The 922,746-nt window shown below is 56.7% G+C and carries 806 protein-coding genes, 27 tRNA genes, 15 rRNA genes, 16 pseudogenes, 1 CRISPR repeat array, 3 riboswitches and 1 other annotated feature (2 of these 869 cut by a window edge); of the genes and pseudogenes, 303 read left to right on the forward strand and 561 right to left on the reverse strand.

Annotation, left to right across the window (positions count from 1 at the left end):
* Nucleotides 1-126, reverse strand: a pseudogene (locus EBL_RS20095) (TonB-dependent receptor domain-containing protein); it reaches 2,222 nt to the left of the window's first position.
* 356 nt (nt 127-482) lie between these two features.
* Here EBL_RS20095 and EBL_RS14325 point away from each other — a divergent pair.
* Nucleotides 483-1,646, forward strand: coding sequence for a M20 aminoacylase family protein (locus tag EBL_RS14325; RefSeq protein ID WP_002442996.1), 1,164 nt, complete (start codon nt 483-485; stop codon nt 1,644-1,646).
* A gap of 13 nt (nt 1,647-1,659) precedes the next feature.
* On the forward strand, nt 1,660-2,442 hold the full coding sequence (locus tag EBL_RS14330) for a transporter substrate-binding domain-containing protein (protein WP_002442994.1): 783 nt from the start codon (nt 1,660-1,662) through the stop codon (nt 2,440-2,442).
* 9 nt (nt 2,443-2,451) lie between these two features.
* Here the strand turns inward: EBL_RS14330 and EBL_RS14335 are convergent, their stop codons facing one another.
* Nucleotides 2,452-2,970: a hypothetical protein gene (locus tag EBL_RS14335; protein ID WP_002442992.1), complete on the reverse strand. Its 519-nt coding sequence runs from the start codon at nt 2,968-2,970 to the stop codon at nt 2,452-2,454.
* Between the two features lie 297 nt (nt 2,971-3,267).
* On the opposite strand from EBL_RS14335, the pseudogene EBL_RS14340 reads away from it, so the two are divergent.
* Nucleotides 3,268-4,854: pseudogene (locus tag EBL_RS14340) on the forward strand (molybdopterin oxidoreductase family protein); the annotation flags it as partial.
* 72 nt (nt 4,855-4,926) lie between these two features.
* On the opposite strand, the gene EBL_RS20100 reads toward EBL_RS14340, so the two are convergent.
* From EBL_RS20100 to EBL_RS20110, 52 genes and pseudogenes are all read right to left on the reverse strand, one after another.
* A complete protein-coding gene (locus EBL_RS20100) occupies nt 4,927-5,100 on the reverse strand; it encodes a GhoT/OrtT family toxin (RefSeq protein WP_002442988.1) in 174 nt (57 codons plus the stop codon).
* Between the two features lie 255 nt (nt 5,101-5,355).
* Nucleotides 5,356-5,667, reverse strand: a complete 312-nt coding sequence (locus tag EBL_RS14345) for an ArsR/SmtB family transcription factor (protein ID WP_002442985.1) — start codon at nt 5,665-5,667, stop codon at nt 5,356-5,358.
* Between the two features lie 88 nt (nt 5,668-5,755).
* A complete protein-coding gene (locus EBL_RS14350) occupies nt 5,756-6,883 on the reverse strand; it encodes an alkene reductase (protein ID WP_174270560.1) in 1,128 nt (375 codons plus the stop codon).
* A 132-nt stretch (nt 6,884-7,015) separates the two neighbouring features.
* Complete coding sequence (locus EBL_RS14355; RefSeq protein ID WP_002442981.1) at nt 7,016-7,636, reverse strand: hypothetical protein; 621 nt, start codon at nt 7,634-7,636, stop codon at nt 7,016-7,018.
* Nucleotides 7,637-7,852: 216 nt separating this feature from the next.
* Nucleotides 7,853-9,670, reverse strand: coding sequence for a diol dehydratase reactivase subunit alpha (locus EBL_RS14360; RefSeq protein ID WP_002442979.1), 1,818 nt, complete (start codon nt 9,668-9,670; stop codon nt 7,853-7,855).
* An 11-nt stretch (nt 9,671-9,681) separates the two neighbouring features.
* On the reverse strand, nt 9,682-10,107 hold the full coding sequence (locus EBL_RS14365; RefSeq protein ID WP_002442976.1) for a diol dehydratase small subunit: 426 nt from the start codon (nt 10,105-10,107) through the stop codon (nt 9,682-9,684).
* A pseudogene (locus tag EBL_RS14370) lies at nt 10,104-10,583 on the reverse strand (propanediol/glycerol family dehydratase medium subunit); the annotation flags it as partial. The gene EBL_RS14365 and the pseudogene EBL_RS14370, both read right to left, overlap by 4 nt.
* A gap of 88 nt (nt 10,584-10,671) precedes the next feature.
* Complete coding sequence (locus EBL_RS14375) at nt 10,672-10,926, reverse strand: hypothetical protein (protein WP_002442971.1); 255 nt, start codon at nt 10,924-10,926, stop codon at nt 10,672-10,674.
* Nucleotides 10,927-10,933: 7 nt separating this feature from the next.
* Nucleotides 10,934-12,778, reverse strand: a complete 1,845-nt coding sequence (locus EBL_RS14380) for a hypothetical protein (protein ID WP_002442969.1) — start codon at nt 12,776-12,778, stop codon at nt 10,934-10,936.
* A gap of 9 nt (nt 12,779-12,787) precedes the next feature.
* Nucleotides 12,788-13,663 carry a tail fiber assembly protein gene (locus EBL_RS14385; protein ID WP_002442966.1) on the reverse strand — a complete coding sequence of 292 codons (876 nt, stop codon included), beginning with the start codon at nt 13,661-13,663 and terminating at the stop codon, nt 12,788-12,790.
* Nucleotides 13,663-13,815 (reverse strand): annotated as a pseudogene (locus EBL_RS20985) (phage tail protein); the annotation flags it as partial. The gene EBL_RS14385 and the pseudogene EBL_RS20985, both read right to left, overlap by 1 nt.
* Before the next feature lie 173 nt (nt 13,816-13,988).
* Nucleotides 13,989-14,298 (reverse strand): annotated as a pseudogene (locus EBL_RS20990) (phage tail protein); the annotation flags it as partial.
* A 236-nt stretch (nt 14,299-14,534) separates the two neighbouring features.
* Complete coding sequence (locus EBL_RS14395; protein WP_002442963.1) at nt 14,535-15,119, reverse strand: YmfQ family protein; 585 nt, start codon at nt 15,117-15,119, stop codon at nt 14,535-14,537.
* Nucleotides 15,104-16,180 carry a baseplate J/gp47 family protein gene (locus EBL_RS14400; RefSeq protein ID WP_002442962.1) on the reverse strand — a complete coding sequence of 359 codons (1,077 nt, stop codon included), beginning with the start codon at nt 16,178-16,180 and terminating at the stop codon, nt 15,104-15,106. The genes EBL_RS14395 and EBL_RS14400 overlap by 16 nt, the downstream gene beginning before the upstream one ends.
* Nucleotides 16,167-16,619 carry a phage GP46 family protein gene (locus EBL_RS14405; protein ID WP_002442960.1) on the reverse strand — a complete coding sequence of 151 codons (453 nt, stop codon included), beginning with the start codon at nt 16,617-16,619 and terminating at the stop codon, nt 16,167-16,169. Before EBL_RS14405 ends, EBL_RS14400 begins: the two co-directional genes overlap by 14 nt.
* Nucleotides 16,616-17,155 carry a phage baseplate assembly protein V gene (locus EBL_RS14410; RefSeq protein WP_002442958.1) on the reverse strand — a complete coding sequence of 180 codons (540 nt, stop codon included), beginning with the start codon at nt 17,153-17,155 and terminating at the stop codon, nt 16,616-16,618. Before EBL_RS14410 ends, EBL_RS14405 begins: the two co-directional genes overlap by 4 nt.
* Complete coding sequence (locus EBL_RS14415; RefSeq protein ID WP_002442956.1) at nt 17,146-18,240, reverse strand: phage baseplate assembly protein; 1,095 nt, start codon at nt 18,238-18,240, stop codon at nt 17,146-17,148. The genes EBL_RS14410 and EBL_RS14415 overlap by 10 nt, the downstream gene beginning before the upstream one ends.
* Nucleotides 18,233-19,492, reverse strand: coding sequence for a DNA circularization protein (locus EBL_RS14420; RefSeq protein ID WP_002442954.1), 1,260 nt, complete (start codon nt 19,490-19,492; stop codon nt 18,233-18,235). Before EBL_RS14420 ends, EBL_RS14415 begins: the two co-directional genes overlap by 8 nt.
* Nucleotides 19,492-21,402 carry a phage tail tape measure protein gene (locus EBL_RS14425; protein ID WP_002442953.1) on the reverse strand — a complete coding sequence of 637 codons (1,911 nt, stop codon included), beginning with the start codon at nt 21,400-21,402 and terminating at the stop codon, nt 19,492-19,494. Before EBL_RS14425 ends, EBL_RS14420 begins: the two co-directional genes overlap by 1 nt.
* A gap of 98 nt (nt 21,403-21,500) precedes the next feature.
* Entirely contained in the window at nt 21,501-21,884 is a 384-nt protein-coding gene (locus tag EBL_RS14430) for a phage tail assembly protein (RefSeq protein WP_002442951.1), read from the reverse strand.
* Between the two features lie 3 nt (nt 21,885-21,887).
* The gene (locus tag EBL_RS14435; protein WP_002442949.1) at nt 21,888-22,241 is read right to left on the reverse strand and encodes a phage tail tube protein; all 354 of its coding nucleotides are present in this window, start codon (nt 22,239-22,241) and stop codon (nt 21,888-21,890) included.
* Nucleotides 22,242-22,250: 9 nt separating this feature from the next.
* Nucleotides 22,251-23,729 carry a phage tail sheath subtilisin-like domain-containing protein gene (locus EBL_RS14440; RefSeq protein ID WP_002442947.1) on the reverse strand — a complete coding sequence of 493 codons (1,479 nt, stop codon included), beginning with the start codon at nt 23,727-23,729 and terminating at the stop codon, nt 22,251-22,253.
* Nucleotide 23,730: 1 nt separating this feature from the next.
* A complete protein-coding gene (locus tag EBL_RS14445) occupies nt 23,731-23,940 on the reverse strand; it encodes a DUF2635 domain-containing protein (protein WP_002442945.1) in 210 nt (69 codons plus the stop codon).
* Entirely contained in the window at nt 23,940-24,554 is a 615-nt protein-coding gene (locus EBL_RS14450) for a hypothetical protein (RefSeq protein WP_002442943.1), read from the reverse strand. Before EBL_RS14450 ends, EBL_RS14445 begins: the two co-directional genes overlap by 1 nt.
* Entirely contained in the window at nt 24,551-25,093 is a 543-nt protein-coding gene (locus tag EBL_RS14455; RefSeq protein WP_002442942.1) for a phage virion morphogenesis protein, read from the reverse strand. The genes EBL_RS14450 and EBL_RS14455 overlap by 4 nt, the downstream gene beginning before the upstream one ends.
* Nucleotides 25,093-25,533 carry a gp436 family protein gene (locus EBL_RS14460; protein ID WP_002442940.1) on the reverse strand — a complete coding sequence of 147 codons (441 nt, stop codon included), beginning with the start codon at nt 25,531-25,533 and terminating at the stop codon, nt 25,093-25,095. Before EBL_RS14460 ends, EBL_RS14455 begins: the two co-directional genes overlap by 1 nt.
* Nucleotides 25,534-25,980: a hypothetical protein gene (locus EBL_RS14465; protein ID WP_002442938.1), complete on the reverse strand. Its 447-nt coding sequence runs from the start codon at nt 25,978-25,980 to the stop codon at nt 25,534-25,536.
* A gap of 66 nt (nt 25,981-26,046) precedes the next feature.
* On the reverse strand, nt 26,047-26,961 hold the full coding sequence (locus EBL_RS14470) for a Mu-like prophage major head subunit gpT family protein (RefSeq protein WP_002442936.1): 915 nt from the start codon (nt 26,959-26,961) through the stop codon (nt 26,047-26,049).
* A 2-nt stretch (nt 26,962-26,963) separates the two neighbouring features.
* The gene (locus tag EBL_RS14475; RefSeq protein WP_002442929.1) at nt 26,964-28,004 is read right to left on the reverse strand and encodes a phage protease; all 1,041 of its coding nucleotides are present in this window, start codon (nt 28,002-28,004) and stop codon (nt 26,964-26,966) included.
* 155 nt (nt 28,005-28,159) lie between these two features.
* On the reverse strand, nt 28,160-29,002 hold the full coding sequence (locus EBL_RS14480; RefSeq protein WP_002442928.1) for a phage head morphogenesis protein: 843 nt from the start codon (nt 29,000-29,002) through the stop codon (nt 28,160-28,162).
* Nucleotides 28,995-30,566, reverse strand: coding sequence for a DUF935 domain-containing protein (locus EBL_RS14485; RefSeq protein WP_002442927.1), 1,572 nt, complete (start codon nt 30,564-30,566; stop codon nt 28,995-28,997). The genes EBL_RS14480 and EBL_RS14485 overlap by 8 nt, the downstream gene beginning before the upstream one ends.
* Nucleotides 30,566-32,155: a terminase large subunit domain-containing protein gene (locus EBL_RS14490; protein ID WP_002442926.1), complete on the reverse strand. Its 1,590-nt coding sequence runs from the start codon at nt 32,153-32,155 to the stop codon at nt 30,566-30,568. The genes EBL_RS14485 and EBL_RS14490 overlap by 1 nt, the downstream gene beginning before the upstream one ends.
* On the reverse strand, nt 32,152-32,730 hold the full coding sequence (locus EBL_RS14495; protein WP_002442923.1) for a DUF3486 family protein: 579 nt from the start codon (nt 32,728-32,730) through the stop codon (nt 32,152-32,154). Before EBL_RS14495 ends, EBL_RS14490 begins: the two co-directional genes overlap by 4 nt.
* The gene (locus EBL_RS14500) at nt 32,720-33,097 is read right to left on the reverse strand and encodes a hypothetical protein (protein WP_002442921.1); all 378 of its coding nucleotides are present in this window, start codon (nt 33,095-33,097) and stop codon (nt 32,720-32,722) included. The genes EBL_RS14495 and EBL_RS14500 overlap by 11 nt, the downstream gene beginning before the upstream one ends.
* A gap of 2 nt (nt 33,098-33,099) precedes the next feature.
* Entirely contained in the window at nt 33,100-33,387 is a 288-nt protein-coding gene (locus EBL_RS14505) for a VpaChn25_0724 family phage protein (RefSeq protein WP_002442919.1), read from the reverse strand.
* 7 nt (nt 33,388-33,394) lie between these two features.
* The gene (locus EBL_RS14510) at nt 33,395-33,697 is read right to left on the reverse strand and encodes a DUF2730 domain-containing protein (protein ID WP_002442917.1); all 303 of its coding nucleotides are present in this window, start codon (nt 33,695-33,697) and stop codon (nt 33,395-33,397) included.
* Entirely contained in the window at nt 33,678-33,908 is a 231-nt protein-coding gene (locus EBL_RS20105; protein WP_002442915.1) for a TraR/DksA family transcriptional regulator, read from the reverse strand. The genes EBL_RS14510 and EBL_RS20105 overlap by 20 nt, the downstream gene beginning before the upstream one ends.
* Nucleotides 33,905-34,510 carry a hypothetical protein gene (locus EBL_RS14520; protein WP_002442913.1) on the reverse strand — a complete coding sequence of 202 codons (606 nt, stop codon included), beginning with the start codon at nt 34,508-34,510 and terminating at the stop codon, nt 33,905-33,907. Before EBL_RS14520 ends, EBL_RS20105 begins: the two co-directional genes overlap by 4 nt.
* On the reverse strand, nt 34,498-34,902 hold the full coding sequence (locus EBL_RS14525; RefSeq protein ID WP_002442912.1) for a hypothetical protein: 405 nt from the start codon (nt 34,900-34,902) through the stop codon (nt 34,498-34,500). The genes EBL_RS14520 and EBL_RS14525 overlap by 13 nt, the downstream gene beginning before the upstream one ends.
* The gene (locus tag EBL_RS14530) at nt 34,895-35,113 is read right to left on the reverse strand and encodes a hypothetical protein (protein WP_002442910.1); all 219 of its coding nucleotides are present in this window, start codon (nt 35,111-35,113) and stop codon (nt 34,895-34,897) included. Before EBL_RS14530 ends, EBL_RS14525 begins: the two co-directional genes overlap by 8 nt.
* A 4-nt stretch (nt 35,114-35,117) precedes the next feature.
* Nucleotides 35,118-35,699: a glycoside hydrolase family 108 protein gene (locus EBL_RS14535; RefSeq protein WP_002442907.1), complete on the reverse strand. Its 582-nt coding sequence runs from the start codon at nt 35,697-35,699 to the stop codon at nt 35,118-35,120.
* A 92-nt stretch (nt 35,700-35,791) separates the two neighbouring features.
* Entirely contained in the window at nt 35,792-36,304 is a 513-nt protein-coding gene (locus EBL_RS14540) for a hypothetical protein (protein ID WP_002442905.1), read from the reverse strand.
* Between the two features lie 3 nt (nt 36,305-36,307).
* Entirely contained in the window at nt 36,308-36,709 is a 402-nt protein-coding gene (locus tag EBL_RS14545) for a Mor transcription activator family protein (RefSeq protein WP_002442903.1), read from the reverse strand.
* Nucleotides 36,700-37,251: a gp16 family protein gene (locus EBL_RS14550; protein ID WP_002442897.1), complete on the reverse strand. Its 552-nt coding sequence runs from the start codon at nt 37,249-37,251 to the stop codon at nt 36,700-36,702. Before EBL_RS14550 ends, EBL_RS14545 begins: the two co-directional genes overlap by 10 nt.
* Nucleotides 37,248-37,739 (reverse strand): nucleoside triphosphate pyrophosphohydrolase family protein, encoded by a 492-nt coding sequence (locus EBL_RS14555; RefSeq protein WP_002442895.1) that lies wholly within the window; start codon nt 37,737-37,739, stop codon nt 37,248-37,250. The genes EBL_RS14550 and EBL_RS14555 overlap by 4 nt, the downstream gene beginning before the upstream one ends.
* Before the next feature lie 79 nt (nt 37,740-37,818).
* Complete coding sequence (locus EBL_RS14560; RefSeq protein ID WP_002442892.1) at nt 37,819-38,436, reverse strand: DUF3164 family protein; 618 nt, start codon at nt 38,434-38,436, stop codon at nt 37,819-37,821.
* Nucleotides 38,433-38,912: a hypothetical protein gene (locus EBL_RS14565; protein ID WP_002442891.1), complete on the reverse strand. Its 480-nt coding sequence runs from the start codon at nt 38,910-38,912 to the stop codon at nt 38,433-38,435. Before EBL_RS14565 ends, EBL_RS14560 begins: the two co-directional genes overlap by 4 nt.
* The gene (locus EBL_RS14570; protein ID WP_002442889.1) at nt 38,912-39,178 is read right to left on the reverse strand and encodes a hypothetical protein; all 267 of its coding nucleotides are present in this window, start codon (nt 39,176-39,178) and stop codon (nt 38,912-38,914) included. The genes EBL_RS14565 and EBL_RS14570 overlap by 1 nt, the downstream gene beginning before the upstream one ends.
* A gap of 2 nt (nt 39,179-39,180) precedes the next feature.
* On the reverse strand, nt 39,181-39,420 hold the full coding sequence (locus EBL_RS14575; RefSeq protein ID WP_002442887.1) for a hypothetical protein: 240 nt from the start codon (nt 39,418-39,420) through the stop codon (nt 39,181-39,183).
* Between the two features lie 4 nt (nt 39,421-39,424).
* Nucleotides 39,425-40,372, reverse strand: coding sequence for an AAA family ATPase (locus EBL_RS14580; RefSeq protein WP_002442885.1), 948 nt, complete (start codon nt 40,370-40,372; stop codon nt 39,425-39,427).
* A 38-nt stretch (nt 40,373-40,410) separates the two neighbouring features.
* Nucleotides 40,411-42,513: a Mu transposase C-terminal domain-containing protein gene (locus EBL_RS14585; protein WP_002442883.1), complete on the reverse strand. Its 2,103-nt coding sequence runs from the start codon at nt 42,511-42,513 to the stop codon at nt 40,411-40,413.
* Between the two features lie 22 nt (nt 42,514-42,535).
* Nucleotides 42,536-42,799, reverse strand: coding sequence for a helix-turn-helix domain-containing protein (locus tag EBL_RS20110; RefSeq protein WP_002442881.1), 264 nt, complete (start codon nt 42,797-42,799; stop codon nt 42,536-42,538).
* A gap of 178 nt (nt 42,800-42,977) precedes the next feature.
* On the opposite strand from EBL_RS20110, the gene EBL_RS14590 reads away from it, so the two are divergent.
* Nucleotides 42,978-43,718 carry a LexA family transcriptional regulator gene (locus tag EBL_RS14590; protein ID WP_002442875.1) on the forward strand — a complete coding sequence of 247 codons (741 nt, stop codon included), beginning with the start codon at nt 42,978-42,980 and terminating at the stop codon, nt 43,716-43,718.
* Between the two features lie 332 nt (nt 43,719-44,050).
* Here EBL_RS14590 and EBL_RS14600 read toward each other — a convergent pair whose 3' ends face one another.
* Entirely contained in the window at nt 44,051-45,718 is a 1,668-nt protein-coding gene (locus EBL_RS14600; protein ID WP_002442873.1) for a propanediol/glycerol family dehydratase large subunit, read from the reverse strand.
* A gap of 391 nt (nt 45,719-46,109) precedes the next feature.
* Between EBL_RS14600 and EBL_RS14605 the strand changes: the two genes are divergently transcribed.
* The 4 genes from EBL_RS14605 (at nt 46,110) to EBL_RS14620 (ending at nt 48,722) form a co-directional block, all read left to right on the forward strand.
* Nucleotides 46,110-46,538: a GlcG/HbpS family heme-binding protein gene (locus tag EBL_RS14605; RefSeq protein WP_002442872.1), complete on the forward strand. Its 429-nt coding sequence runs from the start codon at nt 46,110-46,112 to the stop codon at nt 46,536-46,538.
* 37 nt (nt 46,539-46,575) lie between these two features.
* Nucleotides 46,576-47,739 carry a 1,3-propanediol dehydrogenase gene (gene dhaT / locus EBL_RS14610; protein ID WP_014716142.1) on the forward strand — a complete coding sequence of 388 codons (1,164 nt, stop codon included), beginning with the start codon at nt 46,576-46,578 and terminating at the stop codon, nt 47,737-47,739.
* 63 nt (nt 47,740-47,802) lie between these two features.
* Nucleotides 47,803-48,168 (forward strand): glycerol dehydratase reactivase beta/small subunit family protein, encoded by a 366-nt coding sequence (locus EBL_RS14615; RefSeq protein ID WP_002442870.1) that lies wholly within the window; start codon nt 47,803-47,805, stop codon nt 48,166-48,168.
* Nucleotides 48,169-48,170: 2 nt separating this feature from the next.
* Complete coding sequence (locus EBL_RS14620; RefSeq protein WP_002442869.1) at nt 48,171-48,722, forward strand: cob(I)yrinic acid a,c-diamide adenosyltransferase; 552 nt, start codon at nt 48,171-48,173, stop codon at nt 48,720-48,722.
* On the opposite strand, the gene dhaR is transcribed toward EBL_RS14620, so the two are convergent.
* The gene (gene dhaR / locus EBL_RS14625; protein WP_002442867.1) at nt 48,700-50,625 is read right to left on the reverse strand and encodes a dihydroxyacetone kinase operon transcriptional regulator DhaR; all 1,926 of its coding nucleotides are present in this window, start codon (nt 50,623-50,625) and stop codon (nt 48,700-48,702) included. The two genes, EBL_RS14620 and dhaR, sit on opposite strands and share 23 nt — an antisense overlap.
* A gap of 135 nt (nt 50,626-50,760) precedes the next feature.
* Nucleotides 50,761-51,858 carry a glycerol dehydrogenase gene (locus EBL_RS14630; protein WP_002442865.1) on the reverse strand — a complete coding sequence of 366 codons (1,098 nt, stop codon included), beginning with the start codon at nt 51,856-51,858 and terminating at the stop codon, nt 50,761-50,763.
* 593 nt (nt 51,859-52,451) lie between these two features.
* Here EBL_RS14630 and dhaK point away from each other — a divergent pair.
* The 4 genes from dhaK to EBL_RS14650 all read left to right on the forward strand — a co-directional run bounded on the left by dhaK (nt 52,452) and on the right by EBL_RS14650 (nt 57,330).
* Nucleotides 52,452-53,522 carry a dihydroxyacetone kinase subunit DhaK gene (dhaK, locus tag EBL_RS14635; RefSeq protein ID WP_002442863.1) on the forward strand — a complete coding sequence of 357 codons (1,071 nt, stop codon included), beginning with the start codon at nt 52,452-52,454 and terminating at the stop codon, nt 53,520-53,522.
* Nucleotides 53,523-53,533: 11 nt separating this feature from the next.
* Nucleotides 53,534-54,166, forward strand: a complete 633-nt coding sequence (gene dhaL / locus EBL_RS14640; protein ID WP_002442861.1) for a dihydroxyacetone kinase subunit DhaL — start codon at nt 53,534-53,536, stop codon at nt 54,164-54,166.
* Between the two features lie 16 nt (nt 54,167-54,182).
* Nucleotides 54,183-55,601 (forward strand): dihydroxyacetone kinase phosphoryl donor subunit DhaM, encoded by a 1,419-nt coding sequence (dhaM, locus tag EBL_RS14645; RefSeq protein ID WP_002442859.1) that lies wholly within the window; start codon nt 54,183-54,185, stop codon nt 55,599-55,601.
* A 79-nt stretch (nt 55,602-55,680) separates the two neighbouring features.
* Entirely contained in the window at nt 55,681-57,330 is a 1,650-nt protein-coding gene (locus EBL_RS14650; RefSeq protein WP_002442857.1) for a glycerone kinase, read from the forward strand.
* 36 nt (nt 57,331-57,366) lie between these two features.
* Here the strand turns inward: EBL_RS14650 and phoA are convergent, their stop codons facing one another.
* The gene (gene phoA / locus EBL_RS14655; protein WP_002442855.1) at nt 57,367-58,782 is read right to left on the reverse strand and encodes an alkaline phosphatase; all 1,416 of its coding nucleotides are present in this window, start codon (nt 58,780-58,782) and stop codon (nt 57,367-57,369) included.
* A 247-nt stretch (nt 58,783-59,029) separates the two neighbouring features.
* On the opposite strand from phoA, the gene EBL_RS14660 reads away from it, so the two are divergent.
* Nucleotides 59,030-59,401 (forward strand): toxin-antitoxin system TumE family protein, encoded by a 372-nt coding sequence (locus EBL_RS14660; RefSeq protein ID WP_002442854.1) that lies wholly within the window; start codon nt 59,030-59,032, stop codon nt 59,399-59,401.
* The gene (locus tag EBL_RS14665; RefSeq protein WP_002442852.1) at nt 59,398-59,775 is read left to right on the forward strand and encodes an HVO_A0114 family putative DNA-binding protein; all 378 of its coding nucleotides are present in this window, start codon (nt 59,398-59,400) and stop codon (nt 59,773-59,775) included. Before EBL_RS14660 ends, EBL_RS14665 begins: the two co-directional genes overlap by 4 nt.
* 8 nt (nt 59,776-59,783) lie before the next feature.
* On the opposite strand, the gene ccmI is transcribed toward EBL_RS14665, so the two are convergent.
* The 12 genes from ccmI to EBL_RS14725 all read right to left on the reverse strand — a co-directional run bounded on the left by ccmI (nt 59,784) and on the right by EBL_RS14725 (nt 70,334).
* Nucleotides 59,784-60,638 carry a c-type cytochrome biogenesis protein CcmI gene (ccmI, locus tag EBL_RS14670; protein WP_002442850.1) on the reverse strand — a complete coding sequence of 285 codons (855 nt, stop codon included), beginning with the start codon at nt 60,636-60,638 and terminating at the stop codon, nt 59,784-59,786.
* Nucleotides 60,635-61,093, reverse strand: coding sequence for a cytochrome c-type biogenesis protein (locus EBL_RS14675; protein ID WP_002442848.1), 459 nt, complete (start codon nt 61,091-61,093; stop codon nt 60,635-60,637). Before EBL_RS14675 ends, ccmI begins: the two co-directional genes overlap by 4 nt.
* On the reverse strand, nt 61,090-61,647 hold the full coding sequence (locus tag EBL_RS14680; RefSeq protein ID WP_002442846.1) for a DsbE family thiol:disulfide interchange protein: 558 nt from the start codon (nt 61,645-61,647) through the stop codon (nt 61,090-61,092). The genes EBL_RS14675 and EBL_RS14680 overlap by 4 nt, the downstream gene beginning before the upstream one ends.
* On the reverse strand, nt 61,644-63,593 hold the full coding sequence (locus EBL_RS14685) for a heme lyase CcmF/NrfE family subunit (protein ID WP_002442844.1): 1,950 nt from the start codon (nt 63,591-63,593) through the stop codon (nt 61,644-61,646). Before EBL_RS14685 ends, EBL_RS14680 begins: the two co-directional genes overlap by 4 nt.
* Entirely contained in the window at nt 63,590-64,054 is a 465-nt protein-coding gene (gene ccmE, locus EBL_RS14690; RefSeq protein ID WP_002442842.1) for a cytochrome c maturation protein CcmE, read from the reverse strand. Before ccmE ends, EBL_RS14685 begins: the two co-directional genes overlap by 4 nt.
* Nucleotides 64,038-64,274 (reverse strand): heme exporter protein CcmD, encoded by a 237-nt coding sequence (gene ccmD, locus EBL_RS14695; protein ID WP_002442840.1) that lies wholly within the window; start codon nt 64,272-64,274, stop codon nt 64,038-64,040. The genes ccmE and ccmD overlap by 17 nt, the downstream gene beginning before the upstream one ends.
* Entirely contained in the window at nt 64,271-65,008 is a 738-nt protein-coding gene (locus EBL_RS14700; protein WP_002442838.1) for a heme ABC transporter permease, read from the reverse strand. The genes ccmD and EBL_RS14700 overlap by 4 nt, the downstream gene beginning before the upstream one ends.
* A gap of 19 nt (nt 65,009-65,027) precedes the next feature.
* Nucleotides 65,028-65,687 carry a heme exporter protein CcmB gene (gene ccmB / locus EBL_RS14705; RefSeq protein ID WP_002442821.1) on the reverse strand — a complete coding sequence of 220 codons (660 nt, stop codon included), beginning with the start codon at nt 65,685-65,687 and terminating at the stop codon, nt 65,028-65,030.
* Nucleotides 65,684-66,301, reverse strand: coding sequence for a cytochrome c biogenesis heme-transporting ATPase CcmA (gene ccmA / locus EBL_RS14710; RefSeq protein ID WP_002442819.1), 618 nt, complete (start codon nt 66,299-66,301; stop codon nt 65,684-65,686). Before ccmA ends, ccmB begins: the two co-directional genes overlap by 4 nt.
* A gap of 136 nt (nt 66,302-66,437) precedes the next feature.
* Nucleotides 66,438-67,778: a c-type cytochrome gene (locus EBL_RS14715; protein WP_002442817.1), complete on the reverse strand. Its 1,341-nt coding sequence runs from the start codon at nt 67,776-67,778 to the stop codon at nt 66,438-66,440.
* Nucleotides 67,779-67,791: 13 nt separating this feature from the next.
* The gene (locus EBL_RS14720; protein ID WP_002442815.1) at nt 67,792-69,576 is read right to left on the reverse strand and encodes a GMC family oxidoreductase; all 1,785 of its coding nucleotides are present in this window, start codon (nt 69,574-69,576) and stop codon (nt 67,792-67,794) included.
* A 2-nt stretch (nt 69,577-69,578) separates the two neighbouring features.
* Nucleotides 69,579-70,334 carry a gluconate 2-dehydrogenase subunit 3 family protein gene (locus EBL_RS14725; RefSeq protein WP_014716146.1) on the reverse strand — a complete coding sequence of 252 codons (756 nt, stop codon included), beginning with the start codon at nt 70,332-70,334 and terminating at the stop codon, nt 69,579-69,581.
* Nucleotides 70,335-70,844: 510 nt separating this feature from the next.
* On the opposite strand from EBL_RS14725, the gene EBL_RS14730 reads away from it, so the two are divergent.
* The 4 genes from EBL_RS14730 (at nt 70,845) to EBL_RS14745 (ending at nt 75,012) form a co-directional block, all read left to right on the forward strand.
* Entirely contained in the window at nt 70,845-71,639 is a 795-nt protein-coding gene (locus EBL_RS14730; protein ID WP_002442812.1) for an ABC transporter ATP-binding protein, read from the forward strand.
* Entirely contained in the window at nt 71,626-72,579 is a 954-nt protein-coding gene (locus tag EBL_RS14735; protein ID WP_002442810.1) for an ABC transporter substrate-binding protein, read from the forward strand. The genes EBL_RS14730 and EBL_RS14735 overlap by 14 nt, the downstream gene beginning before the upstream one ends.
* Nucleotides 72,576-73,580 carry a FecCD family ABC transporter permease gene (locus tag EBL_RS14740; protein WP_002442808.1) on the forward strand — a complete coding sequence of 335 codons (1,005 nt, stop codon included), beginning with the start codon at nt 72,576-72,578 and terminating at the stop codon, nt 73,578-73,580. The genes EBL_RS14735 and EBL_RS14740 overlap by 4 nt, the downstream gene beginning before the upstream one ends.
* 199 nt (nt 73,581-73,779) lie before the next feature.
* Entirely contained in the window at nt 73,780-75,012 is a 1,233-nt protein-coding gene (locus EBL_RS14745) for an amino acid permease (RefSeq protein ID WP_002442806.1), read from the forward strand.
* Nucleotides 75,013-75,046: 34 nt separating this feature from the next.
* Here EBL_RS14745 and EBL_RS14750 read toward each other — a convergent pair whose 3' ends face one another.
* From EBL_RS14750 to casA, 17 genes are all read right to left on the reverse strand, one after another.
* Complete coding sequence (locus EBL_RS14750; protein WP_014716147.1) at nt 75,047-76,492, reverse strand: MdtP family multidrug efflux transporter outer membrane subunit; 1,446 nt, start codon at nt 76,490-76,492, stop codon at nt 75,047-75,049.
* A gap of 8 nt (nt 76,493-76,500) precedes the next feature.
* Nucleotides 76,501-78,426, reverse strand: coding sequence for a multidrug transporter subunit MdtO (locus EBL_RS14755; protein WP_002442802.1), 1,926 nt, complete (start codon nt 78,424-78,426; stop codon nt 76,501-76,503).
* Between the two features lies 1 nt (nt 78,427).
* A complete protein-coding gene (gene mdtN / locus EBL_RS14760) occupies nt 78,428-79,474 on the reverse strand; it encodes a multidrug transporter subunit MdtN (protein WP_002442801.1) in 1,047 nt (348 codons plus the stop codon).
* 7 nt (nt 79,475-79,481) lie between these two features.
* A complete protein-coding gene (locus EBL_RS14765) occupies nt 79,482-79,724 on the reverse strand; it encodes a YtcA family lipoprotein (RefSeq protein WP_126298302.1) in 243 nt (80 codons plus the stop codon).
* Between the two features lie 138 nt (nt 79,725-79,862).
* On the reverse strand, nt 79,863-80,540 hold the full coding sequence (csiR, locus tag EBL_RS14770) for a DNA-binding transcriptional regulator CsiR (RefSeq protein ID WP_002442796.1): 678 nt from the start codon (nt 80,538-80,540) through the stop codon (nt 79,863-79,865).
* A gap of 57 nt (nt 80,541-80,597) precedes the next feature.
* On the reverse strand, nt 80,598-81,998 hold the full coding sequence (gabP, locus tag EBL_RS14775; protein WP_002442794.1) for a GABA permease: 1,401 nt from the start codon (nt 81,996-81,998) through the stop codon (nt 80,598-80,600).
* A 143-nt stretch (nt 81,999-82,141) separates the two neighbouring features.
* Nucleotides 82,142-83,425, reverse strand: a complete 1,284-nt coding sequence (gabT, locus tag EBL_RS14780) for a 4-aminobutyrate--2-oxoglutarate transaminase (RefSeq protein ID WP_002442793.1) — start codon at nt 83,423-83,425, stop codon at nt 82,142-82,144.
* A 60-nt stretch (nt 83,426-83,485) separates the two neighbouring features.
* Nucleotides 83,486-84,934, reverse strand: a complete 1,449-nt coding sequence (gene gabD / locus EBL_RS14785; RefSeq protein WP_002442791.1) for an NADP-dependent succinate-semialdehyde dehydrogenase — start codon at nt 84,932-84,934, stop codon at nt 83,486-83,488.
* Between the two features lie 15 nt (nt 84,935-84,949).
* Nucleotides 84,950-86,218, reverse strand: a complete 1,269-nt coding sequence (gene lhgO / locus EBL_RS14790; protein ID WP_002442789.1) for an L-2-hydroxyglutarate oxidase — start codon at nt 86,216-86,218, stop codon at nt 84,950-84,952.
* A 27-nt stretch (nt 86,219-86,245) separates the two neighbouring features.
* Nucleotides 86,246-87,211 (reverse strand): glutarate dioxygenase GlaH, encoded by a 966-nt coding sequence (gene glaH / locus EBL_RS14795; RefSeq protein ID WP_002442787.1) that lies wholly within the window; start codon nt 87,209-87,211, stop codon nt 86,246-86,248.
* A gap of 267 nt (nt 87,212-87,478) precedes the next feature.
* Nucleotides 87,479-89,704: a CRISPR direct-repeat array (repeat unit 29 nt; unit sequence CGGTTTATCCCCGCTGGCGCGGGGAACAC).
* An 84-nt stretch (nt 89,705-89,788) separates the two neighbouring features.
* Entirely contained in the window at nt 89,789-90,082 is a 294-nt protein-coding gene (gene cas2e / locus EBL_RS14800; RefSeq protein ID WP_002442785.1) for a type I-E CRISPR-associated endoribonuclease Cas2e, read from the reverse strand.
* A gap of 2 nt (nt 90,083-90,084) precedes the next feature.
* Nucleotides 90,085-91,002, reverse strand: coding sequence for a type I-E CRISPR-associated endonuclease Cas1e (cas1e, locus tag EBL_RS14805; protein ID WP_002442783.1), 918 nt, complete (start codon nt 91,000-91,002; stop codon nt 90,085-90,087).
* Nucleotides 91,002-91,703 carry a type I-E CRISPR-associated protein Cas6/Cse3/CasE gene (cas6e, locus tag EBL_RS14810; RefSeq protein ID WP_002442780.1) on the reverse strand — a complete coding sequence of 234 codons (702 nt, stop codon included), beginning with the start codon at nt 91,701-91,703 and terminating at the stop codon, nt 91,002-91,004. The genes cas1e and cas6e overlap by 1 nt, the downstream gene beginning before the upstream one ends.
* Nucleotides 91,703-92,428: a type I-E CRISPR-associated protein Cas5/CasD gene (gene cas5e / locus EBL_RS14815; protein ID WP_002442777.1), complete on the reverse strand. Its 726-nt coding sequence runs from the start codon at nt 92,426-92,428 to the stop codon at nt 91,703-91,705. The genes cas6e and cas5e overlap by 1 nt, the downstream gene beginning before the upstream one ends.
* A 9-nt stretch (nt 92,429-92,437) precedes the next feature.
* Nucleotides 92,438-93,493, reverse strand: coding sequence for a type I-E CRISPR-associated protein Cas7/Cse4/CasC (gene cas7e, locus EBL_RS14820; protein ID WP_002442774.1), 1,056 nt, complete (start codon nt 93,491-93,493; stop codon nt 92,438-92,440).
* Nucleotides 93,494-93,515: 22 nt separating this feature from the next.
* The gene (gene casB / locus EBL_RS14825) at nt 93,516-94,118 is read right to left on the reverse strand and encodes a type I-E CRISPR-associated protein Cse2/CasB (RefSeq protein WP_002442773.1); all 603 of its coding nucleotides are present in this window, start codon (nt 94,116-94,118) and stop codon (nt 93,516-93,518) included.
* Entirely contained in the window at nt 94,105-95,676 is a 1,572-nt protein-coding gene (casA, locus tag EBL_RS14830) for a type I-E CRISPR-associated protein Cse1/CasA (protein WP_002442771.1), read from the reverse strand. The genes casB and casA overlap by 14 nt, the downstream gene beginning before the upstream one ends.
* A 396-nt stretch (nt 95,677-96,072) precedes the next feature.
* Here casA and EBL_RS14835 point away from each other — a divergent pair, with 396 nt between their 5' ends.
* The 3 genes from EBL_RS14835 to EBL_RS14845 are packed head-to-tail and all read left to right on the forward strand — an operon-like array spanning nt 96,073 to nt 99,489.
* On the forward strand, nt 96,073-96,426 hold the full coding sequence (locus EBL_RS14835; RefSeq protein WP_002442770.1) for a type II toxin-antitoxin system RelE/ParE family toxin: 354 nt from the start codon (nt 96,073-96,075) through the stop codon (nt 96,424-96,426).
* On the forward strand, nt 96,423-96,722 hold the full coding sequence (locus tag EBL_RS14840) for a helix-turn-helix domain-containing protein (protein ID WP_002442768.1): 300 nt from the start codon (nt 96,423-96,425) through the stop codon (nt 96,720-96,722). The genes EBL_RS14835 and EBL_RS14840 overlap by 4 nt, the downstream gene beginning before the upstream one ends.
* A gap of 40 nt (nt 96,723-96,762) precedes the next feature.
* A complete protein-coding gene (locus EBL_RS14845; protein WP_002442766.1) occupies nt 96,763-99,489 on the forward strand; it encodes a CRISPR-associated helicase/endonuclease Cas3 in 2,727 nt (908 codons plus the stop codon).
* Nucleotides 99,490-99,509: 20 nt separating this feature from the next.
* On the opposite strand, the gene metC is transcribed toward EBL_RS14845, so the two are convergent.
* The 3 genes from metC to EBL_RS14860 form a co-directional block, all read right to left on the reverse strand.
* Nucleotides 99,510-100,691: a cystathionine beta-lyase gene (metC, locus tag EBL_RS14850; protein WP_014716151.1), complete on the reverse strand. Its 1,182-nt coding sequence runs from the start codon at nt 100,689-100,691 to the stop codon at nt 99,510-99,512.
* Between the two features lie 10 nt (nt 100,692-100,701).
* Nucleotides 100,702-101,988, reverse strand: coding sequence for an amino acid permease (locus tag EBL_RS14855; RefSeq protein ID WP_014716152.1), 1,287 nt, complete (start codon nt 101,986-101,988; stop codon nt 100,702-100,704).
* A gap of 53 nt (nt 101,989-102,041) precedes the next feature.
* A protein-coding gene (locus EBL_RS14860; protein WP_126298255.1) for an IS3 family transposase occupies nt 102,042-103,129 on the reverse strand; the annotation gives its coding sequence in 2 pieces (ribosomal slippage) (nt 102,042-102,877 and nt 102,877-103,129; 1,089 coding nt in all).
* Nucleotides 103,130-103,425: 296 nt separating this feature from the next.
* Here EBL_RS14860 and EBL_RS14870 point away from each other — a divergent pair.
* A complete protein-coding gene (locus tag EBL_RS14870) occupies nt 103,426-104,316 on the forward strand; it encodes a LysR family transcriptional regulator (RefSeq protein ID WP_002445471.1) in 891 nt (296 codons plus the stop codon).
* Here the strand turns inward: EBL_RS14870 and EBL_RS14875 are convergent.
* The 8 genes from EBL_RS14875 to EBL_RS14910 all read right to left on the reverse strand — a co-directional run bounded on the left by EBL_RS14875 (nt 104,313) and on the right by EBL_RS14910 (nt 112,193).
* Complete coding sequence (locus tag EBL_RS14875; RefSeq protein ID WP_232001983.1) at nt 104,313-104,837, reverse strand: TPR domain-containing protein; 525 nt, start codon at nt 104,835-104,837, stop codon at nt 104,313-104,315. The two genes, EBL_RS14870 and EBL_RS14875, sit on opposite strands and share 4 nt — an antisense overlap.
* 34 nt (nt 104,838-104,871) lie before the next feature.
* Nucleotides 104,872-106,581, reverse strand: a complete 1,710-nt coding sequence (nrfE, locus tag EBL_RS14880) for a heme lyase NrfEFG subunit NrfE (RefSeq protein ID WP_071840836.1) — start codon at nt 106,579-106,581, stop codon at nt 104,872-104,874.
* Between the two features lie 15 nt (nt 106,582-106,596).
* Nucleotides 106,597-107,541: a cytochrome c nitrite reductase subunit NrfD gene (gene nrfD, locus EBL_RS14885; RefSeq protein ID WP_002445464.1), complete on the reverse strand. Its 945-nt coding sequence runs from the start codon at nt 107,539-107,541 to the stop codon at nt 106,597-106,599.
* Complete coding sequence (locus EBL_RS14890) at nt 107,541-108,212, reverse strand: 4Fe-4S dicluster domain-containing protein (RefSeq protein ID WP_002445462.1); 672 nt, start codon at nt 108,210-108,212, stop codon at nt 107,541-107,543. The genes nrfD and EBL_RS14890 overlap by 1 nt, the downstream gene beginning before the upstream one ends.
* Nucleotides 108,209-108,754: a cytochrome c nitrite reductase pentaheme subunit gene (nrfB, locus tag EBL_RS14895; RefSeq protein WP_002445461.1), complete on the reverse strand. Its 546-nt coding sequence runs from the start codon at nt 108,752-108,754 to the stop codon at nt 108,209-108,211. The genes EBL_RS14890 and nrfB overlap by 4 nt, the downstream gene beginning before the upstream one ends.
* Nucleotides 108,755-108,785: 31 nt before the next feature.
* Nucleotides 108,786-110,147 (reverse strand): ammonia-forming nitrite reductase cytochrome c552 subunit, encoded by a 1,362-nt coding sequence (gene nrfA, locus EBL_RS14900; RefSeq protein WP_232001984.1) that lies wholly within the window; start codon nt 110,145-110,147, stop codon nt 108,786-108,788.
* Nucleotides 110,148-110,484: 337 nt separating this feature from the next.
* The gene (locus tag EBL_RS14905; RefSeq protein ID WP_002445458.1) at nt 110,485-111,240 is read right to left on the reverse strand and encodes an aspartyl/asparaginyl beta-hydroxylase domain-containing protein; all 756 of its coding nucleotides are present in this window, start codon (nt 111,238-111,240) and stop codon (nt 110,485-110,487) included.
* A gap of 347 nt (nt 111,241-111,587) precedes the next feature.
* A complete protein-coding gene (locus tag EBL_RS14910) occupies nt 111,588-112,193 on the reverse strand; it encodes a helix-turn-helix domain-containing protein (protein WP_034920612.1) in 606 nt (201 codons plus the stop codon).
* Nucleotides 112,194-112,236: 43 nt separating this feature from the next.
* Here EBL_RS14910 and EBL_RS14915 point away from each other — a divergent pair, with 43 nt between their 5' ends.
* Together EBL_RS14915 and EBL_RS14920 are read left to right on the forward strand one after the other, a co-directional pair.
* A complete protein-coding gene (locus EBL_RS14915) occupies nt 112,237-112,932 on the forward strand; it encodes a B3/B4 domain-containing protein (RefSeq protein ID WP_002445454.1) in 696 nt (231 codons plus the stop codon).
* Nucleotides 112,933-112,952: 20 nt separating this feature from the next.
* Entirely contained in the window at nt 112,953-113,303 is a 351-nt protein-coding gene (locus EBL_RS14920; RefSeq protein ID WP_014716153.1) for an antibiotic biosynthesis monooxygenase family protein, read from the forward strand.
* On the opposite strand, the gene yczR is transcribed toward EBL_RS14920, so the two are convergent.
* Complete coding sequence (gene yczR / locus EBL_RS14925; protein WP_002445450.1) at nt 113,276-114,715, reverse strand: MocR-like transcription factor YczR; 1,440 nt, start codon at nt 114,713-114,715, stop codon at nt 113,276-113,278. The genes EBL_RS14920 and yczR overlap by 28 nt on opposite strands.
* 89 nt (nt 114,716-114,804) lie before the next feature.
* Here yczR and yczE point away from each other — a divergent pair, with 89 nt between their 5' ends.
* Nucleotides 114,805-115,431 (forward strand): membrane protein YczE, encoded by a 627-nt coding sequence (yczE, locus tag EBL_RS14930; protein WP_002445448.1) that lies wholly within the window; start codon nt 114,805-114,807, stop codon nt 115,429-115,431.
* Here the strand turns inward: yczE and EBL_RS14935 are convergent.
* Both EBL_RS14935 and EBL_RS14940 read right to left on the reverse strand, forming a co-directional pair.
* Complete coding sequence (locus EBL_RS14935) at nt 115,384-116,052, reverse strand: hypothetical protein (RefSeq protein ID WP_002445446.1); 669 nt, start codon at nt 116,050-116,052, stop codon at nt 115,384-115,386. The genes yczE and EBL_RS14935 overlap by 48 nt on opposite strands.
* Before the next feature lie 221 nt (nt 116,053-116,273).
* On the reverse strand, nt 116,274-124,322 hold the full coding sequence (locus EBL_RS14940) for a retention module-containing protein (RefSeq protein WP_014716155.1): 8,049 nt from the start codon (nt 124,320-124,322) through the stop codon (nt 116,274-116,276).
* A 274-nt stretch (nt 124,323-124,596) separates the two neighbouring features.
* Between EBL_RS14940 and EBL_RS14945 the strand changes: the two genes are divergently transcribed.
* The 13 genes from EBL_RS14945 to EBL_RS15005 all read left to right on the forward strand — a co-directional run bounded on the left by EBL_RS14945 (nt 124,597) and on the right by EBL_RS15005 (nt 141,192).
* The gene (locus tag EBL_RS14945) at nt 124,597-125,943 is read left to right on the forward strand and encodes a TolC family outer membrane protein (RefSeq protein ID WP_002444464.1); all 1,347 of its coding nucleotides are present in this window, start codon (nt 124,597-124,599) and stop codon (nt 125,941-125,943) included.
* 92 nt (nt 125,944-126,035) lie between these two features.
* Nucleotides 126,036-128,225: a type I secretion system permease/ATPase gene (locus tag EBL_RS14950; protein ID WP_002444466.1), complete on the forward strand. Its 2,190-nt coding sequence runs from the start codon at nt 126,036-126,038 to the stop codon at nt 128,223-128,225.
* Complete coding sequence (locus EBL_RS14955) at nt 128,212-129,573, forward strand: HlyD family type I secretion periplasmic adaptor subunit (RefSeq protein ID WP_002444469.1); 1,362 nt, start codon at nt 128,212-128,214, stop codon at nt 129,571-129,573. The genes EBL_RS14950 and EBL_RS14955 overlap by 14 nt, the downstream gene beginning before the upstream one ends.
* Nucleotides 129,574-129,623: 50 nt before the next feature.
* Nucleotides 129,624-130,301, forward strand: coding sequence for a cysteine protease LapG (gene lapG / locus EBL_RS14960; protein ID WP_014716156.1), 678 nt, complete (start codon nt 129,624-129,626; stop codon nt 130,299-130,301).
* A gap of 9 nt (nt 130,302-130,310) precedes the next feature.
* Nucleotides 130,311-132,257 carry a bifunctional diguanylate cyclase/phosphodiesterase gene (locus EBL_RS14965; protein ID WP_002444473.1) on the forward strand — a complete coding sequence of 649 codons (1,947 nt, stop codon included), beginning with the start codon at nt 130,311-130,313 and terminating at the stop codon, nt 132,255-132,257.
* A 14-nt stretch (nt 132,258-132,271) separates the two neighbouring features.
* A complete protein-coding gene (locus tag EBL_RS14970; RefSeq protein WP_002444475.1) occupies nt 132,272-132,616 on the forward strand; it encodes a hypothetical protein in 345 nt (114 codons plus the stop codon).
* A gap of 265 nt (nt 132,617-132,881) precedes the next feature.
* A complete protein-coding gene (locus EBL_RS14975) occupies nt 132,882-133,295 on the forward strand; it encodes a DoxX family protein (protein WP_002444478.1) in 414 nt (137 codons plus the stop codon).
* 217 nt (nt 133,296-133,512) lie between these two features.
* Entirely contained in the window at nt 133,513-135,069 is a 1,557-nt protein-coding gene (locus EBL_RS14980; protein WP_002444480.1) for a class I adenylate-forming enzyme family protein, read from the forward strand.
* Nucleotides 135,066-136,685 (forward strand): acyl CoA:acetate/3-ketoacid CoA transferase, encoded by a 1,620-nt coding sequence (locus tag EBL_RS14985; protein ID WP_002444482.1) that lies wholly within the window; start codon nt 135,066-135,068, stop codon nt 136,683-136,685. The genes EBL_RS14980 and EBL_RS14985 overlap by 4 nt, the downstream gene beginning before the upstream one ends.
* A complete protein-coding gene (gene fabG / locus EBL_RS14990; RefSeq protein ID WP_002444484.1) occupies nt 136,669-137,403 on the forward strand; it encodes a 3-oxoacyl-ACP reductase FabG in 735 nt (244 codons plus the stop codon). Before EBL_RS14985 ends, fabG begins: the two co-directional genes overlap by 17 nt.
* A 10-nt stretch (nt 137,404-137,413) precedes the next feature.
* The gene (locus EBL_RS14995) at nt 137,414-138,604 is read left to right on the forward strand and encodes a thiolase family protein (protein WP_002444487.1); all 1,191 of its coding nucleotides are present in this window, start codon (nt 137,414-137,416) and stop codon (nt 138,602-138,604) included.
* 52 nt (nt 138,605-138,656) lie between these two features.
* Nucleotides 138,657-139,982 carry an MFS transporter gene (locus EBL_RS15000; protein ID WP_002444489.1) on the forward strand — a complete coding sequence of 442 codons (1,326 nt, stop codon included), beginning with the start codon at nt 138,657-138,659 and terminating at the stop codon, nt 139,980-139,982.
* Nucleotides 139,983-140,034: 52 nt separating this feature from the next.
* Entirely contained in the window at nt 140,035-141,192 is a 1,158-nt protein-coding gene (locus EBL_RS15005) for a CdaR family transcriptional regulator (RefSeq protein ID WP_002444491.1), read from the forward strand.
* A 151-nt stretch (nt 141,193-141,343) separates the two neighbouring features.
* Here EBL_RS15005 and EBL_RS15010 read toward each other — a convergent pair whose 3' ends face one another.
* The 5 genes from EBL_RS15010 to EBL_RS20875 form a co-directional block, all read right to left on the reverse strand.
* Nucleotides 141,344-142,678 (reverse strand): HlyD family type I secretion periplasmic adaptor subunit, encoded by a 1,335-nt coding sequence (locus tag EBL_RS15010; protein ID WP_002444493.1) that lies wholly within the window; start codon nt 142,676-142,678, stop codon nt 141,344-141,346.
* Between the two features lie 4 nt (nt 142,679-142,682).
* Complete coding sequence (locus EBL_RS15015; protein WP_002444495.1) at nt 142,683-144,458, reverse strand: type I secretion system permease/ATPase; 1,776 nt, start codon at nt 144,456-144,458, stop codon at nt 142,683-142,685.
* A 10-nt stretch (nt 144,459-144,468) separates the two neighbouring features.
* Nucleotides 144,469-149,799, reverse strand: a complete 5,331-nt coding sequence (locus EBL_RS15020; protein ID WP_002444497.1) for a peroxidase family protein — start codon at nt 149,797-149,799, stop codon at nt 144,469-144,471.
* A 684-nt stretch (nt 149,800-150,483) separates the two neighbouring features.
* On the reverse strand, nt 150,484-150,696 hold the full coding sequence (cspF, locus tag EBL_RS20115) for a cold shock-like protein CspF (protein ID WP_002444499.1): 213 nt from the start codon (nt 150,694-150,696) through the stop codon (nt 150,484-150,486).
* Between the two features lie 280 nt (nt 150,697-150,976).
* A complete protein-coding gene (locus EBL_RS20875; RefSeq protein ID WP_306307616.1) occupies nt 150,977-151,144 on the reverse strand; it encodes a YnfU family zinc-binding protein in 168 nt (55 codons plus the stop codon).
* A 129-nt stretch (nt 151,145-151,273) separates the two neighbouring features.
* On the opposite strand from EBL_RS20875, the gene ymcF reads away from it, so the two are divergent.
* The 3 genes from ymcF (at nt 151,274) to EBL_RS15030 (ending at nt 152,640) form a co-directional block, all read left to right on the forward strand.
* Complete coding sequence (gene ymcF, locus EBL_RS20880; protein WP_002444500.1) at nt 151,274-151,471, forward strand: cold shock small protein YmcF; 198 nt, start codon at nt 151,274-151,276, stop codon at nt 151,469-151,471.
* Between the two features lie 44 nt (nt 151,472-151,515).
* Complete coding sequence (locus tag EBL_RS15025; RefSeq protein WP_002444502.1) at nt 151,516-151,743, forward strand: hypothetical protein; 228 nt, start codon at nt 151,516-151,518, stop codon at nt 151,741-151,743.
* Between the two features lie 321 nt (nt 151,744-152,064).
* Nucleotides 152,065-152,640 carry an HPP family protein gene (locus EBL_RS15030; RefSeq protein ID WP_232001875.1) on the forward strand — a complete coding sequence of 192 codons (576 nt, stop codon included), beginning with the start codon at nt 152,065-152,067 and terminating at the stop codon, nt 152,638-152,640.
* Nucleotides 152,641-152,657: 17 nt separating this feature from the next.
* Here EBL_RS15030 and EBL_RS15035 read toward each other — a convergent pair whose 3' ends face one another.
* A complete protein-coding gene (locus EBL_RS15035) occupies nt 152,658-153,617 on the reverse strand; it encodes an AEC family transporter (RefSeq protein WP_002444506.1) in 960 nt (319 codons plus the stop codon).
* A gap of 252 nt (nt 153,618-153,869) precedes the next feature.
* Here EBL_RS15035 and EBL_RS15040 point away from each other — a divergent pair, with 252 nt between their 5' ends.
* A complete protein-coding gene (locus EBL_RS15040) occupies nt 153,870-154,766 on the forward strand; it encodes a LysR family transcriptional regulator (RefSeq protein ID WP_014716159.1) in 897 nt (298 codons plus the stop codon).
* Nucleotides 154,767-154,813: 47 nt separating this feature from the next.
* On the opposite strand, the pseudogene EBL_RS20355 reads toward EBL_RS15040, so the two are convergent.
* Nucleotides 154,814-154,897: pseudogene (locus EBL_RS20355) on the reverse strand (sugar dehydrogenase); the annotation flags it as partial.
* A 2-nt stretch (nt 154,898-154,899) separates the two neighbouring features.
* On the opposite strand from EBL_RS20355, the pseudogene EBL_RS20955 reads away from it, so the two are divergent.
* Nucleotides 154,900-155,043: pseudogene (locus tag EBL_RS20955) on the forward strand (carboxymuconolactone decarboxylase family protein); the annotation flags it as partial.
* A gap of 172 nt (nt 155,044-155,215) precedes the next feature.
* Here EBL_RS20955 and EBL_RS15050 read toward each other — a convergent pair.
* Together EBL_RS15050 and yjdI are read right to left on the reverse strand one after the other, a co-directional pair.
* Nucleotides 155,216-155,488: a GNAT family N-acetyltransferase gene (locus tag EBL_RS15050; RefSeq protein WP_002444509.1), complete on the reverse strand. Its 273-nt coding sequence runs from the start codon at nt 155,486-155,488 to the stop codon at nt 155,216-155,218.
* Nucleotides 155,489-155,499: 11 nt separating this feature from the next.
* A complete protein-coding gene (gene yjdI / locus EBL_RS15055) occupies nt 155,500-155,730 on the reverse strand; it encodes a 4Fe-4S mono-cluster protein YjdI (RefSeq protein ID WP_002444511.1) in 231 nt (76 codons plus the stop codon).
* A gap of 107 nt (nt 155,731-155,837) precedes the next feature.
* Between yjdI and EBL_RS15060 the strand changes: the two genes are divergently transcribed.
* The gene (locus tag EBL_RS15060) at nt 155,838-156,050 is read left to right on the forward strand and encodes a tyrosine-type recombinase/integrase (RefSeq protein ID WP_373278486.1); all 213 of its coding nucleotides are present in this window, start codon (nt 155,838-155,840) and stop codon (nt 156,048-156,050) included.
* Nucleotides 156,051-156,065: 15 nt separating this feature from the next.
* Here the strand turns inward: EBL_RS15060 and EBL_RS15065 are convergent.
* From EBL_RS15065 to gpt, 6 genes are all read right to left on the reverse strand, one after another.
* Nucleotides 156,066-156,141, reverse strand: a tRNA-Thr gene (locus EBL_RS15065).
* 113 nt (nt 156,142-156,254) lie between these two features.
* The gene (gene proA / locus EBL_RS15070; RefSeq protein WP_002444514.1) at nt 156,255-157,508 is read right to left on the reverse strand and encodes a glutamate-5-semialdehyde dehydrogenase; all 1,254 of its coding nucleotides are present in this window, start codon (nt 157,506-157,508) and stop codon (nt 156,255-156,257) included.
* 10 nt (nt 157,509-157,518) lie between these two features.
* The gene (gene proB, locus EBL_RS15075; protein ID WP_002444516.1) at nt 157,519-158,622 is read right to left on the reverse strand and encodes a glutamate 5-kinase; all 1,104 of its coding nucleotides are present in this window, start codon (nt 158,620-158,622) and stop codon (nt 157,519-157,521) included.
* A gap of 227 nt (nt 158,623-158,849) precedes the next feature.
* Nucleotides 158,850-159,251 (reverse strand): sigma factor-binding protein Crl, encoded by a 402-nt coding sequence (gene crl / locus EBL_RS15080; RefSeq protein WP_002444518.1) that lies wholly within the window; start codon nt 159,249-159,251, stop codon nt 158,850-158,852.
* 57 nt (nt 159,252-159,308) lie between these two features.
* Nucleotides 159,309-160,556 carry an esterase FrsA gene (gene frsA / locus EBL_RS15085; RefSeq protein ID WP_002444519.1) on the reverse strand — a complete coding sequence of 416 codons (1,248 nt, stop codon included), beginning with the start codon at nt 160,554-160,556 and terminating at the stop codon, nt 159,309-159,311.
* Between the two features lie 118 nt (nt 160,557-160,674).
* Nucleotides 160,675-161,133: a xanthine phosphoribosyltransferase gene (gene gpt / locus EBL_RS15090; protein WP_002444521.1), complete on the reverse strand. Its 459-nt coding sequence runs from the start codon at nt 161,131-161,133 to the stop codon at nt 160,675-160,677.
* Nucleotides 161,134-161,395: 262 nt separating this feature from the next.
* On the opposite strand from gpt, the gene pepD reads away from it, so the two are divergent.
* Nucleotides 161,396-162,853, forward strand: a complete 1,458-nt coding sequence (pepD, locus tag EBL_RS15095) for a beta-Ala-His dipeptidase (protein ID WP_002444523.1) — start codon at nt 161,396-161,398, stop codon at nt 162,851-162,853.
* Nucleotides 162,854-162,903: 50 nt separating this feature from the next.
* On the opposite strand, the gene dinB is transcribed toward pepD, so the two are convergent.
* The 8 genes from dinB to EBL_RS15135 all read right to left on the reverse strand — a co-directional run bounded on the left by dinB (nt 162,904) and on the right by EBL_RS15135 (nt 170,114).
* Entirely contained in the window at nt 162,904-163,959 is a 1,056-nt protein-coding gene (gene dinB / locus EBL_RS15100; RefSeq protein WP_014716161.1) for a DNA polymerase IV, read from the reverse strand.
* A gap of 91 nt (nt 163,960-164,050) precedes the next feature.
* The gene (nqrM, locus tag EBL_RS15105) at nt 164,051-164,260 is read right to left on the reverse strand and encodes a (Na+)-NQR maturation NqrM (protein ID WP_002444527.1); all 210 of its coding nucleotides are present in this window, start codon (nt 164,258-164,260) and stop codon (nt 164,051-164,053) included.
* Between the two features lie 11 nt (nt 164,261-164,271).
* Nucleotides 164,272-165,495, reverse strand: a complete 1,224-nt coding sequence (gene nqrF / locus EBL_RS15110) for an NADH:ubiquinone reductase (Na(+)-transporting) subunit F (RefSeq protein WP_002444530.1) — start codon at nt 165,493-165,495, stop codon at nt 164,272-164,274.
* A gap of 12 nt (nt 165,496-165,507) precedes the next feature.
* Nucleotides 165,508-166,104, reverse strand: coding sequence for an NADH:ubiquinone reductase (Na(+)-transporting) subunit E (nqrE, locus tag EBL_RS15115; protein WP_002444532.1), 597 nt, complete (start codon nt 166,102-166,104; stop codon nt 165,508-165,510).
* 6 nt (nt 166,105-166,110) lie between these two features.
* The gene (locus EBL_RS15120; protein ID WP_002444533.1) at nt 166,111-166,749 is read right to left on the reverse strand and encodes an NADH:ubiquinone reductase (Na(+)-transporting) subunit D; all 639 of its coding nucleotides are present in this window, start codon (nt 166,747-166,749) and stop codon (nt 166,111-166,113) included.
* Nucleotides 166,742-167,536 (reverse strand): Na(+)-translocating NADH-quinone reductase subunit C, encoded by a 795-nt coding sequence (locus EBL_RS15125; RefSeq protein WP_002444535.1) that lies wholly within the window; start codon nt 167,534-167,536, stop codon nt 166,742-166,744. The genes EBL_RS15120 and EBL_RS15125 overlap by 8 nt, the downstream gene beginning before the upstream one ends.
* Nucleotides 167,529-168,767, reverse strand: coding sequence for an NADH:ubiquinone reductase (Na(+)-transporting) subunit B (locus EBL_RS15130; RefSeq protein WP_002444537.1), 1,239 nt, complete (start codon nt 168,765-168,767; stop codon nt 167,529-167,531). Before EBL_RS15130 ends, EBL_RS15125 begins: the two co-directional genes overlap by 8 nt.
* Nucleotides 168,768-168,770: 3 nt before the next feature.
* Nucleotides 168,771-170,114 (reverse strand): Na(+)-translocating NADH-quinone reductase subunit A, encoded by a 1,344-nt coding sequence (locus tag EBL_RS15135; RefSeq protein WP_002444539.1) that lies wholly within the window; start codon nt 170,112-170,114, stop codon nt 168,771-168,773.
* Nucleotides 170,115-170,584: 470 nt separating this feature from the next.
* On the opposite strand from EBL_RS15135, the gene dpaA reads away from it, so the two are divergent.
* Nucleotides 170,585-171,331: a peptidoglycan meso-diaminopimelic acid protein amidase gene (dpaA, locus tag EBL_RS15140; RefSeq protein WP_002444543.1), complete on the forward strand. Its 747-nt coding sequence runs from the start codon at nt 170,585-170,587 to the stop codon at nt 171,329-171,331.
* Here dpaA and EBL_RS15145 read toward each other — a convergent pair.
* Together EBL_RS15145 and lpcA are read right to left on the reverse strand one after the other, a co-directional pair.
* Nucleotides 171,302-172,069 (reverse strand): class II glutamine amidotransferase, encoded by a 768-nt coding sequence (locus EBL_RS15145; RefSeq protein ID WP_002444545.1) that lies wholly within the window; start codon nt 172,067-172,069, stop codon nt 171,302-171,304. The two genes, dpaA and EBL_RS15145, sit on opposite strands and share 30 nt — an antisense overlap.
* An 82-nt stretch (nt 172,070-172,151) precedes the next feature.
* The gene (lpcA, locus tag EBL_RS15150) at nt 172,152-172,733 is read right to left on the reverse strand and encodes a D-sedoheptulose 7-phosphate isomerase (protein WP_002444547.1); all 582 of its coding nucleotides are present in this window, start codon (nt 172,731-172,733) and stop codon (nt 172,152-172,154) included.
* Between the two features lie 227 nt (nt 172,734-172,960).
* On the opposite strand from lpcA, the gene fadE reads away from it, so the two are divergent.
* Nucleotides 172,961-175,405 (forward strand): acyl-CoA dehydrogenase FadE, encoded by a 2,445-nt coding sequence (gene fadE, locus EBL_RS15155; RefSeq protein ID WP_002444549.1) that lies wholly within the window; start codon nt 172,961-172,963, stop codon nt 175,403-175,405.
* Nucleotides 175,406-175,476: 71 nt separating this feature from the next.
* Here fadE and ivy read toward each other — a convergent pair whose 3' ends face one another.
* On the reverse strand, nt 175,477-175,923 hold the full coding sequence (gene ivy, locus EBL_RS15160; protein ID WP_002444550.1) for an Ivy family C-type lysozyme inhibitor: 447 nt from the start codon (nt 175,921-175,923) through the stop codon (nt 175,477-175,479).
* Nucleotides 175,924-176,115: 192 nt separating this feature from the next.
* On the opposite strand from ivy, the gene EBL_RS15165 reads away from it, so the two are divergent.
* Nucleotides 176,116-176,889 carry an amidohydrolase gene (locus EBL_RS15165; protein ID WP_002444552.1) on the forward strand — a complete coding sequence of 258 codons (774 nt, stop codon included), beginning with the start codon at nt 176,116-176,118 and terminating at the stop codon, nt 176,887-176,889.
* On the opposite strand, the gene putP is transcribed toward EBL_RS15165, so the two are convergent.
* The 5 genes from putP to EBL_RS20130 form a co-directional block, all read right to left on the reverse strand.
* Complete coding sequence (gene putP / locus EBL_RS15170) at nt 176,881-178,311, reverse strand: sodium/proline symporter PutP (protein WP_002444554.1); 1,431 nt, start codon at nt 178,309-178,311, stop codon at nt 176,881-176,883. The genes EBL_RS15165 and putP overlap by 9 nt on opposite strands.
* Nucleotides 178,312-178,334: 23 nt before the next feature.
* Nucleotides 178,335-178,724 (reverse strand): ectoine synthase, encoded by a 390-nt coding sequence (locus tag EBL_RS15175; RefSeq protein WP_002444556.1) that lies wholly within the window; start codon nt 178,722-178,724, stop codon nt 178,335-178,337.
* 326 nt (nt 178,725-179,050) lie between these two features.
* Entirely contained in the window at nt 179,051-179,380 is a 330-nt protein-coding gene (csgC, locus tag EBL_RS15180) for a curli assembly chaperone CsgC (protein ID WP_002444558.1), read from the reverse strand.
* Nucleotides 179,381-179,479: 99 nt separating this feature from the next.
* Nucleotides 179,480-179,944 (reverse strand): curli major subunit CsgA, encoded by a 465-nt coding sequence (csgA, locus tag EBL_RS15185; protein ID WP_002444561.1) that lies wholly within the window; start codon nt 179,942-179,944, stop codon nt 179,480-179,482.
* A 49-nt stretch (nt 179,945-179,993) separates the two neighbouring features.
* Nucleotides 179,994-180,485, reverse strand: coding sequence for a curlin (locus tag EBL_RS20130; protein WP_002444564.1), 492 nt, complete (start codon nt 180,483-180,485; stop codon nt 179,994-179,996).
* A 669-nt stretch (nt 180,486-181,154) separates the two neighbouring features.
* Between EBL_RS20130 and csgD the strand changes: the two genes are divergently transcribed.
* The 4 genes from csgD (at nt 181,155) to csgG (ending at nt 183,530) form a co-directional block, all read left to right on the forward strand.
* Nucleotides 181,155-181,805, forward strand: a complete 651-nt coding sequence (gene csgD, locus EBL_RS15190; RefSeq protein WP_002444566.1) for a biofilm master transcriptional regulator CsgD — start codon at nt 181,155-181,157, stop codon at nt 181,803-181,805.
* Between the two features lie 4 nt (nt 181,806-181,809).
* Entirely contained in the window at nt 181,810-182,205 is a 396-nt protein-coding gene (gene csgE, locus EBL_RS15195) for a curli production assembly/transport protein CsgE (RefSeq protein WP_002444567.1), read from the forward strand.
* A gap of 69 nt (nt 182,206-182,274) precedes the next feature.
* The gene (csgF, locus tag EBL_RS15200; protein ID WP_174270570.1) at nt 182,275-182,655 is read left to right on the forward strand and encodes a curli production assembly/transport protein CsgF; all 381 of its coding nucleotides are present in this window, start codon (nt 182,275-182,277) and stop codon (nt 182,653-182,655) included.
* Nucleotides 182,656-182,693: 38 nt separating this feature from the next.
* Nucleotides 182,694-183,530: a curli production assembly/transport protein CsgG gene (csgG, locus tag EBL_RS15205; protein WP_034920532.1), complete on the forward strand. Its 837-nt coding sequence runs from the start codon at nt 182,694-182,696 to the stop codon at nt 183,528-183,530.
* A gap of 54 nt (nt 183,531-183,584) precedes the next feature.
* On the opposite strand, the gene EBL_RS15210 is transcribed toward csgG, so the two are convergent.
* Nucleotides 183,585-183,661 (reverse strand) — tRNA-Asp (locus tag EBL_RS15210).
* 134 nt (nt 183,662-183,795) lie between these two features.
* A complete protein-coding gene (gene dnaQ, locus EBL_RS15215) occupies nt 183,796-184,527 on the reverse strand; it encodes a DNA polymerase III subunit epsilon (protein ID WP_002444573.1) in 732 nt (243 codons plus the stop codon).
* Between dnaQ and rnhA the strand changes: the two genes are divergently transcribed.
* Nucleotides 184,481-185,056: a ribonuclease HI gene (gene rnhA, locus EBL_RS15220; RefSeq protein ID WP_162138182.1), complete on the forward strand. Its 576-nt coding sequence runs from the start codon at nt 184,481-184,483 to the stop codon at nt 185,054-185,056. The two genes, dnaQ and rnhA, sit on opposite strands and share 47 nt — an antisense overlap.
* Here rnhA and EBL_RS15225 read toward each other — a convergent pair.
* Nucleotides 185,001-185,771, reverse strand: coding sequence for a class I SAM-dependent methyltransferase (locus EBL_RS15225; RefSeq protein WP_002444576.1), 771 nt, complete (start codon nt 185,769-185,771; stop codon nt 185,001-185,003). The two genes, rnhA and EBL_RS15225, sit on opposite strands and share 56 nt — an antisense overlap.
* A 34-nt stretch (nt 185,772-185,805) precedes the next feature.
* On the opposite strand from EBL_RS15225, the gene gloB reads away from it, so the two are divergent.
* Nucleotides 185,806-186,561, forward strand: a complete 756-nt coding sequence (gloB, locus tag EBL_RS15230) for a hydroxyacylglutathione hydrolase (protein WP_002444577.1) — start codon at nt 185,806-185,808, stop codon at nt 186,559-186,561.
* Nucleotides 186,562-186,632: 71 nt separating this feature from the next.
* Entirely contained in the window at nt 186,633-187,823 is a 1,191-nt protein-coding gene (gene mltD, locus EBL_RS15235; RefSeq protein WP_002444579.1) for a murein transglycosylase D, read from the forward strand.
* A 55-nt stretch (nt 187,824-187,878) separates the two neighbouring features.
* Here mltD and EBL_RS15240 read toward each other — a convergent pair whose 3' ends face one another.
* The gene (locus tag EBL_RS15240; RefSeq protein WP_002444582.1) at nt 187,879-188,679 is read right to left on the reverse strand and encodes an endonuclease/exonuclease/phosphatase family protein; all 801 of its coding nucleotides are present in this window, start codon (nt 188,677-188,679) and stop codon (nt 187,879-187,881) included.
* Nucleotides 188,680-188,787: 108 nt separating this feature from the next.
* Nucleotides 188,788-189,981, reverse strand: a complete 1,194-nt coding sequence (locus tag EBL_RS15245) for an MFS transporter (protein WP_002444584.1) — start codon at nt 189,979-189,981, stop codon at nt 188,788-188,790.
* 107 nt (nt 189,982-190,088) lie between these two features.
* Here EBL_RS15245 and yafC point away from each other — a divergent pair, with 107 nt between their 5' ends.
* Complete coding sequence (yafC, locus tag EBL_RS15250; RefSeq protein WP_002444586.1) at nt 190,089-190,982, forward strand: DNA-binding transcriptional regulator YafC; 894 nt, start codon at nt 190,089-190,091, stop codon at nt 190,980-190,982.
* 48 nt (nt 190,983-191,030) lie between these two features.
* Here yafC and dkgB read toward each other — a convergent pair whose 3' ends face one another.
* The 7 genes from dkgB to gmhB form a co-directional block, all read right to left on the reverse strand.
* Nucleotides 191,031-191,837, reverse strand: a complete 807-nt coding sequence (gene dkgB / locus EBL_RS15255) for a 2,5-didehydrogluconate reductase DkgB (RefSeq protein ID WP_002444588.1) — start codon at nt 191,835-191,837, stop codon at nt 191,031-191,033.
* 163 nt (nt 191,838-192,000) lie between these two features.
* Nucleotides 192,001-192,077: transfer RNA gene (locus tag EBL_RS15260), tRNA-Asp, on the reverse strand.
* A gap of 90 nt (nt 192,078-192,167) precedes the next feature.
* Nucleotides 192,168-192,283 (reverse strand): 5S ribosomal RNA (gene rrf, locus EBL_RS15265).
* A 210-nt stretch (nt 192,284-192,493) separates the two neighbouring features.
* Nucleotides 192,494-195,396: ribosomal RNA gene (locus EBL_RS15270) — 23S ribosomal RNA — on the reverse strand.
* A 178-nt stretch (nt 195,397-195,574) separates the two neighbouring features.
* Nucleotides 195,575-195,650 (reverse strand) — tRNA-Glu (locus EBL_RS15275).
* 84 nt (nt 195,651-195,734) lie between these two features.
* Nucleotides 195,735-197,276 (reverse strand): 16S ribosomal RNA (locus EBL_RS15280).
* The 16S, 23S and 5S rRNA genes sit together here with 2 tRNA genes alongside, the layout of an rRNA operon.
* Nucleotides 197,277-197,663: 387 nt before the next feature.
* Nucleotides 197,664-198,230 carry a D-glycero-beta-D-manno-heptose 1,7-bisphosphate 7-phosphatase gene (gene gmhB / locus EBL_RS15285; RefSeq protein ID WP_002441049.1) on the reverse strand — a complete coding sequence of 189 codons (567 nt, stop codon included), beginning with the start codon at nt 198,228-198,230 and terminating at the stop codon, nt 197,664-197,666.
* 192 nt (nt 198,231-198,422) lie between these two features.
* On the opposite strand from gmhB, the gene metN reads away from it, so the two are divergent.
* The 6 genes from metN to proS all read left to right on the forward strand — a co-directional run bounded on the left by metN (nt 198,423) and on the right by proS (nt 204,030).
* Complete coding sequence (gene metN, locus EBL_RS15290; RefSeq protein WP_002441050.1) at nt 198,423-199,457, forward strand: methionine ABC transporter ATP-binding protein MetN; 1,035 nt, start codon at nt 198,423-198,425, stop codon at nt 199,455-199,457.
* Complete coding sequence (locus tag EBL_RS15295; RefSeq protein ID WP_002441052.1) at nt 199,450-200,103, forward strand: methionine ABC transporter permease MetI; 654 nt, start codon at nt 199,450-199,452, stop codon at nt 200,101-200,103. The genes metN and EBL_RS15295 overlap by 8 nt, the downstream gene beginning before the upstream one ends.
* A 35-nt stretch (nt 200,104-200,138) precedes the next feature.
* Nucleotides 200,139-200,954, forward strand: a complete 816-nt coding sequence (locus tag EBL_RS15300) for a MetQ/NlpA family lipoprotein (RefSeq protein WP_002441053.1) — start codon at nt 200,139-200,141, stop codon at nt 200,952-200,954.
* 117 nt (nt 200,955-201,071) lie between these two features.
* A complete protein-coding gene (gene rcsF / locus EBL_RS15305) occupies nt 201,072-201,482 on the forward strand; it encodes an Rcs stress response system protein RcsF (RefSeq protein WP_002441055.1) in 411 nt (136 codons plus the stop codon).
* Nucleotides 201,479-202,192: a tRNA (N6-threonylcarbamoyladenosine(37)-N6)-methyltransferase TrmO gene (tsaA, locus tag EBL_RS15310; protein WP_002441058.1), complete on the forward strand. Its 714-nt coding sequence runs from the start codon at nt 201,479-201,481 to the stop codon at nt 202,190-202,192. The genes rcsF and tsaA overlap by 4 nt, the downstream gene beginning before the upstream one ends.
* A 119-nt stretch (nt 202,193-202,311) precedes the next feature.
* The gene (gene proS, locus EBL_RS15315) at nt 202,312-204,030 is read left to right on the forward strand and encodes a proline--tRNA ligase (RefSeq protein WP_002441060.1); all 1,719 of its coding nucleotides are present in this window, start codon (nt 202,312-202,314) and stop codon (nt 204,028-204,030) included.
* Nucleotides 204,031-204,080: 50 nt separating this feature from the next.
* Here the strand turns inward: proS and nlpE are convergent, their stop codons facing one another.
* Genes nlpE through EBL_RS15330 form a run of 3 tightly spaced genes read right to left on the reverse strand, consistent with a single transcriptional unit; the run spans nt 204,081 to nt 205,776 of the window.
* A complete protein-coding gene (gene nlpE / locus EBL_RS15320) occupies nt 204,081-204,761 on the reverse strand; it encodes an envelope stress response activation lipoprotein NlpE (RefSeq protein ID WP_174270553.1) in 681 nt (226 codons plus the stop codon).
* Nucleotides 204,762-204,817: 56 nt separating this feature from the next.
* Complete coding sequence (gene arfB, locus EBL_RS15325; RefSeq protein WP_002441064.1) at nt 204,818-205,234, reverse strand: alternative ribosome rescue aminoacyl-tRNA hydrolase ArfB; 417 nt, start codon at nt 205,232-205,234, stop codon at nt 204,818-204,820.
* Nucleotides 205,231-205,776, reverse strand: a complete 546-nt coding sequence (locus EBL_RS15330; RefSeq protein ID WP_002441065.1) for a YaeQ family protein — start codon at nt 205,774-205,776, stop codon at nt 205,231-205,233. Before EBL_RS15330 ends, arfB begins: the two co-directional genes overlap by 4 nt.
* Nucleotides 205,777-205,988: 212 nt before the next feature.
* Between EBL_RS15330 and EBL_RS15335 the strand changes: the two genes are divergently transcribed.
* Both EBL_RS15335 and rof read left to right on the forward strand, forming a co-directional pair.
* Nucleotides 205,989-206,189, forward strand: coding sequence for a YaeP family protein (locus EBL_RS15335; protein WP_034920208.1), 201 nt, complete (start codon nt 205,989-205,991; stop codon nt 206,187-206,189).
* Nucleotides 206,176-206,436, forward strand: a complete 261-nt coding sequence (gene rof, locus EBL_RS15340; RefSeq protein WP_002441069.1) for a Rho-binding antiterminator — start codon at nt 206,176-206,178, stop codon at nt 206,434-206,436. Before EBL_RS15335 ends, rof begins: the two co-directional genes overlap by 14 nt.
* Nucleotides 206,437-206,484: 48 nt before the next feature.
* Here the strand turns inward: rof and tilS are convergent, their stop codons facing one another.
* The 23 genes from tilS to rpsB form a co-directional block, all read right to left on the reverse strand.
* On the reverse strand, nt 206,485-207,795 hold the full coding sequence (gene tilS, locus EBL_RS15345) for a tRNA lysidine(34) synthetase TilS (protein WP_002441070.1): 1,311 nt from the start codon (nt 207,793-207,795) through the stop codon (nt 206,485-206,487).
* A 51-nt stretch (nt 207,796-207,846) separates the two neighbouring features.
* Nucleotides 207,847-209,304, reverse strand: a complete 1,458-nt coding sequence (locus tag EBL_RS15350) for an oligopeptide:H+ symporter (RefSeq protein WP_002441072.1) — start codon at nt 209,302-209,304, stop codon at nt 207,847-207,849.
* Between the two features lie 76 nt (nt 209,305-209,380).
* Nucleotides 209,381-211,528, reverse strand: coding sequence for a lysine decarboxylase CadA (locus EBL_RS15355; RefSeq protein ID WP_002441073.1), 2,148 nt, complete (start codon nt 211,526-211,528; stop codon nt 209,381-209,383).
* A gap of 88 nt (nt 211,529-211,616) precedes the next feature.
* Nucleotides 211,617-212,936: a cadaverine/lysine antiporter gene (cadB, locus tag EBL_RS15360; RefSeq protein ID WP_002441076.1), complete on the reverse strand. Its 1,320-nt coding sequence runs from the start codon at nt 212,934-212,936 to the stop codon at nt 211,617-211,619.
* Between the two features lie 357 nt (nt 212,937-213,293).
* Nucleotides 213,294-214,841, reverse strand: a complete 1,548-nt coding sequence (gene cadC, locus EBL_RS15365; RefSeq protein WP_002441078.1) for a lysine decarboxylation/transport transcriptional activator CadC — start codon at nt 214,839-214,841, stop codon at nt 213,294-213,296.
* An 88-nt stretch (nt 214,842-214,929) separates the two neighbouring features.
* Nucleotides 214,930-215,322 (reverse strand): VOC family protein, encoded by a 393-nt coding sequence (locus tag EBL_RS15370; RefSeq protein ID WP_002441080.1) that lies wholly within the window; start codon nt 215,320-215,322, stop codon nt 214,930-214,932.
* Nucleotides 215,323-215,410: 88 nt separating this feature from the next.
* The gene (accA, locus tag EBL_RS15375) at nt 215,411-216,370 is read right to left on the reverse strand and encodes an acetyl-CoA carboxylase carboxyl transferase subunit alpha (protein WP_002441082.1); all 960 of its coding nucleotides are present in this window, start codon (nt 216,368-216,370) and stop codon (nt 215,411-215,413) included.
* A gap of 12 nt (nt 216,371-216,382) precedes the next feature.
* On the reverse strand, nt 216,383-219,865 hold the full coding sequence (dnaE, locus tag EBL_RS15380; protein WP_002441084.1) for a DNA polymerase III subunit alpha: 3,483 nt from the start codon (nt 219,863-219,865) through the stop codon (nt 216,383-216,385).
* A 23-nt stretch (nt 219,866-219,888) separates the two neighbouring features.
* On the reverse strand, nt 219,889-220,503 hold the full coding sequence (gene rnhB / locus EBL_RS15385; RefSeq protein ID WP_002441086.1) for a ribonuclease HII: 615 nt from the start codon (nt 220,501-220,503) through the stop codon (nt 219,889-219,891).
* Entirely contained in the window at nt 220,500-221,648 is a 1,149-nt protein-coding gene (gene lpxB, locus EBL_RS15390; protein WP_002441087.1) for a lipid-A-disaccharide synthase, read from the reverse strand. Before lpxB ends, rnhB begins: the two co-directional genes overlap by 4 nt.
* Nucleotides 221,649-222,437, reverse strand: a complete 789-nt coding sequence (lpxA, locus tag EBL_RS15395) for an acyl-ACP--UDP-N-acetylglucosamine O-acyltransferase (RefSeq protein WP_002441089.1) — start codon at nt 222,435-222,437, stop codon at nt 221,649-221,651.
* 3 nt (nt 222,438-222,440) lie between these two features.
* On the reverse strand, nt 222,441-222,896 hold the full coding sequence (fabZ, locus tag EBL_RS15400) for a 3-hydroxyacyl-ACP dehydratase FabZ (protein ID WP_002441091.1): 456 nt from the start codon (nt 222,894-222,896) through the stop codon (nt 222,441-222,443).
* 126 nt (nt 222,897-223,022) lie between these two features.
* On the reverse strand, nt 223,023-224,048 hold the full coding sequence (gene lpxD / locus EBL_RS15405; protein ID WP_002441093.1) for a UDP-3-O-(3-hydroxymyristoyl)glucosamine N-acyltransferase: 1,026 nt from the start codon (nt 224,046-224,048) through the stop codon (nt 223,023-223,025).
* 3 nt (nt 224,049-224,051) lie between these two features.
* Nucleotides 224,052-224,543 carry a molecular chaperone Skp gene (gene skp, locus EBL_RS15410; protein WP_002441095.1) on the reverse strand — a complete coding sequence of 164 codons (492 nt, stop codon included), beginning with the start codon at nt 224,541-224,543 and terminating at the stop codon, nt 224,052-224,054.
* Between the two features lie 122 nt (nt 224,544-224,665).
* Complete coding sequence (bamA, locus tag EBL_RS15415; protein WP_002441097.1) at nt 224,666-227,089, reverse strand: outer membrane protein assembly factor BamA; 2,424 nt, start codon at nt 227,087-227,089, stop codon at nt 224,666-224,668.
* A gap of 33 nt (nt 227,090-227,122) precedes the next feature.
* Nucleotides 227,123-228,475: a sigma E protease regulator RseP gene (rseP, locus tag EBL_RS15420; RefSeq protein WP_002441099.1), complete on the reverse strand. Its 1,353-nt coding sequence runs from the start codon at nt 228,473-228,475 to the stop codon at nt 227,123-227,125.
* 11 nt (nt 228,476-228,486) lie between these two features.
* The gene (gene cdsA / locus EBL_RS15425; protein WP_002441101.1) at nt 228,487-229,344 is read right to left on the reverse strand and encodes a phosphatidate cytidylyltransferase; all 858 of its coding nucleotides are present in this window, start codon (nt 229,342-229,344) and stop codon (nt 228,487-228,489) included.
* 12 nt (nt 229,345-229,356) lie between these two features.
* Entirely contained in the window at nt 229,357-230,115 is a 759-nt protein-coding gene (ispU, locus tag EBL_RS15430; protein ID WP_002441103.1) for a (2E,6E)-farnesyl-diphosphate-specific ditrans,polycis-undecaprenyl-diphosphate synthase, read from the reverse strand.
* A 184-nt stretch (nt 230,116-230,299) separates the two neighbouring features.
* Nucleotides 230,300-231,499, reverse strand: a complete 1,200-nt coding sequence (ispC, locus tag EBL_RS15435) for a 1-deoxy-D-xylulose-5-phosphate reductoisomerase (protein WP_002441105.1) — start codon at nt 231,497-231,499, stop codon at nt 230,300-230,302.
* Nucleotides 231,500-231,624: 125 nt separating this feature from the next.
* Nucleotides 231,625-232,182 (reverse strand): ribosome recycling factor, encoded by a 558-nt coding sequence (frr, locus tag EBL_RS15440; protein WP_002441107.1) that lies wholly within the window; start codon nt 232,180-232,182, stop codon nt 231,625-231,627.
* Nucleotides 232,183-232,346: 164 nt separating this feature from the next.
* On the reverse strand, nt 232,347-233,072 hold the full coding sequence (gene pyrH / locus EBL_RS15445; protein ID WP_002441108.1) for a UMP kinase: 726 nt from the start codon (nt 233,070-233,072) through the stop codon (nt 232,347-232,349).
* A gap of 182 nt (nt 233,073-233,254) precedes the next feature.
* On the reverse strand, nt 233,255-234,106 hold the full coding sequence (tsf, locus tag EBL_RS15450; protein WP_002441111.1) for a translation elongation factor Ts: 852 nt from the start codon (nt 234,104-234,106) through the stop codon (nt 233,255-233,257).
* A 158-nt stretch (nt 234,107-234,264) separates the two neighbouring features.
* Nucleotides 234,265-234,990: a 30S ribosomal protein S2 gene (gene rpsB, locus EBL_RS15455; RefSeq protein WP_002441114.1), complete on the reverse strand. Its 726-nt coding sequence runs from the start codon at nt 234,988-234,990 to the stop codon at nt 234,265-234,267.
* Between the two features lie 320 nt (nt 234,991-235,310).
* On the opposite strand from rpsB, the gene map reads away from it, so the two are divergent.
* The 4 genes from map to EBL_RS15475 all read left to right on the forward strand — a co-directional run bounded on the left by map (nt 235,311) and on the right by EBL_RS15475 (nt 240,299).
* A complete protein-coding gene (gene map, locus EBL_RS15460) occupies nt 235,311-236,105 on the forward strand; it encodes a type I methionyl aminopeptidase (protein ID WP_002441116.1) in 795 nt (264 codons plus the stop codon).
* 44 nt (nt 236,106-236,149) lie between these two features.
* Nucleotides 236,150-238,825 (forward strand): bifunctional uridylyltransferase/uridylyl-removing protein GlnD, encoded by a 2,676-nt coding sequence (gene glnD / locus EBL_RS15465; protein ID WP_002441117.1) that lies wholly within the window; start codon nt 236,150-236,152, stop codon nt 238,823-238,825.
* A 73-nt stretch (nt 238,826-238,898) separates the two neighbouring features.
* Complete coding sequence (gene dapD, locus EBL_RS15470) at nt 238,899-239,723, forward strand: 2,3,4,5-tetrahydropyridine-2,6-dicarboxylate N-succinyltransferase (protein WP_002441119.1); 825 nt, start codon at nt 238,899-238,901, stop codon at nt 239,721-239,723.
* 186 nt (nt 239,724-239,909) lie between these two features.
* A complete protein-coding gene (locus tag EBL_RS15475) occupies nt 239,910-240,299 on the forward strand; it encodes a DUF3461 family protein (protein WP_002441121.1) in 390 nt (129 codons plus the stop codon).
* 34 nt (nt 240,300-240,333) lie between these two features.
* Here EBL_RS15475 and EBL_RS15480 read toward each other — a convergent pair whose 3' ends face one another.
* The 3 genes from EBL_RS15480 to dgt all read right to left on the reverse strand — a co-directional run bounded on the left by EBL_RS15480 (nt 240,334) and on the right by dgt (nt 244,916).
* Nucleotides 240,334-241,491, reverse strand: coding sequence for a CdaR family transcriptional regulator (locus EBL_RS15480; protein ID WP_002463964.1), 1,158 nt, complete (start codon nt 241,489-241,491; stop codon nt 240,334-240,336).
* A 211-nt stretch (nt 241,492-241,702) separates the two neighbouring features.
* Nucleotides 241,703-243,145 carry a serine endoprotease DegP gene (gene degP, locus EBL_RS15485; RefSeq protein WP_002463965.1) on the reverse strand — a complete coding sequence of 481 codons (1,443 nt, stop codon included), beginning with the start codon at nt 243,143-243,145 and terminating at the stop codon, nt 241,703-241,705.
* A gap of 256 nt (nt 243,146-243,401) precedes the next feature.
* On the reverse strand, nt 243,402-244,916 hold the full coding sequence (gene dgt, locus EBL_RS15490) for a dGTPase (protein ID WP_002463968.1): 1,515 nt from the start codon (nt 244,914-244,916) through the stop codon (nt 243,402-243,404).
* A gap of 92 nt (nt 244,917-245,008) precedes the next feature.
* Here dgt and mtnN point away from each other — a divergent pair, with 92 nt between their 5' ends.
* Genes mtnN through EBL_RS15505 form a run of 3 tightly spaced genes read left to right on the forward strand, consistent with a single transcriptional unit; the run spans nt 245,009 to nt 247,136 of the window.
* A complete protein-coding gene (mtnN, locus tag EBL_RS15495) occupies nt 245,009-245,707 on the forward strand; it encodes a 5'-methylthioadenosine/S-adenosylhomocysteine nucleosidase (RefSeq protein ID WP_002463970.1) in 699 nt (232 codons plus the stop codon).
* Nucleotides 245,700-246,497, forward strand: a complete 798-nt coding sequence (gene btuF / locus EBL_RS15500; protein ID WP_002463971.1) for a vitamin B12 ABC transporter substrate-binding protein BtuF — start codon at nt 245,700-245,702, stop codon at nt 246,495-246,497. The genes mtnN and btuF overlap by 8 nt, the downstream gene beginning before the upstream one ends.
* An 18-nt stretch (nt 246,498-246,515) precedes the next feature.
* The gene (locus EBL_RS15505) at nt 246,516-247,136 is read left to right on the forward strand and encodes a TRIC cation channel family protein (protein WP_002463973.1); all 621 of its coding nucleotides are present in this window, start codon (nt 246,516-246,518) and stop codon (nt 247,134-247,136) included.
* A 57-nt stretch (nt 247,137-247,193) separates the two neighbouring features.
* Here the strand turns inward: EBL_RS15505 and erpA are convergent, their stop codons facing one another.
* Together erpA and clcA are read right to left on the reverse strand one after the other, a co-directional pair.
* Complete coding sequence (gene erpA / locus EBL_RS15510) at nt 247,194-247,538, reverse strand: iron-sulfur cluster insertion protein ErpA (protein ID WP_002463975.1); 345 nt, start codon at nt 247,536-247,538, stop codon at nt 247,194-247,196.
* An 81-nt stretch (nt 247,539-247,619) separates the two neighbouring features.
* Nucleotides 247,620-249,059 (reverse strand): H(+)/Cl(-) exchange transporter ClcA, encoded by a 1,440-nt coding sequence (clcA, locus tag EBL_RS15515; RefSeq protein WP_002463976.1) that lies wholly within the window; start codon nt 249,057-249,059, stop codon nt 247,620-247,622.
* Between the two features lie 171 nt (nt 249,060-249,230).
* Between clcA and hemL the strand changes: the two genes are divergently transcribed.
* Entirely contained in the window at nt 249,231-250,511 is a 1,281-nt protein-coding gene (gene hemL / locus EBL_RS15520) for a glutamate-1-semialdehyde 2,1-aminomutase (protein WP_002463977.1), read from the forward strand.
* 32 nt (nt 250,512-250,543) lie between these two features.
* Here the strand turns inward: hemL and fhuB are convergent, their stop codons facing one another.
* The 5 genes from fhuB to hrpB all read right to left on the reverse strand — a co-directional run bounded on the left by fhuB (nt 250,544) and on the right by hrpB (nt 259,563).
* Nucleotides 250,544-252,526: a Fe(3+)-hydroxamate ABC transporter permease FhuB gene (fhuB, locus tag EBL_RS15525; RefSeq protein WP_002463978.1), complete on the reverse strand. Its 1,983-nt coding sequence runs from the start codon at nt 252,524-252,526 to the stop codon at nt 250,544-250,546.
* Nucleotides 252,526-253,419, reverse strand: a complete 894-nt coding sequence (gene fhuD, locus EBL_RS15530; protein WP_002463979.1) for a Fe(3+)-hydroxamate ABC transporter substrate-binding protein FhuD — start codon at nt 253,417-253,419, stop codon at nt 252,526-252,528. Before fhuD ends, fhuB begins: the two co-directional genes overlap by 1 nt.
* A complete protein-coding gene (gene fhuC / locus EBL_RS15535; RefSeq protein WP_002463980.1) occupies nt 253,419-254,216 on the reverse strand; it encodes a Fe3+-hydroxamate ABC transporter ATP-binding protein FhuC in 798 nt (265 codons plus the stop codon). The genes fhuD and fhuC overlap by 1 nt, the downstream gene beginning before the upstream one ends.
* Nucleotides 254,217-254,441: 225 nt before the next feature.
* Entirely contained in the window at nt 254,442-257,009 is a 2,568-nt protein-coding gene (mrcB, locus tag EBL_RS15540; protein WP_002463981.1) for a bifunctional glycosyl transferase/transpeptidase, read from the reverse strand.
* A 115-nt stretch (nt 257,010-257,124) separates the two neighbouring features.
* A complete protein-coding gene (hrpB, locus tag EBL_RS15545; RefSeq protein WP_002463982.1) occupies nt 257,125-259,563 on the reverse strand; it encodes an ATP-dependent helicase HrpB in 2,439 nt (812 codons plus the stop codon).
* Nucleotides 259,564-259,635: 72 nt separating this feature from the next.
* Between hrpB and thpR the strand changes: the two genes are divergently transcribed.
* The 9 genes from thpR (at nt 259,636) to panD (ending at nt 266,789) form a co-directional block, all read left to right on the forward strand.
* A complete protein-coding gene (gene thpR / locus EBL_RS15550) occupies nt 259,636-260,163 on the forward strand; it encodes an RNA 2',3'-cyclic phosphodiesterase (RefSeq protein ID WP_002463984.1) in 528 nt (175 codons plus the stop codon).
* Nucleotides 260,164-260,174: 11 nt separating this feature from the next.
* On the forward strand, nt 260,175-260,879 hold the full coding sequence (gene sfsA, locus EBL_RS15555) for a DNA/RNA nuclease SfsA (RefSeq protein ID WP_002463985.1): 705 nt from the start codon (nt 260,175-260,177) through the stop codon (nt 260,877-260,879).
* 176 nt (nt 260,880-261,055) lie between these two features.
* The gene (gene dksA / locus EBL_RS15560; RefSeq protein ID WP_002463986.1) at nt 261,056-261,511 is read left to right on the forward strand and encodes an RNA polymerase-binding protein DksA; all 456 of its coding nucleotides are present in this window, start codon (nt 261,056-261,058) and stop codon (nt 261,509-261,511) included.
* A 60-nt stretch (nt 261,512-261,571) separates the two neighbouring features.
* Entirely contained in the window at nt 261,572-262,477 is a 906-nt protein-coding gene (gene gluQRS / locus EBL_RS15565) for a tRNA glutamyl-Q(34) synthetase GluQRS (RefSeq protein WP_002463987.1), read from the forward strand.
* 48 nt (nt 262,478-262,525) lie between these two features.
* Nucleotides 262,526-263,920, forward strand: a complete 1,395-nt coding sequence (gene pcnB, locus EBL_RS15570) for a polynucleotide adenylyltransferase PcnB (protein ID WP_217995384.1) — start codon at nt 262,526-262,528, stop codon at nt 263,918-263,920.
* Nucleotides 263,917-264,417 carry a 2-amino-4-hydroxy-6-hydroxymethyldihydropteridine diphosphokinase gene (folK, locus tag EBL_RS15575; protein ID WP_002463990.1) on the forward strand — a complete coding sequence of 167 codons (501 nt, stop codon included), beginning with the start codon at nt 263,917-263,919 and terminating at the stop codon, nt 264,415-264,417. The genes pcnB and folK overlap by 4 nt, the downstream gene beginning before the upstream one ends.
* A 233-nt stretch (nt 264,418-264,650) precedes the next feature.
* Nucleotides 264,651-265,445 (forward strand): 3-methyl-2-oxobutanoate hydroxymethyltransferase, encoded by a 795-nt coding sequence (panB, locus tag EBL_RS15580; RefSeq protein ID WP_002463992.1) that lies wholly within the window; start codon nt 264,651-264,653, stop codon nt 265,443-265,445.
* 13 nt (nt 265,446-265,458) lie between these two features.
* Nucleotides 265,459-266,310, forward strand: a complete 852-nt coding sequence (panC, locus tag EBL_RS15585; RefSeq protein ID WP_002463993.1) for a pantoate--beta-alanine ligase — start codon at nt 265,459-265,461, stop codon at nt 266,308-266,310.
* A 98-nt stretch (nt 266,311-266,408) separates the two neighbouring features.
* Nucleotides 266,409-266,789 (forward strand): aspartate 1-decarboxylase, encoded by a 381-nt coding sequence (panD, locus tag EBL_RS15590; RefSeq protein ID WP_002463995.1) that lies wholly within the window; start codon nt 266,409-266,411, stop codon nt 266,787-266,789.
* A gap of 34 nt (nt 266,790-266,823) precedes the next feature.
* Here panD and EBL_RS15595 read toward each other — a convergent pair whose 3' ends face one another.
* Nucleotides 266,824-268,068, reverse strand: a complete 1,245-nt coding sequence (locus EBL_RS15595) for a polysaccharide deacetylase family protein (RefSeq protein ID WP_002463997.1) — start codon at nt 268,066-268,068, stop codon at nt 266,824-266,826.
* 75 nt (nt 268,069-268,143) lie between these two features.
* Nucleotides 268,144-268,575 carry a PTS sugar transporter subunit IIA gene (locus tag EBL_RS15600; protein ID WP_002463999.1) on the reverse strand — a complete coding sequence of 144 codons (432 nt, stop codon included), beginning with the start codon at nt 268,573-268,575 and terminating at the stop codon, nt 268,144-268,146.
* A gap of 210 nt (nt 268,576-268,785) precedes the next feature.
* Here EBL_RS15600 and hpt point away from each other — a divergent pair, with 210 nt between their 5' ends.
* Nucleotides 268,786-269,322 (forward strand): hypoxanthine phosphoribosyltransferase, encoded by a 537-nt coding sequence (gene hpt / locus EBL_RS15605; protein ID WP_002464001.1) that lies wholly within the window; start codon nt 268,786-268,788, stop codon nt 269,320-269,322.
* A gap of 38 nt (nt 269,323-269,360) precedes the next feature.
* Here the strand turns inward: hpt and can are convergent, their stop codons facing one another.
* The gene (gene can / locus EBL_RS15610) at nt 269,361-270,023 is read right to left on the reverse strand and encodes a carbonate dehydratase (RefSeq protein ID WP_002464002.1); all 663 of its coding nucleotides are present in this window, start codon (nt 270,021-270,023) and stop codon (nt 269,361-269,363) included.
* A 152-nt stretch (nt 270,024-270,175) separates the two neighbouring features.
* Between can and EBL_RS15615 the strand changes: the two genes are divergently transcribed.
* Nucleotides 270,176-271,102 carry an ABC transporter ATP-binding protein gene (locus tag EBL_RS15615; protein WP_002464003.1) on the forward strand — a complete coding sequence of 309 codons (927 nt, stop codon included), beginning with the start codon at nt 270,176-270,178 and terminating at the stop codon, nt 271,100-271,102.
* A complete protein-coding gene (locus EBL_RS15620; RefSeq protein ID WP_002464004.1) occupies nt 271,099-271,869 on the forward strand; it encodes an ABC transporter permease in 771 nt (256 codons plus the stop codon). The genes EBL_RS15615 and EBL_RS15620 overlap by 4 nt, the downstream gene beginning before the upstream one ends.
* A gap of 37 nt (nt 271,870-271,906) precedes the next feature.
* On the opposite strand, the gene cueO is transcribed toward EBL_RS15620, so the two are convergent.
* A complete protein-coding gene (gene cueO, locus EBL_RS15625) occupies nt 271,907-273,478 on the reverse strand; it encodes a multicopper oxidase CueO (RefSeq protein ID WP_002464005.1) in 1,572 nt (523 codons plus the stop codon).
* Nucleotides 273,479-273,720: 242 nt separating this feature from the next.
* On the opposite strand from cueO, the gene EBL_RS15630 reads away from it, so the two are divergent.
* Nucleotides 273,721-274,068, forward strand: a complete 348-nt coding sequence (locus tag EBL_RS15630) for a YacC family pilotin-like protein (protein WP_002464006.1) — start codon at nt 273,721-273,723, stop codon at nt 274,066-274,068.
* Nucleotides 274,069-274,098: 30 nt separating this feature from the next.
* On the opposite strand, the gene EBL_RS15635 is transcribed toward EBL_RS15630, so the two are convergent.
* The 6 genes from EBL_RS15635 to acnB all read right to left on the reverse strand — a co-directional run bounded on the left by EBL_RS15635 (nt 274,099) and on the right by acnB (nt 281,426).
* Entirely contained in the window at nt 274,099-274,857 is a 759-nt protein-coding gene (locus tag EBL_RS15635; RefSeq protein WP_002464007.1) for a DeoR/GlpR family DNA-binding transcription regulator, read from the reverse strand.
* 5 nt (nt 274,858-274,862) lie between these two features.
* Nucleotides 274,863-275,846, reverse strand: a complete 984-nt coding sequence (locus tag EBL_RS15640; RefSeq protein WP_002464009.1) for a D-threonate 4-phosphate dehydrogenase — start codon at nt 275,844-275,846, stop codon at nt 274,863-274,865.
* On the reverse strand, nt 275,836-277,107 hold the full coding sequence (dtnK, locus tag EBL_RS15645; RefSeq protein WP_002464010.1) for a D-threonate kinase: 1,272 nt from the start codon (nt 277,105-277,107) through the stop codon (nt 275,836-275,838). Before dtnK ends, EBL_RS15640 begins: the two co-directional genes overlap by 11 nt.
* On the reverse strand, nt 277,104-278,060 hold the full coding sequence (locus EBL_RS15650) for a 2-keto-3-deoxygluconate permease 1 (RefSeq protein ID WP_002464011.1): 957 nt from the start codon (nt 278,058-278,060) through the stop codon (nt 277,104-277,106). The genes dtnK and EBL_RS15650 overlap by 4 nt, the downstream gene beginning before the upstream one ends.
* 194 nt (nt 278,061-278,254) lie before the next feature.
* On the reverse strand, nt 278,255-278,620 hold the full coding sequence (yacL, locus tag EBL_RS15655; protein WP_034920234.1) for a protein YacL: 366 nt from the start codon (nt 278,618-278,620) through the stop codon (nt 278,255-278,257).
* Between the two features lie 208 nt (nt 278,621-278,828).
* On the reverse strand, nt 278,829-281,426 hold the full coding sequence (acnB, locus tag EBL_RS15660; protein WP_002464013.1) for a bifunctional aconitate hydratase 2/2-methylisocitrate dehydratase: 2,598 nt from the start codon (nt 281,424-281,426) through the stop codon (nt 278,829-278,831).
* Nucleotides 281,427-281,794: 368 nt separating this feature from the next.
* On the opposite strand from acnB, the gene EBL_RS15665 reads away from it, so the two are divergent.
* Nucleotides 281,795-282,505: a hypothetical protein gene (locus EBL_RS15665; RefSeq protein WP_014716170.1), complete on the forward strand. Its 711-nt coding sequence runs from the start codon at nt 281,795-281,797 to the stop codon at nt 282,503-282,505.
* 58 nt (nt 282,506-282,563) lie between these two features.
* Here EBL_RS15665 and lpdA read toward each other — a convergent pair whose 3' ends face one another.
* The 4 genes from lpdA to pdhR all read right to left on the reverse strand — a co-directional run bounded on the left by lpdA (nt 282,564) and on the right by pdhR (nt 289,739).
* Nucleotides 282,564-283,988, reverse strand: a complete 1,425-nt coding sequence (gene lpdA / locus EBL_RS15670) for a dihydrolipoyl dehydrogenase (protein ID WP_002464015.1) — start codon at nt 283,986-283,988, stop codon at nt 282,564-282,566.
* Between the two features lie 264 nt (nt 283,989-284,252).
* Nucleotides 284,253-286,133 carry a pyruvate dehydrogenase complex dihydrolipoyllysine-residue acetyltransferase gene (gene aceF / locus EBL_RS15675; RefSeq protein WP_002464016.1) on the reverse strand — a complete coding sequence of 627 codons (1,881 nt, stop codon included), beginning with the start codon at nt 286,131-286,133 and terminating at the stop codon, nt 284,253-284,255.
* A gap of 14 nt (nt 286,134-286,147) precedes the next feature.
* The gene (gene aceE, locus EBL_RS15680; protein WP_002464017.1) at nt 286,148-288,811 is read right to left on the reverse strand and encodes a pyruvate dehydrogenase (acetyl-transferring), homodimeric type; all 2,664 of its coding nucleotides are present in this window, start codon (nt 288,809-288,811) and stop codon (nt 286,148-286,150) included.
* A 163-nt stretch (nt 288,812-288,974) separates the two neighbouring features.
* Complete coding sequence (gene pdhR, locus EBL_RS15685; protein ID WP_002464019.1) at nt 288,975-289,739, reverse strand: pyruvate dehydrogenase complex transcriptional repressor PdhR; 765 nt, start codon at nt 289,737-289,739, stop codon at nt 288,975-288,977.
* Nucleotides 289,740-290,272: 533 nt separating this feature from the next.
* On the opposite strand from pdhR, the gene aroP reads away from it, so the two are divergent.
* The 3 genes from aroP to EBL_RS15700 all read left to right on the forward strand — a co-directional run bounded on the left by aroP (nt 290,273) and on the right by EBL_RS15700 (nt 294,161).
* Nucleotides 290,273-291,643, forward strand: coding sequence for an aromatic amino acid transporter AroP (gene aroP, locus EBL_RS15690; RefSeq protein WP_002464021.1), 1,371 nt, complete (start codon nt 290,273-290,275; stop codon nt 291,641-291,643).
* A gap of 155 nt (nt 291,644-291,798) precedes the next feature.
* The gene (locus EBL_RS15695; RefSeq protein ID WP_002464023.1) at nt 291,799-293,208 is read left to right on the forward strand and encodes a glycoside-pentoside-hexuronide (GPH):cation symporter; all 1,410 of its coding nucleotides are present in this window, start codon (nt 291,799-291,801) and stop codon (nt 293,206-293,208) included.
* Complete coding sequence (locus tag EBL_RS15700) at nt 293,205-294,161, forward strand: glycoside hydrolase family 43 protein (protein ID WP_002464024.1); 957 nt, start codon at nt 293,205-293,207, stop codon at nt 294,159-294,161. The genes EBL_RS15695 and EBL_RS15700 overlap by 4 nt, the downstream gene beginning before the upstream one ends.
* Nucleotides 294,162-294,209: 48 nt before the next feature.
* Here EBL_RS15700 and ampE read toward each other — a convergent pair whose 3' ends face one another.
* Together ampE and ampD are read right to left on the reverse strand one after the other, a co-directional pair.
* Nucleotides 294,210-295,064, reverse strand: coding sequence for a beta-lactamase regulator AmpE (ampE, locus tag EBL_RS15705; protein WP_002464026.1), 855 nt, complete (start codon nt 295,062-295,064; stop codon nt 294,210-294,212).
* Complete coding sequence (gene ampD, locus EBL_RS15710) at nt 295,061-295,624, reverse strand: 1,6-anhydro-N-acetylmuramyl-L-alanine amidase AmpD (RefSeq protein ID WP_002464027.1); 564 nt, start codon at nt 295,622-295,624, stop codon at nt 295,061-295,063. The genes ampE and ampD overlap by 4 nt, the downstream gene beginning before the upstream one ends.
* A gap of 86 nt (nt 295,625-295,710) precedes the next feature.
* Here ampD and nadC point away from each other — a divergent pair, with 86 nt between their 5' ends.
* From nadC to hofC, 4 genes are all read left to right on the forward strand, one after another.
* Nucleotides 295,711-296,601: a carboxylating nicotinate-nucleotide diphosphorylase gene (nadC, locus tag EBL_RS15715; protein ID WP_002464028.1), complete on the forward strand. Its 891-nt coding sequence runs from the start codon at nt 295,711-295,713 to the stop codon at nt 296,599-296,601.
* 173 nt (nt 296,602-296,774) lie between these two features.
* Nucleotides 296,775-297,245, forward strand: coding sequence for a prepilin peptidase-dependent pilin (gene ppdD, locus EBL_RS15720; RefSeq protein ID WP_002464029.1), 471 nt, complete (start codon nt 296,775-296,777; stop codon nt 297,243-297,245).
* Nucleotides 297,242-298,609: an ATPase, T2SS/T4P/T4SS family gene (locus tag EBL_RS15725; RefSeq protein ID WP_002464030.1), complete on the forward strand. Its 1,368-nt coding sequence runs from the start codon at nt 297,242-297,244 to the stop codon at nt 298,607-298,609. Before ppdD ends, EBL_RS15725 begins: the two co-directional genes overlap by 4 nt.
* A complete protein-coding gene (hofC, locus tag EBL_RS15730; RefSeq protein ID WP_002464031.1) occupies nt 298,609-299,805 on the forward strand; it encodes a protein transport protein HofC in 1,197 nt (398 codons plus the stop codon). Before EBL_RS15725 ends, hofC begins: the two co-directional genes overlap by 1 nt.
* A gap of 51 nt (nt 299,806-299,856) precedes the next feature.
* Here hofC and EBL_RS15735 read toward each other — a convergent pair whose 3' ends face one another.
* Complete coding sequence (locus EBL_RS15735) at nt 299,857-300,900, reverse strand: GMP reductase (RefSeq protein WP_002464033.1); 1,044 nt, start codon at nt 300,898-300,900, stop codon at nt 299,857-299,859.
* 269 nt (nt 300,901-301,169) lie between these two features.
* Here EBL_RS15735 and coaE point away from each other — a divergent pair, with 269 nt between their 5' ends.
* Genes coaE through yacG form a run of 3 tightly spaced genes read left to right on the forward strand, consistent with a single transcriptional unit; the run spans nt 301,170 to nt 302,743 of the window.
* Nucleotides 301,170-301,790, forward strand: a complete 621-nt coding sequence (gene coaE / locus EBL_RS15740; protein WP_002464034.1) for a dephospho-CoA kinase — start codon at nt 301,170-301,172, stop codon at nt 301,788-301,790.
* A complete protein-coding gene (gene zapD, locus EBL_RS15745) occupies nt 301,790-302,533 on the forward strand; it encodes a cell division protein ZapD (RefSeq protein ID WP_002464036.1) in 744 nt (247 codons plus the stop codon). Before coaE ends, zapD begins: the two co-directional genes overlap by 1 nt.
* A gap of 9 nt (nt 302,534-302,542) precedes the next feature.
* A complete protein-coding gene (gene yacG, locus EBL_RS15750) occupies nt 302,543-302,743 on the forward strand; it encodes a DNA gyrase inhibitor YacG (protein WP_002464038.1) in 201 nt (66 codons plus the stop codon).
* Between the two features lie 13 nt (nt 302,744-302,756).
* Here yacG and mutT read toward each other — a convergent pair whose 3' ends face one another.
* The 22 genes from mutT to ilvI form a co-directional block, all read right to left on the reverse strand.
* A complete protein-coding gene (gene mutT / locus EBL_RS15755; protein ID WP_002464040.1) occupies nt 302,757-303,149 on the reverse strand; it encodes an 8-oxo-dGTP diphosphatase MutT in 393 nt (130 codons plus the stop codon).
* 69 nt (nt 303,150-303,218) lie between these two features.
* Entirely contained in the window at nt 303,219-305,924 is a 2,706-nt protein-coding gene (secA, locus tag EBL_RS15760) for a preprotein translocase subunit SecA (RefSeq protein ID WP_002464042.1), read from the reverse strand.
* A gap of 57 nt (nt 305,925-305,981) precedes the next feature.
* Nucleotides 305,982-306,503 (reverse strand): secA translation cis-regulator SecM, encoded by a 522-nt coding sequence (secM, locus tag EBL_RS15765; protein WP_002464044.1) that lies wholly within the window; start codon nt 306,501-306,503, stop codon nt 305,982-305,984.
* A gap of 239 nt (nt 306,504-306,742) precedes the next feature.
* Nucleotides 306,743-307,660 (reverse strand): UDP-3-O-acyl-N-acetylglucosamine deacetylase, encoded by a 918-nt coding sequence (lpxC, locus tag EBL_RS15770; protein WP_002464046.1) that lies wholly within the window; start codon nt 307,658-307,660, stop codon nt 306,743-306,745.
* A 101-nt stretch (nt 307,661-307,761) separates the two neighbouring features.
* The gene (gene ftsZ, locus EBL_RS15775; protein WP_002464049.1) at nt 307,762-308,913 is read right to left on the reverse strand and encodes a cell division protein FtsZ; all 1,152 of its coding nucleotides are present in this window, start codon (nt 308,911-308,913) and stop codon (nt 307,762-307,764) included.
* Nucleotides 308,914-308,977: 64 nt separating this feature from the next.
* Nucleotides 308,978-310,234: a cell division protein FtsA gene (gene ftsA, locus EBL_RS15780; protein WP_002464051.1), complete on the reverse strand. Its 1,257-nt coding sequence runs from the start codon at nt 310,232-310,234 to the stop codon at nt 308,978-308,980.
* Complete coding sequence (ftsQ, locus tag EBL_RS15785; protein WP_002464053.1) at nt 310,234-311,061, reverse strand: cell division protein FtsQ; 828 nt, start codon at nt 311,059-311,061, stop codon at nt 310,234-310,236. Before ftsQ ends, ftsA begins: the two co-directional genes overlap by 1 nt.
* Nucleotide 311,062: 1 nt before the next feature.
* Nucleotides 311,063-311,983 carry a D-alanine--D-alanine ligase gene (locus EBL_RS15790; protein ID WP_002464056.1) on the reverse strand — a complete coding sequence of 307 codons (921 nt, stop codon included), beginning with the start codon at nt 311,981-311,983 and terminating at the stop codon, nt 311,063-311,065.
* Entirely contained in the window at nt 311,976-313,451 is a 1,476-nt protein-coding gene (gene murC, locus EBL_RS15795; RefSeq protein ID WP_002464057.1) for a UDP-N-acetylmuramate--L-alanine ligase, read from the reverse strand. Before murC ends, EBL_RS15790 begins: the two co-directional genes overlap by 8 nt.
* A gap of 70 nt (nt 313,452-313,521) precedes the next feature.
* Nucleotides 313,522-314,589, reverse strand: a complete 1,068-nt coding sequence (murG, locus tag EBL_RS15800; protein WP_002464059.1) for an undecaprenyldiphospho-muramoylpentapeptide beta-N-acetylglucosaminyltransferase — start codon at nt 314,587-314,589, stop codon at nt 313,522-313,524.
* A complete protein-coding gene (gene ftsW, locus EBL_RS15805; protein ID WP_002464061.1) occupies nt 314,589-315,830 on the reverse strand; it encodes a cell division protein FtsW in 1,242 nt (413 codons plus the stop codon). The genes murG and ftsW overlap by 1 nt, the downstream gene beginning before the upstream one ends.
* Nucleotides 315,830-317,146 carry a UDP-N-acetylmuramoyl-L-alanine--D-glutamate ligase gene (gene murD, locus EBL_RS15810; RefSeq protein ID WP_002464062.1) on the reverse strand — a complete coding sequence of 439 codons (1,317 nt, stop codon included), beginning with the start codon at nt 317,144-317,146 and terminating at the stop codon, nt 315,830-315,832. Before murD ends, ftsW begins: the two co-directional genes overlap by 1 nt.
* A gap of 2 nt (nt 317,147-317,148) precedes the next feature.
* Nucleotides 317,149-318,231: a phospho-N-acetylmuramoyl-pentapeptide-transferase gene (gene mraY, locus EBL_RS15815; RefSeq protein WP_002464063.1), complete on the reverse strand. Its 1,083-nt coding sequence runs from the start codon at nt 318,229-318,231 to the stop codon at nt 317,149-317,151.
* On the reverse strand, nt 318,225-319,583 hold the full coding sequence (gene murF, locus EBL_RS15820; RefSeq protein WP_002464064.1) for a UDP-N-acetylmuramoyl-tripeptide--D-alanyl-D-alanine ligase: 1,359 nt from the start codon (nt 319,581-319,583) through the stop codon (nt 318,225-318,227). Before murF ends, mraY begins: the two co-directional genes overlap by 7 nt.
* Entirely contained in the window at nt 319,580-321,067 is a 1,488-nt protein-coding gene (gene murE, locus EBL_RS15825; RefSeq protein WP_002464065.1) for a UDP-N-acetylmuramoyl-L-alanyl-D-glutamate--2,6-diaminopimelate ligase, read from the reverse strand. The genes murF and murE overlap by 4 nt, the downstream gene beginning before the upstream one ends.
* Nucleotides 321,054-322,820: a peptidoglycan glycosyltransferase FtsI gene (locus tag EBL_RS15830; protein WP_002464066.1), complete on the reverse strand. Its 1,767-nt coding sequence runs from the start codon at nt 322,818-322,820 to the stop codon at nt 321,054-321,056. Before EBL_RS15830 ends, murE begins: the two co-directional genes overlap by 14 nt.
* Before the next feature lie 34 nt (nt 322,821-322,854).
* Nucleotides 322,855-323,220, reverse strand: a complete 366-nt coding sequence (ftsL, locus tag EBL_RS15835) for a cell division protein FtsL (RefSeq protein WP_002464068.1) — start codon at nt 323,218-323,220, stop codon at nt 322,855-322,857.
* Nucleotides 323,217-324,158, reverse strand: a complete 942-nt coding sequence (gene rsmH / locus EBL_RS15840) for a 16S rRNA (cytosine(1402)-N(4))-methyltransferase RsmH (protein WP_002464070.1) — start codon at nt 324,156-324,158, stop codon at nt 323,217-323,219. Before rsmH ends, ftsL begins: the two co-directional genes overlap by 4 nt.
* Before the next feature lie 3 nt (nt 324,159-324,161).
* Nucleotides 324,162-324,620 carry a division/cell wall cluster transcriptional repressor MraZ gene (gene mraZ / locus EBL_RS15845; protein ID WP_002464072.1) on the reverse strand — a complete coding sequence of 153 codons (459 nt, stop codon included), beginning with the start codon at nt 324,618-324,620 and terminating at the stop codon, nt 324,162-324,164.
* A 563-nt stretch (nt 324,621-325,183) separates the two neighbouring features.
* Nucleotides 325,184-326,188, reverse strand: a complete 1,005-nt coding sequence (gene cra, locus EBL_RS15850) for a catabolite repressor/activator (protein WP_002464073.1) — start codon at nt 326,186-326,188, stop codon at nt 325,184-325,186.
* Nucleotides 326,189-326,388: 200 nt separating this feature from the next.
* Entirely contained in the window at nt 326,389-326,883 is a 495-nt protein-coding gene (ilvN, locus tag EBL_RS15855; RefSeq protein ID WP_002464075.1) for an acetolactate synthase small subunit, read from the reverse strand.
* A 2-nt stretch (nt 326,884-326,885) separates the two neighbouring features.
* Nucleotides 326,886-328,610 (reverse strand): acetolactate synthase 3 large subunit, encoded by a 1,725-nt coding sequence (gene ilvI / locus EBL_RS15860; RefSeq protein WP_002464079.1) that lies wholly within the window; start codon nt 328,608-328,610, stop codon nt 326,886-326,888.
* Nucleotides 328,611-329,518: 908 nt separating this feature from the next.
* Between ilvI and leuA the strand changes: the two genes are divergently transcribed.
* From leuA to leuD, 4 genes are read left to right on the forward strand one after another with little or no spacing between them, the layout of a single operon-like run.
* Nucleotides 329,519-331,087 (forward strand): 2-isopropylmalate synthase, encoded by a 1,569-nt coding sequence (leuA, locus tag EBL_RS15865; protein WP_002464080.1) that lies wholly within the window; start codon nt 329,519-329,521, stop codon nt 331,085-331,087.
* 1 nt (nt 331,088) lies between these two features.
* Complete coding sequence (leuB, locus tag EBL_RS15870; RefSeq protein ID WP_002464082.1) at nt 331,089-332,180, forward strand: 3-isopropylmalate dehydrogenase; 1,092 nt, start codon at nt 331,089-331,091, stop codon at nt 332,178-332,180.
* 2 nt (nt 332,181-332,182) lie between these two features.
* Complete coding sequence (gene leuC, locus EBL_RS15875; RefSeq protein ID WP_002464084.1) at nt 332,183-333,583, forward strand: 3-isopropylmalate dehydratase large subunit; 1,401 nt, start codon at nt 332,183-332,185, stop codon at nt 333,581-333,583.
* A 10-nt stretch (nt 333,584-333,593) separates the two neighbouring features.
* Nucleotides 333,594-334,199 carry a 3-isopropylmalate dehydratase small subunit gene (gene leuD, locus EBL_RS15880; RefSeq protein WP_002464086.1) on the forward strand — a complete coding sequence of 202 codons (606 nt, stop codon included), beginning with the start codon at nt 333,594-333,596 and terminating at the stop codon, nt 334,197-334,199.
* Nucleotides 334,200-334,261: 62 nt separating this feature from the next.
* Here the strand turns inward: leuD and sgrT are convergent, their stop codons facing one another.
* On the reverse strand, nt 334,262-334,465 hold the full coding sequence (gene sgrT / locus EBL_RS15885; protein WP_002464088.1) for a glucose uptake inhibitor SgrT: 204 nt from the start codon (nt 334,463-334,465) through the stop codon (nt 334,262-334,264).
* Between the two features lie 91 nt (nt 334,466-334,556).
* On the opposite strand from sgrT, the gene sgrR reads away from it, so the two are divergent.
* From sgrR to thiQ, 4 genes are all read left to right on the forward strand, one after another.
* A complete protein-coding gene (gene sgrR, locus EBL_RS15890) occupies nt 334,557-336,227 on the forward strand; it encodes an HTH-type transcriptional regulator SgrR (RefSeq protein WP_002464089.1) in 1,671 nt (556 codons plus the stop codon).
* A gap of 96 nt (nt 336,228-336,323) precedes the next feature.
* The gene (thiB, locus tag EBL_RS15895; RefSeq protein ID WP_014716177.1) at nt 336,324-337,307 is read left to right on the forward strand and encodes a thiamine ABC transporter substrate binding subunit; all 984 of its coding nucleotides are present in this window, start codon (nt 336,324-336,326) and stop codon (nt 337,305-337,307) included.
* The gene (gene thiP / locus EBL_RS15900; protein ID WP_002464091.1) at nt 337,283-338,899 is read left to right on the forward strand and encodes a thiamine/thiamine pyrophosphate ABC transporter permease ThiP; all 1,617 of its coding nucleotides are present in this window, start codon (nt 337,283-337,285) and stop codon (nt 338,897-338,899) included. Before thiB ends, thiP begins: the two co-directional genes overlap by 25 nt.
* On the forward strand, nt 338,883-339,584 hold the full coding sequence (gene thiQ, locus EBL_RS15905) for a thiamine ABC transporter ATP-binding protein ThiQ (RefSeq protein WP_002464092.1): 702 nt from the start codon (nt 338,883-338,885) through the stop codon (nt 339,582-339,584). The genes thiP and thiQ overlap by 17 nt, the downstream gene beginning before the upstream one ends.
* Here the strand turns inward: thiQ and EBL_RS15910 are convergent.
* The gene (locus tag EBL_RS15910) at nt 339,572-340,351 is read right to left on the reverse strand and encodes a DedA family protein (protein ID WP_002464093.1); all 780 of its coding nucleotides are present in this window, start codon (nt 340,349-340,351) and stop codon (nt 339,572-339,574) included. The genes thiQ and EBL_RS15910 overlap by 13 nt on opposite strands.
* Before the next feature lie 102 nt (nt 340,352-340,453).
* Nucleotides 340,454-341,311: an arabinose operon transcriptional regulator AraC gene (gene araC / locus EBL_RS15915; RefSeq protein ID WP_002464094.1), complete on the reverse strand. Its 858-nt coding sequence runs from the start codon at nt 341,309-341,311 to the stop codon at nt 340,454-340,456.
* Nucleotides 341,312-341,636: 325 nt separating this feature from the next.
* On the opposite strand from araC, the gene araB reads away from it, so the two are divergent.
* The 6 genes from araB to rluA all read left to right on the forward strand — a co-directional run bounded on the left by araB (nt 341,637) and on the right by rluA (nt 351,840).
* The gene (gene araB / locus EBL_RS15920; protein ID WP_002464096.1) at nt 341,637-343,349 is read left to right on the forward strand and encodes a ribulokinase; all 1,713 of its coding nucleotides are present in this window, start codon (nt 341,637-341,639) and stop codon (nt 343,347-343,349) included.
* A gap of 10 nt (nt 343,350-343,359) precedes the next feature.
* A complete protein-coding gene (gene araA, locus EBL_RS15925) occupies nt 343,360-344,862 on the forward strand; it encodes an L-arabinose isomerase (protein WP_002464097.1) in 1,503 nt (500 codons plus the stop codon).
* A 48-nt stretch (nt 344,863-344,910) separates the two neighbouring features.
* Nucleotides 344,911-345,606 carry an L-ribulose-5-phosphate 4-epimerase gene (gene araD, locus EBL_RS15930; protein WP_002464098.1) on the forward strand — a complete coding sequence of 232 codons (696 nt, stop codon included), beginning with the start codon at nt 344,911-344,913 and terminating at the stop codon, nt 345,604-345,606.
* A 75-nt stretch (nt 345,607-345,681) separates the two neighbouring features.
* Complete coding sequence (gene polB / locus EBL_RS15935) at nt 345,682-348,042, forward strand: DNA polymerase II (protein WP_002464099.1); 2,361 nt, start codon at nt 345,682-345,684, stop codon at nt 348,040-348,042.
* Nucleotides 348,043-348,259: 217 nt separating this feature from the next.
* A complete protein-coding gene (rapA, locus tag EBL_RS15940; RefSeq protein ID WP_002464100.1) occupies nt 348,260-351,166 on the forward strand; it encodes an RNA polymerase-associated protein RapA in 2,907 nt (968 codons plus the stop codon).
* A 20-nt stretch (nt 351,167-351,186) separates the two neighbouring features.
* Nucleotides 351,187-351,840 carry a bifunctional tRNA pseudouridine(32) synthase/23S rRNA pseudouridine(746) synthase RluA gene (gene rluA, locus EBL_RS15945; RefSeq protein ID WP_014716178.1) on the forward strand — a complete coding sequence of 218 codons (654 nt, stop codon included), beginning with the start codon at nt 351,187-351,189 and terminating at the stop codon, nt 351,838-351,840.
* A 69-nt stretch (nt 351,841-351,909) separates the two neighbouring features.
* On the opposite strand, the gene djlA is transcribed toward rluA, so the two are convergent.
* On the reverse strand, nt 351,910-352,737 hold the full coding sequence (gene djlA, locus EBL_RS15950; RefSeq protein WP_002464104.1) for a co-chaperone DjlA: 828 nt from the start codon (nt 352,735-352,737) through the stop codon (nt 351,910-351,912).
* A 237-nt stretch (nt 352,738-352,974) separates the two neighbouring features.
* Here djlA and lptD point away from each other — a divergent pair, with 237 nt between their 5' ends.
* The 6 genes from lptD to apaH are packed head-to-tail and all read left to right on the forward strand — an operon-like array spanning nt 352,975 to nt 359,714.
* Entirely contained in the window at nt 352,975-355,338 is a 2,364-nt protein-coding gene (gene lptD / locus EBL_RS15955) for an LPS assembly protein LptD (protein WP_002464106.1), read from the forward strand.
* 50 nt (nt 355,339-355,388) lie between these two features.
* Complete coding sequence (gene surA, locus EBL_RS15960; protein WP_002464108.1) at nt 355,389-356,681, forward strand: peptidylprolyl isomerase SurA; 1,293 nt, start codon at nt 355,389-355,391, stop codon at nt 356,679-356,681.
* Complete coding sequence (gene pdxA / locus EBL_RS15965; RefSeq protein ID WP_014716179.1) at nt 356,674-357,663, forward strand: 4-hydroxythreonine-4-phosphate dehydrogenase PdxA; 990 nt, start codon at nt 356,674-356,676, stop codon at nt 357,661-357,663. The genes surA and pdxA overlap by 8 nt, the downstream gene beginning before the upstream one ends.
* The gene (gene rsmA / locus EBL_RS15970) at nt 357,660-358,481 is read left to right on the forward strand and encodes a 16S rRNA (adenine(1518)-N(6)/adenine(1519)-N(6))-dimethyltransferase RsmA (RefSeq protein ID WP_002464110.1); all 822 of its coding nucleotides are present in this window, start codon (nt 357,660-357,662) and stop codon (nt 358,479-358,481) included. The genes pdxA and rsmA overlap by 4 nt, the downstream gene beginning before the upstream one ends.
* Nucleotides 358,482-358,484: 3 nt before the next feature.
* Nucleotides 358,485-358,862 carry a Co2+/Mg2+ efflux protein ApaG gene (apaG, locus tag EBL_RS15975; protein ID WP_002464111.1) on the forward strand — a complete coding sequence of 126 codons (378 nt, stop codon included), beginning with the start codon at nt 358,485-358,487 and terminating at the stop codon, nt 358,860-358,862.
* Between the two features lie 3 nt (nt 358,863-358,865).
* The gene (gene apaH / locus EBL_RS15980; RefSeq protein ID WP_002464112.1) at nt 358,866-359,714 is read left to right on the forward strand and encodes a bis(5'-nucleosyl)-tetraphosphatase (symmetrical) ApaH; all 849 of its coding nucleotides are present in this window, start codon (nt 358,866-358,868) and stop codon (nt 359,712-359,714) included.
* A gap of 63 nt (nt 359,715-359,777) precedes the next feature.
* Here the strand turns inward: apaH and folA are convergent, their stop codons facing one another.
* The gene (folA, locus tag EBL_RS15985; protein ID WP_002464119.1) at nt 359,778-360,260 is read right to left on the reverse strand and encodes a type 3 dihydrofolate reductase; all 483 of its coding nucleotides are present in this window, start codon (nt 360,258-360,260) and stop codon (nt 359,778-359,780) included.
* Between the two features lie 227 nt (nt 360,261-360,487).
* Here folA and EBL_RS15990 point away from each other — a divergent pair, with 227 nt between their 5' ends.
* Nucleotides 360,488-361,102, forward strand: a complete 615-nt coding sequence (locus tag EBL_RS15990; protein ID WP_002464121.1) for a LysE family translocator — start codon at nt 360,488-360,490, stop codon at nt 361,100-361,102.
* Nucleotides 361,103-361,137: 35 nt separating this feature from the next.
* On the opposite strand, the gene kefC is transcribed toward EBL_RS15990, so the two are convergent.
* The 7 genes from kefC to fixA all read right to left on the reverse strand — a co-directional run bounded on the left by kefC (nt 361,138) and on the right by fixA (nt 368,344).
* Entirely contained in the window at nt 361,138-363,000 is a 1,863-nt protein-coding gene (gene kefC, locus EBL_RS15995) for a glutathione-regulated potassium-efflux system protein KefC (protein WP_002464123.1), read from the reverse strand.
* Complete coding sequence (kefF, locus tag EBL_RS16000) at nt 362,993-363,523, reverse strand: glutathione-regulated potassium-efflux system oxidoreductase KefF (RefSeq protein WP_002464125.1); 531 nt, start codon at nt 363,521-363,523, stop codon at nt 362,993-362,995. The genes kefC and kefF overlap by 8 nt, the downstream gene beginning before the upstream one ends.
* Nucleotides 363,524-363,598: 75 nt before the next feature.
* The gene (locus tag EBL_RS16005; RefSeq protein WP_002464126.1) at nt 363,599-364,924 is read right to left on the reverse strand and encodes an MFS transporter; all 1,326 of its coding nucleotides are present in this window, start codon (nt 364,922-364,924) and stop codon (nt 363,599-363,601) included.
* 66 nt (nt 364,925-364,990) lie between these two features.
* A complete protein-coding gene (gene fixX / locus EBL_RS16010; protein WP_002464128.1) occupies nt 364,991-365,278 on the reverse strand; it encodes a ferredoxin-like protein FixX in 288 nt (95 codons plus the stop codon).
* Nucleotides 365,275-366,561, reverse strand: coding sequence for an FAD-dependent oxidoreductase FixC (fixC, locus tag EBL_RS16015; RefSeq protein ID WP_002464130.1), 1,287 nt, complete (start codon nt 366,559-366,561; stop codon nt 365,275-365,277). The genes fixX and fixC overlap by 4 nt, the downstream gene beginning before the upstream one ends.
* Nucleotides 366,562-366,620: 59 nt before the next feature.
* Nucleotides 366,621-367,559, reverse strand: a complete 939-nt coding sequence (locus tag EBL_RS16020) for an FAD-binding protein (RefSeq protein WP_002464132.1) — start codon at nt 367,557-367,559, stop codon at nt 366,621-366,623.
* Nucleotides 367,560-367,570: 11 nt separating this feature from the next.
* The gene (gene fixA, locus EBL_RS16025; RefSeq protein WP_002464133.1) at nt 367,571-368,344 is read right to left on the reverse strand and encodes a putative electron transfer flavoprotein FixA; all 774 of its coding nucleotides are present in this window, start codon (nt 368,342-368,344) and stop codon (nt 367,571-367,573) included.
* A 422-nt stretch (nt 368,345-368,766) separates the two neighbouring features.
* Between fixA and caiT the strand changes: the two genes are divergently transcribed.
* The 6 genes from caiT (at nt 368,767) to caiE (ending at nt 375,892) form a co-directional block, all read left to right on the forward strand.
* Nucleotides 368,767-370,299, forward strand: a complete 1,533-nt coding sequence (caiT, locus tag EBL_RS16035) for an L-carnitine/gamma-butyrobetaine antiporter (RefSeq protein ID WP_002464137.1) — start codon at nt 368,767-368,769, stop codon at nt 370,297-370,299.
* A 41-nt stretch (nt 370,300-370,340) separates the two neighbouring features.
* Nucleotides 370,341-371,483, forward strand: a complete 1,143-nt coding sequence (caiA, locus tag EBL_RS16040; protein WP_002464139.1) for a crotonobetainyl-CoA dehydrogenase — start codon at nt 370,341-370,343, stop codon at nt 371,481-371,483.
* 77 nt (nt 371,484-371,560) lie between these two features.
* Complete coding sequence (gene caiB, locus EBL_RS16045; RefSeq protein ID WP_373278394.1) at nt 371,561-372,763, forward strand: L-carnitine CoA-transferase; 1,203 nt, start codon at nt 371,561-371,563, stop codon at nt 372,761-372,763.
* Between the two features lie 61 nt (nt 372,764-372,824).
* Nucleotides 372,825-374,381, forward strand: coding sequence for a crotonobetaine/carnitine-CoA ligase (caiC, locus tag EBL_RS16050; RefSeq protein ID WP_002464143.1), 1,557 nt, complete (start codon nt 372,825-372,827; stop codon nt 374,379-374,381).
* A gap of 91 nt (nt 374,382-374,472) precedes the next feature.
* Complete coding sequence (locus EBL_RS16055; RefSeq protein WP_034920226.1) at nt 374,473-375,258, forward strand: carnitinyl-CoA dehydratase; 786 nt, start codon at nt 374,473-374,475, stop codon at nt 375,256-375,258.
* A gap of 28 nt (nt 375,259-375,286) precedes the next feature.
* Nucleotides 375,287-375,892 carry a carnitine operon protein CaiE gene (caiE, locus tag EBL_RS16060; protein ID WP_002464147.1) on the forward strand — a complete coding sequence of 202 codons (606 nt, stop codon included), beginning with the start codon at nt 375,287-375,289 and terminating at the stop codon, nt 375,890-375,892.
* A 3-nt stretch (nt 375,893-375,895) separates the two neighbouring features.
* On the opposite strand, the gene caiF is transcribed toward caiE, so the two are convergent.
* The 4 genes from caiF to carA all read right to left on the reverse strand — a co-directional run bounded on the left by caiF (nt 375,896) and on the right by carA (nt 381,315).
* Nucleotides 375,896-376,312 (reverse strand): carnitine metabolism transcriptional regulator CaiF, encoded by a 417-nt coding sequence (caiF, locus tag EBL_RS16065; RefSeq protein WP_002464148.1) that lies wholly within the window; start codon nt 376,310-376,312, stop codon nt 375,896-375,898.
* Nucleotides 376,313-376,510: 198 nt separating this feature from the next.
* Nucleotides 376,511-376,744 (reverse strand): YgdI/YgdR family lipoprotein, encoded by a 234-nt coding sequence (locus EBL_RS16070; protein WP_002464149.1) that lies wholly within the window; start codon nt 376,742-376,744, stop codon nt 376,511-376,513.
* Nucleotides 376,745-376,923: 179 nt separating this feature from the next.
* On the reverse strand, nt 376,924-380,148 hold the full coding sequence (carB, locus tag EBL_RS16075) for a carbamoyl-phosphate synthase large subunit (protein ID WP_002464150.1): 3,225 nt from the start codon (nt 380,146-380,148) through the stop codon (nt 376,924-376,926).
* Nucleotides 380,149-380,166: 18 nt separating this feature from the next.
* Nucleotides 380,167-381,315, reverse strand: coding sequence for a glutamine-hydrolyzing carbamoyl-phosphate synthase small subunit (carA, locus tag EBL_RS16080; protein ID WP_014716180.1), 1,149 nt, complete (start codon nt 381,313-381,315; stop codon nt 380,167-380,169).
* Nucleotides 381,316-381,380: 65 nt separating this feature from the next.
* Between carA and EBL_RS16085 the strand changes: the two genes are divergently transcribed.
* Nucleotides 381,381-381,590, forward strand: coding sequence for a hypothetical protein (locus EBL_RS16085; protein ID WP_162138169.1), 210 nt, complete (start codon nt 381,381-381,383; stop codon nt 381,588-381,590).
* A 181-nt stretch (nt 381,591-381,771) separates the two neighbouring features.
* Here EBL_RS16085 and dapB read toward each other — a convergent pair whose 3' ends face one another.
* Nucleotides 381,772-382,593, reverse strand: coding sequence for a 4-hydroxy-tetrahydrodipicolinate reductase (gene dapB / locus EBL_RS16090; protein WP_002464153.1), 822 nt, complete (start codon nt 382,591-382,593; stop codon nt 381,772-381,774).
* 271 nt (nt 382,594-382,864) lie between these two features.
* Here dapB and EBL_RS16095 point away from each other — a divergent pair, with 271 nt between their 5' ends.
* The 4 genes from EBL_RS16095 to EBL_RS16110 all read left to right on the forward strand — a co-directional run bounded on the left by EBL_RS16095 (nt 382,865) and on the right by EBL_RS16110 (nt 387,868).
* The gene (locus EBL_RS16095; protein ID WP_002464154.1) at nt 382,865-383,596 is read left to right on the forward strand and encodes a FadR/GntR family transcriptional regulator; all 732 of its coding nucleotides are present in this window, start codon (nt 382,865-382,867) and stop codon (nt 383,594-383,596) included.
* Nucleotides 383,597-383,864: 268 nt separating this feature from the next.
* A complete protein-coding gene (locus tag EBL_RS16100; protein WP_002464156.1) occupies nt 383,865-385,241 on the forward strand; it encodes an MFS transporter in 1,377 nt (458 codons plus the stop codon).
* Nucleotides 385,242-385,245: 4 nt separating this feature from the next.
* Entirely contained in the window at nt 385,246-386,967 is a 1,722-nt protein-coding gene (ilvD, locus tag EBL_RS16105) for a dihydroxy-acid dehydratase (protein ID WP_002464157.1), read from the forward strand.
* The gene (locus tag EBL_RS16110; RefSeq protein WP_002464158.1) at nt 386,951-387,868 is read left to right on the forward strand and encodes a dihydrodipicolinate synthase family protein; all 918 of its coding nucleotides are present in this window, start codon (nt 386,951-386,953) and stop codon (nt 387,866-387,868) included. The genes ilvD (EBL_RS16105) and EBL_RS16110 overlap by 17 nt, the downstream gene beginning before the upstream one ends.
* 50 nt (nt 387,869-387,918) lie before the next feature.
* Here the strand turns inward: EBL_RS16110 and ispH are convergent, their stop codons facing one another.
* From ispH to ribF, 5 genes are read right to left on the reverse strand one after another with little or no spacing between them, the layout of a single operon-like run.
* Nucleotides 387,919-388,869 carry a 4-hydroxy-3-methylbut-2-enyl diphosphate reductase gene (ispH, locus tag EBL_RS16115; protein WP_002464159.1) on the reverse strand — a complete coding sequence of 317 codons (951 nt, stop codon included), beginning with the start codon at nt 388,867-388,869 and terminating at the stop codon, nt 387,919-387,921.
* The gene (fkpB, locus tag EBL_RS16120; RefSeq protein ID WP_002464160.1) at nt 388,850-389,320 is read right to left on the reverse strand and encodes an FKBP-type peptidyl-prolyl cis-trans isomerase; all 471 of its coding nucleotides are present in this window, start codon (nt 389,318-389,320) and stop codon (nt 388,850-388,852) included. The genes ispH and fkpB overlap by 20 nt, the downstream gene beginning before the upstream one ends.
* On the reverse strand, nt 389,313-389,837 hold the full coding sequence (lspA, locus tag EBL_RS16125; protein ID WP_002464161.1) for a signal peptidase II: 525 nt from the start codon (nt 389,835-389,837) through the stop codon (nt 389,313-389,315). Before lspA ends, fkpB begins: the two co-directional genes overlap by 8 nt.
* The gene (gene ileS, locus EBL_RS16130) at nt 389,837-392,683 is read right to left on the reverse strand and encodes an isoleucine--tRNA ligase (protein WP_002464163.1); all 2,847 of its coding nucleotides are present in this window, start codon (nt 392,681-392,683) and stop codon (nt 389,837-389,839) included. Before ileS ends, lspA begins: the two co-directional genes overlap by 1 nt.
* A gap of 30 nt (nt 392,684-392,713) precedes the next feature.
* Nucleotides 392,714-393,670, reverse strand: coding sequence for a bifunctional riboflavin kinase/FAD synthetase (gene ribF / locus EBL_RS16135; protein WP_002464164.1), 957 nt, complete (start codon nt 393,668-393,670; stop codon nt 392,714-392,716).
* A gap of 326 nt (nt 393,671-393,996) precedes the next feature.
* Between ribF and rpsT the strand changes: the two genes are divergently transcribed.
* Nucleotides 393,997-394,260 carry a 30S ribosomal protein S20 gene (rpsT, locus tag EBL_RS16140; protein WP_002464168.1) on the forward strand — a complete coding sequence of 88 codons (264 nt, stop codon included), beginning with the start codon at nt 393,997-393,999 and terminating at the stop codon, nt 394,258-394,260.
* 68 nt (nt 394,261-394,328) lie between these two features.
* On the opposite strand, the gene nhaR is transcribed toward rpsT, so the two are convergent.
* The 4 genes from nhaR to dnaK form a co-directional block, all read right to left on the reverse strand.
* Complete coding sequence (gene nhaR, locus EBL_RS16145; RefSeq protein WP_014716182.1) at nt 394,329-395,231, reverse strand: transcriptional activator NhaR; 903 nt, start codon at nt 395,229-395,231, stop codon at nt 394,329-394,331.
* A 15-nt stretch (nt 395,232-395,246) separates the two neighbouring features.
* On the reverse strand, nt 395,247-396,422 hold the full coding sequence (gene nhaA, locus EBL_RS16150; protein ID WP_002464172.1) for a Na+/H+ antiporter NhaA: 1,176 nt from the start codon (nt 396,420-396,422) through the stop codon (nt 395,247-395,249).
* Between the two features lie 248 nt (nt 396,423-396,670).
* Nucleotides 396,671-397,810, reverse strand: coding sequence for a molecular chaperone DnaJ (gene dnaJ / locus EBL_RS16155; protein WP_002464174.1), 1,140 nt, complete (start codon nt 397,808-397,810; stop codon nt 396,671-396,673).
* A gap of 223 nt (nt 397,811-398,033) precedes the next feature.
* The gene (gene dnaK, locus EBL_RS16160; RefSeq protein WP_002464175.1) at nt 398,034-399,950 is read right to left on the reverse strand and encodes a molecular chaperone DnaK; all 1,917 of its coding nucleotides are present in this window, start codon (nt 399,948-399,950) and stop codon (nt 398,034-398,036) included.
* Between the two features lie 486 nt (nt 399,951-400,436).
* Here dnaK and satP point away from each other — a divergent pair, with 486 nt between their 5' ends.
* Complete coding sequence (gene satP, locus EBL_RS16165; protein ID WP_002464177.1) at nt 400,437-401,003, forward strand: acetate uptake transporter; 567 nt, start codon at nt 400,437-400,439, stop codon at nt 401,001-401,003.
* Between the two features lie 53 nt (nt 401,004-401,056).
* Here satP and mog read toward each other — a convergent pair whose 3' ends face one another.
* Complete coding sequence (gene mog / locus EBL_RS16170) at nt 401,057-401,635, reverse strand: molybdopterin adenylyltransferase (protein WP_002464178.1); 579 nt, start codon at nt 401,633-401,635, stop codon at nt 401,057-401,059.
* A 108-nt stretch (nt 401,636-401,743) separates the two neighbouring features.
* A complete protein-coding gene (gene tal, locus EBL_RS16175) occupies nt 401,744-402,697 on the reverse strand; it encodes a transaldolase (RefSeq protein WP_002464180.1) in 954 nt (317 codons plus the stop codon).
* Between the two features lie 200 nt (nt 402,698-402,897).
* Between tal and EBL_RS16180 the strand changes: the two genes are divergently transcribed.
* Both EBL_RS16180 and yaaA read left to right on the forward strand, forming a co-directional pair.
* Complete coding sequence (locus tag EBL_RS16180; RefSeq protein WP_002464183.1) at nt 402,898-404,331, forward strand: alanine/glycine:cation symporter family protein; 1,434 nt, start codon at nt 402,898-402,900, stop codon at nt 404,329-404,331.
* An 81-nt stretch (nt 404,332-404,412) separates the two neighbouring features.
* Complete coding sequence (gene yaaA / locus EBL_RS16185) at nt 404,413-405,189, forward strand: peroxide stress protein YaaA (RefSeq protein WP_002464185.1); 777 nt, start codon at nt 404,413-404,415, stop codon at nt 405,187-405,189.
* 8 nt (nt 405,190-405,197) lie between these two features.
* Here yaaA and EBL_RS16190 read toward each other — a convergent pair whose 3' ends face one another.
* The 7 genes and pseudogenes from EBL_RS16190 to yjjY form a co-directional block, all read right to left on the reverse strand.
* Nucleotides 405,198-405,563, reverse strand: coding sequence for a DUF2502 domain-containing protein (locus tag EBL_RS16190; RefSeq protein WP_002464187.1), 366 nt, complete (start codon nt 405,561-405,563; stop codon nt 405,198-405,200).
* Between the two features lie 991 nt (nt 405,564-406,554).
* Nucleotides 406,555-407,841, reverse strand: coding sequence for a threonine synthase (gene thrC, locus EBL_RS16195; RefSeq protein ID WP_002443988.1), 1,287 nt, complete (start codon nt 407,839-407,841; stop codon nt 406,555-406,557).
* Nucleotides 407,842-407,844: 3 nt separating this feature from the next.
* Complete coding sequence (gene thrB, locus EBL_RS16200; RefSeq protein WP_002443990.1) at nt 407,845-408,774, reverse strand: homoserine kinase; 930 nt, start codon at nt 408,772-408,774, stop codon at nt 407,845-407,847.
* 1 nt (nt 408,775) lies between these two features.
* Entirely contained in the window at nt 408,776-411,238 is a 2,463-nt protein-coding gene (gene thrA, locus EBL_RS16205; protein WP_002443992.1) for a bifunctional aspartate kinase/homoserine dehydrogenase I, read from the reverse strand.
* A gap of 37 nt (nt 411,239-411,275) precedes the next feature.
* Nucleotides 411,276-411,394, reverse strand: a sequence feature (Thr leader region).
* Nucleotides 411,330-411,401: a thr operon leader peptide gene (thrL, locus tag EBL_RS20655; protein WP_071840856.1), complete on the reverse strand. Its 72-nt coding sequence runs from the start codon at nt 411,399-411,401 to the stop codon at nt 411,330-411,332. (Overlaps the previous feature by 65 nt.)
* A 198-nt stretch (nt 411,402-411,599) precedes the next feature.
* Nucleotides 411,600-412,286 carry a tRNA/rRNA methyltransferase gene (locus EBL_RS16210; RefSeq protein ID WP_002443995.1) on the reverse strand — a complete coding sequence of 229 codons (687 nt, stop codon included), beginning with the start codon at nt 412,284-412,286 and terminating at the stop codon, nt 411,600-411,602.
* 393 nt (nt 412,287-412,679) lie between these two features.
* Nucleotides 412,680-412,821: pseudogene (gene yjjY / locus EBL_RS20660) on the reverse strand (YjjY family protein).
* 98 nt (nt 412,822-412,919) lie between these two features.
* Between yjjY and arcA the strand changes: the two are divergent.
* Nucleotides 412,920-413,636, forward strand: a complete 717-nt coding sequence (arcA, locus tag EBL_RS16215; protein ID WP_002443998.1) for a two-component system response regulator ArcA — start codon at nt 412,920-412,922, stop codon at nt 413,634-413,636.
* Between the two features lie 61 nt (nt 413,637-413,697).
* On the opposite strand, the gene creA is transcribed toward arcA, so the two are convergent.
* Nucleotides 413,698-414,171, reverse strand: coding sequence for a protein CreA (gene creA / locus EBL_RS16220; protein ID WP_002444001.1), 474 nt, complete (start codon nt 414,169-414,171; stop codon nt 413,698-413,700).
* 203 nt (nt 414,172-414,374) lie between these two features.
* On the opposite strand from creA, the gene robA reads away from it, so the two are divergent.
* Nucleotides 414,375-415,244, forward strand: a complete 870-nt coding sequence (gene robA, locus EBL_RS16225; RefSeq protein ID WP_002444003.1) for an MDR efflux pump AcrAB transcriptional activator RobA — start codon at nt 414,375-414,377, stop codon at nt 415,242-415,244.
* On the opposite strand, the gene gpmB is transcribed toward robA, so the two are convergent.
* A complete protein-coding gene (gene gpmB, locus EBL_RS16230; protein ID WP_002444005.1) occupies nt 415,241-415,888 on the reverse strand; it encodes a 2,3-diphosphoglycerate-dependent phosphoglycerate mutase GpmB in 648 nt (215 codons plus the stop codon). The genes robA and gpmB overlap by 4 nt on opposite strands.
* Before the next feature lie 50 nt (nt 415,889-415,938).
* Between gpmB and yjjX the strand changes: the two genes are divergently transcribed.
* Nucleotides 415,939-416,454 carry an inosine/xanthosine triphosphatase gene (gene yjjX, locus EBL_RS16235; RefSeq protein ID WP_002444007.1) on the forward strand — a complete coding sequence of 172 codons (516 nt, stop codon included), beginning with the start codon at nt 415,939-415,941 and terminating at the stop codon, nt 416,452-416,454.
* Here yjjX and trpR read toward each other — a convergent pair.
* A complete protein-coding gene (trpR, locus tag EBL_RS16240) occupies nt 416,445-416,774 on the reverse strand; it encodes a trp operon repressor (protein ID WP_002444009.1) in 330 nt (109 codons plus the stop codon). The two genes, yjjX and trpR, sit on opposite strands and share 10 nt — an antisense overlap.
* 55 nt (nt 416,775-416,829) lie before the next feature.
* A complete protein-coding gene (gene sltY / locus EBL_RS16245) occupies nt 416,830-418,764 on the reverse strand; it encodes a murein transglycosylase (RefSeq protein WP_002444011.1) in 1,935 nt (644 codons plus the stop codon).
* Nucleotides 418,765-419,000: 236 nt separating this feature from the next.
* Here sltY and ettA point away from each other — a divergent pair, with 236 nt between their 5' ends.
* Nucleotides 419,001-420,671 carry an energy-dependent translational throttle protein EttA gene (gene ettA, locus EBL_RS16250; RefSeq protein WP_002444013.1) on the forward strand — a complete coding sequence of 557 codons (1,671 nt, stop codon included), beginning with the start codon at nt 419,001-419,003 and terminating at the stop codon, nt 420,669-420,671.
* Nucleotides 420,672-420,741: 70 nt separating this feature from the next.
* Here the strand turns inward: ettA and EBL_RS16255 are convergent, their stop codons facing one another.
* Nucleotides 420,742-421,656, reverse strand: coding sequence for a LysR family transcriptional regulator (locus EBL_RS16255; RefSeq protein ID WP_002444016.1), 915 nt, complete (start codon nt 421,654-421,656; stop codon nt 420,742-420,744).
* A 130-nt stretch (nt 421,657-421,786) separates the two neighbouring features.
* On the opposite strand from EBL_RS16255, the gene EBL_RS16260 reads away from it, so the two are divergent.
* Nucleotides 421,787-422,788: a zinc-binding alcohol dehydrogenase family protein gene (locus EBL_RS16260; RefSeq protein ID WP_002444018.1), complete on the forward strand. Its 1,002-nt coding sequence runs from the start codon at nt 421,787-421,789 to the stop codon at nt 422,786-422,788.
* Nucleotides 422,789-422,823: 35 nt separating this feature from the next.
* Here EBL_RS16260 and nadR read toward each other — a convergent pair whose 3' ends face one another.
* The 3 genes from nadR to serB form a co-directional block, all read right to left on the reverse strand.
* The gene (nadR, locus tag EBL_RS16265; protein ID WP_002444020.1) at nt 422,824-424,050 is read right to left on the reverse strand and encodes a multifunctional transcriptional regulator/nicotinamide-nucleotide adenylyltransferase/ribosylnicotinamide kinase NadR; all 1,227 of its coding nucleotides are present in this window, start codon (nt 424,048-424,050) and stop codon (nt 422,824-422,826) included.
* Between the two features lie 167 nt (nt 424,051-424,217).
* Nucleotides 424,218-425,600, reverse strand: a complete 1,383-nt coding sequence (gene radA, locus EBL_RS16270; RefSeq protein WP_002444022.1) for a DNA repair protein RadA — start codon at nt 425,598-425,600, stop codon at nt 424,218-424,220.
* Between the two features lie 15 nt (nt 425,601-425,615).
* Entirely contained in the window at nt 425,616-426,587 is a 972-nt protein-coding gene (gene serB, locus EBL_RS16275; protein WP_002444024.1) for a phosphoserine phosphatase, read from the reverse strand.
* Between the two features lie 110 nt (nt 426,588-426,697).
* Here serB and EBL_RS16280 point away from each other — a divergent pair, with 110 nt between their 5' ends.
* Together EBL_RS16280 and EBL_RS16285 are read left to right on the forward strand one after the other, a co-directional pair.
* Nucleotides 426,698-427,351, forward strand: a complete 654-nt coding sequence (locus EBL_RS16280; RefSeq protein WP_002444026.1) for a YtjB family periplasmic protein — start codon at nt 426,698-426,700, stop codon at nt 427,349-427,351.
* 61 nt (nt 427,352-427,412) lie between these two features.
* Nucleotides 427,413-428,429, forward strand: coding sequence for a lipoate--protein ligase (locus EBL_RS16285; RefSeq protein WP_002444028.1), 1,017 nt, complete (start codon nt 427,413-427,415; stop codon nt 428,427-428,429).
* A 53-nt stretch (nt 428,430-428,482) separates the two neighbouring features.
* On the opposite strand, the gene deoD is transcribed toward EBL_RS16285, so the two are convergent.
* From deoD to EBL_RS16355, 15 genes are all read right to left on the reverse strand, one after another.
* Nucleotides 428,483-429,202: a purine-nucleoside phosphorylase gene (deoD, locus tag EBL_RS16290; RefSeq protein ID WP_002444030.1), complete on the reverse strand. Its 720-nt coding sequence runs from the start codon at nt 429,200-429,202 to the stop codon at nt 428,483-428,485.
* 52 nt (nt 429,203-429,254) lie between these two features.
* Entirely contained in the window at nt 429,255-430,478 is a 1,224-nt protein-coding gene (gene deoB, locus EBL_RS16295; RefSeq protein ID WP_002444032.1) for a phosphopentomutase, read from the reverse strand.
* Between the two features lie 74 nt (nt 430,479-430,552).
* Nucleotides 430,553-431,875 (reverse strand): thymidine phosphorylase, encoded by a 1,323-nt coding sequence (gene deoA, locus EBL_RS16300; RefSeq protein ID WP_002444034.1) that lies wholly within the window; start codon nt 431,873-431,875, stop codon nt 430,553-430,555.
* A gap of 53 nt (nt 431,876-431,928) precedes the next feature.
* On the reverse strand, nt 431,929-432,708 hold the full coding sequence (gene deoC / locus EBL_RS16305) for a deoxyribose-phosphate aldolase (protein ID WP_002444036.1): 780 nt from the start codon (nt 432,706-432,708) through the stop codon (nt 431,929-431,931).
* Nucleotides 432,709-433,030: 322 nt separating this feature from the next.
* Complete coding sequence (locus EBL_RS16310; protein WP_014716184.1) at nt 433,031-433,348, reverse strand: TRL-like family protein; 318 nt, start codon at nt 433,346-433,348, stop codon at nt 433,031-433,033.
* A gap of 396 nt (nt 433,349-433,744) precedes the next feature.
* Nucleotides 433,745-436,354, reverse strand: a complete 2,610-nt coding sequence (locus EBL_RS16315) for a TcfC E-set like domain-containing protein (protein WP_162138180.1) — start codon at nt 436,352-436,354, stop codon at nt 433,745-433,747.
* Between the two features lie 117 nt (nt 436,355-436,471).
* Complete coding sequence (locus EBL_RS16320; protein ID WP_002444042.1) at nt 436,472-436,987, reverse strand: fimbrial protein; 516 nt, start codon at nt 436,985-436,987, stop codon at nt 436,472-436,474.
* 19 nt (nt 436,988-437,006) lie between these two features.
* Nucleotides 437,007-437,648 carry a fimbria/pilus periplasmic chaperone gene (locus EBL_RS16325; protein ID WP_202799542.1) on the reverse strand — a complete coding sequence of 214 codons (642 nt, stop codon included), beginning with the start codon at nt 437,646-437,648 and terminating at the stop codon, nt 437,007-437,009.
* 567 nt (nt 437,649-438,215) lie between these two features.
* Nucleotides 438,216-439,007, reverse strand: coding sequence for a TatD family hydrolase (locus EBL_RS16330; protein ID WP_002444047.1), 792 nt, complete (start codon nt 439,005-439,007; stop codon nt 438,216-438,218).
* Nucleotides 439,004-440,089 (reverse strand): patatin-like phospholipase family protein, encoded by a 1,086-nt coding sequence (locus tag EBL_RS16335; protein WP_002444049.1) that lies wholly within the window; start codon nt 440,087-440,089, stop codon nt 439,004-439,006. The genes EBL_RS16330 and EBL_RS16335 overlap by 4 nt, the downstream gene beginning before the upstream one ends.
* Before the next feature lie 106 nt (nt 440,090-440,195).
* Nucleotides 440,196-440,357, reverse strand: coding sequence for a DUF1328 domain-containing protein (locus tag EBL_RS20155; protein ID WP_002444051.1), 162 nt, complete (start codon nt 440,355-440,357; stop codon nt 440,196-440,198).
* A gap of 132 nt (nt 440,358-440,489) precedes the next feature.
* Nucleotides 440,490-442,079 (reverse strand): peptide chain release factor 3, encoded by a 1,590-nt coding sequence (prfC, locus tag EBL_RS16340; RefSeq protein WP_002444053.1) that lies wholly within the window; start codon nt 442,077-442,079, stop codon nt 440,490-440,492.
* A 170-nt stretch (nt 442,080-442,249) separates the two neighbouring features.
* Complete coding sequence (yjjG, locus tag EBL_RS16345; protein ID WP_002444055.1) at nt 442,250-442,927, reverse strand: pyrimidine 5'-nucleotidase; 678 nt, start codon at nt 442,925-442,927, stop codon at nt 442,250-442,252.
* 59 nt (nt 442,928-442,986) lie between these two features.
* Entirely contained in the window at nt 442,987-443,430 is a 444-nt protein-coding gene (gene rimI / locus EBL_RS16350; RefSeq protein ID WP_002444058.1) for a ribosomal protein S18-alanine N-acetyltransferase, read from the reverse strand.
* On the reverse strand, nt 443,375-443,812 hold the full coding sequence (locus EBL_RS16355) for a DNA polymerase III subunit psi (RefSeq protein ID WP_002444060.1): 438 nt from the start codon (nt 443,810-443,812) through the stop codon (nt 443,375-443,377). The genes rimI and EBL_RS16355 overlap by 56 nt, the downstream gene beginning before the upstream one ends.
* Before the next feature lie 138 nt (nt 443,813-443,950).
* Between EBL_RS16355 and rsmC the strand changes: the two genes are divergently transcribed.
* The 4 genes from rsmC (at nt 443,951) to EBL_RS16375 (ending at nt 445,422) form a co-directional block, all read left to right on the forward strand.
* Entirely contained in the window at nt 443,951-444,979 is a 1,029-nt protein-coding gene (rsmC, locus tag EBL_RS16360; RefSeq protein ID WP_002444062.1) for a 16S rRNA (guanine(1207)-N(2))-methyltransferase RsmC, read from the forward strand.
* A gap of 128 nt (nt 444,980-445,107) precedes the next feature.
* A tRNA-Leu gene (locus tag EBL_RS16365) sits at nt 445,108-445,194 on the forward strand.
* Between the two features lie 29 nt (nt 445,195-445,223).
* Nucleotides 445,224-445,310 (forward strand) — tRNA-Leu (locus tag EBL_RS16370).
* Between the two features lie 25 nt (nt 445,311-445,335).
* Nucleotides 445,336-445,422, forward strand: a tRNA-Leu gene (locus tag EBL_RS16375).
* 77 nt (nt 445,423-445,499) lie between these two features.
* On the opposite strand, the gene EBL_RS16380 is transcribed toward EBL_RS16375, so the two are convergent.
* Nucleotides 445,500-445,745 (reverse strand): DUF1435 domain-containing protein, encoded by a 246-nt coding sequence (locus EBL_RS16380; protein WP_014716187.1) that lies wholly within the window; start codon nt 445,743-445,745, stop codon nt 445,500-445,502.
* 166 nt (nt 445,746-445,911) lie between these two features.
* On the opposite strand from EBL_RS16380, the gene fhuF reads away from it, so the two are divergent.
* Together fhuF and EBL_RS16390 are read left to right on the forward strand one after the other, a co-directional pair.
* A complete protein-coding gene (gene fhuF, locus EBL_RS16385; RefSeq protein WP_002444073.1) occupies nt 445,912-446,700 on the forward strand; it encodes a siderophore-iron reductase FhuF in 789 nt (262 codons plus the stop codon).
* Between the two features lie 116 nt (nt 446,701-446,816).
* Nucleotides 446,817-447,275 (forward strand): YbaK/EbsC family protein, encoded by a 459-nt coding sequence (locus EBL_RS16390; protein WP_002444074.1) that lies wholly within the window; start codon nt 446,817-446,819, stop codon nt 447,273-447,275.
* On the opposite strand, the gene EBL_RS16395 is transcribed toward EBL_RS16390, so the two are convergent.
* Nucleotides 447,269-448,531: an MFS transporter gene (locus EBL_RS16395; protein WP_002444076.1), complete on the reverse strand. Its 1,263-nt coding sequence runs from the start codon at nt 448,529-448,531 to the stop codon at nt 447,269-447,271. The genes EBL_RS16390 and EBL_RS16395 overlap by 7 nt on opposite strands.
* A 365-nt stretch (nt 448,532-448,896) precedes the next feature.
* Here EBL_RS16395 and EBL_RS16400 point away from each other — a divergent pair, with 365 nt between their 5' ends.
* The 4 genes from EBL_RS16400 (at nt 448,897) to dnaC (ending at nt 451,506) form a co-directional block, all read left to right on the forward strand.
* Nucleotides 448,897-449,676, forward strand: a complete 780-nt coding sequence (locus EBL_RS16400; protein WP_002444078.1) for a threonine/serine exporter family protein — start codon at nt 448,897-448,899, stop codon at nt 449,674-449,676.
* The gene (locus tag EBL_RS16405) at nt 449,667-450,140 is read left to right on the forward strand and encodes a threonine/serine exporter (protein ID WP_002444079.1); all 474 of its coding nucleotides are present in this window, start codon (nt 449,667-449,669) and stop codon (nt 450,138-450,140) included. The genes EBL_RS16400 and EBL_RS16405 overlap by 10 nt, the downstream gene beginning before the upstream one ends.
* A gap of 86 nt (nt 450,141-450,226) precedes the next feature.
* On the forward strand, nt 450,227-450,781 hold the full coding sequence (dnaT, locus tag EBL_RS16410; protein ID WP_002444080.1) for a primosomal protein DnaT: 555 nt from the start codon (nt 450,227-450,229) through the stop codon (nt 450,779-450,781).
* Nucleotides 450,778-451,506 (forward strand): replicative helicase loader DnaC, encoded by a 729-nt coding sequence (gene dnaC, locus EBL_RS16415; protein WP_002444081.1) that lies wholly within the window; start codon nt 450,778-450,780, stop codon nt 451,504-451,506. Before dnaT ends, dnaC begins: the two co-directional genes overlap by 4 nt.
* Nucleotides 451,507-451,567: 61 nt before the next feature.
* On the opposite strand, the gene opgB is transcribed toward dnaC, so the two are convergent.
* The 4 genes from opgB to hpaR all read right to left on the reverse strand — a co-directional run bounded on the left by opgB (nt 451,568) and on the right by hpaR (nt 455,286).
* A complete protein-coding gene (opgB, locus tag EBL_RS16420) occupies nt 451,568-453,859 on the reverse strand; it encodes a phosphatidylglycerol--membrane-oligosaccharide glycerophosphotransferase (protein WP_002444082.1) in 2,292 nt (763 codons plus the stop codon).
* A gap of 129 nt (nt 453,860-453,988) precedes the next feature.
* Nucleotides 453,989-454,135 carry a hypothetical protein gene (locus EBL_RS20735; RefSeq protein ID WP_155847052.1) on the reverse strand — a complete coding sequence of 49 codons (147 nt, stop codon included), beginning with the start codon at nt 454,133-454,135 and terminating at the stop codon, nt 453,989-453,991.
* Nucleotides 454,136-454,144: 9 nt separating this feature from the next.
* Complete coding sequence (locus EBL_RS16425; protein WP_002444083.1) at nt 454,145-454,657, reverse strand: DUF2501 domain-containing protein; 513 nt, start codon at nt 454,655-454,657, stop codon at nt 454,145-454,147.
* A 185-nt stretch (nt 454,658-454,842) separates the two neighbouring features.
* Nucleotides 454,843-455,286: a homoprotocatechuate degradation operon regulator HpaR gene (gene hpaR / locus EBL_RS16430; RefSeq protein ID WP_002444084.1), complete on the reverse strand. Its 444-nt coding sequence runs from the start codon at nt 455,284-455,286 to the stop codon at nt 454,843-454,845.
* 319 nt (nt 455,287-455,605) lie between these two features.
* On the opposite strand from hpaR, the gene EBL_RS16435 reads away from it, so the two are divergent.
* The 11 genes from EBL_RS16435 to EBL_RS16485 all read left to right on the forward strand — a co-directional run bounded on the left by EBL_RS16435 (nt 455,606) and on the right by EBL_RS16485 (nt 466,108).
* Entirely contained in the window at nt 455,606-456,238 is a 633-nt protein-coding gene (locus EBL_RS16435; protein ID WP_002444085.1) for a fumarylacetoacetate hydrolase family protein, read from the forward strand.
* Nucleotides 456,235-456,999: a fumarylacetoacetate hydrolase family protein gene (locus EBL_RS16440; protein WP_002444086.1), complete on the forward strand. Its 765-nt coding sequence runs from the start codon at nt 456,235-456,237 to the stop codon at nt 456,997-456,999. The genes EBL_RS16435 and EBL_RS16440 overlap by 4 nt, the downstream gene beginning before the upstream one ends.
* Nucleotides 456,996-458,462, forward strand: coding sequence for a 5-carboxymethyl-2-hydroxymuconate semialdehyde dehydrogenase (gene hpaE / locus EBL_RS16445; protein ID WP_002444087.1), 1,467 nt, complete (start codon nt 456,996-456,998; stop codon nt 458,460-458,462). Before EBL_RS16440 ends, hpaE begins: the two co-directional genes overlap by 4 nt.
* Before the next feature lie 62 nt (nt 458,463-458,524).
* Complete coding sequence (gene hpaD, locus EBL_RS16450) at nt 458,525-459,382, forward strand: 3,4-dihydroxyphenylacetate 2,3-dioxygenase (protein ID WP_002444088.1); 858 nt, start codon at nt 458,525-458,527, stop codon at nt 459,380-459,382.
* A 9-nt stretch (nt 459,383-459,391) separates the two neighbouring features.
* The gene (locus EBL_RS16455; RefSeq protein ID WP_002444089.1) at nt 459,392-459,772 is read left to right on the forward strand and encodes a 5-carboxymethyl-2-hydroxymuconate Delta-isomerase; all 381 of its coding nucleotides are present in this window, start codon (nt 459,392-459,394) and stop codon (nt 459,770-459,772) included.
* Between the two features lie 99 nt (nt 459,773-459,871).
* A complete protein-coding gene (hpaH, locus tag EBL_RS16460) occupies nt 459,872-460,675 on the forward strand; it encodes a 2-oxo-hept-4-ene-1,7-dioate hydratase (RefSeq protein WP_002444090.1) in 804 nt (267 codons plus the stop codon).
* 15 nt (nt 460,676-460,690) lie between these two features.
* Nucleotides 460,691-461,485 carry a 4-hydroxy-2-oxoheptanedioate aldolase gene (hpaI, locus tag EBL_RS16465; RefSeq protein ID WP_162138181.1) on the forward strand — a complete coding sequence of 265 codons (795 nt, stop codon included), beginning with the start codon at nt 460,691-460,693 and terminating at the stop codon, nt 461,483-461,485.
* A gap of 21 nt (nt 461,486-461,506) precedes the next feature.
* Nucleotides 461,507-462,883: a 4-hydroxyphenylacetate permease gene (hpaX, locus tag EBL_RS16470; RefSeq protein WP_002444092.1), complete on the forward strand. Its 1,377-nt coding sequence runs from the start codon at nt 461,507-461,509 to the stop codon at nt 462,881-462,883.
* A gap of 47 nt (nt 462,884-462,930) precedes the next feature.
* Nucleotides 462,931-463,824 carry a 4-hydroxyphenylacetate catabolism regulatory protein HpaA gene (gene hpaA / locus EBL_RS16475; protein ID WP_002444093.1) on the forward strand — a complete coding sequence of 298 codons (894 nt, stop codon included), beginning with the start codon at nt 462,931-462,933 and terminating at the stop codon, nt 463,822-463,824.
* A 197-nt stretch (nt 463,825-464,021) separates the two neighbouring features.
* On the forward strand, nt 464,022-465,584 hold the full coding sequence (hpaB, locus tag EBL_RS16480) for a 4-hydroxyphenylacetate 3-monooxygenase, oxygenase component (protein WP_002444094.1): 1,563 nt from the start codon (nt 464,022-464,024) through the stop codon (nt 465,582-465,584).
* An 11-nt stretch (nt 465,585-465,595) separates the two neighbouring features.
* Nucleotides 465,596-466,108, forward strand: coding sequence for a 4-hydroxyphenylacetate 3-monooxygenase reductase subunit (locus tag EBL_RS16485; protein WP_002444095.1), 513 nt, complete (start codon nt 465,596-465,598; stop codon nt 466,106-466,108).
* Nucleotides 466,109-466,151: 43 nt separating this feature from the next.
* Here EBL_RS16485 and EBL_RS16490 read toward each other — a convergent pair whose 3' ends face one another.
* The 7 genes from EBL_RS16490 to EBL_RS16520 form a co-directional block, all read right to left on the reverse strand.
* Nucleotides 466,152-467,111, reverse strand: a complete 960-nt coding sequence (locus EBL_RS16490) for an ABC transporter permease (protein WP_002444096.1) — start codon at nt 467,109-467,111, stop codon at nt 466,152-466,154.
* Nucleotides 467,108-468,079, reverse strand: a complete 972-nt coding sequence (locus tag EBL_RS16495) for an ABC transporter permease (protein WP_002444097.1) — start codon at nt 468,077-468,079, stop codon at nt 467,108-467,110. The genes EBL_RS16490 and EBL_RS16495 overlap by 4 nt, the downstream gene beginning before the upstream one ends.
* Nucleotides 468,072-469,556, reverse strand: a complete 1,485-nt coding sequence (locus EBL_RS16500; RefSeq protein ID WP_002444098.1) for a sugar ABC transporter ATP-binding protein — start codon at nt 469,554-469,556, stop codon at nt 468,072-468,074. Before EBL_RS16500 ends, EBL_RS16495 begins: the two co-directional genes overlap by 8 nt.
* 49 nt (nt 469,557-469,605) lie before the next feature.
* The gene (locus EBL_RS16505) at nt 469,606-470,589 is read right to left on the reverse strand and encodes an autoinducer 2 ABC transporter substrate-binding protein (protein ID WP_002444099.1); all 984 of its coding nucleotides are present in this window, start codon (nt 470,587-470,589) and stop codon (nt 469,606-469,608) included.
* A 242-nt stretch (nt 470,590-470,831) separates the two neighbouring features.
* Nucleotides 470,832-471,095: a type II toxin-antitoxin system ParD family antitoxin gene (locus EBL_RS16510; protein WP_002444100.1), complete on the reverse strand. Its 264-nt coding sequence runs from the start codon at nt 471,093-471,095 to the stop codon at nt 470,832-470,834.
* 182 nt (nt 471,096-471,277) lie between these two features.
* Nucleotides 471,278-471,952, reverse strand: coding sequence for an FMN-dependent NADH-azoreductase (locus EBL_RS16515; protein WP_002444101.1), 675 nt, complete (start codon nt 471,950-471,952; stop codon nt 471,278-471,280).
* 171 nt (nt 471,953-472,123) lie between these two features.
* The gene (locus EBL_RS16520; RefSeq protein WP_002444102.1) at nt 472,124-473,026 is read right to left on the reverse strand and encodes an N-acetylmuramic acid 6-phosphate etherase; all 903 of its coding nucleotides are present in this window, start codon (nt 473,024-473,026) and stop codon (nt 472,124-472,126) included.
* A 185-nt stretch (nt 473,027-473,211) separates the two neighbouring features.
* On the opposite strand from EBL_RS16520, the gene EBL_RS16525 reads away from it, so the two are divergent.
* On the forward strand, nt 473,212-474,849 hold the full coding sequence (locus EBL_RS16525) for a sensor histidine kinase (protein WP_002444103.1): 1,638 nt from the start codon (nt 473,212-473,214) through the stop codon (nt 474,847-474,849).
* Nucleotides 474,846-475,565 carry a two-component system response regulator DcuR gene (gene dcuR / locus EBL_RS16530; RefSeq protein WP_002444104.1) on the forward strand — a complete coding sequence of 240 codons (720 nt, stop codon included), beginning with the start codon at nt 474,846-474,848 and terminating at the stop codon, nt 475,563-475,565. The genes EBL_RS16525 and dcuR overlap by 4 nt, the downstream gene beginning before the upstream one ends.
* On the opposite strand, the gene EBL_RS16535 is transcribed toward dcuR, so the two are convergent.
* Nucleotides 475,546-476,469, reverse strand: a complete 924-nt coding sequence (locus tag EBL_RS16535; RefSeq protein ID WP_373278483.1) for an FAD:protein FMN transferase — start codon at nt 476,467-476,469, stop codon at nt 475,546-475,548. The two genes, dcuR and EBL_RS16535, sit on opposite strands and share 20 nt — an antisense overlap.
* Before the next feature lie 90 nt (nt 476,470-476,559).
* The gene (locus EBL_RS16540) at nt 476,560-479,343 is read right to left on the reverse strand and encodes a flavocytochrome c (RefSeq protein WP_002444106.1); all 2,784 of its coding nucleotides are present in this window, start codon (nt 479,341-479,343) and stop codon (nt 476,560-476,562) included.
* 695 nt (nt 479,344-480,038) lie between these two features.
* Between EBL_RS16540 and EBL_RS16545 the strand changes: the two genes are divergently transcribed.
* The 3 genes from EBL_RS16545 to sodC all read left to right on the forward strand — a co-directional run bounded on the left by EBL_RS16545 (nt 480,039) and on the right by sodC (nt 483,960).
* Nucleotides 480,039-481,544 carry an anion permease gene (locus EBL_RS16545; RefSeq protein WP_002444107.1) on the forward strand — a complete coding sequence of 502 codons (1,506 nt, stop codon included), beginning with the start codon at nt 480,039-480,041 and terminating at the stop codon, nt 481,542-481,544.
* Between the two features lie 99 nt (nt 481,545-481,643).
* On the forward strand, nt 481,644-483,293 hold the full coding sequence (fumA, locus tag EBL_RS16550; RefSeq protein WP_002444108.1) for a class I fumarate hydratase FumA: 1,650 nt from the start codon (nt 481,644-481,646) through the stop codon (nt 483,291-483,293).
* A gap of 127 nt (nt 483,294-483,420) precedes the next feature.
* Nucleotides 483,421-483,960, forward strand: coding sequence for a superoxide dismutase family protein (gene sodC / locus EBL_RS16555; RefSeq protein ID WP_002444109.1), 540 nt, complete (start codon nt 483,421-483,423; stop codon nt 483,958-483,960).
* Between the two features lie 35 nt (nt 483,961-483,995).
* On the opposite strand, the gene EBL_RS16560 is transcribed toward sodC, so the two are convergent.
* From EBL_RS16560 to EBL_RS16585, 6 genes are all read right to left on the reverse strand, one after another.
* Nucleotides 483,996-484,505: an SRPBCC family protein gene (locus EBL_RS16560; RefSeq protein WP_002444110.1), complete on the reverse strand. Its 510-nt coding sequence runs from the start codon at nt 484,503-484,505 to the stop codon at nt 483,996-483,998.
* Nucleotides 484,506-484,657: 152 nt separating this feature from the next.
* Entirely contained in the window at nt 484,658-485,371 is a 714-nt protein-coding gene (locus tag EBL_RS16565) for an ArsR/SmtB family transcription factor (RefSeq protein ID WP_002444111.1), read from the reverse strand.
* Nucleotides 485,372-485,376: 5 nt separating this feature from the next.
* Nucleotides 485,377-485,760, reverse strand: coding sequence for a hypothetical protein (locus tag EBL_RS16570; protein ID WP_002444112.1), 384 nt, complete (start codon nt 485,758-485,760; stop codon nt 485,377-485,379).
* A gap of 1 nt (nt 485,761) precedes the next feature.
* Nucleotides 485,762-486,076 (reverse strand): antibiotic biosynthesis monooxygenase family protein, encoded by a 315-nt coding sequence (locus EBL_RS16575; protein WP_002444113.1) that lies wholly within the window; start codon nt 486,074-486,076, stop codon nt 485,762-485,764.
* Between the two features lie 137 nt (nt 486,077-486,213).
* Nucleotides 486,214-487,260 carry an L-asparaginase 2 gene (gene ansB, locus EBL_RS16580; protein ID WP_002444114.1) on the reverse strand — a complete coding sequence of 349 codons (1,047 nt, stop codon included), beginning with the start codon at nt 487,258-487,260 and terminating at the stop codon, nt 486,214-486,216.
* A 145-nt stretch (nt 487,261-487,405) separates the two neighbouring features.
* Entirely contained in the window at nt 487,406-488,311 is a 906-nt protein-coding gene (locus tag EBL_RS16585; protein WP_002444115.1) for a LysR family transcriptional regulator, read from the reverse strand.
* Nucleotides 488,312-488,426: 115 nt separating this feature from the next.
* On the opposite strand from EBL_RS16585, the gene EBL_RS16590 reads away from it, so the two are divergent.
* Genes EBL_RS16590 through EBL_RS16605 form a run of 4 tightly spaced genes read left to right on the forward strand, consistent with a single transcriptional unit; the run spans nt 488,427 to nt 491,492 of the window.
* Entirely contained in the window at nt 488,427-489,404 is a 978-nt protein-coding gene (locus tag EBL_RS16590; RefSeq protein WP_002444116.1) for a 2Fe-2S iron-sulfur cluster-binding protein, read from the forward strand.
* Nucleotides 489,405-489,434: 30 nt separating this feature from the next.
* Complete coding sequence (locus EBL_RS16595; RefSeq protein ID WP_002444117.1) at nt 489,435-490,691, forward strand: aromatic ring-hydroxylating dioxygenase subunit alpha; 1,257 nt, start codon at nt 489,435-489,437, stop codon at nt 490,689-490,691.
* Complete coding sequence (locus EBL_RS16600) at nt 490,691-491,164, forward strand: aromatic-ring-hydroxylating dioxygenase subunit beta (RefSeq protein ID WP_002444118.1); 474 nt, start codon at nt 490,691-490,693, stop codon at nt 491,162-491,164. Before EBL_RS16595 ends, EBL_RS16600 begins: the two co-directional genes overlap by 1 nt.
* 7 nt (nt 491,165-491,171) lie before the next feature.
* Nucleotides 491,172-491,492 carry a non-heme iron oxygenase ferredoxin subunit gene (locus EBL_RS16605; protein ID WP_002444119.1) on the forward strand — a complete coding sequence of 107 codons (321 nt, stop codon included), beginning with the start codon at nt 491,172-491,174 and terminating at the stop codon, nt 491,490-491,492.
* Between the two features lie 209 nt (nt 491,493-491,701).
* On the opposite strand, the gene EBL_RS16610 is transcribed toward EBL_RS16605, so the two are convergent.
* From EBL_RS16610 to EBL_RS16625, 3 genes are all read right to left on the reverse strand, one after another.
* A complete protein-coding gene (locus tag EBL_RS16610; protein ID WP_002444120.1) occupies nt 491,702-492,091 on the reverse strand; it encodes a DUF1090 domain-containing protein in 390 nt (129 codons plus the stop codon).
* Nucleotides 492,092-492,542: 451 nt separating this feature from the next.
* Complete coding sequence (locus tag EBL_RS16620) at nt 492,543-493,031, reverse strand: hypothetical protein (RefSeq protein ID WP_002444121.1); 489 nt, start codon at nt 493,029-493,031, stop codon at nt 492,543-492,545.
* A complete protein-coding gene (locus tag EBL_RS16625) occupies nt 493,031-493,813 on the reverse strand; it encodes a winged helix-turn-helix domain-containing protein (RefSeq protein ID WP_002444122.1) in 783 nt (260 codons plus the stop codon). Before EBL_RS16625 ends, EBL_RS16620 begins: the two co-directional genes overlap by 1 nt.
* A 174-nt stretch (nt 493,814-493,987) precedes the next feature.
* On the opposite strand from EBL_RS16625, the gene EBL_RS16630 reads away from it, so the two are divergent.
* Nucleotides 493,988-494,374 carry a helix-turn-helix domain-containing protein gene (locus EBL_RS16630; protein WP_002444123.1) on the forward strand — a complete coding sequence of 129 codons (387 nt, stop codon included), beginning with the start codon at nt 493,988-493,990 and terminating at the stop codon, nt 494,372-494,374.
* A gap of 33 nt (nt 494,375-494,407) precedes the next feature.
* On the opposite strand, the gene EBL_RS16635 is transcribed toward EBL_RS16630, so the two are convergent.
* The 13 genes from EBL_RS16635 to EBL_RS16695 form a co-directional block, all read right to left on the reverse strand.
* Nucleotides 494,408-495,100 (reverse strand): hypothetical protein, encoded by a 693-nt coding sequence (locus tag EBL_RS16635; protein WP_002444124.1) that lies wholly within the window; start codon nt 495,098-495,100, stop codon nt 494,408-494,410.
* 279 nt (nt 495,101-495,379) lie between these two features.
* A 5S ribosomal RNA gene (rrf, locus tag EBL_RS16640) occupies nt 495,380-495,495 on the reverse strand.
* Between the two features lie 209 nt (nt 495,496-495,704).
* Nucleotides 495,705-498,608: ribosomal RNA gene (locus EBL_RS16645) — 23S ribosomal RNA — on the reverse strand.
* A 219-nt stretch (nt 498,609-498,827) separates the two neighbouring features.
* Nucleotides 498,828-498,903, reverse strand: a tRNA-Glu gene (locus EBL_RS16650).
* Between the two features lie 84 nt (nt 498,904-498,987).
* Nucleotides 498,988-500,529: ribosomal RNA gene (locus tag EBL_RS16655) — 16S ribosomal RNA — on the reverse strand.
* Nucleotides 500,530-501,026: 497 nt separating this feature from the next.
* Nucleotides 501,027-502,157, reverse strand: coding sequence for a DUF4056 domain-containing protein (locus EBL_RS16660; protein ID WP_014716192.1), 1,131 nt, complete (start codon nt 502,155-502,157; stop codon nt 501,027-501,029).
* 1 nt (nt 502,158) lies between these two features.
* A complete protein-coding gene (locus EBL_RS16665; RefSeq protein ID WP_002445285.1) occupies nt 502,159-503,301 on the reverse strand; it encodes a BamA/TamA family outer membrane protein in 1,143 nt (380 codons plus the stop codon).
* Nucleotides 503,301-504,398, reverse strand: coding sequence for a hypothetical protein (locus EBL_RS16670; protein ID WP_034920590.1), 1,098 nt, complete (start codon nt 504,396-504,398; stop codon nt 503,301-503,303). The genes EBL_RS16665 and EBL_RS16670 overlap by 1 nt, the downstream gene beginning before the upstream one ends.
* A 420-nt stretch (nt 504,399-504,818) precedes the next feature.
* The gene (locus tag EBL_RS16675) at nt 504,819-506,285 is read right to left on the reverse strand and encodes a C69 family dipeptidase (protein WP_002445287.1); all 1,467 of its coding nucleotides are present in this window, start codon (nt 506,283-506,285) and stop codon (nt 504,819-504,821) included.
* A 292-nt stretch (nt 506,286-506,577) separates the two neighbouring features.
* The gene (gene lysM / locus EBL_RS16680) at nt 506,578-507,024 is read right to left on the reverse strand and encodes a peptidoglycan-binding protein LysM (protein ID WP_002445288.1); all 447 of its coding nucleotides are present in this window, start codon (nt 507,022-507,024) and stop codon (nt 506,578-506,580) included.
* Nucleotides 507,025-507,341: 317 nt separating this feature from the next.
* Nucleotides 507,342-508,625, reverse strand: a complete 1,284-nt coding sequence (locus EBL_RS16685) for a TRAP transporter large permease (protein WP_002445290.1) — start codon at nt 508,623-508,625, stop codon at nt 507,342-507,344.
* Nucleotides 508,622-509,092 (reverse strand): TRAP transporter small permease, encoded by a 471-nt coding sequence (locus EBL_RS16690; RefSeq protein ID WP_002445292.1) that lies wholly within the window; start codon nt 509,090-509,092, stop codon nt 508,622-508,624. The genes EBL_RS16685 and EBL_RS16690 overlap by 4 nt, the downstream gene beginning before the upstream one ends.
* 22 nt (nt 509,093-509,114) lie before the next feature.
* Complete coding sequence (locus tag EBL_RS16695) at nt 509,115-510,095, reverse strand: C4-dicarboxylate TRAP transporter substrate-binding protein (protein ID WP_002445294.1); 981 nt, start codon at nt 510,093-510,095, stop codon at nt 509,115-509,117.
* A gap of 383 nt (nt 510,096-510,478) precedes the next feature.
* Here EBL_RS16695 and EBL_RS16700 point away from each other — a divergent pair, with 383 nt between their 5' ends.
* Nucleotides 510,479-510,895 carry a VOC family protein gene (locus tag EBL_RS16700; protein WP_002445296.1) on the forward strand — a complete coding sequence of 139 codons (417 nt, stop codon included), beginning with the start codon at nt 510,479-510,481 and terminating at the stop codon, nt 510,893-510,895.
* Between the two features lie 5 nt (nt 510,896-510,900).
* On the opposite strand, the gene EBL_RS16705 is transcribed toward EBL_RS16700, so the two are convergent.
* Nucleotides 510,901-511,275, reverse strand: a complete 375-nt coding sequence (locus EBL_RS16705; protein WP_002445298.1) for a hypothetical protein — start codon at nt 511,273-511,275, stop codon at nt 510,901-510,903.
* 75 nt (nt 511,276-511,350) lie between these two features.
* Nucleotides 511,351-511,842, reverse strand: a complete 492-nt coding sequence (locus EBL_RS16710; protein ID WP_232001876.1) for a MucR family transcriptional regulator — start codon at nt 511,840-511,842, stop codon at nt 511,351-511,353.
* Nucleotides 511,843-512,207: 365 nt separating this feature from the next.
* Between EBL_RS16710 and EBL_RS16715 the strand changes: the two genes are divergently transcribed.
* From EBL_RS16715 to EBL_RS16760, 10 genes are read left to right on the forward strand one after another with little or no spacing between them, the layout of a single operon-like run.
* Nucleotides 512,208-512,825, forward strand: coding sequence for a 4Fe-4S dicluster domain-containing protein (locus tag EBL_RS16715; protein ID WP_002445302.1), 618 nt, complete (start codon nt 512,208-512,210; stop codon nt 512,823-512,825).
* 2 nt (nt 512,826-512,827) lie between these two features.
* Nucleotides 512,828-514,843, forward strand: a complete 2,016-nt coding sequence (gene hyfB / locus EBL_RS16720; protein WP_002445304.1) for a hydrogenase 4 subunit B — start codon at nt 512,828-512,830, stop codon at nt 514,841-514,843.
* Nucleotides 514,844-514,853: 10 nt separating this feature from the next.
* Nucleotides 514,854-515,804 (forward strand): respiratory chain complex I subunit 1 family protein, encoded by a 951-nt coding sequence (locus EBL_RS16725; protein WP_002445305.1) that lies wholly within the window; start codon nt 514,854-514,856, stop codon nt 515,802-515,804.
* Nucleotides 515,805-515,822: 18 nt separating this feature from the next.
* The gene (locus tag EBL_RS16730) at nt 515,823-517,280 is read left to right on the forward strand and encodes a hydrogenase 4 subunit D (protein ID WP_002445308.1); all 1,458 of its coding nucleotides are present in this window, start codon (nt 515,823-515,825) and stop codon (nt 517,278-517,280) included.
* Between the two features lie 12 nt (nt 517,281-517,292).
* Nucleotides 517,293-517,943 (forward strand): hydrogenase 4 membrane subunit, encoded by a 651-nt coding sequence (hyfE, locus tag EBL_RS16735; protein ID WP_002445311.1) that lies wholly within the window; start codon nt 517,293-517,295, stop codon nt 517,941-517,943.
* Nucleotides 517,944-517,947: 4 nt separating this feature from the next.
* Nucleotides 517,948-519,558: a hydrogenase 4 subunit F gene (locus EBL_RS16740; RefSeq protein ID WP_002445314.1), complete on the forward strand. Its 1,611-nt coding sequence runs from the start codon at nt 517,948-517,950 to the stop codon at nt 519,556-519,558.
* On the forward strand, nt 519,545-521,281 hold the full coding sequence (locus EBL_RS16745; protein ID WP_002445316.1) for a hydrogenase large subunit: 1,737 nt from the start codon (nt 519,545-519,547) through the stop codon (nt 521,279-521,281). The genes EBL_RS16740 and EBL_RS16745 overlap by 14 nt, the downstream gene beginning before the upstream one ends.
* A gap of 10 nt (nt 521,282-521,291) precedes the next feature.
* A complete protein-coding gene (hyfH, locus tag EBL_RS16750; RefSeq protein ID WP_002445318.1) occupies nt 521,292-521,840 on the forward strand; it encodes a hydrogenase 4 subunit H in 549 nt (182 codons plus the stop codon).
* Complete coding sequence (locus EBL_RS16755) at nt 521,837-522,616, forward strand: NADH-quinone oxidoreductase subunit B family protein (protein ID WP_002445320.1); 780 nt, start codon at nt 521,837-521,839, stop codon at nt 522,614-522,616. Before hyfH ends, EBL_RS16755 begins: the two co-directional genes overlap by 4 nt.
* Nucleotides 522,609-523,013, forward strand: coding sequence for a formate hydrogenlyase maturation HycH family protein (locus EBL_RS16760; RefSeq protein ID WP_002445322.1), 405 nt, complete (start codon nt 522,609-522,611; stop codon nt 523,011-523,013). Before EBL_RS16755 ends, EBL_RS16760 begins: the two co-directional genes overlap by 8 nt.
* 92 nt (nt 523,014-523,105) lie before the next feature.
* Here the strand turns inward: EBL_RS16760 and EBL_RS16765 are convergent, their stop codons facing one another.
* Nucleotides 523,106-525,085 carry a sigma 54-interacting transcriptional regulator gene (locus EBL_RS16765; RefSeq protein WP_014716195.1) on the reverse strand — a complete coding sequence of 660 codons (1,980 nt, stop codon included), beginning with the start codon at nt 525,083-525,085 and terminating at the stop codon, nt 523,106-523,108.
* Nucleotides 525,086-525,379: 294 nt separating this feature from the next.
* Here EBL_RS16765 and focA point away from each other — a divergent pair, with 294 nt between their 5' ends.
* The gene (focA, locus tag EBL_RS16770) at nt 525,380-526,237 is read left to right on the forward strand and encodes a formate transporter FocA (RefSeq protein ID WP_002445326.1); all 858 of its coding nucleotides are present in this window, start codon (nt 525,380-525,382) and stop codon (nt 526,235-526,237) included.
* Nucleotides 526,238-526,537: 300 nt separating this feature from the next.
* Here the strand turns inward: focA and EBL_RS20370 are convergent, their stop codons facing one another.
* A complete protein-coding gene (locus EBL_RS20370) occupies nt 526,538-526,876 on the reverse strand; it encodes a hypothetical protein (protein WP_014716196.1) in 339 nt (112 codons plus the stop codon).
* Nucleotides 526,877-526,976: 100 nt separating this feature from the next.
* Here EBL_RS20370 and EBL_RS16785 point away from each other — a divergent pair.
* Nucleotides 526,977-528,064, forward strand: a protein-coding gene (locus EBL_RS16785) for an IS3 family transposase (protein ID WP_126298255.1) whose coding sequence is annotated in 2 segments (ribosomal slippage) — nt 526,977-527,229 and nt 527,229-528,064 — 1,089 coding nt in all. Because the reading frame shifts where the segments join, the coding sequence is not laid out codon by codon here.
* Nucleotides 528,065-528,103: 39 nt separating this feature from the next.
* On the opposite strand, the pseudogene EBL_RS16790 reads toward EBL_RS16785, so the two are convergent.
* From EBL_RS16790 to EBL_RS16800, 4 genes and pseudogenes are all read right to left on the reverse strand, one after another.
* Nucleotides 528,104-528,514, reverse strand: a pseudogene (locus EBL_RS16790) (hypothetical protein); the annotation flags it as partial.
* Nucleotides 528,471-528,682: pseudogene (locus tag EBL_RS20665) on the reverse strand (integrase core domain-containing protein); the annotation flags it as partial. The pseudogenes EBL_RS16790 and EBL_RS20665, both read right to left, overlap by 44 nt.
* A 7-nt stretch (nt 528,683-528,689) precedes the next feature.
* Entirely contained in the window at nt 528,690-529,760 is a 1,071-nt protein-coding gene (locus EBL_RS16795) for an IS110 family RNA-guided transposase (protein WP_002445664.1), read from the reverse strand.
* A gap of 210 nt (nt 529,761-529,970) precedes the next feature.
* A pseudogene (locus EBL_RS16800) lies at nt 529,971-530,923 on the reverse strand (IS3 family transposase); the annotation flags it as partial.
* A 473-nt stretch (nt 530,924-531,396) separates the two neighbouring features.
* On the opposite strand from EBL_RS16800, the gene EBL_RS16810 reads away from it, so the two are divergent.
* From EBL_RS16810 to EBL_RS16830, 4 genes and pseudogenes are all read left to right on the forward strand, one after another.
* Nucleotides 531,397-533,916: an STY4851/ECs_5259 family protein gene (locus EBL_RS16810; RefSeq protein ID WP_014716198.1), complete on the forward strand. Its 2,520-nt coding sequence runs from the start codon at nt 531,397-531,399 to the stop codon at nt 533,914-533,916.
* A gap of 33 nt (nt 533,917-533,949) precedes the next feature.
* A protein-coding gene (locus EBL_RS16820) for an IS3 family transposase (RefSeq protein WP_126298237.1) occupies nt 533,950-535,037 on the forward strand; the annotation gives its coding sequence in 2 pieces (ribosomal slippage) (nt 533,950-534,202 and nt 534,202-535,037; 1,089 coding nt in all).
* 37 nt (nt 535,038-535,074) lie between these two features.
* Nucleotides 535,075-535,884, forward strand: a pseudogene (locus EBL_RS16825) (STY4851/ECs_5259 family protein); the annotation flags it as partial.
* Nucleotides 535,885-535,896: 12 nt separating this feature from the next.
* Nucleotides 535,897-542,217 carry a DEAD/DEAH box helicase gene (locus EBL_RS16830; RefSeq protein ID WP_002441803.1) on the forward strand — a complete coding sequence of 2,107 codons (6,321 nt, stop codon included), beginning with the start codon at nt 535,897-535,899 and terminating at the stop codon, nt 542,215-542,217.
* Between the two features lie 70 nt (nt 542,218-542,287).
* Here the strand turns inward: EBL_RS16830 and EBL_RS16835 are convergent, their stop codons facing one another.
* From EBL_RS16835 to EBL_RS16855, 5 genes are all read right to left on the reverse strand, one after another.
* Nucleotides 542,288-543,649 carry a restriction endonuclease subunit S gene (locus tag EBL_RS16835; RefSeq protein ID WP_002441800.1) on the reverse strand — a complete coding sequence of 454 codons (1,362 nt, stop codon included), beginning with the start codon at nt 543,647-543,649 and terminating at the stop codon, nt 542,288-542,290.
* Complete coding sequence (gene hsdM, locus EBL_RS16840) at nt 543,646-545,235, reverse strand: type I restriction-modification system methyltransferase (protein WP_002441798.1); 1,590 nt, start codon at nt 545,233-545,235, stop codon at nt 543,646-543,648. The genes EBL_RS16835 and hsdM overlap by 4 nt, the downstream gene beginning before the upstream one ends.
* Nucleotides 545,236-545,306: 71 nt before the next feature.
* Nucleotides 545,307-548,819: a type I restriction-modification system endonuclease gene (gene hsdR, locus EBL_RS16845; protein ID WP_002441795.1), complete on the reverse strand. Its 3,513-nt coding sequence runs from the start codon at nt 548,817-548,819 to the stop codon at nt 545,307-545,309.
* Nucleotides 548,820-549,055: 236 nt separating this feature from the next.
* Nucleotides 549,056-550,321, reverse strand: coding sequence for a tyrosine-type recombinase/integrase (locus EBL_RS16850; protein ID WP_002441793.1), 1,266 nt, complete (start codon nt 550,319-550,321; stop codon nt 549,056-549,058).
* 198 nt (nt 550,322-550,519) lie between these two features.
* Nucleotides 550,520-550,604: transfer RNA gene (locus EBL_RS16855), tRNA-Leu, on the reverse strand.
* 261 nt (nt 550,605-550,865) lie between these two features.
* On the opposite strand from EBL_RS16855, the gene ahr reads away from it, so the two are divergent.
* The 7 genes and pseudogenes from ahr to EBL_RS16890 all read left to right on the forward strand — a co-directional run bounded on the left by ahr (nt 550,866) and on the right by EBL_RS16890 (nt 557,280).
* A complete protein-coding gene (gene ahr, locus EBL_RS16860) occupies nt 550,866-551,885 on the forward strand; it encodes an NADPH-dependent aldehyde reductase Ahr (protein WP_002441792.1) in 1,020 nt (339 codons plus the stop codon).
* A gap of 140 nt (nt 551,886-552,025) precedes the next feature.
* Nucleotides 552,026-552,814 carry an N-acetylmuramoyl-L-alanine amidase-like domain-containing protein gene (locus EBL_RS16865; RefSeq protein WP_002441790.1) on the forward strand — a complete coding sequence of 263 codons (789 nt, stop codon included), beginning with the start codon at nt 552,026-552,028 and terminating at the stop codon, nt 552,812-552,814.
* Between the two features lie 105 nt (nt 552,815-552,919).
* On the forward strand, nt 552,920-553,762 hold the full coding sequence (locus EBL_RS16870; protein WP_002441789.1) for an SDR family oxidoreductase: 843 nt from the start codon (nt 552,920-552,922) through the stop codon (nt 553,760-553,762).
* Nucleotides 553,763-553,895: 133 nt separating this feature from the next.
* Nucleotides 553,896-554,270, forward strand: coding sequence for a winged helix-turn-helix transcriptional regulator (locus EBL_RS16875; protein WP_002441787.1), 375 nt, complete (start codon nt 553,896-553,898; stop codon nt 554,268-554,270).
* Nucleotides 554,271-554,490: 220 nt separating this feature from the next.
* Nucleotides 554,491-555,990, forward strand: coding sequence for a helicase HerA-like C-terminal domain-containing protein (locus tag EBL_RS16880; RefSeq protein ID WP_002441785.1), 1,500 nt, complete (start codon nt 554,491-554,493; stop codon nt 555,988-555,990).
* Nucleotides 555,978-556,298 (forward strand): annotated as a pseudogene (locus EBL_RS16885) (DUF1116 domain-containing protein); the annotation flags it as partial. The gene EBL_RS16880 and the pseudogene EBL_RS16885, both read left to right, overlap by 13 nt.
* A gap of 379 nt (nt 556,299-556,677) precedes the next feature.
* Nucleotides 556,678-557,280 carry a hypothetical protein gene (locus tag EBL_RS16890; RefSeq protein ID WP_002441781.1) on the forward strand — a complete coding sequence of 201 codons (603 nt, stop codon included), beginning with the start codon at nt 556,678-556,680 and terminating at the stop codon, nt 557,278-557,280.
* Nucleotides 557,281-557,354: 74 nt separating this feature from the next.
* Here EBL_RS16890 and lptG read toward each other — a convergent pair whose 3' ends face one another.
* The gene (gene lptG, locus EBL_RS16895; RefSeq protein WP_002441779.1) at nt 557,355-558,437 is read right to left on the reverse strand and encodes an LPS export ABC transporter permease LptG; all 1,083 of its coding nucleotides are present in this window, start codon (nt 558,435-558,437) and stop codon (nt 557,355-557,357) included.
* Nucleotides 558,437-559,537, reverse strand: a complete 1,101-nt coding sequence (lptF, locus tag EBL_RS16900) for an LPS export ABC transporter permease LptF (protein ID WP_002441777.1) — start codon at nt 559,535-559,537, stop codon at nt 558,437-558,439. The genes lptG and lptF overlap by 1 nt, the downstream gene beginning before the upstream one ends.
* Nucleotides 559,538-559,845: 308 nt before the next feature.
* On the opposite strand from lptF, the gene pepA reads away from it, so the two are divergent.
* The 4 genes from pepA to EBL_RS16920 all read left to right on the forward strand — a co-directional run bounded on the left by pepA (nt 559,846) and on the right by EBL_RS16920 (nt 565,600).
* The gene (pepA, locus tag EBL_RS16905) at nt 559,846-561,357 is read left to right on the forward strand and encodes a leucyl aminopeptidase (protein ID WP_002441775.1); all 1,512 of its coding nucleotides are present in this window, start codon (nt 559,846-559,848) and stop codon (nt 561,355-561,357) included.
* 178 nt (nt 561,358-561,535) lie between these two features.
* Nucleotides 561,536-561,994, forward strand: a complete 459-nt coding sequence (locus EBL_RS16910; protein WP_002441772.1) for a DNA polymerase III subunit chi — start codon at nt 561,536-561,538, stop codon at nt 561,992-561,994.
* Nucleotides 561,995-562,000: 6 nt separating this feature from the next.
* Complete coding sequence (locus tag EBL_RS16915; protein ID WP_002441770.1) at nt 562,001-564,856, forward strand: valine--tRNA ligase; 2,856 nt, start codon at nt 562,001-562,003, stop codon at nt 564,854-564,856.
* 240 nt (nt 564,857-565,096) lie between these two features.
* Nucleotides 565,097-565,600, forward strand: a complete 504-nt coding sequence (locus EBL_RS16920; protein WP_002441769.1) for a GNAT family N-acetyltransferase — start codon at nt 565,097-565,099, stop codon at nt 565,598-565,600.
* Between the two features lie 10 nt (nt 565,601-565,610).
* Here EBL_RS16920 and EBL_RS16925 read toward each other — a convergent pair whose 3' ends face one another.
* From EBL_RS16925 to rraB, 7 genes are all read right to left on the reverse strand, one after another.
* A complete protein-coding gene (locus EBL_RS16925; protein ID WP_002441767.1) occupies nt 565,611-566,438 on the reverse strand; it encodes a metal ABC transporter permease in 828 nt (275 codons plus the stop codon).
* Nucleotides 566,419-567,285 (reverse strand): iron/manganese ABC transporter permease subunit SitC, encoded by an 867-nt coding sequence (gene sitC / locus EBL_RS16930; protein ID WP_002441765.1) that lies wholly within the window; start codon nt 567,283-567,285, stop codon nt 566,419-566,421. The genes EBL_RS16925 and sitC overlap by 20 nt, the downstream gene beginning before the upstream one ends.
* Nucleotides 567,282-568,067 (reverse strand): manganese/iron ABC transporter ATP-binding protein, encoded by a 786-nt coding sequence (locus EBL_RS16935; RefSeq protein ID WP_002441763.1) that lies wholly within the window; start codon nt 568,065-568,067, stop codon nt 567,282-567,284. The genes sitC and EBL_RS16935 overlap by 4 nt, the downstream gene beginning before the upstream one ends.
* 2 nt (nt 568,068-568,069) lie before the next feature.
* Nucleotides 568,070-568,981, reverse strand: coding sequence for a metal ABC transporter substrate-binding protein (locus tag EBL_RS16940; protein WP_002441761.1), 912 nt, complete (start codon nt 568,979-568,981; stop codon nt 568,070-568,072).
* A gap of 208 nt (nt 568,982-569,189) precedes the next feature.
* Nucleotides 569,190-570,011: a hypothetical protein gene (locus tag EBL_RS16945; protein ID WP_002441760.1), complete on the reverse strand. Its 822-nt coding sequence runs from the start codon at nt 570,009-570,011 to the stop codon at nt 569,190-569,192.
* Between the two features lie 37 nt (nt 570,012-570,048).
* Nucleotides 570,049-570,813 (reverse strand): tRNA isopentenyl-2-thiomethyl-A-37 hydroxylase MiaE, encoded by a 765-nt coding sequence (miaE, locus tag EBL_RS16950; RefSeq protein WP_002441757.1) that lies wholly within the window; start codon nt 570,811-570,813, stop codon nt 570,049-570,051.
* Nucleotides 570,814-570,870: 57 nt separating this feature from the next.
* Nucleotides 570,871-571,308, reverse strand: a complete 438-nt coding sequence (rraB, locus tag EBL_RS16955; protein WP_002441755.1) for a ribonuclease E inhibitor RraB — start codon at nt 571,306-571,308, stop codon at nt 570,871-570,873.
* 162 nt (nt 571,309-571,470) lie between these two features.
* On the opposite strand from rraB, the gene argF reads away from it, so the two are divergent.
* Nucleotides 571,471-572,478: an ornithine carbamoyltransferase gene (gene argF, locus EBL_RS16960; RefSeq protein ID WP_002441754.1), complete on the forward strand. Its 1,008-nt coding sequence runs from the start codon at nt 571,471-571,473 to the stop codon at nt 572,476-572,478.
* A gap of 41 nt (nt 572,479-572,519) precedes the next feature.
* Here the strand turns inward: argF and EBL_RS16965 are convergent, their stop codons facing one another.
* From EBL_RS16965 to speFL, 4 genes are all read right to left on the reverse strand, one after another.
* Nucleotides 572,520-572,972 (reverse strand): YhcH/YjgK/YiaL family protein, encoded by a 453-nt coding sequence (locus tag EBL_RS16965; protein WP_002441752.1) that lies wholly within the window; start codon nt 572,970-572,972, stop codon nt 572,520-572,522.
* 140 nt (nt 572,973-573,112) lie between these two features.
* Nucleotides 573,113-574,423 (reverse strand): putrescine-ornithine antiporter, encoded by a 1,311-nt coding sequence (potE, locus tag EBL_RS16970; RefSeq protein ID WP_002441750.1) that lies wholly within the window; start codon nt 574,421-574,423, stop codon nt 573,113-573,115.
* Between the two features lie 192 nt (nt 574,424-574,615).
* Nucleotides 574,616-576,784: an ornithine decarboxylase SpeF gene (gene speF / locus EBL_RS16975; RefSeq protein WP_002441748.1), complete on the reverse strand. Its 2,169-nt coding sequence runs from the start codon at nt 576,782-576,784 to the stop codon at nt 574,616-574,618.
* A 345-nt stretch (nt 576,785-577,129) separates the two neighbouring features.
* Nucleotides 577,130-577,255, reverse strand: coding sequence for a leader peptide SpeFL (speFL, locus tag EBL_RS20675; RefSeq protein ID WP_126298276.1), 126 nt, complete (start codon nt 577,253-577,255; stop codon nt 577,130-577,132).
* 421 nt (nt 577,256-577,676) lie between these two features.
* On the opposite strand from speFL, the gene pyrB reads away from it, so the two are divergent.
* The 3 genes from pyrB to ridA all read left to right on the forward strand — a co-directional run bounded on the left by pyrB (nt 577,677) and on the right by ridA (nt 579,591).
* The gene (pyrB, locus tag EBL_RS16980) at nt 577,677-578,612 is read left to right on the forward strand and encodes an aspartate carbamoyltransferase (protein WP_002441746.1); all 936 of its coding nucleotides are present in this window, start codon (nt 577,677-577,679) and stop codon (nt 578,610-578,612) included.
* A 13-nt stretch (nt 578,613-578,625) separates the two neighbouring features.
* A complete protein-coding gene (gene pyrI, locus EBL_RS16985) occupies nt 578,626-579,087 on the forward strand; it encodes an aspartate carbamoyltransferase regulatory subunit (protein ID WP_002441744.1) in 462 nt (153 codons plus the stop codon).
* 120 nt (nt 579,088-579,207) lie between these two features.
* On the forward strand, nt 579,208-579,591 hold the full coding sequence (gene ridA / locus EBL_RS16990; RefSeq protein ID WP_002441742.1) for a 2-iminobutanoate/2-iminopropanoate deaminase: 384 nt from the start codon (nt 579,208-579,210) through the stop codon (nt 579,589-579,591).
* Between the two features lie 59 nt (nt 579,592-579,650).
* Here ridA and EBL_RS16995 read toward each other — a convergent pair whose 3' ends face one another.
* From EBL_RS16995 to EBL_RS17005, 3 genes are read right to left on the reverse strand one after another with little or no spacing between them, the layout of a single operon-like run.
* Entirely contained in the window at nt 579,651-580,937 is a 1,287-nt protein-coding gene (locus tag EBL_RS16995) for a TRAP transporter large permease (RefSeq protein WP_002441740.1), read from the reverse strand.
* Between the two features lie 25 nt (nt 580,938-580,962).
* Nucleotides 580,963-581,472 (reverse strand): TRAP transporter small permease, encoded by a 510-nt coding sequence (locus EBL_RS17000; RefSeq protein WP_002441737.1) that lies wholly within the window; start codon nt 581,470-581,472, stop codon nt 580,963-580,965.
* Nucleotides 581,473-581,525: 53 nt separating this feature from the next.
* Entirely contained in the window at nt 581,526-582,503 is a 978-nt protein-coding gene (locus EBL_RS17005; RefSeq protein ID WP_002441734.1) for a TRAP transporter substrate-binding protein, read from the reverse strand.
* 875 nt (nt 582,504-583,378) lie between these two features.
* Between EBL_RS17005 and nrdD the strand changes: the two genes are divergently transcribed.
* Together nrdD and nrdG are read left to right on the forward strand one after the other, a co-directional pair.
* The gene (gene nrdD / locus EBL_RS17010) at nt 583,379-585,514 is read left to right on the forward strand and encodes an anaerobic ribonucleoside-triphosphate reductase (protein ID WP_002441732.1); all 2,136 of its coding nucleotides are present in this window, start codon (nt 583,379-583,381) and stop codon (nt 585,512-585,514) included.
* Between the two features lie 2 nt (nt 585,515-585,516).
* Complete coding sequence (gene nrdG / locus EBL_RS17015; RefSeq protein WP_002441730.1) at nt 585,517-585,981, forward strand: anaerobic ribonucleoside-triphosphate reductase-activating protein; 465 nt, start codon at nt 585,517-585,519, stop codon at nt 585,979-585,981.
* A 30-nt stretch (nt 585,982-586,011) separates the two neighbouring features.
* Here the strand turns inward: nrdG and EBL_RS17020 are convergent, their stop codons facing one another.
* From EBL_RS17020 to EBL_RS17060, 9 genes are all read right to left on the reverse strand, one after another.
* Complete coding sequence (locus tag EBL_RS17020) at nt 586,012-587,919, reverse strand: BglG family transcription antiterminator (RefSeq protein WP_002441728.1); 1,908 nt, start codon at nt 587,917-587,919, stop codon at nt 586,012-586,014.
* 87 nt (nt 587,920-588,006) lie between these two features.
* Nucleotides 588,007-588,747 carry a 2-dehydro-3-deoxy-phosphogluconate aldolase gene (gene dagF, locus EBL_RS17025; protein WP_002441727.1) on the reverse strand — a complete coding sequence of 247 codons (741 nt, stop codon included), beginning with the start codon at nt 588,745-588,747 and terminating at the stop codon, nt 588,007-588,009.
* Nucleotides 588,744-589,859, reverse strand: a complete 1,116-nt coding sequence (locus tag EBL_RS17030; RefSeq protein ID WP_002441725.1) for a DgaE family pyridoxal phosphate-dependent ammonia lyase — start codon at nt 589,857-589,859, stop codon at nt 588,744-588,746. Before EBL_RS17030 ends, dagF begins: the two co-directional genes overlap by 4 nt.
* The gene (locus EBL_RS17035) at nt 589,843-590,976 is read right to left on the reverse strand and encodes an amidohydrolase/deacetylase family metallohydrolase (protein ID WP_002441722.1); all 1,134 of its coding nucleotides are present in this window, start codon (nt 590,974-590,976) and stop codon (nt 589,843-589,845) included. Before EBL_RS17035 ends, EBL_RS17030 begins: the two co-directional genes overlap by 17 nt.
* Before the next feature lie 46 nt (nt 590,977-591,022).
* Nucleotides 591,023-591,664 carry a DUF4310 family protein gene (locus EBL_RS17040; RefSeq protein ID WP_002441719.1) on the reverse strand — a complete coding sequence of 214 codons (642 nt, stop codon included), beginning with the start codon at nt 591,662-591,664 and terminating at the stop codon, nt 591,023-591,025.
* 12 nt (nt 591,665-591,676) lie between these two features.
* On the reverse strand, nt 591,677-592,453 hold the full coding sequence (locus tag EBL_RS17045; protein WP_002441718.1) for a DUF4311 domain-containing protein: 777 nt from the start codon (nt 592,451-592,453) through the stop codon (nt 591,677-591,679).
* A 31-nt stretch (nt 592,454-592,484) separates the two neighbouring features.
* A complete protein-coding gene (locus tag EBL_RS17050; protein ID WP_014716205.1) occupies nt 592,485-592,781 on the reverse strand; it encodes a DUF4312 family protein in 297 nt (98 codons plus the stop codon).
* A gap of 2 nt (nt 592,782-592,783) precedes the next feature.
* Complete coding sequence (locus EBL_RS17055) at nt 592,784-593,146, reverse strand: SFCGS family glycine-rich protein (protein WP_002441715.1); 363 nt, start codon at nt 593,144-593,146, stop codon at nt 592,784-592,786.
* 15 nt (nt 593,147-593,161) lie between these two features.
* Nucleotides 593,162-593,506 carry a glycine dehydrogenase gene (locus EBL_RS17060; protein WP_002441713.1) on the reverse strand — a complete coding sequence of 115 codons (345 nt, stop codon included), beginning with the start codon at nt 593,504-593,506 and terminating at the stop codon, nt 593,162-593,164.
* Between the two features lie 324 nt (nt 593,507-593,830).
* On the opposite strand from EBL_RS17060, the gene EBL_RS17065 reads away from it, so the two are divergent.
* Nucleotides 593,831-594,772 (forward strand): LysR substrate-binding domain-containing protein, encoded by a 942-nt coding sequence (locus EBL_RS17065; RefSeq protein ID WP_002441711.1) that lies wholly within the window; start codon nt 593,831-593,833, stop codon nt 594,770-594,772.
* Here EBL_RS17065 and mdcH read toward each other — a convergent pair.
* The 10 genes from mdcH to pmbA all read right to left on the reverse strand — a co-directional run bounded on the left by mdcH (nt 594,769) and on the right by pmbA (nt 603,913).
* Nucleotides 594,769-595,671 carry a malonate decarboxylase subunit epsilon gene (gene mdcH / locus EBL_RS17070; protein WP_002441709.1) on the reverse strand — a complete coding sequence of 301 codons (903 nt, stop codon included), beginning with the start codon at nt 595,669-595,671 and terminating at the stop codon, nt 594,769-594,771. The genes EBL_RS17065 and mdcH overlap by 4 nt on opposite strands.
* Nucleotide 595,672: 1 nt before the next feature.
* Nucleotides 595,673-596,293: a malonate decarboxylase holo-ACP synthase gene (locus tag EBL_RS17075; protein WP_002441707.1), complete on the reverse strand. Its 621-nt coding sequence runs from the start codon at nt 596,291-596,293 to the stop codon at nt 595,673-595,675.
* Nucleotides 596,293-597,252, reverse strand: a complete 960-nt coding sequence (locus EBL_RS17080; protein ID WP_002441706.1) for an AEC family transporter — start codon at nt 597,250-597,252, stop codon at nt 596,293-596,295. The genes EBL_RS17075 and EBL_RS17080 overlap by 1 nt, the downstream gene beginning before the upstream one ends.
* A 142-nt stretch (nt 597,253-597,394) precedes the next feature.
* Nucleotides 597,395-598,195 (reverse strand): biotin-independent malonate decarboxylase subunit gamma, encoded by an 801-nt coding sequence (gene mdcE / locus EBL_RS17085; RefSeq protein ID WP_002441704.1) that lies wholly within the window; start codon nt 598,193-598,195, stop codon nt 597,395-597,397.
* A complete protein-coding gene (locus tag EBL_RS17090; protein ID WP_002441701.1) occupies nt 598,195-599,028 on the reverse strand; it encodes a biotin-independent malonate decarboxylase subunit beta in 834 nt (277 codons plus the stop codon). Before EBL_RS17090 ends, mdcE begins: the two co-directional genes overlap by 1 nt.
* A complete protein-coding gene (mdcC, locus tag EBL_RS17095; RefSeq protein WP_002441699.1) occupies nt 599,021-599,320 on the reverse strand; it encodes a malonate decarboxylase acyl carrier protein in 300 nt (99 codons plus the stop codon). The genes EBL_RS17090 and mdcC overlap by 8 nt, the downstream gene beginning before the upstream one ends.
* A gap of 9 nt (nt 599,321-599,329) precedes the next feature.
* Nucleotides 599,330-600,196 (reverse strand): triphosphoribosyl-dephospho-CoA synthase, encoded by an 867-nt coding sequence (locus EBL_RS17100; protein WP_002441697.1) that lies wholly within the window; start codon nt 600,194-600,196, stop codon nt 599,330-599,332.
* Nucleotides 600,196-601,851, reverse strand: a complete 1,656-nt coding sequence (gene mdcA, locus EBL_RS17105; protein ID WP_002441696.1) for a malonate decarboxylase subunit alpha — start codon at nt 601,849-601,851, stop codon at nt 600,196-600,198. Before mdcA ends, EBL_RS17100 begins: the two co-directional genes overlap by 1 nt.
* 204 nt (nt 601,852-602,055) lie before the next feature.
* Nucleotides 602,056-602,445: a cytochrome b562 gene (cybC, locus tag EBL_RS17110; protein ID WP_002441694.1), complete on the reverse strand. Its 390-nt coding sequence runs from the start codon at nt 602,443-602,445 to the stop codon at nt 602,056-602,058.
* 127 nt (nt 602,446-602,572) lie between these two features.
* A complete protein-coding gene (gene pmbA, locus EBL_RS17115) occupies nt 602,573-603,913 on the reverse strand; it encodes a metalloprotease PmbA (RefSeq protein ID WP_002441692.1) in 1,341 nt (446 codons plus the stop codon).
* A 166-nt stretch (nt 603,914-604,079) separates the two neighbouring features.
* Between pmbA and yjgA the strand changes: the two genes are divergently transcribed.
* A complete protein-coding gene (gene yjgA / locus EBL_RS17120; protein WP_002441690.1) occupies nt 604,080-604,625 on the forward strand; it encodes a ribosome biogenesis factor YjgA in 546 nt (181 codons plus the stop codon).
* A 68-nt stretch (nt 604,626-604,693) separates the two neighbouring features.
* On the opposite strand, the gene EBL_RS17125 is transcribed toward yjgA, so the two are convergent.
* Together EBL_RS17125 and mpl are read right to left on the reverse strand one after the other, a co-directional pair.
* Entirely contained in the window at nt 604,694-605,626 is a 933-nt protein-coding gene (locus tag EBL_RS17125; protein WP_002441689.1) for an Rpn family recombination-promoting nuclease/putative transposase, read from the reverse strand.
* Between the two features lie 147 nt (nt 605,627-605,773).
* On the reverse strand, nt 605,774-607,159 hold the full coding sequence (gene mpl / locus EBL_RS17130) for a UDP-N-acetylmuramate:L-alanyl-gamma-D-glutamyl-meso-diaminopimelate ligase (protein WP_002441687.1): 1,386 nt from the start codon (nt 607,157-607,159) through the stop codon (nt 605,774-605,776).
* Nucleotides 607,160-607,367: 208 nt separating this feature from the next.
* On the opposite strand from mpl, the gene fbp reads away from it, so the two are divergent.
* On the forward strand, nt 607,368-608,366 hold the full coding sequence (fbp, locus tag EBL_RS17135; RefSeq protein WP_002441685.1) for a class 1 fructose-bisphosphatase: 999 nt from the start codon (nt 607,368-607,370) through the stop codon (nt 608,364-608,366).
* Between the two features lie 46 nt (nt 608,367-608,412).
* Here fbp and yjfF read toward each other — a convergent pair whose 3' ends face one another.
* Genes yjfF through ytfQ form a run of 4 tightly spaced genes read right to left on the reverse strand, consistent with a single transcriptional unit; the run spans nt 608,413 to nt 612,931 of the window.
* The gene (gene yjfF, locus EBL_RS17140; protein WP_002441683.1) at nt 608,413-609,396 is read right to left on the reverse strand and encodes a galactofuranose ABC transporter, permease protein YjfF; all 984 of its coding nucleotides are present in this window, start codon (nt 609,394-609,396) and stop codon (nt 608,413-608,415) included.
* Nucleotides 609,383-610,405 carry a galactofuranose ABC transporter, ATP-binding protein YtfT gene (gene ytfT / locus EBL_RS17145; protein WP_002441681.1) on the reverse strand — a complete coding sequence of 341 codons (1,023 nt, stop codon included), beginning with the start codon at nt 610,403-610,405 and terminating at the stop codon, nt 609,383-609,385. Before ytfT ends, yjfF begins: the two co-directional genes overlap by 14 nt.
* A 13-nt stretch (nt 610,406-610,418) precedes the next feature.
* Nucleotides 610,419-611,921, reverse strand: a complete 1,503-nt coding sequence (locus EBL_RS17150) for a sugar ABC transporter ATP-binding protein (protein WP_002441679.1) — start codon at nt 611,919-611,921, stop codon at nt 610,419-610,421.
* A 53-nt stretch (nt 611,922-611,974) separates the two neighbouring features.
* Nucleotides 611,975-612,931 carry a galactofuranose ABC transporter, galactofuranose-binding protein YtfQ gene (ytfQ, locus tag EBL_RS17155; RefSeq protein WP_002441677.1) on the reverse strand — a complete coding sequence of 319 codons (957 nt, stop codon included), beginning with the start codon at nt 612,929-612,931 and terminating at the stop codon, nt 611,975-611,977.
* Between the two features lie 399 nt (nt 612,932-613,330).
* On the opposite strand from ytfQ, the gene ppa reads away from it, so the two are divergent.
* Nucleotides 613,331-613,858 carry an inorganic diphosphatase gene (gene ppa, locus EBL_RS17160; RefSeq protein ID WP_002441675.1) on the forward strand — a complete coding sequence of 176 codons (528 nt, stop codon included), beginning with the start codon at nt 613,331-613,333 and terminating at the stop codon, nt 613,856-613,858.
* Nucleotides 613,859-613,938: 80 nt separating this feature from the next.
* Here the strand turns inward: ppa and EBL_RS17165 are convergent, their stop codons facing one another.
* The 3 genes from EBL_RS17165 to tamA are packed head-to-tail and all read right to left on the reverse strand — an operon-like array spanning nt 613,939 to nt 619,801.
* Nucleotides 613,939-614,286, reverse strand: a complete 348-nt coding sequence (locus tag EBL_RS17165) for a gamma-glutamylcyclotransferase family protein (RefSeq protein ID WP_002441673.1) — start codon at nt 614,284-614,286, stop codon at nt 613,939-613,941.
* Nucleotides 614,287-614,288: 2 nt separating this feature from the next.
* Complete coding sequence (gene tamB / locus EBL_RS17170) at nt 614,289-618,071, reverse strand: autotransporter assembly complex protein TamB (protein ID WP_002441671.1); 3,783 nt, start codon at nt 618,069-618,071, stop codon at nt 614,289-614,291.
* Nucleotides 618,068-619,801: an autotransporter assembly complex protein TamA gene (gene tamA, locus EBL_RS17175; protein ID WP_002441668.1), complete on the reverse strand. Its 1,734-nt coding sequence runs from the start codon at nt 619,799-619,801 to the stop codon at nt 618,068-618,070. The genes tamB and tamA overlap by 4 nt, the downstream gene beginning before the upstream one ends.
* 313 nt (nt 619,802-620,114) lie before the next feature.
* Here tamA and msrA point away from each other — a divergent pair, with 313 nt between their 5' ends.
* Nucleotides 620,115-620,759 carry a peptide-methionine (S)-S-oxide reductase MsrA gene (gene msrA / locus EBL_RS17180; protein WP_002441666.1) on the forward strand — a complete coding sequence of 215 codons (645 nt, stop codon included), beginning with the start codon at nt 620,115-620,117 and terminating at the stop codon, nt 620,757-620,759.
* Between the two features lie 271 nt (nt 620,760-621,030).
* Nucleotides 621,031-622,374: a polyamine export protein PaeA gene (paeA, locus tag EBL_RS17185; RefSeq protein ID WP_002441664.1), complete on the forward strand. Its 1,344-nt coding sequence runs from the start codon at nt 621,031-621,033 to the stop codon at nt 622,372-622,374.
* A 686-nt stretch (nt 622,375-623,060) separates the two neighbouring features.
* Here paeA and EBL_RS17190 read toward each other — a convergent pair.
* Nucleotides 623,061-623,267, reverse strand: coding sequence for a DUF1107 domain-containing protein (locus EBL_RS17190; RefSeq protein WP_002441662.1), 207 nt, complete (start codon nt 623,265-623,267; stop codon nt 623,061-623,063).
* Between the two features lie 432 nt (nt 623,268-623,699).
* Here EBL_RS17190 and EBL_RS17195 point away from each other — a divergent pair, with 432 nt between their 5' ends.
* On the forward strand, nt 623,700-624,254 hold the full coding sequence (locus EBL_RS17195; RefSeq protein WP_002441659.1) for a YtfJ family protein: 555 nt from the start codon (nt 623,700-623,702) through the stop codon (nt 624,252-624,254).
* A gap of 5 nt (nt 624,255-624,259) precedes the next feature.
* Here the strand turns inward: EBL_RS17195 and cysQ are convergent, their stop codons facing one another.
* Nucleotides 624,260-625,000, reverse strand: a complete 741-nt coding sequence (gene cysQ / locus EBL_RS17200) for a 3'(2'),5'-bisphosphate nucleotidase CysQ (protein ID WP_002441657.1) — start codon at nt 624,998-625,000, stop codon at nt 624,260-624,262.
* A gap of 227 nt (nt 625,001-625,227) precedes the next feature.
* Here cysQ and EBL_RS17205 point away from each other — a divergent pair, with 227 nt between their 5' ends.
* From EBL_RS17205 to ytfE, 3 genes are all read left to right on the forward strand, one after another.
* Nucleotides 625,228-626,052, forward strand: coding sequence for an AraC family transcriptional regulator (locus EBL_RS17205; protein ID WP_002441655.1), 825 nt, complete (start codon nt 625,228-625,230; stop codon nt 626,050-626,052).
* Between the two features lie 75 nt (nt 626,053-626,127).
* Nucleotides 626,128-627,117, forward strand: coding sequence for a DMT family transporter (locus EBL_RS17210; RefSeq protein WP_164558555.1), 990 nt, complete (start codon nt 626,128-626,130; stop codon nt 627,115-627,117).
* Between the two features lie 56 nt (nt 627,118-627,173).
* The gene (gene ytfE / locus EBL_RS17215) at nt 627,174-627,836 is read left to right on the forward strand and encodes an iron-sulfur cluster repair protein YtfE (protein ID WP_002441650.1); all 663 of its coding nucleotides are present in this window, start codon (nt 627,174-627,176) and stop codon (nt 627,834-627,836) included.
* A gap of 66 nt (nt 627,837-627,902) precedes the next feature.
* Here ytfE and cycA read toward each other — a convergent pair whose 3' ends face one another.
* Both cycA and fklB read right to left on the reverse strand, forming a co-directional pair.
* A complete protein-coding gene (gene cycA, locus EBL_RS17220; protein WP_002441648.1) occupies nt 627,903-629,315 on the reverse strand; it encodes a D-serine/D-alanine/glycine transporter in 1,413 nt (470 codons plus the stop codon).
* 330 nt (nt 629,316-629,645) lie between these two features.
* The gene (fklB, locus tag EBL_RS17225) at nt 629,646-630,266 is read right to left on the reverse strand and encodes a BamJ family beta-barrel-assembly machinery protein (protein WP_002441646.1); all 621 of its coding nucleotides are present in this window, start codon (nt 630,264-630,266) and stop codon (nt 629,646-629,648) included.
* Nucleotides 630,267-630,608: 342 nt separating this feature from the next.
* Here fklB and EBL_RS17230 point away from each other — a divergent pair, with 342 nt between their 5' ends.
* Nucleotides 630,609-631,292, forward strand: coding sequence for a LysM-like peptidoglycan-binding domain-containing protein (locus EBL_RS17230; protein WP_002441643.1), 684 nt, complete (start codon nt 630,609-630,611; stop codon nt 631,290-631,292).
* A gap of 40 nt (nt 631,293-631,332) precedes the next feature.
* On the opposite strand, the gene EBL_RS17235 is transcribed toward EBL_RS17230, so the two are convergent.
* The 5 genes from EBL_RS17235 to rpsF all read right to left on the reverse strand — a co-directional run bounded on the left by EBL_RS17235 (nt 631,333) and on the right by rpsF (nt 633,854).
* Nucleotides 631,333-632,259 carry a DMT family transporter gene (locus EBL_RS17235; RefSeq protein ID WP_002441641.1) on the reverse strand — a complete coding sequence of 309 codons (927 nt, stop codon included), beginning with the start codon at nt 632,257-632,259 and terminating at the stop codon, nt 631,333-631,335.
* 156 nt (nt 632,260-632,415) lie between these two features.
* Nucleotides 632,416-632,865: a 50S ribosomal protein L9 gene (gene rplI / locus EBL_RS17240; protein WP_002441639.1), complete on the reverse strand. Its 450-nt coding sequence runs from the start codon at nt 632,863-632,865 to the stop codon at nt 632,416-632,418.
* Nucleotides 632,866-632,905: 40 nt separating this feature from the next.
* Entirely contained in the window at nt 632,906-633,133 is a 228-nt protein-coding gene (rpsR, locus tag EBL_RS17245; RefSeq protein ID WP_000135199.1) for a 30S ribosomal protein S18, read from the reverse strand.
* A gap of 4 nt (nt 633,134-633,137) precedes the next feature.
* Entirely contained in the window at nt 633,138-633,452 is a 315-nt protein-coding gene (gene priB / locus EBL_RS17250; RefSeq protein ID WP_002441637.1) for a primosomal replication protein N, read from the reverse strand.
* Nucleotides 633,453-633,458: 6 nt separating this feature from the next.
* On the reverse strand, nt 633,459-633,854 hold the full coding sequence (gene rpsF, locus EBL_RS17255; RefSeq protein ID WP_002441636.1) for a 30S ribosomal protein S6: 396 nt from the start codon (nt 633,852-633,854) through the stop codon (nt 633,459-633,461).
* Between the two features lie 400 nt (nt 633,855-634,254).
* On the opposite strand from rpsF, the gene EBL_RS17260 reads away from it, so the two are divergent.
* A complete protein-coding gene (locus tag EBL_RS17260) occupies nt 634,255-634,533 on the forward strand; it encodes a YdgH/BhsA/McbA family protein (protein ID WP_002441633.1) in 279 nt (92 codons plus the stop codon).
* Here EBL_RS17260 and yjfP read toward each other — a convergent pair whose 3' ends face one another.
* Nucleotides 634,534-635,292 carry an esterase gene (gene yjfP / locus EBL_RS17265; protein WP_002441632.1) on the reverse strand — a complete coding sequence of 253 codons (759 nt, stop codon included), beginning with the start codon at nt 635,290-635,292 and terminating at the stop codon, nt 634,534-634,536.
* Between the two features lie 193 nt (nt 635,293-635,485).
* Between yjfP and bsmA the strand changes: the two genes are divergently transcribed.
* Both bsmA and EBL_RS17275 read left to right on the forward strand, forming a co-directional pair.
* The gene (bsmA, locus tag EBL_RS17270; RefSeq protein ID WP_034920295.1) at nt 635,486-635,791 is read left to right on the forward strand and encodes a biofilm peroxide resistance protein BsmA; all 306 of its coding nucleotides are present in this window, start codon (nt 635,486-635,488) and stop codon (nt 635,789-635,791) included.
* A 106-nt stretch (nt 635,792-635,897) separates the two neighbouring features.
* On the forward strand, nt 635,898-636,173 hold the full coding sequence (locus EBL_RS17275; RefSeq protein ID WP_174270554.1) for a YdgH/BhsA/McbA family protein: 276 nt from the start codon (nt 635,898-635,900) through the stop codon (nt 636,171-636,173).
* Nucleotides 636,174-636,187: 14 nt separating this feature from the next.
* On the opposite strand, the gene EBL_RS17280 is transcribed toward EBL_RS17275, so the two are convergent.
* From EBL_RS17280 to nnr, 15 genes are all read right to left on the reverse strand, one after another.
* Nucleotides 636,188-637,822: an isovaleryl-CoA dehydrogenase gene (locus EBL_RS17280; protein ID WP_002441626.1), complete on the reverse strand. Its 1,635-nt coding sequence runs from the start codon at nt 637,820-637,822 to the stop codon at nt 636,188-636,190.
* Between the two features lie 103 nt (nt 637,823-637,925).
* Nucleotides 637,926-638,660 carry a 23S rRNA (guanosine(2251)-2'-O)-methyltransferase RlmB gene (gene rlmB, locus EBL_RS17285; protein WP_002441624.1) on the reverse strand — a complete coding sequence of 245 codons (735 nt, stop codon included), beginning with the start codon at nt 638,658-638,660 and terminating at the stop codon, nt 637,926-637,928.
* 72 nt (nt 638,661-638,732) lie between these two features.
* Nucleotides 638,733-641,186 carry a ribonuclease R gene (gene rnr, locus EBL_RS17290; RefSeq protein ID WP_002441622.1) on the reverse strand — a complete coding sequence of 818 codons (2,454 nt, stop codon included), beginning with the start codon at nt 641,184-641,186 and terminating at the stop codon, nt 638,733-638,735.
* Between the two features lie 37 nt (nt 641,187-641,223).
* Nucleotides 641,224-641,649 (reverse strand): nitric oxide-sensing transcriptional repressor NsrR, encoded by a 426-nt coding sequence (nsrR, locus tag EBL_RS17295; protein ID WP_002441620.1) that lies wholly within the window; start codon nt 641,647-641,649, stop codon nt 641,224-641,226.
* Nucleotides 641,650-641,858: 209 nt separating this feature from the next.
* A complete protein-coding gene (gene purA, locus EBL_RS17300) occupies nt 641,859-643,157 on the reverse strand; it encodes an adenylosuccinate synthase (protein WP_002441618.1) in 1,299 nt (432 codons plus the stop codon).
* A gap of 101 nt (nt 643,158-643,258) precedes the next feature.
* Nucleotides 643,259-643,456: a DUF2065 domain-containing protein gene (locus tag EBL_RS17305; protein WP_002441616.1), complete on the reverse strand. Its 198-nt coding sequence runs from the start codon at nt 643,454-643,456 to the stop codon at nt 643,259-643,261.
* A 77-nt stretch (nt 643,457-643,533) separates the two neighbouring features.
* Nucleotides 643,534-644,538 (reverse strand): protease modulator HflC, encoded by a 1,005-nt coding sequence (gene hflC / locus EBL_RS17310; protein ID WP_002441614.1) that lies wholly within the window; start codon nt 644,536-644,538, stop codon nt 643,534-643,536.
* A 2-nt stretch (nt 644,539-644,540) separates the two neighbouring features.
* Nucleotides 644,541-645,788: an FtsH protease activity modulator HflK gene (hflK, locus tag EBL_RS17315; protein ID WP_002441611.1), complete on the reverse strand. Its 1,248-nt coding sequence runs from the start codon at nt 645,786-645,788 to the stop codon at nt 644,541-644,543.
* Between the two features lie 76 nt (nt 645,789-645,864).
* A complete protein-coding gene (hflX, locus tag EBL_RS17320) occupies nt 645,865-647,145 on the reverse strand; it encodes a ribosome rescue GTPase HflX (RefSeq protein WP_002441609.1) in 1,281 nt (426 codons plus the stop codon).
* Nucleotides 647,146-647,220: 75 nt separating this feature from the next.
* Nucleotides 647,221-647,532 (reverse strand): RNA chaperone Hfq, encoded by a 312-nt coding sequence (gene hfq, locus EBL_RS17325; RefSeq protein ID WP_002441606.1) that lies wholly within the window; start codon nt 647,530-647,532, stop codon nt 647,221-647,223.
* Nucleotides 647,533-647,631: 99 nt separating this feature from the next.
* A complete protein-coding gene (gene miaA, locus EBL_RS17330; protein ID WP_002441604.1) occupies nt 647,632-648,594 on the reverse strand; it encodes a tRNA (adenosine(37)-N6)-dimethylallyltransferase MiaA in 963 nt (320 codons plus the stop codon).
* Nucleotides 648,587-650,425, reverse strand: a complete 1,839-nt coding sequence (gene mutL, locus EBL_RS17335; protein ID WP_002441602.1) for a DNA mismatch repair endonuclease MutL — start codon at nt 650,423-650,425, stop codon at nt 648,587-648,589. The genes miaA and mutL overlap by 8 nt, the downstream gene beginning before the upstream one ends.
* A 9-nt stretch (nt 650,426-650,434) precedes the next feature.
* The gene (amiB, locus tag EBL_RS17340; RefSeq protein ID WP_002441601.1) at nt 650,435-651,808 is read right to left on the reverse strand and encodes an N-acetylmuramoyl-L-alanine amidase AmiB; all 1,374 of its coding nucleotides are present in this window, start codon (nt 651,806-651,808) and stop codon (nt 650,435-650,437) included.
* A gap of 13 nt (nt 651,809-651,821) precedes the next feature.
* On the reverse strand, nt 651,822-652,283 hold the full coding sequence (gene tsaE, locus EBL_RS17345) for a tRNA (adenosine(37)-N6)-threonylcarbamoyltransferase complex ATPase subunit type 1 TsaE (protein ID WP_002441599.1): 462 nt from the start codon (nt 652,281-652,283) through the stop codon (nt 651,822-651,824).
* A 16-nt stretch (nt 652,284-652,299) separates the two neighbouring features.
* Entirely contained in the window at nt 652,300-653,799 is a 1,500-nt protein-coding gene (nnr, locus tag EBL_RS17350) for a bifunctional ADP-dependent NAD(P)H-hydrate dehydratase/NAD(P)H-hydrate epimerase (RefSeq protein WP_002441598.1), read from the reverse strand.
* Between nnr and queG the strand changes: the two genes are divergently transcribed.
* A complete protein-coding gene (queG, locus tag EBL_RS17355) occupies nt 653,798-654,937 on the forward strand; it encodes a tRNA epoxyqueuosine(34) reductase QueG (protein ID WP_002441596.1) in 1,140 nt (379 codons plus the stop codon). The two genes, nnr and queG, sit on opposite strands and share 2 nt — an antisense overlap.
* Nucleotides 654,938-655,205: 268 nt before the next feature.
* On the opposite strand, the gene EBL_RS17360 is transcribed toward queG, so the two are convergent.
* The 4 genes from EBL_RS17360 to orn all read right to left on the reverse strand — a co-directional run bounded on the left by EBL_RS17360 (nt 655,206) and on the right by orn (nt 656,285).
* Nucleotides 655,206-655,281, reverse strand: a tRNA-Gly gene (locus EBL_RS17360).
* An 84-nt stretch (nt 655,282-655,365) separates the two neighbouring features.
* Nucleotides 655,366-655,441, reverse strand: a tRNA-Gly gene (locus tag EBL_RS17365).
* Nucleotides 655,442-655,492: 51 nt separating this feature from the next.
* Nucleotides 655,493-655,568: transfer RNA gene (locus EBL_RS17370), tRNA-Gly, on the reverse strand.
* A gap of 171 nt (nt 655,569-655,739) precedes the next feature.
* Nucleotides 655,740-656,285, reverse strand: coding sequence for an oligoribonuclease (orn, locus tag EBL_RS17375; protein ID WP_002441594.1), 546 nt, complete (start codon nt 656,283-656,285; stop codon nt 655,740-655,742).
* 112 nt (nt 656,286-656,397) lie between these two features.
* Here orn and rsgA point away from each other — a divergent pair, with 112 nt between their 5' ends.
* The 3 genes from rsgA (at nt 656,398) to mscM (ending at nt 661,885) form a co-directional block, all read left to right on the forward strand.
* Nucleotides 656,398-657,453, forward strand: a complete 1,056-nt coding sequence (gene rsgA, locus EBL_RS17380) for a small ribosomal subunit biogenesis GTPase RsgA (protein ID WP_002441592.1) — start codon at nt 656,398-656,400, stop codon at nt 657,451-657,453.
* Nucleotides 657,454-657,562: 109 nt separating this feature from the next.
* Nucleotides 657,563-658,528, forward strand: a complete 966-nt coding sequence (gene asd, locus EBL_RS17385) for an archaetidylserine decarboxylase (protein WP_002441590.1) — start codon at nt 657,563-657,565, stop codon at nt 658,526-658,528.
* A 21-nt stretch (nt 658,529-658,549) separates the two neighbouring features.
* Nucleotides 658,550-661,885, forward strand: a complete 3,336-nt coding sequence (gene mscM / locus EBL_RS17390) for a miniconductance mechanosensitive channel MscM (RefSeq protein ID WP_002441588.1) — start codon at nt 658,550-658,552, stop codon at nt 661,883-661,885.
* Between the two features lie 257 nt (nt 661,886-662,142).
* On the opposite strand, the gene epmA is transcribed toward mscM, so the two are convergent.
* Complete coding sequence (gene epmA, locus EBL_RS17395; protein WP_002441586.1) at nt 662,143-663,120, reverse strand: elongation factor P--(R)-beta-lysine ligase; 978 nt, start codon at nt 663,118-663,120, stop codon at nt 662,143-662,145.
* A gap of 303 nt (nt 663,121-663,423) precedes the next feature.
* On the opposite strand from epmA, the gene frdA reads away from it, so the two are divergent.
* The 4 genes from frdA to frdD are packed head-to-tail and all read left to right on the forward strand — an operon-like array spanning nt 663,424 to nt 666,716.
* The gene (frdA, locus tag EBL_RS17400) at nt 663,424-665,214 is read left to right on the forward strand and encodes a fumarate reductase (quinol) flavoprotein subunit (protein ID WP_002441584.1); all 1,791 of its coding nucleotides are present in this window, start codon (nt 663,424-663,426) and stop codon (nt 665,212-665,214) included.
* Nucleotides 665,207-665,941 carry a succinate dehydrogenase/fumarate reductase iron-sulfur subunit gene (locus EBL_RS17405; RefSeq protein WP_002441582.1) on the forward strand — a complete coding sequence of 245 codons (735 nt, stop codon included), beginning with the start codon at nt 665,207-665,209 and terminating at the stop codon, nt 665,939-665,941. The genes frdA and EBL_RS17405 overlap by 8 nt, the downstream gene beginning before the upstream one ends.
* A 10-nt stretch (nt 665,942-665,951) precedes the next feature.
* Nucleotides 665,952-666,347, forward strand: coding sequence for a fumarate reductase subunit FrdC (gene frdC / locus EBL_RS17410; RefSeq protein ID WP_002441580.1), 396 nt, complete (start codon nt 665,952-665,954; stop codon nt 666,345-666,347).
* 9 nt (nt 666,348-666,356) lie between these two features.
* Entirely contained in the window at nt 666,357-666,716 is a 360-nt protein-coding gene (gene frdD / locus EBL_RS17415) for a fumarate reductase subunit FrdD (RefSeq protein WP_002441578.1), read from the forward strand.
* 53 nt (nt 666,717-666,769) lie between these two features.
* On the opposite strand, the gene sugE is transcribed toward frdD, so the two are convergent.
* The 4 genes from sugE to efp all read right to left on the reverse strand — a co-directional run bounded on the left by sugE (nt 666,770) and on the right by efp (nt 668,273).
* The gene (gene sugE / locus EBL_RS17420) at nt 666,770-667,087 is read right to left on the reverse strand and encodes a quaternary ammonium compound efflux SMR transporter SugE (protein ID WP_002441576.1); all 318 of its coding nucleotides are present in this window, start codon (nt 667,085-667,087) and stop codon (nt 666,770-666,772) included.
* Nucleotides 667,088-667,276: 189 nt separating this feature from the next.
* Complete coding sequence (locus EBL_RS17425; protein WP_034920291.1) at nt 667,277-667,423, reverse strand: entericidin A/B family lipoprotein; 147 nt, start codon at nt 667,421-667,423, stop codon at nt 667,277-667,279.
* Nucleotides 667,424-667,507: 84 nt separating this feature from the next.
* Nucleotides 667,508-667,639 (reverse strand): entericidin A/B family lipoprotein, encoded by a 132-nt coding sequence (locus EBL_RS20885; RefSeq protein ID WP_071840841.1) that lies wholly within the window; start codon nt 667,637-667,639, stop codon nt 667,508-667,510.
* A 67-nt stretch (nt 667,640-667,706) separates the two neighbouring features.
* Nucleotides 667,707-668,273, reverse strand: a complete 567-nt coding sequence (gene efp / locus EBL_RS17430) for an elongation factor P (protein ID WP_002441573.1) — start codon at nt 668,271-668,273, stop codon at nt 667,707-667,709.
* Between the two features lie 40 nt (nt 668,274-668,313).
* Here efp and epmB point away from each other — a divergent pair, with 40 nt between their 5' ends.
* A complete protein-coding gene (epmB, locus tag EBL_RS17435) occupies nt 668,314-669,360 on the forward strand; it encodes an EF-P beta-lysylation protein EpmB (RefSeq protein WP_002441571.1) in 1,047 nt (348 codons plus the stop codon).
* Between the two features lie 51 nt (nt 669,361-669,411).
* Here epmB and EBL_RS17440 read toward each other — a convergent pair whose 3' ends face one another.
* The 3 genes from EBL_RS17440 to EBL_RS17450 form a co-directional block, all read right to left on the reverse strand.
* Nucleotides 669,412-669,783 carry a DUF4156 domain-containing protein gene (locus tag EBL_RS17440; protein ID WP_269462381.1) on the reverse strand — a complete coding sequence of 124 codons (372 nt, stop codon included), beginning with the start codon at nt 669,781-669,783 and terminating at the stop codon, nt 669,412-669,414.
* A 114-nt stretch (nt 669,784-669,897) separates the two neighbouring features.
* Entirely contained in the window at nt 669,898-671,544 is a 1,647-nt protein-coding gene (groL, locus tag EBL_RS17445) for a chaperonin GroEL (protein WP_002441566.1), read from the reverse strand.
* A gap of 40 nt (nt 671,545-671,584) precedes the next feature.
* A complete protein-coding gene (locus EBL_RS17450) occupies nt 671,585-671,878 on the reverse strand; it encodes a co-chaperone GroES (protein ID WP_002441564.1) in 294 nt (97 codons plus the stop codon).
* A gap of 249 nt (nt 671,879-672,127) precedes the next feature.
* Between EBL_RS17450 and yjeH the strand changes: the two genes are divergently transcribed.
* On the forward strand, nt 672,128-673,390 hold the full coding sequence (gene yjeH, locus EBL_RS17455) for an L-methionine/branched-chain amino acid transporter (protein ID WP_034920288.1): 1,263 nt from the start codon (nt 672,128-672,130) through the stop codon (nt 673,388-673,390).
* Between the two features lie 29 nt (nt 673,391-673,419).
* Here yjeH and EBL_RS17460 read toward each other — a convergent pair whose 3' ends face one another.
* On the reverse strand, nt 673,420-673,902 hold the full coding sequence (locus tag EBL_RS17460) for an FxsA family protein (RefSeq protein WP_002441559.1): 483 nt from the start codon (nt 673,900-673,902) through the stop codon (nt 673,420-673,422).
* A 332-nt stretch (nt 673,903-674,234) separates the two neighbouring features.
* On the opposite strand from EBL_RS17460, the gene aspA reads away from it, so the two are divergent.
* From aspA to EBL_RS17500, 8 genes are all read left to right on the forward strand, one after another.
* Nucleotides 674,235-675,671, forward strand: a complete 1,437-nt coding sequence (gene aspA, locus EBL_RS17465; protein WP_002441557.1) for an aspartate ammonia-lyase — start codon at nt 674,235-674,237, stop codon at nt 675,669-675,671.
* Between the two features lie 117 nt (nt 675,672-675,788).
* A complete protein-coding gene (locus tag EBL_RS17470) occupies nt 675,789-677,090 on the forward strand; it encodes an anaerobic C4-dicarboxylate transporter (RefSeq protein WP_002441555.1) in 1,302 nt (433 codons plus the stop codon).
* Between the two features lie 116 nt (nt 677,091-677,206).
* Nucleotides 677,207-677,530: a divalent cation tolerance protein CutA gene (gene cutA, locus EBL_RS17475; protein WP_002441554.1), complete on the forward strand. Its 324-nt coding sequence runs from the start codon at nt 677,207-677,209 to the stop codon at nt 677,528-677,530.
* Entirely contained in the window at nt 677,506-679,200 is a 1,695-nt protein-coding gene (locus EBL_RS17480) for a protein-disulfide reductase DsbD (RefSeq protein WP_002441552.1), read from the forward strand. The genes cutA and EBL_RS17480 overlap by 25 nt, the downstream gene beginning before the upstream one ends.
* Nucleotides 679,201-679,250: 50 nt before the next feature.
* The gene (locus tag EBL_RS17485; protein ID WP_002441550.1) at nt 679,251-679,826 is read left to right on the forward strand and encodes a transcriptional regulator; all 576 of its coding nucleotides are present in this window, start codon (nt 679,251-679,253) and stop codon (nt 679,824-679,826) included.
* Nucleotides 679,827-680,146: 320 nt separating this feature from the next.
* Nucleotides 680,147-680,959, forward strand: a complete 813-nt coding sequence (locus tag EBL_RS17490; protein ID WP_232001878.1) for a DUF3100 domain-containing protein — start codon at nt 680,147-680,149, stop codon at nt 680,957-680,959.
* Between the two features lie 15 nt (nt 680,960-680,974).
* Nucleotides 680,975-681,433, forward strand: coding sequence for a hypothetical protein (locus tag EBL_RS17495; protein WP_002441546.1), 459 nt, complete (start codon nt 680,975-680,977; stop codon nt 681,431-681,433).
* A gap of 17 nt (nt 681,434-681,450) precedes the next feature.
* Nucleotides 681,451-682,623, forward strand: coding sequence for a M20 metallopeptidase family protein (locus EBL_RS17500; RefSeq protein ID WP_002441544.1), 1,173 nt, complete (start codon nt 681,451-681,453; stop codon nt 682,621-682,623).
* Between the two features lie 50 nt (nt 682,624-682,673).
* Here EBL_RS17500 and tdcA read toward each other — a convergent pair whose 3' ends face one another.
* The 5 genes from tdcA to EBL_RS17525 all read right to left on the reverse strand — a co-directional run bounded on the left by tdcA (nt 682,674) and on the right by EBL_RS17525 (nt 689,771).
* Entirely contained in the window at nt 682,674-683,609 is a 936-nt protein-coding gene (gene tdcA / locus EBL_RS17505) for a transcriptional regulator TdcA (RefSeq protein WP_337459820.1), read from the reverse strand.
* A 1,026-nt stretch (nt 683,610-684,635) separates the two neighbouring features.
* Nucleotides 684,636-685,181 carry a hypothetical protein gene (locus EBL_RS17510; RefSeq protein ID WP_002441538.1) on the reverse strand — a complete coding sequence of 182 codons (546 nt, stop codon included), beginning with the start codon at nt 685,179-685,181 and terminating at the stop codon, nt 684,636-684,638.
* Entirely contained in the window at nt 685,181-685,711 is a 531-nt protein-coding gene (locus EBL_RS17515; protein WP_002441537.1) for a hypothetical protein, read from the reverse strand. Before EBL_RS17515 ends, EBL_RS17510 begins: the two co-directional genes overlap by 1 nt.
* The gene (locus tag EBL_RS17520; protein WP_002441535.1) at nt 685,711-687,420 is read right to left on the reverse strand and encodes a LysM peptidoglycan-binding domain-containing protein; all 1,710 of its coding nucleotides are present in this window, start codon (nt 687,418-687,420) and stop codon (nt 685,711-685,713) included. The genes EBL_RS17515 and EBL_RS17520 overlap by 1 nt, the downstream gene beginning before the upstream one ends.
* On the reverse strand, nt 687,420-689,771 hold the full coding sequence (locus EBL_RS17525; RefSeq protein WP_002441533.1) for a type VI secretion system Vgr family protein: 2,352 nt from the start codon (nt 689,769-689,771) through the stop codon (nt 687,420-687,422). The genes EBL_RS17520 and EBL_RS17525 overlap by 1 nt, the downstream gene beginning before the upstream one ends.
* A 322-nt stretch (nt 689,772-690,093) precedes the next feature.
* On the opposite strand from EBL_RS17525, the gene EBL_RS17530 reads away from it, so the two are divergent.
* Nucleotides 690,094-690,169, forward strand: a tRNA-Phe gene (locus EBL_RS17530).
* A 52-nt stretch (nt 690,170-690,221) separates the two neighbouring features.
* Here the strand turns inward: EBL_RS17530 and EBL_RS17535 are convergent.
* Complete coding sequence (locus tag EBL_RS17535) at nt 690,222-691,403, reverse strand: MFS transporter (protein ID WP_002441531.1); 1,182 nt, start codon at nt 691,401-691,403, stop codon at nt 690,222-690,224.
* A gap of 88 nt (nt 691,404-691,491) precedes the next feature.
* On the reverse strand, nt 691,492-692,625 hold the full coding sequence (locus tag EBL_RS17540) for an alpha/beta hydrolase (protein WP_002441529.1): 1,134 nt from the start codon (nt 692,623-692,625) through the stop codon (nt 691,492-691,494).
* Between the two features lie 161 nt (nt 692,626-692,786).
* Here EBL_RS17540 and EBL_RS17545 point away from each other — a divergent pair, with 161 nt between their 5' ends.
* The gene (locus tag EBL_RS17545; protein WP_002441527.1) at nt 692,787-693,671 is read left to right on the forward strand and encodes a LysR family transcriptional regulator; all 885 of its coding nucleotides are present in this window, start codon (nt 692,787-692,789) and stop codon (nt 693,669-693,671) included.
* Here EBL_RS17545 and EBL_RS17550 read toward each other — a convergent pair.
* From EBL_RS17550 to EBL_RS17565, 4 genes are read right to left on the reverse strand one after another with little or no spacing between them, the layout of a single operon-like run.
* Nucleotides 693,668-694,480 carry an ABC transporter ATP-binding protein gene (locus tag EBL_RS17550; RefSeq protein ID WP_002441525.1) on the reverse strand — a complete coding sequence of 271 codons (813 nt, stop codon included), beginning with the start codon at nt 694,478-694,480 and terminating at the stop codon, nt 693,668-693,670. The genes EBL_RS17545 and EBL_RS17550 overlap by 4 nt on opposite strands.
* Nucleotides 694,477-695,529 carry a FecCD family ABC transporter permease gene (locus EBL_RS17555; RefSeq protein WP_002441522.1) on the reverse strand — a complete coding sequence of 351 codons (1,053 nt, stop codon included), beginning with the start codon at nt 695,527-695,529 and terminating at the stop codon, nt 694,477-694,479. The genes EBL_RS17550 and EBL_RS17555 overlap by 4 nt, the downstream gene beginning before the upstream one ends.
* Nucleotides 695,526-696,524 carry an ABC transporter substrate-binding protein gene (locus EBL_RS17560; protein WP_014716219.1) on the reverse strand — a complete coding sequence of 333 codons (999 nt, stop codon included), beginning with the start codon at nt 696,522-696,524 and terminating at the stop codon, nt 695,526-695,528. Before EBL_RS17560 ends, EBL_RS17555 begins: the two co-directional genes overlap by 4 nt.
* A gap of 11 nt (nt 696,525-696,535) precedes the next feature.
* Nucleotides 696,536-698,743, reverse strand: a complete 2,208-nt coding sequence (locus EBL_RS17565; protein ID WP_014716220.1) for a TonB-dependent receptor — start codon at nt 698,741-698,743, stop codon at nt 696,536-696,538.
* 303 nt (nt 698,744-699,046) lie between these two features.
* Here EBL_RS17565 and EBL_RS17570 point away from each other — a divergent pair, with 303 nt between their 5' ends.
* Complete coding sequence (locus EBL_RS17570) at nt 699,047-699,400, forward strand: hypothetical protein (RefSeq protein WP_002441516.1); 354 nt, start codon at nt 699,047-699,049, stop codon at nt 699,398-699,400.
* 164 nt (nt 699,401-699,564) lie between these two features.
* On the forward strand, nt 699,565-699,900 hold the full coding sequence (locus tag EBL_RS17575) for a zinc ribbon domain-containing protein YjdM (RefSeq protein ID WP_002441513.1): 336 nt from the start codon (nt 699,565-699,567) through the stop codon (nt 699,898-699,900).
* Between the two features lie 104 nt (nt 699,901-700,004).
* Here the strand turns inward: EBL_RS17575 and EBL_RS20770 are convergent, their stop codons facing one another.
* Nucleotides 700,005-700,724 (reverse strand): hypothetical protein, encoded by a 720-nt coding sequence (locus EBL_RS20770; RefSeq protein WP_014716222.1) that lies wholly within the window; start codon nt 700,722-700,724, stop codon nt 700,005-700,007.
* A gap of 266 nt (nt 700,725-700,990) precedes the next feature.
* Here EBL_RS20770 and EBL_RS17590 point away from each other — a divergent pair, with 266 nt between their 5' ends.
* Both EBL_RS17590 and EBL_RS17595 read left to right on the forward strand, forming a co-directional pair.
* Entirely contained in the window at nt 700,991-703,141 is a 2,151-nt protein-coding gene (locus EBL_RS17590) for a formate dehydrogenase H subunit alpha, selenocysteine-containing (RefSeq protein WP_002441512.1), read from the forward strand.
* A gap of 136 nt (nt 703,142-703,277) precedes the next feature.
* The gene (locus EBL_RS17595) at nt 703,278-703,961 is read left to right on the forward strand and encodes a tetratricopeptide repeat protein (RefSeq protein ID WP_174270555.1); all 684 of its coding nucleotides are present in this window, start codon (nt 703,278-703,280) and stop codon (nt 703,959-703,961) included.
* 36 nt (nt 703,962-703,997) lie between these two features.
* Here the strand turns inward: EBL_RS17595 and gltP are convergent, their stop codons facing one another.
* The gene (gltP, locus tag EBL_RS17600; RefSeq protein ID WP_014716225.1) at nt 703,998-705,311 is read right to left on the reverse strand and encodes a glutamate/aspartate:proton symporter GltP; all 1,314 of its coding nucleotides are present in this window, start codon (nt 705,309-705,311) and stop codon (nt 703,998-704,000) included.
* 477 nt (nt 705,312-705,788) lie between these two features.
* Here gltP and acs point away from each other — a divergent pair, with 477 nt between their 5' ends.
* The 3 genes from acs to actP all read left to right on the forward strand — a co-directional run bounded on the left by acs (nt 705,789) and on the right by actP (nt 709,895).
* A complete protein-coding gene (gene acs / locus EBL_RS17605) occupies nt 705,789-707,747 on the forward strand; it encodes an acetate--CoA ligase (RefSeq protein WP_002441506.1) in 1,959 nt (652 codons plus the stop codon).
* A gap of 175 nt (nt 707,748-707,922) precedes the next feature.
* The gene (locus EBL_RS17610; protein WP_002441505.1) at nt 707,923-708,237 is read left to right on the forward strand and encodes a DUF485 domain-containing protein; all 315 of its coding nucleotides are present in this window, start codon (nt 707,923-707,925) and stop codon (nt 708,235-708,237) included.
* Between the two features lie 2 nt (nt 708,238-708,239).
* A complete protein-coding gene (gene actP / locus EBL_RS17615) occupies nt 708,240-709,895 on the forward strand; it encodes a cation/acetate symporter ActP (RefSeq protein WP_126298307.1) in 1,656 nt (551 codons plus the stop codon).
* Nucleotides 709,896-709,926: 31 nt separating this feature from the next.
* On the opposite strand, the gene EBL_RS17620 is transcribed toward actP, so the two are convergent.
* Nucleotides 709,927-710,616, reverse strand: a complete 690-nt coding sequence (locus EBL_RS17620; RefSeq protein WP_002441502.1) for an LrgB family protein — start codon at nt 710,614-710,616, stop codon at nt 709,927-709,929.
* Nucleotides 710,609-711,034: a CidA/LrgA family protein gene (locus tag EBL_RS17625; RefSeq protein ID WP_002441500.1), complete on the reverse strand. Its 426-nt coding sequence runs from the start codon at nt 711,032-711,034 to the stop codon at nt 710,609-710,611. Before EBL_RS17625 ends, EBL_RS17620 begins: the two co-directional genes overlap by 8 nt.
* A gap of 101 nt (nt 711,035-711,135) precedes the next feature.
* On the opposite strand from EBL_RS17625, the gene EBL_RS17630 reads away from it, so the two are divergent.
* A complete protein-coding gene (locus EBL_RS17630; RefSeq protein WP_002441498.1) occupies nt 711,136-712,032 on the forward strand; it encodes a LysR family transcriptional regulator in 897 nt (298 codons plus the stop codon).
* Between the two features lie 6 nt (nt 712,033-712,038).
* On the opposite strand, the gene EBL_RS17635 is transcribed toward EBL_RS17630, so the two are convergent.
* The 4 genes from EBL_RS17635 to soxR form a co-directional block, all read right to left on the reverse strand.
* A complete protein-coding gene (locus EBL_RS17635) occupies nt 712,039-713,685 on the reverse strand; it encodes a Na+/H+ antiporter (RefSeq protein WP_002441496.1) in 1,647 nt (548 codons plus the stop codon).
* 187 nt (nt 713,686-713,872) lie between these two features.
* A complete protein-coding gene (locus tag EBL_RS17640) occupies nt 713,873-715,222 on the reverse strand; it encodes an NCS2 family permease (protein WP_002441493.1) in 1,350 nt (449 codons plus the stop codon).
* 308 nt (nt 715,223-715,530) lie between these two features.
* The gene (locus EBL_RS17645; RefSeq protein ID WP_002441491.1) at nt 715,531-716,205 is read right to left on the reverse strand and encodes a glutathione S-transferase family protein; all 675 of its coding nucleotides are present in this window, start codon (nt 716,203-716,205) and stop codon (nt 715,531-715,533) included.
* A gap of 266 nt (nt 716,206-716,471) precedes the next feature.
* Entirely contained in the window at nt 716,472-716,927 is a 456-nt protein-coding gene (soxR, locus tag EBL_RS17650; RefSeq protein WP_002441489.1) for a redox-sensitive transcriptional activator SoxR, read from the reverse strand.
* Between the two features lie 78 nt (nt 716,928-717,005).
* Between soxR and soxS the strand changes: the two genes are divergently transcribed.
* Nucleotides 717,006-717,329, forward strand: a complete 324-nt coding sequence (soxS, locus tag EBL_RS17655; protein WP_002441486.1) for a superoxide response transcriptional regulator SoxS — start codon at nt 717,006-717,008, stop codon at nt 717,327-717,329.
* 237 nt (nt 717,330-717,566) lie between these two features.
* Nucleotides 717,567-717,860 carry a YjcB family protein gene (locus EBL_RS17660; RefSeq protein ID WP_002441484.1) on the forward strand — a complete coding sequence of 98 codons (294 nt, stop codon included), beginning with the start codon at nt 717,567-717,569 and terminating at the stop codon, nt 717,858-717,860.
* A gap of 21 nt (nt 717,861-717,881) precedes the next feature.
* Here EBL_RS17660 and EBL_RS17665 read toward each other — a convergent pair whose 3' ends face one another.
* From EBL_RS17665 to EBL_RS20890, 5 genes and pseudogenes are all read right to left on the reverse strand, one after another.
* A complete protein-coding gene (locus EBL_RS17665) occupies nt 717,882-719,015 on the reverse strand; it encodes an ABC transporter permease (protein ID WP_002441482.1) in 1,134 nt (377 codons plus the stop codon).
* Nucleotides 719,012-720,166, reverse strand: coding sequence for an ABC transporter permease (locus tag EBL_RS17670; RefSeq protein WP_002441480.1), 1,155 nt, complete (start codon nt 720,164-720,166; stop codon nt 719,012-719,014). The genes EBL_RS17665 and EBL_RS17670 overlap by 4 nt, the downstream gene beginning before the upstream one ends.
* Nucleotides 720,148-721,017: pseudogene (locus tag EBL_RS17675) on the reverse strand (HlyD family secretion protein); the annotation flags it as partial. The pseudogene EBL_RS17675 and the gene EBL_RS17670, both read right to left, overlap by 19 nt.
* A 22-nt stretch (nt 721,018-721,039) precedes the next feature.
* A protein-coding gene (locus EBL_RS20390; RefSeq protein WP_126298233.1) for an IS3 family transposase occupies nt 721,040-722,553 on the reverse strand; the annotation gives its coding sequence in 2 pieces (ribosomal slippage) (nt 721,040-722,100 and nt 722,100-722,553; 1,515 coding nt in all).
* A 63-nt stretch (nt 722,554-722,616) separates the two neighbouring features.
* A pseudogene (locus tag EBL_RS20890) lies at nt 722,617-722,736 on the reverse strand (secretion protein HlyD); the annotation flags it as partial.
* On the opposite strand from EBL_RS20890, the gene EBL_RS20745 reads away from it, so the two are divergent.
* The gene (locus EBL_RS20745) at nt 722,678-722,911 is read left to right on the forward strand and encodes a hypothetical protein (RefSeq protein ID WP_014716228.1); all 234 of its coding nucleotides are present in this window, start codon (nt 722,678-722,680) and stop codon (nt 722,909-722,911) included. The pseudogene EBL_RS20890 and the gene EBL_RS20745 overlap by 59 nt on opposite strands.
* Before the next feature lie 108 nt (nt 722,912-723,019).
* Here the strand turns inward: EBL_RS20745 and EBL_RS17690 are convergent, their stop codons facing one another.
* Both EBL_RS17690 and ssb1 read right to left on the reverse strand, forming a co-directional pair.
* On the reverse strand, nt 723,020-724,900 hold the full coding sequence (locus EBL_RS17690; protein WP_002445181.1) for a reverse transcriptase domain-containing protein: 1,881 nt from the start codon (nt 724,898-724,900) through the stop codon (nt 723,020-723,022).
* A gap of 614 nt (nt 724,901-725,514) precedes the next feature.
* Entirely contained in the window at nt 725,515-726,054 is a 540-nt protein-coding gene (gene ssb1, locus EBL_RS17695) for a single-stranded DNA-binding protein SSB1 (protein ID WP_002445183.1), read from the reverse strand.
* Nucleotides 726,055-726,379: 325 nt separating this feature from the next.
* Between ssb1 and uvrA the strand changes: the two genes are divergently transcribed.
* The gene (gene uvrA, locus EBL_RS17700; protein WP_002445186.1) at nt 726,380-729,208 is read left to right on the forward strand and encodes an excinuclease ABC subunit UvrA; all 2,829 of its coding nucleotides are present in this window, start codon (nt 726,380-726,382) and stop codon (nt 729,206-729,208) included.
* Nucleotides 729,209-729,224: 16 nt separating this feature from the next.
* Here the strand turns inward: uvrA and EBL_RS17705 are convergent, their stop codons facing one another.
* A complete protein-coding gene (locus EBL_RS17705) occupies nt 729,225-730,202 on the reverse strand; it encodes a LysR family transcriptional regulator (protein WP_002445188.1) in 978 nt (325 codons plus the stop codon).
* 358 nt (nt 730,203-730,560) lie between these two features.
* On the opposite strand from EBL_RS17705, the gene EBL_RS17710 reads away from it, so the two are divergent.
* Entirely contained in the window at nt 730,561-731,595 is a 1,035-nt protein-coding gene (locus EBL_RS17710; protein ID WP_002445189.1) for a SphA family protein, read from the forward strand.
* Nucleotides 731,596-731,648: 53 nt separating this feature from the next.
* Here EBL_RS17710 and EBL_RS17715 read toward each other — a convergent pair whose 3' ends face one another.
* The 5 genes from EBL_RS17715 to dnaB all read right to left on the reverse strand — a co-directional run bounded on the left by EBL_RS17715 (nt 731,649) and on the right by dnaB (nt 736,926).
* Entirely contained in the window at nt 731,649-732,002 is a 354-nt protein-coding gene (locus EBL_RS17715; protein ID WP_002445191.1) for an MmcQ/YjbR family DNA-binding protein, read from the reverse strand.
* Between the two features lie 110 nt (nt 732,003-732,112).
* A complete protein-coding gene (gene aphA, locus EBL_RS17720; protein ID WP_002445194.1) occupies nt 732,113-732,835 on the reverse strand; it encodes an acid phosphatase AphA in 723 nt (240 codons plus the stop codon).
* Between the two features lie 175 nt (nt 732,836-733,010).
* Nucleotides 733,011-734,204 (reverse strand): amino acid aminotransferase, encoded by a 1,194-nt coding sequence (locus EBL_RS17725; RefSeq protein WP_002445196.1) that lies wholly within the window; start codon nt 734,202-734,204, stop codon nt 733,011-733,013.
* 141 nt (nt 734,205-734,345) lie between these two features.
* On the reverse strand, nt 734,346-735,425 hold the full coding sequence (gene alr, locus EBL_RS17730; RefSeq protein ID WP_002445198.1) for an alanine racemase: 1,080 nt from the start codon (nt 735,423-735,425) through the stop codon (nt 734,346-734,348).
* Nucleotides 735,426-735,510: 85 nt separating this feature from the next.
* On the reverse strand, nt 735,511-736,926 hold the full coding sequence (dnaB, locus tag EBL_RS17735) for a replicative DNA helicase (protein ID WP_002445200.1): 1,416 nt from the start codon (nt 736,924-736,926) through the stop codon (nt 735,511-735,513).
* Between the two features lie 139 nt (nt 736,927-737,065).
* On the opposite strand from dnaB, the gene EBL_RS17740 reads away from it, so the two are divergent.
* Nucleotides 737,066-738,049, forward strand: a complete 984-nt coding sequence (locus EBL_RS17740; RefSeq protein WP_002445202.1) for a quinone oxidoreductase — start codon at nt 737,066-737,068, stop codon at nt 738,047-738,049.
* Between the two features lie 185 nt (nt 738,050-738,234).
* On the opposite strand, the gene pspG is transcribed toward EBL_RS17740, so the two are convergent.
* The 3 genes from pspG to EBL_RS17755 all read right to left on the reverse strand — a co-directional run bounded on the left by pspG (nt 738,235) and on the right by EBL_RS17755 (nt 740,209).
* Nucleotides 738,235-738,477 (reverse strand): envelope stress response protein PspG, encoded by a 243-nt coding sequence (gene pspG / locus EBL_RS17745; protein ID WP_002445204.1) that lies wholly within the window; start codon nt 738,475-738,477, stop codon nt 738,235-738,237.
* 164 nt (nt 738,478-738,641) lie between these two features.
* Nucleotides 738,642-739,640, reverse strand: coding sequence for a tRNA dihydrouridine(20/20a) synthase DusA (dusA, locus tag EBL_RS17750; RefSeq protein ID WP_002445206.1), 999 nt, complete (start codon nt 739,638-739,640; stop codon nt 738,642-738,644).
* Nucleotides 739,641-739,705: 65 nt separating this feature from the next.
* Nucleotides 739,706-740,209, reverse strand: coding sequence for a cupin domain-containing protein (locus EBL_RS17755; protein WP_002445208.1), 504 nt, complete (start codon nt 740,207-740,209; stop codon nt 739,706-739,708).
* Nucleotides 740,210-740,323: 114 nt separating this feature from the next.
* Between EBL_RS17755 and zur the strand changes: the two genes are divergently transcribed.
* Entirely contained in the window at nt 740,324-740,842 is a 519-nt protein-coding gene (zur, locus tag EBL_RS17760; protein WP_002445210.1) for a zinc uptake transcriptional repressor Zur, read from the forward strand.
* Here zur and dinF read toward each other — a convergent pair.
* The 3 genes from dinF to EBL_RS17775 form a co-directional block, all read right to left on the reverse strand.
* A complete protein-coding gene (dinF, locus tag EBL_RS17765) occupies nt 740,839-742,161 on the reverse strand; it encodes an MATE family efflux transporter DinF (protein WP_002445212.1) in 1,323 nt (440 codons plus the stop codon). The genes zur and dinF overlap by 4 nt on opposite strands.
* Before the next feature lie 78 nt (nt 742,162-742,239).
* Nucleotides 742,240-742,851: a transcriptional repressor LexA gene (gene lexA / locus EBL_RS17770; RefSeq protein WP_002445214.1), complete on the reverse strand. Its 612-nt coding sequence runs from the start codon at nt 742,849-742,851 to the stop codon at nt 742,240-742,242.
* 109 nt (nt 742,852-742,960) lie between these two features.
* Entirely contained in the window at nt 742,961-743,332 is a 372-nt protein-coding gene (locus EBL_RS17775) for a diacylglycerol kinase (protein WP_002445216.1), read from the reverse strand.
* 240 nt (nt 743,333-743,572) lie between these two features.
* Between EBL_RS17775 and plsB the strand changes: the two genes are divergently transcribed.
* Nucleotides 743,573-745,993, forward strand: coding sequence for a glycerol-3-phosphate 1-O-acyltransferase PlsB (gene plsB, locus EBL_RS17780; protein WP_002445218.1), 2,421 nt, complete (start codon nt 743,573-743,575; stop codon nt 745,991-745,993).
* A 69-nt stretch (nt 745,994-746,062) separates the two neighbouring features.
* Here plsB and ubiA read toward each other — a convergent pair whose 3' ends face one another.
* The 5 genes from ubiA to malK form a co-directional block, all read right to left on the reverse strand.
* On the reverse strand, nt 746,063-746,935 hold the full coding sequence (gene ubiA, locus EBL_RS17785) for a 4-hydroxybenzoate octaprenyltransferase (protein WP_002445220.1): 873 nt from the start codon (nt 746,933-746,935) through the stop codon (nt 746,063-746,065).
* Nucleotides 746,920-747,450, reverse strand: coding sequence for a chorismate lyase (ubiC, locus tag EBL_RS17790; RefSeq protein ID WP_002445222.1), 531 nt, complete (start codon nt 747,448-747,450; stop codon nt 746,920-746,922). The genes ubiA and ubiC overlap by 16 nt, the downstream gene beginning before the upstream one ends.
* Nucleotides 747,451-747,626: 176 nt before the next feature.
* Entirely contained in the window at nt 747,627-748,553 is a 927-nt protein-coding gene (gene malM / locus EBL_RS17795; RefSeq protein WP_002445223.1) for a maltose operon protein MalM, read from the reverse strand.
* 125 nt (nt 748,554-748,678) lie between these two features.
* The gene (locus EBL_RS17800) at nt 748,679-750,022 is read right to left on the reverse strand and encodes a maltoporin (protein WP_002445225.1); all 1,344 of its coding nucleotides are present in this window, start codon (nt 750,020-750,022) and stop codon (nt 748,679-748,681) included.
* Nucleotides 750,023-750,063: 41 nt separating this feature from the next.
* Nucleotides 750,064-751,173, reverse strand: a complete 1,110-nt coding sequence (gene malK / locus EBL_RS17805) for a maltose/maltodextrin ABC transporter ATP-binding protein MalK (RefSeq protein WP_002445228.1) — start codon at nt 751,171-751,173, stop codon at nt 750,064-750,066.
* A gap of 437 nt (nt 751,174-751,610) precedes the next feature.
* Between malK and malE the strand changes: the two genes are divergently transcribed.
* From malE to malG, 3 genes are all read left to right on the forward strand, one after another.
* Nucleotides 751,611-752,801, forward strand: a complete 1,191-nt coding sequence (malE, locus tag EBL_RS17810) for a maltose/maltodextrin ABC transporter substrate-binding protein MalE (protein ID WP_002445229.1) — start codon at nt 751,611-751,613, stop codon at nt 752,799-752,801.
* Between the two features lie 65 nt (nt 752,802-752,866).
* Complete coding sequence (gene malF, locus EBL_RS17815; RefSeq protein WP_002445231.1) at nt 752,867-754,411, forward strand: maltose ABC transporter permease MalF; 1,545 nt, start codon at nt 752,867-752,869, stop codon at nt 754,409-754,411.
* A 31-nt stretch (nt 754,412-754,442) separates the two neighbouring features.
* Nucleotides 754,443-755,333: a maltose ABC transporter permease MalG gene (gene malG / locus EBL_RS17820; RefSeq protein ID WP_002445232.1), complete on the forward strand. Its 891-nt coding sequence runs from the start codon at nt 754,443-754,445 to the stop codon at nt 755,331-755,333.
* A gap of 770 nt (nt 755,334-756,103) precedes the next feature.
* Here the strand turns inward: malG and psiE are convergent.
* Both psiE and pgi read right to left on the reverse strand, forming a co-directional pair.
* Nucleotides 756,104-756,517: a phosphate-starvation-inducible protein PsiE gene (gene psiE / locus EBL_RS17825; protein ID WP_002445406.1), complete on the reverse strand. Its 414-nt coding sequence runs from the start codon at nt 756,515-756,517 to the stop codon at nt 756,104-756,106.
* A 119-nt stretch (nt 756,518-756,636) separates the two neighbouring features.
* Nucleotides 756,637-758,286 carry a glucose-6-phosphate isomerase gene (pgi, locus tag EBL_RS17830; protein ID WP_002445407.1) on the reverse strand — a complete coding sequence of 550 codons (1,650 nt, stop codon included), beginning with the start codon at nt 758,284-758,286 and terminating at the stop codon, nt 756,637-756,639.
* Nucleotides 758,287-758,480: 194 nt separating this feature from the next.
* Nucleotides 758,481-758,714: riboswitch (Lysine riboswitch) on the forward strand.
* Between the two features lie 107 nt (nt 758,715-758,821).
* Between pgi and lysC the strand changes: the two genes are divergently transcribed.
* The 3 genes from lysC to EBL_RS17845 all read left to right on the forward strand — a co-directional run bounded on the left by lysC (nt 758,822) and on the right by EBL_RS17845 (nt 761,661).
* The gene (gene lysC / locus EBL_RS17835; RefSeq protein ID WP_002445409.1) at nt 758,822-760,186 is read left to right on the forward strand and encodes a lysine-sensitive aspartokinase 3; all 1,365 of its coding nucleotides are present in this window, start codon (nt 758,822-758,824) and stop codon (nt 760,184-760,186) included.
* 158 nt (nt 760,187-760,344) lie between these two features.
* Nucleotides 760,345-761,298 carry a ketopantoate/pantoate/pantothenate transporter PanS gene (gene panS, locus EBL_RS17840; protein WP_002445411.1) on the forward strand — a complete coding sequence of 318 codons (954 nt, stop codon included), beginning with the start codon at nt 760,345-760,347 and terminating at the stop codon, nt 761,296-761,298.
* An 84-nt stretch (nt 761,299-761,382) separates the two neighbouring features.
* The gene (locus EBL_RS17845; protein WP_002445414.1) at nt 761,383-761,661 is read left to right on the forward strand and encodes a YjbD family protein; all 279 of its coding nucleotides are present in this window, start codon (nt 761,383-761,385) and stop codon (nt 761,659-761,661) included.
* Between the two features lie 10 nt (nt 761,662-761,671).
* Here the strand turns inward: EBL_RS17845 and rluF are convergent, their stop codons facing one another.
* Nucleotides 761,672-762,568: a 23S rRNA pseudouridine(2604) synthase RluF gene (gene rluF / locus EBL_RS17850; protein ID WP_002445417.1), complete on the reverse strand. Its 897-nt coding sequence runs from the start codon at nt 762,566-762,568 to the stop codon at nt 761,672-761,674.
* Between the two features lie 252 nt (nt 762,569-762,820).
* On the opposite strand from rluF, the gene EBL_RS17855 reads away from it, so the two are divergent.
* Nucleotides 762,821-763,153, forward strand: coding sequence for a type II toxin-antitoxin system RelE/ParE family toxin (locus tag EBL_RS17855; protein WP_002445419.1), 333 nt, complete (start codon nt 762,821-762,823; stop codon nt 763,151-763,153).
* Nucleotides 763,131-763,418, forward strand: coding sequence for an addiction module antidote protein (locus EBL_RS17860; protein ID WP_002445421.1), 288 nt, complete (start codon nt 763,131-763,133; stop codon nt 763,416-763,418). The genes EBL_RS17855 and EBL_RS17860 overlap by 23 nt, the downstream gene beginning before the upstream one ends.
* Nucleotides 763,419-763,441: 23 nt before the next feature.
* On the opposite strand, the gene EBL_RS17865 is transcribed toward EBL_RS17860, so the two are convergent.
* Nucleotides 763,442-765,076, reverse strand: a complete 1,635-nt coding sequence (locus EBL_RS17865; protein WP_002445423.1) for a Na/Pi cotransporter family protein — start codon at nt 765,074-765,076, stop codon at nt 763,442-763,444.
* 244 nt (nt 765,077-765,320) lie between these two features.
* Nucleotides 765,321-769,004 (reverse strand): methionine synthase, encoded by a 3,684-nt coding sequence (gene metH / locus EBL_RS17870; RefSeq protein ID WP_002445425.1) that lies wholly within the window; start codon nt 769,002-769,004, stop codon nt 765,321-765,323.
* 187 nt (nt 769,005-769,191) lie between these two features.
* Between metH and iclR the strand changes: the two genes are divergently transcribed.
* A complete protein-coding gene (gene iclR / locus EBL_RS17875) occupies nt 769,192-770,025 on the forward strand; it encodes a glyoxylate bypass operon transcriptional repressor IclR (RefSeq protein ID WP_002445427.1) in 834 nt (277 codons plus the stop codon).
* On the opposite strand, the gene aceK is transcribed toward iclR, so the two are convergent.
* From aceK to aceB, 3 genes are all read right to left on the reverse strand, one after another.
* Entirely contained in the window at nt 769,976-771,760 is a 1,785-nt protein-coding gene (gene aceK / locus EBL_RS17880) for a bifunctional isocitrate dehydrogenase kinase/phosphatase (protein ID WP_002445429.1), read from the reverse strand. The genes iclR and aceK overlap by 50 nt on opposite strands.
* A 64-nt stretch (nt 771,761-771,824) precedes the next feature.
* Nucleotides 771,825-773,132, reverse strand: coding sequence for an isocitrate lyase (gene aceA, locus EBL_RS17885; RefSeq protein ID WP_002445430.1), 1,308 nt, complete (start codon nt 773,130-773,132; stop codon nt 771,825-771,827).
* Between the two features lie 104 nt (nt 773,133-773,236).
* Nucleotides 773,237-774,835, reverse strand: a complete 1,599-nt coding sequence (gene aceB / locus EBL_RS17890; protein WP_002445432.1) for a malate synthase A — start codon at nt 774,833-774,835, stop codon at nt 773,237-773,239.
* Nucleotides 774,836-775,136: 301 nt separating this feature from the next.
* On the opposite strand from aceB, the gene EBL_RS17895 reads away from it, so the two are divergent.
* Complete coding sequence (locus EBL_RS17895) at nt 775,137-776,039, forward strand: LysR family transcriptional regulator (protein WP_002445434.1); 903 nt, start codon at nt 775,137-775,139, stop codon at nt 776,037-776,039.
* On the opposite strand, the gene EBL_RS17900 is transcribed toward EBL_RS17895, so the two are convergent.
* Together EBL_RS17900 and metA are read right to left on the reverse strand one after the other, a co-directional pair.
* On the reverse strand, nt 776,023-777,021 hold the full coding sequence (locus EBL_RS17900) for an amidohydrolase family protein (RefSeq protein ID WP_002445435.1): 999 nt from the start codon (nt 777,019-777,021) through the stop codon (nt 776,023-776,025). The two genes, EBL_RS17895 and EBL_RS17900, sit on opposite strands and share 17 nt — an antisense overlap.
* A 131-nt stretch (nt 777,022-777,152) precedes the next feature.
* A complete protein-coding gene (metA, locus tag EBL_RS17905) occupies nt 777,153-778,082 on the reverse strand; it encodes a homoserine O-acetyltransferase MetA (protein ID WP_002445437.1) in 930 nt (309 codons plus the stop codon).
* A gap of 157 nt (nt 778,083-778,239) precedes the next feature.
* Between metA and EBL_RS17910 the strand changes: the two genes are divergently transcribed.
* Nucleotides 778,240-778,692 carry an acetyltransferase gene (locus EBL_RS17910; RefSeq protein WP_014716236.1) on the forward strand — a complete coding sequence of 151 codons (453 nt, stop codon included), beginning with the start codon at nt 778,240-778,242 and terminating at the stop codon, nt 778,690-778,692.
* A 70-nt stretch (nt 778,693-778,762) separates the two neighbouring features.
* Here EBL_RS17910 and rrf (EBL_RS17915) read toward each other — a convergent pair.
* The 4 genes from rrf (EBL_RS17915) to EBL_RS17930 form a co-directional block, all read right to left on the reverse strand.
* A 5S ribosomal RNA gene (rrf, locus tag EBL_RS17915) occupies nt 778,763-778,878 on the reverse strand.
* Nucleotides 778,879-779,089: 211 nt separating this feature from the next.
* Nucleotides 779,090-781,992, reverse strand: a 23S ribosomal RNA gene (locus EBL_RS17920).
* A 178-nt stretch (nt 781,993-782,170) separates the two neighbouring features.
* Nucleotides 782,171-782,246: transfer RNA gene (locus tag EBL_RS17925), tRNA-Glu, on the reverse strand.
* 84 nt (nt 782,247-782,330) lie between these two features.
* A 16S ribosomal RNA gene (locus EBL_RS17930) occupies nt 782,331-783,872 on the reverse strand.
* A gap of 590 nt (nt 783,873-784,462) precedes the next feature.
* Between EBL_RS17930 and purH the strand changes: the two genes are divergently transcribed.
* Both purH and purD read left to right on the forward strand, forming a co-directional pair.
* A complete protein-coding gene (gene purH, locus EBL_RS17935) occupies nt 784,463-786,052 on the forward strand; it encodes a bifunctional phosphoribosylaminoimidazolecarboxamide formyltransferase/IMP cyclohydrolase (protein WP_002445239.1) in 1,590 nt (529 codons plus the stop codon).
* Nucleotides 786,053-786,067: 15 nt separating this feature from the next.
* Nucleotides 786,068-787,363, forward strand: a complete 1,296-nt coding sequence (gene purD / locus EBL_RS17940) for a phosphoribosylamine--glycine ligase (protein ID WP_002445241.1) — start codon at nt 786,068-786,070, stop codon at nt 787,361-787,363.
* A gap of 61 nt (nt 787,364-787,424) precedes the next feature.
* Here purD and EBL_RS17945 read toward each other — a convergent pair whose 3' ends face one another.
* From EBL_RS17945 to nudC, 6 genes are all read right to left on the reverse strand, one after another.
* Nucleotides 787,425-788,120, reverse strand: coding sequence for a DUF1481 domain-containing protein (locus EBL_RS17945; RefSeq protein WP_002445243.1), 696 nt, complete (start codon nt 788,118-788,120; stop codon nt 787,425-787,427).
* 14 nt (nt 788,121-788,134) lie between these two features.
* Complete coding sequence (gene hupA, locus EBL_RS17950; protein WP_002445246.1) at nt 788,135-788,407, reverse strand: nucleoid-associated protein HU-alpha; 273 nt, start codon at nt 788,405-788,407, stop codon at nt 788,135-788,137.
* 186 nt (nt 788,408-788,593) lie between these two features.
* Nucleotides 788,594-789,184, reverse strand: coding sequence for a YjaG family protein (locus EBL_RS17955; protein ID WP_002445249.1), 591 nt, complete (start codon nt 789,182-789,184; stop codon nt 788,594-788,596).
* A 43-nt stretch (nt 789,185-789,227) separates the two neighbouring features.
* Complete coding sequence (gene nfi, locus EBL_RS17960) at nt 789,228-789,899, reverse strand: deoxyribonuclease V (protein ID WP_002445252.1); 672 nt, start codon at nt 789,897-789,899, stop codon at nt 789,228-789,230.
* Between the two features lie 9 nt (nt 789,900-789,908).
* Entirely contained in the window at nt 789,909-790,973 is a 1,065-nt protein-coding gene (gene hemE / locus EBL_RS17965) for a uroporphyrinogen decarboxylase (RefSeq protein WP_002445254.1), read from the reverse strand.
* 40 nt (nt 790,974-791,013) lie between these two features.
* The gene (nudC, locus tag EBL_RS17970; protein WP_002445256.1) at nt 791,014-791,793 is read right to left on the reverse strand and encodes an NAD(+) diphosphatase; all 780 of its coding nucleotides are present in this window, start codon (nt 791,791-791,793) and stop codon (nt 791,014-791,016) included.
* A gap of 100 nt (nt 791,794-791,893) precedes the next feature.
* Here nudC and EBL_RS17975 point away from each other — a divergent pair, with 100 nt between their 5' ends.
* From EBL_RS17975 to EBL_RS18010, 9 genes and pseudogenes are all read left to right on the forward strand, one after another.
* Nucleotides 791,894-792,397, forward strand: coding sequence for an Rsd/AlgQ family anti-sigma factor (locus EBL_RS17975; RefSeq protein WP_002445258.1), 504 nt, complete (start codon nt 791,894-791,896; stop codon nt 792,395-792,397).
* Between the two features lie 50 nt (nt 792,398-792,447).
* Nucleotides 792,448-792,569: riboswitch (TPP riboswitch) on the forward strand.
* 108 nt (nt 792,570-792,677) lie between these two features.
* A complete protein-coding gene (gene thiC / locus EBL_RS17980) occupies nt 792,678-794,579 on the forward strand; it encodes a phosphomethylpyrimidine synthase ThiC (RefSeq protein ID WP_002445260.1) in 1,902 nt (633 codons plus the stop codon).
* A 2-nt stretch (nt 794,580-794,581) separates the two neighbouring features.
* Complete coding sequence (thiE, locus tag EBL_RS17985; RefSeq protein WP_034920585.1) at nt 794,582-795,217, forward strand: thiamine phosphate synthase; 636 nt, start codon at nt 794,582-794,584, stop codon at nt 795,215-795,217.
* Nucleotides 795,210-795,965 carry a HesA/MoeB/ThiF family protein gene (locus tag EBL_RS17990; protein ID WP_002445265.1) on the forward strand — a complete coding sequence of 252 codons (756 nt, stop codon included), beginning with the start codon at nt 795,210-795,212 and terminating at the stop codon, nt 795,963-795,965. Before thiE ends, EBL_RS17990 begins: the two co-directional genes overlap by 8 nt.
* Nucleotides 795,949-796,149 carry a sulfur carrier protein ThiS gene (gene thiS, locus EBL_RS17995; RefSeq protein ID WP_002445267.1) on the forward strand — a complete coding sequence of 67 codons (201 nt, stop codon included), beginning with the start codon at nt 795,949-795,951 and terminating at the stop codon, nt 796,147-796,149. The genes EBL_RS17990 and thiS overlap by 17 nt, the downstream gene beginning before the upstream one ends.
* Nucleotide 796,150: 1 nt before the next feature.
* Nucleotides 796,151-796,918 (forward strand): thiazole synthase, encoded by a 768-nt coding sequence (gene thiG, locus EBL_RS18000; RefSeq protein WP_002445270.1) that lies wholly within the window; start codon nt 796,151-796,153, stop codon nt 796,916-796,918.
* On the forward strand, nt 796,918-798,048 hold the full coding sequence (gene thiH, locus EBL_RS18005) for a 2-iminoacetate synthase ThiH (RefSeq protein ID WP_002445271.1): 1,131 nt from the start codon (nt 796,918-796,920) through the stop codon (nt 798,046-798,048). Before thiG ends, thiH begins: the two co-directional genes overlap by 1 nt.
* Nucleotides 798,049-798,168: 120 nt before the next feature.
* Nucleotides 798,169-798,282, forward strand: a pseudogene (locus EBL_RS20895) (STM2901 family protein); the annotation flags it as partial.
* Nucleotides 798,279-798,608 carry a DUF1493 family protein gene (locus EBL_RS18010; protein ID WP_232001881.1) on the forward strand — a complete coding sequence of 110 codons (330 nt, stop codon included), beginning with the start codon at nt 798,279-798,281 and terminating at the stop codon, nt 798,606-798,608. The pseudogene EBL_RS20895 and the gene EBL_RS18010, both read left to right, overlap by 4 nt.
* An 89-nt stretch (nt 798,609-798,697) precedes the next feature.
* Here EBL_RS18010 and EBL_RS18015 read toward each other — a convergent pair whose 3' ends face one another.
* The 14 genes from EBL_RS18015 to EBL_RS18080 form a co-directional block, all read right to left on the reverse strand.
* Entirely contained in the window at nt 798,698-800,038 is a 1,341-nt protein-coding gene (locus tag EBL_RS18015; protein ID WP_002445273.1) for an anaerobic C4-dicarboxylate transporter, read from the reverse strand.
* Between the two features lie 356 nt (nt 800,039-800,394).
* Nucleotides 800,395-804,621 carry a DNA-directed RNA polymerase subunit beta' gene (gene rpoC, locus EBL_RS18020; RefSeq protein WP_002445274.1) on the reverse strand — a complete coding sequence of 1,409 codons (4,227 nt, stop codon included), beginning with the start codon at nt 804,619-804,621 and terminating at the stop codon, nt 800,395-800,397.
* Nucleotides 804,622-804,697: 76 nt separating this feature from the next.
* On the reverse strand, nt 804,698-808,726 hold the full coding sequence (rpoB, locus tag EBL_RS18025; RefSeq protein WP_002445275.1) for a DNA-directed RNA polymerase subunit beta: 4,029 nt from the start codon (nt 808,724-808,726) through the stop codon (nt 804,698-804,700).
* A 321-nt stretch (nt 808,727-809,047) separates the two neighbouring features.
* Nucleotides 809,048-809,413, reverse strand: a complete 366-nt coding sequence (gene rplL, locus EBL_RS18030) for a 50S ribosomal protein L7/L12 (RefSeq protein ID WP_002445276.1) — start codon at nt 809,411-809,413, stop codon at nt 809,048-809,050.
* Nucleotides 809,414-809,480: 67 nt separating this feature from the next.
* The gene (rplJ, locus tag EBL_RS18035; protein ID WP_002445277.1) at nt 809,481-809,978 is read right to left on the reverse strand and encodes a 50S ribosomal protein L10; all 498 of its coding nucleotides are present in this window, start codon (nt 809,976-809,978) and stop codon (nt 809,481-809,483) included.
* Nucleotides 809,979-810,290: 312 nt separating this feature from the next.
* Complete coding sequence (gene rplA, locus EBL_RS18040) at nt 810,291-810,998, reverse strand: 50S ribosomal protein L1 (protein ID WP_002445278.1); 708 nt, start codon at nt 810,996-810,998, stop codon at nt 810,291-810,293.
* Nucleotides 810,999-811,002: 4 nt separating this feature from the next.
* Entirely contained in the window at nt 811,003-811,431 is a 429-nt protein-coding gene (gene rplK, locus EBL_RS18045; RefSeq protein WP_002445279.1) for a 50S ribosomal protein L11, read from the reverse strand.
* Nucleotides 811,432-811,587: 156 nt separating this feature from the next.
* Nucleotides 811,588-812,133 (reverse strand): transcription termination/antitermination protein NusG, encoded by a 546-nt coding sequence (nusG, locus tag EBL_RS18050; RefSeq protein ID WP_002445280.1) that lies wholly within the window; start codon nt 812,131-812,133, stop codon nt 811,588-811,590.
* A 1-nt stretch (nt 812,134) separates the two neighbouring features.
* The gene (secE, locus tag EBL_RS18055; RefSeq protein ID WP_002445281.1) at nt 812,135-812,518 is read right to left on the reverse strand and encodes a preprotein translocase subunit SecE; all 384 of its coding nucleotides are present in this window, start codon (nt 812,516-812,518) and stop codon (nt 812,135-812,137) included.
* A 278-nt stretch (nt 812,519-812,796) separates the two neighbouring features.
* Entirely contained in the window at nt 812,797-813,981 is a 1,185-nt protein-coding gene (gene tuf, locus EBL_RS18060; protein ID WP_014716237.1) for an elongation factor Tu, read from the reverse strand.
* 111 nt (nt 813,982-814,092) lie between these two features.
* Nucleotides 814,093-814,168 (reverse strand) — tRNA-Thr (locus tag EBL_RS18065).
* A gap of 5 nt (nt 814,169-814,173) precedes the next feature.
* Nucleotides 814,174-814,248: transfer RNA gene (locus tag EBL_RS18070), tRNA-Gly, on the reverse strand.
* 120 nt (nt 814,249-814,368) lie between these two features.
* Nucleotides 814,369-814,453, reverse strand: a tRNA-Tyr gene (locus EBL_RS18075).
* 10 nt (nt 814,454-814,463) lie between these two features.
* Nucleotides 814,464-814,539 (reverse strand) — tRNA-Thr (locus EBL_RS18080).
* Between the two features lie 389 nt (nt 814,540-814,928).
* Between EBL_RS18080 and coaA the strand changes: the two genes are divergently transcribed.
* Nucleotides 814,929-815,855 carry a type I pantothenate kinase gene (coaA, locus tag EBL_RS18085; RefSeq protein WP_002445547.1) on the forward strand — a complete coding sequence of 309 codons (927 nt, stop codon included), beginning with the start codon at nt 814,929-814,931 and terminating at the stop codon, nt 815,853-815,855.
* A gap of 40 nt (nt 815,856-815,895) precedes the next feature.
* Here coaA and birA read toward each other — a convergent pair whose 3' ends face one another.
* The 10 genes from birA to pepQ form a co-directional block, all read right to left on the reverse strand.
* The gene (gene birA / locus EBL_RS18090; protein WP_002445549.1) at nt 815,896-816,858 is read right to left on the reverse strand and encodes a bifunctional biotin--[acetyl-CoA-carboxylase] ligase/biotin operon repressor BirA; all 963 of its coding nucleotides are present in this window, start codon (nt 816,856-816,858) and stop codon (nt 815,896-815,898) included.
* Nucleotides 816,855-817,883: a UDP-N-acetylmuramate dehydrogenase gene (murB, locus tag EBL_RS18095; protein ID WP_002445551.1), complete on the reverse strand. Its 1,029-nt coding sequence runs from the start codon at nt 817,881-817,883 to the stop codon at nt 816,855-816,857. Before murB ends, birA begins: the two co-directional genes overlap by 4 nt.
* A 148-nt stretch (nt 817,884-818,031) precedes the next feature.
* Nucleotides 818,032-818,147 (reverse strand): 5S ribosomal RNA (gene rrf, locus EBL_RS18100).
* Between the two features lie 95 nt (nt 818,148-818,242).
* A 23S ribosomal RNA gene (locus EBL_RS18105) occupies nt 818,243-821,145 on the reverse strand.
* A gap of 178 nt (nt 821,146-821,323) precedes the next feature.
* Nucleotides 821,324-821,399: transfer RNA gene (locus tag EBL_RS18110), tRNA-Glu, on the reverse strand.
* A gap of 84 nt (nt 821,400-821,483) precedes the next feature.
* Nucleotides 821,484-823,025: ribosomal RNA gene (locus tag EBL_RS18115) — 16S ribosomal RNA — on the reverse strand.
* 412 nt (nt 823,026-823,437) lie between these two features.
* Entirely contained in the window at nt 823,438-823,977 is a 540-nt protein-coding gene (hemG, locus tag EBL_RS18120; protein WP_002444266.1) for a menaquinone-dependent protoporphyrinogen IX dehydrogenase, read from the reverse strand.
* Nucleotides 823,978-823,988: 11 nt separating this feature from the next.
* A complete protein-coding gene (gene trkH / locus EBL_RS18125) occupies nt 823,989-825,440 on the reverse strand; it encodes a Trk system potassium transporter TrkH (RefSeq protein WP_002444264.1) in 1,452 nt (483 codons plus the stop codon).
* A gap of 40 nt (nt 825,441-825,480) precedes the next feature.
* The gene (locus EBL_RS18130) at nt 825,481-826,092 is read right to left on the reverse strand and encodes an IMPACT family protein (protein ID WP_002444262.1); all 612 of its coding nucleotides are present in this window, start codon (nt 826,090-826,092) and stop codon (nt 825,481-825,483) included.
* Nucleotides 826,092-827,423, reverse strand: a complete 1,332-nt coding sequence (pepQ, locus tag EBL_RS18135) for a Xaa-Pro dipeptidase (RefSeq protein WP_002444261.1) — start codon at nt 827,421-827,423, stop codon at nt 826,092-826,094. The genes EBL_RS18130 and pepQ overlap by 1 nt, the downstream gene beginning before the upstream one ends.
* 186 nt (nt 827,424-827,609) lie before the next feature.
* Here pepQ and fadB point away from each other — a divergent pair, with 186 nt between their 5' ends.
* A complete protein-coding gene (gene fadB / locus EBL_RS18140) occupies nt 827,610-829,799 on the forward strand; it encodes a fatty acid oxidation complex subunit alpha FadB (RefSeq protein ID WP_002444260.1) in 2,190 nt (729 codons plus the stop codon).
* Between the two features lie 10 nt (nt 829,800-829,809).
* A complete protein-coding gene (gene fadA / locus EBL_RS18145) occupies nt 829,810-830,973 on the forward strand; it encodes an acetyl-CoA C-acyltransferase FadA (RefSeq protein ID WP_002444258.1) in 1,164 nt (387 codons plus the stop codon).
* A gap of 160 nt (nt 830,974-831,133) precedes the next feature.
* Here fadA and fre read toward each other — a convergent pair whose 3' ends face one another.
* Entirely contained in the window at nt 831,134-831,835 is a 702-nt protein-coding gene (gene fre / locus EBL_RS18150; protein WP_002444257.1) for an NAD(P)H-flavin reductase, read from the reverse strand.
* 44 nt (nt 831,836-831,879) lie between these two features.
* The gene (gene ubiD / locus EBL_RS18155) at nt 831,880-833,364 is read right to left on the reverse strand and encodes a 4-hydroxy-3-polyprenylbenzoate decarboxylase (RefSeq protein ID WP_002444255.1); all 1,485 of its coding nucleotides are present in this window, start codon (nt 833,362-833,364) and stop codon (nt 831,880-831,882) included.
* Nucleotides 833,365-833,548: 184 nt separating this feature from the next.
* On the opposite strand from ubiD, the gene rfaH reads away from it, so the two are divergent.
* Entirely contained in the window at nt 833,549-834,037 is a 489-nt protein-coding gene (rfaH, locus tag EBL_RS18160) for a transcription/translation regulatory transformer protein RfaH (RefSeq protein ID WP_002444253.1), read from the forward strand.
* Between the two features lie 2 nt (nt 834,038-834,039).
* Here rfaH and tatD read toward each other — a convergent pair whose 3' ends face one another.
* From tatD to udp, 9 genes are all read right to left on the reverse strand, one after another.
* Entirely contained in the window at nt 834,040-834,822 is a 783-nt protein-coding gene (gene tatD / locus EBL_RS18165; protein ID WP_002444252.1) for a 3'-5' ssDNA/RNA exonuclease TatD, read from the reverse strand.
* 54 nt (nt 834,823-834,876) lie between these two features.
* Nucleotides 834,877-835,668 (reverse strand): Sec-independent protein translocase subunit TatC, encoded by a 792-nt coding sequence (gene tatC / locus EBL_RS18170; protein ID WP_002444250.1) that lies wholly within the window; start codon nt 835,666-835,668, stop codon nt 834,877-834,879.
* A 2-nt stretch (nt 835,669-835,670) separates the two neighbouring features.
* Nucleotides 835,671-836,180 (reverse strand): Sec-independent protein translocase protein TatB, encoded by a 510-nt coding sequence (gene tatB / locus EBL_RS18175; protein WP_002444248.1) that lies wholly within the window; start codon nt 836,178-836,180, stop codon nt 835,671-835,673.
* A 3-nt stretch (nt 836,181-836,183) separates the two neighbouring features.
* On the reverse strand, nt 836,184-836,441 hold the full coding sequence (gene tatA / locus EBL_RS18180) for a Sec-independent protein translocase subunit TatA (protein ID WP_002444246.1): 258 nt from the start codon (nt 836,439-836,441) through the stop codon (nt 836,184-836,186).
* 72 nt (nt 836,442-836,513) lie between these two features.
* Nucleotides 836,514-838,154, reverse strand: coding sequence for a ubiquinone biosynthesis regulatory protein kinase UbiB (gene ubiB / locus EBL_RS18185; RefSeq protein WP_002444244.1), 1,641 nt, complete (start codon nt 838,152-838,154; stop codon nt 836,514-836,516).
* The gene (gene ubiJ, locus EBL_RS18190) at nt 838,151-838,756 is read right to left on the reverse strand and encodes a ubiquinone biosynthesis protein UbiJ (RefSeq protein ID WP_002444242.1); all 606 of its coding nucleotides are present in this window, start codon (nt 838,754-838,756) and stop codon (nt 838,151-838,153) included. Before ubiJ ends, ubiB begins: the two co-directional genes overlap by 4 nt.
* Nucleotides 838,757-838,769: 13 nt before the next feature.
* Entirely contained in the window at nt 838,770-839,525 is a 756-nt protein-coding gene (gene ubiE, locus EBL_RS18195; RefSeq protein WP_002444240.1) for a bifunctional demethylmenaquinone methyltransferase/2-methoxy-6-polyprenyl-1,4-benzoquinol methylase UbiE, read from the reverse strand.
* Nucleotides 839,526-839,615: 90 nt separating this feature from the next.
* A complete protein-coding gene (rmuC, locus tag EBL_RS18200; RefSeq protein WP_002444238.1) occupies nt 839,616-841,031 on the reverse strand; it encodes a DNA recombination protein RmuC in 1,416 nt (471 codons plus the stop codon).
* A gap of 127 nt (nt 841,032-841,158) precedes the next feature.
* Nucleotides 841,159-841,920, reverse strand: a complete 762-nt coding sequence (gene udp, locus EBL_RS18205) for a uridine phosphorylase (RefSeq protein WP_002444235.1) — start codon at nt 841,918-841,920, stop codon at nt 841,159-841,161.
* A gap of 248 nt (nt 841,921-842,168) precedes the next feature.
* Here udp and EBL_RS18210 point away from each other — a divergent pair, with 248 nt between their 5' ends.
* Nucleotides 842,169-842,993, forward strand: a complete 825-nt coding sequence (locus tag EBL_RS18210) for a dienelactone hydrolase family protein (RefSeq protein WP_002444233.1) — start codon at nt 842,169-842,171, stop codon at nt 842,991-842,993.
* 44 nt (nt 842,994-843,037) lie between these two features.
* On the opposite strand, the gene metE is transcribed toward EBL_RS18210, so the two are convergent.
* A complete protein-coding gene (gene metE / locus EBL_RS18215; protein WP_002444231.1) occupies nt 843,038-845,299 on the reverse strand; it encodes a 5-methyltetrahydropteroyltriglutamate--homocysteine S-methyltransferase in 2,262 nt (753 codons plus the stop codon).
* 129 nt (nt 845,300-845,428) lie between these two features.
* On the opposite strand from metE, the gene metR reads away from it, so the two are divergent.
* Nucleotides 845,429-846,382 carry an HTH-type transcriptional regulator MetR gene (metR, locus tag EBL_RS18220; protein WP_002444229.1) on the forward strand — a complete coding sequence of 318 codons (954 nt, stop codon included), beginning with the start codon at nt 845,429-845,431 and terminating at the stop codon, nt 846,380-846,382.
* Here the strand turns inward: metR and EBL_RS20195 are convergent.
* The 6 genes from EBL_RS20195 to pldA form a co-directional block, all read right to left on the reverse strand.
* Complete coding sequence (locus EBL_RS20195) at nt 846,270-847,169, reverse strand: carboxylate/amino acid/amine transporter (RefSeq protein ID WP_002444227.1); 900 nt, start codon at nt 847,167-847,169, stop codon at nt 846,270-846,272. The two genes, metR and EBL_RS20195, sit on opposite strands and share 113 nt — an antisense overlap.
* 94 nt (nt 847,170-847,263) lie before the next feature.
* Nucleotides 847,264-848,067 carry a sugar/pyridoxal phosphate phosphatase YigL gene (yigL, locus tag EBL_RS18230; protein ID WP_002444224.1) on the reverse strand — a complete coding sequence of 268 codons (804 nt, stop codon included), beginning with the start codon at nt 848,065-848,067 and terminating at the stop codon, nt 847,264-847,266.
* Nucleotides 848,068-848,127: 60 nt separating this feature from the next.
* A complete protein-coding gene (gene pldB / locus EBL_RS18235) occupies nt 848,128-849,117 on the reverse strand; it encodes a lysophospholipase L2 (RefSeq protein WP_002444223.1) in 990 nt (329 codons plus the stop codon).
* A 152-nt stretch (nt 849,118-849,269) separates the two neighbouring features.
* Entirely contained in the window at nt 849,270-849,893 is a 624-nt protein-coding gene (gene rhtC, locus EBL_RS18240) for a threonine export protein RhtC (RefSeq protein WP_002444221.1), read from the reverse strand.
* Nucleotides 849,894-849,957: 64 nt separating this feature from the next.
* Nucleotides 849,958-851,787: an ATP-dependent DNA helicase RecQ gene (recQ, locus tag EBL_RS18245; RefSeq protein ID WP_014716240.1), complete on the reverse strand. Its 1,830-nt coding sequence runs from the start codon at nt 851,785-851,787 to the stop codon at nt 849,958-849,960.
* A gap of 66 nt (nt 851,788-851,853) precedes the next feature.
* Entirely contained in the window at nt 851,854-852,720 is an 867-nt protein-coding gene (pldA, locus tag EBL_RS18250; protein ID WP_002444216.1) for a phospholipase A, read from the reverse strand.
* A 201-nt stretch (nt 852,721-852,921) separates the two neighbouring features.
* Between pldA and EBL_RS18255 the strand changes: the two genes are divergently transcribed.
* Both EBL_RS18255 and rarD read left to right on the forward strand, forming a co-directional pair.
* Entirely contained in the window at nt 852,922-853,359 is a 438-nt protein-coding gene (locus tag EBL_RS18255) for a thioesterase family protein (RefSeq protein ID WP_034920512.1), read from the forward strand.
* 51 nt (nt 853,360-853,410) lie between these two features.
* The gene (rarD, locus tag EBL_RS18260; RefSeq protein WP_002444212.1) at nt 853,411-854,304 is read left to right on the forward strand and encodes an EamA family transporter RarD; all 894 of its coding nucleotides are present in this window, start codon (nt 853,411-853,413) and stop codon (nt 854,302-854,304) included.
* Between the two features lie 61 nt (nt 854,305-854,365).
* On the opposite strand, the gene corA is transcribed toward rarD, so the two are convergent.
* From corA to lptM, 8 genes are all read right to left on the reverse strand, one after another.
* Nucleotides 854,366-855,316: a magnesium/cobalt transporter CorA gene (gene corA, locus EBL_RS18265; RefSeq protein ID WP_002444210.1), complete on the reverse strand. Its 951-nt coding sequence runs from the start codon at nt 855,314-855,316 to the stop codon at nt 854,366-854,368.
* Nucleotides 855,317-855,460: 144 nt separating this feature from the next.
* Nucleotides 855,461-855,517, reverse strand: coding sequence for a YsgD/CorL family protein (gene ysgD / locus EBL_RS20960; RefSeq protein ID WP_373278484.1), 57 nt, complete (start codon nt 855,515-855,517; stop codon nt 855,461-855,463).
* Nucleotides 855,518-855,642: 125 nt separating this feature from the next.
* Nucleotides 855,643-857,805 carry a DNA helicase II gene (uvrD, locus tag EBL_RS18270; RefSeq protein ID WP_002444208.1) on the reverse strand — a complete coding sequence of 721 codons (2,163 nt, stop codon included), beginning with the start codon at nt 857,803-857,805 and terminating at the stop codon, nt 855,643-855,645.
* A gap of 65 nt (nt 857,806-857,870) precedes the next feature.
* A complete protein-coding gene (gene yigB, locus EBL_RS18275) occupies nt 857,871-858,587 on the reverse strand; it encodes a 5-amino-6-(5-phospho-D-ribitylamino)uracil phosphatase YigB (protein WP_002444206.1) in 717 nt (238 codons plus the stop codon).
* Nucleotides 858,587-859,492: a tyrosine recombinase XerC gene (gene xerC, locus EBL_RS18280; protein WP_014716241.1), complete on the reverse strand. Its 906-nt coding sequence runs from the start codon at nt 859,490-859,492 to the stop codon at nt 858,587-858,589. Before xerC ends, yigB begins: the two co-directional genes overlap by 1 nt.
* The gene (locus EBL_RS18285; protein WP_002444193.1) at nt 859,489-860,193 is read right to left on the reverse strand and encodes a DUF484 domain-containing protein; all 705 of its coding nucleotides are present in this window, start codon (nt 860,191-860,193) and stop codon (nt 859,489-859,491) included. The genes xerC and EBL_RS18285 overlap by 4 nt, the downstream gene beginning before the upstream one ends.
* Nucleotides 860,190-861,014, reverse strand: a complete 825-nt coding sequence (dapF, locus tag EBL_RS18290; RefSeq protein ID WP_002444191.1) for a diaminopimelate epimerase — start codon at nt 861,012-861,014, stop codon at nt 860,190-860,192. The genes EBL_RS18285 and dapF overlap by 4 nt, the downstream gene beginning before the upstream one ends.
* 37 nt (nt 861,015-861,051) lie before the next feature.
* A complete protein-coding gene (gene lptM, locus EBL_RS18295) occupies nt 861,052-861,258 on the reverse strand; it encodes an LPS translocon maturation chaperone LptM (RefSeq protein WP_002444189.1) in 207 nt (68 codons plus the stop codon).
* A 234-nt stretch (nt 861,259-861,492) separates the two neighbouring features.
* Between lptM and cyaY the strand changes: the two genes are divergently transcribed.
* Complete coding sequence (cyaY, locus tag EBL_RS18300) at nt 861,493-861,813, forward strand: iron donor protein CyaY (protein WP_002444187.1); 321 nt, start codon at nt 861,493-861,495, stop codon at nt 861,811-861,813.
* 5 nt (nt 861,814-861,818) lie between these two features.
* On the opposite strand, the gene cyaA is transcribed toward cyaY, so the two are convergent.
* Nucleotides 861,819-864,377, reverse strand: coding sequence for a class I adenylate cyclase (gene cyaA, locus EBL_RS18305; protein ID WP_002444185.1), 2,559 nt, complete (start codon nt 864,375-864,377; stop codon nt 861,819-861,821).
* Between the two features lie 284 nt (nt 864,378-864,661).
* On the opposite strand from cyaA, the gene hemC reads away from it, so the two are divergent.
* From hemC to hemY, 4 genes are read left to right on the forward strand one after another with little or no spacing between them, the layout of a single operon-like run.
* The gene (gene hemC, locus EBL_RS18310; protein WP_002444183.1) at nt 864,662-865,606 is read left to right on the forward strand and encodes a hydroxymethylbilane synthase; all 945 of its coding nucleotides are present in this window, start codon (nt 864,662-864,664) and stop codon (nt 865,604-865,606) included.
* On the forward strand, nt 865,603-866,349 hold the full coding sequence (gene hemD / locus EBL_RS18315; protein WP_002444180.1) for a uroporphyrinogen-III synthase: 747 nt from the start codon (nt 865,603-865,605) through the stop codon (nt 866,347-866,349). The genes hemC and hemD overlap by 4 nt, the downstream gene beginning before the upstream one ends.
* 15 nt (nt 866,350-866,364) lie before the next feature.
* Nucleotides 866,365-867,666, forward strand: coding sequence for a uroporphyrinogen-III C-methyltransferase (hemX, locus tag EBL_RS18320; RefSeq protein ID WP_002444178.1), 1,302 nt, complete (start codon nt 866,365-866,367; stop codon nt 867,664-867,666).
* A 2-nt stretch (nt 867,667-867,668) separates the two neighbouring features.
* The gene (gene hemY, locus EBL_RS18325) at nt 867,669-868,865 is read left to right on the forward strand and encodes a protoheme IX biogenesis protein HemY (RefSeq protein WP_002444176.1); all 1,197 of its coding nucleotides are present in this window, start codon (nt 867,669-867,671) and stop codon (nt 868,863-868,865) included.
* A gap of 579 nt (nt 868,866-869,444) precedes the next feature.
* Here the strand turns inward: hemY and EBL_RS18330 are convergent.
* The 19 genes from EBL_RS18330 to trxA all read right to left on the reverse strand — a co-directional run bounded on the left by EBL_RS18330 (nt 869,445) and on the right by trxA (nt 886,604).
* Nucleotides 869,445-869,521: transfer RNA gene (locus EBL_RS18330), tRNA-Pro, on the reverse strand.
* A 36-nt stretch (nt 869,522-869,557) separates the two neighbouring features.
* Nucleotides 869,558-869,644 (reverse strand) — tRNA-Leu (locus EBL_RS18335).
* 16 nt (nt 869,645-869,660) lie between these two features.
* A tRNA-His gene (locus tag EBL_RS18340) sits at nt 869,661-869,736 on the reverse strand.
* Between the two features lie 67 nt (nt 869,737-869,803).
* Nucleotides 869,804-869,880 (reverse strand) — tRNA-Arg (locus EBL_RS18345).
* Between the two features lie 102 nt (nt 869,881-869,982).
* Nucleotides 869,983-871,368 carry a bifunctional threonine/serine APC transporter ThrP gene (thrP, locus tag EBL_RS18350; protein WP_002444174.1) on the reverse strand — a complete coding sequence of 462 codons (1,386 nt, stop codon included), beginning with the start codon at nt 871,366-871,368 and terminating at the stop codon, nt 869,983-869,985.
* Between the two features lie 247 nt (nt 871,369-871,615).
* Nucleotides 871,616-872,356, reverse strand: a complete 741-nt coding sequence (gene wecG, locus EBL_RS18355; protein WP_002444172.1) for a lipopolysaccharide N-acetylmannosaminouronosyltransferase — start codon at nt 872,354-872,356, stop codon at nt 871,616-871,618.
* Between the two features lie 25 nt (nt 872,357-872,381).
* Nucleotides 872,382-873,728, reverse strand: a complete 1,347-nt coding sequence (gene wzyE, locus EBL_RS18360) for an ECA oligosaccharide polymerase (protein ID WP_002444170.1) — start codon at nt 873,726-873,728, stop codon at nt 872,382-872,384.
* Nucleotides 873,725-874,804 (reverse strand): TDP-N-acetylfucosamine:lipid II N-acetylfucosaminyltransferase, encoded by a 1,080-nt coding sequence (wecF, locus tag EBL_RS18365; RefSeq protein WP_002444169.1) that lies wholly within the window; start codon nt 874,802-874,804, stop codon nt 873,725-873,727. The genes wzyE and wecF overlap by 4 nt, the downstream gene beginning before the upstream one ends.
* The gene (gene wzxE / locus EBL_RS18370; RefSeq protein WP_002444168.1) at nt 874,801-876,051 is read right to left on the reverse strand and encodes a lipid III flippase WzxE; all 1,251 of its coding nucleotides are present in this window, start codon (nt 876,049-876,051) and stop codon (nt 874,801-874,803) included. Before wzxE ends, wecF begins: the two co-directional genes overlap by 4 nt.
* 1 nt (nt 876,052) lies before the next feature.
* Nucleotides 876,053-877,183 carry a dTDP-4-amino-4,6-dideoxygalactose transaminase gene (gene rffA / locus EBL_RS18375; protein ID WP_002444166.1) on the reverse strand — a complete coding sequence of 377 codons (1,131 nt, stop codon included), beginning with the start codon at nt 877,181-877,183 and terminating at the stop codon, nt 876,053-876,055.
* 4 nt (nt 877,184-877,187) lie between these two features.
* Nucleotides 877,188-877,868, reverse strand: a complete 681-nt coding sequence (gene rffC / locus EBL_RS18380) for a dTDP-4-amino-4,6-dideoxy-D-galactose acyltransferase (RefSeq protein ID WP_002444164.1) — start codon at nt 877,866-877,868, stop codon at nt 877,188-877,190.
* Nucleotides 877,846-878,727 (reverse strand): glucose-1-phosphate thymidylyltransferase RfbA, encoded by an 882-nt coding sequence (gene rfbA, locus EBL_RS18385; protein ID WP_002444162.1) that lies wholly within the window; start codon nt 878,725-878,727, stop codon nt 877,846-877,848. The genes rffC and rfbA overlap by 23 nt, the downstream gene beginning before the upstream one ends.
* A 19-nt stretch (nt 878,728-878,746) precedes the next feature.
* Nucleotides 878,747-879,814 (reverse strand): dTDP-glucose 4,6-dehydratase, encoded by a 1,068-nt coding sequence (gene rffG, locus EBL_RS18390; RefSeq protein ID WP_002444160.1) that lies wholly within the window; start codon nt 879,812-879,814, stop codon nt 878,747-878,749.
* A complete protein-coding gene (gene wecC, locus EBL_RS18395; protein ID WP_002444158.1) occupies nt 879,811-881,073 on the reverse strand; it encodes a UDP-N-acetyl-D-mannosamine dehydrogenase in 1,263 nt (420 codons plus the stop codon). The genes rffG and wecC overlap by 4 nt, the downstream gene beginning before the upstream one ends.
* Entirely contained in the window at nt 881,070-882,200 is a 1,131-nt protein-coding gene (wecB, locus tag EBL_RS18400) for a non-hydrolyzing UDP-N-acetylglucosamine 2-epimerase (RefSeq protein WP_002444156.1), read from the reverse strand. The genes wecC and wecB overlap by 4 nt, the downstream gene beginning before the upstream one ends.
* A gap of 60 nt (nt 882,201-882,260) precedes the next feature.
* Complete coding sequence (wzzE, locus tag EBL_RS18405) at nt 882,261-883,307, reverse strand: ECA polysaccharide chain length modulation protein (RefSeq protein ID WP_014716245.1); 1,047 nt, start codon at nt 883,305-883,307, stop codon at nt 882,261-882,263.
* 13 nt (nt 883,308-883,320) lie between these two features.
* Nucleotides 883,321-884,436, reverse strand: a complete 1,116-nt coding sequence (gene wecA / locus EBL_RS18410; RefSeq protein ID WP_002444152.1) for a UDP-N-acetylglucosamine--undecaprenyl-phosphate N-acetylglucosaminephosphotransferase — start codon at nt 884,434-884,436, stop codon at nt 883,321-883,323.
* A gap of 218 nt (nt 884,437-884,654) precedes the next feature.
* A complete protein-coding gene (gene rho / locus EBL_RS18415) occupies nt 884,655-885,914 on the reverse strand; it encodes a transcription termination factor Rho (protein ID WP_002444150.1) in 1,260 nt (419 codons plus the stop codon).
* Between the two features lie 360 nt (nt 885,915-886,274).
* Entirely contained in the window at nt 886,275-886,604 is a 330-nt protein-coding gene (gene trxA / locus EBL_RS18420; protein WP_002444149.1) for a thioredoxin TrxA, read from the reverse strand.
* Nucleotides 886,605-886,733: 129 nt separating this feature from the next.
* On the opposite strand from trxA, the gene rhlB reads away from it, so the two are divergent.
* Both rhlB and gppA read left to right on the forward strand, forming a co-directional pair.
* Nucleotides 886,734-888,002, forward strand: coding sequence for an ATP-dependent RNA helicase RhlB (gene rhlB / locus EBL_RS18425; RefSeq protein ID WP_002444147.1), 1,269 nt, complete (start codon nt 886,734-886,736; stop codon nt 888,000-888,002).
* A 6-nt stretch (nt 888,003-888,008) separates the two neighbouring features.
* Nucleotides 888,009-889,493, forward strand: coding sequence for a guanosine-5'-triphosphate,3'-diphosphate diphosphatase (gene gppA, locus EBL_RS18430; RefSeq protein WP_002444145.1), 1,485 nt, complete (start codon nt 888,009-888,011; stop codon nt 889,491-889,493).
* Here gppA and rep read toward each other — a convergent pair.
* On the reverse strand, nt 889,490-891,511 hold the full coding sequence (gene rep, locus EBL_RS18435) for a DNA helicase Rep (protein WP_002444143.1): 2,022 nt from the start codon (nt 891,509-891,511) through the stop codon (nt 889,490-889,492). The genes gppA and rep overlap by 4 nt on opposite strands.
* A gap of 145 nt (nt 891,512-891,656) precedes the next feature.
* On the opposite strand from rep, the gene ppiC reads away from it, so the two are divergent.
* Complete coding sequence (gene ppiC / locus EBL_RS18440) at nt 891,657-891,938, forward strand: peptidylprolyl isomerase PpiC (RefSeq protein WP_002444141.1); 282 nt, start codon at nt 891,657-891,659, stop codon at nt 891,936-891,938.
* 69 nt (nt 891,939-892,007) lie between these two features.
* Here the strand turns inward: ppiC and ilvC are convergent, their stop codons facing one another.
* The gene (gene ilvC, locus EBL_RS18445) at nt 892,008-893,483 is read right to left on the reverse strand and encodes a ketol-acid reductoisomerase (protein ID WP_002444139.1); all 1,476 of its coding nucleotides are present in this window, start codon (nt 893,481-893,483) and stop codon (nt 892,008-892,010) included.
* Between the two features lie 152 nt (nt 893,484-893,635).
* Between ilvC and ilvY the strand changes: the two genes are divergently transcribed.
* Nucleotides 893,636-894,529, forward strand: coding sequence for an HTH-type transcriptional activator IlvY (gene ilvY, locus EBL_RS18450; RefSeq protein WP_002444137.1), 894 nt, complete (start codon nt 893,636-893,638; stop codon nt 894,527-894,529).
* Here ilvY and ilvA read toward each other — a convergent pair.
* The 6 genes from ilvA to ilvL all read right to left on the reverse strand — a co-directional run bounded on the left by ilvA (nt 894,523) and on the right by ilvL (nt 901,087).
* Nucleotides 894,523-896,070, reverse strand: a complete 1,548-nt coding sequence (gene ilvA / locus EBL_RS18455; RefSeq protein WP_002444136.1) for a threonine ammonia-lyase, biosynthetic — start codon at nt 896,068-896,070, stop codon at nt 894,523-894,525. The genes ilvY and ilvA overlap by 7 nt on opposite strands.
* Before the next feature lie 2 nt (nt 896,071-896,072).
* Nucleotides 896,073-897,923 (reverse strand): dihydroxy-acid dehydratase, encoded by a 1,851-nt coding sequence (ilvD, locus tag EBL_RS18460; protein ID WP_002444134.1) that lies wholly within the window; start codon nt 897,921-897,923, stop codon nt 896,073-896,075.
* Between the two features lie 72 nt (nt 897,924-897,995).
* Nucleotides 897,996-898,925: a branched-chain amino acid transaminase gene (locus tag EBL_RS18465; protein WP_002444132.1), complete on the reverse strand. Its 930-nt coding sequence runs from the start codon at nt 898,923-898,925 to the stop codon at nt 897,996-897,998.
* A gap of 17 nt (nt 898,926-898,942) precedes the next feature.
* On the reverse strand, nt 898,943-899,206 hold the full coding sequence (gene ilvM, locus EBL_RS18470; RefSeq protein WP_002444130.1) for an acetolactate synthase 2 small subunit: 264 nt from the start codon (nt 899,204-899,206) through the stop codon (nt 898,943-898,945).
* Complete coding sequence (gene ilvG / locus EBL_RS18475; RefSeq protein ID WP_002444128.1) at nt 899,203-900,849, reverse strand: acetolactate synthase 2 catalytic subunit; 1,647 nt, start codon at nt 900,847-900,849, stop codon at nt 899,203-899,205. Before ilvG ends, ilvM begins: the two co-directional genes overlap by 4 nt.
* A gap of 139 nt (nt 900,850-900,988) precedes the next feature.
* Nucleotides 900,989-901,087, reverse strand: coding sequence for an ilv operon leader peptide (gene ilvL, locus EBL_RS20200; protein WP_071840843.1), 99 nt, complete (start codon nt 901,085-901,087; stop codon nt 900,989-900,991).
* 327 nt (nt 901,088-901,414) lie between these two features.
* Between ilvL and EBL_RS18480 the strand changes: the two genes are divergently transcribed.
* A complete protein-coding gene (locus tag EBL_RS18480; protein WP_002444127.1) occupies nt 901,415-902,935 on the forward strand; it encodes a YifB family Mg chelatase-like AAA ATPase in 1,521 nt (506 codons plus the stop codon).
* Nucleotides 902,936-902,962: 27 nt separating this feature from the next.
* Here the strand turns inward: EBL_RS18480 and EBL_RS18485 are convergent, their stop codons facing one another.
* Complete coding sequence (locus EBL_RS18485; protein WP_002444126.1) at nt 902,963-903,301, reverse strand: MaoP family protein; 339 nt, start codon at nt 903,299-903,301, stop codon at nt 902,963-902,965.
* 119 nt (nt 903,302-903,420) lie between these two features.
* On the opposite strand from EBL_RS18485, the gene hdfR reads away from it, so the two are divergent.
* On the forward strand, nt 903,421-904,281 hold the full coding sequence (gene hdfR, locus EBL_RS18490; protein ID WP_002444125.1) for an HTH-type transcriptional regulator HdfR: 861 nt from the start codon (nt 903,421-903,423) through the stop codon (nt 904,279-904,281).
* A 121-nt stretch (nt 904,282-904,402) separates the two neighbouring features.
* Here the strand turns inward: hdfR and EBL_RS18495 are convergent.
* The 9 genes from EBL_RS18495 to btuB all read right to left on the reverse strand — a co-directional run bounded on the left by EBL_RS18495 (nt 904,403) and on the right by btuB (nt 912,993).
* Nucleotides 904,403-904,478 (reverse strand) — tRNA-Trp (locus tag EBL_RS18495).
* Between the two features lie 9 nt (nt 904,479-904,487).
* A tRNA-Asp gene (locus tag EBL_RS18500) sits at nt 904,488-904,564 on the reverse strand.
* Between the two features lie 90 nt (nt 904,565-904,654).
* Nucleotides 904,655-904,770: ribosomal RNA gene (gene rrf / locus EBL_RS18505) — 5S ribosomal RNA — on the reverse strand.
* 211 nt (nt 904,771-904,981) lie between these two features.
* Nucleotides 904,982-907,884 (reverse strand): 23S ribosomal RNA (locus EBL_RS18510).
* A 162-nt stretch (nt 907,885-908,046) separates the two neighbouring features.
* A tRNA-Ala gene (locus EBL_RS18515) sits at nt 908,047-908,122 on the reverse strand.
* A gap of 106 nt (nt 908,123-908,228) precedes the next feature.
* Nucleotides 908,229-908,305: transfer RNA gene (locus tag EBL_RS18520), tRNA-Ile, on the reverse strand.
* 71 nt (nt 908,306-908,376) lie between these two features.
* Nucleotides 908,377-909,918, reverse strand: a 16S ribosomal RNA gene (locus EBL_RS18525).
* Nucleotides 909,919-910,325: 407 nt separating this feature from the next.
* Complete coding sequence (murI, locus tag EBL_RS18530) at nt 910,326-911,177, reverse strand: glutamate racemase (protein ID WP_002442747.1); 852 nt, start codon at nt 911,175-911,177, stop codon at nt 910,326-910,328.
* Nucleotides 911,122-912,993 (reverse strand): TonB-dependent vitamin B12 receptor BtuB, encoded by a 1,872-nt coding sequence (btuB, locus tag EBL_RS18535; RefSeq protein WP_002442745.1) that lies wholly within the window; start codon nt 912,991-912,993, stop codon nt 911,122-911,124. The genes murI and btuB overlap by 56 nt, the downstream gene beginning before the upstream one ends.
* Before the next feature lie 65 nt (nt 912,994-913,058).
* Nucleotides 913,059-913,242, reverse strand: a riboswitch (cobalamin riboswitch).
* Nucleotides 913,243-913,359: 117 nt separating this feature from the next.
* Between btuB and trmA the strand changes: the two genes are divergently transcribed.
* Complete coding sequence (gene trmA, locus EBL_RS18540) at nt 913,360-914,466, forward strand: tRNA (uridine(54)-C5)-methyltransferase TrmA (RefSeq protein ID WP_002442743.1); 1,107 nt, start codon at nt 913,360-913,362, stop codon at nt 914,464-914,466.
* 83 nt (nt 914,467-914,549) lie between these two features.
* Here trmA and EBL_RS18545 read toward each other — a convergent pair whose 3' ends face one another.
* Nucleotides 914,550-915,737, reverse strand: a complete 1,188-nt coding sequence (locus tag EBL_RS18545; RefSeq protein ID WP_002442741.1) for an OmpP1/FadL family transporter — start codon at nt 915,735-915,737, stop codon at nt 914,550-914,552.
* Nucleotides 915,738-916,351: 614 nt separating this feature from the next.
* On the opposite strand from EBL_RS18545, the gene EBL_RS18550 reads away from it, so the two are divergent.
* The 7 genes from EBL_RS18550 to EBL_RS18580 form a co-directional block, all read left to right on the forward strand.
* Nucleotides 916,352-917,944: an arylsulfatase gene (locus tag EBL_RS18550; protein ID WP_014716251.1), complete on the forward strand. Its 1,593-nt coding sequence runs from the start codon at nt 916,352-916,354 to the stop codon at nt 917,942-917,944.
* Nucleotides 917,945-918,035: 91 nt separating this feature from the next.
* Nucleotides 918,036-919,331 carry an anaerobic sulfatase maturase gene (locus EBL_RS18555; RefSeq protein WP_002442737.1) on the forward strand — a complete coding sequence of 432 codons (1,296 nt, stop codon included), beginning with the start codon at nt 918,036-918,038 and terminating at the stop codon, nt 919,329-919,331.
* A complete protein-coding gene (locus EBL_RS18560; protein WP_002442734.1) occupies nt 919,328-920,332 on the forward strand; it encodes an AAA family ATPase in 1,005 nt (334 codons plus the stop codon). Before EBL_RS18555 ends, EBL_RS18560 begins: the two co-directional genes overlap by 4 nt.
* Nucleotides 920,332-921,237 carry a DUF58 domain-containing protein gene (locus EBL_RS18565; protein WP_002442732.1) on the forward strand — a complete coding sequence of 302 codons (906 nt, stop codon included), beginning with the start codon at nt 920,332-920,334 and terminating at the stop codon, nt 921,235-921,237. The genes EBL_RS18560 and EBL_RS18565 overlap by 1 nt, the downstream gene beginning before the upstream one ends.
* Complete coding sequence (locus EBL_RS18570; RefSeq protein ID WP_002442729.1) at nt 921,238-921,678, forward strand: DUF4381 domain-containing protein; 441 nt, start codon at nt 921,238-921,240, stop codon at nt 921,676-921,678. It begins immediately after the preceding gene.
* Entirely contained in the window at nt 921,671-922,648 is a 978-nt protein-coding gene (locus EBL_RS18575) for a VWA domain-containing protein (RefSeq protein WP_002442727.1), read from the forward strand. The genes EBL_RS18570 and EBL_RS18575 overlap by 8 nt, the downstream gene beginning before the upstream one ends.
* A protein-coding gene (locus EBL_RS18580) for a tetratricopeptide repeat protein (protein WP_002442725.1) crosses the window boundary here: on the forward strand, nt 922,645-922,746 show its 5' end (the start). It continues 1,413 nt past the right edge of the window; only the first 102 of its 1,515 coding nucleotides appear in the window; its start codon is at nt 922,645-922,647; its stop codon lies off the right edge, out of view. The genes EBL_RS18575 and EBL_RS18580 overlap by 4 nt, the downstream gene beginning before the upstream one ends.

Genomic DNA, 922,746 nt, shown 5'->3' on the forward strand with positions numbered 1-922,746 from the left:
ATCCTGGTGGAGTTCCTGGGGTGCCCGGTTTACGGGGCGCCGGTACTCTTCAGCCAGTACAGCAAAAGCCGTACTGGCTGCAACGCCCCAGAGGGCATACTTCCCGGCGGCAGGTGTGATTTTCATGGCGGATCCTTATTGTTCTGACCATTGTGATGCGGCACACAGCACGATACTGCGCATCGCGAATATGAGAACGATAACGATTTGCATTATTGTGACAATAATAAGAAATCCATGTCGGCGGTTTATTTCGGCCCGGTGGAGAAAAAAAGAATAATAACGTCCTGCTGGTGGGGTTATTTAGTCAGACATATAAATTAAATCCCGCAAAATATCCTCTCGGCCCGGTATCAGGAAACCCGCGTCTGTTCTGTGGCGGGCGGCTGATAAGTCGATATTTTTACGATACAGGCCAGCGCCATATCCGTTTATATTTTTCCCCTCACGCTTCTGCCGTCAGCTAATTATTAAGAGCCCCTATGAGCGAATACATCATTCCTGCCATTAAAAATTATGAAGACGAAATGATAGCGATCCGCCATCATTTACACCGCCACCCGGAATTAAGCCTTGAAGAAGATGAAACCAGCAAGCTGGTGGCCCGCTATTTATCCGCCTGGGGCTATCAGGTCACCACTGGCCTTGCCAGAACCGGTGTGGTTGGCACCCTGACAAAAGGCCGCGGCGGGAAGTCCATTGGCCTGCGGGCAGATATGGACGCCCTGCCCATCACCGAAACCACCGGCCTGCCCTGGGCCAGCCATACCCCCGGGAAGATGCACGCCTGCGGCCATGACGGGCACACCACCATTCTGCTGGCGGCGGCCCGCTATCTCGCCTCAGAGGCCTGCCGGTTTAACGGCACGGTACAGCTGATTTTCCAGCCCGCCGAAGAGGCCACCGGCGGCGCCAGCATGATGATTAACGAAGGGCTCTTTGAGCGCTTTCCCTGCGATGCGGTATTCGCCCTGCACAATATGCCGGGCCTGGCGGCAGGCCAGTTTGGTTTTTATACCGGCCACTTTATGGCCTCTGCCGATACGGTCAGCATCACCCTGCACGGGCGCGGCGGGCATGGCGCCCAACCGGATAAAACCGTGGATCCGGTGGTTGCCAGCGCGGCGCTGATTATGGGGCTGCAGAGCATCGTCTCCCGTAATGTGCCCCCGGGCGAAACGGCCATTGTCAGCGTCGGGAGGCTCAGTGCCGGTATCGCCTCAAACGTTATCCCACAGAGTGCGGTACTGGAGCTGACCGTGCGCGCCATGAAACCCGACATTCGCACGCTGCTGCTGTCGCGCATTCGCGACCTGGCCGAACTCACCGCCCGCAGTTACGGGGCCCGCAGTGAGGTGAGCGTTTACGACAGCTACCCGGTGCTGACCAATCCCCCACGGGAAACGGCGTTTGCCCGCGAGGTGGCGCAAACCTGCTTTGGCCACAATCCGTCTGACACCGTAGCCGCCTGCACCGGCAGTGAAGATTTCGCCTTTATGCTGGAGCAACGCCCGGGCTGCTATTTTCTACTCGGTAACGGTGAGCAGGGCCTGCCGCTCCACAATCCGGGGTACGACTTTAACGACAATATTATCTCCACCGGCGCGTCATTTTTTGTCCGTCTGGTGGAACGTTATTGCCAATAATCAGGGAGTTATTATGAAAAAGTACCTGTTACCGCTGGCACTGCTGGCGCTGTCTGCCACAGCCCGGAGTGCAGATGTCCCTCCCCTGCGCTTCGGGGTTGAACCCGGTTTTGCCCCCTATGAATCGCGGGATCCCCAGGGGAATCTGGTCGGGTTTGATATTGACCTCGGGAACGCCATTTGCGCCTATCTCAAAACCCGCTGTGTCTGGGTCCCGAACAGTTTTGACGGCATTATCCCCGCCCTGAACGCCCGCAAGTTCGACGCCATCCTCTCAGCGATGAATATCACCACAGAGCGCCAGAAACAGGTTGATTTCACGCAAAAAATATACAATCCGCCCATCTTCCTGGTGGCGAAAAAAGGCACCCTTCCGGGGAATCAGCCCGCCCAGTTGCGCGGTAAAACTATCGGCGTTGAGCAGGGCTCAAGCCAGGAGAGCTGGGCCCGCAAACACTACCAGAAATCCGGCATCACGGTGGTGCCTTACCAGGGCTCCCAGGCGGTGATCCTCGATCTGGTCGCCGGGCGTCTGGACGGGGCGATTCTGGCGGGGGTCGTGGCGGACTACAATCTGCTGCGCCAGCCCCAGGGGGCGGCGTTCGATTTTGTGGGGGAGCCTCTTCAGGATCCCCTGATATTTGGCGCCGGTGCGGCCATTGCGGTGCGTAAAGGTGACGACACGCTGCGCCAGCAGTTAAACGACGCCATCAGCGCGCTGCTTGCCGACGGCACTTACCAGAAGCTGGCCGCCCGCTATTTCAGCTTTGATATCTACGCCGGAAGCGGTGAATAACGGCGCCAGTCAGAAGCCGTCCGGATCACTGAGGCTGCCCGCATGGCGGGCAGCATTAACCCGGCGGACCAGCGCATCAAAGGCTTCTTCATTGCGCGAATACTCCCCGGACTTCCGGCTGCGCCCGGCACTGCCTGCCCTGCTGAGGGCTGCCCTCTCCCGCTCCCCGGCCAGGCGCTCCATCTCTTCAACCATCTCATACCAGGCGTAGGTTTCCACCGTGCCAATCAGGGTGCGCCCGTCGTGCAGGGTCAGGGCAAACAGGGTTTCATAGCTCAGCCCGGTCACAATACTCCCCGCCAGGGCCTCCAGTTTATGGGTGAGGATCTCCCCGGCTATGGAGCGTCCGTGCTCACCGCAAATCTGGTTAACCCGCTCGGCGGAGGCGACCTCCAGTCGGCAGAACTGCGCCGGGGTGACCGTCTCCCCCAGCAGCTGGAACATACGGGTTTTAATACTCAGCACACCATCAAACACATTAATTTCCGAAAACGGGAAACTGGCATAGTGCACATTAATTTTTGCCATCCTGGCATCCTCCTGTATTCACGTGTGTCACTATTATGGTCCACTGGGGCTAAAGCGCATTCCGGTTGGCTATTTTTGCTAAATCTCAGCCACTTAATGCACAATTTCTCGCCGTCGTCATCGTCACATCTGTCGATGTCACTGTCAGCATGGCGCACGGCCGCCCCCCGCCCCGCCGGTACGGGCCTTTTTTCTGGCACGGTTTATGCTTAACCTTGCAGGCCGCAGCCACGCTGCCGGTTCACAATATGCTCACATCGTGATCGTTATATTTCACTTTTAACAGGTCTGTTATTGATGAAAAAAATCACCCGTGTTTGCCCGTACTGCGGTACGGAGTGCAGGCTCAGCCTTGTTGCCGACAATGGCCGGGATTTTCTTACCCCGGCCCCGCGCCTGACCCAGCCAATGATCCGCTACCAAAAAGGCGGCAAATTCACCCCGGTCACCTGGGAAGAGGCCATTCGCTACACCGCCCGGCGGCTGAATGAGATCAAAAACCAGTATGGCCCCCACGCCATTATGGCGGCCACCGCCTCCCGGGAGAGCGGCAATGAAACCCACTTCCTGATGCAGAAATTTGCCCGCGCCGTGCTGTGCACCAATAACATCGACTGTGCTGCCCGGGCGGGCCACGGGCCATCAGCGACCGGGCTCCGGGACACGCTGGGCAACGGGGTCATGAGCAACGCGATTAACGACATCGAAAACTCAACATGTCTGCTGATGTTTGGCTACGACTGTGCCGCCGCCCACCCGGTTGTCGCCCGCCGGGTTATCCGGGCGTGGCAAAACGGCGCCAGAATTATCCTCTGTGATGCGCGCTGCGCTGAAACCGAGCGCATCGCCGATCTGCACCTGCCGCTCAGCCACGGCGGTAACATGGCGCTGGTTAACGCCTTCGGCTACGTACTGCTGGAAGAGGAGCTCTACGACAAAGCCTACGTCACCCGCTACACCGAAGGGCTGGACGCCTACCGGGAGATAGTAAAAGACTATGCGCCGGAGGCCACAGAACACCTGACCGGGTTACCCGCAGCCCGGGTTCGCCAGGCCATGCGCACCTTTGCGGCGGCCCCCTCGGCCACCATTATGTGGGGAACGGGTGTCACCCGGTCTGGTCAGGCACTGGATGTGGTTAAAGGGCTGGTCACCCTCGCCCTGCTGACCGGGAACCTGGGGCGGGAAAGCGTCGGCGTCGGGCCGGTGCACAGCCAGAATAACCTGCAGGGCGCCTGTGATATGGGGGCACTGCCCGATCAGTTCCCCGGCTACCAGCCCGTGAGTGACCCGGCGGTTCGCGCCAAATTCGCCCACGCCTGGCAGATTGACCCGCAACAGATGGATGACCAGCCCGGCCCCCGAATTACCGAAGTGCCCCGCCTGATGCTGGAAGGCAAAATAAAAGCCGGGTACATCATGGGTGACACCCCCCTTCACAGCGGAGCGGACGGCCAGGGGCTCAGTGCGCTGGATTTCCTGGTGGTGCAGGAGACGGCAATGACCCAAACCGCCGCCATGGCGGATGTACTGCTCCCGGCCATGTCCCGGGCTGAACAAGAGGGGGTATTGACCTGCGCGGATCGCGGCTTCCGGCGCTTTGAACAGGCCACGAAACCGGCGGGGAATGTGAAACGGGACTGGGAGATAATCAGCCTGCTCGCCACCGAAATGGGCTACCCGATGCACTACGACAATGCCCGGCAGATCTGGGATGAAATACGCGAGCTGTGCCCGCTATTTTACGGCGTGACGTACGAAAAAATGGGGAAAATGGGTCATATTCAGTGGCCATGCCCGACGCTTGATCATTCAGGCACCCGGTATCTGTATAAACATAACCACTTCGATACTCCCAGCGGTAAAGGCCGCCTGTTTGCCGCGCAAATGCAATAAACCATAAACAAAACCATTATTTTCCCGGGGTCTTCTGGCGTCGGGAAATATCGCTTTATTTCAGAATAACGAAAATAATAATGCGACCGGAAAGCTGAAAGGCCAGGTGGCCCCCACCAGGAATGCCGCCAGTAGCCGGATTGCCAGAGTCTCTTTTGTCAAAAACCAGGTAATTATAGTAAATATAACCGCCATGACAGCATAGAAGACCAGCATTTTATAATATAATGGCATATGGAATTAATAATTGGATAAAATGAAGTTAAAGCCACTGAACTATGCGCTTTTTATGGCCCGTGATCAAGTCACCGGGGCCTGAATCGCGCAGTTTATTTTTTAACCCGGATAAATCAGATTATTGTGTGCTGATACGGCGGGATAATATTGCGCAAGCGTAACATTAATTTGCAATATTGTTAATTAGCGTGGTTTTTAATGATCAGAAAAACAGGGCCATTGCCCTGAAGATCTATATTCAGAAAGGGGGCGTTACAGTGCGCGCTCCAGCTCAGCCAGAAAGCGGGCAATCAGCGGCTCATTGCGCTTGTAGTATGTCCAGGTGGCGACCTTTTTACTGGTCAGCAGACCGGCTTTTTGTAGTTTACTGAGGTGCGATGAAATCGTGGGCTGAGAGAGCGCGGTTTTATCCTGAATAAAACTGGCGCACACCCCGTCCTGCTGCGGATCCAGCAGATGCGGATACCCGGCAAAATTCCCGGCAGGATCACGCAGCCAGTGCAGAATTTCCCGGCGGGTCGGGTTGGAGATAGCTTTCAGTATTTCGTCAGTATTTAGCGGCATCGGCAGGCTACGGCAGTGGTATCAGGCTGTACATTAGGGAGAGCGCCAGGAAAAGTCAATGCGGGCGACAACCGCCGCCCGCCCGTGATCACTTCCCGCTGTATTGCGGGTAGTCCGTATACCCGGCAGCGCCACCGCCGAATAACGTATTGCGATCGGCCGGGTTCAGCGGCCAGTTGTGGGCAATGCGCGCCGGGAGATCCGGGTTGGCAATAAACGTACGCCCGAAACCAAACAGATCCCCGAGCCCGGCGTCCAGCATCCGGTTTGCTTTCTCTGCAGTATATTTCCCGGCATACATCAGCACACCGCGGAAGGTTTCGCGCAGCGCCTGGCAAAATGCATGGGGCAGATCCGGTGCATTATCCCAGTCGGCCTCGGCAATGGATAAATAGGCGATCCCCAGCTGGTTAAGCTGTTTTGCCGCTTCAATGTAAGTGGTAAACGGATCCGGCTCCACCAGCCCCAGATACACCCGGTCTTCGCCGGTGCTTTCAAACAGCGGTGCAAAACGCACCCCGACCCGCGATTTCCCGACCACATCAACCACCGCCCGGGTCACTTCACGCAGGAAGCGCAGGCGGTTATCCAGCGAGCCGCCGTAGAGATCATCGCGCTGGTTGGTGTGCACCGACATAAACTGATTAATCAGATACCCGTTGGCCGCGTGCAGCTCCACCCCGTCGAACCCGGCCGCCATCGCGTTACGGGCAGCGGTGGCATACAGGGTGACCAGCTCCCGCACTTCGTCTGTTGTCAGGGCGCGTGGCGCAGACGGCTCAGCCAGTGCACCGGTGCCTGGCCCGGTCTCAATAAACACTTTCACGTTGGTCGCCGCAATGGCAGAGGGTGCCACCGGTGCCTGTTCGCCAGGCTGAAGCGAGGTGTGGGAAACCCGCCCCACATGCCACAGCTGGGCAAAGATAACCCCGCCCTGCTGATGCACCCGGTCGGTCACTTTTTTCCAGCCGGCAATCTGCTGCGGCGTGTAGATGCCCGGGGTCCAGGCATAGCCCTGACCACGGGGCTCTATCTGGGTGCCTTCGCTGACCATAAACCCGGCGCTGCTGCGCTGGGCATAATATTCCGCCATCAGATCGCTGGCGATATTGCCCGGCTGGCTGCTGCGTGAACGGGTCAGCGGCGGGAGGGCAATGCGGTTTTTCAGGGTAAACTCCCCGAGGGTTAACGGGGTAAACAGTGCAGCGTTTTCCATGTTGTATTCCATATAGACAGGTTCTCAGGCGGGCCAGGATGCCCGCAAATCATGAAATACAGGGTACGCCTCACATTGATACATTGCAATATTTATATATTTGAATATAGCAATGCAGAATCAGGTGCTCAGTTATCCCCCCGGAGCGGGCTGACCGGCCAGCACCCACTTCATATAGCGCGACACCTGCGCAAAGCCGAAGCCGCTCACCCGCCCTTCCACCCGGCTCTGGTAGGGCCACTCCTGCCAGCGGGTGCGGATCGTTTTGCCCTCCAGCAGGGCATTAATGATGGTTTTGCTGTCGTTACTGGCAAAATAGCCGTATCCCAGCCCCTGCATCACCTCGCCCCCGTCAATACGGGCGTAGATCCGCGAGCCGGAAAAACTGTTATTACCCAGCGCCACCTTGCTGGCGCCATTGTCATAGTAGGTTACGGTGAGATCATATTTACTGGCGGAGCAGCTGCGTTTATCGGTCATATTGTCCTGGTAGCAGCTCAGTAACCAGTTACCCTCGGTTGTGTCGGCGGTTTGCCCCTCTTCCCCCTGGAACACCCCCTCGCCATCCGCAAACGAAAACCGATACCACACGCCGTTGAGCGTGCCCTGTTCAACCTGCTGTAACACCCCTCCGGAAGAGACCGTCGTCACGCTCCCCTGGGGGGTAAATTTACTGTCCTCAGACAGCGGTAATACCTCAGCCGTAGCTGAACAACTTACCATCACAGCCACCATCAGCAGGCGGTTTTTCATCACGCATTCCTTATCAGTACCGGTTATCCTCCTGCCGCCAAACAAACGCAACGCGCGCCGCCAGCCCGGGTGGCATGGTGAGCAGTCAGTAAGAAAACGACCATAAAACACCCGGAAAAACTGTCATGCGCTCATTATCATATGAGTAAATCAGATACATAATTCAGCGAATTATGATTAACGGAGCCCGCAGTACAGGGCGCACTGCGGGGATGTTTACGCCATGCCTAATACCAGACCGGTAGCCACCGCGTTACGCGGGCCTTCAGTACCGCGAATATTGCCCTGCCCTGCCACCACCCCGTAGTGGGACAGCGCATCGGTGATAAGCTGCGGGATCTCAAAATCCAGCGCAGAGCCCCCCACCAGCACCACAAACGCAATATCGCGAATTTCACCACCGGGCGAGACCTGGCGCAGCGCACGCAGGCAGTTGGTCACAAAGACTTTTTCTTTTGCCTGGCGGCGCACCAGGCGGATCTTTTCCAGCGAGGTCTGGTTATCAATCGGCACCAGAGTGCCCTCTTTGATGTAGACCACTTTGGCAAATACCGCCGGGCTGAGCGGCTCGCGGAAGAACTCCACCGCGCCGTTTTCATGGCGAATACTGAACAGGCTCTCCACTTTGGCGAGCGGATATTTTTTGATCTCCTCCGCCAGTTGCAGCTCACTGAGCCCCAGTTCGGTTTTGATAAGCAGGCTGACCATGTTCCCCGCCCCGGCCAGGTGTACAGATTTCACCTGGCCTGCCCGGTTGATGGTGGCCGCATCGGTCGAGCCCGCCCCCAGATCGAGGATCGCCAGCGGCGTATCGCTCCCCGGTGTGGTCAGGGCACCGCTAATCGCCATATTGGCCTCCACGCCGCCCACTTCCACCCGGGTTGCCAGGCGCTGGCTCAGCTCACCGGCGATCACCTCCATTTGCAGCCGGTCAGATTTAACCATGGCGGCGATCCCGACAGCGTTCTCCATGGAAAACTCCCCGGCCAGCCCACCCTGGACTTTACGCGGAATAAACGTATCCACCGCCAGCAGATCCTGGATAAACACCTCGTGGGCCCCGTGGCCGCTCAGGGAGGCCATCACCTGGCGCACCCGCTCCAGCATGCCCCCGGCGTGGGTGCCCGGCTCGCCGCGAATATCACTCACCGGCGCGCACTCCGCCACCGCCTGCATAATCGCCCCGGCCCCGCAGGCCACATCCGCCTGCGCGCTGCGTTTTTCGCCACGTACAGTTATTTTGCCTGCCGGGATCACCCGGGATTTCACATCCCCCTGTGGGGTCTTCAGCACCACCGCAGAACGGTTGCCGATAAGCGCCCTGGCCACCGGCACTATCATGCGTGTCTCTTCCGGGGTCAGGTTAAACCAGGTGGCAATCCCGTAGGGGTTAGAAAGCAGTGAAATCACCTGCCCGGTGGCAGCCACCTCCACCGCCGCCAGCACCCCTTCCGGGACCTGGTCTATCAGGGTGACTTCATCGACGATAGGCAGGGTGCGCGACAGGCGGTTATTGATAAGCACCCCGTCATCCTGCTGGAGGATCACCGCCACCACATTCACGCCGCGTTTTAGTGCCTCGTTCAGTTGCCAGGCCGCGTCCATAAAATCCACCTGACGGTCAATCAGCGGGATCCAGCCACTGGCGAACTGCGCCGGTTCAAGGGCGGCAAGGTTCGCAAGGCTGATGGTGGTCCCGACCCCAAGCCCTTCACCGCCGGGGGTCTGGGGGTTATGGCCGATCATGGTGGATTCGGTGATGATAGTCTCGGTGATGGTCTCCATCGCCACATCGCCGATAACCGGTGCCGCCTCATTCAGACGGATCAGGGCCACATCTTCGGCCTCGCGCCCGGCCCGCGCCAGCGCCTGGTTAAGGGCGGCCAGCACCCCGCTAATATTGTCCAGGGTGCCTTTGGTGCCGGTGGTTGGCACAATGCCGCTGGTCAGAAACTCCAGCCCGCCGGGGCTCTCCTGGGCCAGCGCCACCTCGGTGGTGGCGTTACCAATATCAATGCCCGCAATCAGCGTCATAACGGCGGCCCTTATGCTTCTTTGCGCAGTTTATCGCGCTGGCGATAGACCTCTGCCGCTTCGCGGATAAAGGCGGCGTTTACCGTGGCCTGATACCGGGTTTCCAGCTCATCGGCAATGGCCAGCAGCTCTTCCACACTTGAGCGGTACGGGCGCAGCGCATTATAAATTTCGAGGATCCGCGCATCGGGAATGGCAATCAGCTCCCCGGCCCGGCGCAGGTTGCGGGCAATGGCGTGGCGGTGCATCTGCTCGGCAATTTGCGCCTGGTACTCCAGGGTCTCCCGGGAGATACGCACATCCTGTGGCCCCACCTTCCCGGCGAGGACATTCTCAAGGGTGATGTCGGTCAGGGGTTTCCCGGTCGGGGTCTGGATGCGCTCCGGGCAGCGGCTCGCCAGCGGGTAATCCGCCGCACTCATCTTGGTCGTGGTCATGCTTCCTCCCGGGTAATCTCGATATTCAGGGTGGCGGGTTTGGCATCCGCCACCACATGTTTGGTCTCTTTAATGTGGAACAGGGCCGCTTTAGCCATAAACTTCGGGCGCACCATCTGGTCGTTAACCACCGGCACCGGCGAGGGGGACTCTTTGCGCGCATAGCGGGCGGCGTTTTTGCCAATCTGGCGATAGGTCTCAAGGGTTAACAGCGGCGCCTGGGAGAACAGCTCCAGGTTACTGAGCGGCAGCAGATCCCGCTGGTGGATAACCGTGGTCCCTTTGGACTGGATCCCTATCCCGATGCCAGAGCCGCTGAGGTTAGCCGCATCCCAGGCCATAAATGACACGTCCGACGTGCGCAGGATACGCACCACCCGGGCGTGCAACCCCTCTTCTTCCACCCCGGCCACCAGCTCTTTGATTATCGCTTTATGGGGCATGTCTATCAGGGTTTTATGCTGATATTTATCAAACTATAGCGCCGGAATTTTTTTGATACCATTTTGAAAAAAAATAGATACCATTCAATTCTGGTCAACAAAAAAACATTTGATATCAAATTCAGAGGTTATCTGGAGAAATTGCTTCTCTCTCCTGAATAAAGTTCTGAATATCATTGGCTGATATGACTACGCTATCATCAAAGCCAGGTTCCAGATGGCCACAAATCCCCATCCAAAGTTGATCCATTTCACCCCGGGTAAGGAGATTTAAGGCCAGTACTGCCGACTCTTTGGTATCATAACGTCCACCGACAGGTTCAAAGCCCGACTTAATTACCCATCCTGAGCTGGTTTCAGAATACTTAAAGTTCATAATCGCCTCACGACGCTGTTAATATCGCTTTAAATGATGCCCCGCCATCCACCGTATTGATGTATTCCAGCCCCATCCCGGCAGCAAACGCCCCCATGCGTTGAGTCCTTACTGAAACTTTATAATTACCAAAATCAGGAACCCCCCAAGACATTATGCTGTTGAATTCACAACCAATTGTAATGTATGCTCTATCACCAACAGCACTAAAAGTACCTCCTCGTACATTACTGAGACGGACATAGGCCCTGCTCAGCAGATTGACTGAAGCGCAGTATCCACCTTCAACAAGAAGTCTGTGCTGGAATGCACCTGTCAGTTGCCCCATAATTTCACAGTCCCTCAATTTTGTCGGACGACTCGTTTCTGTAGGACCAGTACTTCCTACATTTTTTTTAAACGTAGTGTGGTCGAACAAGACACCGGATATATCAGTTCTTGTACAGCTATAGTCATTCATGATAATGCAATCCGTAACATGAAGGTAATCACAGCCATAATATGGAAGTAGAGTATCTATCTCGCAATTGACGAGATGGCAGTTTGCTATATCAACAACACATGAATTATCGGAGGTCGTAAAACGACAAGATGAAAGCTTCACCGGGTACCCACGATTGTAATATTTGACAAAAAAAGAACCAATAATCTCAGAGTAATTACCATAAGTGGCCGATACCGCCCCTCCGATATTGGCGGCACAGACAACACTGGCATAGAGGTTAAGTGTGACTGACATTGCCGTTGTGACTGTCCCAATTGAAGTTGAAGATGCAGCATCTATTATCATCTGATAAATTGCTGAATTACTGAGTAAAAAATAGCTATTTTGATAATTCAGAGCTGAAGGTAATCCTGTGGCACCGTCATCTAGTGTAGTTATATATGCACGCTCGGCATGGATAGTATGAAATTCTGAACGAATTGCATTTATATACAATTGCTTATGGTATGCCTGTTCGCATTGAATCCTCCCAATATGTAGGCAGTTAGATGTATCGCCAAAAGGCGAAATTGCTATTGCATGCAAGGACTGATTCCCTGAAAGCTCCACAGATATTGATTTAAAAGCACTATCCCAGACTGCTCCCATATAAATTCCGGAGCCGTTAAAACCGATAACCCGTAGCGAATCTATAGACAACAGTTGTCCCTTTATAAAAATACCATTTAATTCCGTTGCCCGACTGTCAGATACAACTGCAAAACAGCCATCTATACAGGTGTAAATACACCGATCTTCACGAAAAGCCGTATCCGGATTGCCAAGCGTCACTACAAAATTTGCACTGTGCAAAGCTGTGAAGTTTGCAGGATTCACAAGTAAACGACCAGTCCAGTCGGTTCTGATTTTTCTGACATTAGTAAAGTCAATCGTGCGGGTTATGCGCCATGGACCGCCAGTCAAATCTATCCCAAACCCAAAATTCAGAGCAACAGTAATCGCCCCTATCACAGCAGCTGTATTGTCTGTGCTGGGGCTGTTGCCAATCCCGCCATACATAAATGGTGTAACGTAATTAATTGCATCCTGTCCCGTTCCACCCTGTATCAAAGCAGCAAGTGATAATCCATCGCCAGGCTTATTACTTTTGAGATCTGTTCTCAATTTAGCATCACCTAATTTAGGTATAGCTTTACTGAGTTGGTCATATGATTTTTTATCAGGCTGGATATTCGCTGCGGCCAGCAAATTTAGTAACTCTGCCTGCACAACATTAAACCAGTCAGCTCCTGGCCAGCTTATACCGCCTTGCTCCTGGCTTTCACCAAACCAGCGCGGGGTGATTGACTGTTGTTCTTTAGGTTCGGGCATCTCCGGGACGCCGCTGGTGTTGTCGAGATGGTACATGACAGCTCCTTATGGCTTCTCGGGCCAGGTAATATCATTGAGCGTGGTATCAGTACGATTTACTGCCAGGCGATATACCTGCCACCGGGCCAGTCGTGCGGATTCTTCTTCAGTCGCCTGGCCACTGTCCACTGCATACGAAAGTACCGCGATTTGCTGAGAAGCCTCAGTCAACAGACTGGCTTTATGTTGCTCTGCCTGGGCTTGCTTATATTCAGATTCAGCAGAGATATCCTTTACCCATGTATTACCATCCCATTGATCAAATTCTCCAGGAACAAGTTGCGTATAACCATCAGGAACTGGGCCCAGTTCACTAATCGTCAGTGGCGCTTTATCTGTAGTATTCCAGACAGTCAATCCGCGCATATCCTTGATGTAGATCCACTCTGTACCGGTCCAGCGGGTGACGAACGTTGGTTTAACCTCTGGAGGCGCAGTGAACGTGCAGTTGTCAGGTAGAGTGAACCAGGAGTTTGAGACGATATGTTTTGTACCATCGCTTTCGTAGAATGGCTGACCTGTTTTATCTTCAATTTGCTGCCATTCATTGCCGGAATATAACAGCACAAAGCCCGTATCAGCGACGGGCGGTTTTACTGTGATACCCCAGTCAGGGACCGACTCATTAAGGGAGGTAATCACAAAACCATTGCCGTGCTCATCCCAGTATGGGGTCCCACGGACATCAGCAATATACTGCCATTCACCATTGCTGAATATCCCTGTCTGACCATCTGGGGGGATACAGGGAATATGGGTGGTTCTGGAAGGTAACCCCGTATTAGGTGGAATAGCCATAAATACCGAGCCAATATACACACCATTTTCATCATACTGATAAAGCCATATGGCCTGCGGATCACCGGAAAATTCAAATGACATTACGCTAACCTCACAATTGCATTAAAGGCGATATTTTTGACAGTGTTTTCTGTATTACCAAAATTGCTGATGGTGACAGTATGGCCATGAGGTCCTATATAAACAGAGTGTGCATGCGGACCAATATAAACGGTATGCATATGGAGTCCTGAATCAGCAATAACAGATGCTGCCCACAGGCTGTCATTCATCCCCGAGACCCGGTGCTCACTTTCCGGGTTATCACTGTCAACATCGCCGGTGTTATTTGTGCCATCAATATCACTGGAGCGGGCCATCAGCTTATTAAAACGGGAATCACTGACGTGATTGTGCAGGCCATCCTGACTGGTCTGTTTTGTGCCGAGATCAGTATCAGCAGCGGTGGCCGTACCCAGGTCAGTGGTGGAAATGCTGCCGCTATGGGAATGTGATTTGACACCATCTGCCTCCAGAGAAAGCAACGTACGGCCTGATGCAGGCAGAAACTTGATAGTCTGGCCGCGCATATCCGGAATAACGCCAGACGGGTATGCCTGAGCCAGACGGGGATATGCCGTCGTATCAAACGTCTGCCCCAGCATCAGGGCAAACCCGGTGGGTGCCGTTGCGCCGGGCCAGGCCAGGGCTATCCCCGGGGGCAGCATGTAATCTGAAGAGAAGAGCCGGATGGCCTGCGCAAACTGATCCATCTGTGATTTCACTGGTGTGATATTTGCCAGTTTCAGCACATTCATCATTTCCACTGTAATAATATTGAACCAGTCTGCTCCCGGATAACTTGGTGCAATACCATCACCGCCTTCAGTGAAATACCTTGGTTCAGTAAATAAAATATTTTTTACCGGCGGTAATTCGGAAACAGAGGAATCATTATCCAGGTAATACATAATCAGACCTCATAAAGAAAATCATAATCGTGGCCAGCAAGACGATAACGACGCAGAAAACACTCCAGAATCTGAGCCTGATAACTGATTAGGGGCGTCAGAACGTTACTGATGCTCCGAAAGCGGATCATTGGCATATCGGTGACCGTGACCTGTAACAGATACCGGTATTTGTGTGAATAAACCGGATACATAATATTGCGCAGCACATGGTGAGGAAGGATCTCCGTCACCTCAATGGTAAAGCCCAGTGCATCCTGCACTGCCTGCTCAATCTGCCAGGTTGCCAGCCCACCTTTACGGTGATATTTCTCCACAACGGCATCACGGCGGCGATCAAAACCATCAGGAATGGCATTACAGTCCGGGAGCCCGAGATAGTCCTCCCAGTCTGCCAGTAACAGACTCGTGGTCTCCGGCCGCATTTCTGTTATCAGCTTGTCCGCGTTCGCTTCTGCCAGTTGCAGACGTGTACTGAATCCCCGCAACAGCGATGTCAGCGCCGCTGTCTGATCTCTCGGCCATGCCTTGCCCCGGGGCATCAGTTGCTGAAGAACGTCATGCCAGTCCTCTACACTATGCGCCATGTGACAGCCCCCAGGGTCAGCAGTTCATAGTTTTCACTGGTCTGGTTAGCCGTTAAATCCAGCGTATAGTCAGTCACGCCGGTGGCTGAACCAATGGCCGTGCGGATAGCAGACAACAACAATGTATCGCCCGGAGACAGGGAGCGGTATAGCGCCTGAAGGCTGAGCAACGTTGCAGTGCGGATGGCTGCGGTATCAGGGATCACACGGATGGTGAGAGGTACAGGTTTGAGTGTCAGCGGGATGGGCCATACCTCAATACCACCGGGTTTGCCGACATAAGTGCCGGTAGCCGGGTCCTGATGCCGGAACAGATATTCCCGCATGGCATCACGGTCTGTACCCGTCGGGATAATGTCATCACGCTGATCGTAAACCCACGCCAGTCCTACCGTTCCCAGACCGTGCCAGCAGTCAAATGCCCATGCCCTGCTGATGCCCGGGAGTTCTGTGGCCCAGATGACATAATCATGCAGCGCACCGCCTGTAGGGGGATTGCGTTTGCGGTACAGCAGGCGGGTAAGCAGATCACTGACAGACTCAACGTCTGCGCCACCAGAAATACCAGCATCGGTAACCACACCATCACTGTTGACCCCGGCAACCGGGGATATCAGCGTCAGCACCTCTCCGGCCGGAAGATTACCGCCGATGCCGGTATCATCTGCCTGGACGGTCACCACGATGTTGCCTGATGACGGATCACTGGTGGCCGTGACATGATAACGCACGCCGTCCAGCGTCTGCATTTCGGTATCCAGCGGCAGTGGCTTTGTGCCGGTGAAACTGACCGGACCACTGGCATAAGAAGGATTCTTGCGGATCACGCCTTCATAACGGGCAGTATCAATAATAGTGTCATCAGCAGACTGCTCAGACGGGATAATCTGGTTTTTAATCCAGGTTTGGTAATCATATAAGTCACGTAACGCACCACTAAAAGCTGTATTTAATGCCCGTTCAACACCGACAATAGGTAAATCCTGGTCAAGCTCAATTTCCAGTTCCTGAATACCGGTACGAATAAGCTGGCGCAGAGTCGGAACATCAAATGTAGCCATTTTCTGTCGCCTCCCATCGTTTTTTAATTTCTACAGTCAGCAATGATTTATCAGGACGGGTAAGAATAATGGTCAGCCCCAGCCAGTACATGCGAGGGATCGTTGCAGTTACCTGAGCACTGCGTGCATAACCATTACGTAATAAAGGCTGAAGAGCCAGACGGGCATAATTCTCTGCACGGAGCCTGACTTCATCGGTCAGCTTTTCACGATCAATAAGCCAGAGCTTTGAACCCCATTCAAAATCACTGAAGGAATTACCCGCCCAGCCACGGCGGTCTGTGGTGCCATCAGGAAGAATATCGCTGGTATCAGCGCGGGCATCAGTAAACAGGCAGATATAAACCAAAGAAACAAGGCCCTCGTCATACGAAAGGCCATTGTGTTCTATTTCAATATCGCCGCCAGCGGGCAGATGCCAGTTTACTCTGATGGTCATAACGGTTTCGTTGTGTCAGCACCGTCGCCATCCTTATGAATATGGTTGAGGAAGCTTTTTCCCTTAACCGTAATATCTTCACTGAAGGTGGTGGGGCCGGTGACGTTTATCTGTTTCCCGATAATGTCACAGGATTCTTCAGCGACCAGATTTACCTTTTTCCCTGTTATTTCGATTACACCATCTTTCTTCAGACGGATAATATGCCCTTCTCGATGATAAAGACAGACATCACCTGACTCACCGCTTCGGGGACGGGCTGACTTGTCTTCGACGGCAATGGCCACCAGACCAGAACGACGGCCACCGACAGCAACAACAATAGCCTCGGCCCCTTCAGGAGGGAAGCTGGTAAAACCATAATTCTGGAAACGTTCAACATCATCATTGGTTTCATCGGCCAGTGACTGTACCTGAAGATTCTGTCGCCCCAGACTGTCTTTCACCATGCGGACTACTGCCCGGTCCACCATCAGCCGCAGGCGACGCCCGACGGCTGACAGCGAGCGGGAGAAATTTCCCGGGTTCAGTCCCATGTTGCCTCCACACTTGCTGCTTTTTTCTTCTTACCCTTACTGCCACCTTTGGCTTTCTGGGCTGGCATGTCCAGAGAGTCGGGCGGCACAAGAGTCAGTACAGTCAGGCGGCCACCGTCGCCCTCCATAAAGGAAACTGTCTTGATGAGCCACGTCACATCAAGCTGCTGGATAGCGTCCGTAACTTTCACCAGACGGTTTATCTGCCACAGGGGACCACTGACGCCGTTCTCACGCCAGCCTGCCACCGTAATCTCAGTGGTGTTTGATTCGCCCAGCATACGGGTCTTGTACCATTCTCCCCGGGCGCTGGCTCCGCCCACCGTCAGACTGTCTTCATTGACCAGAATCTTCGGACGATAGCGGGTAATCTCCGGATCACTGACCACAATCTGACGGCCACCAACCACTTTGACTGGCTGTTCATCCCAGGTGGAACCACCGGCACTGGACGACCCTTTAACGATGTACTGACTGGCCCGCTCGCGCCAGCTGAAGCGGCCACGGGCAGCGAGAATGTTCTCACCCAGAACCAGTGCAACACCGGCGCGTTGTGTGGATGCCCGGGTAATAATCAGGCGGCCCCAGGCATCAGAGGTCACCAGAACGCCACGCTGCTTGGCCAGCCGGTCAAGAAGTTCAAAGCCGGTTTCTCCCTGTTCCAGGGTAATGCTGCCGAAGGCATCACCGGTGTCGGTCTCGTTAATCACTTCAATGCCATAGGGCTTCGCGATCGTGCTGGCAAGCTGCTCCAGCTTCAGCCCCTTCCACTGGCCCGCTTTATCCACAACAGAGCTGTCCACCAGGTCACCGGTCTTGTCACGGCCCATTACCCGCAGGGAAACGTTCTCCGCGTCATAGCTGGGGATAAAGTCATCAATATAACCAGTCATAACACGGTCATTACCGACAGATACCGTACAGGACTGACCGGGCTTGATTGAGCGCGGTGCCGCCGCTGACCAGCGGGCAGTGATGGTCAGATCAAATTCGCCCGCAATGGACTCCAGCGAGCGGTTAATCGTCATGTCTGTCCAGCCGCCCCAGACCATTTTATTGACATTCAGGGTCACGTCTTCAGTCATCACTGATGATCTCGATTGTCTGTGAAGGGGTAATGAATGCCGGATAACGCAGCCGGTTACGCAGGACCAGCTCATCACGGTTTTCAGCATCGCCGGTCTCACGGTAAGCCAGAAGCATGACCGGTACCGTGCGGGCCGGGCTGACGCGCCGCAGCTCCGGCAACTGAACGCTGCGAATTTTCACATCATTAACCACCGCATAGCGCAGGGAGCGCAGGGTACGCCACAGGTCGCGCAGTCCGGCCTCTACTGATTCAGCGGCCATGTCGCCCAGTTGCACTGCCAGTTTGTCACCGGCACTGAGGGCATCCTCACTGGTCTCAAAGGTCGCAGAGACCACGGTTTCAGCCTGTGCAACCAGCACTGAAATGAGTACCAGACGCTGAAAATCCACAATGTTGGTCTCCATGTCCACCGTGGCATCCGGGGTGGATGCAGGGGTAACGCTGCTGGCAAAACCTGTATCCACGTTGACGGCCACATTATCCACCAGTGATTTTTTGGCAGAGCGGGCAGCACGGTCTCCGTCCCACTTGTCACGGAGCTGATCATAGACCCGCAGGGCAAACGGAGGATCAGAAACCAGGTCTTTCATATCGCTGATGAGATCGGTAATGTCCCGGATCATTTCACCGGGAGACGCGGCCACGATACCGGCCAGATCTTTAAAGCGATTGAGACGGTCCATCCATTCACTCACTGCGTCAGGAAGCGTCGGCAGACTGGTGACCAGCCCTTCGAGGTCTTCCAGCAGGGTGTCCACCATACTGCCGATGCCATCCAGAGCCGCAAACCAGTCGCCACTGGCCAGCGCTTCTTTTACCTGGTCAGCCGCACTCAGTGCCGTTGCGCTGGTATCTTCAGTGCCGGACGGAAATAACTGCTCACCGGCTTCAAAGACCTCAAAATTAACGTAAGCGATACCGCCCTCTTCGGTAGACAGGTGGTGCGATACCTGTCCGGCCTGGACCGTCTGCACGCCGAACCAGGGGTGTACCAGTTCTCCCGGGCCGGGTGTGTTGAGTGCGGCCAGCAGGCTGTTCAGCTTGTCCTGATAATCACTACCCACCAGAACGGCATTGATTTGCTGCCGTGTCAGCACCGCACCATGGTCTTCAGTCCAGCCAATTTCTTTTTTGGGATAAGCATGAGGAATTGCCCGACGGCCACCGGTTCCCTCGACATCCTGAAAGTAAAAGGGAACGCCCCGGAACGAAGCATCGCGCAGGTCTTCCCACTGGGTTTTAGCCATCAGTCCTGCTCCACATTACTGATGCCCGACTGGGCGCTCATGGTGACTCCAGGCGTGTTGACCTTTACACGGCTGACCTGTACACGGTCATCTTTTACCACGACTTCTATATTGCCCTGAAGCTGCTGTGGCGGAGCCTGAAGTGGCCAGCCAGACTGGTTACGTGCCTGCATGGATGCCCACGGCGTTGCATCGTGATAGCCTGAATTTTCAAGGTCATGGTTTGCCTGCTGCACGTAGCCGGTGATCTCAGCCCAGACTGATTTTGGCGAGACCTGTGAGGATGTGAGATTAAGATCAGATGCCACCCTGTCTGACCAGTCGCGGGTCGGTGATTGTCTGGCGGCATCCCCAAGACCAGAGGTTTCATAAAGTGTTTTTGCACCCCAGTCGGCCAGTTGTGTCTGTCCATAAACCATACCTGCACCGGTAACAACACGTCCGATAGTTCCCCAGAAGCCACTGGCGGCAGCTGGAGTCGTATTACTGCCACCGGGTATGGGTGCACCACCTGTTTTACCCGGGGCACCACCGGTACCGGGCGCTCCCGGGCCTCCACCAAGGCCAGCGCCCATATTGACTACATAGACTGGCATTACGCCTGAGCCAAACACATCGGAGACCCCTTTGGGTATGCCTTTGGATTTGCCGCCGCCGAACAGATCCCAGGCACCTTTACCGATCTGAAATACTTTTCGGGCGGCAACAATACCTGCGCCAGCAATAGCTATGTTTTTACCGACATTCAGCCAGTTCTGGACCGTAGTTTGGTCAACCGCGTTAATGGCATCAGCCAGCTCCTGTACAGGGCCAGCAAGGTTGCCGTTAGCAAACTTTTTCCAGGTGGTGCTCAGGGCTGACATTGCCGACGTAAAGTCCTGGGCAGCATATGCCGCGTCCTTCAGGATTCCCTGCCCATCGGCTACCACGCCGTTATAGCGCTTCAGGTTTTCAGCACCTTTCCCGGAGGTCACGCTGCTCAACAATAAGATACTGTCCTGATTGAACCCGGCCCCTAGCAGGCGAGCATTCTGGGTTTCAGCGCCTTTATTGCCCGACTTTTGCGCTATCTGTTGCATGAGTAACGGCAGAGACTGAATTTTTCCATCCTTGCCGAACACGTTAATGCCATTGCGTCGCAGCTCTTTCACAACTTTGGGTAACTGCAGATCGCGAATCAGGTTCTCGACGGCAGTAGAACCCGTCGTCGTGTCTCCCGTTGCATCCACTGCAGTCTCCAGCGCAACCCCGACATCTTTAATGGCTTTAACGCCTGTGGCCCCGGCGGCTGCGTACATCGAGAAGGCCTTAACACCTCTCTCGGCAATATCCTTCAGCTCGAACGCACCTTCTTTACCAAGCTGGTTAAGGGTATCTGCGGCTTTTAATGAGTCTTTTTCATTATTCACACCAAACTTTTGAAACTGCGCAAAAAGCGCCCCAATGCTTTCACCGTCTGCGCCAGATGCTGCAATGGTCGGAGATATGACGTCTCTGATTTTATGACCAAAATTAATATCACCTGTAACCGTACCAATTTTCTCTATGGCACTGACCACATCGCTGTCATCAATCCTGAATTTGATTGCTGAGTCCTGCATCTCGCCGAACATATTGGCCATTTCTTTACGGCTTTTCTCGGCGGCCAGGCCCATACGCGTAATGCGCCGGTCCGTTTCGGCAAAGTTCTTCAACATCGCACCACCCGCAAAACCGGCAATCATGGTGGTGTAGCGGTTACCCAGCATGTCCAGCCCGCGACCTGCCGCCGCCGTCGTCGCCTTTACCACGTTCATCGCCCGCTCATTGCGGCGGGCGAACTCGGACATATTGGCACCGTACTGGCGGGCTTTGGCGGTCAGGTTCCCCGCCAGATTGATAAGAATTTCAGTTGTGAGGCGGTTTGCCATGTTGCTTCCTCAACTGCTCTGTAATGCGCAGCAGGTGCCGGAGAGGCATCTGCTGCAGGTAGTCAACGCTGAAGCGTTGGGAGAGATTGACGATGAGGTTACTGAGCGCCGTCGCCATCGGCATCATCTCGCCCCCGGTCAGCCGTCTCCGTCAGCAGGCCATCGACGTCGCTCGCCCGCGCCGTCAGCATTTCCAGGTCCTCCGGGTGGAAGGCGTACAGCTGCTTGAGGGAGAGAGGGCCGGGAAGCTCACCGACCTGCAGAATTTGGCGTCGCAGTAGCTCAACCCCCATCAGCACCTCAGAGCAGTAGGCTACCGCCTTACCGTTGTCACTGATGACCACGCGCTCCGCCGCCAGCTGCGCGTCAATCACGTCCTTTGAGGTCAGCTCCCGGAAAGTCACCACCCGGTGGCACATCTCGTCATCAGTGCCTTTGCCGGTGATGTAGCCGTGCTTAAGCGTCATTGCCGTCTGTGCCATGCCTTACACCTTCACCAGTTTCTTGCCGATAAAGTTGGCGCTGATGGTGCCTGCGTCTTCATCCAAAGTGGCCGGGTTGTCGGTCGCCGAGCCGGTCATCATGTAGGTCAGGCCGTTATCGCCCTCAAACATCACCGTCACTTCCTCCCAGTTACTGATTTCGATGACGTCCATGTCCTGCGCTGCGGCGATGGTCATCTGGATCGAGGGACCGGCCATCTTGCGCGAGTTGCCCCACACCTTGCCGCCCCCCATGTGCTGCGTGCGGGCGTAGCCGCCGGGGTTGAGGGTAGATTTACCCTCGGTCTTAATCTCGCGCCCGTTGATGCGGATGGACGCCATACCCAGAATGCTCATGTTCACTCCTTAAAGTTTGAACTGGATGAGACCGGCCAGAATGCGCAGCTGGTTTACCAGGTTCGGATGGCAGATGAAGTTCAGGCGGTTCTTGTCGCTGCCGTCGAGATAGACCTCCAGCGTGTCCTTGTAATCGTCAAAGTCCTCAACCAGACCCGCGGGGATCAGCTCCGTCAGCGCGATGTCGAGCAGCTCGGCGCGGGCAATCTTCGGCGTCATCACAGGCTGGCCGGGTTCCAGTAGTTCCAGCACGTCGTCTCCGGCGAGTTTGTAGCGCGGATAGCGGTTGGTGAAGCGGTTCTTGATGACGTAGCGGATGCGGCCCAGCGTTGCCGGGGACTGCACGTCGAGGTAGGACGTATCGGCGTCGCCGAACTGGTTCACGCGGTACATAGTTATCTCACGCTCGATGCAGACGTTGTCGCTCGCATCGACGTAGTGGGTCGCGATGCCGTCGTGCAGCAGCAGGTTGCGCTCCTGCATGTCCCAGCGCACGGTTTTCCCGGGCGGCAGGATGCCGGGCAGGACCAGCGTCTGCAGCGGCCGCGCCGGGTCGTTGGCCAGGTAGTATGCCGCGATGCCGCCGTAGGATGCGGCCCACAGCCAGTGCGGCTGCGGCGCGATGTTGGTGCCGAGGCAGGAGATAAGCCAGTCGTTGCGCGCATCGCCGAACGTACCACTTTCGGCGTGAGTCCCGCGAAACGCGGTCCAGAGCTGCGCCTCAATCATCTTCAGCGGGCCCCAGCGGGTCAGCAGCTCATCGCGGATGGTGTTCAGGCTCTGGGTATCGTTGAACGGGAACACGATATCGGTGTACCAGTCATCGCCCAGAGCGGCCACAACCGCCGCGATATCTGGCGTGCCGGTGCCGCCAGCGAAGGCGGTAATGGCCACCTCCACGCCTGCGGGCGTCTGTTCGCCGGTGTAATAGTTCAGGCGGACGTCCATCGCGTTCGCGGTCGCACCCTTCCAGTTCGCCGTAAGGGTGACGTCCGCAGTAGATTCTGCCTTCAGCGCAGCGGTGACCTGGGTGTCCGGCAGCTTGTTGACGGCGGCTATGACTGACGCAGCGACAGCCTCTGCCGTTGCTTCCGCGCTGACGCCGATCTGGACGGATACGCCGTTAACCAGCAGCGCCAGCGTACCGGCGGTGGTCGCCGGGCCAGTGATCGCCAGCTCAGACTTCGCAGCGGCACCGGCGGTCAGGTCTTCCAGGCCCATCGCCCACAGCTCGGTATAGCTATTGGCCTTGCGCAGGGTCTTCAGCATCCCGGCGAGCATAGAGCCTTTACCGTAGAGCTGGTCTGCAGTGCCGTCGCTGGTAATGCGGTTTTGCGTCAGAACGGCAGCAGTGCCGGTCGCACTCTGCTGGCCGATGACGATGATTTTGCGCGACTGGGCGGGTGCCCCGGACAGCGCCTGTGAGTTATCAATGTCGATGTAGACCAGCGGGACGCGGATATCATCGGGAATGGTGCCGAGAGCCATATTACTTCTCCTTTACCAGGCGGGCCGGGCGGGATTCCGCCAGGGTGTTTTCGGTAGCCGGCTGAATGGTGGTGATAACAACATCGCCCTGCGCCTGGCGGCGCAGCCAGAACGCGGTCACGGTCGTCGTCTCACCGGCTGGTGACAGATGCAGACCGTCGGGCTTGCGGACATTCAGGCCCTCGCGGGCGGGTTTAATGTGCTTTTTCATCAGTCGGATTCTCTTACGTTAATCGTGCCGTCAATGGAGGTGGCTCCGTCATTGACCTGCAGCGTGGCCCCCAGACGGAGGAACTCAGGGAGCGTTGACAGGTCAATCTCATCATCCAGTTTGAACTCCTGCTCCCACGTTACTGCCCACATCGTGAGCCCCAGATCGTTAAGGCCACCGGAGTAGATATTCTCCGCGCTGACGGAGCTGGCCATGCGCTCGGCCTTCATGCCCGCCGCAGAGCCGCGCATCACGATGCGCCGGACCAGCTTCCCGACCAGCACTTCACAGCGTGCGTCGCGCGGATAGCCCCAGGCGTCGGTGGCCATCACATATGCTGCCCAGGTAACGTCTCCTGTGGTGCCGCCTGCATTCGCCCTGACGTTGCGCACGCGAAGCGCCGCCAGACGGATGCAGCCGTCGCGGTCTGACAGATAGGTTTTAACCTCTGCCGGAGTGCTGAACTGGCCGATGTGGCGCTCAATGATGCTGACCCGGTCGGGGGAGAGCTGCTTCTGCTCGCGCAGCAGTTCCGGCTTCAGCCATTCCACGATGTGCCCGGCGGCGGCGATGGTGGAGCCGGTGGTCAGCAGGGTTGGACGTTCGTTACTCACGGTAAAACCTCACTCCAGAAGTCACCGATGACGTGCATCAGCTCTTCGCTGTTTGCGGTGGACAGCCCGAGGAACTCGCGCTGCGGAATGTTCATCATGCGATTATGCGCTCCCACGGACTGCCAGACGGGATGCTTCAGCGCGCGGCCAAACGCCTGATGGACCAGGCGGCTGTGGGCGCTGACCTGAACGCTGCCGCTGAACCCGTCCTGGTGGACGCCGCTGTAGCTGAGCGGCGAACCGACGCGGACGTGGCCGCGCTCAACGACGTACTGAATGCTGTCAAGCAAATCGCCGTTGCCCTGCAGCAGGCCCTGATTGCCGTTGCGGGTTTTGCGGTAGCCCGGCGACCATTCCTCCCAGCGCTCGCCTGCAGGCGAGGTTTTCTCATCAGTAATGCGGCGGCGGGTCTGCGACTCGACAACGGCACCGATACTCTCCAGCAGTTCCTGCTGCAGCGAACTGTCGGAGAGTTTCTCGATGGCCATGCGCATCTGCGCCAGCTTCTCCGCGCCATAGACCTCGACCGCGATACCCATCAGAGAACGCCCTTGAGGTTGTTACGGGTGAACAGGCGCTTGTTGTCAGAGACGACAATCATCCTGCCGTTATCGGTTTCCGGCGCGGGCTCATCCGTGGGCAGGCCGAGGTCGCGGGTGCCGTTCGCCATCTCTTTCAGGGTCTGAATGGCGGCTTCGTAGCGCTTCTGGATCAGGTCGGTGATCTGATTGTCGCGCTCCGACAGCCAGTAAATGGCAATAGATACGGCTACCCGGTGCAGCGGGCGCGGAACGGTGGTGATGTTCAGCGGCAACTGATAGCGCTTCGACAGGAACGAATTGATCTCCGCATCGGCATCGTCGATGGCCGCACCAATCTTCGTCTCGTCGAGCTGGTCAGTTGACTTGTCGATCGCCATATTCCAGACCAGCGAACCGTCCGCAGCCAGCAGCTCATCGCGGGTAACGTATATGCCCATTTACTCAGCCTCCCGGTCCTTCTGCAGTACCGATACCCGCAGATTGGGATCGGACTTCAGACGTGCAGCAACAGACTTACTGATGAAACACTCCGCGACCACGTCGCCCTCCAGCGCATTTGCCGCGTTATCAGCATCGGGATCGTCACTGGCAAAAACGTGGACCGGTTCATGAGGCCACCAGCGACCGCAGCGCCAGAAGCCCTGAGTGGCGACCGCGCGCACCTCAAGCGCTTCAACGTCATCCGTGCCCGGCATCAGCGGATGCTCCGTGGTCACGCCAGCGGAGGACGAATCCAGCGCAGCGTCATTCCCCGGCACTGAGCCTGGCAGTTCAGCTCCCGGCAGGTCAGTCGCATTAACCTGTGCCACTTCCTGCGGTGAAACCGCGCCAGCGTTATCTTTAGCGCTTTGCTTACCCGTTGCTTTTTCTTTCGTTCCACTCACTGTTCCATCCTCTTTTAAGGTGGGTTACAGCAGGCTTAAAGCCCGCTGTAAGGGCCAGGGATTGACTTACGGTGCCGGTGCGGCAGGCGTGGTGATGAACGGCGAGTCCACAATATCTACGTCTTTGTAGTAGATATTGGAGTTGCCGCCATCGACCAGCATGGCGTCGATAACCCGCTTCGCCGGTGCCCGGTTATTCGGCCCCACGACGAGCGTCGTCGGCCGGATGCCCAGCGGGAGACCGTTGTCACGCTTCATGCCCTGCAGCACCTTCACGGCAGCCTCATAGTTGGCGGCATTCAACGGCGCACGTGAGGCGACGGCGGTCTGCCAGAAGCCGAAACCGACGTTGCAGCGGCCGTCCACGCCAAACAGGAACTCGTTTTGCAGGAAGGTGTGCTCGCTGTTGAGGTCGTCAAGCGACTTGAAGTCGAACGCGCGGCGGTCCTGATACAGGATCGGTTTCAGTACCTGGCTTTCATCAATCAGAAACCACGGTTCACCGGCATCGGTGGTCACGTCGCCAACGATATTGCTGTAGGTGCCACCAGCCATAGGATGGTCGGTGTCGAAAAAGTTCTGGCCGTCGAAGCACAGCGTACTGAATCCGGCAACCAGCATCGGGAAGCTCAGGGTGTCCGGGAACTCAGAGACCTGCTTACCGTACGCCTGCGCAATCACGCTGTACTGACCAATCTGGTCGTCTTCGATACTTTCACGCTTGACCCGAATGGAGCTTTCCCAGGTCTTGTTAGTGATGGTGTAGCCCTGCTCAGACAGCCTGACCAACTGGCGCTCGCCGACCCATTCCTTAATGCCAGGCAGTTCAGAGAGCCAGCCATAGGTATTGGACGCTGCGCTGCTGGGCACGACCGTTGCGATGCGCAGGTACTGCGGCGTGACGCCTGCCAGTCCCTTGGTGAATGCAGCGCTCAGCGACGTGGAGAGCGCATGCAGGATTTCTGCGGACGGTTGCGGCATTGTTATTGCTCCTGTTTCGGTTTAGCGGCGAGGTACTCTTCCTGGGTGAGTCCCATGCTGCGGCACATCGCCAGCTCGGTCGGAGTAAGTTCACCCTGGGTCTCAACCTCTTTCGGCTTGGTCGGATCCGAGTTGACGAGCACCGGCGCGGTTTTCATGTAGTCGCTGAACTGCTTGCGGCCTTCTTCGCTGCGGCAGAGGGCCAGGTACATTTCACGGTTGGCCGGGGCAACCTTCCCGCCGGTGATGGCCCCCTCGACCAGGTCCTTTGCGGCCTGTTCGTCAAGCGCCTTAAGCCGACCCTCTGCCGTTTCGGCGCGGTTCAGCGCCAGCTGATGGGTCTCGACGGGAATGAACTTCGTCAGGTCGGGATGTTCGGCGCGGTTCAGCGCCACCTTTTCACTGCTTTTGATGGTCTGGATCGCGGCCACGGCGTCATCAACTGACGCGGCGGCAGCAAGACCCAGTGCCGTTGCAATCTGCAAAGGTACGGTCATGGTGCTCTCCGAGTTAAGGGCGGGTAAAAACAGGTTGGGTTTATTGGTCAGGCCGACGCTGGACAGGCGGGTCACCTGCGCATCGGCGGTATTGAAGAACGCGGGGCTGTAATAGCGGTACTTTTTACCGCGCACCAGCGCTTCGCCGTCGGGCGTCCACTCGATGTGGCCGTCAATGCTGCCATTTTCATTCACGCGCAGGGCATCGACCCAGGCATACGCCGGAGCCTCTTCGCCCTTCGGACCCAGCAGTTCGGTTGAATGCTCCGCATCAAACGGCAGCTTGGGATAGCGAAAGGAGGCGTTAACGACGGCGGCCGGGTCAGCGTTGACCCAGGAGCGCCCATCGCGCCCGGTAAATGCGCCTGCCGGGATCATCGGCAACCACTCCGGCAGCGGTGTGCTGGCATCAGAGATGTCGGGCAGCTCAAAGCAGAGGGCCAGAAGTTCGGGCTGGGTGGTTTTCATTGTGCTGTCCGTCGTCAAAAGTAACTGACGGACAGTGTCTTCGAAGTTGATGATAAAACCGGATTTACCGGTTTCCATCTGTTTGGTGAGGGATGCTACTCAAACGAAGCGGGGAACCACGTTTAAACCCCGTTTAAAAACGCCGTGGCGCGTTTAAAAAATTTTCAGAGCATCATCGTACCACAAAAGCCGCTGAAGTCTCAGAGCGCCGCTGAGGTGTTTTACCGCCTCGTTTACTTACCACTGTCGAACGCTTTCTGCTTGGCCGCCAGCTGCCGCTGCAGTTCGGCCTCCCGACCCGTTCCCGGATTATAGTCCCAGCCTGGGTCGATACCCTCAGGCACCATCTCCTCTTCGCCGGTGCGCCGGTTGAGCCACTTCACCCGTTTAACCGCCGGGGCCTCGGTTCGCACCGGTACGGTCTGACGTACAACGTGCCCGGTTGGCTGGCCGCTGGCGTCGAGCTGCTGCACGTTACGTGTGACGCCATTCTTCTGCAGCTGCTCGTACTCATACTTGCTGACCTGACGTACGCCGCACTTACAGCCCCAGCCGTTGGGGCCGATGTGCGTCTGCCAGAACGGATCGTCAACGGGCAGGCAGAGGTCCGCCCATTTCAGGTGCTCGGCGCGGTGCTCACGGGACGGCCCCAGCGTATAGAGCAGATAGGGCATCGCGCGCCTGGTGCGCTGGATGCGATCCCACTGTCCGGCACTGCGGGCGGTGCGCATGTTAGTATCGTAGATGGTGCGCAGGCGTCGGTCGCTACCCAGCTGTACCGGCTTCGTTTCACCCGTCAGCGGGTCATCCATCAACTTCTGCCCCCACCAACCTCGCTTCACCAGCAGGGGCTTCAGTACCCCCCGGAACTCTGCGAACGACTGGCCGCTGGCCATCGCCTCTTCAACGAGCGCCTTCACGTCAGAGAGCAGGTCGAGCTGCGTCATTTTCGCCACGGTAAACCCGGCGCTGTGCTCCTGCCGCCAGACGTCGCGGTAGTCAAAACCCGGCGTCAGCTTTTTTGACTTCAGCCAGGCCAGCGCCTCCTTCGGGATAATCTCGGGTGCCTTAGCCATCGTTAGCATCCCCCAGCGCCCGCGCCTTAAAGCTCAGTTGCGCCAGCTGCTCGACGAACGCGGACGGCTCCAGCGTCTTCTGCAGGTCCGGCAGGCGCGACAGAAACTCATCGAAGCTCCCGACGCTTTGCGCCAGCTGCAGTACCGGGCTGGTGAATGCCTGCCCGGTCTGCTCCCAGTCGCTGAGCGCCTCGCTGACCATCGCGTCAATCTCGTCGTCCTGGGCGCGGTTGAGCGCCAGCTGCTCGCGGTTGAGCGCCGGGGCCGGGCTGAAGGCTGTAAAGCTGTTTGCCGGCGCGAGGACGTTCGCGTCTTTCTCCGGCTCGGCCAGACCGAACTTGTCCCGGACCTCGGACTCCTGCACGCGCAGACCACGGTCGATAAGCGGGATCAGCGCATCGACAAACGCCTTCAGATCTTCCGGTTCGCTGATAGGTAGCCTGACCAGCGGATAGCGCTCCTGCGGGCCATAGTTGAACTGGATAAACGGCCTGACCAGAAACTCATTGAGCGTGTTCTCCAGCTGACGGGCATCCCATTTGGCGATATCCATGCGCACCCGGTCGTGAACGTCCGCCTGCGCGCGGGAGCTGCCGTCATCGGTTGTCATGGTCTGGCCCAGCACGGCTTTACTGGTCTGCGCATCGCACCACTCGGCCATCTCTTTAAACAGTGCGCCGCCGTTGTTGCGGCTGGCGGTCTCCTGCATCTCCAGCTGCATACTCTGCGGAATGGCGCAGCCCGCATCGGAGGCGATGGAGGCGATGGCGTCTATCAGCGTCTGGATCTGTTCCTGGCTGGCGTTAGCGCCGTACTTGCCGATGACAATCGGAATGCCGAATTTCTCAGCAAAGGCCCACCAGTCCCGGACTGTGAATGACTTCAGCATATACATCACGGCAACCAGCCGCGCCAGACCGTTGCGCAGCGGCAAACCGGACTTGAGGCGCGGGTAGTGCAGCACGTACTTGCCGGGCGAAAGCGGGATGCCGTTGACCGGCTGGTCATCGGTCAGCAGACGAAACTCGCGCAGCGTGTCGCTGTCGGGCTTCAGGAAGCGCGGGTCCACCCACTCGTAATCGTAGGGCATCCAGCCGTCGCGGGTGCTCCAGAGAATTTCACAGACGCCCACGCCCTTGCCCAGGCCGTCAAGCAGGTCAAACAGCAGCTCGGGGATTTGCGGCTGCTCCATCAGATTACGGACGGCATCTGCGAGCATGACATCGCGCTCGTCGTCGCTGGCGGCTTCCACGCTCGGCGTGATGCTGGCCACGGTCAGCTTACGGGTGCGCAGCACGCTGGCGTAGTGCAGATCGCGCTCCTCCATCTCCTCGGCCAGGATGAAGTAGTCGCGTGCGTTACCTTCGGTCACGTTACGCAGAACCCCGGCCAGGCGGGCCGGGGAGAGCGTGCTTGCCACACTGATGCCGGGGGACGGTTGCCTGACGCTGGCGCACCTTGCCCGCGCCTCCGGCTTCGTCATTGCAGCCTCGTTGACGGTGATGGCCTCGTCGGTAGCCGGGTTAAGCAGACTGCGGATTGCGCCGGTGAGTTTTTTTAGCATCAGAGTAGTCCCCGCTGATTTTTCAGTCCACGTGTGATGCGCAGCTGGCGGTGGCCGTCGCTCTGGCGCTGCTGCTGTTTACTGTTGAGGCGGTGCAGCTCGTAGCGCTGGCAGTCCTCCTTGCTGGCCAGAAATGCCAGGAAAATCGCATAAGCGCTGTCGCCGTGTCGCTTGTGGCCATCGCTGCCGGTTGTCTCCCGGTCATCAATACCCGGCACTCCGCGCAGGATCACAATCTGCCCGAGGTCGGCGATTACGTCCTCGTGCTTCGGGAGCACCAGTTCGTCATCTTCGAACGCTGCCTTAAATCTGGGCATGTTCTCGCGGTAATGCCCGACGGAGGGCATAACAACTTCGACCTCAGCGCCGTATTTTTCCGCCGCCTGTTCGGCCAGGTAGTTACCGTTCCCCCGGCCATCGAGCTTGATACCGTCCCGTCGCGGGAGCCGGTCGCAGATAAAAAACAGCGCCTGCTCCTGCTGCTTGTATGGAACGTTGGCCAGCTCCACCAGAAACGGCACCGTGCGGGTGGTATCGTCGTTAACGGTCATGGGCGCAAAGACTGTCAGATGGCCCGACCGCGCGAAGTCCTCGCCAAGGCAGTGGCGCAGGTTCGGTGGAAGCCGGTTCAGCTCGGGGAGAGCCGTCTGCTCAAGCCACTCCTGCATATCCAGCGCCCGCATTCCCTCAGGCATGGCGTTGTAGTCAGCCGTGCCGGTGAAGCGCAGAACGGGGCCGCCACCGCGCGCCGCGCGCTCGCGAATGGAACGTGCCAGATAGGTGCCGCCGCCGTTCTTCGGCTCACAGTAGTATTCTTCGCGGGCATCTTCTTCGGTGGCGGTATCGCTGAGCAGGTTAGCCAGCCACTCGGCCTCAGCCGCCGGTGACCATTCTTTCCGGGTCACCTGGCAGATACGGCGATAGAGGCCCTCGCTGATAGCCAGCTCGATATCAATACGGTGAACGGAGTAGCGTTTTTTACCCGCGCGACTGTCGGTGATGATGGTGTTGAACAGATTTTCGATGCCGTTGTGGGTCGAGATAAGGCGGACCTTCGACCCCCACATGGTGAGCGCCAGAGCTGCCTTGAGCACTGCGGCCAGGTCCTTCTGGAATGCGGACTCGTCGATAATAACGTTGCCCTGCATACCGCGCAGGTTCGACGGGTTACTGGACAGTGCCTTGATTTTGAAGCCGCTGGCGAACTGGATGACATAGACCAGAATATCCTTGTCTTCGTCCTGCAGGACCTCCTCGCCGATACCGGATGCCGCCCAGTCGTAGGCTTTGGCCCACATCGCGCAGGCGTCGATAAACTCGCGCGCCATGTCTTTTGTGGTGCCGACATAGAAGGTGTCGCAGCCACCGGCGCTGGCGGACATTGAGCCGTTCAGGGCAGCATCCGCCGCCTCTGCCCAGGTCAGTCCGGTACGGCGGGATTTCTCGGCGATTTTGAGCTGGGATGTGTCGGCTATCCAGCGGCGCTGATACGGCAGCAGAACCTGGTCTGCATCGAACTCCCCAGACAGGATCGCCGTCGCCGACTGGTTACGCAGCTGCTCCTGCGCTGACAGGCTCCCGGTCATCATGCAATCCCCAGAATCTGGCGACGGATATCAGCGGCGGTTTCCGCAGACAGCCCGGCCTGTTTTGTAATTTTCTCCGCCTGCGCGGCGGCTTCTTCAGCGAACGCCTGGCGGATTTCTTTCTCACGCTTGTGGCTGGCCATAGCAGCGGCTTCGAGACGCTGGGCGACCAGGGCAAGCTGGCCGAGCGCCTTCGGTTCAACGGTCTTCTCGCTTTCGGCCATCGACATCGAGGTCTCAAAGGCGAGGGTTTTGACAAACTCCAGCAGCAGCTTTCCGACGTCGGACGTTGGGGCAGAGCCGAGCTTAGCAGCCCAGATTTCGGCCATCTCTCGCGAGGCACGGATTTTGGCGCCGAACTCCTCCATACGGCTTGCATAACGGTTCAGCCCGGTGCGGCTGAGCTTCATCTCCTCAGGGAGATTGTGACCGTCGATAAGCTCGTTGATGGCCTCGCGGATCTCTTCCTGGGTATGGCGCTTCTCGCGCAGCATCTGATGGAGCTGGTCGCGAACGCCATCAGGCAGCAGGTCGATTTTGGACGGACGGCCTCGGGTCGGTTTTTGTTCAGTGGGCATGCGATGTTTTCTCCCGTATTGCCATCAACTCATTAACTTCGTCAATAGCATCCATGTAGGTAAAAACATTGCTCCATTCAGGTGCTGCGCCTGTCACCGCCTCGTAAATAGCGCTGAGTGTCTCTTCAGCAGCATCGCGTTCAACAATAAGCTGCATTTCGGAGCGGTCCATGCGGGCGATATCCTGAACGGCTTTTTCACTCGCAGCGCAAAGCGATTCGATGATGACAGCTGAATGCAATAAGGCGTCGGAGGAAAGCAGGATTTCACCCCCTTCCCGAAGCTGAGCAAGCCGCGCGAGGCGACGAAGGTGCTCAGACTGTTTGCGGCAGGAGATAAGCATATCGGGGATAGTTTTTGCAGTCATGGCTACCCCCTCGCGCGGGGCTTTTTAACCCCCGGAACCGTAGCAAGACCGCTGGCGACGTCATCGCCACGACCGGTAACACTGGCAACATAGCAGCCGGATACGTCCGTCAGCGTCACAAGCCCTTGCTCTTTCAGCCAGGCCAGATGCGTGCGCACGGTGTCCCGTGAGACCCGGTGCCCATAGGTCTGCAGGCAGGTCTGCAGAATGGACTCGTTCGCACTGTCGCCACACTCGATGAGAGATCGCAGAATGACCAGGCGCTGGTCCTGGTCGAGAATGTCACGCATAGTCACCTCATTTTTCCTTAAGTTCGTTTTCAAGAAGCAGATCGCTGATACGTGATATCTGGCGAATTGAGGGTGTCAGCTCTCGAAGTTCGCCGCGCAAATCGCGCATCTCCAGCTGCAGCTGATGCAGGTCTTTTTGGTTAGGTAGCCCGGCGATGGTGCTTTCCATTCCCTGCAGGCGCGTGCGCAGCAGCTCCAGTTCCTCGCGCTTGACGTAGGTTTTGGCCAGCAGCAGCTGAATGACGTTCACCCCGGACATAAACAGCGCCCAGATGATGGCCCAGTTACCCTTAATGACCTCCCAGTCCATGCTTCCTCCTGTGCTCTCTGATGGCCTGGCAGGTAACGCAGGTCACTGCATCAGGAAGTGCCTGAAGCCGGGCTGCAGGAATTGGTTGTTCACAGTCGTTACAAAATCCGTAACTTTCCGGCAGCTCTTTAACGCGCCTTAAATGCTTGTTTAAGAGCCGCTCCCGCTCTTCCATTTCAAGGTCGCTGGCGCGATCAAACGCTTTAGTCATTTCGGCATCACCACCTTGTGTTTGCTGGATTTGCTGTAGCGGGCGAAGCCGTCCAGCGTCCTGAACCCCAGATACCCCAGCGCGGGCGTGGCCAGCATCAGGGCAATATCCCAGTCCGGCTCCGGCATCGTGAAGGGATGCCCGAACGCCCCGGCGGCGGCTCCGATTTGCTGCCCCAGCGACATCAGCATCACGTAGGCGATGCTGCTGTAAAGAGAGAGGCGGGCCATCAGTGGCCGGGTCTGGCGGACATATTCATCCGTGGCGTTGTCGCCGTTGCGAATGGTCTCCTGCTGCTCATGCTGCGCTGACTGCTGGTCCGCCAGCTGTGCCTTATCCCGCTCAAGCTGAAACTGCTGCAGCTGAACCTTCAGGCTCTCCAGCTGCACGAGCTGTTCCGGCGGAAGCTGGGCGAGCTTCTGCTCAAGAACGCGCTGCTGGTCGGCGGGGTTGATGGCGCTGTTGACGGTTTCGACGATGCTGGCGACGGAGTCTGCAGCCGTCGCCGTGTCCTTACCAAAGAGGCCACCGATGGTTCGGACCAGAGACGGGCCTGCTTTCAGCAGGGCTGATGCGATGGTTGACAACGTTATCGGGTCCATTTAAGCGGCTCCCTGTGAGAAACCCAGAGATAAACCAGCGCGCCGGAAAGCATGCCAGCGGGGCCGAGAAAGATGGCGGGCAGCGTGTTAGCGAATATCGGCGCAACTGCCAGCAGCAGTGCGCCGATTGCCCACACCACCCATGACACTAGCCCTGACCATCTCCCTGTCGTGGGACCCGGTTGTAACAGGCGATATGGCAGATTCCCCAGGCCGACGCTGATACTGATCAGTAACGTACCGGAGAACGCCAGCCACCAGACCGCAAACGCATGTCGGCCAGAGAACCAGCACAGCAAGAGCGACACCGTAACCAGGATGATAATCGTCCATCCTGAGCGGAGGGCCTGAAGCAGTGCCAGCTGCCACCCGGCAGTAAAAGCGTTAATCATTATGTTTTTCCTTATATCGCTGGCACTGCCAGACGATGTCTCTGATATCGACGGAGTCCCATCCCCGGCGGTAATAGCTGGCGTGGGTGCCGTCGTGGCCTGTGTAGTCAAGAGGAACCGGCGGCGGACCACCGGCAACGCGGTGAAGCACTTCCTGCCGGAGCCGGTCGCGCCGCCCCGCACGCATACTGCCGTCCCAGCCTTTGCCCATATCGTCAGCTCCGGGTTACGGAGACCTGGCCGCCGATAACCTCCTGACAGGCATTCGCCAGCTCATCAAGTCGGTTATACCAGCCGTTGAGATATTTACCCTGGGCCTGGTTGGCCTTGATAATGTCGGCGTAGTAGCGGGCGCGGCGCAGGAAGCAGCGGGTCAGAAGCCATTCAGGATCGGCACTGGTGACAGCTGTGATGGTTTTCGGGCCGACGATGCCATCGTCAGTGACGCTGACGGCAGCCTGAAGCAACTGAATCGCCTTTTTAACGCCGTGCTGAACAGCAGAATCGAAAACAAAAAGGGAGATGCCATCCGGCCAGCGAGGGCAATAAGAGGGATACCAGTAGTCGCGGTAATAAATTTGCCCGGCCTGCTCTTCGGTCAGGTCTTTAATTCGGGTATCGGGCTTACCGTCGCCATCGACGTCGGTCCTGCCATCGGCCAGGCCATCACGTTTATCGGAAATACCGTATTTGGTTTCACCACCATTATCGGTAGGATCGTTAACATAGCCGCCCTCTTTAGAAAGAACAAAATCAAGGGCGTGCTGAAAGGCGGGGGACAAAAGCTGCGTGGTCATTGGCACCTCAAGGAAAGTGATAACACTTTCCTCAATTTATGCCGGGCGAAAAAAAAGCCGGATTTACCGGCTTCATTGGATAACGCTCTTGTTTAGATAGTTTGCATACCGCAAGTAAAAGTAAGTACAGAATTAATTACACGCGCAGAAACATCGAATCGTCTTCCGCTAACATCGCCTGATGCATCTAATGCATTAGCACTACTCATCTCGGAGCCAAGAGCTTTTTGAAAAACGGAAAAAACAGCGTCATTAATATGGCTACTATCTTTGTTGAGGACAGCTCCTGCCAATTGGTTACACTGATTCAAAGCGAAGGCTGCTTCAATTTTTAGATTCTTACCTTCAGTCAAAACCATGACTCCGGCCTCATCCTTCCCTAAACTCCACACACTCTGAAATGCTGGGTATTCCTTGCGAAAGGAGTAAATTTGGACACCATCAATTATGTTACCTTTTCTCCATTCGCTTCTCTTCACAACATCATACTTATCGAACTGAGTGATAAGTACTTCGTTAGGAGTAGGTGCGGCATTTTTTGGAAAAAAATAGCTATACCCTCCACCCAATATAACTGCAAGTATTATTACGTTAGAGAATTTCATTTTTCAGTCCTTGCTAAATAAATCAGGTTGATACTTGCGCTGTTCAAGTCGCCGCATCCGTTTGATAGCTTTATACACCGTTTTGTAGGTCACCTGGTAGCGCTCAACCAGCTGCGGAATGTTGTTCCCCTGAAAATCACGCCAGATGCGCATATCTCTGACCAGTTGTTCCAGTACCTGGCCGCGCGGGAAGTAAACCTGCATCCCGCCGATTTTACTGCTGATTGCCGCTACCAGCTCAATCGAATGGCGCGGGTCATACCCAAGCCTCTCCAGCTCCTTACGCAGCAGGGCGTTGAGTTCTGCCAGCAGAGAGGGAAAGCGGGAGCTTTCCATCTCATCGTCAATGTGGTCAAGGATGCTGTCGTCCTGAACATCACCAAAGAGATCGTCGTTTATTTCCACGCTTTCGCCGCCTCTGAAAACGCCCAGCAGATGGTATCGTAATCGCGATACGCGTCACCGGAGCGTGGGTTTACAGGCAGGCGCAGATTGTGCGCATGCAGTGCCTTTTTCATCTCACGTATGTGCCACTGCTTCAGGCTCTCAAGCAGGTTATCTTCTGCCTCAGCCCGCAACCATTCAAGGGTTGCCACCCCGGCACCGCCGTTGCGTAAGCGGGTCTGCCGTTGCACGTACCGGTCCAGCGCGGCGTCACTGCCGTCCCTGATAAAGCCGTCGCTGAGCATTGCCCGCCAGACCGCCCGCACCTTCTTGCTAACCGCTGAGGGAGACGACATCCGGCGCCTGGCGCTGGAGCGCGGCTTGCTTTTAAAACCCTTTGCCTCCAGCGCTTTGATAACGCTCTGCAGCTCGACGATAGTCATGTCCCGACAGCTCGATTTACCCGTAACGACTGACCCCAGCAGCGTGCGATAGGTTTCGTCGTCAAGCGCCAGCTGGCTTCTGGCGATATGAATCAGCTGGATAGCATCAGTTCGCGTCATACCTTAGCCTCCTTCTGGCAACGGTCGGTGTACTGCTGCTCACGCATCATGCGCTGCGCGGCCTGCATCAGCAGGCTCACGGCCATTCTTGCGCGCGCCGCCGCAAAGCGGTTGCTGGTATTCGGATCGAGATAGAGCGTTTCTGCCAGGCTGAGCTGCTCTCCCGCCTCTTCAAGCAGTCCCTGAACGGATGGTCCGAAGGGATTCACCGGCTGCACATCAACACCGACAGTCTGTGCGAGTCGGGTCATTTTGCGGCTGACTTCGTGGTCAATCATCTGACCCATGCCGTTATGGCGAAGCTGGGCAATCATGATTTCGACATCAGCCGCTTCCTCAGCCAGCGCGCTGCTGTCCGTTTTATGATTGATAAAGCGCGAGCAGGCAGCAGACAGCTCGCTTGACTCTTCAGCCAAAACCAGCACCTGAGAATCAAATCCCCACTTAGTTAATGCCGCGTCGTAAATAGCGGTGTTTTTAGCGTTCATAATAAGTCCTTATTGAATTTCGGCGTGAGCGAACCCACGGCGCTACGCCGGAATTAAATTTAAATTAACTAACGAATAATCAGAGCTTGGCTAAATCCAGCGATATCTGCTGATATCCGCCATCTGCCTGACGCTCATAAAGACGCAGATACTGACTTGTGCCCGTCACCTGAATGGCATCAGCCACGGCATCCATTGCCTCATTCCATTTAATATCGTCAATGTTCAACTGCCGCAGCCCGAGCACCTGGTTAATATCAATTTTCCCCTGCTTGTTGACCCGGAAGGCATGATCGACGAGCGCCATGATTTTTTCATCGGCACCGCCTGACCATTCGCTGATGCAGGTGTCAATCAGCGTCTTCGCAGCCTGAATGCGCTCATCAAAAACGCGATGTTCACCGACAGCGCGAACCAGCTTGTAACGGCCATCAAAACTGACCAGAGTGACGTTGCCCTTGGTGCCGCCGTACTCCACGCCATACTCGGCGGCAGAGACGTCGATAAAGTCGGCCACCTCTGACATCGCCTGCAGCTTAAACTCGGCCATAGCCTGACGCTGCTTTTTAGCGGCTTCAATAATGCGTAGGACGACATCATCCCGCAGCTTATCTAACGGCTTAACCTGCGACTCTGGCACATAATGCCCCTGGGCATTAATACGGTATCCTGCCGGTATGGTATTTGCTGTAGTCATGCGACCCTCACTGAATTAACAACTTCTGAATAAACGATGCCCGAAACGGTGCGACGGCTTAATTCCATCTTCTCGGCAATAACGGGGATCGTCAGCCCTTCTTTATAAAGCTCACGGCATAGCCAGGCGTCATGCGCGTCAGCCGACTGCACCAGCATTGATATTCCCCACCGGTGCGCCTGCGCGCAAACTGACTGACGCGAGCGGTTAAGCCTGTCCGCAATTTCCTGCGTGCTCAGCTTACCTGCATGGTCACGGACGAACTGACGTTCAGCTTTCGTCCACTGACGGCGCGTGGGAGCACCTTGCGCGCCTGAGGGAATTACCAGCAGTGACACCCCCCAACGGGTCGCCTTGACGCGAACTGCACGGCATGAGCGGTTGAGCCTGGCGGCAATCTGCTGAGCGGTCAGCTTACCGGCGTTGTCGTGGACGAACTGACGATCTGCTGTAGTCCAGAAACGGGGCTTATTCATCATCCTCTCCTTTTTTCCAGATATTCTTTAGTGACAAGGTCAGTAAAGCGAATTAATGCAGAGCAGGCCTCATGCTGGTTATCAGCTTCGGGTACTCCAGGAACCAGTAATTGTTCATTCGTCCGCGAATGCCTGGCCCAAATATCAATTAACTCCCGGACGCGGCTTTCATCACCGGTAACAATAGGCAATGCGCCCTCGGGATAATTACGACCAAACTCAATCAGCCCCGACGCCCAGGCATAGGCCGTGATTTTTGCCGTCATAGCTACCTCCATATCACATGGCAACCGGCGATGGTGGCCATCCAGACAGAGCGCGTGCCGGTCGGGCAGCGTTCAATCAGGTGGCTGGCGCGATTTACCAGCTCTGATGGCGGGCAGGTAATCTCGAGGCACGGACGGCGCATCCACACACGCATGTCAGTGACGCGGCTACCGCGCGCCAGCAGCCACGCCTGCGCGGCGTTGGCCATCCCCAGATGGTCGGCAATACGTTCAGTAATCATGGTGTCATCCCCTCAGTAACGTTGAGACATCTACATCGAGATCCAGATCGCGCAGCGCCTTGCGGATATAGCCCTCGCTGACCTCATGCCCTGCGCCGTGGGCAGTCATTGCCGCCAGACGCAGGGAGTGGCTGAGGATGCGCAGCGCACCGGGTTTCTGCGCAATCTGCTGCAGCAAATCGCGTTCTTTCTCTCCGGTGATATGCCAGGCATCGGCAATCGCGGTCACGTCCGCTTTTTTGGTCTTATTGATAGCCACCCGCTTCGCGATACGGGAGAACAGGCGGGCGAACTCGACGGTGCGGTTTCCGCCGGTCATGTTGCTGTAGACGCGGTGATTGCCCATCAACACCAGCCCGACGCGCGTGGCCTCCTGCAGCAGGCGCAGTTCCTCCAGCGTTTCTGCCCCGAGGTGGTCAGCCTCGTCGATAATGACCAGCCCCTGCGTACCATCCAGGCGACGGCGCAGCGCGCGGGCCAGCGGTCCCTTGCGGCGCGGTGCATCGTTCATCCCCAGCTCATAGGCCAGTTCAGTCAGGCACTCAAGCACACTGGCGCAGGACGGAGTTACCGTTATCATCCAGACGTTATCGTTGTTGCGGCGGTATTCGCGCGCCGCTTCTGACTTACCGACGCCGGGGTTACCACATACCACGCCGATACATTCGGTCAGATGCGCGTAGCGAAACGCCGTCCAGATCTGCTTAACCGTGGGCGTCTCAATAAAGCGGGGAGGCTCCGGCAGTTCGGCGGCGGACTGCTGCTTATTGACCCAGCGAGTAAGCGCCTTTTCCACGCGGTCGTTATCACCGGCATACTTATTATTCATGAAGCTGGAGACCACGCCGGTTGAGAGACCGGTTTCGCGGGAAACCTGGGCAAAAGTCCAGCGGCCACCGTCAACGAGGTTGCGCAGAACCTCGCGAATATCAGAAATATTCACATCAGACATAATTCACTCCGTTTTTTTTGAATTACATTAAATCGCGTTTAAATAGCGTTTTTACGTTTATTTGATTCCAGAATATCCAGCGAGTTATTCAGATATTCATCCTCGCTGTATTCACCCTCCTCCAGCTCAGCCAGGGCCATCGGCGTAGCTCCGCGCTGCGGGCGATAGACATTCCCGCGCAGCAACTCCTGCTCTGCCGGGGCTGGCAGCGTCTGGACGTTCTCTGCCTCCGCCAGGCGGACCTTCTCCTCACCGCGTGCACGCATCCCCTTGATGCGCTGCTGGCGCTGGTGATACTCGGCCGTGACCGGGAATGCCTGCTGTTTATTACCGTCCCAGATAGCCTCACAAATAAAGGAACCATCCATGCGACGAATAACAACTTTGTTTGCATCGTGTATATCGTAATTAACGAGCACTTTATTACCGTGCTCGTTGTTGAGCTCGGCTGAGTAATACAGGTTATTGAACAGACGTACCTCGCAGCGGTTAACGGTACGCTCTATCTGCGGCATGAACATTTCGCGCAGCTCCAGCTCCGACAGCCACTCGATTTCGGTCTTCTCGGTTTCCAGCTTATAGCGGCGGAACTGTGCGGGAGTGAAGTGCTCGCCGTCGCTGCGCAGCGGCAGAGACTCGTGCGGGCGGTTGTTGTACCACTCCACCCCGGCCTCAATGTGCTGAATCAGCGATTCCCAGGACGGCAGATCGCGCAGAGTCGCCTGCTGCTTTGCCGTCAGCTCTTTGCCTTTATTCGCGGCGTTAGTTGCCGATGCCAGGCTTTTCGTCATCTTACGAACGGTGCTGCGGTCTGCGCCGGTGCCGTAGTAGGTGGCAAACTGGCGCGATATGCGCATGGCCAGAGAGCGGTTAAGGCGTTCGATGATGCCACGCCCCTGCGGATTCTCCGGAATACCCAGCCGGTGATCGATACCGAGGCGGGGAAGGATACCGGTTAACTCAGCATCAAAGGTATTGTTGGTCTCACCGCCGCCGTTATCCGAGTAGTACAGAAAAGGCTTGCCGTGGTTTTTAATACCGTGGCGCAGGGCGTCAGCGACCGCAATTACGCTTTCAGACAGCGCCAGGCTCCAGCCGACGATATAACGGCAGCTGCCGTCCAGAATAAATGTCACCTCCGGCGAGAACGGGTTGCCGTGGTCGGGGTGAGCCACCTTCATCTTCATGCCGTGGCCGTCACCAATCCAGACGTAATTAACCGGCAGGGACTCCCAGTCACGGCGGACAAAGCCCTCATACTGGCGGAACTCGCTGCCGGTGATTCGGCCTTTTTGCTTCACAACAACAGGCAGCTTGTTCATGGCGTAGCACACCTGGTCGTAAGAGGGGATCGCTGCGGCCATCATGGCGTCATCCTGGTAACGCTCAGCCCAGCCCACAGAAAAATCATCGTAGGCTTCCTGAATACCGCGCCCGTCCGGGCGGCGGTAAAAACTCAGGAACTCCGGCAACCACTTAATTTCCTCCGGCTTGACCACCTGCCGCTTGCCTGGGGCCAGCAGCAGAAGTCGCTCAGCGGCAGAACGCGTCTTATTAAAATCAGCAACCCAGCGCTTAAGCGATATTTCGCTCAGCGACCGCGATGCGCCTTTCTTGGCATTCGCCATTGAGACGGCATCCGCCAGGCGCTGGGGTAATTCACCAGTCTGCGCCTGACGCACGATTTCGCGGATAGCCTTCGCACGGCTATACCCAGGCAGTTCGCCGAGGCGAAGAACTTCGACAACGAGTGCCATACGTGCATCAGCAGTCTGACGCTGTACCGCCGTCAGGCAGTTCAGCTTCTGCTCCATCAGAGCCGGGCATTTGCGGTACACCGAGATTTTGCTTTCCTCGGAGCCTTTGACGCGTGGCGTAGCCGATGCGGTAACAGGAGCGACAGGCAGCTCTTTCGGTGAACCGTTCATCAGTTCTTTAATCTGATTAAGGCGGATAGCCTCTTGCGCCTCTAAAGGAAGACTGTCTAGTTTGTAAACGTACCCCCCGCCCATACCCCGGCGCTTTTGAGAGACCCAGCCCTCTTTTTTGGCTCGTTCACGTATATTTCTGGATGTCGTTGGTAACCCAGGTAAATGCATTTGAGCTAAGTCTTCAGCGCTAAAATGAGATTTCATGCTCATAAGTAAACTCCGTTTACACTAATTACTTGTGTACATGAGCAAAAGAGTGAGTAAAATCGCTGCCATATCGACTTGGCCAAATTTCTTCAGGTGGAATGCCTATCGCATCTGCGATTATTTTCTGCCCTTTAGGCCACTTACGATCGAGTGCGTTGTTTAAGGCTGTAGGGGTCTTGTACCCGTGGTGTACAGAAAGGCCGCGAAGAGACCAGCCACGTTTATGCAGTGCCGCAACAATGTCAGCACGATGCCAGTCTAGGGGTACTTGCTGATTTTTTTTATTCATGGCTTTTGCTCATTTATTGAAATCATGAACAAAGACTATTCGCAAACGCTAAAGAAATCAACTCGGATGAGGTGATTATTTAAAGCATCCGAGTTAATCATCTTTCTCTTTTGCGTGTAATTTTAATTTATCACATTAAAAACAATGACTTAAAAGTCAACTCGGATGAGGTGTTAATATGTCTTTAGAACGTCCCGAACATGAAAATAAACTCGGATGCGAAGGTTTTCACTCTCGTTTGCGTGCGTTGCTTAAGAAATTCAAAAGCAACAATGCCTTTGCAGTAGCCGCTGGTATTTCACCATCAGGACTGAATAGACTTTTGGAGGGCGGATATCCTACGCTTCCCATCCTCATAGCCTTGGCTAAAGCTGGGGGCGTATCTGTTGAGTGGCTTTCCACTGGGGGCGATTTGGTTGAATCTAAGCTACCAGCTTTAGTTCAAGGGGATGTAGTCGGCGCTACTGTAACTGATGTAAAAGGAAATAATGTAGATCTTGAGGAGTTTGTCTTTGTTCCTAGGTACAACGTATGCGCGTCTGCCGGTTATGGCTCATGGAATGATGACGAAACCCCCATGTTTACGGTTTCGTTTCGTCGCTTCTGGGTGACTAATCATCTCAAAGCAGATCCTGCCCAACTCTCAGTAATCAGTGTTTACGGTGATTCTATGGAAGGAGTTCTGAACGATAAAGATATAATACTTATAAATCATGCAGATAAAGAGCCAAGAGAGGGGATTTATGTTTTGCGTATTGACGGCCAGCTAATCGTTAAACGAGTTCAAAGATTACCTGGATCGCTTTTGCGAATCACTAGCACTAATCCAGCTTATGAGCCGTTCTCCATCAATCTCAATGATGTTCCTAGTGATTTTGATATTGTCGGAAAAGTAGTTTGGTATGGTAGGGTTGTCTAGCCCTACGTTCAAGTTTTGAACATTGTTTAAATCTGATTTTGGACGTTTGAATTCGGTTTCTGACTGGTATCAATAGATTTCAAGTTGTAGTCCTTTCATCAGATCCAGTATCAAATCGTCCAGACCATCGGATCCAGCATTCCCGCCTATTCCCACTTATTCCTGCTTATTCCCGGTAGTATCAAATGATTCCCTCCATAACAAAACGCCGGGCCCACGCCGATCACCACTTCATCGCTGCGCTCACCGGGTTTTGCCACCCCGCTTTCCACCAGATTAAGGGTGAAAACCGGGGCCTTTTTCTGTGTTGTTTCCATTGTGCTGCTCCCCGCTTATTCGATGCTGTCCGGCTGGATAACCGTGGCGATATTTTTGATCTCTTCCCAGCGCTGCGGGGAGATACGGTAACCGGTGCCCGGCCCCTGGTAGTCATTGATATCGTTCACCGCGCTCACCACTTCAAACTCACGATCCAGGATCGCGGAAGTTTGCAGATAGTCGCCGGTAACCCGCTGGCGCAGCATATTGAGGATATTGTTCGCCACATCGTCAAAGCCGTTCACGCTCAGCGCCCGGACAATATCCAGCCCGGTGATGTTGCGCTTCATCATCTCTTCAACGGCGCTCAGATCCTCAACCACATTGCGCGGCGGCATATCTTTGCTGCCGTGGGCATAGGTGGCGGCGGTGACCTCTTCGTCGGTCACCGGCGGGAGCCCCAGCTCGCGGAATACCGCCTGTACCGCCCGGGCGGCCTTGTTGCGAATGGCAATGGTCTCTTCTTCTGAAACCGGGCGCAGCCCGCCATCCACCATCAGATCCCGCTGCAGAATGTTGTAATCGTCGAAGTCTTCCGCATCGAAGTTGGAGCCGGCGAACATGTTGTCGTAGTTCGGCACCGCACTGTAGCCGGAGAAGATAAAATCCGTACCCGGCAGCATCTGCATCAGGGTGCGGGCGGTACGGCGAATATCGGAGTGGGAGAAAGTCTGGTCATTGGCGGAAGCCACTTCCAGATCGAGCATGGAGGCAATCAGGTTTTCAGCCAGCACCGCGCGGATCCCGGAAGGCACCGCCCCGGTCATCCCGATGCAGCTCACCGCCCCGTTTTGCAGCCCCTGTACCCCGGCCCCTTTGGTGATGAAAATACAGCGCGACTCCAGGTAGAGCATGGATTTGCTCTCTGCATACCCCATCAGCGCTTCGGATCCGGTGCCCGAGGTGTAGCGCATCTTCAGCCCGCGGGAAGCATATGCCGAGGCGAGAAACGCCTTCGACCAGGGGGTGTCGTCGCCATCGGTAAATACCGCTTCAGTACCGTACACGGAGACGGTCTCCGCATAGCTGGTAAAGCCGCGCATCCCCAGTTCAAGCTCGGTGGCCTCTTCCACGGAACACTGGGTCAGCACCCCGGGGCGGCCAGACTGTGAGCCAATCAGCAGCGCCAGGGCATTAAACGGCGCGTAGCGGGCGATCCCCACCGTCGTTTCCTGCTCGGAAAAGCCACGGATCCCGGCTTCGGCCGCATCGGCGGCAATCTGTACCGGGTTATCTTTAAGGTTGGTGACATGGCACTGGTTGGAGGGGGTACGCCGGGCGCGCATTTTCTGCAGCGCCATCATCATCTCCACCACGTTCATATGGGACATCACCTCCACAGCTTTGGCCGGGGTGATGGCGGTGGTCACTTTAATGATCTCGGCGCGGCTGACGTTAATATCCACCAGCATGCGCGCAATGGTCAGGGCATCCAGCCCCATGGCGTGTTCGGTTTCCTCGATATTAATCGCATAATCGGCAATAAACCGGTCTATCATGTCGAAGTCGGCCCGGGCTTTGCCGTCCAGCTCCACAATGCGGCCCTGCTCAACCTTCACCGAAGAGGGCGGATCCCAGGGGCTCCCCATGGCTATCAGCCCCTCTTCAGGCCATTCGCCTATCAGGCCATCCTGGTTTACCGGCCGCTTTTCGAGGACCTCGAATCGTTTTGATCGTCTCATTTTGCTCTGGCTCGTAAGATTAAAAAATCGCGCCCGGCAGCGCACCGGGCGATAGTTACCGGCAACATAAAGGGCCAGACGCAATAAAAAAATTAAATAAATTAAGTTCCATTTTGAGACGTTATTTTATGAATAGGTTTCATTATGAAACCCATTAATTCCACCAGACAAATAAATGTGACGCCCGGCAATATCAAAACCAAAATAAGCAGCCGCAGCCGTAACCCGCAACGCAATGGCGTTATTTCAGGCAGTTGACTTCATATTCCAGATAGTAAAAATAACACTAAATGATTATTTTAACTTTTGTCTGTTAACCAGCCACAATTTAAATATTTATTAAATTAACATCACTCCCGTTAACAGTCCGCGGATAATTTCAGGAGCAGTTATGAATAAGAGTCTTCCCCGCGCCAGTATCAGCCTGGCCATGGCAAAAAAAATGGCCCAGGCCGCAGAAGATAAAGCCATAAAAATCAATGTTCCGGTGGTTATTTCCGTTGTCGACTGCGGGGCCAACACCCTGCTGATACAACGTATGGATAATGCTTTTGTTACCAGTGTTGATATTTCTCTTAACAAAGCCTGGAGCGCCTGCTGCCTGAAACAGCCCACCCACGAAATAACCGACGTGGTGCAGCCAGGGCAGTCACTGTACGGGTTACAGCTTACTAATCAGCAGCGGATTGTTATTTTTGGCGGCGGATTCCCGATTATTGAAAATGGTCAGGTTATTGGTGCCGTTGGCGTAAGCGGCGGCACCGTAGAGCAGGATATGGAAATAGCCCGCTCGGCGCTTGATTGTTTTAATGCAGAATAGACCACAATTTACTGAAAAAATCCCGAGGGTATATATTATGAGCGACCGCATGTATGACTTCCTGGTTCCAAATGTGAACTTCTTTGGCCCGGGCGCCGTTTCTGTTGTTGGCCAGCGCTGCCAGCTGCTGGGGGGTAAAAAAGCCCTGCTGGTGACCGATAAGGGCCTGCGCGCCATTAAAGACGGTGCTGTCGATCAGACCGTGAAGCACCTGAAAGCCGCCGGTATTGAGGTGGTCATTTTCGACGGGGTCGAGCCGAACCCGAAAGACACCAACGTACTCGACGGCCTGGCCATGTTCCGTAAAGAGCAGTGCGATATGATAATCACCGTCGGCGGCGGCAGCCCGCACGACTGCGGTAAAGGCATTGGTATTGCGGCCACCCACCCGGGTGATCTGTACAGCTATGCCGGTATCGAAACACTCACCAACCCGCTGCCGCCCATTATTGCGGTCAACACCACCGCCGGGACCGCCAGCGAAGTCACCCGCCACTGCGTGCTGACTAACACCAAAACCAAAGTAAAATTTGTGATTGTCAGCTGGCGCAACCTGCCTTCCGTCTCCATTAACGATCCGCTGCTGATGATCGGCAAGCCCGCCGGGCTGACCGCCGCCACCGGTATGGATGCCCTGACCCACGCGGTAGAGGCCTATATCTCCAAAGACGCCAACCCGGTTACCGATGCCTCTGCTATTCAGGCCATCAAACTGATTGCCACCAACCTGCGTCAGGCCGTCGCCCTGGGGACCAACCTCAAAGCCCGTGAAAACATGGCCTGCGCCTCTCTGCTGGCCGGGATGGCCTTTAACAACGCCAACCTGGGCTATGTTCACGCCATGGCTCACCAGCTGGGCGGCCTGTACGACATGGCCCACGGGGTGGCGAACGCGGTCCTGCTGCCCCATGTCTGCCGCTATAACCTGATTGCCAACCCGGAAAAATTTGCCGATATCGCCACCTTTATGGGGGAAAACACCACCGGTCTTTCCACCATGGACGCAGCGGAGCTGGCCATCAGCGCCATTGCCCGTCTGTCTAAAGATGTCGGGATCCCGCAGCACCTGCGTGAACTGGGGGTAAAAGAGGCCGACTTCCCGTACATGGCAGAAATGGCCCTGAAAGACGGCAACGCCTTCTCTAACCCGCGTAAAGGGAACGAAAAAGAGATTGCCGACATCTTCCGCCAGGCATTCTGAGTACCTCACTGCGTTATCTGCGGGCCATCTGGCCCGCTTTTTCTTCAGGTGTGGAGAGCTTCTATGCAAAACCCCGGCGTTTCCTCATCCCCCGCGGTACATGTGTGTTATCACCCCGACCAGGAAGCAGGCGAGCCCCTGCGCCAGATTTGCCTCGGCCTTGAAGAGCAGGGGGTGCCCTGGCGCGCCCTGCCCTGTTCCGGCCAGGACAACGCCCTGGCCCTGGCCCGCCAGGCGGCGGCCCACTCGGCGCTGCGCACCGGGCTGGGTATTGCCGCCAGCGGCGAGGTGGTCCTCACCCACGCCCAGTACCCGGCAGACCGCCCCCTGCGCCACTGCCCCCCGGCCAGCAGCCGCGCGCAACTGCGCAATATCGGCGCGAATGCCGGTCAGCTGGTGAAAGTTATCCCGTTTAGCGAGGCTGAATAACCATGTACCGCATCTACACCCGCACCGGCGACGCGGGCTCCACCGCCCTGTTTGGCGGCAGCCGGATCCATAAAGACGATATCCGGGTCGAGGCTTACGGCCAGGTCGATACGCTGATTTCCCTGCTGGGGGTGTGTTACGCCACCAGCTATAACCCGGCCCTGCGGGAGACGCTGCGGCGCATTCAGGAGGAGCTGTTTGTGGTGGGGGCGGAGCTGGCCAGTGACCCACGCGGTCTCACCCGCCTGGACCGTCTTATCGGGCAGGAGGATATCACCCGGCTGGAGCAGGAGATCGACCATAACATGGCGGCAACCGGCCCGCTGAAAGCCTTTGTGATCCCCGGGAAGAATCTTGCCTCGGCCCAGTTGCACGTGGCGCGCACCCAGACCCGCCAGATAGAGCGCATCCTGGTGGCGATGGACAACACCACGCCGCTGCGCGCTCCCCTGAAAAGCTACATTAACCGCCTGTCAGACGCCCTGTTCGCCATGGCCCGGGTAGAAGAGTGCCCCCCGGAAGAGCAGGCCACTACTCCTGGTGGCGACGCCTGAACTGGCTGACATCAATATCAAACTGCTTCATTTTACGCCACAGGGTGGTGCGGCCGATATCCAGCAGGTGGGACATCTCCTGCACCCGGCCGCAGGTGACCCTGGCGGCGTGGATGATCGCCTCTTTTTCCATGGCGGAGAAACTCATGCTGGCGGGCATCATGGCCGTGTTGCCCGGCATTCCCGGGTGCTCACTGAACAGCCAGCCGGGCAGATTGCTCAGCCGGATATGGCCGTGCTCACTGCTGATGGCAATATTCTCCACAATGCTGTTGAGCTCAAAATCATTACCCGGCCAGGAGTAGGCCACCAGATGCGCCAGGGCATCGTCATCCACCTTCAGGCGCGAAGAGAAGCGCCGCTCCAGGGTGCGCAACCGGCTGTGCACCAGCGACGGGATGCTGTTCCGGCGCTCGCGCAGGGGCGGAATACTGATCTCAAAGGAGTGCAGCGCATAATACAGCTGGCGGCTGAAGCGGTTCTGTTCCACCAGGTTACCGAGATCGGTCGTGGTGGTGGCGATAACTTTCACGTCTACCGGGATCAGGCGGCGCGCATCCAGCCGGGTCACCACCCCCTGCTTGATAACCTGCAACAGCACAGACTGTAGCTCCGGCGCCAGGTATTCAATCTTCTCCAGGAACAGGGTGCCGCCGCTGGCCAGCTCCAGGCGGCTCAGGCGGCCGTTTTCCTCTTCGGTGGCGGCGCTGCCCATAAAGTCCACCCCCAGGGCGTTGTCCGCATACAGCTGGCAGTTCACGGCGATAAACGGGCCTGCGGCGCGGGTGCTCTCATTATGAATGGCCTGGGCAATCAGCTCCTTGCCGACCCCCTCTTCCCCGCGCATCAGCACCGGGAAGCTGCCCCGGGCGGCCTGGCGGCCAAAATGGATAAGCCGGCGGGTTTCTGCGTCGTCTGCCGCCATCTGGGCGAAGGTGTGGCTCACCTTACCCAGCTGGCTGGTCATCAGCTGGCGCATCTGCTCTACCGGGTGCAATAACAGAATAAAACTGGTGCCCTGGGCTTCAACAATCGGTTTCAGGGTGATCACCGCATCCACAAACTGGTGCTGGCTTTCAAAGGTCACCTCCGCGTGGCTGAGCGGCCTGGCGTGCTTAATGGCCCGGCGCAGCAGGGCAGGCAGCGTGACCAGATCGCTGATATTTTTCCCCTGGCAGGCCTGGGCATCCAGGTGCAGTAATGTTGCCGCCTGGGGGTTCAGAAACTGCAGTGTGCCCTGCTCATTCCAGGCCATCACCCCGTCGTCCATACTCTCCAGCAGGCCGTACATCTGGTTAAGGTGGCGGTTAGACTCCGCCAGCAGGCTATCCGTCAGCAGGGAGTTCCCCACTTCCCGGGCCATCGCCAGGGTTAATGAGAGATCCGCCACCCCGGATTGCTCCGCATAGCAGCACAGGGCAATGGAGCCAAACAGGCGGCCATGGTTATCAAATACCGGCGTGGAGCAAAACGCCCACGGAAACAGCGCCTGCTTAAAATGCTGATCCCCCCGGGTCCGGATCGGCTGGCCCACCATAGATGCCAGCGAAAGCGCACAGGTGCCAATAATACTCTCAGCACAATAGCTACCGGCCTGGAACCCCAGCGTATCCAGCTGCGCCAGAATATCCGGGTGCCCGCAACGGCTCAGCACACAGGCAGACTCATCCAGAATAAGCAACACGCACTCACGGCCGTCCATATATTCCCAGGCATCCTCCAGGGCCGCCTGGCCGATGGTCAGCAGCGCGGTTTTACGGCGGCTGATGGACTGAAACGTCAGCCCCTGGGCCTGATGGGGGGTGCTCCAGGTTTCACGCTGCATCATCTTGCCGCAGCGGTGCCAGGACTGGGCAATAAACGAAGAGAGCGCCTGCCCGGTATGCTCATTCTGCATAGTCATAACCTGTCTTACTCATTGCGCTGGCCCCTCAGGGCACAGCCATAAAAACAACACCCCCCGGCACCGCGAATGCGCGAAGCCAGGGGGCGTTACCTGCCAGGGTGCAAGGGCCGGTTAACCGGCCCGCAACCGCAATTACTTCGCCGCCCACTGGGCGCCGAGGCGATCAGCGGTCAGAATGGCGCCATATACACTTTCCGGTGTTACCGGGAACGGCATATTGTGGATGGTTTCCCCTTCGGCGCAAGTGGCTTTTGCCACAGCAAGAATTTTCTCTTCAATACCGTCTTTGACACCCATCTGGGCCAGGGTCACCGGCAGGCCCACTTTCTGGCAGAAACCGAGCACGGTTTCAATCTCTTCCATCGGGCTGTTTTGCAGCACCAGTTGTGCCAGCGTACCGAAGGCCACTTTCTCCCCGTGGTAGAGGTGGTGGCACTCTTCCAGAATGGTAAAGCCGTTATGGATGGCGTGGGCACCGGCCAGGCCGCTGCTTTCAAAACCAATACCGCTCAGGTAGGTGTTGGCTTCCACAATGCGCTCCAGCGCCACGGTCACAACGCCTGCCTCAGCGGCCAGGCGGGCTTTTTCCCCTTCGGCCAGCAGCGTGTCGTAGCACAGGCGGGCCAGGCTCAGGGCAGCGGCGGTAGACTGACCACCGGCCATGCTGACAGCGCGGGCGTCGTAGCAGGCTTTCGCCTCAAACCAGGTGGAGAGCGCATCCCCCATGCCGGAAACCAGTAAACGCACCGGCGCTTTGGCGATAATCGCCGTATCCATCACCACCATATCGGGGTTTTTCGGGTAGACCAGATACTCTTCAAACTCGCCGGATTCGGTATAGATAACAGACAGGGCGCTGGTGGGCGCATCGGTAGAGGCGATGGTCGGAATGATCACCACCGGCAGCTTCTGGTAGTAGCCAATGGCTTTAGCGGTATCGAGGGTTTTCCCGCCGCCAACCCCGACAACCCCTTTGCAGCCTTTTTGTTTGAGAATCGCCCCCAGGCGGTTGATCTCTGCATGGCTGCATTCGCCGTTAAAGCGCTCGGCGTGGCAGGTTACCCCGTTCTCATGCAGGCCGTTCAGCACCTTGTCACCGGCCAGTTTCATCACGAAATCATCGGCAATCACAAAAAAGCTGTCCGCCAGGTTTTTGGCATACTGACCAAACTGGGCCGCAGCATCAGGGCCCTGAAGATATTTTGCCGGAGACTGAATAACTTGTAGCATTCTCTACACCCTCACATTGAACTCGTTTCCATGATAACGCCGGGTATGACTCACACCTGCCTGCAACCCACTCCAGCGGGAGGCGAAGCGCCACCGGCGCAGTGACACCACTCTAGAGCGGGTGCCGGACAAAAAAATGTTTCTCCGTTACGTTCCATAACGAAACGCGAATTCGCCGCAGACGTTCCATTATGAAACCAGTGCAGCGATAAACGGGCAGGATTGCGATCCAGATCCGGGTTGCGCTCACACTCTCTGCCGGTAAAAAAACCGGGTTTGCGGTTATTCCCGGCTTCGGTAGCAAAAAAATCTCCCCCGGCTGGCCGCTATACTTCCCCATACTGGCCTGTCTGGCGGGCCAAAATATTGCCCGGCCTCTCAGTTTTACCGACACCCGCCCGAAATAGTTCCATAATGGAACATTTTCGCTGCATCTGGTTTCGCAATGAAACGCCCGCCCGTGGGGATTTTCTTTTTTCCCCGCCAGGCGACAATCACTCTACCAGCCGGGTGTGAGAAACAGCACCCGCCGGTGCCCTACACCGGGCCCGCCTGTGGCGGTCACCCGCGTTACCTCCAGCGGAGTATGCATAATGAAAAAACTGATTAACCGTGTGGAAGATGTACTGACAGAACAACTGGCCGGGCTGGCAAAGGCCCACCCGACCCTGACGCTGCACCAGGATCCGGTCTATGTGACCCGGGCAGATGCCCCGGTGGCCGGTAAAGTGGCCCTGCTGTCTGGCGGCGGCAGCGGCCATGAGCCGATGCACTGCGGGTTTATCGGCACCGGTATGTTAAGCGGTGCCTGCCCGGGGGAAATTTTCACCTCCCCCACCCCTGATAAAATGTTCGAGTGCGCCATGCACATTGATGGCGGCGTAGGGGTGTTGCTGATAATCAAAAACTACACCGGCGATGTGCTGAACTTCGAAACCGCCACCGAGCTGCTGCACGAAAGTGGCGTGAAGGTGACCACCGTAGTGGTGGATGACGACGTGGCCGTGAAAGACAGCCTCTACACCGCCGGGCGCCGGGGGGTAGCCAACACCGTGATCATCGAAAAACTGGTGGGGGCCGCCGCAGAGCGTGGCGACAGCCTTGAAGCCTGCGCCGAACTGGGCCGCCGCCTGAACAACCAGGGCCACTCGATAGGTATCGCCCTTGGCGCCTGCACGGTGCCCGCCGCCGGTAACCCCTCCTTTGAGCTCAGCGATAACGAAATGGAGTTTGGGGTCGGTATCCACGGGGAGCCGGGCATTGATCGCCGCCCGTTCACCACCCTGGACGACACGGTAGACGCCATGTTCGCCACCCTGCTGGAAAACGGCCACTACAGCCGCACCCTGCGCCAGTGGGATCCCCTGCACGGTAACTGGCAGGAAGTGGCCCAGACAAAACAGGCGCTACAGCGGGGCGATCGGGTCATAGCGATGGTCAACAACCTCGGCGCGACGCCGCTTTCTGAGCTGTACGGGGTCTATAACCGCCTGGACACCCTGTGCGCGGATGCCGGGATCACCATTGCCCGCAATCTGGTGGGCACCTGGTGTACCTCTCTGGACATGTCCGGCTTCTCCATTACGCTACTGAAAGCGGATGACGAAACCCTCGCCCTGTGGGATGCACCGGTTCACACCCCGGCTCTGAACTGGGGTCACTAAGGAGATCTGCTATGTCACTGAACAGGAATCAAATTGTCGACTGGCTGTACCGCTGTGGCGAGGTGTTCACCGCCCAGTGTGATTTTCTTACCGGTCTGGATAAAGAAATCGGCGATGGGGACCACGGCCTGAATATGCGCCGCGGCTTTAGCAAAGTGGTCGAAAAACTGCCCTCCATTGCCGACAAAGACATCGGTTTTATTTTAAAAAACACCGGCATGGTGCTGCTTTCTAACGTTGGCGGTGCCAGCGGCCCGCTGTTTGGCACCTTTTTTATTCGCGCAGCCCAGGTCACCCAGGCCCGCCAGAGCCTGTCGCTTGAGGAGCTCTACCTGATGATCCGCGAAGGGGCTGACGGGGTCGTCAGCCGGGGGAAAGCAGAGCCGGGCGATAAAACCATGTGCGATGTCTGGCTGCCGGTCGCCGACGCATTACGCCGCGCCAGCGAGCAGCATTTATCCATAACCGACGCGCTGGAGATGGCCTGCCAGGTGGCCGGGCAGGCCGCCCAGGCCACCATCACCATGCAGGCCCGTAAAGGCCGCGCCAGCTACCTGGGGGAACGGAGTATCGGCCACCAGGATCCCGGGGCCACCTCGGTATTACTGATGGTGCAGTGCCTGGCCGCAGCGGCTAACGCATAACACGAGGGATAAGGCGATGGTAAACCTGGTAATTGTGTCTCACAGTGCCCAGCTGGGCCAGGGGGTCGGCGAGCTGGCCCGTCAGATGTTAAGAGGGGATGGCTGTCGGCTGGCCATCGCCGCCGGTATTGATGATCCGGAAAATCCCGTCGGCACCGATCCGCTCAAAGTGATGGAGGCCATCCTCTCGGTGGCAGACGCAGACGCCATTCTGGTATTAATGGATATCGGCAGCGCCCTGCTCAGCGCAGAGACCGCCCTTGATCTGCTGGAGCCGGACATTGCCGCCCGGGTGCATTTATGCCCGGCCCCGCTGGTAGAAGGAGCCCTGGCCGCCACGGTCAGCGCCGCCAGCGGTGCCGGTATTGATAAAGTTATCAGCGATGCCCAGTGCGCCTTACAGGCCAAACGGGTGCAGCTTGGTTTCCCGCCCCGGGAGCCAGAGTGCACCCCCGACCCGCAAGACGAACTCAGTGAGACGGACGGCCAGTCCGTCACGGTGGACATCAGCAACCCTAACGGCCTCCATGTGCGCCCTGCCTCGCGGCTGGTGGAAGCCCTGGCCGGGTTTCAGGCGACATTATTGCTGGAAAAAGACGGCAAATGCGTCAAGCCGGACAGTATTAACCAGATTGCACTGTTACAGGTGCGCTGCCATGACCGGGTGCGGCTCATCGCCAGAGGCCCCCAGGCCGCCCAGGCCCTGGCCGCCTTCCAGGCTCTGGCTGAGGATAATTTTGGCGAACATGTGGTGCCGGACACCCAGCCGGATGACGGCCAGCCGGTTCTGACCACCGTCAGTGGCCGGGTGCTGCGCTACACCCCGGCCTGCTACCCGCTGGACAGCACAGGCACCAGCCCGCAGGAAGAGCTGCGCCGCCTGAAAATCGCCGTCAGCCACACGCTGGACGATCTCAGTGAGCTGGCCGCCCTGGCGGGCGAAAAATACAGTGAAGATATTGCCGCTATCTTCTCCGGCCACCACACCCTGCTGGACGACCCGGAGCTGATTGATAACGCCTGCACACTGCTGAACCAGCAAAAATGCAGCGCCGAGTGGGCATGGCACCAGACCATGATGGCCCTCAGCCAGCAATACCGGGAGCTGGACGACGCCTACCTGCAGGCGCGCTATATCGATGTGGAAGATATTATGCACCGCACCCTCGGGCACCTGGCGGACGCCACGGAAAACGCCCCCTGCCTGCTGCACCGCACCATTCTGCTGACTGACGATATCTACCCGTCGACAGTGCTGCTGCTGGATGCGGAAAAAGTGGCGGCTATCTGCCTGCAGGGCGGCAGCCCCCTGGCCCACGGCGCGATTATCGCCAGAGAGGCGGGGATCCCCTGGCTGTGCCAGCAGGGGGATACCTACAGCACCCTGCGCAATGGTGACCCGCTGACACTACATGGTCTGCCCGCCAGACCTTAACTCACAACCTTTTACTTCCCGACACACGCGCTACAGCCCGCTGTACGGGTGTGTTGTACCTAACGATCAGGAAACCGTTATGTCGCAATTTTTTTATAACCAACGCGAAAATCTTGTCAGTGACGCCATCGAAGGGGCAATGATTGCCAGCCCGTGGAACAACCTGGCCCGTCTGGAGAGCGATCCCGCCATCCGCATCGTGGTGCGCCGGGATCTGGATAAATCCCGGGTGGCGGTGATCTCCGGGGGCGGTGCCGGTCACGAACCGGCCCATGTGGGCTTTGTGGGTAAAGGCATGCTGACCGCCGCCGTGTGTGGTGATCTGTTTGCCTCACCGAGCGTGGATGCGGTGCTTACCGCCATTCAGGCGGTCACCGGCGAGGCGGGCTGCCTGCTGATTGTCAAAAACTACACCGGTGACCGGCTGAACTTCGGGCTGGCAGCAGAGAAAGCCCGGCGCATGGGCTACAAAGTGGACATGGTGATTGTGGGGGATGATATCTCACTGCCGGAGAACAAACACCCGCGCGGCATTGCCGGGACGATTATGATCCACAAAGTGGCGGGGTACTTCGCCGAAACCGGCTGCAACCTGGACACGGTCGCCCGGGAAGCCCGGCTGGCAATGGAGCGGGTATTCAGTATTGGCGTGGCCCTTTCCAGCTGCCACTTACCGGCCGATCCGCAGGATGGCGTGCGCCATCACCCGGGCCAGGCTGAGCTGGGCATGGGGATCCACGGGGAGCCCGGCGCAAGCGTCATCGACACCCAGAACAGCACCGACATTGTGCGCCTGATGGTGGCAAAAATCCGCGCTGCCCTGCCTGAAACCGGCCGCCTGCTGCTGATGCTGAATAACCTTGGCGGCGTCTCAGTCACCGAAATGGCGATCCTCACCCGGGAGCTGGCCCACTGTGAGCTTGCCACCCGCACCGACTGGTTGATGGGCCCGGCACCGCTGGTCAGCGCCCTGGACATGAAAGGCTTTTCCATCACCGCCCTGGTCATGGAAGAGAGCATTGAAAAAGCCCTGCTGGCAGACGTGGAAACCGCAGGCTGGCTGCCGCCAGTGCGCCTGCGCGCCAGCCAGACCCAGCCCTGCAATATCCGCAGTGCCCGGGTGGCATTCACCCCGTCAGACAACCCGGTAGTGGGCCAGTATGTGGAGACCGTCACCGCCACACTCAGCGCCCAGGAAGCGGAACTTAACGCCCTGGATGCCAAAGTGGGCGACGGCGATACCGGCTCCACCTTTGCCGCCGGGGCCCGCGCCATTGCAGAACTGCTGCACCAGCACCAGCTGCCGCTCAGCCAGCTGGATACCCTGTGCGCCCTGATCGGCGAACGCTTAACAGTAGTGATGGGGGGCTCCAGCGGTGTGCTGATGTCCATCTTCTTTACGGCCGCAGGCCAGGCAATCAGCGAAGGGAAACCGGTGGTGGCCGCACTCCAGGCGGGCCTGGCGCAGATGAAGTATTACGGCGGTGCCGATCTGGGTGACCGCACCCTGATTGATGCCCTGCAACCTGCGCTGGCAGCTCTGGCACAGCATCCGGGGGATCTGGCGGCGGCATACCAGGCAGCCCGGGACGGGGCAGACGCCACCACCCGCGCCACCAAAGCCAATGCCGGTCGCGCCTCTTACCTGAACAGCGACAGCCTGGCGGGCAATATGGACCCGGGCGCTCACGCAGTCGCAATGGTCTTTAAGGCGCTGGCGGGCGCCTGATACCCAGCGGCGCCGGCATTCCGGCGCCGCCTCTTCTTACAACCCCATCGCCACCTTCATGGTGTGGAACAGATCCGTCTGATCCGTAAGCCCCACCACATTGGCAGCCCCCGGGCCATAGGCCGCAATACGCACCTGGGTTCCCGTGTGCTCCATCGATCCCGCTTCGGCATTACCGTAGCTGACCGCCATCACGGCACCGTCTCTGGTGGTCAGGGCCTGGGTCAGCCCCGGCGCTTTGGTATCCGGGGCGACAATCTGGCTGGCGTGGGCGTGGTCGGCGGTGACAATCACCAGGGTGTTCCCGTCCTGGCGGGCAAAGGCCAGCGCTTTTTGCACCGCTTCATCCAGATCGACCGTCTCCCCGATCTGCCCGCAGGGGTTAGCCGCGTGATCCTGCTTATCAATCGAGGCCCCCTCCACCTGGAGGAAGAACCCTTTCGGATTCTCTTTCAGAAGGCGGATGGCTTTTTCGGTCATCTGGGCCAGGGTGGGGATGCTGGCCGTGCGCTGAGGGTTCGGCTGGCAGGTCACCGGGGGTTTATCCAGGTTACCGTGGTAGCTGGCCTTTGGCCCTTCCCAGCGCACCGGCATATTCCCGTCGGCAAACAGCCCCAGCAGCGGCGCCTGCTGGTTCGCCCGGGTAATGGCGTTCAGGCCGTTCAGATCGTTAACCAGCTGGAATCCGCGCGCTTTCGCCTGTTCATGCAGCGTTTTGCCCTGCCACTCCCCGGCGCTGGCGGTCTCAGTAAAGGTTCTGGCTCCGCCCCCCAGGGTGACATCCGCCCGGGCATTGAGCAGTTGCTCGGTAATTGAGCCTGCCCCGCCCTGCTCCAGTGCGTTGTCCGGGCAGGTGGTGCGGGTCAGCGCCGGGCCATAGCACTTACGGGACGTAACATGGGCAACCTGTGCAGCGGGTGTGGCATCCTGCAATTCTGCGGTAGAGACATTACCGGTGGCCCGGCCCGCTTTTTTCGCCAGTTCGAGGATGGTAGCGTGGGGCTTCTCGTGAATATCTACCCCGAGGGCGCCGTTATAGGTTTTCACCCCGGTGGCCCAGGCCGTGGCCGAGGCGGCAGAATCCGTCACGTAATCCGGTTTGCCGGTTTTTTTATTCAGCGCATAGTGGGTGTACTGGCCGGTAAGGGGCAAGGCGTCTATACCGTGGAAATAGCCCCCGGCCCCCATGGCATAGTTGCGCGCCAGGGTGATTTCCGAATCCCCCATCCCGTCGCCAATCAGCAAAATCACATTCTTCGCCGGTTTATCATTCAGCGCCGCTTTCAGGGCCGCTGTCTGATCCCCGCTCAGACGGCGGGCACCGCCAGGCTCGGCAAGCTCCCCCCGGGCACCACGGTTATCCAGTACGCCGCTATCCGCCACGGCATGGGCCTGCGGCAGGCTTAATAACGGTGCCAGAGCGGCAAAAATAGCGCGGTATTTCACGGTCATTCTCCCTGTAATGGTTGTTACAAGGATAGTAGGCAGGGAAAATGACAGTCCAGTGACAGCCTGGATAACTCCAGATAACCCCCCCGAACACCCGCAACGCTATATTTTGCGTAATATTGCGCAAAAATTAACCAAAAATAAGACACCCTCAGCCCGTCATGGCATAACCCCCGCTGACTCCAGGCAAAGGTGTGATTGCCACCCGAGACAGAATGGTTATGATTAACTCATAAGTAGTGAGGCTTCAATGCTCAGGGAAGATTATGGATTACAGACACTGCTGGATATGCACGGGTACGAGTTTCATTATGAATGCGGCTACTGGTGGCGGATCGAAGCGTTTAAAGTCCCGCCGTCAGTGTTCCGGCCCCATGGAATACGTTACAACCTGACGCTGCACAACCGGCAGAACCATAGGATCTTTGGCATTGATAACGCGCACGGGCTACCACCACCTTCCCGGCCGGGTTTTACCGCCCGCCGGGTAGTGTATGACCACATACACCATTCAGTAAGTGACCGGGGGCAGCCTTACTATTTTCACTCCGCAGAGCAGCTGATGCTGGATTTTTTTGCGGCCACAGACACCATCCTGAAATCGGCAGGAGTCATCACATGAAAGCGCTACTGGGTGTTATCTCAGAACAGAATCTGCGGGCCAGAATGCTGGATATCGCCACGGGTAAATACCACCCGGCCCCGGGCGAGCCGAAAATCTGGTTTGCCTCACTCAATGCCATTGGCCAGATCCTCAGCAATGACAATATTATCCTGCTGCGCCTGATGGCCCGGGAAAATCCCGCCACCATCAGCGAGCTGGCGCGCCTTGCCGGTCGCCACGTCAGCAACCTGTCCACCACGCTGAAAACCCTTGAAGGGCACGGCCTTGTTGAGCTGGTGCGTAAAGGCAATACCGTACAGCCCATCGCCCGCTATACGGATTTTGAAATTCAGGTTGAGAGTGACTGGTTACTGAGCCCCTCCGTTGCCTGAAGCTGGCCCTATGGCTGGCTGCGCTGGCGGGCCTGGCGCAAATTACCGCTGATTACCGCGTGTTGCGGATCATCACCCGGGGTCAGGGCCAGGGCCTGCTGCCAGTGGGCGGCGGCCTGGGCGTAGCGCTGCTGCTGGTATTCACTGAACGCCAGCAGATCCAGCACCCGGGCATCAGGCCCGTTGCGGGCCAGCGTATCCCGCAGCAGCATCTCCCCCTGGCGGATACTGCCCTGCTCACCGGCGCGCACCAGGGCGCTGGCGTAATCCAGGATCACCAGCGGATCCCGGGGGGCCAGCTGCCAGGCCCGGCCAAATGCCCCCCGGGCCATGGGGTTATCGTTAAGGACCATGCCAATGCGCCCGAGCATCTGCCAGTACGCCGTGTTGCCCGGCTCGTCCTGCAACTGGCTGCGCAACCCGAGGGCCAGCTCTGCCAGTTGCCCGTCGCTCAGGGGGTCGGCGGCCGGATCCCCGGCCTGGCGCAGCAGCTGTGGAAACTGCTGGCGCGCCTGTTGCCAGGCCAGCAGCTCACCCGGGGAGGAGGTTTTCAGGTATACCCCGGTGCTGACCAGTATCAGCACCAGGGCGCCGGGGATCAGGCTCCGGCGGCGAAACCGGCCCCCGGCGGGCTGCCCGGCGTCGTCCGTCTCGGGAATGTCGTTTAGCAGCGTGCGCTGCAGCTCCACCACCAGCGGATCATCCGGCCCGTGGCCTTCCCGCGCCAGCTCCTGCAACCGCGACTGATAAAAACGCCGGTTCAGGGCGCTGCGCGCCGTAACATGACGGGCAGACCAGGGGAAAAACAGCACCCCCAGGGCCCCCAGGAGCAGTAACAGGGCCACAATAATTACCGGGCTCATTGATCTTTTCCTTTGCTGAGTAATTGCGCCAGACGCTGGCGTTCACGCTCATCCAGCGCCACCCGCTTCCCGGCCCGGCGCCGGGTGCCAGCAAGCAGCACCCCACACCCGGCCACAACAAACAGCAGCGGCACCGCCCACAGGGCTACCGTGGCCGGGGTCAGCGGCGGATCGTAACTGACAAAATTGCCGTAGCGGGCCACCATATAGTCAATGATCTGCTGGCGGGTTTTCCCCTCCTGGAGCAGCTGGTACACCTTCGCGCGCATATCGGCGGCAATCATTGCGTCTGAGTCGGCCACGCTGTTGTTCTGGCATTTCGGGCAGCGCAGCTGGGCGGTTATCTCGCGAAACTGCTGCTCCTGCGCCGGGGTGCTGAACTGCCAGGTGTCAATCGCCGCCAGCGCCTGCCAGGCCAGCAGTAAGCCACACAGCACCAGTAACCCGCGCTTCATGATCCGGCCTCGCGGTTCGTTTGCTCCCACAGGGGTTTTAACTGCTGTTGCCAGACGCTGTCATCCAGCGCACCGGCGTGACGCCAGCGGACAATGCCCTTACCGTCGATAAGAAACGTCTCCGGCGCGCCGTAGACCCCCAGATCCATCCCCAGCATACCGTTACCGTCAAACAGGCTCAGGCTATAGGGGTTACCGTAGTCTTTCAGCCAGTTCAGCGCTTTCTGGCGGGTGTCTTTATAGTTCATGCCCACAATTCGTACCCCCTGGCCCGCCAGCTGGTTCAGAAACTGGTGCTCCGCGTGGCAGGTGGGGCACCAGGTGGCCCAGACATTCAGCAGCAGCGGTTTACCGGTGATCAGCGCCTCACGCCCGAGGGCCTCCCCCGGGTTTGCCAGCGTCTGGAGCCGGAAGGCCGGTAGCGGCTTGCCGACCAGCGCCGACTCCAGCCGGGTGGGGTCGTCCCCCTGGGCGTTTTTCATCAGTTGCCACATCAGGGCCGCCGCCAGGGCCAGAAACAGCACCAGCGGAATAAATAACCATTTACGATTCACTGTGCCTCCCGGTGCCTGAAAGCGCGGTAACGGGGATCGAGCATGCAGCACAGCCCGCCCAGGGCCATCAGAACGCCCCCGTACCAGATCCAGCGCACAAAGGGTTTGTAATACAGGCGCACCGCCCAGCTGCCGTCCTCCAGCTCTTCCCCCAGGGCGGCATACAGATCCCGGGTCAGACCGCCGTCAATGGCCGCTTCGGTCATCATCATCTGGCTGGCGCTGTAAAAACGCTTCTCCGCATAGAGGGTGGTTTCCGGTTTGCCGTTCCGGCTTACGCTAAATACCCCCATGCCGCCGCTCCAGTTCGGGCCGACAATATCGCGCACTCCCTGGAACTCAAAATGGTACTGGTGGATATCCAGCGTATCCCCGGTTTTCATGCGCACATCGCGCTCCACGCTGTACTGGGTGCTGAACGCAATACCGATAACCGTTACCGCGACCCCGATATGGCCGAGCACCATCCCCCACTGGCTGCGGCTCTGGTGCAGCAGCCCGCGCCAGAAGCCGTGGCGGTGGGTGGCCCGCTCATGCAGTTCGATCAGCGCCAGCACCAGTACCCACAGGGCCATCATCAGGCCGGTCACGGTAATGGCGACGATCCGGTCCCCCAGCCACCAGGGGAGCACCAGCGCCAGCACCAGGCTCACCGCCAGGGCCAGCCCCAGGCGCCTTAACTGGCGCCCGATATCGTCCCGCCGCCAGCGGATCAGCGGCCCGACCCCCAGCAGCAGGGCAAAGGGCACCATTAATACCGTAAACAGGGTATTGAAGAAGGGCTCCCCCACAGAGATGCTGCCAAGCCCCATCTCCTTATGGACCAGGGGCAACAGCGTGCCGAGCAGCACCACCAGCATGGCGGCCACCAGCAGAATATTGTTCCCCAGCAGAAAGCTCTCCCGGGACCAGAGCTGGTGCCCGACCCGCCCGCGCACGGCCCCGCCCCGCAGGGCGTAGAGCAGCAGCGAGCCGCCAATCACAATCACCAGCAGCGCCAGAATAAACATCCCCCGGGCCGGATCAGAGGCAAACGCATGGACCGATACCAGCACCCCGGAGCGCACCAGAAAGGTGCCCAGCAGGCACAGCGAGAAGGCGATAATCGCCAGCAGGGCGGTCCAGGCGCGGAAGCTGCCGCGCTTCTCGGTCACCGCCAGAGAGTGCATCAGCGCCGTGCCCACCAGCCAGGGCATCAGCGAGGCATTCTCAACCGGATCCCAGAACCACCAGCCCCCCCAGCCCAGCTCGTAATAGGCCCAGGCCGAGCCCAGCACAATGCCGAGGGTCAGAAACAGCCATGCGGCCTGGGTCCAGGGCCGGGACCAGCGGGCCCAGGCCGTATCCAGCCGCCCGGCCAGTAACGAAGCGATGGCAAAGGCAAAGGCCACCGAAAAGCCCACATAGCCCATATACAGAATCGGCGGGTGGAAAATCATCCCCACATCCTGCAACAGCGGGTTCAGATCGCGCCCGTCTGCCGGGTAGCCCGGCAGGGTGCGGGTAAAGGGGTTGGAGGTAAACAGAATAAACAGCAAAAACCCGGCGCTGATCATCCCCATCACCGCCAGCACTCTGGCAACCGCGTCCAGGGGCATCTGGCGGCTGAACAGCGCCACGGCGGCGGTCCAGCCGCTCATCAGTAATACCCACAGCAGTAACGAGCCCTCATGGGAGCCCCAGGTGGCGGCAATGCGATACCACACCGGCAGGGCGCTGTTGGCGTTATCCGCCACGTAGCGCACGCTAAAATCACAGGTAATAAACGCATACGCCAGGATAAGAAACGCCAGTAGCACCGCCACAAACTGCACCAGCGCCAGCGGCCGGGCCAGCGCCATTAATCGGGCCTGACCTCGCCAGGCCCCCCAGAGCGGATACACCGCCAGCAGCAGCGCTACACTCAGCCCCAGGCAGAGCAGATAATTTCCCAGTTCCGGTATCATTTCCCGCTCCTGTTTTCCGCATCCGGCCGGGCCATGGCGGTTTTTATCTCTGGCGGGGTGTAGTTTTCATCATGCTTTGCCAGCACCTGGCGGGCGGTAATATGATCCGGGCCGTCCAGTACCCCCTGGGCGACCACCCCCTGCCCTTCCCGGAACAGATCCGGCAGGATCCCCTGATAGCTCACCCGGACCACGCCCCGGCTGTCGTAGAGTTTAAAGCTCACCTGTAAATTGTGCGGATCGCGCTTCACGCTGCCGGGCTGGACATATCCCCCCACCCGCAGACTGTGCCCGGTTTGCGGGATCTGCCGGGTTTCATTTTTGCCATACAGGATCTCCCCCGGGGTGTAGAACAGATCAATGCTGGCGCTCAGGGCGTACATCACAAGCCCCACCGCCCCCCCGAGACCGGCCAGCATGCCAAGGGCTATCCACAGGCGGGTTTTACGGCGTGCGAGCATGATACCCCCCGCTTACGGACTGGGATTCCCGGGCGGCGCGAATACGCCGCTCCCGGGCCTGGTGGCGGCGTATGTCGGCCAGGATCCGCCGCCGCTGTAAGGCGCTGTGGGCCAGAAGCACCAGCAGGGCCAGCAGGGTCACCCCCAGCGACAGCCAGACATAAAACCCGTAGCCGCCCATCGCCAGAAACGCACTGAATGAAGCAAATGCCGGTGTCATTGTGGTGCTCCTTTACGGGCCAGCGCCTGTACCCAGGGACGGCAGCGCTCGGCCAGCAGAATCAGGTTACGCATACGCATCAGCGCCAGGTAAATAAACAGGCAGAGAAACGCCAGAATGCAGACCCGCAGCGGCATGCGCATTAGCGGATCAATGGTCTGCTGCATATTTGTTGACCCCTGGTGCAGGGTATTCCACCACTGCACGGAGAAGTGAATAATCGGCAGGTTACACACCCCCACCAGCACCAGAATGCTGGCGGCGCTCCCGGCCCGGCGCTGGTCATCCAGCGCGTGATACAGGGCGATAATCCCGGCGTACAAAAACAGCAGCACCAGCTCTGAGGTGAGCCGCGCATCCCAGATCCACCAGGTTCCCCACATGGGTTTTCCCCAGGCGGAGCCGGTCACCAGGGCAATAAAGGTGTACACCATGCCGACGGGGGCCATCGCCATCATGGCAAGGGGGGCCATTTTTATCTGCCACACCAGCCCGGTAAACGCGGCGGCGGCCATGGCGGCGTAAATGCCCATCGACCACATGGCCGCCGGAACATGCAGATACATGATCCGGTAGCTCTGGCCCTGCTGATAATCAGCCGGTGCGTAGACAAAGCCCCAGACCAGCCCGGCAAGTAACAGGGCGGCGCTCAGCCCCCCAAGCCACGGCAGACAGGCACCACACAGGCGGTAGAGCCGTTCCGGCATGGCTAACTGACGTATCAATTTCCACATATGGTCCTCAGTCCTTAGCTTACTGCACAGATAACCGCAGCGCGGCGGCCGTCGCAAACGGGCACAGTGTGGCGCTTGCCAGTAAAAAGGCGCCGAGGATGGCCAGATAACCCTCCACCGGCAGCCCGGATGCTGCGGCGTTGCAGGCCGCAGTTGCAAAAATAAGCAGCGGTATCGCCAGCGGCAATATCAGCAAACTGAGCAGCACCCCGCCGCGCCGCAGGCCCACCGTGAGCCCAACCCCCACCGAGCCCAGAAAGCTCAACGTTGGCGTGCCCAGCAGCAGGGTCAGCGCCAGTACCCACGCGCTGTGGGCACTCATGCCCAGCAGCAGCGCCGCCAGCGGCGAGATAACCAGCAGCGGCAGCCCGGTCACCAGCCAGTGGGCAAATACTTTAAGCACGACCGTCCAGCCCAGGGGCACCGGCAGTAACAGCAACTGCTCCAGGGCGCCATCCTGCCAGTCTTCCCGGAACAGGCGCTCCATCACCAGCAGGGCCGCCAGCAGCGCGGCAACCCAGACAATGCCCGGCGCAATCAGCGACAGCTGCCGGGGGTCCGGGCCAATGGCAAAGGGAAAGAGCGAAATGACTATCAGAAAGAACCACAGCGGGTTGAGGATCTCCGCACTGCGGCGCCACATCAGCAGCAGTTCACGGTAAAAAATTGCGCGGCTCACAGGGCCGCCTCGCCGTTCAGGGTAATGGCACGCAGCGGGCAGGCCAGCGCGCGCAGCGGCTGGTGGGTTGTCATCAGCACGCTGCCACCCCCCAGCACCTGGCGCTCCAGTTGCCGGGTCAGGGTTTCGATGCCCCGGGCGTCCAGGGCAGTAAAGGGTTCGTCCAGCATCCACAGGGGGGCATCACTCAGCCACAGACGTGCCAGGGCCACCCGGCGTTGCTGTCCGGCGGAGAGCGTATCCAGTGGCTGATCTTCATACCCGGCAAGCCCGATGGCCGCCAGAGCCTGCTCCCGCGCCTCCGGGCGGGAGTGAGGGTAAAAAAAGCGCAGATTTTCATCTGCCGTCAGGGCCGATTTCACCCCGGTTTTGTGACCAAGCCAGACCACCTCACGGTGAAAGGCATCCCGCGCGGCGGCCAGAGGCTCCCCCTGCCAGTACACCTGCCCCCGCTCCGGGCGGGATAACCCGCACAACACCCGCAGTAAGGTGGTTTTGCCGCTACCATTAGGGCCACTGATTTGTACCAGCTCACCGGCACTGACCGTCAGGGAGAGATTGCGAAACAGCAGGTTGTCATCATACATACAGCTAAGTTCATGGGCCCGGAGCATCAGCAGCTCCTGCCGGGCAGAAAGCCTGGTAATAACATCGCTCTATCCATTTCGGTCTGCGTTATCTGGCGGGGCTCCCCCCGCCGCTTCTCAGGTACGGGCTTCCTGCCCGCGGGTAGCGCGTCCCTGCCAGTTGTTACTCTGCCGCGCCGGGCAGTTTTGACACATCCGGGCTTCCCATGGCCTTCTCATCAGCGATAATGCTGCGGTCTTTGCGCACTTTTGCCACGTCTGAGGCACTCACCGCCGGGGCCTTGTTACCCCAGCTGCTGCGCACAAAGTTTGCCACATCTGCCACCTGCTGATCATTAAGCCGCCAGCCAAAGGATGGCATCGTCAGGTTAGAGACCGCCCCGTTCACTGCCGGGGTGGTATTCCCGGTGAGGATAATATGGATAAGCGAGGTCGGATCCTCTGTCTGAACCACCGGGTTGCCTTTCAGCGCCGGGAAGGCCCGCTTGTAGCCCACCCCGTCGGTACGGTGGCAGGCGGCACAGTTATCCACATACAGCGCCGCGCCGGTTTTGCTGTCATTGCCTTTCCACAGCTGCTGCGCCGTATCGTCCGCCACCGGAGCCGGGGACTGTTTGCCCCCTTTTGGCGGCAGAGACTTCAGGTAGCGGGCAATGGCCGTGATATCGTCATCAGACAGGTATTGCAGGCTGTGTTCCACCACATCGCTCATTCCGCCAAAGACCACGCCTTTATCGTTACGGCCGGTTTTCAGGAATTCGGCCACTTCGGCCTCGCTCCATGTGCCGAGGCCGTCGCGGTTTTCCCCGCGCAGGCTGGAGGCAACCCAGCCGTCAATCGGCGCACTGCTGCCGGAGAGGTAATCATCCCCGTCCTGCTCGCTGAGGGCTTTTTCCTGCATGGTGATACTGCGCGGCGTGTGGCAGGCGCCACAGTGGCCCAGCCCCTCAACCAGGTAGCGGCCCCGCTCCAGTACCGGGTCTGCACTGGCGTTGGAAACAAAGTCGGCAGGATCCGGCGCGAACAGGCCGCGCCAGATAGCCAGCGGCCAGCGCATAGAGAGCGGCCACGGAATATCCGTATCTTTGTTTGCCTCAGCCACCGGCTGCACACCGTGCATAAAGTAGGCGTACATGGCGCGCATATCCGGCTCAGTTATCCGGGCAAATGAGGGGAACGGCATGGCCGGGTAGAGGGTGGAGCCATCTTTGCGCACCCCGCGGCGCACCGCGTCATCAAACTCTTCAAAGGTGTAGCTACCGATCCCGTGCGTTTTGTCCGGGGTGATGTTGGTGGAGTAAATCGTGCCTATCGGGGTCGCCATGGCCAGGCCACCGGCAAAGGGCTGGCCTTTGGCGCCGTTAGTGTGGCAGGCCACACAGTCACCGGCCCGGGCCAGATACTCACCGCGTTTAATCAGATCGCTGTTGTCTGAAGCGCTCTGCCCCCAGCAGGCCATACTGAGCATACCCAGCGCCAGGGCGGAGAAAAGTCGTTTTTTCATGGTCTGCCTTCCTTTATGCCTGTACCAGCGGGCCCGGGTTTTTCAGATACTGTTCGCGAATAGCCTTCGCAGACCAGTAGGCCAGCGCTGCAATTGTCCCGGTGGGGTTATAGCCCAGCCCCTGCGGGAAGGCGGAAGCCCCGATGACAAACACATTGTGAACATCCCAGCTTTGCAGATAGCGGTTTACCGCGCTGGTTTTAGGATCTTCCCCCATTACCGCACCGCCGTTCATGTGGGTGGTCTGGTAGCTGGTGGTATCAAAATGGCTGTCGGCGTTTTTCGGGCTGCCGAGGATATATTTCGGGTTCATGGCCTCGGCAATCGGGCGCAGTTTTGAGTACATAAACTGGGCCATTTTGATGTCGTTTTCCTGCCAGTCAAAGGTCATGCGCAGCAGCGGCTGACCAAAGACGTTTTTGTAGTTGGGGTCAAGATCCAGGTAGTTCTGGCGGTAGGACTGGTGGGCGCCGTGGGCATCCATCGACAAATGGTGCGTATAGGTGTCTGCCACTGCCGCTTTCCACTTACTGCCCCAGGCCGGTGTGCCCGGCGGAACCGGCAGGCCAGAAATGGGCTTGGTGCCCGCCTGGTTAACCCAGAACGGCGAGCCACCCACAAAGCCCAGCGGGCCGTGGTCGAAGTTGTCGGCGTTGAAATCATCCACCCCGACCCCGTTACCACCGGCCCCGATAAACGGGTTGGTGAAGGTGTCTTTGTCGAAGATGGCTTTCACGGTGGTCATATTCTGGTAGGCGAAGTTACGGCCGACCACCCCCTCCCCGGTTTCCGGGTTGTAGGGTTTACCAATGCCGGACAGCAACATCAGGTGAACGTTGTGGAACTGGAACGCGCCGATAATCACCAGATCGGCCGGTTGCTCCACTTCCCGCCCCTGGGCATCCACATAGGTCACCCCGGTGGCCCGCAGTTTGTCGTCGGTCAGATTCACTTTGAGCACATTGGCATTAGTACGCAGTTCAAAGCCTTTCTCCCGGCGCAGGGCGGGCAGAATATTCACATTAGGCGAGGCTTTGGAATACATATAGCAGGCGTAACCGCTGCAAAATCCGCAGAAGTTACACGGCCCCATCTGGGCACCATAGGGGTTGGTGTAGGAGTCTGACGTGTTGGCGGACGGCAGGTTATAAGGGTGATAGCCAATAGATTTTGCGGCTTTCTCAAACAGCTGTGCCGACCAGGTATTTTTCTGGGCCGGTAGCGGGAAGTCGTCTGAGCGATCCGGCGCAAAGAAGTTACCGCCTTTGCCTTCCCCCACTTTCTGGCCCCTGATGGTCCAGGCAGTGCCGGAGGTGCCGAACACTTTTTCCGCTTTATCGTAAAACGGCTCCAGCTCCTCATAAGTGACGCCGAAATCCTGGATGAGCATATCCTGCGGAATGAAATTGTTACCGTAGCGCTCCTGGTAGTGGCTGCGCATGCGCAGCTCAGTGGGATCGGCACGAAAGTGCACCCCGGACCAGTGCAGGCCCGCACCGCCTACCCCGGTTCCCGGCAGGAAGGCCGCCAGCTGGCGGTAAGGTACAGCCGCCTGGCTGCTGTTATGACGGATGGTCACCGTGCTTTTAGAGAGATCCTGGAACAGTTTACGGCGAATGTTGTAGGTCAGCTCGTCGATCACCTGCGGGTAGGCCCCGTCTGGCCAGGTGTCGCGCATGGGGCCGCGCTCCAGCGCCACCACATTCAGCCCCGCTTCGGTCAGCTCTTTGGCCATAATGGCCCCCACCCAGCCAAAGCCCACGATCACCGCATCGGTTTTTTTCAGTACAGTCGCCATTGTTATGCCCTTACCCCATGAATAGATACCGGCGGGAAGGGATAACGCTCACCGCGTTCAACCCAGTCCATAAAATCAGCACGCGCGCCGGGAAAATTGATCAGCGTCCAGCCCACCATGCCTTTGTTGCCGCCGTGGATAGGATCGCTGAAGAACCCCTCGCGGGTGTTCTGTAACAGGTAGGAGAAAAACAGGCTGGCGGGGAGCTGGGCAAACTGCGCACTGCCGGACTCAAACGCCGTGAGCGCACTGTCCTGCTGCTCAGGGGTCAGTTCGGCAAACACTTTACCGTGCTGCGCTTTGCACCAGGCGTTGGCCTCAGCAATACCGAGGTTGTAGATCTGCTTTGGCACCAGGGGGAGCTGGTAGCCCATCTCTTTGGGGACATCCGGGTTAAAGGGCCCCTGCATATACCAGATAGCGCCAGTGGCGTAGGGGGTGTTCATCTGTTTATCAATGAATTCGGGCACTCCGGCTTCCAGTGCGCCGGGGCCGCGCTCATCGGCCGGGATCAGCCGGGCCACGGCGGCATTCACAAATGCCCACTCTTCGCTGTTGAAGAATACCGGCTGCCACGCCTTGCCATCACTGGCCTGCCCGCCGGATGCCGGTGTTTTCGGCGTGTCTGCGGCGGCCACGGCGGCACCGGCAAAACCGAGTGCGCCAATATTGCCACCGGTGACCACAACCGCAGGAATCAAGCTCATTGATTTGACGAGGAAATCTCGCCTGGAACTGTTATTTCTTTCGCTCGACATAGTGCATTCCCATCCAGAAAAAAATTATCGCGATACCACCAGAAACGTTGCAACGAATAAAAAACAGACAAACGGAGTGAATTCTTGTTATGAACCGCGCTGAACGGAAAATTACCGCTCTTTTTTCACATCACGTTAATTATGGGTTAATAACACCCGAATAATTATAGCGCCAAAAAAACGCCAGCCCGGGGCAGCGGCAATAAGATAACCCCATGAAAGTAACATGGCCTTAGCCCGTTATGGTTGCCATGTCTGGGGTTAACCGGTGTCTCGCATCATGTTACCGGTAACAAAAAAGGTAACGAAAACCGCACCGGGAAGCAAGAGTTTACCAGAGCGCCTTGTGGGGCATTCGATAAAAATATTTAACAAATACGCCAAAAAAACCGCGACTCCGCGCTTAACCGGCATGCCAGATACCTTCTTCCGGAGGGGGTGATTGATAGTTGCTCTGCCAAATTTTGTTATGTTATAACACAACACCAAAATCACTCAGGACCGGTTATCGTGAATACACTCTCTGTCCACCAGCTTTACTACCGTGCCCCCGGCGGAGGGCCACAATTAACCAATATCAGCTTCGATCTCCCGGCGGGTCAGCGCCTGGCGGTCATTGGCCCTAACGGTAGCGGTAAATCCACATTATTGTGCGCACTGATGGGCGCCCTGAAAGCCTGTCACGATCAGGTTTTCCTCGGCGGTGTGCCCTTCAGCCACCTCTCCCCTGCCACCTGCGCCCGGAAAATAGCCTATCTGGCCCAGCAGGATGATCCTGATCTGCGGCTGCGGGTCATTGAGTATATTGCGCTGGGTCGCCTGCCCTGGGCGGGCGCCAGTACCCCCCTTCAGGATAGCCAGAGTATTGAGCGTGCGCTGGCGCTTACCGGGCTGATGTCATTATCCCGGCGCAGGCTGGCCACCCTTTCCGGCGGGGAGCGTCAGCGGGCGGCCCTGGCCCGCGCACTGGCGCAGTCGCCCGCCCTGTTACTGCTGGATGAACCCACCAATCATCTGGATCCTGCGGGGCGCAATACCTTACTGGCGCGGGTAAAAAAACTGGGCATTTCCGTGATCGCCACCCTGCATGATTTGTCTGCCATTGACCGTTTCGCAGACCGGGTGCTGTTGCTCAAAAACGGTGCCCAGGCCGCATACGGCACGGCGGAGCAGGTTCTGACGACTGCCTGCCTGCGGCCAGTGCTGGGGATGGAAAGTTTCATTGTCCCCCACCCGGTTAACGGCGCTCCGCTACGTATTTTCGATACCCCCGATGAAAAGGAAATAACACATGGCCCGAGGTAAATTACTTCTGTTACTGGCCCTGCTCAGCGCACCGGCGCTGGCTGACGACTTCCCGGTGACCATCAGCAGTTGCGGTACGCCGGTGACCTTTGCTCACCCCCCAAAGCGGGCGGTCATTAATGATATCAATATGGCGGAAATGGCCTTCGCCCTGAATTTACAGGACCGGATCGTCGGGCTAACCGGGATAACCGGCTGGTATAAACTGACCGCAGCGTTTCGCCAGCAGATGGGCAATATTCCGGAGCTGGCCCCCAAATATCCCAGCCTGGAAACCCTGCTGGCGGTAAAGCCGGACTTTTTCTTTGCCGGCTGGAACTACGGTATGACACCCGGTGGTGAGGTCACCCCACACACCCTGGCCCGCTACCATATCCCCACCCTGGTATTGAGTGAAAGTTGCGGCCTCGCCGGAAAAAAAATGACCAAAGCCACCATGGATTTACTGTTTAATGACCAGCTGACGCTTGGGAAAATATTTGGCAAAACCCGCCAGGCCCGGGCACTGGTCAGCGCATGGCAGAAACGCCTTGCCATGCTTCCTCAGCGCCCACCAGGCCAGCCCGCCACCCGTGTTTTTGTCTATGACTCCGGTAAAGATAAGCCCTTCACCAGTGGCCGCTACGCTATGCCTACCGCAATCATAGAGGCCGCGGGCGGCCGCAATGTGATGGATACGCTGGCCGCCTCCTGGACCACCACAGACTGGGAAAGTGTCGCCGCCAGTGAGCCGCAGATGATTATTCTGCTGGATTATCAGACCGGGGCCGGGGCAGAAGCGCTACAACACTTTCTGGAGAACCACCCGTTAATGAAAAAAACGCCTGCGGTACAGCAACGGCGCTATCTGAAACTCCAGTATGCAGAGCTGACCCCGGGGCCCGCGAATATTCATGCAGCCGAAAAACTGGCCCGGGCAATGTACGGGCAGCCCGAATGATCATCACCGAACGCGGCCGTTTTATCCTGCTCGCCAGTGCCAGCCTGCTGGTGCTTGGCGCAATGGTATTCTGGAGCATGACTCAGGGCACGGTAACGCTCACCGGGGCAGAGATACTTGCCGCGCTGAGCGGTAGCCAGGGGGCCAGCGGCGACATGGCGCGTACGATTATCCTCGAACTGCGGCTTCCCCGGGCCTTGCTGGCGGTTATGGCCGGTGCCGGGCTGGCGGTAACGGGTGCGCTTCTGCAAACCACCACCCGTAATGAGCTGGCCGATCCTTTTTTGTTCGGCCTCTCTTCCGGTGCCAGCGCCGGGGCCGTCTTTGTGATCACCCGCTTCGGGGATGTCGCTGGCATAGCCACCCTTCCCCTGGCGGCCTTTGCCGGTGGGATACTCTCAGCGGCGGGGGTGCTATTGCTGTTCAGGCTGTGCCGTCAGCAGCGGGCTGAACACCTGATCATCTGCGGGCTGGCGATTTCGTTTTTATCCGGCGCCCTGACCAGCTACCTGGTGTTTTCCGGGGACCAGCGGGCGGCCAGCGCCGTACTGTTCTGGACGCTTGGCGGTCTGGGGCTGGCGCGGCTGGATAATTTATGGCTCCCCCTGGCGGCGCTGCTGTTACTGGCGGGGTTTATTCTCTGGCGCTGGCGCGGGCTGGATGGGTTGCTGGCAGGCGAGCTGACAGCCCGCTCAATGGGGATCAATGTGTCCCGGCTGCGGACCGAAACCTTTATCTGCTGTGCACTGGTGACGGCTCTGTTGGTGGCGCTCACTGGCGTGATTGGCTTTATTGGCCTGATTATTCCCCATATTGCCCGCCGCTGCGGCGGGGTGCGCCACCTTTTTTTATTACCACTATGCGCGCTGATGGGGGCCATACTGCTGTGCGGCGGGGATATTATCAGCCGCACCCTGATCCCCCACCAGGAGTTACCGGTAGGTATCATCACCGCAGCCATGGGGGGAATTTTTATTATTCTTGTTTTTACCCGCCGTTAACCGGGTAGCTCGGAAAAATAGAGTGCGCCGCCCCCTTCACCGGTTTTATTTTCAGATATGAAAACAACAACATATTCCCAATAGCGCCAGTATTTTCCCCCGGATCACGGCTGAATCCGGGTTAACTATCCCCGAACTGGCGCTATTTATGGTAAATTGCGCTTCTTTTTGTTTATTTTATAGTTGATACATTCAGTCGATGTCTAAAATTTGGTCAAAAGAAGAGACTCTCTGGAGTTTCGCACTATATGGAACGGCCGTTGGCGCCGGTACGCTGTTCCTTCCTATACAGCTGGGGTCTGCGGGGGCTGTTGTCTTATTCATTACGGCGCTGGTTGCCTGGCCATTAACCTACTGGCCGCACCGGGCCCTGTGCCAGTTTATTCTGTCATCAAACACCGCCTCCACCGGGGAGGGGATCACCGCCGCCGTAACCCACTACTACGGGAAACGTATCGGTAGCCTTATCACGGCGCTCTATTTTATTGCGTTCTTTGTGGTGGTGCTTATCTACGCGGTGGCTATTACCAACTCACTGGTGGAGCAGCTGGCAAAGCATATGGCAATCACCACCGGTGTGCGGATGCTGGTCAGCCTGGCGGTGGTGGTGGTACTGAACCTGATTTTCCTGATGGGGCGCCACGTGACCATCCGGGTGATGGGGTTTCTGGTCTTCCCGCTTATCGCCTATTTTTTGTTTTTATCCCTGTATCTTACCGGCAGCTGGCAGCCTTCTCTGCTCACCGGGCAGATGACCTTTGATAGCCATACCCTGCACCAGGTGTGGATCTCAATCCCCGTGATGGTTTTTGCTTTTAGTCATACCCCGATAATTTCCACGTTTGCCATCGACAGGCGGGAAAAATACGCCGAAAAAGCGATGGATAAATGCAAAAAAATCATGAAGGTGGCCTATTTAATTATCTGCCTGAGCGTGCTGTTTTTTGTCTTCAGCTGCGTGCTGTCGATTCCGCCGTCATACATTACCGCCGCGAAAGATCACGGGGTGACTATCCTGTCGGCGCTGTCCATGATGCCGAATGCCCCGGCGTGGCTGTCGGTCTCAGGGATTATTGTGGCGGTGGTTGCCATGTCCAAATCCTTCCTCGGCACCTATTTTGGGGTGATTGAAGGGGCCACGGAGATGGTCAGAACCGGGTTACAGCAGGTGGGGGTGAAAAAGAGCCGGGCATTCAACCGGGCACTGTCGATTATGCTGGTCTCCCTGCTGACCTTTGTGGTGTGCTGCATCAACCCGAATGCCATCTCGATGATTTACGCCATCAGCGGGCCGCTGATTGCCATGATCCTGTTTATTATGCCCACCCTCTCCACCTATCTGCTCCCGGCGCTGAAGCCGTACCGCTCACTGGGTAACCTGATTACCCTGATTGTCGGTCTGCTGTGCGTATCGGTGATGTTCCTCGGCTAAGGGCCGCTGCCTGCATGCCCCGGCCCCGCCGGGGTTATGCGGGCGGGGTATCCCCCCGGTATCCTCCCCCCAGCGCTTTAATCAGCGTGATGTCGCTGTTCAGTTGCCGGGCCTGAATATCCAGCAACAGTAACTGCTCATTGAGGGTTGCCCTGCGCGCTTCTTGTGCGGCGTAATAGCTCACCAGACCACGGCGGAAATGCGCCCCGGCACTGGCGGCGGCAAGCTCTGCGGCGGCTACTCGCTGGCGCTGTAGCGCCAGTTGCTGGTCCAGATCGTTTAACTGGCTGGAGGCCAGCGCCACATCCCGCACCGCATCCAGCACCGCCTGGTTGTACTGCTTAATCAGGATATTGCTGCCGGTACGGGTAGATTTCAGGGTCGCATTCAGCCGCCCGCCATCAAACAGCGGCAGGGACATGCCGGGAATAATGTTGACCTGCTGAAACGAATATTTAAACAGGTCCCCCACACTCAGCGCGTTATAGCCCCAGAATGCCTTGATATCAAAGTGGGGATAGAACGCGGCTTTTGCCGCATCCACCCGGCTTAATGAGGCGGTCACATAGCCACTGAGCGCCTGCAGATCCGGGCGGCGCGCCAGCAAATCAGACGAGAGCGACGGCGGCAGGCTCGCCTGAAGCGCCGGTAACGCCACCGGGTGAATCTCCGGCATCGTCGTGGCGCTGGCCCCCACCAGGGCACGCAGGGTCTCCTGGTACTGGGTCAGCATGCTGCGGGCGGCTAACACCTGCTGGCGGGCTGCGAGCAGCTCGCTACTGGCGCCAGCGATATCGACCTGGTCCTCCAGCCCCCGGGCGGCCCGCCCCTCATGGGCACGCACCGAAAGCCCGGCAATATCGGCCTGCTGGTTCAGCAGCGCGATTTGCTGCCAGGTGATTTGCATGGCGAAGTAGAGCCGGGCAACGCTACTGGCGATATCCAGCTCCACCCCGGCAGTTTCTGCCTGGCGGGCATTACTTTCACCAATGGCCGCCGCCACCTGGGCCCGGTCTGCCCCCCATAAATCCAGGTTCAGCGAGCCCCCGACCCCCACCGTATTCAGGGTATACCAGGGCCCGTTATGGGACTCGGGCAGTGAATAGGCATAGGGCCATGAGAAATTACGATCTGACACCCGCATCCGGTTCTGCACCGCCACTGCGGTGGCCTGTAGCCCCGAGACGGACTGGGCCATCTCCACCGCAGACTGTGACTGGCGGATACGCAACCGGGCCGCCTGTGCGGTGGGGGAGTTTTGCAGGGCGCGGTTTATCAGCATGGTGAGCTGCGGATCCCGATAGGCCTCCCACCAGCGCGCCGCAGGCCAGTGGCTGTCGGCCAGGTGGATCACCCGGGATAACTGCACCTGTTGCGGGTCAATGGCGGTAACCGGCCCGGGATCATCCTGCATCAGGGCACAGCCTGGCAGCAGCAGGCTCAGCGCCAGCGGGAAAACCAAACGACCAGGTCTGCTCATAGGTGTTATCACTTCTCTGTCTGTGGTTGCGGGCGGGCGGTGGCCCACTCCGGCAGTGCGGCCAGCCCGCCTGTTAACGAGGCTGCCCACGGGTTAGTGGCATCCGCCCGGAGTGCCAGCGCCGGGCGCGGAGCCCCCGGCTGCTCAATATACCGGGCATAATCGGCCAGCAGTGCTGCGCTGCGGGCCAGGGTATCATCCCGGGGGGATGCCTGGAGCCGGTAACCATCACCGGCAATCAGGATCTGCTGGGCCAGCTCAAAACTGTGCCGGGCAGGCCAAAGCCGGGCTTCAGAATACGGGTGGGCGTATGAGCCCGTTGGCTCTGCCGCCACCCGCTCCAGCAGCGACCCGGTCTGGTTCAGGGTGTGGATCAGCGGCAGCACGCTGGCGTTATTTTTCCCGGGCAGGTAGTCCGCCATCAGCCGGAACAGGACCACCAGCCGCTGGCGCAGGGCCGGGGCTTCACTTTCCGGCCACAGGTAAATATGCACCAGCGAAGCCACAAGCCCTCCCAGCAAAATCCCCAGTAGCCGGTCAGAGACTTCGCTCAGGTCCGTCTGGGGGCCGAAACCGTTTAAAAACGCCAGGGAAAACGTAAAAGCAATCTGGATCCCGGCATAGGCGATACGCTCCGAGCCCCCTGCCAGCCAGGCCCCCAGCGCCATCACCGGCAGCGCCATAAGCAGCAGCCCGCTGAGCGTATCCGTATGGGGCTGAATAAAGACCATACACAGCAGGGCCAGCCCGCTGGCAACCAGCGCGCCCCCTAAGCGTAACAGCGCTTTTTGCATGGTGGCACCCAGCCCTGGCTGGGCGACAATCACGCAGCTGAGCATGATGGTGTGGATCCCCTGCCAGTCGGCCGCCACATAAAATACATAGCACAGCAGCGTGGAGAGCAGTGTCTTGAGGGTAAAGTGGGCGTAAGCCGGGTTGCGCCAGGCATCCGGGGCCATAAGCGGCGCTTTTTCTGCCGCAGGCAGGGTCAGCACCTCTCCCTGTGCCAGGCGCCACAACAGCCCGGTCATTTCGGCCAGCAACACCCCATTACTGCTGGTAGCGGCGGTGGCAGCCGGTAACGGGCTGGTGCCCTTCCCTGCGGCCAGTGCGGTAAGCGCGGCAGACAACTGCCGGGCCTGGGCCTGCAGCTCTGGCGTTGGCGATGCCGGGCGCAGTAACGACACCAGATACGCACAGCGTAACCCGGCAACCATCAGAGACGACCAGCCCACAGGCCCCCCGGCGGTATCCGCCCCGGAAAGCCGGGACAATTTCAGCAGCAGCGCCAGCTGTTCCGCCTGCCGGGCCATGTCCGTTAACGCCGGGGGCTTTAGCGGCTGCCCGGCGGCAAAGCGCGCCAGTTGATCCGCGCTCTGGCCCAGCAGCCCGCTGAGCCGGGATCTGAACTGGTAGGCGGGAAACGCCTGCTGAAAACAGGCATTTACCAGAATCGTTACCAGCAGCGCGCTGTTAATTGCCACCCACAGCCACAGCAGCAGGCGCACCAGTATTTCGCTCTGGCTGGTCATGGAGGGGAAGGTCTGGGCGTAGATCACCGCCAGCGCCACCACAAAAAACGCCAGCCCCAGCTTCCCCAGAATGCGCATCAGGTAGATGGCGCAACAAAACAGTAATGAGGCGGCCACCAGCCGGATCAGGGGGTAGTCATAGGTCCATTTGAATATCAGCAGGATCAGGCCAATGGCACAGGTGATGGTGACAAAAAACACCACCCCCACCAGTTTGATCATCACCACGTTGGGCTGGCTGGCATAAAACACCACAATCAGCCCCACCGCCAGAAACGGAATTTGCAGGGTCATAAACAGCGTTATCACCAGCGCACAGGTGACCGTCAGGCGCAGGGTGTAGCTCCCCCGGCCGGGGGTCGGCTGCCATTCACGCACCAGAAAAGACCACAGGCGTTGCACGTTATTGTCCTTTCTTCGCCCCGGATTCCGGCAGCAGCACCGCACTGGCAGATGCCCCCACCCGGAACAGCTCAGGATCCGGCTTGCTGACGGCGATTTTCACCGGGAAACGCTGGGAAACATGGACCCAGTTGATGCTTTTCTGGATAAACGGCATCCCGCCGGGCAGGCTGGCTCCGTCACCGCCCAGCACCCCGGCCCCCACCGAGCGGACCACCCCGTCAAAGCTGCGCGAATGGTCGGTCATGACCGTGAGACGGGCGGGCACGCCGGGGCGAATATTGTCCAGATCCGTTTCCCGGAAGTTAGCCACCACATACCAGTTATCGTCGTCCACCAGGGTGAACACCGGTTTTAATGCCGAGGCGTACTGGCCGGTGGTGGTTTTAAGCCCGACGACAATACCGTTAAAAGGTGCCCGGACTTCGGTGTATTCAAGGTGCAGCTTCGCCAGCGCCACCTGTGCCAGGGCCCCGGCACGCTGGGCGACCATGGCATCGGTGCCGGTTACCGCTGCTGCGGCCTGGCTTGCCTGGAGCTGGGTTGCCGCCAGCTCCGCCCGGGCAGCTTTTTCAGCCGTACGGGCCTGATCCAGCTCCTCCTGGGCGGCAAAGCCCTGGGGCACCAGGGGCTCCAGCCGCTGCCGGGTCGATGTGGTCTGTTTTACCAGCGCCTCGGCCCGGGCCACTGCCGCCGCCACGGAGCGGGCATTGTATTGCTGGGCGCTGATGGTGCGCCCCGTAAGCATAATTTGTGCGTCCAGCGCATCCAGCCGGGACTGGGCGTCATCCAGCATGGCCTGGTAAGGGCGCGGGTCAATGCGCATCAGCAGCGCGCCTTTTTTTACCCGCTGGTTATCCTGCACCGGCAGCTCCACAATGCGGCCACTGACTTCCGGCACCACGTCAATGGTATCCGCATACACACTGGCATCGCTGGTTTGCGGGGAGGTTTGTAACTGCCAGATAACCAGTATCAGCGCCACAATGGCGGCAATTACCAGCGCCAGCAGCGGCCATTTCTTTCCTGCCACACGAGAAGGGGTCATAAGTTATTTAACGGGTAAAAAGTAAAAACCAGAACAGCACTGCAAAAATAAACATCAGTGCCAGATAGCTTATCACCAGGGGTGACAGGCGGGACTGCCAGCCATAACGGACAACCAGCAGATGACAGGGGATCAGTAATAACGCCCCGGCCAGTAAGCAAAAAAACCAGCCGGGAAATGCCGCGCCCAGTACCGGTATCGAGGGCGATAACCCGCACCCGGACACGCAAAAAGGCAGCAGGGTTATCATCACCCGCCGCGCCACTGAAAATGCTCTCAACTTACTGAACCCGATATATTCTTATCCCAGACCGGGAAGTCTAGCTTCACACCCGGGGAATGGAAAGCCGGGAATCCGGTAAGCCGCACTGATACATTAAACAGGGAATTACACTTTCCCGGCCATGGCCTGCTGAATAATCGGGATCGGGGTCAGCAGGTGCTGGCGCATCAGGGCGCTGGCGCGCGCCGCATCCCGCCCGAGGATCGCCACCAGCAGCGCCTGGTGCTGCTCGTGTTTGTCTTCCAGCATCTCCACCGAGTGGACAGTCTCCCGCAGCCAGATAAACCGGTAGCGGGAGGCCAGATCAAACAGGCGCTGGCGCATCTGCAACAGATAAAAAGAGCCACACCCGGAGACAATCGCCGTATGGAACGCCTGGTGGCGGTTATCCCACTCGTCCAGCAGTTGCTCGCTGTCTTCCTGGGATTCCAGCTTACTGAGCAGATGCGCGCGGGCCAGGATCTCCGCTTCCCATTCGTCGTTACCGCGCTCAATAGCCAGCTGCACCAGCATGGCCTCCATATTGGCGCGGGCGTCAAAAATATCCAGCAGCTCCTGGCCCGACATGGGCGCCACCCGATACCCTTTCTGGTTAATCACCGTGACCAGCCGCTCTGCCACCAGTTGTGAAAGCGCCTCGCGCAGTGGGCCAATGCCCAGCGCATAGCGGGCGGTGAGCAGGCTCATACGCAGCTTTTCATCCGGCTGGTAGACGCCGCGGATAATGTCGTTTTTCAGCCAGCGATAGCCGTCTGTTGCGGCAGGTTGGGTGGTGTCGGTCATGGCCTCTACTCCTTAATGCAGCCAACGCAAACGGCCCGGCTCCCGCCGGGCACAACCTTAACGTGAGTTTTGCAGCACCGGTTTTTGCCACTGCGCCAGCTTCTTCCAGCGCGCCATGACAGGCACCGTCGCGATGATACCAATGGTCAGCAGACCGGTTGAGATAACCTCCAGTTGCTGGGCCGGGCGGAACAGCATCACCACCAGCACCATGACAATAAACGCAATCACCAGCCAGGTGAGCCAGGGGAACAGCCACATCCGCAGGGTGAGGGGTTTCCCCTGGGCCAGCAGGATCTTGCGCATGCGCAACTGGGAGACGGCAATCACCAGGTATACCAGCAGCGCGATCGCCCCCGAGCTATCAATCAGAAATTTAAACACTTTAGCCGGGGCGTAATAATTGACAATCACCGTCATAAACGCCGCCCCGGTAGAGAGCAGCACCGCCACATAGGGGGTTTTGCTGCGGTTCACTTTGCCCATAATGGCCGGGGCATCGCCACGGCGGCTCAGGGAGTACAGCATACGCGAAGCGGTATACAGGGCCGAGTTCAGGCAACTGGTGACCGACAGCAGGATCACGCAGTCCATAATCAGCTTCGCGTGGGGGATATGCAGCAGCTCCAGCACGGAGCGGTAAGAGCCGGTGACTTTCAGCCCGGGGGTATTCCACGGGATCAGCGCCACCACCACAAAAATGGAGCACAGGTAAAAAATGGAAATCCGCCAGATAACCGAGTTTGTGGCGCGCACGATGTGTTTATCCGGGGTGTCGGACTCCGCCGCCGCAATGGTGACAATTTCCGCCCCCATAAATGAAAACATGGTGATAAGCATCGCACTCAGTACGGCCCCGAACCCGTTGGGCATAAAGCCGCCCTGGTCCCACAGGCGCGACACGCCGCTCACCTCTGCCAGGGGGTAAACCCCGGTTATCGCCATCGCCCCCAGGGCGATAAACGCCACTATCGCAATCACCTTGCACAGGGCCAGCCAGAACTCAAATTCCCCGTAGTTTTTTACACTCAGCAGGTTACTGCCGGTCAGCGCGATGGTGATAACCAGCGAGAATAACCACACGGGCACCACCGGCACCCAGGAGTGCAGGATAATGGCCGCGATATTGGCCTCCAGCGGGATAACCAGTACCCAGAACCACCAGTACAGCCAGCCGATGGTGTAGCCCGCCCAGGGGCCGATGGCTTTATCCGCGTAGGTGGAAAATGATCCGGAGTCCGGGATGGCGACCGCCATCTCCCCGAGCATACGCATGATCATCACCACCAGTAGCCCGGCGAATAAATACGACAACAACACTGCGGGCCCGGCCTCAGCAATGGCGACGCTTGAACCGACAAAAAGACTGGCGCCGATAACGCCTGCGATAGATAACATGGTGACGTGGCGTGATTTCAGCCCGCCACCGAGTGCCTGTGATTGCGACAACTGCCCCATCCTGTTTCCTCTCGAAAGTGGTGCTTTTATTGATCACTTGGGAGAGCACCCCGGCTTTCCCGCGCCGGGGTACGCGTCTTATTATTGTGTTTACTGCATCGCTATGGGTCCTTTAGCAATGAACTGCGGTACTGACATACGGCTTAACCTTGTTTTGCCTCATCAAAACACTGGGCAATAATGTCCAGCCCCTGGCGGATCTGGTCCGCTTCAATGGTCAGCGGCACCAGGATACGCAGCACGTTGTAGTAAGGGCCGCAGGAGAGCAGAATCAGCCCTTTATCTCTGGCGCGGGCAACAATATCCGCCGTCAGCTTCGCGTTAGGTTTGGAAGTATCGCCATCTTCAAACAGCTCAATGGCCACCATCGCCCCCAGGCCGCGCACATCACCGATTTCGCGGTGGCGCTCGGCAATCGCCAGCAGCCCGTTGCGCAGGGTTTTGCCCAGATCTTTCGCTTTTTGCAGCAGATTTTCCTGCTCAAAGGTTTCCAGCACCGCCAGCGCAGCCGCACAGGAGATGGGGCTGCCCGCATAGGTGCCGCCCAGCCCGCCAGGGACGACGGCGTCCATCACTTCAGCACGGCCGGTAACCCCGGCCAGCGGGAAGCCCCCGGCAATGGATTTGGCGAAGGTGGTCAGATCCGCGGCCACGCCCATTTGCTCCATGGCAAACAGAGTGCCGGTACGGCCCGCCCCGCTCTGGACTTCATCGGCAATCAGCATAATGCCGTGGGTGTCGCACAGGGCGCGCAGGCGCTGCATAAAGGCCGGGGACGCCGCATAAAAGCCCCCCTCCCCCTGTACCGGTTCAATGATAATTGCCGCCACATCTTCCGGCGCCGCGTCGTTTTTAAAGATGCGCTCAATACTGGCGATGGCATCATCATCACTGATGCCGTGCAGCGGGCAGGGATAGAGTGCGCGGTATACGTGGCCCGGCATCAGCCCCATACCGGCAGAGTACGGGTTCACTTTACCGGTCAGCGACAGGGTGTAGTGGGTACGCCCGTGGTAGGCCCCGCTAAACGCAATGGTGGCGCTGCGGCGGGTGGCGGCGCGGGCAATTTTGACCGCGTTTTCTACCGCTTCTGAGCCGGTGGTCACCAGCAGGGTCTTTTTGGCAAAATCCCCCGGGACTTTCTGGTTCATGGCTTCGCACAGCTCAAGGTACGGCTCATAGGCCAGCACCTGGAAGCAGGTGTGGGAGAGCTTCTTCAGCTGTGCTTCTACGGCGGCGGTGATCTTCGGGTGCAGGTGGCCGGTGTTCAGTACGGCGATCCCCCCGGCGAAGTCGAGGAATTCCCGCCCTTCTACGTCCCATACCCGGCAGTTTTGTGCCCGATCGGCGAAAATCGGGTGAATCTGCCCGACGCCACGGGGAACCGCGTTAGTACGGCGCTGCATTAGCTCTTTGTTGGTGCTCATTGGTCATTCTCCAGAATCAAACCGGCGCGTGCGCCCTCAATAGTCAGCATCTGCCGGCGATCACAGCCCGATGCACATATATTTAATTTCCAGGTAATCTTCGATGCCGTACTTCGAGCCTTCCCGGCCAAGGCCGGAGGCTTTAATGCCGCCAAACGGGGCCACTTCGTTAGAAATGATCCCGGTATTGATGCCGACAATGCCGTATTCCAGCGCCTCACCAACCCGGAAGACCCGGCTCAGATCCCGGGCGTAGAAATAGGCCGCCAGGCCAAATTCCGTATCGTTGGACTGGGCGATGACGTCCGCTTCATCTTTAAAGCGGAACAGCGGCGCCAGCGGGCCGAAGGTCTCTTCCCTGGCGACTTTGGCATCCGCCGGAACGTTCACCAGGATGGTGGGCTCAAAGAAGTTGCCCCCCAGGGCGTGGGGCTTGCCGCCGGTGATAATCCGTGCGCCTTTGCTGACTGCGTCTTCGATGTGCTCCTGCACTTTGGCAATGGCTTTGTCATCAATCAGCGGGCCGGTGGTGATGCCCTCTTGCAGGCCATCGCCGATTTTCAGTTTGTTGACCGCCTGCTGGAGTTTTTCCGCAAACTGGTCGTATACCCCGTCCTGCACGTACAGGCGGTTGGCACAGACACAGGTCTGCCCGGCGTTGCGGAATTTAGAGGCCAGCGCCCCTTCCACGGCTTTATCCAGATCCGCATCGTCAAACACGATAAACGGCGCGTTGCCCCCCAGTTCAAGCGAGACTTTTTTAATGTCCTGTGCGCACTGGGCCATCAGCTGGCGGCCGATTTCCGTTGAGCCGGTAAAGGAGAGCTTGCGCACCAGCGGGTTGCTGGTCAGGGCGTTACCCACGGCGCCGGCAGAGCCGGTGACCACGTTAAATACCCCCTGGGGGATCCCGGCGCGTCTGCCAAGCTCGGCCAGCGCCAGGGCGGAGAACGGTGTCTGGCTGGCGGGCTTGAGCACCATGGTGCAGCCTGCGGCCAGGGCGGGCCCGGCTTTGCGGGTGATCATCGCCGCCGGGAAGTTCCAGGGCGTGATCGCGGCCGTGACCCCAATCGGCTGTTTGATGACAATCAGGCGTTTGTCTTCCTGGTGGCCCGGGATGGTGTCCCCGTAGATGCGTTTGCCCTCTTCGGCGAACCACTCAATAAATGACGCCGCGTAGCTGATTTCCCCTTTCGCTTCTGCCAGGGGTTTCCCCTGCTCCAGGGTCATCAGGCGGGCCAGATCGTCCTGGTGCTCCATCATCAGATCAAACCAGCGGCGCAGGATAGTGGCGCGCGCTTTTGCCGTCAGCCCGCGCCAGGCGGGCAGCGCCTGGTTGGCGGCCGCAATGGCGGTGTTGGTCTCTTCGGCCCCCATTTTGGGCACGGTGCCAAGCTGTGCGCCGCTGGCCGGGTTGGTTACCGGGATCACTTCCCCGCTCAGGGCATCGCGCCATTGCCCGTCAATAAACGCCTGCTGGCGGAATAATGTCTGGTCTTTGAGTTGCATTATCGTTTCCCGTTATCAGGTGGTGGATGCAGCGTGCAGTGACGCCGCAGGCCGGGCGGCGCGCAGTGTGCGCCCCGGGTTGGTCTGGCTGGCCAGCAAGGCCTGAACCTTGCTGACAATATGCGCGCCAATCGGTATTGCGGAGGTGGCCGCAGGCGATGGCGCATTACAGGTGTGGATCGAGCGCGGCGTGGTCACAAAAAGGAAATCGTCGATCAGTTTGCCCTGTGGCGACACCGCCTGGGCACGCACCCCGGCAGGCCAGGGTTGCAGATCGTTTAGTGTCAGGCTCGGGCAGTATTTCTGCACCAGGCGCAGATAGCCGCTGCGGCACAGGGAGTTTTTCATCTCCCCCAGCCCGGCGCGCAGATTGTTTTGCAGCACCCGGCGGATCCCCGCCGATCCGAAGATTTCCAGGGTATCGGCGAGTGAGAAATCACGCTTACGGTAGCCTTCCCGTTTAAAGGCCAGCACCGCATTCGGCCCCACGGTGACGCTGCCGTCGATCATGCGTGTCAGATGCACCCCGAGGAACGGCATAGCCGGATCCGGGATCGGGTAGATCAGGTGGTTGACTATCTGGTTGTGCTGAGGGGCGAGGCGGAAATATTCGCCCCGGAACGGGCAGATAATAAAGCCAGGATCGACCCCGATCATTTTCACCAGTCGATCCGCCATCAGCCCGGAGCAGCTGATAAGCGTTGCCCCTTCATAAGAGTGACCCTGGCGGGTGGTGACCACCACGCCGCTGGCGTGCTCGTGCAGGGCGCTGACTTCGGCGTTGTAATAGATTTCGCCACCTCTGGCCTGGAAGATTTTCGCCATGGCGGCGGTCACTTCCCGGTAGCTGACAATGCCGCTGGAAGGAACCAGTATGCCGCCCAGACCGGTGATATTGGGCTCGCGCTCTCTGAGCTCCTGAGCACTCAGCCAGTAACGCTCCAGGCCGTTGGCCTCGGTGCGCTCCCACAGGGCTTTCATGCGGGTCATCTCCAGTTCCGAGGTGGCCACCAGCAGCTTGCCACAGGTGTCGTAGTGGATATTGTTCTGGTCACAGAAGGCTTTGGTGGCCCGGTTGCCGGCAAGGCAGAACTGCGCCTTGAGGCTGCCCGGGGTGTAGTACACCCCCGCATGGATGACGCCGCTGTTGTGCCCGGTCTGGTGGCAGGCAGGGCCGGGCTCTTTTTCCAGCAGGGCTATCCGGGCATCCGGATAGACCTCTATCAGTTGCATGGCGGTGGACATGCCAATGATGCCCCCGCCGATAATCACAAAATCATACATCCGCTACTTTCCTTCGCCGGTTAGCGCTTACTGGTGGGTCTGATAATGCTGGGTGGCATAGCTGATGTAGCCACGCTGGCGCATCAGTTCACGGCGCAGATCCGGGTGCGGGGTGAAGCGATCGCGACCGTGGAGCCAGAACAGGTTGTTGATCAGCAGGAACTTACCCACCGGCACCGGTAGCGAGAGGATCTTTTTGCTGGTTTCCAGCGCGTCTGAGAGATCGCTAAGCCAGGTGCCCTCTTCAATGTCTTTCGGCTGGACAAACTGGTCGATATAGCGCATTACCGGGCGGCCCTGGTGGTCGACATCAAACACCGGGTGGAAGACATCCTTCGCCACGTTTTTGCTTGGCGGTGCCGCCCAGCGCATGTTGCGGCGGGCCAGCGGGTGGCGGAAGAACTGCTCCAGGTGCTCCCAGTCATCAAGGTGCAGCAGCAGGGAGTTACCGCCCTGCATGTTCTGCTCGTCGATTTTCATCATCAGTACATAATCGGTCACTTCTTCGACGTAGGTGCCATCGTTATGCAGCTCCATGACCCGGTGGGGCTGGCGCAGGTAGCTGTCTGAGTTATCGACATTTTTTACCACGAAGCGGGCATAATACTGGCCGCTCATCGCATCGTAGTTAGAGCGGCCTATCAGATGAGCCACGGCCGTTGCCAGTTTGACCATGTCGTCTGCCTGGCTCACGTTATCAATGCCCTCAGCACCAATCAGCAGCGCCCCTTCATCGCGGTTTAGCAGGGTGTGAATCAGCAGCGGCTGAAGCTGCCCCGCGCACAGATCGTCGAGCACGCGGGCCACTTTGAAACGCAGGAAAGATTTGTACTCCAGCGCCTGCACTGGCCACTGTGCCACCTGCTCCAGAAACTGCCGGGCAGTTTCAGCGCTAAAGGTCAGCTCCAGCAGACGGGGCGATTGCACGCTCGGGGCAATGGTAAATCCGGTGGTTCTCTGGACAGCGGGTTTTACGGCAGTCAGTGCGTTCATCAGGATCTATCCTCTGTTGATAATCAGGGAGACAAGGCGATGTTCATTTCGTAGCCATAAATTAAAAATATCTACATTTTTGGATAATGCGTATAAAACGGGCAAATTGTTTAATTATTGTGATCAATTCGGCATTTACTTAACAATACAATTACATTTAACGGGGATATTTCTGACAGCAACAGCTGCAGGAGGGCCAGGCACATGGGGTTATCCCCACGGGGGTGGGGAACATATATAAACCTGATCATCCGTGTCCATATGCCACGGTTTATCCCCGCTGGCGCGGGGAACACAATGCTCGCGGGGAATGAACCTGTAAGCGCTGCGGTTTATCCCCGCTGGCGCGGGGAACACAAACAGTTTACTGGCGCGACTGTGCCATTCAGCGGTTTATCCCCGCTGGCGCGGGGAACACGCCACGGCCACAACGATAGGCGGGACCATCTGCGGTTTATCCCCGCTGGCGCGGGGAACACATCCAGTCAACATCAAACGAATAGCGGTAAACCGGTTTATCCCCGCTGGCGCGGGGAACACATATGCAGAGAATCTCTTCATGTTTTTTATTTCGGTTTATCCCCGCTGGCGCGGGGAACACATCCTGTAGCGGTTATTAGTGCTGTTGTTGCACGGTTTATCCCCGCTGGCGCGGGGAACACCTGGTGAATGACGAGGGGACATATTCGTTTAACGGTTTATCCCCGCTGGCGCGGGGAACACGCTGGCAGGCTAACCCATGGGTTTGGGTGATCGGGTTTATCCCCGCTGGCGCGGGGAACACGAAGAACCGATCACGGCAAAAGAAGCCGCCACCGGTTTATCCCCGCTGGCGCGGGGAACACCATTTCACCGTAAATTCTTCGCACTGCTGAACCGGTTTATCCCCGCTGGCGCGGGGAACACACACCATTATGTTTTCTACTGCTGATGGTGACCGGTTTATCCCCGCTGGCGCGGGGAACACAACAGCGTGCCCGCGTTAACGATATCAATAATCGGTTTATCCCCGCTGGCGCGGGGAACACTTTTTTACCTGTTTGATAAGCCATTTTGTTTCCGGTTTATCCCCGCTGGCGCGGGGAACACAACAAACACAGCCGGTGAATTTAATAACCACGCGGTTTATCCCCGCTGGCGCGGGGAACACGCACATTCCAGGGCCAATTTCTTAATATCATAGGGTTTATCCCCGCTGACGCGGGGAACACCCTGGATAAATTAGGTTCTATTAACGTTGCCACGGTTTATCCCCGCTGGCGCGGGGAACACGGTTGCTCGCTCAATAAACAGAGATTCATTCTCGGTTTATCCCCGCTGGCGCGGGGAACACTGGAAACGACACCGCAAGAGAAGTTAAACGATCGGTTTATCCCCGCTGGCGCGGGGAACACAAGAATTGCTGAATTAGGATATATCCCAATCACGGTTTATCCCCGCTGGCGCGGGGAACACCTGGCGATCATATTTATCATCGCCTTGTCTATCGGTTTATCCCCGCTGGCGCGGGGAACACGCACCGGATTTATGCGTGGTTCTCCGCCGTTGCGGTTTATCCCCGCTGGCGCGGGGAACACGTGATATCAGTTGTCATGCTTGGACTCCACGCGCGGTTTATCCCCGCTGGCGCGGGGAACACAATTCCCTGATATGAAAAACAATCTGGAAGCGCGGTTTATCCCCGCTGGCGCGGGGAACACGCCTGCCCAGCCGCGTTAAATCGGTTAAGGACCGGTTTATCCCCGCTGGCGCGGGGAACACATTAGCAGCACTGGTCACTGCAATTGTGTTTTCGGTTTATCCCCGCTGGCGCGGGGAACACTTGCTAACCAGTTTTACAGTCTTAGCAAATTTCGGTTTATCCCCGCTGGCGCGGGGAACACAAATGATGGTGATAAAACCATACTGAAACAGGCGGTTTATCCCCGCTGGCGCGGGGAACACGACGGCACCGCATCGCCGACCATGGTGATCACCGGTTTATCCCCGCTGGCGCGGGGAACACTAGAAGAAGAATAACAATTGGGGCGAAAGCCCCGGTTTATCCCCGCTGGCGCGGGGAACACAAGCTAGGAATGAAAACATAATATCACAGTTGCGGTTTATCCCCGCTGGCGCGGGGAACACGTTCTGAGGCTGAAATTAAATTGGTGCGTGAACGGTTTATCCCCGCTGGCGCGGGGAACACAAAATCAATGAGATGAAAGCAACCATAGAAAACGGTTTATCCCCGCTGGCGCGGGGAACACAAATGGAGAATCCTGTATCAGGAAACCAATTCCGGTTTATCCCCGCTGGCGCGGGGAACACGGAAAGAGAAAAATTTAGTCGTGATGTGGAAATGGTTTATCCCCGCTGGCGCGGGGAACACTTGCGATCCAGATGCCGGAAATCAAAGAGCATCGGTTTATCCCCGCTGGCGCGGGGAACACGTATCTCTGTATGTAAAGAAATCCGTAATTTACGGTTTATCCCCGCTGGCGCGGGGAACACTCTAAATATAGACAACTGAATTTACTGCATTTTTTTAACGTTTCTGATTCTACCAAATTCTCCAGATTATTAAAGAACGTTAACTTACTGATTTATAACAGGCAGAAAAGAGACCAGTCGCAGACCATCAAGATCTACCGGAATACGGCGGTTCTCACCGTAAGTCTGAAACTCAAACCCGGATTCGGTATTTGTCGCCCAGGCCATCACCACACTTCCGCCCTCCGCCAGTACCGAGATCTGCTCCCATATCATTGCCCGGATACGTGCCGACACATCCCCCACATAGACACCCGCCCGGACCTCCAGTAACCAGACAGCAAGCCGCCCGCGCAAACGCGGCGGAACATTTTCCGTAACCACAACCAGCATACTCATCGTTAGTGACTCCGGTGCCCGGCATCCCCCAGGGAAACCGGTAATGGGATAGCCACCGGCTGGGCATCTTCCGGCGGCGGTGGTGGCTGGATCTCCCCGGCAGCCAGAATCTCCTCGATCAGAGGAATCAGCCGCGCCAGGGTTTTAGCACTGCGAAAAATATCGCGACAGGCGAGCCGCACCTCCCGGTCGGGCTCGGCAGGGTGATGTTTTGCGATCTCAAACGCCTTCGGCACCACCGTATCGAACTTAATAATGTCAGCGATATCATAAACAAAGGACAATGGCTTACCGGTGTGAACAAAACCGATGGCCGGGGCATAACCTGCCGCCAGTACGGCCGCCTCCGTAACACCATAAAGGCACGCCGTTGCCGCGCTGATACACTGGTTAACCACATCGCCCTTCTCCCAGTCTTTGGGATCATAACGACGCCCGTTCCACTTAACACCATACTGCTTTGCCAGTAGCGCGTAAGTGGCCCGCACCCTGCTACCCTCGATGCCGCGCAGCTGATCGACCGAGCGCCGGGCCGGTGCCGGTTCCCCAAAGCGCAGTTCAAACATTTTGCGCACCACTTTAAGGCGCAGCTCGTCATCCAGCGCCAGCTTCGCCTGGTAGAGTAACTTATCCGACCGCGCGCCACCCGGCTGGCCGGAGGAATATACCCGGACACCCGCCTCCCCCACCCAGACCAGCAATGTGCCAACCGTCGCTGCCAGGCGCACCGCCGCATGAGATACCCGGGTGCCAGGCTCCAGCATAATGCAGGCCACCGATCCCACCGGTATATGCGTGCGCACGCCGGTTTTATCGATCAACACAAACGCACCGTCGATCACATCTATCTGACCGTACTGCAAAAAGATCATCGAGACCCGATCCTTTAGCGGGATCGGGTTCAGGGGAAGCCAGCTCATCAGCGCCCTCTTTTCACCATCAGCATGCCGCACCCCAGCGCCTTACTTTTGCCGATACCGTTAAACAGGGCGGACCCGAACAGCGCCACGTTCGTGACCTGTAAAGTACCGGCAAAATCCACACTGCTGTAGGTGACCGGCGCTTCCTGCTGCTTACGTGTAAAGCTGTGCTGCTGATACCCTTTAACGCAATCACTATCCACCACGTCTGTATCGTCGTCCCCGGCCCACAGGGCCAGGCTTGCCGGCTGTGCCGGTAACAGACGAAATCCGTGCTGCTCCCCTTGCCTTTCCAGCCACGATTGCGCGGCCTGCTGCTGGAGCCCCCACCATTGTTCGCGGGGCACACCCCGGGCTTTCGCCTGGTATTTGGCATCCATCATCACATCGCTGCGTTTCCCCTGGCGGGTGACTACCGGGTTAGCCCTGAGCTGAAAATCCAGCACGGCCCCCTGCGCCAGTTGTGGCCGGAAGGGCCGGGTTTCCACCGCCAGCAACGCATGCCCGGTCAGTGGCGGCATGGCAGACAACATAAAAAACTGCCCGTTATCCTCCTGGCGGAACAGAAACTGGCGCCGATCCTGATCCGGGAAAAGCTGCCATAACCACTGGTGGCTGGCATAAGGGGCCGCCGCATCCCATTTCTGCAGCATCACGGGTTGCAGCTGTTCAAGCCGCAACCGAATCCGAGACAAATACATTATTCCCTCCCCTGGAGCGGCCCGCTGAACCGGGTGTAACGACTGAACTGCCAGCGCTGGCGGCTTACTGGCTGGTTATTACTCTGCTGGCTCTGCTGCCAGGCCAGGCTCGTTTCTTGCGGATCGTCCCAGTAGCACATCCCGGTTTGCGTCACAAAGCCCGCCAGCGCTGAGGGGGTTATCTCCTCTGCGGCCTGGATCAGCACCTCTTTCAGAGAGCCATTCAGCACGCGCGGCGCCAGTGGCAATGCCAGCGGGCAGGATTTACGCCCCAGATACAGCGGGAAAACGGGCTCCAGCAACGCCTCACGTAATGTCTCCAGCGCATAAGGCGCCCCGGGCGTTGCCGACACGGCCACATGCCAGTAACCATCACAGCGATATTCGCGCAGGGATATCAGGGTGCTGACCTCATCCGGTGCCAGGCACAGCTCATCACGGCGCGTGTAGTAACGGTATTTTTTATTTTCCCGGGGGGCACTGACGGTATGGTAATCGCGCAGCCAGCGCTCCCGGGAAGAGGGCGCATGCACCGCCAGATGGTAGTGCTGATTAAAATTATTCAGTTGCGCTTCATCTTCCCGGCGGATCCCCAGCGCTGCTGCCAGCAGCCCCAGCAAGGCCGAACGGGTAGGAACGGATGCCGAGTGGCGCACCTCCCCCACGGCCTCTTCCCCCCACGAGGCAAGCGGCGCATATAACTGAAAAACCAGATAGTCTTTCATCGCATATCCTTACTGGCTGACGAATGCCAGCAGCGCATCCAGCGATCCGACTGCTCCGGGCACATTAAGCTCCGCAGTGTGTTCTGCACACTGCCCGTAGGCCCGGTCAAAATTCGCCCGCTGCTGCTGGAGCAGCGCAATGGCCGACTCAATCTGATTTTCACTGCGCACCGGCTGGAAAAACGCTGCCGCCAGCGAGCGGGGCTGCCTGGTGCCAATTTCCGCCAGCGCGTAGGAGGCATAAGCCCGGGAGGCAAAACTGTTTTGTTTCCCGGTGGGCGATACGGTTAATGCCGTTTCCGTTAATGCAGCCAGTGCCCGCCGGGCCAGCGCCTCGTCACCGCCCAGGTTTTCAATCAGTAAATCGCGGCTGATGCAGATATAGGTGTAGAACAGTGCCGATGCAAAACCCTGCTCCCCCATATGACCAGAGCCGCTATCTTCTTTGCGGTTCAGATCATCTACGGCAGTGAAGAAATCATCTTCAATGGTCACGGCGCTGACTCCCAGGGCGTGAGAGACCTGGCAGGCGGCTTCCACGTTAAACGCCGGAGACGATGCCAGCATGCGGCCAAATAGCGCCATATCGACACCCTGCAGCTCTTTGCGCAGCAGTTTTAGCTCGTCATCAACAGGCTCACGGTTCTCAGCAATCAGGCACTTCACCAGCGCATCAATCAGGCTGATTTCATGGGGGCTGACGTGGGCAATCTGTTCAATTTCAAGATTTTTTGTTGTCTTCGCGCCTTTATCACTTTTGACTTTACCAAACTGCGCGGCAATTTTTTCCGCTGCGCTTCTGGCGATTTTTTCCGCCACACCGGCGTCTGTCATCGGCTGGTAGACATACTCCACCGCCAGGCGGCGGGTGCGCTTACCAATATGCCCGGCCATCGCCTCTTCAAAAAGTGCCGACGTGCGCCAGGCGCGTTTCAGGCTCTGGGATGACACCCGCAGGCGTTCGGCACCGCCCATATATGCGGTTTTCGGGCGCCCGGAATCATCACGGTTCAGGTTAGAGGGGGCGTAAGCCGTCAGCAGGTGTAACTGGATAAACGTGGTCATTATTAATTCCTTCTAAAAATGATTACCGGGCACGTGAGGTGGTGAGGTATTCACTGGCCCAGCGAATGCGGTTGCGCTCAAAGGGGTTGGTGGTTTCTGGCTGGTGCTCTGAACGGCGCTGCCACTCTTCCATCCACAACAAGATGCTGTCTGCCAGAGAGAGTACGTTTACCCCCTCATGGCCGCGGATCTTCACGGCGCGGATCAACAACTGGCTAAAACTTTCCGGATCGGCTGCTTTTTGCAGGCGTTCAAAGCGCAACACGCTCACACAGGGATCGTTACCATTCAGCTTCTCCCCCAGTTGTGCGCCAAAACTGAGCTTCCCGTTGTGGGTTTTAATATGGGCAGCCACACCGGCAAAGAGCGCCAGCGCCATCTGATGCAGCGGTGACAGTGGCATATGCGCGCCAAGCTGGCGGCGTAGCGCATCATATCCTTCACAGGTCAGCGCCCCGTAAGGGGGCTCTACCCGCCGCAGCTCCGCCCGCCAGGCGCGCCCGTTAATCCGTTGTTCTTCCTCACGACCGTAGCGTTGCGCTAACAGATCAAACCAGTTCAGCAACGCCTGCTGCGCACGGGTATCTTTGATCCGGCGCGGGGCGGCTGTATCACTGTTCAGCATGCTGCTTCTCCTTTTGCTCTTCCCAGAGTATGGACACCTCTTTGCGGACTTTTTGTTTGCAGTATTCGTGGTCCAGCCCGCGCCGGGCCGCAAGCTGGCGCAGCAGAATGTCATCCGGGCTGTCCGGATCCGTGAGGACGTCGTTATCAAAAAACTGCAGCAGATAATGGTGTAATGCACGCTCCCACGCTTTCAGTGCCTGGCAGGTTTGAGCGTTATGCGGGCGGGGGTTTTCTGCCAGGGCTGCCGCCAGCTGGCGAAAGGCGGGCTCCGTCTCCTGCCAGAAGGCGGTATCCACCATACTGGTATCGAACTTTGCCTCTTTCGGGTTTTCAAATTTAGCGTTTTTCAGCGCGCTTTTGAGGATCGACAGCGATCCGGATGCCAGGGCCACGATCAGCTGAATTTCAGTGCGAAATGAACCCGCATCCGCAATATTCAGTACCGGCAGGCGGTGCTGATACCAGCAGCGCACCTTGGCGTTATCAAAATCAAAAGCAAAACACCACAAACTGAGGCTGACAACGCCTTTTTGCTGCGCGGCGCGCACAGCCCTGGCGGGCTGAATACGGTTAAATTTATCCTCCCCCTTAAGCAGCAGGCCCAGCCAGTCCTTATAGCTCAGTCCACCGGGCTGGCCTTTTAGCGCCAGCCAGGGGGCGGAGGGATCTTTCAGCGCCTGGCGATACGGGGAAAAGGGGTGCAGCCAGCTTTCATACTGAACACCGTAATTTTTAGTCCGCATCTGCAGCAGCAGTGCCGGGTGCTCCTCACCGCACAGATCGCAGCAACCGGGCCGGGTGGTGGCAAAATCCAGTTCAATACGCCGCGGCATCCCCCAGTAAGCCTGCAGGGGGTGCGCGTTTTCCGGTGTGACCATATTGCCGGCTTTATCGCTGATTCTGGTGGGTGCCAGCCACGGGAAGATCAGCGGGAACTGTGCAGGATCCGGGGGCGTCTCCTGCTCCAGCACATTGAGCCAGAGCTTTTTCCACAGCGGAAAGGTGTTTTCATCGTCCGGTACGGCCAGGGTGGTCAGCGGGCCACCGCCGCGCATTCCCACCCGGTAACCAGCCCCGCCAGCCGGGGAGTTTGTCTGAACCGAAAACAGCGCCATAACCGCACAATGGGGGCAGATTTGCGTTGTGCTGTCGCGTTTAACGAAATGATCTTTATTGAGCTTTAAGGTGTTGCCGCCCGGGGCGTCGATAAGTAACCCGGCAATCGTGCCTGGTTCGCTGTCCAGCGGGTCAAAACTCTGCAAAAAGGCGGGCTTTTCCGGGCCAAACTGCAGCGCCGGGGCAATCGCGGCCAGTGCCTGTTGCCATTTATCCGGGTCGATACCGTCAAACCAGGTCTCTTCCCAGGCGCCTTCGTCTTCTGGCGCCACAGTACACTGCAGCAGGCCCACCAGCATTTGCCAGGCCGCCCCCTGAAAATCCGCACGCGGGTAAGCCACATCCAGAATGCGGTTATCCAGTAGTTCAGACAGTGAAATTCGGGCTCTTTCACCATTTTCCAGGACGACCGGTAACCACTTTTCAGTAATCAAATCCATTCGCCTTACTCCTGACAGGCGGGCAACGAAGAGCCCGCCGAATATGAACGGCTTCATCCGAAACTGATGATAACGAAAAACCACATTATTTATGTGAGTCACACCCTAACTGATAGATTTTTAAACATCAATCAAAAAATAAGTAGGGAATCTTTTTTGATATTTTCATATCAGTGTTAGAATTTTGCTCACCCCATGCTGTGGGGATAAACCTTAGGGAATCTTGTTCCTGACCACGTTCCCCGTGCAAACGGGGATAACCCTCCACAGGCCGTCAGTACCTCCGGAGCGGATCGTTTTCGACGTTGTATGTTAAACAAGGCTGTTTTGTTGCAATTATGACCAGTGGCTTATACACTCACTTAATAAGCTACGGCTTATATATGGAGCGCGTAAATGTGGACTGTATTTTTTGGGCCAGTTTTTGATGCCTGGTTTGAAGAGCAAGAGCCCGCACTGAAGGAAAAAGTGTTAGCCAACCTGCGCAATCTGGAAAAGTACGGTCCTTCTCTTTCCCGGCCATATGCGGATACCGTTTATGGCTCACGATATAAAAACATGAAGGAGTTGCGCATTCAGTATTCCGGATACCCTGTCCGGGCATTTTTTGCGTTTGATCCGGTTCGCCGTGCCATTGTGCTTTGCGCCGGTGATAAAAGTAATGACAAAAAGTTTTACGACAGAATGATCCGCATTGCTGACGACGAGTTTTCCGCTCACCTTGCAACGTTGGAGGGTAGTACGAAATGAGAACACTAAAAGAAGTCATTGCCGCCCAGACGCCTGAGAGCCAGGCCCGCATTAACGAAATGGCCGAAGAGATGATTTTAGAAACGGGCCTCCAGATGATGCGTGAGGAGCTGCAGCTATCCCAGAAGGCGGTGGCCGACGCAATGGGCATCCGGCAGCCTGCCATTACACAGATTGAACAACGCGGGAATGATATCAAACTGGCCACGCTCAAACGCTATATTGAGGCCATGGGGGGTAAACTGAGCCTTGATGTTGAGTTGCCGACCGGTAAACGGATAGCTTTTCACATCTAAGCAGGAGCGCCACCAGATAAACGGACTACCGACGACAAATATGGCAACAATACCGGACGCTGATTTTCTTCACTACTGGGGGAAAACTAACCGCACACCGGACGATAAACACAGTGCCCCCTACCATTTGCTGGCCTGGCACTGCCTGGATGTGGCAGCCTGCGGCCATTACATGGTGCGCAACAACCTGTTCCAGGCCCGGGAGATGCTGGCCGCCTGCGGGCTAACCGGCCAGGACGCTGAAAACTGGATAATCTGGCTGCTGGCCTGCCACGATATCGGAAAATTTGCCCGCGGCTTTCAGCGCTACGCAGCGTTCCCCGGCACTCCGCTGGTTCCCCCACTGGCGGGGGTAGCCGCCATGGAGCGCCATGACTCGCTGGGTTTTTATCTGTGGCAGACATTATTTTCCGCCTGGTGCAACCAGGAGAATCAGCTGCTGGCGGATAGCGCACCGGAAAACCGCAGGCGCTATAAAAGCGCCTTAACCACCTGGATGCAGATAGCCACGGGGCACCACGGTATTCCCCCCGACACCCTGGAAAATAAAAGCGCGCTGGCATTTGATGCCGCCGATATCCGCGCCGCCTGCCATTACCTGGAAACATTAACCCGGCATTTTCCCTTCACGCTCCCGCAGAGCTGGAAAACCCGGGACGGCCAGAAAACACTCAAACAGCACAGCTGGTTTTTTGCCGGGCTGACGATCCTGGCAGACTGGATGGGCTCTGATCAGGCGCAGTTTCCGCTGCTCAGCGAGCCAATGACCATAGACACCTACTGGCCTCTTGCCTGTGAAAAGGCACAGCGCGCCGTCTCCCGGCTGCCTGCCCCTTCAGCTCACAGCGCTTACCATGATCACCGGGCGCTGTTTCCGTTTATCGACCAGTTAACCCCGCTCCAGCAGCAGGCGGCTACGCTGGATATTTCAGCCCCCGGGCCGCAGCTGATGATTCTGGAAGATGTTACCGGTGCCGGGAAAACCGAAGCGGCGCTGATCCTCACTCACCGGCTGATGGCGGCCGGTAAGGGGAGCGGGTTATATGTTGGGTTGCCGACCATGGCAACCGCCAACGCCATGTATACCCGCCTGGCCCAGGCTTACCGCGCGCTCTTCGCCACAGAGGCGAGCCCCTCTCTGGTACTGGCCCACGGCGGGCGCCATATGTCTGCCGCGTTTAGCCAGTCCCTCTGGCAGCCCACCAGCACCCAGGCACAGGACTATGCCCCGGACGATCCCAACACCAGCGCCGCCTGCCATGCCTGGTTTGCTGACTCACGTAAAAAAGCCCTGCTGGCAGAAGTTGGGGTCGGCACACTGGATCAGTTGCTGATGGGGGTGATGCCGTTTCGCCATCAGAGCCTGCGGCTGCTGGGCATGCAGAACAAAATTCTGCTGCTGGATGAAGTCCACGCCTATGATGGCTATATGGTGAAACTGCTGGAAGGGTTACTGCGCTTTCACGCCGCCCAGGGGGGCAGCGCTATTATTCTCAGCGCCACGCTTCCCGCCGCGCTGCGGGAAAAGTTACTCAGTGCCTTTGAGAGCGGTGCCGGTTTTCTTCCCGGTGGTGACAGCCAGCCTGCGGGATACCCCTGGCTGAGCCACCGTACATCTCACGGGCTGGCGGAATATCAGCTGGCAACCCGCGAGGAAGTCCGGCGTACTGTCGCCATCGACTGGCTCCACAGCCGTGACGAAGCGCTGGCCGTAGTGCACCGGGCAGTCGCTGCCAGGCAGTGCGTGTGCTGGATCCGTAACACCGTGGATGACGCCACCGGCATATTCCGCCATCTGCTGAATGAGGGGATCATTCCCAAAGAGGATCTGCTGCTGTTTCACAGCCGCTTTGCCTTTGGCGACCGGATGGATATCGAAGAAAAGACCCTCTCCTGGTTCGGTAAGCACACTCCGCAGGGAGCGCGCCGGGGTAAAGTGCTGATCGCCACCCAGGTAGTGGAGCAGAGCCTCGATCTGGATTTTGACTGGATGATTTCCGATCTCGCCCCGATCGATTTCCTGATCCAGCGGGCGGGCCGCCTGCAGCGCCATATCCGCGATGCCCGGGGCCGGTGTAAAGCCACCCTGCCCGACGAGCGCCATCCGCCGGTATTGCATATTCTGGCCCCGGAATGGCAACCGGAGGCCGCCCCCGGCTGGCTGGGAACAGAGCTGCGCAGTAGCGGTTTTGTCTACCAGGATCAGGCATGCCTGTGGCGCAGCCAGGCAATGTTGCGCCAGTTCGGGGAGATTCGCATGCCGGACAATGCCCGCCAGCTGGTTGACGGGGTTTATGAGCAGCAGATCAGTGCCCCAGAGGGGTTGCAGCCGCTGGCGGATCTGGCTTTTGGCAAGGTGCTCAGCCAGCGTGCGGTGGCGGCACAAAACCTGTTGCTGCGGGACAAGGGTTACGCCCGGGACGCCAGTGATTTTTTATGGAGCGATAACCGGGAGTTCTCTACCCGAACCGGGGAAGAGAGCGTGGATATCTACCTCGCCTGGCGCGATGACAACGGTCAGTTGCAGCCGCAGGCCAGTGGTGGCGACTTCCCCTGGGAACTGAGTCACCTGTCTGTGCGCCTCTCCTGGTGGCAAAAACATGCCGCCAGCCTGGATACCCCGGACGACGACACACTGGCGCACTTTCGCACTACGCACCACCGCCCGGCAGCACAGGTGGTCCTGGTCTCACCACAGGGAGTGGCTCCCTGGTACAGCAAGCAAACCGGCCTGGGCCTGGCGGACGGGGAACATCTCGCCGGGTGATCCGGCAAATTGCGCCCCACCTACTCACCACGCAAACGCGCTAACCCGGCAACCAGATCGTTTTTCAGATCGGCCATATCTTCAAGGCCAATCTGAATACGCAGCGTCAGGCCACCAGGGCGCCATGTTGTCGCAGTGCGATACTCCGTACAATCAAATGGAATAATCAGGCTCTCAAATCCTCCCCATGAAAATCCCATGCTAAATATCTTCATATTATTCAGCATATTATCAACATCCTGTCGGGTAAAACGACTATCCAGTACCACTGAAAATAACCCGGTTGATCCGGTAAAATACCGACACCAGTTAATATGCCCCGGGCAGTCCGGCATGGCCGGATGCAGCACGCGGCTAATTTCCGGCTGCCCCTGAAGCCAGGCCGCCATCTCCAGCCCTCTGGACTCGGCCTCTTTAACTCGTAAATGCATCGTCCGTAAACCGCGTAATACCAGAAAACAATCCTCCGCACCAGGCAGCATCGCCAGTGCATCATACGTCTGGCGCAGCGCAGGCCAGTGACGCTCATTCGCAGAAACCATCCCCATCAGCAAATCTGAATGCCCGCCGGGATACTTAGTTCCCGCCTCAACCGATAAATCAATACCCAGCGCATGTACCTGACAAAATAATGGCGTAGCCCAGGTATTATCTATAATGGTGCTGATCCCTCGCCGTTGCGCCACTGCGACAATCGCCCCGATATCCTGTACTTCAAAACTCTGTGAGCCCGGACACTCCAGCAAAATAGCCCGGGTATTCTCCCTAATCAGCCCGTCGATCTCCTCGCCAATTAACGGATCATAAAACGTGATACTGACACCATATCTGGCCAGCAGCGTATGGCAAAAATTACGTGTTGGCCGATACACTGAATCTGTCACCAGAAGATGATCACCACTGCGGGTCACAGAAAACAGCGCCAGCGCCAGCGCCCCCAGACCAGAAGGGGCAAGCACTGTTCCCGCCGCATTGCACAACGCGGTCCAGGCATTCTCCAGGCTTTGAATCGTTGGCGTACCCGCCGTTCCGTAAGAGAATGGTGCCTGCTTATTACGAATTGCATCACAAGTGGGGTAAATGACTGTCGATCCCCGGTAAACCGGTGGGTTGACAAATCCGTACTGTTGCGCCGGGGAGCGTCCCAGCATCGATAACTGGGTACTGATATGCCATGACGATAATTCAGGTCTGTTTTTCATCGCGCACCTGTTATTCAAGGAATTTAAAAAATGGTGACAGGCACAACAGCAGGCCCGTACCGGAGATAAATAAAATTCGCCACGAGTAATATTTTTTCAATTGTGGCACCTTAAGCACCAGATAACAGGGGATCATACAAGAGACAATACCGTATACCGGGGCCCCTATCTGTTGCAAAAGCAGAATAGGGAAATGGGTCAGTACCCATCCCCATAGCAGTAGCACAATAAATATCGCCACACCAATACTAACGGCTCGTTCATTAATCCGCTGCTCATTCATAAAACGCGCCAATACATTAACCACTATGCCCTTCATCGCTTCCTGAAAGCCAAGAAATATGCCGAAGAATGCCGTCACAATGGCAAATACATTCAACAATATAGACATCACCTTAATTATTTCACCCGGTACAACCCTGGCAACAATAGCCATCGCTGAGATATTATTACTCGCTGCCTCCATTGCCTGCTCATGACTAAGCGAAAAAGTAAATGAAAAAGCGAAAAAAAGAACGGCACAGACCAGAATACCATAGGCGATACGGCTCGCACGCAGAGCCCGGTAGGTGGCGATCTCCGCATCAGGTTCTGTTTTTCTGAAAGCAACATTCATTGGGCTAAGGATCTGAACAAATAAAATAGAAAATAAGGTAAATGGCAATGTCAGTATCATACCCACCAGCAGCTCCCCCACTGGAGGTAACAGGCTAATATTCGCCATATTCCAGTGCGGGATCATAATCAGCCCAAGTAAGATAACAATCGCCAGTTTAAGCAGCACCATGGGCCCGGAAATTTTAAACAGTAATTTCTCCCCCTGCGCCGCAATACTAACCAGTACCGTGAGTACCAGTAAACCATACCAACCGTTATCAGAGAGTACCTGGCTCGTTACGCCAAAGGTATGTAAATATGAAGCACTATCAAATGTCGCGGCCAGAGAATATGTCAGCATACCCTTCAGCAGCATGATAAAATAAGTAACTCCGAGGAAAAAACCCCAGTTTTTCCCCAGATAATAAGTAATAACGCCAGAGTAATCCTTGTATTCCGGGCTCCGGGATAAAGTTTTAAGATACAGGGTCTGCATCATATACAATGCCGGATAGGCCACAACCACAGAGAGAGAAAAAACCCAAATACCTTTTAATCCTATCTGCACCGGAAGAAAAATAATCCCACCTCCAATTGCCATACCAATACACAGTACTACCCATCCGGCGTCATAGGAGGTAAACGGAATTTTTGCATTACGCATAGTAGAGGATATTGTATTATCATCAGTCATAATCATTACCATTACAGGTGTGGTAATCCCCCCATTTTTAACGGAGGCGATAAGTAGAATCAGGTCATGCGTTGAATATGCTGCATTGGCGTGAAACCATTCAGTGCCATATTCGGACGCTCGTGATTATAAAACCATTGCCAGCGTGTGGCATAGTCCTGCAATTCGTCCAGTGATGTAAACAGGTGCTGTCCCAGCCAGTCATAACGTACAGTCCGGTTATATCGCTCAATATATGCATTTTGCTGAGGTTTTCCGGGTTGAATAAAACGCAGGGTGATATTCTGCTGAGCAGCCCATGACATCAGTATCTTGCCGGTATATTCTGGCCCATTATCACATCGTATTGCTGCTGGTTTACCTTTCCACTCAATCAGTTGTTCGAGTGTCCTCACCACACGATTTGCGGGAAGAGAAAAATCTACCTCAATGGCCAGCGCTTCACGATTAAAGTCATCGATAACATTCAGCAATCGGACGGAACGACCATCCGACAGTTGATCGTGCATGAAGTCCATCGACCAGCATTCATTGCGGCTTTCAGGCACCGCCAGCGGCTCGGGCTTATCCCGTTTCAGTCGTTTTTTCGGTTTAATTCGCCTGTTCAGCGACAACTCGCAATAAATCCGGTATACCCTTTTGTGATTGAACTTAAAGCCTTTTACGTTACGCAGGTACAAAAAGCACAGACCAAAACCCCAGTTGCGCTGACTGTCGGTGATACGGAGTAGCCAGTCAGCAATAACCGTGTTTTCTTCATTCAGTTGAGGCTGATAGCGATAGCAACTTTCGCTGACAACAAACAACTGGCAGGCAAAACGTATGCTGACGCTTCGGTGCCTGACCGCGTCCTGTGCCATCTGCTTTCGCTGCGATGGCTTCACCACTTTTTTGCCATAGCCTCCTGAATAATTTCGGCTTTGAGCCGTTCTTCGGCATACATCTTTTTCAGGCGGCGGTTTTCATCTTCCAGCTCTTTTAGTCGGGCCATCATGGATGCATCCATTCCGCCAAAGCGTGAACGCCACTTGTAGAAACTGGCATTGCTCATACCATGCTCGCGGCACAGTTCAGCAACTGGCGTTCCGGCCTCAGCCTGCTTGAGGATGGCCATGATCTGGCTGTCGGTAAAGCGTGATTTTTTCATAGAGATCTCCCCGGTTCAGATTACGAGAAAATTCTACCTATGAACACACCGGTTTTTCGGGGGGATTACCGTGTTAGACATAAAATCGCGCCACATAAACTAACCATAGCAATTTAATACCAACCACCAGTTAAATTCGATTATGTGATCATAATAAAATAAACCACCGCTTAATTTCCTTATATTCACAACCGGCATGACAAAAAATAAACCCGTTATTAAAAACACACAAAAATTTAGCCATACAGGTAAATAAAATAACTAAATATTATTCATAACCTCTGCAGGGTGACACAATGATTACATCCGGAACGTTACAACAGCTCACGATATTTGTACGCATCATTATTACCGGTAGCTTTACCCGGGCAGCCAGAGAGTTGGGGCTTTCGCCATCAGCGGTCAGTAAAAGCCTGGCAAAACTGGAAACCCAACTCGAGACCCAACTGATAAAAAGAGGTAGCCGTAAATTATTCCTCACCTGGCGCGGTGAAGTGCTTTTTAATCAGGCTCTGGCGCTGCTGGAAGAGTGCGAACATATGCTGACACCTGGCAGAGCCTCCCCTGACCAGCGCAACATTATCAAACTCTCCTGCCCGGTGGCCTGGGGGGTTGAAATTTTATCACCGCTGATTAGCGGATATCAGCAAGCGTATCCGCTGACCAGCCTGCATATTGAGCTCAGTGATCAGTTAATCAGTTTTGCCGAAACCCATTTCGATCTGGCACTGCGGATCACCCGCCAGATGGAGCCGGCTGAAAATAAAACCTTGCTGGCCCGGGTACACTGGATCTACTGCTGCTCACCGGATTACCTGTATGGTAAGCCAGCTATTGCATCGCCCCGGGATGTGGCCAGCCACCACTGCCTGTCCAACCCAATGGCCGCATATCACAATAGCTGGATATTCAGTGGTCCGGATGGTGAGCAGATTATCCCGGTAAATGCCGCAATTACAGCCCGCTCCAGTCTGGTATTACTGCGGATCCTGCTACGCCACGGCGGTATATCCTGCTTACCGGACTACCTGGTCAAGCCTTATATCAAAAAGGGGGTGCTTGTCCGGCTATTCCCCGGGATAAATGCTGGCCGCTCACACTACTTATACGCCATACAGCGCAAAAACAAGCATGGTAACCCATTGATCGGCTCGTTTATTGACTACCTACAGCAGGCGCTGCGCTAATCAGTACGCGACTGCGCAGGCTGTGCGGTTGACATAAGGCGCGCCATATTAATGGCATCGACAATCTGGCGGCTGTTAATGCGCGCTGAGTGGGTGTCGAGGATCTGTTGCCACAGGACAATTGCCTGCGGGTAATCCGCCTGCATAAATGCACTGGATGCCTGCAGCATCAGGGCGGTGACTTCTTGCGGATCCAGTTCCAGCGCACGATTAAGCATGGTGCGCGCAGCCGGTGTCATTTGCTGCCCGGCCTGGTAATACAGCACCGTGGCCAGCGCCGCGTAGTATTGTGCTGGCGCCTCCCCGGTGTTCAGCGCCTGGCGGTATGCCTGCAACGCGGGCCCATAGGCGTTACGCCAGAGGTAATACTCTCCCAGCAGAGCCCACAGGGCACCATTTTGGGGATCAGCCTGAATTTTTTGCTGCAACCCGGCCAGCTCATCAGCAGGTGTCATCAGACGCTGCTGCTCCTGGCGCACGGCCTGCCAGCGAGGGACCAGCAGATACCCGGCCACCAGCATAACGGCCGCCCCCCGGAATACACAGCGCCACCTCTTACCCACGGCGCCACCTCCCCTGCCAGGCGCTGCACAGCCCCCCAGCTACCATCAGCAGCCCGCCGCCCCATATCCAGCTTATGCCGGTCTGGATGTACAGGCGCAGCGCGTAACGCTGTGGCCCGGTCTTCTCCCCCAGCACCGCATAGCCGTCATACAGCAGCCCACTAGTGATCCCGGGTATCATCATCGTCTGGCGACGGGTCGTGTAAAAGCGCCGCCCGGGCCGCAACTGTCCGGTTTGCTGCTCACCCCGCCACAGGGTGATCAGCGCCTGTTCACTGGTGTAGTTTTCCCGGGCAATAAGATCCACCCGCTCAAAACGGAACCGGTAACCACCCAGAGCAACCTGCTGGCCCGCTACCATATTCAGGCTGATCTCCTGGCGGGTGATGACGGATGCCGCAATCCCGGCGGCAGCCAGCAGCACACCGCCATGGGCTAACAGCGCCGGTAACCGGCTGAAAAACGCCCTGCCCGGCACCCGCTGTACACTGACCATGATAATAGCCACCAGCATCAGCAGGCCGAAGGGCAGCGTTGCACGGTTAAAATAAGCCGCCCCCACGGAAATCCGCCCCCGGCCCAGCAGGCTGTGGAGCATGGGATACAGGGTGCCGGTCAGCACAATAAGCAGTACCGCGCTGAATAACAGCGCCGCCGCAAGGATCCCGGTCTCCTCCGGCCCGGGGCCTGCAGATCTCAGGCGACCATAACCGGCCCGCCGACCAAAGATCCCAAGGGCCGCCAGGCTCAGCAGCGTAAACAGGGCAAACAGCGGCAATGCCTGCCGCTCCCCCGGGGCAAAAGCGTGAACCGACAGCAACACCCCGCTGCGCACCATCAGAATACCGAGCAACACAAAAACCAGCGTGATGATGGCCAGCAACTGTGACCAGTAATAAAACCGCGCCCGCCGGCGCGCAACGGACAGGGTATGCAACAACGCCGTGGCAGAAAGCCAGGGCAGCAGGGCCGCGTTTTCAACCGGATCCCAGAACCACCATCCTCCCCAGCCCAGCACGCCATATGCCCACCAGGCACCAGACAAGATCCCCAGGGTAAGCGCACACCAGCCGGGCACTGCCCAGCGCCAGCACACCCTGGCGGTTGCTGAACAAAAACGCCCCGTCAACAGGGCGGCCACCACCACCGCCGCCACCAGCATCAGCCCGCTGTAACCGAGGTACAGCAGCGGCGGATGAACAATCCCCCCCGGATGTTGCAGCACCGGGGCCAGATCCCGCCCCTCAACGGCGGGCGGCAACAGGCGGGCAAAGGGATCCGCCAGGCCTATCACCAGCATCAGCAGTAATGCCGTTATCAATGCCAGGATCCCCAGTACCCGCGGGTAGAGCGGATCCGGATCATGCCGGTAACGGCGGGCAAACAGCACGCTCCATAAGCAAAGGGAGAGCACCCATAACAGTAATGACCCTTCATGCCCACTCCACACCGCCGCCAGCGCCAGCCCACGCGGCAACAGACGGTGGCTGTGCCGGGCCACATACTCCACGGAGAAATCATCTCCCAGAAAGCAGATAATCAGCATGCAAAACGCCAGCGCCAGCAGTAAGAACTGCGCCTGAGTGGCGGCCACAACCGGGCCCATTCCCCTGCCCTGCCCGGCTATATATACGGTCAGCCAGCTGGTGCCACAGCTGAGCAACAGGGCCAGATACCCGGCTTCAGGAAGATAGATATTCAGCGCCCGCCCTCCGCTCTATGCCAGGGTCAGTTGCCCGGCATACAGAATAAAAAAACGCAGCATCAGCACCCCGCCCAGCGTGGCGCCACAGATAACCAGTACCCGGCCACGGTGCTGCTTGCGGCGCTTAAGCAGGGCCGGAAGCAGCAGCCCGACCCCCACAACGCCCAGCCAGAACCACCATGTCCAGAAACCGCCCCCCATGGCCGCCGCCAGGGCGCGCCTTTTGCCCTCATCCCCCAGCGCCATACCGCTAAACAGCGCGGCCAGTAAGAACATCTCCAGCCAGACCACCGGAACCTCAATATGGTGGAGAAATTGCGCCTCCGTATGCTGTGCCCGACCACACCGGCGTAAGGTGATGGCCAGCAGTGCCACGGCAATGGCGGAAGAGACACCGGAAAATAAAAACAGTACCGGCAATACCGGCGTATTGAGCAACGGATACGCCTTCAGGGCCGAGAGCAAAAACCCTGTGTAAGCACCAAGCAGTAACGCCAGCACCAGCATGGCGCTTTCCAGCGGGCGGTGAACCTGCGCAAGCCGGGCAAACGCCCGGGGCAGTATGTGTAATCCGGGCAGCCAGCGCTGCTGCAGGCGCAGTAGCTGCGGGGAAAAAATCGTCGCCAGCCAGAGGATTAATACCGCCATATACAGCTGAAACAGCAACACCCCCATCGACATCACCGAGGTCATGCTGTAGTGGAACATCAGTTTCCAGAAGACCAGGGGGCGTGTCAGGTGCAGGATCAGGATCAGTAACCCCAGGAGCACCGTCCCGGGCCCGAGGATCAGGGTGGCGCGCAGTAATGTGCTGTCTGGCCCGCCCTCCCGGGGGTGCAGACGCCGCAGCAAGACTGACAGCGTCACCAGCCCGGAGGAGATACCGATCAGGAACAGATAAATCGCAATGGGCCAGTCCCACACCAGGGAGTCAAAATGAAACGCATGCTGCAACATTATGATGTGACCTCCCCATGTCGGTAGGGAATACGCCATATTTTGGGCCGGGTACCGAGCGCCAGCTTATAGCGGTAGGTGGCGCTCTGCTGCAGCAGGCGGGCGATATCACTTGCCGGATCATCCAGGTTACCAAACACCAGAGCCCGGGTCGGACAGGCCTCCACACAGGCGGGCAGACGCCCCTCCCGTAACCGGGTTTTGCGGCAAAAATCGCATTTGTCCGCGGTTTTACTCTGCGGGTGAATAAAGCGCACCCGGTAAGGGCAGGCGGCGATACAATACTGGCAGCCAACACAGAGCGCCGGGTCAACATCCACGATGCCGCTGGCCTTGTCACAGAACGAGGCCCCTGTCGGGCAGACCTCCACACAGGGTGCGCGCTCACAGTGCTGGCAGGAGTGGCGAAAGAAACGGTAGCGCACGTCCGGGAATGTCCCCTGTGGTTCGCTGCGAATAATCGTCAGCCGCGAGACGCCCTCTGGCACCTGGTTTGCCCCCCGGCAGGCCTCTACACAGGCATTGCAGCCAATACAGCGTGACTCGTCATGGACCATGCCGTAGCGCACGCCGTGAAGCGTCAGGGTGTTCGCCAGCACCCGGGCGCCTGCGCCGCCGGCTACCGCCAGGGCACCGGCCCGGGTAATAAACTGGCGTCGGGTGTAACTCATGGGCGCTCCTTGAGGACCGGAACAGAGGCCGGGTTAAAATGGGGGCTGCTCTGCTGTTCCCGGTGACAATCCACGCAAATCCGGATGCGCCCTTTGTCATCCAGCGCGCGCATGGGCTCCTGGCGGGAATGCAGGGTATGACACCCGGCGCACGTTACCCGGGTTATATGCACACCATGGGGCCAGAAGATCTGTTGCAACGCGTCTGGCTGATGGCAGGTTAAACAGACACTATTTTGCTGTTCCACCCTGTACAGGGGCTGATTAAAACGCATCACATCCCGGGCCCCCTCCCGGTGCTGTAGCGATGCGTTACCATGGCAGTGAGTACAGGTGACCTGGCGTTTATTGCCAGGGTTAATGGCCTGCGCATGCAGGCCGTGCATCCCCTGTAGCTCTGGTTTATGGCACCCCTGGCAGGCGGCATCCGGATTGCGCTGAGGGGTAACCTCATAGCGGGGTATGGCCGGTTCAGAGGCCGGGCTGACACCGACACTGCACCAGAACAGGCCCACTATGCATAGCGAACGTAATACGCCCATATTGACTCCATTGCCTAATCCGGCCCCGTGGTTACTGGCTTAACAGACCATTTTTACGTGCCTGAGCATCCCAGTGCGGCACCACCGATTGCAGAAATTCCTGCTTTTCAGCGTTAATACGCTGCATATCCAGCCCAATGGCTTGCTGGGCGTTCGCTTTGGTGGAGAGATCCGGCAGCGGGATTTCGTGGCTGATCCCCCGGGTTGCCAGCAGGCGGATCAATTTTGTGCGCGCGTCCGCAGATTTATCCAGCGCACTGCCCAGCATCCGCAGCCCTTCTTCCGGGGCGTGCATATGGATCCCGTGGGAGGCAATCGCCAGATCCCAGCGCCACTGGGCATGGCGAATATCCAGCAGCGCCGGAGCCATTTCGGCCTCAGTGGCCCCAGCCTGCCAGGCGGCCTGCGCTTCAAAGTGCGCATGGATCAACTGATCCTCAACTTTAATTTTCAGCTCATGGATAGCCTGTTTGCGCGACTGGACAATTTTCTGCAGGGAGGTTTTATCCTGGGTATGGCAGTTAACGCAGGTATGGGCAAAATTATCAAACGGGTTGCCGACTTTATGGTCGGTATAAAATTTCCCTGCGGCGTTTTGTACCTTCGGCATATGGCAGTCAACACAGGTGACGTTGTTTTTGCCGTGGATCCCCACGCGCCAGGTTTCATATTCCGGATGCTGAGCCTTAAGTAGCGGCGTTTTAGACAACGGGTGAGTCCAGTCGGCAAAGGCCAGCGCATCGTAGTATTTCTCCATATCTTGTGCGGTGGTCCCGTCATTCCACGGAAACTTAACCACTTTATTGTCCCCTTCGAAGTAATACTCCACATGACACTGGCCGCACACCATTGACTGCTGATCAAACCGGCTGGCGCTGGCAAAAGGTTTACCAATGGCCTCCATTGCCCGTGCCGCATAGGGCCGGGACAGGGAGAGCGCCGGCTCCCCGGCGGCAAACTCCGCTGATGTGGTGTTATGGCAATCCGCACAACCGATGGTATTCACAATTTCCGGGCCGCCACGGGCCCACTTACCGTGAAAATAGCTCTCTTCACCCCCCTGCTGGATGAGGCGCGCCACATCCGGGCTTTTACAGCTCCAGCAGGCCATCGGCAACGGGCCGTCTTCGGCATTTTTGGGTGCCCCGGTGCGCAGGGTTTCCCGCACGTCGGTTAGCGCATAGGCGTGACCACGCGGTTTATTGTAATCCCGCGCGAAGGGATATCCGGCCCACAGGATGACCAGGCGCGGATCTTCTGCCAGCGCATCTTCGCGCGCAGATTGCTCCCCGGTGGCCTGCCAGGAGTGGAATTGATCCGGATGGCGGGAGGCGAAAACATCACTTTTTGCCTCAGCCAGCGCGGGGGGCAGATGTGTGCAGACAGCACTCATCAATAAAAAGGCGAAAGCCCGGGCAATACCGTGGCCAACAGAGATATTTATCCTTTTCATTAGCTTTATCCGGATTGCGTCATTGCGACCAGTGGTCGTATTTTTATTATTTCAGGGTAACAGCAACAGCATCAATACCGTTATAGCATTAGTCAGCCAATGATATAGCAGGCAAAAAAGATAAAAACATTGTTTATTATCAAATTAAGACCGGTATTTTATCAATCATAACTTATTAAATTCATCACCTTAAACACTCAACTTAAATAAACAAGTTAATTAAAAACATTATTTTCCGGGGTATATAAATAATACCCCGGAGACATAAATATGTGAATTAATGGCCCTTGCCCTGCTGCTTATTCCAGCTGGCGAGGTTTTTCAGCGGTTGTCTGACATAAGGGCTCGCTTTAATCAGGGTAAATAGCAGGTTGTTGACCAGTTTCCCCACCCGGTCCACTGGCCGGTCAATATCGAGGAATAACACCGCGCGCAGTTTATCCGTGTCGTTGCGTACTTCGTGCTCGTAGGAGTCGTCAAAGATGATCACTTTGCCCTCTTCCCAGTGCAGGATCTGGTCATCCACGCGGATCCACAGCTTCTCTTTCGGTTGCGGGACAATCAGCCCGAGGTGGGCACGCACAACAGCCCGGGTGGGCCCTTTATGGGGAACAATATGGTAATGGGGCTGAAGAATGGAAAACATGGCGGTGCGCATGCCGGGAATAGCGCTGACCGCCGCCGCCGTGCGCGGGCACAGGGCGCAGTTCTCCGCTACCCGCTGGCCATACACATACAGGCCAAATGTTTTCCAGTTATCCCCCTGTGAAATGCGTTTCTGGTCGGGCGAGATCTGGTGAAAGGCGGGAATATCTTCCGGGTGCTCCAGCAGGTGGTCCAGCTCCTCGCGGATGGCAGGCCAGCTGGACTCCAGAGCGGCGACCCAGTCGAATTCGTGGTTGCCAATCTGGGGTGTGGTGGAAACCAGCGAGTGGCGCGACTGAAAGCGGCCATTCCAGCGCAGAAAACGCTTTCCGGTTTTAATTAACAGGCGGCGCAATAAAGGGCGCCGGGGCGATGAAGTTGCAGGCATAAAAACGCTTCCTTTTATACAATCCCCGCATGGCTGAGGCGATATCCGGATGGCACAGCCAGCCGTGACTCCCCTTCAGATATAACGGGTATAACCTGCCGGGCGCGGGCGGGGTATATTTCCCCGTTAGCATATCAGCGCGAACGGCAGCGATAATTCCGCCCTTAAAAATAACCAAAAATATGACCAGAAGGCAGTCCGCCGGTTTAAAAAAAGCATGACGGACAGCATTGCCCGCACGAATATCTAAAAAACCGCGCGGTGAATTAAACGAAGCATATACAAATTAAACAGCCGAATAATAACCGGCCCGGGAAAACCCGGCGCAATATGCGCCGGATCCGGCGTCAGCGGCTGTGACGCTCGCTGACCGCCATGGTAAAGACCACTTTCTCGCCGGATTCATTCGCGTAATAGTGGGGGGCATCGGCACGCATAATGGCAGAGCTGCCGCAGCCGACTTCATGGCGCTGCCCCTCCCGCCCGAGGATCAGCGTGCCCTGCTCTACGTGCAGTAATTCACAGGTGCCCTCAGGATGGGCCGGTGACGTGTAGCGCTCCCCGGGGTGCATTTCCCAGCGCCACAGCTCTACCATGTCCGGGCCACTGGTGCCCGCCAGCAGGCGGGCGCTGCCCCCGGATTCCCCCTCCCAGAGTTGAGGAATATCCCGGGGGGCTATCAGGTGCACGCTGGGCTGTTCGGCAACATCGACAATATCCGCCACGGAGACAGACATCGCCGCCGAGATTTTGCACAGCATGGCGATACTGGGGTTCGCCAGGCAGCGCTCGATATCGACCAGCATCCCTTTGCTGATCCCCGCCCGGCGTGACAACTCATCCAGCGACAGTTTCTGGTTTTTACGGAAGGTTTTGATCCGTTCGGCAACCGCCTGATTCACCCGTTCGACGTCGGAACCGGTGCCGGTCATTATATTGACTTTTTTAGTCATCGGTCGATAATGCGATATAAATTGGTCATTGAGAGATTATCTAATGCTTTCCTTTTCCCCGTCAATTGACGATGCGGTAACCCGGATCGCGCCGGATTTTCGTGCCCTGAGTATTCTGGTTGAGAATGCCCGGGTGACTGAGCCCGGCATTGGCCCGGCGCAGTTACAGGCCGCCTGCCAGGAGGTACAGCATTCACTGCCCGCCTGGGCCCAGGCGCATATCGATGCCTGGCATGAAGTGTATAAAGCCTTTGGCGCCAAACCCAAACGCACCCCCTGCTCGGCAGATGCGCTGCTCAAAAGGGTGCTGCGCGATGGCGCCATCAGCCCGATTGACCCGGTTGTTGATCTGTATAACGCCATCAGCATTCGCTATGCGCTGCCGGTAGGGGGTGAGAATCTCAGCGCTTATTGCGGCCAGCCGCGGCTGACCGTGGCCCGGGGCGACGAACCTTTTGATGTTATCAAAGCGGGGCTGCCGGTGACGGAATACCCGCAGGCGGGGGAAGTTATCTGGCGCGATGATACCGGTGTGACCTGCCGGCGCTGGAACTGGCGCCAGGGGGTACGCACCCGGCTGAGCGCAGAGAATGAAAAAATGTGGTTTATCCTCGAAAGCCTCTCCCCCATGCCGCCGGAGGCCCTGTATAACGCCGGAGAAGCCCTCACCAACGGGCTGGCCGCCATGATGCCGCAGGCCAGTATCACCATGCTGCCCTGCGGTAACTTCGCTGAATAACCGCCATGGGGAGCAATACCATGTATCTGAGCAGTTTTATCTTCGACAAAAAAGCGTACGACGCAGAATTTTACGCCCTGGATGGGGAGATAGATAAACGGGCCCGCGCGCTGCCGGGGTTTATCGGCATGGAGAGCTTTACCGATGCCGGAACCGGCCGCCTGCTGAATAATTACTACTGGCGGGATCGCGCCAGTATGGATGCCCTGATAGCCGACGCCATGCACCTTAAAGCCAAGGCCGGTAGCGAGCGCTGGATCAGCGGCTACCAGACCGTGATTGCCCGGATTGAAGGGGCCCACAACGTTAACCTGCCCCACCCGCTGGCGGATCTTCCCCTGCGCTATACCCCGGAAAACCCCGGCGAATAACCCCGGCTCAGGGCCCCGCTGCGGGTAATGTACTGCCAGTGGGGCTGTAGCCGCTCCAGCGCGCTGCGCATGAAGGGTGGCTCCAGCGTAAAAGGCAGCCGCAGGTAGCGCTCAAAGGCCCCGTCAATACCGAAGCGGGTTCCGGCGCCTATCCGGATCCCGGCCAGTTCGGCGCTGGCGGCAAATGCACTCGCCAGCGGCCCGGGCAGCTCCACCCACCAGGAAAGCCCCCCTTCAGCCGGGAGCAGCCGCCACTGGGGAAACAGTTCGCCAACCAGTGCCGCCCCCGCATCCCGCCGCTGGCGCAGCATGGCGCGCCGCCCGGGCAGAAAGTGTTCCGCCTCCTGAAACAGGCTCACCGCCGCCAGCTGTTCCAGCAGCGGGGTGCCTAAATCCATGGTGCCGCGCACCTGCCGCAGGGCGCTGATGGTCTGGCTGGAGGCGCGGATCCACCCCAGGCGCAGCCCGCCCCAGAAACTCTTCCCCGCCGAGCCAAGAGTGATGACCAGGTCGGCATCATCCCAGGCCGCCAGCGGTGGCGGCGGCGGGCTACCGTACCAGAGGTCAACCATGGTTTCATCCACCACGATGGTGGTGCGGGTGTGGGCGGCAATCGCTGCCACTTCACGGCGGGTGTCTGCGTCCATACAGCGCCCGGTGGGGTTATGAAAATCCGCCAGCAGGTAGGCCAGGCGCGGTGCCGTCTGGGCGATGGCGGCCCGCAGCCCGTCCGTATCCCAGCCCTGTTGCGGCAGGCTCACTGCCACCGGGCGGCAGGAGGCCCCGGTAATGGCCGCCAGCGCCATCGGGTATGTGGGGTGGTCAACCACCACCCGGTCCCCCGGGCCGGTAAGCAGCCGCAGAATCAGCCCCAGCCCGCTCACGGCACCATTAACCAGCATGATGTGATCCGCCGTGGTTGGCAGCCCCCGGGCGCAGTAGCGCGCCGCGATCTTCTCGCGCAGCGTGATTAACCCGCTCTGATCATAACCGGTGGATGCCAGGTGTTCCGGCAGCGCGGCCAGCGCCTGAACATAGGCCCGGTGAATTTCCGGCCCGGCGGGCAGCGCAGCCGTGGACAGATCCAGCAACGGCTCACTCTGCCGCTCCACGGTACCGGGGGTGCTGGCGTGCGGCAGCATGGTAACGGAGCCGGCACCGTGGCGGCTGTGCAGGTAGCCCGCTTCCCGCAGCAGCCCCAGTGCCGCCGCAACCGTGGTGCGGCTAACGCCCAGGGCCGTGGCCAGCTCACGCTCACCGGGCAGGCGACACCCCAGGGGGAGCCGACCGTCAAGGATCAGCAGGCGCAGCCCGTCTGCCAGCTGGCGATAGACCGGGGTACGGGGCAGCGGCTGGTGCCACTGGCCCAGCAGTTTTACTAATGAGGCAGTGCCGGTGCGACGCAGGTTCATAGCAGTCCACTTTCTGATAACTGGACCTTAATAATCAGTCCATTTTGCCCGAAGATCCACTCTCCTCCACCTCCACAGAGAGCATTATCATGGTTCAGCGGCTATTACAGCTTTATTGCGGGCTGGTGCTTTATGGCGTCTCTACGGCGCTGTTTGTTCATGCGGGTCTCGGGGCGGATCCCTGGGATGTGTTCCACCTCGGGGTGGCACGTATTTTCACCCTCAGTTTTGGCAGTGTGATGATCATCGTCGGGGTGCTGGTCTTGCTGCTGTGGATCCCGCTGCGCCAGCGCCCGGGGCTGGGCACGGTGAGCAATGTGCTGGTGCTGGGCCTGGTGGCGGATGCCACGCTGGCGATGCTGCCGCCGCTGGTTTCGCTCCCGGCCCGTGGCCTGGTGCTGATAGCCGCCGTGGTGCTGAACGCGCTCGCCACCGGGATGTATATCGGGGCCGGGTTTGGCCCGGGCCCCCGGGATGGCCTGATGACCGGGCTGCACGCCCGCACCGGCTGGCCGCTGCGCCGGATCCGCACCCTGATCGAGCTGAGTGTGCTGCTCAGCGGCTGGATGATGGGCGGAGCCGTGGGCGTGGGGACGCTGGTTTATGCGCTGGCTATTGGCCCGCTGATCCAGCTCTGCCTGCCGTGGTTTCAGCAACGCCCGCAGGCCCTAAGGGCCCGTGCTGAGGATCCGGTCAATAAACTCCCGGTAGAGTGACAGCACGGCCGGGTCATGCAGGTAGTCGGCATGGCCAAGTTGTGTGGCGTAGTCCGTGCCTTTGGGGTGGTCGATAGTATAAAGCCCCGCGGGCTTGCCGGGTGGCGAGACAAACTCCGGCAGCTGTTTGCGCAGCATAAAATCACGCCCCGACAGGCAGTTGATCCCATGGATGACATTGTGGCTGGCGAGCATCTCCCGGAATGCTGCGCGATCCAGGCCTGCGGCCATCACAAACAGGTAGATATCAACCGGCCGGGTCACCCGCTCGATGATACGGGCAATCACATCGCCCCCCATGGAGTGGCCGACCAGCAGAACCTTATCCCCCGGGGGAAGCTGCTGAATAAACGCCACGGCGCTGTCGCTACAGGGCTGGATATTCTGGCGCGCCTTATCCCACTGCGCATGCAGCTCTGCGGCATTGGCCGCGAGCATCAGGACCGCCTGCACCCCATTCTGGCTCCCCTGATAAGGGGTGCCCGCATCCCAGTGGTGGTTAACAAAATGGCAGCCAGACAACAGGCTCCCGGCGGTATTGTCGGTTAAGTCAAAGGCGGCTATCTCCTGGGCCGCGCTTTTAAAACCGTGAAAAAGTAAAATATGTAACACAGCAATCATCCGCCAGTTTCAGTGGTGCGCCACGGCAGTGGCGAGGGCGGCATAGGGTAAGGGGAACCGCGCCCGGTGCCTTGGCAAATTGTGCCGCGTTACCGGGTGGGCCGTGCTGCCCGTTTCGCCGGGTAATATAAAGGTAGCCCAGGCGGATAAGCCTGCCTGGGCTAGGGAAATGGGTTGGGTGGGTTTTAAGACAGCGCCGCCCGGGGGCGGCGCTGATGGGGTTAGAGAATAATGGTTGTCTGGTCTGGGGTACTGAGCAGGTCGGAAATGTAATCCGCACTGGCTCCGTTGACAGTGATACTGACCTGGACTGAACCACCATTATTTAGCTGGCCGTCAGTGTTGATTTCCATCACAGCGTTGCCATCTACCTCTGTGACCTTGATATAGTTCTCCAGATGGTTGAGGTCAAAATCATCGCCAAGCAAATCACTCAGATCGATTTTATCGCCTTCAGCCTCGTTAAAATCGGTGATGGTGTCATTACCCAGATCGCCTTTCAGCCAGACAAAGGTATCGCTGCCTGAGCCACCGGTAAGAATATCGTCGCCTGTGCCGCCGCGTAAGATATCATCTCCACCACCACCAAACATCAGATCGTCACCGGCCCCGCCGTTCAGAATGTCATTAGAACCCGAGTCATCCAGTACGTTGAGTATGCTGGGATCATTACGAATAGCGTCGGCAATCTCTTGAGCAGTCAATGATTTATTGCCTAATTTATCCGCAAGCTCAGAAAGTGAGTTAGCACCATCTCCGATCAGGATATCATTACCATAACCGCCATACAGGGCATCCTTACCGTCACCACCAACAAGTAAATCATCTCCGCCACCACCGAAAATCAGATCATTACCGGCACCACCAAATAGGGTATCTTTACCCCCCTCCTGGGGCAACAATTCAGCGATCTCTGCCTGATGTTCAGAAAGCCAGACATGCATTTGTGCCGCGGTTGGCGAGGTTCCGTCAGGTAAGCCTAACTGCTTACCTATATAACTTTCCAGATCAGAAGTGGTGCCATCCGGTCCCGTAAATGAAGTAATATCACCAAATATAATATCGTTTCCGGCACCGGCATTGACAACATCATCACCGGGAGGAGCTAATGAATCCTTACCCAAAATAGCGTCAGCCAGATCTTTTGGATCAATATTTGCCTGACTTTTACCATCAGAATCAAATTTATCTAATGTATTGGTATTTACACCACTCCCAATTCCAATAGCCTCAACATCAGCTATAACATCTAGTTTAGCAAACTCACTATCATCTATGTGTGTATTTTCATTTGGAGCACCATCGGTAATAAAATAAACCTTATTCTCCGCAGAATTATTAAGACTTTCAAACCATTTTATTGCACTTTTAAAAGCTTCATAGTAATCAGTACCACCATTAGCATTAATATCACTCAATGCTTTGTCTAATTTAGTTAATGCATCAGGATCATCTAACTTAATCGTCAAGTTAATTTTTGCATTACTGGCAAAACTAATTAAACCTATCGTTACAATCCCGGAGTTTGCACCATTAGATTTGATAAGCTCTTTTACAACATCAACAATTGCTTGCTTAGACGGAGTTAGCCGATCACCATTTGCTTTAGTATTCATACTGCCGGATCTATCTAATATAAATGCAATATTATAATCAGTTCCTTGCTGTATGATATTTCCTTTAACATCAGAAAGAACGATATCACTATCATCCGTTGTACCTGTAACCGGATTATCGCTCTCGTGAGTACCTTCGACAACCCCCCCTTTCTCAATACTGTACTCACGATCAGTTGATGCAACTGTTGTATTGCCTGCAGAATCAGTTGCTACAACCGAAGCCTCAATATTGAGATTAGTATCAGCCAGTAAATCAGAGGTTTTCACATCAGTGATTTTATATACTAACTCTCCATCCACCAACTCTAATTTACCGGTATAATCGGTACCATTAATAGTCAGCGTAACGATATCTCCGACACTAGCCTCACCACTCACCTTGCCGGTAATCGTTGTCGTTGGCTCATCTATTTCATCAAAATTTAATACGTCATCACCAGTAATAGGATCGATGATGATATTGGCCTCCGGTGCCACCGTATCGACCGCCACCGGCCGCTCATCATCGTCCGTGGCCGGGTTGCCCGCCGCATCATAACCGGTGACCTCTGCCGTCACCGACCACTCGCCCGTCGCCAGCTTCTCCACCACCTCCGGCGGCAGCGTCGTGCTCCAGCTATTGTTCTCACCGACACTGACACCCGTTACCCGGTGTACCTCGTTGCCTGACCCATCGGTAAACACCAGCGTCACGTCACTCCAGGTCACCACCGGATCGTCCGGGTTCTCCGAGCTCACCTTGCCGCTGATCTCCAGTTCCTCCCGGGACTCAGCCGCATTGAGCACATCGTCTCCGGCGATCACGTCAATCGTGATGGTCACCTCCGGTGCCACCGTATCGACCGTCACCGGCCGCTCATCATCGTCCGTGGCCGGGTTGCCCGCCGCATCATAACCGGTGACCTCTGCCGTCACCGACCACTCGCCCGTCGCCAGCTTCTCCACCACCTCCGGCGGCAGCGTCGTGCTCCAGCTATTGTTCTCACCGACACTGACACCCGTTACCCGGTGTACCTCGTTGCCTGACCCATCGGTAAACACCAGCGTCACGTCACTCCAGGTCACCACCGGATCGTCCGGGTTCTCCGAGCTCACCCTGCCGCTGATCTCCAGTTCCTCCCGGGACTCAGCCGCATTGAGCACATCGTCTCCGGCGATCACGTCAATCGTGATGGTCACCTCCGGTGCCACCGTATCGACCGTCACCGGCCGCTCATCATCGTCCGTGGCCGGGTTGCCCGCCGCATCATAACCGGTGACCTCTGCCGTCACCGACCACTCGCCCGTCGCCAGCTTCTCCACCACCTCCGGCGGCAGCGTCGTGCTCCAGCTATTGTTCTCCCCGACGCTGACACCCGTTACCCGGTGTACCTCGTTGCCTGACCCATCGGTAAACACCAGCGTCACGTCACTCCAGGTCACCACCGGATCGTCCGGGTTCTCCGAGCTCACCCTGCCGCTGATCTCCAGTTCCTCCCGGGACTCAGCCGCATTGAGCACATCGTCTCCGGCGATCACGTCAATCGTGATGGTCACCTCCGGTGCCACCGTATCGACCGTCACCGGCCGCACATCATCGTCCGTGGCCGGGTTGCCCGCCGCGTCATAACCGGTGACCTCTGCCGTCACCGACCACTCGCCCGTCGCCAGCTTCTCCACCACCTCCGGCGGCAGCGTCGTGCTCCAGCTATTGTTCTCACCGACACTGACACCTGTTACCCGGTGTACCTCGTTGCCTGACCCATCGGTAAACACCAGCGTCACGTCACTCCAGGTCACCACCGGATCGTCCGGGTTCTCCGAGCTCACCTTGCCGCTGATCTCCAGTTCCTCCCGGGACTCAGCCGCATTGAGCACATCGTCTCCGGCGATCACGTCAATCGTGATGGTCACCTCCGGTGCCACCGTATCGACCGTCACCGGCCGCTCATCATCGTCCGTGGCCGGGTTGCCCGCCGCATCATAACCGGTGACCTCTGCCGTCACCGACCACTCGCCCGTCGCCAGCTTCTCCACCACCTCCGGCGGCAGCGTCGTGCTCCAGCTATTGTTCTCCCCGACACTGACACCCGTTACCCGGTGTACCTCGTTGCCTGACCCATCGGTAAACACCAGCGTCACGTCACTCCAGGTCACCACCGGATCGTCCGGGTTCTCCGAGCTCACCTTGCCGCTGATCTCCAGTTCCTCCCGGGACTCAGCCGCATTGAGCACATCGTCTCCGGCGATCACGTCAATCGTGATGGTCACCTCCGGTGCCACCGTATCGACCGTCACCGGCCGCTCATCATCGTCCGTGGCCGGGTTGCCCGCCGCGTCATAACCGGTGACCTCTGCCGTCACCGACCACTCGCCCGTCGCCAGCTTCTCCACCACCTCCGGCGGCAGCGTCGTACTCCAGCTATTGTTCTCACCGACACTGACACCCGTTACCCGGTGTACCTCGTTGCCTGACCCATCGGTAAACACCAGCGTCACGTCACTCCAGGTCACCACCGGATCGTCCGGGTTCTCCGAGCTCACCTTGCCGCTGATCTCCAGTTCCTCCCGGGACTCAGCCGCATTGAGCACATCGTCTCCGGCGATCACGTCAATCGTGATGGTCACCTCCGGTGCCACCGTATCGACCGTCACCGGCCGCTCATCATCGTCCGTGGCCGGGTTGCCCGCCGCATCATAACCGGTGACCTCTGCCGTCACCGACCACTCGCCCGTCGCCAGCTTCTCCACCACCTCCGGCGGCAGCGTCGTGCTCCAGCTATTGTTCTCCCCGACGCTGACACCCGTTACCCGGTGTACCTCGTTGCCTGACCCATCGGTAAACACCAGCGTCACGTCACTCCAGGTCACCACCGGATCGTCCGGGTTCTCCGAGCTCACCCTGCCGCTGATCTCCAGTTCCTCCCGGGACTCAGCCGCATTGAGCACATCGTCTCCGGCGATCACGTCAATCGTGATGGTCACCTCCGGTGCCACCGTATCGACCGTCACCGGCCGCTCATCATCGTCCGTGGCCGGGTTGCCCGCCGCGTCATAACCGGTGACCTCTGCCGTCACCGACCACTCGCCCGTCGCCAGCTTCTCCACCACCTCCGGCGGCAGCGTCGTGCTCCAGCTATTGTTCTCCCCGACGCTGACACCCGTTACCCGGTGTACCTCGTTGCCTGACCCATCGGTAAACACCAGCGTCACGTCACTCCAGGTCACCACCGGATCGTCCGGGTTCTCCGAGCTCACCTTGCCGCTGATCTCCAGTTCCTCCCGGGACTCAGCCGCATTGAGCACATCGTCTCCGGCGATCACGTCAATCGTGATGGTCACCTCCGGTGCCACCGTATCGACCGTCACCGGCCGCTCATCATCGTCCGTGGCCGGGTTGCCCGCCGCGTCATAACCGGTGACCTCTGCCGTCACCGACCACTCGCCCGTCGCCAGCTTCTCCACCACCTCCGGCGGCAGCGTCGTGCTCCAGCTATTGTTCTCCCCGACGCTGACACCCGTTACCCGGTGTACCTCGTTGCCTGACCCATCGGTAAACACCAGCGTCACGTCACTCCAGGTCACCACCGGATCGTCCGGGTTCTCCGAGCTCACCCTGCCGCTGATCTCCAGTTCCTCCCGGGACTCAGCCGCATTGAGCACATCGTCTCCGGCGATCACGTCAATCGTGATGGTCACCTCCGGTGCCACCGTATCGACCGTCACCGGCCGCTCATCATCGTCCGTGGCCGGGTTGCCCGCCGCGTCATAACCGGTGACCTCTGCCGTCACCGACCACTCGCCCGTCGCCAGCTTCTCCACCACCTCCGGCGGCAGCGTCGTGCTCCAGCTATTGTTCTCACCGACACTGACACCCGTTACCCGGTGTACCTCGTTGCCTGACCCATCGGTAAACACCAGCGTCACGTCACTCCAGGTCACCACCGGATCGTCCGGGTTCTCCGAGCTCACCTTGCCGCTGATCTCCAGTTCCTCCCGGGACTCAGCCCCATTGAGCACATCGTCTCCGGCGATCACGTCAATCGTGATGGTCACCTCCGGTGCCACCGTATCGACCGTCACCGGCCGCTCATCATCGTCCGTGGCCGGGTTGCCCGCCGCATCATAACCGGTGACCTCTGCCGTCACCGACCACTCGCCCGTCGCCAGCTTCTCCACCACCTCCGGCGGCAGCGTCGTGCTCCAGCTATTGTTCTCCCCGACACTGACACCCGTTACCCGGTGTACCTCGTTGCCTGACCCATCGGTAAACACCAGCGTCACGTCACTCCAGGTCACCACCGGATCGTCCGGGTTCTCCGAGCTCACCCTGCCGCTGATCTCCAGCGCCTCCCGGGACTCGGCCGCATTGAGCACATCGTCTCCGGCGATCACGTCAATCGTGATGGTCACCTCCGGTGCCACCGTATCGACCGTCACCGGCCGCACATCATCGTCCGTGGCCGGGTTGCCCGCCGCGTCATAACCGGTGACCTCTGCCGTCACCGACCACTCGCCCGTCGCCAGCTTCTCCACCACCTCCGGCGGCAGCGTCGTGCTCCAGCTACTGTTCTCCCCGACGCTGACACCCGTTACCCGGTGTACCTCGTTGCCTGACCCATCGGTAAACACCAGCGTCACGTCACTCCAGGTCACCACCGGATCGTCCGGGTTCTCCGAGCTCACCCTGCCGCTGATCTCCAGCGCCTCCCGGGACTCGGCCGCATTGAGCACATCGTCTCCGGCGATCACGTCAATCGTGATGGTCACCTCCGGTGCCACCGTATCGACCGTCACCGGCCGCACATCATCGTCCGTGGCCGGGTTGCCCGCCGCGTCATAACCGGTGACCTCTGCCGTCACCGACCACTCGCCCGTCGCCAGCTTCTCCACCACCTCCGGCGGCAGCGTCGTGCTCCAGCTACTGTTCTCCCCGACGCTGACACCCGTTACCCGGTGTACCTCGTTGCCTGACCCATCGGTAAACACCAGCGTCACGTCACTCCAGGTCACCACCGGATCGTCCGGGTTCTCCGAGCTCACCCTGCCGCTGATCTCCAGCGCCTCCCGGGACTCGGCCGCATTGAGCACATCGTCTCCGGCGATCACGTCAATCGTGATGGTCACCTCCGGTGCCACCGTATCGACCGTCACCGGCCGCACATCATCGTCCGTGGCCGGGTTGCCCGCCGCGTCATAACCGGTGACCTCTGCCGTCACCGACCACTCGCCCGTCGCCAGCTTCTCCACCACCTCCGGCGGCAGCGTCGTGCTCCAGCTACTGTTCTCACCGACACTGACACCTGTTACCCGGTGTACCTCGTTGCCTGACCCATCGGTAAACACCAGCGTCACGTCACTCCAGGTCACCACCGGATCGTCCGGGTTCTCCGAGCTCACCCTGCCGCTGATCTCCAGCGCCTCCCGGGACTCAGCCGCATTGAGCACATCGTCTCCGGCGATCACGTCAATCGTGATGGTCACCTCCGGATTAACGCTATCCATCACAAAATCAATGTGATCGCTAGCTGAAACTTCATTCCCCGCCGTGTCACTGATGGTGATATCCGCTTTGACATCGTTACTGCCTTCGTGCAGCACACCCGCATCCACCTGCACCGTCCAGCTGGAGCCGTCCGCCCCCACCACCGTATCGAATGTCTGCCCGTTGACCGTTACAGTGATCACGTCACCGGCTTTGGCGTCGCCGCTGACCGTACCGCTCAGCTCCACCGTCCCGTCTTCCCGGGTGATCGCCGCCAGCTCCTCTGTATTCAGGTAGTTATCGTCGCCCGTGATCGGGTTAATAGTAATATCCACTTCCAGTGTCGCCTGGCCCACATGGCTGTCGGCAGTGCCGGTCGCTTCATTACCGTACTCATCGCGAGTAGTAACACTGGCATTCACATCACCGGATGCCAGTAAATCGCTGGTATTAACCTCTACCGACCAGTTGCCATCGTCGCCAACGGTAGTGGTATATTCGTTACCGTTAACAGTAACCGTTACAATATCTCCGGGCTTTACATCCAGCCCGGTGCTGCCGGTTACCCGGGTTTTCTCTGCCCCGGCTTCGTGCATATTAATAATATTATCGCCAGCAATAGGATCGATGGTGATACTGGCTGAAGGGGGAATAATGATCGGTGGCTCATCACCACCATCAGAATAAGAATCAGACTCCGGCTGCAGCAGGGTTTCTTCCTGCGGCGGCGGCGGGAATGCAATATCAATGCCTTCAGTAGGGTAGCCCGCGGTCGGGTCGAGAATTTGCCCGGTAAGATCAAGCACAACGTGGGTATGACCACCGCCGCCGTCTCCGGCTTCGCCGGGAAGCGGGTTAGTGACAGGGGAATTACCGGCGGCGGTTGCTTCCAGCACCTGGGTCGGGTCAGCACCTTCAGCAATGGCCTGCTGCACTGCTGCAATATCCTGGGGAGCTGCGGCCTCCGGGGTTGCGGTAACCGCGCTATTGTCTCCCCAGTTACTTAACCGGCCAATGTCGAGGCTTTTTCCGTTTGCCAGTGCAACCGTTGCCGACCCCTGATCGGTAACCACCTGCTCACCGCGCAGAACCTGTTCCCCTTCCGTTGCCTGGCGGCGTGTACCATCAGAGGCCACAATCCACACCTGCCCCACCATTGATTTAATCGTACCTATAACTGTCGACATAGCATCTCTCCCTGGAGTGCAATTCCATTGCGAATCAGATAATTCCCCGGGCTAATACTTCAAAATTAGCGCCTGATATATTATCGTGGCGGCGTAATGCTCTAAATCAAAATCCACTTTCACTTATTTATTCAAATATATTCATAAGCCAGCGTATTAGTAATAATATCTTTATATTATTTTTGTAAAACAGCGTATTTGCGTGATTATCCGCTTTCGTCTTTGGTTTATCTTACTTATGGAATGGGTAAAATTGTAAAGGGACTACAACACTATGAAAAAGCGCAATGCTATTATTATTGCTGCGTCGTTACCCCTCATTATCACAGGTTCGGCACAGGCATTAACGTTAGAACAGGCAATAAAAAATACGCTTAACTCTCATCCGGAAGTCAGTGCGTCTGTAAATAGTCGTTACGCTTCAGATTATGATCTGAAAGCAGCAAAAGGCGGCTATTTACCAACCCTGAATTTGAATGCAGGAACCGGATGGGAACAAACGGATAACTCCACCACCCGCGCGGCAAATGATCATCGCCGTAATCTGCACCGCAGCGAATCATCACTGATGCTGACGCAAAACGTCTTCAACGGTTTTGCCACCACCAGTGAAGTTGCGCGCCAGAAAGCCACCGTGAACTCCCGGGCTTACGGGGTCAGCAACAGCAGTGAAACGACCGCGCTGAGCGCCATCCAGGCCTATATGGATGTTCTGATGCGCCAGCAGTTTGTACAGCTTGCCCAGGAGAACCTCACCAGCCACGAACGCATTTTTGATCAAATCAACCTGCGTACCAGCCGTGGTGTTGGCCGTAAGGCAGACTATGAACAGGCCGAAGCGCGTCTGGCTCAGGCCCGCAACAACCTGCTGACCGAACAAACCAATCTGGAAGATGCCCGCACTAACTTCTTCAGCGTGACCGGTACTGAAGCGAGCGATCTGAGCAAGCCCGCCTCTGTGGTGACCCCGGGCTCACTGGAAGAAGCCCGAAAAGTAATGCTGGAAAACAGCCCGCTGTTAAAAGTGGCTGAGGCTGATGTAGAAGCCACCCGCCAGCAGTATGAGGCGTCCAAGTCTACCTTCTACCCGAATGTAAACCTCGAACTTGGCCGCACCATGAACAATAATATCGACGGCACTCGCGGCCACGATCAGGAATGGCAGGCCATGGTGCGCATGCGCTATAACCTGTTCAACGGCGGCAGCGATAAAGCCAACCTGACATCCAATGCCTATAAACTGCGTGAAGCCCAGGATGTGCGTAATAATACCCGGCGCCAGTTAACCGAGGAATTACGCCTGGCGTGGACCGCATTACAAAATGCCAATCAGCAGGTGCCGATTGCCCAGCAATATGCCGATCAGAGCTATAAAGTACGCGATGCTTACCAGCACCAGTTCAGTATTGGTGAGCGTACTCTGCTTGACTTACTGGACAGTGAAAACGAAGTCTTCACCGCCCAGCGCCGCGCCATTGAAATGCAATATGTGGAGCTCTTCTCAGGCTACCGGATCAAAGCCCGTACCGGTGAACTGCTGAAGTCCATGTCTATTCAGCCACTGGCCGCCAGCGAAGCCACATGGAAAGAGGATCAGCAATCTTTACCTGACCTGCAATAACAGCGTTTGCCGCAGGGAGTTCTTACTCCCTGCGCAGCATGGAGCGATACTGTGATACCCCGGTTATTCAGGGGGATATAAGGATATAAATTATGGCGCTACATTCTGTTTCCGGCCCCGGCGAGGATTATGCTGACACCCCGGAAGATACCGGTATCGACCCCCGCAGCCTGCATGATGATCCATTACTGGACAGTCTGCTGGCTATCTGCACATTACACGGTATTGCCGCCAGCCGGATATCGCTGACGGCGGGCCTGCCGCTGAAAAATAACCGCCTGACGATGGATGTTTTTGCCCGCGCCGCCGCCCGGGCCAATTTGCGCGCCCGCCTGTTAAGGCGCGATCTGAAAAAAATAACCGCCATCTCGCTTCCGGCAATTCTGATGCTCAGAGAGAACCGCACCGCCGTGTTGCTGGGCTGGAATGATGACGGCCAGGCACGACTGCTGCCCAGTGAAGCCGGGGGCGGAGAAGTACAGGTAGATCCCGGGGTTCTCGCCGGTGAATATACCGGTGTGGCGCTGTTTATTCAGCCCCTGCACCAGCGTGAACGCGGCCGGTCCGCGCTGATCCCGCGCACCAAAACCTGGTTTCGCGATACGCTGCGCCTTTCGCGCACCCTGTACAGCGACGCTATCGTCGCCAGTTTTCTGATCAATATCATCGCCCTGTGTACCCCACTGTTTGTGATGAACGTCTATGACCGGGTCGTCCCCAACCAGGCCACCGCAACACTGTGGGTGCTGGCTATTGGTATCACGGTCGCTTTCCTGTTTGATCTGCTGCTGAAAACGCTGCGCGGCAGGGCGCTGGATCTCGCCGGGAAAAAAACCGATATGATCGTCTCAGCCTCGCTGTTTAGCCGGATCAACGGCATGGCGATGAAAGCGCGCCCCACCCGGCTTGGCAGCTTTGCACAGAATATTCATGAGATTCAGTCCCTGCGGGATTTTCTCTCCTCGCTCACCCAGGCCACACTGATTGACCTGCCCTTTACCCTGCTGATGCTGCTGGTTATTGGCCTTATCGGTGGGCCGCTGGTCTTTATTCCGCTGGTTGCCTTTCCGTTAGCGCTGGGTGTGAGCTGGCTTATTCAGAAACCGCTTAATGAAACCATCGACGACACCATGAAACTGGCCTCTGAGCGCCAGGCGGTACTGATTGAGACCCTGAGCGGCCTTGATGCGGTAAAAGTGAATAACGCCCAGAGCGAGCGCCAGTATCTGTGGGAAAACACCCTCGGCGCATTAAGTAAAAAAGAGCTGCGGGTAAAAACTCTCTCTACCCTGGCGGTGAACTTTACCGCCTGGCTGCAGCAGTTTTCCGGCGTGGCGATGATCGTCGCCGGGGTGTATCTGATTATCAACGGCAACCTCAGTATGGGGGGGCTTATCGCCTGCTATATGCTCAATGGCCGCGCACTGGCACCCATGGGGCAACTGAGTAGCCTGATGACGCGCTACCAGCAGGCGCGCATGACCATTGAAACCACAGACAGCATGATGGACCTGCCCCAGGAGCGCCAGGACGATCGCCCTTCCGTTGCCCGGGAGCGCCTCCAGGGGGCGATTGCTTTTCAGAACGTCACCTTCACCTATCCGGATCAGAAACACAGCTCTCTGAAGCAAATCTCGTTCTCCATTGCCGCCGGGGAGCGGGTGGGGATTATCGGCCGCAGCGGCTCCGGTAAAAGCTCGCTGGCCAAACTGATTATCGGATTCTATCAGCCAGATTCCGGCGAAATCCTGATAGACGGAATGGATGCCAACCAGATAGATGTCAGCGATCTGCGCCACAACATTGGCTATGTACCGCAGGATATCTACCTGTTCAGCGGCACCCTGCGGGAAAACCTGCTCAGCGGCGCCAGCTATGTAGACGACGACGCCATGCTGCGCGTATCGCGCCTGGCGGGCGTGCATGAGTTTGCCCGCAAACACCCGGATGGCTACAACATGCAGGTGGGTGAGCGCGGGCTGAACCTCTCCGGTGGCCAGCGCCAGGCGGTGGTCCTGGCCCGGGCGCTGTTGCTGGATCCGCCCATTCTGCTTCTGGACGAACCCACCAGCTCCATGGACAACACCACGGAAGATGCCGTGCGCCGGGCGCTGATGGAAACCACCCGGGACCGTACCCTGCTGCTGGTCACTCACCGGGCATCTCTCCTGCCGCTGGTTGATCGCCTGATTATCGTGGAGCGTGGCCATATCATCGCCGACGGCCCACGGGATAATGTTCTGGCAGCACTGAAGAAGGGGCAAATTCATGCGAGTCACTAACGCCATTCGCGCGCTCCTGCGCCGCCTGGGCCTGAGCGCCACTGAAAAACCATTTACCGTTAATGAGATCAACAGCGTGGTTACCGAGGATGCGCCGCGCGCATCGCGCATCACCCTGTGGGCCTGCTTCGCCTTTCTGATGGCGCTTATCATCTGGGCGGCTTGCGCCCAGGTTGATGAAGTCACCCGTGGCGAAGGCAAAGCTATTCCCTCTTCGCGGCTGCAAAAAATTCAGAACCTTGAAGGGGGGATTATCTCCGAGGTGTTTGTCCACGAAGGGGAGATTGTTGAAGCGGGACAGCCGCTGCTGCGCCTGGATGACACCCGCTTTCGCTCTAATGTTGGCGAAAGCGAGGCAGACCGCAACGCATTAATCGCCCGTATCGCGCGCCTGCAGGCCCAGCTTGATGACAAACCACTGGCCCTGAGCCCTGAAATCGAGCGTGATGCCCCGGGAGTCGCCAGTGGCGAGCGCGAGTTATTTAATGCCCAGCGCGAGCGGTTTCGTAATGAGATCTCAGGCCTTGAAGAGCAACTGGTGCAGCGTCGCCAGGAGTTACTGGACTACAAATCAAAAAGTACCCAGTTCCGCCAGAGTCTGGGGCTGCTGCAGCAAGAGCTGAGAATGTCCGAGCCGCTGGTTGCCGCCGGGGCTATCTCTAAAGTGGAAGTGCTGCGCCTGCGCCGCTCTGAAGTGGAAACCCGCGGCCAGCTGGAATCAGTACAGTTGTCCATTCCCCGGGCCCAGTCGGCCATTAATGAAATCGAGAGCAAAATTGCCGAAGCCAAAGAGCGCTACCGCAGCGAATTGCTGACCGAGCTGAACGAAGCCCACACCAATCTGACCAAGACCCAGGCCTCAGGTAAAGCCATTGAAGACCGGGTTAACCGTACCCTGGTGACATCGCCGGTGCGCGGCATTGTGCAGCAGATGCTGGTGAACACCATTGGCGGCGTGATCCAGCCGGGTGATGAGCTGGTTGAAATCGTACCGCTTGATGACACCCTGCTGGTTGAAGCGATGGTCCGCCCGCAGGATATTGCCTTCCTGCACCCGGGCCAGCAGGCAATGATTAAATTCACCGCCTACGATTACACCATCTATGGCGGGCTGAAGGGCTCTCTGGAGCATATCAGTGCCGATACCATCACCGACAAAGAAGGCCGCAGCTTTTACCAGATCCACCTGCGTACCAACAGTAACCACCTGGGCGGGGAAGAGAACCCATTGCTGATTATTCCGGGGATGGTGGTCTCCGTTGATATTATTACCGGCCGTAAGTCCGTGCTCAGCTACCTGCTGAAGCCCATTTTGCGGGCCAAAGCAGAGGCGCTGCGCGAACGATAAGGCACCCGCAGGCCGCCTTACAGGCGGCCTGAACAGACAGGTAACGCTACGTGAACCGTCCACTGAGCAGATCATATTACGGCTGGCTGGCTGGTCTGATGCTGCTGATGATGTCGCCGCTCCTGCCTGCGGGCTGGAATTTCGACATTATTAATCAGCAAAGCCAGCAGCGTTATGGCCCCCCGTCGCCAGAGGCCAGGCGCCATATCACCGCCTGGGAGGTGCTGATAAAGCACCCGCCCAAAGGGGTGCTGAACCAGCTTACCCAGGTAAACCGGTTCTTTAACAGCCGGATGCAGTTTCGCGACGATATCTCCCTGTGGCGGCAAAACGACTACTGGGCAACCCCGATGGAGTTTTTACGCAGAGGCGCTGGCGACTGCGAAGATTTTGCCCTGGCAAAATACTTTACTCTGCGCCAGATGGGGATCCCAGCCAGCCAGCTGCGGATCACCTACGTTAAGGCACTACGGCTTAACCAGGCGCATATGGTACTGACGTGGTACGCCACCCCCGGGTCGATCCCGCTGGTTCTGGATAATCTGACCAGCGAGATCCTCCCCGCAGGCCGGCGGCAGGATTTACAGCCCGTCTACTCCTTTAACAGCCAGGGGGTGTGGATGCCCCAGGCCGGGCAAACAAAACATATCGGTAGCAGTAACAGGCTCTCGCGTTGGCAGGATCTCCGCGCCAGGATGCGCGCAGAAGGATTTGATATTCAACAATAGGAAGTGACCATGTCCCTTTATAAAAAGCTGGTTATTGGTGGTTGCTTGTTTACGGCAGTAATTTTTTGCGGCAACGTTTATGTCACCCAGGAAAACGCACGCGAGCAGTACCACAACCAGCTAAGCGCCCACGCCCAGGATACCGCCACAGCGCTGGGCCTGTCGCTGACGGCCAATATTGATGATCCGGTAACCACGGAGCTGATGGTCAACGCCATTTTTGACAGCGGTTACTTCTACCGCATCCGGGTGACAGATATCCGCACCCATCAGGTGCTTATTGAGCGCAATAATGTGCCGCCCAGCGCCAATGTGCCGGGCTGGTTCGTGCGCCTGGTACACCTTGATCCCGGGCGCGGCGAGGCGACCGTAATGCGCGGCTGGACCCAGGCAGCACAGGTGGAAGTTATCAGCCACCCGATGTTTGCCCTGTCCCGCCTGTGGCACGGTCTGCTGGCGAGCTTCTTACTGCTGAGCGGTTGCAGCCTGGTCTTTATGCTGCTGACAGCCCTGGTGCTGCGCGGCCTGCTGCGCCCGCTGGACTTTATTGTAGAGCAGGCCACCGCCATCAGCCGCCGTGAGTTTCTCACCCTCCCTACCCTGCCCAGGACGCCCGAGCTGCGCCGGGTAGTGGAAGCCACCAACATGATGGTCACCGGGCTCAAAGCGCGGTTTAGCGAGCAGGCCTCGCGCATTGAAACGCTGCACGAGGAAGCCTACAGCGACAGTCTGACCGGGCTGAAAAACCGGCGGGCTTTTGATATCAGGCTGCAATCCTGGCTCAGTGATGACGAGCGCCAGTCCGGGTATCTGCTGCTGCTGCGGGTGCAGGATCTGGTGGGTCTTAACCAGCGACTGGGGGGAGCCAGAACCGACAAGCTGCTACAGGCCGTGGCCGTCTTACTCAATGAGCTACAGGCCCAGTACCTGAATAATAAAGGTGTGCTGGCGCGTATCCGCGGCGGGGAGTTTGCCATTATTGCCCCGCCGGTCATTGCGCAGCAGATGGACAACCTGACCACCGCCCTCAGCAGGCAGCTGGAATCACTGTATGCCACAGGGCTGAGCGATGTCTCCCCCGCGGCCTGTTTTGCCCGCGTGGCCTTTTCCCACGGTGATACCCCACAAACGGTGCTGATGCAGGCCGACCAGGCGCTGACCCGGGCAGAAACCGGCACACAGTTCACCGCAGAGCCCACCACAACACGGGAAGATAACAACAGTGATGATCACCACCACTGGCTTAACCGCCTGGAACGGGTACTGGGGCAGGAGTCTTTCGAGCTGTTCTCTCAGCCGGTGTATCAGTGCAATAAGCAGAAAATTATTCTGCACCGCAAAATCCTGGCGCGTATCAAAACAGACAACGGCGAGATTATTCCCGCCGGGCGCTTTATGCCCTGGGTACACCATCTGGGGTTAAGCCAGCGGATGGATATCGTGATGCTGCGCCAGACCCTGAAAGCCATGGAAAAAGGTACAGACCACCTGGCGCTGAGTATCAGCGGCGAAAGCGTGGCGGATGATGCCAGTATCAATGCGCTGCTACAGCCCCTCAAACAGGCCCGCCATCTGGCAAACCGGCTGACCCTGGAGCTGGATGAAAATGCGCTGCCGCCCCCGGAGCGTATTACGGTTCTGGTGCACAAATTAAAAGCGCTGGGCTGCGGGCTGGGGATCCAGCATTTTGGTGGCCGCTTCCATCTGATTGGCAATCTGCCCCAGTGGGGGCTGGCATGGCTGAAGGTGGACAGCGGGTTTATCCGCAATATTGACCAGGAAGAAGATAAGCGGCTGTTTATTGAAGCCACTTACTGGGCGACCCGCCAGATTAATTTACCGCTCATTGCTGAGCGCGTCGAAACCGAAGGTGAACTGCAGGTGCTGGAAGATATTGGCCTGTATGGCGCAATGGGACGCTATTTTAATGACGCCAGCACGTTTACTCAATCATAAGCAGGAGAACAACCATGTATTTTATTGAGCGCGATACTCACGGGCGGATCCTCCGGGTTGAATCTGACGCGTTCCCTGGCGCCACAGAGCAAAGCCACGAGACCACAACTGAAATCGCCGAGTGGCTGAAAGTGCACCATATGAGAACCTCGACTATCCAGGAGTTACAGCAAAGCGACCTCGATATGGTGAGGGTGCTGGAGGATCTTATCGATGTGCTGATGAGCAAAGGGGTAATAAGCATTACCGATCTGCCACCGGCGGCGCAAAATAAACTGTTTAACCGTGCCCAGGCGCGCCAGCGGCTCGGCGGACTGGAAGATCTGATTGCCGATGATGACGAATTATTGATGATTTAACCGCCAGCCCGGGCAGCAGTTTATCCTCTGCCCGGGGCGGTTCCGCCTTGCTTATTCCCTGCCGCTCCATAAATTATTTTTGACTGACGTTTAAAAAAAACGACGATTATTTATGTGATACATGTCATAGAATTTCTTCAGTAAACCATGACGCCAGATATTCCCTCAGGGCGGTTCGTCCGCTGAGTGAATATGTAAAAGGGTTACTCTGTCTTACTTAAAAACAGAGTGTCATTCCGACTGAATCACAATTAATGGTATAAACATGCAATACTTGTCGCTGGATAAATACAGAAACGGCGTGCTGCTGGCCGCCCGTATTCTGCTGATGATTTTGTTTGTCTTATTTGGCTGGCAGAAAATTACCGCTTTTGGTGCCACCGTGGGTTATATGGCCTCGGTCGGTGCGCCGGTGCCTGCCATATCCGCAGCGATTGCGGTCATTACTGAGCTGGGCTTTGGTCTGCTGATCGTCCTGGGGTATTTTACCCGCCCGCTGGCGCTGCTGATGGCGATTTATACCGTGGTCACGGCTATTATCGGCCACCCTTACTGGGGCATGAGCGGTATGGATCAATATATGGCGATGATCAACTTCTATAAAAATATCAGCATCGCCGGTGGCCTGCTGTTGCTGGCCTTCACCGGGCCGGGGCAATATTCACTGGATCGCCGCTAACACAAACCACATCCCTGAAAGCCAGTGTGATAATACCCACTGGCTTTTTTTATTGCCGTCACCACCCCGCTATTTCCCCCCTGCGTGCCCTCCCTGTTGTGCAATGTTACAAGAATGCTTCTGTTTTGTTGATTTTTTACTGTGAGCAAGCCGCCACTTTCCGCGCCTGAATTTACCCAGACTACATCCTGCCAATACGTAACAGCAGGAGAGACACATGAGCAGCAGCTCCGCCGACGACCGGAACCTGTACCAGGCCCTGAGCCGCAGCGCCGCCCGCCACCCAGATTCCCTGGCGCTGGCGTTTGAAACACAGCGCTACCGCTACCGGGATTTTCATCTCCGTGTCCGGCAGGCTATGGCGCAGCTTGACCAGGGCTGGTCACTGCGCAAGGGCGACAGGATCCTGCTGGCCTGGGGGAACCACCCCGCTTTTTGTGAGGTTCTGTTTGCCGCTCTGGGGCTGGGTATTGAAGTGGTGCCCTTCAGCACCAAACTGAAGCAGGCCGAATGCGGGGAACTGGTAAGCCAGATAGCGCCCCGGGTTGTCCTGTTCGATGCCACACTCCAGGACTGGCTGAAACACACCCCCGGGGCGCGCTGCATCTCCCTGAGCGAGTGGCAGGCGCTGCCTCTCCCGGCGCCACTGGCCCGCCTGCCGGTGCGGGTCAGCCGCGAGGATACGGCCGTCATTATGTTTACGTCCGGCACCACCGGGGCCCCCAAAGGGGCAGTTATCACCCACCATAATCTGCTGTGCGCCATTGACGCCTACCGGCAAACGCTCAGCCTCAGCGCCGCAGACAGCACCGTGCTGGCGGTGCCGGTCTACCACATTACCGGCTTGTCTGCGCTACTGGCGCTGTTTATCAGCCTTGGTGCCGCCATCTGGCTGCACCACCGCTTTAACGCCGCACAGGTGATAAACACGCTGCGCGAGCAGAACATTACCTTCCTGCATGGCTCGCCAACGGTCTTTATTCTGCTTTGCCAGGCCGTGCGTGACTTTCCCCCGGGCGACCCCGGCGACTTTCCCGCATTACGCACCATTGCCTGCGGCGCGGGCCAGCTGAGCGATGGGCTGATAACCGCGCTGAAAACCCGTTTCCCCCATACGGCTATCCGGCCGGTTTACGGCTTAACTGAAACCACCTCCCCCGCCACCATCTTCCCGGGCGATGTCCGGGGCAGCCATAAGCGCGGCAGCGCCGGGCAGGCGATCCCCGGCCTTGAGATAGTTGTCCGCAGCGAAAGCCAGCAGCCACTCCCCGCCGGGCAAACCGGCCATATCTGGCTCAGAGGCGATGTGGTGATCCGCGCATACTGGCAACACAACGCGCGGCTCCCCGCCTGCGATGAACAGGGCTGGTTTTATACCGGTGATCTTGGCTACCTCGACGAAGAAGGCTGGCTGTACATCCGGGATCGCAGCAAAGACATGATTAACCGCGGCGGAGAGAAAGTTTACTCCCTTGAGCTGGAAAATATTCTTTCAACCTACCGGGGCGTGCGGGAGGTGGCCGTCATTCCCACCCCCAGCCAGATATACGGCGAAGAGCCCGTGGCGTTTATTGTGCCGGATGGTCACGCCCCCCTCACCAGCGAAGAAATCCTCAGCTGGCTGCAGGCCCGGGTCGCCCGCTTTAAACTCCCGGCCCGCATCATCTTCACCCGGATACTGCCACGCACCCATAACGGCAAGGTCAGCAAACAGCAGCTGAAAACGCACCTTGCGCACGCCATTACCACCCTGTCTGCGGAGGCTAAAAAATGAGTAGCCGGTTTATCAGCGCCCGTGAAGCGGCGCAGCTTATCACCAGTGGCGACACGGTCTGCACCGTCGGCATGACGCTCACCGGCGCGGCAGAATCCATATTACACGCCATTGAGGCGCGCTTTCTGCACACCGGCGAGCCGCGCAACCTGACACTGCTGCACGCCGCCGGGCAAAGCGATCGCCTGCGCGGCATTGAGCACTTTGCCCACCCGGGCATGGTGACCAGGCTTATCGGCTCCCACTGGGGCCTGGCCCCGCGCTGGATGGCGATGATCAACAACAATGACGTGGAAGCCTGGTGCCTGCCCCAGGGGCAAATTGTCCACCTTTACAGCGCAATGGCCGCCGGGCTGGCGGGGCGGCTTTCGCCTGTCGGGCTGGGGACGTTTGTTGATCCGCGCATTGAAGGCGGGCGCATGAACGCCCGGACCCGCACACAGCCGGACCTTGTCGAGCATGTGGTATTCCGCGGTGATGAGTACCTGTTCTACCCGGCCATCCCCCTCAGTGTCGTGATTGTGCGCGCCACCCATGCCGATGAAGACGGCAACCTCACCACAGATGAAGAGGCCATGAAGCTCGAAGTGCTGCACGCCGTTCTCGCCGCCAGGCGCTACGGTGCGAAGGTGCTGGCACAGGTGAAATACCGCGTGGCGAAAGGCTCACTGCACCCGAAACGCGTTACCGTTCCCGCAAACCTGGTCGACGCGATAGTCGTGTGCGCCGAGCCTCACACGGATCACCGCCAGACATCAGGCTGGGGGTTTGATCCGGCCCTGTGTGGCGACATTCGCCCTCCCGCCGGGCAATGTGCCCCGCAGGCCCTTGATCTGCGCACACTTATCGGCCGGATTGCCTGCCGCTATCTGACCCCCGGCTGCGTGATAAACCTCGGCACCGGCATTCCCAATGATGTGATTGGCAACATCATCCACGAGGAGCTGCCCGAAGCGCAGATAACCGTCACGGTGGAGTCCGGTATTTATGGGGGCCAGCAGGCAGGCGGTGTTGATTTCGGCACCGGGCGCAACCTGAGCGCGATGATAAGCCACCAGGATCAGATGCTCTACTACAACGGCGCGGGGGTGGATATCACCTTTATGGGGGCCGGAGAGATGGATCCCCACGGAAATGTCAACGCCACGCGGCTTGGGGATTCCTGCCCCGGTGCCGGCGGGTTTATCGACATCACGCAGAATGCGCGCCACGTGGTGTTCTGCTCCTCTTTTACGGCCAAAGGGCTGGAAATAGCCTGCGAGCAGGGGGCGCTGCGCATCCTGCGCGAAGGCCGGATCCGTAAATTTGTCCCCCGGGTGAATCAGATCTCCTACAACGGCGAGCAGGCCCGGGCCCGGGGGCAGACCATGCACTATGTCACCGAGCGGGCAGTCTTTGAGCTGCGCCCGGAAGGGCCAGTGCTGACAGAAATCGCCCCGGGGATCTGCCCTGAGCGCGACATTCTGGCGCAAATGGATTTTCGCCCGGCCATCGCCGCAGATCTGCGCGTGATGGACAGCCGCTTATTTACCCCACAGCCCTGTGGCCTGGCAGAACAGCTCGCCCGCCATTCAACCGCTGACGAAGAAGGAACACCCCATGAAACTTGCCAGTAAAACCGCCATTGTGACCGGCGCTGCGCGCGGTATCGGCTCCGGAATTGCCCGGGTACTCGCCCGTGAGGGGGCCCGGGTGGTGATTGCCGATCGCGACCCCCACGGGGAAGTGACCGCCGCAGCCCTGCGCGACGCAGGCGCACAGGCGCTGTTTATCCCCTGCAATATCAGCGACAAGGCACAGGTCGACACGCTGTTTGCCCGGGCGCAGGAGGCGTTCGGCCCGGTCGATGTGCTGGTCAATAACGCCGGTATCAACCGCGACGCCATGCTGCACAAATTGACCCTTGCAGACTGGGACGCGGTTATCGACATCAACCTGAAGGGGACCTTCCTCTGTATGCAGCAGGCCGCCATCCGTATGCGTGAGCGCGGCGCGGGCCGCATTATCAACATCGCCTCTGCCAGCTGGCTTGGCAACATCGGGCAGACCAACTATGCGGCCTCCAAAGCGGGCGTGGTCGCCATGACCAAAACCGCCTGCCGTGAACTGGCGAAAAAAGGCATCACGGTGAATGCCATCTGCCCGGGGTTTATCGACACCGATATGACGCGCGGCGTGCCGGAGAATGTCTGGCAAATCATGCTCAGTAAAATCCCTGCGGGCTATGCCGGAGAGGCGCAGGACGTGGGCGAATGCGTGGCGTTTCTGGCATCTGACGGGGCGCGCTATATCAACGGTGAAGTGATTAATGTCGGCGGCGGCATGGTGCTGTAAGGAGAACGCGATGACACAGGCAAATGACATTGTGGTGATAAGCGGTGTGCGCACCGCCATTGGCACATTTAACGGCAGCTTTAAACATACCCACCAGCACGATCTGGGTGCGGCGGTGATTCGCGAAGCGGTCAGCCGTGCCGGGCTGGCCCCCCGGGAGGTGGATGAAGTGATCGTTGGCAACGTGGGGCAGATTGCCGAAAGCGGTTTTATCGCCCGGGTCTGCCAGCTGCGGGCCGGGATCCCCCGGGAGAGCACCGCCTACTCGGTTAACCGCCAGTGCGGCTCCGGGTTGCAGGCCCTGGCAAACGGCATGATAGCGCTGCAAAGCGGCCAGGCGGATGTGGTGGTTGCCTGCGGAACGGAAAATATGACGCAGCTACCCTACTACCTGCGCCACGCGCGCAATGGCTACCGCATGGGCAACGGCGAGCTGGAAGATGGCCTGCTCTCAATACTCACCTGGCCGGAAGGGCCTTATCACAACGGTATCACGGCGGAAAATGTCGCGGAGCGCTTCGGCATCACCCGCGAAGCGATGGACGACTTTGCCTGGTCAAGCCAGCAAAAAGCGCTAAATGCCATCAACAGGGGATACTTTCGCGAGCAGATCCTCCCGCTTAACGTGCCGGACGGCAAAAAAGCGACCCGCCTGTTCAGTACCGATGAACACCCGCGTGATACCCCACGCGACAAGCTCGCGACGCTGCGCCCGGCATTTAAAACCGGCGGCCTGGTAACGGCGGCGAACGCCTCCGGCATTAACGACGGCGCCGCCGCACTGGTGATGACCACGCGCCGCCATGCCGAAAAGCGCGGCCTGACACCCCGGATGCGCATCCGGGGCTGGGCGGTGGCGGGGTGCAGCGCAGATATTATGGGCTTTGGCCCCTCCCCGGCGACCCGCCGCCTGATGGAGCGCCTGGACATGGATGTGCGGTCTGTGGACGTGATTGAACTTAACGAAGCCTTCGCCGCCCAGGCGCTGGCGGTGATCAACGATCTGCACCTTGATCCGCAGCGGGTCAATGTTAACGGCGGCGCGATCGCGCTTGGCCACCCGGTGGGGGCCAGCGGCGCGATTTTGCCGGTCAAACTGATGTATGAAATGGCGCGCAGCGGCGCACGCACCGGGCTGGTCACCCTGTGTATTGGCGGCGGCCAGGGCATTTCCATGTTGTTTGAGCGCGAAGGCGCATAGCGAAACACAGCCAGAGTGGGGCTTCAGGCCACGAATACGGAGGAACCAAACCATGTCCGTAACAGATGAAAAAGCAGCAAACGGGGCGCTACAGCGCACCTATAAAAAGATCTACCGCCATCTGATGCCGCTGCTGATTGTGGCGTACATCATCAGTTTTATTGATCGCACCAATATCGGCATGGCGAAAGCCACCATGTCTGTGGATATCGGCCTTTCCGCCACCGCCTTCGGCCTGGGGGCCGGGCTGTTTTTTCTGACTTACGCGGTGCTGGAGATCCCAAGCAACCTGTTTCTGACCCGGGTCGGGGCGCGGCGCTGGATAGCCCGCATCATGATAACCTGGGGAATCATCTCCTGCGCTATGGCGTTTGTGACCGGGCCCACCTCCTTTTACGTGATGCGGCTACTGCTTGGCGCGGCGGAGGCGGGGCTGTATCCGGGCATTATTTACTATCTGACGCTCTGGTTCGGGCGGGAAGAGCGCGCCAGAGCCACGGGGCTGTTTCTGCTGGGGGTGTGCCTGGCCAATATTATCGGTGCCCCACTGGGCGGGCTGTTATTAACCCTTGACGGTATGGCGGGCTGGCACGGCTGGCAGTGGATGTTCTTTATTGAGGGGTTACCGGCGGTGCTGCTGGCCTTTGTGGTGTGGCGCAAACTGCCGGATAAACCCGCCGACGCCCGCTGGCTGAACGGCGACGATCTGCGACTGCTCAACGCCGCACTGGAAAAAGACACCCGGGAAGCAAGCCATACACCGGGCCGTTTTTCCCTGAAAGCCGCGCTCACGACCCGCCTGTTTTTATTACTGGTGCTGATCTATTTTACGCACCAGTTCTCAGTCTACGGGCTGAGCTATTTTCTGCCGGGGATCATCGGTAGCTGGGGGCAGCTGACACCGCTGCTGATAGGCCTGCTGACCGCCATTCCGTGGATTGCCGCCGCCGCGGGCGGTATTCTGCTGCCGCGTTTTGCCCGCACTGAGCAGCGCTCACGCAGCATGCTGGTGGCCGGGTATCTGATTATGGCAACGGGCATGGCGATCGGCGCTATCGCCGGGCACGGTGTTGCGCTGGCTGGCTTCTCACTGGCCGCATTTATGTTCTTCGCCATGCAATCCATCATCTTTAACTGGCTCCCCTCAATCATGAGTGGCCATATGCTGGCGGGCAGCTTCGGCCTGCTTAACTGCCTGGGCCTGTGCGGCGGGTTTCTCGGGCCGTTTATCCTCGGCGCATTTGAGGACCGCACGGGGGTGGCCACATCCGGCTTATGGTTTGCCGTCGGGCTGCTTATTGTGGGGGCGCTGGTGTCGGTATTTATCCAGACCACCCCGGCGGCGGTCGCGGGCCAAAATGCCCGGGCCAGGCAGTGAGCTACTATCTACCCTTACAGCAACCGGGAGAGGCACATAAGCGGATAACAGTATGATTATTACGACGGCGCTGGCTAATGAAATTGTCGCCCGGGCAATGGCGATAATTCACCATAACGTGAACGTGATTGACCACCGCGGGCAGATTATTGCCTCCGGAGAACGTCATCGTATTGGCGGGCAGCACGAAATCGCCCGCGAGGTAATACGCACCGGTAAACGCATCTGTATTCATAACGCCGCGCAAGCCGCGCGTTTTCAGAATGTGCACCCCGGGATTAACCACCCGATTATTTATGACGATCGGGTGGTGATGGTGGTGGGGATCAGCGGCAATCCGGCGGCAATCAGCCGCTATGCGGAGCTGGCGGTGCTCACCGCGGAGCTGCTGGTCCGCCAGGCGGCGGAGATGCGCGAAACCAACTGGCAACAGCGCCTGCACGACACCCTGTTTTGTCAGTATCTGGAACAGGGCACGGCGCCCGCAGGCCAGGAGGCCCTTCAGCGCCTGGGGGAGCTGGGCTTTGTGTTTGATACCCCGCTGATGCCGGTGGTGGTGACGGTGCAGGCCGGGCAATACCCGCTAAGCGACATACTGAGCACGCTACTGCGGGAGTTTTCGCAGTTATCCGGCGTAAGAGACGTTATTTTGCTGGGCAGTAATGAGATCCTGCTCCTCAATACCCTCGCAGAGCCCCGGGAAACCCTGCTCCAGGCGGTTGAGTTTGTTCTCAGTAACCAGATAAGCCATTACCATATCGGGGTAGGGGTGCAGGCCAGCAGTGCCCCGGATATTCGCGAGGCCATCCGTTTCGCTCGCTCGGTTATCGACGTGGGCAGCAAGGTGCAGCCACAGCGCCAGATATACTACTTTCGCGATATGGCGATGCTCTGCCTGTTCCGGGTGCTGGAAGACAGCTATATGGTGAATTTTTTTATTAATAATATTCGCCAGTTACTGGAGCATGATTCCGGAGACGTTCTGCTGGATACGCTGAGCAGTTTTATTGCCAATAATGCCGAGCCGGGGAAAACATCACTGCAACTGGGTATTCACCGCAATACCCTCACCTACCGGTTGCAGCAAATAAAAAAACATATCCAGCTTGATCCGATGGTGTTTACCGACCTGACACAGCTGGCCGTGTCGGTACACTGCTATCGCCGGCAATATCCCCGACAAAGCGAATGGATCGATGCATTAAGCTAAGAAAACCGGGCGGCGCACATATTACGCCACATAGATATTTGCAGCCACCGGGCCACGCAGGCCGTTCACTCGGCAAAATTCGATTTTGATATATCGGAGAAAATTAGTATTCTGCCAGCACCCTCTGTTGCCGCCGTGTTTACTGTTTAAATCAATGCTCTTTAAATGCCATTTCCAGTCGGGCGATTAACGGCTTAAATAGATAACTTAAAAAGGTCCGCTCTCCGGTTTTTATCGTTACACTGGCAGGCATTCCCGCCTTAATTTTATAATCCCCCAGCAAGTTTACACCTTCTTCAGATACCTGTACTTGCGCCAGATAGTAAGGCTGCTGTGTTACCTCATCAATTAACCGGTCTGCCGATACGGTTCTTACCATAGCCGGAACCGAAGGTAATAAGGCATGGTTCAGGGCCGGGAATAACACATCAACAGTAAGGCCCGGGGTAAGTTTATCAATGGCATGGACCGGTATTTTCGCATCAATTTGCAACTGTTGTCCGGCAGCGACAATATCCATTAAATCCTCGCCCGGCTGGATCACTCCCCCCACGGTATTGACTTTAACATCCAGCACAACACCGTTGATCGGAGAGCGAATTTCAGTGTTATCAAGTTCATGGCGTGTTGAGATAAGCTCGTCTTCCAGAACGGCAATTTCCTTCTGGTTTTTGGTCAGCTCAGACTCAACTTCACGCAGGTACTGATGGCGCACCTGATAAGCCTTTATTTTAAATTCATTTTGCTGTGATTTTAGTTTTGAAATATTTAAGATATCTTCAGAAACGCTGCCTGAGATCTCAGCCGCTTCACGCTCCAGAACCAGCAGTTGGGTTTTTGGGTAGAAATTTTTTGCACTGAGTGTTCTGATGGCGCTCAGTTCTTTATTAATAAGGGAGAACTGGCGATCTCGGTAACTTTTTATTGTGTTCAGATTCTCTGTTTGCGCAGCAAGCCCCTCCAGTGTCTCCTGAATCATAGTGAGTTCATCCTGAATTGTTTGCCTGCGAATAGTAAATAATTTAGATTGCAGCAGCCGGACCTCCTGAAGGCGCTTATTCAGTGCGAAGTTTTTTGTCAGTAGTACATTAAATTGAATATTATCCAGGCCATCCCGTTCAGCTATCAGTCGGTCTTCGATTGTTTTTGCTGTTATATATTGGGCACTTAATGCGCTATAACGCATTTCCACCTGCATTTTATCCAGCCGAATTAACACCTGATCTTTTTTAACGGTATCACCCTCCTTAATAAGGATATCTGTAACGCGCCCGCCACTCAGATGCTGAATAGTTTTACGATTCCCCGAAACCGTAACTGTTCCGTCGGCGACAACGCCAGCATCCAGCGGAGCCTGAACCGCCCACAGTAAAAAACCGCCTACCCCCAGAATAATAATAAACAACCCACGGCGCAAAGGGGGCATTAACTGAATATCCACACCACCGGGCATATTTTCTGCACTATTTTTGATATGCTTTTTCATCTGATTATGCCTCCCGCTGTTGCTCATCATTCGTTGCCCGGGAATGATGCTCACCTGATGGGATATCCACCGGGGGAGATGTCGATACGGGTTTTAATATGTTCGCCTGACGAAGATGAGAAAAAACATTATCCCGCGTGCCGAAGTCCTGAATAGCCCCGTCATTTAGTAATAATACTTTATTGACTGCCCCAAGAAGTGTCGGGCGATGTGAGATAATAATTGTGGTCTGGCCCTGAGTACGCAACGTGTTAATTGCTTTAACTAGCGCGAATTCACCTGCATCATCCAGATTCGCATTAGGTTCATCAAGTACAATAAGCGCCGGATTATTATAAACAGCCCGGGCCAGCCCGATCCGCTGACGCTGACCACCGGAAAGCTGATATTTCCCGGCCCCCAGAGGGGTATCATACCCTTGCGGCAGGCGTAAAATCATCTCGTGCACGCCAGCCAGAAGTGCTGCAGCTACGATGTTATCGCTGTTACCTTCTGCAAAACGGGATATATTTTGTGCGATAGTGCCGTCAAAAAGCTCCACATCCTGAGGAAGATAGCCAATAGCGGGCCCCAGCAACGCTTTATTCCACTGACTGATATCTGCTCCGTCTAAACGAACCGTGCCGGACAGCGGTTTCCAGACGCCAACTAATAACTTCGCAAGAGAGGATTTTCCTGATGCAGAAGGACCGATAATTCCCAGCGTTTCCCCCTGTTCAAGATGAAATGAGATATTACGCAATACCGGTGTATGTAGCCCAGGCGCAGCGGCAAAAACACTTTCAACATGAATACTGCCTTTCGGACGTGGCAGAACAAGGCCCTCTTTTTCTGCCGGGAATTCTTTCATCAGGGTCGATAGCTGGGACCACGCACTGCGAAACTGTACAAATTGCTTCCAGCTACCAATAATTTGCTCCACCGGGTTCAGCACCCGGCCAAGAATAATCGAAGCGGCAATCATCAGCCCGGGAGTGATCTGCCCGGCTATCACTAAAAAAGCCCCAGCGCCCAGCGCAACAGACTGTAGCAACACGCGCACAAACCGGCTCACGCTGCTTAACCCGGCAGTTTTATCAGCAACCTGGGTCTGTAATACTAATACTTTGTTATGTTGCTCCAGCCAGAGCAGTTTAAGTGTTGGTAGCATTCCCATGGCTTCGATCGTATCGGAATTCTGAAGCTGTTTATTAAGTTTACTGGCATTATTAATACTCAAGGCATGTGCCAGCTGAATAGGATTTTTTGTTGTCAGCTCAGTAATCAGTGTCAGACTGAATAATATGACTATTCCCGCCAGAGAAAGATATCCCAGTAGTGGATGAATAATAAACGCGATAAGTAAATAGAAAGGTGTCCAGGGGATATCCATTAATGCAAAAAGACTATTGCCGGAAAGAAACTGACGAATCTGGGCAAGTTCTGACATTACCTGCGCAGGGTTATTATCTCCGGTCGCTATTTTCCGCTTAAATGCCGCATTAAACACCAGCTGATTTAACTTTACATCCAGACGATTCCCGAGCCTTATCATCACGCTGGCGCGTGATGACTCAATAAACGCAATAATAATATAAAGACCGACGATCAGTAATGTAAGCATCAACAATGTCGTTGTATTCTTACTAACCAGCACACGATCATAAACCTGTAGCATATATATTGCCGGCGCCAGCATAAGCATATTAATCACACAACTAAAAAAGAGCAGCATCATAAAGATGGATTTCACCCCTTTTAATGCATCATTAAGTTCTTTTGGCATATGCTGGCGCGACATAATTGACTCCTTATGATATCAGGAAATTATTATCATTAGTGCTAAAAGGCGCTACCGGTGTTTCAAGATAAAAATCATCAATGGTTACACTTGCCGCGTTCGTGCCCTCCAGAATAATTGTCCCGCCATCAACGCTCACAACGGTGTTGCCGTTACTACCAGTAATGGCCACCCGGCTGGCAAAATTACCGGCGTTAACGCCCAGCATCACCAGATCCAGATAGTCCTGACCACCATTAATATTGCTGTCAAACCCGAGAACCCGGTCCTGCCCGAAGTTTGTGCTGAAGGCGAAAATATCGCTACCTCCCCCCCCATCCAGGATGTCATTACCTTCCTGCCCGTTAAGAATATCGTTGCCGTTACCACCGGATAAGGTGTCCGCACCAGCGCCACCTGTCATGACATCATTACCGGTCCCACCCTGCAGGTTATCCGCCCCGTCTGCACCATCCAGGAAGTCGTTGCCGCCGCCCCCCAGAAGCTGATCATTTCCGCCCATGCCAAACAGATAGTCGTTCCCGGCTCCGCCGGTAATGACATTCGCAAGTGCATTTCCGGTCCCGATAAAATCCCCTTGTCCGGTATAAAGAAGATTCTCAGTATTATCGGTTAAGTCATAGCTGGCGAGACTGGTCCGGACGACATCCACGCCCTCCCCGGCACGCTCCGTGACACCGTCGCCAGTATTGTCCACAACATAGGTGTCATTTCCGCTACCACCAGCCATACTGTCGGCCCCGGCCCCGCCATCAAGAAGATCATTACCCGCATCCCCCTGCAACGTGTCGATACCGGCGCCGCCAGACAGGTTGTCGTTGCCCGCGCCACCGATAAGTATATCGTCGCCCGCCAGGCCTGAGAGAGTGTCATTCCCCCCTTCACCGCGCAGGATATCACTCCATGCAGTTGCGAAAAGTGTGTTCGCACCGTTGTTGCCGATGATCAGATCGCCTACTGGCTGTGTCGGTGAGGAGGTCAGCACTACCGGGGCGTTTCCTTCATCGTCAACAACCGTCACAACCACTTGTAAGGCCCGGCCAACAACGGCCTGCCCCGGTGTGTAAGTAGCGGATGTGGCACCGTTGATGTTCACAAAACCCGTAGGGGTGCTCACCCGCCACTGGTAGCTGAAATTACCGCCACTTAGCCCGTCTGCATCAGCAATGCCGGAGACGATAGCTGTCAGTGTCAGGCTTTCCGTTGGCGTGAGGTCGTTAATCACCGGGGCACCGGTGGTTGCCTGATCTCGTGGCAACACGGCCTGGGTCTGGGTCGATATGATGCTCTCGGCATCTCCCATCCGGTCAGTGAAGCTGGCGACAACCCGCAAAGGTGCCCCCTGGATAGTGGCCGGTACGCTGAATGTCGTGCCGGTGGCCTGACTGACCCAGCCATCACCTGTCAGCGCCTGCCATGTAAATGTAATCAGGGTATTCGCAGCAATGCCGTTACCGTCCAGCAGATTAGAGAGGTTAACTTGCAGTACATCGCCTACTGAAGGTGACATATTACTGATTGCAAGATTCCCGCTGGCCTGCTGTGCCGTCACCCAAAGTTGCTCGCCGTCGCCAAACTCCAGTTTTTCAATGTTAAGCAGGCGATCGACACCATCATTAAACGCCAGCGCCGCATTGGGTGTAGCGTGATCAACCTTAAGGCTGCCGTCAGACATACGGGTAAACAGATAGTTACTGCTGAGATCACGATACACGGCAACGTCAGTCTCCTGGCCGCTGCTATCGTGCAGAATTTCACGGATTATTGAAAGCTGATTGGGTTTTAAGGTACCTGCCAGCATATAAGATTTAAGCGCATCCATGCCATCAACACTGGTAATACCTGGCAGCCCGCTAACCGCGATACGCACATTCAGCCACGCATCACCATCAATAATGTCATTACCCGCTTTGCCGGTAATGCGATCACTGCCACCGCCGCCAAGTAAAATATCACTGCCATCATCAGGATTCAGTAGTACCGCATCAGGATTGTTCTGGTGCGTTCCCCCAAGAATTTCCTGTAGCCCGTTTATCCTGTCTGCCCCAGCCTGGGTAAGATTATTAGACAGCGGAACCCCCTGGACCGGTGCAGTGCCAATGGGCCGTTCAGTCCCCGTCAGGACATCGTCATATTTCCATCCCGACAACCCCTCAACCAGGTCGAAGCGATCACGCAGAATAAACTCCTGTTGATTGACAAAAATCGGTATGCCCAGATCGGAGTTGGCGGCGTTGGGATCTCCTTTATGAATAGCCCAGTCAAACCCAGCCATCCCGTTGTTACGCTGGATCCCGGCCCCCTGAATCATAATGTCATCCCCGGCTTCACCATCGTAATCCGTATCGTTACCCTGGCCGTTCATGACATCGTGTCCGACGATGGTGCTGTTGAAAAACAGTTCGGAGTTGTCACCGGCAAGGGTATCCAGCCCGTCCCCCCCTTCCAGCCAGTCATCACCTTCGTTACCCATCAGAAAATCACTGCCGGAGCCTCCCTGGGCGAAATCGTTATCCAGCCCGGAAAAGACCTCCTGTGCATCTTCGCCAATAACGACAAAATCGCTGCCGCTACCGCCAAAGATCAGATCATTGCCGTGGCCGGAGAAAATAACATCGTGCCCCCCGTCCCCGTGCAGGAAGTCAGCCCCCCCCACCGGAGTGCCGGTATCTGTAATGATATCGTTACCTTCCCCGCCGTGGACAATGTCCGCTTCGTCGCCACCATCAAGCCGATCGTCACCACCATCCCCCCACAGGCTGTCTATACCTTTACTACCAATCAGCGTATCGTTCCCGGCGCTCCCGCCAAGCACCACATGTCCGTCTCCGCTATATTTGAGATATGCGCCGTCCGGTGCGCCGTCGCCATTAATGTCCTGTGTTGCGGCGCGCCGTACCACCAGCGGTGTCAGCAGGTCTTTAAGTGGGTTACCCCATGTCGGGTCTGGCTCTGTTTGCAGGGCCTGATTGACTTCGAAGATATAATCCGGCGTCTGGAAGAGATTCGCAGGCAGATGCGAGCCGCCTTCATCCCCCAGGTCGCTGTTGCGCATAACCAGTGCGGCAAAGGAGTTTGCCTCCAGTTCGTTCAGCATGTTCAACCCCTGAGTACGGCTCAGGTAGTAGAAACGGTCGCCGTTTTGCAGCATCTCCAGTTGTAGCTCGAAGACAAAGTTAAAGGTTGAACCGAGCATACCGCCGAACTCGTTCTTGCGTTCCGCAAGTCCGCCTATCCAGAAGTCCACCATATTCAGGCCAGACTCTTTGGTTGCCCATTCACCAGTGCTGTTAAAAAAATCAAGTGCATCAGCACGTAACGGGGAGTTGGCATCGCCAAACAGCAGAAAGTTCACCGCATCTCGCCTGGCATCAAGCGTAGTGGCGGCAAGGATTAATTCATGCTGGCCGTAGGCGGCCATAAAGTTAATGATTGAGGCCGGGTTTTTCAGGAACGAAGTGAAATCCGCCCAACTGGTATAAGGGCGTAGCTGGCTGTTGCCGCTGAGTTCATAAAACTGCTCACGCGCCTGGTTCAGGGTTGGCATCGCGGTATCGCGGCCACGTGCTATATTTAGCGCGCCTAAATCAAGTGGTAATCCGACAAGGTTATTGCGCAGGGCTTCAGTGATGAATTCATCAATTTCATTCCCTACCTGGCGTGTCATGCCGCGAACAATCGCACCAACGGCCTGTTCATCAGACACGGTCTGCCCGTTGATTTCATTAAACGCAAGCGGATTAAGGAACGCATCAATAAGGCCAATATCACTGCTTTGCATATTGGCGTCAGTCCGCGCGACGGTTTCGGTTAGCATTGAATGACCAAACCGGTACACCACATGGGCAAACTCAGCAAAAATTGCCGGGTTAATGTCCGCTGTATTAGAAAAAACAAAGGGATCAACGGCGGGCTGCACCGTGCGGGCGAACTCTTCAAAAACAAGATGCTGATATTGCATTTCATTCGTAAAGCGGCCCGCCTGGAATAAATATTCGCCATTCCAGACCAGGGTACCAGGATCGTCAGGCAATACCGTTATCTGGTGACCAGGCATTAACCATTGATTGATAAGGTTAATATCGCCGCTTTCTAACAGTGTGGTTTTATATTGCTCAACCAGGCGGTTATGCTCGCTGTGAAACACGGCATGTACTGCGGTTAATCCGATATTTTCATTGCCCCGACCGTCTCCGGTAATAAAATGCCTGTCGAGTAGTTCATTATCGTAAGTTCCATTCTCTGGGGCACCGGCAGCGATATTATCACCGTCGGCCAGCAAGCCCGTTGACGGTTTTGCCGTATGGGCAATGTCATCCAGAAATGCGTGTCCGGTGCGTAGTGTTCCGGCAGGTAGAACATCGCCACTGGCTTCCACCAGGCCTGACGTTGTAACAATCTGCACTTTACCGTTTTCACTCAGGATCAGATTACCGTAGCGGTCTGTGGCCAGTAGGGGAACATTAAATACATCCTGATCGGTCAGTTTAATACCAAGTAATAATTCAGCCTGCTGTTTTACATCAGCCCATGTGGCCAGCCCCCCGTTAGCTCCGCCTAATAAGTTCCCCGTGGGCTCAGGTTTACCATCAATTAATACATACTCGCGCACAAAAATCTGATGTGAAGGATGCGAGGTATATGTCTGGTTCTGATCAATATAAGGCGTTGTAAGATTTATGGTTTCATGATTTGCATCCACTTTTGCGCGAGTTAGCACCATAAAGTTAGTGGCTGCCCCCTCCACATACAGGGGATCATCAGGTTGTAATGGAATGAAAATGATACCATTTCCCTCTTTGGGTATCAGATCCAGCCCATGATCAAAAAACTGCCCGAAAAATGTCATCCAGCCATTAAACGCAGGCGAAAGACCAATGTCCGGAGACTGGTTGGGAATGGATAAACTGCCATTTTCTGAGACGACACCACCACCGGGGAGATTTTTTAACAAATCATGAATTTCTACTGCAGCCGGGTTCGATGCAGTCTGATCCGAAATCAGGTTACTGATAATGCGGGGGTCCGCATCGATCACAACGCTGTCTGAACCAGTCTGTGTATAGCTGGTCATCGCATCAGCATCCTGCCAGTTTAGCCCGGTCAGCCTTGGCATGTTTTGATCGGCAGAACCATATAACTCCTGCCCCGGTAAAAGATTATTCCAGGATCCGTCAACAGTGCGCAGACCATAGGGAAGCAAAGGGCTGGAGACCGACTCACGAAGAAGATCACCATTAATGCTGCCATCGGGATTGGTTGCAGCTTCCGATATTTTTATTTGCTTCAGAATAAAATCAAGATCATGCAATGTGACAGTAAAATCATATTGTGAGGCCATAAAAATTACCTCTTCACCAGAAGAACATTATCATTATTTTCTGAACACCATAAAAACAGAGAAAATAATGAGCCAGATAATCATCTCGCTATCCATTTCTGCAGGATCCGTTTCTGATTGAATACGGATTAGATATTTTCTTATAAATTCTGATATTGTTTTACGCTTCCGTTTACTTAGCACGGTAATTTTTAGCAGGGTTTCAGCACAACGAGGGTAATAGCAGCCAAAGCCACCCTTACCGGATGCGGTATCACTGTGAGGTTATCCAGTAACCATGAGAGGACAACGCCAGTGACAACATCCACAGCGCTACAGAGCCCCTGTTTACTACCGGAAGATACTTAAAAATGGTGTCGCGGAGTTTTGCTCTTTTTTTACAAAATTGTCACATAGTCATATTAAATATGAATTTCCTGCCGGGCTTCACAACAATACTTTCGTGTGATCTAAATAGCCGGCCTAATACCGCCCCATGCATGGTTGCGATCCAACACAAGACTGCGGAAAGTCGCGGAGATTGCCAGATGAGGACGTGATGACTATTAGCGATACTGACGCTTAGCTCAAAACTGGCCGCGACCGAAAATGTTACCGCGCCACAAACGTGAAGATGCTGAGCCAGTATGTTGAGCAAGGCGCACCTCGCCGGACAGTACTCACTCAACACTATGCGCTGAAATATCAGGATACATAGATATTTGCAGCCACCGGGCCGCGCAGACCGTTGACTCGGCAAAATTCGATACGGATACCAGGGGTGAGTAATTCTGATTCGCCGGGCTTAACGGCTGAAATATGTAACAGAACATCTTTACGACCATCAGAAGGGATGATGAGACCTTTACCACTGAGGATGTCAAAACTTTTGACGATTCCTGTCATTCTGCGGGACAAATAAATTCCTTTTGTTAAAAATACGCCACGTAGTATACGCGGAAATAAATTTAACGCCATCTCAATATTTCTTAATTATCAGGCCTTCCGGATGGCCAAAATATAATTTGCTTATTCTGACTTACCGTGCATTAATGAACTCAGCAGTTCGGTGTATAAACGACCACACAATTTTTACCGTGCAGCCCTCATGACCAGGCGCTATCGCTGATATCCCCTCCTTTTGAGTCCATATGTTTAATGCACACAGTGGTGGCAAAGGCCCGGCGGCCTTCGCAGATTACCGCTGTCCGGATTTAAACAGGGTGCTGCAGTAGGGGCAAACCAGCTGGGAGCCTTTCTGAATGCGGCTAAAACTATGCTCTGAATCTTTTGCACATTTCGGGCATGCGCATTTCACTAAGTGGTTACGGCGGGGTTGAGTGTTTTTACGTCCGGACATAGGCATCTCCTGAGTTAAGGGACTGCCACCATACACGTTTAATCCTGTTGTTGCTTGTGTTTATTTTTTATGGCCTGCCATAATGTAAAAAAATAAGAATGCAAGGTTTTTCGGGAGGTAGTTAAAATCGTCACAATGAATAAGGTAAATGATATTACACTAAACATCCATTTCAGGTGCCCGTGTTGCCACGGGTCTCAGTACCGGACATCCGTATATGATGTGTCGGAGAAAAATCCCGCTGGCGCAAAGTACATTTTCTGTAAATCAGATATGGCATTTGCTGACACCAAAATCATCATAAATAAGCCTTCAGCACACAGCGCTTATTAAGCGGCCAGCGCCTGTAAACATAACCTGAGGAATCATGGTGATATATGAAAAAAGTGATCGTTTTTTTTAATGCAGAACCCTGCAAAGTTATCACCGTTTCTGAGGGGGCAACGACTATCCGGGAAGCCTATCCCAACGGTGAAGAGGCGCAGCTGCGGATAATGTCTGCAGGCTTCCCTTCACTGACCGGGGATCACGCCGTTGTTTATGTGGCATCCGACAGGGAGCTGATGCCCCGGGAGATACTCGATGCCGCTAAAAAATATTTGTAGTGGCTGGTGATTTCCCCGCCGCTTAGCGGCACAAACCGTGCGCCATAAATACAGATGGCGTAACGGCATAAAAGTTTCTGACCTCCCGCAAGTAGATTAATCACGCTAACATGTGGCAACTGGCTGCCAGGCGCTAGCAGATTGATTTTTATGTGATTCTATTATTCCCGCAATATGAGCTGTTTATTAACCTTCGTTATACGGCATTTTGTATGTTGACATAATGTGTATTTCAAATTTAAATCAAATACACAAATTTACAAACCTGCAAACTGCATCGGAACTTGTTCATAGATTAAAATTATTTCCCTTATAAATTCTATGACTTTCCGACGTGTTATTCGAAGGATAATACAGATGAAAAGAATCCTTGGCGGGGGATATTTACCCCACCCTCCACAGGCATATGAAATTCTGCGCGGCATCCTTGGTGGGGTGACAGGCATTACAGCGATTTCTTATCTGGGCATGTTTAGCGGTGTCCCCTGGATAATCGCCCCTTTTGGCGCAACCTGTGTGTTGCTTTTTGCCGCCCCACAGACACCGCTGGCTCAGCCACGAAACGTGATTTTTGGCCACCTCATTGCGGCTTTTTGTGGCTTGCTCTTTATTAATGTACTGGGGAACACCCCTTTCTTCATGGCGATTGCCGTTGGCATGGCCATTGCGGCCATGCAGATTCTGCGGGTGACCCATGCGCCAGCCGGTGCAAATCCGATTATTATTTTTATGGCCAACATTCATGACTGGAACTTTATGATTACGCCCGTTCTGGTGGGCTCCGTCACGCTCGTGCTGGTTGCACTTATCATTAATAACATCAGAAGCACGGATAAATACCCGGTTTACTGGCGCGGAACATGCCCGAAGAAAAAAGAGGACTTATTAAAAGAGTAATATCCATCATAAGCCTGTTACGCGGGTAACAGGCTTAGCAGCAGCGGCAGCGTTATCAGGGCCAGCAACAACGAGATAATGATCGACAGCGAAATAATATCCTGCTGATAGTGATATTTTTTAGCAAAGACATAGACGCCAGCCCCCGTTGGTTGTGCCGCCATAACCACCGCCGCCGCCAGCCAGAGGGCCTGCGTGTTGCCCATACGGAAAATAAAGACTGCCGTAGCAAACGTAATCACCGGCTGAATCAGCAGCTTGAGCACAATCATCGGCAGTACGATTTTGCCTGCCGAAAAGCGCAGATGCCGGTGAAACTTCAGGCGCGACAGCCCCAGCCCCAGGGCAAACAGAGCCGTTGGCCCGGAGGCATTACCAAGAAAACGAGAGAACGTATCCAGAAAAACCGGCACCTGGATGCGAAACACCGAAAACGCCAGACCGGCTAAAACAGCGATGGTCAGTGGATTTTTCACCGTGATCAGCGCCGCGCTACCGACACTGTGCAGCAACGGGGCACGTTGCGCTTCCGGGCGTGTTGAGAAAACATTCCAGCTGATAATCACGGCCATAATCACCGGAATATTATGCAGAATCGTCGCCAGCGCTGCGGGCAGTGCCGCCTGCTGACCATAAGCTGAAATAAGAATTGGCACCCCCATATAGCCGGTAGTGCCATAAGACGCCCCCATGCTCAGAATGGACGATTGTGGTAAACCGGTTCCCATAACTTTAGCGATAACCCCGGCTATCGCGTAGGTAACCACAATCCCTGCCAGGGTCGACAGAATAAACCCCCACTGTTTGAGATCGCTAATATCGGCGCGCGCAACGGCAATAAACAGTAATGCAGGCAGCGCAATGTAGAGGACATAATCGTTAATTAGTTTATCTGCATCGCCAGATTCTGGTTTCACCCTGCCATAAGCATAACCAACCAGAATAACCATAAATATGGGCGCAACAATTAAAAACATGTTCAGTGTTCCTTATCATAAAAAAGCAGCCGCCAGCGCTGACCGGTTAATTAAACCCGGTATTTTTATTAACGTTATTTATTTACCCTGTCTCAGGTAAATATCGTTATTCAGCACTCTGGCGGAGTGAGTGCCGGTTTTTTAATATGTGTGATTCCGATGGCTGTAGTGTGCCCGCTTGTTACTTCAATGTTAAATTGATATTGTCACCACCATAATCGCTTTAGTCGATAATCAGACCATAAAAGGCCGATGATGAAGCTCACAGAAGACGGGAATCGTATTGAAGGGCGCGGTATCACGCTGGAACAGCTGCGTGCGTTTGTCTTTATTGCGGAGCACAGAAGTTTCGGCAGTGCTGGTGAGGCCCTCGGGCGCACCCAGTCTACGCTCAGCGCCGGGTTGCGGCGCCTGGAGGAGGATGTTGGCTGCCGCCTTATCGAGCGTAAACAAGGGCATATTCTGGGATTAACCGATGAAGGGCGCCAGTTACTGCCCGCCGCCCGGGATATCCTGGCACGCACCAGCCGGGCGCTGGGCGCGTTGAGCAAACGGAATATGACAGGCCAAATCGCACTGGGAGTGCCCGACGACTTTGAGACAGGCAACCTGAACCGCATTATCTCCCTGTGCCTTGAAGAAAACCCCGGCCTGAAGGTACAAATCACGTCGGCATCATCGGCCGTTCTCTCGGCGCTGGCCGCCCGACAAGAAATAGATGTGGTCATCACCAAAAGTATGGCCGGGCAGCCATTAACCTCAGAGAATGACAGACTGTTGTGGGTCGAAACACTGCACTGGGTAAGCGCCGGGACGCTGAACTTTAACCAGCCCGACGAGATCCCGTTAGTCACCTTCCCTGAGGGCTGCGTCATCCGCCACTGCGCTGTCGCGGCGCTGGAGAACGCCAGCCGGCGTTACTATTTTTCTTATGTCAGCGGCTCTTTTAATAATATTCGCAGTGCGGCGGTATCCGGGCTGGGGATCGGCCTGCTGCCCAAAAGCGCCCTGACCGGCGAGCTTTACGAGCTCACCCCACAAGACGGTGCCCCCAGTGTTCCCGCGATTCAGTTAATACTGAGCATTGTGCGCCCCGGCAGGCTGAATCAGCTATTTTCCAGCTATATTGAGCGTGGTTTAATGCGTTAATTCAGGTATTCAGTACCGCACACGGCATGCCGCGTGCGGTATCGCCATCAGGCATTACGGCCAGCCATCACGCCACCATCGATATCCCAGATGGCACCGGTCACCCAGCTGGTTTTGTCCGAAAGCAGGAAGTAAAGAGGCGTCCGAAAATAAGCATCTTGACCCCAAAACCCATGAACTGATTGCGCTGGCCGTGGCCATTAACCTGAACACCGGCACAGCACTGACCTACACTGCGCGCGAGCTGGATGTGTACGATAATCTACCGGACAAATAAGTTTGCAGGCGGCCCCCCATGGGGCCGTCAAAACACTGACGATGATACAACGTAATGCTGACTTTGCGCAGCACGCTATCGGCGAGTACCCCCCTATTCGGGCGAAAACATATCTGCCGGGCTTTTATTATGAATTTAGCCTGACTGCGTAAATGCATTGTCCGGCATGTTCTCAGGCCCGGATATCGTCATACTCGCGAGTTTTATCAAACTCATGTTTGGCAAACGGGCAAAGAGGGATAATTTTGCGATTTTCGCGACGCATTTTCTCCACCACTTTCGCCACCAGTTGCTTTCCGACCCCTTGCCCCTTCAGGCTGGCATCGACATCAGTATGCTCAATAATGCTTAAATGGTCACCCGTCGGAACAAAAACGATTTCAGCGACCTGATTCCCCTGAGCATCATTCACATAGAATTTATTGTGTCCTTCCAGTATTTCCATTTTTCCCTCGCTTATTTAAGACGATATTTCAGCGCCCCGCTCGGGCAGGTATCGATAACTCTGGTCACCGTTGAAACATCAACTTCATCAGGCATAATCCACGGCTTGCGCTTCAGATTGAACAGTTTGGCGCTACCGCGTACACAATTTCCGGAGTGCTGACAAATCGCCGTACTGAAGTAGACATCGATTTTTTCCCCGGTATAGATGCGGTAACCCGCATCCTCAAGTTGCTTATCCATGACATTGCCTCATTTTTAGTTTATCCCTTAAGCATAGCGCGTGAGTGTGAATCGCCACCACTTTAATGTTAGATGAGCAAACACTCGCCTTTTCTTTATCTTTAAGGATACAAACCCAGGGTAGGCTGGCTGATGCCGTCTGTCCGCTAAGTGCGCTACAGGAAATGGGCGGGTGGGAAAGTATCGAGATGGTACAGCGTTATGCCCATCTGGCACCGAATCACCTGACGCAGCATGCCATGCAAATCGACGCATTCCTGGCGGGGAATGGCACAAATATAGCACAAGGCGCTTTTGCTGAACTGGTGAATATCGCGTGAATTCGCGTGGTTAGATGGTGCCGATAATAGGAGTCGAACCTACGACCTTCGCATTACGAATGCGCTGCTCTACCAACTGAGCTATATCGGCCCTGAAGACCGTGCCTGCGATTGCGAGCACGGTGTGCAAGGGTAAGGAAAAGTGGGTGATACGTCAATGGCCTGGATGTCTGACCGGCGATTTTTGCACCACCCTCCTCCTTATCAGGCACGAATAGTGTTATCCCCGAAGCCAATCCACTTATAGGTGGTCAGCGCCTCCAGCCCCATCGGGCCACGAGCGTGCAGCTTCTGGGTGCTTACCGCCACCTCAGCCCCGAGGCCAAACTGGCCGCCATCCGTAAATCGGGTGGAAGCATTCACATACACCGCCGCGGAATCCACCTCGTTCACGAAACGCTCCGCGTGGCGGATATTACGGGTCAGGATAGCATCGGAGTGCTGGGTGCCGTGGGTGCGGATATGCTCGATGGCTTCATCCAGGGAGTCCACCAGCTTCACGTTCAGGTGCAGCGACAAAAACTCATTGTCGTACTCTTCAGGTTTCACCGGCACCACCGTCGCCGGGCCGTCACTCAGCAGGCTGAACACATTCGGATCCGCATGCAGGGTCACGCCGTTATCCGCCATACGCTGGCTCAGCTCTGGCAGAAAATCGCAGGCGATGGCTTTATGCACCAGCAGCGTCTCCAGCGTATTACAGGTGCTCGGGCGCTGGGTCTTGGCATTGGTAATCACATCCAGCGCCGGGGCTATCTCTGCGCTTTCATCCACCAGGGTATGGCACACGCCGATCCCGCCGGTGATCACCGGAATAGTGGCCTGCTCGCGGCACAGTTTGTGCAGGCTGGCGCCGCCGCGCGGAATCAGCATGTCGATATACTGATCCATGCGCAGCATCTCGTTTACCAGTGCCCGATCCGGGCTTTCAATGGCCTGGACCGCACCGGCAGGCAAACCACACGCTTCCAGCGCCTGCTGAATAACCCGCACCGTGGCCGCATTCGTACGGCAGGTTTCTTTACCGCCGCGCAGGATCACCGCATTACCGGTTTTCAGGCACAGAGAGGCAACATCCACCGTGACATTCGGGCGGGCTTCATAAATCACCCCGATAACCCCCAGCGGCACCCGGCGGCGTTCAATGCGCAGCCCGCTATCCAGCAGCCCGCCGTCAATCACCTGGCCTACCGGATCCGCCAGATTACAGACCTGACGCACGTCACCGGCAATCCCGGCCAGGCGCGCAGTGGTCAGCGCGAGACGATCAAGCATCGCCTCGCTCAGGCCATTTTTTCTGGCCTCGTCGACATCCTGCCGGTTCGCCGCCAGAATCGCATCTGACTGCGCTTCCAGCGCGTCGGCTATCTTCTCCAGCACCTGGTTCTTTTCGCGGCTGGAAAGCAGCGCCAGTTTGTAAGAAGCCGCCTTCGCCGCTTTACCCATTTGTTCCAGCATGCTCAGCTCCTTAATTGACAATCATATCGTCACGATGCACGGCAACCGGGCCGTATTCATAGCCCAGAATCGCGTCTATCTGCTGGGAGTGGTGCCCGGCAATGCGCCGCAGTGCGTCGCTGTTATAGCGGCTGACCCCGTGGGCAATATCGCGCCCGTCCAGGCTGCGGATACGCACCACTTCCCCGCGGGAGAAATTCCCCGCCACCGTTTTAATCCCTTTAGGTAACAGTGAGCTGCCCCGCTCGATAATCGCCTGGCGCGCCCCCTCATCCACGGTTATCTCCCCGGCGGGCGGTGCGCCGAAGATCCAGCGCTTACGGTTTTCCATTGGCGATTCCTGGGCGTGGAAACGGGTCCCTACCGGGATCCCTTCCAGCGCATCACCAATCACACCCGGGCGGCTACCGGCCGCGATGATGGTCTCAATCCCCGCCCGGTTCGCCACATCGGCGGCCTGCAGCTTGGTCCCCATGCCGCCAGTGCCCAGCCCGGAAACGCTATCCCCGGCAATGGCCCGCAGCGTATCGGTAATACCGTGGACATCTTTGATAAGTTCCGCATCCGGATTACTGCGCGGATCGGCGGTAAACAGCCCCTGCTGATCGGTCAGCAGCAGCAGCTTATCGGCACCGGCCAGGATCGCCGCCAGTGCGGAGAGGTTATCGTTATCCCCTACCTTAATTTCGCTGGTGGCGACGGCGTCGTTTTCGTTGATAACCGGCACAATTTTGTTGTCCAGCAGGGCGTGCAGTGTATCTCTGGCGTTCAGAAAGCGTTCGCGATCTTCCATGTCGGCACGGGTCAGCAGCATCTGGCCGATATGAATACCGTAAATGGAAAACAGCTGTTCCCACAGCTGGATCAGGCGGCTCTGCCCCACGGCGGCCAGCAGCTGTTTGGAGGCTATCGTTGCCGGGAGCTCCGGATAGCCAAGATGCTCGCGCCCGGCGGCCATGGCCCCGGAGGTGACAATCACAATACGGTGCCCTGCGGCGTGAAGGTGCGCACACTGGCGAACAAGCTCCACAATATGGGCGCGATTCAGGCGGCGGGAGCCACCGGTCAATACACTGGTACCCAGTTTTACAACCAGGGTCTGGCTGTTACTCATGATTTTCTGCCGTTCAACAAAATAAGATTAACCAGCTGACGTTTTAGCAGGCATGGCGCCGCTTGCCAACTGGCGAAGAAAAAATCCCGCACGCCATATAATGCCATTTTTCCGGGCCCATCCCCACCCCGCCGCTACATTGCGTTATCCGGGCCAAAAAAAAGCCACCCGGAAGGTGGCTACTGGCAGCGGGGTAAACCGGCGGGCGCAATCACCGCCAGAGTCCGTTACGCCGTCAGCTTGATTGTCAGGCCGTTGCTGTCGTCGGCAGGCAGCAGCCCCAGTTTCAGCTCCTCCAGCTGAACACGCAGGCGTTCGTGAAAATCCCGCAGCGTCTGGGCCAGTTTCTCATCCACTTGCGGATCGCTGATTTCCGTTGCCACCCAGTGGCCGTTTTTATCAAACAGCCCTATCTGGTAGACGTAAGTAAAATGGTCTGGCTGTGCATCCAGCTCAAGCCACCAGCCCCAGAACTCACGCTTTTCCGGCGCGGGCTTCACATTCACGCACACGGCCAGACAATCAAAAAAGAAACGGCTGTCCCCGCACTGGTTTTCCCGCAGATACGGGCCCAGTGCGTGGAACTTCTTCAGTAATCTACTTCTGGTATGTCCACTTGGTAACGTCATTGCGATCTCCTGTTGTGAAGTCACTGTTTTACCAAACTGTTAAAAATTAGCAATCCATTAACCGAGACGATGACGCATCCACTCGGCGGTCTGAGAAAGGGCTTTATCAAAATTACGGTACACCGGGCGGAACGGGATCTGCAGCAGTTTGCCATCACAGGAGGATGAAACAATCAGCCGGGACTCCTCTTCCGGGCTGAACGGGTCATTATCCCAGTACCCGGAAAGCATCGGTGTCGGGCAGCGCCGCCCGAGCAGCCCCTGGGTTTTCAGCGAATAGCGGTTCAGCTCTACCCGCAGTGCGCTGTCGGAGGCATCCGCCATACCTAAGCGGCTGGCCAGCACATCCAGGTACATTTCAGGCACGGCCCCCTGCTGTAAGGGGTCTATCAACAGGCTATGGACAATGGGCCCCAGGCAGGCCACCGCCTTCAGACGCCCGGCCTCCAGATACCCCAGGCGCACCGCGATATTCGCCCCAAAGCGGAAGCCAAACGCCGCTACCCGGGTGTGATCCACCCAGGGCACATCGCGCAGGGACTGCAGCACATGCTGGTGCAACAGGCTGGTGTCCTGGGTCAGTGTCCATTTGCTGGATAAGCCGACAGAGGGCACGTCAATCGTCAGCATCGCCATGCCCAGCGGGGCAAAATAGCGCTCAAACAGGGTATAATAATCGCTTTGTAACGAGTCCAGCCCGCCGCAAAGTAACACCGTCGGGCACGGCCCTTCGACATTATCCGGCAGGTGTAAAAACCCCGTGATATCACTGCCGCCAGGGATGCTGAAATCCAGCTGGCGCAGGCTGCCGCCCAGGTGCTCTGCGGCCTCTGAATAGGCACGATTCGCCAGCACCAGGGCCTGCTCAGAGAGCGAGTCCCCCTTGATGAACGGATACGCGGCAATGCTGTACAGGTTGCTGGCCGTTAACCATTCCCGGCCAATGCGGGCAGGCTCGCTTTGCTGCCCGGCCTTCTGCTGCCAGACCATCGCCTGCTTAGACCATTCGTAGATCCAGTTGCCGCCCCGGTAACCCACCACCGTATCGAATAAGTCATCGCTGGTGCGCTCGGCCTTACTGGCCGCAATCCGCGACAGCACCTCAATGATTTCGCGGGGATCGACACCGCGCCATACCCACAGCAGGCGGTTAAGCAGACGATACCAGCGGTGATCGGTGCGCCCGTCCAGGGCGGAGGAGATAGACGGCCCCTCCCCTTGCTGAAAGCGGCGTACCAGAGTGGATGTTTCGGGGTGTTTGAAACGTGGCTTAAAAAGAGTTTCGCTGAGGTTAGCCTGGGGCATTGCGTTCTACCTCTGAATGTCAGTCATAGCGCCTATTGTACCTGCTCCCGGCGTAAAAAAAATTACGCCCGGACAAGCCGGGCGTAAATCTTCAGTTGTGGTGCACTGCGCGTGGGGATTAACGGCCACCCAGCGGCGGCACAAAGCAGATCCCCATATCCCAGGGCTGCTCAATCCAGGTATTTTGCTGGATATCAATAACGTAATCATCCACCAGCGGGCGGCCAGCCGGTTTAGCGAAAATCGTCACAAAGTGCGCTTTCGGGTACATCTCACGAATAGCCACCGCTGTACCGCCGGTATCGACCAGATCGTCGATGACGATAAAGCCTTCACCATCCCCTTCGGCGCGTTTGATAACTTTCAGTTCACGCTGATTGTCGTGGTCATAGCTGGAGATGCACACGGTGTCCACATTACGGATCCCTAACTCGCGTGCCAGCAGAGCCCCGGGAACCAGACCACCGCGGCTAACCGCAATAATGCCTTTCCACTGGTCGGCAGGCAGTAAGCGGCTTGCCAGTGTGCGTGCATGGATCTGCAACATATCCCAGGTGACGACGTATTTTTCGCTCATGTGAATGAATCCCAGCCTGTTAAAAACGGCTTAAAAAGTGTTCGGGGGAAAATAGGTTGCGCGAGATTATAGAGATCTGTAGCACGAAAAACCAGTGTTTAACGGGCTTGCGGCCGGAATTTCCCCGGGGAAGTGCTCCACCAGGCCCGATAAAGTGTTATCCTCAGCCCACTGCGCAAGCCCCGCTTGTGATGACTAACATTCCGGTAAAACCACGACCGGCCGCGCCTGTGGCGCCGCGTCAACCTCAAGGAGACTCATCGTGTCTGAATTGTCTCAATTATCCCCGCAACCACTGTGGGATATTTTTGCCAAAATCTGTTCTATTCCTCATCCGTCTTATCATGAGCAACAGCTGGCAGAGCACATCCTGTCCTGGGCAAAAGAGAAAGGGCTGCACGCTGAGCGTGATCAGGTAGGCAATATTCTGATCCGTAAACCTGCCACCCCCGGCATGGAAAACCGCAAACCTGTCGTGCTCCAGGCACACCTCGATATGGTGCCGCAGAAGAATAACGACACGGTTCATGATTTCACCAAAGATCCCATCCAGGCGTATGTGGATGGCGAATGGGTCAAAGCCCGTGGCACCACCCTGGGTGCGGATAACGGCATCGGCATGGCTTCCGCCCTGGCGGTGCTGGCGGATGACAGCGTACAGCATGGCCCGCTGGAAGTGCTGCTGACCATGACCGAAGAAGTCGGCATGGATGGCGCCTTCGGCCTGCAGGCCGGCTGGCTGCAGGGTGACATTCTGATCAATACCGACTCAGAAGAAGAAGGCGAAATCTACATGGGTTGCGCTGGCGGCATTGATTTCATCACCACGCTGAAGCTGGATCGCGAAGCGATTCCGGCAGGCTACCAGACCGTGAAGCTGACCCTCAAAGGCCTTAAAGGCGGCCACTCCGGTGGCGATATCCACCTGGGGCTGGGTAATGCCAACAAACTGCTGGCCCGCTTCCTGGCAGGCCACGCGGCAGAGCTGGACGCACGGCTGATTGACTTCACCGGCGGCACCCTGCGTAACGCCATTCCCCGTGAAGCCTTTGCCGTTCTCGCCGTACCGGCGGCAAATGTCGCGACCCTGAAAACCCTGGCTGGCACCTACCTGGCTATCCTGAAAAATGAGCTGGCGGCGGTTGAGAAAAACATCACCGTGCAGGTTGACGATATCGCCACCACCCACGCGGCGATGACTAATGCCAGCCGCGATGCGTTTATCCGCCTGATGAACGCCACCCCGAACGGGGTGATCCGTAATTCAGATGTCGCCAGAGGCGTGGTGGAAACCTCTCTGAACCTCGGCGTGGTCACCACTGATGCTGATCAAGCGCAGGTTATCTGCCTGATCCGCTCGCTTATCGACAGCGGTAAAGAGTATGTGGTCAGCATGCTGGAGTCCCTCGGTGCGCTGGCTGGTGCCAGCACCGAAGCCAAAGGCAGCTACCCGGGCTGGCAGCCCGATGCCAACTCCCCGGTGATGCACCTGGTGCGCGAGACCTACCAGCGCCTGTTCGGCAAGACCCCGAACATTCAGGTGATCCACGCGGGTCTGGAATGTGGCCTGTTCAAGAAACCGTATCCGGAGATGGATATGGTCTCCATCGGGCCGACCATTACCGGGCCGCACTCCCCGGATGAGCAGGTACATATCGCAAGCGTAGGCCAGTACTGGACCCTGCTGACCGAGCTGCTCAAAGCCATTCCGGCGAAGTAATTCCCCGCACGCCTGAGCCTCAACGCCCCCGCACTGCGGGGGCGTTTTTGTTACAGCCCGAGCACCAGCTGGCGCTCCAGCAGGGGGTCTGTCAGGCTGACATGCAGCCCCACCAGCCGCACCCCGCGACCCGCGCGCCGGGTATCCCAGGTTTGCCGGGCCGTGCGCAGTAAGTCCGCTTTGTTCAGCTTCGGCCATACGTGCTCCTGGGTTGTCTGCTGGAAATCCTCAAACTTCAGCTTGATGCCCTGGCGGGCAATCACCAGATCCGGGCGCACCCGCTGCAGGCGTCTTTCCAGCTCCGGGTAGAGCTGCTCAATAATCGCTTCACACGCTTCCCACTGGTGAATATCCTCCGCCAGGGTACGCTCCACCCCCACCGATTTACGCTGCCGGTCGTTGCTGACCTCACGCGTGTCGATACCCTGGCTGCGCTCCCACAGTACCCGGCCAAATTTCCCGAACCGCCTGAGCAGCATAGCCAGATCCGCCTGCTGCACATCGGCACAGGTGCGCAGCCCCAGCGCGTCGAGCTTTGCGGCGGTGACTTTGCCCACCCCGGGGATCTTGCCCAGTGTCAGGCCCTGCAAAAAACCGGGCACCTGCTCCGGGGTTATCACGTACTGACCATCGGGTTTATTCAGATCAGAGGCGATCTTGGCCAGAAATTTCACCGGTGCTATCCCGGCGGAAGCGGTCAGCCCGAGCTCACGAAAAATAGTGGCCCGGATCTCACGGGCTATCAGCGTGGCGGAGCCGTGGCACAGGGCCGTGTCGGTAACATCAAGGTAGGCCTCATCAAGGGAGAGGGGTTCGATAAGTGGGGTATAGCGGGCAAAAATGGCCTGAATCTGGCGCGACGCTTCTTTGTAGGCCTCGAAGCGCCCGGGGAGCAGTGTCAGATGGGGGCACAATTTCAGCGCCATGGCGGTGGGCATGGCGCTGCGCACGCCAAATTTACGCGCCGGGTAGTTAGCCGTGCTGATAACGCCCCGCCGGTCCCGGCTCCCGCCGATAGCCAGCGGAATATCGCGCAGCGCCGGGTTATCACGCATCTCTACGGCGGCAAAAAAGCAGTCCATATCCACATGAATGATTTTACGCATCATATCTTACCCGGCCACAGATTACTGGATAAGTATACAGTGAATTTTACGAAAGGGAAAATCCCCCCGGGAACGGGGGGATGAAGGCGAGTCAGATAATCCGGTTCTGGCGCTGTGCCTCCCGGGCGATCCGCTTTTTACGCGCATCGCAGGGCTCCGGGCAGTTACATACTTTTTCCAGCCCCAGTGAGGAGATCCCCCCGCAGCTGCCCTGCAGGGATTTGCGTTTCACCAGATAGCCCAGCGACATGCCCAGCACCACCAGCAGAAAAATAGCAAACGTCGCCAGAAAGATAGTCATGGTTTATCTCCTCAGCCGCCGAAGTCATCCAGCAGGATATTTTCATCCTCTACGCCCAGGCTGTGCAGCATGGTGATAACGGAGGCATTCATCATTGGCGGGCCACACATATAGAACTCGCAGTCTTCCGGCGCCTGGTGATCCCGCAGGTAGTGCTCATACAGAACGTTATGGATAAACCCGGTGTAGCCGGTCCAGTTATCTTCCGCCAGCGGCTCTGAAAGCGCAATGTGGAAGGTAAAGTTCGGGTTATCCCGGGCCAGCTGTTCGAACTCGTCCTGATAGAACATTTCGCGCAGCGAGCGGGCCCCGTACCAGAAGCTGATTTTGCGCGTTGAAGACAGGCGCTTTAACTGATCAAAAATATGGGAGCGCATCGGCGCCATACCGGCACCGCCGCCAATAAAGACCATTTCCGCATCGGTATCTTTGGCAAAAAACTCACCAAACGGCCCGGAGATAGTGACCTTATCGCCCGCTTTGAGAGACCAGATATAAGAGGACATGATCCCCGGCGGTGCATCCGGCGCAGAGGGCGGCGGCGTGGCGATACGCACGTTCAGCATGATGATGCCTTTCTCATCCGGGTAGTTCGCCATTGAATAGGCGCGGATGCACGGCTCTTTTACCACCGAGCGGTAGCGGAACAGATTATATTTGTCCCAGTCGCCACGGTACTCTTCGGGGATATCAAAGTCCGCGTAGTTCACCTCATGGGGGCCACACTCAATCTGAATATAGCCACCGGCGCGAAACGGCACCGCTTCCCCTTCGGGAATACGCAGCTTAAGCTCTTTGATAAAGGTGGCTTTGTTATCGTTCGAGATAACCTCGCACTCCCATTTCTTCACCCCGAAGATCTCTTCCGGCAGCTCGATTTTCATATCACTTTTCACTGCTACCTGGCAGGCCAGGCGGCAGCCTTCTTTGGCTTCACGCTTGGTGATATGGGAAAGCTCCGTCGGTAAGATCTCACCGCCCCCTTCTTTTACCGTTACCCGGCACTGGCCGCAGGAACCGCCACCGCCACAGGCAGAAGAGATAAAAATCCCCTGGTCAGAGAGCGTATTCAGCAGTTTACCGCCCGCAGGCGTGTGAAACTGTTTGTCCGCCTCACCGTTGACCTCAATTAACACATCCCCGGATTTCACCAGCTTTGATTTGGCAAACAAAATCAGCACCGAGAGGACCAGGACAATAAGCGTGAACATCACCACGCCAAGAATAATTTCCATATTTATGCGCCCTTATAGCTGTACACCGGAGAAGGACATAAAGCCCAGCGCCATCAGACCCGTGATGATAAACGTGATCCCCAGGCCATTAAGCCCGGCGGGAACGTTGGCGTATTTCATCTTCTCGCGAATACCCGCCAGCGCCACAATCGCCAGCATCCAGCCCACCCCGGAGCCCACCCCGTAAACGATGGACTCGGTGAAGTTGTAATCACGCTGCACCATAAATGAAACACCGCCGAAAATGGCGCAGTTCACCGCGATAAGCGGCAAAAAGATGCCCAGTGCGTTATACAGCGCCGGGAAGTAGCGATCGAGCGCCATTTCCAGGATCTGTACCAGCGCCGCAATAACCCCGATAAAGGTGATGAAGTTGAGGAAGCTCAGATCCACCCCTTCAACGATTGCGCCGTCGCGCAGCACCAGGTTGTAGATAAGGTTATTGATAGGTACGGAAATCCCCAGCACCACGGTAACCGCCACACCCAGCCCAAACGCGGTAGAGACCTTTTTGGACACCGCCAGAAAAGTACACATACCGAGGAAGAAGGCTAACGCCATGTTCTCAACGAACACCGCGCGCACAAACAAACTAATATAATGAGCCACGGTCCGTTACTCCTTTTCCTGTTGTTCTGGCTTGAGGGTACGCAGAACCCAAATCAGCAGACCGATAATAAAGAACGCGCTGGGCGCCAGCAGGAACAGGCCATTAGGCACATACCAGCCACCGTTTTGTACCGTCTCCAGCACGGTGATGCCAAACAGCTTGCCGCTGCCGATAAGCTCACGCAGGAAGCCGACAATAATCAGGATAACCCCGTAGCCCAGACCGTTGCCGATACCGTCCATCATGCTGGCCAGCGGCGGCGATTTCATGGCATAGGCTTCTGCGCGGCCCATCACGATACAGTTGGTGATGATAAGCCCGACAAATACCGACAGCTGTTTGGAGATCTGGTAGGCATAGGCCCGCAGGATCTGGTCCACCACGATAACCAGGGAGGCGATAATCGCCATCTGCACGATGATGCGCACGCTGCCCGGAATATGGTGGCGGATAAGTGAAATAAACAGGTTAGAAAACGCCAGCACCAGGGTCACCGCAATGGTCATCACCAGCGCGGTTTCAAGTTTTGTGGTCACCGCCAGGGCGGAGCAGATCCCGAGGATTTGCAGCGTAATCGGGTTGTTATCCACCAGCGGGCTTACCAGCACCCGCTTGATTTCCTTCATATTTGCCATATCAGCCATTGTTCAGCGCCCCCTCACGGACCTGTTTCAGGAAAGGCCCAAAGCCCATATCCCCCAGCCAGAAGTCAAACGAGCGCTGCACGCCATTGGCGGTCAGCGTTGCGCCAGACAGCCCGTCTACCCCGTGCTCATCGCCCTGACGGGCGCCGCCTTTAACAATCCGGATGGCCGGTTTTCCGCCTTCATCCAGCAGTTTTTTCCCCACCCACTGCGCGCGCCACGCAGGGTTTTCAATTTCGCCCCCCAGGCCCGGCGTTTCACCGTGATCATAGTAGGTGATGCCCTTAACCGTGCTGCCATCTGGCCCCAGGGCCACAAACGCGTGCATCACTGACCATAAACCGGTGCCGTAGACCGGCAGCACAATTTCCTGAAGCTGTTTTTGCGCATCGCGCACCAGGTAAATCTCAACCACATTGGCGCGCTTGCGAATGCCTGCCGGGTCCTGATCGCCACCCAGGGTAGTGTTCTGGGCCGGATCCCGGGCGGCTAAGGTCGGGTTAAAGCTCGCCGGGTCTTTATCCAGCAATGTGCCAGTTTTCAGATCCAGCAGCCGCGGTGTTACCTGGCTGTCAAAGGCCGCCATAACGGCCGCGTCAGACATGCCCGGCTGTAGCATGCCGGTTACGCTGAGGATATTGCGTTGTTTATCGAGAACTTTTTGCGCCTCCTGGCGGGATTTCAGCCCCACGGCCGCGCCGGACACCACCACTGAGCACACCAGGCAGAGGATCAGCACCACCAGCAGTGTTTTCCCAGTGCTATCTTTATTTTTGCTCTCAGCCACGGGACTTCCTCCGTTTGATATTGGCCTGCACCACCAGATAATCGAACAGCGGCGCAAAGAGGTTAGCGAACAGGATCGCCAGCATCATGCCCTCCGGATATGCCGGGTTAACCACCCGGATCAACACACACATCACGCCGATTAATATCCCGTACCACCATTTCCCTTTACTGGTAAACGAAGCAGACACGGGATCCGTTGCCATAAACATCATGCCGAAGGCGAACCCGCCCAGCACCAGGTGCCAGTACCAGGGCATGGCGAACATCGGGTTAGTCGCAGAGCCAATCAGGTTAAACAGGGTTGCCGTGGCCACCATGCCAATCATCACCCCGGCGACAATGCGCCAGGAAGCAACGCGGCCAAAAATAATGATGGCGCCGCCAATCAGGATCATCAGGGTAGAGACTTCGCCAATGGAGCCGGGAATATTGCCAAGGAAGGCGTCCATCCAGGTGACGGGCTGCCCGGAGGTAACATTGACCAGCGCTTCACCGCCGTTGCTCGCCCACTGCGACAGCGGGGTCGCACCGGAAAAGCCATCTGCCGCAGTCCACACCAGATCCCCGGAAATCTGAGCCGGGTAGGCAAAGAACAGAAATGCGCGCCCCGCCAGCGCCGGGTTCAGGAAGTTACGCCCGGTGCCGCCAAAGATCTCTTTTGCGATAACCACGCCAAATGAGATCCCCAGTGCCGCCTGCCAGAGCGGCAGTGTGGGCGGAACAATCAGGGCAAACAGAATGGAGGTAACAAAAAAGCCTTCATTCACCTCGTGTTTGCGCACAATGGCGAACACCACTTCCCAGAAGCCACCCACCAGGAACACGGTGAGGTAGACAGGCAGGAAGTAGACCGCCCCGAGGGTCAGCATACTCAGCCAGCCCGCATCCGGTGTGAAGTTCACCCCCAGCCACTGGGCCAGACAGTAATGCCAGTCACCGGCGATCACCTGCTGGAGCTGTTCCGGACTGTAGAGCTTATTCAGCGCCGGTATGGTTTGTAGCCCCACGTTGTACATGCCCCAGAACATGGCCGGGAATACTGCAAACCATACCAGGATCATCATACGTTTAAGGTCGATGGCATCGCGCACATGGGATGCCCCGCGGGTAACGTGGCCCGGGGTGTAAAACAGTGTAGCCGTCGCCTCAAACAGCGGGTAATACTTTTCCAGCTTGCCGCCTTTGGTGAAGTGCGGCTCCATTTTGTCAAACAGTTGCTTCAGGCCCATGACTTATCCTTCCTGCTCGATACGGGTCAACACGCTGCGCAATACCGGGCCATATTCATATTTCCCGGGGCAGACGTAAGTACAGAGCGCCAGATCTTCTTCATCCAGCTCCAGGCAGCCCAGCGCCTGAGCGCTGTCCGTATCACCGGACAGCAGATCGCGCAGTAACGGCGTTGCCAGAATATCCAGCGGCATCACGCGCTCGTAATTGCCGATCGGCACCATGGCGCGCTCGCCGCCGTGGGTATCCGTGGTAAAGCTGAACAGTTTATTTCTGAGGAAATGGCCCACGGTGGTGCGGGTAACGGAGTATTTGTCTTTACCGGGCATCACCCAGCCAAACAGCTCTTTTTCGCGGCCTTCTTTGAGTACAGATACCTGCAAATGGAAACGGCCCAGCCAGGCCCGGGCACCGGTGCCATGAACGCCGCTGAGCACAGAGCCGGAAATAATGCGGTTATCCCCCTCTTTGAGCTCACCGGCGGTCAGATCCTCCAGCGATGCCCCAAGACGGGTGCGCAGCAGGCGCGGTGATTTCACCTGTGGCCCGCCCAGAGCGATCACGCGCTCGGTCCACAGTTCGCCATTAACGAACAGATGACCAATAGCAATCACATCCTGATAGTTAAGATGCCAGACCTGATGCGCCAGGCTCACCGGCGCGAGGAAATGAATGTGAGTCCCCACCAACCCGGCAGGATGGGGGCCGGCAAACTCGTTGAAAGTGACCTGACCACAAGGGTGGCCGCCCAGCATACCGCCGCTGGCCTGGCAGACATGGACCTTACCGCTGGTCAGCCGCGCCAGCACCATGAGGCCCGCATCAAACATGGTGCGGTGCCGGGCGATAATCGGCTGCGGATCGACACTCAGCGGGTTGGTGTCCATCGCGGTGACAAAGATGGCTTCCGGGCGGGTGCCCGGTGCCGGGGATTTACTGAACGGACGCGTGCGCAGCGCGGTCCACATTCCGGATTGCAGCAGTTGCTGTTCAACGACATCCGGATCCAGTGTCGCCAGGCTTTCCGGCGGATGCTGCTCAAATGTCAGCGCATCATCCCCTTCAACCGCGATAACCACAGATTCCAGCACCCGGCGTTCGCCGCGGTTAATCGCCGTGATCCGGCCTGCGGCCGGGGCAGTAAACAGTACGCCCGGATTTTTTTTATCTTCGAACAGCACCTGGCCTTTACGCACCTGGTCCCCTTCCTGCACTCGCATCGAGGGGCGCATACCGACATACTCTTCCCCCAGGACAGCGACCGAGCCGATAACCGGCCCTTCTGCGATGTGCTGTTCCGGGACGCCAGCAACGGGCAGATCCAGCCCTTTATTTATTTTAATCATAATGTTAGCACACTAAAGTTAGCGATATTACGCTGTTCAGAATGAACCAGCGCGTGCGTGATGAGCAATAACATGGTGTTAAGAAGGACTTAAGGCAGGAGTCGACACCAGAGCGGGCAGGATCCCTTTCCGCTATGGTAATGCAATGAGCTCCGGAAAAGCGTCCAGTCTTATCCAGGGGGCCATCATCGTTACGGATTGTAACATTAAATTACCCGCCAGCAGGATAGCGCGGGGGGGAAAATCCCGCAACAGATGTTCTGTAATGCGAGCCAGTACGCAACTTTCGCAAGATCTTCCCCTGTACACGGGGGCAGATTGCCTCAAAATAAGGACTGGCCCGCCCCACTCTCCGCTTGCGAAAAATAACAGCGGTGCTAATGTGAGCGCTCCTGTAAGGAATTCTCCTGGTTTGGGTCTGTTTTCGCCGTCCTGGCGATGGTTTCGGGTTTATCAAGGATCAAGCAGTCATGCACAGAATCGCATTTGTTATTGCGATGCTTCTGTTGCCGTGTTCTTCATTCGCCAGTTTACTGGGTGGCAACACAGCAACCAGCGGCTCATCAACAATTACCGCCGCAACGCGGCATCAGTTTATTGGCTCTCCGGTTTATATTCAGATATTTAAGGAAGAGCGCACCCTGGAGCTGTGGGTAAAAAATGGTGAGAAATACCAGCTCGCCAACAGCTACCGGATCTGTGACTACTCGGGCGGTCTGGGCCCGAAACGCAGGCAGGGCGATTTCAAGAGCCCGGAAGGGTTTTATAACGTCACCCGTAGCCAGCTGAAACCGGACAGCCGCTTCTATAAGGCTATCAATATTGGTTTCCCGAACCAGTACGATCGCGACCACGGGTACGATGGCAAATATCTGATGATCCACGGCGCCTGTGTCTCCGTGGGCTGCTACGCCATGACCGATACCGGTATTGATGAGATTTTTGAGTTCGTTACCGGCGCGCTGATCTTTGGCCAGCCACGGGTGCAGGTCAGTATTTTCCCGTTCCGCATGACGGATCAGAACATGGCGCGCCATCAGCACTCTTACTACCGGGACTTCTGGCAGCAGCTGAAACCGGGCTATGACTATTTTGCCGCCAATCACCAGCCGCCGGTGGTCTCTGTCAATAACGGCAACTATATTGTCAGCGGCCCGACGACCGGGATTATTCAGCCGCAGCTGGCCTCAAACTACACGGTTTCCGAGGCAAAATAACGCCCACTCGCCTGGCGCTATCCGGTGCCAGGTTTCATTGCCCGTCAGGGGCTGGGTGGCAATCACGGAAACCACATCGTCTGGTGTGGTTTGCGTCTGAAAGTCTATCTCCACATCCCTGTCCAGCAGTTTTGCCACCCCAAACGGCGCCCGCCGGGTGATCCAGTAAAGGTTGTTTGAGCAAAACGCCATCAGGTAATTGCCATCCGACAGCAGCATATTAAACACGCCTTTACTGCGCAGTTGCTCTGCCAGCTGCGCCACATAGCGAAACATGTCGGTCATATCTTCCGGCGGTGTGGGGTAGCGGCGCGCCAGATTGTACAGCAGCCAGCAAAAGGCCTTTTCGCTGTCCGTTTCGCCCACCGGGCGAAAGTGGCCGGTTTCCAGCGTTTCATAACCGGTAAGCTGCCCGTTGTGGGCGTATGTCCAGTTATACCCCCACAGCTCGCGGGTAAACGGGTGGGTGTTTTCCAGCGACACGTTGCCGCGGTTAGCCTGGCGAATATGCGCCACCACACTGCATGATTTTATCGGGTAGTCCTGGACCAGGCGGGCAATGGGTGAGTTAAAGCTCGGGTGCGGATCTTTAAATGTCCGGCAGCCTTTGCCCTCATAGAAGGTGATCCCCCAGCCATCTTTATGCGGCCCTGTACCGCCGCCGCGCTGTACCAGCCCGGTAAAACTAAAGCAGATATCCGTTGGTACGTTGGCACTCATGCCCAGCAACTCACACATGTTTACCCCCTGCCCCGCATCCCCCGGGGAACAACAAAGAGATTGTGAATACAGCGGGCACCTGCCGGTGCCCGCCGGTCTGTCAGCCTTTCGCCATTTCCTTTTCGATAAGCAGGATCAGGATATGGATAACTTTAATATGGATCTCCTGAATTCGGTCTGCATAACCAAAGTGCGGCACGCGGATTTCCACGTCTGCGCTACCGGCCATTTTGCCGCCGTCTTTACCGGTCAGGGTGATCACTTTCATTCCGCGGGCGCGGGCGGCCTCAATCGCTTTGATGATGTTGCCAGAGTTACCGGAAGTGGAAATGCCCAGCAGCACATCGCCTTCGCGCCCGACCGATTCCACATAGCGGGAGAAGACATATTCATAACCAAAATCATTGCTGACACAGGACAGATGGCTGACATCAGAAATGGCAATCGCCGGATACCCCGGGCGATTTTCGCGGTAGCGGCCGGTCAGCTCCTCCGCAAAGTGCATCGCGTCGCAGTGGGAGCCACCATTCCCGCAGGACAACACCTTGCCCCCGGCTTTGAAGCTGTCGGCCAGCATCACGGCCGCACGCCCGATAGCGCGAAGGTTGGCGTCTTCTTTAAGAAAACTGGCCAGTGTATCCGCCGCTTCATTCAGTTCACTACGAATCAGATCCTGGTACATGAGGGTATCCTTCATTATTTGCTGTTAACCCGGAAAGTGTACCGGATAGCGGGAAAAGCGGAAACCACTGCCCGGCGCTTTGCCGCGCTGTTTTTACCCGGGCTGTTACCAACATTGTGAGCCTCGTTGTAATTATTTTGTGAACATATTGCTAAATAAAATAACATCCACTACAACCTTATTATCCTAAGTGGTCAGACCTCCTACAAGATAAGGGGCATTTCGCTATGTTGATCCTGAGTGTTGTTGCAACGCTGGTGCTTTTGGGCATTCTCTTTTATCACCGGTTACGTCTGGTGTCTGGCAGTGTGATCCTGCTGGCGTGGACGGCATTACTGGGTGTTACGCATATCTGGTCAGCCTGGGTTTTGCTGCCGCTGGCCATCATTCTGGTGCCGTTTAATTTCCCCCCCATGCGTAAGGCACTGATTTCCGCCCCGGCATTCCGGGCATTTCGCAAAGTGATGCCACCGATGTCACGTACCGAGAAAGAAGCCATCGATGCCGGGACCACCTGGTGGGAGGGGGATCTGTTTCGCGGCGCGCCGGACTGGCAAAAACTGCATAACTACCCGCAGCCAAAACTCACCGCTGAGGAGCAGGCATTTATTGACGGCCCGGTAGAAGAGGCCTGCCGGATGGCGAATGACTTCCGGATCACCCACGAACTGGCCGATCTGCCCCCGGAATTATGGGCCTACCTCAAAGAGCACCGCTTCTTTGCGATGATCATTAAAAAAGAGTACGGCGGCCTGGAGTTTTCCGCCTATGCCCAGGCACGGGTGCTCCAGAAGCTGTCCGGCGTCTCCGGGATCCTGGCTATCACCGTTGGGGTGCCGAACTCCCTGGGCCCGGGGGAACTTTTACAGCACTACGGTACTGAAGAGCAGAAAAACCACTATCTGCCCCGCCTTGCCCGTGGTCAGGAGATCCCCTGCTTCGCACTGACCAGCCCGGAAGCCGGATCCGATGCGGGTGCCATTCCCGATACCGGGATCGTCTGCATGGGCGAATGGCAGGGCGAGCAGGTTCTGGGTATGCGCCTGACCTGGAACAAGCGTTATATCACCCTCGCCCCCATCGCCACCGTGCTGGGGCTGGCGTTTAAACTGTCAGATCCTGATCATCTGCTCGGCGATCGTGACGATCTGGGGATCACCTGTGCGCTGATCCCCACCAGCACCCCGGGGGTTGAGATAGGCAAGCGCCACTTCCCGCTTAACGTGCCGTTCCAGAATGGCCCTACCCGCGGTAAAGATATTTTCGTGCCGATTGACTATATCATCGGCGGCCCCCAGATGGCCGGTCAGGGCTGGCGTATGCTGGTTGAGTGTTTATCTGTCGGGCGCGGTATTACCCTGCCCTCTAATGCCACCGGCGGCCTGAAATCGGTGGCGATGGCGACCGGTGCTTATGCTCATATCCGCCGTCAGTTCAAAATCTCCATCGGCAAAATGGAAGGTATTGAAGAAGCGCTGGCCCGGATTGCCGGTAACGCCTGGGTGATGGATGCAGCCGCCTCCCTGGTCACTTACGGGATAATGCTGGGGGAAAAACCGGCGGTGCTGTCGGCTATCGTAAAATACCACTGCACCCATCGCGGGCAGCGGGCAATTATTGATGCCATGGACATCACCGGCGGTAAAGGCATTATGCTCGGAGAGAGTAATTTCCTGGCCCGCGCCTATGAGGGTGCCCCCATCGCGATTACGGTGGAAGGGGCCAACATTCTGACCCGCAGCATGATGATCTTCGGCCAGGGGGCTATCCGTTGCCATCCGTATGTGCTGGATGAAATGGCCGCCGCCCAGAATAACGATCTGCAGGCTTTTGACAAATTACTGTTCCGCCACATTGGCCATGTCGGCACCAGTAAAGTCCGCAGCCTGTGGCTGGGGATAACCGGCGGGCGGTTGAGCGCCTCTCCCACCCATGATGCCACCCGGCGCTATTACCAGCAGATGAACCGCCTGAGTGCTAACCTGGCGCTGCTGTCTGATGTTGCTATGGGTGTCCTCGGGGGCAGCCTGAAACGCAAAGAGCGGATCTCTGCCCGCCTGGGGGATGTGCTGAGCCAGCTGTATCTTGCCTCTGCGGTGCTCAAACGCTATGAAGATGAGGGCCGTAACGAGTCCGATCTGCCGCTGGTTCACTGGGGGGTTCAGGATGCACTGTTCCAGGCTGAGCAGGCGATTGTAGATCTGCTGCGTAACTTCCCGAACCGCCTGGTAGCCGGTGCCCTGCGGCTGGTGATTTTCCCGACCGGGCGCCAGCATCAGCCGCCGTCGGATAAGCTCGATCACCAGCTGGCTAAAATTCTTCAGGTGCCGTCTGCTACCCGTTCACGTATCGGCCGCGGCCAGTATCTGACCCCCAGCGAACACAACCCGGTCGGGCTGCTGGAAGCCGCACTGCTGGATATCATTGCCGCCGAGCCGATTCACGCCCGGCTGTGCAAAACCCTGGGTAAAAATCTGCCCTTTACCCGCCTGGATGCCCTGGCGAGCCAGGCGCTGGCCGGGGGGCACATTAACCAGGAAGAAGCGGCGATACTCACCCGGGCGGAAACCAGCCGCCTGCGGAGTATTAATGTTGATGAGTTTGATGCTGATGCACTGGCCACCCGGCCGCTAAAGTCCCCACAAGAAGTTCGTAAGGCCCAGGCGGCCTGAAACGAACCGGTGCGCTAAAAACCAAAGCGGAGCCTGACGGCTCCGCTTTTTTTTACCCGAATAACCGCAAATTACTGGTAATTAAACCCTTCAGGGTGGTTTTCCAGGCTCCCGCTCAGGGCCGCAAACAGCACGGTTTTACCATCAATCGATAAATCATCCGGCACGTTCAGCCAGCTGAGTTTTTCTGAGCTGGTTTTTTCATCCGTTTTTGAGAACAGACCGGCCATGGTTTTATCGTCTGCGCTGTAGATAACCGCGATACGCTCGCTGGCACAGTCGTGAGGTTTACAGGCACTGAAGACCTGATAGTGCTTACCCGCAAGGGTCACATCGTGGGCCGGGGACTCCGTAGCACCACGGGTCACCCAGCCTGGCAGGGTATGGCCTTTAACCATCGCCGCAAAGCCCGCTTTGGTGGCGCTGCCTGTGGCCAGGCTGCTGATGGTCACATCCGTTTGTGCCCAGGCACCGAATGTGGCCAGCATAAGGACACCCGCACCGATAATCTTCTTCATTCTCTGTCTCCCTGTATACGCCCCGGTATGGAGCGCTGTAAATAGAGCCTACGCGCAATGGCGTATGTTTGCCCCGCTACCGCCAAATTGCAAACGTCGGGCGTATGAATCATAACCACCCGCGCTGCAGAATCTTCCGGAATATGCCAGAGATGCTACAGTGAAAATACCAGTCTTAAGAAGGAACATTTTGTGTCTGTGCTTAAATTATCGTTGCTGCAGCAACCTCTGACGTGGATGGACGGTGCCGCAAATTTACGCCACTTCACCCGCCAGCTGGACGGGCTTGAGGGGCGCGATCTGATCGTCCTGCCGGAGATGTTCACCAGCGGGTTTGCCATGCAGGCCGCAAGCCACTCCATGCCGGAGCAGGAAGTCACCGACTGGATGCTGGCCAGCGCCTGCCGGTGCAATGCCATGATAGCCGCAAGTGCCGCCCTGCAAACCGCCAGCGGCCCGGTCAACCGCTTTTTACTGGTGCAGCCAGACGGTGTCGTTCACCACTATGACAAACGCCATCTGTTCCGTATGGCCGGGGAAGATGAATATTACCGGGCCGGTAGCCAGCGTATTATTGTGAACTGGCGCGGCTGGCGTATTCTGCCGCAGATCTGCTATGACCTGCGTTTCCCGGTGTGGTCCCGCAACCATAATGACTACGACCTGGCCCTGTATGTGGCCAACTGGCCCGCGCCGCGCAGTTTTCACTGGCAAACGCTGCTGTCTGCCAGAGCGATTGAAAACCAGGCCTGGGTTGCCGGTTGTAACCGGGTCGGGACCGATGGTAACGGCCTGCATTATCGCGGGGACAGCCGCATCATCAGCCCCCAGGGGGAAGTGGTTGCCGAAGCCCCACCCCACCAGGCGGCCCATATCAGCGCCGATCTCTCACACACTGCGCTTAATGAGTACCGGGAAAATTTCCCCGCCTGGCGCGACGCAGATACCTTTACCCTGTCACCCTGATTTTGTTGCGGGCGATGCATCGCCCGCGCGCGCCTTTCCCGCCAGCACAATGGCAAGGCTTGCGGCCAGAAACCCCGGCACCACGCCAAACAGATCAAAAATCCCGCCGTGGTTCTGGTTCCAGATCAACGCCACCAGCGCGCCGCTGATAAGCCCGAGAATAGCCCCCAGCCGGGTCATGGAGCGCCAGAACAGACTGAACAGAATAACCGGCCCGAAGGCGGCGCCAAACCCGCCCCAGGCATAAGCGACCATATTGAGTAAGGTGGTATCGGCCTTGTGCCGGGCCAGCAGAAACCCCACCAGCGCCACTGCCAGCACCGCAAGGCGTGCCACCAGCAGCACTTCGCGATCGGAGGCGCCGCGCCGCACATAGGCACGGTAAAAATCCTCCGATAATGTAGAAGAGCAGACCAGCAGCTGCGAATCGATAGTGCTCATGATCGACGCCAGCACCCCGGCGATAATCAGCCCGGCCACAAAGGGGTGGAAAATAGCCTGAGACAGGGCAATAAACACCGTTTCCCCGTTCGCCAGCGGCGCGGGAAAGTAGCTACGCCCCAGCCAGCCCACCAGCACGGCGGAGCACATGGTTATCGCCGTCCAGAGTACGGCAATCCGCCGGGACACCCCGATATCGCGCTGGTTACGCACACTCATAAAACGTACCAGTACATGGGGCTGCCCCAGGTAGCCAATGCACCAGCCGCTGAGAGATAAAATCCCCCAGAACCAGCCCATGTCCGGGCGTAAATCCGCAAACTGAAAGGCGAGGCTCTCCGGCGCGTCGTTGCCGCCGCCGGATATCCAGAAGAGGAGCGTCAGCGCGACCACCGCCAGGGAGAGCGCCATCATCAGCCCCTGGAAAAAATCGGTCCAGCAGACGGCCAGATACCCCCCGAGGAAGGTGTAAGAGACAATCACCAGCCCGCCGGTCAGCAGGGCGGTGTTGAAATCGATGTTAAAGGTGCTCTCAAACAGGATAGCCCCGCCACTTAACCCGGCCGCCACGTAAAAGGTAAAAAAGACCAGAATCACCAGCGAGGAGACCAGACGCAGCTGGTTATTGTTGTCGGTAAAGCGGTTGTGCAGATATTCAGGGATTGTTTGCGCATCCCCGAGCGTTTCGGTCAGCGCGCGCAGCCTCGGGGCGATAAACCGCCAGTTGATATACACACCGGCCAGAGTAAACAGCACAATCCACAGATTACTCAGCCCGCCGATATAGATAGCCCCCGGCAGCCCCATCAGCGCCCAGCCGCTAAGATCAGAGGCCCCGGCGCTCAGAGCCGCCACCGCAGGCGGCAGATTGCGGGAGCCAAGAATATAATCTGCCGTATTACGCGTGCGCCGGTAGAAGTACAGCCCCACCAGCAGCATCCCCACGAGATACAGCAAAAAAGCACCATGCAGATAAAACATAGCGGCCTCCGTTTACCGGCTGATTAGTAAGCGGACGCGCCATCCGTTTTAAGCGCGTGGGTTTCGGTTCCTTCAAGAGGCGGGTTAAAGACACTGACCAGTATCAGATCCTGATCAACACAGGCGCGCAGGTAGTGGCGATCGTGCTCATTAAGGACATAAATAGTACCGGGGACAATCGGGAAACGCTCACCGGCCATATTTTCGATTTCGCCTTCCCCGGCGATACAATAACAAGCCTCAAGGTGATTTTTATATTCCAGAAGTGATTCGCTCCCCCGGGTAACCACCGTATGACACAGGGTAAATCCCATATTATCCTGGCGCGTGAGTAAACGATGGCTCGTCCCGTTTCCCCAGTCAACAAAGTGTGCAGTGGCGGCGACATCCCGCAGTGTTCTGATAAACATCATAGCTCCCTGATTCAGTATTATGGGTATATATACCAGTGTGTGTTATTACCGGTTTGCCCCATAAAAAATAAGCTGGTGACCTATTCCGGTAATGAAGCCAGCCCTCATATCCCGGCCGGAGAAAGACCTTATCCCAATCCGGATAGCTATTTAAATCGCAGGAATATCTATTTATATCGGTCATTTTAAAATCAATATCTGCCTGACATCCCCGGCAAAACGCGCCCGGCAGCCCGGCCATACACACACCCTTAGCATGGTTACTCTTTCTTTTATATAGCTATGCGCCGCCGGGCCCCCAGCGGATAAAAAACAATCAGAAGTTTTTATGTATTGCCCGGCAGGACAACCTGGTGCGTTAAGATCAGCGCCCCGCCATCACTCACCGTTACGGCAATCTGCGTGGAGCCGCCTGAGGGTACAGAAAAACGCATGCGCCCCAGCGCTTGCTGCTGGTTGGCGTTAAGGTTTACCTCCCCGCTCTGGCGGCTGGTGCTGTTTCCGGCACTGCCCTGTTGTGTCACGGCAACCGTGACCTGGCATGTGCAGGGTTCAGTCACACTGACCATCGGGGTGATTTCATAATACTGCGCGTCATGATGCATATCGAACCACAACTGGTTAGACACCATTGCGGCAACAAGGACCAGATGCATATCTCTCCTCCCCCAGGCTGTGCACTAAAAAAACAGGGCATAAGCCCTGTTTTTTCTGGCTTCCGCTCTGACCCCGGAAGCTGAATTCATTAATTTTTGTTACTGATTTGTAACTGCAACGTTACCAAAACCAACCTGAGTTACGCTGGTCAGCGTGCCGCTGGTGTGCTGCTGTGCCGTGGCGCTGTTTGCGAAGCCGGTCTGGGAGATCAGGACTTTGCTGCTGTCTGCGCTCTGGTTCACATAGGCATTGTTAAAATGCCCTTTCTGGTTGACATCAATCAGGCTGTTATCGCCTGTCTGAATTGTTGTGGCGCTGTTTTTATCGCCCTGCTGGCTAATATCGGTCAGCGATTTTTTAGCCGAACTTTGCGTCGCTCCCGCGTAGTTTGATTTCCCGTCCTGGTAAATCTGAATTTCAGAATTCCAGTTGGTAGTCTGGAAGGTTGGCAGGCCAGTCGACGGATGCCCGTGGTCTGGTCTGCCACGATCGGAGGAAGAATCTGCAAACGCACTACCACTGATGACTAATGCAGAGACTGCCACAATTTTCCAAAGTTTCATGTTGCTACCCCATTAGTTAAATATCGAATGTTATATGAACGTATGCTGCTTAATGTTGAGTCACTCTGATCGCCATGCCTGACGAGCGTTGTACGACCCCACTACTCTGGTTCGCACCATTCTGGTTAATTTCAGTTATGCCCTTGCCGTGTTGCAGGATATAAGCTGAATTACCAAAATTCCTCTGGGTTATTGACGCATCACCACCGCTACCGCTTTGTGATATATATGCAAAATTATCACTGCCTGACTGGTATATATCTGCGTCATTCCCGTAACCTGATTGTCTTACAAATGCAGTATTCTCCGAGCCTATTTGCCAGATAGCGCTCGAATTTCTCCCCGGTGACTGGGTACTATAGGCCCGGTTATTACTGCCGTGCTGATAAATTAACGAGCTACTCCCTGACGAGCTTCGCGCATCAGAAATATGCGAAGCCATATTCCGGTCATTCATTTCTGAATAATCCAGATCATATTGCTGGGCGTGAACAACCCAGGATGCTGATAATAATGCCAGGGTCAGTAAAATACGTTTCATGCTGGCCCCCCTGTATCTACCCGGCGACAGAATCTCACTGACGAAGTGATTATGGATGTTGCGGGGAAATGTAAACTCACCTGCCGGTGGTATTTTATTTAATCCCTCACCAGAAAGTATCAACCCGCCAGGAAAGCCCGGTCGCCCCCCTTCGGCCCCAGGCCGGATAACGCCCTCACCCGGTTGGCGTATCCCCTACGGGCTTTCGAACGAAATATATCTGATAAAAATATCATGCAATTCAGTGTGATATACTTAAAGCACCGTTAAGACTGGGGCCAGACACCCAAAAATAAGATTTTTCTTAGCCTAAAACATACGCCGGAGATGACATTTTAAAATTTGAAAACAACTTATTTATCATCAAATTGCAAAGAATTTTGTTGCAAAAAAAGTGTGGTTTTTAAATAAAAAAATACATCCGGTTACATTTAGTAACAGAAATAACCCTTGCTAAGAAATGGCTAAAAGCTAGATTGATCCAGTGTCACGCATAAACCTTTTTAATGAGCTTATGCGGCTGATCAGTATATTGCCTGTACGGGGTATGCCGACTACACACAGCTATCGATTTACAAAAAAATAAATCATTGCCTCTGGTGCTTTTTCATGAAAAAGCGCAGGTTGCGAATGGCTGTAAAAATATAATAATCACAACAGGGTTTCATTATGACTAATGAAGCAGCAATTGATTCGAATACCCTTTTGTTAGTGACAAAACCATCTTTGCAAGCAAGCGCGTTATTGCAGCAACTGAAGAATCTCGTGGGTATTAATACCAGACTACATAACATCCAGAAATCAATGGATGAAACCATTGCGCATAATACGCTGATACTTTTCGATATGATGGAGGCAGATCGCCGTATCATAGAGATTTGGCAGTCAGCCATGAGCCGTTACCATGAAAGCGTAAAACTGTTATTACTGAATACACCAGACAGTTATCACTTTCATGATATTGAAACCTGGCCACGGATCAGTGCTGTTTTTTACCTGTCCAGCGACGGTAAAAAAGTTGTGGAGGGGATCAAAAACGTTATTCGCGGCGAGTGCTACTTCTCGCAAGAGTTTGCCAATTACCTGCTTACGCAGTCCGGCACATTCCGGCAGATCCACGGTGAGGCATCCAGCCTGACGCACCGGGAAAAAGAGATCCTGAACAAACTGAGGATTGGCGCCTCCAATACCGAGATCGCCCGCTTACTGTTTATCAGTGAGAACACGGTAAAAACACATCTGTATAAACTCTTTAAGAAAATATCCGTCAAAAACCGCACTCAGGCGGCGTCCTGGGCTAACAATAACCTTAAGCGTTAATTATATGGCCAGCCGGAATAAAATTTGCTGGCTCATGCTGGTATTGCTCTATATCACCGGCGTGAATGCGCAGAGTGCGGAACTCCAGGATCCTGGGTTAATTACTGACCGGACAGTAACCCTGGTCGGGCACAGCTTTTATCGCGGGTTTACCGATAAATGGGAGCAAAATTATCCCGAAACGATCACCATAAATGAAAAACCCAGCGCCCGCTGGGGAAGCTGGATCACAATAAAAATAGGTCAGGACACCTTATATCAGACATTGTTATTTCCAAATCGAAAAAATTTCAATAAGGAAGTGGATACCGCCATTGCGGGAGTTGCTGAAGCCATATCACGACGTCAATTAGACAAAGCGTTACTTGGAACCGGGGAGCTTGCCCATGACGAATTTTAATACAAATTCTGTTTTAAGGAGTGCATCGTGAAGAGCCTGTTAAATATACTACGCCCGGCTATTCTGCTTATGTTACTGATAATATCCCCGCTCTCCTGGGGCGGGAATATGGTATATCAATTTATTAACCCTAACTTTGGCGGTAACCCCAATAACGGCACCTATCTGCTTAATGGTGCCCAGGCCCAGAACTCCTATAAGGATCCTGACGGCTACGATTTTGATGCCAACTCATATTCTGCCCTGGATAATTTCACCACGGCTATTCAGTCACAACTGCTGAGTAACCTGATGGGAAATGTCAGCCAGGGTCTGCCCGGGCGCATGGTCACACAGGATTTCATCGTGGATATACGTAATACCGATGGCGAATTAATGATGAACGTGACCGATCGCAAGAGCGGTAAAGTTTCCACCATTCAGGTTCAGGGTTTGTCTACGTCAAACTGATGCCGACGCTCAATAAAAACAGGAATGTCATTATGCGCATGCGCTGCTATTTATTACTTCTCGCTGCTTTTATGTTGACCGGATGCCTGACGGCAGCCCCAAAAGAGGCCGCAAAGCCCACACTGTTACCACGAGCACAAAGCTATACCGATTTAACCAATCTCCCCCCTGCGGCGGGGCGGATATTTGTCTCGGTCTATAATATTCAGGATGAGACCGGCCAGTTTAAGCCCTACCCGGCCAGTAACTTTTCTACCGCAGTGCCCCAAAGCGCCACGGCGATGCTGGTTTCAGCCCTTAAAGACTCTAAATGGTTTATTCCTCTGGAGCGCCAGGGCCTGCAAAATTTGCTTAATGAGCGCAAAATCATCCGGGCGGCTCAGGAAAACGGTAGCGTGGCTATCAATAACCGCCAGCCCCTGTCATCACTGGTGGCGGCCAATATCCTGATTGAGGGCTCGATTATTGGCTATGAGAGCAATGTTAAATCTGGCGGTGCCGGGGCCCGTTATTTCGGTATTGGCGCCAGCACCCAGTATCAGCTGGATCAGATAGCGGTGAACCTCCGGGCGGTCAATGTGAATACCGGCGAGGTGTTGTCATCGGTTAATACCAGTAAAACGATACTGTCTTATGAAGTTCAGGCGGGAGTGTTCCGGTTTATTGACTACCAGCGGTTGCTGGAAGGAGAGCTGGGCTATACCACCAATGAGCCGGTCATGCTGTGCCTGATGTCGGCCATAGAAACCGGTGTTATCTATCTGGTCAACGACGGCATTACCCGTAATCTCTGGCAGCTACAGAACCCGGCGGATGTTAATGCCCCGGTACTGCAGCGCTACAAAAACGTACCGATACCGCTTGAAGAATCCTGAGCCGCTAAAACGACGAAAGCCTGAATCAGTGACGATTCAGGCTTTCTTAAATAGTGGCGGAACGGACGGGACTCGAACCCGCGACCCCCTGCGTGACAGGCAGGTATTCTAACCAACTGAACTACCGCTCCGCGTTGTGTTCCCCGTCGGGAACGAGGCGCATATTACGGTCTGGCCGTACTGGCGTCAACGGTTTTTCTCATCTTTTTAATCGTTTGCTGCAATTTTAGCCGTCCGCGCTGTTTTAAGCGCTTAAGTGCGCTCTTCAGCCCCGCCACATGCAGCTTCCGCCCTTCTTCTGCACCAGGTCAAGGCGCTGTTCATGGGCGTTAAGCTCCTCGTCACTGGCCATAACGACCCGTAGACTACCGGCACGGCGATGAATCCGCTGAATTGCCCCCTCACTCTGGCGCTGCTGCCCTTCGTTTTCGCTCGCAAATTTCAGCGATGTCTGCCCGCCGGTCATCGCCAGATAAACATCGGCCAGGATCTGGGCATCCAGCAGTGCCCCGTGCAGGGTTCGCTTACTGTTGTCTATCTCATAGCGGGAGCATAACGCATCGAGGCTGTTACGCTTGCCGGGAAACATACGCCGCGCCAGCGCCAGGCTGTCGGTTATCTTACAGAAGGTGTCGGTCTTCGGCAGGTTACGACCCAGCTTGCTGAATTCATAATCCATAAAGCCGATATCAAACGAGGCGTTATGAATGACCAGCTCCGCCCCGCGGATGTAGTCAATAAACCCGTCGGCCACTGCGGCGAAGTCCGGTTTATCCAGCAAAAACTCATCCGCAATACCGTGTACGTTAAAGGCTTCGGGATCCACCAGCCGATCCGGCTTCAGATACACATGATAGTTATTGCCCGTTAAACGCCGGTTGATCACCTCCACCGCACCAATCTCTATGATCCGGTGCCCTTCATAGTGGGCGCCTATCTGGTTCATACCGGTGGTTTCGGTATCGAGGACTATCTGTCGTGTAATTGCAGTGCTCATAGGGCTCGTTTATGTCAGACTTAAGTTTTTAATCACAGGAAGTCTACCAGAGATGCGTAAAGAGGTAGAAATTTTCACCGACGGCTCCTGCCTTGGCAACCCGGGGCCCGGTGGCTATGGGGCTATTTTGCGTTACCAGCAGCACGAGAAAACCTTCAGCGCGGGATACCGGCTGACCACCAATAACCGCATGGAGCTGCTGGCCGCCATCGTGGCGCTGGAAGCGCTACGCGAGCACTGCAATATCACACTCAGTACCGACAGCCAGTACGTGCGCCAGGGCATAACCCAGTGGATCCACAACTGGAAAAAACGTGGCTGGAAAACCGCCGATAAAAAACCGGTGAAAAATGTCGATCTCTGGCAGCGGCTGGATGCGGCGCTCAGCCAGCATCACATCACCTGGCAGTGGGTTAAAGGCCATGCGGGGCACCCGGAAAACGAACGCTGTGATGAGCTGGCCCGCGCGGCGGCTAATCATCCCACTTTTGAGGACGAGGGGTATCTTCCCGGGACGCCTGCGTCCTGAGCGGCTCCCGGTACTGGCGGGTGGCCCCCACCGCCGGGCGTAGCTGGGCATTTTCTTTGCGCTTTTTCTGTGGGTTGAGCGTCAGCGGGATGGTGCGCTTACGGGCGACAATCACCTGCATGCACCCCAGCGCCGGCAGATGCGCGTTAAGCAAATTTCCCCCCAGGCGCTGCCAGGGCAGAACATGGAAGTTCGCCTGATAGAGCACTTCAAAATTGAGCAGCGCGGCCCAGTCTGTCAGGCGCATCATACTGAACATACGGCTATTATAGGGAACACGCCTGCGCTGAACCGGCAGACATTTCCCGAGCCCCAGCAGGCTTACCGGGTTAAAACCGCTGAGTATCATCCAGCCGTCGTCAATCAGTACCCTATCCACCTCGCGCACCAGGCAGTGGGGATCCGGGCTCCATGGCAGCAAATGCGCCAGCAGGCAGGCATCGACAGAGCGGTTCTCAAAAGGCAGCTGGTGCGGATCGGCCAGCACCTGAACCCGCTCCCCGGCAGACGCCACGGTAACCTGATGTGAAATAGCGCAATTATCAGTGTTAAGCTCAGCACTCAGGGGGCCAATTTTCAGCAGGTGGAAGCCAAACATTTTGGCGAGCCACGGCTGCAACTGGCGGTCGAGCGCTTCCCGGTAGTATTCTCCCCAGGGTATATCGGCCCAGTGCTGCGGCGCTGTGAGTTTCTGAGGTATCCTTGCCGGTTTCATGACCACCTTCCATATACGCAACGAGAGGTATTTTATGAATCTTACCAGTATTCCAGCCTTTCAGGACAATTACATCTGGGTACTCAGCAATAACAACCGCCAGTGCCTGATTGTTGATCCCGGTGAGGCTGAGCCTGTCCTGCGCGCCATTGATGAGCATCACTGGCAACCCGCGGGGATCCTGCTGACTCATCACCATGCTGATCATGTCGGTGGGGTAAAGGCGCTTGTTGCGCGCTTTCCGGCATTGCCGGTCTGGGGGCCGGAAGAGACCCGTAATAAAGGAGCGAATCATATTGTCACCGGGGGAGATAGCATCAGCGTGATGGGGCTGACCCTTAAGGCAATATTCACGCCAGGTCACACTTCCGGACATTTGTGTTACTACAGCAAGCCTTATCTTTTTTGTGGCGATACGTTATTTTCTGGTGGCTGCGGGCGGCTTTTTGAAGGCACAGCAGATGAAATGTATCAGTCATTTCAAAAACTTAATGCACTTCCCGCCGACACATTGATATGTTGCGCACATGAGTACACATTAAGTAATCTTGAGTTTTCCGCGTCTGTTCTTCCCCGGGATCCGGCCATCATTCAATACCTCCATGAAGTTAAGGAGTTACGGGCAAAAAAACAAAAAACGTTGCCTTCAACCCTGGAAAAGGAGCGGGAAATTAATATTTTCTTAAGAGTTGATGATATTGATTTAATTAAAGAAATATGCAAAGAAACATCTTTGCAACACCCTCAGCAGCGATTTGCCTGGCTACGCGCCAGGAAAGACAGCTTCTGAATAATCTTACTTGTTTTCTGGCCGCTTCGACTGTACTATCGTTCGTCTTTTAAGCAACTATTGACACACACATGAAGGCAAAAGCGATATTACTCGTCGCCTCTGTCCTGCTTGCGGGGTGCCAGTCGTCAAAACATGACGGAGCGGTCCAACAGCATGCTCAGAGCCTTTCTGCGGCAAGTCAGAGTGAAGCGGCAGGTCGGGCAAATAATGCACGTTGGCTGGATGACGGAACCAGCTTCGCGCAAAACCAGAACCTGTGGGCCTCAATCAGCGACGAGCTAAAGATGGGGATTCCGGAAAATGACCGGATTCGTGAACAAAAGCAAAAATACTTAAGAAATAAGAGCTATCTCCACGATGTAACGTTACGGGCAGAGCCGTATATGTACTGGATAGCCGGGCAAGTGAAAAAACGTAACCTGCCAATGGAGCTGGTACTCCTACCCATAGTGGAGAGCGCTTTTAACCCGCATGCGACATCCGCCGCAAATGCCGCTGGCATCTGGCAGATTGTTCCGAGCACGGGGCGTAATTATGGCTTAAAACAGACGCGCAACTATGATGCACGCCGGGATGTTGTGGCTTCGACCACTGCGGCCCTGAATATGATGCAGCGTCTGAACCGTATGTTTGATGGTGACTGGCTTCTGACGGTCGCAGCCTATAACAGCGGTGAAGGCCGGGTACTGAAGGCAATCAAAGCGAATAAAGCGCGTGGCAAAGCTACGGACTTTTGGTCGCTTTCACTGCCACAAGAAACCAAAATGTACGTGCCTAAAATGCTGGCCCTGAGTGAGATCCTCAAAAACAACAAGAAGTACGGCGTACGGCTGCCAACACCAGACGAAAGCCGTGCCCTGGCGCGTGTTAAAGTGGATTCACCGGTAGATATGTCCCAGCTGGCGGAAGTTACCGGTATGTCGCTGACGAAACTCAAAGCGTTCAATGCCGGATACCGCAACACGACTGTTGTCGGCAAAAATGGCCCGCAGTATGTGATGGTGCCCCGTAAACATGCGGCACTGGTGCGTAAGTCTATCGCCGCTGGCGATGTTACCTCCGCGCAACCGGCATCCTCACTGGCGAAAAACAGCGGCATTACCTACAAAGTACGCCGTGGTGATTCGCTCTCCAGTATCGCCCGTAAACACGGTGTGGACGTGAAGGATCTGATGCGCTGGAACACCGATGCTGACGCCCTGAGACCTGGCGATCAGCTGACGCTATACCTGCGTGCCAGCGATCGTCCGGATACCTGAATCATTCAGTCTTAAACCAGAAAGCACCTTCCCTGAAGGTGCTTTTTTTCGCCGCTCAGGCGGGCTTACCGGGGCTGAACTCCACCAGTAACGGATTATGATCAGAGGCGCTGGTCACCAGGACCGATGCTTCCCGGACACTGAGCCCGCGATAGAAGACAAAATCGAGCGGGCGGCCAAATGCGCGTTTGCGGTGATCGTCCGTAAAACGCACCTCACGCAGGGTCATTTCCCGGGCAAATCGGTATAACGCGTTAATTCGCGGGCGGCTCCAGGCATTAAAATCCCCGGCCATGATCACCGGGCCCTGGTGATGGGCAATCTGATCACCGATGGGATCCAGCTGCTTACTGTAAACATCAACACCCAGGCTGAAATTCACCGCGTGAATGTTCACCACCATCAGCATTCTGCCGTCCGGCAGGGGGTAGACAGTCACCAGGGCAGATTTAGACAAACGCAGGATAGGCTCCCGTTCCCGCAGCGGGCAGCAGTATATAGGCTGGGCTGCGGATAAGGTCATCACGCCAGAGGGGTGCTGAGGCAGCACAATGGCCGGCACCTGATCGGCTGCCAGATAGTGGGTGGTGGCGAAATGCACCAGTTCCGGGGTGGTCTGCGCCTCCTGCAGCAGCATCAGATGGGCGCCTTTGCCAAAATTCTGCAGCACCGATAACCAGTCTGCACGCTGCTGTTTAAAGATATTCCACACCAGGATACGCAGGGTTTTCTCCCCGTACAGCGGCTCTCCGGGAGCCAGTGTCAGGCTACTGGTTCCGGCCAGGGCAGAAGGGGGTAAGATGCGTTTTGCGGGCTGCCCTGCAACATAGCGCATGGCGTAGGTTTTTTTTCGCACTTCGGGTGGCGATCCTCTGACAAATAACCCTTCCCGGGCAGGAAAGGGTTATTCAGTTATAGAGTTTTTATACGCCGGTTTCAATGGCTGTGCGCAGCAAAGGTGCGATTAGCCTTCAGAGCACAGTGCCGCAGGTGCCCGGCTGACGTTGCGATCCAGCCGCCCGCTCCAGATAATCAGCACCAGCGCCAGCGCAACAATCACCGCGCCAATCCACGGGGTCTGCGCCAGGCCAAGTGTTGCCACCGTCTGACCACCGATAATCGAGCCCAGGGCAATCCCGATATTAAACGCGGCAATATTCAGGCCGGAGGCAACATCCACCGCATCCGGGGTATATTCTGCGGCTTTCTGCACCACATACACCTGCAGGCCGGGAACATTACCGAAGGCGAAGATCCCCATCACCAGCACCGTCACCAGCGCCGCGTAGTGGTGGCTGACGGTAAACTGGAACACCAGCAGCAGGGCAGACAGCACCGCGAAAATGAATTTCAGCGCGCTGGCCGCACCGTGTTTATCGGCCAGCTTCCCGCCCCAGATATTACCGATGGCAACCGATACCCCATAGCCAAGCAGGATAATACTCACATCAGAGGCGCTAAACCCGGCCAGATCCTGCATCATGGGCGTCAGGAAGGTGAACGCGGTAAATACCCCGCCGTAACCCAGTGCCGTTACCGCATAAATCAGCAGCAAACGCGGGTGGGTAATCACCTGCAACTGCGAGCGCAGGCTGGCAGGCTCACGGGTGGGAATGTCTGACGGCACCAGGATAATGCTGCTTATCAGGGCAATCACGCCAATCAGGGAGACCACCAGGAAGGTTTCACGCCAGCCAAAATGCTGGCCGATAAACGTGCCCAGCGGTACACCGGTCACCAGTGCGACGGTTAACCCGCCGAACATAATGGCAATGGCGGTAGCCCCCTTCTCTTTCGGGACCAGGCTTGTGGCAATGGTTGAGCCTATCGAGAAGAAGACCCCGTGCGCCAGCCCGGTCAGCAGGCGGGCAATAATCAGCGTGTTGTAACCCGGCGCCTGCCAGGCAATCAGGTTGCCGATAGTAAATAATACCATCAGGCCGATCAGCAGCTGCTTACGCGGCAACCGGCCCGTTAACGCGGTCAGTACCGGAGCACCAATGGCGACCCCCAGGGCATAAATAGAAACCAGCAGACCGGCGGAAGGCAGGCTTACGGAGAGCTGCTGTGCAATGGCTGGCACCAGACCCACAATAACAAACTCGGTGGTCCCGATGGCAAATGCGCTGATAGTCAGCGCCAGTAACGCAAGTGGCATACTTTACTCCAAATCAGATGTCATTCTGTGATGGCGTGCAGTATGCCCCTGTGTTTAAATAACAAAAATATTCAAAATCTCAATATAATTTTGCTCAAGGTGCAAAAATGAAAGCATCCTCAGATGAACTGGCTATTTTTGTGGCCGTTGTCGAAAGCGGCAGTTTTAGCCGTGCGGCTGAACAACTGGGCCAGGCCAATTCCGCCGTGAGCCGCGCGGTGAAAAAGCTGGAAATGAAGCTCGGTGTCAGCCTGCTGAACCGGACAACCCGGCAACTGAGCCTTACGGAGGAGGGAGAGCGCTATTTTCGCCGGGTGCAACATGTGCTACAGGAGATGGCCGCAGCAGAGAACGAGATTATCGAAAGCCGCCAGACCCCGCGCGGGCTGTTGCGTATTGATGCGGCCACACCGGTGGTTCTTCATTATCTGACACCGCTGATTAAGCCATTTCGTGAGCGCTACCCGGAGATGAGCCTGTCGCTGGTCTCCTCAGAAACCTTTATCAACCTGATTGAGCGTAAAGTGGATGTGGCTATCCGGGCCGGGAATCTCGGCGACTCCAGCCTGCGGGCCAGACCGCTGTTTATCAGCTACCGCAAGATAATCGCCTCCCCGGAATATCTGGCCCGTAACGGTGTGCCGCAAACCGTTAACGATCTGGCGCACCATGTCTGCCTCGGGTTCACAGAGCCCACATCACTGAATACCTGGCCTGTCGCCTGTGGCGACGGGCAGCTGCATCAGGTGACGTCAGATCTCTCGTCTAATAGCGGGGAGACGCTAAAACAGCTGTGTCTTACCGGGAACGGGATCGCCTGCCTGTCGGATTATATGGTGGATAAGGAGATAGCCAGCGGAACGCTGGTAGAGGTGCTGGCGGATAAACGCCTGCCGGTGGAGATGCCATTTAGCGCGGTGTATTACAGTGATCGGGCGGTGAGCACCCGGATCCGGGCATTTATTGATTTTCTCAGCGAGCATGCCAAAAAACCGGTATAACCGGCAGCGGGCAGCAGAGGCTGCCCGCCTGTAGGGAAGTAATAGCGCTTACTGATCCCAGGCCGGTGCCAGGCTCTCCGGGCTCACCAGACGATCGTTACGATCCAGTGCCGCGATGGCCTGGCGATCCTCCTGATCGAGCTGAAGATCAGCGGCCAGCAGGTTACTGGTGAGATTCTCCCGTTTAGTGGACGACGGGATAACCGAATACCCCTCCCCCATCGCCCAGCTCAGGATAACCTGTGCCGGTGTCGCATTATGTTTCTGTGCAATACGCAGGATAGTCTCATCCTGCAGCGCTTTACCGTAGGCCAGAGTCATATACGAGGTAATATGGATACCGTGCTCCCGGGCCCACTCAACAACCTTACGGTTTTGCAGGTATGGGGAGAGCTCAATCTGGTTGGTGGCTATCTGATCAGCCCCGACGGCAGCTATCGCCTGCTCCATGAGTGCGATGGTGAAGTTTGATATGCCAATCTCCCGGGTAAGCCCCTGGCGCTTTGCCTCCAGCAAGGCTGACATATACTCACTTACCGCCACTTTATTCCCCGGAGACGGCCAGTGGATAAGCGTCAGATCCACATAATCCGTGCCCAGTTTTGCCAGGCTTTCTTTGAGGCTTGGGATCAGTTTTTCTGCGCTGAGGTTTTCAGTCCAGATTTTTGTGGTCAGGTACAGGGATTCCCGGGCGATACCACTTTCAGCCAGAGCCTGGCCGATGGCCGCTTCATTATCATAAATCTGGGCGGTATCAATAGCGCGATATCCCAGCGCTAACGCGGTTTTTACTGACTGGATAACAACGTCGTCTTTCAGGCGGAAGGTGCCCAGGCCGCATACAGGAATGGTCATCATGTTTCTCTTTATCTCGTAGTGTGTGCTGGATAAAGATTATCGTCCGTTAAACTGTTGCGAAAAAGAGTGAAATCAGCAGAGGTTAATTGCTGCCAGCGCAATAATCTGCAAAAAGACAAAAGAAAAAGCCCTGAGCAAATGCTCAGGGCTTCATAAAGAGTGGCGGAACGGACGGGACTCGAACCCGCGACCCCCTGCGTGACAGGCAGGTATTCTAACCAACTGAACTACCGCTCCACCGAATTTTTCTACTGCTCCGGGTATTATGTCCCGGTTTACTGCTTAACTACTCAGATACCCGTTATCACAACGTTTATCCTGATTGGAGCCTGGCAGTTCCCTACTCTCGCATGGGGAGACCCCACACTACCATCGGCGCTACGGCGTTTCACTTCTGAGTTCGGCATGGGGTCAGGTGGGACCACCGCGCTACGGCCGCCAGGCATATTCTGTTGCTCATGTCCGTCTTTTTCTTTTGCACCACACCCGCGTTGGCTGCGCTCACTCGCAACAGTCACTTACTTCAGTAAGCTCCTGTCGCCTCGTTCTCTTGCCGCCTTGCTGTGGCTCAAAATCGAAAAGACTTACATCATCTATCCGGTAACAAGCTGAATATCGTCTCTCTCTTCACACCAAAACATCTTTGGCGTTGTAAGGTTAAGCCTCACGGTTCATTAGTACCGGTTAGCTCAATGCATCGCTGCACTTACACACCCGGCCTATCAACGTCGTCGTCTTCAACGTTCCTTCAGGAGACTTTAAGTCTCAGGGAGAACTCATCTCGGGGCAAGTTTCGTGCTTAGATGCTTTCAGCACTTATCTCTTCCGCATGTAGCTACCGGGCAATGCCATTGGCATGACAACCCGAACACCAGTGATGCGTCCACTCCGGTCCTCTCGTACTAGGAGCAGCCCCCCTCAGTTCTCCAGCGCCCACGGCAGATAGGGACCGAACTGTCTCACGACGTTCTAAACCCAGCTCGCGTACCACTTTAAATGGCGAACAGCCATACCCTTGGGACCTACTTCAGCCCCAGGATGTGATGAGCCGACATCGAGGTGCCAAACACCGCCGTCGATATGAACTCTTGGGCGGTATCAGCCTGTTATCCCCGGAGTACCTTTTATCCGTTGAGCGATGGCCCTTCCATTCAGAACCACCGGATCACTAAGACCTGCTTTCGCACCTGCTCGAGCCGTCACTCTCGCAGTCAAGCTAGCTTATGCCTTTGCACTAACCTCCTGATGTCCGACCAGGATTAGCTAACCTTCGTGCTCCTCCGTTACTCTTTGGGAGGAGACCGCCCCAGTCAAACTACCCACCAGACACTGTCCGCAACCCGGTTTACGGGTCTACGTTAGAACATCAAACATTAAAGGGTGGTATTTCAAGGTTGGCTCCATGCAGACTGGCGTCCACACTTCAAAGCCTCCCACCTATCCTACACATCAAGGCTCAATGTTCAGTGTCAAGCTATAGTAAAGGTTCACGGGGTCTTTCCGTCTTGCCGCGGGTACACTGCATCTTCACAGCGAGTTCAATTTCACTGAGTCTCGGGTGGAGACAGCCTGGCCATCATTACGCCATTCGTGCAGGTCGGAACTTACCCGACAAGGAATTTCGCTACCTTAGGACCGTTATAGTTACGGCCGCCGTTTACCGGGGCTTCGATCAGGAGCTTCGCTTGCGCTGACCCCATCAATTAACCTTCCGGCACCGGGCAGGCGTCACACCGTATACGTCCACTTTCGTGTTTGCACAGTGCTGTGTTTTTAATAAACAGTTGCAGCCAGCTGGTATCTTCGACTGACTTCAGCTCCACCCGCAGGGGCTTCACCTACATGTCAGCGTGCCTTCTCCCGAAGTTACGGCACCATTTTGCCTAGTTCCTTCACCCGAGTTCTCTCAAGCGCCTTGGTATTCTCTACCTGACCACCTGTGTCGGTTTGGGGTACGATTTGATGTTACCTGATGCTTAGAGGCTTTTCCTGGAAGCAGGGCATTTGTTACTTCAGCACCGTAGTGCCTCGTCATCACGCCTCAGTGTTAAAGTGAACCGGATTTGCCTGGTTCACACACCTACACGCTTAAACCGGGACGACCGTCGCCCGGATAACATAGCCTTCTCCGTCCCCCCTTCGCAGTAACACCAAGTACAGGAATATTAACCTGTTTCCCATCGACTACGCCTTTCGGCCTCGCCTTAGGGGTCGACTCACCCTGCCCCGATTAACGTTGGACAGGAACCCTTGGTCTTCCGGCGTGCGGGTTTTTCACCCGCATTATCGTTACTTATGTCAGCATTCGCACTTCTGATACCTCCAGCAGTCCTCACAGACCACCTTCAACGGCTTACAGAACGCTCCCCTACCCAACAACACACAGTGTCGCTGCCGCAGCTTCGGTGCACAGTTTAGCCCCGTTACATCTTCCGCGCAGGCCGACTCGACCAGTGAGCTATTACGCTTTCTTTAAATGATGGCTGCTTCTAAGCCAACATCCTGGCTGTCTGGGCCTTCCCACATCGTTTCCCACTTAACTGTGACTTTGGGACCTTAGCTGGCGGTCTGGGTTGTTTCCCTCTTCACGACGGACGTTAGCACCCGCCGTGTGTCTCCCGTGATAACATTCTGTGGTATTCGTAGTTTGCATCGGGTTGGTAAGTCGGGATGACCCCCTAGCCGAAACAGTGCTCTACCCCCACAGATGAGTTCACGAGGCGCTACCTAAATAGCTTTCGGGGAGAACCAGCTATCTCCCGGTTTGATTGGCCTTTCACCCCCAGCCACAAGTCATCCGCTAATTTTTCAACATTAGTCGGTTCGGTCCTCCAGTTAGTGTTACCCAACCTTCAACCTGCCCATGGCTAGATCACCGGGTTTCGGGTCTATACCCTGCAACTTAACGCCCAGTTAAGACTCGGTTTCCCTGCGGCTCCCCTATTCGGTTAACCTTGCTACAGAATATAAGTCGCTGACCCATTATACAAAAGGTACGCAGTCACATCCCGAAGGATGCTCCCACTGCTTGTACGTACACGGTTTCAGGTTCTTTTTCACTCCCCTCGCCGGGGTTCTTTTCGCCTTTCCCTCACGGTACTGGTTCACTATCGGTCAGTCAGGAGTATTTAGCCTTGGAGGATGGTCCCCCCATCTTCAGACAGGATATCACGTGTCCCGCCCTACTCATCGAGTTCACAACATGTGCATTTTCGTGTACGGGGCTTTCACCCTGTATCGCGCGACTTTCCAGACGCTTCCACTAACACACACGCTGATTCAGACTCTGGGCTGCTCCCCGTTCGCTCGCCGCTACTGGGGGAATCTCGGTTGATTTCTTTTCCTCGGGGTACTTAGATGTTTCAGTTCCCCCGGTTCGCCTCGTTAGCCTATGTATTCAGCTAACGATAGTGTGACGAATCACACTGGGTTTCCCCATTCGGACATCGCCGGGTCAAAGGTTCATATCACCTCGCCGGCGCTTTTCGCAGATTAGCACGTCCTTCATCGCCTCTGACTGCCAGGGCATCCACCGTGTACGCTTAGTCGCTTAACCTCACAACCCGAAGATGTCTTCAGGTGTGATAATTTGAGAGACTCATAAACGCTTGCGCGTTTATTGTTTCAATTTTCAGCTTGTTCCAGATTTTTAAAGAGCAAATATCTCAAACATGACTCTCGCAAGTCAGTTTTGAGATATATCGGCACGCAACTTTCACTTACATACCAGCAAGTGGCGTCCCCTAGGGGATTCGAACCCCTGTTACCGCCGTGAAAGGGCGGTGTCCTGGGCCTCTAGACGAAGGGGACACTGTAGTCTCGTTCGCAAGACGCCTTGCTTCTCTACTTTCATCAGACAATCTGTGTGAGCACTAAAAGGTTGTATCTTTAAGGTAAGGAGGTGATCCAACCGCAGGTTCCCCTACGGTTACCTTGTTACGACTTCACCCCAGTCATGAATCACAAAGTGGTAAGCGCCCTCCCGAAGGTTAAGCTACCTACTTCTTTTGCAACCCACTCCCATGGTGTGACGGGCGGTGTGTACAAGGCCCGGGAACGTATTCACCGTGGCATTCTGATCCACGATTACTAGCGATTCCGACTTCATGGAGTCGAGTTGCAGACTCCAATCCGGACTACGACGCACTTTATGAGATCCGCTTGCTCTCGCGAGGTCGCTTCTCTTTGTATGCGCCATTGTAGCACGTGTGTAGCCCTGGTCGTAAGGGCCATGATGACTTGACGTCATCCCCACCTTCCTCCAGTTTATCACTGGCAGTCTCCCCTGAGTTCCCACCCGAAGTGCTGGCAACAGAGGATAGGGGTTGCGCTCGTTGCGGGACTTAACCCAACATTTCACAACACGAGCTGACGACAGCCATGCAGCACCTGTCTCATAGCTCCCGAAGGCACCAAGGCATCTCTGCCAAGTTCTATGGATGTCAAGACCAGGTAAGGTTCTTCGCGTTGCATCGAATTAAACCACATGCTCCACCGCTTGTGCGGGCCCCCGTCAATTCATTTGAGTTTTAACCTTGCGGCCGTACTCCCCAGGCGGTCAACTTAACGCGTTAGCTCCGGAAGCCACGGTTCAAGACCACAACTTCCAAGTTGACATCGTTTACGGCGTGGACTACCAGGGTATCTAATCCTGTTTGCTCCCCACGCTTTCGCACCTGAGCGTCAGTCTTCGTCCAGGGGGCCGCCTTCGCCACCGGTATTCCTCCAGATCTCTACGCATTTCACCGCTACACCTGGAATTCTACCCCCCTCTACGAGACTCAAGCTGACCAGTTTCAAATGCAGTTCCCAGGTTAAGCCCGGGGATTTCACATCTGACTTAATCAACCGCCTGCGTGCGCTTTACGCCCAGTAATTCCGATTAACGCTTGCACCCTCCGTATTACCGCGGCTGCTGGCACGGAGTTAGCCGGTGCTTCTTCTGCGGGTAACGTCAATTGCTGAGGTTATTAACCTCAACACCTTCCTCCCCGCTGAAAGTACTTTACAACCCGAAGGCCTTCTTCATACACGCGGCATGGCTGCATCAGGCTTGCGCCCATTGTGCAATATTCCCCACTGCTGCCTCCCGTAGGAGTCTGGACCGTGTCTCAGTTCCAGTGTGGCTGGTCATCCTCTCAGACCAGCTAGGGATCGTCGCCTAGGTGAGCCGTTACCCCACCTACTAGCTAATCCCATCTGGGCACATCCGATGGTATGAGGCCCGAAGGTCCCCCACTTTGGTCTTGCGACATTATGCGGTATTAGCTACCGTTTCCAGTAGTTATCCCCCTCCATCAGGCAGTTTCCCAGACATTACTCACCCGTCCGCCACTCGTCAGCGAATCAGCAAGCTGATTCCTGTTACCGTTCGACTTGCATGTGTTAAGCCTGCCGCCAGCGTTCAATCTGAGCCATGATCAAACTCTTCAATTCAAAGTTTGATGCTCAAAGAATTAAACTGTTTATTCGTAATGAATTAACTGTTAGTCACTCTTGAGACTTGATAATCATTTCTCGTCTTGCGACGTTAAGATATCAGTGCCTTAGAGTGCCCACACAGATTGTCTGATAAATTGTTAAAGAGCAGTGCGACGCGCTTTAGCGCTCTGTCGCGAGGTGGCGTATGTTACGCTTTCCTCTTTCAGAGTCAACCGTTATTTTCAGGCTTTCTCTTCAATCTTCACCGCTGTTTGCCGTGATGTCTGTCACAGCCGCCGTGTCGATGGAGGCGCATTATAGGGAGCCCACGCCGGATGGCAAGCATGATTTTGCAAAAACATGCAAAAAACTCACCATCCGCTCAGTTTTCATTCATCCTGCTTATTTTTGCTGCTTTTTGATAGCCGCAGGCAGATCTGCCAGGCTGTTAATCACCCAGTCTGCGGTGGCTTCGGCCTCCGGGGTGACCGGTTTACCGGTACGCACTAAGACTTTTGTGCCCACCGCAGCCCCCTGGCCCGCCTGCATATCTTCGAGCTTGTCACCCACCATATAGGAAGCCGCCATATCAATATGCAAAAAGCGCTGGGCGGAAAGCAGCATGCCCGGTTGCGGTTTGCGGCAGTCACACTCCTGGCGGAATTCAGCTACGCTCCCCTCCGGGTGGTGCGGGCAGTAATAGATACCATCGAGCTCCACGTCCCGGTCCGCCAGTGACCAGTCCATCCACTCGGTGAGATGTTCAAACTGCTCTTCGGTAAAAATGCCACGCGCCAGGCCCGACTGGTTGGTCACAACCACCAGCGCAAACCCCATGGCTTTTAATTCTTTCATCGCGTCGATAACGCCATCGATGAACTCAAAGTTGTCTATCTCGTGTACGTAGCCGTGATCCACATTAATAGTGCCATCCCGGTCGAGAAAAATAGCAGGTACTGATTTAGCCACCTGAAGAACTCCTGAAATAGTAGATTCTCCTTAGTATCGCATGTTTCGCAGACTGAGAAAGCGCTCATTAGACAGAGTTGCATTGATTTAGACGTCTGGATGCCTTAACATCCATTCCACTTACGGTCATCGCCTCTAATTTTGTTAGTAGAAAATGCCGCGGCCAACAATTATCAGATAATAAATAACCAGATGATTAAACTTTCCAGCATCACCAAGGTATTCCAGCAGGGAAACCGAACCATTCAGGCGCTGAATAATGTCAGCCTGCATGTTCCTGCCGGGCAAATTTATGGCGTGATTGGCTCCTCCGGGGCGGGGAAAAGCACACTTATCCGCTGTGTTAACCTGCTTGAGCGCCCGACCCAGGGCACCGTTCTGGTAGACGGCCAGGATCTTACCGCCATGTCCGACGCACAGCTCACCCGGGCGCGCCGCCAGATTGGCATGATCTTCCAGCACTTTAACCTGCTCTCATCCCGGACGGTGTTCGGGAACGTGGCTCTGCCCCTTGAACTGGATAACACCCCCACCGCCGACATTAAACAGCGGGTCACCGAGCTGCTGGAACTGGTGGGACTGGGCGATAAACAGGATGCTTACCCGGCAAATCTGTCCGGCGGCCAGAAGCAGCGCGTGGCCATCGCCCGTGCCCTGGCCAGCAACCCGAAAGTTCTGCTGTGCGATGAGGCCACCAGCGCGCTGGACCCGGCCACAACCCGCTCTATCCTTGAACTGCTCAAAGACATTAACCGCCGCCTGGGGCTGACCATTTTGCTCATCACCCATGAAATGGACGTGGTAAAACGCATCTGTGACTGCGTGGCCGTTATCAGTAACGGCGAGCTGATTGAGCAGGACACGGTCAGCGAAGTGTTCTCCCACCCGAAAACACCGCTGGCTCAGCAGTTTATTCAGTCTACCCTGCATCTGGATATTCCGGATGACTACGCCAAACGCCTGAAGACAGAGCCCACGGGCGACGATATTGTCCCGCTACTGCGTCTGGAATTCACCGGCCAGTCAGTGGATGCGCCTTTACTGTCCGAAACCACGCGCCGCTTTAATGTTAACAACAACATTATCAGCGCTCAGATGGATTATGCCGGTGGCGTAAAATTCGGCATTATGCTGGCTGAAATGCACGGCGACCGGAAGGCAACACAGGAAGCGATAGCTTACCTGCAGCAACAAAACGTAAAAATTGAGGTACTGGGTTATGTCTGAAGCAATGATGTGGTTAATGCTGAAAGGCATCTGGGAAACGCTGGCGATGACGTTTGTCTCCGGTTTTTTCGGCTTTGTGATTGGTCTGCCGCTCGGGGTATTGCTGTATATCACCCGGCCGGGGCAGATCATTGAAAATGCCACGCTGTACCGGGTTATCTCTGCGCTGGTCAATATTTTCCGCTCCATTCCTTTTATTATTTTACTGGTATGGATGATCCCCTTCACCCGGGTTATTGTCGGTACGTCTATCGGCCTGCAGGCGGCGATTGTTCCGCTGACTGTCGGTGCGGCGCCGTTTATTGCCCGTATGGTGGAAAACGCCCTGCTGGAGATCCCGTCAGGTCTGATTGAGGCCTCCCGCGCAATGGGGGCAACCCCGGTGCAGATCATCCGTAAGATCCTGCTGCCGGAAGCCATGCCCGGGCTGGTTAACGCAGCCACCATCACCCTGATAACCCTGGTGGGTTACTCCGCTATGGGGGGTGCCGTTGGTGCCGGTGGTCTGGGGCAGATAGGTTATCAGTATGGCTACATCGGTTATGATGCTACTGTAATGAATACTGTGCTGATTTTGCTGGTCGCGCTGGTATGGTTAATCCAGATCGGTGGCGACAGAATTGTCCGCGCCGTCACGCACAAATAACACAACACCTTTTGACTCTCACAGGAAGAATGGATATGGCTTTTAAATTCAAGACCTACGCTGCGATTGGCGCATTAATCGGTTCCCTGGCGCTGGTTGGCTGCGGCCAGGAAGAGAAAGATCCCAACCATATTAAAGTTGGCGTGATCGTCGGCGCAGAACAGCAGGTTGCGGAAGTTGCCCAGAAAGTGGCCAAAGATAAATATGGCCTTGATGTTGAGCTTGTCACCTTTAACGATTACGTGCTGCCTAACGAAGCGCTGAGCAAAGGCGATATTGACGCCAACGCATTCCAGCATAAACCGTATCTGGATCAGCAAATCAAAGATCGCGGCTATAAACTGGTGCCGGTCGGCGCCACCTTCGTTTACCCGATTGCCGGTTACTCCAAGAAAATTAAATCGCTGGATGAGTTACAGCCCGGCGCCCAGATTGCAGTACCCAACGATCCGACTAACCTTGGCCGCTCCCTGCTGCTGCTGCAGAAAGTGGGCCTGATCACACTGAAAGACGGCATTGGCCTGCTGCCAACCGTGCTGGATATCACCGGGAACCCGAAAAACCTGAAAATTGTTGAGCTGGAAGCACCGCAACTGCCGCGTTCACTGGACGACGCCCAGATTGCCCTGGCGGTTATCAACACCACCTACGCCAGCCAGATCAACCTGACCCCGGCGAAAGACGGTATCTTTGTTGAAGATAAAGATTCACCTTACGTTAACCTGATCGTCTCCCGTGAAGATAATAAAGACGCGGAAAACGTGAAGAAATTTGTTCAGGCTTATCAGTCTGATGAAGTCTCTGACGCGGCAAACCGCATCTTTAACGGCGGGGCTGTTAAGGGCTGGTAATCCGGCGATTGTTAGTAAAACATCGCATAAATTTTCAGGACGGGCGCATGCCCGTCTTGTTATTTTTACAATTGCTTGATTCAATAACGCGATTTTCACAATCTCAGAGGAACGACTATGCGCGCCTTACCGATCTGTGTATTGGCATTCGCCCTGAGCGGCTGCTCAATATTAAGCAGATCCCCTGTAGAACCGGCAAAATCGCCGCAGCCCCCGGCAAAAGCGACACAACCCAGCCAGCCGAAAACCACCACCCACTATGCCCCGGTACATATCTATACCAAAGCTGAGGAGCTGGTTGGCAAGCCCTTCAGGGATCTGGGTGAAGTCAGCGGAGACTCCTGCCAGGTCAGCAACCAGGACTCACCGCCCAATATTCCAACCGCCCGCAAACGCATGCAGATCAACGCCGCAAAAATGCGTGCTAACGCCGTGTTACAACACAGCTGTGAAATCACCAGCGGCACACCCGGGTGCTACCGCCAGGCCATCTGCCTTGGCTCTGCGCTGAAAGTCGGCACCAAATGACCAGTTTCAGGTTCGCACAGATCGGCGTAATTCACTCCCCCTATAAAGAGAAATTCGCCGTTCCGCGCCAGCCAGGTTTAGTCAAAGACGGCTGCGGCACCCTGGAGCTGCTGGCGCCTTATAACCAGCCAGAAGCGGTCCGGGGGCTTGAGGGATTCAGCCATCTCTGGCTGCTGTTTATCTTCCACCAGACCATGGATGGCGGCTGGCGCCCGACGGTACGCCCGCCCCGGCTGGGCGGTAACGCCCGGATGGGGGTTTTTGCCACCCGCTCCACATTCCGCCCCAACCCGCTGGGCATGTCACTGGTCGAGCTGCAGGGCATTACCCACCAGCACGATACGCTGCTGTTGCACCTGGGCGGGCTGGATCTGGTAGACGGCACCCCCATTGTTGATATCAAGCCTTATCTGCCGTTTGCTGAAGCCATTCCCGAAGCCCGGGCAGGCTATGCTCAGCAGGCCCCGGCGGCCGATATGCCGGTCAGCTTCACACCAGAGGTGGCCGGCCAGATCCGGCAACTGGACGGGCGCTACCCGCATCTGGCGCGTTTTATCACTGATGTTCTGGCCCAGGATCCGCGCCCGGCTTATCGTAAAAGTGAGGAGCCCGGTAAAAGCTATGCGGTACATCTGCTGGATTTTAATGTCCGCTGGCGGGTGACTGAGCAGGGCTGCGAGGTGTTTGCACTGGAGCCTGTTTCACTTTAAGGGTAAATTACAGCCCTTCCCTTTTGGCATTTTTGCCACACTGGTAGACTAGAGCACTTTTATTTTTGGGCAGGCTGTTTTAAAGCCTGCCGTCGATCGTCCAAATGGAACCGTAACACATGCGTACTAGCCAATATCTGCTCTCCACCCTGAAGGAGACTCCCGCCGACGCGGAAGTTATCAGCCACCAGCTGATGCTGCGCGCCGGGATGATTCGCAAACTGGCCTCCGGGTTATATACCTGGCTGCCGACCGGTCTGCGTGTCCTGAAAAAAGTTGAAAACATCGTCCGTGAAGAGATGAACAACGCTGGCGCCATTGAAGTCTGCATGCCGGTTGTTCAGCCTGCGGATTTATGGCAGGAAAGCGGCCGCTGGGAAAAATACGGCCCGGAGCTGCTGCGCTTTGTTGATCGCGGCGATCGTCCGTTTGTCCTCGGCCCGACCCACGAAGAGGTCATTACGGATCTTATCCGTAACGAGCTGAGCTCCTATAAACAGCTGCCGCTGAACTTCTTCCAGATCCAGACCAAGTTCCGTGATGAAGTTCGCCCGCGCTTTGGCGTAATGCGTTCCCGCGAATTCCTGATGAAAGACGCCTACTCTTTCCATACCACTCAGGAATCCCTGCAGGAAACCTACGACAAGATGTACCAGGCTTACAGCACCATCTTCAGCCGTATGGGGCTGGACTTCCGTGCGGTACAGGCCGATACCGGCTCCATCGGCGGTAGCGCATCTCACGAATTCCAGGTGCTGGCCCAGAGCGGTGAAGACGATATTATCTTCTCTGACTCCTCTGATTACGCGGCAAACATCGAGCTGGCCGAAGCCGTTGCGCCAGCCACCCCGCGTGCTGCTGCCACCCTGGAAATGACCACGGTTGATACCCCGAATGCCAAAACCATCGCCGAGCTGGTAGAGCAGTTTGGCCTGCCGGTGGAAAAAACCGTCAAAACCCTGCTGGTTAAAGCCACCGAAGAGAGCGCCTACCCGCTGGTCGCCCTGCTGGTGCGTGGCGATCACGAGCTGAACGAAGTTAAAGCGGAAAAACTGCCCCAGGTTGCCGCACCGCTGACCTTCGCCACCGAAGAAGAAATCCGCGCCATTGTGAAAGCAGGGCCGGGATCACTGGGCCCGGTGAATATGCCGGTTCCGGTGGTTATCGACCGCACCGTTGCCGCCATGAGTGACTTTGCAGCCGGTGCCAATATCGACGGTAAACACTTCTTCGGTATTAACTGGGATCGCGATGTCGCCACCCCGGAAGTGGCCGATATCCGTAACGTGGTCGCCGGCGATCCGAGCCCGGACGGCAAAGGCAAGCTGCTTATCAAGCGCGGCATTGAAGTGGGGCATATCTTCCAGCTGGGCACAAAATATTCCGAAGCGCTGAAAGCCACGGTGCAGGGCGAAGATGGCCGCAACCAGGTTCTGACCATGGGTTGCTACGGTATCGGGGTAACCCGCGTGGTTGCCGCCGCCATTGAACAGCACTTTGACGATCGCGGTATTGTCTGGCCAGACGCCATTGCGCCGTTCCAGGTTGCCATTCTGCCAATGAACATGCACAAGTCGTTCCGCGTAAAAGAACTGGCGGAGAAAATCTACGCCGAACTGCGCGCGAAAGGCATTGAAGTGCTGATGGACGACCGTAAAGAGCGCCCGGGCGTGATGTTTGCCGATATGGAGCTTATCGGTATTCCGCACACCATCGTGATTGGCGACCGTAACCTGGATAACGACGATATTGAGTATAAATACCGCCGCGAAGGTGAAAAACAGCTGATTAAAACCGGCGATATCGTGGAATATCTGGTTTCACATATTAAAGGCTGAGTGCCTGCATAAGACAAAAACCCCGCCACGGCGGGGTTTTTTTATGGGTATCACTCAGCACAGTGCTCGCCTGGCCTGAAGGTTCCGTGGCCATCCGGCACTACGGTTTTCTCCGGCACGCCGGTATCCATATTGGGCTCCATCCGGTAGTGGGCATTAAATTCCACCATCACACCTTCCATGCCTTGTCCTCCGGCTGCAGCATAACCGCGCTCAAGCTGAACATTGTTATTCACCGGCAGCACACGCCCGGTGACACAATCCGTAAAGGTCGCCGAGTCTGCCATATAACGGTATTTACCGCGCATCGGCATGGGAGTGAGCGGCAGATCCGCCCGCACCGGCGCCAGAGTGTAATTAAGCGCGGAATCAATCCGGTTACCGGTGCTATCCAGCATCTCCAGTTGCTCCCCGGTGACGCGGAAATAGGATTTCTTCCCCCGGGTGTCGGTCAGCGTCAGCCGGTCGGCAGTGCGCGCCCAGCGCCCGTAAGAGGCAAAAGCGGAGGTCTTCCCGCGGGCGCCCTGGTAATACTCATTCATCACCCAGGTGCCGTCTTTTGCCAGAAACAGCGATGTCTCGATCCCCGCGCAGTCCGCACAGGGAATAATGCCGCGCCAGCTCTGCTGCATGGCCTGCATGCCCTGCTCCTGCACCGGTTTGAGCGGCAGCGTTTCTGCGCGGTTATTACAACCGATAAGCCCCACTCCGCCTGCCAGCAGAGCTATCATCAGCGCTAATCTGATACTGTTTTTTTTCTTTTCCATTTCATCCATCTCCTTAGTTACTACGTCAACCTGACCTTCCCGCGTAACGATTTGGTACTGGACTTCTGAGCCTTGGTTGCCAGCCGTCGCTCTTTAGATGCCCGGGTCGGTCGGGTTGCTCTGCGGCGTTTTTGTACCGCAGTCAGCTCCTGAATCAGCGCCACCAGGCGGGCAATCGCCGCCTCGCGATTTTGTGCCTGGGTGCGGTATTCCTGAGCCTTAATAATCACCACCCCCTCGGCGGTGATTAAATGGTGCTGCGCAGCAAGTAAACGCTGCTTATAAAAGTCCGGCAGGCTTGACTGGCGGATATCAAAACGCAAATGGATGGCCGAGGAGACCTTATTCACATTTTGCCCGCCCGCCCCCTGGGCACGGATCGCCGTGAGCGTGTATTCATCATCGGGAATGGCGACCTGCCGGGACAACGGGATCATGCCGCGGCCTGCCAGCAGGTCAGGTGCAGCTCCAGGTTGTGCTGCTCGTCAGACAACCAGATGATCCCCTCCTGCAGGGTAGCCTGCAAATTCATGGTACGGGTCGCCAGGCCCGCCAGTGCCGCCAGCTGTGCGTCATCCAGATACCAGACGGTCAGATTTTTATACTGGGCGGCCAGCGCCTGGTGCTGTTGCCACCACACCTGGGCGGCCCGGCTGTTATAGGTAAATAACGCCACCTGCCCTGACTGGTTACACGCTTTTTTCAGCCGACGTTCATCCGGCAGCCCCAGCTCTACCCACAAGTCGATGCCCAGGTGATCATTGCGTAACCAGACTTCTGGCTCATCGTCCGCGCACAGCCCGCGGGTAAACTGCAGCCGTTCGTCGGCATATTTGATCCATGCCAGTAGCCGCAGCATCATGCGCTGTTCCGTTTCCGACGGATGGCAGGCGAGCGTGAGGCTGGCATCGAGATACCGGTTGCGGTCCATATCGGCCACATTAACCGCCGCCTTATAAATTGTTGCTTTCAGAGCCATCGACTATTTCCTGAGACAAAGAGCCCTATTGTAGCGAAACTCCCCCACCGGCGCGATGCCGGTGAAATATCCTGCCGGGTTTCAGGAACTTCCCGTGCAGAAAACATCGCTGTGCCGCCCTATCGTCATCTTGCTAAACAGGATATATGTTCGTAGTCTTATCAGAGATCCCGGGGTATGCTCCGGGTTCGGGGCTCAGAACCGGAGGACATGTGGAAAAATATTGTGATCTGATACGCCGGCAGTACAGTGAAATTGCCAGTGGTGCGCTGGGATATGTTCCGGATGCCCTGGGGTGCGTATTAAACGTTCTGAATGAAATGGCCTCTAATGAAGCTCTTTCGCAGTCAATCAGGGAACAGGCGGCGTATGCTGCCGCGAACTTACTGGTGAGCGATTATGTCAATGAATGATGCCTATCAACCCATTAACTGTGATGACTATGACAATCTCGAACTCGCCTGCCAGCATCATCTGGTACTGACGCTGGAACTGAAAACCGGAGAGATACTCAAGGCAGGCGCCAGGGATTTGTTAACCCGCAAAAACATTGAATATCTGATTATTGATGACGCGGGCACCGAACGCGAAGTGCGGCTGGACAAAATAACCAGTTTCAGCCATCCGCAAATTGGTACTGTTGTGGTCAGTGAGTCCTGACCCTCAGCCCAGACACCCGCCGGGCGGCCAGCAGGCCGCCCCTTTTTTTTACTGCGCGGCCTGCCAGCGCAGATACCAGCAGTGATCGTCTTCCCCCTGCCCTTCCCGGGTCACAAATACCCCGGCAGCGGCGATAAGCTGCTCCCCGTAGAACAGCAGCGGCGTGGTCTCCCGCCGCCAGGGGGCGACCCCCAGCTCCTGCCAGAGCTTTTTCATCGTCCGCCCGTGCGGGCGGCCTGCCATGTGGATCATGCCGCTGGCCTGAAAACGCACCGAGACGGGCTCATCCTCCCGGGGAGGGCGCACCGCCATACCGCTGGCGGCAAACATCACCTGCCCCAGCCCTTCCGGCAGCATCAACGGCCCATAAGGCGCAGGCCACGCCAGCACAGTCTGGCGCTGGCTGGCCCGCAGGGCTACCCACCACAGCGCCCCCCGGAAGCGGCGCACCTCATGTTCCCCGAAACGTAAACGCGGTGAGGCGTCCTCCCGGCTCATGGCCACCTCATCCCACACCCGCCGGAGCGCATCCCGGGCAGGCATCACCGCCCCGTGAAGGGCAAACCAGCGGCGCAGCAGCGCCGCACGGCGAACGTGGCTCATCCCGTGCAGCTCAGCCAGCTGTAACTCGCCGTCAGGGCCGGTTACTGCCCGGAGCTGTTCGGCCAGCAGCTCATCAAGCAGTGACTCCTGCTCTGCGCATAATGCGGCACTGCGGGCGGCGCTGCGGGCAAAATAGGGCCAGCGCTGGCGCAGCAGCGGCACAATACGCAGGCGCAGAAAGTTACGATCGTAGCTGTCGTCCTGGTTACTGTCGTCTTCAATCCAGCTCAGCTGATGGTGGCGGGCATAGGCTTCCAGTTGCTGGCGGGAAAAGCCCAGCAGCGGCCTGAGGATAACGCTGTGGTTGAAGGCCAGCTCGCCGGGCATGGCAGAAAGCCCCGCCGGACCACTGCCCCGCTTCAGGGCCAGCAGCAGGGTTTCACACTGATCGTCCTGGTGCTGGGCGGTGATCAGTGCCTCTCCCGGCAGCATGCTTTCAGCCAGGGCCTGGTAGCGTTTTTCGCGGGCTTCGGCCTCAGTGCCTTTGCCGCTGTCCGTCAGGTGGACCCGGCGGGCGATAAACGGCACCTGCCAGCGCTGGCACAGAGCCTGACAGTGGCTGAGCCACTCGTCCGCATAGCGGCTGATACCGTGGTGGACATACAGTGCCCGCAGGGTGAGATCCGCCTCGTTGCGTAACTGGCAGAGCAGATGAAGTAAAACGGTGGAGTCCAGCCCGCCGCTCAGGGCCACCAGCAACTGCCGGTGACCCCGCAGGGCAGGAAGAATATCAGAAGGGATAATTGAAGGTTTCATTGCCGGTGGCTAATCATGTGACATAGTCGCACGTTAACCACAGCGGCGCGTTCAATCAAGCACTAACGCATTTTGTTTGCGGCTGACCCACCAGCGCCATACGCTCAGGGCAAGGATCAGCGCCACACAAACAACCGTCCATTTCCCCATCTGGGCAAAGAACGCATAGTAGGCGTGTATAGCATGCCCCCCGGCTTGCGACTCGGTCGTCTGCTGGGCCACAAGACCGGCCAGATAGTTAGCCACCGAGCCGGTTGCCAGCATATAAATACCGGTCAGCAGGCCGGTTACCCCGGGCAGGTTCAGACGGGTTATCTGCGCCATCGCGACCGGGTCGATAAACAGCTCGGCAAACCCCATCAGAGACAGCCCCGCCACCATCATCCACATGGAGGACTGGCCGTGAATCTCACCCAGGCGCGCATTAAGCGCCAGCACCATAAAGCCTGCGGCCATCAGCGCCAGCCCGCAGGAGAATTTCAGCCACACCACCAGTTTTGAGCTGCTGGCCGTTCCCAGCTGTGAAAGCCAGGCCAGCACCACCCCGGCCACCATGACCGCCACCGCATTCACTGACTGGAACAGGGCCGTTGGCACTTCCGTTCCGAAAGCCTGACGGTTAACAAAGTGGTCAATAAACAGGCTGATTGAGCTGCCGCCCTGCTGTGCGAGGATCCAGAACAGTGTCCCGGTAGCCATCAGCAACACCACCTGCCACAGCGCCTTGCGCTGCTCCCGTTCGCGGGCCATGATCCTGGCCACAATAAAGACCGCGCCTGCACACACCAGCGCGAGCAAATAGCCGGACAAATCATACTGAAGCAGCGCGGTAAAGAAGAACGGCGAGAGTAAAACCCCCACGACCAGCCAGCCCCAGGCCGGAATACCGGCGTTTTTCTTCTTCAGGGCAATGGTGTTTATGCCACGCGTGGCGGCAAAATGCTTACGCCCGGTCATAAAAATCAGCAGGCCCAGGAACATGCCGATCCCGGCCAGGGCGAAGCCCACATGCCAGCCGTACCACTGGGCCGCCAGACCGCAGGCAATCGGCGAGACGATAGAGCCAATATTACCGGCGGCATACAGCAGTGAGAAGCCCCCGTCGCGGCGCGGATCGTCGGGTGTATAAAGCTCACCAAGCAGCACGCTGATATTGGATTTAAATAATCCGTACCCGCAGATAATAATCCCCAGCGCCAGGTACAGCGACCAGACCGCGTCAGATTCCAGGCCCAGCACAATATGGCCGAGGGTCATCAGGATAGCACCAAGTAAGACGGCAACACGATTGCCCAGCAGGCGGTCGGCAATCCAGCCGCCGAGAATAGGGGTAATGTAAACTAAGGACGCATAAGCGCTGAACAATGTGATGGCGTTACTGTCGGAGTAACCAAGCTGGTGGGTTAAATAGAGGATAAGAATGGCGCGCATGCCATAGAAACTGAAATATTCCCAAATCTGAATCGCCACGATGTAGTAAATCGCGCGCGGTTGTGAGGGTGTTTTCATGTATTCTCCCAGCCCGAACCCCGGGCAAAAAAAGAAAAAAGGGAAGTGGCCTGAGCCACTTCCCTTCTGTCAGTTATTACTCAGCGCTGGATTTTTTCAGCACCTTAACAGTGTAGCGACCGTCAGTCTGGCGGTATGCACCGTGAATATCTGTTTCGAAGCCCGGGTAGTGTGCACCGATTTCGCACAGCATTTCCAGGAATTCGAGCACCGGACGGCTCTCTTCGGTGATCATTTCACCAGGCATTACCAGCGGAACTCCAGGAGGGTACGGGAGGATCATGTTGGCGTTAACGCGGCCAACCATCTCATCCATATACACTTCTTCCACTTCACCGTGCAGCTCTTTCTGGAAGGCTTTGTACGGAGTCATCACCATATCCGGCAGCACTTCGAATGCGCGGAACATCAGATCCGGCAGGTTGTGATGCTGAATCAGTTTGTGGATGTTCGCAGCCAGGTCCTGAATACGCATGTTTTCATAGAATTCAGGCGCTTCGTTGTACAGAGACGGCAGAATGTTTTTCACACGCAGGTTGCGGTCAAATGCACGTTTGAAGTCAGTCAGGGCACGCAGCAGGCTCAGAGCCTTGGTGTTGTCGATACCGATGCTGAACAGGAACAGCAGGTTATACGGGCCAGTTTTCTCAACGATGATACCGTGTTCGTCGAGGTATTTAGCCACGATGCTTGCCGGAATACCGAACTCACCCATAGTACCGTCTTTTTCCAGCCCCGGAGTCAGGAGAGTGACTTTGATCGGGTCAAGGTACATGTGGTTGTTGTCGATATCTTTAAAGCCGTGCCATTCGCTGTCAGAGCTCAGCGGCCAGCATTCTGCTTTCTCGATACCTTCCGGCTGCCATACGTCGAAGAACCAGCTTTCAGACTCACCGCGCAGACGTTTGATCTCTTTACGGAAGGTGATAGCACGTTTGATGGAGCCTTCGATCAGACGTTTACCGGAGTTACCTTTCATCATCGCCGCAGCGGTTTCAGTGGAAGCCACGATACCGTAATGCGGAGAAGTGGTGGTGTGCATCATGTAGGCTTCGTTAAAGGTTTCTTCGTTGACGTCGCCTTTAACGTGGATCATGGATGCCTGAGAGAACGCAGCCAGCAGTTTGTGAGTAGACTGAGTTTCATAGATAACTTTGCCTTCTACACGGTCACCGCTCATCCCGCACAGACCTTTGTAGATCGGGCTGAAGTTGGTGTAAGGAACCCATGCAGAGTCAAAGTGGATAGATTTCACATCCAGAGTCTGTTTGATGAAATCAGTGTTGTACAGCAGACCGTCGTAAGTGGAGTTAGTCACTACGGCATGAACAGGCCAGGTCGCATTCGGCGTAGATTTCACACGAGCTTCGATAGTTTCGTGTTTGAACTCGCTCTGCGGGATACCACCCAGGATACCGTAAGCGTTACGGGTCGGGCGGAAGTAGATCGGGGTAACATCGCTCATCATCATCAGGTGAGTCAGAGATTTGTGGCAGTTACGGTCGATCAGGATGGTGCTGCCTGCCGGTGCAGAATACATACCGATGATTTTGTTAGCGGTAGAAGTACCGTTAGTCACCATGTAGCTGCGTTCAGCGTTAAATACGTTTGCGATGTACTCTTCAGCTTCTTTATGCGGGCCGCTGTGGTCCAGCAGGGAGCCCAGCTCAGAAACAGAGATAGAGATATCAGATTTCATGGCGTTAGCGCCGAAGAAATCATAGAACAGGCTACCTACCGGGCTTTTCTGGAAAGCAGTACCGCCCATGTGACCCGGAGTACAGAAGGTGTATTTACCTTCGCGAACATATTTGAACAGCGCTTTGGTCAGCGGAGGCAGGATCTCGTCAATATATTCGTCAGTTGTCTGTTTGATTTTTGCTGCGATATCAGCAGAACCGCCCAGTGCATACTCGAAGAAACGAACATTCAGGCGCAGATCGCTCAGGCTAACGTCCATAGCGGACTGGGTGTTAGCAAACGCGTACAGCGGCAGTTTTTCGTTCAGTTTGCTGATGTCTTCGCACAGACCCAGGTTGTAGGTATCCCAGTCAAAGACCACGCCAGCCAGCTGGGCGTTGTTTTCGATAACTTTCATTAAGTCGTCGCGGTCAACAGGATACACAATGCGGAAGCCTAAACCTTCCAGGGCTTTGTGCAGTTCACGGATGGGCTCTTCTTTGAAGTAGACGCCCAAGTGATTCATGATAGCAATTACGTTCATAATCATAACTCCAGGCAGATCTTGCCCCTCCCGACACTATTGCGGGTGGAAGGAGGGGCGAAAAATTGAGAAATCAGGACAGAGGTGCTTACAGCGCGTCTGCAGTGTTAGACGGCTTTTTGTCGTGCATTTTGCGGGCGTAGAACATCAGGATGATCAGGCTCACAATGAAGGTACCGGACAGTTCGAAAGAACCCGCACCCATCAGCGCGATGAAGCAGAATGCACAACCCAGAACAGAACATACCAGGCTTGCTGCGTTACGCAGGTTGATCCCTTCGAAACGAATCAGGTCAACACAAGAGTAGAAGTAAGGCAGCATGGTCAGCAGAACCGCGATACCGGTCAGCTCACCGAACAGGTCAGAGGCTTTACCACCGCTGGAGTTCATGATGGTAATCAGCACCATCAGCGCAGTCATTTTGCAGGCTGCCAGCAGCAGGCCTTTTTTAGGCACACCGTTTTTATCCAGTTCACCGTACACTTTCGGGAAGTTGCCATCTTTGGCGGCGCGAACACCAGCCTGGCCAACCAGCATCATCCAGGAGCCCAGAGAAGTCAGGCAGGCAAATGCGGTGAAGGCAGAAACAACCGGTGCTGCCCAGTTACCCAGAATGGTGGAAGCACTGATAGCGAACGGCGCACCAGAAGCGGCCATGGTAGAAGCAGGATACATACCGCTGATAACCTGAGTTGCGGCAACGTATACGATACCCGCCAGTGCAGTACCCATCATGGTAGCCAGCGGAACAGTACGTTTCGGGTTATCAACCATACCGGTACTTACGGCTGCGGATTCAACACCCACGAACGCCCACAGGCACAGCAGGATACTGCTGATGATGGCCTGCATGTTCGGTTTTTCAGAGGTGTTCCAGTTTGCCTGATAGGTGGCAGCATCAAACCAGTGCCAGCCAGCGATAGCGGTCATGATAACCGGGATAAGCACTAATACCAGACCAATAGTGGTCAGACGGCTCACCCAGGCACCACCCAGCATGTTCACGAAAGTGAAGACCCAGACAATGGCGATACAGGCGATACCGGCAGCGATTGGGCTGTTTAATGCCGGGAAGAATGTAGAAAGATAAGAGACAGCAGTAATACCGATTGCGAGGTTACCAATCCAGTTGGCGTGGTAATAAAGAACACCGGTCTGGAAACCAAATGCCGGGGAAATTTCACCAGCGTAGGCGATTGGGCCACCTTCCTGCGGGTTCTTGGTTGCCAGCCGGGCATAAACATAAGCCAGAGACATTGCACCAATAATAGAAATTACCCAACCCCAGATGGAAATACCACCGATGCTTGCGAGGTTCGCAGGTAATAGTGCAATACCGCTCCCCATCATATTACCGGCAACAACACCGGTACAGGCGAAAAGCCCGATTTTCTTTGCTGAACTCATATATTCGCATTCTCCAGATAATTGTCAGGAGGTACGGATGCAGTGAATGAGTCGCTCACTGCCCCCACCGATGAGATGGAGAATAATCACTCATGAAAGTAAAGTCCTAAAGATTAGGTGAAATAAACACAAACATCCTACAAATGACAAGATGAGATTTTTCCCTGAATTATAAACATCAGGAAAAGATCTCAGATAAAGATAAACATCGTTATTTTTCAACAAATAACGATGTTATCAGGCGTTATAATTATGCTGCCGTGGCTAATAAAAATGCGTTTAATGCACACTTTTACATCACATTTGCGTAACACAGAAAAATGCCGCCGCGTGATGATAACCAGGCGGCGGCATTAATTATTCAGATTCGGAGATAAAATTATCGAGCCAGGGGACCACATTTGCGATGGATGTCTGGAAGAAACTGTTCTTGATCCAGTACAGGGTGTTGTTGCCCGGGCGCAAATTAAACGCGGTAATATACGCATCCGCGGCCAGGCGATTCTCACCCTTCATTTCGAAAACCTTACCCAGCAGTACATAATTGAGCCAGGACATTTCCAGCTCAATGGATTTATTAATCGCCGCGTAGGCATCATCAGTTTTGCCCTGTACGATTAAATCAACCGCGCGGATTTGGTAATAAATAGAGTTATTATCCATGTCCGGAAGGTTGCCGAGCGCATTCATTTGCTGGTGTAAATCCGCAAGTGCTGCATCACTTAACGGCTGCTGAGAATGGCGCAGAATATCTACCAGCAACTTCTCTGAATGGGCAAACGTAAAATCCGGATAGGTGCGGATAATATCGCTGAACATTTTACTGGCTTTGGTCAGGGAGTCTGCGTCGCCGTCAATCAGCAGCTGGTGCGCTATAAAATAGCTCTGCAGCGCCTGGCCCTGCTCCGGCACATTCTGGCGCAGACGCTCTTTCATCACGTCCGGCCACGGCTGTTGCAGCACCACAGACAGGTTGTTGAGCAGATCGTTCTGGATTTCGACCAGGTTATCGCGGGTAATAAAATAGCGCTTATCCAGCATGACGGAGCGGTCCGCGTTATCCACCAGTTTGACGGACATAAAACACTGCTGGGAGCGATAGTGCCGCTGATTAACAAATTCAATATTCAGCGACTTGCCCGATGTGCTCGGGTTATTGATATTGAAATCGGTCTTATCATGCACCAGGAACGTCGACCAGGTATTGAGGGAGGAAGAGATAAGCTCACTAATCCCCACCACATACGAACGCTGTGATGACCAGTTACTGCAGGAGTTGCCATTGACCAGGCGGATATCAATATCTCGCGGGTTAAGCAGCAGCTTGTCGGAGGTTACCGGCGGGCGCAGTGACCAGGTGGCCATGCCAATCAGGATCACGCAGGCGGCCAGCGCGGCAAAAAACAGGAGCCACACCCAGATGCGCGCCCGGCGCAGTACCCGGGCAGGGATCCCCACAGGCTCCGCTTTCGCGGCCACGGCCGTGGCCGCAGGAACCTCCCCGCCCGGCAACGCGGCGGCAACCGGTGCCGCACTCCCCTCTTCCGCGCCAGCGCTCTCGCTTACGGTGTCTGGCTGTGCGTCCGGCCACTCAACAGTGGCAGAGAGTTTATAGCCGCGCTTGGGAACGGTAACGATGTACTCCTGCCCTTCTTCACCGCCGCTTTTGAGTGATTTTCGCAGTTCAGAGATAGACTGAGTCACCACGTGGCTGGTCACGATATTGCGTTTCCAGACATTATCAATCAGCTCATCACGGCTCAGAACCACATCCGGGTGATGGGCGAAGAACGTCAGCAAGTCGATAAGACGGGGTTCAAGAGTCTCAGTATGACCGGGCTTGCTTATCTGATTGATCGCTGGCGTAACCAGCCAGGCCCCAACGCGGAAGACGGGTTGTTGCATATAAGAAAATACTCAAAGCCATTAAGAGGAAAGTACCAATGATACCATAAGTTATTTTTCCAGCCTGAAAGCAGGTATCCTTCGCGTGCTACTTCTCGTAAAGCTCCAGCGGCAGGCCGTCAGGATCAGTAAAAAAAGTAAAGCGTTTATCTGTACAGGGGTCAGTCCGCACCGGCTCACAGGCCACGCCATGCGCTTCAAGCCAGGCGATGGAGCTGTCGAGGTTGCTGACGCTAAACGCCAGGTGGCGCAGACCGCAGGCTTCCGGGCGGCTCGGCCTGGCTGGCGGAAAGGGGAAAGAAAACAGCTCAATGACATACTGACCGTTAAGGGCCAGGTCGCCTTTCCAGGAGTCCCGCTCTTCACGGTACACTTCACTGAGCAGCGTAAACCCGAGGATATCGCAGTAAAATGCCTTACTGCGCGAGTAGCTGGTGGCGATCACCGCAATATGATGGACATGCTCTAAACCCGCAGACATCACTCTCTCCTGTTGACAGTGGCGCAGGCTGTTTGCGCCGCAGAAAAAAAAGGCCGGTACAACACCGGCCTTTACTGAAGGGCAACGATCACGCGTAACCGTAGCTCATCAGGCGCTGGTAGCGTCTGTCCAGCAGCTCTTCTTTATTCAGCGTATCCAGGTCCGCCAGATCTTCAAGCAACCGGGCTTTCAGGGACTCGGCCATGGCTTCCGGGTTGCGGTGCGCCCCGCCCAGTGGCTCCTGAACCACAGAGTCGATAAGTTTCAGCTCTTTCAGACGCGGTGCGGTAATGCCCATCGCCTCTGCGGCCAGCGGTGCCTTCTCGGCGCTTTTCCACAGAATAGAGGCACAGCCTTCCGGCGAGATAACGGAATAGGTGCTGTACTGCAGCATATTCACTTTATCGCCCACGCCGATAGCCAGCGCGCCGCCGGAGCCGCCTTCACCAATCACGGTGCAGATAACCGGCACACTCAGGCGCGACATTTCGCGCAGGTTACGGGCGATAGCCTCAGACTGGCCACGCTCTTCGGCCCCCACACCAGGGTACGCCCCGGGGGTGTCGATAAACGTAATGACAGGCATGTTAAACCGCTCGGCCATTTCCATCAGGCGCAGCGCTTTGCGGTAGCCTTCCGGTGCCGGCATCCCGAAGTTGCGGCGAATTTTTTCTTTGGTTTCGCGGCCTTTCTGGTGGCCAATCACCATCACAGGGCGGCCAGAAAGGCGGGCAATCCCCCCGACAATGGCTTTATCGTCCGCATAAGCGCGATCACCGGCCAGCTCGTCAAACTCGTCAAAGATAAGACGCAGGTAATCCAGGGTGTACGGGCGCTGCGGGTGGCGCGCCAGCTGTGCAATCTGCCATGCCCCCAGGTCGGCGAAGATTTTACGGGTCAGCTCTACGCTTTTTTCACGCAGGCGGTGTACCTCTTCGTCGATATTAATATCGAGTTTTTCATCCTGGCGGCTAACCGCAGTCAGGGAATCGATTTTCGCTTCCAGCTCTGCAATTGGCTGTTCAAAATCTAGGAAATTCAGACTCATAGTATTCCTGTTTTAGTCAAACTCCAGTTCCACCTGCTCCGTACCTACCAGGCTGCGTAAATCATTAAGCAATTTATCGCTCGGAGAGACTCGCCATGTTGCCCCGAATCGCAACCGGGCGCGGGCGTCCTCTCGCTGGTAATAAAGATGTACTGGAATAGTTCCCGAACGGTGGGGTTCCAGAGACTGGCGGAGACGGTTTAAAAGCTGGTCATCAATTTGCCTGTCCGTCAGCGAGATAGCAAGCCCGCGTGCATACTTTTCGCGTGCTTCGTCAATGTCCATCACTTCCCGGGCGGTCATTTTAAGACCACCACTGAAGTCATCAAAGCTGACCTGTCCGCTAACGATCAAAATACGGTCTTTCTCCAGCAAGTGCTGGTACTTCTCCAGGGCGTCGGTAAATAACATCACCTCCAGACGCCCGGAACGGTCATCCAGGGTACAGATACCGATCCTGTTACCGCGCTTGGTGACCATAACCCGCGCAGCAAGCACCAGTCCGGCGGCGGTAATCACTTTACCACGTTCGGTCGGGTGCATCTCCTTCAGGCGCATGCCACCGACATAGCGCTCAATTTCTTTCAGGTACTGGGTAATCGGGTGCCCGGTCAGATACAGCCCCAGGGTCTCCCGCTCTCCGTCCAGCACCACCTGTTCCGGCCAGGGGGTGCAGTTGGCGTACGACTGCTCTATCTGCTCTGGCTCTTCGGCCAGCACCCCGAACATATCGGCCTGGCCGATGGCCTCTGCCTTCGCGTGCTGATCGGCGGCTTTCAGCGCATCGTTAAGCGAATTCATCAGCGCCGCCCGGTGCGGCCCGAGGCGGTCAAAGGCCCCGGACATAATCAGCTTTTCCAGCACCCGGCGATTTAATTTTTTGGTGTCGGTCCGGGCGCAGAGATCAAACAGCTCCCGGAAGTAACCGCCCTGGTTACGGGCCTCAATAATGGCCTCTATCGGGCCTTCCCCCACCCCCTTGATAGCCCCGATACCGTAAACAATTTCGCCGTCGTCATTAACGTGGAAATGATACAGCCCCGAGTTAATATCCGGCGGCAGGATTTTTAACCCCATGCGCCAGCACTCATCCACCAGGCCGACCACCTTCTCGGTGTTGTCCATATCGGCGGTCATCACTGCCGCCATAAACTCTGCCGGGTAGTGGGCCTTCAGCCACAGGGTCTGGTAAGAGACCAGCGCGTATGCCGCGGAGTGAGATTTGTTAAATCCGTACCCGGCGAATTTCTCCACCAGGTCGAAAATTTTCATCGCCAGTTCGCCATCAACGCCGTTTTTCTTCGCCCCTTCTTCGAAGGTGCCGCGCTGTTTGGCCATCTCTTCCGGTTTTTTCTTACCCATGGCGCGGCGCAGCATATCCGCCCCCCCCAGGGTATAACCGGAGAGCACCTGGGCTATCTGCATCACCTGTTCCTGGTACAGGATAATACCGTAGGTCGGCTCCAGTACCGGTTTCAGGCTCTCATGCTGCCACTGCACATCCGGGTAGGAGATCTCTTCTCGGCCGTGTTTACGGTCGATAAAGTTATCCACCATCCCGGACTGGAGCGGGCCCGGGCGGAACAGGGCCACCAGGGCTATCATATCTTCAAAGCAGTCCGGCTGAAGGCGTTTGATAAGATCCTTCATGCCCCGGGATTCCAGCTGGAATACCGCAGTGGTTTCCGAGCGCTGGAGCATATCAAAACTTTTCTTGTCGTCCAGCGGAATTGCCGCGATATCGACAGGCTCCAGCCCCTGCTTCGCCCGGCGGGCGTTAATCATCTCCAGCGCCCAGTTGATAATGGTCAGGGTACGCAGGCCCAGGAAGTCAAACTTCACCAGCCCGGCGTATTCTACGTCGCTCTTATCAAACTGGGTGACCGGGTGCTGCCCCTGTTCATCACAATACAGGGGCGCGAAATCTGTAATTTTGGTGGGCGAAATCACCACCCCACCGGCGTGTTTACCGGCGTTACGGGTGACCCCTTCCAGGCGGCGCGCCATATCAATCAGCGCCCGGACTTCTTCATCCGCCTCGTAGATTTCCGGCAGCTGCGGCTCTGCCTCAAAGGCTTTTTCCAGGGTCATACCCGGGTCTGGCGGGATCAGTTTGGAGATCCGGTCCACAAACCCGTAAGGGTGGCCCAGCACGCGGCCCACATCGCGGATCACCGCTTTGGCCGCCATCGTACCGAAGGTAATAATCTGCGATACCGCATCGCGGCCATACATCTCCGAGACGTGCTCAATCACCCGGTCGCGTTTTTCCATACAGAAGTCAACGTCGAAGTCCGGCATCGATACACGTTCCGGGTTCAGGAAGCGTTCGAACAGCAGATCCAGCTCCAGCGGATCAAGATCGGTAATTTTCAGCGAGTAAGCCACCAGGGAGCCCGCACCGGAGCCACGCCCTGGCCCTACCGGCACGCCGTTATCCTTGGACCACTGGATAAACTCCATCACTATCAGGAAGTAGCCCGGGAAGCCCATCTGGTTGATAACTTTAAGCTCGGTTTCCAGACGCTCATCATAAGGGGGGCGCTTCTGTGCACGCTCGTCCGGATCCGGGAACAGAAACGCCAGGCGCTCTTCCAGCCCCTCATGGGATTTTTTCACCAGATAATCTTCGGTGGTCATATCCCCGGTGGGGAACTGGGGCAGGAAGTAGGTGCCCAGGCGCACCGTCACGTTGCAGCGTTTGGCTATCTCAACCGTGTTCTGTAACGCCTCGGGAATATCGGCAAACAGCTCGCACATCTCGTCTTCGCTGCGCATATATTGCTGGGCGGAGTAGTTACGGGGGCGTTTAGGATCATCAAGGGTAAAGCCGTCATGGATAGCCACGCGGATTTCGTGCGCTTCGAACTCGTCCTGCTCGCGAAAGCGGACGTCATTCGTCGCGACCACCGGAGTGCCGGTCTCTTCCGCCAGGGCAACCGCCGCATGGAGGTAGGTTTCTTCATCCTGCCGCCCGGTGCGGATAAGCTCCAGATAATAGCGATCGGCGAAATGCTGCTGATAAAAACTGAGCGCCTGCTCTGCCAGCACATGGTTACCGCGCACCAGCGCTTTCCCCACATCCCCGTGGCGGGCGCCGGAAAGCAGGATAAGCCCGTCGTTGAGCTCTTCCAGCCATGCCTGATCGATCCACGGGCCTTCTGCCCCATAACCACGCTGGTAGGCCCGGGAAATTAACAGGGTAAGGTTCTGATAGCCATCGTTATTCATGGCCAGAATGGTCAGATCACACAGCTCGTCCGGGAAGAGTTCGCAGGCCATATGCACATCGGCCCCGATCACCGGTTTCATACCGGCGCCATGGGCACCGTTATAAAACTTCACCAGCCCGCACATGTTGGTGAAGTCTGTAATCGCCATGGCTGGCATCCCCAGCGCTGCGGCTTTCTTCACCAGCGGGCCGATTTTCGCCAGCCCGTCGATCATAGAATAGTCACTGTGCACCCGCAGGTGCACAAAACGAGGTTCAGCCATGTTAATTTCTTAACCCTGTTACGTTATCGGATGTCAGATTCGGGCGATGCCTGTTCCAGCACACGCCGGACCGGGCCAAAACTGCGGCGGTGATGGGCTGTCGCACCGTAGTGCGCCAGTTGCTCCAGATGGAACGCGGTCGGGTAGCCTTTATGCCGGGCAAAGCCATATTCAGGGAACTGCTTGTCCAGCGCTGCCATTTCCGCATCCCGGGTGACTTTCGCCAGGATCGAGGCGGCGCTAATTTCAGCAACCCGGCTGTCCCCTTTGACCACCGCCATCGCGGGGACCGGCAGTGCCGGGCAGCGGTTGCCGTCAATGAGAACATATTCCGGCACAACCGGCAAAGCGGCAACGGCCCGCTGCATGGCAAGCATGGTGGCGTGCAGAATATTAAGCCGGTCAATCTCTTGCGGCTCTGCCCGCCCCAGGCTCCAGGCCAGGGCCTTCTCTTTAATTTCGTCGTACAGCGCCAGGCGGCGCTTCTCAGACAGGGCTTTGGAGTCGGCAAGACCGGCAATCGGCCGGGCCGGATCCAGGATCACGGCTGCCGTGACAACCGCCCCTACCAGCGGGCCACGGCCCACTTCATCCACACCCGCCACAAGACGGGTATGGGGATAGACAAATTCACTCATCGGGCTAACTCCAGCACGGCATCTGCCGCCTGCTGGTCCGCATTGCAGCGGATCTCTTTATGTAAGGCACGGAAAATATCGTGCATCGCCAGGCTGGCTTCACCGCCTTCCAGCAGCGGGGCCAGCGCCGCGGCCAGCGCCTCTGGCTGGCACTCATCCTGCAGGAGCTCTTTGACCAGTTCACGCCGGGCCAGCAGGTTAGGCAGCGAGACATACTCGGTCTTAACCAGCCGTTTCGCCAGCCAGAAGGTAAAGGGCTTCATACGGTAGCCGACCACCATCGGGCATTTGGCCAGCATACACTCCAGCGCCGCAGTGCCGGAGGCCAGTAGTGCGGCATCGCTGGCGATCATCGCTTCACGGGCGCGCCCGTCCAGCAAATGGACGTTCAGATCCGGGGCCACCTGCGCTTTGATCTGCTCAAACTGCGCACGGCGTTTTGCATTAACCAGCGGCACCACCACTTCCAGCTCCGGCCAGCGCTGGCGCAGTAAGCTGGCCGTATTCAGGAAGTCTGCACTGAGCATCTCCACTTCGGCACTCCGGCTGCCGGGTAAGATAGCCAGGCAGCGGGCGTTGTGGGGGATCCCCAGGGCATCCCGGGCGGCGTTTTTATCCGGATCCAGCGGCATGGCATCGGCCATGGTATGGCCGATAAAGCGGCACGGAACATGGAATTTATCGTAAAACGCTTTTTCGAAGGGCAGGAATGCCAGCACCAGATTGGTGGATCTGCCAATTTTGAAAACGCGTTTCTGGCGCCAGGCCCAGACGGAGGGGCTGACATAATGAATCGTTTTGATACCGCGGGCTTTCAGCTTCCCCTCCAGGGTTATGTTGAAATCCGGGGCATCAATGCCGACAAAAACATCCGGCTGTAAGGCAGAAAAGCGGCGGGTAAGATCAGCGCGGATATGCAGCAGGCGACGCAGCCGCCCCAGCACTTCCACGATCCCCATCACCGCCAGCTCTTCCATCTCATACCAGGCTTCACAGCCTTCTGCCTGCATCAGCGGCCCGGCCACCCCCACAAAGCGGGCATCGGGAACGCGGGATTTAATGGCGCGGATAAGGCCGGCACCCAGAATATCGCCGGAGGTTTCTCCGGCGACCAGGGCAATAGTCAGTGGACGACCCGGCTTCATTTAGCGGATCAGGCCACGGGTAGAGCGGGCAAAGAAATCAACAAACGCCTGAACTTCCGGATGCTGTGCAGCAATGGTGGCAATTTCAGGTTTCACTTCTTCCAGGGTTTTACCGGAGCGGTACAGCAGTTTGTAGGCGCTGCGGATAGCCAGAATCGCTTCCTTGCTAAAACCACGGCGCTTGAGCCCTTCGATGTTTACACCGAACGGGGTCGCGTGGTTTCCCTGGGCAATCACGTAAGGCGGCACGTCCTGGGCTACGCCGGAACAACCACCTACCATCACGTGTTTGCCAATAATGCAGAACTGGTGGACTGCGGTCATACCGCCGATGATGGCATAATCATCAACGCTGACATGGCCCGCGAGTGTCGCATTGTTAGCAAAGATACAGTGATCCCCTACCTGGCAATCATGTGCCACATGCGCATTAATCATCAGCAGGTTGTCGTTGCCTACCCTGGTGACACCCCCGCCCTGAACGGTTCCGCGGTGAATAGTGACACTTTCGCGAATGCGATTACGCGCGCCAATTTCAACCCGGGTCGGCTCACCAGCATATTTGAGATCCTGGTTAACTTCGCCAATGGATGCGAACTGGTAGATTTCGTTATCACAGCCAATCTTTGTGTGACCATTAATGACCACATGGGATTTCAGCACAGTGCCTGCGCCAATTTCCACATCAGGGCCAACAACGCAAAACGGTCCAATATGGGCGTTAGCACCAATTACGGCGCCCGCTTCCACAATGGCGGTAGGGTGAACAAAGGCAGAGGAATCAATCACGTATCAGGCCTCCCGGCTACGGGCACACATCATTGTCGCTTCACAAACCACTTTACCGTCAACCATCGCGACACCTTTAAAACGGGTCAGACCGCGGCGGGTTTTTTCGAAGGTGACTTCCATGATCATCTGATCGCCAGGCACGACCGGGCGCTTAAAGCGCGCTTCATCAATACCGGCAAAATAGTACAGCTCACCCGGCTCCAGTTTGCCGACGCTTTTAAACGCCAGGATACCGGTGGCCTGGGCCATAGCTTCCAGAATCAGAACACCCGGGAAAATAGGCTTGCCCGGGAAGTGCCCCTGGAAAAACGGCTCATTGACCGAGACGTTTTTAACTGCGCGTAAAAAATGGCCTTCTTCGAAGTCCAGCACGCGGTCTACCAGCAGAAAAGGAAAACGGTGTGGCAGAAGCTCCAGAATCTCATCAATATGCAGAGTATGAGTGTCAGTAGTCAAAATACTCTTCCTGTCAAAATATGCTAAGTAACAATAATAACACGGCCTGCTGGTATCAACAGAAAGCCAGCAGGCCGCAAATATGAATCGCGCGGAACACAAAAAAAGCCCGCACTATTATGATGATTAGTCCTGGTGACTGACCTTGCGCTCTATCGCTTTCAGGCGCTTGCTCATATCATCAATGTTCATCACCAGCGCTGCCGTTTTACGCCAGACCTTATTAGGCTGAAGCGGAATACCGGACGAATAGATCCCGGGCTCAGTAATCGGACGCATTACCATCCCCATACCGGTTACCGTGACCTTATCGCAGATTTCCATATGCCCGTTGATAACGCTGGCGCCGCCAATCATACAATAACGGCCTATTTTCAGGCTACCCGCCATGATAACGCCGCCCGCGACTGCGGTATTGTCGCCAATCACAACGTTATGTGCAATCTGGCACTGGTTATCAATGATAACACCATTGCCGATGACCGTATCATCCAGTGCACCGCGGTCAATAGTGGTACAGGCACCGATCTCTACGCGATCGCCGATGATCACCCGGCCAAGTTGTGGGATCTTCACCCAGTTACCACGATCGTTGGCGTAGCCGAAACCATCTGCGCCGATAACCGTGCTGGACTGAATAAGACAGGCTTTACCAATCTCAACTTCATGATAAACGGAGACATTTGCCCATAAACGGGAGCCGTCACCAATTTTTGTATTCTTGCCGACGAAACAGCCCGGGCCGATAACCACGTTATCACCCAGCACCACGCCTGACTCGATAACCGCATTCGCACCCACGCAGACATTACTGCCCAGGGTTGCACTGGCGTCAATCACCGCGCTGGGGGCGATATTCTGCGCCGGTTGCGGAGTGGTATCAAGGATCTGCGCCATCAGCGCATAGGTGAGATAGGGGTTTTTAACGACCAGCGCCGCGCTTTTTGCATACGGCAGATCGTCTTGCGTCATCACCACGGCAGATGCCCGGCATTCCGCCAGGTGGTCCCGGTAGCGTGGGTTGACGATAAATGTAATCTGACCATTCCCCGCAGATTGCATGGAGGCTACACCAGTGATGGCGATATCGCCATCACCGTGCAGCTCCGCATTCAACTGTTGGGCTAAGTCAGCCAGTCGAATGGAAGGCATGACTTATTTAACCTGTTTCAGTACATCAGCGGTGATGTCTTTAACATCGCTGCTGGAGTAAACCACTGTACCGGAATCCAGGACAACTTCGAGGCCTTTGTCGTCAGCCACTTTTTTCACTGCAGACTGGATACGGGTAACCAGTTTGCCGCGTTCTTCGTTAGAGCGACGGGCACGATCCTGTTCGAAAGCCTGCGCTTTGGTAGAGAAAGCCTGACGGTCAGCCATCACGGATTTCTCCAGGCTGCTGCGGTCGCTGGATTTCATCGTCGCACCGTCACGCTGCAGACGCTGCATTTTAGACTGCAGGGAAGATTCCATTTTTTGCAGTTCGCCAGCACGGCCTTTGAATTCGCTTTCCAGACGCTGGGAAACCCCAGTGCTCTGAGCGACCTGCTGGAACAGGTTACCCATGTTAACTACACCGATATCGGCAGCGTTAGCTGCTGTTGCTGATGCCAGGCTAAGGCCCGCAGCGATTAACCACTTTTTCACAATAAACTCCTTACCATCCCATATGTACCCCAAGAGGCACTGTTCTTTGCGTGGCCCGAATGAGTTATCCGCTCATCAGCAGTCATCGCGACACAACCTATGCATTCCGTTGCTCAGAATTATTACCAGGTTTTACCAATGTTAAACTGGAATTGTTCTGATTTATCTCCACTGTATTCTTTGATCGGCTGAGCGTAAGAGAATACCAGCGGCCCCAGCGGGGACATCCACTGCAGCGCCAGACCCGCAGAAGCGCGAATGTTGCTCGCTTTGCTGTAGTCAGGAATGCCGGCTGCGCGGGTTTCCGCGGTGTTATGCCAGTTGGTATCCCAGACCGTACCTGCATCCACAAACAGTGAGGTACGCACCGAGTTCGCATACTTCTCGCTCAGGAACGGTGTTGGCGTAATCAGCTCAACGCTTGCCACACCCATAGCGTTCCCGCCGACGGCGTCGTTAGATTTACAAACACCGGCAACACTTTCATCACTGGCGTTACAGTTTTCGTTATTCGGGCCATAGTAATAGGCCGCTTTCGGACCAATGGTGTTGGACTGGAAGCCACGCACTGTGCTGGAGCCACCGGCGTAGAAGTTTTCATAGAACGGCATCTCTTTGCTGCCGATCCCATCACCATAACCCCAGCGGGTACGGCCCAGAACCACCCATTTGTGATCTTCATCGATAGGCACATAGGTTGCCGTATCAAGGGTCACTTTATAGAACTCGTTATCAGAGCCCGGCACCGTGACTTTACCGTTCAGGTTGACCCGTGAACCTTTGGTCGGGAAGTAACCGCGGTCAAGGTTGTTGTAGGTCCAGCCATAGTTGAAGGTGAAGTCGTCCGCCGAGTAGTCATTGTCGTCGTCGTCTTTATTCGCGCTCTGCCCCATCGAATCCAGATAACGCCACATGGCTATCTGCGGCTGCATGTTGGACAGGTCGTTATGGACGTAACCTAAACCAACGCGCAGGCTGTTATATTCGTTGATCGGGAAGCCGAGCGTACCGTCCAGACCATAACTTTTGTTGGTATAGTCAGACAGGTCAGCATCATCAGCTTTAAAGTCGTTGTAGAAGACACGTCCGCCCAGGCTCACACCGTCAACGGTGAAGTACGGGTTAGTGACCGACAGTTCAGTATAGGTCTGATAATCGTTTTTGGTGCCGCTGATCCCCACAGAATAACCGGTGCCTAACCAGTTATCCTGCTGCACGCCAACCTGGAAGCTGACGCCGCTTTCAGTACCGTAACCCACACCGAAGTTAAAGCTACCGGTGTTACGCTCTTTAACTTTGTAGACCACATCCACCTGATCCGGGCTACCCGGCACGCGCTGGGTGTCGGTATCAACAGTTTCAAAGAAGCCCAGGCGGTTCAGGCGCTCTTTACCCTGATCGACCAGGTCGCTGCCCAGCCAGGTCCCTTCCATCTGGCGCATTTCGCGGCGCAGAACGGCGTCTTTACTGGTGTCGTTACCTTCAAAGCGGATCTTACGCACGTAGTAACGGTTGCCCGCGTCTACGTTCACGTGGAGCTTAACGGTTTTTGCGGTGTCATCAATTTCCGGCTGAGTCTGTACGCGCGGATAGGCGTAACCATAGCGGCCCAGCAGTTTTTTAACGCCGTCTTCCATCTTCGTGACTTTGGTGCCGTTATACAGCTCACCCGGCTCGACTTTGGTCAGGCTTTCAATTTCCGCAGAGTGTCCGGCCAGGTTACCGCTGACATCAACACCAGACAGTTTGTACTGATCGCCTTCGCTCACGTTAACCGTGATGTAGATACCTTTTTTGTCCGGGGTCAGGCTAACCTGCGTGGACTGAATATTGAACCGGGCATAACCGCGATCCAGATAAAAACTGCGCAGGGTTTCAAGGTCACCCGCCAGTTTCTGTTTCTGGTATTTACGATCGCCCACCACGTTCCACCAGGGCACTTCATCGCGCAGCTGGAAGTGGGAGATAAGCTCTTCAGTACTGAAGGCGCGGTTGCCGACAATATTGATTTGCTGAATTTTGGCAGAGACCCCTTCCTGGAAGACCAGTTTCAGGTCCACACGGTTACGGGGCAGCGGTGTTACAACCGCTTTCACGCTGGCGCTGTATTTACCGACGCTGTAGTAGAAATCTTCCAGCCCTTTTTCGATATCCGATAAGGTGGTGCGATCGAGAGATTCACCAACGCGCACGCCAGAGGCTTCCAGATTCTGTTTAAGCATGTCATCTTTCACCGATTTGTTACCGGAGAAAGTGATACTGGCAATTGTCGGGCGCTCTTTCACCTGAACCAGTAATGAATCACCATCACGCAGGACCCGAACATCCTCGAAGTTTCCTGTCGCGAACAGAGAGCGGATCGTGTTACTGATGTCATCATCAGTCACGGTATCCCCGACACGCACAGGCATACTGAGAAGGGCCGCACCAACGGCGACTCGCTGCAGGCCTTCGAAATGAATGTCTTTCACCACGAACCCGTCGGCACCGTATACGGTGGCGCTGCTAAACAGCAGCGACGCTATGAGCAACTTTTTCATCGCCATCGTTGTTATGCGTTCTTCCTAACCTGACTCCCGCTATAAACGAGAGAAATCATTGAAAAGTGCAAGCCCCATTAACAGCACCAGCAAAATCGAGCCAATGCGATAACTGAAGTCCTGAACTCGCTCCGATACCGGGGCGCCTTTAAGCCTTTCGATTGCCAGGAACAGTAAATGCCCCCCGTCAAGAACGGGTAACGGGAACAGGTTGATAATCCCCAGGTTCACACTGATCAGCGCCAGGAACATGAGGTAATACACCAACCCGAACTCCGCCGACATACCTGCCCCCTGGGCTATCGAAATAGGCCCACTGAGGTTATTCAGTTTGACGTCACCGGTTATTAATTTCCCCAGCATACTCACCGTCAGCTTCATCAGCTGCCACGTTTTCTCAGTGGCATGGCCGATAGCGCTGAAAGGACCATACTGGCGCACCGTTCGGTACTCCTCGGACAGCGGGATAACCTGGGGTACCACCCCGGCAAAACCTTCGGCTTTCGCCCCCACCTGCTTCACACCAGGTGTCAGCGTCAGCGTAAGGGGTTCCCCCTGCCGCTCAATGCTGATTTCCAGCGGATGGCCAGGGTTATCCCGGACCAGCTCAACAAACATCATCCAGTTGTTCAGCAACTGACCGTTGACTTTAACGATCCTGTCACCCGCTTGCAAACCCGCCTGTTGCGCCGCCGAGTCTTTTTGTATTTCTGCCAGCACAGGGTCAATCTTTGGCCCTACCGGCTGAAACCCCAGCGACTGTACCGGATCTTGCTTATCTGGTTCAAATTTCCAGTGGCGGAGATCCAGCGTTTTCTGCATAACGCCCTGGCTGCCGGACGACGCGACAGTCAGTATTGCCTGGCTATCGCCAATTTTACCAATCAGCGCCAGACGAACGGCATCCCAGTCAGGCGTTTCGATGCCATCAACGGCTTTTAGTTCCGTTCCTGGCGAAATTTGCGCCTGTGCCGCAATAGAGCCGGGTAAAACATCGCTGACCACCGGGCGCACGCTGGGCACACCCACGATAAAAACTACCCAGTAGGCAAAAACCGCAAAAATAAAATTCGCCACCGGCCCGGCGGCAATCACCGCCGCACGCTGGGCGACGGTTTTGTTATTGAATGCCCGGTGGCGCATTTCCGGCGTTACCGCCTCTACACGCTCGTCGAGCATTTTGACATACCCGCCCAGCGGGATCAGCGCAATAACAAACTCCGTGCCCTGGCGATCGGTGCGGCGCCACAGCGCCTTACCAAAGCCGATAGAAAAGCGTTCCACATAGACGCCGCAGCGGCGGGCCACCCAGAAGTGACCGAATTCGTGCACGGTGATAAGCACACCCAGTGCGACGATAAAGGCTGCCAGACTCCAGAGAACACTCAGCATATAACCTTCCGTTAAATTGCGCCAAAGACCAGGATCAGAAGGCAAACAAATACCGGTACGGCGGCGGTCAGACTGTCAATACGGTCAAGAATACCACCGTGTCCCGGGATCAGATGCCCGCTGTCTTTAATGCCGGCTTCGCGTTTAAACATACTTTCCGTTAAATCGCCAAGCACTGAAGCCAGCGCAGCAGTCAGAGAGCATACCAATAATATGCTGGCCGCTACATCCAAATTTGCCCAGGCACCGAATAACCAGGAAATAACCGCCGAGGTAGCCAGACCGCCAAAAAAGCCCTGCCAGGTTTTACCCGGCGAAACCTTCGGCGCAAGTTTATGTTTGCCAAACATTTTACCAAACATATACGCGCCGGAATCTGCGCCCCAGACCAGAAACATCACATACAACAGCCAGATGGCCCCGGCATAGTGGTTACTTTCATAGTGCCAGCTGCGCAGGACCACCATGCCCCAGAAAAAGGGAATAATAGTAAAGAAACCAAAGACCAGGCGCAAAATGCGGGAATTACGCCACAGCGCCGCAGATGCAGGATAGAAGAATACGAGGAGTAGCGCGACACACCACCAGATAAGCGATGCCCACAGGGAGCCGGCTATCAGGGGGGTGTGGATATTATGATGATACTCCGGCAGCACCATCAGCATGGTTGCCAGAAGTAGACCACAAAGTACCGCCAGCCAGACCCGCTGATTGCGGGATGAAAAACCGCTTAATTGCCCCCACTCCCAGGCTGCCAGCATGCAGACAATAATGGTTGTAATGGCAAAACCGCCCGGCGGTAGCCAGAACAACGCCGCAATCACGGCGGGGATTAAGATAAATGCGGAAATCAGGCGATACTTCAGCAAGAGTAACCCCCATTAAACCTGGTCGTTACCGGGTGCTGTGCCGCCAAAACGACGTTCGCGAGTTGCAAAGGCATTCAGTGCACCTTCAAAGTCTTGTTCATCGAAATCGGGCCAGAGCACATCGGTAAACCAGAGTTCCGCGTAAGCTATCTGCCACAGCAGGAAATTACTGATCCGGTGCTCTCCCCCAGTCCTTATGACTAAATCAACCGGTGCCAGATCGCTCATGCACACTTGCTGACTCAGCATATCTTCCGTAATTTGCTCCGGTGAAATCTCTTCACGTCTGACCCGCTCAGCAATATGCCGCACACCCTGAATAATATCCCAACGACCGCCATAATTCGCAGCGATATTGAGAGTTAAACCGGTATTCTTACTGGTCAGCGCTTCGGAATTACGGATTTTTTCCTGTAGCCGGCCATTGAAGCGTGACACATCGCCAATAATTTTTAGTCTGACGTTATTGCGATGCAACACCTTCACTTCACTGTCCAGGGCCCAGACAAACAGCTCCATTAACGCGCTGACTTCCTGAGCAGGCCGGTTCCAGTTCTCACTACTAAATGCGTACAGCGTCAGTGCTTCAATCCCTTGATTTGCGGCATAACGAACAGCCCGACGGACCGCCTTTGCGCCCGCCCTGTGACCAATGATCCTCATCTTCCCCTGACGTTTAGCCCAACGGCCGTTGCCATCCATAATGATGGCGACATGGCGTGGACCATGCGTAGATAAAGAATCCTGGGATGGTTGATTAGCTGACAACATAACGCGTTTTTGTTCCATGAAAGGGATTAGTAGTACCCCGGAATGCTAAAGCCTCTACGTAAAAAAGCCGTGCTAAACCACGGCTTAACCTGATGATCACGCTAAATGGCAATAATCGGGTGGCGCAGACTATATCACCTCAGCCAGACGCTAACAAATAGCGAGCGGCCTGCAGACAGAATATTCACATACCTGCGAGGCTAATCACGTGCTGCTGCGCGAGAATACGGGCTTTTGCATCAATATCCAGCACATCGCTGACACAGGCAGGCTCCTCAAGCACGGCGGCATCCAGTATCGCGGCATTCAGCGCGGCAATATCCGTAAAGCGGATCTGCCCGGCCAGAAAGGCCGCCACCACCACTTCATTGGCTGCGTTCAGGGTTGTTGTTGCCGCCTGGCCGCTTTCGAAAGCGTCGATAGCCAGCTTCAGACACGGATAACGCTGGTAATCAGGGCGCCCGAAGGTCAGCGCGCCAGCTTCACAAAAATCCAGCGGTTTCACCCCTGACGTGGTCCTGGCAGGCCAGGCCATCGCATGGGCAATCGGCGTGCGCATATCCGGCTCACCCAGTTGTGCGAGCACACTGCCATCGGTGTAGCGAACCATCGAATGGATCATCGACTGCGGGTGCAGCAACACTTCCATCTGATGTGCTGAGGCATTAAATAGCCAGCGGGCTTCAATGTATTCCAGGCCTTTGTTCATCATGGTGGCGGAATCAACAGAAATCTTACGCCCCATAGACCAGTTCGGGTGTTTACAGGCCTGATCGGGGGTCATTGCCGCCAGATCTGCCAGCGGCGTCTCCCGGAAAGGGCCACCAGAACCGGTAAGAATAATCGACGAGACGCCATTATTCTCCAGGGAAGCGTACCCCAGATTACGCTGGATGGCGTCCGGTAAACTCTGAAAAATCGCGTTGTGTTCGCTGTCAATCGGCAGCAGTTGCGCACCGTGTTGCGCAACGGCATCCATAAACAGCCGCCCGCAGGTCACCAGCGCTTCTTTGTTAGCCAGCAGAATTTGTTTCCCGGCCCGGATCCCGGCCAGAGTAGGCACCAGCCCCGCCGCCCCGACAATCGCCGCCATGACCTGGTCCACTTCATCAAGCGCAGCCATATCACAGGCGGCCTGCTGGCCTGCCATCACCTCAGTGCTGAGGCCCTGACCTGCCAGGGCCTCACGCAGGGCGCGCGCATCCTCTTCCCGGGCCATAACGGCATATTTCGGGCGGAACGCCAGGCACTGCTCTGCCATCCGCGCCACATTTTTACCCGCCACCAGTGCGGTAACCGAAAAACGCTCCGGGTTGCGGCGCACCACATCAAGGGTGCTGCAACCAATGGAGCCCGTAGAGCCGAGAACAGTTAATTGCTTCATGAGGTACTCTGAAAAGGTTAACGGGCGGGTTTATCTGCCCGGGAAACGTCCTGCTACAATGCAAAACGCCGCATTAAAGCCTGTGGGGCTCCGTAGCGGCGTTTTACGATTCCAGCAGCGCAGGATCAGAACTGCATTAATTCTGCTTCTTTATCTGCCAGAGCCGCGTCCACTTTCTTAACGGCGGCGTCAGTCAGTTTCTGGATGTCGTCCTGAGAACGGCGATCGTCATCTTCGCTGATCTCTTTGTCTTTCAGCAGCGCTTTCACTTTGTCGTTTGCGTCGCGGCGCACGTTACGCACAGACACACGCGCCTGCTCCGCTTCACTGCGCACCACTTTGATAAGGTCTTTACGGCGCTCTTCGGTCAGCGGCGGCAGCGGAACACGAATATCGCTACCGGCAGAGCTTGGGTTCAGCCCCAGATCAGAGGCCATAATCGCCTTTTCTACTGCCGCGCTCAGGCTGCGATCAAAAACGTTGATCTTCAGGGTGCGGGAGTCTTCAACGGTGACGTTCGCCAGCTGACGCAGCGGCGTCGGGGCGCCGTAATATTCAACAACAATCCCGTCCAGCAGGCTTGGGGAAGCGCGCCCGGTACGGACCTTGCTTATCTGGGTTTTAAAAGCCTCAACGCATTTTTCCATACGCACTTCGGCATCTTTTCTGATATCGCTAATCACGTTACGAATCCTTGAAAACAGGTTTAAGCCAGACTACGCCTCAACACCACACCTCGGTTACCCGGGCAGTGGAAGTATAGCCCTGTTTAATTCATGGCACCCTCAATGGCTGCCGGAGCACAATAGTGAAACGGAATATTACCCTGATTCAGCCCGGGGTAAAATTATTCCGTGATCAATGTGCCTTCTTTTTCGCCCATCACCACGCGACGCAGTGCGCCTGGTTTGTTCATGTTAAAGACACGAATCGGCAGTTTATGGTCACGCGCCAGGGTAAAGGCTGCGAGATCCATCACTTTCAGTTCTTTTTCCAGCACTTCCTGGTAAGAGAGCTGCTCATACAGGGTGGCTGCCGGATCTTTCATCGGATCGGCAGAGAAGACGCCGTCGACTTTGGTTGCTTTGAGCACCACGTCGGCTTCAATCTCAATCCCGCGCAGGCAGGCGGCAGAGTCTGTGGTGAAGAACGGGTTACCCGTACCGGCAGACAGAATAACCACCCGGTTATTACGCAGCAGGCTGATGGCTTCAGCCCAGCTGTAGTTATCACACACGCCATTAAGCGGAATGGCGGACATCAGGCGGGCGTTAACATAGGCGCGGTGCAGCGCATCACGCATAGCCAGGCCGTTCATAACGGTTGCCAGCATCCCCATATGGTCACCCACCACACGGTTCATACCGGCCTGAGCCAGGCCCGCGCCGCGGAACAGGTTGCCCCCGCCGATGACTACCCCAACCTGAATACCCAGTTCAACCAGTTCTTTGATCTCTTGCGCCATACGATCCAGAACACTTGCGTCAATACCGAAGCCTTCTGAGCCCTGTAGCGCTTCGCCACTCAGTTTTAACAGAATGCGTTTGTAAACGGGTTTTGCATTGGTAGCCATGTTTCTTTCCTGGAGCAGTAACGATTGGAAGAGGATTTACGCTGGTGCAGCAGGCGCGAATGCAGACAGTACGTCGGCGCCCCTGACCAGTAAGCAGTTATCTTTCAGATGGCTGGCAACATCCGGCCACCTGAAAGATAACCGATAAAAAGGAGCCGCCCGCAGGCGGCTCCTTAACAGCATTAAGACTGTTTGGACATTGCAGCAACTTCTGCTGCGAAGTCAGCTTCAACTTTCTCGATGCCTTCACCCACTTCAAAGCGGATGAAGCCAGTCACGTCAGCGTTGTGCTCTTTGAGCAGCTGACCAACAGTTTTGGACGGATCCATAACGAACTGCTGACCAGTCAGAGACACTTCACCGGTGAATTTACGCATACGGCCTTCAACCATTTTCTCTGCGATTTCACGCGGTTTGCCGGACTGCATTGCGATATCCAGCTGGATCTGGTGCTCGTGAGCAACCACGTCTGCCGGTACATCTTCCGGTTTAACGTATTCTGGTTTAGACGCCGCTACGTGCATAGCGATGTGTTTAACCAGCTCTTCGTCAGCGCCGGTTGCAGCAACCAGAACACCGATACGTGCGCCGTGCAGGTAAGAACCCAGCACATCGCCTTCGATCACAGAAACGCGACGGATGTTGATGTTTTCACCGATCTTAGCTACCAGGTGAGCACGCTGCTCTTCGAAACGGGCTTTCAGCACGTCGATATCAGCAATGCGTTCTTCCAGGGCAACAGACAGCACTTCTTCACCGAAGGCTTTGAAACCAGCGTCTTTAGCAACGAAGTCAGTTTCGCAGTTCAGCTCGATGATAACGCCATATTTGTAATCGATAGCGGTCAGGATGATACCTTCAGCAGCAACGCGACCAGCTTTCTTGGCGGCTTTCGCCTGGCCAGATTTACGCATGTTGTCGATAGCCAGCTCGATGTCGCCGTTAGCTTCAACCAGCGCTTTTTTACATTCCATCATGCCTGCGCCAGTACGTTCGCGCAGTTCTTTTACCAGAGCAGCGGTAATATCAGCCATTCTATAAATCCTCGGTTCGGTTATCTCATGCGGGAGATAAGAGATCCGCCGGGCGCTCGCCCAACAGATTCAGAAGTAAAAAAGGGGACCTGAGAACAGGCCCCCTAACCAAACTATTTCATACCTGGTTAATAAGGGCTCTTACAGAGCCAGCCTTATTATTCAGCTTCTACGAAGCTCTCTTCCGCCTGAGAAGCCAGATCCTGAGTACGGCCTTCGCGAACAGTTGCCGCTACAGCGCCCAGGTACAGGGTTACAGCACGGATAGCATCATCGTTACCCGGGATAACGAAATCTACGCCATCCGGATCAGAGTTAGTATCAACGATAGAAAATACCGGGATGCCCAGGTTATTTGCTTCTTTGATAGCGATGTGCTCGTGATCGGCATCGATGACAAACAGCGCATCCGGCAGACCGCCCATATCTTTGATACCGCCCAGGCTGTTTTCCAGCTTGGCCAGTTCACGGGTACGCATCAGCGCTTCTTTTTTGGTCAGTTTTTCGAAAGTACCGTCCTGAGACTGAGTTTCCAGATCTTTCAGACGTTTGATGGACTGACGAACGGTTTTCCAGTTAGTCAGCATACCGCCCAGCCAGCGATGGTTCACGAAGAACTGGTCGCAGCTCAGAGCAGCGTCTTTCACCGCTTCGCTTGCAGCGCGTTTTGTACCAACGAACAGGATTTTGCCTTTACGGGAAGCAATTTTGTTCAGCTCAGCCAGGGCTTCGTTGAACATCGGTACAGTTTTCTCAAGGTTGATGATGTGAACTTTGTTACGCGCACCGAAGATGAACGGCTTCATTTTCGGGTTCCAGTAACGGGTCTGGTGACCGAAGTGAACACCAGCCTTGAGCATATCGCGCATGGAAACAGTTGCCATGTTTAAAACCTCTATATATAAGTTGGGGTTAAGCCTCCACGTATCCCATGTTAACCGACCCTTGCGGGCACCCCGGAACATGTGTCGATACGTGTGTGTTATTACACAAAGTGAGATTTACTTCGTATGCGGTTCACATCGCTGAAAACCCGCACACGTAGTCCGGCGCGCTTTATACCATAAATCCGCCCGTGACACCAACAGTTGTTGTCATTGCGGGCGTTGCGCATTCACGGTTTGGCACTCCTCCCCGCGCCCTGATAACATTGCCGTTACTTAAACATTATTGTCGATATTGACGACAACAGCGGACTTCAAGCATGGCTATTTCAATCAAAACAGCAGAAGACATCGAAAAAATGCGCGTGGCGGGCCGTCTGGCCGCCGAGGTGCTGGAAATTATCGAACCCTACGTAAAACCCGGCATCACCACTGGCGAGCTGGATCGCATCTGCAACGACCACATCGTTAAGCAGCAGCACGCCGTATCCGCCTGCCTGGGTTACCATGGCTACCCGAAATCCGTCTGCATCTCGATTAACGAAGTGGTATGCCACGGCATCCCCAGTGATGAGAAACATCTTAAAGATGGCGATATCGTGAATATCGACGTCACCGTCATCAAAGACGGGTTCCACGGCGACACCTCAAAGATGTTTATCGTCGGCAAGCCAACTATCCTGGGTGAGCGCCTGTGCCACATTACCCAGCAGAGCCTCTACCTGGCCCTGAATATGGTCAAACCGGGGATTCGCCTGCGCACTATTGGTGCCGCTATCCAGAAATTTGTTGAAGTGGAAGGCTTCTCCGTGGTGCGTGAATACTGCGGCCACGGCATTGGCCGGGGTTTCCACGAAGAGCCCCAGGTGCTGCACTATGATGCAGACGACGGCGGCGTAGTGCTCCAGAAAGGCATGACATTCACCATCGAGCCGATGGTCAACGCAGGCGACTACCGCATCCGCACCATGAAAGACGGCTGGACGGTAAAAACCAAAGATCGCAGCCTCTCTGCACAGTATGAGCACACCATTGTCGTGACCGATAACGGCTGCGAAATCCTCACCCTGCGCAAAGATGACACCATCCCGGCGGTCATCTCCCATAACGACTAATCGCAAAGCCGGCAGCCGCCGGCTTAATTTTACGGGCCCGGCCAATGAGCAACAGCTTCCCCGAACAGCGCGTCAACGCAGTGTTACCCAGGATCCCCGGGCAGCCGGATAACCCCGTCAGCTGGCCGGAATCGGCCCTCACCTGCGCGGAGATAAAACCCCGGGTTGAACAGTTCCAGGCCTGGCTTGGCAGCGCATTTGACGCCGGTATCAGCGCTGAAGAGCTCATTGACGCCCGCACCGAATTTATTGACCAGTTACTGCAGCGTTTGTGGCTGCATATGCAGTTCGACAAGGTCGAAGGGCTGGCCCTGGTGGCGGTCGGGGGCTATGGCCGCGGCGAGCTGCACCCGCTGTCGGATATCGATCTACTGATCCTGAGCCGCGCCCCGCTGCCCGAAGATACTGCCCGGAAAACCGGCGAATTGCTGACCCTGCTGTGGGATATCCGCCTGGAGGTGGGCCACAGCGTGCGCACCCTGGAAGAGTGCCTGCAGGAGGGGCTGGCAGACCTCACCGTTGCCACCAACCTGTTTGAATCCCGGCTGCTGATTGGCGACGTGGTGCTGTTTCTGGAGCTGCAAAAGCGCATCTTCAGCGATGCCTTCTGGCCGTCTGCGCAATTTTTTGCCGCCAAAGTCGACGAGCAAAACACCCGCCACCAGCGCTATCACGGCACCAGTTATAACCTGGAGCCGGATATCAAAAGCAGCCCCGGCGGCCTGCGGGATATCCACACGCTGATGTGGGTCGCCCGGCGCCACTTTGGCGCCACCTCCATGGACGAAATGCTGGACTTCGGCTTTCTGACCCGGGCCGAACGCAACGAGCTCGACGAATGCCAGCACCTGTTGTGGCGCATTCGCTTTGCCCTGCACCTTGAGCTCAGCCGTTACGACAACCGCCTGCTGTTCGACCGTCAGCTCAATGTGGCCCGCCGCCTGCACTACAGTGGTGAGGGCAACCAGCCGGTCGAACACATGATGAAAGACTTCTACCGCTGCACCCGCCGGGTTGCCGAACTGAACCAGATGCTGCTGCAAATCTTCGACGAGGCGATCCTCGCCCTGGATACCAGCGAAAAACCACGCCCGCTGGATGATGAGTTCCAGCTGCGCGGTTCGCTTATCGATCTGCGCGACGAGAGTCTGTTTCTGCGTGAGCCCGAGGCCATATTGCGCATGTTCTGTATGATGGTGCGCAACCGCGATATCAGCGGGATTTACTCCACCACGTTGCGCCATCTGCGCCACGCCCGGCGCCAGCTCAGCCAGCCGTTGTGCTATATCCCGGAGGCCCGCACCCTGTTTTTATCCATGCTGCGCCACCCCGGGGCCGTCAGCCGGGGCCTGGTCCCCATGCACCGCCACAGCGTGCTGCTGGCCTATATGCCCCAGTGGGCCCATATTGTCGGCCAGATGCAGTTTGACCTGTTCCACGCCTATACGGTGGATGAGCACACCATCCAGCTGCTGCAAAAGCTGGAGAGCTTCTCCCGGGAGGCGGTGCGCGAACAGCACCCGTTATGTGTTGAAGTATGGCCACGCCTTGCCCACCCGGAGCTGCTGCTGATTGCCGGGCTGTTTCACGATATCGCCAAGGGCCGCTCAGGGGACCATTCGGTGCTCGGGGCCGCCGATGTGGTGACCTTTGCCGAGCTTCACGGGCTGAACTCCCGGGAGACACAGCTGGTGGCCTGGCTGGTACGCCAGCATCTGCTGATGTCGGTCACCGCCCAGCGCCGGGATATTCAGGACCCGGAAGTGATCCGCCAGTTTGCCCAGGAGGTACAGACTGAAAACCGCCTGCGCTACCTGGTCTGCCTGACCGTGGCCGATATCTGCGCCACCAACGAAACCCTGTGGAACAGCTGGAAGCAAAGCCTGCTGCGCGAGCTCTACTTCGCCACGGAAAAACAGCTGCGCCGCGGCCCCCAGAGTATGCCGGATATGCGCGAGCGGGTGCGCCATCACCAGCTCCAGGCCCTGGCCTTACTGCGCATGGAAAATATTGACGAAGTGGCGCTGAGCTATATCTGGTCACGCTGCCGGGCCAACTACTTTGTGCGCCACACCCCGATACAGCTGGCCTGGCACGCCCGGCATCTGCTACAGCACGATCTCAGCCAGCCGCTGATCCTCGTCAGCCCCCATGCCAGCCGGGGCGGTACTGAGATTTTTATCTGGAGCCCGGACCGGCCCTACCTGTTCGCCGCCGTGTGCGCCGAGCTGGATCGCCGGAATCTGAGTGTCCATGACGCCCAGATCTTTACCACCCGCGACGGTATGGCGATGGACAGCTTCATCGTGCTGGAGCCAGACGGCACCCCCCTTTCCGGGGATCGCCACGAGGCCATCCGCCACGGCCTTGAGCAGACCATTAACCAGCGCACCTGGCAGCCGCCGCAACCGCGCCGCCAGCCGGCAAAATTGCGCCATTTTACCGTAGAGACGGAAGTCAGCTTCCTGCCCACCCATACGGACCGCCGCTCTTATCTGGAACTGACCGCCCTGGACCAGCCGGGGCTGCTGGCCCGGGTCGGGCAAATTTTTGCCGATCTGGGAATTTCGCTCCACGGGGCGAGAATTTCAACCATTGGCGAGCGAGTAGAAGATTTATTTATTATTGCCACCCAGGACCGGCGCGCCCTTAATAATGCGCTGCAACAAGAGGTGCAACAACGGTTGACAGCGGCCCTTAATCCAAACGATAAAGGATAAGTGTCGCCCGCGCCGCCGCTCTCCCCTTCCGGGCGCGGCTTATTAATTTTTTTAAGATGGAAAGAGTAAAACCATGCAGCAGCTACAAAATGTTATTGAATCCGCCTTTGAACGCCGTGCCGATATTACGCCAGCCAGCGTAGATACGGTTACCCGTGAAGCAGTCAACCAGGTTATTGACCTGCTGGATAGCGGCGCACTGCGCGTGGCCGAAAAAATTAATGGTCAGTGGGTTACCCATCAGTGGCTGAAAAAAGCCGTACTGCTCTCTTTTCGCATCAACGACAACCAGGTGATGGAAGGGGCAGAAAGCCGCTACTTCGACAAAGTGCCGATGAAATTCGCCAACTATGACGAAGCCCGCTTCCAGAAAGAAGGTTTCCGCGTGGTACCGCCCGCAGCAGCCCGTAAAGGTGCGTTTATTGCCCGCAACACCGTGCTGATGCCCTCTTACGTGAATATCGGTGCTTACGTTGACGAAGGCACCATGGTAGACACCTGGGCGACCGTGGGCTCCTGCGCGCAGATCGGTAAAAACGTGCACCTGTCTGGCGGTGTGGGGATCGGTGGCGTGCTGGAGCCACTGCAGGCGAACCCGACCATTATCGAAGATAACTGCTTTATCGGTGCCCGTTCAGAAGTGGTGGAAGGGGTTATCGTAGAAGAAGGCTCCGTTATCTCTATGGGCGTGTTTATCGGCCAGAGCACCAAAATCTATGATCGCGAAACCGGCGAGATCCACTACGGCCGCGTACCGGCGGGCTCGGTTGTTGTTTCCGGCAGCCTGCCGTCTAAAGATGGCAGCTACAGCCTGTACTGCGCGGTGATCGTTAAAAAAGTCGACGCCAAAACCCGCGGTAAAGTGGGCATTAACGAGCTGCTGCGCACCATCGACTAATCCGTGCGATTTTGTGGTTCAGAGGCGGGCTTGCCCGCCTTTTTCATGTCTGCCGCTGGCGTAAATCTGCTTTCGTGGTAATTATTTATATACCCCGGATAACCGGCATTGCATCAGGGTGCGGCCAGCACCACCGCAGCTTCCGGTATGAGGGGGATACTTCAGGGAAATGTGAGGGAAACCGCGATGTACGACAATCTTAAAAGCCTGGGCATCAATAATCCGGACGAGATAGACCGCTACAGCCTGCGCCAGGAAGCCAACAACGATATTCTGAAAATCTACTTTCAGAAGGATAAAGGCGAATTTTTCGCCAAAAGTGTCAAATTCAAATACCCGCGCCAGCGCAAAACCGTGGTGGCCGACGGCGCAGGCCAGGGTTACCGGGAAGTTCAGGAGATAAGCCCGAATCTGCGCTATGTGATCGATGAACTTGATCAGATCTGCCAGCAGGATCGCAGCGAGATCGATCTGAAACGCAAAATCCTTGACGATCTGCACCACCTTGAGAGTGTGGTGTCCCACAAAATTGCCGAGATCGAAGCCGATCTCGATAAGCTGACCCGCAACAAATAACCGGCCGGGCGCGGGCTATCCGGCCCGTGACCTCTCAGCGCTGCTCGTCGAGCTGCAGCGCCACATACAGCAACAGCCGATCATCAAAACACCCCAGATTCAGCCCGGTCAGATCCGCGACCCGGTTCAGCCGGTACTCCAGGGTATTACGGTGAATAAACAGCGCTTTCGAGGTGGCCAGGGGCTGAACATTATGGCGAAACCACGCATGCAGGGTGCGGCGCAGCAGGCCGTTGTTATCCATCGCTTTGAGTTTTTCCAGCGGGCGGGCCAGCTCGTTCGCCTGCCAGCCGCCGCGTAAGCTATCCAGCAGGACCGGCAGCATCAGATCCTGGTAAAAATAGCTGCGGATATCCGGCATCCGCTGTTTGCCCACCATCATCGTGGTGCGCGCGGTGCGGTATGAGCGGGCAATGCTCCCGGGCCCGGTGAAAAAGTTCCCCATCGCCACCCGAAAGCGCAGCTGGCCTTTTTCTTCCATGCGCGCCAGCAGTTGTTCCACCCGGCGCCGGTGCTCGTCCGCATCCCAGCGGCCAAACTGATTCAGGGCCGGTTTCAGCACCACCATCTCCGTCAGGGAGACGATAGCCACCAGATTGTTGCGCTCCGGGATCGTCAGCGCGTTTTGCAGCTCCTGTAACTCTTCCATGGCGCTGTCTACCCCAAGCTGGCCGCTGTCTACCTCCACCACGGCCACCACCCGGGGCTGATTAAGATCGATCCCCAGCCGCTGGGCCCATTCCGCCAGCGCCGGGGAGCTGTCCTCATCCTGGATAAGGTTCATCACCAGCTCTTCACGCAGGCGGCTGTCCTGGGCCAGCAGGTTCATCAGGCGCGACTGCTCCAGCATCATCTCCGCAGTCATGCAGACCAGTTCGCCATATTTACGCAGCGACCCGGGCTCCCCGGTCAGGCCAATAACCCCGACAATCTCCCCTTCCAGGCGCAGCGGCAGGTTAATGCCCTGGCGCACGCCGTGCAGATGGCGGGCGACCGCATCGTCAATATCCACCACCCGGCCCTGGGAGAGGACCAGCAGCGCACCTTCGTGCAATTCCCCAATACGCGCCGGATCGCCGCTGCCGATAATGCGCCCGCGGGCATCCATCACGTTAATATTGGTGTCGATGATACGCATCGTCCGGGAGACAATCTCCTGGGCCATACGGGTATCGAGATGCCAGCTTGCCATCAGAGGCTCCTTTCACAGTGGGATCCGGGGAGTCAGGATACGCGCCGGAGAACCGCAAAACATTGTGCAACTGCACAAACTCCGCGACCACAGGCTGAGGTTGTGGGGGGCGTCACATTAGGGTGGGTTCGGCTTAACCGCAGTTAAAAGAATCCGGGCAACCATAAAAAAAGGGCCACTTACGTGGCCCAGGCTACAGGAGATAACACAATTACTGCATCAGCAGGTAAATCGAGGTGTCGCCACGCTGCACATTCAGCGCCAGCACCGAAGGTTTGGACTCAATAATTTTACGCAGCTCAGCGATGTTATTGACCGGCTGCTGGTTCGCGCCGACAATCACATCCCCTTTCTTCAGGCCAATACGCGCCGCCGGTGAGTTCGCCTTCACGCTATTGACCACCACCCCTTTCTGATCTTTACCGCTGCGGTTAGCCATTTCGGCGCCTTCGATACCGTCAAAAATGGTGGCGGAGCTCACCTGGGTCTGCTTGCTCTGCTGCAGCTCCAGATTCACGCTCACCGGCTTACCGTCGCGCAGCAGGCCAAGGGTCAGTTTGCTGCCTACCGGCATTGAACCCACCTCAGCACGCAGGGCGGCGAAGCTGTTGATCTGTTTGCCATTGAGTGAGGTGATCACATCACCGGCTTTAACGCCCGCCTTCGCAGCAGAGGAGTTCGGCATCACCTGGCTTACGAATGCACCGCGCTGTGCGTCCACTTTCATGGCTTTAGCCAGCTCAGAGTTCAGCTCGGTGCCCATAATGCCAAGTTCGCCGCGGCGCACCTGGCCATACTCCACCATCTGGGCGGTGAGGTTTTTCACCATATTACTCGGAATGGCAAAACCGATACCGATGTTACCGCCGTCGGGTGCCAGGATCGCGGTATTGATCCCGATAAGCTCCCCGTTCAGGTTAACCAGCGCCCCGCCGGAGTTACCCCGGTTGATGGCCGCATCGGTCTGGATAAAGTTTTCATAATTTTCCACGTTCAGGCCACTGCGCCCCAGCGCAGAGACGATCCCGGAGGTCACGGTTTCACCCAGACCATAAGGGTTACCAATCGCCACGGTGTAATCCCCCACCCGCAGCGCATCGGAATCGGCAATCTTAATCGCCGTCAGGTTTTTCGGGTTCTGCAACTGGATCAGCGCAATGTCAGAACGGGGGTCTTTACCCACGACTTTGGCGTCGAATTTACGCCCGTCGCTAAGCTGAGCCTTAATAGTGGTGGCGTTTTCCACCACGTGGTTATTGGTCACCACATAGCCTTTGGCCGCGTCAATAATGACGCCAGAGCCCAGGGCGGAGAATTTTTGCTGCTGCTGATTACCACCGGCTCCCGGACCCCCCTGGCAGAACGGCGAGTTAAGGAACGGCGAACCGTCCTGGCAGAATGGGGAGTTATCGCCAAAGAATTGCTGGAAATTACGCGACATACGCGGTGTATTAACCGTGGTACTCCCTTCAACATCAATACTCACGACGGAGGGCATCACCTTATCCAGCATCGGGGCCAGGCTCGGCATGGGCTGCGCTACAGAGGTCGCAGTACCAGCAGATGCAGTTTCGGCGGCAAAAGCGGAGACCGGCGCCAGGACCAGACTCAGGCTAAGCGCCAGCGCGCTCATAGCAAATGTTGTTTTTTTCATCTGTTCAGTCTCTATTACAGGTGTTTCCAAAAATGCTGTGTACGTGACTATCAGAGTCACGTTATAGCGCTAAGTTCCCGGCAGGAGTTTCTGCAAAAAGTAAAAATTTATTGGCCTTCTTTACAAAACTAATCAGGATATTGCCTCCCGGAGGCTTATCTTATCCTGGCAACAGAGGGCCGGGAAAATAAAAACCGGCCTCCAGCCCCCCGAAAAAGGTTAATTTAGAATAAATATCAACATCCGCTGTACCGGACTACTCGACCGCCATCAGTTTCCGGTACTCATCCCAGGCATAAAGGTCGGTCATGCCGCTGATATAATCCTGAATTAACCGGCAACGATAATAATATTCCTGGACTGCAAAGGTACTGGCCCTATTATCCAGGCGCGCCACCGCATCAATATAGGCCAGCCGGTGGCGGCTGGATAATTTATGAAATAACCGCGATGCGATCGGAAAGGCCCGCAGGGTCTCTTTTTTTACCAGCTCGCTGAAATCGGATAATGGCATAGTTAACAAAATGTTATAAATATCCAGCAGCCCGGTAATGACCCGGTATCCCTGAAGCTCCAGCTGTTCTACATCCGGGTGGTTAAATACATGCTGCATCGCCACCTGTTTATAGATATCCAGCAGGCGGCTACATGCCCCGCCATCTTCCAGCAGCCCCTGATTAAAAGAACCGGCGTAAATCGCCTCAAGATTATCAATAAAGCGCCGGGCCGCGTAGGGCACCAGCGCATTGAGCGTGTTGACTCGTAAATACATAAAAAACTGATCTTCAGCAATACTGCTGGCGTGCTCAGTACGGGATTTTTCCCAGGCATCAACCACCACCTGGCTGAACAGATCGCCTGCAGTAATATCCCCCCACGCGCCGGATAAATGCTGATACAGCCGCCCGGTCGTAAATATTCTTTTTTCTACTGCGTCTTCTAAATCCGCCACGCAATATGAGATATCGTCCGCCGCTTCCATTATCCACGCCAGTGGAAACCGGCTGTATTCCGCCAGTGAAAGTTCTTTACGTAACTGGACAATATAATCCGCTTCGGAAAGATAGTAGCCCGGCTTTTTCATCAGATAGCTGTGGCTCTCAGGCACCGGATCGCAAAACCAGGCCGGGCGGGTGTATTTGAGGATCCCCCCCACCTGTGCCCAGGTCAGATTCATGCGCAGCAGGCTGTGCACCAGACGGATCCCCTGCGCATTGCCCTCAAAATGGCATAAATCCTGGCGCACATCGCGCCGCAGGCGGTTGAGTGGCTCTTCCCCTTCGCGGCAGCGCAGCGCCTCTACCCGGCAGCGGTCTTTACTCCCGGGGCAGATACTGGCATCGTCCGGGAACAGGCGCTGGCGGAACCAGTCATTGATCGCCGCCTCACCAAAGTGGCCAAACGGCGGGTTACCGATGTCGTGCATCAGGCAGGACATCTCAACAATGCTTTCAAAGGGCCCGGTCAGTTCATCCAGCCCGTAGCGGGCCAGGCAATCCTGCTCTTTCAGGCGGGTGATTATCTCTTTGGCGATATAGCGCCCCACCTGCTGCACCTCCAGCGAGTGGGTCAGGCGGGTGCGCACTGCCGCATTGCGCTCCAGCGGGAAAACCTGGGTCTTTTGCTGCAGGCGCCGGATGGCCGCAGAGTTAACGATCCGTCCCCGGTCGCTTTCGAAAATACGCAGAATTTCGTGTTCATTCTTTTCCCCCTGCGGCGAGCGGAAGCAGCGATGCCAGTTAATCTTGCTGCGAAAATCAATCTTCTCCATGGACACTCCTGTTGTGATCTGTCCCGAAAGCCAGCCATGATAGACTATGTCCTGAAATCTGATTTTTGTCCCGTAATAAGGCGAGTATATCTATGAAAGTAGGCATCATTGGTGCGATGGAAGAAGAAGTGACGCTGCTGCGTGACAAAATCGACCACCGGCAGACCCTGAAACTGGCTGGCTGTGAAATTTACACCGGCACCCTCAACGGCACAGACGTGGCCCTGCTGAAATCCGGCATTGGCAAAGTGTCCGCCGCCATGGGCGCTACCCTGCTGCTGGAGCACACCAAACCGGATGTTATCATCAATACCGGCTCCGCTGGCGGCCTGGATGCGTCACTGCACGTTGGCGATATCGTGGTCTCTGACGAAGTGCGCTACCACGACGCAGACGTCACTGCCTTCGGCTATGAGCCCGGCCAGATGGCGGGCTGCCCGGCGGCCTTTATTGCCGATCCGGCGCTGATCAGCGCCGCACAGGCCTGTATCAGCCAGCTGAACCTGCACGCGGTACGCGGCCTGGTGATCAGCGGGGATGCGTTTATCAACGGTTCAGAAGCGCTGGCCAGGATCCGCCGTACCTTCCCGCAGGCGATTGCCGTTGAAATGGAAGCGACCGCCATCGCCCATGTCTGCCATAACTTCGGTACGCCGTTTGTGGTGGTTCGCGCCATTTCAGACGTGGCGGATCAGGAATCCCACCAGAGTTTTGACGAGTTTCTTGCCGTTGCGGCAAAGCAGTCCACGCTGATTGTGGAAGCTATGGTGCAGAAACTGGCCCGTGGTTAAGGGTTATTTACAGCGCGCGCTCTGCGCGCTGCTGTTTTTTTCCGGTTGCCTGTGGTCTGCGCCACGGGTGATCAGTTTATCCCCCGGGAATACGGAGCTGGCCTTCGCGGCCGGGATCACCCCGGTTGCCGTCAGCGCCTGGTCAGACTATCCCCCAAAAGCCCGCCACATTGAACAGGTCGCCTCCTGGCAGGGGGTCAATATTGAGCGCATCCTGGCGCTGAAGCCGGATGTGGTTCTGGCCTGGCGGGGGGGAAATCCCCAGCGCGCCATTGAGCAGTTGCAGTCCCTTGGCCTGAAAGTGGTGTGGATAGACGCCCGCAATATTGACGATATTGTCGCCGCACTGCGCCTGATGGGGCAATGGAGCCCCACCCCTGATCAGGCCCGCCGGGCAGCGGATACATTAGCCCGGCAGTGGCAGGCACTCCGGGCCCGCTATGGTCAGCGCAGCACCCCCAAACGGGTGTTTATGCAGTTCGGTGAAACCCCGATGTTCACCTCCGGTGCCGGTTCGCTGCAAAACGATATTCTGGCCGTGTGCGGCGGTAAAAATATCTTTGCCGACAGCAAAGTCCCCTGGCCCCAGGTCAGCCGTGAACAGGTGCTGATACGCAAGCCAGAGCTTATCCTGACCACCGGTGGCCCGCAAAAAATCCAGGTGATATCTCAATTCTGGGGAAATCAGCTCTCCGTACCGGTAATTAGCATCAATGACGACTGGTTCGAACGGGCAGGTCCACGTATTATCCTCGCCGCAAAACAGATATGCGCCGCGCTTGCGCAGTGAGATTCGGGGATTTTCGTCATGCTGGTATATTGGCTGGATATTGTTGGCACTGCCGTATTTGCTATTTCAGGTGTTCTGCTGGCCGGTAAGCTGCGTATGGATCCATTCGGTGTTCTGGTGCTCGGCGTGGTCACCGCGGTGGGCGGCGGCACCATTCGCGATATGGCCCTCGATAACGGCCCGGTCTTCTGGGTCAAAGATCCCACTGATTTAGTGGTCGCCATGATAACCAGCATGCTGACCATTTTACTGGTGCGCCAGCCCCGCCGCCTGCCCAAATGGGTGCTGCCGGTGCTGGATGCGGTCGGTCTGGCGGTGTTTGTCGGGATCGGGGTAAATAAAGCCTTTCTGGCCGGCACCGGCCCACTGGTAGCGGTGTGCATGGGGGTACTGACCGGGGTTGGCGGCGGGATAATCCGCGACGTGCTCGCCCGGGAAGTGCCGATGATCCTGCGCACCGAGATCTACGCCACCGCCTGTATTATCGGCGGTATTGTGCACGCCACCGCCTGGGATACGTTTAAAGTGCCTCTGGAGCAATCCTGCATGCTGGGTATGCTGGTGACCCTCGGGATCCGCCTGGCGGCAATTCGCTGGCGCCTGAAGCTCCCCACCTTCGCGCTGGATGACCGCCAGTAACCCAGCCATAAAAAAAGCCGCCTGTGAACAGAGCGGCTTTTTTTTCGTGATAAACAATCAGATACTGAATGAAGAACCACAACCACAGGTGCTGGTGGCGTTCGGGTTGTTCACCACAAAGCGGGAGCCTTCCAGCCCTTCGGTATAGTCAACGGTGCCCCCCACCAGATACTGGAGGCTCATCGGATCCACCACCAGGCCGACCCCTTGCTTCTCAATGGTCATATCGCCTTCATTGATTTTATCATCGAAGGTGAACCCGTACTGGAAGCCACTGCAACCGCCGCCGGTGATATAGACGCGCAGTTTCAGATTCGGGTTGTCCTCATCAGCAATCAGGCTTTTTACTTTACTGGCCGCGGCGTCGGTAAACTCCAGGGGCAGCGCTACGTCATCACTCATTGTTTGCTCCAGACTTGTCTCAGTATCGGGCAAAGATTGCCCCGATGTTTACGGGCATTATCTAATACCCTGGTAAATCGTTCAAGTATTCTGCCCCGGTGCGGTGGACGGGGTGGCCGCAGACGGGGTCTCATTTTGTGACTGTTGCGCCTGCTGTTTTGCCAGGGTGCGGGCCAGAATGGCCGAGTAGAGCGGCTTCCCGCCGAGGAACTGCGCCAGCAACGTCGCCCCCAGGCAGGTAATGATCATCGGCAAAATCAGCTGGTAGTTATCGGTCATTTCCAGCACCAGTATAATCCCGGTGAGCGGTGCGCGCACCGATGCGGCAAACAGCGCCCCCATACCGGCGATGGCAAATGTCCCCACGTTCAGACCATACCCCGGGAACCAGAGCGCGCACAACATCCCAAACGCGGTGCCCAGCAAAGTGCCCAGCGCCAGCATAGGGGCGAAAATCCCCCCGGGGGCCCCGGAGGCAAAGCACAGCAGCGTGGTAATGATCCGGGCGATAAAAATAAACATCAGCAGCCCGACACTGTAATTGCCCGCCGCCGCAATCGGGATCAGGTTAAAACCGCCCCCGGCAGCAGCAGGCTCCACCAGCGCCAGCACACCGCATATGCCGCCTATCACCCCGCCGACCAGCACCCACTTTTTAAGCACCCCACCGTGAATGCGCTGAAACATATCCTGGGTGCGGAAAATCAGGCGATTAAACAGCGGGCCCACCACCCCAAATACCATACCGAGGATCAGGTACAGCCACAGGGTGTTGATGGGGGCATCCCCCAGTTTACCTACCTCAATCACCGCCTGGCCGCCATTAAAGTAGCGGAACACCACACAGGCGGTGATCACCCCGGTAAAGACGGCCTTGATGGAGATCAGGTTGTAGCGAAACTGCGGGCGCATCTCTTCGAGGATAAACAAAATCCCCGCCAGCGGTGCGTTAAAGGCCGATGTCAGGCCCGCCGCCGCCCCGGTAGCCAGCAGGGTGTGGCGCGCCTCTGCCCGGCGCACCCGGAAAATGTCGAGGATCATACGCCCCACATTGCCCCCTAACTGGACCGTGGGCCCCTCACGTCCGAGCACCATACCGGCCCCGAGTGTGCCCATACCGCCAATAAATTTCACCGGGATCACGCGCCACCAGCGCACCGGGCGCAGCTCTTCAAGGGCGCCTTCAATTTCCGGGATCCCGGAGCCGCCCGCCTCCGGGGCAAAGCGCCGGACCAGGAAATAGCCCAGCATCGCCAGCAGGGCCGATAAAATAAACGCCAGTGGCCAGAGCAGCACGCCGTAATCGACCACCCCGGCCAGGATATCCATGCGCAGGTATTGTACCCAGCTGACGGCTTTCTCAAACATCACGCCGACCAGACCAGCAACGGCGCCCACCAGCGCGGCGAGCAGTAAAATCGCCAGCGGTGTTTTATCCCGGTGCAGGATCTGGCGGATAGCCGCGCCATGCCGCATGCGAACAATCTGGCGCTGTTCAAATGAGGAGTTATCAGGATTCATCGCAAATAATCATTTATAGGTAATACAAATAGACCGGGCCATTCTACCCGGACACTCCGGCGGCGTCGCGGCCAAATTCCTGGTAAACAATCTAGCACCCGGGGGTAACGTCTTGCGTAACAATCTCGTAGAATGCCCGAATACGTTTGTTAACCAGTCTGGAGCCGATGAATGAGTAAGTCAGAAAATCTGTACGCACAAGCCCGCGAGCTGATCCCCGGTGGTGTTAACTCCCCGGTGCGCGCGTTTACCGGTGTTGGCGGCACGCCACTGTTTATCGAGCGTGCGGACGGTGCTTACCTCTACGACGCCGACGGTAAAGCCTATATTGATTATGTGGGCTCCTGGGGGCCGATGGTGCTGGGGCACAATAACCCGACCATCCGCAGTGCGGTCATTGAAGCGGCCGAACGCGGCCTGAGCTTTGGCGCTCCGACCGAAATGGAAGTGAATATGGCCCGGCTGGTCACGGATCTGGTGCCGTCCATGGATATGGTGCGGATGGTAAACTCCGGCACCGAAGCCACCATGAGCGCCATCCGCCTGGCCCGTGGTTTTACCGGCCGGGATAAAATTATCAAATTCGAGGGCTGCTACCACGGCCACGCAGACTGCCTGCTGGTCAAAGCGGGCTCCGGTGCCCTGACCCTCGGCCAGCCCAACTCCCCGGGGGTTCCGGCTGATTTCGCCCGCCACACCCTGACCTGCACCTATAACGATCTGGGCTCAGTCCGCCAGGCGTTTGAACAGTACCCGGAGGATATCGCCTGCATTATTGTTGAGCCGGTGGCCGGGAATATGAACTGCGTGCCGCCGCTGCCGGAGTTCCTGCCGGGCCTGCGCGCACTCTGTGATGAGTTCGGCGCTCTGCTGATTATTGACGAAGTCATGACCGGTTTTCGCGTGGCGCTGGGCGGCGCCCAGTCATACTATGACGTGCTGCCGGATCTGACCTGCCTTGGCAAAATCATCGGCGGCGGGATGCCGGTGGGTGCCTTTGGTGGCCGCCGCGATGTAATGGAAGCCCTGGCCCCGACCGGGCCGGTCTACCAGGCCGGGACCCTGTCCGGCAACCCGATAGCCATGGCCGCCGGTTACGCCTGCCTGACCCAGGTTGCCGAGCCGGGCGTGCACGAAACGCTGGATGAGCTGACCACCCAACTGGCTAACGGCCTGCTGGATGCCGCCCGCCAGGCGGGTATTCCGCTGGTGGTCAACCATGTTGGCGGGATGTTCGGGATCTTCTTCACCACGGCCGACAGTGTCACCTGCTACCAGGACGTGATGGCGTGCGACACGGCGCGCTTTAAGCAGTTCTTCCACATGATGCTCGACGAAGGTATCTACCTTGCGCCGTCGGCCTTTGAGGCGGGCTTTATGTCCGTGGCCCACAGCGAGGAGGATATCAACACCACCATTGCGGCCGCCCGCCGGGTGTTCGCTAAGCTGTAACCGCCAGAGCGCTCCGCCCGGAGCGCTCTTCGCTACTGGCCCTGTCGGCGCAGCAGCACAATAAAGTACGGCGCCCCCAGAAAGCTCGCCAGCAGCCCGGCGGGGATCTGCGCCGGGAACAGCACCATACGCCCGCACCAGTCCGCCACCACCATCAGCGCTCCGCCTATCAGGGCCGCCATCACCAGCTGCGGCAGTGCCCGGCGGAACCCCAGCATGCGCGTAATATGCGGCGCCATCAGCCCCACAAAGCTCAGCGGCCCGACAGTCAGCGTGGCCAGCGCCGTCAGCACGGCGGCCAGGCAAAGCAGCAGCATACGGGAAGGGGTTAACGCCAGCCCCACCGAGCGGGCCGTAGCGCCCCCCAGCGGCAGCAGTGTCAGCCAGCGGCGAAACAGCGGCGTCACACTCAGCAGCAGCCCCATCATGACCAGCGTCAGCACCGCCTGGTGCGGTGTCACGTTGTAGGTGGAGCCGGAAATCCAGGTCAGAACCCCCGCCATGCGCGGATCGCCGCTGGCCAGCAGCATCATCAGTAGCATGGTAAAGGCCGTGCTGATGGCCATCCCCGCCAGCAGCATCCGCTGGGGGGAAAAGCCGCTGCGACCGGCAGCCATCAGAATAATCAGCAGCGTCCCGGCAGCCCCCAGGCTCCCGGCGGGCAGCAGCCAGCCCATGGCGTTACCCGGTACAAGAAACAGCATAACCACAATACCGAACGCCGCCCCGGAGCTGATCCCCACCACCTCCGGGCTGGCCATCGGGTTGCCGGTCAGGCGCTGGATAATGCACCCGGCCACCGCCAGCAGCATCCCGGCGCTCAGGGCTGCCGCCACACGCGGCCAGCGCCAGTACAGCAGCGACTCCAGAAGATCGCCCCGGGCCCAGCGCCAGCCCTGCGCGTCCCGGCCAAACAGCAGTGCCACCAGCACAATAACCAGCAGCACCCCGGCCCCCAGTAACGCATAGCGCAGCAGGTGCTGGCGCTCGGCGCGAAATGGCCGGGCGCTGTCTACCACCGGCGCGCTCATGGCACGCAGGCGCGGTAACAGCCAGAGTAACAGCGGCGCACCGGCCAGGGCGGTTACCGCGCCGGTGGCAATTTCGCGCCAGGCGGTTGTCAGCCAGACCACCACCTGATCAGAGGCCCAGAGGATCAGCGCCCCCAGCAGCGACGACAACAACAGGCGCGCCAGCAGGCGACGCGCCCCGAGCATTTTCGCCAGCAACGGCGCAAACAGGCCAATAAACCCGATAACCCCCACCGCACTGACCAGCACCGCGCTGATAAATATCGCCAGCCCGAGGGCCGCCAGGCGCGCCAGCGACAGGGCAAGGCCAAGATTACGGGCGACCCCGTCATCCAGCCCCATTAGCGTCAGGGGGCGCAACAACGCCAGCACCAGCACCACCCCGGCCAGGAGCCGGGGCCAGAGATTCTGCACCTGCTGCCAGTCGTTCTGGTTCAGGCTGCCGGTGCTCCACAAAAACATCCCCTGCAGGCGTTCATGGTGAAACAGCGCCAGCAGCTGGTTAATCGCCCCGCAGTACATGCTCAGCACCAGCCCGGCCAGGATCAGCGTTACCGGTGACAGCCGTTTCCCCCAGGCCACCCCGAACACCAGCAGCCCCACCAGTAGCGAACCGGCAAGGGCGGCAAACTGCTGGGTAAACACCCCGCCGGGCAGCGCCCACAGGGTTGCGACCGTGAGCCCCAGCTGTGCGCCAGAGGCCACCCCGAGTGTTGTAGGCTCAGCCAGCGGGTTACGCAGCACCTGCTGGAACAGTACCCCGACCATGCCCAGCCCGGCCCCGACCAGCAGTGAAACCGTTAGGCGCGGCAGCGCACTGTAGTAAAACAGCATCTGCCGGATATTATCGCTGTCCGGCCCGCGCCAGGCGCTCAGCCACTGTTCAGCGGGCAGGAGCTGGCACAGATTCATCACCGTCAGCCACAGGGCAAACAGACCAAGCCCCCCGGGCAGCAGCACCGGTAATATACGCTGAGCACGCATCAGGCCCGTCCTCCGGCTATTTTGTCGATCAGGCGAATAAAGTGCATGGCAGAGAGCGTTGCGCCATAGAACCAGACCGGCGGCGCACGCCAGAAGCGCCGCTGGCGGACAAAAGGCAGCGCCTGCCAGAGCGGTGTTGCCATCACCTGGCGGGTGATGGTGTCGTTATCGTGATCAAAGCAGATAACATCGGCGTTGCGGATCTCTGCCAGCCGTTCGATCCCCACCACGGAACTGCCCCAGAAATTCACCTCTCCCTGCCAGGCATTCTCGATCCCCAGCAGATCCATCACCTGCTGGAACAGGCTGTGCTGCCCGATAACCAGCGCGTGGCGCGGATCAAGCAGTGACATCAGTAATACCGGGCGCTGGCGCCCGGCAAAACGCGGAGCCATCTGCCGGATAAACCCGTCAAAATCCGCCAGGTGTGCACGGGCGCGGTCCTCCAGCCCCAGGCGGGCGCCAAGGGCGGTGATCGAGGCCCGGGCAGCATTGAGCGGGTTCCTGCCGTCCGAAAAGGTCACGCCGAAACCCGGCGCGATACGGGCAATTTTTTCCGGGGCCGGGCCAAAGCCCGACGAGTAGACCATCAGCGAGGGTTTTAGCTGCGCCAGCAGTTCAAGGTTCGGCTCAGTACGCAGTCCAAGATCCACCACGCTCTGCGGCAGGGCAGGCTGCCCGACCCAGGAGCGGTAGCCGCTAGTATCAGCCACCGCAAGCGGTGTGACCCCCAGCGCTATCAGCAGCTCAACCGGCAGCCACTCCAGGGCCACGACCCGCTGCGAGTCGACCGGAGCTGCATGCAGTGATGCGCTGCGCCACAACAGCGGAGAGAGTGCCATCAGGGTCAGCAGACGGCGGCGGCTCAGGGCCGCAGAAACAGGCTGGTTCATCAGTAAACAAAACTCACAGGTGCCGCACCGGCAGGGTGCGCCAGGATCCCCATCGGGATCCCGTAAATATCCTCCAGCACCTGGCTGGTCATTATCTGTGCCGGGGTTCCCCGGGCTATCATCTCCCCGCCACGCAGCGCCACCAGGTAGTCGCAGTAGCGGGCCGCCATATTGATATCGTGCAGTACGGCAATCACCGTGAGCCCGCGCTGCTGGCTCAGGCGCTGGATCAGCGCCAGCACATCTACCTGGTGGGCAATATCCAGTGCGGAGGTGGGTTCATCCAGCAGCAGGCACTGGCTGCGCTGGGCCACCAGCATGGCAATCCAGGCGCGCTGACGCTCGCCGCCAGACAGGCTGTCGACCAGGCGCGAGGCGTACGGTTTCAGCCCCACCAGCCCAATGGCCTCCTCCACATATTCCCGGTCTGCCGCACCAAAGCGCCCCAGCGCCCCGTGCCAGGGGTAGCGGCCAATGGCCACCAGCTCACGCACCGTCATCCCCTCGGCCGGGGGCAGATGCTGCGGCAGATAGGCCACCTGGCGGGCAAAGGCTTTGCTGCTCCAGCTCGCCAGGGGCTGGTTATTCAGCAACACCTCGCCTGCGCTGGGTTTCTGGTGGCGCCCGAGCATTTTCAGCAGGGTGGATTTGCCGGAGCCGTTATGGCCAATCAGCCCGGTGACCTTCCCCGCCGGAAACGTCAGCGACAGGGGATGAAGCAGCGTGCGACCGGGAACCTGAAACGTAACCCCGGAGAGCCGGAATGTGGTGCCTGATGGCGTCGTGTTGTCCTGCATAGTTGTCAGTATGTCCGGGTACGGATCCGGTTGTAGTGGAGAATGATAAGAGAAACGAGAACGATTATTATCAGCGCGGGAATAGTATGCGACTTCGCAGGCGGTTAGCAAGCAATTGGCTGGCCGGGCCGGTTAACGGGGCAAGAAAGCAGCAATCGGGTTTTGGTGGCGGGCAAAAAAATACCCCCAGCAGTGTGGGGGTATTTAGCGGACAGCGGCGGACTATCAGTTACCGCCAAACATATCCTTGATCCAGCCCGGCACGTTACTGTCGTCTTTCTTCTCCGGCGCAGGCTGAGAAGGCTGCTGCGGCTGAGTTTGCGGCTGCGACTCAGACTGGTCAAACGGATTGCCGGACGGCGCTTCTGGTGCCGCCTGGTGATGCACACAGAGCGCATCCGGGTTGCTGGTCCATACCGGCAGGGTGCGGTAACCACCGCTGCACTGCAGGTAACCGGCCCCGTCAACACCCATATCCACAATGTCTTCCGGCGGCGTCAGATCCAGCGGAACCGGTGCCTGGTTCGCCAGATAGCGCTGATAGATAGACATTGCGCCACTGGATCCATACAGGCGGGTCGGCTGGTTGTTATCACGACCGACCCAGGTTATCACCACTTCGCGGCCATCAATCCCGGCAAACCAGGTATCCACCTGGTTGTTGGTGGTCCCGGTTTTCCCGGCCAGGTGCAGGCTCGGGTATTTCGCCCCCAGCGCACGGCCGGTCCCCCGCTGAATAACCTGCTGCATGGTGTACAGCGTCAGGTAGGCGGCCTGGGCCGGTACGGCCCGCTCCGCCTGCGGATAGCTCTGGTACAGGGCGGTGCCGTCTTCAGAAATCACCGAACGCAGCACCGAAAGATTGGCCCGGTTACCGCCGCTGGCAATGGTCTGGAACGCCTGAGCCACTTCAACCGGTGTCAGGTTCAGCGCCCCCAGCAGCATGGCCGGAACCCCGTTGAGCTGTGCTTTCGGCACACCCAGTTTTTGCCAGGTATCGACCACCGCAGGCAGCCCCAGCGCCATCCCGAGGTTAACCGTGGGCACGTTCATGGAGCGGGTCAGCGCATCGACCAGCATCACCTGGCCGCTGAAACGGCGATCGTCGTTCTGCGGGGACCAGGTCTGCCCGTTGATCAGGCGCAGCGTGATCGGCGCATCGGCGATCCAGGTATTGAGCCGGTACTGGTTCGGCTGGCTAAGGGCGGTCAGATAGGTGGCCGGTTTTGCCAGAGAACCAATCGAGCGGCGGGCCTGCATGGCGCGGTTATACCCGGCAAACTGCGGGTTAGCGCCGCCAACCATCGCCCGGACTTCCCCGGTGTTGCGATCCACCACCACCATCGCAGTTTCCAGATCCTTCAGGCGACGCTGTTTGATAAGCGCCGGAATACCTTCCGTTGCCGCTTTTTCAGCCGCATCCTGTGAAACCGGATCGAAGGTGGTGAAGATTTTCACCCCGGACAGATCCTTAACCTTGTCGCCCAGCTTCTCCTGTAGCTCCTGGCGCACCATCTGCATAAAGGCAGGCTGCGGCGAAATCACCCCGCCGCGCGGCTGCACCCCTAGCGGACGGGCGCTGAGCATGTCATACAGCGGCTGGTCAATCACGCGCTGCTCCTGGAGCAGGCGCAGCACCAGGTTGCGGCGCTCAAGTGCCAGTTTAGGGTTGCGCCACGGGTTATACAGGGACGCCCCCTTCACCATGCCCACCAGCAGGGCCTGCTGGTCAAGGCTCAGCTCTTCTACCGGGCGGCCAAAATAGTAGAGGCTCGCCAGCGGGAAGCCGCGAATCTGATCATCACCGCTCTGACCGAGGTAAACCTCGTTCATATACAGCTCAAGGATCCGGTCTTTACCGTAGCGGGCATCCATAATGATCGCCATATAGGCTTCATTCGCTTTACGCCACAGGGTACGTTTGTTGGTCAGGAACAGGTTCTTAACCAGCTGCTGGGTCAGGGTACTCCCCCCCTGCACCGCACGCCCGGCGGTCAGGTTTGCCACCACCGCACGGCCAATCGAATAGACGCTAATCCCGTCGTGCTCGTAGAAGTGGCGGTCCTCGGTGGCAATCAGCGTATCCACCAGCAGATCCGGGAAGCCGGAGCGCGGCACAAACAGACGCTGCTCACCGTTCGGGGAAGAGAGCATGGTGATAAGCCGCGGATCCAGACGCAGATAACCGAACTCACGCCCGGTAGCCACGTTTTTAATCGAGGCAAGCCGCTCGCCGTCAAAGGTCAGCAGCGCATGAACCTGGCCTTCTTTACTGTCCGGGAAGTCAAACGGGCGGCGCAGCAATTCAATGCTGTTGCCTTTGGTTGAGAACTCACCCGGACGGGTAATTTTGCTGACCTGGCGATACTGGGTTGCCTCCAGCAGGCGCACCATCTCGTTTTTATTGGTCGCGATATCCGGCTCAAGGCTGACCATGCGGCCATACACGGCCGCCGGCAATTGCCAGACTTTCCCGTCAATACGGCTGCGGATCTTCTGATCCAGATAGACGCCATACGCGGCAACCAGCACCACCCCGATAATAAACAGCTTCACCAGGAACCAGAGCAGGCGGCGTTTTCTGCGCGGCGGGCGGCCGTTTTTGCCGCGCTTTCCGGTCATTTTTTTACGCGACACTGGCTGCTCGTCATAATCGTCGTCATAGTCGTCCTCATCATCTTGATAATCATCGTCATAATCTTCCTCCCTGAGACGACGACGGCTCACCTTCTCTTTACCCGGACGCGTCGGTTTTCCTTTGCGCCCGATAGGCTCGCGGTCATTCCCCGCCATACTTCATCTCCACCAATTCCAGGCTAACTGCCTGATTCTGCTGTTTATCACCCAAATACAAAAGAAGAAATCTCTCAAATAGCAATACGGCAATCATCCCGGATGCCGCCAGGCATCAGGACGAATACTTTTTGGTGCGCCGGGTCGGTTGCGCCGTTGCGGGCGAATCCGGCCAGACATGTTTGGGATAGCGCCCTTTCATCTCTTTTTGCACTTCCCGGTAGGCCCCCTGCCAGAAAGCACAGAGATCCCGGGTTATCTGTAGCGGACGCATGGCTGGCGATAACAGCTCCAGCGTCAGCGCTACCCGCCCCCGGGCAATCACCGGCGTTTGTGCCTCGCCAAACATCTCCTGCATACGTACCGCCAGCGCCGGGGGGTTATCCTCATGATAGCGGATAACGATCCGGCTGCCGCCTGGCACAGTGTAATGAGTTGGCAGCTCACTATCCAGTCGCTGGCGCTGCTGCCAGCTCAGTAATGATCCTAATGCCATTTCCGGATCCACCTTCTTCAGCGCGCTGAGTGAATCCACCCCCTTCAGAAACGGCCCGAGCCAGTTTTCCAGATTGTCCAGCAGTGCCTGAGTGCTGACATCCGGCCAGCTCTCCTCGGGTAACCACCGGGCCGCCCAGTGCAGGCGCAGGCGCAATTGTTGCGCCTGGGGTGTCCAGTTCAGCACGCTCAGCCCCCGGTCGCGAATACCGTTAAGTATCGCCTGCTCGAGCACCTCAGGCCCGGGTTTGGCCAGCGGCTGCTCGCGCAGCACCAGACGGCCAATACACCAGCGGCGAAACGCTTTTAATGTGCCGCGCGTCTCGTCCCATTCCACGCTGTCCTGCTGCTCCGGCACGTCGGGGCACGCTGCCACCAGCGTATCAATATCCACCGGATACCCCTGCAAAATGCGCGCGTCCGGGCTCTGGCTGCCCTGCAACAGCAACGGCGCCAGCAGCCACTCATAGCGGGTCAGGGCATCGTCGCTGTTGAGCATCGCCCCCATGCCGTTTGCCAGCAGGTAGCGCCCTTCCTGGCCGCGGCGGCGGGCCAGACGATCGGCAAATCCGTACATCAGCAGCTGCCCCACTGCGTCAAAATCAACCGGCCCCGGTGACTGGCGGCTCCCCAGCCGCCGGATAAGCTGACGGGCCCGCTGCTGCCAGTGCGGCTGGCTGCGGTGCAGGGCAGAGCGTAAATCCCCGTCCCCGCCGCGCGGTGGCTCTTCAATAATCGCCGCCAGCAGTGCGGCGGTGCCCCGTTGGGGCTCACTGGCCCTGACCAGCATCGCCCCGGCCCGGGGATCAACCCCCAGCTGCGCCATCTGCCGCCCGGTGCGGGTCAGTTGCCCCTGGCTATCCCGGGCCTGTAAACGCTGCAACAGCGCCCGCGCCGCCGCCAGGTTAATCTCCGGTGGCGGGTCAAGCCAGCACAGTTGCGCGATATCCTGGCATCCCCACAGGCTGAGCTCCAGCACCAGGCCGGACAGATCACTGGTGAGGATCTCCGGTTCACTCTGGGCCGCTGCGCGCTCGGCCTGTTCAGCCCCGATCAGATGCAGGCAGATCCCCGGCTCAAGGCGCCCGGCACGCCCGGCGCGCTGGGTCATGGAGGCCTGGCTGATGCGCTGGGTCACCAGCCGGGTCAGGCCGGTGCGCGCGTCAAACCGCGCCACCCGCTCCAGGGAGGCGTCCACCACAAGGCGGATCCCCTCGATAGTCAGGCTGGTTTCCGCAATATTGGTCGCCAGTACCACTTTCCGGCGCCCCGGCGGGGCGGGAAGAATCGCCTTGCGCTGCTCGCTGAGCGGCAGCGCCCCGTACAGCGGGCACAGCATAACGTCACCGCTGACCCGCTCTTCAAGCAGGGTCATCACCCGCTGAATCTCGCCCACGCCGGGTAAAAACAGCAGCAGCGAGCCGCTCTCACTGCCCAGTAAGGCGCTAACGGCCTGGGCGACCCCCTCTTCCAGGCGCTGATGGCTCGCCAGCGCCTGATACCGGCGCTCAACCGGGAAGCTGCGCCCCCGGGAGACAATCAGCGGTGCCTGCGGCAGGCAGGCCTGCAGGCGCTCATTGTCCAGGGTGGCGGACATCACCAGCAGGCGCAAATCGTCCCGCAGCCCCTGCTGCACATCCAGCAGTAGCGCCAGGGCCAGATCCGCCTGCAGGCTGCGCTCGTGAAATTCATCCAGAATCACCAGCCCCACACCGCTCAGCTCCGGATCCTGCTGAATCAGCCGGGTGAGGATCCCCTCGGTGACCACTTCCAGGCGTGTCGTCGGGCCGGTGCAGTTATCGGCCCGCATCCGGTAGCCCACGGTTTCACCAGGCTGCTCTCCCAGCTGTTCTGCCAGGCGCTGTGCCACGTTACGCGCCGCCAGGCGGCGGGGCTCAAGCAGTAAAATCCGCCCGTGGATATCAGGATCGTTTAACAGCGCCAGGGGCAGCCAGGTGGATTTACCCGCCCCGGTGGGCGCACTCAGTAAAACCTGCGGGCAGCGGTGTAGTGCGTCGAGCAGTTCAGGCAGTACCACTGCCACCGGAAGAGAGGACACAGCATTCTCCAGGGGTTAACATCGTTGGCTGAGCATTGTAGCATCCCGCCATCCTATTACCGAGAGAGAACCATGCCCGAGTCACAGCGCCTTTTTTTCGCCCTGTCCCTGCCCGCGCGGCTTCAGCGCCAGCTGGTCAGCTGGCGGGCACAGGCATTTGAGGAACACACCGGGCGGCCCGTTGCCGGGGCCAGTCTGCATATGACGCTGGCGTTCCTCGCGGATGTCAGCCCCGAAAAACAGCAGGCGTTAATGACCCTTGCCGGGCGGATACGCCAGCCGCGCTTTACCCTGCGCCTGGACGATGCCGGCCACTGGCCCCGCCCGGGCGTGGTCTGGCTTGGCACCCGCCAGCCCCCCAGGGGGCTGATACAACTGGCAGACCTGCTGCGTGCCCAGGCGGCCCGTAATGGCTGCCACCAGAGCAATGCGCCGTTTCATCCGCATATCACGCTCTACCGTCAGGCAACACGCCCGGTGGCGCTGCCGCCGCCCGGGTTTTGCTGGACGACGGACGTGCAAGAATTCACCCTGTTTGCCAGCGAGTTTTCCCGGGGGCGAACCCGGTATCAGGCGCTACACAGCTGGCCATTAGTGTAAGGAATATGGTTATGGAATTCGTACCGCCCCTCAGGCAAGCCACCCTGATCAAGCGCTACAAGCGCTTTCTTGCCGATGTGGTCGACACCCGGGGCGAGGTGTTTACGCTGCACTGCCCGAACACCGGCGCCATGACCGGGTGCGCCACGCCGGGCGACACGGTGTGGTACTCCACCTCAGACAGTAAAACGCGTAAATACCCGCATACCTGGGAGTTGACACAAACCGCCGCCGGTGACCTGATTTGTGTTAATACGATGCGGGCAAACACCCTGGCAAAAGAGGCGATTCTGGCAGGCCGGATAGCGCCCCTCAGCGGCTATCCCCACCTGCGCCAGGAGGTTAAATACGGCGCCGAAGGGAGCCGCATTGATCTTCTGCTCCAGGCGGATGACCGGGTTAACTGCTATATTGAAGTGAAATCCGTCACATTGCTGGATAACCAGCAGGGTTATTTTCCGGATGCGGTCACCGAACGGGGCCAGAAGCATTTACGGGAACTGATAAAAGTGGTGGAAGGCGGCGAGCGGGCCGTGCTGCTGTTTACGGTATTACACTCCGGTATTAATCAGGTATCTCCGGCACGCCATATTGACACCCGCTACGGACAATTAATCGATGAAGCGCGGCACAAAGGGGTGGAAATTTTCGCCTGGAAGGCGGAACTTTCCTGGCAGGAGATATGTCTGAAAATGCCTGTGCCGTTTTCACCATAACGGCAGGACATATAAAGTATATTTCGTGTTCGGGCTGCGGCGTAAATAAGCTGTTCCTCACAGGCTTGTCAAGGGATGAGTTTATGTAATTGCCATCCGGAAAAGCATCTGCTATTTATAGCGGCCTGATTTTCCCCCGATATGGGGACCGATAGTGCGTGTTAAGGAGAAGCAACATGCAAGAAGGGCAAAACCGTAAAACATCGTCCCTGAGTATTCTGGCCATCGCTGGGGTTGAGCCGTATCAGGAGAAACCGGGCGAAGAATATATGAACGAAGCCCAGCTGGCGCACTTCAGACGCATTCTGGAAGCGTGGCGCAATCAACTCAGGGATGAAGTTGATCGTACCGTAACGCATATGCAGGATGAAGCCGCCAACTTTCCGGATCCTGTCGACCGTGCCGCTCAGGAAGAAGAGTTCAGCCTTGAATTACGCAACCGCGATCGCGAGCGCAAGCTGATCAAAAAGATCGAAAAAACGCTGAAAAAAGTAGAAGACGAAGATTTCGGGTTCTGCGAATCCTGTGGCGTTGAGATAGGTATCCGCCGCCTTGAAGCGCGTCCGACTGCTGATTTGTGCATCGACTGCAAAACCCTTGCAGAGATCCGCGAAAAGCAGATGGCAGGCTGACAGTGCCGGGTTCACCCACATACTAAACACAGGCGGGAATTTTCCCGCCTCATTTTTTAGATGGCAAGAAAACATTACACCGGGCGATTTGCCCCCTCCCCTTCTGGCGAGCTGCATTTTGGCTCACTGATCGCCGCACTGGGCAGCTACCTCCAGGCTCGCGCCCGTCAGGGTCGCTGGCTGGTCCGCATTGAAGATATCGATCCCCCCCGGGAGATCCCCGGAGCCGCACAGACTATCCTGCACCAGCTTGAACACTACGGCCTGCACTGGGACGGTGACGTGCTCTGGCAGTCTCAGCGCCATGATGCCTACCGGGAAGCCCTGGCGTGGCTGCATCAGCGCGGGCTCAGCTACTACTGCACCTGTACCCGTAGCCGAGTCCAGCAACTGGGGGGATTTTACGACGGCCACTGCCGCGACCAGCGCACACCCGGCACTACGCCTGCCGCCATCCGCCTGCGCCAGCAGCACCCGGTCACGCAGTTTCACGATGTGCTGCGTGGCCCGCTGGTGGCAGACCCAGCCATGGCGGCAGAAGATTTTATTATCCACCGCCGGGACGGTTTATTTGCCTATAATCTGGCGGTAGTGGTGGATGACCATTTTCAGGGCGTGACGGAAATCGTGCGCGGTGCCGATCTGATAGCCCCCACGGTGCGCCAGATTTCGCTGTATCAGCACTTTGGCTGGCCGGTGCCTGATTATCTGCATCTTCCCCTGGCGCTGAATCACGAGGGTAATAAACTGTCCAAGCAGAACCATGCGCCAGCGCTGCCACAGGGGGATGCCAGGCCGGTTATTCTGGCGGCACTGCAGTTTTTACAGCAGCCCGCCATCACCGGCTGGCAGGACTTATCCCTTGAGCAAATACTGGCCCTGGCCGTTCGCAACTGGTCTGTGGCGCGTATCCCCCAGGCAGGGGCAACAATACGTCATTCTCAAATGCCCCACTCTGAGCTATGATTATGCGCTGTTTTTTTTGGCCTAATACAGACACAACCGAGGTGTACTATTTTTACCCGAGTCGCTAATTTTTGCCGCAAGGTGTTGAACCGCGATGATAGCGTGGAGACGGCGCGCGACACACAACCACACATAACGGTGATCCCCCGGGAGCAGCACTCTATTTCGCGTAAAGACATCAGTGAAAATGCGCTGAAGGTGCTGTATCGCCTGAATAAATCAGGATACGAAGCCTACCTGGTCGGCGGCGGTGTGCGTGATCTGCTGTTGGGCAAAAAACCAAAAGATTTCGACGTGACCACCAACGCCACCCCGGATCAGGTGCGTAAACTGTTCCGTAACTGCCGCCTGGTGGGGCGCCGTTTCCGTCTGGCCCATGTGATGTTTGGCCCGGAAATCATTGAAGTGGCGACCTTTCGCGGCCACCACGAAGAGCAGGCCGACCGCCAGCAGTCCCAGCGCGGCCAGAACGGCATGCTGCTGCGCGACAATATCTTCGGCTCCATTGAAGAAGACGCCCAGCGCCGGGATTTCACCATTAACAGCCTCTACTACAGCGTTGCGGATTTTACCGTCCGGGATTATGTGGGCGGCCTGAACGATCTGCGTGCCGGGATCATTCGCCTGATTGGCACACCGGAAACCCGCTACCGGGAAGATCCGGTCCGCATGCTGCGCGCCGTGCGCTTTGCCGCCAAACTGAATATGACCATTGAGCCCGCCACCGGCGAGCCTATCCCGCGCCTGTCTACGCTGCTAAATGATGTTCCCGCCGCCAGACTTTATGAAGAGTCGCTGAAGTTATTGCAGTCCGGCTACGGCTACAATACCTACCGCCTGCTGTGTGAATATCAACTCTTTCAGCCCCTGTTCCCGACCATTACGCGCTACTTCACCGAAAACGGCGACAGCCCGATGGAGCGCATCATCGCCCAGGTGCTGAAAAATACCGATAACCGCATCCATAACAACATGCGGGTGAACCCGGCGTTTCTGTTTGCCGCCATGCTGTGGTATCCCCAGCTGGAGATGACCCAGAAACTGGCCCAGGAGAGCGGCCTGCCGTGGTTTGACGCCTTCGCCCTGGCGATGAACGATGTGCTGGATGAAGCCTGCCGCGCGCTGGCGATTCCGAAGCGCATTACCTCGCTGATTCGCGATATCTGGCAGCTACAGTTGCGGATGTCCCGCCGCCAGGGGCGTCGCGCCTGGAAGCTGATGGAGCATCCGAAATTCCGCGCCGCTTTTGATCTGCTCGCCCTGCGGGCTGAAGTGGAGCACAACGGCGAGCTGCAACGCCTGGCCACCTGGTGGGCTGAATTCCAGGTTGCCGCGCCGCCGTTACAAAAAGAGATGATCAACCAGTTGGGTGATGATCCTGCCCGCCGCCGTCCGCGCCGCCCGCGCAAGCGCCCGGCACCGCGCCGCGAGGGCAATGGGTGATCCGCTGTTATATTGCGCTGGGCAGTAATCTGGCCTCTCCGCTGGAGCAGGTTACCGGCGCGCTGCGCGCGCTGGCGCAGATCCCACAAAGCACGGTGGTTGCGGTCTCCGCGTTTTACCGCACCCCTCCTCTGGGGCCGCAGGATCAGCCGGACTACCTCAACGCGGCAGTGGCGCTGGATACCACGCTGACGCCGGAGCAGTTACTGGATAATACCCAGCGTATTGAGCAGGAAAGTGGCCGGGTGCGTAAAGCCGAACGCTGGGGACCGCGCACCCTTGATCTGGATATTATGCTGTTTGGCAATCAACAGATTAATACCCCGCGCCTGACCGTACCGCACTACGATATGCACAACCGGATGTTTATGCTGTGGCCGCTGTATGAGATTGCCCCGGATCTGGTTTTCCCGACCGGTGAAAGCCTGAAACAGTGCCTGAGTGAGCTATCCGATCCTCCCCCGCCCCGCTGGCAGGACAACGATTGCGCAGACTAGCCCGCGCCGGGTCGGCGATTAGTGCCTTTTACCGCTAATCGCCCCTCAAAACATTGGCAATCCTGGCCCATATCTTACAGAATGCGCTATCTATTCACAGCCAGGCTTTTTCGTTTCTGACAGCGGGTATGGCTACGCAGGTTGCCGCAATAGCGCGCCCCCGGGCCAGTCAGACTGTGTTGTTAGCGCCTGATCCAGACTCAGATGTCAGAGGAATAGCCGTCCGGGGTATTATGAAACCGACGACCGTTGCAAATCTACGCCAGCTGAAACAACAGCATAAAAAATTCGCCACCATCACCGCTTATGAATACAGCTTCGCCAAACTGTTTGCCGAAGAGGGTATTGGCGTATTGCTGGTGGGTGACTCACTCGGCATGACCGTTCAGGGCCATGACTCTACTCTGCCTGTTACCGTTGATGAAATTGCCTACCACACGCAAATTGTCCGCCGCGGCGCGCCCCTGAGCCTGCTGATGGCCGACCTGCCGTTTATGGCCTACGCCACACCAGAGCAGGCGTTTGAAAACGCCGCCACCGTGATGCGCGCCGGGGCCAATATGGTCAAAATCGAAGGAGGCCGCTGGCTGGCCGACACGGTGAAAATGCTCACCGAACGCGCCGTACCGGTGTGTGGTCACCTGGGGCTGACCCCTCAGTCCGTGAATATTTTTGGCGGCTACAAAGTGCAGGGCCGCGGTGATGAAGCCGCCCAGACCCTGTTTGACGATGCGCTGGCAATTGAAGCCGCAGGCGCCCAGTTACTGGTGCTGGAGTGTGTGCCCGCGCCGCTGGCTGAACGTATCACCCAGGCGCTGAGTATTCCGGTTATCGGGATCGGGGCCGGTAAAGGTACGGATGGCCAGATTCTGGTCATGCATGATGCGCTGGGGATCACCGGCGGTCACACGCCTAAATTCTCAAAAAATTTCCTCGCACAAACCGGCGATATCCGCGCAGCGGTACGCCAGTATATTGCCGAGGTTGAATCGGAAGCCTTCCCGGCTGACGAGCACAGTTTCTACTGACAGGAGAACGGTTGTGTTAATTATCGAAACCTTACCCCAGTTACGCCAGCAAGTACGGCGCTGGCGTCAGGAAGGCAAACGCGTTGCGCTGGTGCCCACCATGGGTAACCTGCACGACGGGCACATGAAACTGGTAGACGAAGCCAGAGCCCGGGCGGATGTCGTAGCGGTAAGTATTTTTGTTAACCCCATGCAGTTTGATCGCCCGGAAGATCTGGCGCGCTACCCGCGCACCCTGCAGGAAGATTGCGAAAAACTGAACCGCCGTGGTGTGGATCTGGTCTTCGCCCCGGCCGTGCAGGAAATCTACCCGAAAGGCCTTGAAAAACAGACCTATGTGGATGTCCCCGGGCTGTCCACCATTCTGGAAGGCGCCAGCCGTCCGGGCCATTTCCGCGGCGTGTCGACCATTGTCAGTAAGCTGTTCAACATGATCCAGCCGGACATTGCCTGCTTCGGTGAGAAAGACTTTCAGCAACTGGCGCTGCTGCGCAAAATGGTTGCCGATATGGGCTATGACATTGAGATTATTGGTGTGCCTATTATGCGCGCCAAAGATGGTCTGGCCCTCAGTTCACGCAACGGTTATCTGACCAGCGAACAGCGTAAAATCGCCCCGGGCCTGCACCAGGTGCTGAGCGAAGTGGCAGATAAACTGCGCGCCGGCGATCGCGATGAAGAAGAGATCCTCACCCTGGCCGCCATGTCCCTGAATGAGAAAGGCTTCCGGGCAGACGATCTGCAAATCCGCGACGCAGACACTCTGGAATCACTGACGGCAGAAAGCAAACGCGCCGTGATTCTGATGGCCGCCTGGCTGGGTGAAGCCCGCCTGATCGACAATATGCAGGTAGAACTGGCATAAGTAGACAGCGGTGAAAAAACGGGCAATACTGCCCGCGATAATAGTCCGGCGGGGGCAGCCCCGCTCTGTTCGTTCTTTTAGTCACTAAGGTTTAAGCCATGATTCGTACAATGCTGCAAGGCAAACTCCACCGCGTCAGAGTGACCCAGGCAGACCTTCACTATGAAGGCTCCTGCGCTATTGACCAGAATTTCCTTGAGGCGGCCGGCATTCTGGAATATGAAGCCATCGATATTTATAACGTCACCAACGGTAAGCGCTTCTCTACCTACGCGATTGCCGCAGAACGCGGTTCTAAAATTATTTCTGTGAATGGCGCCGCCGCACACTGTGCGGATGTGGGCGACATCATGATCATTGCCAGCTACATCACGGTCCCGGATGAACAGGCGCGCACCTGGCAGCCGAAAGTGGCCTACTTTGATGAAGACAACAACATGAAACGCAAAGCGAAAGCGGTGCCGGTTCAGGTTGCATAATGGTCTGACGCCCCCGCCCGGGGGCGTTTTTGTATCAGGAGCGGTTCGAAATCAGCCGGGCCATCACATCCAGTGAGTCGGTGCGCAGAATATACAGCCGTTTTAGCAGCAGTAAATTATCCCCCGGTTTCACCTTCCCCCGCACCGTGGTAACCGCCATATGGAACCCCGCCGCACTGGCCGCATGCACCGCATTTGCGTTATAGCCCCCGAACGGGTAGGAGAGATACCACACCCGGGGCGTAAACTGCTCCAGCGCCCGGCGGGAGCGCTCAAAATCAAACAGAATATTATGGTAGCTGCGGCTCAGCAGCACCGGGCGGTGATCGGCATTAACCCGGTGCAGGAAATGGGTGTGGGACTGCAGATCCAGCACATCCCGGCATTCGGCCAGCTCCCCGAGGCTCATAAACTGCAGCGACACCGGGTTCCACTGTTGCGGGTGGCGCTTAATGCGTGATGAGACAATAAACGCCGTGGCGTGGATACCGTTTTCACGCAGAATCGGGCAGCCATAGCGGGAGACCGATTTCAGCCCGTCATCAAAGGTGACCACCACCGATTTGGCCGGTACGTTGAGCCGGTTACGCAGGTAGCCCTCCAACTGATACATGGTCAGGGTGCTATAGCCCTGCTCGCGCAGCCAGGTCATCTGATTACTGAACGCCACGACGGAGGTCGTCGTTGACGTGTGGCGAAAGCGGGTGTTTTCTTCATCGCGCAGGATGTGGTGGTAAGTGAGAATCGCGATGCCGTTATCCAGCTCAGCATCCAGGCTACTCACCCACCCCAGACGGCCGCCAATCCGGATCTGATACCAGGTCTGGTTGAGGCGATCTTTGAGTTTGCCAATAATCGGGTAGCGTAAATTGGCCGCCAGCGTCCCCAGCGGATCACTGTCATTGGCCGGGCCGCTATAGATGGTGACGTCCTGGAAGGTCAGCAAATTCTGGTTGGTGGGCGGGTTATGCAGGTCGCCCAGGCTGTCTTCCACCCGCCGGGTAGCCAACACCGGCTTCAGGTGCGCCTTATCAATAAAACCGTTGCCAAAGCCAAAGGTGAATTCGTAGTAGTCCGCCACCGTCGGCACCACGGCAATCAGCTGCCCGCCAGCAAGGGTCCCCACAGGGATAACCTTATCCCCCACCCGGGACCAGATAGCGGCCGGTTCGCGGGTTTGCATATACAGAAGAGGGGTTTCCGTGTGGCCGGACAGCATCCGGCCCTGGACCGGCAGGCCGGTCAGTAATAACAGACAAAAAACAAGACGCAAATACATAGCACGGCTACTGCAGGCGTTCGCCTTCGGGAAAGGAATAGCCCGGATTGTAGCAAACCCCGGGCCAGTACCAAATTATCCGCTACGGCGTAACCGGAAAGGCGGGTTCTTTTGCTGCTGATGCCACAGGCTGGTGACCCCGTCCCCCCCGGCGGTGACAATACGCTCCCGGAACAGCTGGCTGCTCAGCTGCGTGCGCAGCGGGAGCATATCCGTCAGCAGCGCCTGATTCACACCCGATATCACTTCACAATGGGCATGTTTATGGCTGAGCAGCGCCGCCGCCCGGTAGGGGGCCGCCCCGGTTTTATCCGTCAGGAAGATAACCCCGTCGCCGCTATCTACCCGGTGTAATGCATCGCACATCATGCGTCCCAGCATATTTGCGCTAAGCCCTTGCCAGTAATTCACCGCCAGGCATTGCTCCTGGTGGCCAAAGCGTTGCTCCAGGCCCTGGAGAATATCCAGCGCCGCATAATCATGGCAGGCAATCACCCATCCCAGCATCGTATCCCTCCTTGTTTGCGTTTCTCAGTGTAGCGTGGTGCGCAAACCTGTACCGGTCAGGGGTCACGGGAATAAAAAAAATGACCCTTTTTATTAAGGTTGACCAACCCACGGGGATTTACTGATATACTGCAACGCCTGAATATCCGGCACTGGCTAAAAAACAGGCAGATGCCGATGATTTTTCATATAAATCATTTGGTTGGGTAAATGAAACATACTGTTGAAGTGATGATTCCGGAAGCGGAGATCAAAGCGCGTGTTGCGGCGCTGGGGCGTCAGATCACTGAAGATTACCGCGACAGCGGCAGTGATATGGTGCTGGTGGGTTTACTGCGCGGCTCGTTTATCTTTATGGCGGATCTGTGCCGTGAAGTGCATGTCGGGCATGAAGTGGATTTTATGACCGCCTCCAGCTATGGCAGCGGCATGGCCAGCACCCGGGATGTGAAAATCCTCAAAGATCTGGATGAAGACATCCGCGGTAAAGACGTGCTGATCGTGGAAGATATCATCGACTCCGGTAATACCCTCTCCCGGGTTAGCGAGATCCTGCGCCTGCGTGAGCCGAAATCACTGGCTATCTGCACCCTGCTGGACAAACCCTCCCGCCGCGAAGTGAATGTGGATGTGAAATACATCGGCTTTTCCATTCCGGACGAGTTCGTGGTCGGCTACGGTATCGACTACGCCCAGAACTACCGCCACCTGCCCTATGTTGGCAAAGTGACGCTGCTGGACGAATAAAAAAGGGGCCGGAAGGCCCCTGATACGCTACCGCGTGATCACTTATGGCTGTGGTGGGTCAGCTTCAGGTTAGAGATCCCGTTGCGGTATTGCTGCTCCAGTGATTCACGGCTGGTTGCGGTCACATCCAGATCGCGCAGTAACCCGTCGTGAATACCATACGCCCAGCCATGGATAGTCACGCGCTGGCCGCGTTTCCAGGCAGACTGCATAATCGTGGAGTGGCCCAGGTTGTATACCTGCTCCATCACGTTCAGTTCACACAGGGTGTCCAGGCGGCGCTCGGCGGGCAGTTCCCCCAGCAGGGAGCTGTGCTTAAACCAGATATCGCGGATGTGCAGCAGCCAGTTGTTAATCAGGCCCAGCTCCGGGTTTTCTACCGCAGCCTGCACTCCACCGCAACCGTAGTGGCCGCAGATAATAATGTGTTCGACTTCCAGCACATCAACGGCGTACTGGACCACAGACAGGCAGTTAAGATCCGTATGGATAACCAGGTTTGCCACGTTGCGGTGAACAAACAGCTCACCAGGTTCAAGGCCAGTTAACCGTTCTGCCGGTACGCGGCTATCAGAGCATCCAATCCACAGAAAGCGGGGTTTTTGTGCTTGCGCCAGATTCTCAAAAAAACCCGGGTTCTCCTCACCCAGCATTTTTGACCACAGACGGTTATTGCTGATGAGTGTATCAATGTCTTTCATTAGAAGTTAATAACCTGTAACCAGGATAAATACGTTGCAGTAATATAGAGCAACTCGTTTTCTTTTTAAACCCGATATATTCTGATGCCTTTGTGCCAGCAGGCCGGGCTGCAGAAATTATCAAAAAAGTCATCACAGGCGATATTACATTCATGACAATTGCACTGGAACTTTCGCAACTCACCAAAACTTACGCCGGGGGCGTGCAGGCCCTGCGGGGTATCGATTTACAGGTGGAGGCCGGCGATTTTTACGCGCTGCTGGGCCCTAACGGTGCCGGGAAATCCACCACTATCGGTATTATCAGCTCGCTGGTGAATAAGACCTCCGGCCAGGTGCGCGTTTTTGGCTATGATCTGGACCGCGATGTGGTCAACGCCAAGCGCCAGCTGGGGCTGGTCCCCCAGGAGTTTAACTTTAACCCGTTTGAAACCGTACAGCAGATCGTGGTCAACCAGGCGGGCTATTACGGTGTGGATCGCAAAGACGCGATCGCCCGCAGCGAGAAGTACCTCACCCAGCTTGATCTGTGGGAAAAACGCAACGAGCGCGCGCGAATGCTCTCCGGCGGGATGAAGCGCCGCCTGATGATTGCCAGAGCGCTGATGCATGAACCGAAGCTGTTGATCCTTGACGAGCCCACCGCCGGGGTCGATATTGAGCTGCGCCGCTCCATGTGGGGTTTTCTGAAGAACCTGAACGACGGCGGCACCACCATTATTCTCACCACTCACTATCTGGAAGAGGCAGAAATGCTCTGCCGCCATATCGGTATTATTCAGCACGGGGAGCTGGTGGAGAACACCACCATGAAAGCCCTGCTGGCGACCCTGAAATCGGAGACGTTTATCCTCGATCTGGCCGCTAAAAGCGCCCTTCCGCAGCTGGAGGGCTATAAATACCGGCTTCTGGACACCGCCACCCTGGAGGTGGAAGTGCTGCGCGAACAGGGCATTAACAGTGTCTTCGCCCAGCTAAGCGCCCAGGGGATTCAGGTGCTGAGTATGCGCAACAAGGCTAACCGCCTGGAAGAGTTATTTGTTTCACTGGTACACAAGAAAAAAGGGGAATCCGCATGATGCGCCTGTACTGGGTGGCCCTGAAGAGCATCTGGACCAAAGAGATCCACCGTTTTATGCGCATCTGGGTTCAGACACTGGTTCCGCCAGTGATCACCATGACGCTCTATTTTATTATCTTCGGCAATTTAATCGGCTCCCGGATCGGCGATATGCATGGCTTTAGCTATATGCAGTTTATCGTCCCGGGGCTGATTATGATGGCGGTGATCACCAACGCCTACGCGAACGTGGCCTCTTCTTTCTTCAGCGCGAAGTTCCAGCGCAACATTGAAGAGTTGCTGGTGGCACCGGTTCCCACCCATGTGATCATTGCCGGTTATGTGGGCGGTGGCGTGGCGCGCGGGCTGTGCGTGGGCATTCTGGTAACGGCGATTTCGCTATTTTTTGTCCCCTTCCAGGTGCACTCCTGGCTGTTTGTCGCCCTGACCCTGTTGCTGACGGCGGTGCTGTTTTCGCTGGCCGGTCTGCTCAACGCGGTATTCGCCAAAACCTTTGACGATATCAGCCTGATCCCGACATTTGTGCTGACACCGCTGACCTACCTGGGCGGGGTGTTTTACTCCCTGGCGCTGTTACCGCCGTTCTGGCAGGGATTGTCCCGTCTGAACCCTATCGTTTATATGATAAGCGGGTTCCGCTTTGGCTTTCTCGGCATTCATGATGTGGCGCTCAGCCTGACCTTTGGCGTGCTGGTGGTCTTTATTATCGCCTTCTATGCCCTGTGCTGGTGGCTTATCCAGAGCGGGCGCGGCCTGCGCACCTGACGCGATAGCCCCCGCCTGCGGGCGGGGGCTACCCTTGTCAGCCGACAGTAAACCCGACCATCATGCCGGTATCTTCGTGCTCCAGCAGGTGGCAGTGGGCCATATAGGCGTGCTCTGCCCGGGCCACATAGTCAAACTTCACCAGTACCTCACTGCGCTTCCCTTCCACGCGGACCATATCCTTCCAGCCCTGACGATGGGCCGCTACCGGCTGGCCGTTCTCACTCAGAATGCGAAACCGGGTGCCGTGAATATGGAACGGGTGCAGCATCATGTCGCCCTCCCCGGAAATGATCCAGCGCTGGTATTTACCCAGCGGCACCGCAAAGCCCGGCTGGTTCATATCGAAGGGTTTGCCGTTGATGGTGTTGGCATGCATCAGATCCAGCGAGCCGCCGCCGTGGGCACCGTGCTCCCCCATGCCCTGGTGCATACCGCCCATGCCCTGATGCATATTGCCCATACCATGGTGCATGCCGCCCATTGCCTGGGCGCCATAGCGCTCCATCAGCGCCTGCATACCCTGCATATCCAGCCGCGGATCCATACCCAGTTGCAGCGTGCGCACCTCCAGACCGTCGGTGGAGGGGAGCCGCTCCTGGGGGATCAGCGTATCCGGCAGCAACCCGGATGCGGGGATGCGTAACGGCTGGATCCGCACCACCGGCCGGGGCTGGTCAAAGGGGGCGATGCTCATCCCCATCTGCGATACCGGCAGGGTGACAATATCAAACGGCTTGCCGTTGCTGGTATCCACCAGCACTTCAAAGCGCTCCCCTGGCATCATCGCCAGTTCACTCAGCTGTACCGGCTCACCCAGCAGGCCACCGTCGCTGCCTGTCACATACAGCGGGCGCCCGTCGCTGGCGGCAAGATTCAGGGAGCGGGCATTACAGCCATTCAGTATCCGCAAACGCAGCCAGCCTTTGGGGGTGGCGTGCTCCGGGTAGGCGACACCGTTACACAGCAGCGTGTCGCCAAACCAGCCCACTGCCGCGCTCATAACATCCAGCTGGTAATCGATATTACCCTGATTATCAAAGCGTTTATCCTGGATAATCAGCGGAATATCATCAACTCCCCACTGCTTTGGCAGCATCAGTTGCAGGGCGGGGGTATCATCAATCAGCACCAGCCCGGCCAGCCCCTGGGCCACCTGGTGCCCGGTCTGACCGTGCAGATGCGGGTGGAACCAGCAGGTGGCGGCGGGTTGTTCCGGGGTAAACGACACCTGGCGATCGCCCCCGGGGGGGATTATCCCGTGGGGGCCGCCGTCAACCTCGCCCGGCACTTCCAGGCCATGCCAGTGAACCGTGGTAGGGACCGCCAGCCCGTTGTTGATGGCGATAGTCACCGGCTTGCCGCGCTTAAGTTTCAGCGCCGGCCCCAGCAGGTTGCCGTTATATCCCCAGGTAGTGGCATTGTGGCCCGCCATGCGGGTTTTCCCCTGGCGGATACGTAATTTGATGGTGCTGCTGGCATCAGGCTCCAGCAGCTCAGGGATCGGTAACGGCGGCAGACCCGCCGCGTATACACGCTGGCTCCACAACGGTAACAAACTGTATGCCCCGAGGGCAGCGGACAACTTGATAAACTGACGACGCTCCATTTTCAGTTCCTTATAGTGTGTCGGCATCCCTGCGCATCTTTTCTGACCAGAGTGGCACAGGTTACCAGAAGATGAGTGTGTCATACTTTATGCTGACGCGATTAAGTGCTCTGTGCTGTCCTTATGTTGCGCCAGGCGTAGAATGAAAATGACGTAAAACCGGGAAATACGGCGTAATAATTATCACTGGAATCCTCCGAAATATGGTAACGTCTACACCCCGGAAATGAGTGGTAGACACGATGAAGAAGTTTGTCAGGGTGACATTGCTGAGCAGCATTCTTAGCTTTTCTGCCAGCAGCCATGCGTTGAGTGAGTCTGAAGCAGAAGATATAGCAGACCTGACCGCGGTGTTCGTTTTTCTGAAAAATGATTGTGGCTACCAGAATTTACCGAATAGTCAGATCAGGCGCGCGCTGGTGTTTTTCGCCCAGCAAAATCAGTGGGATTTAAGCAATTACGACAGCTTCAACATGAAAGCCATGGGCGAAGAGAGCTACCGCGATCTGAGCGGTATTGCCGTGCCGGTGGAGAAAAAATGTAAAGCGCTGTCCCGGGACTCCCTGAGCCTGCTGGCCTACGTAAAATAACCCCCTCCCCCTATTTCAGGTTGCCGGTAATCAGGCCAGGTGCAGATTACCGGGCAGCACCTTCAGTTGCCTGACCACCTCAGTAGCCAGTGCGCCATCGGTTATCATATCCGTCAGCGTGGCCAGCGGGGCCACACAGTACATGGAATAGGCCCCGTATTTGCTGCTGTCTGCCACCAGTACCCGGCGCCGGGCACTGGCAATTAAATCCTGCTTTAACCCGGCTTTCTCCTCCGTGGGCGTAGTGATCCCTTTTTCCAGGCTCCAGGAGTTACAGCTGATAAACGCCACATCAGGGTAGATACCACGCAGCAAACGGCGGCCGTGATCGCCAATGCAGGACTGGCTGGAATCATCAATCCGCCCGCCGGTGATGGTGACCTCAATCTGCTGACTGGCCGCCAGAAAAAGCGCGATATGCAGATCGGTTGTGATCACCCGCAGGGGTAAATGGGTGATCTGGTGCGCCAGCGCCAGGGTGGTGGTGCCCGCATCCAGGATAACCGTATCCCCCGGGTTAATCAGGCTTGCGCCGTAACGGGCAATGGCGAGCTTCTGCTGCCGGTTGCGCCACTGTTTTTCGCCGGTTGTCGGCTGGCCGGGAATAAACCGGTTAAGCACAACGCCGCCGTGGCTGCGGGTGATCATCCCCTGCCCGTCCAGGCGGATAAGATCGCGCCGGATGGTGGCCGGAGAGGCATCAATCGCGGCCACCAGTTGCCCGACCGTGGCCAGATTATGGCTTTTCAGATAGTCGAGGATCTGCTCCAGGCGGCGCTGCTGCTTCATGGTGATTACGCAAGCGCGATGGCAAGCCGGACGGCGGCAGCCATGCTCTCAGGGCTGGCTTTTCCGCTCCAGGCGATGTCAAACGCGGTTCCGTGGTCTGCCGATGTCCGGATAAAAGGCAACCCGGCGGTAATATTCACCCCGTCATAGAACCCCAGCAGTTTCAGCGGAATATGTCCCTGGTCATGGTACATGGCGACCACCATGTCGAACTGCCCTTCCCGGGCCTGCAGAAAGACCGTATCCGGCGGGCACGGGCCCTGCACGTCAATACCCCGGGCACGGGCCGCCATGATCGCGGGGGTCACCGTGGTTATCTCCTCATCGCCAAACAGGCCATTCTCCCCCGCATGAGGGTTTACCCCGGCCACCGCAATCCGCGGAGCGCTATACCCCACCCGCCGGAGAAAACGGTCCGCAAGCCCGATAACCGTCTCAATACGCCGGGCATTCAGGGTGGCGAGGAATCTCCCCAGCGCAACATGGGTAGAGACGTGGATGACTTTTAACGTATCCGTATACAGCACCATGGCGTACTCTTTACAGCCCGTTAAGCTCGCCAGCAGCTCCGTATGCCCCGGATACATGTGCCCGGCCAGGTGCAGCGCCTCTTTGTTCAGCGGGGCGGTGGCAATGCCCTGAACCTGGCCTGCCTGCGCCAGCGCCGTTGCCCGCGTGACACAGCGCCAGGCCAGATCCCCGGCCTGGGCCTGAAGCTGCCCGGGCACCAGCTCCCCGGGGCTGGCCAGCGGCTCATCGATAACATGAATAACCCCGGGGGCAAAGCGCGCCTCGCTGACGGCCTGAACCGGCCGTAATTCTGCCGCAGGCACAATCCCGGCGGCCTGAATACGCCGCAAGGTTGCCAGGCAGCCCACCACAACCGCAGGGGCCCCCGCCAGCGCCCCCCGGGCCAGGGTTTTAATAATGATCTCAGGGCCGATACCGGCGGGATCCCCCATGGTGATAGCAATTGTCTTATTTGCCACTGTACATCTCCTCAACGTAGTGTAATGCGTCCCGCAGGGTGGTGATGCCACCAAACCCACCGGCTTTGGTTATCACCGGTAAATCGTCAATATCGCTGTTAATAAAGGTGCCACAGGGCACACAGGGGGCCACCTCAGCAGCAATACGGTAGCCTTCCGCCCCCAGGGCCCGGGCCACGGCGATAGCCATATCGCCCCCGGTAAGAAACAGGCCGCCTGGCCGGGTGTTGCGGATAATATCGACGGTGATCTCCCCCAGTGCGCGGCTGATGCGCTCCCCCAGTTGCCTGCGGCTCAGACCGCTGCGGGCACAGAGCCCGTCAATACGGTGGCGATCCGCACTATCGCGGCAGGTGCGCAGCACGCAATGCCGCCGGGCCTGTAGCAGGGCCACCGCCTCTGCCACCCACCGGCGACAGGCAACGGCAGGCTCGCTGCCTGTCAGGCTGGCCACATCGATATCGACAATGCCGACCGCATCCTCCCGGGCGGCAAAAGCAATCTGCTCCCGGGTGGCCTCGCTCATGGAGCCGGCAACAACCAGCACCGGCAACGGCTGGCGCGGAGCCATAAACAGGCGGGGGTCCAGCGTGTTTGCCAGACCGGCAGCCCCCACCAGCAGGTAGGGCACGGTCAGCGCTGTGGCATGGCGGGCCAGCAGGGCCAGATCAGCATCAGACTCGGCATCCACCACCAGAATGCAGGGGCCGCTGCGCCCTGCAGCCTTCAGCCGCTCCGGCAGTGCCGGGCTGCGCAATGTGGCAAGATCCAGCTCCTGAACCCCGGTGCGGGTTTGCTGGCTGATCAGGGTTTTGATCCGCGAAGAGACGATCGGGGTTTTGGGATCACTGGCAAACTCGGTCTCGTCCAGAGGCACCCCGTTGACCAGGCACCGCCCGTTGTGGGTTGTGCGCCCGGCGGCCGGGATAGCCGCCGCCACAATAGCCAGCACCGCCCCGCAGGCCGCCATGGCGGCCTCAATCTCCGCCCCCACGTTGCCGCGAAAGGTGGAGTCTATTTTTTTGTAGATTTGCACGGCCTCCCCGCCGCCGCACCAGGGGGCCAGGGCGGCCTGCACGCGCTGGCGCGCCTGATCTGCGGGCAGCGCCCGGCTTTCAGTGTTAATCACCAGCACATCGCAGCGCCGCAGCGGGCTTTGCCGTTCGCTGAGTAACACGTCGGTACGGGCACCTTTGCGGGCCAGCTGCACGCCGGTATCATTTGCCCCGGTGAAATCATCCGCAATCACGACCATTTTCATGCTTTTTCCCCTCCCTGGGCCGGTCTGGCGGCATAGCGTTTCGCCACCCGGGAGGTGAGTAACGGTGTCAGAATGGCGGTTGTGATCACCGAGGTGGCAATCAGCGGGGCGGCAGAGGCGGCCACCTCCGCCAGCGCCGGATCGGCCTGGGCTATCGCCAGCGGTGTGGCGACCGCATTACCGGCCGTGCTGGACGCCGCCGCCCCGGCAATCCCCGAGCCCCCCACCAGGCGATCGGCCCGGATGGTGAACCAGCCCCCGATAAAGGTCGTCAGCACGCCCAGCAAAATGCCCGCCATACCGCCCTGTAGCAGGGTCTCCAGATTAATACCGGCCCCGAGGGCAAAAGCGAAAAAGGGGATAAGCACAGGGCCGCCCCGGGTGAGAAAATCGCGCATCTGCGGGTCAAGATTGCCGAGCGTCATCCCCACCACCAGCGGCACCAGCACGGCCACCAGCGCGATAAGCGGGATATTCGCCATACCGGCGGCCCCCAGGGCAATCAGGGTAAAAAAGGGCCCGTCATTCAGTGACAGTATCGAAATGGCCCCCACGTCGCGCTCATTGCCAAACTCCCCGACCAGGGCCGCATAGAGCCCGCCGTTAGAGTTGCTCATGGCGGCAATCAGCGCCACACCGGACAGGCCGAAAAGACCCTGCGCGCCAAATAATTTTTCCACCCCCAGGCCGAGCACAATAGCGACCAGTAACTTAGTCAGGGTGATAGTGCCCCCCTGGAGTAACGCCTGCGGGGCGGCTTTCACACTGATCCCGGCCCCCATACACAGCAAAAAGGCCCCGATAAGCGCAGGTGCCCCCTGTTTAAACAGCGCGCTGGTAAAGCCGCCAATTTCCAGGGCCCCGGGGGTAAACGTATTCAGCAGCGCGCCACACACCAGCGGGACCACCATCATTCCGCCAGGAATTTTTTCTATTGCCTGTTTAAGATTCATACTGGCCTCACATTGAGTGGAATTAATCAACGTGATTGTATTCAGTCAAAAATTAACCAGAGCAGGCGCAGCTGTACTTTAGAATTACTACAAGCTGATGATTTGATTTTATTTAATCATGGTTGGGATTCGGGCAAGAGGGCGGGAAACAGTGCAGCAGCGCCCTGCTGCACTGGTGGGGAAAGTGCGAAAAATTAGCGGTTATGTGCCAGAAACTCCCGGTAGGCACTGGCCACCTGGAGAAAGTCCTCCACGCCGCACAGGGAGAGGCTCTCTTCATCGTAATAGCTCATGCCCTCTTCCATTTCATCGCCGCTGAATTCCAGCTGGTTAGCGCGGATCATCACCTCTTCGCCATCCAGCCACAGGGTATATTCGTGGCCCGCTTTCTGCCACTGGCGCTCACTGCCTTTAACAGATTCGGCGGCCTGTTCAACTTCGCTGAGCAGTGCCAGGTTGTCTTTCACTTCTTCATTAAACCAGTGCCCCACGGCTTCGTGGCCCATCGACATACGTACTTTAACGTTGCCGGTAATATCGCGCAGAAATTCGTAATCCATCATGTTGTCCTCACAGCCGGGACGAGGTGACTGCCCCTCGCCTCCATGCTTTTATTATCGCTGGTCGGGGGCAGAAAAGCAGTGGGCATAACGGGCGGCCCCCACAATTCACAACAATAACGCAGCCGTTCGGCCAAATGTGCAGCAGCGCAGGCAAACCGGCAATAAAAAAGGGCCCCGAAGGGCCCTTACGGGTGATACTGCCTGCTTACACTGCAGTCTGGAAAATCACGCCGTCGGCTTTTTCCGTGTACTGGGTCAGCTGGTCAAAGTTGAGGTAGCGGTAGGTATCCGCCGCGCTCTCATCCACTTTGCCAATAAAGGCCAGATACTCGGCCGGTGTTGGCAACTTGCCGAGCAGAGAAGCCACCGCCGCCAGCTCCGCAGAGGCCAGATACACATTGGCACCGGTGCCCAGACGGTTCGGGAAGTTACGGGTGGAGGTAGACACCACTGTGGCGCCATCCGCTACCCGCGCCTGGTTACCCATACACAGTGAACAGCCCGGGATCTCGATACGCGCCCCGCTCTTACCAAATACGCTGTAGTAGCCCTCTTCAGTAAGCTGAGCCGCATCCATCCTGGTGGGCGGTGCCACCCACAGACGGGTCGGCAGCTGGCCTTTGTGGCTGTCCAGCAGTTTACCCGCCGCGCGGAAGTGGCCGATGTTGGTCATACAGGAGCCGATGAACACCTCGTCAATCTTATCCCCGGCAACGGTAGACAGCAGGCGGGCATCATCCGGATCGTTTGGCGCACACAGGATAGGCTCTTTGATCTCATTAAGATCAATGTCGATCACCGCGGCGTATTCTGCATCGGCGTCGGCTTCCAGCAGTTGCGGATCCGCCAGCCATTTTTCCATCCCCTGAATACGGCGCTCCAGCGTACGACGATCCCCGTAACCTTCGGCGATCATCCACTTCAGCAGAACGATATTCGAGTTCAGGTACTCAATGATCGGCGCTTTATCCAGCTTGATAGTACAGCCCGCCGCAGAGCGCTCAGCAGAGGCATCGGTCAGTTCGAACGCCTGCTCAACCTTCAGATCCGCCAGCCCTTCGATCTCCAGGATGCGGCCGGAGAAGATATTTTTCTTCCCTTTCTTCTCAACGGTCAGCAGACCCTGCTGGATGGCGTAGTAAGGGATGGCATGCACCAGATCACGCAAGGTGATCCCGGGCTGCATTTTCCCTTTAAAGCGCACCAGTACCGATTCCGGCATATCCAGCGGCATCACGCCCGTTGCGGCAGCAAAGGCCACCAGGCCGGAGCCTGCCGGGAACGAAATACCGATCGGGAAACGGGTGTGGGAGTCACCACCGGTGCCCACCGTATCCGGCAGCAGCATGCGATTCAGCCAGGAGTGGATAACCCCATCCCCCGGGCGCAGGGAGACGCCGCCCCGGTTCATGATAAAGTCCGGCAGGGTGTGGTGGGTGGTAACGTCCACCGGCTTCGGATAGGCCGCCGTGTGGCAGAAAGACTGCATAACCAGATCCGCAGAGAAGCCCAGACAGGCCAGATCTTTGAGCTCGTCACGGGTCATCGGCCCGGTGGTATCCTGGGAGCCTACCGAGGTCATTTTCGGTTCGCAGTAGGTGCCCGGGCGAATACCTTCCACACCACAGGCGCGGCCAACCATTTTCTGCGCCAGTGAGAAGCCGCGGCTGCTTTGCGCCACGTCTTTCGCTTTGCGGAACACATCGCTGTGCGCCAGCCCCAGGGATTCCCGGGCTCTGGTGGTCAGCCCGCGGCCGATAATCAGCGGGATACGGCCGCCGGCGCGCACTTCGTCGAGCAGCACGTCGGTTTTCAGTTCAAAGGTCGCCAGCAGTTCGTCGGTTTCGTGGTTGCGCACTTCCCCTTTGTACGGGTAGATGTCGATAACATCGCCCATATTCAGGTTAGAGACGTCCACTTCTACCGGCAGGGCGCCCGCATCTTCCATGGTGTTGAAGAAGATAGGCGCGATCTTGCCGCCCAGCACCACACCACCGCCGCGTTTGTTCGGCACATAGGGGATATCGTCGCCCATAAACCACAGCACCGAGTTGGTTGCCGATTTACGGGAAGAGCCGGTGCCGACCACGTCACCCACGTAGGCCAGCGGGAAGCCTTTCTGGCTCAGGGCCTCGATCTGTTTGATCGGGCCAACACTGCCGGGCTGATCCGGGTCGATCCCGTCACGGGCGTTTTTCAGCATCGCCAGGGCGTGCAGCGGAATATCCGGGCGTGACCAGGCATCTGGCGCCGGGGACAGATCGTCGGTGTTGGTTTCACCGGTCACTTTAAAGACGGTTACGGTCAGCTTGTCTGCCAGCTGCGGGCGGGATAAAAACCACTCCGCCTCCGCCCAGGATTTCAGGATCTGCTGTGCGTAGGTATTACCGGCTTTGGCTTTTTCTTCTACATCGTAGAAGTTATCGAACATCAGCAGGGTGTGGGAAAGCGCTTTCGCAGCAATGGGCGCCAGTTTGTCGTTGTCCAGCGCATCAATCAGAGGGTGAATGTTGTAGCCGCCCTGCATGGTTCCCAGCAGTTCAATGGCTTTTTCCGGGCTAACCAGCGGGGAGGATGCTTCGCCTTTGGCGACAGCCGCAAGGAAACCCGCTTTAACATAAGCCGCTTCATCCACACCAGGCGGCACGCGATTGGTCAGCAGGTCCAACAGAAATTCTTCTTCGCCAGCAGGCGGGCTTTTCAGCAGCTCAACGAGTGCGGCCATTTGGGTTGCATCTAAGGGCTTGGGTACAATCCCCTCGGCGGCACGCTCAGCTACGTGCTTACGGTATTCTTCTAGCACGACGTCTCTCCTCGCTCTCATTATTTAAACGGTGCCCGCCCGATTCTCTTCACGCTCCTGTGAGACAGCAGTTTGTAGGGTTTATGCGCGAGCCCGCGACGGCCAGCATAGCAGGATTTTGGCGGAGTGTTAAATTGTTTACAAAAATACAACATAAAATTGTAGCTGAATCGTTAATACTTAAAAATCATACCGCCAGAGGGTTTTCTGACACGCGCCGGTAACATAAGCAGGCGACTAATCACCATAAGTGACAACATCCCCCTAAAAGTCAAAAAATACCCTGCCCGCCCTCATTATACTCGCCGGAAACAGCCGCCCCCGGTTGTTGCAATCACAGGTGTCCTTCCGGATACCGGGAGACCCGTATGACTCTGACCATTAAACCCCATCTGGTTACCCTGCTGTGCAGCGCCGGGATGCTGGCCGCCTCCGGTGTGCTGTATGTTCACAGCCGGATACCGGCCACCGTGGCTGAGGCCCCGGCCACACCGCCCGCAGCACCACAAAGCCCCTCCGGGCACCACCACCCGGAGGTGGCCCGTCACCCGGTTTATGGCGCAGCGGCGGAGCACAAAAATCCGCCGCCTGTCCCGGTGCCTGCCCCACAGCATTATGCTCCGGCATTTTTCTATTCCGCACCTGTCGCGCCGGTCGTTACCGTTGCGCCACCCCGCCCTTCCGCCGGGCAGCAGTTTACCCGCAGCCTGGTAACAGGGCTGGGTTATGGTCTGGGGGCAGCAACCTCCTGGGCGGTCGTCAGCGATATCTACGGGGATAACCATCATCATCATGATGACGACCATCACGACGATGATCACCATGACGATCACCACGATGATCACCACGACGACGGGCATCATGACAATCACCACGATGACCACCACGACGATCACCACGACAGCCAGCACAGTCACGGGCAGCCGCACGCCACGCACCATACCCCGGCATCGCACCCGAATATGGCCGCTCACCCGGCGGGTGAATTAGCCCGGCGCCACCCGCCGCAAAACAGCTGGCGGGGTGAGCAGCACCTCGCCATGTTCAGCCATCCGGGGGGAAGAATGCACCGTCGCTGAGCGGATTGCAGGCATAAAAAAAGCGGCTTTTCAGCCGCTTTTTTACCGTTGCGAAGGGTTACTTCTTCTTCGCTTTCGGGTTTGGCAGGTCGGTAATGCTGCCTTCGTACACTTCTGCGGCCAGGCCAACAGATTCGTGCAGGGTCGGGTGGGCGTGAATGGTCAGCGCGATATCTTCCGCATCGCAGCCCATTTCGATAGCCAGACCGATTTCACCCAGCAGCTCGCCGCCGTTGGTCCCGACAATAGCGCCACCGATAACCCGGTGAGACTCTTTGTCAAAGATGAGCTTAGTCATACCGTCTGCACAGTCAGAAGCGATAGCACGGCCAGAGGCAGCCCACGGGAAGGTGGCTGTTTCGTAGCTGATGCCTTTCTCTTTGGCTTCTTTCTCGGTCAGACCAACCCATGCCACTTCTGGTTCGGTATAGGCGATAGACGGGATAACCTTCGGATCGAAGTAGTGTTTTTTACCGGCGATAACTTCAGCGGCCACGTGGCCTTCATGCACACCTTTGTGAGCCAGCATCGGCTGGCCGACAATATCACCGATAGCGTAGATGTGCGGTACGTTTGTACGCAGCTGCTTGTCAACGTGGATAAAGCCACGGTCGTCCACTTCAACACCGGCTTTGCCCGCATCAACGTTTTTACCGTTCGGCACACGGCCGATAGCCACCAGCACCGCGTCATAACGCTGTGCTTCTGCCGGGGCTTTTTTGCCTTCCATCGTCACGTAGATACCGTCTTCTTTCGCTTCAACGGCAGTGACTTTGGTTTCCAGCATCAGGTTGAATTTCTTGCTGATACGCTTGGTGAAGACTTTCACCACGTCTTTGTCGGCAGCCGGGATCACCTGGTCGAACATTTCAACCACATCAATCTGTGAGCCCAGGGCGTGATACACGGTCCCCATTTCCAGGCCGATGATACCGCCACCCATAACCAGCATGCGCTTCGGTACATATTTCAGCTCCAGTGCGTCGGTGGAGTCCCATACGCGCGGATCTTCATGAGGAATAAACGGCAGCTGGATCGGGCGGGAGCCCGCTGCAATGATGGCGTTGTCGAAGTTGATCACGGTTTTGCCGCCTTCACCTTCCACTTCCAGGGTGTTCGCACCGGTAAATTTACCAATGCCGTTCACCACCTGGACTTTACGGCCTTTCGCCATACCGGCCAGGCCACCAGTCAGTTGAGTAATGACCTTTTCTTTCCAGGTGCGGATTTTGTCGATATCGGTTTTCGGCTCGCCGAACACGATACCGTGCTCTGCCAGCGCTTTGGCTTCTTCGATAACTTTCGCTACGTGCAGCAGCGCTTTAGACGGAATACAGCCAACGTTCAGACACACCCCACCCAGGGTGCTGTAACGTTCTACAATAACAGTGTCCAGACCTAAGTCAGCGCAACGGAAGGCCGCAGAATACCCTGCGGGGCCAGCCCCAAGTACCACGACCTGAGTTTTAATTTCAGTACTCATCATGACCTCTTAATTTATTTCCGGCGGGTCTGACGTTACCCTCATCGCCTTATAAACCCCAGCCACCAGAGTGCGGCTGAAATCATGACGGGATGGTGTTGTTAGCGCCCATATCCACCGGGACGTTCTATCCGTCGGTATTTTACAAAATTGTTAACAATTTTGAAACAACAAAACGGCGAACGATTTGTCCTTAATGGCGGGTAACCCTGAGACCAGAAGCGGGCTACCAGAAAAAAGCCGGCCGTCAGGCCGGCTTTTCGGTTACATCACCAGGCGGCGAATGTCACTCAGCATATTATTGATAATGGTGATAAAGCGCGCCCCGTCGGCACCGTCAATCACACGGTGGTCAAAGGAGAGCGAAATCGGCATCATCAGGCGCGGCATAAACTCTTTACCGTTCCACACCGGCTCCATGCTGGATTTAGACACACCCAGGATAGCCACTTCCGGCGCGTTAACAATCGGCGCGAAGTGGGTCGTGCCCAGGCCACCGATGCTGGAGATAGTAAAGCAACCGCCCTGCATTTCACCGGCAGTCAGTTTACCATCGCGCGCTTTTTTAGAGATAACCGTCAGCTCGCGGGACAGCTCGGTAATGCTCTTCTTGTTCACGTCTTTAAAGACCGGAACCACCAGACCATTTGGCGTATCAACAGCCACACCGATATTGATGTATTTCTTCAGAGTCAGCTTCTGGCCATCTTCAGACAGGGAGCTGTTAAAGCGCGGCATCTGCTCAAGCGCTGCGGCAACCGCCTTCATGATGAACACAACCGGCGTGAATTTCACATCCAGTTTACGTTTCTCCGCTTCCGCGTTCTGCTGCTTACGGAACGCTTCCAGATCGGTGATATCGGTCTTATCAAAGTGGGTAACATGCGGGATCATCACCCAGTTACGGCTCAGGTTAGCACCAGAGATTTTCTGAATGCGGCCCAGTTCCACTTCTTCGATTTCACCAAACTTGCTGAAGTCCACTTTCGGCCACGGCAGCAGGCCTGGCAGAGAACCACCGGTCGCCGCCGGGGCAGACTCAGCGCGTTTCACCGCGTCTTTCACGTATGCCTGTACGTCTTCACGCAGGATACGGCCCTTACGGCCCGTACCTTTCACCTTCGCCAGGTTGACGCCGAATTCACGGGCCAGGCGGCGGATAAGCGGTGTGGCGTGCACGTAGGCGTCGTTCTCTGCAAAGTCAGATTTCGCAGCGGCTGTCGCTGCCGGGGCAGATGCCGGAGCCGGTGCGGCCGCAGCAGGTGCCGGGGCAGCAGCAGCGGCAACCGGTGCAGCGGCAGGCGCGCTACCGGCAACTTCAAAGACCATGATCAGTGAACCGGTGGAGACTTTATCGCCCACATTCACTTTCAGCTCTTTGACCGTACCGGCAAACGGTGCCGGCACTTCCATAGAGGCCTTGTCGCCCTCTACGGTGATCAGTGACTGTTCAGCTGTGACGGTATCGCCCACTTTCACCAGCACTTCGGTGACTTCAACTTCATCACCGCCGATATCCGGTACGTTAACCTCTTTCACGCCACCCGCGGCAGCCGCCGGGGCCGGGGCCGCAGCTGCGGCAGCCGGTGCGACGGCAGGTGCACTACCCGCCACCTCAAAGACCATGATCAGAGAGCCGGTAGAGACTTTGTCACCGGTGTTCACTTTGATCTCTTTAACAGTGCCCGCAAACGGCGCCGGCACTTCCATAGAGGCTTTGTCGCCTTCTACGGTGATCAGTGACTGCTCAGCAGTAACGGTATCGCCCACTTTCACCAGAATTTCGGTCACTTCAACTTCATCGCCACCGATATCCGGCACGTGAACGTCTTTCGCAGCGGCAGCGGCGGCAGGTGCCGGCGCGGCGGCTTTTTTCTCTTCTGCCGGGGCAGGCGCAGCGGCAGCTGCACCCTCAGCGGCGTCGAACATCATGATAAGTGCGCCGGTCTGGGTTTTATCCCCGACGGCCACCTTAATTTCTTTGACAATGCCCGCCTGCGGAGACGGGACTTCCATAGAGGCTTTATCGCCTTCTACGGTGATCAGCGACTGTTCTGCTTCTACCTTGTCGCCAACGTTGACCAGGATCTCGGTAATTTCTACTTCATCCGTGCCGATATCCGGTACTTTGATTTCGATAGCCATTGTCTCTTTACCTCTTACGCCAGACGCGGGTTAACTTTATCTGCATCGATATTGAATTTAACGATGGCATCCGCCACCACTTTCTTATCGATTTCGCCACGTTTAGCCAGTTCGCCCAGCGCTGCCACTACCACATAAGACGCATCCACTTCGAAGTGGTGGCGCAGGTTTTCGCGGCTGTCAGAGCGCCCGAAGCCGTCAGTACCCAGTACGCGGTAGTCATCTGCCGGTACGTAAGTACGAACCTGCTCGGCGAACAGTTTCATATAGTCAGTGGATGCTACGGCCGGTGCGTCGTTCATCACCTGAGCGATGTACGGTACACGCGGGGTTTCCAGCGGGTGTAGCATGTTCCAGCGCTCACAGTCCTGACCATCACGGGCCAGCTCAGTGAAGGAGGTAACGCTGTAGACATCAGAGCCCACGCCGTAGTCTTTTGCCAGGATCTGTGCCGCTTCACGCACGTGGCGCAGCATAGAGCCAGAGCCCAGCAGCTGAACTTTCCCTTTGCTACCGGCCAGGGTTTCGAGTTTGTAGATACCTTTACGGATACCTTCCTCAGCCCCTTCCGGCATGGCCGGCATATGGTAGTTTTCGTTCAGGGTGGTGATGTAGTAGTAAACGTTCTCTTGTTTTTCGCCGTACATACGCTCCAGACCATCATGCATGATGACAGCCACTTCATAGGCGTAGGACGGATCATAAGAGATACAGTTCGGGATAGTCAGCGACTGAATATGGCTGTGGCCATCTTCGTGCTGCAGACCTTCACCGTTAAGGGTAGTACGCCCGGAGGTCCCGCCAATCAGGAAGCCGCGCGCCTGCTGGTCGCCCGCCTGCCAGCACAGGTCACCAATACGCTGGAACCCGAACATGGAGTAGTAGATATAGAACGGGATCATCGGCAGATCGTTGGTGCTGTAGGAGGTCGCAGCAGCCAGCCAGGATGCGCCGGCACCCAGTTCGTTGATCCCTTCCTGCAGGATCTGGCCTTTTTCGTCTTCTTTGTAGTACGCCACCTGCTCACGGTCCTGTGGGGTGTACTGCTGGCCGTTCGGGCTGTAGATACCGATCTGGCGGAACAGACCTTCCATCCCGAAGGTACGCGCTTCATCGGCGATGATCGGCACCAGACGGTCTTTAATGGACTTGTTCTTCAGCATCACGTTCAGGGCACGCACAAACGCGATAGTGGTGGAAATCTCTTTATTCTGCTCTTCCAGCAGCGGCTGGAAATCTTCCAGCGCCGGAATTTCCAGCTTCTCAGAGAAGTGGGTACGGCGGCTTGGCAGATAACCGTTCAGTTTTTCACGCTGGCCGTGCAGATATTTGTACTCTTCGCTGTTTTCAGGGAAGGTGATGAACGGCAGTTTCGGCAGATCTTCATCAGACACCGGCACATTGAAACGATCGCGGATGTAGCGTACGCCATCCATGTTCATTTTCTTCACCTGGTGGGCGATGTTTTTACCTTCGGCGGTTTCACCCATGCCGTACCCTTTGATGGTATGAGCAAGGATAACGGTCGCTTTGCCTTTGGTTTCCTGCGCTTTTTTCAGTGCAGCGTATACTTTCTTCGGATCGTGACCACCACGGTTCAGGGCCCAGATCTGCTCATCAGTCCAGTCTGCCACCAGTGCGGCGGTTTCCGGATATTTGCCGAAGAAGTGCTCACGCACGTAGGCACCATCTTTGGATTTGAAGGTCTGGTAGTCACCGTCAACGGTTTCGCCCATCAGCTGCAGCAGCTTACCGCTGGTGTCTTTACGCAGCAGCTCATCCCAGCGGCCGCCCCAGATAACTTTCAGCACGTTCCAGCCGGCACCCGCAAAGATACCTTCCAGTTCGTTGATGATTTTGCCGTTACCGGTTACCGGGCCATCCAGACGCTGCAGGTTGCAGTTGATGATGAACACCAGGTTGTCGAGTTTTTCACGGGTCGCGATGGTAATCGCACCTTTGGATTCCGGCTCGTCCATCTCGCCGTCGCCCAGGAAAGCGTATACCGTCTGCTTAGAGGTGTCTTTCAGGCCGCGGTGTTCCAGGTATTTGAGGAACTTCGCCTGATAGATTGCGCCAATCGGGCCAAGACCCATGGACACGGTCGGGAACTGCCAGAATTCCGGCATCAGTTTCGGGTGCGGGTAAGAGGACAGACCTTTTCCGTGTACTTCCTGACGGAAGTTGTTCATCTGCTCTTCGGTCAGACGACCTTCCAGGAATGCGCGGGCGTAGATCCCCGGGGAGATATGCCCCTGGAAGTACACCAGATCGCCGCCGTCTGCATCAGTACGGGCGCGGAAGAAGTGGTTAAAGCACACTTCATAAATCGTGGCGGAAGACTGATAAGACGCCATGTGGCCGCCCAGCTCCAGATCTTTTTTGGACGCGTGCAGTACAGTCATGATGGCGTTCCAGCGAATCGCTGAACGGATACGACGTTCCAGATCCAGATTCCCCGGGTATTCCGGCTCATCTTCAACGGCAATAGTGTTAGTGTAAGTGGACGCCCCGGCACCAGCAGCTACCTGCACGCCACCTTTACGGGCTTCGCTCAGTAACTGATCAATCAGGAACTGTGCGCGCTCTACACCTTCTTCACGGATAACCGATTCGATCGCCTGCTGCCAGTCGCGAGTTTCGATCGGATCCACGTCATTAAGTAAACGTTCTGACATGGGTTTTTCCTTATCTATCTAATACGTTGATTTATCTGGAACCTGTCCCATTGCGCTTTCAGGTTCAAAAGCGCAATAAGACAGGTTCTCGTTTAGTTGCTGCACCCGAATCCCGGGTGCCAATTCAGCCCCCGCCCCATGTAATGGTGGCGGGCACTAATTCTTAATCTTTACGCTGCTGGATGCGGCGTAGCGAACGCTCACGGCGGCTGTGCTCCCGGCTGCGCTCCAGCAAAATATCTTCAATAAACGCCAGGTGGCGATGGGACGCCACCCGGGCCTGCTCCGGCTCACCGGCCATGATGGCCTCAAACACCCGGGTACGATGATCGCTAACCAGCGGCAGCATCTCCCGGCGGGCGTACAGTAACTCAAAGTTCTGACGCACATTCTGAGACAGCATAGGCTCCATACAGCGCAGCAGGTGAAGCAGAACCACATTATGTGCCGCTTCTGTGACCGCAATTTGGTATTTCATGACCGCATCGGATTCCGCATCCAGATCGCCAGACTTCTGGGCCAGCTCAATTGCCTGGTGCAGCTCGCGAATGCGCTCTCTGTCTTCCCCGGTGCCGCGCAGCGCGGCGTAATATGCGGCGATCCCCTCCAGTGCGTGGCGGGTTTCCAGCAGATCAAATTGGGATTCGGGGTGTTCAGAAAGCAGCTCTACCAGCGGATCGCTGAAACTCTGCCAGAGATTACTCTGGACGAAAGTACCGCCGCCCTGACGGCGCAGCAGCAATCCTTTAGCTTCCAGACGCTGGATGGCTTCTCTCAGCGAAGGGCGAGACACATCAAATTGTTTTGCCAGTTCCCGCTCCGGTGGCAACTTCTCCCCTGGGCGTAAGGTCCCTTCCAGGATCAAAAACTCCAGTTGTTGCTCAATAACATCGGATAATTTGGGTTGGCGGATTTTGCTATAGGCCATGTTTCTGGTTTCTGCCATGTCTCTGCCATTCGCCGTAGTCAATTGGTCATACCAATTTCATATTCTTGACGCTAAAGTAACAAAGTATTCACCTTCTGTCCATCGCGGTTTTGATTGAAATCAGTAAAGCGGGCATTTTTTAACAATCACACGAATACATCTCACCAAATATGTAACTTTCTCCAAATTCCGGCCGCGGCCTGTTTGCGTAAAATTTAACGTTTACGACATGCGTTTTTTATCCTGATGAACCGTTTCATCAGTTTAGTTTTTGCATAAAAATTTAAAATAAATGAATAAAAGAAAGAAATGCCCGGGGAAAGAATATGTTGGCAGGTAACATTTTTACGTAATTATATGAACCAGGATCAGAAATCAGGTGCATTGGTGGCCATATACCACTATTCTCCAGACAGCGGTAGACCATATCGCAAATATCACAACTATAAACCGTAAACAAATAAGTACACATTACGGAAAACAACAATGACACTCGCCTTAGTCAGGGTGCGTACTACCACATACGAGGTTTTATGATGGAAGGTCAACAGCACAGCGGCACGCTGAAACGCGGCCTTAAAAATCGCCATATCCAGCTTATTGCGCTGGGTGGCGCAATCGGCACCGGCCTGTTTCTGGGCAGTGCCTCGGTCATTCAGTCTGCCGGGCCCGGGATCTTACTGGGCTACGCCGTGGCCGGTTTTATCGCTTTTTTAATTATGCGCCAGCTCGGGGAGATGGTGGTTGAAGAGCCGGTCGCAGGCTCCTTTAGCCACTTCGCCTACAAATACTGGGGCGGTTTCGCCGGTTTTGCCTCTGGCTGGAACTACTGGGTGCTGTATGTGCTGGTCGCCATGGCGGAGCTGACCGCCGTTGGCAAATATATCCAGTTCTGGTGGCCGGACATTCCCACCTGGGTGTCGGCGGCGGCCTTCTTTGTGGTGATTAACGCCATCAACCTGACCAACGTAAAAGTGTTCGGTGAGATGGAGTTCTGGTTTGCCATCATCAAAGTGTTTGCGGTGGTTGCCATGATCATCTTTGGTGGCTGGCTGTTATTCAGCGGCAACGGCGGCCCGCAGGCCACGGTCAGCAACCTGTGGAGCCAGGGTGGCTTCCTGCCCCACGGTATCACCGGGCTGGTAATGATGATGGCGATCATTATGTTCTCGTTCGGCGGGCTGGAGCTGGTGGGCATTACCGCCGCGGAAGCAGATAACCCGGCAGAAAGCATTCCCAAAGCCACCAACCAGGTCATTTACCGGGTGCTGATTTTCTACATCGGCTCCCTGGCGGTGCTGCTCTCTCTGCTGCCCTGGACCCGGGTCACTGCCGATACCAGCCCGTTTGTGCTGATTTTTCACGAGCTCGGCGACGCCTTCGTTGCGAATGCCCTGAACGTGGTGGTACTGACGGCAGCCCTGTCGGTATATAACAGCTGCGTATACTGCAATAGCCGCATGCTGTTTGGCCTTGCCCAGCAGGGTAACGCGCCAAAAGCGCTGCTGAACGTAGACAAGCGCGGCGTACCGGTGAACACCATTCTGGTCTCGGCCCTGGTCACCGCTCTGTGCGTGCTGATCAACTACCTGGCGCCAGAATCCGCCTTTGGCCTGCTGATGGCGCTGGTGGTCTCTGCGCTGGTGATCAACTGGGCGATGATAAGCCTGGCCCATATGAAATTCCGCCGCGCGAAACAGCAACAAGGGGTCGCGACCCGCTTCCCGGCGCTGTTCTACCCGCTGGGCAACTGGGTATGCCTGCTGTTTATGGCGGCGGTACTGGTGATTATGCTGATAACCCCGGGGATGGCTATCTCGGTCTACCTGATTCCGGTGTGGATTGCCGTGCTGGGCGTGGGCTATTTGTGTAAACAGAAAGGCGCGAACCCTGTGCGCGCATGATACCCCTAATGCGCCCCACCCGGGGCGCATTGTCAGATGCTTCACACTTCCCCTTCCACGGCAAGATTGTCCATATCTGTGACGGTATGCTGCTGTCAGAATCCAGGCTAATCAATTAATACTTTTATCCATATTTCAGCGCATGGAGCCAGAAGATGGATAATGGCAAACTATCGGTAAGAGAAAAAATCGGCTACGGCATGGGTGATGCGGGGTGCAACATCATCTTTGGTGCCATCATGTTGTTTGTTAATTATTTTTACACGGATATTTTCGGGCTTTCCCCGGCACTGGTCGGCGTATTGCTGTTGTCTATCCGGGTGGTAGATGCCGTCACAGACCCGCTCATGGGGGCCATGGCGGACCGGACCAAAACCCGCTGGGGGCGATTTCGTCCATGGATCCTGTGGATGGCGGCCCCGTTTGCCCTGTTCAGTATCCTGATGTTTACCACCCCGGAATGGACCTATAACAGCAAAGTTATCTATGCCTTTGTGACCTATTTTTTATTGTCCATTACCTATACCGCCATCAACATTCCTTACTGCTCACTGGGTAGCGTGATCACCAGCGACCCTCAGGAGCGTGTGGCCTGCCAGTCTTATCGCTTTGTGATGGTGGGAATTGCCACCCTGATCCTCTCCCTGACCCTACTGCCGATGGCGGAATGGTTTGGCGGGGAAAACAAGGCCAGAGGCTACCAGCTGGCAATGACCGTACTGGCACTGATCGGCATGTGTATGTTCCTGTTCTGCTTTGCCAACGTCAAAGAGCGCATTCACCAGGCGGTGCCGGGCAAAGAAGATCTTAAAGCGGATCTGCGCGATGTCTGGAAAAATGACCAGTGGGTGCGCATTCTGCTCCTCACCCTGTGTAACGTCTGCCCGGGCTTTATCCGCATGGCGGCAACCATGTACTACGTCACCTGGGTCATGCAACAAAGCACCCAGTTCGCCACCCTGTTTATCAGCCTCGGGGTGGTTGGCATGATGTTCGGGAGCACCCTGGCAAAAGTGCTGACCGATCGCTGGTGCAAGCTGAAAGTGTTCTTCTGGACCAACATCGCCCTGGCTATCTTCTCCTGTGGGTTCTGGTTCCTTGACCCCGCCGCCACCGGGCTGGTGATGGTGATGTACTTTCTGCTGAATATCCTGCACCAGATCCCCTCCCCGCTGCACTGGTCACTGATGGCGGATGTGGACGACTATGGGGAGTGGAAAACCGGCAAACGCATTACCGGTATTAGCTTCTCCGGCAATCTGTTTTTCCTTAAAGTGGGCCTGGCGGTTGCCGGGGCCATGGTAGGGTTTCTGCTCTCCTGGTTTGGTTACGACGCCAGCGCCAGCCAGCAAAGCAGTGCCGCCATTCACGGCATTATGCTGCTGTTTACCGTGATCCCGGGGGTGGGGTATCTGCTCACCGCCGGTGTGGTGCGCCTGCTGAAAGTTGACCGGGAACTGATGAAGCAAATCCAGGCGGATCTTGAAAAACGCCGCACTAACTACCAGGAACTCAAAACCACGCAACATGTTCCCTCCGGAGACGCTGCAAGGAGCCCATTATGACAAGCACGCCATGGCCCAATCCGTTTATTGAACAGCGGGCCGATCCCTTTATTCAGTACCACAACGGGGTGTATTACTTTATCGCATCGGTGCCGGAATACGATCGGCTGGAAATCCGCCAGGCCCGGACCATTGAGGGGCTACGTAAGGCAAAGGCCACAGTAGTATGGCGCAAACCGGACACCGGCCCGATGGGGGAGCTTATCTGGGCCCCCGAGCTTCACCGGATCGACAACAAGTGGTACATCTACTTTGCCGCCGCCCACACCCGGGCGCTGGACGCGCAGGGGATGTTCCGCCACCGCATGTATGTGCTGGAATGTACCGATGCAGACCCGCTCACCGGCACCTGGCAGGAGAAGGGCCAGTTTGTCACCCCACTGGACAGCTTCGCCCTGGATGCCACCACCTTCAGCCATCAGGGCAAACAGTGGTATCTGTGGGCCCAGAAGGATCCTGATATTGCCGGTAACACCAATCTGTATCTGGCGGAAATGGCCACGCCCTGGTCCCTGAAAGGCAAACCGGTGATGCTGTCAAAACCCGAGTATGACTGGGAGTGCCGGGGATTTATGGTGAATGAGGGGCCCGCAGTCATTCGCCACGGTGAGCGGCTGTTTATCACCTATTCCGCCAGCGCTACCGATGAGAATTACTGCCTCGGATTACTGTGGATTGATCAGGCGGCAGACCCCCTCAACCCGGATAACTGGCATAAATCGGCCCGGCCCGTGTTCACCACCAGCTACCCGAACAAACAGTACGGACCGGGGCATAACAGTTTTACCCGCACCCCGGAGGGTAAAGACGTGCTGGTGTACCACGCCCGCAATTATACGGAAATTGAAGGCGACCCCCTGTATGATCCCGGCCGCCATACCCGGCTTAAATACCTGGAGTGGGACACCGACGGTATGCCGCTATTTGGTGAGCCACCGGCAGATAACCCCTGATACGCAAAAGGGCACCCCTGGGGGTGCCCTTTGTGCCCTGCCGATAACTCACACCAGCGTGCCGTAAATTGTCAGTAACGCCACAATCACAATCACCACGCAGGACGCCTTCCTGGCCATCGACACCGCCAGCTGCGGCGTTTTCAGCTTGTCATCGTGCACATCCCGCGCCAGAGAGAACTGCGCCAGTTGCGTCAGCACCTGGTACTGGGAGGTATGGCGATCCCCGAGGGAGGCAAACCACGCGGGCAGCGCTTTTTCCCCGTGGCCCAGCAGGGCATACACCACCCCGACCAGGCGCACCGGGATCCAGTCCAGCACATGGAGCAGCGCATCTACCCCGGAAAGCTGGCGATCATGTGGCGACTTGCGGCGGGCAAGCCAGGTCTGCCACGCCCGCAGTGTGGCGTACCCCACCAGGGTTACCGGCCCCCAGGAGCCGCCGACAATAAACCAGAACAGGGGCGCCAGGTAATAACGAAAATTGATCCACAGCAGCGCGTTTTGCAGCTCGCGTAAGAATGTCACCTGATCGCAGTCGGCAGGCACCCCGTGGATAAGCGTCAGCTCAGAGGACATGGCCTCGCAGGCGTGAAAGTCGTTATTTGCCGCCGCTTTCATATAGTCGTGATAGTGCTGGCGGGCCTTTCCGGCCCCGAAGCACAGCAACCCCACCAGGATCCAGAACACCAGCAGCGGCACATTAAAGAACAGCCCCTGCAGTGCCCGCAGGCACAGCCAGACCACCACCATACTGCCCGCGGCCAGCCCCACGGTACGCAGCAGCGAAAAATGCTGCACCCGCCGGAAAACAAACGCCAGACGGTGATCCAGCTGCCAGTGCTCCCCCAGCTTAAACAGGCGCTCCTGGATAATCACCAGTAACAGGGTAAACAGCGTCATGCGCTCTCCTTATCCGGTGCGGCTGCGACCATCGCGCGAAATTTAGGCCATTCAAAGGCCGGGCCGGGATCCGTTTTACGCTGCGGCGCAATATCGCAATGGCCGGTCATATTGTCGGCAATTTGCGGGTAGTGGGCTATCAGTAAGCGCGTTACCGCCGCCAGTTGCTGATACTGGGCCCCGGTATAGGGCATGGTATCGGTCCCTTCCAGCTCAATACCAATGGCAAAATCATTACAGCGCTCGCGCCCTTTATAGCAGGAGACCCCCGCATGCCATGCCCGCTTATTAAACGGCACATACTGGACTATCTCGCCGTCGCGCCGGATAAGGCAGTGGGCAGACACCCGTAAATGGGCAATTTCAGCGAAGAACGGATCCGCCTGCGCGTCAAGCGTGCCGAGAAATAACGCATCGATCCACGGGCCGCCAAACTGGCCCGGCGGTAAACTGATGTTGTGCACCACCAGCAACGAAGGGGATTCGTTCTCCGGGCGGTCGTCAAAATGCGGGGAAGGCAGGTGACGTGCTGTGGTCAGCCAGCCATCGGTGAGCTGCATATGGGGTCTCCTTTGTGTGGAACCTGGCGTCGCTTCAGAGTAGCATGATTCAACTTTTTACTTATCAGCCATTTCGGAGTTTTATTATGCCACCCCGCCGTTATAACCCCGACAGCCGCCGCGAAGATCTCCTTGAGCGTATCAACCTGGATGTTCCCGAAATCGTCTCCCGTGCCCTGCGCGAAGATCTCGGGGGCGAAGTTGACGCCAGCAACGATATCACCGCCCAGCTTTTACCGGCTGATAGCCAGTCCCATGCGCGGGTCATCACCCGTGAAGATGGCGTCTTTTGCGGCAAGCGCTGGGTCGAAGAAGTATTTATTCAGCTGGGGGGCGATGTGGTCGTGACCTGGCACGTTGAAGACGGTGATGCCGTCCGCGCCGATCAGACCCTGTTTGAGCTGCAGGGCCCCTCCCGGATCCTGCTGACCGGGGAGCGTACCGCGCTGAATTTTGTCCAGACCCTTTCCGGGGTCGCCTCCGAGGTGCGCACCTACGTTGACCTGCTCAGCGGCACCCGCACCCAGTTACTGGATACCCGTAAAACCCTCCCCGGCCTGCGCAGCGCGCTGAAATACGCCGTACTGTGCGGCGGCGGCAGTAACCACCGCCTCGGCCTGTCTGATGCGTTTCTTATCAAAGAAAACCATATTATCTCTTCCGGCTCAGTGCGCGCCGCCGTTGAAAAAGCCTTCTGGCTGCACCCGGATGTGCCGGTCGAGGTGGAGGTGGAAAATCTCGACGAGCTGGAAGATGCGCTGCATGCAGGGGCAGATATCATCATGCTGGACAACTTTGATATCGACCAGATGCGCGAAGCCGTACAGCGCACGGCGGGGAAAGCCCGGCTGGAGGTCTCCGGCAACGTCACTAAAGAGACGATCCGCGCGTTTGCCAGTACCGGTGTGGACTACATCTCGGTCGGTGCGCTGACCAAGCATGTTCACGCCCTCGATTTATCCATGCGCTTTCACTAAGACGCTTTTGCGGGGGCCCAGGCCCCCGTTTCTGAAGGTATCGCGCATTTATCCGGGCATATTATGTAACGCGAAAAATACCCCGGAAGGGCGCTTCTGCTTGCGTTAATCTCCCCTCGCCTGCCCCCGCTGGTGCTGCCACAGTGCCCTGACTGCCACATCAGGAGGACACTATGGGAAAACAACAGGGCTTTACCCTGATCGAGCTGATGATTGTCATCGGTATTATTGCCATTCTCAGCGCGACCGGGATCCCCGCCTACCAGAACTACCTGCGTAAGGCGGCGCTCACCGATATGCTGCAAACCTTTCTGCCGCTGCGCACCGCGGTGGAGCTGTGCGCCCTGGATCAGGGGGGCATTGCGGGCTGCAATAGCGGCAGCCACGGTATTCCGGAGCGCCAGAGCTCGCGCTATGTCTCTGCGCTGAGTATCAGTAACGGCGTTATCACCCTTACAGGCCAGGAGAGCCTGACCGGGCTCACGGTGACCATGACCCCCCGCTGGAGCAACAGCGACGGGCTGAGCAGCTGGCAGCGACAGTGCCGGGCCGGCAGCGACAGCGCGCTACAGCAGGCCTGCGAAAATGTGTTCCGCTATAACGACGGTGGCACTCCCCCACCAGCCGAAGGGGCTGGCGCATGACAACCCACACCCTGAACACGCTGTGCAGCCAGCATCAGGCCGTTTTCCTGCGTGAGGATGAACACAGCCTGTATATTGCCGTGGCCCGCCCCCCGGCAGAGCACTTGCTGGGGGCGCTGCGCTTTACCAGCAACAAACAGGTACACGTCAGCTACTGGTCCGCTGAACAGCTGGAAAAGGCCAGCCTGGCACACCCGGAGGGGCCGACCCCGGGGCAGGAAGACGATCCGCTGGAGACCATACTGGCGGGCGCCATTGCCCGCCGGGCTTCGGATATTCATATTGAGCCCGGTGACGGGCACCTGACGATTCGCCTGCGGGTAGACGGTGTATTGCAGCAGCTGCAAGAGCTGCCAGCCGGGCAGGCTGCTCCGCTACTGGCCCGCCTGAAGATAAGCGCAGGCCTGGATATTGCCGAGCGCCGCCTGCCCCAGGACGGGCAGTTCAGCACCAGCGTTGCCGGCACAACCCTGGCACTACGGCTTTCTACTCTGCCCTGTCGCTACGGTGAAAAAGCCGTGCTGCGGTTACAGGCACCACAGGCGGCGCAATACTCCGCAGAGATACCGGGCATGACGAATACACAGCAGGCGCTATGGCAGCGGGCCCTTTCCAGCCCCCAGGGGCTGATACTGGTGACCGGCCCCACAGGAAGCGGCAAAACCCGCACCCTGTATGCGGGGCTGCACGCCCTTAACCGCAGCGGGGTAAATATCTGCAGCGTGGAGGATCCGGTAGAGATCCCGATACCCGGGATCAACCAGACCCAGATCAACACCAAAGCCGGGCTGGATTTCCCGCTGATCCTGCGCGCCTTACTGCGCCAGGATCCGGACATCATTATGATCGGGGAGATTCGCGACGCGGTGACCGCAGATATCGCCATCAAAGCGGCGCAAACCGGGCACCTGGTGCTTTCCACGCTGCATACCAACTCCACAACAGAGACGGTCATCCGCCTGCAGCAGATGGGGATCCCCGGCTGGATGCTGGCCTCCACGTTGCGGCTGATCGTTGCCCAGCGCCTGGTCAGGCGGCTGTGCCCCCACTGTCGCCAGCCCGCAAGTGAACCGGCGGTGCTGACCAGCCCGGCGGGTAAAGATCCCGGCGAGATAGCGGAACACTGGCTGCCCCGGGGCTGTGAGCGCTGCTATTCCGGCTACTACGGGCGCGAAGCGCTGTTTGAAATGCTCCCGCCGGATCCCGCCATGCGCCAGGCGATTATCCGGGGGGCAGACAGCGACGCGCTGGCCCGCCAGGCCCGGGACGGTGGGCACCCGACACTTGCCCGGAGCGCACACGCGGCTATCCGCCAGGGGGTAACCTCGGTCAGCGAGGTCTGGCGGGTGATGGGGGATCTCTGATGCCCGGGCCCGCCCTCTGGCAGTGGCAGGCGATCACCGCCACGGGCCAGCACCGCCAGGGGCTGATACTGGCCCCGGCAAAAGCCCTGGCGGCAAAACAGCTGGCAGACCAGGGCCTCCATATTCTCCGCCTGCGCCGCCACCCGCGCCCCGGGTATCAGTGCTGGCATATACGCCACCGGATAACCTTCCTGCGCCAGCTCGCCACCCTGTTACAGGCAGGCGTCAACCTGAACGATGCCCTGGGGCTGCTTGGCCGCCAGCACCCGCTTGCGGCCTGGCAGGCGCTGGCGGCCACGATACAGGCGCGGATTAATCAGGGGCAGGCATTTTCAGACGCGCTGACCGCCAGCGGCCTGTTTCCGCCCCTGGTCTGCGCCCTGATAGCCACCGGCGAGCTGACCGGCCAGCTCGATAACTGCTGCCGCCAGCTGGCCCGGCAGCTGGAACAACAGCACCACCTGCAACAACAGGTGGTAAAAGCGCTGCGCTATCCGCTCTTTGTTCTGGTGGTTGCGTTGCTGGTCTGCGCCGCCATGGTCGGGCTGGTGCTGCCCCAGTTTGCGGCAATCTACCAGACCTTTAACGCACCGCTCCCGGCCCTGACCCGGGGGGTTATTGGCCTTGCGGCATTTACCGGCCGCTGGGGGCCGGTATTGCTGCTGGCAGGGGGAATGCTGGCCGCCGGGGTCGCTGCGGCCAGGCGCCGCAGCCTGCGACTGCGCCGGGCCGGGCAGCGCGCCCTGCTGGCTACCCCACTGATTGCACCGCTGATACGCAACCAGCGCATGAGCACCCTGTTTACCACGCTTGCGCTGACCCAGGGGGCAGGCGTTCCGCTGCCGGATGGCCTGGCCGCAGCGCAGACCGCACTCCCCGCCGCCCTGTGGCAGGAGGCGATCGTCCGCCTGCGGGCCGACATCAACGCCGGGGAGCCGCTCTCCCGGGCGATGGCCCGGAGCCCGCTGTTTCCGGCGCTGGCTGTCCAGCTGGTGGCAACGGGTGAGGCATCCGGCGCGCTGGACACCATGCTCGCGCACCTGGCGCAGGAGTTTAATCTGCAGGCACATGCCCGGGCATCTGCCCTGTCGGCCGCACTGGAGCCACTGATGATGGCGGTCATGGGGGGAATTATCGGTACGCTGGTGGTGGCGATGTATTTACCGCTGTTTCAGCTGGGGGAGATCCTGCACTGAACAGGCACAGGATCCCAGACGGCACACCGGGCAGTGTGCCGTGAGCGGGCATTACAGGCTGTTAAATACCCGGTTTTCCTGCTCCTGCACGCGAATAAAAGTGGTGCGCTTGGTCAGCTCTTTAAGCCGGGACGCCCCCACATAAGTACAGGCAGAGCGCAGGCCGCCGAGGATATCACGGGCGGTATTCTCCACCGGGCCACGCAACGGCAGCTTCACGGTTTTCCCCTCTGCGGCGCGGTACTCAGCAACACCACCAACATGGCGGGTCATGGCCGATTCAGAGCTCATACCGTAGAACAGCATGAACTTCTCACCATCCTGCTCAACAATAGTGCCGCCGCTCTCATCATGGCCCGCCAGCATACCGCCGAGCATGACAAAATCCGCCCCGCCGCCAAAGGCTTTGGCCACGTCGCCAGGTACGGTGCAGCCACCGTCGCTGACAATCTGCCCGCCCAGACCGTGGGCCGCATCCGCACACTCAATAACCGCAGAAAGCTGCGGGTAACCCACGCCGGTTTTTACCCGGGTGGTGCATACGGAGCCCGGGCCAATCCCCACTTTGACAATATCGGCACCAGAGAGGATCAGCTCTTCGCACATCTCACCGGTTACCACGTTTCCGGCACAAATGACTTTATCCGGCCAGGCTTCGCGGGCTTTGCTGACAAAGCGGACAAAATGTTCAGAGTAACCGTTTGCCACATCGATACAGACAAAATTCAGCGCCGGGCTCAGGGCCAGGATCTGCCGGGTCTTTTCGAAATCCGCATCGGAAGTGCCGGTAGAGACCATCACGTGTTTCAGCACATCGGCCGCTGCGCTGGCCACAAACCCCTGCCAGTCACTGACCGAGTAGTGTTTATGTACCGCCGTCAGAATATCGAACCCTGCCAGCGCCTGCGCCATAGCAAAAGTCCCCACGGAATCCATATTCGCAGCAATAACAGGTACGCCAGACCAGGTAATACCGGCATGTTTAAAGGTGAACTGGCGCTCAAGCTCAACATCTGAGCGGCTTTTGAGGGTAGAACGTTTAGGGCGGATAAGAACGTCTTTGAAACCTAACTTCAGATCTTCTTCAATACGCATGGCTGAATTCCTGGGGTTGAATAACGTCGAACATAATTGCGCAATCGGCGATGAAACGGCCAACTCCAGTGCAGCTATCATACGCACTAATTATGGCTCTGCAAGACTGCGAAACTGCTCTTTTTTACGCTACAATCCACTAAATTTACCCGCTGCATAGCCAGCCTGGCCATAACGGAGGTGATTATCGCGCCCGCACCGGCGATCACTGCCCTCGTTACGCAACAGCGCCATCACTATCCTGATAAAAAACCTGGAATACTGACACTATGTGCTACACGGTCGCGTTAACGGGCGGAATTGGCAGCGGGAAAAGCACCGTTGCGGATGCCTTCGCCAGCCTTGGGATCACCGTGGTGGATGCAGATATCATCGCGCGCCAGGTTGTCGCACCTGGCGAGCCTGCACTGGAGCAGATAGCCGCCCACTTTGGCCCCACCGTTTTACAGCCCGATGGCAGCCTGGATCGCCGGGCGCTGCGGGAAATGATTTTTGCCCACCCAGAAAAAAAACAGTGGCTAAACAATCTGCTACACCCCATTATTCAGCAAAAAACCCGCGATGAGCTGGCCCGGGCCCGCTCTCCCTATGTACTATGGGTGGTGCCTTTACTGGTCGAAAACCAGCTGCACCACCGGGCACAGCGCGTATTAGTGGTCGATGTGGAAGAGGAAACGCAGATTCAGCGCACCATGCTGCGGGATAATGTCAGCCGTGAACACGCCAGCCAGATCCTGGCAGCCCAGGCCACCCGCGCCGCGCGCCTGGCCGTGGCGGATGACGTTATCTGTAATGATGGCTCCCCGGATGCGGTTACTGCCCGTGTCGCCCGCCTGCATCAACACTATTTAACGCTGGCCAGACAGGCAGAAACACAGGAAAAAAAATAATGAGCAATCATGTCTTTTTTGAGCATCCGCTCAATGAAAAAATGCGCACCTGGCTACGTCTTGAATTTCTGCTGCAACAATCCGAAGCCCTGCTACCGGTAGCCGATCACGCCACCGCACTGCACTTTTTCCGCAATATCGGAGAGTTACTGGATATTTTCGAACGGGGTGATATTCGCAGCGATATTATCAAAGAGCTGGAGCGCCAGCAGCGCAAACTGCAGAACTGGACCAACGTACCCGGCGTGGATACGGATCGCATCACTGCCCTTGGCAGCCAGTTACGCGAACGGGGCAGCGCACTGATGGCCGGGCCGCGCCTGGGCCAGTCCCTGCGTGAAGACCGCCATATTGCGCTGGTGCGCCAGCGGCTGAGCATTCCCGGCGGCTGCTGCGGTTTTGATCTCCCCAGCCTGTTTATCTGGCTCCATCTGCCCCAGTCCCGGCGTGACGAGCAGGTCAGCCAGTGGCTGGCAACCCTGCGCCCGCTGCAGGATGCCCTGTCAATGATCCTTGAGCTTATCCGCAATTCCGCCCCTCTGCGTAAGCAGACCAGCCTGAATGGCTTCTTTCAGGATAACGGCGAAGATGCGGATCTGCTGCGCCTGCGCCTTGATCTTGCCGGGGCGCTGTATCCACAGGTTTCCGGCCATAAAAGCCGGTTTGCCATTCGCTTTATGCCACTCGATGCTGAAAACGGCGCCGTTCCTGAGCGCTTCGACTTCGAGCTGGCCTGCTGTTAAGGAAGTTATATGTCTGAAGAAACCCGAGTCACCTGCCCCACCTGTGGTAAGTCTGTTATCTGGAATGAGACCAGCCCGTACCGGCCTTTTTGCAGCAAACGCTGCCAGCTGATCGACCTGGGTGAGTGGGCGGCGGAAGAGAAACGGATCCCAAGCCAGGGTGACATGTCCGACACCGATGGCTGGAGCGAGGAAGAGCCCGGCCGCTGACCGGGCGTTGCACTCAGCAGGCGGACTGCAGCTGTTCGATAACCGTCTGGTTAGCGGGCGGGAAATCCGCCGGTTGTAGGGCAGACTGGGCAATCCACGCGCCGGGTTGCCCCTCTTTCCCCCAGGGCTCACCCTGCCACTTTTCAACCAGATAAAACCACAGCGTGACCTGGCGTTCGCCAAACTGCACATCTTTGCGGGCAAACAGGGAGTAGTCACTGGCAAGGATCCCGACCTCTTCTTCCAGCTCCCGCACCAGCCCCTGCTCTGGCGACTCTCCGGGCTCCACTTTCCCGCCCGGGAACTCCAGTTTACTGGCCATATGGCCTGTGGCTGCGCGGCGGGTAATAAAAATTTGCTTCCCGGCATTACGGATAATGCCAACGGCGACGTTAAGATGTGTCACTGGTCTTTTCCCACCCAAAAAGTCATTAAAAAAGGCGCAGCAAGCTGCGCCTTTGTCTGTTGCCGGGCCTTAATTCAGGCGGCCATGGCACTGTTTGTATTTCTTACCGGAACCACACGGGCAGGGATCATTACGCCCGACTTTGCGCTCACCGGTTTGCCCGGCAAGGGCAGCCGCTGCGGCTTCGTCATCCGTCTGGTGGCTCAGCTGCTGCATGGCGGCCAGGCGTTCGGCTTCCTCGCGGCGCTGTTGCTCCAGCTCTTCAACCTCTTCCGGCATCCGCACCTGTACTTTACTCAGGGTGCTGATCACTTCGTATTTCAGTGATTCAAGCATAGAAGAGAACATGGCGAAAGACTCGCGCTTATATTCCTGTTTCGGATCTTTCTGGGCATAACCACGCAGGTGGATCCCCTGGCGCAGGTAGTCCATCGCCGCCAGGTGCTCTTTCCACAGGGAGTCCAGGGTCTGCAGCATCACGCCTTTCTCAAAGTGGCGCATCATCTCGGCACCCACCACTTCTTCTTTCTGCTGGTACACTTCAACGGCGCTGGTCAGAATGCGCTCGCGCAGGGTTTCCTCATGCAGCTCCGGCTCTTTATCCAGCCATTCGCTGATCGGCAGGTCGAGGTCAAAATCGTTTTTCAGCCGCTCCTGCAGGCCCGGGATATCCCACATCTCTTCCAGTGACTGGGGCGGAATGTGGTTATCAATGGTCATTTTGAACACGTCTTCGCGAATGCTGGCGATGGTTTCGCTCACATCGTTCACATCCAGCAGCTCGTTACGCTGGGTATAGATAGCCCGGCGCTGATCGTTGGCGACGTCATCATATTCCAGCAGCTGCTTACGGATATCAAAGTTGCGGCTTTCCACTTTGCGCTGGGCGTTCGCGATAGCTTTGGTCACCCAGGGGTGTTCAATGGCCTCGCCAGGTTTCATCCCCAGTTTGCGCATCATATTGGTCACCCGGTCAGAGGCGAAAATACGCATCAGGGCGTCTTCCATCGACAGGTAGAAACGGGAAGAACCCGCATCCCCCTGACGACCAGAACGGCCGCGCAGCTGGTTATCGATACGGCGCGATTCGTGGCGCTCAGTACCAATGATATGCAGGCCGCCAGAGGCCAGCACCGCGTCGTGACGCACCTGCCAGTCGGCTTTGATTTGTGCAATCTGCTCTGCCGTCGGCGCTTCCAGGGCGGCCACTTCGGCCTGCCAGCTACCGCCCAGCACGATATCCGTACCGCGACCGGCCATGTTGGTGGCGATGGTCACTGCCGCCGGGTAACCGGCCTGGGCGACGATCGCCGCTTCGTTGGCGTGGAATTTCGCGTTCAGCACGTTGTGCTTAATACCGGCTTTGGTCAGCTCATCAGAGACCACTTCGGATTTTTCAATCGAGATTGTCCCCACCAGGACCGGCTGGCCGTTCGCGGTGCGCTCGCGGATATCTTCGATGATGGCAGCAATTTTTTCCGCCTCGGTCATATAGACCAGATCCGGCATATCTTTACGGATCATCGGGCGGTTGGTCGGCACCACGATGGTATCCAGCTTATAGATAGAGCTGAATTCGAAGGCTTCGGTATCCGCTGTACCGGTCATCCCGGCCAGTTTTTCATACAGGCGGAAGTAGTTCTGGAAAGTGATGGAGGCCAGCGTCTGGTTCTCATTCTGGATATCCACCCCTTCTTTGGCTTCAACGGCCTGGTGCAGACCATCCGACCAGCGGCGGCCCTGCATGGTACGCCCGGTGTGCTCATCAACGATGATGACTTCGCCATCTTTAACGATGTAGTCCACATCGCGGGTGAACAGCGCGTGCGCACGCAGTGCTGCGGTCACATGGTGCATCATCATAATGTTGCCCGGTGAGTACAGCGATTCACCGGCATCCATGATGCCTTCCTGCACCAGCAGCTCTTCAATCAGCACCAGGCCACGCTCGGTGAGGTTTACCTGGCGGGATTTTTCATCCACCGAGAAGTGCCCTTCACCCTGGAAGGTGTCAGAGTCTTCTTTTTCCTGGCGCAGCAGATGCGGGATAATTTTATCCACCCGACGGTACATATCGGAGCTGTCTTCCGCCGGGCCGGAGATAATCAGCGGGGTACGGGCCTCATCGATCAGGATGGAGTCCACCTCATCCACCAGCGCATAGTGCAGTTTACGCTGTACGCGCTCTTCCGGGCTGAACGCCATGTTGTCGCGCAGGTAGTCAAAGCCGTATTCGTTGTTGGTGCCGTAGGTAATATCGGCCGCGTAGGCTTCGCGTTTTGCCGGTGCCGGCATACCCGGTAGGTTGATACCCACACTCAGGCCAAGGAACTCAAACAGCGGGCGGTTGTTTTCCGCATCGCGCTGGGCCAGGTAATCGTTGACCGTGACCACGTGCACGCCTTTGCCGCTCAGGGCATTGACATAGGCCGGCAGCGTTGCCGTCAGGGTTTTACCTTCACCGGTGCGCATTTCGGCAATGCAGCGATCGTTCAGGACCAGGCCACCCAGCAGCTGAACATCAAAGTGGCGCATACCGAAGACGCGTTTACTGGCTTCACGGACCACCGCGAAGGCTTCCGGAATAATGCTTTCCAGCGTTTCGCCTTTTTCCAGGCGGGCACGGAACTCATCCGTTTTCGCTTTCAGTTCATCATCGGACAGTTTTTCCATGGCCGGTTCCATGGCGGTAATACGGTTAACAATTTTACGCAGACGGCGCAAAGTACGATCGTTGCGGCTACCAAATACTTTTGTCAGTAAATTCACGAGCATAATAAAAGTCCAGTGCCCTCAGAGGCAGTTAATAATATTCAGAAAAAACAGGAAGAATTAACTGAAACGCAGAGGGCCGGCGCGGATCCCCTGCACCAGGCTTATCCACGTAGTGGTGCTGTATACCGCGCCGGGTTCATGGCCGGTACGGGCGATTTGCCGTACCACCACCGGGGGCCGCCCGGCCTGAGTCAGCAAAGAGCTCAGGCTGTTAAGCAGCGCAAAATGCCGGGCATTATGCGGTCGGGAGCATGCTTCTTCAGCATCGTGGAGAGCCTGGGGGGCAAGGGCAAAAGAGAGATGGCGGATAACCGTACGAATGGCATGCTGATGCCAGTAATCCACCTGGGCGAACGATGCCCGGCGCCCGGACTCCTGTAACAGGGCCAGCCCGTCAAAATAGGCCGGTAATGCCCGGTGCGCAAGGGAGGGGGCTGAGGTCTCAGTCGGTTTTGCGGGTGTCTGTGCACTGGCGCTGAGCGCAGGCAGGCCGAAACTGGCCGCAACCATCCCGAATAAGAGATGGGGCCAGAAATAGCGCCTGCCTAATTGTCGCCAACGATCCAGAATACCGATCACCGTACCCGCCTGAAAAAGGATGTGTAAAACAAACCCGGAGCCCTGAATAACAGATTGAGGATATTATCACTATTCGGACATTCCGGCACCCGCAATGCAGATTAACCGGCAGCGGATTTGAGCAAATGTTCAGCAGTCAGTAATCGCGGAGAGATAAATCTGAGGAATAAAAAAACGACCAGTCATCCGGCAGGAGAGAGGGCGCCGGATGAGCCAGTCGTTATTTTCAGGTGCGACGGTTACGCAAATACCCGTGAAGGCGCTTTGAATGCCACTGGCAGCTGAGCGTCATCTTCAAAGGTTACGTATTCCCACGCTTCCTGTTTAGCCAGCACTGCCTGCAACAGTTTATTGTTCAGGGCATGGCCGGATTTAAATGCCGTAAAGGCACCGATAATATTGTGACCACACATAAACAGGTCGCCGATGGCATCCAGCATTTTGTGGCGTACAAATTCATCTTCGTAACGCAGACCGTCTTCGTTCAGTACGCGATAGTCATCAACCACAATCGCGCAATCCATGCTGCCGCCCAGGGCCAGGCCACGGGACTGCAGATATTCGATATCACGCATGAAACCGAAGGTGCGGGCACGGCTTATCTCACGCATAAAGGCTTCTGCGGAGAAGTTCAGCCGGTAACGCTGGTTGCTGGCATCAATCGCCGGGTGGTTAAAGTCAATGGTAAAGTCCAGAGAGAAACCATTGTAGGGCGCCAGCTCAGCCCATTTATCGCCATCACCTACGCGTACAGCTTCTTTGATACGAAGGAATTTCTTCGCGACGTTCAGCTCTTCGATACCTGCATCAAGCAGCAGGTATACAAACGGCGCTGCACTGCCATCCATAATGGGGATTTCAGGCGCGTCTACGTCAATAACGACGTTGTCGATACCAAGACCAGCCAGAGCGGCGTTCAGGTGCTCCACTGTCGAAATCCGCACGTCATGCTCATTAACCAGGCAAGTACAGAGCATGGTATCACGCACAGATTTGGCATCTGCCGGAAAATCAACCGGTGGATTCAAGTCGGTGCGACGATAGATGACCCCGGTGTTTGCCGGCGCAGGGCGTAATGTCAGCGTGACTTTTTTGCCGGTATGTAAACCGACACCAGTCGACTGAACAATACGTTTTAATGTCCTTTGTTTGATCATCGTATAATCTCGCCAAATAACCTATCCAACTGAGAGTGTATATCACTCCCGGCGGGCCAGTGTAGCACAAAGAGCCTGTGATCCCAACTTCCGGTTTATTCTTAATCAGCCTGCTTACGCAGGAAGGCCGGAATATCCAGATAATCAGGTTCTTTTGCCGGCTGCTGAACGTTATCGTTCACCACTTTAGCCACACCTTTCTGCTCCTGCTGAATCGGCGTCATTGCGTGCTGGTAACGGTCCAGAACCGGTTGCTGGGTCTGCTGTTTGTTGGTCACCAGGGTAATTTCAGGACGCTTGTCCATGCCAATTCCGGTAGCAACAACCGTTACGCGCAGCTCGTCGTTCATATCCGGGTCCAGAGAGGTACCGATAACCACGGTGGCATTATCCGATGCAAAGGCACGGATAGTGTTACCCACGGTTTCGAACTCATCCAGACGCAGGTCGAAGCCCGCTGTAATGTTGACCAGCACACCACGCGCCCCGGACAGATCGATATCTTCCAGCAGCGGGGAGGAGATAGCCATTTCGGCGGCTTCCTCGGCACGGTCTTCACCACAGGCCACACCGGAGCCCATCATGGCGTAGCCCATTTCTGACATCACGGTACGCACGTCCGCAAAGTCGACGTTCATCAGACCCGGACGGGTGATCAGTTCAGCGATACCCTGAACTGCGCCTTTGAGCACATCGTTAGCCGCGCCGAAGGCGTCCAGCAGCGAGATACCGCGGCCCAGCACTTTCAGCAGCTTGTCGTTCGGGATGGTGATCAGAGAGTCAACGTGCTTAGACAGCTCGGTGATCCCCTGCTCTGCGAAGGCCATACGCTTTTTGCCTTCGAAGTTAAACGGCTTAGTCACGACCGCAACGGTCAGGATGCCGAGATCTTTTGCCACCTCAGCCACCACAGGTGCCGCACCGGTGCCGGTGCCGCCGCCCATACCGGCCGCGATAAACACCATGTCAGCCCCTTCCAGAGCAGCGCGCAGCGCTTCACGGTCTTCTTCCGCCGCATTGCGGCCCACTTCCGGGTTAGCCCCAGCACCCAGACCTTTAGTGATCCCACTACCGATCTGAATCGTCTGGCCTACCGCCGTTTTGCGCAGAGCCTGGGCATCCGTATTGACTGCGAAGAACTCAACACCCTCAATACGCTCACGCACCATGTGCTCAACCGCATTGCCGCCGCCGCCACCGACGCCGATGACTTTAATCACCGCGTCGTTGGTCAATTCCATAGGTTCAAACATAGTTTCTCTCCGTTTTGTGCCTGTTCGCCTGAGACCGCTAATTTTCTACGGTCTCTTTAAAAAATTAAAACTCTTTTCTCAGCCAACTGTTAATTCGCTTAATCCATGAGCTTACTGTGGCGGTTTTTTCCACTTCGGCTTCACCACTGAGGTGTGATTCTTTACCGTAGTGCAACAAACCTACCGCTGTTGAGTAGTAAGGCTCCTGGGCGTAATCCGTCAGACCCGTAATATTCAGCGGTGCGCCAATCCGGACCTGGGTATGGAACACGCGCTGTGCGCATGCGGCCAGACCTTCTATCTGGGCCGCACCGCCGGTCAGTACAATCCCGGCAGCAAGGTGGTGTTTTACCCCCTGCTGACGCAGCTGCTCTTGCAGCTGTAAAATCTCTTCGTTCACCAGATTGAGCAGCTCGGTGTAACGCGGTTCAATCACTTCAGCCAGGGTCTGGCGCTGCAGACTACGCGGCGGGCGGCCACCCACACTGGGCACTTCCACGCTTTCATCTTTGCCCACCAGAGAGCCCAGCGCGCAGCCGTGGCGCACTTTGATGGCTTCGGCATCACTTGGCGGTGTCCCGAAGGCGTAAGCGATATCGCTGGTCACCACATTCCCGGCATAGGGGATAACTTTGGTGTGGCGCAGGGCACCGCCGGTATATACCGCCATGTCCATAGTACCACCGCCGATATCCACGACACAGACACCCAGCTCACGTTCGTCTTCTGTCAGCACCGCATAGCTGGCCGCCAGACCGGCGAATATCAGTTGGTCAACTTTCAGTCCACAACGTTCCACCGCTTTGACGATGTTTTTTGCCATGTCGTTGTGGCAGGTGATCAGATGTACCTTGGCCTGCATACGCACGCCGGACAGCCCGACCGGATTTTTAATCCCTTCCTGATAGTCGATAGCATATTCCTGAGGAATCACATGCAAAACCCGGTGCTCATCGCGAACACGTACCGATTTTGCGGTGTGGACGACATTTTCCACATCTTCCTGGGTCACTTCCTCTTCGGAAATCGGCACCATACCAATTTCGTTCTGGCAGCTGATATGTTTGCCGGACAGCGCCAGATATACGGAAGATATCTGGCAGTCCGCCATCAGTTCTGCCTGGTCAATGGCGCGCTGCACGCACTTCACCACCGACTCCAGATCGTTAACCCCGCCTTTGTCCATTCCCCGTGACGGGCAGCTCCCGACACCAATGATATTGACAATTCCGTCGGGCAGAACTTCCCCTACTAAAGCGGCGACCTTGGCGGTGCCAATCTCCAGTCCTACAACCAATTTTCTGTCCGTCGACTTAATCATTATTGTTCTGCCTGTGCCTGATTCTGTTGTTGATTCACTTCTTCGGCAGGGAGCGGAGCCCAACCAACCGCAGCACCTGAGTCATAACGCAGATCCACGTAACTTATCCGTTTACCTTCGGTCTGCGCCTGCTTTTGTAAAACCGGGTACAGCTCTACAAAGCGATTCAGTCTGTTCAATGTATCGTCACGACCCAGATTAAGTTTTATGCCGTCGTTCAGTGTCAGTACCCAGGAGCGCCGCGCCGTCATGGCGGCTGCCTTCAGCACAAACCGGTTCTTCGCCAGCACCGCGCTCAAATTCCTGAACCCCTGCAACACTTCACTCTCGCTGCCTTCCGGGCCGGAAAGCACTGGCAGTATCTGTTTCGCTGTGCGCTCTACCGGCACACCGAAGGAAACACCGTCAGCATCGATCATGTGCTGGTCATTCCAGCGTGCTATGGGCACATATTCAACCAGATGAATCTTCAATTCATCGGGCCATTGCTTTCTGACGCTCACCTGTTTTATCCAGGGCAGGCGCTCAATCTGCTGCTGGATGATATTGACGTCCTGGGTCATAAACGTCCCCGGCGGCCCCAGCGCCAGAATCGACTGGCGAATATCATCGTTACGGGTGTAGTGCCGCTCACCGGTTACCACCAGCTTAGAAAGCGGTAAACGCTGGGCGTCTTCCATCCAGCCAATCACCATCCAGACACTGATAAAGATGGTGAGCAGCACCGCCCCCAGGAATAAAATTCCCGCAAGATACGTTCCGTTATTACGCCCGGAATGGTGTTCCTCTTCCTGACGGTTACGCGTGTTCAGTGCTGCCTGGGACATATCAGTCTGCTAACTCCAGAATACGAACCACCAGTTGCGAGAACGTCATCTCCGCCTGGCGCGCCGCCATGGGCACCAGGCTATGACTGGTCATGCCCGGGGAGGTATTCACTTCCAGCAGATAAAACTGTCCGTCACTATCGAGCATGGCGTCCACACGGCCCCATCCCCGACAACCGACGGCCTGCCAGGCTTGCGCCACCAGCGCGCTCAGTTGCGCCTCTTGCTGGTCACTCAGGCCCGCCGGGCAAAAATACTGAGTATCATCAGAGAGATACTTAGCCTCATAATCATAGAACACACCCGCCGGTTGTATACGGATAGAGGGTAAAATTTCCTCACCCAACAACGCGATAGTGAATTCCGGCCCGCTGAGCCACTTTTCAACCAGCACATCGGTGTCGTGTTCAAACGCCAGTTCCAGCGCCGGCATCAGCTCAGCCTGGTTATTGACCTTTGACATCCCCACGCTTGAGCCTTCACAGCTGGGTTTCACAATCAGCGGCATACCCAGCGCAGCGATGCGGGCGGCCAGCTCAGCCCGGAGGCCGTGGCGAATATCTTCAGGGCGCAACGCAACCCAGGGCGCCACGGGTAAACCGGCCCCCTGCCAGAGCTGCTTAGTGCGCAGCTTGTCCATGGTAATAGCAGAGGCCATCACACCGCTACCGGTATAAGGCAAATCAAGGTATTCCAGCACCCCTTGCAAAGTACCGTCTTCCCCGCCGCGGCCGTGCAGCGCAATAAATACTTTATTAAACCCCTGTTCTTTAAGGGTTAATACGGATATCTCCTGCGGGTCTACCGGCCAGGCATCCAGACCCGCCTCGCGCAGGCCCGCCAGCACCGCCTGACCAGACTGCAGCGATACCTCGCGCTCTGCGGAAGTGCCCCCCAACAGGACGGCAATTTTATCAGCCATGTTGTTCGTCCTCCTGAGTTTGAGACCGTAATTTGATTTCAGCCAGTTTTTTTGCAATTTTGCCGATGTTCCCTGCACCTTGCACGAGGATCAGGTCATTTCCTGTTAATACAGGTGCCAGCATATCAGCGGTCTGATCCGGATCTGTGACCAGGATCGGATCCAGCTTACCGCGGCTGCGGATCGTACGGCACAGGGAGCGGCTGTCCGCCCCCGGGATCGGCGCTTCGCCTGCCGGGTAGACATCCAGCATCAGCAGGGTATCGACCTGAGACAGAACATTGGCAAAATCGTCATACAGATCGCGCGTGCGGGTATAGCGGTGGGGCTGGAAGATCATCACCAGGTTTTTGTCCGGCCATCCGGCGCGCGCTGCTTTAATCGTTGCATCCACTTCCGTAGGGTGGTGGCCGTAGTCATCCACCAGCATTGCGCTGCCCTCTTTGCCGTTCACTTCCGCCAGCGGAAACTCACCGAGGAAGTCAAAACGACGACCGGTGCCCTGGAAGCTGTCCAGCGCCCGCAGGATAGCCTCGTCATCAATGCCCTCTTCCGTTGCCACGGCAATAGCCGCAGAGGCGTTGAGCGCATTGTGGCGGCCTGGCGCATTGAGGATAACCTCCAGCGCGGGCTTGTCCTGGCGCAGCACGGTAAAGTGGCCCCGGGAGCCAATCTGGCGGTAGTTCTCAATCCGCACGTCTGCATCGTCGCTGAACCCGTAGGTGGTGATATGGCGCCCCACCCGCGGCAGCAGTTCGCGGATCACCGCGTCATCAATGCACATCACCGCGCGGCCGTAGAACGGCAGGTTATGCAGAAAGTTGATAAAGGTCTGCTTCAGGTTTTCGAAGTCGCCCTGGTAGGTGTCCATATGGTCGGCTTCAATATTCGTTACCACGGAGACCATCGGCTGCAGGTGCAGGAAAGAGGCGTCGCTCTCGTCTGCTTCGGCAATCAGGTAGCGGCTGTTGCCCAGGCGCGCATGTGTACCGGCAGATTTGACCAGCCCGCCGTTGACAAAGGTCGGGTCCAGCCCGGCTTCCGCATAGATACTGGTTATCATGGCGGTGGTGGTGGTTTTGCCGTGAGTACCGGCAATCGCAATACCGTGGCGAAAGCGCATCAGCTCTGCCAGCATTTCCGCGCGGCGGATCACCGGAATACGCAGTTCGCGGGCAGCCACCAGCTCCGGGTTGTCTGCCGGAATGGCGGTAGACATCACCACCACGCTTGCATCACGCACATTTTCCGGGCGGTGATGGAAGTAAATCGTCGCCCCCAGTGCCGTCAACTGTTGGGTAACCGGGTTTGGGGCCAGGTCCGAACCGCTTATCTGATAGCCTTCATTCGCCAGCACTTCGGCAATACCCCCCATGCCGGCACCACCAATGCCAACGAAGTGAATATGCCGGACGCGACGCATCTCAGGCACGATAGAACGCAGTTTCGCCAGTTGTTGTGTATTCATTATTTAAACCTGTGGCAATAACGCCTTAACATCCCAATACAGAGCGCGCCATCCGCGCGCCCCGGAAAAATCATGCCCGCGCAGCTGCGCTGACCTCAGTAGCAACCCGTTCAGTGGCATCCGGTATTGACGCTTCGCGCGCGCGCAGCGCCATTGCCAGCAGTGCCGGGCGATCCCAGCCATTCAGTACGCCGGTTACCGCATCGACCGTAAACTGTGGTTGCTCAAGAATTTTCGCCGCGCCGGCTTTTTCCAGCGGCAGGGCATTCCAGTATTGCTGGCGATCTTTATGCTGGAACGGCACAAACAGGGCCGGAAGCCCGGCGGCAGCAATCTCACTGACCGTTAACGCCCCGGAGCGGCACACCACCACATCCGCCCAGCCATAAGCGGCGGCCATATCGTCAATAAACTCGGTGACTTTATGCTGTGGCTGGCCCGCATCCACGTAGGCCTGTTTAACGGCCTGCTCCGCGCCTTTACCGCTCTGGTGCCAGATAGTCACTTTGTCGCCCAGACGCCCGGCCACCTGTGGCAGCGTCTGGTTGAGGATCCGCGCCCCCTGGGAGCCGCCCACCACCAGCACTCTGATGGCCCCGCTCCGGTCGGCATAACGCTCAGCCGGGGCCGGTAGCGCCAGCACATCGGTACGTACCGGGTTGCCCACGACATCTGCGTTGGGGAATGCCCCCGGGAACGCCTGCATCACTTTGGTGGCTATCTTCGCCAGCCATTTGTTGGTCAGCCCGGCGATACCGTTTTGCTCATGCAGGACCACCGGGATACCCAGAGACCAGGCCGCAAGGCCGCCCGGGCCAGAAACATAACCACCCATGCCCAGCACAACGTCGGGCTTAAAGCGCTTCATAATGGCCCGCGCCTGACGCCAGGCGTTAAAAATACGTACCGGCGCCAGCAACTGGGCTTTCAGCCCTTTGCCACGCAGGCCGGAAATACGAATAAAGTCAATATCAATGCCGTGCTTTGGCACCAGGTCCGCTTCCATCCGGTCCGCTGTTCCCAGCCAGCGCACCTGCCAGCCCTGCTCCATCAAACGGTGTGCTACTGCCAGCCCCGGGAACACATGCCCCCCGGTTCCGCCGGCCATCACCATTAATCGACGGTTTTCGCCACTCATCAGGCACCTCTTGTAAACGCCTGGGCCTTGACCAGACGCGTTTCATAATCAATTCGTAATAACAACATGATTGCCGTCGACATGATCAGCAGGCTCGAACCCCCATAACTGATCAACGGCAGGGTCAGCCCCTTGGTAGGTAACATCCCCGCAGCGGCCCCGACGTTGACCAGCGCCTGGAAACTGAACCAGATACCGATAGAGCACGCCAGAAAACCGGAGAAACGCTGGTCACATTCCAGCGCGCGACGCCCGATGGACATCGCCCGAAAAGCCACGAAGAATACCATTAAAAGGGCCAGTACCACACCGATATATCCCAGCTCTTCCCCGATGATGGAGAAGATAAAGTCCGTGTGTGCTTCCGGCAGATATTCCAGTTTCTGAACTGAGTTACCCAGCCCCTGGCCCCACATCTCCCCGCGGCCAAAGGCCATCAGTGACTGGGTCAGCTGGTAGCCGCTACCAAAGGGGTCATCCCACGGGTTCCAGAAGGAGGTCACGCGGCGGATACGGTAGGGCTCGGCAAGGATCAGCAGGACAACCGCCGAGATCCCCATGCCGATAATCGCCATAAACTGCCACAGCTTGGCACCGGCCAGAAACAGCATCGACAGGGTGGTCACAAACAGCACCACCACGGTGCCGAGGTCCGGCTGAGCCAGCAGCAGTACCGCCATCACCAGAATCACGCCCATCGGTTTCAGGAAGCCGCGCAGGTTATTGCGCACCTCGTCTACCTTGCGCACCAGATAATTCGACAGGAAGCAGAACAGCGACAGTTTCGAGAACTCCGCCGGCTGAATACGCAGCGGGCCAAAGGCAATCCAGCGGGATGCCCCGTTAACCGAGCTCCCCACCACCAGTACCACCAGCAGCATGACAATCGAGGCAATCAGCATGGCCGCACTGTAGCGCTGCCAGAACTCCATCGGCAGGCGCAGGGTAATCAGCGAGAGCAAAAACGCCAGCACGATATACAGGCCATCACGCTTGGCAAATAAAAACGGATCATCCGCCAGGCGCTGGCCCACCGGCATCGAGGCCGAGGTCACCATAATAAAGCCGATAGCCGCCAGGCCGAAGGTGAGCCACAGCAGGGTGCGATCGTACATCACCATGCTGTTGGCGTCCGCCTCGCGGGAGCCCATGACCCAGCCTTTTACGCTGTTAAACAGCCAGCCAAAGAGCGCGGACCCGGGGATCCGGGGAATACGCGGGCGTGGAAGAGAAAGCCGCATCAACCCAGCTCCTTCGCCAGGCGGGTGAACTCATCACCCCGTTGTTCAAAACTGCGGAACTGATCAAGGCTCGCACAGGCCGGGGAGAGCAGCACCATATCGCCAGAGCGGGTACGCCCGGCAACCAGCGCCATCGCCTCGGCCATGGTGTCGGTGAGCTCGGCGCGATCCGGGCGCAGTGCCGCCAGCTGGGCACCATCGCGCCCGAAGCAGTACAGCCGAATATTCTCCCCCGCCAGGTAGGGGCGCAGCGGCTCAAAATCAGCCCCTTTACCGTCACCGCCCAGCAGCAGGTGCAGCACCCCGTCCACATGCAGGCCGTTCAGCGCCGCTTCGGTGCTGCCCACGTTGGTGGCTTTGGAGTCGTTTATCCAGCGTACGCCGTTATGATCAAGGGCCAGCTCAAAGCGGTGCTCCAGCCCGGTAAATGTGGTCAGCGCCTTCAGGCTGCTGGCCCGGGGTAACCCCACCGCATCCGCCAGCGCCAGCGCCGACAGGGCATTGGTGTAGTTGTGCTGGCCGGTGAGTTTCATCTCTTTTACATTGAGCACCCGCTCGCCGTTCACCCGCAGCCAGGTATCGCTTCCCTGGCGGTTGAGGTGATAATCCCCCACATCCACGCCAAAGCTCACGCAGCGTTCATCTGCGCCGCGTACCGGCATGGTCAGCGGGTCGCTGGCATTCACCACGCACACTTTGGCGTTTTCGTAAATCCGCAGTTTTGCCGCCCGGTACTGCTGCATGCCCAGCGGGTAGCGGTTCATATGGTCTTCGGTCACGTTAAGAATAGTGGCCGCGGCCGCCCGCAGGCTGTTGGTGGTTTCCAGCTGGAAGCTGGACAGCTCCAGGACATACAGCTCGCGGGCCGGATCCAGCAGCATCAGCGCCGGCACACCAATATTGCCGCCAACGCCAACATTAACACCGGCGGCTTTCGCCATCTCGCCCACCAGGGTGGTCACGGTGCTTTTCCCGTTTGACCCGGTAATGGCCACAATCGGCGCCTGGGCTTCACGGCAGAACAGCTCAATATCACCGACAATTTCGATACCGGCGTCTGCCGCAGCTATCAGTGCCGGGTGCGACAGGGGGATACCCGGGCTGGCGACAATCAGATCCGCTGCCAGCAGCCACGCTTCATTAATACCGCCGGTATGACACTCAACCTGCCCGGGCAGCTTGTCCATACCGGGTGGGTTGATGCGGGTATCCATCACCTGCGGCGTAACGCCGCGGGCGATAAAAAAGTCAACGCATGACAGCCCGGTCAGACCCAGGCCAATAATGGCAACCTTTTTCCCCTGGTAATCATTCATGATTAACGTACCTTCAGCGTTGCCAGACCAATCAGGACCAGCATCAGAGAAACAATCCAGAAGCGCACAATCACGCGCGGCTCCGGCCAGCCTTTCAGCTCATAGTGGTGATGAATCGGCGCCATACGGAAAATACGCTGGCCGCGCAGCTTAAACGAGCCGACCTGCAAAATCACCGACAGGGTTTCCACCACGAATACGCCGCCCATAATGACCAGCAGGAACTCCTGGCGCAGCAGTACCGCAATCGTCCCCAGCGCACCGCCCAGAGCCAGGGAGCCCACATCGCCCATAAAGACCTGTGCCGGGTAGGTGTTAAACCACAAAAACCCGAGGCCCGCGCCGACAATCGCCGTGCAGACGATAACCAGCTCACCGGCGTGGCGCAGGTAAGGAATATGCAGATAGCTGGCAAAGTTCATGTTCCCGGTAGCCCAGGCCACCAGCGCAAAGCCCGCCGCCACAAACACGGTCGGCATAATCGCCAGGCCATCCAGACCGTCGGTCAGGTTGACCGCGTTACCGGTCCCGACAATCACAAAATAGGCGAACACCACATAAAACAGCCCCAGTTGCGGCATCACGTCTTTAAAGAACGGCACCACCAGCTCGGTGGCTGGTGTGCCCTTCCCGGCGAGATACAGCGCAAACGCCACCGACAGGGAGATAACCGACATCCAGAAATACTTCCAGCGCGCCACCAGCCCTTTGGTGTCTTTACGCACCACTTTGCGGTAGTCATCGACAAAGCCCACAACGCCAAAACCCACCAGCACGAACAGCACGCACCAGACATAGGGGTTTGAGGGGTAGGCCCACATCAGTACCGATACCACAATGGCGGTGAGGATCATCAGCCCGCCCATGGTCGGCGTGCCGCGCTTGCTGAAGTGTGACTCGGGGCCGTCGTTACGCACCACCTGGCCAAAAGAGAGCTGCTGCAGGCGCGCAATCAGGCGCGGCCCCATCCACAGAGAAAGAAACAGCGCTGTTAACAGGCTGACGATGGCGCGAAACGTCAGATAAGAAAAGACGTTAAACCCGGAATAATATTTGACCAGATGCTCGGCCAACCAAACTAGCATGTTCCCATCTCCTGTAGCGCATGTACCACCTCTTCCATGGCAGCACTACGTGAACCCTTAACTAAAAGTGTAATAACCTCATGCTGAGCAATAAGCTCCTGGGCATAAGCAATTAACGCTGATTTATCAGCAAAATGGCGGCCATGTGCACTGGCTTCGCTGATGGTGTGGCTCAGTTTACCGACGCTGAGTACCGCATCGATACCTGCACGGCGCGCGGCCTCCCCCACCTGGCGGTGGCAGTCGTCCGACTCCGGACCCAGCTCTGCCATATCGCCGACAATCATCACCCGGTATCCGGGCATATCGCCCAGCACCTGAGCGGCAGCGCTCATGGAGCCCACATTGGCGTTGTAGCTGTCATCCAGCAGCAACTTATACGGGGCAAGGGCTATCGGGAACAGGCGCCCGGGCACGGCTTTCAGCTCAGCAAGGCCGGTTTTAATCGCACTCAGCGGTGCCCCTACCGCACTGGCCAGCGCCGCCGCCGCCAGAGCATTGGCAATATTGTGGCGGCCAGGTAACGGCAGCAGCACATCCGTTTCCCCCTGAGGGGTACAGAGTGTGAATACTGTCCCGGCGCTGGTGATCTTCACCTCACGGGCGGAAAAGTCACAGCCCGGCTTATCTGGTGAGAAGCGCCAGGTGGTGCGTGAGCCAATGGTGGCTTTCCAGTTCACCAGGTCGTTGTTGTCGGCGTTAACGATAGCCGTGCCGTTTGCGGACAAGCCGCCAAAAATCTCACCCTTGGCTTTTGCCACCCCCGCCAGCGAGCCGAACCCTTCCAGGTGGGCCGCCGCCAGGTTATTGACCAGCGCCGCTTCGGGGCGGGTCAGGCTGACAGTCCAGGCAATCTCGCCCTGGTGGTTAGCCCCCAGTTCAATCACTGCGTAATCATATTCCGGGGTCAGGCGCAGCAGCGTCATCGGCACGCCGATGTCGTTATTCAGGTTACCGGCGGTGTACAGGGTCTTACCGCACTGGCGCAGGATAGCCGCCGTCATCTCTTTGACCGAGGTTTTCCCGGAGGAGCCGGTCAGGGCAACAACCCGGGCAGGCACCTGCTGGCGCACCCAGGCTGCCAGGCGGCCAAAGGCCAGGCGGGTATCGTCCACTAAAATGGTCGGGGCGTTAGTGCTCACTTCGCGGCTGACCAGCAGCGCGCCAGCGCCCTGCTCTGTCGCCTGGGCGACAAAATCGTGCGCATCGAAACGCTCCCCCTGCAGGGCGACAAACAGGCACCCCGGGGTCACTTTACGGGTATCAGTGGTCACCGCATCCACGGTGCAGTCAGCACCGGTCAGGCGACCATTTACCACGGTGGCTATCTGTTTTAGCGTTACCAGGATCATGCCAGTACCCCCAGCAAACGGGCGGCAGTGACACGGTCTGAGTAGTCCAGACGGCGGTTGCCAACAATCTGATAATCTTCATGGCCTTTACCGGCCACCAGGACCACATCCTCAGGTTGCGCCTGCATAATGGCGCTGGTAACGGCTTCGGCGCGGCCTTCTACCGCACGGGCGCGCCCCGCATCCAGCATACCGGCCAGAATATCGCTGATGATGGCCGCCGGCTCTTCGGTACGCGGGTTGTCGTCAGTCACCACGACAATGTCGGCAAACTGCTCGGCAATTGCTCCCATAAGTGGGCGCTTACCTTTGTCGCGATCCCCGCCACAGCCGAAGACGCACCACAACTTGCCATTACAGTGCAGGCGGGCAGCTTCCAGGGCTTTTTCCAGGGCATCCGGGGTGTGGGCGTAATCCACCACCACGGTAGGTTTACCCGGTGCGCTGAACACTTCCATACGGCCACAAACCGGTTGCAGACGCCCGGCGGTACTCAGCAGCGCCGCCAGCGGGTAGCCCAGCGCCAGCAGGGTTGCCAGCGCCAGCAGCAGGTTACTGACGTTAAACGCCCCCATCAGGCGGCTTTCAATTTCACCCGCCCCCCAGGTGGAGTCAAAACGGATGGTGGCACCACTGTCGTGGTAGTCCACGCCGGTGGCCTTCAGCCAGCGGCCATGGCAGTCGGAATTAATATGATCTCCCACAGCAACGGCAACCGCGTCCGGCAGGCGGGCCAGCCAGCGGCGGCCGGTTTCGTCATCCGCATTGATGATGGCCTCGCCATACAGGTGTTCGGAGAACAGTAACCACTTGGCCGCTTCGTAATGGGCCATATCGCCATGATAATCAAGGTGATCACGGCTCAGGTTAGTAAACACCGACGCGGCAAACTTCAGCGCCGCCACCCGGTGCTGAACCAGACCGTGGGAAGAGACCTCCATGGCGGCGAATGTCGCCCCCTGAGAGACCAGCTGCGCCAGCTCATGCTGGACATCAACCGCAGAGCCGGTGGTGTTTTCTGTCGGCGCCACTTTACCCAGCAGGCCGTTACCCACAGTCCCCATCACCGCACTGGTTTCGCCCAGTAACTGGCTCCACTGGGCCAGCAGCTGCGTGGTAGTGGTTTTACCGTTGGTGCCGGTGACGCCCACCAGGGTGAGTGCGTCGCAGGGTTCGTTATAAAAACGCCCCGCCAGCGCGGATAACCGCTGATTAAGCTGGCTAAGGTAGACCACCGGCACACCGTGAATTTCACGCACTTCGCCGTCCCGGGCTTCACCTTCCGCTTCGGCTACTACGGCCGCCACGCCTTGCGCTATCGCCTGCGGGATATAACGACGCCCGTCCGCCTGATGCCCCTGCACCGCAACAAAAAGATCCCCGCACGCCGCAACGCGGCTGTCCAGGGTCATCTCCCGCAGTGCCCGCCCGGGTGCCGCCGGCACCCAGGGCGCGAGAAGGTCGCGCAAATTACGATCTGCCACCTTTAGCCTCTTCCTGATTAATTACAAATTCGCTTTTTTCGCCCGTTGCCAGTGCATCAGGCTCGATATTCATGGTGCGCAGCACGCCGCCCATAATGGCGCCAAACACCGGCGCTGATACCGCACCACCGTAATACTTACCCGCCTGAGGATCGTTAATCACCACCACCAGCGCGAAACGCGGCTGGCTGGCCGGGGCAACCCCGGCGGTGTAAGCAATATATTTGTTGATGTAGCGCCCGTCCGGGCCCACTTTTTTCGCCGTACCGGTTTTAATCGCAATCCGGTAGCCCTTGATGGCCGCTTTCACGCCGCCGCCGCCGGGCAGTGCCACACTCTCCATCATATGCACGACGGTGCGCACAATGGATTCCGGGAAGACACGTTCACCGGGCACTGGCGGGTCAACTTTGGTTATCGACAGCGGGCGGTAGATCCCGTAGCTGCCGATGGTTGCATAGACACGCGCTAACTGGAGTGGGGTTACCATCAGCCCGTAGCCGAAAGAGAAGGTGGCCCTCTCTATGTCAGACCACCGTTGTTTTTGCGGATATAAGCCACTGCGTTCTCCGACCAACCCCAAATTGGTCGCTTTTCCCAGTCCAAAACGCGAGTAAGCATCTACCAGCGCTGAGGAGGGCATCGCTAACGCCAGCTTGGAAACGCCAACGTTACTCGACTTCTGGAGCACCCCGGTCAGGGTTAATTCGCTGTACCGCGCGACGTCTTTAATTTCGTGGCCGTTAATACGGTAAGGCACCGTATTGAGCACGGTATTTTCCCGCACCACGCCACGCTGCAGCGCGGTCATGACCACCATCGGTTTCACGGTGGAGCCCGGTTCAAACACGTCGGTAATGGCCCGGTTACGCATCACATCTTTGGCGGTGCCGGAGAGGTTGTTCGGGTTATAGGAGGGGCTGTTAGCCATCGCCAGCACTTCACCGGTGTTAACATCCACCAGTACCGCACTGCCCGATTCCGCCTTGTTAAAGGCCACCGCGTTATTCAGCTCCCGGTACACCAGCGCCTGTAAGCGCTCATCAATACTCAGGGCCAGGTTGTGGGCGGCCTGGCTGTCCGTTGACGAGATATCCTCAATCACCCGGCCAAAGCGGTCTTTACGCACAATGCGCTCACCGGGCTGGCCAGTCAGCCATTTATCAAAACTTTTCTCAACCCCTTCGATCCCCTGGCTGTCTACGTTCGTAAAGCCAATCAGGTGGGAGGTGACCTCACCGGAAGGGTAATAGCGGCGGGACTCTTCGCGCAGGTGGATGCCGGGCAATTTGAGTTTTTTAACGTAGTCGCCCAGATCCGGGTTCACCTGGCGGGCCAGGTAGATAAAGCGCATTCGCGGGTTGGAATTTACCCGGTTAGCCAGCTGATCCAGCGGCATTTTCAGCGCATCGGCCAGGGCTTTCCAGCGGTTGTCGAGGGTGACCCCGCCCGCTTCATGTAACTCTTTAGGATCCGCCCAGATGGCTTTTACCGGCACCGATACCGCCAGCGGACGCCCGGCCCGATCGGTGATAAGCCCGCGCGAGGTAGAAACCTCCTGAACGCGTAATGAGCGCATATCCCCCTGGCGCACCAGCATATCCGGGTTGATTATCTGCAGCCAGGCTACGCGCCCCAGCAGGAACGTCAGTGCCAGCAGGATACAACCGCAAAGCAACGCAAAACGCCAACTAACAAAGTTGGCCTGCTCTTCCTGACGTTTTGGTTTAAGCGATTTTGTCGCTGCTTTCATCGATCGCGTAATTCCTTATTGCTTAATCCGGTCATTACTGCTGGACCACAATATTTTCCTGTGAAGGATCAACATGCTGCATTTGTAACTTGTCGTTAGCGATCCGCTCAACCCGGCTGTGATCGCCCAGGGCGTTCTCTTCCAGAATCAGGTTGCGCCACTCAATATCCAGAGCATCACGCTCCACCACCAGTTGTTCGCGCTGCGCGGTCAGCAATCGCGTGTGGTGGGCAGTGGTTACCACAAAAACGGCGGTGAGTATGATGGCAATAAACAGGCAGAGCGGCAGTTTCCCGTGGCGCAGGAGATCGCTGCCGATCACGCCAGGCAAGGCATGGCGCTCGCTGCTTCCTAACGATCCTTTCACCCGGCTCAGGGTCTCTGTCACTCTGCCTATCATACGTTCGTCCTCTCTGCGATACGCAGCACTGAACTACGGGCTCGTGGGTTCTCTGCCACTTCGTGTTCGCCCGGCATCAACTTTCCTAACGCCCTTAACTGACGCCCACCCAGCTTCCTGAGTTGCTCTTCGGTCATCGGTAACCCTGCCGGTACTTGCGGACCGCGGCTTTGCTCACGCATAAAGCGCTTCACAATACGGTCTTCCAGCGAGTGGAAACTGATAACAGACAGCCGGCCTCCCGGGGCCAGAACGTCCAGGGCGCCTTTTAGCGCCTGCTCTATTTCCTCAAGTTCACTGTTTACCCAGATACGAACCGCCTGAAAGGTGCGGGTCGCAGGATGTTTGAATTTGTCTTTCACCGGGGTTGCCGCCGCCACTACGTCTGCCAGCTCTTTCGTGCGCAGCATAGGCTGCTCGCGGTTACGCTCCACAATGGCCCGGGCAATACGTTTGGCGAAGCGCTCCTCGCCAAAGGTTTTCAGCACCCAGGCGATGTCGGCTTCTTCGGCATTCAGCAACCAGTCAGACGCTGACTGGCCGCGGGTGGGATCCATGCGCATATCCAGCGGCCCGTCACGCATAAACGAGAAGCCGCGCTCAGGATCATCCAGCTGCGGTGAAGAGACGCCAAGATCGAGCAAAATACCGTCGATCCGGCCCTGAAGATCGCGCTCGCGGGCATACTCCGCCAGCGCCGAGAAAGGTCCATGAACGATGGAAAAACGCGGGTCATTGATGGCTTTCGACGCTTCAATGGCCTGCGGGTCGCGATCAATAGCCAGCAGGCGCCCTTCCGGCCCCAGCCGGGACAAGATAAGACGCGAATGGCCACCGCGACCGAAGGTGCCATCAATATAAATCCCGTCCTGGCGAATATTCAGGCCGTTTACGGCCTCATCAAGCAGTACGGAGGTATGTTTAAAATTTTCCATCATTATTTAAAGTGACAAGTCCTGCAGCCGCTCCGACAAGGCTTGTGCGGAGGATTGCTCAGCGTCGATGTCTTCCCTGACCTGTTGATACCAGGTCGTCTCATCCCACAGTTCAAACTTATTAAACTGCCCGACCAGCATCACTTCTTTGGTTAAACCGGCGTGCTGTCTTAACACCGGGGCCAGCAACAAGCGCCCTGCGCTGTCCATCTGGCACTCACTGGCATGGCCTAACAGCAAACGCTGCACCCTGCGTTCAGCCGGGTTCATGCTGGAAAGCCGGGCCAGTTTTTGCTCAATAATTTCCCACTCAGGGAGGGTATAGAGCAGCAGGCAGGGGTGGTGGATATCAATGGTGCACACCATTTGACCGGCAGAGATCTCCTGCAGCATTTCCCGGTAACGGGTGGGTACGGATAACCGCCCCTTGCTGTCGAGATTAACTAACGAAGCCCCTCGGAACATGCCAGCCTCACCCTATGTTGCCCTTTTCCGCCACTTTATCCCACAAAATCCCACTCAAAGAGTTTACGGAGCGGAGGAAAACCTTGTCAAGCCGACTCCGGCACCAGAGGATTAATTCCTGACACTATTTACAGAGATAAATTGCGCTGAGAAAAATCGCGGTTTGCGCGAGGCTGAATTAACGGTCTGAATATTTGCGAGAAATCACGACGAATAAACATGCTGAACGTTAAAAAAACTGCAGAACAACAAAATGGCTGAGCTGCTCAGTTTGCGACGCAGGCGGCATTCTAAGGCAATTCGGGTTTCGATAACAGCGCCAGATAGCGGGCCCGGGCCCGGATAGCACGCACATCGCTGGTGAAGGGAGACGGTGAGGCAGATAATTATTTCAGCGATAACAATTACGCAACAAAAAACCGTCTGTGGAAATAAATCGTTACCAAGTTACCGGTTATATTACTACTAAAAAACGACTATTAATCGCCTGTTCAGAAAATAGAATCCTTATATAAAGAATTGTCTGAAAATGAAAAGGCAGTTTGAAAACTGCCTTCGGTTAATTAATTACGGCTCAGGGTTCCGCGGCGATACAGATTACGCCGAATACGGTTTAGCCCGGTTTTGATTTTCTTCGGCTCGTCGAGCTTGGCCAGCACCAGCTCCAGCACCCGCTCGGCCACTTCCCGGTGGCGCTGAGCCACGGCCAGCACCGGACACTGGAGGAAATCCAGCAGTTCGTGATCGCCAAATGTGGCGATGGCCAGATCAGATGGCAGCTTCCCGTCCCGGCGCAGCGTCACATCCAGTACCCCCTGCAGCAACGCAAACGACGTGGTGAACAGCGCGTCCGGCATGGGGTGGGTCTCCAGCCAGTTATCAAACAGCTGGGCGGCGGCGTCGCGCTCGTAGCTGTTGGCATACAGATAATCCACCTGACGCGGATCCCCCTGCCAGGCGGTACGGAAGCCCTGCTCACGCAGGAAGCTGACCGACAGCTCCGGCAGCGCTCCCAGATACAGAACCCGCTCCGCCGGGAAGGTGCGTAACTCCCGGGCGAGCATCTCTGCGTCTTCCTGATCCGCCCCCACCACACTGGTGAAATGTTCACGATCCAGCGCCCGGTCAAGGGCGACAATCGGGAACGGGTCATTCGCCCAGCGCTGGTAGAAAGGATGCTCCGGCGGCAGCGATGTGGAGACGATAATCGCATCCACCTGGCGCTGCAGCAGGTGCTCAACACAGCGCATTTCGTTGTCTGGCTGGTCTTCCGAGCAGGCTATCAGTAACTGATAACCACGCTGGCGGGCCTGGCGCTCCAGATAGTTGGCAATACGGGTGTAGCTGGTGTTTTCCAGATCGGGAATCACCAGGCCAATAGAGCGGGTACGCCCGGCGCGCAGGCCCGCGGCAACCGCGTTGGGGTGGTAGTTATGCTCACGCACCACCGCCATCACTTTTTCAACCGTTTTATCGCTTACCCGGTACTGGCGGGCCTTTCCATTGATCACATAACTGGCTGTCGTTCGGGATACCCCGGCCAGGCGCGCAATTTCGTCCAGTTTCACAATAACCCCTTAATGCGTTGCACAAGCCTGCATCTCATGTGAGCACAGGTTAGCTCGTTTTTATTCTGTTCACAGGATAATACCGCGCCATGCATTTATTGCGGTTCCTTTCCCGGCATTATCAATAAAAAGCCCGGTATCGGCTACCGGGCTTGTGAATCAGATCACACACTGGAAGGGCGGCAACGCGCCGCGCAGGCTTAACCGGCGATCAGTTTATCACCCCGGGACAATCCCACCACACCGGAGCGGGCCACTTCGACAATCTTCGCCACTTCACGCACCGTGGCGAGGAACGCATCCAGCTTATCGCTGGTGCCCACCAGCTGAACCGTATAGAGAGACGGGGTGACATCGATAATCTGACCACGGAAAATTTCCGTGCTGCGTTTTACCTCTTCACGCCCGTAACCGCTGGCCTGGATCTTCACCAGCATCATTTCGCGCTCAACATACGCCCCCTGGCCAAGCTCAGTCACCCGCAGCACGTCCACCAGCTTATGCAGCTGCTTTTCTATCTGCTCGATAACTTTTTCATCCCCGACAGTCTGGATTGTCATCCGCGACAGGGTCGGATCGTCCGTGGGGGCCACCGTCAGGCTTTCAATGTTATAACCACGCTGAGAGAACAGACCAATTACCCGGGACAGGGCCCCGGACTCATTCTCCAGTAATACAGATAATATCCGGCGCATAATCAGGTTCTCTCCGTTTTACTTAACCACATTTCGTCCATTCCACCGCCGCGAACTTGCATCGGGTAGACGTGCTCAGTGCCATCGACATTGACATCCACAAACACCAGGCGGTCATTACGCACCAGCTCCAGGGCTTCGCGGAGTTTGCTCTCCAGCTCTTCAGGTTTGCTAATGCCAATCCCCACGTGGCCGTAGGCTTCAGCAAGACGGACAAAATCCGGTAACGACTCCATATAGGACTGGGAGTGACGCCCGGAGTAGATCATATCCTGCCACTGCTTCACCATCCCCAGGTAGCGGTTGTTCAGGTTCAGCACCAGCACCGGCAGGCGGTATTGCAGCGCGGTAGACAGCTCCTGAATGTTCATCTGGATACTGCCGTCGCCGGTCACACACACCACGGTCTCTTCCGGAAACGCCAGTTTCACCCCCAGCGCTGCGGGCAGCCCGAAGCCCATGGTGCCCAGACCGCCGGAGTTGATCCAGCGCCGCGGCTTGTCAAAGGTGTAATGCAGGGCGGCAAACATCTGGTGCTGGCCCACATCAGACGTGACATAGGCATCCCCCCCGGTCAGGCGATAGAGGGTCTCAATCACCGCCTGGGGTTTGATCTTCGCACTGGTATGGTCATAGCTCAGACAGCGGCGGGCGCGCCACTGCTCAACGCTCTGCCACCAGTCGCGCAGGGCATCCATTGGCTGCTTACCCGCCTCCTGGGGCAACAGCTCCAGCATTTGCTGAAGCACGGTTTTTGCATCGCCCACAATCGGGATATCGGCCGCCACGGTTTTCGAGATCGAGGCGGGATCAATATCGATATGCAGTACGGTGGCGTTCGGGCAGTATTTCGCCAGATTGTTGGTGGTGCGATCGTCAAAACGCACCCCGACGGCAAAAATCACATCGGCGTTATGCATCGCCATGTTGGCTTCATAGGTGCCATGCATCCCCAGCATACCCAGCGCCTGGCGATGGCTCCCCGGGAATGCCCCAAGCCCCATCAGTGACGACGCCACCGGAATGTTCAGCGCCTCAACCAGTTGCTGCAGTTCAGCGCTACAGGCGGAGTTAATCGCCCCGCCGCCCACATACACCACCGGCTGCCTGGCCGCCACCAGGGTTTGCAGTGCGCGCTTGATTTGCCCTTTATGCCCCTGAGTGGTGGGGTTATAGGAGCGCATACTGACCGACTCAGGATAGACATAAGGCAGCTTGTGGGCCGGGTTAAGAATATCTTTGGGTAAATCCACCACCACCGGGCCTGGGCGGCCGCTGGCCGCCAGCCAGAAGGCTTTTTTCAGCACCCCGGGGATATCTTCCGCCTGCTTGACCAGAAAGCTGTGTTTCACCACCGGGCGGGAGATCCCCACCATATCGCACTCCTGGAACGCATCGTATCCGATGAGCGACGTGGCCACCTGGCCGGAGAGCACCACCAGCGGAATGGAGTCCATATACGCAGTGGCAATACCGGTAATCGCATTGGTGGCGCCGGGGCCGGAGGTCACAAGTACCACACCCACCTCACCCGTGGCACGGGCCAGACCATCAGCCATATGCACCGCAGCCTGCTCATGACGCACCAGCACATGATCAATGCCGCCAATGGTGTGTAGCGCGTCATAAATATCCAGCACTGCGCCACCGGGGTATCCAAATACTTGTTTGACGCCCTGATCGATAAGCGATCGGACGACCATCTCGGCTCCAGACAACATCTCCATCATTTGCCTCCAGGCTGTTGTGTTGCGTCGGGCGCCGGAAATCGTTCCCGGTTCGCCCATCTGGCAGGGTGGCCCCTGCCTGGTGTTGTTTTTTCTTATCCGGTTAACATAACCGCTCAAAATCGGCCAGGCAATCGCCATTCTGGCACCACTCAGCGCCCCGGGGATGGCGAGTTACTGATAAAGTCAGATTTAACAGCGAAAAAATCTATATCGCCACGTCGGCTCAGTTCATTTATTTCGCCATAAGCAACACTTATGGTTATTAATCAAATAAATCATCCCGCAGACGGTTGTAAGCCATTTCGTCATGGCGAATATCAGGATAAAAATCCATATCGCCATTTTTATCCAGCACGGGCCGCCGCCGGAAAATCGATATTTATCGATTCCACATGCACCTCTTTGCGTGACAATTAAAAATTCATTTAAATCAACTGATTGTAAATATTTTATTATTATCCACACCGCCATGTGATTATCGTTACACACAGTGGGGATGGATGGGGAATAACACCACGCCGGGCCGTAAAATAGCAATATAACGATTTCAGTCTCTGGCGCAGGCAAAAACACAGTGAATAAATCTAAATATTTGCCAAACAACCAGCAGACTACGCTGCGTTATTTTTCATTAGCATAAATGATTTTTAGTGATCAGAAAAAACATCTGTTGACACGCCCGCCCATATCAAGTACCACTAAAAGCATTCACTATTACTGGGGTCTGACTCAATGATTCACACTCAACGCCTACTCGGTCTACTACTAATCGCATTTTTCGTGCGCGGTAGCCTGGTGGGCGGCGTTGAACCTTGAGCCTTCTGACCAGCCAAAAAACCCGCGCCGTTGCGCGGGTTTTTTTTTGCCCTCGCCACGGCGCCAGAACCAAAAACAGGACGAAACCCATGAGCCAGCAAGTCATTATTTTCGATACGACATTACGTGATGGTGAACAGGCACTGCAGGCCAGCCTGAGTGTGAAGGAAAAACTGCAAATTGCGCTGGCCCTGGAGCGGATGGGCATTGACGTGATGGAAGTGGGTTTTCCGGTCTCTTCACCGGGTGATTTTGAGTCCGTTCAGACCATTGCCCGCAACATCAAAAACAGCCGGGTGTGTGGCCTGGCACGCTGTGTGGAAAAAGATATCGACGTGGCAGCAGAGTCATTACGCGTCGCAGAGGCGTTTCGCATCCACACGTTTATCGCCACCTCACCCATGCATATCGCCACCAAATTACGCAGCACCCTGGACGAGGTGATTGAGCGCGCGGTGTATATGGTGAAGCGGGCGCGTAATTATACCGACGATGTCGAATTCTCCTGTGAAGATGCCGGTCGTACCCCCATTGCCGATCTGGCCTGGGTTGTGGAGGCGGCCATCAGCGCGGGTGCCACCACCATCAATATCCCGGACACCGTGGGCTACACCATGCCGTTTGAGTTCTCAAACATCATTAGCGGCCTGTACCAGCGGGTGCCGAATATCGATAAAGCCATCATCTCAGTGCATACCCATGACGATCTGGGCATGGCGGTGGGCAACGCAATCGCCGCCGTGCACGCAGGCGCACGCCAGGTTGAAGGCACCATTAACGGCATTGGCGAGCGCGCCGGTAACTGCTCACTGGAAGAAGTGATCATGGCTATCAAAGTGCGCAAAGACATTATGGGCGTGCACACCAATACCCGGCATAACGAAATCTGGCGCACCAGCCAGACAGTAAGCCAGCTGTGCAATATGCCGATTCCGGCCAACAAAGCGGTGGTTGGCGCCGGTGCCTTTGCCCACTCTTCGGGTATCCACCAGGACGGGGTACTGAAAAACCGCGAAAACTACGAAATCATGACCCCGGAGTCCATCGGCCTGAACCAGGTGCAACTGAACCTGACCTCCCGATCAGGGCGTGCGGCAGTGAAACACCGCATGGAGGAAATGGGCTATAAGGAAAGTGACTACAACATGGACGACCTGTACGACGCGTTCCTGAAGCTGGCCGACAAAAAAGGCCAGGTATTTGATTACGATTTAGAAGCGCTGGCCTTTATTAATAAACAGCAGGAAGAGCCGGAGCATTTCCGTCTGGACTACTTCAATGTGCAGTCAGGCTCCAGCGTGGTCTCCACCGCGACAGTACAACTGGCCTGCGGCGATGAAGTGAAATCTGAAGCCTGCACCGGCAACGGCCCGGTGGATGCGGTCTACCAGGCTATCCACCGGATCACCGGCTACGACGTAGAGCTGGTCACCTACCAGTTAGGCGCCAAAGGCCAGGGTAAAAACGCCCTCGGCCAGGTCGATATTGTGGTCAATTACCAGGGCCGCCGTTTCCACGGTATTGGCCTGGCAACCGACATTGTTGAATCCTCCGCCAAGGCCATGGTGCATGTCCTGAACAATATCTGGCGCGCAGGGGAAGTCGAAAAAGAATTACAACGTAAAGCTGAAAAAGAATCCAACCAGGAAACCGTGTGACATGTCAAAGACTCATCATATTGCAGTATTAGCCGGTGACGGCATCGGCCCTGAGATCATGGCTCAGGCATTAAAAGTGCTGGACGCCGTGCGCGAGCGCTTCGGTATGCGCATCACCACCAGCCAGTATGACGTGGGCGGCGCCGCGATTGATAACCACGGCACCCCGCTGCCGGCGGCAACCATTGAAGGCTGTGAAAAAGCGGATGCCATCCTGTTTGGCTCCGTGGGCGGCCCGAAATGGGAACACCTGCCGCCTAACGACCAGCCGGAGCGCGGTGCGCTGCTGCCGCTGCGCAAACATTTCCGCCTGTTCAGTAACCTGCGCCCGGCCCGGCTCTACCAGGGGCTGGAGGAGTTCTGCCCGCTGCGTGCGGATATTGCCGGGCGGGGCTTTGATATTCTGTGCGTGCGCGAGCTGACCGGCGGCATCTACTTTGGCCAGCCCAAAGGCCGCGAAGGCAGCGGCCAGCATGAAAAAGCCTTCGATACGGAGGTTTACCATCGCTTCGAAATCGAACGCATTGCCCGTATCGCCTTTGAGGCCGCCCGCAAACGCGGCAGTAAAGTCACCTCAATTGATAAAGCCAACGTGCTGCAAACCTCGCTGCTGTGGCGTGAAATTGTCACCGAGATGGGGAAAGCCTACCCGGACGTGGCCCTGAACCATATGTATATCGATAACGCCACCATGCAGCTGATAAAAGATCCTGGCCAGTTTGACGTCATGCTCTGCTCTAACCTGTTCGGGGATATTCTGTCTGACGAATGCGCCATGATCACCGGCTCCATGGGGATGCTGCCCTCTGCCAGCCTCAACGATCAGGGGTTTGGCCTGTATGAGCCTGCCGGTGGCTCCGCCCCGGATATTGCCGGTAAAGATATTGCCAACCCGGTGGCCCAGATCCTCTCCCTGGCCCTGCTGCTGCGCTACAGCCTGAACGCCGAAGAGGCGGCCCGGGCGATTGAGCTGGCGGTAAACCAGGCGCTGGAAAACGGCGTGCGTACCGCCGATCTGGCCCGGGATTCTGCGGCTGTCGGAACATCTGAAATGGGCGATATCATTGCCCGCTATGTGGCTCAGGGGGTGTAATCATGGCCAGAACATTGTATGAAAAGTTGTTTGATGCCCATATCGTCCATGAGGCTCCCAACGAAACTCCGTTACTGTACATTGACCGCCACCTGGTCCATGAGGTGACCTCTCCCCAGGCGTTTGACGGCCTGCGCGCCCACGGGCGCAAACTGCGCCAGCCCGGGAAAACTTTCGCCACCATGGACCATAACGTCTCTACCCAGACCAAAGACATCAACGCCAGCGGTGAAATGGCCCGCATCCAGATGCAGGAGCTGATTAAAAACTGCCAGGAGTTCGGTGTTGAGCTCTACGATCTGAACCATCAATATCAGGGTATCGTCCACGTGATGGGCCCGGAACAGGGGATCACCCTGCCGGGAATGACGATTGTTTGTGGGGACTCACACACCGCCACCCACGGTGCATTCGGGGCGCTGGCCTTCGGTATCGGCACCTCAGAAGTGGAGCACGTGATGGCCACCCAGACCCTGAAACAGGGCCGGGCGAAGACCATGAAAATTGAGGTCACGGGGCGTGCAGCCCCGGGGATCACCGCCAAAGATATCGTGCTGGCGATCATCGGTAAAACCGGCAGCGCCGGGGGCACCGGCCATGTGGTGGAGTTCTGCGGCCCGGCCATTGAGGCACTGAGCATGGAAGGCCGGATGACCCTGTGCAATATGGCCATTGAGATGGGCGCCAAAGCGGGCCTGGTTGCCCCGGATGCCACCACATTTGCCTATGTCAAAGGCCGCCAGCACGCGCCCAAAGGTGCCGATTTCGACGCCGCCGTCGCCTGGTGGGAAACCCTGAAAACTGACGATGGCGCCCGGTTTGACACCGTCGTGACCCTGGATGCAGCCGACATTGCCCCCCAGGTTACCTGGGGGACCAACCCCGGCCAGGTAATTTCCGTTAACGAGGCCATTCCGGACCCGGCCTCCTTCAGTGACCCGGTAGAGCGCGCCTCTGCCGAAAAAGCCCTGGCCTATATGGATCTGAAGCCCGGGATCCCGCTGACCGATGTCGCCATCGACAAGGTGTTTATTGGCTCCTGTACTAACTCGCGCATTGAGGATTTACGCGCCGCCGCCGAAGTGGCAAAAGGCCGTAAAGTGGCCCCGGGGGTGCAGGCCATGGTGGTGCCGGGCTCCGGTCCGGTCAAAGCCCAGGCTGAAGCCGAAGGGCTGGACAAGATCTTCATTGCGGCCGGTTTCGAATGGCGCCTGCCGGGCTGCTCCATGTGCCTGGCGATGAACAACGATCGTCTGAACCCGGGGGAGCGCTGCGCCTCCACCAGTAACCGTAATTTTGAAGGCCGCCAGGGGCGCGGCGGGCGCACCCATCTGGTCAGCCCGGCCATGGCCGCTGCCGCGGCCGTCGCAGGTCATTTTGCCGATATCCGTACGCTGAAATAAGGGGAACACCATGGCAGAGAAATTTATCCGGCACACCGGTCTGGTGGCCCCGCTGGACGCGGCAAACGTCGATACCGATGCAATCATTCCTAAGCAGTTTCTGCAAAAGGTGACCCGCACCGGTTTCGGGGCACATCTGTTTAACGACTGGCGCTTTCTGGACGATAAAGGCCAGCAGCCCAACCCGGAGTTCGTCCTGAACTACCCTCAGTATCAGGGGGCCTCTATTCTGCTGGCCCGGGAAAACTTTGGCTGTGGCTCCTCCCGCGAGCACGCCCCCTGGGCGCTGACTGACTACGGTTTCCGGGTGGTGATTGCCCCGAGCTTTGCCGATATCTTCTACGGCAACGCGTTTAACAACCAGTTACTGCCGGTGAAACTGAGCGAGGCCGAAGTGGACGAGCTGTTCACCCTGGTCACGACCCATCCGGGGATCACCTTCACCGTGGATCTGGAGGCGATGGAGGTCCACGCCGGGGAGAAAACCTACCCCTTCACGCTGGATAGCTTCCGCCGCCACTGCATGCTGAACGGCCTGGACAGCATTGGCCTGACCCTGCAGCACGACGCGGCCATCGCCGCCTACGAGCAGCAACAACCGGCGTTTATGCGCTAACACGTCCCACCATAAAAAAAGCCAGCAGTAACTTACTGCTGGCGGGTGATATTCACCAATACTCAGTAACACAAACTTCCCGCGGGCTCCCCGTTGTCCTTCACGGCCGGGGAAACGGCAGCCTCAGTGCCATTCAGCTCCCACTGCATAAGATAATCCAGAGTCTGCAAACGCTGCTGAACACTCAGGCGGGCCAGCCATGAGCGGTTTGCTGTGTGCGTTGCCACAAAATAGTCTTTCCAGAACGCCATCGCCGCTGATTTCATTTTCCACACCTCCGCGCTTTCATCACGGATAAGTATTCACGTAATATAGGATCTGTAAAATTGATGAGTTTCTGCCGGGAGTTCCTCTTTTATGTCCTCCAGTCGTCTGCAACAGCAGTTTATTCGTCTCTGGCAGTGTTGTGATGGCCAGGACCGCCTGGTCACCCTCAGCGAGCTGGCCGCCCTGCTCAGTTGCTCCCGCCGCCATATGCGCACCCTGCTCAACAGCATGCAGGATAAAGGCTGGCTCACCTGGCAGGCCGAAGCGGGCCGCGGTAAGCGCTCCCGGCTCGCCTTTATTTACACCGGCCTGAGCCTGCAACAGCAGCGGGCGGAAGATCTGCTCGAACAGGACCGGATCGACCAGCTGGTGGATATCGTGGGCGATAAGGCCGCCGTCCGCCAGATGCTGCTCTCCCACCTCGGGCGCAGCTTTCGCCAGGGGCGCCATATTCTGCGGGTGCTGTACTACCGCCCGCTGCTTAACCTGCTGCCCGGTACGGCCCTGCGCCGTTCAGAAACCCATATCGCCCGGCAGATCTTCAACGGCCTGACCCGGATAAATGAGGAAAACGGGGAACTGGAAGCGGATATTGCCCACCACTGGCAGCAGTTAACGCCGCTGCACTGGCGCTTTTATCTGCGCCCGGGGATCCACTTTCACCACGGGCGGGAACTGGAAATGGACGATGTCATCAGCGCCCTGCAGCGCATTACGGCCCTGCCCCTGTATGCCCATATTACCGGGGTGAGCTCAGCTACCCCCTGGACACTGGATATCACGCTCAGCCAGCCAGACCGCTGGCTGCCGTGGCTGGTGGCCAGCACCAGCGCGATGATCCTGCCCCGGGAGTGGCCCTCCGTGAACGGTTTTGCCAGCCGCCCCTTCGGCACCGGCCCCTACTCGGTGGAGCGCAATAACCGCAACCAGCTACAAATCCGCGCCTTTGAGGACTACTTCGGCTTCCGGGCGCTGATTGATGAGGTCAATATCTGGGTATTAGCGGATCTCAGCGATGATCAAACCTGCGGGGTGCAACTCCAGACCACCAGCCACTCGTCACCCGATAACCAAAAATCCTTCGAAAGCCGCCTGGAAGAGGGCTGCTATTATCTGCTGTTTGACAAGCGCTCCCCCACGGCGCAGCGCCCTGACGTGCGCCGCTGGGTAAGCCAGGTGCTCTCCCCGGTGAACCTGATAGCCCACGCAGACCCCCAGTACCAGCGCTACTGGTTTCCGGCCTGGGGGCTTCTGCCGCGCTGGCACCATGCCCCCCAGACGCCCCATACCCCAAAACCCGCCGGGCTGAGCACGCTGACCATCACCTACTACCGGGAGCACGCAGAGCACCAGCTTATTGCCCGGATCATGGCCACACTGCTGGCCGCCCACGGGGTTACGCTGCATATCCGGGAGACGGACTATCCGGACTGGCACCAGGGTGAAGAGAGCAGCGATATCTGGCTTAACAGCGCGAATTTCACCCTGCCGCTGGAGTTCTCCCTGTTCGCCCATCTGTTTGATATCCCTCTGCTACAGCGCTGTATTGAGCGCGACTGGCAGGGCGATGCCCGGCGCTGGCGTGCCGGTGAGCTGGATCTGCCCGCCTGGTGCCAGCAACTGCTGGCAGAGCAACAGATAGTGCCGCTTATCCACCACTGGCTGACTATCGAGGGGCAGCGCAGTATGCGCGGCGTGCGGATGAACACCCTCGGCTGGTTTGACTTTAAATCCGCCTGGTTTGCCCCGCCGGAGCCGTAAATCTTTCGCAAAAGGTGCGCAGTCATTACAATATGGCGCTCTTACCGGGGCCGTCTGGCGGCGCTGGTTAACATCACGCCAACCAGGGAAAGTAAAGTGCTTAAACGACTCCTTCCGCTCCTGCTGCTGCTCTGCGCACCGGCCATGGCGAAGCCGCTACTCACGGTCTATACCTATGACTCCTTTGCTGCCGAATGGGGCCCGGGCCCGGCGGTGAAAAAAGCCTTTGAAGCCCGGTGCGGGTGTGAGCTTAAATTTGTCGCCCTGGAGGACGGGGTCTCGCTGCTTAACCGCCTGCGCATGGAGGGGAAAAACAGCAAAGCGGATGTTGTACTCGGGCTGGATAACAACCTGCTGGAGGCGGCCACCCGCACCGGGTTGTTTGCACCGTCCGGGGTGGATAACACGGTATTCACCCTCCCCGGCGGCTGGCACAACACCACGTTTGTCCCCTATGACTACGGCTATTTCGCCTTTGTGTACGATAAAAACAAACTCAAAAACCCGCCGCAAAGCCTGCGTGAGCTGGTAGAGAGCCCGGAAAAATGGCGGGTAATTTACCAGGATCCGCGCACCAGCACCCCGGGGCTTGGCCTGCTACTGTGGATGCAAAAAGTCTATGGCGCAGAGGCCCCCGCCGCCTGGCAAAAACTGGCGCGCAAGACGGTCACCGTCACCAAAGGCTGGAGCGAAGCCTACGGCCTGTTCCTCAAAGGAGAGAGCGATCTGGTGCTGAGCTATACCACCTCACCGGCTTACCATCTGATTGCTGAAAAAAAATCCAGTTATGCCGCCGCCCGTTTCAGCGAAGGGCACTACTTACAAGTTGAGGTCGCAGGCCGCCTGGCAGGCAGTAAACAGCCCGCCCTGGCGGAAGAATTTATGCAGTTTATTGCCACCCCGGCATTCCAGAACACCATTCCTGCCGGTAACTGGATGTACCCGGTGACCTCTGTCGCCCTGCCTGCGGAATTTAACGCGCTGATGAAACCGGCCAGCGCACTGGAATTCACCCCGGCGGAAGTGGCCCGCCAGCGCAGCGACTGGATCAACGCATGGCAACGCGCCGTCAGCCGCTGAGTCTTCTCCCCGGCTGGCTGCTGCCCGGGCTGCTGGCCGCCGGGCTGGTGCTGGGGATAGCCCTGGCGGCGTTCACCACCCTGTGGCTCAGCGCCCCCCAAAGCGACCCCGGCCACCTCCTGCAGGACAGTTACCTGTGGCATGTGGTGCGTTTTTCTTTCTGGCAGGCGCTGCTCTCCGCCCTGTGCTCGGTGCTGCCCGCCATTGCCCTGGCCCGAGCCCTGAGCCGCCGCCGCTTCCCCGGGCGCACGCTGCTGCTGCGTTTATGCGCCATGACCCTGGTATTACCAGTGCTGGTGGCGGTGTTCGGGCTGCTGACCGTCTATGGCCGGGAAGGCTGGCTGGCCACGCTGTTTACCCGGCTTGGGCTGGAGTGGCACTTCTCACCCTACGGGCTGGGGGGCATTTTGCTGGCCCATGTCTTCTTTAACCTGCCGCTGGCTACCCGCCTGCTGTTACAGGCCCTGGAGCAGATCCCGCCAGAGCAACGCCTGCTGGCCGCCCAGTTAGGCATGGGGAGCGGGGCGTTCTTCCGGCTGGTTGAGTGGCCCTGGCTGCGCCGCCAGATCCTGCCGGTTGCGGCCCTCGTCTTTATGCTCTGCTTCGCCAGCTTCGCCACGGTACTGGCGCTGGGCGGCGGCCCCCGGGCCACCACCATTGAGCTGGCCATCTACCAGGCGCTCAGTTTTGATTATGATCCGGGTAAAGCCGCACTGCTGGCCCTGCTCCAGATGGGGTGCTGCCTGGGGCTGATGCTGCTCAGCCAGCGTTTTAGTCCGTCGCTACCGGCGGGCACGCCGCAGCCCCCGGTCTGGCGTAACCCCGGGGACAGTCTGCTCAGCCGCTGTACCGACAGCCTGCTGATCCTGCTCGCCCTGCTCCTCCTGCTGCCGCCGCTGCTGGCGGTGATAAGCGATGGTCTGAACCGGGATCTGCTCCCCGTGCTGGGCTCGGCGGTGCTCTGGCAGGCGCTGGGCACATCATTGCGTATCGCCCTTGGTGCCGGGCTGCTGTGCGTGCTGCTGACCATGATGCTGCTGTGGAGCGCCAGAGAGCTGCGCCTGCGCCAGCATATCCTCGCCGGGCAGTGCCTCGAACTTTCCGGCATGCTCATCCTGGCGATGCCGGGTATCGTCCTGGCGACGGGCTTTTTCCTGCTGTGCAGCCAGACCACGGGGCTGCCGCAGCACCCGGACGGTATCGTCATCCTCACCAATGCCCTGATGGCTATCCCCTACGCCATGAAAGTGCTGGAAAACCCGATGCGCGACATGGCCGGGCGCTATTCGCGCCTGTGCCAGTCCCTCGGGCTCCACGGGCTACAGCGGCTCTGGTGGATAGAAATGCGCGCCCTGTCCCGGCCCCTGGCCCAGGCGCTGGCTTTTGCCTGCGTGTTGTCGATTGGCGATTTTGGCGTGGTGGCGCTGTTTGGCAGCGACGATTTCCGCACCCTGCCCTTCTGGCTGTACCAGCAAATGGGGGCCTATCGCGGCCAGCAGGGGGCGGTCACTGCGCTGATCCTGCTGCTGCTCTGTTTTCTGCTCTTTAGCCTGATTGAACGTTTTGGGGAGCGCCATGCTAACGCTGAATGATGTCACCTGGCTGTACCGCCACTTACCCATGCGCTTTACCCTGGATGTGCGCGCCGGGGAGCGGGTGGCCATCCTCGGCCCCAGCGGGGCCGGGAAGAGCACCCTGCTGAACCTGATTGCCGGCTTCCTGACCCCGACCCACGGGCAGATCCTGCTCAATGGCGAGGATCACACCACCACTGCGCCTGCGGCACGCCCGGTCTCGATGCTGTTTCAGGAAAATAACCTGTTCAGCCACCTCTCGGTGGCCCGTAACATCGGCCTGGGGCTGGATCCTGGCCTGCGGCTGACAGCGGATCAACGCGATCAGTTGCAGCGTATCGCCAGCCAGATGGGGCTGAGTGAGCTGCTGGACAGCAAACCGGATCAGCTGTCCGGCGGCCAGCGTCAGCGGGCGGCACTGGCCCGGTGTCTGGTCCGCCAGCAGCCGATCCTGCTGCTGGACGAGCCGTTCTCGGCCCTTGATCCGGCCCTGCGCCAGGAGATGCTCGCACTACTGGATGAGGTGTGCCGCACCCGCCAGCTGACCCTGTTAATGGTGTCGCACAGTCTGGAAGACGCACAGCGCATTGCGCCGCGCAGTGTGGTGGTCGGGGAAGGCCGGGTACTGTGGAGTGGTGATACGGCGGCCCTACTGCGCGGTGAAAGCAGCGCCGCCAGGCTGCTGGGCATTCACGCCCCGTAGCCCAGCCCCAGCACCCGGGAGAGGATATTCAGGTATTCCGGCATCAGGGGGTTGTGTGCCATCACCACCAGTGCCGCAATGGCGGCCACAAGCACCAGCGGCGCCAGCCAGTTCAGCCGCTGGCGGGGCAGCAGTTTCAGGGTTTTCCCGCCCCCCACAGGCAGGCTGCGCCACCAGCGCCAGCACAGCCACCCGGCCAGCCACAGTAACAGGGCGAGCCCCAGTAGCTGCCATTTAAAGGCAGCACTTTGTAACGCTTCAGGTATATCAATCGCGGCACCGGCGAGGATCCCCGGCATAAAGTAGAGCGGCGGCCATAAAATACAGCCGGTAATATTGGGGGCGATAAACTTGCGCACCGGCAGGCCCAGCATCCCGGCCACCATCGGCACCAGCGGGCGCGTCGGGCCGATAAACCGCCCCATCAGAATGGTAAACATGCTGTGCTGGTACAGGGCCATCTCGGTTTTATCGAGCATCGACTTGTGCTTTTTGAGAAAGCTCCAGCGGTGCAGTGGCGCTTTAAACCGCCACCCGAGCCACAGGGAGATCCAGTCAGCGAGAAAACAGCCACTGGCGGCCACCAGCCACGCCGGGTAGAACCCCACCTGACCACTGCCGATCAGCGCCCCGAGCCCCGCCATCGCCAGAGTGCCGGGCATCAGCAGGCCAACCAGCGCCAGGGATTCCGTAAATGCCACCAGCCACACGGCAAACAGCGCCCAGCTGGCCGAATGGGTGATGAAATGCTCAAACAGTGCTTCCATACCGCGTCCAGTAATAATACGAACTGGCGATTGTCCCGGCAGCGCCCGGTAGCGTCAAGACGCGGAGCCGGAGATATACAAAACTCTACACCCGCCAGCGAGTCACCGGTCCATCAGCTCACATCCCGCCCGGAATTCACTGGGGCTGGCCCCGGTACATTTCTTAAATACCCGGGAAAAGTATAGCTGATCCTCAAACCCCACATTGCGCCCGACACTGGCAATCGGCATCCGGGTGGTGCTGAGCAGCAGCTTCGCCTGGCTGATGCGCTGATCCTCACGCCAGTTAAGCACACTCACCCCAAGCTGCTGGCGGAACAGGTGGGATAAGCGGCTGGGAGATAAACAGACGTGCTGCGCTACGCTGGCAATATCAAACTGGCTGTCTGCCAGGTGGTCGCTGATATACTGACAGGCGTCACGCACCCGGTTATCCAGCGGCGGGTTAAGCGACTCGCTAATCACCGCCATACGGCGCAACAACAGCTGCTCCAGCAGGTTTATAGCCAGCAACTCCGCATAGCGCCCGCCGCTCTGGGCGGCATCAATCACTTGCGAAAACAGCGTGGAAAAGCGCGACAGGTGCTCGTCATCCGGCCGGTAAATACCGGTCTGGGCAAACAGCAGCGGCCAGTTGAGCCACTCCATCCAGTAGGCCCGGGGGCGGAAATAGACCCACTGGTGATACCAGCAGCTGCTCTGCGGGTGGCGGCCATAGTGGTGAATCTCCCCCGGCGGAAACAGCAAAATATCGCCGGGTTTACAGCAATACTGATTCTCCTGGTTGTAGACCAGCCCCTCCCCCCGGATGGTCAGATTGAGGATAAACCCCTTCATGCCCAGCGGCCGGTCAATAAAAAAATCCAGCGGCCCGTCGGCCTCTATGGGGGTCAGCCCCGCGACCAGGTGGGCATTAAACGAGTAACCGGGTAACAGGGGATCGTTTTGTGGTTCGGCCATAACGCGCGCTCCTCGGCAGCTTTGTACAGAAACCATTTGTCCATATTGACGGTTTATTTTCTTATTGCCCCTCCGGCACGCCCGTTGCCCGCGTTAACCCCTTACGGACCGCATGCCGCCAGAATTCAGACCGGATATTTCCCTCAGAAGCCATAACAGAAGTGTCTATAACTGCGGCAGATATGTCCACATTGAATATTTGCGGGGCGTCACAGTTCTCATCCTGACAGCCAGATAATCCATAAGATCAGCGTTTGAAGCCTGACCGGTTTTTGCCACGGACTCTACTGTTCAGTCATATCTGTTTAATCCATGGAGTGATCTGATGGCAATTGCACTGGGTCTGGACTTTGGTAGTGATTCCGTTCGCGCGCTGGCGGTAGACTGCGCCACCGGCCAGGAGCTGGCGAGTAGCGTAGCGTGGTACTCCCGCTGGCAGCAGGGGCAATTTTGCGATGCCTCCCGCAACCAGTTTCGCCACCACCCGCGCGATTATATTGAATCAATGGAGCAGGCGCTGTGCGGCGCACTGGCCGGGCTGAGCGACGAGCAGCGGGCCCGCGTGGTCGGTATCGGGGTCGATACCACCGGCTCCACCCCCGCGCCGGTCAATGCCCGTGGTGAAGTGCTGGCCCTGCTGCCGGAATTTGCCGACAACCCGAATGCCATGTTTGTGCTGTGGAAAGACCACACGGCAGTCGAAGAGGCGGAAGCCATCACCCGCCTGTGCCATCAGACCGGCAAAACCGATTACTCGCGCTATATCGGCGGCGTGTACTCCAGCGAGTGGTTCTGGGCCAAAATACTCCACGTCACGAAAGGCGACGGGGCCGTCGCGCAAAGCGCCGCCTCCTGGGTTGAACTCTGCGACTGGATCCCGGCCCTGCTGAGCGGGACCACGGCACCCGGTCAGTTAAAGCGCAGCCGCTGCGCCGCAGGCCATAAAGCCCTGTGGCATGAAAGCTGGGGCGGGCTCCCCCCGGCCAGCTTCTTTGATGAGCTGGACCCGGTGATTAACCGCCATCTTGAATACCCGCTGTTTACCGACACCTGGACTGCGGATGTGCCGGTCGGCACCCTGAGCCCGGAGTGGGCCCAGCGCCTGGGGCTGCCCCGGAGCGTGGTGATTGCCGGTGGCGCCTTTGACTGCCATATGGGGGCGGTAGGCGCAGGCGCCCGGCCCAACACCCTGGTGAAAGTGATTGGGACTTCCACCTGCGATATTCTCACCGCCAGCCCGCACAGCGTGGGCGACACCACCGTGAAAGGTATCTGCGGCCAGGTTGACGGCAGCGTGGTGCCGGGCTTTATCGGTATGGAGGCGGGCCAGTCTGCGTTTGGTGATATTTACGCCTGGTTCAGCCGGGTGCTGAGCTGGCCGCTGGATCAGCTCGCACAGCAACACCCGGAGCTGGCAGAGCAGATAGCCGCCAGCAAAAAACAGCTGCTGCCCGTCCTGACCGCCGCCTGGGCGAAAGATCCGCATCTGGAACACTTACCGGTGATCCTCGACTGGTTTAACGGCCGGCGCACCCCTTATGCCAACCAGCGCCTGAAGGGCGTTATCACCGATCTGAACCTCGGCACCGATGCCCCGGCCCTGTTTGGCGGGCTGATTGCCGCCACCGCCTTCGGCGCCAGAGCCATTATGGAGTGCTTTATCCACCAGGGGGTTCCGGTCAACCACGTGATGGCGCTGGGCGGGATCGCCCGCAAAAACCTGACCATCATGCAGGTGTGCTGCGACGTGCTCAACCGCCCGCTGCAGATTGTTGAATCTGACCAGTGCTGCGCCCTGGGGGCGGCCATCTTTGGTGCCGTTGCCGCCGGGGTTTACGCCGATATCCCCGCTGCCCAGCAGCATATGGCAAGCCCCGTTGAACATACCCTGCAACCCAGTGCCCCGGAGGCCGCACGCTTTGAACAACTGTATCAGCGCTACCTGCAATGGTCCGCCAGCGCTGAGCAACACTATCTTCCTGCCGCAACCGCTTCACAGCCCGCCGCTGCGGCAGGCCATGTAGCCCTGACCCGTTAAGGACATGAACATGACGATTTTTGCACAACACGAAGTCTGGTTTGTTATCGGCAGCCAGCACCTCTATGGCCCGGAAACCCTGCGCCAGGTCACTCAACATGCTGAACATGTGGTCAGCGGGCTCAATAACGACGCAAAACTGCCCTGCAAGCTGGTGCTCAAACCGCTGGGCACCTCGCCAGATGAAATTACCGCCATCTGCCGCGATGCCAACTACGACGACAAGTGCGCCGGTTTAGTGGTCTGGCTGCACACCTTCTCCCCGGCCAAAATGTGGATTAACGGCCTGAGTATTCTCAATAAGCCGCTGCTGCAGTTCCACACCCAGTACAACGCCCAGTTGCCCTGGGGCAGCATTGATATGGACTTTATGAACCTCAACCAGACCGCCCACGGCGGCCGCGAGTTCGGGTTTATCGGCGCCCGTATGCGCCTGCAGCACAGTGTGGTCACCGGCCACTGGCAGGATCCGCGCGCCCATCAGCGTATCGCGGCCTGGATGCGCCAGGCGGTGGTCAAACAGAATACCCGCCAGCTGAAAGTGGCGCGCTTTGGCGACAACATGCGCGAAGTGGCGGTCACCGAAGGGGATAAAGTCGCCGCCCAGATTAAGTTTGGTTTCTCGGTCAATACCTGGGGGATTGGCGATCTGGTCGCCGTGGTCAACGAGGTCAGCACCGGCGATATCAACGCCCTGGTGGACGAGTACGAAAGCAGCTACCGCCTGACCCCGGCCGCTCAGGTAAACGGCGATAAGCGCCAGAACGTCCTTGACGCGGCGCGCATTGAGCTGGGGATGAAACGCTTCCTGGAAGCGGGCGGCTTTCACGCCTTTACCACCACATTTGAAGATCTGCACGGCCTGAAGCAACTGCCCGGCCTTGCCGTACAACGCCTGATGGCGCAGGGCTACGGCTTTGCCGGTGAAGGCGACTGGAAAACCGCCGCCCTGGTTCGCATTATGAAAGTGATGTCAACCGGTCTGCAGGGCGGCACCTCATTTATGGAAGACTACACCTACCACTTCGAGCCGGGTAACGACCTGGTGCTGGGCTCCCATATGCTGGAGGTCTGCCCCTCTATCGCCACAGCGGAAAAACCGCTTCTTGATGTGCAGCATCTGGGCATTGGCGGCAAAGATGATCCGGCGCGGCTGATCTTCAACACCCGGCCGGGAGCCGCCCTGAACGCCAGCCTTATCGATCTGGGGGATCGCTTCCGCCTGCTGGTCAACTGTGTGGATGCAGTCGCCACCCCGCACGACTTACCCAAACTGCCGGTGGCCAACGCCCTGTGGAAGGCTCAGCCGGATCTGCCTACCGCCTCTGAAGCCTGGATCCTCGCCGGTGGTGCCCACCATACAGTCTTCAGCCAGAGCCTCACCCTGGACGATATGCGCCTGTATGCGGAGCTCAACGATCTCGAACTGGCGGTGATTGATAACGACACCCGCTTACCGGCTTTCAAAGACGCCCTGCGCTGGAATGAAGTCTATTACAGTTCAAAACGCTAAGGCCCTGACGGCCCGCCCGGTGGCGGGCCATGCTGTGGAGAGCTTGTTATGTTAGAGGATCTGAAACGCCAGGTGCTGGACGCCAATCTGGCGTTACCGGCCCATAATCTGGTCACCCTGACCTGGGGGAATGTCAGCGCTATCGATCGCCAGCAGGGGCTGTTTGTCATTAAACCCTCTGGCGTGGAGTACAGCGCCATGACCGCCGGGGATATGGTGGTCGTTAGCCTGGAAACCGGTGAAGTCGTGGAGGGGCATAAAAAGCCCTCTTCGGATACCCCAACCCACCGTTTGCTGTACCAGCGCTTCCCGACCCTGGGGGGAATTGTTCACACCCACTCGCGCCACGCCACCATCTGGGCCCAGGCAGGCCAGGGGATCCCGGCCACCGGCACCACCCACGCGGACTATTTTTACGGCACCATTCCCTGCACCCGCAAGATGACCGATGCGGAAATCAACGCGGACTACGAATGGCAAACCGGCGAAGTGATCGCCGAAACCTTCCGCCAGCAGGGGATTGATCCCGCCCGGATGCCCGGGGTGCTGGTCCACTCCCACGGGCCCTTTACCTGGGGGAAAGACGCCATGGACGCGGTGCACAACGCTATCGTGCTCGAAGAGGTGGCCTATATGGGCATCTTCTGCCGCCAGCTGGCACCGCAGCTGGCGGATATGCAGCCAACCCTGCTGGATAAACATTACCTGCGAAAACACGGAAAACACGCCTATTACGGCCAGTAACACTGTATATATCCGCAGTTATTTCCCGGAAACCAGGCTATACTCAGGCCTGGTTTTTTTATTGCGGACAATCCAGTGACCCAGGTATGCCAGGGGTTCCTGCTCACCCGCCACTGGCAGGATACCCCCCAGGGCACGGTGGTAACGTTCTGGCTGGCCACGGATCATGGCCCGCTCAGCGTCACCCTGCCCCCTCAGGAATCTGTGGCGTTTATTCCACAACATCAGCAATCCCGTGCCGCGCAGCTCCTGGCACAGGAGCACCACTGGCGCCTGGTGCCCCTTGCTCTGCAGGATTTTCACCGCCAGCCGGTGTGCGGGCTCTATTGCCGCCAGTACCGCCAGCTCCTGCGCCTGGAAAAACGCCTCAGAGAGGCGGGGATCACCGTGTATGAGGCGGACATCCGCCCCCCGGAACGCTACCTGATGGAGCGCTTTATTAATGCCCCGGTGGAGGTGTGCGGCGACGCGGCCCCCGGGGGGCTGGTAAACGCGCGCCTCAAAGCGGCCCCCGGCTACCGGCCACCGCTGAAATGGGTCTCACTGGATATCGAAACCAGCCGCCACGGCGAGCTGTACTGCATTGGTCTGGAGGGCTGCGGCCAGCGCCAGGTCTATATGCTGGGGCCCGCGCAGGAGAGCCACGCCGGTGACGGTATACAGCTGGAGTACGTCAGCAGCCGCCCGCAGCTGCTGGAGAAGCTCAACCAGTGGTTTGCCGAACAGGATCCGGATGTCATCATCGGCTGGAATCTGGTGCAGTTTGATCTGCGGGTCCTGCAGGAGAGTGCCGAACGTTACCGGATCCCGCTGCGGCTGGGGCGCGGGCAACAGGAGCTGGAGTGGCGGGAGCACGGTTTTAAGCCCGGGGTCTTTTTTGCCCAGGCCACGGGGCGCTTAATTATCGACGGCATCGAAGCGCTGAAATCGGCCTTCTGGAACTTCTCCTCTTTTGCCCTCGAAAACGTGGCCCGGGAGCTGCTGGGAGAAGGGAAAGCGATTAACGCCCCCTGGCAGCGTCTCGATGAGATAGAGCGCCTGTTCCGGGAGGATAAAACCGCCCTTGCCCGCTATAACCTGAAAGACTGTGAACTGGTCACGCGCATCTTCCATAAAACGGAGCTGATGCCCTTCTTACTGGAGCGCGCCACGGTCAACGGCCTGCCCGCCGATCGCCACGGCGGCTCGGTGGCCTCGTTTTATCATCTCTACTTCCCGCGCATGCATCGCAGCGGCTATGTGGCCCCCAACCTCGGAGAGGTTCCGCCCCAGGCCAGCCCCGGCGGCTATGTGATGGACTCCCGGCCGGGGCTGTATGACTCCGTCCTGGTGCTGGACTACAAAAGCCTCTACCCGTCGATTATCCGCACCTTTTTAATTGATCCGCTGGGGCTGGTGGAAGGGATGGCCCACCCGGAGCCCGCCCACAGCGTGGAGGGCTTCCTCGGCGCGTGGTTTTCACGCACCCGGCACTGCCTGCCCGCCATTGTGGAGCAGATCTGGCTGGGCCGCGATGAGGCAAAACGCCAGCACAATAAACCGCTCTCCCAGGCGCTGAAAATTCTGATGAACGCCTTCTACGGGGTGCTGGGCACCAGCGCCTGCCGCTTCTTCGACCCGCGGCTGGCCTCGTCAATCACGCGGCGCGGCCACGCAATCATGCGCCAGACTAAAGCACTGATCGAAGCGGAAGGCTATGACGTTATCTACGGGGATACGGACTCAACGTTTGTCTGGCTGAAACAGGCCCACGGCGAGCAGCAGGCCAGTGAGATTGGCCGCCAGCTGGTGGCAAAGGTAAATCAGTGGTGGAAAGACCATTTACACCAGGAGATGCAGCTGACCAGCGCCCTGGAGCTGGAGTATGAAACCCATTACGCCCGCTTTCTGATGCCCACCATCCGCGGGGCCGAAACCGGCAGTAAAAAACGCTACGCCGGGCTGACCGGGCAGGGAGAGGCGCAGCAGATGGTCTTCAAAGGGCTGGAGACAGTACGCACCGACTGGACCCCTCTGGCCCGGCAATTCCAGCAGGCGCTGTATTTGCGTATTTTCCACCATCAGCCCTATCAGGACTATATTCGCGACACCGTCGCCAGGCTGATGGCCGGGGAGCTGGACGACCAGTTGGTCTACCGTAAACGCCTGCGCCGCCCGCTGAGTGAATATCAGCGCAATATCCCGCCCCATGTGCGCGCCGCGCGTATGGCTGATGAACAAAATGTGCGCCTCGGCCGCCCGCAGCAGTACCAGAATCGCGGCGCCATTGATTACATCTGGACGATAAACGGCCCCGAACCGCTGGAATATCGCCAGTCTGCGCTGGATTATGAGCACTATTTGTCGCGCCAGCTCAAGCCAGTGGCAGACGGGATTTTACCCTTCCTGGGCGATGATTTTGCTACACTGGTTACCGGGCAGCTCGGGCTATTTTGACAGGTGACGAAACGCCTTTCATCCAGTACCATAGCGCCCTTCCTAAATACCCACCATTTTTTATGCGCACTCTGGCATCAGCTCCGCGAACAATCCGGGCCCTGACCGGATGCGTGGAACGTGGTGAGTATTCACTCATTTTCAGGCCTGGTGCCACACCATGGGCGCCAGGCCGTGCTACCGCCTGTAAAACTCGAAACTAAAGAGCCGAAACGATATGCCTTTTACACTTGGTCAACGCTGGATCAGCGACACAGAGAGCGAACTGGGTTTAGGGACTGTAGTCGCCATGGATGCGCGAATGGTCACTCTGCTATTTCCCGCCACCGATGAGAACCGCCTCTACTCCCGCAATGACTCCCCCATCACCCGGGTGATGTTTAACCCGGGTGATACCGTGACCAGCCACGAAGGCTGGCAGCTGAAAGTTGACGAAGTAAAAGCAGAAAATGGTCTGTTGACCTATATTGGCACCCGCATGGATACCGAAGAGACCGGTGTGCCGCTGCGCGAGGTCTTCCTCGACAGTAAACTGGTCTTCAGCAAGCCCCAGGACCGGCTGTTTGCCGGGCAGCTGGACCGGATGGACCGCTTTGCCCTGCGTTTTCGCTCCCGTAAATACCAGAGCGAACAGTCCCGCCAGCCCTGGAGCGGCCTGCGCGGCATGCGCACCAGCCTTATCCCCCACCAGCTGCATATCGCCCGTGATGTGGGCCACCGCCACGCACCGCGCGTACTGCTGGCAGACGAAGTGGGCCTCGGGAAAACCATTGAAGCCGGGATGATAATCCACCAGCAGTTACTGGCCGGGGCCGCTGAACGCGTGCTGATTATTGTGCCGGAAACCCTCCAGCACCAGTGGCTGGTAGAGATGCTGCGCCGCTTTAACCTGCGCTTCGCCCTGTTTGATGACGAGCGCTATGCGGAAGCCCAGCACGACAGCACCAACCCGTTTGATACCGAACAGTTAATTATCTGCTCGCTGGATTTTGTGCGCCGCAACAAGCAGCGTCTGGAAAACCTGTGTGACGCCGAGTGGGACATGATGGTGGTGGACGAAGCCCACCACCTGGTGTGGAGCGAAGAGGCCCCGAGCCGTGAATACCAGGCCATTGAACAGCTGGCGGAGCATATCCCAGGCGTTTTGCTGCTGACCGCCACCCCGGAACAGCTGGGCATGGAAAGCCACTTTGCCCGTCTGCGCCTGCTGGATCCGAACCGTTTTCATGACTTCGGGCAGTTTGTGGCAGAGCAACAGCACTACCGCCCGGTCGCCGATGCGGTGGCACTCCTGCTGGAAGGCAACCACCTGAGCCGCGATGAGCTCAACACCCTGAGTGAGCTTATCGGCGAGCAGGATATCGAGCCGCTGCTGCAGGCGGCAAACAGCGACAGCGCCGACGCGCAGGATGCCCGTAAAGAGCTTATCCATATGCTGATGGACCGCCACGGCACCAGCCGCGTGCTGTTTCGCAACACCCGTAACGGGGTCAAAGGCTTCCCCCAGCGCAGCCTCTCCACCATTAAATTGCCGCTGCCTGCCCAGTACCAGACCGCGATTAAGGTCTCCGGGATCATGGGGGCGCGTAAATCCGCTGAAGAGCGCGCCCGGGATATGCTCTACCCGGAGCAGATCTATCAGGAATTTGAAGGGGACTCCGCCACCTGGTGGAACTTTGATCCGCGCGTGGAATGGCTGATGGGCTACCTGACCCGCCACCGCTCACAAAAAGTGCTGGTGATCTGCGCCAAAGCCGCCACCGCGCTGCAGCTGGAGCAGGTGCTGCGCGAGCGCGAGGGGATCCGCGCCGCCGTCTTCCACGAAGGCATGTCGATAATCGAACGGGACCGGGCCGCCGCCTGGTTTGCCGAAGAGGACACCGGCGCTCAGGTACTGCTGTGCTCCGAAATCGGCTCTGAAGGGCGTAACTTCCAGTTTGCCAGCAACCTGGTGATGTTCGACCTGCCGTTCAACCCGGACCTGCTGGAGCAGCGTATCGGCCGCCTGGACCGTATCGGCCAGGCTCATGATATCCAGATCCACGTGCCCTACCTGGAAAAAACCGCCCAGGAAGTGCTGGTCCAGTGGTATCACGAAGGGCTGGATGCCTTTGAACACACCTGCCCTACCGGGCGCACCATTTACGACAGCGTCTGCAGTCAGCTGGTGGAATACCTGGCCGCCCCGGACAACACCACCGGTTTTGATGAGCTGATTAAAACCTGCCGCGCCCAGCATGACGCGCTGAAAGTGCAGCTGGAGCAGGGCCGCGACCGGCTGCTGGAGATCCACTCCAACGGTGGCGAAGCCGCCCAGCAACTGGCGGATGATATTGCCGCCCAGGATAACGATCCGGCGCTGGTGAACTTCGCCATGAACCTGTTTGATATCATCGGGATTAACCAGGACGATCGCGGCGAGCATATGATTGTGCTAACCCCGTCTGATCATATGCTGGTGCCGGACTTCCCGGGCCTGCCGGAAGACGGCTGCACCATCACCTTTAACCGCGATGTGGCTCTGTCCCGGGAAGATGCCCAGCTGGTCACCTGGGAGCACCCGATTATTCGCAATGGCCTGGATCTGATCCTCTCCGGGGATACGGGCACCAGCGCAATTTCACTGCTGAAAAACAAAGCGCTGCCGGTCGGCACCCTGCTGGTTGAGATGATGTACGTGGTGGAGGCCAAAGCGCCGAAACAGCTGCAACTCGGCCGCTTCCTGCCGGCAACCCCCGTCCGTATGCTGCTGGACAAAAACGGCACCAACCTGGCAGCCCAGGTGGAGTTTGAAAGTTTTAACCGCCAGCTGAGCGCGGTGAACCGCCATACGGGCAGCAAGCTGGTGAACGCAGTCCAGCAGGATGTCCACGGGATTTTACAGCTGGCGGAAACCCAGGTGGAAAAAGAGGCCCGGGCGATTATCGATGCGGCCCGTCACGAAGCGGATGAAACACTGTCTGCGGAGCTGGCGCGCCTTGAAGCCCTCAAAGCGGTGAACCCGAATATCCGTGATGATGAGCTGGAGGCCATTGAAAGCAATCGCGCCCAGGTGATGGAAGCCCTGGATCAGGCCAGTTGGCGGCTGGATGCCCTGCGCCTGATTGTGGTCACCCACCAGTAATGGCGGGCCAGACCCCGGCGATGGAGGCCTATCACCCGCCTCTGGATCCCTGGCTGGTGGTCCTGTATCAGGACGACCATATCATGGTGGTGAATAAGCCCAGCGGCCTGTTATCGGTCCCGGGCCGCCTGGAAGAGCACCGGGACAGCATCATGACCCGTATCCAGCGCGACTATCCGCAGGCGGAGTCCGTCCACCGCCTGGATATGGCCACCAGCGGTGTGATTGTGGTGGCGCTGACCAAGGCCGCCGAGCGGGAGCTGAAACGCCAGTTTCGCGAACGGGAGCCGAAAAAGCAGTATATTGCGCGGGTCTGGGGCCATCTGGCAGCAGAAAAGGGGCTGGTGGATTTGCCGCTTATTTGCGACTGGCCGAACCGCCCGAAGCAAAAAGTGTGTTTTGAAACCGGCAAACCGGCCCAGACCGGGTACGAAGTACTGGAGTACGGCGCGGACAATACCACCCGGGTGCTGCTGCACCCGGTGACCGGGCGCTCTCACCAGTTGCGGGTACACATGCTGGCCCTGGGGCATCCTATCCTCGGTGACCGGTTTTATGCCCACCCGCAGGCACTGGCCATGGCGCCGCGTCTGCAGCTTCACGCCGAAATGCTGACCATTACCCACCCGGTATTTGGTAACAAAATGACCTTTAAAGCGCCGCCGGATTTCTAAAGCGGCGGCCAGTACCAAAAAGCCCCGGGAATCGCTTCCCGGGGCTTTTTTTATCCGCAACAGAGGGGGTTATTTAAACCCGCGCGCCTCTTTGATCATCTCCCAGGCTTGCGAAATTTCCTGGGCTTTCTGTTTGGCCATTTCCATCATTTCCGGCGGCAGACCTTTCGCCACCAGCTTATCCGGATGGTGCTCGCTCATCAGCTTACGGTAAGCGCGCTTGATGGTCTGGGCATCATCACTGCTTTTGACCCCCAGCACACTGTAGGCGTCTTCAAGGGTTGGGCCGCGCTGCGCCTGCTGCCAGCCTTCGCTACGCCGGGAGCCGGAGGTGCGCTGCTGATACCCACCGCCAAACTGGGCGCCCCCCTGCATCATGCGCAGGAACTGGTCGAACTGCATACGCGAAATACCCAGCTCTTCCGCAATCACGTACAGCACATCGCGCTCATTCGGGTGCAGGGAGCCATCGGCAAATGCTGCCTGAATCTGAATTTCCAGGAACATGCGAATCAAATCGAAACGGCCAAAGCACACCTGGCGTAGCTGGCGCATTTTTTCACGCAGCGGATAGTTGGCCTCTTTGCCGTTGCGAAAGGCCCGCTGAGCCGCATCCCGGGACTCGCCGGTCAGCTGCATGCGATCCATCAACAATGAGGCGACCTGAATATCCGCCTCGGTGACCCGTCCTTTGGCTTTGGTCAAATGGCCCATCACCTCAAAGGTGGTGGTAAAAAAGACCGCCTGCCGCTGCTGCTGATTGGCAAACCACACGGTTTTGCGGCTTCTGGCCCGGTCAAACAGATGCCCGACCAGAAACCCGAGCACCACGCCCCAAAAGCCGCCGCCCATTAATAAGGCGATTGCAACACCCACCACTTTTCCCCAATACTGCATATACTCCCCAAATGGTCATGCCGTCAGCTAGAATTTGCTTTATCATACCCGTCAATCCAAACGGTGACTAACATATACCCATCAACCAGTGTGTTGCAGTTCAGCGCAGCATCCTGAGCGTCAGGGTATCCACGGGCAAACAAGCAGGAATAACACTGGCACAGAATTGATGACTACGTTAGTCTCTGTCCGTTTGCCGGCGCTAAGCCAATGATGATGGAACAACGAATAACGCGCATGAAAAAACGTATTCCCACCTTGCTGGCCACTATGATTGGTACAGCGCTATACAGCCAACAGGGCCTTGCCGCTGATCTTGCCTCTCAGTGTATGCTTGGCGTGCCCAGCTATACCCGGCCGCTGGTACAAGGCGATACCAATAATCTTCCGGTAACCATTAACTCCGATCACGCCGGTGGCGACTATCCGGATAATGCCACATTTACCGGTAATGTAGACATTCAACAGGGCAACAGCCGTCTGACCTCTGATGAAGTACAACTTCACCAGAAGCAGGCAGAAGGCCAGACGGAGACGGTACGCACCGCAGATGCACTGGGTAACGTGCACTACGATGATAACCAGATGATTCTGACCGGTCCCAAAGCCTGGACCAACTTCAACACCAAAGATACCAACGTCTGGAAAGGTAATTACCAGATGGTGGATCGCCAGGGCCGCGGTAAAGCAGACGTCATGAAGCAGCGTGGCGAAAACCGCTACACTATCCTGGAAAACGGGACCTTTACCTCCTGCCTGCCAGGCTCTGATACCTGGAGCGTGGTCGGCAGTGAAATTATTCACGACCGCCAGGAAGAGATTGCCGAGATCTGGAACGCGCGCTTTAAGATTGGCCCGGTGCCGGTCTTCTACAGCCCGTATCTGCAGCTGCCGGTCGGCGATAAGCGCCGCTCAGGCTTCCTGATCCCCAGTTTTAAAACCGGCTCCACAAACGGCTTTGAATTCGCCCTTCCTTACTACTGGAACATCGCGCCAAACGTGGATGCCACCATCACGCCCCACTATATGGATAAGCGCGGCCTGATGTGGGAAAACGAATTCCGCTACCTGACCCACGCCGGGGCCGGGGTAATGGAGCTGGACTATTTACCGTCCGATGACGATTATTCTAAAAACCACGATCGTGACCGCCGCTGGTTGTTCTACTGGAACCACTTCGGGGTCATCGACCAGGTATGGCGCCTGAGCGCGAACTTTACCAAAGTGAGCGACGAAGACTATTTTAACGACTTCGACTCCAAATACGGCTCCAGTACCGATGGTTACGCCACGCAGATCTTCAGTGCCGGCTACTGGGATAAAAACTTCGATGCCACCGTGTCGACCCGTAAATTCCAGGTCTTTAATGCAGACAGTTCAGACTCCTATGAGGCGATGCCGCAGCTGGATGTCAACTACTATAAAGACAACCTCGGGCCGTTTGATTTCCATGTTTACGGCCAGGCGGTGCACTTCCAGAATGCGAACAGCAACTACCCGGAAGCCACCCGTCTGCACCTTGAGCCAACCCTGGATTTACCGCTGGCTAACGACTGGGGCAGCCTGACCACCGAAACCAAACTGCTGGCCACCCATTACCAGCAGGATAACCTCAACGAGTTCCGCCGCTGGGTAGCCAAAAACAACCCGGGCAATCTGGATGCGGCCAACCGGCTGAAATCCAGTGAAGACCGCGTAATGCCGCAGTTTAAAGTGGACGGCAAAATGGTCTTTGAGCGCAATATGGACTGGTCACAGGGGTATACCCAGACCCTGGAGCCGCGCGCCCAGTATCTGTATGTGCCGTACCGCGACCAGAGCTCCATCAACAGTTACGACTCAACCCTGCTGCAGTCTGACTTCTCCGGCCTGTTCCGTGACCGCACTTACAGTGGTCTGGACCGTATTGCCTCAGCAAACCAGGTGACTACCGGCCTGACGACCCGCGTCTATGATGATGCGGCCGTGGAACGATTTAACTTCTCTGTGGGTCAAATCTACTACTTCAGTAAACCACGCACCGGAGATGAGGCAAGTAACTATGAAGATCAGCGCCGCACCGGCTCGGTTGTCTGGGCCAGTGATACCTACTGGCGCATGACCGACCGCTGGGGTCTGCGCGGCGGCGTGCAGTACGATCGCCGTCTGGATAACATCGCGAACGGCAATGCGGCCATTGAATATCGCCGCGATGCAGACCGGATGGTACAGCTGAACTACCGCTATGCCAGCCCGGAATACATTAAAGCCACGCTGCCCAGCTACTACTCCACCGACGACCGTTACAAAGACGGTATCGCTCAGGTGGGGATTACGGCCAGCTGGCCTATCGTAGACCGCTGGTCGGTAGTGGGCGCGTATTACTACGATACCAACGTCAACCACGCAGCGGATCAGATGCTCGGCGTGCAGTACAACTCTTGCTGTTACGCGCTGCGTATCGGCTACGAGCGTAAAATTAACGGTTGGCAGGATAACCGGAGTAAATACGACAACTCCATCGGCTTTAACGTCGAGCTGCGTGGCCTGAGCTCTAACTACGGCCTCGGCACCAGCCAGATGTTGCGGTCCAATATTTTGCCGTACCAGAGTTCACTCTAATTTGGGTCTAATTACTCAACCGCTATGCGGTTAAACAGAATGGAAAATGTATGAAGAACTGGAGAACGCTGCTGCTTGGGCTTTCATTAGTCGCCAGCACCACCTTCGCCGCCCCGCAGGTTGTGGATAAAGTCGCAGCCGTTGTTAATAACGGCGTTGTGCTGGAAAGCGACGTTAACGAGCTGCTGCAGTCCGTTAAACTGAACGCCAGCCAGGGTGGGCAACAGCTTCCTGATGACAGCACCCTGCGTCATCAGATCATGGAGCGCCTGATAATGGATCAGATTGTGCTGCAGATGGGTCAGAAAATGGGCGTGACGATCAGTGACGACCAGCTGAACCAGGCGATAGCCAATATCGCCAAGCAGAACAATATGACGCCGGATCAGATGCGCAGCCGTCTGGCTTACGAAGGCATGAACTACAACACCTATCGCAACCAGATTCGTAAAGAGATGATCATCTCCGAAGTGCGCAATAACGAAGTGCGCCGCCGGGTCAATATTCTGCCCCAGGAGGTAGAAAATCTCGCAGCCCAGGTGGGTAATCAGAACGATGCCAGCACCGAGCTGAACCTCAGCCATATTCTGATCCCGCTGTCGGAAAACCCGACACCGGATCAGGTCAGCGATGCCGAAAGCAAGGCGCGCACCGTGGTTGAGCAGGCCAACAGCGGTGCCGATTTCGGTAAGCTGGCCATCACCTACTCTGCCGACCAGCAGGCCCTGAAAGGCGGCCAGATGGGCTGGGGGCGCATTCAGGAGCTGCCGACTATCTTCGCTCAGGCCCTGTCCACCGCGAAAAAAGGCGACATCATTGGCCCTATCCGCTCCGGTGTGGGTTTCCATATTCTGAAAGTGAACGATATGCGTGGCCAGAGCCAGAGCATTTCGGTGACCGAAGTCCGCGCCCGCCATATCCTGCTGAAAGTCTCACCGATCATGTCTGACGATCAGGCCCGGGAAAAACTGCAGCAGATCGCCGCAGACATTAAGAGCGGCAAGCTGACCTTTGATGCGGCGGCCAAAGCGAACTCTCAGGATCCCGGCTCCGCTAACCGGGGCGGTGAGTTAGGCTGGGCGGCACCGGATATCTACGATCCGGCATTCCGCGATGCGCTGATGCGTCTGAACAAAGGCCAGATAAGCGGCCCGGTACACTCCTCCTTCGGCTGGCATCTGATTCAGCTGCAGGATACCCGCACCGTAGACCGGACCGATATGGCGCAAAAAGATCGCGCTTACCGCATGCTGTTTAACCGCAAATTCTCTGAAGAGGCGGCCACCTGGATGCAGGAACAGCGTGCCAGTGCTTACGTAAAAATTCTGGATGGCAATGGCTAATACACCTCGTGTGGTCATCACTCCCGGCGAACCCGCCGGGATTGGCCCCGACCTGGTCGTCGCGCTGGCACAGCGCGACTGGCCCGTTGAAATGGTCGTCTGTGCTTCTCCCTCATTACTGTCTGAACGGGCAGCACTGCTGGGGCTCCCCCTGACTCTCCTCCCCTACCACGCGGATACCCCCGCCAGCCCCCAGCGCTCTGGCACCCTGACACTGCTTCCCCGTGAACTTCAGGCCCCGGCCATCCCCGGCACCCTGAACGCCGCCAACGGCCAGTATGTGGTGGAGACCCTGGCCGCGGCCTGCGACGGCTGCCTGAGTGGCGAGTTTGCGGCCCTTATCACAGGCCCGGTCCATAAGGGGATCATTAACGACGCCGGTATCCCTTTTACCGGGCATACGGAGTTCTTTGAACAGCGCGCCCACAGCGAAAAAGTGGTGATGATGCTGGCAACCGAAGAGCTACGGGTAGCACTGGCCACCACCCATCTGCCGCTGAAAGATGTGGCCCGGGCGATAACCAAACCGCTGCTGCGCCAGATAATCGGTATTCTGCATCACGATCTGCGCACCAAATTCGGTATCGCCAGCCCCCATATTCTGGTGTGTGGGCTGAACCCGCACGCAGGGGAAGGCGGCCACATGGGCCACGAAGAGATAGACACTATCATTCCGGTGCTCAGTGAACTGCGCCAGCAGGGGATGAACCTCACCGGCCCGTTACCGGCCGATACCCTGTTCCAGCCCAAATATCTCGACCATGCCGACGCGGTACTGGCGATGTATCACGATCAGGGCCTGCCCGTGCTAAAATATCAGGGATTTGGCCGGGCGGTGAATATCACCCTTGGTTTACCCTTTATTCGTACTTCTGTGGACCACGGTACTGCGCTCGATCTGGCAGGCACCGGGCAAGCAGATGTCGGCAGTTTTATCACGGCGCTTAATCTCGCCATTAAAATGATTGTTAATAGTCAATGAATACTCGAGTTCATCAGGGCCATTTAGCCCGTAAACGTTTCGGGCAAAACTTCCTTAATGATAAGTTCGTTATCGACAGTATTGTCTCTGCCATTAACCCGCAAAAAGACCAGGCCATGGTGGAAATCGGCCCGGGCCTGGGGGCACTGACCGAGCCGGTAGGCGAACGCCTTGATGCCTTAACGGTTATCGAGCTGGACCGCGATCTGGCCGCCCGCTTGCAGACCCACCCGTTCCTGGCGCCAAAACTGACCATCTATCAGCAAGATGCCATGACCATGGATTTTGGCGAGCTCTCCAGAACCCTCGGCCAGCCGCTGCGGGTATTCGGTAACCTGCCGTACAATATCTCCACCCCGCTGATGTTCCACCTGTTCACCTATACTGACGCCATTAAAGACATGCACTTTATGCTGCAAAAAGAGGTGGTCAATCGCCTGGTTGCCGGTCCGGACAGTAAAGCGTATGGTCGGTTAAGTGTGATGGCCCAGTATTACTGCCAGGTGATCCCGGTGCTTCAGGTGCCGCCGTCTGCCTTTACCCCGGCCCCGAAAGTGGATTCCGCCGTGGTACGCCTGGTGCCGCACGCGCAGTTGCCGCACCCGGTAAAAGATTTGCGTATTCTCAGCCGTATTACCACGGAGGCGTTTAATCAGCGCCGTAAAACCGTCCGTAACAGTCTGGGCAACCTCTTCAGCGCAGAGCAACTGACGGCGCTGGGCATTGATCCGGCGATGCGTGCAGAAAACATCTCTGTGGCGCAGTATTGTCAGTTAGCGAATTTTGTTGCTGATAACCCGCCCCCGAAGGAGAGCTAAGCCATGTTAGATTCGCCCCGCGTGTGTGTTCAGGTTCAGAGTGTCTATATCGAATCCCAGTCGTCCCCGGATGATGAGCGCTTCGTTTTTGCCTACACCGTCACCATTCGTAACCTGGGGCGAAACCCGGTCCAGCTGCTGGGCCGCTACTGGCTAATCACCAACGGTAACGGTCGCGAGACCGAAGTCCAGGGGGAAGGCGTGGTTGGCGTTCAGCCACTGATCACCCCCGGCAATGAATATCAGTACACCAGCGGGGCGGTCATTGAAACCCCGCTGGGCACCATGCAGGGCCATTATGAAATGGTCGATGAACAGGGAAATGGCTTCCGTGTAGCAATTCCTGTTTTCCGTCTTGCTATTCCGGACTTTATTCACTGAAAAATGTCTACCTATCTGATTGGCGACGTTCACGGCTGCTACGATGAGCTGATCGCCCTGTTACGCAAGGTCGGGTTTTCACCCGACCAGGATACCCTCTGGCTGACCGGTGATCTGGTCGCCCGCGGCCCGGACTCCCTTAAGGTTTTGCGCTATGTGAAATCCCTGGGGTCAGCGGTGCGCCTGGTGCTGGGCAATCACGATTTACACCTGCTGGCGGTCTATGCGGGCATCAGCCGCAATAAGCCGAAGGACAAACTGAACGAGCTGCTCAGCGCCCCGGATGCAGACGCCCTGCTTAACTGGCTACGCCGCCAGCCGCTGCTACAGGTCGATGAAGATAAAAAACTGGTTATGGCCCACGCCGGGATCACCCCCCAGTGGGATATCAACACCGCCATCGCCTGCGCCAGCGACGTCGAAGCCGTACTCTCCAGCGACAGCTACCCGCTATTTCTTGACGCCATGTACGGGGATCTGCCCAGTAACTGGAGCCGTGATCTTACCGGGCTTGCCCGCCTGCGGTTTATCACCAACGCGCTGACCCGGATGCGCTACTGCTTCCCGGGCGGCCAGCTGGATATGTTCTGTAAAGACGCGCCGGAAAACGCCCCGGCACCGCTCAAACCCTGGTTTGATATCCCGGGCCCGGTGGCGGAGCACTACAGTATTGCATTCGGGCACTGGGCATCCCTGGAAGGGAACGGCACCCCGGAGGGGATTTACGCGCTGGATACCGGCTGCTGCTGGGGGGGGAATCTCACCTGCCTGCGCTGGGAAGACAAACAGTGGTTTGTTCAGCCCTCTACCCGGCCCCCCCGGGAAGAAGAGCCCGGCGCCCGGCAAGCCTGATAGAACCAAAACGGCCTTTTCCTCCCCTGAGAAAAAGGCCGTTTTTCCACCGCCACGCCGCTGTCAGCTGCGCCGGTCGAGGATCTCAAAGCAGTAGCTGTGGGAGTTTTTCTCGTCCGCATCGTGAAACTCACTGAATACCGACTGCCACTCATCCGGTTCATATTCCGGGAAGTGGGTATCCCCTTCTACCTCAGCATCAATATGGGTCAGGTACAGGCGCTGCGCTTTGGGCAGGAACTGATCGTAAACCCGGCCGCCGCCGATCACCATAATTTCCGGCGCATCGCCACAGGCGGCGATGGCGTCATCAACAGAGCTCACCCACTCCACCCGTTCGTCATCGCCCGGCTTACTGCTGATGACAATATTCTTACGCCCGGGTAATGGCCGGCCAATGGACTCCCAGGTCAGGCGCCCCATAACGACCGGCTTATTCAGTGTGTTACGCTTAAACCATGCCAGGTCAGCAGGCAGGTCCCAGGGCATGGCGTTTTCCATCCCGATAACCCGATCTACCGCCAGCGCTGCAATCAGACTGATCATGATTCGATTCCAGTGAAAAAAATTGTCGCCACTATACGGAAAGCATAATCTTTAGTCGACTAACCACCGATCGGTGGCGGCGAATTTTTTCGCTTTTGCTGTCCGCGCCCGGTTACAGTGCCGTGGCCTATTGTCTTCCCTGCGTTGCGGATGATGAAATTTTTGCACTTACCGGGGCTCCCCGTGCTGCGTTATAGTGGGCGGATCCCGTTGGATGAGAAACCACCATGTTAGAGACCAGCCTGTTTGTTGCGACCATCGCCGCCCTGGGAATGCTCTCCCCGGGGCCGGACTTTTTCCTGGTTATCCGCAATGCCACCCGCTATCACCGGGCGGCGGCCATGATGACCACCCTGGGCGTGATTGCCGGGGTCACCACCCATATGACTTACTGTGTCGCGGGCCTGGCGGTGGTTATCACCACCACTCCGTGGCTCTTTGGCCTGCTGAAATACGCCGGGGCCGCCTACCTGTGCTGGATTGGCGTGCAGGCGCTGCTCTCCCGGGGGGGCGCGACCATGGATATCCGCCAGGACAGCCCTCAGCAAACCACCCTGAAAAAAGCGTTTTTACAGGGTTATCTGTGCAATTTACTGAACCCGAAGGCCACGCTCTTCTTCCTGGCGATGTTCACCCAGGTACTGAACGTCCACTCCGGTGTTATGGAGAAACTCTGGTACGCCGGGATCATTGTCGGCCTGTCGTTTATCTGGTGGCCGCTTCTGGTGGTGCTTATCCAGAGCGAGCCGGTGCGTAAGGGGCTGGCAAAAGCGCAAAAGATTATCGACAAACTGCTCGGCGGGGTGTTACTGGCGCTGGGGATCAAAGTGGCGCTCAGCTAATCAGTCACGGGCGGCACCGCCGCCCGTGACCACTTTCAGGAGCGCGGTTTTACATCCGGCTCGTCGTTTTCATTACCGCTGTGGAGCCCTTCGGCGGTTCCCTGCCAGCCATTACGCTGGGTATCATCCAGCAGGGCGCGATCCTCACTGATAATATCCGACAGCATCGCACTGGTGCGCTTACTCAGGGCGACCAGGGATTTATCGTCATGATCTTCCGCGGCCATCTCTTCCAGCATCCGGCCATTAAAGCGCCGGAAGTGGTCTGCCCGCTCCCGGGCCTCGTAACTGCCGACCCCCAGCGCTTCCAGCGCGTAGCGCCCCACTTTCAGCGCCCCTTCGAAGGTTTCGCGCTCCGGGCGATCAACCCCGGCGTGGCGCAGCTGAATATAGTGCTCAACATCCCGGGCCCGGGCTATTACCTGCAGGTGGGGAAAATGATTTTTCACCATCTCCGTCAGCTCAAGGCTGATAGCCGGATCATCAATGGCGTTAATCAGCACTTCGGCTTTTTGCGCCCCGGCGGACTCCAGCGTGTCCAGGCGGGTCGCATCCCCGAAGAATACCTTCATACCGAACTTACGCAGGGTTTCAATATGGTCCGGATCGTGATCCAGAATGACCATTTTCACCCCGCTGGAGAGTAACAGACGCCCGGCAATCTGCCCGAAGCGCCCGAACCCGGCCACAATCACCCGCGGCTGTTCCGCATCGATTTCATCCGCCTCCCGGGACTCGGCCTTACTGCGCCCTTCCAGAGCACTGAGCAGCACCAGCAGTAGCGGCGTAGCCGCCATAGAGAGCGCCACGGCCAGGGTAAGCGCTTTCGCCCAGTCCGCATCCAGCACATTTGCCATACGCGCCGCGCCAAAGACCACAAACGCAAATTCACTGCCCTGCCCCAGCAGCACGGTAAACCAGCCCCGCTGCCTGCCGGGCACCCGCAGGGCTATGCTCAGGATCCACAGCATCAGGCTTTTGATAACCAGAAATCCGGCCAGCAACACCAGCACCCGCAGGGGGTTATCCAGCAGGGTGCCGAAGTCTACCGACATCCCGACACCGATAAAAAACAGCCCCAGCAGCAGCCCTTTAAACGGCTCGATATCGTTTTCCAGGGCGTGGCGATATTCAGAGCTCGCCAGTAACACCCCGGCCAGGAATGCCCCCATCGCCATGGAGAGCCCGGCCTCTTCCAGCAGCAGGCCGAAACCGAACACCAAAAACAGCGCCATGGCGCTGAACACTTCCCGCAGCCCGGAGCGGGCCACAAAATGGAGCAATGGCCGGGTCAGATAGCGCCCCAGGAGCAATACCGCCACCAGCGCACCAGCAATTTTTGCCGCCGACAGCAAAAACGCCCCGGTGGTCGTGGACGCCCCGCTACTGGCCAGCAGCGGGATCATCGCCACCAGCGGAATTGCCGCAATATCCTGGAATAGCAAGACCGCAAACGCCCGTCGTCCCATCAGGGAAAGGGTCAGGTTGCGCTCCCCCATCGCCTGCATGGCAATCGCCGTTGACGACAGGGCCAGGGTCAGGCCGATCAGCACCGCCACCTGCCAGCGCAGGCCGAGGAACATACAAAACCCGCCCAGCGCCAGGCCACACAGGGCCATTTGCAGCACCCCGCCACCAAAGACCGAGGCACGCAGCGTCCACAGGCGGCGCGGATCCAGCTCCAGGCCTATCACAAACAGCATCAGCACCACGCCGATTTCCGCAAAGTTCAGAATGGTTTGCGCGTCGGTCACCAGCCGCAGCCCCCAGGGGCCGATAATACAGCCGGCTATCAGATACCCCAGTACCGATCCCAGCCCCAGGCGCACCGCTATCGGGACGATCAGCGCCGCCGAGCCCAGATAGATAAGCGCCTGAATCATGCTATGGCTATCCATGGTGCGCCTCCTGCCAGTCCAGCAGCAGCTGCTTATATTTGCGGGACTGGGGCTGAAGCGCCTCATCATCACAAATAAAGGTGGAGTGCATCACAAAAGGGGTCAGCCAGCGGAGCCCGCAATACATGGCGGTCGCCTGTAATGGCTGGGCCAGCACCTCAAAACCGGGGTGGTCACCCAGTTCAAAATGGTGGGCGCTTCCGCCGGTGGTTACCGCCCAGAGCAGGCTCTTCCCGTGCAGCGCACTGGCCCCTTCGCCATAGGCCCAGCCATGGGAGAGCACCTTATCCAGCCATAACTTAAACAGTGGCGGGGTGCTGTACCACTGCATCGGGTGCTGCCAGACAATCAAATCAGCCCGGCTGAGCGCCTGCTGCTCGGCGGCAATATCAATTGCAAAGTCCGGGTAAAGATCATAAAGCGACCGGATCTCCACATCATCCAGGCCGGAGACCTGCTCCAGCATGCTTTTATTTGCATGGGAGTGTTGTGGATAGGGGTGGGCATAAATTATCAGTATCATTGGGTTCTCAGACAGATAAACGCTACTGATAATGATAATCCCGAACGGCCACAAAAACGACAAGTGCCGGTACGGTTACGGCCACTGGCGGCGGATACGCATCCGGGCCGTTTTCCCCAGCGGCATCCCCCGGGTTTCCGGGGCAAACAGCAGCGAAATCACCAGCCCCGCCAGGGAGATCCCCGCCCCGACCAGCATCGTCGGACCAATGCCATACTCACTGATAAACACCGGCAGCGCCCAGGTCGATATAACGGTGCCAATCCGGCTGACGGACATAATCAGCCCAACCGCCGATGCGCGGATCGCGGTGGGGAATAGCTCATTCGGATAGAGCCACTGAAGGATCCCCGGCCCGCCGGAAAAAAACGCATACACCGCAAAGCAGCTCACCACCAGCCAGATCCCCGGCGACAGCCCCAGGCCCAGCGCACCAAGCGCCAGGGTCATCAGCAGAAAGCTGAGCAACAGCAGCGAACGCCGCCCCACCCGGTTAAGCCAGTACATGGCGGGTAAGCACCCGAGCATAAAGAACAGACTAATCACCACATTGCCCAGGGTTGCCATCGGCCCGCGATCCAGCCCCAGTAGCCCAACAATATGCGGGCCGTAGGTATAGATAGCAAACATCGGCACTACCTGGCAGGTCCAGATGGCGCCGGTAAACAGCACCCAGGGCAGGTGGCGGCGGTTAAACAGCGCCGAAAAATGGGTGTCCTGGGGGGGCTCCTCTTCAAAGTGCACCTTCTCGCCAAACAGCCTGATCATCATCTGGTCACACTCCTCCCTGCGCCCCTGGCGAATCAGCCAGCGCGGGGACTCGGGCAAATCAAAGCGCCCGACCAGAATCACCAGACACGGGATCACGGCGCTGCCCAGCATCCAGCGCCAGCCGCCGGGTACATCATAGAGCGCAAAGCCCACCAGATTGGCGCACGTAGCCCCCACATACCACATCAGGGCAATAAACCCGACGGCGAAAGCCCGCTGGCGGGTGCTGGAAAACTCGGTGATCATCGAGGTGGCTATCGGGTAGTCGGCACCAATGACCACCCCCACTAAAAAACGCATCACCAGCAGCTCCATCGGGCTGGAGACAAACATGGTCCCCAGCGAGATAACGCCAATGGCGATAATGTCTATCAGAAACATTTTGCGCCGGCCCACCCGGTCGCAGATATAGCCAAACAGCGATGTCCCGATAAACAACCCGGCCAGGGTCGCGGCCCCCAGCAGGCCAATCCACCGGGCATCGAGGGCTAACAGCGGGGTGAGCTGCTCCAGGGCCACCCCGATAATCACCAGGACATAACCATCCAGAAAAGGGCCGCCGCTGCCCCACAGCATAATGCGGCGGTGAATGGCACTAAAACGGATATCATCAAAATTACGGGATTGCATGGCTGCTGCCTGTTACGGACCAGAAGGAATAAGCGGATAACTCGCGGTTCACAACCCGGTGGCCCACTACCCGTAGCGGTATTCGATCCCGAAGGTGCCGCGCGGGTACTCCCACTTCTCCAGGGCGCTGTCCATGCCCAGGATCCGGCAGGTGCCGCACTCCAGGCACCCGGCGTAATCAAAACGCACGGAGCCATCCTCCTGCTTTTTATACAGCCCCGCCGGGCAGGCTTTGGTTAACAGCTCCATCACCCGGGCATCGGGCTGGGCCTTAACGAGGATATGGGGCTGCTCCTCATCCACATTAAATTTGTTGATCCCAAGTTTGACATCGACATTGACCGGTGAAGTCATAGTGCGGTTACTCCTTTAATGCCGTCCTTAAGCAGATTAATAAAGCCAATCTGCTTCCCGTGGCGGTAGAGTTGTTTACGCAGGGGTTCAGGTGCCGCGCCGGACACGGTAAAGAGCTGGCTGGCCATTCCCACCGCCAGTTGCGGATAGGCGCTGAACATGCGCGGGTTATCCAGAAACCCAGGCATACGCTGGTACATCCGCATATCGCGCAGCGGCCCGGCCTCCAGCAGGCGCAGATAGTCGCCAAGGCCCTCCTTGCTGAAATCCTCGCGTTCCATGGCGGCCAGCACCGCCTGAGCGGCAGCCTCACCGGAGGCAATCGCCAGATCCATGCCGCGAATGGTAAAGCCCAGATTCATACACATCCCGGCCGCATCCCCGGCCACCAGTACCCCGTCGCGCACCAGCTCGGACTGCATTCTCAGCCCCGCTTCCGGCACCACGTGGGCCGCATACTCGGCCAGTTTCCCCCCTTCAATCAGCGGGGCGATAACCGGGTGGTGTTTAAAATCCTCCAGCATCTGGGGGACGGATTTTTTCGCTTCCTGCAAATGGTGCAGGCCGCACACCAGCCCTAAAGAGACCGAATCCCGGTTGGTATATAAGAAGCCGCCCCCCATCAGCCCCCCGGTCGGGGAACCGGCAAACAGGCAGGCCACGCCTTCATCACCTTGTAAATTAAAGCGATCCTGTAGCACGCTCCGGGGCAGCTCAATCAGCTCCTTCACGCCGACGGCCACATTTTCTGCCGCCACGGGTCTGGTCATGCCCAGCTGTGTGGCGAGCAGGGAATTCACCCCGTCCGCGAGGATAACCACCCGGGCCTCCAGCACATCGCCATCGGCCTCTACCCCGGTGACTTTGCCCCCCTGCACCACCAGCTTGTCCACCCGGATACCGGTAATACACTGGGCGCCAGCCGCTTCTGCCTGCTCCATCAGCCAGGGGTCGAATTTTGCCCGCAGTACCGACCAGGAGACCGTATCCGGCTGCTGTGACGCACAGTTCTGGTAATCCATGGTCATGGCCCCGCTGTCGGTCATAAAGGCCAGCTTCTCCCGGGTGATGCGCCGCTCCACCGGAGCCTGCCCGGCAAACCCGGGTAATATGCGCTCCAGGCTGTGCGCATACATGCGCCCGCCGGTGACGTTTTTGCTCCCCGCGAAATTGCCCCGCTCAATCACCAGCACCTGCGCACCGGCTTTTGCCAGCACCAGCGCCGCCACCGCACCGGCCAGCCCGCCACCTACAATGATCGCGTCGAAGATATCGTCGGACATACACTCTCCAGTATTTATCATGACCGGCGGCAGCCAGGATCTGCGCTGCCGCCGCTAACTCAGTGGGCCAGAAGCCCGGTCAGCACCGGCAGGATCCGCTGCAGATCGCCCACAATGCCGTAGTCTGCATACTGGAAAATAGGTGCGTTTTTATCTTTATTGATAGCCACAATGGTCTGGGCGCCGTTGGCCCCCACCATGTGCTGGATCTGGCCGGAGATACCGACCGCGAGGTAAAGCTCAGGTTTGATAATCAGATTGGAGATACCCACATAGCGCTCATGGGGCATCCATTTTTCATTTTCGGCCACCGGGCGCGAGCAGGCCAGCTCCGCGCCAATGGCTGAGCACAACGCCTGCGCCATGGGCAGGTTCTGCGGGCCGCCAATACCGCGCCCGACACTGACCACCAGCCGGGCTTTATCGATATTTACCGTCTGGCTTTCCCGCTGCTGGGTGGCGGTGCGAATCACGGCCTGGGCCGGGGCCTGCCACGCCAGCACGACCGGGGTGCCGGTGCGCCCTTCTGACTCGGCGGCCGGTTCAAACACGCCGCCACTGACGGTGACGACACAAAATGGCGAACTGACCGACTCTTCGCCCACGGCCAGGCCGCCATACACCATATGCCGGGTCACCACCAGTCCTTCGTTCACGGACAGGGCGGAAATATCATTCGATACCGCCGCCCCCAGCCGTGCCCCAATCCTTGCGGCCAGCAGCTTGCCGCGCCGGGTGGCGGGCAGCATCACCAGCCCCTGCCCGCTTTCGCGAATGGCGGCGACCATGGTGTCCGCATAATCTTCCACCATGCGGTCGTCCGGCTTACCGTCAAGCTGATAAACCTGCCCGGCCCCGAGGCGAAACGCCAGCGCGCTTTGCCCGGCGTTCAGGGTGAAGACATTCACCGTCGCGCCGTAATTCAGCGCGCCCCCGGTTAACTCTGCCAGGCGAGCGTCGCTGTCGCTAAACACCCAAACACTGGATAATGTGCTCATACGTCCTCCGGTTATTGAATGATTTTGCGAATATGCTCAGCGAACGCTGCGATTTGCTCATCGCTGTCGCCATCAATGACGACGCGCTGACGGACTTTTTGCGCCGGGGCGGCCACCTTCTGGGTGGACAACGCCTCCGCAGGCTGGCAGCCAATATCGGCACACTGCCACACCTGCACCGGCTTTTTAGCGGCACCCAGAATCGCCTTCATAGAGGGGATAGGCGGGGTGTTAATATCGGTAGAGACGGCAATCACCGCAGGCAGTGGCACGGTCAGGGTTTCGATTTCATCTTCCAGCTCCCGCTCCACCACCACCGTGTGCGCATCCAGAGACAAAATCGCCCGCACCCCGTTAATCGCCGGGATATGCAGCGCTTCACCCAGCAAAATGCTCACCTGCTGGGCGTAAAGATCGCCAGAGCCATCCCCGCACAGGATAAGATCAAACCCGGCTTTACTGGCCGCTGCCGCAAGGCCCGTGGCGGTACGCTGCGGCAGGGCCAGGGCGTAGTGATCATCCACCACCACCACCAGATCATCCGGCCCCCGGGACAGCACATCTTTGCGCCCCTTAACGTTATTCAGGGCATCCCCGCCAATACTGAGTGCCGTAATATGCAGCTCCGGCACCCACTGGCGCAGCTGGTTTGCGGCTTCAATCGCATTTAAATCGTACTGGCTGATTTTTACCGGTGCCCGGGAGAGATCCAGCGAACCATCGCTGGTATTCACCGCGATATCCTGCTCGTCAGGCACGCATTTATAGCAGGTAATAATTTTCATCACATCTCCTGATGTCATTCATTATGAGCTTATCGGTTTCATTAATGAGCTATAGAAGTAGCATGGACGGGGCAAATAAAAATAAAACCATCATCACCAATATTGAACATATGCGGGTATTACGAATATCACATTCAATATTGCTATCGGGATCACCAATATTGAAAACCACAATGAAACACGCCAGCGAGATATACACTCATACCATTGATATTAATAATAAAAATATTAAATTCAATTTTCACAATAATGCTAACAACACATAACACGGACAATATTGTGAAGTACATAACACTCCGGGAATAGAAGAGTTACCAATATATATCTCAGCCAAAAGCCTGTCAGAATGGCAGGCAATGTTTATATGACAATAAATATTAATATATTGTTATCTGCAGATTTCATTCAAATGGAATTCAGCCATGAGCCAAGAAAAGAAAAAAGCGGAAAAAGCCAAAAAGGTGGGAATAGAGCCCAAAGTCTTTTTCCCTCCTCTGATTATCGTCGGCATATTATGCTGGCTGACAGTGCGCGATCTGGAAGCCGCCAACCTGGTCATCAATGCCGTATTTCATTATGTCACCACCGTCTGGGGGTGGGCATTTGAATGGTATATGGTCGTCATGTTCGCCGGGTGGTTCTGGCTGATTTTCGGCCCCTACGCCAATAAGCGCCTTGGCGGTGAGCCACCAGAGTTCAGCACCGCCAGCTGGATTTTTATGATGTTTGCCTCCTGCACCTCCGCAGCGGTGCTGTTCTGGGGCTCAATTGAGATCTATTACTATATTTCCAGCCCGCCCTTTGCCCTGGCGCCGTTCTCGCAATCGGCCAAAGAGATAGGCCTGGCCTACAGTTTGCTGCACTGGGGGCCGCTGCCCTGGGCCACTTACAGCTTCCTTTCTGTGGCCTTCGGGTACTTTTTCTTTGTCCGCAAAATGGATGTGATTCGCCCCAGCAGCACCCTGGCGCCGCTGGTCGGGGAAAAACGCGCCAGCGGCTGGCTGGGCACCATTATTGATAATTTCTACCTGGTGGCGCTGATTTTCGCCATGGGGACCAGCCTCGGCCTGGCCACGCCGCTGGTGACCGAGTGTATCCAGTACCTGTTCGGGATCCCTCATACCCTGGAGCTGGATGCGATTATCATCACCTGCTGGATCATTCTGAACGCCATCTGCGTGGCCTGCGGGCTGCAAAAAGGGGTCAAAATTGCCAGTGATGTGCGCAGCTATTTAAGCATTCTGATCCTCGGCTGGGTGTGCATCGTCAGCGGCGCCAGCTTTATGATGAACTACTTCACCGACTCGGTCGGCATGCTGCTGATGCACCTGCCAAGAATGCTGTTCTACACGGACGCCATCGGCAACAGCGGCTTCCCCCAGAGCTGGACCGTGTTCTACTGGGCCTGGTGGGTTATCTACGCCATTCAGATGAGCATCTTCCTCGCCCGTATCTCCCGGGGGCGCAAAGTCCGTGAACTGTGCCTTGGCATGGTGGCCGGGCTGACCGGCGCCACCTGGCTGCTGTGGACGATTCTGGGCAGTAATACCCTGCAACTTATTGATAAAAATGCCCTTGATATCCCCCATTTGATTGAGCAGTACGGCGTTGCCCGCGCGATTATTGAAACCTGGGCGGCACTTCCCCTGCCCACCGCCACCATGTGGGGCTTCTTTATTCTGTGCTTTATCGCCACCGTTACGCTGATTAACGCCTGCTCCTACACCCTGGCCATGTCTACCTGCCGCGAAGTGAAAGACGGGGCGGAGCCACCGCTGCTGGTGCGCATCGGCTGGTCAGTGCTGGTGGGGGTTATCGGTATCGTACTGCTGGCGCTGGGGGGGCTTAAGCCTATCCAGACCGCCATTATCGCCGGCGGGTGCCCGCTGTTTTTCGTCAACATCATGGTCACCCTCTCGTTTATTAAGGATGCCAGAACCCACTGGAAATCGTGATTTACCCTCACGCCATACCATGACATTAAGAGGTGAGTAATATGGATTTTAAATTAAATGATGAGCAGGAGCTGTTTGTAGCCGGCATCCGCGAATTAATGGCCAGTGAAAACTGGGAAGCCTATTTCGCTGAATGCGACCGGGACAGTGTCTACCCGGAGCGCTTTGTAAAAGCGCTGGCCGATATGGGGATCGACAGTTTGCTGCTTTCAGAAGAGCACGGCGGGCTGGATGCGGGGTTTATTACCCTGGCCGCCGTCTGGCTGGAGCTGGGCCGGCTCGGGGCGCCCACCTATGTGCTCTACCAGCTTCCCGGCGGGTTCAACACCTTCCTGCGTGAGGGCACCCAACAGCAGATTGACAACATCATGGCTTTCCAGGGCACCGGTAAGCAGATGTGGAACTCGGCCATTACCGAACCCGGTGCCGGTTCCGATGTGGGCAGCCTGCAAACCAACTACACCCGCAAGAACGGCAAGGTTTACCTCAATGGCAGCAAGTGCTTTATCACCAGCAGCGCCTACACGCCGTATCTGGTGGTGATGGCGCGGGATGCGGCCTCACCGGATAAACCGGTCTTTACCGAATGGTGTGTCGACATGACCAAACCCGGTGTCCGGGTTAACAAGCTGGACAAGCTCGGTCTGCGCATGGACAGCTGCTGCGAAGTGATGTTCGACAATGTGGAGCTGGACGAAAGCGATATGTTTGGCCGGGAAGGAAATGGCTTTAACCGGGTTAAAGAAGAGTTCGACCATGAGCGCTTCCTGGTGGCCCTGACCAACTGCGGCACCGCCATGTGCGCCTTTGAAGACGCCGCCCGCTATGCCAACCAGCGGGTGCAGTTTGGTGAAGCCATTGGCCGCTACCAGCTGATCCAGGAGAAATTTGCCCATATGGCGATAAAAATCAACGCCATGAAAAATATGCTCTATGAAGCTGCCTGGAAGAGCGACAACGGTACGATCACCTCCGGCGATGCGGCGATGTGTAAATACTTCTGCGCCAATGCGGCCTTTGAGGTGGTGGACTCAGCAATGCAGGTGCTGGGGGGGATTGGTATTGCCGGGAACCACCGGGTAACCCGCTTCTGGCGCGATCTGCGCGTGGATCGGGTCTCCGGCGGCTCTGACGAAATGCAGATCCTGACCCTCGGGCGCGCCGTGCTTAAACAGTACCGCTAACCCGCTCACCGGCCCCGCGACTGCCGGGGCCTTCACGTTGCCATTACCGAGGTATGCTTATGTCAACCCCAGTTCTGATGCCCCAGTTTGGCCCACTGGCCGGGGTACGCGTTGTGTTTTCAGGTATTGAAATCGCCGGGCCTTTTGCCGGGCAAATGTTCGCTGAGTGGGGCGCTGAGGTTATCTGGATTGAAAACGTGGCCTGGGCGGATACCATCCGCGTTCAGCCCAACTATCCCCAGCTCTCCCGGCGCAATTTGCAGGCGCTGTCGCTGAATATTTTTAAAGATGAAGGCCGCGACGCCTTCCTGCGCCTGATGGAAAGCACCGATATCTTTATTGAAGCCAGCAAAGGCCCGGCGTTTGCCCGGCGCGGCATCACCGACGAGGTGCTGTGGAGCCATAATCCACAGCTGGTTATTACCCACCTGTCCGGTTTTGGCCAGTACGGGGACCCGCGCTATACCAACCTGCCCGCCTATAACACCATAGCCCAGGCGTTCAGCGGTTATCTGATACAAAACGGCGATGTGGATCAGCCGATGCCCGCATTCCCCTACACGGCGGATTACTTCTCCGGTATGACAGCAACCACCGCCTCCCTGGCGGCCCTGTATAAAGCCCGGGAAACGGGCCAGGGCGAGAGTATTGATGTGGCCATGTACGAAGTCATGCTGCGGATGGGGCAGTATTTCATGATGGACTACCTGAATGGCGGCGAAATGTGCCCGCGCATGACCAAAGGCAAAGATCCCTACTACGCCGGTTGTGGGTTATATCGCTGTAAAGATGGCTATATCGTGATGGAACTGGTGGGGATCCCGCAGATCCAGAGCCTGTTTCAGGATATTGGTCTGGCGCATCTGCTGGGCACCCCGGAGATCCCGCAAGGCACCCAGTTGATCCACCGGGTGGAGTGCCCGTACGGCCCGCTGGTCGAGGAGAAACTGGATCTCTGGCTGTCTCAGCAGAGTATTGAATCCGCCCTGCAGCGCCTGGGGGAGATCAACGTGGCCAGCGCCAAAGTGCTCGGTGTGGATGAGCTGGAGAGTAACCCTCAGTATCAGGCGCGGGAGTCCATCACCCACTGGCAGACCATGGACGGGAAAACCTGCACCGGCCCGAACGTTATGCCGAAGTTTAAAAACAATCCGGGAAAAATCTGGCGGGGAATGCCTGCACATGGGATGGACACCACCGCTATTTTACGCAACATCGGTTATAACGATGAGGAAATTCGGGAGCTGGTCGCAAAGGGGCTGGCTAAAGTCGTGGCGTAATAGCAGGGGCACCGGGCGCGCTTACCCGGCAGCGCCCCGCTAACTTGAGTGGGTACAGTAAATGGATGTCATTGGTGGGCAAACATTACGGCAAATGTGGGACGATCTGGCTGATGTGTACGGCGAGAAAACCGCATTACTTTTTGAATCCGCCTGCGGGGAAACCAGGCAGTACAGCTACCGGGATCTGAATGCGGAAATCAACCGCTGCGCCAATATGTTTCTGGCGCTCGGGATAGGTAAAGGCGATCCGGTCGCACTGCACATGGACAACTGCCCGGAGTTTATCTTCTGCTGGTTTGGCCTGGCCAAGATAGGCGCCGTGATGGTGCCGGTCAACGCCCGGTTTCTGCTCAGCGAAAGCGCATGGATCCTGAACAACTGCCGGGCTAAAACCGTCGTCACAACGGAGAGTTTTTACCCGCTCTACCAGACCATGATGGCAACCCGGGCCGCCAGCGTGGAGCGCATTGTGCTGATTGCCGGGCAGGCAACCCCCGGGGACGCGCGCACAGTGCTGATGCACGAGATGATGGACCGCCAGCCGGAGACCCTCACCGATACCCCCGCCCCGGAGGCTGATGACATTGCCGAGATCCTGTTTACCTCAGGCACCACGTCGCAGCCCAAAGGGGTGCTTATTACCCACTATAACCTGCGCTTTGCCGGTTATTACTCTGCCTGGCAGGCGGCGTTGCGGGAAGATGACATCTACCTGACGGTGATGCCCGCCTTTCACATTGACTGCCAGTGTACCGCGGCCATGGCGGCGTTCTCGGCGGGGGCAACCTTCGTGTTGCTGGAAAAATACAGCGCCAGAGCCTTCTGGAGCCAGATTCGCAAATACCGGGCCACGGTCACCGAATGCATTCCGATGATGATCCGCACCCTGATGGCCCAGCCGCCGCACGGGCAGGAGCGCCAGCACAACCTGCGCGATGTTTTGTTCTATCTGAACCTTGCCAGTGAGGAGAAAGACGCCTTTATTGAGCGCTTTGGGGTCCGGCTGCTGACCTCCTACGGGATGACGGAGACCATTGTCGGCCTGATTGGCGACCGGCCAGGGGACAAACGCCGCTGGCCCTCCATTGGCCGCCCGGGGTTTTGCTATGAGGCGCAAATTCGCGACAGCCAGAATCACGAACTGCCCGATAACACCGTGGGCGAAATTTGCGTCAAAGGGGTTCCGGGTAAAACCATTTTCAAAGGCTACTACAACAACCCCGACGCCACTGCCGAAGCGCTGGATGCAGACGGCTGGCTGCACACCGGGGATTGCGGCTACAAAGACAGCGAGGGGTATTTTTACTTTGTCGACCGGCGCTGCAATATGATCAAACGCGGCGGGGAGAATGTCTCCTGCACGGAAATAGAAAATATTCTCTCCACCCACCCCAAAATTCAGGATGTGGCGGTAAAAGGTATTAAAGACGCCATTCGCGATGAAGCAATCAAAGCATTTATTGTTCTGAATGAGGGGGAAACACTCAGCGCCGACGATTTCTTCCGTTTCTGCGAAAGCCAGATGGCCAGATTTAAAATTCCGACCGCCATGGAAATTTGTAGCGATCTGCCGCGCAATTGCTCGGGAAAAGTTATCAAGAAATATCTCAGTTAGCCGTCACCGTGGTTTCCGGGATATATCCCGGAAACTGATTAATTAAATAAATCAACCACAATATTTCGAGTATATAAACAGGAATAACATGATGAATGAATCATTACGTATTACCCGTAATGGTCCGGTGCTGGAAATTATTCTCGACCGGCCCAAAGCCAATGCCATTGACGCCGCAACCAGTATTCAGATGGGCGAGGTTTTTGCTCAGTTTCAGCAAGACCCGGAATTACGGGTCGCCATTATCAGCGGTGCCGGGGAGCGTTTTTTCTCTGCCGGCTGGGATTTAAAAGCCGCCGCAGAAGGCGAAGCGCCCGACGCCGATTTCGGCCCCGGCGGGTTTGCCGGGCTGACAGAAATGTTCACCCTTGATAAACCGGTTATTGCCGCCGTAAACGGCTACGCCTTCGGGGGCGGGTTCGAGCTGGCGCTGGCTGCCGATATGATTATCTGCGCCATCCACGCAAGCTTTGCACTGCCGGAAGCCTCGCTGGGTATTGTGCCGGACAGCGGCGGTGTACTGCGCCTGCCACGCTGCCTGCCCCCGGCCATTGCCCGGGATATGCTGATGACCGGCCGCACCATGGATGCGCAGGAAGCCCTGCACTGGGGGGTGGTAAACCGCGTGGTGGAAAGCCACCAGTTAATGGACAGTGCCCGGGAGATGGCCCGGGCCATTGTCAACAGCGCGCCGCTGGCGGTGGCCGCCCTTAAGGAGATCCTGCGCACCACCGGGGAGTGCTCCGTGGAAGAGGGCTACCGGCTGATGCGCAGCGGGAAACTGCGCCATTACCCTGAGGTTCTGCACTCCGCAGACGCCAGCGAAGGCCCGCGGGCATTTGCGGAAAAACGCGCCCCGGTATGGCGCGGGGAATAATCCCCTCTGACCACAACAGGAGCCCCTGATGACATGCTACCGTTTCGAAAACCTCACGCCGGTGGTCGATCCCCGTGCCTATGTACACCCGTCCGCCGTCTTAATCGGGGATGTGATTATCGGCCCGGATGTGTATATCGGGCCGCTGGCCTCCCTGCGTGGGGACTACGGGCGGCTGATTGTCCACCGGGGGGCGAATATTCAGGATTGCTGCATTATGCACGGCTACAGCGATATGGAGACCGTGGTACATGAAAACGGCCATATTGGCCACGGCGCGGTGCTGCACGGCTGCGTTATTGGCCGTGACGCACTGGTGGGCATGAACAGCGTGATTATGGATGGGGCGGCCATCGGTGCCGAAAGCATCGTGGCCGCCATGAGCTTTGTCAAAGCCGGTTTCCGGGGGGCGGAGCGCCAGCTGCTGATAGGCAGCCCCGCCAGATACCTGCGCGACGTCTCTGACGAGGAGCTACACTGGAAGCGGCTGAATACCCTGGAATATCAGGATCTTGCCGGGCGCTGCCGGGCCTCTATGACAGAAACCACCCCGCTGCTCAGGCCAGAGCCCAACCGGCCAACGCTGCGCGGAACCACAGAGGTGCAGCCCAGGCCTGCCGATACCGGGAAGTAGCCGTTATTCGCGGCTATCCTGTACCCGCTCGCGGCGCTGGCTTTTTGACATCATCCACTGCCATTTTTGCCCGACATCGAGATTTTCCGGCGGTGGCGGGGTCAGGCGCGGGCCGGAGGCCGCACTGCGCGATTGCTGCTCCTGTTTTTTAAACCGGGCGTACAGGCCGGCATCAATGTTGCGTACCCGCACCTGGCGCTGGCACTGGCAGCCGCGCCCTTCCAGCTGATTGGGGATCGTGCGCGTCTCGCACTCTATTTCCGCCACCTCACCCAGAATATAGGAGACGGTATTAATCGCCTTGCAGTGCTCAATACCAAACTGACGGGCAATTTCACCGGCGCTGACCCAGCGATTCTGGGCCATCATCCAGTCGGCAATTTGAAAATAAAGCGGTTTGACAACATTAGTATCACACATAAGCATACCTCACGATAACATTGTATATTCATATTTTTATTCATATCCGCGGAGGAAATAAAACCATATGAAAGATAATACTATTACCCCGATAATATCCGGGTATGGGTATATGTTGTGTGAGGCGTGCCGTGGTTGTTACATTATAAAACGTAAATATCCGGCGCAGAGCGCAATACTCAGCGCCAGATAGTCAGTTTAATTATCCAGTTCATTCATGGATTTTACCTGGTCGCGGTTAATTTGCTCGGTGCGTCCGCTTTCGGCATTTTTATAAGAGACCAGACCGGTGTCGTCATCAATCTGAGGTTTACCGTCGGTGACAATGGTCTGGCCGTCAGTGGTTTTCAGGGCCTGATTAGAAGAACAACCGGCCACAAACAGTAATGAGGCCGCGGCCAGCATAGTGGTAGTCAAAAGATGTTTCTGCATAATCATTTCTCCTCTGGCTTTCCCTGTTAATCCGGGCAGTTAACCCATAGAAAATTCACTATAACAGATAAAAAAAAGCGCCCCGGAAAATACAGACCACTCTTAAAACGGAAAAAGCCAGCAATGCTGGCTTTTTTATTCACGAAACATAAACGCCCCGCAGGGCGTTATGTGGCGCGTTATTTCGCGATCCTGGCGTGCATCTCCTGCACGGAGATAACCTGCGCTGTGGCATCGGCATTGAGCGCCATAGCGGTGGCAAAGCCGCCATTAAGCGTCGTGTCGTAGTGCACTTTATACTGCAGCGCACTGCGGCGAATCAGCTTCGAGTCCTCAATCGCCTGGCGGCCCGCGGTGGTATTAATAATGTAGGTGTACTCCCCATTCTTAATACGGTCCTGAATATGCGGGCGCCCTTCATGCACCTTGTTCACCAGGCGCGGGTTGATCCCGGCTTCACCCAGCACGACGGCGGTGCCGTGGGTCGCATCCAGCTCAAAGCCCTGCTTCAGCAGCTTCGCGGCCAGGTCAACAACACGCTCTTTATCCCCTTCGCGCACGGAAAGCAGCGCGCGGCCGGATTTCTTCATATTGGACTGGCTGCCCAGCTGCGCCTTGGCAAAGGCTTCGGCAAAGGTGTTACCGACACCCATCACCTCACCGGTTGAGCGCATTTCCGGCCCTAACAGCGGGTCAACCCCCGGGAATTTGTTAAACGGCAGCACCACTTCTTTCACCGAGTAGTACGGCGGGATAACTTCCCGGGTGATCCCCTGCTCCGCCAGTGATTTACCGGTCATGACCCGGGCGGCCACTTTAGCCAGCTGTACCCCGGTCGCTTTGGAGACAAACGGCACGGTACGCGCGGCGCGCGGGTTCACTTCAATCAGGTAGACTTCGTTGTTCTTCACGGCAAACTGCACGTTCATCAGACCGCGCACCTGCAGCTCAAAGGCCAGTTTCTGCACTTGCTGGCGCATCACATCCTGAATCTCCTGGCTCAGGGTGTAGGCGGGCAGTGAACAGGCCGAGTCACCGGAGTGAACGCCCGCCTGCTCGATATGCTCCATAATGCCGCCAATCAGCACCATTTCGCCGTCGCAGATGGCGTCCACATCCACTTCAATGGCATCGTCAAGGAAGTGGTCCAGCAGGACCGGTGCGTCGTTAGATACACTGACTGCCGTCTGGAAGTAGCGCTTAAGGTCCGCCTCGTCGTAGACAATTTCCATGGCACGGCCGCCCAGCACATAAGACGGGCGCACCACCAGCGGGTAGCCAATCTGGCGGGCTTTATCCACCGCCTGCTCAATGGTGGTAACGGTGGCGTTTTCCGGTTGCAGCAGTTTGAGGCGCTCAACCGCATGCTGGAAGCGCTCGCGATCTTCGGCCCGGTCAATGGCATCCGGGCTGGTGCCGATAACCGGTACACCGGCCGCTTCCAGGGCGCGGGCCAGTTTCAGCGGTGTCTGGCCGCCGTACTGCACGATAACCCCTTTTGGCTTCTCGATGCGGACAATCTCCAGCACGTCTTCCAGGGTGACCGGCTCAAAGTAGAGGCGGTCAGAGGTGTCGTAATCGGTAGAGACCGTTTCCGGGTTACAGTTCACCATGATGGTTTCGTAACCGTCTTCGCGCAGCGCCAGGGAGGCGTGTACGCAGCAGTAGTCAAATTCGATCCCCTGGCCGATACGGTTCGGGCCACCGCCCAGCACCATGATCTTGTCGCGATCCTGCTGCGGGTTAGACTCGCACTCTTCTTCCCAGGTGGAGTACATATAGGCGGTATCGGTCACGAACTCTGCCGCACAGGTATCCACGCGCTTATAGACCGGGTGCAGGTTGTACTGGTCGCGCAGTTTGCGGATTTCAGACTCCGCCACACCCACCAGTTTCGCCAGGCGCGCATCGGCAAAGCCTTTACGCTTCAGGGCGTGCAGGAAGTCGGCGGTCAGGCCGGTAACGCCCACCTCGGCCACTTTCTCTTCCAGGCGCACCAGCTCTTCAATCTGGACCAGGAACCAGCGGTCGATATTGGTCAGGTTAAACACCCCGTCCACAGACAGACCGGCGCGGAACGCGTCCGCGATGTACCAGATACGCTCGGCACCGGCGTCTTTCAGCTCGCGGCGGATCCGGGTCAGCGCGTCCGGATCGTCAAGGTTCACTTTCGGATCAAGCCCGGTGGCGCCCACTTCCAGGCCGCGCAGGGCTTTTTGCAGCGACTCCTGCTGGGTACGGCCGATGGCCATCACTTCCCCGACCGATTTCATCTGGGTGGTGAGGCGATCGTTAGAACCGGCGAATTTTTCAAAGTTAAAGCGCGGGATCTTGGTGACCACATAATCGATGGAGGGCTCAAACGATGCCGGTGTACGGCCACCGGTAATGTCGTTCATCAGCTCATCGAGGGTGTAGCCCACTGCCAGTTTCGCCGCCACTTTGGCAATCGGGAAACCGGTCGCTTTCGAAGCCAGCGCCGAAGAGCGCGATACGCGCGGGTTCATCTCGATAACAATCAGACGGCCGTTTTTCGGGTTAACCGCAAACTGCACGTTAGAGCCGCCGGTCTCCACGCCGATTTCACGCAGTACCGCCATCGAGGCGTTACGCATGATTTGGTATTCTTTGTCGGTCAGGGTCTGGGCCGGGGCCACGGTGATGGAGTCACCGGTGTGGATCCCCATGGCGTCGAAGTTTTCGATAGAGCAGACAATAATGCAGTTGTCGTTTTTATCACGCACAACTTCCATTTCGTACTCTTTCCAGCCAATCAGCGACTCATCAATCAGCAGCTCATTGGTCGGGGATAAATCCAGCCCCCGGGCGCAGATCTCTTCAAACTCTTCGCGGTTATAGGCAATACCGCCGCCGGTGCCGCCCATGGTAAAAGAGGGGCGGATAATGCACGGGTAACCCACGTCTGCCGCCACCGCCAGCGCCTCTTCCATGGTGTGGGCAATGCCGGAGCGGGCCGTGTCCAGACCAATTTTTTTCATGGCAATATCAAAGCGACGGCGATCTTCCGCTTTGTCGATGGCATCCGCCGTGGCGCCAATCATGGTCACGCCGAACTCTTCCAGCACGCCCTGGCGCTCCAGCTCCAGCGCACAGTTCAGCGCCGTCTGCCCGCCCATGGTCGGCAGCACCGCATCCGGGCGCTCTTTATCAATAATCTTGCGCACCACTTCCCAGTGGATAGGCTCGATGTAGGTCGCATCGGCCATATCCGGGTCGGTCATGATGGTGGCCGGGTTGGAGTTCACCAGGATAACCCGGTAGCCCTCTTCGCGCAGGGCTTTACACGCCTGGGCGCCGGAGTAGTCGAATTCGCAGGCCTGGCCGATAACAATCGGGCCAGCGCCAAGGATCAGGATGCTTTTAATATCGGTACGTTTTGGCATGGCTCTCGTCGCTCCTGATTATTTAGCTGTGTTACGGTAGTGCTGAATCAAATCGATAAAGTGGTCAAACAGCGGTGCGGCGTCGTGCGGGCCGGGGCTCGCCTCCGGGTGACCCTGGAAGCTGAATGCCGGTTTATCCGTACGGTGGATGCCCTGTAATGTGCCGTCGAACAGCGATTTGTGGGTCACGCGCAGGGTATCCGGCAGCGTGGACTCATCCACCGCAAAACCGTGGTTCTGTGCGGTAATCATCACCACATTGTTATCAATATCTTTTACCGGGTGGTTACCGCCGTGGTGACCAAACTTCATTTTGATGGTCTTCGCGCCGCTGGCCAGCGCCAGTAACTGGTGACCCAGGCAAATCCCGAATACCGGAATATCCGTGGTCATAAATTTCTTAATGGCGGTGATGGCGTAGTCACAGGGGGCCGGGTCGCCGGGGCCGTTGGACAGGAAGATACCGTCCGGATTCATCTTCAGCACCTCTTCGGCGCTGGTCTGCGCCGGTACTACCGTCAGGCGGCAGCCGCGATCCACCAGCATCCGCAGGATATTGCGTTTCGCGCCAAAGTCATACGCCACCACGTGGAACGGCAGCTCTTCCGCTGTTTTCGCCTCTGGCAGGTCACCCTGCAGAGTCCAGGATCCCTGCTGCCAGGAGTAGGGCTCCGCCGTAGTCACCTCTTTCGCCAGGTCCATGCCGTTCAGGCCCGGGAAGGCGCGGGCTTTTTCCAGCGCCAGCTGCGCGTCCGGATTGTCACCGGCGATAATGCAGCCGCCCTGAGCGCCCTTCTCACGCAGTAAGCGGGTCAGCTTACGGGTGTCGATATCCGCAATGGCGACAATATTGTGGCGCTTAAGGTAAGACGAGAGATCTTCAGTATTGCGGAAGTTGCTGGCAATCAGCGGCAGGTCGCGAATGATAAGCCCCTGGGCGTGGACCTGAGAAGATTCTTCATCTGCCGGGTTAGTGCCGACATTACCAATATGGGGATAAGTGAGAGTGACTATCTGGCGGGAATAGGAGGGATCAGTGAGGATTTCTTGATAACCGGTCATTGAAGTATTGAAAACGACCTCCCCCACAGCGAAACCCGATGCCCCTATGGCCCGACCGTGGAATTGGGTTCCGTCTTCCAGAACCAACAGCGCTGACTTAATCAAAACATCCTCCAGGGAATAAACAGTCGATTTATTTGCATATTAATTCAAATAAACATCGTGAATCAATGCAAAAACGCTTAACAGGCGATTTTTTGGCAAACGGCGGCATTCTGGAGATAAGCGATCGAAAAGTCAACGTTATGGTGGGTTTTTTTATGCTTTTTTACCTGACTAACGCAAATGTCGCCGCCGGAAAGCTAAAAACAGCAACTATCGCCACGGGAAAAACGGTTGCGCATCAGAAAGAAGGGATACTACCGCAAACAGATGATTAAAAACAGACGAAAGGTGAAAATTTTACAGATAATTAACCATTTCAGGCCAAGTAACCACTGGTTTCATCCGTTTAAAACAAAATAAATACAAATAATCCAGAAATAAAAAGGGCAATAAATTATTGCCCTGACAATCAATCACTTAATGACTGAAATAACCACATCAAGATGGGTTAGCACACTACAAATCATGCAGATTAAGCACATCACGCATATCAAAAAGACCATTTTTCTTTGATTTAAGCCACAAAGCTGATTTTACTGCACCATTGGCAAATGTCATGCGGCTGGATGCCTTATGAGAGATCTCCACGCGTTCGCCGATATCCGCAAACATGGCGGTATGCTCGCCTACGATATCCCCGGCACGAACCGTGGCAAAACCAATGGTTCCCGGAACACGTTCGCCGGTATGCCCTTCCCGGCTGTAGACCGCACAGCTACTGAGGTCTTTATCCAGCGCGCTGGCTATGGCTTCCCCCATCGCCAGCGCCGTGCCTGAGGGCGCATCCACTTTATGGCGGTGGTGCGCCTCGATAATTTCAATATCGGTATAGCCCCCCATCACCCGGGCGGCCTTTTCCAGCAGTTTGAGCATCACATTGACGCCAACACTAAAATTTGCCGCAAAGACAATGGCAATCTGCTCTGCTGCCCGGCGGATGGCCTGTTTCCCGGCCTCATCAAACCCGGTGGTGCCAATCACCATGGCTTTTTGATGCGCCACGCACCAGGATAAGTGGTTAAGGGTGCCTTCCGGGCGGGTAAAATCGATGAACACATCAAAATCATCCGCCACGGCGTCCGGATCGCTGCTGACCGGCACGCCACAATGGCCCACACCGGCCAGTTCCCCGGCGTCGCTCCCCACCAGGGTTGAGCCCGGACGCTCCAGCGCGGCGCCAAGAACCACCCCATCCATCGCCAGCGCGGCCTGGATTAACTGGCGCCCCATGCGCCCGCCTGCCCCCGCGATCGCCACGCGGATCTGTCCATCTTGCATATCTATTCTCTTTGGTTAACGTGAGGTAAATCGTTTTCAGAGTAGCCAGACCCTTACCCGGCGGCTACTTAAAAACACCCGTAATTAGAAATTAATGATAGATACCGAAAAATATCAGTAAAAGACATGGCTTTCCGTGAAAACGGCAACATCTGACAAGGCCCGGGCAACAGAGGATTATTTCACCGCCTCTGTCAGCCCCTGTTAGCCATAGCCCTATGATTAGCTTACTATGTGGGACTTCAACCCGCAGGCATGCACAGGAATCGCCATGAAAGTTACCCAGGGCTCAGTTTCAGAATCGATCACCCGCCACCTTGCAGGGCGTATTCTGCACGGGCAGCTGGCACCGGGATTATCACTGCCCGGTGAGAACGAACTGGCAGCGGAGTATGCCGCGTCCCGTACCTCGGTACGCAATGCCCTGCAAACTCTGGCAGCCAAAGGGCTGGTGTCGATTCAGGCCAAAAAGCGCAGCACCGTGGCCCCGCGCGAGCAGTGGAATTTGCTGGATATCGATGTGCTGGGCTGGCTCTCCGCCGGGCAACTGGACTACGCGCTGGTTGAACAACTGATGGTCACCCGCCTGATATTCGAGCCCAATATCGCCACCCTGGCGGCGCTGCACGCCAATGCCGGGGATCTGGCGGAAATGGAGCAGGCCCTGCTGCTGATGCGCGCCGGGCAGGAAAACCACCGCCGCGCCCAGTTTGAAAGCGGTGATATCGCCTTCCACCATGCGCTGTTGCAGGCCACTCACAACCCGTTCCTCGTCTCACTGGGTAATGCGCTTTCGGCCGCGATGGCGCTCTCTTTTCGCCGCACAGCAGAGCAGGACCTCAGCCAGACCAGAGAAGCGGTAGATGAGCACTATCGCCTGTTTGAAGCGGTACGCTTTCAGCAACCCGAGCAGGCCCGCCAGCATATGCGCACCATCTTGCTCAATGCCGCGCGCAAGCATATCTGGCAAACGCCCCCCGGGATACTCCGGCACATTCTCTGATTCATTAACCAGAGTTATCGATCGCGCTCACAGACTGTAGGGTTTATTTATTCTATGTTTCTTGTATTACAAGATAACAAATCTTGTAATACTTAACTGTATTCCTCTTCACGGGCCGTGGTTCCGGCAGGTTCGGAGTGCCCCACAGTACGCTCACCGTACGGCGTAAAAATATGGCCGCAGCGTACCGTAACAAGGGTGAATAGCGCCTTAACGACAGGCACCGGCAGCAGGCGCCGCCGGTTCTATTCAGGATCAGGAGAACACCATGGAATCATCATCTGCCGTATCCGGGGATCAGGTCTATCGCAAGGTAACCCGACGGCTGATCCCGTTTTTGATCATCTGCTATTTCTTCGCCTATCTCGATCGGGTGAATGTCGGTTTTGCCAAACTCTATATGCAGGATGCCCTGAGCTTCAGCGACACGGTCTACGGGCTGGGCGCCGGGGTTTTCTTTATCGGGTATTTTATTTTTGAGCTGCCCAGTAACTTATTACTCCAGCGTTACGGGCCGCGCTTCTGGATAGCCCGAATCATGGCGTCATGGGCTATCCTTTCCGCCCTGATGATGTTTGTGACCACCCCGACCCAGTTTTATGTGCTGCGCTTTCTGCTCGGGGTGGCTGAAGCCGGTTTCTTCCCGGGGATCGTCTTTTATCTGACGTTCTGGTTCCCCTCCTGGCGCGCCGCCCGCACCCTCGGGCTGTTTATTCTGGTGACGCCGCTTTCCACTATCATCGGCAGCCCCCTTTCCGGCCTTATCCTGAAGCTGTTTGACGGGGTATGGCACCTGCACAACTGGCAGTGGCTGTTTTTAATCGAAGCTATCCCTTCCCTGCTGCTGGCGGGTGTCGTGCTGCGTTATCTGGATAACGATGTGAAATCCGCCCGCTGGCTGAGCGATGCGGAAAAGCAGGTGATCATCGATGATCTTGCCCTGGACGAAGCCCGGCGCCAGCAGGCCGCCCACGGTAAAGTCACCTCCGGGGTGCGGGATATGCTGGCAAACGGCTACGTCTGGCTGCTGGCGGTGGTCTTTTTCAGTTTTAACATCGGTTATTACGGCATCAATTTCTGGCTGCCTTCAATTATTAAAAGCTCCGGGGTCACAGACGATCTGAACATCGGCCTGCTGGCTGCCCTGCCTTATGTCTTCGGCGCCATTTTTATGGTGCTTAACAGCCGCCATTCCGATACCACCCAGGAGCGACGCTGGCATATTGCTATCCCGGCGGTGATTGGCTGCGTGGGCCTGGCGCTGAGCGCCTGGAGCAGCGGCTCCACCTTCTGGATGATGGCGTGGATTTGCCTGGCGATGTCCGGCACCCTGGCGCTTATCCCCACCTATATCAGCCTGCCCGGGGCCATGCTCTCCGGCACCGCCGCCGCTGCCGGTATTGCTCTGGTCAATTCCGTGGGCAACCTGGCCGGGTTCTTCGGCCCCACGGTACTGGGCTGGCTGAATGACACCACCGGGCGCATAGACACCGGGCTGTATATCCTTGCCGGTTTCCTGCTGCTGTGCGCACCGCTGATCCTGATGTTACCGGCCAGGCTGGCAAACCCGGCACCCCACAATGCGCCGGCGCCGCAGTCTGACTCTCTCCCTGCGGCACAAAGCCGCCCCAGCCACCAGGAGTAGCACAATGAGTGGATGTAAAGGCTGTACCCAGTGCGGATCCCACTTCAGCCCGGTATTAACCGGTGACGACGGCGCACTGAAACGTGCCCTGTATAAATCCATGGGCCATACGGATGAGCAACTGCGCCAGCCCGTAATTGCAGTGGTCAACAGCTACACCAACGCCACGGCGGGCCACGTTAACTTAAACGAGCTGACCGCCCAGGTGCTGGCAGGTATTGAAGAGGCAGGCGGGGTCGGCATGGTGTTTGGCACTATTGCCCCCTGCGACGGCATTGCCGAGGGGCACCTGGGCATGCGCTATATTCTCGCGGCCCGGGAGGTGATCACCGCCTCTATTGAGGTGATGATGCGCGCCCACCGTTTTGACGGCATGGTGCTGCTGGGCTCCTGCGACAAGATAGTGCCCGCCATGCTGATGGCGGCCGCCCGGCTGGATGTGCCCGCGATCATGGTCAATGGCGGGCCCATGTACCCGGCCAGCTACCGGGGAAAACACTGGGACGGCAATATCGTCACCGAAGCCATTGGCTGGAAAACCCGCGGTGAGATAAGCGAAGAAGAGTTCGCCCATATTGAAAATATCGCCGAGCCCGGCCCCGGCTCCTGCACCATGTACGGCACCGCCAACACCATGTGCTGCCTGGCCGAAGTGCTGGGGATGAGCTTACCGGGCAGCAGTACGCTCCCGGCTATCTCCCCGGAGCGCCGCCAGGCCGCGAAGGAGAGCGGGAAACAGGCCGTACAGCTGGTTAATCAGGGGGTTAACGCCCGCCAGATAATCACCCCGCAGGCTATCCACAACGCCATGGTCTTTCTGCTGGCGACCGGCGGTTCAACCAACGCCATTTTACATTTACAGGCCATCCACTATGAGGCGGAGCTGGGCCACTTACCGCTTTCGGCTTTTGATGAGCTCAGCCACCAGGTACCACTGGTCGCGGCGCTGTACCCCGCCTCAGAGCACGACATGATCGACTTCTGGGAGTCTGGCGGTGTTCCGGCAGTAGAGCACGAGATCCAGTCGCTCCTGCATCATGAGGCGCTCACGGTGGCGGGGAAAACCAAAGGCGAACTGCTGGCAGCAGGCCATGCCAGCCCGCGCCCGGAGGTGATCCACACCCTGGCAGCCCCGGTGCGCAACGAGCCCGGCGTCGCGGTGCTGCACGGTAACCTGGCGCCACTGGGGGCCATTGTGAAGCCTGCGGCCGTGCCGGAGGCGTTGCTCTGTTTTAGCGGGCCTGCGGTGGTGTTTAACAGCGAGCAGGACGCCATTGATTCGATAATGTCCGGCACCATAGCCCCCGGCAGTGTGCTGGTGCTGCGCTATGAAGGCCCCTCCGGCGGGCCGGGGATGCCGGAAATGTATAAACCGATGAAGTCACTGGAGGGGATGGGGCTGTCTGACAGCTGCGCACTGATCACCGACGGGCGCTTCTCCGGCTCTAACCGGGGCCTGTTTGTGGGCCATATCTCCCCGGAAGCGGTAGAAGGCGGGGAGCTGGGGCTGGTGGAAGATGGCGACCAGATAACGATTGATATCCCGGCCCGGATCCTTGAGCTGAACGTCTCCCCCGACGAGCTGGCCCGCCGCCGTAGCCAGTGGCAGCCGGTGCACAAAAGCGTCCCGCGCGGCTTTTTGCAGCTTTACCGCCGCTGGGCACTGCCTGCCGCTCAGGGGGCCGTATTAACCGCAGAGGAGCAACCCCATGACCCGACGTTATAACGCCTGCCATATTGCCGGGGTGAACCCGATAGCCGCCCTGCCCTTTACCACCAGTGGCGATATCGATCAAATCAGCATGGTGCAGCTCCTGGAGCACCTTGCCGGTACCGGAGTACAGGGGCTGACACTGTTCGGCATTGCCAGTGAGTTCCCGAAACTCAGCGATCCGGAGCGCGCCCGGCTGGCTCAGTTGTTTGTCAGCACGTTATCCGGTGCTGATGTATACAGGGTATTATCGGTCACTGAGCACTGTACCGAGCTGGCGGTACAACGCGCCAGAGAGTACGCCCGGCTGGGTGCCGATGCGCTGATGCTGCTACCGCCCTTTTTCCTGCACCCCTCTCAGGAGGCCATTGCCGCCCATATTACCGCCGTGCTGGAGGCGGTAGATATTCCGGTCCTGGTGCAGTACGCCCCCGGGGAGACCGGTATCCCCCTGCCCGCACAGCAGCTGGCGGATGTTGCCGGGCGCTACCCCCATGCGGTGTTTAAAATTGAGAACACCTCCCCGGTGGAGTACACCCGGGAATTTCTGGCCCTGGCACCGGACGCGGGCGTCATGAATGGCTATGCGGGGATTTTTATGCCGGATATGCTTACAGCCGGGGGCAAGGGCGTGATGCCGGGCTGTTCATTCAGTGAAGTGTACGTGGCGATTTACCGCCTCTGGGTGGCGGGCGAAACCACACAAGCCCGCCAGCTGCACCAGCGGCTGCTACCGTTTATCCGCCCGTGGATGAGCCACTGTGAGTATATTATTCAGGTGGAAAAAACCATTCTGTACCGGCGGGGGATCATCGCCAGCGACTACTGCCGCCGCCCTGGCTGGGCGCTCAGCGACGACGATCACCAGCAGATTGCGCACTTAATGGAGACGTTTGACCTGGCACCCGCCCGGTAAACAGAGGTAAAAAAGGGACCCACCGGGTCCCTTGTCGTTACAGGTGTGAGTCACTCAACCTGCTGAATGTCGAGACGCAGCTCTTTCGGCACTTCAAAGACGATATTTTCTTCGCGGCCTTCCAGAGAGACGGCCTCACCGCCGCCCAGCTGTTGCAGGCGGCGAATCACGTTCTGGACCAGAATATCCGGTGCCGAAGCCCCTGCGGTAACCCCGACACACGCAATGCCTGAGACCCACTCCGGCTGGATATCTGTCGCGTCATCAATCAGGTACGCGACCTTGCCCTGGCGGCGTGCCAGCTCTGCCAGCCGGTTAGAGTTTGAGGAGTTCTTCGAGCCGACCACCAGCACCACATCTGCCCGGGCCGCCAGATCGCGCACCGCTTCCTGGCGGTTGGTGGTGGCATAGCAGATATCGTCTTTACGGGGGCCGATAATCTCCGGGAAGCTCTGGCGCAGGGCGTCAATCACCTCAGAGGTATCGTCCACCGACAGGGTGGTCTGGGTCATGAAGGAGAGCCGGGAAGGATCTTTAACCGTCAGCGTGCGGACATCTTCCGGCGACTCCACCAGATACATGCCCCCTTGCGGGTTACTGTACTGGCCCATGGTGCCTTCCACTTCCGGATGGCCCGCATGGCCTATCAGAATCGCCTCTTCACCCCGGCGGCTGGCGCGGGCCACTTCCATATGCACTTTGGTGACCAGCGGGCAGGTGGCATCAAATACCGTCAGTTCGCGGTTTTTCGCCTCGTTACGTACCGCCTGGGAGACCCCGTGGGCAGAGAAGATAAGGATAGCGCCGTCCGGCACGTCGCTTATCTCCTCAATAAAAATCGCCCCGCGCTGGCGCAGGGTGTCCACCACATAGCGGTTATGCACCACTTCATGGCGCACATAAATTGGCGCGCCGAACAGTGTCAGCGCGTTTTCAACAATGCTGATGGCGCGATCAACCCCGGCGCAGAAACCGCGCGGGTTAGCCAGCAGGATCTGCATCGGGAGCCTCCAGTACCGGATCCACTTCCAGCACTTCTACGTCAAAATGAACGGTTTGCCCGGCCAGCAGATGGTTAAAGTCCACGGTGATGGAATCACCATTGACCTCACGAATCACGCCGGGCATCTCACTGCCGTCCATAGCCGTAAACAACATAATCGCGCCCACCTCAGGCTCCCCCGCGTCGATAAAATCGCGCCGCGAGAAATACTGAATCAGATCCGGGCTCACAACCCCGAAAGCGGACTCCGGCGGCAGCGAGAAGGTGGTCTTATCCCCGGCCTTCAGCCCCAGCAGATGCTGCTCCAGCCCTTCAGACAGGCTGGTATCGCCAAGGCGAAACAGTGCCGGTTTGCCGTTGTCGCGGGTCGACTCTGCGGTTGAACCGTCGTCGAGTTTCAGCGTGAAATGCACCAGCACCGCGCTGTTGCTCTGTACAGACTCAGCCATTGGTCACCTTTTTGTTGTCTTTGTCGTTGGATTTACCGGAGGAGACAAAAAAACCCTCCAGCACGATCAGCGCCGCGCCAATACAGATCCCCATATCGGCGATGTTGAAGGTCGGGAAGTGCCAGTCACCGACGTAAAAGTCGATCATATCCACCACAAAACCGTGCACCATGCGATCAAATAAATTGCCCAGCGCCCCGCCGATAATCAGCGAGTAGGCAATGTTATTGAGCTTCTGGCGGGCGCTGGTGCGGTAAAGCAGCACCAGAAGCACCAGAGCAATGCCGATGGCAATACCGGCAAAGAACCAGCGCTGCCAGCCATCCTGCCCGGCCAGGAAGCTGAACGCCGCCCCCGGATTATGGGCATAATGCAGGTTAAAGAACGGGATCAGCGGCCGGGTTTCATACAGCACAAAATTATCCATAATCCACTGTTTGAAACCCAGATCCACGACCAGTACCAGAAGCGCCAGCCACAGCCAGCGCAGACCTGTTGAAAGAATCGGTTTACTCATCAGGCAAACTTACGTTTTTCGCCGTCACCGGCGACGTTAGTAACACAGCGACCGCAGATATCTGCGTGCTCCGCGACCTTGCCAATATCCGTGGTGTAATGCCAGCAGCGCGGGCACTTCTCACCTTCGGCTTTTTGCAGGGTAATCTTCAGCCCCTTGAGCACATCGCTCTGCTGGGCCTGTTGCGGTGCATCCGCATAATCAGCCACCTGCGCACCGGAGGTCAGCAGCACAAAGCGCAGCTCGTCGCCCAGGCTCAGCAGGCTGGCTTTCAGTTCCGGATCCGCATACAGGGTCACTGCCGCGCCCAGGGAGCCGCCGACCAGTTTATCGGCGCGGGCCTGCTCGATAACTTTGTTCACTTCACCGCGCACTTCCAGCAGCGTTTCCCAGAAGGCATCGTTCATGGCTTCGCTGTCTGCCAGGCCAAACAGCCCTTCGTACCACTCACCGGTGAATACGTATTTTTCACGCTCACCCGGCAGATAGCCCCAGACTTCGTCTGCGGTGAAGGACATTACCGGCGCCATCCAGCGCACCAGCGCTTCAGCGATATGGAACAGCGCGGTCTGGCAGCTGCGGCGCGCTACGCTGTCGGCTTTGGCGGTGTACTGGCGATCTTTAATGATATCCAGATAGAACGAGCCCATCTCCACAGAGCAGAAGCGCATCAGACGCTGTACCACTTCATGGAAGTCGTAGCTTTCATAGGCCTTGATAATGTCAGCCTGAGCCGCCTGAGCACAGCCCACCGCCCAGCGATCCAGCACCACCATCTCTTCCGGTTTCACCATGTCTTTGACCGGATCAAACCCGTTAAGGTTCGCCAGCAGGAAGCGCGCGGTGTTACGGATACGGCGATAGGCGTCTGCTGAGCGCTTGAGGATCTCGTCAGACACGGCCATTTCACCGGTATAGTCGGTAGAGGCCACCCACAGGCGCAGAATATCCGCACCCAGTTTGTTCATCACATCCTGCGGGCTGACAGTGTTACCAATGGATTTGGACATCTTGCGGCCTTCACCGTCCACGGTGAAGCCGTGCGTCAGCACCTGGCGGTACGGAGCTTTGCCTTTCATGGCCACGCTAATCATCAGCGAGGACATAAACCAGCCGCGGTGCTGGTCGGAGCCTTCCAGGTACATATCCGCAGAGTGGCCGTTAAATTCCGGGCGCGCATCCACGACCGAGTAGCTGGTGGATCCGGAGTCAAACCACACGTCCAGGGTATCCGGCACTTTCACCCAGTTGTCGGCGTCATCGCCCAGGATTTCCCGCTGATCCAGATCCCACCAGGCCTGGATACCGTCTTTCTCAACCCGTTTGGCGACTTCTTCCATCAGCTCAACGGTGCGCGGATGCAGCTCTTCGGTGTCTTTATGGACAAACAGGGACATCGGCACGCCCCAGGTACGCTGGCGGGAGATACACCAGTCCGGGCGGTTTGCCACCATGTTTTCGATGCGTGCTTTACCCCATGCCGGGATCCAGCCGCTGAGATTATCTTTAGCCAGACCTTCCTGCTCGATACGGTCAATCTCTTTGAGCGAGTTAATCCGCAGGCCTTTCTGATCCATGCTCACGAACCACTGAGGGGTGGCGCGGAAGATGATCGGCGTTTTGTGGCGCCAGCAGCACGGGTAGCTGTGCTGCATCTTCTCAACGTGCAGCAGTGCGCCTTTCTCGCGCAGCAGCTCAACAATGGTATCGTTGGCTTTAAAGACGTTCAGCCCGTCCAGGCCCGGGTAGGTGCCAGGCAGGTAAGTTCCGTCCGGCCCGACCGGGTTTGCGATTTCCAGGCCATATTTCTGGCTGATGGTGTAGTCATCCGGGCCGTGACCACCGGCGGTATGCACCGCACCAGTACCTGCGTCCAGGGTGACATGCTCGCCCAGAATGGCCGGTACATCGAAGCCCATAAACGGATGGGTAAAGCGCAGCAGCTCCAGCTGTGCACCTTTCACGGTAGCGAGGATCTGGCCGGAAAGCCCGGTGCGTTTTAATACGCTCTCAACCAGATCGGCGGCCAGAATCAGCGCCTGGCCGTCTGTCTGTACCAGCGCATAGTCGATATCCGCATGCAGAGAGATAGCCCGGTTAGCCGGTAAGGTCCACGGGGTAGTGGTCCAGATAACCAGAGAGATCGGGCCATCAACCTTGTCCACGCCAAATGCGGTTTTGATTGCCGTTTCATCTACGCCACGGAACGCCACGTCGATAGACGGGGAGGTCTTGTCGTAATATTCCACTTCCGCTTCCGCCAGCGCAGAGCGGCAGTCGATGCACCAGTGCACCGGCTTTGCCCCTTTGTGCAGGTGACCATTGGCAATAATTTTACCCAGCGCACGGATGATGTTGGCTTCCGTGTTGAAGTCCATGGTCAGATAGGGGTGCTGCCAGTCGCCCAGCACGCCCAGGCGGATAAAGTCTGTGCGCTGCCCGTCAATCTGGGTGGCCGCATATTCGCGGCATTTTGCGCGAAACTCCGCCGCGGTGAACTTCTCACCCGGTTTGCCGTATTCCTGCTCCACTTTCAGCTCAATCGGCAGGCCGTGGCAGTCCCAGCCCGGGATATACGGAGAGTCGTAACCGGACAGGGTTTTGGATTTGATAATAATATCTTTCAGAATCTTGTTAACTGAGTGACCAATGTGAATGCTGCCGTTCGCATAGGGAGGGCCATCATGCAGAATGAAGGATTTTTTGCCCTTTTTAGCCGTACGAATTAACTGGTACAGGCCGTCGTCGTTCCAGCGCGCCAGCATGCCCGGCTCGCGTTTGGCGAGGTCGCCGCGCATCGGGAACCCTGTTTCCGGCAAATTCAGGGTAGATTTATAGTCACTCATCAGATTCTCGGTTCCGTATTTCGGTGTTAATTAATAGCTCTGGCAATTTTTAGCCGGGGTTTGTAGCCCAAAGAAATCGCGGGCTGTCTCCACATCTCTGGCGATTTGCGCTTTCAGCTCATCCAGGGAGGCAAATCGCTGCTCATTGCGAATTTTTTTGCGCAATACCACATCAATATGCTGCCCGTAGAGATCCATTACCACATCCAGTAAGTGGACCTCCAGTTGCTGGCGCATACCGGATACCGTTGGTCGGGTACCGATATTGGCCACGCCGGGGATCGCCTGACCCCAGGGACCGATAACCTCAACCGCGAACACCCCTTTTACCGGGGAGACCTGGCGCCGCAGCGGCAGGTTTGCGGTAGGAAAGCCGATAGTGCGGCCTAACTCGTCACCATGCACGACCCGGCCAGAAATTGAGAAAGGATGGCCCAGCAGACGCTCTGCCTGCTCAAGGGAATCCTCCTGTAATGCCTGGCGAACCGCTGTACTGCTGATACGCATGCCCCCGTGGCAAAATGTCCGGGTGCTGGTGACCTGGAAGCCATATTCCGCTCCCGCCTTCTGTAATAACAAGAAATCCCCCTGACGACCAGCGCCAAATCGGAAATCATCGCCAATCGCCAGAAATTGCACCCCGAGGCGGTTTACCAGCAGGTCGCTGACAAAGCGCTGTGCCGTCAGGGCGGCGAAGCGCCGGTCAAAACGCACACACAGCACATAATCCACCCCGCACTGGGCCAGATAGCGGAGTTTCTCCCGCAGGCGGCTTAAGCGCGCCGGGGCGCGGTCTGCGGCGAACAGTTCAAGGGGTTGAGGCTCGAAAATCATCACCATGACCGGAAGCCCGCGGGCATCACCTTCCGCGCGCAGGGCTTTCAGTAAAGCCTGGTGCCCGCGATGGACGCCGTCAAAGTTACCAATGGTCAGTACACAGCCGTGGTGGGCCGGACGGAGATTATGTATGCCGCGTATCAGCTTCATGACTGGCTCAAAACAGTGGAAATCGGCGGATTATACCTTGTACAGCGGTTAAGGTTAACCCGGTAATCGCCGCAATCACACAAAGCAGTGAGTGATTTCATCATCATGGCCTGTTGGCGCAGAATTATCTGGGTTGATCTGCGTTTTTTTGTCGTCTGAGGGCTGTATTAGCGACCAGCAAGCTGGTAGAATCTTGCGCCATCACTACGTAACTGGTGCCGATTTTTTAACGGCGCTTATTTGCACAAATCCATTGACAAAAGAAGGCTAAACGGGCATATTCCTCGGCCTTTGAATGTCCATATAGATTATTTGGGAGTTGGACCTTGGCTAATATCAAATCAGCTAAGAAACGCGCCGTACAGTCTGAAAAGCGCCGCAAGCACAACGCTAGCCGTCGCTCCATGATGCGTACTTTTATCAAAAAAGTATACGCGGCGATCGAAGCAGGCGACAAAGTTGCTGCTCAGAATGCATTTAACGAAATGCAACCGATTGTGGATCGTCAGGCCAGCAAAGGTCTGATCCACAAAAACAAAGCTGCGCGTCATAAAGCAAACCTGACCGCTCAGATCAACAAACTGGCTTAATCGCCTGTTCGTTGTGCTTTGATAAAAAAACCCGCTCCGGCGGGTTTTTTTATTTCTTCCTTCTGCTGCTACCCGGCCAGCGCCGGCTCAAACAGCGCCCGGTAATCCCGGTTGCAGATCCGCTGCACCGCAGGATGCTGGATCATCCGCCCGGCAAAAATCGCGTGGTACTCTTCCATCACGTTATCGATGCGCCCAATCTCCACAATGCTTTTGTCGTCGTAAAACTCATTATGGTACAGGGTGGGTGCCACAAAAATCGCGTTATGGGCGGCGCCAAACGCCTTCATCAGTGCCGCATCGTCGAACTCGCCTAAGATCTGCACATTCAGCCCCTGGGAGTTTATCCAGTTGAGCAGCTTGCGCCCCAGCATGGAGCGCCGCCCCGGGATCAGCAACCGACGCTCCTCCAGGCAGGCCGGGAACGGCAGGTCCGGCGGCGGGTTCTGGCTCCAGAAGCTGACGCTGCATTCGCCAATCTTAATTGAGAACAGCCCCTCCTGCTGGGTGGAGTCAATAGCGCAGTCGGAGATAATCATATCCAGCTTGTGCTGGCTCAGTTGCTCCAGCAGCAGCTCGTGGGTCGACTCAAAACAGCGCAGGTGGATCTGCTCGTCATCGGTTACCGCGCCGTCCAGCACCCGGCTGACCAGATGTTTGGAGAGCGCATCCGCAACGCCCACATCAAAAATCAGGTGGGACTCTTTGCGGTAGTTCACAATATCGAGCATTTCCTGGCTTAGGGTGAACATTCTGTCTGCGTAGCGGAACACCAGTTGCCCCAGCTCAGAGGGCTCAAGCCCCCTGCCCTTACGCTTAAACAGCTTCCCCTGCAAACGCTCTTCCAGGGCTTTAATCTGCCCGGTGATGGTTTGCGGCGTCAGATACAGCGCCTCTGCGGCGCCGACCACTGAGCCTTCCCGGCAGACGTGCCAGAAGTAATAGAGATGGTTGTAGTTAATATGCGACATGCGCATGGCTCCCTGCTATGTCCGCTCAGTGCGCGATAAGCGGCATTTAAGCAAACTGTATCCCACCACGGCGGCCAGTAATGACCCCACCAGAATCCCCAGCTTCGCCTGGGTCAGCAACTGCGCATCCACACTGGCAAACGCCAGGGTGGAAATGAAAATCGACATGGTAAAGCCGATACCGCACAGCACCCCCACGGCAACAATATCGCTGAACTGCGTGCCCTGCGGCAGGGATGCCAGCTTCAGTTTAATGGCTAACCAGCAAAACAGAGTGATCCCTAATGGCTTACCGAGCAGCAGGCCGCCAATGATACCGGCAGGCAGAATGGAGCCTAAATCACTCAGTGAGACGCCCTGGAGCGACACCCCGGCATTGGCAAATGCAAACAGCGGCAGAATAACAAACGCCACCCACGGGTGCAGCACATGCTCCAGCGACTCAGACGGCGAGTGGCCATTTTTCTTTTTCAGCGGAATAAAGAACCCGATAACCACCCCGGCAAGCGTGGCGTGGACACCAGACTTCAGCACCGCCACCCACAGCACCAGCCCCACCAGCAGATACACATCAACCCGGCGCACATTAAAAATATTCAGCAGCGCCAGACCCGCAATCGCCATCCCGGCTACCACCAGCGACAGCACAGACAACTCATGGGTGTAGAACAGGGCAATAATCACAATGGCCCCGAGATCGTCAATAATCGCCAGCGCCATCAGGAAGACTTTCAGGCTCAGCGGAACCCGGTTGCCCAGCAGCGCCAGAACCCCGAGGGCAAACGCGATATCGGTCGCCGCCGGGATAGCCCACCCGCTGCTGGTTACCGGATCTGCGGCGTTAAAAGCCAGGTAGATAAGCGCCGGGACCAGCATTCCCCCCGTGGCGGCCACCACCGGGAACACGGCCTGCCGGCAAGTCGCCAGCGAGCCTGCCATCATCTCGCGCTTGATCTCAAGGCCAATTAACAAAAAGAAGATGGCCATCAGGGCGTCGTTCACCCACAGCAGCAGGTTTTTATTGATCTCCAGGGTGCCGAACTGCATGGCAACCGGGATATTCAGGAAAGACTGATACCCTCCGGCGGTCCACGGCAGGTTGGCCATCAGCATCGCCAGCACGGCGGCAATAATCAGCACAATGCCGGAGGAAATATCACTTTTTAAAAAACGAGTCAGGCATTTTATCATTATCAGTATCCACTCCCTTTACTACGGATTACTTCGGATTTTTCGATGATAAGCCATTAAGTAACTCGATAATATTAGCTTATTCAGCATAATAAGATCGTAAATACCGAAGAATAATCCCGGACACCCCGGAAGTTACGGTATTGAATACATATTCTTTTCCGAGCAGTGCTGCCGCCTCAGGCGCCGCGCCCGGGGACAAAAAAGCCCGGCACTGATGTCCGGGCTGGGAATGTAAACGCAGACCGTTAGCGAGTCAGATCATCGAAGAACTTTTTCACCCCATCAAAGAAGCTCTTTGAACGGGGGCTGTTGTGTTCACCGGTCGGGCCGCCGAAGCTGTCCTGCAGCTCCTGTAGCAGGGTTTTCTGTTTCTCATTCAGCCCTACCGGGGTTTCTACAACTACCCGGCACAGCAGATCACCCTGAGCGCCACCGCGCACAGATTTAACCCCTTTACCGCGCATGCGGAACAGTTTGCCGGTCTGGGTTTCAGACGGCACTTTCAGGTTCACGCGGCCATCCAGGGTCGGCACTTCGATTTCACCGCCCAGGGCAGCCATGGTGAAGTTAATCGGCACTTCGCAGTACAGGTTATTACCTTCACGCTCAAAAATCGGATGCTGTTTTACCTGGACCTGAACATACAGATCGCCTGCCGGAGCCCCATGCTCACCCGCTTCGCCTTCACCGGCCAGACGGATACGGTCGCCGGTATCCACACCCGCCGGGATTTTAACCGACAGGGTTTTGTTCTTCTCAACCCGGCCATGCCCATGACATTTGTTGCACGGATCTTTGATAATCGTACCGCGTCCCTGGCAGTGCGGGCACGCCTGCTGCACGGTGAAGAAGCCCTGGCGCATCTGAACCTGGCCGGCACCGTGACAGGTGGGGCAGGTCTGGGGCTTGGAGCCCGCTTTCGCGCCGCTGCCGTGACAGACATCGCACTCTTCCAGGGTCGGGATACGGATCTCTTTAGTAACCCCACGCACGGCTTCTTCGAGGGTTAGCTCCATGTTGTAGCGCAGATCGGCACCACGGGATGCGCGCTGGCGGCGTCCGCCACCGAAAATATCGCCAAACACATCGCCAAAGATATCGCCAAAATCAGCGCCGCCGCCAAAACCACCGCCGAAGCCGCCACCGCCCATGCCGCCCTGCTCAAATGCCGCATGGCCGTACTGGTCGTAGGCTGCGCGCTTCTGATCGTCGGTGAGGATCTCGTAGGCTTCTTTTACTTCTTTAAATTTGGTTTCGGCGTCTTTATCTCCCTGGTTACGGTCCGGGTGATATTTCATTGCCAGGCGCTTATAGGCCTTTTTAATTTCACGCTCTTCTGCGGTTTTTGAAACGCCTAAAACCTCGTAGTAGTCTCTCTTCGCCATCTCTTCTATCTGCCCTTTAGAGCCTGGTGCCAGGCATAGTAGTTGCTGCCAGTATTACCCGGAATGCCTGAACCGGTATTGCTAACGATATGTTTCTGGAGGGAATGGCATACCGGGGTGCAAGCTGACAATTCAAAAGCCTGTATCCGGCTCCACATGCGTGCACGGGCGTGGAGGAAAATCCTCTACGCCCGTGCCAGTTATCTACCCTGCATCAGGGCGATTATTTTTTGTCTTTAACTTCTTCAAACTCAGCATCAACAACATCGTCGTCTTTGCCTGCGCTCGCCTGCTCAGCGGAACCGCCAGCCTGCTGCTGTGCGTGCTGCTGCTGAGCGATCTCCATCAGTTTCTGGGAGGCTTCAGCCAGCGCCTGGATTTTCGCATCGATATCGGCTTTATCTTCACCTTTCAGCGAGGTTTCCAGTGCAGTCAGCGCGGCTTCGATAGCGGTTTTGTCATCGGCTGGCAGTTTATCGCCCGCTTCTTCAACCTGCTTACGGGTGCTGTGCAGCAGATGGTCGCCCTGGTTACGGGTCTGAACCAGCTCTTCGAATTTACGGTCAGATTCAGCGTTAGCTTCTGCATCCTGAACCATTTTTTCGATCTCTTTCTCATCCAGACCGGAAGAGGCCTTGATGGTGATCTGCTGCTCTTTACCGCTGTTTTTATCTTTCGCGGAAACGTGCAGGATACCGTCAGCATCGATGTCGAAAGTTACTTCAATCTGCGGCATACCGCGCGGCGCAGCACCGATACCGTCCAGGTTGAACTGACCCAGAGATTTGTTATCGGACGCACGTTTACGTTCACCCTGCAGCACATGGATGGTTACCGCAGACTGGTTGTCTTCAGCAGTAGAGAACACCTGGCTGTGCTTGGTCGGGATGGTGGTGTTTTTCGCAATCAGCGCTGTCATCACACCGCCCATGGTTTCGATACCCAGAGACAGCGGGGTAACGTCCAGCAGCAGAACGTCTTTAACTTCACCAGTCAGAACACCGCCCTGAACCGCAGCACCGATAGCAACGGCTTCGTCCGGGTTCACGTCTTTACGCGGCTCTTTACCAAAGAATTCAGCCACTTTCTTCTGAACCATTGGCATACGAGTCTGACCACCAACCAGGATAACGTCGTTCACGTCAGACACAGACAGACCGGCATCCTGCAGAGCAACTTTCAGCGGCTCAATGGAACGGTTAACCAGGTCTTCGACCAGGCTTTCCAGTTTGGCGCGCGTTACTTTGATGTTCATGTGTTTCGGACCGGTGGCATCTGCAGTGATGTACGGCAGGTTCACGTCGGTCTGCTGAGCAGAAGAGAGCTCGATCTTGGCTTTTTCAGCGGCTTCTTTCAGACGCTGCATAGCCAGCGGGTCATTACGCAGGTCAATGCCCTGATCTTTCTTGAACTCTTCTACCAGGTAGTTAATCAGACGGCTGTCGAAGTCTTCACCACCCAGGTGGGTATCACCGTTGGTTGCCAGCACTTCGAAGGTTTTTTCACCGTCAACTTCGTCGATTTCGATAATAGAGATATCGAAAGTACCACCGCCCAGGTCATAAACCGCGATAGTGCGGTTACCCACTTCTTTGTCCATGCCGTAAGCAAGGGCAGCAGCGGTCGGTTCGTTGATAATACGTTTTACTTCCAGACCGGCGATACGGCCAGCGTCTTTGGTTGCCTGGCGCTGCGCATCGTTAAAGTAAGCCGGTACAGTGATAACCGCTTCAGTTACCGGTTCACCCAGGTAATCTTCCGCCGTTTTCTTCATTTTTTTCAGCACTTCAGCAGAAATCTGCGGCGGTGCCATTTTCTGGCCTTTCACTTCCAGCCACGCATCGCCATTGTCTGCCGCAACAATTTTGTACGGCATGATAGATACGTCGCGCTGCACTTCTTCGTCCTGGAAGCGACGGCCAATCAGGCGCTTGATCGCAAACAGGGTATTCTGCGGGTTTGTCACCGCCTGACGTTTAGCAGGCTGACCAACCAGAATTTCACCGTCCTGGGTATATGCAATGATAGAAGGCGTGGTGCGATCGCCCTCGGCGTTCTCCAGTACACGCGCAGTAGTGCCATCCATGATCGCTACACAAGAGTTGGTTGTACCCAGGTCGATACCAATAATTTTACCCATCTAAACGTCTCCACTAAAAATTTGTCACTGTTGTGATTATGAACCTGTAATAGGGGCGAAACCCGGTGGTTTCAAGCGCCCTGAGATTGTTTTTTTCAGGTTCACTCACTGCGTTGACTAGAAGATGGGGTCGCCGGGCGACGCATCAAGGGGGCGGGGGTAAATTTTTTTCACCGGTATCTGTTTTCCCCGGTTAACACCAGAAGTCAACCCCGCGCCGGTAACCTCCCCCTCAGGCTCCCTGTGTATGAGGCGCCCGGCGGCCCCCCCATACACAGTGTGATCGACAGTCAGCAAACCCACACAATAATTCGCTCCCCCGCCATACGGCAAAAACACAGTAATAATATCGGAAATATCCGTTTCTACCCGTTTTGATCATAGACAGCGTACTTATGCCTGATTATGATGCCGCGCCCTGATGCCACCTGACCGGCGCCGGGGTTCATATTCAGTAACTAAGACAATCACTTTTCAGAGGACTTCATGGGCAACACATCGTTGGCTAATCCCGCTCCCCTGGGCCTGATGGGCTTTGGCATGACCACCATTCTGCTCAATTTGCATAATATTGGCCTGTTCCCGCTGGATGGCATTATCCTGGCAATGGGTATTTTTTATGGCGGTATCGCACAAATCTTTGCCGGACTCTTAGAATTTAAAAAAGGCAACACTTTCGGCCTGACCGCCTTCACCTCATACGGCTCGTTCTGGCTGACTCTGGTCGCCATTCTGCTGCTGCCGAAAATGGGCCTTGCGGATGCGGCCAATGGTCATTTCCTCGGCGTGTATCTGGCTATCTGGGGGGTCTTCACCCTGTTTATGTTCTTTGGCACGCTGACCGGCCCGAGGGTATTACAGTTTGTCTTCCTGAGCCTGACGGTGCTGTTCGCCCTGCTGGCGGTGGGCCACCTGGCTGATAATGAAAGCATCGTGCATATTGCGGGCTGGATTGGGCTGGTATGTGGCGCCAGTGCTATCTACCTGGCGATGGGTGAAGTGCTCAATGGTCAGTTTGGCCGTAGCGTGCTCCCCATTGGTGAAAAACACTAAGCCATACCCAACATCATAAGCGGAGCCTGGCTCCGCTTTTTTATGCCCTGCGGTTAGCTCCGGCGGGCACTCTTAGGCCGGAAAGCGGCAACCACCGCCTCATGGGTTTCAATATACGGGCCATCCAGCAGCTGGATACAGTACGGCACGCTGGCAAAAATCCCCTGCACCAGCACTTTCCCCTGCGCGTCTTTAAGACCTTCCAGCGTCTCCTGAATTGCCTTCGGCTGGCCGGGTAAATTAAGAATAAGCGCCTGTTTGCGAATCACCCCCACCTGGCGGGATAAAATGGCGGTAGGCACAAAGTGCAGGCTTATCTGGCGCATCTGTTCGCCGAACCCGGGCATGTGGCGGTCGGCTATCGCCAGGGTGGCATCCGGGGTAACGTCGCGCCGGGCCGGGCCCGTACCGCCGGTGGTCAGTACCAGATGGCATCCCATCTCATCAACCAGTTCACAGAGCGCCTGTTCAATCAGCGGCTGCTCGTCCGGGATCAGGCGGGTTTCCAGTTCGAAGGGGGTAGAAAGAGCGCTGCCAAGCCAGCTTTCAAGAGCGGGGATGCCTTTATCCTGGTAAACACCGCTGGAGGCGCGGTCAGAAACAGAAACCAGACCAATGCGTAATGTATTCATAGCTATTCCGATAAATCAGGGGTTCATAGCCAATGATACACGCTGGTGCGGCGGGCAAACAGGAGGTTAATAACACGATGGCCGGAAAGCCCGGCCATCGTCACAGGGTTACAGCAGGTCGCCAACCATTTTTTCCAGTTTTTCCTGGTCAATGGCAAACTTGCGGATACCGTCCGCCAGTTTTTCTACCGCCATCGGATCCTGGTTGTGCTGCCACAGGAACGCAGACTCTGTCATCCGATCCGGGCGGGCTTTCACCTCACCGGCAAATGCCAGTTTGCGCTCTACGGTGCCTTCGCTTTCAGACAGCGCTTTCAGCAGTGCCGGGGCGATAGTCAGGCGATCACAGCCCGCCAGTTCGAGGATCTCGTCAACGTTACGGAAGCTGGCGCCCATGACCACAGTTTCATAGCCGTGTTCTTTATAGTATTTGTAGATCTCGGTAACCGAGATAACGCCCGGATCTTCATGACCCGCGTACTCTTTCTTGTCGGTGTTGGCTTTATACCAGTCCATGATGCGCCCCACAAACGGGGAGATCAGGTAGACACCGGCTTCCGCACAGGCGCGCGCCTGAGCAAAAGAGAACAGCAGCGTCAGGTTACAGTTGATGCCTTCTTTTTCCAGCTGTTCAGCAGCGCGAATGCCCTGCCAGGTGGAAGCCAGCTTGATAAGAATGCGGTCATTGCTGATACCGGCATCGTTATACATCTTGATCAGGCGTTTAGCCTTGGCAATGCTTGCCTCAGTGTCGTAAGAGAGACGCGCGTCCACCTCAGTAGAGATACGACCCGGGATCAGTTTGAGGATTTCCAGACCAATATTTACCGCCAGACGGTCAGTTGCATCAACAACCTGCCGGGCGCGATCGCTGCTCTGGCTACGGGCCCAGGCAACAGCGTCATCAATCAGTTTACGATATTCAGGAATCTGAGCAGCGTTAAGGATAAGAGAAGGGTTGGTGGTGGCATCCTGCGGCTGATACAGCTTCATGGCAGCGATGTCTCCGGTATCAGCAACCACGGTAGTGAGCTGACGTAAGGAGGTCAATTTATCCATCATAATAGAGATTCTCTTCAAAACGACGTGTTAGGGAGATGTAACCGGTCTTAGGGCGATGATAGCACGCCGCGCATGAGGTGCAACCACCGCATCATGCGCTGACGATGTGCTAGAATCGCGCGCCAGTCTACGTGATAACGGATGTCACATAACCCCGCTCCCCGCCATAACCGGCCAGGACGCGGATTTTCGGGAGCACAATGAAGGATTTTTTGTACTTTATCAGTGAGATTCTCTGGGGGTCACTGGTCACATTTTTACTGCTGGGCACCGGGCTATGGTTCACCATCCGCACCGGGTTTGTGCAGTTTCGCTATTTCCGCCAGACGCGCGAGAATCTGAAAAAAAGCACGATACCCCGCCCCCACGGGATCACCGCATTTCAGGCACTATGCACCGGGCTTGCTTCCCGGGTGGGCAGCGGCAATCTGACCGGGGTGGCGCTGGCTATCTCAGCAGGCGGCCCCGGGGCCGTATTCTGGATGTGGGTCGCCGCCCTGATCGGCATGGCGACCTGTTTTGCCGAGTGCGCCCTGGCCCAGGTCTATAAGGTAAAAGATGAGCACGGACGCTACCGGGGTGGCCCGGCCTGGTATATCGAGCGCGGGCTCGGTATGCGCAAAATGGGGGTGTTGCTGGCGATTTTTCTGCTGCTCGCCTTTGGCGTTGTGTTTAATGCGGTACAGTCCAGCACCATTGCCAATGCCCTGCATCAGGCATTTTCCGTTCCGCGCCTGGGGTGCGGCATTGCTGTTGCCGTGCTCTGCGGCCTGGTCATTACCCGGGGAATGCAGGGGGTGGCCCGGGTTGCCCAGTGGCTGATGCCGCTGATAGCGGTAGTGTGGATCGGCACCGGGCTGATTGTGCTTATCAGCCATCTGGATAAGGTGCCATATATGCTGACCACCATCGTCCGGGGCGCTTTTGGCTGGCAAGAGGCGGCAGCGGGCACCGCCGGATACACCCTGAGCCAGGCCTTAACCAACGGTGTGCAGCGCGGCCTGTTCTCTAACGAGGCGGGCATGGGCTCCACACCGAATGCGGCGGCGGCGGCGGCAAGCTGGCCCCCCCACCCTGCCAGCCAGGGTTTTGTGCAAATGGCCGGGGTGTTAATTGATACCCTGCTGATCTGCTCGGCTACCGCGGCGATAATTCTACTGTCCGGCGTGGGGGACAGCCCCAACGGCGAAGAAAACGGGATTATCCTGGTCCAGCAGTCGCTCTCTCACCTGACGGGCCCCTGGGCCGGGCAGTTTATTGCGATTGTGGTGCTGCTGTTTGCCTTTACCTCCATCATTGCCAATTACGCCTACGCGGAAAACAATCTGGTCTTTCTCCGCCTGGGCTCCCGGGGCAAAATATGGCTACTGCGGCTGGTGGTGCTGGGGATGGTGGTGCTCGGCTCGGTCAGCCAGATTACGCTCGTCTGGCCGCTGGCGGATGTGATTATGGCTCTGATGGTCTGCATTAACCTGATAGCGATTCTGATGCTCTCCCCGGTGGTGCGCGCGGTAACAGCAGACTATCTGCGCCAGCGTAAACTCGGGGCCGTGCCTCATTTTGATCCCCACCGCTTCCCGGAGATAAGCCACTATATTGAGTCTGACGTCTGGGAAAGCAGACCGCCGCGCTAGCGCATTTTCCGATTGTTATCATTGGCCCTGCCCGCGGCGAAATTTGCTACAGTGGGGCCAGTCTCATTCAAAGGAATTTCTATGCTAATCCTGATTTCGCCTGCCAAAACCCTGGATTACCAAAGCCCGCTTGCCACCACCCGTTTTACCCGGCCTGCGCTGCTGGACTACTCGCAGCAGCTGATTAACGTGGCGCGCAGTCTGTCTGAGCCGCAAATTGCCACCCTGATGGGTATCAGCGATAAGCTGGCGTCGTTAAATGCCACCCGCTTTCACGACTGGCAGCCGGATTTTACGCCGGACAACGCCCGCCAGGCGATCCTCGCCTTTAAAGGGGATGTGTACACCGGCCTGCAGGCCGAAACCTTCAGCGATGCGGATTTTGATTTTGCCCAGCGCCACCTGCGTATGCTTTCCGGCCTGTATGGCGTGTTGCGCCCGCTGGATCTGATGCAGCCCTACCGGCTGGAGATGGGGATCCGGCTGGAAAACCCGCAGGGCAAGGATCTGTACAGCTTCTGGGGGGATGTTATCACCACCACGCTGAACAGCGCGCTGCAGGAACAGGGGGACGATGTGGTCATTAATCTGGCATCGGACGAATATTTCCGGGCAGTCAAACCGGCAAAACTGCAGGGCAGGATCATTAAACCGGTCTTTCTCGATGAGAAAAACGGCAAGTTTAAGGTCATCAGTTTTTACGCCAAAAAAGCGCGCGGCCTGATGAGCCGCTATATCATCCAGAACCGGCTCACCTCGCCGCAGCAGCTCACCGGGTTCGACAGCGACGGCTATGGCTTTGATGCCGCCGCATCCACAGACAGTGAGCTGGTGTTTAAGCGCTACGAGCAGCGCTGAACCCGCGGTTAGCGGCGGTGGTTACCGCCCCCTTTACCGGGCTTGCCGGGTTTACCGTTATGCCCGGGCTTCCCGTGGTATCCTGGCTTGCCATTATGCCCGGGTTTACCATGATATCCGGGTTTACCGTGCGGGCGCGACGGTGCTTTCCAGCGGTGCGGCGGTTTATGCGGGTGCCATTTATTGTTGCGCCACTGGTAGTGACGGTTCCACCAGTCACGATCCCGCCAGTGGCCACCATCCCAGTAGTGACCATAGTGATCGCGATCGCCAATTTGCAGCTTAATGGCCGGCAACAGGGTGATTTCATCAGCCTGGGCAACGCCCACGGTGCCCAGCAGCAGAGGAATAATAAGAAGCAGGGGCTTAAACATAGTTCACCTCTTTATAGTATTGTCTTCGCCTTACAGGCTGTAGGTGAATCATATCAGGCCTGCCAGGATTGATAATACTCTGCTGTCTGAATCTCCACGCGAACGCATGTTATGAGAAGTTATCCACTATTCCTGCCAGTTATCTCCACATTCTCTTCATGATCCCGGCAGATCTTTACGCTGATTTACCAGAAATCAGGCGGCAGTCAAAAAGATTCATCACATTTAGCCGTGAGGGCTAAAACCTTTTCCCAAAAGTGTGGTTTTGGCGAATAGCGATTCGCAGGCGCTTTTAGTTCGGGCATATGAACGCCCGGTGAACGGGTTCCGCTCCCCTACGATGGGCACTCATATGTTGTGTGCGGAACCTGGTCGCGTTCCAGGAGGGGGGACCGGCCCCCTCCTGGAGACCTCGCCGGCCCGCGGTCAATCGCCGCTGCGCGGTTCGCTGCAACTCCGGCTTGCTCTGGCGGACCAGTCAGGATTCGGCATCCATGCCTCAACCTTCCTTCTGGCTGCCATCCTGGCAGCCAGTCCTTGAGCCGCACCTGCGTTTTCGCCGATTGCCTTTATGCGGGGGTTTAACACCCTCGCGGCCATTAACTGACATTCAGCGGCATTTCAGCCGCTGAAACTGTGTTGTTTTACCGCAGGGGTTTTCCAGTCCCGCGTAAAAGAAACTGGCGGCGCGAAGCTGAAAAGACCAGGGTGGCGGCCCGGATGGCCGCCACAGGGAGGGCTGAGACAGGATGTCGAATCCCGACCGGACCGCAGGATTGAGGCGCAGCAGAGCGTATCGCGCAGCGACAGTTTCCCCGCGGGCCGGGGGTATCCCTAAAGGGGAATCGGCATTCCCCTTTAGGACGCGACCAGGTTCGGCTGCCACAAAGAAATGCCGGGGATCGGGGAGCGGAACCCGCTCACTGAGCGGACATATTCCGGATCATATAACCCCCCGCAAGCGGGGGTTATCAAAAGCAACCATCAGTAATTAGCGGTTAGCCAGCAGGAAAGCACGTAACCCGGCAAAATCTGCCGCCAGCTGATGGGACAACAGCGGCAGGTCAGCACGCTCCGCCAGCGCCTGCGGCAGCGTCAGCGGCTGGCCGAGGATCTCCTCAACGCTTTCTTTAAACTTCGCCGGGTGCGCCGTACCAAGGAACAGCCCGTACTCACCGGGCTCCAGTTGCCCGTTCAGGGCATGCCAGGCAATGGCCGCATGGGGCTCAGACACATAACCCTGGCGGTTCAGCTCGCGCATGGCCTCTTTGGTGGTCTCATCATCCACCGTAGCGGATCCCAGCTCATTCAGGCGCCAGATCTTACGACGGAACAGCTCTTCAACCCGGGGCCAGTTATTGGGCTGGCTGACATCCATGGCGTTGGACAAGGTGGCCCGGGTCGCGTGGGGTGCCCACTCACCGGTGGCTAAAAAGCGCGGTACTGTATCGTTGGCATTCGTGGCTGCAATAAAGCGCTTCACCGGCAGGCCAAGGGATTTTGCCAGCAAACCGGCGGTCAGATCCCCGAAGTTACCGCTGGGAACAGAGATAACCAGCTGGTTACGCGCCTCCTGGGGTAACTGGGCGACAGCTTCAAAGTAATAGCAAATCTGCGCCAGCAGACGGCTGATATTGATAGAGTTTGCTGAGTTGAGCCCCAGCGCCTGTTTCAGCTCTTCGTCATCAAATGCCTGTTTTACCAGCGCCTGGCAGGCATCAAAATCGCCATCAATGGCGACGGTTTCAATATTTCCGCCCAGGGTACAGAACAGTTTTTCCTGCAGCGGGCTTATCTTGCCACGGGGGTAGAGAATCACCACGCGCACGTTTTTCATACCGTAAAACGCATGCGCAACCGCAGCCCCCGTATCCCCGGAGGTGGCCGTCAGGATAGTTACCGGCTTGTCGCCGCTGATATAGTCCAGCATCTGAGCCATAAAGCGGCCGCCAAAATCTTTAAATGCCAGGGTCGGGCCGTGAAACAGCTCCAGGCAGCCGATGCTGTCTGAAACCTTCGCCACCGGCGCCGGAAACGCAAATGCGGCCCGCACCCGGGACGCCAGCTCACTTTGCGGGATCTCATCGCCAATGAATGCGCTGAGAATTTTCGCGCTGCGGGTGACGAAATCGTCGTTAAGCATCTCGTCGATTGCCGAGAGTTCAAACTCCGGCAGCTCATGAGGGAAAAAGAGCCCCTGCTGTGTCCCCAGCCCCTGCGTCACCGCCTGAGCAAAACTGACCTGTTCGTTATGATCTTTCAGATTGTAGAGTTTCATGCGTTATCCCAGTACCCGTGCGCCCGCCGTATCCAGACGGCAAATATGAACAAAGCCTTCCTGATTTTGCAGATAGTGTTGTTGTAACCAGCCCGCCACCCGCTGTGCGGCCTGCGGATCATCGCAAACGGCAAACAGCGTAGGCCCGGAACCGGAGATCCCGCAGGCCAGCGCCCCCAGCTCCAGCGACGCCTGGCGCGCATCGCCAAAGCCTGGCAGTAATTTTGTGCGGTAAGGTTCGGCTATCACATCCTGCATCAGCCTGGCCGCCAGAACCGGCTGGCCGGTGTGGCAGGCGTGAATAAACCCGGCCAGGTAGCGCCCGTGGCGGATGCAGTCCTGGCGGCGATACTGTGCCGGTAAAATGGCCCGGGCCTCAGCCGTTGAGACTTTAATCCCCGGATACGCCATCACCCACAGCCAGTCATCAAACCCCGGAACCGGCTGGCTGATAATGCCGTTCTCTTCCAGCATCAGCTGCATACCGCCCAGAAAACACGGCGCCACGTTATCGTAGTGAACGCTGCCGGAGATCCGCCCTTCCAGCTCCCCCATCATGGCCAGCAGGCGGTTATCATCCAGAGGTTTGCCGCAGAATTCGTTCATCGCCATTAATCCGGCGACCACCGAGCAGGCGCTGGAGCCAAGCCCGGAGCCAATCGGCATATTTTTCTCAAGTTTCATGGCAACCGGCAGGGTTTTGCCTATTTCCTGGCAAAAGCGCTCCCAGCACTGATAGACAATATTTTCCCGGGGATTGTCAGGCAGCTTGCTCACAAAGCGCCCGGCATTTTCCAGGCTAAAGGTCTCTGCGGCCTCAACGCTGACACAATCCCCCAGCAGGGTGCCATCGACCGGCGAAACCGCCGCACCCAGCACATCAAACCCCACGCTGACATTGCCAATTGAGGCCGGGGCATACACTTTGACCATGTTAAACTCCTAACTTCCATGACAGGGTACGCAGCAGGTCAGCGAATACCCCGGCGGCGGTGACATCATTGCCCGCGCCATAGCCGCGTAACACCAGCGGCAGTGGTTGATAATAGTGGCTGTAAAACGCCAGCGCGTTTTCGCCGTTTTTCACTTTATACAGCGGATCGTCACCGTCTACGGCGGCAATTTTCACCGAGCAGGCCCCCTGCTCGTCGATAGCCCCCACATAGCGCAGCACTTTGCCCTCATCCCGGGCCTGTGCCACCCGTGAGGCAAAAGCGTCATCCAGCTGTTCCAGGCGGCCCATAAAGCTGGCCACATCGCCGCTGGCATCAAACTCTGCCGGTAACACCGGCTCAATGGCAATATCAGACAGCTCCAGCGCCAGGCCGGTTTCGCGGGCGAGGATCAGCAGCTTACGCGCCACATCCATCCCGGACAGGTCATCACGCGGATCCGGCTCGGTGTAGCCCATCTCCCGGGCAAGGGTGGTGGCCTCGCTCAGGCTCCTCCCCTCGTCGAGCTTGCCGAAAATAAACGACAGCGAGCCCGACAGGATCCCGGAGAATTGCAGCAGCTCATCCCCGGCGCTCAGCAGGTTTTGTAAGTTTTCAATAACCGGCAGCCCGGCACCAACGTTAGTGTCATAGAGGAATTTACGCCGTGAACGCTCCGCCGCATTACGCAGCCGGTGGTAATAACGCAGGGAGGAGGTGTTGGCTTTTTTATTCGGCGTGACCACATGGAACCCTTCTTCCAGGAAATCCGCGTACTGGTCCGCCACCTCCTGGCTGGAGGTACAGTCAACAATCACCGGGTTGAGCAGGTGATACTCTTTCACCAGCCGGATCAAACGCCCGAGGTTAAACGGCTCCCTGGCCTGATCCAGCTCGTCCTGCCAGTGCTCCAGATCCAGCCCGTGAACACTGGTCAGCAGTGCCCGGGAGTTCGCCACCCCGCACACCCGCAGATCGATATGTTTTTTCTTCAGCCACGCCTGCTGGCGCTTAATCTGGGCCAGCAGCGCGCTGCCCACACCGCCAACACCAATTAAAAAGACCTCAATCACCTGGTCGGTGTTAAACAGCATCTGGTGGGTGACGCGCACGGCAGTGGTCGCCTCGTCGTTATTCACAACAACGGAGATAGAGCGCTCTGAAGAGCCCTGGGCAATGGCCACGATATTGATGTTGGCCCGGGCCAGCGCGGCAAAAAACTTAGCGGAGATCCCGCGCAGGGTGCGCATTCCGTCACCCACCACGGAGATAATCGCCAGCCGCTCCACGATCGATACCGGCTCCAGCAGCCCCTCTTTGAGTTCGAGATAAAACTCCTCCTCCAGCGCGCGGGTCGCGCGCAGACGGTCACTCTGCGGCACACAAAAGCTAATGCTGTATTCGGAAGAGGACTGGGTGATCAGTACCACGGAGATCCCGTTGCGGGACATGGTGGCAAATACCCGGGCCGCCATGCCTACCATGCCCTTCATGCCCGGGCCGGAGACACTGAACATCGCCATGTTGTTCATGTTGGTGATGCCCTTCACCGGCAGGCCGTCTTCATCGCTGCTGGCGCCAATCAGGGTGCCGGGAGCCTGGGGATTACCGGTATTCTTGATAAGGCAGGGGATCTGGAACTGAGCGATGGGGGAGATAGTGCGGGGGTGAAGAACTTTAGCGCCGAAGTAAGAAAGCTCCATGGCCTCCTGATACGACATGGACTTCAGCAGCCTGGCGTCCGGCACCTGGCGCGGGTCACAGGTATAAACGCCGTCCACATCCGTCCAGATCTCACAACAATCGGCCCTCAGGCAGGCCGCCAGGACCGCCGCAGAGTAGTCAGAGCCGTTACGGCCCAGCACCACCAGTTCCCCCTTCTCGTTACCGGCGGTAAACCCGGCCATCAGAATAATATGGCTGGCGGGGATCTTACTGGCCTGAATACGGCGGGTAGACTCCGCAATATCGACGGTGGATTCCAGGTAATGGCCGGTCGCCAGCAGTTTTTCTACCGGATCAATGGCGCTGACCTGGTTCCCCCGGGCCTGTAGCAGTGCCGCCATGATAGCAATTGAGAGCTTTTCACCCCGGCAAATCAGAGAGGCGTTGATGCTGTCCGGGCACTGACCAAGCAGGCTGATGCCGTGCAGGATATGTTTGATCTGGGCAAACTCCTGCCCGACCAGGTTTTTCATGCTGGCAAGGGGGAAACCCGGCTGAGCCTCGGCGAGGCCTTCGAGCAACTCCGCAAAAATACGTTCAGCATCACTCAGATTGGTCAGTGCGTCCTGGCCGCTGATGGTTTTTTCAATCATCGCGACCAGATGGTTGGTGATTTTAGCCGGGGCAGAGAGCACGGTGGCAACCTGTCCTTGTCTGGCATTGTTTTCCAGAATGTCGGCAACCGCGAGAAAACGCTCCGCATTGGCCACTGACGTACCGCCGAACTTCAACACTCTCATGTGAATCCCCTTAAACTCATGTCTAAAACCGGTACTTAAAAAAAAAGCCCGCACTGTCAGGTGCGGGCTTTTTCTGTGTTTCCTGTACGCGTTAGCCCGCCCCGTTACCTGTGGTAATGGTGGTGGTTGTAATGATGGTGGTCATCAGGCCAATGCGGATCATGGATGTTGTGTGCTCTCAAAAAGAATTGACTATATTGGTTAAAGTATCTGCCGACTGAAGTCAACGAAAATCTGATTTCCGCCACAAAATCGTATTTTTCATAGATACCTAAAACAGCGCTAACAGGCAGTTAAAATTGCTAAAAATACCACCATACCCCGCCAACATCAGCGCAATATGGCCCATATAATCAGCATATTATTTCAGGATCTTTTTTTCGATATCATGCAGCAACCGATGCAGCATGACCGTGTCGCGCTGCCCCAGAACGCCGAGCCGCTGTTGCAGCCAGTCGCTGAGTTTCTGGTCGTCGCTGACCTCCAGCGTGGTCAGCAGATTATCCATCCGCTGGCGTAATGCCCCTAATTGTTGTGCATCTACTGCGGGGCTTTGCGGCGCGGCGACCCGCATCAGCGACGAAAGCTGATAGCAATACACCATCACTGCCTGGCCAAGGTTCATAGACGGGTAGTCCGCCACCATGGGAACGCCGGTCAGAACATCTGCCAGCGCCAGCTCGTCGTTGGTCAGCCCCGCGTCCTCACGCCCGAACACCAGCGCCGTGGAGCCAACCCAGTGCTGTTTTTCTTCCAGCAGCCCGACCAGCTCCTCCGCCGTGGCGTAGTAGTGAAACCGGCTGCGGCTGCGGGCGGTGGTGGCAATGGTGAAATCGATATCCGCCAGCGCGGTTTTCAGATCGGGAAAGGTGCGGATGGCATCCAGAATATCGCCAGAGCCATGGGCCACCCAGCGGGCCTGGGGCTGCAGGTGGGCCTCACTGTCCACAATGCGTAAATCGCTGAACCCCATTGTTTTCATCGCCCGGGCCGCCGCCCCGATATTCTCTGCTCTGGCTGGCGCCACCAGGATAATGGAAAAACGCATATTTTTTAAACCCTCTGTCACCTGCCTGACGCGTCCGGGTGGCGATATAATTCGCGTCATAAATTTACCTGGAAGCAACAAGCAGGGCACTGTTCTACTACCATAACAGTTGAAATTGTCTTCACCGTGATGATATTAAACGCAATAGAAACATATTATGATTTTTTCTATATATGATTGTTTATCATGGACAAATCGAGGGGTATTTTCGCATACTTTGCCCGCTGATTTGATTTTTTATCGTCACCCGCCCTGTGGTGGAAAGTTAAAAAAATGTGACTTAGGCTAGCAATGCGCTACGATGATTTCATCAAACTGTTAACGTGCTACAATTGAAATTGATATATGTCAACGAAGCATAGTTTTATTGGGCGTCTGAACCGACTCAGCCTGTTATGTTGCTGTTAAAATGGTTAGGATATTAGCCGTTTTTGACACCGTCGGGTCTAAAGGGAACGGTACCCACGACCAAGCTAATGATGTTGTTGACGTTGATGGAAAGTGCATCAAGAACGCAATTACGTACTTTAGTCATATGTTAGGCCGCGCATGTTAATTCACAGCATGCATCAGGCAGGTCAGGGACTTCTGTACTTCCTGTTTCGATTAAGTTGGCAATTTTAGGTAGCAAACATGCAGACCCCTCACATTCTTATTGTTGAAGACGAGTTGGTAACACGCAACACGTTGAAAAGTATTTTCGAAGCAGAAGGCTATGATGTCTTTGAAGCGACTGACGGCGCTGAAATGCATCAGATCCTCTCTGATAACGATATCAACCTGGTGATTATGGATATTAATCTGCCGGGTAAAAACGGATTACTGCTGGCCCGCGAACTGCGCGAGCAGGCAAACGTGGCGCTGATGTTTCTGACCGGCCGCGATAATGAAGTCGATAAAATCCTGGGTCTTGAAATCGGCGCAGATGATTACATCACCAAACCGTTCAACCCGCGCGAGCTGACTATCCGCGCCCGCAACCTGCTGTCCCGCACCATGAATCTGGGCACCACAGGCGAAGAGCGCCGTTCCGTTGAAAGCTACAAGTTCAACGGCTGGGAGCTGGATATTAACAGCCGCTCACTGATTAGCCCTGCGGGCGAACAGTACAAACTGCCGCGCAGTGAATTCCGCGCGATGCTGCACTTCTGCGAAAACCCGGGCAAGATCCAGTCCCGTGCGGAACTGCTGAAGAAAATGACCGGTCGCGAGCTCAAGCCCCATGACCGTACTGTAGACGTGACCATCCGCCGTATTCGTAAGCATTTCGAATCCACGCCGGATACGCCGGAAATCATCGCCACTATCCACGGTGAAGGTTACCGGTTCTGCGGCGATCTGCAGGAATAATCACCCCTGCACCGTCACACAAAAAAGGCCGGGTAACCCGGCCTTTTTTTATCTGCGCTGATCACTCCTTCCAGGGCATAATCGGCACCGCGCTCAGCGCGTTTTTCGGTGAACCATCCACCACCTTATCGGAATAGGCCAGATAGGCCAGCGCATTACGTTTCGCATCGTAGAAACGCACCACCTGGAGCGTTTTGAAGACCATCGAAATGCGTTTCTGGAACACCACTTCGCCCTGCGCCTTCCCGGCTTTTATCTTCGGGCTCAGTTCAACCGGCCCCACCTGCTGGCAGGAGATCGCCGCATCGGCAGTATCTTCCGCAAGGCCCAGCCCCCCTTTGATACCACCGGTTTTCGCCCGGCTCAGATAGCAGGTCACGTTCTTAACATCGGGGTCGTCGAACGCCTCCACCACGATTTTATGATCCGGCCCGATCATCTTAAAAACCGTATCAACAGAGCCGATCTGCTCGGCGCTAACTGACTGACTTACCAGTAAAAAAGCCGCAGACAACCATAAGATTTTTTGTTTCATATTATTACCAACGCTCATTATTTAAGCGATTATTTCACGGGATTTCATAAAAATCGGTTTATTATCACATTATTAATTATTAAATAGTATTGCAGGGTTTGAAGCGCACATCTTGTTAAAAAAAACTCTCAAACCGGTAACAACAAAAAATGCTATGATCGAAACCTGGTTATGAGTCTGAGTTAGCAGGATGGGAATATTATATGGATCAAGCTGGAATTATTCGCGATCTACTTGTCTGGCTCGAGGGCCATCTGGATCAGCCACTCTCGCTGGATAACGTGGCCGCAAAAGCAGGTTACTCCAAGTGGCACCTGCAACGTATGTTTAAAGATGTCACCGGGCAAGCTATTGGCGCTTATATCCGCGCCCGCCGGTTGTCAAAAGCGGCCGTGGCCTTGCGCCTGACCGCGCGCCCTATCCTGGATATCGCCCTGCAATACCGTTTCGACTCCCAGCAAACCTTCACCCGGGCCTTTAAAAAACAGTTTGCCCAGACCCCTGCCCTGTACCGCCGCAACCCGGACTGGCTGTCATTTGGTATCCGCCCGCCGATCCGCCTGGATGACTTTACCCCTCCGCAGCCACAGTTTGTTACTCTGCCGGAAATGCACCTGCTGGGTGTAACTCAGAACTATAGCTGCTCCCTGGAGCAGATAAGCCAGTTCCGCAGCGATATGCGCATCCAGTTCTGGACCCAGTTCCTGGCAAATGCGCCGTCACTGCCCCCGGTACTGTATGGCCTGCATGAATCACTCCCCAGCCAGGAAAAAGACGACGAGCAGGGGGTGCTCTACACCACGGCCCTGACACCGGAAATGGCCAACGGCCATATTCCCCAGGCCCAGCCCGTCCTGCTGGAAGGCGGGGATTATGTCCAGTTCACCTACGACGGCCCCGCCGATGGTCTGCAGGCGTTTATTTTGCTGATTTACGGCACCTGCATGCCAATGCTGAACCTGAACCGGCGTAAAGGGCTGGATATTGAGCGCTTCTTCCCGGCCTCTGAGGCGAATGTTCACGATCATCAGCGCAGCATCCGCTGCGAATATCTGATTCCGGTGAAAAGTTAACGCTGCAGTTCATCAAGCGCCGGGGCGTCCAGATGGGAGACGTCTCCGGCGGTTTCCACAATCCAGCCATTAGCCAGCCAGGCACTCTGCTGAAAATCGACCCGGGAAATCGAGCAGTTACGCAGCCGTAACCGGCGCTCTGCCCAGGCCGGTAGCCCTAGGATCGTGCTCACCAGGCAGCCCAGCGCCATACCGTGGCTCACCAGCAGCGGCTTGCTCCCGGCGGGAAGCGCCCGGCAGGCATCCAGCGCCGCGTGCATCCGCAGGCTCACCTCCAGCATCGACTCCCCTTGTGGAATGCGCCCCTCCGGGTTGCCGTTTACCAGCTGGCGCCGCCACTGCTCTTCTTCCTGCGTGAGCGTGTCCAGATTACGCTGCTCCAGCACCCCCATATTCAGCTCGCGCAGCCGGGCATCCGCTATCACCTCGCAGCCGCAGGCCCGGGCGATAATCTCCGCCGTGCGCCGGGTGCGCCCGAGATCGCTTGTGATCACATGGGTGATGCCGTAATTGCGGACCCGTTCAGCCACCTGCCAGGCCTGGCGTTCCCCCACCTCGGTTAGCGGGCTGTCTGACTGTCCCTGAATGCGGCGTTGCGCATTCCACTGTGTTTCGCCGTGGCGAACAAGATATACCTGTAGCATATTGTGATCCGCTATACTGCCCTGATATCAAATAAGTGAGTGTAGTGATTATGTACCACATTATCTCCGCCACCAAAAACCCGGCGAAAATTCAGGCAATTCTGCAGGGGTTTGAAGCGGTGTTCGGGGCAGGATCCTGCCATATTGAGGCAGTAAGCGTCGGGAGCGGCGTCCCGGAACAGCCAATTGGTGATGCGCAAACGCGCCAGGGGGCCCGCCAGCGGGTGATTAACGCACGTCAGGTTAAACCGGAGGCCGACTTCTGGGTCGCCATTGAGGCGGGTATCGATCAGGGAAGTACCTACAGCTGGGTGGTGGTGGAAAACCACAGCCAGCGCGGTGAGGCCCGTTCGGCCACCCTGCCCCTGCCGGAAAAAGTCCTGGCCCGGGTCATGGAAGGTGAAGCGTTAGGCCCGGTGATGTCCGCGCTGACCGGTATCGAGCAGATTGGCCGCAAAGAAGGGGCAATAGGTGTCTTTACCGCAGGCGCGCTGACCCGCAGCAGCGTTTATCTTCAGGCGGTGGTGCTGGCGCTCAGCCCGTTTCATAACGCCATCTACCGCTGATGGGCGGCAAGCACCTTTTCCAGCCAGGCCCGCAGATCCGGCGGCGCTGATTTCAGGCTATTTGAACCGCGGGTAATGGTCGCAATGCCCGCCCCCAGCTCGCTTTTCAGCTCGCGCTGGCTCATCTCGCCGCGCAGCAACTCTTCAATAATACGCACCCGGGTGCCAAGGGCGGTGCGCTCGTCCGGGGTCAGCATCAGGGTCAGAAATGGCAAAGCCTGCTGGTCAGCAAAGGAATCCCGCAGCAGATCCACAAAGCGCAACCACTCCTGGTGGCTCTGCTCGGCCTGTTCTGCGGAATAAGGGGAAGGTTGAGTCATGTTATGCCACCGTACTATTCAACAAGTACAGCAGCATAACATATTCACGGACAAATCAATAACGGCGCTGCCACTCCGCGTCTGTCATGAGCGTGGTATTGCCCCCCATGAAGTAGCGATAGTATGCGTCGTAGGCCAGAACATTCTTCACATATCCCCGGGTTTCTGAGAACGGAATACTTTCAATAAAGGCCACGGCGTCAATGCGCCCGGCGCTGTTGCCAAGCCAGGTGCGCACCCGCCCCGGGCCTGCGTTATAGGCCACAGACGCAAAGATCCGGTTATTGCCGAACTGATCGATAACATACTGCAGGTAGCTGGTGCCGAGGTTGATATTCATCTCCGGATCCAGCAACTGGGACTGGCTGCTATAGCCCGGAATACTGAACATCCTGGCCGTATGCTGGGCGGTGGCGGGCATCAGTTGCATCAGGCCGCTGGCCCCCACCGGCGAGCCGATTTTCGGGTTCCAGGCGCTTTCCTGGCGGGCTATCGCCATCGCATAACTGACAGAGACCGCTTTGCCGCTGGTGTAGCGCTCAAACAGGTTCTTATAGGCCAGGGGGAAGCGCTCGCGCAGGTTATCCCACAGCTTACCGGCGATGGTGGCCTGCACACTCAGATCCCACCAGCCGCGGTCCAGAGCGTAACTGGCCAGCGCCCCCTGCTCATCTTTGCTGCGGCTGGCAATATAGCCGGACCACTCGCCGCGCGCGGTGTTATCCAGCCCCCAGTACATCAGCTCGCGAATGCGCGCCATCTCCGGCCCCTGCACCAGCGCCGGGTTCACTTCCGGTGGCTTATTGATATACAGGGTGTACTCTTCACCCAGCTTCTGGGCGGCGGCCATCGGGTAAAATCCGCGTTTTTTCATTAACTCACGCAGAATAGCCTTACCCTCGTCATCACGCCCCTGCTCCAGCAGCAGATCGGCCTGCCAGTATTGCCATTCGTCTTTTTGTTTATCATCCATGGGCAGGCGGGCAATCCAGGTATTCAGGCCCGCGTGATCGCCGGTTCCCAGCGCCATGCGGATACGGCGCTCAATCAGCGATGCGTCATCCGAGCGCATCACCACATCATCACGCCAGCGTGCCTGCTCGCTGGTCGCGTCGTTCCCCATCAGCCGCCAGGCCACGACTTCATGCAGTGCCTGGGCCTGCTTGTCGGTGAACTGCTGGGCCTGAATCAGCGACGGTAACATCAGCCGGGCATTTTCCGCATCCTGGCGGGCCACACTGGCAAATGCCGCGATCACCGCATCCCGGGAGAAGTCTGTGGCCGGTACTGCGCGGGCAAAGCTCATCACGCTGTTGGGGTTACCGGCTAAAGAGACCAGCGGTGCCGAGAGCGACTGGTATCCGGGGGGCATATCGCTGGCCAGGCGGGAAACCAGGCTGGTATTGCCCTGCTTTATCGCCAGGCGGATCCGCTCCAGATACTCCTGCGGCTGCTGGTTACCGGAGGTGCGCCAGCTGGCAAACAGAGACTCACAGGCAGCGGGCATATTTTTGCCGGTGGGCCACAGGGTTCTGGCCCCTGCCCAGGCGGCCTGCCCCTGGCCGGTGCTCCATTTTGCGTAATAGAAATTACATTTTGCTTCCGTTGCCGGGGGTGGCTCCGGGCTGAAGGCCAGCACGCCGTTCCAGTCCTGGCGGCGGGCCAGCTCGTTAACAAAGCGTGATTTCAGCGAGCGCGCCAGCGGGAGCGTCGGGTTCTTCTCAATAAACTGCGCCACGCCAATGGTGGTTTCATTGGCTAAATCGTCTGTCAGCTGGCGGTATTCCAGGTACGGGTAGAGTGGGTAATCACGCAGGGTGGGCATCAGTTGCGCGACCACATCCATCTGGCGGTTATCCCAGGCCTGTTTTACTTGTGCGTAGCGGTTACGCTGCTCATCCAGTGAATCCGCCCGGGCAACCTGATTAAGCGTTAATACACACACCCCGGCGGCCAGCGCGCGCCACATTATCTGTTTGGCTTTCCCCACAACGACTCCTCGATTCAATTGATCACATCGCGGCCTCATGCCGCCGTCATCAAAAACTTATTTTATGCTAACTGTCCCGCTCCGCAGACGCCATGTTGCGCGCACAATTTTACGATTTCGCCGGGTCATTAACGCTTTGGGCTGCGCTGGCTGGGATTCAGGCAGGAAAACGGCTACACTTCGCCTGGTAAAAAATCATCATCTCATATCACGATATAAAGAGGCGAAGTCGCAACGTGGCTCAATTCGTTTATACCATGCATCGCGTCGGCAAAGTTGTCCCGCCGAAGCGACATATTCTGAAAGATATCTCTTTAAGTTTCTTCCCGGGCGCAAAAATTGGCGTTCTGGGCCTGAACGGCGCCGGTAAGTCTACCCTGCTGCGCATCATGGCGGGTATCGATAAAGATATCGAAGGGGAAGCACGCCCTCAGCCTGGTATCAAAATTGGCTACCTGCCTCAGGAGCCTCAGCTGAATAAAGACCATACAGTGCGCGAATCCATCGAAGAGGCGGTTGCCGAAGTGGCAGGTGCCCTGAAACGCCTGGATGAGGTGTACGCCCTGTATGCAGATCCGGATGCGGATTTCGACAAACTGGCCGCCGAGCAGGGGAAACTGGAAGAGATTATCCAGGCCCACGATGGTCACAACCTGAACAACCAGCTGGAGCGTGCGGCGGATGCGCTGCGCCTGCCCGAGTGGGATGCCAAAATCGGCAACCTCTCCGGGGGGGAACGCCGCCGGGTCGCCCTGTGCCGCCTGCTGCTGGAAAAACCAGACATGCTGCTGCTCGACGAGCCCACCAACCACCTGGATGCGGAATCCGTGGCCTGGCTGGAGCGCTTCCTGCACGACTTCGAAGGCACCGTGGTTGCCATTACCCACGACCGTTACTTCCTCGATAACGTGGCGGGCTGGATCCTCGAACTGGACCGTGGCGAAGGGATCCCCTGGGAGGGTAACTACTCCTCCTGGCTGGAGCAAAAAGATCAGCGCCTGGCCCAGGAAGCCTCTCAGGAAGCGGCACGCCGTAAATCCATTGAGAAAGAGCTGGAGTGGGTGCGCCAGGGGGCCAAAGGCCGCCAGTCCAAGGGCAAAGCCCGTCTGGCACGCTTTGAAGAGCTTAACAGCGTGGATTACCAGAAGCGTAACGAGACCAGCGAGCTGTTTATTCCGCCGGGACCGCGCCTTGGCGACAAGGTGCTGGATGTGGAAAACCTCACCAAGTCCTACGGTGACCGGGTGCTGTTCGATAACCTCTCCTTCTCGGTGCCTAAAGGGGCGATTGTCGGGATTATCGGGCCGAACGGTGCCGGTAAATCCACCCTGTTCCGCATGATTACCGGCGCTGAGCAGCCGGATTCCGGCACGATCACCCTGGGTGAAACGGTGAAACTGGCCTCAGTGGATCAGTTCCGCGACGCCATGGATGACAAGAAAACCGTCTGGGAAGAAGTTTCCGGCGGGCTGGATATCATGAAGATCGGCAACTTTGAACTGCCAAGCCGCGCCTACGTTGGCCGCTTTAACTTCAAAGGCACCGACCAGGGCAAACGGGTGGGTGAGCTGTCCGGCGGTGAGCGTGGCCGTCTGCACCTGGCGAAACTGCTGCAGGTGGGTGGCAACATGCTACTGCTCGATGAGCCCACCAACGATCTGGACGTAGAAACCCTGCGCGCCCTGGAAAACGCCCTGCTGGAGTTCCCGGGCTGTGCGATGGTTATCTCCCACGACCGCTGGTTCCTGGACCGTATCGCCACCCATATCCTCGACTATCAGGATGAGGGCAAAGTGGAGTTCTTCGAAGGTAACTTTACCGAGTACGAAGAGTACAAGAAACGCACCCTGGGCGCAGAAGCCCTGGAGCCGAAGCGTATCAAGTACAAGCGCATGACCGCCCGCTAAGCGTACTACCCCCTTCCCTGCGGAAGGGGGTTATCTGCCTTCCGCCAGCCACCTGATTTTACCGGTGACATTACCCGCCCGCCGCTGACGTGTTCCCGTAAAAATGGGTCAGCCCGTCGAATTGCAGTGCAAACTCCACATAGCTCGCCAGTGCAGGGGCATTCAGCTTGCGCCCCGGATAGACCAGATACAGATCATTGCCCTGAACGGACCAGCCCTCCAGCACCGGAGTCAGCAGCCCGCGCTCAACCTCGTTGCTCAGCAGGAATGCCGGTAACAGGGTGATCCCGCCCCGGGCGATGGCGGCCTCTCTGGCATACAGCAGGTTATCCGTCAGATGGGTGCCGGGAATGTCGTAGCGGTAAAACTGCTGATCCCGCTCCAGTACCCACTCACGCCAGGCCTGATGACCAATACACTGGTGGTTAGCCAAATCCCGGGGGTGGACCAGGGCGGGGCTGCGGGCCAGATAGTCCGGGGACGCCAGCAGAAAGCGCGGGCAGTGACCAATAAACCGGCCAATCAGGGAGGAGTCCTGCGGCTTACCGGTTCGCAGCGCGATATCAAAGCCATCCTGAATCAGATCGCGGATATTATCCGACACGCTGACATCGAGCGTCACATCCGGATATTGCTGATGAAAGGCCGTATTCAGCCGGGCCAGCAGCGTTGCGCCAATGCCCGCCGGGCAGGTTATCCGTAACCGGCCACTGGGGTTATCCCGCAGGCGCTGAATGGCGTAGTCGGCCCGCTCGCTGGCGGCCATCATCTCCCGGCAGTGCACCAGATAATGCTCCCCGGCGAAGGTCAGATTCAGCTGGCGCGTGGTCCGGTTCAGCAGGCGGATCCCCAGTTGCTGCTCCAGCTGGCTAATGCGCTGGCTGACGCTGGACTTCGGCAGCCCGGCTTTGCGGGCGGCGGCAGTGAAGCTGCCGCACTCTGCCACCAGGGCAAACAGCGCCATATCCTGAAGTTGTCGGAACATGATTGTTCGCCTCATATAAACAGTGAGTTCCTGATTGTCCATCTTATCACTTAGCGGCCACGCGCATAGACTAGGCTTTACTGAACCCGCCCATCCGACAACGGGTATGACAAATTAAAGAGGTATTCCCATGACTGTGAAAGCTGTTGCCGTTAATCCGCAATCACCGGCTGAATTTATCGAAATCGCCCTTCCGGTTCCGCAACCGGGGGAATATGACCTGCTGGTCGAGGTGAAAGCGGCCTCCGTAAACCCGGTGGATACTAAAGTTCATGCGGGGTTACGTAAAAATGGCCTTCAGGAGCCACGCATCCTGGGCTGGGACGCCAGCGGCGTGGTGATTGCCACCGGGGAGAAGGTGACAAATTTCGCCCCTGGCGACGAGGTGTACTATGCCGGGGATATCACCCGCTCCGGCAGCAATGCCAGCCAGCAGCTGATCGACTCCCGTATTGTGGGCCACAAACCGGCAACCCTCGGCTGGGCCGAATCTGCCGCCATTCCCCTCACCGCCCTGACGGCCTGGGAAGGGCTGTTTGAGCGGCTGAATATTCAGCAAGCGGGTGCCGATAAAACCCTGCTGATTATCGGCGGGGCCGGTGGGGTGGGCTCTCTGGCGATCCCCTTCGCGAAGCTGCACAGTAACGTGAAAATTATTGCCACCGCCTCCCGGCCAGATTCCGCCCAGTGGTGCCTGGATCGCGGGGCCAGTCTGGTGGTGAATTACCACGATCTCCCGGGAGAACTGGCGAAAAATGGCCTTAAGTATGTGGATTATATTTTCATCCTCAACGACACCGACGGCCACTGGGATGCGGTCTGCCAGGTGATTGCGCCACAGGGCCATATTTGCAGCATCGTGGAAAATGCGCACCCCCTGGACCAGAATCTCCTCAAGTCCAAATCTGCGGCCCTGCACTGGGAATTTATGTACACCCGCAGCATGTATCAGACCGCCGATATGGCACGCCAGGGTGAGATCCTCAATGAGGTGGCAAAACTGGTGGATGCGGGAAAAGTGCGCAGTGCGCTGAGCGATACCCTGCACGGCCTGAGCGTATCAACCCTGACACAGGCCCATAAACAGGTTCTGGAAGGCCACATGCGCGGCAAAGTGGTGATTGAATACTGAGTCTGACAGCCCGTGGTTACGCCACGGGCTCGCTGTCAGCCCTGCTCGCCCATCAGCTGTTTGACCAGCTCGACACTGCGCAGAAAGCGGCGGTCGTTATCCGGCTCATCCACCCAGACATAGGGCATATTGTTGGCCTGTAGCATACCTTCCAGCAGGTTAAGGTACGGGGTGCGGTTACTCTGCGGGCCGCTGGCGCCGGTGTTCTGCTCATCGGCCATCGCCCCCAGCAGGATCACCAGATCAAAGCGGTACTCGTCAATCAGCGCCTGAACGAAGGGGTGCTCCTTGCCCTGGTGCTTCTTACAGCGCGCCTGGATGGAGACAAAATCCGTATCAACAAACACCACTTTGTTCGCATATTTCACTGAAAAATCAATGTACTGAGCCTGACCAAGGGCGATTTTATCGTAGTCGGAATACTGTAGCGCCATCTTTTCGCCCCCGAGGTGCGAGAAGATATAATCCTGACCATATTCCCAGGCGCTGGTGGTGTTGAAGATATTCGCCAGCTTATTCACCAGGGTGGATTTTCCGCTCTTCTCACCGCCGAGGATAGCCACCGTGCGTACAAAAAACGGTTTTACCTCGGTAGGGATATACTCCCAGTAGCGAAACGGGTTTTCGCGGATCTGCGCCCCGCTGATAGCCATAAAAGTGCGCCGGGGATCCACCAGCACCGTATCAATGCCCAGATGCTCCCGATAGGGCCGGGCGTCGCTCTCTTCAGAGGTGTAGATCCGGCTCGGGTAGATCCCCTTCTCGTCCATAAACCGTTTGATCCCCCGGCTCCAGACGTCCCAGCCGTGGGGGTACGGCTCCATGCCTTCTTCATTGAATGCGTGGATATGAATATTCTTCTGGTATTTAAAGGTCTGGAGCAGCCAGCGCAGCCGGTCGCTGATGGTGGGCTGCTGGGACATGGCGCTGGCTTCAAACAGCGCCCGGTCGCGGCTTTCGTCATACCCCATGATGATGTGCAGCTCATCCACCTGGCTCCCCGCCCGCTGGATCAAATAGACATGCCCGGTATGCAGGGGGTAGAACTTACCAAACACCACCCCGACACTTTTCTGGCGGCGGGGGAATTCCAGCTCCAGAAAGCGGTGCAGCGCTTCCAGCTTCTGGGCGCTGGGGCTTTTGATTTTGGCGTTAAGCAGCTGGCTGAGATAGCCTTTTGTCATCCCGCTGGCGTCCGCCACCTGTTGCAGAGTGCAGCCCTTACGGCGGATGGCGTTTTTCAGGTACTCGAACGATGACATTCACTGCCTCCTGCAAGTTATCGGGGGTCCAGGGCACGGGCTGGCCGGGTATACGCTGGCTTCACGGCAGCAGGGTCAGCTTCGGCCCGGTACGTTATCTGGCTCACGAGATAACCGACTACCAGACGGGGCCAGGCCCTGCCACCTGTGAAGTATGAAGGGGGTGATTATAAATCGTCAAACACCGACAATGCATCAGAAAGCTTTTTGACACCAAATATTTGCATACCTTCCGGCGTTTTTTTCGGCACATTGGCCGCCGGCACAATGGCGCGGCGAAAACCGTGTTTTGCCGCCTCGGAGATCCGCTCCTGGCCGCTGGGCACCGGGCGGATTTCACCGGCCAGCCCCACTTCACCGAACACCACCAGATCAAGGGGCAGCGGCCGGTCACGCAGGCTGGAGACCATCGCCAGCAGTAAGGCCAGATCGGCGCTGGTTTCGGTCACTTTTACCCCGCCGACCACGTTAACAAACACATCCTGGTCCGCCATCTGCAGGCCACCGTGGCGGTGCAGCACCGCCAGCAAAATCGCCAGCCGGTTCTGTTCCAGCCCCACCGCAACCCGGCGCGGGTTGGACATCATGGAGTGATCCACCAGCGCCTGGATCTCCACCAGCAGCGGCCGGGTGCCTTCCCAGACCACCATTACCGAGCTTCCGGAGGTTATCTCATCCCCCCGGCTGAGGAAAATCGCCGACGGGTTGCTCACCTCCCGCAGGCCCTGCTCTGTCATGGCGAACACCCCCAGCTCATTCACCGCCCCGAAGCGGTTTTTATGGCTGCGCAGGGTGCGAAAGCGCGAGTCCGCATCGCCATCAAGCAGTACCGAGCAGTCGATACAGTGCTCCAGCACTTTTGGCCCGGCCAGGGAGCCATCTTTGGTGACATGGCCCACCATCACAATAGCCACGCCGCGGGTCTTGGCAAAACGGGTCAGATAAGCGGCGGTCTCCCGCACCTGAGCCACACTGCCCGGCGATGACTGAATATCCGCCATATGCATCACCTGAATGGAGTCGATAACCATCAGTTTTGGCTGCTCCTGCTCGGCTATCAGGCAGATTTGCTCAATACTGGTTTCCGAGAGCATATTCAGGTTCGCCGTCGGCAGGCCCAGCCGGTGGGCGCGCATCGCCACCTGCTGTAGTGACTCTTCGCCGGTCACGTACAGGGTTTTCATCTGCTCGGCCAGGCGGCACAGGGTCTGGAGCAGCAGGGTGGATTTCCCGGCCCCCGGGTTACCGCCAATCAGAATGGCGCTGCCCGGTACGACACCGCCCCCCAGTACCCGGTCAAACTCTTTAAACCCGGTGGAAAAGCGCGGCAGCTCTTCAAGGCTAATCTCAGACAGCTTCTGAACTTTGCTGACCCCGGCGCTTCCCGCATAGCCGGAAAGCCGCTCATTACGCGCCGCCTGGGGGCTGGCCGCCAGGCGTATCTCGGTGATGGTATTCCAGGCCTGACAGGCGCTGCACTGCCCCTGCCAGCGCGGATAATCCGCACCGCATTCATTACAGACAAACGCGCGTTTGGGTGCTTTCGCCACCGGCTACCTCGTGATTTATTCCTGGTTAAGACTGCCCGACAGGATGCACAGCACCCCCATCAGGTCCGCATGATGAATACCGACTTCCGCCTTCTGGTTGACCTTCGGCTTCGCATGATAGGCGATCCCAAGCCCGGCGCACAGGATCATCGGCAGATCATTGGCGCCGTCACCAATGGCGACGGTCTGATCCATGGGGATATCATACTTCTCTGCCAGCCGCAGCAGGGTCATTTCTTTGTAACGACCATCGACAACCGGCCCGGTGACCTGCCCGGTCAGCTTACCGTCACGGATTTCCAGCTCATTGGCGACCACCTCAGTCAGGTGCAGGGTGTCGCGCAGGTATTCGGCAAAAAAGGTAAACCCGCCGGAGGCAATCGCCACTTTCCACTCCATGGCGAGCAGTTTTTCCACCAGCTCCGTCAGGCCCGGCATCAGCGGCAGCGTGTCGCGCACCTGGCGCAGAATGTCGGCATCAGCCCCTTTTAAGGTGCCCACCCGCTGGCGCAGGCTGGCGGTGAAATCCAGCTCCCCGCGCATGGCGCGCTCGGTCACTTCCGCCACCATGTCACCGGTACCGGCCAGCCGGGCTATCTCATCAATGCACTCGATCTGAATGGCCGTGGAGTCCATGTCCATTACCAGCAGCCCCGGCGCGCGCAGGTAAGGAATGCTGCCCAGCGGGGCCACATCCAGCCCGGCACTGTGGGCCAGCCGGGTGGCCCGCGGTGTCAGAGAGCCGGCCAGGCGCACCACCTGGTAGTCGCTGACACACCAGGCGCTGACGATAACCATTGCTGCCCCCAGTTTACGCTGGTAGGCCGTCAGGCTTGCTTTATCCAGCTCCCGGCCATACAGCAGCCAGCCGGTACGCCCGGCGCGATAATCCAGCGGCATAACTTCATCGCCACTCAGTGAAAGCGGCAACCCGGGCCAGAGGGAAACATCATTTGGCAGGTCGCACCAGGTCAGGCTATTAGGCATTACAACTCCTGTAGGAAGTAAATCAGGCCGGTACAAAACAACGCATGAGGCTACCCTGTCATCAACGCTTCTGGCAACATGCAGGCGACAATTTTTAACGCAGGTGAGATATGGTTCGGGCAAAACTCAGATTCCGGTTACACCGCACAGTGATTGTATTGATCTGCCTGGCGCTGCTGGTGGCGCTGATGCAGGGCGCCTCCTGGTTTAGCCAGGCGCACCAGAAGACCCGCGACCGGCAATTTGAAGAGCTGGCCCGCACCCTGGCCGATCAGGTCAGCCTGCGCCTGGCGCCACACATGAAGGGCAACAATCCCGATGCCAACGCCATTACCGCCATTCTTCAGGGGCTGACCCGCAATAGCCGCATCCTTGATGCTGTCGTCTATGATGCGGGGGGCAACCAGATTGCCCGCAGCGGGGAGCGTGTCAGCGTGCGCGATCGCCTGGCGCTGGATGGCAAAAAACACGGCAGCTATTTTAACCAGCAAATGGTCCAGCCGGTTGAGGGGAAAAGCGGCCCGGTGGGCTATTTGCGCCTGACGCTGGATACCCACTCCCTGCCGACCGAAGCACGCCAGGTGGATAACACCACCAATATTCTGCGCCTGATGATGCTGCTGGCGCTGGCGACCGGCATTGTGCTGGCCCGCACCCTACTGGGGGGCAGGCGCACCCGCTGGCAACAGTCCCCGTTTTTGCTCACCGCCAGTAAAACGGTAAAAGAAGACGACGATGACGAGAGCGGTAAACGCACCCCGTAAACCGCAGCCCGGGCGGCAGACATGGTAAACTGACCGCCTGATTCACGAAAGGATATCGCCGATGAGCTCACTACGCCTGCTGTTGTCTGATTCCCACGATCCCTGGTTTAACCTCGCCGTTGAAGAATGTATTTTTCGCCAGATGCCCGCCACCCAGCATGTGCTGTTTCTGTGGCGCAACGCCGACACGGTGGTGATTGGCCGGGCCCAGAACCCGTGGAAGGAGTGCAATACCCGGCGGATGGAGCAGGACAATGTGCGCCTTGCCCGGCGCAGCAGCGGCGGCGGTGCCGTATTCCATGACCTCGGCAATAGCTGCTTTACGTTTATGTCCGGCAAACCGGACTACGACAAAAGCGTCTCCACGGCGATTGTGCTGGAGGCCCTCAGCACGCTGGGGATCACGGCCTCCGCCTCCGGGCGCAACGATCTGGTGGTAGACACCCCGGAAGGGCCGCGCAAAGTATCAGGCTCCGCCTACCGCGAAACCAAAGATCGCGGTTTTCACCACGGCACGTTGCTGCTCAATGCCGATCTGAGCCGCCTGGCCAACTACCTGAATCCGGACCAGAAAAAACTGGCCGCAAAAGGGATAACCTCCGTGCGCAGCCGGGTGGCGAATCTGGTGGAGTTACTGCCGGGGATCACCCACCAGCACATATCAGACGCGATAAGCGAAGCGTTTTTCCGCCACTACGGAGAGCGGGTCGCGCCGGAGATAATCTCCCCGCAAAATACCCCGAATCTGCCGGGCTTTGCCGATACCTTTGCCCGCCAGAGCAGCTGGGAGTGGAACTTCGGCCAGGCCCCGGCCTTCAGCCATACGCTGGATGAGCGCTTTAGCTGGGGCGGCGTAGAAATACATATGGATGTGGAAAAGGGGCTCATTACCCGGGCGCAGATCTTTACTGACAGCCTGAATCCGGCAGCGCTGGAGACCCTGGCAGCCCGTCTGCCAGGCACCCAGTACCGCAGCGAGGCGCTCAGGCAGCAGTGTCTGGCGCTGGGCACTGAGTTTAGCGAACAGGCGGCGGAGCTCAATGAGCTGGCGGCCTGGCTTGCCCGCGCCGTGCGCTAAAAAAACGGCGGGTGAGCATCACACTCACCCGCCGCAATAGCTACCCGCTCAGGTTACGCCCGGTCGCCCAGCAGGACGGACTCCAGGGCAATCTTAATCATGTCGTTAAAGGTGGTCTGGCGCTCTGCCGCCGTGGTCTGCTCGTGGGTACGGATATGATCCGATACGGTGCAGATAGTCAGCGCTTTCGCGCCGAACTCTGCCGCCACGCCGTAGATCCCGGCCGCTTCCATCTCGATCCCGAGAATGCCGTATTTTTCCATCACGTCGAACATTTGCGGATCCGGCGTGTAGAACAGATCGGCGGAAAAGAGGTTACCCACCCGGGCATCTACCCCCAGCGCTTTGGCCGCATCCACCGCGTCGCGCACCATGTCGAAGTCCGCAATGGCGGCAAAGTCATGATCTTTAAAACGCAGCCGGTTCACTTTGGAGTCAGTACAGGCCCCCATGCCGATCACCACATCGCGCAGTTTCACGTCCGGGCGCACCGCGCCGCAGGAGCCCACGCGAATGATTTTCTTCACGCCGAAGTCGGTAATCAGCTCTTTGGTGTAGATAGAGCAGGACGGAATGCCCATCCCGTGGCCCATAACGGAAATTTTACGGCCTTTGTAAGTCCCGGTGTAGCCCAGCATCCCGCGGACATTGTTCACTTCCCGGACATCGTCGAGGAATGTTTCCGCAATGTGTTTTGCCCGCAGGGGATCCCCCGGCATCAGCACTACGTCAGCAAAATCACCCATTTCTGCATTAATGTGTGGCGTAGCCATGATTATTGTTCCTTCTTTATCAGTTGAACAGGCGGCGCGCCGCCCGTTGCGCTTACAGCATGTTAGTACCGTATTCCATATCGGATACGCCAAAATATTTTGCCAGGGTCTGGCCGATGTCGGCAAAGGTTTCCCGGTGGCCCAGGGAGCCCGGCTTCACTTTCGGCCCGTAGATCAGTACCGGAATATGTTCGCGGGTATGATCAGTGCCCTGCCAGGTGGGATCACAGCCGTGGTCCGCCGTCAGGATCAGCAAATCATCCTCTTTAAGTAGCGCCATCAGCTCCGGCAGGCGGCGGTCAAAGAACTCCAGGCCCGCCGCATAACCGGCCACGTCGCGCCGGTGACCCCAGGAGGAGTCGAAATCCACGAAATTGGTAAACACGATGGTGTCGTCACCCGCCTGTTTGATCTCCCGGATAGTGGCATCAAACAGCGCATCCAGCCCGGTGGCCTTCACTTTTTTAGTGATACCAACGTTGGCATAGATATCGGCGATTTTCCCCACCGACACCACCTGGCCGCCCTTCTCGTCCACCAGCTTTTTCAGCACGGTGGGCGCCGGTGGCTCGACCGCCAGATCGTGGCGGTTACCGGTACGCTCAAAGTGGCCCGGCTTATCGCCCGTAAACGGACGGGCAATCACCCGGCCAATGTTGTAACCGCCGTTGGTCAGCTCCTCGCGGGCGATTTCACACAGCGCGTACAGCTTGTCCAGGCCGAAGGTCTCTTCGTGGCAGGCAATCTGGAACACCGAGTCCGCCGAGGTATAGAAAATCGGTTTCCCGGTTTTCATATGCTCTTCCCCCAGCTTGTCCAGAATCACGGTGCCTGAAGAGTGGCAGTTACCCAGATAGCCCGGCAGATTTGCCCGCTCTACCAGTTTATCGAGCAGCTCCTGCGGGAAGCTGTTTTCCGTTTTGGTGAAGTAGCCCCAGTCAAACAGTACCGGCACACCGGCAATTTCCCAGTGACCAGACGGGGTATCTTTCCCGGAGGAAAGCTCATGGGCCCAGCCGTAAGCACCGGTAATTTTTGCATTGCCGTCCATACCGGCCGGGATCTCCCCGGTCACCCCTTCGTGGGCCTTTGCCAGGCCAAGGGCGGTGAGATTGGGTAAATGCAGCGGGCCCTGGCGGCCATTATTTGCCTCGCCTCTGGCACAGGCTTGCGCAATGTGGCCCAGGGTATCGGACCCCACATCGCCAAAACGGTCAGCATCTTCCGCCGCACCGATCCCGAATGAGTCCAGCACCATAATAAATGCACGTTTCATAATGTCTCCGTACCTTTGGTTGCGCGGTTAACACGCTCGTGGCGCGTAAAAAAGTGATCAGATCAGTATGCCACTTACTGGCTAATTCTGCGATACACAACCGGCTGGGTTTGCGGGGCAATATTGTTCACGTTTATTGCCGCTTTTACGGCGCGGGCTGCTTCCTGCCAGCTCGTCTCGCTGCTGGCGTGAATAATCGCCAGCGGGCGCTGCTCATCCACCCAGTCCCCGAGGCGCGCCATCTCATCAAGCCCGACGCTGTAATCAATGGGATCCTGAGCCTGGCGACGACCGCCGCCCATTCCCACCACGGCCATACCCAGCGCCCGGGTATCCATGTCACAGACATAGCCTGCCGTATCCGCATAGACCGCTTTACTGAGGGTAGCCCGGGGCAGATAGCGCGCATAATGCTCAACAAAGTCCGCCGGGCCGTTCTGGGCCACCACCATCCGGCCAAAAATCTCCGCCGCTTTGCCGTTATCCAGCACGCTCCGGAGCCTGGCGCGGGCGTCCGCCTCATCCGTGGCCAGCTTGCCGGAGATAAGCATCTCGGCACTCAGGGCCATGGTCACCTCCAGCAGGCGCGGGTTACGGTACTCCCCGGTCAGGAAGCGTACCGCCTCGCGAACTTCCAGAGCATTACCGGCACTGGAGGCCAGCACCTGGTTCATATCGGTCAGCAGTGCGGTTGTACGCACCCCGGCCCCGTTAGCCACGCCCACAATCGCTTCAGCCAGCTGGGCAGAGAGTTCAAAGGTCGGCATAAAAGCACCGCTGCCCACTTTGACATCCATCACCAGCGCATCGAGCCCTTCGGCCAGTTTTTTCGCCAGAATCGAGGCGGTAATCAGCGGAATGGAATCTACCGTGGCAGTGATATCGCGGGTGGCGTAGAAGCGTTTATCCGCCGGGGCAAGCGAGCTGGTCTGGCCGATAATCGCCACCCCCACATCGCGGATAATCTCCCGGAAGCGGGCATCATCCGGGAAGATATCAAACCCGGGGATCGCCTCCAGCTTGTCCAGGGTGCCGCCTGTATGGCCAAGGCCGCGCCCGGAGATCATCGGAATATAGCCGCCGCAGGCGGCCACCATGGGCCCGAGCATCAGGGAGGTGACATCCCCCACCCCGCCGGTAGAGTGCTTGTCCACTACCGGTCCGTTAAGGTGCAGGCTTTTCCAGTCAAGCACGGTGCCGGAGTCACGCATTGCCATGGTCAGGGAGACCCGCTCAGCCATGGTCATATCATGGAAGAAAATGGTCATTGCCAGCGCGGCAATTTGCCCTTCGGATACGGTGTTATCACGAATCCCGTTGATAAAAAACCGGATCTCATCATCACTTAACGGTAAGCCGTCGCGCTTTTTGCGGATAATTTCTTGTGCGAGAAACAAAACAACCCCCTGAACATATGGGTAGCAAGCGGCGGGAACCCGCCGCTGAGAAGTTAGTAACTGCTGGTGCTTTTACCGTCGCCGTGGCCCAGCGCTTTCAGCAGGCTGGCCAGCAGGCTGGAAGCCCCGAAACGGAAATGGCGGGAATCCGCCCAGTCGGCACCGAACAGGCCATCAGCAATGGCGAGGAATTCTGCCGCATCTTCTGCCGTGCGCACGCCGCCTGCCGGTTTAAAGCCCACGGTTTTCTCAACCCCCATATCGCGGATCACTTCCATCATAATGCGGGCGCTTTCCGGGGTAGCGTTAACCGGCACTTTACCGGTGGAGGTTTTAATAAAGTCAGCACCGGCGTTAATCGAAATTTCAGACGCCTTACGGATCAGCGCTGGCGTTTTCAGCTCACCGGTTTCAATAATAACTTTCAGCAGTACATTCGCGGCGGCGCAAGCCTCTTTACAGGCCTTAACCAAATCAAACCCCACCTGCTCATTACCGGCCATCAGCGCGCGGTACGGGAAGACCACGTCCACTTCGTCTGCGCCATAGGCAATGGCTGCGCGGGTTTCTGCCAGCGCGATATCAATATCGTCGTTACCGTGGGGGAAGTTCGTCACCGTGGCGATATGCACATCCGGCGTTCCCTGGGCGTTGAGGGTTTTACGGGCAATGGGGATAAAGCGCGGATAAATGCAGACAGCGGCAGTATTGCCAACCGGCGTTTTTGCCTGGTGGCACAGGGCGATGACTTTCTCAGCGGTGTCGTCATCGTTAAGGGTAGTCAGGTCCATCAGTTTCAGGGCGCGCAGACTACTGGCGGTTAAATCGGTCATAACATTCTCCAACAAAAATAAGAGCCCGGTAAATGACTCAATACGTTGGAGCGGTTCCTGGTTCCATGAAGATAAGCCGCGTTTCCGCTCTCGCACCTGTGTCCCTGGTACCGCATATCACGTATTGCAATGTTATAATTCTAACATTCCCGGGCAGGGAAATATCGTGAACATCAGCACAAATAGCGGTAACGCTACCGCATTGCGGACATTATATGTGATTTAAATAACAAAATCACGATACCGGATATCACTCTATTTTAGTGAAGAACACAACATGCAGGCACCAGGGGCCGCAATATAATCAGCCCCCGGCAAAAGGTTAACTACCGGTTACTATCAGGCAGTTTTTGCCATAAAACGGAAAGGCCCCGGTGGTCTCGTAATCGATACTGGCAACAGTCGTGATATTGCCTGCTTTACGGGCGGTTTCAATGGAGGCATCGCCGGTATTCACCAGCCCCAGGATCGACTGGGCACAGGCACGACCGGTCTTGTCGCCAGCGGTTCCGGTCGCCATTACCCCGCCTTTAACGCTGGTGTAGAGCCCGGTACCGACCGGACTTGGTGCCCGGGCACACCCGGAAAGTGCCACAGCAGCCAGCAGTACAGACGGAAGAAGAAAACGATACTGTTTCATTACACAATCCCTATATAACTAATTTTATTTGGTTTTTATCAATTCACTGAGCAATACCTGCATAGTGTAATGGCAATAGTTTCATTGCGGTACTACTTACATAATCCCGTTTATTCAATATTTAATAAAATTTAATATTGAATAAAAACAAAATATCAATAAAACATTTTATAAATAGAAAATAATTAAAAATTTAACGCTATAAAAACACCTGGTGTCGTGGGAGGGGCAGTTTCAGCGGTCAGAATGTCGCTGAAACTGCCATGAACTTATCGCCGGGGGCTCCATTCCCGCATCAACGCAATCGACAAAACGCAGCAACACATCAAGGCGCCAGGATAAAAAAAACGGTATCTGCTTACACAGATACCGTCACCTGCCCGCCTGGCACACCGGTTAGCGCTTTGCCAGTGCCAGCAGCTTCATTACCCGGGGGGTCATTTTCAAAGACTGTGGCAGCCCTTCAACCCCGGCGGTAGTACAGCGCACGTCGCCAACAATCTTCAGAACATCGCGGGTACGCTGCACATTCAGCGGGCAGCGCATCAGCTGGCCGTCGGCCATCAGCCACAGCGCCTCAACCTTACGGTTTGCCTGCAGGGTAAAGCGCCCGTCGTGGCCCAGTGCCGGTAACGGCTGGTTAAGCACCTGGGCATTCGCCAGCGGTCGTCCGTCCGGCCCCAGCGCACGCCCCAGGTAAATCCAGGTAACCGAACTACCCACTTCCCGCAATAGCAAATGCCCGGGGGCCAGGAAGTAGGGTCGCATCCCGCCGCCGTGGGCAACGTTCGCCAGACTATTGCGCTTCCCACTGTTGGTCACATCGCGAACGTCCAGTTGACCGTACTGATAAGCCTCCGCCACGACCAGGGCTGAGTCGCCGAACCCCAGGTTAAGAGAGCGATAACTGCTCCCCTGGATTTCTGCGGCGTCCTGCTTACCACCTTCCTCCATAGGGGCGACCCGTACCGCTACCGCCGCCGCCGGTTCACCACCACCGCCACCACCCATAAAGATACCGTGGCGGGAAACGGCCAGTGCAGAAGCATAACCTGCCGTTACGCTGGTATGACTTCCGGTCCCTTTGGTAAAGCTGTCGCTGACAGTACCATTCAGATCACCATAGCGCCCGTTCACCCGCCCGCTAATCCCTCCGGTATAGTTGTTATTTTTATCACCGGAGAAATTCAGTCCCAGCTCACGGTATAGTCCCTGCTGCCACATCATGGTGTGGTTAAGGTTATATGTCGCCTGGGAGTCCTGCTTAGCGCTGCGATAATCCACCGCCACGCTACTGAAACTGTCATGACCGGAAGATGAAGGAGGTTGTGACGCCCGGGAAAGGGACACCCCCAGGAACATGCCGTTGTCTTTCTGGTTACCATAATCATTACGGTATACACCCAGACGGCCATTAATGTTCATGCCTCTCCAGTTCACCGACTTATTTGTACCCAGTTGCCATGCCTGTGATGTTCTGCCCGGCGCGTTATAACGCTGAACCGGGTTTAGCGGATCAACCGGATCATTAATCCAGTAGCTGCGGCCCTTATTGCGGGTTTCGGTATAACCCAGAGTGGTTGTCCAGCCAGCGAAAGGAACCGACAGGGTGGCATTCAACGAGGTATAGCACCCGGTATTATTGACAGAATGTGTCCCGGCTTTATTACATACCGAGCCACTGGTGTTATAGCGATACATACTCAGCATAAAACCATCGGTAAAGGTGAGCTGCTGAATATTCCCCCGCGAGCCATCGTTACCGATATACCCCGTGGCGGCACCACTCAGCACCCCCAGACTCATGGCGCGCTGCGCATCAATTCTCATTTCGTGGTACAGGTTTTTATTCGCCAGCGCGCTACCACCGGTAAGCTGAACGTCTCGTAGGGGCACATACTGTACCCCGGCAGCGGCCACGGTTTTATTCTGTACATGGGTGCCGTTTTCTGTGTCCCGCTGGCCCGCCTGTAAAAACCACTGTAGCCCATTGGCGAAACCGCCGCTGCTTTTGGTAAACGGTTGCTGTTCCGTGCGCTGCAGCACACCATTTTCAAATACCCGTAGCTCAAGGGGGTAGCTGCCAGGAGGGAAAGTGCTGGTATTGATATTGTTGATACCAGGCGCAAAATACTGGCTACCAAGCAACTGGCTGCCGCGGTAAATATCGACACGCGCATTGCGGTTAGTCTGGATAACCAGCGGGGTGGCATCCTGGCTTACCGAATGGTTAACGTAAGCAGAGGTTGTGCCGACACGTACACCGTTAAAACGCTCCAGTGGCAACAGAGAAAAGCCAAAACTACCACCCAGCGGGCTGGACAAATTACGCTGATCCATACGCCCCCCCTGCAGATAATAGCGATGCCCAAGATCCTGCCTGGCGTAAAGGTTATCAAACCAGAATGTGCTGCTATGTCGCTTACTGGTTTCCGCCATGGTTAACGCCCAGTCACCGCCCAGATAACGATTTTCCCCCAGACCCAGTGCGCCAGCGCCACTGACCGACATATTTTTGCTATAGCTGTCGCTGCTGACATTGATTGACTGGCGGTGAACAAAGGCGTTAACCGCCTCACTGGTCAGCGTGTTATAGCGGTTATCTGCCTGGTGGCTTTTCAGCCATGCGGGGTTCAGAAATAACAAAATCGCCCCCTGGGATTCATCCAGGATGGCTGCCACCTTGTCGGTGGCAATATAGCCGCAACCCGCGCTATCCAGACCATTACAGGCTTTTTGCCCGTTACGGGCCAGGGGGGCATTCAGCGTTTCTTTAAGCTGTATCTGCTGCTCTGGCTCCAGCTGTTCGCCATTCAGTGCACTAAATAACCGGTCAGGGTGATTAAAGCGGACCGTTTCAGGTTTCACCTCCAGAGAGTACAACCCCAGAACCCGACCAGCCAGGCGCACTTCTAACTGTTCCTCCTGCCCGTCAATAAGCGACTCAAACCCCACAGGCACACTCAGTGCCGGAGGATTTTCTGTGGCAAATAACGGTGAAACCATAAGTAAAGCAGGGGTAATGAAGGAATAAGCATGGATGCGCAAAGCAAACCTCCTTATTGAGCAGAGATCCATCGTTATAACGGGGACGTTTTCGTCCCCGTTACTCTTGCGCATTACTTATGGCGTAGGAGTTGCCGCTGCGGTATTCAGAACCAGGCTTACTACCCCCTGGTAGCTGCCGGACCGGGTCACAGCTCCCAGCGTTTTCTGGCCAATGGTGAGATCCATCTGCACAGAACCGTTATCCGTTACCCCGGTCGGATACAGCGCCGTAGGCTCAATATTGGTCACCGTAGTGCTCAGCGGTGCGCCGTTAAAAGAGACAGACAACGGAATGGCCGCTGCAGCAGGGTTGGTAACACCCAGCAATTGCGGCTCAGACAGCAGACGGACCTGTACTTTCTGGTCAGGATCGTTGGTGAAGATTTTGGTTCTGATATTCTCGCTTCTCAGGCCCACACCCGGAAGATAGGTCAGACGCAATGTCTGCGGCAGTGCGGAGCCATCAGCCTGCAGCAGTTCAATCGTCGTATCAATATCAGCGACTACAGTAATGTCCTTTTGTACTGCTAAAGCAGAAACAGAGAATAGAGATGCCAGAGCCACTGCTGCTACTTTGTAATTCATTTTCATGAAAAATATCCTTTTTTGATTACTTACCAGATGAGGATGCACCGGCAACCAGGGTTGTTGTTTCCGGTGCTGATTTCCCGAGGCGATATTCGATTTTTACCGCGCCGGACGTTATCCCGCTGGGTAGCGCAAGCGCTTCACCGGGATAGACACTTTTATCCACGTTCTGCCAGCGACAGCTGTCATCACTGCTGCCGGTGCACTGCGCCACACGCAGCACGCCATAACGCAGATTTCCTTTATTAATAAGTTCCTTGCCGTCACTACTACGGGCGAGCTGCGGCTGCGCCGCTCCGGGCATCAGGCGCACCAATACCCCCCAAATCAGATTGACTCTGACGTTGGTTTTATCCTGTTTCTGGTCCGGGTCGGGCTCGTCAAGCGAGGGCACTGCCTCAAAGTAAACCCGCCATGCTTCTTCTTTTTCCGGCGAATTCAGGCTGATGACGCGCACAGTACGGGTAACCCCGGCGGGTAAAATAAACTTCTCCGGAGAGACAATAATGCCGGGATCGCCTTGCGGATCCTGTTCAGATTCAAACGCCGTAGCCGGGCGGGATATCCGTTTTACAATGGTGCGAACATACTGGGTCTGTTCGGATTTTGATAATATCTGTAGCGTTGTGGCTTCCTGCTCACTGTTATCGATTACGCTACTCATCGGGTAAACCGTCATATTTGCTAACGCAGTTGAATTTACTGTTGTACACAAAACGATACTGGTTATGACTAAATTTCTTATTAATGAATAATTCATGGTACTCGTTCCCTTGCGGCGATGAGAGAACCCTAACGAGTAACAGTGGATTAAAAAAGTGAAGTAATTTTAATTTATTTTTAATAGGTATGTAATAACGCCACATGTGCTTTCAGGCTGGCCATGAACTCATCTTAGGTATTATGAAGTCAGCCAGATATCTGGATATATATCCTATATACCAGCCCAACCACTGCATATAGCTGCGTGGTACTACCCATTATTAGCGCACAAATCCGATATCCCTTATTCTATTGTAGAGCGGTTTACTATCATTAATAACCAGAAGATTAAACGTCTATTACAGATGGCCATTACATTATACGCGGAGGTCGTAAAATAGCAGCAATCACCTAAAAATCAGGGATGATTATTTATAATCGTAAAGGTAAAGAGTAAATATAGTTAATTCAATAACGCTGAATCTTCTGCATCCGGAAATATAAAAATTATAGCGTAGAAAAGAATAATTTATATTGATGTTACCGGAAACCTGAAAAGCCGCTCACTATTATTCAGGATCTGCGCTGCCAGTTGCCCGGGCTCCCCGGGGCGTAGCGTGCACAACACCTGAAAAACCTCCGCAATACGCTCCGGGCGGTTGGGCTGACCCTGCCAGCCGTTGAGCGGCATATCGGGCGCGTCGGTCTCCAGCAACAGGGCATCTGCCGGCAGGCGGGCTATCACATCCCGGGTTTTGGCCGCCCGGGGGTAGGTAATGGTGCCCCCCACTCCGATATGGAACCCCAGATCGACAAACCGTTTCGCCTGTTCATAACTGCCGGCAAAGCCGTGGACCACCCCGCCACGCCCCGGATTGTGGCGGCGCAGGTGCATGGCCAGCTTATCGTGAGTGCGGCGCGAATGGAGGATCAGCGGTAAATCGTACTGTTTTGCCAGCAGGAGCTGCCCGTCGAGCAGGGCCTCCTGGCGGGCGAAGTGGGGATCATTCATATAGAGATCGAGCCCCGTCTCCCCCAGGGCGATGACCGGTGAATCCGGCTTTGCCAGCTGCTGCTCAAGCTGCACCAGATGCGCATCAAGATGCCCGGTAACCCAGAGCGGATGCAGGCCCAGCGCCGGGGAGATAGCGCCAAACCGGCACGCCAGCTCAAGCACCTGCGGAAACTGCGCCGCACTGACCGACGGAACAATAATGCGCTCCACCCCGGCAGCGGCAGCCAGCGCCAGGCTTTCGGCTTCATGGCCGGTAAAAGGCGGGAAATCAAAGTGGCAGTGGGTATCAATAAAGCGCAGGCTCACGCCAGGTCCCCTTCAGAAAAGGTGCCATCGCGGGCGTCATCCGCCCCCCGGGTGATAGTATCACCGGCCTCATTGGCGGCAGGGATCTCAGCCCCGGGCAGGGGAACAGATAGGCCCCTGACCGGCATCACCCGTGGATGATGGCGCAGCAGTGGCGGCTGCCCGGCCAGTAACGAGCCCACCGTTGCCAGGAAATAGCGGCCACACAGGCGGCCGGTTTTGTAGTCTGCCCGCAGGGCAGGCTGGCCGCTTCCCAGGGCCATGCTGACCAGCGGTTTAGGGGGATAAATCTCGAAGATACGCACTTTACCCGGCGGGTTTTCAATAAACCGCTGCATTGATGAATAGCAGTCAGCGTGGTGCTGCACCAGGTTAATCAGCGGCTGCACGCTACTGGCGCTCAGCCAGCGCTCCATACGCTTAAACCACTGGGGGGTGTAATACATCTGGGAGGGCACCGTGCGAATAACCACCAGGGTTTGCGCACCCTGGCGCACCGCCTCCTGAACCGGCACAGCATCGCTTATTCCCCCGTCCTGCCAGGTCACGCCATCCATCTCCACACCATTACGGTAAAAACCGGGGATCGCGCTGGAGGCACGAATCAGATCCAGCCAGTTTTCCGGCCCGGGGGAGAAATAGCCCGCCGCATAGGTATCGCTGCGACAGGCGCACATATAAAAGCGTTTGCCGCTGTCAAACAGCCGGGCGGCGCTCTCCATGGCAAGGGGCATCTGGCGGGCGGTGCTGTCCACCAGCCAGTCAAGATCGATAAGGTTGCCGCCGCGCACAAAGCGCACCGGGTTAAAAAATTCCCGCCGGGTGGTGTAGTGGGTTATCACCGTATGGGCATAACCGGGCTGATGGCAGACAAACGCCGACAGGTTTTGCGCCCCGGCAGAGGTGCCGTAGTAGCTGTCAAAGGGGTTAAAACGGGCACGCATAAATTCATCGAGTACCCCGGCCGTAAAAATCCCTCGCTGCCCGCCGCCTTCGCAAACGAGCGCGATTTTCCCCGGTCTGAATGGTGTGATGCCCAGCGGCGTAATATTGCCGAGGGTAACTGGTATCCGCTGCCCCACTGCCCTTTCCTGTCTTGTTATGGTTCTCTTGTTATAGACTGCTCACCGCCGGAAGAAAACCGCAATCGCATCTTTTCGTCTGCGCGGCCAGCCCGGGCGCCCCTCTCTAGCCACGCCTGCGCCCGGTAAACAGGCTGATAAGAAACAGAATAACCCCGACAATAAATACGCCCTTTGCAACCCATGCAGCGGTGCCTGCCAGCCCGCTAAACCCCAGGGCTGCGGCAATCAGCGCAATCACAAGAAAGATAATACCCCAGCGAAACATAAGCTCACCTCCGCCTGGCTGCCTGCCATGATAACCATACTGTTAATATAGTTTACGGCGGCCGGTCCGGCAGGATGAATGCCCGTGGCGGGCGAAAGGCAGGCATGGCCAGAAGCCATGCCTGAGAGAGGATTAGTGCTCGCGGGTTTTGCGGAAGCTCACGTCCGGGTAGCGCTCCTGGGTGAGGTTCAGGTTGACCATGGTCGGGGCGATATAACTCAGGTTATCGCCACCGTCCAGTGCCAGGTGCTGCTCATTTTTACGTTTAAATTCTTCGAATTTTTTCACGTCGGCACACTCAACCCAGCGGGCGGTAGAGACGTTCACCGATTCGTAAATCGCCTCAACGTTATATTCGCTTTTCAGGCGGGCGACCACCACATCAAACTGCAGTACCCCCACCGCCCCGACAATCAGATCGTTGTTGGAGAGCGGACGGAACACCTGCACGGCCCCCTCTTCAGAGAGCTGCACCAGCCCTTTGAGCAGCTGCTTCTGCTTGAGAGGATCTTTCAGGCGGATACGGCGGAACAGCTCCGGCGCGAAGTTCGGAATACCGGTGAACTTCATCATTTCACCCTGGGTGAAGGTATCGCCTATCTGAATCGTGCCGTGGTTATGCAACCCGATAATATCCCCCGGGTAGGCCTCTTCCACGTGGGAGCGGTCACCGGCCATAAAGGTCAGCGCATCGGAGATCACCACATCTTTGCCGGTGCGGACCTGGCGCAGTTTCATGCCCTTTTCATACATACCGGACACCACGCGCATAAAGGCCACCCGGTCACGGTGTTTCGGATCCATATTGGCCTGAATCTTAAACACAAAGCCGGTGAATTTTTCTTCACTGGCTGTCACTTCGCGGGTGTCAGTTTTACGCGGCATCGGCGCCGGTGCCCAGGCCACCAGGCCATCGAGCATATGGTCAACGCCGAAGTTACCCAGCGCAGTACCGAAGAATACCGGGGTTATCTCACCGGCCAGGAACAGCTCTTCATCAAATTCGTTAGAGGCGCCTTTTACCAGCTCCAGCTCATCACGCAGCTGCTGAGCCAGATCCTCACCCACGGCCTTATCCAGATCCGGGTTATCCAGCCCTTTGATAATGCGCACTTCCTGGATGGTGTGGCCTTTACCGGTCTGGTAAAGGTAGGTTTCATCTTTATAGAGATGATAAACCCCTTTGAACAGCTTCCCGCAGCCGATAGGCCAGGTGATGGGCGCACAGCCGATTTTCAGCTCGTTTTCCACCTCATCGAGCAGCTCCATCGGATCGCGGATATCCCGGTCCAGCTTGTTCATAAAGGTGAGGATCGGCGTATCGCGCAGGCGGGTTACTTCCATCAGCTTGCGGGTCCGGTCTTCGACCCCTTTCGCCGCATCGATAACCATCAGGCAGCAGTCGACCGCAGTCAGCGTACGGTAAGTATCTTCAGAGAAGTCCTCGTGCCCCGGGGTGTCCAGCAGGTTCACCAGGCAGTCGTGATACGGAAACTGCATCACGGAGGTGGTAATGGAGATCCCGCGCTGTTTTTCCATTTCCATCCAGTCAGATTTTGCGTGCTGGCTGGAGCCACGGCCCTTTACGGTGCCCGCAGTCTGGATGGCCTGTCCGAATAACAGGACTTTCTCAGTGATGGTCGTTTTACCGGCATCGGGGTGAGAAATAATCGCAAAAGTGCGGCGTTTCGCCACCTCCTGCAAATAAGGAGACAAAGTCATGATTCAATCTTCTTGTTCTGGCGCGGTCATTACCCACGCATCATAAATGTAAAGTGGCGACATACCGGCGTATCCGGTCACGCACAGGGGCCGTCCCATTGACCCGGGGTCACAAACCGCGGCCTGAAAAATAGCCCGGGCATTCTACCTGCCGACACGGGGCAAACCAATTACTGTTTACACAGTAATTGCTCCAGTTGTGCCAGAGAAGCCACCTGCCAGTCAGGCGTTATGCCCTCCGGCTGCGGGCGTTGATGGGCATTGAGCCAGCAGGTGGCCAGCCCCGCATTAATACCGCCGAGAATGTCCGATTCTGCGGTATCCCCCACCATCAGCACCCGTTCCCGGGGCGGATTGCCCATCTGCTGCAGGGCATAATCAAAGATTTTACGATCCGGCTTCGCCACCCCGACCTGCTCAGAGATCACCAGCAGATCAAACATCTCACGCAGCCCGGTGCGGGCCAGGCGGGTTTGCTGAAGCGCAGTAAAGCCGTTGGTGATTATCCCCATGCGCACCTTGCCGCGCAGGGCATTGAGCAGGGAAACCGCGCCGGGTAGCGGCGTACAAATCTCCGCCATGGCATTTAAAAATGCCTGATTAAGATCCCCCGGCGCCACGTTCAGGCGCTCTGCCCAGCTGGCAAAGCGGCGCACCTGTAGCTGGGAGGCGGTAATCGCGCCGTTCTGATAATCCACCCACAGGGGTTTATTCACGGCCTGGTAGGCCAGAAAATCATCCCGGGTAAAGGTTACGCTGTAGTCGTTAAACATGCGCTGCAGGCCGCTGAACGCATCGAACGTAAACAGGGTTTCATCCGCGTCAAAAAGGATCCAGTCCCACTTCATTACTTCACCTTGTGCTTTTCGGCCCCGCAATATCCTTACCACGTATGGCGTGAATCCGGTTACCCCAGAGGAAGCGCCATCACAATGGCATCTTCCCGTCCTTCTGCGGTGGGGTAATAGTTACGTCGTACTGTTACTTCGTTAAATCCCAGGCTTTCATACAGGGCAATGGCCCCGGCATTTGAGGCGCGCACCTCCAGCCACAGGGTCAGAATGTCGCGCTGCTCCAGTGTTGCTATCAGGTGGGTCAGCAACGCACGCCCCAGCCCGCGCCGCTGGCAGGCGGGGTCAATGGCAATATTAAATAGCGTAGCCTCATCAAGCACAATCTGGGTAATGGCAAACCCGGCCATGGCGCCGTCGTGGTCGATACGTAAATTCAGGTAGCGCTCGCCCTGGTTACTGAGCAGTGTTTTTTCGCTCCAGGGAAAGGCATGGCTACGCCGCTCAATCACCAGCGCTGCGGCCAGAGAGTCCGTGCTGAGGGTAGAAATCGGGTTCATGTTCACAAATCTGCTGCCACAGCGCTCTGCGCGCCGCGCCACTTTGTTGAAGTTCATCCAGCGCCGGGGTATCCAGCTGTGCTCCCGCCAGGGCCAGGGGCTGATCGATAGCCATCCGCCAGCTATTGCAACGGCTGCCTTGCGGCAATATGGCCAGTTGTTCCGGGGTCAGACACTGTACCTGATCGGCGCTCAGCGCCAGGCTTAAGAGGACATCCCGTACCAGGGGATCGTCCAGCGCCGGGGGTTCACTGGCCACAATCACCAGCCGGGTTTGCCCGGATAAGGCCACCGCAATTTCCCCCTGCAACGCCGCAGGGCGGCGCAGCGTCCACTGGGTTATCCCCAGTTGCTGTAGTTGCCAGTCGCGTCGGGAAGTCATAGCGAAACCTGTGTTGATCCGAAGGCCGCTAAATATACCAAATCCACCGGGCTGGCGCTATGTCGGACCGCGACCGCCAGGTGTCAGGCGCAGAGGCTTAGGTATATAATCGCCGCTTACCGAAAAAAGGAGTAATGAATGTCTGCTTATACCCCGGCAAGTGAAGTCTTGCTGCGCCACAGTGATGATTTCGCCCAAAGCCGCGTTCTGTTTGCCGGAGATTTGCAGGATGACCTGCCCGCGCGCCTGGAGACCGCCCAAAACCGGGCCTGCACCCAGCAGTACCACCACTGGCAGAACCTGTCTGCCCTCATGGGGGATGCCGTGCAGTTCGGGCTCACGGCAGATGCCGCCACCGTTGGCGACAGCGACACGCTTATCTACTACTGGCCGAAAAACAAACCCGAAGCCCACTTTCAGCTGATGAACCTGCTGGCGCTGCTGCCGGTGGGCAGCGATATTTTTGTGGTCGGCGAGAACCGCAGCGGCGTGCGCAGCGCCGAACAGATGCTTGCGGAATTCGCCCCGCTGAATAAAGTCGACAGCGCCCGGCGCTGCGGGCTCTATTACGGCAAACTGGAAAAACAGCCCGCCTTCAACCCGGAAGCCTGGTGGGGCGAATACCAGGTCAACGGCCTGACCATTAAAACCCTGCCCGGGGTCTTTAGCCGCGACGGGCTGGATGTGGGCAGCCAGCTGCTGCTTTCCACCCTCAGCGCCCACAGCAAAGGCAAAGTGCTGGATGTGGGCTGCGGCACCGGGGTGCTGGCGGTAAGCCTTGCCAGCCACTCGCCGAAAGTGCGCCTGACCCTGAGTGATGTCTCTGCCCCGGCGCTGGCCGCCAGCAAAGCCACCCTCGCGGCGAACGGTGTTGAAGGTGACGTGGTTGCCGGTAATGTCTACTCCGGGGTCACAGGCCGCTTTGATATGATAATGTCCAACCCGCCGTTCCATGACGGGCTGCAAACCAGCCTTGATGCGGCCCAGACCCTGATTCGCGGAGCCGTGCGCCACCTGAATATTGGCGGCGAGCTGCGCATTGTGGCGAACGCCTTTCTGCCCTACCCGGATCTTCTGGATGAGACTTTCGGTAATCATGAAGTTATCGCCCAGACCGGGCGCTTTAAGGTGTACCGCTCGGTAATGAGCCGTAACAGCAAGCGCTAAGTTTTACGCGCAAAATGCCGCTTTTTGCAGCACTCAGAAAAGCGGCGCAAAATTAACTGTTGACGCCTGCCAGAAAAGCTCTAGAATGCGCCTCCGTGGTTGTGATTCTCTTTGAGAATTAACGGTACGCGAAGGTGGCGGAATTGGTAGACGCGCTAGCTTCAGGTGTTAGTGTCTTAACGGACGTGAGGGTTCAAGTCCCTCTCTTCGCACCAAAAACCACGCAAGATATCGTTCGCACTGCGCGAAGGTGGCGGAATTGGTAGACGCGCTAGCTTCAGGTGTTAGTGTCTTAACGGACGTGAGGGTTCAAGTCCCTCTCTTCGCACCAATGCGAAAACGATATCAGAAACTGTGCGAAGGTGGCGGAATTGGTAGACGCGCTAGCTTCAGGTGTTAGTGCCTTAACGGGCGTGAGGGTTCAAGTCCCTCTCTTCGCACCACTCCTTCGGGAGTCCCTCTCCAGGTAGTCCTTGCTGTTTATTCCCCCATGAATTTTTTATGTGACTCTCTTCAGAGTTCAGACTCCGCTATTTCCGCTCAGCAGCGTCAGCGCCATCATCAGCCCACCGGCAAATGTCAGCCCGGAAGGCAACAGCAGATAATGGCGTAAATGCCGGTTGAACAGCATTACCGTGGTGCTCAGCATCCCCAGCACCAGAATCACCCGCCACTGGGCAGCACTCAGCCCCCATATGGCCCCCGCCGCCGTCAGTACGGCCGGCAGAATGATCCCCCAGCCACTTCTCAGTTGTTGTTGCAGCATATGGCCCCCGGCAACCATCATTGATAATGAGATGCATTATCATATGATAGCTATTATCAATTGTCACCATCGGCGCAACATAACATTTGCGGGCCCCCCCTTGTTTATCTCTTAGCACGCAGATAGTATTGGCAATCATTATCATTACTATTACAACTTACCCGCGATGGCACTGCCTACAGAATCCTCTTTCCTGCTTCCCCTGTCCGGTAGCACAAGTCCTGGCGCGGCGGCAGATCTCTCCACGACCCTGCAGCCGTTTTTTGCCCGGCAGCGCCCATATTTTAATGAATTTATCCACTTCGGCGGCCAGCCTGCGGCCCGGCAGCAACATTTTGATGAATGGCGCAAGCCCGCCAGTCTCAGCACCCTGCTGGCCTGCTACGGTGACCATATCTACCGCCACCACCCGCACGGGCAGCGCGAGCCTAAACCGCTGGTGTCATTATGGGCCCAGTGGTTTACCGGGCTGCTGGTTCCCCCCCTGATGATGGCCCTGCTGACCCAGCGCCAGGGGCTGGATATTTCACATGGCGCCATTGCCACCGGGTTTCATGAGGCCGGGCGCGCGGCCACCTTCTGGATAGCCGGAAACGAAGATCCGCAGATAACCGCACTCGGCCCCCGGGCGCGGCTGGAAGCGCTGTGGACCACCACAATGCAGCCAGTGGTGGACCGGCTGGCGGAGCACGGCGGCGTCAGCAGCAAATTAATCTGGAGCAATACCGGCTATCTGGTGGGCTGGTTTCTTGGTGAGTTAAGGCCGCTACTGGGGGATGCCCTGGTCAGTGAGCTGCGCCACAGCTGTTTTAATGAGCAAACGCTGCTTTGCGGGGCACAGAATCCGCTGTTTCGCACCATGCTGCTGCGGGACGGGCTATACGTGCGCCGCACCTGCTGCCAGCGCTATCGCCTGCCGGATGTTAAATCCTGTGGTGACTGCACCCTGAAATAACCCCCGGAACAATCCGGGAATAGCGTTTTTCTGGCCGTATCTGCCGCCTGGTGGTTTACAGCGCATATCTCCTTGTGACAGATTAGCGCAGCATTCATCAGGAGATTAGTAAAAGCATGAGTCTGCAGTCCGTGCGGCAATACCTCGCCGACAACGCCCCCGATATCGATATCCTTGAACTGAAAAAACCGGCTATCACCACCGCCCAGGCGGCAGAAGCCTGGCATGTGGCACCGGGGCAACTCGCCAAAACGCTCCCCCTGGAAGTTGAGAATAATGTGGTGCTGATTGTGGCCAGAGGCGATGTGCGCCTGGATAACGAAAAGCTGAAGCAGACCTTCAAATCCCGGGCGCGGATGCTGAGCAGTGATGAAGTGCTGCTCTGGACAGGGCACCCGGCCGGTGGGGTCTGCCCGTTTGGCCTGGAAAACCCGCTTGCCGTTTACTGTGATGTGTCGCTGCGCGACTTTCCGGAAGTGTTACCCGCTGCGGGCGCCGTCCATAGCGCCGTGCGTATCTCTCCTGAGCGGCTGGCCGAACTGACCGCCGCCCAATGGGTCGATGTCTGTCAGTGATAAGAGTGCTGTGAGTGGGCCTGCGCGCCCGGCTCCTCTTCGCGGGCACCGGAAATCACCATCCCCCGGGTTTCACGGCCAAACGCCACAAAGACACAAATCAGCACCGCCACCACCCCGGCCACGCAGGCCATAGCAAAGCCGTAATTCCCGTTATGGGTTTCTGCGATACGCGCCTGCAGCGTGGCATTGACCGAGGCAATCAAATTCCCCAGCTGGTAGACAAACCCGGGCAGTACCGCGCGGGCATTGGCGGGCACCAGCTCATTAAGCCAGGTCGGCACAACCCCCCAGGCCCCCTGGACCATAAACTGCATCAGAAACGCCCCAAGGCCGATGGTAAACGAGCCACTGGAAAAGGCCCACAGGGGTAACACCGGCAGCGCCAGGAAGGCGGCGATCATCATGGTTTTCTTACGGCCAATCTGCTCAGACAACGAACCGAACAGCACGCCGCCAATCATCGCCGCAATATTGTAGCTGATGGCTATCAGGCTTACGGTGTGCGGGTCAAAACCGTGCTGCACTTTGAGGAAGGTGGGGTACAGATCCTGCGTACCGTGGCTGAAGAAGTTAAAGCAGGCCATCACCACCACCAGATACAGGCACAGCTTCCAGTGGCTGCGCAGTACCGGTAACAGCGCCGTGCTCTCCTGACGGGAGCGGGCCGCCTGCCAGACAGCGGATTCCGGCACTTTAAAATAGATATAGGGCAGCAACAGCACCGGCAGGGCGCCAATCAGGAACATACCGCGCCAGCCCACCATGCTGTAGAACAGACCAAAGATAACCGAGGCCAGCAGGTATCCACACGGATAACCGGCCTGGAAAATCCCCGACATCAGCCCCCGGGAGCGGTCGGGTATGGTCTCCATCGCCAGCGAAGAGGCCACCCCCCAGATCCCCCCCATAGCCACACCGTAGATAACCCGGAAGGCCAGAAATGCCGTGAATGTCGGCGACCAGGCGGAAAGCAGCTCAAACACCGAGAACATGGCGATATTGGTCATCAGTATCGGCTTGCGGCCAAAGCGCTCGGCCAGGCGGCCGAAAATCAGCGCCCCGATGGGGCGCACCGCAAGGGTGAGCATAATCGCCAGGGAAACCTCAGACACGGAGGTAGAAAAGTTAGTGGCCAGATCGCTGAGCACAAAAACCAGAATAAAGAAGTCAAAAGCATCCAGCGTCCAGGCTGAAAAACTGGCAATCGCCGTATGGCGCTGCACAGGCGTCCAGGTAAGTGGTGAGAATGTCATGGGAAAGTCCTTACGTCGTCGCGAACTGCGTCGCGTTTTTCGGGCACGTCAGCCAGGCAAGGAACAGGCGATCACTTGTCGGGAGGGCGCAACCACCCCTGATTAACATCGGTAAGCCGTAGGTATTAATACCTTATTTTGCATCAACATTATGGCAACATTTTAGCAACCAATTTATTTCATTTTGTAATAATAGGCTGCGCAATATTTCGCCACGAATCATTTTCCGGGCAGCTATCCCCGCCCGCCACTGGCGGATAAAACACCAAATATTGATCCGGCCCGGGCACGATTGCGCCACAAGGTATGTTACAAAGATAACCTGATGTTTATTACGGTTTAGCCATCACAAGGTAATCCCCGCCATGACAGACACTGTCCAGCACCAGCAGCGGCAGGCAACCCGCCTTGCCATTCAGTGCGCCCTGTTTTTACTGCAACACGGGGCCGAAAGTGCGCTGGTTGAGGAGCTCTCAACCCGGCTGGGGCTCGCCCTGGGCATGGACTCCGTAGAGAGCGCCATCTCCGCGAATGCGGTGGTCCTGACCACCATAAAAGAGGGCCAGTGCCTGACCACCACGCGCAAGAACGCCGATCGCGGCATCAATATGCATATGGTGACCGAGGTGCAGCACATCGTTATCATGGCGGAGCACAAGCTGCTGGACGCGCAGCAGGTCGAAAAGCGCTTCGCCCATATCAGGCCCCTGCGCTACCCGCGCTGGGCGGTAGTGCTGATGGTCGGCCTCTCCTGCGCCTGTTTTTGCAAGCTCAATGGCGGCGGCTGGGACGGGGCGCTGGTCACCTTTATTGCCAGCGCCCTGGCGATGTTTCTGCGCCAGCTGCTGACCCAGCGCCATATGCATCCGCAAATCAACTTCTGCCTGACGGCGTTTGTCGCCACCTCGGTTTCCGGGCTGCTGTTACTGCTGGAGCCACTGAAAAACACCTCCCCCGTCGCCATGGCGGCCAGCGTGCTGTTGCTGGTTCCCGGGTTTCCGCTGATTAATGCAGTGGCCGACATGTTTAAAGGCCATATCAATACCGGCCTTGCCCGCTGGGCTATGGCCAGCCTGCTTACCCTTGCAACCTGCATTGGCGTGGTGATGGCAATGTCACTATGGGGGCTGCACGGATGGGCATAATCGCGCTGCTTCCTGCACTGCTGGAGGATATGGCGCTGGCCGCCATACCGGCTGTGGGTTTTGCCATGGTGTTTAATGTCCCGCCGCGTGCCCTGCCCTGGTGTGCCCTGCTGGGCGCGCTGAGCCACGGTTCACGCTTTGTGATGCTCTCCGCCGGTATCGATATTATCTGGAGCTCATTTTTCGCCGCCATTCTGGCAGGCTGCATCGGTATCCGCTGGTCGCGCTGGTATCTGGCGCACCCGAAGGTGTTTACCGTTGCGGCGGTGATCCCGATGTTTCCGGGGATCTACGCCTATATTGCGATGATCTCCGCGCTCAAGCTGAGCCATTTCGGCTACAGCGAGCCGCTGATGACCGCCCTGGTGACCCATTTTCTCAAAGCCTCGTTTATTGTGGGCGCGCTCTCGGTGGGGCTGTCCCTTCCGGGGTTGTGGATTTACCGCAAACGCCCCCGGGTATGAGAGGCCCCCGGTTATGCTATGCTATGGCCAGATTCACTGTCCGGTTTTCTCCGGAACAGTTCCGTATGCCGTAGTGAGAATGCGTTATGTCTTCCAGAGTCCTGACTTCCGATGTTATGGGTATTGATACTTTTCGCCAGGATCCCGTTGGTGCCCTGGCCAGTACCGAAAGCGGTACGCTGGCGGTATTTGAAAATAACGGCCCGGCGTTTTACGCCATTACCGCAGAGCGCCTGGCGGCCCTGCTGGCCTGCGAAGAAAAAGCCAGCCAGGCCCTGACAGACGTCACGCTGGATAACACCCTGTTTGGACAAGACGCCGCCGCACCGGCCATGACCCCGGCCCCGTTCGGTAAGTTCGCCATGTACCCCGGCTGGCAGCCGGATGCAGACTTTCTGCGCATGGCGGCCCTGTGGGGCATTGCGCTGACCCAGCCGGTCACCCCCGAGGAGCTGGCGTCGTTTATCGCCTACTGGCAGGCGGAAGGGAAATTCTTCCACCACGTGCAGTGGCAACAAAAGCTGGCCCGCAGCATTCAGATCAACCGGGCCGCTAACGGCGGGAAACCCCGGCACGATATGAATGACATTTCTGCCGTGGACTACTCAGCAACCTTACCCGGCTTTCGGAGGACAAAATGAAGGATGTTCAGAATCTGTTTGCCCGGCTGAAAAAGATGATGCCCGCCGGTATTGAACCGGCGTTTAAAACCCCCGCCGAGCTGATGGCCTGGCAAAAGGAGCAAGGCGAGCAGCGCGCTATCGCCGTGGCCCGCGAAAACCAGGCCAAAAAGATGGAGCGCGCTTTTGGCCGCTCGGGGATCCGCGAGCTGCACCGCAACTGCTCTTTTGACAACTACCATGCCACCACCCCTGCCCAGCAGCAGGTCAAGGAGGCGGCCTGGCAGTACGCCATGAACTTTGGCAAAAACATGGACAGTTTTATCTTCTTCGGCAACCCCGGCACCGGGAAGAACCACCTGGCCGCCGCCATCTGTAATGAATTGCTGATCCGCAACAAAACGGTACTTATCATCACCGTGGCGGATATTATGTCCGCCATGAAGCAGACCTTCAGCAGCGACAGCGCCAAAACCGAAGAGCACCTGCTTGATGACCTCAGCACGGTGGATCTGCTGGTTATTGATGAAATCGGCGTGCAGCTCGACTCGCGCTACGAGAAGGTCATCATTAACCAGATTGTTGACCGCCGCTCATCATCACGGCGCCCCACCGGTATGCTGACCAATCTGGACGCCCCGGGCCTGGCCCGCCAGCTGGGGGAGCGCGTGGTCGACCGGATGCGCCTCGGCCACAGCCTGCTGCTGACATTCGACTGGGAAAGCTACCGGGACCGGGTCAGCTAATTTCCGCAGCCGTCATAAAAAACCCCGCGTCGGTTCACCTGCGCGGGGTTTTGTTTTTTGCCTAGCTGCCGGTGGGCACAATCTGCATATCCACCATCCCGATCCCCAGCTTACGGGGCGCATGGCCGAGGATATTCCCGGTATTGGTGGCCTGCGGCGCTGGCGGGGTGATAGTCAGCGTATTGCTGCCGCCCGGGTTAGTGAAATGCAGGGTGGTGGTCGAAAGCCCCTCCCCGAGGACCAGCGCCTGGGTGCTGCCGCCCACCTGCACCGGGATAGCCTTACCCACATTCGGCCCGAATGCCTTCGCCGTGATCACCAGATCAAAGGCGGGCGGCAGCGGCGCCTGATATTCAATGGTGACTGACTCACCCAGCTGAGCATTAGACCAGCGGCCCCACTCTTCCGTGCGGGAGATACCGCTAAAGCGCTTCACCGCCTCAGGGGCACCCGGCACATTAAAAATAAAGCGATCGGCCTGGTAGCGGATGTCGTTATCGCCCACTTTCAGCGCCGCCACGTTCTGCTGATAGCGCGCCATATCTACCCGGTCATTACGGGCCTGGGCTTTCCCCTGCCAGGTGGCTTTATCAACCCGCGACACCGACTGCCCCCCCGCCAGTTGCCCCTGGCTGACACACCAGTCCGCAGACAGGGCCAGCGCCGGTTGCCACAGGCGGGCCATTTTGTAGCAGCGATCCACCCAGATAAAGTTATCCCGCGGGGCGAAATCCGCCAGCTGGTAGCGCAGCGGCGCCGAGTATTCACTTTCCGGCAGTGGCTCAATGTGGTTATCAGACACCCGCACCAGCAGCGGCAGCTGGAAGGTAGAACCGGAGAAGCTGATGGTCTTTTTCGCGCTGTCGACGGTAAAGGAGTCTATCTTCGTGGGGAATTTCCACAGGCGAATCACATCCGGCTTCCAGGCCAGCACTTTCTCTTTGAGATTAAGAAATACCTCAGAGAGCGACTCCCCAGACAGGGTGCTGCGCCCAAGCCCGAGGTAGTTATCCCCACCCAGCATGTCCAGCACCGTGGCGCCGTTATCCATGGAGTTACGTTTGGTGGCGATCAGCTGCTGCTGTGGATCGTCCCCGCGAATCACAAAAAACAGGTTGTTGCGATCGTGCTGGTTAAGCTGCTTCCACGCGGTGTTGTTCATGGCCAGATGATCAGAGGAGACGACAATAATCGTCTCTTTAAACCAGGGGGAGGCCTTAATTTTACTGATCAGCGCCGCAATATGCTGCTGGCTACAGGTCACCGCGCTAAATGAGGGGTTCTCTTTGCCGCCCGTCTCGTAGCGTTTGCGGGTGCAACTGCGCGAGACAAACCCATCCGGGTGGTGGGTGTCGACCGTCAGCGTAAACAGGGAAAAGCGCTGACCGGCGCGGGACAGCTCCTGATATGTCTGCCACACCTGGTCCAGCACCGTATCGTCATACAGCCCCCAGTCGTTCATATAGCGGGGATCGTCCAGCTGCCCTTTAAGCTCCTGCGAGCCGTACAGATGGTCGAAGCCGTGAGATTTGAGGAACACATCTTTCCCGGCAAAGCGCAAATTCGCGCCCTGAATAAAATAGTTCTGATAACCGGAATTTTTCAGAATATCGCCAAGGCAGAGATTCTGGGGGAAAAAGCTCGACACAGAAGAGGAGGCATTCCCCTCAAAGGGGGCGAACAGCGGGATCCCGCACTGGGAGGCCACCATACCGGCAATGGTGTAATCGGTACCCGGCAACTGGGTGGTATGGCTGAAATCCAGCGCTGCATCTTTCAGCGCCCCCAGCTCCGGCGTCAGCCCCGGGAAGGCCTCTTCATTGAAATAGGTGCGCTCCAGGCTCTCGGCGTAGATATAGACCAGGTTGTACTTCGGGTGGGCAATCTGCTTCGCCGGCACTTTATACCAGACGCCGAAATCCGGATCCCCGGGGCGGCTCTGGGATTTCACCAGCTCAGTCAGCTGGGTGAAGGCGGGGCTGGCATCCACCGAGGCCAGACCAAGCATCAGCGCCAGCAGGCTATACCCCGCGTGGTGCGGGTGATGGCGGCGACGGCGCAGAAGCCAGCCCAGCACGCCAAAAACCGCCACCAGCGCGGCGGCAATGCCCGCACCCGGCAGAATATATTTGCCCATTCCCGCCCCGGTGAGGCTGTTGGTCAGGGTATACAGCACCGCGTCATTGATCCCTTCGCCGGTAAAGTAATTACTGGCCACCAGGGTGATATTCAGAATGATAAAAAAGCCAAGCACGGCCAGGGTGGCAATAAACCACCAGGTATTACGCCCGGCTTTCAGCGCATAGAGCCCCGCCGACGCCAGAAACAACACAATGGAGAACAACTCAGACACAGAAACCCCTTTGGGAGCCAGAGTGATGTCAAAATTAGCCGACTACTGTAATCAGGATGTCATTTCGCTGCAATTGTAGTGTTAAAATACGCGACCGGTATTCAGAAAAGGTTGAGAAAGTATTGATTTTCAGATGATGCCCGGTACGGCACCAGTGTGCGGAGCAGATGAACAGGCAGAAAAACAGACCACCGCCGCCCTTGCCAGCGCCAGGGCGTTATTTTTCACGGTTATCACCGCGCCGGTCGTGACAGCCAGCGCGGCGATGATGCGCACAACCGCTTATCAGGAGAGGAATTTCGCGCCCTGTTTCAGAACCAGGTCGCAGGCTTTCTCTTTCACTTTTTTACCCATTTCGGTGTTACCCAGGGTGCTCAGGTTGATCTGTTTGCCGTTCGCGGCATCCAGCAGACCCTGCAGGCCCTGCTGATAATCAGTCTGCTGATCCTGAGTTGCTGTCGCCGTGGTGGTGGTGCTGCCCAGGCCCAGTTTGCTCATCAGCTGTTCTTTGATGCTGTCTGCGTTAGTGGCAGAGACCAGTTTCTGTTTAGCGCAGTAGCCCAGAATACCGGTTGCGTTGCTGATGGTGCTGGAGCTCAGGGTATTGCTGCCGCCAGCCAGCAGGCTGGTCAGGGAGGAGAGGCCGCTGGCGCTTTGCCCGGCAGCGGCAGTGTTGCTGCTGCTTGCCAGAGAGTTAGCTGCGCTGGACAGGTCCTGCAGTGTTACGGCAAAGGCATTGCCGGTCAACAACATCGTGGCGACACTGGCCACGCAGATAAGGCGTTTTGTAGCTTTCATGAATGTTTCTCTTCTTAACAACAGGATCGATCCGGTGCAAACACAATGCGCCTGAACTCCGTCTCTCCAGGCGCCGGTAACACTCAGCATAATCCTCTGCATGCCGACAATCTTCTCCCTGGTGATATAAATCTGTAGTTCAGGAATTTTCCTGGCATTTTCAGGGGTATTTCCCCCCCGGGCCGTTACTCTTCGGATGCCTCACCGCCCTGGTGGCGTTTGCCCATGGCGATAAACTCTTCCAGCAACCCGGTAAGCTGGCGCAGCTTCTCCGGCGTGAATTCAGCCTCCAGCCGCCGGTATACCGCCTCCACTTCCTGCTGTGCCCGCTGATACAGCGCCTCCCCCTGGGGGGTGAGCGAGACATACAGCTTGCGCTGGTCATTCACCGGCTTCAGGCGCAGCACCAGACCGTCGCGCTCCATGCGCGTGAGTATCCCGGTCAGGCTGGGGCGCAGAATACAGGTCTGAAAAGCCAGCTCGTGAAAATCCATCGACGGGTGCTCCGCCAGCACCCGCACAATGCGCCACTGCTGCTCAGTCAGATGATGGCGCTTAACGATCGGACGAAAATAGGCCATTGCCGCTTCCCGGGCCTGTAGCAGCGCAATGGTTACCGATTCATGCATGCAATTCTCTCCTCACTAACGACGGGTAATCATAGCAATGCCACCCGGTGCCCGACAGCAAATTTATTAATAAGTGAATAATTTTCAGAGTAAGCACCATTCCGGATATGAAAAATACCAGCCCAAACAACACGATGCCAGCACAAATCCAGCAACACACTGATTATTAAGATATAAATAAACATAATGTAAATTTATTGTTAATCACATCACAAAACTTTTACTTACAGTTGCCAGACGCGGGCAGGAAGCATAAAACAGAGATCATTAATATGTTAATGAACCATAAAATCTGTGGTTCAGGCTATAAGGAGTGGTCATGAAAGGCACCGTTTTTGCCATCGCGTTAAACCATCAGAGCCAGCTGGATGCCTGGGAACAGGCGTTCCGGGAAGCCCCCTATAAAACCCCGCCCCGCACCCCGGTCTGGTTTATTAAACCGCGCAACACCGTGGTGACCAGCGGCGCAAGTATCGGCTATCCGGCGGGTGAACAGGTGCAAAGCGGCGGGACCGTCGCGCTGGTAATAGGCAAAACCGCCCGCAAGGTTTCGCCCCGTCAGGCCACGGACTGTATCGCCGGGTATGCCCTGGCAAACGAACTGAGCCTGCCGGAAACCAGCTTCTACCGCCCGGCCATCCAGGCCAAATGCCGGGACGGTTTCTGCCCGCTGGGCGAGCTGGTAACCGGGGTGGATATCCGGGATCTGACCATCATCACTGAGATTAACGGCCGCCAGGCCGACGCCTGGAGCACCCGGGACCTGGTGCGCGATGCGCAGCAGGTGGTCAGCGCACTGAGCGAGTTTGCCACCCTCCAGCCCGGGGATGTGATCCTGCTGGGCACCCCGCACCAGCGGGTTACCCTGCACCCGGGCGACCAGGTGCGCATTATGGCAGCGGGCTTCCCGGTGCTGGAAAACACCCTTATTGCCCAAGGAGCAACCTCATGAAACAGGCCCGTATCCGCTATCAGGGCGAAGATCTGAACGTCACGGTCGATAACCAGCAGCGTATCTGCCTGAAGGATGGCACCACCCTCACGGCCGATCAGGTCACCTGGCTGCCCCCGGCCAGCGGCACCATTTTTGCCCTTGGCCTTAACTATGCAGACCACGCCACCGAGCTGGAATTTAAAGCCCCGGAAGAGCCGCTTATCTTTATCAAAGCGCCGAACAGCCTCACCGGCCACCGCCAGGTATCGGTCCGCCCGGACAACGTGGAGTACATGCACTACGAGGCCGAGCTGGTGGTGGTTATCGGCAAAACTGCGCGCCATGTCAGCCAGGCCAATGCCATGGACTACGTGGCCGGTTATACGGTCTGTAATGACTACGCCATCCGCGATTACCTGGAAAACTACTACCGCCCCAACCTGCGGGTGAAGAGCCGCGACACCCTGACCCCCATCGGCCCGTGGATAGTCGATAAAGCGGACATTCCGGATCCGCACAATCTGACCCTGCGCACTTACGTCAACGGCGAGCTGCGCCAGCAGGGCAGCACGGCGGACCTGGTGTTTAACATACCGTTCCTGATCGAATACCTGAGTGCGTTTATGACGCTCCAGCCCGGCGACATGATAGCCACCGGCACCCCGAAAGGGCTGTCTGACGTGGTGCCCGGAGATGAAGTCGTGGTGGAGGTTGAAGGCGTTGGCCGCCTGGTTAACCACATCATCAGCGAACAGGATTACGAGGAGAGCCTGAAATGAAAACCATCAATCACTGGATCAACGGCAAAAATGTGCCCGGCCGCGACTACTTCCAGACCACCAACCCCGCCACCGGCGAAGTGCTGGCGGATGTCGCCTCCGGTGGCGAGGCGGAAATCAACCAGGCGGTAGCCGCCGCAAAAGAGGCCTTCCCCAAATGGGCTGGTCTGCCGATGAAAGAGCGCGCCCGGCTGATGCGTAAGCTCGGTGAGCTTATCGACGAAAACGTGCCGGACATTGCCGCCATGGAGACCGCCGACACGGGCCTGCCCATTCACCAGACCAGAAATGTGCTGATCCCGCGCGCCTCCCATAACTTTGAGTTCTTTGCCGAAGTCTGCCAGCAGATGAACGGCAAAACCTACCCGGTAGACGACAAGATGCTCAACTACACCCTGGTGCAGCCGGTGGGTGTCTGTGCGCTGGTCTCTCCGTGGAACGTGCCGTTTATGACCGCCACCTGGAAAGTGGCCCCCTGCCTGGCCCTGGGCAACACGGCCGTGCTGAAAATGTCGGAGCTCTCCCCGCTGACCGCCGACCGGCTGGGGGAGCTGGCCCTTGAAGCGGGTATTCCCGCCGGGGTGCTTAACGTAGTCCAGGGTTACGGGGCCACCGCCGGGGATGCCCTGGTGCGCCACCATGATGTGCGCGCTGTGTCCTTCACCGGGGGCACCGCCACCGGGCGGCGCATTATGCAGAACGCCGGGCTGAAAAAATACTCCATGGAGCTGGGGGGGAAATCCCCGGTTCTGGTGTTTGAAGATGCGGATATCGAGCGCGCACTGGATGCGGCCCTGTTTACTATCTTCTCCATCAACGGTGAGCGCTGCACCGCCGGTTCACGCATTTTCATCCAGCAGAGTATCTACCCGGAGTTTGTAAAACGCTTTGCCGAGCGCGCCAACCGCCTGCGGGTGGGGGATCCGACCGATCCGGCCACCCAGGTGGGGGCGCTTATCAGCCAGCAGCACTGGGACAAGGTCTCCGGCTATATCCGGATCGGTATCGAAGAGGGGGCAACCCTGCTGGCCGGTGGCCCGGACAAACCAGCGGATCTGCCGCCGCACCTGAGAAACGGCAACTTCCTGCGCCCCACGGTGCTGGCCGATGTGGACAACCGGATGCGGGTCGCCCAGGAAGAGATCTTTGGCCCGGTCGCCTGCCTGATCCCGTTCAAAGACGAAGCGGAAGGTCTGCGGCTGGCCAACGATGTGGAGTACGGTCTCGCCTCCTATATCTGGACCCAGGATGTCAGCAAAGTGCTGCGCCTGGCCCGGGGTATTGAAGCCGGTATGGTGTTCGTCAATACCCAGAACGTGCGCGATCTGCGCCAGCCGTTTGGCGGGGTGAAAGCCTCCGGCACCGGCCGGGAAGGCGGCGAGTACAGCTTTGAGGTGTTTGCGGAGATGAAAAACGTCTGTATCTCCCTGGGGGATCACCCGATCCCGAAATGGGGCGTCTGACCCCACCCGCGCGTGCCGCGCGCCCTGCGGCACGTTAAGCACATTGAATGAGGGAAACACTGATGGGTAAATTAGCCTTAGCCGCCAAAGTCACCCACGTACCGTCCATGTATCTGTCGGAACTGCCGGGTAAGCACCATGGCTGCCGCCAGGCCGCCATTGATGGCCACAAAGAGATAAGCCGCCGCTGCCGCGAGCTGGGTGTCGATACGATTGTCGTGTTCGATACCCACTGGCTGGTCAACAGCGCCTACCATATCAACTGCAACGACCACTTCCAGGGCGTCTACACCAGCCACGAACTGCCGCACTTTATTCGCGACATGGAATATGAGTATGACGGCAACCCGGTGCTGGGCAACCTGATTGCCGAAGAGGCGATCAGCTCAGGGGTTCGCGCCCAGGCCCACGCCATCTCCACCCTCACCCTGGAGTACGGCACCCTGGTCCCGATGCGCTATATGAACAGCGATCGCCACTTCAAAGTGGTCTCCATTTCGGCGTTTTGTACCGTACACGACTTTGCCGACAGCCGCCGGATGGGGGAAGCGGTGCGCCGGGCCATTGAAAAATACGACGGCACCGTCGCGGTGCTGGCCAGTGGCTCCCTCTCCCACCGTTTTATTGACGATCAGCGCGCCGAACAGGGCATGAACGCCTGGACCCGGGAATTTGATGAGCAGATGGACCACCGGGTGGTCAAGCTGTGGCGCGAAGGCAAATTTGCCGAGTTCTGCCGCATGCTGCCGGAATACGCCGACTACTGCTACGGCGAGGGCAACATGCACGACACGGTCATGCTGCTGGGGCTGATGGGCTGGGACCAGTATCAGGGCAAGGTGGAATTTATTACCGATCTGTTCCCGAGCTCCGGCACCGGTCAGGTCAACGCCGTATTCCCGTTAGCCAGAACCGCCTGAGGTCGCACCATGCCGCATTTTTACGCTGAATGTACCGAAAACATCCGCCAGCAGGCAGAGCTACCGGCGCTGTTTGCCAAAGTGAACAGTGCCCTGGCAGAGACGGGGATCTTCCCGCTGGGGGGGATCCGCAGCCGGGCTATCTGGCTCGATACCTGGCAAATGGCCGACGGTAAGCACGACTACGCCTTCGTCCATATGACCCTGAAGATCGGCAGCGGGCGCAGCCTGGAAAGCCGCCAGCAGGTAGGCGACATGCTGTTCGGGCTCATCCGCGAGCACTTCGCCGCCCTGATGGAGAGCCGCTATCTGGCCCTGTCGTTTGAAATAGAGGAACTCCACCCGACGCTGAACTACAAGCAAAACAACGTTCACGCGCTGTTCCGTTAAGGTCTTTCAGGTTTTATTTCCCCGGCAGGGCACTGCCGGGTGACCGGGCCTGCGCCGCAGGCCTTATCTATCATCGCCAACTGGCTACAGGAATGTCGTATGTTAGCTAAAGAGATCCACGCTGAAATCGCCCTCCAGCTGCACCGGGCAGAGCAAACCCGCGAGCAGATCCCCCAGATCTCCCGGCAGTACCCGGAGATAACCATTGAAGACGCCTACGCGGTACAGCGTGAATGGGTGGCGCTGAAAATCGCCGAAGGCCGGGTACTCAAAGGCCACAAAATCGGCCTGACCTCCCGGGCGATGCAGCTTAGCTCGCAAATTACCGAGCCGGACTACGGCGCCCTGCTGGACGATATGTTCTTTCACGACGGCAGCGACATTCCCACGGATCGCTTTATCGTGCCGCGTATTGAAGTTGAGCTGGCCTTTGTGCTGGCTAAGCCGCTGCGCGGGCCCAACTGCACCCTGTTTGATGTGTATAACGCCACCGACTACGTGATCCCGGCCCTGGAGCTTATCGACGCCCGTTGCCCGAATGTGGATCCACAGACCGGCAAGCCGCGCAAAGTGTTCGACACCATTTCCGATAACGCCGCCAACGCCGGGGTTATCCTCGGTGGCCGCCCCATCCGCCCGGATGAGCTGGATCTGCGCTGGATCTCCGCTTTGCTGTACCGCAACGGGGTTATCGAAGAGACCGGCGTTGCCGCCGGGGTACTTAACCATCCGGCCAACGGCGTAGCCTGGCTGGCAAACAAACTGGCCCCCTATGACGTACAGCTGGAGGCCGGGCAGATAATCCTCGGAGGCTCGTTCACCCGCCCGGTGGCAGCCAGCAAAGGGGACACCTTCCACGTTGATTACGGCAACATGGGCTCCATCAGTTGCCGCTTTGTCTAGGAGAGCACCATGACACTGACCAACACCTTTAAAGCCGCCCTGAAAGCACAACAGCCACAAATTGGCCTGTGGCTGGGGCTGAGCAGCAGCTACAGCGCCGAGCTCCTCGCCGGAACCGGTTTTGACTGGCTGCTGATAGACGGCGAGCACGCCCCCAATAACGTCCCCAGCGTGCTGCACCAGCTCCAGGCCATTGCCCCCTACCCCAGCCAGCCGGTGGTGCGCCCTTCCTGGAATGATCCGGTGCAGATCAAGCAACTGCTGGATGTGGGCGCCCAGAACTTACTGGTGCCGATGGTGCAAAACGCCGAACAGGCCCGCCAGGCGGTGCTGGCGACCCGCTACCCGCCTGCCGGGATCCGCGGTGTGGGCAGCGCCCTGGCCCGGGCATCACGCTGGAATCAGATCCCGGACTACCTGCACCGCGCCAATGACGAAATGTGCGTGCTGGTGCAGATAGAAACCCGGGAAGCGATGCGCAACCTGAGCAGCATTCTCGATGTGGAAGGGGTCGACGGGGTGTTTATCGGCCCGGCGGATCTCAGCGCCGATATGGGCCATGCGGGCAATCCCCACCACCCGGAAGTGAAAGCCGCCATTGAGCAGGCCATTACTCAGATCCGCGCCGCCGGTAAGGCACCGGGGATCTTAATGGCCGATCCGGTGGCTGCGCGCCGCTATCTGGAGCTGGGCGCCCTGTTTGTGGCGGTCGGTGTGGATACCACGCTGCTGTCGCGCAGCGCTCAGGCACTGGCCGCCAGCTTTAAAGAGAACCAGCCGGCCTGTGACACGCGCCCCGGCGTCTACTGATACGTTCACAGGGAGAAAACCATGAGCGATACCTCACCTGCGGTAGCGGGCACCCAGAACCCGGCCAGTCAGCACCTTGCGCTGACGGCTCAACAACAATCAGTGATCAGTAAACTGTTCCGCCGTCTGGTTGTGTTTTTGTTCGTGCTGTTTATTTTCTCATTCCTTGATCGCATCAATATCGGTTTTGCCGGGCTGACCATGGGCCAGGATCTGGGGCTCAGCGCCACTATGTTTGGCATGGCCACCACCCTGTTTTACGCCACCTATGTGATGTTCGGCATTCCCAGCAATATTATGCTGGGCATTGTCGGCGCCCGGCGCTGGATAGCGGTGATTATGGTGCTCTGGGGGCTGGCCTCCACCGCCACCATGTTCGCCACCGGCCCCACCAGCCTGTACGTACTGCGTATGCTGGTCGGCATCACCGAGGCAGGCTTCCTGCCCGGTATTTTGCTCTACCTCACTTACTGGTTTCCGGCCTATTTCCGCGCCCGGGCCAATGCGCTGTTTATGATAGCCATGCCGGTGACCACCGCCCTGGGCTCGCTGGTCTCCGGGTATATTCTCTCGCTGGACGGGCTGCTCAACCTGCACGGCTGGCAGTGGCTGTTCCTGCTGGAGGGGTTTCCGTCGGTGCTCCTCGGGGTGGTTGTCTGGTTCTACCTGGTGGATTCGCCGGATAAAGCCCGCTGGCTGAGCGCAGAAGACAAACAGTGCCTGAAAGAGATGATGGCGCAGGACCGGCTGTCGCTGGTGCAGCCGGAAGGGGCCGCCAGCCACAGCGCCCTGCAAAAAGGCAGCATGTGGCGGGAAATCTTCACCCCGGTGGTGATGCTCTACACCCTGGCCTACTTCTGCCTGACCAACACCCTGAGCGCGGTGAGTATCTGGACCCCGCAGATCCTCAAGAGCTTTAACGCAGACAGCAGCAATATCACCATCGGCCTGCTGGCGGCGATCCCGCAAGTCTGCACCATTGGCGGGATGATCTGGTGGAGCCGCCACTCCGATCGCTACCAGGAGCGCAGGCACCATACCGCCCTGCCGTTCCTGTTTGCCGCCGCAGGCTGGATCCTCACCACCCTGAGCAGCCATGGTCTGCTGCAAATGCTGGGGATTATTATGGCCTCTGCCGGATCGTTTAGCGCCATGGCTATCTTCTGGACAACGCCGGATCAGTCCATCAGCCTGCGGGCGCGGGCCATTGCCATTGCGGTGATTAACGCCACCGGCAATATCGGCTCCGCCATGAGCCCGCTGTTTGTCGGCTGGCTGAAAGACCTCACCGGCAGTTTTAACAGCGGTCTGTATCTGATGGCGGCCCTGCTGGTGGTGGGGGCCATTGTTATCTGGATGATCCCCATGCCCTCTTCCCGGCCCCGGGCAACCCCCTGATCTTCTGTCGCCCGGGGGATCCCGGGCCTACTATTTGCGGAGTGACCATGAGCGACAGCCCGATTACCAACATTGATATTCGCAAAGAGTACGACGAGAGCCTCGGCAGCGATGATGTCCATTACCAGTCCTTCTCGCGTATGGCGGCGTTTTTTGGCCGCGATATGCGCCCCCATCGCCACGACAGCTTCTTCCAGATGCACTTTCTCAACACCGGGCAGATTGAGCTTCAGCTTGATGATCACCACTACTCGGTCGAAGCGCCGCTCTTCGTGCTGACACCCCCTTCGGTGCCCCACGCGTTTTTTACTGAATCCGACAGCGACGGGCACGTGCTCACGGTACATGAGGATCTTATCTGGCCCCTGCTTGAAGTGCTCTACCCCGGCACCCGGGAAGCCTTCGGCCTGCCGGGGATCTGTTTTTCCCTCGCCCACTGCCCGGAGGAGCTACTGGCGCTGGAGCACTACTGGCGGCTTATTGAGCGCGAATCCCGGGAGGAGTTTCCCGGCCGGGAAAATACCCTGAAACTGCTGGCCCAGGGGGTCTTTACCCTGCTGCTGCGCAATGTGCGCCTGGATGATCAGGCCGCCAGCGGCATGCGCGGCGAGCTGAAACTGTTCCAGCGCTTTAACCTGATGGTGGACCAGCACTTCTCCTGCCACTGGAGCGTGCCGGACTACGCCCGGGAGCTGCATATTACCGAATCCCGGCTGACGGATATCTGCCGCCGCTTTGCCAACCGGCCCCCCAAGCGGCTGATTTTTGACCGCCAGCTCAGGGAGGCGAAACGGCTGCTGCTGTTTTCCGACTGTGCGGTGAACGATATTGCCTGGCAACTGGGGTTTAAGGATCCCGCCTATTTCGCGCGCTTCTTTAACCGCCTGGCGGGCTGCTCCCCTTCACGGTTTCGTTGCCGACAGACTGCCCCCCACGGGTGAGGTTGATCCCGATCGCAGTTTATCCACCCGGCCCCTCTGGCCGGGGAAAAGTACCCGCCGTTGACCCAAAAGTCTCTTCCGTAAAGCGCCATTGAGCGCTTCAATTGAACAACAAAAAGAAAACATTAATTTAACAACATGCGCCGCAGGCGGCTTGCCACGGTGCGCCAAATCCGAATACGTATAACGAGGTCCCTATGAAACCCGAAGATTTCCGCGCTGACGCCAAACGCCCGCTGACCGGTGAAGAGTACCTGAAGAGCCTGCAGGATGGCCGCGAAATTTATATCTACGGCGAGCGGGTGAAAGATGTCACCACCCACCCGGCTTTCCGTAATGCGGCGGCCTCCGTGGGCCAGCTGTACGACGCGCTGCACAAGCCGGAATTACAGGACACCTTATGCTGGAACACCGATACCGGCAGCGGCGGTTACACCCATAAATTTTTCCGGGTCGCAAAAAGCGCCGACGATCTGCGCCAGCAGCGCGACGCCATTGCCGAGTGGTCACGCCTGAGCTACGGCTGGATGGGGCGCACCCCGGATTACAAAGCCGCCTTTGGCTGCGCCCTGGGGGCGAACCCGGCGTTTTATGGTCAGTTTGAGCAGAACGCCCGCCACTGGTACAGCCGCATTCAGGAAACCGGCCTCTACTTTAACCACGCCATCGTCAACCCGCCTATCGACCGTCATAAACCGGCGGACGAAGTGAAAGACGTCTACATCAAGCTGGAAAAAGAGACCGACGCCGGGATCATCGTCAGCGGTGCCAAGGTGGTTGCCACCAACTCCGCCCTCACCCACTACAATATGATTGGCTTTGGCTCAGCCCAGGTGATGGGGGAAAACCCGGACTTCGCGCTGATGTTCGTGGCCCCGATGGACGCGGAAGGGGTTAAACTTATCTCCCGCGCCTCTTATGAGCTGGTCTCCGGCGCGACCGGCTCCCCGTATGATTACCCGCTCTCCAGCCGTTTTGATGAGAACGACGCTATCCTGGTGATGGATAATGTACTGATCCCCTGGGAAAACGTGCTTATCTACCGCGATTTCGACCGCTGCCGCCGCTGGACCATGGAAGGGGGCTTTGCCCGCATGTACCCGCTGCAGGCCTGTGTGCGTCTGGCGGTAAAACTGGACTTTATCTGCGCCCTGCTGAAGCGCTCCCTGGAGTGTACCGGCACCCTGGAGTTCCGCGGCGTGCAGGCAGATCTCGGGGAAGTGGTGGCCTGGCGCAATATGTTCTGGGCCCTGAGCGACTCCATGTGTTCTGAAGCAACCCCGTGGATCAACGGTGCCTGGCTGCCGGATCACGCGGCCCTGCAAACCTACCGCGTTATGGCCCCTATGGCTTACGCCAAGATCAAAAATATCATTGAGCGCAACGTGACCAGCGGCCTTATTTATCTGCCGTCCAGCGCCCGGGATCTGAATAACCCGCAGATCGATCAGTACCTGGCGAAATATGTGCGCGGCTCCAACGGGATGGATCACGTTGAACGTATCAAGATCCTCAAACTGATGTGGGATGCCATCGGCAGTGAGTTTGGCGGCCGCCACGAGCTTTACGAGATCAACTACTCCGGCAGCCAGGATGAGATCCGCCTGCAGTGTCTGCGCCAGGCCCAGACCTCCGGCAATATGGACAAAATGATGGCAATGGTAGATCGCTGCCTGTCAGAGTACGACCAGCACGGCTGGACAGTGCCGCACCTGCACAACAATGCGGATATTAACGTGTTAGATAAACTGCTGAAATAACGGAGGTTGCCATGCAACAAGATAACGACCAGCGTCTGCGCTTTCGCGATGCCATGGCCAGCCTGTCGGCGGCGGTGAATATTGTCACCACCAGCGGGGACGCCGGGCAGTGCGGGATCACCGCCACCGCCGTGTGCTCCGTGACCGACACGCCCCCGTCGCTGATGGTGTGCATTAACGCCAACAGCGCCATGAACCCGGTATTCCAGGGCAACGGTAAGCTGTGCGTGAACGTGCTGAACCATGAGCAGGAGCTGATGGCGCGCCACTTCGCCGGTATGACCGGCATGGCGATGGAAGATCGCTTCAAAGGGGAACAGTGGCGCAGCGGCCCCCAGGGGCAGCCGGTACTGGCGGGATCACTGGCAAGCCTGGAGGGCGAAATCAGCCAGGTGCAGACGATCGGCACCCATCTGGTGTATCTGGTGGCGATTAAAAATATCGTCCTGAGTGACGAAGGCCACGGGCTTATCTACTTTAAGCGCCGCTTCCACCCGGTGATGATGGAAATGGCCGTCGCCTGACCAGCCACGCTCCCGCCGCACCGGCGGGAGCGTTATCCTCCACCTATACCCGGGTGCTCTCCAGCCCCAGCATTCCCCGGGCCTGAATAAAGCACAACAGCAGCGTGCCCCACAGGGCCATCGTCAGATACGGGCTCACCCCCAGCATATTGAAGCCGCTCTCAATGGTCTGGAGCAGAAACAGCGCCAGCACCATACCGATAATCCGCCCGCTGCCGCCGTCCGGGTTGACCCCGCCCAGCACCGCCGCCAGGATAGAGACCAGCAGGTAAGACTCCCCGTAAGAGGCTTTCGCCGAGTTCAGCTTCGACATCATCAGAAAGGCCGCCACCGCGCACAGCAGCGCCGAGAGGATATACACCAGGATCAGCACCCGCCGGGTGTTGATCCCCGAATAGAGGGTGGCCCGCTCATTGGCGCCAATCAGGTAAACCGCCCGCCCGAAGGGGGTCTTCTCCAGCACGATCCACAGCCCGGCGGCCACCAGCGCAAACAGCCACATGGGCAGCGGAATACCAAACCACTGGGCGCGATTAAGCCACAAGACCCACTCCGGGTAACTGGCGATGGCGCTCCCGCCGGTGACCAGAATATTGACGCCCCTGAGCAGGGTCATCATCCCCAGGGTGGCGAGAATGGGTGACACGCGGATCCCGGCTATCAGCACCCCGTTACACAGGCCGATAATCACCGCCGCCCCGCCACCGGCCAGTAGGGTCGCTACGGCGGTGCCCACCCCGGGCGGGTAGCTGGTCGCCACCCAGGCCATCACCAGCGAGCAGGCATTGGCCGTGGCGATAATCGACAGGTTAATGCCGCCACACAGCATGGACATCGCCATGGCAAGGGCGAGGATGCCAAGCACCGGCATCTGGGAGGCGATAGACTGAAAATTACTGGCCGACCAGAAAATCTGCGGCATCAGAATGCTGAACGCCACCACCACAAGCACCAGAAGTCCTATCAGGTAAAACTCAACGTTATTGCGCCATGCGTGTTTCATAATAAGCTCCGGTTCTGATGCTGGCTCCAGGCCGTGGCGCTGATACTGGTGACGATAACCACCCCGGTTATCAGGGTCTGCCAGTATGACGAGACCCCCAGCAGGTTCAGGCCATTTTGCAGCACCGCCAGCAGTATCACCCCCAGCAGCGTGCCGGTCAGCGTGCCGCGCCCGCCCACCAGGCTTGTGCCCCCCAGCACCACCGCTGCCAGCACGGTCAGCTCATAGCCTAAGAGTGAATCAGGTGCTACGGTCATCACCGTCCAGGACTGCACCACCCCCGCCGCCCCGGACATAAGCCCCATATAGCCATACACAAACAGCTGTAATTTCAGCACGCTAAAGCCAATACGGCTGGCAGATTCCCGGCTGCCCCCCAGGGCGTAGATCTGGCGCCCGATGGTGGTGGCGTTCATCAGCCACCCGGTAAGGCACACTACCGCCAGCATGGTGAGCAGCGGCAGCCCCAGCCCGTAGTCATAGCCTTCGGCGTCGGTATAGGTGAACAGCATCAGCCCGTGCTCAAACCAGGGCGGGAAGTCATACAGCCAGACCCCTTTACTGAACCACAGCAGCAGCCCGTAAAAAATATTCAGCGTAGAGATGGTGATAATGATGGCCGGCACCCGCAGGCGGTTAACCAGCAGGGCGTTAACCAGCCCCAGCAGCACGCCTATTCCCCCGGCCAGCAGGAAGGCCAGCGCAAAATTGCCGCCGATTTTTTGCAGCACCAGCACCATGCCGTACTGGGCAATAATCGTGGTCGCCGGGAAGGAGATATCAATACCGCCGGAAATCAGTACCACAAACAGGCCGCAGGCCAGAATGGTCAGCATGGCGTAGTTATTGGCCAGATCGTACAGGTTTCCAAAAGTGAGAAAGTCGCTGGTTTTCCAGGATAAAAACCCCACGATAATCACGATAAGCAGCGCCAGCCACAGCTCCTGGCGTTTCTTTAATTCAGCCACTGACCACCTCCGCAATCTGCTCCCGGGTGCTGGTGTCCGGCAGGAAGCTGTGCGTTATGCGCCCCTGCTGCATGACCAGAATGCGGTGGCTCTGATACCAGGCCTCGTCGATTTCATCGCAAATCATCAGCACCGCGATCCCGTGGCTCGCCAGCTCGCTGATGATGTGGTAAATCCCGGCTTTATTGGCGATATCCACCCCGACGGTCGGGCTGTCGAGGATCAGCAACTTCGGGGTGATAGCCAGCCAGCGGGCTATCGACACCCGCTGGGCATTCCCGCCGGAGAGGGTGTTTACCGGCAGCTGCACATCACCGGTTTTAATGCTCAGCGCCGTGACCAGGCGCGCCACCAGCTCGCCGCTTCGGGCGCGGCTTATCAGCCCGCCGGGGCCGGTCACCTTGCCAAATACCGTGCTGATAATGTTATTTTCAATGGACTGGGTCATGATCAGCCCGCGCGACATACGGTCTTCAGAGACATAGCCCACCCCGTGGCGGATGGCGTCCCGGTTACTGCGCAACGCAACCGGCTGACCATTGATCAGGATCTCGCCGCTGTCTGGCCGGGTCATACCAAACAGGCTCAGGCACAATTCGGTGCGCCCGGCCCCCAGCAGCCCGACAATCGACACCACCTCCCCGGCCTCGACCCGTAACGATACCTCCTGGTACTCCCCCGCCCGGCTCAGCTTGCGCACCTCCAGCACCGGGGTGCTCTGGCGGCTTTGCCACAGCTCGCGGACCTGGTAATCAAATTCCCGGCCCGTCATCAGAAATCCCAGCCGCCGGGTGGTTATCTCCGCCGCCGGCCAGGTGCCCACCAGCTGGCCGTCTTTCAGCACCGAGATGCGATCGGATACGGCCATTACCTCCTCCAGACGGTGGCTGACAAACACCACGCAGATACCCTTTTCGCGCAGCTGGCGCACAATATGCAGCAGCCCTTCCACCTCCTGATGGGTAAGTGATGCGGTGGGCTCATCCATAATAATCAGCCGGGCATCCTGGGCCAGCGCCCGGCAGATAGCCACCAGCTGGCAGCGGGCTATCGATAACTCCCCGACGCGCGCCTCCAGCGGCAGGCTGACATGAATACTCGCCATGGCCCGCTCTGCCACCTGGCGCAGCCGCTTTTTATTCACCAGCAGACCGTGGTGATAGTGGTTAATGGCGATATTCTCCCAGACGCTGAGATTGGCAAATAAAGAGAGATCCTGATAGATAACCTGGATCCCCGACGCCACAGACTGCGCGGGCGACAGGCGGCTATACTGCCTGCCCCCCAGGCGGATCTCCGCCCCCTCGTCGGGGCGGTACACCCCGGAAATGATTTTGATCAGGGTCGATTTCCCGCAGCCGTTCTGGCCGGCCAGGCAATGGACCTCGCCGGGCATAAAGGCCAGCGCGATATCGTCCAGCGCGCGGGTGGCGTGAAAGGTTTTACTGATGTGGTTAAGGGAAAGGAACGGTTCCATAGTATCCCCCTGGTGGCAGGACCGGGGCGGCTCCCGCCCCGGAACAGAATTAATACAGCGAGTCGATATTCTCTTTATTGACCAGTAACACTTTGTGGAAGCGGATAATCCGTTTGTCGGTGTCCACCTCCGCCGCGCCGAGGTTTTTCAGCTCAAACCCGGGTTTAATCTCCTGACCATTAAGCAGGGTGCTGGCAACCGCCGCCAGCGCATAGCCTGCGGTGGCCGGGTCATAGGTGATGCCTTCGGTAATGTCGCCGCTCTTAATTAATGATGCCGCCTGGGAGGGGATCATCATGCCGTACACCGCCACTTTCTTTTTGGCGCGTTTTTCTTTTATTGCGCGGCCTGCGCCAATCGGGCCATTAGAGCCGAAAGAGACGACCGCTTTTAAATCCGGGTAAGTTTTCATTAAATCCAGCGTGGTGCGCCGGGCATCATCCACACTTTCTGCCACCGGCATCCGCCGGGTGACTTCATGCATATCCGGGTAGTGTTCTTTCTGGTATTTCACCAGCAGATCGGCCCATAAATTATGCTGGGGAACGGTCAGGCTCCCCACATAAATCACATAGCCGCCTTTGCCGCCCATGCGCTTCGCCATATGCTCGACATATTCTGCGGCAAATTTCTGGTTATCAATAATTTCAATATCCCAGTTGGCGCTGGGCTGCCCGGGCGATTCATTGGTTAATACCACAATGCCCGCGTCGCGGGCTTTTTTAAACACCGGCTCCAGGACGTTAGCATCATTGGGGACAATGGTGATGGCATTGACTTTGCGGGCAATTAAATCCTCAATAATTTTCACTTGCTGGGGGGCATCGGTACTGGAGGGGCCAACCTGAGAGGCATTGATATTAAACTCTTTTCCTGCCTGTACAACCCCTTCACCCATCCGGTTAAACCATGGCATGCCGTCTACTTTGGAGATATTCACCAGGGTTTTCTGCTGCGCACAGAGCGGGGCGCTAATTAAGGCGCTGCCTAATAATAAAGAAGAGACAACATTTACCATCCAGCGTTTATTCATGATTTATAGCCTCACAGGTAGTCAGGATAAAAGACAAGAACGGGCGTAGAATATGTGCTTATAAATTATTCTTTATGGGCAGAGCCTAGTGTTCAGCGTAGCAAGATAAAAGCCAGAGCGCGGCTATAGATATGGATAAACGGACTGAAATTCTGGATTGTGATGCTATTCACAGTGGGGGGGGTATTAGCGCCCGGATATCACCATCCAATACGCCAGAAATAATATATCGCCGGTCAGTTTCATTTATCCCGCTTATCTCCGGCCATTGCCCGGTATTTTTCAGACAGTCGGTGAAATACCTCATCTGCCTCTTTACCCGGCCCGCTCTCCATTCCGGCCACCACATCCCGGCGCATAGCATCCAGCTTTAACTGTTGCTCCTTTTCTTCCAGCGCCCGCAGCCCTGCCCGAATCACCTCGCTGGCGTTGTTATAACGTCCGCTGGCAATCTGTTCCCGAATAAACACTTCAAAATAAGGACTTAGAGAAACACTGGTCGTCATTACCCGCTCCCGATGAGTTACTATCAGTTATTAACTGTTAGTATACTGCCTGATTCCCCGCCAGTGATCACCACCAGATTTACCCGATAACCGGCTTGTTGTCCTTTCCCTGTTGCTATTTTACGGCGCATTACGCAAAAACCGCCCCGGGGGGCGGTTTCGCGCGTCATACTGCGTGTCTGTCAGCCAAACAGTCTGGCCATCAGCTGTTGCAAAAATCCCCGGGACTGTTCCGGCTGGGCGCTGGCAACGGCGGCTTGTGTACCGGCCAGGGCTGCTAAGGCTGCCCGGGCGTTATCCCGTGCCGTCGCGGCCTGCTCGCCCATCGCCATCCCTTCAGCCAGGACAAATTCCACCCCGGTAATACCGATAAACCCGAGGAACTGTTCCAGATACGGGGTCACGATATCGCTGGCGCCACCGGCATGCATACCGCCACGGCTGCTGATAACAATCGCTTTTTTACCGGTGACCAGCCCTTCTGGCCCGGCGGAGGTGTAGCGGAACGTTTCACCGGCGCGGGCTATCAGGTCAAAATAGTTTTTCAGCTGGGTCGGGATATTAAAGTTATACATCGGTGCGGCAATCACGAGGGTATCGTGAGATTTCAGCTCAGCAATCAGCGCGTCGGAACGCTCGCGGATGCCTCGCTGGCGGTCGCTCAGCCCGGCGGTATCACCAAATGCCCCGAGCACTTCGCTGTCCAGTACCGGTAAGGGATCTTTTGCCAGATCACGCACTGTCAGCTTGTCCTGCGGGTGGTGGGTTTTCCACTGTTCTACCAGAAAATCTGTCAGCAAATTTGACTGAGAAGCACTACCAAGAATACTGGATTTCAATACTAATACGCTGGCCATATACCACCTCTGCCTTATGAATTCGGATGTTGTCAGCTCGCTGACCAATGAGAGAAATTCTAAAGGCGAAATGAGACCGGTAATAGCGAAATAGTTCGCGCGGTTATATCAAAAAATTTGACTAAAAAAAGGCAGGAAAATAGTGCGGGGAGGCAAGCTCCCCGGCGAAGATTACTGCTGTGGTGCTTCCTGTAGCGCCATGCGCAGGTGGCCCTTATGCTGCCCCAGCAGATCGTTGGCTGACCAGGCGTCCATCCCGGTGAGCACCATCAGAATGGCCGTTTTACACTGGTTGTTGCAGCTGGCCAGCGCTGCCTTCGCCACCGAACGGGAGCACTCCCCGGCGGCCATCACCACCGCAATCTGGCGCTCCTGGCTGTGGGTGTTCGCGGCATTCAGATCCACGCGCAAATTCCCGAATACCCGGCCGGTGCGGATAGCCAGCCCCGTGCTGAGCATGTTCAGGATCTGCTGCTGGGCAAGTGTTGCGCGGGGATCGCGAAAACCGGCCACCACCTCCGCCCCGGTGCGTGGCGTTATCAGAATATCCGCCAGCTGGGCCGCCTCGCTCCCGGGCTCCCGGGTGATGGCCGCCACCGTAGCCCCCTGTGCCCGGGCGTGGCGCATCGCCCCCCAGACCCAGGGGGTTTTCCCGTTAACGGTCAGCGCCACCAGCAGATCGCCATCATGAAAGCCGATGGCCTGCAACGCGCGGATCCCCGCGTCATAGTCCTGTGCCGCGCTGCTGTCTTCGTGGACCATCGCCTGGTGCCCACCGGCAATCAGCCCCAGCACCCGGTTGTCACCACCCGGCGCGTAATCGCAGGCGGTATGCATCGCCTGGCGCCCCGAGGCTCCCGCCCCCACCAGCACCACGCGCCCGCCCCGGCTCAGGGCCGCGGTCGCGTTATCGATCAGACGGGCGATTTCCGGCAGGCAGTCGTCAATAGCGGCGGTTAATACATGATCCTGCTGATGCAGTGCGCGCACCAGATCCCCGGTGGCTAAGCGATCAATCTGCGCCGTACTGGCATTACATCTCTCCATGGCTACACTTTTCAGCCCTGTGCTCATACCCACCTCCTTCGTATGGTTTATCCCTCCACTATAGCGACTTTACCCCCGGCGGCCTGCGAGTGCGGTCACGATTCACCAGCCGCCCGGCACGACGCCTGTGCCCGGGGCCCTGTTCAGATGGCTTTCACATTGGCGCGCCATCGGTGATAATCCCCGCTCCTTATGACTACCAGGGGGTGTCAATGCGCGCAATACCACAACGCCCGGGGGCCGGAAAACACCCGATGAAACTCAGCACCGCCGTCACACTGATGGTCTCCAGCGTCATCATGATTGTGCTGGCCGTGGTGTACACCCTCTATTTTATTCAGATAGGTAACGCCTCCCGGGACGGGCTGGAAGAGACGGCCCGGGCCATTGCCCGTACCCTGGCCAGCACCCCGGAAGTCGTTAACGGCCTGCAGTTGCCCCCCCGGGAAGACAACCGTATTCAGCCGCTGGTCAGCGAAGTGACCGCCCGCAATAATTTATTGTTTGTGGTGGTCACCGACATGCAAAAACAGCGCTATTCGCACCCCAACCCGGCGATGATTGGTAAACACTACATCGGGGACGATATTAACCCGGCCCTGAAAGGCAAAGAGAATGTCGCCATTAACCACGGGGTTCTGGGCCTGGCGCTGCGGATTTACACCCCGGTGTATAACGCGCAGCAGCAGCAAACGGGCGTGGTGGCCGTGGGGATCCCCCTCAGTATTGTCGATCAGCACATCAGCCAGAGCCGCTGGAGCATGTTCTGGACACTGCTGTTTAGCGCGCTGGTGGCGGCTTTCGGCATCCTGCTGCTGGTGCGCGCCCTGAAGCGTATTCTGTTTGGCCTGGAGCCTTATGAGATCTCCAGCCTGTTTGAGCAGCGCCAGGCGATGCTGCACTCCCTGAAAGAGGGGGTCATTGCCGTTGACGCCAGCGGGCGCATCACCATGATGAACCAGGCCGCCCGGCTCACCCTGCTGCTGCCCGGGGAGGTTACCGACCAGGAAGAGGACGACAGCACCGCCCCCCACGCCCCGCTGCTGGCCAGCCTGCGGGAAGTGCTGCACAGCGGCCAGCCCATTCAGGATCGCGAAGTGGCCTGCAATCGCCACCTGTTACTGTGCAACACCCTGCCGGTCCACAGTAAGGGCCAGCTTATCGGCGCTATCTGCACGTTTCGCGATAAAACCGAAATCAGCCTGCTGATGCAGCGCCTGGACGGGATGGTCAATTATGTGGATGCGCTGCGGGCGCACTCCCATGAGTTTATGAACAAGCTCCACGTGATCCTCGGGCTGCTGCATATGCGCAGCTACGACAAGCTGGAGGAGTATATTATCCAGACCGCCCATAATTATCAGACCGATATCGGGGCGATTCAGCATAAGATAAAATCCCCGGTGATTGCCGGTTTCCTGCTGGGGAAAATCACCCGCACCGAAGAGGCCGGGCATATTCTCACCCTGGCCGACGACTGTATGGTGCCGGATAACCCCAACCAGCAGCAGGTGACGGTGCTGATCACCGCCCTTGGCAATCTGATTGAGAACGCCCTGGACGCCATGGGCCAGCAGCCCGGAGGGGAGATCAGCCTGCTGCTGCACTATCAGGACGGCTGGCTGACCGGTGAAGTCAGCGATGACGGGCCGGGGATCGCCCCGGAAATTATTCAGACCATATTTGCAAAAGGGGTCTCCACCAAAGGAGAAAACCGGGGCGTGGGGTTGTTTTTAGCCCGTCAGCAGGTCGAAGGGCTGGGCGGCACCCTCAGTGTGGAATCCGAGCCGGGAGTTTTCACACAGTTTTTTGTACATATCCCCTGGGACAGTAAGAGGAAGGACAGATGATCAACGTACTCATTGTCGATGACGATGCCATGGTGGCAGAGCTCAACCGCTGCTATGTGGCGCGGATACCGGGGTTTAACTGCGCCGCCGTGGCCTCAACCCTGGCCCAGGCCAGCGCCATAATCCAGGATCCCGCCTGCACTATCGATCTGGTCTTGCTGGATGTCTATATGCAGCAGGAAAGCGGCCTGGATCTGCTGCCGGTGATCCGCGCCACCGGGCGGCCTGTCGACGTGATTATGATCTCTTCTGCCTCTGACCGGGCGACTATTCAGACCTCGCTGCACTACGGGGTGGTGGACTACCTGATTAAGCCGTTCCAGTTTCCGCGCTTTGAAGAGGCCCTGCTCAACTGGCGCAACCGCTATAACCAGATGGAAGCCCACTCTTACTACGAACAGGCGGATGTCGATAACCTGCTGCACAGCGGCCCCCCGGAAATAGCGGACACCCGCCGCCTGCCCAAAGGGCTGACCCAGCAAACCCTGCGCACTATCTGCCAGTGGATAGACGCCCACCCGGAACAGGCCTTCTCAACCGATGATCTGGCCAACGCGGTGGGTATCTCCCGGGTGTCGTGCCGTAAGTACCTTATCTGGCTGGCGCAGATCAATATTCTGTTCACCACCATCCACTACGGGGCCACCGGGCGCCCGGTCTACCACTACCGGCTCCAGGCCGACCAGGTGGGGCTGCTTAAGCAATACTGTCAGTAACCCGGAAGTTATCGTCCAGCAGGGTAAACTGAAACTGACGCCGGGATGAGCAGATAACCTGGTTATCCCGGGTGACGAAGATCGCCTCAAGATCCGGGCGCTGGCGCAGGGCCGCGCAGCCCTTCTCTACCCCGAAGCCGTATAGCAGCGTGGTCCAGATATCGCCGTCCAGGGAGTCCGGGGATATAACGGTCACGCTTTGCAGTTCGTTATCCAGCGGGTAGCCACTATGGGGGTCAAGAATATGGTGGTAGCGCCGGCCATGGCGTTCGAAGTAGCGCTCATAAATCCCCGAGGTCACCACGGATTTATCCGCCACGCGCAGGGTGCCTATCAGCGCATCCCGGGGGGCGAACGGCGTTTTAAGGCCCACAGACCAGCCGCCGCCCGGCGCCCCGAGGGTGTGAACATTGCCGCCCAGGTTAATCAGCCCGGCGCTTACCCCCTCGCGGCGTAAATAGTCGCGCACCCTATCGGCAATGTAGCCCTTGGCTATCGCCCCGAGGTCTATCTCCATGCCTTTGTCGGCCAGAAAGACGCTGCTGGCCGCGTCGTCGAGGATCACCCGCCCGGGCCGGGTCAGCGCCAGCAGGCGCTGGATCTCCGCCGCCGGGGGGACAGAATCACCGTGAAAGCCAATCTTCCAGCGCTTGACCAGCGGGCCAATGGCGAGGTTAAACGCGCTGCCCGGCAGCAGGCTGGCGGCTCTGGCGCAGCGGATCAGCTGATACACCGGCGGGCTGACCCTCACCGGGTGCAGCCCTGCGGCGCGGTTTATCGCCATCACCTCTGAGGGTTCGCGGTTAACGGTAAACAGATCTTCGTAGCGCTTAATCAGGCGAAATACCGCACCGGCCAGCGCCTCGTTGTGCTCAAACAGCCGCAACTGAATGGGGGAGCCCATCAACACCGCAGAATAGTTATATATACCGTCAGCACTGGCCACTGGCTTCTCCTTAAAAAAATGCCCCGGCGCAGGCCGGGGCATTGAGTATTATAAGCCGGATTTCGCCCGGCTGGCGGCCATATGTCCCGCCAGCGTACCGAAGATAATAATATCAGCCACCGCGTTACCGCCAATGCGGTTCCCCCCGTGGACCCCGCCGACCACTTCACCGGCGGCATAGGCGCCCGGGATGGCCTGCTTATCGGTATTGAGCACCTGCGTATCCGGGTTAATGGTCACCCCGCCCATGGTGTGGTGAACCCCCGGGGCAATGCGGATGGCGTAGAACGGCCCCTGGTTAATCGGGTTACGCAGGGCTGTGGTGCGGCCAAAATCACTGTCCTGCTGCTGTGCCACAAAGCCGTTATAGCGCTCAAGGGTTGCGCTGAGCTGGTGCTCATCCATGCCCAGTTGCGCCGCCAGTTCGCGCGGTGAGCTGGCGCTGGTCACCAGTCCCCGGGCAATGTACTCATCGGCGGCTTTGTTTTTCACCCGCACATGCTCATCAAACAGAATGTAGGCGTATTTTTCCGCCAGCCCGATAATCGCCGCAGAGACTTTATCGCGGGTCTCCATCTCATTAAAGAAGCGCGCCCCCTGCTGGTTAACCAGGATAGCGCCACCGCCACGGATAGATTCAGAAATCAGATAAGAGGTGCTCTGCTCCACTGTCGGGTGAATCTGAATTTCCCCCATATCCACCGTACCGGCCCCGATATCCTGTAGCAGTTTAATACCTCCGCCGGTGGCCCCTTTGTGGTTCGTGGTGACAAAACCTGCCAGGTCCGGGCGGTATTTCACGACCATGTCGCTGTTGGCGCTAAAGCCACCGGTAGCCACAATCACGCTGTGGGTCATGACGGTGAGGGTTTCGTTTTCGTCATTGACCAGGCGCACGCCGGTGACCGCGCCGTTTTCGGTGAGGATCCCGGTGACGGTGGTGTCCAGCATCACGTCGATGGCGCGCTTATTGATATTGCGCACCAGGCCACTAATCAGGTAGCCGCCCACGGCGGATCCGTCACGGGGGCGGTGGGTACGGTCAATACTCATGCCGCCGGTGGTGGTGATGTCATTCAGCATAATGCCGCGATCCGCCAGCCATTCGATGGCCTGGGGGGCATTTTCCACAAAGCGGTGCAGCAGCGCCGGGTTGTTTTTGTTTTTACCGCCTTTGAGGGTTTCCGCGTAGAACAGCGCTTTGCTGTCGTGGATACCTTTCACCCGCTGGAAGCGGGTTTCTGCCGCGTTCATCCCGGCGGAGGCTTTCACCGTGTTGCCGCCGATAGTCGGCATCTTTTCCACCACCAGCACGCTGGCCCCTTCATCATGGGCCTGAATGGCCGCCGCCAGGCCAGCGCCGCCGCTGCCGATAACCACCACGTCAACATGGCGAGGGCCGGTTTCCACCACGCCGGATTCCGCCGCCAGCGCTTTGCCGGATTTGGACATCGCTTTAGAGACCGCTTTTTTCACCGCCTCGCTCTGGCTGGTGGCGCCGGAGATGGCATCCACATGCGGTGTGTTGGCATCCAGAATGCGTGAGCGGATCTCTTCAAAACTGGTGACGAACTCCACGTCATCACTGCCGCCGGACACCAGTTCGATATCGGCAATATGGTCCGTTTCAAGGCTGACATTCACCACCAGTTCGCGGCTGTCATCCTGCACGGTTTCCTGAAAGACGCCGGGCTTGAACATGGAGTCGCTCATGCTCATGTCGCGGATCATCGCTTCCACAAGGAAGAAGCGCCATAACGGCAGCGGGATCTCCAGCGCTTCGCGCTGGGTGCTGTCAATGGACAGCTCCAGGTGTTCACCCCGGGCAATGCGATCGGTCCAGTCCGGGTAGGCGATACAGGCCCGGCCAACTGCCACCAGGTCGTAGCCGTTATCCATCGCCTGGTCGATATCAGACGCATTCACAATGCCGCCCACCCCGATAACCGGGATCTGCGCCAGATTTTCAGAGCGCCGGGCAATATATTTTTTAATCAGCGGGGTCGGGTCTTCGGTGTCGTTAATTGACGGGCGCAGCGCCGTTCCCAGGGAGAAGTGCAGGTAGTCCAGCCCGCGTTCGGCCAGTTTTTCCAGCAGGAACAGGGTGTCATCAAAGCGGATCCCCGGCACTTCCAGCTCTTCCGGGGAGAAACGGTAACCGATGATAAACGCATCGTCCGCGTACTGGCGCACCATTTTATGGGTGATATCCAGCACCGCCAGCGGGAAGCGGGCGCGGTTTTCGCGGCTGCCGCCCCATTCGTCGTCACGCTGGTTTGAATTGGGCGAGAAAAACTGCTGAATCAGGTAGGTATTGGCCCCGTGCAGCTCCACACCGTCAAACCCGGCCTGGATGGCGCGGCGTACCGCATCACCGAATTTACTGACCATGCCAGTGACTTCTTCGCCACTCAGGGCGCGCGGCGTGGCGGCACCGTCCCGGGGAGCTGCCAGGGCGCTGGGGGCCACGGTAGTACGGCCGCCGATAAGTTTCGGATCCACCATCCGCCCGCCGTGATAAATTTGCAGCAGGGCTTTAGAGCCACGCTCGTGGATCGCCGCGGCAATGCGCGCCAGCCCTTCTGTCTTGTCGTCGTTATCGATACCCAGCGCCCCGGGGAAGGCCGGGCCCAGATCATCAATAAAGCAGCACTCCACCACAATGGTGCCAATACTCCCGGCGCGGGCGCGGTAATATTCCACGACCTCATCGGTAACGCTGCCATCATAAAAACCCGTGCAGGTGGTCATAGGGGCCATAAACAGACGATTTTTCAGCTCAGTGCCATTGGGCAACGTAAAGGGGCTGAGTATGCGCTCGTTACTGCTCATAATATTGAACTCCAAACTTTAAAATTGAAATTTCTGAATTCTGGATCGGTGTTTTATTTTTGATTGTGGTTCTTCCCGAATTTGTATTTATAATATAGTTCTATTTTTAGTTACTAAAGTAATTACATTAGTTAAAAAACTATTTAAGTAGCCCAATAACATCCGTACCCATCCGGTGTTATTTATTTAAAATATTTATTTTACAAACCATAAAGTAAATATAACGATTCAATTACTTTCTGCCGGTTCAGGGGGGCGGGCAGGTTACCGGCACAGGGCGCGCCAGACGTGAGCTTCAGGGGCTACGCGGCGGCCCGGGGGCATAATATACGCCGGTACTCACTAAAGAGTACAGGATAAAAAATTCCACGCCAGCGAATATATTATTTCCCGCAGCGAAAAGCCATTAACCATTTAGGGTTAATTTTTTTATTTTCTTAAATAGCACCGGATGTGCTTTTTTGATCACGATCAAATGAATTACACTCCAGAAGCGCATTATATCAACATACAAAAAATTTTATTTAACGCACCGCGGATGCGTTAAATCGCTATTCACTAATTATCCAAAAGTCATTATTACGAAATTAAAATAAGTAATGTAACTAAAAAAAGTAATGACCGGATAATTACCCCGCCTGATGAATAAACCGGCGGGAGAGCAACAGAATCCTTAACTACTTAAGATATCAACTATGACTGATAAAACTGCAACCCCCGCCCCTGTGGGCAAGGCATCCGGCGGCAATGGCAAACGCCTGCTGATGCTGGCACTGCCGGTAATTGTTGCCGTGCTGCTGCTGTTTGTTCCTGTGCCTGCGGGCTTACCGCCCTACGCCTGGCACTATTTTGCAATCTTCGTGGGTGTGATTGTCGGGCTTATCTTTGAACCCCTGCCGGGGGCTGTTATCGGCCTTACCGGGGTGGTGGTGATAGCCCTGTGCAGCCACTGGCTGCTGTTCAGCCCGGAGCAGCTGGCAGATCCGAAATTTAAACTCGCCGGTCAGTCTTTTAAGTGGGCGGTGAGCGGTTTTGGCAACTCCACCGTGTGGCTTATCTTCGGCGCTTTTATGTTTGCCGCCGGTTACGATAAAACCCGCTTTGGCCGCCGCCTGGCGCTGATCCTGGTGAAATACCTGGGCCGCCGCAGCCTGACCCTGGGTTATGCCATCACCCTGGCGGACCTGCTGCTGGCGCCGTTTACCCCGTCTAACACCGCCCGCAGCGGCGGGACCATCTACCCGATCATTGCCAACTTACCGCCGCTGTACGGCTCTAAGCCTAACGATCCCAGCGCCCGTAAAATCGGCTCTTACCTGATGTGGGTTGCCATTACCGCCGCCTGTATCACCAGCTCCATGTTCCTTTCCGCCCTGGCCCCTAACCTGCTGGCCCTGGCGCTGGTGAAAAGCATCCTCGGGATCGATATCTCCTGGGGCACCTGGTTTATCGCCTTCCTGCCGCTGGGGGTGCTGTTGATCCTCGCCATGCCGCTGCTGGCTTACTGGCTCTACCCCCCGGAAGTCAAAGTGAACGACGAAGTGCCCCTGTGGGCGAGCCGTGAGCTGGAAAAACTGGGCAGACTGTCGCGTAATGAAATTCTGCTGCTGGTGTTCGTTTGTGCCGCGCTTGCGATGTGGATCTTTGCCGCCAGCTGGATTGAACCGGCGATGGCCGCACTGCTTATCATTGTGCTAATGCTGTGGACCGGCGTACTGCAGTGGAGCGATATCACCAGCAATAAAGCCGCCTGGAACACCTTTGTGTGGTTCGCCACCCTGGTGGCCCTGGCAGATGGCCTCTCCTCCACGGGCTTTATCGCCTGGCTGGGTAAAGAAGGCGGCACCCTGATGCAGGGGATCGCCCCGGGGACCGCAACCATCGTTCTGCTGCTGGCGTTCTACCTGCTGCACTATCTGTTTGCCAGCACCACGGCCCATACCACTGCGCTGCTGCCCGCTATGCTGACCATTGCCTCAACCATTCCGGGGATGAATATGGAAGTGTTTGTGCTGCTGATGGTCACCTCACTGGGCGTGATGGGGATTATCACCCCTTACGGCACCGGCCCGAGCCCGATTTATTACGGTAGCGGTTATCTGCCAACCAAAGATTACTGGCGTCTGGGGACTATCTTCGGCGCCCTCTTCCTGGCCGCGCTGCTGCTGATCGGCTATCCGTGGATGTCCATGATGTTCTGATTCACCGCCGCCGGGGTTATGCCCCGGCGGTTGTCATTTTAAAGCGGCCAGCGAAGCGGCCCACCGCCCTTCCCGATGCCTGATAACTGAGAAATCGCAATGTCGACAAAACCGTTTCACTATCAGAATCCGTTCCCCCTTTCCGGTGATGACACCGAATACTACCTGCTGAGCAAAGAGTATGTTTCCGTCAGCGAGTTTGACGGCCAGCCGGTGCTGAAAGTTGAACCCGAAGCCCTGACCTTACTGGCTCAGCGCGCCTTCCACGACGCAGCCTTTATGCTGCGCCCGGCCCACCAGCAGCAGGTTGCCGCCATCCTGACCGATCCGCAAGCCAGCGAAAACGACAAATACGTTGCCCTGCAGTTCCTGCGTAATTCTGACATTGCCGCCAAAGGCGTGCTGCCCACCTGCCAGGACACCGGTACGGCGATTATTGTGGGTAAAAAAGGCCAGAACGTCTGGACCGGCGGCCAGGACGAAGCGGCCCTGGCCCGGGGGGTGTATAACACCTATACGGAAGATAACCTGCGCTACTCCCAGAACGCGGCGCTGGATATGTACAACGAAGTCAACACCGGGACCAACTTACCGGCCCAGATAGACCTGTACAGCGTGGACGGTGACGAATACAAATTCCTCTGCGTGGCGAAAGGCGGCGGCTCCGCCAATAAAACCTATCTGTATCAGGAAACCAAAGCCCTGCTGGCCCCGGGCAAGCTGAAAAACTACCTGGTGGAAAAAATGCGTACCCTGGGGACAGCCGCCTGCCCGCCGTACCATATTGCGTTTGTTATTGGCGGGACATCTGCTGAAACCAACCTCAAAACCGTGAAACTGGCCTCTGCCCACTATTACGATAACCTGCCCACCTCCGGTAACGAGCATGGTCAGGCGTTCCGCGATGTGCAGCTGGAGCAGGAGCTGATGGAAGAGGCCCGTAATCTGGGGCTGGGGGCGCAGTTTGGCGGCAAATATTTTGCCCACGATATCCGGGTGATCCGCCTGCCGCGCCACGGAGCATCCTGCCCGGTGGGGATGGGGGTCTCCTGCTCGGCGGACCGCAACATCAAGGCGAAAATTAACCGCGACGGTATCTGGATTGAAAAACTGGAAGCCAACCCGGGGCGCCTGATCCCCGAAGCACTGCGCCAGAGCGGTGAAGGCGATGGGGTCAGCATCAACCTCAACCAGCCGATGGATGCCATCCTCGCGCAGTTGTCCGCCTTCCCGGTCTCTACCCGCCTCTCCCTGAACGGCACCATTATTGTTGCCCGTGATATTGCCCACGCCAAACTTAAGGCGCTGATTGATAACGGCGAAGAGCTGCCCCAGTACGTGAAAGATCACCCCATCTACTACGCGGGCCCGGCCAAAACCCCGGAAGGTTATGCCTCCGGCTCGTTAGGCCCGACCACCGCAGGCCGTATGGACTCTTACGTGGATCTGCTGCAGTCCCACGGGGCCAGCAAAATCATGCTCGCCAAAGGTAACCGCAGCCAGCAGGTGACAGACGCCTGCCAGAAACACGGCGGGTTTTACCTCGGCAGTATTGGCGGCCCGGCCGCGGTGCTGGCGCAGCAGAGCATTAAGCGCCTGGAGTGTGTGGCCTACCCGGAACTGGGGATGGAAGCCATCTGGAAAATTGAAGTGGAAAACTTCCCGGCGTTTATCCTGGTAGACGACAAAGGCAACGACTTCTTTAAACAAATCCAGAATAATCAGTGCGCGGGCTGTACCCAACGCTAAGCTGATCCCACACCGGGGGCCCACGGCCCCCGGTACTGCCCGCCTTTTCCTGCCCCTCTCCCCGGAGTTTGACTATCCTCGTTAGAGGTATTGCGCAATTGTCCATCCACCACAGGAGAGTCTGACAATGAAACTTCGCATCTGTGCCCGTCTGGCTGGCGCGCTGGCGGCGGGGCTGTTTGCCCACGCTGTGCAGGCCGCCACGGTCAGCGTTCCGGTTTATGAGGCCCTGCCCACCGGCCAGGGCAAAGCGCTGGGTGATGTCAGTATCACCGAAACCCCTTACGGGTTACTCTTCACCCCGCAGCTAAAAGGGCTGGAGCCGGGGGTACACGGCTTTCATATCCACGCTAACCCCAGTTGTGAACCGGGTGAAGATCAGGGTAAAACCGTTCCGGCCCTGAAGGCGGGCGGCCATCTTGACCCGCAAAATACCGGCCAGCATCTGGGCCCCTATAACGATGCCGGGCACAGCGGGGATCTGCCCGGCCTGGTGGTCACCGCTGACGGCGACGCCCGTTATCCGGTACTGGCCCCGAAGCTGAAAAAGCTCGACGAGGTCAAAAACCATGCGTTGATGGTCCATGTGGGCGGGGATAACTATGCGGATCACCCGGCGAAACTTGGCGGCGGCGGCGTGCGCTTTGCCTGCGGGGTTATTCACTAGCGGCCAGGGGGCGGGCAAATCACCCCCTGACGTTCTTATCCGCGGGCCTTTCGGGCAGCGGCCACCAGGCCCTTCAGCCAGTCCTGGTGCCCGTTAATCATCGGGTCCGGGTGGGCTTGTGCCAGGGTCTGTGCCGGTTTCCCCCGCTGGGATTCCTGGGTCAGAATACGCACCCGGCCACCGGCTAAATCTTCAATCAGCCAGGCATGGTGAACATCAAGACGGCTCTCTCCTTCCCCGGACCAGCCATGCCACGCAACGCGGGCAGGCTGCCCTGCTGCCGGGGGAATATACTCCACCACCTCAGCATCAACCGGAAAACCGAATGTGGTAAAGAAGAAACGCACGCCCTTTTCCAGCTGCGGCCCTTTATCATCATAAAAACGGATATCTGCCGCGTTGGTGTAATATTCCGGCCAGCGGTGTGGCTCATTAAGGAATGGCCATATATCACGGCTGGTCAGCCCTTTGACGATCACCTCGTTAGATACAAAGTTATCGGTATAACCTGGCAGGTAGCTTTCCGGCCACTGAATAGCGTTCATGGTGTTCTCCCGTTACTGTGCGGGTCCGCCACCTGCCACCAGGTGGCGTTTGCCGCTGATGAGGGAAGTATAGGGACGGTTTTCATATAAATTAAATCATATTTATTGATTATAAATATCACGAATTTTTATATCATAAAGCCCAGGCGGCCTCAGCCCGCTATCTGAATGGCAAAGGCCCGCTGCAGACCCCGCCGCCCGGCCGGGGTGATGGTCACTTCCCGGTAACCGGCCACCCGGGTTATCCAGCCTTTTTGCTCACAGGCACATAAGAGTGCGGCACCGGCCGCGCCCCCCAGATGAAAGCGCCGCTCGCTCCAGTCCAGGCAGGCGCAGCAGGGCTTACGCCGGGTCTGGTGGTCGGTTGCGATACCCAGAGCAGTAAACTGCCGCAGCCCGCTGTCGGTAAGGCGGCTGCCGTCGGCCACCAGCCATCCGGCATCCAGCATCGACTGATACATCGCCACCGCGACGCTGCCTGCCAGATGGTCATAACAGGTGCGCATCTGCCGTAACCGGCCCGGGGTGCGGCTGACAGGGGTAGCGGCCTGGCGGGCAGCCACCCCCATAATGCTCTCCAGCAGACTGGCCACTTCAGCCCCGGCCAGACGATAGTACCGGTGGCGCCCCTGGGTTACGCAGCCTATCAGACCGCGGCTTAGCAGCTTCGCCAGGTGGGCGCTGGCGGTAGAGGCGGCCACCTCTGCCACCACACTCAGCTCTGTTGCCGTCCAGGCCCGGCCATCCATCAGGGCGCACAGTATCCGGATCCGGGAGGGATCGGCCATGGCGGCTGTCAGCCCGGCCATGGCTGTTTCCAGCCCGGGATCCTGCAGGTTGTCTTCGGGTATCGCGGGCTGTGGCATGGTGGCTATATCCCCCAGGGTTTGGTTATCTGGCGCGCCCGTTCGTCGTCGTCCGTTATCAGGATCAGGCGGTTATCGTGATCACTATACTGAACCAGAATATTGATGCCATGGGCAGCCAGTGCCCGGGCTATTTTTCCCAGTTCGCCCGGGTATTGTTGCGCCAGGCGGCGGATCACCGGCCGCGTGACCGCCGCGACCACAAAACCGGCCCTGACCAGCACCTCACGGGCCCGGGGGCCATCTTCCACCAGAAAATGGCCGTGGCACTGCTGGCCTACCGTAAAGACCCCGCCGCCTTCCAGACCAATGCCGTGATTACCCAGCGCACTGCCCATTAAGGCCAGAGCCCCCGGGTTGTTGCCCATGATCACATGAATATCAAACATATTATTTCCCCCCGCCCGGCACGCTGTATTCCCGGGTAATGTTCGCCAGCACAATGCGGTAGTGCTCAAACAGGCTGTCCCGCCCCTCCTGCTGTGCCGCCCGGTGCGCCGGGTGCTGATGCCAGGCCTGAACGGCCTGCTCATCCTCCCACCAGGACAGGGAGAGTATTTTCCCGGGGTGCGCCAGGCTCTGGAAGCGCTCAATCGCAATAAAGCCCGGGGCCTTATTCAGCAGCGGGGCAAGCCCGGCCGCCAGCGCCAGATAGCGTGCCTGGCCTGCGGGTTTAACGTTAACTTCAAACAGTACAGCAATCATCGTCAGGCTCCTGTCGGTAAGAAACCCTGTCAGTGTAGGGAGGGCTGGTGACAGATACTTCGCTGACGGACGAAATGTGGCGGCGCGGTTTCGGGAGGAAAACCGGTGCAGGCAGGGTGCCGGCACCGGAGAGGGGATTAATACTGGTTAAAGATCTGCTGGATCTGTTTGGGATCTTTGGTCTGGGTAAGCGCCAGCTGGAGCAGTACCCGCGCTTTTTGCGGATTCAGCGTGCCGGAGGCGACAAAACCGTATTTGGCATCATCCACTTCGGCATCCTGGGTGGTGGAGCCGGTTGGCACCCGTGAAGAGCGCACCACCGCAACCCCCTGATGGGCCGCCGTTGCCAGGGTATCAAACACGGTTTTATACATATTGCCGTTACCCACACCGGCACTGACAATGCCCTGGTAGCCATCTTCAAGCAGGGCTTTGACCGGCAGATCCGAGGCGTTGGCATAGTTATACACAATGCCCACCTTCGGCAGGGTCGTCAGCTTGCTGACATCAAACGGGGTCTGAGTGGTGTGTTTACGCTGCGGGGCACGCTGGTAGTCAATTTTCCCGTTATGGATATAGCCCAGCGGGCCGTAATTGACCCCTTTGAAGGTCTCTACCCCGGTGGTGTTGGTTTTGGTCACATCGCGGGCATCCAGCACGGTATCGTTCATCGCCACCAGTACCCCGCGCCCTTTCGATGCCGGATCAACCGCCGTGACGACCGCGTTATACAGGTTAAACGGGCCGTCTGCGCTCATGGCGGTGGAAGGACGCATCGCCCCGACCATCACCACCGGTTTGTCGCATTTGAGTGTCAGATCAAGGAAGTATGCTGTCTCTTCCATGGTGTCGGTGCCGTGAGTTATTACAAACCCGTCGGCTTTATCACAATCCTGGTTGATCTTTTTCGCCAGGGTCAGCCAGACATCGTCATTCATATCCTGGGAGCCAATGCTGACCACCTGCTCCCCTTTAATGGCTGCCAGCGTTTTTAACTGTGGCACCGCGTCCACCAGGTTCTCAACCCCGACCTTACCGGCGGTATAGCTGGATCCGGTCGCAGATTCACCGCCGCCGGCGATAGTCCCGCCAGTGGCCAGAATCGTTACTGAAGGCAGCGCCAGCGCTGCACCACTAAAACCCGCAATCAAGACAGCAAGCACACTACGTGTTGCGACATTCATACTAACCTCCTGTTATGTAAGCCTGCCAATTATCTTGATTAACGGCCTGTTAACAGTGACACCCGCTGAACTTATGCCAGGAAAGCAGAACAAATTGTCAGAAGTATCGTCACGATCAAATTTTTGTCCGTGATAATTGCCCCGGTTACTCAGTAAACAGCTGCATAAACTGCTGGCGCAGCCAGATATTGCCCGCATCCCGGTGCACATGGCTGTGCCAGAACAGGTTTATTTGCACGCTGGGTAATTCACAGGGCAGCGGGCGGGCCACCAGCCCGAAGCGCTGAGCCGTTTGTAGCGCCAGCTTTTCGGTCACCGTGACCAGCAGATCGGTTTCGCTGAGGATATAGGGCACCGCCATAAAATGGGGCACCTGCAGGCAGTGGCGCTCCAGGGCCCCGTTTCTGCGCAGCAGCTCGGCAATCCGCTTATGGCCGGTGTCCTGGGCCATAACCACAATATGCCGGGCGCTGAGAAAGGCCGCCTCATCAAATACCCCGCTGCTGAGCGGGTGGCCGTGGCGCATCAGGCAGACATAGTTCTGGTTAAACAAGCGCCGCTGGTAGAACCCGGCCTCCAGCTGCGGAAACAGGCCGATAGCCAGATCCACCCGGCCATTTTCCATCTCGGTTTTCAGGGGGATAGCGTTATCCCTTACGGTGGTCATGCGCACGCCGGGGGCCGTTTTACTGAGCAAATTGATCAGCCGCGGCAGCAGATAAACCTCCCCCAGATCGGTCATGGCAACGCGGAATTCCCGCTGGCTTTCCCAGGGGTTGAAGCTGTTGCGGTAGCTGAGGGTTTTCTCCAGCGCGCTGAGCACCTGCTCCACCTCACCGGCAATGGCGTCTGCGTATGGCGTCGGGCGCATGCCCCGGGCGGCGCGCTCAAATAACTCATCGCCCAGCATGGTGCGCAGGCGTTTGATGGCGTGGCTTACCGAGGGCTGAGTCAGCCCCATAATTTCGGCAACCCGCCCGGTATGGCGCTCCTGGTACATGTGGCGGAACACCACCAGCAGGTTGAGATCCACTTCTGTTAAACGTGACATAGATAACGTTATGCATCCGGTAAATAACGGCTATTGGCGGGGTGGCGTACCTCGCTGTGTGATTTTTTTATACCTTTATTTAACAAAATCACAACAACCAAACCAAGGAACTGTGATGCATCTGGATCTCACGCCCCTTAATCGCCGCGTAGTGATAACGCCGGGCAGTAATCTGCTGGATATCCTGCGGGAACACCAGATCCCCGTCTCCTGGAGCTGTATGGCGGGGCGCTGCCAGACCTGCCGCTGCCAGGTGCTCAGCGGGCATGTTGAGCAGCAGCTCCCGGAAGATGCGCCAGAGCTGGGCGCAGGGGAAGTGCTCGCCTGCTGCACCACACTGCACAGCGACAGCGTGGTGCAACTGCCGGATTGTGACGATGTGGTCGTACACCCGGCCCGCACCCTGAAAACCACGGTCACCGCGTTTACTCCTGTGTGCCATGACGTCTGGCTGTTGCGGTTGCGGCCCGCCAAACCCTTTAGCTGGTCTGCCGGGCAGTTTGTGCGCCTCACCTTTCCCGGTGGCGGGCAGCGCAGTTACTCCATGGCCAGCACCCCGGAAGATGACGAGCTGGAATTCCATATTCGCATTGTGCCGGACGGGCGCTTAACCCCTTCACTTCCCGCCGGGCTGAAAACCGGGGATAGCGTCAAACTCAGCGGCCCCCTCGGCGCCAGCTGGCTGCGGCTCAGACACGATGGCCCGCTGCTGTGTGTTGCCAGCGGCACCGGCCTTGCCCCGCAATTGTCGATTATCCGCACGGCGCTGGCCACCGGGGTAACGCGCCCCGTCACGCTGTATTACGGTGCCCGCCGGGAAGAGGACTTATACGGCGTGGCGCAGCTGGAGCAACTTGCCCGTGACTACCCGGGCTTTCGCTTCCACGTGGTGCTGAGCCAGCAGCCCGCCAGTGCTCACCGGCGCCACGGGCGGCTACCGGCCACCATTGCCGGGGATATTCCTTCCCTTGCGGGGTGGAAAATTTACCCGGCCGGTAACCCGGCCATGGTGGCAAGTATGACGGAGCTGGCGCTGCAACTGGGTGCCCGCCCGCAGGATATCCATGCCGACGCGTTTTATTTCCAGCCCTGATGCGGCGGGCAATAACCATAAGGACTTCTCATGACACGTACCGCTGAGCATAACCAGAACTTACTGTGGCCCGACGACGGCACCAGCCGCATCCCTTACTGGGCCTATACCCGGGACGATATCTACCAGCGGGAGCTGGAGAAAATCTTCTATGGCCGCCACTGGAGCTACGTCGCCCTGGAGGCGGAACTGCCCAACCCGGGAGACTTTGTACGCAGCGTGGTTGGTGAGCGCTCGGTGATTGTGGTGCGCAACCAGCAGGGCGAGATTAACGTGGTGGAGAACCGCTGTGCCCACCGGGGCATGCGCTTTTGCCGTGAGAAATCCGGCAACCGCCAGGATTTTGTCTGCCCTTACCACCAGTGGAACTACAGCCTGGACGGTGAGTTGCAGGGGGTGCCCTTTCGCCGGGGGGTAAAACAGGACGGTAAGGTCAACGGCGGCATGCCCAAAGATTTCAACCCGGCAGAGCACGGGCTGAACCGGCTGAATGTCGCCTGTCGCCACGGCGTGATCTTCGCCTCTTTTGACCAGGAGATCGAGCCGCTGGAAGAGTACCTGGGGCCGGATATCCTCGCGTATTTTGATCGGGTATTCAGCGGCCGCCCGCTCCGGCTGCTGGGGTATAACCGCCAGCGGATCCCCGGTAACTGGAAGCTGATGCAGGAGAATATTAAGGATCCTTATCACGCAGGGCTGCTACACACCTGGTTTGTCACCTTCGGCCTGTGGCGGGCGGATAACCGCTCCCAGCTGATTATGGACAGCCAGTATCGCCACGCGGCGATGATAAGCCGCAAAGGCAGCGGCGGTAAAAGCGTGGTGACTCAAGGGGTCAGCAGCTTTAAAGAGCAGATGGAGCTTAACGACGGCAGTTTTCTGGATGTGGTGGAGGAGCCCTGGTGGAACGGCCCGAGCGTGGTCATGATGACCCTGTTCCCCAGCCTGATCATCCAGCAGAACGTGAACTCGATGTCGGTGCGCCATATCCAGCCCCGGGGGCCCCATGAGTTTGATTTTGTCTGGACCCACTTCGGCTTTGCCGACGACGACGATGAAATGACCCAGCGCCGCCTGCGCCAGGCGAATTTATTTGGCCCGGCGGGGTTTGTCTCTGCCGATGACGGCGAAGTTGTCGAGTTTTCCCAGCAGGGGATGGCACAAAACCCGCAGCAGCGCACTATCGCAGAGCTGGGCGGCACCGGCTATGAAAATACGGACCATATGGTATCTGAAACCCTGATCCGCGGTATGTACCACTACTGGCGCGGCGTACTGGAGATCTGATGATGAACAGCGAACTCTGGCAACTGGTACTGGCATTACAAACGGAATATACCGCAATCGTCGACAGCGGCGACTGGGAGAAATGGCCCGCCCTGTTTACCGAAGACTGCGTCTATAAAGTGCAGCCCCGGGAAAACTTTGATCGCGGCCTGCCGCTTTCCACGATTAACCTGGAAAGCCAGGGCATGCTGAAGGACCGGATCTACGGCATTACCGAAACCCTGTTTCACGACCCCTATTACCAGCGTCACGTGGTCGGCCTGCCGCACATTACCGCTATCGGCGACGGGAAAATTAACGCGCAAACCAATTATGCGGTTTTTCGCACCAAGCCTGACGGCCACAGCGAGGTGTTTAACGTGGGGTATTACCTGGATGAAATGGTGATGACCGGGCAGGGGCTGCGCTTTGCCCGCCGCCACTGTGTATTCGACAGCGAAATGGTGCCCAATTCGCTTATTTACCCAATTTGAGGTGCTTATGCAGGATAACTGGATTACGGTGGCGAATATCGCCGACTTAGCAGAAGATGATGTGACCGGCGTTGAGGTTAATGGTCTGGATATTGCCCTGTACCACACAGAGGACGGTATCTTTGCCAGCGCTAATTTGTGCTCCCACGGCAACGCCAGGCTCAGCGATGGCTTCCTCGAAGATGGCGAAATTGAATGCCCGCTGCACCAGGGTCGATTTTGTATTAAGACCGGCAAGGCCTTATGTAGCCCGCTGACCGAAGGGGTGCCCGTCTATCCGGTGCGTATTGAGGGTGAGCAGGTACTGCTGAATCTTTCCGCCTCCTGAAAAAGACAGAATAGCCCGGCATTACCGGGCTATATTTTTTGTTGCGCAGAATCGGTGTATTGCATCGGCCAGGGTTAATAAAATACCGATGGCCGCCATCCCAAGCCAGAACAACGCAGACCCCAGAACCAGCAATAACGCAGGGTACGGGATATACGTCCAGTGTCCGGTGCCGGCAACACTATCAACAGAGTAATACAGAGAGCGGATTATCTTTCTAATGCGTCTTTCGCTTCCTGTAACTCCTCCTGTGCTTCGGCTACTTTCTTTTTTTTACGGGTAATTTTTTTAGCGCTACCGGTTTCGATAGCATTGGTGAGCTCTGCCTCACGCTCAGCAACTTTACGCTCCTTTTCGGCAACCTTTTGCTGGCGCTCGCGCAGTAAACCGGCCTCAGTGCAGTGCAGGCGGGTTTCATTTAGCGCTGCCTCCAGCCCGGCAACCTGATGGTGGTTATTATGCGCTTTCGCATAGGCTATCTGGTTTTCTATTTCTGCCCGTTTTGCGGCGCACCCGGTCAGGGCTTCAGCGTGGGCAGCATATGAATAACTAAGCGCCGGCAGCATACAGAAATAAACCGGCAACAGGATTTTTTTCATTGTTGATACTCCAGTCAGGAAAACATCAGCCTGTGCCGGAGAAGTTAAACAATATCAAAACGGCTATTTGCACTTTAGAAAACATTAGAATGCCCGCCAGGTGAAGACAGTACCAGGGGATCACATCAGTTGTCACAACCGACACATGAAACAAGATAAACAATATATCAACATATTGAATAAACAGGTTTTTACGTTCTCCCCTATTCCCCATTGTGGGTACATGGCGGGACATACACTTGTGTCACTAGTGAAATTTCCTGATATCGCTGCCCCTCATTTTTTAAACCGACCTAAAACAAGCAACATAAGATTATCTGAAATAATATCTACTGATATTCGCCATACAATAACCCGCAGAACAGCCTGGTACTCCCGCCACGGCCCGGTAACCGGTGCCTTATGCATAATTAGTCATAAATAATGGCGGGGCATTTTACCGCAGCAATCACTAGCTGATCCCTTTCAGGCAATATGCCAGGGGTAATGTAGTTCCGGTAAATATGTACCCTTCCCCCTGTGGAAACAGACCCATACTGAATGCCTCACCAGAGCGAAAAAAGAAACGCGGCAAAAACGTGACCAGCTCGCTCTCCTGAGCGTTGTCCGGAAATAACACGTCTACCCGGCGGGAGACGGTATAAAACATGTCGCCATAACGGGTATAGGTAAAGATGACTTTGCGGCTGAGCTGGTTATCTAACTGGTCTGGTTGCTGGTAGTGGCCATTAATTAATAGTACGCCGTGTCCTTTCGCGGCATAAAACTTCATGGATCCGGAAAACTGTAACGCAGGCGAGGTGATATCAAGACTTGCCCGGCAGGCCATTTCTTCTTCCTCACCGGGCGCTTCACCTGCCCGCCAGCCCGAACCGTACCCCAGCAGCGCCGAGGCGCAGACCGGCAGTAACCAGAGCGCCCACCGTGTTATCCGCCGCATCAGGAATCCTTGAGGTAAAACCGGGAGAGGCAGTCCGGATCCGGCTGGCGAATATCCTGCTCACAGCTAATCACCGAGTAACGGTTAATACCGTGGAATGCCGTAATATAGTGATAGGGCAGTTCATCGCAGCTTAGCACCTTGCCCGCCAGTATCTTATTCATCATATGTCCCGGGAAGGCTTTATTCATATAGATATGACAACGGGGGTTATTATTCTTAACAGGCTGATAACCATCCATGTAATTTTCTTTATTCCTGAAATGCATCACAGAAAACAAAATACCCAATATTGCCAGTAAACCGAGCGCTGCCGAAATCGCGACGTAAGGTAAAGTAAAAAAAGATATTCCTGCAGCAGGAATACTATTTTTTGTATCTTCGCGGGGCGGGAAATAGTCAGATGAAATACATGTTTTTCCCCATGGGGATACGGTCACACCCGCGGGCAACATAACGCCCCGACGCGGAATGGTTGCCACGATATTGCTGTCAATGCCCAATTGCACAAAGGCACGCCGCAGCAGGCTGATATTCTGGTAAACCGCCCCGGATGAAACAACTACCCCTTTGTTTATCCATACTTTTTCCAGAATATATTCCTGAGAGAGGATCTTACCATGGTATTCAATAAGTAATATCAGGCACTGAGCAGTGGGCGTGTGTAATACAACAGAATCCTGAGCGCTCTCGTTTCCGCTCAGCGTACACTGGGCAAGGGATAAGGTTCGGTTGTCTGCATCAAAAATAACACGATCGTCGATAAGGAACTTTCCCGGCATATTACCTCCTCTGAATGTCGGAAAAGAAGAATATTACCACATTGTGATTATGTTCCTGACTGGCTTATCACAATATTACTATAAAGCCGCAGATCCGTTGCGAATATCCGGTATACTCCGCCACTTCTTTTTAAATAGCCAACATCATTCAGCCAGCTCAGGAATATATATTCTATGTCATTACTCCGCGTCACCGAAGCAGCCCGACTGGTGGGAGTTACCCGTCGGACAATTTATCGACACATTGCCAGCGGGAAATTATTAGCCAGACATATAAATGGTGAAAAATTACGCATAGAAACCGGAGAGTTAATACGTGTTTACGGTATTGCCTCACCAGATATCGCCCCTGAACCGGCCCCGCTAACCGCGCCAGGAAATATAGCCCCCCTGCTTGCGGTGCTGACAGAGATTCGCCGTGAGCTGGCCGCTATTGATGCCAGAATAAACGACCTGCTCAGGCAGTATTCGCCGGTCCCGCCGTCTCAGTATCAGGATGATATAAAAGTGCTGGACTGGGTAAAAGCGCGGCGAAAGCAGCGAATCGCAGGCCAGAACTAAACCGGGCAACCTCTGCGGGGTGTATACCCAGGGCTAGCCGACCCCGCCAGTGCAATGTGCTGGCTGCGGGCATAATACCAGTGCCTTGCCCAGCCGATCAGCAATATCGGCGACCGGCTGGCCGTTATCCAGCGCTTCCAGCGCAGAGGCAATGGCATTGTGGCGCAGTTGTTCAATTTCCGGATAGTGCAGCAGCATGTCATAGTCACCAGGCGGCCGGCCCAGGTGCTGGCGAAGATATTCCCGATTATCAGCCAGACGCGCCAGGCAGGCAGATATCGCCTCTTCCCCGGCCAGCCCGGAGATAAACTTCATCTGCCGGTAAGCGAGCAGCGCTCTCTGGCGCACCACGCTGTCTGCAGCACCCGGCATAAATAACCAGTTACGCTGAGCTTCCCTTTCCCCTGCTTCAAACATCGCCCTTGCGCCGTGATCCTCAGCCCCCTGCGCTTTAAGAAAATCAATCACATCACAGCGCTCAACATAGGGTAATTCCCCCAGTAGCCGCAGCCGCCGTGCGGCCTGTAAGGCGGTCACTTTATTGAAGGGGTGGTAGAGTGGCGGGCGTTCCGCAAGGCCAAAATTATCTGCCGCAAACAACGCTCTGTAATCATCCTGTACCCGGTTTTTCGCCGTCAGTGACAGTTCACTGCCATAAAGTGCAACAACCTCTGCAGATAACATGGCGTGCGACGATAGCGATTCTTTCTTTCCTGATACGGTCATCTATTGTGTCCTTTCTTTACCAAGCAGTACCGGGGCATTATTGAAAAAAGCGCCGTGACAACAGCTAAACTGGCCGGGGAAAAAAGAGGATTTCACCGCAGGGCAAAGATCTTCAGATGATCTTATTCGGCGGACATTACTTATGTTTTCTGAGGCGGAGACCGGAAACAGGGCGGAACCGGTATGAAATGAGGAAAACTAAGACAGTCTGATGACCGACAAACTGAAATTAAACGAAAAAAGCCCTGTCTTGCGACAGGGCTCTTTCGTTTAATTAAAGCCTGGCAGTTCCCTACTCTCGCATGGGGAGACCCCACACTACCATCGGCGCTACGGCGTTTCACTTCTGAGTTCGGCATGGGGTCAGGTGGGACCACCGCGCTACGGCCGCCAGGCATATTCTGTTGCTCATGTCCGTCTTTTTCTTTTGCACCACACCCGCGTTGGCTGCGCTCACTCGCAACAGTCACTTACTTCAGTAAGCTCCTGTCGTCTCGTTCTCTTGCCGCCTTGCTGTGGCACAAAATCGAAAAGACTTACATCATCTATCCGGTAACAAGCTGAATATCGTCGTCTCTTCACACCAAAACATCTTTGGCGTTGTAAGGTTAAGCCTCACGGTTCATTAGTACCGGTTAGCTCAATGCATCGCTGCACTTACACACCCGGCCTATCAACGTCGTCGTCTTCAACGTTCCTTCAGGAGACTTTAAGTCTCAGGGAGAACTCATCTCGGGGCAAGTTTCGTGCTTAGATGCTTTCAGCACTTATCTCTTCCGCATGTAGCTACCGGGCAATGCCATTGGCATGACAACCCGAACACCAGTGATGCGTCCACTCCGGTCCTCTCGTACTAGGAGCAGCCCCCCTCAGTTCTCCAGCGCCCACGGCAGATAGGGACCGAACTGTCTCACGACGTTCTAAACCCAGCTCGCGTACCACTTTAAATGGCGAACAGCCATACCCTTGGGACCTACTTCAGCCCCAGGATGTGATGAGCCGACATCGAGGTGCCAAACACCGCCGTCGATATGAACTCTTGGGCGGTATCAGCCTGTTATCCCCGGAGTACCTTTTATCCGTTGAGCGATGGCCCTTCCATTCAGAACCACCGGATCACTAAGACCTGCTTTCGCACCTGCTCGAGCCGTCACTCTCGCAGTCAAGCTAGCTTATGCCTTTGCACTAACCTCCTGATGTCCGACCAGGATTAGCTAACCTTCGTGCTCCTCCGTTACTCTTTGGGAGGAGACCGCCCCAGTCAAACTACCCACCAGACACTGTCCGCAACCCGGGTCACGGGTCTACGTTAGAACATCAAACATTAAAGGGTGGTATTTCAAGGTTGGCTCCATGCAGACTGGCGTCCACACTTCAAAGCCTCCCACCTATCCTACACATCAAGGCTCAATGTTCAGTGTCAAGCTATAGTAAAGGTTCACGGGGTCTTTCCGTCTTGCCGCGGGTACACTGCATCTTCACAGCGAGTTCAATTTCACTGAGTCTCGGGTGGAGACAGCCTGGCCATCATTACGCCATTCGTGCAGGTCGGAACTTACCCGACAAGGAATTTCGCTACCTTAGGACCGTTATAGTTACGGCCGCCGTTTACCGGGGCTTCGATCAGGAGCTTCGCTTGCGCTGACCCCATCAATTAACCTTCCGGCACCGGGCAGGCGTCACACCGTATACGTCCACTTTCGTGTTTGCACAGTGCTGTGTTTTTAATAAACAGTTGCAGCCAGCTGGTATCTTCGACTGACTTCAGCTCCACCCGCAGGGGCTTCACCTACATGTCAGCGTGCCTTCTCCCGAAGTTACGGCACCATTTTGCCTAGTTCCTTCACCCGAGTTCTCTCAAGCGCCTTGGTATTCTCTACCTGACCACCTGTGTCGGTTTGGGGTACGATTTGATGTTACCTGATGCTTAGAGGCTTTTCCTGGAAGCAGGGCATTTGTTACTTCAGCACCGTAGTGCCTCGTCATCACGCCTCAGTGTTGAAGTGAACCGGATTTGCCTGGTCCACACACCTACACGCTTAAACCGGGACGACCGTCGCCCGGATAACATAGCCTTCTCCGTCCCCCCTTCGCAGTAACACCAAGTACAGGAATATTAACCTGTTTCCCATCGACTACGCCTTTCGGCCTCGCCTTAGGGGTCGACTCACCCTGCCCCGATTAACGTTGGACAGGAACCCTTGGTCTTCCGGCGTGCGGGTTTTTCACCCGCATTATCGTTACTTATGTCAGCATTCGCACTTCTGATACCTCCAGCAGTCCTCACAGACCACCTTCAACGGCTTACAGAACGCTCCCCTACCCAACAACACCTGAGTGTCGCTGCCGCAGCTTCGGTGCACAGTTTAGCCCCGTTACATCTTCCGCGCAGGCCGACTCGACCAGTGAGCTATTACGCTTTCTTTAAATGATGGCTGCTTCTAAGCCAACATCCTGGCTGTCTGGGCCTTCCCACATCGTTTCCCACTTAACTGTGACTTTGGGACCTTAGCTGGCGGTCTGGGTTGTTTCCCTCTTCACGACGGACGTTAGCACCCGCCGTGTGTCTCCCGTGATAACATTCTGTGGTATTCGTAGTTTGCATCGGGTTGGTAAGTCGGGATGACCCCCTAGCCGAAACAGTGCTCTACCCCCACAGATGAATTCACGAGGCGCTACCTAAATAGCTTTCGGGGAGAACCAGCTATCTCCCGGTTTGATTGGCCTTTCACCCCCAGCCACAAGTCATCCGCTAATTTTTCAACATTAGTCGGTTCGGTCCTCCAGTTAGTGTTACCCAACCTTCAACCTGCCCATGGCTAGATCACCGGGTTTCGGGTCTATACCCTGCAACTTAACGCCCAGTTAAGACTCGGTTTCCCTGCGGCTCCCCTATCCGGTTAACCTTGCTACAGAATATAAGTCGCTGACCCATTATACAAAAGGTACGCAGTCACACCCCGAAGGATGCTCCCACTGCTTGTACGTACACGGTTTCAGGTTCTTTTTCACTCCCCTCGCCGGGGTTCTTTTCGCCTTTCCCTCACGGTACTGGTTCACTATCGGTCAGTCAGGAGTATTTAGCCTTGGAGGATGGTCCCCCCATCTTCAGACAGGATATCACGTGTCCCGCCCTACTCATCGAGTTCACAGCATGTGCATTTTCGTGTACGGGGCTTTCACCCTGTATCGCGCGACTTTCCAGACGCTTCCACTAACACACACGCTGATTCAGACTCTGGGCTGCTCCCCGTTCGCTCGCCGCTACTGGGGGAATCTCGGTTGATTTCTTTTCCTCGGGGTACTTAGATGTTTCAGTTCCCCCGGTTCGCCTCGTTAGCCTATGTATTCAGCTAACGATAGTGTGTCGAAACACACTGGGTTTCCCCATTCGGACATCGCCGGGTCAAAGGTTCATATCACCTCGCCGGCGCTTTTCGCAGATTAGCACGTCCTTCATCGCCTCTGACTGCCAGGGCATCCACCGTGTACGCTTAGTCGCTTAACCTCACAACCCGAAGATGTCTTCAGGTGTGATAATTTGAGAGACTCATAAACGCTTGCGCGTTTATTGTTTCAATTTTCAGCTTGTTCCAGATTTTTAAAGAGCAAATATCTCAAACATGACTCTTGCAAGTCAGTTTTGAGATATATCGGCACGCAACTTTCACTTACATACCAGCAAGTGGCGTCCCCTGGGCGCGATTGAATCTCACCCGTTGAACGCTGGCGTCCCCTAGGGGATTCGAACCCCTGTTACCGCCGTGAAAGGGCGGTGTCCTGGGCCTCTAGACGAAGGGGACACTGTAGTCTCGTTCGCAAGACGCCTTGCTTCTCTACTTTCATCAGACAATCTGTGTGAGCACTAAAAGGTTGTATCTTTAAGGTAAGGAGGTGATCCAACCGCAGGTTCCCCTACGGTTACCTTGTTACGACTTCACCCCAGTCATGAATCACAAAGTGGTAAGCGCCCTCCCGAAGGTTAAGCTACCTACTTCTTTTGCAACCCACTCCCATGGTGTGACGGGCGGTGTGTACAAGGCCCGGGAACGTATTCACCGTGGCATTCTGATCCACGATTACTAGCGATTCCGACTTCATGGAGTCGAGTTGCAGACTCCAATCCGGACTACGACGCACTTTATGAGATCCGCTTGCTCTCGCGAGGTCGCTTCTCTTTGTATGCGCCATTGTAGCACGTGTGTAGCCCTGGTCGTAAGGGCCATGATGACTTGACGTCATCCCCACCTTCCTCCAGTTTATCACTGGCAGTCTCCCCTGAGTTCCCACCCGAAGTGCTGGCAACAGAGGATAGGGGTTGCGCTCGTTGCGGGACTTAACCCAACATTTCACAACACGAGCTGACGACAGCCATGCAGCACCTGTCTCATAGCTCCCGAAGGCACCAAGGCATCTCTGCCAAGTTCTATGGATGTCAAGACCAGGTAAGGTTCTTCGCGTTGCATCGAATTAAACCACATGCTCCACCGCTTGTGCGGGCCCCCGTCAATTCATTTGAGTTTTAACCTTGCGGCCGTACTCCCCAGGCGGTCAACTTAACGCGTTAGCTCCGGAAGCCACGCCTCAAGGGCACAACTTCCAAGTTGACATCGTTTACGGCGTGGACTACCAGGGTATCTAATCCTGTTTGCTCCCCACGCTTTCGCACCTGAGCGTCAGTCTTCGTCCAGGGGGCCGCCTTCGCCACCGGTATTCCTCCAGATCTCTACGCATTTCACCGCTACACCTGGAATTCTACCCCCCTCTACGAGACTCAAGCTGACCAGTTTCAAATGCAGTTCCCAGGTTAAGCCCGGGGATTTCACATCTGACTTAATCAACCGCCTGCGTGCGCTTTACGCCCAGTAATTCCGATTAACGCTTGCACCCTCCGTATTACCGCGGCTGCTGGCACGGAGTTAGCCGGTGCTTCTTCTGCGGGTAACGTCAATTGCTGAGGTTATTAACCTCAACACCTTCCTCCCCGCTGAAAGTACTTTACAACCCGAAGGCCTTCTTCATACACGCGGCATGGCTGCATCAGGCTTGCGCCCATTGTGCAATATTCCCCACTGCTGCCTCCCGTAGGAGTCTGGACCGTGTCTCAGTTCCAGTGTGGCTGGTCATCCTCTCAGACCAGCTAGGGATCGTCGCCTAGGTGAGCCGTTACCCCACCTACTAGCTAATCCCATCTGGGCACATCCGATGGTATGAGGCCCGAAGGTCCCCCACTTTGGTCTTGCGACATTATGCGGTATTAGCTACCGTTTCCAGTAGTTATCCCCCTCCATCAGGCAGTTTCCCAGACATTACTCACCCGTCCGCCACTCGTCAGCAAATCAGCAAGCTGATTCCTGTTACCGTTCGACTTGCATGTGTTAAGCCTGCCGCCAGCGTTCAATCTGAGCCATGATCAAACTCTTCAATTCAAAGTTTGATGCTCAAAAGCTGACTTTCGATAAATCGAAAACTGTTTATTCGTAATGAATTAACTGCTTAGTCACTCTTTGAGACTTGATAATCATTTTTCGTCTTGCGACGTTAAGATATCAGTGCCTTAGAGTGCCCACACAGATTGTCTGATAAATTGTTAAAGAGCAGTGCGACGCGCTTAGCGCTCTGTCGCGAGGTGGCGTATGTTACGCTTTCCTCTTTCAGAGTCAACCCTTAATTTCAGGATTTTTCTCTGCTGACTCAGCATATTTCGTGAAGTTGTTCACATTTGCCGTGTCAGTGGGAGCGCATTATAGGGGCTGTTTCGGATATGGCAACAGGTAATTATAACAAAAGATCTCAACCGTTCTTTTTTTGAGCGACGCATTCCAGTTACCGCGGCCACCAGATACACCACATCAGAATAAATCATTTAAATTCAGTGAATTAAATAAATTCGTATTTTCCCCCGAAAAAACGCACCGCGCGTATGTCATTTTGCCAGCTGGGCAGCATCTTCACTGCGGGCATAATCTGCCAGCGCCGGGAAATCCCGCCAGGTGTAGTAACCCTGCGGGGGCTCAGGCAGTGATTGCATGGCGTGCCCGGGCCACAATTGCAATTCCCCCAGCTCAGCCAATGCATAGCCGGCAACGGACTGAGGGAGCTGTAAGTGCATGGATGCCTCCGGCTGACCGGGTACTGGCGTTGGCACCCGGTTATCTCCGGTGGTGTAGTTGCGCTTCAGGACGAGAAATTTCTCCGGGACATGTTTATGGCTATCCCACCACTGGCCGTCCAGCATATCGAAATGGAACCGGGTTTCTGTTGCCGTTTCCGCCCCCATCCTCAGTAATACATCCGGTAACGCCCTGGTCATGGCGACATTATAGAGAGTAAGAGATTTGGCATGGCCGGACAGGATCAGGGATGCCGCTATGCGCGTTCCCAGTAAATTTGAATATAAATCTTCCGGGGAATAGGCAGACACCGCCTCCGGAAAGCCGGGGATAGATTCAAACCCATACCACTGTGCCGTTTCATGCCAGGCGGCCAGCTGGAAAGCCAGCGACGCCGATAACCAGGCCGCCAGCGTATAGCGGGCGGCGGGTGACGATGGCGGCGTAAAGGGAGATAACACAATACGCCGCTCAGCCAGCTCTTCGTCCAGGATAATGGACTGGGCCTTCCCCAGTTGCGGCCAGATATGGGTGAACAGCCACAGGGTCACATCCGCAGAATCGCGGACATGGGCAATATCAATAAAGCCGCCACGGCCGGTATACAGGATGCCGTCCGTCTCATCACTGAGCCCCAGTAACTTGGCACTGACCCCCATAAAAGAGTTGTTATACTGATGCTCGCCCAGGTGCTCCGCCTCCACCACGTTCCCCAGCTGGTAAAAAGGCACCGGTATACCAAACGCCTGCGCTTTGAGGTTATAGCCAAATGCACAGCAGGGCCGCAGCCCGTCCGGCGCCTCCAGGGGGGCAGTCACCGCTTGCGCGGTTTGCACAGTCGTGTCTGGTTCAGGGCGTAGATCCACAGGGATCGGAATGGACGCCCGGGCGCAGAAAGAGACCACAGAGAACAACCCAGCCAGTAACCATGGTTTGACTACCATATTAAAACGCCTCACCCACCTGGAAATAGAAACCGGAACTTGAACGCCCTACCCCGTAGTCCAGCCGGACATTCATCCCCGGCTTAAATTCAAAGCGATACCCCACCCCGACAGAAGGCAGCCAGGTGCTCTGGCCCAGCTGGTGCACTGACGGGCTCATGGTGCCCGCCCCCAGCCATCCGACGATCCCATGGCGCCAGGCCAGCTTACGGCGATACTCAACCTGGGTGCTGGCCACATTGCGATCGCGATAGCGGCCCTCATAATAGCCACGCATCCGCTGGCTGCTCCCCAGTTCAGGCAACATATTCCAGGGTACATTGCCCTGGGTAAAATGGCCATCGACTTCCCAGGCCAGCACACTTTTGGCACTCAGCGGGTGGTAGAGACTATAGCGGGTTTCGTACTCATTGAACCGGCTGTCGCCGCCCAGGTCGGGGGAATAAAGGGTATAGCGCAGATTAATAAGCTGACCATGCTGCGGGTTAGGCACAAAATCGCGGGTATCGTAGGTGAGATTCACGCTCGCGCCAGAACTGAATACCGACACGCCCTGGGGGGCATTTTCCAGGGTTCCCCGTGATTTACGGTGAATATCCGCCGCGTGCTCCGAGGCCACTGACCAGCCAGCGCCAAGATAGGTCGCCGGCGCAATACGGTATTGCAGGCTGGGCTTCAGGCTAAATGCCCGGGAGGTATATTGCTGCCGGTTATGGTTGTGCTTTGCGGCGTGAAACCCCTGCCCCCAGTAATAGGTTGGCGTATTCGCCAGGGCGCCATCGGCGAAAAAACGCCACTGGTCATCCGCAAAGAAGCTGTAATTCTGGAAGGTCAGCCCCAGTGCCCCGGTTGACGTAACATAACCGCTCAGGGAGACGGTAGAATTCTGGCTGACATGATCGGTGGCGTCCGGGCGATACATCCCCACCACCGCGGTGCCAATCCCCAGCCCCAGCTCCGGCGTATAAAAGGGCCCGGGCATCACGCCCCAGTCGATGCCTTTATCAGGATCAAACTCGTTATTTGCCCCGAGCTTGCCCAGCCAGGTATCAATACGGGCTCTGGAAGGAAGAACGCTGTCTGCCTGGCTTAACCCCGGCAGACAGCTCAGCAACACAACAATACCGGGCCACCGGAACCCCATCAGAACCTGAACTCCCCGCTGGCAAAGAAGCTGTTACGTTTCTGGAAGCCCCATTCCGTGGTCAGGCTAAAGTTGCGGGTAACGTCATAGCGCATACCGGCCAGAATGTTCCACGGGGAGGTCAGATGCTGCTTAACATCAAAACGCCCCTCACCTTTCTGGTTAGCGATCTTCATCAGGTTAGCCAGCTCCGGCGGCATCCCCAGGTCGCTCAGGCTGCCTTTAAATTCCTGCTGCACGTCCTGGTACATACTCCCCACCCACACGCTCAGCTGGCCATCAGGCAGATGGATCCGGCTCCAGCCCGGGGTGGTAAAGCGATACCCCACCCTTGGTGACAGCGTAAAGGCATCAATACTCCCGTCGAGGATATCAAAGTGTGTCTGGGTATAGTTCATGTCCAGCAGACCAAACCAGTTGTTATACCCGCCAACCAGCGTGGTCCCCGCACCGTAGGTGGTTCCTTTGAAGTGCAGCTTAAAATCAAGGTTTTGCAGGGTGCCTTTTTTGTTCATTCCGTGAACGGTATTCGCGATCAGTTTGTCAAAACCGGAGAAATTAGCAGGGTTCGAATCCACGGAGATTTTAGACAACGAGCTCCCGTTAGTGTGACCCAGAATGCCGTAGACATTCATAAACGGGAAAATCCAGGCATCCAGCTTCATGGTTTTGGTTTCACTGCGCTGGCGCGTTTTCGCCACGCCGATGTTAAACACATCAGACGATATCGGTAATTTACCGAAGCTCAGCCCGGTAAAATCGATGCTCTTAACGTCAATATTCTGGCGAATGTTCATATAACTGACACCAACGCCATAGGGTTCCGGCAGGTCGTATCCACGCGCCCGGGCCTCATCCCCCCAGAAAGGCAACAGCGAGTGCTCCTGCTCTGCAGCCTGACGTGGCGGCACTGGCGTGCTCGCCGGGGTGGCTGTGTGGCTTTCGGATGATATATCACCGGCCAGCAGCAAGGGGCTATCCGCTTTATCTATCAGCGCCTGGGTTGCCTGATCCTCTGCGGGTAATAATGTCTGGGCATGGGCAATGGTCGATGCCATCGTGGCAGACAGAAATAACAGACGGGTAATCGATTTCATTCTGAATTTATTGTTAATCGTGTTTAGTTGTTCGCGCATTAAAAAATACCACCCGGGTAACCGGTGTAGATGTCGATAATAGTTTCCGGGGGTAAGATACACCTTTCAAATAATCTCAGTTGTAATATTGGTGCGCTGTACCGGTATTAATCACTGAATAAGGCTCAATATGCGAATAATATATTCACCACACCCTCAAAAACACACAGCGCAGCAACAAGATCGCAACAAACATGATGCAACTGCCCTGATAGCACGCGAAATAAACCCTCAGCACTTTTATTTCTGGCGATAACAATAAAATATTTATCATTATCACCAGAAAATAACGGCCAATAATTACGGCGTATAACAGACATTGCGATTAAATAAAGGCCAGAATAGCGAATGTCTGTCTGCTAACGGTGCGTTATGCGGCGATCATGCCCCTTCGAAATGATATTTATTGTCCGTTGCTTTGGTCATTTTCGTGATCACCTGCCGGGTCAGTGTCTCTGTCAGATCCAGTGCGCCCTGCATGGTTTTATCTTCAAAATCCTGCAGCAATTTCTGCGCCTGCTGAGGCTGTTTTTTATATATGGCCAGGTATTGTTGCTCCATCGCCTGCTGGCCCTTAGCCGTTTGCTGTTCGAAGTCCAGATACGCTTTCTGAACATCCGGCGCATAGTGGTTGTAGTCCTGCATCACCAGGGTTTGCAGAGTACGGTACTTCCAGTTGACTGAGTCGCTGCTGGCGGTATCTGTGCCTTTATCGTAGCCGGGCAGATAATGGGAAATCCCCTGGTAATAGGGAACATAAACACCCAGTGCCGACATGCCGTAAGCCACATATTCCACCTCGCCTATCGCGGCAGGCAGATTCGGCCGGACCTGCAGAATATGAGACTCCTGAGTACGGAACACAGAGATCGGGCGCCACGGCTCTTTCGGGTTTACTTTCGTGTAGGGGTCATGAGCAGTGCCGTCATAATGGTTGCGCAGCGCCTGCTTCACATCATTCACGCTGATTTTACTGGCCGGTTTTACAAATACCGGGAACGCCTTGCCCTGCTCAACGGTGGTGGTCAGGCCGGGATTAAATTTATGCTGTAGCGTCCATACCCGGGGGTAGTTATAGGTCACGTCATTAGGGACATCCTGAGAATAGGCCGTATGGAAGTTAAACTCGCCACTCTCCGGATGATACAACCCATGCTCCCGGGCAAAGCTGACCAGGGTGGGCGATGCTAAATAATTGGCCGTGTCTTTCGCGTCGTAATGCTGCAATCGCCCCTGATTCGCGGAGACAAAATAGCGATCGTTCGGCAGGCGCGCTGCCATCCACTGGTGGCCGCTGCCACTTTCCAGATACCAGACATCTTTAGCGTCAACAAACGCCACCCCGAAGCCTTCCCCGGCCCCTTTTTGCTCAATGATTTTCCCCAGTAATTCGACACCTTCACGGGCACTGTGAATATAGGGCAGCACCACGGTCTGGATCGCATCTTCCGTAATACCGGTTTTTTCAACGTAGGGGTCCGCTTTCAGGGCCGCGGCACCGTTATAAATGGTTTCGGTTGATGTCAGCCCGACACCGGCCCCGTTAAACCCCACCTCACCCATGGATTTCCCGGCCGTGTCAAAGTCATGAATGGCGGTATAGCGCAGGGCCTCTTTCGGCAAAGGCCAGGTAAAATCATTGGCGTGGGATTTAAAAACCCCCTGCTGATTATGTGCTGCCGGGTGGATAACCATATGCTTCGCATTATCCGCAGCGTAGTCTTCGTTTCTTGCCACAATGTAAGAACCATCGGCAGAGGCCTGGGTCCCCACCAGCACGGTGGTACAGGCAGTGGCCGCTCCGGTACACAGGGCAGCAATCGTTGCCGCCAGCACTGTCGCCTTCATCACTCTATCCCTCTAATGTATCGTTTTGTAAGTGTTCTTTTTCTACCCTATGACGAAACAAAAACAGAAACAAACACTACAGGAAACAAAAACACCAGAATTTGTAATTATTTATTAACCATAAATACAGCAAATAGCACCAGGCAAACGGCAGTTATTCAGAATTAACATCTGGAAATGACAGACAACACCAGGGGAAAAGCGTGGCAGACGCTATACATTGCGCCGTGATACCGGAGGAAACAGGGAATAAACCGGTAGCCCGGGCGGGCTACCGTGATACAAAGCCGTATTACGCAGGGATACGCAGTACCTGGCCCGGGTAGATCTTGTCCGGGCTGGTCAGCATCGGCTTGTTAGCTTCGAAGATTTTGTTGTACTGGTTTGCATCGCCATAAACGTGCTTAGAGATAGCGCTCAGCGTGTCGCCCGGTTTCACGGTGTACATCTGGCTGGCTGCTGCACCGGCAGCGGTGTTGACCTGATCGTCAACACTCTCGATACCGGCCGTATTCCCGACCGCGACCAGGATTTTTTCTTTCTCTTCCTGGGTCAGGTTATCGCCGGTTACCGTCGCCTTACCATCATTTACCTGCACGGTAACTTTATCCGCGCCCGGTACGCCCACTTTGTTCAGGTGATCCTGAACTTTTTTCGCCATATCGTCGCTGCTGGTGTGACCGGAAACGGTATCCCACAGCTTTTCGCCCGCATCTTTTACAAAACTGAACAGACCCATATCTCACCCACCGTATTTTATAAGTGTGAATAAATGTTAAACAGAACACGCAGTATCCTAAAGTCTAGCAGAGGAAACATCAACGCAGTGGCGCGGGCGAAAAGTGGTTATAAAATAGGGAAATAACCAACTGATAACAAAATAAAAACAAACGCCAGTTCCCCCTAACCCTGTCACCATACCGGCTACCGGTAATAGCGCTACCGTACCCGGCCGGTAGCCGGGTGCAGAACGGACACTAAACACCCAGTATTGTTAACAATTTTGCCTGCCAATCTCGGACTTTTCCGGGAGGGAATCGCACTACTGGCGGCCCGTCAGGGCATCAGCAAAGCAGGCAAAAACAGCACCACCGGCGGGAAGACCACCAGCAATACAACAAACAGGACAAACGCCACTAAATAGGGCCAGGAGGCCCGGACAAACGCCACGCTGTTGCAGTTCAGGATCCCGCATACCGTATACATACAAATTCCCACCGGCGGCGTATTGGCCCCCAGCAGCGTCAGCACAACAAAAATAATCCCGAAGTGGACAGGATCAAACCCGGCTTCGGTGGCTATGGGCAGCAGGATCGGGGTCAGCAACAAAATGATGACGCTGCCGTCAAAGATCATCCCGGCAACGGCAATAAACACCAGCAGCAGGCATAAAATGCCGTAGGGGTTTTCGGTCACCGTGGTCAGGAACTCGGCCAGGGACTGGGGGATCTGGTCAATAATCGTGATATGCCCGAGGATCGCCGCCGACATAATCAGCAGCATCACCACACCTATATCGCTCACCGTATCTTTCAGCACCTGCCACAGCACCTGATTGCTGAGCTCTTTATAGATATAGCGCCCGATAATAAACGCATACAGGGCGATAAACGCCCCGGCCTCTGTGGTGGTGAAGAAGCCAAGGCGGATAACCACAATCAGCACCACCGGGAACATCAGCGCCCAGAAGCCCTGTTTAAAACTGCGCCACACCTCATGGCGGGTGGGCAGGTGGGCCATTTCCGGCCGGATCCCCATGCGCCGGGCCATCAGCGAATTGGTCACCATCAGGATCGTGGTCAGCAGCACCCCGGGGATCACCCCGGCCATAAACAGCTTCCCGATCGACACGTTGCCCACAAACCCGTACAGGATCAGCAGAATACTGGGCGGGATCGTGGCGGTGATCAGCGAGCTGAAGGCGATAACCACCGCCGTAAAATGGCGGGAATACCCCTGCTGCACCATCGGGATCCCCAGTACCCGGGCCTGCATGGCCGCATCCGCCGTGGCAGAGCCGGAAACCCCACCCAGCAGGCAGGCCAGCAGCACGTTAACCTGCGCCATACCGCCCGTCATCCAGCCGGAGATCAGCCGGGCAAAATCCAGTAGCCGGGCGGTGACGCCGGTCTTATTCAGTAAATTCCCGACCAGTAAAAAGAGCGGTGTTGCCATAACGGGAAACGACTGGGTCGGCGCGGAGAACTTCTGAAAGGCGATGCCGGGCGGCATAAATTCATCAAAAAAGAAAAAGCTCAGCCCGGCAATGGCAATCACAAACCCCACCGGCATACTCAGGGCAAGCAGCACAATAAACAGCACGCAGGTAAGCAGGATCATGGGGCCGCCTCCTCAGCCGGTGCCGGGCAGCCCGCCCCGATATACAGGGCGGTGTTGATAAACATCAGCAGGCACCCGGTGGGCACAGCGCTGTTAAGCCAGGCCGTAGACAACCCGGTGACCGGCAACTGGCTCCCGGCGGCAGCCACGGTAAAACCATAGCCAAACCAGACACCACAACCGAGGAAGGCCAGGATCAGCAGCTCACTGAACCAGTTCACGCTCCGGCGGATGGCGGGCGGCAAAAGCCTGAACAGGGCATCGACCCCGATATGGCGGCGAATTTGCAGCGCATAATCAATGGCGAGCACCGCAACCCAGGCAAACACCACCATAGCGACCTCCAGAGACCAGATAAGCGGATACCCCACACTGCGCCCCAGACCGCCTGCGAGGATAATCACCACCATGGCGGCCAGCCCACACCTTGCCAGGGCCAGCTCTGCACGCTGAAACAAACGATACATATCCCCTCCTGTTCGCCTGGCGTTATCCCCGGGCTATCACGTCCTGCACCTGAGCCAGCGCATCCTGTAAGCCCAGTTTTTCCGGCACTGTCGCGCACGCCTGGCGGAAGGGGGCCACATCGACCGTATCGACACTGACCCCGCTCTCTGCCATGGCGGCCAGCAGTTGCTGCTCTTTTTTCAGGGTCTCCTGTGAGGCGATATCCCCCTGTTTTTGCGCTTCGTCGTGCAGGATGTCCCGCAGCGCTTGCGGCAGCGACTGTAGCCACTTTTGCGATACCACAATGCCGGTCATCAGGTGGATGTGGCGGGTCTGGGTGATATGTTTGCTGATTTCGTACAGTTTCGAGCCATATACCGCTGTGGGCTGGGCTTCTGCCGCATCCACAATGCCGGTCTGCAGGGAGGAGTAAATCTCCGCCCAGGCCAGCGGAACCGGCTCCCCGCCCAGGCATTTAATGGTTTCAATGGTCACGGGGGCTTCCAGGGCGCGCACTTTGACCCCGTTAAGATCCGCCGGGCTGCGCACCGGTTTTTTCGTCACCAGCATGCGCCCGCCCTGATACCAGTTAAACGACAGCGGCACCAGGCCAGATGCCACCGCCAGGCGCTGCTCCCAGCCCCTGAAAGTGTCACTGGCGACAAATTTCCGCTGGGCGGCGTAGTCCGGGAAGACAAACGGCGCCGGGAGGATGGACAGCTCCGGCACAAATGACGCCAGCCGGGCGCTGTCGACCACAACCCCGACATTACTTCCGGACTGCGCATGCTGTAGCAGTTCGTTATCGGCCCCCAGCTGGCCTGCGGGAAATAATTTAATGCGAATTTTTTTCTCACTGCGGGTTTCCACCGCCGCTTTGAAGGCTTCAAGCCCCTGATAAATCGGATCGTCCCGGGAAAGCGATGTGGATAAATTCAGCGAATAATTCGCCGCCGCGGCAGGCAATGCCACCAGCAACGCAAATAACAATATCGGTTTACAGGGCAATATTCCGGATGGCATAAAATATCCTTTAACTGATAACAGTAAGCAGATGATAAATACCCGTCAGGTGATACACATAAATACACTGCCATGGCATTAATAATATTTTCTGCCACAACACGCTTTCCTATCACCTTAAATTACCTGCAAAAAATGCCCGCAACCCATCTGCCATACAAGTATTAAAAACAATATTTGTGATCGCTGTAAAATTAGCCAGCCATAAATAGCCCGCCACTGGAACATATATTACAGCGGCCAGTTACCGGTATTATTATCATTATATTCTGAGCCCGGCGGCAGCAGGCGTAACGCGGGGCGTATTTACCACAGCCCCGCCCGAAGGTGCCATTCCTGGCTACACTTAAGGAGGTTCACTCTGCTTTACCAAAGGGGACGTTATGCAAGTACAACCCTATTTGTTCTACCCCGGTAATTGTGCCGAGGCGCTGGCGTTTTATGAAAAAAGTGCCGGAGCCACAGTGAGCGTGATGATGCGTTACCGGGAAGCACCGGAGAAAATTCCGGTGCCCCCTGGCTGGGAAGAGAAAATCATGCACGCCAACATCACCCTGGGTGATACCCAGTTTATGGCGGCAGACGGCCCGTGCGATACCCCACACCCGGGGTTCCACGGCTTTGGCATGGCCCTGAGTGTGCAGGACAAAGCACAGGCGGAGCAGCTCTTCACCGCCCTCAGCGCTGGCGGTGAGATAACCATGCCTTTTCAGCCCACCTTCTGGTCACCCGGTTTTGGCATGCTGAAGGACCGCTTCGGGGTGATGTGGATGGTCGTCAGCGAGCAGCCCCCGGCATAACCGGGTTACTCCGGCGATTGGGGCCCGCCCCCCGGCAGGTTCGCCGCCTCCCGGGCGCAAAAACGCCCGGGATCCCCTCTCTCCCCACAAGGGGGGTGGCCGTTCTGAATCACCCACATGGCCCGGCGAATATGGCTGACCAGCTGATGCAGACAGGCCAGAATATCGCGGCCTGCCGCCATATATTCGGCAAGCTCCTCCGGGCCTATCACCGGAAAGACGTAGATTTCGGAAGAGGCGGTTTTTTCATTCGCCCAGATAATCACAATCTCGCTGGCCAGCCCATTATACGCCGCCTCCACAAACAGGCTGCCCGCATCGCGCCCCACTTCCTGGCGGATATTTTTCATAGCCGACTGAATAAAATTTTCAAAATTCATGGCAGTGATCACATTAGTAATAAATAAGAATAAAAAACCCTGTAAAGACGAATGACTGGCACAGACACCAGGAATTTATTTATTTTTCACCTTATCCCACCCGTATTTTCTCCGGTAACTGATAAGCCGCTGGGCCTGTTCGGCGAGATCATAATCTCTGCGCTTACGGTGTATTGCTGATTTAGATTTCAGGGATGCAGAAGCCAGGTGGTCGTGGGTCACCACCCCGATTGAAATTAAATAGCGCATTTTATCGGACTGCTTTTGCCTGAATAGCCGCCCCGCCAGCGGCGCGGTGACCGGTAAATTATACAGTTCGCGGTATTCATCACACGTCATGCCGTGCGCCTTACGCAAATGCGGATTGAGCAGATGAAAACGTCTCCCGCACTCCAGGCATTCAATAAGATCTGATGAGAGATATTCATACACATCCAGAAAACTGGTGAACGGGCCCCGGGGTTCCATAGACAAAATCCTTATATCGATGAGCGGATAAACACCATTACCAGGGCTGCAAGCACAATATATGCCAACCGTTAACAGGCTGTTTTCTCTGGCATTCATTATTCCCGTCACGGGTGGCTCGACACTTGTGCCGATATCCAGACACTTATTTATTTCGGACTAAAAAATAAATACTAAGCGCGTTGTTTTTTAAGCAGTTAATATTTTAATACCGCTGCGTAATTTATTTTTCGCACATCAAAAACGGGAGGAACGCCGCAAAACCGGAAAGAAAAAAAGCGCCCGGGGAATATTTTTCATCAGCAAAAGTGTCATTTTTGCGTTAATCACCGGCGTCATAATCATCCGCCCGATAAAAACATCCGCAACCACATGAATAATCAGAATAAAACAAAGATGGTATGAATCATGCTTTAGGTGAAAACGATAATTTTCTTTCTGTAGTCTGAACCTGAGGACTGAACATGAACCGCTTTGTTATTGCGGATCCTGAGCTTTGCATTGGTTGTAATACCTGTATGGCTGGTTGCAGTGCCGTGCATAAAAAGCAGGGATTGCAGGTGCTGCCCAGGCTTACGGTGGTAAAAGTCGGGGATAAAACCGCCCCGATGATGTGCCGACATTGCGAAGATGCACCGTGCGCCCGGGTTTGCCCGGTCAATGCGATCACACGCGAAAAGGATGCCGTTGTATTAAATGAAAGCCTGTGCATTGGCTGTAAATTGTGCGGGTTAGTGTGCCCCTTCGGGGCGATTACGCCTTCGGGCAGCAAACCTGTCGATACCCCTGCACTCCTCCAGAATATGGTGCCGGAAGCGCTGCTCCGGGATGTTCCCGGCAGCGCCCCGGGCACCAATCCTTACCTGGCCTGGAATGCGGGCATTCGCCCTGTGGCCGTGAAGTGCGATCTGTGCGCATTTCAGGAAGAGGGGCCGGAATGCATCCGCGTATGTCCGACCAACGCCATTCACCTGGTAAACAACACCGCCATCGGCCAGAGCAATAACGAAAAACGGCTCCGGGCGATATCGATGCTGTCGAACACCATCAGCCCGGCTGAATACCAGGAAGGAGAAAAATAACGATGGACTCACTTCAGCTACTTCTCTGGTCGGTCGTCCTGTATCTCGCTGGCGCCGTGCTGGCCCTGTTAACCTCGCGCCAGGAAAGGACCTCCATTAACCTCACCGCCATCACGGCCATCGCCGGCGGTATCCTCGGCTTATGCAGCGCTATCCCGGTATTACTGAGCGGAGATATGCAGGTTTACGCCACTCAGGGGATATTCCCGTTTGCCGCCTTCAGCGTGCGCCTCGATATGCTGTCGGCCTTTATGGTGATGGTCATCTCCTTACTGGTGGTGATTTGCTCGCTTTATTCCATCGCCTATGTGCGGGAGTACGAAGGCCGTGGCGCCGGGAGCATGGGGTTCTTTATGAACCTGTTTATCGCCTCGATGGTTGGCCTGGTGGTCATGGATAACGCCTTCTACTTTATTATCCTGTTCGAAGCGATGTCGCTGGCCTCCTGGTTCCTGGTCATTTCTGAGCAGGATAAAGAGTCGGTCAGTGCGGGCCTGCTCTATTTCTTTATTGCCCATGCGGGCTCCGTGCTGATTATGATTGCCTTCTTCCTGATGTGGCGGGAAAGCGGCAGTCTGGACTTTGACTCGTTCCGCCGTCTGCACCTTTCCCCGGCTATGGCTTCTGTGGTCTTCCTGCTGGCGTTCTTTGGTTTTGGCGCCAAAGCGGGGATGCTACCGCTGCACAGCTGGCTGCCGCGCGCTCACCCGGCGGCACCGTCTCATGCCTCTGCACTGATGTCCGGCGTGATGGTTAAAATCGGTATCTTCGGGATAATCAAAGTCGGTATTGATCTGCTGGGCGCACCGCAACAGTGGTGGGGCATTGTGGTTCTCGGGTTCGGGGCGGTCTCTTCTGTGCTGGGAGTGCTTTACGCCCTGGCCGAGCACGACATCAAACGCCTGCTGGCCTGGCACACGGTTGAAAACGTGGGCATTATCCTGATGGGTGTCGGTGTCGGGATGGTAGGGATCGCCACCCATCACCCGGTACTGGCCGCCATTGGTCTGCTGGGGGCGCTCTACCACCTGCTTAACCACGCGGTATTTAAAGGTCTGCTGTTCCTCGGGGCGGGTGCGATGATCTATCGCCTGCACACCCGGGATATGGAGCGCATGGGCGGGCTTGGCAAGTTAATGCCGCTGACGGCCACCGCGTTTCTCATCGGTTGTATGGCTATCTCCGCCCTTCCGCCACTGAACGGGTTTATCAGCGAATGGTATACCTACCAGTCACTGTTCAGCATGAGCCATGAAGGCAGCGTGCTGATGCGAATCAGTGCGCCGGTGGCGATTGTGATGCTGGCCATTACCGGTGCCCTGGCCGCCATGTGTTTTGTGAAGGTTTACGGGATCAGCTTCTGTGGCGGCCCGCGCAGTGAACAGGCCGCACAGGCACGGGAAGTGCCGTGGCCGATGACCGCCGCCATGCTGCTGCTCGCCCTGTGCTGCGTGGCGCTGGGCCTTGGGGCCAGTGTGGTTGCCCCGGTTATCAGCCAGGTGGCTATGTCACTGGCAAATACTCAGGATGTTGCGGTCACCCAGGGTAGCCTGCTGATTCCTGCCCAGTCGTCACAGGCGATGCTCTCCCCGGCGCTGACCTTTATTCTGCTGGTCGCTCTGCCGGTTCTTCCACTGCTTATCTGGCTTGCCGTTAAAGGGAACCAGCCGGCATTTCGCCGTCGTGGTCAGCCCTGGGCTTGTGGCTATAACTGGGAACCGCTGATGGCCTCTTCCGCCGGGAGCTTCACCCAGCCGCTGCGCACCATGTTCAGCACACTCTACCGGATGCGCAAACAGCTCGATCCGTCACCCTTGCTGTCCCGCTCGCTGCAGGGCGCCACTGCGGGCGCTGCGGCAACAGAACCGTTCTGGGATGAAAAAATTATCTATCCGCTGGTGCGTCTGGTACGCCGCATTGGCTCGCAGGTACAGCGCTTACAGGGCGGGGATTTCCGGCTCTATTGCCTGTATGTCGTCGCCGCACTGGTTGTACTGCTGTTAGTTGTTGCGGCGTAAGGGGGAGATCATGACATTACAAGCATCACCGTCACTTATGATGGGCATTTTTGCGCTTATTCAGGCAGTTATCCTGTTATTGCTGACACCGCTGTTCACCGGTATTTCGCGCCAGATCCGCGCCCGTATGCATTCCCGCCGCGGGCCGGGTATCTGGCAGGACTATCGCGACTTATTCAAATTACTCAAGCGCCAGGAAGTCGCCCCCGCCCAGTCCGGGGTTATTTTCCGCGCCATGCCGTGGGTATTGCTGGGCAGCATGCTGCTGGTGGCAATGACCCTGCCGGTGTTTACCGAGACCTCACCGTTCGGCGGCGCAGGCGACATGATTACCCTGCTCTACCTGTTTGCCCTGTTCCGCTTCTTTTTTGCCCTGTCAGGGCTGGATACCGGCAGCCCCTTTGCCGGTATCGGCGCCAGCCGCGAGTTAACCCTCGGGGTGCTGGTGGAGCCGACGCTTATCCTCGGGTTGCTGGTGGTCGCACTGATTGCCGGTTCAACCAATATCGGCACCATCAGCGCCACCCTCAGCGCGGGCTGGAGCTCACCCACCGCCACACTGCTGGCCCTGCTGGCCTGTGGCTTCGCCTGCTTTATTGAGATGGGGAAAATCCCGTTTGATGTGGCAGAAGCAGAGCAGGAGCTACAGGAAGGCCCGCTGACTGAGTATTCCGGTTCTGGTCTCGCCCTTGTTAAGTGGGGTATCGGCCTGAAACAGGTCGTCGTGGCGGAGCTGTTCCTGGCGATATTTATTCCGTTCGGTAAGGCCGCGCAAATGACCGCCGGTGCGCTGTTTCAGGCACTGATCCTCATGCTGATTAAGCTGCTGGTGGTTTTTGTTCTTGCCTCCCTGTTCGAAAACACGCTGGCCCGCGGCCGCTTCCTGCTGACCCACCGGGTAACCTGGGTGGGGTTTGGCGTTGCCGCACTGGCCTTTGTGTTTTATTTGACCGGTCTGTAAGGAGCCTGGAAAACCGTTATGGAAAGTTCATCCTTTATGACCAATACGGCACTGGCAACGCTGTTGCTGCCGTTTATTGGCGCATTGCTGACTGCCTGCTCACCAAAGCATCTGGCGAAATGGGTCTGTTCGCTGTTTGCCCTGCTGGCGACACTGGGAACCGTGCTGCTGGGCTGGGGCTTTTTAAGCCACGGTAAAGCAGATCTGACAATTTCACTGCTTAACTACGGCGATATCGCACTGTTCGGCTTTATCTTCGACCGGATCAGTACGCTGATTGTGTTTGCTGTGGTGTTCCTTGGCCTGCTGGTCAGTATCTATTCACTGGGTTACCTGAATACCGGTAACCGCGAACACCCCCACGACGGGGAGAACCGCTACTACGCCTTTTTGCTGGTGTTTATCGGCGCTATGGCCGGGCTGGTGCTTTCGTCCACCATTCTGGGCCAGTTGCTGTTCTTTGAAATCACCGGGGGTTGTTCCTGGGCGCTGATTGGCTACTACCAGACCGCCAAATCACAACGCTCCGCCATGAAAGCACTGCTGATAACCCACGTGGCATCGCTGGGGTTGTTTATCGCGGCGGCGACGCTGTTTATCACCACCGGGACATTCGCCCTGAGCGCCATGTCGCAACTGGAGGGGACACCTGCGCTGCTGGTCTTCGGCGGGATTTTGTTTGCCGCCTGGGGGAAATCTGCCCAGCTGCCGTTACAGGCATGGCTGCCTGACGCCATGGAAGCACCGACCCCGGTCAGTGCCTATCTGCACGCGGCATCAATGGTGAAAGTGGGGGTATATATCTTCGCCAGGGCCATTTTTGAATCCGGCAATGTGCCGCATGTCATTGGCTGGGTGGGGATCGCCATGGCCACTATCACCATCGTTTACGGCTTTATGATGTATCTGCCCCAGAAGGATATGAAACGCCTGCTGGCCTGGTCCACCATCACCCAGCTGGGGTATATCTTCCTTGCCCTGTCGATTGCCATCTTCGGCTCCCGGGAAGCGTTCGACGGCGGTATCGCTTATATCTTCAACCACGCCTTTGCCAAAAGCCTGTTCTTCCTGGTGGCCGGTTCCCTCAGCTATTGCTGCGGTACGCGTATGCTGCCGCGCCTGCGCGGGGTGCTGCACAAAATGCCGGTTGTCGGGATCGGTTTTTGTGTGGCTGCGCTGGCCATTGCCGGTGTGCCGCCTCTGAACGGTTTCTTCAGCAAGTTCCCCATCTTCGCGGCGGGTTTTGAAATGTCCAGTCAGTTCTGGGTCATGACCCCGCTGATGGTGCTGGTGTTGATTGAGTCGGTCGCCAGTTTCGCCTGGCTGCTTTACTGGTTTGGCCGGGTTGTGCCCGGTGAGCCCAGTGAGGAGCTGGTTCAGGCCTCGCCGTTGCCAAACTCCATGCGTCTGGTGCTGCTGGTCCTGATTGTGATGTCGTTCTGCTCCAGTGTTATCGCCGTAAACTGGCTTGGATAAGGGAAATTGATTATGACAGGTTCACTGATTGTCAATAACCTGGCGGGGCTGATGATGTTCACCTCGCTGTTGGTTATCGGGGTTAAGCGCCCCACGGCCTCCTGCTGGATGTATGCGCTACAGTCGCTGGTGCTGGTGCTGATTTTTGCCACCCTGGCCTTCACGCTCAATGCGCACGAACTCAACATGTGGGCGATTAGCGCCTTTATTACCAAAGTGGTGCTGGTGCCGGTAATTATGGGCAGCGCGTTTCGCAGTATGCGCGATCCGGCCATTGACGGCAGCGTGGTTAGCCTGCCGGTGCTGATGCTTATTGCCGCGATTATCGTCGTACTGTGCTGGTACGTGGTCGCCCCGGTACAGCTGCCGATGCTTGCCACCCTCAAACCGGCGCTGGCGGTTTCGCTGGGCCACTTTTTGCTGGGGCTGCTGTGCATTGTTACTCAGCGCAATATCCTCAAGCAGGTCTTCGGCTATTGCCTGATGGAAAACGGCTCCCACCTGACCCTCGCTCTGCTTGCGAATAAAGCCCCGGAACTTGTGGAGATCGGTATCGCCACTGACGCGATTTTCGCCGTCATCATCATGACTGTTCTTGCCCGTAAAATCTGGCGCACTCTCAATACGCTGAGTGTCGACCAACTGACAGCACTGAAGGGGTAACGGAATGAGTGATACATCCGTACTTTTATTATTGTTGCTGACCCCACTGTGTATTGCGCTGCTGAACTTTATCTGCCGCCTGGCAGGCGACGGCGCACGCACACTGACGACAGCATTACATTCGATCGGCATTCTGGCCATTCTGGCCGAATCCCTGTGGGTCGTTACGCTGATTTATCAACAGGGCGACATTCTGGTGGCCGGTAAATGGCTGCATCTTGACAGCCTGAGCGCGCTGTTTCTGGCGATCCTCGGCATTATCAGCTTTATTACCGGCCTTTACTCCATCGGCTATATGCGCCATGAGGTGGATGAAGGCGAAGTCAGCGTGGCGGGCCTTTGCAATTACTACGGCTTCTTCCACCTGTTTATCTTCACCATGTTACTGGTTATCACCAGCAACAACCTGATCATGATGTGGGCCGCCATTGAGGCCACCACGCTCAGCTCCGCCTTCCTGGTGGGCACCTACAGCCAGCGCTCCTCGCTGGAGGCGGCGTGGAAGTACATTATTATCTGCTCTGTCGGGGTCGCCTTCGGCCTGTTTGGCACCATTCTGGTGTACGCCAATGCCGCCAGCATTATGCCGGATCCGCAAAACGCGATTTTCTGGACTGAGGTACTTAAACACGCCTCTGAGCTGGATACCACGCTGATGCAGCTGGCGTTTGTCTTTGTGCTGATTGGCTTCGGGACGAAAACCGGCCTGTTCCCGATGCACGCCTGGCTGCCGGACGCCCACAGTGAAGCGCCAAGCCCGGTCAGTGCGCTGCTCTCTGCGGTGCTGCTTAACTGCGCGCTGCTGATAATCATCCGCTACAACATCATCATCCGCCAGGCGATTGGCCCCCATTTTACCAGCACGCTGCTGGTCGTCTTCGGGATGCTCTCTGTCGCTGTGGCCGCCTTCTTCATCCTGGTGCAGCGCGATATTAAACGCCTGCTGGCTTACTCCTCTGTGGAGAATATGGGGCTTATCGCCGTGGCGCTGGGGATTGGCGGCCCGCTGGGGATTCTGGCGGCCATGCTGCACACCCTGAACCACAGCCTGGCAAAAGCCCTGCTGTTTTGCGGCTCCGGTAATGTGTTGCTGAAATACGGCACCCGCGATATCAGCGTGGCGAAAGGCATGCTAAAGGTGATGCCGTTCTCTGCGGTGCTGCTGGCGGGGGGTGCCCTGGGGTTAGGCGGTATGCCGCCATTTAACGTCTTCCTGAGCGAGTTCATGACCGTGATTGCCGGCCTGAGCGCGGGCCATATCGGCCTGACAATTGTACTGCTGCTGTTGCTGACTATCGTGCTGGGCGGGCTGGTACGCATGATTGCGGCCGTGCTGTTTGGTAACGCACCGGAGCCGGTCAGCAAAGGGGAGCTTGGCATTCTGACTACCCTGCCGATGGCTATCCTGCTGGTGCTGATGCTCATCATGGGGACCCATATTCCCCAGCCGGTTGTTCACCTGCTGGAAAACGCCGCCACCGTTGTGCTGCAACAAGATAAATCCACTGTATCCCCCCATTTCAACTGGCCGTGGGCAGCGGGTTCCGAAACGTCCGTGACGACCGGTCACGCTGCTGTAAATACCCCGTCAGGAGAGAAAAGTGAATTACGATAATCACGTCAGTGCTATCCAGGATAGCGAAAAACTGGGTGCGGGTTACCTGGCGCAGGTTCGCCAGACATTTCCTGCCGCGGTACTGGAAGAAGAGTGGCAAACCAACAATCAGCTGACCATCACCGTGAAAACCAATGCCCTGCCGGAAGTGGTGGAATTTCTGTACTACCGGCTGGGGGGATGGCTGCCGGTCCTGTTCGGGAACGACGAGCGCACATTAACCGGCCATTATGCGGTTTACTATGCGCTCTCTATGGAGCAGGGGGAAAAATGCTGGGTAGTGGTGAAAGCCTATGTTGACCCGGAGACCCGCGAATTCCCGTCTGTGACGCCGCGCGTACCTGCGGCCGTATGGGGTGAGCGCGAAATCCGCGATATGTACGGCCTGATCCCGGTAGGCCTGCCGGACGAACGCCGCCTGGTCCTGCCCGACGACTGGCCGGACGATCTCTACCCGCTGCGTAAAGACACCATGGACTACCGGCAGCGCCCGGCCCCGACCAGCGATACCGAAACCTATCAGTTCATCAACGAAAGCAAGAGCGAGACGCGCATTGTGCCCATCGGCCCGATGCATATCACCTCCGACGAGCCCGGGCACTTCCGGCTGTTTGTGGACGGGGAGCGCATTGTGGATGCGGACTACCGCCTGTTTTATGTCCACCGGGGCATGGAGAAACTGGCGGAAACCCGCATGGGGTATAACGAAGTCACGTTCCTTTCCGACCGGGTGTGCGGGATCTGCGGCTTCGCCCACAGCGTGGCTTATACCACCTCGGTGGAGAACGCCCTCGGGATCTATGTTCCCCCGCGCGCCCACGCCATCCGCAGTATTCTGCTGGAGGTAGAGCGCCTGCACAGCCACCTGCTGAATATTGGCCTGTCGAGCCACTTTGTCGGCTTCGATACCGGGTTTATGCACTTTTTCCGCGTCAGGGAGAAATCCATGACCCTTGCAGAGCTCCTGACCGGCTCGCGCAAAACCTATGGCCTGAACCTGATTGGCGGTATCCGCCGCGACATCCAGAAAGAGCAGCGCGTGAAAGGGATCCAGCTGATCCGCGAAATGCGCAAAGAGGTGACCGAACTGGTCGACATGCTGCTCAACACCCCCAACATGGAGCAGCGCACCCAGGGGGTGGGCCTGCTGGACAGAAATATCGCCCGCGACTACAGCCCCGTCGGGCCGCTTATCCGCGGCAGCGGTTTTGCCCGCGACCTGCGCTTTGACCACAGCTTCGCCAACTACGGTAATTTGCCCAAAACACTGTTCACCATGGACGGCTGTGATGTCTTCTCACGCGTGATGGTGCGGGTACAGGAAACCCTGGACTCCATGAACATGGTGGAATACGGCCTGGAGCACTTACCCGAGGGCAGCCTGCTGACGGAAGGCTTTACCTATGTGCCCCATAAATTCGCCCTTGGCTATGTGGAAGCGCCGCGCGGTGAAGATGTGCACTGGAGCATGCTCGGTGATAACCAGAAGCTGTTCCGCTGGCGCTGCCGCGCTGCAACCTACGCCAACTGGCCGGTATTGCGCTATATGCTGCGCGGTAACACCATTTCTGATGCCCCGCTGATTATCGGCAGCCTCGACCCGTGCTACTCCTGCACCGACAGGGTCACCCTGGTGGATATTAATAAACGTAAATCCACTACGGTGCCTTACAAGGAGATCGAACGTTATGGGATCGAGCGTAAGCACTCGCCGCTAAAATGAGGGATGAATCATGCTCAAGTTATTAAAAACCATCCGTGATGCTGGCGTCGCCACCGTTAAATACCCGTTTAAACCGCTGGAGGTGTGCGCGGATTTTCGCGGCAAACCCGAATATGATCCTCAGCAGTGTATCGCCTGCGGGGCCTGTACTGTGGCCTGCCCGGCCAACGCGCTGACCATGGAAACCCACCCGGAGGACGGCACCCGCACCTGGCAGCTGTTCCTCGGGCGCTGCATATTCTGCGGGCGCTGCGAAGAAGTCTGCCCGACCCGGGCCATTGTCCTGTCGCCGGATTTTGAACTGGCGGTCACGAATAAACCGGATCTCTATAACCGGGCGACCTTCTCCCTGCTGGAATGCCGCGAATGCCATCAGCCCTTTACCGCCGGTAAAGCACTGGAATACGCCATGGCGCTGCTGGTGCAATCCGGTATTGACGAAGCCACCGTAGAAGAGATGCGGCCCCAGTTTGAAACCTGCCCGACCTGTAAACAGCGGCAAAACCTTTTCAATAACGGCAGCACCAACCTGTCCTATCATGTTGGAGAACGCAAATGAACAGCCAGGAAATCAAAGTAAATCACTATGTCAGCCAGCCGATAACGCTGGATGAGCAGGCGGTGGCACTCAAGAAAACCTTGCTGAAAGATATTCAACGCTCCGCCTATGTTTACCGGGTGGACTGCGGCGGCTGCAACGGTTGCGAGATTGAAATTTTCGCCGCCATTACCCCGCTGTTTGATGCCGAACGCTTCGGCATTAAAGTGGTGGCCTCACCCCGTCATGCGGATATTTTACTGTTTACCGGCGCGGTGACCCGCGCCATGAGAATGCCAGCGCTGCGCGCTTATGAATCCGCCCCGGATCCGAAGATTTGTATCTCTTACGGGGCCTGCGGGTGCGGCGGGGGTATTTTCCACGACTTGTACTGTGTATGGGGCGGGAGCGAAAGCATCGTGCCGATTGATGTCTGGATCCCCGGCTGCCCCCCTACCCCGGCGGCCACAATCCACGGTTTCGCGGTGGCCCTTGGCCTGCTGGATCAGAAACTCAAAGGCCAGAACCATACCCAGGGCGAAAACGAAAAAGCCGGTTTGCTGCTGCCCGCCGTACCTCTGGATGCCCGGGTTGCCGTGGAGCGGGAGGCCCGGCGCCTGGCCGGTTACCGCAAAGGGCGGGTGATCAGCGATCAGTTACTCGGGATCCTGAACGCCGGTGCCAGCAATGAGGCGGAACAAAAACTGGGGGCGTGGCTGTCGCAGGCCGATGATCCGCGCCTGCGGGAAATTGTTCAGCGCCTGATGCAGATATTAAAAGAGGGGCAATATGTCTGACGGCCAGGTTGTTTTCTGGTCATTGCGCCAGAAATTTATTGATACCAGCGATATGCCGGAGCAATCTCAGCAGGTAATGTATTATTCGCTGGCTATTGGTCATCATGTCGGTATTATTGATTGCCTGAATACAGAATTAATTTGTGACCTGCCACAATATACCCGGTGGATGACAATGTTAGATAACCCGGAGGCACAGCGGAAATTCAGAGGGCTGCTCACTTTTGGAGAAATCAATATTGATTCGACACATGTGAATTTATTAGCCAGCGCGCTGGCGCCATTAACAGAAGAACATATTGCCGAGCCGTTTCGCGGCTGGAGTAAAACATTAATGGGCCTGCTGGAGGAGATCCAGCATGAACCGGCAATTTATTTAATTGTGAAAAACAGTTAAGTTAAATAGCAGAAGTAGAGTGTTTGTTAGTGTATAATACCGATAAGAACATGCCATCATGAACATTTGCCGGGGGAAACCCCGGCATTTTTTTACAGATCATCCACAGAGATCCCCAGCCGCTGCATACGTGATAATAATGTGGTGCGTTTTAATCCCAGCCGTAAAGCGGCCCCCCGCGGCCCGGCAACAATTCCGTTTGTTTCCCGCAAGGCCTGAATAATTTGCAGGCGCTCTTTTTCATCACTTTCCGGCGGTGGCGCCAGCGGGACTTTTTTCTCCGCTGGCCGCCCGGTGACAGGCTCTGCCATTTGCAGATCCTGCAACTGAATATTCAGGCTGGTATTGGTGGTTAATATAACGGCGCGCTCAATCACATTTTGCAGCTCGCGAATATTTCCCGGCCACGGATAACGCACCAGTTGTTGCAGTGCTTCTTCAGGGATGGTGACAATATCGCGCTGCATACTTCTGGCAATTTTGCGCATAAAATAGTTTGCCAGTAGCGGAATGTCTTCCGGGCGCTCCCGCAGTGACGGTACATAGATGGGGAATACATTAAGTCTGTAATATAAATCGCTGCGAAAATCATGGCTGACAGACATTTGCTTCAGGTCACGGTTTGTGGCCGCAATCAGCCGCACATGTACCGGGATAGTTTTACTGCTCCCGAGCCGCTCAATTTCCCGCTCCTGCAAAACACGCAATAATTTGGGCTGAAGCCTGAGAGGCATATCGCCAATTTCATCCAGAAACAGTGTCCCTTCGTTGGCCATTTCGAAGCGCCCGATATGGCGGGATATGGCCCCGGTGAAAGCCCCCTTTTCATGACCAAAAAGATCGCTCTCCAGTAAGTTTTCCGGAACGGCGGCGCAGTTGATTTTCACCATGGTGTTGTTATTTCGCTGGCTGCGCCGGTGTATTTCGCGGGCAACCAGCTCTTTCCCGGTGCCCGTTTCCCCGAGGATCAGCACGGTACTTTCACTGGCCGCAACCAGTTCTATCTGCTCCATCACCCGGGCCATGGCCTGGCTTTGATAAATAATATTATGCTCATCATCATGGGGCTGAAGATAATTTTTTAGCCGGGTGTTTTCACTCTTCTGATCCACAGGTGGTGCGCTTTTAGCGCCATCGCTAACATTGCCAGTGGCAATAGCGACCCGGGCGGTGATCTGCTCCAGCAGTTCCCGCTTATCTTTAGTGAAAAAACCGCCCCGCTGGTGGGCCAGAATCAGTACCCCCAGCGGCTGCCCCCTTGAGATAAGCGGCAGCAGGCAGGCGGTTTTCAGCTCCCCGCTCCCCGGAACACCCGGGAACAGCGCGGGTATCTGGTGAAAATATTCGTCATCGTCATTCACCACCCTTTCCGTATGGCGGGTATCGGGCCATTTCAGTAATTCACCGCTGAATCTGAACTGCCGGGGCTGCTCCTCAGGGGCACACTCCGGGGCATAGCAGCTCGCGTAAATATCGAAATCAGCATTATTATCTGCCTTCATGGCAAAGGCGATATAATTAATACCGAAGAAACGATAAATCTCGCGAGATACATCCGAAAACAGCGGTTTTATATCATCGTGGGCTAATACAGAATTCGTGATATCGACCAGGATATGCAGGCATTCACATTTCTTACGCAGAGACTGTGATTCAGTCAGCAAATATTTATGCTGGCTTAACTGAAATACCATGCCACCGGCCAGATCCGCCACCAGATATAAAAAATTTCGCTCTTCATCGCTAAAATCACCGCCCTGATGGCGAATAAAAATCAATTCCCCCTGCAGGGGCCACAGATTATTCAGCGATACGGCATAACGCCCCGCCAGATCACTGTTTTTTGCGGGTAATGTGATAGAGGGATTGCGTACTTCCTGTTGCCAGTTTCCCTGCCCGGCAATAACAAGCTGAACACAGTTAAAGAATATGCCACGGGGCAACAGAGTGGTAATTATTCTCAATACGGCAAGCTCATCACGCTGATGCAGCAAATGCTTTGCTATATCAGCCAGTAATGCCTGTCGGTTATCCTTACCGATAGAGATGCCAGAACAACTCACTAATTTCATCGGTTAACCATATTGTTATATTCATCAGGATTTGTTCATTCTAAACTTTTCGCAAGGTTAAAAAAACAACAAGTTTTTCTTAGTTTGATCTGAACCATGTTTAATGATCCAGACACCCAGTCATTAGCCATGCAATAATATAATAACCATTATTCATTAATACCATTGAAGTCCGAATTTTATATTAACCCTTCATTTTGATAAGTAGATCAACATCGGCGGCACACCATCAACGGTACTATATCAAAATAACATCCATTCAATATTACCTGATCAATATGCCCAGGAGTTACTATGAGTACGGATAGTTCTTTTGATCTCCACTTGCCACCCGAGATGGCAAAAATTGCAGAGCAGTCGGCATTATATAAAGCAACAAAAAAGATCCCGATGTCTTTCTTCCTGGCAATCATTGCCGGGGTATTTATTTCGATGGGGTTTGTTTTTTATATCACTATCACCAGCTCGCCAGATCCGGTCTCTGCGCCGGTAAAGTTTCTGGGCGGCCTCTGCTTTACCCTGGGGCTGATATTAGTGGTCGTATGTGGTGCTGATTTATTTACGTCGACAGTTTTGACGATCATCGCCAAGGCCAGCGGCCTTATTTCATGGTCCACCCTGGCAACTAACTGGACGGTGGTTTATCTCGGGAACCTTGTGGGTGCATTATTTTTTGCTGTGCTTATCTGGTGTTCTGGTCAGATAATGTCGGGAGACGGGCAATGGGGGCTTAATGTTCTGCTTACGGCCGACCATAAAATGCACCACACTTTTTTTGAGGCCGTGTGCCTGGGCACATTAGCCAATATGATGGTATGCCTTGCGGTATGGTTAAGTTACGCAGGACACACTATTGTTGATAAGATTGTTGCCATGTTACTGCCTATCAGCATGTTCGTTTGTAGTGGTTTCGAACACAGTATTGCAAATATGTTTCTTATTCCGCTGGCGATGATGATTCGCAATTTTGCCCCCGATACATTCTGGGATAAGGTGCATATGACGCCAGACGATTTCCCGGCGCTTAATCTCGGACAGTTTATTTCAGATAACTTAATCCCGGTCACTATCGGTAATATTATCGGCGGCGGCGTGCTGGTCGGTATTACCTACTGGGCTATTTTCCTGCGTAATAATAAACACGCGCACTGAGGGTGTGTGGGGAAAGTTTATATTGGTGATGGAGTGATGAGGAGCTCAGGGATGAGCGTTGTGTGATTATTGTAATGTGTTGTTTTTGTTGTGTTTTTGTATTTTCTTGTAGTAGATGGGGGTTATTTTGGGGTGGTGTTATAAGAGAATGGGGTTGGTTTGTGGCGAAGGCCGGACTCGCATATAGAGCTCAAACTCATAATTAAAAATAAATATTATGATATTATACCAACACGAAAATTCATTGATTTTCTGCATCGAACCAGGACGAATATGGCCTGGTTGAGATGCCGAACTCTGTTACTCGTTATCTTCCTCAACAAATTCTAGCGCATCAAGTGCGACTCGCACCATCGCAATAGAACCAATACGAATAAAAGCATCTTCTCCATCTTCGTCGATTAGCTGGTAGCGCTCTGTTGATTCGGGGTCTGACTCAAGAATACTAAAAAATGCATTCAACTGACCGATATCATCGAACTCATCATCTGATGTTTCAGGTTCACAACATAGCTCAATGATTGGGCCACCATTCTCCATGGTGATATGGACATTGCCATAGCATCCTTCATTTTCATCGTCATCCGCTTCATCAGGGCTAGATGGAAAGCCATCAAACAAGAATTGGTGGAAGATCACTTCTCGGGTGTTGAGGGCATAACGATATTGGGTAATCCCCCCGAAAAACCGGTGTGTTCATAGGTAGAATTTTCTCGTAATCTGAACCGGGGAGATCTCTATGAAAAAATCACGCTTTACCGACAGCCAGATCATGGCCATCCTCAAGCAGGCTGAGGCCGGAACGCCAGTTGCTGAACTGTGCCGCGAGCATGGTATGAGCAATGCCAGTTTCTACAAGTGGCGTTCACGCTTTGGCGGAATGGATGCATCCATGATGGCCCGACTAAAAGAGCTGGAAGATGAAAACCGCCGCCTGAAAAAGATGTATGCCGAAGAACGGCTCAAAGCCGAAATTATTCAGGAGGCTATGGCAAAAAAGTGGTGAAGCCATCGCAGCGAAAGCAGATGGCACAGGACGCGGTCAGGCACCGAAGCGTCAGCATACGTTTTGCCTGCCAGTTGTTTGTTGTCAGCGAAAGTTGCTATCGCTATCAGCCTCAACTGAATGAAGAAAACACGGTTATTGCTGACTGGCTACTCCGTATCACCGACAGTCAGCGCAACTGGGGTTTTGGTCTGTGCTTTTTGTACCTGCGTAACGTAAAAGGCTTTAAGTTCAATCACAAAAGGGTATACCGGATTTATTGCGAGTTGTCGCTGAACAGGCGAATTAAACCGAAAAAACGACTGAAACGGGATAAGCCCGAGCCGCTGGCGGTGCCTGAAAGCCGCAATGAATGCTGGTCGATGGACTTCATGCACGATCAACTGTCGGATGGTCGTTCCGTCCGATTGCTGAATGTTATCGATGACTTTAATCGTGAAGCGCTGGCCATTGAGGTAGATTTTTCTCTTCCCGCAAATCGTGTGGTGAGGACACTCGAACAACTGATTGAGTGGAAAGGTAAACCAGCAGCAATACGATGTGATAATGGGCCAGAATATACCGGCAAGATACTGATGTCATGGGCTGCTCAGCAGAATATCACCCTGCGTTTTATTCAACCCGGAAAACCTCAGCAAAATGCATATATTGAGCGATATAACCGGACTGTACGTTATGACTGGCTGGGACAGCACCTGTTTACATCACTGGACGAATTGCAGGACTATGCCACACGCTGGCAATGGTTTTATAATCACGAGCGTCCGAATATGGCACTGAATGGTTTCACGCCAATGCAGCATATTCAACGCATGACCTGATTCTACTTATCGCCTCCGTTAAAAATGGGGGGATTACCATTGTTCTGAGTCGAAAACAAAAAAATGCTCATAGTCTGCCGCAGATCTTTCCTGAAAATATGAGAAAAAACGGCGTTTATCAGCAGGGGAGATAGGTAACAGCAAATAATTTTGCTGCCCTCTTAGCCAGAGCTTCACCGTCCAAAAGCAGCAATCCATTTCAATACCACTAGTAGCAATATCTTTCAGCTCATCGCTACTACGACTACTTTGATTGCGCAATTTCTGTAGCAGATTAGCACTATCAGGAAAAACAGCACTCAACGGCTTCTTTAAGGCAGCACAAATCTCTTGTGCCAAACCTAACTTAGCCGCAACCTTCCCTGTCTCGATACGTTGGATCTGTTGTTGGCTGGTACTGTAGTGGTCAACAAAAACTGGCCACCGAGTTAGAGTTTTTCCAGTATCGATTTTCTGATTCGTTTGGTGGTAATCCACCGTTATGTTCGTGCGGCCTGAGTGCGCTGTAATATCCAACGATGTAGTCCGTTATGGCGTGAGTCGCATCGCTGAAGCTTACACTGTCACTGGTACCCATTCGTTCTTCAGACTCCGGAAGAAGCGTTCCATTGGGCTATTGACGCTCCTATGTCAAGAGCGGGCGATTGGCATAGGCGAGGTCCGATAAAATCAATGGATAGAGTTCACGGACGATGTAGCGTTTCAGGCATCTCAGGATCTCTTTGGTCGACAACCCTTCACCCGTTCGTCTGTTTACATAGATTTTTGTGCGCGGATCACTACGCATACGCACAAGGGCTATTGTCCACAGGGCGTTGTTAGCTTCACGTGAGCCTCCGCGGTTTAATCTGTGCCTGACAGTTTTTCCTGATGATGCTGGTAACGGATTTACACCACAGAGCGAAGCCAGAGCCGCTTCATTTTTTAAACGTTCGGGGTTATCACCTGCAACGGCCAGCAGCGTCGCAGCCGTCTGTGGGCCTACCCCAAACTGGCTACGAAGATTACTGGCATATTTGCGGGTCAGTTTATCCAGAGATTCGTCCAGTTCATTCAGCTCTTCAGTCAGGACTATCCATCGTTTAGCAAGACTTCGAAGCGTGCTACACAGGGCTATCCGTAAGGGGGAGTACTCTGACACCTCGCTGTTAATGCAGGCGGTTACGCATTCGTGTGGTTTCGATTTCCAGAGTTTGTCGCGAACATCCTGAGGGGCACTCACCAGCAGCGCACGAAGCTGATTAATCGCCTGCGTGCGGGCTTTTACTGCACTGCGTCGGGCAACACTGATAATCCGGAGAGCTTCACACGCGCCGGACTGCATTTTTGGTATGGCCTTGCTGCTCCCTGAAAGTACTGTCCGGGCTGCATTCTCTGCATCCAGAGGATCTGACTTCCCTTCAAGGCGGCGTTTTGAGCGATCTGGCCGGTTAACTTCAACAACATAAATACTATTCTTAATGAGAAAACGTGTTAACGCAGCGCCATACGTCCCGGTTCCCTCAATGCCAGCTCGTTCGAGGATCCCAAAAGAGCGAGCCCAATCAAGTAGTTCAAGATAGCCCGTTTGATTTGTTTGAATAATACGGGTGCCAAGCAGTTTACCTGCCTGACTGATAACAGCACCGACATGAACATCAAGGTGTGTATCGACACCCAGGATCACGCTTTCAGGAGATTGACAGTCATTTTGCATGGTTTGCCCCCAGATATTGGTAGCACAACCATCCCCATCGCCGGACAGGACACTCGGGATGCAGCACAAAGCTCCTATCAGGTCACAAACGCTGGGCCCGGCTATGCCCGGGAAATACCTGAATCGGACGACAGGTCAACACAAAGGCATCTGGGCCAATCCCAGCACGGGTCAGTCCGATCCGGTATTTGAAAGTATATTAGAATGAGTATCCCAGCAGTTTCCGCGCCGACTCATACTCTGTTTGATCCGGTATCGCCACAGCAACTGCCGGAACTGCCTGCTCGTATAATGACTGCCCTGATCGCTGTGGAACATCACTCCGACGGGCTTACCACGCGTTTCCCATGCCATTTCCAGCGCCTTCATGGTGAGTCTGCTGTCCGGCGAGAACGACATTGCCCAGCCCACTGGTTTTCTTGCGAACAGGTCGAGAACAACGGCCAGGTACGCCCAACGCTTACCCGTCCAGATATAGGTCACATCGCCGCACCACACCTGGTTTGGCTCTGTTACGGCGAACTGCCGCTCAAGGTGATTAGGGATAGCAACATGTTCATGACCACCACGCTTATACCGGTGAGTTGGTTGCTGGCAACTGACCAGCCCAAGCTCTTTCATTAGCCTGCCAGCGAGCCAGCGCCCCATCTGATGGCCTCTCTGAGTTGCCATTGTCGCGATGCTCCTTGCTCCGGCCGAACCGTGGCTGATGTTGTGCAGCTCAAGTACCTGGCTTCGTAATACAGCCCGTCTGCCGTCTGGCTTTTCAGGACGATTTTTCCAGTATTTGTAACTGCTGCGATGAACCCCGAACACGTGGCAGAGAGTGGCCACAGGATAACGCGCCCTGAGCTTCCCGATTATCGAGAACTGTTCAGGGAGTCTGACATCAAGAGCGCGGTAGCCTTTTTTAAAATATCATTTTCCATTTCAATGCGTTGCAGCTTTTTTCTCAGCTCGCGTATTTCGATTTGCTCCGGGGTTATCGGAGAAGATTTTGGCGTTTTGCCCTGACGCTCATCACGCAGTTGTTTGACCCATTTTGTCATCGTGGAAAGGCCGACATCCATGGCCTTCGCTGCTTGTGCAACTGTGTAATTTTGGTCGACAACCAGCTGAGCGGATTCGCGTTTGAATTCAGGACTAAAATTTCTTCGTTTCATTGGTGCACCTGTAGTGTTCTGAGGTGAGCATATCACCTCTGTTCAGGTGGCCAAATTCAGTAAACCACTACAATATCTCCATTTAACGCATTGATAATAATATAGAAATACTCCTGCAATACATATAATGTAATGCATACACAGCAAACATCAACCCCATGTATTTTTGACTGATGATACAACTTTTATTACTCCTGGTTGTATAGTTCTCCTGTTTGCTCTATATCATAGAAGATAAATTATTCGTCATTGTGCATAGCGACGCCAAAGTAAAACTTCCTTTTATTTGAAATAATAAAACAACTCGATAAATAGGATGGAATCAATCAATTTTTGTTATCATTTAAATAAAAACCACCTGTGAGATACACCCACAAAAATTAGTAGTTGAAGTTATACCAACACAAGAGTAATCTGATCTGTTTTTTAACTAAAACTATAAGGTTTTTTCGCTTGTCTGTAAGGAGTTTGCCTTGAGTCAATCAGAATGCATTTCTTGGGTAAAATGTACTTCCTGGCTAAGTAACTTTCTTAATCGTAGAGGATTGAGACAACCTGATAGCCGTCCCCTATATGAATATCACGCGACCAATGATGAATACAATAATCTAACACAACTACTTCGTGCAGTTGGTCAAGTACAGAGTAATATCGATGATAAAGGTTACGCTGCCTGTTTTGTCCTTTTTTGCTCTGAATGGTATCGCAGAGATTATGAGCGCCATTGTGGTTGGATGTGGGACCCTATATATAGAGCATTGGGAGTATCATTAACGTCGACTGAATTAAGGATTATTATCCCTAAAGGGATGGAAGGTTACTGGAACCGCCCAATCCGATTTTACGAATCGGAACGACGTAATTTTCTCGGAACATTGTTCAGTGAGGGGGGATTACCATTCCGCTTACTGAAAGAATCGGATAGCCATTTTCAGAATGTATTCTCCCGGATTCTCAATCAATATGGGCAGGCACAACTGGCAGGATTTTCCATACTTTCTCTAGTAAGAACTGTCATAGAAAAATCAGCCCTGCCAACTGTTTTTAGCGAAGACACTTCTGTAGAACTCATCAGCCATATAGCGGAAAAACTCAGCTCGCTGGTTCTAATGTACAACCTGAGCAATCATACCGAACCCGTGAAGCAGCTTGATAAAGTGCATCCAAAATGGCGTGATGAGTTCCCTATGCCTTTGGATGATGAAACAGGTACTCGCTTTCTTAATGGGTTGCTATGTACTGCCTCCGTAGAGGCTAAATCCCACTTACAAAAAAATAAGGGTTCCGGTTGTCAATTCTATTGGTCGGAAAACCATCCCAATCAAATCCAGGCGATAATTTCGCTGCCTGATGAACTCACCTTCCCAATCATCAGCACTCCCTCAACGACGCGATTTGAACTTGCCATTTATGAAGATGGTGAAGAAGTCACCTGTCTCGGCCCCGCCTATGCATCCCTGGAGAACGCCCATGCCAAAGTTCGCCTGCGTAAAAGTGAGTCGAGATTTGTCAGACGCCAGCCAGCTGCGAGCTTAACGATTGTTGCACGAACTGGAGGAATGATTGTTGGCACCATAAAACTTGAAGATAGTGAAATCGCCGTTGGCGAGGTACCACTTACTTTTGTTGATGATGAGGAACGCTGGTTATTGCAAGGGCAAGCTTCTTGTACTGTACGTAATAGCAATGTTCTTATTGCCTTACCTCAAGAAAAAACCACTATTTCAGGGTGTGAAGGCTCTCCAGGTACAGCGTCGTTATTAGGACTCAGAACACTGTCCGTAAAAGGACGCCAAGATATAACCATTTCCGGAGATGAAACATACAAGATCCGCACCGGGAGGGAACAATCTAATCAGAGCGGATTTGATTTTTATGGAAAACATGTTACCTGGAATTGCCATCCTGATGAAACATTCCTTGGTGTACCTAAAGTTACGGCGAAAAACCTGAATGCTGAAGATATACAATTCAAACGTTACCTGAGTGGCATATCGTTAGATGAATGTCAGGTACAAGAGATGATGGGTACGCAATATGTTTCTGTCAGAAATACTCACAATGAAACTCTACTGCGTCGAAAAATTGGGATCTTGCCGGCAGATTTTAACATTGAAATAAAGGGTGGTGAGCTAGCCAATGAAGGTTCCATTGTTATCTCAACGCAACATCCCTGCATGTCTGTCTTAAAAGATAAAACACTAGAGGTTGCTCGCAAACGCTCAGCAGGACAAACAGAAATATTACTTAAAGCAGAAGGAATACCTCCTGCGTTTGTCTCTTTGCAGATTTACCCAAATTTGGGTGCAGCCCCAGTAGAGATGACTCTACCTTTCCCTGCAAAAGGTTGCCTGGCCCTTGATGCAAATGGATGCACTCTGGATAAAAATATTACTCTGCATGATTTGCTGGGTTCGAGAGCCTTTTTATTTGGTAAAAATGGCGATCCGACACGTTTTTCACTGGAATTACATTTACGTTCCAAAAGTGGGTTACAGGCATGGCATGAATGGTGTTATACCGCGGGGGAACACCCCGTCGAACTCAATTTATACAGCCTGAGAGAGCATATTGAAAACTTACTGTCTCTTGAGACAGGAGTTGACCAGGTTGTTGAGATGCAAATCAAAGGCGCAGGTGCTGTAATGAGCTGGCAGATTCGCCGCTATAAATACAGTTTACGCTATGATTATGAAAGAGAACTTCTCATCAGCCAGTCAACCCATTATCGTACCGGGCAAATGTCTTCACCTGTCATCATGTTATTGAGTGAGCCGGAGAGAAAAATCACCCCATTATCATCAAGAATGAGCGAAGGTGTACCGACAGGTGAATATGAACTGAGTTCGGTTATTAACAAAAATGGGCCGTGGTTAGTCGTCCCCAAACAGGGTGAGGAAATGGCGTTTCGCCCCTGCTTCATTCGTGGGGAACCGTCGTTACCTGTGGATGAAAGGGTAATCCCCCCGAAAAACCGGTGTGTTCATAAGTAGAATTTTCTCGTAATCTGAACCGGGGAGATCTCTATGAAAAAATCACGCTTTACCGACAGCCAGATCATGGCCATCCTCAAGCAGGCTGAGGCCGGAACGCCAGTTGCTGAACTGTGCCGCGAACATGGTATGAGCAATGCCAGTTTCTACAAGTGGCGTTCACGCTTTGGCGGAATGGATGCATCCATGATGGCCCGACTAAAAGAGCTGGAAGATGAAAACCGCCGCCTGAAAAAGATGTATGCCGAAGAACGGCTCAAAGCCGAAATTATTCAGGAGGCTATGGCAAAAAAGTGGTGAAGCCATCGCAGCGAAAGCAGATGGCACAGGACGCGGTCAGGCACCGAAGCGTCAGCATACGTTTTGCCTGCCAGTTGTTTGTTGTCAGCGAAAGTTGCTATCGCTATCAGCCTCAACTGAATGAAGAAAACACGGTTATTGCTGACTGGCTACTCCGTATCACCGACAGTCAGCGCAACTGGGGTTTTGGTCTGTGCTTTTTGTACCTGCGTAACGTAAAAGGCTTTAAGTTCAATCACAAAAGGGTATACCGGATTTATTGCGAGTTGTCGCTGAACAGGCGAATTAAACCGAAAAAACGACTGAAACGGGATAAGCCCGAGCCGCTGGCGGTGCCTGAAAGCCGCAATGAATGCTGGTCGATGGACTTCATGCACGATCAACTGTCGGATGGTCGTTCCGTCCGATTGCTGAATGTTATCGATGACTTTAATCGTGAAGCGCTGGCCATTGAGGTGGATTTTTCTCTTCCCGCAAATCGAGTGGTGAGGACACTCGAACAACTGATTGAGTGGAAAGGTAAACCAGCAGCAATACGATGTGATAATGGGCCAGAATATACCGGCAAGATACTGATGTCATGGGCTGTTCAGCAGAATATCACCCTGCGTTTTATTCAACCCGGAAAACCTCAGCAAAATGCATATATTGAGCGATATAACCGGACTGTACGTTATGACTGGCTGGGACAGCACCTGTTTACATCACTGGACGAATTGCAGGACTATGCCACACGCTGGCAATGGTTTTATAATCACGAGCGTCCGAATATGGCACTGAATGGCTTCACGCCAATGCAGCATATTCAACGCATGACCTGATTCTACTTATCGCCTCCGTTAAAAATGGGAGGATTACCAAAGTAGTATTCGTTCATTGCAGAAAGCGACCCAGCTTTTTAATCCCCAGTCTGAAGTTAATACCATTACACTGGTACTTGAACAGATGGCTAACGATCCCGCTCATTCCGGCTGGCAATTTATGCGTTGCCTGTACGACCAATTTGGTTATCTGCCGCTGGCAACCTTTGAAGTTTGGCGTGCGCTAGTACAGCATCCACGAGCACTGGCGATGTCGCTATTTAAATTTGAGATGTCAGCTGAGTATCTGAGCCGCATTGAAAATGAGTTCCCTATTTTATGGGAGTTCTTCCCCATCTTCGAAATCAAAACTGCAGCCGATCGATTTAAATTGTTCCTGAGCCAAAAGGGTGCACCGGAAGAAACCCAGAATTTACTGGTGAAGAGCTTGTATCAGCGATTGGGGCTCGTTTTTCCGACATATGCCGACGAAATTGAGAAATGGTTAAGTTATGGACAATTCCCTCCGCCCATTCCAGAGTTCTTCATTCGCGAGTGGTATCAGGAGCTTTTACGTGAGCATAGTGAAGCTCGCTGGCCAGAGTACGGCAGCAAGCGGCTGCATAGCTGGATGACATCACAAAAAAATCCAGTGATCAGCATTAATCCTGACGCAGAATACCGCTATTCCGTTGCCTGGTTACCCGTCTTCGCCGCAGCTGTAGCAAGCGGCAATACCTCTTTTGAAGCCGTATTTGACCGTAAACCGGGTGCCGTATTTTTCCTGAGACAGGTCAGGGACTTCGATTCCCGCTGGTTTAAGGCCATCTTCCAGTGCAGCCTGTTGCGTTATTTTGCTCAAAAATAAAAAGGGATAAGAATGACTACACGCTATTTTTCGTCACTTATTGAACAATCGTTGTCTCGTTCAACTGAAGCAACACTGAGTATCATGGGGGTCACAAACCCGCAGTTGCGTGAGCACCTCGCGCAACAAATGGGCGCCGATTGTGGGAAATCAGGCTCATTCCTTGCTTCTCCCGTTTTCCAACAAATGTTTGGCTGGAAAGCGTCAAACAAAACGATGCGTAGCCTGACGGAAGGCAAGGCATTGCTCAGTAAAGCTGTGGTTGATTCGCTGGATGATCAGAACAATGGACGCTATCGTTTTGGTGCTGACTGGAAACCCTTTACTCACCAGCTAGCCAGTTGGAAGGCTCTGCTGGAAAAAAAACATTCTGTGGTAGTGACCAGCGGTACGGGTTCAGGCAAAACCGAATGTTTTATGGTGCCGGTGCTGGAAGACCTCTACCGGGAATTACATGAAAATGGCAACAACCCACTTATCGGCGTCAGGGCCCTTTTCCTCTATCCACTTAACGCCTTAATTAATTCGCAACGTGAGCGCCTGGACGCCTGGACACGTGGTTTTGGTTCCGGAATCCGATACTGCCTCTACAACGGAAATACCGAAAATCTACACGCCGCAGTGAAAAGCGAACAGGTAAAAAGACCGAATGAAGTACTCTCGCGCGAAAAAATGCGTGAAGAACCCGCTCCAATTCTAGTGACCAACGGCACAATGCTGGAATATATGATGGTCCGCCAGATCGACGCTCCAATTATCCAGCAATCTAAATCACAAAAATCATTACGCTGGATCGTATTGGATGAAGCGCATACCTATGTCGGCTCGCAGGCCGCTGAACTGGCGCTGCAGTTACGCCGCGTGATGACGGCCTTTGGTGTGACTCCAGATGATGTTCGCTTTGTAGCAACCTCTGCAACCATTGCCGGAAGCGATGCCGAAAAGCAATTAAAAAAATTCCTCTCTGAATTATCCGGTATACCGCAAGAGCGCATTGACGTACTGGACGGAAGCCGGGTTATTCCGGAACTGGAACCATGCAAACACGTTTTTATTCCGTTAGAAGAAATTGAGCAAATCCCTGATACAGACATGAAGGGCGTAAGCCCAGAGCGCTTTGATGCACTTACGCATTCACCTGAAGCGTATTACTTGCGCGACATGCTAGTTACTCAACCGAATCCAATGAAGTTGGATGATATGACGCAGCGGTTGAACTCGCTAACAAAACAGCATTATAGCCAGCAGGATGTGTTGCGCTGGATTGACGTCTGCTCTGGCACACAACCCAATACTAAGGATCCCGCATTTCTTAAGGTCAGGGCGCACATATTCCAACGCAATACCCAGGGGGTGTGGGCCTGTGTTGATAAAGAATGCAGATTAAAGCACGGTACCCCGCTGGAAAAGGGTTGGCCTTTTGGCTATGTGTATGTGAACAAACGCCAAAATTGCGATTGTGGAAGCCCGGTTTACGAGCTGGCATTCTGTAATGAATGTAATGAGCCACATCTTCTGGCGCGGGACAAAAAGGGAAAACTTGTCCAATGGGAAAATAAAGGCGGTGATGAGTTCTCTTTGCAAGATGATGTGCATATTGAAAATGATGCCGCAGAAGAAAAAGTTGATAAAGAGAGTCGTTTTCAGCCCCCACTCATTATCGCCGCAGAGAAGACCAGCGAGGCGGGTTATACCCTACAGCGTCTGGACCGTCAGACACGTCGTATTGGTGTTATTAACAATGACAGCATCCCGCTGGTTATTAACGACATTGAACAAGTATGTAGTGCCAGTAGCTGTGGCTACAGAGGCGCGAGCGGAAAACAACCGTTCCGCCGAGCCTTATTAGGTGGGCCATTTTACGTCACCAATATTGTGCCAACCGTTCTGGAATATTGTCAGGATTTTATTAGTGAAGAAGGAAAAGAGGGCGTCGGACCTGATTCGTTACCAGGTCGAGGCCGTCGACTTATTACCTTTACCGACAGCCGGCAAGGAACGGCCCGAATGGCGGTGCGCATGCAGCAAGAAGCTGAGCGCAGCCGCTTACGCGGTAGTGTGGTCGAAATCCTGAGCTGGCATCAACGAACACAGACTTCTGCAACACCGAATGCCAATGCCGATCTGGAAAAGTTAGCGACGAGGGCAAAACAGGCCCGCCATGAGGCGAAAGAATATAGAAGCTGGGGAATGCCGGAACAAGCAAAACTGGCTGAAGCGCAAGCCGAACAGCTTGAACAGGCTATTCAGGCCGCGACCGGTGGCAAAGCTGCGACTATTCTGGTTTCGCGGACCTGGATTGAAATGGTTAATGAACTTAAAGAGAAAGCCGATATTCGCGGTCCTATTCTGCAATATAACCACTATCTGAAGCCTGAAATTTTCAATGAAAATGGCGGGCCGCTGAAGCTTTCTGAAATGTTGTTATTCCGGGAGTTTATGCGCCGGCCCAAACGAACTAACAGCCTGGAAACGCAGGGATTAGTTCAGGTTGGTTATCAGGGGCTGGAGAAGATCCATAAGATGCCGGTGCATTGGCAAGAGAAAGGGCTGACGCTGGATGACTGGAAGGATTTTCTTAAGGTTACGCTGGATCTCTACGTACGTGAAAGCAACTTCACACAACTGGACGATGAGTTGAAAAACTGGATTGGTAGCCGTTTTTCATCGAAATTCGTCCGTAACCCAGACACAAAAGATCCCGAAGATAATCAGAACAGACGCTGGCCGCAAATTCGTAATGGCAATATATCCCATCGTTTAGTGAAGTTATTAATGCTTGGCGCAGGATTCAAAACCGTAAATACGGCGACGATGGATATTATCAATACGTGGCTGAAAGAAGCGTGGACCCAACTTACTGGGCCACTTGCAGTGCTGAAACCTGATGGTAACCGTTTCTATCTGCCAAAAGAGCACATGACTTTTTCTTTAATCACAGATGCCTGGATTTGTCCGGTAACCAATAAGATTCTGGATACGGCCTTTAAAGGCTTAACCCCTTATCTGCCCACCCACATTTCGTTTGAACACCTTACCAAGACACAATATGACGCTTTTGTCGCACAAAAGGTCACCATGCCGGAAATCTGGAAGCTGGATCGTTCGCAAGAAGACTACGCTCCGGGTCTGGCGAAGGTACGTGACTGGGTTAGTAAAGAACCACTGATCGCACAATTACGTTCGGAAAACGTCTGGACGGATATCAACGATCGTGTCGTTGAAGGTGGCTTCTACTACCGCACTGCAGAGCACTCTGCCCAGCAGTCTTCAGAACGCCTGCAAAGCTACGAAAAGATGTTCAAGAACGGGCAGCTTAATGTTCTTAACTGTTCTACCACCATGGAAATGGGGGTTGATATCGGTGGCATTACCGCCGTAGTGATGAACAACGTACCGCCCCATCCGGCTAACTATTTACAGCGTGCCGGGCGAGCCGGGCGTAGTCAGGAATCGCGTGCGATCTCTTACACACTATGTAAAGGGAACCCGCACGATCAACAGGTTTTTGCCAACCCACTCTGGCCATTTGAGACCATGATCCCCGCGCCAATGGTGGCAATGAATTCCGCCCGGCTGGTGCAACGCCACGTTAATGCGCTATTACTGTCCGACTTTTTATGTCACGTCATTGGCGAAACGGATAAAGAAAAAACCAGTCTCGATAGCCTCTGGTTTTTCGGTGAAGACGACGGGCAATCAAAGTGTGAACGCTTTAAAGTCTGGCTCGAGCGTCCGGTTCTTGATATCGACGCGGCGCTGGAACGGCTGGTGAAAGGCACAGCATTACATGGTGCCAGACCCGACCTGTTGCGAGATAAAACAATCCATGCGATTACGTTCATGCAGCAGCGATGGCTTTCCGTCTACCGCGATCTTGTAGCCCAGGAGCGAGAGTCGCAGCCACAAACACCTTATCGCAAGCGCATAGAACTGGAGAAAAAACGACACTGTGGCGAGTATTTGCTGCGTGACCTGGCGGCCAGGACTTTCCTGCCGGGATACGGCTTCCCGACAGATGTGGTGACGTTTGATAACTTCACTATGGAAGACTATATCCGTGAAAAATCACAGAAAAACCGGGATAAAAAAGATCGCGAAGATAATGTGTCACGTTATAAGGGACTTCCCTCGCGTAACCTGGGGGTTGCCATCCGTGAATATGCACCAGGTGCAGAGATCATACTGGATGGCCGGGTCTTCCGCTCTGCTGGCGTCTCACTGCACTGGCACAATATTAATGCCGATACCAATGAAGCCCAGCGTCTGGATTGCGCCTGGCGCTGTCACAAATGCGGGACCATAGGCTATGAAGAGGGGTTGAGCAGTTCCGGGACGCTATTTTGCACCAACAGCGCCTGTGGTGAAAAAATCATCATGGATAATCGTCGCCAGGTGCTGCAGCCAGCCGGGTTTGTAACTGATGCGCACGCGCCGGTGACGAACAATATTGAAACCATGAAATTTATCCCGGTTGTCCCTGCCTGGGTATTTGTTAAAGCAGAACCCGTATCGCTACCTAACCCGATAATGGGGTATATGGCATCTGGCGCTGATGGGCATGTTTTCCAGCAAAGCCTTGGAGAAGGTGGGCATGGTTACGCACTTTGCCTGAGCTGCGGTCGCGCAGAGTCGATGTTGAACGCAAACGATGCGCCGAAAAGTATGGAAGCCCACTACCCGCCGCGTCCGGGAAAAGCGGATCGCGACAGCCAGAATCAACGTCTAATTTGCCCCGGTTCGACGGCGCTCATGAAGAACGTCACGCTGGGGGCATTGGCGCGAACGGATGTCTTTGAAATGGTTCTACGCAAGCCGCAAAACGGTGAATATCTGCCGGATAGCACGGAAGAAGGCCGGATTGTTGCCATGACTCTGGCGGTTGCCCTACGTCAGGCGCTGGCCGGGGTTTTGGGTATCTCCGCGGCAGAACTGGGCTACGCCGTGCGTCCGGTCAGACTGGCAGATGGACAATCGGTATTAGCCGTTCAACTTTACGATGTGATTAGCGGTGGTGCGGGTTTTGCATCCAGTGCGCCGATGCACATTGAGGCCATTCTGCGGGGAATGGTGAAGCAGTTGGGTTGCCACCACTGCGATACAGCATGCAGTGAATGCCTCCTCGACTCCCAGACACGCCACGATCACGATTTGCTGGATCGTAAAGCGGCACAGGCATGGCTTGGTGATGACTTCTCGTACTACATCGGTTTGCCTGATGAAGAGACATTCTCACTACCGGATGCCCGCTACTGCCCGGGAGCCATTGGCGATACCCTTCGTCGGGCGATTAACGAGGGAGCTGAAAAACTCACACTGTGGGTGAACGGGCCACTCAATGAGTGGGATCTTTATGCCCGTCAATTCCGGGCGGCTATTCAGAACTACCGGATTAAAGACAATGTTGCGGTCGACCTTGTCATTCCTGCTGGCGTCGATGATCCGGAGCTGTTGCACGAACTTTCGCAGTTTACTGCTTTGGGCGTGCGCTTGTGTCATAGCGAACAGACTCTGGAATTGCCGATTGTGGCGCAAATCGCCTTTGCCGATCGCGTAATGACGCTGGCTTCACGCAGCCAGCAGGCAACTACCCCAGGGCCAGGCTGGCACCTGAATGACAAACTGGTCGTTCGCAGCCTCGGCTATAAAACGGTAAAACTGAACGAGTTTGTACTGCCGGGGAAAGCAGCGAACGCTGTTGAGCGTGTCAAAGACATAGAGATTCATAAACAGTTAAATGGTCCACTTTCGCAGTTCGGACAACGCTTCTGGGACGCGCTGTTTAACAGCCATGAAGAGGCACAGTCGCTGATGAAAAACCAGCAAATTACCCACGTTCACTATACCGATCGCTATCTGCAAAACCCGGTTGCGCTGGCGCTGCTGGGGGCGATCCTGAAACCGCTAAAAACAAAGCTGACCGATGATGCTGAACTGGCGTTGGATACGTTGTTTAAATCTAAAGAACGTTCAGGAAATCGCCCCTCTCATGACTGGATGAGCGAAGCGGATTTTCAGGATTTCGCCGACCAGTGGTTTACAGCGGCAATGGGCAGAGCGGTAGAACTGACGGTGTTCGATTCGCCACGTGATATTCCGCATCATCGTAAGCTGACGGTGGCCTTTGAGAATGGTCAGACGTTGAAGATTCGCTTCGATCAGGGAATGGGATACTGGCGTATCGACTTCCCGTATGCATGGCGTAACTTTGACTTTACTGATGATGTGACTTATCAGCTAGTAAAACTGGCGCAAGCCTGCCAGGAGGGCAAAGTCCTTAATAGCGAGGAAAGCTGGGCAACGGATGTGCTGGTAGAGGTGATGACGTCTTAATGGATTAGCGCTCCCAATAAAGAATTGGGAGCGCTAAAATGTACGAATCAGTGACGTTCGATAATCACCATTACGCTTTTTTACGCGCGGCTTTTTTACCGCCGCTGGCAGCGCGTTCGGCTTTGATCTTTTCCAGCAACGCGGCGGCGCTGTTTTCACCGCTGATGAGCTCAGGGTTTTCCGCACGCCACTGGGCGGTAAGCTCGCCGCGGAAGGCTTTTGCCAGCATCGACTGGGTGAGGTTGTTGACGCAGGTTAGGGCGCTGTTGACCTGTTTTTCGATGGTGTCGGCGTAGGCGAAGAGTTGTTCGACACGGCGGACGATTTCGGCTTGTTCAGGGAGTGGGGGAACGATTACTGGTATTTCTCGAACTTTATTCAAGTTTAAATTTGGCTGGTTACCTCCAGCAGCGGCTTTCCTTGTTTCCTGATAATTTTCCATTAAGCGCATTTTTAAAAATTGCAGGTCAATTTTTTCCTTGTCACATATGATTGCCGCACAGGCTTGATTGCATGCTGCATGTATTTTTAATTCTGTGACTTGACCACGAGTTTTCCCTTCGCCATACATCGCTAAAAGTAGTGTGCCTGGAGAAAATATTTTAAGCGTACATTCTTTTAGTGCAATAGGTGTAATAAATTGCTCTGCGACTTCCGTATAAATTTCGCCAGTAATTGAACTTGTTAGCCAAGGAATTGAACCATTCTCCCAATACTTTACTTCGGTTCGTTTAGGAGTTTTACCTGTAGCTACTTGGGCCAACTCTCCTATATTACTATTCACCCATGAAGAGAATAGTATAGAGTTACTTTTCCGCCATTCCTCCGTTAGCCCACCACTCATTGCAACAGAGAGTACCGCCTGACGAAAACGTTTCAGGATTTGTGGGATTTGCTCAAGACGTGCTTTGGTGCTCTCTACCTGTGCCAGCAGCGTATCAAGTTTTTCGGCGATGATTTTTTGTTCGAAAAATGGCGGGAGATTAATTGAAAGAGCCTTCAAAACTTCCAGACGTATTCCTTTTACCGTTGTACCGGTCCCTAAACTTTCGATTAGCTGCGCCTGCGAACGGTACCAGTGAATAAAGAAATTACGATCAACTCCGTTAGACAGGAATAACGCCTTTAAGTCTTGGTTAATTGCTGAATCAAAAGACGCTGTAACAATTTTACCCAAGCTCATACGAGTCGCAATAATCGGTGTCCCAGCAGGAATTATATTTGTACTGCTATTTTCTACTGCATCATTGGTAATATGGTCGATAGTATCTGTAAGGGTATGTTTATTCATATCCTTGACACTCATCCATGGAATATCCCCTTGATAATACTCAGGGATTGCTTTGCTTGGGGTACCTCCGCCAATAATAGTAAGGAGTATATTATCCAGTTCGCTTTTTACCCACCCTTCCGGCAATTTCCCTCCACTCATGCCTTCACCTCACCAAACGCTTCTTCCAGCAACTGACGCTGCGCATCCGCCTCATCGCTCGCCCCCAGCTCGCGCATCAGCGCATCCAGCTCGCCCAGCGCCTGCACCAGCTCACCCATCGCTTCTGCGGCCAGCACATCCGGCTCCGGCAGGCTGTCGGCGTCAATGCTGTCTTTATCCTTCAGCCAGGAGATATCCAGCGAATCGGATTTTGCCGTGCGGATCCACTCACGGCTGAACTTGCGCCAGCGGCTGGTGGCAAGGTGCTGGTCGGTGTTCTTGTTCTCTTCGCTGTCCGCAACCTCGCTCTCTTCGGCGTTAAAGCTCCACTCGCCTTCGGTACGCGGGCTTAAGCCGTGCGGATCATCACCGTAGACATTTTCAAACGGCAGCAGATGCTGTTCGGTAAACGGCGTGCGCTTGCCGAAGCTCGGCATATTGGTACGCAGGTCGTACACCCACACGTCGTCGGTGCAGTGTTTATCCTGATTCGGATTGGCTACCGTGCCTTTGGTAAAGAACAGCACGTTGGTTTTTACGCCCTGGGCGTAAAAGATGCCGGTCGGCAGACGCAGGATGGTGTGCAGATGGCATTTGTCCATCAGGTCGCGACGAATATCGGTGCCCTTACCGCCTTCAAACAGCACGTTATCCGGCACCACCACCGCCGCGCGCCCCCCGGGGTGCAGGGTTTCAATGATATGCTGCATAAAGCACAGCTGTTTGTTGCTGGTCGGGTGCACGAAGGTGCGGGTAATGTTGGTGCCCGCGGCGCTGCCAAACGGTGGGTTGGTGGCAACAATATGCGCCTTCGGCAGGTTTTCACCGTCGCTGCCCAGCGTGTTGCCCAGACGGATAGCGCCGCCGTGGTCGAGGTTGCCTTCAATATCGTGCAGCAGGCAGTTCATCAGCGCCAGACGGCGGGTGCCGGGCACCAGTTCGAGGCCGATAAACGCGCGGTGGATCTGGAAATCCTGGGTGTCGCCATCAAGATCATCCAGATCGTTGGTTTGTGACTTCACGTAGCGGTCGGCTTCAATCAAAAAACCCGCCGTACCCGCAGCCGGGTCTTGCACCACTTCGCGCGGCTGCGGCTTCAGCAGATGGATAATGGTTTTGATCAGCGGACGCGGGGTAAAGTACTGGCCTGCCCCAGATTTGGTTTCATTAGCGTTCTTTTGCAGCAGCCCTTCATACATATCACCGAAGTCATCGCGAGACTTACCATGACTACCGTTATACCAGTCCAGCGAATCCATATAGCTAACCAGTTCAGTTAACTGTTTGGGGTGCTCAATGGTGGTGCTGACATTATGGAAGACCGCCTGCACCAGCTTTTTCTCATCAGAGCCTAACTGAACCAGCAGGTTACGGTAGAACTGCATCTGATCCTGGCCAATGCGGGATTTCAGGTCATCCCAGCGGTAGCCTTCCGGCAGGTAATCCGCTTCCTGGCCGGTCTCTTTGCACATTTTCAAAAACAGCAGCGAGGCAAGTTCGTTAACGTAGTTTTGATAGGAGACGCCGCCGTCGCGCAGGTTGTCGCACAGTTTCCACAGTTTGGCGACCAGATCGTTATTGTTCATTGAAGATCCCATGTAAAACAGCGGCCCTTATCGGGGCCGCAGAAGAAGAAATTGCCGGGGATGATAACGCGTCAGGCGAGCTCATCCCAGATGTAATCGCTGAACTTATCCAACACGCTGTCGAGGTTGTCGTCAAAGGTGCGTTGTAACATTGGCTTACCGCCGCGGCGGTGGAAATTGCCGGTTTTGAAAACATCGTCGTCGAGCACCACCTTCTCTTTTAGCGCCTGCGCTAAACGGTCGAGCCAGCTTAGCTGTTCATCGCTCCAGTCGTTCTCGGCCTTGATACGCGTCAGCGCGTGATCGACACGCTCGTCGAACGGTTTGAGCGCATCGCCCACCGCCGCACGGCGGATATGACCAATCAGCCTGGCGGCGATATCCTGATTGCGCGTCGCTTTCCACGCGCTGCGCAGGGATGACTCTTCAAAATGCTGGCGGTCAAACCACTCCTGCAATTCCACCAGCCCTTTACGGGTGAGGTCGCGCGGGCGATTAATCACCGCCTGCAGCGCGGGTTGGGTGTTCGGGGAGCGTTGCACCAGCTCATCAAACGCTTCGAGGAAATCCTGCGGCGTGTCGTAATCGCCATACAGCGATTTGACGCTCACCACCTCATCGTCAATATCGAGGAAAATGGGGGCCTCGCGCAGTGCGTTGATATCGGTTTTCAGCCTTTCGAGGCGCGCGATAAAGCCGGGAAGCTTATTAAAAATCTCGGCGCTCCAGTGCGGTCCTTTTTCCCGCAGGCGTGAGGCCAGACCGCCAAAGTTGACGCCCGCGGCATCCAGGCACAGCTCGTCCAGACGGCGAACCTGTTTATCCACAGCTTCGCTGCGATCGCGGTTATAAATGGCGAGGCCGATGATTCTCTGCAGCTTAGCGACCAACTGTTCATGGCTGTGCTCGGCAAAACTGCGGCCATCCGCTTCAATGGTTTTGTAGGTTTCTGAGTCGGTAATTTCATTGACCAGCGTTTGCAGTTCCACCTGTGGACGCACAACCACCGGGCGCATGGTATCGACGCTTTCCAGCGAGCTGTAGATATCAACACAGTCGAAAATCTTAAAGCTGGTTTTCCCCACCGACGGGCACAGACGCGTGGCACGGCCCTTCATCTGCTCGTAGAGAATGCGGCTTTTGACTTTGCGCAGGAACACAATATTACAGATTGACGGGATATCCACGCCGGTGGTCAACAGATCGACGGTAACCACAATATTGGGTAGCCGCTCTTTGTTGAAGCGGACGATCATGCTTTGCACTTTCTTCGCGTCTTTATCGGCATCACCGGTGATCTTGATAATCGCGTCGTGCTCCAGCTGCGGATACTTTTTCTTAAACGCGGTGCGCAGCTCGTCAACCACCATGTCGGCATGGGCGTTGGTGACGCAGAACACCAGCGTTTTTTGTTGCCCGGTGGGATCCAGGTAGTTGGTGAGCTCACCGCATACCGCACGGTTAAACGCCGGGATCACCAGGCCGCGGTTAAAATCGGCGACCTCAAAATCCTGATCATCGGCCAGCGTGTCGTTGATCAGCTCGCCCTGTGGGTTCAGGCGTTCCACCTGTTCACCCTCGGAAAGATAGACCCCATCCTGCGCATTGCGGGTGACGATCTGAATAGGCGGATCCTGGTCGATCAAGTAGCCGTCGATCACCGCCGTACGGTAGGTGTAGCGGTAAACCGGCTCGCCGAAAATATCGACCGTGTGCAGCGCTGGCGTGGCGGTCAGGGCAATTTTTACCGCATCGAAGTGATCGAGAATGCGACGGTAGGCGGAAACGTAATCCAACTGGCTGCGAAACTGCAGCTCGCCTTCGGTCTGCTCTTTATCGAGAATGTAACCGCGGTGTGCTTCATCGACGACAATACAGTCGTAACGGCCGACCGGCATCGGTTCATCTGATTGCAACGTGCGTTTAACCAGCGACTGAACCGTGGCGACGTGAATTTTGGTGCTGTCTTCCGGGAATTTATCAGTCAATCCTTTGATATCGAAAATGCTGTTAAAAGTGTCGCCGTTAATCCGTGTATCTTCAAACGATCCCAGCGCCTGCTCGCCGAGCGAGCGACGATCAACCAGGAACAAGACGCGTTTGAAACGCTGCGACTGGATCAGGCGGAACATCAGGGCAATGGCGGTACGGGTTTTACCGGTACCGGTCGCCATTGCCAGCAGGATCTCTTGTTGGCCGTTAACAATGGCCTTCTCTACCGCGCGAACGGCATCCTCCTGGTAATAACGCAGACCCAGTTCGCTCATTCCGGGGTTATCGGCAAACCACTGATTCTGTTTTTGCGGGTCGCTGCCCAGCATATCCAGCAGCTCTTCCGGGCGATGCCATTCCGGCAGCGCTTTCGACATATTGGTGGTGTGGCGGACGTCGCGATACCAGATACCGCTTTTGGTCTTCATTGCCGCGCGGTATTCACGCCCGTTGGTGGAGTAGCAAAAGGGGATTTTAAAACGCTGTGTGCCGCTGGTGTCCTGCCAGCTAATTTCGTAAGCAGGTACCGCTTCATGTACTTCATCAGGAGAGTAGTGTTCTAACAACGTGTCGCGTAAGAACGCGTTATCGAAGTATTTACTGTAGCGATACGATTCGTTGAGTTTGCCGGGAACATCGATATTTTTACGTTTTGCTTCGACCACTGCGATAGGCTTAAGGCCCACGAACAGAACATAATCCGCAAAACCTTGCTTCCCGGTTTCATCTTTGCCAGTTGGCCATTCGGCAATGGCTTTATTTACACCCGGTTCTGGACGCTCACCTTTGGAGAAACGTAACGTTTTACTATCGGCCTGCCAGCCCGCTTTACGCAGTTGGGCATCAATCAGGAAGCGGCTTTCTTCCTCGCTGAGATTCAGTGTGCGCTTGATAGCCTGGTCGGTAATCTCTTTATGATATGCCTTGCGTTCCTGTTCGGTTTGTTTTGCTAACTCGGCGTTTTTGGCGGCAAGTTGCGCTTCCAGTGCGGCCACGCGTGCTTTGGTTTGTGCTTCGGTTTCCTGCTGTTTGCCTTCGAGGACGGCAATGTAGCCGTTGAGTGCAATTAATCGTTGCTGCTGAGCTTCCAGTTCTGCCTGGCTTTGTACTTTTTCCTGTGTCTGCTGTTCCAGTTGCTGTTTGAGGGTGAGAACTTCGGCGTGGTAGCGATCCTCACCGTGCTCAGGCAGCACAAAAACCGGCACAGGAAAGTCGTAATCTTTGGTTACCAACCGGTAATACCAGACGGCAAGACGGAAACCCAGGCGCAGGCACATCTGAGCATCATCCAAATCATTATGGTATTCGTGGACGGCCTGGTTACCAATTCGGCGCAATTTATGGAATACAGAAAGGATGTTGTCATCAACAAAGGAAATTTTGCCCAGTTCACGCAGAAGATCGTGTTGATTCTCACAGAGGGGGATATCCAGCAGCAGGCCAAGGTGTTTAGCCGTCGCTTCGCCAAACATACGCATTTTCACCAGTGCGGTGTTGGGATCATCCGGGTAATTATTTTCCGCCGCACAGGCTATGGCATAGGTGAAATCGTTGACGCCCTTCAGGAACTCAAAATTGGATTTAGTCATCATTAGGTTTTAATCCATCGCTGTGCGAGCCTATCCATATATTTAAGGCTCATAACTCTTTATCTTAGCTTTCCACATCTTCCCGGGCAATGACCAACGTCACAGCAACTGACTAATTCTTAAGGGTTCGTCTATTTTGTAGTGTTGTACTAAACACAAAAAGTCCCAAACTCTTCAACCAAGTCAGCTGACCATATCGAGCGCACACTTTTAAATTATAAAATCGATAAATAATTAAATCATTTCAACACATTACCATTATTCCCAAAATCAAACGGGCTAACCCCTTTCTCCCGATTCGCATCCAGATAATCAGCCCACCACTGCAGCATTAACCTGCGCTCTCCCAGATGCTCTGCCTTGTGGATGTAAGCTGCTCGCACAGAGCTACGCTCCTGATGGCTCATCTGCCGCTCTACGGCATCCCTCGACCATAGACCCGATTCAATCAATGAGCTACAGGCCATTGTCCTGAAACCATGCCCACACACTTCCTTTTTCGTGTCATACCCCATCACTCGCAAAGCCTTGTTAACCGTGTTCTCACTCATCGGCTTACGAGGATCGTGATCGCCAACGAAGATCAGCTCTCGGTTCCCATTCATGCTTTTGATCTTTTCCAGAATAGCTAAGGCCTGACGCGATAAGGGAACAAGATGAGGTGTCCGCATCTTTGAACCACGCTGAGAATGTTTAACACCTTCCAGCGGTTCACGCTCTCCGGGAATCGTCCACATAGCCGTTTCAAAATCCACTTCTGTCCAGCGAGCAAAACGTAGCTCGCTCGAACGGATGAAAACCAGTAACGTCAAATCCACAGCTAACCGCGTTAATGGTCTGCCGGTGTAGTTATCAATACGATGGAGTAACTCAGGAATGCGGTTGAGATCTAGCGCAGCGCGATGCTTTCGTTTAGCTGTTGCGATCGCACCAGCGATCTCTTGTGCAGGATTGTAATCAATTAAGCCGTTCTGTACCGCAAAGCGCATTATTGCCGTTGTTCGCTGTTGAAGACGCGCAGCCACTTCAAGGCGTCCTGACTTTTCCACGGCTTTAATTGGAACCAGTAAGTCACGAGTACCAATATCTTTGATATTTCGCTTCCCAACCGAAGCAAATAAATTGTCTTCCAGGCTTTTCAATACACGAGCACTATGCGATGTAGACCATTTCTGATTGCTGGCATGCCAGTCTCTGGCAACCACTTCAAACGTTATCGCCTCTTGCTCCTGCTCTACCTTAACGGCTTTCTTGTTCTCACTGGGATCGACACCATTAGCTAATAGCTTACGGGCCTCATCCCTTCGTGCCCTGGCATCCGCCAGCGAAACCTCAGGGTATTTCCCAAGCGCCAGCATCTTCTCTTTGCCACCGAAGCGATAACGTAGCCGCCAGTATTTGGAGCCGTTAGGGTGAACCAGCAAAACCATACCGTCGCCGTCAGTAAGTTTATAGGCTTTTGCTTCAGGCTTAGCCGAACGAACCTTCACATCACTCAGAGCCATGATGAGTATCCTTTCAAGGGTTCTGTGTGGGTACAAACATTATCGAACCGGGATATACCCGCAGTTGTACCCGCATCAGTAAGTTGATGTAGATTGAATCAGGTTGACTTAGGTTGAGTGAAAAAGCGAGGAAAGCCTTGCGGATACTGGATTTCAGGCACAAAAAAAGACGTCCATTGACGTCTGTTGATGTTCCGATGGTGCCGAAGGCCGGACTCGAACCGGCACGTATTTCTACGGTTGATTTTGAATCAACTGCGTCTACCGATTTCGCCACTTCGGCACTGAAGGGGATGCGGAAACGTTGCGATTATACCTGCTGATACTGGCCGCGCAACCCTTATCCGCCACCGGCCTGCCGTCTGCCGTTTTTTTCACCACAGGCAAATCAGCACCTTACCAGGCCCCCGCCGCCCATACCAATTGTGCTCTTCCCGCCCTGCTCCCCCTGCCCCTTTAGCGCCCCCGGGAGTAACATTCCCGCAGCCTGGCTCAACTACACTAATGTCAGAACCACATCCACTCAGGATCATGAGGAACCCCAATGACCATCATCAAAAGTTTTGCCGCCAGAGAAGCCGGCGCCGAGCTCGAACTCTGGGAATACGATGCCGGTGAACTGGCCGCAGAAGATGTCGAAGTCACCGTCGATTACTGCGGGATCTGCCACTCGGATCTGTCGATGATCGACAACGAATGGGGCATGTCCAGCTACCCGCTGGTTGCCGGTCATGAAGTCATCGGCCATGTGACTGCCCTTGGTAGCGCGGCGCAGAATAAAGGCCTGAAAATTGGCCAGCGCGTGGGCATCGGCTGGACAGCGCGCAGCTGCGGCCACTGCGATGCCTGCATCAGCGGCAACCAGATGAACTGCCTGGAAGGCACCACCCCCACCATTATGAACCGCGGCGGCTTTGCCGAGAAAATCCGCGCAGACTGGCAATGGGTCATCCCCCTGCCGGAAAGCATTGATATCGAATCCGCCGGGCCCCTGCTGTGTGGCGGAATCACCGTATTTAAACCCCTGCTGATGCACAACATCACCACCACCAGCCGCGTGGGGGTTATCGGCATTGGTGGCCTGGGCCATATTGCCATCAAACTGCTGCGCGCCATGAACTGCGAAGTCACGGCATTCAGCTCAAACCCGGCCAAAGAGCAGGAAGTGCGCGCCATGGGTGCTGATCACGTCGTCAACAGCCGGGATCCGCAAGCCCTCACGGCGCTGGCGGGCCAGTTTGATCTGATAATCAACACCGTAAACGTTGATCTTGACTGGCAACCCTACTTCGAAGCGCTGGCCTGGGGCGGCAACTTCCACACCGTCGGTGCCGTGATGAAGCCATTACCCGTACCGGCCTTTACCCTGATTGGCGGCGACCGCAGCATCTCCGGCTCGGCAACCGGCTCCCCGGCAGAGCTGCGTAAGCTCATGAAGCTGGCGGGGCGCACTGGCGTAACAGCCACCACCGAGCTGTACCCGATGTCGAAAATTAACGAAGCGCTGCAACACGTTCGCGAAGGCAAAGCCCGCTACCGCGTTGTACTGAAAGCGGACTTTTAAACCCCGTTGATGCAGGGTAAATCCCGCCATCGGTATTGTCGTGGCGGTATCACACTCACCCCGGTCCCGCCCTGCGTTGCGGGGCCGTTTTTATAGCGGCACACCCGGGGTCACAGGCCCGGGCTCAGGCAGAACCAGTCATGAAAACCTATCAGGCGGCGGTATTCGCCCTTTATTGCCTCAGCAGCGCCAGTGCGCTGGCAGGCTATAACCCGGTAATAGACAGAGCCACCAGCCAGAAGCTGGAGACACTGCTCACCCTCAGCACCATGTCCCCACCAGGCACCACCGGGAGCCGCCTGGCCCGCCTGTCGGAGCCCTTCCTCAATACCCCTTACCGGGGCGGCACGCTGATTGGCTCGGCCACCCGGCCAGAAGCCCTGGTGGTGAATTTCAGCGCGGTGGACTGCCTCACCCTGCTGGAATACCTCCACGCCCTCAGCCACGCCACGGATCGCGACAGCTTCCTGCAAAGCCTGGTGGCAACCCGCTATCAGAACAGCGAGGTAGACTACACCCGGCGTAAACATTTCTTCTCCGACTGGTCCGCCACCCTGCCGCAGAACGCAACAGACATTACCGCCACACTGGCAAGCCATGTGGTGCGCACCACCAAAACCCTGAACCGTAAAGACGACGGTTCGCTCTGGCTACCGGGCATACCGGTCACGCCACGCACCATTACCTGGATCCCCACCGCCCGGATCACGGATCAGGTGCTGGCCGGGATCCGGGACGGGGATCTGATCGGGATCTACACCCCGAAAGCGGGGCTGGATGTCACCCACTCCGGGATCGCTGTTTATAAAAATGGCCAGTTGTTCTTCCGCAACGCCTCATTCCTGGCGCGTAATATGAAAGTTGTCGATACCCCGCTGCGCACCTATCTGCGGCACTACCCGGGGATAGTCGTCCTGCGTCCACGGTAAAAGGATAAAAAATCTTCATACTTACATTTTTGTAAGTACTTACTAAAAGTAATTAAGACATTTATAGTGACCTCCACAGCACAACACCCTGTAGAGGAAACCACGATGACAATTGCAATTACCGGTGCCACTGGTCAGCTCGGTCGCCATATTATCAGCCAGCTACGCCAGCATATCCCTGCCGGGGAGATCGTCGCCCTGGCCAGATCCCCGGAGAAAGCGGCCAATTCCGGCGTGACTGTCCGCCAGGCGGACTATACCCGGCCTGCAACACTGGAAACCGCACTTCAGGGGATCGACACCCTGCTGCTGATCTCTGGTAACGACCTTGGCCAGCGCACAGCCCAGCACGCCAATGTGATTGCCGCCGCCCAAAAAAACGGGGTGCGGCGTATTGTCTATACCAGCCTGCTGCGGGCAGATACCTCACCGCTTAATCTGGCACCTGAGCACGTTGCAACCGAAAAACTGATCCAGCGCTCCGGTATGGCATACACCATTCTGCGCAACGGCTGGTATACCGAAAACTACACCGCCTCCATTCCGGCAGCCCTGTCACTGGGCGCGTTTTACGGCAGCGCCGGTGAGGGCAAGATCGCCTCTGCTACCCGCGCTGATTATGCCGCTGCCGCAGTCGCCGTGCTGACCAGCCCGGGCCATGAAGGCAAAACCTACGAACTGGCGGGCGACCAGGCATATACCCTGGCCGATCTGGCTGCGGAGTTATCTGCCCAAAGCGGTAAGCAGATCCCGTATGTCAATATTCCGGAAGCCGATTATGCCGCAGCGCTAGTCAAAGCGGGCCTGCCTGCTGGCTTTGCGGCGGCTATTGCCTCCTGGGATAGCGGCGCAGCACAGGGAGCTTTATTCGATGACAACCACCAGCTTTCCCGCCTGATCGGACGCACAACCACCCCGCTGGCGCAAAGCATAAAAGCAGTGCTATAAGTTAACGCCCCGGTTACCTGGCTACGGCTAACCGGGCAAACCACAAATACAGATTCCCGTTTTCGCCCTGCCCCCAGAAGTGGTACGCTGCCCCCGCAACCCACTACCTGAACTCAACCTTACCCTGGCGCTAATGATGACCACACCCGAAGACCTTCAGCCCTGTAATGTTATGGCGGCCAGTTGCCCGTCACGCCAGGTTCTGCAACACCTCACCAGCCGCTGGGGGATACTGATCCTGGTTGCCCTGCTGCCCGGCACCCGCCGCTTCAGCGAGCTAAAGCGCACCATTGAAGGCATCAGCGAACGGATGCTGGCCCAGAGCCTGCAGTTTCTGGAGGCGGACGGTATGCTCACCCGCCGATCCATGAATACGGTGCCACCCCATGTGGAATACACCCTCACCCCGCTGGGTGCCACCGCCGCCGCGAAAATGCAGGAGCTGGTGGCATTAATTGAAGATGAGATGACCAGAAAACTGCGCGCCCGGGCCGCTCCCGGCATCTGACTGATGGCCATCCTCACCCGGATTTATCTTTCTGACCAGCCCGGAATCCGGGTTTTGCTCATTTTCTGAAGCCAGCTTCCACCAGGCCTGCCACAAAGCTGCAACTGCGCGTTTTTGCTGCGTAACCGCACGTAATTCAGTGTATTCCCCGCTGTACTGCTGGCCCGACAGGGCTATGCTAGATGCATACCGTTTGAGTAACTCCTGTAAGGAAACGTGAATGACCGATTCGCTGCTGATTGCCCGCACTGCGGACAAAACCCTGAACCTGCTGCCCCATATGGCTAACCGCCACGGGCTGATCACCGGCGCCACCGGGACCGGTAAAACCGTCACCCTGCAAAAAATGGCCGAATCCTTTTCTGAGATAGGCGTACCGGTCTTTATGGCGGACGTAAAAGGCGATCTGACCGGGATTGCCGAAAATGGCACCGCGTCAGAAAAGCTGCTGGCCCGGTTAAAAAACATCGGCGTTACTGACTGGCAGCCCCACAGTAACCCGGTCGTGCTGTGGGATATTTTCGGTGAGAAAGGCCACCCGGTGCGCGCCACCGTGTCCGATCTCGGCCCGCTGCTGCTGGCCCGCCTGCTGAACCTGAACGACATCCAGACCGGGGTGCTGAATATCATCTTCCGGGTGGCGGATGAGCAGGGCCTGCTACTGCTGGACTTCAAAGATCTGCGGGCGCTCACCCAGTATGTGGGAGATAACGCGAAAGCCTTCCAGAGCCAGTATGGCAACATCAGCCCGGCTTCTGTAGGGGCGATTCAGCGTGCCCTGCTGGCGCTGGAGCAGGAAGGCGCCGGGCACTTCTTTGGCGAGCCGATGCTGGATATCCGTGACTGGATGAAGACCGATGCCAGCGGCAAAGGGGTGGTGAATATCCTCTCTGCCGAGAAGCTCTACCAGATGCCAAAACTGTACGCCACCACCCTTTTGTGGATGCTCTCGGAGCTCTATGAGCAGCTGCCGGAAGCTGGCGATCTGGATAAGCCAAAGCTGGTCTTCTTCTTCGATGAAGCCCACCTGCTGTTTAACGATGCCCCCCAGGTACTGCTGGATAAGATAGAACAGGTGATCCGCCTAATCCGCTCCAAAGCGGTGGGGGTGTACTTTGTCAGCCAGAACCCGTCAGACATTCCGGACAACGTACTCGGCCAGTTAGGTAACCGGGTGCAGCACGCCCTGCGCGCCTTCACCCCCAAAGATCAGAAAGCGGTAAAAGCCGCCGCCCAGACCATGCGCGCAAATCCGGCATTTGATACGGAGCAGGCCATTCAGGCTCTGGGAACGGGGGAAGCGCTGATCTCCTTCCTGGATGAAAAAGGCAGCCCGTCGGTCGTGGAGCGCGCAATGGTGATCGCGCCGTGCTCCCGTATGGGGCCAGTGACCGAAGATGAGCGTAACGGCCTGATCAACCACTCCCCACTCTACGGGAAATATGAAGATGCGGTGGATCGGGAGTCGGCATTTGAAATGCTGCAAAAAGGTGTTCAGGCCGCCCCGCAGCAGCAGAATGCGCCGGAAGCCGGTAAAGGTGTCAATGTGGACGACGGTATCCTGGGCGATCTGAAGGATATCCTGTTCGGCACCACCGGCCCACGGGGAGGCAAGCACGATGGCATGGTCCAGACCATGGCCAAAAGCGCCGCCCGCCAGCTGACCAATCAGATTGTGCGTGGGGTGCTCGGCAGCCTGCTGGGCGGGCGCAAGCGCTAACCCGGATAACACCCGGCAGCAGTATTATTGCTGCCGGGTGCTTAAACCCGGGCGACGAAATGCAGGAGATCTACCTTGCCCACAACCCACTCTTTACCATTCCCGCATGGCAATTCCGGGGCGCGTGTATGGGGCTGGATATCCGCAGGGTTGTGGAAACCGGCATTACACCGCTGATCAACACCGGTATCGCCCACCGGGAGCCCGGCATTGGCCAGATTGGTGCCGGTACTGTCAGAGCACCGCTGGCCTGCTTTGAGCAGGGGCTGGAAATACTGGCCCGGGAACTGGGTATTCATGTGGCATAACCGCCGGAGCAGGCCATGGTGATAAGCCGCCAGCCCGGTGCAAACGGAGCCCGCCAGGAGGGCGCATAATGCCGGACCAGGCCGCCCTCAGACCCTTCAGCAAAGTTGCGGAGATGAGAAGTTTTTCTCTTACGGCCCCGGCATTATTTCCGCCACCTGATAATTACCCGCAGATATCATCATGGAAATAAACAATAAGAATTATGTAATATCACCAGGGATTATCTGATTCTGATGTATTTTTAATCTTAAGCAATATTTCAACTAATAAATATTATTTACATATCATTACTGCCCCCGGTAAATGTACCCTGTCAGCACTCTCTGAGATACATGTCCCTTTCGCGTATACAAGTTAACCACCGGATATATTTTCGTTATGAAATCTAAGCATTTTTTATTATTACTTCCGTTTATGCTTGCCGCCTGTAATGATGAAAATAAAATTAACTGCGCTTCTGAACAAAGCCAGTCTGCTCTGATTAATACCATAAAATCCCAGGCCCTGGCCTCTATATCCCAGCAGACCATGGATTACACTGATGTAACTAATCAGTTAAAAATAAAAACGCTGGAAAAATTAAAATTAACCACGTCGCAAATTACCACCGTCTCTGACGATCCGGAGAGCATGATGAAAACATGCTCCTCCACCGTGAGTATGAAAGTTGATCCGGAGCACTACACCGCGTTATCCAACTTCTATACATCACACTACGCCAGAAACATGGATAAAGTGCTGGAAGACTACACCCTGGAGCAGAAGGCCAGCGTCTTCACGGCGAAAGTGAACTACACCCTTCAGCCCGGTGCGGATGAGCACAGCGTGGCTGTCCGGTTAGATGAGCACAACGCCATCTCATCCGGTACGGCGTTTTTATCCGTGCTGGACATTACCATTCCCATTATCCGGCAGGCCGATATGCGCGCGCAGCAGCCTCAGCAGGACGGGCAAAAACAGGCCGCAACCCAGCAGATGTAACCCCCGCGGCCAGGCCACAGAGATAAAAAAGCCCGCGGCATCTGCGCGGGCTTTTTGATATCCGGCTTGTCTGGCTAACTGCGTTTCACCAGCAGCCACAGGCTAATCAGCAGGAAGGTCGCACTCGGAAGCAGTGCCCCGAGGATCGGCGGAATATTGTACACCAGGCTCAGCGGCCCGAAGATCTGGTCCAGCACATAGAACACAAACCCGAAACTTATCCCGGTGACCACTCTCACCCCCATAGGCACACTGCGCAGCGGCCCGAAGATAAACGACAGCGCCATCAGCATCATTACCGCGACCGATACCGGCTGGAAGATCTTGCTCCACATATTGAGCTGATACTTGCTCGGATCCTGGCCACTGGCTTCGAGATACTTCACATAATTGTGCAGCCCGCTGATCGACAGCGCATCCGGATCCAGCGCCACCACCCCTAACTTATCCGGGGTGAGCTTGGTCTTCCACACGCCGCTTACCAGCTGGGAGCCCTCTATCTGGTTGTGATTTTTCAGGTCAGACTCATCCACCTGAGACAGGGTCCACGCTTTGTTCTTCGCGTCATAACGGGCGGATGCCGCATAGCGCACGCTCAGCAGGCGGCGCTGATCGTTAAACGTGTAGATGCTGATACCGTTGAGCTCATTGTTGGCGCGCACATGTTCGATATACACAAAACTGTTGCCGTCTTTCGCCCACAGCCCTTCCTGGGTTGAAAGCAGCGAGCCGCCATACATCTGCTGAGCCCGGTAGTTACGGGCCATCTGCTCACCCTGCGGGGCCACCCACTCGCCAATCGCCATGGTCAGCAGCACCAGCGGGATGGCGGTTTTCATTACCGATGACGCCACCTGCATACGGGTATAGCCGGAGGCCTGCATCACCACCAGCTCGCTGCGCTGGGCCAGCATCCCCAGCCCTAACAGCGCCCCCAGCAGGGCCGCCATCGGGAAGAAGATCTGCACATCTTTTGGCGCGCTGAGCAGGGTATACATCCCCGCCCCCAGCGCCGTATAACTGCCCTGGCCGGCCTTTTTCAGCTGATCGACAAATTTAATAATGCCGGACAGCGACACCAGCATGAACAACGTCATCATGATGGTGTTAAGGATGGTTCTGCCGATATAACGGTCAAGTACACCGAAGCCAAACATCACACTGCTCCTGTACGTGAAAACCGGGCGCGTAATCTACGCATCGGCAGGGTATCCCACAGGTTCAGGAACACCGCCAGCCCAATGTAGACAATATTCACCAGCCACATCCAGACGAGCGGATCCAGCTTCCCTTTGGCGGCGTTAGAGCGCAGCGAAGTCTGCAGCAGGAAGAACACCAGATACAGCAAAATAGCCGGCAGCATGGAAAGCACCCGCCCCTGGCGCGGGTTCACCGCACTGAGCGGCACCACCATCAGCGCCATAATCGCCACCGCCAGCACCAGCGTCAGCCGCCAGTGGAATTCTGCCCGGGCCTTGGCGGTATCCGTTTGCCACAGGGTGCGCATACTCATCTGCTCCACATCGTTCGGATCCAGCGTGGCGGCCTGGTGGCCCACTATCGCCTGGTAATCTTTAAAATCCGTAATGCGGAAGTCGCGCAGCATCGCCGTGCCTTCAAAACGGGTGCCTTCGTTGAGCGTAATCACCTGAGTGCCGTCTTTACGCTGGGAAAGCTGGCCGCGATCGGCCACCACCACAGACGGGCGCGCGTTATTTTTCGGGCGCAACTGGGCCAGAAACACATCGTGGAAGGTGCTGCCGTCCACGCTTTCGATAAACAGCACCGCGCCGCCATCGCTGGACTGCTGGAACTGGCCCTGAGCCAGCGCCGCCATGCCCGGGTTGGCTTTTGCCTCTGCCAGCACTTGATCCTGATGCCGCGAGGACCACGGCCCCGCCCACATAACGTTGATGGCGGCAAAAATGCCGGTCAGCAGGGTGAGCAGCATCGCCGCTTTGATCAGCACGCCGTTACTCAGCCCGCAGGCATGCATCACGGTGATTTCACTTTCAGTATAGAGCTTGCCGAAGGTCATCAGCAGGCCCATAAACAGGCTCAGGGGTAAAATCAGCTGGAGCATTTCAGGCATGCCCAGCCCTAATAATGAAAGGACTAAATTGGTGGGAATTTCACCGTCAACCGCCGCTCCCAGGATCTTCACCAGCTTTTGACAGAAAAAAATCAGCAGCAGGATGAACAAGATCGCCAGTTGGCTTTTGAGCGTCTCCCGGACGAGATATTTTATGATAATCACATTAAATACGCCTGTGAAAACGAGTATTTTTGCTGGAAAATTGCTTGTTTCATCGCTTAAACGTCATTTATGCTCTGGAGTCGTTGAAAAACATCGCTAAGATTATACTCGTTACGTTTCAGGTACGGATTACCGGCCTGAGTGCGCGGAGTGGTCATCGGTTGCGCGCTTCGGGAGCATAAGACGTACCGAAACGTAAACACCTTAAGATTAACACGAAGTCATCACAACAGCGGTCATGCGTTATGAAAGGTTGTAATTCTATCCATACCAGCCGCTGTTGTCTTTAAGATTCAGGAGCGTAGTGGATGGAGTTTAGTGTAAAAAGCGGCAGCCCGGAGAAGCAGCGGAGCGCCTGCATCGTTGTTGGTGTCTTTGAACCACGTCGCCTCTCTCCGATTGCCGAGCAGCTGGATAAAATCAGTGACGGTTACATTAGCGCCCTGCTGCGCCGTGGCGAACTGGAGGGCAAACCGGGCCAGACCCTGTTGCTGCACCACGTTCCTAATGTCCTGTCTGAGCGCATTCTGCTTATTGGCTGCGGTAAAGAGCGCGAGCTGGATGACCGCCAGTACAAGCAGGTGATCCAGAAAACAATCAACACCCTGAACGATACCGGCTCAATGGAAGCGGTATGCTTCCTCACCGAGCTGCACGTTAAAGGGCGCAGCACCTACTGGAAGGTTCGCCAGGCGGTGGAGACCGCCAAAGAGACCCTCTACAGCTTCGACCAGTTAAAAACCAATAAAGTCGAGCCGCGCCGCCCGCTGCGCAAAATGGTCTTTAACGTCCCCACCCGCCGTGAGCTGACCAGCGGCGAGCGCGCCATTCAGCACGGTCTGGCCATTGCCGCCGGGATCAAAGCCACCAAAGACCTCGGCAATATGCCGCCCAATATCTGTAACGCGGCGTATCTGGCCTCCCAGGCCCGCCAGCTGGCGGATGCCTACAGCACCAGCCTGGCCACCCGGGTCATAGGCGAGCAGCAGATGAAAGATCTCGGTATGCATGCCTATCTGGCGGTGGGTGCCGGCTCGCGTAACGAATCCCTGATGTCGGTCATGGAATACAAAGGCAGCAGCAACCCGGAAGAGCGCCCGATTGTGCTCATCGGTAAAGGGCTGACCTTTGACGCAGGCGGGATCTCCCTTAAGCCTGGCGAAGGGATGGACGAAATGAAATACGATATGTGCGGCGCCGCGGCAGTATACGGCGTGATGCGCATGGTGGCAGAGCTGCAACTGCCGCTTAATATCGTGGCGGTACTGGCAGGCTGTGAGAATATGCCCGGCGGCGCGGCCTATCGCCCCGGCGATGTGCTGACCACCATGTCCGGCCAGACCGTTGAAGTGCTCAATACCGATGCGGAAGGCCGCCTGGTACTGTGCGACGTGCTCACCTATGTTGAGCGCTTCGATCCGGAAACCGTGATCGACGTTGCCACCCTGACCGGCGCCTGCGTGATTGCCCTGGGCCACCATATCAGCGGCCTGATGGCAAACCACAACCCGCTGGCTCACGAGTTAGTAAGTGCTTCCGAACAGTCCGGCGACCGGGCATGGCGCCTGCCGCTGGGTGATGAGTTCCAGGAGCAGTTAGAGTCCAACTTTGCGGATATGGCCAATATCGGCGGCCGCCCGGGCGGGGCAATTACCGCCGGGTGCTTCCTGTCGCGCTTTGCCCGCAAATATAACTGGGCCCACCTGGATATTGCCGGTACTGCGTGGCGCTCCGGCAAGGCCAAAGGGGCAACCGGCCGCCCGGTAGCGCTGCTGGCTCAGTTCCTGCTCAACCGCTCTGGCTTTAACAGCGAAGATTAATTAGTAAGCACACACTTACTTTGCACCCCTGTACTGAGGCAGGGGTGCTCTTCACTTCTTAGCATCCACACCTTCACGAAGCTATACGTGTGCCTGCAGAGCGGCATAAACCGGGTATACTAGCCAGATGCCGATCTGTGCAGTGTGCCACGGCATCTGTAATTTAACGGGTAACGTAATGAAGAACGCGACTTTCTACCTGCTGGACCATGACAACACCGCTGACGGCCTCAGCGCGGTGGAACAGCTGGTGTGCAGCCTTGCCGCCGAACGCTGGCGACAAGGGAAACGCCTGCTTATCGCCTGCGACAGCGAGCAGCAGGCCATCCGCCTGGATGAGGCGCTCTGGCAGCGCGATGCCCACAGTTTTGTCCCGCACAACCTGGCCGGTGAAGGCCCCCGTGCCGGGGCACCGGTAGAGCTCAGCTGGCCCCAGCGCCGGGGCACCGCCCCCCGGGATGTTCTCATCAGCCTGCTGGCGCAGTTCGCAGATTTTGCCACCGCTTTCCAGGAAGTGATAGACTTCGTACCTTACGAAGAATCCCAGAAACAGCTGGCCCGTGAACGCTACAAAGCGTACCGCGTTGCCGGTTTCCACTTGACTACGGCCACCCCGCCGGTGCCCGGAACGACATAGCAGACAATGGAAAAGACATACAACCCCCAAGATATCGAACAGCCGCTTTACGAGCACTGGGAACAGCAGGGCTACTTTAAGCCCAATGGCGATGAGAGCCAGGAAAGTTTCTGCATCATGATCCCGCCGCCGAACGTCACCGGCAGTCTGCATATGGGTCACGCCTTCCAGCAGACCATCATGGATACCATGATCCGCTACCAGCGTATGCAGGGCAAAAACACCCTGTGGCAGGTCGGTACTGACCACGCCGGTATCGCAACCCAGATGGTCGTTGAGCGTAAAATTGCCGCTGAAGAGGGCAAAACCCGCCACGACTACGGCCGCGATGCGTTTATCGACAAAATCTGGCAGTGGAAGGCTGAATCCGGCGGCACCATCACCCGCCAGATGCGCCGCCTGGGTAACTCCGTGGACTGGGAACGTGAACGCTTCACCATGGACGAGGGGCTGTCCAACGCGGTGAAGGAAGTCTTCGTGCGCCTGTATCAGGAAGATCTTATCTATCGCGGTAAGCGCCTGGTGAACTGGGATCCGAAGCTGCGCACCGCGATTTCTGATCTCGAAGTGGAAAACCGCGAGTCTAAAGGCTCCATGTGGCATATCCGCTACCCGCTGGCAGACGGCGCAAAAACCGCCGAAGGTAAAGATTATCTGGTGGTTGCCACCACCCGCCCGGAAACCCTGCTCGGGGATACGGGTGTCGCCGTTAACCCGGAAGATCCGCGCTATAAAGACCTGATCGGTAAATTCGTGATCCTGCCGCTGGTTAACCGCCGGATCCCGATTGTTGGCGACGAACACGCCGACATGGAAAAAGGCACCGGCTGCGTGAAAATCACCCCGGCCCACGACTTTAACGACTACGAAGTGGGCAAGCGCCACGCCCTGCCGATGATCAACATTCTGACCTTTGACGGTGATATCCGTGAAAGCGCCGAAGTGTTCGACACCCACGGCTGCGAGTCTGACATCTACCCGGCCGACATTCCGGCAGAGTTCCAAAAACTGGAGCGTTTCGCCGCCCGTAAAGCAGTGGTTGCCGCTGTCGATGCCCTGGGCCTGCTTGAAGAGATCAAACCCCACGATCTGACCGTACCGTACGGCGACCGCGGCGGTGTGGTTATCGAACCGATGCTGACCGACCAGTGGTACGTGCGCGCCTCCATTCTGGCGAAACCGGCCGTGGAAGCGGTAGAAAACGGCGATATCCAGTTTGTGCCGAAGCAGTACGAAAACATGTATTTCTCCTGGATGCGCGATATCCAGGACTGGTGTATCTCCCGCCAGCTGTGGTGGGGCCACCGTATTCCGGCCTGGTATGACAACAGCGGTAAGGTCTATGTTGGCCGCACCGAAGAAGAAGTGCGCCGGGAAAACAACCTGGCCGCCGACGTGGCCCTGCGCCAGGACGAAGACGTGCTGGATACCTGGTTCTCCTCCGCTCTGTGGACCTTCTCCACCCTGGGCTGGCCGGAAAATACCGACGCCCTGCGCCAGTTCCACCCCACCAGCGTGATGGTGAGCGGCTTCGACATTATCTTCTTCTGGATTGCGCGCATGATCATGATGACCATGCACTTCATCAAAGATGAAAACGGCAAACCGCAGGTGCCGTTTAAGACCGCCTATATGACCGGGCTTATCCGCGATGACGAAGGCCAGAAGATGTCCAAATCCAAGGGTAACGTTATTGACCCGCTGGATATGGTGGACGGGATCTCCCTGCCGGATCTGCTGGAAAAACGTACCGGCAATATGATGCAGCCGCAGCTGGCGGAAAAAATCGCCAAACGCACCGAAAAACAGTTCCCGGAAGGGATTGAGCCTCACGGCACCGATGCCCTGCGCTTTACCCTGGCGGCGCTGGCCTCTACCGGCCGCGACATCAACTGGGATATGAAGCGCCTGGAAGGCTACCGTAACTTCTGTAACAAACTGTGGAACGCCAGCCGCTTTGTGCTGATGAACACCGAAGATCAGGATTGCGGCTTTAACGGTGGCGACATGCAGCTTTCCCTGGCGGATCGCTGGATCCTGGCCGAGTTCAACCGCACCGTGAAGGGCTACCGCGAAGCGCTGGATAACTTCCGCTTTGATATTGCGGCAGGCATTCTCTATGAGTTCACCTGGAACCAGTTCTGTGACTGGTATCTGGAGCTGACCAAACCGGTGATGAACGGCGGCAGCGAAGCGCAACTGCGCGGCACCCGTCACACCCTGGTCACGGTGCTGGAAGCGCTGCTGCGCCTGGCGCACCCGATCATTCCGTTTATTACCGAAACCATCTGGCAGCGTGTCAAAGTGATCGTCGGTAACACGGCGGACACCATCATGCTGCAGCCGTTCCCGCAGTACGATGCATCCCAGGATGACGCCGCTGCCCTGGCGGATACCGAGTGGCTGAAGCAGGCTATCATCGCGGTGCGTAATATCCGCGCCGAAATGAACATCGCCCCGGGTAAACCGCTGGATGTGCTGCTGCGTAATGCGGATGCCGATGCCGTGCGCCGCGTAAACGACAACCGCAGCTTCCTGCAGAGCCTGGCGCGCCTGGACAGCATCACCCTTCTGCCTGCGGATGATAAAGGCCCGGTATCGGTGACCAAAATCATCGACGGTGCAGAGCTGCTGATCCCGATGGCAGGGCTTATCGACAAAGCCGCAGAGCTGGATCGTCTGGCGAAAGAAGTGGTGAAAATCGAGGCCGAGATCGGGCGTATCGAAAGCAAGCTGAGCAACGAAGGTTTTGTGGCCCGCGCCCCGGAGGCGGTCGTCGCCAAAGAGCGTGAGAAGCTGCAGGGCTATCACGATGCTAAAGCCAAACTGATCGAGCAGCAGGCGGTTATCAGCGCCCTGTAAGTTCAGTTGATGCCGGATAATCAGCCGCCCCTTCCGGGGCGGCTTTTTTATGGGGCTGACCCGGGAATATCAGACCCCATCAACGATAAAATCGCGGGCCACCGGCGCACAGAACCGCCTGCGCGAAATAGCCATCCCCCACCATAAGCGTACTGTCTGGTGAGGGGATCCTTTTGCATTCCACCCCCGGGATAGTATTTAATGCTTATCTACTGACCACTTGTAAATACGAGCACTAACATGAGCACCGCGGCCCTCCCCGCACTGAAGATCCGCCCCCTGGCCTTTGCTGATAACGCCGACATTGCCCGGGTTATCCGTGACGTTTCCGCTGAATTTGGCCTGACGGCCGACAAAGGCTACACCGTAGCCGATCCGAATCTTGATGCGCTCTACCAGCTGTACAGCCTGCCGGGCCACGCCTACTGGGTAGTGGAGCAGGATGGCCGGGTGGTGGGCGGCGGCGGCGTCGCGCCACTGTCCGGAGCAGATGCAGATATCTGCGAACTGCAAAAAATGTATTTCCTGCCTGCCGCACGCGGCCAGGGCATGGCAAAACAGCTGGCCCTGCATGCACTGGAATTTGCCCGCCAGCAGGGGTTTCAGCGCTGTTACCTGGAAACTACCGCATTTCTTACCCGGGCCATCGCCCTGTACCAGCAGCTGGGTTTCGAGCATATCGACGGGCCACTGGGGAATACCGGCCATGTGGACTGTGAAGTGCGCATGCTGAAAGCCCTGTAGCGGCCCGGGCTTACGACGAGCCCCGCCCCCGGCGGCGGGAGTCGACGATAAACGCCGCGCAGAACACCAGCGCAAACAGCACCACAATGGTGGGTGCCGGGGCGCTGTCGATAAAAAACGACAAATAGACACCGCTCACCGGGACCAGCGCCGCCACACCTGTCGCCAGAAGCAGCGCCCGGGAAAAACGCCGGGCCAGCAACAGCGCAATCGCCCCCGGGGCAATCAGCAGCGAGACCGATAAAATAATCCCCACCGCTTTCAGGCTTGCGACAATCGTCAGCGCCACCATCGCCAGCAGGCCGTAGTGCAGCCAGCCGATCGCCAGGCCGCAGGCCCGGGCCTGCTGCGCATCAAAACTGAACAGTAAAAAATCCCGCCATTTGAGGGCAAGGATCATGATGATCCCAAGAGTGATGACCAGCGTCGGGAGGATATCTTCCGCCAGGATCCCCAGCAGATCGCCAAACAGAATATGATCCAGATGGACCTCCGGCTTCAGCGCGATATACAGCACCAGCCCGGCGGCAAACATCCCGGAAAAGACGATCCCCATCAGGGTGTCCTGTTTAATGCGGCTGTTATCCTTCAGCCAGCCGCTGGCCACAGCGCAAAACAGCCCGGCCACAAATGCCCCGGCGCTGAGCGGCAGCCCCAGCATCCACGCCATCACAATCCCCGGGAAGACCGCGTGGCTCATGGCATCCCCCAGTAGCGCCCAGCCGTTCAGCACCAGAAACACCGAAAGCAACGCACAGGGCAGCGCGATCGCCAGCACCATCAGCAGTGCCTGGTTAATAAACCCGAACTGGAAGGGCTCAAGCAGCAGGGTCAGCATGGGTCGCTCCTGCTCTGGCCCGGCGGCGGCTGGCCAGCAGGCCGTGAACCGGGGCAAAGATAAACACCAGCAAAAACAGCAGGGTCTGGGCGACAACGATAATCCCGCCGGTGGCACCATCCAGGTAATAGCTGAGCCAGGCGCCGAGGAAGCTGGTGATACTGCCTATCGCGACCGCTATCCCCAGCAGGCGCGGGAAGCGATCGGTCAGCAGCCATGCGGTGGCCCCCGGGGTCACCACCAGCGAGATAACCAGAAACGCCCCCACGGTTTGCAGTGCCGCCACCGTGGAGAGGGCCAGCAGCGTAAAAAACAGCAGCTTCAGGCGGGCCGGGCACAACCCCGCAGCCCGGGCATGATGCTCATCAAAAAAGACCACCAGCAGATCTTTCCACTTCAGTGCCAGCGCCAGGGCTGAAACGCCGCCGATAATCCCCAGTTGCACAATATCCTGCGGAGCAATCGCCAGCACATTGCCCAGCACAATGGTCTGGATATTCACGGCAGCCGGATTCAGCGACACCATAAACAGCCCCAGCCCGAAAAACGACGAAAATATCAGCCCGATAATCACATCCTCTTTCAGCCGGGTGCGCTGGTTGAGAAACAGCATACTGCCCGCCGCCAGGCCGCCGGATAAAAACGCCCCCAGCGCAAAAGGCAGGCCGAGCATATAGGCCCCGGCCACGCCGGGGACAATCGCGTGGGACAGGGCATCCCCAATCAGGGACCAGCCCTTTAGCATCAGGTAGCAGGAAAGAAACGCGCACAGCCCCCCCACCATGGCGGAGACCCACATCGCGTTGCGCATATACTGGTAGGTAAACGGCTCAAGCAGCACGCTCATACTCCCTCCCGGGCAGAGGGGCCGTTCTGGCCTGCGCCGCTCAGCAGTACCCCCGGCAACCCGTCACTGAAGGTGCGCAGCAGATTATCCCGGGTAAAGGTGGTGGCCGTGGGGCCACAGGCCACCACCGTTGCGTTGATAAGCAGGCAGTGGTCGCAATACTCCGCCACCGTAGCCAGATTGTGGGTGGCCACCAGCAGGGTTTTCCCCTCCCCGCGCAGCTCCCCCAGCAGGCGGATGATGTTCGCCTCGCTGTTGACATCCACCCCGGTAAAGGGCTCATCCAGCAGGATAACCTGCCCCTGCTGGGCGATGGCCCGGGCGAGGAATACCCGCTTTTTCTGGCCGCCAGACAGCTCCCCGATCTGGCGCTGGCGCAGCGCCAGCATATCCACCCGCGCCAGCGCATCCGTGACAATCTGGCGATCCCATGCCCGGGGAATACGCAGCCACCCCATATGCCCATACCGCCCCATCATCACCACATCTTCCACCAGTACCGGGAAGGACCAGTCCACCTCTTCAGCCTGGGGCACATAGGCCACCAGGTTGCGGCGCAGGGCCTGCCCGGTGGGCATACCGAGGATCTCAATACTGCCGCCCCCCAGGGGCACAAACCCCATCAGCGCTTTAAACAGGGTGGATTTACCGGAACCATTCACCCCCACCAGCGCGGTGACAGAGCCGGCGGGCAGCGAAAAAGAGGTGTCGCGTAATGCGGTATGCCCGTTGCGGTAAGTGATGCTGACACCACGGGCAGAAATGGCGGTGGGCCTGGACATGGCTACTCCTTAAGACCGGCTGAAATGCCCTGAACCAGGGTCCGGGTGGTGACATTAAGCAAATCAAGGTAGGTGGGGACCGGTCCCTGCGGGCCACTGAGGGAGTCCACATACAGCACGCCGCCGTAGCGGGCGCCCGTTTCCCGGGCCACCTGGCGGGCGGGCTTATCCGAAACGGTGCTCTCACTGAATACGGCCGGGATCCGGTGCGCACGAACCTTATCCACCACATGGCGCACCTGCTGTGGTGTTCCCTGCTGGTCCGCATTAATCGGCCAGAGATAAAGCTCCTTAAGCCCGAGATCCCGGGCAAGATAAGAAAAGGCCCCCTCGCTGGACACCAGCCAGCGTTTATCCTCCGGCAGTTGCGCCACCTGCTCACGCAGTGGCCCGAGTGTGGCGGTAATCTTCTGTTTGTAGTCCCGGGCATTCTGGCGGTAGATCTCTGCGTTTTGGGGATCATATTTCACCAGCGCATCGCGGATGTTATCGACATAAATCAGCGCGTTATCCGGCGACATCCAGGCGTGGGGGTTGGGCTTACCGCTGTAAGGCCCCTCAGTGATGCCAATAGGGGTGACCCCGTTGCTGACAACCACCTCCGGCACCCCGTTCAGGTGCTGATAAAAACGCCGGAACCACAGCTCCAGGTTGAGCCCGTTGGCGAGGATAAGCTGCGCCCCCTGAGCGCGCCTGATATCCCCCGGGGTGGGCTGGTATTCATGAATTTCGGCGTCGGGTTTGGTTATGGAGCTCACGTTTGCCGCCTCCCCGGCCACGTTTTGCGCCATATCGGCAATCACGGTAAAGGTGGTTATCACGTTAAATTTCTCTGCCGCCCGGGCGCTGGCCGTGCTACCCGCAGCCAGAATGGCGCCCAGTAACAGGGGGGTGATTATCTTCACTCTGCGCATTGCGCTCTCCATGATGGTTAAAACAGCAACGAAAATAGCCTGTGCTATGTTTTATAGCACAGGCTATTTTTAAGTGAAAATGCGTATCATTTAAATCAACAAAAAACTAAAAATGCACCAGGGTGGGTAAAAAACAGCCGCGGGGCGAACAGCAGGCAGGTAAACACAGACCCCGGTCAGGGTCTGTGTCTTTGTATCGTTGGGAAAATCAGTGGGCGTCCGGGCTTCCGGCGGCAACGGAGTAGCGAATCACCCCGGCGGCGTTTTTCTCAGGCAGGGCGAACACCTGGCGCCACAGGTCCTGCACCATATTGCACATTGCCATCTCTTTGCCGCTGGCCTTATGGGGCTCTGCCAGCAGGGCAAAATCCTCGCCGTACTGCGCCATCATATTGCGCACGATCGGCTGAATATCCCGGTGGGCCTGCTCACGCTCCCCGGGGGTCACCTGGTGTTGCCGGGGGCCAAAAGAGGCGTTGTACATCGCCACATCGGCGTCCATACGCTGTGCTATCTGCTCGCGGGTCAGCAGCTGAACCGGGTTAATGCCGCCGCGCACTTCCGGGTATAAAAAGCGAAAGCAGGTCTCCGCCCCCAGCTTCTGAAGCTGCGCGGTCTGGGCCATATTGGCGCGCATATAGTTAACTGTTTCGGTATCCGGTGCCAGCTGCAGCCGCTGGACCGAAATACGCAGCACCTGTTGCTGGAGCGCGTCGATCCGCGCCTGCTCCTCCTGCCCCCCCTGGTGCATGGCGTCTATCTGGCGCTGCAGTTGCAGCCAGACCGCCGGTTCATGCTGGCGGATAGCCTGATATAAGGGGGTGGTGTCAGGAGACTCCGCCCCCACCACTGCCGGGGCCACATCATTCTGCGGTTGCGGGCGGTGCAGCATCACCGCGCCCCCCACCACAACCACCAGCGTAATGGCCAGGGCACTAAACCGTATACCCGCCGGGCGCTTACGCACCAGGATATACACCATCAACAGCAGCACTAACCCGGACAGGGCGACTGCGGGTAATCCGTTCATTTTTTTCTCCACCGGGTGCGTTCACGCACCGGTCGTACTATGCGGTTACCGGTACACCGCTGTGAAAGCGAAACTCACTGTCCGGGGTGGATATCAGCCAGGCTTCCCGCTCACCAAAGTCGCGAATGCGCCCGGCCAGATCCACCCCGGAAATCTGCTGCGCCAGGTTCAGGTAATCCTGGTAGTGGCGTGCCTCCGAGCGCAGCAGCGAAAGGTAAAACTTTTGTAGCGGAGCATCCAGATAAGGCGCCAGCGCCGCAAAACGTTCACAGGAGCGCGCTTCGATATACGCGCCACAGATAAGTTTATCCACCAGCGTCAGCGGCTCATGGGTGCGCACCTCGCTGAGCATCCCCCGGGCATAGCGGCTGGCGGTTATCTTCTGATAGGGAATATTACGCGCCAGCATCACTTCCCGCACCTGCCAGAAGTGGTGCAGCTCCTCTTTAATTAATAGCACCATACTGGCGATCAGTTGCTGCCCCCAGGGATCGTCGGTGACCGGCATCCGCGCTTTACTAATCTGTTTATGCAGTGCGGCAAAATCCGGCTGCGGACCGTCGCGAAAGGCAAATGCCTCATAGGGGCGCAGCGCATTAAGCAGCGCCTCTGATCCGGCTTTGTCCGCCACATATTTACGCACCAGCAGCATGGCGGTCTGGGCGGCTTTTAATTCGCAGATCAGGTGGTCGGTTAACAGTAACGGCAGGTGCTCGGGGCGGCGAGCGTACTCCAGCCAGGCCCGGGGGGTAGGACAGTGTAAAAACTGGTGGATGGGGGAAAGTAGCGCCTGGTAGTCCATGCATAAATCCTTGATGGTGCGGCAAACGCCGCACCGGGAAACATCTCACGCCGGGGATTAATGGCGCACGCCGTTGTCGTCGTCGTCAACGCCGTCTTCGTCCTCTTCGCCGTCTTCGTCCTCTTCGCCGTCTTCCCCATTCGGATCTTCGTAGTAGGTGCCCCAGCCGTCATATTCAACGTTGAATTTTTCCGCCAGGTTCATCAGCTGCTCAACCTGAGCGTCGATAAGCTCCGCGTTCAGGGCGCATTCGCTCAGGGCGTCGCAGCAGATAACCACCAGACCGTCTTCCACTTCCAGCTCTTCCGGCTCGGTCACTTCGTAGCCCATTTTAAAGGCTTCCACCGCGACCTTTTCCAGGTCATCAAACTCATCAGCGGAGAAATGATGCTCGATGGTGTACAGCGCGTCCGGATCGCTGCCATCTTCCAGTAATTCTTCAATAATCAGGCGTGTTTCTTCGCGTTGTTCTTCCAGGAGTTCCGGGTTTGCCATAGGGAGTTCCTCATCAGGTCGGCAGGTAGCGCTATTCTCACATACCCGGCCCATTGCCTCCAGCATTCGCCTCAAAGATTTCGTAAACAGTATTGCAAATGAATAAACATCCATATAAATTGAATTTTAATTCAACAAGTGGCCTATGCCATGGAGGTTCAAATGCACGCTCTGTATCACAAATCATTCCTGAAATTACTCGACTTTACCCCTGCCCAGGTGCTGGGTTTCGTGGCCCTGGCCGCTAAGCTCAAACATGACAAAAAAAGCGGAACCGAAGTCCCGCTACTCACCGGTAAAAATATCGCGCTCATCTTCGAAAAAGACTCAACGCGAACCCGTTGCTCTTTCGAAGTTGCCGCGTATGACCAGGGCGCGCGCGTCACCTACCTTGGCTCTTCCGGTAACCAGATTGGCCACAAAGAATCCATTAAAGATACCGCCCGGGTGCTGGGCAGCATGTACGACGGTATTCAGTACCGGGGTTACGGCCAGGAGATTGTTGAAACGCTGGCCGCCTATTCCGGGGTGCCGGTGTGGAACGGCCTGACGGACGAGTTCCACCCTACCCAGCTGCTGGCCGATCTGCTGACCATGCAGGAGCAGCTGCCGGGCAAAAGTTTTAATGACATGACCCTGGTCTACGCCGGGGATGCCCGTAATAACATGGGCAACTCCATGCTGGAAGCCGCCGCCCTCACCGGCCTGGATCTGCGCCTGGTGGCCCCGAAGGCCTGCTGGCCAGATCCGGCCCTGGTGGCAGAGTGCGAAGCGCTGGGGAAACAAACCGGCGCCAGAATCACCCTGACTGAAGATATCGCCAGCGGCGTAAAAGGCGCGGACTTTATCTATACGGATGTCTGGGTATCCATGGGCGAGCCAAAAGAGAAGTGGGCCGAGCGTATCGCCCTGCTGCGTGACTATCAGGTGAATAAGCAGATGCTCGATCTCACCGGTAATCCGCAGGTGAAATTCCTGCACTGTCTGCCTGCATTCCATGATGATCAGACCACCATGGGTAAACAGATGGCGGAAACCTACGGCCTGCACGGCGGTATGGAAGTAACGGATGAGGTGTTTGAATCAGAAAACAGCGTGGTGTTTGCCCAGGCGGAAAACCGCATGCACACCATTAAAGCGGTGATGGTCGCCACCCTGGCGAAGCCGTAACAGCTGCGGAGCGGGCGCCACTGCCCGCTCCGCAAACAGGATTATTCCATGCGCATTTTTACCACAACTTTGCGCACTTTTGCCGGGTCACCCACCGCGCACAGCGGTTTGTGTACTTCGCCCGGGTAGAACACCACAAAATCCCCTGCACTGAGGATCACGGTCTTCTCCTGTTCCCCTTTTGCCAGGAAGGCGATATCTTTCTCCGCCAGCCAGTCAGTATCCGGCTTACCTGCCGGCAGGGTGCTGAATGTCATCCCTTCCATTCCCCGCATCACAATCTGGATATCCAGGTAACGCGCGTGGTACTCCGCACGGCGATCGGCAAAAGGCTCAGTGCTGTCTTCAGATACCAGCATAAACAGCCGGTCACCATCGATATCATGCTTACCCAGCGCCGTTTCCGGGGTAACGTGCTGTTTAACATGCTCAATAGCCTGGCGCAGTTCCGCCGGCAGCCATGATTGCAGTGAATGAATATTGCCAATGATCATCGGAGTCCCCTGTTTAAAATCAAAACAATGTTTTAAATTTATTTATACGCTTCACCGGCCCGGGGCTCCAGCCCTTTTGGTTAAAAACCTGCGATAGCGCATAATTGCCGGTAAATCCCACAATACCGACTTGCACACTGTCAGACATTGCGCATTTCAAAACGCGGTGAAATCAGCCCGTACAGTGTCCAGCCCAGGAAGGTGACTATCGCACCATACATCATGGCCTGCTCACCGGAGGAGTACAGGGCATAGAAGCTGTACAGCGCCCCGACCAGCGCAATGATATTGGATGCCCGGGCCTTAGCCGGTGCCACTTTCGCCGCTTTCTGAATTACCATCAGCGCCGCCATGGACAGGATATAAGGAATAATATTGGTCACCACGGCCAGGTTAACCAGCACGTTGAACTGGCGGTTCAGCGACGGGCTAATGGTCATAAACGACAGCAGCGTCTGGATAATCACAATCACCAGCATCCCTTTTAACGGGGCATCGGCTTTGGTGACCCGGGAGAATACCCGCGGGAAGTAGCCTTCATCTGCTGAGGATTTAAAGACCTGGGCGATGGTGAACTGCCAGCCCAGCAGGGAGCCACAGCAGGAGATAACCATCAGCGCGGTAACCACTTTACCGATTGTCGGGTTAAAGATATGGGCAAAAGCCATCCCGAACGGGGCGGTTGAATTCGCCAGATCCATATTCGGCACAATACCGGCAATCACGTTAGTGGAGACGATATAAATCACCGCCGCACCCAGTGTCCCGCCCAGTACCGCGATAGGGACGTTCTTCTCCGGGTTTTCTACCGCGTCGGTATTCGCACAGGCAGATTCCAGCCCCAGGAAGGCCCACAGCGTCATAGAAATAGAGGCACTGATCGCTTCAAAAATCGGTGCGTGATGCGGGTTCCAGGCCTCGGCATACATTGACGGGCTAAACCAGAACCAGCCAAAAATAGACAAACCAACTACCGGAATAATGACACCCCAGACGGTGATCCCGCTGATCTGGCCGGTAATGCGCGCGCCCCCGAAGTTCGCAATGGTACATACCCACAGCACGGCAATGGTCGCAATACAGATAGCCACCGGGGATAAAGAGGCACCAAACAGGTCAGTACCATAACCTACCGCTGAAATTGCAATCGCGATATTGGCAATAAGCAGGGATACCCCGTAGGTATAGTTCGCCATAAAGTTACCGGCTTTCCCGAAGGCATATTCCGCATAGCCCCCCATCCCGCCGGATTTTTTACTGAACATCCCGCACTTGGCGAATGCCCAGGCAAGGGCCATCGATCCCACCGCGGTTACCAGCCAGGAGACAATAGAAATTGTCCCGACTTCAGCCAGCTTGGTGGGCAGCATAATAATCCCGGATCCCATCATATTCACGGCAGTTAAAATGGTGAGCTGTACCACACCCATTTTATTTTTTGCTGTACTCATAATATTTATCCTGCTTTTGAGCGTGGGGATTGTGCATATCATGCACTGCCCAATCCCCACTTATAAGGATCTGCCCTTCAGATTACTTGCCTGGCTATATGTTGTGGGCGTAAATAACCCCGCCCGTTAACTACTGCCTGTATCGGTGGGGCAGTCAGCGGTGTTTTCACCTGCCAGGGAAGATCCGTATTATTATTTATTTTTCAGTACATATCCGAAGGCGTGCTGTAATCCGTCTTCACCTTTCTGGATATAAACGCCCTGCAATTCAGGTGCGAAACCAGGCAGCAGGTTAATCCCCTCTTCCAGCGCCAGGAAATAACGCTGTACCGCGCCGCCCCATACTTCACCCGGAACAACACACAGCACTCCCGGAGGATACGGCAGAGCACCTTCTGCGGCGATCCGGCCTTCAATCTGGCTTAATGGCACCAGATCAATATTGCCACGCACATATTCCAGATAAGCCTCACGCGGGTTCATCACCATTTTCGGGAAATTCGCTTTACGGAACATCTCTTTTTGCAGCGTTTTCACATCGTAGCTGACATAAAGATCATGCATTTCCTGGCACAGGCGGCGAATAGAATATCCGCGATAACGTTCTTCATTATTGGCATACAGAGCAGGCAGCACTTCAGATAACGGTGCGTCTTCATCCAGCAGGCGTTCAAAGCGGGCAATCTGAGCCACCAGATGCTGCAGTTTCGCCATATCTTCTGCCGGTGTCATCAGGAACAGAATGGAGTTCAGGTCGCATTTTTCCGGGACGATACCATTCTCACGCAGGAAGTTAGCCAGGATGGTGGCCGGCACCCCGAAGGACTCATATTCACCGGTGGCGGTATTAATCCCCGGGGTGGTGAGCATCAGTTTGCAGGGGTCAACAAAATACTGGTGATCCGCATACCCTTCAAACGCATGCCAGCGTTCGCCCGGGATAAAGTTAAAGAAGCGCAGATCGTTGGCCATCTCTTCCGTGTCGTGATCTTCCCATTTTTTACCGTTCACGGTAGCAGGGATAAACGGCTTGATATGGTGGCAGAGTTTTAACAGCAGCTTACGGGCTTCGATACCGTTTTTCACACACTCCAGCCACATGCGTTTACCGCTGGCCCCTTCGTGCATTTTGGCGTTCACGTCCAGGGCGGCAAACAGCGGATAGAACGGGCTGGTAGAGGCGTGCATCATAAAGGCGTTATTCATGCGTTTATGGTTAACGTAACGCGCCTGGCCTTTGATATGGCTGTCTTTTTTGTGGATTTGTGAGGTCTGGGAGAAGCCAGCCTGCTGTTTGTGTACTGACTGGGTAACCAGGATGCCCGGATCGTTTTCATTCAGATCCAGCAGCAGCGGTGAGCAGTCTTTCATCATCGGAATAAACTGTTCATACCCCACCCAGGCGGAGTCAAACAGGATGTAATCACACAGGTGACCAATCTTATCCACGACCTGACGGGCGTTGTAGATGGTCCCGTCATAGGTGCCTAACTGGATCACCGCCAGGCGGAACGGGCGGGCCTCTTTGGCGCGCTGCGGGGCAACCTCGTTAATCAGGCCGCGCAGGTACGCTTCCGAGAAGCAATGAGAATCAATACCGCCAATGAAGCCATACGGGTTACGTGCTGTCTCCAGATATACCGGGGTTGCACCGGCTTGCAGCAGCGCGCCGTGGTGGATGGATTTGTGGTTGTTTCGGTCAAACAATACCAGATCGCCGGGCGCAAGTAGTGCATTCAGAACCACCTTATTGGAAGACGATGTACCGTTCAGTACGAAATACGTTTTATCCGCATTATAGACTTTAGCCGCGTGCTGCTGAGCTTCACAGGGTGCCCCTTCGTGAATCAGCAAGTCACCCATGGCCACGTCGGCGTTACACAGGTCAGAACGGAACAGGGTTTCGCCAAAGTAGTCAAAGAACTGGCGGCCTGCCGGGTGGCGGCGGTAGAACTGCCCGCCCTGGTGCCCCGGGCAGTCAAAGGCGGCATAGCCCTTGCTGACATAATCCTTCAGGCGGCCAAAGAACGGCGGCAGCATGTCTTTTTCATATTTTTCTGCGGCGGCTTCTACCTGTTTACCGTAGAAGTCACCGTTGCCGTCGTTGGTGTCAATCACACCGGTAACGCGCGGCAGCACGTCTGCATCCAGCGTCTCCTGGCAGCAGGAGGCCACAAATACCGGGATATTAAACCCCGTCTCTTCAATGTGTGTCAGGGTGCCATTCGCGGCATCTTCGGCAGAAAGAACCACTGCGGAAACATCGGTTAAATCGCTGCTGTGAATATCAACGGTTTCACGTACGGTATCAAAGCTATTCAGCACACCATTACTGACCGCTATTTTATTTAACGTAGACATTTATTTACTCATCTCATTATCTGGTTATTACGCAGACAATAGCAATGCGTAACACGCCAGGTGTTTAATTCCCTTCGATCGCAAAGATCGAATAATCTTTATTTTGGGCGTACTCATCCCCCGGGAGAAATAACACTCCCGCATCAGGTGAATAAAATTAATTGCGCAGCCAACCCCGGCCGAATCAAACAGCAGTAATTTTATTCAGATAATATTCAGAGGAAACGCCAGTGCGGCATAATTCAGGCCAGACGAAAACATAACGGCAAAAGATTACGATACCCAAACAGTGGGCAGAAATAGTTTTATGTTTTCCGAAGACAGCACAAAATTATGCGCAGGCCATTAGCTGGCCAGGAGAGAGGATCTTTTAGAATTGAAAGTATGGAAGTCGAAGCAACTACGATGAGAAACCATCATAATATGCGTTACCCGCCGAATGTGCGGCCATGATCTATTGTTATTTTCCATATAAATCACCATTTAGTCCGTAAAAGACAGGACCGATTATATGTCTGAGAAAAATTAAAAATGTGACGCACATCAACTTTAATGAGAAACCCGGAATAATTGTCCGGAGAATGACGTACATATCAAACAAGAGCATGAGGCGTAAGCCAAAAAGACAGTGTTTTTAACTAAAAAGCAGCTATCTGGCCGACTAAATAATTTATGCTTGCCGCCGGTCGCCACATGCGTATAATGCCGGACGATTTGCCGGGAGGACATATGACACTGCACGCTGGACAACTTTCCCCGTCCGGGCGCCTGAAAACGGGTGCCGCCGTAGCGTTTTTCTTTCCGTTGCATACCTGTTTTTCGAAAGCCCCTCAACCGAGGGGCTTTTTTTTGACCAAAATTTGTCCTGCGCACCGCGACTGAGGAGACAGCCATGGCCAACCCGCTCTACCATAAACACATTATTTCAATTAACGATCTAAGCCGTGATGAACTGGAACTGGTGCTGGCAACGGCGGCCAGCCTGAAGGCGAACCCTCAGCCCGAGCTGTTAAAACACAAAGTGATCGCCAGCTGCTTTTTTGAGGCGTCCACCCGTACCCGCCTCTCTTTTGAGACCTCCATCCACCGTCTTGGCGCGTCGGTGGTGGGCTTTTCCGACAGCAGCAATACGTCGCTCGGCAAAAAAGGGGAAACCCTGGCCGACACCATTTCGGTTATCAGCACCTATGTGGATGCGATTGTCATGCGCCACCCTCAGGAAGGGGCCGCCCGCCTGGCAACGGAGTTCTCCGGCGGGATCCCGGTGGTAAATGCCGGTGACGGCGCGAACCAGCACCCCACCCAGACCCTGCTGGATCTGTTCACCATTCGTGAAACCCAGGGGCGCCTGGAAAACCTGAATATCGCCATGGTGGGGGATCTGAAGTATGGCCGCACGGTCCACTCCCTGACCCAGGCGCTGGCGAAGTTTAGCGGTAACCGGTTCTACTTTATCGCCCCGGATGCGCTGGCTATGCCCCAGTACATCCTCGATATGCTGGATGAGAAAGGCATCGCCTGGAGCCTGCATGAAAACATGGAAGAGGTGATGGGCGAGCTGGATATTCTGTATATGACCCGGGTACAAAAAGAGCGCCTTGACCCGTCAGAGTATGCCAACGTGAAGGCGCAGTTTATTCTGCGGGCGGCGGATCTTACCGGCGCCCGGGACAATATGAAGGTGCTGCACCCACTGCCGCGTATTGATGAAATCACCACCGACGTAGACACCACCCCACACGCCTGGTACTTCCAGCAGGCGGGGAACGGTATTTTTGCCCGCCAGGCACTTCTGGCACTGGTTCTGAATCGCGATCTGGCACTGTAAGGGGGAACTGACGATGACACACGATAATAAATTACAGGTAGAAGCCATTAACCGCGGCACCGTAATTGACCATATTCCGGCTCAGGTCGGGTTCAAACTGCTGACCCTGTTCCGCCTGACCGAAACCGATGCACGTATCACCATCGGCCTGAATCTGCCCTCCCGGGAGCTGGGGCGCAAAGACCTTATCAAAATTGAGAACACCTTCCTCACTGACGATCAGGTTAACCAGCTGGCCCTCTATGCCCCCCACGCTACAGTAAACCGTATCGACAACTACACGGTGGTGGGTAAATCGAGCCCGATTCTGCCTGACCATATTGATAATGTCCTCACCTGCCCGAACAGCAACTGCATCAGCCGCAGCGAGCCGGTCAGCTCCAGTTTCCGGGTGATCCGCCGCGCGGCGGATATCAGCCTGAAGTGCAAATACTGTGAGAAAGAGTTCACCCAGCAGGTGGTTCTGGCAGGATAGCACTGGAAATGGTCAACGGCCCTCCTATAATGGGAGGGCTTTTTTATTGTCCGATCTGCTCAGCTGGCCAGCATTATGCTCTGCCAGCAGAGCTGTACCTTAGAAATTTCAGGAGAAAATATGTCAGTCATCAGTACGGAACGCGCACCCGCCGCCATCGGTCCTTATGTCCAGGGCGTTGATCTGGGCAGTATGGTTATCACCTCTGGTCAGATCCCGGTCGATCCTAAAACCGGTGCCGTTGCCGATGACGTGGCCGCCCAGGCTCGTCAGTCACTGGAGAACGTCAAAGCCATCGTGGAAGCCGCTGGTCTGAAAGTGGGCGATATCATCAAGACCACGGTATTTGTTAAAGATCTGAACGATTTTGGCGTGGTCAATGCCACTTACGAAGCGTTCTTCACCGAACATCAGGCTGTGTTCCCGGCCCGCTCCTGTGTGGAAGTGGCCCGCCTGCCAAAAGACGTGAAAATCGAAATTGAAGCGATTGCCGTGCGCCGCTAACCGCGCAGGGAAAAACGCAAAAACGGGCCACTGAAGGCCCGTTTTTTATTGTCACAACCTTACATCACACCAAACAGCTTCGGCAGAAAGAGAGACAGGGCCGGGACATAGGTCACCAGCATCAGGATCAGAAACAGAATGCCGTAAAACGGCAGCATCCCTTTCACCACCTGCTCAATGCGCTGCTTACTCACGGCACTTGCCACAAACAGCACTGATCCTACCGGCGGGGTAATCAGCCCGATCCCGAGGTTAACCAGCATGATCATCCCGAAGTGCACCGGATCCACCCCCAGCGCCACAACCACCGGCAGCAGAACCGGCGTCAGGATCAGGATCAGCGGGGCCATATCCATCAGGGTGCCAATCAGCAGCAGCATGATGTTGATGCACATCAGAATCACATATTTATTATCCGAGATGCTGGTGAAGAACTCGGTGATCCGCGCGGGCAGCTGCATATAGGTCATGATGGCGCCGAACGCCGCCGCAAAGCCAATCAGGATCATCACGATGGTTACCGTCTTTACCGTGCGGTACATCAGCTTCGGCAATTCCGACCACTTATAGTCTTTGTAGATAAACATCGTCACGAAGAACGCCCACAGGCAGGCGATGGCGGCAGATTCCGTGGCGGTAAAGATCCCCGACAGGATCCCCCCCATAATGATCACCACCGTCATCAGCCCCCACAGGGTGTCGGTAAAGATCTTCAGCGCCTGGCGAAAGGGCACCCGCTCCCCTTTCGGGTAGCCGCGCTTATGGGCAAAGGCCACGCAGGTTGCCATTAGCGTCAGGCTCATCAGCAGGCCCGGCAATACCCCGGCAATAAACAGCGCCGCAATCGACACGGTGCCGCCGGTTGCCAGCGAGTAAATCACCGAGTTATGACTGGGGGGTGTGAGGATAGCCTGCACCGAGCCGCTGGCGGTCACCGCTGCGGCGAAGTCGCGCGGATAGCCTTTTTTGTCCATTTCCGGGATCATCACCGAGCCAATGGAGGCGGTATCCGCCACCGAAGAGCCGGAAATGGCCCCGAAGAAGGTAGAAGCCACAATGTTCACCAGCGACAGGCCGCCGCGAATAAACCCGACAAAGATATAGGCGAAGTTGACCAGCCGCCGGGCGATACCCCCCTCGGCCATGATCGCCCCGGCCAGAATAAAGAACGGAATCGCCAGCAGGGAGAACTTATTCACCCCGCTGGTCAGCTGGATCATCAGCGCTTCCAGCGGGATATCAATGTACCAGGCCCCGATAATGGCGCTGATACCTACCGCATAGGCCACCGGCACGCCGATTGCCAGCATAATCGCCAGCGTAAACAACAGAATAAAAGCATCCATAGACTTTTCCTTTCCACTGGCGGTTTCAGGTTGTTGAGCCCAGCATCACCACCGGGCGCTGGTTCTGCGGCCCGCGGACGATTTTTTCAAAAATAAACAAAATGGTGATGGCAGAGCCAATCGGCAGCGGCAGGTAATTTTGCCCGGCGGTCAGTAACGGGAACTCCGCCACCGGCTGCTGCCATAATTCCAGACACAGAGCACCCCCGTACCACAAAATAAAGACGCTGATTGCCAGCAGCATAATATCTGCCAGTACCCCGCAGGCTTTACGGCCCGATTCCCCCAGGCGCTCAGTCAGCATGGTGACGGCAATATGGGCACCGGCGCGGTAACTGACCGCCGCTCCAATAAAAGTAAAGGTCACCATGCATAATATGGAAATGGGCTCTGGCCAGGAAAGGGCATTATTCATCACGTAGCGGGCGAATATCCCGACCGGAATAACACTGACCATAATAAGTAATGCGATACCGGCGATCCACATGGATACGCGGTACAACAGGTCCATCACCAGTGAATAGCGTTCACCCATAATAAATATCCTTAAAAAAGAACCGGCGAAGGCGCAAACCCTCGCCGGCAGGATTACTGGACGTCCTGAATGCGCTTAATCAGCTCCTGATGGTCTTTACCGTACTTATCACGTACAGATTGTGTGGCTGTATAATAATATTTAATATCGACATCCTGGAAATTAACCCCATTGGCTTTCATGGTTTCCAGAGATTTGGCGTTATAAATCTGCCACAGCTCACGCTGTTCGGCCTGGGCTTCTTTAGCCAGCTTAATAATTAATTCCTGATCTTCTTTTTTCAGCTTATCCCACTTTACTTTAGAAAACAGGAACAGCTCAGGAATAATAAAGTGCTTACTCCAGGTGTAGTTTTTCGCGACCGGTAAATAGTTATGGGCCACATAGGTTGGCGGGTTATTCTCCGTGCCGTCGACGACCCCGGTCTGCATGCCGCTGAAGACTTCACTGACCCCCATCGCCACCGGGTTAGCCCCCATGGCTTTCAGGGTGTCGAGCGATACGGGGCTTGCCTGGACACGTATTTTCATCCCGTTCAGATCTTCTGCCTTCGCCAGGGGGGCTTTGGTTATCAGGTTGCGGGTGCCCGCATCCATCCAGCCGAGGAAGACCAGCCGCGACTGTTTGCTGGCTGTCAGGCGATCGCCAATCTCTTTGCCTATCATGCCGTCCAGCACTTTATGCATATGGTCTTCATCACGGAAGATATAGGGCAGCGTAAAGACATTAATTTCCGGCAGAATAGCCGCAACCGGCGTCATGGAGACGCGGATAATATCAATAGCCCCAATCTGGGCCTGCTCTATCGTCTGCTTCTCATCGCCTAATACCCCGCCCGGAAAGGTTTTAATTTCCAGGCGGCCATCGGTTGCCGTTTTGAGTTTCTCCCCCATATGTTTAACGGCCACCACATTAGGATAATCCGCCGGGTGTACATCCGCCGCGCGAAATGTCTGGGCAATAGCGCCCTGAGTAGTGAATAACAATGCCGAACCAATACATAAAGCGGACAGTTTCCTGACCATATTCATAGGCAGTCTCCAGAGGCATTAATGTGTTTTTAAATAATTAGTACCCTGTGATATTTATTTTCACACCCGTCCGTAGGTTATAAGCAATGGATTACAGGGAATGGTCTGCGTAACCATATCCTGTCAAACGTCAGCATACGATGATTATCCTCACAAAATAAACCAAAAAGGCATTTTTTTTGATACAGCGTTTTATTATTAAAATATCGATTCAGCTAACATAATAAAAGCGCCAGAAAACTGGAAAAAAACAGAATTGCTAATACGCCTTATCAATATAACCTCTGATTATTCCCGGGAAATAAAACACCCTCTGCCGCGAATAATATTACGGCTAACTGTCGCGCCAGTTATATCTGTGCCCCATTCCCCGGATAAACACGATAAATCACCCGGAATCAGCGCCTGGCCCAGCCCCTTATACGCCCTCCGGTAACGGGTCGTTTTATGACCATATTCCCGGCACAGTGGCTGCTGCCACAGCGCGTGTTTTTTCACCAACTGCTGCGGATTGCAGCATATTACGATTAAGCCTTACCCGCCTTTTTATGTGGTTATTTTTTAACCCATTTATTTACCAAAATAATCCTCCGCCGTGAGGCGCGCCACCGCTGTACTGCCAGATTTACCTTGTCCTACATCAATAAAACCGTAAACATGTTTGATGAAAGTCACTACATATAGACATTAAAATGCGCCCCGGCCCAATATATTGTATTTTTAGTCTACAATGTCACCAGTTGCCCACAATACCTGATACGCAGCGTTGTGGATAAAACGGGCCAGTCCCGGGGAAGTAAATGGCAGCCATGCGTTTTCTCCTCCCGGGTGTTCTTCTGCTTATGTGGATAACCTGTTTTTAAAATGGAGAGATCATGACACCGCATGTGATGAAACGCGACGGGTGCAAAGCACCTTTCAATTCAGAGCGCATTCAGGCTGCAATCCTGCGTGCAGCTAAAGCAGCGGGAGTCGATGACGCAGACTATTGCGCCACCGTCGCAAATGTCGTTAAGGACCAGATGGCCAACCGCAGCCAGGTTGATATCCATGAGATCCAGACCGCGGTCGAAAACCAGCTCATGTCCGGCCCGTACAAACAACTGGCCCGTGCTTATATTGAGTATCGCCACGACCGCGATATCGCCCGGGAAAAACGCGGCCAGCTGAACCAGGAGATCCGTGGCCTGGTCGAGCAGACCAACTCTGCGCTGCTCAACGAAAACGCCAACAAAGACAGCAAAGTTATCCCGACCCAGCGCGATCTGCTGGCCGGTATTGTGGCAAAACACTACGCCAAACAGCACCTGCTGCCGCGCGATATTGTGCTGGCCCATGAACGTGGCGACATCCATTACCACGATCTGGACTACTCCCCCTTCTTCCCGATGTTCAACTGCATGCTCATTGACCTCAAAGGCATGCTGACCCTCGGGTTTAAAATGGGCAACGCGGAAATTGAGCCGCCAAAGTCCATTTCCACCGCCACGGCGGTCACCGCACAGATTATTGCCCAGGTTGCCAGCCATATTTACGGCGGCACCACCATTAACCGTATTGACGAAGTGCTGGCGCCGTTTGTCACTGCCAGCTTCGAAAAACACCGTAAAACCGCGCAAGAGTGGCAAATTCCGGATATCGAAGGCTACGCCCACGCCCGCACAGAAAAAGAGTGCTACGACGCATTCCAGTCACTGGAATATGAAGTCAACACCCTGCACACCGCCAACGGACAAACCCCGTTTGTCACCTTTGGCTTCGGGCTTGGCACCAGCTGGGAATGCCGGATGATCCAGACCTCTATTCTGCGCAACCGCATTGCCGGGCTGGGTAAAAACCGCAAAACCGCGGTCTTCCCGAAACTGGTATTTGCCATTCGCGATGGTCTGAACCACAAATTTGGCGATGCCAACTACGACATTAAACAACTGGCTCTGGAGTGCGCCAGCAAGCGCATGTACCCGGATATCCTCAACTACGACCAGGTGGTGAAGGTGACCGGCTCCTTTAAAACCCCGATGGGCTGTCGCAGCTTCCTCGGCGTTTATGAAGAAAACGGCGAGCAAATCCACGAAGGGCGTAACAACCTCGGGGTTATCAGCCTGAACCTGCCGCGCATCGCCCTGGAAGCCAGAGGGGATGAGGCGACTTTCTGGTCCCTGCTTGACGATCGTCTGGCGCTGGCAAAACGCGCCCTGATGACCCGCATCGCCCGTCTGGAAGGGGTGAAGGCCCGGGTAGCACCGATCCTGTACATGGAAGGGGCCTGCGGCGTGCGCCTGAAAGCGGACGACAACGTATCGGAGATTTTCAAAAACGGCCGTGCGTCTATCTCGCTGGGCTATATCGGGATCCACGAAACCATTAATGCGCTCTCCGGCAATCAGCACGTCTACGACAGTGAAGAACTGCGCCAGAAGGCCATTGCCATTGTCAGCCGCCTGCGTAAAGCGGTGGATGACTGGAAAGCAGAAACCGGCTACGGCTTTAGCCTCTACAGCACTCCGAGCGAAAACCTGTGCGACCGTTTCTGCCGCCTGGATACGGCTGAATTCGGTATCGTCCCGGGTGTGACCGACAAAGGCTACTACACCAACAGCTTCCACCTTGATGTGGAAAAGAAAGTGAATCCGTATGACAAGCTGGACTTTGAAGCGGCCTATCCGCCCATCAGCAACGGCGGGTTTATCTGCTACGGTGAGTATCCGAACATTCAGCACAACCTGCGGGCGCTGGAAGATGTCTGGGACTACAGCTACCAGCACGTGCCTTACTACGGCACCAACACCCCGATAGACGAATGCTACGAATGCGGTTTTACCGGCGAGTTCGACTGCACCAGCAAAGGCTTCACCTGCCCGAAATGCGGCAACCATGACGCGGCGCGCGTGTCGGTTATCCGCCGGGTGTGTGGCTACCTGGGCAGCCCGGATGCCCGCCCGTTTAACGCCGGTAAGCAGGAAGAGGTTAAACGCCGCGTGAAACACCTCGGTGCCGGGCAGATTGGCTGATTATGAATATCCATCAGTATTACCCGGTGGATGTGGTCAACGGGCCTGGCACCCGTTGTACCCTGTTCGTGGCCGGTTGCGTCCACGAATGCCCCGGTTGCTATAACAAGAGCACCTGGCGCCTGAATTCCGGCGTCCACTTCACCCGGGAGATGGAAGATCAGATTATCCGCGATCTTAACGACACCCGGGTGAAGCACCAGGGGCTGTCGCTCTCCGGCGGCGATCCGCTGCACCCGCAGAACGTACCGGATGTTCTGCATCTGGTGCGTCGGGTGCGGGAAGAATGCCCGGGGAAAGATATCTGGGTGTGGACCGGGTATAAGCTCGAAGAGCTGACCCCGGCCCAGATGGAGGTGGTTGATCTGATTAACACCCTGGTGGATGGCAAGTTCGTGCAGGATCTGCGCGATCCGTCGCTTATCTGGCGCGGCAGCAGTAATCAGGTGGTCCACCACCTGCGCTAACGTTCCGGCCCTGCGCTGCCTGAGCCTCTGCTACAACCGGCTCAGGCACTCAATCGCCACAGCCTTAAAGCTGGCAAAATCTTTACTGGCCTGCAAACGTGGCACCGCCCGCTCCCGCAGTAGGGTGACAAACAGCTCGTAGATCCCCATCGCCTCTTCGTATTCGCTTTTGCTGATAGCCAGCAGGAACACCACGTGGGCCGTCTCTTCCCCCCAGGGGATCCCCTCCGGGGCCAGCACCGTATAGACCACGGTTTTGTGGGCCAGCAGCCCCAGCGAGTGCGGCAGGGCAATCCCGTCCCCGAGCATGGTGCTGACTATCTCTTCACGCTCGGTTACAGAGTCGAGAAAATCAGGGCCCACATAACCTTCGGCCTCCAGCTGGTGGCTCAGCTTTTCAAACAGCGCCTCGCGGCTTATGGGCTGGTCAACAATCATAAAGTGGCTGGCGTCGAAGAACTTCTCCAGCATGCGTGGCCGGGTTCTGTCCACCAGCACCAGTTTGCCAATCTGCTCCAGCTGGTATTCGGTGGGAAAAGGCGACATCAGCACCGTGGGTTTGTTTTTTTCATCCAGCCGCGCGGTGGTTATCACAAAGTCTTCGTCCACCTCGCTCAGCTGCTCATAATCCCGCAGGGCGATGATCCGGGTAACCTCCAGCTGAGGGTATTTACGCAGCAGCATGGCCTGAATCATGCGCACCGTGGAGTTGCCCGTATCGCACACCAGCAATACCCGGGGGTGGCGCTCATAGCCAATGTTGTAATGACGCTCCAGCCCGACGCCGATATGCAATACCAGAAAGCCGATTTCATTTTCACTGATGGTATAGGGGGTATATTTCCCCCAGTTGCTCACCGCCGCCAGGGTCATGTCCCAGGCCAGCGGATAATGCTGCTTGATATTGCTCAGCAGCGGGTTGGGGATGTTTATCTGGTAGCGCACCCGGGTGATCATGGTTTTGATATGGGTAAGCAGGTCCGCATGGAGTTGCTTATCGGTCAGCAGGTTGTAGTTATAGTTGCTGTTGATATAGCGCAGAATGTAGTTCACCAGCGCTTCCCCGTCGTCTGCGTTAATGGCGCTGGGGGCGGATTCGAGGATCTGGCGCGCGGCAATATGCACCCGCAGCCAGTGCTCTTCAGCGGCAGACAGCGGTTTACCCGCCTGCTGCTGCAACACCCGCGCCACGGCCCGGGCCGCTTCACGCACGGATTCGTCCACATCGTCGGCGCTGAAGTCGCTCAGGGGGTAGCCCTCGCTGATGCGCCGCACGGCCACCGCGCAGTACAGGCAGATAAACTGCTCGCCTTCGTCGGTCAGGCGCACCCGGGACTGGCTGAAACAGTGCTGTAGTGGTGCCGCCAGCCGGGCCTGAACCCCGGTATCCAGCGCCTCTTCCAGTAGCGGGTTGCTGGCGTCTTCCTGCCACAGCTGCCAGAGCAGGTCTGTCAGGCAGGCGCGAATCGACATCTCGCTACCGAACAATTTCATGCCGTAGCGCGGGCGGGTTTCAATGGTCAGGTTGTAGCGGGTGAGCCACTCTCTTACCTCTGCCATATCGCTCTGTAATGTGGCGCGGCTGACAAACCACTCTTCGGCCAGCGTCTCCAGTTTGAGTGAGAAAGCGGAAGTAAGAAAACGGACCAGCAAATAGTGCACGCGCTCTGCTGAGGTTCTGGGCGTGCGTAACTGGCGGGGCTGCTCGGCCTGTAATGCCGCATAGCGCCCGGCATCGATGACCCGGATCTGATACCCGGCGCCGCGGTTCAGTACAAACTGTACGCCGTGATCCAGCAGTAGCGCATTAAGTGCGGCAATATCGGCACGCACGGTACGGGTAGAGACAGCCAGTCGTAGAGCCAGCTCGTCCTGAGGCAGGGTCTCGTTTTGTAGCATATCGAACAACTGAGACAGACGTTGATTCGGGAATCGCACGGTATTTTCCTTGTGTAGTAGGCAGTAACAGCATACCGCGCCGGGTGCATCGCCGGTAGTCCGCCGTGCACCCGGGTGACAACCGCGTTAACCGAGCAGTTGTTTGGTCATTGCCAGCAGGGTCCGGACATCTTCCGGGCGGGTATCGCCGCTGGCTTTATCGATAATTGAGCTGTAAATATGCGGGATAACGCGGCTGACACCGGCATCCAGCGCGATTTTCAGGATTTCGCTGTAGTTTTCCAGCGTGATACCGCCGGTCGGCTCCAGCCAGAAATCATTCCGGGCACAGGCTTCGGCCACCGCCTGGTACTCATCACGGCACTTAAGCCCGCCCATCGGGAAATATTTTACCGAGCTGCCGCCCATATCTTTAAGCATAGCAATGGCGGTATCAACCGGCACGATACCGTCCGGCGCGGTGCTGCTCAGCGGGCCGGTAGAGATTTTCACCATGCCCACTGTCCCGGTCGGCGAGATAAGCCCGTTGACCACGGTCTTATCCTGGCCCAGCAGGGCCCGGCTGGTCGCCACACCGGTGAACACCTGGTTGACGTGCTGCGGCTGAACCTGGCGGGAGATTTCGCTCACCATGGCTGACTGGTTCGGATCCCCGGCCCCGAGCCCGACAGACAGGGCGTTATCGATAAGCGCGGCGTATTCGCGCATATCCGCCACGGCGCTGGCAACGTCCGGGTAGTTTTTCGATAACACGCCCACCAGCACATGCCCCTCAGCGGCCTGGTGAATGTCCCGGGCGTTGGCTTTAGAGCCCGCCAGCACATTCAGACAGACGCGATCGCGGTAAAAATGGGGGGTTAATTTCATGCCTGGTTCTCCTGTAAACACTCGCCGATACGGCGGGAAATAATAGCCAGCTGATCGGCAGTCACACTGCGTACATCAGCTTCAATAATGCCTTCATTGGCTTTGTAACCACGGAAGTAGATGGCGTACTCGCCCTGTTTGAGCTGCTCGACCAGGGTGCCAGTGGGAACACCGGTCCGGGCTTCATCAAACTTGATTTCGGTGCGCGCGATATCGCGCCCGGCAGAGTCCCACACCACCCGGGCACTGACGCCGGGCAGCCCGTTCAGCGCCTCAATAAACGGGGTCATTTTTTCGACCATCTGCGCCCCGCTCTCTTTGGTGGCGCTGAGGTAATACTCAATGGCCGTGGTCAGGCCGAGGATCCCCTCTTTGCCCACCTTCATGGCGCGGCCGATACCGCCGGACTGGCGCTTCACCCACTCCACATACTGTTTCTTACCCACCACCAGGCCACTGGTGGGCCCTTCGATGGCTTTGGCTCCGCTGTAGATAACCAGGTCGGCCCCGTCGTGGTAGTAACGCTGTAAATCTTCTTCTGCGGCGGCATCCACAATCAGCGGCAGATTATGCTGCTGCGCCACTGCGGCGGCCTGGGCCACGTTGAGCATGCTTTTCTGCACGCAGTGGTGGGATTTGATATACAAAATAGCCGCGGTGCGCGGTGTGATAGCCGCCGCCAGCTGCTCTGCGGAGCACTCATTGGCGTAGCCTGCTTCCACCAGCTTACCGCCCCCCAGCGCCACCATGGTGCCGACCGGGGCACCAAAGTTCACGTTGTGGCCCTTGGGCAGGACGATTTCGTTATTCTCAACCGGGGTCACGTGCAGGTTTTCCAGCAGCCAGTCGCTGTCTTTGACCAGTACCGCCGCCACCGACTGGGCAATACCGGCAGAGGCGCAGGCCACCACAACGGCCCCTTCGGTGCCCAGCAGCCCGGCAATGTACTCGCCGGTCTTGTTAACCAGATCTTTCATCTCAAAATAGTGGTTAACCCCGGTGACCATCGCCTCAACCACTTCTGGTCGTGGGGTAGACACCCCAAGGATGGTCATCCGCCCGGATGCGTTAATCACTTGTTTTAAATTGTATTTCTCATAAATCGAAGACATGTTCCGCTTTCCCCTGTTGGGTAGTAAACCAGTTCCCGGCGCGTACCGCCGCCAGGGCTACCAGCTGCTGGCTGGCGGCTAATGTGTTGTTGTCGGCATCGGTCAGCACTACAGGCTGCTGGCGCAGGTCAAAAATGGTCAGATCCGCCGTTTTCCCCACGGCCAGGCGGCCTTTTTCCGCCAGATTCAGCCCCTCTGCCGCATGGGTGGTCACGCAGTCAATCACCTGAGGCAGGCTCATACCGATGGCAAGGAATTTCGACATTACCGCCGCCAGGCTGTGTACCGGCCCGTCAATGCGGTTGCGGCAGTAAATATCAGAGCTGATGGTGTGGGGCAGGATCCCCATGGCAATGGCCCGCCGGGCCACTTCAAAGCTAAAGCTGGCGGTCCCGTGGCCCACATCAAGCCGGACACCACGGCGCAGCGCTGCGGTTATGGAGGTGCGCAGCTCCCCTTCCGGGGTCAGAATACGGTTAGGTTTGCCGTTATAGCAGTGGGTGATGATGTCCCCGCTGGTGAGCAAGTCGGCAATTTCATCAAGGTTCGGCGGGTTATTGCCGATATGCACCATCAGCGGCAGGTTACCGTTCTCCTGCTGGAACGCTTTGGCGCGTTTTAACGGCTCAATGCCGTTGTCGCCCACCACGCTGCTGCTCATCCGCGCTTTCAGGCCGACAATAAAATCCGGGTAGCGCGCCACGGCATCACGCACCGCGTCGGCATCAATATTGTCCATGTTTGCCAGTTCGTTCTGGGCAATCAGCCCCACCCGGGAGATGTTAAGCAGGGCATAGACATCGGTGCTGGCTTTGCGGGTCAGTGCGTAGAAGGTATCAATATCGTCTGCGCCGGTGCTTCCGGCGTCGATAACCGTGGTCACCCCGGTGGCGATCCCCACGCTGTCCGGTTCATCGTGATAAATCGGCGAGTTGGGATAGCAGTGTACGTGAGAGTCAATCCAGCCTGCGCTGACATAGTGCTTACCCTGCAAATCCACCACCGTTGTCGCGCCGGATTCTGTCTGCCCCAGTGCGGCAATCCGCCCGTCCTGTATGGCGATATCAGTTACAACATCGTCCGCCAGGCGGGCATTACGAATCAGTAAATCATACATACAACGGCTCCTGAAATACCGGGCGCCGCAGCGCCCGTATGGACAATCAGATGGCTACCGGGAAGATAGAGCCCAGCAGCATCGCCCCGAGAATCGCCCCACCGGTGATAGGCTTCTGCCACAGGTAGAACAGCAGTGCACCCACCAGCGAACCGATCCCGATAGGAATAGATGCGGTCATCGCGCTGAGGATAATCAACGGACCAAGGAAGCGGCCAGAGGCGTTACCGGCCCCCATCATGACATCCGCCCCGTAGGTGGAGTCACTCTGGTTGATGGTGAATTTACGCGCCAGAATGATGATGTAACCAATAGCCAGTCCCAGAATCATGCCGGTCGCCAGTGAGGCGGCAAAGTTCGCCACCGGGAAGATTATCCCGGCACCCAGCAGCAGGGCAGGAACCCCAAGGCCGATACCGGTCTGGATAGCCCCACCGATATCCAGGATCCCCACCAGGGAGCCTTCGATGATACGGGCAAACAGGAAGCTGGCCCCGAAGGCCGCAACGGCCCCGTAAGCCCCGGTATCCATCCCGGCGCGCAGCATGGAAACAAATGCCACTTCGTTGAATGCGCCAATGCCGTACAGATAGTACATATGGGTCCCGGCGAACACGCCGGCAGACAGCAGACCGACAAAGATCGGGAATGACCAGTCCGCGTACCAAAAATTCTTATTCTGTTCCATAAATTTCCCCGGTTACTTGCCGCTCAGGCCGTTGTGGATCATCTCCAGCCAGTTCGGCACAGTGAGATGGAAGGATTCGATCATCTTCATGTCGAAGCCACGGAAGAAGCCACTCAGGACAAACAGCGCCACAATGGCCACCATCATCACTTTGGTCACGTGGTTCCAGCCGCTCTCTTCCACACCCTTACCGATCAGGATCCCCAGTACCAGGCCCGGTACGGCGTTACCCATGATCATCTGCGCAGCACCACCGAATACGGTTGCCCAGAAGCCGGATTTTTTACCCGCATCAATCGCTGCCAGCCAGAAAATCACCGGCATCACGGTGTTCACCAGCAGGTTTGCTGCCGGCACCAGCACTTTAACGGCGGTAATTTGCAGCGCTTCCGGTACGGAGGAGGCAGTCACGTTAAGGAACGCCACCACAATCATGCCGATAATGCCGCAGGCGATAGCCATTTTGCGGGGATCGTGCAGGGTTTCACCGACATTGCGGTTTTTAATCATCAGGGCAGCGGCGCCCCAGTTCGGGATAATGCGGTGGTCAACGTCCTGGGTAAAAGAACCGGCCGCCACAGAGGATGCCCAGGCGTTGAAGAAGAAGCCGAGCCCAAAAGAGAAATGCGATGCCGGATCGCCCTCACAGGAGTTCAACTCCCCCAGTGTACGAAAGGCGCCCATGCCCTGAGTGGTAGGCGCATGGAACATACGCGCCGCCCCTGCCCCCACGCCGACGCCCACCAGGGCCCCGATGATGAGTGATTTTATTAATATTATTAAAAACATTCGTCTGAACCTTCTATTGGTGGTGCGGTGGTTATTGCGTGGCGAACTCCACTTTGTCGAGATTGATAGCCGTCACGCTGACGGTGACATCCAGCGTTACGCTGAATGTGCGTCTTTCCCGGCGCAAAAAGAAAAATAAAAATGCCTCTTTGCGCGCCGTAACCTGCGCACTGACCACCTTCACGTCCTGTGGCTCAATACGCAGTAAGATATGAGGTGAGGACTTCATCACGCTGCCCTGAACTTTGTTCAGGGCGTCGGCAAAGGCTTTCTCTTTACTGTCGCCTTTGCCGCTGACACTCACCGTGGTGGTGAATTGTTCTTTCATACTCACTGGCCGTATTTCTTCTGCCAGGCCTGCACCAGGCGCTCACCGAGTTCTTCTTTGTCCATAAACCCGAAGCCCAGCACGTTGCAGCCTTCGTTAATCGCGGTAACACCTTCATCTACAGAGCGCATGCCGTATTTCGCTTTGTAGCCATGTTTATTCTGAGCGGTAATCGCACCTGCGCCGCCGCTGCCGCAAAAGGAGATACCGAACGTGGCGTTCTCTGCTTTCATGGCGTCGCCCAGTTTCATATCCGCAGCCATACCCGGTACAACCACCGCGCGACCACCGGCTTTTTCCACCCCGGCTGCCACTTTCTGACCTTTACCCAGACGATCACCAATAACGACTGTAATTTGACTCATGTTTTGCTCCTGAAATTAAAGGTTGTCTTTTGCAACTTCGAAATGCACGGACAGCAGCCACGCCTCTTCCACCGGCAGGTTGCCAAAGTGCGCGACAATTTGTTTGGCCATGTTGAGAGAATCTTCTGAGATTTCATCAAACAAGCTGGCATCAACTTCCGGCAGCGGTTCGCCCGTTACAGAACGGTGAGCCATTGCGCGGACATGGGATTCAAGCATCTGCTTCTGCACCGCATTGGGCACGATATGGTGGCTTTTCAGCAAATCGAAGACCCAGGACAGCGCCTGCTCAGCCAGCTGTTCAATCGCGGCTGACTGCTCCGGAGCGGTGTTTTTCACTACTGCCGTTTCGTTATTCACTGGTTGTCCCTTAAGCATGTGAGTAGAAAAAAAGTATAGGAAGAAACTACCGGCGGGGGGCCTGGGTGTGTAGCGAGTTGTTTTCCACTTCAAAGTGGAAATAGCAGCCAGAGCAGTGATCTGCCCCACAAACAGGGGAGTAATTGACAGATTATGCTGGATTAATGTGATGTACATCACCGGTTATGGCAAAGATTGCGCGTTTTAAAAAAGATACGATCCACTGGTATTTGGGAGCCAGTGCAAGTTTTGTATTACGCTCATTCATGCTGACGATGACAAACAGCGGGCCGGCTTCCCGGCTCCGACAGGGTATTACCGGGAATGAAATCAGAAATTAACGACGAAGTGACCTTCCGTAAGCTGGAAATCTTTATGACGTTTATGGAGAGCGGCAACATTGCCCGGGCGGCAGAAGCCATGGGGATAAGCGGCGTCAGCGTACACCGGGCGCTGCACAGCCTGGAAGAGGGAATTCGTTGCCCGCTGTTTATGCACAAGGGGCGCAACCTGGTGGCACTGCCCGCCGCCTGGTCCCTGCTGGAGAGCAGCAAAGAGGTGATGGCGCTGATGACCCGCGCCATTGAGGAGACGCGCAAAGTGGCCGGTGTGGGACAGGGCCGGTTGCGCATCGGCACCTTGTACTCGCTCACCCTGGAGACCATTCCCCGGCTTATCATGGGGATGAAACTGCGCCGCCCGCAGGTCGAGATGGATCTCACCATGGGGTCAAACCAGACTCTGTTGCGCATGCTGGAAGATAACCAGCTGGACGCGGTGCTGATTTCAATTTCTGCCGGTGAAATTGACCACGCTATTTTTGAAGTGCTGCCGCTGTTCCATGACGATATCTACCTTGCGATGCCGGTCAGCGACAAAATTAACAAGCGCCATCAGGCGGATCTGCGCCAGTATGAGCAGAGCAAATTTGTCTCCCTGGCGGAAGGGTTCGCCACTTACAACGGATTCCAGGAAGCCTTCCATATTGCCGGGTTTGAACCGCAAATCATCACCCGGGTGAACGATATCTTCTCCATGCTGAGCCTGGTGCAGGCGGGTGTGGGGCTGACGCTGGTGCCCGGCAGAATGCATAAAATGTATGCGGACTCGGTCCGGATGGTGAAACTGGCCCCGGAATACCAGATGCGCCAGCAAATCGGCATGGTGTTCGCCCGTAACCGCGAGCGGGATCCGAATCTGCTGGCGCTGGTGGCCGAAGGCCGGATGTATGCCCGCGACCAGCCGGAGAATCACCTCGCCCCCTAGCGCGCCAGGCGCCGGTACAGATGGCAGGCCACATCCACACCGCTGCGCTCAAGGGAGATGGCCTCTCCCTCCCAGTGGGCCTGGCGGGTCAGGCAGGTCAGGATCCCCCCCGGCGGCATCTCTATTGCCAGGCGCCCTTCCCGCTCCCGGGCGGCGATCATCGCCTCTTCCCAGTGCATGGTGCGCGCCATATTAAACGCCAGATCGTCAGCTATCCGCTCCGGCTGCCATAAGACCCGGGCACTGCTGCCGCTCAGATAAGCACAATGGGGGCGGCGGAGGGTTACCTTCCGGAACGCCTGCGCCAGCTGGCTGGCGGGCGCATCGAGCAGCGCACAGTGGGAAGGCACGCTCACCGCCAGCCGTTTCGCCCGGGTCGCCCCCAGCGCCAGAGCCTGTTGCGCAACCTGCGCCATCTGATCATCGCGCCCGGCGATCACTATCTGGGTTTCGGCATTCAGGTTGGCGATATATGTCCCGCTACCGGCCACAATATTTTCCACCTGGCCCCGGGTCAGCCCCATGATGGCGGTCATCCCGTAGCCGTGGGGGTAGGCCCGCTCCATCAGCTCGCCACGTAACGCCACCAGATGCAGAGCGTCGCGAAAATCCAGCGCCCCGGCAATCACCGCCGCCGGATAGGCCCCGATGGACAGGCCACTGACGATATCCGGCGTAATCTGGCGGCCCGTCAGAGCATCTGCCCAGCAGACCCCGGCAATCAGTAATGCCAGTTGCACCGCCCGGGTATGTTGCAGGGCCGGTGCCGTATCCAGGGTGTCCAGCTCATCCCCGAGGATCTCCCGGGCGACGACCAGGCGCCGGTGAATATCCGGCATTCCCCGGAACATGCCCGCATACTGGGTCCCCTGACCCGGGAAGGTAAATACCGTTTTCATCTTACTCCTCCACATGCCAGGGGGAGCGGACCAGGCGCGGCCCCCGGCAGGTTTTCAGCAGCCCGCGGCCATCACGCAGCCACTCATTAAGCGCAATGGCCCCGGCCGGGGTTTCCAGTTGGGTGTCCGCCCGGCACGAAAGCCCGGAGACCAGGCGCTGCCAGGTTTCCAGCAACGCACGGCTCAGCGGCAGCGGTGCCCGGATAGTCAAATCAAGGTCACTGTCGCCATGCAATACCCCCGCCCCGGTAGCCAGCGCATAACCAACACTGCCGGTAATGCCCCATTGCCAGGGCCAGGGTCTCTCTGCCAGTTGCCGGGCAGCCCGCAGGGGGGCCATTTGCCCATAGGGCGACGAGGCCAGTACGGCGGGCCGGGAAAGTTGCTCCGGGGTCACCACCCGGACAACCCGGCGGGGGGCCACCCAGCCTGCGGCGCGCTGAGCGCGCGTCGCCCCCCGGATGCCCACCGGGATCCGGCCCTGCGGGTCGGTGTCACGCCGCACCACGACCGGTAATCCGCAGTGCCAGTATTCCGCCACCCAGGGGTCGGTTATCCCTTGCGGGGGGGTATTACTGTCCAGCCACAGCAGATCGTGGGCGCGGGGTGTCACTGTCATCATTACATTCCTGATGTTAACGAGATAAACAGCGGCAGGCTGAGGATGCTCAGAATAGAGCTGAATAACAGCACGGCTTCAGCATCCGGGGACTGCACGCCAAAACGGTTACCAAACACCACCCCAAAGAAGCCGGCGGCCAGCGCAATCATCAGCACACCGGTAACAGCAACCGGCCCCTGGATCCCGAAGATAACCACCAGCACCCAGGCGATAGCCGGCTGGATAAGCAGCTTGGTCAGGGTTGCAAGAATAACCACCGCGTTTATTTTCAGCTTACGGGCAGAGAGGATAACCCCGGTCAGGAACAGTGCGGCGGCCGTGGCGGCAAGGCCGAGAGGTTTCAGCGCGTACAGCACCAGATCCGGCATTTTAATGCCGATGGCCGAGAGGATAACCCCCAGCAGCGGGCCCCAGACAATCGGGTTTTTCAGTGAGCGCCACATCAGTACCGGCAACATTGACAGGGTCGAGCCCTGGTTTTCACCGGCGGCGCGGGCTTTTTCACGCTCAAGAATAAGCAGGCAGAACGGGGTCAGTAGCACGGAGCCACAGGCGATAGAGACCGCCACAGACAGGGATGTGGACGGGCCCTCTCCCAGCACACTGCCGAGGATAGGCAGCCCCAGCGCCGCATAGTTGGGAAGTGCGACGGTCAGGGTCAATACTGCGGCATCCTGCGGGGATTTTTTAAAGACCTTAACGGAGAGGAAATAGACGGCGGCATAGGTGATCCACATGGAGAGTGTCAGGATCAGTAGCAGCGGCGACTGGGCAATAATCCCGACCCAGGGGGTCTGCACCGTCGCACTGAACAGGGCGGCGGGCAGGGCAAAATCCATTACAAACACATTCAGCAGAGAGACATTCTGGTTATCCACCTTTTTTGTCTTCCCGGCCCAGAACCCCAGCAGCATGATGACAAAAATAGGGGCGAGCGCATGAATAATTACATAAGTCATAACTTCACCTGTAGTTAAAAAAATACGGAAATAAAGCGATGATTATTATTTTTCGGCAGCAGCCTTCCCGGCAGGCACACCAGTGCCCGCCAGGTTGGTTTGATGTCCGGCAGGTATTTGTCGTCGGGCAGTTGCCGGTGAATTACCAGCTTGCGCGCATGCGCTCGCGTACCAGCGATGAGCTGTGGCGGTTTTTCGCCCCCAGGCGGCTCTTCAGGGTTGCGTCCTGACGGGCCTGCGCCACGGCCTGTATCAGGGTGTTATTTACCAGCGCCAGATCGTCGCTATCTGGCGCCGTGGCGCTGGTCACATTCAGCAGTGACGAGAGCAGCCCCAGGGTGGCGTAGTTGCTGATGTCATAGGCCATCGGCGGGATAGTGGCCGCCAGGGCCTCCAGGGATTCCACGGTACGCAGCGTGATGCGCGCCGCTGACGCTTTCCCCATGGCGTGGATCAGTACGCCGCTGTCGTTAAGGGCAATCAGGCGGTTCGCCTGGTAGCCGTGGGCGAGGAACGCCCCGGACATGGCTTTGCCCACAATCAGGCCAATTACCGGGTGGCCTGCCAGGCGGGCGTTAGCATATGCCGCGGCCGCCCCGGCCAGCGCCTGGTGGATCCCGAAGGCCTCTTCCCGGCGGCCATAAGCCTGGCTTGGCACATCAATCACCGCGATGATCGGGCGTTTTACGGCCCGTTGTGCATCGGCGGCGATGGTGTCGCTGACCACTTTGGCAAGGGTCCAGCCTTCCAGCAGGCCCACCTCGCCCCCGGCGGCACGCGGGAAATGGTTATGGGCATCCGGCACCACGGCAATAAAGCGCGCCGTTTCGCCGTTCAGTTCGCCATCAGCAACCTGTACCGATGCGCACAGCCCCTCCAGACGCGGGGCGTTGGGTGCCAGTTTTTCCAGCCACAGGGCACCACGGCTCAGTTCCTGGTTCATTATTTTTCCTCCCCTGCAAAAAACGCGGTGATCCGGGCGGTATCCGCCTGCTGGCGGGTATCGAAGCGGGACAGATGTTCAAGGAACCACGGGTATTTGTCCGTGCGCTCTTCGCGGCGCACGCCTTTGTCCAGCAGGGTGTTCATCGCCTGTTTTACCGCGTGGATACCGTCCCCGACCAGGGCATCTACCAGCCCGCTCTGATAGCGCACTTCGCCACCGGTCATACTCCAGATAAACGGACGGTCCCGGGAGTCATACTCTTCGATCCCCGCTTCCTGTTCGATAACCTGCGGGCCGTTCAGGCCCAGACGGGCTTCACGGGTGACCACCAGGTAACTGCACAACGCCGCAGCGATAGACATCCCGCCAAAGCAGCCCACCGTACCGGCCACAATCCCCACCACCGGCGCATAGCGGCGCAGGTCAACAATGGCGGCGTGAATGTCGGCAATGGCCGCAAGGCCAAGGTTGGCCTCCTGTAAACGTACGCCACCGGTTTCAAGGCACAGTACCGCCTGGGTCGGGATGCCGTTGCGGTTATCTTCCGCAGCCAGCTCCAGTGCCGCAGCCATTTTGGCCCCGGACACTTCGCCCATACTGCCCCCCTGGAACGCCCCTTCAATGGCAATCACAACGGACGGTTTGCCGTTAATGGTCCCTTTGGCAACCACCATCCCGTCGTCGGCCTGGGGCACAATGCCCTGGGGCCCTAACCACGGGGAGATGATTTCATCAAAGGGATCCAGCAACTCGCGGTAGCTGCCGTCGTCCAGCAGGGCTCTGGCGCGCTGGCGCGCTCTTAATTCAATAAAACTGGGATCGTTACGCATGGCTCACCTCCTCAAAGACCTGTTCGATACGAATACGGGCAACGCCGGGCGTGGCCCCGAAGTCGTGGATCGTCATAAGGCCGGACGGCAAACCGTTCAGTTTGCTCAGCCGGTCGAACAGGGCGTTCCAGCGGCCGGTGCTGTTATCAACGGAGGTGGTAATTTCAACGGTGAGCGTCTGCCCCTGGTCTGCGGTGAATAACACTTCCATATCACCGGATCCCACCACCCCGGCCAGCGCTCTACCGCTCAGGGAACGGCTGGCAGGAAATGACAATGTAATCTGTTCCATAACACCTTCTTAATTTGGTAATTGGGCGACCTGCGGGTTACTGATACTGTCGAGAAACAGCGTGGCGGCCAGTAAATCGGCGGCGCCACCCGGTGAGGCATTGAGCGCCAGCATCCGGTCATCCAGCCGGGCCAGCGCCTGGCGGCCGGGCACTGTTGCACAGCCCCCCGCCGCAAGCACCGCCCGGGCACCGTTTTGCATGGCTTCCAGCCCCGGCATACCGGCGCGGTTCAGCACGCAGGTATCGCTCAGGGAGGTCATCACCGCCATCAGCGCATCCAGGCGTGCCTCACACTCGCGGCTGCCCCTGGCCCGGCTTTGCCGCAGTTGCGGCAGTGCCCGCGTCATAATGTGCGGAAAGCCGCTTGTGGCCTCTTCCCGGGCGCCGGGCACCCGGTAACGGTGAGTGGCGCGCAGCCCGTTGCTGAACACTCTGGGGGCGGCGCTGTCTGGCAGTTGTGCCAGCATCGCTGCCCGCCGGGCCACCTGGTGGCTGCTGGCCCCGGCGCCGAGCATGGCGCTGGCGCTGACCAGTAAACCAAGCGCCCAGATAGCGCCCCGGTGGGTATTCACCCCGCCGGTGGCCTGCATCATCGCGCGCTCCCCTTCCCGCCCCAGACGCCCGACGGTTTCCCGCAAGGCAATGTCCACAGGACGCAACCAGCTTTGTAATGCCAGTTGATGAAACGTCGGGGTGAGGCTGTGCGCTGAGCGCTCCATCAGCGCCAGAGAGAGATCCCTGTGCGCCCCGTTTCCCCGGCTGTCCACGAGACCCGGCTTCGGGCTAAGCCGCGCTTCGTCTATCAGGGACGCTGTGGCGCGGGCGGCCAGCCAGCTGGCGCACTCCTCAGCGTGAGTCTGTGGTTGCAGTTTCATTACCAGCTCCGGAATTTGGCAGGCGGGTTATAAAGGCCACCGGACCATTCCACCAGGTCCGCCACACTGCTGGCAGCCAGCAGGGAGCGGGTCGCATCGCTGCGGCGGATCCCCATATCTTCCGGGAACAGCACTTTGCCGCTGCGGCGCAGCTCAGCCACCCGCCGGGGATCAACCCCCAGGCCGATGTCGGTGATCCCGGCAACGGCGGCCACCATGGCGCGGCGCTCTTCCATATCTTTAGCCCGGTACAGATAGGCCAGGCCTTCTTCGGTCAGAACGTGGGTGACGTCATCGCCGTAAATCATCACCGGCGCCAGCGGCATTCCGCTGGTTTTCGCCACCTCAACCGCTTCCAGGGTCTCCACAAATGTGGGTTTTACCCCGGCCTGGAAGGTTTCCACCATCTGGACCACCAGCTTTTTCCCGCGTTTCATCGGGTCCGGCTCGGTTATCATATTCAGCCAGGCCGGGGTCGCGTGGCGGCGACCGTGGGGGTCGTGCCCCATATTGGGCGCACCACCAAACCCGGAAAGGCGGCCACGGGTCACCGTGGAGGAGTTCGCCTCCCCGTCGACCTGCAGTGTCGAGCCGATAAACATATCTATGGCGTACTGACCCGCCAGCTGGCAGAACGCGCGGTTAGAGCGCATGGAGCCGTCGGCACCGGTAAAGAACACGTCCGGGCGGGCGCGGATGTACTCTTCCATCCCCAGTTCACCGCCGAAGCAGTGCACGCTCTCCACCCAGCCGCTTTCAATGGCGGGGATCAGTGTCGGGTGCGGGTTCAGGGTCCAGTGCTTACAGATTTTGCCCTTCAGGCCGAGCTGTTCACCGTAGGTAGGCAGCAGCAGTTCAATGGCCGCGGTGTTAAAACCGATACCGTGGTTCAGGGACTGTACCTGGTGTTCTGCATAGACTCCTTTAATGGCCATCATCGCCATCAGGATATGCTCTTGTTTGATGAGGCGTGGGTCGCGGGTGAATAGCGGCTCAATAAAGAACGGCTTATCCGCCACCACCACGTAGTCAATCCAGGAGCCCGGAATATCGACCCGCGGCAGGTCGCAGTCGTCATCTACCAGTTCATTCACCTGGGCGATAACAATACCGTCATGGAAGGCGGCCGCTTCAACCAGCGCCGGGGTATCTTCGGTACTGGCCCCGGTGTACAGGTTGCCGTTACGGTCCGCTTTAAAACCGGCGATCAGCGCGATATTCGGCGCCAGATCCACATACAGGCGGGAGTAGAGCTCGATATAGGTGTGAATAGCACCGATTTCCAGTAAACCGTCTTCCAGCAGCTGGGAGATCCGCAGGCTCTGAGTCCCGGAGAAGGAGAAGTCCAGCTTACGGGCAATCCCTTTTTCAAAGATATCCAGATGCTCAGGGCGACCCACACTTGGCATGATCATGTGCAGGTCGTGGACTTTTTGCGGGCTGACTTGTGCCAGGGCGCGGGAGAGGAAATCAGCCTGTTTCTGGTTGTTACCCTCCAGAACTACCCGGTCGCCGGGGGCGATCAGTTTTTCCATCATGTCGACAAGGTGAGCCGTCGGGATCACCTTGCCCTGTACCGGCAGCAGGGCTTTACGGCGCTGCTTTTCAGTACGGCGCGAATTCCAGACCCGCGCAGGCGTTTGCCCAGATAACATTATTAACCTCCTGATTCAGCCAATCATTTTGATTGCTTAACGCTGCAGGTGAGTCTGGGCTATGGGGGAAAATGCATCAATTAAGCGCGGCGTACCATTGTTAGCCTGAGAGTAATAATGAGCCTCAGACGTTCTGCAACGCCCCGTGAGATAAACGGTGAAGGGGAAGCAAGATCAGGCCGCCAGGGGCGGCCATCAGGGGAATTAGCGGTACTTCTTGTGGTAGGTATTGCGGGTGGTTTTAAACTCTTCGGCGGCGGCCCGGGCTTCGGTAATTTTGCCCTCATCCACCAGCTTCAGCGCTCCGTCAATCTGGCCTATCAGCAGATCCATACCGTGGCGGTAGTCTTTCATGTCCGGGCTGTCGTGATCCTGCTTCTCCAGCTTTGGCGGGGTTCCCCGGTGGGCATCCACCGCGGCGACGCGCATTTGCTGCAGCGCGTCTTTCATTTTGGCTGCGTCATCGGTTTTCAGCACCACGCTGTAGTGCTTTGCGATGGTTTCCATATCTTCGCCCACGTCCCGGGCCAGAACACCAGCACTGCTGAACAACACCGCTGAAGCGGTCAGAATGGATAAGAGTGTTTTACGCATCGGCTTCCCTTTTTATAGTGCCCCCATGGGGGCATGGTTGTTTACTGAGGTGTCGATGCGGCAGGGATTGGGTATGCAGGTGAAACGCCCCCGCCGCGCCTGCCTGGCCGCGCCGCAGCCAGGTAAATTATTGCCCGGCGATTTTCATCTCCGGCAGCAGCACAGAACCACACTGGATGTTACTGCGGGTTTCAATATCATCCCCGGTGGTGACGATGTTGCGCCACATATCTTTCAGGTTTCCGGCAATGGTTATCTCGCTCACCGGGTACTGGATTTGCCCGTTCTCAACCCAGAAGCCGGACGCCCCGCGGGAATAGTCCCCGGTGATGCCGCTCACCCCCTGGCCCATAAGCTCAGTCACCACCAGGCCTGTGCCCATCTCTTTGAGCATGCCGTCAAAATCCAGCCCGCGCCCGGCAATGCGCCAGTTGTGGATCCCGCCTGCGTGGCCGGTGCTTTTCAGCCCCAGCTTACGGGCAGAGTAGCTGGTCAGCAGCCACTGCCGGAGTATGCCGTCTTTAACAATATCCCGGCGCTCAGTACGCACCCCTTCACTGTCGAACGGGGTTGAGGCCAGACCTTGCAGTATATGGGGGTGCTCTTCAATGGTCAGCCAATCTGGCAGGATTTGCTGGCCCAGTGCATCCAGCAGAAAGGTAGATTTGCGATACACCGCCCCACCGGCAATCGCCCCCACCAGGTGACCAAACAGGCCGGTGGCGGCTTCCGCTGCAAAAATTACCGGGGCTTTCATGGTGGCGAGTTTGCGCGGTGCCAGGCGTGCCAGGGTGCGGCGGGCGCACTCTTCCCCGACCCATTCCGGGCTTTTCAGCCCCTCCATGGTGCGGCTGATGGTGTATGCGTAATCGCGCTCCATGCTGCCGTTCTCTTCACCAATCACACAGCTGGACAGGGAGTGGCGGGTAGAGCAGTAGCTTTGCAGCATGCCGTGGCTGTTACCGAACACTTTAATGCCGTAGTGGCTGTTAAAACTGCCCCCTTCGGTATTGGTGATGCGTTTATCGGCCTTCAGAGAGGCCTGCTCCGCCCGGGAGGCCAGCTCAATGGCGCGATCTGCGTCCACTTCCTGCGGGTGGAACAGATCAAGATCCGGGGCCTCATAGGCCAGCAGATCCTTGTCCGCCACCCCGGCACAGGGATCTTCACTGGTGTAGCGGGCAATATCCAGCGCCGCCTGCACGGTACGCGCAATCGCCTCCGGGCTGAGATCGGTAGACGAGGCGCTGCCTTTACGGTTCTGGTGGTAGACGGTGATCCCCAGGGCCCCGTCGCTGTTGAATTCTACGTTTTCGACCTCACCATAGCGCGTGCTGACACTAATCCCGGTGGTTTTGGTAACGGCAACTTCCGCGCCATCCGCCTTGCCGGAAGCCAGCTCCAGCGCCTGGGCCACGGCGTGCTCAAGGGTTTTGCGTTGCTGCGTAACTTGTGTAATTAGTTTCATTGCGATGCCATAATGTATGTACGGTGGAGTGCGCCAAAGCCGCCCGGGGCGGTTATTCAGCCCATTCAGATAAAGTAAACCAATTCTGTCTGAAGTCTATCAGAGAACCATTTCGCTGTGCGCCTCTGAACTGTTACTATTAGCCTCTTTTGTTGAGGAGCCTGAAATGACGAAGCAGCCTGAAGACTGGCTCGAAAATGTCCCGGATGATGAAGAAGAAGATGACGAGATCATCTGGGTCAGTAAAAGTGAAATTAAACGCGATGCCGAAGAGTTAAAAGATCTCGGTGTTGAGCTGACTGAGCTTGGCAAAAACGGCCTGGATAAAATCCCGCTGGATGACGATCTGCGCGCCGCCGTTGAGCTGGCCCAGAAGATCAAAAAAGAGGGCCGTCGCCGCCAGATCCAGCTGATCGGCAAACTGCTGCGCCAGCGCGATGTGGAGCCGATCCGCCAGGCGCTGGATAAACTGAAAAACCGCCATAACCAGCAGGTGGCGCTGTTCCATAAACTGGAAGGGCTGCGTGACCGGCTGATTGAAGAAGGCGACGATGCGATCCCGGATGTGCTGAACCTGTATCCGCAGGCCGATCGCCAGCAGTTGCGCTCACTGGTGCGCAATGCCCGTAAAGAGAAAAACGACAACAAGCCCCCTAAATCTGCCCGCCTGATTTTCCAGTATCTGCGCGATCTGGCAGAAGCGCAGGAGTAAGCCGCGCATCATACGACCGGGCCAGTACCACAACGGCCCGGTAGCCCCGCGTGAGGCAGGCAAATCCGTCAGTGGCGAATCTGCGCCAGCTCTTCGGCACTCAGGCGGGTGAGCGCCATGACCTGTTCAGGATCCATACCGGCCTTTAGCATGGCGCAGGCCACCTCGCGCCGTGCTTCGGCGCCCCCTTCAATCCGCCCTTCGATGTGCCCTTCAAGGCGACCTTCAAGACGGCCTTTTTGCTCAAGCTGTTGTGCGATTGTCATCAGTTGATCCTTATATTGCGGCGCCCGGTGTATCAGCCTGTCGATAAACGCCCTGGCGTCTGAGGTTTCACCCACCTGTATCATATAGTGTACCAGCGAAACCACCAGACGGCCGGGTAGCCACTCTGCCAGCAGCAGCGTAGCCAGTTGATCCGTCAGTTCGGCTAAATCCCGCTGCCGGATATGCTTTTGCAGCAGCGTCAGGGCAGCCATGCTGCGGTGGGTCATTATCTCTTCATCGGGGATGAGCGTCACGTCCACTATCGGGAAATCGGTGAAGTAGATCTTACCTGCCAGTTGCGGATCGCCAAACCCCTGCAGCCAGTTGGTCGAATAGGGGTAAGGGGTTCGCGCTCCGGCATAAAACAGCACCGGGATCACCAGCGGCAGTTGCGGGTGCCCGGCATCAAGATGGCGCTGCATAACCGCCACGGCGTAGCGCAGCAGGCGAAATGCCATATGTTTATCCGGCGTTGACTGGTGCTCAATCAGTACGTGGATATAGCCCTCTCCCCCGTCCCGGGTTTTCAGACTGTAGAGCACGTCGCTGAAATACTGGCGCAGATCGTCTTCAACAAACGAGCCTGATACCAGGCGCAGGCTCTCCAGAGAGCATCTCTCCCGCACCTCCTCTGGCAGATGCAGCGCCATAAAATCGCGGGCAATCTGCGGCTGGCTGAGGAACTGGCGGAATATGGCGTCATGGGGGGTTGGTGTGCTGGTAGTTTTCGTCATCATCCCTGCTCCGGCAATCGTGCCTGGCACATACTACGGCAGCCGGATAAATGCGGATATTGGCGAAAATCAGAAAGAATGGGGTGTCATCACGCCGGGCAGCGCCAAAACGGGCTGCCCGGCGGGGTCATTACGATGACAACCGTATTACAGCGCTGACTGGCGGGCTTTCTCCGCTTTAGCTTCCAGCGCATCCAGCAGTTTCTGGTGAATGCCGCCAAAACCGCCGTTACTCATCACCAGGATATGGTCCCCGGGCTGAGCGGTTTTCACGATCATCTCCACCAGGGTATCCACGTCGGCACTCCAGTGTGCAGGCTGCACGCAGGCGTCTGCCACTTCGGATACCTGCCAGGGAATATGCTGAGGCTGCAGCAGGAACACCTCGTCGGCACGGCCCAGAGACGGGGCTAAGTCGTTCTTCGCCACCCCCATTTTCATGGTGTTGGAGCGGGGCTCCAGTACCGCCAGAATCCGCGCCGTACCGCCCACTTTGCCGCGCAGGGCCGCAAGGGTCGCCAGAATCGCTGTCGGATGGTGGGCGAAGTCGTCATACACCGTGACCCCGTTCGCCTCACCGCGCAGCTCCAGACGGCGGCGGGCATTCACAAAGGAGCCCAGTGCCGCAGCGGCGTCTGCCGGTGTGATGCCCACATGGCGGGCAGCGGCAATGGCCATCAGGCCGTTGTGCATGTTGTGCTCGCCCACCAGTTGCCAGTTCACCTCGCCAACCTGTTCACCGTCCAGCAGTACCGCCCAGTGAGACGCGTCGGTATTGAGCTTCTTCGCCTGCCAGTGGCCCTGCTCGCCCACCAGTTCCTGCTCACTCCAGCAGCCCATGCCCATCACCTGTTTCAGGTTGACGTCATGCTCCGGCCAGATGATTTTCCCTTTCCCCGGCACAATGCGCACCAGGTGGTGGAACTGTTTCTGAATCGCTTTCAGATCGTCAAAAATATCTGCGTGATCGAATTCCAGATTGTTGAGGATCAGTGTCCGCGGGCAGTAGTGAACAAATTTGGAGCGTTTATCGAAGAACGCGCAGTCATATTCGTCCGCCTCGATAACAAAGAAGTCGCTCTCGCCCAGACGGGCCGAAACGTCAAAGTTACCCGGCACGCCGCCGATAACAAAACCGGGTTTATAACCGCAGGCTTCGAGGATCCAGGTCACCATCCCGGCGGTAGTGGTTTTGCCGTGCGTTCCGGCCACCGCCAGCACCCAGCGATCGCGCAGCACGAAATCGTGCAGCCACTGGGGGCCAGACATGTACGGAATATTATTTTCCAGCACCGCTTCCACGCAGGGGTTACCGCGGGTCATGGCGTTACCAATAATCACCAGATCCGGGCGCGGTTCCAGCTGGCTTGCGTCATAGCCCTGAATTAACGCAATGCCTTGTTGCTCAAGTAAGGTACTCATTGGCGGGTAGACGTTAGCATCAGAGCCCGTCACCTCATGGCCCAGGGAGCGTGCCAGCATCGCCAGACCACCCATGAAGGTGCCACAAATCCCCAGAATATGAATGCGCATAGTTGCTATCCTTTATCAGTCCGGCGCATATTCTACCCGGATGTCTCAGCCGTGTCCTGTTCTTGAACAGGCCTATTCTCACCGACTGGAAGCGTTTTCAGTATTTTCTGTAGGGTGCTGACGCGATTCACCTGAGCACAGCGAATTTATTTTTTGTTAGGATTGCCCACGTCGTTTTTTCCAACCTATTAAGCAGGGAAAGAAGTTTATGAAAACGCTCGGTGAATTTATTGTTGAGAAGCAGAACGAGTTCTCCCACGCAACGGGTGAGCTGACTGCCTTACTGTCAGCAATAAAACTCGGCGCCAAAATTATCCACCGCGACATCAATAAAGCGGGTCTGGTCGATATTCTGGGGGCCAGTGGTGCGGAGAATGTTCAGGGTGAAGTGCAACAAAAACTGGATTTGTTCGCGAATGAGAAACTCAAGGCAGCCCTCAAGGCCCGCGATATCGTGGCCGGTATTGCCTCTGAAGAAGAAGACGATATTGTTATTTTTGACGGCTGCGAGAACGCCAAATACGTGGTGCTGATGGATCCGCTCGACGGCTCCTCTAACATCGACGTGAACGTCTCCGTCGGTACTATCTTCTCCATCTACCGCCGCATTACGCCGGTAGGCACCCCGGTCACACTGGAAGATTTCCTCCAGCCGGGTAATAAGCAAGTGGCCGCAGGCTACGTGGTTTACGGCTCCTCCACCATGCTGGTGTATACCACCGGGTGCGGGGTTCACGCCTTTACGTACGATCCGTCACTGGGGGTATTCTGCCTGTCTCAGGAGCGGATGCGCTTCCCGGAAAAAGGCGCGCTGTACTCCATTAACGAAGGTAACTACATCAAATTCCCGCGCGGTGTGAAAAAGTACATTAAATTCTGCCAGGAAGAAGATCAGTCTACCGCCCGTCCGTACACCTCACGCTATATTGGCTCTCTGGTCGCGGATTTCCACCGCAACCTGCTCAAAGGCGGGATTTACCTGTACCCAAGCACAGCCAGCCACCCGGAAGGGAAACTGCGCCTGCTGTACGAATGCAACCCGATGGCGTTCCTCGCAGAGCAGGCCGGCGGTAAAGCCAGCGATGGCCGTGAGCGCATTCTGGATATCATCCCCAGCGCCCTGCATCAGCGCCGCCCGTTCTTTGTGGGCAATAACCATATGGTTGATGATGTGGAACGCTTTATCAGCGAAAACCCGGACAACTGATCGCCGGACCTTCGCAACCCGGGGCGCTACGGCGCCCCGTTTATTTTCAGCTCACCCGGCGCACCGGCGCATTCTGCCGCCTCTCCCACAGCACCATCAGCCCCCGTTGCAGGGCGATAAAAACAAACAGCAAAATCCCGATGGCGATTTTGGTCCACCAGGAGCTGAGCGTACCGTCAAAATTAATATAGGTCTGGATAAGCCCCTGAATAGCCACCCCAAACAGGGCCCCCAGTACCGTTCCGACCCCGCCGCTCAGCAGCGTGCCGCCAATCACGACCGAGGCAATCGCATCCAGCTCAACCCCTACCCCGGCCAGGGCATAACCGGCGGAGGTGTAAATTGAAAAGACGATCCCCGCCAGGGTCGCAAGCCCGGTAGACAGCATATAAATACGCACGGTGGTGCTGCGGGTGGAGATGCCCATCAGCGCCGCAGAAACCCCGTTGCCGCCCATGGCGTAGACCTGGTTGCCAAACCGGGTCCGGTGGGCCACCAGCATTCCGCCCGCCACCACCAGCAGCATCAGCAGCCCGATGGCGCTCAGCCGCCCGCCCCCCGGGATGCGCCACGCCAGCCCCGACAGGGCGGTATAAACCGGGTGGTCGATAGGCAGTGAGGCTTCCGACACCAGATAGCTGGCCCCGCGCAGGAAAAACATACCCGCCAGAGTCACAATAAACGCCGGGATCTTCATGGCATCAATGATAAGCCCCATAAACGCGCCGAATGCGCAACCCATCACCAGTACCAGCGGGAACGCCACCAGCGGCGACAGCCCCCACAGGCCAATGGCTTTGGCCAGAAAAACCCCGGTAAACGCAATCACAGAGCCGACGGAGAGATCAATCCCGCCGGAGAGGATAACAAACGTCATCCCCACGGCCACGATCCCCAAAAAAGCGTTGTCGGTCAGAATGTTGCAAATCACCCGCGTTGAGGCAAACCCGGGGAACCGGGTCAGGCAATACAGGTAGCCCAGCACAAAGACCGCCAGCGTTATCATCAGCGGCAGGTTACGTTTGATCATGGCGGCGCACCTTCTTCAGTAGATCAATAAAGCGCGGCGACTGGACCACCAGCACCAGCAGCACCACCACCGCTTTCACCACCTGGTTCAGCTCCGGCGGGAAGCCGGACAACAAAATACCGGTGTTCATCCCCTGGATAATCAGCGCCCCCACCACCGACAGCGCCATATTAAACCGCCCGCCCATCAGCGAGCCGCCGCCAATCACCACCGCAAGGATGGCGTCCAGCTCCAGCCACAGCCCGGCGTTATTGGCATCCGCCCCGCGAATATCCGCCGCGACAATCACCCCGGCAATAGCGGCACAGAGCCCGCTCAGCACATAGGTGAGCATCACCACCAGACGGGTGCTGACCCCGGCATTTTTCGCCGCCCGTTTATTGATGCCCACCGCCTCAATAAACAGCCCGAGGGCAGTTTTACGGATAAACAGCCAGCACAACACCAGCGTGACCAGCGCCACGATAACCGGGGTGGGAAACCACAGCAGGGAGCCGCTGCCAAGCCAGGCCAGCGCCGGGGAGTCAAAGGTGACGATCTGCCCGGCGGTAATAAGCTGTGCGACCCCGCGCCCGGCGACCATCAGGATCAGGGTGGCGACAAAGGGCTGAATATTCAGCACCGCCACCAGAATGCCGTTCCACAGCCCGGCAATCACCCCCGCCCCCAGTGCCGCCAGCAGGACCACAGCCAGGCTATTGCCCTGCACCGTCAGGGTCGCGGCCGTCGCCCCGGCAATGGCCATCACCGCCCCCACAGAGAGATCAATACCGCCGGTGGCGATGACCAGCGTCATCCCCATCGCCAGTAGTGCCACCGGGGCGGCCCGGTTAAGAATGTCTATCGGGCTGCCAAACAGGCGACCATCCTGAACGACTATCTGGAAAAAATGGCTGGAGACCAGGCCATCTGCCAGCAATACCAGGGCCAGAGCCGCGATTTGCGCAAGCCCCCGGGGCCAGCGCCCGGGGCGTTTGCCCGGCGGGGATCCAGAGACAGAGTTCGACATCACAGGATCCTCCTCATGCCGCAATGGCATTCATAATGGCGCTGACCGACAAGGCTTCCGGCGGGATCTCCGCCACCTGTTGCCGATCGCGCATAATCAGCACCCGATCCGCATAGCCCACCAGCTCCTCCAGCTCAGAGGAGATAACCAGCAGCGCCAGGCCATCCGCACACAGGGTTTCAATCAGGCGGATAATCTCCGCGTGGGCCCCCACATCAATGCCCCGGGTCGGCTCGTCGAGGATCAGAAACCGTGGCCGGGTCAGCAGCCAGCGGGAAAGCAGGACTTTTTGCTGGTTACCGCCGGAAAGGTACTCCACCGGCTGCTCCGGGCCCGGTGTGCGGATCCCCAGCTGGCGGATAAACCGTTCGGCGATGTGATCCTGCTCCCGGCGCGGGATCGGCCGCAGCCAGCCGCGCTGAGCCTGGAGCGCCAGAATAATATTCTCCCGCACTGAGGCCGCCGCAATGATCCCGTCTGTTTTGCGATCTTCCGGGCAAAAGCCGATCCCGAGACAGGAGGCCTGGTGCGGTGAGCGGATCGTCTGCGGTTTGCCTTTGATAAGGATCCGGCCGCTGTCTGCGGGCGTTATCCCGAACATCACTTCTGCCGTCTCGGTGCGCCCGGAACCCAGTAACCCGGCAAGGCCCACGATCTCCCCGGGGCGCACAGACAGCGAAAACGGCGCAATCACCCCTTTTTTGCCCACCCCCTCAAATGCCGCCACCGGTGTATCGCTAAGCAGGGTGCGCCCGGCCCGCTGTAGGGCGTTGCGGTCCAGCTCCCGGCCAAGCATCATTTTTACCAGCTCAATCTGTGCCAGGCTGCGGGTCTCACGCACCCCCACCAGCGCCCCATTGCGCAGTACGGTGATCCTGTCCGTCACCTGGTAGACCTGATCCAGAAAGTGGGTGACAAAGATGAGGCTTATCCCGCGATCGCGCAGCTGGCGCATCAGGGTAAACAGCATCTCCACTTCCCGGGTATCCAGGCTTGCGGTGGGCTCATCAAGAATCAGCACCTTCGCAGATAAATCTATCGCCCGGCAGATAGCCACAATCTGCTGCATGGCAACAGAATAGCGGTTCAGCGGCTCCCGGACATCAAGATCAAACCCGCAGCTGCGCATCAGTTCACGGGCACGGCGCACCATTTCCCGGCGCTGCACCAGTCCCCAGCGCCGGGGCTCACGCCCGATAAACAAATTATCCGCCACGGACATGTTGGGCAGCAGGTTCACCTCCTGGTATACGGTGCCGATACCCAGCCGCTGGGCATCGGCGGTGCCGGACGGGGAGATGCGCGCGCCGTCCAGCCAGATGGTACCGCCATCACTCGGGTATACGCCGGTCAGCGTTTTGATAAGGGTGGATTTCCCGGCCCCGTTCTCCCCCAGCAGGGCCATGATCTCGCCGCGACGCAGGCTGAAATCAACGCCATTTAGCGCCCTGACCCCGGGAAAATGTTTGCTCAGCCCTTCCGTGCGCAGGATCTCCTGGTGATGTGCTGTCGCCATAAGGCCCCCAGATAAGGCCGCCGGAAACCCTTACCGGCGGCAAAGAATCACGCTCAGTACCCCATACTTTTCTTTTTCTCCAGCTCTTCGCTGGCGGTATCCGGCAGGTACAGGGTGGATTTTGTGAGGGTTAATTTCGCCGGCAAGGTGCCGTCTTTTTTGTATTTCTCCAGGGCGTCGAAGGCCGGGCCCGCCATATTCGGCGTCAGCTCTACGCTGGCATTTGCCTCCCCGGCGATCATCGCTTTGTAGATATCCGGTACGCCGTCAATCGAGCCGGTCAGAATATCCGTGCCGGGCTTCAGCCCCGCCTCTTTAATGGCCTGAATCGCCCCGATGGCCATATCGTCGTTATGGGCGTAAACCATGCAGATGTTTTTGCCGTTGTTTTCCGCTTTGATGAAGCTCTCCATCACCTCTTTGCCTTTGCTGCGGGTGAAGTCCCCGGACTGGGAGCGGATAATTTTAATGTTGGATGCTTTGGCTATTGCCCGGGCAAAGCCTTTCTTACGGTCAATGGCCACACTGGCCCCCACCGTGCCCTGTAGCTCAACCACATTGCAGGGTTTGCCGTTCAGGGTTTTGATTAGCCAGTCGCCAATGAGCTGACCTTCGAGGACGTTATTGGCGGTCACGGTGGTCATATAGAGGGATTTGTCTTTCACATCAATGGAGCGGTCCAGCAGCAGTACCGGGATGCTGGCCTCTTTCGCCTCTTCCAGGACCGGCTCCCAGCCGGTAGCCACCACCGGCGCAATAAAGATGGCGTCTACCCCCTGGGCGATAAACGAACGCACCGCTTTGATCTGGTTTTCCTGTTTTTGCTGGCCGTCTGCCACTTTAAGGGTGATGCCCCGTTTCTGAGCTTCACTTTTCGCCACCGACGTTTCGGCAGCGCGCCAGCCGGATTCCGATCCCACCTGGGAAAATCCCACCGTCAGCGGGGCGGCACTGGCCACTGACGACATGGCCGTACAAACTGCGGTAACAAGAAGTAAGCGCTTCCACATAAACGTATCCTCGTCAGGTTAGTATTGGTCATATTTGCACCGTCCGGGAAACTATAGACAACCGCTGCTGTAACAGAATGCGTTACATCACATATTCAAAAAGTAGCGATAATGTTACTAAAATTCCCCCATCATACCCGGCCGCAGAGCCGCACCGGCACGGCCCGCCGGGGATGGACAAACGGGCTGTTTTTTATGGAGATTTCAGGTAATAGCCTGTGGATGTAATCGCTTCCACATTTTTATATAAAATACGCCTGGAGATATGGATTTTCAGGCTACGCGACAACCGGCTGACACCGGTACTGACGCGGCCTGAAGCGAAAACAGGCAAAGACATTCCGACGCAGTTAGCTATAATAGCCGCCACTTGTTTGCATTTAGTTAAAGGAAACAGACATGAGCTTACTCAACGTACCAGCCGGTAAAGATCTGCCGGAAGATATCTACGTCGTCATCGAGATCCCGGCCAATGCCGATCCTATCAAATATGAAGTGGATAAAGAGAGCGGCGCGCTGTTTGTAGACCGTTTCATGTCCACCGCCATGTTCTATCCGTGCAACTATGGCTATATCAACCACACCCTCTCTCTGGACGGTGATCCGGTTGATGTGCTGGTCCCGACCCCGTACCCGCTGCAGCCGGGCTCCGTGGTGCGTTGCCGCCCGGTTGGCGTGCTGAAAATGACCGACGAATCCGGTGAAGATGCGAAAGTTGTCGCGGTGCCGCACACCAAACTCAGCAAAGAATATGACCATATCAAAGATGTGAGCGACCTGCCGGAACTGCTGAAAGCGCAGATCGGCCACTTCTTTGAGCACTACAAAGATCTGGAAAAAGGCAAATGGGTTAAAGTTGAAGGCTGGGCAGATGCCGAAGCCGCTAAAGCTGAGATCGTTGCCTCTTTCGAACGCGCTAAGAAGTAATTTCCCGGCGTCTCAGAACAAAAAACCCTGCCACTGCGGCAGGGTTTTTTTATTTATCACAGACAATCCCGACCGACCGGTCAGAGATACTGTTCCCGATCCAGCCAGTCGCCGCTTTCAATACGCGTCAGCCCTTCGACCGACCGCTCATAGACGTACATCCACGCGCTGCCGTAAGGAGTCTGGATCAGATGGCGAGAATACTCGCCAGCCGTGGTACGCAACGCATCCAGCTCGGACAAGGTGGCGGCGTCAACCCGGTATACCTCACCGGTCACAACACCGTCACCCGGCACGGCGCCAGGGTAATGGCCAATGGAGTACAGCACATAATTCTCAACACTGTGCGCGCCCAGAAGCAGGGCGTTTGTCATCCAGTGGCTGTTGCCTTGTTTGCGTCGTAAACTGCCGTAGACAAATATTCGCATTGCTAAAACTCAAATCGATAGAGCAAATCAAGTGCCTGATCAACACCAGACACCGCTTCCAGATACAGTTTAGGCATCAGCCGGTAACGCAGGGTGAGCGTTGCCAGAGAATCAAAGATACCCACGCCGTATTTCACCTGCAAACCCGGGAGTACGTAACCACTCACTACCACTTGTGAAGAGTCCCCCACACCCTGGGTATCCAGCGCCAGATTACTGATGCCGAACGTTTCCCCGATTTTACCCACAACCTGACCACTTTGTGCAAGCCCCATACCGATAAGCATAGATGTCATGGCGGAGCTGTCACTCTGGCTGCTGTCCAGCCCCTGGCCGCGCAGCAGATAAGAGAGCGCCGCCTGCTGAGACATGGCCGGATCCGAGAAGACCTCCGCCTTCGGCTGATCGGCCGGGCCGGTCACCCGGATCCCTGCGGTTACGTCGTCTTCGGTGGCATCCGGGTTACGGATGGCCTCAATATTCAGAATCGGCTGATCCGGCGGGCCGGAGAACAGCAGCTCACCTTTACGGACAATCAGATCCTGGCCGTAAGCATGGAAGCGGCCAGACGGAATATTAATCTGCCCGTTCAGGCCCAGCCCCTGCTGATCCTGCACCACTTTCAGGTCACCCGTCAGGCGGGCTTTCAGCCCGAAGGCTTCCAGGCGCACATTGTTACCGACGTGGATATTCAGGTTGCTGTTGATAGGGATCCCGGCACTCTGGGCTTTTTCCGGTTTCAGGTTTTTATCCAGCATCACCTCATCGCCGGAGACCCCCACCGCACTGGCTGGCACATCATGCACCACGATCCGCGCCCAGGGCACATCCACATTACCATCCAGTAAAAACAGCTTCGGTGTCGCCTCAAACACCACATCCGGCGAGACATCCACCCGCACCATGGGCGGAATCGTCACCCGCACTTTGGTGCCTTTCGCCGCAATACGGGCGCGCCAGTTGTCCAGCTGGCTCCAGTCCGCGTTACCGCTCAGGTTGATATACCCCTGCTGCGTCACAATCTGGCCGTTAAGCACCGAGCTCATGCCGTTAAAACGCATGGCGACCTGGCTGCCGGACTGCATATCAAACGGCATAAAGTTACCGTCAATATCCAGCCCGGTGAGGCGCAGATCCCCGAACAGCTGGGGCCGCTCCACATTACCGCCAAGGGTCAGATTCGCGTTCAGCATCCCCTGGGCCTTCTCCCCCCGGGAGAAGACAGGGTTAATCATCGCCAGCGAGAAATTACGCATATTCACATTACCGGCCAGACCACGGCGGTTTTCCGGGTCCGAAACCTGGATATCGCCATCCAGCTGACCATTGTTGGTCAGGCGGACCAGCCAGCCCAGGCGTGCGCGGTTGTTTTTCAGCTCCGCGCTGAGGTTCAGGGTATCAAAGCCTATCGGCAGCGCCGCGCCGTTCACATCCTGGGTCACCTTCACGCCGCGCCCGTCCAGGCTAACGCTCCCCTGGGGCAGACCCGGCCCGGTGGTGTCCCACTTCACATCCGCTTTGCCGCTGAACACCCCGGCAGCCTGGGTCGTCTCGGGCATAAAGGTTTTCAGCATCGCCAGGTCAAAGCGGTTAAGGTTAATCGCCGCGTGGCCTTTTGCGCCTGCTTCAATCGTCTGCGGCACGCACAGCTCCGCATTGGGGTTTACCCAGCAATGGGGGCCAATGGCAACAGACTGTAATGCGTTACGGTAATCCAGGCTGACCGCCCCGCGCTGGGACCAGGGGCCCACCGGGGTGGCGAAACGGGTGTTGGTCAACTGCCCGCGCCAGCGCTCTTCTTTACGGGAGAAGCTGCCGCTCAGATCCAGCTGGCCGGAAACCGGCTCCCCCTGGATACGCAGCGCCAGCTGGTGATGCTGCTCGTTGCCTTTGGCATCCAGCGCCACCAGGCCAATATTCACCCCTGGCTGGGCAATACGCTCAACCCGCAGGTTAAGCGCCCCGGCGATTTGCTCGCTGGAGGTCACATCCCCTTTCAGTACCACACTGGAGACTGACAGCTCCTGCCAGCGCAGGTTGCTGGCCGTGACATCCGCCAGCAGCTGCGGCGCGTCAACGTTGCCGCGCACCTTGATAAGCCCTTTCGCGGTGCCGCCTAACCCCGGCAGCGCATTATTCAGGCCCGGCGCATCAATGGTGGCATCCAGGTTAAGTGCCTTAACCCCCAGCTCCCCTTTGATATCCGCCATATTCCGGCCCAGCGCCACATGCAGCCCGGGAATTTTCCACTGCATATAGCTGTTGCCCTTCGCCTGGCCTTCCACTTTCACGGCATTTTCTTTTACGTTACCGTGCAGCTGAATTTTCGGGATCTCCATCTGCCAGCTGCCGCCGTACAGGCTGCCCCGGGTCTGGATAATCCCGTCCAGTTTTGAAGGCCACTGGGGGTATTGTTTCGCGGTGTTAATGCCATTCAGGCTCAGCTCGCCGCGCCAGCTAATGGCCTGCTGCCAGTCCAGCAGCGCCTGCAGATCCACATGGCCCTGCAGGGTAGCCAGGCTGAGCTTATCAAGGCTGAGCTGCCGGGCATTGCCTTTCCCGTTAAGGGTGATATCTGTTGCGGGGATCTGCTCCCCTTTTACCGCCCCGCGCACCGACAGCGTGTAGTCGGTGGCTTTACCGGTCAGTTTCAGCGCCAGATTATCGGCCTGGAACTGGCGGCTACCGGTCAGCGGCCAGTAGAGCTGCTTACTGAGCACTTCCAGATTCAGCGGCAGGCCCGGTGTGGCCAGCTCGGTGGTGGCGTGCAGCTGTACATCGACGGGTCCGGAGAGATTCACCCCCACTTTTAGCTTGTCGCGCAGGGCACCGGTCACCTGCATTTTGATCTTCTCGCCTTTTACTGCGTCCAGATTCAGGGCGCTGTTCAGGGTAATATCGACCGGCCAGTTATCGCGCAGCTCCGCCTTACCGGTGGCGTTCACGCTCCCGGCGGTGGAGTCAATATCCAGCGCATCAAGGTGCATCAGCCCGTCGACACTGCTGACTTTGAGCAGCATATCTTTCACGGTGACATCCGTATCCCCGGTCAGGCGCAGCTGTTTACCCCGGAAAGCTTCCACCGTCAGATTCACCGGAATATGCACGTCGGCAATCTCCGGCAGCAGCGGTTTGGCAAACAGCTGTTTCAGGGTCTCGCCAAGCGGCGGTTCGTCGGGTTCTGGCTCGGTAACTTTGGGCTTGACCACCTGCTCTTCGGCAACTTTTGCCACCTTCGGCAGGGCAATCAGTAGCCCGGAAATGGTCGTGGGTTTGAGCACCATATTGCGCTCTTCCCAGCTCATCGCCGTGGAGAAATCCAGCAGCGAGATCGCGGTATCGTCAATTTTTACACTGACATTATTCAGGGTGACCTGGCTGAGGCTAATAGGATACGGGGTGCTGAGATTCAGCGGGCCGCTGTCCTCTTCGGGCTCCGGCGGCGGGGACGGCGGCATTTTGCTGCTGTCGATAGCCACGCTGACATCCTTCAGGCCAAGGGCGTTGACACAAAAGCTACTGCGCTTCAGGCAGCCCAGCCCCACCGAAAGGTGCAGTTCACCGGCATTTACCGCCACACCCGGCTGCTGGTAAGTGACCCCTTTGAGGGTCAGATCCTTCCAGCCCCCCGTCACGCTGCGGATATCCAGCCCCGGCACCCAGCGGTTCGCCGCATTAAACAGCATATGCAGCCCGGTCGTGGTCCCGACCAGAAATCCCACCGCGCCGATGATAACCACCAGCAGCACGAACAGAGCGAGGATTATTTTCTTCCATAAACTCATAATTCTGGCCCCAGTCCAATGTAAAACTGTACCCCGTGCTGGTCTTTATCACCGACGGGGGCGGCAAAGTCGAGCTTGACCGGCCCGACCGGCGACTGCCAGCGTACCCCGACACCGGCACCGGTTTTAATGTCGCTGCGTTTAATGTCGTTCACCGCCTCTCCGGAGTCGACAAAGACCGCGCCCCACCATTTACCGGTCACGTTGTACTGGTATTCCACCGAGCCGGTCGCCAGTTTTGAGGCACCGGTCAGCTTGCCGCTGCTGTCTTCCGGGGAGATTTTTTTATAGTCGTAACCACGAATACTGCGATCGCCCCCGGCAAAAAAGCGCAGATCCGGCGGAACCTTGTCGAAGTCATTGGTTTCGATCCAGCCCAGGTTGCCGCGCAGTACAAAGCGGTGTTTTTCCGCCAGGGTGCGGATCCAGACGTTCTGGGCCTGAATAACGGCAAAATCCACATCAGATCCCCAGCCCGTGTCAGAGACATCCAGCGAATAGCGCTGTGAATCCCCCCAGGTGGGCATCAGCCCCCCACGGGAGCGGGTGCGGCTTAAGCTGACCCCCGGATAAAACAGCATGGTGGTGTTGGTCACTTCACCCTGGGTAAAGTGGCTGAGGCTCCAGCGCATATTGATTGCCCGCTGCCAGCCGCTGGACATCTCCCAGTAACGGGAGGCCGCAAAGGTGGTGGAGTCGGATTTGGTGTCGTTCAGGTCGGTGTTTTTATAGCCGCCCTGCAGCAAGTAATACTGTTCCAGCGGGCTTTTCAGCAGCGGTACTTTGTAGCTGAAATCGAGGATCTGCTCCGGGGAGGAGATACTGATGCTGGATGTCAGACTGTGCCCGTAAGAGTTCACCCAGGGCTTGTTCCAGGTGGTCGTCAGCCGGGGCCCCACATCCGTGGAGTAGCCAATACCGGTTTCAATGGAGTTTTCCGTGCGCGGGCTCATCACCCCGTGCAGCGGCAGCACTTTGGTTTTACGGGATTTATCAAACTCCGGGGCCACCACGACTGAGTTAAACCAGCCGGTGGCAGACAGCCTGCGGTTCAGCTCGCCCAGATCGGCGGAGGTGTAATAATCCCCGCGTTTAAACGGCACCAGCGCCTGGAGATACTCTTCGCGGATTTGCGAGCCTTCAAAGGTCACCTCGCCGAAGCGGTAGCGCTCGCCGCTGTCGTAGTCGATATCCCAGAACGCCTGGTGGCGATCGAGGGAGACCCCCAACTGGTGTTTTTTAAACTCACCGTCAAAGTACCCTTTGTGCAGGGTAACGCTGGTTATCTCTTTCTTGAAACTATCGTAATCGCCGTGATTGAGCACAGAGCCTATCTTCGGGCGTTTTTTCAGCAGGTTCAGGTAGTCTTTATCGGTCTGGGCACCGCCACGGAACACCACGTCCGTGCCGCCAATCAGCACAGGCTGGCCCGGCGAGACTTTCGCCACCAGCACCTGGCGGCCTTTTGCCGGCGGCGGACGCAGTTCAAAATCGATCTGCGGTTCGTAATAGCCCAGCGCCTTCAGCCCTTCGCGGATGGCATCATCAACGCGTGCGCGAAAGCGGCGATCGGGGGTCACCTCATCGCTTTCAATCGTGGACAACTGGGCCCTGACATTCTTTTTCAGCTCGCCGGATAACCCCTCCAGCTGTAAGCGAATATTGGCCGCATTTGCCACCCCGCTTGCCAGACACAGGCCAGCAATACATAGCATTCGTAGTTGTGGCACGTCTTCTCCTGAATCCCTCGTCAAAATAAAACCAATGCCGCCGCCCGCGGCTAACAATCACCCTGAGTGGGTTGAAAAACACAATGCAATTGCAATATTTTTAATACAAAATGGCAACAAACCCACAATACGCCACGTTTGTTGCAGCGTAAGGAAACCATAAGTTTAGCGGTTTCGTCATAAATCTTCGTTTTTCTGTAGCAAATTCGCCAGATTACCGGCAATGCGCGCGTTATTGTCTGCAAATACGCCGGGGGTTACAACCTGAGAGCCGGTATCTGGCCGTTTTCTTTTCACCGGGAGAAGTGCATTAATGAAAATGTTCGATAAATCGCAGCTGATCAGCAGCGCATCCGCCCTGCCGGGCCGCAATACCCCCATGCCCGTCGCCACCCTGAACGTGGTCAGCCAGCACTCCATGACCCACATCCCGGAAGGTATGGCGGTGGCCCTGTTCGCGATGGGGTGCTTCTGGGGCGTTGAACGCCTGTTCTGGCAACAGCCGGGGGTCTACAGCACCGCGGCGGGCTATACCGGCGGTTATACCCCCAACCCCACCTACCGCGAAGTGTGCTCCGGCCAGACCGGCCACGCAGAAGCGGTGCGGGTGGTCTTTGACCCCGCGGTTATCAGTTACCGCCAGTTATTGCAGCTGTTCTGGGAAAACCACGATCCGGCCCAGGGCATGAGCCAGGGTAACGATCAGGGCACACAGTACCGCTCCGCCATTTATACCACCAGCCCGGAGCAGGAAAGCGCCGCCCGGGAGAGCCTGGCGCGCTTTCAGCAGGCCATGGCAGACGCCGGAGACCACCGGGTCATCACCACTGAAATCGCCAGCGCCACGCCATTTTATTATGCAGAAGATGAACACCAGCAATATCTGCATAAGAACCCGGGTGGGTACTGCAATCTCGGCGGTACGGGTATCTGCCTGCCACCGCAATCGCGTGGATAAGCGGCTATTTTCATTGCCGCCCGGCGGTTTCCCCGGCACAGGACGGAGTAAACAGCCGTAATAATAAGCATAATCAGCAGGCCGTAATGCTAATGTCTGATTTAATGGCATTTATCTCTGGCCAGCTGCCCTTTGCTGGCAGCCTGATATCTGATTACGCTATACTAGTGCGGAAATTGGCCGGTCCATCATCTTCGGGCTGGCCGTTAATTTTGTCATACAAAATATCAACTTCCCTTCCGAGGCTCTGGCCATAACGGCCGGATAAAATATGTTAAACAGTATATTAGTTATACTTAGTCTGATTGCTATCAGTGCGTTCTTTTCGATCTCTGAGATCTCGCTGGCCGCCTCCCGTAAAATTAAACTTAAACTGCTGGCGGATGAGGGCGACATCAATGCACAACGGGTGCTCAAAATGCAGGAGAACCCGGGCACATTTTTTACCGTGGTGCAGATTGGCCTCAACGCGGTGGCTATCCTCGGTGGTATCGTCGGTGATGCGGCGTTTTCTCCGCTCTTTCGCGATATTCTGCTTAAGGTCGCCTCGCCAGAGCTGGCGGAGCAACTGAGCTTTATCCTCTCCTTCTCTCTGGTCACCGGGATGTTTATCCTGTTTGCCGACTTAACCCCGAAACGCATCGGTATGGTAGCGCCTGAAGCGGTCGCTTTACGTATCATCAACCCGATGCGCTTCTGCCTGCTGGTGTTCCGCCCGCTGGTCTGGTTCTTTAACGGGCTGGCCAATATGATTTTCCGTCTCTTCAAACTGCCAATGGAGCGCAAAGACGATATTACGTCTGACGATATCTACGCCGTTGTTGAGGCCGGGGCCCTTGCCGGTGTGCTGCGCAAGCAGGAGCATGAGCTGATTGAAAACGTCTTTGAGCTGGAGTCGCGCACGGTGCCCTCTTCCATGACCTCGCGGGAGAACATCGTCTGGTTCGACTTGCAGGAAGATGAGCAGAGCCTGAAAAACAAAATCGCCGATCACCCCCACTCCAAATTCCTGGTGTGTAAAGACGATATCGACCACATCATCGGTTATGTGGACTCTAAAGAGTTACTGAACCGGGTGCTGGGCAACCAGAGCCTGGCCCTGAACAGCGGTGTCCATATCCGCAGCGCACTGATGGTGCCCGACACGCTGACCTTGTCTGAAGCCCTGGAGAGCTTTAAATCCGCCGGGGAAGATTTCGCGGTTATCATGAACGAGTACGCGCTGGTGGTGGGGATCATTACACTTAACGACGTGATGACCACCCTGATGGGGGATCTGGTCGGCATGGGCACGGAAGATCAGATTGTCGCCCGTGACGAAAACTCCTGGCTGGTAGAGGGCGGCACCCCGATTGATGACGTGATGCGCGTCCTGGACATTGACGAGTTCCCGCAGTCTGACAACTATGAAACCATCGGTGGTTTTATGATGTTTATGCTGCGCAAAATCCCGAAACGCACGGATTTCGTTAAGTTTTCCGGGTATAAGTTTGAGGTGGTGGATATCGATAACTTCCGTATCGATCAGCTACTGGTGACCCGGCTGGAAAGCCGCCCGATTGCGCTGGCCCCCAAGCTGGCAGACCCGGCGACACCACAGCCTGAGGCGGAATAATCCCTGTGGGGCGGTGATTCACCGCCCTTTTTTATTGTTCATCACATTTAAGCGTGGCGGCTGAAGCCTTTTCCCAAAAGGTGGTTTGTGAGAATAGCGATTCGCAGGCGCTTCAGGTTCGGATATATGAACGCCCGGTGAACGGGTTCCGCTCCCCGACGATGGGCACTCATATGTTGTGTACGGAACCTGGTCGCGTTCCAGGAGGGGGGGCCGGCCCCCTCCTGGAGACCTCGCCGGCCCGCGGTCAATCGCCGCTGCGCGGTTCGCTGCAACTCCGGCTTGCTCTGGCGGACCAGTCAGGATTATTCGCCTCATCCATGAGGCTCACCCCTCCGGGGCCAGCGCAAGCGCTGTTTAACATTGTTCCTGACAATGTTATGCGGCATCCATGCCTCAGCCTTCCTTCTGGCTGCCATCCTGGCAGCCAGTCCTTGAGCTGCACCTGCGTTTCCGCCGATTGCCTTTATGCGGGGGTTTAACACCCTCGCGGCCATTAACTGACATTCAGCGGCATTTCAGCCGCTGAAACCGTGCTGTTGTACCGCAGGGGTTTTCCTGTCCCCCGCGATGAACTTTTTTATGGGCGTCATCCGGGCATTAAAAAGCCTGAGACGGTATAACCGGCTCAGGCTACTTACGCGCGATAACGCAAAGGGCTCTCTTGCACACCGCGAGTCTGCGGGTTAACCCATATCTGTCTGCAGACGCAGAACCTGGCGGTTAACTTCAGACATCACCGACAAATGCAGTTTATCTTTCACCTTCGGAATGAGGATTCTGCCCTTGTCAAACTCAAACGCGCCAACGTCCTTGATATACAACCGTCCACGAAACAGGATTTTCACGTACTTTGCCACCTGAAGGGGATTGTAACGCTGGAAAATTTTCATTCTTTTCAACTCCTGCTAGTCATACGCCTCAGCTGAACCACAATCGGCCAATCCATATAAGACGTAAAAAATACCCGTCACATTTCAAACAGAGCCAGTTGTTGCCGGATATCCCTCAGAAGTAGTCCTTTCTTCTGCTGGAGGCCCCATTCTGCCGCTCAAAATCGCCTCTGGGTTTTCTGAGGCGATAGAACTATAGCTGAATTATCAAATATCGCCAGCATATATAACTTTTTTTACCGTTTCATTACAATCATTCAGAGTTTTCTTTTCAGTTCCTGAGCCAGCAAAGTATAACGAGTCGAATTAATCCTAATGTGTGCGGTTGGCCGCAATCTGGCATCACCATTGCGTGAAAAGTCACAAAACCCACTTATTCTTATTCAGTAACCATCTGGTCCGATCACTACGACAAGAATAATGGAGCGCTCTATGACCCTGCGACATCTGATAACCCTGGCGGCCCTGCTCTTCCCGCTGGCGGTCTCTGCCCATGATTTTACTGAAAACCAGCGTGTCCCCCCGGTGGGCATTGCCGATAAAGGCGAGCTGCTGCTGGATAACGGCAACTTTAGCTACCGTCCCTGGAACAGCGCCCAGCTGGCGGGAAAAGTGCGGGTTATCCAGCACATTGCCGGGCGCTCTTCGGCCAAAGAAGAGAATGCCGCGCTGATTGAAGCCATCAAAAGTGCTCAGCTTCCCCATGATCGCTACCAGACCACCACCATCGTCAACACTGACGATGCCATTATGGGCACCGGGATGTTCGTGCGCAGCAGTATAGAGGGCAGTAAGAAGCAGTATCCGTGGTCGCAATTTATTGTCGACAGCCAGGGGGTGGCGAAGCAGAAATGGCAGCTGAAATCCGGCGGCTCGGCCATCGTGGTGCTGGACAACAGCGGCCGGGTGCAGTTTGTTAAAGACGGCCCGCTGAGCGGGCCGGAGGTGCAGCAGGTCATGACGCTGCTGCGCAAGCTACTTCACTGAGTGGCCTAGAAAACCGACACTCTGAACCCGGGGTTAAGGAACGACTCCCGGGGGGTATAGTCCAGGGTCCGGCCCTGCCAGTCATGGACCTGCGCCCCGGCCGCAACGGCAACCGCGTGCCCTGCGGCCGTATCCCACACGCAGGTAGGCCCGAAGCGCGGGTAGAGTTGCGCTTCCCCCTCCGCCACCAGGCAGAACTTCAGCGATGAACCCACCGAAACGGTCTGGTGATCGCCAAGCTCGGCCAGATAGTCGTTAAGCTCATCATCCATATGGGAGCGGCTCACCACCACCAGCGGCGGGCGGCCATCCCGGGCTTTGATCGATTTGCGTATTCCGCACTCTTCTTTCCAGGCTTTGCCGTTCTCAGCGCTGTACATCACTTTTTTGACCGGCGCATATACCACCCCCAGCACCGGCTTACCCCGCTCGATCAGGGCAATATTGACCGTAAACTCGCCGTTGTGTTTGAGGAACTCCTTAGTGCCATCCAGCGGATCAACCAGCCAGTAGCGCTGCCAGTGCTGGCGCTCATCCCAGGGCTGGGGCGCCTCTTCGGACAGGACAGGAATGTCCGGGGTCAGCATTTGCAGGCCACGTAAAATCACCTGATGCGCGGCAATATCCGCCGCCGTTACGGGTGAGTCATCCGCTTTGCGGGTGGCATCCAGCGGTTGTTCCCCCTGGTAGACCTGCATAATCGCATCACCCGCGTCCCGGGCCAGCTGGCAAATTTGTTCTAACATCGCATACCTCACCTTCAGGAGCAGAAACCCCGTAAAATTAAAGGGTAACCTTTTGTTTTTTCATAACGGTTTTATAACGCACCGCGCCTGTTTCTGCTATCAGTAAACCTGCCGCCGGGCACAATACCCCCTGTGGCACTATTATTTTACCGGGCAATGGTCTGGTTAAATTAAGTGTAGCTAAAAGCTGTTCTATAATGGAGGCGCTGATTCCCCGGAGGTGTGCTGTGCAGGGTGTCCCTGAAGAATTTACCGATACGCGTGATCGCGCCCAGTTCCGGCACCTGGCGGACATTCCCGGCGTGGAGCTTTACCACGCGCATATCTCCCGCTACGCCTTCGAACCCCATACCCATGAAGCATTTGGCATTGGCGCGATTGAATCCGGCGCTGAGCGCTTTCGCTACCGGGGTAGCCAGCATATTGCCCCGTCAGACTCGCTGGTGTTAATGAACCCGGATGAGCTGCACACCGGGCAGGCTGAAACCACCGACGGCTGGCGCTACCGGATGATTTATCTGGAGCCACAGCTACTCAGCGGCCTGGCCGGTAGCCAGAACTGGTGGTTTAACGAAGTGGTCCGCTACGATCCGCTGCGCGCCCGCCGGGTGGGCGCACTGATTTTTACCCTCTGGCACAGCCAGGAGGCGCTGCAACAGCACGGGCTGCTGCTGGAGCTGCTTGATACCGTGCGCCCGTACAGCCCGGGAAACAGCCCGCGCCAGCCCCATGCCAGCCCGCGCTTTACCCGGGTACGCGACTATCTGCACGATAACTACATGCACAGCATCACCCTTGATGAGCTGGCGGCCCTGCTCTCCCTGACCCCCTGGCACTTTCAGCGCCAGTTCAAACAGCAGTTTCACGCCACCCCGCACCAGATGCTGATGGCCATTCGCCTGTGGCGGGCTAAGCAGTTCCTTACCCGGGGAATGCCTGCCGCAGAAGTCGCCGCTGCCTGCGGGCTGAGCGATCAGTCCCACCTCACCCGTGCGTTTACCCGCCGCTATGGCATTACCCCGGTGCGCTACCAGAAGCAAGTCACCCGTTAAAAGCGCAAGCTGGTACAAGACACGCCCCGGCTTCGCCACCACAATGCAGGCTTCTGACGAGTGAGGTTAAACATGTTGTTATCAGGTGTGGGCTACGCCCTGCTGGCGGGGCTGATGTGGGGGCTGATTTTTGTCGGCCCGCTGATTGTGCCGGAATACCCGGCGCTGCTGCAGTCATTCGGGCGCTATCTGGCTCTGGGGCTCATCGCACTGCCTATTGGCTGGCTGGGGCGTAAGCGCCTGAAGCAACTGAGCCTCAGCGACTGGTTTACCGCCCTTAAGCTCTCCACGGTGGGGAATATTGTCTATTACCTGTGCCTTGCCAGCGCCATTCAGCGCACCGGTGCCCCCATCTCCACCATGATCATTGGCACCCTGCCGGTGGTTATCCCGGTGTGCGCGAATCTGGTCTACACCCGGCGCGACGGTCAGCTGCCCTGGGGGCGCCTGCTCCCGGCGCTGGTTATTATGTTGCTGGGGCTGGTGCTGGTTAACAGCGCGGAGCTGCGCCAGGGGGGGCCGGGCTTTTCCTGGTGGCGCTATCTGAGCGGTATTGCGCTGGCGCTGGTGTCCGTTGCCAGCTGGGCGTGGTACGCCCTGCGTAATGGCCGCTGGCTGCGGGAAAACCCGGACAAAAACCCGCTGATGTGGGCCACCGCCCAGGGGCTGGTTATTCTGCCCTTCTCGCTGCTGGGATATGCCCTGAGCTGCCTGTGGCTGGGCCACAGCACGCCGGACTTTGCGCTGCCTTTTGGCCCGCGCCCGGCAGTGTTTATTGTGCTGATGCTGGCCATTGCCGTGCTGTGCTCGTGGCTGGGAAACCTGTGCTGGAATATTGCCAGCCAGCGCCTGCCAACCGTGCTGGTGGGGCCGCTTATCGTCTTTGAAACTCTGGCGGGCCTGCTGTATGCCTTTTTACTGCGCCACCAGATGCCCCCGCTGATGACCCTGTGCGGCATCGGCTGCCTGATTGCTGGCGTGGTGATTGCCGTGCGGGTGAAACCCCGGCCGGTACAGGCGCTGGTGGTGCCCGCAGAAAAGCCCTGTAACTCAAAAGGGGTATAGCTTTTTTATAAGATGCATTTAAAATACATCTTATACTTTTTGATGAGGCAACCACCATGGCATTTCGCGAACAGGCTTTAGGGGAACTGGCATTAACTATTCCGCGCGCGTCTGCGCTGTTTCGTAAATACGATCTGGATTACTGCTGCGGCGGTAAGCTGACCCTGGAGAAAGCGGCAAACCGCAAATCCCTGGATCTCGACGCTCTGGAAGCACAGCTGGCCGAGCTGGCAAAAACCCAGCCGGAAAAAGACTGGCGCGCCGCGCCGCTGGCTGAAATCATCGACCATATTATTGTCCGCTACCACGACCGCCACCGCGAACAGCTGCCGGAGCTGATTATCCAGGCCAGCAAAGTGGAGCGGGTACACGCGGCAAAACCCAGTGTGCCCCGTGGGCTGGCAAAATACCTGACGCAGCTCCATGAAGAGCTCAGCAGCCATATGATGAAAGAAGAGCAGATCCTGTTCCCGATGATCAAACAGGGCATGGGCGCTCACGCCACCGGGCCGATTAGCGTCATGGAAAGCGAGCACGACGAAGCCGGTGAACTGCTGGAAGTTATCAAACACGTGACCGACAACGTCACGCCGCCGCCGGAGGCCTGCACCACCTGGAAAGCGCTGTATATGGGGATCAACGAGATGATCGACGATCTGATGAACCACATCAGCCTCGAAAATAACGTGCTGTTCCCGCGTGCCCTGGCCGGTGAATAACCGATTCTCATAAAAAAGGCGCCGTCTGGCGCCTTGTCTTACGTTTGGGGCCGCGTGGCCCCTTTTTTATTTCCCGCTATTCGCCAGGCGCTGCCTGCCGATATACACCCAGCCTGCGGCCAGAATAATAAACCACAAAGGCGTGACCATCAGTGCCTGACGGGTATCCTCTTCCAGGGTGAGCAGCACCAGCACGAACACAAAGAACGCCATACACACCCAGCACATCAGTTTGCCCAGCGGCATCTTATAGATGGACTTCGCATGCAGCTCCGGGCGCTGCTTACGGTACACCAGGTACGAGCAGAGGATAATCGTCCAGACAAACATAAACAGGATGGCCGACACGGTGGTCACCATGGTAAAGGCCGCCATCACGTCCGGTTTCAGGTAAACCAGCACCACACCGCCCATCAGACAAATGCAGGAGAAGGTCAGCCCGGTTGCCGGAACCGCACGCCGGGAGAGGCGGGCAAAACTTTTCGGCGCGGCGCCGTCTTTGGCCAGGCCAAACAGCATCCGGCTGGTGGAGAACACCCCGCTGTTTGCTGAAGATGCCGCCGATGTCAGCACCACAAAATTAATGATACTGGCTGCCGCCGGTAACCCCACCAGCACAAACAGCTCCACAAACGGGCTCTTGCTCGGCACCACCGAACTCCACGGGGTGACAGACATAATCATGATGAGCGCAAAGACATAAAACATGATGATCCGGATTGGAATCGAGTTTATCGCCCGGGGCAGTGATTTTTCCGGATCCCGGGTTTCCGCCGCCGTGGTTCCCACCAGCTCAATCCCCACAAACGCAAACACCGCAATCTGGAACCCGGCAAAGAAGCCGCTTATCCCTTTAGGGAACCAGCCGCCGTCGTTCCATAAGTGGGCGAAGGAGGCCTCAACCCCGGAGGGGGAGGTAAAGTGGGTCAGCACCATCACCAGGCCCACGATGATAAGGGCCACGATCGCCACGATTTTTATCATCGCAAACCAGAATTCCATCTCGCCGAACATTTTCACCGTGGCGAGGTTAAGCGACAGCAGCAACAGCACCACCGCCAGCGAGACAATCCACTCCGACAACCCCGGGAACCAGAATTGCGCATAGGCGGTAATCGCCACCACATCCGCCATACCGGTCACGACCCAGCAAAACCAGTAGGTCCAGCCGGTGAAATACCCGGCCCAGGGGCCGAGTAAATCGGCAGCAAAATCACTGAAAGATTTGTACTCCAGATTGGATAACAGCAGCTCTCCCATGGCGCGCATAACGAAAAACAGCATAAAGCCGATTATCATGTAGACGAAGATAATCGACGGCCCGGCCAGACTGATGGTTTTACCGGATCCCATAAACAGCCCCGTGCCGATGGCACCGCCGATGGCGATAAGCTGAATATGCCGGTTTGTGAGATTTCTGCGGAGCGCGTGCTCCTCGGGGGGCTGAGCCGCTGTCGCGACCTTAACCTGATCTACCATAATTTGACTTTCCTGTACGTCGATGTTGTGTGTCAGGCTCTGATGGCCTGTGATTTTATAAGGTACTACGAGGCGGACACCCTATCCGCGGAGCTCCGGCTATCAGACCGGGTATTAACCCGCTGAGCCGGACCGTTTATCAGTCTCCCTGAAAACGGGTTAAGAATATAATATGTTAATTTTATGTTTTATTTTTGTATTAAATTAAATCGATAACGCGAATTGAATCACAAAAATACCCTTATTCGATATTTAAGCAATATAAAATATTGGTGGGATGGGGAAGAGAAAAAGAAAAAACCCGCCGCAGCGGGTTTTTCGGGAAGAGGCTCAGAGAATGTCCAGCAGCTCAACTTCAAAGATAAGGGTGCTGAACGGTGGAATGGAAGCCCCTGCGCCGCGTTCACCATAAGCCAGGTTCTGCGGGATAGTCAGTTCCCATTTGGAGCCGACCGGCATCAGGGTCAGTGCTTCGATCCAGCCCGGGATCACACCGCTGACCGGGAATTCTGCCGGTTCACCGCGCGCGACTGAGCTGTCAAATACCGTGCCGTCTACCAGCTTACCGGTGTAGTGCACACGCACATGGTCTTTACGTGCCGGAATCGCCCCGGTGCCCTGGGTCAGCACGCGGAACTGTAAACCGCTCTCGGTGCTGTTAACGCCTTCGCGTTTGGCGTTTTCGTCCAGGTATTTCTGGCCTTCTGCCGCCAGCTCCTGCTGACGCTCGCGGCGTACCGCATCGGCACGCTCATGCACTTCACGCAGAGCACGGTGAACAATATCCACCGGAACTGCCGGAGAGTTCCCTTCCAGCGCATCGCGCAGACCAGCAACCAGTGCCTCCGGCAACAGGCCCTGCAGACCAGATTCACGTAACTGCTGACCCACCTGCAGACCAATACCGTAGCTCGCCTGGGATTCAACGCTATCAAAAGAAGGGGTTGTCATGAGTTTTCCTTTCGTGATGTACAAAGTAGCGGGCAGCATAACAGTACGAGCGAACAGGGTAAAATGTTCCTGCAGGAAAGATGACAAACCGCCTGGAAACAGAAACAATAGGCGCTACAACGCTGCGCATGATGATATGACCGTCACGCACGCTGACATTGTTACCGGCATCAACGGGTTAGAACGCTATACTGGTAGCAGCTGGATAGATTAAGTTCCTTAAAGAACGAGGAAGCGATGGGAAGAACCGCGCCGGGGAACAAAAGCCCACTGACCCGCTGTGCCAGCTGGCTGCGCACAACGATGGACCGGACGACAAGAACAGGAAATAAGGAGACGCCAATGCGATTCGCCATTAAGCCTGTGCTGCTGCGCATCTGGCATGCGCCGGATAACTTCACGCTGATGGATCCATTACCTCTGGCGCACCGCCGCGGCATTTTTGCCGGCGTGCTCCTGATACTGCTTGGTTTACTGCTCCCTGCCGGTAGCGATCCTGCGCCCTCTGCTGAGCGCAGCGGCACGCTGGACTACTCGACCCAGCCGCAGCCGGATCCACAAATAGCCGCCAGCAACCAGTACGCACCGCAGCAGGTGGCCCCGGTCGACCCTCAGCCGGTCAGCGAACCACCGGAAGACGACAGCGCCCAGGCCAGCACACAATACCAGCCCCCGGCGGCCACCCAGCCCACCCGGCGGGTACAGACCACCATTCAGGGGCGATCGCAGCAACCGGCTATCCCGTATCAGGGGGAAAGTGAAGATCCACGCTGGCGTAGCTACGCGCTGGAGTCCGGCAAGACCCTGGCCCAGTTATTCCGGGATAATAACCTGCCCCCGGCAGACGTTTACGCCATGGCGCAGGTGCAGGGCAGCGGCAACCCGCTCAGTAATCTGAAGAGTGGCCAGACTGTCCAGATCCGCCAGAACGACAGCGGCGTGGTTATCGGCCTTGCCCTGGAGGTGAACGGCCAGCAGGTGGTCTTCAGCCGCCTGTCAGACGGCAGTTTCGTGCGTACCCGCTAATAACCTCAGGACTCACGCCGGGCCACCCGGCGTGAGTCTGTCAGCCCCGCTTGTTGACCCACCAGATCCCGGAGCACACCAGCACCAGGGCAAGGGCATATTTCCATTCGAGAATATTCTCCCCGAGGAATATGGCCGACAGGACAGTTCCCGCCACCGGAATAACAAAGTTAAACGGCGCAATCATGCTCACCCGGTTGTGTTTCAGAATAACACTCCACAGGGCAAACGCCACCGAAGACAGCAGGACAAGATACCCCAGCACCGCCAGCGCCGTCATACTGTGAACGGTTAACGTGCCACCGGTCAGATAGCCGCCCGCAACCAGGGCGGCACCGCCAATACCAAGCTGCCAGCCGGTCATTACGGTGGGATCCATGGTCTGGGAGATACGCTTACCGTAGAGCATCGCCGCAGAGAGAATAAACGCCGCCAGCACCACAAAGCCGTCACCCTGCCAGACAAAGCTGAAGTCCATCAGGGAGTGGTTGAAGTTCACCAGCATCACCCCGAGAAAGCCCACAATACAGCCCAGCGACTTATGAAAGGTCAGCCGGTCGTTCTGGTAAATAAAGTGGGCCAGCAGCACGCTGAAGAAGGTGCCGGTGGCATTCATAATCGACCCCTTCACCCCGGTGGTATACGCCAGGCCCACATAAAAGAACGCATACTGTACGGAGGTCTGGGTCAGCCCGAGCAGTGTCAGCTGACCGAACTGGCGACCACTAAGCCGGGTAATGGGTTTGCTCTGCGCCATGGCAAACAGCAGCAGCAATAGCCCGGCAAACAGAAAGCGGTAACCGGCAAAGACAATTTTGGAGGGGATATCATCCGTGGCAATCTGAAACAGTTCATAGCCATTCTTAATGGCCGGGTAAGAGCTGCCCCACAATAAACAACACAGCGTCGCCGAAAGAAAGGCTATTTTCTTACGGGAGAAAATTGAGGCTGAAACAGCGGTATCCATAAATTCACCAGAAAATAAAATGACGTTTTATTTTCCCTGAATATGACACAGATAGCTGCCTGGCGGATAGCAAATATCAAAAAGATGCGCCGGACTACAGAAAGCAAAACGCCGGCATAAGCCGGCGTTTTCGCACAGGTGCTGTGAATAAGAAACTTATTCAGCAACAACCAGCACGTTCAGGTGTGCGAACACTTCGCTGTGAACCTGGAAGCTCACATCGTGGTCACCAGTGGTGCGCAGAACGCCGTTCGGCAGGCGAACTTCGCTTTTCGCAACGGCAACGCCAGCAGCAGTGACTGCATCAGCGATGTCGCGAGTACCGATGGAACCAAACAGTTTACCTTCGTCGCCTGCTTTAGACACGATGGTAACGGTTTCCAGTGCGTTGATTTTCTCAGCGCGGGCTTCAGCAGCAGCCAGAACGTCAGCCAGTTTGGCTTCCAGTTCTGCACGGCGTGCTTCGAAGTATTCAACGTTTTTCTTAGTAGCAGGAACAGCTTTACCCTGCGGTACCAGGAAGTTACGAGCGTAGCCCGCTTTAACGTTAACCTGATCACCCAGGCTACCCAGGTTTGCTACTTTATCAAGCAGAATAACTTGCATTACCTTATCCTCTCAAGTCGTATTAGTGGACCGTGACCGATTACTGATGGCGATCAGTGTACGGCAGCAGAGACAGGTAGCGAGCGCGTTTGATAGCGCGAGCCAGCTGACGCTGATATTTTGCACGGGTACCGGTGATACGGCTTGGGACAATCTTACCGCTTTCGGTGATGTAGTTTTTCAGCGTTGCGATATCTTTATAGTCGATCTCTTGAACGCCTTCCGCGGTGAAACGGCAGAACTTGCGACGACGGAAATAACGTGCCATATGGCTAGTCTCCAGAATCTATCAATTCAATCTGCTCGGCATGCAGTACCAGTTTACTCAGCCCGTTGCGCGCCTGATGGCTGCAAACAAACCCAGTGACCGTGACTGCCGTACCGACCGTTATACTGTGAGTAATGGCCTGGTTCTCGTGCCCGCTAACAATAACCGGCATCTGACACCACGCCTGCCGGTTAAAACCGGCTTCCTCCTGCACAGAACGATGCTCAAGCACGAACTGGCAGTGTGGAATTCCTGACGGGCTGACCTTACGTAACGGAGCCCTGCATACCATGCCGGACAACGCCAGGCGGTTAACCATCAGAAATTACTCTTCAGAATCCCCAGCTTCAGCATCATCAGAGGTTTCGTTAGCGAAATCTTCACGACGCTCGCGGCGTTCGTCTTTCGCTTTAACCATCGGAGACGCTTCAGTCACAGCGTGTTTGGTACGCATAACCATGCTGCGGATAACGGCATCGTTGAAGCGGAAAGTTGTTTCCAGCTCATCGATAACTTCCTGCGGAGCTTCAACGTTCAGCAGAACGTAGTGCGCTTTGTGCAGTTTGTTGATCGGGTAAGCCAGCTGACGGCGGCCCCAGTCTTCCAGACGGTGGATCTTGCCTTCTGCGCCAGTGATGGCAGCAGAATAACGTTCGATCATGCCCGGAACCTGTTCGCTCTGGTCAGGATGGACCATAAAAACGATTTCGTAATGACGCATCGAATTGCTCCTTACGGATTATTCAGCCTCCTGTACGGGTCAACCGCGGCCCTGGGAGGCAAGGAACGAGTGTTTAGTGCGGCTGAAAATTTGACGCGTCATTCTACTCACAGCGCCCGGCGAACTCAAGGAATCATTCAGTGAAACCCCGGAATAATCGGGTGAATAATAAAAACGGGTTAATTATTGCGGGGTTAGTTATTTTGCATGAATTTATTTGAATGAGAGCATCAAAGATGCTCATCTTTCGCACAATAATAACCAGCTAAACTAATTATACAGGGGTGGAATCAGCCGCCAGGTGCCCCCTGTAAGAGCCTTACTTCCCGGCCCACGCATGCAGTACCCGCAGTAGACCCACACCGGTGTGACCTGGACCCCGACGGGTAAGGAGTCAGCCATGAGAGCTATCGCAATCGCCATGATGACCACGCTGTTTTTCGTTGCCACCAGCGCCAGCGCCGCCATTAAAGTCTCAGCCAGCCAGGCCAGAAATATGGACGATGTCCAGAGCCTGGGGGTTATCTATATCAACCACAACTTCGCCACCGAAGAAGAGGCCACCCGTGCCCTGGATGACCGGGCAGACACCAAAGGCGCCCGCTTCTACAGCCCTATCCTGATGCACGAGCCGGGCAGCAACGGTAATCTCCACGCCAGCGCGGAGCTGTACCGCTAGCTAGCCTTCGGCCAGGTGGCGGACAAAAAAGCGCACGGTGGCATCCAGCGCTTCCGGGGTTACCCGGTGGCGTACACCCGCCTGCCAGTGGCAGGAGAGCTGAGTATCCAGCCCCTGAGCCTGTAACATCCGCTGAAGCGCCAGGGAGTCTGCGGCGGGCACCACATCATCTTCCAGACCATGCCACAGTAACAGAGGGCGGCTACCCAGGGCACGCAGGTGCCCGCTCGCCTCATAGTCCGCCAGCGGCGCGAGTATCTGATCAAATGCCCGCTGATCCTCCCGGCTGAATACCGCCAGCGGCGGGAAGAGCGTAGCGGCCCGCGCATGATAAAAACCGGAGCCCATCAGGCTGGCAGCGCAGGCCACCTCCGGGTGTCGGGCCATTATCCCCAGGGCGGTCATCCCCCCCATGGATGCCCCGGCCACCCCCAGCGCACCGGGTAACACCGCCCCGCTTTCCAGCACCGCATCGCGCAGGCGCGGGTACTCCTCCAGGCTCTGGTGCAGGATCGACCAGAAGCGGGTTAAGCGCCCGGCCTCATCCCCCTGGTAGCGGGTGCCGTGGTCTGGCGCATCCGGCATGATCACCCGTATTCCGGCCATCGCCAGCGCTACCGCGCAATAACTGTAGACCAGTGCAGACGAGGTAAACCCGTGGTAAAACACGACGCCCGGGAGTGGCGCCTCCCGCATGCCAGCCGGGCAGGCATGCACCGTGGTGATGCCCGCATACTGTTGTGTAAATACCTCGATCATTCTGTGCCCTCTGTCTGTACTTACCAGGCACCCACTATGGCGCGCCAGAAGGCCGCAGGCAAGATGAGAAACCGGCAGCGCTTTTCGCCACAATCAGCGTAAAAAGCACGGCAAAGTTAACACTTTTAGAACATTAAACTAACAGCAACCCCAATTACACATATAATATGGTTAACAGAAAATGGATGCGCAAATGAAAAGATGGGTGCCAGTTGCGGTAGCGGTAATACTGACTGTCGGGTGCAGTGCCTTGCGGGTGACCCCAAAGCCACCGCCCCCGGTGGCCGATTATCCGCAAGAGATCCAGCGATCCCAGACCAGCGGGTTACAGCGGCTGGGCAGTGTCTCCGCCATCGTGAGGGGCTCACCCATGAACGGTGAGGCGGCCATCAAAGCGAAGGCCGCCCGCGCCGGGGCAGATTACTACCTGATCATCATGAACGATGACACTACGCTCCCCGGCCAGTGGTATATCCAGGCTATCCTGTATCGCCGCTGATCCCCCGCGCCCCCTTTTCTGCCAGCGTTAACCCGGCAAACACATCTGCCGGGCGGGAATGCAGGACTCCCCGTCACAGACGGGGCACTATGAAATGGAGCTGCCCATGAAACGATCCTCTGCTTTGACATCATTGCTGCGTGCGGCCGGGCTAATTCATACCACAGCACAATCGGCGGAAAATGTCTGTGCCGACCAGGTGACCGGATTTAACGAAATCGGCGTTTTTTCCCTTCACGGGCTCAGTGGTAGCCCGCAGGAAATTGAGCGCATCGTCGCCCTGACCGCAGACCGTCAGGGGGCCAGCTTCTACCGGATTATCCAGCTGGAAGAGAACAGCAGCGCCAACGCCTGGAGCGTGCAGGCCATTTTTTACGCCTGAGCCTGCGGGGGCGCTCACCCGGCGCCGCCCGTGGCCCGCAACAGCACATCTTCCGTGACCTGCCCGCTCAGCTGTACCGGCCCGCGCGGATCGAGCATCATCCGGCACCACGCATCTGCCAGCGGGGGTGCCAGGTGCTGTAACACCTGGCTGCCGGTCCCCAGTAGCATCAGGCGCCGGGTCAGATCCCGGGCCTCTGCCTCCTGAACCTTACCAAACCGCTGTTTTACCTGGCGCCAGGTGCGATCAAAATGGCGGTTCTGCCCTTTTACCCCATCAAACTCCGCCCGGAGCTGCTCTTTTACCCCCGGGTGTTTATTCAGCACCCGCAGCACGTCAAGGCACATCATATTGCCGGAGCCCTCCCAGATGCTGTTAACCGGCATTTCCCGGTACAGTCTGGGCAGTTCGTTATCCTCGCAGTAGCCAATACCGCCCAGCACCTCCATGGCCTCTGCCACAAACGGGATCCCCGCCCGGCAGATACCGAACTTCGCCGCCGGGGTGAACAACCGGCTCCACAGGGCTTCTCCCGGGTTCTGGCTCTGATCCCATGCGCGGGCAAGGCGGAACAGAAAGGCGGTCTGCCCTTCCAGTTGCAGGGCCATCCGCCCGAGCACCTGGCGCATCAGCGGCTGGTCTATCAGGGTTTTACCAAACACCTGGCGCTGGTGGGCGTGGTACAGGGCAACAGACAGCGCCCGGCGCATCAGACCGTGGCTGCCAAGGGCACAGTCAAAACGCGTCAGCCCGCCCATTTTCAGGATCTGGCGCACGCCGTCGCCCTCCTCCCCCATCAGCCAGCCGCTGGCATCACAAAACTCCACTTCGCTGCTGGCGTTAGAACGGTTGCCCAGCTTGTCTTTCAGGCGCATCAGGTGCACCCGGTTGCGGCTACCGTCCGGTAAAAAGCGCGGCAGGAAGAAGCAGGATAACCCGCCCGGTGCCTGGGCAAGGATCAGGTGCGCATCGCTCTGGGGGGCTGAGAAAAACCATTTATGCCCGGTTATCAGGTAGTGCTCGCCGGGCCCCCGGGCCTGGGCGGGAGTAGCCCGGGTGGTATTGCTGAGCACATCAGAGCCGCCCTGTTTCTCCGTCATGCCCATGCCAATCAGCAGGCCGCGCTTCTCATGGCCGGTGCCGAGCCGCGGATCGTAGCGATCGCTCAGCAGGCGCGGCAGCCAGTCCCGGAAGGGGGCGGGCAGCATCTGTTGCAGTAAGGGGATCGCGGCGTGGGTCATGGTGACCGGGCACAGCGTACCGGCCTCAACCTGGGCATGGAGTATAAATCTTGCTGAGCGGGCGACCATATCGCCGATGCGGGAGTCCTCCTGCCAGGGGAGGTTATGTACCCGGCTGGCGCACAGCCCCTGCATCAGCAGGTGCCAGGCCGGATGAAAGCGCACATCATCCAGCCGCTCTCCCCGGGGGTCAAAGCTCAGCAGCTCCGGCGGGCGGCTGTTAGCCAGGCGCCCCAGCTCCAGAGACTCGGCAGAGCCCAGCTGGCTGCCGATACTGGCCAGCAGATCGCTGTCCCAGCCGGCACCCTCCCGGATAACCGCCTCGCGTAGCGCGCTGTCGGATAAAAAAAGGTTACTGTTACTCAGAGGTAGTGGCTGATTAAAAACCGTGTGAGTTTGCCAGGGCATCCGCATCCCTCCCGTCGTGACGTGCCATTAAGTATGGACGCCAGGGGCGGTTCTGCACGCGGCAGGCAAAAAAACGGGGTGCATATCGCACCCCGGAGGAATATCAGCTGCTGCGCTGGCGCACAGCCTCGAACAGGCAGATCCCGGTGGCTACCGACACGTTCAGCGAGGAGACACTCCCGGCCATAGGAATGCTGATAAGCTCGTCGCAGTGCTCCCGGGTCAGGCGACGCATCCCTTCCCCTTCGGCACCCATCACCAGCGCCAGCGGGCCGGTGAGCTTGCTCTGGTGCAGCGTGTGGTCTGCCTCACCGGCGGTGCCGACTATCCAGACATTCGCTTCCTGAAGCAGGCGCATGGTGCGCGCCAGGTTGGTCACCCGGATAAGCGGCACGGTTTCAGCCGCGCCGCAGGCCACTTTTTTCGCCGTGGCGTTCAGCTGGGCGGAGCGATCTTTCGGGACAATAACCCCATGGACCCCGGCGGCATCTGCACTACGCAGGCAGGCACCAAGGTTGTGGGGATCGGTAACCCCGTCCAGAATCAGCAAAAACGGCTTATCCAGCCCGGCCAGCAGATCCGGCAGATCATTTTCCTGGTACTGACGGCCAGGTTTCACCCGGGCAATAATCCCCTGGTGTACGGCACCGTCGGATTTTTCATCCAGCCACTGGCGGTTCGCCAGCTGAATGACAATCCCCTGGGCTTCCAGTGCGTGGATCAGCGGCATCAGCCGTTTATCTTCACGCCCTTTGAGCATAAATACTTCCTGAAAGCGCTCCGGAGCGCGCTCCAGCAGGGCCTGCACCGCATGGATGCCGTAAATCATTTCACTCATGAACAATACTCGTTGTGTCCCGCCCGGTGGGGCGACGCAGCGCCCCGGTTATCAGGCGGGAAGTTTACCCCATCAGTCGGCTTTTTTCTTCGCGGCGCGTTTTGCTTTGGTGGCGGCGGCGATTTTCTGGGTTTTTGCCGACGGTTTGGCTTTTTTCCCCTGTTTCGCTTTGGCCTTATCGCCGTGTTTTGCGCCGCTTTTCTGCGGGCGGAAGGCGCTGTCCGGCTCAAAGTTCACCCGCTTGCCCGCATTACGGCGGCGTGAGGGTTTCCCGCCGTCGCCCTGGGCTTTTTTGGCTTTGTCTCTGGCGGTTTTACCGGCCCCGCGCACCACCCGCTGGCTGGAAATCAGCGAGAAGTCGATTTTGCGCTCATCCATATTCACCGCCTCGACCCGCACTTCGACTTTATCGCCCAGCCGGTAGGTCTGGCCGCCGGATTCACCAATCAGGCGCTGGCCTATCTGGTCAAAACGGTAGTAGTCATTATCCAGGGAGGAGACATGCACCAGCCCGTCGATAAACAGATCATCAAGGCGCACAAAGAAGCCGAAGCCGGTCACACTGGCTATCACGCCGCTAAATACCTGGCCCACCTGATCCTGCATAAAGTCGCATTTCAGCCAGTCGGCAACGTCGCGGGTGGCTTCATCGGCCCGGCGCTCGGTCATCGAGCAGTGGGCACCCAGCTGCAGCATCTCTTCCATACTGTAGTGCCAGCCACCGGTGGCGGTGCCTTTAGCGTCCGGGTGTTCACCACGGGACAGCGCCAGCTGGTATTTAATCGCCCGGTGCAGCAGCAGATCCGGGTAGCGGCGAATCGGCGAGGTAAAGTGCGCGTAGGAGCTCAGCGATAACCCGAAGTGGCCACGGTTTTCCGGATCGTAAATCGCCTGTTTCATGGAGCGCAGCAGCATGGTTTGCAGCATTTCATGGTCGGGACGATCGGCAATGGAGTTCAGCAGCGCGCCGTAATCTTTCGGCTCCGGTTTGCTGCCGCCGGGCAGTTCAAGGCCCAGCTCCGCCAGCACCGAGCGGAAGGCGTTAATGGCCTCGGTAGACGGGCGATCGTGGATACGGAACAACGAGGGCTCTTTGTGTTTTTCCACAAAGCGCGCGGCCGCGACGTTCGCCAGGATCATGCACTCTTCAATCAGCTTATGGGCGTCGTTACGCTCGGTTTTCTCAATGCGCTCAATGCGGCGCTCCGCATTGAAAATAAATTTAGCTTCTTCGCTTTCAAACGAGATCCCGCCCCGCTCGGCGCGGGCCTGATCGAGGACTTTATACAGCCGGTGCAGCTCTTCCAGATGCGGCACCAGCGGGTGATACTGCTCACGCAGCTCCTGGTCGCCCTGCAACATATGCCAGACTTTGGTGTATGTCAGGCGGGCGTGGGAGCTCATCACCGCGTCATAGAATTTATAAGAAGAGAGATTCCCCCGGGCGGAGATGGTCATCTCGCACACCATACACAGGCGGTCCACCTGCGGGTTCAGGGAGCACAGGCCGTTAGACAGCACTTCCGGCAGCATCGGCACCACCTGAGAGGGGAAATAGACCGAGGTGCCACGGTTGCGGGCTTCTTTGTCCAGCGGGGTCCAGGGGCGCACATAGTAGCTGACATCAGCAATGGCTACCCACAGGCGCCAGCCGCCGCCGCGTTTTTTCTGGCAGTAGACTGCGTCATCAAAGTCGCGAGCGTCTTCGCCATCAATGGTGACCAGCGGCAGATCGCGCAGATCGACCCGGCCTGTTTTCGCCTCTTCCGGCACCTGTTCTTTCAGGCTGGCTATCTGCTCTTCGACCGGTTTTGGCCACACATAGGGAATTTCATGGGTGCGCAGGGCAATATCCACCGCCATGCCGGTGCCCATATTGTCGCCCAGCACTTCGACAATTTTCCCCACGGCTTTTGTCCGCCGGGTGGGGCGCTGGGTGAGCTCAACCACCACCATAAAGCCCATGCGGGCGCCGTGGATCTCTTCCGGCGGAATGAGAATATCAAAGCTCAGGCGGCTGTCGTCCGGCACTACGAAGCCCACACCGGCATCGGTAAAGTAGCGGCCAACAATCTGGCTGGTTTTGGGCACCAGTACCCGCACAACCCGGGCCTCACTGCGGCCTTTACGGTCCGCACCCAGCGGCTGGGCAAGCACCACATCCCCGTGGATGCAGGTTTTCATCTGCTCTGAGGAGAGGTACAAATCATCTTTGCGGCCTTCAACGCGCAAAAAGCCGTAGCCATCCCGGTGCCCCATCACCGTGCCTTTCAGCAGGTCGAGTTTTTCCGGCAGGGCATAGCACTGGCGGCGGGTAAAGACCAGCTGGCCGTCGCGCTCCATGGCGCGTAACCGGCGGCGCAGTGCTTCAAGTTGTTCTTCATCGGTAATGTCCAGCGCGTGGGCTATCTCTTCACGGTTTGCCGGTTTATCGCGTTTGGCCAGCAGATCGAGAATAAATTCCCGGCTGGGGATCGGGTTAGCATATTTTTCTGCTTCACGTTCCTGGAAAGGGTCTTGTGACATAGCGGTTCCTCCGTTGTCATCATCTGGCGGCAAGTCGTTATTCCACCAGCAGTAATTTGTAGAGCGGCGGGTTCTCATTAACGAGTTCCGCCAGCGTGTAGTTATCCAGCTCCTCCAGGAAACTGTTCACTGCACGGGCAAGGGCCTGTTTTAAACGGCAGGCCGGTGTGATGTGGCAAAATTCGCTGCTGCAGTTGACCAGTGTCAGCGGTTCCAGCTCGCGCACCACGTCGCCAATCCGGATATCACCGGCCGGTCTTCCCAGACGGATGCCGCCGTTTTTCCCCCGCACCGCCGCAACATATCCTGCCCGGCTTAACTGGTTGATGATCTTCACCATATGGTTACGGGACACGCCATACACTTCGGTCACTTCCGATATGCTGGTCATCTTCCCCTCGGGAAGGGATGCCATATAAATCAGGGCACGCAGGCCGTAATCCGTAAAACTTGTTAACTGCACATCAACCTCGTGTCGCAGAAAAAAACACCACTTTGCAAAGGGCTGTTGCGGCGCTTACCTCATGCCAGGCGCAGCCGCCAGCATAAAACGCCAGTATAGATAATATTGATGATAAACCAGCCCCACATCGGGCCGCTAATTTATTTGGGGAAAGAAGAAAGGAAAGCGCGGGATGCTAAAAAAGGGCGGGATAACCCGCCCTGCGGTGATCAGGCGTCGAACGGGTCGCGCAGAATCATCGTTTCAGTACGGTCCGGACCCGTTGAAATAATATCAACCGGGACACCGGTCAGCTCTTCGATGCGTTTCACATAGTTCAGCGCCGCCTGCGGCAGGCCGCTGCGCTCTTTCACACCGAAAGTAGACTCAGACCAGCCTGGCATGGTTTCGTAAATCGGTTCGATACCTTTCCAGTCGTCTGCGGCCAGCGGTGTGGTGGTCACTTCGCGGCCATCCGGCATGCGGTAAGCGACACACAGTTTTACTTCTTTCAGGCCGTCCAGCACATCCAGCTTCGTCAGGCAGAAGCCAGACAGGGAGTTGATCTGTACAGCGCGGCGTACTGCCACGGTATCCAGCCAGCCAGTACGGCGGCGGCGACCGGTGGTAGCGCCATATTCGTTACCCTGTTTGCACAGGTATTCGCCGGTTTCATCAAACAGCTCGGTCGGGAACGGGCCCGCACCAACACGCGTAGAGTACGCTTTGATGATACCCAGCACATAATCCACATAACGCGGGCCAAGGCCGGAGCCGGTCGCCACGCCACCGGCGGTGGTGTTAGAGGAGGTGACATACGGATACGTACCGTGGTCAATATCCAGCAGCGTCCCCTGGGCGCCTTCAAACATGATGAAATCACCGCGTTTGCGGGCCTGATCCAGCAGATCAGACACATCAACCACCATGCTGGTCAGCAGGTCGGCAACGGCCATCACGTCGTCCAGCACTTTCTGGTAGTCAACCGCATCGACTTTGTAGAAATTCACCAGCTGGAAGTTGTGATATTCCATCACTTCTTTCAGTTTGACGGCGAAGGTTTCTTTGTCGAACAGATCGCCCACGCGCAGGCCGCGACGCGCAACTTTATCTTCATAAGCCGGGCCGATACCGCGACCGGTCGTGCCGATAGCTTTCGCACCGCGGGCTTTCTCACGCGCGTTATCCAGCGCAACGTGGTAATCCAGAATAAGCGGGCAGGCTTCAGATAACAGCAGGCGTTCGCGAACGGGAACACCACGGTCTTCCAGTGCTTTCATTTCTTTCAGCAGTGCTGCAGGGGAAAGCACCACACCGTTGCCGATGATGCTGGTGACGTTTTCACGCAGAATACCTGATGGAATAAGATGAAGAACGGTTTTTTCACCGTTAATGACGAGAGTATGACCGGCGTTGTGACCACCCTGGTAGCGCACAACATATTTAGCCCGTTCGGTAAGAAGATCAACAATCTTCCCTTTGCCTTCGTCACCCCATTGGGTGCCGAGTACGACGACGTTGTTACCCATTTTCAAAATCACCGTTTGCTTAAAAATGGATTCTACCAGAGGTAAATCAGATGATCAGCACTTAATGTGTACAAATTCACGCTAAATTGCCTGGTTTTTAATCAGTCAATCGTTTTCGTCAACATGTAGTAGATCACAAAGCCAGCAACCACAAGCCCACCGCCAAAGCGGCGCAACAGGGTGTCGGGGGCTTGTGACATTGTTAACACCATCTTCCGCCACAGGCGCGGGGCCAGCATCGGCCCCAGTCCTTCAATCACTAATACCAGGGCTACCGACAGCCAGACAGATGCATGCATGTTGTTTTCTCTGAAAAATACCAATAAAAAAGAGCCGGCATCCACCGGCTCTTCACATCACTTACTGAGCGACAGGCTTAACGTAACGTTGCCGCCGGGCGCTTCATATAACGGAAGAAGTCGCTATCCGGGCTCAGCACCATCACATCCTGGCTGGACTGGAAGCTCTTCTCATAAGCGCGCAGGCTACGAATAAAGGCATAGAAGTCCGGATCCTGGCTGAACGCATCGGCAAACAGTTTGGCCGCTTCCGCATCCCCTTCACCGCGATCCATACGGGCAGTACGCTCTGCTTCCGCCAGGGTGCGGGTCACTTCGTAATCCGCCACGGCGCGCAGTTTTTCTGCCTCTTCCTGGCCCTGGGAACGGTGACGACGGGCAACCGCTTCACGCTCCGCACGCATACGGTTGAAGATAGCCTCAGACACTTCTGCCGGCAGGTTGATCTGCTTGATACGCACATCCACCACCTGAATACCCAGTGCCGCCATACTGTTCGGGTTCACCACCGGCACTTTACCGTTGGTTTCTTTCGTCACGCGGGCAGCCGCAGAGGCGATAGCATCATCAGCGGCAGGTGTTGCCACTTCATCTTCCGTTCCTGCAGAGCCGGAGTTCAGCGCATCGCGCACTTCCAGGGTCAGACGACCACGGGAGTCGGTCACAATGTCTTTCACATCCAGGCGGCCAATCTCAGAACGCAGACGGTCACTGAACTTACGCTTGAGCAGCACCTCAGCCTGGGAGACATCACCACCGCCAGTGGCCAGGTAGTAACGGCTGAAATCGCTGATGCGCCACTTAATATAGGAGTCGACGATCAGGTCTTTCTTCTCTTTGGTTACAAAGCGATCGGCCTGGTTATCCATGGTCTGAATACGGGCATCCAGGGTTTTAACCGATTCGAGAAACGGGATTTTGAAATGCAGGCCCGGCTCAAACACCAGCGGCTTGTTTTCATCATCACGCACCACTTTACCGAAACGCAGCGTAATACCACGCTCACCTTCTTTAACCACAAACACGGAGGTGTACAGCACCACCAGAACCACGATGATGGCAGCAATAATCGACTTACGCATGGTTATTCTCCTCCCCGACGCAGAGCGTTCGCCCGGCGCTGATCCATAATGTCGCCACTACTCACTGATGAGGAAGAGGACGTTGACGCGCTACTCTGGCTGGACGCCGCCGGTGGCAGGCGCAGCATATCAGCAGCAGCACTGTCGCTCTTCGCCGCAGGCTGACTGCCGTTTTTCAGCAACTGATCCAGCGGCAGCACCATCAGGTTGCCGCCTTTATCGTTGTTAACCAGCACTTTGCGGGTATGGCTGAGGACTTTCTCCATGGTCTCGATATACAGACGCTCGCGGGTTATCTGCGGTGCGGCTTTGTATTCCGGGAGGATCTTAGCAAAGCGTGCAACTTCACCCTGGGCTTCCAGCACGGTCCGGGTCTTATAGGCGCGGGCCTCTTCAAGAATACGCTGGGCCTGACCATTCGCACGCGGCTGTACTTCGTTCGAGTACGCTTCCGCTTCACGGATATACTGCTGCTCGTTTTCGCGGGCGGCGATGGCGTCATCAAAGGCCGCTTTGACTTCCTCTGGCGGACGCGCCGTCTGGAAGTTCACGTCCAGCAGGGTGATCCCCATGTTGTACGGGCGGATGGTCTCTTCCAGCTCACGCTGGGTATCGCTACGAATAACGGTACGACCTTCGGTGAGGATTTTGTCCATCGTGTATTTACCGATAACACCACGCAGGGCGCTGTCGGTGGCCTGACGCAGGCTGTCATCGGCACTGGTCACGCTGAACAGGTATTTTTCCGGATCGGTAACCCGGTACTGAACGTTCATCTCTACGCGCACGACGTTTTCGTCAGAGGTCAGCATCACGCCGGACGCCGCCAGCTCACGCACGGACTCCACGTTCACGGCCGTAACATCGTCAATAAAGGTCGGCTTCCAGTTCAGGCCCGGCTCCACCAGGTGGCTGAATTTACCAAACCGGGTCACCACACCGCGCTCGGCTTCTTTGATGGTATAAAAACCGCTACCGGCCCAGATAATGACCACGGCTGCCGCCACAATCCCGACCACGCGCCCGCCTACCGGGCCACGCGGAATATTCTGGCCTGTGCCACCAGTGCCGGTGCCTTTTCCCCCACCCAGTCCGCCGAGCTTCTTGCTCAGTTTGCGGAAGATATCATCCAGATCAGGTGGCCCCTGATCACGACCTCCTTTGTTCCCCCCAGAGTTGCCGCCTTGGTTATTGCTGCTTCCCCACGGGTCGCGGTCCTGTCCGTTATTACCGGGCTGATTCCACGCCATGTATATGCTCCATATTAGTTGTGCGGTGATATCCCCCCAGGGGGGAAAAAGTCTTCAGACCATCTCCATGCACTGCTCAGACAATATAGTCTGTCAGTTCCGGTTCTTGTTTGCAGAGGCGGCGCCAGTCAACGACAGGCATACGAATCTGTAAGCCAACGCTGCCGTCTTCCTCCATCCACTCTTTTTCTATTGCCTGAAGCTGATAAAACCGGCTCCGTAACCGTCCTGCCTGGGGAGGTAAGCACAACGTGTGTTGCGCCAGTTCACCGGCCAGGCGCTCAGTCAGAGCCTGGAAAAGCAGTGGAATACCTTCACCTGTCTGGGCCGAAAGCCAGACACGCACCGGTACGTTTTCTTCATCGCGATCGATACGCGGAGTAAAACCGTCCAGCGCGTCGATTTTGTTCATCACTAAAAGTGTCGGAATTTCGTGCGCGTCGATCTCTTCCAGCACTTCATCCACTGCTTCTATGTTTTCCTGAACCCGTACATCTGCTGCGTCAATAACATGTAACAGTAATGTCGCCTGACGCGTTTCCTGCAACGTGGCTTTAAAAGCCGCGACTAAATCATGAGGTAACTGGCGGATAAACCCTACGGTGTCAGCCAGCACCGCCTCGCCCACATCGGCTACGTCAATGCGCCGTAATGTCGGGTCCAGCGTCGCAAACAGCCGATCCGCAGCGTAGACCTGCGCTTCGGTGATGCGGTTAAACAGGGTGGATTTGCCGGCGTTGGTGTAGCCCACCAGAGAGATAGTCGGAATATCTGCTTTAGTCCGTGACCGCCGTCCCTGCTCACGTTGTTTTTCAACTTTTTCCAGTCGGGACAGGATCTGGCTGATTCTGCCGCGCAGTAAGCGGCGGTCCGTTTCCAGCTGGGTTTCCCCGGGGCCACGCAGGCCGATCCCCCCTTTCTGGCGCTCAAGGTGAGTCCACCCGCGTACCAGGCGGGTCGCCAGATGGCGCAGCTGCGCCAGCTCAACCTGCAGCTTCCCTTCATGGGTACGGGCACGCTGAGCAAAAATATCTAAAATAAGGCCAGTGCGGTCAATCACCCTACACTGACAAACCTGCTCCAGGTTACGCTCCTGGGCGGGGCTTAACGCATGGTCGAATAACACAACCGATGCACCAGTGGCCTTTACCGCGTCGGCAATTTCAAGTGCCTTACCTTCCCCGACAAAGTATTTCGGATGCGGTGCTTTTCGGGTACCGGTAATCACCTGCATTGCGTCGACACCGGCGGAAGAGACCAGAGATTCAAACTCCTGAATATCTTCCAAATCTTTGTCTTGCGTAAAATAGATGTGTACCAGCACCGCCTGCTCACCGGCTTCATAACGGTCAAACAAGCGTCAACCCTCCAGAAAGATCAGCGGGGAACACAGATAAACTGGTCCCCCGACATGGAAAAACAGCCATCCGCCTTATTCGGCGTCGTCGCTTTCCTGCTGCGCGTTACCCGCGCCCGCCTGAGCATTACCACTGTGGTGATAATTGCTGGTGCCTGCGCCGGGGTTATTGCTGTGATGAGAAACCGGGCGGGACGGCACAACGGTGGAGATCGCGTGTTTGTAAACCATCTGACTAACGGTGTTTTTTAACAGGATCACAAACTGATCGAAAGATTCAATCTGGCCTTGCAGCTTAATACCATTCACCAAATAAATAGAAACCGGAACACGCTCCCGACGCAATGCGTTCAGGAACGGATCTTGTAAAGATTGCCCCTTAGCCATTCTATCTTTTCCTTATATGCTTGTTGTTTGTACTTAAGGGCCAGAGGCCCTGAAAAACTGCGTAAAAATTTGCGCACGATGCGATTCAATTGTACACATTCAGTAGTGCTTAGCACCAACAACCTTTACGACTTCACTGCAGGCCTGGTCTGGGTTGTCACTATCAAGCCAGTGAACGCCGTTCCAGCCCCGCAGCCAGGTTATCTGGCGCTTCGCTAACTGTCTCGTGGCACAAATACCTCGGTAAACCATTTCATCGTAGGATATTTCACCGGCAATATAGGACCACATTTGCCGATACCCGACACAACGAATGGAAGGCATATCCGTATGCAAATCTCCGCGAGCAAAGAGCACCCGAACTTCCGCTTCAAAGTCTGCCGCCAGCATCTGATGAAAACGCTGCTCAATACGCTGGTGAAGCAGTTCGCGGCTCGCAGGAGCGATAGCAAACTGGTGCACCCGGTACGGCAACGCTTCACCGGAAGTTTGCGTCAGTTCCGTTAAAGTTTTACCCGAAATGAAAAAAACTTCCAGTGCCCGGGAAAGCCTTTGCGGATCATTTGGATGAATCCGGGCAGCCGCTACCGGGTCAATCTCCTGTAACTGGCTATGCAACCGCTCCCATCCCTGCTCCCGGGCGTCTTTTTCAATCTGTGCTCTTACCTGCGGATCTGCTGAGGGCAGAGGCGATAACCCCTCAAGCAAAGCCTTAAAGTACAACATGGTCCCGCCAACCAGCAGAGGAATGCGCCCGGCGGCGCTAATTTCCGCCATCTGGGCCAGCGCATCTTTACGAAAATCTGCTGCAGAATACGCCTGTGCAGGATCACGAATATCCAGTAACCGATGCGGCGCCTTCGCCAGCTCTTGCGCTGTCGGCTTCGCAGTACCGATATCCATACCTTTGTATATCAGGGCAGAATCAACACTTATCAATTCCACCGGTAAAATTTCCCGCAGGCGCATCGCCAGTGCGGTTTTACCGGATGCCGTCGGCCCCATTAAAAAGAGCGCCGTGGGCAAGGTTTTATTACTGGTTTCAGAAGTTACGTCAGTCATTTTTCAGAGCGGCCATCGCCGAATGTAAATCCACGGGTTGCAACAGGCCCTCTGGCGGTGCCTTCACCAGCTGTGGGCATAACCGCTCCACATCTGCCAGCAGCGTAATCGCCTGGGCGACTGTCCAGTGACATTCACTTTCCAGGTGACGCGCCAGCCACTGCGTGACTGCCGTGTTCTGCACACTATCTTGCTGCGCCAGGTAGCCTATCAGTTCGGGAATCAAGTTTTGTAAATTTTGTTTTCTCAAGGGTAAAGGCACGGCCCGCACCGTGACGTGCCGGGCATCCAGCCCAAACTCAATCCCCACCGTCGCCAGCGCCTGCTGCCAGCGGGAGAGCGCTTCACGCTCACGCTCTGGCGCCTTCAGGCGCACCGGAATTAACAACGGCTGGGCGCAGAGCTTATCACTGCCCGGGGTCAGTTGCGCCATCCGCAGCCAGCGCTCTGCCACGGGCAACGACAGCAACTGTAATTGCTGGTCTGCCTCCAGCAGCGCATAGCGCTCAGCTACCACGGTCAGCACCCGGCCGAAACTTGCCGCCTGCGCGGCAATGCCCTCAGCCGGAGCGGGCTCCCGCAGGCGGGTATCCGGCCGGGGAGTGGAGGCCGGGGTTTCCAGCAGCGTCTGATATAGCGCCCCCTGCTGTTTCTGATAGCCCGGCTGCGCATGGGGCCAGCTACCGGCCCCGCGCGGTGTCTCCCTGGGGGCGCGGGTCTCTTGCGGCGCCCGGGGGGCGGGCTGGTTGAACTGGTTGAGCCCTGCCGCCGCCCGGTTTTCTACCGGCCGGGGGTGGGTGTCTTCGTCTGCCAGGGGAAGCACAGTGTCGCTCTCCTGTTGCAGGGCGCTCAGGACCCCCTGGTAGATAAAATCGTGGACCAGGCGTGCCTGGTGAAAACGCACCTCGTGCTTGGCCGGGTGAACGTTAACATCCACCTGGCGGGGATCCACCTCCAGGTACAGCACATAGGCCGGTTGCTGGTCGCTCCCCAGCCGGTTTTCACAAGCCTGGCGGATGGCGTGGTTAATCAGCCGGTCGCGCATCATCCGCTGGTTCACATAACAATACTGGGTCTCTCCCAGCGCCGGGGTGAGTGATTCGGGCTGAACCACCCAGCCGCGCAGGGTGAGATCCCCGTGCTGCCATTCAATCGCCACCGCCCCTTCCAGAAAGGCCGTACCGCAAATGGCCGCCAGCCGCCGCTCCCGCGGTGCCCCCGGGGCAACAGCGCGATACTGGCGCACGGTTTTCCCGTTATGGTTTAAGGTGATAGCCACATCAAAGCGCGCCAGCGCAATCCGGCGCACCACCTCATCGATATGGCTGAATTCGGTTTTTTCAGTGCGCAGAAATTTGCGCCGCGCCGGGGTATTGTAAAAGAGATCAAGCACTTCAAGGGTAGTGCCCACCGGGTGGGCGGCCGGTTTCACGGTCACATCCATATCCCGGCCTTCCGCATAGGCCTGCCAGGCCTCCGGCTGATCTGCCGTGCGCGAGGTCAGCGTCAGGCGCGATACGGAACTGATACTGGCCAGGGCTTCTCCGCGAAACCCCATGCTCATGATCGCTTCCAGATCGTCCAGGCTGGCAATCTTACTGGTGGCGTGGCGGGCCAGGGCCAGAGCCAGCTCCGCATGGCGGATACCGCAGCCGTTATCCCGGATGCGGATCATTTTGGCGCCGCCGCGTTCAATATCGATATCAATACGCGTCGCCCCGGCGTCGAGGCTGTTTTCCACCAGCTCTTTCACGACCGATGCCGGGCGCTCGACCACCTCACCGGCGGCAATCTGGTTCGCCAGTTGAGGCGGTAAAACCTGTATCGGCATGCTGACTCCTTAGTTGCTGGCCACCTGGCTATCGGGGAGCCCATTTATCACCGTCCGGGTCGGCTGCATCTCCATTTTCGGCGACGACTGAAGCGGATGCGCGAGGAAATAATTACGCAGCCCCTGGTAGATAGCCCCGGCTATCTGCTGCTGGTAGTCATCGCTGGCCAGTAAACGCTCTTCACCGGCGTTACTGATAAACCCGGTCTCCACCAGCAGCGACGGGATATCCGGTGAACGCAGCACCCCGAGGCTGGCGTGCTCCGGGCGGCGCTTGTGAATATCCCCCACCCGGCCCAGCTGGGCCAGAACCTGGGTCGCCACATCATACCCCACCCGCTGGGAGTGGCCGAACTGCAAATCCAGCACCGCCTGGCTCAGGTAGGGATCCGCCTGGCTATTTGCCAGCACATCCCCCGCCCCGCCCAGCAGCTCGGATTGCTTCTCATGCTGCTCCAGCCAGCCGGCCATTTCGCTGTTGGCGCGCTTGTTGGAGAGCACCCATACAGAGGCCCCGGTCGCATCCCGGTTGGGGGCCGCATCCGCATGGATCGAGACCAGCACGCTGGCGTTCTGTTTACGCGCCACGTCTGAACGGCCCATCACCGAAATAAAATAGTCCCCGTCCCGGGTCAGTACGCCTTTGAACATCGGATCCGCATTCAGTAACTGGCGCAACTTGCGGGCAATGGCGAGGGTAACCTGTTTCTCGCGGGTGCCATCCGGGCCAATCGCCCCCGGATCCTGCCCGCCGTGCCCGGCATCAATCGCCACCGTTACCCGCTCTGTGGCCCCGCGGCTTTCGCTGCGGTGCGTGCGCAGGCCCGTATCACGGTTAAGTGTCCCGGTAACGGGCCGGGGGGCGACTTGTGCCGTCTCCCGGGGGGCGGGCGCCGGGCTGAATACCGGCCGGGGGGCCGCAGGCGCGACAGGCTTAGCAATCACCGGCGCGGCGACTGGCTCAACAGACCGTTCGATCACCGGTGCCGGTGGTGGGGTGGGCTCCGCATTCAGGGTAAACACCACCGTATAATTCGCCCCGTTCTGGCGCTTCTCGGCCCGGGTCAGGCTGTTTTGGGTCAAATCGACAATCAGGCGCATGGACTGGTCATCTTTGGGCTGCCCGGCGCTGATCTGCCTGACCAGGTTATTACCGCTGAATTTCAGCGGCAGCCCCTGGAGTACGCCGGTCTGTTCAATATCCAGCGTCAGGCTGCGCTTATTCTGCGTGTTGTATGCGTAATTCGGATCCCCGACAAAACTCAGCGTAATGCGCGCCTGGCTGTTGCCATTAGCCACATGAATATCGGAAAGCTGTGCCGCCCATGCGGGCGCACAGAGCAACAGCAGCGCAAGTAACCAACCGTTTAAGCGACGAATCATCCCACCACCTTTTTCAGCGGGCCAACCGGGACAGCACCGCCTCACCTGAGGGTGAGGTCGGCGTTATTACGGCTTCACGGCCCTGATCCTGATAACTCAGATGAATTTCAAGATCCGGCGGCGGCAGAACACCCGCCCCCTGCTGAGGCCATTCCACCAGGCAAATAGCGTTATCGGCAAAATAGTCACGAATACCCATAAATTCGAGCTCTTCCGGATCCGCAAGCCGGTAGAGATCAAAGTGATAAACCGTCACATCTTCCAGCGTGTAGGGCTCGACCAGGGTATACGTGGGGCTTTTCACATTGCCCCGGTGCCCCAGCGCCTGCAGAAAACCGCGGCTGAAGGTGGTTTTCCCGGCACCCAAATCCCCGTAGAGATGAATAACGGTGGCCCCTTTACAGGCGCGGGCCACACGCTCACCGAGGGCAAGGGTGGCGGATTCGTCACAAAGCGGTATCACACGATTTATCATGATAATTTCAGTTCAGTTACGGATTAACAAAACGCGGCAGCCGGGTAAACAGATCCGTTGCCAGCATGCCACGCATGCCTGAGTCACGGGCGAGCGCATCGCCTGCGGCCCCGTGGGCGACACAGCCAGCACAGGTTGCGATAAGGGGCGGTAATTTTTGCGCCAGCAAGGCGCCAATAATACCGGACAGCACATCCCCCATTCCAGCGCTGGCCATACCCGCATTGCCGACATCAGCAATACACAGATGCTCAGTATCAGCAATCACCGAGCCCGCCCCTTTGAGCACCACCGTGCCCCCGTAGCGGGCCACCAGGCGTCTGCTGGCTGCCAGCCGGTCATTTTCGATATCGGCAATGGTGCAGTTAAGCAGGCGGGCCGCCTCTCCCGGGTGCGGAGTAATGACGCGATTCTGACGTTTATCCGGGTTAATTGCCAGTAAGTTCAGCGCATCTGCGTCCCATAACATGGGTTTGCGGACATTTTCGACCTTTTGCAGTGCACGCTTCCCCCAGCTCTGCTGCCCAAGCCCCGGGCCAATGACCACCACATCGGCCCACGCCAGGGCGTCACTGAGGGTGTCCGGGGTCAGCTCATGGACCATCAGTTCTGGCCGGGCGGTGATAATCGGGGCGATATTTTCTGCCCGGGTCAGCACCCGTACCAGCCCGGCCCCGGCACGCAGCGCAGCTTCACCGGCCATACGGATAGCCCCGCAGGTGCCCGTATCCCCCCCGATCACCACCAGCTTCCCGTGATCGCCTTTATTCGCCGTTGCCCTGCGCGGGGGCAACCACCCGGCCAGGCCGGTTTCATCCAGCCGCTCCATGGGGGCCTGCTGTTGCGCCAGCCACGGGCCAAGGCCCAGATCATGATGATGCAACTGCCCGACCACATCCCGGGCCTTCCCGGTCAGCAGGCCGGGCTTGAGGGTGATAAACGTGATTGTCGTGTCTGCGCAGATAACCGCCCCGGGCGTGGCGCCGGTTTCTGCCAGTAGCCCGGAGGGGATATCCAGCGCCAGTACCGGTGCCGGGTGCTGATTCGCCCGGGTGATCGCCGCCGCCACCGGCGCCCGTGGCGCCTGCTGCAGACCGGTCCCCAGCAAACCATCAATAATCAGATCCGCATCCTCCGGCCAGGGCGCGGCCAGACAACCCGCCGTGCCGCCGCTATCAAGCCATGCCGCCCGGGCCTGTGTGGCTTCATCCGGCAGGGGGTTATCGCCCCCCTGAGCCAGGAGCGTGACGGTGATCCCCGCCTCCCGCGCCAGCCGGGCGAGCACATAGCCATCACCGCCGTTGTTGCCATGCCCGCACAGCACCAGCCAGTGGCGGCTGTGCGGATACTGGTGCCGGGCCAGGGTATATGCGGCCTGTGCCGCGCGCTGCATTAAGTCATACAGGGTTATCCCCATCTCGGCTGCCGCCTGCGGCTCTGCGGCCCGCAACCAGGCCGCAGGCCAGATCTGATGTGGTATACTTACCCGGTTATTCTTCTGAGTATGATCCGTCATGTCACAACCCCTGGACTATTATCAATTAGCACAAGACATTAAACGCTGGGGGGCCGAACTGGGTTTTCAGCAGGTGGGTATCACCGATACGGACCTGAGCGCCAGTGAGGCACAACTCCAGGCATGGCTGGACAACCAGTACCACGGTGAAATGGCCTGGATGGCCCGCCACGGTATGTTACGTGCCCGCCCCCATGAATTACACCCCGGCACCCTGCGGGTGATTACCGTGCGCATGAATTATCTGCCCGCAAAGGCCCGCTTTGCCGCCGTGCTCAAAGATCCCCATAAGGGCTATGTCAGCCGTTACGCCCTCGGGCGTGATTATCACAAATTAATGCGTAACCGCTTAAAACAGCTCGGTGAACGCCTGCAGCAGCACTGCGTTGCGCTTAATTTTAGACCCTTTGTGGATTCTGCACCTGTTCTGGAGCGCCCGCTGGCCGCCAGAGCGGGCCTCGGCTGGACCGGGAAGCACTCGCTGATCCTCAACCAGGAGGCCGGCTCGTTCTTTTTCCTCGGGGAGTTGCTCGTGGATCTGCCGCTGCCGGTAGATACCCCGGCACAGGAGCAGTGCGGCAAATGCGTGGCCTGTATGACCATCTGCCCCACCGGGGCCATTGTGGCCCCCTATACCGTGGATGCCCGGCGCTGTATCTCCTACCTGACGATTGAGCTGGAAGGGGCCATCCCCGAGGAGTTCCGCCCGCTTATCGGCAACCGGATCTACGGCTGTGATGACTGCCAGCTGATTTGCCCGTGGAACCGTTTTTCACAGCTGACAGACGAAGCCGACTTCGCCCCGCGCCAGCCCCTGCACGCCCCGCAGCTCACTGAGCTCTTCGCCTGGAGCGAAGCGCAGTTTCTGCACATCACGCAAGGATCTGCCATCCGCCGCATTGGCCACTTACGCTGGCTGCGCAATATTGCCGTGGCCATGGGAAATGCCCCCTGGGATGAGGCCATCTTTAACGCCCTGCAACAGCGCCTGGGTGAAGACCCCATGCTGGATGAGCATATCCACTGGGCCCTTGCCCGCCAGCGGGCCCACCGTGAAGCGCTCGGCACCGAAGTACAGCCCGCACAAAAGCAGCGCCTGGTACGGGTTGTTGAGAAGGGATTACCCCGGGATGCCTGAGTGTGTTTCCGCTGTGCATAAAAATAAAAAAAGGTTGTGCATCAACGGACAAAAATACGTCAAGCGATCAGATTAACATTTTGAAATGAAATATTAGTGATTAAATACAGTGGGTTAGATGAAAGGTGTAAACAGGCGTTAAGTTGTTTTACCCACTGTGCAAAATCGCAACCTGTGGATAAGTCTGTTTAAAAAAGTATTACAGCCACTGAAAATGCCGCCTGCGACAGCGTCGGGCAGTGTGGATAATTACTGGTGAGGAAAAATCTGGAGCGGGAAACGAGACTCGAACTCGCGACCCCGACCTTGGCAAGGTCGTGCTCTACCAACTGAGCTATTCCCGCATATTGTGTCTTTCTGGCTGCGTGCCAGAAATCCATTAACCGGAGGGTTCGTGTATCACTACACTTTACATTGTGAAGCAGATTTGGAGCGGGAAACGAGACTCGAACTCGCGACCCCGACCTTGGCAAGGTCGTGCTCTACCAACTGAGCTATTCCCGCATATCTGCGTTCTGACAAAACAGCCTGCCAGAAAAAACAACACGTAAAATTTGGAGCGGGAAACGAGACTCGAACTCGCGACCCCGACCTTGGCAAGGTCGTGCTCTACCAACTGAGCTATTCCCGCTCTGCGTAATCAATGCATTTCTGCATCGGTACGGGAGGCGCATTATACGAGAAAACATTCTCGCTGCAAGCCCTGAAACGCAAATTTTATGATTTTTGTTTTAAGCGGCGAGTGTTTAACCAGATTGGCTACGCCGTAATCAAACCGGGTGCCTGCACCCGGTATCAGGGATTATAGCTTAATGAAATTTTCCCGGTAATAGGCCAGCTCCGCCACCGACTCACGAATATCGTCCAGCGCCTGGTGGGTGCCCTGCTTTTTAAAGCCAGCCAGAATTTCCGGCTTCCAGCGCCGCGCCAGCTCTTTCACGGTGCTGACATCCAGATAACGGTAGTGGAAGTAAGCCTCAAGCTCCGGCATATACTTAAACAGGAAGCGGCGATCCTGGCCTACACTGTTACCACAGATAGGCGATTTGCCTTCCGGCACCCACTGCTTCAGGAATTCCAGTGTCGCCAGCTCCGCCTCCCGTTCGCCCAGTGGGCTGGCCTTCACCCGCTCAACCAGCCCGCTGCCGGTGTGGGTGCGCACGTTCCAGTCATCCATGAGCGCCAGCTGCGCATCGCTCTGGTGTACGGCAATGACTGGCCCTTCCGCCAGAAGGTTAAGCTGCGCGTCGGTGACCAGGGTCGCGATCTCAATAATGCGATCGCGCTCGGGATCCAGACCGGTCATCTCCAGATCGATCCAAATCAGATTGTTTTCATTTTGACTCATGGTATTTTCCACCCTTTGCGCGACCTGCCCTCAGAGACGGCAGGTTAACTGATATAGAATAGCGTGTATCATAGAGGTTTTGCCCATCACGGGCGACCAGGAGCCAGTACGATTGAGCAAAAATAAACTCTCCAGGGGGCAGCAGCGCCGGGTAAACGCGAACCACCAGCGCCGCCTCAGACAAACTGAGCAAACGGCAGATTATGACGATAATCTGTTCGGTGAACCCCGGGAGGGGACCGTGATCAGCCGCTTTGGCATGCATGCAGATGTCGAAGCCGCCGATGGCGAAATCCACCGCTGCAACATTCGCCGCACCATAAAATCACTGGTGACCGGGGATCGGGTCGTCTGGCGCCCGGCAAAAGAGGCCGCCCAGGGGGTGACCATCAGCGGCATTGTTGAGGCGGTCCACCCGCGCAGCTCCGTGCTGACCCGGCCCGATTTTTACGACGGGGTAAAACCCATTGCCGCCAATATCAACCAGATAATCATCGTGTCGGCTATCCTGCCGGAACTGTCGCTGAATATGATAGACCGCTACCTGGTGGCCTGCGAAACCCTGGAAATCGAGCCGGTTATCGTCCTGAATAAGATTGATTTGCTTGATGACGACGGTATGGACTTCGTAAACGAGCAGATGGATATCTACCGCCATATTGGCTACCGGGTGCTGATGGTCTCAAGCCATCTTCAGGAGGGGCTGGCACCACTGGAGCAGGCGCTGACCGATCGCATCAGTATTTTTGCCGGCCAGTCCGGGGTGGGGAAATCGAGCCTGCTCAATGCCCTGCTGGGGTTAAGCGCTGAGCAGATCCTGACCAATGATGTCTCCAGCGTTTCCGGTCTCGGGCAGCACACCACCACGGCGGCCAGGCTCTACCACTTCCCCCACGGCGGCGATGTTATCGACTCCCCCGGGGTGCGGGAATTTGGCCTCTGGCATCTGGAGCCGGAACAAATCACCCAGGGATTTGTCGAATTCCATGACTATTTAGGCCATTGCAAATATCGCGATTGTCGTCACGATACCGATCCAGGCTGTGCCATTCGCGCAGCGGTTGAGGCGGGGGCCATTGCCGAAACCCGTTTCGAAAACTACCACCGCATCCTGGAAAGCATGGCGCAGATCAAAGTACGTAAAGGATTTTCCGACGGTGGCGACTGACAATCCCGGCACAGCTCGTTAAAATCGCCCCCCTTTAACGGACCCTGATAATGATTATCAGGGCAGACAGGCCGCACAGCGGCCTGAAAAACAGAGCCCGGAGGCTGACTTGCTAAACGACATTAAACTTTCGCTTCAATACATTCTGCCGAAGTTATGGCTCACTCGCCTGGCGGGCTGGGGAGCAAGGAAACGTGCCGGATGGCTGACCAAACTGGTTATCGACCTCTTTGTGAAGTATTACAAGGTCGATATGGACGAGGCCCAGCGCCCGGACACCGCCAGCTACCGCACATTTAATGACTTTTTTGTCCGCCCGCTGCGCGAAGACGCCCGCCCGGTCGATAACGACGCCAATACCCTGACCATGCCCGCCGACGGCGCAATCAGCCAGCTGGGCGCCATTGAGCAGGATCAGTTACTACAGGCCAAAGGCCACACCTACACCCTTGAGGCGCTGCTGGCCGGTAACTACCAGATGGCGGAGCTGTTTCGTAACGGCACCTTCGCCACGACATATCTCTCCCCCCGCGACTACCACCGGGTCCATATGCCCTGTAACGGTATCCTGCGCGAAATGATTTATGTGCCAGGCGATCTGTTTTCGGTTAACCACCTGACGGCGCAAAACGTGCCAAATCTGTTCGCCCGTAACGAGCGGGTTATCTGCCGTTTTGACACGGAATTCGGCCCGATGGTGCAAATCCTGGTGGGTGCGACCATTGTCGGCAGCATTGAAACCGCCTGGGCGGGGACCATCAACCCACCCCGTGAAGGCGTGATTAAACGCTGGACCTACCCGGCCGGTGAAGACGAAGGGGCCATTGCGCTGCTCAAAGGCCAGGAAATGGGCCGCTTTAAGCTGGGCTCAACGGTTATTAACCTGTTTGCCCCGGGGAAAGTGGTGCTTGATCCTGCGCTCCACAGCCTGTCTGTCACCCGGCTTGGCCAGCCCCTGGCAACCGGTACTCAGCCGGTAGCGGAGGCTGAAACCCGGCCAGTAGCGGAAACCGACGCACAGCCGCATGCTGATACCGCAGAGGATGCCCCCCAGGGCGATAAGCCCACGTCATAATTCACAACTTAAGGAAGACTGATGCGCCGCATTGTCACTTTTCTGATGGTATGGTGCCTCAGCCTGGGGGCGTTAGCCGCTAACGTCCCCGATGCAAGGCTGATTGCCCAGGAACTGGAGCAGGCGAAAGCCGCCAAAAACCAGCCAAACCAGGCTGAAGTCATTGAGACGCTGCAAAACGCCCTCAACGCCCTTGAAGAGCGCAAAACCTCACTGGAGCGTGCCCGGCAGTACCAGAGCGTGATTGATGATTTCCCCGCCCTTTCCCAGACCCTGCGCCAGCAGCTGGCCCGCCTGCCGGACGAAGAGACCCGCAAGGCCCCCGAGGGGCTGACCATCGACGCCCTGAACCAGGAGATCCTCCAGGTCAGCAGCCAGTTACTGGACAAAAGCCGCGCCGCCCAGCAAGAGCAGGAGCGCACCCGGGAGATTGCCGACTCACTGAGCACCCTGCCCCAGAAGCAAACCGAAACCCGCCGGCAGCTCAACGAGCTTGAGCGCCGTGCCGGGATCACCCCGTCGACCACCACACCGCTTTCCCAGGCGCAGATGTTTGCCCTGCAGGCCGATTCTGCCCGGCTTAAGGCGCTGGTCAGTGAGCAGGAGCTGGCGCAACTGTCCGCCAGTAACCGCCAGGAGCTGGCCCGGTTGCGGGCCGAGCTGGCCCAGAAACAGGCCGGGCAACTGGACAACTGGCTACAGGTATTGCGTAACCAGCTCAATACCCAGCGCCAGCAGGAGGCGGAATACGCCCTGGAGAGCACCGAACTACTGGCGGAAAACAGCGCCAACCTGCCCCCGTCTATCGTGGAGCAGTTTCGCAATAACCGCCAGCTGTCACAGGCGCTGAATCAGCAGGCCCAGCGCATGGCGCTGATCGCCTCCCAGCAGCGCCAGGCCGCAAGCCAGACCATGCAGGTGCGCCAGGCGCTGAACACCCTGCGCGAACAGTCCCAGTGGCTGGGGGTCTCTACGGTTCTGGGCGAGACACTGCGTGCCCAGGTGGCCCGCCTGCCGGATATGCCCAAACCCCAGCAACTGGATACTGAACTGGCCCAGATCCGCGTGCAGCGCCTGCATTATGAGGATCTGCTCAGCAAGCAGGAGCAACTGCGCCAGTTGCGCCAGCCAGACGGCAGCCCCCTTACCCGGGAGCAGCAGGAGATCCTGAACGCCCAGTTGCGCACCCAGCGCTCGCTGCTTAACTCCCTGCTCCAGGGGGGTGACTCGCTGATCCTTGAGCTGACCAAGCTCAAAGTGGCCAACAGCCAGCTGGAAGACGCCCTGAAAGAGGTCAACGAGGCAACCCACCGCTACCTGTTCTGGACGGCAGATGTCAGCCCTATCTCCTTTTCATGGCCCCTGTCGGTTATGCAGGATCTGCGCCGCCTGCTCTCGCTGGATACCTTCAGCCAGATAGGCAAAGCCAGCGTGATGATGCTGACCAGCAAAGAGACCCTGTTGCCGCTGTTCGGCGCGCTTATCCTGGTGGGCTTTAGCATCAGCTCGCGCCGCCACTTTAACGCCTTCCTGACCCGGGCCAGCGCCAGGGTGGGCAAGGTAACCCAGGACCGCTTCTCCCTGACCCTGCGCACCGTGTTCTGGTCGATCCTCGTGGCCCTGCCTTTACCGGTGCTGTGGGCCGCCCTGGGCCACGGTCTGGCCGCTGCCTGGCCCTGGCCGATAGCGGTGGCGATTGGCGACGGTGTGCGCGCCTCGGTGCCGCTACTGTGGGGGGTGATGATCTGCGCCACCTTCGCCCGGCCAGACGGGCTGTTTGTGGTGCACTTCGGCTGGCCACGGGTCCAGGTTGCCCGGGCAATGCGCTATTACATTATGAGTATTGGGCTTATCGTGCCGCTGATTATGGCGCTGATTATGTTCGATAACCTTAACGACCGGGAGTTCTCCGCCACCCTGGGGCGCATCTGTTTTATGCTTATCTGCGGCGCGCTGGCGGTAGTGACCCTGAGCCTGAAGCGGGCCGGGCTTCCCCTGTGGCAGGATAAGCAGGGCAATAGCGATAACCTGGTCAACCGCCTGCTGTGGTCACTGCTGATGTGCGCCCCGCTGGCGGCGCTGCTGGCCGCCGTGGTGGGGTATCTGGCCACCGCCCAGGCGCTACTGGCGCGGCTGGAGACCTCCGTTGCCATCTGGTTTGCCCTGCTGGTGGTCTACCATATCGTGCGCCGCTGGATGTTTATTCAGCGCCGCCGCCTGGCCTTTGACCGCGCCAAACAGCGCCGGGCCGATATACTGGCCTCGCGCGCTAAAGGTGAAGAGGATCAGCCCCAGCACCACAGTGTGGAGGGCAGTACCGAAGTGAGCGAGGAGCAGGAAGTGGATCTGGACGCCATCAGCGCCCAGTCTCTGCGCCTGGTGCGCTCCATTCTGATGCTGATAGCGCTGGTCTCGGTCATTGTGTTGTGGTCCGAAATCCACTCCGCGTTCAGCTTCCTTGGCAATATCACCCTGTGGGATGTCACCTCGACCGTGCAGGGGGTGGAGAGCCTGGAGCCGATTACCCTGGGCTCGGTGCTGATAGCCATACTGGTGTTTATTATCTCTGCCCAGCTGGTGCGTAATCTTCCGGCCCTGCTGGAGCTGGCGCTGTTGCAGCACCTGTCGCTGACGCCGGGCACCGGTTATGCCATTACGACGCTCACGAAATACCTGATTATGCTGATTGGTGCCCTGGTGGGCTTTTCGATGATTGGTATTGAGTGGTCCAAACTGCAGTGGCTGGTGGCGGCGCTGACCGTGGGCCTGGGTTTTGGTTTACAGCAGATCTTTGCCAACTTTGTTTCCGGCCTGATCATTTTGTTTGAGAAGCCTATTCGCATCGGGGATACGGTGACCATTCGCGATCTGACCGGCAGCATCACCAAAATCAATACCCGGGCTACCACCATCAGTGACTGGGACCGCAAAGAGATCATTGTGCCGAACCAGGCCTTTATTACCGAGCAGTTTATTAACTGGTCCCTGTCAGACTCCATCACCCGTGTGGTGCTGACCGTACCGGCGCCAACGGAGGCCAACAGTGAAGAGGTCACTCAGGTGTTGTTGCAGGCCGCCAGCCGCAGCGCCCTGGTGCTGGAAAACCCGGCACCGGAAGCCTATCTGGTGGATTTACAACACGGTATTCAGATCTTCGAGCTGCGTATCTACGCGGCAGAAATGGGCCACCGTATGCCCCTGCGCCACGAGATACATCAGCTGATTCTGGCAGGATTTCGCGAGCACGGTATCGAACTGCCGTTCCCGCCTTTCCAGATGCGCCTTGAAAGCCTGGGAGGCAAATCACGCAACGTCCGCTCCGCCGGGCGTAAGACCAACCCGCCGGGCAGCTTATAATGTTGTCTGGCCTCAGATTCCCCGCCTGAATTATTCACCGTACAACGCAGCGCATCCCCGGGAGCTTACATCAGTAAGTGACCGGGGTAAGCGAGACAGCCAACACACCTGTAGCGGGAAGAATGACGGAGCATCTCCTAAATTATTCCCGCTACAGGAAGGCGGCAACGCAGCGCATCCCCGGGAGCTTACATCAGTAAGTGACCGGGGTAAGCGAGACAGCCAACACACCTGTAGCGGGAAGAATGACGGAGATGTCAGGCACGATCCACAGTAAACGCTATCACCTCCGCCAGGCTCTCCGCCCCCAGCGCCAGCATCACCAGGCGGTCTACCCCCAGCGCTACGCCGGAGCAGTCGGGCATACCGGCTTTCAGGGCGTCCAGCAGGTTGGTGTCGATGGGCTGCTGCGGCAGGCCGCGGGCGGCACGCTTACGGTTATCCTGTTCGAAGCGCTGCTCCTGCTCCCGGGCGTCGGTCAGCTCGTGGAAGCCATTGGCCAGCTCGATACCTTTGAAGTAGACCTCGAAACGCTCGGCGACCCGGTGGTCTTCGGTGCTGATTTGCGCCAGAGAGGCCTGGGTGGCCGGGAAGTGATAAATAAAGACCGGGCGCTCTTTGCCGATGTGCGGCTCTACACCCATGGCGAACAGCAGCTGCAGCAGGGTATCCCGGTCTTCTTCGGTATCGGCAATATTGCTCAGATCCAGTCTGGCGGCCACTTCACGCAACTGGGCTTTATCGGCAGACAGGGGGTCAATCTCCAGGTGCCGCTGGAACGCCTGCTGGTAGGAGAGCATCTCTGCGGCACCGGTTTCGAGGATCTGCTGTAACAGGTCGTCGACCTCATTCATCAGCCGGTACATGTCGTAGCACGGACGATACCACTCCAGCATGGTGAATTCCGGGTTGTGGATACGCCCCATCTCTTCATTGCGGAAACTACGGCACAGCTGATATACCGGGCCACACCCTGCCGCCAGCAGGCGCTTCATGTGGTATTCCGGGCTGGTCATCAGATAGAGATTCATTCCCCGGGAGTGACCGGGGCCAACGAAACGGGTTTCAAACGGGAACAAATGGACATCCGTTACCGTAGCCTGGCTCATACAAGGCGTTTCCACTTCCAGCACACCGCGATCAGAGAAAAAACGGCGGATTTCCGTCATCACTGCAGCGCGCTTTAATAAATTGGCAATGGAAGCGCTCGGCTGCCAGAGGGCCGTATCGCTCATAATGTCATCTCCTGATGGTAATAAGGCGTGGAAGTCTACTCGTATCAGCATAAAGAGACAAACTTCGTGCCGCGAATGACGAAAAAGTGCGCAGTCATAAAATTGTTTAAACTATAGTCAGAGCAGCAAGATTTGTGATTTCCCCCCAAAATCGTCACGAAAAATAATCGAGCGCGTCAAATTTCCGCACTCTCAGCCCGGTTATAATTCAGGCTTCCCACATAAGGAGTAGGGATTAACCTTTCGTAATGCCGCTGCTCTGGCACATTGCATTACGAAATCACAATAAACTGGAGGAATGTCGTGCAAACTTTTCAGGCCGATCTCGCCATAATTGGTGCTGGCGGTGCAGGGCTTCGCGCTGCCATTGCAGCAGCGCAAGCTAACCCTCAGGCTAAAATTGCGCTTATATCAAAAGTCTACCCGATGCGCAGCCACACCGTCGCCGCGGAAGGGGGTTCTGCAGCGGTAACGCAGGATCACGACAGCTTTGAATACCATTTTCACGATACGGTTGCAGGTGGAGACTGGCTTTGTGAGCAGGATGTTGTGGATTATTTTGTCCACCACTGCCCCACCGAAATGACCCAACTGGAACAGTGGGGTTGCCCGTGGAGCCGCAAACCTGACGGTTCCGTCAACGTACGCCGCTTTGGCGGTATGAAAATCGAGCGCACCTGGTTTGCCGCGGATAAGACCGGCTTCCATATGCTGCACACCCTGTTTCAGTCATCTCTCCAGTTCCCGCAGATTCAGCGCTTTGACGAGCACTTCGTGCTGGATATCCTGGTAGATGATGGCCAGGTCCGTGGCCTGGTCGCCATGAATATGATGGAAGGCACCCTGGTCCAGATCCGCGCTAACGCCGTTATCATGGCCACTGGCGGTGCTGGCCGTGTATACCGCTATAACACCAACGGCGGTATCGTGACCGGTGATGGCATGGGCATCGCCCTGAGCCACGGCATTCCGCTGCGCGATATGGAATTCGTGCAGTACCACCCGACCGGCCTGCCGGGCTCCGGGATCCTGATGACCGAAGGCTGCCGTGGTGAAGGCGGTATCCTGGTGAACAAAAACGGCTACCGTTACCTGCAGGACTACGGTATGGGCCCGGAAACCCCGCTGGGTCAGCCGAAAAACAAATATATGGAGCTGGGTCCGCGCGACAAAGTCTCCCAGGCCTTCTGGCACGAGTGGCGCAAAGGCAACACCATCTCTACCCCGCGTGGCGATGTGGTCTACCTGGATCTGCGCCATCTGGGCGAGAAGAAACTGCTCGAACGTCTGCCGTTTATCTGCGAACTGGCGAAAGCCTACGTGGGCGTGGATCCGGTTAAAGAGCCGATTCCGGTACGCCCCACTGCCCACTACACCATGGGCGGTATCGAAACCGATCAGAAGTGCGAAACCCGCATCAAAGGGCTGTTTGCCGCTGGCGAGTGCTCGTCTGTGGGCCTGCACGGTGCTAACCGCCTGGGGTCTAACTCTCTGGCTGAGCTGGTGGTCTTTGGTCGCCTTGCCGGTGAGCAGGCCATCGAGCGCGCAAGCCAGGCTACCCCGGCGAATGATGCCGCGCTGAATGCACAGGTAGCCGATGTGGAACAGCGCCTCAAAGATCTGGTTAACCAGGAAGGTAACGAAAACTGGTCGAAGATCCGCGACGAGATGGGCCTCAGCATGGAAGAAGGCTGCGGTATCTACCGTACCCCGGAACTGATGCAGAAAACCGTCGACAAGCTGGCAGAGTTGCAGGAGCGCTTTAAGCGCGTGCGTATCACCGATAACTCCAGCGTTTTCAACACCGATCTGCTCTACACCATTGAGCTTGGTCACGGCCTGAACGTTGCCGAATGTATGGCCCACTCCGCCATCGCGCGTAAAGAGTCCCGCGGGGCTCACCAGCGCCTGGATGAAGGCTGCACCGAGCGTGACGACGTCAACTTCCTCAAGCATACCCTCGCCTTCCGCGATGCTGACGGCACCACACGCCTGGACTACAGCGATGTGAAAATCACCACGCTGCCGCCGGCCAAACGTGTGTACGGTGCAGAAGCAGAAGCAGCCGAGAAAAAGGAGACGGCGAATGGCTGAGATGAAAACGATGAAAATCGAAATTGTGCGCTACAACCCGGAAACGGACAGTCAGCCGCACAGTGCCTTTTATGATGTGCCCTGGGATGAGCAGACATCATTACTGGACGCGCTGGGGTATATCAAAGATAACCTGGCGCCGGATCTGAGCTACCGCTGGTCCTGCCGTATGGCTATTTGCGGCTCCTGCGGCATGATGGTCAACCGGATCCCGAAACTGGCCTGTAAAACCTTCCTGCGTGAATATCAGGGCGGAATGAAGGTCGAAGCGCTGGCGAACTTCCCCATCGAGCGTGACCTGGTGGTGGATATGACCCACTTCATCGAAAGCCTGGAGGCCATCAAGCCTTATATTATTGGCAATTCGCGCACGCCGGATCAGGGGCCAAACAAACAGACCCCGGCACAGATGGCGAAATACCATCAGTTCTCCGGCTGTATCAACTGCGGCCTGTGCTATGCGGCCTGCCCGCAGTTTGGTCTTAACCCGGAGTTTATCGGCCCGGCGGCGATTACGCTGGCGCACCGCTATAACCTCGACAGCCGCGACCACGGTCAGAAAGAGCGTATGCCACAGCTGAACGGCCAGAACGGTGTATGGACGTGTACCTTTGTCGGTTTCTGCTCGGAAGTGTGTCCGAAGCATGTGGATCCGGCGGCGGCTATTCAGCAGGGTAAGGTAGAGAGTTCCAAAGACTTTCTTATCGCTACCCTGAAACCACGCTAAGGAGTGCACAATGACAACGAAACGTAAGCCATATGTACGGACAATGGCGCCCAACTGGTGGCAAAAACTGGGGTTCTACCGCTTTTATATGCTGCGCGAGGGCACAGCCGTGCCCACCGTATGGTTCAGTATCGTATTAATTTACGGTCTGTTTGCGCTCAAAGGCGGCGCGGAGTCCTGGGAAGGTTTTGTCGGCTTTTTGCAAAACCCGGTGGTGGTTATTCTTAACCTGATCACCCTGGCAGGCGCACTGCTGCATACCAAAACCTGGTTTGAGCTGGCGCCGAAAGCGGCCAACATTATCGTAAAAGACGAAAAAATGGGCCCGGAACCCATCATTAAAGGACTGTGGGGCGTCACTATTCTGGTGACGGTGGTAATTCTGTTTGTGGCCCTGTTCTGGTAAGGAGACGCCGTGATTAATCAACATCCAAAACGTTCCGACGAGCCGGTATTCTGGGGCCTGTTCGGTGCCGGTGGCATGTGGGGCGCTATCATTGCGCCGGTTATTGTGCTGCTGGTGGGGATCCTGCTTCCGCTGGGGTTCTATCCTGGCGATGCGCTGGGCTATGACCGGGTACTGGCGTTTGCCCAGAGCTGGGTAGGCCGCCTGTTTATCCTCCTGATGATCGTGCTGCCCCTGTGGTGCGGCCTGCACCGCCTGCACCACGCGATGCACGATCTGAAAATTCACGTTCCCTCCGGGAAGTGGGTTTTCTACGGTCTGGCCGCGATCCTGACGGTAATTACCCTGATTGGGGTTATCACCCTGTAACTGCCCTACCGGTGCCACCCGGCACCGGTAACTGGCCAGCGCCCCGGGGAGACTCAGGGCGTTGCCAGTTTCAGCCCAATCAGCCCCACTACGATCATCGCCAGGCTGGCAATGCGTAACGGGCTGGCGGAATCCCCCATCAGCAGAATTCCCGTCACCGATGCGCCCACCGCGCCAATCCCCGTCCAGACGGCATAGGCCGTCCCTACCGGCAGGCTCTTCATCGCCCAGGCGAGTAACGCAACGCTAATGGCCATCGCCACTACGGTGATTGCCGAAGGCAACAGGCGGCTAAAACCGTGGCTGTATTTCAGGCCCACCGCCCAGACCACTTCCATCAGACCAGCAATAACAAGAATAAACCAGGACATGGTGTCCTCATATCACAAAACGGGGTCGTCCCCGGGAGAGTTGGCATCTTACGGGTCGTCCCGCAGGATGGCGCCTGCCACACGGCAGGCAGAAAGGTGCAGCCAGTATGGGCACAAATAAAGAGATGTTCAAGGGAAGGGTTGCCGTGAGCGGTACGAAGCATGCGCACCGCTCACGGACGCACAGCGTTACTGCTGGGCCCGGCTTGCCGCGCCAGAGAGTATGGAACCACCTTCTGAAATATCCTGGCCGATACCGCGAGTGGTATTACAGCCACTTAATACGGATGACAGCACCAGCACCGAAAAACATACCGCCAGTAATTTTTTCATCACATCGCTCCCTTTTATTTTCTGCTTCAGCTTATGGTTACAGCATAGCCAAAAATTACCGTCTTCTGGCAGGAAGCGCAACGGATGTTAACTGGCCGCGCGACTAATGATATTACCGAGATCGCGAATATCCTCACCGATACCGCGGGTGGTATTACACCCACTCAGTAAAGACACACTCAGGCAGCACAACAGCAGGAATCGGTACAGGGAGGTCATCATCGGTTCCGTTGATGATTCGGGATCAACGCGGCGCGACAAAAGCCGCACCGCTGATCCGGCGGGATTATTTTACGCGGGAAACGTATTCGCCAGAGCGGGTATCCACACGGATAACTTCGCCAATCTGAACGAACAGAGGCACTTTAACCACAGCCCCGGTGCTCAGGGTAGCGGGTTTACCACCAGTACCGGCGGTATCGCCTTTCAGGCCCGGATCGGTATCAACAATTTCCAGTTCAACAAAGTTCGGCGGCGTAACAGAGATCGGCTGACCATTCCACAGGGTCACGATGCATTCCGCCTGATCCAGCAGCCACTTGTCATTGTCGCCAATGGCTTTTGCGTCGGCAGCCAGCTGTTCGAAGGTTTCGTTGTTCATGAAATGCCAGAACTCACCGTCGTTGTACAGGTAAGTCAGGTTCATATCGACAACGTCTGCGCCTTCGGCGGAGTCAGTAGATTTGAAGGTTTTTTCAACACGAGTACCGGTCAGCAGACGGCGCAGTTTCACACGGGCGAATGCCTGACCTTTACCTGGTTTCACGAATTCACTGGATTCGACCGCATAAGGTTCGCCATCCATCATGATTTTAAGACCGGAACGAAAATCGTTGCTAAAATAAGTCGCCATAAGGCCCTCTGAATTTGTTAACTGGTACGAAGCCAAAAAAATGGCAGACATTGTAACGCTAAACCCCTCTTCCAGAGAAGATTGGATCGCGCAACTTGGTGATATTATCACCGATCCTGACGAACTCCTGCGTATTTTGCACCTGGAAAATCACCCACAGTTGCTGGCCGGTCGCGATGCGCGCTCACTTTTTGCCCTCCGGGTGCCGCGATCGTTCGCCGCCCGCATGGAGCCCGGCAACCCTGACGATCCGCTATTGCGCCAGGTGCTGACCGCCCGGGAAGAGTTTATCCAGACCCCGGGCTACAGTAACGACCCGTTAGAAGAGCAGGACAACGCCCTCCCCGGGGTACTGCACAAATACCAGAACCGGGCGCTGATGATCCTCAAAGGCGGCTGCGCGGTGAACTGCCGCTACTGCTTCCGCCGCCACTTCCCCTATAGCGAAAACCAGGGCAATAAGCGCACCTGGCAGGGGGCAATAGATTATTTTAGCCAGCAACCGGCGCTGGATGAGATTATTTTCTCCGGCGGCGATCCGCTGATGGCCAAAGACCACGAGCTGGACTGGGTGCTCACCGGGCTGGAGGGGATCCCCCATATTAAGCGCCTGCGCATCCACAGCCGCCTGCCGATCGCCATTCCGGCACGCATTACCCCGGCACTGGTAGACCGCCTGGCGCGCTCACGGTTACAAATTCTGCTGGTGAACCATATCAACCACGCCAACGAGATAAACGATGAGTTCCGCGCGGCCATGGCGCGCCTGCGCCAGGCGGGGGTCACACTGCTGAACCAGAGCGTGATGCTGCGCGGGGTAAACGACAACCCGGATACCCTGGCGAATCTGAGCAATGCGCTGTTTGACGCTGGTGTTATGCCCTACTACCTGCATGTGCTTGACCGGGTGCAGGGGGCGGCCCATTACATGATAAGTGATGATGAAGCGCGGGAGATTATGCGGGGCTTAATGGCGCGGGTGTCCGGTTATCTGGTGCCTAAGCTGACCCGGGAAATCGGCGGGGAGCCGAGCAAAACCACCATCGACCTGCAGATGCGCCAGCACCCGGATCACGAGATAAACTGACGCCCGCCGAACGTGCCGGTTACCCGGCACGGTTTCGCTGGCAACCGGTGGTCACTCCGGGCACTTATAGACCTGGCCTGTCATTGTCGTGGCGGTGGGGACAAAGCTCGACAGCATGGTCTGTGTCGGGCTGCTGACACCGTACAGTACGTTGCCCCCCATGGCGGCGGCCTGGTTACGCAGGGCATTCGCCGCACTGCGCATTGAGCCGCCCTCTTCTCCCTCCTGGCCTGACAGCCAGTTACTCTGCTCACCGGTCGCCGTACCCAGCAGGCGACATTCACTTGCGGGTTTGTCTTCAACAAAACGCACCCCCTGCCCGCCGCTGGTCAGCTGGTTACCGGTGCTACAGCCTGCAAGTAACAGCGTAGCGGCAACCATTCCTGCTGAAATTATTTTTTGCATGTTGTTCCCCGTTATCAACGAACCGGATTAAAAACCGGACAAATCCTTATACTAAAAACAGCGGCAAAGAAAAACCCCCGGGCATTGCTGCCCGGGGGTTCCTGTAACGAACCGGCGTAACGGTACGGCTGATTACATCATGCCGCCCATACCGCCCATGCCGCCCATACCACCAGCAGCGCCTAAATCAGGGGCGTCTGCTTTCGGCAGGTCGGTAATCATGCACTCGGTGGTGATCATCAGGCCCGCAACGGAAGCCGCGTACTGCAGAGCAGAACGGGTTACTTTCGTCGGATCCAGGATCCCCATATCGATCATGTTGCCGTATTCTTCGGTTGCAGCGTTGTAACCGTAGTTACCTTCGCCAGCGCGAACATTGTTAGCCACAACAGACGGCTCTTCACCGCAGTTAGCCACGATCTGGCGCAGCGGTGCTTCCATTGCGCGCAGCGCAACTTTGATACCGACGTTCTGCTCTTCGTTCTGGCCTTTCAGGCTAGCCAGTTTCGTTGCAACGCGAACCAGGGCAACACCACCACCGGCAACCACGCCTTCTTCAACCGCAGCACGGGTTGCGTGCAGGGCGTCATCAACGCGGGCTTTTTTCTCTTTCATTTCAACTTCGGTAGCAGCACCGACTTTGATTACCGCAACACCGCCTGCCAGTTTAGCAACGCGCTCCTGCAGTTTTTCACGATCGTAATCAGAGGTAGCTTCTTCGATCTGCTTGCGGATCTGACCAACGCGGCCCTGAATTGCGGCTTCTTCACCCACGCCATCAATGATGGTGGTGGTGTCTTTGTTGATAACAACGCGTTTTGCCTGGCCCAGATCTTCCAGAGTTGTTTTTTCCAGCTCCATACCGATCTCTTCAGAGATAACAGTACCGCCGGTCAGGGTTGCGATGTCCTGCAGCATGGCTTTACGACGATCGCCAAAGCCCGGTGCTTTCACCGCAGCCACTTTCACGATACCGCGCATGGTGTTGACCACCAGGGTAGCCAGCGCTTCGCCTTCAACATCTTCAGCGATGATAACCAGCGGTTTGCCGGCTTTCGCGACAGCTTCCAGTACCGGCAGCATTTCGCGAATGTTGGAGACTTTTTTGTCTGCCAGCAGGATGAACGGGCTTTCCAGCTCAACCGCACCGGTTTCCGGTTTGTTGATGAAGTACGGAGACAGGTAACCACGGTCGAACTGCATACCTTCAACCACGTCCAGCTCGTCTTCCAGGCCAGTACCGTCTTCAACGGTGATCACGCCTTCTTTACCAACTTTGTCCATCGCTTCAGCGATCAGTTTACCCACGGTTTCGTCGGAGTTAGCAGAGATAGTCCCCACCTGAGCAATGGCTTTAGAATCAGAGCACGGCACAGACAGCGCTTTCAGCTCTTCAACCGCAGCAGCAACCGCTTTGTCGATACCGCGTTTCAGATCCATCGGGTTCATACCGGCGGCAACGGCTTTCAGACCTTCGTTTACGATAGCCTGAGCCAGTACAGTTGCAGTGGTAGTACCGTCGCCCGCAGCGTCGTTCGCTTTAGAGGCCACTTCTTTAACCATCTGGGCGCCCATGTTTTCGAACTTGTCTTCCAGTTCGATTTCACGCGCAACGGAAACACCGTCTTTGGTGATGGTCGGCGCGCCGAAGGATTTATCCAGCACTACGTTACGGCCTTTCGGGCCCAGGGTGACTTTAACTGCATCTGCCAGTACGTTAACGCCGCGCAGCATTTTCACACGAGCGTCGTTACCAAATTTTACGTCTTTAGCTGCCATTCTTTCCTATCCTCAGATTTGTTCGGTTTCGCGCAGGTGATTACGCTTCAACAATTGCCAGAATGTCGGATTCAGACATGATCAACACTTCTTCATTGTCGATCTTTTCAGATTTCACACCGTAGCCATCATTGAAAATCACGATATCGCCGACTTTCACGTCCAGCGGTTTCATTTCGCCATTTTCAAGGATGCGGCCATTGCCAACAGCCAGCACTTCACCGCGAGTAGATTTGCCCGCAGCGGAGCCGGTCAGAACGATGCCGCCAGCAGATTTGGATTCAACTTCTTTGCGCTTGACGATCACACGATCATGCAATGGACGAATTTTCATTGATAACTCTCCTTTGAGAAAGTCCGTAACGGTTGTTGGGTTGCGCCGTGGCGTATATTCACCCCGGCTGGTGACGAAAGAGATGGGGATGGGGCTTAGCCGCTTCAAGGGGCAAAATGAAAAAAATTTTTCTGGTGCGCCATTGCCCGCAAAAATCCTGCGAACCCTGGAAAATACAGGGAATTCGCGCCGCTTATTCGCCCCTGCGGCCATGCTAATATGGGCTTTTACACATCCCGGGACAAGATGATGAGCGGTCTTAAACAGGAGCTGGGCCTGGCCCAGGGTATTGGGTTACTTTCCACCTCACTACTGGGCACCGGGGTATTCGCGGTTCCGGCGCTGGCGGCAATGGTGGCAGGCGATAACAGCCTGTGGGCCTGGCCTGTTCTGATTGCGCTGGTCTTTCCCATTGCGATTGTGTTTGCCACCCTCGGGCGCCACTACCCCAGCGCCGGCGGCGTGGCGCATTTTGTCGGCCTGGCCTTTGGCCCGCGCCTTGAAAAGGTTACCGGCTGGCTGTTTTTGTCCGTGATCCCGGTGGGCCTGCCTGCGGCGTTGCATATTGCCACCGGGTTTGGCCAGGCGCTGTTTGGCTGGCACGGCGCCAGTCTGCTGCTGGCGCAGCTGGGCACCCTGGCTATCGTCTGGTGGGTGGGCTCTCGCGGGGCCAGTACCAGCGCCAATCTACAGGTGCTGGTCGCGATACTGATAGTTGCGCTGATTGGCGCCATCTGGCTGGCAGGGGGAATAGACGCCCGCCAGATCCCGTTCCCGGCGGTCCGTGATATTGACCAGCACCAGCTGTTTGCCGCCCTGTCGGTGATGTTCTGGTGTTTTGTCGGCCTTGAAGCCTTCGCCCATCTGGCCGCTGAATTTCGCAACCCCATGCGCGACTTTCCCAGAGCGCTGATAACCGGCCTGCTGCTGGCCGGGGCCGTCTACTGGGCCTGCACGGCTATCGTGCTGCATTTTCACGCATTCGGCGACAATCAGGCGGCTGCGGCGTCGTTACCGTCGATTGTGGTGCAGCTCTTCGGGCTTAAGGCACTGTGGGTAGCCTGCATTATTGGTTTTCTGGCCTGTTTTGCCAGCCTCAATATCTATATTCAGAGCTTTGCCCGCCTGGTGTGGTCCCAGGCGCAGCACAACCCGGGGAGCTACCTGGCCCGGCTCAGCCCCCGCCAGATACCGGCAAACGCCCTGAATCTGGTGCTGGGCTGCTGTGTGGTGAGCTCGCTGGTTATCTACCTGGCGGAGATCAACCTCGACACCCTGATTGTCTACGCTAACGGCATTTTTATTATGATTTACCTGCTGTGCATGGTGGCGGGCTGCCGCCTGCTGACGGGGAAAAACCGCCTGCTGGCCCTGTGCGGAACGGTTTTGTGCCTCGGGCTTTTGCTGATGACCGGCTGGAAAAGCCTGTATGCCCTGGTGATGCTGGCTGTGCTCTGGTGGGTGCTGCCGTTCGCCACCCGGCACGGGGCGGCGCACAAAAAAGCCGGGTAACCCCGGCTTTCATTACGCATTACGCCATATTACCGGTCATCCCGGTGGTCTTTATTATCCAGCCGTTCCTGCTCGTCATGCTTACGCTGGAACTCACCGTCAAAGGTCTGGCCGCTGCCGCCCCCGGTTCCGGCGCTAAAGCCCCCGGGGAAAGAGGAGAAGTGCAGAAACGGCATCAGACGCAGCGTCAGCAGTTTTTGCACTGGTGGCAGCAGCAGTAACAGGCCGAGAAAATCAGTAAAGAACCCGGGGATCACCAGCAGTAAACCGGCCAGAATCAGCGAGACACTCTTGATCATCTCTGCCGCCGGGCTCTCGCCCTGCGCTATTTTCTGCTGCATCACCATCAGGTTTTTAAATCCCTGGTTGCGGATCAGCGAAAAACCCACCACCGAGCTGAAGATAACCAGCAGCAGCGTAAGCAGGACGCCAAGGACCTGGGCGACCTGCACAAAAATCGAGATTTCTACATAAACGTAGAGAAAAAATGTAATAAACGGTATCCAGCGCACCGTATTCTCCTGTCATGATGGCGAGTTTCCTGAACCGCCAGCTACACTCATATCCTGTTGTTTACAGATGGAGGCGATTAACAGGAAAAGCAACCATTTCAGGCAACAGTTTTTACCGGAGTGCGTAATCAGTGAGTCATTTCACATAATTGTCAGGAGAATACGATTCCCCTGGCAATAAGTGATCCAGGTTACGGCTTTTCGCTATTATCAGCATATGATCGCCTCTGGATGGCTGATTATGGACATAATATCGGTCAAAGTGTCGAACAACCAAAATATCCTGTGCAAAAACAGGGTCAACCATTGGCAGATTGAATAAGAAGGTTCACATGCTCAATAACATTCGTATCGAAGAAGATTTGTTGGGGACCAGGGAAGTACCAGCGGATGCTTACTATGGTGTCCACACTCTGAGAGCGATTGAAAACTTTTACATCAGTAATAGTAAAATCAGCGATATCCCTGAATTTGTGCGCGGCATGGTAATGGTCAAAAAAGCCGCTGCTCTCGCCAACAAAGAGCTCCAGACCATTCCAAAAACTATTGCCAACACTATTGTCGCAGCCTGCGACGAAGTCCTGAACAATGGCAAATGCATGGACCAGTTCCCGGTAGACGTTTACCAGGGCGGTGCCGGTACTTCCGTTAACATGAACACCAACGAAGTGCTGGCCAATATTGGCCTGGAACTGATGGGCCATCAGAAAGGGGAGTACCAGTACCTCAACCCGAATGACCATGTGAACAAATGCCAGTCCACCAACGACGCCTACCCGACCGGCTTCCGTATTGCGGTATACGCCTCCCTGGTGAAACTGGTTGATGCCATCCACCAGCTGGAAGATGGCTTTAAGCGTAAATCCACCGAATTTGCTGAAATCCTGAAGATGGGCCGCACCCAGCTGCAGGATGCTGTCCCTATGACGCTGGGCCAGGAGTTCCACGCGTTCAACGTTCTGCTGAACGAAGAAACGAAAAACCTGCTGCGCACTGCTGAACTGCTGCTTGAGGTGAACCTCGGCGCGACCGCTATCGGCACCGGGCTGAACACGCCGGAAGGCTACCAGCAGCTGGCAGTACAGAAACTGGCTGAAGTCAGCGGCCTGCCGGTTGTTCCGGCAGAAGATCTGATTGAAGCAACCTCAGACTGCGGTGCCTACGTAATGGTACACAGCTCCCTGAAGCGTCTGGCGGTGAAACTGTCTAAGATCTGTAACGACCTGCGTCTGCTCTCTTCCGGCCCGCGCGCTGGCCTGAATGAAATCAACCTGCCAGAACTGCAGGCAGGCTCTTCCATCATGCCGGCTAAAGTTAACCCGGTAATTCCGGAAGTGGTAAACCAGGTATGCTTCAAAGTCATCGGTAACGACATCACCGTGACCATGGCATCTGAAGCAGGCCAGCTGCAGCTGAACGTGATGGAGCCGGTCATCGGCCAGGCGCTGTTTGAGTCCATCCACATTCTGACTAACGCCTGCTACAACCTGCTGGAAAAATGCATTAACGGCATCACGGCGAACAAAGACGTTTGCGAAAGCTATGTCTTTAACTCTATCGGTATCGTCACCTATCTGAACCCGTTCATTGGCCACCATAACGGTGACATTGTGGGTAAAATTTGTGCAGAAACCGGTAAGAGTGTGCGCGAAGTGGTCCTGGAGCGCGGCCTGCTGACCGAAGCTGAGCTGGACGATATCTTCTCTCCGCAAAACCTGATGCACCCTGCCTATAAAGCTAAACGCTATACCGATGAAAGCGAACAGTAACAGAGGCTCTGCACTATAACTTTACAGGCACGTCCGGAGTGACGTGCCTTTTTCTTTGTGTAATGAAACAAATTGACAACAATCAAGCATCTTTAAGCTAACAACAAGGAAGCCATTATGTTTGGAGCTGAACTCGTTATCGTCCTTCTGGCGATCTACCTCGGCGCCCGGCTCGGCGGCATAGGAATTGGTTTTGCCGGTGGTCTGGGCGTACTGGTACTCACTCTTGTCTTTCAAATTAACCCCGGGTCGATCCCCTTTGACGTTATTGAGATAATCATGGCGGTTATCGCCGCTATCGCCGCGATGCAAATCGCCGGTGGTATGGATTATCTGGTCAGCCTGGCTGAGCGTCTGCTGCGTAGTAAACCTAAATACATTACCTTCCTGGCACCGCTGGTGACCTGGTCTATGACCATTCTGGCGGGCACCGGCCATACGGCCTTCTCTACCCTGCCGGTTATTACCGAAGTGGCAAAAGAGCAGGGCATCCGCCCGTCTCGTCCGCTGTCTATCGCGGTTATCGCTTCCCAGATTGCCATCACCGCATCGCCGATTTCAGCGGCCGTGGTGTTCTTTGCCGGGCTCCTGGAGCCGATGGGCGTCAGCTACCTGACACTGCTGGGTATCTGTATTCCGGTCACGCTGGCAGCTGTAATGATCACCGCAGTAATGTGTAACTTCCTCGGTTGCGAGCTGAAAGACGATCCGGTTTACCAGGAGCGTCTGGCAAAAGGCGAAGTCAAACTGCGCGGCACTCAGGTGTTCGAGCTGAAACCTTACGCCAAGCGTTCAGTGATGCTGTTCCTTATCGGTATCATTGCGGTGATGTTCTACGCGACCGCCATCAGCGACACGGTAGGCCTGATCCAGAACCCGGTACTGCCGCGTAACGAAGCTATCGTCGTCTTCATGCTGACCATCGCCACCCTTATCTGCATTACCTGTAAAGTGGATACCGGTGAAATCCTCAACGCCGGTACGTTTAAATCCGGTATGAGCGCCTGTATCTGTGTGCTGGGTGTTGCCTGGCTGGGCGATACTTTCGTTAAACACCATATTCAGGATATCCAGGCCGTTGCCGGCGATCTGCTGCAGAGCTACCCGTGGCTGCTGGCTGTGGTGCTGTTCTTTGCTGCTACCCTGCTTTATTCTCAGGCTGCAACTGCCAAAGCACTGATGCCTGCCGCGCTGATGCTGGGTGTTACCCCGCTGACCGCTATCGCCTCTTTTGCTGCGGTATCTGCCCTGTTCGTTCTGCCTACCTACCCGACCTTACTGGCGGCGGTAGAAATGGACGACACCGGCTCTACCCGAATCGGTAAATATGTCTTTAACCATGCCTTCCTGATCCCCGGGGTTGTCGCCATTGCGCTGTGCGTCATCCTCGGCTTTATCGTTGGTGGAATGGTGCTGTAATTTTGTCCTCTGGCGGGCCGGTCTGCGGCCCGCTTTTCCCGCCCGGTTAATCTCATCTCTTCGTGCCAGTTGTCATGCTATAGTGCCCCCTCAGGTTTATTCAGACGAGGTGAACTATGACTGCAACTCAGGCTGTTGTTGTACTTTGCACGGCCCCGGATGAAGCCAGCGCCCAGGAGCTTGCGGCTTTCGTGCTGGGGGAAAAACTTGCCGCCTGCGCGACCCTGATCCCTGGTGCCACCTCCCTGTACTACTGGGAAGGGAAGCTGGAACAGGAGTACGAAGTACAAATGATCCTCAAAACCGATACCCCCCACCTTGATGCGCTGATGGCGACCCTGAAACAACATCACCCGTACAAGACACCGGAAATTCTGGCCCTGCCGGTGGCCCATGGAGATAGCGAGTACCTGTCATGGCTTTACGCTTCATTACGCTGATTTTTCTTTTTTTCAGTACATTTGCTTCCGCTGGCCTGTTCAGCAACCAGGGCACCAGCCGTTTTGCCCCGGTGGATAAAGCCTTCGCGTTTGAGTTTCGCCAGCAGGATAACCAGCTGCTCCTGAACTGGGAGGTCCAGCCCGGTTATTATCTTTACCGCCAGCAAATCCGCCTGGAGCCGGAAAATGCCCGGATCACCCCACCTGCACTGCCGAAGGGGGAATCCCATGAGGATGAGTTTTTTGGTAAAACTGAAATCTACCGCCACGGGCTGAAACTGACGGTCCCCCTGGCGGAGGTGCGCGCCGGGGGGGCACTCAGCGTGACCTACCAGGGCTGTGCGGATGCGGGCTTCTGCTACCCGCCGGAAACCAGACGTATCCCGCTCAGTGAGGTTGCCCCGCAGAATAGCGCACCACCGCCCGCAGTGGTGGAGACGCCACCCGCCGCACCGCAGCTACCTTTTTCAGCCCTGTGGGCCCTGCTGATAGGCATTGGTGTGGCGTTTACCCCCTGTGTGCTGCCCATGTACCCGTTAATTTCCGGGATCGTTCTTGGCGGGCAACAGCGCCCGGGAACCGCCAGAGCCCTGGCGCTGGCCCTGGTCTATGTACAGGGGATGGCGCTAACCTATACCGCCCTGGGGCTGGTGGTGGCCGCCGCCGGGTTGCAATTCCAGGCCGCGCTGCAAAGCCCCTGGGTACTGAGCGGCATTTCGCTGCTGTTTGTTCTGCTGGCCCTCTCGATGTTTGGCCTGTTTACGCTGCAGTTGCCCTCATCACTGCAAACCCGCCTGACCTTGTGGAGTAACCGCCAGCAGGGGGGCTCCCTGTTCGGGGTGTTCGCTATGGGTGCCCTGGCCGGGCTGATTTGCTCCCCCTGCACGACTGCCCCGCTCAGCGCCATTTTGCTGTATATCGCCCAGAGCGGGAACCTGCTGACCGGGGGCGGCACCCTGTACCTGTACGCACTGGGCATGGGGTTACCGTTAATCCTTATCACCGTGTTTGGCAGCCGCCTGCTGCCGCGCAGCGGCCCGTGGATGGACCATGTTAAAACCGCCTTTGGCTTTGTTATCCTGGCCCTGCCAGTATTCCTGCTGGAGCGGGTACTGGGAGAGCTGTGGGGGCTGCGCCTGTGGAGCGCGCTCGGGGTGGCCTTCTTCGGCTGGGCACTGCTGACCTGCCTGAATCTCACCCGGCACTGGGCGCGGCTACTGCAACTTATTCTGTTTGCTGCCGCGCTTATCAGTGCCCGCCCGCTTCAGGACTGGGTCTTCGGCCAGCCTGCCCCGGCAAGCGCCGGGGTACATCTGAATTTTACCCGCGTGAGCAGCGTCGACGCGCTTGATCAGGCGCTGGCTCAGGCCCGGGGAAAACCGGTAATGCTGGATCTCTACGCCGACTGGTGCGTGGCCTGTAAAGAGTTTGAGAAATATACGTTCAGTGCGCCGGAAGTTCAGCAAGCGCTCGCCGGTGCCGTGCTGCTACAGGCTGATGTAACGGGCAACACACCGCAAGATGTTGCCTTGCTCAAACATCTCAGGGTGCTAGGCTTACCCACAATTATCTTTTTTGGCAGCGACGGCCAGGAGCTGCAACAGGCCCGGGTAACCGGGTTTATGGATGCTTCCGCCTTTGAAGCACATTTGCACAATCACCTGCGGTAAACGACACTCAATGGGGAAGCCTACCGCCGGAGAAAACAGAGGATATTAACGTGCAACGCGAAGAAACATTAGAGCTTGCTCTGCAAGTCCTTGAGCATCAAGGGATTGCGAATACAACGCTGGAGATGGTGGCCCGGGAAGCAGATCTGCCACGAGACGAAATACGCCGCTTCTGGCCAGATACTGAAGCCCTGCTGTATGACGCACTGCGTTACCACAGCCAGCAAATCGAAGCCTGGCGGCGCCAGGTTTTTTATGATGAAAACCTCAGCGCCCACAGTAAACTCCTGGCCCGCTATGAGGGGCTCACGAACAGTGTGCGCAATCAGCGCTACCCCGGTTGCCTGTTTGTGGCGGCCTGTAGCTTTTTCCCGGATGCCGCACACCCGATCCATCAACTGGCTAATCAGCAAAAACGGGCCGCATGGGAGTTTACCCACTCGCTGTTAACCCAGCTGGAGGTCGACGACCCGGCCATGGTGGCTGAGCAGATGGAGCTGGTGCTGGAAGGCTGTCTGAGCCGCCTGCTGGTCAAACGCAGCCAGGCAGACGTCGACACCGCCCGCCATCTGGCCGAGGATATTTTGCGCTTTGCCTGCTGCCGCACCGCTGGCGCCCTGGGGTGATCCCTGCCTGCGGATACAGCCCCCTTTCCTGCGGTAACGCACTGCCGTTACCGCAAGATCCTCCCCCGGAATAATTGTGACTTCCCTCTCATTTCCCCGCCCTTTGCCACAGCGCATTTTATTCTTCATACAAATTATGTGACGCAGATTTGAAAACGATAAAACCATTTAAAATCAACAACATAAAATAACTTATGCTATTTTATTTTGATAAATATCAAAATTAATCCCCTCCCCATACATTCGCTGTATACCCTAAAAGCAAAACGAATTATTGCTTTTTTTTGTTCCTGATAGGCTCAGATAAATAAAATCAACGAGTGAGTTTATTTATGAGCTTCCTAAAATCAAACCAGGCACTTTGTGTACTGATTGTTGCGGCTGGTGTCATTACTGCAATATCAGAATCTATCGGTGTTATTCGAGTAACCGCGTTTGGTGTTAAATTCAGTTTATTACCGATGCTCTACGCCGTTATTATTGGTGTGTTAGCTACGCCGGATCTGGCGGGTAAACTTTTTAAGCCGCTGGGCAAGGTACTTAACCACGACACAATAAAAATCACCGGTAATGTTGTTATGATTTCGTTATTACCGCTGGGTGTTAAATATGGCACATTAGTAGGCCCTAATGTTGCAGAAGTGATCAAAGCCGGCCCGGCACTGGTTCTGCAGGAGCTGGGAAACTTAGGTTCAGTAATTATCGCCATGCCGCTGGCTATTTTACTCGGTATGCGCAGGGAAGCCGTTGGTGCCTGCTCCAGTATTTCCCGTGAACCCTCACTGGGGGTAATTGGTGAGAAATACGGTATTAATAGCCCGGAAGGGACTGGCGTGCTCGGCACCTATATTGTCGGTAGCGTTATTGGTACGGTATTTTTCGGTATTATCAGCCCGATTGGTCTTAACTTCGGCCTGCATCCGCTGGCGCTGGCTGTGGCCTGTGGCCTGGGCTCCGGGAGCATGATGGCTGCCGCCTCTGCCTCTCTGGCTAACGCCGTACCGGACATGTCAGGGCAGATTCTGGCCTTCGCCGCCACCAGTAATATGCTGGCCGCCGTAACGGGTATGTACGCCCTGATTTTCCTCGCCCTACCGCTGAGCAACTTCATCTATAAACTTCTGCGTAAATAACGGCAGGTGAATACTATGAATATCAAAACATTTTCTGATAACACTAAAATTATTATTCCCTGTATTGCTCTGGTGCTTGTTGCGCAGGCAGTAGGTAAGGGAATGTCAGCCTGGGAAGCACTGCCCGGCGCACTGGTCATGTTTGTAATTATTATCGCGTCATTACAGATAAAAGACTGGCTGCCTAAATTACCGCTTCCTGCTTTTGCCTGGGCCACGCTGCTGGCGTTATTACTCAGCATGCCATATTCCCCGGTGGGCCCGGTATTTATGAAGCTGACCGATAAAATTGATTTTTTGTCCACCACGACGCCGCTATTAGCCTTCGCCGGATTATCCGTAGGTAATAGTCTGGATAAACTGAAATCGTTAAGCTGGAAAATTGTCATTATCTCTCTGGTGGTATTTACCAGCGCATTCTTTGGCGCTGCGCTTGTTGCCCAGACCATCCTGAAATTCCAGCATATTATTTAAGAAATTCGGAGTACCAAATGAAAGATTATACCTTATCAGATAAGTTAAAATATCTTGAAGATTTTAGTAAACAGGTTCGCCATCATTTGCATACCATTCCGGAGGCATCCGGGGTGGAATATAAAACATCCGAATACTGCAAAAAAATGATGCAATCCTTTGGCTACAAGATTGTGGAATACCCGGGCTATACCGGTTTCCATGCGGATCTGGATATCGATCCGCAGATGAAAAGGATCGCCTTCCGTGCCGATATGGACGGGCTGGAAATGCCGGACATGACAGACACGGACTATAAATCAGTCCATGACAATATGGCCCATAACTGCGGCCATGACTCCCACATGACAGTCGCGCTGACCGCTGCGCGCTTCCTGGCTGAGCACCCTGAAGAGCTGCGCTTCAATGTGCGCTTTATCTTCCAGATGGCGGAAGAGGATATGCGCGTGCCGGGGGCAGAGACCATGGTCGCCGGGGGCTGTGTGAACGGGGTGGATGAAATCTATGCCCTGCATAATGATGCCTCGCTGGAAGTGGGCTCCATTAACGTTAACGACAATATTATGTCATCCTGGGGGGCCGCCTGGACGCTGGACGTTAACGGGGTTTCCGCCCACGGCTCCACCCCGCAGAAAGGCCGGGACGCGATCCGCGAAGTGGTGCGTATTATTGACGACCTCGACTATATCGTCGCCAAAAAGACCAACCCGTTCAGCCCGGCAGTCTTTGGCTGCGGCATGATACACGGCGGCACCGTGCCGAATGCTATCCCGGACTATGTCCAGGCCCGTGGGACAATCCGCTCCATGGATGAAGAGACAGATACCATTCTGAAAAACAGCCTGACCTCCATCATGGCCGAAAGCGCATTACGCGGCTTTAAAACCAATATGGTCTGCACCGGTTATCCTGCGGTGATTAACCATAAATATGCTTATCAGCGTATTGTTGACAGCGCTTCCGGTGTTCTGACCCGCATCAATAAGACCTGCAAACCCATGACCGGGAGTGAAGACTTCAGCTATATGATCAACGCGGTGCCGGAGAAGAAAGGCGCGCTGTTCTTCCTGGCCAGCGGCTGTGCGGAAAAAGGGATTAATAACTACCTGCACTCAAACCCTTATTATCTTGATGACGACTGCCTGCTGATTGGTGCCCAGATTTTCGTTAACCTGGCCACCCATGCCTGATAAAAAAAGGATGCATCTTAACGGATGCATCCTTTTTGACTTCCCCGCGACTATTTTCCCCATGCGCTTACTGAGCAGCGGTCTTTAATAATCGCCATAAATTTATCCAGCAGATCGGAAGAGATGCTTTTCTTCTCCCAGACAAAATAATAGTCGGCAACCGGCATTTTTTCTTCTATGGCTATTTCATGCAGGGACAGTTTTTTATTTCTCCCCTCACCCATCGGGCTGGCCAGCACGGTCACATAATTAGCACAGGTCACCAGGTTAAGAATAGATGAGATGGAATCTGTTCTTATTGCGGAATCAACATCAATACCATGATCTTTCAGGAAGGTGTTCAGATTATAGTAATAGCCAAGGCTCGTTTCCGGTAATACCCATTTTGCGGATTTCAGCTCAGCAATGCTCTTCACGCGGGCGAAGGGGTTCAGCGCAGATGAGAACACTGAAAACCGGCTCTGGAAGAGCTTTTCAGCACTGTATTCGTAGGGCAGCTCATCGTTTAAGAGTGTGCCTATCGCGCAGTCGATATCACCGGTGCTCAGCAGCGGCAGCAGGCTCGATAACTGCCCTTCATAGATATGCACGGCCACATTCTGGTTATTCTTCTTAAACTCGTTAATCACTTCCGGGAAAATGGTGTACCCCACCAGTGATGAATACCCCAGCGAGAATTTCTGATTATCCTTCCCGAACTCTTTGCGGATTTCAGAAATGGACTTCTGCATGCCGTTTATGTAACTCAGAACCCGGCTGTGAAAAATATTCCCGGCACGGTTAAGAAATACGCCGGAGTTCGTCCGGTCAAACAGCGGCATCCCCATATAAATTTCAAGCTCTTTGATGATTCTGGTTACCGAGGGCTGGGTCATATTTAATTTTTTTGAGGCGTTCATTATCCCGCCGCACCTTGCCACCTCCAGAAAAACCAGCAAACTTTTATTTTTGGGTAAATCATTCATATTCTCACCAGAGGACAACATTTATATAACGGTGATTATAAAAAATATCTATCTGAGAGAAAGTGATCCCTATCACCCTGACCAGGCGATATTTTAACGGATAATTTAAATAAAACTTAAAATCAGTCAGATAGCGAGAATTTTTAGAAAAATTACTAATTTCAGATAAAATAAAATGATAAATAATTGTTATTTATTTAGCGGTATTACGTTTGAAAAATACCATGGCGGGATAGAAAATCCGAAAAAGAGCCCCTATCCTCTCCATCGCCGGGGCAGCACCACCACTGCGGCCACTTTTCCCGCAACCTGGCGCAAAATCGAGCAAACAGTCATTTTTCACAGAAATACCGTTGACGCCTCAGGACGATTCAGGTTTAACCCAGTCATACCGAGCTCCATAGTCCGCTGAATAATGGAAATTTTTTCCTGTGCTGTACGACACCACCACTTAGGCCCTGATACCACTTCATCCATATTATTATTCTGACTGGTGTTCAACATAGTTAAAAACTATCTCTTATTTTAAGAGGGAAAGGTGTCTGGTGATCTATGGGGTCAGTCTAAATACCATAACAATGATTCCCTCATAAAAGTATAACTTGTGAGCAATAGCCAGTTACTGGCGATAATAAAAAAACATTCCAGTTTTGCATGAACTTTTTACTTTTTGAGATAAAATAATAACTGTTCACCTTCGTCATAAGTAAGTATCTCATTTCCAATATGCTCCAGAATATACATATCTAATTTTACGCTCTGAAGTCTGGTTAGATTTCCCTAAAAGAATAAAAAAGAGAACACAAACACAATAAAATGGAAATGAATTGAAGGTAATCACCAATACCCTGGAGCAATATCCATTCGGTTGTAGATTTACATCACAGGCTTTTCCAGCACTTATTCATTCTTTTTCAATAAATCCTGATAAATTTTCTGAGATTATTATAGGCATGCACTTTAATTTCTCCATTTAACCATGAAGTTAATATACCTCTTCATTGTGTTTATTATTGAAGGTAGAATTAGTTATCTGCAATAATTTATCTAATTCCTCTCACTTTCAGAACCGTTATCGATCATGCTCACATGACCGTTTTCATATTTAAAACGAGATCCATCATCAAAGGCAATAACTGCATTTTTTTGTCCCCAGGATACCCATTTTATCGGCGCATCATAATCAGCAGGTGGGTAAAATTCATTTGAGACCACAACATTATCATCAGAAAAATCAAATATCCTATATGCTCTGTATCGATACAAATCACCATATTTAGGATCAGTGGTTATATATTGTGGCGTGTTGAAGTCATAATAAACAACAAATTTACTCATGCCTCCCGTTTTTTTATCGTCAGAATAAAACCACCCATCTTGATCCCATCCAATCTGACTGCTGTCATTTTTAAATATTTCCACTCCATTCAATAAAACGCGTGACTGCTTATCTTTTTCTTCTTTTCCCCAAATATATTTTATTTTATCTGGTGTTGTGGTAAAACACTTTGTTGAGTTCGCTGGACATTTTTCAAATGCATATGATGCGAAAGAGACCATCACTAAGAATACTACAATAGTACGAAAAATCATTATTTTTCACCTCCATTTATTTTCTCTATACCTTTATCGATCATACTCACATTGCCTTTTTCATATTTGAACCGAGATCCATCACCAAAGGCAATAACTACGTTCTTTTGTCCCCAGGATACCCATTTTATCGGCGCATCATAATCCGCAGGTGGATAAAATTCATTTGATATCACAACTTTTTCCCCCGAGAAGTCAAATAACCGATATGCTTTATGTCGGTACAAATCTCCATACTTAGGATCGGTTGTTATATATTGTTTGGTGTTGAATTTATAATAAACGATCAACTTGCTTATATTGTTTTTCTTATCCAAAACGCGTCCATCACCGATAACATTCTCACCGATTTGGTAACTATCTATTTTAAAAACCTCTGTTCCATTAAGTAATATTCGCGATTGTTTATCTTTTACTCCTTGCCCCCAAATATATTCCAGTTTGCCTAGAGTTGTGGTAGAGCATTTTTCAAATGCATATGACGCGGAAGATACTATCACTAAGAATACTACAATAGTACGAAAAATCATTACGCTGTATCTCCCTTTATCTTTTCTATTACGTTTTCTAAACTGCCTGATTCTTGTTTTTCTGTGAATTCTATCTTGGGGCAATAAAAATTTTCAAGGTTAATACTTTTATCAATGTAATAGGATAACCACATCCGATGTCCTTTTATATAACTACCGTTATTATCTGGAATGTTTGTATACCAAGCAGCCTTTTTCGCCCCAACCTGCGCCACCAGTAATTTATGCGCACTTTCTTCCGTTATGGTTTTTCTGATAAAGCGTTTCGCATCACCCAGCCCCAGATGATGAGTCAGATAAAATATTTTGGCTTTCTCCGCATCATTTAACGTATCCACGTTATAACCCGCATCCCGTAGCTTCGCGAGATTATACAGCCCGTAATCTACTGCCGCCATAATGATAAACTCCGGCTCAAAGCGCAGATTAAGCCATGCCTGAAGCGCTTTTGTCGCATGGGGTGGGTAAGGCGTTATCCCTCTGAGCAACCGATTATCGATAATCTGTTGTTTTGTCCACCAGGTATCCGGCGCTATCTCAAACATCGGCAAGATGATTTGCCGATGGGTTTTAGGATGATATTCAATATTATTCAGTACATCCCGCTTTGGCTTATCTGCCAGTACGCCTCTTTCTCTGGCCTTCTGATTCAGATAAGTTCCTGCGCGGAAGGTTTCATCAAGCCAGGTGACATTTAAAAACTGCGTCATACCTGCAGCTGAACTGGCATAAATAACTACTCCTTCGGCTGATTCGCCCCGTTGCTCTTTTAATGCCTTCGCGGCTTTGGTTTTCCCCCGGCTTATTGCCACTGAATCTTTATTCCACACCCCTTTTATCTGGGCGGATTCAGCATTAATGACGGCAGCGATGCTTTGCGGAATAATGCCACTGCGCTCTGATGCCGCTATAATCTGATCCCAGTAATTCAGATTGCGTCCTAAATGAAGATCATATTGGTTCGGACAGGTATGATTTATCTGAATAACCGGATTACCCCTGCTGTCTCTTCCGCTAACAACAGTATTGACTGGGTGCTTATCAAGATCAATGCGGCCTGCACGGTCTTTGATGGGTTCAGTCACGCCCTTTATCCGAACTTTCGGGCTGGTCAGTCTGATGTCATTTTTTCCCTCTGACGGCGTAAATTTCGCCACCTCCCTGGCACCATGTGCGCCATTGACGAAAACGCGGGTCTCCTCTGCTTTCGCCATAACATAATCCTGAATGTTACCCAGTTCATCTGTCACCGATTCAAACACTTCGCCCGCCGCCGACTCGATTCTGACCTTCAACTTTTGCAGCGGTTTTTCTATCAAATCTTCAAAGGCAAAAGAAAGCAAACATGAAGTATCAGCCTGTGCTGCCAGTCTTGCGACCTCCACCTGACTCAAGCGGTACTGTCGAACAGGTAGTTTGAGCACCTGTCCCGGAAAAATAAGCGACGAACTGCGGAGATGATTAAACTTTGCCAGTTCTTTAACGGTGCAACCATGCTCCTGCGCTATTTCACTGAGCGAATCACCAAACTGTACAGTTACTTCGGTTACTGACGGGTTGGGTAATACGGTACAGTCCAGCGTCATTGGCTTTTCTTTGGGATCAACTACACAGCGCCATTCAGCCGACCAGCCCAGCAGACCATCAAATTTACGGGGCATCACATCTGCTTCCGGAAATATCGGTAAATAATGATCTTCTCTTGCCATTATTCATCTTCCTCCGGCATAAATTTAAATACAGGCGTGCTTTTTGCCTCGCCGTCCTTTCCGCTGGCAATGGAGATGAACTGTTTAAGGGCGTTCCCCATTGCAGGTAAATCAAGCGGCATGACCGCGGGAGCACAGAGCCCGAAGCGTTTAACCTTGCGTGTATATGTCCCCATTGTGCCGTATTCAATTTTTCCGGCTTCAATTTTCAGGTAGCTGCCGCCACCGATCAGCGTGATACGCTTTTTGCCCTGAAACAGTATTTCACTCATGGATGCGATGCTGAGCCTCTGCTCTGCGCTGATATGCATAGCCCCGTTCTGCGCCTGAACCTGTACCGGGCCTTCTCCCGAAATCAGGCTCAGCTTGCCCGTGTGGGCGAACATGCCAAGGGATTCTCCGGCAAGTAGGGTCGTGTTGCCCACTGACCCGCTGCTGATATCGCCCCCGGCATTCATGGCGATATTGCCTGCTGCCGCCAGTTGCATATGTTCGCCACTGGTAAACGCCACACCTTCAGGGCCATGGAAGTGAATCATTTCGTGCAAGTCCCGGAATCGCTCCGCAAACATCGCCTGCTGGCTGGCAATATCGGCCTCCAGCGCCTGCACCTGTGCAGCCGCGAGAGACAAGGCTTTGATTTGCTGCTGACAGAGTTCAATCTCATGCAGTGCGGTATCCATATCCAGCACATCGCCAGCGGCTTTCGTCTGCCCGTCAGCGGTGACAAGCAACCCTTTTGAGACACGAATTACGCCATATTCATCGGTGCGTAGTTCAAAGCCAGAGCCTCGCTGTTTGCCCTGTTCATCAGTAATATGGCCCTGATTAAGCTGTGACGCGCCATACGGGGTGGTCAGTGCAATATGCTCTTCACCCCGTAGATCCTCCATTCGCAACGTATTCCCCCCAGCTGTACGCAGAATGTTCTGGCTGTGGTTATCACGATAAACAACGTCGACGTGTTCTGAGTCATGAAAGGCATGCGCGATATAGGGACGGTCAGGGTCACCATAGTGAAACGCGACTCCCACTTCCGTACCGGCTACCAGAGGCATATGCCAGCCGTAATTATCACCGGCCACGGGTTTCATCATACGCAGCCACGGATAAGCAAACCCAGGCTCACACTCTTCCAGATTAAAATCCATCCGCACTCGATAGCGTCCTGACTCGTCAAGATGTGCATATGGATCATTCTTTTCGCGGCTTTCCACCCGACCCGGTATCGTACCGTGAACTTCGGGACGGGAAATTTCAGTGGGTCGGAAACAATATTCTTCCCGGTACGGCATACCCCAGACAGACACATACAGGCGCGTGTCCCGTGAGCCACGATATGATACAAAGGCGATAATCACCCCGTTTTTAACGTCGTCCAGGTTTGCACCAGCCGGGTCAATCACCATCCCCGGACTCAACCAGTACGCGTTACTGAACAGATGAAGGTAAGCCGATTTATTCAACTCACGCTCATGGCGAATGCGGGCATAAAAAGCACCGCTTTCGCTTGCAGGCTCCGGATCGGTATCCTCTCCGGCCTCAAGATAAGGCTCTGTATAACGATAATGCTCACCTGTTGTCACGGCTGGAGAACGCACTGAGACAGTAGCATCCATCGGCTCCTGTGCTATTCGATGATTATAGTGACGGGTTGACACCTTACCCGTCACTACCTTGTGCCATGTACGCACACCCCAGCAACAGAGTTCCGCACCATCATACAGGCCGGAAGGTTCATGATAGGGCAGGCTACCGTTAAAGATATAGTGAAGCTGACTGTCCCCAAAGACCGTAACATCAAGCTCTGTGACGTCATTCATCTCCTGACGAAACCAGATACCTACCTCGGACAGGATGCGCCGAATAAACTGAAGGTCAGTTTCACGCCACTGGGTTATCAGCTCACGGACCGGATAATCTCGGGAAAGTTTAAAATCAAAATCAGCGCCCTCCAGACCATGATGACGCAATACCTGTTCAACCACTTCTGGTACAGAAAGATTCTGATAAATCGCACAGCGCCGGGAGCAGGAGAGTAAAGCGAGGCGAGATTCCAGGGTAACTGCATAATGTAACTGATCAGCAGTTGAAGAAAGCCATTCAAGACCCGTAATGATGCCATGAACAACTTTGCAGCCTCTCATGCTGAAACTGGCGTATTTCAAAAGGACATCTTCGCCCTGAACTTGCTGTGAGGTGGTGAACTCAATTCGCCATGAAAAAGGTTTACTCAGAGCCTCCGTTCCCCTGAACCGTAATACATCAGGTTTGACGGTACTGGCATTGATATCCAGTACGTAGCGGGATAAGGAGCCTTTCCCGGTGAATGCAGCATGATCCGTCAACATAATTTATCCTGAATGAAGTAAATCCCCAGGGAAAGCCCATCCTGATCAAGTGGTTATTGTTTTTTTACTAACCGGGAAACACAAGTAATCAGCAAGTTACATGTATCATGTGATAAGCAGTACAGGCTTTGTTTATGGTGCAATACCTCAGACATACACAAAAAGAGCTTCAAAGATGCGCTAAGGTAGAGTTCTGATAGATATTACAAGACTAATGTTTGAGCAAAACATTCACTTTTTGCTGAAAAAACACGCGTCCGAACGACTCTATGAAGATTTTCCATTGACGGAATAAAGGTAATACAGTCTAATACGCCTCGTTGCCCGGATAGCTCAGTCGGTAGAGCAGGGGATTGAAAATCCCCGTGTCCTTGGTTCGATTCCGAGTCCGGGCACCACTATTCAAAGAACCCGCCAAAAAGGCGGGTTTTTGCTTTTGGGCAAGCGATCTCACCCCCTGCGCGCCAGTCTGAATGTCAGCACCGCCGCGCACACCAGCAGCACACCGCTCAGCCCAAACGCGCTTTGCCAGCCATACTGGTCGAACATCATCCCCCCGGCCGTTGACCCCATCGCAATGGAAAGCTGAATCACGGCGACCATCAGCCCGCCTCCGGCCTCTGCCTCACCGGGCAATGTCCGGGCAAGCCATGTCCACCACCCCACCGGGGCTGCCGTGGAAACCATACCCCAGCCCGCCAGCAGGGGGGCCACCACCCAGGCGTGATGCCCCGCCAGCATTAAGATCCCGGCAATGGCCGCCATCACCAGCGGAATCGCTATCAGCACAGGCCAGAGCCTGCGGCTGAATAACGGGCTGATAACCAGCGTGCCGACAACCCCCGCCATGCCAGTGATAAGCAGCATCAGGGATAATGTACCGGCACTCACCCGGGTAACATGCTCCAGAAACGGGCGCAGATAGGTAAATAACGCAAACTGGCCCATATAAAAGCCCCCGCAGGCCAGCAAACCGAGGAGCACAACCGGGCGGCAAAGCCGCCGGTACACCCCACCCTGAGCCTTACCGGAATCAGCGGCCTTCATGGCAGGCAGGCTGAAGCCCTGCCAGAGCAACGCCACAACCGCCACTGGCACCAGGCATAAAAACGCCCCGTGCCACCCGACAGTCGTCCCCAGATAACTGCCCAGCGGCGGCGCTACCACGGTTGCCAGCGCATTACCGCTATTAAAAATAGCCAGCGCCCGGGGAACCCGGTGCGGCGGCACAAGGCGCATCGCCGTTGCCGTAGATATGGACCAGAACCCGCCAATGGCAATACCAATCAGTGCCCGTCCCACCATATAAACCGGATAACTGTGGGCCAGGGCAATCGTCACCCCCGATATGGCCATCAACGCCGTCATTCCCGACAGCAGGTATTTACGATCCAGCCGCCCGGCAATCGCCGGAAGGAGCAGGCTGGTCAGCACGGCAAAGGCACCGGAAATCGCAATGCCCCGCCCCGCCTGCCCTTCGGTTATGGCTAAATCCCGGGCAATCGGCGTCAGCAGGCTGACCGGCATAAACTCTGAGGCAATCAGAACAAAAATCGCCAGTGTCATGGCAAAAACGCCCCCCCAGTGCGCAGATACTTTCACATGGGGGGTTTCACAAACTACTTCAGACATTATTCGTCTCTCTTAATATTTCCCGGCCAGCCATACCCGCCACCCGCAATAACCGCGGGCGACAGGGTTAACTGGTCGGTGCTATCACTTATTTCAGTTTTGTTTTAAAAAACTGCTCAAACCGGGAAAACGGGATTTTTCCGGCCACGTTATCGTATAAATCCACATGGTTAGCGCCGGGCACTATCAGCAGGGTTTTATCTTTACTGCCCAGCGCGTTATAGGCGTCTTCGGCAAAGTAGCGCGAGTGGGCGTGTTCACCGGTAACAATTAACGCCGGAATGGTCATTTCACTGGCATAGCTCAGCAGCGGCATATTCATAAACGCCAGCGGCATTGTGGTATTCCATGCGCCATTCGAATTCACCGAACGCGGGTGAAAGCCCCGTGGCATCCGGTAATAATCAAAAAACTCTTTCAGCACCGGGTCAGGGTTCGCAGGTAATGTTTCCGGCAAGGCCCGGTCGGCGGCGCTGGCATGGCCACTGTTATCGACATAAATATCGTGGTTCGACTGTGCGATGGTGCCGCTTTGCGCATCCTTCCAGCGCTGGGCGTTCAGGTATCTCAGCACGATACGGCGATCGGCGGTGGAATACCGATCCTTACCGTTTCCCACCCCGTGGCCCATGGCCCGGCTCATGTCGTACATCACGCTGGTTGCCACCGCTTTCACCCGCGTATCCATGGTTGCCGCATTCAGCGCCATCCCGCCCCAGCCACAAATGCCCAGTAAACCGATACGGTCACGATCGACCTCTTTTTGCAGGCCGAGGAAATCCACCGCCGCGCTGAAATCTTCGGTATTGATATCCGGAGAGGCCACATTGCGGGGGTAGCCGCCGCTTTCACCGGTGTAGGAGGGATCAAATGCCAGCGTCACAAATCCCTGCTCTGCCAGGGTTTGCGCATACAGGCCGCTGGACTGCTCCTTCACGGCGCCAAAAGGGCCGCTGACGGCAATAGCGGCCAGTTTGCGATCGCCACGATCCACGGGAACATAAAGATCCCCGACAAGCGTAATGCCGTAGCGGTTAGGAAAGGTCACTTTACGGTGGCTCACCTTCTGGCTTTCGGCGAATGTTTTGTCCCATTTTTCAACCAGTGAAACGGGGGCATTTGGGTTAGTGGTCTCTGCATGGCTCATGGTGGTCACTCCGGTTAATGATGTACAGAGCAGCATGGCGGGTAGCGCGGCAATCAGTTTTCTGGTGAATGTCATGGTGTAAACCCCCATTAAAAACAATGTGTTGTTACAAACCGCATCCGGTAATACTGCGGTACTCTGTTTCAGTGGGGCCATTATAATGAGCAAAAATAGTGCTGATTAGCGGGGTAAAATTGCTAGAATTCATATCATTTTGTTATTAATAAGGCAGGGCGATGGCGAAGCGGGAAAACTATAACGACCTCTATCTGTTTATGCTGGTCGTGCAGGAGGGCAGCTTCACAGCGGCAGCCCGGCGGCTGGGCCTGGCGCAGTCCGGGATCAGCCGCGCCATCCGTGAACTTGAAGAGCGGCTGGGCATGCAGCTGCTGGTGCGCACCACCCGTAAGCTCTCACTCACCCAGGCGGGCGAGCAACTCTACCGGACAACCGAATCCGGGTTTAACGCACTGGATTCGGGCCTTGCCACACTGGCTTATTACCGTAATACCCCGTCGGGAACGGTGCGTATTAACGCCAGCCAGCACGCGATTGATAAAATCCTGCTGCCGAAGCTGGCAGTGTTTAAACAGCGCTACCCCGATATCCGGCTGGAGCTCATCAGCGAGAACCGCTTTGTTGATATTATCGCGCAGCGGTTTGACGCCGGTGTGCGCCTGGGGCCGGAAGTGGGCGGTGGCATGGTGGCGGTGCGCATTACGCCCGATATGGAGATGGCGGTGGTGGGCACCCCCGACCATTTTCGCCGCTATGGTTTCCCGCAAACCCCGGCAGATTTAGTGGTCCACCCCTGTATTGCCTACCAGTTCGCCGACGGCAGTCTGTACCAGTGGGAGCTGAGCCAGAACGGGAAGCACATCACCCACCACCCGCAGGGGCAGTGGGCGCTCTCAGACAGCTATATGGAGGTTGCCGCCGCCAGGGCCGGGCTCGGCCTGGCTTACGTGCCGGAGGATCTGGTCGCCGGGGATATCGCACAGGGAACGCTTATCCGGGTATTACAGCGCTACAGCCTGAAGCTGGAAGGGTCATATCTTTATTATCCTCATCGTAATGTTTCACCGGCCCTGAGGGCCGTGATTGATACGCTGAAGATCTAGCCGCGATTCAGGCGCACTGCTGGCGTCTGCCCGCAACAGGGAAGAGCCCCGTCAAGGATAACCTGGGGTTTCCCCTCAGAGCAGCGCTCAACCCGGCCACGCACTCCGTACACCCGGGCCAGCGTGTCCGGGGTTATCACCACCTCTGGCGCACCGCAGGCCACTTGATGACCATCTTTGAGCATCACAATGTAGTCCCCGTGGCGCATGGCGATATTAATATCGTGCACCACCACCACGGTAACCATATTGCGGGCCGCCGTCTCCCGGGCTATCAGCGCCATAACCTGAAACTGATAGTGCAGATCCAGGGCGCTCAGCGGCTCATCCAGCAGCAGCAGGCGCGGCTGGCGGATCAGGCACTGGGCCAGGCCCACCAGCTGCTTTTGCCCGCCGGAAAGCTGGTCAAGATAGCTCAGCGCCAGGTGGGCGATACCCAGCTGTTCGAGGATCTGCATTGCCTGCTGTTTCACGTTCTGCCCCTGCGGGCTTGCGCTGGCGCGCCGGGCGACAATCACCGATTCCAGCACATGCAAATGCACCCCCTGCGCCAGGGACTGGGGCAAAAAAACCACCTCTCTGGCCCGCGCGTGAAACGCAAGGGTCGCCAGATTTTCCGCACCAAGATACACCGCCCCCCGGGCCGGGTTCAGCCCCGCCAGGGCGCGCAGCAGTGTTGATTTGCCACAGCCGTTTGGCCCGAGCAGCACCGTCACCTGCCCCGCAGACAGCGGCGGAAGGGAAAGATCATGCAAAATTTCCCGCTTACCGTAACCGGCGCAAAGGTGCTCAATACGCAGCGCGTTCATCGCTCACTCCTCTGATGGCGGAAGATAATACTCAGGAAGAACGGCACCCCCACCAGGGAGGTCACAATGCCCACCGGGATCATCACCCCCGGGATAATATTCTTCGCGGCAATGGACGCCAGCAACAGGATCAGCGCCCCCGTCAGCAGGCTGCCGGGCAGGTAGTAGCGGTGATCTTCACCAAACAACAGGCGGGCAATATGGGGAGCCACCAGGCCAATAAAACCAATCGGCCCGACAAACGCCACCGACAAGGCAGACAACAGGCTGATGCGCAGCAGCGCGGCAAGCCGCAGGCGGCGAACATCAATGCCGAAGCTCATCGCCCGCTCTTCCCCCAGCCGCAACGCGGTCAGCTTCCAGCAGTTAAGCAGTGAAAACGGCAACACCAGAGCCAGCGCCCCCGCCAGCACCCCGAGCGTCTCCCGGGAGGCCCGCCCCAGGCTCCCCATGGTCCAGAACACCAGCCCCTGGAGGGTGTCTTCATCGGCCACAAACTGCATCACCGACACCAGCGCATTAAAGGTAAAGACCAGCGCAATACCGAACAGCACCACCCCGGCGCTCGCCATGCGGCTCCAGCGGGACACCATATCCAGCAGCAGCGCAGAGCCCATAGCAAACAAAAACGCATTGGCGGATATAAACCACTGGCCAGAAATCCCCGGAATACCGATACCCGATACAATCGCCAGCGCCGCGCCGAACGCCGCAGATGAAGAGACCCCGAGGGTAAAGGGGCTTGCCAGCGGGTTATTGAGGATGGTCTGCATCTCGGCACCGGCCAGCCCCAGCGCCATCCCCACCAGCAGCGCCATCAGGGCATAGGGCAGGCGGATCTCCAGCACAATCACCCGGGTGCTGGCGCTCACGCTGTGCGGATGGACCAGCGACGCCCACACATCCCAAAGGGACAGGCCAGACGGCCCGAGGGTAAAATCCAGCAGCAGCGATCCGGTGATCGCCACGCAGAGAAGGGCCATCACCAGCAGGCGATGGCGCAGGATCTGGCGATACCCCAGATCGATTCCGACAGAAAGTGGGCTCATTGCGGTGGGTTCAGAATAGTGTCAATTTGCGTGTCGGACAGCTGCAGGCCAAAGAACTGCCGGTAAAAGTGGCGGGTCTCGCTGCGCATATCGATATCGGTAAAGCGCTCCGGGTAGAGCATTTTCGCCAGCCACAGGAACTGCAATGCCTCTTCGCTGGTTTCCCGGCACCACCAGAACATCCCTTTTGGATTCACGTAGACCCGGTGATGGACAACCGCATCCGTTCTGGCCCACTGGGGAGAGGCGAGTATCGCCCGGGCATCGCGCTTATTCATTGCCACAATCACCTGGGGGTTGGCTGCGACCACCCGCTCCAGCGCCACCTCACCGCGCGCGCTCTTTTTGCCGTTAAACCAGTCTTCGGCCACATTGCGGGCCCCGGCCAGATCCATCCAGTCCTGGTTAAGAGATGGCCGCCCGGTGGTGATCAGCGGGCTGCCCATGCTGTGGTATACCCGCAGTTGCCGGGACGGCGCCAGACCCGCCAGACGCCGGGCAACCCGCTGGCGGTTATTTGCGAAATAGGCCTCATACTCTTGCGCTTTCTGGCGGGCATCCGGGCCGAGCACCTGCCCGGTGCTGAGCACCCGCTGGCGTAACGCAGCCAGGCTGTTCGCCGGGAACACCAGCACCCGTATCCCGGCCTGCTTTAACAGCTCAGGGCGGGGAACCGCCATATTCTGAGCGACAAATAACAGCCGGGTATTCAGGGCTATCAGCTGCTCCGGATCTATCTCATGGCTGCTGTTCACACTGATCGCCGGCACCTGGTTAATGTGCGGCAGGCTGGCCGCAAACAGCGGGATCTTTTGCGCAATGGCCGAGGTGCCGACAATATCATTGCCGTAGCCCAGCATCGTGATTATCGTGTTCTGGGCAGGCCAGGGGGAGGCTATCCGTACCGGATTGTGCTGTGGGGCCGCCCATGCGCAGCCCCCTGCCAGGGCGCAGCCTGCCAGCGCCAGCATCGCTAATTTTTTACGTATGCTCATAAAGATACCGCTCAGAAATCAAAGGTGACATTCGCCCGCACTTCGCGGCCATCGCCCAGAAATGCGCTGGGTGAGCCGTTCTCCCCGTCCGTACCGGAAGGGAAGATAGACGCCCAGTAGTGCTCATTGGTCACGTTATTTACCGCAATGCGCAGTGTGGTTGGCACGTTGTTGATTTTTGTGGTGTAGCGAGTGCCCAGATCCAGCGTGGTATAGCTCCCGGCCCAGGAGGTGTTGGTATCATTGGCCGCCCGCTTACCGGTGTAATGCACATTGGCGCTGTATACCCACTGGGGCACAGAGGGCAGGCTGTACTCCATCAGCATATTGGCCTGCACTTTCGCCACCCCGACCACGCGCTTATTGCTGGTACTTTCTGACACGGTATTTTTCAGTTGCGGATCGAGGAAGGTCACCCCGCTGAAAATATTCAGCCCCTGCCATACGTTGCCGCTGGCGGTCAGCTCCAGCCCTTTATTCAGCTGGTCGCCCTGCTCTTTGTACTCCATGTCCCGGGTATCAACGTAAGCAAACGGCCGTTTCAGGCGGAACAGCGCCGCGCCGAGATTCATCCCGGCCACATCGGCTTTCAGCCCCACCTCATACTGGCGGCTGCGATACGGATCGAGGGTCTGGCCTTCATTTTTCAGCCCTGCGTTGGTCGGGGCGGTCCCCCCCTGCTCCAGGGAGTCCGCATAGCTGACATAGGCCATAACCGATGGGGTGATGTTGTACATCAGCGCCACATTCGGGCTCAGGCCGTTATTGTTGGTTTCGCTGGTTTTCCCGCCGCCGCTGGCGTAGTTGCGGGTCTGCATCCAGCTCTGGCTGAGGTAAAACATAGCCGACCATTGGGGGTTAAAGGTGACCGTATCGCCCACTGTCACGCTCTGCTGCGTGTTCTGGCTGGATTTGTAGCGCGCCCCGTTTTTATGGATTTTACCGTCGGCGGGCTCCTCCATCGGGCTGGGGTTGTACATATTCGTGGTGCCCAGATCATAACGCTGGCTGGCCCCTTTACTGCTGTACAGGGACCAGACATACCCGGTGGTGGAGAGCGCCACGTCATGGCCCACGCTTCCGGTAGTCAGATGCCCGTTCAGTGTCACGCTGTTACTTAACACCCGGAAGCGCCCGGCGGCGCTGGCGTTGCTCAGCGAGCGTTTAATATCCCCCTGGTTGTCCGTGATCGTGCTGGAAACAGAGCGCATGGCGCGATCGGCCTGCTGCCAGCCCACCCCGCCGCTGACATACCAGTCATCATTGATATAGTGGATCAGCCGGGTGCTGACCGTGTCCGTGGTAAGATCATTACCGGCCGTTTTAAGGGACAGGTTTTTATCTTTCGCGCTGGTAGCGGAAGGCAGCTTCACGCCGGGGCCATAGCTGAAACCACCGGGATAGCCCTTTTTCAGGTACTCATAGTGGCTGTAATCCAGCTGCATCTGCGTGCCGGGCTGAATATTCCAGTCCAGCGCCACCGCCAGCAGCTTACGGCGCAGGGTGCTGTTTTTTACACTGCCTTCGCCGTCTTCATTCAGCAGGTTTATCCGGTAGCCCAGTTTATGGCCGTCATCCAGGTGCCCCCCTAAATCAATATGCCCGGTATAGGCGCCGCGGCTCTGATAGCCCAGCGTTACCCTGCGCAGGGTCTGTTCTGTGGGGCGTTTGGCGGTGAAATTAAACTGCCCGGCCGGGCTGGCCGGGCCATACAGAGCACCGGTCAGGCTGTTGAGTACATCCATACGCTCCAGCATTTCAACCGGAAACGCCGTGGTCGAAACCACATTTAACCCGTCCAGGCGGCTGTTCGCCACCACGCTCCCCTGCATCCCCCGGCTCTGGGGGCGGCCAACATCCATCCCGCCGCGCGCCTGCATCTGGGTGCTGGGGGAGTATTTCAGCAGCTCGCTGACACTCATCGCCTGCTGATTATCAATCATATCCCGGGTCACCGTGGTGGAGGAATAAGGCGTAGCGACCCAGCCCCGGTTCCCCAGCGGGCCCACCTCGATATCATCCGTTTTAAACCCGGCCCCCGACACCTGATCACCGGATCCGCCTGTGGCCGCACCGGCTTTACCGGCCAGGCCGTCGACCACGATTTGATCTTCTTGTTTGTTTTCGCTTTTTTCATCTGTCGCCGCCGCAAGGGCGCAATGAGGAAACCAGGAGAGCAGCAGCGGCATCAGCGCTGCAAGTTTTACGGAGTTGTTCATGACCAGACGCACATATCGTTATATAAAATTTTATATTACGGTAAGCAGCCCACTGACAAATATGATCAGGATCACATTAATTCACGATCTGAATCGCTAACTCATTATTGGTATTGATTTTTTATTTTTCAGCCCGGGGCAAAATTTTACTTATTTCATTAGAAAAACTAATAATCAAAAACCTGCAAGAAAAATGCATAATAATTCAGTTAATAGCACGAATAACGCCAGACTGGCGGCGAAAAAACGTTATTAATAGCAACTTGTCACCTGTATAACGGGAACAGAGTTGGGAATAAAATTATGCAGTATGACCTTAACGCGCTGGTTAACCACGCCACACATCTGGAACAACAGGGGCTGTTTCGCCGGGCGTTGCGCCTCTGGCAGGAGATAGCCACCAGGCCAGACGCCAGTGATGAACTGCGGGAACGCGCCTGGACACAGATAACCGGCACCGTGGGTGACCGGGCCGCCGCTGGCGGCGAACCTCACGCCGACCCCCTCCCCAGACCAAACCGTAAATATCTGGTTGCGGAAGATAAAAAGCGCATTATGGCTTACTTTGCCATGGGCTACTCCAGCGCCACGATTTGTGGGCTGACCGGCCGCTCCCGCTCCTTTGTGGCGACCTGCCGTAAAAACGCGACTTCCTGAGTGCTCAGGGCTGGTTAAATCCTGCCAGGCGTGAAAAAAACCCCGACAACCGGGGGGAATTAATGTACAATGCGCGACTCTTTTTCACGCCACAGCGTGTTTTTACGCTGAAACCACTATTTTCAGCACTATTATCCTGTACGCTGATGTTCAGAGGAACCGCCATGTCATTACCTAACTGCCCACAGTGCAATTCTGAATACACCTATGAAGATAACGGAATGTATATCTGCCCTGAATGCGCCCACGAATGGAACGACAATGAGCCGCAGGCGGAAGACGATGTGCTGGTGGTAAAAGATGCAAATGGCAACCTGCTGGCCGACGGCGATAGCGTCACCGTTATCAAAGATTTAAAAGTCAAAGGCAGCTCTTCCATGCTGAAAATCGGCACCAAAGTGAAGAATATCCGCCTGGTTGAAGGCGATCACAACATAGACTGCAAAATTGATGGTTTTGGCCCGATGAAGCTGAAATCAGAGTTCGTTAAAAAGAACTGATCCCCCCTATTCTGGCAACGGATTGCCGGGGTGAACGCGCCGCCGTTCTCCTGTAGCAACGTCCCGCTGGTGCGGGACACCCCCTTCATCTGGCCTTCTGCCGGTCAGTACCCCTGGTTCTGACGACGCTGCTGTTCTTCCTGCTGACGCCGCTGCTGCTCTTGCTGCTGGCGCTGTTGTTCCTGCTGCTGGCGCCGCTGCTCTTCCTGCTGGCGACGTTGCTCCTGTTGCTGACGCTGCTGCTCTTCCTGCTGACGACGCTGCTGCTCCTGTTGCTGGCGGTGCTGCTCTTCCTGCTGGCGGCGGTGTTCATCTTGCTGGCGACGCTGCTCCTGCTCACGACGCTGAGACTCCTGATAATGTTGCTGCTCGCGCTGGCGCTGGATCTCCTGCTGCTGACGGCGACGTTCTTCCCGCTGGCGGCGGCGTTCATCGGCCTGACGGCGCTGCTCATCCCGCCACTGGCGCTGGCGCTCCAGATCCTGGCGGTGCAGCTCGCTCTGCTGGCGGTAATACTCGTCTTCCTGGCGGCGCCGTTCATCTTCCCGGCGGCGGCGCTCGTCTTCCCGACGCCACTGCTCATCGCGCCACTGGGGATCGTCGTCATCGTAGCGCTCGTCGTCCCCATAGCGGTCGTCATCGTCATCGGTATAGCGATCGTCACCATCACGTGACGTGCCCGCACTGAAAGCATCGTCCAGAGCCCGGGAGACCGAGCTGACAGTCTGCCCGACAATATCATCCAGCGCATCTGCCCGGGCACCGTGCAGCGGTGCCAGTATAAGCAGGGAATAGATCAGTACAGCAAAACCGTGTCGCGTCATGGTGCTCTCTCCGCAGTAATGTTTTCAGGCTAAAATACCCGCAGTGCTTCCCATAGCGGAGAAGTCTCAAATCATTAACATGGCGCACGCCATCGTCACGTCACTTTTGACGATCTTCTGATTTTCGTCATCGCTGTGCTGCATTTTTGGGCGTATTCTCAACGAAAAACCTTGCTTTAAATGTGGCATAGATCCTGCATTAACTGTAGAGATATCACGATGGCCCAGTTCAGGCCGTCTTAAAAGTGTTAACTGGAGCAACGCGGATGAAAAAAGTCGTCACGGTTTGCCCTTACTGCGCATCAGGCTGCAAGATAAACCTGGTGGTAGATAACGGCAAGATCGTCCGGGCGGAGCCTGCACAGGGGAAAACCAATCAGGGAACCCTGTGCCTGAAAGGCTACTACGGCTGGGATTTTATTAACGATACCCAGATCCTGACCCCCCGCCTGAGAACCCCAATGATTCGTCGCCAGCGCGGCGGCAAACTGGAACCGGTCTCCTGGGATGAGGCGCTGAACTATGTCGCTGACCGCCTGAGTGCCATCAAAGCGAAATATGGTCCGGATGCCATTCAGACCACGGGTTCATCCCGCGGGACCGGGAACGAAACCAACTATATCATGCAGAAATTCGCGCGCGCCGTTATTGGTACCAATAACGTCGACTGCTGCGCTCGTGTCTGACACGGCCCTTCGGTTGCAGGTCTGCACCAATCGGTCGGTAACGGCGCAATGAGCAACGCTATCACGGAAATTGATGGCGCTGATTTAGTCTTTATTTTCGGGTATAACCCGGCGGATTCTCACCCGATCGTGGCAAATCACGTGATTAATGCCAAACGTAACGGGGCGAAAATCATTGTCTGCGACCCGCGCAAAATTGAAACCGCGCGTATTGCCGACATGCATATTGCACTGAAAAACGGTTCTAACATCGCGCTGCTGAACGCTATCGGGCACGTGATTATTGAAGAAGAGCTGTACGACAAAGCCTTTGTGGCCCAGCGTACAGAAGGCTACGAGGAATATCGTAAAATCGTCGAAGGCTATACGCCGGAGTCCGTTGAAGATATTACCGGCGTCAGCGCGGCAGAGATTCGTCAGGCCGCACGTATGTACGCCACGGCGGGCAGCGCCGCTATCCTGTGGGGCATGGGTGTTACCCAGTTCTACCAGGGTGTGGAAACCGTCCGTTCACTGACCAGTCTGGCGATGCTGACCGGTAACCTGGGTAAACCGTCTTGTGGGGTGAACCCGGTACGTGGTCAGAACAACGTTCAGGGTGCCTGCGATATGGGTGCACTGCCGGACGTATTCCCGGACTACCAGAAAGTGTCTGACCCGGCCATCAGCGAGAAATTCGCCAAAGCCTGGGGTGTGGAAAGCCTGCCGAAACATACGGGTTACCGTATCAGTGAGCTGCCACACAACGTTGAACACGGTAAGGTTCGCGCGGCCTATATTATGGGTGAAGACCCGTTACAGACCGATGCGGAACTCTCCTCCGTGCGTAAGGCCTTTGAAGATCTGGAGCTGGTTATCGTTCAGGATATCTTCATGACCAAAACCGCCTCTCAGGCTGACGTCATTCTGCCGTCTACCTCCTGGGGTGAGCATGAAGGGGTTTACACCGCAGCGGACCGTGGCTTCCAGCGCTTCTTTAAAGCGGTAGAGCCGAAGTGGGACCTGAAAACGGACTGGCAGATCATCGGTGAGATCGCCACCCGTATGGGTTACCCGATGCACTACAACAACACCCAGGAGATCTGGGACGAGTTGCGTCATCTGTCTCCGGACTTCCTCGGCGCCACCTATGAAAAAATGGGTGAACTGGGGTATATCCTGTGGCCGTGCCGCGATGAGTCTGACGCCGACCAGGGGACCTCTTATCTGTTTAAAGAGAAGTTCGATACCCCGAACGGTCTGGGCCAGTTCTTCACCTGTGACTGGGTGCCGCCTATCGATAAACTGACCGAACAGTACCCGATGGTGCTGTCAACGGTACGTGAAGTCGGCCACTACTCTTGCCGTTCTATGACCGGTAACTGTGCGGCCCTGGCGGCCCTGGCGGATGAACCGGGTTATGCGCAAATCAATACTGCCGATGCAGAACGCCTTGGCATTAAAGATGAAGAGCTTATCTGGGTGAACTCCCGTAAAGGCCGGGTTATTACCCGGGCTAACGTCAGCGATCGTCCGAACAAGGGTGCAGTCTATATGACGTATCAGTGGTGGATTGGTGCCTGTAACGAGCTGGTGTCTGAAAACCTCAGCCCGATAACCAAAACCCCGGAATACAAATATTGTGCAGTCAATATTGAACGCATCGCCGATCAGCACGCCGCTGAACAGTATGTGATTGATGAGTACAACAAACTGAAAGCCCGCCTGCGGGAAACCGCACTGGTGAACTAAGGCCACCTGGCCTGCAGACAAACGGGATGAGTCGCCTCATCCCGTTTTTTTTATCTCAGTTTCACGGCAGCTGCCCATTTCCTTCTTACCAGAGCCACCCTATACTGCGCGCCATGTTGACGAGCGAAAAATGATAATGAAACCCCTGCTACTGGCGCTATTTTTACTTCCTCTGATGGCCACTGCTGAAGAGATCGACAGCCCCTGGCTACAACAGGCCCTGCAAGGCGATCGCCGGGCCCAGTATTATCTGGCCGATACCTGGTTTAGCGCAGACGATATGCAGCAGTCTGCCTTCTGGGCGCAAAAATCTGCCGCCCAGGGCGACGCAGACGCCATGGCCCTGCTGGCGCAAATCACCCTGGCAGGGCCGGAGGCCGACCGCTATACCCGCGCCAGACACCAGGCCGAGCAGGCCGCAAAGGCCGGAAGCCCCCGGGGCCAGGTGGTCCTGGCCCGTCTCCTGGTCAATAGCCAGGCAGGGAGCACCGACTACCCCCGCGCCATCCGTTTACTGGAGCAGGCGGCGAAAAATAACGAAAACGACAGTGCCGTAGACGCCCAGATGTGGCTTGGGATCATCTACGCAAACGGCAGCGGCATTGCCGAAGATAACGACCAGGCCACCCGCTGGTTTAAACAAAGCTCCATGCTGTCGCGCACCGGCTATGCGGAATACTGGGCCGGTATGCTCTTCAGCCAGGGGGAAAAGGGCTTTATTGTGCCGAACAAACAAAAGGCACTGCAGTGGATGAACCTGAGCTGTACAGAAGGGTTTGATACCGGGTGTGAGGCCTTTGAGCAACTCAGCGGCCAGTAAGAAATGTCCCCCTCCCGGGAGGGGGACACAGGGCTATCAGGGCTTCGCTGTGGTGTCGAATTTACCCAGCATTTCCCGCTCATAAGCGGCGGCTTTTTTGCGGTCGAATTTGTGTTCCCACTTGGAAATCACCAGCACCGCCAGCGCATTACCCACCACGTTCAGCGCGGTACGGGCCATATCCAGAATACGGTCAACACCGGCAATAAAGGCCAGACCTTCCAGCGGAATACCCACACTGCCGAGCGTGGCAAGCAACACCACAAAAGAGACCCCCGGCACCCCGGCAATCCCCTTTGAGGTCACCATCAGGGTGAGCACCAGGATAATCTCCTGGCCAATCGACAGCTCGATACCGTACAGCTGGGCGATAAAAATGGCCGCAATACTCTGGTACAGGGTGGAGCCATCCAGGTTAAACGAGTAGCCCGTCGGCACCACGAAGCTGGTTATCGACGCCGGTGCCCCGTAGGCTTCCATCTTCTCGATTATCCGCGGCAGCACGCTCTCGGAGCTGGCGGTGGAATAGGCGAGGATAAGCTCATCTTTAAGAATGCGAATCAGGATCCAGATCCGCAGCCCGCACATGCGCGCCACAATCCCCAGCACCGCCAGCGCAAAGAAGGCGATGGCGAAGTACACCAGAATCACCAGCTTTGCCAGCGGCCACAGGGAGGCGAAACCGAAGTTTGCCACGGTCACGGAAATCAGGGCAAAGACCCCCACCGGCGCGTAGCGCATCACCATATGGGTGACTTTAAACATGGTTTCAGACACCGAGCGGAACACGGTAACCAGCGGCTCCCGGTGGCTGGCAGGCAGAGAGGAGAGCCCGAGCCCGAACAGCACCGAGAAGAAAATAATCGGCAGCATATCGCCCTTCGCCATGGAGGCCACAATATTGGTGGGCACCAGGGAGAGAATGGTCCCCATCAGCCCGTGGGCGTGGCTTTGTACATCGGCGGTGGTGCTCTGGTATTTAGAGATATCTACCGTTGCCAGCTGGCTCATATCAATCCCGTGCCCTGGCTGGAACACGTTCGCCAGGGTGATCCCCAGCACAATAGCAACGGTGGTTATCACTTCAAAATAGAGGATAGTTTTGGCGCCAATCCGGCCCAGTTGCTTCGCATCGCCGACACCGGCAATCCCCACCACCAGGGTGGATATCACAATCGGGACGACAATCATTTTGATCAGGTGAATAAAGATATCACCGGCCGGTGATAAAAAGTTATTAACAAGCCACTCGCGGCTGTCGGCCTGATAGTGCAGCACGCTACCCAGAATGATACCGAGTACCAGCGCTATCAGGATCTGCCAGGCAAGGCTGACTTTACTCTTCTTCATAACAACGAATACCCCATAAAACGCCATTCTCATGCAGTTTTTCTATGAGAACGTCAAAACTGAAAGTGTATGACTAACGTCGAATGATGACGGGAAGTCACAGGCTCGCACACTGGCCTGAAACCCGACGATAAACCTCACGAAGACTCGTTAAGGCATAACAACTTATATCAGTACCATCTGCGCGATTATCGCGCAAGTATTGATATTTATCGCCATGTAATTAACAGGGTCTATATAACCATTAGTTTATACAAAACTACCATCCTAACTTAATGTTATTAAAAGCATTTAATTATCATCAATTTCATTAATCATTATGTGAAATTAATGTTATTCAAAGAATCAACAGCGCACTTTTTAGCCTTTCAGTTTTAAGCGTGATCTGCCGCCCAAATAGTAAACAAAGCCTTCACGCCCCCTACACTTAACTTTTGCGTGACATATTATTAACATTCTATAAGGAGAAAAAAAGCCATGAGCCAAATACATAAACATCCTATTCCCGCAAACATTGCGGAACATTGCCTGATAAACCCGGAGCAGTACCACGAGAAGTACCAGCAGTCCGTTCAGGATCCGGCCGCCTTCTGGGGCGAGCAGGGAAAAATCCTCGACTGGATCAAACCCTACACTACCGTTAAGAATACCTCTTTTGCCCCCGGGAACGTCTCCATTAAATGGTATGAAGACGGCACCCTGAACCTGGCCGCCAACTGCCTGGATCGCCATCTGGCAGAGCGCGGCGACCAGACCGCCATCATCTGGGAAGGCGACGACGCCAGCCAGAGCACCACCCTCACCTATCGCCAGCTACATCAGGCGGTGTGCAAATTTGCCAACGTTCTGACCGGGCTTGGCATTAAAAAAGGGGATGTGGTGGCCATTTATATGCCCATGGTGCCGGAAGCCGCCGTCGCCATGCTGGCCTGTGCCCGGGTGGGCGCTATCCACTCAGTGATTTTCGGCGGCTTCTCGCCGGAGGCGGTAGCCGGGCGCATTATCGATTCCAGCTCCCGTCTGGTTATCACCGCTGATGAGGGCATCCGCGCCGGGCGCAAGATCCCGCTGAAGAAAAACGTGGACGACGCGCTGAAAAACCCGGGGGTGACAAGCGTTGATAACGTGGTGGTATTCCGCCGCACCGGCAGCAATATCGACTGGTACGAAGGGCGCGACCTGTGGTGGCACGAGCTGACCGCCAGCGCCAGCAGTGAGCACCAGCCGGTAGAAGTGAACGCGGAAGATCCGCTGTTTATTCTCTATACCTCAGGCTCCACCGGTAAACCCAAAGGGGTGCTGCACACCACCGGTGGTTACCTGGTCTATGCCGCCACCACCTTCCTGTATACCTTTGACTATCACCCGGGCGAGATCTACTGGTGCACCGCGGATGTGGGCTGGGTAACCGGCCACAGCTATCTGCTGTATGGCCCGCTGGCCTGTGGTGCTACCACCCTGATATTTGAAGGGGTGCCAAACTGGCCCCAGCCTAACCGCATGGCCCAGGTGGTGGATAAGCACAAGGTCAATATTCTCTACACCGCGCCAACGGCTATCCGCGCACTGATGGCCGAGGGCGATAAAGCCATCGAAGGGACGGATCGCTCCTCCCTGCGCCTGCTGGGCTCGGTGGGTGAGCCCATTAACCCGGAAGCCTGGGAGTGGTTCTGGCACAAAATCGGCAACGGTAAGTGCCCGATTGTCGACACCTGGTGGCAGACGGAAACCGGGGGCTTTATGATAACCCCGCTGCCGGGCGCCACCCCGCTGAAAGCCGGCTCCGCCACCCTGCCCTTCTTTGGCGTGCAGCCTGCCCTGGTGGATAACGAAGGCCACGTTCAGCAGGGTGCCTGTGATGGTAACCTGGTTATCACCGACTCATGGCCGGGCCAGGCCCGTACCTTGTTTGGCGATCACGAGCGCTTTGAACAAACTTATTTCTCCACCTTTAAGAACTGCTATTTCAGCGGTGACGGTGCCCGCCGTGACGAAGACGGCTACTACTGGATAACCGGGCGCGTGGACGATGTCCTCAACGTGTCCGGCCACCGCCTGGGCACGGCAGAGATCGAGTCCGCCCTGGTATCACACCCGAAGATTGCCGAAGCGGCCGTGGTGGGAATACCCCACAACATCAAAGGCCAGGCGATTTACGCGTATGTCACCCTGAATCACGGTGAAGAGCCGGATCCGGCCCTGTATGCCGAGGTGCGTAACTGGGTGCGTAAAGAGATTGGCCCGCTGGCCACGCCAGATGTGCTGCACTGGACAGACTCACTACCGAAAACCCGCTCCGGCAAAATTATGCGCCGTATTCTGCGCAAAATTGCCGCCGGAGATACCAGTAATTTCGGGGATACGTCAACCCTGGCCGATCCGGGCGTTGTCGAAAAATTACTGGAAGAGAAACAAACCATCGTTATGCCGTCGTAATGACCTTCCTCCCGGCGTATTTCCCTTCCGGCATTCCTCTGCCGGGAGGGTTGATCGGGTTGTAATACGCCGGAAGATATTATTTGCCAGACCGCAGTTGCCTGAATAACCGCGCCACGGGTTATCTGCCCGGGTGCTGTAATGTATTCATAATAAAACCTCTGGAGACTCTGTGATGAATGACAACATTTATCAACGGATAGAAGACAGTGCGCATTTCAGGGAGTTGGTCGCTAAACGGCAAGGATTTGCCTGCATATTGTCTCTTATCGTACTGGTTATTTATATCGGCTTTATTCTGTTAATTTCATTTGCCCCGGAATGGCTCGGCACCCCTATTAGCCCGGGTAGCAGTGTGACCCGTGGAATTCCGCTCGGGGTGGGGATTATCATTATTTCGTTTATTCTCACCGGTATTTATGTCTGGCGTGCTAATGGTGAGTTTGATCGTCTTAATAAAGAAGTGCTGCATGAGGTAAAAGCATCATGAAAATGCCCGTAAAGACACTACTCAGTGCCGCAGCGTTATTTTACGCTGCCGGGACTATGGCCGCAGACGCGATTAGCGGCGACGTGCAGCGCCAGCCGACAAACTGGCAGGCGATTATTATGTTCGTTATTTTTGTCGCCTTTACGTTATGTATTACCTGGTGGGCATCGAAAAGGGTCTCCTCCCGTAGCGATTATTATACCGCAGGCGGAAATATTACCGGCCTGCAGAACGGGCTTGCCATTGCCGGTGACTATATGTCTGCCGCGTCATTCCTCGGTATTTCGGCGCTGGTTTACACCTCCGGTTACGACGGGCTGATTTACTCGCTCGGCTTTCTGGTCGGCTGGCCGATTATTCTGTTCCTGATTGCCGAACGCCTGCGCAACCTCGGGCGTTATACCTTTGCGGATGTGGCCTCCTACCGCCTGAAGCAGGGGCCGATTCGCGTGCTTTCTGCCTGCGGCTCTCTGGTGGTGGTCGCCCTGTACCTGATTGCCCAGATGGTCGGCGCCGGTAAACTTATCGAGCTGCTGTTTGGCCTCAACTACCACGTTGCCGTGGTGCTGGTTGGCGTGCTGATGATGATGTACGTGCTGTTCGGCGGCATGCTGGCAACCACCTGGGTGCAGATTATCAAAGCGGTGCTGCTGCTGTTTGGCGCCAGTTTTATGGCGTTTATGGTTATGAAGCACGTGGGCTTTAACTTCAGCAACCTGTTCAGCGAGGCGATTGCCGTTCACCCGAAAGGCGAGGCCATCATGCGCCCGGGCGGCCTGGTTAAAGATCCGATTTCAGCGCTCTCTCTGGGCCTGGGCCTGATGTTCGGCACCGCCGGTTTGCCACATATTCTGATGCGCTTCTTCACCGTGAGCGACGCCCGGGAAGCCCGCAAGAGCGTCTTCTACGCCACCGGGTTTATGGGCTATTTCTATATTCTGACCTTTATCATCGGTTTTGGCGCCATCATGCTGGTGGGGGCTAACCCGGCCTTTAAAGACGCCACCGGCGCGCTGATTGGCGGTAATAATATGGCGGCGGTGCACCTGGCTGACGCGGTAGGCGGGCATCTGTTCCTCGGCTTTATCTCCGCCGTGGCCTTTGCCACCATTCTGGCGGTGGTTGCCGGGCTGACCCTTGCCGGGGCCTCTGCGGTATCCCACGATCTGTACGCCAACGTGTTCCGCAAAGGGGCCACCGAGCGTGATGAGCTGCGGGTATCGAAAATGACCGTGCTGGTGCTGGGGGTCATTGCTATCCTGCTGGGCGTACTGTTTGAAAAACAGAACATCGCCTTTATGGTGGGCCTGGCGTTCTCCATCGCCGCCAGCTGTAACTTCCCGATTATTCTGCTCTCCATGTACTGGTCAAAACTGACCACCCGTGGCGCGATGATCGGTGGCTGGCTGGGGCTGCTGACCGCCGTTATCCTGATGATCCTCGGCCCGACTATCTGGGTCCAGGTGCTGGGCCACGCGACCCCGGTATTCCCTTACGAATATCCGGCGCTGTTCTCCATTCTGGTGGCGTTTATCGGGATCTGGTTCTTCTCCAGCACCGATACCAGTGCGGAAGGTGCCCGGGAGCGCGAGCAGTTCCGGGCGCAGTTTATCCGTTCCCAGACCGGTCTGGGTATCGAACAGGGCCGCGCCCACTAAGCCACAGTTCCCGGCCTGCGGGCCGGGACTCTCAGAACATCACGCGCGCCACCAGGGGCGCTATCACCACCATCAACGCCCCGGAGAGCATCATCACCAGGCTTGCCACCACCCCTTCCTGTGGCCCCAGCTCATAAGAGCGCGCCGTACCGGCCCCGTGAGACGCCGCGCCAAACCCGGCCCCTTTCGCAAGGCCGGTCTTAATCGACATTTTCAGGAACAATGCGTCGCCCATCCCCATGCCAAAGACCCCGGTTACCACCACAAACAGCGCCACCAGATCCGGCTTGCCGCCCATAGCTTTGGCGGCCTCCAGGGCAAAGGGGGTGGTAATCGAGCGCACCGCCAGGCTGCGCTGCACCTCGTCAGAGAGATGAAATAACCGGGCCAGCCATACGGAGCTGGTCACCGCCACGACCGATGCGGTAATAACCCCGGCAGTGAGCGACATCCAGTGGCGCCTGATGACCGCCAGGTTGTCATACACTGGCACCGCAAAGGCGATAGTCGCAGGCCCCAGCAACCAGAGCAGCCAGTGGGTTTCACCAATATAGTTTTGCCAGGAGATATGCCCGAGCAGCAGCATCACCACCAGCAGGATCGGGGTCATCACCAGCGGCATCAGCGGCAGCTTGCGAAAGCGCCGGTACAGGCGCTTGTTGGCAAAATAGAGCACGAGCGTAATCACCATGCACAGTACGCTGACCAGCAGATCAGTCATTGTCGCGTGCTCCCTGGCGCTCACGGGCCACTTCATAGCGGTATACTTTATCCACCACCCAGGCCGTGGCGCCAAGCACCAGCAGCGTGCTCAGGGCGATAACCAGGCAGATCCGCCAGCCGTCTACCATCACCAGATGGGGGTAATTCACCACCGCCACCACCGCCGGGACAAAAAACAGCAGCATCTCTGCCAGCAGCCAGCGGGAGCCCGCCCGCACCCAGTGCAGCGGCACCACCCGGCAGATAATCAGCGCCAGCAGCAACAGCATACCCACCAGGTTTGCCGGTAGCGGCACATGCCCCCAGGCCACCAGCTGCCGGGAGAGAATAAATAACCCGGCATACAGCACAACCTGAAGGGGGATCTGCAATTGCCGGAATACGGCGGGGATAACGCGACCTGACGCCACGAACATACGGGGATTCCTGAAAAAAAAGCCGGGAAGAAGTATAGTGAGCGCCGCCAGGTTCCAGAAATGAATTAAAATCATTAAAGGTATAGTTAACAGGAATAGTAATGGACATCAGAACACTGCGCTATTTTGTCGAAGTGGTGCGCCAGCAAAGTTTTACCCGCGCAGCGGAAAAGATGTTTGTTACCCAGCCCACCATCAGCAAGATGCTGCGTAACCTTGAAGATGAGCTGAACTGCACACTGCTTATTCGCGACGGGCGCAGATTACTGCTTACCGACACCGGCCGCGTGGTCTACGAGCGCGGGCTGACTATCCTTGCGGAGTTTGTCCAGCTGGAGGCAGAGCTCGGGGATATTAACCACCTCAATAAAGGCCTGTTGCGCCTCGGGATCCCGCCTATGGTCGGCACCATGATGGCCGGGCCCATCAGCATTTACCGTAAGCGCTACCCGGGGGTGGCCCTTAAAATTTCAGAATCCGGCGGCCTGGCAGGCCAGCAGGCGGTGCTCAATGGTGAGCTGGATTTAGCCATGACCGCCCTGCCCGTGGAAGATGACAACCAGCTGCTTGGCAGCAAATTGCTGTTCAGCTACCCGCTGTGCGTGCTGGTGCCCCGCGCAGCCCCCTGGCAGGGGATGACCGCCGTGGAGCCGGAGTACCTGGCTGACCAGCCGCTGCTTATCTATAACGAAGATTTTGCCCTCAGCCGCCAGTTAATGCAGCTCTTCACCGACCGGGGGATCACCCCGCATATTGCGATGCGCAGCGGCCAGTGGGACTTTCTTGCCGCCATGGTGCAGGCGGGTATTGGGGTGGCAATTATGCCGGAGCCTGTCTGTCAGAAGCTCGACCAGGCAAGCCTGATGTGGCTGCCGCTAAACAGCGATTTACAGTGGAAACTGGGCATGATCTGGCGGGAAGGGGTCTATCTTTCACACAGCGCCCGGGCGTGGATCCGCGGCTGTGAAGACTACTGGCCGGTGGCAACCGGCCAGTAACCGGGACTACTGTTTTTCGATAAGCAGCGCTTCCATTAAATCCAGGTCGTGCAGCATTTTTTGCAGCGTTTCATTGCTTATCTGCTGGGTGGCGCGCAGGTGGTAGAGCTCGCCCCGCTCAGAGCGCAGTGCCGTCAGGCGCAGGCGCCGCTCCAGGTTCTCCTCCTGTGCGGTGTGCTCCGCGTCATCCCGGCCGTTAACCCGGCGGCGCAGGTTACCTATCACCCGGGCGCTGACCTCTTTAATCAGCTCGTTGTCGATATTCTCTTTGGCATCCCCCTGCATGCGCTCTTCCATTTTCTGGATAGCCACAATCGCCACCTCGGCGGTGGCGGCCCGGGCCAGGCGCTCCTCTTTCTGGAAGACGGACTGGTCGGTCACCTCCACATGGCGCAGCAGGATCGGCAGCATCACCACCCCCACCAGCAGGGAGAATAAAATCACCCCGGCGGAGAGGAAAATCAGCTCATAGCGGGCCGGGAACGGCTCACCGTTGGGCAAAAACAGCGGGATCGCCAGCACACCGGCAAGGGTGATAGCCCCGCGCACCCCGGCAAAAGAGGCAATCAGCAGCTCGCGGAAGGTGTAAGAACCAAACTCCATCGGGCGCTTTTTCATCAGCCGCTGGCTGATACGCTTCATAATAAACAGCCACAGGAAGCGCACCAGAATCAGGGCGAAATAGATAAGCACCACATCCAGGAACAGCATCCAGGTTTCTACGTTGGGGTCCGCTTCGGCGGTTTTCAGCGAGGTTTCCAGGATCCCCGGCATCTGCAGGCCCAGCATCAGGAACACCATGCCGTTAAACACAAACTCCAGCATCGCCCAGACACTGTTTGCCCGCAGGCGCATCGCCAGCGGCGCGGTGCGCATCACCCCGGAGCGGGTGATGGTCATCCCGGCGGCAACCGCCGCCAGAATGCCGGAGACCCCGATATGTTCCGCAATCAGGTAAGAGGCGAACGGCAACAGGAACAGCAGCACAATCTGGGTGGCGGGCTCGTCACCGCTCCAGCGGCTCATCAGACGCAGGGAGCGGCCATACAGCAGGCTGACCACAATCCCGGCCAGCAGCCCCCCGACGGCCACCTTGGCAAACTCCAGCGCCGCCCCGCCCACGGTAAACACCATGGTGCCCATGGCAACGGCGACAGCAAATTTCAGCGATACCAGGCCAGAGGCGTCGTTCATCAGGGCTTCGCCCTGCAAGATCCCCATGATTTTCTTCGGGATCCGCCCCTCACCCACAATACCGGACAGGGCCACCGCATCGGTCGGTGACAGCACCGCTGCCAGCGCCAGCGCCGGCACCAGCGGAATACCCGGCACGGTCCAGTAAATCAGGAACCCAATCCCCACCACGGTGAGCAGCACCAGAACCAGCGCCAGGCCAATTATCTCCCGGCCATGGTGGATAAACTCCCGGGTTGGGGTTTTCCAGCCATCGGCAAACAGCAGCGGCGGGATAAACAACACCAGGAAGAGTTCAGGGTTAAAATCAACATGCAGACCGAACGTCGGCCACGCCAGCAACGCGCCCATGGCGATTTGCATTAACGGCAGTGGGATCTGAAACGGGAACATGCGTGCAGCAACCCCGGACAGTGACACCATCAGGGTCAGAATGAGGATAGTAAAAAATATTTCCATGCTTTCCGTAGTCTCGCTTATATCAGTTGGTGCAGACAGCAGGCCATCTCACTACTAATAGAACTTTTTTTAACGCCAATGGAAAGCAGATAGCACCGAAAAGCACAGGAAACGACAATGGGCCCGCAGGCCCATTGTGCAACAAAGCATTAAATTATAATGAAAACAGGCTATTAGCGAAGCGTGATTAAATCGCCCAGCCACCGGCATAAAATGCCACCAGCGCGACCGCAATCACCACCGTGCCCAGGTTCAGTTTGCGCCACTCGCCGGACACAATCCGCCCGATAACCAGGGTGGCAAACCCTATCATGATCCCGGTTACGATGTTGCAGGTCAGCACAATAAACACCGCCGTTACCAGGCCCGCCATGGCATCAACAAAATCGTTAAAATCGATCTTCGCCACGTTGCTCAGCATCAGCAGGCCCACATACATCAGGGCGGGCGCTGTCGCGTAGGACGGCACCAGATACGAGAGCGGTGAGAGGAACAGAATCAGCAGGAACAGTACCCCAACAGTCACCGCCGTTAACCCGGTTTTACCGCCCGCCGCTGTACCGGCAGCTGATTCGATATAGACCGCGGCCGGGGCCGCCCCGACCAGGCCCGAGAACACGCTACTCAGGGAGTCGGTGGTCAGCGCTTTGCCGCCATCAATAATCTGCCCGTCTTTGTCCAGCAGATTGGCCTGGCCTGCCACGGCGCGGATGGTCCCGGTGGCGTCAAATACCGCTGTCATCACCAGCGCCAGTACGCTTGGCAGGATAACCGGGTTCAGCGCCCCCATAATATCCAGGCTGCCAATCAGCGACTGGCCGTTCGCGTCTTTGAGCGACGGCATGGCGAAAATACCGCTGAAGTGCACCGCCGGGTCAAAAATCAGCCCAATCACCGAAATGCCGATGATCGTCAGCAGAATGCCGCCCGGCACGCGCAGTTTTTCCAGACCAATGATCACCGCCAGCCCCACCAGGGACATGATCACCGGGAAGCTGGCAAAATGGCCCAGCGCCACCGGCAGCCCGTCGAGGGGGTTTTTGATAACCAGGCCCACGCCGTTTGCGGCAATCAGCAGCAAAAACAGGCCGATACCGATACCGGTTCCGTGTGCGACCCCCATCGGCAGATTACGCAGGATCCAGCTGCGAATACCGGTGGCGGAAATAATGGTAAACAAGACCCCCATCAGGAACACGGCCCCCAGCGCCACCGGCACACTGATATGCTGGCCCAGCACCAGGCTAAATGCGGTAAACGCGGTCAGCGAGATGGCGCAGCCAATCGCCAGCGGCAGGTTCGCCCACAGCCCCATAATCAGGGAGCCTACCCCGGCAACCAGACAGGTGGACACAAACACTGCGGCAGGCGGGAAACCCGCTTTACCCAGCATCCCCGGCACCACAATCACCGAGTAAACCATGGCCAGAAAGGTCGTCAGACCGGCAACCACTTCCTGGCGGACCGTGCTGCCACGCGCAGAAATTTTAAACCAGGCGTCAAGCGAGCCGCCCGCGCGCGGAGAAGGAGTAGACATAATAAGACATCCCCTGATGTTTTTATGATGCGGTCTATTACGCGTGGCGGGCGGGGAGGCAAACGCTCAAACACCCTTTGTTTTTACACCCTGAAACCGAGGCAGCCACAGGGACGCAAACGTTTAACTCCGCGCATAAAAAAACCGGTAATTTTGAAGCCAGCGATTATCCTGTCATCTGGTGGGGTATTCAACCAAACTTTATCGTTTGCGGAACGAAACCCATGCGTTTGGCGATTTTTTAACCTGATTATGCGCAAACGTTATCGTCTCTGCGCAATTCCGGGCCAGAAACGGCGAAAAAAGTGCTACCCGGCCCGCCCGGGGATCGAAAACGGCCCGCCGCGCAGAAGTGCGCTTTGCCACCCCGGGCGCAGCTGCGCTTTACGCCACCAGGCCTGAAGATGCGGAAGATGCTCCGGCGCTTCCCGGCTCAGTAATGCCGCCACCGGGAAGCTCATCTGAATGTCGGCGGCGGAAAACTGCCCCCCGGCAAACCAGGGGTGATGGGCCAGATGATGCTCAATAAACCCGGCATGGTTCGCCAGCTGCGGGCCCAGCCAGGCTTTATGCAGCCCCCCGGCCAGCGCTTTGCCGGTCGGGCGCAGCAGCCAGGGCACCGGTGCCCGGCTCAGCAGCACCAGCGCCAGGCTGAGGGTCAGTAGCGGCATCAGTGAGCCTTCTGCGTAGTGCATCCAGAAGCGGTACTGCAGGCGCTCAGCGGGGAGCGACGGGCGCAGACGCTGGTCGTGGTCATAGGTTTCCTGAAGGTACTCAAGAATCGCGCCGGACTCGGCCAGAATATGGCCGTTATCCTCCAGCACCGGGGATTTCCCCAGCGGATGGATTTTGCGCAGCGCAACGGGGGCCTGCATATCGGCTTCCCGCCGGTAGGTGACCAGCTGCCACTCAAGGTTCAGCTCTTCCAGCATCCACAAAATGCGCTGGGAGCGCGACTGGTTCAGGTGGTGTACGGTTATCATCCTCCCTCCCGTTTATGGCGCCGGTGAGATTCGGGTGCACACAAAAAGGGTAGCAAAAAAAAGCGCCATTCCGCGCCCGGGAGGTGGTGATTTTTTAAACAGCGATTATACTTTAATTATCGATGCAGGCCGGAACCTCCCGAGTAGCACCAGATTGACTGAGGGGCATCGACGTCGGGGGAAACCCTCCCGTAGAGCGGGATAGAGCGAAAGACAAAGACCGGAAACAGCTAAAGCGCCTGCGGGCGCTTTAGCTTTTTATGCCGCTACTCTTCCAGCAGCCGCGCCCCGGTGCCCTGCTGCCCCAGCGCATCGTTCGGGTTGCGTAACGGGCAGTCTTTTCGCGACAAACACCCACAGCCGATACAGCCATCCAGCTCGTCGCGTAACTGCTCAAGGGTGTGAATACGCCGCTCCAGCTCGTCACGCCAGCGGGAAGAGAGCTGCTGCCATTGCCGGGCGGTAATATTTCCCCCTTCCGGCAGCACAGCCAGCGCATCCGCAATGGTCGCCAGCGGAATACCGATCCGCTGGGCAATTTTAATAATCGCCACATAGCGCAGGACATTACGCGAGTAGCGGCGCTGGTTACCCCCATTGCGGGTACTGCTGATAAGCCCTTTACTTTCATAAAAGTGCAGCGCAGAGACCGCCACCCCGGTACGCCGGGATACCTCCCCCGGGGTGAGGAGCATTTTGATACGTGCAGGTTTCTTTTCCAAAATGGGCTTTACCTCAAGTTAACTTGAGGAATTATACTCCACGCCATTAACCCGCGCGACAGGAAACGGAGAGGACAAATGGCACATCAGGAAATTATCGCGACCCTGATCCAGTGGATCGATGAGCATATTGACCAGCCGCTGAATATCGATATGGTGGCGAAAAAATCCGGTTATTCAAAATGGTACTTGCAGCGAATGTTCCGCTCGGTCACGCGCCAGGCGCTGGGGGAGTACATTCGCCTGCGCCGCCTGGCCCTGGCGGCAGAAGCCCTGCGTACCACCCAGAAACCCATTTTTGATATCGCTATGGACCACGGTTATATCTCTCAGCAGACCTTTTCCCGGGTCTTCCGCCGTGAATACGCCCGCACCCCTACCGATTATCGCCAGCACGTCTGAGCGGCAGGCCGGCAACTGCCGGCCAGTCGTTTTCTCCATAAATACAGCATAAAATACCAGCAGTCAGGCTGGCTAATAATCCATCAAATGTGATACAGTTCACACCATCAATGCAACACGCATTCGACTTTCATTCAAAACATCAACTTATCCCGATGACGGCCACGCCTGAGTGCGCTGCGTTGCGCGTGCCTGCGCCGTTGTGCGGATAAGCATTTTCCTCTGAGGACATATGTTATGGCTATCGTGACAACCGGTGTGGCGGCGACAGGTCTGGCAATTATGCGCGGGCCGCTCATCAGCGCGACGTTGATGTTTATTGCCAGTACCCTGAATATCCGGCTGCGTAAGTCTGATTACCACGGCCTTGCGGTAGTGGTCAGCGGTCTGGGTATTGTCGCATCATGCTGGTTTGCCGCCGCGCTACTGGGGATAACATTTGATTTTCCGGCCATCTGGGCGGGCACCAAATCCTTTATGGTGCAGATGATGAGCTATGCCCCCGCAGACTACCCGGCCACACTCCCCTGACAGCCCCGCCGCAGCGGGCCCTTACCCGCTGTGGCGCTGCATTAACTGGCGCAGGCGACGCCCGTCGCGCAATAAGCCTATCCCCATCCCCAGCAGGGTATATACCGCCCCCAGCAACAACAGCATCGCCACATCCGGCAGGGCACTGTGCCAGGGCAGCCCCAGCTGGTTCACCCCGGCTATCGCTTTGGTCGCCCAGGTGGTGGGCAGGCAGCCGGAAATAAAACGCACCCACGCAGGCATCGCCTGTACCGGCCAGATAGTGCCGGAAAGGTAGAACACCGGCATGGTGATAAAAGAGAGCGTCAGATAGATAAGCTCCACCCGCCTCAGACACTCGGTGATCAGTTTCCCCAGCCCCAGCACCGCCAGCAGAAACGGAAAGGTCAGTAACAGCACCTCCGGGATAGAAGCGGTCTGGCGGTATCCCAGCAGCCAGGGCCACAGTACAAACAGCACAATCGATAAAAACAGCCAGACCGGCAGCAATGCCGACAGCCCGCCCATATACACCAGCAGCGGGGGCTGGCTCTGGCTGCGCAGCATCAGGCGCACCCGGACACTGGCGATTAACAGCGAGTGTTGCAGCAGCATCACCAGCAGGCCCGGAAAAACAATGGCCGCAAAGCTGATCCCCGGGTTAAAGACATCTTCCGTGCGCCCGGTGATCGGGGCCAGAATCACCTCCGCCTGGCGCAGGCTGAACCCGTGCGCCAGCATCACTTCCGTTTCGTAGTAACGCAGCATCTCCTGATAGGCCGCCTGGACATCCTGCTGAATCTGGCCGTTCGGCAGGCGGTTTGTGGCATCACCATAGACCGGGATCGTCACGGGCTTCCCCGCCAGCAGTTTCTTTTCCAGATCCGTGGGCATGATTATCACCGCAAACAGCTTACGAAACCCCAGATCGTGGATCGCCGCCGGCAGGCTGTCATAGCCCACGGTTTTGATCTTGTCGGTGGCATCCAGGTTGCGGATCAGTAACCGGCTGGCGGGGCTGTGATCCTGGTCAATCACCGCTACCGGCAGATCCCAGACGGTGCGGTGCAGATACACACTGCTCATCAGGCACAAAGAGACCAGTAAAATCATCCATATGGGCCGCTCAAGCAGCCCGGTAAATACTTTGATAAAGGTCGCCCAGTAGATTTTCATAGCAGGGTCTCCGGCACCCGCAGCCGCGCCGGCAGGCGGTTGCGGATCAGCAGTGCGGTGACCAGCGGGTAGATCATCAGCAGCGCGCAGACTTCAAAAACGGGTTTTCCCGGTACCTGGCGCAAAAAGATCCCGAACATGGCATACAGGGCGTGGGTCAGCGGCTCAATATTGGCTACGATCCGCGCAAACAGCGACATCGAAAGCTCCGGCATCACCACCCCGGAAAAGGTCAGCGCCACCCCTACCAGGATCCCTATCAGGGTATAGGCGGTGATCGCATTGCGGGTGAAGGTGTAGAGCAGCAGGCCGATACTCTGGGCGGCTATCACATAGAAAAAGCCGACCGCCAGCATATACAGGGGGTTGCCCGCCACCCGGGCATCAAAGATCCACACCAGCAGCCCCAGCTCGCCCATCAGTAGTGTGGTGTAGGTCAGGGTGTAGGGGGCGAGCTTCCCGAGGAGCGACATACTGAATGAGCGGGAGTAGACCAGCGCCTTGCTGCGGGCCAGGGCGTAGATGGTGCAGGTCACCACAAACAGCTGCAGCAGATGGATAGTGGCGGAAAACTGCTGGTAATAGATATAGCTGCCGCTGGCGTTAAACAGGCTGTCATAAGAGAGCGAAACGGCGGGCAGCGTGGGCAGGGTTTTGCCGGTCAGTGCCGTTGTGTAGCCGCGGTAGCTGCTGTTGAGCTCGGTTATCAGCCCGGAGAAGTCCTGGGTGGAGTAGAGCCCCGCCGCATACAGCAGCGCATTATAGAAAAAGACCACCTGGGGCTGGCGCCCGCCCAGCACATCGGCTTCGAAGTCCCGGGGGATATACAGCATGGCGTAGTCTTCGGTGCTGCTCATGCGCTGTTGCGCTTCGGCCAGGTCACCGGCGGGCACCTCAATGCTTGCGTGGGGGCCCGCATCCAGCTTACGGATAAGCTCCCGGGAAAGGGGGCTGTGGTCATGATCCACCACCGATACCGGCAGCTCCAGCAGGGTGCCTTCTGAAAAGTTACTGCCGATAAGCCCGAACAGGATCAGCGGAAAACACCAGGTTATCCAGTGGATCTCCGGTTTGCGGAAGGCTTTGCGCACCTCGCGGCGAAAAGCCTGGCTAAAGCAGCGCCAGCCGCAGCTTATATTTCCCATCGCCATAATGCGCTCATCCCCTGTCGTAATCCTTGCGTTGGCTGTACCGGCCACAGGCGCACTTCAAAGGTTTTCAGGTCGAAATCGCCGGTCGCGCGGGTGGCCCGCTTGGTGGCGTAGTCCCCCAGCGGGGCGATATAGCGCACCTCTGCTTCAATTTCCTGATTATTCAGGGCCGGAATGCGCAGCCGGACTTTATCCCCTTTGCGCACATGGGCGAGGATGTCCTCACGCAGGTTAAAGATAAAATAGGCCTGGTTCTGGCGAACCAGGGTCAGCAGCGGGCTGGACGCATTAAGCAGCTCACCCACTTCCGAGGGAATCGGCCCCACTTCACCGTCTACCGGGGCGACCACATTCAGCTCATCAGCCTGTACCTGTATTTCGACAAGATCCTGCTCCGCCCGCTGTAACTGGGCGCTGTAGATCTGGCGCTGCTCGATACGGTCACCGTGGAGCCCTTCATCCAGGTTTGCCTGTGCAGCTTTCACTTTTTCCAGGGCCGAATCCCGTCTGCTGCGGGAGTCATCCAGCTCCTGGGCAGAAACATAGCCTTTTACCGCCATGCGCTGGTTGCGCGACAGCAGGTCGTTGGCATTTTTCCAGGTGGACTGGGCATCGGCCAGGGTGGCGCGCAGGTTGCGGATATTTTCTTCACGGGTGCCGTTCATGGAGAGTTCATACTGGTATTTGGCCTGATCCCGATTCGCCCGGGCGGCCTGCAACTGGGCGATAAGCTCCGGCGCTTCCATTTTCAGCATCAGCTGGCCTGCCCTGACATCATCACCACGCTCAACCAGGCGCTCCACCACCCGGCCTTTCGCTTTTGAAGTGACGATCACCCGGTAAGTGTCAAGGTAGTTGTCACCCCAGGTTAATTTAAGCGGCCTGTTTTCCCCTTTCCGGATTCAGCATTACCGGACCTTCGGGTTGCCAGTTTCTCGTTCTGCCTGACCAGCGCTCAGGATGTGTTTTCTGTGCCTGACGGTACAGTTCATCCCGTTGCCTCAGAAGCGCGTGATCTTCTCCCCGGTGTCGCTGTGCCGGGGTGACATACCGTATCCCGCTGTGGCGGTGCTCTTCGTTGTACCAGTGGGTAAATTTCTCCACCCACTCCCGGGCATCACTCAGCGTTCTGAACCCCGATGACGGCCACTGTGGTACATATTTCAGTGTCCGGAACAACGACTCTGCATACGCGTTATCGTTACTTACCCGTGGCCTGCTGTGTGACGGTATGATATTCAGCTCATACAGCTTCATCTGCAGGGTCTGCGATTTCATGGCGGCTCCGTTATCTGCATGCAGCACCAGCGGCTGACGCCAGCAGCCCTCACGCAGCGTTGTCCGCTGCATTAGCGCTGCAGCCAGCCCGCCACTTTCCGTTTCATGAACCTCGTAGCCCGTGATTTTCCGGCTGTACAGGTCAATTATCATATACAGATAATACCAGCGACCACGCACCACGCAGGGCAGCCAGGTGATGTCCCATGACCAGACCTGGCAGGGCGCTCTGGCTGTAAAGGTCGTCGGGGCTGGCACCCGCTGTGGCCGCGACTGACGTCCCCGGTGGTGGACTTCATTATGGCGGCGTAATATCCGGTAAAATGTCGACTCACTGGCCAGGTAAATTCCCCTGTCGGCCAGCCGGGGCACAATCTGTGATGGCGGCAGACGGGCATATTCCGGCCTGTGGCAGATATCCCGTATCTGCTGCTCTTCCCCCGTGCTGAGGCGATTCGCCGGGGCGGGTCTTATTGCCCCCGGACGACCATCCTCCGGACATTTTTGCCACCGCCACCAGGTACGCAGGCTGATGGCCACTTCACGGCAGGCGACTGCAAGCCTTGCGCCAGAGACCACCGCTTCATTAATCCACTGAATGAACTGTTGTCGTTCATCCGCCGGGGTCAGTCGTCCCCGTCCGTTTCCCCGTAGTAATCCCTGAGCTTTTTTCGCAGTACCAGTATCGCTGCCGCCTCCGCCAGCGCTTTCTCCTTACGGACCAGCTCTTTTTTAAGCTGTTTAACTTCCTTCTGACTTTGCTTCAGCGCTGCTTTATCACCGGGGTTTCCGGTCTGTATAAAGCCCTGCTTCCACTGTATCAGCTGCTCAGGATACAGCCCTTTTTTACGGCAGTATTCTGCGATTTCTGTTTCACTTAACGTGGCGGTTTCCACAATGGCGGCAAAACGGGCTTCTGCTGGCCACTGCTCACTGTTTTTACTGTTACCCGGCACCGGTTTCCCCTCTGCTTTAGCCTGTTTACGCCAGTGATACAGTGTAGCTTCGGCGATCCCTTCCATCTGTGCAACAGCCGCGACGGTCATATTGTAGGGCGGGAATAATTTTGCCAGTGTTGAGGCCTTGCGCTCCGGGGAAATTCGTTTCATCTGTCACTCCGTGCCCTCAGGATTATTTTTCAGAGGGAGTGACAACTATCCTGACATTGAGGGCACCTCCGGGGCATCCACTTCGCCCTGGAGTAACAAGTCCTGGTGTCTGGCGCGGAAAAAGATGGCCATTGCCACCATAATTACCACAAGAAGTAAGGTAAAAAGGGTCTTTTTATTCATCCTGTTATCCTTGCCTGAACGTCGCCTGCGGCGCGCACAATCCGATCTGATTTATTCTGGCACATTACGCAATATCTTCCCGCAAAATGGCACGGAATCATCATCTTCGCACCTGGTGCGGCGGGCAGGCTGGCGGAAAAATGCCATAAAAAAACCCGCCGCAGCGGGTTTTTGAACCGGAGATACCCGAGTTGGGTAGGGCACGTGCGCCCGGCACGGGATAGCCGTTGCCCCCCCACCGAACCGTACGTGCACATTTCTGTGCATACGGCTCTCCATTGGATCAAACAAAGCTTCTTCGGTCTGGCAGTGTTCCTCTGTGAAGGTTGACGTGACAGGTCCGGCAGATCACTAATGTTTTCCTGTTACGGGCAATCATCAGCTTCTTCCAGTTATCTGTACCCGACTTGATATCCTTAAGTTTCCTCACATGGTGGACTTCAAAAGGAGCGGTTCTGGTACCGCAATATTCACATTGGCATGCAGCCATCCTGTCCAGCAATTCAGTTCTACCAGAATATTTATACGTGTTCGGCAATATATCCGGTGAACTGTGTTTTGGCGCACTCCTGTTTTTGAGTCTGAATACCTCCAACTCATATACCTTTCCATTACGATTTTCCCGATAAACATACCTGCCATCCGCTTGCCTTAACCGCCGCGCGATTTTGGTGCGTGACATCCGATGTTTACCTGCCAGCGTCTTATAAAGACTATTTTCCCATATCCAATACAACTTATTGAGATAGAGAACGGGGGCAAGATTGTAGTAATTCGCATAGCCGCGCATTTCGGCGTTGTACTGACCAATTATTTCATAGTCAGACATGTACATCATTGCTGGCCGACCAGCACTATTACCATATCCGCCATCGTAATTCCCATAGCCACGTAGAGAGCAGAATTTCAGGATTCTTTCCCTCGGTACACACAGATGGACGTGTTCCGTTATCGTACGTTTTACCGCATGAGTTTTACTTCCATCTGCATTAAGCCCTACAACACATTTGACCTGTTTGCTTTCACGGCGTGTTTTAATTTCATAACCGAGAAAAGTGAATCCTTTCTTTGGGTCAATAATGCCGGATTTCTCTTTTGATATTTCCAGGTGAAGTTCAGTTTCAACAAAATCGACAACCTCTTTCATTATCTTTTTTGCCTCATTTTTACTTCCTGTCACACCAATCAGAAAATCATCAGCATATCGAACATATCGCATTCTTTTGAATTCAGAATCATCCATAATAACACTAGATAGCGTGCGCAATTTTTTCTCCAGTTCATCCGCTTCATGTCTCCATTTTTGGATTTTCTGCTCATCAGCAGGCATTCCGGAAGCGCCGAAACCTTGCCTGATCCATTTAATACGATTTGCCCGGTTCTGTAGTGCCCTTTTGTATATGGGATTGGGTTTCCTCCGTCCTCCTTTGCCGAACTCGCTGATTCTATTTTTCATAAACTCATCAAGTTTATGGAGAAATACATTGGCAAGAATAGGGGAGATAATACCACCTTGCGGTGTCCCGCTATGAGTGCCAAAGTAACGCCAGTTGTCCAGATAGCCAGCTTTCAGGAACTTCTTGAGAAGCGCCAGAAATTTGTTATCAGCGATCCGCTTACTCAGGAATTTCAGCAGCAGATCGTGGTCAATGTTGTCGAAGTAACCTTTGATATCAACGTCACATACCCATTTTGTTCCTTTCCAACTGTTTCTGATTTCTTTTAATGCAGAATGACAGGAACGTTTAGGCCTGAATCCATAGTTCCAGTCGCTAAAAACCGGTTCATAGATTTCTTCCAGTAACATCCTCATTACTTCCTGTATTAATTTATCGTCTCCAGTTGGAATACCTAATGGACGTTTCTTTCCATTCGGTTTTCGGGCATCTTTAGGTATGTGCGTGCGCCTACAAGGTCTGGGCTTATACGAGCCTGAATTTATAAGCTGAATGAGATTAATAATCCTGCCCACGCTCATTTCATCCATCGTATTATTATTTATTCCTCTCGTCATGGCTCCCTGATTAGAATAAATATTGGCATAGGCCTGTGCCCAAAGATCTTTATTGCTACACATGATTTTGTGCAGCTTCTTGATCTTATAACCTTGTGTACTGGCTTTGTTTATACCACTTAGAGCATTGAGTGTTCTTTGTGATAGCACTGACTATCGAACCTCGCTTCTATTAGTATAATTCCAACTGACTCCCTTCCCCCTTACGAATATAATTTCACCGATAATTGCTTATCAATTTATATATATTTTTCAGATTGGTTAGCCAATTGCGACTCCATTACAGAGCTACGTTGGGTACTACGGAGCCTCCGTTACCATATTGGTTAATTACTTAACCAACTTAGGTAATCCCGTATTTCTTTGTAGTCAAGGTGCATCCCACTTAGGTTCCACTTACGCTCAATTACCACTCTCACCGAGCAGGTGCCAATATTGTTGGATATAGTAACCTTCTAAAAATAATTACTATAAATACTGGTATGACTCCTGAATAACCGTGAGTCAAAGGCATCCCGAAACCCACTATGAACTATGATTCAACCAATCAGGCTTAACCATATGGGACTTGCAATGGCTGGCGCAAAGTAGGTTATTTCCCCGCAACCAGCCTTTTCCTGACATGCTACACTCCCCTCCCTCTTTCGAGGTTCAAACCCATTACTGGGTAAGGATAAGTCAGGCTTGCAATAGGCTCTCCAACAGCCTATGGTTAACTCAGAACATTGAGTTAACCACTTGATTTACAAAGCAAAACGGCGCACTCAGAACGGGATATCGTCGTCGAAGTCCATTGGCGGCTCGCTGGAAGCAGGTGCCGCCGGGGCAGACTGCTGCTGCGGGCGCTGCTGAGCACCACCGCTGAACTGGCTGCCGCCCTGAGGCTGCTGCTGAGGCTGACCCCAGCCACCCTGCTGGCCCTGGCCACCGGCGTTGCCGCCCTGAGCACCGCCCTGACGGCCGCCCAGCATCTGCATGGTGCCACCGACATTCACCACCACCTCAGTGGTGTAGCGCTCCTGGCCGCTCTGATCCTGCCACTTGCGGGTACGCAGCTGGCCTTCAATATAGACCTGGGAACCCTTGCGCAGGTATTCACCGGCAACTTCTGCCAGTTTGCCGAACAACACCACCCGGTGCCATTCAGTCTGCTCTTTCATTTCGCCGGTCTGCTTATCGCGCCAGGATTCGGAAGTAGCCAGCGTAATGTTGGCAACTGCGCCACCATTTGGCATGTAGCGTACTTCCGGGTCCTGCCCCAGATTACCGACCAGAATCACCTTGTTGACGCCTCTGCTGGCCATGCTCGTGTCTCCTGAATACGTTTCTTACAAGTTTAAGCGCGGGATTGTAGCATTTCAAAGCGGGGTTTTGATAGTTTGGATCTGCCTTCAGATAATTTCATTACCCTGGTTTTCAGCCAGCACAAATGCTGGCGAATAGCCGCACAATTTTCCCCCTTTCACCCCGTGGTACTGTATATCCATTCAGGTTAAGTTGTGCCATAATTAGCCGTTTCTGGCTGCCGGTTTATCATATTTTTACCCTTAATTTCCGTCTGCACGCCCCTGCATATCATCGGCGTCGGGTAAAAGAATCAGGCATACGCGTTACTACCGGGAAAGGTGAATGGATAAGATAGAAGTTCGGGGCGCCCGCACCCATAATCTCAAAAATATCAATCTGATAATCCCGCGCGACAAGCTGATTGTCGTGACCGGGCTGTCGGGTTCCGGCAAATCCTCACTGGCGTTTGACACCCTGTATGCGGAGGGGCAGCGGCGCTATGTGGAGTCGCTGTCTGCCTATGCGCGCCAGTTCCTGTCGCTGATGGAAAAACCAGACGTCGACCATATTGAAGGGTTGTCGCCGGCTATCTCTATTGAGCAGAAATCAACCTCTCATAACCCGCGATCCACCGTGGGGACCATTACCGAAATTCACGACTATTTGCGCCTGCTGTATGCCCGGGTGGGCGAGCCGCGCTGCCCGGATCACGATATCCCGCTGACGGCGCAGACCGTCAGCCAGATGGTGGACAACGTCCTCGCCCAGCCGGAAGGCAAACGCCTGATGCTGCTGGCCCCGGTCATTAAAGAGCGCAAAGGGGAGCACACCAAAACGCTGGAAAACCTGGCAAGCCAGGGCTATATCCGCGCCCGGATCGACGGTGAAGTGTGCGATCTGTCCGATCCCCCCAAACTGGAGCTGCAGAAAAAGCACACTATCGAAGTGGTAGTCGACCGCTTTAAAGTGCGTGACGATCTGGCCCAGCGCCTGGCGGAGTCCTTTGAAACGGCGCTGGAGCTGTCTGGCGGCACCGCTGTTGTGGCCGATATGGACGATCCCCGGGCCGAGCCGCTTATCTTCTCGTCCAACTTTGCCTGCCCGGTCTGCGGCTACAGCATGCATGAGCTGGAGCCCCGTTTATTCTCCTTTAACAACCCGGCAGGTGCCTGCCCGACCTGCGACGGTCTGGGGGTACAGCAGTATTTTGACCCGGAGCGGGTGGTTCAGAACGGGGAGCTGTCGCTCGCCGGTGGGGCGATCCGCGGCTGGGATCGGCGCAATTTTTACTATTTCCAGATGCTGCGCTCCCTGGCTGACCATTATGATTTTGACGTGGAAGCCCCCTGGGACTCCCTGCCCGCCAGTGTGCAGAACGTGGTGCTGAACGGCTCCGGCAAGCAGACCATTGAATTTAAATATATTAACGATCGCGGCGATACTTCCGTGCGCCACCACCCCTTTGAAGGGGTGCTGAACAATATGGCGCGCCGTTATAAAGAGACCGAGTCCACCGCAGTGCGCGAAGAACTGGCGAAGTTTATCAGTAACCGCCCCTGCGCCAGCTGCCACGGCACCCGCCTGCGCAAAGAAGCGCGCCATGTGTTTGTGGAAAACACCGCCCTGCCGACCATTTCAGACATGAGCATTGGCCACGCCATGGAGTTCTTCAGTAATCTGAAGCTCTCCGGCCAGCGGGCCAAAATTGCCGAAAAAGTGCTTAAAGAGATTGGCGATCGCCTGAAATTCCTGGTGAACGTGGGGCTCAATTATCTGACCTTATCCCGCTCGGCGGAAACCCTGTCCGGCGGTGAGGCCCAGCGTATCCGCCTTGCCAGCCAGATTGGCGCGGGCCTGGTGGGGGTGATGTACGTGCTGGATGAGCCCTCCATTGGCCTGCACCAGCGGGATAACGAGCGCCTGCTGGAGACCCTTATCCACCTGCGCAATCTGGGCAATACCGTGATAGTCGTCGAGCACGACGAAGACGCGATCCGCGCCGCAGACCATATTATTGATATCGGCCCCGGGGCCGGTGTCCACGGCGGCAGCGTCGTGGCAGAGGGCGATCTGGACGCCATCATGGCGGTGCCGGAGTCCCTGACCGGCCAGTTTATGAGCGGCAAACGCCAGATTGCGGTGCCCAAAAAACGCGTGGCGGCCGATCCACAAAAGGTACTGAAACTGTCCGGTGCCCGGGGCAATAACCTCAAAGATGTCACCCTCACCCTGCCGGTGGGGCTGTTTACCTGTATTACCGGGGTCTCCGGCTCCGGCAAATCGACCCTGATTAACGACACGCTGTTCCCGCTGGCCCAGCGCCAGCTTAACGGGGCCACCATTGCGGAGCCCGCCCCCTACCGGGATATTCAGGGGCTTGAGCACTTCGATAAAGTCATCGATATTGACCAGAGCCCCATTGGCCGTACCCCGCGCTCTAACCCGGCGACCTATACCGGGGTATTCACCCCGGTGCGCGAGCTGTTTGCCGGGGTGCCGGAGTCCCGCACCCGTGGCTATACGCCGGGGCGTTTCAGCTTTAACGTGCGCGGCGGGCGCTGTGAAGCCTGCCAGGGGGACGGGGTGCTGAAAGTGGAAATGCACTTCCTGCCGGATATTTATGTCCCCTGCGACCAGTGCAAAGGCCAGCGCTATAACCGGGAAACCCTGGAGATCAAATACAAGGGTAAAAATATCCACGAAGTGCTGGATATGACCATTGAAGAGGCCCGGGAGTTCTTTGACGCAGTACCGGCACTGGCCCGTAAGCTCCAGACCCTGATTGATGTGGGGCTGTCCTACATCCGTCTTGGTCAGGCGGCTACCACCCTGTCCGGCGGTGAAGCCCAGCGCGTGAAGCTGGCCCGGGAGCTGTCAAAACGCGGCACCGGCCAGACCCTGTATATCCTCGATGAGCCGACCACCGGCCTGCATTTTGCCGATATTCAGCAGCTGCTCGACGTGCTGCACCAGTTACGGGACCAGGGCAATACCATCGTGGTGATTGAGCACAACCTGGACGTGATTAAAACTGCCGACTGGATTGTCGATCTGGGCCCGGAAGGGGGCAGCGGCGGCGGCGAAATCCTCGTGGCGGGCACGCCGGAAACCGTGGCGGAGTGTGACGCCTCCTACACGGCACGCTTCCTGAAGCCGCTCCTTAACCGCTAGCAAAAAACCGGTGCCGTTATTCCGGCACCGGAACAGGCGGCCGGGTGCCGGGCTGTGGGCGGGGGCCCGCATCCCGGTAATTTTTCAGGGCCGCAATCAGCAACCGGGCGCTGGCCGAGAGTGGCTGGTTGCGCATATACAGCACCCCTACCGGCAGCGTGACCGTCGGGATCGACACCGGGATCACCGTCACGCCCCCCAGCCGGGCGTAATGACGGGCCACTGAACCGGGTAAAAAACCAACAGTCTTGCCCTGTTGCAGGATCCCGATATTCACCATGGTCGCGACCGATTCAATATAGTTGGTGGGCAGCGCCACATGGTGGCGGCGAAAGGCGTCCTCAATCAGCTGGCGGATAAGCGAGCTGTGGGGCGGCAGGATCCAGGGCGTACTGCGCAGCTCAGACCAGGTAATATGTTTTTTCCCCGCCAGCGGGTGGCTGGTGCCGGCCACCAGCACCATTGGCTCTTCGTGAATAAAGATAGTGTCGGTATCTGCCTGGTGGGTATCTTCCGGCAAAATGCCGACAATAAGCTCAATCTCCCCGGCCAGCAGACGGGGCCGGAGCAGCTCCATGGTCCCTTCGGTAATGGTCAGCGCCGTAAACGGCGACTCGCTCTTCAGCTGGTCAATAGCCCTTGGCAGCAGGGTGCCTGCGGCAATGGGCAGCACCCCCACAGAGACCTTCCCCTGCACGCCCGCCATCAGGGCGCGCAGCTCATCCCGCGCTTTACCCGCCTCAGCGAGAATACGCCGGGCGTAAACCACCAGGCTGCTGCCATAGATAGTAGGCTGCATACCGTGAATTGTGCGGTTAAACAGCTTTAAACCAATATTATTTTCCAGCTCTGAAAGCGCTTTCGATACCGCGGGCTGAGAGACATGCAAATAATTAGCGACCTTACCAACATTGCGCAGATCATCCATGACCACCAGAAGTTGTAACTGCCGCAATTTTAACTGAGAGCGGAGAAATCCATCGAGCGAGTTCATATTGATGCGCCTTTCTGTAATAACCGGTGGTGGTTCACAACCGCCGTCACAATGTGTCTTTTGCGCCGACGCATACCCTTAAAGTAATTATGGAAATAATTTTCTTATGGATAACCAATAAGTACACAGGAAAAACATATTTATTATTAAGATACGTAATACCATGCTGGCAGTAAATGTACTATCACGAACATCACATTATTACCAGATGGTAATACATCTGTTTTTATATTCATTGGACGCCCCTGAAAAACTTCCCCAATGTATCCGCTAACAGGCGCCCGGTGCCGGGCATACTGCACATACCATATCCGGTTATTTTCACTTTCCAGTCATCTGGTCTTTATTAGAGGCTCTTATGGAGAACACAGGCTCAGCGAAATATCTGATCTACCGGGCAGGCGCATTTATTGGCAGCGGGTTGCGTAAATATATGTGCGGTGCATTATTGCTTGCCGCATTTCCGGGAATGGCCATCGAGCCAACACTGAGCCAACCGGCAGGTATTAATAATGGCTACACCAGTTTTTTTGACGGTTTCCCGGTCGCACCTCCGGGGCATCTTGCTTATATCGGATATTACCGCTACAACCATATCAACCGCTTAACAGATAATAACGGCAACCGTATTCAGGCATTTGGCAGCACCAGGATAGACAGCTGGGTTGCCAATAACCAGTTCTTATACACCTTTGAAAAATCCCCTTTTGATAACGCAACCCTCGGGCTGGATCTGATTGTGCCGGTTGTCGGGTTCGATACCGACTTCGGCGGGCCTGCCACCCTGAAGGCAAATCATGGCGGTATTGGCGATATTATGATGGCGGTGTATCTGCAATATAATCCGCTGCTCAACGATCGGGGCGAGGTAACCTTTATTCACCGCCTGGAGCTTGGCGTGAATGCCCCCACCGGGGCCTATGACAGCCACAGCGATATTAACACCGGGATGAACCAGTGGTCATTTCACCCCACCTGGGCGGCCACCTGGCTGCCGGTTCCCCGCTGGACCATAAACTGGCGCTTACAGTATCTGTATAACTTTAAAAATGACGATCCGGCCAGCAGCCAGCCACTGGAGTGGCGGGGTGAGAAAGTGCGCCATACCCAGATAGGCCAGCTGATGTTCCTGAACTTTGCCACCTCCTGGGAGGTCGTGCCGGACTGGCACGTGGGTATTAACGGCTACTACCTGAAACAGATAACCGACGATAAAGTGAACGGCGACACCCAGAAAAACTCCCGCGAGCAGGCGCTGGGTATTGGCCCGGGTGTGATGTGGAACTACTCGGCGCAGGACAAGTTTACCGCCAACTTTTATACCGAGACCGAAGTGCGTAACCGTGGCCGCAACAGCGCCATTGTTAACCTGGTATACGTGCACACCTTCTGATCACGCGCGGCCCGCAAAGGGGGTGACTCCCCCTCTTTTGCGGGTTTAGCGTGTTAGCTGTTCAGCGTGCGGCGTTTATTTTCCGGCACCAGCGCCAGCGCCTGTTGCCAGGAGGTATTCACCAGCGCGTAGATCCGTGAATCCGGTAACGGGCCGTCCAGGTACAGGGTGCTCCAGCAGGATTTATTCAGGTACGCGCTCGGGAACACATCCGCGTGATTCTGGCGCAGCAAGTCTGCCAGCTCCGGGCTGGTTTTCAGGGATACGGCTGGCCGGTCATTCACGCTGTGCACCATGGCAAACAGTACATCCGCCACTTTGATTTGGGTGGCCTTCCAGTCGCTGTGTACGCTTTGCTGTGCGCCGGGTTTCGCCATGCAATACTGGAGCAATTCTGAGTGGGTCATTCTGGGTCCTCCTGATCGTTGTCATACGGACCCGTTAAGTGTGTCGCATCCTGGCAAAAGGTAAAACCCGCGCACGAATTTTGATGAAAAAATATACTTATCGGTGCGACTCAGAACTCTGAATTAACAATCACCTCTTCACCCAGCGCCCCGGCGCCCGGCAGTGGCCTGTCCGTTGAGTTAGATGCCCGCAAGACGCGGATCCCGCGGATACCCACCTCCCGGGCGGCCATAATATCGAGATCAGCATCCCCGTAGAAAATGCGAATGCTCTCCTGCTTCAGCCAGTCGGTTTTGACCTGCTGCTCATTCTCAGTGCCGGCAAACACCACCGGGTGCATACTGGTAGCCGGGATCAGAAAATCTTCCTGTAGCAGCCGGGAGAGGTTTTCCGTTCTGGTCGCCCTGCGCCCGGTGATGAAGTAAATCTGATCGCCGCGTTTCACATGCATCGAAATCAGCGCCCGGGCCACCTCTTTGGGGATACTGAAGGCGTCCCAGTTATTGTTCATTTTCTCCCAGAACTGTTCGTCTTTGAGGAAATCCCGCGAGCCGGGTGAGATCTCTTTACGCCCGCGCCAGAAGCCCGGGCTGGAAAATAACACCGTATCATCAATGTCAAAGCCCACGGCCATAGGCGGGCGGCCCAGCAGGCTGTTTTCAATTTGCGCGACAGACACCCAGTGAACCGGCGCACGCCCGGCAAGCCGGGCGCTGGTGACGCCTGCGGCCGTGGTGTCATGCTCAGGAGGGGCGGACATGGCCGCCTGTGCAGAAATGTGCAGCCCAAATGCCAGCCACAGCGCGGCGCAGGCGGAAGTAAACTTACGCATGATTTTCCTTATCGTTATTTGCTTATCGTTTATGACGGTAAAACAGGAGTAAAAGTAAGGATTAACAGGTTAAGGATACCAGCTTACGCCCCGGTTTTTTAGCGACAACCGGCACAAAATGGTAATCAAATGATAATGCCCCGCATGATACGGAGCATTTGGTGATAGCAAGCACTTACATCACTGCGGCAATCGCCCGGGCAACATCATCCACATTATTGAGATTCAGCCCGGCCAGGCACATCCGGCCGCTGGCAATCAGGTAGACGCCGAACTCCTCACGCAGCCGCTCAACCTGCTGTGCTGACAGGCCCGTGTAGCTGAACATGCCGCGCTGGCGCTGCAGGTAGCTAAAATCGCGCCCGGGCAGCCGGGTTTTCAGGGTCTCGACCAGTATGCGCCGCATCTCCACAATGCGCTGGCGCATGCTTTCCACCTCCGCCAGCCAGCTGGCGCGCAGCTGCGGATCGTTAAGCACCAGAGACACCACCTGGGCACCATAATTCGGCGGGCTGGAGTAAATACGGCGCACTGTCGCCTTCAGCTGCCCCAGTACCCGGGCGGCGATGTCGCTGTCTTCACACACCACAGACAGGCCGCCAACCCGCTCCCCGTAGAGGGAGAAAATCTTGGAAAAAGAGTTACTCACCAGCACCGGCACCCCGGCCGCCGCCGCCGCGCGAATGGCGTAGGCGTCCGCTTCCATACCGCCGCCAAAGCCCTGATAGGCAATGTCCATAAACGCCAGCAGCCCGCGGGCTTTAAGCACCTCAATCACCTGATCCCACTGGGCATCGGTCAGATCGGCACCGGTCGGGTTATGGCAGCAGGGGTGCAGCAGCACAATATCACCGGCAGGCAGGGTATTAAGGTGGGCCAGGAGCGCGTCTGCATCGACACCGCCGGTGGCGCTGTCGAACCAGGGGTAAGTACCCACTTCGAAGCCAGCCCCTGCAAATATGGCAATATGGTTTTCCCAGGTCGGGTCGCTGACCCAGACTCTGGCCGCCGGGAAGTAGTTCCTGAGGAAGTCAGCCCCCACTTTCAGCGCGCCGGAACCCCCGAGGGTCTGAATGGTGGCCACGCGGCCCTCACGCAGTACCGGGTGATCAGCACCAAACAGCAGCGGCGCGACGGCGCTGCGGTAGCTGCCAAGCCCTTCCATCGGCAGATACAGGGAGGCACCGTGGGGCTGGCTGTTAAGGCGCGCCTCGGCTTCGGCCACGGCCTGTAATTGCGGAATAATCCCTTCCTGGTTGTAATACAGTCCAATACTCAGGTTTACTTTGCCGTCACGGGGGTCTTCTTTGAATCTCTCCATCAGGGAGAGGATCGGATCACCAGCGTAGGCGTCAACGTTCTGAAACACGCGCGTTTCTCCAGGTTTACGGTAGGACGATTTACCACAATAAACCGGATGCCGGAGAAGATCGAGAAGGATGTTAAGGAAGGGTTATTTCTGGCGAAAAAGGTACAGCCAGCCGGGTTCCCGGGGCTGTACCTGTCCCTGTCAGTCTATATAGGTCATGGCGACCCGCGAGGTTAACCGGGTGATAAGTTCGTAAGCACTTACTTTTGTTATTTCGGCAATCCGCTCGACCGGCAGCCCTTCCCCCCACATCACCGCAGGGTCGCCCACGCTATCCGTGGCGCCGGGGCCAAGATCCACACAAATCATATCCATCGCCACCCGGCCAACAATCGGCACTTCCCGGCCATTAACCAGCACCGGCGTGCCGGAGGGGGCCGCGCGCGGGTAACCGTCCCCGTAGCCGATGGCAATCACCCCCAGGCGGGTGTCGCGCTCGCTCACCCAGGTGCCGCCATAGCCCACCGGCTCCCCGGCTTTGTGCTCACGCACCGCAATCAGGCTGGAGGTCAGCGACATGACCGGTTGCAGGCCGAAATCCGGCCCCCAGGGTTTGCTCTCCAGCGGGGATACGCCGTACAGAATAATCCCCGGGCGCACCCAGTCATAATGGGACTGGGGCCACAGCAAAATCCCGCCTGAGGCGGCAATGGAGCGCAGGCCCGGTTTGCCCTCAGTAAACTGCGCAAAGATAGCCAGCTGCTTTTCGGTGGCGCCGCATTCGGGCTCGTCCGCCCGGGCAAAATGGCTGACCACGTTCACCGGCTGGCACACATTTTTACAGCGCGACAGCCGCTCGTAGAATGCAGGGGCCTCTTCCGGGCGCACCCCGAGGCGGTGCATACCGGTATCCAGCTTCATCCACACATTGACCGGGGCGGCCAGCTCCGCCTGCTCCAGTGCGGCCAGCTGCTCTTCACTGTGGACAGCAATATGCAGCTGTTGCAGGGAGATAACCGGCAGATCGCTTGCGTTAAAAAACCCCTCCAGCAGCAACACAGGCTGGGTGATTCCTCCGGCGCGCAGGCGCAGCGCCTCTTCAAGGCGGGCCACGCCGAAGGCGTCGGCATCGGGCAGGGTGCGGGCGGTCTCCAGCAGACCGTGGCCATAAGCGTTTGCTTTCACAATGGCAACCAGTTTACTGGCCGGGGCCAGTTCACGCAGGCGTTGCAGGTTGTGGCGCAGAGCGCGGCGGTTAATAACAACAGTTGCCGCTTGCATTTCTCTTCCTTTTGGGTCTGACGTTAATGTGGCGGTGGCCCCGGCGCTGTCGCAGACAGCCCCCCGGGGCACCAAAAAATACCGGTTATTCGTCGTCGTATTGCGGGCCCGCGTAATTGTCAAACCGGGACCACTGGCCGTTAAACGTCAGCCGTACCGTGCCAATGGGGCCGTTACGCTGTTTACCGATGATAATTTCAGCGATCCCTTTCAGGTCGCTGTTCTCGTGATACACCTCATCACGGTAGATAAACATAATCAGATCCGCATCCTGTTCAATGGAGCCGGATTCACGCAGATCCGAGTTGACCGGGCGTTTGTCGGCACGCTGCTCCAGGGAGCGGTTCAGCTGAGAAAGGGCCACCACCGGCACCTGCAGCTCTTTTGCCAGCGCCTTCAGGGAGCGGGAGATTTCGGCAATTTCCAGGGTACGGTTATCAGACAACGAGGGCACCCGCATCAGTTGCAGGTAGTCGATCATTATCAGGCTCAGGCCGCCGCGTTCGCGGAATACGCGCCGGGCACGGGAGCGCACCTCGGTCGGGGTCAGGCCGGAAGAGTCATCAATATACATATTGTTCTTCTCCAGCAGTATTCCCATGGTGCCGGAGATACGCGCCCAGTCCTCATCATCCAGTTGCCCGGTACGGATACGGGTCTGATCAACCCGGGAGAGGGAGGCCAGCATACGCATCATTATCTGTTCTGAGGGCATCTCAAGGCTGAAGATAAGTACCGGCTTGTCCTGGAGCATGGCGGCGTTTTCGCACAGGTTCATGGCGAAGGTGGTTTTCCCCATTGAGGGGCGCGCCGCCACGATAATTAAGTCTGACCCCTGTAGCCCGGCGGTCTTTTTGTTCAGATCCTGGTAGCCGGTATCCACCCCGGTAACCCCGTCGTGGGGCTGCTGGTACAGGGTTTCGATCCGGGCGACGGTCGCGTCGAGAATTTTATCAATACTCTGGGGGCCTTCGTCTTTACTGGCGCGGTTTTCGGCAATCTGGAACACCCGGGACTCGGCCAGATCCAGCAAGTCTTCACTGGTGCGCCCCTGGGGATCAAACCCCGCGTCGGCGATTTCGTTCGCCACGGCTATCATCTCGCGCACCACGGCACGCTCGCGGACAATATCCGCATAGGCGTTAATATTTGCCGCGCTGGGGGTGTTTTTCGACAGCTCAGCCAGATAGGCGAAACCGCCCACACTCTCAAGCTGACCCTGGCGCTCCAGAGACTCTGACAGGGTTATCAGATCAATGGGCTTGCCCAGCTCCTGAAGGCGGTGCATCTCGGTGAAGATATGGCGGTGCGGGCGGGTATAAAAATCCTCTGCCACCACGCGTTCTGCCACGTCGTCCCAGCGTTCGTTGTCCAGCATTAACCCGCCCAGTACCGACTGCTCCGCCTCCAGCGAGTGGGGGGGCATTTTCAGGGCGGCCAGTTGCGGATCGCGCTCGCCGGCCTCAGTCTGAGGTTTATTGAAGGGTTTCTTTGCGGCCATAACGTATGGGATACCAGGATTGAAACAGACGGGGGATTATAGCGAACCCAGGCGCACTAAAGAAGCGCGTATAATTTACCCCATCCTGTGGGGAGCTGTTAGTCTTACTGATATTCCCTTTGCCATCACAGGAGCCGTTATGCCAGTCAGAATTGAGTTTGCCCGACACGGGGGGCCAGATGTGCTGCACCCGGTGGAGTTCACCCCCCGGGAGCCCAAAGAACATGAAGTTCAGGTGGCGAATAAGGCTATCGGGATCAACTACATTGATACCTATGTGCGCAGCGGCCTCTACCCGCCCCCTTCCCTGCCCAGCGGGCTGGGTAGCGAGGCGGCCGGGGTCGTTATTAAAGTGGGCCGTGCGGTGCGCCACATAAAAGAAGGTGATCGGGTGGTGTATGCCCAGGCGCCGCTGGGGGCCTATAGTGAGGTCCATAACGTGGCGGCGGATAATGTCGCCATTTTGCCCGGCGCCATCTCCTTTGAGCAGGGGGCGGCCACCTTCCTCAAAGGTCTGACGGTGTTTTACCTGCTGCGTAAAACCTACGAAATTAAACCGAATGAAATCTTTCTGTTCCACGCGGCGGCGGGCGGTGTGGGGCTGCTTGCCTGCCAGTGGGCGAAAGCGCTGGGGGCGAAACTGATCGGCACCGTGGGCTCCGCCGCCAAGGCGGAAAAAGCGCTGGCGGCCGGGGCCTGGCGCACCATTAACTATCAGGAAGAGGATATTGCCGCGCAGGTGCTGGCGCTGACCAACGGCGAAAAGGTCCCGGTGGTATATGACTCGGTGGGGAAAGACACCTGGGAGGCCTCGCTGGATTGCCTGCAGCGCCGGGGGCTGATGGTCAGCTTTGGTAACGCCTCCGGGCCGGTGACCGGCGTTAACCTCGGGATCCTCAACCAGAAAGGCTCCCTGTATGTGACCCGCCCTTCCCTGCACGGCTACATCACCAACCGCGCAGAGCTCGAAGAGGCAAGCAACGAGCTGTTTTCGCTGATAGCCAGCGGGGTTATCAAGCCAGAAATACCGGAGAATCAGAAATTCGCGCTGGTGGATGCAGTAAAAGCCCATAAGCTGCTGGAGAGTCGGGCGACCCGGGGATCGAGCCTGTTACTGCCGTAAGTTATCTGCGCCCCAAAAGAGTAGGGCTTCCCGAAGGAAGCCCGCTCTTTTTTGTTGTTCGCGCTGTATGTAGGGTACAGCTGCGATGAATTCGTTGTCAGCCCGGGGATAGTGGCAGATTTCCGGCCCGTTGCCTAATAACACATGCGGAAAAGTTATAAGGTTGTGATCAATCCCTCACTGTCTTAGTCAAATCGGCGGTGCCTGCGCCCGCAGGCGGTTTTTTTCGGCCCCTGAATGGCGCGGATAATCCACACCGCCACCACCGCCAGCAGTAACCACGGCAGCAGTTTAATCATCAGCGCCAGTAACCCGCCGACAAACATCAGTGCGGTTGCCGCCAGCAGGGCCACAATAATCCCCAGCAGCGATACGCCGGTCACCAGCAACATCACAAAAAATCCCACCACAAACAGCAGTTCAACCATTCTCTCTTCTCCTTGCGTCATCCTGCGGCTGGCTTCACGCCATATCACATCATCTGAGAAGAGAGCATACAAAAATCATGCCATTTTTATCTTTATGATTTAAAAGAAAATGCCCCAACCGGTGGGCTGGGGCATCGTCAAATTCACTAAATTACGGTCAGAAATCAGCGTTTATCCGCCACCAGCGCCAGCGCCTGCTCCAGCACCCGGATATCGGCCCCGGCTTTATGGGCGTTCTCGCTCAGGTGCCGCCGCCACTGCCGGGCGCCGGGGATCCCCTGAAACAGCCCCAGCATATGGCGGGTAATATGCCCCAGATAGCAGCCACGGCTGAGCTCGCGCTCAATATACGGGTACATGGCGCGCACCACGGCAACCGGATCGGCACAGCTTTCGGTGGTGCCAAAAATATCCCGGTCTACCGCCGCCAGCATGCCCGGGTTCTGGTACGCCTCGCGCCCGACCATCACCCCGTCCATATGTTCAAGGTGCGCGCGGGCCTCCGCCAGGGATTTAATGCCGCCGTTGAGCGACATGGTCAGCCCGGGGAAATCGCGTTTTAACTGGTACACCCGCGGGTAGTCCAGCGGCGGGATCTCGCGGTTTTCTTTCGGGCTTAAGCCGGAAAGCCAGGCTTTACGGGCGTGGATAATAAACGTCTCGCAGCCGCCCTTTTGGGCCACGGTGCCCACAAAGTCACACAGAAACGCGTAGCTGTCCTGATCATCAATGCCGATACGGGTTTTCACCGTCACCGGAACCGTGACCACCTCACGCATGGCGGCCACACAATCCGCCACCAGGTCCGCTTCGCCCATCAGGCAGGCGCCAAAGCGGCCATTCTGAACCCGGTCCGACGGGCAGCCCACATTGAGGTTTATCTCATCATAGCCGCGCTCTTCGGCCAGCCGGGCGCACTGGGCCAGCGCCCGGGGATCGCTGCCGCCCAGTTGCAGCGCCAGCGGGTGCTCTTCCTCGTTATAGGCCAGATAGTCGCCCTTGCCGTGAATAATCGCCCCGGTGGTGACCATTTCGGTGTACAGCAGCGTATTGCGGGATAACAGACGCAGGAAATAACGGCAGTGGCGGTCAGTCCAGTCGAGCATGGGCGCAACGGAAAAGCGCAGTGGCGCAAAGGCAGTAGCTTGGTTTTCTGGCAGCATGGTCACGAGTTGATAATCGGTTTCGGAAAAAATAGCGCGCTACTATAGCACAGAAATTATCCGCGTCAGCGGCGCGGCTTTTTCAGCTGATCCGGTTTACCGTCGTGAGCGCCGAAGAACTGCGGCGGATGATCTATCCAGCGATCGTGACGGGTGGCCGCATAGCCGGGGTTTAACGGGAAATAGGTCCGGTTATCCGGGTGGGGTGGCTCCTCCACCACCAGGAAGCGCACATCTTCCGCAGTGTTATTGAGGAAGGTATGGCACAAGCCGGTTCCCGGCACAAAACCGACACTATCCCCCGGGGAGAGCTCATGCAAAGAGCCGTTCACCCAGACCTGAGGATACCCCTCCAGCACGTAGATATAGAGCTCGTCACTGCTCTGGGCATAGGGGTATGAGGTGCGACGGCCCGGCGGCAGGCGAATGTGGGACACCCCAAGGCGGCGCAACCCCACATGGCGGGCAACCGGCGTGCTGATGGCAAATTTTTCGTCACTTCCCGGGTATCCCGCGTTATCCGGTCCTTCCAGAACGTGCCAGTGCTTAATGTAATCTGGTCGCTTCATGCTGCCATCTCCCGTTATGTCCGAAAAATAAGTATGGCAAAAATCGCGTTTGTCGGCGTTTTCCACAGCCTGTGATAAAGTAACGCTTTACCGGCAAAAAATATGAGGGTGCTGATGGACGCGACCACATCTCAATACGTGCTGTCACAGGCTGAAAAGCTGTGCGGGCAACGCAACGTACGCCTGACGCCCCAGCGTCTGGAAGTCCTGCGGTTGATGACGCTCCAGAACGGTGCCATCAGCGCTTACGATCTGCTGGATCTGCTGCGGGTTTCTGAGCCCCAGGCCAAGCCGCCTACCGTTTACCGGGCGCTGGATTTCCTGCTGGAGCAGGGTTTTGTCCATAAGGTTGAGTCCACCAACAGCTATGTATTGTGCCATCTGTTTGATCAACCAACGCATACCTCAGCCATGTTTATATGCGACCGTTGCGGTGTAGTAAAGGAAGAGTGCGCCCAGGGGGTTGAAGATATTATGCAGAGCCTGGCGGCAAAATCCGGGTTTGCGCTGCACCATAACGTGATTGAGGCGCACGGCCTGTGCGCCGCCTGTGTGGAAGTGGAAACCTGCCGCCACCCTGAGCAGTGCTCCCATGACCACAGTATTACGGTAAAAAAACGCGGCCGCAGTTAACCGGCAAACCACCTGTCCTGGCGCCACAGCCTGCGCCACATCCAGCCCAGCGACAGGCCGCGTAACGCCAGAAACACCAGCAGCGCCAGCCATAAGCCGTGGTTCCCGAGCCCGGGAAGGGCCAGCAGGGCCAGGCCAAAACCGGCGGCGGCTATCGCCATACTGTTGCGCATCTCGCGCCCGCGCGTGGCCCCGACAAACATCCCGTCCAGCAGGTAGCACCAGACCCCCACCAGCGGCAGCGCAATTTGCCACCACAGATAGTGGCGGGCCAGCTCACGCAGTGGGGTAATCGAGGTCAGCGCGTCAATAATCGCCCCGCCGCACAGGGCGTATGCCAGCGCAAAGCCCAGCGCCACCAGGCCCGCCTGGCGGCAGGCCGCGTACCATACGGTCAGCAGCTGGCTGCGGTCCCGGGCACCAAACGCCTGGCCCGAGTGGGCCTCCACCGCATAGGCAAAGCCATCCAGCGCGTAGGCGGTAAAGGTCAGAAAGGTCATCAGCAGGGCGTTTACCGCCACAATATCGTTACCCTGGCGGGCACCCAGTACGGTAATAGAGGCAAAACAGAGCTGGATCAGCAGCGATCGCAGCATAATGTCGCGGTTCAGCGCCAGCAGACGCCCGAGATCGCCGCGCCAGGCCTGGCGCAGCATGGCCGCAGACACGCCGCGCAGCCTGAGCACTTTCCAGGCCATCAGCGCGCCGGTCGCAAGCGTGGCGTATTCAGCCACAACGGTTGCCAGTGCGGCCCCCTGCACGTTCATACCGGCCCCGACCACCAGCCAGAGATCCAGCACAATATTGAGGATATTCCCCACCACCAGCAGAATAACCGGTGCCCGGGCATACTGCACACCCAGCAGCCAGCCCAGCAGCACCATATTCGCCAGTGCGGCCGGGGCGCTGAGCCAGCGGATCTCAAGGAATCGCCGGGCCTGGTGCAGCACCGCATCGCTGCCGCCCACCAGATGCAGCGCCAGATCAATAAGCGGCGCCCGGAACAGTAAAATCGCCACCCCGGCGACCAGGGCAATCAGTAGCGGCTGGGCCAGTGCCCGGGCCAGCCCGAGAGGGTCCCGGGCCCCGTAGGCCTGGGCGGTCAGCCCGGTGGTACTCATGCGTAAAAACAGCAGCAGCATAAACAAAAAGCTGGTTACCGTGGCCCCCACCGCCACACCGCCCAGGTAATCCGGGCTGTCCAGGTGGCCGATAACGGCAGTATCCACCAGCCCCAGCAGCGGGACAGTAACATTGGAAAATATCATGGGCAGCGCCAGGCGCCACAAGGCCCGATCCGCTGTAGAGAAGAACGTCATGAGATACCCGAAAAAGAGGCAAAACAACACCGTAGCGCCCCGGGGGCGCTACGGTCAGTCAGAAAAGAAGGGGTGGAATTACAGCCATTCACCGTTGCGGATAACCCCAACGGCCAGCCCTTCAATGGTGAAGTTCTGCTCGCGCAGGTCAACCACTATCGGGCTGAATTCGCTGTTTTCAGGCAGCAGCTGCACGGTATTGCCCTGTTTTTTCAGGCGCTTTACCGTTACTTCGTCGTCAATGCGCGCCACAATCACCTGGCCGTTGCGCGCTTCCTGGGTTTTATGCACCGCCAGCAGATCGCCATCCATAATGCCGATGTCTTTCATCGACATGCCGCTAACGCGCAGCAGAAAATCCGCACTGGGTTTAAACAACTGAGGATCGACCTGATAATGGCCTTCAATATGCTGCTGGGCCAGGAGAGGCTCACCTGCGGCCACGCGGCCAACCAGCGGTAAGCCCTCTTCTTCCTCTTCCTGCAGCAGGCGGATGCCACGGGACGCGCCGGACACAATCTCAATGGCCCCTTTACGGGCCAGAGCTTTCAGGTGCTCTTCCGCCGCATTCGGGGAACGGAACCCCAGGCGCTGGGCGATTTCAGCACGGGTCGGTGGCATACCGGTCTGGCTGATATGATCCCGGATAAGATCAAACACCTCTTGCTGCCTGGTTGTTAATGCTTTCATTCCGCCCCCTGGGTGTATATACAGTTATGCTGTGAGTATATACAGTCTTCGGTGATTTTGGAACCATACGGCCCGTAAAAAAACCAGCCACTTACCGGTTTTGCGAGGCTTAACGGAAATACTGCCAGAGCAGCACAACCCAGATAAACAGCGCCAGTAACAGCGCAAACAGCACCGCCGCCGAGGCCATATCCTTCGCCCGGCCAGAGAGCTCATGGTGCTCCAGACCAATACGGTCAACCACCGCTTCAATGGCGCTGTTGAGGATCTCTACGATCATCACCAGCACCAGAGAGCCTATCAGCAGGATCCGGGCGACCGGGTCAACATCCAGCCAGCAGGCGACAATAATCCCCACAATAGACAGCATCCCCTCCTGGCGGAAGGCCGCTTCGTTGATCCATGCGGCTTTGATGCCTTTCCACGAGTAACCTGCTGCTTTAATGATCCGGGTTAACCCGGTTGCGGATGTATTTGCCATGAAAAATGCCTTATGAAAAAAAGCCCGTTGTCGGGGGGCCGATTATATACTGTGAAAGTTTCTCATTAATACAGCCCGTTGCACACCGGTTATCCCCGCACCGCCACCCGGTCCGGCCCGGGAAAAGGCCGGGCGCGGTTGTGTGGCAAAAAGGGTCGCGACAGGGCACAGAAATCCACACTGTTTTCTGATATTCTTGCAGCGCATTTGCATGATTAACCCAGAGGCTTTACATCGTTTATGTCAGGCTGGCCAAGTATTTACTATAAGTTACTGAATTTACCATTAAGTCTGATGGTAAAAAGCAAATCTATTCCGGCGGATCCGGCTCCTGAACTGGGCCTGGATACCTCACGCCCGATTATGTATGTGCTGCCTTATAATTCCAAGGCAGACCTGCTGACGCTGCGTGCCCAGTGTCTGGCCCATGATCTTCCGGATCCCCTTGAACCTCTTGAAATAGACGGCACCGAGCTGCCGCGCTATGTGTTCGTCCACGGTGGGCCGCGGGTGTTCACCTATTACGCGCCAAAAGAAGAGACCATTAAGCTGTTTCACCAGTATCTGGATCTCCACCGGGCGAACCCGGATCTGGATGTGCAGCTGGTGCCGGTCTCCGTGATGTTCGGCCGCGCACCGGGCCGGGAAAAAGGGGAAGTGAACCCGCCGCTGCGGATGCTTAACGGCATTCAGAAATTCTCTGCCGTCTTCTGGCTGGGCCGCGACAGCTTTGTGCGCTTCTCGCCGCCGGTCTCATTACGCTGGATGGCCACCGAACACGGCACTGACAAATCCATCGCCCAGAAGCTGGCGCGCGTCGCGCGGATGCATTTTGCCCGCCAGCGCCTGGCGGCGGTTGGCCCGCGCCTGCCGGTGCGCCAGGATCTGTTCAATAAGCTGCTGGCCTCCAAAGCGATTGCCAAAGCGGTAGAAGACGAAGCCCGCAGTAAGAAAATTTCCCATGAGAAGGCCCAGCAGAATGCCGTGGCGCTGATGGAGGAGATCGCGGCCAACTTCTCTTACGAAGCTATCCGCATGAGCGACCGGATCCTCGGTTTTACCTGGAACCGCCTCTACCAGGGGATCAACGTCCATAACGCCGAGCGCGTGCGTCAGCTGGCCCATGAAGGCCATGAACTGGTCTATGTGCCCTGCCACCGCAGCCATATGGACTATTTGCTGCTGTCTTACGTACTGTATCACCAGGGGCTGGTGCCGCCACATATCGCTGCCGGTATCAACCTGAACTTCTGGCCCGCCGGGCCGATTTTCCGCCGCCTGGGGGCGTTTTTTATCCGCCGCACCTTTAAGGGCAATAAGCTCTACTCCACGGTCTTTCGCGAATACCTCGGGGAGCTGTTTACCCGTGGCTACTCGGTGGAATATTTCGTTGAGGGCGGCCGCTCCCGTACCGGCCGGTTGCTGGATCCGAAAACCGGCACCCTGTCGATGACCATCCAGGCCATGCTGCGCGGCGGTAACCGCCCGATAACCCTGGTGCCGATTTATATCGGCTATGAGCATGTGATGGAGGTGGGCACCTACGCGAAAGAGCTGCGCGGTGCCACCAAAGAAAAAGAAGGCTTTATGCAGATGGTGCGCGGCCTGAGCAAGCTGCGTAACCTGGGCCAGGGGTATGTTAACTTCGGTGAACCGCTGCCGCTGATGACCTTCCTCAACCAGCATGTGCCTGAGTGGCGCGAGTCCATTGACCCCATTGAAGCGGTGCGCCCTGCCTGGCTGACCCCGACGGTGAACAACATCGCCGGTATGCTGATGACGCGCATTAACAACGCCGGGGCCGCGAACGCCATGAACCTGTGCTGCACGGCGCTGCTTGCCTCCCGGCAGCGTTCGCTGACCCGCGAACAGTTAACCTCCCAGCTGGATTGCTACCTGGCGCTGATGCGTAATGTGCCTTACGCCAAAGACACCACCGTGCCCGCCCTCACCAGCGAAGCGCTCATCAACCACGCGCTGCAGATGAATAAGTTCGAGGTCGAAAAGGACACCATCGGCGATATTATTATTCTGCCCCGCGAGCAGGCGGTGCTGATGACTTACTACCGTAACAACATCATGCACATGCTGATCCTGCCTTCGCTGCTGGCGTCGATCATCACCCAGCACCGCAAAATCGCCCGCGGTGAGCTGCTGCGCCAGGTCGAAGTGCTCTACCCGATGCTCAAAGCCGAGCTGTTCCTGCGCTGGGACATCAGCGAGCTGCCGGGCGTGGTGGATAAACTGATCGCCGAGCTGGCGCGCCAGGAGCTGATTGCTGTGGATGACTCCCTGCTGCGGGTCACGCCAACCCACTCCCGGACGCTACAGCTGCTGGCCGCCGGTGCCCGGGAAACGGTACAGCGTTACGCCATTACCTTCTGGCTGCTGAGCGCTAACCCGTCAATTAACCGCGGGACGCTGGAAAAAGAGAGCCGGACACTGGCCCAGCGGTTATCCGTGCTGCACGGGATCAACGCCCCGGAATTCTTCGATAAGGCGGTGTTCTCAACCCTGGTGCTGACCCTGCGCGATGAAGGCTACATCAGCGATACGGGCGATGCCGAGCCGGATGAGACCCTGAAGGTCTACCGGATGCTGGCGGACCTCATCATGCCGGATGTGCGCCTGACCATCGAAAGCGACGCCCAGGACGCATAACCCGGGCGCTAAAAACAACACAGGCGGGAATTGTCCCGCCTGTTTTTTTACCGCGCGACTGCGTTCCCCTCAGAGGTGCAGATAACTCAGCACCAGGCCGATAAACAGCACCAGCCCCACATAGTTATTGTTCATAAACGCTTTAAAGCACAGCTCGCGCTCGCGACCGGCTATCAGCTTCTGCTGGTAGATAAACAGCGCACCGGCCAGCACAATGGCCGCGTAAAAGGCAAACCCCAGCCCGTTTATCCCGCCCAGCAGCACCATCAGCGCCAGCACCGCCAGCTGCAACAGCCCGATAATCAGCTTATCGAAGCGGCCAAACAGAATGGCCGTTGATTTCACGCCAATTTTTATATCGTCGTCCCGGTCTACCATGGCGTACTGGGTATCATAGGCCACCGCCCAGCAAATATTGGCCAGGAACATCAGCCAGCAGCTCAGGGGCACGGACTCGCTCACGGCGGCGAAGGCCATCGGGATAGACCAGCCAAACGCCGCCCCCAGAACCACCTGGGGCAGATGCGTGTAGCGCTTCATAAACGGGTATACCCAGGCCAGGGCCAGCCCCGCCACGGAGAGCAGAATGGTCATGGTGTTGAGGGTCAGCACCAGCAGGAATGACAACACCACCAGCACCGCGAACAGGATCCGGGCCTCTTTTTCCGTGACCGCGCCGCTGGGCAGGGGGCGATTGACCGTGCGTTTTACATGGCCGTCGAATTTACGGTCCGCGTAATCATTGACCACGCATCCGGCGGCGCGCATCAGCCAGACACCGGCCACAAAAACCGCCAGAATCGTCAGCGGCGGTGCGCCGGGGGTTGCCATCCACAGTGCCCATAATGTTGGCCAGAGCAGCAGTAACGCGCCAATGGGTTTATCGGTGCGCATTAACCGGTGATAAGCCAGCAGCTTGTTCTGCTTCAGACTCCACTCCATTTCTCTTCCTCTTCATACACAGGTGCAGCCGGCAGGAACAGCTCGGTCAGCAATAACGGTTTTCCTGACAGGCGCAGGCGGGAGCGCCGCCCCCACAGTCCTTCATTCTGCCCGGTCTGGATAAAATCCCGGGTCAGGGTTGATGATGTAAACAGATACCGGCCCAGAGGGGTCTCGCCCAGCTGTTTTAATGCCAGCTCCGGGCCATTAAGGGTGGATTCCGGCACCAGCGTGCGGCCAGCCAGCCAGGGCACGCCATCCCCGCACAGCAGGATCTCCCGCAGCCAGTAGCGCGGCTCCCCGGGCAGTAACGCCGACTCATCATCAGTCATTTCGGGCTGGCCGACAAATGCTTCACGCAGAATCACCACACTTACCTTGCGACACCGGGTCTCAAAGCGTTTGGTCATCGAGTCTTCCAGCAGCAACCAGTCAAGGGTAGCCGGGCTTGCGGTTGCGGGGAGCGAATCAAAATAGTGCAGCCCATAGAGCTGAGCCAGCGCAGGATGAGACATCATTCATCTCCTGGATAATACCTGGCAGCATTGTAACGCAGAAGCGGAAGAACGTGGTGAACATTGCAGGGGGTGAGCAGCATAAACGCAACAATCGCGCAACATACCACCCGAACAGATAAAAAAGGTGCGCCGCAGCGCACCAGTACCGCAAACATCAGCAATGTGGGGAAGACTTACCCCTTGCCTTTTACACTGCTGATAAACGTGGTGCGGGCGGAGGTTGAGCCCAGCCGCTCGGCTTCATTCAGCAGTTTCAGCGCCTTGTCGATATCGCCTCTGGCAACCGCGTCCTTAATTGCCTGATTAAAGTAACGTTCCGTGTCGTTCAGCATCGGCTCGCTTTTCACCACCGGCGCCGGGGCGGGCGCTGCCGCAGCCGGGGCCACCACCGCCGCCGTATTGCCCACAGTCACCGGGCTGGCAGATGAGGCGCCAAACAGCGGCCCCACCAGAATGCTGGAGGAGGAGTTAGTGCTGACTTTCAGTTTCAGCGTGCCCTGCGTAGCGTGGCGGGCTACCGGATCCGGAATATCCGGCACCGCGTTACCCACGCCTTTGGCATAGGCTTTGGCCGGGTCCAGCAGTGTGGTGGTAGTGCGGAGATCCTGTGGCGTGGTGAACACCAGGACATAAATTTTCTGCTGCCCCAGGGCCGGGGTCAGCTTCATCACGCCTTCCAGGCGATCGGCGGACATCACGCCCGGTGCCTGGTAGGTAAAATAGCTGCCCGGGAAATAGGCCGAAGGGGTCATATTCTGGTCGAGGATCAGCACATTCGGCACGAAGGCGAGATTGTTTTTAATTTCGCTGGTCAGTGTCAGCGTCAGCTCGCCAATATTCGCCGGTACACTGTAGGCGGCGACCGGGCCGGTGATCCCGGCCACATCCAGGGGCTGGCCTGCGCTGGCAAGCTCGGTGGTCTGGGTGCGTGACTGAAGCACCGGGGTCCAGTTCAGCTGCTGTAGCGCCGCCTGCGGGACAGCCGGAGCACCGGAGATATCCTGGGGCACAATGTTAACGTCCGCCAGGCTCACACCCGGGAGCGTGGCGAACAGCCCTGCGCTCAGGCAAAGGGCGATAAGACGTTTATTCATTTTCATTATTATTACCTCATGGGTCATAAAGCGTTTGCCAGGCAATAGCGCGCTTTATGTCAATCCGCGACGATACAGACAGAGGAGAGGCGCCGGGCGCCCCTCCCCGGGTTACGACACAGCCGGGCCGCTTACCACCAGATTTCCATCTGGGCGCCGAAGGTCCACTCGTCGTCGTTACCGCGACTGGAGCTCAGGAAGCCGTTACCGGACTTATCGCGGATGGCGACATTCGTCACGTCACCGCTGGCGTTTTTGGCATAGCCCCAGTCTTCATTCCACTTGGCGTAGGTGGCGAACACGCGGATCGCCGGGCGGGACCAGATGCTGTCGCCCGCCTGCCACTGCTGGGCAAGGGTGATTTTGTACTGGCTGTTGTTATCTTTGGTTTGCTGGGATTTGACATTGTCATAGCCCACTTCCAGCAGGGTGCTCATGATAGGGGTCCATTTGAACATCGGGCGCACACCCACCGTCCACCATTCGGTGCCCTGGCCGCTGTCCAGACTGGTGTTCTGGTACATCGCCACATACATCATGTCCCAGCGCTCTGCCAGGCTAACGGCACCGTGGTCCAGCACGCGGAACATATAGCCGTCGTTATTAATATTCTGGCGGGAATTCGGCAAGTCGCTGTTGTCTGCGAAATATGCCCCCTGAGACAGCCCTTTACCGTGGGTGGTCATGGCGTCCGTGGCGTACTGCAGCACAAACTTGTTGTAGCCCTTGAGCATGCTCTGGGTGTGCTCTGCGGTGAACATCCAGCCATTTTTTGAGGCATTGTCCGCCAGGTGGTAGCCGTCGGTATAGTTGGCGCGGCCGTAGTCGACACCCAGCTCCAGCACCCCGTCCGGGTTGGTTTCGATACCGGCTAAGCGCATATCAAAGGTGTCGTTGGCCGTTCTTTTGGTGGTGTCGTAGGTGTAATCATTACGAAACGAGGTCGAACCGCCGGACTCAGAAGAGCGGGTGGCCGCCAGGGAGAGCTTACCAAAGCCCAGATCGATATTTTCAATACCGGCACCAGGACCAGAAATATCCCAGTAGTAGAAGTCGATCATGTGGACGTCATGGCGCTGATAAAAGCGCTTACCGGCCCAGATGGTGGAGCCCGGCAGCCATTCAATCAGGTTTTTACCCTGGACGTTCGCTTCGCGGAAGGCCGGGGATTTATCTTCCCAGTCATTCTGCTGATCCACGGAGTAAGCCACGTTAGTGTCGAAATAGAAGCTCTTATCGCCCTCTTTCCACACTTCCTGGCCCAGTTTTAATTCAGCGTAGGTTTCACATTCGTTGCCAAGACGGTATTTACTTTGGGCACCGGTGGCCTGGAAGCACTGCTGCTCACCGCCACTGCCAGTCCAGCCGATACCGGAACGGGCATACCCATGAAAATCCACGGCCATAGCCTGGGCGGACATAATGCCCGCCGCAACGGCGACTGCCACCGGAAGTTTGCGCAGAGTAATCATCATTCTATCTCCTGAAATGATTAGTTTTTTTTGTTATCTGACTGCTATACACCCGGCTCTTTGTGTAACCGGCGGCAGGCAGTACCATCCTCACGGAACAGATGGCAACGCTCCGGCGGCAAGCCGATGGCGAATGTGGCGCCCTCTTCCACCAGCACAACATCGCTCTGGCGGTACACCAGGTTCTGGCGGATGGCAGGGATTTGAATATGGATTTGGGTTTCATTGCCGAGCTGCTCGACCACCTGCACCTCCCCTTCGAGGGTGACATCGGCGATATCGCTGGGTAACAGATGCTCCGGGCGGATCCCGAGGGACATATTGGCCCCCACCTGCACGCTGGCGCTCTCTACCGGCAGCCAGACATGCTGGCGGTTCGGCAACTCAACCTGGACCTGATCAATGGCGGTGGCGGTCACTTTTACCGGCAGGAAATTCATTTTTGGCGAGCCGATAAACCCGGCCACAAAGCGGTCCGCCGGGTAGTGGTACAGCTCCAGCGGTTTCCCCACCTGGGCTACGCGCCCGGCATCCAGCACCACTATCTTGTCGGCCAGGGTCATGGCCTCGACCTGATCGTGGGTAACGTAAATCATGGTGCGCTGCAGGCGCTTATGGAGGCGGGAGATCTCAATGCGCATCTGCACCCGCAGCGCCGCATCAAGGTTAGAAAGGGGCTCATCGAGCAGGAAAACCTCCGGCTCGGCCACAAGTGTGCGGCCAATGGCGACACGCTGGCGCTGGCCGCCGGAGAGCGCCTTCGGGCGGCGGTCCAGTAAGTGGGCCAGCTGTAGCACTTCCGCCACCTGATTAACCCGGTGGTTAATCAGCTCTTTTTTCGCCCCGGCCAGCTTCAGGCCAAAGGACATGTTTTCCGCCACGCTCAGATGGGGGTACAGCGCGTATGACTGGAACACCATCCCGACACCGCGTTGCGCCGGGGGCACATCGTTCATACGCTTGCCGCCAATCATCAGATCGCCACGGGTCACCGTCTCCAGGCCGGCAATCATGCGCAGCAGTGTCGATTTACCGCATCCGGAAGGGCCAACAAAGACCACAAACTCCCCGGCATCGATGTCCAGGTTGATATCCTTTGACACCACCACATCGCCCCAGGCTTTGGTGACATTTCTCAGCTGCACGCTCGACATCGCACTCTCCCTTACATCACAACAGCCACCTGACACAGGTGAAACCAGATGTTGGGCACTATGCGGCATGGTCGCTAATCAGAAATCCTCCACCCTTTGCTTTTTTATGGGGGAGGAGGCGGGAGGATGAGACAGACGGTTTTCGCCGCTCAGTTGGCTGTCTGTGGCGATTTTCGTGATCCCGGAGTCAAAAACCCCCCGTTTTTTTTGTGCGCTGACGCACATATTCGCCAGTGTTGTTACCGGGATCACATCCCTGTCTGCCGGGGCGTAGGGGGAAGGAGGATGAGAAGTGCTTGCCAGATAAGCAGACTGCCTTATGTAACGCCATTCACCTCTGTATTCACCTCTCTTCTTCAGGCTCAGGGGGCAGCGTGGGTAACACCTGCCGCGCCAGAAGATGAAAGTTATATAACGACCAAAAGGATGGACTGAATATGCATATCAAAACCGGCGCACGGGTTCTTGCGTTATCCGCACTGACCACCATGATGCTGTGCTCATCAGCGCTTGCCAAAATCGAAGAGGGCAAGCTGGTCATCTGGATCAACGGCGACAAAGGCTATAACGGCCTGGCTGAGGTTGGTAAACGATTCGAAAAAGATACCGGTATCCAGGTCTCTGTTGAGCACCCGGACAAGCTGGAAGAGAAATTCCCGCAGGTTGCCGCCACCGGTGACGGCCCGGATATTATTTTCTGGGCCCACGACCGTTTCGGTGGTTATGCGCAGTCCGGCCTGCTGGCCGAAATCACCCCGGATAAAACCTTCCAGGACAAACTGTACCCGTTCACCTGGGACGCAGTGCGCTACAACGGCAAGCTGATTGCCTACCCGATAGCGGTGGAGGCCCTGTCCCTGATTTATAACAAAGACCTGGTGGCTAACCCGCCCAAAACCTGGGAAGAGATCCCGGCACTGGATAAGACGCTGAAAGCCAAAGGCAAGAGCGCTCTGATGTTTAACCTCCAGGAGCCGTACTTCACCTGGCCGCTTATCGCCGCAGACGGCGGCTACGCCTTTAAGATGGCCAACGGGAAATATGACGTTAAAGATGTCGGCGTGAACAGCCCGGGGGCTCAGGCCGGTCTCACCTTCCTGGTGGACCTGATTAAAAACAAACACATGAATGCCGATACGGACTACTCCATCGCGGAAGCGGCCTTTAACAAAGGCCAGACCGCCATGACCATTAATGGCCCCTGGGCCTGGGCCAATATCGACAAGAGCAAAGTTAACTATGGCGTCGCCCTGCTGCCCACCTTTAAAGGCCAGGCTTCCAAACCCTTTACCGGGGTGCTGAGCGCCGGGATTAACGCCGCCAGCCCGAACAAAGAGCTGGCTAAAGAGTTCCTTGAAAACTACCTGATGACCAACGAAGGCCTGGCCGATGTCAACAAAGACAAGCCGCTGGGTGCGGTGGCGCTGAAGTCTTACCAGACCGAGCTGGAAAAAGATCCGCGCATTGCCGCCACCATGGCCAACGCTCAGAAAGGTGAAATTATGCCGAACATCCCGCAGATGTCTGCCTTCTGGTATGCGGTGCGCACGGCGGTGATCAACACCATCACGGGCCGCCAGAGTGTCGATGCGGCACTGAAAGATGCCCATGACCGTATCGTGAAGTAATACCCCGCGCGGCAGGCCCGCCCTGCCGCGTCACTCTTTGTTCCGTTGTCGTAGAGGGATACCCCATGGATGTGACGAGAAAAAACCACTGGTGGAACAGTGAAGCAATAAAGTGGTCGGTTATTGGTTTACTCAGCCTGCTGGTTGGCTACCTGATTGTTTTAATGTACGCCCGGGGGGAGTACCTGTTCGCCATTATGACGCTTATCCTCAGCGCTGCGGGCCTGTATATTTTCGCCAACCGTAAAGCCTACGCCTGGCGCTATGTCTACCCGGGAATGGCCGGTATGGGGCTGTTTGTCCTGTTCCCGCTTATCTGCACGATTGCCATCGCCTTTACCAACTACAGCAGCACCAACCAGCTGACCTTCGAACGCGCCCGGGACGTCTTAATGAGCCGCCAGTACCAGGCGGGGGCCACTTATCCGTTCGCCCTCTATGCCGACGGTGATAAATGGCAGCTGGCGCTGACCGACACTGCCAGCGGTAAATATTATGTGTCTGAATCTTTTACCCCCGGGGGCGAGCAGCATCTGGCCCTCCGGGAAGCTGCCGGGCTGCCTGACGGCGAAAAAGCCAGCCTGCGGGTGATCACCCAGAACCGCCAGGCCCTGAACCAGCTGGTGGCCGAGCTGCCCGCTCAGGAGCAGCTGGTAATGAGCTCACTGCGCCAGTTTTCCGCCACCCGGGCGCTGTATCGCCTGGATGCTGACAACACCCTGACCAACAACCAGACGCACACCCAATACCGCCCGAATAGCCATACCGGTTTCTACGAATCCGTAAACGCCGACGGCAGCTGGGCCGGTGAGCAGCTCAGCCCGGGGTACACGGTGACCATCGGCTGGGATAATTTTGTGCGCGTCTTTACCGATGAAGGCATCCAGAAGCCCTTCTTCGCAATATTTGTCTGGACGGTTGTCTTCTCGGTACTGACCGTGATCCTCACGGTGGCGGTGGGGATGATCCTCGCCTGTCTGGTCCAGTGGGAGGCCCTGAAAGGCAAAGCCCTGTACCGGGTGCTGCTGATCCTGCCTTATGCGGTGCCGTCGTTTATTTCGATTCTGATTTTCAAGGGGCTGTTTAACCAGAGCTTTGGTGAAATCAACATGATGCTCAGCGCCCTGTTTGGCATCAAACCCGCCTGGTTTAGCGACCCGGTCACCGCCCGGACGATGATTATTATCGTCAATACCTGGCTTGGGTATCCGTACATGATGATCCTGTGCATGGGGTTGTTAAAGGCGATTCCGGACGACCTGTACGAAGCCTCGGCCATGGACGGTGCCGGCCCGCTGCAGAACTTCTTTAAAATCACCCTGCCGCTGCTGATTAAGCCGCTGACCCCGCTGATGATCGCCAGTTTCGCGTTTAACTTTAACAACTTTGTGCTGATTCAGCTGTTAACCAACGGCGGCCCGGACCGGCTGGGCACCACCACCCCGGCCGGGTATACCGACCTGCTGGTGAGCTACACCTACCGTATCGCTTTTGAAGGCGGCGGCGGTCAGGACTTCGGTCTGGCGGCGGCTATCGCCACCCTGATTTTCCTGCTGGTGGGGGCTCTGGCTATCGTCAACCTGAAAGCCACCCGCATGAAATTTGATTAAGCCCGCGACCATACAAAGGAGTTTGCAGATTATGGCTATGGTTCAACCCAAATCACAGAAAATGCGCCTGTTTATCACGCATCTGTTATTGCTGTTGTTTATCGCGGCAATTATGTTCCCGCTGCTGATGGTGGTGACCATCTCGCTGCGCCCGGGAAACTTCGCCACCGGCAGCATTATTCCTGATCAGATCTCCTGGGAGCACTGGCGCCTGGCGCTGGGCTTCAGTGTGGAGCATGCCGATGGCCGGGTCACCCCGCCCCCCTTCCCGGTGCTGCTGTGGCTGTGGAACTCGGTGAAAATCGCCGGGATCACCGCCATCGGGATTGTGGCGCTCTCTACCACCTGCGCTTACGCCTTCGCCCGGATGCGCTTTCCGGGTAAGGCCACCTTGCTCAGGGGGATGCTGATTTTCCAGATGTTCCCGGCGGTGCTCTCGCTGGTGGCCCTGTACGCGTTGTTTGACCGCCTTGGTCAGTACCTTCCGTTTATCGGCCTGAATACCCACGGCGGGGTGATTTTTGCCTACCTCGGGGGGATTGCGCTGCACGTGTGGACCATCAAAGGCTATTTTGAAACGATCGACAGCTCCCTGGAAGAGGCCGCCTCGCTGGACGGTGCCACCCCGTGGCAGGCGTTCCGCCTGGTACTGCTGCCGCTGTCGGTGCCTATTCTGGCGGTGGTGTTTATCCTGTCGTTTATTGCCGCCATTACCGAGGTGCCGGTGGCCTCTCTGCTGCTGCGCGATGTCAACAGCTACACCCTGGCGGTGGGCATGCAGCAGTATCTCAACCCGCAAAACTACCTGTGGGGCGATTTTGCCGCCGCCGCCGTGCTTTCGGCCATTCCGATCACCGCCGTATTCCTGCTGGCCCAGCGCTGGCTGGTGGGCGGCCTGACGGCGGGGGGCGTAAAAGGATAACTGGCTGCCACTGCTTGTTATAACCCAACGATTGGCTCTTACCCGTTAAGAGCATTTGGCGGCCTCCGGGCCGCTTTTTTTGGTTCATCGCGGGTTAGCGTGATATTGCCCAAACGGTGATTTGTGAGAATAGCGATTCGCAGGCGCTTCAGGCATTGTGCCGGGATCTGGTCTATGTACGTTTAGTGAAAAGGTTCCGCTCCCCGACCTCCGGTATTTCTTTTACGCGGGACTGGAAAACCCCTGCGGTAAAACAAAACAGTTTCAGCGGCTGAAATGCCGCTGAATGTCAGTTAATGGCCGCGAGGGTGTTAAATCCCCGCATAAAGGCAATCGGCGAAAACGCAGGTGCGGCTCAAGGACTGGCTGCCAGGATGGCAGCCAGAAGGAAGGTTGAGGCATGGATGCCGCATAACATTGTCAGGAACAATGTTAAACAGCGCTTGCGCTGGCCCCGGAGGGGTGAGCCTCATGGATGAGGCGAATAATCCTGACTGGTCCGCCAGAGCAAGCCGGAGTTGCAGCGAACCGCGCAGCGGCGATTGACCGCGGGCCGGCGAGGTCTCCAGGAGGGGGCCGGCCCCCCCTCCTGGAACGCGACCAGGTTCCGCACACAACATATGAGTGCCCATCGTCGGGGAGCGGAACCCGTTCACCGGGCGTTCATATGTCCGAATCTGAAGCGGGCGAGAATCGCTATTCTCACAAATCACCTTTTGGGAAAAGGCTTCAGCCGCCACGCTTAAATGCAATGAACTTTTTTATCGTGATTATTCCCGCTTCAGGCGCTTGCTGTTACAGATCCACAGCGTGATAACCAGCAGCAGAATCGCCCCGGAATAGATAAGCACATCCAGCGGGGCGCTGTGGTCGATGATAATCAGCCGCACAATGGCGGTAATGCCGATATAGACAAAATAGCGCAGCGGAAAGTGAAAACCGGACTGGAAATACTTCACAATCAGGGCGATAAATTCGAAGTAGAGGAAATAGATAACCAGCCCTTCCACCAGCTGGTACTTACTGGCCTGCTCACCGGGCGTAAACAGCACATCCGCCAGGTGTAGCGTCTCTTTGCCGAGGAAAATCACCAGAATCAGCGCCAGCGCTGCCAGGCCGATATTCAGTACAGACTGCAAAATGGTAGAGACCAGCTCCACCCTCGGGCGGGATATCGACGTCATACAGCACCTCATGCTCAGGGGGTGAGCCTTCTGTATACGTCAAAAATGTGATCCATATCTACATTTTTTACACAAACAACAAACAGCGCCACCCAACGGGCAGCGCTGAAATAGCCTAATCAGGCACGCCAGGATTTATAGCGGTTGATAAGCCCGTTGGTTGAACTGTCGTGGCTGGCGATGGTTTTATCGTCCTGCAATTCAGGCAGGATGCGGTTTGCCAGCTGTTTACCCAGCTCAACCCCCCACTGGTCGAAGGTGAAGATATTCAGAATCGCCCCCTGGGTGAAGATTTTATGCTCATAGAGCGCAATCAGCGCCCCGAGGCTGAACGGGGTTATCTCACGCAGCAGAATGGAGTTGGTCGGGCGGTTGCCTTCAAAGACCTTAAACGGCACCACGTTACCCAGCTGGGCCGGATCTTTACCCTGATCGCGAAACTCCTGCTCAACCACGTCCCGGGACTTCCCGAAGGCCAGTGCTTCGGTCTGGGCAAAGAAGTTAGACAGCAGTTTCGGGTGGTGATCGGTAAGCGGGTTGTGGCTGATGGCCGGGGCGATAAAGTCGCACGGCACCAGTTTGGTCCCCTGGTGGATAAGCTGGTAGAAGGCATGCTGGCCGTTGGTGCCCGGCTCACCCCAGATAACCGGCCCGGTCTGGTAATCCACTTTGTGGCCATTACGGTCAACGTATTTACCGTTAGACTCCATATTGCCCTGCTGGAAGTAGGCCGCAAAGCGGTGCATATACTGATCGTAGGGCAGAATCGCTTCAGTTTCCGCACCAAAGAAATTGTTGTACCAGATGCCAATCAGCGCCAGCAGTACCGGCAGGTTTTGCTCAGCCGGGGTGTGGGCGAAATGCTGGTCCATGGCGTGAGCGCCGCTCAGCAGCTGCACGAAGTTGTCATAACCCACGGAGAGCACAATGGAGAGCCCGATAGCGGACCACAGAGAGTAACGCCCCCCGACCCAGTCCCAGAACTCAAACATATTGGCGGTATCAATGCCGAACTCGCTCACCGCTTTGCCGTTGGTGGACAGGGCCGCAAAGTGCTTAGCCACATGTTTTGCATCACCGGCAGAGGCCAGGAACCAGTCACGGGCGCTGTGAGCGTTGGTCATGGTTTCCTGGGTGGTAAAGGTTTTGGAGGCCACCAGGAACAGGGTGGTTTCCGGGTTAAGGGTTTTCAGGGTTTCAGCAATATGCGTACCATCCACGTTAGAGACAAAGTGCATGGTCAGGTGGTTTTTATAAGGGCGCAGCGCTTCGGTTGCCATAAACGGCCCGAGATCAGAGCCGCCAATCCCGATATTTACCACGTCGGTAATGGCCTTGCCGGTGTAGCCCTTCCAGCTGCCGCTGATAATCGCCTCAGAGAAGTGTTTCATCTTCTCCAGCACCGCGTTGACTTCCGGCATCACATCTTTGCCGTCGACCACAATCGGTGTATTGCTACGGTTACGCAATGCCACATGTAACACGGCGCGATCTTCGGTACGGTTGATCTTTTCACCGGAGAACATCGACTTAATTGCCCCGCTAAGATCCGTCTCTTTCGCCAGGTCCTGCAGTTTCGCCAGCGTCTCTTCGGTGATACGGTTTTTGGAGAAGTCGACCAGCATCAGATCGTCGAAGGTGGCGGAGAACTTACTGAAACGATCCGCGTCCTGCGCAAACAGGTCAGCGATTTTTACCTCTTTCATTTCAGCGTAATGTTTCTGGAGCGCCTGCCATGCGGCAGTCTGGGTTGGGTTGATGTTTTTCATAGCAATACTCTTGTAAATTGAGAATTGTAACCGGACTCGATTGTAGCGCCCCTGCTCCCGGTTGTGAGGATTTTTATGCCATTTCCCGGAAATTGCGCCCCGGCGACCGGCCAGTTTAGCGACTGAGCGAAGCGGCGATATTGACAACCGTCTCATTCCGAATTATCTCTGTACCCCTACTTATACAAATTGTGTAAGCCAGAAGAGGCGCGTCGCCCAGGTACTGTGCCCGAGGAGCCCATCCCGGGACGGCACAGAAGGGGGAGCGGCGCCGAGGTAAACTGCCACGGGCGCGGCAGGCTATCGGCTGCAGGGGCTGAATCCCCTGGGCTGTCACCAGAAATGTTCGGCAGTCGGACATTTCATACCCCGGCAACCGGTTAAGACCGGCGGCTCCGGGGTATACAAGGTGGGGCGCTTCTGGGTGTACCGTAGCCGTTCGCGCTCTACGTCTGCCCCCTGTTTTCCGCTCTTCCCTTGTGCCAAGGCTGAAAATGAATGCCATCCCAAATGGCTCCCCTGACACGAGGTTGTTATGACCAACACACATTCACGTACCGTAGTTGCCAAATTTGGCGGGACCAGTGTTGCTGACTATGAGGCCATGAGCCACAGCGCTGACATTGTATTATCTGACTCACACGTGCGCCTGGTGGTGCTGTCTGCCTCGGCGGGGATCACCAATTATCTGGTGGCGCTGGCCGCAGGGCTGGACGCCGCCGAGCGTGAGGTAAAGCTCGACGCTATCCGCCATATTCAGCACCGTATTCTGGCGCGCCTGCAAAACCCGACCGTGATCCGCGAAGAGGTCGACCGGCTGCTGGATAATATCGCCACCCTGGCCGAGGCCGCCGCCCTGGCAACCTCTGCGGCATTAACCGACGAGCTGGTCAGCCACGGGGAGTTAATCTCCACACTGCTGTTCGTGGAAGTGCTGCGCGAGCGCGGGGTAAACGCCCAGTGGTTTGATGTGCGCAAAGTGATGCGCACCAGCGACCGCTTTGGCCGCGCCGAGCCGGATCTGGCTGCCCTGTCGGTACTGGCCCAACAACAGCTGGCCCCGCGCATGGCGGAGTCTCTGGTGATCACTCAGGGCTTTATTGGCTGCGAGGACAAAGGCCGCACCACCACGCTCGGGCGCGGGGGCAGCGACTACACCGCCGCCCTGCTGGGCGAGGCGCTGAGCACTGACCGGGTCGATATCTGGACCGATGTCACCGGCATTTTCACCACCGATCCGCGCATTGTTCCGGCGGCGAAACGCATTGATGAGATTGGCTTTGAAGAGGCGGCAGAAATGGCCACCTTCGGGGCTAAAGTGCTGCACCCGGCCACCCTGTTACCGGCAGTACGCAGCAATATTCCGGTGTTTGTGGGCTCCAGCCGCACCCCGGCCGATGGCGGCACCCTGGTGTGCGCCTCTACCGAAAATCCGCCGCTGTTTCGCGCCCTGGCGCTGCGCCGTAACCAGACCCTGCTCACCCTGCACAGCCTGAATATGCTGCACGCCCGCGGCTTCCTGGCGGAGGTGTTTGGCATTCTGGCGCGCCACAGTATTTCTGTGGATCTGATTACCACATCAGAAGTGAGCGTGGCGCTGACGCTCGACACCACCGGCTCAACCGCCGTGGGCGATACCTTGCTGACCCAGAGCCTGCTGACGGAGCTCTCTTCCCTGTGCCGGGTCGAGGTGGAAGAAGGGCTCGCGCTGGTGGCGCTTATCGGCAATAACCTATCCCGCGCCAGCGGTGTCGGCAAAGAGGTGTTTGGCGTGCTGGAGCCGTTTAATATCCGGATGATTTGCTACGGCGCCTCCAGCCACAACCTCTGCTTCCTGGTGCCCGGCACCGAGGCAGAAAACGTGGTCAGTAAGCTGCACCGTAATCTGTTCGAGCAATAATCCCCCCGGGGCAGGCCGCCGGTCTGCCCCGTCCGTTTTGCCCCCTCCCGGCACGATGGCATTGAATAATTTTTCTGCACACGATAAACAGTAGTGAGAGCCAGGACGACACTGGCCGGAATAACCAACACAACACTATCATCTGCAAGGAAACTATCATGCTCGCCACCTTTACCCGGCTGTTCCCTGCCTGGGCGCTGCTGCTCTCTGTGATTGCCTGGTCCACCCCCGCCCCTTTTGCCGCCATCAGCCCCTGGATAAGCCCCCTGCTGATGCTGGTGATGTTCGCAATGGGGGTGCATTTGCGGCTCAGCGATTTTAAACGGGTGCTGTCGCGCCCGGCACCGGTCGCGGCCGGTATCTTCCTTCACTACCTGGTGATGCCGCTGGCGGCCTGGGTGCTGGCGCTGGCCTTTAAGATGCCCCCGGATCTCAGTGCCGGGATGGTACTGGTGGGCAGTGTGGCCAGCGGTACAGCCTCTAACGTGATGATTTACCTGGCCCGGGGCGATGTGGCGCTCTCGGTGACGATCTCCTCCATATCCACGCTGGTGGGCGTGGTGGCGACCCCGCTGCTCACCCGGCTGTATGTCGATGCCCATATCCAGGTTGATGTCTGGGGAATGCTGCTGAGCATTCTGCAAATTGTGGTGATCCCTATTGCCCTTGGGCTGGTGATTCACCATCTGTTCCCGCGCCTGGTGAACACCCTGGAGCCCGGGTTACCGGCATTCTCCATGCTGTGTATTCTCGCGATTATCAGTGCGGTGGTGGCAGGCAGCGCCGGTCATATTGCCGCGGTGGGCCCGGTGGTGATTGTGGCGGTGATCCTGCATAACGCGATTGGTCTGCTGGGGGGCTACTGGGGCGGGCGGCTCTTCGGGTTTGATGAGTCAACCTGCCGGACGCTGGCCATTGAGGTGGGGATGCAAAACTCCGGGCTTGCGGCTGCGCTGGGGAAAATTTACTTCTCTCCGCTGGCGGCTCTGCCCGGTGCGCTGTTTTCTGTGTGGCACAACTTGTCCGGCTCCCTGCTGGCGGGTTACTGGTCCGGGAAACCGGCGGGCAAAGAACCGGCCTGCCCGGTAAAATCTCAGCCCCGTAACGGCTAAGCGGCGTTTTTATGGGGTTAACGGCGGTGCTGGCGGCCATATTGCCGTACACTGCGGTTACCCCCACTTGAGCGAGGCCCGCCGATGGCACTTGAACGTATTACCCAAAAAGAGATGACCGACGCCGAACAGCGCGAACTGAAAACCCTGCTTGACCGTGAGCGGATAGCCCACGGCAGAACCCTGACCAATAGCGAAGCCAACCGGGTCAAAAAAGAGTATATCGACAAGCTGATGATTCAGCGCGAAGCCGACGCCAGAAAAGCCCGCCAGGCAAAGAAAAAGCAGGCCTATAAACCCGATGCCAGCAGCACCTTTTCCTGGTCTGCCAGCACCTCAACGGCGAACCGCGGCAGGCGCTAGCAGCGGCGGATTAACGGCCTTTTTTCTTACGTCCCGGCTGGGTAAAGCGCTTGCCCGAGCCGCCGGGGCGGCCCTGTGTTGCCGGTTGCCCGGCTTTACGGGCCGGTCTGGCGCTGGCGGTGCCTGTGCTTTTCGCCGCGGCCGTTTTGGGTTTCGCCTTCGGTCTGGACTTTGCCCGGGATTCCGATGACGAATTCTCAATCCGTTTAAATATATCGCTGAGCTCGTCCGGCGTCAGATCGCGCCACTCCCCGGGGGGGATGCCGTTCAGGCTGACGTTCATAATCCGGGTGCGCTCAAGCCTTGTAACCTCAAAACCGAAATATTCGCACATGCGGCGGATCTGGCGGTTCAGCCCCTGAACCAGGGTAATGCGGAACGAAGAGGGCCCCGCTTTCTCTACCCGGCACTTTTTGGTCACGGTTCCGAGGATCGGCACACCGGCCCCCATGGCGCGAATGAAATCGTCCGTTACCGGTTTATTGACGGTAACCAGATACTCTTTTTCATGGTCGTTACCGGCGCGCAGGATCTTATTGACCAGATCCCCGTGGTTGGTCAGGAAAATCAGCCCGTTCGAGTCTTTATCCAGCCGCCCGATGGGGAAAATACGCTGGCTGTGATTCACGAAGTCCACAATATTGTCTTTCTCACCACTTTCCGTGGTGCTGACAATACCCACCGGTTTATTCAGCGCGATAAACACCAGATCGTCGGCATCGCGGGGCTCTATCAGACGGCCGTTAACCTTGACGGTATCCCCGGGGGCCACCTGATCGCCGATGGTCGCGCGTTTGCCGTTAATAAAAACATTGCCCTGCTCGATGTAACGATCAGCCTCGCGGCGCGAGCAAATTCCGCTCTCGCTGATGTATTTGTTTAAACGGGTTGTTGGTGTGGACAGCATAGTTTCTCCTGTAAAGGCGAAATATACCGTTAATTGTCCATTAATGGCGATACTTCTGACGTTTTTTTATGATTATCACCGGCTCAGTAAAAAAACAGGCCGTAAATCAATATTTCTCCCGTAAGCGCAATTTTGCGTGCCCTTTTCAGGCTTTGCGCGCTCAGCCTTTGCCCACTACCTGCTCCTCAGTATGTTCATTTTTTAAACTTGAAAACACAATAAATGTATTTTATAAAATACAAGGAGCCTGTAGTGAAAACACTCTTACAGACAGACGCCTTCCGGCGCTGGGAGGGGAAGCTCAGAGATAACCGGGCCAGAACACTGATAGCCGCCCGGTTATTCCGGCTGGCAAATGGTATTGGCGGGGATATCCAGCCTGTAGGGCATGGGATCTATGAACTCAGGATCCACTACGGCCCGGGATACCGCATCTACGTTAAACCCACCGGCAGCAGTATTATCATCCTGCTGTGTGGTGGAGATAAAACCACACAACGGCACGATATTGCCATGGCGTACCACCAGGCCCGGCGCCGGGCCACAGAACAGGAGCACAATGATGACCAGACTGACCCATTATGATCCGGCCGATGCGCTGGTGAATCCTCAGGAAATTGCCGCATTTATGGCTGATGCGCTGGCCACCGGAGATGCCGCCTACATTGCCCGGGCCCTGGGCGTGGTCGCCCGCTCAAAAGGCATGACAAAAATAGCCGCGCAGACCGGGCTATCCCGGGAGCAGCTGTATCGCTCTTTCAGCGACCAGGGCAACCCCACCCTGAAAAGCACCCTGGCGGTGCTGAACGCCCTGGGGATCCAGCTGACTGTAAAACCGGCAGCCCCCTGAGGAGCGCCGGTAACTGGCGGGCATTATCCGTCGGCTTCGCGCTCGTCGTCGTCATCGGGCTGCTCCAGCACGCTGTAAGCCACAGCGCAGAACAGCGAGTTCAGGCGCTTCATATCCCCCAGTAGCCCCAGGTGCAGGGAGCTGGTTTCAATACTCTGCACGTTCTGCTGATGCAGCCGGTCCACATGGGCATGGGAGTAGCGGCGGTTCATAATCCGAAAGCGGTGCTTGCTGCGCCGCAGGCGCCGCGCGCTGGGCACATCACCGGAGAAGAACACCGACATGGCCAGTTGTAAATTGCTCAGCAGTTGCTCATAGAGCACATCCAGCTCTTTTAGCCCCTCAACCGAGAAGGCCCGCCGCGCCGCGAGAGATTTATCTGCAATTTCACTGCCCATGCGCTCAACAATATCGGAAGCCTGCTCAAGGTTAAGCGACATCTCAATAATCTCTGCCCAGCGCCGGGACTCTTCCTCCGCCAGCTCATCTTTGGGCATACGCGCCAGATAGAGCTTAATGGCGGTGTACAGCACGTTAATATCTTCCGCCTGCTTGCGCAGCACCTTCTCCTGGCGCGGCTCGCCGTGCATGATTTTATACAGCCCGTCGAGCATCTGCTCGGTCGTATCCCCGATGCGCAGCGTCTCCCGGGCGGCGTTAGCCAGCCCCAGTGCCGGGGTATCCAGCGCGGAGGGGTCCAGATATTTAGGTTTCAGGCTATCGTCCAGTTCTGGGGGCTCCTGAATCACCCGGCGGCAAAAGCGCGCCATCGGCTCCGCGAAGGGCACCATCACAATGCAGCGGATCAGGTTATAGAAGACGTGGAAATAGATAACCAGCTCTGATTCCGGCAGGGCAATGTTATGCAGCGCCCTGCCTATCAGGTGGATAAACGGCAGGATAGCCAGGCTGCCCACCAGCTTAAACAGCAGGCTGCCCAGCGCAACGCGCCGGGCGGCGGCATTGGCGGTGCTGTTATTCAGCATGGCCAGCAGGCCAGAGCCCAGGTTCGCGCCGATAACCAGGCACAGCGCCACATCAAAAGAGATAACCCCGGTTGCGTTAAGGGTTGCGGTCAGCAATACGGCGGCCAGGCTGGAGTAACTGATCACGGCAAACACGGCGCCTATCAGCGCATCGAGCATGATATCGCCGGTCAGTGAGGCGAAAATCACTTTGACGCCAGAGGCCTGGGTTATCGGGGTGGCCGCCTGCACTATCAGCTCCAGCGCCAGCAGAATCAGCCCGAGGCCAATCCCCACGCGCCCCAGTTGCCCTGCCCGGGTCTGGCGCCGGCCAAGGAAAAAAATCACCCCGATAAAGATCAACAGCGGCGACAGCCAGGACAGGTCAAACGTCAGCACCCGCGCCATCAGCGCGGTCCCCACATCCGCCCCGAGGACAATCACCAGCGCCGGGGTCAGCGCCACCAGATCCTGGGCCACAAACGAGGTCACCAGCATGGTGGTGGCGTTGCTGCTCTGCACCAGCGCCGTTACGCCGATACCGGCACAAAACGCGAGCGGTTTTTTTTCCACACTCTGGCTCAGCACACTGCGCAGCCGGGCGCCAAAAACACGCATCACTCCGGTGCGCACGATATGCGTTCCCCAAACCAGCAGTGATACAGCCGAAAGCAGGTGTAATAGGGTTAGCACACGTACTCCTTATTCTTTCAATGTCCCTGAACCAACAACCATACCCGTCTGATACGCAGAATACGGTAAGAAACGGGCTAAAGCGATGACATATAAGTCACAAATAATTAACCATTAACCTGAATTATAAGGGGCAGAACAAAAGAACGGGTCAGCTAAAGGAGCGCAACTGCGCCCCACGGCAGAAAATATGACGGATTTGTGACAGCACCGCCAGTGCGGCGGTGCCGGTGACCCTCAGCGATTAATCGGCATCATACCCCAGGTTGGGCGCCAGCCAGCGCTCGGCCTCTGCGAGGCTCATGCCTTTGCGCCGGGCATAGTCTTCCACCTGATCGCGCTGGATCTGCGCCACGGCGAAATACTTGCTTTCCGGGTGGCTGAAGTACCAGCCAGATACCGACGCCCCCGGCCACATGGCGCAGGATTCGGTCAGCTTCATCCCGATGCGGGCTTCCACGTCGAGCAGTTTCCAGATGGTTTCCTTCTCGGTATGTTCCGGGCAGGCCGGGTAGCCCGGTGCCGGGCGGATCCCCTGGTAATTCTCGCGGATCAGCGCCTCATTGCTGAGGTTTTCCGTTGGCGCATACCCCCAGTACACCTTACGCACCCGCTCATGCAGGTATTCGGCAAAGGCTTCCGCCAGCCGGTCCGCCACCGATTTGACCATGATTTTGTTGTAGTCATCGTGCCGGGCTTCATAGGCGTCTGCCAGCGCGTCTTCCTCAAGCCCGCCTGTCACCGCAAAGGCGCCGATATAGTCCGCTTTGCGGGTGTGGCGCGGGGCGACAAAATCCGCCAGACAGTAGTTCGCGTAGCCGACTTTTTCGGTCTGCTGGCGCAGATGGTGGCCGACCGCCAGCACCCGGGTACGGGTCTCATCCTGGTAGATCTCCACATCATCCCCGACCCGGTTGGCCGGGAACAGCCCCACCACGCCACGCGGGTTGAGGGCTTTGGTTTCGCTGAGCATATCCAGCATGGCGTTGGCGTCGGCAAACAGCCGCTGAGCCTCTTCCCCGACCACTTCATCTTCCAGAATACGCGGGTACTTACCGGCCAGGGTCCAGGTCATAAAGAACGGGGTCCAGTCGATATAGTTACGCAGCGTCTCAATACTGGCGGTTACCTCCTGCACACCCAGACGGTGCGCCACCGGCGGGGTGTAGCTCTCCCAGTCAAAGGCAAAGTCGTTCTCCCGCGCGGCCTGCAGGGTAACCGGTGGCGTGCGGGGCTTTTTGCGCCCGTGCTGCGTGCGCACCGTTTCGTACTCTTTACGGGTGCGGGCAATAAAGTCATCCCGCTGGGTGGCGGACAACAGCGACGACACCACCCCCACCGTGCGCGAGGCATTCTGCACGTAGACCGTGGGGCCGCTGTAGTTCTGTTCAATTTTTACGGCCGTGTGGGCTTTGGAGGTGGTGGCCCCGCCAATCAGCAGCGGAATGGTAAAGCCCTGGCGCTCCATCTCTTTTGCCACATGGACCATTTCATCCAGCGACGGGGTGATAAGGCCGGAAAGCCCAATCAGATCGGCGTTTTCCTCCCGGGCGGTTTTGAGGATTTTCTCAGCCGGGACCATCACCCCGAGGTCGATAATTTCGTAGTTATTACACTGTAATACCACCCCGACGATATTTTTACCGATGTCATGCACATCGCCTTTTACCGTCGCAATCACCATTTTGCCGTTGCTCTGGCCTTTCTCTTTACTGGCCTCGATAAAGGGCTCCAGATACGCCACCGCCTGCTTCATTACCCGGGCGGATTTCACCACCTGGGGCAGGAACATTTTGCCCTCACCAAACAGGTCGCCCACCACGTTCATGCCGTCCATCAGCGGCCCTTCGATAACCTCAATCGGGCGGTCGGCCTGCTGGCGGGCCTCTTCGGTATCCTGCTCGATAAACTCGGTGATCCCTTTAACCAGCGAGTATTCCAGCCGTTTTTTCACCTCCCAGTTGCGCCATTCCGCCAGCTGGGTATTGGCGGCCTCGTCCGTTTTGCTGCCACGGTATTTTTCCGCCAGCGCCAGCAGGCGCTCAGTACCGTCGTCGCGGCGGTTGAGGATCACATCTTCAACCGCATCGCGCAGTTCGCCGGGGAGATCGTCATAAATCGCCAGTTGCCCGGCGTTCACGATCCCCATATCCATGCCGTTACGGATGGCGTAGTAGAGGAACACCGCGTGGATCGCCTCGCGCACCGGGTCATTGCCGCGAAACGAGAACGACACGTTAGACACACCGCCGGAAATCAGCGCATGGGGCAGATCGCGCTTGATGTCCTCACAGGCGCCGATGAAGTCCACCGCGTAGTTGTTATGCTCTTCAATCCCCGTGGCCACGGCAAAGATGTTCGGGTCAAAGATGATATCTTCCGGCGGGAAGCCCACTTCCCGGGTCAGGATGTTGTAAGCCCGGGTGCAAATCTCTCTTTTACGTTCCCGGGTATCCGCCTGGCCCTGCTCGTCAAAGGCCATGACGACCATGGCCGCACCGTAGCGGCGCACCCGCTTTGCGTGCTCTGTAAAGGCTTCGACGCCTTCTTTCATGGAGATGGAGTTAACGATGCCCTTCCCCTGGATGCACTTCAGCCCCTTTTCGATAACCTCCCATTTGGAGGAGTCGATCATAATCGGCACCCGGGCGATATCCGGCTCACCGGCAATCAGGTTCAGGAAGCGCACCATGGCGGCTTCTGCGTCCAGCATCCCTTCATCCATATTGATGTCGATGATCTGGGCGCCGTTTTCCACCTGCTGGCGGGCCACATCCAGCGCTTCGCTGTATTTCTCTTCTTTGATAAGCCGCTTAAATTTCGCGGAGCCGGTAACGTTGGTCCGCTCCCCCACGTTAACAAACAGGCTGTCCTCACCAATATTCAGCGGCTCCAGCCCGGACAGGCGGCAGGCCACCGGTAATACTGGCCGCTTACGGGGGGCGACCCCGGCCACGGCGCGGCTCATGGCGGCAATATGGGCCGGTGTGGTGCCGCAGCAGCCGCCAACGATATTCAGAAAGCCGGATTCCGCCCACTCTTTGACCTGGGCGGCCATGGTGTCGGCATCCAGATCGTATTCACCAAAGGCATTGGGCAGCCCGGCGTTGGGGTGGGCGCTCACGTAGCATTCGGCAATGCGCGACATCTCTGCCACGTACTGGCGCAGCTCATCCGGCCCCAGGGCGCAGTTAAGACCAAAGGAGAGCGCCCCCGCATGGCGTAAGGAGTTGTAGAACGCCTCAGTGGTCTGGCCGGACAGGGTGCGGCCGGAGGCGTCCGTAATGGTGCCGGAAATCATCACCGGCAGGGACTGGCCCAGCGCTTCAAATTCGGTTTCCACGGCAAAGATTGCCGCTTTGGCGTTCAGGGTGTCGAAGACGGTCTCAATCAGGATAAGATCTACCCCGCCTTCGACCAGCGCCCGGGTGGATTCCCGGTATGCAGCCACCAGCTGATCAAATGTGATATTCCGGTAGGCCGGGTCGTTCACATCCGGGGAGATAGACGCAGTGCGGTTGGTCGGGCCAAGCACCCCGGCCACATAGCGGGGTTTTTCCGGCTCCCGGGCGCTCCACGCGTCGGCACACTCCCGGGCCAGACGCGCAGCGGCGTAGTTAATCTCCGCCGACAGGGATTCCATCTGGTAATCCGCCATGGCGATAGTGGTAGAGTTAAAGGTATTGGTTTCAATGATGTCCGCGCCCGCCTCAAAATAGGCGTTGTGAATGGCGGTAATGATCTCAGGCTGGGTTAATACCAGCAGGTCGTTGTTGCCTTTCAGATCGCAGGGCCAGTCGGCAAACCGCTCCCCGCGAAACGCGCGCTCATCCAGACGATACCCCTGGATCATGGTGCCCATGCCACCGTCCAGGACCAAAATGCGTTGTGCCAGCTGCTGGTGCAGCTTTTCTGTTTTATTACTCACTGTCACTCCACTCTACCTGTCCACCCGGGCGAAAAGCCGGTTATCCATACTGGCATAAGTTAACAGGTGGTAAAAGCGACAAAAGGTGAGACATCTTCAGGATACTGCTCCTACCAGTGGCCGCCGGGTTGCATTATCGCCAAATAAAACGAAAATGATTTCCACGATACAGAAAAAGGAGTCTGTTATGGTCGCTGCCGTTCCCGTTAAACGCGGGAAGAAACCCCGCCCTGCCGCCGCCGCTGCCCCGCAATCTGCCGGGCAGGTGCAGTCTCTGACCCGTGGCTTAAAACTGCTGGAAGCGATTGCAGAATCCCACGGCAGCGTTGCGCTGACCGATCTGGCCCAGCAGGCCGGGCTGCCTAACTCCACCACCCACCGCCTGCTGACCACCATGCAGCAGCAGGGGTTTGTGCGCCAGGTGGGTGATCTGGGCCACTGGACCATTGGCGCCCACGCGTTTATTGTCGGCAGCAGTTTTCTGCAAAGCCGTAACCTGCTGGCGATTGTGCACCCTATTCTGCGCAGTGTGATGGAGGAGTCCGGCGAGACGGTCAACCTGGCGGTGCTGGATCACAGCGATCACGAAGCGATTATTGTCGATCAGGTGCAGTGTACCCAGCTGATGCGGATGTCGGCCCCGATCGGCGGTAAATTACCGATGCATGCCTCCGGGGCGGGTAAAGCCTTTCTGGCGCACCTGAGCGACGATCAGGTCTCCGGCCTGCTGCACCGTAAAGGGCTGCACGCCTATACGCACGCAACGCTGGTCTCACCGGTGCACCTTAAAGAGGACCTCGCCCAGATCCGCAAGCGCGGTTACTCTTTTGATGACGAAGAGCACGCCCTGGGGCTGCGCTGTATTGCGGCCTGTATCTTTGATGAGCACCACCTTCCGTTTGCGGCCATCTCCATTTCCGGGCCGGTCTCCCGCATTACCGATGATCGCGTCACCGAGCTTGGGGCGCTGGTTATCCGGGCGGCAAAAGAGGTAACGCTTGCCTGGGGCGGGGTTCGCTAGCCTCCGGGCGGCAGGCATAGCGGACACAAAACCGCTGCCTGCGCCGGTAGGCATAGACATCTTCAACGTGACCGTCGCGGATGCGCTGTTGCAGTGCCCGCCAGAAGCTGGCCCGGAACAGCTCTCCGTGCATCTCATCAAATAGCGGGGCCACCCGGGGATCGGCACACAGCCAGTGGCGAAACTCCTGCGGGAAGACATCTCCCGGCGCCACGCTGTACCAGGGCTCGCTGGCCAGTTCATCTTCCGGGTAGCGCGCTGGCGGAATATCCCGGAAGTTAACCTCGGTCATGTAGCTGATTTCGTCATAATCGTAGAACACCACCCGGCCATGACGGGTAACCCCGAAGTTTTTAAACAGCATATCCCCCGGGAAGATATTGGCCGCCGCCAGCTGGCGGATGGCATTGCCGTACTCTTCAATGGCATCGCGCCTCTGATCGGGGGAAGCCTGCTCAAGCCACAGATTGAGCGGCACCATCCGCCGCTCAATATACAAATGGCTGATTATTACCTGCTCTCCTGAAAAGCGCAGTTTTTCGGGAATGGTCTGCCGGAATAGCGCCAGCAGGGCCGGGCTGATTTGCCGCCGGTCGAGGGCAAAATTTTCAAACTCCTGAGTGTCGGCCATGCGCCCTACCCGGTCATGCTCTTTCACCAGCTGATAGCAGGCCCGCACATGGGCGGCGCTCATCTCTTTCTGGGGGGCGAAGTGGTCTTTGATAACCTTAAACACCCGGTCAAAGCCCGGCAGCGTGAACACCAGCATCACCATGCCGCGCACCCCGGGGGCTTCGATAAACTGCTCGTCGGTGTGGGCGATATAGTTGAGGTATTCCCGGTAAATTTCGGTCTTACCGTGCTTCTGGCAGCCGATAGCCATATACAGCTCGGCGGTGGTTTTCCCCGGCAGGATCTCCCGCAGCCACTCGACCGTGGCCGCCGGTAGCGGGGCATAGACCATAAAATAGGAGCGGGCAAAGCCGAATACGATACTGGCCTCTTCCGGGGTGGTCAGGCAGGTATCAATAAACAGTTCCCCGGCATCGCTGCGGTGTAGCGGCATCAGTAGCGGCAAAACCCCGGTGGGGGTGAACAGCTTTCCCACCAGCCAGGCGGCTTTGTTACGGTAGAACAGCTCACTGTATATCTGCAGGTGGCTGGTGTTCAGGCCCCGGGGGCCCAGCACCTCTTCCAGGTGGGCGATAATATACCCGATATCGCGGTCTTTATTTTGCCACGGCAGGCGCAGCGGCAGATCCGTCAGCAGGCGGTTGAGGGTCTGCGCCCAGTTATTGCCCGGGTAAAAATCTCTCGCTAACGGGCGGGTATGCTGCTGAGCATGGTGCGCCGGCTGGGAGCTGAAGATAAACAGCCGCTCCGGGGTCAGCGCTTTATGGTCAAATAACCGGCAATAGACTGAATTAAAAAAACTTTCCGCAATTTCAAAACGCGGATAGTCCGGCAGAAGCTGGGTGTAGTGGGCTTTTACCCGCAGCAGAAAGTCGCTGTCTGTGGCCTGGTCACGGGTCATGCAGCGCAGCTGCTCCGCCACCAGCCCCACATGGTGATCATAGAGGTGAATACGTTTTTTCATCGCCTGCTGGACGGCGTGCCAGTCAGCCTGCTCAAAGCGCTGCTGGGCACCGGCGGTCACCTCCAGAAAGCGGCCGTACTGGGCATCAAACCCCTGTAGTATGGTCTGGGCTATCAGCAACTCCCGCGTTCGCGACATCGCACCCCCACTGAATGACAGGCAAAAAAAAGCCCCATCCGGCAGCGCGGACGGGGCATGGTTATCAGAACTGGGATTCTTCCGTTGAGCCGGTTAATGCGGTAACCGAAGAGCTGCCCCCCTGAATAATGGTGGTGACTTTATCAAAGTAGCCGGTGCCCACCTCCTGCTGGTGCGACACAAACGTGTAGCCGTCGCCCGCCCGGGCGAACTCCGGCTGCTGGACCTTCTCAACGTAGTGGCGCATCCCCTCGCCCCGGGCGTAAGCATGGGCCAGATCAAACATGTTGAACCACATGCTGTGGATCCCCGCCAGGGTAATAAACTGGTATTTGTAGCCCATGTCGGACAGCTCCAGCTGGAAGCTGGCGATGGTTTTATCATCCAGATTTTTCTTCCAGTTAAACGACGGGGAGCAGTTATACGCCAGCAGTTTACCCGGGTAGCGGGCGTGGATAGCCTGCGCAAAGCGGCGCGCCAGGGCCAGATCCGGGGTGGAGGTTTCACACCACACCAGATCCGCATACGGGGCATATGCCAGCCCGCGGCTGATGGCCTGCTCGATCCCCGCATGGGTGCGGAAGAAGCCTTCGCTGGTGCGCTCCCCGGTAATAAAGGCGTGGTCGGCGGGGTCGCAATCGGAGGTGATCAAATCGGCCGCGTCGGCGTCTGTCCGGGCTATCAGCAGCGTTGGTACGCCGAGGACATCCGCCGCCAGGCGCGCGGCGACCAGCTTCTGGATAGCTTCCTGGGTCGGCACCAGTACCTTGCCACCCATATGGCCACATTTTTTCACGGAGGCCAGCTGATCTTCAAAATGCACCGCTGCGGCCCCGGCCTGGATCATCGCCTTCATCAGCTCAAAGGCATTCAGCACCCCGCCGAACCCGGCTTCAGCATCTGCCACGATCGGCAGGAAGTAGTCCGTAAAGCGCGGATCATTGCGATCAATGCCCGCAGACCACTGGATCTGATCCGCCCGCTGGAAGGTATTATTGATCCGCTCCACCACCGCCGGAACGGAGTTTGCCGGGTAGAGCGACTGATCCGGGTACATGCTGGCGGCCAGGTTGGCATCTGCCGCCACCTGCCAGCCGGAGAGGTAAATCGCCTCAATACCGGCTTTCGCCTGCTGTAACGCCTGGCCGCCGGTGAGCGCCCCGAGGCTGTTGATATACCCTTTTTTAGACTCACCATGCAGCAGGCGCCACATCTTCTCAGCCCCCAGCCGGGCCAGGGTGTATTCCGGATTGACAGAACCACGCAGTTTAACCACCTCTTCGGCACTGTAGGGGCGCCGGATCCCCTCCCAGCGTGGTTGTTTCCAGTCTTGTTCGAGTTGCTGAATTTGCTGAGTACGAGATGTTGTCATGGCAGATGCTCCGTTTTTGCCCGGGATACCGGGTTTAAGAGGTAGAGTACGCAAACACATAACGGTGCCGGGGCCCGGCACCTTAACCGGCCACTGAGGTGGTGTTATGCCAGTAGCCGGTAACCCGGCAGGGTCAGGAAGTCGATAAGCTCATCTGAGGTGGTTATCTGCTCCATCAGCCGGGCGGCATCGTCAAAGCGCCCGGCGGCAAAGCGGGCGTCGCCCACTTCCCGGCGGATAACCTGCATTTCTTCACCCAGCATGGTGCGAAACAGCGCCTTTGTGACCGGCTCACCGGTATTGAGCGTTTTGTTATGGCGGATCCACTGCCAGATAGACGTGCGGGAGATTTCCGCCGTGGCGGCGTCTTCCATCAGCCCGTAGATAGGCACGCAGCCATTGCCGGAGATCCAGGCTTCGATGTACTGCACCGCCACGCGGATATTGGCACGCATGCCCGCTTCGGTACGCTCTCCCGGGCATGGCTCCAGCAGCTGTGCGGCGCTAATCGGCGCGTCTTCTTCCCGACGGACATCCAGCTGGTTTTTACGCGCGCCTAATACCTGGTTAAACACCGCCATGGCGGTATCTGCCAGCCCCGGGTGCGCCACCCAGGTGCCGTCATGACCATTGCGGGCTTCAAGGGATTTATCGGCGGTGACCTTCTCCAGCACCTGGCGGTTTTGCGCCTCGTCTTTGCTGGGAATAAAGGCCGCCATACCGCCCATGGCAAAGGCGCCGCGTTTATGGCAGGTTTTGATCAGCAGGCGCGAGTAAGCGCTCAGGAAGGGCTGCTCCATGGTGACGCTCTGGCGATCCGGCAGTACCCGGTCCGGGTAATTTTTCAGTGTTTTGATATAGCTGAAGATATAGTCCCAGCGCCCGCAGTTCAGCCCCACAATGTGGTCACGCATGGCGTGCAGAATTTCGTCCATCTGGAACACGGCGGGCAGTGTTTCGATAAGCAAAGTGGCTTTAATGGTGCCGCGCGGCAGCGAGAAGCGATCTTCAGTAAAGCTGAACACTTCGCTCCACCAGGCCGCCTCCTGCCAGGACTGGGTCTTCGGCAGGTAAAAATAGGGCCCGCTGCCCTTTGCCAGCAGGGCCTGGTAGTTGTGGTAAAAGTAGAGTCCGAAGTCAAACAAACTGCCGGGGATCGGCGCATCCCGCCAGCTTACGTGTTTTTCCGGCAGGTGCAGGCCGCGCACCCGGCAGATAAGCACCGCCGGATCTGGCTTCAGCTGGTAAATTTTCCCGGTCTCACTGGTGTAGCTGATGGTGCCGTTCACCGCATCGCGCAGGTTGATTTGCCCCTCCAGCACCTTTTGCCAGCCGGGGGCCAGGGAGTCTTCAAAATCGGCCATAAAGACTTTTACATTGGCATTGAGCGCGTTGATCACCATTTTGCGCTCTACCGGGCCGGTTATCTCTACCCGACGATCCTGTAAATCCGCGGGAATGCCGCGAATGCGCCAGTCACCGTTTCTGATGGAAGCCGTTTCCGAAATAAAATCCGGCAATTTCCCCTGATCGATAGCCTGCTGTTCCCGCTGGCGGGCCGCCAGTAACTGATTGCGCCCGGGCGTAAAGCGCGCCACCAGGTCGGCAATAAAATCCACCGCGCCTGGCGTCAGTACCTGGCGCTCCAGCTCCCCCTCTGGCTGGTGAAACATGATCTCTTCGTTAGTAGCCTGTTGTGTCATGACTGGTTCTCCCCTGACAACCGTTCCCGTTTGCTGATCCGCCTGTGGATCAGTGCGCACTTTTCACTCAACACAACTAAGCCTAATTCAGAAATCAAAAAAATCAAAAACGGTTTCCATTTTCACAATAAAAATGATTTAACGCGATGATTAATATGGTGATTTATTTTTACCGGATTGGTAACTGGTTTTCAGTTGCTGAATGGTTACGGCAGGTGACCAACGAAACGACACGTTAATCCAATACGCCCGGCAGCGCAGTATTTACTATGGGCAGATAGCGATCAGCAAAGAGGCCACCATGCGTAACGAGCTGGATTTGAAGATGCTGTATTTCTTTCGTGCGCTGTATCTGAGCGGCAATGTCTCCCAGGCTTCTGATCAGCTGGCCCTGAGCCAGCCCTCAGGCAGCCTGTTATTAAAACGCCTGCGCGAAGAGTTTAACGATATGCTGTTTGTCCGGGCGGGCCAGAAAATGGCGCCAACCCCCGCCGCACAGCAGATCTTTGCCACGGTATCGGCCATTCTGGATCTGGTGGATAACCAGCTGGATACCTCACTGCCGTTTGATCCCGTCACCAGCCAGCGCCGCTTTACCCTGGCTATGGCAGATATCAGCCAGATGACCCTGATCCCCCGGCTGCTGGCCCTGTGTAAGCAGCAGGGTGCCCACCAGATCCAGTTTGCCATCCGGGAGATTGACGACGGGCTCTACGCACAGCTGGAGTCGGGTGAAATCAACCTGGCTATCGGTTATTTAACGGATCTGCCGGACAGTTTTTACCAGCAGCGCCTGTTTGATGAGCACTATGTCTGCCTGAGCAGCGCGGTGCACCCGCGGATTCAGCAGGCGCCGGATTTGTCTGCCTGGCGCAGGGAGCGGCATGTGATGGTGCGTGGAGACGGCTCAGGACATGCCGATACGGAGCGCTACCTGATGCGCCACGGCATTGAGCCACAGATAGCCATGATCGTGCCAAACTTTCTCGGGGTGGGGGGAATTGTCGCCAGCAGTGAGTTGCTGGCAACAGTGCCCGGGCAGGTGGCGGCCTGGTTTTCCGCATCTTCGGCCTGTATCGCCTGGCCGCTGCCGGTGCCGTTCCCCTCTTTTACCATTCGCCAGGTATGGCACCAGCGTTATCACCACGATCCCGGGCTAATCTGGCTGCGCCAGCAGTTATCCCGGCTTAGTCAGGCAGGCTGAAGATCCGCCGGGCTGTACCGCAGGCAATGGCCTGTTTCACCACGGGATCCAGAGTCAGCGGATCGAACCAGCCCGCCGCTTCGTGCATATCTTCATAAGGGTAATCGACAGAGAACATGACCCGGTCAGCCCCCATCACTTCAATGGCATTATGCAGGGCGCTGGTTGTAAAGTGGCCGCTGGTGGTGACATAGAAATTATTCACCAGGTAGTCTGTCAGCGGGCGCTGATTTGCCCCGAGGCCGATCCCTTCATGCTGTTTTTTCAGGCGGTGTTCAGTACGCGGCAGCAGGTGTGTCAGCCCTTCCCCCAGGTGGCCCAGAATCACGGTTAAATTCGGGTAACGGTCGAACAGTCCGCTCATCATCAGGCGAATGGCATGAACGGCGGTTTCTGGGGCAAAGCCCCACGCTGAGCCAATCAGGCTCTCATAACCGCGATAAATACCGCAGGCTGACGGCAGAGGCTCACGGGGGTGCAGGTAAACCGGCACATTCAGCTCGCTGACTTTCTGCCAGAAGACCTCCACGGAGGGAGAGTCCAGATAGCGGGTTGCACCGGCGTCGTCCATATTGGTGTAGCCGTTGATCAGCGCCCCTTTCATGCCCAGTTTTTTTACCGCGCGCTCCAGTTCATCGGCCGCGGCCTGAGGGTTTTGTAGCGCCACTGTCGCAAAGGCGCTAAAGCGATCCGGGTGGGGCTGCACGAAATACCGGGCAATGTAGTCGTTGGTACTGGTGGCAAACTCGGTGGCGGCAGCGGCATCCAGTATCGACTGAGCGCCGGGTGAGGTCAGCGATAAAATCGCGTGGCGAATCCCGCAGGCATCCATATCCTGCAGGCGCAGGTCGGTCTCCAGCAGGCGTTTTTCAACATCTGCCATATAAGTGCGTCCATTACGTAATGCTTCGCCCGTGGCATCCCACAGACGATTATTTTGCGCGGTGGAGAGGTGCTCTTCTAATGCGATTTTTCCTTTCATGACCATAGCCTCATATACAGTACGTGTCGGACAGACAATACGACGCGCAGGCCCGGGCAGGCCATACGGCCAGGGTTATAGTCACTATCAGTATCTTTAATACCCCCCGGCTGGCGGGGGGTAGCCGGGGGTTAGTCCAGGGTGGGGTTCATCTGGCGCAGATCGTAAGGGGTTATCTGGTAGACATAGTAGTTCAGCCAGTTGGTGAACAGCAGGTTGCCGTGGCTGCGCCAGGTGGCCCGGGGTTTTTTCTGCGGATCGTTCCCCGGGAAGTAGCGATGGGGCAATTGCGGGTTCAGCCCCGCGTCCAGATCGCGAAAATACTCTCCGGCAAGTGTCAGCGCATCATACTCCGGGTGGCCGGTCACAAAAGCCAGGCGTTTGTCCGGGCTGGCAAACAGGTAGGCGTCCCCCTCTTCTGATTCGGCGAAAATCTCGAGATCGGTATATTCGCGGATCAGCGCTGCGGGGAAGTCCGCATAGCGGGAGTGCGGTGCCAGGAAAGCGTCGTCAAACCCTCTGGTCAGCAGCGCGTGAGGGTGGGAGATATAGTGCTCATAAACCCCGGAGATCTTCTCTTTGCGGGTCTGTTTAGGGATGCCGTACAGGATATTCAGCGCGGCCTGAACCGCCCAGCAGACACACAGGGTTGAGGTGACGTGATCTTTCGCCCACTCCAGTACCCGGGTTATCTGCGGCCAGTAAGCCACATCATCAAACTCGACCAGCCCGAGCGGCGCGCCGGTCACGATCAGGCCATCATAATTTTCATTCTGGATATCTTCAAAATCACAGTAGAAGGTATCCAGGTGCTCTGCGGGCGTATTGCGGGATTCCCGGTGGTCAATGCGCAGCAGGCGGATATCCAGTTGCAGCGGCGAGTTGGACAGCAGGCGCAGAAACTGATTTTCGGTTTCAATCTTTTTCGGCATCAGATTAAGGATCAGGACTTTTAGCGGGCGGATCTCCTGCCCGCTGGCCCGTGATGTTGTCATCACAAAGACGTTTTCCTGGCGCAGAAAATTGACCGCGGGTAATTCGTCCGGAACCCTGATTGGCATAACCTTAACCCTCACTACATACGTTTAAACGTTTAGACATCCAGATAGCTGAAGATAACTATAATCTGTGCGAATGTCGAGACTTCAGGCAAAACGTGAAAATGTTTCACGACGCGGCTTTCGGTAGAATACCGAAAATAAACCGCAAGGGAAGAAGATGCAAAAGATGCAAATACGCCGCGCACGCGATGATGAAGGCCCGCAGCTGGTCGCCCTGTGGGGTGCTGCCGTGGATGCCACCCATCATTTTTTATCACCGGCGGACAGGGTTGCTATCGGTGAGCAGGTGGCGCAGTTTTTACCCCAGGCGCCGCTGTGGGTCGCCGTGAGTGAACAGGATATTCCGCTGGGTTTTATGCTGCTGGCAGATCAACATATGGAAGCGCTGTTTGTCGATCCGCAGTGGCACGGTAAAGGGGTGGGGAGTTTGCTGCTTGATCACGCCATCACCTTATGCCCGGCGCTGACCACCGATGTGAATGAGCAGAACCGGGCTGCGCTGGCATTTTATCTGGCGCAGGGGTTTGAGATAACCGGACGGTCGCAGACAGACAGCGCAGGGCGCGCCTATCCGCTGCTGCATTTACGCTACCGGGGGTCAGAGGAGTAATGCTGACCGACAAACTGAAATTAAACGAAAAAAGCCCTGTCTTCCGACAGGGCTCTTTCGTTTAATTAAAGCCTGGCAGTTCCCTACTCTCGCATGGGGAGACCCCACACTACCATCGGCGCTACGGCGTTTCACTTCTGAGTTCGGCATGGGGTCAGGTGGGACCACCGCGCTACGGCCGCCAGGCATATTCTTTGTGCTCATGTCCGTCTTTTTCTTTTGCACCACACCCGCGTTGGCTGCGCTCACTCGCAACAGTCACTTACTTCAGTAAGCTCCTGTCGCCTCGTTCTCTTGCCGCCTTGCTGTGGCTCAAAATCGAAAAGACTTACATCATCTATCCGGTAACAAGCTGAATATCATCTCTGTCTTCACACCAAAACATCTTTGGCGTTGTAAGGTTAAGCCTCACGGTTCATTAGTACCGGTTAGCTCAATGCATCGCTGCACTTACACACCCGGCCTATCAACGTCGTCGTCTTCAACGTTCCTTCAGGACCCTTATAGGGTCAGGGAGAACTCATCTCGGGGCAAGTTTCGTGCTTAGATGCTTTCAGCACTTATCTCTTCCGCATGTAGCTACCGGGCAATGCCATTGGCATGACAACCCGAACACCAGTGATGCGTCCACTCCGGTCCTCTCGTACTAGGAGCAGCCCCCCTCAGTTCTCCAGCGCCCACGGCAGATAGGGACCGAACTGTCTCACGACGTTCTAAACCCAGCTCGCGTACCACTTTAAATGGCGAACAGCCATACCCTTGGGACCTACTTCAGCCCCAGGATGTGATGAGCCGACATCGAGGTGCCAAACACCGCCGTCGATATGAACTCTTGGGCGGTATCAGCCTGTTATCCCCGGAGTACCTTTTATCCGTTGAGCGATGGCCCTTCCATTCAGAACCACCGGATCACTAAGACCTGCTTTCGCACCTGCTCGAGCCGTCACTCTCGCAGTCAAGCTAGCTTATGCCTTTGCACTAACCTCCTGATGTCCGACCAGGATTAGCTAACCTTCGTGCTCCTCCGTTACTCTTTGGGAGGAGACCGCCCCAGTCAAACTACCCACCAGACACTGTCCGCAACCCGGATCACGGGTCTACGTTAGAACATCAAACATTAAAGGGTGGTATTTCAAGGTTGGCTCCATGCAGACTGGCGTCCACACTTCAAAGCCTCCCACCTATCCTACACATCAAGGCTCAATGTTCAGTGTCAAGCTATAGTAAAGGTTCACGGGGTCTTTCCGTCTTGCCGCGGGTACACTGCATCTTCACAGCGAGTTCAATTTCACTGAGTCTCGGGTGGAGACAGCCTGGCCATCATTACGCCATTCGTGCAGGTCGGAACTTACCCGACAAGGAATTTCGCTACCTTAGGACCGTTATAGTTACGGCCGCCGTTTACCGGGGCTTCGATCAGGAGCTTCGCTTGCGCTGACCCCATCAATTAACCTTCCGGCACCGGGCAGGCGTCACACCGTATACGTCCACTTTCGTGTTTGCACAGTGCTGTGTTTTTAATAAACAGTTGCAGCCAGCTGGTATCTTCGACTGACTTCAGCTCCACCCGCAGGGGCTTCACCTACATGTCAGCGTGCCTTCTCCCGAAGTTACGGCACCATTTTGCCTAGTTCCTTCACCCGAGTTCTCTCAAGCGCCTTGGTATTCTCTACCTGACCACCTGTGTCGGTTTGGGGTACGATTTCGTGTTACCTGATGCTTAGAGGCTTTTCCTGGAAGCAGGGCATTTGTTACTTCAGCACCGTAGTGCCTCGTCATCACGCCTCAGTGTTAAAGTGAACCGGATTTGCCTGGTCCACACACCTACACGCTTAAACCGGGACGACCGTCGCCCGGATAACATAGCCTTCTCCGTCCCCCCTTCGCAGTAACACCAAGTACAGGAATATTAACCTGTTTCCCATCGACTACGCCTTTCGGCCTCGCCTTAGGGGTCGACTCACCCTGCCCCGATTAACGTTGGACAGGAACCCTTGGTCTTCCGGCGTGCGGGTTTTTCACCCGCATTATCGTTACTTATGTCAGCATTCGCACTTCTGATACCTCCAGCAGCCCTCACAGACCACCTTCAACGGCTTACAGAACGCTCCCCTACCCAACAACACATAGTGTCGCTGCCGCAGCTTCGGTGCACAGTTTAGCCCCGTTACATCTTCCGCGCAGGCCGACTCGACCAGTGAGCTATTACGCTTTCTTTAAATGATGGCTGCTTCTAAGCCAACATCCTGGCTGTCTGGGCCTTCCCACATCGTTTCCCACTTAACTGTGACTTTGGGACCTTAGCTGGCGGTCTGGGTTGTTTCCCTCTTCACGACGGACGTTAGCACCCGCCGTGTGTCTCCCGTGATAACATTCTGTGGTATTCGTAGTTTGCATCGGGTTGGTAAGTCGGGATGACCCCCTAGCCGAAACAGTGCTCTACCCCCACAGATGAGTTCACGAGGCGCTACCTAAATAGCTTTCGGGGAGAACCAGCTATCTCCCGGTTTGATTGGCCTTTCACCCCCAGCCACAAGTCATCCGCTAATTTTTCAACATTAGTCGGTTCGGTCCTCCAGTTAGTGTTACCCAACCTTCAACCTGCCCATGGCTAGATCACCGGGTTTCGGGTCTATACCCTGCAACTTAACGCCCAGTTAAGACTCGGTTTCCCTGCGGCTCCCCTATTCGGTTAACCTTGCTACAGAATATAAGTCGCTGACCCATTATACAAAAGGTACGCAGTCACACCCCGAAGGATGCTCCCACTGCTTGTACGTACACGGTTTCAGGTTCTTTTTCACTCCCCTCGCCGGGGTTCTTTTCGCCTTTCCCTCACGGTACTGGTTCACTATCGGTCAGTCAGGAGTATTTAGCCTTGGAGGATGGTCCCCCCATCTTCAGACAGGATATCACGTGTCCCGCCCTACTCATCGAGTTCACAACATGTGCATTTTCGTGTACGGGGCTTTCACCCTGTATCGCGCGACTTTCCAGACGCTTCCACTAACACACACGCTGATTCAGACTCTGGGCTGCTCCCCGTTCGCTCGCCGCTACTGGGGGAATCTCGGTTGATTTCTTTTCCTCGGGGTACTTAGATGTTTCAGTTCCCCCGGTTCGCCTCGTTAGCCTATGTATTCAGCTAACGATAGTGTGACGAATCACACTGGGTTTCCCCATTCGGACATCGCCGGGTCAAAGGTTCATATCACCTCGCCGGCGCTTTTCGCAGATTAGCACGTCCTTCATCGCCTCTGACTGCCAGGGCATCCACCGTGTACGCTTAGTCGCTTAACCTCACAACCCGAAGATGTCTTCAGGTGTGATAATTTGAGAGACTCATAAACGCTTACGCGTTTATTGTTTCAATTTTCAGCTTGTTCCAGATTTTTAAAGAGCAAATATCTCAAACATGACTCTTGCAAGTCAGTTTTGAGATATATCGGCACGCAACTTTCACTTACATACCAGCAAGTGGCGTCCCCTAGGGGATTCGAACCCCTGTTACCGCCGTGAAAGGGCGGTGTCCTGGGCCTCTAGACGAAGGGGACACTGTAGTCTCGTTCGCAAGACGCCTTGCTTCTCTACTTTCATCAGACAATCTGTGTGAGCACTAAAAGGTTGTATCTTTAAGGTAAGGAGGTGATCCAACCGCAGGTTCCCCTACGGTTACCTTGTTACGACTTCACCCCAGTCATGAATCACAAAGTGGTAAGCGCCCTCCCGAAGGTTAAGCTACCTACTTCTTTTGCAACCCACTCCCATGGTGTGACGGGCGGTGTGTACAAGGCCCGGGAACGTATTCACCGTGGCATTCTGATCCACGATTACTAGCGATTCCGACTTCATGGAGTCGAGTTGCAGACTCCAATCCGGACTACGACGCACTTTATGAGATCCGCTTGCTCTCGCGAGGTCGCTTCTCTTTGTATGCGCCATTGTAGCACGTGTGTAGCCCTGGTCGTAAGGGCCATGATGACTTGACGTCATCCCCACCTTCCTCCAGTTTATCACTGGCAGTCTCCCCTGAGTTCCCACCCGAAGTGCTGGCAACAGAGGATAGGGGTTGCGCTCGTTGCGGGACTTAACCCAACATTTCACAACACGAGCTGACGACAGCCATGCAGCACCTGTCTCATAGCTCCCGAAGGCACCAAGGCATCTCTGCCAAGTTCTATGGATGTCAAGACCAGGTAAGGTTCTTCGCGTTGCATCGAATTAAACCACATGCTCCACCGCTTGTGCGGGCCCCCGTCAATTCATTTGAGTTTTAACCTTGCGGCCGTACTCCCCAGGCGGTCAACTTAACGCGTTAGCTCCGGAAGCCACGGTTCAAGACCACAACTTCCAAGTTGACATCGTTTACGGCGTGGACTACCAGGGTATCTAATCCTGTTTGCTCCCCACGCTTTCGCACCTGAGCGTCAGTCTTCGTCCAGGGGGCCGCCTTCGCCACCGGTATTCCTCCAGATCTCTACGCATTTCACCGCTACACCTGGAATTCTACCCCCCTCTACGAGACTCAAGCTGACCAGTTTCAAATGCAGTTCCCAGGTTAAGCCCGGGGATTTCACATCTGACTTAATCAACCGCCTGCGTGCGCTTTACGCCCAGTAATTCCGATTAACGCTTGCACCCTCCGTATTACCGCGGCTGCTGGCACGGAGTTAGCCGGTGCTTCTTCTGCGGGTAACGTCAATGACTAAGGTTATTAACCTTAATCCCTTCCTCCCCGCTGAAAGTACTTTACAACCCGAAGGCCTTCTTCATACACGCGGCATGGCTGCATCAGGCTTGCGCCCATTGTGCAATATTCCCCACTGCTGCCTCCCGTAGGAGTCTGGACCGTGTCTCAGTTCCAGTGTGGCTGGTCATCCTCTCAGACCAGCTAGGGATCGTCGCCTAGGTGAGCCGTTACCCCACCTACTAGCTAATCCCATCTGGGCACATCCGATGGTATGAGGCCCGAAGGTCCCCCACTTTGGTCTTGCGACATTATGCGGTATTAGCTACCGTTTCCAGTAGTTATCCCCCTCCATCAGGCAGTTTCCCAGACATTACTCACCCGTCCGCCACTCGTCAGCGAATCAGCAAGCTGATTCCTGTTACCGTTCGACTTGCATGTGTTAAGCCTGCCGCCAGCGTTCAATCTGAGCCATGATCAAACTCTTCAATTCAAAGTTTGATGCTCAAAGAATTAAACTGTTTATTCGTAATGAATTAACTGTTAGTCACTCTTGAGACTTGATAATCATTTTTCGTCTTGCGACGTTAAGATATCAGTGCCTTAGAGTGCCCACACAGATTGTCTGATAAATTGTTAAAGAGCAGTGCGACGCGCTTAGCGCTCTGTCGCGAGGTGGCGTATGTTACGCTTTCCTTTTTCAGAGTCAACCGTTATTTTCAGGCTTTCTCTTCAATCTTCACCGCTGTTTGCCGTGATGTCTGTCACAGCTGCCGTGTCGATGGAGGCGCATTATAGGGAGTTCTGCGCCGCCTGCAACAGAAAGATTGCACAAAAATGACTGACTGCTGCATTCCCCAGCAAAACCCCGCTTTATACCCGTTTATGCACTGTTTTATCCACAGGGATAGCCCGTTTTTATCATTAACGGAGAAACAGAAAAATTCGCGAGCGTTACGCAAACGTTTTCGTTACAATGCGCTCACTGATAAGAATGCCCCTTTCGGGGCGTTAGCTGAGTTTTTATCGGTAAAAACTCAGCTAACGCTCTCTGTAATGTTCAAATCCCGGGGATTTAATACCATGCAACAACGTCGTCCAGTCCGCCGCGCGCTGCTCAGTGTTTCTGACAAAGCCGGTATCGTCGAATTTGCTCAGGCGCTCTCCCAACGCGGCGTTGAGCTGCTCTCCACCGGCGGTACTGCCCGCCTGCTGGCAGATGCTGGCCTGCCTGTTACCGAAGTGTCTGACTACACCGGCTTCCCGGAAATGATGGACGGACGCGTCAAAACCCTGCACCCGAAAGTGCATGGCGGCATTCTCGGCCGCCGTGGCCAGGATGACGACATCATGGCGCAGCACGCTATCTCCCCTATTGATATGGTTGTGGTCAACCTCTACCCCTTCGCCCAGACCGTTGCCCGCCCGGGCTGCTCCCTGGAAGATGCGGTTGAGAATATCGATATCGGCGGGCCTACCATGGTGCGCTCCGCCGCCAAGAACCATAAAGATGTGGCCATTGTGGTCAAGAGCAGTGACTACAACGCCATTATTAAAGAGATGGATGCCAACGACGGTTCCCTGACGCTGGAAACCCGTTTTGATCTCGCCATCAAAGCCTTCGAACATACCGCCGCCTACGACAGCATGATCGCCAACTACTTTGGCCGTATGGTGCCGCCGTACCACGGGGATACCAGCGATGTTTCCGGCTACTTCCCGCGTACCCTGAACCTGAACTTTATTAAGAAGCAGGATATGCGCTACGGCGAGAACAGCCACCAGCAGGCCGCCTTCTATATTGAAGAGCAGGTTCAGGAAGCCTCCGTTGCCACGGCAGAGCAGTTGCAGGGCAAGGCGCTCTCCTACAACAACATTGCCGATACCGATGCGGCGCTGGAATGTGTCAAAGAGTTTGATCAGCCCGCCTGCGTGATAGTCAAACACGCCAACCCGTGCGGTGTGGCGGTAGACGGCTCCATTCTGGACGCCTATAACCGCGCCTGGAAGACCGATCCGACCTCTGCTTTCGGCGGCATTATTGCCTTTAACCGCGAGCTGGATGCCGAAACCGCCCAGGCCATCGTCTCGCGCCAGTTTGTGGAAGTGATTATTGCCCCGTCCGTTAGTGAAGAGGCGCTGAAAATTACCGCCACCAAACAAAACGTGCGCGTGCTGCGCTGTGGTGAATGGCAGCAGCGGGTGCCGGGCCTGGATTTCAAACGGGTGAATGGCGGCCTGCTGGTTCAGGAGCGCGATCTGGGTATGGTCAGCGCAGAGGAGCTGCACGTGGTCACCAAACGCCAGCCTACCGCGCAGGAGCTGCGTGATGCCCTGTTCTGCTGGAAGGTGGCGAAGTTCGTGAAATCTAACGCCATCGTCTACGCCAAAGAGAATATGACCATCGGCATTGGCGCCGGCCAGATGAGCCGGGTCTACTCGGCTAAAATTGCCGGAATCAAAGCCGCGGATGAAGGCCTGGAAGTGAAAGGCTCGGCCATGGCTTCTGACGCCTTCTTCCCGTTCCGTGACGGTATCGACGCGGCCGCAGAAGTGGGCGTGACCTGTGTTATTCAGCCGGGTGGCTCCATTCGTGATGAAGAAGTGATTGCCGCGGCCGACGAGCACGGCATTGCCATGATCTTCACCAGTATGCGCCACTTCCGCCATTAATCAGGGAGCGACACCATGAAAGTATTAGTTATTGGTAACGGCGGGCGGGAGCACGCCCTGGCCTGGAAAGCCGCCCGCTCCCCTCTGGTAAAAACGGTGTTTGTCGCGCCGGGTAACGCCGGTACGGCGCTGGAGCCGGCACTGCGCAATGTGGATATCAGCCCGACAGATATTCCGGCCCTGCTGGATTTCGCCCGTCAGGAAAAGGTTGATTTAACCATCGTCGGGCCGGAAGCCCCGCTGGTCATCGGCCTGGTGGATGCATTCCGTGACGCAGGCCTGACCATCTTCGGCCCCACCCGGGGAGCCGCCCAGCTGGAAGGCTCCAAAGCCTTTACCAAAGATTTTCTGGCCCGCCACAATATCCCGACGGCGGAATACCAGAACTTCACCGACATCGAGCCTGCCCTTGCGTACCTGCGCGAGAAAGGCGCGCCGATCGTTATCAAGGCCGATGGCCTGGCCGCCGGTAAAGGGGTTATCGTGGCGATGACCCTCCAGGAGGCGGAAGCCGCCGTCCGGGATATGCTGGCGGGCAATGCCTTTGGTGATGCGGGCCACCGCATTGTGATTGAGGAGTTCCTCGACGGCGAAGAAGCGAGCTTTATCGTGATGGTGGATGGCGAGCACGTGCTGCCCATGGCCACCAGCCAGGATCATAAGCGCGTCGGCGATGGGGATACCGGCCCGAATACCGGCGGTATGGGGGCTTACTCCCCGGCACCGGTGGTCACGGACGAGATCCACCAGCGCACCATGGAGCGCATCATATGGCCTACCGTGCGCGGTATGACGGCGGAAGGGAATACCTACACTGGGTTCCTGTATGCCGGGCTGATGATCGACAAGCAGGGCAACCCGAAAGTTATCGAGTTCAACTGCCGGTTTGGCGATCCGGAAACCCAGCCGATTATGCTGCGCATGAAGTCTGATCTGGTGGCCCTGTGCCTGGCCGCCTGTGAGGGCAAGCTGGATACCCAGCGCTCTGAGTGGGATCCGCGCGCATCCTTAGGGGTGGTCATGGCCGCCGGGGGTTACCCGGGGGATTACCGTAAAGGTGATGTTATCCACGGCCTGCCGGAGGAAGACACCACCACCGCGAAGGTGTTCCATGCGGGAACGGCGCTTTCCGGGGATAACCAGGTGGTGACCAGCGGCGGGCGCGTGCTGTGCGTAACGGCCCTGGGCGACACGGTGGCCGAAGCGCAACAGGCCGCTTACCGGTTATTGTCCCACATCCACTGGGACGGCTGTTTCTGCCGTAAAGATATCGGTTACCGCGCCATTGCCAGAGAGCAACAGGCTGACTGAGTCACCGCTAATTCTGATAGCCGCCTGCGGGCGGCTTTTTTGTTCCCGGGAAACACCGGGCTCAGAAGCTCTGCGCTTCGGGCTCCCAGCGGCAGAAGTCTTCATTGGCCACCAGCAGTAGCTGCGCCCCTTCGGGAGCTTCCAGCCAGGCAATGTTCACCGCCCCTGCTGAATGGCTTTGCCGCTGGCGAATATGGCCGAGAGCGGCACTATCAAGTGCCGGAGAGACGGTTTTCCCGGCGCAGGTCACCACGTTGCCGTCTGGCTGCCAGCGCCCCTGGTACAGGGCAACCCGCCCGCTACGTAATGCGTCGCTGGTCTGCCGGAGCCTGGTCGCCCGGTACTGGTAAAGCGCTATTTGATCGCTGGAGAGCTGCTGCCTGCTGTTGCCCACATCCCGCTGCATAAAGCTCAGCTCGCCTTTGTCATCAAAGCGCACTTTGATCTGCTCCCGGGGCGTTGTCAGCCCGGTCAGTTCAAGGGAGGTTAACCGCTCATCCTGCCAGCGGTATTCGCGGGTTGATGTTGTGCCCTGGCCCCAGGGGCTGTATACCGCCAGGATATGCACACCGCCGTGGGCGTCATCTTTGCGCCAGATACGTACTGCGCCGTCATCGGACACATAGCCGCTGGCGGTAAAAGGAGGGATGGCAGAACTGCCGCTGCAGGCCTGCAATAAAAGGGCCGCGACCAGAATAGCCCCGCGGCGCCAGCTAAACAAAAGGGGCGCAATCGCCCCTCTGTCAAAACGCGTCACTGTTTCGCCGTGGCTTACTTAACAGCGTCTTTCAGTGCTTTACCAGAAACAAATGCCGGCACGTTAGCTGCGGCGATTTTGATTTCTTTACCGGTCTGCGGGTTGCGGCCAGTACGCTCAGCGCGGTGGTTCACTTTGAAGGTACCGAAACCTACCAGTTGAACAGCGTCACCTTCTTTCAGAGACTCAGTAATTGCTGCCAGAGTGGATTCCAGAGCTGCTTTCGCCTGCACTTTGGACAGATCAGCCTTGTCAGCAATTACATCAATCAGTTGAGTCTTATTCATAAGTTATCCTTACAATGTGTTTATCGCTTGCTAAGCATCGAGTGCGACGGAAATGCCTGAATAGCACTCTCCTGCATACACGCACCGATAGCCACTTTTTTTCGCCCCACAAATGTAGACCAGACGGGGGGTTGATGGGAAGCCTTCAGGCACGACAAAACAGGCAGTAAGTCACGTTTTGTTGTCCTATTGCTGTAAATTTATACCGATATTGCTACTGCCGGCCTCACGCAGGTCTGCACGCAGTCCTTTGATCAGCTCAAGGTCCCGCTCTTCACAGGCGGCCAGCAGGCGGAAAATCTCCCACTGGATGTCCCACTCCTGCTCTACAGCCGGGTTAATTTTCAGCTCTTCTTCGGTCATTTCCCGCCCGGCCTGGGTCATTTCCAGCATTGCCACGGTGGTGACGGAGGTCTTACTGACCTCAATGGCGTGTTCGAGTGTCTCGCCACTCAGCTGTGCGTGCAGCAGCTCGCTTAATGCCACACAGGCGTCGATAGCGGGCCAGACACCGTAGATATCGTAATCCTCACCAACCGGGATCGCGTCTTCCAGTTTTTCCAGCTGGCTGTCGAAATTCACTTTGGCGTCTTTGACCGTGAGCGTCTCCCACACCAGATCAAGGATACGGCGATAGAGCTGCCCGTCGCCAAACGCCGTTTGCTGGCAGAACATGGCATAGTTGGGATACATACGCTCACACAGGCAGGCCATAAAGGTGACGTGCTGCCAGCTTTCCAGCTTCTCAAGACGCAGATGGATCGGATTCTGTAACATTAAACATTCTCACAAGGGCGATAGTGCGGGCAGTGTACCCCAATCATTCGTGGATTTCCTGCCAGCGCAAAAACGCCGGTTTACGTGATGCCACCGCATCCGCCCAGCGGGTGGGCTCCGGCAGGCGATACCCGGCCATACAGCGCTGTACCCAGCTCAGCGCCGTATCCAGGCTGACCCGGTGACCGGTGGAGATAAACAGCGGATTACAGCGCGCTTTACTGCGCCATACCCAGCCCAGTTGCTGGTCTTTATCTGTCAGGGGGGCCAGCGCACCCGGTGCCTCTGACGGGAGCTGGAACTGGCCACACAGGCGCTTTTTCGCCACCCCGATAGTGGGCACATCTTCCAGCAGGCCAAAGTGGCAGGCCACCCCCAGCCGCCGCGGGTGAGAGCGGCCATGGCCATCCACCAGCAGCAAATCCGGCTTGCGGCTCAGCTGTTGCCAGGCCGCCTGAAGGGCGGGCGTTTCCCGGAATGACAAAAACCCCGGAATATAAGGCATCACCGTTGGGATCCTGGCTATCTGATACTCCATAAGCGCCAGGGAGGGCCACGCCAGAACCACCAGTGCCGCACGGGTGATCCGGCCTTCGTCTTCGAAACCAACATCGGCCCCGCCCACCCAGCGGGGAGGATCGGCGATAAGCCGATCCTCCGTGACCACCAGGTGCGCCAGCGCCTGTTGCTGCGCGCGCAGCGCGGCAAGATCCATAGCCGCTCCTCAGGGGTGGTAAGGCACAGAGAGGCGGTGCACCGCGTCAACAAACGCGCCCGCGTGTTCTGGGGGCACATCCTGGTGGATCCCGTGGCCGAGGTTAAACACATGCCCCTCCCCGTGACCAAAGCCCGCCAGAATGGATGCCACCTCCTGCTCAATTCGCGCCACCGGCGCATACAGTACGGAGGGATCCATATTGCCCTGCAGGGCCACCTTGTGGCCCACCCGGCGCCGGGCATCGGCAATGTCGGTGCTCCAGTCCAGCCCCAGGGCGTCACACCCGGTTGCGGCCATCGCTTCCAGCCACTGGCCGCCCCCCTTGGTAAAGAGCGTTACCGGCACCCGGCGGCCGTCATTTTCCCGCTGCAGGCCAGCGACAATTTGATGCATATAGTCGAGGGAGAACTGCTGATAATCCCGGCCGGTCAGCACGCCGCCCCAGGTGTCAAAAATCATGACCGACTGGGCACCGGCGCGGATCTGCGCATTAAGGTACAAGATAACGCTCTGCGCGAGCTTCTCCAGCAGGGCATGCAGGGTCTGCGGCTCGGCATACATCATCTTTTTAATCACGGTAAACGCCTTGCTGCCGCTGCCTTCCACCATATAGGTGGCCAGGGTCCAGGGGCTGCCGGAAAAGCCGATCAGCGGCACCTCGCCCTTCAGCTCCCGGCGGATGGTGCGCACCGCGTCCATCACATAACGCAGCTCATCTTCCGGGTCCGGCACCGGGATACGATCCACATCCGCTTTACAGGTGACCGGCCGCGCAAAGCGCGGGCCTTCACCGGCGCCGAAGCTCAGACCCAGCCCCATGGCATCCGGGATGGTGAGAATATCGGAAAATAAAATCGCCGCATCCAGCCGGTAGCGCCGCAGGGGCTGGAGTGTCACCTCACAGGCCAGCTCAGCGTTACGGCACAGGGACATAAAATCACCGGCCTGCGCACGGGTGGCTTTATATTCCGGTAAATAGCGCCCCGCCTGGCGCATCATCCATACGGGTGTCATATCCACGGGCTGGCGCAGCAGCGCGCGCAAGTAACGATCGTTTTTGAGTTCGGTCATTCGTCCATTTCCTGTATCAACGGGGCGTCAGTGTAACATGTCATTCACAGTCTGCCCGACACCGGGCCACTGTATCTTCAATCAGCCGTCGCGCTACGGTGCCCACCGCCGGCAACAGAGGCAGCTGGTCATAACGATACCAGCCCGCATCCAGCAGTTCCTTACGATCAATGGCTATCTCGCCGCCCGCGTATTCTGCGGTAAAGGCCATCATCAGAGACTGGGGGAACGGCCAGGGCTGGGAGCTGACATAATGCAGATTCTTCACCCGGATGCCGCTCTCTTCCATCACTTCACGGGATACGGCCTGCTCCAGGGTCTCGCCCACTTCCACAAACCCGGCCAGCACCGTATAGACCCCATTACGGTGGCGCACGTGCTTGCCCAGTAAAATAGAATCCCCCTTGCGGATGGCAACAATAATGCAGGGGGCGATTTGCGGGTAATAGCGCTCCCGGCAGTGGCTGCACAACAGCGCCCACTCGGTTTTACTCGGGTGCATACTGTGGCCGCAATACCCGCAATAGTGGTGAGAGCGGTAAAATTCCGCCAGCTGTACCCCCCGGCCCGCCAGCTGAAACAGCCCGGCATCCTGGTCGATAATCTGGCGCACTGAGCCCATATCCTGTGGCTGCTGCTGGCAAATCAGCCAGACCGGCTCTCCCTGCCATTCACCAATCCGGCGGGCGGTAAGCCCCTCCAGCCCCCATTCTCCGGCCTGCCCGTATGGCAGCGCCCCCCCGGGTAACCATAATTTATGGTAGTGGCTGACGACCCACCAGCCGTGGTCTAATTTTTCAATTATGCGATCTGCTAACACTTGCGCTACTCCAGCTTCACTGGCAATCTCGTATTTACATTTTAATTACATTTTTACTACTGGTGCTGCTTAACGACTTACCCCATTTACGGAGTCATCTATGTTAAACCAGCTAAAATCCCTGACAGAACGCCTTAACGGAAATAACACACTCGTCGACCAGTGGCTGCTGCAAAGAAAGCACCTGTTAATCGCCTGGTATAACCTGGTCGGCCTGACACCAGGGAAAAGTTCGCTGGCCGCCATCGATGAAATGGCGCTGGATGCCTTTTGCCAGGGCCTGGTGGATTATTTATCTGCCGGTCATTTCCATATTTATGCGCGCATTATCGGTGAAATTAAAGGAAATTACGCACAGCTCGCCACATCGCAAATCTGCCCGCAGCTTGAAGCCAACACGCAGCAAATTATGGCCTATTACGATCTGCATCTGGAGAGCGCTCTGGAGCATGATGATTTTGCCGAATTTCAGCAAGCCCTTTCCGGGCTGGGTGAAGCCATGGAGACCCGGTTTGCCCTGGAAGATAAGCTGATGCTGATGGCGCTGGAGCTCAGCCGGGATCTCAGCGCCAATGACGGAAATCCGTTAACCCGTCCTGCTTGAGTTTCTGCGTATTAACGCGTAATTTACAACTGCCCCCGCACATGCGGGGATGAATCTTGTCGGAGTGCCCAGAGGTGAGCGTTTACGTTCGCCGCGGGCTGAGACCGTTAATTCGGGATCCGCGGAACCTGATCAGGTTAAAACCTGCGAAGGGAACAAGAGTAATGCCTCACTGTTTTCACTGAGCTCACCGGCTTCTTCACCGGGTGATAACTCAGGGTAAATTACTCCTTCCGTCGTTCTGGCAAGCCATATTCTGCGTTTAAACCGGAAATGAGCTATGTCCAACACCACAGAAAAACCAGACCGTCGCGCGCAGCGCGATGCCGCCCGGCACTTTATCAACACCCTTGAAGGGACCAGTTACCCCAGTTCACAGCGTATTTACCTCACCGGCAGCCGGGAAGATATCCGCGTGCCGGTGCGTGAAATCCAGCTCAGCCCGACCCTGATAAACCAGGATCCCCACTCGCCCCGCTATGAGCCCAACGAAGCGGTTGTGGTGTATGACACCTCCGGCCCTTACGGGGATCCGGCAATCCAGGTGGATGTGCACCAGGGGCTGGCCAGATTACGCCAGCCGTGGATAGCGCAGCGTAACGATACCGAGCCCCTGGACGCCCGCAGCTCCACCTGGAGCCGCCAGCGCCTGGCAGACGATACCCTTGACGAGTTGCGCTTCCGGGCGCTGCCCCGCCCCAGACGCGCCCGTAGCGGGCAATGTGTCACCCAGCTTCACTATGCCCGCCAGGGGATAATCACCCCGGAGATGGAGTTTATCGCCATTCGCGAGAACATGGGCCGCGAGCGCATTCGCAGTGCGGTTTTACGCCAACAGCACCCGGGCCAGGGGTTTGGTGCCCGGCTGCCGGAGAATATCACCGGTGAATTTGTGCGCGCTGAGGTGGCCGCTGGCCGGGCGATTATCCCGGCCAACATTAACCACCCGGAGTCAGAGCCGATGATTATCGGCCGCAACTTCCTGGTGAAGGTGAACGCCAATATCGGCAGCTCGGCGGTGAGCTCATCCATTGAAGAAGAGGTGGAAAAGCTGGTCTGGGCCACCCGCTGGGGGGCCGATACGGTGATGGATCTCTCCACCGGGCGCTATATCCACGAAACCCGGGAGTGGATCCTGCGCAACAGCCCGGTGCCCATCGGCACGGTGCCCGTTTATCAGGCCCTGGAGAAGGTTAACGGCATTGCCGAAAACCTGAACTGGGACATCTTCCGGGATACGCTGCTGGAGCAGGCAGAACAAGGGGTCGACTACTTTACTATCCACGCCGGGGTTCTGCTGCGCTATGTGCCGATGACCGCAAAACGCCTGACCGGGATCGTCTCGCGCGGGGGGTCGATCATGGCTAAGTGGTGCCTGTCCCACCATCAGGAAAACTTTCTTTACCAGCACTTCCGGGAGATCTGCGAGATCTGCGCGGCCTATGATGTGGCCCTATCCCTCGGCGACGGGCTGCGCCCGGGATCAATTCAGGACGCCAACGATGAAGCCCAGTTCGCCGAGTTACACACCCTTGGTGAGCTGACCAGCATCGCCCGGGAGTATGACGTGCAGGTGATGATCGAAGGCCCGGGCCATGTGCCGATGCAGATGATCCAGCGCAATATGACCGAAGAGCTGGAGCACTGCCACGAGGCCCCGTTCTACACCCTCGGCCCGCTCACCACAGACATTGCCCCGGGCTATGATCATTTCACCTCCGGGATTGGTGCGGCGATGATCGGCTGGTTCGGCTGCGCCATGCTCTGCTATGTGACCCCGAAGGAGCACCTCGGCCTGCCGGATAAAGACGATGTCCGCCAGGGGCTTATCACCTACAAAATTGCCGCCCACGCAGCCGATCTGGCAAAAGGGCACCCCGGCGCCCAGATCCGCGATAACGCCATGTCGAAAGCGCGTTTTGAATTCCGCTGGGAGGATCAGTTTAACCTCGCGCTGGATCCCTTTACCGCCCGGGCCTACCACGATGCAACACTGCCCCAGGCATCCGGCAAGGTGGCCCACTTCTGCTCCATGTGCGGGCCCAAATTCTGTTCAATGAAAATCAGCCAGGATGTGCGCGACTACGCTGCCCGCCAGCAAATGGATGCCGGTATGGCAGATATGTCGCGCGCTTTCCAGACGAAAGGCGGGGAGATCTATCTTCGCCAGGAGGAAATATAATGCTGTACCAACCCGATTTTCCCGCCATGCCCCGGTGCCTGGGGCTCTACCCGGTTGTTGACTCGGTGGAGTGGATTGCCCGCCTGCTGGAGGCCGGTGTGCGTACTATCCAGCTGCGCATTAAAGACAAGCAGGACCACGAGGTCGAGGCCGATGTGGCTGCGGCTATCGCCCTGGGCAGGCGCTATAACGCCCGGCTGTTTATTAACGACTACTGGCGGCTGGCGATTAAACACCAGGCCTACGGGGTCCACCTGGGCCAGGAGGACCTGGAAACCACCGATCTGAACGCCATCCGTAAAGCGGGGCTGCGGCTCGGGGTGTCCACCCATGACGATATGGAAATCGACGTCGCGCTCGCGGCCAGACCTTCCTATATCGCCCTGGGCCATGTGTTCCCCACCCTGACCAAACAGATGCCCTCCGCCCCCCAGGGGCTGGCACAGCTGGCGGCACATATCCGGCGCCTGGGAGAGTACCCGACAGTGGCCATTGGCGGTATCAGCATTGCCCGGGCACCCGCAGTGATGGATACCGGCGTCGGCAGTATTGCTGTGGTCAGCGCGATAACACAGGCGCCGGACTGGCGCCAGGCCACGGCACAGCTGCTGGACATTGCGGGTGCCGGGGATGAATGACGCAGATTTTATGCGCTACAGCCGCCAGCTGCTGCTGGAGGAGATAGCCCTGGAGGGCCAGCAAAAACTGCTCGCCAGCCAGGTGCTGATTATCGGCCTTGGCGGGCTGGGCTCCCCGGCGGCCCTCTACCTGGCCGGGGCCGGGGTGGGCCACCTGGTCGTGGCCGATGACGACACCGTGCATATCAGCAACCTGCAGCGCCAGATCCTGTTCAGCAGCGGCGACCTTGAACAGCCCAAAGCAAAGGTGGCGAAACGCCAGCTTGAGCGGCTCAACCCGGCCATCCGCGTGGATGTCCTCCACCAGCGGTTATCCGGCCTGCCATTGCGCCAGGCTGTCGCCCGGGCGGACCTGGTGCTTGACTGCACCGACAATATGGCCGCCCGCCAGGAAATCAACGCCGCCTGCGTGGCGCTGGACACGCCGCTAATCAGCGCCAGCGCCGTGGGGTTCAGCGGCCAGCTGATGGTACTGACGCCCCCCTGGTCCAGCGGCTGCTACCGCTGCCTGTGGCCAGAGGATGCCGAACCGGCACTTAACTGCCGCACCGCCGGTATCCCGGGACCGGTGGTGGGCATCATGGGCACCTTACAGGCGCTGGAAGCGCTGAAGCTGCTCAGCGGAATGGCTGTTGCCAGTGGCAAATTACAGCTGTTTGATGCCAGAGCGCTCCAGTGGCGCACCCTGGCACTACGCCGGGCGCCGGATTGCCCGGTTTGCGGAGGACACCATGCAGATCCAGTTTAACGACCAGACCGTTCAGTGCCCGGAGGGCTGCAACATCAGCCAGTTCCTGGCACAACTTGAGATCCGCCAGTCCGGCTGTGCGCTGGCGGTCAACCAGACCATTATTCCCCGGGCGCAGTGGCCGCAACACCTGCTGCGCGACGGGGACCAGATCCTGCTCTTTCAGGCTATTGCCGGGGGTTAACATGTTACAGATTGCTGATAAGACATTCTCTTCGCCGCTGTTTACCGGCACCGGTAAATTCGCCTCACCAGAGGTGATGAGCGCGGCGATCACCGCCTCCGGCTCCCAGCTGGTGACCATGGCCATGAAGCGCCTGGATTTGCAGGGCCAGCGCGATGATATTCTCTCCCCCCTTCAGGCGCTGGGTGTCAGCCTGCTGCCCAATACCTCCGGGGCAAAAACCGCTGAAGAGGCGATATTTGCCGCCCGGCTCGCCCGGGAAGCGCTGGGCACCCACTGGGTCAAACTGGAGATCCACCCGGACGCCCGCTATTTACTGCCGGATCCCATCGAAACCCTGAAAGCGGCTGAAGCGCTGGTCAGACAGGGTTTTGTGGTACTGCCCTACTGCGGCGCAGACCCGGTACTGTGTAAACGGCTGGAAGAGGCCGGATGCGCCGCCGTGATGCCCCTTGGCGCACCGATCGGCTCTAACCAGGGGCTGCAAACCCGCGCCATGCTGGAGATTATTATCGAGCAGGCCCGGGTGCCGGTGGTGGTTGATGCGGGGATCGGCGTGCCGCACCACGCCTGCGAAGCGCTGGAAATGGGCGCCGATGCGGTGCTGGTGAATACCGCCATCGCCGTGGCGGATGATCCGGTACAGATGGCCCGGGCATTCCGTCTGGCCGTGGAGGCAGGCCAGATTGCCGCCCGGTCCGGCCCGGGGAAACGCCATACTCAGGCCCGGGCCACCAGCCCGCTGACCGGCTTTCTGGAGCACTGCTGATGGAAACCTTTACCCAACGCTGGCAACAGCTGGATAACGACGATATCCGGCTGCGGATCAACAGCAAAACCCCCCGTGATGTGGAGGCCGCCCTCGCCGCCCGCCGCCCGGACCGGGAAGATATGCTCGCCCTGCTCTCCCCGGCGGCAGCCGGATACCTGGAGGCGATGGCGCAGAAGGCCCACGCCCTGACCCGCCAGCGCTTTGGCAACACGGTCAGTTTTTATGTGCCGCTGTATCTTTCCAACCTGTGCGCCAACGACTGCACCTACTGCGGCTTTTCGATGAGTAACCATCTGAAGCGCAAAACCCTTGATGACGCCGAGATAGCCCGGGAGTGTGCCGCTATCCGCGAGCTGGGCTTCAGCCACCTGCTGCTGGTCACCGGTGAGCATCAGACCAAAGTGGGGATGGACTACTTCCGCCGCCACCTGCCCTATATCCGCAGCCAGTTCAGCTCCCTGCAAATGGAGGTCCAGCCCCTGGCCGAAGAAGAATATGCCGAGCTGAAAACCCTCGGCCTTGACGGGGTGATGGTCTACCAGGAGACCTACCATGAAGCCACCTACGCCCGGCACCATCTGCGCGGTAAGAAACAGGATTTCTTCTGGCGGCTGGAAACCCCGGATCGGCTGGGCCGGGCCGGTATTGACCGCATTGGCCTCGGGGCACTGATTGGCTTGTCTGACAGCTGGCGGGTGGACTGCTATATGGTGGCGGAGCATCTGTTGTGGCTACAGCAACACTACTGGCGCAGCCGTTATTCGGTATCCTTCCCGCGCCTGCGCCCCTGTGCTGGCGGCGTTCAGCCCGCATCGCTGATGGACGAGCGCCAGCTCCTGCAGGTGATTTGTGCCTTTCGCATTATGTCGCCCGATGTGGAGCTGTCACTCTCTACCCGGGAATCCCCCTGGTTCCGGGACCACGTGGTGCCGCTGGTGATTAACCACGTCAGCGCGTTTTCCCGCACCCAGCCCGGTGGCTATGCGGATGGCGATGCGCCAGAGCTGGAGCAGTTCGCCCCGCACGATGGCCGCACACCGGATGAAGTGGCACAGATGCTGGTTGCCGCCGGGCTACAACCGGTATGGAAAGACTGGGACGGCTACCTGGGCCGCCCTGCACGATAACTACCACCAGCATGCCATCCAGATGGGCCCACCCGGGCCCATAATTCAATATATTGCGAGTTTTATGATTTAAAAACAGACGATAATATGAGGAGCATGTCTGCCCATATCTGAACTTAATTAGGCTGGATTGGCCTCATTAACTCACTGTATCAGGCATCAAATAACACACTGAATAAGTACAACCTGATAGCCAGGCCGAAAGATCGAATACAGTGGGCCTCCCCTTCATGAATATACAAGATGCTGTTTTAGCGCTGTTCAGAGAGGAAATTCCTGGCTACCTGGACAAACACTGGCAGACGGTTCCTCTGACACTTGATTCAGACCTGTTTGACGTTCCCGGTGATGACTTATCTGACGCCCTGCAACGCTTTGAAATATGCTTCAATGTTGATCTTTCTGTCGTCGACTGGTCAAAATACTTTCCCTGGGAAAATACCCCCGTAGCAACAAAATGGTTCGGACCCAGCCGCAAAGATGTCGAAGCGACCCGTCAGCCGCTTACGATAAAAATGTTCGCTGAATCTGCCCGGGCAGGGAAATGGCTGTACGACTAAGCCGGGCTACACCAGTATGAAAAGGTCAGGACAGCTGGTACAAACCCGTGCCGGGTGCTGGCAATATGCCCGGCACGGGTTTTAACGGGTTATAAAAATCCGTACATCCCGGCAAAGACCCAGCCGAATACGCACGACACGCTGACACCAATTAACCCCGGCAAAATAAAACTGTGGTTAATCACAAAGCGGCCAATATGCGTGGTGCCGGAGCGGTCAAACTGAATCGCCGCCAGATCACTGGGGTAGGTAGGCAGAATATAGTAGCCATAGCAGGCGGGGGCCGATGCCACGATATAAGCCGGTTCAACACCAATCGCCAGTGCGATGGGCACAATCGCGGCCAGAGCCGCAGCCTGAGAGTTAACAAATTTCGACACGATCAGTAAGACAATCGCATAGGCCCACGGGTACTCCTTCACCGTCTCGCCCAGTACGCTTTTAATCTCGCTCATATGGGCGCCAAACATCGTCTCTGCCATCCAGGCGATACCATAGACCGCAACAATGGCAATCATCCCCGAACGGAACACCTCGTTTTTAGAGATAGAGGCCGGGTTTGTTTTGGTCACGATAATAATCAACGCGCCGGAGAGCAGCATAAACATCTGGATAACCAGCACCATCGACAGGGGTTTACCGTCAAAGGCAGGGCGCAGTTCAGAAAACGCCCCCAGTACCGCCACTACGGCAATCGCCGCGAGAAAAATCCACATGGCGACCCAGTTACTGGCCGGCAGTTTGCGATCCAGGAGTGTTGCCGTATCACCATAGACATAATGACGGTTTTCCGGCACTGCAATAAATTCCTGGAATTTTTCGTCTTTATCCAGATCCTTGCCGCGAAACCAGCTAAAAATACCGATAGCCAGAATACCCAGTAACGTGGAAGGGATGGTAATAGACAGTAAATCCAGAAACCCGAGATGTTTGCCGTTAAAGGTAAAATTCCCGAGCATCGCCACCAGGGAAACCACGGCCACAGACACCGGGCTTGCGATAATCCCCATTTGCGCGCCGATGGAGCTGGCCGCCATTGGTCGCTCCGGGCGAATATTATTTTTAATCGCCACGTCATAAATAATCGGCAGGATGGTATAAACCACATGCCCCGTGCCGCACAGGATTGTCAGTGTGCAGGTGACAAATGGCGCCACAATAGAGACATATTTGGGATTACGCCGCAGCAGTTTCTCGGCAATTTGCAGCATTACATCAAGGCCACCAGAAGCCTGCAACGTAGCAGAGGCAGCCACCACAGCAATGATCACCAGCATCACATCAACCGGCGGCTTGCCCGGCGCAAGATGGAAAACAAAAACCAGAATAACCAGCCCGATACCGCCTAACAGCCCCAGCGCAATACCGCCCTTTTTCGCGCCATAAAACAGACATATCAAGATAATAATAAGTTGAATAGCAAATTCCATATATCCCCCAGAACGGCTCCATTAAGTTCAAAAAATTCTGGTACTGTTTATTTACCGGCGACCTCCCCTGTTTTTTGCCGATACAACGCCCACCCGTGCCCTGACACCGGCACAGATCCCGACAAAAACGTGATTTGAAATCAATCAGATAGTTATTCCAACCCTGACTATATCGGCTTTAATCGCGGTATTTTTTGACACATGTAGAATTTTTATTCACTGGCCAGAAACAGGCAGAACAGGAACGGGGAAAATAGCGAAAAGAGACAGAGGATTTGTGACCGGGGATAGTGGGTGTATTCATAAAAAAAGCCAGTCAGAAAACTGACTGGCTTTTTAGCTTAACGTATCAACGATCAGTCGTTGTCGTGATTGCCACCCAGACCTGCGTTCAGCAGTTCTGCCAGGTTAGCAGAGGCTTCCTCTGCGCTCACCTGCGGTGCAACAGGCGCTTCACCCGCGGCACGGCGACGGGCGCGATCCTGGTGGTACGCATAACCAGTACCGGCCGGGATCAGACGACCCACGATAACGTTCTCTTTCAGGCCGCGCAGTTCGTCGCGTTTACCCGCAACGGCTGCTTCGGTCAGGACACGCGTGGTCTCCTGGAACGATGCCGCAGAGATGAAGGACTCGGTTGCCAGAGAGGCTTTGGTGATACCCAGCAGGTCGCGGGCATAGGTTGCCGCCACTTTGCCGTTCGCTTCCAGTTCGCGGTTAGCGATCTTGACGCGGGAGTATTCAACCTGCTCACCTTCCAGGAACTCGGAGCTACCGGCGCTGGCAATGGTGGCTTTACGCAGCATCTGACGAACGATAACTTCAATGTGCTTATCGTTGATCTTAACGCCCTGCAGACGGTAAACGTCCTGTACTTCGTTCACGATGTAACGGGTTACCGCGTGAACGCCACGCAGACGCAGAATGTCATGCGGTGCTTCCGGACCATCAGAAACCACGTCACCACGTTCAACGCGTTCACCTTCGAACACGTTCAGCTGACGCCATTTCGGGATCATCTCTTCGTACGGATCGCTACCATCAACCGGCGTGATCACCAGACGACGCTTGCCTTTGGTCTCTTTACCGAAGGAGATAATACCGCTGATCTCAGCCAGGATTGCCGGCTCTTTCGGACGGCGGGCTTCGAACAGGTCCGCAACGCGCGGCAGACCACCGGTGATATCTTTAGTACCGCCGGATTCCTGCGGAATACGCGCCAGGGTGTCACCGGAGCTAATCTTAACGCCGTCTTCCAGCTGAACAATCGCTTTACCAGGCAGGAAGTACTGAGCCGGCATATCAGAGCCCGGGATCATCACGTCGTCGCCGTTGGCATCAACAATTTTCAGTGCCGGACGCAGGTCTTTACCACCACCGGTACGTTCTGCAGAATCCAGAACCACCAGGGAAGACAGACCGGTCAGTTCGTCAGTCTGGCGCGTGATGGTCTGGCCATCAATCATGTCAGTAAAGCGAACGAAACCTGCCACTTCGGTGATAACCGGCATGGTGTGCGGATCCCAGTTTGCAACGGTTTCACCGCCGGCAACCTGCTCGCCATCACCTTTAGACAGTACGGAACCGTAAGGCACTTTATAGCTTTCTTTGGTACGGCCGAATTCGTCGATCAGCTTCAGCTCGGTATTACGGGAAGTAATAACCAGTTTACCGCTGGAGTTAACAACAGACTTGGCGTTAGACAGCTTGATGCTACCTTTGTTTTTCACCTGAATGCTGGATTCAGCTGCCGCACGAGATGCCGCACCACCGATGTGGAAGGTACGCATGGTCAGCTGAGTACCCGGTTCACCGATGGACTGTGCCGCGATAACACCGATCGCTTCACCTTTGTTCACCAGGTGGCCGCGGGCCAGGTCACGACCGTAGCAGTGTGCACACACGCCGAAGTCAGTGTCACAGGATACAACGGAACGCACTTTCACGGAGTCTACGGAGTTCTCTTCCAGCAGATCACACCACTGCTCGTTGAGCAGCGTATTACGCGCCACCAGAATATCCGCAGTGCCCGGCTTGAGAACGTCTTCTGCCGTTACACGACCCAGAACGCGATCGCGCAGCGGTTCTTTAACATCACCACCCTCGATAACCGGGGTCATGGTGATACCTTCGAACGTACCGCAGTCGTCTTCGGTAACAACCAGATCCTGGGCCACGTCAACCAGACGACGGGTCAGGTAACCGGAGTTCGCTGTTTTCAGTGCGGTATCCGCCAGACCTTTACGAGCACCGTGGGTAGAGATGAAGTACTGGAGTACGTTCAGACCTTCACGGAAGTTCGCGGTGATTGGCGTTTCGATGATGGAGCCATCTGGCTTCGCCATCAGACCACGCATCCCGGCCAGCTGACGAATCTGGGCCGCAGAACCACGCGCACCGGAGTCGGCCATCATGTAGATGCTGTTAAACGATACCTGCTGCTCTTCTTCGCCGTGACGGTTAATCACGGTTTCAGTCTGCAGGTTTTCCATCATCGCTTTGGATACGCGATCGTTCGCCGCAGCCCAGATATCGATGACTTTGTTGTAACGTTCGCCAGCGGTAACCAGACCAGACTGGAACTGCTCCTGAATCTCGGCAACTTCGGCTTCCGCTTCGGCAACGATCTCGGCTTTTTTCGCCGGGATAACCATGTCGTCGATACCAACGGAAGAACCAGAACGGGCTGCATAAGCAAAGCCGGTGTACATGATCTGGTCAGCGAAGATAACGGTCGGCTTCAGGCCCAGGGTACGGTAGCAAGCGTTCAGCATTTTGGAGATCGCTTTCTTACCCAGTGCCTGGTTCACGATGCTGTACGGCAGGCCTTTCGGCACGATCATCCACAGGATCGCACGACCAACAGTGGTGTCTTTGATAGACGTTACCGCCACAAAGTTACCCTGCTCGTCTTTTTCGAACTCAGTGATACGTACTTTAACGCGAGCGTGCAGCTCAGCCAGACCGGAGCGGTACAGACGTTCCGCTTCTTTCGGGCCAGTCAGCACCATACCTTCGCCTTTGGCGTTGATACGGTCACGGGTCATGTAGTACAGACCCAGTACAACGTCCTGAGACGGAACGATGATAGGATCGCCGTTCGCCGGGGAGAGGATGTTGTTGGTAGACATCATCAGCGCACGCGCTTCCAGCTGGGCTTCCAGGGTCAGCGGTACGTGGATTGCCATCTGGTCACCATCGAAGTCGGCGTTATATGCGGCACACACCAGCGGGTGCAGCTGCATTGCTTTACCTTCGATAAGGATCGGTTCAAATGCCTGAATACCCAGACGGTGCAGGGTCGGCGCACGGTTCAGCATGACCGGGTGTTCGCGGATAACTTCATCCAGGATATCCCAGACCACGGCTTCTTCGCGCTCTACCATTTTCTTGGCGGCTTTGATGGTGGTCGCAAGGCCACGCAGTTCCAGCTTGCCATAGATGAACGGTTTGAACAGTTCCAGAGCCATTTTCTTCGGCAGACCGCACTGATGCAGACGCAGGTACGGACCTACGGTAATAACCGAACGGCCGGAGTAGTCAACACGTTTACCCAGCAGGTTCTGACGGAAACGACCCTGCTTACCTTTGATCATGTCGGCCAGAGATTTCAGCGGACGCTTGTTAGAGCCGGTGATGGCACGACCGCGACGGCCGTTATCCAGCAGGGCATCTACCGCTTCCTGCAGCATACGTTTTTCGTTACGTACGATGATATCCGGCGCCGCCAGATCCAGCAGACGTTTCAGACGGTTGTTACGGTTAATGACGCGACGATACAGATCGTTCAGGTCAGAAGTCGCAAAACGGCCGCCATCCAGCGGAACCAGCGGACGCAGATCTGGCGGCAGTACCGGCAGAACGGTCAGAATCATCCACTCCGGCTTGTTACCAGACTGTACAAAGGCTTCCAGCAGCTTGATGCGCTTGGTCAGCTTTTTACGTTTGGTTTCAGAGTTGGTTTCATTCAGCTCTTCGCGCAGGGTTTCGCATTCCTGCTCCAGATCCATGTTCTTGAGCAGAGCCTGGATAGCTTCAGCACCCATCTTCGCGTCGAATTCGTCACCGAACTCTTCCAGCGCGTCCAGATACTGTTCTTCCGTCAGGATCTGACGGCGTTCCAGGTTGGTCATCCCGCCTTCGATAACCACATAGGATTCGAAGTACAGAACACGTTCGATATCGCGCAGCGGCATATCCAGCAGCAGGCCGATACGGGACGGCAGGGATTTCAGGAACCAGATGTGCGCAGTCGGAGACGCCAGCTCGATGTGGCCCATACGCTCACGGCGTACTTTGGTCTGGGTCACTTCAACGCCGCATTTCTCACAGATAACACCGCGGTGTTTCAGGCGCTTGTACTTACCGCACAGGCACTCGTAGTCTTTTACCGGCCCAAAGATACGGGCGCAGAAAAGGCCGTCACGCTCCGGCTTGAAGGTACGGTAGTTAATGGTTTCCGGCTTTTTAACTTCACCGAAAGACCATGAACGGATCATGTCTGGCGAAGCCAGAGCAATTTTGATCGCATCAAACTCTTCGGTTTTAGTTTGCGCTTTCAGAAACTTTAATAAGTCTTTCACGGATTTGCTCCCGTCGGAGTTAGCACTCTCAGGTGCCGGGAATCACCCCGGCACCCTGAACCTGTTTGAGCGAGAATTACTCGTCTTCCAGTTCGATGTTGATACCCAGCGAACGGATTTCTTTCAACAGTACGTTGAAGGATTCCGGCATGCCCGGTTCCATCTGATGGTTACCGTCTACGATGTTCTTATACATCTTAGTACGGCCGTTCACGTCATCAGACTTAACGGTGAGCATTTCCTGCAGGGTGTAGGCGGCGCCGTATGCTTCCAGCGCCCACACTTCCATCTCCCCGAAGCGCTGACCACCGAACTGCGCCTTACCACCCAGCGGCTGCTGAGTAACCAGGCTGTAAGAACCGGTGGAACGAGCATGCATTTTGTCGTCGACCAGGTGGTTCAGTTTCAGCATATACATGTAACCGACGGTTACCTGACGCTCAAACTGCTCACCGGTGCGGCCGTCAAACAGCGTGATCTGGCCGGAAGTCGGCAGGTCACCCAGTTTCAGCAGCTCTTTAATTTCCGCTTCTTTTGCACCGTCGAATACCGGTGTTGCGATCGGCATACCTTTGCGCAGGTTTTCAGCCAGACGCAGAACTTCTTCGTCGCTGAAGGTGTTCAGGTCAACTTTCTGACGAACATCTGCACCCAGATCGTAAGCACGCTGGATGAACTCACGCAGTCTGGCCACTTCCTGCTGCTGCTTGAGCATGGCGTTGATCTTGTCGCCGATACCTTTCGCAGCCATACCCAGGTGGGTTTCCAGAATCTGACCGATGTTCATACGAGACGGTACGCCCAGCGGGTTCAGTACGATGTCTACCGGCGTGCCGTTTTCATCGTAAGGCATATCTTCGATCGGGTTGATCTTGGAGATAACACCCTTGTTACCGTGACGACCTGCCATCTTGTCACCCGGCTGGATGTGACGTTTCACAGCCAGATACACTTTAACGATTTTCAGCACGCCCGGTGCCAGATCATCGCCCTGGGTGATTTTGCGGCGTTTCGCTTCGAGTTTTTTCTCGAACTCGTGTTTCAGTTCGTCGTACTGCTCAGCCAGCTGTTCCAGCTGATTCTGTTTTTCTTCGTCGGTCAGGCCCAGTTCCAGCCAGCGATCCCGTGACAGCTTGTCGAGCTTCTCAGCTTCAACGCCGCCGGAGATCAGTACCGCACGGATACGGCTGAACAGACCCGCTTCGAGGATAGACAGCTCTTCAGACAAGTCTTTCTTCGCCTGCTTGAGCTGCATCTCTTCGATTTCCAGCGCACGTTTGTCTTTTTCCACGCCATCGCGGGTGAAGACCTGAACGTCGATAACCGTACCGGAAACGCTGTTTGGTACGCGCAGGGAAGAGTCTTTAACGTCAGACGCTTTCTCACCGAAGATAGCGCGCAGCAGTTTCTCTTCCGGGGTCAGCTGAGTTTCGCCTTTCGGCGTAACTTTACCAACCAGGATGTCGCCACCGCGAACTTCCGCACCGATGTATACGATACCGGACTCATCCAGTTTGGAGAGCGCAGCTTCACCCACGTTCGGGATATCAGCGGTGATCTCTTCTGGCCCCAGTTTGGTGTCGCGGGACACACAAGCCAGTTCCTGAATGTGGATGGTGGTGAAACGGTCTTCCTGAACCACACGCTCGGAAACGAGGATGGAGTCTTCGAAGTTGTAACCGTTCCATGGCATGAACGCCACGCGCATGTTCTGGCCCAGTGCCAGTTCACCGAGGTCGGTAGACGGACCATCTGCCAGAACGTCACCGCGATCAACCGGCTCACCCAGCGATACGCAAGGAGTCTGGTTAATACAGGTGTTCTGGTTAGAACGGGTGTACTTAGTCAGGTTATAGATGTCGATACCTGCTTCGCCCGGGTACATCTCGTCTTCGTTAACTTTGATAACGATACGGGAGGCATCCACGTACTGGATAACACCACCACGTTTGGCAACTGCAGTAACACCGGAGTCAACCGCTACCGCGCGCTCCATACCTGTACCAACCAGCGGCTTATCAGAGCGCAGGGTCGGCACTGCCTGACGTTGCATGTTCGCACCCATCAATGCACGGTTGGCGTCATCGTGTTCCAGGAACGGGATCAGGGACGCACCGACAGAAACCACCTGCTGGGTGGAAACGTCCATGTAGTCAACCTGGTCGCGGCTGAACAAGCTGGATTCGCCTTTGTTACGGGCGGTAACCAGGTCTTCTACGAAGTGGCCTTCTTCATCCAGGTTGGAGTTCGCCTGGGCGATAACGTAGTTGCCTTCTTCGATAGCAGACAGGTAATGGATCTCATCGGTCACCACACCGTCGCGCACCAGACGATACGGGGTTTCGAGGAAACCGTATTCGTTAGTACGTGCGTACACGGACAGGGAGTTGATCAGACCGATGTTCGGACCTTCAGGCGTTTCGATTGGGCACACGCGGCCGTAGTGGGTCGGGTGTACGTCTCGAACTTCGAAGCCCGCACGTTCACGGGTCAGACCGCCCGGGCCCAGTGCAGAGATACGGCGTTTGTGCGTGATCTCAGACAGCGGGTTGTTCTGGTCCATAAACTGAGACAGCTGGCTGGAGCCGAAGAACTCTTTCACTGCCGCAGAGATAGGCTTGGCGTTGATCATGTCCTGAGGCATCAGGGTATCCAGATCGCCCAGAGACAGACGCTCTTTCACCGCACGCTCAACACGTACCAGGCCGACGCGGAACTGGTTTTCCGCCATTTCGCCTACGGAACGGATACGACGGTTGCCGAGGTGGTCGATATCATCCACTTCGCCTTTACCGTTACGGATATCGATGAGTTTTTTCATGACATCGATGATGTCTTCTTTACTCAGGATACCGGAGCCTTCGATCTCGTTACGCAGCAGAGAACGGTTGAACTTCATGCGACCTACCGCAGACAGATCATAGCGGTCTTCAGAGAAGAACAGGTTCTCAAACAGGCTTTCAGCCGCTTCACGTGTCGGCGGCTCACCCGGGCGCATCATGCGGTAGATTTCTACCAGCGCGCTCAGGCGGTCGTTAGTCGGGTCAACGCGTAAGGTTTCAGAAATATACGGGCCGTGGTCCAGATCGTTGGTGAACAGCGTTTCGATACGCTTGTGACCAGACTGGCTCAGCTTAGCCAGCAGATCCAGAGACAGCTCCATGTTCGCGGCGCAAATCAGCTCGCCAGTGGCTTCATCGATATAGTCTTTAGATGCCACTTTGCCCGCGATATATTCAACCGGAACTTCGATATGCTTGATATCGTCTTTTTCCAGCTGACGGATATGGCGTGCAGTGATACGACGGCCTTTTTCAACATAGACTTTGCCGTTGGCTTCGATGTCAAAAGAGGCAGTTTCACCACGCAGACGCTCCGGAACCAGCTCCATCTGCAGTTTGTTATCGCGGATTTCAAAGACCACTTTTTCGAAGAACAGATCCAGGATCTGCTCAGTGGTGAAGTCCAGTGCGCGCAGAATGATAGAGGCCGGCAGTTTACGGCGGCGGTCGATACGAACAAACAGGTTGTCTTTCGGATCGAATTCAAAATCCAGCCAGGAGCCACGGTAAGGGATAATACGTGCGTTATACAGCACTTTACCGGAAGAGTGGGTCTTACCTTTGTCACTGTCAAAGAAGACACCCGGGCTACGGTGCAGCTGAGAAACGATAACACGCTCAGTACCGTTGATAACAAAGGTACCGTTGTCGGTCATGAGCGGAATTTCGCCCATGTAGACTTCTTGTTCTTTGATGTCTTTTACGGTGCCTTCCGGCGCTTCACGCTCGTAGATCACCAGGCGCAGTTTTACACGCAGCGGTGCAGAATAGGTCACGCCACGGATCTGACATTCCTGGACGTCAAAAACTGGTTCGCCAAGGCGGTAGCTGACGTATTGCAGCTCGGAATTACCGCTGTAGCTCTGAATCGGGAATACGGAACGGAAGGCAGCTTCCAGACCATACTGTCCTTCAGGATCTTGCTCGATAAACTTCTGAAACGAGTCAAGCTGGATAGAAAGGAGATAAGGCACATCCAGAACTTGTGGACGTTTACCAAAATCCTTACGAATACGTTTTTTCTCGGTATAGGAGTAAACCATAGGGTTCCTCAGCTCGCTGACAAGTCGACCCATCTGCCCATCTGGGGGGCAGTTTATGCAACACTATTTTGTTGACCGGAAAGTGAATAACTTCCCGCAATGCTTGTTGCTATCACGCTTAAATCATTTCATTGCGATTTACACAGGGCTGAGGGGCACTGTCGCAGTATATTAAGGCGTCGATAGAAACAAGCATTGAAAGGCACAGCAGTAGTCAAACAGTGTGAAACGCTACTGGCACCTTACAGCGCAAAAAGGCTGGTGACCAAAAAGTCACCAGCCATCAGCCTGATTGCTCAGGCTGCAACCAGAAAAGTTGGCTTATTTAACTTCAACTTCAGCGCCAGCTTCTTCCAGAGATTTTTTCAGAGCTTCTGCGTCGTCTTTGCTCACGCCTTCTTTCAGAGCGGCCGGAGCAGATTCAACCAGGTCTTTTGCTTCTTTCAGACCCAGGCCAGTTGCGCCACGTACTGCTTTGATAACAGCAACTTTGTTAGCGCCAGCAGCTTTCAGAATTACGTCGAATTCAGTTTTTTCTTCAGCAGCTTCAGCCGGGCCAGCAGCTACAGCTACAGCAGCAGCAGCAGAAACGCCGAATTTTTCTTCCATTGCAGAAACCAGTTCTACAACGTCCATTACGGACATAGCGGCAACTGCTTCGATGATTTGATCTTTAGTGATAGACATTTAAATTGTTCCTGAAAATCAGAATAAAGTTTATACGTTAGCCAATACGTTTGGCAAAAAAGTGCGATTAAGCAGCTTCTTTTGCGTCGCGTACAGCAGCCAGAGTACGAACCAGTTTGCCGGCAGCGGCTTCTTTCATGGTCGACATCAGGCGTGCCAGTGCTTCTTCGTAAGTCGGCAGAGTTGCCAGGCGATCGATCTGGGATGCCGGGATCAGCTCACCTTCAAAGGCAGCGGCTTTGACCTCAAATTTTGCATTCGCTTTCGCGAACTCTTTGAACAGACGAGCAGCAGCGCCCGGGTGTTCCATAGAGTATGCAATCAGGGTCGGACCAACAAACGCGTCTTTCAGGCAATCGAACTGAGTGCCTTCAACAACACGACGCAGCAGGGTGTTACGAACAACACGCATGTATACGCCGGCTTCGCGACCTGCTTTACGCAGTTCGGTCATTTTGTCTACGGTTACGCCACGGGAATCCGCAACTACCGCAGACAGCGCGCCTTTGGCTACTTCGCTGACTTCAGCAACAATTGCTTGTTTGTCTTGAAGATTTAAAGCCATTAGCTTTTTGCTCCTGGGTATAGCCGGGGTCGCCCCCGGAACTCACTTCACGCTCAGTCAAAATGAGAGAGCGCATTAACATACGGTGAGCAGAAACAAGCCAAAGTCTACTTAAAAAATATTCTTCAGGTTCTGTCACCGTCTACGCAGGGAATTAAGTTTCTTGCGAAACACCTGCGGTCTTGGACGGAGGCCTGGATAAGGCCAGGCTCCAACCGAAAATTCTGTCTTACTGATTTACCCGGCAGACAACCGGGCAAATGTATGGGGGTAAGATTCTAGACAAATCTTGCCCCCACGTAAAGGCAAAACTTAAGCAGTAGTCGCGGTGCTCAGACCGGACTGATCTACTGCAACACCCGCGCCCATGGTAGTGGACAGGCTGATTTTCTTGATGTACACGCCTTTAGCCTGAGACGGTTTTGCTTTTTTCAGCGCAACCAGCAGGGCTTCCAGGTTTTCTTTCAGTTTGTCAGCGTCAAAGTCAACTTTACCGATGGTGGTGTGGATGATGCCGTTTTTGTCGTTACGGTAACGAACCTGACCAGCTTTAGCGTTTTTAACTGCTTCAGCAACGTTCGGGGTTACAGTACCAACTTTCGGGTTTGGCATCAGACCACGCGGGCCCAGAACCTGGCCCAGCTGGCCAACAACGCGCATCGCATCCGGGGAAGCGATAACAACGTCAAAGTTCATTTCGCCTTTTTTGATCTGGTCAGCCAGATCTTCCATACCTACCAGTTCAGCGCCTGCAGCTTTAGCAGCTTCAGCGTTTGCGCCCTGGGTAAATACGGCAACACGTACAGAACGGCCAGTACCGTGCGGCAGTACAGTTGCACCACGTACGTTCTGGTCAGATTTACGTGCATCGATGCCGAGGTTTACGGCAACGTCAACGCTTTCTACGAATTTAGCAGTGGCCAGCTCTTTCAGCAGGGCAACAGCTTCGTTGATGTCGTACTGTTTGGTCGCATCAACTTTGTCACGGATCACGCGCATACGCTTGGTCAGTTTAGCCATTGTCTTAGTCCTCCACTACCAGGCCCATGGAACGTGCAGTACCTTCGATTGAGCGAGTCATCGCTTCAATGTCAGCACCAGTCATGTCCGCGGCTTTAGTCTGTGCAATTTCCTGAACCTGAGCGCGAGTTACTTTACCCACTTTCTCTTTGTTCGGCTTGCCAGAACCAGACTTGACGCCCGCTGCTTTTTTCAGCAGAACGGCAGCCGGAGGGGTCTTGGTTACGAAGGTGAAAGAACGGTCAGAATATACGGTGATAACAACCGGAATCGGCAGACCTTTTTCCACGGAATCAGTCTTCGCGTTGAACGCTTTGCAGAATTCCATGATGTTAACACCCTGCTGACCCAGAGCCGGACCTACAGGCGGACTCGGGTTAGCCATACCAGCTGCAACCTGCAGCTTAACGTAGGCTTGTACTTTCTTGGCCATCTTAATTTCCTCTAGTGGGTATAGCGCCTCAGAGAGGCTCCCCGTGTATAAAAATTCGTTTTACGGGCACAGGCCCATAAAAACAAAAGGCGCGAAATTGTATGCCAATTTCGCGCCCGGTGCAACGATTAGATCGCCGCTTTTTTGATCGACGGATCAGGCCTTTTCAACCTGGCCGAAGTCCAGCTCAACCGGCGTAGAACGGCCGAAGATGGAAACCGACACTTTCAGGCGGCTCTTCTCGTAGTCAACTTCTTCAACTACGCCGTTAAAGTCAGCAAACGGACCATCGTTAACGCGAACCATTTCACCCGGTTCAAACAGCGTTTTCGGACGCGGCTTGTCACCAACCTGCTGCAGGCGGTTCATGATTGCATCAACTTCTTTGTCACTGATTGGTGCCGGACGATCTGAAGTACCACCAATGAAACCCATTACGCGCGGAACGCTGCGCACCAGGTGCCAGCTGGCATCGTTCATCACCATCTGGACCAGTACGTAGCCCGGGAAGAATTTACGTTCGCTTTTGCGACGCTGGCCGCCACGGATCTCAACCACTTCTTCGGTCGGGACCATGACTTCACCAAACAGCTCTTCCATGTTGTGTAATTTAATATGTTCGCGCAGGGAAGTTGCTACGCGTCCTTCAAAACCGGAAAACGCCTGAACGACGTACCAGCGCTTCTTAGGAGCTTCAGACATCTCAGAACCTCAGGCCAGTAATAAAAGAAACCAGGCGGACCAGAATACCGTCCAGACCCCAGAGAATCAGGGACATTACAGCGGTAACCGCCGCCACGATTAATGTGGTGTGCAGTGCTTCCTGACGAGTAGGCCAAATGACTTTACGTACTTCGGTTCTCGCTTCACGGGCAAATGCAACTGTTGCCTTCCCTTTGGTCGTCAGCAGCGCAATGCCACCCGCGGCGGCAATTAAAATCACCACTGCCAGCGCACGCAGAGGCAGCGTTATATCACGATAGAGATAGTTGCCTACGACCGCGACAAGCAGCAACACGGCAACGCCCACCCACTTGGCCGCATCCAGGCCGCGCCCACTTCCCTGAGCTTCGGTATTAGCACTCATAAACCAACCTGTCACAATAATTCAGACAAACACTTTTGCCCCGCAGTGGCGAGGCAAACCAAACCGTATGCGTTCTGCCTGCCCTGCTCTGATCCCAGCAGCATGGCGCAGACTACGATACCTGTATGCTACAGCATAAACGCCTTTTTCAGAGCCTGTCTCAGCAATGATTATGGAAAAAAAATCACTGATGAGCCAGGTTCTGGTTGAAGAGCGTACAAAAAGGGCATCAAATGATGCCCTTTTATCACGCAGTGCGTCAAATGCTATTGGCTATATTAGCCCAGAACTTTAGCAACAACACCCGCGCCTACAGTACGGCCGCCTTCACGGATTGCGAAACGCAGACCGTCGTCCATTGCGATCGGGTGGATCAGGGTAACAACCATTTTGATGTTGTCGCCCGGCATTACCATCTCAACGCCTTCCGGCAGTTCGATGGTACCGGTCACGTCAGTAGTACGGAAGTAGAACTGCGGACGGTAGCCTTTGAAGAACGGAGTATGACGGCCGCCTTCGTCTTTGGACAGGATGTACACTTCAGATTCGAACTTGGTGTGCGGGTTGATGGTGCCTGGCTTAGCCAGAACCTGACCACGTTCGATTTCTTCACGTTTGATACCACGCAGCAGAACACCAACGTTCTCACCAGCACGGCCTTCGTCCAGCAGTTTGCGGAACATTTCAACGCCAGTACAGGTAGATTTAGCGGTATCTTTGATACCAACGATTTCTACTTCGTCACCAACTTTGATGATACCGCGCTCTACACGACCGGTAACTACAGTACCACGACCGGAGATGGAGAATACGTCTTCGATAGGCAGCAGGAACGGCTTGTCGATAGCACGCTCTGGCTCCGGGATGTAAGAATCCAGGGTTTCAGCCAGTTCGATGATTTTTGCTTCCCACTCTGCGTCGCCTTCCAGCGCTTTCAGAGCAGAACCACGGATGATCGGAGTATCGTCGCCCGGGAAGTCGTACTGAGACAGAAGTTCACGAACTTCCATTTCAACCAGTTCCAGCAGCTCTTCGTCATCAACCATGTCGCACTTGTTCAGGAACACGATGATGTACGGAACGCCTACCTGGCGGCCCAGCAGGATGTGCTCACGGGTCTGCGGCATCGGGCCGTCAGTTGCAGCAACAACCAGGATAGCGCCGTCCATCTGAGCAGCACCAGTGATCATGTTTTTAACATAGTCGGCGTGCCCCGGGCAGTCTACGTGAGCGTAGTGGCGGGTCGGGGTATCGTATTCAACGTGAGACGTGTTGATGGTGATACCACGTGCTTTTTCTTCCGGTGCGTTATCGATCTGATCGAATGCGCGGGCAGCACCACCGTAGGTTTTAGCCAGTACGGTAGTAATAGCAGCGGTCAGCGTCGTTTTACCATGGTCAACGTGGCCGATAGTACCGACGTTAACGTGCGGTTTTGTACGTTCAAACTTTTCTTTAGACATCGATTGTCCCTCTAAGACACGGATAAATCGGTGGTATCACCACATCAACCAGGCCAACGCCTGAATTAGCTGAATTTTAATACAGAGAAGATAAAGGGAGGAGAAAGGAAGTGGTGCTGATACCCAGAGTCGAACTGGGGACCTCACCCTTACCAAGGGTGCGCTCTACCAACTGAGCCATATCAGCACATCTGGAGCGGGCAGCGGGAATCGAACCCGCATCATCAGCTTGGAAGGCTGAGGTAATAGCCATTATACGATGCCCGCATCCTGAAAACTCGGCTACCCGATTCTTTCTGTGATAATAACAGGGCCAGGCCCTGTTATCTGAACCGGATGATGACTAGCACTGCTCCGGTTCTGGCGACGCAACCGCGTTGCCGAATTTGGTGGTGGGGGAAGGATTCGAACCTTCGAAGTCTGTGACGGCAGATTTACAGTCTGCTCCCTTTGGCCGCTCGGGAACCCCACCCGAATCTTGATGGTGCCGACTACCGGAATCGAACTGGTGACCTACTGATTACAAGTCAGTTGCTCTACCTACTGAGCTAAGTCGGCATCAAGTAGCGCGCATTCTAGGAATAGCCGGGCCGCTATGCAACAAAAAAATTGCCTATTTTGTTCTTATGCTCATATTTTGTGCGATCGCATCCATTTTTGTCTATTACATCAGCAAAAACAGGTGTTTTTTACTGTTCTGTCTGGCACCCGATAAGCCCGGAGGCCCCCGGGCCATAAGGAAACCGGGTGTGATGCCTGGCCCACATCACGTTCTGTTATTTTTTCTTATTATTCCCGCCCATCTGGTGTTACCCTCCTGCCCATCGTCGATAATTAACTAAGTAAAACACCTGCCAGCGATCACAGCTATCTATTCAGATCTCCTGATAACGATCTGAAGTATTTTAATGTGATTAATCCCTATAGGTGACAGAGAGTAAACGTTAATGACTCCATATCTACAATTTAACCGGAGCCAGTGGGCCGCACTGCGTGATTCAGTACCCATGACGCTCACTGAAGGAGAAATTGCCCGGCTGAAAGGTATCAATGAAGACCTTTCTCTGGATGAAGTGGCCGAAATCTATTTGCCGCTCTCGCGTTTACTGAATTTCTATATTAGTTCTAACCTGCGCCGCCAGGCGGTGCTGGAGCAGTTTCTCGGCACTAATGGCCAGCGTATTCCCTATGTCATCAGTATTGCCGGTAGTGTGGCGGTAGGTAAAAGCACCACCGCACGCGTCCTTCAGGCGCTGCTCAGCCGCTGGCCGGAACACCGGCGGGTAGAGCTGATCACCACCGATGGTTTTCTGCACCCGAATGACGTACTGAAAGAACGCGGGCTAATGAAGAAGAAAGGCTTTCCCCTTTCCTATGATATGCACCGCTTAGTGAAATTTGTCTCGGATATAAAATCTGGCGTGCCGGATGTTACCGCTCCGGTATATTCCCATCTGATTTATGACGTTATTCCCGATGGAGATAAAACCGTATCACACCCGGATATTTTGATTCTCGAAGGGCTTAATGTTCTGCAAAGCGGCATGGATTACCCGCATGATCCGCACCATGTATTTGTTTCTGATTTTGTTGATTTTTCTATCTATGTGGACGCCCCGGAATCGCTGCTGGAAAGCTGGTATATCAACCGCTTCTTAAAATTCCGTGAGGGAGCATTTACCGATCCGGACTCCTATTTCCACCATTATGCCAAACTCAGCAAAGAGGAAGCCGTCGGCGTGGCGGCGCAATTGTGGAAGGAGATCAACTGGCGCAACCTGAAAGAGAATATCTTACCCACCCGCGAGCGGGCGAGCCTGATATTAACCAAAAGCGCCAATCACGCTATCGAGTCGGTGCGGTTACGCAAATAGCAGAGACGCTGGCGGGCGGTATATCCCCCGCCAGCAGCCATTACTCTGCGCTACGTAAAGAGATCTCCCCGCCAATCCAGGGTTTTATCTCACCGTCCTGCTCCAGCAATAACGCGCCCTGCTGATCAATGCCCCGGGAAATACCAAATATCTCTTTATCGCCAATAATCAGTTTAACCGGGCGGTTAATAAAGTTATCCAGCTTTTCCCAGCGCGACAGGAACGGAGCAAGCCCTTGCTGTTCAAACAGAGTCAGCGCCGAGCGCAGCGCGGTAATAAGCCGTACCGACAGCTGATTACGATCAACGCTCACCCCGGCTTCCTGAAGATTGATCCAGCCCTGGTTAACAATATCCGTTGCAACATGACGCATAACCAGGTTAACACCGGCTCCAATCACAATCTGCGCAGCATCGCCGGTTTTCCCGGTTAATTCGACCAGGATCCCGGCAAGTTTACGATCGTGAAGATAAAGATCGTTCGGCCACTTAACCCGTACCTGCTCAGCCCCCAGTTGCTGCAGCACTTCCGCCATCACAATACCAATCACCAGGCTCAGGCCGGTAGCGGCCGCAGGCCCCTGCTCCAGACGCCAGAACATCGACAGATAAAGGTTCGCACCAAAGGGGGAAAACCACTGGCGCCCCCTGCGCCCACGGCCAGCATGCTGGTACTCGGCAATGCAGGCATCGCCAGACGTCAGCTCACTCAGCCGCTCCATCAGGTACTGATTCGTAGAATCGATGACCGGCAAGACGCTAACGGAGCCATCAGGGATCTGCTGGCGGATAACATCCGCATCCAGCAACTGAATCGGCGCAGGCAGGCTGTAGCCCTTACCCGGCACCGTAAACACATCCACACCCCAGTCGCGCAGGGTCTGAATATGTTTATTGATCGCCGCACGGCTCATTCCCAGGTATTCGCCCAGTTGTTCACCGGAATGAAACTCGCCGTCTGCCAGTTTGCTTATCAGGGCAAGAGGGACTTTGTAGTCTCTCATGAAATGGTCTCCACTGCGCTCACCTCTCCCTGCGGGCCGATAAAGCGCACTTCCGGCTCCAGCCAGATGCCGAATTTATCTCCCACCCGCTGACGCACTTCATGGGCTAACTGCACCACATCAAGGCTGGTTGCATTATCCATATTAACCAGTACCAGCGCCTGCTGGCTGTGTACCGCAGCGCCTCCCATCCGAAAGCCTTTTAATTCGCAGCGGTCAATCAGCCACCCGGCCGCCAGTTTTACCTGGCCGTCAGGCTGGGGATAATGCGGTGCTCCCGGGTAGTCGCGCAGTAATGTCGCCGCCGCACGTTCACTGACTACCGGGTTTTTAAAAAAGCTGCCCGCGTTGCCCTGTATTTTCGGATCCGGGAGCCTGGTCATGCGCATATGGCAGACCGCATCAAATACCTGCTGTGGGGTCACGGTTTCACGCGTCAGCCGGGTCAGGTCACCGTAGCTGAGCACCGGTTGCCAGGCTTTGGGCAGGCGTAACCCCAGCGCGGTGATGGCGTAGCGATCCTGGTATTCATGTTTAAAGATGCTGTCCCGGTAGCCGAAACGGCACTCCGCCGCGCTCAGGCGTACCACCTCGCCGGTGGCGAGCTCAACGCACTCCACATAGTCGCAGACGTGTTTAATCTCAATGCCGTAGGCACCGATATTCTGGATAGGTGCAGAGCCGGCGCAGCCAGGGATCAGGGCCAGGTTCTCCAGCCCGGGCATATTGCGCTCAAGGGTATACTCAACCAGCTGATGCCAGTTCTCTCCGGCGCCAACATGCAGGTGCCAGGCATCATCCTTGTCGGTAACCTCAATCCCCTCAATACGGTTCAGGATCACCGTTCCTGAGAAGTCGTCCAGGAACAGAACATTGCTCCCTCCCCCAAGGATCAGTACCGGGAGATCTGCGGCCGTAGCCTGTTGCCAGGCGGCAGAGAGCTGTGCCGGTGTCGAGGCCTGCACCAGGTTACGGGCGGTCGCCTGAAGATTAAAGGTGTTAAGTGTTTTAAGGGAGATAGTCATAGCATTATCCAGATACTGATATGCCGCTAGTTTACCTTATCTGCCTGAGGTTGGCTTGTCCGGGGTAGGATTGTTGGCGTGTGTCTTTGTACGATGCACAGACGCAAAAAAGCCCTGTCTTTCGACAGGGCTCTTTCGTTTAATTAAAGCCTGGCAGTTCCCTACTCTCGCATGGGGAGACCCCACACTACCATCGGCGCTACGGCGTTTCACTTCTGAGTTCGGCATGGGGTCAGGTGGGACCACCGCGCTACGGCCGCCAGGCATATTCTGTTACCAACCCGCTTTCGCCGGTCAGTCTTATCTGTCACAAGCTGAATATCGTCTCTCTCTTCACACCAAAACATCTTTGGCGTTGTAAGGTTAAGCCTCACGGTTCATTAGTACCGGTTAGCTCAATGCATCGCTGCACTTACACACCCGGCCTATCAACGTCGTCGTCTTCAACGTTCCTTCAGGACCCTTATAGGGTCAGGGAGAACTCATCTCGGGGCAAGTTTCGTGCTTAGATGCTTTCAGCACTTATCTCTTCCGCATGTAGCTACCGGGCAATGCCATTGGCATGACAACCCGAACACCAGTGATGCGTCCACTCCGGTCCTCTCGTACTAGGAGCAGCCCCCCTCAGTTCTCCAGCGCCCACGGCAGATAGGGACCGAACTGTCTCACGACGTTCTAAACCCAGCTCGCGTACCACTTTAAATGGCGAACAGCCATACCCTTGGGACCTACTTCAGCCCCAGGATGTGATGAGCCGACATCGAGGTGCCAAACACCGCCGTCGATATGAACTCTTGGGCGGTATCAGCCTGTTATCCCCGGAGTACCTTTTATCCGTTGAGCGATGGCCCTTCCATTCAGAACCACCGGATCACTAAGACCTGCTTTCGCACCTGCTCGAGCCGTCACTCTCGCAGTCAAGCTAGCTTATGCCTTTGCACTAACCTCCTGATGTCCGACCAGGATTAGCTAACCTTCGTGCTCCTCCGTTACTCTTTGGGAGGAGACCGCCCCAGTCAAACTACCCACCAGACACTGTCCGCAACCCGGGTCACGGGTCTACGTTAGAACATCAAACATTAAAGGGTGGTATTTCAAGGTTGGCTCCATGCAGACTGGCGTCCACACTTCAAAGCCTCCCACCTATCCTACACATCAAGGCTCAATGTTCAGTGTCAAGCTATAGTAAAGGTTCACGGGGTCTTTCCGTCTTGCCGCGGGTACACTGCATCTTCACAGCGAGTTCAATTTCACTGAGTCTCGGGTGGAGACAGCCTGGCCATCATTACGCCATTCGTGCAGGTCGGAACTTACCCGACAAGGAATTTCGCTACCTTAGGACCGTTATAGTTACGGCCGCCGTTTACCGGGGCTTCGATCAGGAGCTTCGCTTGCGCTGACCCCATCAATTAACCTTCCGGCACCGGGCAGGCGTCACACCGTATACGTCCACTTTCGTGTTTGCACAGTGCTGTGTTTTTAATAAACAGTTGCAGCCAGCTGGTATCTTCGACTGACTTCAGCTCCACCCGCAGGGGCTTCACCTACATGTCAGCGTGCCTTCTCCCGAAGTTACGGCACCATTTTGCCTAGTTCCTTCACCCGAGTTCTCTCAAGCGCCTTGGTATTCTCTACCTGACCACCTGTGTCGGTTTGGGGTACGATTTCGTGTTACCTGATGCTTAGAGGCTTTTCCTGGAAGCAGGGCATTTGTTACTTCAGCACCGTAGTGCCTCGTCATCACGCCTCAGTGTTAAAGTGAACCGGATTTGCCTGGTCCACACACCTACACGCTTAAACCGGGACGACCGTCGCCCGGATAACATAGCCTTCTCCGTCCCCCCTTCGCAGTAACACCAAGTACAGGAATATTAACCTGTTTCCCATCGACTACGCCTTTCGGCCTCGCCTTAGGGGTCGACTCACCCTGCCCCGATTAACGTTGGACAGGAACCCTTGGTCTTCCGGCGTGCGGGTTTTTCACCCGCATTATCGTTACTTATGTCAGCATTCGCACTTCTGATACCTCCAGCAGCCCTCACAGGCCACCTTCAACGGCTTACAGAACGCTCCCCTACCCAACAACACTTAGTGTCGCTGCCGCAGCTTCGGTGCACAGTTTAGCCCCGTTACATCTTCCGCGCAGGCCGACTCGACCAGTGAGCTATTACGCTTTCTTTAAATGATGGCTGCTTCTAAGCCAACATCCTGGCTGTCTGGGCCTTCCCACATCGTTTCCCACTTAACTGTGACTTTGGGACCTTAGCTGGCGGTCTGGGTTGTTTCCCTCTTCACGACGGACGTTAGCACCCGCCGTGTGTCTCCCGTGATAACATTCTGTGGTATTCGTAGTTTGCATCGGGTTGGTAAGTCGGGATGACCCCCTAGCCGAAACAGTGCTCTACCCCCACAGATGAATTCACGAGGCGCTACCTAAATAGCTTTCGGGGAGAACCAGCTATCTCCCGGTTTGATTGGCCTTTCACCCCCAGCCACAAGTCATCCGCTAATTTTTCAACATTAGTCGGTTCGGTCCTCCAGTTAGTGTTACCCAACCTTCAACCTGCCCATGGCTAGATCACCGGGTTTCGGGTCTATACCCTGCAACTTAACGCCCAGTTAAGACTCGGTTTCCCTGCGGCTCCCCTATTCGGTTAACCTTGCTACAGAATATAAGTCGCTGACCCATTATACAAAAGGTACGCAGTCACATCCCGAAGGATGCTCCCACTGCTTGTACGTACTCGGTTTCAGGTTCTTTTTCACTCCCCTCGCCGGGGTTCTTTTCGCCTTTCCCTCACGGTACTGGTTCACTATCGGTCAGTCAGGAGTATTTAGCCTTGGAGGATGGTCCCCCCATCTTCAGACAGGATATCACGTGTCCCGCCCTACTCATCGAGTTCACAACATGTGCATTTTCGTGTACGGGGCTTTCACCCTGTATCGCGCGACTTTCCAGACGCTTCCACTAACACACACGCTGATTCAGACTCTGGGCTGCTCCCCGTTCGCTCGCCGCTACTGGGGGAATCTCGGTTGATTTCTTTTCCTCGGGGTACTTAGATGTTTCAGTTCCCCCGGTTCGCCTCGTTAGCCTATGTATTCAGCTAACGATAGTGTGTCGAAACACACTGGGTTTCCCCATTCGGACATCGCCGGGTCAAAGGTTCATATCACCTCGCCGGCGCTTTTCGCAGATTAGCACGTCCTTCATCGCCTCTGACTGCCAGGGCATCCACCGTGTACGCTTAGTCGCTTAACCTCACAACCCGAAGATGTCTTCAGGTGTGATAATTTGAGAGACTCATAAACGCTTGCGCGTTTATTGTTTCAATTTTCAGCTTGTTCCAGATTTTTAAAGAGCAAATATCTCAAACATGACTCTCGCAAGTCAGTTTTGAGATATATCGGCACGCAACTTTCACTTACATACCAGCAAGTGGCGTCCCCTAGGGGATTCGAACCCCTGTTACCGCCGTGAAAGGGCGGTGTCCTGGGCCTCTAGACGAAGGGGACACTGTAGTCTCGTTCGCAAGACGCCTTGCTTCTCTACTTTCATCAGACAATCTGTGTGAGCACTAAAAGGTTGTATCTTTAAGGTAAGGAGGTGATCCAACCGCAGGTTCCCCTACGGTTACCTTGTTACGACTTCACCCCAGTCATGAATCACAAAGTGGTAAGCGCCCTCCCGAAGGTTAAGCTACCTACTTCTTTTGCAACCCACTCCCATGGTGTGACGGGCGGTGTGTACAAGGCCCGGGAACGTATTCACCGTGGCATTCTGATCCACGATTACTAGCGATTCCGACTTCATGGAGTCGAGTTGCAGACTCCAATCCGGACTACGACGCACTTTATGAGATCCGCTTGCTCTCGCGAGGTCGCTTCTCTTTGTATGCGCCATTGTAGCACGTGTGTAGCCCTGGTCGTAAGGGCCATGATGACTTGACGTCATCCCCACCTTCCTCCAGTTTATCACTGGCAGTCTCCCCTGAGTTCCCACCCGAAGTGCTGGCAACAGAGGATAGGGGTTGCGCTCGTTGCGGGACTTAACCCAACATTTCACAACACGAGCTGACGACAGCCATGCAGCACCTGTCTCATAGCTCCCGAAGGCACCAAGGCATCTCTGCCAAGTTCTATGGATGTCAAGACCAGGTAAGGTTCTTCGCGTTGCATCGAATTAAACCACATGCTCCACCGCTTGTGCGGGCCCCCGTCAATTCATTTGAGTTTTAACCTTGCGGCCGTACTCCCCAGGCGGTCAACTTAACGCGTTAGCTCCGGAAGCCACGGTTCAAGACCACAACTTCCAAGTTGACATCGTTTACGGCGTGGACTACCAGGGTATCTAATCCTGTTTGCTCCCCACGCTTTCGCACCTGAGCGTCAGTCTTCGTCCAGGGGGCCGCCTTCGCCACCGGTATTCCTCCAGATCTCTACGCATTTCACCGCTACACCTGGAATTCTACCCCCCTCTACGAGACTCAAGCTGACCAGTTTCAAATGCAGTTCCCAGGTTAAGCCCGGGGATTTCACATCTGACTTAATCAACCGCCTGCGTGCGCTTTACGCCCAGTAATTCCGATTAACGCTTGCACCCTCCGTATTACCGCGGCTGCTGGCACGGAGTTAGCCGGTGCTTCTTCTGCGGGTAACGTCAATTGCTGAGGTTATTAACCTCAACACCTTCCTCCCCGCTGAAAGTACTTTACAACCCGAAGGCCTTCTTCATACACGCGGCATGGCTGCATCAGGCTTGCGCCCATTGTGCAATATTCCCCACTGCTGCCTCCCGTAGGAGTCTGGACCGTGTCTCAGTTCCAGTGTGGCTGGTCATCCTCTCAGACCAGCTAGGGATCGTCGCCTAGGTGAGCCGTTACCCCACCTACTAGCTAATCCCATCTGGGCACATCCGATGGTATGAGGCCCGAAGGTCCCCCACTTTGGTCTTGCGACATTATGCGGTATTAGCTACCGTTTCCAGTAGTTATCCCCCTCCATCAGGCAGTTTCCCAGACATTACTCACCCGTCCGCCACTCGTCAGCAAATCAGCAAGCTGATTTCTGTTACCGTTCGACTTGCATGTGTTAAGCCTGCCGCCAGCGTTCAATCTGAGCCATGATCAAACTCTTCAATTCAAAGTTTGATGCTCAAAAGCTGACTTTCGATAAATCGAAAACTGTTTATTCGTAATGAATTAACTGTTTTAGTCACTCTTTGAGACTTGATAATCATTTTTCGTCTTGCGACGTTAAGATATCAGTGCCTTAGAGTGCCCACACAGATTGTCTGATAAATTGTTAAAGAGCAGTGCGACGCGCTTGGCGCTCTGTCGCGAGGTCCCGTATAATACGTTTTCCTCTTTCAAAGTCAACTGTTTATTTTCACATTTCGTTACTCGTAAACCCTGTCAACTCTGCCTGACTGGCGGGCTGTGAAGCCGTTGTGCCGTGTCAGTGGGAGCGCATTATAGGGAGTTTCTGGCCGCTGGCAACCCCTGTTTTTAAAAAACTTTACCGAGTGATTATTTTCCAGGCAACCTGCCTGAAATCAGCGCGTTTCGCCTGGTAACTGCGCAATTTCCCGGGCAAAACGGGTCACCGACTGCCAGTCGGTATACTCCACTTCTTTGCGGGTATCCGTTTCTCCGCCGGCCATTTTCATGATCAGGCGAATCATCATCCGGTCATACCAGCTGTAGCGGGGATAACGCAGCGCCCCGGCGAACACCTGGCAGCGCTGTGGCTGCCAGGGTGATGCCGCCAGAAACTTACGCGTATAGCTATTGGTTTGCGGGGACTGTTTTTCCGGTTTACGGGCCACCAGATTCACCGTAAACAGCGCGCCGGGCATATTATTCAGCCGCTGCGCGTGGGTATTCACAAAACGAATAAAACTTTTGTGGAAATGGCCGTAGCGGATAGAGGCCCCCAGCACCACGCACTCTACCGTGCTCCAGTCCGGTTCCCCGGGCTGGAGCAGGTCCACCAGTTCACAGGCTTTCCCCTGCTCTTCCAGCACCCCGGCAATATGCCGGGCGATTTTATGTGTCTGACCATCCCGGGTAGAAAACAGAATCAGTGTTTTCACGCACGCTCCCTCTATTCGCGCCAAAATGTCGGGGTAAACAGGACCAGTAAGGTAAAGACCTCCAGTCGCCCGAACAGCATGTTGATAATCAGGATCCACTTGGCAACCGGGTTCATGGTGGTGAAGTTATCCGCCACTACCCCCAGGCCAGGGCCAAGGTTATTCAGCGTTGCCGCCACCGCCGCGAAGGCGGAAAAATCATCCACCCCGGTGGCGATGATAGCCAGCATACTCAGAATAAATACCAGCGCGTACGCCGAAAAGAACCCCCACACCGCTTCCAGAATGCGCTCCGGCAGTGCGCGGTTCCCCAGTTTAATACTGTATACCGCATTGGGGTGCACCAGGCGCTTCAGTTCGCGGTTGCCCTGCTTAAACAGCAGCAAAATACGAATGACCTTAAGCCCCCCGCCGGTAGATCCGGCACAGCCGCCGATAAACGCAGAGCACAGCAGCAATACCGGCAAGAATAGCGGCCAGCGGGCGATGCTGTCCGTGGTAAACCCGGCGGTTGTCGCCATGGACACCACCTGGAAAAATGCCTGGTTAACGGTCTGTACCACACTTCCATAGGTATTGTGGAACCACAACACAATGGTGCAGATAACCACCAGCGAGAACTGCACACCTATAAACATACGAAATTCCGGATCCCGCCAGTAAACCTTCAGGCTGCGCCCGCTCAGCAGCGAGAAGTGCAGGCCGTAGTTACACCCGGAGATCAGCAGGAATATCGCGATAATAGAGTTAATGGTCGGGCTGTTGAAATACCCCACGCTGGCATCATGGGTGGAAAAGCCGCCGATGGCGATCGTCGCAAAGCTGTGGCCAATGGCATCAAAAGCGGGCATACCGGCAAACCACAGCGCGACCGCACAGCCAATGGTCAGCAACACATAGATAAGCCACAGGGTTTTGGCCGTTTCGGCAATGCGCGGGCGCATTTTGTTGTCTTTCAGCGGCCCGGGCATCTCCGCCCGGTACAGCTGCATCCCCCCGACCCCGAGGATAGGCAGAATGGCTACCGCCAGGACAATGATCCCCATCCCGCCGAACCACTGCAGCATCTGGCGATAAAACAAGATGGCGTGGGGTAAGGAGTCCAGCCCCACCAGGGTAGTGGCCCCGGTCGTGGTCAGGCCGGAGAAGGATTCAAAAAACGCGTCGGTCACGGTCAGATTCGGCTGCTCGGCAAACACAAACGGCAGTGACCCCACGCTCCCCAGCACGGTCCAGAACAGCACCACGATCAGGAACCCTTCCCGGGGTTTCAGCTCGCTTTTTTCACGGCGATGGGGCCACCACAGTAAAACACCAATAGCCAGCGTCACGAAAAATGTTTGCGTGAACGCCCGGCCAGCGCCGTCCCGATACAATAAGGCCACCAGCCCCGGAACAATCATGGTTCCGGAAAACAAGATGACTAACAGGCCCACAATGCGGGTTATGGCACGAAAATGCATTTCAGCCGATCCTTAATAAATAACAAACAGAGAGGAGCAGTTATTCCTGTGATGACAAATACAGTGCGCCCCGGCTGATATCCGCCAGTTTGTGTGCAAATTCGTCTACCCGGGATTGCGGCAACGCGAGCCGCAGTTGTACATCAGACTGGTATTGCGTTTGTACAATCTGCCCTTCAAATTGGGTCACCAGTGCTTCCACCGCCGCAAGCCAGCTGTATTCACACTGCAAAGTATATTCAGTCAGAGGAACTTTGCGCTGCGTGGTCAACTGGCTCAGAGCCTGTTGCACGCCTCCGCCGTAGGCTTTTACCAGCCCTCCGGTCCCCAGTTTTACCCCGCCATAATAGCGCACGACCACGGCGGTAATCTCCCCCACGCCACTGCCCATCAGCTGGGCAAGCATGGGTTTACCGGCGGTGCCCGCCGGTTCGCCGTCATCAGAAAACCCCAGTTGCTGCGAGTCATCCGGCGCGCCCGCCACCCAGGCCAGGCAGTGGTGCCGGGCATCCGGGTGCGCCTGGCGCACAGTGTCAACGAAAGCCTTTGCCGCCTCTACCCCACAGGTGTGTGCCAGTAGCGTAATAAAGCGGCTTTTTTTTATCTCTTCCGTGACTGTGACCGGTGCCGCCGGGATTAACCAGCTGTCCATCAGGCCAGTTTCAGATCGCGGGTCATATTTTCGATGCTGCCCGCATGGATAACCACGTTATCTTCAATCCGGATACCGCCAAACGGTTTCAGGGCGTCAATCTTCTGCCAGTTAAAGTGCTGGCTGAATTTCCCGGCGCGCCACGGTGCCAGCAGTGACTCGATAAAGTAAATACCGGGTTCGATGGTCATCACCATGCCGGGTTCGAGAATACGCGTGCAGCGCAGATAGGGGTATTTCGCCGGTGCCGCCAGATGCGTGCCGGTGTCATCCTGCATAAAACCGGCCACATCATGCACCTGTAGCCCCAGCGGATGCCCGATACCGTGCGGCATAAACGGGCCGGTGATATCCGCCTCAACCATCGCCTCTTCGCTGATGCCGGTGATGATTTTATGGCGCCGCAGCAGTTTCGCAATCCGCTGATGGAACTGTACATGGTATTCGGTATAGCGCACACCGGCCTGCATGGTGCCAATCAGCGCCAGCTGCTCTTCGTTCACGTCTTTAATCAGCTGCGCGTAGTCATTGTCGTGGCTGAACGACCAGGTGCGGGTCAGATCCGCCGCGTAGCCGTTATATTCTGCCCCGGCATCCAGCAGGAAGCTGCGTACCTGTGCCGGTGCCGAATGGTCCAGCCGGGTGTAGTGCAGCACCGATGCGTGCTCGTTAAGCGCCACAATATTGCTGTAAGGCACATCCGTATCGCGGTGGCCGGTGGCCGCCAGATAGGCGAGGTTAATATCAAACTCACTCATTCCGGTGCGGAATGCCTCTTCCGCCGCCTGGTGCCCGGCTACCGCCACTTTCTGGGCTTCACGCATGCAGGTCAGCTCATAGTCCGTTTTATAGGCCCGGTAGTAGTGCAGATAATCAATCACCCCCTGCGGGTTGATATTTTTCGCCTGGATATCCAGCTGCAGCGCACGCTCCGCCACCGGCCCGATATAGGCAATATTGCGGCGGTCAGCCGGTAACTGGCTGCCGATATTGTCGGCCTTCGGCAACGCCACCAGGTCAATTTCAGAAGTCCAGAATGCCTCCGGCAGCGGCTCCACATTGTGCCAGTAGTCCACCGGCAGCCAGAACCACAGTTTGGGTTTATTCACGCCATCAACCAGCAGCCAGCAGTTGGGCACCTGAGTGACCGGCACCCAGGATTTAAACTGGGGGTTTACTTTGAATGGGTAGGGATGATCGTCCAGGAAGACATTAAACAACTCACCGGAATGGATGAGTAAGGCATCCAGACTGAAGCGCTCAAGAACATTGCGCGCCCGCTCCTGTAAGGTTTCCAGATGCGCCTTATATTGTGCTGCCAGCGATTCCATAAGTGACCCTTCTCGTTTGACGATAAACGCCCGCATCTTAACACAGCGCCTGCGGTGATGCTGTTTTCCCTATCCGTGATCCTTCCTGCAAAAATTTAATCATTAATTTGCATTTAATTAACATAAAATCCACACTTCGCTGCATCTGGTACGACCAGATCACTTTGCTGGATTCAGGAGACTGACATGCTCTACCAAGGCGAAACCCTACATCTTAACTGGCTGGATAACGGCATTGCCGAACTGGTGTTCGATGCCCCCGGCTCAGTCAACAAGCTGGACACGGCGACCGTGGCCAGCCTCGGTCACGCAATTGATATACTCGAAAAGCAGTCTGAATTAACGGGTCTGCTGCTGACCTCGTCTAAACCCGCCTTTATTGTGGGCGCGGATATTACGGAGTTTCTGTCACTGTTCCAGGTGCCGCAGGAGCAGCTGTCCGGCTGGCTGCACTTTGCCAACAGCGTATTTAACCGTCTGGAAGATTTACCGGTTCCCACCATCAGCGCCATTAACGGGTATGCGCTGGGGGGCGGCTGTGAATGTGTTCTGGCTACAGATTTCCGCCTGGCGTCACCGGATCTGCGCATTGGCCTGCCGGAAACAAAACTCGGGATCATGCCCGGTTTTGGCGGCTCGGTGCGTCTGCCGCGCCTGCTGGGGGCCGACAGCGCCCTGGAAATTATTGCCGCCGGGAAGGATGTCGGTGCCGGGGAGGCCCTCAAACTGGGCCTGATCGACGGCATTGTCGCCCCGGAGAAACTGCGCGACGGCGCACTCGCCATGCTGCGCGCCGCCATTGCCGGTGAGCTTGACTGGCAGGCCCGGCGGGCTCCCAAACTTGAGCCGCTGAAACTGAGCAAAACAGAGGCCGCCATGAGCTTCTCCATCGCTAAGGCGATGGTCGCCCGGACAGCCGGTAAACATTACCCGGCACCGGTCACGGCGGTGAGCACCATCGAAGCTGCCGCCCGCCTGGGGCGCGATGCGGCGCTGGATCTGGAAAATAAGAGCTTTGTCCCCCTGACCCACACCCCACAGGCCCGGGCATTGGTAGGGATCTTCCTCAATGATCAGTATGTAAAAGCCAAAGCCAAAAAGCTGGCGAACGCGGTCACCCCTCCGGCTTATGCGGCGGTTCTGGGGGCCGGGATCATGGGGGGCGGCATCGCCTGGCAGTCGGCCTGGAAAGGCGTGCCGGTGGTGATGAAAGACATTAACGACAAGTCCCTTGAGCTGGGCATGACCGAAGCCGGAAAGCTGCTGAACAAACAGCTGGAGCGCGGCAAAATCTCCGGCCTCAGGCTCGCTCAGGTGATAAGCACCATCCACCCCACCCTGACTTACGACGGTTTTAACCATGTGGATGTGGTGGTTGAGGCGGTGGTCGAAAACCCGAAAGTGAAAAAAGCCGTGCTGGCGGAAACAGAGCAAAAGGTCCGCCCCGGCACGGTGCTGGCCTCCAACACCTCGACCATTCCGATTAGCGAGCTGGCCGGGGCATTACAGCACCCGGAAAACTTCTGCGGTATGCACTTCTTTAACCCGGTCCACCGTATGCCGCTGGTTGAGGTGATCCGCGGGGAGAAAACCTCAGACACCACCATCGCCACGGTAGTGGCCTGGGCCAGCCAGATGGGCAAAACCCCCATCGTGGTAAATGACTGCCCGGGGTTCTTCGTTAACCGGGTGCTGTTCCCCTATTTTGCCGGGTTCAGCCAGCTGCTGCGCGACGGGGCAGACTTCCGCCAGATTGATAACGTGATGGAAAAACAGTTCGGCTGGCCCATGGGCCCGGCATACCTGCTGGATGTGGTCGGGATCGATACCGCTCACCACGCCCAGGCAGTGATGGCGGCAGGCTTCCCGGAGCGGATGCAAAAAAGCGGCCGCGATGCTATCGATGTCCTGTTCGGGGCGGGCCGCTTTGGCCAGAAAACCGGCCAGGGGTTCTACCGCTATACCCCGGACAGCAAAGGCAAGCCCCGTAAAGAGGCTGACGACAGCGTCGCCCCACTGCTGGCCGAAGTCAGCCAGACTGCCCGCCACTTCAGTGATGACGAGATAATCGCCCGGATGATGATCCCGATGGTTAACGAAGTTATCCGCTGCCTGGAAGAGCAGATTATCGCCAGCCCGGCAGAGGCGGACCTGGCACTGGTGTATGGGCTCGGCTTCCCGCCGTTTCGCGGGGGCGCCTTCCGCTGGCTGGATACCCTGGGCTGCGCGCACTACCTGGAGATGGCCAGCCAGTACAGTTCGCTTGGCGCCCTGTATGCCATTCCGGCCGGGCTACACGACAAAGCCCGCCGCAATGAATCCTATTACCCCCCGGTAGAGACCGCGAAACCGGTAGATGCGCGGAAAAGCGCCTGAGGAGCGAAGAATGGAAAAGGTCGTCATTGTTGATGCAATCCGGACCCCGATGGGCCGCTCAAAAGGGGGCGCTTTTCGCCATGTCCGGGCAGAAGATCTCTCCGCCCATCTGATGCGCAGCCTGCTGATGCGCAACCCGGCGCTGGAAGCCAGCACAATTGATGATATTTACTGGGGCTGTGTTCAGCAGACCCTGGAGCAGGGGTTTAATATTGCCCGTAATGCCGCGCTGCTGGCGGAGATCCCCCACAGCGTACCGGCAGTGACCGTAAACCGGCTGTGTGGCTCCTCCATGCAGGCGCTGCACGATGCGGCCAGAATGATCATGACCGGCGATGCCCACACCTGCCTGATTGGCGGCGTGGAGCATATGGGCCATGTCCCCATGACCCACGGGGTGGATTTTCACCCCGGCATGAGCCGCACCGTGGCCAAAGCCGCCGCCATGATGGGGCTGACCGCAGAAATGCTCGCCAGGATGAACCGCATCAGCCGCGAGATGCAGGATGCCTTCGCCGCCCGCTCTCACCAGCGGGCCTGGGCGGCAACCCGGGCAGGCCACTTCAGCAAAGAGATAATCCCCACCGGGGGCCACGATGCCGACGGCGTGCTCCGGCAATATACCACTGATGAAGTGGTCCGCGCGGACACCAGTGTGGAGAGCCTCTCAGCCCTGAAGCCTGCCTTTGATCCGGCAAATGGCACCGTCACCGCCGGTAACGCATCGGCCCTGTCTGATGGCGCCTCCGCCATGCTGGTGATGAGCGAAACCCGTGCCCGGGAGCTGGGGCTGAAACCCCGCGCCGTGATCCGTTCTGTGGCGGTTGTCGGGTGCGACCCGTCGGTGATGGGGTATGGCCCGGTTCCCGCGTCGCGCCTGGCGCTGAAAAAAGCCGGTCTCACGGTGGACGATATCGATCTGTTTGAGATGAACGAAGCCTTTGCCGCCCAGGTTCTGCCCTGTATTCACGATCTGGGACTGGCGGACAAAATAGACGACAAGATAAACCTTAATGGCGGCGCCATCGCGCTGGGGCACCCGCTGGGCTGTTCCGGGGCGCGGATCAGTACCACGTTGCTGAATCTGATGGAGCGCCGGGACGCACAGTTTGGCCTTGCCACCATGTGTATCGGCCTGGGCCAGGGGATTGCGACCGTCTTCGAACGCGTATAACGCTTTGCGCCGCTGGCGCTGTCACTTCTGCCGTTCTTTCCCGCCTGTCAGGGGCGGGTTTTTTCTTTTTGGCGCAGGCGTCTGAGCGTCACAACAACCATAAAGATACAAAAACGCCCGGGGGCGATCCACCGGGCGTTTTATGCTCAGAAAGAGAGACTCAGATAAACGCAAACGCATCGCCGAACATGCGATCGGCGCGGGCGCCGCGATCGGCACAGAACATCTCGCGGGCAATTTTGGCCATCTCAAAACGACCGGCAATATAAATGTCCTGATCCGCCAGGGAGCCGTAATCCTTGAGCACCGCCGCCAGCACGGTGCCGGTGCGGCCACGCCATGCGGCGTCAGGCTGCTCAACCACCGCCTCCACCCGCAGGTGCGGGTGCTTCACAGAGAGCGCTTCCAGCTCATCCAGATCATAGAGGTGTTTGGCTTCGCGCCCGCCCCAGTAAACGGCAATATCCCGATCCGGGTTGCGGGCCAGCGCGGTCAGCAGGATCGAGCGCACATAGGAAAAGCCGGTGCCACCGGCTATCAGGATCAGCGGGCGATCTTCTTCATCACGCAGCCAGGCGTCGCCGTGGGGCATATCGACCAGGATCTCCTGCTGCTTCAGGATGCGATCCATCACCGCCATGGCGTATAAGTTCAGCTCGGAAGCACCAATATGGAGCTCAATAAAATCCTGTTCCGCCGGGGTGGATGCCACAGAGAACGGGCGCTTATCCCGCTCATCCATCACCACCATCAGGTACTGGCCTGCGCGAAAGGAAAAAGCGGCTTCAGGCAGTAAGCGGACCCGGTAAACCGTGTCGGTTATCGCTTCTACTGAGGTCACTTTACAGCTTAAGGTTGTCATGCTTCCCCTCTGTCGGGTCGTTAAGGCAAACATTAATGGCGGCGCTATGCGCCTTTACCATCCTCGAAGATACCCAGCTCGTCCCAGATGGCATCTATGCGCGCGGTAACCTGGGGATCTTTCTCTATAGGCACCCCCCATTCGCGCTGGGTTTCACCGGGCCATTTATTCGTGGCATCCATTCCCATTTTTGAGCCCAGTCCGGAAACCGGAGACGCGAAGTCGAGGTAATCTATTGGCGTATTTTCCATCAGCACAGTATCACGGGCCGGGTCCATCCGTGTGGTTATCGCCCAGATAACATCGTTCCAGTCACGCGCGTTGATATCGTCATCGCACACGATGACAAACTTGGTGTACATAAACTGCCGCAGGAATGACCATACCCCCATCATCACGCGTTTGGCATGACCGGCGTACTGCTTCTTCATGGTCACCACCGCCATGCGGTAAGAGCAACCTTCCGGCGGCAGATAAAAATCGACAATTTCAGGGAACTGTTTTTGCAGGATAGGCACCAGCACTTCATTGAGCGCAGCCCCCAGCACCGCGGGCTCATCCGGCGGGCGACCGGTATAGGTCGAGTGGTAAATCGCATCTTCGCGGCGGGTGATATGGGTGATGGTGAATACCGGGAAGCTGTCCACCTCATTGTAGTAACCGGTGTGGTCGCCATAGGGGCCTTCTGCGGCCATCTCCCCGGGCTCAATATAGCCTTCCAGCACAATCTCCGCACTGGCCGGCACTTCCAGATCATTCGAAATGCACTTCACCACTTCAGTTTTGGTGCCGCGCAGCAGCCCGGCAAAGGCATATTCCGACAGGGTATCCGGTACCGGAGTCACCGCCCCCAGAATGGTGGCCGGATCAGCCCCCAGGGCCACAGAGACCGGGAAGCGTTCCCCCGGGTGCGCCGCGCACCACTCCTGAAAATCCAGTGCGCCGCCGCGGTGGGACAGCCAGCGCATGATAAGTTTATTTTTGCCAATCAGCTGCTGGCGGTAAATCCCGAGGTTCTGGCGCTCTTTATGGGGGCCACGGGTCACCGTCAGCCCCCAGGTCACCAGCGGTGCCGCATCGCCAGGCCAGCACTGCATCACCGGGATACGGGTCAGATCGACCGCTTCGCCTTCCACAATCACCTGCTGGCAGGGGGCGCCGCGCAGCCGCTTAGTCGGCATATTCAGCACCTGCTTAAATTGCGGCAGCTTATCGAACATGTCGCGAAAGCCTTTTGGCGGCTCCGGCTCTTTCAGGAAGGCCAGCAGTTTCCCCACCTCGCGCAGGGCGGAGACATCCTCCTGCCCCATGCCCATCGCCACTCGTTTCGGGGTGCCAAACAGGTTGCACAGCACCGGCATCTGATACCCTTTGGGGTTTTCAAACAGCAATGCCGGGCCACCGGCGCGCAGTGTCCGGTCGGCAATTTCCGTCATTTCCAGATGGGGGTCAACGGGTAAAGTGATGCGTTTTAATTCCCCCTGCTGCTCCAGCAGGGAAAGAAAGTCACGTAGATCCTGATATTTCATGCCGTGGTATCGCTTCCTGATTAGCGCCCTAGTATACGTTTTTCATGACGCTGATGCTGTATTTTTGTTACGTAAGCGTGAACGGTGCCGCCCGTTGCCACACTCCGGCCATAATACCCTTTCCCCTACCGTTAAGACGGTGGTTTTGTTATTCTGCGCCCCAGACCACAAGAAAAGAGTTCTTATGCAATCCTGGTATTTACTGTACTGCAAACGCGGCCAGATAGAACGGGCCCGGGAACACCTCGAACGCCAGCAGGTTAACTGCATGACGCCAATGATCACGCTTGAAAAAATGGTCCGGGGTAAACGCACCGCAGTCAGTGAGCCGCTCTTTCCTAACTATCTGTTTATTGAGTTTGACCCCGAGCATATCCACACCACGACCATCAGCTCTACCCGTGGGGTGAGCCATTTTGTGCGTTTTGGCACGCTCCCGGCGACGGTGCCTATCGATGTAATTCAGCAACTGAGTAACTGGCCCACAGAAGATGTGGTCGATCCGGATACCCCGTGGCCGGGCGATAACGTGGTTATCACTGACGGCGCCTTCGAAGGGCTGGAAGCCATTTTTACCGAGCCGGACGGCGAAACCCGCTCCATGCTGCTGCTCAACCTGCTGAATAAGCAGGTCATGCAGAGCGTGCGCAATACGGATTTTCGCAAAGCGTAACCTCAGAACCGTACTTTGAATATCCGCTGTACGTTGGCATCCAGTGTCTGCTCCAGCCAGCGGGGATCTTCCCCGCGCCAGGCCGCCACTTGCTGCAAAATATGGCCGAGAAAGGCCGGTTCATTGCGCCGGGATTTCGGCTTCGGCTGCATATCACGCGGTAATAACCAGGGGGCGTCTGTCTCCAGCAGCAGCTGATGTGCCGGGATAACCGGCAGCAGCGCCCGCAGCTCCAGCCCACGCCGCTCATCACACACCCAGCCGGTGATCCCAAGGAACAGGCCGCGCGCCAGACACTCCCGGGCTTCAGCCTCTGTGCCGGTAAAGCAGTGCAGTATCGCCGCCGGCAGCTTATCCAGCCACGGGTCAAGCAGCGCCAGGAACCGGCCGTGCGCCTCCCGACAGTGCATAAATACCGGCATCTTCAGCTCTGCCGCCAGCGCCAGCTGGGCGCTGAAAGCCCGCTCCTGCTCCGCCGGGGTGGAGAAGTTACGGTTAAAATCCAGCCCGCACTCGCCAATCGCCACCACCCGGGGGTCCGCGGCCAGGGCCGCCAGTTGCCCGGCGGTACTCGCCTGCCAGTGGCTGGCGTCGTGGGGGTGAACCCCGGCTGTTGCCCAGCATGCGGGGTAACGGTGGGCCAGGCGGCAGGCGGCCATGCTCTCTTCCAGGCTAGTGCCGGTTATCAGCATGCCGCTCACCCCGGCCTCCCGGGCCCGGGCCACGACTGCGTCTGTGTCTTTGGCAAACTGGCTGCTGGTCAGATTAACGCCGATATCAAACATTAAATATTTCCTGATAAGCCGCAAAAAAAAGCCGCCTGAGCAGGCGGCTGATGGTTACTGTTTTGATTCTGTGTCCGCACTGTCTGCTGCGGGCTCATCCTGCTCTTCGTCCTCTTGCGGTATGCGTCGCTTACCTACATAGAAGCGTGAACAGAATACCCCCACCTCAAACAGGCAGTACATTGGAATGGCCAGCAGCGTCTGGGAGAAGACATCCGGCGGTGTGAGCAGCATCCCCACCACAAACGCACCCACCAGAACATAGGGGCGCTTTTTGCGCAAATCTTCCGGTGTGGTGACCCCCATCCAGCACAGCAGCACAATGGCGACCGGCACCTCAAACGACACCCCGAACGCCATAAACAGCGCCATGACGAAATCAAGGTAGTTGGTAATATCCGTGGATATCACCACCCCGGCAGGGGCGGTTTTGGTCAGAAAGCCGAAGGCCAGCGGGAACACCACAAAGTAGGCGAACGCCATGCCGATATAAAACAGCAGGGTGCTGGATACCAGCAGCGGCACCACCAGGCGGCGCTCGTGCTTGTACAGGGCCGGGGCAATAAACGCCCACACCTGGTAGAGGATCACCGGGGCAGACAAAATCACCGACACCATAATGGTCAGCTTGATCGGGGTGAAGAACGGCGATGCAACATCGGTTGCTATCATCGTTGCGCCCAGCGGCATCTGGCTTATCAGCGGTGCGGAGATCAGCTGGTAGATATCGTTAGCGAAATAGACCAGACACAGGAAAATTACCAGAATTGCGATAATGCAATTCAGCAGACGTTTGCGAAGCTCAATCAGGTGACTGATGAGCGGTTGGGTATCATCAACAGCCATTTTCAGGATTTATCGCCAGGTTGAGAAGGTGTCGGAGCCGCGACGGCATCGTCTTTTTTGGGCACCACAGCCTGCGGCGCTGCGCTCTCAGTGTGCGCCACGGCCGGGTCATGCTCTGTACCCGTGTTTACCGGGCTCTCCGGCTCACCGGGTGCAGTATGCGGGTGCACAATAGCGTGCTCTTCATCGCTGGCTTTTTCCGGATCGTTGTGGGAGTAAGAGCGTTTCATAGATTCAGCCGCTTCCCGCAGTTCGTCCATGGAGGCTTTCAGCTCCGGGGAGAGATTGCCAAGGCTGGCCTTGCTGGCTTTTTCTACTTTGTTCAGACTGTCCTGGAACTCCTGGAGCTTAAGCTCTTTGCTCAGCTCCCCCTGCACAGTGGTGGCCAGTGAGCGTAATGCCCGGATCCACCCCGCCACGGTTCTGACCGCCACCGGCAGGCGCTGGGGGCCCAGCACCACCAGACCGATGACAAAAACCAGGATCAGTTCACTAAAACCGATGTCGAACACGAATTACACCTGCTCTTTATCTTTGCTCTTCGCTTCGTCTTTCTGTGCGTCGCCGGTTTTTTCAGAGAGCGATTTTGCTGTGAAATCCGCATCCGGTGCCGATTTCTGTTTGTCTGTTGCGTCGTCGTCATTCATCGCTTTTTTAAAGCCTTTGATGGATGCGCCAAGATCAGAGCCAAGGGAGCTGAGTTTTTTGGTGCCAAAAAGCAAAACAACAATGACAACAATAATTAATAATTGCCAGATACTGATGCCGCCCATAATGTTCCTCTGAAAGTAGTGGTTCCGTCCCTGGCATTATACGGTACAGCACCGCAGAATGCCGCTTTAAATTCAGCCAGCGCGCCGCCACCCGGTTATCCAGCTCAGGATACCGGCGGCCATCATCCCCACCGGTGCCCATAAAGGATCGGGCCGGAAGATCAGCAATAATGTCCCGCTCATCATGAATATCGCCCCAATGCCGAATAAATAGCGGGACTGACTCTGACGGGTGCGGTGCTGGCGCATTTCGCCTGCAATTCTATCAATACTGAGCTGTAATTGTTTGCTCTGGCGCAGACTGTCGTAAACCAGTTCCGGAATTTCCGGCATTTTTTCCACCCAGTAGGGTGCTTTTTCCTTAAACGCCCGGAACAGAGCCGGTAAACCCACCTGATCGCGGATCCAGGATTCAAGAAACGGTTTGGCGGTTTTCCACAGGTCCAGCTGTGGATACAGCTGGCGCCCTACCCCCTCAACGTACAGCAGGGTTTTCTGGAGTAATACCAGCTGGGGCTGCACTTCCATGTTAAAACGCCGGGCGGTATTGAACAGATTCATCAGCACATGGCCAAACGAGATCTCCGCCAGGGGCTTTTCAAAAATCGGCTCACACACGGTGCGGATAGCAAACTCGAACTCTTCCACGTTGGTGTCCGGCGGAACCCAGCCGGAATCCACATGCAGCTCCGCCACTTTGCGGTAATCGCGATTAAAAAAGGCGATAAAGTTTTCCGCCAGGTAGCGTTTGTCGTTCTTGTTCAGGGAGCCGACAATCCCGCAATCAATACCGATATATTTGGGATCTTCCGGGTGCTCGTAGCTGACAAAAATATTCCCCGGGTGCATATCCGCATGGAAGAAGCTGTCGCGAAACACCTGGGTAAAAAACACCTGTACGCCGCGCTCAGCCAGCAGCTGCATGTTGGTGCCCATTTTGTTCAGCGTGGCCGTGTCCGACACCGGCACCCCGTAGATGCGCTCCATCACCATCATGTCTTCGTTGCAGTAGTCCGCATAGACTTCCGGGATGTACAGCATCGGGCTGTCTTCAAAATTGCGCCGCAACTGAATGGCGTTTGCCGCCTCCCGGGCCAGGTTCAGCTCATCCAGCAGGGTCTTTTCGTATTCACGCACCACTTCTACCGGGCGCAGGCGGCGGCCATCGGGCAGCAGGCGTGGCACCCAGCGGGCAATGCGGTAGATAAGTTTCATGTCCGCTTTGATAACCGGCAGAATATCCGGGCGGATCACCTTAATGACCACCTCTTTGCCGTTCTCTTTCAGGCGGGCGGTATGTACCTGGGCAATCGAGGCGGAGGCCAGCGGCTGCACCTGGAAATCATCAAACCAGGCTTCTACCGGCTTCCCGCCCATGGCCTGCTCGATTTGCTGCTGCGCTTTCGCGCCGTCAAACGGGGCAACCCGGTCCTGTAGCAGGGCCAGTTGGTCCGCAATGTGCGGCGCAAACAGATCCCGGCGGGTAGAGAGCATCTGCCCGAATTTTATCCACACCGGGCCCAGCTGCTGTAATGCCAGGCGCAGCCTCTCGCCGAGCGGTTTATCTTTATGGCGGTTGGGCATCCAGAACAGCAGCCGCCGCCCGAGACGCAGCGGCAGGGTAATGCGCATTACGGGGATCAGTTCATCGAGCCCGTAACTCAAAAATGTGCGGACGATAAAATAAAGGCGCCGCATTTCACCAGGCGTCATTTGCTCTCCAGTTTCTCCAGACGGGTCATCAGCGCCTGCGTTGCGCGCTCCAGGGCATCCACTTCCCCGGCAAACCAGGCCACTTCCAGCGGGCCCGGGGCCAGGCGCCACTCTTCAGTGAGCGACTCAGCCAGATAACGCTGCTGGCGCGCGGCGGTGCGCTGTAACCAGTGGCCGCCGGTTTTCATCACCCGGCTTATCCCTTCGGCGACAATATCGCCAGTCCAGGGAGAGAGCACCTCAGCGAGGTCAAATTCAGCCAGATCCAGCAGCGCCACCAGGTTTTGTACCACCTGAATGTCGCCGTGGACTTCCAGCTCGCCGCTGCGGATAAGGCCGGTCAGTTGCCGGCGATCGCGGAGCTTCGTTAAGGTGGTCAGTTGCGTCACCACCCGGCAGTCCGCCTCGCCTTCCCACTGGCCCACCACATCCAGCTGCTGCTCGCTAAAGACCAGCACCAGCGGCCCCGGAAGATACTGTACGTCCAGGCGCAGCACCTTGCCCGCCAGACGCTGCCGGGCGGGTTTCAGCGCCCGGTTGCGGTACAGCGCCGCATTCAGCCCGCCTTCAAGGGCGGCCGTCATTACCGGAAGTAGCGGCATTTGTCCTCCTGACTCAGAACTTATATCCACGGTGTAAAGCGACGATCCCCGCCGTCAGATTGAAATAGGTGGTGTTTTCGAACCCGGCGTTTTCCATCATCCCCTTGAGGGTCTCCTGGTCCGGATGCATGCGGATAGACTCCGCCAGATAGCGGTAGCTCTCTGCATCCTGGGCGACCATTTCGCCAATGCGCGGCAGAACGTGGAATGAATAGGCATCATAAATTTTGCTGAGCGGATCAAACACCGGTTTGGAGAACTCCAGCACCAGCAGGCGTCCGCCCGGCTTCAGCACGCGGAACATCGAGCGCAGCGCTTTGTCTTTGTCGGTGACGTTACGCAGGCCAAAAGAGATGGTGATACAGTCGAACGTGTTGTCCGGAAAGGGCAGCTCTTCCGCATTCGCCTGCACGTAGTTTACGTTGCCCACGATACCGATGTTGCGCAGTTTTTCCCGGCCCATTTTGAGCATTGAGTCGTTGATATCTGCAAGAACAACCTCTCCGGTCTCCCCCACCAGCCGCGAAAATTTGGCGGTAAGATCGCCGGTGCCGCCTGCCAGATCGAGCACCTTCTGGCCACGCCGCACGCCGCTGCAGTCAATGGTGAACCGCTTCCAGATACGGTGGATCCCGAATGACATCAGATCGTTCATGACATCATACTTTGCAGCCACAGAGTGAAAGACGTGGGCAACCATATCTTCTTTTTCGGCTTTAGCTACAGTACGGAAGCCAAAATGCGTCGTTTCTTGTGTATCCTCAACCATCTCAATGCCTGTTTATCAGTAAATGTTTGTGAAGTGTAACAGATATGCGTTGATTGCCCTACGGTTCAGGCGGCCCGCCGGCTGGCGGCCTCAACGATATTGTGCCTGGTAGTGCTGCGTTGCCTCATAGCCGGTGTCAGCTTCTCCGGGAGGTGAATTATCATCCGCTTTCTGGCGCGCCTGGTCCATCAGTTCCGGGTTAATTTCCTGTTTCACTTCCACCCCCAGCTCCCGGAAGGCATCAGCCTGAAGCAAAATATTCCCCCGCCCCTGAGATAACTTATTCATGGCGGTGTGGTATTTATCCCGGGCTTTATCCAGGCTTTGCCCCATGGCGGTCATATCATCAATAAACAGGCGTACTTTGTCATACAGACGGGCCGCCCGTTCGGCGATTTGCTGGGCATTGCGGCTCTGGTGTTCATACCGCCACAGGTTTGCCACCGTGCGCAGCGCCACCAGCAATGTGGTGGGGCTTACCAGCATAATATTGTTTTTCAGGGCCTCATTAAGCAACTCCGGCTGGCGGGCGATCGCCACCTGAAACGCAGGCTCCACCGGGATAAACATCAGCACATAGTCAAGGGAGCGCAGGCCCGGTAACTGCTGGTAATCTTTGCGGCTCAGCAGGCGGATATGGTTACGAATCGCCGCTATATGCTCGTTCAGCGCCGCCTCGCGGGTCTGGTCATCGTCGGCGTTAAAGTAGCGTTCATAGGCCACCAGCGCCATTTTGGCATCCACCACCACATCTTTGCCCTGGGGCAGGCGCACAATCACATCCGGCTGCATGCGGGTGTTGCCTTCCAGGGTAATACTGACCTGGGTCTGGTACTCATAGCCTTCACGCAGGCCGGAGGCCTCCAGCACCCGGGTGAGTACCATTTCGCCCCAGTTCCCCTGGGCTTTGTTATCCCCTTTCAGGGCGCGGGTGAGGTTAAGAGCCTCTTCGGCCATCCGGGTGTTGAGCTGCTGCAGGTTGCGGATTTCATAGGCCAGGGTGTGGCGCTCACGGGCTTCCTGACCAAAGCTCTCCTGCACCTGGCGGCGAAACCCGTCCAGCTGTTCGCGCAGCGGCGTCAGCAGGCCGGTCAGGCTCTGGCGGTTTTGCTCATCCACCCGGCGGCTGCTCTGTTCAAAGATCCGGTTTGCGAGATTTTCAAACTGTTCGGCCAGGCGCTGCTCGCTGTTGATCATCTGGCGGACTTTCTCATCGGCCCGCAGACGGCCCTCTTCCAGGCGGGTGGCCATTTCGCGCAGATCCGCCTCCTGGGCGCTGTTAATTTCCAGCTGATTGCGCAATTCGCGGTTGAGCTGTTCGCACTCTTCCCGCCAGTGGGCGTTCTGCTCCAGTGCCTGGCGGGCTGCCATCAGCTCCCCCCAGATATCGCGCTGGGCCTCCTGTTCCGCCGCCTTCTGGCGTGCCCCGTTCAGCCCGCAGGCCAGCCAGCCGATGGCCATACCCGCCGCCACAGCCACAATAAGATAAATAATGGTGAGATCCACAACGCCCCCTGTCCTGCAGTACCCGTCAGGAAAACTAAGGTGATGCTGTATGAATGTCCAGATAAAAAACGCGATGCGGGTCTGATAAACGGTGGTCTGCCGACTCGCCAGACCACCGTTAAAAGCGTTACAGCAGGCGGCGGGCGGCTTCCACCACAATGCGTACCGCGTGGCTTTCGGTCTGCTTCATGGTTTCGGCGTTGGGGATCTCCTGCTGGGTGCGGTTAACAATCACCCCGGCCACCATCCCCGCGCGCAGCCCCTGGCTGGCGCACATGGTCAGCAGCGTTGCGGATTCCATTTCATAGTTCATCACGCCCATGGACTGCCACTCCGCCATGGAGCCTTTGAATTCACGGGTGACCCGGCCAGAGAAGGTGTCGTAACGCTCCTGGCCCGGGTAGAAGGTATCTGAAGAGGCCGTTACCCCGATATGGGTGGTCGCACCCACGGCACGGGCGGCCTCCACCAGGGCGGTGGTGCAGCTGAAATCAGCCACTGCCGGGAACGCCAGCGGGGCGAAGTGCAGGCTGGCCCCGTCCAGGCGCACCGAGCCGGTAGTCACCAGAACGTCGCCCACATTAATATGCGGCTGAATAGCGCCCGTGGTGCCCACCCGCAGGAAGGTGCGTACCCCAAGCTGGGCCAGCTCTTCTACCGCAATCGAGGTGGACGGGCCGCCAATACCGGTAGAGCAGACAATCACCGCTTTGCCGTCCAGCTCCGCGCGCCAGGAGGTAAACTCGCGGTGAGACGCCAGCAGCACCGGGTTGTCCATCAGCGCGGCTATCTTTTCCACCCGCTGCGGATCCCCGGGAACAATTGCCAGCGTGGCACCCTGTAAATCATTTTTGGTGAGCCCAAGGTGAAAAACATCAGACTGAGACATGGCGAACTCCTTTACGGGTCAGTTATCCGGTTAGCAACGTCACACTCTACCGAAGCCCCGGGGAATATTTCGTGAGTCAGTTCACTTCAAATGAAACAAATTACATTTGATGAGATTTTAAAGTTGAAGAAGATCACAAATTAAAATCTTCACTGGCTATCCGCTGTGGTCGCCTGGCGACTTTTGCGGCGCAAATAACACAGTCTATAGTTAACTCACTGCGCTATACCACGGGTACGGAGAATGCCATGACAGACAACACAACACATAATAATACCGAAGCGAAATACGCCCCTGCGGCTTCCCCCATTGCCACAGCACCGATACAGACCTCCACACAAGGTATTACCGCCCACGAGACCACCGTGCCCAGCCGCGGGGACAGTATGCCTGCCTATGTTGCCGCCCCGGAACATGCCGACGGCCCGCTGCCGATTGTGATTGTGGTTCAGGAGGTTTTTGGCGTTCATGAGCATATTCGCGATATCTGCCACCGCCTGGCCCGGGAGGGGTATCTGGCGGTAGCGCCGGAGCTCTACTTCCGCCAGGGGGACGCCAGTGACTTTGACGATATCCAGAGCCTGCTGACCGGGCTTGTGGCAAAGGTGCCGGATAGCCAGGTTCTGGCGGATCTGGATCATGTGGCCAGCTGGGCGGGCAGAAATGGCGGGGACACCACGCGCCTGATGATAACCGGCTTCTGCTGGGGCGGGCGCATTACCTGGCTGTATGCAGCCCATAACCCGCAGTTAAAAGCCGCCGTGGCCTGGTATGGCCGCCTCACCGGCGACAAAACGCTGAATTCACCGCAGCCCCCGGTCGATGTGGCAACCCAGCTCAGCGCGCCGGTGCTGGGGCTGTATGGCGCGCAGGATACCAGCATCCCCCAGGAGAGCGTGGAGACCATGCGCCAGGCGCTGCGTGCCGCCAACGCCCGGGCAGAGATTGTGGTCTACCCGGATGCCGGGCACGCCTTTAATGCGGACTACCGCCCCAGCTACCACCAGGCCTCAGCGGAGGATGGCTGGCAACGTATGCTGGAATGGTTCGCCCGCTATGGTAAAAGCCGCTAACCCGGAGCTAACTGGCCCCCGTTATCCGTCACGGGGGCTCGCAGTCAGGCGCGGCGCAGGTTTTTCGCCGCCGTCACCATGTTCGCCAGCGCCGCGCGGGTTTCCGGCCAGCCGCGCGTCTTCAGCCCACAGTCCGGGTTCACCCACAGGCGCTGTGCCGGGATATACCGGGCGGCTTTTTGCAGCAGGTTTTCAATCCACGCCACGCTCGGCACATTGGGTGAGTGAATATCATAGACCCCGGGGCCAATCTCATTAGGATATTCAAACGCTTCAAAGGATTCCAGCAGCTCCATATCTGAACGTGACGTCTCAATGGTTATCACATCCGCATCCAGCGCCGCTATCGAATCCATGATGTCGTTAAACTCGCAATAACACATATGGGTGTGGATCTGGGTGTCGTCCCGGGCTACTGCCGCATTCAGGCGGAAGACCTCCACCGCCCAGGCCAGGTACGCCTGCCAGTCGCGCTGGCGCAGGGGCAGCCCTTCCCGCAGGGCCGGTTCATCAATCTGAATAATTCCGATACCGGCCGCCTCCAGATCCGCCACCTCATCACGCAGGGCCAGGGCTATCTGCCTGGCGATGGTCTCCCGGGAGACATCTTCCCTGGGGAAGGACCAGCACAGAATGGTCACTGGCCCGGTGAGCATCCCTTTTACCGGTTTGTCGGTCAGGGACTGGGCATATCTGGCCCACTCAACGGTAATCGGCGCCGGGCGGCTGATATCGCCAATCACCACCGGGGGTTTTACACAGCGCGAGCCGTAGCTCTGCACCCAGCCGTTCTGGGTAAAGGCAAAACCGTCCAGATGCTCGCCAAAGTATTCCACCATGTCGTTACGCTCCGCCTCCCCGTGGACCAGGACATCCAGCCCCAGCCGCTCCTGCTCCGCAATAGCCTGGCGGATATGAGTCGCAATGCCGGTACGGTAGCCGCTGGCATCCAGACGGCCGCGTTTGAAATCCAGCCGCAGGCCGCGGATCTCCGTGGTCTGGGGAAAAGAGCCGATGGTGGTGGTCGGCCAGTCCGGCAGTGAAAACCGGGCGCGCTGCACTTCTGCCCGCCGGGCGTAGGGCTGGTTGCGTTCACTGTCGCGGGCGGTGACTGCCGCCAGGCGTGCGGCCACCGCCGGGTTATGCACCCGGGGCGAGTGACGGCGGGCCTGCACCGGCGCGCTCCACTGGTCGATTTCCCGGGTATCGCCACTGTTCAGGGCATCACGCAGCAGGGCCAGCTCCGTACACTTTTGCAGGGCGAAGGCAAACCAGCTTTTCACCTCATCATCCAGGCGGGTCTCCACGCTCAGATCGATGGGGCTGTGCAGCAGCGAGCAGGAAGATCCCACCCACAGCGGGCGCTGGCCCACCAGCCCCTTCACCCGGGCAAACTGTTTACTCAGATCCGCACGCCACACGTTCCGGCCATTGACCAGGCCCGCCGAGAGCACCCAGCCCTCAGGCAGGCGCTGGTGCAGGGTGTGTATTTCATCATCCCCCAGGACCAGATCCACATGCAGCCCCTGTACCGGCAGTGCGGTTATCACATCCAGGTTCGGGGTCACCCCTTCGAAATAGCTGGTCAGTAGCAGTTTTACCTGGCCTGCCAGTGCCTGATAGGCGGGCAGATACGCCTGGCGCCACGGGTCGGGCAAATCCAGCACCAGGATGGGCTCGTCAATCTGCACCCATTCGATACCGCGCGCCGCCAGGGCGGCCAGCACCTGCTGATACACCGGTAATACAGACGCCAGCAGTTCCAGGCGGTCGAAGGGTTCGCCTTTCACTTTGCCCAGCCACAGCCAGGTCAGCGGCCCGAGGAGTACCGGCTTCACGTTATGGCCCAGCGCCAGCGCTTCGTCGACTTCATCAAGCAACTGGGTCCAGCTCAGGGAAAACTGCTGGCCACGGGTGAACTCCGGCACTATGTAGTGGTAGTTCGTGTTAAACCATTTGGTCATTTCCGACGCCGCCGCAGGCTCGCCGGTCGGGGCACGGCCGCGCCCTATGCGGAACAGGGTGTCGATATCAATATGGCCGTCGGCGTTCTGGTGGCGGGGCGGTACATTCCCCAGCATCAGGCTGGTGGTCAGCACATGATCGTACCAGGCAAAATCCCCCACCGGCAGCAGGTCGATACCGGCGTCTTTTTGCTGTTGCCAGTGGCGGGCGCGCAGTTCACGGCCGGTCTCCAGCAGCTGCTCGCGGGTAGTGCTGCCCGCCCAGTAGCTTTCCTGGGCCTTTTTCAGCTCGCGATGCAAGCCAACGCGGGGAAAACCAAGAGTATGGTTAATTATGGTCATGTTCTTTTTCCTGTCAGCACGATGAATGAAATCGGGATGTTTAGCCGTCCAGATGTTTACACATCCATAATCAGCAGGTAGTGTATATTCCTCAAGCGCAATATCTTCATAGCCGGGTGAACAACATTCATGATCGAGATAAAACACTTGCGGACCTTACAGGCCCTGCGTAATTGCGGTTCGCTGGCCGCGGCGGCGGCGTCGCTGCATCAGACCCAGTCTGCCCTTTCTCACCAGTTTTCTGACCTTGAGCAGCGCCTGGGTTTTCGCCTGTTTGTGCGTAAAAGTCAGCCGCTGCGCTTTACCCCCCAGGGGGAGGTGTTACTGGGGCTGGCAGAGCAAGTGTTACCGCAAATCAGCCAGGCACTGCAGGCGTGCCATGAGCCCCGGCAGGCCAGGCTGCGTATGGCTATCGAGTGCCACAGCTGTATCCAGTGGCTGACCCCGGCGCTGGAAAATTTCCGTACCGCCTGGCCCCAGGTGGAGGTGGACTTTACATCCGGTGTTGCCTTTGATCCCCAGCCGTCCCTGCAACAGGGGGAGCTGGATATTGTGCTGACTTCCGATATTCTGCCGCGCAGCAACCTGCACTATTCCCCCATGTTCGACTATGAAGTGCGCCTGGTGCTGGCCGCTGACCATCCGCTGGCGCAGCGGGCCCATATCACCCCGCAGGATCTGGCCTGTGAAACCCTGCTGATTTACCCGGTGCAGCGCCAGCGCCTGGATATCTGGCGCCACTTCCTGCAACCGGCGGGCATCAGCCCGCAGCTGAAAAGTGTCGATAACACCCTGCTGCTGATTCAGATGGTGGCGGCAAAAATGGGGATAGCGGCGCTGCCGCACTGGGTGGTGGAGTCGTTTGAGCGCCAGGGGCTGGTGGTGACAAAGCGCCTGGGCGAGGGGTTATGGAGCCGGCTGTACGCCGCCGTGCGTGACGGGGAACAGCGCCAGCCGGCGGTAGAGGCGTTTATTCACTCGGCCCGGCAGCACGCCTGCGATTATCTGCCGCGGGTGCGCAACGTGGCGCAACCCAGTGCCGGTGCACCCACAGGGAAGCGAGTATCACAGCCCCGCCTGTAATAAACGCAGGCCAGTGCGGCTGTTGCTGCCAGATCAGGAAATTCACCAGTAAGCCTGCCGGGATATGCACATTATTCATGATCCCGAGCGTACCGGCGTCCACCTGGGTGGCGCCGTAGTTCCACATAAAATACCCCAGCCCGGAGGCGACCACCCCAAGGCAGACCAGGATCCCCCACTGCAGGCCAGTGGTGGGTAAATGCTGCGGGTTGCCGAAGATAAACCAGGCCACCACCGTCACCAGAAAGGCGCCAAGGTAGAACCACGAAAATGCCGTATGCTGCGCCACCGGGTAGAGCTCTATCAGGCGTTTATAGCCCACCATGCCAATGGCAAAACAGATATTAGCCAGCTGAACCAGCAGCAGCCCCAGCAGGAAATGGTCACTGAGCCTGTCATAGCGAATGATAGCCGCACCAATCACCGCCAGCAGGGCGCTCAGGGCATAACCCCAGCGTAACGGCCGCCTGCTGAGCAGGTCGTAAATAAGCGTGACATACAGCGGGGTAAAAATGGTGAACAGTAAAAATTCCGGCACCGTGAGGTACAAATAGGCCCGGAAACTGAGGATATACATCACCCCGAGCTGTAGCGCCCCCACCAGCATATACAGGGCCAGTACCCGTGGTTTTTGCCCGCCACGGCGTAAAAACGGCAAAAAGACCAGCGCCGCCAGCCCCACCCGCACCAGGGCAGAAAAGTAGCTGTCCACATGGCCTGCCAGATACTCGCCCGTCAGGCTGAACGAAAAGGCCCACAGAATGGTGGTAATAATCAGTAGTGGCACAACAGCCCCCGGAGTCAGTCAACAGCGGCCATTGTAGCGGGAAACAAGGTTGACGAGTGGTCATAAATACGCCACTCGTCAGCGGGCAGGAAAATCAGCCTATCGCATACATTTTGCGCAGGTAACGGGGCACGGCATCATCCCGGTTGGAGCCAATCACTTCCAGCTCCGGCAGCAGGTCTTTCAGGCGCTGATGGGCATTTCCCATAATGCAGCCTTTGCCGGCCATGGTCAGCATCTCCTGGTCGTTCATTCCGTCACCGAAGGCAATACACGAGGCCAGGCTCTCCCCCATTTTGCGCGACACGGACGCCAGCGCGTGGCCTTTGGAGACACCCCCGGCCATCACTTCCAGGCAGGTGAGCGTTGAAAAGCTCACGTTTACCCGGTCACCCCAGCGGGCGTTGATCGCCTCTTCCAGGGGCAGCAGCGTCTCATGGTCATGGCCGGTAAAGTATACCTTGCTGACCCCGTCGGTCTCCAGCATTCCGGGCTGGAAGGTCTGGCAGGTAAAGACACTCTCTCTGAAATAGTCCATATCCCCCGGGCGCAGGCGGTTGATATACCAGTTATCGCCACGGTAGACATTGGTATAGATATCCGGCCGGTGGTAGACCACGTTGTACAGATCCTGGGCGATTTCGGGGGCCAGATCATGGGAAAACACCAGATTACCGGCGCTGTCATGCACCCGGGCACCGTTGGACGTTATCATAAATGCGTCGATACCCAGGCTGCTGCGCAACTGGGCTACGTCGATATGGTGGCGCCCGGTGGCAAAGATAAAATGCACGCCCCGGGCCGTGAGCTGTTGCAGTGTTTGTCGGGTGTAGGGGGTTAACAGGTGGTCGGGGGACAATAACGTGCCGTCTAAATCAGATGCGACAATCTGGTACATAAAATGAATTTACCCTCTGGTCATAGAAGATGCGGCGGACACGCCGCCGGGCGAAAGCGCTTAATGCCGTTTGAAAAAATCAACAATGGCAGTCAGCGCGGCGGCGCGCATAGTGTCCTTTTCAAACAGGATCTCATGGTACGCGCCGGGGATAACTAACGGCTGCCCCCCGTCACACGGGTGGCCTGCCTCCGCCATGGCGGCGCAGAAGCGATCGTGGGCGGCGTTTTCCACCACGTGATCCTCAGCCGCCTGGATCAATAATAACGGTGCGGTGATATCAGCGGCCCCGGCCATCACCTGCTCTGCGGCGAGCAGGCTTTCCCGCACCCAGTGGTTGGTTGGCCCCCCCACCCGGATTGCCGGTTCATCCGCATAGAAGCGCACATTACGCCGGTAGCGCTCCTTGCTGTGGGTCAGCACATTGAGGCTAAACCCCAGCGCCCGCCAGCGGCCGGTGCCGAGGGCGTAATTATCGCGCAGGTGGGCACGCTCTTCGGTCCAGTCCAGAATATGGCGCACTACCCAGTCGGGGAAGCGAATAATAATGCCGAACATCGGTGCACACAGGGCCACCGCATCGGCGGCCTGGGGGTGGCGCTGTAAGAACAGCACGCTCACCGCCCCGCCCATGGAGTGGGCCAGCAGATAGCGCTTACGCCACGGTCCGGGCATGACCTCCTGCATCCAGAAGGTTTCGAAGTCGTCTACATAGTCGCTGAATCTGACCACGTGGCCGCGATGGGTATCCGTCAGCAGGCGTCCGGATCGCCCCTGGCCCCGGTGATCGATAATTAATACATCAAAACCGTGCTGGTACAGGTCGTAGGCGACCTCGGCGTATTTGACGTAGCTTTCAATGCGCCCCGGGCAAATCACCACCACCCGGTCATGGTGTGCGGCGCAGAACTTCACGAAGCGTATCGGGACCCCCTCAACACCCGTAAATTCGCCCTCTTCCCGTAATTGCCAGAACGCGGTCAGCGGGCCAACGGTAAATGCCGCGAAGCATTTTTCCCTGTAAAACCAACTATTTTTACCTTTTAACATAGATGGCTATAAACTTCCGTGCGTGTAGATTGGCTTTTTTGCCGGTGGATATTCCCACCAGCGACAATAAGACATTGTGGCATAAAAGCGCCAGCCCGGGGAGTTTCAGATAGGGCCAGACGGCGCACGGCCAGCGCCGCGCGCCCGGGTGTTTAGCGGGAAATAATCAGGTGGATGCCAAACAGGGTGAATAACCCCCCCGCCATGCCGTCGATCCACTTAGCCATGCGCTGATAACCCCGGCGCATGGCCGGAAGCGCAAACAGGCAGGCCACGGTACTGAACCAGGCGCAGGTCTCCAGCGCAATCATCACAAACAGCCCGATACGCTCGGTATGGCCAACGCTGTCGCCCACAAACAGGGAGAATACGCTGCCGAAGTAGATAATCGCCTTCGGGTTAGAGAGGTTGGTGAGAAGCCCGCGCAGGAAACTGCGCCAGCCATTGTGGGCCAGCTCCACAACGGGGGTGTCCTGCGTGCCGGTTTTCTTTTGCAGTGCGCTGCGCAGCATATGGTAGCCCATCCAGCACAGATACAGGCCGCCGCCTATCATAATGGCATTATGCAGCCAGGCCATTTTTTGCAGCAGAATATGCAGCCCCAGCAGGGCGACCGCCGCCCAGACCATAATGCCGACGGTTATCCCCAGCACGCCCAGCATTGCCTCTCGTCGCGAGCGGCTTACCGCCGTCTGGGAAACGAAGAAAAAGTCCGGCCCCGGGCTCATCAGCGCAATCAGATGCACTAATGCCACCGTTAAAAAAAGCATCAACATAGAAGACTCTGGGAATAGAGAAGAAGATCAGGCTGACTATATTGGCACTTTTTACCGGGGCTGACTACTCCTCGTCGTCGCCATCCACATGCTGCCTGATCAGGGTCATAAATGGCCGCCCGAAACGCTCCAGTTTGCGCGTGCCCACCCCGTTTACGCTGAGCATTTCACCGGGGCTGAGCGGCATCTGCTCGGCCATTTCAATCAGCGAGGCATCATTGAATACCACATAAGGCGGGATATTTTCTTCGTCCGCAATGGCTTTACGCAGTTTGCGCAGCTTCGCGAACAGCTTGCGGTCATAATTGCCGCCGTAAGATTTCTGCATCGCCCGGGGTTTGAGCGCGACCACCCGCGGCACGGCCAGCATCAGCGGCGTTTCACCGCGCAATACCGGGCGGGCCGCCTCGGTCAGTTGCAGCGCCGAATGCTGGGCAATGTTCTGGGTGGCCAGCCCCAGGTGAATAAGCTGGCGGATAACGCTGACCCAGTGTTCGTGGCTTTGCTCCCGGCCAATGCCGTATACCGGCAGCTTGTCATGGCGGTTGTCGCGAATACGCTGGCTGTTAGCGCCGCGCAGCACCTCCACCACGTACCCCATGCCGAAGCGCTGGTTTACCCGGTAAATGGCCGATAGCGCTTTCTGGGCATCTTTGAGGCCGTCATAACGGCGCGGCGGATCAAGGCAGATATCGCAGTTGCCGCACGGCTCCTGGCGGCCTTCGCCAAAGTAGTTCAGCAGCACCAGGCGGCGGCAGGTTTGCGCCTCGGCAAAGGCGCCCATGGCATTGAGCTTATGGCGTTCAATGTCCTGGAGCGGCCCGGAGGGCTTTTCATCCAGGCAGCGGCGCAGCCAGGCCATATCGGCCGGATCATAAAACAGCATCGCCTCTGCGGGCAGCCCGTCACGCCCGGCGCGGCCCGTTTCCTGATAGTAGGATTCGATATTACGCGGAATATCAAAGTGCACCACAAAGCGCACGTTGGGTTTGTTAATCCCCATGCCGAAGGCCACCGTGGCCACGACGATTTGCAAATCGTCGCGCTGGAACTGCTCCTGCACCCGGGCGCGGATGTCGTTTTCCAGCCCCGCATGGTATGCCCCGGCGCTGATACCGCGGCTTTGCAGGCGGGCGGCGGTGTCTTCCACCTTCGCCCGGCTGTTGCAGTAAATAATGCCGGACTTTCCGCGCTGCTCCTGCACATAGCGCATCAGCTGGTCGAGGGGTTTAAATTTCTCCATCAGCATATAGCGGATGTTGGGGCGGTCGAAGCTGCTTATCTGGATAAGCGGGTCCTTAAGCCCCAGCAGCCGGACAATATCAAGGCGGGTGGTATCGTCTGCGGTGGCGGTCAGCGCCACGAAGGGCACTTCAGAGAAGCGGTGGCGCAACTGGCCGAGCAGCGCATACTCCGGGCGGAAGTCGTGGCCCCACTGGGAAATGCAGTGCGCCTCATCCACCGCCAGCAGCGCCAGTTTCCACTGGCTGAGCTGGTCGATAAGGCTGTCCATCATCAGCCGCTCCGGGGCCACATACAGCAGGCGGATCTCCCCGTGCCGACAGCCGTTCATCACTGCCAGCTGCTGTTCGCGGCTCTGGGTGGAGTTCAGACAGGCGGCGGGGACACCGTTCGCCAGTAGCTGGTCTACCTGATCTTTCATCAGCGAAATCAGCGGCGAGACCACCACCGTAAGCCCGTCGAGGATCAGGGCCGGGATCTGATAACAGAGTGACTTCCCGCCGCCGGTGGGCATCACCACCAGGGAGTCCTGGCCGCCGAGGATGGCGTCAATAATCGCCTCCTGGCCCGGGCGGAATTGCTGGTAGCCAAAGGTCTCCTGCAGGACCTGTTTCGCCAGCGATACCTGATTTAACACTTCCGCCTCTGCCACATTCACCCCGTTGCTAAAAAACAAAACAGGCGCTATTTTCAGCGCCCGTTTGCGAAACTGCAATGGTTAAAACACATCGTTAAGCATAACCCCGATACCTATCCGGGTCTGGTTAAAGTTATAGTCAATCAGCGATTCGCCGTATCCACTGTATAACTGACTGTAAACCCTGACATGTTTGGTTATCGGGTAGCTGACACCCAGCTCCGCGCCGCCGTAGCCGGTGTTCCAGTTATATTGCCCCTTGGCGCTCAGGATCCAGTCACCCAGCTCATAGCCCAGTTTGAGCTGGTAGTAGCCCATATACTTCGTGATGTCCGGGTTATCGTTGCTGTCACCCAGCACATACCAGGGTTTTACCTCCACCAGGAAGTGGTTATTTTTCGCCGCCAGGCGGGTGTATAGCCGGTTCCAGCTGCGGGATGTGGGGTCTGAGCGGCCATTCGACTGGTGGTTATAGCCCACTTCCACATCCTGTAATGTCCACTCCCCGAAGCGGTAGTCCGTGGCCCAGCCCAGGAACAGCTGCGGCTCGTAGTTGGTTTCGCGAAACGGGGCAGACTCGTGGCTGTTAGACAGCTGCCACCACGAGCGCTGGGTGTAGGAGGCCGCCAGCACCGAATTATCCCCGGCAATACCGCGCCACAGGGGGAATGCCAGGCTTATCTGGAATTTCACCTCATCTTTGCGGGCATGTTCTGACCAGTTGTAGGAGCTTATCGCCTCTTTATTGAGGTCGCTGGTCCAGGTGTAGATGGCGTAGTTACTTTCGTAGGGGTAGAGAACAAAGGGAGAATCATAGGATTGCAGCAGATTATGCATAATGCTGCCTTTGGTCTCCTGGGGGTCACGCACGGTATCTTCAGCTGCAAAAGCCACTCCGGCACCCGACAGCAGGCTCGCCGCCGTTACTTTTGCTACCCAGTGTTTCATAAACCGTCGTCTCCTGATCGTTATAATTTAAAAGTCCTTTGTGGCAATTTAACCATTAATTTTGCAAAAACTTCAGTAGCTTTACTAATCCTTAACCACAACAATTGCAATTTAAAAAATAAACATCATTATAACATTCGGACTGATCCGACCACTCTGGAGGTTATTTTGACTGCCGCACTGTTACCTGCCGATACCGTGATGAAAATGGTCGGCGATATGTTTATCTACCAGATGCCGTTTAACCGTGCCCTGGGGCTGGAGCTGGCGCATTTTGATGCGGTCTCCGCCCGGCTGGTGTTCAGCCAGCAACCGATGATGATAGGCAACTGGGCTCAGCAAATACTGCACGGCGGCGTTATCGCCTCGGCCATGGATGTGGCGGCGGGGCTGGTCTGTGTCGGCAATACGCTCAGCCGCTATGATCCCATCAGCGAAGAGGAGCTCCACCGCCGGTTAGCGCGTATGGGCACCATTGATTTGCGGGTAGATTATTTGCGCCCCGGGCGGGGAACTCGCTTTACCGCCAGCGCAGCCCTGTTGCGGGCCGGGAACAAAGTTGCCGTGGCGCGGGTGGAGCTGCACAACGAAGAGCAGCTGCACATTGCCACCACCACCGCCACCTATATGGTGGGGTGAGAGCCCAAATCCTGCTACACTCCGGCTACTTTTCTCTGGCTTGTAGCGCACATGGATCCGAAACAATCGCGGCAGGGGGTTATCCTCGCTATTGCCGCCTATTTTATCTGGGGCGTTGCTCCGGCCTATTTTAAATTGATCCAGGCGGTGCCTGCGGATGAGATCCTCACGCACCGTATTATCTGGTCGTTCTTCTTTATGCTGGTGCTGATTACCGCCAGCCGCCAGTGGCAACAGGTCAGCAAGATCCGCAAGATGCCGAAAAAACTGCTGGCGCTGGCGCTCTCGGCGGTGCTGGTTGGCGGGAACTGGCTGCTGTTTATCTGGGCGGTGAACCATAACCATATGCTGGAGGCGAGCCTCGGGTACTTTATCAACCCGCTGGTGAATGTGCTGCTGGGGATGTTATTTCTCGGCGAGCGCTTCCGGCCTATGCAGTGGCTGGCGGTGTTGCTGGCAGCCGCCGGGGTGGTTATCCAGCTGTGGACCTTTGGCTCGTTACCGGTGATTGCGCTGGGGCTGGCTTTCAGCTTCGCGTTTTACGGGCTGGTGCGTAAGAAAATTGCCGTGGATGCCCAAACCGGCATGCTGGCAGAGACCCTGTGGCTGCTGCCGTTTGCGGCGATTTATCTGTTTGGCATCGCCGACAGCCCCACCAGCCATATGGGGAGTAATCCGGCCAGCCTGAATCTGTTACTGCTGGCCGCCGGGGTGATAACCACCGTGCCGCTGCTGTGCTTTACCGGAGCCGCTACCCGGTTGCGGCTCTCCACCCTGGGCTTCTTTCAGTACATTGGCCCGACGCTGATGTTTCTGCTGGCGATTGTGTTTTACGGGGAGGTGCCCGGGCCGGATAAGCTGGTCACCTTCGGGTTTATCTGGGCTGCGCTGGCGATTTTTATTATCGATGCCCTGTATACCCAGCGGCGGCTGAGCCGGAAATAATCCCCCACCAGAAAAAAAGCCCGGTTATCGATGATAGCCGGGCTTTTTTATCCGCAGTGGCTTACAGCCAGTTGCGGCGTTTGAAATAGAGATACGGTGCCAGACCGGCGAGGATCATAAACACAATCGCCGCAGGGTAACCAAAGCTCCAGTGCAGCTCCGGCATAAACTCAAAGTTCATCCCGTAGCTGGAGGCCACCAGCGTCGGCGGCAGGAACACCACAGACACCACCGAGAAGATTTTAATAATCCGGTTCTGCTCGATATTGATAAAGCCCATGGCCGCCTGCATCAGGAAGTTCACTTTCTGGAACAGTGATTCGTTGTGCGGCAGCAGGGATTCGATATCGCGCAGGATCTCGCGCGCCTGCTCAAGCTGCCCGCCCGGTAAGCGGGCCTTGCGCACCAGGAAGTTCAGGGCGCGCTGGGTATCCATCAGACACAGGCGCACCTTCCAGCCGATATCTTCCTGCTCAGCAAGGGTGGAGAGCGCTTCATCGTACTCGTCGCCCTGCTGGCCTTCCATAATCACCCGGCTGAGTTTTTCCAGGTCGCTGTAGATATTTTCAATTTCATCCGCCAGCTGTTCGATTTTGGTCTCAAACAGATCCAGCAGCAGCTCATAGGCGTTTCCGTCTACCATCGCCTGGTTGCGGGCGCGCATACGGTAGAGGCGAAAAGCCGGCAGTTCACGCTCGCGCAGGGTGAACAGGCGGCCGTTGCGGATGGTAAACGCCACTGTGGAGTTACCCGCATGATCATCGGCATCTTCAAAAAAGAAGAAGGAGTGAATATGCAGGCCGTCGTCATCTTCAAAAAAACGGGCGGATGCTTCGATGTCTTCCAGCTCCGGACGGGTCGCCAGGCTCTGGGCCAGCTCCGTTTGCACGCGTTCGCGCTCGTCTTCATCCGGCTCTACTAAATCAACCCACACGGAACTGGTCAGCGTCTCTGACCCGTCCAGCTCTATGCGGGCCAGTCGATTATTTTCTAACTGAAATGCGCTCAACATGACCGGGGCTCCCAATACTAAAACGTCAGAACGGAACCATGGGCACACAGAAACGAGAGGAGTTTCAGACCAAACAGCCTGACTCAATGCGACGGGAAACAGACCGCCGACAACCACTAAGGCTATCGGCACATGAGGATAGCCTTAGAAGTTGTACCTGGATAACAGGTAGTTGAGCCAGCATCTACTGGGTGTGTCCAAGGCATGTGTCCTCTTTGTGTAATCGTGGGCGCATGTTACGCCAGCCGTAAATAGGCGTCAACATGCAACCCGATGGCTGTGGATAATTTATCCCCGTCTTGTTTGCGGTAATGTGAAGGCGCGCATTACACGGTCTCCAGGCGGGCGTAAGCCGCCACCAGCCATTTGATCCCCTGCCCCTGGAAAGCCACCTGCACCCGGCTGTGCTCGCCGCTGCCTTCCAGATTAACAACGGTGCCTTCACCAAATTTGGCATGACGCACCCGCTGGCCCAGCTTATAGCCGCTGTCGCTCTCAGCCAGCGGGGTGCCCATACGCTGATGGTTCGCCGGGCGGCTGATACTGGCGCGCAGGCGCACTTCCTCAATGCAGTTTTCCGGCAGCTCGCCAATAAAGCGCGATGGCCGGTGGTAGGCTTCTTTGCCGTACAGACGGCGGGTTTCCGCATAGGTGATGGTCAGTTTCTGCATGGCGCGGGTGATCCCCACATAAGCCAGGCGGCGCTCTTCTTCAAGGCGTCCGCCCTCTTCCAGCGACATCTGGCTGGGGAACATGCCCTCTTCCACGCCCACCATAAAGACCTGGGGGAACTCCAGCCCTTTGGCCGAGTGGAGCGTCATCAGCTGTACCGCATCCTGCCAGGTGTCGGCCTGGCCTTCACCGGCCTCCAGCGCCGCGTGTGATAAAAACGCCTGGAGCGGCATTAAGTCTTCGTCTTCATCCTGGTAGCTGAACTGGCGGGTGGCGGTGACCAGCTCTTCAAGGTTTTCGATGCGCGTCTGGCCCTTTTCGCCCTTTTCCTGCTCGTACATCAGCTTCAGCCCCGAGTCATGGATAACCCGGTCAGTCTGCACATGCAGCGGCATGTCGGCGGTTTCCCGGGCCAGCGCTTCAATAAGCTCCATAAAGCGCTGCAGGGCACCGGCGGCACGGCCTGCCAGGGCCTTTTCCTGCAGAAGGGCACGACACGCCTGCCACAGGGTTAACTGGCGGTCCCGGGAGGTCTGGCGCACCACATCAAGGGTGCGATCGCCAATGCCCCGGGTGGGCGTATTGACCACGCGCTCAAAGGCCGCGTCGTCGTTACGGTTGGCAATCAGGCGCAGATACGAGAGCGCGTCCTTGATTTCCTGGCGTTCGAAGAAGCGCATACCGCCATAGATACGGTACGGCATGCTGGCCTGCAGCAGCGCCTCTTCCAGTACCCGGGACTGGGCGTTACTGCGGTACAGAATGGCGCAGTGCTCCAGGGCGCCGCCGCTCTCCTGCCAGGTTTTGATCCGGTTGACCACAAAGCGCGCTTCGTCCAGCTCATTGAACGCGCAATACACAGAGATAGGCTCGCCGTCGCCGCCGTCGGTCCACAGCTCTTTGCCCAGCCGCCCGTTGTTATTGGCTATCAGGGCGTTAGCCGCGCTGAGAATGGTGTTGGTTGAGCGGTAGTTTTGCTCCAGGCGGATCGTCTGCGCCCCGGGGAAGTCCTTCAGAAAGCGCTGGATGTTCTCCACCTGGGCACCGCGCCAGCCGTAGATGGACTGGTCGTCGTCGCCCACTATCATCACTTTGCCGGTATCACCGGCCAGCAGGCGGATCCAGGCGTACTGAATACTGTTGGTGTCCTGGAATTCATCCACCAGGATATTGGTAAAGCGCTCGCGGTAGTGGTTAAGAATATGCGGCTTGTTGAGCCACAGTTCGTGGGCGCGCAGCAGCAGCTCGGCGAAGTCTACCAGACCGGCGCGGTCACAGGCTTCCTGATACGCCTGATACACCTTCTGCCAGGTTTGCTCTACCGGGTTCCCGTAGCTCTCAATATGGTGCGGGCGCAGCCCTTCATCTTTTTTGCCGTTGATAAACCACATGGCCTGGCGGGCGGGCCACTGTTTTTCATCCAGATTCATCGCTTTGATGAGCCGCTTTAACAGGCGCATCTGATCTTCGCTGTCGAGGATCTGGAAATCCTGGGGGAGGTTTGCATCCATATGGTGGGCGCGCAGCAGGCGGTGCGCCAGGCCGTGGAAGGTGCCGACCCACATTCCCCCCTGGGTGGTGCCCATCAGCTCGCCAATGCGGTGGCGCATTTCTGCCGCCGCCTTGTTGGTGAAGGTGACCGCCATAACCGAGTACGGGGAGCAGTTCTCAACCGAGATAAGCCAGGCGATCCGGTGCACCAGCACCCGGGTTTTACCGCTGCCGGCACCGGCCAGCACCAGCATATTGCTGCGGGGTGCAGCCACCGCCTCGCGCTGTTTGTCATTCAGGCTATCAAGCAGATAAGAAACGTCCATTGGCACCGCCCCATGTGGTGAAGAGGGGCAGATACCCCTGGAATTATATACAGAACTGGTGAGAATTATATCAGTGCGCTAAGGGATGCCAAGGCAGAAATTTCCAGGTGGGGTAGCAGACGGCTGTCGCTGACGTGCATTAAATCCTCACCGCGCAGGTTGATCCAGCAGGCCTGCAGGCCGCTGCGCACTGCGCCCGCCACGTCGGTTGTCAGATCGTCCCCCACATGCAGGATCTCCGCCGCCGTCACCCCCAGCCGCTTAGCCGCCAGCCGGTACATATCGCCTGCGGGTTTGGCGCGCCCGTCAGGCCCGGCGCGCAGCACAAACTCAAAGTAGCCGCTCAGGCCGAACTTCTCCGGCTCCGCGTTACCGTTGGTAATCGCCACCAGCGGCCATTTTTGCCCCAGCGCCTTCAGGGTGCGGTGGGTCTCTTGTGGCACCTCAATCCGGCTGCGCCAGCGGGCGAATTCCGCCATCGCCAGCCCGGCGCCGTGCCGGGCTTTTTCCGGCGTTTCCCCCACGCCCAGTAGCGCCTGCTCAATGGTCCGGCGGCGCCATTCTGTCACGTCGTGGTAGATTTCCGGCTCCGCCTGGCGCAGTGCCTGGCGCAGGTGTAAAAAGTCTTCCGGCTGCAGGGTGCGAAACCGCGGGTGGTACTCCTGCAAAAAGCGCAGCGATTCCTGCTCGGTACGCAGGATCACCGGGCGGTTGTCATACAGTGTATCGTCCAGGTCAAACGTGAGTGCCGCAACCGGCCCCAGCGGGCGATAAAAACGCATTACGATTTCCCCCGTTTAGCGCGCGGGTGCGCCGCATCGTAAACCGATGCCAGGTGTTGAAAGTCCAGATGGGTATAGATCTGGGTCGTTGAAAGGTTGGCGTGGCCCAGCAGCTCCTGAACACCGCGCAAATCACCGCTGGACTCCAGCATATGGGTGGCAAACGAGTGGCGCAGCTTATGCGGGTGCACATGGCTGCTCAGCCCCTGTTTAACCCCCCACTCGGCAAAACGCTTTTGCACATTGCGCGGGGAGATGCGCCGCCCCAGTTTTGAGACAAACACCGCGTCATCTTCGGGGCCGAAGAGTTCACGCAGATCAAACCAGTGCTCCAGCCAGCTTACCGCGCTGCGGCCGATGGGCAGGCGGCGCTCTTTGCTGCCTTTCCCCATAACCCACACTTCGCCACTGGCCAGATCCAGGTGTTTGCAGTCCATATTGACCAGCTCAGACAAACGCAGCCCGGCCCCGTACATCACCTCAAGCATGGCCCGGTCACGTACCGCCAGCGGATCGTTAATATCGATATCCAGCAGCTGGTTAATGTCGTCTACTTCAATGTTTTTCGGCAGGTGGCGCGGTGCCCGGGGGGTGGTTATCCCTTTTGCCGGGTTCGCCTGCAGCTCTCCCTGGCTTATCAGCCAGTCAAAAAAGCTGCGCAGTGCCGACAGGCGCAGCGCAAGGCTCGACGCCTGTAGCCCGGCCCGGCGGCTGCGCACCACCAGATTGCGCACCATCGCCGCGTCACACCCGGCCCAGTGCTGTAACCCCGCGGCGCTCGCCAGCACAATCAGCGCATCAAGCTGACGCCGGTAGTTCACCAGAGTTACAGGACTGAGCTGGCGCTCAACCCGGAGGTAGCGCAGAAAGCGTTCTGTCGCATCCTGCAATTCAGTGGGGATCATACGCGTTCGATCCAGCGTTCAATCAGCCCCGGCAGCATCAGCGCCAGCTCCTGTAAAAACTGGGTGCCCTGCCCGGCCTGATAATGCTGAGGGTCGCGGCTGCTGAAGATCAGCACCCCGTCGTTACCGTCCTGGCCCAGCAGCGACATCGCCACGCTGCCGATAGCCTTGCCCTGGGGCAGCATGGTCAGCAGTTCCGGGCCGTGTAGCGGGCCCAGGTAGTGCTGGCCATCGCCAAAGCGCTGAATGCGCAGCGGCTCAAAAGCCTGATGGGTAAGCCCAAGGTGGGTGAAGTCAGAAGGGGCGCCAATGCGCCAGCGATCGGGGAATAAGCGGATATTGGCACCGGCCAGCCCCAGCTCCCTCGCCCAGCGGTGAAGCCGGTTAAGCATGTCCTGCAGGCTGTCTGCCGCGACCAGCACATTCTGCAGGCGCAGCAGGCTGTAAAACAGCCCTTCGTTTTCCCGGGCCTGCTCCAGCAGCAGCCCGATATCCTCTTCCAGGTGGCCTATCCGGTCACGCTGGCGGGCCATGTGCCACTCCACCAGCGAGACGGTGCCACGCACCGGATGCGGAACCCGCAGTTGTTCCACCAGACGGGCATTACGAATAAAAAAGTCCGGGTGCTGGCTCAGATAGTCACAGACCTCACGATCCGTGAGCAGTTCTGGCTGTTCCTGAGTTTCTCCGGCATTGCTCATAAGTGAATGAATCCATCATAGACGTGGGTGGCAGGCCCGGTCATAAACAGCGGATTCCCGGGCCCCTTCCAGGCAATATCCAGGCGCCCGCCGGGTAAGTCGACACGCACGCGCCCGGCCAGCAGCCCCTGCTGAATACCGACCGCCACAGCACCACAGGCACCGCTGCCGCAGGCCTGGGTCTCACCGGCACCGCGTTCAAAGACACGCAGGCGAATGTATTCCCGGTCGACCACCTGCATAAAGCCGATATTGGCCCGCTCCGGGAAGCGCTCGTGGCTTTCCATGACCGGCCCCAGGGTTTCCACAGCGGCGGTGTCCACGTTGTCGACCTGAATCACGCAGTGTGGGTTCCCCATAGAGACCACACCGCACAATACTGTCTGCTCCGCCGCGCGCATAATATAAGTTTTTTCCGCTTTGTTGGCCCGAAACGGGATCTGGGACGGTTCAAAGCGCGGCTCGCCCATGTTCACAGTGACCAGTTCATCTTCCGATACACTCAGCACCATCCGGCCATTGGCGGTACTGACCCGGATATCCCGTTTATTGGTCAGCCCTTTGAGGCGCACAAAACGGGCAAAACAGCGGGCGCCGTTACCGCACTGGGAGACTTCGCTCCCGTCCGCATTGAAGATCCGGTAGTGAAAATCCAGATCCGGATCGTAAGGCGGCTCGACGATCAGCAGCTGATCAAACCCCACCCCGAGGTGGCGATCGGACAGTTTGCGGATAAGCTCCGGCGAAAAATAGACGTTCTGCGTTACCGCATCAACGACCATAAAATCATTACCAAGACCATGCATTTTAGAGAACTGCATTTTTTGCTCCGTCACTGCGGCCATGAACGATGCGCTATTAGTAATTTACCTGGGTCGGACCGGCAGAGACGGCGCGATCGTTACGTGTTGGCTCATCCGGGCGCACGGTTTGCGTCTGGGTCTGGGTGGGTCGTGCGACCGGTTTACCGTCTTCCGGCGGGAAATAAAGCGGCCCTTTCAGACCACAACCGGAGAGGTTAAACAAAACCAGCACTACCGCCAGCGTTCTCAACGTATTCTTCATGCCTGCTCGCTTGTTATTTTTTCTGGTGGCTATTAATCCCGGGCTCAGTGGCCGCACTCATGAGCGCCACTGAGGTGATGGCTATATCATCGCAGGTGATCCCTGAAAAGCAATACTTCGATGCAGCAAACACCTGGATATTCCCGGGCCGGGTGGTTTCTTCGCACCCGATACCATTCCTATTCCCCGGCGCAGCTTTTATACTGCGGCGATACCCTTCAACAGGAAATGACCATGAACGACAGTGAATTTCATCGTCTGGCTGACGAGCTGTGGCTGACTATCGAAGAAACCCTCGATAATTATGACGGCGATAGCGACATTGATTGTGAAATTAATGGCGGCGTGCTGACGCTGAGCTTTGAAAACGGCAGCAAAATTATCATTAACCGCCAGGAGCCGCTGCACCAGGTGTGGCTGGCGACCAGAAATGGCGGCTACCACTTCGACCTCAAAGGGGACGAGTGGGTGTGCGATCGCAGCGGCGAGACCTTCTGGCACCTGCTGGAAGAGGCATGCAGCGCTCAGTCAGGTGAGAAGGTCAGCTTCCGGTAAGTGCCTTACTGATACTGCTGTAGTAAGGGGGCAACCTCGCCGCCGCCGGTGCCCGCCGCGGCGGTGACCCGGCCAGGCTGGCTGCGGAACGGGATAACCTGGCTGTGGCCGTCGACGTTAACAATCTGGTAGAACTGCGGCAGGTTGAAGTTGATAAAGCTGGAGCCGTAGGTAAAGCGGTCGTGTGACGAGGAGTAGAAACGACACACATCGCGCACCAGATCTTCCACGCTGCCTTCGCAGTGGTGGTAAATCTCCGCCCGGTTGCTCTCATCCAGAATATAGATATTAAAGCCCTGATCGTCGGGGCTTTCTTCAAAGAAGAACTGGATAATCCCTTCGCTGGCAAAACCATCGACCACGGCCGGTAGCTGGATATGGTGGGTTTCTACCTGTACCGAGAGGCCATGCAGTTTGTTGTTGGAAATCGCGCCATAGAACTCCACCGCGTTTTCCAGCTTCTGGACCGAGACATTCAGCCGCTCAAAGAACAGCCCCCAGGTCTGCCCGGCAATACGCAGAGCTTTAAAGCGCCCCGGCTCCTGGCGAGTGCTGGAGGAGCAGGTCAGGCGCAGGTCAATACACTCAGAGACCAGCTGCTGCACCCGGGTACGGATAAGCCCGCGCAGGTGCTGGCTGTAACAGAACACTTCAACGCTGTCCGGCGGGGCCGCATCCTGGTGCATCTTACCGAGGATGGTCTTCAGGGCTTCGATCATCGCCTGCTCGCCGTTAAAGTGCAGGGTACGCACCTCATTCCACGAGTTGCGATACAGCAGATCCACACTGCCCACCAGGCACTGCTGATCTTCGCCAAAGCTGAACACATCCAGCTTGCGGAAATCAAAATGGACCACCCGATCGCGAAATGCCGCTGTCGGGTCATATTCCAGGTTAACAATCAGCGCCAGATGGCGGATCTCACAAGGGCTGTAGAGCGCTTTCGGGGTCGGCGCCGGTAAACGCAGCGGGAAGTGGCTTGAGACGTCAGACACCATCTCCTGCAGCTTGGCTAAATCGACAATGCCATTGCCTTTGATATACAACCGGGTACGGGAGGTGAGCAGGCCATTAAACCACGCCCAGGCCACCAGTTTATTCAGGTAGCGGTTATATTCCAGCGGCTGCTGGCTGACAATGGAGTTCATGTCCGGCGAGCGGTTATACAGATACCACCCGGTACGGTTCGCCCGGCCCGGAGGCACATGGATAAAGGTCAAATCCGGCTCGGAAAGATCTGGCGAAATCTGCGGGTTAACGAGAGTCACCTTACCGGGCAGGGCTTCAAACGCCGCATACAGTTTACGGGTCAGCACGCCGATGTCCTGAGGACTTGCGCTGACACTCAGATTATTGCGCCGCGCAAAACGGATCAGGTTACGGTAGCTCTGCATCATGGCGTCGAGCAGTTCGTTATGCGCGTCGCGAACTTCTTTAATTTTCCAGTTGGCGCGGTTATCCAGCATCGCCAGGCGCTGCTCATCCCAGCCCCACTCTTTGACCAGCTGGCTCAGTATTTCACGCCGCCAGCCGACACAGGCGCGTTCGCGGGATAACTTTTCACACACTTTGAGGTAGAAACAGCGGCGAATCAGATCAAGGCGCGCGTCGTCTTTCACTTCCACCAGGTAGCGGGTTACCCGGCCCAGCATCATGCAGTAAGGGTCAAGACCGTAAGAGACTATCTCGCCGTCATGCAGGTGCTGTTTGATCTCTTTGGCCAGCAGTTGCGTATTGGGGTATTCCCAGGAGTAGGCTTCCAGCAGCAGGGTTTTGAGCACCGCCTTATAGGGGGAGTCGATACTCTTATACAGCTGCCACAGGCTGGCACCGAAGTACTCTTCGGCAGACAGGGAGCTAAGCCCCCCCAGGTCCAGCCACTCGTTGGGAGTCAGCACGCCCTGGGCATACAGGCTCATCACGTAATCGTCGTAGTGGTCTTCTTCCTGGCCCGGCACCATATTCCACAGAATACGTTTCCCGGCCAGGCGTACCGCGGTGCGGTAGAACTCATCCAGCAGCAGGATATGCTGGGTTGAGCCGCAATCCTCTCCCCCCAGGCTGCCGCTCTCGTTACGGCGAAAACGGTTTTCGTCTATCAGGAAGAAGCTGACCTCCACCCCCAGCGAGGCGGCCCAGCTCTCCAGCAGGCTGCATTTACGCTGCAGCAGCTGGCGCTCATCCGCATCCAGCCAGGCCTGGTGGCACACCCAGATATCCAGATCCGACGAGCAGCTTTGCCCCACTGAGGAGGTGCTGCCCATGGTATAGACACCGGTGATGGGTAACTCACCGGACAGCGTAGCCTGAGGCGGCATGCCGCGGGTCAGCTCCAGCTCATCGAGATAGTGACGCTGGGTCTCATCCGGCGTGTAAAGGCAGATGCCATGGGGAACGTTACCATCAATATAGCCCGGCATCAGCGGATGATGATAATGCAGAAGTGTAGGCAGCAGACTGTAAACCTGTTGGAAAGCAGGCCCCATAGCAGCCAGTGCGCGATCGACACGCAGTTGGTTGATGGCATCCAGTCTCTGTTTCAGAGTCTCAATATAGAGGTACAAGACGTATCGCCTGATGGTTTCAGTATTTCTCAGAAGTAACCCGTTTCCCTATATCTACCGTTGTGGTTGTGATAAGTCAGGTAGACAACTGCTGGAAACGTGATCAATTTAACACCTTGCCTGTTGACCGTAAAGAAAGATACGTTACAAAGTCAATCCGGCGCAGATTTATACCGCCAGGTCATCGTGCGCGCCTCCCCATTTCACCGGCAAAAACAGGTACATTAAGCCTTTCATCAGCAATGATGTTAGGATGGTCAGAGAATAAATAGACGGTAACTAGCATGTTAGACAATGTACTCAGAATTGCCACTCGCCAGAGCCCGCTTGCTTTATGGCAGGCGGAATATGTCAAAACGCGCCTGGAAGCCTGCCACCCCACATTAACGGTGGAGCTGGTACCCATGGTCACCCGGGGCGATATTATCCTCGATACGCCGCTGGCCAAAGTGGGCGGCAAGGGGCTGTTTGTCAAAGAGCTGGAGCTCGCCCTGCTGGATGGCCGGGCAGATATCGCCGTGCACTCCATGAAGGATGTCCCGGTGGCGTTCCCGGAGGGTCTGGGGCTGGTTACCATCTGCGAGCGGGACGATCCCCGCGATGCGTTTGTCTCTAACGACTACGCCAGCCTGGATGCGCTGCCCCCCGGCAGTATTGTCGGCACCTCCAGCCTGCGTCGCCAGTGCCAGATTGCCGCCCGGCGCCCGGATCTCGTGATCCGCTCCCTGCGCGGTAACGTGGGCACCCGGCTCAGTAAGCTCGATGGCGGCGACTATCACGCGATTATTCTTGCCGCCGCCGGGCTCCGGCGCCTGGGGCTGGAATCCCGGATCCGTTCACTGCTCACCCCGGAAGAGTCACTCCCGGCGGTGGGCCAGGGGGCGGTCGGGGTAGAGTGCCGCCTGGACGATACAACCACCCGCCGCTTTCTGGCGGCCCTGAACCACAGCGCAACCGCCACCCGGGTCACCGCAGAACGGGCGATGAACATTCGCCTGGAAGGGGGCTGTCAGGTGCCGATTGGCAGCTATGCGGAACTACAGGGCGATGAGATCTGGCTGCGGGCGCTGGTCGGCAATCCGGACGGCTCGCGCATTATTCGCGGTGAGCGCCGTGGCCCGGCCGCACAGGCCGAAGCGCTGGGCACCTCGCTGGCGGATGAGCTGCTGAACAATGGCGCCCGGGAAATTCTGGCCGCCCTCTCAGACGACGGGGCCCACTCCGCATGAGTATCCTGGTCACCCGCCCCTCTCCTGCCGGAGAGCAACTGGTCGCACGTTTGCGCAGCCTGGGGCGGGAGGCCTGGCATTTTCCGCTGATTGAATTCTCCCCCGGGCGCGAGCTGGCACAGCTTCCGGCGGCCCTGGCCGGGCTGAGGCCGGGCGATCTCGGATTTGTCCTGTCACAACATGCGGTAGAGTACGCCCGGCGCGCGCTGAGCCACAGCGGCCAGCCCTGGCCCGGGCATGTTCAGTGGTTCGCCATTGGCAGAACTACCGCGCTGGCGTTTCACAACGTGACCGGGCTGGATATTCGCTATCCGCAGGATCGGGAAATCAGCGAAGTCTTGCTACAATTACCTGAATTGCAAAATATTGCCGGGAAGCGGGCGCTGATCCTGCGCGGCAATGGCGGCCGCGAGCTGCTGGGTACGACCCTGGCGGCGCGCGGCGCAGAGATAGCCTACAGCGAATGCTACCAGCGTAGCCCCAGGCACTATAACGGCGCGCAGGAGGCCCATCGCTGGCAACAGCGCGGTATTCGCACGCTTATCGTGACCAGCGGGGAGATGCTGCGCCAGCTGTATACGCTTACGCCGGAGTGGTATCGGCACAACTGGTTGCTGACCTGTCAACTGGTGGTCGTCAGTGAGCGTCTGGCATGCCTGGCCCGGGAGCTGGGCTGGCGGGATATTCAGGTCGCCGACAATGCGGACAATGATGCGCTATTACGCGCGTTACCATCACAGTAAACATGGGATGTCAGAATGACGGAACAACAGAAAGAGTCCTCCGCCAGGGTTGAAGAAACCAGCGCGGCTGTAGGGTCATCGCCGGAAAGTGCGAAGAAGAGCGCGGCCAGTACACCCGCGAAGCCCCCGCGCCACGGGGTGGCAGGTATCGCCCTGGGGGCGATTGCTATTGCCATCGCACTGGCCGCTGGCGTGAGCCTGTACACCTGGGGTAAGCATCAGGCATCCTCGCAGCTGGCCATGAGCGACAGCCTCAGCAGCCAGCTGGAAACGCTACAGCAGCAGCAAAAACAGCAGCAGGACGCCTTCACCACCCTGCTCAATCAGCAGGCGGCCCAGCTAAACGCCGCAACCACGGCCCGGGATCAGCTCGCAAAGGAGCTTAAAGAGGTCCAGCAGAAGGTTGCGATGATTTCCGGCAGCGATGCCAAAACCTGGCTGCTGGCCCAGGCCGATTTCCTGGTTAAGCTGGCGGGCAGAAAATTGTGGAGCGATCAGGATGTCACAACCGCGGCGGCGTTACTGAAAAGTGCCGATGCCAGCCTGGCGGACATGAACGATCCGAGCCTTATTGGCGCACGCCGGGCGATTACGGAAGATATTGCCACCCTTTCCGCCCTCACCCAGACCGATTACGACGGGATTATCCTGAAGCTCAACCAGCTGACCAACCAGGTGGATAACCTGCACCTGGCGGATAACAATACCGATGACTCCCCCATGGACGCCGACAGTGCCGAGCTCTCCAGCTCGTTAACGGAATGGCGCCAGAACCTGGTAAAAAGCTGGGACAGTTTTATGGACAGCTTTATTACTATCCGCCGCCGGGATGAGAGCGCCGTTCCGCTGCTGGCGCCGAACCAGGATATCTATCTGCGGGAGAATATTCGCTCTCGCCTGCTGATTGCCGTACAGGCCGTACCGCGCCACCAGAGCGATGTTTACAAGCAGTCGCTGGAAAATGTCGCCACCTGGGTGCGCGCCTACTACGATACCAACGATGCCAGCACCCGCGCCTTCCTTGAAGAGCTTAATAACCTGAGCCAGCAAAACATCAATATGGATGTGCCGGAAACGCTCAAAAGCCAGCCGGTGATGGAAAAACTGGTCCAGACCCGGGTGCGCAATCTGATGGCGCAATCAGCCAGCAACAGCGCGGCCCCGGTACCTGCTCCGGCACCTGCACCTGCACCTGCACCTGCACCTGCACCTGCACCTGCACCTGCACCTGCACCTGCACCTGCACCGGAACATACCACCACGGCACAACCGGCCACACCCGATAGCGCAGCACCGGCTGCTGCGCAGGGAGAGTAATCATGATTAAAGTCCTGTTACTCTTTCTGTTACTGATTGCCGGTATAGTCCTCGGCCCAATGCTGGCGGGCCACCAGGGCTATGTCCTGATCCAGACCGACAACTACAACGTGGAAACCAGCGTCACGGGCCTGATTATCATGCTGGTCCTGTGCCTTGTGGTGCTGTTTGCCATTGAGTGGATACTGCGCCGTATCTTCCGCACCGGTGCGCGCACCCACGGCTGGTTTCTTGGCCGCAAACGTAACCGCGCCCGTAAGCAGACCAGCCAGGCACTGCTGAAGCTGGCGGAGGGGGATTATCAGCAAGTTGAAAAGCTGATGGCCCAGAACGCCGATCACGCCGAACAGCCGGTCGTGAACTACCTGCTGGCCGCAGAGGCCGCCCAGCAGCGCGGGGACGAGATCCGCGCCAATCAGCACCTGGAGCGCGCGGCAGAATTGGCCGACAACAACCAGATCCCGGTGGAAATTACCCGGGTGCGCCTGCAGCTGGCCCGTAACGAAAACCACGCGGCCCGCCGCGGTGTGGATAAGCTGCTGGAGGTCACCCCCCGCCATCCTGAGGTACTGCGTCTTGCTGAGCAGGCGTATATCCGCACCGGTGCCTGGAGCGCCCTGCTGGATATTCTGCCCTCCATGGAAAAAGCCCAGGTGGGCGACGAGCAGCACCGTGACAATCTGCGCCAGCAGGCGTGGATCGGCATTATGGAGCAGCTCATGGCCGAACAGGGCAGCGAGGGGCTGAACCTGTGGTGGAAGAACCAGAGCCGCAAAACCCGCCAGCAGACCAGCCTGCAGGTGGCTATGGCGGATCATCTGATGGAATGCAACGACAACCAGAGCGCCCAGCAGGTCATTCTGGAAGGGCTTAAGCATCAGTACGATGACCGCCTGGTCATGCTGATGCCGAAGCTGAAATCAGACAACCCGCAGCAGCTGGAAAAAGCCCTGCGCCAGCAACTGAAGGCCGACGACAAAAACCCACTGCTGTGGAGCACCCTGGGGCAGTTGCTGATGAAGCACGGGGAATGGCAGGAGGCAACCCTGGCGTTTCGCGCAGCGCTTAAGCTGCGCCCGGACGCCTACGACTACGCCTGGCTTGCGGATGCGCTTGACCGGCAGCATCAGCCGGAAGAGGCGGCGACCATGCGCCGCGACGGGCTGCTGCTGACCCTGAAAAACGACAAAAACGCCTGATCCACCACAGGCTAAGCCCGACACACAAAGGCGAACTCCGGTTCGCCTTTTTTCATGCCCGGATAACGCAGATAAAAAAACGCCCGCTGAACTCAGCGGGCGTTAAAACAGGTCATTCGGACAACAAAGGTGCTTCACTCAACGTTGTGTCCATGGTGTCTGATGAGGCGTGAGCGACATCTTTCTGGTGGACGATAAGCACCGTAAACGGCTCTGCGTCATTCCCGGCATTATGAGGCGTTACCGCGAGCATAAAAATGGAATGAGCATCTACCCGGGTATTATTGCACTTTGCGTGCCAGCCTTACAGCCGGACCGCAAAAAATAATAAGGGCCCCGCCTCTGGCCCTCCCCCGGGGCTGTCAGCTGCACCCCGGCACCGGAACTGTCGCCATATAACGACGCGCAGCGCGAATTTTAAAATAATAGTGCATAAACAGAGGGTTAAATGTCACCAGACAGAGACAACCACACCCGGGGCTGTGTTGTTCTGGCAACACCCGGGGCAGAAGCAGTAAAGGGGGGGATCCGGAGGCGTAAAAACAAAAAACCCCTGTTCATACGAACAGGGGTCTGAATTGGTCGGCGAGAGAGGATTCGAACCTCCGACCCACTGGTCCCAAACCAGTTGCGCTACCAAGCTGCGCTACTCGCCGATGTACTGCTTTTGTATTTCTGGTTCAATTCGGGTGTGGTGCGAAGAGAGGGACTTGAACCCTCACGTCCGTTAAGACACTAACACCTGAAGCTAGCGCGTCTACCAATTCCGCCACCTTCGCATAACCACGAAAAGAATGGGGTGGTTAATGGGGCTCGAACCCACGACAACTGGAATCACAATCCAGGGCTCTACCAACTGAGCTATAACCACCACTGTAAATCTCTGCGATACTTAACTGTAATACAGGAAAGTATCTCGCAACTCAGGCACTGCTAAATGGTGCGCCCGACAGGATTCGAACCTGAGACCTCTGCCTCCGGAGGGCAGCGCTCTATCCAGCTGAGCTACGGGCGCTTAGCGCCGTTGCGGGAGGGGATACTACGGCCTAAGCGCATTTCTGTCTAGTGCTTTTTTTAAGAAAATGCGCGTTTGGTTACGCTTTGCGCATTTTGGCACTTAATCATTCAATTTCCGGGCAATTCCCCGCTTACCCAGCCCGAATACCTTATAGCCAAGGGTCACCAGCACCAGGAAAAGCGCCCCGACAATCAGCGATAAGCGCGTATCTTCATTCACCCCCATGCCCACCAGCACACAGCCAAGGAATGCCATGGTCAGGTAATTGGTCCACGGGAAGAGCACCGAACGGAACGGATGGCTGGCCATGGCGTTGCGGTGCGCGCGGCGAAAGCGAATCTGGCTTATCAGAATCACAAACCAGGGCACCATCCCCGGCAACACGCTGGCGCTGTACACATACACAAAGACCCGCTGCGGGTTCGGGATAATATAATTCAGGCAGGAGCCCACCAGCAGGATCCCGATAGAGACTGCCACCCCCATGGCCGGAACACCATTACGGGAGACTTTCGCCATCGCGGCAGGCAACTGGCGGTTACTGGCCAGCGCATAGAGCATACGCCCGCAGCTGTACATACCGCTGTTACACCCGGAGAGCGCCGCCGTCAGCACCACAAAGTTAATAATCCCGGCCGCCGTGGCGATACCAATCTTAGAAAACGTCAGCACAAACGGGCTGCCATTGCTGCCGATTTCGTTCCACGGGAAGATGGTCACAATCACAAAAATCGCGCCCACATAAAAAATCAGGATCCGCCACAGCACCTTACCGACCGCACTGCGCAGCGTAACCTGCGGGTTACGCGCCTCCCCGGCGGTGATACCGATAAGCTCCACCCCCTGATATGAGGCCACCACAATGCAGAGCGCCGTCAGAAACCCTTTCCAGCCCCCGGCAAAGAAGCCGCCGTGGGCGGTCAGATTGCTGAATCCCACCGCGTGGCCGCCATTGCCCAGGCCAAAGAAAATCACCCCCAGCCCCACAATGATCATCACAATAATGGTGGTGACTTTGATCATCGCAAACCAGAATTCAATCTCGCCGTACAGGCGCACTGCCGCAAGGTTCGCCAGCGCCACCAGCGCCACGGCTATCAGGGCCGGTAGCCACTGGGGAAGCTCCGGGAACCAGAACTGGACATACACGCCAACGGCGGTAATTTCAGAGATCCCCACCGCCATCCACATAAACCAGTAGGACCAGGCGGTCAGATAACCAAAAAACGGGCTCATATAGCGATGGGCGTAGACCGCAAACGAGCCGGTTACCGGCTCCAGAAACAGCATCTCCCCCATTGAGCGCATAATGAAAAAGACAAACAGGCCCGCAATAATGTAGGCCAGTAATACGGAGGGGCCTGCCCACTTCAGGGTGCTGGCGGAGCCCATAAACAGCCCCACGCCAATGGTGCCGCCCAGCGCGATCAGTTCGATATGCCGCGCTTCCAGGCCTCGCTGGAGCGCTTCTTTTTTCTCTGCCATAAATCCTCAATGACCAGTGTCTGCGGTGGTCCGGTTTTCCGGTTATTGTTTTGTGAACATCAGTACGCGATGCCCGGCGGCGTTACGCCGGATAGGGTAGTCGCAACCGTACCTGATAGGGGTGGCAATGGTTTCGCATTTTTTGCCTGATGGCAAATACTACGTTATGAAATAACGAAGAGTTGTAACAAGACGGGAGAAGATCAGCGGAAACAGGCAGCGCACCAGTGCAGATGCGCTACCAGGTTCAGATATTGCCGCTGTAGTGCCAGGCCAGATAGCGCAGTAAACGCAGCTGGCGGCGAATGCGGCTGGGCTGAAGCACCAGACGATACAGCCACTCAAGCCCCAGTTGCTGCCACAGGCGCGGGGCGCGCTTAACGTGGCCGGTGAAGACATCGTAAGTGCCACCAACCCCCATATACAGCGCATCCGGATACACCTGGCGGCAGTCACGCATCAGGATCTCCTGGCGCGGCGAGCCCATTGCCACGGTGACAATTTTCGCCCCGCTGTCGCGGATCCGGCGAAACAGCGCGTCGCGATCCTGGGCGGCAAAGTAGCCATCCTGGGCACCGACAATATTCACCTGCCACTGGCTGCGCAGTTTGGCAACCGTCTCCTCCAGAACCCCGGGTTTGCCGCCCACCAGGAATACCGGCGTACCTTCACGACCGGCCCGCGCCATCAGCGCCTCCCAGAGATCGGCCCCCGCCACGCGCGACACCTGCGCCTGGGGGTATTTTTTGCGTACCGAGCGCACCACGCTAATGCCGTCTGCATATTTGAACTCTGCGGCGGCAATTAAATCATGCACCACCGGATCAGACTCCATGGTGAGGATTTTTTCCGCGTTAATGGCGACCAGCGTCCCCTTGCGGAGCTGGCCGTCCTGATACAGGTAATCCAGCGCATGGTTCATATCGCGCCATCCCAGAAGTTCCAGACCGCGCACCTTGTAATACGGTACTGTTGTTATATCAGTCATTCTTTTCCTTGTCGGACATAAAGGTTCAGGAGGATCGTCTGAGCATGGCTGACGAGCGCGCATGAACCAGGCCCGCACTGTCCAGCAGCCAGTAGAGCAGTTTAGCCACCAGCAGACACAGGCCAAAAATCACCATAAAAAACACCACTCTGGAGGCAAACGCATCCAGGCCTTCACGGGCCAGCACAATCATGTTGAAAACAGCCCCGAAGCAAAAGCTGTACAGCACCGCCGCTTTATAGCGGTTTGGCGTCTGATTAGCCCGCAGGTAAATCCAGTCAAACCATTTGATAATCAGCCCGACCACCACCGCCCCCGGTGCCAGCAGCCAGGGGCCGCCCATCACAAACAGCGAGCCGATAAGCGTGGGGGAGATGGCCAGCCCGGAGTGGTTATTCAGCACTTCCCAGGTGAAGTAGTTCGCAGTATTGAGCACGATACCGGGTCGCGACGGCCACATCCAGGAGGGAATAAAGACATAAAAATCGCGCACAATCGGCGCCAGCCCCTGGAAATCAATCTTGTCGTAGTTTTGCAGCAACAGGCCAAGGTTTTCCCAGGGGGAGAAGGTATCGCGGGTCAGGTACAGGAACGTATAAAACGCCTCATCACCGCTGACATTTAACCCGTAGCGCTTCAGGGCCAGCCAGAACATACCAACAACCCCGGCCGCCCCGGCAGAGGCCAGCATCCACAGGGAGATCCAGCCACGCACAATGCCGATAAACAAAAAGAGGGCAAACGCGATAATAATATTGGCCCGGGTGCCCCCCACAATCACATAGGTCAGGAACCCGAAGGCCACCGTACTGGCGAGGAAGAAAAGCCACATCTTAAAGGTGGGGTTGAGAAAATAGACCACCAGCATGGCGGGAATAAAGAAATAAAAGAACCGCTTAAGCGCCACGCCTGACACTTCACTGGAAAATATCTGGCTGTAAGACTGGAGCTTAAACAGCAAAAACCCGTTGTGCATGAAGAAAACCGACACGCTGACCAGGGCCACCAGCATCAGCAGCCCCCACATCAGGTTGGTTTCCACCCGGTTCATGGTAAACAGCCCGTTACCGCCGGGCGCCGGGGGCGCTCTCCGGAGCCGGGTTTTATAGGCCACATAGTAAATACCGTAAAACCCGGTGGCAGAGAGCAGCGCCTGCAACAGCATCTCTGGCGGCACCACGCTGACATTAAACCGGAACACCAGCACCGAGGTCAGCGGGAAGCCGAAGTAGAACGTCAGCAGAAACAGCAGCGAGAAGAACGCGTGGAAATTAAACCGGAACTGCCGGAACGCCTGCAGTGTCACCGTGCCAATAAACAGCACTGCACACAGCCAGACCACAAACAGACCGCAGAACTGTAACAGACTCATGGGCGCCCCCCTGCCGCCAGGCGCAGCGCATCATGCCAGCCTGCCAGGTAACCCGGGTTAAAAAAGGCAATGTGCTGCTTATCCACGCAGGAGAGCTGGCGCTGTGCCTGGCGAATAATCTGCTCACTGAGCACGTCGCCCTCGAACAATACCGGCAACTGCTCTGCCACCATATCCTTCCAGAACGGATTTTTACGGCTCAGCACACAGGGGATCCCGGCCTGAATCAGCAGACACAGGGTGCCTATCCCCTGCTGGCGCTCAAAGGTGAGCCAGCCGAGATCGCAGGTGCGCAGCAACTGCAGATACTCAGCAAAGGGCATCTGCTCACGCAGCACCCGCAAATGCCCGGTGCTGAACAGCCCGCGACCGGCCTGCTCCACCTCATCAATATAGGCCTGGTTATTCGCCGGATACCCCATAGGCACCACCACATTGACCGTATCGCCGAACTGGCGGTGCACCGCCTGTAGCGCCGCAATGTGGTTATTACTGCGATCGCCGGAATTGCCCACCAGAATCGTCAGCGGCCCCTGGCGGGTGATGCTGTCTGCCAGGGTATTGAGCTGCGGGTCCATCCGGGTCGGGAAGTAGAGCAACTGCCCCGGCACCACCGGGTGGCGCTGATGGTAGTAATCCAGATCGCCCCTGGTGGCAAAGACCCGCCCCACCCGCCCCTGGGCAATGCGGCGAATCAGATAAAATAAGCGAAACTTCAGGGAAGATGAGACTTCATACAGGTCCGCCCCCCAGATATGCCAGCTGACCCGGGCAGGCTTAAGGCCGCCGCGCAGCAGCGCCAGCCAGACCCCGGTATTAAACTGCCCGTGGAAGAAGAGGCCGTCATCCGGGTGCTGGCGGGCAAAGGCCACCAGCGCTTTTGCCAGTGCGCTTTTGCCCGGGTAGACGGTGATATCCAGCGCGGGGTACGCCTCTGGTGTGAAGCCCGCACCGGCCACCACCATAAACCGGTGTGCCAGCGTCGTCTCCGCCGCCAGCTTATCGTTAAAGAACCGCAGCACGGTCTGGTTATGGTGCGGGATATCCGATCCCAGAATATGCAGTAGTTTTGTCATGCTCGCTTACGCCAGAGAAGAAACACGCCGCTACACAGGGCAAAGTAGACAATATACGTCGCCATATAGGCCTGGGCCGCCCCCAGCGCCCCGTGGGCCGGGATCAGCCAGTGGGAGAAACCGGTCAGCAGGGCAAACTGGCTGACTTCCGCCAGGATATAAAAACGCAGTGACGCTTTGGCAATCACCAGGTAGCCGTACACATACGCGCCCACCTTGAGCACGTCGCCCACCAGCTGCCAGGCAAACAGCCCGCGCATGGCGGTGAACTTGTCGGAAAACAGCAGCCAGATAGCCACATCGCGCAGCAGCCACACGGTCAGGCTGGCCAGGGCCACGGCAGGCAGCACAAAGCGCAGCGCCCGGCCAATCTCCCGGGAGATAGCCTGGCTCTCGGTCTGGCGGGCCAGGGTCGGCAGCAAATAGACGCTGAACGAAGCGGTAATAAACTGCAGGTAGGCATCAGAAATGCTGCTCACACCCTGCCAGATCCCCACCTCTTCCCAGCTATAGTGGCTGGCCAGCAGGTTACGCATCATCACATAGGCCAGCGGCAGCGTAACGGCGGTGATTAACGCCATCAGGGTAAACTTACTCAGGCTGGCGGCCAGCGTGCTGTCCCAGCAGGGCTTCAGCCAACTGAGCGGAAAATGGCGCCGCCGGTGCAGCATATACATGGCGGGGATCACCAGCAGCGCCGGGACCAGCGCCAGCCCCAGCAGCGCACCGGCATACCCGGCAATACGCCAGCAGACAAAGTAGGCCGCCACTCCGATAACGCTGCCCGCCATCAGTGCCAGGGCGTTGCCCGCCGCATCCCGATACCCTTTCAGTAACGCCAGTGTCAGGTTCGCCCAGGCGATGCCCATCTGTACCAGCCCCACCAGCTGCACCACGCCCCGGTACTGCTCGTGGCCGAATAACCCACGGCTGACCGGCCCGGCGGCGAAGATAAACACCACCGCCAGCAGCGTAGAGAAGCCCAGCACCATCGCAGAGGCAGTGCCCACAACCTGGCGCAGAGGCGCCGGCTGCTGCTGATACTGGGCCACATATTTGGTGACCCCGTTAAAGATACCGGCACCGGCCAGCACCCCCAGCACGGTGACCATCTGGCGAAAGTTTCCCGCCATACCGACACCGCCGGGGCCATAGGCCACCGCCAGCAGTTTGACCACCAGCAGGCCTGCGCCAATTTTTACCAGTGTGGACCCGGCAGTCCACACTGAGGCTCTGGCTAACGACATGTCAGGAGAAGTAGCTCAGCAGCGTGTTAATCACGCTGCGCTGATTAACGGGTGACAGGTTATAGAACAGCGGCAGACGCAGCAGGCGTTCGCTCTCTGTGGTGGTATACCGGTCCTCGCCATGAAAACGGCCAAATTGTTGCCCCGCCGGGCTGGAGTGCAGCGGAATATAGTGGAACACGGCCATAATTTCCGCTTCTTTAAACCAGCTGATTAACCGGCTGCGGTCTGCTTCATCGCGCAGCTTGATATAGAACATATGGGCATTCTGCCCGCAGTCTGCCGGAACAACCGGCAGCGCGATGCGCCCTTTGGCGGCCAGCGGCGCCAGGGCGTCGTAGTAATTTTTCCATAGTGCCAGGCGCTGCTGATTGATGCGCTCAGCCACCTCCAGCTGGGCCCACAGGTATGCGGCCTGGAGATCAGACATCAGGTAGCTGGAGCCCACATCCCGCCAGGTGTATTTATCCACCTGACCACGGAAGAACTGGCTGCGGTTGGTGCCTTTCTCGCGGATGATCTCTGCCCGCTCCACCAGCGCCGGATCATTGATAAGTGTTGCCCCGCCCTCACCACCAGAGGTGTAGTTTTTGGTTTCATGGAAGCTGTAGCAGCCAATATGGCCGATACTGCCCAGGGGGCGCCCTTTGTAGGTCGACATCACCCCCTGAGCGGCGTCTTCAACCACAAACAGGTTGTATTTGGCCGCCAGCCCCATAATGGTGTCCATTTCGCAGGCCACCCCGGCATAGTGAACCGGCACGATAACCCGGGTTTTGTCGGTGATTGCGGCTTCGATTTTGGTCTCGTCAATATTCATGGTGTCCGGGTGGATATCCACAAATACGATGGTGGCCCCGCGCAGCACAAAGGCGTTAGCCGTCGAGACAAAGGTATAGCTGGGCATGATCACTTCGTCGCCGGGCTGAATGTCCAGCAGCAGCGCCGCCATCTCCAGAGAAGCGGTGCATGACGGCGTCAGCAGCACTTTTTTGCTGCGAAAATGCTGCTCCATCCATAACTGACAACGACGGGTAAAGCCCCCGTCACCGCAGAGTTTTCCGCTGCCCAGCGCGGACTGCATATACTCAATTTCAGTTCCCACCACCGGTGGGGCATTAAAAGGGATCATTTTTTCACCTGTAAAGCCAGTAAGCGGAGCCGATAACCTCGCCGCCGCTGCGAATATAGCGCCGGATTGCCGCGCTATTACTAATCTGAGTGGCGATATACAGCCGCGTCAGCCCACGCCCGGCGCACCAGTGGCTGGCGGCCTGCATCAGTTCGCCGCCGCACCCTTTCCCGGCCAGCAGCCCGACCCGCGCATCCTGATTGTTCAGCTGGCGCAGGGTGACAAACCCGCGCAGCTCTCCGGGCTCCCCGGGCAGTATCAGGCAGCAGTGATCAAACGTGCCGCGCACGGCGTTTTCTATCCACTGGGCGTAGAACCGCCCGCTGTCCTGCGCCCCATACCAGGGGGCGCGAAAGCGGCTCTGGGTAAACACCCCGGCGGCACGCTCGCGCAGGTGGGCGATATCCTCAGCCACAGCCTGTACCGTGGCCGGAGCCTCTCCCTGTCCGGGGCCTACCGGTACACAAAAATCCAGTTCGCCTTCTACCAGCTGAAAACCCAGCTGTTGCAGGGCATCCAGCTGGTCGCTGCGCCCGGTGGCGATTTTGGCCTGCACCCGGGGCCAGCTGTCCAGCAGCGCTTTCTCCAGCGGCCGGGCCTGTGGGTCAAAGCGCAGGATCCCGCTTTCAATGCCAAAAAAATGGCTTTCCCACTCAAGGGGTTCAATACTGGCGTGGACGGGCACGTAATAACTCCAGCAGATAGTGGCCGTAGCCCGTTTTTGCCAGCTGCGCGGCGGCAGTACGCACGCCATCGTCGTCCAGCCAGCCATTACGCCAGGCTATCTCTTCCAGGCAGGCAATTTTAAACCCCTGGCGCTTCTCAACTGTCTGAACGAATGTACTCGCTTCAATCAGGCTGTCATGGGTGCCGGTATCCAGCCAGGCAAAGCCCCGGCCCAGCAGCTCCACGGTCAGCTCTCCGGCTGCCAGATACATCTGGTTAATGGAGGTGATTTCCAGCTCTCCGCGTTCAGAAGGCGTCACCTGCTTTGCGAACTCAACCACGCGGTTATCGTAGAAATACAGCCCGGTGACTGCCCAGTTAGAACGCGGCTGTTTGGGTTTCTCTTCCAGCGACAGCGCCCGGAAATCATCATCAAATTCCACAACGCCGAAACGCTCAGGATCCATCACCTGGTAGCCAAACACCGTAGCCCCCTGCTGGCGGGCCGCCACCTGGCGCAGTTTGGGGCTGAAGCCCTGGCCGAAAAAGATATTATCTCCCAGCACCAGGCAGCAGGCATCATCACCAATAAACGACTCGCCAATAATAAACGCCTGGGCCAGCCCCTCCGGGCGTGGTTGCGTTGCGTACTCAAGGTGCACCCCAAAGCCGCTACCGTCCCCCAGCAGGCGCTGAAACGCCGTCTTGTCGTCCGGCGTGGTAATAATCAGGATCTCCCGGATACCCGCCAGCATCAGCACCGACAACGGGTAATAAATCATTGGCTTGTCGTAGACCGGCAACAACTGCTTCGATACCCCACGGGTTATCGGATGCAAACGGGTGCCAGATCCCCCCGCCAGAATAATACCTTTCATCAGCTCTCCTCCGCCCGGCTTACTGCCCCAGTCCAAGACGCTCACCGCGGTAACTGCCATCAAGCACCTGCTGCCACCAGCTCTGGTGCGAGAGATACCACTCTACGGTTTTACGCATGCCGCTCTCAAACGTCTCCTGCGGGCGCCAGCCCAGCTCGCGCTCAATTTTACTGGCATCGATGGCGTAACGCAGATCATGACCTGGTCTGTCGGCCACAAAGGTGATCAAATCCCGGTAGTGCGCTACTCCGGCCGGTTTTTCCGGGGCCAGAGTTTCAAGCAGCTCGCAAATCGTCTTCACCACATCAAGGTTAGTACGCTCATTATGGCCGCCAATATTCCATGTTTCCCCGGGCTTTCCGGTCGTTGCCACCAGATACAGTGCCTGGGCATGATCCTCAACATAAAGCCAGTCACGAATCTGGCTACCGTCGCCATAAACTGGCAGTGGCTTGCCCGCCAGCGCATTCAGTATCATCAGCGGGATCAGTTTTTCCGGGAAGTGATAGGGACCATAGTTATTGGAGCAGTTGGTCACCAGCGTCGGCAGCCCGTAGGTGCGCATCCAGGCACGCACCAGGTGATCACTACTGGCCTTGGAGGCGGAGTAAGGGCTGCTGGGCTCATAGGGGGTGGTCTCAGTGAAGAAATCATCACCACCGTGCAAATCCCCGAAGACCTCATCCGTTGAAATATGGTGGAAGCGAAAAGCCGCTTTAGGCGTGGCAGCAAGACCATGCCAGTAGTGTCGGGCCGCCTCAAGCAGAACATAGGTGCCGACAATATTGGTTTCAATAAACGCAGCCGGGCCATCGATTGAGCGATCCACATGGCTTTCTGCCGCCAGGTGCATCACCACATCTGGCCGGTAGCGGGCAAAGATATCCGCCATAGCCTGCGCGTCACAGATGTCGGCCTGCTCAAAGGCATAGCGCGGGTCATCCGCCACCGGTGCCAGAGACGCCAGGTTACCGGCATAGGTGAGCTTATCCACCACCACCACTGCATCCGCTGTGTGGGTAATGATATGCCTTGCGACCGCCGAGCCAATAAACCCAGCACCTCCGGTAACGAGGATTGTTCTCACCGCCATACCCCTTTGGTGTCTATGACCCAGCGCTGGGAAATCTGCTGCCCGTCCAGCGCTTTGAAGGGTTGGTGATCCACCAGCAGCACCAGGATATCCGCCTGTTGCAGCGCGTCTGTCAGGCTCACCAGCTGCGCGTGATTTGCCAGGCGCGCCGGCAGCGTATGGATATTCGGCTCAACCACCAGCAGCTCGCCCCGGTGCCATTCGCCCAGCAGTTCGGCAATCTCCATCGCCGGGCTTTCCCTTAAATCATCGATATCCGGTTTAAACGCCAGCCCCAGGCAGGCAATCTTTAAGGTGTCGGCGCTGCGTCCGGTCTCCATCAGGCAATCGGCCACGGCGGCTTTCACCTGATCAATCACCCACAGGGGTTTGCTGTCGTTAACTTCACGGGCGGTGCGGATAAGCCGCGCCTGCTGCGGGTTCTGGGCAACGATAAACCACGGGTCCACCGCGATACAGTGGCCGCCAACCCCGGGACCGGGTTGCAGGATATTGACCCGCGGGTGGCGGTTAGCCAGGCGGATAAGCTCCCAGACATTGATGCCCTGGTCTGCGCAAATCAGCGACAGCTCGTTAGCAAAAGCGATGTTCACATCCCGGAAGCTGTTCTCGGTCAGCTTGCACATCTCTGCGGTGCGGGCGTTGGTCTCCACACACTCGCCTTCAAGGAAGATGTTATAAAGTTCGCTGGCGCGGGCGGAGCATACCGGCGTCATACCGCCGATCACCCGGTCATTTTTAATCAGCTCGACCATGATCTTACCCGGCAGTACCCGCTCCGGGCAGTAGGCGATATTCACATCAGCCGCGTCACCCACCTGCTGCGGGAAGCTCAGATCCGGGCGCAGTGCCGCCAGGCGCTCAGCAACCTGCTCGGTCGCCCCTACCGGTGATGTGGATTCCAGGATAACCAGATTGCCTTTACGCAGCACCGGGGCGATAGACTCCGCCGCCGCCTGGACATACGTCATATCCGGCTCGTGATCCCCTTTAAACGGGGTCGGCACCGCGATCAGGAAGGCATCCGCCGCCACAGGTTTGGTGCGGGCCTGCAGGAAGCCACCGGCCACGGCCGCTTTCACCACCTCGCCCAGCTCCGGTTCGACAATATGAATTTCACCACGGTTAATGGTGTCGACCGCTTTTTCATTTACGTCAATACCGACAACCCGCTTCTGACGAGAAGCAAATGCAGAGGCTGTCGGTAACCCGATATACCCCAAACCGATAACCGAAATCGTTTCAAAACTCATAATGTCACCTGATATTTTTTTAACGCTGCCAGGATCCGACTGCAGGCTGCGCCATCCCCGTAGGGATTATGTGCCCGGCTCATCGCCTGATAGTCATGTTCGTCGTTAAGCAGGCGGTTAACCTGCTCAACAATCTCCCCGGTATTGGTCCCCACCAGGCGCACCGTACCGGCACTTACCGCCTCTGGCCGTTCTGTTGTCTCCCGCATCACCAGTACCGGTTTCCCGAGCGAAGGGGCCTCTTCCTGGATCCCGCCGGAATCCGTCAGAATCAGATAGGCGTGGTTCATCAGCCAGACGAACGGCAGATAGTCCTGCGGCTCAATCAGAATGATGTTGTCGACCTGGCCCAGAATGCGGTTTACCGGCTCCGACACATGGGGGTTAAGGTGTACCGGGTAGACAATCTGCACATCGTCGTGCTGCGCGGCAATGGTCGCCAGCGCCTGGCAGATATGCTCAAACCCCTCACCAAAACTTTCCCGGCGGTGGCCGGTAACCAGAATGGTCCGCTTACCGTTATGCAAGAACGGGTAGCGCTGATCGAGCTCCTGGCGCAGGGCATCATCGCCCAGTACCCGATCGCGAATTGAGATCAGCGCATCAATCACTGTATTGCCCGTCACCACAATCCGTGACGCGGGAATATTCTCTTTTTCCAGGTTCTGGCGCGAAATATCCGTGGGGGCAAAATGCAGTTGCGCCAGCCGCCCGGTCACCAGACGGTTACCCTCTTCCGGCCAGGGGGAGTAGATATCGCCCGTGCGCAGGCCCGCTTCCACATGGCCGACCGGAATACGCTGGTAGAACGCCGCCAGGCTTGCGGCCATGGTGGTGGTGGTATCCCCGTGGACCAGGACAATATCGGGGCGGAAGGATTCCAGAATCGGCTGCATCCCGCCCAGAATGCGGCTGGTTATCTCGGTCAGCCCCTGGCCTGGCTTCATGATGTTCAGGTCGAAGTCCGGCTGGATAGCAAACAGGTTCAGCACCTGATCAAGCATTTCACGATGCTGCGCGGTCACACACACTCTGGCATCGAAAAAGGGATCCTGTGCCAGGGCATGGACCAGAGGCGCCATTTTAATTGCCTCCGGGCGGGTGCCAAATACGGTTAACACTTTCACAACAAGTCTCATTATTCGTTAAAACCGGCAGTCAGGTGTCTGCCACCGGTTAGCTGAAATTTAGCTGCGCTGGCGTTTGACCAGAGCCACACCTGCCCCAACCAGCACCCCGACAATGCCCCACATAATCAGCAAAAATGCTCTGCGTGGGCTATCGCGTTTTACCGGCTCTTCCGGGGTACGCAAATAGCGGTAAGTCTGGAAATTCGGGTCCGGCTCCGGACTGGTCGCCAGCGATGCCTGCATCACCCGGTTTTGTTCGTAATCGAGGTCATAATCCGGCCCGGCAGAGCGCAGATTCTCCAGGCGCGCCTGGAGCATCGGGCGGCCCAGCATAAACAGCTCAGAGTCCGGCAGCTCATCCACCGGTACACTGGTGACGTTGCGGCTGATGTTATTGGCCTGCGCCACTTTCAGTGCCTGCTCCACACTGCTGACTTTGCGATCAAAGACCGCCTGCGCCACCGCTTCCTGGCGCTTGATCTGGGCGGTCATCTGGGCAGACCGGGCAGCCCACGCCCCTTTCAGCTCATCATTCAGATGGCTGGCGGCGCGCTGGCTGGCAAAGGCCACATACTGGCGCAGCAGGTTATTAGCATCCTGCGCGGTCTCTGCCACCAGTTTCACGCTGTCGCTGGTGTTGTGGGTCGGATCAGCGAAGGTCACCTGGATGTTGTTGATTAACTCATCCAGCAGCGCGGCATCGGCCTTACTGTTACCAGACTGGCGCTGTTTGTAGTAATCAGTCTGCTGCCAGAAGTCGCGCCGGGTATCCCAGGAGGCCAGCTGCATTACAAATTCTTTATAGGCGTCCTCCATCACTGAGGGCGGCTCAGTAGTGGTCGGGTTCAGGCGGGAATCAAGGCTGCGCAGGAACTGCTCCTGGCTGTAAAATCCGCCCAGCATATTGACTGTCGGGCGATCGGTAATGGCGGTGGCGCTCCACTCCTGGCGCGCGAAAAAGGTATAAATCAGTGCCAGTAGCGCGAACAGGACAGCCGTACCCACTACCCATATTTTTCCCTGCCACAGGGTGCGAAACAGCCCCCGAATATCGAGCTCATTATCAGTCACTGGCGCGTTATCCACCGGAATGTGTTGTCTCATCACGTCCCCAATCTTATTTGGTTAATCCTGGATTTTTATTATGCCCACGGCGCAGCCGCCGTTTGACGCGTTTAATAAACCGGGCCACTTTCCACGCCCGTTTAATGCAGTAGCCATAGAGCAGGAATGCAAGCAAAAACAGTACCAACATCATCCATTCCGGGAAAATGGTGTAGTACTCACTCAGTACGCCGATGCTGGCGAGGATAGCCGCCGCAAGGGTTATCAGCACAAAGGCCTGACGGGAGGTAAAACCGGCACGCATAATCAGGTGGTGGATATGCTGGCGATCTGCCGTAAACGGGCTCTGGCCTTTACGCAAACGGCGGTACATGATGGCTATCATGTCCATCAGCGGGATGGCGATAATCCACAGCGCAGTGACCGGGCTTAACGGATGGGTCTGCCCCTGGGTGGTCTCCATCAGGATCCAGATCAGGGTAAAACCGATAAAGGTACTGCCCGCATCGCCCATAAATACTTTATAGCGGCGGCCAAGAATACCGAGGTTGAGCATGATATACGGGAGAATGGCCGCGATCATGGCAAAGCACCACATCGCAAGGCTGATTTGCCCGTCAAAGAAGAGAATAAAACCGAGTGCGGCAAACGACACGCAGGAGAGCCCACCCAGCAGGCCGTCGATACCGTCGACCATATTAAACGCGTTAATCGCCGCCCACACGGCGAAGAGGGTCAGCACATAGCCAAAGGGCCCGAGATAAAACTCCCAGGAGCCAAACACGTACCCCAGGCTGTTCAGATACAGCCCCCCGACCCCCATCATCACAATGGCGACCAGCGCCTGTACCGCCGCGCGAATTTTAACACTGATATCGTAACGATCGTCGAGAGCGCCAATCAGCACCAGCAGACCGGCACACAGCAGATAAAGCCGGGCATGCGGGATATAGTAGCTACTGTTTACCCAGGAGATCACAAAGGTAAAACAGATACCTACATATACCGAAATACCACCCACCAGGGGAATCACACCCTGGTGACGTTTTCGAAAGTTTGGTCGATCCACTAACCCGATTTTTTTCGCCACTTTGCGGGCGAAAAACAAAAACACCAGCGTAAAGGCGAAAACAAGAACAAGGTCAGTACTCAAGCTGAGTAGATTCACAATAACGACTCTCTGCTAAATTTTGCAGTTCAATTTATATTATAAAAAGCAAAAAACATGCCAGTAATGGCAAAAGACCACCAGATTAGTCCGTAATAGTGGCTTTCGTACAGTAAACAACAGCCCCGGAAACCGGGTTGCCGCCCACCCCACATATCGTATATAGCAGAAAAGAAAAACGCCACGTCAAAGCGTGGCGTTCCCCGAGTTTCTGACAATTACGAACGTTTCATCATGTCGAAAAATTCGTCGTTTGTTTTCGTCATTGCCAGTTTATTAATCAGGAATTCCATCGCGTCGATCTCCCCCATCGGGTGAATAATCTTGCGCAGGATCCACATTTTCTGCAGTTCTTCCTGAGTAGTGAGCAGCTCTTCTTTACGGGTACCGGAACGGTTGTAGTCGATAGCCGGGAAGACGCGTTTTTCAGCAATTTTACGAGAGAGATGCAGTTCCATGTTACCGGTGCCTTTAAACTCTTCGTAAATCACTTCGTCCATCTTCGAACCGGTATCAATCAGCGCGGTCGCGATAATGGTCAGGCTGCCGCCCTCTTCCACGTTACGGGCCGCACCGAAGAAGCGTTTCGGGCGATGCAGGGCGTTGGCGTCCACACCACCGGTCAGCACTTTACCGGAAGCCGGCACCACGGTGTTATAGGCACGGGCCAGACGGGTGATGGAGTCGAGCAGGATAATAACGTCTTTTTTGTGCTCAACCAGGCGCTTGGCTTTTTCAATCACCATTTCAGCAACCTGCACGTGGCGGGAGGCAGGTTCATCAAAGGTAGAGGCAACCACTTCGCCTTTGACCAGACGCTGCATCTCGGTAACTTCTTCCGGACGTTCGTCAATCAGCAGCACCATCAGCACACAATCCGGGTGATTGTAGGCAATGCTCTGGGCGATGTTCTGCAGCAGCATGGTTTTACCGGCTTTCGGCGGTGCCACGATCAGGCCACGCTGGCCGCGGCCAATCGGGGATGCCAGATCCAGAACACGGGCGGTTAAGTCTTCGGTTGAACCGTTACCGCGCTCCATACGCAAACGGGAGTTCGCGTGCAGCGGGGTTAAGTTTTCAAACAGAATTTTACTGCGGGCGTTTTCCGGTTTGTCGTAGTTAACTTCGTTAACTTTTAACAGGGCAAAATAGCGCTCGCCTTCTTTCGGCGGACGGATTTTCCCGGAAATGGTGTCACCAGTGCGGAGGTTGAAACGGCGGATTTGGCTGGGAGAAACGTAGATATCATCAGGACCGGCAAGGTAGGAGCTGTCTGCAGAGCGGAGGAATCCGAATCCATCCTGCAATATCTCCAGCACACCGTCGCCGAAAATATCTTCGCCGCTCTTCGCGTGCTGCTTGAGGATCGCGAAGATGATGTCTTGCTTGCGCATACGGGCCAGGTTTTCCAGCCCCATATTTTCGCCGAGAGTAATCAGCTCAGAAACCGGCGTATTCTTTAATTCGGTAAGATTCATAATGGTGGGTTCTTAAACTCGGGGTAAATCTCGAAATTTAGTGTCGTGAATGGTATGGCAGGGTCATCCATGCCTGTTTATGGCTACCACCACTTGCCTCACCACTGTCCGGCACAAGAAAAGCTCAGAACTGGAGCGGTTACAACAGATTAAGGTGATAAGCCCGAATTTCGATTACATAACTACACGCCCGTTGCAGTTAATAAAGAAACGCAGCACGCGGGAAGTCTTAAGGTATTACAAGATTCAAACTACAAGGTAAGTTTAAAACGCAGTAAGAGTAACATAGCACGGTGATGAGCGGGCGTCCAGCAGTCCCCGGAAACAAATCCAGGACTGCCGCACGCACCGCGAATTCGCTTACGCCAGGTTGGCGTCCAGGAACTCTTTTAACTGACCTTTGGACAGGGCGCCCACTTTGGTCGCAGCGACTTCGCCATTCTTGAATAACAGCAGAGTCGGGATACCGCGGATGCCATATTTCGGCGCGGTTGCCGGGTTCTGGTCGATGTTCAGTTTGGCAACGGTCAGTTTGCCCTGATATTCATCAGCGATTTCATCCAGAATCGGGGCGATCATTTTGCATGGACCGCACCATTCTGCCCAGAAATCAACCAGAATTAACCCATCCGCTTTGAGCACATCCGTGTCGAAACCGTCGTCAGTCAGGTGAATAATTTTATCGCTCATGTTTTACTCCACAGGATTATGCCTGGCCTGGTGGTGTAGCATTAACCACCCAGGATGACTTTATTTCACCCGTTTATTTCAACGGATGTGCTTTCGTAAAGCAATAGTAAACTGATATTCTACCTCACTATGAGCAAAACACATTTGACAGACAAGAAGTTTTCCGACTTCGCCCTGCACCCGCAAGTGGTTGAAGCCCTTGAGAAAAAAGGGTTTACCAACTGTACGCACATTCAGGCACTGGCACTTCCCCTGACTCTCGCGGGAAAAGACGTTGCCGGGCAGGCGCAAACCGGTACTGGCAAAACGATGGCGTTTTTAACGTCAACGTTCCACTATTTACTCTCTCACCCGGCCCACGAAAACCGCCAGGTGAACCAGCCGCGCGCGCTGATCATGGCCCCGACCCGCGAACTGGCCGTTCAGATTCACTCCGACGCAGAGCCCCTGGCCGAAGCGACCGGTCTGAAGCTGGGCCTCGCCTATGGCGGTGATGGTTATGACAAGCAGCTCAAAGTGCTGGAAAGCGGCGTGGATATCCTGATCGGCACCACCGGTCGCCTTATCGACTACACCAAACAGAATTACGTCAACATGGGCGCGATTCAGGTTGTAGTGCTCGATGAAGCAGACCGCATGTACGATCTGGGCTTTATTAAAGACATCCGCTGGCTGTTCCGCCGCATGCCGCCCGCCACCGAACGCCTCAATATGCTGTTCTCCGCCACCCTTTCTTACCGGGTGCGTGAGCTGGCCTTTGAGCAGATGAACAACGCTGAATATGTTGAAGTGGAACCGGAACAGAAAACCGGCCACCGCATTAAAGAAGAGCTGTTCTACCCGTCTAACGACGAAAAAATGCGTTTACTGCAAACGCTTATCGAAGAAGAATGGCCGGATCGGGCGATTATTTTCGCCAATACCAAACACCGCTGTGAAGATATCTGGGGCCACCTGGCCGCAGACGGTCACCGGGTAGGTTTGCTGACCGGTGACGTTGCCCAGAAGAAACGCCTGCGTATTCTGGACGATTTTACCCACGGCAATCTCGATATTCTGGTCGCCACCGATGTGGCCGCCCGCGGCCTGCATATTCCGGAAGTGACGCACGTCTTTAACTATGACTTGCCGGACGACTGTGAAGACTACGTACACCGTATTGGCCGTACCGGCCGTGCCGGGGCAAGTGGTTCTTCTATCAGCCTCGCCTGTGAAGAGTACGCGCTGAATCTGCCGGCCATTGAAAACTATATTGGCCACTCGATCCCGGTCAGTAAATACAACCCGGATGCGCTGTTAACCGAACTGCCGCCGCCGAAGCGTTTAACCCGCGCTCGCCCTGGTAATAATAACCAGCGCCGGGGTAACGCGAACCGTAATCGTCGTCGCGCAGGATAATTAACGATGCCCGGACCCACCTCACTGTATGCTGCGATTGATTTAGGCTCAAACAGCTTTCATATGCTGGTTGTACGTGAGGTGGCGGGCAGTATTCAGGCCCTCACCCGTATCAAGCGCAAAGTTCGCCTGGCCGCGGGTCTCAACTCGCAACGCCAGCTATCCGCAGAAGCGATGGAGCGGGGCTGGGAGTGTTTGCGGCTGTTCGCCGAACGCCTGCAGGATATTCCCGGCACCCAGATTCGCGCGGTGGCCACCGCCACCCTGCGTCTGGCAACCAATGCGGATGTTTTTATCAACAAGGCGCAGCAGATCCTCGGCTGCCCGGTGCAGGTGATAAGCGGCGAAGAAGAAGCGCGCCTGATTTACCAGGGGGTGGCCCACACCACTGGCGGTGCGGATCAGCGCCTGGTGGTGGATATCGGCGGGGCCAGCACCGAGATGGTTACCGGTACTGGTGCACAAACCACCGCGCTGTTCAGTCTCTCAATGGGTTGCGTAACCTGGCTGGAGCACTACTTTGCCGACCGCAGCCTGACCCGCGAAAATTTTGACGCCGCCCAGGCCGCCGCCCGTGATGTGCTGCTGCCGGTGGTGCCTGAGCTGCGTAAAAACGGCTGGAAAGTGTGTGTCGGTGCTTCCGGCACGGTGCAGGCGCTGCAGGAAATCATGATGGCCCAGGGGATGGACGAACGCATCACCCTGAGCAAGCTCCTGCAACTCAGGCAAAAAGCCATTCAGTGCGGGCGTCTTGAAGAGCTGGAAATTGAAGGGCTGACCCTTGAGCGGGCGCTGGTGTTCCCCAGCGGGCTGGCGATCCTGATAGCCATCTTTACCGAGCTGAATATCGACTGCATGACGCTCGCCGGTGGCGCCCTGCGTGAAGGGCTGGTCTACGGCATGCTCCACCTGGCAGTAGATCAGGATATCCGCAGCCGCACGCTGCGCAATATTCAGCGCCGCTTCAATGTGGATATCGAGCAGGCAGAGCGGGTTCGCCTGCTGGCGGCTCACTTCACCGCCCGGCTGGAGGCCACCTGGAAGCTGGATGCCTTAAGTAAGGACATGTTAAACAGCGCCTGCCTGCTGCATGAAATCGGGCTCAGCGTGGACTTTAAACATGCGCCCCGGCACGCGGCGTATCTGGTCAGTAACCTTGATTTGCCCGGATTTACCCCGGCCCAGAAGAAGCTGCTGGCGACACTGCTGCAAAACCAGACCAACCCCATCGATTTATCATCCCTGAATCAGCAAAATGCGCTGCCCCCCAGGGTGGCAGAGCAGCTGTGCCGCCTGCTGCGTCTGGCGATCATTTTTGCCGGTCGCCGCCGCAACGACACCCTGCCGGAGGTCGGTATCACCGCCGATGGCGACACCCTGCGTCTGACGCTGCCCCCCCACTGGCTGGCGGCTCATCCGCTGGGTAGCGAGCTGCTGGAGCAAGAGTGCCAGTGGCAAAGCTATGTCCACTGGCCCCTGGAGGTCTGCTAACCCTTACGGGCCTTCGCCAGCTGTTCACGGATACTGGCCAGGTGCGCCTGGCCTTTTTGCATCCGCTCTTCGGCGCTCACTTTTTTACGCTCCACTTCCCACTGTAAATCGTCCTGAGGAAGCTCCAGCAGGAAGCGGCTGGGTTCCGGGCGGACGGACTCCCCGTACTGGCGGCGCTCTTTACACAGGGTGAAGGTCAGCTCTTTCTGGGCCCGGGTGATCCCCACGTACGCCAGGCGCCGCTCTTCATCAATGTTGTCTTCATCAATGCTGCTCTGGTGCGGTAACAGCCCCTCTTCCATGCCCACCAGATAAACATACGGGAATTCCAGCCCTTTTGAGGCGTGCAGGGTCATCAGCTGCACCTGATCCAGCTCCTCTTCGCTTTCGCCGCGCTCCATCATATCGCGCAGGGTAAAGCGGGTGACCACCTGGGTCAGGGTCATGGGCTCTTCCAGGTCCGAGCCTTCCAGCATCTCGGTCATCCAGGTAAACAGCTGGTTGACGTTCTTCATGCGCATTTCGGCCGCTTTCGGGCTGGGCGAGGTTTCAAACAGCCAGCTTTCGTAGTCAATGCCGTGGATAAGATCGCGCACTGCGGCCACCGGCTCTTTTTCAGACAGGCGGGCAACCTCGCCCAGCCAGTGGGTAAAGCGGGTCAGGGCCTCGTAACCACGCCCGGTCAGGGTCTGGCTCAGGCCCAGATCAAAGCTGGCGGTAAACATACTTTTATTGCGCTGGAGTGCCCACTCGCCCAGTTTCTGTAGCGTCGCCGGGCCAATTTCGCGGCGCGGTGTATTCACGATACGCAAAAAGGCGCTGTCGTCATCCGGGTTGGTCAGCACCCGCAGGTAGGCCAGTAAGTCTTTAATTTCCGGGCGTGAAAAGAACGAAGTGCCGCCGGAAATGCGGTACGGGATCCGGTTTTGCATCAGCATTTTTTCGAATACCCGGGACTGGTGGTTACCCCGGTACAGGATGGCGTAATCCTTATACTGGGTCTTATTAATAAAGTGGTGGGCAATCAGCTCCCCGGTCACCCGCTCCGCTTCATGATCCTCATTGTTCGCGCTGAGCACTTTCAGCTCCGGCCCGTAGCCCAGTTCAGAGAACAGTTTTTTCTCAAAAACGTGGGGGTTATTGGCGATAAGGATATTGGCCGCTTTAAGAATGCGCCCGGAAGAGCGGTAGTTCTGCTCCAGCTTGATAACCTGCAGGGCCGGGAAATCCTGGCTCAGCAGCACCAGATTTTGCGGACGGGCGCCACGCCAGGAGTAAATCGACTGGTCATCATCCCCCACAACGGTAAACCGCGCCCGGCTGCCCACCAGCAGTTTGACCAGCTCATACTGGCTGGTGTTGGTGTCCTGATATTCATCCACCAGCAGGTAGCGAATCTTGTTCTGCCAGCGCTCGCGCACTTCTTCATTGCGCTGCAACAGCAGGGTCGGCAACAGGATAAGATCGTCAAAATCCAGCACGTTGCAGGCTTTCAGGTGATCGTAATAGAGCCGGTAACAGTGGGCGAAGATCCGATCCCGCTCGCCACGGGCCATGGCCGCTGCCTGATCCGGCCCCATCAGATCGTTCTTCCAGTTGGAGATCGTCGAGATCAGCTGCTGGTAGATAACTTTGTCGTTTTCCAGCAGCCCTTCGGTGAGATCTTTAATCAGCGCCAGCTGATCCGTGTCGTCAAACAATGAGAAGTTAGACTTCATGCCCAGGGCTGCGTATTCACGCTTAATGATCTCAAGCCCCAGTGTATGAAAGGTGGAGATCATCAGGCCACGAGCCTCTTTGCGCCCCAGCGTCTGGGCAACGCGCTCTTTCATTTCCCGGGCGGCTTTATTGGTAAAGGTCACTGCCGCAATATGCCGGGCCTGATAACCGCAGCCGCGGATCAGGTGGGCGATTTTATTGGTGATAACGCGGGTTTTGCCGGAACCGGCTCCGGCTAATACCAGGCAGGGACCAGTGACAAAGTCGACAGCTTGTTGCTGACCGGGGTTCAGGCGCATAGCTTTATTGCTCAATCTTCAGACGGGGTGAGGATTGTAGCAGAAACCCTGCCGGAGATTGATGACCGAAGAGTAAAGTGTTGGCCCGTGACCGGCCCGTGCTACTATTGGCCGCTTTATTTTCCCCCACGATGAAGGTGTTATCATGGCAAAAACCGCAGCAGCAATGCATATCCTGGTCAAAGACGAAAAACTGGCGCTTGATCTGCTTGAGCAGATCAAAAACGGTGCTGATTTCGAGAAACTGGCGAAAAAACACTCCACCTGCCCGTCCGGTAAAAAAGGCGGCCATTTAGGGGAGTTCCGCCAGGGCCAGATGGTGCCGGCGTTCGACAAAGTGGTGTTCTCCTGCCCGGTGCTGGAGCCTACCGGCCCGCTGCATACCCAGTTCGGCTACCACATTATCAAAGTGCTGTACCGCAACTGATTGCCCGCCGCCACAATAAAAAAGCCCGGTGCCATCAGCGCACCGGGCTTTGTGGTGTTATGCCGGGGGTTAACCCGCCACAGCAATACGTTTCATATCGGTCATATAGCCGCGCAGTTTCTTACCTACCTGCTCAATAGGATGCTGGCGAATCGCCTCGTTCACATCGCGCAGCTGGGCGTTATCCACCGCGGTAACCGGAGCAGCCTGGCCCAGATCGTCTGGCTGGATCGTTGCCATAAAGTCTTTCAGCAGCGGTACTGCCGCGTAGGAGAACAGATAGTTACCGTATTCCGCCGTATCAGAGATAACCACGTTCATTTCATACAGGCGTTTACGGGCAATGGTGTTGGCTATCAGCGGTAACTCATGCAGCGATTCATAGTAGGCGGATTCGGCAATAATCCCGGAAGAGACCATGGTTTCGAAGGCCAGCTCAACGCCCGCTTTAACCATCGCAATCATCAGCACGCCTTTATCGAAGTATTCCTGCTCACCGATCTTCCCTTCATACTGCGGGGCGTTCTCAAACGCGGTTTTACCGGTCTCTTCACGCCAGGTCAGCAGTTTCTTGTCGTCTTCTGCCCAGTCAGCCATCATGCCGGAGGAGAACTCACCGGAGATAATGTCATCCATATGCTTGCGGAACAGCGGCGTCATGATGGTTTTCAGCTGCTCAGATAACCCATAAGCGCGGATTTTCGCCGGGTTAGACAGGCGATCCATCATCAGGGTGATCCCGCCCTGCTTGAGTGCCTCAGTGATGGTTTCCCAGCCGAACTGGATCAGTTTTTCTGCGTATGCCGGGTCAGTCCCTTCAGCCACCAGCTTATCAAAGCACAGCAGGGAGCCCGCCTGCAGCATACCGCACAGAATGGTCTGCTCGCCCATCAGGTCAGATTTCACTTCGGCAACGAAGGAGGATTCCAGCACACCCGCACGGTGGCCGCCGGTGGCCGCAGCCCAGGCTTTGGCAATCGCCATGCCTTCACCCTGCGGGTCGTTTTCCGGGTGTACGGCAATCAGGGTTGGCACCCCGAAGCCGCGTTTGTACTCTTCACGCACTTCGGTGCCCGGGCATTTCGGCGCTACCATCACCACCGTGATGTCTTTGCGGATCTGCTCGCCCACTTCCACAATGTTAAAACCGTGGGAGTAGCCCAGCGCCGCGCCTTTTTTCATCAGCGGCTGAACGGCCTGCACCACCGCAGTGTGCTGCTTGTCCGGGGTCAGGTTTACCACCAGGTCCGCCTGCGGGATCAGCGTTTCATAGCTGCCCACGGTGAAGCCGTTTTCCGTCGCCCGGCGCCAGGAGGCGCGTTTTTCGGCGATCGCTTCAGCACGCAGTGCATAGGAGATATCCAGCCCGGAATCGCGCATATTCAGGCCCTGATTCAGACCCTGGGCGCCACAACCCACGATGACCACTTTTTTACCTTTGAGGTAACCGGCTTCGTCTGCGAATTCTTCGCGCGCCATAAAACGACATTTGCCCAGTTGTGCCAGCTGCTGACGCAGATTCAGCGTATTGAAATAGTTAGCCATTGTGTTTCCTCATCGGATGCGGTTGTGCTTGTTGTCGGGGGGCGTGATTACGCGCCATGAAGCCACTATATGACAGGAAGTCCGTTGCTTAAATTGATATATTAACAACACCATGTTGCATAATATGAAATGTCGCACTAAAGGATCAGCCCATGGATATTCGCGAACTCAAAACCTTTCTGCACCTGGCAGAAAGCCGCCACTTCGGGCGCAGCGCCAGGGCGATGCACGTCAGCCCCTCGACCCTGTCGCGCCAGATCCAGCGCCTGGAGGAGGATCTCGGCCAGCCGCTGTTTGTGCGCGATAACCGCACCGTGACCCTGACCGGGGCCGGAGAGGCGCTGCGCGAATTTGCCCAGCACACATTGTTGCAGTACCAGCAACTGCGCCACGGCATTGATCAGCAGGGGCCGTCATTATCCGGGGAGCTGCATCTGTTCTGCTCGGTCACCGCCGCTTACAGCCACTTACCGCCCATTCTGGACCGTTTCCGGGCGGAGCATCCCTCTGTGGAAATCAAACTGACGACCGGCGACGCCGCCGACGCGGTGGAAAAGGTCAATTCCGGCGATGCGGATCTGGCGATTGCCGGGAAGCCGGAGCACCTGCCCGGAGCGGTGGACTTCTCCATGCTGGAGAACCTGGCGGTGGTGCTGATCGCCCCGGCACTGGCCTGCCCGGTACGCAGCCAGGTCAGCCAGCCTGAGCCGGACTGGTCAACCGTGCCGTTTATCCTGCCGGATCAGGGGCCGGTGCGCCGCCGTATTGAGCTGTGGTTCCGGCGCCATAAAATCTCCAGCCCGGCGATTTACGCCACGGTAGGCGGCCATGAAGCGATGGTGTCGATGGTGGCCCTGGGGTGTGGGGTGGCGCTTATCCCGGAAGTGGTGCTGGAAAACAGCCCGGAGCCGGTGCGCAACCGGGTGCAGATCCTGGAGCGCAGCGACGATAAAACCCCGTTTGAGCTTGGCGTGTGCGTACAAAAAAAGCGGCTCGCTGAGCCGCTTATTCATGCGTTCTGGAAGTTACTGCCCGCCAGTCACTGACCGGCGAGGAAAAACCGGAACGCCGGGTTACGGGTCTCGTCATGGCACTCGTAGCCCAGCTCATGGAGCCGGGTTTCGAAATCCGGCTCATGTTCGCCCAGTTCAAACGCGGCCAGCACGCGGCCATAGTCCGTGCCGTGGCTGCGGTAATGAAACAGGGAAATATTCCAGTGGGTGCCCAGGGTTTGCAGGAATTTCAGCAGCGCCCCGGGGGATTCCGGAAACTCGAAGCTGTACAGCCGTTCATGCAGCGCCCGGGACGGGCGTCCCCCCACCATGTAACGCACATGCAGTTTGGCCATCTCATCATCAGAGAGATCAACCACCCCGTAGCCCCCATCCTGGAGCACGCGGATAATCTCCCGGCGCTCTTCCGGGCCGCGGCTAAGCCGGACCCCCACAAAGATGCAGGCGTCGCGGGCGTCCGCATAGCGGTAGTTAAACTCCGTGACCGAACGGCCCCCCAGCAGCTGGCAGAACTTCAGGAAGCTGCCTTTCTCTTCCGGGATGGTCACCGCCAGCAGGGCTTCGCGCTGCTCGCCCAGTTCACAACGCTCCGACACGTAACGCAGACCGTGGAAATTCACGTTCGCCCCGGAGAGGATATGCGCCAGGCGCTCACCGCGAATATTGTGCTGCTGGATATACTTTTTAATCCCGGCCAGCGCCAGGGCCCCGGAAGGCTCCGCCACCGCCCGCACATCTTCAAACAGGTCTTTTACGGCCGCACAGATGGCATCGCTGTCCACGGTGATGATGTCATCCAGATACTCCCGGCACAGGCGGAAGGTCTCATCGCCAATGCGTTTTACCGCGACCCCTTCGGCAAATAACCCGACCCGGGGCAGATCCACCGGGTGCCCGGCATCCAGCGCCGCTTTCAGGCAGGCGGAGTCTTCCGCCTCTACGGCGATCACTTTGATCTGCGGCATCAGTTGCTTGATCAGCACCGCAACCCCGGCCGCCAGACCACCGCCCCCGACCGGCACAAAGATCCGGTCCAGGTGGGGATCCTGCTGGAGCATCTCCAGCGCCAGGGTTCCCTGCCCGGCAATCACCGCCGGGTGATCAAACGGCGGCACATAGGTATACCCCTGCTGCTCAGACAGTTCGATAGCTTTCGCTTTGGCTTCGTCAAAGTTCGCCCCGTAGAGCAGCACTTCACCGCCAAAACCGCGCACCGCATCGACTTTGATATCCGCCGTTGTCACCGGCATCACAATAAGCGCCCGGATCCCGAGGCGGGCGGAAGACATCGCCACCCCCTGAGCATGGTTACCGGCAGAAGCGGTGACCACCCCGTGCTCCTTTTGTTGCCGGGTCAGCCCGGCAATCATGGCGTGAGCGCCGCGCAGCTTGAAGCTGTGTACCGGCTGGCGGTCTTCGCGTTTTACCAGGATGGTGTTATCCAGCCGGGCGGAGATTTTGTCCATTTTCTGCAACGGGGTGACCTGGGCGACCTCATAAACCGGGGATCGCAGCACCGCACGCAGATATTCCGCCCCTTCCGGGGCGGCAGATAGCGGTTGAGATTCAGACATCATCAACCCCCGAGTTTCGATTTATCGCGCACCGCGCCCTGATCGGCACTGGTGGCAAGGCTTGCATAGGCGCGCAGGGCAAAGGAAACCTGGCGGTTACGATCAACTGGCGTCCAGGCCCGGGCGCCACGGGCCTCCTGCGCCTCACGGCGGCAGGCCAGCTCCTGTGGGTCAACCACCAGCGAAATACTGCGCGACGGGATATCAATATCGATAATATCGCCGTTCTGGATCAGGCCGATGGTGCCGCCATTGGCCGCTTCCGGGGAGACATGGCCAATGGACAAGCCAGAGGTGCCGCCGGAGAAGCGGCCATCGGTAATCAGCGCACAGGATTTACCCAGCCCCATCGATTTCAGGAAGCTGGTGGGGTACAGCATTTCCTGCATCCCCGGGCCGCCTTTCGGCCCCTCATAGCGAATGACCACCACATCACCGGCCACCACCTTGCCCCCGAGGATAGCCTCAACCGCATCATCCTGGCTTTCATAGACTTTTGCCGGGCCGCGGAAGGTCAGGTTGCTGTCATCCACACCGGCGGTTTTCACGATACAGCCTTTCTCGGCAAAATTGCCGTACAGCACCGCCAGGCCCCCTTCCAGACTATAGGCGTGCTCCAGGGAGCGGATACATCCCTCCTGGCGATCGTCATCCAGCGAGTCCCAGCGGCAGGACTGGGAAAATGCCTGCGTCGTGCGGATACCCGCCGGGCCTGCGGTAAACAGGGTTTTTACCGCCGGATCATCCGTCTGCATAATGTCGTAGCGGGCCAGGGTCTCCCCCAGGCTCAGCCCGAGGATATTTTTCACGTCGCGGTTCAGTAACCCGGCGCGATCCAGCTCCCCTAAGATCCCCATCACGCCCCCCGCCCGGTGCACATCTTCCATATGGTATTTCTGGGTGCTCGGCGCCACCTTACACAGCTGGGGCACTTTGCGCGACAGGCGATCAATATCGCTCATGGTGAAGTCCACCTCACCCTCCTGGGCTGCCGCCAGCAGGTGCAGTACCGTATTGGTGGAGCCGCCCATGGCGATATCGAGCATCATGGCGTTTTCAAACGCGGCTTTGCTGGCAATGGTGCGCGGCAGGGCGCTGGCATCGTCCTGCTCGTAATAGCGCTTTGTCAGCTCCACGATGCGCTTACCGGCATTTTCAAACAGCGTTTTACGATCCACATGGGTCGCCAGCAGGGAACCGTTTGCCGGCTGGGATAACCCCAGTGCTTCCGTCAGGCAGTTCATGGAGTTGGCGGTGAACATTCCGGAGCAGGAGCCACAGGTCGGGCAGGCGGAACGCTCATACTGGGCGCTGACCTCGTCACTCACCGACGGGTTAGCCCCCTGGATCATCGCATCAATCAGATCCAGTTTGATGATTTTATCGGACAGTTTGGTTTTCCCGGCTTCCATAGGGCCGCCGGAAACAAAGATAACCGGAATATTCAGGCGCAGTGCCGCCATCAGCATCCCCGGGGTTATCTTATCGCAGTTCGAAATACACACCATGGCGTCCGCACAGTGGGCATTGACCATATATTCTACCGAGTCAGCAATAAGCTCCCGGGATGGCAGTGAATAAAGCATGCCTCCGTGCCCCATGGCGATACCGTCATCGACCGCAATGGTATTGAACTCTTTGGCGACCCCACCCGCAGCCTCAATTTGCTCTGCCACCAGTTTGCCCAGATCGCGCAGATGCACGTGGCCCGGAACAAACTGCGTGAACGAGTTAACAACCGCAATAATCGGTTTTCCGAAGTCACCATCGGTCATACCGGTGGCGCGCCACAGTGCGCGGGCGCCCGCCATATTACGGCCGTGCGTTGAGGTAGCTGAACGATACTTAGGCATGCTTTATTTACTCCCCGGTCTGTCGGTGTAAACCGGGCGATCCATAGCCGCCCGGTTGTTATTTGCGTGGTATTACTGGTTTACAGGATCCAGCCAGCCCCATTTGTCTTCGGTTTCGCCGGTGAACAGGCCAAAGAACGCCTGCTGCAGGCGTTTGGTGACCGGGCCACAGCGGCCAGCACCCACCTGAATACCGTCGACACTCCGCACCGGGGTGATTTCCGCCGCAGTACCGGACATAAACACCTCGTCGGCCAGGTACAGGGATTCGCGGGACAGCACCTGCTCACGCACTTCGATACCCATATCTTTCGCCAGTTTGATGATGGCATCACGGGTGATCCCCGGCAGGGCGGAAGAGGTAAACGGCGGGGTAAACAGAACGCCGTCTTTCACTTCAAACAGGTTTTCGCCTGCCCCTTCAGAGATATAGCCGTTCACATCCAGCGCAATACCTTCCTGGTAACCGTGGCGGCGTGCTTCGCTACCCACCAGCAGGGAGGACAAGTAGTTACCGCCCGCTTTCGCGGCAGTGGGGATAGTGTTCGGTGCCACGCGGTTCCAGGAGGAGACCATCGCGTCGATCCCCTGGTCCAGGGCCTCTGCCCCCAGGTAAGCCCCCCAGGGGAAGGCAGCGATAATCACATCCGTGGTGTACCCTTCCGGCGGGTTAACCCCCATGCCCACATCCCCCACGAAAACCAGCGGGCGAATATAAGCCCCGGTGAGCTTATTTTTACGGATAACCTGACGGGTGGCTTCCATCAGTTCATCAACACTCTGAGAGACCGGGAAGCGGTAAATTTTGGCTGAATCATGCAAACGCTGCATATGTTCACGATGACGGAACACCACCGGGCCTTTGTGAGAGTCATAGCAGCGAATGCCTTCAAAGACGGAAGTACCGTAGTGCAGCGCATGGGACATGACGTGCACTTTTGCTTCGCCCCAGGGAACCATCTCACCATTGAACCAGATGTAATCAGCTTTTTTGGTTGTCATTTTTCTTCCTTTTGCGCTCAGGCGCGGATTTGTTGTGATTGTGATGTCAGTTGGTGTACTTCAACGCGAGCCACGTCGGCTAATTTACTCAACTGGCTAAACAGTAATTCGACAGGACGCAGACTGGCAACGGTCAATTCGAGATTAATATCGTCCGCCGCCAGATCTGTTTCCATGTTCATGGCGCAGATCTGAAAGCCCCGGTGGCGCACCACGCGCAAAATACGCTCTACGGTTTCCGGTCTGAAGCGGGCATTCACGGCAAGCTGATGATGCATCATGATAATTTCTCCAGCATTTGTGAGTTACTGGCACCCGGGGGCACCAGCGGCCAGACGTTCTCAAGCTCATCGATTGAGACATGCAGCAGGTAAGGGCCTTCGCTATTCAGCATCTGGTCTATTGCCGCTTCTACCTGGTCTTTACGGGTTATATGCTGGCCGGGGATCCCGAAGGATTGCGCCAGCATCAGAAAATCGGGGTTATCAGTCAGGGTGGTTTCGCTGTAGCGCTCTTCAAAGAACAACTGCTGCCACTGGCGCACCATGCCCAGGCGCTGGTTATCCAGCAGCACGATTTTGACCGGTAACTGTTTGCGCTTAATAGTGCCCAGTTCCTGAACATTCATCATAAATGAACCATCACCGGAGACGCAGATAACCGTATCGTCCGGGCGCGCCACCTGAGCGCCAACCGCCGCAGGCAGGCCAAAGCCCATGGTGCCTAACCCACTGGAGGTGATGAAATTTTCCGGGCGGCTGAAGGTCATATGCTGCGCCGACCACATCTGGTGCTGGCCGACATCGGTCGTGACAACCGCGTTGTGTGGTTTGCGCTCGGATAACTGCCTGAGCAACAGCGGGGCAAAGATGGACTGGCCCGGATGGTCATAACGCCAGGCGTGCTGCTCACGTAATGCCGCCACCTCCTCCAGCCAGGGAGCAACAGACAGCGGCTGAGCCAGCGCCGGGAATAACTGATTCAGATCGCCACACAGGCTCACGTGGGCATGGCGCAGTTTGCTCATTTCCGCCGGGTCGATATCCATATGAATAACACGGGCGTGGGGAGCAAATGTCTCCAGCTTGCCGGTGACGCGATCATCAAAGCGCGCGCCAGCGGCGATTAACAGATCGCACGACTGCACCGCCAGGTTCGCGGCTTTGGTGCCGTGCATACCAATCATTCCCAGATACCCCGGGTGCTGATGATCGGCCGCTCCCAGCCCTTTCAGGGTAGACACCACCGGGATCCGCGTCCGGGTGATGAAATCGCGCAACGCAGGCACCGCATTCGCCATACCCACGCCACCGCCTACGTACAACACCGGTTTTTGGGCGGTATTCAGCATCTGGCGGGCTTCGGCGATGGCCAGGTCAGGAAAGCTCAGCACCGCGTCCACCGCAGACAATACCGGCTCCAGCGCGCCACAGGCTAACTGGATATTTTTCGGGATATCAACCAGTACCGGGCCCGGCCGTCCAGAACGCGCAATGGTGAAGGCCTCGGCAATAATGGCCGGCAGCTCTTCCAGAGACTGGACCATAAAACTGTGCTTCGTGCAGGCCAGGGACAACCCCAGTACGTCCACCTCCTGGAAGGCATCCGTCCCGATCAGCGGAGCAGCAACCTGGCCGGTGATCGCCACCACCGGAACAGAGTCCAGCAGGGCATCCGCCAGGCCCGTTATCAGGTTAGTGGCCCCCGGCCCTGACGTGGCAATGCAGACGCCGGTTTTACCCGTGGCCCGGGCATAGCCGATAGCCGCCATGGCCGCACCCTGTTCGTGTCGGCACAGCAGGTGCTCCACACCACCGTCATACAGGGCATCGTAGACCGGCATAATTGCGCCACCAGGATAACCAAATACGGTTTCAACTCCCTGCGCCCGCAAAGCATGTACCACCCACTGTGCCCCGTTCATAGTTAGTTCCCCGCCTTAGTTTGCGGAAAACAGAATTTTGTGCTGCAACTTGTCATATCTGCTCCTCGCCAGTTTTATCGAAACATAAAAAAACCCCCGGACCTTTCGGTGCGGGGGTTTCGTTGATTCAGCTTGATTTCTAAGCCTTTTCTCCTCGAAGTGCAGCCCCGCACGGTGGGATAATAATCACCACCACGCTAATCACGACCAGGCTAATCACTAGTAGGAGGGCTGTCATTTTCTGTATGTTCTTACGTCTTGTTCGAAGGAATGCCTAAAGAGTTATCACAGAGTTAACAAACAACACAAGATTTATTTATGCATTTTTTCGCCGCTAAACAAATCAGCTTCGTTAACCATATTGTTTTTTAAGGAATTATTTTTACATGAAAGATATTCATTAACCGGCACAAAAAATATTCAGCAAAAAATACGTGATATGCCGCAAACATCTGCAATAAATCTGCTAAATCGCGCTTATTTATCGCGATCCACATTCTGAGATTCACCATCACTGTTCGTCTTTATTTTCCGCCCTGGTTACTGTTCCGGTAACGGAGGAACCATGACACTTGCAAGAATTCATACCCGGGCAGCGCTGGGGATCGCGGCACCTTATGTCACCGTAGAGGCACATATCAGCGCCGGGTTGCCCGCGCTCACCATTGTCGGCTTACCCGAAACCACAGTGAAAGAGTCCCGGGATCGGGTGCGCAGTGCCATCATTAACAGTGGTTATACCTTCCCGGCACGTAAAATTACTATCAACCTCGCACCGGCTGATTTACCCAAAGAGGGCAGCCGCTATGATCTCCCCATTGCTATTGCACTTCTGGCAGCGTCAGAGCAGCTTTCTGCCACTGCACTGAACCAGTATGAGTTCATTGGTGAACTGGCGCTCACAGGCGCAATGCGGGGGGTTTGCGGGGCCATATCCAGTGCCATCCAGGCAAGCCACGCTGGCAGAGAAATGATTGTCCCTCAGGATAACGAAGCTGAAGTGGGGCTGATTGACGGGCCTGGCTGTTATGTTGCCGGAACGCTGCTGGAAGTCTGCGCCATTCTTGAAGGCAAACAGCCTCCACTGCGGCCCCGGGCACCGGATCCCACCCCGGCGGAACAGGCTGAAGATTTGCGCGACATTATTGGCCAGGAGCAGGGAAAACGGGCGCTGGAGATAACCGCTGCGGGCGGCCACAATCTGCTGTTCATCGGCCCACCTGGCACGGGGAAAACCATGCTGGCGACACGCCTTATCGGGCTGCTTCCCCCGCTAACCCTGAGCGAAGCGCTGGAGAGCGCCGCCATAAAGAGCCTGGCGGATAACCGGGAGCTGGCCGCCACCTGGCGCCAGCGGCCCTTTCGCGCCCCTCACCACAGTGCATCATTGAATGCGATGGTGGGTGGCGGGCGTATACCGCTACCGGGGGAGATTTCGCTGGCCCATAACGGCGTGCTGTTTCTTGATGAATTACCGCAATTTGAACGCCGGGCGCTGGATGCCCTGCGCGAACCCATTGAAACCGGTGAAATTCATTTATCGCGCACCCGGGCAAAAATACATTATCCAGCCCGTTTTCAGCTGATAGCCGCCATGAATCCCAGCCCCGGGGGCCATTATCAGGGTGAGCTGAACCGCTCTACCCCCGGGCAAATCCTGCGCTATCTCAGCCGGTTATCCGGGCCCTTTCTCGACCGGTTTGATATTACCCTGGAAGTCCCGCTGCTCGCCCCGGGGATGCTCAGCCAGGGGCATACCGCAGGGGAAACCAGCGCGACCGTAAGAGAGCGGGTTATTCAGGCCCGGGCGTTGCAGCTTGCCCGGCAGCACAAACTTAATGCACAGCTCAGCAGCCAGGAGGTAAATGCCCTATGCCCGCTGGAAAAACCAGACGCCCGCTGGCTTGAAGAGGCAATAACGCAGCTGGGGTTATCCATCAGAGCCTGGCAGCGAATACTGAAGGTGGCCCGGACGATTGCCGATCTCGCCGGTGCTGAGCAGTTGGAGAAAAAACACCTTCAGGAGGCGCTCAGCTACCGGGCTATGGACAGGCTGTTAATCCATCTGCAAAAACAACTGGCATAAAAAAAGGGGCTTGCGCCCCTGGTTGTATCAGTCGTCACTTTCTGTGTAGTCTTCCGCGCCTTCCATCTGCGGCTTACCACCAGACAGGGTGTGGAAACGCTTCGGGCGTTTTACACGCGAAGTGTATTTAGACCAGATACGCTCTGCTTCAGTAGCCGGTTCACGTTCACCGCGACACATGGCCACAAACAGCGTTTCTTCATCCGTAGCGGGTTCACGTTTGCCGAGATCCAGATCATTAAAGGCATGGCCGCAACGCTCAAGCATCTGCGCTTCTTTAATGGTGAAATCCCCATGGCGAGAGAACCCGCGCGGGTAATTTTTATTGTCGAAAAATCGATTAGTCGTCGTAAAGCTTTCCGCCATCCTACACGCTCCTAATTCTCTTGGCCGGGCTATTTATGGCGCGGAGTATTAGATAGGCTTGACAGAGTGTAAAACAAAAGATTTAAATCATATCGAATGATTTTTTTTAGGGGTGGGCTGTGGATACCGAATTACTGAAAACCTTTCTCGAAGTCAGCCGCACAAGGCACTTCGGCAGAGCGGCAGAAGCGCTCTATTTGACACAGTCCGCCGTCAGTTTCCGTATTCGCCAGCTTGAGAATCAGCTGGGAGTGAACCTGTTTACCCGCCACCGGAACAACATCAGATTAACCCCGGCCGGGGAGCGTTTACTTCCCTATGCCGAAAACCTGATGAATACCTGGCTGGCCGCCAAAAAAGAGGTGGCCCAGACCGCGAGGCATAATGAGTTTTCCATCGGAGCCAGCCCGGCACTGTGGGAGTCCCTGCTAACCGGCTGGCTCAAACAACTCTATAAAGATAACTCAGGTATGCAGTTTGAGGCACGCATTGCCCAGCGCCAGTCGCTGGTAAAGCAACTGCATGAGCGCCAGCTGGATCTGCTGATCACCACCGAATCCCCGAAAATGGACGAGCTCGCCAGCCAGTTGCTGGGCCATTTTGATCTTGCGCTGTACTGCGTCTCTCCGGCCCGGCCCCGGGCGGATCTGAATTACTTACGCCTGGAGTGGGGGCCGGACTTTCAGCAGCACGAAACGGCGCTGCTGGCCAGCGATGAGCTGCCAGAGCTGACCACCAGTTCCGCGCAACTGGTGGTGAATATGCTGTCAGACATGAACGGTTTTGCCTGGCTGCCTGGCGTCTGGGCAGGTCGCCAGCGTGATCTGGTACAGATAACCGATGGTCAGAGCATCAGCAGGCCGCTCTACGCTATCTGGCTGCTGAACAGCGATAAGCAATCTCAGATAAAAAACCTGCTCAAGTCCCTTCCCCTGGACGAGCAGGTATCAGAAATGCCTGTACCGGCCCCTGCCGGGTAAAGCGGGCAGGTTAATACAGATAACCGTACGGTGATATAAAATAGCGGGAATGGCGCAGGTAGCGCTGTTTTGCTGAATTGCGGGCAAAAAAAATCCCTAGCCGAAGCTAAGGATGATTTTTTGGCAGGGGCGGAGGGACTCGAACCCCCAACACCCGGTTTTGGAGACCGGTGCTCTACCAATTGAACTACGCCCCTAAATAAGGGTGGCGGAACGGACGGGACTCGAACCCGCGACCCCCTGCGTGACAGGCAGGTATTCTAACCAACTGAACTACCGCTCCACCGAATTTTTCTACTGCTCCGGGTATTATGTCCCGGTTTACTGCTTAACTACTCAGATACCCGTTATCACAACGTTTATCCTGATTGGAGCCTGGCAGTTCCCTACTCTCGCATGGGGAGACCCCACACTACCATCGGCGCTACGGCGTTTCACTTCTGAGTTCGGCATGGGGTCAGGTGGGACCACCGCGCTACGGCCGCCAGGCATATTCTTTGTGCTCATGTCCGTCTTTTTCTTTTGCACCACACCCGCGTTGGCTGCGCTCGCTCGCAACAGTCACTTACTTCAGTAAGCTCCTGTCGTCTCGTTCTCTTGCCGCCTTGCTGTGGCTCAAAATCGAAAAGACTTACATCATCTATCCGGTAACAAGCTGAATATCGTCTCGTCTCTCACACCAAAACATCTTTGGCGTTGTAAGGTTAAGCCTCACGGTTCATTAGTACCGGTTAGCTCAATGCATCGCTGCACTTACACACCCGGCCTATCAACGTCGTCGTCTTCAACGTTCCTTCAGGAGACTTTAAGTCTCAGGGAGAACTCATCTCGGGGCAAGTTTCGTGCTTAGATGCTTTCAGCACTTATCTCTTCCGCATGTAGCTACCGGGCAATGCCATTGGCATGACAACCCGAACACCAGTGATGCGTCCACTCCGGTCCTCTCGTACTAGGAGCAGCCCCCCTCAGTTCTCCAGCGCCCACGGCAGATAGGGACCGAACTGTCTCACGACGTTCTAAACCCAGCTCGCGTACCACTTTAAATGGCGAACAGCCATACCCTTGGGACCTACTTCAGCCCCAGGATGTGATGAGCCGACATCGAGGTGCCAAACACCGCCGTCGATATGAACTCTTGGGCGGTATCAGCCTGTTATCCCCGGAGTACCTTTTATCCGTTGAGCGATGGCCCTTCCATTCAGAACCACCGGATCACTAAGACCTGCTTTCGCACCTGCTCGAGCCGTCACTCTCGCAGTCAAGCTAGCTTATGCCTTTGCACTAACCTCCTGATGTCCGACCAGGATTAGCTAACCTTCGTGCTCCTCCGTTACTCTTTGGGAGGAGACCGCCCCAGTCAAACTACCCACCAGACACTGTCCGCAACCCGGATTACGGGTCTACGTTAGAACATCAAACATTAAAGGGTGGTATTTCAAGGTTGGCTCCATGCAGACTGGCGTCCACACTTCAAAGCCTCCCACCTATCCTACACATCAAGGCTCAATGTTCAGTGTCAAGCTATAGTAAAGGTTCACGGGGTCTTTCCGTCTTGCCGCGGGTACACTGCATCTTCACAGCGAGTTCAATTTCACTGAGTCTCGGGTGGAGACAGCCTGGCCATCATTACGCCATTCGTGCAGGTCGGAACTTACCCGACAAGGAATTTCGCTACCTTAGGACCGTTATAGTTACGGCCGCCGTTTACCGGGGCTTCGATCAGGAGCTTCGCTTGCGCTGACCCCATCAATTAACCTTCCGGCACCGGGCAGGCGTCACACCGTATACGTCCACTTTCGTGTTTGCACAGTGCTGTGTTTTTAATAAACAGTTGCAGCCAGCTGGTATCTTCGACTGACTTCAGCTCCACCCGCAGGGGCTTCACCTACATGTCAGCGTGCCTTCTCCCGAAGTTACGGCACCATTTTGCCTAGTTCCTTCACCCGAGTTCTCTCAAGCGCCTTGGTATTCTCTACCTGACCACCTGTGTCGGTTTGGGGTACGATTTCATGTTACCTGATGCTTAGAGGCTTTTCCTGGAAGCAGGGCATTTGTTACTTCAGCACCGTAGTGCCTCGTCATCACGCCTCAGTGTTAAAGTGAACCGGATTTGCCTGGTCCACACACCTACACGCTTAAACCGGGACGACCGTCGCCCGGATAACATAGCCTTCTCCGTCCCCCCTTCGCAGTAACACCAAGTACAGGAATATTAACCTGTTTCCCATCGACTACGCCTTTCGGCCTCGCCTTAGGGGTCGACTCACCCTGCCCCGATTAACGTTGGACAGGAACCCTTGGTCTTCCGGCGTGCGGGTTTTTCACCCGCATTATCGTTACTTATGTCAGCATTCGCACTTCTGATACCTCCAGCAGCCCTCACAGACCACCTTCAACGGCTTACAGAACGCTCCCCTACCCAACAACACATAGTGTCGCTGCCGCAGCTTCGGTGCACAGTTTAGCCCCGTTACATCTTCCGCGCAGGCCGACTCGACCAGTGAGCTATTACGCTTTCTTTAAATGATGGCTGCTTCTAAGCCAACATCCTGGCTGTCTGGGCCTTCCCACATCGTTTCCCACTTAACTGTGACTTTGGGACCTTAGCTGGCGGTCTGGGTTGTTTCCCTCTTCACGACGGACGTTAGCACCCGCCGTGTGTCTCCCGTGATAACATTCTGTGGTATTCGTAGTTTGCATCGGGTTGGTAAGTCGGGATGACCCCCTAGCCGAAACAGTGCTCTACCCCCACAGATGAGTTCACGAGGCGCTACCTAAATAGCTTTCGGGGAGAACCAGCTATCTCCCGGTTTGATTGGCCTTTCACCCCCAGCCACAAGTCATCCGCTAATTTTTCAACATTAGTCGGTTCGGTCCTCCAGTTAGTGTTACCCAACCTTCAACCTGCCCATGGCTAGATCACCGGGTTTCGGGTCTATACCCTGCAACTTAACGCCCAGTTAAGACTCGGTTTCCCTGCGGCTCCCCTATTCGGTTAACCTTGCTACAGAATATAAGTCGCTGACCCATTATACAAAAGGTACGCAGTCACACCCCGAAGGATGCTCCCACTGCTTGTACGTACACGGTTTCAGGTTCTTTTTCACTCCCCTCGCCGGGGTTCTTTTCGCCTTTCCCTCACGGTACTGGTTCACTATCGGTCAGTCAGGAGTATTTAGCCTTGGAGGATGGTCCCCCCATCTTCAGACAGGATATCACGTGTCCCGCCCTACTCATCGAGTTCACAACATGTGCATTTTCGTGTACGGGGCTTTCACCCTGTATCGCGCGACTTTCCAGACGCTTCCACTAACACACACGCTGATTCAGACTCTGGGCTGCTCCCCGTTCGCTCGCCGCTACTGGGGGAATCTCGGTTGATTTCTTTTCCTCGGGGTACTTAGATGTTTCAGTTCCCCCGGTTCGCCTCGTTAGCCTATGTATTCAGCTAACGATAGTGTGTCGAAACACACTGGGTTTCCCCATTCGGACATCGCCGGGTCAAAGGTTCATATCACCTCGCCGGCGCTTTTCGCAGATTAGCACGTCCTTCATCGCCTCTGACTGCCAGGGCATCCACCGTGTACGCTTAGTCGCTTAACCTCACAACCCGAAGATGTCTTCAGGTGTGATAATTTGAGAGACTCATAAACGCTTGCGCGTTTATTGTTTCAATTTTCAGCTTGTTCCAGATTTTTAAAGAGCAAAACTTCGCAACACACTTATTCAGTATGTTCTGAAGTTTTTTTATTTCCGAGCAGATGATGGTGGAGCTATGCGGGATCGAACCGCAGACCTCCTGCGTGCAAAGCAGGCGCTCTCCCAGCTGAGCTATAGCCCCATCGTAGCAACAACCCCGTGAACCTAATTCATTCTGAGACAAGGCGTGGAACCGCGAAGCATACTAAAGTATGCGAGCTGTTTCACAACACAGTATCAGGATGAATTGGTAGGCCTGAGTGGACTCGAACCACCGACCTCACCCTTATCAGGGGTGCGCTCTAACCACCTGAGCTACAAGCCTGCCGGAGTATTACTGCTCGTTATTTTCTATCAGACAATCTGTGTGAGCACTAAAAGGTTGTATCTTTAAGGTAAGGAGGTGATCCAACCGCAGGTTCCCCTACGGTTACCTTGTTACGACTTCACCCCAGTCATGAATCACAAAGTGGTAAGCGCCCTCCCGAAGGTTAAGCTACCTACTTCTTTTGCAACCCACTCCCATGGTGTGACGGGCGGTGTGTACAAGGCCCGGGAACGTATTCACCGTGGCATTCTGATCCACGATTACTAGCGATTCCGACTTCATGGAGTCGAGTTGCAGACTCCAATCCGGACTACGACGCACTTTATGAGATCCGCTTGCTCTCGCGAGGTCGCTTCTCTTTGTATGCGCCATTGTAGCACGTGTGTAGCCCTGGTCGTAAGGGCCATGATGACTTGACGTCATCCCCACCTTCCTCCAGTTTATCACTGGCAGTCTCCCCTGAGTTCCCACCCGAAGTGCTGGCAACAGAGGATAGGGGTTGCGCTCGTTGCGGGACTTAACCCAACATTTCACAACACGAGCTGACGACAGCCATGCAGCACCTGTCTCATAGCTCCCGAAGGCACCAAGGCATCTCTGCCAAGTTCTATGGATGTCAAGACCAGGTAAGGTTCTTCGCGTTGCATCGAATTAAACCACATGCTCCACCGCTTGTGCGGGCCCCCGTCAATTCATTTGAGTTTTAACCTTGCGGCCGTACTCCCCAGGCGGTCAACTTAACGCGTTAGCTCCGGAAGCCACGGTTCAAGACCACAACTTCCAAGTTGACATCGTTTACGGCGTGGACTACCAGGGTATCTAATCCTGTTTGCTCCCCACGCTTTCGCACCTGAGCGTCAGTCTTCGTCCAGGGGGCCGCCTTCGCCACCGGTATTCCTCCAGATCTCTACGCATTTCACCGCTACACCTGGAATTCTACCCCCCTCTACGAGACTCAAGCTGACCAGTTTCAAATGCAGTTCCCAGGTTAAGCCCGGGGATTTCACATCTGACTTAATCAACCGCCTGCGTGCGCTTTACGCCCAGTAATTCCGATTAACGCTTGCACCCTCCGTATTACCGCGGCTGCTGGCACGGAGTTAGCCGGTGCTTCTTCTGCGGGTAACGTCAATGACTAAGGTTATTAACCTTAATCCCTTCCTCCCCGCTGAAAGTACTTTACAACCCGAAGGCCTTCTTCATACACGCGGCATGGCTGCATCAGGCTTGCGCCCATTGTGCAATATTCCCCACTGCTGCCTCCCGTAGGAGTCTGGACCGTGTCTCAGTTCCAGTGTGGCTGGTCATCCTCTCAGACCAGCTAGGGATCGTCGCCTAGGTGAGCCGTTACCCCACCTACTAGCTAATCCCATCTGGGCACATCCGATGGTATGAGGCCCGAAGGTCCCCCACTTTGGTCTTGCGACATTATGCGGTATTAGCTACCGTTTCCAGTAGTTATCCCCCTCCATCAGGCAGTTTCCCAGACATTACTCACCCGTCCGCCACTCGTCAGCAAATCAGCAAGCTGATTTCTGTTACCGTTCGACTTGCATGTGTTAAGCCTGCCGCCAGCGTTCAATCTGAGCCATGATCAAACTCTTCAATTCAAAGTTTGATGCTCAAAAGCTGACTTTCGATAAATCGAAAACTGTTCATTCGTAATGAATTAACTGCTTAGTCACTCTTTGAGACTTGATAATCATTTTTCGTCTTGCGACGTTAAGATATCAGTGCCTTAGAGTGCCCACACAGATTGTCTGATAAATTGTTAAAGAGCAGTGCGACGCGCTTGGCGCTCTGTCGCGAGGTCCCGTATAATACGTTTTCCTCTTTCAAAGTCAACTGTTTATTTTCACATTTCGTTACTCGTAAACCTTGTCAACTCTGCCTGACTGGCGGGCTGTGAAGCCGTTGTGCCGTGTCAGTGGGAGCGCATTATAGGGAGTTCCTGACGGCTGGCAACCCCTGTTTTTAAAATAATTTACCAACCGTCTTTTTTTTGCACAATTGCCGATTAAAGCGGCAGTTTTTCCAGCCCCGGGAAGCCATATCGCGCCAGAACGGGCAATAATTGCGCAGTCTGTGTTGTGTAATCCATACAGAACGCAATATTCGGCCCGCAAGATTTCACATCCGGTGCGTCATTTTCCAGCAGCCAGGCTGTCCGGCGCGCAATTGCCGCACCGGAATCCACCAGCCGGGTGCCTTCAGGCAGCACCTGCGCCAGCTCTTCACGTAAAAGCGGGAAATGGGTACACCCCAAAACAACCGTATCAGGCGGCTCCGGCATGCGCAGCCACGGGCGCAAAATTTTGCGCAGCTCCTCCAGATTCACCTGCTCGCCATGCAGCTTCGCTTCAGCAAGTTCCACCAGCTCTGCAGAGCCGAGCATCTCTATCTGGCACTCTGTCGCAAAACGCTCCACCAGCTCATGGGTGTAATGGCGCTTCACCGTACCGCGGGTAGCCAGCAGCCCGACAATGCCATTGGCGGTTAAACGGGCAGCCGGTTTAATGGCGGGAACAACCCCGACCACAGGGAAGTTAAATTTCTCACGTAATGCGGGAAGAGATACGGTACTGGCCGTATTACAGGCCACCACCGTCAGCGCCAGGGGGTAACGCTGCTGAACGGCATTTACTATCTCGACCACCCGCTCAACAATAAAGGCTTCTGTCTTCTCCCCGTAAGGGAATCCGACATTGTCAAAAGCATAGATATAACGCAGATCCGGCAGTAACTGCCGGATTTCATCATAGACAGACAGCCCACCCACGCCGGAATCAAAAACCAGCACCGTGGGCCGTGCATCAGAATGTGTAGCTGCCAGACAAGAAGTATTCCCGTCCTGCAGTTTGGTAGCCATAAACCGTCTCGTAGTCTTTATCGAACAGGTTGGCTACTTTACCACGAACTGTCAGATGAGGGGTGAGCGGATAGGAAGCCGATATGTCTACCGTACTGTAGCTGGGAAGAACCTGCTGCTGCGAATTGTACCGGGAGGTGTTGTTGTCATAACGCCGGCCGTAGTATTGCCACGCCACGTCCATATCGACATTAAACATGGTCCAGTCCAGTTGGTATTTTGCCTGGCGTTTTGAACGACGGGCGAGCACCTCATTATTCTCATCATTACGCGGATCAATATACTGCAAGGTCACGCGATGGCTGAATATGCCGGTATCAAAGCTCCCGGTCCACTCCACGCCTTTAATTGTTGCGGAGTTTATATTGTCGTACGCGCCAGCATAGGTCACCGGATCGGAATAATAGGTTATCAGGTTATCTATCTTGTAACGGTATGCAGAAAGCCGCCAGTCCAGCGGGCCGGTTAAGCCTTCAAGCCCTGCTTCCCACTGCCTGGACTCTTCCGGTTTCAGGTTCGGGTTGGAGGCGATATTAAAGCGGTTGGATCCAAACTGCTGGCCCAGAGACGGTGCCAGGAACCCGGTGCCGTAAGAGAGCGTTACCCGGTAGTTGTCCACAAACTGCCAGCCTGCTGATGCCTGCCAGGTTCCGTGCCAGCCGAACTGCTCGTCGTGATCTTCACGGCCGGAGGCCTCCAGCGTGACATCCCCCACCTGCTGCTGCCCGGTGAGATATAAACCGGTGTCGTTGCGTTTATAGGAGTCTGACTTGCGGGTATCCGATGAGGTCAGCCGCTGCTGTTGCCAGTCTACCCCGGCGCTGACCGAGCCGTGGCCGACAATCAGGTTATTGCCCCACTGCAGGTTACGCTGGCTCATATTGTCGAGGGTGGTCCCGTCTTTATAGCGCCCGTAAATACTGCTGTAGTTATAGTCCTTCACTTTCTGGTAGCTGGCGAGCAGCTGGGTTGAGTAAATACCTGACTGGTATTGCAGGCCCGTGTCCCACGCCTGATGATACAGTTGCTCTTCGTCGGCGCTGTAGGCGGCCGAATACGGTGGGCTGCCCAGGTCATAATCCACATTATTACTGTAGCTGTGCGCCCGGAAGAACCCGCTCAGGCTCTTGCTGAACTGGTGCTCAACATTGCCCCAGAAGGTTTTGTTGCGAAAGCCGTCCCGGTCCTGGTCGTGGCTCCAGCTGGAGCCGGGCTGCACATTAAAGCCTTTCGTGGTTTCGTAAGATCCGGCAACCGTCGCCACCGTGTCGCCAAAGCGCTGGCGCAGGGTGCCGTCGTAATGCTGATAGCCCCGGGACCCCATTCCGGCATCAATTTTCGATTCATCCGTCTCGCTGTGGGTGATGATATTGATAACCCCGCCCATAGCGCCGGAGCCATAAATAGCCGAGCGTGGCCCGCGGATATATTCCACGCGCTGCACCAGCGACAGCGGGATCTGGTTAAGGTCCGGGTTATTGGTGATCCCCGGGCGGGTCATCGGAATGCCGTCGACCAGGATTAATGTCTGGCGGGTTTCAGTACCACGAATAAACAGCGACGAGGACTGCCCCATTCCGCCGTACTGAGCAATATCCACCCCGGGTAAGCGGCGGATCACGTCATTCAGTGATTTGGCCTGCCAGCGATCGATTTCCTCGCGGGTAACCACATCAATCGGCGCCAGTACGGTATTTACCGGCTGGCGGAAGCGGCTGGCGGTAATCACAATATCACTTTCGCTGGTATCCTGCGCCCAGCCAGAAAATGCCGTTACAGACAGAGCTGTAATCAGCGGGAGATGTAATTTTTCCATTGTAAACTCAAAGCATCACGTAAAGGATGCCGCGGACATAAGTGATAGCACGCGATACTTATGTCAGGTGCGACGTGTCTCCGGCAGGTCTTCGGGCTCAGGGGTGATTACGGATGAGGACTTCCCGTTCAGTTAAACAGTGTCTGCAATAGCGTTCATCCACCTACCTTTACCGCTGCGCGTCAGCCCCAGATTTTCACTGGATTCCCTTTTCGCTCTTGTAAAGAGACCGGAAACGCGATGCTACAGGTTGTCACATATAGATGTCCAGACTTCCGTTTCTGGTAACATATCCACAGGAGGCTGGACATCACCATTCCAGGCCCTACAATCCCCGGCTATTGATTCATCACCCAGGACCCAAGCATGACGCCTGAACATCTGCCTACCGGGCAATACGACGCACAACTGGCCGAAAAGGTACAGCGCCTGCAAACCATGATGGCCCCCTTTTCTGCCCCGGCGCCGGAGGTCTTTCGCTCGCCAGTCAGCCACTACCGGATGCGCGCTGAGTTCCGTATCTGGCATGAGGGTGATGACCTGTACCACATTATGTTTGATCAGCAGACCAAACAGCGTATCCGGGTAGACCGCTTCCCGGCTGCCAGTGAGCTGATTAACCAATTGATGCCTGAAATGCTCAGCGGTATCCGCGCCAGCCAGGTATTACGCCATAAGCTGTTTCAGCTCGATTACCTGACGACAACCAGCGGCCAGGCAGTGGTCACTCTGATTTACCACCGCCCGCTGGACGACGAGTGGCGCGCCCAGGCGCTTGCGCTGCGCGACAATCTGCGCGCACGCGGGTTTAACCTGCAGTTTATTGGCCGGGCGACCAAAACCAAGATTGAGCTGGACTGTGATTACGTGGATGAGACTCTGCTGATCGCGGGCAAGCCAATGATTTATCGCCAGGTGGAAAACAGCTTCACCCAGCCTAACGCCCGGGTAAATATCCATATGCTGGAGTGGGCGCTGGATGTCACCCGGGGTTCACGCGGGGATCTGCTGGAGCTGTATTGCGGTAATGGCAACTTTTCGCTGGCGCTGGCGCGTAACTTCAGCCAGGTACTGGCTACAGAAATTGCGAAGCCTTCCGTGGCGGCGGCGCAGTTTAATATTGCGGCCAACCAGATTGATAACGTGCAGATCATCCGTATGTCTGCCGAAGAGTTCACCCAGGCGATGAACGGGGTGCGCACCTTTAATCGCCTGCAGGGTATTGATCTGAAAAGCTACCAGTGCGAAACGATTTTTGTCGATCCGCCGCGCAGTGGTCTGGACAGCGATACGCTGAGCATGGTCCAGGGGTATCCGCGTATTCTGTATATCTCCTGTAACCCGCAGACGCTTTGCGAAAACCTCGCCACCCTGAGCCAGACCCACAAGGTTGAGCGCCTGGCGCTGTTTGACCAGTTCCCCTACACCCACCATATGGAATGCGGCGTGCTCTTAACCCTTAAGAATCAATAAGCAGCACCAGAAACCACGCAGAAAATCCCCGTATGGTGCACATACGGGGATTTTCTTTTTGATGCGTACCCGGTTCTGCCAGGTCAGAACTGATAACTGTAGTTGATGCTGGCGAACCACAGATACGGATCGTCGTAGTGGCCTTTGTAGTGTTCCGGTGACTGGACGCGGGACGACTGCATATGCAGATACGACACGGCCACACCAATATTGCTCTGCGGCGTCAGCTGATACTGCGCGCCAGCGGCGAACCGCCATTCATCACCGGTTGGAAGCGTCAACGCCACATCGCTCTGGGTATCATAGACCGTACTGTCAAAGGCCACCCCCGCGTTTATACGCCACTGCTCCGTCGGGCGATACTGCACGCCCAGCGCCGTATGCCATGAGTCTTTCAGGCGGCTGCGCTTATCCACCTGCTGGCCGGCAACGGTTATTTGTGGCGCACCGAACTGGCTCCAGTCCTGCCAGCCGAGATCACCCATTACCGACCACTGCTTATTCAGGTCGTGCACTACGCTCAGCATGATCTGCTGAGGCGCGCGAACCTGTGCGGAGATGGGCAATTCATACTCAGTGTTCAGCAAATTGGGGAAACGCGCCTTGCCGTCAACATCGAAATCGTATTTGGTTTTGCTGGTCCAGGTGATACCGGCGCGGGTCTGGTCGGTGAGTTCCATCAACAGACCGAGGCGATAGCTCATGGCCCAGTCATGATCCTTATCTTTCTCGTCATATCCTCCGACGTTACGCGTCAGGGAGAGAAAGCCGTAGTTGACGTTGACGGAGCCGCCCACCGAGAGCCTGTCGTTCAGTTTATAGGCCAGTGAAGGGCTCAGGGTCATGGCGACCATGGAGCTTTTGCTGATCAGCCGGTCCCCAGCCCAGCGGCCAAAATCGATACCCAGCCCGTAGTTACCATACAGCCCAATCCCGGCATAAAGCGCATCATTAACCTTCTGGCTGTAGAACGCGCTGGCATTGGGGAAAAAGCGCATAATATCACCGGGACTCTGGCGGCCATTACTGTCATCAAGGTGATAGGAGACGTCGCCATCCATTGCCTGTAACCCACCCGTGAACATGTGTTCCGGCAGGCGCGTCATCCCCGCCGGGTTGGTGACGATGGTGGAAGCATCCTGGGCGCGAGCTGCCTGGCCCGCGCCAGCGAGCGCGGTATCCTCCGTCCCGATTTCATAAAAATAGAGCGCGCTGGCATGCGCCGCTGGTGTGCAGAGGAGTCCCAGACAAACCAATATCGATTTTTTCATTCACCACCCGAGATTGTTTTGATTATTGAAAGGATTACCGTTCATTAAAGCGTGGGTTTTACAGTACAAAGATAGCTATCTTCACCCAGTCCATAGCACGCCCGGAAAAACCAGCGACTCACCCGCCGTTATAAAGCTGCCGGTAATATGACGGCATATTGAATGATAAACGTTATTCATATATCACCTTCGCAACTCATCAAACTGAAATGATTTACACCCCATCATAATATCGACATATAAAATCATAGAGTTAAGTAAAAATAGCTCTACTTTATCAGTAGCAGATAAATAAATAACGCGATCGCATTTTTTAATGCCTGTCCAGAACAATACTATCAATAATATATCAGCCCTTTCCAGAGCAGGATTTGTTTTTGGCGTTATTATTTGAAAATTTATTTTTAAATAAAATTTTCATAGCGTGAAATACGCTTTTTATCTAACCTACGTCCTGACGAGAATCTATAGCATCGCTTATTAATCACCGGGAAAGCGCCATAATTAGCGATACGATTTTTTACTGAACCTTTTAATTTTCCTCAGGAAAATACTGATCAATTTGATTTCACTTCTATACTCAAATAGCCTTCCTGATGAACGGAGTTCCAACAATGCGAAAGAACAGCCCTTTTAAAAGGACAATGCTTGCCAGTATGCTGACGCTAGCCGCTGGTGCCGTGTCCACTGCTTATGCGGCGCCGGCAGCGACAAACGCTGCGGAAAATGCGCCAAAACAAAATGCGTCAAAACCTAATATCGTCGTCATTTTTGGCGATGATATCGGTTACTGGAATATTAGTTCCTACAACCAGGGAACAATGGGTTATAAAACACCGAATATTGACAGTATTGCAGCCCAGGGGGCGAAGTTTACCTCCTATTATGCCGAACAAAGTTCTACCGCCGGACGTTCAGCGTTTATTACCGGGCAGATGCCATTCCGTACCGGGATGAGTAAAGTTGGGATGCCGGGTGCGCCGCAGGGTCTGAGAAAAGAGGACCCGACCATTGCCAGTATCCTTAAACAGCTGGGCTACGCGACCGGTCAGTTTGGTAAAAACCATCTGGGCGACCGCGATGAATTCCTGCCAACGGCCCACGGTTTTGATGAGTTTCTTGGCAACCTCTACCACCTGAACGCCGAGGAAGAGCCGGAGAATCCGGATTACCCGAAAGATCCGGCGTTTCGTAAAGAGTTCGGCCCGCGCGGCGTGATTAAGAGTACCGCCGACGGCAAGATTGAAGACACCGGCCCGCTGACCGTGAAGCGCATGGGCACTGTCGACGAAGAGACGCTTGCTGCCAACAACGACTTTATGGAACGCCAGGTGAAAGCAGGGAAACCGTTCTTCACCTGGTACAACACCACCCGTATGCATAACAAAACCCACCTGAAAGATGCCAGCATCGGCGCGACAGGCCTGGGCACCTACGCAGACGGCATGGTGGAGCACGATAAAATCGTCGGTGAAGTGCTGAAGAAGATTAAAGATCTCGGCATTGAAGACAACACCATTCTCATCTACACCACCGATAACGGCCCGATGACAGCAACCTGGCCGGATGCGGGCGAAACGCCATTCCGCGGCGAGAAGAACACCGGCTGGGAAGGTGGCTTCCGCGTTCCGGCCATGGTCCGCTGGCCGGGCCATATCAAACCGGGCACCATCGTTGACAGCATTTTCGCCAGCTACGACTGGTTCCCGACCCTGGTGGCGGCCGCAGGCGACCCGAACATCAAACAAGAGCTGCTGAAAGGGTATAAAACCACCGCCATGACCTACAAGGTGCATCTGGACGGCTACAACCAGCTCGACTTCCTGCAGGGTAAAGGCAAAAACCAGCGTAACGAATTCTTCTACTGGAGCGATGACGGCGACCTGCTGGCGATGCGCTACGGCCGCTGGAAAGCGCACTTTATGATTCAGGAGCACGAAGGGCTCGATCTGTGGCGTTATCCCTTCACGAAATTACGCGCACCGATGATCTTCGACCTGGAAGTCGACCCGCTGGAGAAAGGGGATAAAGGGCTGGGTTATCAGTCCTGGTTCTACGACCGCATGTTCCTGATGGGCGGTGCCCAGAAATACGCGAAGCAGATGCTGGCGACCTTTAAAGAGTTCCCGCCGCGTCAGAAACCGGGGTCATTTACCATTTCCGACGCCTCCGCGATGCTGGAGCAGGGTTCTGGTATCAATAAATAATGCACTCCCGGGCAGGCTGCATGCGGCCTGCCCGCCGGTTTTGCATTTGTCACAGTGAGCGTTGTTTGCCATTTTTATTCAGGGGCCAGCGATGAAGTACAGCACCACATTACCCGTAAGAGCGCTACCGTCCGCCGAAAAATATGACGGCAAAGGGCCCGAGTATAAACGCCGCTTTCACGTTATGGCGAAACCCACCGGCTCGACCTGTAACCTTGATTGCTCCTACTGTTTCTATCTGCATAAAGAAGAGCTGCTGCATCAGGACAGGCACACCGGGATGAGCGATGACGTACTGGAAAATTTTATTCACCAGTATATCGACGGCCAGGATGGCGAACAGGTGGTCTTCTCCTGGCAGGGCGGCGAACCGACCCTGATGGGGCTCGAATTTTTCGAGAAAGTTGTCAAATTTCAAAAACAGTACCAGAAGCCCGGCCAGCGTATCGAAAACGATCTCCAGACCAATGGCGTTTTACTGAACGACAAATGGGCGGCATTTCTGAAAGAACACCATTTTCTGGTGGGCCTCTCCATCGACGGCCCACGGGAATTACATGACCGCTACCGCGTCACCCGCAGCGGGAAACCGACCTTTGACAAAGTGATGGCGGGCGTTGAGGCCCTGCAACGTCACGGTGTGCCGTTTAACGCGCTGGTCACTGTCAACCGCACCAACGCCCGCTTTCCGCTGGAGGTGTACCGCTTCGTCACCCGCGAGCTGGGTGCGACTTACGTGCAGTTCAACCCCTGCGTTGAACCCGTCGACTTTAAACAAACTGCGCCACAATTCTGGCAGGATAAGACCATTCCCGTGACCGGCAGCCGACGCGCCCGTCCCGGCGACCTTGACGCCATCGTCACCGACTGGTCTGTCGACCCACAGGACTGGGGCAACTTTCTGATCGCCGTATTTGAAGAGTGGGTTAACAACGATCTGGGCCGCGTACAGGTCAACCTGTTTGAAACAGCCGTCGCCCAGACGATGGGAATGCCGGCGCAAATCTGCACCCATTCGGAGTTCTGCGGTAAGGGGCTGGCTATCGAGAAAAACGGCGATATCTACTCCTGTGACCATTACGTCTACCCGGAATACCAGATTGGTAACATTGAACAGACCCGCCTGGCGCACATGGCCTTTTCCGAGCGGCAGCAGGCCTTCGGTATGGGCAAATGCGACACACTGCCGAAATATTGCAAAGCCTGCCCGTACCTGAAGCTGTGCTGGGGCGAGTGCCCGAAAAACCGCATCGTCCGCACACCAGATGGTGAAGAGGGGCTCAACTATCTTTGCCCTGGTATCAAAGCCTTTTTCAATTACGCCGAACCCATGCTGGTGGGCATATCCACATTACTGAAACGCGACTTTACAGGGCTACGTCAATGATCAACCGGGAGAAGTTATTACAGCTTGAGCAGCGGATGAACCAACAGGTGCTGGGGCAGGAAGAGCTGATACGCATGCTGATTATCGCCCTGCTCTGTGACGGCCACGTGCTGCTGGAAGGCCTGCCGGGGCTCGCAAAAACCCGTGCAGTGCGCGAACTTGCGCGCCATGTGGAGGGCGAATACCGCCGGATCCAGTTTACGCCAGACCTGTTACCCTCCGACATTACCGGTAGCGAAATTTACCAGCAGAACGCCACCCGGGAAGAGGATCAGTTCCGTTTCCGCCCCGGGCCGGTTTTCGGCAACATTATCCTGGCGGATGAAATCAACCGGGCCTCGGCACGCGTGCAGTCCGCACTGCTGGAGGCGATGGAAGAGCATCACGTCACGGTCGCGGGGAAAACCTGGCCCCTGCCCGGTCTATTTATGGTGCTCGCCACCCAAAACCCCGTTGACCAGGAGGGCACCTGGCCACTGCCGGAAGCGCAGCTTGACCGTTTCCTGATGAAAGTGCTGGTGCACTACCCCTCAAAAGAAAACGAACAGAAAGTCATGCAGCTGGTACGCGCCGAGCAGCAGCAAAAGTATCAGCAGCTGACACAGAGCGCGGCAGATACCCCGCAGTTCACGGAAACGCTGATGCTCAGCCAGCAGGAGATCGCCGCCTGCTGGCAGGCAATTTCCGCCATTCATGTCTCACCAACGGTCGAAAATTACATCGTGAATCTGGTGGATTTGAGCCGCCATCCGCAAATGGTGAGCGATACGCTGGCCGGTTACCTTACGTTCGGTATCAGCCCGCGCGGCACGCTGGCACTGGAGCGCTGCGGGCGCGCCCAGGCCTGGCTGGAGGGACGTGATGCGGTACTACCAGAGGACGTCAAAAAAGTCGCACCCGCGGTTCTGCGCCATCGCCTGATGCTCAGCTACCAGGCCAGCGCCGATAATTGCACACCGGATGACGCCGTGCGCATGTTGCTTGACGCAGTGGTGGCGTAATGAGCCGCGCCGTTCGCATCGACCGTGACAGTCTGATGGCGCTCGCGCCACAGGCCCGGGCGATTATCAACCCGCCAGGGCAGATCCCACCCGGGGCGCTCGCGGGTGAGAGAGTGTCGCGCCAGCAAGGGCGCGGACTGAATTTTGACAGCCTGCGCCGCTACCAGCCCGGCGACGATGTACGCCTGATTGACTGGCAGGCCACCGCCCGGATGCGCACACCGTGGATTCGGCTCTATAACGAAGAAAAAGAGCGCCCGGTTTTTCTGCTGGTTGACCAGCGGCTGAATATGTTTTTTTCCACCTGCGGGCAGACCAAATCAGTCGCCGCGGCCAGTATCGCCGGGCTGCTGGCCTGGCGCAGCCTGCACGACGGCGATCGCCTGGGTGGCGCGGTATTTGGTGACCGTGATTACGCCCTGCGTAAATGCCGCTCTCCGACCAGCACCCTCCCCGTTTTTTTCGACGATCTGGTGCGCTACAACCACCGTGTAGCGGACGATTATCCCCATGAAAAGCCCGGCGCCCTGTCACTGGCGGCAATTCTGCGCCACAGCCTGCCGCTGGTTCCGGCTGGCTGCTGGGTGGCATTGATCAGCGATTTTCACGATCTGGATAACGAATGCGACGCCCTGCTGGCGGCGCTGCGCCGTCGCGGCGAAGTGAGCGCCTTCGTAACACTTGACGATCTGCACTTACGCCTGCCCTCTCACGGGCGGCTCGCCGCCCGCTACGCAGGGCAGGAGACCACCTTCTCCCTCTCCCCCTCGCTACAGAACGGCGTTAAGCAGAGCGTAACGGCGCGTCTGGCGGCCCAGGCGTCGCGCCTTACCCGCCTCGGCGTACAGGTGAATCAGATCGTCGTCGGCGGGGATCTGCTCAGACAATTGCAACAAGGGGTGTAGATGCTGGAGAAAGGATTTACGGTACCCAACCTGGCTGAGCCCGTGCTCCCCGAAGCGCCCTCCTGGCTGCCACTGCCACCGGGATGGCTGATTCTGGGTAGCGCGCTGCTACTTGTACTGCTGATTTTCCTGCTTATCCGCGTCGCCAGATGGCGGCGAAATCTGTGGCGACGGCAGGCTCTGCACGCCCTCACCAGGCCGCAGACGGCCGACGACTGGCTACTGCTGATCAAGCGCGTGTTGCTGGTGCACCATCCCCGCGAGCAGATTAGCGCCGCGCTCAATCCGGATGACTGGCTGCAGGGAGTCCCCCTTGACGACGCGCTGCGCCATGCGCTCAGCCGTCGCTACTGCCAGGCAGACAATCTGCTGAACGACACAGACACCGCACGGCTGCGCATGCAGCTGCGCAGCTGGATCGAGGAGTTGCCCCATGTCTGACGCTCTCGCCCGCGTGGCTTTCGCCTGGCCCTGGGCCTGGCTACTGCTTTTATTGCCACTGGCTGGCCGCTTTTTTATGGCCAAAGAGCGGTCGCTGAAAGAGTTCGTGCGGGTCCCCTTTCTGCCCGCGCTTATCGAATCGCTGCAGCCCGACAACCAGCCCGCACGCAGCGGGAAAATGGCGACAGGCGCATTCTGGGTTATCTGGGCGCTGCTGGTTTGTGCCCTCGCCCGTCCGGAGTTTCTCACTACGCCGCAGCATATCGAAAAGCCAATGCGCAACATTATGCTGATTCTCGACGTTTCCGGTTCGATGGAGAAGAACGACGTTGCGGGCGGTATCAGCCGGTTACAGGCGGTGCAGGCATCAGTGAAAAAGTTCGTTGCGGCCCGCAAGTCTGACCGCATCGGTCTGGTGATTTTCGCCAACAGCGCCTGGCCGTTCGCGCCGGTCAGTGAAGATAAGCAGGCGTTGCAGACACGTATCGACCAGCTGTCTCCCGGAATGGCAGGCCAGCAGACAGCGATAGGCGACGCGCTGGGGGTCACGGTCAAACTCTTTGACCAGGCAGGCGACAACGAAGCCAGCCGTCTGGCGATTTTACTGACCGATGGTAACGACACTGCCTCGCAGCTTCCCCCACGCCTGGCCGCACAACTGGCGGCCAGCCACCATGTGCAGGTTCACACCATTGCTTTTGGCGATACGAAAAGCAGTGGCGACGATAAAGTGGATCTGCCGCTGCTGCAGGAAATAGCCCGCACGACTGGCGGGCGGTCATGGACTGCCGAAAACAGCGGCGCCTCACTGGATGCCGTGTGGCAGGAGATTGACGCCATCACCCCGGTTCAGGTGAAAAGCATCGGCTGGTCGTGGCGCGTTCCGCTATTCGCCTGGCCGCTGGCCGCCGCGTTGCTCCTGCTGCTGGCCTTTACGCTGGCCCGTCTGTTCAGGGAGAAAACCGCATGAGCGATTTCCATTTTTTATATCCCTGGCGTTTGCTATGGCTTATCCCGTGTGTGGCGCTGTGGTGGCTGCCCTCCGCTGGCGGCAGTGCCTGGTCACGC

The organism is Shimwellia blattae DSM 4481 = NBRC 105725 (assembly GCF_000262305.1).
In the GTDB taxonomy this organism is placed as follows: Bacteria; Pseudomonadota; Gammaproteobacteria; order Enterobacterales; family Enterobacteriaceae; genus Shimwellia; species Shimwellia blattae.

Bases quoted from the DNA above. Each gene is read 5' to 3' on its own strand.
- dnaQ (WP_002444573.1), bottom strand. From the start codon at position 184,527: ATGAGCACTGCAATTACACGACAGATAGTCCTCGATACCGAAACCACC.
- EBL_RS16535 (WP_373278483.1), bottom strand. From the start codon at position 476,469: ATGGGCTCCCCCATTCAGTTGCGGCTGTTTGAGCACAACGAGGCGCTG.
- gabP (WP_002442794.1), bottom strand. From the start codon at position 81,998: ATGGGGCAGTTGTCGCAATCACAGGCACTCGGTGGCGGGCTGAAATCA.
- surA (WP_002464108.1), top strand. From the start codon at position 355,389: ATGAAGAACTGGAGAACGCTGCTGCTTGGGCTTTCATTAGTCGCCAGC.
- hpaR (WP_002444084.1), bottom strand. From the start codon at position 455,286: ATGCATGAATCGGTAACCATTGCGCTGCTACAGGCCCGGGAAGCGGCA.
- EBL_RS20105 (WP_002442915.1), bottom strand. From the start codon at position 33,908: ATGACTAAAGCGTTTGATCGCGCCAGCGACCTTGAAATGGAAGAGCGG.
- EBL_RS14615 (WP_002442870.1), top strand. From the start codon at position 47,803: ATGCAAAACCCCGGCGTTTCCTCATCCCCCGCGGTACATGTGTGTTAT.
- EBL_RS17705 (WP_002445188.1), bottom strand. From the start codon at position 730,202: ATGAACTCGCTCGATGGATTTCTCCGCTCTCAGTTAAAATTGCGGCAG.
- hpaE (WP_002444087.1), top strand. From the start codon at position 456,996: ATGAAAACCATCAATCACTGGATCAACGGCAAAAATGTGCCCGGCCGC.
- ilvY (WP_002444137.1), top strand. From the start codon at position 893,636: ATGGATATTCGCGAACTCAAAACCTTTCTGCACCTGGCAGAAAGCCGC.
- araD (WP_002464098.1), top strand. From the start codon at position 344,911: ATGTTAGAGGATCTGAAACGCCAGGTGCTGGACGCCAATCTGGCGTTA.
- sgrR (WP_002464089.1), top strand. From the start codon at position 334,557: ATGTCCTCCAGTCGTCTGCAACAGCAGTTTATTCGTCTCTGGCAGTGT.
- EBL_RS20110 (WP_002442881.1), bottom strand. From the start codon at position 42,799: ATGAATAAAAAAAATCAGCAAGTACCCCTAGACTGGCATCGTGCTGAC.
- EBL_RS17450 (WP_002441564.1), bottom strand. From the start codon at position 671,878: ATGAAAATTCGTCCATTGCATGATCGTGTGATCGTCAAGCGCAAAGAA.
- rfbA (WP_002444162.1), bottom strand. From the start codon at position 878,727: ATGAAAGGTATTATTCTGGCGGGGGGATCTGGCACCCGTTTGCATCCG.
- EBL_RS14550 (WP_002442897.1), bottom strand. From the start codon at position 37,251: ATGACGCGAACTGATGCTATCCAGCTGATTCATATCGCCAGAAGCCAG.
- robA (WP_002444003.1), top strand. From the start codon at position 414,375: ATGGATCAAGCTGGAATTATTCGCGATCTACTTGTCTGGCTCGAGGGC.
- EBL_RS15035 (WP_002444506.1), bottom strand. From the start codon at position 153,617: ATGTTTTTAATTGTTGCGCCCATATTTATGGTTATTCTGGTTGGTTAT.
- frsA (WP_002444519.1), bottom strand. From the start codon at position 160,556: ATGCCCCAGGCTAACCTCAGCGAAACTCTTTTTAAGCCACGTTTCAAA.
- EBL_RS15350 (WP_002441072.1), bottom strand. From the start codon at position 209,304: ATGAAAACACCCTCACAACCGCGCGCGATTTACTACATCGTGGCGATT.
- pepQ (WP_002444261.1), bottom strand. From the start codon at position 827,423: ATGGAATCGCTGGCAGCACAATATAAGGCGCATCTGGAAACCTTACAG.
- nrdG (WP_002441730.1), top strand. From the start codon at position 585,517: ATGAATATCCATCAGTATTACCCGGTGGATGTGGTCAACGGGCCTGGC.
- fadE (WP_002444549.1), top strand. From the start codon at position 172,961: ATGTTGATCCTGAGTGTTGTTGCAACGCTGGTGCTTTTGGGCATTCTC.
- csgD (WP_002444566.1), top strand. From the start codon at position 181,155: ATGACTAATGAAGCAGCAATTGATTCGAATACCCTTTTGTTAGTGACA.
- EBL_RS18545 (WP_002442741.1), bottom strand. From the start codon at position 915,737: ATGAAAAAATCGATATTGGTTTGTCTGGGACTCCTCTGCACACCAGCG.
- araA (WP_002464097.1), top strand. From the start codon at position 343,360: ATGACGATTTTTGCACAACACGAAGTCTGGTTTGTTATCGGCAGCCAG.
- dnaJ (WP_002464174.1), bottom strand. From the start codon at position 397,810: ATGGCGAAGAGAGACTACTACGAGGTTTTAGGCGTTTCAAAAACCGCA.
- cas2e (WP_002442785.1), bottom strand. From the start codon at position 90,082: ATGAGTATGCTGGTTGTGGTTACGGAAAATGTTCCGCCGCGTTTGCGC.
- ridA (WP_002441742.1), top strand. From the start codon at position 579,208: ATGTCAGTCATCAGTACGGAACGCGCACCCGCCGCCATCGGTCCTTAT.
- murI (WP_002442747.1), bottom strand. From the start codon at position 911,177: ATGGCTACCAAACTGCAGGACGGGAATACTTCTTGTCTGGCAGCTACA.
- rpsR (WP_000135199.1), bottom strand. From the start codon at position 633,133: ATGGCACGTTATTTCCGTCGTCGCAAGTTCTGCCGTTTCACCGCGGAA.
- EBL_RS16700 (WP_002445296.1), top strand. From the start codon at position 510,479: ATGCAAGTACAACCCTATTTGTTCTACCCCGGTAATTGTGCCGAGGCG.
- rimI (WP_002444058.1), bottom strand. From the start codon at position 443,430: ATGAACCCGATTTCTACCCTCAGCACGGACTCTCTGGCCGCAGCGCTG.
- EBL_RS17575 (WP_002441513.1), top strand. From the start codon at position 699,565: ATGTCATTACCTAACTGCCCACAGTGCAATTCTGAATACACCTATGAA.
- EBL_RS16455 (WP_002444089.1), top strand. From the start codon at position 459,392: ATGCCGCATTTTTACGCTGAATGTACCGAAAACATCCGCCAGCAGGCA.
- aceB (WP_002445432.1), bottom strand. From the start codon at position 774,835: ATGACACAACAGGCTACTAACGAAGAGATCATGTTTCACCAGCCAGAG.
- EBL_RS16505 (WP_002444099.1), bottom strand. From the start codon at position 470,589: ATGAATAAACGCTGGATGGTAAATGTTGTCTCTTCTTTATTATTAGGC.
- EBL_RS16835 (WP_002441800.1), bottom strand. From the start codon at position 543,649: ATGAGTGGAGGGAAATTGCCGGAAGGGTGGGTAAAAAGCGAACTGGAT.
- EBL_RS18465 (WP_002444132.1), bottom strand. From the start codon at position 898,925: ATGACAACCAAAAAAGCTGATTACATCTGGTTCAATGGTGAGATGGTT.
- EBL_RS14565 (WP_002442891.1), bottom strand. From the start codon at position 38,912: ATGAATAAGCCCCGTTTCTGGACTACAGCAGATCGTCAGTTCGTCCAC.
- EBL_RS15005 (WP_002444491.1), top strand. From the start codon at position 140,035: ATGATTATTACGACGGCGCTGGCTAATGAAATTGTCGCCCGGGCAATG.
- EBL_RS17065 (WP_002441711.1), top strand. From the start codon at position 593,831: ATGAAATCAGAAATTAACGACGAAGTGACCTTCCGTAAGCTGGAAATC.
- hemL (WP_002463977.1), top strand. From the start codon at position 249,231: ATGAGTAAGTCAGAAAATCTGTACGCACAAGCCCGCGAGCTGATCCCC.
- EBL_RS16405 (WP_002444079.1), top strand. From the start codon at position 449,667: ATGGGCATAATCGCGCTGCTTCCTGCACTGCTGGAGGATATGGCGCTG.
- thrP (WP_002444174.1), bottom strand. From the start codon at position 871,368: ATGGCAGAGAAAAAAGAAGCGCTCCAGCGAGGCCTGGAAGCGCGGCAT.
- hfq (WP_002441606.1), bottom strand. From the start codon at position 647,532: ATGGCTAAGGGGCAATCTTTACAAGATCCGTTCCTGAACGCATTGCGT.
- EBL_RS14495 (WP_002442923.1), bottom strand. From the start codon at position 32,730: ATGCCCACTGAACAAAAACCGACCCGAGGCCGTCCGTCCAAAATCGAC.
- purA (WP_002441618.1), bottom strand. From the start codon at position 643,157: ATGGGTAACAACGTCGTCGTACTCGGCACCCAATGGGGTGACGAAGGC.
- rpoB (WP_002445275.1), bottom strand. From the start codon at position 808,726: ATGGTTTACTCCTATACCGAGAAAAAACGTATTCGTAAGGATTTTGGT.
- EBL_RS16110 (WP_002464158.1), top strand. From the start codon at position 386,951: ATGACCCGACGTTATAACGCCTGCCATATTGCCGGGGTGAACCCGATA.
- mdcA (WP_002441696.1), bottom strand. From the start codon at position 601,851: ATGTTATCTGGGCAAACGCCTGCGCGGGTCTGGAATTCGCGCCGTACT.
- EBL_RS17510 (WP_002441538.1), bottom strand. From the start codon at position 685,181: ATGATTTTTCGTACTATTGTAGTATTCTTAGTGATGGTCTCTTTCGCA.
- thiS (WP_002445267.1), top strand. From the start codon at position 795,949: ATGCAGATCCAGTTTAACGACCAGACCGTTCAGTGCCCGGAGGGCTGC.
- csgF (WP_174270570.1), top strand. From the start codon at position 182,275: ATGTTACTGATAATATCCCCGCTCTCCTGGGGCGGGAATATGGTATAT.
- EBL_RS16565 (WP_002444111.1), bottom strand. From the start codon at position 485,371: ATGCCACAGCCCGCGATACCCGAAGACAACCTGCAGGATCCCGGGCTG.
- EBL_RS16715 (WP_002445302.1), top strand. From the start codon at position 512,208: ATGAACCGCTTTGTTATTGCGGATCCTGAGCTTTGCATTGGTTGTAAT.
- rsmC (WP_002444062.1), top strand. From the start codon at position 443,951: ATGTCTGCTTATACCCCGGCAAGTGAAGTCTTGCTGCGCCACAGTGAT.
- ubiJ (WP_002444242.1), bottom strand. From the start codon at position 838,756: ATGCCGCTACTTCCGGTAATGACGGCCGCCCTTGAAGGCGGGCTGAAT.
- rplI (WP_002441639.1), bottom strand. From the start codon at position 632,865: ATGCAAGTTATTCTGCTTGATAAAGTAGCAAACCTGGGTAGCCTGGGT.
- epmB (WP_002441571.1), top strand. From the start codon at position 668,314: ATGGCAGACATTGTAACGCTAAACCCCTCTTCCAGAGAAGATTGGATC.
- metR (WP_002444229.1), top strand. From the start codon at position 845,429: ATGATCGAGATAAAACACTTGCGGACCTTACAGGCCCTGCGTAATTGC.
- cysQ (WP_002441657.1), bottom strand. From the start codon at position 625,000: ATGTTAGAACAAATTTGCCAGCTGGCCCGGGACGCGGGTGATGCGATT.
- EBL_RS17235 (WP_002441641.1), bottom strand. From the start codon at position 632,259: ATGGATACCGCTGTTTCAGCCTCAATTTTCTCCCGTAAGAAAATAGCC.
- EBL_RS16285 (WP_002444028.1), top strand. From the start codon at position 427,413: ATGAGCTCACTACGCCTGCTGTTGTCTGATTCCCACGATCCCTGGTTT.
- EBL_RS17570 (WP_002441516.1), top strand. From the start codon at position 699,047: ATGCAGTATGACCTTAACGCGCTGGTTAACCACGCCACACATCTGGAA.
- EBL_RS18210 (WP_002444233.1), top strand. From the start codon at position 842,169: ATGACAGACAACACAACACATAATAATACCGAAGCGAAATACGCCCCT.
- EBL_RS14950 (WP_002444466.1), top strand. From the start codon at position 126,036: ATGGCGCTACATTCTGTTTCCGGCCCCGGCGAGGATTATGCTGACACC.
- EBL_RS17480 (WP_002441552.1), top strand. From the start codon at position 677,506: ATGGCTTTACGCTTCATTACGCTGATTTTTCTTTTTTTCAGTACATTT.
- EBL_RS14475 (WP_002442929.1), bottom strand. From the start codon at position 28,004: ATGGAAACCGGTAAATCCGGTTTTATCATCAACTTCGAAGACACTGTC.
- EBL_RS14350 (WP_174270560.1), bottom strand. From the start codon at position 6,883: ATGGAAAACGCTGCACTGTTTACCCCGTTAACCCTCGGGGAGTTTACC.
- hemC (WP_002444183.1), top strand. From the start codon at position 864,662: ATGTTAGACAATGTACTCAGAATTGCCACTCGCCAGAGCCCGCTTGCT.
- rnhB (WP_002441086.1), bottom strand. From the start codon at position 220,503: ATGAGTGAATTTGTCTATCCCCATACCCGTCTTGTGGCGGGTGTGGAT.
- metN (WP_002441050.1), top strand. From the start codon at position 198,423: ATGATTAAACTTTCCAGCATCACCAAGGTATTCCAGCAGGGAAACCGA.
- ubiA (WP_002445220.1), bottom strand. From the start codon at position 746,935: ATGGAGTGGAGTCTGAAGCAGAACAAGCTGCTGGCTTATCACCGGTTA.
- ubiE (WP_002444240.1), bottom strand. From the start codon at position 839,525: ATGGTTGAGGATACACAAGAAACGACGCATTTTGGCTTCCGTACTGTA.
- EBL_RS18550 (WP_014716251.1), top strand. From the start codon at position 916,352: ATGCGAAAGAACAGCCCTTTTAAAAGGACAATGCTTGCCAGTATGCTG.
- EBL_RS16100 (WP_002464156.1), top strand. From the start codon at position 383,865: ATGGAATCATCATCTGCCGTATCCGGGGATCAGGTCTATCGCAAGGTA.
- EBL_RS16675 (WP_002445287.1), bottom strand. From the start codon at position 506,285: ATGAAGGCGACAGTGCTGGCGGCAACGATTGCTGCCCTGTGTACCGGA.
- bamA (WP_002441097.1), bottom strand. From the start codon at position 227,089: ATGGCGATGAAAAAGTTGCTCATAGCGTCGCTGCTGTTTAGCAGCGCC.
- EBL_RS14905 (WP_002445458.1), bottom strand. From the start codon at position 111,240: ATGCCTGCAACTTCATCGCCCCGGCGCCCTTTATTGCGCCGCCTGTTA.
- EBL_RS14675 (WP_002442848.1), bottom strand. From the start codon at position 61,093: ATGAAGCGCGGGTTACTGGTGCTGTGTGGCTTACTGCTGGCCTGGCAG.
- phoA (WP_002442855.1), bottom strand. From the start codon at position 58,782: ATGACCGTGAAATACCGCGCTATTTTTGCCGCTCTGGCACCGTTATTA.
- accA (WP_002441082.1), bottom strand. From the start codon at position 216,370: ATGAGTCTGAATTTCCTAGATTTTGAACAGCCAATTGCAGAGCTGGAA.
- EBL_RS15145 (WP_002444545.1), bottom strand. From the start codon at position 172,069: ATGTGTGAGTTGCTGGGCATGAGTGCCAACGTACCAACGGATATCTGC.
- rpsF (WP_002441636.1), bottom strand. From the start codon at position 633,854: ATGCGTCATTACGAAATCGTTTTTATGGTCCATCCTGACCAGAGCGAA.
- ampD (WP_002464027.1), bottom strand. From the start codon at position 295,624: ATGCAGCTCACCGATGGCTGGCTGACCACAGCACGTCACCTGCCTTCC.
- gloB (WP_002444577.1), top strand. From the start codon at position 185,806: ATGAATCTTACCAGTATTCCAGCCTTTCAGGACAATTACATCTGGGTA.
- EBL_RS17670 (WP_002441480.1), bottom strand. From the start codon at position 720,166: ATGGCGATGGGAAATATAAGCTGCGGCTGGCGCTGCTTTAGCCAGGCT.
- EBL_RS17190 (WP_002441662.1), bottom strand. From the start codon at position 623,267: ATGAAAATTTTCCAGCGTTACAATCCCCTTCAGGTGGCAAAGTACGTG.
- lspA (WP_002464161.1), bottom strand. From the start codon at position 389,837: ATGAGTAAACCGATTCTTTCAACAGGTCTGCGCTGGCTGTGGCTGGCG.
- EBL_RS15020 (WP_002444497.1), bottom strand. From the start codon at position 149,799: ATGGCCTCACAATATGATTTTACTGTCACATTGCATGATCTTGATTTT.
- EBL_RS17075 (WP_002441707.1), bottom strand. From the start codon at position 596,293: ATGATGACAGTGACACCCCGCGCCCACGATCTGCTGTGGCTGGACAGT.
- EBL_RS15355 (WP_002441073.1), bottom strand. From the start codon at position 211,528: ATGAACGTAATTGCTATCATGAATCACTTGGGCGTCTACTTCAAAGAA.
- dnaE (WP_002441084.1), bottom strand. From the start codon at position 219,865: ATGGCTGAACCTCGTTTTGTGCACCTGCGGGTGCACAGTGACTATTCT.
- deoB (WP_002444032.1), bottom strand. From the start codon at position 430,478: ATGAAACGTGCATTTATTATGGTGCTGGACTCATTCGGGATCGGTGCG.
- rho (WP_002444150.1), bottom strand. From the start codon at position 885,914: ATGAATCTTACCGAATTAAAGAATACGCCGGTTTCTGAGCTGATTACT.
- ilvM (WP_002444130.1), bottom strand. From the start codon at position 899,206: ATGATGCATCATCAGCTTGCCGTGAATGCCCGCTTCAGACCGGAAACC.
- EBL_RS17625 (WP_002441500.1), bottom strand. From the start codon at position 711,034: ATGTTCGTGGCGTCAGGTCGCGTTATCCCCGCCGTATTCCGGCAATTG.
- mrcB (WP_002463981.1), bottom strand. From the start codon at position 257,009: ATGGCGGGGAATGACCGCGAGCCTATCGGGCGCAAAGGAAAACCGACG.
- dgt (WP_002463968.1), bottom strand. From the start codon at position 244,916: ATGGAGAAGATTGATTTTCGCAGCAAGATTAACTGGCATCGCTGCTTC.
- EBL_RS14375 (WP_002442971.1), bottom strand. From the start codon at position 10,926: ATGAACTTTAAGTATTCTGAAACCAGCTCAGGATGGGTAATTAAGTCG.
- EBL_RS17640 (WP_002441493.1), bottom strand. From the start codon at position 715,222: ATGTCTACTCCTTCTCCGCGCGCGGGCGGCTCGCTTGACGCCTGGTTT.
- EBL_RS17975 (WP_002445258.1), top strand. From the start codon at position 791,894: ATGTTAAACCAGCTAAAATCCCTGACAGAACGCCTTAACGGAAATAAC.
- ubiB (WP_002444244.1), bottom strand. From the start codon at position 838,154: ATGACGCCTGGTGAAATGCGGCGCCTTTATTTTATCGTCCGCACATTT.
- gabD (WP_002442791.1), bottom strand. From the start codon at position 84,934: ATGCAACTCAAAGACCAGACATTATTCCGCCAGCAGGCGTTTATTGAC.
- rplJ (WP_002445277.1), bottom strand. From the start codon at position 809,978: ATGGCTTTAAATCTTCAAGACAAACAAGCAATTGTTGCTGAAGTCAGC.
- rof (WP_002441069.1), top strand. From the start codon at position 206,176: ATGTCAATGAATGATGCCTATCAACCCATTAACTGTGATGACTATGAC.
- EBL_RS14845 (WP_002442766.1), top strand. From the start codon at position 96,763: ATGGCAACAATACCGGACGCTGATTTTCTTCACTACTGGGGGAAAACT.
- ytfT (WP_002441681.1), bottom strand. From the start codon at position 610,405: ATGTCGAACTCTGTCTCTGGATCCCCGCCGGGCAAACGCCCCGGGCGC.
- EBL_RS15050 (WP_002444509.1), bottom strand. From the start codon at position 155,488: ATGGAAATACTGGAAGGACACAATAAATTCTATGTGAATGATGCTCAG.
- dagF (WP_002441727.1), bottom strand. From the start codon at position 588,747: ATGAAATTAACCCCCCATTTTTACCGCGATCGCGTCTGTCTGAATGTG.
- fre (WP_002444257.1), bottom strand. From the start codon at position 831,835: ATGACAACCTTAAGCTGTAAAGTGACCTCAGTAGAAGCGATAACCGAC.
- ilvI (WP_002464079.1), bottom strand. From the start codon at position 328,610: ATGGAGATGTTGTCTGGAGCCGAGATGGTCGTCCGATCGCTTATCGAT.
- EBL_RS14945 (WP_002444464.1), top strand. From the start codon at position 124,597: ATGAAAAAGCGCAATGCTATTATTATTGCTGCGTCGTTACCCCTCATT.
- lpcA (WP_002444547.1), bottom strand. From the start codon at position 172,733: ATGTACCAGGATCTGATTCGTAGTGAACTGAATGAAGCGGCGGATACA.
- EBL_RS16490 (WP_002444096.1), bottom strand. From the start codon at position 467,111: ATGAAACACGCATGGCGCAATAACGTTGAGTTTTACCTGATAGGACTT.
- pyrI (WP_002441744.1), top strand. From the start codon at position 578,626: ATGACACACGATAATAAATTACAGGTAGAAGCCATTAACCGCGGCACC.
- nrdD (WP_002441732.1), top strand. From the start codon at position 583,379: ATGACACCGCATGTGATGAAACGCGACGGGTGCAAAGCACCTTTCAAT.
- EBL_RS20100 (WP_002442988.1), bottom strand. From the start codon at position 5,100: ATGCCATTATATTATAAAATGCTGGTCTTCTATGCTGTCATGGCGGTT.
- panD (WP_002463995.1), top strand. From the start codon at position 266,409: ATGATTCGTACAATGCTGCAAGGCAAACTCCACCGCGTCAGAGTGACC.
- actP (WP_126298307.1), top strand. From the start codon at position 708,240: ATGCCCGTAAAGACACTACTCAGTGCCGCAGCGTTATTTTACGCTGCC.
- EBL_RS16830 (WP_002441803.1), top strand. From the start codon at position 535,897: ATGACTACACGCTATTTTTCGTCACTTATTGAACAATCGTTGTCTCGT.
- EBL_RS14975 (WP_002444478.1), top strand. From the start codon at position 132,882: ATGCAATACTTGTCGCTGGATAAATACAGAAACGGCGTGCTGCTGGCC.
- corA (WP_002444210.1), bottom strand. From the start codon at position 855,316: ATGTTGAGCGCATTTCAGTTAGAAAATAATCGACTGGCCCGCATAGAG.
- EBL_RS14995 (WP_002444487.1), top strand. From the start codon at position 137,414: ATGACACAGGCAAATGACATTGTGGTGATAAGCGGTGTGCGCACCGCC.
- nhaA (WP_002464172.1), bottom strand. From the start codon at position 396,422: ATGATAAAATGCCTGACTCGTTTTTTAAAAAGTGATATTTCCTCCGGC.
- mraY (WP_002464063.1), bottom strand. From the start codon at position 318,231: ATGCTAGTTTGGTTGGCCGAGCATCTGGTCAAATATTATTCCGGGTTT.
- hemY (WP_002444176.1), top strand. From the start codon at position 867,669: ATGATTAAAGTCCTGTTACTCTTTCTGTTACTGATTGCCGGTATAGTC.
- nqrF (WP_002444530.1), bottom strand. From the start codon at position 165,495: ATGGAAATTATTCTTGGCGTGGTGATGTTCACGCTTATTGTCCTGGTC.
- rplK (WP_002445279.1), bottom strand. From the start codon at position 811,431: ATGGCCAAGAAAGTACAAGCCTACGTTAAGCTGCAGGTTGCAGCTGGT.
- EBL_RS17050 (WP_014716205.1), bottom strand. From the start codon at position 592,781: ATGAAAGAACAATTCACCACCACGGTGAGTGTCAGCGGCAAAGGCGAC.
- EBL_RS14460 (WP_002442940.1), bottom strand. From the start codon at position 25,533: ATGGGCATATACGTTACCCGCGATGAGCTGCTGGCTGCGGACGGTTCG.
- dinB (WP_014716161.1), bottom strand. From the start codon at position 163,959: ATGCGTAAAATCATTCATGTGGATATGGACTGCTTTTTTGCCGCCGTA.
- EBL_RS17230 (WP_002441643.1), top strand. From the start codon at position 630,609: ATGCGATTCGCCATTAAGCCTGTGCTGCTGCGCATCTGGCATGCGCCG.
- fbp (WP_002441685.1), top strand. From the start codon at position 607,368: ATGAAAACGCTCGGTGAATTTATTGTTGAGAAGCAGAACGAGTTCTCC.
- EBL_RS14750 (WP_014716147.1), bottom strand. From the start codon at position 76,492: ATGAGCAGACCTGGTCGTTTGGTTTTCCCGCTGGCGCTGAGCCTGCTG.
- kefF (WP_002464125.1), bottom strand. From the start codon at position 363,523: ATGATACTGATAATTTATGCCCACCCCTATCCACAACACTCCCATGCA.
- cycA (WP_002441648.1), bottom strand. From the start codon at position 629,315: ATGGTAGATCAGGTTAAGGTCGCGACAGCGGCTCAGCCCCCCGAGGAG.
- dapB (WP_002464153.1), bottom strand. From the start codon at position 382,593: ATGCAAGATGGACAGATCCGCGTGGCGATCGCGGGGGCAGGCGGGCGC.
- EBL_RS16540 (WP_002444106.1), bottom strand. From the start codon at position 479,343: ATGAGCAGTAACGAGCGCATACTCAGCCCCTTTACGTTGCCCAATGGC.
- thiH (WP_002445271.1), top strand. From the start codon at position 796,918: ATGGAAACCTTTACCCAACGCTGGCAACAGCTGGATAACGACGATATC.
- EBL_RS17775 (WP_002445216.1), bottom strand. From the start codon at position 743,332: ATGGCAAATACATCCGCAACCGGGTTAACCCGGATCATTAAAGCAGCA.
- ccmD (WP_002442840.1), bottom strand. From the start codon at position 64,274: ATGACACCGGCATTTGCTTCATTCAGTGCGTTTCTGGCGATGGGCGGC.
- ccmE (WP_002442842.1), bottom strand. From the start codon at position 64,054: ATGCTCGCACGCCGTAAAACCCGCCTGTGGATAGCCCTTGGCATGCTG.
- EBL_RS17895 (WP_002445434.1), top strand. From the start codon at position 775,137: ATGCGTAACGAGCTGGATTTGAAGATGCTGTATTTCTTTCGTGCGCTG.
- dkgB (WP_002444588.1), bottom strand. From the start codon at position 191,837: ATGACCATTCCTGTATGCGGCCTGGGCACCTTCCGCCTGAAAGACGAC.
- dhaT (WP_014716142.1), top strand. From the start codon at position 46,576: ATGAGCGACCGCATGTATGACTTCCTGGTTCCAAATGTGAACTTCTTT.
- EBL_RS17800 (WP_002445225.1), bottom strand. From the start codon at position 750,022: ATGATGATTACTCTGCGCAAACTTCCGGTGGCAGTCGCCGTTGCGGCG.
- hemE (WP_002445254.1), bottom strand. From the start codon at position 790,973: ATGACCGAACTCAAAAACGATCGTTACTTGCGCGCGCTGCTGCGCCAG.
- EBL_RS14405 (WP_002442960.1), bottom strand. From the start codon at position 16,619: ATGACCATCAGAGTAAACTGGCATCTGCCCGCTGGCGGCGATATTGAA.
- gpmB (WP_002444005.1), bottom strand. From the start codon at position 415,888: ATGCTACAGGTATATCTTGTTCGCCACGGCGAAACACAGTGGAATGCG.
- mscM (WP_002441588.1), top strand. From the start codon at position 658,550: ATGCGCCGCATTGTCACTTTTCTGATGGTATGGTGCCTCAGCCTGGGG.
- frdC (WP_002441580.1), top strand. From the start codon at position 665,952: ATGACAACGAAACGTAAGCCATATGTACGGACAATGGCGCCCAACTGG.
- dnaK (WP_002464175.1), bottom strand. From the start codon at position 399,950: ATGGGTAAAATTATTGGTATCGACCTGGGTACAACCAACTCTTGTGTA.
- psiE (WP_002445406.1), bottom strand. From the start codon at position 756,517: ATGACGTCGATATCCCGCCCGAGGGTGGAGCTGGTCTCTACCATTTTG.
- EBL_RS18480 (WP_002444127.1), top strand. From the start codon at position 901,415: ATGACACTTGCAAGAATTCATACCCGGGCAGCGCTGGGGATCGCGGCA.
- EBL_RS15025 (WP_002444502.1), top strand. From the start codon at position 151,516: ATGAAAAAAGTGATCGTTTTTTTTAATGCAGAACCCTGCAAAGTTATC.
- caiA (WP_002464139.1), top strand. From the start codon at position 370,341: ATGGATTTTAAATTAAATGATGAGCAGGAGCTGTTTGTAGCCGGCATC.
- rluA (WP_014716178.1), top strand. From the start codon at position 351,187: ATGGAGGCCTATCACCCGCCTCTGGATCCCTGGCTGGTGGTCCTGTAT.
- rnr (WP_002441622.1), bottom strand. From the start codon at position 641,186: ATGTCACAAGACCCTTTCCAGGAACGTGAAGCAGAAAAATATGCTAAC.
- dapF (WP_002444191.1), bottom strand. From the start codon at position 861,014: ATGCAGTTCTCTAAAATGCATGGTCTTGGTAATGATTTTATGGTCGTT.
- cas1e (WP_002442783.1), bottom strand. From the start codon at position 91,002: ATGAGCTGGCTTCCCCTGAACCCGATCCCGCTAAAGGATCGGGTCTCG.
- hpaD (WP_002444088.1), top strand. From the start codon at position 458,525: ATGGGTAAATTAGCCTTAGCCGCCAAAGTCACCCACGTACCGTCCATG.
- pyrB (WP_002441746.1), top strand. From the start codon at position 577,677: ATGGCCAACCCGCTCTACCATAAACACATTATTTCAATTAACGATCTA.
- hupA (WP_002445246.1), bottom strand. From the start codon at position 788,407: ATGAATAAGACTCAACTGATTGATGTAATTGCTGACAAGGCTGATCTG.
- ansB (WP_002444114.1), bottom strand. From the start codon at position 487,260: ATGAATGTCGCAACACGTAGTGTGCTTGCTGTCTTGATTGCGGGTTTT.
- mraZ (WP_002464072.1), bottom strand. From the start codon at position 324,620: ATGTTCCGAGGGGCTTCGTTAGTTAATCTCGACAGCAAGGGGCGGTTA.
- EBL_RS16255 (WP_002444016.1), bottom strand. From the start codon at position 421,656: ATGTTCCGACAACTTCAGGATATGGCGCTGTTTGCCCTGGTGGCAGAG.
- EBL_RS16630 (WP_002444123.1), top strand. From the start codon at position 493,988: ATGTCATTACTCCGCGTCACCGAAGCAGCCCGACTGGTGGGAGTTACC.
- can (WP_002464002.1), bottom strand. From the start codon at position 270,023: ATGAAAGACATTGATACACTCATCAGCAATAACCGTCTGTGGTCAAAA.
- EBL_RS16625 (WP_002444122.1), bottom strand. From the start codon at position 493,813: ATGCCGGGAAAGTTCCTTATCGACGATCGTGTTATTTTTGATGCAGAC.
- metE (WP_002444231.1), bottom strand. From the start codon at position 845,299: ATGACCATAATTAACCATACTCTTGGTTTTCCCCGCGTTGGCTTGCAT.
- EBL_RS15650 (WP_002464011.1), bottom strand. From the start codon at position 278,060: ATGAATCTTAAACAGGCAATAGAAAAAATTCCTGGCGGAATGATGGTG.
- hemX (WP_002444178.1), top strand. From the start codon at position 866,365: ATGACGGAACAACAGAAAGAGTCCTCCGCCAGGGTTGAAGAAACCAGC.
- malM (WP_002445223.1), bottom strand. From the start codon at position 748,553: ATGAAAATGAATAAACGTCTTATCGCCCTTTGCCTGAGCGCAGGGCTG.
- EBL_RS14355 (WP_002442981.1), bottom strand. From the start codon at position 7,636: ATGAAAAACCGCCTGCTGATGGTGGCTGTGATGGTAAGTTGTTCAGCT.
- btuB (WP_002442745.1), bottom strand. From the start codon at position 912,993: ATGGAAAAATTACATCTCCCGCTGATTACAGCTCTGTCTGTAACGGCA.
- nusG (WP_002445280.1), bottom strand. From the start codon at position 812,133: ATGTCTGAAGCTCCTAAGAAGCGCTGGTACGTCGTTCAGGCGTTTTCC.
- uvrD (WP_002444208.1), bottom strand. From the start codon at position 857,805: ATGGACGTTTCTTATCTGCTTGATAGCCTGAATGACAAACAGCGCGAG.
- caiB (WP_373278394.1), top strand. From the start codon at position 371,561: ATGCCCCAGTTTGGCCCACTGGCCGGGGTACGCGTTGTGTTTTCAGGT.
- ahr (WP_002441792.1), top strand. From the start codon at position 550,866: ATGACCATCATCAAAAGTTTTGCCGCCAGAGAAGCCGGCGCCGAGCTC.
- soxS (WP_002441486.1), top strand. From the start codon at position 717,006: ATGGCACATCAGGAAATTATCGCGACCCTGATCCAGTGGATCGATGAG.
- EBL_RS14700 (WP_002442838.1), bottom strand. From the start codon at position 65,008: ATGTGGAAATTGATACGTCAGTTAGCCATGCCGGAACGGCTCTACCGC.
- pldB (WP_002444223.1), bottom strand. From the start codon at position 849,117: ATGTTAAAAGGTAAAAATAGTTGGTTTTACAGGGAAAAATGCTTCGCG.
- EBL_RS14665 (WP_002442852.1), top strand. From the start codon at position 59,398: ATGAAAGCGCTACTGGGTGTTATCTCAGAACAGAATCTGCGGGCCAGA.
- araC (WP_002464094.1), bottom strand. From the start codon at position 341,311: ATGGCCGAACCACAAAACGATCCCCTGTTACCCGGTTACTCGTTTAAT.
- EBL_RS16705 (WP_002445298.1), bottom strand. From the start codon at position 511,275: ATGAATTTTGAAAATTTTATTCAGTCGGCTATGAAAAATATCCGCCAG.
- EBL_RS16320 (WP_002444042.1), bottom strand. From the start codon at position 436,987: ATGAAAATGAATTACAAAGTAGCAGCAGTGGCTCTGGCATCTCTATTC.
- EBL_RS17080 (WP_002441706.1), bottom strand. From the start codon at position 597,252: ATGACTTATGTAATTATTCATGCGCTCGCCCCTATTTTTGTCATCATG.
- ilvN (WP_002464075.1), bottom strand. From the start codon at position 326,883: ATGCGCCGGATATTATCTGTATTACTGGAGAATGAGTCCGGGGCCCTG.
- thiQ (WP_002464092.1), top strand. From the start codon at position 338,883: ATGCTAACGCTGAATGATGTCACCTGGCTGTACCGCCACTTACCCATG.
- aphA (WP_002445194.1), bottom strand. From the start codon at position 732,835: ATGCGTAAGTTTACTTCCGCCTGCGCCGCGCTGTGGCTGGCATTTGGG.
- pyrH (WP_002441108.1), bottom strand. From the start codon at position 233,072: ATGGCTACCAATGCAAAACCCGTTTACAAACGCATTCTGTTAAAACTG.
- metA (WP_002445437.1), bottom strand. From the start codon at position 778,082: ATGCCAATCAGGGTTCCGGACGAATTACCCGCGGTCAATTTTCTGCGC.
- lpxC (WP_002464046.1), bottom strand. From the start codon at position 307,660: ATGATCAAACAAAGGACATTAAAACGTATTGTTCAGTCGACTGGTGTC.
- EBL_RS17275 (WP_174270554.1), top strand. From the start codon at position 635,898: ATGAAACGATCCTCTGCTTTGACATCATTGCTGCGTGCGGCCGGGCTA.
- pdxA (WP_014716179.1), top strand. From the start codon at position 356,674: ATGGCTAATACACCTCGTGTGGTCATCACTCCCGGCGAACCCGCCGGG.
- EBL_RS16610 (WP_002444120.1), bottom strand. From the start codon at position 492,091: ATGAAAAAAATCCTGTTGCCGGTTTATTTCTGTATGCTGCCGGCGCTT.
- EBL_RS16660 (WP_014716192.1), bottom strand. From the start codon at position 502,157: ATGGTAGTCAAACCATGGTTACTGGCTGGGTTGTTCTCTGTGGTCTCT.
- EBL_RS18555 (WP_002442737.1), top strand. From the start codon at position 918,036: ATGAAGTACAGCACCACATTACCCGTAAGAGCGCTACCGTCCGCCGAA.
- xerC (WP_014716241.1), bottom strand. From the start codon at position 859,492: ATGATCCCCACTGAATTGCAGGATGCGACAGAACGCTTTCTGCGCTAC.
- ytfQ (WP_002441677.1), bottom strand. From the start codon at position 612,931: ATGTGGAAGCGCTTACTTCTTGTTACCGCAGTTTGTACGGCCATGTCG.
- EBL_RS14985 (WP_002444482.1), top strand. From the start codon at position 135,066: ATGAGTAGCCGGTTTATCAGCGCCCGTGAAGCGGCGCAGCTTATCACC.
- EBL_RS14745 (WP_002442806.1), top strand. From the start codon at position 73,780: ATGTCTAAAATTTGGTCAAAAGAAGAGACTCTCTGGAGTTTCGCACTA.
- EBL_RS14870 (WP_002445471.1), top strand. From the start codon at position 103,426: ATGATTACATCCGGAACGTTACAACAGCTCACGATATTTGTACGCATC.
- EBL_RS14980 (WP_002444480.1), top strand. From the start codon at position 133,513: ATGAGCAGCAGCTCCGCCGACGACCGGAACCTGTACCAGGCCCTGAGC.
- secA (WP_002464042.1), bottom strand. From the start codon at position 305,924: ATGCTCGTGAATTTACTGACAAAAGTATTTGGTAGCCGCAACGATCGT.
- aceA (WP_002445430.1), bottom strand. From the start codon at position 773,132: ATGACAACATCTCGTACTCAGCAAATTCAGCAACTCGAACAAGACTGG.
- murF (WP_002464064.1), bottom strand. From the start codon at position 319,583: ATGATCCTGGTAACGCTAAAACAGATAGCCACCGTGGTAAATGGTCGC.
- EBL_RS14480 (WP_002442928.1), bottom strand. From the start codon at position 29,002: ATGGCTAAGGCACCCGAGATTATCCCGAAGGAGGCGCTGGCCTGGCTG.
- malG (WP_002445232.1), top strand. From the start codon at position 754,443: ATGGCTATGGTTCAACCCAAATCACAGAAAATGCGCCTGTTTATCACG.
- EBL_RS17755 (WP_002445208.1), bottom strand. From the start codon at position 740,209: ATGAAGCGACCAGATTACATTAAGCACTGGCACGTTCTGGAAGGACCG.
- pdhR (WP_002464019.1), bottom strand. From the start codon at position 289,739: ATGGCCTATAGCAAAATCCGCCAACCCAAATTATCCGATGTTATTGAG.
- EBL_RS17030 (WP_002441725.1), bottom strand. From the start codon at position 589,859: ATGTCTTCGATTTATGAGAAATACAATTTAAAACAAGTGATTAACGCA.
- ilvD (WP_002464157.1), top strand. From the start codon at position 385,246: ATGAGTGGATGTAAAGGCTGTACCCAGTGCGGATCCCACTTCAGCCCG.
- EBL_RS17045 (WP_002441718.1), bottom strand. From the start codon at position 592,453: ATGTTTTTAATAATATTAATAAAATCACTCATCATCGGGGCCCTGGTG.
- dpaA (WP_002444543.1), top strand. From the start codon at position 170,585: ATGCACAGAATCGCATTTGTTATTGCGATGCTTCTGTTGCCGTGTTCT.
- EBL_RS16380 (WP_014716187.1), bottom strand. From the start codon at position 445,745: ATGCTGCAACAACAACTGAGAAGTGGCTGGGGGATCATTCTGCCGGCC.
- EBL_RS14385 (WP_002442966.1), bottom strand. From the start codon at position 13,663: ATGTCATTTGAATTTTCCGGTGATCCGCAGGCCATATGGCTTTATCAG.
- mutL (WP_002441602.1), bottom strand. From the start codon at position 650,425: ATGCCGATACAGGTTTTACCGCCTCAACTGGCGAACCAGATTGCCGCC.
- nlpE (WP_174270553.1), bottom strand. From the start codon at position 204,761: ATGATAGCTCTGCTGGCAGGCGGAGTGGGGCTTATCGGTTGTAATAAC.
- udp (WP_002444235.1), bottom strand. From the start codon at position 841,920: ATGTCTCAGTCTGATGTTTTTCACCTTGGGCTCACCAAAAATGATTTA.
- EBL_RS14500 (WP_002442921.1), bottom strand. From the start codon at position 33,097: ATGACTGCAAAAACTATCCCCGATATGCTTATCTCCTGCCGCAAACAG.
- apaG (WP_002464111.1), top strand. From the start codon at position 358,485: ATGTTAGATTCGCCCCGCGTGTGTGTTCAGGTTCAGAGTGTCTATATC.
- folA (WP_002464119.1), bottom strand. From the start codon at position 360,260: ATGATCAGTCTGATTGCAGCGCTGGCGGTAGATCGGGTTATCGGGATG.
- paeA (WP_002441664.1), top strand. From the start codon at position 621,031: ATGTTAAACAGTATATTAGTTATACTTAGTCTGATTGCTATCAGTGCG.
- yafC (WP_002444586.1), top strand. From the start codon at position 190,089: ATGAAAGCATCCTCAGATGAACTGGCTATTTTTGTGGCCGTTGTCGAA.
- ppa (WP_002441675.1), top strand. From the start codon at position 613,331: ATGAGCTTACTCAACGTACCAGCCGGTAAAGATCTGCCGGAAGATATC.
- tamB (WP_002441671.1), bottom strand. From the start codon at position 618,071: ATGAGTTTATGGAAGAAAATAATCCTCGCTCTGTTCGTGCTGCTGGTG.
- ribF (WP_002464164.1), bottom strand. From the start codon at position 393,670: ATGAAGCTGATACGCGGCATACATAATCTCCGTCCGGCCCACCACGGC.
- EBL_RS15040 (WP_014716159.1), top strand. From the start codon at position 153,870: ATGATGAAGCTCACAGAAGACGGGAATCGTATTGAAGGGCGCGGTATC.
- ftsL (WP_002464068.1), bottom strand. From the start codon at position 323,220: ATGATAGGCAGAGTGACAGAGACCCTGAGCCGGGTGAAAGGATCGTTA.
- glaH (WP_002442787.1), bottom strand. From the start codon at position 87,211: ATGAACGCACTGACTGCCGTAAAACCCGCTGTCCAGAGAACCACCGGA.
- EBL_RS15735 (WP_002464033.1), bottom strand. From the start codon at position 300,900: ATGCGTATTGAAGAAGATCTGAAGTTAGGTTTCAAAGACGTTCTTATC.
- fixX (WP_002464128.1), bottom strand. From the start codon at position 365,278: ATGACTTCACCGGTCAATGTCGATGTCAAACTTGGGATCAACAAATTT.
- dtnK (WP_002464010.1), bottom strand. From the start codon at position 277,107: ATGAAAATGGTCGTGATTGCGGATGATTTCACCGGGGCAAATGATACC.
- fhuF (WP_002444073.1), top strand. From the start codon at position 445,912: ATGGCACTGCCTACAGAATCCTCTTTCCTGCTTCCCCTGTCCGGTAGC.
- lptM (WP_002444189.1), bottom strand. From the start codon at position 861,258: ATGAAGAATACGTTGAGAACGCTGGCGGTAGTGCTGGTTTTGTTTAAC.
- EBL_RS17555 (WP_002441522.1), bottom strand. From the start codon at position 695,529: ATGAGCCCACTTTCTGTCGGAATCGATCTGGGGTATCGCCAGATCCTG.
- satP (WP_002464177.1), top strand. From the start codon at position 400,437: ATGGGCAACACATCGTTGGCTAATCCCGCTCCCCTGGGCCTGATGGGC.
- argF (WP_002441754.1), top strand. From the start codon at position 571,471: ATGCACGCTCTGTATCACAAATCATTCCTGAAATTACTCGACTTTACC.
- EBL_RS16510 (WP_002444100.1), bottom strand. From the start codon at position 471,095: ATGACGACCAGTGTTTCTCTAAGTCCTTATTTTGAAGTGTTTATTCGG.
- gluQRS (WP_002463987.1), top strand. From the start codon at position 261,572: ATGGCAAGAAAACATTACACCGGGCGATTTGCCCCCTCCCCTTCTGGC.
- EBL_RS17665 (WP_002441482.1), bottom strand. From the start codon at position 719,015: ATGAAAATCTACTGGGCGACCTTTATCAAAGTATTTACCGGGCTGCTT.
- rhtC (WP_002444221.1), bottom strand. From the start codon at position 849,893: ATGTTGATGCTTTTTTTAACGGTGGCATTAGTGCATCTGATTGCGCTG.
- EBL_RS15630 (WP_002464006.1), top strand. From the start codon at position 273,721: ATGAAGAAGTTTGTCAGGGTGACATTGCTGAGCAGCATTCTTAGCTTT.
- EBL_RS15615 (WP_002464003.1), top strand. From the start codon at position 270,176: ATGACAATTGCACTGGAACTTTCGCAACTCACCAAAACTTACGCCGGG.
- uvrA (WP_002445186.1), top strand. From the start codon at position 726,380: ATGGATAAGATAGAAGTTCGGGGCGCCCGCACCCATAATCTCAAAAAT.
- murC (WP_002464057.1), bottom strand. From the start codon at position 313,451: ATGAATACACAACAACTGGCGAAACTGCGTTCTATCGTGCCTGAGATG.
- rep (WP_002444143.1), bottom strand. From the start codon at position 891,511: ATGCGCCTGAACCCCGGTCAGCAACAAGCTGTCGACTTTGTCACTGGT.
- hemD (WP_002444180.1), top strand. From the start codon at position 865,603: ATGAGTATCCTGGTCACCCGCCCCTCTCCTGCCGGAGAGCAACTGGTC.
- mdcE (WP_002441704.1), bottom strand. From the start codon at position 598,195: ATGAACCAGGAACTGAGCCGTGGTGCCCTGTGGCTGGAAAAACTGGCA.
- csiR (WP_002442796.1), bottom strand. From the start codon at position 80,540: ATGACCGACACCACCCAACCTGCCGCAACAGACGGCTATCGCTGGCTG.
- dcuR (WP_002444104.1), top strand. From the start codon at position 474,846: ATGATCAACGTACTCATTGTCGATGACGATGCCATGGTGGCAGAGCTC.
- clcA (WP_002463976.1), bottom strand. From the start codon at position 249,059: ATGAATCCTGATAACTCCTCATTTGAACAGCGCCAGATTGTTCGCATG.
- proA (WP_002444514.1), bottom strand. From the start codon at position 157,508: ATGCTGGAACAAATGGGTAAAGCGGCGAAGGCGGCTTCTTACAAACTG.
- EBL_RS14470 (WP_002442936.1), bottom strand. From the start codon at position 26,961: ATGCCGCAACCGTCCGCAGAAATCCTGCATGCGCTCTCCACGTCGCTG.
- EBL_RS17090 (WP_002441701.1), bottom strand. From the start codon at position 599,028: ATGCGTAACGATCCCAGTTTTATTGAATTAAGAGCGCGCCAGCGCGCC.
- EBL_RS16870 (WP_002441789.1), top strand. From the start codon at position 552,920: ATGACAATTGCAATTACCGGTGCCACTGGTCAGCTCGGTCGCCATATT.
- EBL_RS16005 (WP_002464126.1), bottom strand. From the start codon at position 364,924: ATGCAATCCCGTAATTTTGATGATATCCGTTTTAGTGCCATTCACCGC.
- fhuB (WP_002463978.1), bottom strand. From the start codon at position 252,526: ATGCGTGCTCAGCGTATATTACCGGTGCTGCTGCCCGGGGGGCTTGGT.
- EBL_RS14765 (WP_126298302.1), bottom strand. From the start codon at position 79,724: ATGATAACCCTGCTGCCTTTTTGCGTGTCCGGGTGCGGGTTATCGCCC.
- EBL_RS16605 (WP_002444119.1), top strand. From the start codon at position 491,172: ATGCAGGATAACTGGATTACGGTGGCGAATATCGCCGACTTAGCAGAA.
- nfi (WP_002445252.1), bottom strand. From the start codon at position 789,899: ATGGATCTTGCCGCGCTGCGCGCGCAGCAACAGGCGCTGGCGCACCTG.
- dhaR (WP_002442867.1), bottom strand. From the start codon at position 50,625: ATGACTATGCAGAATGAGCATACCGGGCAGGCGCTCTCTTCGTTTATT.
- EBL_RS14420 (WP_002442954.1), bottom strand. From the start codon at position 19,492: ATGGCTAAAACCCAGTGGGAAGACCTGCGCGATGCTTCGTTCCGGGGC.
- EBL_RS20875 (WP_306307616.1), bottom strand. From the start codon at position 151,144: ATGCCTATGTCCGGACGTAAAAACACTCAACCCCGCCGTAACCACTTA.
- ssb1 (WP_002445183.1), bottom strand. From the start codon at position 726,054: ATGGCCAGCAGAGGCGTCAACAAGGTGATTCTGGTCGGTAATCTGGGG.
- leuA (WP_002464080.1), top strand. From the start codon at position 329,519: ATGAGCCAGCAAGTCATTATTTTCGATACGACATTACGTGATGGTGAA.
- rapA (WP_002464100.1), top strand. From the start codon at position 348,260: ATGCCTTTTACACTTGGTCAACGCTGGATCAGCGACACAGAGAGCGAA.
- rarD (WP_002444212.1), top strand. From the start codon at position 853,411: ATGGATCCGAAACAATCGCGGCAGGGGGTTATCCTCGCTATTGCCGCC.
- thpR (WP_002463984.1), top strand. From the start codon at position 259,636: ATGCCCGAGTCACAGCGCCTTTTTTTCGCCCTGTCCCTGCCCGCGCGG.
- fixC (WP_002464130.1), bottom strand. From the start codon at position 366,561: ATGTCCGACGATATCTTCGACGCGATCATTGTAGGTGGCGGGCTGGCC.
- EBL_RS20155 (WP_002444051.1), bottom strand. From the start codon at position 440,357: ATGTTTCGCTGGGGTATTATCTTTCTTGTGATTGCGCTGATTGCCGCA.
- EBL_RS14360 (WP_002442979.1), bottom strand. From the start codon at position 9,670: ATGACGCTGATTGCGGGCATTGATATTGGTAACGCCACCACCGAGGTG.
- ftsW (WP_002464061.1), bottom strand. From the start codon at position 315,830: ATGCGGCTTTCTCTTCCACGCCCGCGTATTCCCCGGATCCCCGGGTCC.
- hpaA (WP_002444093.1), top strand. From the start codon at position 462,931: ATGAGCGACAGCCCGATTACCAACATTGATATTCGCAAAGAGTACGAC.
- speFL (WP_126298276.1), bottom strand. From the start codon at position 577,255: ATGGAAAATAACAATAGATCATGGCCGCACATTCGGCGGGTAACGCAT.
- EBL_RS14915 (WP_002445454.1), top strand. From the start codon at position 112,237: ATGCTTTCCTTTTCCCCGTCAATTGACGATGCGGTAACCCGGATCGCG.
- hyfH (WP_002445318.1), top strand. From the start codon at position 521,292: ATGCTCAAGTTATTAAAAACCATCCGTGATGCTGGCGTCGCCACCGTT.
- groL (WP_002441566.1), bottom strand. From the start codon at position 671,544: ATGGCAGCTAAAGACGTAAAATTTGGTAACGACGCTCGTGTGAAAATG.
- EBL_RS15130 (WP_002444537.1), bottom strand. From the start codon at position 168,767: ATGGGCCTGAAGCAACTGTTTGACAAAATGGAGCCGCACTTCACCAAA.
- EBL_RS18485 (WP_002444126.1), bottom strand. From the start codon at position 903,301: ATGGCGGAAAGCTTTACGACGACTAATCGATTTTTCGACAATAAAAAT.
- EBL_RS17535 (WP_002441531.1), bottom strand. From the start codon at position 691,403: ATGTCTGAAGTAGTTTGTGAAACCCCCCATGTGAAAGTATCTGCGCAC.
- ccmA (WP_002442819.1), bottom strand. From the start codon at position 66,301: ATGCTCCGGGCCCATGAACTTAGCTGTATGTATGATGACAACCTGCTG.
- EBL_RS16020 (WP_002464132.1), bottom strand. From the start codon at position 367,559: ATGAGCACATTATCCAGTGTTTGGGTGTTTAGCGACAGCGACGCTCGC.
- lptD (WP_002464106.1), top strand. From the start codon at position 352,975: ATGAAAAAACGTATTCCCACCTTGCTGGCCACTATGATTGGTACAGCG.
- EBL_RS15300 (WP_002441053.1), top strand. From the start codon at position 200,139: ATGGCTTTTAAATTCAAGACCTACGCTGCGATTGGCGCATTAATCGGT.
- EBL_RS14570 (WP_002442889.1), bottom strand. From the start codon at position 39,178: ATGACGGCAAAAATCACGGCCTATGCCTGGGCGTCGGGGCTGATTGAG.
- EBL_RS14920 (WP_014716153.1), top strand. From the start codon at position 112,953: ATGTATCTGAGCAGTTTTATCTTCGACAAAAAAGCGTACGACGCAGAA.
- EBL_RS18565 (WP_002442732.1), top strand. From the start codon at position 920,332: ATGAGCCGCGCCGTTCGCATCGACCGTGACAGTCTGATGGCGCTCGCG.
- EBL_RS14400 (WP_002442962.1), bottom strand. From the start codon at position 16,180: ATGGCTACATTTGATGTTCCGACTCTGCGCCAGCTTATTCGTACCGGT.
- tsaA (WP_002441058.1), top strand. From the start codon at position 201,479: ATGACCAGTTTCAGGTTCGCACAGATCGGCGTAATTCACTCCCCCTAT.
- sodC (WP_002444109.1), top strand. From the start codon at position 483,421: ATGAAACTTCGCATCTGTGCCCGTCTGGCTGGCGCGCTGGCGGCGGGG.
- tdcA (WP_337459820.1), bottom strand. From the start codon at position 683,609: ATGTTGTCCTCTGGTGAGAATATGAATGATTTACCCAAAAATAAAAGT.
- rsmH (WP_002464070.1), bottom strand. From the start codon at position 324,158: ATGATGGAAAATTTTAAACATACCTCCGTACTGCTTGATGAGGCCGTA.
- sgrT (WP_002464088.1), bottom strand. From the start codon at position 334,465: ATGAAATCAGCGGCGATGGCGTTCTGGAAAGACTATTTTGTGGCAACG.
- EBL_RS16525 (WP_002444103.1), top strand. From the start codon at position 473,212: ATGCGCGCAATACCACAACGCCCGGGGGCCGGAAAACACCCGATGAAA.
- nrfD (WP_002445464.1), bottom strand. From the start codon at position 107,541: ATGTTGCAGCATGCGTTTCATTTTGACTCCCTGGTGTGGGACTGGCCC.
- thiG (WP_002445270.1), top strand. From the start codon at position 796,151: ATGTTACAGATTGCTGATAAGACATTCTCTTCGCCGCTGTTTACCGGC.
- EBL_RS16400 (WP_002444078.1), top strand. From the start codon at position 448,897: ATGACAGACACTGTCCAGCACCAGCAGCGGCAGGCAACCCGCCTTGCC.
- EBL_RS18255 (WP_034920512.1), top strand. From the start codon at position 852,922: ATGAAAATGGTCGGCGATATGTTTATCTACCAGATGCCGTTTAACCGT.
- dinF (WP_002445212.1), bottom strand. From the start codon at position 742,161: ATGACGTTCTTCTCTACAGCGGATCGGGCCTTGTGGCGCCTGGCGCTG.
- csgA (WP_002444561.1), bottom strand. From the start codon at position 179,944: ATGAAACTTTGGAAAATTGTGGCAGTCTCTGCATTAGTCATCAGTGGT.
- sitC (WP_002441765.1), bottom strand. From the start codon at position 567,285: ATGAGCGTGCTGCTTGAGCCGTTTACCTACCAGTATATGCGCAACGCG.
- EBL_RS14965 (WP_002444473.1), top strand. From the start codon at position 130,311: ATGTCCCTTTATAAAAAGCTGGTTATTGGTGGTTGCTTGTTTACGGCA.
- EBL_RS14890 (WP_002445462.1), bottom strand. From the start codon at position 108,212: ATGAGTTACACCCGACGCCAGTTTATTACCCGGGCCGGTGCCCTGGCG.
- EBL_RS17635 (WP_002441496.1), bottom strand. From the start codon at position 713,685: ATGGAAATATTTTTTACTATCCTCATTCTGACCCTGATGGTGTCACTG.
- lysM (WP_002445288.1), bottom strand. From the start codon at position 507,024: ATGGGTCTGTTCAGTTTTGTAAAAGATGCGGGCGAAAAGCTGTGGGAT.
- EBL_RS14455 (WP_002442942.1), bottom strand. From the start codon at position 25,093: ATGGGTATCGCGGTCGAGGTCTATGGCGCGGAGAAGCTGGCGCAGATG.
- EBL_RS17100 (WP_002441697.1), bottom strand. From the start codon at position 600,196: ATGAAACTGCAACCACAGACTCACGCTGAGGAGTGCGCCAGCTGGCTG.
- hflC (WP_002441614.1), bottom strand. From the start codon at position 644,538: ATGCGTAAGTCGATTATTGCTGCCATCATCGTGGTTCTGGTGGTGCTG.
- EBL_RS17000 (WP_002441737.1), bottom strand. From the start codon at position 581,472: ATGGGTGAACGCTATTCACTGGTGATGGACCTGTTGTACCGCGTATCC.
- casB (WP_002442773.1), bottom strand. From the start codon at position 94,118: ATGCTGAACAGTGATACAGCCGCCCCGCGCCGGATCAAAGATACCCGT.
- EBL_RS17740 (WP_002445202.1), top strand. From the start codon at position 737,066: ATGCCAGTCAGAATTGAGTTTGCCCGACACGGGGGGCCAGATGTGCTG.
- cutA (WP_002441554.1), top strand. From the start codon at position 677,207: ATGACTGCAACTCAGGCTGTTGTTGTACTTTGCACGGCCCCGGATGAA.
- yczE (WP_002445448.1), top strand. From the start codon at position 114,805: ATGGTTCAGCGGCTATTACAGCTTTATTGCGGGCTGGTGCTTTATGGC.
- pgi (WP_002445407.1), bottom strand. From the start codon at position 758,286: ATGAAAAACATCAACCCAACCCAGACTGCCGCATGGCAGGCGCTCCAG.
- panB (WP_002463992.1), top strand. From the start codon at position 264,651: ATGAAACCGACGACCGTTGCAAATCTACGCCAGCTGAAACAACAGCAT.
- proS (WP_002441060.1), top strand. From the start codon at position 202,312: ATGCGTACTAGCCAATATCTGCTCTCCACCCTGAAGGAGACTCCCGCC.
- EBL_RS17515 (WP_002441537.1), bottom strand. From the start codon at position 685,711: ATGATTTTTCGTACTATTGTAGTATTCTTAGTGATAGTATCTTCCGCG.
- lhgO (WP_002442789.1), bottom strand. From the start codon at position 86,218: ATGTATGATTTTGTGATTATCGGCGGGGGCATCATTGGCATGTCCACC.
- tatA (WP_002444246.1), bottom strand. From the start codon at position 836,441: ATGGGCGGCATCAGTATCTGGCAATTATTAATTATTGTTGTCATTGTT.
- EBL_RS16485 (WP_002444095.1), top strand. From the start codon at position 465,596: ATGCAACAAGATAACGACCAGCGTCTGCGCTTTCGCGATGCCATGGCC.
- EBL_RS14345 (WP_002442985.1), bottom strand. From the start codon at position 5,667: ATGCCGCTAAATACTGACGAAATACTGAAAGCTATCTCCAACCCGACC.
- dnaT (WP_002444080.1), top strand. From the start codon at position 450,227: ATGTCTTCCAGAGTCCTGACTTCCGATGTTATGGGTATTGATACTTTT.
- EBL_RS17280 (WP_002441626.1), bottom strand. From the start codon at position 637,822: ATGCCCTGGCAAACTCACACGGTTTTTAATCAGCCACTACCTCTGAGT.
- EBL_RS15595 (WP_002463997.1), bottom strand. From the start codon at position 268,068: ATGTATTTGCGTCTTGTTTTTTGTCTGTTATTACTGACCGGCCTGCCG.
- EBL_RS17305 (WP_002441616.1), bottom strand. From the start codon at position 643,456: ATGCATGCATCTGTCTGGCTGTCGGTAGCCCTGGTATTAGTGATTGAA.
- EBL_RS15010 (WP_002444493.1), bottom strand. From the start codon at position 142,678: ATGAAAAAGCATATCAAAAATAGTGCAGAAAATATGCCCGGTGGTGTG.
- ilvG (WP_002444128.1), bottom strand. From the start codon at position 900,849: ATGAACGGGGCACAGTGGGTGGTACATGCTTTGCGGGCGCAGGGAGTT.
- proB (WP_002444516.1), bottom strand. From the start codon at position 158,622: ATGAGTAACAGCCAGACCCTGGTTGTAAAACTGGGTACCAGTGTATTG.
- EBL_RS14330 (WP_002442994.1), top strand. From the start codon at position 1,660: ATGAAAAAGTACCTGTTACCGCTGGCACTGCTGGCGCTGTCTGCCACA.
- EBL_RS15830 (WP_002464066.1), bottom strand. From the start codon at position 322,820: ATGAAAGCAGCGACAAAATCGCTTAAACCAAAACGTCAGGAAGAGCAG.
- EBL_RS16685 (WP_002445290.1), bottom strand. From the start codon at position 508,625: ATGATCCTGCTTACCTGCGTGCTGTTTATTGTGCTGCTTGCCCTGAGT.
- murB (WP_002445551.1), bottom strand. From the start codon at position 817,883: ATGACTATCTCCCTTAAAACACTTAACACCTTTAATCTTCAGGCGACC.
- EBL_RS14685 (WP_002442844.1), bottom strand. From the start codon at position 63,593: ATGATACCGGAACTGGGAAATTATCTGCTCTGCCTGGGGCTGAGTGTA.
- tuf (WP_014716237.1), bottom strand. From the start codon at position 813,981: ATGTCTAAAGAAAAGTTTGAACGTACAAAACCGCACGTTAACGTCGGT.
- EBL_RS14520 (WP_002442913.1), bottom strand. From the start codon at position 34,510: ATGGACCCGATAACGTTGTCAACCATCGCATCAGCCCTGCTGAAAGCA.
- tsf (WP_002441111.1), bottom strand. From the start codon at position 234,106: ATGGCTGATATTACCGCTGCTCTGGTAAAAGAACTGCGCGAACGTACT.
- wzyE (WP_002444170.1), bottom strand. From the start codon at position 873,728: ATGAGTCTGTTACAGTTCTGCGGTCTGTTTGTGGTCTGGCTGTGTGCA.
- wecF (WP_002444169.1), bottom strand. From the start codon at position 874,804: ATGACAAAACTACTGCATATTCTGGGATCGGATATCCCGCACCATAAC.
- aroP (WP_002464021.1), top strand. From the start codon at position 290,273: ATGATGGAAGGTCAACAGCACAGCGGCACGCTGAAACGCGGCCTTAAA.
- EBL_RS17195 (WP_002441659.1), top strand. From the start codon at position 623,700: ATGACCCTGCGACATCTGATAACCCTGGCGGCCCTGCTCTTCCCGCTG.
- EBL_RS15505 (WP_002463973.1), top strand. From the start codon at position 246,516: ATGCTGGTATATTGGCTGGATATTGTTGGCACTGCCGTATTTGCTATT.
- EBL_RS16315 (WP_162138180.1), bottom strand. From the start codon at position 436,354: ATGGTTTCACCGTTATTTGCCACAGAAAATCCTCCGGCACTGAGTGTG.
- rsmA (WP_002464110.1), top strand. From the start codon at position 357,660: ATGAATACTCGAGTTCATCAGGGCCATTTAGCCCGTAAACGTTTCGGG.
- EBL_RS15475 (WP_002441121.1), top strand. From the start codon at position 239,910: ATGTACGACAATCTTAAAAGCCTGGGCATCAATAATCCGGACGAGATA.
- EBL_RS16085 (WP_162138169.1), top strand. From the start codon at position 381,381: ATGCAAAAACGCTTAACAGGCGATTTTTTGGCAAACGGCGGCATTCTG.
- EBL_RS17710 (WP_002445189.1), top strand. From the start codon at position 730,561: ATGGAGAACACAGGCTCAGCGAAATATCTGATCTACCGGGCAGGCGCA.
- EBL_RS14430 (WP_002442951.1), bottom strand. From the start codon at position 21,884: ATGGCACAGACGGCAATGACGCTTAAGCACGGCTACATCACCGGCAAA.
- EBL_RS17520 (WP_002441535.1), bottom strand. From the start codon at position 687,420: ATGGCAAGAGAAGATCATTATTTACCGATATTTCCGGAAGCAGATGTG.
- EBL_RS18010 (WP_232001881.1), top strand. From the start codon at position 798,279: ATGAATATACAAGATGCTGTTTTAGCGCTGTTCAGAGAGGAAATTCCT.
- EBL_RS17645 (WP_002441491.1), bottom strand. From the start codon at position 716,205: ATGATAACCGTACACCACCTGAACCAGTCGCGCTCCCAGCGCATTTTG.
- EBL_RS14505 (WP_002442919.1), bottom strand. From the start codon at position 33,387: ATGCGTGACATTCTCGACCAGGACCAGCGCCTGGTCATTCTGCGATCT.
- EBL_RS16690 (WP_002445292.1), bottom strand. From the start codon at position 509,092: ATGTATCGTTTGTTTCAGCGTGCAGAGCTGGCCCTGGCAAGGTGTGGG.
- murD (WP_002464062.1), bottom strand. From the start codon at position 317,146: ATGAATGATTACCAGGGGAAAAAGGTTGCCATTATTGGCCTGGGTCTG.
- EBL_RS16190 (WP_002464187.1), bottom strand. From the start codon at position 405,563: ATGTTTAAGCCCCTGCTTCTTATTATTCCTCTGCTGCTGGGCACCGTG.
- EBL_RS16515 (WP_002444101.1), bottom strand. From the start codon at position 471,952: ATGGCCAGCGTATTAGTATTGAAATCCAGTATTCTTGGTAGTGCTTCT.
- caiF (WP_002464148.1), bottom strand. From the start codon at position 376,312: ATGTGTGATACTAATGTTGTCAAACCGCTTTATTTTCAAATTGCCGAC.
- EBL_RS14575 (WP_002442887.1), bottom strand. From the start codon at position 39,420: ATGATTACTGAACGTATTGCCGACCATCTGGGGATGGCCAACGCCGCG.
- orn (WP_002441594.1), bottom strand. From the start codon at position 656,285: ATGAGTCAAAATGAAAACAATCTGATTTGGATCGATCTGGAGATGACC.
- EBL_RS16725 (WP_002445305.1), top strand. From the start codon at position 514,854: ATGACATTACAAGCATCACCGTCACTTATGATGGGCATTTTTGCGCTT.
- aceF (WP_002464016.1), bottom strand. From the start codon at position 286,133: ATGGCTATCGAAATCAAAGTACCGGATATCGGCACGGATGAAGTAGAA.
- EBL_RS17620 (WP_002441502.1), bottom strand. From the start codon at position 710,616: ATGACTGATCTGCTGGTCAGCGTACTGTGCATGGTGATTACGCTCGTG.
- hpt (WP_002464001.1), top strand. From the start codon at position 268,786: ATGAAACATACTGTTGAAGTGATGATTCCGGAAGCGGAGATCAAAGCG.
- tatC (WP_002444250.1), bottom strand. From the start codon at position 835,668: ATGGCTGTTGATGATACCCAACCGCTCATCAGTCACCTGATTGAGCTT.
- yjjX (WP_002444007.1), top strand. From the start codon at position 415,939: ATGTACCACATTATCTCCGCCACCAAAAACCCGGCGAAAATTCAGGCA.
- EBL_RS16635 (WP_002444124.1), bottom strand. From the start codon at position 495,100: ATGACCGTATCAGGAAAGAAAGAATCGCTATCGTCGCACGCCATGTTA.
- EBL_RS14415 (WP_002442956.1), bottom strand. From the start codon at position 18,240: ATGACTGAAGACGTGACCCTGAATGTCAATAAAATGGTCTGGGGCGGC.
- nrfB (WP_002445461.1), bottom strand. From the start codon at position 108,754: ATGGGCGTATTACGTTCGCTATGCATAGTGGGCCTGTTCTGGTGCAGT.
- arcA (WP_002443998.1), top strand. From the start codon at position 412,920: ATGCAGACCCCTCACATTCTTATTGTTGAAGACGAGTTGGTAACACGC.
- speF (WP_002441748.1), bottom strand. From the start codon at position 576,784: ATGTCTACGTTAAATAAAATAGCGGTCAGTAATGGTGTGCTGAATAGC.
- EBL_RS17845 (WP_002445414.1), top strand. From the start codon at position 761,383: ATGGCACTTGAACGTATTACCCAAAAAGAGATGACCGACGCCGAACAG.
- araB (WP_002464096.1), top strand. From the start codon at position 341,637: ATGGCAATTGCACTGGGTCTGGACTTTGGTAGTGATTCCGTTCGCGCG.
- fabG (WP_002444484.1), top strand. From the start codon at position 136,669: ATGAAACTTGCCAGTAAAACCGCCATTGTGACCGGCGCTGCGCGCGGT.
- fkpB (WP_002464160.1), bottom strand. From the start codon at position 389,320: ATGGCTGAGTCTGTACAGAGCAACAGCGCGGTGCTGGTGCATTTCACG.
- hpaH (WP_002444090.1), top strand. From the start codon at position 459,872: ATGTTAGCTAAAGAGATCCACGCTGAAATCGCCCTCCAGCTGCACCGG.
- EBL_RS14630 (WP_002442865.1), bottom strand. From the start codon at position 51,858: ATGCTACAAGTTATTCAGTCTCCGGCAAAATATCTTCAGGGCCCTGAT.
- EBL_RS17405 (WP_002441582.1), top strand. From the start codon at position 665,207: ATGGCTGAGATGAAAACGATGAAAATCGAAATTGTGCGCTACAACCCG.
- EBL_RS16760 (WP_002445322.1), top strand. From the start codon at position 522,609: ATGTCTGACGGCCAGGTTGTTTTCTGGTCATTGCGCCAGAAATTTATT.
- potE (WP_002441750.1), bottom strand. From the start codon at position 574,423: ATGAGTACAGCAAAAAATAAAATGGGTGTGGTACAGCTCACCATTTTA.
- EBL_RS16965 (WP_002441752.1), bottom strand. From the start codon at position 572,972: ATGATCATTGGCAATATTCATTCACTGCAATCATGGCTGCCGGCGGAA.
- EBL_RS16180 (WP_002464183.1), top strand. From the start codon at position 402,898: ATGAAGGATTTTTTGTACTTTATCAGTGAGATTCTCTGGGGGTCACTG.
- EBL_RS17910 (WP_014716236.1), top strand. From the start codon at position 778,240: ATGCAAAAGATGCAAATACGCCGCGCACGCGATGATGAAGGCCCGCAG.
- dhaK (WP_002442863.1), top strand. From the start codon at position 52,452: ATGAAAAAACTGATTAACCGTGTGGAAGATGTACTGACAGAACAACTG.
- purH (WP_002445239.1), top strand. From the start codon at position 784,463: ATGCAACAACGTCGTCCAGTCCGCCGCGCGCTGCTCAGTGTTTCTGAC.
- tsaE (WP_002441599.1), bottom strand. From the start codon at position 652,283: ATGATAAATCGTGTGATACCGCTTTGTGACGAATCCGCCACCCTTGCC.
- yczR (WP_002445450.1), bottom strand. From the start codon at position 114,715: ATGAACCTGCGTCGCACCGGCACTGCCTCATTAGTAAAACTGCTGGGC.
- EBL_RS16910 (WP_002441772.1), top strand. From the start codon at position 561,536: ATGAAGAACGCGACTTTCTACCTGCTGGACCATGACAACACCGCTGAC.
- EBL_RS14660 (WP_002442854.1), top strand. From the start codon at position 59,030: ATGCTCAGGGAAGATTATGGATTACAGACACTGCTGGATATGCACGGG.
- EBL_RS17860 (WP_002445421.1), top strand. From the start codon at position 763,131: ATGACCAGACTGACCCATTATGATCCGGCCGATGCGCTGGTGAATCCT.
- trmA (WP_002442743.1), top strand. From the start codon at position 913,360: ATGACGCCTGAACATCTGCCTACCGGGCAATACGACGCACAACTGGCC.
- hflK (WP_002441611.1), bottom strand. From the start codon at position 645,788: ATGGCGTGGAATCAGCCCGGTAATAACGGACAGGACCGCGACCCGTGG.
- EBL_RS17545 (WP_002441527.1), top strand. From the start codon at position 692,787: ATGGCGAAGCGGGAAAACTATAACGACCTCTATCTGTTTATGCTGGTC.
- EBL_RS14720 (WP_002442815.1), bottom strand. From the start codon at position 69,576: ATGGCGACTGTACTGAAAAAAACCGATGCGGTGATCGTGGGCTTTGGC.
- EBL_RS14510 (WP_002442917.1), bottom strand. From the start codon at position 33,697: ATGGACTGGGAGGTCATTAAGGGTAACTGGGCCATCATCTGGGCGCTG.
- lptG (WP_002441779.1), bottom strand. From the start codon at position 558,437: ATGTTTGGCTTCGGTGTACTTGACCGTTATATCGGCAGAACCATCCTT.
- EBL_RS18575 (WP_002442727.1), top strand. From the start codon at position 921,671: ATGTCTGACGCTCTCGCCCGCGTGGCTTTCGCCTGGCCCTGGGCCTGG.
- mdcH (WP_002441709.1), bottom strand. From the start codon at position 595,671: ATGAAAACGGTATTTACCTTCCCGGGTCAGGGGACCCAGTATGCGGGC.
- amiB (WP_002441601.1), bottom strand. From the start codon at position 651,808: ATGATTCGTCGCTTAAACGGTTGGTTACTTGCGCTGCTGTTGCTCTGT.
- zapD (WP_002464036.1), top strand. From the start codon at position 301,790: ATGAGCAATCATGTCTTTTTTGAGCATCCGCTCAATGAAAAAATGCGC.
- wzzE (WP_014716245.1), bottom strand. From the start codon at position 883,307: ATGAGACAACACATTCCGGTGGATAACGCGCCAGTGACTGATAATGAG.
- EBL_RS17525 (WP_002441533.1), bottom strand. From the start codon at position 689,771: ATGTTGACGGATCATGCTGCATTCACCGGGAAAGGCTCCTTATCCCGC.
- fhuD (WP_002463979.1), bottom strand. From the start codon at position 253,419: ATGAACCAGCCTGTTTCTGCGGCCCTGAGCCGCCGCCGTCTGCTGACC.
- EBL_RS14600 (WP_002442873.1), bottom strand. From the start codon at position 45,718: ATGAGACGATCAAAACGATTCGAGGTCCTCGAAAAGCGGCCGGTAAAC.
- EBL_RS14935 (WP_002445446.1), bottom strand. From the start codon at position 116,052: ATGATTGCTGTGTTACATATTTTACTTTTTCACGGTTTTAAAAGCGCG.
- EBL_RS14955 (WP_002444469.1), top strand. From the start codon at position 128,212: ATGCGAGTCACTAACGCCATTCGCGCGCTCCTGCGCCGCCTGGGCCTG.
- EBL_RS14335 (WP_002442992.1), bottom strand. From the start codon at position 2,970: ATGGCAAAAATTAATGTGCACTATGCCAGTTTCCCGTTTTCGGAAATT.
- ivy (WP_002444550.1), bottom strand. From the start codon at position 175,923: ATGAAGAAGATTATCGGTGCGGGTGTCCTTATGCTGGCCACATTCGGT.
- trxA (WP_002444149.1), bottom strand. From the start codon at position 886,604: ATGAGCGATAAAATTATTCACCTGACTGACGACGGTTTCGACACGGAT.
- EBL_RS20130 (WP_002444564.1), bottom strand. From the start codon at position 180,485: ATGAAACGTATTTTACTGACCCTGGCATTATTATCAGCATCCTGGGTT.
- hsdM (WP_002441798.1), bottom strand. From the start codon at position 545,235: ATGAACAATAACGATCTGGTCGCCAAACTGTGGAAACTGTGCGACAAC.
- ileS (WP_002464163.1), bottom strand. From the start codon at position 392,683: ATGAGTGACTATAAATCTACCCTGAATTTGCCGGAAACAGGGTTCCCG.
- EBL_RS16545 (WP_002444107.1), top strand. From the start codon at position 480,039: ATGACTGATAAAACTGCAACCCCCGCCCCTGTGGGCAAGGCATCCGGC.
- erpA (WP_002463975.1), bottom strand. From the start codon at position 247,538: ATGAGTGATGACGTAGCGCTGCCCCTGGAGTTTACCGACGCCGCGGCC.
- EBL_RS16670 (WP_034920590.1), bottom strand. From the start codon at position 504,398: ATGAAATCGATTACCCGTCTGTTATTTCTGTCTGCCACGATGGCATCG.
- gppA (WP_002444145.1), top strand. From the start codon at position 888,009: ATGCCCGGACCCACCTCACTGTATGCTGCGATTGATTTAGGCTCAAAC.
- EBL_RS14525 (WP_002442912.1), bottom strand. From the start codon at position 34,902: ATGATTAACGCTTTTACTGCCGGGTGGCAGCTGGCACTGCTTCAGGCC.
- lpxD (WP_002441093.1), bottom strand. From the start codon at position 224,048: ATGCCTTCCATTCGACTGGCTGACTTAGCCCAACAGTTGAATGCGGAG.
- wecC (WP_002444158.1), bottom strand. From the start codon at position 881,073: ATGAGTTTTGAAACGATTTCGGTTATCGGTTTGGGGTATATCGGGTTA.
- EBL_RS15175 (WP_002444556.1), bottom strand. From the start codon at position 178,724: ATGATGTTTATCAGAACACTGCGGGATGTCGCCGCCACTGCACACTTT.
- EBL_RS14555 (WP_002442895.1), bottom strand. From the start codon at position 37,739: ATGAACGCTAAAAACACCGCTATTTACGACGCGGCATTAACTAAGTGG.
- EBL_RS16935 (WP_002441763.1), bottom strand. From the start codon at position 568,067: ATGTCCAGGCCCACCGCCATTTCTGCCCGTGGTGTCAGCATCACTTAC.
- EBL_RS15015 (WP_002444495.1), bottom strand. From the start codon at position 144,458: ATGTCGCGCCAGCATATGCCAAAAGAACTTAATGATGCATTAAAAGGG.
- EBL_RS17150 (WP_002441679.1), bottom strand. From the start codon at position 611,921: ATGGCGACAGCACATCACCAGGAGATCCTGCGCACGGAAGGGCTGAGC.
- EBL_RS14910 (WP_034920612.1), bottom strand. From the start codon at position 112,193: ATGACTAAAAAAGTCAATATAATGACCGGCACCGGTTCCGACGTCGAA.
- yaaA (WP_002464185.1), top strand. From the start codon at position 404,413: ATGCTAATCCTGATTTCGCCTGCCAAAACCCTGGATTACCAAAGCCCG.
- EBL_RS16890 (WP_002441781.1), top strand. From the start codon at position 556,678: ATGAAATCTAAGCATTTTTTATTATTACTTCCGTTTATGCTTGCCGCC.
- csgG (WP_034920532.1), top strand. From the start codon at position 182,694: ATGCGCTGCTATTTATTACTTCTCGCTGCTTTTATGTTGACCGGATGC.
- sfsA (WP_002463985.1), top strand. From the start codon at position 260,175: ATGGAATTCGTACCGCCCCTCAGGCAAGCCACCCTGATCAAGCGCTAC.
- EBL_RS17260 (WP_002441633.1), top strand. From the start codon at position 634,255: ATGAGAGCTATCGCAATCGCCATGATGACCACGCTGTTTTTCGTTGCC.
- yigL (WP_002444224.1), bottom strand. From the start codon at position 848,067: ATGTACCAGATTGTCGCATCTGATTTAGACGGCACGTTATTGTCCCCC.
- csgC (WP_002444558.1), bottom strand. From the start codon at position 179,380: ATGCATCTGGTCCTTGTTGCCGCAATGGTGTCTAACCAGTTGTGGTTC.
- carB (WP_002464150.1), bottom strand. From the start codon at position 380,148: ATGCCAAAACGTACCGATATTAAAAGCATCCTGATCCTTGGCGCTGGC.
- hpaX (WP_002444092.1), top strand. From the start codon at position 461,507: ATGAGCGATACCTCACCTGCGGTAGCGGGCACCCAGAACCCGGCCAGT.
- leuB (WP_002464082.1), top strand. From the start codon at position 331,089: ATGTCAAAGACTCATCATATTGCAGTATTAGCCGGTGACGGCATCGGC.
- EBL_RS14445 (WP_002442945.1), bottom strand. From the start codon at position 23,940: ATGAAAAAGCACATTAAACCCGCCCGCGAGGGCCTGAATGTCCGCAAG.
- EBL_RS15620 (WP_002464004.1), top strand. From the start codon at position 271,099: ATGATGCGCCTGTACTGGGTGGCCCTGAAGAGCATCTGGACCAAAGAG.
- mdtN (WP_002442801.1), bottom strand. From the start codon at position 79,474: ATGACCCCTTCTCGTGTGGCAGGAAAGAAATGGCCGCTGCTGGCGCTG.
- EBL_RS14365 (WP_002442976.1), bottom strand. From the start codon at position 10,107: ATGACCACGACCAAGATGAGTGCGGCGGATTACCCGCTGGCGAGCCGC.
- pepA (WP_002441775.1), top strand. From the start codon at position 559,846: ATGGAGTTTAGTGTAAAAAGCGGCAGCCCGGAGAAGCAGCGGAGCGCC.
- EBL_RS17660 (WP_002441484.1), top strand. From the start codon at position 717,567: ATGGCTATCGTGACAACCGGTGTGGCGGCGACAGGTCTGGCAATTATG.
- EBL_RS15700 (WP_002464024.1), top strand. From the start codon at position 293,205: ATGACAAGCACGCCATGGCCCAATCCGTTTATTGAACAGCGGGCCGAT.
- fklB (WP_002441646.1), bottom strand. From the start codon at position 630,266: ATGACAACCCCTTCTTTTGATAGCGTTGAATCCCAGGCGAGCTACGGT.
- EBL_RS16880 (WP_002441785.1), top strand. From the start codon at position 554,491: ATGACCGATTCGCTGCTGATTGCCCGCACTGCGGACAAAACCCTGAAC.
- fhuC (WP_002463980.1), bottom strand. From the start codon at position 254,216: ATGCAGGACAACACGACGCCATCAGGCACCACATTCCGGCTCTCCGGG.
- mdcC (WP_002441699.1), bottom strand. From the start codon at position 599,320: ATGGAACAGATTACATTGTCATTTCCTGCCAGCCGTTCCCTGAGCGGT.
- EBL_RS17550 (WP_002441525.1), bottom strand. From the start codon at position 694,480: ATGAACGCGCTGCGTATTGAGCACCTTTGCGCCGGTTACGGTAAGCGG.
- thrC (WP_002443988.1), bottom strand. From the start codon at position 407,841: ATGAAACTCTACAATCTGAAAGATCATAACGAACAGGTCAGTTTTGCT.
- EBL_RS14940 (WP_014716155.1), bottom strand. From the start codon at position 124,322: ATGTCGACAGTTATAGGTACGATTAAATCAATGGTGGGGCAGGTGTGG.
- EBL_RS15600 (WP_002463999.1), bottom strand. From the start codon at position 268,575: ATGCTGGGATGGGTGATTGCCTGCCATGATTATGCGGCGCTGGATATT.
- arfB (WP_002441064.1), bottom strand. From the start codon at position 205,234: ATGATCCCGTTGTCCCGGCAGGTCGCCATTCCCGATGATGAATACACG.
- EBL_RS14840 (WP_002442768.1), top strand. From the start codon at position 96,423: ATGAGAACACTAAAAGAAGTCATTGCCGCCCAGACGCCTGAGAGCCAG.
- EBL_RS14590 (WP_002442875.1), top strand. From the start codon at position 42,978: ATGTCTTTAGAACGTCCCGAACATGAAAATAAACTCGGATGCGAAGGT.
- nnr (WP_002441598.1), bottom strand. From the start codon at position 653,799: ATGACGGATCATACTCAGAAGAATAACCGGGTAAGTATACCACATCAG.
- yjjG (WP_002444055.1), bottom strand. From the start codon at position 442,927: ATGAAGTGGGACTGGATCCTTTTTGACGCGGATGAAACCCTGTTTACG.
- glnD (WP_002441117.1), top strand. From the start codon at position 236,150: ATGAGCAACAGCTTCCCCGAACAGCGCGTCAACGCAGTGTTACCCAGG.
- EBL_RS17610 (WP_002441505.1), top strand. From the start codon at position 707,923: ATGAATGACAACATTTATCAACGGATAGAAGACAGTGCGCATTTCAGG.
- EBL_RS16875 (WP_002441787.1), top strand. From the start codon at position 553,896: ATGATGACCACACCCGAAGACCTTCAGCCCTGTAATGTTATGGCGGCC.
- EBL_RS16915 (WP_002441770.1), top strand. From the start codon at position 562,001: ATGGAAAAGACATACAACCCCCAAGATATCGAACAGCCGCTTTACGAG.
- EBL_RS17470 (WP_002441555.1), top strand. From the start codon at position 675,789: ATGTTTGGAGCTGAACTCGTTATCGTCCTTCTGGCGATCTACCTCGGC.
- ccmI (WP_002442850.1), bottom strand. From the start codon at position 60,638: ATGAGCCCGGTAATTATTGTGGCCCTGTTACTGCTCCTGGGGGCCCTG.
- malE (WP_002445229.1), top strand. From the start codon at position 751,611: ATGCATATCAAAACCGGCGCACGGGTTCTTGCGTTATCCGCACTGACC.
- EBL_RS17560 (WP_014716219.1), bottom strand. From the start codon at position 696,524: ATGAGCATACGTAAAAAATTAGCGATGCTGGCGCTGGCAGGCTGCGCC.
- EBL_RS16595 (WP_002444117.1), top strand. From the start codon at position 489,435: ATGACACGTACCGCTGAGCATAACCAGAACTTACTGTGGCCCGACGAC.
- aspA (WP_002441557.1), top strand. From the start codon at position 674,235: ATGCTCAATAACATTCGTATCGAAGAAGATTTGTTGGGGACCAGGGAA.
- ytfE (WP_002441650.1), top strand. From the start codon at position 627,174: ATGGCATTTCGCGAACAGGCTTTAGGGGAACTGGCATTAACTATTCCG.
- cas5e (WP_002442777.1), bottom strand. From the start codon at position 92,428: ATGAAAGACTATCTGGTTTTTCAGTTATATGCGCCGCTTGCCTCGTGG.
- hsdR (WP_002441795.1), bottom strand. From the start codon at position 548,819: ATGATGACTAAATCCAATTTTGAGTTCCTGAAGGGCGTCAACGATTTC.
- EBL_RS17715 (WP_002445191.1), bottom strand. From the start codon at position 732,002: ATGACCCACTCAGAATTGCTCCAGTATTGCATGGCGAAACCCGGCGCA.
- gpt (WP_002444521.1), bottom strand. From the start codon at position 161,133: ATGAGCGAAAAATACGTCGTCACCTGGGATATGTTGCAGATCCATGCA.
- ampE (WP_002464026.1), bottom strand. From the start codon at position 295,064: ATGACGCTGTTTACCCTGTTACTGGTGATTATCCAGGAGCGCCTGTTT.
- aceK (WP_002445429.1), bottom strand. From the start codon at position 771,760: ATGTCGCGAACGCGGGAGTTGCTGATAGCCCAGACCATACTACAGGGG.
- thiC (WP_002445260.1), top strand. From the start codon at position 792,678: ATGTCCAACACCACAGAAAAACCAGACCGTCGCGCGCAGCGCGATGCC.
- lysC (WP_002445409.1), top strand. From the start codon at position 758,822: ATGACCAACACACATTCACGTACCGTAGTTGCCAAATTTGGCGGGACC.
- EBL_RS16310 (WP_014716184.1), bottom strand. From the start codon at position 433,348: ATGAAACAGTATCGTTTTCTTCTTCCGTCTGTACTGCTGGCTGCTGTG.
- panS (WP_002445411.1), top strand. From the start codon at position 760,345: ATGCTCGCCACCTTTACCCGGCTGTTCCCTGCCTGGGCGCTGCTGCTC.
- pmbA (WP_002441692.1), bottom strand. From the start codon at position 603,913: ATGAAACTAATTACACAAGTTACGCAGCAACGCAAAACCCTTGAGCAC.
- yjgA (WP_002441690.1), top strand. From the start codon at position 604,080: ATGACGAAGCAGCCTGAAGACTGGCTCGAAAATGTCCCGGATGATGAA.
- yigB (WP_002444206.1), bottom strand. From the start codon at position 858,587: ATGCGTTTTTATCGCCCGCTGGGGCCGGTTGCGGCACTCACGTTTGAC.
- leuD (WP_002464086.1), top strand. From the start codon at position 333,594: ATGGCAGAGAAATTTATCCGGCACACCGGTCTGGTGGCCCCGCTGGAC.
- EBL_RS14440 (WP_002442947.1), bottom strand. From the start codon at position 23,729: ATGGCTCTCGGCACCATTCCCGATGATATCCGCGTCCCGCTGGTCTAC.
- caiC (WP_002464143.1), top strand. From the start codon at position 372,825: ATGGATGTCATTGGTGGGCAAACATTACGGCAAATGTGGGACGATCTG.
- gltP (WP_014716225.1), bottom strand. From the start codon at position 705,311: ATGAAGAAGAGTAAAGTCAGCCTTGCCTGGCAGATCCTGATAGCGCTG.
- EBL_RS16560 (WP_002444110.1), bottom strand. From the start codon at position 484,505: ATGAACGCTATTCAGTGGCCGGAAAGCTACCTGCCAGGTTATACCGAT.
- EBL_RS17035 (WP_002441722.1), bottom strand. From the start codon at position 590,976: ATGTATGATTTACTGATTCGTAATGCCCGCCTGGCGGACGATGTTGTA.
- wzxE (WP_002444168.1), bottom strand. From the start codon at position 876,051: ATGTCGTTAGCCAGAGCCTCAGTGTGGACTGCCGGGTCCACACTGGTA.
- efp (WP_002441573.1), bottom strand. From the start codon at position 668,273: ATGGCGACTTATTTTAGCAACGATTTTCGTTCCGGTCTTAAAATCATG.
- lexA (WP_002445214.1), bottom strand. From the start codon at position 742,851: ATGAAAGCATTAACAACCAGGCAGCAAGAGGTGTTTGATCTTATCCGG.
- dksA (WP_002463986.1), top strand. From the start codon at position 261,056: ATGCAAGAAGGGCAAAACCGTAAAACATCGTCCCTGAGTATTCTGGCC.
- miaA (WP_002441604.1), bottom strand. From the start codon at position 648,594: ATGACTGACGTAACTTCTGAAACCAGTAATAAAACCTTGCCCACGGCG.
- deoC (WP_002444036.1), bottom strand. From the start codon at position 432,708: ATGACCGATTTAACCGCCAGTAGTCTGCGCGCCCTGAAACTGATGGAC.
- yjfP (WP_002441632.1), bottom strand. From the start codon at position 635,292: ATGATCGAGGTATTTACACAACAGTATGCGGGCATCACCACGGTGCAT.
- EBL_RS20745 (WP_014716228.1), top strand. From the start codon at position 722,678: ATGGCCATTGCCACCATAATTACCACAAGAAGTAAGGTAAAAAGGGTC.
- apaH (WP_002464112.1), top strand. From the start codon at position 358,866: ATGTCTACCTATCTGATTGGCGACGTTCACGGCTGCTACGATGAGCTG.
- ilvC (WP_002444139.1), bottom strand. From the start codon at position 893,483: ATGGCTAACTATTTCAATACGCTGAATCTGCGTCAGCAGCTGGCACAA.
- EBL_RS16355 (WP_002444060.1), bottom strand. From the start codon at position 443,812: ATGACTTCCCGACGCGACTGGCAACTACAGCAACTGGGGATAACCCAG.
- dhaM (WP_002442859.1), top strand. From the start codon at position 54,183: ATGGTAAACCTGGTAATTGTGTCTCACAGTGCCCAGCTGGGCCAGGGG.
- EBL_RS16795 (WP_002445664.1), bottom strand. From the start codon at position 529,760: ATGCAAAATGACTGTCAATCTCCTGAAAGCGTGATCCTGGGTGTCGAT.
- EBL_RS16695 (WP_002445294.1), bottom strand. From the start codon at position 510,095: ATGCCATCCGGAATATTGCCCTGTAAACCGATATTGTTATTTGCGTTG.
- yacL (WP_034920234.1), bottom strand. From the start codon at position 278,620: ATGGATTACGAATTTCTGCGCGATATTACCGGCAACGTTAAAGTACGT.
- fixA (WP_002464133.1), bottom strand. From the start codon at position 368,344: ATGAAAATTATTACCTGCTATAAATGCGTGCCTGACGAGCAGGATATC.
- plsB (WP_002445218.1), top strand. From the start codon at position 743,573: ATGTCAGGCTGGCCAAGTATTTACTATAAGTTACTGAATTTACCATTA.
- yacG (WP_002464038.1), top strand. From the start codon at position 302,543: ATGTCTGAAGAAACCCGAGTCACCTGCCCCACCTGTGGTAAGTCTGTT.
- EBL_RS17955 (WP_002445249.1), bottom strand. From the start codon at position 789,184: ATGTTACAGAATCCGATCCATCTGCGTCTTGAGAAGCTGGAAAGCTGG.
- dhaL (WP_002442861.1), top strand. From the start codon at position 53,534: ATGTCACTGAACAGGAATCAAATTGTCGACTGGCTGTACCGCTGTGGC.
- secE (WP_002445281.1), bottom strand. From the start codon at position 812,518: ATGAGTGCTAATACCGAAGCTCAGGGAAGTGGGCGCGGCCTGGATGCG.
- metC (WP_014716151.1), bottom strand. From the start codon at position 100,691: ATGAAAAACAGACCTGAATTATCGTCATGGCATATCAGTACCCAGTTA.
- mtnN (WP_002463970.1), top strand. From the start codon at position 245,009: ATGAAAGTAGGCATCATTGGTGCGATGGAAGAAGAAGTGACGCTGCTG.
- EBL_RS20770 (WP_014716222.1), bottom strand. From the start codon at position 700,724: ATGACGCGACACGGTTTTGCTGTACTGATCTATTCCCTGCTTATACTG.
- EBL_RS17125 (WP_002441689.1), bottom strand. From the start codon at position 605,626: ATGACGAAAACTACCAGCACACCAACCCCCCATGACGCCATATTCCGC.
- EBL_RS15635 (WP_002464007.1), bottom strand. From the start codon at position 274,857: ATGAAGCAGCAGCGCCGCCTGGAGCAGATCCTCGACTATCTGAAAAGC.
- rffA (WP_002444166.1), bottom strand. From the start codon at position 877,183: ATGATCCCTTTTAATGCCCCACCGGTGGTGGGAACTGAAATTGAGTAT.
- dnaC (WP_002444081.1), top strand. From the start codon at position 450,778: ATGAAGGATGTTCAGAATCTGTTTGCCCGGCTGAAAAAGATGATGCCC.
- EBL_RS17565 (WP_014716220.1), bottom strand. From the start codon at position 698,743: ATGAACAACTCCGTAAAACTTGCAGCGCTGATGCCGCTGCTGCTCTCC.
- EBL_RS14425 (WP_002442953.1), bottom strand. From the start codon at position 21,402: ATGGCAAACCGCCTCACAACTGAAATTCTTATCAATCTGGCGGGGAAC.
- ftsZ (WP_002464049.1), bottom strand. From the start codon at position 308,913: ATGTTTGAACCTATGGAATTGACCAACGACGCGGTGATTAAAGTCATC.
- EBL_RS16730 (WP_002445308.1), top strand. From the start codon at position 515,823: ATGGAAAGTTCATCCTTTATGACCAATACGGCACTGGCAACGCTGTTG.
- EBL_RS14485 (WP_002442927.1), bottom strand. From the start codon at position 30,566: ATGCTAAAAAAACTCACCGGCGCAATCCGCAGTCTGCTTAACCCGGCT.
- thiP (WP_002464091.1), top strand. From the start codon at position 337,283: ATGGCAACGCGCCGTCAGCCGCTGAGTCTTCTCCCCGGCTGGCTGCTG.
- tatD (WP_002444252.1), bottom strand. From the start codon at position 834,822: ATGTTTGATATCGGCGTTAATCTGACCAGCAGCCAGTTTGCCAAAGAC.
- pspG (WP_002445204.1), bottom strand. From the start codon at position 738,477: ATGGTTGAACTGCTGTTTGTGGTGGGATTTTTTGTGATGTTGCTGGTG.
- EBL_RS16260 (WP_002444018.1), top strand. From the start codon at position 421,787: ATGACTGTGAAAGCTGTTGCCGTTAATCCGCAATCACCGGCTGAATTT.
- EBL_RS16945 (WP_002441760.1), bottom strand. From the start codon at position 570,011: ATGAACGGATTACCCGCAGTCGCCCTGTCCGGGTTAGTGCTGCTGTTG.
- EBL_RS17495 (WP_002441546.1), top strand. From the start codon at position 680,975: ATGAATATCAAAACATTTTCTGATAACACTAAAATTATTATTCCCTGT.
- EBL_RS16435 (WP_002444085.1), top strand. From the start codon at position 455,606: ATGAAAGGCACCGTTTTTGCCATCGCGTTAAACCATCAGAGCCAGCTG.
- ubiC (WP_002445222.1), bottom strand. From the start codon at position 747,450: ATGTCTCATCCTGCGCTGGCTCAGCTCTATGGGCTGCACTATTTTGAT.
- sugE (WP_002441576.1), bottom strand. From the start codon at position 667,087: ATGTCCTGGTTTATTCTTGTTATTGCTGGTCTGATGGAAGTGGTCTGG.
- EBL_RS14395 (WP_002442963.1), bottom strand. From the start codon at position 15,119: ATGGCGCATAGTGTAGAGGACTGGCATGACGTTCTTCAGCAACTGATG.
- EBL_RS17040 (WP_002441719.1), bottom strand. From the start codon at position 591,664: ATGGAACAGAATAAGAATTTTTGGTACGCGGACTGGTCATTCCCGATC.
- EBL_RS16865 (WP_002441790.1), top strand. From the start codon at position 552,026: ATGAAAACCTATCAGGCGGCGGTATTCGCCCTTTATTGCCTCAGCAGC.
- birA (WP_002445549.1), bottom strand. From the start codon at position 816,858: ATGAGAGACTACAAAGTCCCTCTTGCCCTGATAAGCAAACTGGCAGAC.
- csgE (WP_002444567.1), top strand. From the start codon at position 181,810: ATGGCCAGCCGGAATAAAATTTGCTGGCTCATGCTGGTATTGCTCTAT.
- EBL_RS17540 (WP_002441529.1), bottom strand. From the start codon at position 692,625: ATGACATTCACCAGAAAACTGATTGCCGCGCTACCCGCCATGCTGCTC.
- EBL_RS14585 (WP_002442883.1), bottom strand. From the start codon at position 42,513: ATGAGCATGAAATCTCATTTTAGCGCTGAAGACTTAGCTCAAATGCAT.
- EBL_RS14325 (WP_002442996.1), top strand. From the start codon at position 483: ATGAGCGAATACATCATTCCTGCCATTAAAAATTATGAAGACGAAATG.
- EBL_RS16620 (WP_002444121.1), bottom strand. From the start codon at position 493,031: ATGCGGCGGATAACACGGTGGGCGCTCTGGTTACTGCCGGTCTGCGCC.
- ilvD (WP_002444134.1), bottom strand. From the start codon at position 897,923: ATGCCTAAGTATCGTTCAGCTACCTCAACGCACGGCCGTAATATGGCG.
- prfC (WP_002444053.1), bottom strand. From the start codon at position 442,079: ATGACTTTGTCTCCTTATTTGCAGGAGGTGGCGAAACGCCGCACTTTT.
- EBL_RS14410 (WP_002442958.1), bottom strand. From the start codon at position 17,155: ATGGGACTGAACCCGGGAAATTTCTCCCGCTCGCTGTCAGCCGTCGGG.
- EBL_RS16925 (WP_002441767.1), bottom strand. From the start codon at position 566,438: ATGCTGACCCTGCTGCTTGAGCCCTTCCAGTTCGGGTTTATTAACCAG.
- EBL_RS17630 (WP_002441498.1), top strand. From the start codon at position 711,136: ATGGACATCAGAACACTGCGCTATTTTGTCGAAGTGGTGCGCCAGCAA.
- EBL_RS15225 (WP_002444576.1), bottom strand. From the start codon at position 185,771: ATGAAACCGGCAAGGATACCTCAGAAACTCACAGCGCCGCAGCACTGG.
- ispU (WP_002441103.1), bottom strand. From the start codon at position 230,115: ATGTTGTCAGCTAATCAACCATCCCAGGATTCTTTATCTACGCATGGT.
- rraB (WP_002441755.1), bottom strand. From the start codon at position 571,308: ATGGCAAACCCGGAACTCCTGGAAGAACAACGCGAAGAAACACGCCTG.
- cas7e (WP_002442774.1), bottom strand. From the start codon at position 93,493: ATGACCACGTTTATCCAGTTACACCTGCTGACGGCTTACGCCCCCTCT.
- yjeH (WP_034920288.1), top strand. From the start codon at position 672,128: ATGAGCGGTCTTAAACAGGAGCTGGGCCTGGCCCAGGGTATTGGGTTA.
- EBL_RS16070 (WP_002464149.1), bottom strand. From the start codon at position 376,744: ATGCAGAAACATCTTTTGACTACCACTATGCTGGCCGCGGCCTCATTA.
- deoD (WP_002444030.1), bottom strand. From the start codon at position 429,202: ATGGCTACGCCACACATTAATGCAGAAATGGGTGATTTTGCTGACGTA.
- EBL_RS15695 (WP_002464023.1), top strand. From the start codon at position 291,799: ATGGATAATGGCAAACTATCGGTAAGAGAAAAAATCGGCTACGGCATG.
- rcsF (WP_002441055.1), top strand. From the start codon at position 201,072: ATGCGCGCCTTACCGATCTGTGTATTGGCATTCGCCCTGAGCGGCTGC.
- EBL_RS15295 (WP_002441052.1), top strand. From the start codon at position 199,450: ATGTCTGAAGCAATGATGTGGTTAATGCTGAAAGGCATCTGGGAAACG.
- EBL_RS18560 (WP_002442734.1), top strand. From the start codon at position 919,328: ATGATCAACCGGGAGAAGTTATTACAGCTTGAGCAGCGGATGAACCAA.
- EBL_RS14380 (WP_002442969.1), bottom strand. From the start codon at position 12,778: ATGTACCATCTCGACAACACCAGCGGCGTCCCGGAGATGCCCGAACCT.
- EBL_RS16665 (WP_002445285.1), bottom strand. From the start codon at position 503,301: ATGGGGTTCCGGTGGCCCGGTATTGTTGTGTTGCTGAGCTGTCTGCCG.
- msrA (WP_002441666.1), top strand. From the start codon at position 620,115: ATGAAAATGTTCGATAAATCGCAGCTGATCAGCAGCGCATCCGCCCTG.
- EBL_RS14835 (WP_002442770.1), top strand. From the start codon at position 96,073: ATGTGGACTGTATTTTTTGGGCCAGTTTTTGATGCCTGGTTTGAAGAG.
- rlmB (WP_002441624.1), bottom strand. From the start codon at position 638,660: ATGAGTGAAATGATTTACGGCATCCATGCGGTGCAGGCCCTGCTGGAG.
- EBL_RS14535 (WP_002442907.1), bottom strand. From the start codon at position 35,699: ATGACCACGCAGCTTTTGTCCCCCGCCTTTCAGCACGCCCTTGATTTT.
- bsmA (WP_034920295.1), top strand. From the start codon at position 635,486: ATGAAAAGATGGGTGCCAGTTGCGGTAGCGGTAATACTGACTGTCGGG.
- EBL_RS16280 (WP_002444026.1), top strand. From the start codon at position 426,698: ATGGTTCGGGCAAAACTCAGATTCCGGTTACACCGCACAGTGATTGTA.
- rseP (WP_002441099.1), bottom strand. From the start codon at position 228,475: ATGCTGAGTGTTCTCTGGAGTCTGGCAGCCTTTATCGTCGCACTGGGT.
- EBL_RS14580 (WP_002442885.1), bottom strand. From the start codon at position 40,372: ATGTCTGATGTGAATATTTCTGATATTCGCGAGGTTCTGCGCAACCTC.
- EBL_RS16055 (WP_034920226.1), top strand. From the start codon at position 374,473: ATGAATGAATCATTACGTATTACCCGTAATGGTCCGGTGCTGGAAATT.
- trkH (WP_002444264.1), bottom strand. From the start codon at position 825,440: ATGCATTTTCGTGCCATAACCCGCATTGTGGGCCTGTTAGTCATCTTG.
- EBL_RS15120 (WP_002444533.1), bottom strand. From the start codon at position 166,749: ATGGCTGATATGGCAAATATGAAGGAAATCAAGCGGGTGCTGGTAAGC.
- EBL_RS15990 (WP_002464121.1), top strand. From the start codon at position 360,488: ATGTTAGAGACCAGCCTGTTTGTTGCGACCATCGCCGCCCTGGGAATG.
- cyaY (WP_002444187.1), top strand. From the start codon at position 861,493: ATGAACGACAGTGAATTTCATCGTCTGGCTGACGAGCTGTGGCTGACT.
- mltD (WP_002444579.1), top strand. From the start codon at position 186,633: ATGAAGGCAAAAGCGATATTACTCGTCGCCTCTGTCCTGCTTGCGGGG.
- priB (WP_002441637.1), bottom strand. From the start codon at position 633,452: ATGGTTAACCGCCTGGCGTTGTCCGGCATGGTATGCAGGGCTCCGTTA.
- murG (WP_002464059.1), bottom strand. From the start codon at position 314,589: ATGAGTGGCGAAAACCGTCGATTAATGGTGATGGCCGGCGGAACCGGG.
- EBL_RS15000 (WP_002444489.1), top strand. From the start codon at position 138,657: ATGTCCGTAACAGATGAAAAAGCAGCAAACGGGGCGCTACAGCGCACC.
- crl (WP_002444518.1), bottom strand. From the start codon at position 159,251: ATGACGTTACCAAGTGGACATACCAGAAGTAGATTACTGAAGAAGTTC.
- caiE (WP_002464147.1), top strand. From the start codon at position 375,287: ATGACATGCTACCGTTTCGAAAACCTCACGCCGGTGGTCGATCCCCGT.
- EBL_RS17990 (WP_002445265.1), top strand. From the start codon at position 795,210: ATGAATGACGCAGATTTTATGCGCTACAGCCGCCAGCTGCTGCTGGAG.
- EBL_RS17055 (WP_002441715.1), bottom strand. From the start codon at position 593,146: ATGAGTCAAATTACAGTCGTTATTGGTGATCGTCTGGGTAAAGGTCAG.
- EBL_RS20885 (WP_071840841.1), bottom strand. From the start codon at position 667,639: ATGACCTCCCTGTACCGATTCCTGCTGTTGTGCTGCCTGAGTGTGTCT.
- thrA (WP_002443992.1), bottom strand. From the start codon at position 411,238: ATGAGAGTGTTGAAGTTCGGCGGTACGTCAGTGGCCAATGCGGAGCGT.
- casA (WP_002442771.1), bottom strand. From the start codon at position 95,676: ATGGATTTGATTACTGAAAAGTGGTTACCGGTCGTCCTGGAAAATGGT.
- yjdI (WP_002444511.1), bottom strand. From the start codon at position 155,730: ATGGATAAGCAACTTGAGGATGCGGGTTACCGCATCTATACCGGGGAA.
- tal (WP_002464180.1), bottom strand. From the start codon at position 402,697: ATGATGGATAAATTGACCTCCTTACGTCAGCTCACTACCGTGGTTGCT.
- EBL_RS14540 (WP_002442905.1), bottom strand. From the start codon at position 36,304: ATGAAATTCTCTAACGTAATAATACTTGCAGTTATATTGGGTGGAGGG.
- hofC (WP_002464031.1), top strand. From the start codon at position 298,609: ATGCCCGGGCCCGCCCTCTGGCAGTGGCAGGCGATCACCGCCACGGGC.
- ppdD (WP_002464029.1), top strand. From the start codon at position 296,775: ATGGGAAAACAACAGGGCTTTACCCTGATCGAGCTGATGATTGTCATC.
- EBL_RS14970 (WP_002444475.1), top strand. From the start codon at position 132,272: ATGTATTTTATTGAGCGCGATACTCACGGGCGGATCCTCCGGGTTGAA.
- EBL_RS14560 (WP_002442892.1), bottom strand. From the start codon at position 38,436: ATGACTACAGCAAATACCATACCGGCAGGATACCGTATTAATGCCCAG.
- EBL_RS14735 (WP_002442810.1), top strand. From the start codon at position 71,626: ATGGCCCGAGGTAAATTACTTCTGTTACTGGCCCTGCTCAGCGCACCG.
- EBL_RS14740 (WP_002442808.1), top strand. From the start codon at position 72,576: ATGATCATCACCGAACGCGGCCGTTTTATCCTGCTCGCCAGTGCCAGC.
- hpaB (WP_002444094.1), top strand. From the start codon at position 464,022: ATGAAACCCGAAGATTTCCGCGCTGACGCCAAACGCCCGCTGACCGGT.
- mpl (WP_002441687.1), bottom strand. From the start codon at position 607,159: ATGCGCATTCATATTCTGGGGATTTGTGGCACCTTCATGGGTGGTCTG.
- EBL_RS14875 (WP_232001983.1), bottom strand. From the start codon at position 104,837: ATGCTGGTGGCCGGGTATCTGCTGGTCCCTCGCTGGCAGGCCGTGCGC.
- lpdA (WP_002464015.1), bottom strand. From the start codon at position 283,988: ATGAGTACTGAAATTAAAACTCAGGTCGTGGTACTTGGGGCTGGCCCC.
- EBL_RS14620 (WP_002442869.1), top strand. From the start codon at position 48,171: ATGTACCGCATCTACACCCGCACCGGCGACGCGGGCTCCACCGCCCTG.
- serB (WP_002444024.1), bottom strand. From the start codon at position 426,587: ATGCCTAATAGCCTGACCTGGTGCGACCTGCCAAATGATGTTTCCCTC.
- alr (WP_002445198.1), bottom strand. From the start codon at position 735,425: ATGCAAGCGGCAACTGTTGTTATTAACCGCCGCGCTCTGCGCCACAAC.
- coaA (WP_002445547.1), top strand. From the start codon at position 814,929: ATGACTCCATATCTACAATTTAACCGGAGCCAGTGGGCCGCACTGCGT.
- rluF (WP_002445417.1), bottom strand. From the start codon at position 762,568: ATGCTGTCCACACCAACAACCCGTTTAAACAAATACATCAGCGAGAGC.
- EBL_RS17595 (WP_174270555.1), top strand. From the start codon at position 703,278: ATGAAACCCCTGCTACTGGCGCTATTTTTACTTCCTCTGATGGCCACT.
- hyfE (WP_002445311.1), top strand. From the start codon at position 517,293: ATGACAGGTTCACTGATTGTCAATAACCTGGCGGGGCTGATGATGTTC.
- mog (WP_002464178.1), bottom strand. From the start codon at position 401,635: ATGAATACATTACGCATTGGTCTGGTTTCTGTTTCTGACCGCGCCTCC.
- EBL_RS18015 (WP_002445273.1), bottom strand. From the start codon at position 800,038: ATGGAATTTGCTATTCAACTTATTATTATCTTGATATGTCTGTTTTAT.
- tilS (WP_002441070.1), bottom strand. From the start codon at position 207,795: ATGAAACCTTCAATTATCCCTTCTGATATTCTTCCTGCCCTGCGGGGT.
- nrfA (WP_232001984.1), bottom strand. From the start codon at position 110,147: ATGAGTGCTGTCTGCACACATCTGCCCCCCGCGCTGGCTGAGGCAAAA.
- yjfF (WP_002441683.1), bottom strand. From the start codon at position 609,396: ATGATCAAACGTAACCTGCCGCTGATGATAACGCTGGCGGTCTTTGTG.
- EBL_RS16600 (WP_002444118.1), top strand. From the start codon at position 490,691: ATGATGAACAGCGAACTCTGGCAACTGGTACTGGCATTACAAACGGAA.
- lpxB (WP_002441087.1), bottom strand. From the start codon at position 221,648: ATGAAGCCGGGTCGTCCACTGACTATTGCCCTGGTCGCCGGAGAAACC.
- nadC (WP_002464028.1), top strand. From the start codon at position 295,711: ATGCCACCCCGCCGTTATAACCCCGACAGCCGCCGCGAAGATCTCCTT.
- fadA (WP_002444258.1), top strand. From the start codon at position 829,810: ATGGAAAAGGTCGTCATTGTTGATGCAATCCGGACCCCGATGGGCCGC.
- EBL_RS16500 (WP_002444098.1), bottom strand. From the start codon at position 469,556: ATGGAACCGTTCCTTTCCCTTAACCACATCAGTAAAACCTTTCACGCC.
- EBL_RS15370 (WP_002441080.1), bottom strand. From the start codon at position 215,322: ATGTCTGCGGGTTTAGAGCATGTCCATCATATTGCGGTGATCGCCACC.
- cadB (WP_002441076.1), bottom strand. From the start codon at position 212,936: ATGAGTTCAGCAAAGAAAATCGGGCTTTTCGCCTGTACCGGTGTTGTT.
- EBL_RS16570 (WP_002444112.1), bottom strand. From the start codon at position 485,760: ATGTTTGATATTCATGTGATCATGGGCAACAACCCGGGGGCTCTGGCC.
- cadC (WP_002441078.1), bottom strand. From the start codon at position 214,841: ATGCAACAACCCGTCTTCCGCGTTGGGGCCTGGCTGGTTACGCCAGCG.
- gabT (WP_002442793.1), bottom strand. From the start codon at position 83,425: ATGAGCACCAACAAAGAGCTAATGCAGCGCCGTACTAACGCGGTTCCC.
- EBL_RS14650 (WP_002442857.1), top strand. From the start codon at position 55,681: ATGTCGCAATTTTTTTATAACCAACGCGAAAATCTTGTCAGTGACGCC.
- queG (WP_002441596.1), top strand. From the start codon at position 653,798: ATGTCACAACCCCTGGACTATTATCAATTAGCACAAGACATTAAACGC.
- EBL_RS16425 (WP_002444083.1), bottom strand. From the start codon at position 454,657: ATGAAAGCTACAAAACGCCTTATCTGCGTGGCCAGTGTCGCCACGATG.
- EBL_RS15910 (WP_002464093.1), bottom strand. From the start codon at position 340,351: ATGGAAGCACTGTTTGAGCATTTCATCACCCATTCGGCCAGCTGGGCG.
- ftsQ (WP_002464053.1), bottom strand. From the start codon at position 311,061: ATGTCCCAGGCAGCACTGAACACGCGTAACCGTCAGGAAGAGGAACAC.
- ilvL (WP_071840843.1), bottom strand. From the start codon at position 901,087: ATGACAGCCCTCCTACTAGTGATTAGCCTGGTCGTGATTAGCGTGGTG.
- EBL_RS14435 (WP_002442949.1), bottom strand. From the start codon at position 22,241: ATGAGCATTCTGGGTATGGCGTCCATCCGCATCAACGGGCGCGAGATT.
- EBL_RS14530 (WP_002442910.1), bottom strand. From the start codon at position 35,113: ATGGGCAAAGGCTGGGACGGCAGTATGCGTGCGGGGCGGCGCGACCGG.
- EBL_RS18130 (WP_002444262.1), bottom strand. From the start codon at position 826,092: ATGGACAGCTGGTTAATCCCGGCGGCACCGGTCACAGTCACGGAAGAG.
- EBL_RS16585 (WP_002444115.1), bottom strand. From the start codon at position 488,311: ATGTCACGTTTAACAGAAGTGGATCTCAACCTGCTGGTGGTGTTCCGC.
- ubiD (WP_002444255.1), bottom strand. From the start codon at position 833,364: ATGAAATATCAGGATCTACGTGACTTTCTTTCCCTGCTGGAGCAGCAG.
- ftsA (WP_002464051.1), bottom strand. From the start codon at position 310,234: ATGATTAAGTCGACGGACAGAAAATTGGTTGTAGGACTGGAGATTGGC.
- dusA (WP_002445206.1), bottom strand. From the start codon at position 739,640: ATGCTGCCAGAAAACCAAGCTACTGCCTTTGCGCCACTGCGCTTTTCC.
- EBL_RS16095 (WP_002464154.1), top strand. From the start codon at position 382,865: ATGAAAGTTACCCAGGGCTCAGTTTCAGAATCGATCACCCGCCACCTT.
- thrB (WP_002443990.1), bottom strand. From the start codon at position 408,774: ATGGTCAAAGTGTATGCCCCGGCCTCAATTGGCAATGTCAGCGTGGGG.
- EBL_RS16210 (WP_002443995.1), bottom strand. From the start codon at position 412,286: ATGCGTTTTTCCATTATCCTGGTGGCGCCAGCCAGAGCAGAGAATATC.
- malK (WP_002445228.1), bottom strand. From the start codon at position 751,173: ATGTCGAGCGTGCAGCTGAGAAATGTCACCAAAGCCTGGGGCGATGTG.
- EBL_RS18570 (WP_002442729.1), top strand. From the start codon at position 921,238: ATGCTGGAGAAAGGATTTACGGTACCCAACCTGGCTGAGCCCGTGCTC.
- EBL_RS17005 (WP_002441734.1), bottom strand. From the start codon at position 582,503: ATGAATATGGTCAGGAAACTGTCCGCTTTATGTATTGGTTCGGCATTG.
- EBL_RS16590 (WP_002444116.1), top strand. From the start codon at position 488,427: ATGCATCTGGATCTCACGCCCCTTAATCGCCGCGTAGTGATAACGCCG.
- dnaB (WP_002445200.1), bottom strand. From the start codon at position 736,926: ATGGCCGCAAAGAAACCCTTCAATAAACCTCAGACTGAGGCCGGCGAG.
- rplA (WP_002445278.1), bottom strand. From the start codon at position 810,998: ATGGCTAAACTGACCAAGCGTATGCGCGTGATCCGTGACAAAGTTGAT.
- cybC (WP_002441694.1), bottom strand. From the start codon at position 602,445: ATGCGTAAAACACTCTTATCCATTCTGACCGCTTCAGCGGTGTTGTTC.
- EBL_RS16710 (WP_232001876.1), bottom strand. From the start codon at position 511,842: ATGAATGCCAGAGAAAACAGCCTGTTAACGGTTGGCATATATTGTGCT.
- purD (WP_002445241.1), top strand. From the start codon at position 786,068: ATGAAAGTATTAGTTATTGGTAACGGCGGGCGGGAGCACGCCCTGGCC.
- EBL_RS16520 (WP_002444102.1), bottom strand. From the start codon at position 473,026: ATGAGCACAGGGCTGAAAAGTGTAGCCATGGAGAGATGTAATGCCAGT.
- EBL_RS16920 (WP_002441769.1), top strand. From the start codon at position 565,097: ATGAGCACCGCGGCCCTCCCCGCACTGAAGATCCGCCCCCTGGCCTTT.
- EBL_RS16325 (WP_202799542.1), bottom strand. From the start codon at position 437,648: ATGAGTAGCGTAATCGATAACAGTGAGCAGGAAGCCACAACGCTACAG.
- caiT (WP_002464137.1), top strand. From the start codon at position 368,767: ATGAGCCAAGAAAAGAAAAAAGCGGAAAAAGCCAAAAAGGTGGGAATA.
- EBL_RS16850 (WP_002441793.1), bottom strand. From the start codon at position 550,321: ATGGCTCTGAGTGATGTGAAGGTTCGTTCGGCTAAGCCTGAAGCAAAA.
- map (WP_002441116.1), top strand. From the start codon at position 235,311: ATGGCTATTTCAATCAAAACAGCAGAAGACATCGAAAAAATGCGCGTG.
- djlA (WP_002464104.1), bottom strand. From the start codon at position 352,737: ATGCAGTATTGGGGAAAAGTGGTGGGTGTTGCAATCGCCTTATTAATG.
- EBL_RS14490 (WP_002442926.1), bottom strand. From the start codon at position 32,155: ATGATGACCGGGAGCCTGTCAGCGCAGGAGCAGCTGCGTAACCAGTCG.
- focA (WP_002445326.1), top strand. From the start codon at position 525,380: ATGAGTACGGATAGTTCTTTTGATCTCCACTTGCCACCCGAGATGGCA.
- EBL_RS15725 (WP_002464030.1), top strand. From the start codon at position 297,242: ATGACAACCCACACCCTGAACACGCTGTGCAGCCAGCATCAGGCCGTT.
- EBL_RS16940 (WP_002441761.1), bottom strand. From the start codon at position 568,981: ATGCGCAGAGTGAAGATAATCACCCCCCTGTTACTGGGCGCCATTCTG.
- EBL_RS18285 (WP_002444193.1), bottom strand. From the start codon at position 860,193: ATGAGCAATGCCGGAGAAACTCAGGAACAGCCAGAACTGCTCACGGAT.
- EBL_RS17900 (WP_002445435.1), bottom strand. From the start codon at position 777,021: ATGAAAGGAAAAATCGCATTAGAAGAGCACCTCTCCACCGCGCAAAAT.
- ymcF (WP_002444500.1), top strand. From the start codon at position 151,274: ATGAATAAGGTAAATGATATTACACTAAACATCCATTTCAGGTGCCCG.
- nhaR (WP_014716182.1), bottom strand. From the start codon at position 395,231: ATGTCGCATATTAACTACAACCATCTCTATTACTTCTGGCACGTCTGC.
- putP (WP_002444554.1), bottom strand. From the start codon at position 178,311: ATGTTTTATCTGCATGGTGCTTTTTTGCTGTATCTCGTGGGGATGCTG.
- ilvA (WP_002444136.1), bottom strand. From the start codon at position 896,070: ATGTCTGAATCTCAACCGCTATCTGCCGCCCCGGAAGGGGCGGAATAT.
- EBL_RS14715 (WP_002442817.1), bottom strand. From the start codon at position 67,778: ATGAAAAAACGACTTTTCTCCGCCCTGGCGCTGGGTATGCTCAGTATG.
- leuC (WP_002464084.1), top strand. From the start codon at position 332,183: ATGGCCAGAACATTGTATGAAAAGTTGTTTGATGCCCATATCGTCCAT.
- EBL_RS14855 (WP_014716152.1), bottom strand. From the start codon at position 101,988: ATGATTATGACTGATGATAATACAATATCCTCTACTATGCGTAATGCA.
- EBL_RS17500 (WP_002441544.1), top strand. From the start codon at position 681,451: ATGAAAGATTATACCTTATCAGATAAGTTAAAATATCTTGAAGATTTT.
- rfaH (WP_002444253.1), top strand. From the start codon at position 833,549: ATGCAATCCTGGTATTTACTGTACTGCAAACGCGGCCAGATAGAACGG.
- EBL_RS15790 (WP_002464056.1), bottom strand. From the start codon at position 311,983: ATGGCTGATAAAATTGCCGTCCTGTTGGGGGGCACTTCCGCAGAGCGC.
- fadB (WP_002444260.1), top strand. From the start codon at position 827,610: ATGCTCTACCAAGGCGAAACCCTACATCTTAACTGGCTGGATAACGGC.
- cueO (WP_002464005.1), bottom strand. From the start codon at position 273,478: ATGGAGCGTCGTCAGTTTATCAAGTTGTCCGCTGCCCTCGGGGCATAC.
- ispC (WP_002441105.1), bottom strand. From the start codon at position 231,499: ATGAAGCAATTAACTGTTCTCGGCTCTACGGGCTCCATTGGTTGCAGC.
- EBL_RS16995 (WP_002441740.1), bottom strand. From the start codon at position 580,937: ATGGATGCTTTTATTCTGTTGTTTACGCTGGCGATTATGCTGGCAATC.
- coaE (WP_002464034.1), top strand. From the start codon at position 301,170: ATGTGCTACACGGTCGCGTTAACGGGCGGAATTGGCAGCGGGAAAAGC.
- zur (WP_002445210.1), top strand. From the start codon at position 740,324: ATGGACGCGACCACATCTCAATACGTGCTGTCACAGGCTGAAAAGCTG.
- ppiC (WP_002444141.1), top strand. From the start codon at position 891,657: ATGGCAAAAACCGCAGCAGCAATGCATATCCTGGTCAAAGACGAAAAA.
- degP (WP_002463965.1), bottom strand. From the start codon at position 243,145: ATGAAAAAAACAACATTTGCTATGAGCGCGCTGGCGCTTAGCCTGAGT.
- ispH (WP_002464159.1), bottom strand. From the start codon at position 388,869: ATGCAGATCCTGCTGGCTAACCCGCGCGGTTTCTGCGCCGGGGTTGAT.
- EBL_RS16575 (WP_002444113.1), bottom strand. From the start codon at position 486,076: ATGATTGCTGTACTGTTTGAAGTTAACGTTAAACCCGCAGGCCAGGCA.
- pldA (WP_002444216.1), bottom strand. From the start codon at position 852,720: ATGAAACACTGGGTAGCAAAAGTAACGGCGGCGAGCCTGCTGTCGGGT.
- EBL_RS16740 (WP_002445314.1), top strand. From the start codon at position 517,948: ATGAGTGATACATCCGTACTTTTATTATTGTTGCTGACCCCACTGTGT.
- EBL_RS15330 (WP_002441065.1), bottom strand. From the start codon at position 205,776: ATGGCTCTGAAAGCAACAATTTATAAGGCGGCGGTTAATGTGGCCGAT.
- EBL_RS17165 (WP_002441673.1), bottom strand. From the start codon at position 614,286: ATGCGAATATTTGTCTACGGCAGTTTACGACGCAAACAAGGCAACAGC.
- EBL_RS15030 (WP_232001875.1), top strand. From the start codon at position 152,065: ATGACTTTCCGACGTGTTATTCGAAGGATAATACAGATGAAAAGAATC.
- rhlB (WP_002444147.1), top strand. From the start codon at position 886,734: ATGAGCAAAACACATTTGACAGACAAGAAGTTTTCCGACTTCGCCCTG.
- rpsB (WP_002441114.1), bottom strand. From the start codon at position 234,990: ATGGCAACTGTTTCCATGCGCGATATGCTCAAGGCTGGTGTTCACTTC.
- EBL_RS16755 (WP_002445320.1), top strand. From the start codon at position 521,837: ATGAACAGCCAGGAAATCAAAGTAAATCACTATGTCAGCCAGCCGATA.
- EBL_RS16390 (WP_002444074.1), top strand. From the start codon at position 446,817: ATGAGTCTGCAGTCCGTGCGGCAATACCTCGCCGACAACGCCCCCGAT.
- EBL_RS15480 (WP_002463964.1), bottom strand. From the start codon at position 241,491: ATGGCAAGCTGGCATCTCGATACCCGTATGGCCCAGGAGATTGTCTCC.
- nadR (WP_002444020.1), bottom strand. From the start codon at position 424,050: ATGTCATCGTTCGAGTACCTGAAAAACGCCATCCGCCGTAAGGGCTGC.
- rplL (WP_002445276.1), bottom strand. From the start codon at position 809,413: ATGTCTATCACTAAAGATCAAATCATCGAAGCAGTTGCCGCTATGTCC.
- trpR (WP_002444009.1), bottom strand. From the start codon at position 416,774: ATGACTCAACCTTCCCCTTATTCCGCAGAACAGGCCGAGCAGAGCCAC.
- EBL_RS14725 (WP_014716146.1), bottom strand. From the start codon at position 70,334: ATGTCGAGCGAAAGAAATAACAGTTCCAGGCGAGATTTCCTCGTCAAA.
- dapD (WP_002441119.1), top strand. From the start codon at position 238,899: ATGCAGCAGCTACAAAATGTTATTGAATCCGCCTTTGAACGCCGTGCC.
- wecG (WP_002444172.1), bottom strand. From the start codon at position 872,356: ATGACTGATATAACAACAGTACCGTATTACAAGGTGCGCGGTCTGGAA.
- EBL_RS16440 (WP_002444086.1), top strand. From the start codon at position 456,235: ATGAAACAGGCCCGTATCCGCTATCAGGGCGAAGATCTGAACGTCACG.
- hyfB (WP_002445304.1), top strand. From the start codon at position 512,828: ATGGACTCACTTCAGCTACTTCTCTGGTCGGTCGTCCTGTATCTCGCT.
- miaE (WP_002441757.1), bottom strand. From the start codon at position 570,813: ATGGACTACCAGGCGCTACTTTCCCCCATCCACCAGTTTTTACACTGT.
- iclR (WP_002445427.1), top strand. From the start codon at position 769,192: ATGGTCGCTGCCGTTCCCGTTAAACGCGGGAAGAAACCCCGCCCTGCC.
- malF (WP_002445231.1), top strand. From the start codon at position 752,867: ATGGATGTGACGAGAAAAAACCACTGGTGGAACAGTGAAGCAATAAAG.
- fumA (WP_002444108.1), top strand. From the start codon at position 481,644: ATGTCGACAAAACCGTTTCACTATCAGAATCCGTTCCCCCTTTCCGGT.
- aceE (WP_002464017.1), bottom strand. From the start codon at position 288,811: ATGTCAGAACGTTTACTTAATGACGTGGATCCGATCGAAACTCGCGAC.
- epmA (WP_002441586.1), bottom strand. From the start codon at position 663,120: ATGAGCGATACGGCCCTCTGGCAGCCGAGCGCTTCCATTGCCAATTTA.
- EBL_RS15135 (WP_002444539.1), bottom strand. From the start codon at position 170,114: ATGATTAAAATAAATAAAGGGCTGGATCTGCCCGTTGCTGGCGTCCCG.
- EBL_RS16395 (WP_002444076.1), bottom strand. From the start codon at position 448,531: ATGACATTCTCACCACTTACCTGGACGCCTGTGCAGCGCCATACGGCG.
- cas6e (WP_002442780.1), bottom strand. From the start codon at position 91,703: ATGTATTTGTCTCGGATTCGGTTGCGGCTTGAACAGCTGCAACCCGTG.
- EBL_RS16765 (WP_014716195.1), bottom strand. From the start codon at position 525,085: ATGAAATTAGTGAGTTGTTCTGGCATCTCTATCGGTAAGGATAACCGA.
- nqrM (WP_002444527.1), bottom strand. From the start codon at position 164,260: ATGACTATCTTTCTGGCGACGTTTGCTATTTTTCTGCTGGTGGTGCTG.
- EBL_RS14605 (WP_002442872.1), top strand. From the start codon at position 46,110: ATGAATAAGAGTCTTCCCCGCGCCAGTATCAGCCTGGCCATGGCAAAA.
- EBL_RS15245 (WP_002444584.1), bottom strand. From the start codon at position 189,981: ATGCCACTTGCGTTACTGGCGCTGACTATCAGCGCATTTGCCATCGGG.
- kefC (WP_002464123.1), bottom strand. From the start codon at position 363,000: ATGGATAGCCATAGCATGATTCAGGCGCTTATCTATCTGGGCTCGGCG.
- EBL_RS15665 (WP_014716170.1), top strand. From the start codon at position 281,795: ATGACTCTGACCATTAAACCCCATCTGGTTACCCTGCTGTGCAGCGCC.
- acs (WP_002441506.1), top strand. From the start codon at position 705,789: ATGAGCCAAATACATAAACATCCTATTCCCGCAAACATTGCGGAACAT.
- creA (WP_002444001.1), bottom strand. From the start codon at position 414,171: ATGAAACAAAAAATCTTATGGTTGTCTGCGGCTTTTTTACTGGTAAGT.